Raw genomic sequence first — 922746 nt, 5'->3', positions numbered from 1 at the left:
TGGACCAATAACAGCACAAGGAACAACAGCTGCTTTTGAACGCAAAGCAAAAAAGCCTACTCCAGCCATTCCTTTTCCTAATTTTCCATCTTTACTTCTTGTTCCTTCTGGAAATAATCCAAGCACTTTTCCTTCTTTTAAAATCTTTAACCCTTGGCGCAAAGCTTCACGATCTGCCATCCCCCGCTTTACAGGGAACGTTTCTAACTTTGGCAGAACCGTCTTCAGAAAAGGTGCTTTAAACAGCTCTGCTTTTGCCATAAACGAAATAGGCCTTGGACATGTCACACCTACCGTAGGCGGATCTAAGTTGTCAATATGATTTGAACAAAGCAAAACTCCGCCTTCTGAAGGGATATTTTCTGCACCGATTACTTCATAACGATAAACTGGTGTTAAAATACCTTTTACAATGCCACGTGCAAACATATAAAAGCTCAAAATCATCCAATCCTTTCGTTTGTAATAGAAAGTATTTTTTCTACAACTCCTTCAATCGATAAGGAAGTTGTATCGATTTCAATTGCATCTTCAGCTTTTTTAAGAGGTGCTACTTCACGCTCAGAATCCAGCTTGTCTCTGCGGGCAATTTCTTCTTTTAAACGCTCTAAATTTGATTCAAAACCTTTTTTTATGTTTTCATCATGGCGTCGCTGTGCTCTTTCATCCACAGACGCTAATAAAAAGATTTTAACTTCTGCCTGAGGAAGCACGTGTGTACCGATATCACGTCCATCCATTACAACGCCTCCATCTTTAGCAAGGCCCTGCTGTCTCGCTACCATCTCTTCACGAACTGCACGATGTTTCGCTACAATGGATACAGAGTTAGTTACTTCTGCGGAACGAATTTCACTTGTAACATTCTGTCCATTTAAGATGACTACCTGCCCAGATTCAGACGGTTTTAAATCGATTACTGTTTCATTAAGCAAATGCAATAGCTCTTCTTCATTTTGCAAATCCACCTGGTTTTTCTGCGCTTGATACGTTAGAGCACGATACATCGCTCCTGTATCAACATAAATATATGATAAGGTTTCTGCTATAATCTTTGCCACTGTACTTTTCCCAGCAGCTGCAGGACCGTCAATCGCGATTGAAATTTGTTTTTCCATAAGTGCCTCCCTTAATTTCAAAACAGGAACAAACCACTTTCATCTTTTATACAATGAGCCATTTTATATGAAACGTTTATAAACGAAAAAAAGAGCAGGGGGTCTTCTCCTGCCTGGTGTTCACTGCATGTTTCTTTCCTAGTTATTCTACCATACGTCCGACTACTGGTCGAATGTTTCAATAATTTTATTAAAATTATTTTTGCTAACTCCCTCATACTGAATGACCTTTGAGAAATATGTACTGTGACTGCTAGATAGTAAAATACATTGGGCAATTATTAAAAACACAAATTGAATAACCACTAATTTAATTAAAATTCGTTCTATTCGATTCATCTTTTTCTCCTTTTGTAAGAAGTAATACCTTTGCTTACAGTTTAGGAAAGAGAAGTTTTTTTTATACGCTAAAGAAGACCTTTTCTCCTTAGGTCGAGCTGACGCTTTAAGGTATAACGAATCATCATTTCTTTCGTTTGTTTTTCCATGTCCATAAATTTAATAGATAGCTGACCTACTTTACAGGAAGTCGGGGCGGTAATTCGTACAACTTCCCCTTTTAATTCAAGATGCTGCAAAGTTCCCTCACGATTAGGAAGACTTAATCGTACAACAACGGAATCTTTCTCATTAAAAAGCAGCGAATGATGGAAGGAGCCGGCTACTCCACCTGCACTGATGTTTTTAGTCATGATTTCCATTACGGCCTGCTGTTCTTGTTCACTTTTTATCACCGCCTTCACTGTAAGCGGCACACGGAAAAAATTTCTTCTTTGGATAGATTTTAACTTTTTATCGCCCGGGTAAAAGAGCTTTACTACAGGCATGCCTTTTATTTCGCGTCCTGTTACTTCAGTTGGAAAGGTATATACATTTTGATTATATCCAATAAACGTAGCCAGCAATTTTGTACCTTTTAGTAAAAAAGCACTTCGCTGCGTTTCTTCATTTAGCGGATAGCTAATATAAATCACGTCTTCCGTAAACTCAACTACCTTACATCGATACGTTTGTTGTAAGGTAGACTCTCTGTGCCCGCTCTCTAACGTCAACCTCATTCCCGCTTTTATCATCTTCTCTCTCCTTCAGTTCCACTATATACACTTTTTCCCTTTATTTAAACATAGTCAAATATATTTATTTTGTAAATAAAAATTAGTCATTTAGACTCAAAAAAACTTATACAATACAAAAAACCGGTGTCTATAGACACCGGTTTCTCAGCTTTACACTTCATTATATAAAGGTTCTGAGTTTTGCAGTTTTTCGACTTTCTCTTCAAAACCCGTATCGGCATTGATAAAAATACGATACGTATCATTTTTAATTGTCCCTAAAAACTCATAGCATAGCACTTCTTCGTTTAAATCATTTGTAATAATTGCCAAGCGGTCTTCCATCACTTTTACATTCGAGTTTAGCTTGGTTTTTGCCTGTTCTTTCGAAATTTTAGGTTTTGGAATATCTCTTGTACGATGTTTTAATAAGAAGTCTTTAGCTGAGAAGCCAATCACAGATCCATCTTCTAAAGACATTTTCATTTTAACTGAATCCGGATAAATCCGAACTCCACTTTCCGTTTGCTCAACGAATGTAAAGACTCCCATGTTATCGTATTGAGCGCTTTCAGCCATCACTAGGCTTTCAAAACGATGATCTTTTAAAAACTTAGTCGCTTTGTTCATAGCATCGTTTAAACTAATATTTTGTTTTTTAATATCTCGATCTTCGAGCACCCAAAGCGGATATCCACCTTTTTGGGTAATATCCATATACGTCTCTTGTTTAGTCTTTGGATCTGTAATGGTTAAGCTGTACACCTCATAATCGGCATCTTTTCCGCTCTTTACAATATGAATTTGTTCATTTCCTTTTAAATTCAAAAACGAACGCGCCACTTGTTTAGCAACATCTTCACTAACTTCTCTACCTTTTAATTGATGAAAAGCGTTTTTTTCCTGTTCATTCGTTGCATTCATAACCCCTAAATCTGTTTCGGCAAAAGAATCCATACTTTTTTCAACGGTTTTTAATCCGTCAATAATCGTATTGTCCCCTTGCTTTTCTTTTGTGGCTAGAGCTAGCTCAACATCCATCCAGCGCAAGTTATTATCAATGACTAGATGCTGTACTTGGCGCATTTCATTTTGAATTTCGCCTGACTGATCATAAAGCGAATTTAACGTTTTATACTCTTTATCTGTTAAGGGAGATTTGCTTAAATCCCTTACCGCCACTTTGTACGTAAAGTCACCAACATCTGAAAGAAACTCTTCTGTTTTATTGAACGGTAAAAGCGATAAAGGCAGCTGTCCTACATTGTTATGAGCTTCAGAAGTTAAACGCCATACTTCTGCAAGCGCGGGCGAAAGCTGATCTCTCGAACTCATGGCAAGCGTGCCACCGATTTTATCATTTAATAAATCTAGCTGATATGACAAATCATGAAATGCTCGTTGATACGTATTCTCCGCTTGAAGCAGCACAGCATCTTTTTCTTGATGTTCGCTGTACCCCCAATACCCTACACCTACAACACCAATAGCTAATAATACAATTAAAATTGTTCGAATCATGTTTCCTTCACCTCTCTTTATCGACAGAAAATGTGTTTCCCGATTTGCTTAATTTGAGGACGTGACCAAATCCATGCGCTTGTTGCTGTATCCGGATTAAAGTAATAAATAGCATTCCCAGTAGGATCCCATCCGTTAATCGCATCCATAACCGCTTTTTTAGATGTTGGATTGGGTTCAAGCCAAATTTGCCCATCTGCTACGGCAGTAAATGCACGCGGTTCAAAAATAACTCCAGCGACTGTATTTGGAAATGACGGACTGTTAACTCGGTTTAAAATAACGGCCGCTACGGCTACTTGGCCATTATATGGTTCACCCCGTGCTTCACCATGCACAGCATTTGCCATGAGCTGAATATCATTTTGTGAAAACCCGCTCGGTACATTCACCGCTGTTGGCTTTTGTGCTTTTTCTTTCTGTTGTTCAGAATTTCCTTTAGACGTATTACGCTGCGGCTGACTGGCAGGTTTTTTTGCTTGAGAAGATCCGCTTTGTGCTTTTTGCTGACCATTGTTCCCGCTGCTTTTTCCACTGCTACCGCTTCCTTTAGACTGCTGATCAAGAGGCTTACCGCCATAGTGCGTAAACTTATTGCCTTTTCTAATTTGATTTTTCACATAGCTTTCGTGATATTTTGTTGCGTTAGCTAATTTAATCTTTGTTTGCCAGCCTGCTAAACCGTCAATCTTTTTAATGCCAAATTCATATTGAAAATTGCGCAGTGCCCAGTATGTGCTCCATCCAAATACACCGTCAATTTTCCCGTTATAATAACCTAAATACTGAAGTCTCGACTGCAGCTCAATAACGTCATCTCCAACTGCTCCGTGTTGAATGACTTGATTTGAAAACGCGTGAGCGGCCTTTGGACTCACAACGGACGCTGCAATAAATGAACATATGCATATGAGACATGCATACTTTTTAAAACATCGAAATGATAACATGACAAAACCTCCTACATCGTATGTAACTGATAAGATGATAGGAGTATTTTTTGTAAAGGTTGTTTTTTTATACAAGGTGCGCAAAATTTACCGAAATGAAAAAACTCAGCTCGTAAATCTCTCAAAAAAGATTTACAAGCTGAGCCTAGACAATCGATGGCTGTTTGGCCTTTTTTACTTTTCTTAATGCCAGCCACCATAAATAAATCATAAATGGAATAATAATAAATACCCAATGATCCATTGTTTTTAAAATATAATCATATGTTCCATGTAAAATGAGCGGCGCAAATACGGAATACAGCGTCCACTTCGTTTTTTCCTTTCCTTCAGAAAACTTTGCTTTCCCTAAATAATACCCCATAATGACGCCGAATAAAGCATGACTAGATACGGGTAAAATGGCTCTTCCTAGCGCTGATTCTAAACCATTTGCAAATAAATATAAAATATTTTCAACGGTAGCAAAACCTAATGAAACAGCTGCCCCGTAAACAATTCCATCGTAATGCTCATCAAATTCCACATGCTGATAAATCGTGAAATATAAAATGAACCATTTGAAAAATTCTTCTAAAAAGCTTGTCGTAAAAAATGCTTCAAGAAAAGGTGATTGAAAAACGTGTTCTTCACCAAATACATATTGAATAAACATAATTGGCAAAACAAGCATTGCTCCAAAAATAAATGTTTTTAATACCATTGAAATAGGCTCAGTTTCATATTCATCTTTCAAATAAAAAAAACTTAACAATGCCAATCCTGGCGCAATGCCTGCAGATACAATCGCCAACATAAATAGCGCCTCATCTCCTCTATTTTTTTTAATAGTAACATGTTATCTTTAGGATGAAAATCTCCGTCTATAATGTCCTTATCTTTATATGTAAATACTCACATAACTTGCTGTCGATTTACAAAGCCTAACAAAGACCTTAAACAAGTATACCAAAAAATGTATCATACTTATACGAAAAATTGAAAGGAGCTCTCTATGAAAACTGTTTATATTCTTCACACCGGCGGCACAATCTCGATGAAAGAAGACATGGAAACTGGAGCGGTAGCACCAGATATTCAAAACCCGCTTCACCGCTCAACATCATCTGTTTCAGGTATGGCCAATGTAATCGTAGAAGAAGCATTTCATCTGCCTTCTCCTCATATTACTCCTAAGGAAATGCTTATACTTTCAAAAAAAATACGCGATAAAATTAATGAAGGCAAAATTGATGCAGTCGTGTTAACCCACGGCACGGACACGCTGGAAGAAACCGCTTATTTTTTAGATTTAACCGTGCATACAGATATTCCAATTGTCTTAACTGGAGCTATGAGATCAAGCAATGAAATCGGTTCAGACGGTCCTTATAATTTTATATCTGCGGTTCGGGTGGCTATTAGTGACGGGGCAAAAGGAAAAGGTGTCTTAGTTGTGATGAACGATGAAATTCATACCGCTGAAAATGTGACCAAGACCCACACAAGCAACGTGGCGACATTTCAAAGCCCTCAGTACGGGCCAATAGGATTAATCACAAAACGCGGCGTATCTTTTCACCACATGCCTACAGAACATGAATTTTATCCTGTTAATCAAATAGATAAACAAATCACTTTATTAAAAGCTTATGCAGGAATGGACGACCATTTATTTCAAGCAGTGGCTTCAATGAATGTTGACGGACTTATAATTGAAGCCCTCGGTCAAGGAAATCTGCCTCCTCTCACCATTCCAGGAATTCAATTGCTTTTGAAGCGAAAGATACCCATCGTGCTCGTTTCTCGCTGTTTTAATGGAATTGCTCAAGATGTATATGGGTATGAAGGCGGTGGCAAGCTGTTAAAAGAGATGGGCGTTATTTTTTCAAATGGCTTAAATGGTCCTAAAGCACGCATTAAACTGTTGGTTGCTCTCCAAGTAACAACGAATCATGATGAGCTGCAGCAGCTATTTAATCATTAGTAAAACAACGCATAGAAGCCTATGCGTTGTTTTTGTTGATAATATGAGAAGCGATTGATTTCCCATGAAAACGTCCATTTTCAATAAAAATCTCATTAGCATTGTTTCCTGCAGCAATCACACCAGCGATATAAATTCCTTCCACGTTTGTTTCCATCGTCTCTTCGTTAAAAGAAGGGCGGCCTGTTTCATCATCTAATTCCACACCCATTTTTGTTAAAAACGAGTGATCAGGGTGATAGCCAGTCATGGCAAAAACGAAATCGTTACTAATCGTAAATTCTTTCCCTTCCTGCTCATATGTTACTGCTTCATCCGTTATCTTTGTTACATGAGCGTTAAAATGCATCCCAATCGTTCCATTTCGAACCAGCGCTTCAAATTCAGGCAATATCCAAGGTTTTACGCTAGGGGAGTAATCTGAGCCACGATAAATAACCGTCACCCTTGCATCACACTTCACCAATTCCAGAGCTGCATCGACGCTAGAGTTTTTTCCGCCTATAACGACTACATCTTTATCAAAATACGGATGCGCTTCTTTGAAATAATGAAATACCTTTGATAAATCTTCACCAGGAACATTCATATAATTAGGATGATCGTAATAGCCCGTAGCTATAATGACATTCTCCGCTTCATATGTCTCTTTGGATGTTGTGACAATAATTTGGTTTTCCGCTTGTTTGTCTACTTGCAAGACACGTTCAAACGGCTGAATTCGAACTTGCTTGCGCTTCACCACTTCTCGGTAGTAAGCAAGAGCTTGGTTGCGCACAGGCTTACGATTTTCGGTAATAAAAGGGACATCCCCAATTTCTAGTTTTTCACTTGAACTAAAAAACGTTTGGTGGGTCGGATAGTTATAAATTGCATTCACAATATTGCCTTTTTCAATTACAAGGGCATCAATACCTGTATGTTGAAGCTCAATAGCTGCTGAAAGCCCGCATGGTCCTCCGCCAACAATAATTACTTTTTCTTTCTTCATGCCTGTCACTCCTTCAGTTGTAAACGCACCTTTTTTTATTTTAACGCAGTGTAAAACAAAAAAATCTCCTCATTAATGATAGGAGATTTTTTCTATTTACGCAATTGTTCTGCTGTTCTGTTTTTAAATCCAGCCTCTGAAGCGAGAGCCTTCTGCCATTTTTCTTACGCCTATCATATAAGCAGCTAGACGCATGTCGACTTTTCGAGTTGTAGAAGTTTCGTAGATGTTATTAAATGATTTCACCATTACTTTTTCAAGCTTTTCTTCTACTTCTTCTTCCGTCCAATAATAACCTTGGTTATTTTGCACCCATTCAAAATAAGAGACTGTTACACCGCCAGCACTTGCCAAAACGTCTGGAACTAATAAAATCCCTCTCTCTGACAAGATGCGCGTTGCTTCAAGAGTTGTTGGTCCATTTGCTGCTTCCACCACAATACTCGCTTGAATGTTATGGGCATTTTCTTCTGTAATTTGATTTTCAATCGCAGCTGGAACTAGGATGTCACAGTCAAGTTCAAGCAGCTCTTTGTTGCTGATAGTATTATTGAATAATTTCGTTACTGTACCAAAGCTATCGCGTCGATCTAATAAATAATCAATGTCTAAACCATTAGGATCATGCAGCGCTCCGTATGCATCAGATATCCCTACAATTTTAGCACCAGCGTCGTGCATGAACTTAGCTAAAAAGCTTCCTGCATTTCCAAACCCTTGTACTACTACCCGTGCACCTTGTAATTCAATGCCTCGTTTTTTCGCTGCTTCACGAATACAAATAGTTACTCCTTTTGCAGTCGCAGTTTCACGGCCGTGCGAACCACCTAAGACAAGGGGCTTTCCAGTAATAAAGCCAGGCGAGTTAAATTCATCAATCCGGCTGTATTCATCCATCATCCAAGCCATAATTTGTGAATTTGTAAACACATCCGGCGCTGGAATATCCTTTGTTGGTCCAACAATTTGGCTAATCGCACGAACATATCCGCGGCTTAAACGCTCTAATTCTCCAAAAGACATATTTCGAGGATCACAAACAATTCCACCTTTTCCTCCACCGTAAGGAAGGTCAACGATTCCACATTTTAAACTCATCCATATAGATAGAGCTTTTACTTCTTTTTCAGTTACGTTTGGGTGAAAACGAATTCCACCTTTCGTAGGACCAACTGCATCGTTATGCTGCGCTCGGTGACCTGTAAAAATCTTAACTGATCCGTCATCCATACGAACAGGAATTTTTACTGTCATCATTCGTAATGGCTCTTTTAATAGTTCATACACTTCATCAGGATAGCCTAGTTTTTCTAACGCTTTATGTATCACTGTTTGTGTAGATTTTAAAACATCATGCTTCTCTTCTTGACTATTTTTACTGTCTTGCATCTTGTCGGCTACCATCTGTAAACCTCCTAAAATGTATCGAAAATTATTCGTTTTTAATTGAATGGGCTTCTTTCATGACATAGTATACACCCTTAGTTTTACATTGCAAAGGAAAATATCGAACTTTTAGTATTTTTTGTGTTCTTCTAAGAAAACGCTTCCAATAACTTTACAAGGTATGCTACAATGTTTTAAGTCTGCCTCTTTCCTAGTATGCGTTAATCGTCTTAAAAAAATAAAAAACACCCGGTGATAAAGAGCACTTTCAACAACTTTGTACAAGCTGAAAGTGCAGCCACTCTTATTTTAATAAAAGTGCTTTATCCTTCACGGGTGTAATTATTTCAATTAAACAGTTAAGAAAAGACAGAGTTAATATACTCCAGAGCTCTCTTTTCTACTAATATTTTTCCATATTCATTTACGCGGTGCTTTGTAATTGTAGAGGGATTTCCATACTCCGCCAAAACCGCAATCATATTCCCAACTTCAGCCGGTGACAGCATGTGATAATCCAACAGCACGTAAAAACGTTTTTCGAATGAATAGAGCACGCTATCCGTATCGTAAAAGTTTGACATGCGCTTGGTCAGCTGAATGACATCTTCAAATGAATCAAACTCAAAAAACATGTCTTCGCTTTCATCTAGCATGACCTGCATTTCAATGAAGTCCTCGAACTCGTCTTCATCGAACTCACCGTAGCTGGTTTCTTCTTCATACTGCTTTGTCACAAATACAACCATTCCCTGTGCTTGAAGTGAAAAAACTTCTACCGAAAGAGAATTTGTAGGTTCAAAGTTCAGTTCTTGAGAAGCTTGCTCTATCATCTCACGAAAGAGCTGTTTTACTTTGAATGTATCTGTCCATAGATCTTCTTTTGTTAACCCTCTTTCTTTTAAATCATCGTAGGTCAAAAAAACTTTTAGCTTATTATAGTTTAATCGTTCAAGCCTCATTAGCGTCCCTCCCCGCTTGCACTCATAACCACATGGTTCGATAATGCAGTATATGTATTTTTTGGAAAACGGTTCGTGATGTTTACTTACGAGTTTACAGGTTTATGAAAGGAAAGACAAGCTATTCTCAATCAATTTCTGCTAATTTTTTTGTTAGCCAGCTGTTCCACTCTTCTTTTGTATTTCCTAAAATAAACGGCTGAGCCTCGCCTTTTCTTTTGCTATCTAAACCATCAAACACATAACCGCCTAATCCTACTTTAAGATGCGGGAATTTCTTTATCATTTGGTTCGTCAAATTCAGTGTTTTCTCGGCATTTTCCATCATTGTGCATGACATAAATAAAAACGTTGGGTCTACTTCTTTAACAATTAGCTCAACATCTTTATCTTCAATGCTGCTTCCTAAATAAATAACCTCAAACCCTTTACGGCGTAAAAATAGCGTAAAGACTAGAAGTCCAACTTCATGTGTCTCATTAGGCCCACATACAGCAATCGCTTTAGGCAATAAGCCATTTGAAGGCAGCGAATAAAAAATCATGCTGATACGCGTTTTTAATACTTGAGTCGTATAATGCTCATGAGCACTTGTGATTTGCCCTTTTTCCCACATATCTCCAACCGTCACGAGTAGAGAACCCAAAATATCAATAACCACTTTTTCTACCGAATACAGGCTAAACGCATGATTAATTAAATCCTGTGCTTTTCCTTCTTCAAAAGATAGAAGCATCGTTAACAGCTCATCCCTAATTTTTTGAGGGGAATCTACTTCTCCTTCTTCTTCAAACGCTCCTACTGTACTACTTTCCGTTTCTAATAACGAAACCGCTTGACTAATCGTAAAACCTCCGCTCACTTTTTCCGTGAGCCATTTTAATTTCCGCAAATCTTCCTCTGTATATAACCGATGCCCCGATTCGTTGCGGACAGGATTTAAAATTTGATAGCGTCGTTCCCATGCACGCAAAGTTCCCGGCTGATACCGACCATATTTGAGATGGCTTTAATATTATACTTCCCTTCGTGAGCCATACGTAACCTCCAACTACTCTTCGTGAACTGTTTCTATTAATTGAATTATAGGATAAGTTATCCTGTGTGTAAAATTTGTATATGCTATGTAAAGAGTTTGTTCAAGGCTATTCTTTCCTTTTTAAAGTGATATAATGCGTTTGTGCTCTAGCTTGTAAACGGAGAGGCAGGGAGGTTGTACCATATCCATTACTAACAAAAAGAGGAATCTGTCTTTTCTCTTTCAGCCCTCCTAATTCATACATACCAAAATTAAATAAGCGTATCTGTCCTCCGTGTGTATGTCCGCTCAAAATTAAATCTACTTTTGATTCTTCATCTACATAATAGATAACATCAGGATTGTGGCTTAGAAGAATGGTAAGCTGGTCAGGTTCAATGGAAGAAACAGCTCGCTTTAGATCCATCTCACCTTCGGATAAATCATCTACTCCCGCAAAATTGCATGTAGTACCATGTTTAGAAACTGCAGAGACATGCTCGTTTTTAAGGGTAATAACTCCCTCATCCTTAAGCATCTGCTTCAATTGCACTTGACTTACTTCGTAATCATTATTTCCCCATACAAAATAGACCGGTCCAAGCGTTTTAAGCTTTTGAATATTTTGACGAGCACGCAATAAAGGTACTCCTCCTTCTAGTAAGTCACCGCCTATGATCACAAAATCTACTTCACCAGGTATTTTTTCCAACAGCTTCGACGAAACTGTTCGCTTATGTACATCCGATATAAAAAACAGGCGTAAAGGCTGCTGATTTCCGGGAAATGCTGATAAATGAATCGTTCTTTCTTCTACATATGTACGATGGGCTTCCGAAAACATAAAAATCAGCAGGCCTATGCCTAACGCTAAAATAATTAAAGAAATAACCATATATTCTCCTTCTTTTCATTTTATACACGGTGTGTTTCTGTTAAAGAAGAAAGGGCATAAATTGTCGCAATTGTTAACAAACCTACTACTTGATAGAGCGCAACTGTACTTAACGATAAAATTCCTATCACACATAGACATGAAACAAGATATTCATGCCATTTTACCTTATAGCCTTTTAGAAACAACCGACTTTGCAGAAACACTTTACGAACTGCCGCCGACAGACAAAAAAGAGCCGTGAAAAATAAGATTATAATACCAAACACATCTAACGGATGTAAAATCATTTGAATAAGTAAATAGGTTAACGAAGCTTTTGAGCCTACAGCCGTTAAACTGCTGATATAATAACTGCATAACCACGCAGCCAGCAAGTTAAACCAATCTCTCACAAAAAAACCCCCTTCACTAAACTTCTATGTAAAAAGAGGCTTTTTCATGCGATTCTATTTATTTTCATGATATAAATTAATTCCATAAGTGGACTGCATCCAGCGGAACGTTTCTTTTCGGTTCTCCCATGTTTCAGGCGTCGCCCATAGCTCTTTGCTTCTTTTAATAATCTCACAGCGCAAGTCTTGAAAAGTCTTTTCCGCTTTCTCGCTTTTTTTCTGCAGCTGTACAGTATAAAAATAAAGGGAGACGGTAAGCAATAGAAACATCAAATGCCCTATGTTACCTAACAAAAATGAGAAAAATTCGCTAAACGTCGTAAAAAAACCGCTTTGAAATATGAAAAAAAAGTAGCTAATAACAGCCGTTAAGCTGGCTAAAAACAAAAGCTTCCATCTTTTCTCTTTAGCTTTCAGCTTATTAACCGTCTCTTTTCTTTTGATAACGCTCGCTAATATATATTGAAGTGTTTCATCGCTTTCAAAGTCTATTAACTTGTTTTCCAACATTCCACCCCCTCGTATGCTAGTACAACATATGAGTGAATATAAAAGATTATGTGGATAACACTGAAAATAATGGCTGTTTCCTTAACCTTTACTGCATGAGTTCTTCTGGCTGTACAGATTTCCCTTTTGACTTTCGTATCTGCAGGCCTAATAAAAAATCAATGAGAAAATGAGTGAAAATCGTGACATACAAATTTTCGGTCCACCAAAACAGCAACCCTATTAAAAAGCTTAAAACCACAACCGAAATAAAAAGAAACCACTTTTTTAAATATCGAATGTGAACGAGTGCAAATACGATACTCGCCCAAAAAAGGCCAAACTGAACTTGTATAACCCCTCGAAATAATATTTCTTCTGAACATGCAACGATTAGGCAAATAAGGGCTAGATGAGGAATGGAACGATTAGCAAATAAACGTTCATTAATCCCTCCGTCATCATATAAATGCTCGGGTACACATTTCATTAGAAGCATATCTCCTCCTACTACCAAGAGAGCTGTACCTCCCCCGTACAATAAAATAGACGCCCAATCCAGCTCAAAAAACTGTAAAAAGGAATGCCACGAATCAAATGTGAAAAAACCGATGCCTAAAGCAATAAAGCAGATGAGCAGCTGCGTTACATATAAATTTTTAACCAGCTCTGCATCCGTCATGGATGAAATAAGCTCTTGCTGTGACTTTGCCATTATATCTCTCCTTGACGAAGCAAACGAGCTAATTCTAATTCCCAGCCTTGAAATGTCCATTGCTCTTGCTCACCATTTGTTTTTTTATAGGCTTCTAAATCCAATCCGCAGCAATCGCAACAATTCTGAAGCTCTGATTTTCCGAGCTCATTGAAATAGCCAAGCAGCACCTGACGACGGCATTCTTTTGCCTCAATAAACTCCTTCATCGCACGATACTTGTCATGTTTGTTTCGAAGACGTTTATTTACAGCTGCAACAATCGTTTCATGCAGCGATTCAGGGATTTTCCTAGGTTCAACATGTTCATTTTCCACTACATTTTCTCTGTACAAATAATAACGAATAAATCTCCAATGTGTTTCTTGAATACCCACTGTATAAAGAAAATGAGACTCTACTTGTTTTAAAGGAATGGCCTGATCATGATTTCGTAAATACGACAGGCAGTATAAGATGATATCTGAAGAAGGAAGCTCAATTTCAAGTAAAGAATGAGCAAAATCATCGTCTCCTTCAGCATAAAGCAAAATCGCAATACTGTTTTGCTGATCGCGTCCACTTCTTCCAATTTCCTGTACGTATGCTTCTAGCTGCGTAGGTGTATGAAAATGAATAACAAAGCGAACATTCGATTTATTAACCCCCATTCCAAATGCACTTGTGCAGCAAATGATATCCAGCTGATTTTCTAAAAATTGCTGTTGAACAAGCATTCTTTCATTCGGTTCCATTCCCCCATGGTAATACTGCACTCGCTGTATCCCATTTTCCTTTAGAAGCTGTGTTAATGCTTCTGTCCAAGATCGGCTGGAACAATAGATAATTCCTGGACTTTGCAGTTCACTAACGTACATCAGCAACTTCTCTTTTTTCTCTTCAATACTTGCAACAAAATCAACTTTCATCGCAATATTACTTCGATTCATGGAATAGATGTGCTCGTTGACAGCAGGCAGCAATAAGTAGCGCTTAATATCTTCCACTACTTCCCTGGTCGCAGTTCCTGTTAGTGCCAGACATAGCGGACTGCCAAGTTCCTTCCATATATCTCCTAACTGAAGATAATCCAAACGGAAATCATGTCCCCACTGAGAAATACAGTGCGCCTCGTCCACAACGAAAAGGCCTACCTTTGCCTGTTTTAATGCTTCTACCACAACAGCGTTTTGCAAAATTTCAGGAGATGCATAAATAAAACGATAAAAAGCTAAATCTTTTAGCGCCCGTCTTTTTTCTTCTTGTTGTAGGAAACTATTTAAGGCAATAACTCTCTTTTCTCCACTTGCCTTTAGTTGTTGAACTTGATCTTCCATCAGTGAAATTAAAGGAGATACAATCAGCACCGGTCGGTTCAACACATAAGCGGGGAGCTGATAGCACAATGATTTCCCTGTTCCTGTAGGAAGAACCGCTAACACATTATGACCTGTTAAAATATCTTGAATAATCTCTTTTTGTCCTAGTCGAAATTGGCTATAGCCAAATTGTTTCTGTAGAAGTTGTTCTATCTTCACATCAAACACCACTTTTTTTAGTATCAGGTAAAATGTTTTGCTAATACGAGACGAATCTGAAAATAGGTAACGTCGTCTTTTACTTCTTCCTTTATCGCCTTTAATTTATTTGTACGCAAACTTTCAAAAGCCGAGATAATTTCTTCCTGCTGCTTAGGCGATACGTATGCATCGATTGAAAAAGATGGAACAAACAGAGCTAATTCTGCAATATGATCTTCAATTGTACTTTCTTTTAAACGCCTTATATAAGCAATTTCTTCAAGCGTCTTTCCTTTTTGAAGCCAGCTATACGTTTTTAACGTCGAGCTTGTCAAAGGCAATTCTAAATATAGATCATGCAAAAAAGAAGAAAGTACATGAAAGCTTTCATTATTTTGACTCACTTTTTCAATGATATGATGAATAACCCCTAAAAGTTGAATATGCACATAATGCTCATCGAGTTCATATTGATATGCTAACTGATTTTTTGTAAAGCCTACTCTTTCGTATCCAGTCAGTTGCAAAACAAAAAGAGACGCATCCCGTTCCGTACAATCTTTCAAGCACGTTCGGAGCTCTTTGAATAGCTCGGCGGCTAACTCTTGACGCGTTTGCTTTTGAGACATAATATACGTTTTGACCCATTGAATGACCTCAGGATTTTTGGAAATGGGTAAAAACCCTTTTTGAAAATACTGTAGGTTGGATAAGGTCTGAATGAACAAAGTGATTCTTGCTAAAAATAATTGAGTACTGCTTGCGAATTTCCATCCGTCTAAAGCTGGATGAAAGGGCCGAGCCGTCAGTTCATCTTCAAGGCGTGTTCGTCCCTTATCTGTCATCACATACTTTTGATTTTCAGTTTCTTCGATATACTGCTGTTCTTTTAAATATGCAACGCAGGTTTCAAAAGACCGTTTATCTAAGTAAAGAAATGACTGAAAAAGAAAAGAGATTCCAAAAATTTTTCCGTCTTGAATTGTTTGCGCTGACTTTTTACCTGTTAATAAATGATAAATACCATAGGCGGTTCGCTCACCTTTTAACTGTTTTATACAAAATAAAATGCTAACTTGAATATAATTCAAAGGTGTCAACTTCCTTTCTCATTCATTGTACCAAAAGTGACCAATAGCATGTGAGATAAAGGCTTTTTAGCTCTTTCCTTTATGTATCAAAACGTTTGGATAAGTGAAGAAACCTTGATTTGATAAGCATTCTCAGTGACTTTTCTATTGAAAAGTTTTATAAATCATTTTACAATGAATAAGGAGAAATTTCACTCTTGATTCGCGAAGAGATTATATAATAAGAAATTTTCGAACACTTTACAGGAGGTCTTGTTATGCCAAAATATACAATTGTTGATAAAGATACTTGCATCGCATGCGGCGCTTGCGGAGCAGCAGCACCAGACATTTATGATTATGATGATGAAGGTATTGCATTCGTAACATTAGATGATAACCAAGGTGTAGTAGAAATTCCAGAAGATCTAGAAGATGATATGATGGATGCAATGGAAGGCTGCCCTACGGATTCAATTCGCGTAGCGGATGAAAAATTCGAAGGCGATGCTAATAAATTCGAATAAGTATTGAACAAACCTGTAGTATAGTACATGCTGCAGGTTTTTTTTTATATAAAAATCGCTCTCCCCGGGAGAGCGATTGAATTAAACAGCAACGCGGCGCGTGATCCATTGCTTCATTTTTGAAAACAATAAGACAAAAATAACCCCTGTTGCTGCTCCTTTTATTAAGTTAAACGGCAAAATACCTGCAACGATATATTGACGCGCTTGTTCACTAGACATTTCTGGCGATTGTAAGAAGATTGTATACGCCGGTAAAAAGACATAATAATTTAAGACAGCCATGAGTACCGTCATTACAACCGTACCCGTAACCAAACCTATCGTTACGCCTTTAGCTGTTTTAAATCGACGGAACATATATGATACAGGAAGAACGAACAGTAAACCAGCTACAAAGTTCGCCACTTGACCAACCGGAACCCCTGTAGCACTTCCTTGAATTAAATAATTCAATAAATTTTTTATTCCTTCTACTATAACAGCAGCCATAGGTCCAAATACAAGTGCTGCTACGAGTGCAGGAATTTCGCTAAAATCAATTGTTAAAAACGGAGGTAATCCAGGAATCGGAAAATTAATCATCATTAAAATGTAAGCAATACTGCTTAACATTCCTAGTATAACCAGCTTTTGAGTTTTCTTACTTTGTTGCATCTTGCCTCTCTCCTTCTTTGTGATCCACTCTTCAAAGAAGAAAGGTTCAACTTCATATCCCCACGCAAAAACCTCCCAACAAATGATTCGTTGAGAGGAGACATGGCAGGCATATTTAATAAACGTTCATCACATTAGGTTTTGAACGCTGAACCTCCACCTTCTCCCATCCAGACTGTACTGTCGGCTTTGGAATTTCACCAAATCTGCTCGTATGTATTACATATAAGCTCGCGGGCTCAAAACAATTTGTTTTTTTACCGCCGGTCGGGAATTTCACCCTGCCCCGAAGATAGATCAATATTTAATTATGAATTTATTATATGTTATCTCGAATTAAAAGTAAATAAAGAAGTTTTTTTAATTCCTATTAAATTGATGTCTTTTATAAACTTCATTACTGTTTTATATGTAAAATAAGGAAATAAGTGCATAACCAACAGCATTATGACATATTTATAGTTTCAATTTTACGTTTACAATTGTGTATTTGATAACTAATTGTAAAGTTTAAAAAATATAATTGACAGAATTTTTTTAACATGGTAAATTATCAAATATTTGATGATAGTAAAATCCAAGGGAGATGTTCACGTCATGTATAACGTATTAGTAGCTGATTCAATTAGCAATGAAGGTCTTGCTCCACTACTTGAAGCTCCTCATGTGAATCTTACGCGAAAAAAAGTTGAAGAAGTTGAGAATGATTTGCATACGTACGATGCGCTTTTAGTACGGAGTGCTACGACGGTTACAGAGGATTTGCTGGCAAAAATGCCGAATTTAAAAATTGTTGCTCGCGCTGGAGTAGGTGTCGATAATATTGATATTGAAGCCTCAACCAAACGAGGGGTTGTCGTTATTAACGCGCCGAACGGAAATACCATTTCAACGGCGGAACATACATTTGCTATGATGGCTAGCTTGTTTCGGCATATCCCCCAAGGAAATGCTTCAGTCAAAGCGCGCGAATGGAACCGCTCAGCATTTGTTGGAACAGAGCTTAATCGCAAACACCTGGGCATTATCGGATTTGGAAGAATTGGCTCAGAGCTTGCTAAACGCGCAAAAGCCTTCAATATGAGCGTTCACGTTTACGATCCTTTTTTAACCTCTTCCCGAGCTGAAAAGCTAGGCGTAGAACTATTATCCCTGGATGAATTACTAGCAGCAGCGGATGTAATTACCGTACACACTCCGCTTACGAAAGAAACCAAGGGATTGCTCAATCATGAAACATTAGCCAAAACAAAGAAGGGTGTATTTTTATTAAACTGCGCACGCGGCGGGATCATTGATGAAAAAGCCTTAGTTCATTATTTAGAAATTGGCCATGTTCAAGGTGCAGCTATTGACGTATTTGAAGTTGAACCGCCGATTGATAACCCTTTGTTACATTTTGATCAAGTTATTACAACTCCCCATTTAGGAGCTTCTACAAAAGAAGCCCAGCTTAACGTTGCTGAAGACGTGGCACATGACGTTCTGCGTTTTCTAGAAGGTAATCCTGTAAGTTCATCCATTAATTTACCAACGCTTTCTAAAGAAGTTTTTGAAAAAATTCAGCCGTTTACGAGCCTTACTAAACAAATGGGAGCTATTTTATCTCAATGCATGCGAGAACCCGTTCAGCATATCTCGATCTCCTACGGAGGTACAGTGACGGATTTAGAAACCACTTATATTACACGGAGCTTGTTATCAGGCTTTTTAACCCATCGTATTGACTCACCTGTTAACGAAGTCAATGCTTCTATGATTGCCAAAGAACGAGGAATTACATTTGGTGAAAAAACATCGGAAGATACGCAAGGATATTCTAATATAATTGACGTTACAGTAACAGGCGAACAGCGTACATTTACCATTACGGGCACTTATATAGCAGGATATGGACCTCGAATTGTTAATATTGATTCGTTTGATATTGACTTTTATCCAGAAGGACATCTTCTTTATATCCGTCACAGTGATCAGCCCGGAGTTATTGGAAATGTAGGGAAAGTACTTGGAGATTTACGTATTAACATTGCTACCATGCAAGTGGGACGTAAGCAAAAAGGCGGCGAAGCCATTATGATGCTCACGTTTGATAAACTTTTAGATGATTCTGTCATCACTTCATTAAAACAAACAAGCGAAATCGTGACCATACAGCGCATTGAGTTGTGACATTGAAAAAAGAGCCTTAACGGCTCTTTTTTTATGGACTTATTTTTAACACTTGTCCTGCATTTAAAGCGGTGTTCTCTAAATGATTCCACTTTCTTAGCTGCTCCACATCGACTTCATATTTGGCCGCAAGTTCAGATAATGTATCTCCTTGATGGATAAGAATACAGTTATCAGAAGCCTGATGTAACTGCTGAAAAACCGTGGCAGCTAAATCGTTTTTTACGTATGCCGATAGTTTTTGCTTGTCCAATTTGGCGAGTGGGTTTACCGCATTGGTTTTATCCGGATTCCAACTTCCTTGATGAACTTCAAAATGCAAATGTGCACCTGAAGATCGTCCTGTATTGCCAACCCATCCAATGTTTTGACCTGCGGCTACAGAATTCCCTTCTGCAACAAGTCGTTTCTCTAGATGAGCATAGACCGTTTCGTATCCATTCGTTTGTTTGATAAAAACAACTTGCCCGTATGTATTTGAATAATAAGAGCGGCTCACCACTCCTTTTGCAACAGCATACACCTGTGTACCAACAGGTGCTGCTATATCGATTCCAAAGTGTTTGGCGTGACGAGAACCAAATATATCAGTTAAGACTCCTTCAACCGGCCACTCCCACTGCTTCTCTTCTGCCTTTACCATTTGCCCGCCCAAAAATAAAAGACCTATACACAATCCCATCACTAATACAACCAATATTCTTCTTAACACGTCAATCATGAAGAAAGAACCTCCTATGTAGATCATTGCACACAAAACATACTATATGCCAATTCCTTCTCTTTTAGACTTGTTTATAGAAAAAATAAAGAGATGTGATTCTCCAATGAATCACATCTCTTTGCTATTCTTAATATTTCAGCCGAAGACAAACTGTTATTTAGCATGTGTTTACTTTGGCAGTTTGATAAAGAAAGTTGTTCCTTCATTTAATTCACTTTCAACCGCAATAATCCCTTGGTGTGCCTCCACGATATTTTTAGCGATCGCAAGCCCAAGACCAGTTCCTGACTTTCCTCTCGTTCTGGCTTTATCAGCTTTATAAAATCGCTCGAATACAAACGGAAGATCTTCTTTTGGAATCCCTGCTCCCGTATCTTGAACAGAAAGATGGATTTCGGATTGACTTTTATCAAGATGCAGCTTTACTTCTCCGTAGTCATCCGTATGACGAATGGCATTATCAATTAAGTTTGTCAGCACTTGTTCCATACGGTCTGAATCAATCATCGCTTCAAATTCATCTTCTATTTTTCCATTAAGAGACAGTTTAATATGTTTTTCTTTAGCTAACCCTTGAAACTTGCGCAAAACACGTTCTGTAAATTCAACCATTGCTACAGATTCTAAGTGAAGCTGCACATGTCCCGCTTCCATTCGCGCTAAATCTAAAAGTTCATTTACAAGCCGGCCCATACGGAGTGATTCATCATAAATCACCTGTGCAATTTCTTTCTTTTCTTCATCCGTACTTGCAATATCGTCAATAATAGCTTCACTATAACCTTGAAGCATAGAAATAGGTGTACGCAATTCATGAGACACGTTTGCAATAAAATCTTTTCTCGATTTATCAAGTTTACGCTCTTCAGACATGTCTCGCAGTACAGCTACAGCACCGCGGATTTTCGTTTGATTATAGAGCGGTGACATTAAAATGACCCACGTTTTCCCTTGAATTTTCAACTCTGCACTTCGCTCCGTTTCAGTCTCTACTACCGTTTGAAACAAATGCACGACGTTTGCTGGAAGCTCAGGCACCTGCTGGTTGTTCACATCCTGCTCGTAATACCAAGTCTGAAGAAAATGCTCCGCTGGGGGATTGGTAATTAAAATCGATCCGTCTCTACTAAACGTAATAACACCGTCTGCCATACTGCTTAAAATACTTGAAAGCTGTTCTTTTTCCTGATTGAGCGCATTGAGATTAAACTTTAACTGCCTGCCCATTTGATTAAAAGCAATCGCTAACTCTCCAATTTCATCGTGAGTTAAAATAGGTACTTTTGTATCAAAGTTCCCTTTTGTTACTTCAAATGCCGCCTGCCTCATTTTTCTAAGAGGTGCTGTAATTCGAGTAGATAAGAAAAAAGCAAAGATAGTAGTTAAAATAATAGCAATACCTGCAGCCAATAAAATGAACTTAGTCGTATATTGAGCGGGCTCTTCAATTTCAGAAAGAGATTGATACAGATAAACGCCGCCTGTCGGTTTATTATCTTTCATTAAAGGTACACCGACAACAAACATTAAAGGCTCATCACTCGTGTCTTTCTTTGTGGTCATGTACATTTTTTCCCGTATTACTTTACCTTTTTCAACCACTTGATTTAGCTGATCGTTTTGTTTAACAATGGCCGAAATAGCTTTCTTATTTTCTTTATCAGGATGTGTGGAATGCCAATAGAAATCTTTATCTTGAACAATAACTACACTTGCTTCATCTGCAAGTTCACGAGCAATGGATAGTCCTAGCTTTTCATCCTCTGTTTCCTGCACAATGGTAGAGATTTTAGCAGCCGTTTTAGTTAAACGGTTTTCTGCGTCTACAACATGATAATTTTCAAAAAACTGAAGCAGTAAAATGGTCAAAATAAATAAAACAAGCGTAACGAGCAATAGGATAGTAAACCATAGTTTACCAACTACACTTCTCCAAAACATCAGTTATTTTCAACCTCAAATTTATACCCTACTCCCCAAACGGTTACGATCATTTTCGCCGCTTGTGACGATACGCGATTTAACTTTTCACGCAAACGCTTGACGTGCGTATCTACCGTACGAAGATCTCCAAAGAAATCATAATGCCACACTTCACGCAGCAGCTGCTCTCTGTCGTATACTTTATCTGGCGTTTTTGCAAGGTAGCATAATAATTCATATTCTTTTGGAGTTAAATTAACTTCTTTTCCGTCTGCTGTAACGCGATGTGCATCATTATCAATCGTTAAGTGATCAAAGACAATAAGGTTTTTCACGCTCGTTTCTGGCTGAATAAACGTTGCTTGAGAAGAACGTCGAAGCAGTGCTTTTACGCGAAGAACCACTTCTCTTGGGCTAAACGGCTTAACGATGTAATCATCTGTACCTACTTCAAACCCTTGGACTCTGTTTACTTCTTCACCTTTAGCTGTAAGCATGATAATAGGAGTTGCTTTTTTCTCGCGAATTTGTTTACAGACCTCAATACCGTCTATGCCAGGCATCATTAAATCTAATACAATCAAATCATAATCTATGTGTAACGCTTTTTCGATTGCTTCATGCCCGTCGGCTGCTTCTTCAATGATGTATCCTTCTTTTTCTAAGTACATTTTTAACAATCGTCTAATGCGATCTTCATCGTCTACTAGCAGTAATCTTTGTTCGTTTTGCATGTATTTTCAACCTCCTAGTCTTAGTGTACAAAAAAAAACCGGCGAGTTCTACTTATGTTACCCAAACAATGTGACAATTCGTGAACACCTTTATGAAAAATAGCTTTTTTCCTCAAAAAAGAGGTTGAGACATATCGAAATCCATCCAATCTACAGATGGACAAATAAAATACAGGAGCTAGAAGCAACTACATATATGAAGCCTCCGTTCACCATGCAAATAAAAAAATCCGAACAAATGTGATTCTCCATCAAGAATCTCAACTCATCGTTCGGATCTTCTTCAACTAAAATATCTTTATTTCAGCCTCTATTCTATTTTTAAAGGTTACGCATATGAATGTAAACCTGCAATAACTAGGTTCACGGCCACTAAGTTGAACATGATGATGGCAAATCCGCCAACTGCCAGCCAAGCTGATTTTTCACCGTGCCATCCTTTAGACAGCCGAAGATGAAGAAAAGCGGCATAAAATAAAAAGGTGATCAGCGCCCACACCTCTTTGGGGTCCCATCCCCAAAAGCGCGTCCAGGCCATCTGAGCCCAAATCATAGCGAAAATAAGTGCTCCTAATGTAAAAATAGGAAATCCAATCGCCACTGCTCTGTAGCTTACTTCATCAAGCAAGTCGCTGTTTACCTGCTTCACAAGCGGCTGCAGTGCGGCTCCAATTCGCTTCCGTAAAATAAGACGAATCAGCCAATATAAGACAAACCCACCGGCTAACGACCAAATAACCGTATTTAATTTTTTAGCATTGATAATAGCCGGCATATCAACAAGCGGCTTTATGTCGTTCCCGTCTGTCCACTCACTTTGATGAGGCCCCACTAGCGGAACCATATGATATACGACTTGCTCTTGTTCGCCACTTTTATTAACCCAATTAAATGATGACTCGTAGTGAGCCGCATTAAAAGCCAGCGTCACCGCTACAAACCCAAGCGTACTAATAAGCGTATACAGGATGAATTCCAGCCAAAATGCTTTTTTATTTCGCTTGGATTGATCAATTGTTTTGATTAAATAAATCAATCCTGCAACAAAGCTAATGGAAAGCACGGCTTCACCCGTAGCTGCGGTTGTAACGTGAATATGCAGCCAATTCGTCTGGAGAGCTGGTATCAGCGGCGTAATTTCAGTTGGAAACATGCTTGCATAAGCAATGATTAAAAGAGCCACCGGCAAGGCAAAAAGTCCAAGCATGCTAAGACGATAAATAAAGTAAATAACAATAAATGCGCCAACAAGCATCATGCCAAAAAACGTCGTAAATTCAAATAAATTACTAACAGGAGCGTGGCCTGATGCAATCCATCTTGTAATGAAATAGCCAATCTGTGCAATAAAACCGATGATGGTAACCGCAATTCCAAACGTTGCCCACTTTGTTTTCTTTTGAGCTGCTCGCTTATCTCGAATAGCTCCTCCGAAAAAAAAGGTTGCAACTAAATAAGCAATAAACGCCACATACAGTAAATTACTACTTATACTCGCGTAATCCATGCTTTTTCCTCCTATTTTGTTTCTTTATCATTTTGGTCCTTCAGCTGTGTGAGGGATGTGGATTCTAATAAACCATTTAATTCTTTTTTAAGACCATACCAGTTTTTATTTGTATGTGCGGCCAACCATATCTCATTATTGACTTTTTGAATCCACATGCGGCGATGATTCCAATACATCCCTTGAATCACACCAATCATAAAGATGGCTCCGCCAATCCCTAAAAACCAAAGCGTATAGTCTCTGCGAACGGTTAATCCCGTTACATTTTTCGTTTCCACACCAGCAAAGGTCATTTTATAATCGTTATTTCCTAGCGGTTCCAAGTTCTCTCTAATTCCAACAAAAGCAACTTCGCCTTTTTTATGCTGAGGCGTAATCATTTTAAATACAAAAGCCGGGTTGTTAGGCACTCTTGTTTTTGTATTTGGGTTTCCTTCATCATCAAAGAAAAAGTCTGGAAAGTAGCTCATGAGCTTGACTTTATATCCGTTTTTTAAATCATATGTTGCTTTTGGATTATGTAAATCTACTGTAAGTGAACCAACGTTTTTATTTGCATTTTTATCTGTTAAATGGAAAGACATAGAGCTAAACTCATTTAACTTGAAGTCCACTTGGTACATGGCATATCCTTCAAACTTAAGCGGCTGATTCACACGAATCTCTGAATCTTTTATTTTCTTTAGCTTTGAATATGCTCCCGGTATAAGCTTTCCTTCGCGCTTATACAGACTAACATCCGCTTCATATTTTTTGGCTACTTTATTATTCCCTGCACGATCAATTGCTTCTTGAAACACGGCGCTTTCGCTATCTTTATCATACGTTTCCACAGTAAAACGATGGTTTTTCAAAAAATACTCTCCGTTCGTCCCAGGAATAACTTTTGTTTCACCTTCACGGATCCAAAGAACTTCATCTATATACATACCTGGTACAAATCTAAGCATAGCACCTAGTAAAAAGATAATGAGACCGATATGATTAACGTATGGACCCCATCTTGAGAAGCGTCCTTTTTCAGCCAGCAGATTGCCCTTTTCTTCGCGAATAGAGTATCTTCTTTTTTTCAGCATGCTTTTTACATGTTCATAATCTTGATCCGTCCACGATGATGAAGTGCTGTATAAACGCTGTCTCTTTAAGAAGTTTGGATGTTTTGTTACACTCTGCTTTTTTAGAGCTCGGTACAAAGGCACTACTCGATCTAAACTGCAAATGACTAACGACATTCCTAAAGCAGCAATTAAAAGCAAGTACCACCACGATTCATAGAGATGATGAAAACCTAACTTATAATAAAGCTCTCCTGTCCATCCATATTCCTTTTGATAATACTCACCTGCTGTCACATTAGGAGGTATGTAAGCTTCTTGAGGATAAATGGTTCCGACTGCAGACGCAACAAGCGTCACAATAATGATCCAAATGCCTACCTTTACAGAAGAGAAAAAATTCCATATTTTATCGATAACTGTTTTATTGTACGTTTGCGATCGCCTTGCGCTTCCTTCATAACGCATATCTACTAATTTTTCAGTTGTTTCTTCTGCAATTGGTTTACCACAGGCTTCACACAAAATCGTACCATGCGGGTTAACGTGTCCACATTCACATTTTACGTGTTTCATTGTCAACACTCCCTATGGTTTAATTTCTTCCATATATTCTTTTATTTTAGATTCTTCTAATCCGCCAATAAAGCTGTCTACAATCTTTCCGTTTTTATCAATTAAAAACGTAGTCGGAAGAGGATCTATCCCGTACGCACCCAACACTTGTGAATCTTTATCCATCAAAATTGGAAAAGATAGCCCATACTGTTTAGCAAACTGCTCTACCGCTATATTCGTTTCTGCAACGTTAACAGCTAAAATTTCAACGCCTTGCTTTTTATATGCTGCATACTGCTTTTCCATCGCCGGCATCTCTTGTTTACAGGGCTTGCACCATGTTCCCCAAAAATTCAAAAAAACTCCTTTGCCTTTGTAATCTGATAGCTGATGAGTTTCTCCATTAATATCTCTTAATATAAAGTCAGGTGCCTCATCTCCTACCGATACCTTTTGTTTATCAGCAAAAAATTGAGCATAAAGGGTATATCCAACCGCGCACAGTAAAACTGCTAATATAACTGTTCGAATAATCAAGCGCTTTTTTTTCATAGCACGAACTCCTTTTAACCGCTTTCAATACGCTTTTTTTCTACCATTATATCATTTTTTTGGTAGTGGCTTTCCGATAATATTTCGACGTTTCTGTGAAGTCTTCCTCTCATTCTACAAGTTCGACATTTTTTCAAAAAACCTTGCTTGATTTTCTAATTCACGACATTTTTCATAAAAAAAACAGGTAAGTGAAAATTACTTACCTGTTTGAGACATTGAATATAATTGTTTGACTTCATGAGCCGTAAGCTCGCGTGCTTCTCCTGCATTTAATCCGCGTAAGTCTAAAGGTCCGTAGCGCTCACGTTTTAACTTTAATACAGAATGTCCGATTGCATCGAACATGCGACGTACTTGACGATTTTTCCCTTCGTGAATCGTCAGTTCTACAATCGCCGTCTGCTTGCTTTTATCAATGGAAAGAACTTTTGCACGAGCTGGTGCTGTTTTTCCGTCTTCAAGCATCACTCCGCGTTGCAGCTGTCTGATGCTTTCACGACTTGGGATTCCTTTAATTTTAGCTACATACACTTTATCCACTTCAAATTTCGGGTGCATTAGCTGATTAGCAAATTCACCATCATTTGTTAAAAGAAGTAGACCCGACGTATCATAGTCCAGACGTCCAATCGGGTAAATTCTTTCTTCTACATGCGGAAAGAAGTCAACGACTGTTTTTCTTCCTTTGTCGTCGTTAGCAGCTGAAATCACGCCTCTTGGTTTGTATAGCATAAAATAAACGGGCGCTTCGCTTTCTACCGGCACTTCGTCTACTTCAATTTTATCGTTAGGACCTACTTTCGTGCCCAATTCTTTTACAACTTTTCCATTTACTTTCACTCGGCCTTGGCCGATTAATTCTTCAGCTTTACGTCTTGATGCTACACCTGCGTGAGCAATCACTTTTTGTAATCGTTCCATTAACACTTCACCTCTTGTAACATCTTACTTGTTTACGAAGTAATACACAAGTCTATTTGCCACACAGAGGTAGAATTTTCGATTTCTTACCGGCCAAATACAAGGATTACGATCACAACTGATGCAATAATCCCTACCAAATCCGCCAGTAAACCAACCTTCAGCGCATCTCCCATTTTTTTAATACCTACTGCTCCGAAATAAACCGTTAAAATATAAAACGTGGTATCTGTACTTCCCTGCATGGTCGATGCCAAACGACCGATAAAAGAATCAGGTCCATATGTAGAAATTAGATCCGTTGTGATACCAAGGGCAGCCGTTCCAGATATCGGTTTAATAAGAGCTAAAGGTACAATTTCAGCCGGAACGCCGACTGCTTGCAGCATAGGTTTTAAAACAGATAAGAAAAAATCAAGGGCTCCTGAAGCTCGAAAAATAGAGATGCTCACTAACATGCCGACTAAGTAAGGAATGATGGAAAAAGCAATTTGTAATCCGTCTTTCCCTCCCTCTACAAACTTTTCATACGTAGGAATTTTTTTGTAGGTTCCATAAAGTAAAATACAGCCTACGATAAGAGGAATAAACATCAATGATACTTGATTAAGCATCGTCATTTTCGTTTTCCTCCTTTTCGCGTACGTCGATAATAAAAGAAGCGATCGATGATGATAGCTCCTATCGTAGCTACAACAGTTGCTAAAAGCGTAGTACCCACAATTTCAGTAGGATTAGCCGAGTTATACGTAATTCGAATGGCAATAACTGTGGTCGGTATAAGCGTTAAACTGGTTGTGTTAAGTGCTAAAAGTGTGATCATAGAACGGCTTGCTTCGTCTCTGTCGCCGTTCAGTTTTTTAAGCTGCTCCATCGCTTTAATACCAAGAGGAGTTGCCGCATTCCCCAGCCCAAACATATTCGCCATCATATTGGACAATATGTATCCTAAGGCCGGATGATCTTTTGGAACATCAGGGAAAAGTCTAGTAATAATGGGTCGAAATAGTTTCGCTAACTTGTCGAGAAGCCCTGCACTTTGAGCAATATTCATCATACCTAACCAAAAGACCAGCACGCTGATTAATCCAATGCTGATGGTCACCGCTTCGCCTGCTCCTTGAAAAATTGCTTTGTTTACATCACCAATTTTCCCATTTATAATTGCAAAAACAATTCCGATAATGGTCAGCAGCATCCAAATAATATTAACCATCTGTTTTGGCTCCAGACTGAATAAACATTAATCGCTTCACTCGATTAAAGAAACCTTCTTGCTGCTCGGCCTGCTTTTCGAAATAAATAGGAACACTGTCAATCGTTTCTCCACTTCTATAAATATCGAGCTTCCCTACAACATTAGGAACTTTCCCTGTTTCTTCCCACTGCTTTTTAGGCTGAATTAACGTTGTTTTCACTTCTACAGAGCTCTGTTCTTTCTTTGTAAGAGGATAGACGACATTTCGTTTAATATACAACTGATCTTTATAGAAAGAATCTTTTATATCTGCCAATTCGCCTTTTGCAGCTAAACTGGTCATATCATATTTATCAAATGCATTTTCATACATGGAAATGTGATCGTTCCAATCATCTGGCGCATTTATCGTTACGGCGATTAAATCCATTCCATCTTTTGTAGCAGTTGTCACAAGCGTTCGTTTTGCTAATTTTGTATATCCTGTTTTTCCGCCAGTACAGTATGCATATAGTGTTGTCAGCAGTTTATTTTTGTTTTTCCACACTCGATCCCATTTCTCTTCAGGGTGCTTCATTCGATAGACTTTTGTTCCTGAAATCTCTTTGAAAATTTTATTATTCATTGCATAGCGCATAAGCAGAGCCATATCGTGCGCTGTTGAGCGATGATTTTCATGATCGTCTAATCCATGCGGATTTTGAAATGTTGTATTCGTCATGCCAATTTCTTCTGCTTTTTTATTCATCAAATAAACAAATCCATCTTCGCTTCCTCCAACGGCTTCTGCGATAGCTACAGCAGCATCATTACCTGAGCGAAGCATCAAGCCATACACTAAATCTTTTAATTTTATTTTTTCACCTTCAACTAAATACACAGAAGAACCTTCAACGCCAACTGCGTTGTGGCTAACGGTAACTTTTTTATTTATTTTGCCAGATTCAATCGCCAGTATTGCTGTCATAATTTTTGTGATGCTAGCAATTCGGCTAACTTGATCTGCATTTTTAGCGTATAACACTCTTCCTGACTTCTGTTCCATCAAAATAGCACTATGAGCACTTACACTCCCTGCTGCAGATGATACGGAAGGCCAACCGCTGAGACATAGCAATACAATAAATAGATAGATGATACTTTTTTTGCTTCTTTTCATGTCATCCCCGTCCCTCTACCTGTTTGTACAAGTTTATGCTCGTCTTTTTTGGTTATGAATGAAAAGATTTGTCCATACAAAAAAGAACATAGAAAAACTCTATGTTCTTTTACGGTTTCACTTCATTTCTTGAAACGATTGAAAAAATAAATCTGCCTCTTGATCGGTTCCTTCTTGTAACAAATCTTCTGGAAGCGGCGGCAGCTCTTCGATACTTTTAAGCCCAAAATAGCCTAAAAATTCTTTTGTCGTTCCGTATAAGATGGCACGCCCTGCGCCTTCCGCTCGTCCCACTTCTTTTAACAGAACCTTTCCAATTAAAGTTTGAAGAGGTCTTTCCGTTTTCACTCCGCGAATCTCTTCGATTTCAGCTCTTGTAATTGGCTGCTTATAAGCTACAATAGCTAACGTTTCAAGCGCTGCTTGTGACAATGATTGATTAGCAGGAGCTTCTACGAGCTTCTCAATATATGGTGCATGCTCTTTTTTTGTAACAAGCTGATAGGCCCCGCCTATTTCAACAAGTGTAACTCCTCTTAACTTACACTCTTGCTCTAAGCTTTCCAAAGCACCTTGAATGTCTTCATGAGGCTTTTCTATAATCTCAGCTAACCGGCTAATAGACAGACCTTCATCACCAGAAACAAAAAGTAAGCTCTCAATAATAGCCTGTAGATTATTCGTTGTCATTCCTCTTCATTCCTTTCTCGATACGATACATAAAGCTCGTCTAGATTGTGCTGCTGTTCCACAACGATTTCATTTTCTTTCATTAATTCCAGCACAGCTAAAAACGTTACAACAATATGATCACGCTCTTGATAAGGAAACAGCTGATAAAAACTTTTTTTCCCTTTAAAGGCTTTTAATTCATTCACAATTTCACTCATGCGCTTGTCAATTGGAATATCTTGTCTTGCTATTTTCGTCTGCATAGGCTTTTTGTTTTGCTTTCGTTTCATTAACTTTTGAAAAGCACTTAGCATATCATACAGTGATATATCCAACCCTTCGTCCTGAGGCTGCGTACGTTCTTCTGCATTTATTTGCACATTACTTGGAGGTTTTGTATACACATGACTTTGGTCTTCTTCCAGCTTTTGAAGCTCTACTGCCGCTTCTTTAAACTTTCGATATTCAATTAAGCGCTGCATCAATTCTTCACGCGGATATTCTTCATCGACCATTTCAATTTCATCCATATCTTCTTCATACGTAGGCAGAAGCATTTTACTTTTAATTTGAAGCAAAGTTGCTGCCATGACTAGATACTCACTGGCAACGTCTAGCTGAAGCTCATTCATTGTATGTATAAACATCATATATTGCTCAGTAATTGTCGCTACTGGGATATCGTAAATATCAATTTCAAATCGGTTAATTAAATGCAGAAGAAGATCTAAAGGTCCTTCAAACGCATCTACTTTTACACTGTACTCCACTTTTATCTCACCAACACTTTTCAATTGCTTATCATTTCTGCTGCTTTATATAACGTTACTATCATTAGTATAGAGGATTATAGACACATGTCCAATACAAATTAACGTAAAAATAGGTCATTTGCCCATACAAAAAGTTTAAACATACATATGATGTCAAGGTAATAACATTTTCAAATGGCTGAAGGAGGAACTCGCATGGGTGAAAAATCTTGTGGATACGGTAGCGGTTTCGCTTTAATTGTTGTACTGTTTATTTTATTAATTATTGTTGGTTGTTCTTGCTTACGCTTCTAACCACACATATTGAATAAAAACAAACGTGTTCGCCATACCTTGAGCACGTTTGTCTCTTTAAAGGCACAGCGCTGATGAATAGCTAATTTTTGTGATACACTACATATAGAGTCTTACCAGGAGGGAACAAGATTGTATTCACAAGCCTATATTGATTATTTAGTTCATTTTCATGGCGACCGGGATTACTTTGAATGCCATGAACTGCTAGAAGAACACTGGAAAAAAGACGAAAGAGGACACCGCAATATTATTTGGGTTGGCCTTATTCAAATTGCTGTTTCACTCTATCATCATCGACGTCAAAATTTCGCGGGAGCCAAAAGAACGATGCAAAAGGCGCTGGCAATTTTAACGAAGGAAGAAGAAAATATTGCACAGCTTGGACTTAATTATCCTTCACTGCTTAAACTTCTTCGCAAACAATTAGCTTTAATCGATACCTATCAGCCATATAAAAGCATTAACTTACCTATTGAAGATCCAGCATTATTACGAGCTTGCAAACAAAGAAGCACTGATAAACAGCTTGTCTGGTTATCAGCTTCTAATCTACAAAATGATGCGATTGTTCATCGTCACAGTACGCGAGATCGTTCAGGTGTGATTGCGGAAAGACAAGCGAACTTATTGGCAAAACAAAACAACAGGTAGCTAGAAGCTACCTGTTGTTTTATGATGACTAAGATGTGAAAGACGCTTTCGCACCTCAACTAATCATGCTTTTCTTTATTCATCCGCCTGACACTTTTCATAAAAAGGAGCGATGATTTCACTCGGCTTAATTTGTGCAGTCGTATACATTTCTTTAAGAGCTTTAATCATTTTTTTGCCAATGCCCTGTTGGCGGTGTGAAGGGTTTACACTGACGTGTTGAACCTCAATCAAACTTTTATCGAGCATGGAAATGCCAACAATTCCAATAATATCTTCTTCTTGCTTCCAAAGATACAGCTGCCAATGTTCGTTTTGCTCATATTCTTTCATCGTTTGTTGAAGTTTTTTTAAATCTTTTTCCGTAGGTACAAACGATAGAAGACCCATGGCAATTTTTTCATAGTTTCGTTTATAGCGAATAAGCATACGATTCTCCCTCGTCCTCAAACTTTCCTACAAATTAATGCGCTGCGTTTTTTACTGCTTTTATCATACAAAATTTATAAGTAAATAGCAATATTACACAAAAGCTTGTCATATGTCACGCGTGTATGAGAAACCTAATCTATTACGCTTTTTGAGCTGTTGCGCGAAGAAAAAACGCCGTAACCCCCTGTAAAAGGTTGTTATGACGTTTTATTAGCTGATATCCATTTATAGCAGTATGCTCTTATTCTTCCCAGACTTTTACTTCTTTCATTACGTCGCCATTTTTCATTTTCAACACTGTATCAAGTCCTTCTGTTACTTTTCCAAATACAGTGTGAACACCGTTCAAATGAGGCTGTGGCTCATGAACAAGAAAGAACTGACTGCCGCCTGTGTCTTTACCAGCATGCGCCATTGATAGAGAACCCGCTTCGTGTTTGTGAGGGTTTCCTTCTGTTTCACATTTAATTGAATAGCCAGGGCCGCCAGCACCTGTACCAGTTGGGTCTCCTCCTTGAGAAACAAATCCAGGGATAACGCGGTGGAACGTTACGCCGTTGTAGAATCCTTCATTAGCTAACTTTTCAAAGTTTTCTACTGTTCCTGGTGCTTCGTTCGGAAATAAATCGATTAGAATTTTTTCACCATTTTCCATTAAAATACTTGCTTTTTTCATATAAATGACCTCCAATATATGTATTAGTACCGCTACAGGCTCTATCTTCCCCGTCAAAGCGGCAAAACGTAAAAGTTGTAAATGCCACCTAGAGGCAGAACACTTACATTTATAAACTCACTCTATTCTACTACAAACAAGCTCATGAATTCAATGAATGCACTTTTTAACTTTCTTCTCGTAGGGCTCTAAATAAAAAATAATAGTTGTGAGATGAAACTTTTTATAGTATCATCCGTCTAATACAGTGATGGAGATACATAGATTTCATTTTATATAGAAATCTACGCCTCTAGACTGATTTATGGGAAAATGATGAATTGACTCTGTTACTTCAGACCTGCCCGTATTATAATAGGGCAAGTATGGGATTAAAGGAGGAAAAAGGTTTGAAATTAACGATAAAAGCAATGATGGTGACATTAGGTCTTCTTCTATTCCTAACCGCACCCTTAAAAAGTTTTGCAGATGCTGCTCCGGGCGATGTGATTATTACATTAGGTCAGGACTTAACCAGCTCTCAGAAGCAACAGGTATTAAATGACCTTGATGCACCAAGCAATGCTCAAACAGTAACCGTGACAAACCAAGAAGAGCATGAATACTTAGGTGACTTTATTCCAAAGGCTACTATTGGATATCGTGCTATTTCATCTTCTAGTATTACCCTTGGCTCAAAAGATTCTGGTTTAAGCGTATCAACTCAAAATATTAATGGTATTACAGATGACATGTATATTAATGCTTTAATGACCGCCGGCGTTAAAGATGCAAAAATCCAGATTACTGCTCCATTTGAAGTATCTGGTACAGCCGCTTTAACAGGTATTATGAAAGCATATGAAGTTCAAACAGATCAAAAAATCCCAGAAGAAGTAAAAAAAGCAGCCAACGAAGAGATGGTCCAAACATCTGAACTTGGTGAAAAAATCGGTAAAGAAAAAGCAGCGCAGTTTATGGCAACGATTAAAGAAGAAATTGCTAAAGAAAATCCTCAAACAAAGGACGATTTACGCACGTTAATTCAGCGCGTGGCTGATGATTTAGGTATTAAATTAACAGATTCAGAGCTTAATACACTGGTTGACTTTTTCAATCGGTTAAAAGATATGAACATCGATTGGAACCAAGTAAAAGACCAGCTTTCTGCGACAAAGGAAAAAGTAACAACATTTCTTCAGTCAGAAGAAGGCCAATCATTTCTTGATAAATTAAAGCAATTCTTTGTTGATATTATTGATGCTATTAAATCGTTATTCTCATAAAAAAGAGCCTCTTGAACAAGAGGCTCTTTTTTTACGTTAATCACTCGTTACTTTTTTACCGTCACTTTGTATTTCACGTCATTTTTTACAATGTCTTCATACGTTTCGCGTTTTACGACTAGCTGTGCTTCTCCATCTTCTACGAACACGACAGCTGGCTTTGGCAAACGGTTATAGTGACTTGCCATAGAATAACCGTATGCGCCTGTACAAAACATCGCTAATAAATCATCTGGGTTTGCTTTTGGAAGATGTACATCCCACATCAGCATATCCCCCGATTCGCAGCACTTACCTGCGATGGATACGAGCTCATCACTCTCATCATTCATTCGATTGGCAATGACCGCTTCATATTTCGCTTGATACAGTGCGGGACGAATATTGTCGTTCATGCCTCCATCAATCGCTACATATTCACGTACATTCGGTACGTGTTTACGAGAACCGATTGAATACAGGGTCGTTCCAGCATCTCCTACAAGAGAGCGCCCGGGCTCAATCCAAATTTCAGGAATTTCTACTTCTAACTGTTTGGACTGCTTTTTGACCTCTTCTATAATAACCTCCACATACTGAGAAACAGGGATAGGCTGATCTTCTTCCGTATAACGAATGCCAAAACCCCCGCCTAAATTTAATACTTGCGGAACAAATTTTATACGTTGTTTCCACTCTTTCATTTTTGCAAAAAGCTTTTGAGTCGCCATAATAAATCCCGTTGTTTCAAAAATTTGCGATCCTATATGACAGTGAATACCTAAAAGTTCTAGCCCCTTGCTATTTTGCACAAGACGCACAGCTTCGTCTGCTTGACCGTTTTGAAGATCAAATCCAAACTTCGAGTCTTCTTGCCCTGTCAAGATATAATCATGTGTATGAGCTTCAATTCCAGGTGTTAATCTGAGAAGAACAGGCATCTTTTTTTGATACTGTTCCGTTATTTCCTCAAGCAATGCAATTTCATAAAAATTATCAACTACAATGCATCCTACATCTTCTTTGACGGCCATTTCTAGTTCTGCTCGGCTTTTATTGTTTCCGTGAAAATGAATTCGTTCTTTTGGAAAGTCAGCTGCTAAAGCCGTATACAGTTCTCCCCCCGAAACAACGTCTAACGAAAGACCTTCTTCATGAACGACTTGGACCATTGCAATTGTCGAAAAAGCTTTGCTTGCATAAGCGACCTGTGCTTTTACCCCATGCTTTTCAAATGTTTCTTTAAATCCTCTAGCACGCTGCCGAATTAAAGCCACGTCATATACGTAAAGGGGTGTCCCAAAATTTGATGCTAATTCAACCGTATCAACTCCACCAATTTCAAGATGCCCCTGCTTATTTATGCGACTTGTTCCGTGTAAAAACATGTTTAGACCCCGTTCCTGTGTATAGTGTAAAAAAGACAGTTAACGGCAATTCGCTGCTAACTGTCTAAATATTTATTATTTTCCATATTTAAAACAAATTTATCACATCTTCATACAGGTTTCAACCACATATTTTGTTTAAGGTTTTGCAGGCTGGCGGTCTTTATCCTGCGGATGCACAATACTAGGTCGCGGATTCGCTCCAGGAACCGGTGTGCGGATGAGAATCTGCCACAAAGCCTGCGGATTAAATGGAAGAAACGGCCACAAATAAGGCGTATTTAATGATTTTAGTCGCGCCATGTAGAGAATGATACACGTTGTCGCAATAAGAAACCCTGGAGTATGAAAGGCCGCCACGAAAATTAACAGAAACAATCGCAGCATTTTATTTGCTACCGCTAACTCATAGCTTGGCGTCGCGAATGAACCAATTGCTGCAATAGCCACATACAAAATAACCTCGGGAACAAAAAGACCTACATCAATAGCAATTTGCCCAATAAGCGCAGCGGCAATCAAGCCCATCGCCGTGGCAAGCGGCGTCGGCGTATGAATGGCCGCCATCCTCAGAAATTCAATCCCAAAATCAGCTAGGAAAATTTGAACAACAGTTGGAATATTTGTTGCTTCGTTTGGTCCAATAAACTGCAATTTTGACGGCAGCAAGTCTGGCTCAAGTACAAATAACAGCCATAACGGTAATAAGAAAAGAGAAGCAAGAATTCCTAAAAACCGTATCCAGCGGATAAACGTACCGACAGAAGGAGCCTGCCTGTATTCTTCCGCATGCTGCACGTGATGAAACAGCGTAGTTGGCGTAATAATAACGCTTGGAGACGTATCGGTAATAATAATCACATGCCCTTCCAGTACATGAGCTGCTGCTGTGTCCGGACGTTCTGTATAGCGTACCATTGGAAAAGGATTAATTCCTTGTTTGACTAAAAACTCTTCAATTGATTTGTCAGCCATCGGCAAACCATCTATATCAATTGCTTCCAGTTCATCTTTTATCAGTTTAACCAGCCCTGGATCAGCTACGCCATTTATGTACCCAATCGCTACGTCCAGTTTTGATCGTTCGCCTACCTTCATAATTTCAAAACGAAATCTTCCGTCACGAATTCGTCTTCTTGTTAACGCTGTATTGATAATGATGTTTTCAGTGTATCCATCTCGTGCTCCGCGAATCACTTTCTCTGTATCCGCTTCTTCAGGGGATCTGCCAGGATATGTACGCACATCGACTTCAAAGCCAACTTCTTCACCGTCAATTAAAACGAATAGCAGTCCTGATAAAACCGATACCATTCCATCATCCAGCGTCTTTAAAGGCTTGACTTGCTGATGAATAAGACGGTTTTCAACAATATCCTTTAACTTTGCTCGTTCAACTTCATTATCATTAATTTGAATGAGTACTTTTGCAATTTCAATAATAAATGAACTATCACACAGCCCCGTTACGTAGTAAATATGAACTTCTCGATCCAAAATAAGCAGTTTACGTACGCCCACATCAAAGCTTGTGTTCATACTAGCGTTTTCCTTGAACCACTGATCGTTTTTTTGCACTTTTGAAAAAATAGCTGTTTTCTTCTCTGCTAGCTTACCCAAACGAACCGCTCCTTTCTAAAATAAGTCTTGCTGCTTTTTCAGTAATAGGACATCCCAGTTTGACATCATCCATCCTAGCCATTTTGCCGATATCTCCTATTCCTACAACTAAGGGAATATCGAGCTGATCCAAGCAGTAAACTGTATCTCCATTAATTCGTCCGACTTCTAACTCTTGAATTCCGCTTTTATCCACGCCGTAATGCGATATTTCCCCAAAACGATCAATGGTCACATCCACTCTTGTCCATTCGCTTTGATGAGTACGTGATGCAACGGCAATCACTCCAAGAACTTCTACTTGAGGATGCTTTGCTACATGCAGCAAAGCAATTTCCCCAGGTCCTTCCTCTAAGAAACCGCTATCGTCGAACATCACAAAGACGGGATCATATGGTGCTTGAAGAATTAAATCTACCGTTTGACTACCTGTTAACGTAGTAGGGTTTCCATATGACCTCGAAATGCACCTGCCACCAACGGATTTAGCTACATGCTCAATTGCTTTGCGCGCATATTCATCGCCATCGGTTACAATAATGATCCTTCTTTTTTTCATAATCTTTTATCCTTTCGGTTTAAAGATTAACGCGATAATAAAAGCAAATAAAATAGCTGCTGAAATTCCAGCGGAGGTAAGTTCAAAAATCCCAATCCCAATCCCGATAAATCCATGTTCATCCGCTTGCTTCATCGCTCCGTGCAACAAGGAATGACCAAAGCTTGTAATTGGAACCGTCGCTCCGGCGCCAGCAAATTCAATCAACTTATCATAAAGACCAAATCCATCTAAAATCGCTCCCGCAACTACAAACGAACTCATAACATGCGCTGGAGTAAGTTTAGCAAGATCCAGCAGCAGCTGCCCAATAACGCAAATGATTCCTCCTACAGCAAAAGCTATTACATACTCCATTGATCATCCCCCTCCCCGATATGTTCTAAGACGACGCCATGAGCAATTGTTGGAATTGACTCTTTTTGCTGAATCATCGTTGGACTTAAAAGAGCTCCTGTTGCCACCATAAACACTTTCTTTAAGTTTCCCGATTTTAATTCATTTAAAATATGACCATACGTGACAATAGCCGAGCAGCCGCAGCCGCTTCCTCCTGCAAATACATTTTGGTCGGGGCGATATACCATTAATCCGCAATCATTATGATTGGTTGATATATCGTAGCCTTCGTCCTTGAGCAGCTGTTTTAAAATTGGACTGCCTACACCAGATAAATCTCCTGTTAAAATAAGATCATACTCGCTTGGCGCGACGTTTAAGTCTTCCAAATGCCTTTGAATGGTATCTGCAGCAGCTGGTGCCATAGCAGAACCCATATCGTTTGCGTTTTTAATCCCATAATCCATTACACGCCCAATCGTTGCAGACGTGAGACGCACAATACCTTTTTCTTTCGAGACCAGCGCTGCCCCTGCTCCCGTAATAGTTGCCGTTGCCGTATCTGGTTTTTGTCCTCCGTACTCGGTAGGATTTCGAAATTGGCGCTCAGCGGTTGCGTTATGACTGCTCGCTGATGCAATAACACGATTAGCAAATCCCGCATCCACAAGAGCTGCCCCTGTTGCCAGCGTTTCCATTGATGTGGAGCAAGCGCCAAACATGCATAGAAATGGAATTTGGTTATGTCGAGCTACAAAATTAGCCGTTACGTTTTGATTTAATAAATCTCCAGCCAAAAACAAATCAATGTCTTCATAGGATAAATTTATTTTTTGCAAGCAGGAGTCAATGGACTCCGTCATCAGTCTTCTTTCAGCTAACTCCCAGTTGTCTTCTTCACAGTGCAAATCTTTATGTGTAATATCAAATGTTTCTCCCAACGGTCCATCTGCTTCTTTTGGCCCTACTGCTGTTCCTGTAGCATTAATGTAAATAGGATTTTCATAAACCCACGTTTGCTTTCCAGTTTTTCTCATAATCCCCCTCTTTTCATAGCAAATAAGTTTTAAAAAGGTAGCGAATGATTCCTACAACGTAAGCCGAAACCGTTCCAAATACAATGACGTTTCCAGCCAGCTTGAACATGTTGGTCGCAACGCCGAGAACAATTCCTTCACTTCGATGTTCAAGCGCTGCACTCGTCATGGAATTGGCAAAACCCGTAACAGGAACGGCTGAACCTGCACCTGCGAATTGACCAATACGATCATATATCCCAAACCCGGTTAAGAGCGCAGATATTAAAATAAGGGTTGCGACGGTAGGATTACCTGCATTTTTTTCATTAAAGTCAAAAAATGCAATATAGAAATTTTGAATTGCCTGTCCTAATGTACAAATGATTCCCCCTACCAAAAAGGCCTTTAGGCAATTTGCCACATATGAAGGTTTAGGCTGAAATGGTTTAATGCTTTCTTGATAGTTATCTTTTAATTTTTGATTATTTGCCATGTTACATACATCCTTTTCTTATTGATTAACAAAATAAATCCAATGAAATAATGACCCGCATACTTTGCCTAGTACAATGGCCATTAACAATAAAATAAGCTTGCCTTCCATTCCTATTCGTTTTGTTAACGTCGGCAATACATTAAGCACTTCTGTTAACGCTGCTGCCAGCATCCCAATAAAAATACCGCTCGTTAGACCTATGATCATAATAAGCACCGCAGGAAACTGCCACGTGTATTGATGAAGACTGCACCAACCGCCTGTAACGGCACCACCTACGACTCCCCACTCATATGCTTGAATGTATTTCATGGTTTTGGTCAGCTGCATCAAACGCGGAATAATGCCCAGCACCGTTAAAAATGCTACAAATCCAGCACCTGCAGCCAATCCTCCCGCAAGTCCAATTACAATGGTCATCACAATGTTAATGATCATCAATTTTTTTCATACTTTCTTTATTCTCGTGCATAATGACGTATTGATCTAAGTCTTGCTGGTAATTAAACATTTCGACTTCGAGAGGACTAGGCTCTTCATTAATTCGTTTTCTAAAGACGTGGTTAAAAAACAGAATCATTCCCAACCCTAAACCGATAGAGTAAGGTACTTGAATCAGCAAAGGCTGCTTATCTCTCAGACCGGTCAGCATATAGAACAATTTTTGATGTACTTGTCTCATACTCACATCTTCGTGAAAGTTCATAATTGCTAAAGCAGCTCCGATGAAGAGAAGAAACCAAACAGCTAGAAAAAACAAAAAGGAATATTGTCTCTTTTTATACACGACCTCTACAATTGTTTGAGCGGGTCCAATCGTCTGAATGTCTAAGTGCGGATACTGAGAGGCAACTTTTTCAATTACCTTCATTAAATCAACAATGATAATATTTCGATCACTCATACTTACTTGATAGACAATTAGCTTTTCAATTTGCTTTTGAACAGAATCTCCTGCTATAACCATTGCTAATTGTCCAATATTTACAGCTTCATCAGGTTTTACTTGAATACGATGCCTCATTTTAAGATAAAGAACGTTTTCCATTCATATCACACCTTACGATTCATTATCTCCCTGTACGTGTAGTATGGATTTTCTTAAATTTTCTAATTCACGTTTCTGAACAGACCATTAATTACCAAATAAAAAAAGCAATCCGTTTCACTATTCTTCTTTGAATAGCAAAACGGATTGCTTCTTAAGTATTACGTGTCATTCATATGCAGCTTCATTTGTTTTAAGATTTTCTTCTCAAGCCTCGATACCTGAACCTGAGAAATTCCTAGCCTTGCGGCCACTTCGGACTGAGTTTGATCTTTGTAATACCTCAAATAGACAATGAGCTTTTCACGCTCATCAAGTTCTTCAATTGCTTCTTTTAAAGCAATTTTATCAAACCACTTCGCTTCCGTATGATCAGCAATTTGGTCAAGAAGGGTAATTGGATCTCCATCATTTTCATAGACGGTCTCGTGAATAGACGAAGGAGCACGATTAGCTTCTTGAGCCAGCACTACTTCTTCAGGAGTGAGATCCAAATGTTCTGCAACCTCAGCGACTGTAGGGACGCGTCCAAGCAATTTGGAAAGCTCATCTTTTGCTTTACGTATTTTATTGCTCATTTCTTTCAGAGAACGGCTAACCTTTACCGTGCCATCATCACGAATAAACCGCTGAATTTCACCAATAATCATCGGAACAGCATATGTTGAAAATTTAACATCATACGATAGGTCAAATTTATCAACGGACTTTAATAGTCCTATACATCCAATTTGAAATAAATCATCGGGCTCATAACCACGGTTAATAAAACGTTGAACAACCGACCAAACGAGCCGCATATTTTTTTGGACGATTGTATCTCGTGCAATTTGATCACCTTGCTGACTGCGCTTGATGAGGTCTTTAACTTCATGATCCTTTAAATACGGTTCGTTTTTATTTTTTTTGACCTCCACATCCATTGGCAAGTCTCCTTAATTACATAGCGCTTTACTATTTGTTAAGTGCTTTTTTAAATATAAGGTCGTACCTTCTAATACAGTAGACTCTACTCGAATTTCGTCCATAAAGTTTTCCATTATGGTGAAACCCATTCCAGAGCGTTCTAGATCTGGTTTCGTTGTGTATAAAGGCTGCTTTGCTTCATCCACGTTATCGATACCAATTCCTTCATCACGAATCATCAGCTCCACTACACCGTCTTCATGAAGCGTCACAGAAATATATACCACACCATCCGGATTGCTTTCGTAGCCGTGAATAATAGCATTTGTTACTGCTTCAGATACGACTGTTTTAATTTCTGTTAACTCATCCATTGTTGGATCTAACTGTGTAATAAATGATGCTACCGTGACGCGGGCAAACGATTCATTTTGACTAAGCGCGGAAAATTGGAGGTTCATTTGATTTTTCATTATGCCACCCCCAATTTTTGAAGCGCGTTTTCTTCATTAGGTTCAAAACGAATAATTTTAAATAAGCCTGACATATTAAACAAACGTTCTACAGCGGGAGAAATAGCGCATACAACCATTTCCCCACCGTTATTATGAACTTGTTTGTATCTCCCTAAAATAACCCCCAAGCCAGAGCTGTCCATAAAGGTTAAATGCTGTAGATTTAAAATCAAATGGCTGATAGATTCCTTCTCTATCGCTTGGGTGATTTTGCTTCTTAGCTCTTCTGCCGTATGATGATCTAATTCTCCTGTTAATCGAACCAACAAGACATCTTGTTTGAATTCCAGTTCAATTGAAAGACTCACTATACAAACCTCCTCGGAAATCTTATAGTCAATCTTTCGCTGCCAACAGAATAGAATCCTTCTCACCGACAAAACTAGTTCTATTTCGTCACATTTAGCTGTTTAAGATGTTTGAGAGAAAATAGAGAACGTACGTTTAAATAGCTTCCACCAAGAAGCAGCATCGATATCTTCTTTTGCAAGAAGCGGTGAAGAACTCATTACTTTGTTATCCTTCTTAATGGTCAACGTTCCAATTTTGTCGCCTTTTTGAATAGGCGCATTTAACTTCTCGTTCATTTTCACTTCTGTTTTAACATCTTTGGCTGCATTTCCTTTTTTCAATAAAACAGAAATAGGCTCTGACGTAACGGCTGTTACCTGATCTTCACTACCCTTGTTTACATCTATCTTGGCAATAACGTCTCCTTTTTTGTATAAAGGCTTCGTTGTATATTGACTGAATGCGTAGTCTAACATTTTGGTTACTTGATTATTGCGATCTTTTGGCGTGCTTGCACCGAATACAACCGCTAACACACGCATATTTCCCTTTTTAGCGGTAGCTGTCAGGCAATACTTAGCTTGACCTGTAAATCCCGTTTTGAGTCCATCAACCCCGGGATAAAACTTCACTAAGCGATTCGTATTTACTAACCAAAACTTCTTATCTGTATCCGTGCGTAAATAAGCTTCGTATTTACTTGTATAGTTAATAATTTTTTCATACTTTAGTAGCTCTCTGCCCATCATGGCCATATCATGAGCTGTACTATAGTGATTTTCTACAGGCAGGCCTGTCGGATTTTGAAATTTTGTATGAGTCAAACCAAGCTCTTTCGCTTTTTGGTTCATCTTTGCTACAAATTTTTCTTCTGATCCAGCTAAATATTCAGCCATTGCCATAGAAGCATCGTTACCAGAACCTATCGCAATCCCTTTTAGCAAATCATTTACCGTCATTTCTTCTCCGGGCTCTAAAAAGATTTGTGAGCCTCCCATTGAAGCGGCATATTCACTTGCTCGCACTTTATCTTTTAAGGTAATTTTCCCTTTATCCAAAGCCTCCATAATTAAAATCATTGTCATAATTTTAGTCATACTGGCAGGGGGAAGTTTTTGATTACTATTTTTTTCGTATAGAATTTTTCCTGTATCCCGTTCAATTAAAATAGCTGACCTAGCACTGTCAGCAAGCTCAGAACTCTTTTTTTCTGCGGCTAAAACAGGTTGCGTCATAAGTGGAAATAAAAATATGACAACGAGTAACTTTACAATAGTTCGCTTCATCTCCACAAACCTCCATTCTTTATACAACCTATTTTTTCCAAGGTATAATCGATTTATACTAAACGAAATAAAAAAAGCATCGAGAAATTCTCGATGCTTGAAGTCATATTTTCTTCTTATTTTTGATCAGCTGGAAGTTGCTTTACTACTTCTTTTACAAGCGATAAAAACTGCTGTTTTACTTTTTCAGTCGTTTCAATCACTTCTTCATGATTTAACGGCTGATCTAAAATACCAGCTGCCATATTAGAAATACAAGAAATACCTAGCACTTTCATACCTGCATGGCGTGCTACAATAACTTCTGGTACTGTAGACATACCGACCGCGTCTCCCCCGATAATGCGAAGCATTCGTACTTCAGCAGGCGTTTCATATGTTGGACCTGTATTTCCTACATATACACCTTCTTGTAAGGCGATATTTAAATCAGCTCCTACTTTCTTCGCTAATTGACGAAGGTCCTTGCAGTAAGCAGTTGACATATCCGGGAATCTTACGCCAAAATCAGAGTCATTAGGTCCAATCAAAGGGTTCGTTCCAAAGTTATTAATATGATCAGAAATAATCATTAAGTCTCCTGGATTAAAGGATTCGTTTACTCCGCCTGCTGCATTCGTTACAATCAACGTTTCTACACCGATTTCTTTCATTACGCGCACTGGAAATGTTACTTTATCAAGGGCGTACCCTTCATAAAAGTGAAAACGTCCTTGCATAGCTACAACCGGTACGTCATGAATAGTACCTATTACTAATTGACCTGCGTGACCTTCAACTGTTGAAACCGGGAACTCAGGAATGTCGTTGTACGGAATTTTTACCGCGCCTTCAATTTCGTCAGCTAATACCCCTAGTCCAGAACCTAAAATAAGCCCAATGGTTGGTGTAACAGCTGATTGATTTTTAATATATGCTGCTGCTTTTTCAATATATTCTTTTTTCATACTCCATTCCCCCTGCTTAATTCAGCTCTTGTAAAAAACTTTTTCCATGCTTAGGCATTGCTACGCCAAAATTTTCTGCTACCGTTGCGCCAATATCCGCAAACGTTTGACGAATAGAAAGTTCTTTTCCTTCTTTCATGCCTTTATTGTACACAAGAAGCGGCACGTATTCACGCGTATGGTCTGTCCCATGATGAACAGGGTCATTTCCATGATCCGCTGTAATAATCAATAAATCATCTTCTTTTAATAAATCAAATACTTCTTCCAAGCGTGCATCATATTCTTCAAGCGCTTGCCCATATCCTTGTGGATCGCGGCGATGGCCATAGAGAGCATCAAAATCAACTAAATTTAAGAAGCTTAAGCCTGTGAAGTCCATGTTTAATGTATCAACTAGCTTATCCATGCCGTCCATATTCGACTTGGTACGAAGAGATTTTGTGACCCCTTCTCCGTCGTAAATATCAGAAATTTTACCGATAGCAATAACATCGATGTCATTGTCTTTTAATTCATTCATTACTGTACGTCCAAAAGGCTTTAATGCATAGTCATGACGATTGGATGTACGAGTGAAGTTACCTGGTTCACCTAAAAACGGGCGAGCGATAACACGTCCAATCATATATGGATCATCAAGCGTTAATTCACGAGCAATCTCACAAATTTTGTACAATTCATCAATTGGAACAATTTCTTCATGAGCAGCAATTTGCAAAACAGAATCTGCTGATGTATAGACGATTAAGTCACCTGTTTCCATATGCTGTTTTCCTAGCTCATCTAAAATTTCTGTACCAGATGCTGGTTTGTTTCCAATAATTTTACGGCCTGTTTTTTCTTCTAATTGTGAAATCAGCTCTTCTGGAAATCCGTCTGGAAACACATTAAAAGGCGTATCAATATTAAGACCCATAATTTCCCAATGACCTGTCATTGTATCTTTTCCGGCAGAAGCTTCCTGCATTTTTGTATAGTAAGCCAACGGCTTTTCGGCTTTATCAATTCCTTTAATTTCACGGATATTGCTTAGACCAAGCTTAGCCATATTAGGCATATGAAGACCGTTGCAGTGTTCTGCAATATGACCAAACGTATCGGCACCTTTATCATTGTATTTTTCAGCATCCGGTGATTCACCGATACCTACTGAATCCATGACAACTAAAAATACGCGTTTATATGTATGCTCCATTTTATTCCCTCCAAATATCAATTTATTTATTCTCTATAAAATTCCCGTTTGGAAATAATTTAACCATCTTCTCTTATTGGTCAGAAGTCTGACCTCTCTATTAGTATAGACGCTTTTTATTTTTTTGTACACAGGAATGAAAGTGTTTTCAATCAAAAAAACCAATGTCTATGAACTTACTGGACATTGGGATCTTCCTACGCTCGCGGGTGAAACTGATTGTATACATCTTTTAAACGTGCTTTTGTGACATGTGTATAAATTTGAGTGGTCGAAATATCCGCATGCCCGAGCATTTCTTGAACAGCTCTCAAATCCGCGCCGTTCTCTAACAAATGAGTAGCAAACGAATGGCGTAACGTATGTGGAGTTAATTCTTTTTCAATTTTTGCTTCAGAAGCTAACTTTTTTAATATTTTCCAAAACCCCTGCCTTGTCAAGCGCCTTCCATGATGATTAACAAAAAGTGCTTTGTCCTGTTCCTTTTGCTTTGTTAAAATACTCCGGCCATGCTGTAAGTACTCTTCAATCGCCTCTGTTGCCAACCTTCCGATGGGGACAATTCTTTCTTTATTCCCTTTTCCGATACACCGAATAAATCCCATCGTCAAATGTGCATCATCAATATTTAAGTTAACGAGTTCAGATACACGAATTCCAGTAGCATAAAGCAATTCAAGCATCGCTTTGTCTCGTATGCCAAAAGGCGTCGAAGTATCAAACACATTTAACAGCGCCTCTACTTCCTCTGCATTTAGCACTTTTGGCAGCTTGCGCTCAAGCTGCGGAGTATCAATATGAACGGATGGATCTGTATCCGCTGCTTTTTCCCTTAGTAAGAATTGATGAAAAGATCTAGTTGAAGCCACATGTCTCGCAATCGTTTTAGATGATTTTTGCTGATCACTTAAATATTTCAGAAAATTAACGATGTGGAGTCTTGTTACTTCATTAAATGATTTCAGCTGCTCTACATGCTCTAAATATTGAGCATACTTTTTTAAATCTCGTTCATACGAATCAATCGTATTTTTCGCCAGTCCCCGCTCTACTACTAAATAATGAATAAAATCTTGAATTTGATCATTCAATAGCCTCTACTCCCCGTTTTGATAAAACATAAATAAACGCTCCAGCCACGTCTGATCTTTGTTCACACTTGCTTGCATGACCTTAACTGCTGAACCCGACGGCTCATCATAACGTTTATAATTTTGATACTCTTGAGATACCCATATCATTCCAAAATAAAACAAAAGAGTAAACCCGGTAAATAAGATAAATACTTTACATGTATTATATACCATTTCAGCCCATGATTTCATGAAACAATTCCTCCAATTTTTGATTCTATTAGAAGATATGCCAATTGGGACAGGTTTTATACATGTTTCTTGCCTTTATACGCTGAGTTCTCTCCTTGTCATTTCCTTCCTTTCTATAAAACCATATAGCTTGTAACCTCGTTATTTTTTCTATTTATGTACAACAAAAAACCTTCTCCATTATGGAAAAGGCTTTTACTGCTTGTCTTCTTTATCCTGACAGCGATGGCAAATGCCATGAAATGTCAAGCGGTGATCTTTAATTTTAAAATTCCATTGCTTTTCCACAATTTCTTCAACGTCTTCAAGCAAATCTTCTTGAATTTCGTCCACAGATCCACATTCCATACACACAAGGTGATGATGAAAGTGTGCGGCTCCTTCTTGTCTTAAATCGTAGCGAGAAACGCCATCGCCAAAGTTTATTTTATCAACAATTTTAAGTTCAGTTAACAATTCTAACGTACGATAAACAGTTGCCAATCCAATTTCCGGAGACTTTTCCTTGACGAGGAGATATACATCTTCGGCACTTAAATGATCCTCTTCATGTTCAAGAAGTACTCTTACAGTCGCCTCACGTTGAGGTGTCAATTTATAGCTAGCTGAGTGCAACTGCTGCTTAATTCGCTCAATTCGACTTTCCATAATTATTCCCTCCCTCGCCATTCACTAATCCATTATATCAGATGTGTCGAGGGTGTCAAAATAAAGTTATTCTTAATAAGAAAAAAGAATTCTTTTTATTTAATACTTATTCTTACTTATTTAATAGAGCCATTACACTTTTCATTAAAGTAGGTGATACGTAAGCTTCAACTGTAGCTGCACAGGCAACCAAACATATCATTGCAATCATCGTGCCGCTATAGCGTAAAAAGGATGCAGAAATAGGCTCCGCTGCTTTTTTAAAAAACTGCTGCCGCACGAGCTTCAAAGAAAAGGCAACTGAAGCTGCAGACAGAATCAGAAATGCCGGTATGAGAAAGATATTTTGCGGCATAACAGATACAAAAGATAGCGCAAACCCAGAGAGTCCCATTTGATTGACTAAAAAGCCTACGGTAAAACCAATCACCATTCCTTTTAAAAACAGCAGAATTAACACTACAGGCAAACCAATAATAGCAATTCCTAGTATCCAAATGAGCCCTAAGTATTTAACATTGTGAAAAAAACTTTGCTGAAACATTTCAACGCTGCTTGCTACTTCCCCACTCTTTACCTGTCCGAAAAACCGGTTTAAATAGAAGTACAGGTCTTCTTTTTGATCAAGCGTCAAACTATTTACAACAATAGCCCCAAAAATGATTCCCATTAAAAACAGCACGGTTACAAATAAATAAATAGAACTGTTTTCTTGAAAATGTCTTGCATACGATAATGGCAATTGTTTTTTTCTCATCGTCTTCCTCCTATTAATCGCTTAATAGAGTGTATGATAGAGTACAAAAACTATGCCAAGAATCTTTTAAATCTATCACATAAAAAAGAGATTAAGACATAATGAAATTAATCTAATCTAAATAAGAACAAATGAGATAGTATGGATAGCTTGTGACACCGCTGTTGATTTTCATGCAAGGCTTCGCTTTCCGCGGGCGGCCGGTGAGCCTCCTCGTCGCGTACGCTCCTGCGGGGTCTCACCTATTCCGTTTTTCCCGCAGGAGTCTTCGCCTTGCCCTCCAATCAACCGCTAGAACCAACTACATAAATGAAAGCTACGTTCACCATCAACTTAAAAAAAATCCGAACGAATTTGATTCTAAATCAAGAATCTCTATTTATCGTTCGGATTTTTCTTCAACTAAAATATGGTTGTCACACATTTTTTAAGCTAGAGATACGCGCATGCCTGTTTTTTCTCACATCAAATGACGTTTCAATGTAAACCTCTAAATTGCTAGATTGCCGTACGTATGTAAAAGAAAAAACTCTCTTACTCTCCTAATCCGCTTTTTAACTGTAAGTACTGCACAGCATATGCTGTTTTTGCATCGTAAATTTCTTTGTTTTGAATAAGAGTAAGGGCCTCATCTACAGTAACTTCCATCACTTCAACAAATTCATCTTCGTCCAATTCCGCTTTGGTGGTCATCACTTTTAAATCTTCTGCTAAATAAACGTGAACCAACTCATCTGCAAAACCTGGCGATGTGTAAAAAGAAATAATATGGCTAAGGGAATCTGTTGTATAGCCCGTTTCTTCTTCTAACTCACGTTTTGCCGTTACAATCGGCTCTTCTCCTTTTTCTAGCTTTCCGGCTGGAATTTCCACTAAAATACGATCCATCGGTCTGCGATACTGTTTGACCATAACCATTTTATGATCGCTTGTTAACGCAATGACAGCGACAGCTCCAGGATGCTTAACTACTTCTCTTGTACTCGTTTTTCCGTTCGGAAGCTCTACTTCTTCTAAGTACAAATCAATCACTCTGCCTCCAAACAGCTTTTCAGAAGACCGCATTTTTTCTGTTAAATGATCCATTTTCTCCACCTCGTTCTATTTTTTTGACTCTTACATATATTCTATCATACGAATCTTGGGAGGTAGAAAAAATGAAAGTTTATGTTCACGAGAAGCAAATCATTTTAGTCGGTAAAGCATGGGAAATTAAGCAAAAGTTAAAAGAATACGGCGAACAATTTCAGTATGTTGATGAGTGGACGAACGCTATCTCTCAAAATTTTAATTCTTACAAACAACAAGCAGACTGCAGACACTAATTGTGCTGCAGTTTTTTAATCTTCTTATTTGAGTTTCTCTCTATCATAGCGCTACAATAGATAGAAACAAGTAAAAAATAAGGAGTGGCATATATGGAAAAAAGACGCTTAGGTACTTCAGATTTGCTGGTCAGTACATTAGGTTTAGGATGCATGTCTCTTGGCACGGAACAGAAACACGCTGTCAATATGATTGATGAAGCTCTGGAATATGGCATTAATTATTTTGATACAGCAGATTTATATGACTTTGGCTTAAACGAGGAGTTTGTGGGACAAGCTTTAAAAAACCGCAGACATGATATTGTTTTAGCCACAAAAGTAGGAAATCGCTGGAATGATGCAAAAGACAGCTGGACGTGGGATCCGTCTAAAGCTTACATAAAAGATGAAGTAAAAGAAAGCCTGCGCCGGCTTCAAACGGATTACATCGATTTATATCAACTGCACGGAGGGACTGTTGAAGACAATATTGAAGAAACGATTGAAGCATTTGAAGAATTAAAACAAGAAGGCGTCATTCGCTACTATGGTATTTCATCTATCCGGCCGAATGTGATTCGAGAGTATGTGCAAAACTCTTCTATTGTCAGTGTCATGATGCAATATAGCTTGTTAGACAGACGTCCTGAAGAAAGTGCACTTCCCCTTTTGCACGATAACGGCATTAGCGTTGTAGCCAGAGGTCCAGTAGCCAAAGGGCTGCTAACCGAAAAAGGAGAGCAAAAGCTTGCTGCATTCGAAGGTAAGGGATACTTAGACTATAGCGGTACGGAATTATCAAAAACGATTGAAGCATTTCGTCACGTACGACCAAATCACTCTCTGAATTCAACTGCACTTCAATACTGTTTAGCTAATCCTACGGTAGCCTCAGTTGTAGCGGGAGCAAGCTCTTCTTCACAGCTTCGTGAAAACGTAAAGGCTGTCGAGACCTCCCCCCTACAGCCTACTGAAGTTAACAAACTGCACTCGATCTTTAAAGCAAACCAATATGAAGCTCATCGTTAAAAAATAAAAGCGCCTTTATCGGCGCTTTTATTTTTTAAATTCGGACCAGTTCATATCACTTTCATTTAACAGCTCTTCAAACGATTTATGTTTTTCTTTTTCTTTTCGAATTCGAGCAGCTTCTTTACGTTCTGTTTCTTTCTGCTCTTCTTCTTTTAAAGAAAGCGCCTGTTTTTTAGCCTGAAGCTGTTTTAATAAGCTATCATTTAGCTGATCTTTGATACTGAGCTGATCATTTTGTTTTTGTGCTGATTGTTTTTGCTTTTTTTTAGCCATCACAATTCCCCCGCTACTTTAATTGAGAGATATTGTATCATATTCTTGCTTTTGTTACCAAAAATCAAAATGCATCTAGTTTTACATGTTCATCAATGATTAAAGTTGGCTCTGTAGACTGTTGAATATCTTCTACCGTATAGCCTTTCGCTACTTCGACAAGTTTTAGGCCTTCTGCCGTAATGTCAATGACCGCTCGATCTGTAATAATACGATCTACTACCCCTTTTCCTGTCAGAGGGAGGGTGCACTCATTTAAGATTTTAGGTTGGTCTTTTCTCGTCACATGTTCCATAATAACAATGATGCGCTGCGCTCCATGAACTAAATCCATTGCACCGCCCATTCCTTTAATCATTTTTCCAGGAATCATCCAGTTAGCTAAGTCACCAGTTTTTGAGACTTCCATGCCTCCTAAAATCGCAATATTAATATGCCCTCCGCGAATCATGCCAAACGATTCAGCACTGTCGAAGTAAGAAGCCCCTTTTGTCGCCGTTACGGTTTCTTTGCCTGCATTAATTAAATCAGGATCTACTTCTCCTTCTTTCGGATATGGTCCAATGCCTAACAGACCGTTTTCGGACTGAAGCACAACCGTTTTATTATCTGAGATATGATTAGCCACAAGCGTTGGAATACCAATTCCAAGGTTTACATAAAATCCGTCCAAAATTTCTTTTTCAGCACGTTTTGCAATTCGCTCTCTCACGTTCACGCCGTTTTCAATCATGAAAAATCTCTCCCCTTTTGTTATTTTTGAACGGTTAAACGCTCAATACGTTTTTCTTGTTCACCAATAATTAACGATTGAACATATACACTAGGTGTGTGGATAATATTTGGATCAAGTGAACCTGTTGGATGAAGTTCCTCTACTTCTGCTATCGTCACTTTTCCTGCTGCTGCAATCATTGGGCTGAAATTGCGCGCTGTCTTGTTATACACTAAATTCCCCATATGATCGGCTTTCCAAGCTCTAACCAAACTAAAATCAGCTTTTAACGCCTCTTCTAGTAAATATTCTTTCCCATCAAACACACGAACTTCTTTTCCTTCAGCAATGGGTGTTCCCACTCCCGCTGGTGTATAAAATGCAGGTATGCCCGCTCCGCCGGCGCGAATCTTTTCAGCTAGCGTGCCTTGAGGTAGCAATTCTACTTCAATTTCTCCTGACAATACTTGTCTTTCAAACTCTTTATTTTCTCCCACGTAAGAGCCAATCATCTTTTTAATTTGTTTGTTTTTCAGAAGCAGTCCAAGTCCCCAGTCGTCTACGCCGCAGTTATTTGAAATTACGGTTAAATCTTTTACCCCTGTTTCAACTAACGCTAAAATCAAATTCTCCGGAATTCCACATAAACCAAAACCACCGACCATCATCGTAGCACCGTCGTGAATATCTTTCACCGCTTCTTTAAACGACGTATGTACTTGTTTCATACATAACCACCCCTTCGTTATTTTTGAAAACGCTTTCTAATCTATTATAAAAGATTTTTATTTCTTTTTAAATATATATATAACTAAAAATTATAATTTAATCATTTTTTTGTCAAAAAAGTTATATTAGTAGACAAAATTCAAAGAAAAACAAAAACGCCACGAGTTCCAAAGCAGTATGTTTGGAATCTGTGGCGTTGTGATATAGCTTTAATGTTTGTTAAAGCTATATCAAAAATTAAGGACGTTCAACGATTGTTGCAACACCTTGGCCTCCGCCAATACATAACGTTGCTAAACCAAGTTTTGCGTCGCGTTTTTGCATTTCATGAATAAGTGAAACCAGGACACGTGTACCACTTGCACCAATAGGATGTCCAAGCGCAATTGCTCCACCGTTTACATTTAAAATATCATGGTTAAATTGAAGTTCACGATCCACAGCGATTGACTGTGCAGCGAATGCTTCGTTTGCTTCTACTAGTTGAACGTCTTCTAATGAAACAGCAGCTCTTTCAAGCGCCTTTTTCACTGCGCTTACAGGACCGATTCCCATAATGCTTGGGTCTACTCCAGCAGTTGCATTAGCTTTAATAGACACTAATGGTGTTAGGCCTAACTCGTCTGCTTTTTTACGGCTCATTACCACTACTGCAGCTGCACCGTCATTGATACCAGATGCATTACCAGCTGTTACTGAACCGTCTTTTTTGAAAGCTGGACGTAGCTTTCCTAGACTTTCAGCCGTTGTGCCTGCGCGTGGGAACTCATCTTGTTCAAAAATTGTTACTTGGCCTTTTCTTCCAGGCACTTCTACTGGCACAATTTCATCTGCGAAACGGCCAGATTGAATAGCTGCTTCTGCTTTTTGCTGACTTGAAGCTGCAAATGCATCTTGTTCGTCGCGAGTAATTTCATATTTATCACACAGGTTTTCAGCTGTAACGCCCATATGGTAGTCGTTAAATGCACACCATAATCCATCTTGGATCATGCTGTCGACTACTTTTTGATCGCCCATTTTAAACCCGTTGCGTGCATTTTTTAATAGGTATGGTGCTTGGCTCATGTTTTCCATTCCACCAGCAACAATCACATCAGCATCCCCAGCAAGAATCGCCTGTGTAGCGAGATGTACTGCTTTTAGTCCTGATCCGCATACTTTATTGATGGTTAATGCTGAAACAGTTTCAGGTAACCCTGCTGCTAAAGTTGCTTGTCGTGCTGGATTTTGTCCTAAACCTGCTTGTAAGACATTTCCCATAATAACTTCATCTACTTCGTTTGCTGATACCCCTGCTTTGTTTAAAGCTTCTTTAATTACAGTACCACCTAAAGTTGTTGCGGATACATTTTGTAAGCTTCCCCCAAAGCTGCCGATTGCTGTACGTACAGCGCTTACAATGACTACTTCTGTTTGACCCATGTCGAAAACCTCTCCTTACTGTTTGATTACTGTGATTAACTGTCACTTGTATTAATTTCGACATCGCTTGCGAAATTCCTCTTTTTTTGTAAAAATTTATAATTTTTATTGAATTTTAATTTTTTAGAATTAAAATAAATATTAGTAAGCGTTTACATTGTGGGAGGAGAGCGGTTTATGGGATTTCCTGAAAAAGTAACAATTATAGAAGTTGGTCCACGAGATGGACTTCAAAATGAAAAAAATTTTGTTCCAACTGATAAAAAAATTAATTTTATCAAAAAATTAAAAGAAGCTGGACTATCTGAAATCGAAATTACATCCTTTGTTTCTCCAAAATGGGTTCCTCAAATGAAAGATGCTTCTACTATTGCACCTATATTCCAGCCTGATACATGCCGAAACATTGTACTGGTGCCGAATCAAAAAGGCTTGGAAAAGGCACTGCAAGCTGATTGCCGCTCGGTTGCGCTTTTTATTGGCGTAAGCGATACTTTTAATCAAAAAAATATTAACAAAAACACCGAAGAAGCTGTCCAAACGCTGCTTCCTCTCATTCAGCAGCTTAAGCAGCAAGAATGTTTTATTCGCACCTGCATTTCCACCGCCTTTTATTGCCCATATGAAGGAAAAATAAATGAACGTGACGTGCTGAGCCTTTGCGAAAGCTTTGTGGAAGCTGGAGTAGATGAGCTAAGCGTTGCCGATACAATTGGCATGGCAAATCCTAAAGATGTATTTTCACTTTTCTCGAAATTAAAACAAAGTTTTTCCCACACGCTACTTGCTGCGCACTTTCACGATACGAGAGGATTGGCTATTGCCAATATCTATGCAGCTCTGCAAGCCGGTATTAACAGGTTCGATTCATCCGCTGGCGGGCTAGGAGGATGTCCATTTGCTAAGGGAGCAACGGGAAACGTAGCTACCGAAGATCTTGTCTTTATGCTTCATGAAATGGGTATTTCCACTTCTATTAATGAAGAAAAGCTGCTCGAAGCGGTCGATTTTATCGCTCCTTACATTTCAAGACCGATTGAAAGCAAGCAATACTCTTTATTTGCACAGCGTTAAAAATTAGGTTTTTATGAGAGCGATGCTATAATAACTAATAGCTATATTAACAAAAGGAGCCGCTAATCATGAAAAAATGGCTATTATTAGTAGGAAGCGTTCTCGGAGCATTTGCCGCTCTTGGCATCTTTTTTACAAATCAAATGATGTACATCCGTAAAAAGACCGACAAAGTTATTATTGACCGCGATACGGAAGATGGCTTTTATGATGAGAAAGTCTATAGCACTCTTCCTAAAGAAGCATTTGTACTTCCTTCTTCTCTAGGCTATAACATAGCTGGAACCGTTATTAAACAACACGATAACAACCGATTTATGATTCTTTCGCATGGAGTCACAGTTCATTCACTGAATTCTATGAAATATGCTCGGCTTTTTCTGAAGCTTGGATGGAACGTCGTTCTTTATGATCATCGCCGTCACGGCAAGTCTGAAGGGAAAACAACGAGCTACGGCTATTATGAAAAGCTGGACCTTCAATCTGTTGTTCACTGGGTAAAAGAACAATTCGGTTCAACTATTTCCCTTGGGATTCACGGGGAGTCTATGGGAGCTGCGACCACTCTTTTGTATGCTGGAATGGAAGACGGAGCTGATTTTTATATTGTCGACTGCCCTTTTTCAGACTTGGAAGAACTTCTTGCCTATCGCTTAAAACAAGATTTCCATCTGCCCAAACAGCTTGTGATGCCAGCAGCCAATATTATTTTAAAATGGCGAGAAGGCTATTCATTTAAAGACGTATCCCCCATTTCAGTCGTAGATCAAATAAAACATCCTGTTCTGTTTATCCATAGTAAAGAAGATGACTATATTCTTCCTAAAATGACGGAGCAGCTGCATGCCAAAAAAATGGGTGCAAAACGGATGTATTTGGCACCTGTAGGCACTCATGCCCGCTCGTATGCTGATAATCCAGGGGAATATGAACAAGTTATTGAATCATTTTTAGAAAAAATACAAAAAGAAGCGCATTAAAGCGCTTCTTTTGTTTTATCGATGAATGACATGCGCGGATTTAAAATTTGAGAAGGACATTTTAGCATAAACGCATATGCACTTTCATTGTAGTCAACCGTCATATTATCATCTAGAAATACTTGCTTTGTTTTTTCGACAAGAACGGGAACAAAATTCGTCTCGATGGTCACATCATCGCTCTCTTTTTCATCAACAATCCATAGCGTCGTTACACCGCTCACCACACAGCCGCATCCATCCGTATCGTATTTCAATTTTAAATATAGTGAAGAATCTTTTCCGTACTTTTCTTGTATTTTTGTTATTGCTTTATCTGTAAAGGTAATATTCATTTTCCTTTAACTCCTTTTAAACTAATTGTATAAACAAACGAAAATTGCTTATATAATGAGTATAATACACATCTTGCTTTCATTAAACTCTGGCGCTTCATATAGGTGTGTACAAAAAGGAGGTTTTTCTATGTCAAAAGTACAAATTAAAGTAATGGATAACGGTTCTTTCCGTGTCACTGGAGACGTTGAATTAATTGATGCAGACGGCAATAAATTTGAAACAAAGCCGACATTTTCACTATGCCGATGTGGCCAGTCGCAAAAGATGCCCTTTTGCGACGGAAATCATAAAGGAAAATTCGACTCTTGTGTGCGCGCTGCAAAAGTTTTAGACGAGCAGTAGATTCATAGAAATACAGCTTTACTGAACGAAAGCATTAACGAAAAACATTGATAACCTGTGATTAAAGCACAGGTTATTTTCTATTAAACGCATCCCCTGCCAATTTTTCTACGAGCCCCGGGGCAAGCTGATACACCTTCGAACCCATGTTCATCCACTTAGGCAAGTTGACTTCTCGTTTTGATTTCCCAATAATATTGACCGTTTTTTCAGCTACGTATTGAGGTTTTAACATAAACTTTTCTACACTTTTTTCATAGTTTCCTGACTGATCCGCTATTGAAAAAAAGTTGGTTTGAATAGGACCTGGATTCACTGCGGTTACATAGATATCCGTTTTTGCTAATTCCATTCGCAGGCTGTTGGTAAACCCTAGCACGGCATGTTTAGAAGCTGAATAGCCACTGGATTTAGGCGTTGCCAGTTTGCCTGCTTGAGAAGCAATGTTAATAATATGTCCTTTGTTTTCTTTTAGCATATAAGCTAAAATTTCTTGTGTACATGCAATTAATCCAATAACATTGACTTGAAACATTGATGCAATTGTCGAAATGGATGCTTCTTTCACTTCTTCAAATACACCAAAGCCTGCATTATTAATCAGCACATCAACACGCTTAATTTCACTTATCATTTTCTGAACAACACTTTTGACTTCCTCTACGTTCGCTACGTCAGCTTTATATATGTAAGAGGTAATCCCATACTTTTGATTAATTTGCTCAGCTACTCGCTGCAGCTTTTCTTCTGTACGTGCAAGTAAAACGGGGACGCCCCCTCTTTTGGCCACTTCATAAGCTAAATGTTCTCCAAGACCTCCTGAAGCGCCTGTAATCACGACATGTTGGTTCTTTAACGAGGATTTCAAATATAACACACCTTTTTTGTAAGTTAAGAGCACACAGAATAAATAAGCGTACTTTCCTTTTCATGTGTACTGATTTTATTTGCATCTTCTAAAAAATCGAGCTGACCAATTGTTTCAGAAAGAGTTAGCCCTAGTTCTTTTTCATAAATAGTAGGAAATAGCTGTTTGCAAATATCAAACGCTGTTTGAGGGCGTTCTTTTATCATGCTAAGCACTTTATCCGCTCGGTCGCTTTGCTTTTGTAACCTCTCTTGTACAAGTTCACGGACATGTAATACTTCATCTCCATGACCTGTATAGATACAGCTTATCTCTAAGTCAAGCAGACGTCTTAACGAATGATTATATTGAAGAAGCGTTTTAGGCCGCTCGCCGCTTGGTTTCATAGGAGGTTCAATAAGCGGATTAGATGAAATATGCTTTAACAGCAAATCTCCTCCAATCATAACCGCTGTTTTTTCATTGTATAATGCAATATGGCTTTGAGCATGACCGGGCACTTCAAGCACTTTCCAACTCTCTAGGCCCGGAATGTAATCTCCTTCCTGCACAGAAGTCGTAAGAGAACGGTGACATGAATACTTCATTGATGCTTTTAAACGTTTTAAATAGGGGCGAAATCTTTCATCTACGCCCGCTTTCATAAAGTGATCTTCAAAAAACGCATCGTACCACTCAAAAAAATCCGGATTCTGAGAGATCCAAGGCTGATTTTTCGCATGACCGACTATGGCGATATCTTTATCAAAAAAATCAAGCATTCCTACGTGATCAGGATGGTGATGAGTTAGGACAACTTGTTTAATATCATCTGGTTTTAATCCTATTTCATTAAGCTTTTCTTTAAATACAGACCACGCTGCCTCCGTTTTAATACCAGCATCGATTAGCGTAACGGTCTGACCTTTTATAACAAAAACATTCACATCTCCTACCGCAAAAGGAGTAGGCAGCACAATTTTATACAATTGCTCATTCATCTGTATTTTTGCTCCTTTACCATCGCATTTTCTTTTAAGTTTACACGATTTCCCCCCTTATTTATACAATTGCTTTCGTTTTCTGAAAATTACATTGACATCCCTCTCTTTTTCATTGCATAATGACAGAAATATAGTGAAGTTTTATTCATATCTTTAGATAACTATGCATTTTATAAAGAAGAGATACACAAACACAAACCTTTAACAGATACTGAAATTTCAGTATCTGTTTTCATTGGATAGCAAATGACTGGAGGAAATTTTAATGAAAACGGATTTAAACATCGCCTTTATTGGAGCTGGATCAATGGCTGAAGCCATGATCTCAGGGCTGCTGTCAGATAAAAAGCTTCGCCCCAATCAAATCACCGTAACAAATCATAGCAGCGATAAAAGACTTCACGAACTTCGAAACGCCTATGGAATTAACATTACGCGTAATCATGCCTTGTTCATAGAAAAAAGCGATATCGTCGTGCTTGCTATTAAACCAAAAGACGTAGCCGAAAGCATCAATACGATTAAGTCCTATATTCGTCCCCATCACCTCGTTCTCTCTGTTTTAGCGGGTGTATCGACTGCCACAATTGTAAACTTGTTTGACCAAGAAGTAGCGGTTGTAAGAGCTATGCCAAATACATCTGCTTCTATTGGATTATCGGCTACAGCCATTGCACCCGGGAAGTTTGCTACAGCGGAGCATATGAACGTTACTACTGCTTTATTTGAAACGATTGGTACGGTTACAACTGTAGAGGAAGAGCAGCTTCACGCTGTAACAGGACTATCTGGAAGCGGCCCAGCGTATGTCTATTATTTAGTAGAAGCAATGGAAAAAGCAGCTGAAAAACAAGGCTTGGATACGTCAGTGTCAAATGAACTAATTCTTCAAACGCTTATCGGTGCTGCAGAAATGCTGAAACAGTCACCTAAAACACCGGCCGTACTTCGAAAAGAAGTTATGAGTCCTGGCGGTACAACAGAAGCAGGAATCGAACAGCTTATTTCTCATAACTTCCAAGAAGCGATGATGCAGTGTATTGAACAAGCTACCATTCGCTCTAAATATTTAGGAGATACGATTGACGAAAAAATCTCGAGTAAACGTTCGTAAAGGTTCACCTCTTTCTAAAAAAAGAAAGAGGTTTTTTTATGATTAAAAATGGATAAGCAGATTATGTGAAAGATATTTCAATGCGGTGATATAATAACTTTTGTTTAGAGTATCGAAATAATTGGAGGTTAAACCGAATGACAACAAAACTATTTTCACCTTATACAGTGAAAGACGTAACATTAAAAAACCGAATTGTAATGTCACCAATGTGCATGTATTCATGCGAAAAAGAAGACGGAGTAGTAACCGACTTTCATATGGTTCACTACACAACTCGCGCGGTTGGACAAGTAGGTCTCATTATGGTTGAAGCCTCAGCTGTCGTCCCACAAGGTCGTATTTCAGCTCAAGACTTAGGGATTTGGAATGATGAGCAAAGAGATGGATTAACAAAACTTGTGACACAGCTAAAAGAAAACGGTGCAAAAACGGCCATTCAACTTGCACACGCAGGACGTAAAGCAACTGTTGAAGGCGATATTTATGCTCCTTCTGCGATTGCTTTTGATGATAAAAGTAAAAAACCTGTGGAAATGACCACAGAACAAATTCATGAAACGATTTCTGCCTTTAAAGAAAGCGCTCGACGCTCAAAGGAAGCTGGATTTGATATTATCGAGCTTCACGCGGCACACGGTTATTTAGTACATCAATTCCTATCACCGCTAAGCAATAAACGCAGCGACGAATATGGCGGCAGCGCAGAAAACCGCTATCGTTTCTTAAAGGAAATTATTGACGCTGTGAAAACAGAGTGGGACGGTCCTTTATTTGTCCGTGTTTCTGCTTCTGACTATACAGAAGGCGGATTAACAGTCGATGATCACGTTGTATTTGCAAAATGGATGAAAGAACAAGGCGTCGACTTAATTGACGTTAGTTCCGGTGCTCTTGTACATGCTCCAATTAACGTATACCCTGGCTATCAAGTTCCGTTTGCAGATAAAATTAAGCAGCAGGCAAATATTGATACAGGCGCAGTTGGATTAATTACAACTGGACGACAAGCTGAAGAGGTTTTACAAAGCGAACGCGCTGATTTAATTTTTGTTGCGCGCGAACTTCTGCGCGATCCGTACTTCCCGCGCACGGCGGCAAAAGAATTAAATGAAACACTTTCAGCACCCGTTCAGTACGAACGCGGATGGTAAAAAAAGCCGAGGATATCCTCGGCTTTTTTTATGAAATCGTAAACCTTTTTAAGTCTTCTGCTATATCGGTATTCGGAAAAATTTCTTTTGCTCCTTCTGCTAACTGGCTGACTGCGTCTCCTTGGTAACGCGAACTGATATGAGATAAAATAAGACGCTCGGCCGATGCTGTTTTAGCAATTTCAGCGGCTTCTTTTGCAGTAGAATGAAAATAGTTGTAAGCAAGCTCCTCGTCTCCCGCTGCAAACGTAGCTTCATGGATTAACACATTCGCATGCATAGCAAGCTGAACACTTTGCGCGCACCTTCTTGTATCTCCTAAAACCGTGATGACCTTCCCTTTTTTAGGTTCTCCTACAAACTCTTGTCCATTGATTAGACGCCCATCTTTTAATACTACTTCTTTCCCTTCTTTTAACTGCTGATAATGAGGCCCTGGGGGAATATTCATTTCTCTTAAACGCTGAACGTCCAGTGACCCTGGCAAATCTTTTTCGACAACGCGATATCCATAAGATAAAATGCCATGTTCAAGTTTGCCAAACTTCACTGAAAAAGTTTCATCTTCAAAAATCGTTCCACTTTCACTTTCCTCTTCTATTTCAACAACCTCTAGAGGATATTGCAGATGAGTTTGACTTACAGCCAGCGTGACTTCAATAAATTCTTTAATTCCTTTTGGCCCGTATACAGTAAGCAGCGATTCTCCGCCTTGAAACGAACGGCTTCCAAGGAGTCCAGGTAAGCCATAAATATGATCACCGTGAAGGTGCGTAATAAAAATTTTCTCAATTCGTCTCGGTTTAACGGTTGTATGTAAAATTTGATGCTGCGTTGCTTCTCCGCAATCAAAAAGCCACACCGCCCCTCTTTCTTGCAAAAGTTCGAGCGCAAGAGATGAAACATTCCGCTGTTTTGCTGGTACTCCTGCACCCGTTCCTAAAAATAACAATTCCATTTTCTACTTCCTCCTTCACACGCACAAAAAGCCTGTAAGTATATTATACAGGCTTTTTGCAAACTTACCTATTTGATGCTGTCAAGCGCATACGTAATAGTAGCTAATAACAGCTCAATATCACTTTCCTCAATGTTGAGCGGCGGCGAGAGCGTGAGAACATTATTATAGCCGGCTACCGTTGCTCCATTTTTCCCAATAATGACTCCTTTGCTTTTACATTTAGCAATCACTTCATTTACAAGATTAACGTCTAGCGGTTCCTTCGTTTGCTTATCAGCTACAAGTTCAATTCCGATTAAAAGCCCTTTACCTCTTACATCTCCAACGTATGGGTGGCTATCAATAAGCGGCGTTAGCTCACTTAATACGTAAGCCCCGAGCTGTTTAGAACGATCAAACAGATTTTCTCTTTCCATAATTTCTAAATTCTTTAATGCCAGTGCACACGCAGCCGGGCTTCCTCCAAATGTATTAACGTGACGAAAATACTCGTACTGATCGCTATCTTTGAACGCTTCATAGATTTCTTTTTTAACAGCAGTTGCCGAGAGCGGAAGATATGCGCTTGTAATTCCTTTTGCCATGGTAATGATATCTGGTTTTACATCGTAGTTCATAAAACCAAAGGCTTCTCCTGTACGTCCAAAGCCGCAAATAACTTCATCTACAATTAGAAGTGCACCGTGTTTTTCACACGTTTCTTTTACGCCTTTCATATAATTTTGAGGCGGTAAAAGAATTCCTCCACCTGTAATAATTGGCTCCATAATAACAGCGGCAATCGTTTCGCTTAGCTCCCACGTCATGACATTGTCAATATCTTTTACAGATTGAAGCTCTTCTTTTGGCGCATGGTAGTCATCTTGCCCTCGGTATGAATCAGGCGGCGCAACGTGAATAAAGCCAGGAGCAAGCGGTTCATATTTATATTTACGCTGAGCTTGGCCCGTTGCTGCTAGTGCGCCCATTGAATTTCCGTGATACCCTCGGTAACGCGAAATAAATTTGTAGCGAGAATGCTCTCCTTTTTGCTGATGGTATTGACGCACAATTTTAAAAGCCGTTTCATTTGCTTCAGATCCGCTATTTGAAAAGAAGATAACATAGTCATCACCTAGCATTTCATTTAGCTTCTCTGCTAGTTTGATAGCAGGTACGTGAGATTGAGTGAGCGGAAAATAAGCCAGTTCTTTTAGCTGCTCGTAAGCTGCGAGCGCTAACTCATCCCGTCCATACCCGGTATTTACACACCAAAGCCCTGCCATTGCATCTAAATAGCGATTTCCTTGTTCATCTGTAATCCAAGCACCTTTTGCTTTTGTAGCTACCATCGTTGCATCCGGACTGTATGGTTTCATTCCATGCCATACATACTGCTCATCTTTTGCACGCAGATCTTTTTCATTTTGACTGACCTGTACCATCTTATCCACTCCCAAATCGCTAGCGCGGTATTTTTTTCTGTATGAAAAGACTTCGACAAAATGCCGAAGCCACTTGCTATATTCATCTATATGTTAAAAGTCAAAGCGTGATGTAACCATCTTTTTACGTGTAAAGAAGTTCAAACCGTCTTTGCCGTTTACATGCAAATCTCCGTAAAAAGAGTCTTTCCAGCCGGAGAATGGGAAGAAGGCCATCGTAGCAGGTACTCCTACGTTAATGCCGAGCATACCCGCATCTGCTTCTTCTCTAAATTGACGCACCGCTTTTGCATCTTTTGTATAAATCGTTGCTCCATTTCCAAAACGAGATTTTTCCATATAGCGAAGTGCTTCATCTAATGTGTCAGCGCGAAGCAAGCTTAGTACAGGTGCAAAAATCTCTTCTTTAGCAATGGTCATATCAGGAGTTACGCGGTCAAAAATGGTTGCTCCTAAGAAATTTCCTTCTGCATGTTCATCCATTTCTTTACGTCCGTCACGAATGAGTTCCGCCCCTTCTTTCATGCCAAGTTCAATATAATCCAGCACCTTATCACGGTGCTCTTTTCGAATCACGGGCGTTAGAAGCACTTCATCATCAAATCCGCTTCCCATAATTAATTCATCTGCTTTTTGCTTTAATTTCGCGACGAATTCATCTCCTTTTTCACCAACTACGACCACCGCGCTGCAAGCCATGCATCGCTGGCCGGCACTTCCATAAGCCGAGCTGATAATATGGGATACCGCTTTATCCATATCGCAGTCTGGCATCACAACATGATGATTTTTAGCTCCGGATAAAGCCTGAACTCGTTTCCCTTGAGCTGCAGCTTGTTCATAAACATACTTTGCCACCGGCTGCGATCCGACGAATGAAATCGCTTTAACTTTTTCGTGCTCTATTAATCCATTCACGACATCATGTGCCCCGTGTACAATATTTAATAATCCATCCGGTGCTCCTGCTTCTGTAAAAAGTTCAGCAAGTCGCGTTGCTAAAAGCGGCGTTCGCTCAGACGGTTTTAATACAAACGTATTTCCACATACAATGGCAAGCGGGAACATCCACAGCGGTACCATCATTGGAAAATTAAAAGGTGTGATGCCTCCGACAACACCAAGTGGGAAACGGAACATTTCAGAATCAATTTCTTCCGCTATGTTATTTAATGATTCTCCCATTAATAAAGTAGGAGCACCCGCAGCAAACTCCACGCATTCAATACCGCGCTGTACTTCACCGTAAGCTTCTTTAAAAGCCTTGCCGTTTTCTTGTACAACTAATTTCGCTAACTCTTCGTGATGCTTAACTAGTAAATGCTGAAACGCAAACATTAATCTTGCTCGTTTTGGAGCAGGAACGTTACGCCATGTTTCAAATGTTTTTTGCGCTGTTTCCACCGCATCGGCTACGTCTTCTTTTGTAGAAAGCGGTACTTTTGCAATTACTTCGCCCGTCGATGGATTAATTACCTCTCCAAATTTTTGCCCTGCCGTATCAACCCATTTTCCGCCCACGTAATTTTTTAAAACTTGCGTATCATTATTCACAACTGACATATCGCTTGGCCTCCTCAAAAAATAAGAAATGACAAATCTACCTTTATTATTGAATAAATAAATGGTGGTTGCATTAGACAAAATGTGAAACAACTCTAGATTCTCGTTTCACATTTTGCGCAGTGAACTCGGAGAAAGCATGAACTAAAATGAACATATAGTAAAATCATCCTCAACATAAAAAAACAGCTGTTTCCAGCTGCTTACTTATCCGTTTATAAATTCCGCACGCGACTTTTTCATCATAAACAAATATTCATATGCCATAATCATAAATTCAATCGCCAATCGTTTTTCCGGCTCCATAAAATCTTCACCCAGCAGCTTTTCTAGTTTTTCAATGCGGTGATACAGTGTTTGCCGCACAATGTATAAACGCTTAGCCGTCTCTTGTTTAGATCCGTTGCATGCTAAATAAATCTTTAATGTTTCCATGAGTTTTGCATTGTACGTTTCATCATATGTAATAACGGGCTGCAGATATTCAAACACCACTTCCTGTAAGTCTTCATGCTGATGTAAAAGCGAAATAATTCGGTACATATGCAAATCATCATAAAAATGAATAATGGTTTGTTTTTGCAGCATTTCTTGAATCGAAATCGTTTCTTTAGCCGTTTCATAGCTTTTATGCATACAGTCAAGCTGTTCACAGTATTGGCCAATTCCGATAAAGCTAATAGCGTTCCGCTTTGAGCTTTCATCCGATTCGTATTGATTCATCCAGCGGTGAAGGCTGCTTTCTAATCTCTCTCTCCACGTGCTAACCATTCGTTTGTTCAAAAGAATAAATAACACTTCGCGATTTCGCTCGGAGACTAATAAGTGAAAGCCTTCTTGTTCAAAGATGCTTCGTAAGATCAGCTTAAAATACGTTCGATCAAACTTTTCCCGTCTTTGCCACTTACAGCAAACAACGATACCCCCGCGAATAGGAGAATCTGAACACACTTCGTGCATAGAATCTTTTATTTGTTCAAGAGTTAGCTCTCCATTCATCCATTTCGTCATCCATTCAGTTTCATCTACTCTTTTTTTCTCTTCGACATACAAGTCCTTCAAAAAATGCTGAGCAAGTGCAGTTGCCGTCCGGTCAACGGTGAGCACTTCAAGTTCTGTTAACGCTTCATTTATAGAGGCGACATACAGCTGAGCATAATCTTGTCCTAATAAATGAATAGGCTGCTCAGTAAAATGCGGACTCTCATTTTCCCTGCTTATATAATGAAGTAGAAGCTGCTGTTTGAGTAAGTCCATCTCCGGAGCAAAGGTAAGTAATTCATTTGAAACTTTAAGGCCGACAAGAAGCCCCGTAGATTCATATAAACACTGTAAGATAACGGCCGGGTCATTAACTGTTAACAGCAGCTGATTTAGCCGATGAGAATACTGTTCTAAATCGGAAATCATTTGATAATGCTGATTAATTAAAAGTGAGTGAACATCTTGCGTAATTTCAACGAACGGAACTTCTTCGTGAAATAAAATAATCGGAAAATCACATTCGTTCGCTTTATCAATGACAATTTGCGGAATCTTAGAAGTATAAGTGCCAAGTTCAATACACAGTCCTGATGCCTTACAAGAAATTAATTGCTGAAGAAATGATAAACAAGATTGAGGATCTTCTCCCCAGCCTACCCCTGTTGATAAAATAAGCTCGTTTCCTTTTAGCAGCTCATTAATGCGCGTCACTTCCATCACGTGCACCCACTTCACAGAATTAGTAAGCCCTTTCTCTCCAGCTATTACTTCACAGTTTACAAAATGTTTCCTTGTTAAAATCTCTGTTACTGTTAAATATGATTTCAAGTCAACACCGCCCCTAGCGAATTTCACATCATGTCTCCTGGATCATTAACGCGTATTTCGCATATGTGTAGAACAAAAGCTATATCTTCTTACATTATATTAAATATTTAGAAGAAATAAAATATTTAATAAAAGAAACGAAAAAAGCTGTAACGATAATGGATCGTTACAGCTTCTGAGCCGTTTGCTGTAATTTATTAAAAAAACCGTGGCGCTTAACCGCTTGTTCTTTAATTCGGTGAATTTCTTTTTTATAAAAACGCAAATCTTGTAGTGACACTGCATTTAACATTTCCATTTTTAATTTATCAATAATTTTTGTTTCTTCTTGTGTCATACACTGCGTAGCTTGATCCATCCGTGTCACACCCTTTTTATATTTAATAGATTTATTGTGAAAACGTTCTACTATAATATTTACTACAATTTACTAGATAACTAAACCTTTTCTCTTTCGATGTAAACGAAATGTAACAACTGTAATACAGTCAATGGATAATATCTAGTTATTTGGTTTCACATCCAAAACGAAAAAAACACAAAAACGGATCACTTTTGTCAGCCAATATAGTAAAAAACTTATAGGTCTTAGTAAACAAAGAAAGGGATTGAGACATAACTAAATTACTTCCATCAACATCTAGGAGCACCTGCATACGTGAAACCTACGTTCACCCTACCAATAAAAAAATCCGAACGATTCATCGTTCGGATCTTCCTTCAGCTAAAATAATTTTGTCTCAGCCTTCGTTTTTATACTTGTTGAATCAGTAAGGATGAAAAATACTTTCTAGCATCCGCCGTCAATATATGAAGCGTTTCTTGTTCGGTTTGATTCTTTTCGATGCGTTCAAACGTCACAAACGCCCCGCTTAGATTCTCTGTTACAGCCGTTATTTTAAATCCTTTTTGCAGCAAAAAATCAATCTTTTCCCGCTCTGCCATATATTCATGGTAACTTGACATTCCCCTGCCTCCAATCTATTTTGGCATCTGTTTTTATAACGTTAATTTTTCAGCTTCGTTAGCCGTGTTTAACTCATTAAACTTTGCTCTTTTTGTATACTGTCCATAGCCTTTTTGACCGACAAACTGCTTATCTTTTACGACAAATTCTCCTCGGCAAAGCACTGAAACCGGCTCACCTGTAACTTTCATTCCCTCAAATGCGCTATAATCAACTGCCATATGATGCGTTTTAGCTGAAATCGCACGTTCAACAGAAGGGTCAAATATAAGCAGATCCGCGTCTGCACCAACTGCTATCGTTCCTTTTTTCGGATACAGTCCGAACAGCTTCGCAATTTTTGTTGATGTTATATCCACAAACTGATTGATATTAATTCGGTTTTTCACTACTCCTTCTGAAAATAAAAGGCTCATGCGATCCTCGATAATAGGTCCTCCGTTTGGAATCTTCGTAAAATCTCCTTTTCCTAGATCTTTTTGACCGTTAAAATCAAACGAGCACTGATCTGATCCAATCGTTTGCAAGTCGCCATTACGCAGGGCATTCCACAAAACATCTTGGTTCCATTTTTCACGTAAAGGCGGCGACCATACGTATTTTGCTCCTTCAAAATCCGGTTTCTCTAAATAGGTTTGGTCAAGCGTCAAATACTGCGGACACGTTTCGCCCCAGATATTTACGCCTTTTTCCCTTGCTTCAGCAATCTTTTTAACCGCTTCAGCGCAAGATACGTGAACAACATAGAGCTGTGAGTCAGCAAGCTCGGTTAGCACTGCGGCTCTTCCCGTAGCTTCTCCTTCTATTTCCGGAGGACGAGTGAGTGCATGATAGATAGGATCAGTTTGTCCTTGCTCCAGCGCTTTTGCCGTTAAATACTCAATAACATCTCCATTTTCAGCATGTACCATCACAAGCGCCCCTAGGTTTTTAGCTTGCACTAGCGTTTGGTAAAGGGTAGCATCGTCTGCTTGAAAAACATTTTTATAGGCCATGAACACTTTAAAAGAAGTAATTCCTTCTTTTTCAATAATCGTAGGAAGCTCATTTAATACATCTTCCGTGATTTCTCCAATCATTAGATGAAAGCTGTAATCGATAGCCGCTTTTCCTTTTGATTTTTCATGCCATGTGCCGATCGCTTTTTGGAGCGGTTCGCCTTTATTGGTTAAGCAAAAATCAATAACAGTTGTCGTACCTCCAAAAGCTGCTGCTCTTGTACCTGTTTCAAAGTCGTCTTTTGTAACGGTTCCTCCAAACGGCATATCTAAATGAGTATGGGGATCGATGCCTCCTGGGAATACATAGTTGCCTTTTGCATCAATCACTTCGCATCCCTGTTCTTCAAAAGCTGAGCCAATTGCCGAAATCACTCCATTTTCAATTAAAATATCGGCTTTATACGTATCTGTTGCTGTGACTATGACACCATTTTTAACGATTTTCTTCATTTCTTCATCCCCTTTGTATTTATACGTCCAATCGCTGTGCAGCCGTCGCTTGTAAAGCAGCTTGGCGTTCATTCCACGTCATTGGCGGTTGTTCATTTGGTAATTCAACCATGGATATAGCTCCATCCACAGGACATACAATCGAACATAAATTACAGCCTACACAATCTTCTTCTCGTACTTTTAAATAAGGTTTCCCTGAAGGATCTTTCAACATATCAATACATTGGTGAGAAGTATCTTCACAAGAAATATGACACTTATTGCAGTTAATACACGTATCAGGGTCGATGCGAGCCACTACTTTATAATTGAGATCTAAGTTGCCCCAGTCGGAATATTTTGAAACGGCTTTCCCTACAATATCGCTTACTTTTTCGATTCCTCTTTCATCCAAGTAATAGTTGAGACCTTGAATCATATCCTCTACAATGCGGAATCCGTGATGCATAGCAGCTGTACATACTTGCACACCTGTAGCACCCATGAGCATAAATTCCACTGCTTCTTGCCAGTTCGAAACGCCTCCCATACCAGATATTGGAACGTTAATAAACGGACTTCTTGCACATTCAGCAACCATGTTTAATGCAATCGGCTTAACAGCCGGGCCGCAATAGCCTCCGTGAGCGCCTTTTCCCGCTACGTGTGGAATTGTATTCCATGAATGAATGTCTACTCCTGCTAAACTATTAATGGTGTTAATCATACTAACAGCGTCGGCACCACCTCGAACCGCTGCTTCTGCTGTAACGGTAATATCTGTGATATTTGGGGTTAGCTTAACAATGACCGGCGTTTGGGCTACTTCTTTAGCCCAATACGTTTGTTTTTCAACTAAATCAGGGACTTGCCCAGAGGCAGCACCCATCCCTCGTTCTGCCATTCCATGCGGACAGCCAAAGTTCAGCTCTAATCCATCTACTCCTACATCTTCTACTTTTTTGACAATCTCATGCCATTTTTCTTGCTGAGGCTCTACCATAAGAGAGGCAATAATTGCGTGGTTAGGAAACTTCTTTTTCGTTTCATAGATTTCCTTCAAATTAACTTCAAGCGGACGATCGGTGATTAGCTCAATATTGTTAAAGCCGGCTACGCGCTGACCGTTGAAGCCGACGGCAGCAAATCGAGAGGAAACATTTAAAATCGGATCACCAAGCGTTTTCCAAACTGCGCCTCCCCATCCTGCTTCAAATGCACGCTGCACTTGATAACCTGAATTGGTTGGCGGTGCGGATGCCAGCCAAAACGGATTTGGTGATTGAATACCTGCTAAATTTGTTGTTAAATCTGCCATAGATTTCTCCTCCTCCTGATTTTAAGCTGTTTCCATTGTTTCTTTTGTTAACTGCATATGAATAGTTAACGCCGTTTGTTTTCCTTGCTGAGCAGCGGTCACAACCATTGCTTCTCCTTGTCCTTTACCAAAAATGACGTCTCCACAAGCAAATACTTTTGGATTTGATGTTTGGAACGTCTCTTGATTGATTAAGACAACTCCGTCTTCATGGTTCAGCTGGAATTGTTGAATCAAAGACAGGTAACGTTCTTGACCAATTGCTTTAACAACAGCATCGACTGGAATCGTAAACGTTGAACCTTCAACAGGAACAGGCTTCCTGCGGCCGTCTGCATCTGGATCTGTTAGGGTCATTTTTACACATTCAATCCCGCTCACCTTACCATTTTCATCTCCAATAATTCGTATAGGAGCCGTTAACCAGCGGAATTCAACACCATCTTGTTTCGCAAATTCAAATTCAAAATCATAAGCCGTCATTTCTTCTCGTGTACGACGGTATAAAATTTGAACATTTTCAGCCCCCAAGCGCACGGAACACGTAGCACCATCAATCGCAGTATTTCCCGCTCCAATGACAGCTACACGCTTACCAACAAATTCTGTTGATAGCGCTTCTGACTTCGTTTTTTTCACAAAATCAATCGCATCATACACACCGTCTAGCTCTTCACCTTCAACATGTAGAGAAGGCACCTTACTCATACCAATAGCTAATACAATCGCGTCATATGACTGCAGTAATTCGCTTGGAAGAATATCTTCTCCAATTCTTACATTTGTTTTAATTTTTACATCTAAGCTTTTTACTTGTTCAACTTCCCAGAATGAAATCGCTTGAGGAAGACGAAACGACACGATTCCATATGTATTTAACCCTCCTGCTTGTTTTTCCGCTTCAAAAATGGTTACCTCGTACCCAAATCGGGCCAGTTCTCTTGCTGCAGAGAGACCAGCCGGACCTCCCCCAACAATCGCTACCTTTTTGCCGTTGGCTTTTCCTTTCTCAAACAGCACCTGTTCATTTTGAATAGCCCAATCCGTTGCGTAGCGCTGCAAATCTCCAATCATAATTGGTTTGGTTGAATGGTTTAGTACACACGCTCCTTCACATAGTTCATCGGTTGGACAGACTCTCGAGCAGCTTGCTCCTACGGGATTCGAAGACATAATCGTTTCGGCAGACCCCTTTAAATTGCCCGATGCAATTTTTTTAATAAACGTCGGGATGTCAATTCCTGTAGGGCATGCCTGAATACAGGGTGCATCATAACAGTACAAACATCGATTAGATTCTTCGACTGCTTCTCTATTGGACAACCCTTTTTCTACTTCATTAAAGTTTTGAATGATGGACTGCAAACTTTCCGGTGATCGCATTGCATCAACCTCCCAAGAATATCTGTTGATAAAACTTAAATTGAAAGCGCTTACATATTTTTTATATACGTTATTTTCAACTTCTACTTTGTAAAATGTATTACTAACTTTATTGTACAAAACGACCGTCTTTTCTTCATTATACATTATGTTAAAAAATTCAGACTATTTACTATTCACTATGTAAAAAGCCTTGCTTTTATATAAAAGCAAGGCTGCAACTATTATTTTGCTACTTCTTTAATAATCGACACTACTAGTTCAGATGTCTTCACCAGTTCTTCTACCGGAATTTTTTCATTGGTTGTATGAATGTCTTCATAACCAACTGCTAAATTTACTGTTGGGATATCAAAGCCTGCGATTACATTTGCATCGCTTCCGCCTCCGCTTTGAAGTAGGCGTGAAGGACGATCGATATTAGCCACGGCTTTTTTAGCAACTTCGACAACATGATCTCCATCGCCAAATTTAAAGCCTGGATACATCACTTTAATATCAACTTCTGCACGTCCGCCCATTTCTTGTGCAGCTGTTTCAAACGCTTCTTTCATTTTCGCTACTTGTGCTTCCATTTTTTCTGGAATTAATGAACGAGCTTCTGCTAAAATATCGACGCGGTCACACACGATATTCGTTTGCGTTCCACCTTCAAAACGTCCAATATTCGCTGTAGTCTCTTCATCAATACGTCCAAGCGGCATTTTAGAAATGGCTCTTGAAGCAATCGTAATAGCAGAAACGCCTCGTTCAGGAGCTACACCCGCATGAGCTGTTTTTCCATAAATTGTTGCATTTACTTTTGCTTGCGTCGGCGCAGCAACAATAATGTCTCCCACTTTGCCATCGCTATCTAAAGCATAGCCGAATTTTGCCGTTACGAGACTAGAATCAAGAGCTTTAGCACCCACTAAGCCAGATTCTTCTCCTACTGTAATAATAAATTCAATTTTACCGTGCGCGATGTTTTCTTCTTTTAATACGGTGATTGCTTCTAGCATTGCTGCTAAGCCTGCTTTATCATCCGCTCCAAGAATTGTCGTGCCGTCACTTTTAATATAGCCATCTTCAATAGATGGTTTAATACCATTTCCAGGTACGACTGTATCCATATGAGAAGTAAAGTAGATTGTGTCTACGCCTTCTTTTGTAGCTGGCAGTGTGCAGATTAAGTTGTTGGCTCCGTGGCCCGTTTTTTCTTTGGCATCATCTTCTACTACTTCGACGCCTAATGCGGTAAATTTTTCTTTTAGTACAACAGCGATTTTTTCTTCATGCTTTGTTTCTGAGTCTACTTGTACTAATTCAATAAATAAATCAACGATTCGTTGTTCATTAATCATAATATGTAATCCCTCCAAAAATAACCTACAATGGTATGTTACCATGTTTCTTTGCTGGACGCTCTTCCTTTTTATTGTGCAACATTTCAAGCGCTTGTATTAATTTTATTCGTGTTTCCCGAGGATCAATCACATCATCGACCATTCCAGCGCTTGCCGCTACGTAAGGATTAGCAAACTTCTCGCGATACTGCTCAATTTTTTCGTGTCTTGTTTCATCTGGGTTTTCGCTACCTCGAATGTCGTTTGCAAAGATAATATTTGCAGCACCTTGAGGACCCATAACAGCAATTTCTGCATTCGGCCACGAATACACAAGGTCGGCTCCAATCGATTTACTATTTAAAGCTACATACGCACCTCCGTACGCCTTTCGCAAGATCACCGTGATTTTCGGAACGGTAGCTTCGGAGTATGCATATAAAATTTTAGCACCATGTCGTATAATTCCGCCATGTTCCTGCTTGATACCTGGGAAAAAACCTGTAACATCTTCAAATGTAATAAGTGGGATATTAAATGAATCGCAAAACCGAATAAACCTTGCTGCTTTATCTGAGGAGTTAATATCTAAACTGCCTGCCATTACTTTAGGCTGGTTACACACAAGTCCGACAACTTTTCCATCTATGCGGGCAAAACCAATAACAATATTTCTAGCAAAGTCTTTTTGCACTTCAAAAAAGGAGTGCTCGTCCACTACTTGGTGAATGACTTGACGCACATCGTAAGGACGCACGGCATCAAACGGGACAACGTCTAATAAATCCGGACGGTAATGATCACTCTGTGCCTCTGAAACTAAAGGAGGCTGCTCTTGACTAGACTGCGGAAGATAGCTTAAGAGCGTTCGTACTTGTTCTAGTACCTCTTGTTCTGTTGAACCTCTGAAATGGGCGTTACCGCTAATTTCGTTATGAACAGCTGCTCCTCCAAGATTTTCAGAGGAAATGCTTTCCCCCGTTACGGTTTCAATTACTTTTGGTCCGGTAATGAACATTTGACTTGTTTCTTCTACCATAAAAACAAAGTCCGTAATCGCCGGTGAGTACACGGCTCCGCCTGCACAAGGACCCATAATAACAGATATTTGAGGCATAACACCTGAATAAATGGCGTTTCGATAAAAAATATGACCGTATCCATCAAGAGACATGACGCCCTCTTGAATACGAGCCCCGCCTGAGTCATTTAAACCAATAAACGGCACGCCTGTTTTAGCCGCTAAATCCATTACGTGCGCAATTTTTTTAGCATGCATCTCACCTAACGCGCCTCCAAATACCGTAAAATCTTGCGAAAACAAATAGACTGAGCGACCGTTTATCTTGCCGTAGCCTGTTACTACCCCGTCTCCTGGTCCTACTTGATTATTCATACTGAAGTCAGCACACCGATGCTCAATAAACGGATTTAACTCGACAAATGTATGTTCATCCAAAAGAATTTCAATTCGTTCACGTGCCGTTAGCTTCCCTTTATGGTGCTGTTTTTCAATTTTTTCGTCTCCACCGCCTAACTCGATTTTCCGGCGCTTATCGTACAATTCATTTAATTTATCATAAATGTCAACCATGTTTCTTCTCCTCCTCTAGTGTTTTTTCACAGAGCTCATAAAGAACACCGTTTGCTGACTTAGGATGCAAAAAAGCAATGGATGCTTCCCCTGCGCCTTTTCGCGGAACATCGTCAATCATTTGTACACCTTTTTCCTTTAACTCGTTAATCCGTTCTTCAATCGTACGTACACCTAAAGCAACATGGTGAAGACCTTCACCTCTCTTTTTGATGAACGCACCGACTGCACTGTCTTCAAAGAGCGGCTCTAATAATTCAATTTTTACGTTGCCGCACTGAATAAAAGCCACTTTTACTCCTTGTTCTTCTACTTTTTCTACTTTTAATAGAGACAGTCCTAATACCTTTTCGTAAAAAGGGAGGCTGCCTTCAATTGATTTTACAGCTACTCCTATGTGATCAATTCCTTTTATCACTTTCTCACCTCTTTAAAAAAGCGTTTTCATTTACACATATTCTTGAAAACAAAAGAAATCTCCTGCTCGCGTATGTACAGAAAGTTGCTTGTCTAAGCAGCGGAAGACATGTAAAATAAGAAAAAAACGTGTAGGAGGACTTTGGTTGTATGTCTAATAAGAAAATCCAAAAAACCATTGTGTTTTTAATGCTTCTTGTCATGTTAATATCTACGCTTCTAGCGGGACTTGCGATGTGGTTTTAATCGAGACTGATGACTAAAAACATAGATGCACTGCTGTTTCTTTGTGCAATGCAAACATATAAAAAAGACTGGTGACTAGTCACCAGTCTTTTGCTGTATATTCACAATGCCTTTTTGAGCGGCTAACTCTTCAAAAGATTGATCTGTAGATACAATCCATACTTTTGTACCTAACGGGACTTGATCATATAAATGGCTTACTTCACGATTTTCTACGCGAATACAGCCATTCGATACATATTTACCGATGGAATCCGGCTGATTTGTACCATGAATGCCATAAATACGTCCGTCAGTCTCTCTTGCATCAAACCCAATCCACCTTACACCTAGAGGATTTTGAGGAGCGCCTCCTTCAATGTTACTTCTCCGATAATAAGGATTAACAGCTTTTACTGTTACCGTGAACTCCCCTTCGGGCGTCAGATTAACTGTTTTCCCCGTTGCTACTTTAATAATTTGTTTAATTTCTTTATTTTGAATATAAGCAAGCTCATTGCTTTGTTTATTAATAATAATATAAGGATCATTTGGCAACGGATTTTCTCCTAATGGCCAAACCGGAGATAGTAGTAAAAGGATAAAAGCAAACACATGCACGTAATCCACCACCTTACGTTAGTCCTAAGTAAAAGACAAGAGAGATATCTCTTGTCTTATTTAGTGTTCGTAAGCAAGATAAACAACATGCATGCTATTTAACTTATTTTTAAGGTTTGTTTAATAACCAAATATTGTTCAATTTCTTTGACTACGTGCAGTAAATCGGCACGCGCTTCAAACTCTTCCCGCGTTTTAGGAAGCGGCATCTCTGCAAACGCTTCTCGTAGATGCTGAAGTTTGGCTAAAAATAATTTTGCTGTATTACCAGGGTGGATGGATAGACTTAATTCTTCAATGAAATCGGCAATCATGTAGCGCTGTTCTACTACCAGATCAATAGCGGTAATGAGAGGAAGCGTGCGTTCAATAATTTCAAGCTGTTTTTCACGAATTTTAAAATAGCGGTAATAATAATTTTCCCCACGAACAAAATGATTTTCTACATCACGAAACGCAAGGCTTTTTGCTTTTTCTAAAATTTTTACCGTATCTGCAATTTCCTTACCGTCCCAACTGCTGTCATTGGTTCTGAGATACAGGGCGATTTCCTTTAACATCGACCGGAAATTTTCTTCAATTTCTTGCTGATACGTGCGAAGCTCTTGATCTAAACTTGGCATATATAAATTCACAAGCAGGGCAACACCTATCCCAATTACAATTAAGCCAAGTTCATTAAAGACGATTCCCCATGTCATATTGCCTTTGGAGTAAATATGAAGCAAAATAACGGAGCTTGTAACAATGCCTGCATTAACTTTGAATATAACCGTAACCGGGATAAACAAAAGCAGCATCAGTCCTATAACAAGTGGATGATAAGCAATCCCTTCAAAGAATATAAACGAAAACAGAATGGATAAAGAACAAGCAATAAAACGATCGCTTGCACTTCGCAACGATTTTTTCTTTGAATTTTGAATGCACAAAATGGTGATAATTCCAGCTGATACAAAAAACTCGAGGTGAAAGAACTGAGCTATAATAATAGCCAGTGATGTACCGACGGCTGTTTTAATTGTCCGGTACCCAATTTTAAATTTCATTTTCTAGACTCCTACATGTTGGTTTCTTTTTAGTGTGATAAAATACTCTATTCTTTATTAACACGAATAGAAAAATAACACAACCTTAAATCTTGCTGTACCGTATAAATTTCAATAAAAAAAGTGCAGAAAAGATCGTACTCTTCCTGCACTTTTTTATTATAAAATCTTTTCTAAGAAATCTTTAGCACGCTTGCTTTTAGGCGCTGAAAAAAATTCAGCCGGAGGCGCATCTTCAACAAGCACACCGCCGTCTAAAAACAGCACGCGATCTGCTACTTCTCGTGCAAATCCCATTTCATGCGTTACAATGACCATCGTCATTCCTGTTTCTGTTAGCGACTTCATTACATCTAGTACTTCTTTTACCATCTCTGGATCCAATGCTGATGTTGGTTCGTCAAACAGCATTACTTTCGGCTCCATTGCCAATGCTCTTGCAATAGCTACACGCTGCTTTTGACCGCCCGATAAGCGACTTGGAAACTCGTTGGCTTTTTGAGCAAGTCCAACTTTTTGGAGTAATTCTTTGCCTTTAGCAACAGCCGTTTCTCTTGACACGCCTTTTACCGTCATCGGAGCATACGTCAAATTTTCAAGCACTGTCATATGTGGAAACAAGTGAAAATGCTGAAATACCATTCCTACATTTTCACGCACACGCATAATGTTTGTTTTTTTATCTGTAATCACTTGACCGTTAATGGAAACTAATCCGCTCGTCGGTTCTTCAAGCAGGTTCATACAGCGTAAAAAAGTAGATTTACCAGAACCAGAAGGGCCAATAACAGCTACGACTTCTTTTTCCTTAATCGTAGTTGAAATACCTTTTAAAACGTCATTCTTACCAAATGATTTGTGTAAATTTTCAACGTTAATCACCTTTTCTCATTCTCCTCTCGACTGCTTTACCAAGGAGCGTTAAGCCCATTACCATTACATAATAAATCAACCCTGCAAAAATTAACGGTTCAAGGTAGGCGAATTTTTCTCCCCCTACAATGTAAGCACGGCGCATAATGTCGAGTGCTCCAATAACTGTAACGATAGCTGATTCCTTTGTTAATGTAATGAACTCATTCATTAAAGCAGGTAAAATATTTTTAAGTGCCTGTGGCAAAATAATTTGTCCCATCATGCGGCGATAAGGAATTCCTAACGCTAATGCCGCTTCACGCTGTCCTTTATCAACAGCTAAAATACCAGCGCGAATAATTTCAGATATATATGCTGCAGAGTTTAGCCCGAACGCAGCAACGGCCGCTGGAAACGGGGCAATATCAAACCCGAGCAGCTGAGGTAATCCAAAGTATATTAATAATAATTGCAGTACAAGCGGTGTTCCGCGAAACACGGACGTATATGCATCCGCAAACCATTGAAGAGGTTTATTGCGGCTGATTTTACATAAAGATAAAATAACTCCCAGCACAAACCCTAAAATTGCTGAAGCTAGGACTATCTGTATCGTTACCCCTATCCCTTTTAAAATATAAGGCATAGAAGGCACGATTTGCGAAAAATCCAAATTCATGCCTAGTTCCATTCCTCTCTAACTATCATTCTTATTTTTGGTCGTCAAACCACTTAACGATTAATTTATCCAATTCACCGTTTTCTTTCATTTTCTTTAATTCACGGTTAAAGTCATTCGTTAGCTTGCTGTCTTTAGGAAATGCGATTGCTGATCCTTTACTTGAATCGGGACGTCCTGTATCAGACATTTGCAAGCTTTTGTCTTTGTTCACATACCCTTTAGCTACTGTATCTTCAATAATCGCTGCATCGATACGATTTGATTTCATTTCTTGAATTAGTTCTGGAATACGGTCACGCGTTGTTACATTTACTCCGTCAACTTCTTTTGCAATTTCTTTTGCTTCGTCTGCTTGAATAGAAGAAGTTTGTACACCGACTGTTTTTCCTTTTAGTTCTTCTGCGTTTTTAATTGGCGCATCTTTCTTCGATACAATCATGTTTTTTGCTTCGTAGTATACGTCTGAGAAGTCCACGTTCTTTTTACGCTTTTCAGTTGGCGTCATACCGGCTAAAACTAAATCGACTTTATTAGATTGTAAAGCTGGAATTAATCCGCCAAATTCCATATCCTTTACCTGCACGTCATAGCCTAACTTTTTACCGATTGTTTTTGCTAAATCTACGTCAAATCCGATTGCTTCACTATCACCTTTTGCCGTATCAATATATTCAAAGGGTGGGTAATCTGCTGATGTTCCCATTACAAGTACTTTTTTATCTTTGTCGTCGCTGCTTGCTCCGCCATTAGACGTTCCTTCTCCTGCTCCGCATGCAGCTAAAACGCCTGCTGTTAAGAGACCAATTGCCGTTACCGATAACCACTTTTTCAATTTCATCTTCGTTCCCCCTAGTTTATTCCTTACATTATTTTTTAAAAATTAATAATATTATGAAATAAGTTTTTTACTATTGCAAGTAAATGTCGAAATTTAAATATATATTCATATAAATGTATTTTAACACAACATTATAAATATGCAATATCTTTTTTAAATATAAGTTTCACTATTTGAAAATACCTTTTCTCAACATTTTCCACTCATTAGAAAGCCTGCATACAGACGGATAAAAAAATGCATAAAAAAAGAAGCCGTTCAAAACGGCTTCTCTCTTACACTTCTTCACAGTTCTGTTCGAACGCTTCTTGCAGCTTCATCACAACTGACATTGGCTCATGGCCTTCAATTTCGTGACGCTCTACCATTGTGATAATTTTTCCGTCTTTTAATAAAGCGAAAGATGGAGATGAAGGCGGATAACCTTCAAAGTATTCGCGTGCACGCGCAGTTGCTTCTTTATCTTGCCCAGCAAATACTGTAACCAAGTTTGTTGGACGTTTATCATAATGTACAGCGTGCGCTGCAGCAGGTCTTGCAATACCTCCTGCACAACCGCAAACTGAATTCACCATTACAAGCGTTGTGCCAGGCTGTTTAAACGTTTCATCTACCGCTTCAGCCGTCTTTAATTCTGTATAACCAGCAGCTGTAATTTCTTTACGGGCCTGACGAACAACGTCGTTCATAAACAAGTTAAAATCGATATTCATTTTCATACCTCCCTTTTGCTATCTATCCTTTATCATAGCAAACGAAAACTAAAAAGGCGATTGCTTTGACTCATTTTTTCTTGGTAATCAAGATTAAACAAGAAAAGAAATGGTGATACTGTTTTTACAGCTAGAAAACCATACTCTTAACTCCCTAGTGTAGAAGGATCCGCATAAAATGCAGGATCCTTTTTTACATTTCTTTCATCGCCTGCTGATAGATTTTAATCAAGTGTTGGAGAGCTTCAGCCATTGTGGCATCTCCGGTCATCATTTGTTTTTCAACATCCCCTAATGTTTGCTTAACTAAAGGATGTTCATAAAATGATTCTTGTAAATATTCATTAACACTTGCTTGTAACCATGCCTTCATTTGCTTTTGTCTTACTGCATAAAACAGATCTTTTTTATTCATCCATTCCTTATAGTCACAAATTATCTGCCATAAATGTTGAAACGACGCTTCTTCATAAGCAGAAGTTGTGATGACCTGTGGTTTCCACCCTCCGGAATGACCGTGAAGAAAACCGATGACACTTTTGTATTCTTTTGCAGTCACTTCTGCTTTTAGCCGGTTATCCCCGTCTGCTTTATTTACACAAATTAAATTAACCCATTCAAGCAGCCCTTTTTTAATTCCTTGCAAATCATCTCCTGCTCCGGTTAAAGCAAGTAAAACAAAGAAGTCTACCATCTCTTTTACAATCATTTCACCTTGGCCAACACCCATCGTTTCGACAAATATGATGTTATACCCAGCCGCTTCACAAAGAAAAATGGCTTCTCTCGTTTTAAGATGAACACCTCCAAGCGTTCCTTGAGAAGGTGAAGGACGGACAAAAGCGTTCTCTTGTTTGGCAAGCAGCTCCATTCTGGTTTTATCTCCTAAAATACTTCCTCCAGACAAGGTACTGCTTGGATCGACTGCTAAAACTGCAACGGAATGGCCATTTTTGCATAGATACGATCCAAATTTGTCAATCAGCGTACTTTTTCCTGCTCCTGGTACGCCAGTAAAACCAATGCGCACTGAATGCCCCGTATGGGGATAGATTTCTTTAATCAGCTGTTGTGCTATTGCTTTATGCTTCGGCGCTTTACTTTCAATTAAAGTAATGGCTTGAGCTAACGCTGTTCTTTTCCCTTCAAGCAGCCCTTGTTTATAATCTTGTACCGTTTTTAATTTCACCAATTGTCTTCACCAACTATTCTTCTAACCGTTTCTTTATTTCATGTAAGACGGAAACGGCCGCTTTTGGGATTACTGTTCCAGGTCCAAAGATTGCAGAAGCGCCGTGCTCTAAAAGAAATGAGTAGTCTTGTTTAGGAATAACGCCTCCGACAATAACAACGATATCGTCGCGCTCTAATTTCTTTAACTCATCAACAAGCTGCGGCAGTAACGTTTTATGCCCGGCTGCCAAAGAGCTTATGCCAATCACATGTACGTCGTTTTCTACAGCTTGCCTTGCTGTCTCTTCAGGCGTTTGAAATAAAGGGCCAATATCCACATCAAATCCAAGGTCAGCAAAGGCTGTTGAAATCACTTTTGATCCTCTGTCATGACCGTCTTGCCCCATTTTCGCCACTAAAATCCTTGGGCGTCTTCCTTCTTCCTCTAAAAATTCAGCCGTGAGCTTTCGAACTTCTTCGATTTGATCTCGATGCGCAAACTCCGCACTGTATACCCCGCTGACTGACTTAGAAGTAGCCTGATGTCTTCCAGCCACTTTCTCAATGGCTTCTGAAATTTCACCTAGTGTAGCTCTAGCTCTTGCAGCTTCAACCGCAAAAGCAAGGAGATTCCCTTCGCCTGTTTTGGCACAAGTGGTCAGTCGATTAAGCGCTTCGAGTACCGCTTGTTCGTTACGTTCACTGCGTATTTTCTTTAGCTTTTCCAGCTGCTTCATTCGAACTGCTGTGTTATCAATATCAAGAATATCAAGCGGTTCTTCTTGCTCCGGCTGAAACTGATTCACACCTACAATAATTTCTACCTGCGAGTCTATTCTTGCTTGTCTGCGCGCAGCAGCTTCTTCTATCTTCATTTTAGGTACGCCTGCTTCTATTGCTTTTGTCATTCCGCCGAGCTGCTCTATTTCTTCAAGGTGCTTCCACGCTTTTATCATTAATTCATTCGTTAATGATTCCACATAATAAGAGCCTCCCCAAGGGTCAATGACGGAACAAATCTCCGTTTCATTTTGCAAATAAAGCTGCGTATTTCGAGCAATTCTAGCTGAAAAATCAGTCGGAAGAGCAATCGCTTCATCCAGTGCGTTTGTATGAAGCGATTGCGTATGTCCTGACACTGCAGCCAGAGCTTCGACGCATGTTCTAATAACATTATTAAATGGATCCTGCTCGGTTAAGCTCCATCCGGACGTTTGAGAATGCGTTCTAAGAGCAAGTGATTTAGGGTTGTCCGGCTCAAACTGTTTCATGAGTTTTGCCCACAGCAGCCTCCCCGCTCTCATTTTCGCTACTTCCATAAAGTAGTTCATTCCAATTGCCCAGAAAAAGGATAGTCTCGGTGCAAACGCGTCAATTGAAATTCCTGCTTTCAAGCCGGTTCGTACATATTCAAGTCCATCTGCAAGCGTATAAGCAAGCTCTAAGTCTGCTGGAGCGCCTGCTTCTTGCATATGATAGCCTGATATACTAATACTGTTAAATTTCGGCATATGCTCCGCTGTATATTTAAAAATATCCGCAATGATTCGCATGGACATTTCAGGAGGATAAATATACGTATTGCGCACCATATATTCTTTTAAAATATCGTTTTGAATCGTTCCAGCCAGCTTTTCTTTTTTTACTCCTTGTTCTTCAGCTGTTACGATGTAGAAAGCTAAAATAGGAAGAACCGCCCCGTTCATCGTCATCGACACGGACATTTGATCAAGCGGAATCCCTTCAAACAGCTGCTTCATATCAATCATTGAATCAATTGCCACTCCTGCTTTCCCTACATCTCCAACAACTCTTGGATGATCAGAGTCATAGCCGCGGTGGGTAGCTAGGTCAAAAGCAACAGACAGCCCTTTCTGTCCAGCAGCTAGGTTTCGGCGGTAAAAGGCATTGCTTTCCTCCGCCGTTGAGTATCCTGCATACTGTCTAATCGTCCAAGGCCGATTCACATACATCGTTGCATACGGTCCTCTCACAAACGGTGGAATACCAGGTGCAAAGTGAATAAAGTCGAGGTCATCTCTGTCTTTTTTTGTATATAATGATTTTAATTCAATTTGTTCATTTGTTTGAAAAGCAGTGAATGAACTTTGAGTCACGTCCTCTTCCCTTTGCTGCTTTGAAAATGATAATGGAATATTAGAAAAAGAAGGCTTTTTATACATGAACTTCTACCTCCAAAGCACATAATAACTTCTTAACGCATTGAATAACATTTGTCTTAGGATGTATGACGCTCATTACACCTTTTTGCTGCCACTGCGTTTTGCGTGATACGTGTTCTTCCCCTACTACGTACACATAAACAGAATCTTCCTCAAAATAAGTCATCGCTTTTGTTAAGAGCTTTTCCACGAGTTCATCACTTCCACAGATTACATATGCTTCGTGCTTTTGTTCATTCATCCAATCTGCTATCTCGACGTAGGAATCTATGTTTTTAATTGTTTCACACGCAAAGCCTGCGCTTTCAAATAAAGACCGGGCAATCTCAGCTTTTTTATGGCTGCTAGGATCGGCGAGCTCCATAATGCCAATGCTCATTCCCTTTGTATAAACCCGTATTTTTTCAAACTTCTCTGCTGCTCTCCACTTAGTGAGCGGCACAACACTGTCTGGCTGTGACTGCTTCGCCATTTGTTTTAGCATCCACCCTGCTGTTACCCCTTTAGATGCTAGCTTTGTATAGTCCTCTAGCGAAAGATTTGATGAAAATTCCGAAGTGTTCTGGTCACTGTATTTATTCATTTTTCTTTCTTCTTTTTTAGACAGAGTGCTTTTTATCTCTTCAGATGCAGCGTGTTGCTTAGGAGCATAGTGTGTGACTCCGATCAAGCGCTCAATTCGGCACTCTATATCTCCTTGTCTTTTTACTTTCATTTGTTCAACTTCATCTTGAATTCGCCCTTGTTTTAAAGCTTCTTCCATTCCGCCGTGGTCTTCAATGTTGCCAAATAACTCCCAAGCTTTTGTCATTAATTCATGTGTGTAAGCTTCAACGTACCAAGAGCCTCCGGCAGGATCCATTACTTTTGATATATGTGTTTCGTGCTGCAAAATTAAGTGAGTATTACGGGAAAGGCGATGAGCGAACTGAGAAGATGAGGATGTAACGGAATCATATGGTTCAATATGCAGACTATCCGCTCCTCCTACAATAGAAGCAAACGCTTGAACCGTGCTCCTTAATGCATTTGTATACATATCTTCTTTAGACTGTGTAAGACGTGACGTTTCCGTATGAATAAACGGCACTGAAACGGCCGTGTCATCAAAAGCACGAACCACATTTGCCCAAAGCATGCGAAAAGCACGAAGTTTTGATATTTCCATAAATAAATGTGAGCTAACTGAAAAAGAAAAGGTCATGTGAGGTAAAACTTGATGTAAGGACAGACCGCGTTTCATGCATTCATCAATATACTGCACTCCTGTAGCAAGCATATAAGCTAGTTCTTGAACAGCGTTTGCACCGCTGTTATGGTAAGGAATGCTTGATACAATGATCGTTTTGAGCTCTGGAACATTACTGTGAGCCAAACGCGTTGCGTAAGCTAAATGATCGTATAAATCTCGAGTAGAAAGTGGAACTCTCCCGTATTCAGCAAGAGTGCCGAGCGGATCCATTCCAACCGTACCTGTTAGCTGTCTCATATCAAAGTTATGATCAACACAGTATGCTTTTAGAAACGAAAGAAGTGGAACGGATGTACATCCCGTATTTAAAAATAAAGGCACAGCTTCAAGAGCTACATGCTGAAACAAATGAGCAACATCCTCTAAAGTAGAAATTGTAACGCCTGAGGCTACTTCAGCTTCAGTTGCTTCATCAACGTCTTTTCCTTGCCTCATTGCTTCACTGCACGTAAAAGCGGCCGTATTTTGTCCATTTCTCAAACTGTGTAAAAGAAGTTTATTGCTTTCTTTAATAGAAGGTAAGTCGATTTTTTGGGTGATTTCCCATTCCCCTAGTATGTATGATTCTTTACCGGCTCCTCTTAAACAATCTATTCCCGCCGGACTCTGCTGCAAGTAGTCTAAATGTGCCGTATCACTTTCAAAATAAAGCGGTTTCAAAAAGATGTTTTCTAACGTTTCTTTTGAGCGGAGCGCGGTGTTTTTGCTAACTTCCTGTGCCCAATCTTCTTTAGGTGTACGTGTAAATTCATGAAATGATAATGTATTTGTTTTCATTTCCATGCCCCTTTACAGTTAATAGCTGCCTGCTAGACCTAGATGATTACACTTTGAAGTTTGATGATTCTTCTTTTATTTTAATACATCTTTTACAAATTGTTCAATCATTGCTTCAAAATAAAAAAGCAAATGGAGAAAGCTCCATTTGCTTTTTTTAATAGACGGACGTATTCTCTTTAGACGTAGATTCTAAAATCTCTTTAACTCTTGCCAAGAACCTGCCGCACACCAAGCCGTCCAACACGCGGTGATCAAGTGATAAACATAAGTTAACCATATCTCGAACAGCAATCATGTTATCAATAATAACCGGACGTTTTACAATAGATTCTACTTGTAAAATAGCCGCTTGCGGGTAATTAATAATCCCCATTGATTGCACGGAACCAAATGAGCCTGTGTTGTTAACAGTAAATGTTCCGCCCTGCATGTCTTCAGACTTCAATGAACCCGTACGAACTTTTTGCGCAAGCTCTGTAATTTCACGCGCAATGCCTTTGATTGTCTTTTCATCGGCTTGTTTAATAACCGGCACAAATAAAGCATCGTCTGTTGCAACAGCAATAGATACATTAATATCTTTTTTCTGAACAATACGGTCTCCTGCCCACATTGAATTCATTTGAGGGAATTCTTTTAAAGCCTGAGCCACTGCTTTTACGAAGAACGCAAAATAAGTTAAGTTAAAACCTTCTTTTTGTTTGAACTCCGTCTTTAATGCATCACGATAAGAAACTAAGTTCGTTACATCAACTTCAACCATTGTCCATGCATGCGGAATTTCGTGTTTACTGCGAAGCATATTTGCTGCAATAGCTTTACGCACGCCTGAAACAGGGATTTCTTGATCTCCGGCTGCAGACACAACCGGCGCGGGTTGCTTCGTTTTCGGAGCAGCTGCCGCTACGGGTGCTTCTGGCTGAACTGTTGATGCAGGTGTTTCTTTCACTTCAGAAGCTCCGCCTTTTTCGATAACAGCTAAAATATCTTTTCTCGTAATGCGGCCGCCCGCACCTGTTCCTGTCACGGTATCTAAATTAATATTATGCTCTTGTGACAGACGCATAACAGCTGGAGAGTATCGGCTTTTATTGGATTGACTGTCCGCTGTTTTTGGCGCTGATTCTTCTACAGTCTTATCAGACGTTTTCTGTTCTTTTTGAGGGACAGTTCCTTCTACTTCAATTAAACAAATCACTTCTCCCACGGGTAAAGTATCATCTTCACCTGCAATTAACTCTTTAATTGTTCCGCTAAAAGAAGAAGGCACTTCAGCATTTACTTTATCCGTCATGACTTCAGCTAACGGGTCGTACTTATTTACGTGATCTCCAACAGAAACGAGCCATTTGCTAATTGTACCTTCTGTTACACTTTCACCGAGCTGCGGCATCGTAATTTTTTCAATAGCCAATTGATACAACTCCTTTTAAAATTGAGCTAATTCTCTCATTGCTTTTTCTACTTTATCTGGATTCACCATAAAATATTTTTCCATTGTTGGTGCATACGGCATAGCTGGAACATCAGGGCCAGCAAGGCGCTGAATTGGCGCATCTAAATCGAATAAGCAGTGTTCAGCAATAATAGCTGCTACTTCGCTCATAATGCTGCCTTCTTTGTTGTCTTCCGTTAAAAGCAGGACCTTACCTGTTTTAGAGGCTGCTTCAATAATAGCTTCTTTATCAAGCGGATAGACCGTTCTTAAATCTAAGATGTGTGCTGAAATACCGTCTGCTTCTAGTTTTTCAGCAGCTTGAAGAGCAAAGTGTACACAAAGACCATATGTAATAACCGTGATGTCGTCTCCTTCTCTCTTTACATCTGCTTTGCCAATCGGCAGTACATAATCATCTTCAGGGACTTCTCCTTTAATCAAACGGTACGCACGCTTATGCTCAAAGAAAAGAACTGGGTCATCATCACGAATAGCTGCTTTTAATAATCCTTTTACATCATAAGGCGTAGAAGGCATCACAATCTTTAACCCTGGCGTATTGGCAAAGAGTGCTTCAACAGATTGAGAATGATAAAGAGCACCGTGAACTCCCCCGCCGTAAGGAGCTCGAATTGTAATTGGACAACTCCAATCATTATTAGAACGATAGCGAATTTTTGCTGCTTCTGACACAATTTGATTGACTGCAGGCATAATAAAATCAGCAAACTGCATTTCAGCAATTGGACGCATGCCGTACATTGCCGCTCCGATTCCTACCCCCGCAATGGCGGACTCTGCAAGAGGTGTGTCAATGACTCTTTCTTCTCCGAACTGTTCGTACAGTCCGTTGGTTGCTTTAAATACGCCGCCTTTTTTCCCTACGTCTTCTCCTAATACAAACACGCGGGAATCTCTTTCCATTTCTTCACGAATGGCCATTGTTACTGCATCAATATATGAAATAACCGGCATATATTCTCCTCCTTACTCACCGTACACGTATTTTAAAGCCGATTCCGCTTCTGCATAAGGAGCGTTTTCAGCATAATCTGTTGCATCATTAACGATATTCATAATATCATCAAGCATTTGTTTTTCTCGTTCATCGGTTAACACGCTAACCTCTTTTAAATAAGCCGCAAAGTACGCAAGCGGATCACTCTTTTTAGCTTCAGACAATTCTTCTGCTCCGCGATATGCACGATCATCGTCATCACTTGAATGGGCAGTCAAGCGCTCTGAAACAGTTTCAATAAGAGTAGGCCCTTCTCCTCTAGATGCACGATCTCTTGCTTCTTTTACCACTCGGTATACTTCAAGGACGTCGTTTCCATCAATTGTGTAGCCCGGCATACCATATCCAATCGCACGATCAGATACTTTTGCGCATCCTAGCTGCTTTTCAACCGGAACAGAAATCGCATACTTGTTATTTTCACACATAAAGATAACAGGAAGCTTATGAACACCTGCAAAGTTCGCGCCTTCATGGAAATCTCCTTGGTTAGAAGATCCTTCTCCAAACGTGACAAACGTGACTAAGTCTTTTTTCTCCAACCGTCCTGCTAAAGCGATTCCTACTGCATGAGGCACCTGTGTTGTAACGGGAGAAGATCCTGTTACAATTCGCTTTTCCTTATGGCCAAAGTGACCTGGCATTTGACGACCTCCTGAGTTTGGATCTTCTGCTTTAGCAAACCCAGAAAGCATTAAATCGCGCGCAGTCATTCCAAATGCCAGCACAACACCCAGATCGCGGTAATAAGGTAATATGTAATCATTCTCTCTGTTTAAGGCAAAAGCTGCGCCAACTTGAGCGGCTTCTTGACCTTGACATGAAATAACAAAAGGCACCTTCCCTGCACGGTTTAATAGCCACATACGCTCATCAATTTTTCGTGCAAGCAGCATAGTGCGGTACATTTCAAGTACTTGTTCATCAGTTAATCCTAATGATTCATGACGGTTTTTTGTCATGTTTAAACCTCCTTTAATCATCAAAAATGAATCGCTTTTCCATCTACAGCTAATGAAGCTTCTCCCATCGCTTCTGAAAGGCTAGGATGAGGATGAATGGTATGAGCAATTTCCCATGGTGTAGCATCCAATACCTTTGCAAGACCCGCTTCAGAAATCATATCCGTCACGTGAGGTCCAATCATATGCACACCAAGAACATCATTTGTGTCGGCATCGGCAATAATTTTAACAAATCCCTCTGCCTCTCCATATACAAGAGCTTTTCCAACGGCCTTAAACGGAAACTTTCCAACCTTCAGCTGAAATCCTTGCTGTTTTGCTTCTTGTTCTGTTAATCCTACACTTGCTGCCTCCGGGCTGCTGTATACGCATTTAGAAATTGTTGTGTAATCAATCTTCAAAGGCTTGTCACCGTGTAAATGCTCAACAGCTACGATTCCTTCGTGAGAAGCTACATGTGCAAGCTGCAGTCCGCCAATCACATCTCCAATTGCGTAGATATGAGATTCTTTCGTTTGATAAAAATCATTTGTGGCAATCACACCGTTTTCTACTACAATATCGGTATTCTCGAGACCAATTCCTTCGACATTCGCTTGACGCCCTACAGATACAAGCAGCTTTTCTGCTTCATATTCTTGCATATCGTCTCCTACTTGAGCAGAAATTTTCACCTGACCACCAACAGACAGTGTATCAGCCATTACTTTAGCAGAAGTAATAATGGTCACTCCTTTTGCTTTTAAAAGCTTCGTCATTTCACGGGAGATATCTGGATCTTCTGTTGGTAAAATTCGATCGCTGTATTCAACAACCGTTACATCAACATCAAAATCTGTGAGCATTGACGCCCATTCAATTCCAATGACGCCGCCTCCCACAATAATAATAGAAGCAGGAAGTGTTTCCATCTTTAATGCTTCATCTGAAGTGATTACTTTCTCTCCATCGATTGTTAAACCAGGTAATGTTCTAGGGCGAGACCCTGTTGCGACAATTACATTCTTTGGAATAAGCATTTCGTTTTCTTCACCGCTTTTTAATTCAACGGAGATGGTTCCTGGCATAGGAGAAAAAATAGAAGGTCCTAAAATACGTCCAATTCCTTCATATACGTCAATTTTACCTTTTTTCATTAGCTGTTTGACACCATTATGTAACTGTGAAACAATTTCTGACTTTCGTTCTTGTACACGAGCATAGTTCAATAGTACATTGGACGTTTCTACGCCAAATTCACTGCTTTTCTTAGCCGTTTGATAGACTTCTGCACTTCTTAGTAAAGCTTTGCTTGGGATACACCCTGCGTGCAGGCATGTGCCGCCTAACTTATTTTTTTCCACAACCGCTACCGATAGACCTAACTGAGAGGCACGAATAGCTGCTACGTACCCTCCGGTTCCACCGCCGAGAATGACCAAATCATATTCTTTTGCCACACTGCTTCACACCTTTCTGCAAACGCTATTAAGCGCCTTTATATTCCTTTACTTCTTCTTCACCTGTAAGCACTCGGAGAGCCCCTTCAGCTAGCGCTTGAAGCTCATTTTCTCCAGGATAAACAATGACATCTGCAATCCACTTTACATGATTAATAATCAGCTCAACAAACGCTTTTGAATAAGCAATGCCTCCCGTTAGAATAATGGCATCTACTTTTCCATGCAATACCGTACTGGCAGCTCCAATTTCCTTCGAAATTTGATAAGCCATTGCTTCGTAGATAAGCTTAGCTTTTTCGTTTCCATTTTTCACTAGCGCTTCGACTTTCTGCACGTCAGATGTGCCCAAATAACCGACAAGTCCGCCTTTTCCTACAAGCATTTTCATAATCTCCTCGCGGTAATACTGACCTGAAAAGCAAAGACGAACTAATTCACCAACCGGTACACCGCCAGCGCGCTCTGGACTAAAAGGACCGTCGCCGTGCAGGCCATTGTTCACATCAATTACTTTTCCGCACTTGTGAACTCCAACCGTAATGCCCCCGCCCATATGGGTAACAATAACGTTCATTTGTTCGTATGTGCTATTCATTTCTTTGGCCACTTTTCGAGCCACCGATTTTTGATTCAGCGCATGAAAGATGCTTTTCCTTTCCATAAAAGGAGTTCCTGAGATACGAGCGATGTCACTTAGCTCATCTACCACCACTGGATCAACAATGTATGCTGGAATATTTAATCCAGATGCAATCTCAAACGCTAAAATCCCGCCTAAATTTGAAGCATGATGGCCGGCATAACCGTCTTTTAAATCTTTGAGCATGGCTTGATTTACTTCGTATGTGCCGCCTTCAATCGGGCGTAAAAGCCCTCCTCTTCCACATACTGCACTTAATTTAGATAAATTAATCCCTTCTTCATCAAGTGCCTCTAAAATCGAGTTTTTACGGAACTCATACTGTGCATATATCGTCTCAAACTGATTCATTTGCTGTGAATCGTAGCGGATTGTTCGATCAAAAATTGGTTTATCGTTGTGAAACACGCCAATTTTTGTGGACGTTGAACCCGGATTTATTATCAGCATTCGATATTCGTGCATATCCAACACATGTCCTCCTACCTTATCATTCTCATAAACGAAGGCTAGGTCGAAAGGATTTCATTTATTCCTTTTGCCTAGCCTTCAGCTCAAACATTAGCGCGTATGACGTCTACTTAAAATATGCTGTCCATTTTGTAAAAATTGACTGCGTGAACGACGCAGCTTTTCAATTCTTTCTTCAGCTAAGCGATCTGCTGCTAGATAGGTTGGAATGCCATCTCGCTTTGAGATTTCAACTACCTTTTCAATATTATCATAAATACCTTCAACTTTTTTCAGCGCACGCTCACGGTTATATCCAACTAGCTCATCAGCTACGTTAATAACGCCTCCTGCATTAATAACATAGTCCGGTGCATATACAATGCCTAATTCATGAATTAAATCACCATGACGCGTTTCTTTCAATTGATTATTAGCTGCCCCTGCAATAACTTTTGCTTTTATTTGAGGGATCGTTTCATCGTTAATCGTTGCTCCGAGTGCACAAGGAGCATAGATATCACATTCTACACCATAAATATCATTTGGGTCTACTGCTTGCGCACCAAATTCTTCTACCGCACGCTGAACAGCTTCTTTATTAATATCCGTTACAATAAGTTTTGCCCCTTCTTCGTGAAGGTGGCGGCATAAATTATATGCTACGTTTCCTACACCTTGGACAGCTACTACTTTTCCTTCAAGCATATCTGTTCCAAATGCTTCTTTTGCTGCTGCTTTAATTCCTCGGTATACGCCGTAGGCTGTGACTGGTGATGGATTGCCTGATGAACCGAAGGCAGGAGATACACCCGTTACATAATCCGTTTCCTCATATACAATATCCATATCCTCTACCGTTGTGCCCACATCTTCTGCTGTAATATATCGACCATTTAACCCTTGAATAAAGCGGCCAAATGCACGGAACATCGCTTCATTTTTGTCTTTGCGAGGATCTCCGATAATAACCGTTTTTCCTCCTCCTAAATTCAAGCCTGCTGCTGCATTTTTATAAGTCATTCCGCGTGATAAACGAAGCGCATCTTCAATTGCAGCCTCTTCTGATTCATATGTCCACATTCTCGTACCGCCTAGAGCTGGTCCAATTGTTGTATCATGAATCGCAATAATGGCTTTTAAGCCTGAATCTTTATCTTGGCAAAATAATAACTGCTCATAATCGTATGTTTCCATATAGTCAAAAATTTTCATTGTTAGTGCCTCCTAAGAATTCTGTTGAGCGACGCTGATAGCAAGCGCCAGTGAGTATAATTTACTTTCTGATGAATCTGCTCTGGATGTTAAGACGACCGGAGCTTTTGCCCCCGCTAGAATAGCTCCAACTTTTGCTTTAGCAAAATAAATAAGGGATTTATATAAGACGTTCCCTGTTTCAATTGCTGGAACGAGTAATATATCTGCTTGACCGGCAACTTCACTTTGAATGCCTTTTTGCTTGGCTGCTTCTATGTTAATGGCATTGTCGAGTGCTAAAGGTCCATCAATAACGCAGCCTTTAATTTGTCCTCTGCGGTTCATCTGTGTAAGAAGTGCAGCCTCTACTGTGGCAGGCATCAAAGGGTTCACAACTTCAACCGCTGCAACAGGAGCTACCTTTGGCACCTCTATCCCAATCGAGTGAGCAACGTTCACCGCGTTTTGAATGATTTGAACTTTCTCTTCCAGAGATGGCGTAATATTCATAGCTGCATCTGTTACAAGAATAGGACGGTCATAGTGAGGAACATCAAACACAGCTACGTGTGATAAAACATTTCCCGTACGCAAACCATGCTCTTTATTTAACACAGCTTTTAAAATAAGCGATGTGGATAAATTCCCTTTCATTACGATATGAGCTTGACCTTGCTGAACTGAACGCACAGCCAATTGAGCCGCTTCTAAAACGGACTCCGTATGTACGACCGTCACAGCCTTATGAGTGAGTAAGGATGGGCGGTACTGCCTGAATAATTCATTAATTGTTGTTTCGTTGCCAAACAAAATAAATTCAGAAACTTCCCTTGACACAGCTTCATACACTGCCTCAATTGTTTCTAAGTCTTCAGCTGCAGCAACAGCAACAGTCAAAGAAGACTGCTTAGCAACCCGAGATAAGATGGTAGCAAGAGTCATGGAATGTTCGACCTCTCCTTTTTCATTCTTTCTTTTGCCCCTTTTTAAAGAGCATACTGCGCGTTTATGCAGTCACTTAAAATATATGCAAGATTTGTGCCACACTCTGCATATATTACATAATATAGCTGCTTATATCCGTTTCTACGCACAAAAAATTTTTTTTATTGATTCTAACGACAAACAGAAAAAAAGAATACCTCTCTATTTATATGCAATAACTTGCACACCATGCATTTTATTGCATGCTGTTATTTGCAAGATTGTATTTTTCCAACTTATAATACAGAGAACGCAGGGAAATATTGAGCTGTTTTGCTGTTTTCGTTCGGTTATACTTGTTTGCAATCAGCACTTTTTGAATAAGTTCAGCTTCATAATTTTCCATCATGTGCGCTAAAGTCTTCCCTTCGAATACTACCTCTTCATTCGCCTGATTTTTTTCTTTTTTGCCCTTGCCTTCAAGTGAAGGGAGATGAACAGAATCAATCATTGTTTCCGTATAGTGCATATAAATAATAGCTCTTCCTAATATGTTTTCAAGCTCTCTGACGTTTCCTGGCCAGTCGTATGATCTCAATGATTGTAAGGCCCGATCTGTTACCCCTTCAACATGTCGGCCGTAATCTTGATTAATTTTTGTAATTAAGTGTGTAACAAGCGCTCCAATATCCTCTTTTCTCTTCCGAAGAGGAGGTATGTGAATCGGAATTTTGTTTAGCCGATAATACAAGTCCTGTCTGATGCTTCCATCAGCCATTCCTTTTTCTAAATTCACATTCGTAGCTGCAATCACGCGAACATTCACCGGAATGGGGGTCGTGCCTCCAACGCGAATAAGCTCTTTTTCTTGAAGCACTCGAAGCAGCTTAGCCTGCATATGAGCTGAAAGCTCCCCGATTTCATCCAAAAAGATGCTACCGTTATTGGCTTCTTCAAAAACACCTCGTTTTCCGCCTCGTTTTGCCCCGGAAAAAGCTCCTTCTTCATACCCAAAAAGTTCACTTTCAAGCAAAGACTCAGAAAGTGCAGCACAGTTGATCCGAACAAATTTATTAAACTTTCGGCTGCTCGCATTATGAATCGCATGTGCAAACAGCTCCTTACCCGTCCCAGATTCACCTCTAAGCAAAACAGTAGCTGGTGTTTTAGCAGCAAGTCTAGCCTGCTCAATTGCTAACTGAAACTCTTCAGACTGACCAATGATATCAGCAAATGAATATTTCGCTTCAAGCGTTCGGATAATTTGACGCGCTCTTTTAAGTTCATTTGTAAGCTCTTGAATTTCAGACATATCATGAATAACGCCAACGCTGCCTTTTAATTTTCCATCGACAATAACAGGGGCAACATTCACAACTACGTCTCTTTTACTCGGACCAAGCCTCATTCTTACACCTCGAACGGGACGTCTTGTTTGCAGCACCTTCATGTGCATACTGTCTCCTTCAGAGATATCGGCAGTCGCGGGCTGACCAATAATATCCGTCTTTTTTAAACCCGTAATTCTCGTATAAGCAGGATTAATTAAAATCCCTCTTCCTTCTTCATCGACAACCGAAATAGCTTCTTCAGAAGATTGAATAATAGCTTGAAGCATAGTTTGTACTTCTTTTAAGTTCGTAACTTCTTCTGCCAATCCGACAACGTCCGTAATATCTTTAAAAATCGAAAAGGCACCAAACAGCTCTCTATTCTCGTCGAGTATTGGTATTCTAGTCGTAATGACCTTCCGTCCGCTATCTAACACAAATTCACTATTTTGATCAATCGTTTTTGTATGAAGAACATCAACAAGTTTACTATTTGGAATAACTTCATGAAGATGCTTACCAATTACATCTCTGTGTGAAAAGTTCGTCAAACGCTCGGCACTTTGATTAAATAGCGTAATATATCCATTCTTATCAATCACGACCATCGCATCATGAGCCGCGTTAAAAATAAGATCATATTTATACGATTCTTGCTTTAACCGCTGAATTAACTCTTCTTTTTCCTCCATCAGATTGGCCATAATTTCAGCAACCAATCCCGGAACTACCAGTGCATCAGCAGGTTTGCTTCTCTGCAATTGTTGAAAAACACCTTGTTTACCTGTTGTTTCAACAATGACATCGAGCTGCTTTGTCATATAAGGCTCCCAATTCATTCCGGTTGAAATATCTTGTTCTTTCGCATGCAAAACAGCCGGCGCGTCAGCTCGTACGTCTACTACACCAATCACTTTCATAAATTCGGTTTCCAACAAGATTTTCAGAATAGCTAATCCACCTTTTCCTCCTCCAACGATCAACACTTTTTGCATATTTTTTCACCTTTTCCACTTAATATGTACATGTTCCGTGCAAAATATTGCATATACCTATCATATAAAAAAAGAAACGCTCTTGACAATTTATTTAGTTCTTTTATGATTCAAGTATAACGGTTTTACAATGTAAACGCATTCATTTTAAAAAAGAGAAGCGAAAGGAGAAGCTATGGTTCGAATTATTGCCCTGCTAATCTTACTTATTCCTGGTATACTCGCTGGATATGGCATTAAACTTATGAGAGATATGATTTTTGGCATCCTGCAATCCCCGTTCCCTTCTTTATTTTTGCAATTTTCAGTCGGTCTTCTGTTATTTGTAATCGGCCTTGGATTTGTTGCTGGCTTTATTCTGCACAGAGACCGCAAGCGAAACAAAGTTCAAAACAGATTTCAAAAAGATAAAAAAACATCGCATTAATGCGATGTTTTTTTACGAAAAGCGTCCCCCAAATTGCTTCACCATTTTTTCAGGATAATCAGTAATAATGGATTCACATCCATATTTCCGAAGCTGCTCAGCTACTTTTACATCATTTACTGTGTAAGGTCGCACTGGAATTTGACAATCTTTTGAAGCGGCTACATTTACTTCATTCACGGTACGCTGATTAGGGTGAAGAGCTTTTGCGCCAAGATGCTGCGCATATACCCAAGGCTCATACATCGGATAAGAATATAAAATAGCTGTTTCAATCGTAGAATCCAAAGAACCAATTCGGGCTAAGCTGTTATGATTAAAAGATGAAATCATCGTTCGATCCTTCATCTTGTATAAATAAATTAAATCTAAAACTTTCATTTCTAAGTATGGATAGTCAAATATATTGTTTTTCAACTCGATGTTTACGCTAATTCCTTCACTTGAAGCCCACTCCATTACTTCATTTAACATGGGAATTTTACATGCCCCGTACTTTTTTTTGAACTTATAGCTCGCATCTAATTTCTGTAAATCTTGATACGTAAAATCTTTTACAAACCCTTTTCCATTCGTCGTTCGATCTACTTTTTCATCATGAATTACAGCAAGTTCCCCATCCTTTGTCATATGCACATCAAGTTCAATTCCGTGTGCTCCGACTCTCGCTGCTTCTTTGAAGGAAATCATCGTATTTTCAGGAAACGTTCCAGCTGCGCCGCGATGACCTATTACAAACATACTTGCTCAACTCCTCTATTATCACTTATTATTAACTTTAGCATTACTTAATAGTGAAAGCACGAATTTACTGTTTATACTTCTTCACTTTCATTACTTTATATGCAAAAGGAGGTCGTTGTGTATGAGACCACTGCAAATTTCTCCGGATACAGCCGTAAAATTAGCAGAACAATTAAATATCCCCCTCGAGCAATTGATGCATATGCCTCAGCATATTTTGCTGCAGAAGCTTGCTGAATTAAATGCGGGCGAAGATAAAAAAGGATCTGAATAACAGATCCTTTTTTCTTTCGAATTTTCGTTTCCAAAAATAGTATTACTTTCTTACTTCATTTCCCATAACATATATTAGAATATTTAATAATATAAATGTATTTTTAAAAATGCTTTTAAATAAGTAATTTAATACTTTTTTGTGTATATTTAATTATTTTTTGATTTTTCCATATAATTTCATTGACGAAATTATTGTTTTTCTACTAAAATAAAAATACATTATATTTATTCCAGTACTTATATTCTGATTTTTTGATCAATTCAAATAAAAGAATTAAATAGTATGAGAGAAATTTTAGGGGGACTTCATTATGCAAGCAGCTGTACAACACGAAAATCAGCAGCCAAATGAGTCTAGGAAAAAACACCCTCCTGGACTGTACTTATTATTCGCGACTGAGGCATGGGAAAGATTTAGTTATTATGGAATGAGAGCCATTCTGGTTCTTTATTTAACTGCTACCGCTGCTCAAGGTGGACTCGGGGTAGATAAAGCAACTGCACTGAGCTTATATGGAACATTCACTAGTGCTGTTTACATTACGCCGATGATTGGCGGATATTTAACAGACCGCTTCCTCGGAAGAAGGCTAGCCATCACAATCGGTGGTGTGATTATGGCACTCGGGAATTTTTCCATCTTCATTCATCAAAGCGTAGCCGCTTTGTATATCGGACTTGCTTTATTAATTATCGGAAACGGATTTTTCAAACCAAATATCTCCACATTGGTCGGAGATTTTTATGCAGAAAATGATCCTCGCCGTGACGGTGCTTTTACCATTTTTTATATGGGTATTAACTTTGGTGCATTTTTCGCCCCATTAGTTGTTGGATTAATGAGTTATAAATACGGATTTTTAACAGCAGCTATCGGAATGGTTGTTGGACAAATTTTATTTAACCTACTGGCTAATCGCTATTTAGGTGATATTGGGAAAGAGCCTACAGGAAAAGTTCATGCAGCAGCATCTCAAACATCAACTGCTCCGCTGACAGCACGAGAAAAGAAAAGAACGGTTGCTATCGTTATTCTAGCTTTCGTTGTTATTGCTTTCTGGACAGCTTTTGAACAGGCTGGAAGTTCTTTAACGCTATATGCTCAAGATCAAATTGATCGTCAAATCGGTAGTTTTACGGTTCCAACAGAGTGGTTCCAATCATTGAATCCACTGTTTATCATGATTTTAGCACCAATTATGTCACTTGTTTGGTACAAGCTAGGAAATTCAAAACGCGGTGATTTTAAAACACCAACAAAAATGGGTATGGGACTTGTAACAGTCGGATTAGGATTCTTAATTTTAATTCCAGCCGTTATGTATACTGGTAATGACCCAGCTTTAAAAGTAAATATCCTATTTATGATTTTCACTTACTTCCTGCACACGCTAGCTGAGCTTATGATTTCGCCAGTAGGGTTGTCTATGGTAAGTAGACTGGCTCCATTAAAGCTTGCTTCTCTTTTAATGGGCGTATGGATGGCAAGCTCTGCTGTTGCTAATAAGCTAGCGGGTGTTCTTGCATCTTATACACAGTCGTTAGGTTATTTCGACATCTTCAGCTTAATCGGAGCTGTAACAATTGTACTTGGAATTATTGTTTTGTTCCTTTCAAAATCGATTGCTAAATTAATGGATTAAAAAAAGCAGCCTTTTCTGAAGGCTGCTTTTTTTATCATTTACTTATCCATATATGTAGATGAATTTTTTAACACATCTTCTAAATCTTCTTTCAAACACAAAGCCCTCATAACAATTAAATAAATTATTTCAATAAAATACACTACTATGGATCACAAGATGTACATTCCCTTAACCTCCCTATTTCCAACTCTTAAAACAAAATGAAAGGACCCATGAATGATTAAAATTCATCGGCCCTGCAGTAAAAAGTTTATTGATTTTCAGTTTGCTATCTAGTGTAAATTCCAAAAGTTTATCGGCATGTACTCTGTATTACAAAAGGTATCAGCTCACTCAAAACCCCGTAATTCCAGCAGTCCTATCCCTTTCAACTCGCTTTATGTTCAAGGCGTAATTTATCCGCAACCATGGCGATAAATTCACTATTTGTCGGCTTTGCTTTTGACATGCTGACAGTATATCCGAATAATGAAGAAATAGAATCAATGTTCCCTCGGCTCCATGCTACTTCAATGGCATGACGAATGGCGCGCTCAACGCGGCTTGCTGTTGTATTGTATTTTTTTGCAATGTCAGGATACAGCACTTTTGTAATCGACCCAAGCAGCTCAATATCCTTATATACCATTGAAATGGCTTCTCTCAAATATAAATAGCCTTTAATATGAGCAGGTACACCAATTTCGTGAATGATGCTCGTAATGCTTGCATCTAAATTTGCTGGTTTGCTGTCGCGATGCGAACGCATGGAAGAAGATGAACGTTGCATAAATGAAGATGTTTGTCCGCTAACTTGACGAATATGATTCACTAAGTTTTCCATATCAAACGGCTTTAGAATAAAATAAGCAGCTCCTAAATCAACCGCTTTTTTCGTTACGTCTTCTTGCCCAAATGCTGTTAGCATGATGACATTTGGATAATTTTCTTTTTTCATTTCTTTTAACTGACCTAAAACTGCTAATCCATCTAGATGCGGCATAATAATGTCTAATACAAGAACATCCGGATCTTTATCTTTTAAAATGGATAAACACTCTTGTCCATTGTAAGCTACTCCGATTACTTCCATGTCTTCTTGCTCTGAAATATAATCTTCAAGCAAACCAATTAGTTCCCGATTATCATCAACCAAGCATACTTTAATTTTTTTCAATGCAGCTTCCTCCTCAGTCCTTTATGTTATACGTCGTTTCCTACGTGTCTCTATTCTTTATTCTAAAGGACAAATTCGACAATGCAACATTATTTCCTTTATTTTTTTAGAAAAAAGTCTTTTAAATGGAATTTATTCGATTTTCTCTTATTTTCTTTGTTTTTCGACGTTTTTCTCGTACATTTACGACAATAATTTTTATCAAAAAAAGCGAACTAATGACAACATTAGCTCGCTTTTTTTCGATTATTTTTATAAATATCGATTCCTGCTTCGTTAAGCATCCATTCAATATGGACACCGTAACCGGAGGTAGGATCATTTACAAAAACATGGGTAACCGCTCCAACGACTTTACCGTTTTGAATAATCGGACTCCCGCTCATTCCTTGAACAATTCCACCTGTTTTCTTTAACAATTTAGGATCTGTAATTTTAATAACCATTCCTTTAGTAGCCGGAAACTTTTGAGGTATAGTACTCATAATTTCAATATCAAATTCTTCCACTTGATCATCATCTACTACCGTTAGAATTTTAGCCGGTCCTTCTTTTACTTGATGAGATAGAGCAATTGGCATTGCTTTATCCATTATTCCGTTTTCCATCGTTGAAGACAATTTTCCAAAAATACCGAAAGGACTATTTCGTGTAATATTTCCAATGATTTGTCTATCTTCAGAAAACCTCGCTAGCTTTTCGCCGGGAACGCCGTTCGAACCTTTCTCAATTGATGTAACGGTCGAACGGACAATTTGTCCATCTTCTACTACGATTGGCTTTTTTGTATCCATATCCGAAATAACATGGCCTAAAGCGCCGTATTTTTTAGATTTTGGATCATAAAAAGTCATTGTGCCAATTCCTGCAGCTGAATCACGGATGTATAAACCGATTCTGTACGCATAATCTTGCTTATCTTTTAACGGATACAGCTTCGTGTCAAACTGCTTTTTTTCTCTTAAAATATGCAGATTTAATGGTTCACCCGTTTTCCCTGCCTGCTGAATAAACGGTGTAATATCACTCATTTTTTCAATGGTTTTACCATTAATCTTCGTAATCATATCTCCAACTTGAATACCCGCAATTTCGCCAGGAGATTTTTTACCTTTTGCTGTATCTACCTGATGATAGCCTACAACAAGAACACCTTTTGAATTTAATTTCACACCGATTGATTGTCCACCAGGAATGACTTTAAAATCAGATAATACCTGCACGTCTACACGCTTTACAGGAATACCGGCCAAATGAAGCATCAACTCTTCTTTGCCTACCTGTTTGCCTGCTACGGTCAGCTTCGCCTTGTTACTTGTTACATCGTAAACAGGTGATGAAGCTTCTACGCTAAGCGGTAATGTCGTATTAATTTTTTCTTTTTGCTGTTCAAATAAGACGATTTGTTTTGGAATGTGTATATATTGTTGCACAACTGGAATAAATCCTACAAAAATGAACGAAACAAGGAGAATCGCACCAATTATATGTCTGTATCGATTTTGCATGTTTTCACTCTCCTCGCTTCCTCGCCTAAATGGCTACACATTTAATTTAGCCTTCTTAGAGCGCATTTATAACAGAAGTTCAGAGAAAAATGAAAAGAAGTGCAAGGAAACATTTTCAGTTCCTCCATTTTGTATAAAAAAACACCTTTAACACATACTGTTACGTGTTAAAAGGTGTTTTGTTAAATGGTCTGCTTCATCTTATCCGCTAAATCTAAAAGCTCTTTGGCATGCTCCTTCGTTAAGCTTGTAATTTCAGCTCCTGCAATCATTCGACCAATTTCTTTTACTTTTTCATCAAGAGTTAATGGAAGAACAGATGTCGTTGTACGATCACCTTTTATCTCTTTAGCAATAAAGAGATGAGTATCTGCCATAGCTGCTACCTGCGGCAAATGAGATATGCAAAGAACCTGCGAATCAACGGAAATGGCATGTATTTTTTCACCGATCGATTGAGCTACTCTTCCACTTACGCCTGTATCAACTTCATCAAAGATAATGGACGTCACGCCTTGATGCTTAGAGAAGATGCTCTTTAACGCCAGCATGATCCTTGACAGTTCTCCGCCTGATGCTACTTTCGCAAGAGGCTTTAACGGTTCACCAGGGTTGGTAGAAATATAAAACTCTACGTTGTCAATGCCGTCTTTGGTGAATTTTATTCTTTCGCCATTTACTTCAACGTCATTTTTACCTGCATTTACGACAGAGAATTTAATTTGAAATACGGTTTTAGCCATATAGAGTTCTTGAAGCTCATGATGGATGCTGTCCGTTAACTCCTGAGCAAGTTTTTTTCGAATAGCTGAAACGTTGTTAGCTTCTACTAATAAATCCTGTGCTACGCTGTTTAACTGTTCTTTGATCTTGCTCACGTGCGTATCTCGATTTTCAATACGATCAATTTCATCTTCAATTTGTGCTGCATATTCTAGAATTTCATCTACACTTTGACCGTATTTACGCTTTAAGTGATTAATTTCATTTAAACGCGCTTCAATAAAGTCTAAGCGTTTCGGATCAAATTCTAATAAATCCAGCTGCTGACGAATTTTATAAGATGCGTCTTCTAACTGATAGAAGCTCGATGAAATAATCTCCGAAATTTCGGCATAGTTTTTTTCCAGTGACGAAATATCCTCCGTATGATTCATTGCTACGCCTACCCAATCCAGACCTTGATGTTCACCGTGCAGCGCATTGTACGCATCGTTTAGCGACGTATAGATCTTTTCAAAGTTAGAAATCTTCAAACGCTCTTCATTTAGTTCCTCGTCTTCATTGAGCTGCAAATTTGCGGCTTTGATTTCATCTAATTGAAATTGAATAAGATCGAGGCGATGTGCCATCTGCTGCTCATTTTCAGTTAATTGATCCAACTGCTTTTTTAGCGACGTATACCTCGAAAATACCTCTCGATACTCCGTCAAAGCCTCTTCTACTTTTTCTCCTCCATATTGATCAAGAAGAGTTAAGTGACGATCTTGATTCATTAAATCTTGGTGCTCGTGCTGTCCATGTATATCAATTAACGTCTGTCCGACTTCACGTAGGATAGCTAACGTGACGAGCTTCCCATTGATACGGCAAATACTTTTCCCATTTGTAGTGATATCTCGGCGAAGCACAATCATTCCATCTTCCACTTCCAAACCGACTTGTTTGGCTTTTTCGTGACTCGGATGCTGTTCTTCATCAAATAAGAAAAGCCCTTCAATTTCGGCTCTGTCTGTTCCATGGCGGACAAACTCCGAAGAGCCTCTTCCACCTACTAACAATGAAATGGCATCAATAATAATCGACTTTCCCGCTCCTGTTTCGCCTGTTAATACCGTTAAGCCTTTTTCAAATGAAACAGAAAGTTCATCAATAATCGCAAAGTTTTTAATGGATAATTCAGCTAACAACCTGCTTCACTCACCTTTATAACATTTCTAAGAATCGGTCTGATATAATTTGCGTATCTTCAGGAGTACGGCAAATAATCAAACATGTATCGTCTCCACAAATTGTTCCTAATATTTCATCCCAGTCCAAATGATCAATCAATGCGCCAATCGCATTTGCGTTTCCCGGCAATGTTTTCATCACCAGCATATGCCCGGCTGAATCAATTTTTACAAATGCGTCCATAAGAGAGCGCTTTAACTTTTGTAAGGGATTAAAACGCTGATCTGCAGGCAAGCTGTATTTGTATCGTCCGTCCATCAAAGGCACTTTGACTAAGTGCAGTTCTTTAATATCACGAGAGATTGTTGCCTGTGTTACATTAAAACCTTGGTTTTTTAAAATATCTACCAATTCATCCTGTGTTTCAATATCATTATTCGTGATAATGTCACGAATTTTAATATGTCTTTGCCCTTTATTCATGTTGGCACCTCACATTAATATGTAATCTTCTTTTTGTTTTGTTGTTTATAAGTCTTTCACTAATTAAGTATCATAATGTGTTCAACTTGATTATGCACCTTTTGTATAAAGAGTCATAATCAAATCGCCAATGCTAAGTTTTTGCTTAACATTGGCCATTATTACTTTTTCTCTTTTAACGTCTTATGTGCTTCTTCGACCACTTCACGCACAGTAAGCGGAGCTTGATTTTCACCAAGTTCACGCTCGCCTTTCCAGCTCAGATGAAGAAGAAATTCGATATTTCCATCTCCTCCTGTTATCGGTGAATACGACATATTATATACATCGTATCCTTGACGAAGGGAGAAATCCACCATTCCTTGAAGGACTTCTTCATGCACTTTTGAGTCACGCACGATTCCTTTTTTCCCAACTTGCTCTCTTCCAGCCTCAAACTGTGGCTTAACAAGTGCAACAACATCGCTGTATGGAACAAGAAGTGTTTTTAACACAGGGAGAATGAGTCTTAAGGAAATAAACGATACATCAATAGAAGCGAATTCAGGCAAGCCTCTTGATAAATCAGCTGGTGTCACATAACGGAAATTTGTTCGTTCCATTACTTCTACTCGCTCATCTTGACGAAGCTTCCAAGCTAGCTGATTATAGCCTACGTCTAGCGCATAGGACATCTTCGCTCCATTTTGAAGCGCACAATCGGTAAAGCCTCCAGTAGAAGAACCAATATCAATCATGATTTTATCCGCTACATGGACATTAAATTCTTTAATCGCTTTTTCAAGCTTAAAGCCGCCTCTGCTGACGTAAGGCATCACTGCACCTTTAATTGTCAGCGGCGTATCGCGTTCAATTTTCTCTCCCGGCTTATCCAAACGGACTTCATTCGCATAAACAAGTCCTGCCATCACTGTACGCTTTGCTTTTTCTCTTGTTTCAATCAAACCTCGTTCTACTAATAATACATCTACTCGTTCTTTTTTTGTCACTTAACTTCAAGCCTCTTTTGTGTTGGTGTTACGAGTTTTTTAACTCGATTTATAATCTCTTCTTTGGTTAAGCCAATTTCTTCTAAAAGTTTTGTTACGCTGCCGTGCTCGATAAAGCGATCAGGAATACCCATACGTTCAACGCGAGTATTATAATAGCCGTGCTCTGATGCAAACTCTAACACCGCACTTCCAAAACCGCCTTGAAGTACCGCTTCTTCCACCGTAATCACAGGCTTATTCGTTTGGAAAATCTCGTGAAGCATTTTTTCATCCAGCGGTTTAATAAAACGAGCATTGACCACTTTGACGCTGATTCCTTGCTTCTCAAGTTCTGCTGCTGCATCCATCGCCATTGAAATCGTTGTACCAAACGTTAAAATGGTTGTATCCGAACCTTCTTTTAATACGTCCCATGTACCGATCGGAATGTTTTTCAGTTCTGAATCTAGTTCAACACCTAATCCGTTTCCTCTCGCATAGCGCATCGCAATCGGACCTTCTTCATAAGTCAAAGCAGTGTGAACCATGTGCTGACCTTCATTTTCGTCTTTTGGCATCATAATAACAAGGTTAGGCAAATGACGTAAAAACGCAATGTCAAATACACCTTGGTGCGTTTCACCATCAGCACCTACTAGTCCAGCTCGATCAATCCCAATAAATACATTTAGCTTCTGACGGCAAATATCATGAACCACTTGATCGTATGCACGCTGTAAAAACGTCGAATAAATAGCTAAAAAGGGCTTCATATTTTGAGTTGCAAGACCAGCGGCCATTGTTGTTGCATGCTGCTCTGCAATCCCAACATCAAACATGCGATGCGGAAACTCTTTTTGAAACGCTTCAAGTTTTGAACCTACAGGCATTGCTGGCGTTACTGCTACGATACGCTCATCTTCCCTAGCCATTTTCAATACCGTATCACTTACTAATTTACTCCAAGCAATCGGAACATTTTTGTCTTTAATAAAGTCACCGGACTCAATTTTGTAAGGGCCTGTACCATGCCACGCTCCGCTTTTATCGCTTTCCGCTGGCAAGTACCCTTTCCCTTTTTTCGTAATCACATGAATCAGTACCGGTCCTTTTGTTTTCTTTGCATATTGTAACGTTTCCAATAAATCGTCATAGCTATGGCCGTCAACCGGTCCTAAATACGTAAAGCCAAGATCTTCAAAGAACATGCCTGACACAACCATGTACTTTAGGCCATCTTTTACACGTTCTGCCGTTGCCGCGAGCTTACCGCCTACCGCAGGCACTTTTTTCAGTAGAACTTCAAGCTCATCTTTTACCCAGTTGTATTTGCCCGCCGTGCGCAAACGCCCCAGAATGCTGTGTACAGCCCCGACGTTAGGAGCGATAGACATTTCATTGTCATTTAAAATAACGGTCATATCCGTTTGCTCGTGCCCGATGTGGTTAAGCGCTTCAAGAGCCATACCACCTGTTAAAGCTCCGTCACCAATGATAGGAACAATGTGAGCTTTTGTTTTTTGCAAATCTCTTGCAGCAGCCATTCCCATTGCGGCTGAAAGAGATGTAGAACTATGTCCCGTTTCCCATACATCATGCTCACTTTCATCTCGCTTTGGAAAGCCGCATAATCCTTTATATTGACGGATTGTATCAAACTCTCCCGCTCGTCCTGTTAAAATTTTATGGACATACGACTGATGCCCGACGTCCCATAAAAATTTATCTTTTGGACTGTCGAACACTTTATGGAGTGCAAGCGTTAACTCAACAACCCCTAAATTTGGCCCTATATGACCACCAGTTGCAGAAAGCTTTGTAATTAAAAAACGACGAATCTCTTCACTTAGTTCTTCTAATTGTGTTACTGACATTTTCTTTAAAAACTCAGGATTTTTTATCGTTGTAAGATCCAAGGTGGATCACTCACTTTCGTACTTGTTATAAAGTTACCTTAATACATTGTCTATTGTTTTATACGTATAGTCAATTTTTAGTATTTCCTTATTACTTACAATACCTTTGATATTCTATCAGTAAACCAGTGATATTCAAAGGAAAATAGTGAAAAAATAGCCGCTAACACAAATGTGATAACGGCCACCAAGATATTGTATATGTCTTTCAAACCTATGCACTACGCTTTTATACAGTAGTAAAATCATTATAGCATAGCCCCTATTGGGACTCAATCTTATTTTACTGTATCACTCAAAAAACCTGACAGAAATCGTCATTAACTATCACGTTTTGCTATATATAAACAAATTTCTTCTAGTAATCCGTGCTTAATTTGAGCTTGACGTAACGAGAGAAGTGCTTGTTCAACATGATACTGTAACTTTTCTTTGGCCGCTTCCATACCTAATAAAGAAGGATATGTCGTTTTTTCATTTTCTGTATCACTGCCAATTGGCTTTCCTAACTTTTCTTCAGACCCTTCCACATCCAAGATATCATCTTGAATTTGAAACGCTAACCCTACATGCTTACTGAATTCTTCTAATAATTCTTGCTGTAGAGGCGTAGCTTTTGCAAGAATTGCTCCTGCTTTTACACAGAATCCTAGCAGCTTCCCCGTTTTATGAAGATGAATATATTCAAGCTCATCTAGCGTGAGCTGCTTTTTTTCACCTTCCATATCTGCAACCTGTCCGCTGATCATACCTTCTGTTCCGCTTGCTTTTACCAGTTCTGTAATGAGCTGAAGTTTCATATGTGATGTAATTTCAGGATGTACCGCTTCAGAAATGAGCTGAAAGCTATTTGTTAAAAGAGCATCTCCAGCTAATATAGCCGTTGCTTCGCCGTACACCTTGTGATTTGTCGGTTTACCTCTTCTTAAGTCGTCATCATCCATACTAGGTAAATCATCATGAATGAGCGAATATGTATGAATCATTTCCACTGCACAGGCTGTTTCTAGTCCGATGCTCTCGTCTTTTCCAAATGCATGTAGCGTTGCAAACAACAGCACTGGGCGAAGTCGCTTTCCTCCTGCCGTAAGCGAGTAAAGCATGGATTCCTTTAAGTTAACCGGAGCATGTAATGCCTTTACCACTTCAGGCAAGCGTGTTTCTACTCGATCTTTTGTAAAAGAAATATACTCTTTTAAATTCATTTCATTCACCATCACTCTTCCTCCTGTACCGAGAATGGCTCAAGCGTTCCGTCTTCACGTAAAATAGTTTCCATTTGCTTTTCAATATGCTGAAGACGATCGTGACAGAATTTTGAAAGAGTCATTCCTTCTTGGAATTGTTGAATTGCTTCTTCTAAAGGCACGTCGCCTTCTTCTAGCTTGTTTACGATGGTTTCTAACTGCTCCATCGCCTCTTCAAACGTATACTCTTTATTTGTCGCCATTTTTCATCGCTCCTCTATTTTCGAAACTTCACACTGCAACTGTCCATCGGTCAAACGAACGTTTACCACATCACCTTTGGATACTTGTTTGGTTGATTTAATTAACTCTTTTTCTTTATCGTATACTAAGCTGTAGCCTCTTTCCATTGTTTTTAATGGACTAAGCGTATGTAATTTTGACGTTGCCGTGGCAAATAAAAGCTGTTTTTGCTTTAGCAGCTGCTGCATCTCTTTTGTCAGCATTTTCGTCAGCTGCTGTTGACGGTCTGCCGCTTTCGTTAACTGATGCTCGGGGTGATTGCGCAACAAAGCGGCTGTTAGCTGCTCGTAGTTCGTCCGTTTATGCTCAATGTACCTTCTACCTTCACGATAAAAACGCTCCATCAGCTGATCTAACTGCTGCTCTTTTTGCTCGACCAACTTTTGAGGGTAACGAAAAGCATATGATTTCTGAGATCGTTCAAGCCTGCGGCTACTAGACTGAAGCATCTCTTTCATCGAACGAAGAAGACGGATATTTCGCTGAGTCAATCTTTCTGTAATTTCACTGATATGAGGTACGGCCAGCTCCGCAGCACCCGTTGGAGTAGGGGCTCGCAAATCTGCTACAAAGTCTGCAATTGTAAAATCGGTTTCATGTCCAACCGCTGAAATAACGGGAATAGTAGAAGTGAAAATTGCACGAGCTACGCTTTCTTCGTTAAACGCCCAAAGCTCTTCAATTGACCCGCCGCCGCGGCCGACAATTAATACGTCTGCTTCTTTACGACGGTTTGCTTCTTCAATTGCCTTGATGATAGACGGTGCCGCATTCACTCCTTGAACAAGAGCGGGCATAACAATAATGTTCGCGTTATATCTGCGCTTTAATGTCGTAATAATATCACGTACGGCGGCTCCAGTAGGAGATGTAATCACACCTATTGTTGTTGGATACTTCGGAAGTTTTCGTTTTCTAGCATGATCAAACAAGCCTTCTTTTTCCAGCTTTTTTTTCAGCTGTTCGTAGGCCAAGTATAAGTTTCCAACGCCGTCAGGCTGCATTTCTTTTACGTACATTTGATAATTTCCGCTTGGTTCATAAACCGAAATTTCAGCTCGAATCAGTACATTCATTCCTTCTTCAGGCTGAAAATTAAGCTGACGGTTATGCCCAGCAAACATAACGGCTGCGATACGAGCATTTTGATCTTTTAAGGTGAAATACATATGTCCTCGACTATGACGTTTAAAGTTAGAAATTTCTCCTTTAATCCATACATCTTGCATGTGAGGGTCTACGTCAAACTTGCGCTTGATGTATCGTGTAAGAGCCGTAACGGTTAGATAACGCACTTCACTCATCATTTTGCCTCCTTTGCAGTCACCCTCTCCCCTTTATATAAAGGAGAGAAGCATTTTAGTCACTTGATTTGGCAAGATGAACGTTTATTTAGATAAAGTTGTTAACACTTTAGACAATACGCCGTTGATAAACTTGCTTGATTGATCATCGCCAAATGTTTTTGCTAATTCAATCGCTTCATTTAACGTAACGCTCGTAGGAATTTCTTCTTCATACTTCATTTCGTATACGGCAATACGCAGGATTACGCGGTCTACAGTAGCTACGCGGTCTAACGTCCATTTTTCTAAATGATTGCGTAAAAGTTCATCAATTTCTTGCTGATGCTCAACTACACCTAGCACAAGACTTTCTAAAAATTGATCAGACTTTTCGTTTTGTACAACATTTCCGATTGCCTCCATTGGCTCGGTTTGCCCTAAATCATGCTGAAATAGTGCTTGTAATGCTTTTTGGCGTGCTGTATGTCTTTTCATTATTTTTGCTCCTTTATTTATCTTCTTCAACTAGTATACCTAGATAATAGCATAGTTTATGAAACGATACTTGATTGTTCTTATACGAAGTTTGTAGAACACGAAAAAGACCGTCTTTATGACGAGACAGTCTTTTTCACTTTACCATAGCTTGTGTTGAAAAGGAACAAGTAATCATACGTTATTCCATTTTAGCAACAGCCGTTAGGTAAACGTTTGTTTTATTCAACTTCTTCAATATCAGTTTTTTGCGTATCAAACTGAATCCCTACGATATGAATGTTTACTTCATCGAGATCAATAGCTGTCATATTTTTAAGGGCTTGACGAATGTTATCTTGTACTTGCTGCGCTACGTTTGGAATAGACACACCAAACTTCATCATACAAAACACGTCTACTTTTATCCCGTTTTCTGTTAAGTCCACTTTTACACCTTTACCGTGGTTTTTCTTTCCTAGTTTCTCCACAACGCCAGCTGCAAAATTTCCTCTCATTGCAGAAACGCCTTCTACTTCAGAAGCAGCAATACCCGCAATGACTTCAATAACCTCAGGAGCAATTTCTACTTTGCCAAGAGAATTTGGGTGTTCTTCCATTTCTAATACATGATTTTCATTCATGTACAGCACCTCCTATAGTTTATATTATACTAAGAATTCATTACGTCATATAGCTCAAGAAACTTCGTGTTGAATTCACCGCTAACAAATTTTTCATGATTTAATAGCTTTTGGTGAAAAGGAATAGTGGTCGCAACGCCATCGATAACAAATTCATCTAACGCGCGCTTCATTCGTTCAATAGCTTCCTCACGAGTTGGCGCATGAACAATCAATTTAGCCACCATTGAATCATAGTAAGGTGGGATTGCATAGCCCGGATATGCAGCAGAGTCTACGCGCACTCCGTAGCCACCTGGCGGCAAGTACATTTGAATCGTACCTGGTGATGGCATAAAGTTTTTCTCTGGGTTTTCTGCGTTGATTCGGCACTCAATTGCCCATCCGTTAAACGTCACTTCTTCTTGCGTAAACGGTAAAGTTTCACCATTTGCCACGTTGATTTGTTCTTTAATTAAGTCAACTCCTGTCACCATCTCTGTAACAGGATGTTCTACTTGGATACGCGTATTCATTTCCATGAAGTAAAATTTGTTTTCACGATAATCATAAATGAATTCCACGGTTCCGGCTCCTGTGTAATTAACGGCTTGAGCGGCTTTAACAGCAGCGTCGCCCATTAATTCACGCGTTTTTTCGTCCAACGCTGGAGAAGGCGTTTCTTCAATTAATTTTTGAAGACGGCGTTGAATCGAGCAATCACGCTCTCCTAAATGTACAGTATTTCCATGAGAATCAGCCAACACTTGGATCTCAACGTGACGGAAATCCTCAATGAACTTTTCAATGTACACACCAGGGTTACCGAAAGCTGTCGCAGCTTCTTGCTGCGTAATTGTAATACCTTTAATAAGCTCTTGTTCATTTTTCGCAACGCGGATTCCTTTTCCTCCGCCTCCTGCCGTTGCTTTAATAATAACAGGATAGCCAATATCATTAGCGATTGACATACCGTCTTCCACTGACTCTACAATTCCAGTGGAACCAGGAACAATTGGAACACCCGCTTCACGCATCGTTTCTCTCGCTACGTCTTTTGTTCCCATTTTGTTAATGGCTTCAGGACTTGGTCCTACAAATGTAACGTTACACTCTCTGCATAGCTCTGCAAAATCAGCGTTTTCAGCTAAAAAGCCGTATCCAGGGTGAATAGCGTCACAGCCCGTTAGCATCGCAACACTCATAATGTTTGTAAAGTTTAAATAGCTGTCTTTAGATGACGTTGGTCCAATACAATACGCTTCGTCTGCTAATTGTACATGCAAAGAATCGCGATCAGCTTGAGAATGAACAGCTACTGATTCTACACCTAACTCTTTACACGCTCGAATAATTCGAACCGCAATTTCTCCTCGATTCGCAATTAATAGCTTTTTAATCATATTTACCGCTCCTTATTCAGGCTTTACTAAGAAAAGAGGTTGACCGTATTCTACAAGTTGTCCATTTTCAACTAATACGTCAACGATTTCACCTTTAACTTCTGCTTCGATTTCATTAAATAATTTCATTGCTTCTACGATACATACAACCGAATCTTTTTGTACTTTATCTCCAGGCGTTACGTATACATCTGTTTCTGGCGATGATGACGCATAGAATGTCCCTACCATCGGAGATGTAATTTTATGTAAGCTTTCATCAACCGCTGGGGCCGCTTGTTCTTCTTTTGGCTGTGCAGACTGTGCTGCCGGGGCTGGCGCCGCTGCTGCCTGCGGTGCAGGTGCTGCTGCTTGTTCAGGTGCCGAAACCACTACTTGCTGCGCTTGTTTGGAAACAATTGCGTCTTTTTTCTTCATCTTGATTTTGGAGCCTTCGTGCTCATAGGTGAACTCCTCGATTGATGATTGATCAACTAGTTTAATGATCTCACGGATCTCTTGAATTTTTAACATATTGAACACTCCTACCTCATGAAAATAGAATTCTCTACAATGTTAATAATACGATAAATGGCTACAGCCATTCAATTCGTTTGGCAAACATTAAAAAGAAGTTCCACTTACTCTATAATAACTTTTTAGCGTTATTGTTTTATAAATGGAAACATAGCTTTACAGATGACAATACTTATGAAAACATTTGTCACCTAGTACTAATATAAGATTATGAAACCTATTATAACCGAAGTAAAAAAAGAAAGCCATGTTAAAATTTTTCCCGTCTCGCTTAGATTTTAGTCATTTCATAAAAAAAGAAGTGTAAACAACCCCAATTTGCGGCTGTTTTACACTTCTTTTATTCCCTTTATTTAGTTGGCTGAAACTCTACCGCTACTTCTTTTGGACCCATTTCTTTTTTGACTAGCTGAATGATTTGATTGGCTTTTGTTTTTGAGTGTTTTTCTGTCTTAACGGTAATTTGCACTTGTTTTCCATCTGCTCTTACTAGCGCGTCGCTGTATCCTTTTGCTTTAATTAATGTTTCCAGCGTTGCTTCTTTTTCCCCAAGCTTTGATAATTCATCGATTTTATCCATCGCTTTGCTTACTTCTGCAGGCGTTACATTTTTTGATGCCGCTACTTCCTGATACTCTTCTTTCAGCTGACTTCTTTCATCATTTAATTCCAAGCGGAGCGCCGTAAATAGCTCGTCGCTATCTGTGCTTGATACAACCGCTGATTCTTTTGCATTTTTAGCCGTTTCCTTTTTTACATCTTCTGCTGAGCCTTCGGTTTTTGAATCTTCTTTTGTTCCTGATTTCTCATCTGCCTGTTGTTTTGTATCTTCTGCAGGAGCCTTGTCATCAGCCTGTTTTTCGCTTTGTTTTTCATTGTCTACTAGCGCAACATTACTCTGAGGATTTTCTGGCGTTGTCATATAGTACACCGATAACACAACAACTAAACTTAACATTGTTAATAACCAAACCGTTTGCTTTTTTAATAACATATTCATTTCCCCCTCATCCTTTTTTCGCTAATACTGCTACTCTATGACTTGGTATATCGAGCGCTCTTGTCACGGCTTCAATAATAGATTTCTTTACCTCGATATTATCAGCTCCTTTAGCGACAACTAACACACCTCTGACTTTTGGCTTTTCGGTTTTGACTACAACAGGCTTTTCTTGTTCTCCACTTCTTACAATGACCAGCTGTTCATCTGTTGAGGAATCTTCAACTTTACGAGTCCCTCCTTCACGGTCCGTCTCGTTGGTCGTTTGCGATTTTGTCACGCTGTTTTTTTCATATATTTTGGATTCTGTTGCATCTAGGTTCACAATTACTTTTACCTTACTTACGCCTCTAACTTGATCTAAAATATCTTTCAATTCTTCCTCATACCGCTCTTCATAACCTGTCATCGTTGTTGTCTTTTTGGAGCTAAAAGCGGGAATATCTTGTGATACGGGTGGTGCGCTGGTTTCTTTGCTTGCACTCTTTAATAATCCGCCTGAATTCATAGATGTTGTGAGTGAGTTGCTAAATACCATAAAGATAACGCCTGCAGCTAGTAAAATACCTATATACATTAACTTTGAAGGTTTCTTCGTAGTTGATGACTGTTTAAGTGAAAAGAACCGCTGAAAAAATGATGGGTCACCTTTTTCTGGCTTTTGACTCATTTCGTGTCTCCCTCCTCCATATTCACAACAACTTGGCCTTGTTTTACATCCCATTTTGCTGCTAAATAGTTGGATAATTTCTTGGATTCTGTTGGTTTGTTTGTTTCGATCGGTGTGGAGGTATCAATAGAAATAACTTTCACAGCTGAAACAACCTCGGAATCACCCGATGCTTTTTTACTTACGGCAACTGAAATGGATTTAATATTATCAGCGGTAGGTTCGTCGTTCGGCTTTTTTGTTTCAATGTGAATTCGATCAATTGCTACACCATACTGATCCATCAACTCCTCTTTTACATCTGCCTCCATTTGGACAGCCATTTGTTCTAAAATATATGCACGTTGTGAAGCTTGTATTTCTTTTTTCTGATTTTCTATTGAATTTTCTACCTGTTGATCGGATCGAATAGATGATAAGCTAAGTGATTTCAGCATTTGATTAACATCCACTTTAAAAATTTGAAAAACGGGTGTAATAATAATCAGCATCAAAAGAAGTCCAACCACCAGCTTCGTATACTTTTGAAAACTAGAATTGGGCAACAGTAAATTAATAATGGTAGCTAATAAGATAAAAAGAACGATATTCGTAATCCACGTCGTTAAGGCCTGCAATTTCTTCACCTCACCATCATTGTGACGTTGCTCGCTGTAATGATGACCGTTAAACATAAGAAAAACATAAGCGAGACAACAGCAAGCGCCGCAAAAATATAGATGACGCTTTTGCTGATAATGCTCAAGCAGGAAATAACCGGTCCTCCTCCAATGGGTTGAAGAAGAGCTGCTGCTAGCTTATAGATAAAAGCGAGCGTTAACACTTTAATAGCCGGAAATGCGACGATTAACAGTAAGACTGCTACTCCAGCAATCCCTACTGAATTCTTTAATAGAAGCGAGGCACTGATGACTGTATCAGCCGCATCTGTGAACACACGCCCTACAACAGGTATAAAGTTCCCTGTGACGAACTTTGCCGTTCGAATCGTAATACCGTCAGCAACAGCTGATGTGGCACCTTGGACGGATAGCACACCTAAAAAAACAGTTAGGAATATTCCAAGCACGCCAATGCTTATATTTCTCAACAGCTGAGCAAGCTGTGTAACCTTATGCTCATCTGAAATCGTACTCACAATGCTAAGCAGTGCTGAAAGAAAAAGCAGCGGCATCACTACGTATTGAATAAGCAAACCGCTGGTGTTCATTAAAAACAAAATCATCGGATGAAAAAAGGCTGCCGATACAACTCCTCCTGATGATGCCATTAAGGCAAGCAGCAGCGGCACCAGAGCTAAAATGAATTTGGTCATGGTCTCGATCGCTCCTGTTGCATAAGAAATAGCAATTTGAAAACTATTAAGAGCAATGATGATCAAAACCATATATACAAGCGCATACGCTACTTTACTTACGGTTTGCTGATTAAACGCACTTTGGAGCGTTTGCAAAAACACGCTAAAAACCGTTAGCATAATGAGTGTACCGAGGAGCTTTCCATTCGCTAATACTTCGTGAAATAAAAACTTTACAAGACCTCCTAGCCATTCTTTAAGAGAGAACTCTTTTTCTCCTTTTAAAAAATCGACTAAACTTCCCTTCTGACTCTCGGGTAAAAAGCCGCCGTATTGGGTAATAATATCGTCCCAAAACTGTTTGACTTCATCGATACCGAGCTTATCAATTTGTTCATTGACAAGTTCTTGCTGCTTCGGGGGTTCGGAAGCTTGTACATTTTCTGGAAAGAAAAAAAGAGGAACAAAAGAAGAGCGAGTATATTCACTTTAAACGTCCACCGCTTCATTTCGTCACCTCATATTAAGTAAAATTAATTGGGCAGCATTGAAATAATCGTTTCAATAATGACCGTCAAAATAGGAATTGCCATGGAGAGAATCAGCACTTTTCCACCTAATTCAATTTTAGAAGCAATGGCACCTTGTCCTGCATCTTTCGTAATTTGAGCACCAAATTCGGCGATATAGGCAATACCAATGATTTTCAAAATGGTTTCCACATAAATCATGTTAACGTGAGCATTGATCGACAGCCGCTCGACCATCTTAATAATCTCGTAGATTTGATCAATTAAAAAAAGAAAGATCACGGATCCCACGAATACGACAAGTAAAAAAGCAATAGGTGATTTATGTTCTTTTAAAATGAGTGCCAAAAATGTCGCTACTAATCCTAAGCCCACAATTTGAAGCATTTCAATGGCAAATCACCCCTCTACCCTTGAAATAAAAAAACCGATTTGATTTTTTGAAATAAGTCCTCCACAATCGAAGCAACCATAAATAAAATATAAATAAAACCGATGAGGGTAACCCAATTCGCGTAATCTTTTTTTCCCATCTGTTCGAGTACGGTGACTAAAAAAGCTACGACGATACCAATCCCAGCAATCTGAAAAATGGTGTTCATATCAATTCCCACATTCAATCCTCCTCCATCGCTACATCAATAGGATGACCAGTAGCAATCCAGATAGAAAGCCTAAACTTTTAACCATTTTTTCATAGCGATTCTGCTTATCAACTGCATCTTGTTCTTCGCGTTCGAGATGGTTCAGCGTCAGCAAAATATGCTTTTGCTGCGAATAACGATCATGCTGACCAAGCGTTTCACCAAATTGTTTTAAGATTTCCAGTTCTCCTGTTTTAAGTGCGGTTTGTTTCCAAAATTGGTCCAACGTCTTTTCCCAAGCTTCCTTGACACTTTCAGTACCTTCTTTTAATTTCATTGAAAATTCACTAAATAAAGAAGCTAAAGGGTTAGGAAGCTGTAGAGATAACAAATGAGCAACTTCTTGAAGAGGCCGGTTGCTATACATAATTTCCGCTTCTAACGACCGAAGAGCCGTTTTTAATTGCCTGAGCTGCCTAGGTCTTTCGCTAAGCTGCTTTGCAAACTCAAATCCTGTGTAAGTGGAAGCAAATAAGATAAAGATGGCACCAAACAGTTTCATACACCATCACCCTTTACTATTTTCAATAAGCGACTTTTCAGCGGTCAATTTCATGGAGTTATAATGCTCATCATAGATAGCCTGAAGTGTTCCAGGACCTCGGCTGTTCGATAGCACAACATACTTTTTAAATACGTGAAGTTTCATTAAAGCTTGCAAAGTGGGACGCTTCATTAAATCGTCAATGTCATACCCATGAACAGTCATAATGACACGAACACCAGCATTAACGGCTTCAAGTACGGCCTTACAATCTTCTTCACTTCCAACTTCATCCACGATCAGTACATCGGGACTCATGGAGCGAATCATCATCATCATGCCTTCAGCTTTCGGACAGCTATCTAATAAATCCATTCTAGATCCGAATGTATGCTGAGGAACCCCTTTAACAGCCCCAGCAATTTCTGATCGTTCATCTACAATCCCTACTTTAAACGGAGGAATCTTAGAGCGCTCTATGCCAGTGCTTATTACTCTGGCTAAATCACGAATCATGGTTGTTTTTCCTGTTTGAGGAGGTCCTATAATAACCGTACTTTGCCAATAGCGATTGTATAAAAAAGGAATAAGCTGATTCGAAATGCCAATCTTTTGTTTAGCAATCCGGATATTAAAGGATGATACATCGCGAATCACACGAACCTGTCCATTTTCCGTTACAACTTTTCCCGCTAGTCCAACCCGGTGTCCGCCTTCAATGGTGACATATCCTTTTTTTAATTCTTCTTCAATCATATAAATCGAAAACTGGCTTAGTTTATTTAAGATAAATAAAGCATCTTCTGCACTTGGAAGATACGATTCGAAATAAGGCTGATTGTTGATTGTAAATTCGACAGGTCTTCCTATGCGCACTCGAATTTCTTCTAGCACATGAGAATGGTTTGTGACATAAAATTCAACAGTCTTTTTTAAATTAGGCGGAAAAATTGCAAGTATTTCGTTTAACATATTCATCCCCTCATATTTGAACTCACTTCAATGTATTATGAGCTTGACCATTTTATGCCTACCTTTTATTTAAAAACACCGATTAAAATGAAGAGCACTCCTATTACAATCATGATTAATTTTCCAAAAGATAATTGATCTGCTACGGACACTAAGCCAATGGTGAAAGAACTCACCATTACAATCGGACCAACAAGCGCTAGCATTCCATTAATCATTAACGCTTTTTTCACATCATTGTTTGTGACAATTAAAATAGCGGCAATAAACTCAATAAATGAAGAAATAAATCGAAGGCACGCCATCGTTAATACCGTACCGTTTAAATGATCCAACCACTGCTTCATAAGCCCCTCCTATATCTCTGCGTTGTTTAGTACAACCTATGCAAAATAAGGAAGGGTTAGCACAAAAAAACACACAAAAAAGGCAGAGAATCATTCTCTGCCTTTTTCGTGTGTTTGCAGCTTGCTTACACGACCGAATTACGCGCGTGATACGTAGCTGCTGTCTGTTGTGTTAATAATTAATACGTCGCCTTCATTTACGAAGAAAGGAACGTTTACTGTTAAACCAGTTTCAACAGTTGCTGGTTTTGTACCGCCAGAAGCTGTGTCACCTTTAATACCAGGTTCAGTTTCTGTTACTTTAAGCTCAACTGTGTTTGGAAGTTCAACACCTAATGTCTCACCTTGATACATCATAATTGCGACTTCCATATTTTCTTTTAAGAATTTTAGCTCATATTCAATTGCACTCGCCGGAAGCTCTAATTGCTCATAAGACTGGTTGTCCATGAATACGTGCTGATCGCCGCTTGCATATAGATATTGCATTTTACGATTATCAATTTGAGCTTTTCCTACCTTTTCACCTGCACGGAACGTTTTTTCTTGCACAGCTCCTGTACGAAGGTTACGTAGTTTTGAGCGAACGAATGCAGCGCCTTTACCAGGCTTTACGTGTTGGAAATCCATTACACGCCAAATACCCCCGTCTACTTCTACTGTCAAACCTGTACGAAAATCATTTACTGAAATCATGAAGAAATCCTCCTACATTTTATAAAATAATGAACTCTTTTGATGAGTGCGATAATGCCTCATTACCTTCTGCTGTGACGATCGTATCATCTTCAATACGAACGCCCCCTAAGTCTGGTATGTAAATACCTGGTTCAACGGTTACAATCATACCTGGCTGCAGTACATCTGTAGATTTCACAGAAAGTGATGGGCCTTCATGTACTTCTAACCCTACGCCGTGACCGGTCGAATGTCCAAAATACTGGCCGTATCCGTGTTCTGTAATATAATCACGCGTTAGCGCATCTGCTTCTTTACCCGTCATACCTGCTTTGATACCGTTCATTCCGTTAAGCTCTGCTTGCAGTACGACATTATAAATTTCTTTTAGCTTATCACTTACTTCACCGACGGCAAATGTTCGTGTGATATCTGAACAGTAACCATTATAGTATGCGCCAAAATCAAGCGTTACAAGTTCCCCTTTTTCAATTACTTTGTCAGAAGCAACACCATGCGGTAAAGCCCCGCGATGCCCTGAAGCAACAATTGTATCAAAAGATGAAGATGTTGCGCCTTGTTTTCTCATAAAGAACTCCAGTTCATTCGATACTTGAAGCTCTGTTAAACCAGGACGAACAAAGGTTAAAATATGTTCATATGCTGCATCTGCTATTTTTGCAGCTTCCTTTAATATCTTAATCTCTGAGTCACTCTTTATCAAGCGTAAGTTTTCGATTGCGTGCGAGATTGGAACAAGTTCCGCTCCGATATGCTTATCAAATAATTGATGCTGTCCATATGTAACATAATTCTGTTCAAAACCAAGCTTTTTAATTCCAAATTGTTTCACTACACTCGCTACTTCTTCTACAATAGGACCCTTGTGCTGAACGATATCAAAACCTTCTGTTTGACTAGTTGCTTGTTCAACATAACGAAAATCTGTTACAAATGCCGCTTTGTCTTCAGAAATGATAACGACACCAGCAGATCCTGTAAAATTGGTCATATAGCGTCTGTTATATTCACTTGTAACGACAACACCGTCTACATTCAACTTTGAAAACTGTTCGCGTAGTTTTTCGATTTTCATTTTATTTCCCCCTTAATTGTAAAAGTGCCTGCAGAGCAAGCTCGTATCCGTATAAACCTAACCCGACAATTTGACCATGCGTAACAGGTGCCGTCACCGAATGGTGGCGAAACTCTTCACGCTTATGTACGTTCGAAATATGCACTTCAATAACAGGAACAGATATACTGGCAATCGCATCTCGAATGGCATAACTGTAGTGAGTAAAAGCACCAGGATTGATCATAATCCCATCAAACTTCTCATCCGCTTCGTGAATCCAGTCGATAATTACACCTTCGTGATTAGACTGTACGCACTCAACTTCTACCCCATGGTCTCTGCCTGCTCGCTGAAGCTTCTCTTCAAGATTTTGAAGATTATCTGTCCCATATACCGCCGGTTCGCGTACGCCTAAACGGTTTAAATTAGGACCGTTTATTACTAAAATCTTATTCATCTTATTTCAACACTCTCCCCTACTACGAACCCTTTATGCAGCTCACTTGTGTGAATTTACATTTTATTTTTCTTTTTAAATCATTATATAGAATATATTAGCATACGTTGGAACATTCACACTACTTATTCGCCGTTTGAAAATCTGTAGATTCATCTTTTGTTTGAAGCTCTGCCGCTTCAAAAGAAATGGAATATCCGATGAATACACCATATAAAATATAAATACAGAGGGATGAAATAATTGTGTTAGCTGGAAGCTCTCCAATTGTTTTCAAGTTAGGAAAGAGCGGATTCAAAACAACGAATACGATTGCCCACCATAATAAGCCGTAAGCAAAACCTATCCAAATTGTTTTAAACTTCTTTAATAGGACGTAGTATAACAACCCGACAACAATAGATAATACCCCTATGAGAAAAATACTGACGATAACACCTATTCCTTTATCCTTCCAATCACCTAATGCCCATGGATCTAAAAGCATATTTGGATTGATAACACTAAAGCTAAACAGATAATTTAAATAGCCAATAAAGCTCCAGAAAACCCCTCCAAAAAAGGAAATAAAGATGGCTTTAAATAAAAAAGATATTTCCTGTTTATGCGTAGGTTGGTTATCCTGTTTTTTTTCATGCTGTTCTTTAGGTTCTGACATATTAATCACCTCTTGATGTAGTATGAACTTTTTTCTCATTTCCTACCGACTCATTTCTAAGTTTTTACGTTTATTACTCTTCCTATACGCAAGAAGGGCGCCTGATATCGCAGAGACATTTTAAAACTACTTCGCACAGAGTTTCATAAACAAATTTTATAAATGAAAGGAAAAAAATTCATATGAAGGGTGTGGAGATGAAAAATATTGGCTAAACTAGATAACATGCATCCGCCTAGAGGTTTATTTGATTTTGCTGTAGAATATAAAATACTAAGAAGTCTAGTCTAGTTAAGTTAGGTTGGTGCCTGAAATGTCTAAATTACAAAAACCTGCGTATGGTGGTCAAGCCGTTATAGAAGGTGTCATGTTCGGTGGCAAACGTATGATGGTGACGGCTATTCGCCGCAAAGATCAATCTATTGATTATTTTCATTCAAAAAGAAAATCAAATTCCGTACTCACTGCTTTAAAAAAAATTCCTTTTTTACGAGGAATTGCTGCTATTGTTGAAGCCAGTGCAAACGGTACGCAGCACTTGAACTTTTCCTCTGAACGCTATGACGTGAATCCAGAAGATGATACTCAAGTAGCAGCAGAACAACAAAAAGAGAAAAAAGAATCAAAACTATCTTTAATATTTGGCGTTGCAACTATTGGTGTAATATCCTTTCTTTTCGGGAAAGTACTATTTACATTGATTCCTGTGTTTTTAGCACAATTGACACGTCCTGTTTTCACTTCAAGTGTAGCTCAAGTTTTTATTGAAGGAGTATTTAAACTATTATTGCTCCTTGGCTATATTTATGTGATTTCACAAACGCCACTTATTAAACGGGTGTTTCAATATCATGGAGCAGAACACAAGGTCATTAATGCATATGAAAACAATGCTGAACTTACGGTAGAAGCCGTTCAAGCACAATCTCGACTTCATTATCGCTGCGGAAGTAGCTTTATCCTCTTTACCGTAGTTGTAGGAATGTTTGTCTACCTACTAGTTCCAACGGATCCTCTTTGGTTACGAATTGTGGATCGCCTTGCATTAATTCCAGTTGTCCTTGGTTTATCATTTGAAGTGTTACAGTTAACCAATAAAGTTCGTCATGTCCCTCTTCTTCGCTTTTTAGGTTATCCCGGTTTATGGCTTCAGCTTTTAACAACCAAAGAACCAAAAGATGATCAAGTTGAAGTTGCGATTGCTTCATTTAAAGAACTTTTACGCGTTGAAAATGAACTTTCTTCTACCACTGACGAACAAGTTGTCTAATCCACACCGTTTTGCTTTCTTTTTTTACTATTTTAGGAGGTGAACAAAATGAGACGTCCATTCGTGAAACCACTTGTATATGGTCTAATCGGGTTAGGAGTCATTGGCTTTGCATTTACGTTGATTACAGATCCAGCTGTTTTATTACGTCAAGCAGGTTATATTTTTCTGTTTATCATTTTGTTTTACTTAGTTTATCGGTTTATTCTCCGCCCTTCTCAGACAAAAGGTCAAGATAGAGGCTATGTGCGCGCAGTAAAGCAATCGAAACTGCGTCAAAAAGAAAAAGAGCGAGGAAGCAACAAAGTTGATATGCATACGTACCGAAGCTCAAATAAGCGCCCGGTATCCAAATCAACGAAACCGCTAAAGAAAAAGAAAAACAACTCACACTTGACCGTCATCGAAGGTAAAAAAGGAAAAAAGAAAAATAGAGCATTCTTTTAAAAAAACAAGGAGAAAAGCCTCCTTGTTTTTTTAATAGCACCATTTTTTCAAAAATGCCCTTGTACGCTTTTTGCCAAACGCAATCAGCTCTTCCTTCCGTTCTTCTGTGAGGGTAAATTCTGTCGCAAAAACTTGATTAACAGGTAAAAAGATAATATTTTTTTCGTGACGTTTTGAAATATGTCTTGCATCGTGCGCATCTTTCATCGTCTCAAAAAGCGCACTGAATAAACCAACGGCATTTTTAATTTTATTCCGTTCTCTCTCTTCGTCCTTCGGACTCAGCTTCACACCAATTACCGGTCGTTTCTTCAAACTTTTATCATCATCAAATAAAAAAATTGGAAAGTTGCTTAACACTCCCCCGTCGACTATTAAACTGCTTGGAGTAGATTTTAATTTAACCGGCTCAAAAAAATATGGAATGCTGCAGCTCATCCGAACGGCTCTTGCTACAGAAAAACGATTCGGATCAATGTGATATTTAGGCAAATCATCTGGAAGAACAAGCATCGTACTGTTGGTCAAATCTGACGCAATAATACGCAGCGACTGATCAGGCAAATCAGCAAATGTACGAATTCCTCTGCTCCGCAACTTCTCAGCAATCCACTTTTCAAGCCTTTCTCCTTTATATAATCCCATTTTCCAATATAAAAACAGCCATTTTGTCAAGCTCGATGGTAAAAAGGACATTCTTTGATCTAGGAAAGAAGATAACTCAATTTCATTCATCATTTCAACGATTTCTTCACTTGTATAACCAGCTGCTACAAATGCACAAATAATGGAACCCGCACTCGTTCCCGCTAACCGCCGAAAAATAAAGCCTTTTTCTTCTAGAGCTTGTAACGCACCAATCAGTGCAAGCCCTTTAATACCGCCACCTGAAAATACTCCGTCGACGTACACAGCCTCTCCTCCAAACTACCTACTCTACATTTGTAGTCGACTCAGCAACAAGTTATGATAAAAAGAAAAAAAGCAGTGACGCTATTGGCCGCTGCTTTTTCCTTATAATTTTTGCTCTTCTTCATTTCGTTTCTGTACATTGCGAAGATCTTGAATACGGTTATGATTTTCTTCAAAGTATTGAACCAAGTCCCCAATTCGATCAATGGAATTCCAGCTTAAATGATGTTCAATTCCTTCTACGTCATCATAAATATTCTTCTCATCTACGCCAATGATTCGCAATAGCTGCTCTAAGAGCTCGTGGCGATAAACAAGACGTTTTCCAATCTTCTGTCCCTTAGCTGTTAAAACAAGGCCTCGATATTTTTCATAAATTAAGTACTCATCTTTGTCTAGTTTTTGAACCATCTTTGTTACAGATGAGGGGTGAACCGCCAATGCATCAGCAATATCAGACACTCGAGCGTATCCTTTATCTTCAATTAGCATATATATTTGTTCAATATAATCTTCCATACTCGGTGTAGGCATGAAATCTCCCCCAATTAATATTATGTATTGCTAATAATAAGTCATAAATGTCTGTTTCTTATAGTGATATCGTGTTCATGTTTGATAATCTATGTGAAAAAAACGTGTAAATAAAGCGATGTCATAAGATAAAACTGGATAAAAGACATTCAATTAAAATCATACTACAATGCTTATTCAAATACAAGAACCGTTCTCTCCCGCTTCTTATTTATGCCCCATTTTCATACATAATAAAAGCCGACTCACTTGAGTCAGCTTTTACTAGTCAATCATGATTAAAAATTAAAGGCCGCATTTCAGCTGTGCACCACAGTTTGTACATGTGTTGCATCCGCCCATTTCCTCTACCGTTCCTTGACGGCAAACCGGACACGTATTACCTACTTCAGAACCGATTGTTACATCAGTTGAACGAATTTCATTAATTGTATCAACTAACACAACGTGTGGTTTTGTTTCTTCTTTTGGCGCTTCAATTTCTTCATCAAATGTATTTTCTTCTGCTTTTAGCGTTAAGACTTGTGCATCACGGCTTCCGTCTACGTACACCGTACCGCCTTTTGCTCCGCCTTTATACAGACGCTCGTACACTTTTTGAACTTGCTCTACCGTGTAACCACGAGGAGCGTTTACTGTTTTACTAATTGAGCTATCAATCCAGCGCTGAATCACACATTGCACGTCCGCGTGAGCTTGTGGTGCAAGTTCCATAGCTGAAATGAACCATTCAGGAAGATTGTTTGGATCTGCTTCTGGATGCTGATCTAAATACTCTTGAACGATATCAGCTTTCACTTCAATAAACTTACCTAAACGACCGCTTCGGAAGTATGAGAATGAGAAATAAGGTTCAAGACCCGTTGATACTCCAACCATCGTTCCAGTACTGCCTGTTGGCGCTACTGTTAATAAATGAGAGTTTCGGATACCGTGCTCTTTAATGTTTTCACGAATATCTTCAGGCATTTTTTTCATGAAGCCTGTATTTGTGAATGCTTCACGTAAAGAAGCAGTTTCAGCATCTGTTTCGCCCACTAAGAACGGGAAGCTTCCTTTTTCTTTTCCAAGCTCTACAGACGCGCGGTAAGCCGTCGTGGCAATTGTTTCAAACACTTTATCTACTAACTCATTGCCTTTGTCAGAGCCGTATTCTGTTTCACAATAAATAAGAAGATCGTGAAGACCCATTACACCAAGACCAACGCGGCGTTCGCCAAGCGCTTGCTTTTGGTTCTCTTCTAAGAAATAAGGAGTTGCATCAATAACGTTATCTTGCATTCTAACGCCCGTTTCAACCGTTTGACGTAGCTTTTCAAAGTTAACTGTTTTTGTTTCTTTATCTGCCATTTGCGCTAAGTTAACAGCAGCTAAGTTACAAACAGAGAATGGTGCAAGTGGTTGTTCCAAATTTGTTATCGTAAAGGCTTTTTATCCTCTACCTCTTACGCTTCATATTTACGTAAGTTCAGCATACGTTTTCGTTACAATTATTCAGCCATTTCTTTCAAGTACAACATTAATGCTTTTCTACCTTGATCTTTTCCTAAAACAGCTTTGGTAATAACTCTTATATCTTTTACATCATAGATTTGGGCTATCTCGTCCATTAAAGGTTTAAGGTATGTGGAAATTTTATTTAAAGGAATCGAAGTTACTAAAGGTGCATTTGCTTTAGACCATGATTCAACATGATTTTTAATCTGTTGGTGAAGAATTTTTCTATGTTGAACATATGCTTGAGTAGCTGTTTTAATAGCTACTGCTCCACTGCAATGTCTACTACAATACTGCTTCTTTGTAGTAATCAACACTTCCATCTCTTTACCACATTTCAAGCAACAAATAACTTTTCTTCCTACCTTAATTTTACCTTTTTGAGACAAGCCACTTTTTCTTAAGCCTTCTATCATTTTAACTTTAGCTATACCATTACTCGCCCATAAAGCCTTAGTATGTTTGCCTATTTTTATTTTAGCCTCTTCAGTATGTTTCATATTATAATGACCGTTTAATTCACCTTTCAATGACTTACGGATAGTCGTAGCCTCTGAATTGATCCATTGGTCAATGACTGAATTTAAACTAAATGGCAAAGCACGATAGATAACTAACAATTCTTTATAAGATATTAAAGAGCATTTGATACCATAAGTTTCAGAAACTATATTTAGAGATTTTTTGGCTATATCAATTTCTTTTTGACATTTAGATTTAATTTCGACTATTTCAACTGTGTCACCATATTTATCTGTAATAAAAAAATCTGGTTTAAATAGTTTAAATCCTATGTCAAATACCTCTACTTCATAAAGCCAGCTTATTCTCATATAGTCAAGATACCTTGCGTAAGCATATTCATAAGAACTTCTTAAGTAAATACCTTTATAATACCCAGCATACCCTCTGTTCACTAGATACGCCCCTTTGCAAGAGTTTTCAAGGCAGTTCCTATACGGCTAGAAAATTGTAACGTTGCGGCCTCGTGGAAGCATTATAGTCTGTTATACAGGATCAGCTTCTATGCGTTGCCCCTGACTAAACCTTTACGTTTAGCCTTCGGTTCAGATTCCCATCTCAGGGTTCCTGCTTTATTCCGCAATGTTTTACATGAGGCAAACTATTCACCACATGGATTCGTTGCAACAACGTGCTGACCATATGCTTGAGCATTTGTCATGTCATTGGCATTGTCGAAGAAGAAAATGCCTGGTTCAGCTGAGTACGTTGCACAAATATTAATTAAGTTCCATAGCTCTTTTGCACGGATAGTACGGTACGTACGAACTTTGTTTCCTTGTTTTGCCCACTCGCGCACGTCGCCTACTTCGTGCCAGTTTTCATTGTAGTTAGCCATTTCTTCTTTTGAATAGCTTTCTACGTCTGGGAAGCGAAGTTCGTATTCACCGTCGTTTTCAACAGCATCCATAAAATCTTTTGTTAAGCATACAGAAATGTTTGCTCCTGTTAAAAACTCTGAGTTATGAACGCTGTACGTTCCGCCTGTTTGCAGCTTTTCTTCTGCATCTTTAATGATTTTTTCATTAAATCCACCAAGACCAGGAATTTGTTTATAGTTAATGATTCCTTGGTACATTGCTTCTTCAGACTCTGTTAGCGGCGTGAACTTCAATTTATCTTGAGCGTGCTTTTTAATCATTTCGTCATTTGTGTTTTCAATTAAGAAACGTAAAATGCGAGGGTTTTGCATTTTAGAAATAATAAACTCTACAATGTCAGGATGCCAGTCGGCAAGCATGATCATTTGAGCCCCACGACGCGACCCACCTTGCTCAACAAGATGCGTCAGTTTAGCAATATCATCTAACCATGAAACTGAACCAGATGATTTGCCGTTTACACCGCGAGCCAGCGTGTTGCGCGGGCGAAGAGTTGAACCATTCGTTCCAACACCGCCTCCGCGGCTCATGATTTCCATTACTTGTTTGCGGTGTTCTGAAATACCTTCACGTGAATCTTTTACATAAGGCATTACGTAACAGTTAAAGTACGTTACGTCCGTGTCAGCACCTGCACCGTAAAGAACGCGGCCAGCGGGTACAAAGTTTAGCTGAACAAGCTCTTGATAGAACTTTTCAAACCACTCTTTGCGCTTTTCTTCTGTTTTTTCCACAGAAGCTAAGCCTGTTGCATTACGTTTTGCAATTTGCTCATAGAAGACCTCTAGAGGTTTTTCAATGACATCTAAAGAACGAGTAATTAACCCATTTTCTGCTTCTTCAGGTGATAAAGCTCCTCTAAACTCATCTTCTACCTTGACAACAGCGGTTTTTTGCTCAAAATTAATGCTTTCCACATAGCCAAGTCCTCGTGCTGGAAATTTTGGGTCTTCCTTTACAGTTAGAACAACAAAATCTCCTTCTGATAACGTTAATTTTTCCGTATCTTTAAACGCATAGCGGTCTAACATTACCAATCTTGAAACACCTTTATGAGTTAACTTCATATCCGGTGTAATCGGATGTACTTGCGGAAAGCGTTCAATATCTGAATTGAGCTTTTCAACATTCATATTCACTTTTTGATTTAACAAAACAGTCATTCTCACAACTCCTTACCTATCGAACATCTATAAATTTATTAACTCTATTTCCTTTTAAAGGAAATAGAGTTTTTCAATCAACTATCAATAACTTACCACACGGCTTGGACGAATTCAATATATAGTATTTGACACTTCTCCAAACATCTACATATAGAAGGGTGTCAAGTGAAATATTTTTTTTTTCGTAAAAAAAGTGTTTGACTTTTCTTCCCTATGTATTCTATTAGCCAAGCATTGTTTCTAAAAATTCCAATAAAAAGTGCAACTTATAAGAAGTTGCACTTTTATCTATTTACCATCCGCATTCGTTTAGCGCTTAAAGTTCCATTCATCCGATCCGTACTTTGTGCGCGCTAGTTCTTCTACATATGCTTCCTCTTCTTCAGACAGTGTATACGGTTCTAAATCGATATCAAGAGCAGAAGCAAATCCTTTATAAAACGCTTCTTTTGCTTCTTCGATAGAAATTTTGCGGCCCGCAATTGCATTGATGGCTACCGCTTTAGAACGAAATGCGCGCTGCATTCTTTCTTTCACGCGGTCATTTGGATAATTAAACACGCTGAATAATTTATCTTCATCAATCTCTAACAGAATAGAGCCGTGCTGTAGAATAACTCCTTTTTGTCTAGTTTGGGCACTTCCAGCAATTTTGCGGCCCTCTACAACAAGTTCATACCAAGAAGGAGCATCAAAGCACACGGACGAACGAGGGTTTTTTAAGCTATTTTTTTCTTCTTCTGAACGAGGAATAGCAAAATAAGCCTCGAGCCCTAACGAACGAAATCCTTCCAGTAAACCTTCAGAGATGACGCGATATGCCTCTGTAACTGTCTTAGGCATATTAGGATACTCTTCAGATACAATGACGCTGTAAGTAAGCTCTTCATCATGAAGCACGCCCCTGCCGCCCGTTGGACGTCTCACAAAGCCTAATCCTAATTCTTTTACTTTATCAAAGTTAATTTCTTTTTCAGCTTTTTGAAAATAACCGATCGACAGCGTTGGAGGGTTCCATCCGTAAAAACGAATCGTAGGTGGAATTTCTCCTTTACTATGCCATTCTAATAACGCTTCATCTAACGCCATATTGTAATAAGGCGAACGGTTGTTGGAATCAATAAATCTCCACTTTGCTTTCATCTACCTCATCCTCAGCTATATGTAATATAAAAAATAAATCCGTTTTTTAGTCTACCAAAAGATTGAGCTAAGGAAAAGCAAAGAGCAACATAAAACTACGAATTCAAATGTGGTAGTTTTTTCATTTCGGGGAAGAAATACGCTAGATTCAAGGCAAAATCGCTTTACTTCTAATTTCATTCACTTATATAATAAGAGTATGGATTTTGTCGAAGAAAGGAAGAATCAGCATGTCAGCAATTACAGCAGTACTCATTTTACTTGGAGTAATCATCATATACTCTGTCGTTATGTTCTTTATCCAACGTCGCATTATGAAAACGTTAACTGAAGAAGAATTCCGCAGCGGCTACCGCAAGGCGCAGCTAGTTGATATTCGCGAACCGAATGAATTCGAAAACGGACATATTTTAGGCGCACGAAATATTCCTCTTTCACAGTTCCGTATGCGCATTAAAGAATTTCGTGCGGATCAGCCTGTGTACATCTATTGTCAAAGCGGAATGCGCACAGGACGTGCAGCACAAATGCTTCGTCGCCACGGTGTTCAAGAAATCTATGATTTAAAAGGCGGCTTCAAAATGTGGAACGGTAAAGTAAAAAAGAAAAAATAATGGTATGTATATAGAAAAACCTCGCCTTTGGGCGAGGTTTTTTGTTAGACGTTTTGAACAGCCTGTTCTTTCTGATAGCGAAGAACTGGTTTTCTCGCTGCCAGCGTTTCGTCAAGGCGCTTCACAACCGTTGTATGCGGAGCTTCCTGTACGAGTTCAGGCGTCTCTTCTGCTTCTTTTGCAATTTGAATCATCGCATCGATAAACGCATCTAGCGTTTCTTTCGACTCCGTTTCCGTTGGTTCGATCATCATGCACTCTTCTACGATAAGAGGGAAGTAGATAGTCGGCGGATGATAGCCAAAATCAAGCAGTCGTTTCGCGATATCCAATGTGCGCACACCAAGCTTTTTCTGACGTTTTCCTGATAAAACAAATTCGTGCTTACAGTGACGGTCAAACGGCAGCTCATAGTGTTCTGCTAAACGACGCATCATATAGTTGGCATTTAGCACAGCGTTTTCCGTTACGGCTTTTAAGCCGTCTGGACCCATTGAACGAATATACGTATAAGCGCGAACGTTGATACCGAAGTTACCGTAAAACGGCTTTACGCGTCCAATTGACTGAGGACGGTTATAGTCAAAGTGATAGCCTTGTTCTGTTTTCACAAGCACTGGTTTAGGCAGATACGGAATTAAATCTGCTTTTACCCCTACCGGACCAGAACCAGGACCGCCGCCTCCATGAGGACCTGTAAAGGTTTTATGAAGATTTAAATGAACAACGTCAAATCCCATATCTCCAGGACGAGCTTTGCTTAATACTGCGTTTAAATTTGCACCATCATAATAAAGTTTTCCACCTGCTGCGTGAACAATTTCAGCCATTTCTAAAATATCTTCTTCAAATAACCCTAGCGTATTTGGGTTTGTTAACATTAAAGCGGCTGTATCTTCTCCCACTACGCGGCGTAAATCCTCTAAGTCCACTAAACCATGTTCATTTGATTTTACCGTTACCGTTTCAAATCCTGCAACTGTTGCCGAAGCAGGGTTCGTTCCGTGAGCTGAGTCTGGAACAATGACTTTTGTTCGCTGCGTCTCACCATTTGCTTCATGATAGGCACGAATCATCATAAGCCCGGTCCACTCGCCATGAGCACCCGCTGCTGGCTGAAGTGTTACTTCATCCATTCCCGTAATTTCTGTTAAATGCTCTTGTAAATCATATAAAAGTTCGAGAGCACCTTGAACCGTTTGCTCATCTTGAAGCGGATGAATATGCGCTAACCCAGCAATGCGTGCTGCTTGTTCATTCACTTTTGGATTATATTTCATCGTACATGAACCAAGCGGATAAAACCCTGAGTCCACTCCATGATTTCGTTTTGAAAGCGCGGTGTAATGACGCATAATATCGAGTTCTGATACTTCAGGAAGCTCAGGAGCTTCGGTACGGACATACGCTTTTCCAAGCAGCTCTTCAGCATTTACTTGCGGAACATCTAACTCCGGCAATGAATAGCCGATTCGCCCTTCTTTACTGCTTTCAAAAATAAGTGATTGATTTTGATTAAGCATGAAGATCCCCCAATTCATTTACAAGTTGGTCAATTTCCTCTTTTGTACGGAGTTCTGTAAAAGCAAGCAGCATGTGATTTTCAAGCGCTTGGTTATCACGGCTAAGATCATAACCGCCAATTATTTTTGATGCTAATAAATGATTGTTTGCTTCTGTTACCGAAACAGGAAGCTTCACGACTAGTTCGTTAAAAAACGGTCCTTCAAATGCTACATTTACCCCTTTTGCCTTTAACGCTTCATATGCATAATGCGTTTTTGATAAGTTTTGCAGCGCCATTTCTTTTACACCTTGCTTGCCTAAAGCTGTCATGGCAACTGATGCTGCTAAAGCATTTAACGCTTGATTTGAACAAATGTTAGACGTCGCTTTATCGCGGCGTATATGCTGCTCACGCGCTTGAAGGGTTAAAACAAACCCTCGCTTACCGTTTTCATCCACCGTTTGCCCTACTAATCGTCCTGGAATTTTTCGCATAAGCTTAGACGTAGTTGCAAAGTATCCGCAGTGCGGGCCTCCAAATTGACTTGGAATACCAAATGGCTGTGCATCTCCAATGACAATATCAGCTCCAAATTCTCCAGGAGGCGTAAGTAAACCTAATGATAAAGGATTGCTTGAAACCACAAACATACATTTTTCTTGATGAGTAATTTCTTCAATTTCTTTTAACGGCTCGATTTGTCCGTAGAAATTTGGATACTGGACAATAACAGCTGCCACGTCACTTCCCATCTCTTTTTCTAATGCAATCATATCTGTTACGCCGTCTGCTGCAGGGATTTCTACCACTTCAATGTATTGACCCTTCGCATACGTTTTTAACACATCTTTTGACTCAGGGTGAACGGCCGCAGAGACAAGTACTTTTTTCTTTTTCGTTTGACCCGCACTGAGCATAGCGGCTTCTGCTAAAGCAGTTCCTCCGTCATACATAGAAGAATTGGCCACGTCCATCCCCGTTAACTCACAAATCATTGTTTGAAATTCAAAGATGGCCTGAAGTTCTCCTTGAGAAATTTCCGGTTGATACGGAGTATAGGCCGTATAAAATTCCGAACGAGAAATAACATGATCAACAATAACCGGCATGTAATGATCGTAAACTCCTGCTCCTAAAAAAGAAGCATAGTCTTTTAAATGAGCATTTTTAGCAGCCATATTATTTAATTCTTTTAACAGCTGAGGCTCTGAAGCCGCTTTTTTAATATTGTATTCTCCTTGAAAACGAACGCGCTGCGGAATATCTGAAAATAAATCACCAACAGATGAAACACCAATTGCTGCTAACATTTGCTGCTGATCTTGTTCTGTCATTGGTAAATAGCGATGTAACATGTTAAATTCCTCCCCAAAGCTTACTTTGAACGTTTATAAAAAGGTGTTGAAACCACTTTTGCTTTTAAGCGTTTTTTCCGAACCTGCACTTCCACTTCTTGACCAAGCTCTGTATACTCTGCTGATAATAGCGCTAAACCGATGTTTTTCTTTAATGTCGGTGACTGTGTACCTGTTGTCACAAATCCAATTTGTTCTTCATCTGCAAATACTTCGTAACCGTGTCTTGGTATACCTTTATCAATCATTTCAATTCCTACCAGCTTACGAGGTGCCCCGCTTTCACGCTGTTCTTTTAAAACTTCTTTTCCAATAAAGCTGTCTTTGTTCGTCTTTACTGCAAATCCAATTCGAGCTTCAATGGGCGTAATATCTTTTGAAAGCTCTTGGCCATATAAAGCCAAAGTAGCTTCAAAACGAAGCGTATCACGAGCGCCTAGTCCGCAAGGCAACACCCCGTCCTCACTTCCTGCTTCTAAAATAGCCGTCCACAAGTGAGAGGCGTCAGCTGAAGAACAATAAATTTCAAAACCATCTTCTCCGGTATATCCAGTACGTGAAACAAGAGCATTTACATTCGCTACTTCTACATCATCAGCAAATGTAAATGGCTTTAATGAAGCTAAATTTTCATTCGTTAACGTTTGTAAAACTTTTTCTGCTAAAGGACCTTGTAATGCTAGCTGCGCAGTTTCATCAGATTGATTAACGAGCGTTACATCTCCTTGCTTGTGAGACACAAGCCACTCATAGTCTTTTTGAATATTAGCAGCGTTTACTACCAGCAAATACTCTTGATCTGCTTTTTTGTAAATCAGCAAATCATCTACCGTGCCTCCGTCTTCATAACACATAGCCGTATACTGCGCTTTTCCATCTACAAGGGTAGAAACGTCATTTGTCATCGTATGCTGAAGAAAAGCTAAGCTATCAGCTCCTGTCACAAGAATTTCTCCCATATGAGAGACATCAAAAAGACCTGCCTTTGTACGTACAGCTTCATGCTCTTCTTTAATAGAAGAAAATTGAACGGGAAGAGCCCATCCTCCAAAATCAATTGTTTTGGCACCATATTTTTGATAGGTATCATAAAGCGGCGTTTTGTGTAATTCTGTTGTCATATTTATGTCCTCCTCTTTTTCACGTGAAACTTTTCATAACGGGGAGTTTTCAAATAGTGTGGGAATCACTATGTATCCAAACAAAAAAGGACAGAAAACCCCCTACTGTATTTAGTAGGAAGTCTCTGTCCTTTTCACCTGAAAGTTTACCTATAAACGAATAGGTTTGCCTCGTGGGTGGTCTATAAACGCATAGACACTCTCCAGAGCTGCGTCAAACAAGAGTCTTTTTGCCTGAGAGATTCACAATTTTATTGCTTGCTCCTTCGGCGCTACATTCAAGTAGTCTCTCCCCGTGTCGTCATTCGCTTCTATAAAGTTGGTAAAGTTGGGCATACTACTGAAAGATGTATTTATCTTTATTCACACAATCATTTGTAAAGTGCTAATCTATTTTCTTTTTCAAATTTTCTAAATATATTTTTATCCTACCTGATTCTTATCATTTGTTCAATAAAAATTTTTTACAAAGGAGCATTTTTATCATGAAAGTGAAATTAAACATCGATGAAACATGGGAAGCAGCCTTCTCAACTAAATTGGAGCAAGACGGCCCTTGGTCTGCATGGGATTTGTATAAACTTGCCTATGAAATAGAAGACCAAACGCTTATCTCAGAATTTGAAGGACTACAAAGCCCAAAACATCTAGCCGATTTAACGCCGCTTCCTCATCAGCTCGAAGTAGCCAAACAAGTAGTCGAAACAATGAATGGGAAAGCCATTTTAGCAGATGAAGTAGGACTAGGGAAAACGATTGAAGCAGGGTTAATTTTGAAGGAATATATGATTCGCGGGCTTGTTAAAAAAGTTCTCATTTTAGTTCCAGCTTCGCTTGTTTCACAGTGGGCTATGGAATTGAATCAAAAATTTTATATTCCCGCGGTCCCTCAAAGAAAATCATATGTGTGGGATCAGTGTGACATCGTTGTGTCTTCAATTGATACAGCAAAACGTTCTCCTCATCGAGAAATTGTGCTAGAACAAGACTACGACCTCATCATCATTGATGAAGCTCATAAACTTAAAAACAACAAAACAAAAAACTATGAATTTGTTCAAAGCCTGAAAAAGAAATTTTGTCTGTTGCTAACCGCAACACCGATTCAAAATCGAATTGAAGAAATTTTCAACTTAGTCTCTCTTTTAAAGCCTGGCCATCTCGGCAATAAAGACTATTTTGAAGAATTATTTTCTGCTAAAAAACGCTCTTTGCAAAACGATGAGCACTTAAAAGAGCTTGTTAACAAAGTTATGATTCGAAATCGCCGCCATGATACGGGTATCGAATGGACGAAGCGAATTGTTCAAACCATTCCTGTTGAATTTTCACCGAAAGAACGCGAGCTATACGATGCGATTACGTCTTTTAAAGGAAACGGACTGCACCCTTCAAGTGCTTTTTCAATTTTAACCCTGCAGCGAGAGGCCTGCAGCAGCCGTGAAGCGGTGTATATGACATTAAAAAACATGCTGGAACGTCAGGAAGATCAAAACAGCGCATTAACGGAACATATGATTACTCCGTTAATGCAACTACTTCAGCAAGTGCCGCAAAATGCAAAAGCAGAAAAAGTTCTGGAGCTCGTTCAAAAAATTGATGACAAAGTTATTATTTTCACTGAGTACAGAGCAACTCAACTGTACTTACAGTGGTATTTAAAACAGCATGGAATTACCTCTGTACCGTTTAGAGGAGGATTTAAGCGAGGTAAAAAAGACTGGATGAAGCAGCTTTTTGAAAGCCACGCGCAAGTATTTATTGCCACTGAAGCGGGCGGAGAAGGAATCAACCTTCAGTTTTGTCATCATATTATTAACTATGATCTACCGTGGAATCCAATGCGTCTAGAACAGCGAATTGGAAGGGTACATCGTTTAGGTCAAAAGCATGATGTTCACATTTACAATTTAGCGATTCAACATACGGTCGAAGAACATATTTTAAAATTGTTATACGAAAAAATAAACCTGTTTGAACGAGTTGTTGGAGAGTTAGATGATATTTTAACAAAGCTTGATTTAAAAAATATCGAAGAGCATATTCAAGATATTTTATTTCATTCACGGAGTGAAGGAGAAATAAAAATCAAAATGGAGAACTTGACGTCTATTATTCAATACGAAGACAGCGAGGAGGATCAGCATGCAGCAAACTGATATTCATCAATTTTTAAAGCGTTACTTTCTAGCTAATAATTGTTCTATTGTTACAGAAACACCGTCTTATCTGACGGTTCAATTAACGATTGAACTCGACAAAGAATTGATGAATCGTCCATTTTATTGGCACTATATTGAAAAGACGGGAGGAGAAGCAATTCCTGCTTCGCTCACTTTCATTACAGACCCAGCATTTGAAGACGATTCCGTTCAAGGCGAACGAATTCATTTTGGCTCACCTAGGCTGCACCAAATTTTCGCTTCTACTCAGAAACTAGGCGGGTTTATTCACTTGTATGAACAAGTTGCATCAGCTCAGCAAACAAATCAGCCTTTACATCCTTGGCTTGCGTTAAATATTAAAGTCTCGTACAAATGCGATCGCAAAAAAGATGAGCTTTTGTCGCTTGGTATTAATTTAATCAATGGACAAATCGTTGAATCATTTCATGAATTAATCATTAATCAAAATTTGTCATCTAAAATCTCAGACTATTGCTTTACTCTTTCACCTTTTATTAAACCGAAAAGTGCCATCTCACGACTCACATCATATGTGACTGACTATGTTAAAACTCAGCCAACTGAATGGGCTGAAAAAGCGCAGGAAAGATGGTATGAAGACTTAGCGCTTCTTGATCATTTTTACGAAACGGCGGAGGAGCTGCCAGAAATATATATGACCGAAAAAACAGCGCTTCAAGAGCTGTACGAACCGACTATTTTATTCAAGTTTATAAACGGTGGCTTATTTTACATATCGCCTGAAACGATGTCTCGTCAATTTAATAAAACACAAGCCGGTTAAAAAAAGATGAGCATATGATATGCTCATCTTTCTTTTTTCTTTCTGTACCACAGCATAAACGACAGCGGAATCATTCCAAACCATCTGTTTGCAAAAGGTGCTCGCTCTTCTTTTTTTTGAATCTTTTTCGTTTTCCTCTCTTCTTTTGGCTGATCCATATATTGTACAAATTGCTGAGTCATATATTTTACATAATCATTCGTTTTCATATAATCATCTCCTCAGCACTATTATATCCGGAGAGAAAGAGACTTAATCCGTCCACTTCACAATGTGCTGATCCTTTTTTTGAATATATGCGGTTTCTGTCAATGCTCTTCCTTGCAATGTTTGACACTTTATTTTTAGAATAATCATCTGTTCATCTTCACTTACTACTTCGTATGAAACCGTACCCGTTTCTAATACTAAGGGTGCAGATGGAGATTTATTCTGTTCTTTTATTTCTTTTTTCACATGTACCACCGCGTTTTCTAGAAGATGCTGCAGACGATTTTTCTGCTCTACTTCTTGATAAAATGAACTTTTCGTCACAAAATAAGTGGTTTGTTGAGCTACTAACAGAAGAAAAAGCGCACAGAATGCCAACACAACCGGGAGAATAAACCCTTGCTCATTATGTTTCATAAGCAAGCATCAAAAACGTCGTAATGGTTTCTTCTCTAACTTTGTTAACACCGTCTGTTGAACGAATCAACAGCCTTTCTTTTTGCTGTTCATACATAATATTCTTAATGTGCTGCAGCACCACTTCATGACCGCTTTCATCCACTCGTCTTCTTATCTTATCTTCATAGCGTTCATAAGTGATGATCTGATTATTTTCCATTTTCAACGTAAGCGTAGTCGCATGAATTCCCACTTCTTTTGCTTCTCGATATTCCATAGCAAGTTGATTCACAAAAATTCCCCACTCCATTTCATTCATACTAAAGTCCGGATTATACGTTTGCTTAGCTAGCGGAATGATAATGGGGAAAAATGAAACAATGATCAAAAAAAGAGTAAAACTGACTAACACCTCTACAAGCGTAAAGCCTTTTTCACTTTTCACTTCAACATCACATCACACTTCTTTTTCATTTTATCAGCGGAATCTGTCCATTCTACACAAAGCTTTTGAGCACTTTCTCCGTTCCACTTCAGATAAAACACAACGTTTTCTTTTATGATTTTTTCTCGCTGTTTATATCCTGCTTCATATTTATATTTCAATAGCTCTTCGTGCAAGATAGCATCAGCTTGATACGAAACATATTGCTTCTTTTCTGCTTCCTTCATCTGAACATACAAAGGAATAATTGTACCGGTTAGGAGTAAAAGCATGCTAAATGAAACAAGCATTTCTAACAAGGTATAGCCCTGCTGACCCTTACATCTTGTCCACATAAAAACGCCCTCTACCTATTTGAAAAGTAACTTTGTATTTAAACTTTTGACTGCTGATAAAAATGGTCTTTGCTTGAGAAATATTGCCGTTTTTGTTGTATTGTATCGTGGAATTGCCGCTTCCAAACGTGATATGAATGGTGGAGTCATAGGTGCGCTTATAAAGAACGGCACGAGAATCAGAAACAATATATTCTGTTCCGTTCGGTGCGAAGTTAATTTTAATTGGAGATTCTCGGTTCATGGCTGTCTGCTGCACATAAAACGTGTCGCTTTGCAGCTGTCGCAAGAATAATGTGATTTTGTAATATTCCACAAGCGGCCGAATGGTTACGATAATGGAAAACATCATCACTTGCACAATAAATAAAACCATCAGCATCTCAATGAGGGTAAATCCTTTTTGCTTAAGAAGAACCACTAGCCGTAACCTTTCCGGTACCGTCAATTTGAATAGCTTGACCATTTGGACACACGGTGCCTTCTTTTAAGTAGCCTCCTGCTTCAAGCTCTTCTAGACTTGGTTTTTCGCCGTTTTCAAGCTCATATACTTGTACCTCAGCCTCTACGGTTTTGACAAGAGCTGAGCAGCCTTTGTTGTTAATAACCGTATTATGCTTTAATACATTTGGAATCATAATGAGCAAAAGCACGGTAATAACGAGCATAACGATTAACATTTCAATAAGGGTAAACCCTTTATTACCTTTTAGAATCATATTCTTTCACCCTTCTACAAGCTCGACATCACTTCTAACATCGGAAGCATAACAGACATATACATAAGCAGAATGACCATTCCGATGAACAAAAATGTAAGCGGCTGTACATATTTTAAAATACGAAAAATAAATTGTTCCATTCTTTCCATCATAAATAGACTGTAATCATACAGCTCTTGAGAAAGCTCACCGTTCTGCTGGCCATGCACAATAACATGAGCCAAGTCTTTTTCATAATGAGATTTAGCTGAAACGATATGATCTAATCGCATTCCTGAGGAAAGTTGATCTGTAAAAGCAAAAGCTTCCACTTGAAAGAACGGATGATGCTCCTGCTTTTGAAAAAGAGCAAAACATTCATAAATAGATAAACCACCGTTTAATAAATTGCTCATATGAACAGAAAAAAAGTAGGAGTTAAATAGCCGTGTGAACGTTCGGATAACGGGAACTCTCATAAAAAGCTGCATTTGAACTACTGGAGGCAATTTTTTAATGTAAATTACATAAAACAAATAAAGGATGATTGGCATACTGATGACTGCAGGTAACACAAAAGGAAAGAACGACATCGCCTGCATAAATAAGAGGATAAACGAAGACTGCTTGTTTCCAAAGGATAAGTACAGAGCTTCAAACTGCGGAAGTAAAACCGTACTTAAAACAAATAAAATGGAAAGAATAAACAGAAGCAGCAATACGGGATATTGAACAAGCTTTTGAAATTTTTTACGATGCCTTACTTTTTCTTCAATCATTGAGCTACTTTCTTTTAAAGCAAATTGAAGATTTCCATGCTGTTCCGCAAAATATAAATAGCTTAAAATATCACGGTGAAACTGAAGTTTAACAAAAGCATCGTGCAAAGATTCTCCTCGTTTTAACTGCTCAAGACATTTTTCAATATCCGTTTTTTCTTTGTTAGATACTTGAAACGTCAAAAATGAAAGAGCTTGAGAAAGAGTGTAGCCTTTTTCTAAGAGCTTGGAGACCTGCTTAAGAATTTTTGCTTGCTGAGCCAGAGACCACCTTTTTTGTCTATTTGTCTTTACCCCCATCCGTCTAGCGAATGCGGATATAAATAGCCTAGCGCGATTCCTTTTAGAATAACATCTCGGAGCGTCTTATAATCATAATCCGCATTTTCTCCTTTCACTTCTCTCATCACTGCGCTAAGCTCCTTGCCATAAAGCAATTCGTATATGCTGGACTGACGATGCTTCCTCATTTTTTTACAAGCAGGGTGGCATTTTCCCGAACACAGCGGACAGCGAATTTCTACAAGACGCTGTGCAGCTACTGCTACAAGAGTCTGCTCCATTTCTTGAAAGCTAACGCCAAACTCAAGCAGCCTGTACAAAGATCCTTTTGTATCTTTAGTATGCATCGTTGTCAAAACCAAGTGTCCGGTAAGCGCTGCTCTCACAGCAATTTTGGCGGTCTCACTATCTCTTATTTCTCCCACCATGATAATGTCTGGATCATGGCGCAATATAGCTTTTAAACCAGTCGTATACGTAATCCCTGCGCGTTCATTTACCTGCACTTGAAGCACGGTTTCACTCGGTTTTTCAATAGGATCTTCTAGTGTAATAACATTTCGATTAAAAAGGTGCTTTACTTCGTGTAAAAGAGTATATAGAGTAGTGGTTTTACCTGATCCTGTAGGACCGGTAAAAATAATTAATCCATGAGAGAATTTCAAGAGAGAAATAAGCTTTTTAGTATGTTCAGGAAAAAGAGATAAATGTTTGAGAGAGGTAGATTGTTGATGAGGCAAAAGCCGAATAACAAGACTTTCATCATGAGAAGTAGGAAGAGTTGATAAACGCAAATTTACTTGATAGTGATCAACGGAAGTGGTCAATGCACCATTTTGAGGTTTTCTGCGCTCCCCAATATCCATTCCCCCTAAAAACTTAAAATGCGAAATGAGCCGTTCAGACATTTCCTTTGAAATAACCCTCTTTAAAATAAGCTCCTGGTCAATTCGCAGCTGAATCACAGCATCTTTCTTTCGGGGCACAATATGCACATCAGAACTTCGACACTCACATGCATCTCGTATAACGTAAGTAGCAAACTGTTCAATTTCGGTCAAACGATCATCACTCCTTTATTTGTAATGAAGATGATTCTTAAAACACCTAGAAACAGTAATTTCGACCTTTTTCGAGATTTCCCTCCTTCTTTTTTCATTTTTTATAATTTTTTTCGTATACGCTTCTTTTCTTCGCTTCAGTCCTTGTACACGATGTACAACTTCTGTACACCTCTAAACGATTACATAAAAAAAAGACAACGTGATGTAAAACTCTACGCTGTCGTTTTATTCGTTATTTACTGAATTGAGCTTCTTCATCATGTATGCTTACACAACTAGAGACGCAAGACTTGTTTTTTTCTTGACCAAATTTTTAAGTGCAGATTCGTTATAACCTACTACAAGCTTTTTGCCATCCGTTAAAATGGGGCGGCGAAGCAAACGAGGATGTTCAATTAATAGATTGACTACTTGTGATAACGTCATGCTGTCCACATCAACATTTAACTTTTTATATTCCTGACTTCTTTTAGCAAGAAGTTCATCCATCCCTTCTGTTGTCATAGAAAGAAGTTCAAGCATTTCTTTATGAGTAGGTGTTTCTCTAAATAAATGACGCTCTTTAAAATTTACATCTTCCTTCACTAGCCACTTTTTCGTTTTACGACATGATGTACAGCTCGGGTACGTATAAAATTTAATTTCTTCCATATGAAACCCTCCCGTTTTTTAGTTATAGATTGTTTATATACATTGTACACGTTTTGTATAACCTTTGTATAGTATTTTGCATACGTTTTGTATAACTTTTTTTCTTCTGTCGTATTTCAAGGAAAAGATAGCGTTTTCAGGAAAGAAAGGATGTATTATAATGGAAAAGTATCGATATAGTTTCATAAGTGCTTTCTAGTGCTTACACAGCGATGACATTCATCATGACACTAACTAAGTTTGATAAAGGAGGAAATGGACGTGGAACGAATGTACCGTGTAATGGGGTTCTGGACAGCAATTTTCACTGTAATGTTTTACCTCGGTCACATGCATAAGACTTCTTTACTCTTTTTAGCTCAAACAGGTTTTTTTGTAATTCTTAGTTATTTAAAGCTGTCTGAAAGAATGTACATTTACGTTTTTGGAGCATATTTGACCGTCTTTTTTGTGGGGTTCACGTACTGGTCAACTTTTATGATGACACCAGGACAGTAAAGAGAAAAGCGATGGGCTTCCATCGCTTTTTGTATTCTTAAAACCCATTTAGAAAAGGATTTTGATCCATTTCGTGTCCCACAGTTGTTTCAGGTCCGTGACCGCTTAGTACAAGCGTATCTTCTGGAAGGGACAGCAATTTCGATTCGATGCTTTCTAACAGCTGAGCTTGATTACCTCCAGGTAAATCTGTGCGCCCGATGCCGCCTGCAAAAAGCGCGTCACCAGATACTACAAAGTTACCCGGTTTGAAATAATATGAAACGCTGCCAGGAGAATGACCAGGCGTTTCATACACCTCAAATTGGAATGAACCGATTGTTAAATTGCCTTCTGATGAAATAATATCGGTTGCATCTGGAGCTGTAATTTCTCCTAGGTCAAAAAATTTCGACCCGTTTAAGTCACTATTATGAAGCCATTCTTTTTCGTTTTTATGTACATAAAGCGGGATAGAGTAGTGATTCATCACCTCATCTACTCCTCCAATGTGATCGAAATGAGCGTGTGTCAGCAAAATAGCTAATGGTTTATACGTTTGTTTTTCGAGAAATTCAACGAGCTGTTTTCCCTGAGCTCCCGGATCAAAAATTAAACATTCTTTTTTTTCGTTAGCAACGACATAACAATTCGTTTGAATAGGTCCTAGCGGTATACGATGATAGTTCATAATGTGTCCTCCTTGTGTAAATTTATTTCCGTTATATGCATTATCATACACACATCATCTTATAAATGAAAGTAAGGACCTTTCTAAGCCAAAGAAGCAAAAGAAAGATTGGTTTTCATCTCGACAAACGGTTAGAAAAGTTTTACAATTGAAGGGATAAGCTAATGATAGCGCTTTAATTTTAAGTTACCTAAAGGAGGTTTCTTCGAGTGGGTCTTATGATTATTTTTGCACTAACAACATTGCTAGGCGTATTTGCAGCTATTTCATCTTTGAGAAATAAAAACATATTAGGCATTGGTTTTTCGGTACTAACATTCGGTGTATTCGGATGGTTTACCGTGATGACCATCATACATCACGGTTATCCGGCGGTACATCATTAAAAAAGCCATGCAAAGCATATGCTTTGCGTGGCTTTTTAAATAGACAGATAATCCATTGCCGCAACTAAAATAGCTTTAGTCGGATTATATACGCGCGATATTTGAGATAAAGGCAGCGGATTAATCCCTTTTCCCAATTCTAGGGTGAACCCCAGCTTTTTCTTTTCTAAAATAAACCAATCCTTAAATCCCGCGTGACTATCAATCGTTTTGACAGCTTTATAACCGCTTACCCTTTCAAAATAGCTTGCTATTTCCTCTGCTTCCTCAGGCTCTTCATTCATATACCCCCAATAAAATTCTTCTCCTTGGGTATGTAAAGCAATCACACAATCAAAATCATGACGCTCAACGAGTTTTACCATTGCCTGAGCTTCAGGTTCAGAGAGAGATTCATAGCCTGGAAAATCTCGATAATGCGGCGCTTTAGGTTCTTTACGCTTTTTTTCGATTTCCCAATAAGCCGGAAACTGATTGTTTAAGTCCACCCCTCGGATATTTGCTTTCCAGCTTTGAAAATCCGGAAAATCTCTCCCTATTTTAGAAAGAAAAGACGCATAAGGTTCGCCTACACCAGGACCTTTTAAGACCAGATCTACTCCGTCTGGGTTAACAATTGGAACTGCAGAAAGCGTAATTTGATTAAAAAGAGCTCTTGAATCTTGCCCGTTCAACGCCTGATCATAATGAAGAGCAGCTAAATAATCTTCCATAAACTGTAGAAGAACATTTGTCGTAATCCATTCATTAGCATGAAACGACGCATTGATATGAACCTTTCTCTTTCCGTTTCCAATTAAAATATGAGGAATCGGCTTTCCAAGCACGCTGCACCCTATCCATTCAAGAGAACCATAGGGATAATAAGTCAAAAGTGTTTGTATGTCTTTTATGGTTCGCTTGTAATCGTAAGGCTTTTGGATATCTATAATTCGCATAATCTTCACTCCTTTACACTATGTATATGTAAAGATTGAAAAGATGCATGATAAAAAAGCGCTTTGACATTTAGTCAAAGCGCTTTTTTATCTCAGTTAGATTCTTGCTTATTATTCAAAATAAGATTTAACTAACCAAGCTCCTCCAATAATTCCCGCATCGTTTCCTAAAGTAGCGATTGCTAGTTCAGCACCTTGTGCTACGCGAGGAAATGCAAAACGTTTGAAATAACCTCTTACCGGTGCAAGTAATACCTCGCCTGCACGAGACACACCGCCGCCTAGAACGATTTTCTCAGGGTTTAATGCATTAGCAGAGTTTGCTAGTGCTAGACCTAAATGAAAGGCAACTTTATCTACAACATGCATCGCTAACTCGTCTTTTGAACGAGCTGCATCAAATACATCTTTAGATGTAACTTGTCCATTTTGTTCTAACACTGTGCGAAGCTCACTTGGTTTGTCCGTTTCCGTTAATTCTTCCATTGTTAAACGTACAATTCCAGTTGCTGAAGCGATTGTTTCTAAACAGCCGGTTTTGCCGCAGTTACACGGTGCTCCGCCTTCAGGAATAGAAGTAATGTGCCCAATCTCACCAGCGGCTCCATTTACGCCTTGTACAATTTCACCGTTGGCAATGACACCGCCGCCAACACCTGTGCCAAGCGTAACGCACAGCAAATCTTTTGCTCCGTCTCCAGCACCTTTCCACATTTCTCCAATGGCTGCAATGTTTGCATCATTGTCTACTACAACAGGAAGAGAAGTTTCTACTTCCAAGATATCTTTGATAGGGAATTTTTCCCAACCTAAATTGACAGCTACTTCAATCGAACCGTTTGCAAAGTTGACAGGCCCCGGTGCACCAATACCAATTCCTACCAACCTTGACTTTACTTCTCCAAGATCGTTTAACTTTTTATCAATTGCTTTTGCAATATCTGTTGGAATTTTACGGCCTTGCTCGCTCACATCCGTATTAATTTCCCACTTGTGAATGATTTCTCCATAATGATTAATAAAGGCCATTTTTATTGTTGTACCGCCTAAATCAACTCCAACTAACCATTTGTCATCCATGTTCATTCATCCTTTTTCTCTTTTTGTTGTTTTAACTCTCGACGAAGCAAAAGAATTGCCATTTGGTAATCACGTACATCAATCAAATTAGACTGATATAATTCTTTTACTTCCGCTTCCATCAGCTCTAAATCAGCAGTACGATCGCCTACGTATATAAAAATGCCGAAGGACTTTAATAATTGTTGTACATCATATAACGTATTCATTCTGTCACCTTTATCCTATTTTCTAGGTGATATGATTCATTTATTTTGAGATAACTCAACAGTCATTCAGTCATAAACAGCGGCCGTATTTAACGCCCACTGCTAGGTCTACATATTAATATTCTAGTAAACGTTCTCACAATAGTAAAGTATAAAATATTAAATTCGTCATTCAACAGTTTTAATTTTCTAGCTGTTGCTTCAGCTTTTCATATTTTTTACTTTGTGGTTCAAGCGCAATTGCTTTGTCGATATTTTGTGTGGCCGCTGAAATATCGTTCAGTTTTATATTCACCAAAGCTAAATAGTAATACGCCTCATGAAAAGTTGAATCATACTTTACAGCCTGATTCAATTGCTGTTTAGCTTCTTTATAATTTTCAAGATAAAGTTCTGCGCTAGCACTGATAAAATATATGTCACTATTGCTTGTCCCTTTTTCAATAAAAAGCTTGATGGCGTCTTTTGCTTCTTCATACTGCTTCTGCTGAAGATACGTAGCCGCTACGCTGAGTGCATATGGCTCATCTTGATAAACAGAACGCTCATGATATCCATAAAAAAGCAGACTTCCTACTAATAAAAGCGTGCAAATGAAAGCCGGAATCTGAATATACAGCTTTTTTTGTTTCGGTAAACTGACGATGCTTGCAGCTAAAAATCCGCCAACCAAACCGCCAATATGCCCTGCATTATCGACGTTCGGCGCAACAAATCCAAAAATCAAGTTAATCACAATGATGACAATGAAACTCGATCCCATTGTTCGAAAAAAGAAGCGTGGATTTGTTCTTGCTAAAAACAGTAAAGCTCCAAAGCAACCGAAAATGGCCCCTGAGGCTCCTGCGGAAATAGACGTATTCCATATAAAACTTCCTAGAGATCCTGCAAACCCGGCAAATATATAAATAAAGACAAAACGCCCGCTGCCATATATCCTCTCTACAAGCGTTCCTAAATAATACAGGGCTACACTATTCATAAGCAAATGCAGAAGTCCTATATGCAAAATTATAGGTGTAAAAAAACGCCACCATTCGCCTTCTATAATTAAGGGGTTATATTTAGCTCCGTATTGAATCAGAGTGAGCGTATTTTGCGTACTGCTTTTCCACTCCAGAAATAGAAACATTAAGATTTGCATCGCTAAAAATATATATGTAAAAATAGGCTTTCCGTATCCAGCTATTTGCTGTTCTTCGCTTTGTTTTTTCTGCACAAAAAGCACAATTTTATGTTTCCACTGTTCTATCCGCTGAGCTTCTTCTTCGGAAGAGAAATTGTCTGCGCTTTCTAATGTAAGACCCAGCCGTTCGAATAGAGGTTCATAAGCGCTTGCTTTCTCTGCCGTTAGTTGTTCAACATAACTATTCACTTTAGAGGGACTCGGCGCACTTTCTAAGGACTGCTCTGTATAAAAAGGATCAAAATCAGCAAAGTAAATTGTGTTAAGAGTAAGCGTTGATTTACCGCTCTGCTTTCGCACATTCTCAGCTCTTTGTAATGCATACAGTACATCTTTTTGCTGCTCAACGACTGATTTGAAATTACGGCGGACTATGCGGATTATTGACTTATCTTTGCGATAGTGAGATTGAAACCATAGCTCTGAAGCATCAGCTTTCATCGAAATCAGCTCATATGAAGAATGGCCAAGCAATTGCTGTGCCACCTGCAAATAATAAAAATCTTGCCTAGACAAATAGTCACCTCCTCACACTCTCTATATGTAAAGATGGCAGAAAGCCAGGAAAAAAGCAACGATTTTCCCTTTTTCTTTTTCTACGAAAAAACACCTTACATGTCTGTAAGGTGTTTTTTATGTATCTTTCGCTCTTAGCGGAAGACCTGCTTCATTAAACGATCCCGAACAAACGGCAAATTAAAAAATGAACGAACAGCTAGACTGCGGATAAATGAATTTCCAAACAGCGAATTTAAAACACGGTATCTCATTTGGTAGCCCAGCGTTCCAACAACTAAAAGCGTAAGTACTAATACAATATGTCTCATTTTCAAGCCTCCTTACGTTTACTTTGCTCCTATGACGAACATTTTATGCTCTTATATAGGTAAAAGCAGGATAAGGATTCCGCCTGTAAAAGCAGCAAGCAAAATAGCGGCAAGATTCACAACATCATTGTTAAAGAACGTTATTCCTTTTTCTTTTACGGTTGGCTTGCCGCAATGATCTTTCCGTTCCGTTTCAATACCGCAGCTTTGACAGCGAAAGCGAACTTGCACACTTGCTCCAAGAAGAGTGTCTATAGCGTTTCCAATAAAACCAAAGCACCCAACTAGCAATATACTACTCAGCGATACGGATGGAAAAGCAAAATAACAAGCGGCAGCAATAAGAAAAGTTCCGGCTGCTCCGGCTGCTGTACCTAAAAGTGAAACGGCTCCTGAAGTACCCGCTTCTACTCTCTTTAACGTCCAAATGTAAAACGGCGGCTTCTTACTAAGAGACCCTATTTCAGATGCCCATGTGTCAGCATTAGCAGCTGAGATACTAATCATAAACATCCACATGTAAACAGGCAAAGCTGTTGCAGCATATAACAAACCGCAAGCAGCAGCTACACCTCCATTAGCAAGGACTTGAATGTAATCTCGCCTGTCGTGCTTCTCTAGCTTTTCTTCTAATGCGCGTTTTTTTTCTTTTTTATACTTACTACACAACGTAGAAGTGCTAAAAAATAAGAGTAAGAGTAAAAAACCTTGAAGCGAAAAACCGATATAAACGCTCGCTCCTACGATGAAAGACATGCAGGCTCCCGATACTGTCAGTGCTTTTGCTATGTAGCCCGCTCCTGCCATGAGTAATATCACGATTATCATGACAGCATCAAACGGATTCACAGCAAATAAGCTCCTTCTCTGTCAAAATATATTCAACGGGAATATCATGAGATTCATATGGAACCTCTGAAACGACTTGACAATCAAACGCAAGGCTTAGCTTCTGTCCGGTATAATCTGTTAAATAACGATCGTAATAGCCGCCTCCATAGCCGATACGATATCCATTCTTGCTATATACCACGCCAGGCACAAGGAGTAAATCAATTGAAGATTTTGAAACGGGAACCGTTTCTTCAACAATTGGTTCGGCTAACCCGTAGTACACTGTTTCAAGCTGTGAAAAATTCGTAATCTCGTAGAAAACCATTTGAGATGTTGTGGGGTTGCATTTTGGAACAGCTACTTTCTTTCCATCTTTCCAAGCCCGTTCAATGATGGCTTTCGTATTAACTTCTTTATTTCTTGAAACCGTAGCTGCAATGACTCTAGCCTCTTTCCATAAACAAGTTTCATACAGTGCATTTGCTATGCTCGTTGAATGTGCCTCGTGCTGCTCTTCAGAAATTAAATTAAGAACGCGCTTCATCTCTTTGCGCAGATGAGATTTCATTTTAATTCCCCCCTATAAAAAAAAACAGCAGGATTGTACTCCTACTGCTTACTTTGTTTCACGATGAAGTGTAACTTTTTTAAGTCTTGGGCTGTATTTTTTTAACTCAAGACGATTTGGGTTATTACGCTTGTTTTTAGTTGTAATGTAATTACGGTCACCAGTTTCAGTGCAAGCTAATGTAACGTTTACGCGCATCTATTTTCCCTCCAAACATTATAAACATAAATCAGACTTTAATATAATATCATTTTTCGAAAGGAAATGCCAGTCTGTTTTTTTGAAGAAAGTCATTTAATTTCATTTCTTCACTTTTTCTTTCCTCTTAGAGTCCTGAGCTCCTTCTCTGCTACGCCTTATACATAGATGAAGTTTCTTAAAATAGGCGGAACTCTTTTTATGAGAGGCGTACTTCCTTTCTTTTAAATAAAATCCATTATTTACACTCTTTGATATTCTTGTATTTTTTCTACAAAATATGCCGACAGCTTCTTGGCAGTCTGAGTGTTTAACGCCTCTGAATAAATATTTAATACAGGCAAGTGACCATCGGGCAAAATAAGCGTCCATTCATGAGGATCATGGTAAATTTTTAAACCATCAATGACATACACTTGTTTACCGATTGCTTCTTCTAATAACTTCTTCATCACTTGTTCTTGAATTTCTAGCGGACATGAAATATAGCGCCAGTTCATATAAGCGTGGGGGACATATTGAATCATTTCAGAAATTTTCCGCTGCTGCACCATAATTAATTCGATCAGCTGACATAAAGCGTACATGGCATCTAACTGAAATTGAACAGGCCCCAAAAGACTAAGCAAATCACGTTTTTTTGCTTTTGTCCTCATAAATGATTGATTGAGAGATTGAGCAAATGTTTCTAATGTGGATGAATAGTGTATAGGAATAGGAACGAATGCTACTTTTTTTGTCATGTATACGCTATAAATATAAAGCGACATAATTTCTGAGTCATTTACGCTGCAGCCTTTTTCATCATATAGAGCAAATGTTTCTCCATCTTCTTTAATCTGAATACAAAAAGACAGCTTATTTCGTTTAATTATTCGTTTGGTTTCTTCTGTTTTCTCCCACTTGTTTAAAAATAACACATGGATACGAAGACGCTTACATAATAATTCGACAACTTCCTGTATAAACGGTGAACAAATCACACCAATCCGCGTACTGTCTTCTAATAAAATATGCTGATTAATTGATTTTACTAAAGCATCACAATATTCTTCCCTGATATTTCCTATGCTTGTTTCTTTAAGTGAAACAGAAGTCGTTATGTTTGCTTTTTTAGCTTGAAGATACATCCGCTCAATCTTTTTTTCAATAAGCTGATTAACTAATTGTCCTTTATTATCATATATTTCTAAAAATAGACCGCTGTTTTTGCTATCCACACCAATATAAATACCAATGCTCGCTTGTGAAGTCATCATGTAATATCGAAATACCGGAAGAGCTTCTTTTTTAATATCATACACAGCTGAATGATTACTCCGTAAAAAAGAAAAGCATTCTTTGCGAAGTTGAGTGGCTTCTCCTTCATCATCGCTTGCTAGACAGAACGATCCTTGATGTTTGCATACAAGTAATAACGCATTGTATAGTCTTTCTCGATCAACAGATGAATGTACATACAGGCGACCGTTTTTGAAGATAGAAACATCTGGTTTTACAGAAAGGTGAGGTAGCACTTGATTTTCAGCTACTGTATCTTGGACATACGTAGTCATCGCTTGAACATTTACATACGGACCTATCGTAGCGTTGTATAAAAACGATTCTGCCCCCACCGTTACGTTTTGAAGCAAAATCGTTTTATCGATTGCAGCATGTGCTTCTATGATACTATTGGTTCCGATAATCGTGTAAGGACCAATTGAAGCACCTTTTCTAATCACCACATTTTCTCCTACGTAAACCGGATCGTAAACAGTCACCCCTTCTTCTATAAGCGCGGCATCTGAGACAATACTTTCCTGTCTATCGCCAAACCACTTGCTCCACAGATCATAGTGTGCTTGACGATAATGGTGGATTTGCCCAATATCAATCCAATAATCCTCTGTTACAAAACTGCACACAGTATGATTATATTCCAAAAGAAGCGGGATAATGTCAAAGCTAAAATCTGTAGGACCATAAGAATTCACGTAATCAAGAACGGATTTTTTGATCACATACACTCCCGTATTAATCAATCGGCTATTGGCCTGTTCGTAGGTCGGTTTCTCTACAAATCCCGTGACTCGATTCCCTTCATCTATCGTCACCACTCCATAACCCCGCACGTCGTTTACTTCTTTTGTAACAATAGTCATTTCGCTTTTTTGTTCATAATGAAAATGAATAACGTCTTGAAGATTAATTTCTGTTAAGGCATCTCCACTAATAATAATACAGTCTTCCTCAATAAAGGCCTCTGCTCGCTTAATTCCGCCCGCTGTTCCAAGAGGCTCTTTTTCGATAAAATAAGTAAGCGTCACTCCCCACTGAGAGCCATCCCCAAAGTATTCAATAATTTGTTCATGCCTATACTGCAGCGTAATCCCAATCTCTGTAATTCCATGTTTCTTAAGCAGTTCAATGCTATATTCCATCACAGGTTTATCGTAAAGCGGCAGCATAGGCTTTGGAATCGTGTAGGTCAAGGGCTGCAGTCTTGTTCCTTTACCGCCAGCAAGTATAATGGCTTTCAATTTTTTGCCTCCCTCCTTTTTTTATCCTGGCAAATGTGATGTTGAAACAGCTTACTTGTATCGATAGCGATTTTCTCCCAGCTAAACATCGTTGTTGCTTTTCTATACCCATTTTCGCTGATTTTCGCAGCTATTTTTTCATTTTTTAACAAAAATTCAATACAGTTGATTAATTCGAGCGTATCTCCTCTGGCAAACGTCAGGCCCGTGTCGAAATGTGAAACAATATCGCTTAGACCTCCTGTATCGGCAACGATGGTTGGCTTCTTGGCTACCATCCCCTCTAAAGCCACAATTCCAAAAGGTTCATATAGACTTGGAAAAACAACCATTTTGCAAGCTTGAAGAAGTTGATTTCGTTCGTTATCGGTAATGTATCCAATAAAATACACGTATTTGTCTAATTGCTTTTCACTTACCTGTGTTCGAAATTCATGAAGTAAAGGCCCTTTTCCCGCCACAACAAATTGAACATCTATTTGTTTTTTCTTAAATAGTTCCGCTGCTTCAATAAATAGCTGAAATCCTTTTTCATATACAATTCGTCCAATTGAAAAAATAATAGGGGCCTTTCTAAAATTATATTTCTTTTGTAAACTTTCTTTTAACCGTTCATTTACTGCGTCGACTACCAGCTGCTTGTCAATTCCATTTGGAAATATAGCAATTTTATCCTGTTCTACGTGAAATAAAGTGATTAATTCTTTCTTCATATAGTCGCTGCAGACAATGATTGAGCTTGATTGTCGAATCAGCTCCTCTTCTTGCAAGTGAATTTTCTGCTGCATGTCATTATGAATACCATTATTGCGCCCATGTTCTGTCGCATGAATGGTCGTAATTAGCGGCCTATCCGTTTTATCTGCTAAACATTTTGCTGCGGATGCAACAAGCCAGTCATGAGCATGAATAACGTCAAAAGACAGCTTGTAGCCTAACTGCAGTCCTCTAAGAGCCATAGCCACGTTCAAACTGTTTACCCATGTCAAAAAATCCGGATGATGAGGCTGCAGGCTTTTAACTCTGTAAACGTGAACACCGTATAAACGTTCATATTCCGGCAGCCCCTCTACATACGTCGTTAATACACTAACGTGATGGCCCGCTCTAGCTAACGCTCTGGATAAATCAAATACATGTCGTGCAAGTCCTCCGATAACTAGAGGAGGGAATTCCCATGCAAGCATTAAAATGGAGAGACCGCCTTTATATTGATTTACTGATAAAGCCGACGGCTCTATCTCTTTTACAGGGTATAAAAAAGAACTTCCTGAAAGAAAACTGTTTTCACTATCCATCCTTGGATTCTCTTCGTGACAGAGAAAATCAAACAGCTTTATTTGCCTTTCGTATTCACCTCTGACTTTTTCAAAAGTATAAAGCCAATCGCTGCTACTTAAAAGGAGCCACTGTCGGTAGATGGCATTCACCACGCTAGGATGTTTAAAATCGATCACACCTAGCATCGCCTCTGACTTCTGTACGGTTGAAATAAACAATTCATTGTTCTCACTGACAAATTCGGCGCTTTTTGTTGCACCGTAGAGTGCAAGAGTTTCGTTTTGATGAAACTGTATATCCCTCGCGTAATCTAAAGGATATTGAAATGTACCGCTTGCTGCTTGCATTCGCTGAAAGCCAAGCGTGTCCTTCGCTTTCAAATCCAAAACAGCGCTCGCTTTATTCATTGTTCCTTCCTCAACTTGTTTTCCTTGCTTAGGATATGGAAACAAGATAATACCAGCAGGGGACTTTTTTAGTTCATCTGTTGATGACTTCACAAAGGTATAGCGCATTTCATGAGATTTCAGGAGCATATCTACTTGATGAGTATACTCTCCTTGCTGTATAAAAAAACCGACGGGCTTTTTTTCAAAAAACTGTTGAAAAACACGTATTGCTTCTGTAATTTGGAGATTTAATGTTTGTTCTGTTTTAAGGATGGAAACGAACGCGTTCGTTACGGTAGTAGGAATACATTCCATCATGTCATGCTGAAAGAAATATTTGCAGGCTGAGAACAAGCTCCCGTCCCACTTTTTTAAAAAAGTGAGTGCTCTCTGATGCTGCCGGCTTGAAAACTGGTGTAAATACTGAGCGTAACGAGTATTAAACTCCTCGTCGTTTAATACGTTCAAAAATACACAAGACATCACAGCTGTTGCACCTATCAATTTTTCAGACTCAATTTGATCTAAAAAAGGGATGAATTCGTTCGTTACTTGTTCAAACAGCGGATACTCACTCTCTGCTTGAAGTACATGTAGCAACGGATAATGCATATAAGTTAAAAGAATACAGTCATCACTATTCATATTGCTTCTTCACCTGCTCCAAGTCATTTGAATATAAGGAATATGTGCTAAATTCATTTTGAACACCTTGGTGAACTTTTACAGGTTCGTACATCCAGCTCAACGACTTTACATTCACTTGTTCATGCTGTTCTTTCATCAAATAAACCGGATTCGAACGAAGAAGGGAAAAAAAACTTCCTTCTTTATCTTGAATACCAATATCTATTACATACGTGCGCTCACTTTCCAAGCTATTCATAAACATGAAGTCTTGCTTAGGAGTAAGACCCTTCATATAATAGCGGTTTGATTCATGGCCGTTAAAATGAAGGCCTGTTATATCATACGTACACATAGCTAGATTCAATTCTTCCCATCGTGTCGAAAACATACTTTCTACCATGTCTCGAATATGCTCTGAAAACGACCAGTGAACATAAATACGAGATGAGTCAAGCTGAGTAGCTATACACACATTTAAGTTTTGAATAAGATTAGGAGCCACTGTTTTATCACTTCGTTTCTTAGATTGTTTTTTCTACATATAAATGCCGTATAAACTTATTAACATCTTACCATTCAGAAAAAGTTGCCACAATAAACGCAATTTGTCGATTTGTGTTAAAAAATCCAGCCCAGCAAATTGGATGCATGAGCCCGTATGAATCGTTTGTTACACCGCTGTTGATTTCCGTGCAAAATGTCGCTTTCCGAGGGCGGCGATGAGCCTCCTCGTCGCTTCCGCTTTTCCTGCAGGAGTCTTTGCCCTTCCCTCTCATTAACAGCTAGAAGCAGCTACATTAAACCTACGTTTCTCGATACAATGAAAAAAATCCGAACGATTCATCGTTCGGATCTTCCTTCAACTAAAACACTTTTGTCCCAGCCTCTTTTTCCACTATTCATTTAAATCGTAGCGTTTGCCTTTTACAAGGTAAAATACGCTTTCTGCTACGTTAGTGGTATGATCAGCCATACGCTCTAAATAACGGGCTACAAATAAAAGCTGTGTAATTTGGTTCATAGCCTCCTGCTTTTCTTTAGCAAGACTTAAAAGTTCTTTAATTGTTATTCCGTAAAGCTCATCCACTTGATCGTCCATTTCCGCTACTTTTTTAGCCAACACAAGATCTTCTTCGTGATAAGCTTTTAACGAAAGGCTCAGCATTTCAATCGAAATATCGTGCATTTTCTTTACATGTTCTAACGGCTTAATTAATTCTTCGTTTCCAATTCGTATAGCTGATTTTGCTACATTAACGGCAAAATCTGCCATACGCTCAACATCCGAAGCAATTTTAATTGCCACAATAATACGTCTTAAATCAATAGCCACGGGCTGCTGCTTTGCAATCAGTAGGATAGCTAGGTCATTAATTTCTTCTTCTAAGTCATCCACGTATGAATCACCGTCGATAATTTCTAGCGCCAGCTCAACGTTACTTGTTTGCAACGCTTCAATTGATTTTGATAACGCCTCATGCGTTAAGCGCCCTATTTCTAATAATTTTTCACGTAATATCTTTAAATCACCATGAAACTTTTCGCGTACAACCACTCATCCCATCTCCTTGTATGTCTTAACCGAAACGACCTGTAATATAATCTTCTGTGCGTTTATCAGATGGCATTGAGAAGATTTTATCTGTTTCTGCGTACTCTACCACTTCTCCATTTAAGAAAAATGCTGTTTTATCTGAAATACGTGCCGCTTGCTGCATATTATGTGTAACAATAATAATGCTGAAGTCTTTCTTTAATTCTTGTACTAACTCTTCTACTTTTAATGTCGAAATTGGATCGAGTGCAGAAGTAGGCTCATCCATTAAAATAACGTCGGGTTCAATAGCCAAGCAGCGCGCAATACAGATACGCTGCTGTTGTCCACCTGACAACCCATTCGCATTTTGATTCAAACGATCTTTAACTTCGTCCCAAATAGCTGCTCCTCGTAAACTTTTTTCAACAATTTCATCTAGTTTTTTCTTGTTGCGAACGCCATGAATTCTTGGACCGTACGCGATATTATCATAAATAGATTTTGGGAACGGATTTGGCTTTTGGAAAACCATTCCTACTTGCGTGCGCAGCTCTTCCACATGGTACGATTTATCAAAAATATTTTTTCCTCTATACTCAATTTCACCTGATGTACGGACAATTGGCGTCATTTCTACCATACGATTTAACGTTTTAATATATGTTGATTTTCCGCAGCCTGATGGACCGATGATTGCGGTAACTTCGTTAGCATGAATGTCTAAATCAATATTTTTTAAGGCATGTGTGTTGCCATACCATAAATTCAAACCTTTTGTTTTATATACAATTTCTTTTGTTTGCGGAGTATTTACTTTTTCTTTGTTAGTCAATTCCATTGTTATTGCCATTGGATAATCCTCCTTCATCGTCTTTAACCGTTTTGAGCACAATAAAAGTCTCTCTATGTCTATTTAATATCTATTGTTTACTATTAGTGTAAATACATACGAGAAGCCGAACGCTTCCCCTTATTTTGATCATTTCTATTAATCCTTACACTTACAGAATAATAGCCGACTATTAATTGTGTTTTAACTCAATGTAAAGCTTTTGTAAACGAAGGCCTATCTGCGTGTTTTTTAGGTAAAAAACTAGTTCTTACGACCCTTAAATTCAATAAAAAACCATATATGTAAAGATTTCTAACAAAAAAAAGAAGAGGTTGAGACATAACTAAATTAATTTGATATAAAGACAAGTAAATTAGATAAATAAGCCAGTACGAATCACTTCTGACACCACTGTTGATTTCCGTGCAAGCAGGCGGCCGGTGAGCCTCGTTGTCGCTTCCGCTCCTGCGGGGTCTCACTTCTTCCGCTTTTCCGGCAGAAGTCTTCGCCCTGCCCTCCAATCAACCGCTTAAAGCACCTACTTACATGAAATCTACGTTCACCCTCTCAATAAAAAAATCCGAACAGCGTTGATTCTTAATCAACGTCGTTCGGATCTTACTTCAACTAATATGCTTTTTCCCAGCCTCTTTAATTGGCGTCGTTTGCAATGACAGCCTGTTGATTCTCTTCTTGATCTTTTACTTCTTGTTCACCTTTTTTCTTTAAATCAAAATACGTATCGAGCGCAGAACGAGCAAGCTCTTTTGTAATGGTATTTGGTGCACTTGGCACAAATGCCGATGGTACCACGACAGCTACTGCAATTTCAGGATCATTTGCCGGAGCAAAGGCCACAAAGTTTGAATTATTAACTTTAATTGGATCCCCTCCGCTTGGGTTTTTCTCATAGGCTTGTGCCGTTCCAGATTTACCAGCAGGATTATAGTTCGCTGTATGGAAAGCTGCGTACCCTGTACCGCCTTGTTCCTGCGTAACCCGTTTAAAGCCATTTTGAACATCTTTAATGTATTCTTCTTTCATCGTGATACGATTTAACACATCAGGTTCAAATGAATGCTGCGTACCGCCAATTTCATCGATTTTTATTGTTGGCTTTCGGATTTCTTTTACTAGCTGCGGCTTGATGCGATACCCTCCATTAGCTATTGCAGAAGTATATTGAACAAGCTGCAGCGGCGTGTACGTATCATACTGGCCAATTCCTAAATCAAGCGCTGTACCTGGAACATTGCTTCCGCCTTGTACACCTGTTGATTCGTTATCGAGGTTTATGCCTGTTGATACGCCTAAGCCGAACTGACTGTAGTACGAACGCAGTTCGCTGAATGTGTCAGGTTTAATCGGTAAAGTCATGTTCTTGTGGTACTGTAATCCAGCCATCGCCATTACCGTTTTAAACATAAATACGTTGGATGAATATTTTAACGCGGATGAATACGTTAAGGGTCCTAACCCCTCAGCCTCAGCTGATTTCTTAATTGGTGTTCCTTTAATTTTTAACGGTTCATCAACGAACACTGTGTTTGGCTTAATAGCTCCTGAATCTAAGCCAGCTAGAACCGTTGCCCCTTTTACAACAGAGCCCATTGTATAAGATGTTGAAATATTCCCTAGTGCAAAATCTTCTATTTTAGGTACCCCAGTCTTCTTATCAATGGTGTATTTTTTACCTGCCATTGTTAAGATTTCTCCTGTGTGAGGATCCATCATAATCACAAAAGCACGGTCTAAAAACTGCGTTCCTTTCATTTTCTTTTTGGCTAAAAGCTGGTCCGTAATTTGTTTTTCTACCGCTTTTTGAAGCTCCATATCAATAGTTAAAACTAAATCACTGCCGCGTTCGCCTTTCGACACTTGAATTGTATCAAGGAGATTTCCTTTATCATCTGTTACATACTGGACTTTTTCTTTTTGACCGCTGAGCTGAGCTTCGTATTGCTTCTCTAAATAGCTCGTCCCAACTTGGTCATTTCGACTATAGCCTCTTGATAAGTAATACTGTACTTTATCTTTGGGCAGACCCTCGTTGGCAGAGGATACATTTCCAAGCAAAGTACGGAGAGTGCTGTTTTCTGGGTATGAGCGATCCCAATACGTTGTTGTATCAACACCCGGAAGTTCATCTAAATGCTCACTTACAACGGCATACTCTTCATTTGTCACACCGCTTTTAACAATTTGCGGGGTGCTAGAATAACCTGCCTCCATTTGGCGCTTAATAGCTAGAACTTCTAAATCACTCTTTAAACTTTCTAAATCTTTTTTAGAAATGCGGTCTAACTGACGTTGATACAGTTCGTCATCAGTCATTTCACCATCTTGAACTTTTTTGCGATCAGCTTTCGTAATTTTCTGCTCCGCTTCTTTAGGGTGAAGCATAATCCAATAATCCTTCATGTCGCGTTCTGTAATTTTTACCACGTTTTTAGCATCTTTATTCTTTCTATTTTCTGGAATATCAATCACATTTGTGGTGTAAGGAACATCGATCATAGTGGCTAACTTTTTAGCGATGCGCAGCCTTTCTTCAGCTGTATTTCCTTGAAAACGAGTATATGTAATCGTATTTAAAGAGGTATTATCTACAATTACGCGGTTATACCGATCGTACATTTTCCCTCGAGGAACAGGCGTACTGACTGTAACGTCCTGTGTTTTTTCGACTTCTCGTTCGTAATTCTCACCGTACACAATTTGAACAAGTCCCAACCGCAAAATTAATACGGAAAATAGGGCAAATACGGTCAAGAAAAGTAAGTTCACACGAAAAGGCACGTGACTTTTTCTTCTTTTTTTCTTTTTCATACCAACACCTACACTTTATAAAACATATATACCATAACACCATAAAATCAGACATTTAGCAAATAAATAGACACCTGGCAGGTGCCTATTTACACAACGTATTTATTCTAAAAGAAAAGCGAGGCATTTTCCATAGTACAAATGAAGGAGCTAATAATACTCTAAGCTGGAGACTCTCCGTCTCCTTCATTTAATACTGGAGGAGTAACAGTCGTTTCTTTTTTGTGCAGAGGCTGTGAGATATGTCTTACACAAAAATAAATGATCGTATGCCCTGCTCCAACAATAGCTAATAAAATGGGAATACTTTTTGCTTCATCAAAAAATAGTACGGCTATTAAAAATAAAGATATGGAAACGACCCGCCCAATATTCAGAAATACTTCTCTGACAACAATGTATTCGATTCTTTTTGAAACAACGTCCTTTGCTCGTCCAATCACATCGTACGTTAGAGAAATGAATGGAACCAACAAAATAGGATAGGCAATAGCAATACAAACAGCATATATAATTAACTTTGGATACGATAAGTTAAAGATAAGCAAAAAGACTGCTCCATAGAGAAGGAGGCCCCCGGTGAAAATAAATCGAAGGCGATTTTTTTGCTTAATAAATCTTGAGGCTACATAGTATCCTACAAACGCCACCGCTGAATTCACCAGTCCATAAGTTCCTAAAGCTAATTCACTTCCCGTCGTAATAAATACCATGACGGATACGACAAAAATGAACGTACCTTCACGCAATCCTTGAAAGAAATGAGCCTGTAATATTCGATTCCAGTCTTTGTTGACTTTTCGTTCAGCCCACACTTCTTTAAATTTGTATACTCCTTCAGCTGCGCGTCTTGTAATAAAAAAACTAAGCACAACGGCACCGACAAACAATAGCAGAGATACACCAAACACAATTTTATACCCAAGTGATTCATACAAAGCGGAAATAACAAAGCCCGCTCCTAAAGGACCAATCATCCCTGCAAAAGAGTTTAAGATCCCTAAAAATCCGTTAAAAAAGTCTCTTGTATCAGGTTCTGTAATTTCAAAAGTTAGCACATTAAAAGCTAGCCAATAAAAGCCATATCCTATACCCAGCAGTCCACCAAGCAATACTAAATACTCGGCTGCGTTAGCTCCACTGACCAATACAGCGATATAAAAAACAGCTAAAAAAGATACGCCTAACCTTAAAACCACAACCCGGTCAATTCGTTTGGCCCATTTACCTGCTAAAATAAACGTAAGCGGCTGAAGCACCACTACCGCTAAATTATAAATAGCGAGATCCGAAAATTCGCCTGATTGTTTCCACAGATAAATGTTAACAAACGAATTGGAAATTGAAATAGCCAAGGCATAAAGACCGCCTATAATTAAAAGCAAAAGTAAATCTTTACTAACTTCTATATCTCCAACTACTTTTTTTAATAAAGGCATATCAAAAAACTCCTTTTCTCTTCTACACCTAGTGTGTGAAAAAGAAAAGGAGATATGTAAAAGAATTGGAAAACAAAAAAGCCAGTAAAGGTAATAATTACTTTACTGGCTCTTAAATACGTCTTCAGCTTATTTTGCAGCGTCGTAACGCTTAGCAACTTCGTCCCATTTTACAACATTAAAGAATGCTGAAATGTAATCTGGACGGCGGTTTTGATAATTTAAGTAGTAAGCGTGCTCCCAAACGTCTAGACCAAGAATTGGCGTTTTGCCTTCCATTAATGGGCTATCTTGGTTTGGTGTGCTTGTTACTTCTAATTGGCCGTTGTTTACAACTAACCAAGCCCAGCCAGAACCGAAGCGAGTTTTAGCTGCATTTGCAAATTCTTCTTTGAATTGATCAAAGCTGCCGAATTTGCTAGCGATAGCGTCTGCTAATTCACCAGTTGGAGCACCGCCGCCGTTAGGGCAAAGGATTGTCCAAAATAATGAGTGGTTCGCATGACCGCCACCGTTATTGCGTACTGCTGTACGGATATCTTCAGGAACAGCATCTAAGTTTGAAATTAACTCTTCAATACTTTTGCTTTCTAAATCCGCTTTGCCTTCAACAGCAGCGTTTAGGTTTGTAACATATGTGTTGTGATGTTTTGTGTGGTGAATATTCATTGTTTCTTTGTCGATATGTGGTTCCAGTGCATCGTATGCATAAGGTAGTTCTGGTAATTTGTAAGCCATGAATAATTCCTCCTTCAAAATATGTAAGCATTTTGGCGCAAAAGCACCATATACGTTTAGATTAGCAAATTTACCCTACTCTTTCAAATAAAAAGTACCTAATCCATGATTTATATTTACCTAATTCCCATTCGCTATTCTTTTAAACATAAAAAAAGCTTCTTTTTCTCAAAAGAAGCTTTGAATAGACAATAGTATGGCGGAGGAAGAGGGATTCGAACCCCCGCGGGCTTTAACACCCCTGTCGGTTTTCAAGACCGATCCCTTCAGCCGGACTTGGGTATTCCTCCAACCCTATAAATGGTGGACCCTGCAGGACTCGAACCTGCGACCGGACGGTTATGAGCCGTCTGCTCTAACCAGCTGAGCTAAGGGTCCACGTGGCTCCACAGGTAGGACTCGAACCTACGACCGATCGGTTAACAGCCGATAGCTCTACCACTGAGCTACTGTGGAACAATATGAATTATGTATGTCACAAACGTAAATTGGAAAATAGCGGCGGAGGGGATCGAACCCCCGACCTCACGGGTATGAACCGTACGCTCTAGCCAGCTGAGCTACACCGCCATGGCTCCACAGGTAGGACTCGAACCTACGACCGATCGGTTAACAGCCGATAGCTCTACCACTGAGCTACTGTGGAACAATATAACATTTACTAGCGACATTAAAAATTTAACATGTTTCTGGCCTAAAGTCAATATATTATTTTAAAACAGCGTATAAAAAATAGGCAATCATCAACAGTTGAATAAATCCTTTCGAGATAGCGCCACTAAAAAAGCCAATAACCGAACCTACTCCAATTTTTACTGCGTTGCTAATTGTGGTCCGATGAACAATCAGTTCTCCTACAATCGCTCCGATAAACGGCCCTAAAATAATTCCAAATCCCGGAATAACAAACGGACCCACAAGCAATCCAACTGTACTTCCCCAAACGCCTGCTTTAGTGCCTCCGAATTTTTTCACACCAATAATATTAGCGATATAGTCTGCTAAAAAAAGTGCGACAACTAACAATCCTTGTATCACCCAAAATAACCAGCTATAGGAGCTAAAATCATAAAATAAACCGTATATAACAAATCCTAGCGCTACAAATAGCACGCTTGGGATGATGGGATAAACCAACCCAACAAACGATACAACAAAGCTAATGATAACTAATGCCCAACATAAAATAGCCATGCCCGCACCTATCCTTTTTATTATTACTATTTATCATACAATAACCACTCTTATAAAGAAAGGCCTTGCATGAGCAAGGCCTTTCTTTATTTTACCTTTGAATATGTCTTTAGATAGCGATCTCCGAGTACCGCTTCCGCAATATTAACAGCATGATCTCCAATTCGTTCTAAATTGCTAATGATATCGACAAAAACAATAGCAGCAGAACCTGTACATACATTTTCATTTAGACGTAAAATGTGCTTCTTACGAAGCAGACGCTCCATTGCATCAATCTGCTCTTCTTTTTGAATGACCTGGACTGCTTTTTCTCTATCTACTTTTTCTAAAGCAAAAACAGCTTCTTTAACTGTTACAATAGTCAATTCGAACATATCAGCTAAGTCGGTATTAGCTTCTTTTGTCATTCTCACCTTATTTGTAATTTGATAATCAACAAGTTCAATGATATTTTCAAAATGATCGCCAATACGCTCAATATCTCGCGCAGTATCTAGAAGCACAGAATGCTCTTCGCTTTCAGCTTCTGACATGGAAGAGCGGGATAACAACACTAAATAATTCGTGATTTTTTTATCTAAATTGTTAATGGCATTTTCAATTTGCATAGTAGCATCAGAATGTTTAGGATGGCGCGTCTTCAAATAACTATTGGCTTCTTCTAACCCAATCGTCGCGAATTCTCCCATACGAATAAGCTCTGCTTTTGCCTGCCCAAGAGCAATTGAAGAAGACTGTTCAATAAAAATAGGATCAAGATGTTTAGGTTTAAAGTCTATAACAGCATCTTCACCAGGAATCAGCTTTGTAACAATTAACGCAAGCAGACCGATAAGAGGGAACTGAATAATTGTATTGGTTGTGTTAAAGAGACCATGAGCAAATGCAATCGTCATTTCTGGGTTTAAGCCCATCGTCTCTCTCAAGTACTCCACAAGACGAGTAAATAACGGCAAGATAATTAAAAAGATAGTTGTACCAATTAAGTTGAACATTACGTGCGTTAAAGCAGCCCTTCTTGCTGCCACACTTGCCCCGATTGAAGCTAAAATAGCGGTAATAGTCGTACCAATGTTGTCTCCAAACAATACAGGCAGCGCGGCATGTATATCAATAGCGCCCTGTCCAAAAAGTTCTTGTAGAATTCCGATAGTAGCGCTAGAGCTTTGCACAATCACCGTAAATAAAGTGCCAATTACAACTCCTAAAATCGGATTATCACTCATGCTTACAGTTAAATCATGAAACTGTTGAAGTGAGCGAAGCGGCTTCATCCCGCTTCCCATAAGCTCTAGACCAAAGAATAACATTCCAAACCCAAAAGCGATTTGACCAAAATTTTGAACAGGTTTACTTTTAAAGAAAAAGAGTAAAATCGCTCCCACTGCGAGAATAGGAAGAGCGTAGCTCGAAATGTCAATTCCGATTATAAAAGCTGTAACTGTCGTACCGATATTTGCGCCCATAATAACCCCTATAGCTTGGCGCAAAGTCATAAAACCGGCACTTACTAAGCCTACCGTAATAACAGTGGTTCCTGAGCTGCTCTGAATAAGAACGGTAACCAGAATACCTGCTAGAACTCCCATAAACGGATTAGTTGTGAATCTGTCTAAAATATCGCGCAATCTATCTCCTGCTGATTTTTGCAACCCATCTCCCATGAACTTAATCCCGAATAAAAAGATTCCGAGTCCACCGATAAATTCAAAAATCATTTTTTGAACATCTAGTTCCAAACACCTCAACTCCTTGATTTTTTTCTAACGACATAGAGAAGTCCCCACTATTATTAACGAATCTTAAAAGCACTGTAAACGTTTTTACGCTAATGTTTACAATAACTTAACAGTATATTTACATTGTAATTGGAAACGATTTCTAGAATCTATTGTAAACCTTGAATTTCCGCTATAGAATAAATTATAGTTAGAATTTTTTAATAAAAGGAGGGTTTACAATAATCATGTTAAAAAAGATGGGATGGAGTCTTACTTCTTTTCAAAAAATGAGGTCTCTTCGCTTTGAGCATACAAACAAAACCATTGGCTTCATATTGTTTTTAACACTTATTTCTTTGCTGCCTACATTTTTCTTTATGACGTTGACAATTGTAAACGGCTATCACATTGCTACAACAGAGCTCCCGAAATCTGTTTCTTCTTTTTCTATTTCAAATTCACAGCTTACGTCAAGCCAACCTTTCACAAAAAAAGTAAACGGTACCGCTTTTATCTTAGACCCCTCACAGTCTATTGAACGGTTTCATTCCCCTGCTCATGGAATTGGTTTTTTAAAGGATGGAATTTACATCACGACTAATTCACAAACACAAACGTATTCATATGAGTTGCTAAACTGGCATCATAAAGATAAAAATGAACTGTCAAACTTGCTGCACGAACAAAAATTTTCTTTATACATACTTGTCCCTATCGCTATGCTTTTACTGTACGTATTAACATCTGGACTAAACTTCCTTTCTATTACCTGCCTTGCTTATCTTGGAAAACTGATTGGACTCATCACTAAGAAGCAGCTTCCTTTCAAACAGCTATGGGCACTGAGCGCTTATAGTACGGTAGCCTTCACGCTGCTTTATACGCTTTTTGAAGCTTTTTCTTTTTCTCTAGCAACACATAGCTCTCTTTACTGGATAGGAACGTTCTTCATTTACTTATTGCTCGTCACAAGGGTTCCTATGAGAAAAAAGGTAAAACCTAATAAAGCGATTGAAACATAACGAAATGAATCCAATCAACCGCTAGAAGCACCTACATACATAAAATCTATGTTTACCCTGCCAATGAAAAGCTCCGAACGAATTTAATTCTTGATCAAGAATCAAATTTGTTGGGAGCTTCTTCAACTAACATACTTTTGTCCCAGCCTCTTTATTTCTGTACAACTTTTCTTCTCCCCATTGCAGAAGAAAAAATTTTCAACTGATACAAAACCCACAAACCTCCTGCTGCGAGCAAACTAAAGCTATAAATAAACATCAGCCTTTCAGTATGCATCCACACTTCAAAAACAACGGGTCCCAACGCTACTCCTAAAAATCTCACCGTTCCATAAATGGATACAATAAATCCTCTTTCTTCGTCTGAAGCCGCTGAAGTAATCATCATATTAATACAAGGAAGAACAAATCCTAAGCCGCCAAAGGCGACTGTCAAACAAAACATCAGCACAGGAAGCGTATAAATCACCGTTAATACTCCAAACATTACGAATAAAAGAATCATTCCTACTATCATCAATTTTTTCATGAGCACTACATCTGTTTTGATTCGCTGACCGGTCCAATAAGAAACGAGCGTCATCGCGCCAAGAGGAAATAAAAAAGCGGTTCCTTTGAAAAAACCGTCTATATGATACGTTTCCTCTATTAAAAAAGATAAGTAATATAAAATGCCAAATAATAAAAACAACCCCAGTCCCCCGACAAAGAATAAAGGAAAAAGCGATTTTCTTTTATCATAGACGATCCCAATGGCTCTCTTTAAATACTCTCCAACAGATACTGAATCTGAACCTGTTTTCGCTTCTCTCACATACATGGCTATACCTACTAAAGCAGCACCTGCAGCTAAAGGATACACAAAAAATGCGGCATACCATACAACGAGTGCCGCCGTTGCTCCAATTATAGGTGCAACCACTTTTCCAGCTCCATTATATACTTCTAAAATCCCAAGGACTTTTGCTCTTTTTTCCCCTGTAAATACATCTCCAGTTAATGCCATTGCCAACGTTGTAGTACCAGCAGCGCCAATCCCTTGAATCACTCTTCCAGCCATCAACACAGCAAAGCTTCCAGAAGAGACCAAAGCGCTACTAGCAGCGACAAGGCTACCGATTATCATCACGATGAGGGAATACATAATTAATTTTTTACGTCCATATCGATCTGATAAAATTCCTACCGCAGGAATACACAATGCAGCCGGAATCGAAAATACACTCAGTATCAAACTGGTTTGGACTCCACTTAAGTGAAGTGACTTTTGAATGCTTGGCAGCAGAGGAATGAGCATGGAATTTCCCAGCACCATGATTAAAGGCAATAAGCCTAATGAAACAATCATTAATTTTTCTTTCAATTTTCGTTCTCCAATCATATTTAAGTAAGACAAGCATAGGCTTTACACATAAGCAAAAGAATGAAGGAGGAGCATAATGAAAAAGCTATGTGCATTAGCCGCTTTCGCTTTTATCGGATATATTTGTCACTACGACATTAAATACGGGACCATTCCTACTGCGACTGAAGCAGTTCAAGTCAGCAAAGCGCAGCCTGCAGAAACAAAAGCCGCCAGCTCTTCTTCCACCTATACAAAAATAAAAATTAAGCCAGGCGATACAGTTTTGTCCGTCATTGAAGAGCTTACAAAAAAATCGATACCGGTTTCTATGAACCAAATGATTAAAGACTTTAAGAAGTTAAATAACGGTACAGCGCCTGAAGATATTCAAATTGGAAAAACGTATAAGTTCCCTATTTACAAGTAATGACAGCATTCTTCTTGTCAAGATGGGATAGTCATTGTTAAAATAGCTAAGGTAGTACTTTCTACTAGTTATTTTGTTCATAAAGAGTTATTCTATTAATGAATTCAAATTCTTGATTTCATTTTGAAGGAGAGATTATCACGTGAGTGAAATTATACATCGTACAAAAACACGCCCCGTTAAAGTTGGAGATTTAACAATTGGGGGCAGTAACGAATTAGTTATTCAAAGTATGACAACCACTAAAACACATGATGTTGAAGCAACGGTTGCAGAAATTAAACGTTTAGAAGAAGCAGGATGCCAAGTTGTTCGTGTTGCTTGTCCAGATGAGCGCGCAGCAGATGCAATCCCTGAAATTAAAAAACGCATTAACATTCCATTAGTTGTAGATATTCATTTTGACTATCGCTTAGCGTTAAAAGCAATTGAAGGCGGAGCGGATAAAATCCGTATCAACCCAGGTAATATTGGACGCCGTGAAAAAGTGGAAGCTGTTGTAAATGCTGCAAAAGCTAAAAATATTCCAATTCGTATTGGAGTTAACGCCGGTTCACTGGAAAAACGTATTTTAGATAAATACGGCTATCCGACAGCAGATGGCATGGTAGAAAGTGCACTTCATCACATTAAAATTTTAGAAGACCTTGATTTCCATGACATCATCGTTTCAATGAAAGCATCCGATGTTAACTTGGCAATTGAAGCATATGAAAAAGCTGCTCAAGCTTTTGACTACCCTCTTCACTTAGGAATTACAGAATCGGGTACATTATTTGCGGGAACTGTAAAAAGTGCAGCAGGTCTTGGCGCTATTTTGTCTAAAGGAATCGGAAATACATTACGTATTTCTTTAAGTGCGGATCCTGTAGAAGAAGTAAAAGTTGCACGCGAGTTGCTAAAATCATTCGGTTTAGCTTCCAATGCTGCAACGCTTATTTCTTGCCCAACTTGCGGACGTATTGAAATTGATTTAATTAGCATTGCTAATGAAGTTGAAGAGTATATTTCAACTGTAAAAGCACCGATTAAAGTAGCGGTACTTGGCTGCGCTGTAAACGGTCCTGGCGAAGCTCGTGAAGCTGATATCGGGATTGCAGGAGCACGCGGTGAAGGTCTTCTATTCCGCAAAGGTGAAATCGTACGCAAAGTTCCGGAAGAAACAATGGTTGAGGAACTAAAAAAAGAAATTGATAAAATTGCTGCTGAATATCACGCAAAGCAAGAAGCTGAAAAAGCTGCAGCTAAATCATAACCAAAAAAAGCGAGGCGCATATGCGCCTCGCTTTTTTTATGAAAAGAACGGTAATATAAACGTACCGACAATAATCGATACAACTCCGATCCCTATTGCCCATGCTCCTAGCGTAAGTGCTCCTTTTCTGCGTGCGATAAACCCTAGAATAATCCCAGCGGCACCAAGAATAATTGGTAAAAAGAATAGTGAAAGAATCGAAAGCACGAGTGCGAAACGACCGTATCCCGTTCCTTCTCCTTGTCCAGCGACTTCATGATTGCGATTGCGGTCAATATCTATAACTTCACGCTCTGCATGTGGCTCTCCTACTCGGTAAGGAACGCCCACTTCAGCTGCAGTTTCTTCCATGAAATCAGCTTCATATACATCTTTTCTACGCCTTTGTTCTTCATTCTCCATGCTTAATCCCTCGCTTTCGTAAATAAGGAGCATTTATAGTATCTGAATGCGAGAAAAAATTATAAGTGTTAATCTTATACAGCTGCTCATTTTCTTGCAAAAATAGATACCTGCACGATTCCCACACCGTATAATCATCCTTATCTTTTTTCTTAAGGAGTATAAAAAGTATTACTGTTTCTCTTTAGGCTTTATGTTACACTAGACAAGAATAATCAAGCACCTAAGCAGAATAAACGTATTAAAGGAGTGCACGTAGTTGACAAAAAAGTTTGGAATTGACATTGATGGAACTGTTACCTCTCCTGAAACTTTTGTTCCTCATTTAAATAAAGCCTTTAACTTAAATTTAACACTTGAAGATATTACAGAATATGATTTCAGCCCTTTTGTAAATGTATCACCTGCAGAACTCGGGAAATGGTTTAAAGCAAATGAACGCTCTATTTACGAAACCTCTCCACTTGCAGACGATGCAAAAGCGGTTTTGCAAAAGTGGCATCAAAAGCACGAATTATTCTTTATTAGTGCAAGGCACGATCAGCTATTGGACGTCACGGAAGAATGGTTTCAAAAAAATGAGCTATCGTTTCATCACATTGAGTTAGTCGGCTCTCATTTTAAAGTTGAGACAGCAAAACGATACGATGTTGATATCTTTTTTGAAGACAAACATGATAATGCTTGTGAAATCAGTGAAGAATGCAATATTCCCGTTATCTTATTTGATACTCCTTATAATCGCTTACCTGTTCCAAAAGGAGTGGTTCGCCTATATAACTGGCTAGAAGCAGATCAGTGGGTAGCCGACTGGTTAAAAGAACAGCAAAAATAAAAAAGAGAGGTGCATAGCACCCTCTCTTTTTTATTGATTACATTCTATACATTGACCGTAAATTTCGAATTTATGGCCTGTAATATTATACCCTCGCAAATCCTCGTCTACATACTCCATCGGACAAGCTTCAATTTCTTTTGTTTTTCCACAATCTAAACAAATGAAGTGGTGATGATGATGAGCAGTTGCACATTTAAATCGAAAGTGCTTTTCGCTCGAAAGCTCCGTCATTTCAAGTACGCCTAACTCCACAAATAATGATAAATTACGGTAGATTGTATCAAAACTTAGACCAGGATAATCAGGCTTCATATATTCTAATACATCTTTTGCCGTTAAGTACTTATTTGATTTTGAAAACAAGGCAAGCATTTCTTCACGTTTTCCTGTATGTTTATATCCTTGATCTTTTAATAAATGAATGGCTTCAGTTAAATTCATTTTTGTTTCCCCTTCCGTCCTTTATTAATCATAATAGATATGATTAAAATAACAACAGCAATGACAACAATTGTACCGCCTGGTGCTAAATCCAAGTAGTACGCTGAAAATAATCCGCCTAAAACAGATATTTCACCAAAAATCACCGAAAGCAGAATCGTTTGTTTAAAGCCTCTAGCTAAGCGAATGCTTGCTGCTACAGGAAGAGTCATAAGCGATGACACCAATAGAATACCGACGATACGCATCGATACAGCAATGACAAGAGCAACCATCACGATAAATAAAAAGTGCATCCACTTCGATTTAATTCCAGAAGCAGAAGCATGCTCCTCGTCAAAAGATAAAATAAATAATTCTTTATATAAGAAAAAGACAATAGCTATTACAAATACGGCTATGACAACAACTGTCCAAATATCCGAACGACTAACTGCACTCACGCTTCCAAACAAATAATTCATTAAATCATTATTAAAACCGTCTGCCAGCGAGATACAAATTGCACTAATACCAATTCCGCCCGATAAAATAATCGGAATGGCCAGCTCTTGATAGTGCTTGTAGACCCCTCGAAGCTTCTCGATAAAAAGAGCCCCTGTAACGGAAGACACCATTCCTAAATAGACGGGGTTCACTCCTTGCATAAACCCTATTTTCTGACTAAGAAGCAAGCTCGCAGAAATTCCGGCTAGCGTCACGTGACTTAACGCGTCTGCAATTAAAGAAAGACGTCTTACTACGATGAACGTGCCCAATAAAGGAGCTAAGACGCCAATAATCATACCTGTTAAAAATGCATTTCGCAAAAACTCAAATTGAAATAAACTGCTTATCATACGTGCTGCCCTCCATGATGATGATCATGGGTTAACACATGAACATTATGACCATAAAACATAGATACGTCATGTTCACAAAGCTGTTCGAATTCTTTGGCATTCCCATGAAAGTGTAAAAATTTATTTAAACAAGCAACGTGGGTTACTTTTTCCGAGACAGTTCCAATATCGTGAGTAACAAGCACAAGCGTAATTCCTTTTTCTTTATTTAACTTTTCAAGAAGCTCATAAAAAGTGTACACATTTTGTGCATCCACTCCGACCGTAGGCTCATCTAAAATCAACAGCTCGGGCTCACTTACAAGCGCGCGTGCAATAAAAATTCGCTGCTGCTGACCACCGGATAGCTCTCCTATGTTTCGATTTAAAAATTCGCTCATCCCCACTGCTTCTACCGCTTCTTTTACTTTTTGTTTATGAGAAGCATTCATAAAGCGAAACAAACCTAGTTTTGAAGTAAGGCCCGTGGAAACCACTTCAAAAACGGTAGCAGGAAAGCCGCTGTTGAAACTATTCGCTTTTTGCGATACATATCCAATTTTACTTCGTTCTTTAAACCTTCTCTGATCTTTTCCAAATAAACGAATTGAACCTTGAGATGGTTTTTGCAAACCAAGCAAACATTTAATTAGCGTTGATTTCCCAGAACCATTTGGACCAACGAGCCCCAAAAAAGCTCCTTTTGGAATTGAAAAACTTATATCTTCTAATACATTCACTCCATCATATTGAAATGATAAATGATCAATTTCAATGATATCAGGTGTATTCATATGCGCCTCACCATTCTTTTTTTATATTTCTCCATACAAAAGAGGGCACGGTTTCTATCGTATACTCCGTTACCCATTTACTTTCTCAGAATCATTACGATTTAGTCATTAATGTAGTATACAGGATTGTCTTTTATTTGTAAACTAAGCCGTTTCACTCTTTCGCTTTCTTACCCCGTAGGTTCATCCGACTCAAAATGTTGTTTTATTACACAATATAGTCACATCTTTCTTTTTTATTCATAAACTGTATATGACGAGGAGGTAATCATATGAAAATTGTACAGCAGATTGTCAATAAGAAAGTAAACAATATTACCCCGAAAGAGCTTTTAAAGTATAGCAAACAATACAACATCCCCATTACAGATCAGCAGGCACACACCCTTGTATCTGTCATTAGACAGCAGCCCGTAAATATTTATAACCTTGAAGAGCGCCGAAATTTAATCAAACAAATTGCTCAAGTAACAGATCGTGAAACTGCCAGACGCGTGAACGAATTATTTCAGCAGTTAATGTAAAAGAAGAGGTCATGTCTGTAGACATGACCTCTTTCAATCACATATGAAATTACATAAGCTTTTGTTTTAACTCTGAATCAAAGCTTTGTGCACGAATCATATCAATTTCCAATTGATATGGCGCTTTTTTATTTTTCTTATCTTCTCCTACATAAGGAGTTTCTAGAATTTTAGGAACTTCTTTAAACGCTGGGTGATGAACAATATAATTCAGTGCACCAAATCCGATTTCACCAAACCCAATGTTTTCATGACGGTCTTTTCGAGCACCGCATACATTTTTACTATCATTGATGTGAAGCACTTTAATTCGCTGTATTCCTACGGTTTTGTCAAATTCATTTAATACACCGTCAAAGTCTTGAACGATATCGTAACCAGCATCATGTACGTGACATGTGTCAAAACAAACAGAGAGCTTTTCATTGTGCGTCACACCATCAATAATTTGGGCGATTTCTTCAAAGCTTCTTCCACACTCTGTTCCTTTTCCAGCCATTGTCTCAAGCGCAATTTGAACTTCTTGATCAGCTGTCAACACTTCGTTTAGACCGTTGATAATTTGCTGAATACCAGCATCTGCTCCTGCCCCCACATGAGCCCCTGGATGAAGAACAATTTGCTTTGCGCCAAGAGCATGGGTGCGCTGAATTTCAGACGTTAAGAAATCTACTCCAAGCTCAAATGTTTCGGGCTTTGTTGTATTCCCTAAATTAATGATATAAGGAGCATGTACAACAATATCTTTCATTCCATGCTCTTTCATATGCAAAAGACCAGCTTCAATATTAAGCTCTTCAATCTTTTTGCGACGAGTATTTTGTGGAGCGCCTGTATAGATCATAAACGTATTTGCTCCATAAGAAGCTGCCTCTTCACTTGCTCCTAAAAGCATCTTTTTGCCGCTCATCGATACGTGAGAACCAATTTTCAACATTCTTTTTTACACCTCTAACCTATTGCGATTAACGATTGTTTCGTCTTTCACTACGCTTTTTCTTTTGCACGTACTTTGTAATTTCACGAGCACGTTTTTTCTTATAGCCAGGCTTTACTTTCTTAGGCTTTTGAATAAAGCGATGTGCCTCTTCTCCCACTTCATCCGCTTTCTTCACACGCTTTTTACGGCGGTTACGGTCATCAATAGAAACCCACTCTTGCTTTTGAAGATCTTTGTTTACAAACTCGATTCCCATTTTCTCTAGCTTATTTACTGCATCTTCATCTTCCACATCGAAGATTGTAGCAGCAATTCCAGAATGACCAGCACGAGCTGTACGGCCTACGCGGTGAATGTAGAAATCTAGATTCTGAAGGAAGCTCAAAGTTAATAACGTGTGAAATCCCTTCAATATCAATACCGCGAGCTGCTAAATCTGTCGCTACTACGTATTGAAATTCTAAATTATTAATTTGCTTCATCATTTTCTTACGGTCACGAGGAGATAAGTCTCCGTGAATTCTTCCTACTTTTAAGCCTTTAGACAGTAGGTCATCTGCTACTTCGTCCGCCATTTTCTTTGTATTTGTAAAGACGATAGCTAAATAAGGATTATACGAAATAAGCATATCGTGCAGCAGCTTAAACTTGTTACGATGACGTAGTGGAACTAATACATGCTCTAATTTAGCCGCTGCTGCTTGCTTCGGCGAAACATGCGTAAATTTTGGATTTTCCATGTATTTTTTTAAGAATGGCTTTAATTTTTCAGGAATCGTTGCTGAAAAAACAAGCATCTGTAATTTTTCAGGCATGTTGCTTGCCAAACGGTCCACATCTTCTAAAAATCCCATATCAAGCATTAAATCAGCTTCGTCTACTACTAACGCCTTAGTTGTATACACAACTAACGCTTTTTCATTTACTAAATCAAACAAACGAGCCGGTGTTCCTACAACCACTTGAGGCTGTTTCTTTAATTTGTCGATTGTACGCTGCTTATCTGTACCGCCGATAAAACATTTTGCTGAAATTTCTTCTCCTTCAGCACTGTGTTTTGTTAGCTTTAAGACTTCTTGATAAATTTGAGAAGCAAGCTCACGAGTTGGAGCGGTAATTACAACTTGTACTTCTTCTTTTTTATGATCTACCTTTTCAAGTAAAGGCAATAAATAAGCGTGTGTTTTGCCCGTCCCTGTTTGTGACTGACCAATTACACTTTCCCCTTTTAAAACGGAAGGAATTAAGCGCTCTTGAATCTCTGTAGGCTGATAAAAACCTAATTGTTTAATTGCTTCTATTAAAAATGGTTGAAACTCAAAACGTTCAAAGTTTGTTTTTTCCATAATAGTCTCCTTTTTTACATTCACGTTCATCTTTTAAGGCACAATATATGATTATAATCGATTTTTCCTTCTGTGACTACTTCTCATTCATATTACTAAAACTTATTACCTGTTTCAAAAACATTTTATCGCGAGTTGCATACGATAGTAAAAGAAAATCTACTTTACTAAAGGAGGTGCGTCCTTTGCTACAGCGAAGACCACCATTTCCACCCGGTATGCAAAGAAGAATGATGCCAGGAATGCCACCGCAAAACGGTTTTGGGCAACAACCTGGTAACTTTGGCCAATTTAATCCATTACAGCAGTTTCGTAACTTTGCCCAGCAAACAAATGCTCAACAATCATTTTACCCGAATCAGCAAGGCCTGAACCGTGGAGGAGGTAACTTCTTAACTCGCCTATTCCGAAGAGGCGGGAATAGAAACATCCCCTTTCAACAAGCAGCAGCTGCTGCTCCTCGAGGTTCTTTGTTTTCAGGCCTTTCAGGAGCCCAAGGTGCTGCAGGAGCGACCAACTCTTCTTCCCTGCTTGGAGGTTTGCAAGGTTTAACGAACCCTGCTAACTTAAGCTCCATGATGGGAAATGTTCAACGAGTATTAAAAGCTGCGGAAACGATGGGACCTATGATTCAACAATACGGACCTCTTGTCAAAAATGCTCCTTCTCTATGGAAAATCTATCAGGCCCTGCGCTCAAGTGACGATACAGATGAAGTACTCGAAGCAGAAGGAACAGAGGTTGCTGAAACTGATGAAAGCAAAGACAGTAAGGTTTTGTCAACAGGCGCAGAAAGCACGGATTCATCTGATGATGAGCTGGATTTCTTCGAAGAAGAAATTGAACTTTCCTCTAGAGATCGAGTGTCTAAACCAAAACTTTATATTTGATAAATCTGCTAGTTCCGTAAGCAAAGACAGTAAGTAAAAAAAGAATATCTTTGTATTCTTCCTTCCTCTTTTATATAATAGAAGCGAGTTGAATTGCTCGTCAGGATTATGATGAGGAGGAAATTGAAATGAAAGTTATTAAAATCGCACCGCGCGGCTATTGTTATGGTGTAGTAGACGCAATGGTCATTGCACGAAACGCCGCTTTAGATAAATCATTGCCTCGACCAATCTATATCTTAGGAATGATTGTTCATAATAAACACGTTACAGATGCGTTTGAAGAGGACGGCATTATCACACTGGACGGTGCTAATCGCTTAGAAATCTTAGACCAAATAAATGAAGGAACCGTTATTTTTACGGCGCACGGAGTATCTCCAGAAGTAAAAGAACGAGCAAAAGAAAAAGGTTTAACAACAATCGATGCTACATGTCCGGATGTTACAAAAACCCACGACCTTATTCGCCAAAAAGAAAAAGAAGGTTATGACGTTATTTATATCGGAAAAAGAAATCATCCTGAGCCAGAAGGTGCACTTGGCATCGCACCAGATATCGTTCATTTAATTGAGAAAGCAGAAGACGTAGCCCATTTAAATATTCAACGTGAAAAAGTCATTGTAACCAATCAGACAACAATGAGTCAGTGGGACGTTGCAGATGTAATGGAAAAAGTAAAAGAAAAATATCCGCACGCTGAAGTTCACAAGGAAATTTGTTTAGCTACACAAGTTCGCCAAGAAGCTGTAGCTGAGCAAGCAGGTGAAGCAGATGTTACAATCGTAGTAGGAGATCCTAAAAGTAACAATTCAAACCGTTTAGCTCAAGTATCAATGGAGATTGCCGGCACTGAGGCATATCGCATCGGTGACATCTCAGAGCTTCAGATCGAATGGTTGATGAACGCGAAAACCGTAGCTGTTACGGCAGGCGCATCTACCCCTACTCCAATCACAAAAGAGGTCATCAATTTTCTAGATCAGTTCGATCCGGAAGATGAAACAACATGGACACGTGAAAAAAGTGTGCCTCTTTCGAAAATTTTACCAAAAGTTCGAACAAAAAAATCGTCTTAATAGACGCAAAAGAAGGTGTTGACATTCGTCAACACCTTCTTTGTTACCTAAACGTAAATGGGTTTGTGTCTACTTTTGAATCAAATACTTCACACTCAAAGTTTTTCGCTTCAAAAAGACTGTTTAATACGCGTGTTACACCTTGTCTCATGACTTTTTCAACATGATGACCAGGATCTACAACGTTTAATCCCATTGCCATTGCATCATGCGCAACGTGGAAATACAAATCACCTGTTACATAGGCATCTGCTCCGCTAAATTTTGCGTTTGTAATATATTTGTTTCCGTCTCCGCCAAGAACAGCTACTTTTTTCACAGTGGCATCCATAGACCCTACTACTCTGACACCATCTACATCCAATGCTTGTTTAACGTGATCGGCAAACTGTTTTAACGTCATCTCTTCTTTTAACTTACCAACTCGTCCAAGTCCAAGCGTTTCGCCCGTTTGTTCCACTGGATAAATGTCATAGGCTACTTCTTCGTAAGGATGAGCACTGAGCATGGCACGAATAATTTTATTTTGTTGACCCGCTTCAAAAATAGTTTCAACTTTTGTTTCATTGACACGTTCTAGCTCTCCTTTTGAGCCAATGTATGGATTGGCTTCTGAAGAAGGTTTAAATGTGCCTTCGCCTTCTGTTGAAAACGTACAGTCGCTGTAAAGGCCAACATGTCCAGCTCCCGCATCACAAATAGCTGTGCGCACTGCTTCAGCGTCATTTAAAGGAACAAATACAGCTAGCTTTTTCAATTGAATCGACGTTGTTGGAACCAGCACTTTTGTCTCTTGTAGCCCCAACGCTTCGGCTAACAAGTCATTTACTCCGCCTTTAGCTATATCTAAGTTTGTATGAGCAGCATATACGGCAATATCATGCTTAATGCATTTCTCTAAAATACGCCCTTCAGGACGATCTGTAACCACTTGTTTTAGTGGTCTAAAAATAGGAGGATGGTGAGCAATAATTAAATCCACTTGTTTTTCAATTGCTTCGTCTACGACCGTTTCAAGAACATCTAACGTTACCATTACTTTTTTTACAGGCTTGTTTAACGTTCCAATCTGTAAACCAATTTTATCTCCTTCAACCGCTAAATGCTTGGGAGAAAATGATTCAAATGCCTCAATTACTTGAAATCCGTTAGGGATTTTACTCATTTTAACGCCTCCTCAATTAATGAGATGTCTTGGGTAAGTTTTTGAAGTTTTGCTTTGCTTTCCTCTGACTGAGCCTGTTCCATTTGACTGACAATTTGTTTAAGATGATTTAGTTCATGCGTCCACTTTGTCATAAAAGCAGAAGAGCGCTTTTCTTTTAAAATAGGGCCCATTAACACACCGGCTTCCACTTCCCCGTTATACGGAGCTAAAGGGTTTCCAGGTTCAGCGACGATGACTTCATACATACGACCGTCTTCTTCGATGATTTTTTCATCAATGATTTCCCAGTTGTGTTGAATCAGCCAGCTGCGAATATGATGTGAACCAATATTCGGCTGAAGCACCAGTCTTTTTACTCCTTCTAATTTTGCCTTTCCTTCTTCTAAAATCATCGTAATAAGCGTTCCGCCCATTCCGCAGATTGTAATACAGTCTACTTCATTCGGTGATATTACTTCTAGGCCGTTTCCTTTTCGAACATCAATAACATCCGTTAAGCTTGTTTTTTTCACCTGCTGAATAGCCGATTGCAGGGGACCTTCTGTAATTTCACCTGCTACAGCGCCGCTAATATATCCATTTAAATAAGCAAAACATGGCAAATACGCATGATCTGAGCCAATGTCTGCTATCTTTGCTCCCAAAGGAATCGACTTTACTACTTCTTCAAGTCTTGTTGATAAGTTTAATTCATTCATTTTGTCACCTATTCTCTATGTGATTACTGTTCATTATTTTAACATAGATAGTTGCATGATTCCTATTTCTCTTCATGTTTTCCTTCTAGCTGAATGCGTATAAAAAAATCATAAAAAAAAAGCCTGCTTTATAAATGAGCGGCTTTCCAGAAAATCATGTTTCTGAACTCTATTTAATTTCGGATACCCATTTAGCCATTTCCTTCGCTTTTTCCGGTGGAACCAGCCCGGCCGGCATGTTTCCTTTACCGTTTACAACAATATTTGCAATTTCGTCTTGAGAAACTTTTTTCCCAATTCCTTTTAACGAAGGACCTACTCCACCTTGATACTGATCACCGTGACAACCAATACAAGTTTTTTGATAAATTTCTTCTGGTTTAGCTGAAGCCTGCTGTTCCGCGCCACCGCCTTCTTTTTCAGCCGCGATTTCTTTTGCATTGTTCAATCCGTTGAACGAAAGCGTTAACATTAAAGCAATCCCGATTACCGCAATTAATAAAAATGGTATTAGCGGATTTCGCTTCACTCACTATACCCCCTTTATGTATTCCCATCCCTAGAAATAACAAAATAGTATAAGCACTTTTATTTTACTTGAAAATGCTCATAAGTGAAAGGGTTTTATTTACATAATTAACTAATTTCTTATTACTTATCTTAACAGCCAATTTGCCTTGCAATAACAGAGCGCTGAATTTCCGAAGTTCCTTCTCCAATTTCTAAAAGCTTGGCATCCCGTAAATACCGCTCCACGTGATACTCTTTCATGTAGCCGTATCCTCCATGAATCTGCACAGCTTGACTGGCTACTTCCATACAAATTTCAGAAGCATACAGTTTACACATAGCTGCTTCTTTCGTAAATGGCTTTCCTTGGTCTTTTAACCACGCTGCTTTATACACCATATTTCTTGCTAACTCAATTTTCATGGCCATATCAGCTAATTTAAACTGAATCGCTTGAAACGATGAAATAGCTTTCCCAAACTGCTTTCTTTCCTGCGCATATGACAGTGCTTTTTCATAAGCCGCTTGAGCGATTCCAACGGCCATTGCCCCAATTCCAATTCTTCCCCCGTCAAGCGTCATTAGAAATTGTTTGAATCCTTCTCCTCTTACACCGAGTAAATTCTCTTCAGGCACTTCAACATCCTCTAAAACGAGTTCAGTTGTATTTGAAGCATGTAGACCCATTTTCTCGTAATTGTCTATTACAGTAAAACCTCGAGCTTCTGTAGGCACGATAATAGCTGAAATTTCTTTTTTACCTTCTGTACGGTTTGTAACAGCTGTTAAAGCTAAAAACTTTGCATAGCTGGCATTCGTAATATAGCATTTACTTCCATTAATCCTAAATGTTCCATCCTTCAACACTGCTTCGGTCTCCGTTCCCCCCGCGTCACTTCCTGCGTTCGGTTCGGTTAAACCAAACGCTCCAAAAGATTCCCCGGAGCATAAAGCAGGTAGGTACTGTTCTTTTTGCTCCTTTGTTCCGAATAAATAAATAGGTGCCCCCCCGAGCGAAACATGAGCTGAGTATGTAATTCCTGTAGAGCCACAAGCTTTACTTAACTCCTCTACGACAATAGCAAAACTAACCGTATCTGCGCCTCCGCCACCATACTCTTCAGGAAAAGGAAGGCCCATTACACCAAGCTCACTTAACTTTTTAAAAACATCAAGCGGAAATTGCTTACTTCGATCGCGCTCTAGTGCATTTGGTGCTACCTCAGCTTCTGAAAATTCTCTCAGCGTCCGTTGAATCATCTTTTGTTCATTGGTTAATTCATAATTCATTTTTATTCCCCCTAAAAATGTATACGCTTACATTATCTAATTATAATTCATTTTTGTAAATTTTCTCAACTTTTAAAACGTTTTAATTTTTTCATGTTATAATAGAGGAGTATTCATCAATGCAAGAATAAAATGAGAGCGATTCCATTTTTTTTCGGATGTTTAAATGAAATTTGAACATCTTACGCTTCTATAACAAAAGAATATAAAGGAGCATTTGCAAAACGAAGGACAATTCAGTAAAATATATGAAAGAAGAAAAGTTGGTAAAAAAATCAATATACTTCTTTAAAATGCGTTTTCATGAAATTTATTCCATAAAAAACAGATAGCCTCTTTCCGCAGGGAAAGAAGCTATCTCATAAGCGCTATTTACGCTTTTATCTATTCTAAGAAATCTTTTAAACGTTTGCTTCGGCTAGGGTGACGAAGCTTGCGAAGCGCTTTAGCTTCAATTTGACGAATACGCTCACGCGTTACGCCAAATACTTTTCCTACTTCTTCAAGCGTACGCGTACGCCCATCGTCCAGACCAAAGCGGAGTCTAAGAACATTTTCTTCGCGATCTGTTAACGTATCAAGGACGTCTTCTAACTGCTCTTTTAATAATTCATATGCAGCATGTTCAGAAGGTGATGTTGCATCCTGGTCTTCAATGAAGTCACCTAAATGAGAATCATCTTCCTCACCAATTGGCGTTTCAAGAGAAACCGGCTCTTGGGCAATTTTTAAGATTTCACGAACTTTTTCTGGTGTTAAGTCCATATCTTCTGCAATTTCTTCAGGAGATGGTTCGCGACCTAAATCTTGTAGAAGCTGACGTTGAACACGAATTAGTTTGTTAATCGTTTCAACCATATGAACAGGGATACGAATCGTTCTTGCTTGGTCAGCAATCGCACGAGTAATAGCTTGACGAATCCACCATGTCGCATACGTACTGAATTTATAACCTTTGCGATAATCAAATTTTTCTACCGCTTTAATAAGACCCATGTTTCCTTCTTGAATTAAATCAAGAAACAGCATACCGCGTCCAACATAGCGTTTAGCTATACTTACAACAAGACGTAAGTTTGCTTCAGCAAGACGACGTTTCGCTTCTTCATCGCCTTCTTCAATACGTTTTGCTAAATTGATTTCTTCCTCTGCCGACAATAAGTCAACGCGTCCGATTTCTTTTAAGTACATACGAACTGGATCATTAATTTTCACACCAGGAGGTACACTTAAATCATTTAAATCAAACTCTTCTTCTTTTGACAGTTCTTGAATATCGGGATCGGCATCGTCATCATTTGCTTCAGATTCACTCATTACTTCAACACCTTGTTCTCCAAGGTATTCATAATATTCATCCATTTGATCGGATTCAATTTCGAAGTTCGCCATACGCTCTGCAATTTCTTCGTATGTTAGCACACCACGTTTTTTTCCGATTTCGGTCAATTGATCTTTTACTTGTTCAATTGTTAAATCTGAATCAAGTTGTTTTGATTGAGCTGATTTTTCAGCCATCAGATCCCCTCCTTCCAAAATTTTAAGGAAAACCTTCTAAAAGTGGGACTAATACGCAACATCGTTTATTTTAACGTTTTTTTCAACTGTAAAATTTCCATTGCTATTGTCGCAGCTTTTAAATAATCTTTTTGACGCTCTGCTTCTTGCTTTTCTGCTTCTTTTTTTTCTATCGCTACCCTTTGTGGATAAATCAATATCGTTTGGATATAATCATTCAAAGCTTGCTCCGACAATTCATCATTGATTGACATCATCGCCAATTCTGAAGCTAGACTAGACAACGAAGATTCGGGCAACCGCTCAATAAATCCGCTCGGATTAGGCTCGTGTCCTTCCTCGTAATAGGCATACAAATATAGAACAAGCGCACGATGTTCTTCGACATTGAACTGACCTTGAAGTCGGTCTTGAATTCTAAATGCTACATCCTTATCTTTCAACATATGAGCGATCAAAAAACGTTCTGCATTTTGATAAGCCGGTAATAAGCTTCTCTTTACGACTGGTTGTCTATTTATATTATTTCGATTTGGAGAATCATTATCCTTTTTCTTTTTTTCCGTTCGATACACTTGATACTGCTGTTCTTTAAGCGCATCTAATGAAATGGAAAACTCTTGTGCCAATTGGCGTAAATAATGATCTCGCTCTACAGCTTTTGTAAGGAGGCTTATTTCTTTCAAAACGTCTTCAATGTATTGCATACGTTCAGATTCATTTTGTAGATTTCGCTTTCGGCGGAGATACCTCATTTGAAATGCCATAAAGGTCAAGCTGCTATTAATAACATCATTTTGAAACTTCTCTGCCCCGTATTCTTTAATATAATCATCCGGGTCATAACCATCCGGCATCACAGCAATCTTAACGGTACAACCCACATTTGTTAAGATAGCAGTTGCTTTGTGCGCTGCTTCAATTCCAGCAGAATCTGCATCATAGCAAATGATAACGGACTCTACATTTCGGCGAATAATTTTGGCTTGTTCTTCTGTTAAGGCAGTTCCCATTGTTGCAATTGCGTTTGGGCACCCCGCTTTAACAGCTGAAATAACATCTGCAAATCCTTCAAATAAAATAACCTGCTGATTTTTGCGTATATGTTTTTTAGCGCGGTGAAAGTTGTAGAGTGTGCGACTTTTGTTAAAAATAGAAGTTTCGGGACTGTTTAAATATTTAGGCTGCCCTTTTATCTCTTTTAGCAGGCGCCCTGAAAATGCAATTGTTTTGCCTTGCAAGTCAGCAATAGGAAACATAATTCGATCGCGAAAACGATCAAAGTACGTTTCATCTTGGTTGCGTTTAATGATTAAACCTGCATGTTCCATCTCTTGCGGATTAAACCCACGTTTTGTTAAGAACTTACTTACAAATTCCCACGAATCTAAAGCAAAACCTATCTCAAATTCATCGATAATTTCTCGTGAAAACCCTCGATTTATTAAATAATCATAAGCATCTTGGCCTTCTTTTGTATTTACCAATAAATGATGGTAAAATTTCTTTAAAAGCTCGTGTGCTTCAATCATTTTATTGCTAGGCTTTTGATTATCTTCTTCATGAGGATGTATCTCATGTTCAAAAGGAATATCTCCTTTTTCAGCAAGCTGCTGAGCTGCTTCCGTGAAGGACAGTCCTTCTAATTCCATTATGAATGAAAATGAATTCCCTCCTGCACCGCATCCAAAGCAATGATAAATTTGTTTATCAGGCGATACTGAAAAAGATGGTGTGCTTTCCCCATGAAACGGACAGAGTCCAAAATAATTGCGCCCTTGTTTTTTTAGTTGTACATAATCGCTTATGACGTCGACAATATCTACTGAATGCCGAATACGGTCGATTACTTCATCAGGAATTCGATTTGCCATAGTAACAGCTCCGTATTTCATATAATATTCTTCACTAAGTGCTAAATTCCTGCAAGTTTCGACAACATTTTTTCAAAAGCTTGAATGAAATGCTGGCGATCTTCTTCACTAAATGCCTTCGGGCCTTTAGTATGACGCCCTGATCGTCGCTCTTTTGCAGAAACATAGCGAAAGAAAAGCACCGTATTCATTTCGTCGTCATTATAGTACTTTCCACGAGGAGACAGTGCATAAACCCCTCGACTTACTAACATGCTTGCCAAGCCAGTATCTTGAGTTACGACAATATCCTGCTTGGCTGCGTGATTTAAAATATATAAATCTGCGGCTTCCTTTTCTGCATCCACATAGACCCATTTTCCTGGTGTAGGATTTGTTTGCATGTGAGCATAGGAAGCAACAAACACAAGCTCGATGTCATATGTATGTGTAAGTTCAACGATTTCTGCTTTGACAGGGCATGCATCAGCATCGACAAAAACTTTACTTTTTCTTTTGCTATAACTCTGTATTCTACATCCCTCCAGAGATTCCTTCTAACAAATTGTTATTTCCTGTAGATGGCATTTGTCGAATACTTTTTTCGATTTTGACTTGACTTTTATATAAATAGTTTATTCGTTCTTAACAAAGTCTAAACCTAAAACTATTCTTTTTTATCACAATTTTTTATTATAATATAAACAACCTATATTTTCTATACCAAAGTCACTTGTTTTTAAAAGTTCTGTCATATTCATCTTTGGTATATTTTCTTAGGCTTACAGCATACAAACATAAGAAAGCAATCTCCTTTATATTACGCACGGAGGAGATCCATCGTTTATTTCTTTTTGATGGTATTGAGAATGATACCGGCTGTTTCTTCTACGGCCCTGTTGGATACGTCAACCACTTCACAGCCAATCTTATCTACAATCCCTTGAAAAAATTCAAGTTCTTCTTTAATACGACCAATATTAGCATAAATTGCTTTATCGTTTAGACCAAGAGACTTTAAACGCTCTTTACGAATATCGTTTAATTTTTCGGGACTAATAGTAAGCCCTATACACTTCTCAGGTGATACGTGAAACAGCTCTTCTGGTGGATCTACTTCAGGTACAATCGGAACATTGGCTACTTTCAAACGCTTGTGTGCTAAAAATTGAGAAAGAGGCGTTTTAGACGTTCTTGATACACCGATTAATACGATATCCGCTCTAAGAATTCCTCTCGGATCACGCCCATCATCATATTTCACTGCAAATTCAATCGCTTCTACTTTCTTAAAATAATCTTCGTCTAATTTTCTAGCCATACCAGGCTCATAGCGAGGAGAAAGTTGATAAGAAGATTGAATTTTATCAATTAAAGGTCCAATAATATCAAATACCTCTACCCCGTTCTTGGACGCTTCTTGAATTAAAAATTCTCTCATTTCGGGCTTTACTAACGTAAAGCCAATAATAGCGTTGTTCAACTTTGCTACTGAAACCACTTCTGAAAGTGTTGCGATGTCCTCTACATAAGGTACTCTTTTAATTACAAAGTCTGTCATATTGAACTGACTAGAGGCAGCCTTTACAACTAGTTCAGCTGTCTCACCTACAGAATCCGAAATGACATAAAGACATGGGTTGTTCATATTTTGTGCATCCCCTTTTTAATCCTTTTTCACTTATAATACTTCATCATTTGCTAATGCTACTAGTAATTTTGTAATATTTGTTTTGGTAATGCGTCCCACCACTTCAAAATTGCCGTCTCCCTCTTTAATAACGGGCATAGCATCAATCTGTTTTTCAATTAAGATCTTAGCAATATCAATTAACAAATCTTCGCGATAGCAATATGTAATGTTGGGCATTCTCGTCATGATAATATGAACAGGAATAGATGTGAGCTCTTGCTTTCCGATACTCGCGCGCAATAAATCTTTACGCGACAGTACTCCCACTAGCTGTGATTTCTCATCCACTACAAAAAGGGTCCCCACGTCTTCTAGAAACATTGTACAAATAGCATCATATACCGACACATTTTCGTTCACGACTACAGGGATAGACTGATACTCTTGCACCTGTATTTTTTTTATTTTATCTGTAAGAAGCTGTGCTCCTGTTTTACCTGTGTAAAAGTAACCTACGCGCGGTCGCGCTTCTAGATAACCAGCCATTGTTAAAATAGCAAGGTCCGGTCTTAGCGTGGCCCGCGTAAGGCTAAGCTGATCTGCAATATGCTCGCCTGTAATAGGGCCTTCGTCTTTGACAATTTGTAAAATTTGTTCTTGTCGTTTGTTCAGTTCGATTGTACTCACCACCTAATCATTAAATGTGACATACTATTTATAAAACATTATATACTTTTTAAGCAAAAGTAAAAGCTATAACTTATTAATTTTAGCATTTTATCTTTTTAGAATGCCGTTTATTTTACCATGGCTTCTCAAAAAAAGCAGACATTACGCTTACAATAAGCGAAACTACCCCTTCGCTCCACAGTAAAAAGGGTGTCCTCTACACACTACGAGGCACCCTAGCGACAGCAATTCCTTGCATATCACTGATTATCTTTTCTATTTCTCATCAGAGAGCGATTGTTTTAAAGACTCCATCTGATTCAAAAACCGCTTTGTTTTTAAAAACAATCCTGAATATTCTTCATAATATTGATCAATTACAAACTTTAATTGTTTTTTTGTTTCGGGTTTAACAGAAATAGAACCTAACCGCTTTAAATCAATGTAATAAAATAGCCTTAATAGTTTAACCGTCATCGGACTAATTTTCAAATGATAAGGATCTTTTTCTAAGCATCGATGACAAATAAACCCGCCTTCTCGAATGGAAAAATGAAAGGTTCCTTCACCTTGATGGCAGACTGCACATTCATTTAATGTAGGATGAAGACCTAGAACGTTTAACATTTTCATTTCATAAATAAATGTTAAGATCTCTGCATCATACTCTTCGTTCATATAATGAATGGTTTGATGCAGCAGTTCAAATAGAAATGGATTTGGTTTATTGTTCTCAGTAGCTTTATCTGTTAATTCAAGAATATAAGAAGCATACGCTGTTGTGAAGATATCTTCGCGTATGCTTCTCATAGATGAGATAACTTCTCCTTGATGGAGAGTACCCATTCCTGAACCTGCTTGTATAAAAAAGTATCCATACGTAAATAATTGTGTGACGGAAGCTAAGCGACTACTGGGCTTTTTTGCCCCTCTTGCCATGAGACCCACTTTTCCGAGTTCACGTGAATAAATGGTGACAATTTTATTTGATTCACCGTAATCATTCGTTCGAATGACAATTCCTTCACACTTTTTAAACAATCATCATCACCGCCATCTTACAGAAGGCTAAGACAAGGGAGAATTGAGACTTTCGCTGTTGTCCTCATATGTTTCGGGTCTTTCTTTCACTTCATTTTCAAGTTCCTTAAAAATGAGATAAGTATCAATGCTACCTGTTTGTGAAAAAATGTTCCAAGTAAAATTCAACATAGAACTCCCACCTTTCTAACCATAAAGATCAGATACATATTTCAATTCCTTATGTTTAGAATAGCCTTCCGACGTAAAATCATGTAACACAATTTTTTACAAATCACCTTCTTTTATGAAGGGATATAAATCGACGCAAACAAGAACTCAAATGATTAATATTCGTCTTCTCTAAATCCAAAGTCACGGAGATGCGACGCTCGGTTTCGCCAATCTTTTTGTACTTTTACCCATAGTTCTAAAAATACTTTTGAACCTAAAAGGGCTTCAATGTCTGCTCTTGCTTTTCTTCCTACCTCTTTTAACATCTTTCCTTGCTTTCCAATTACGATGCCTTTTTGTGAATCTCTTTCGACGATAATTGTAGCCCCGACGTAAACAGCGCCATTATCTCGTCTTTGCATAGAATCCATCACAACGGCAATAGAATGAGGTATTTCTTCCCTCGTTGCATGCAGCACTTTTTCACGAATTAATTCCGTAATAATAAAGCGCTCTGGGTGATCTGTTACCTGATCTGCCGGGTAATATTGCGGACCTTCCGGCAATCGCTGCTTGATTTGATCAAGCAAACGCTCCACGTTATTTCCTTGTAAAGCTGAAATTGGCACAATTTCAGCAAAAGGATATAAGTCTTTATAATTCGTGATAATTGAAAACAATTCGTCTGGATGAATTTCATCAATTTTATTAATCACAAGGAAAACAGGCGTTTTTGTATCTTTTAAACGCTCGATAATAAATTCATCGCCTCGACCTAAGCCTTCTGTTGCGTTAATCATAAATAAAATTAAATCTACTTCTTTAAGCGTATTTTGTGCTACCTTCATCATAAAGTCGCCTAATTTATGCTTTGGTTTGTGAATTCCTGGTGTATCTATAAACACAATTTGCGCCTGATCTTCCGTGTACACACCCTGAATTTTATTTCTAGTTGTTTGCGGTTTGTCACTCATAATCGCAATCTTTTGACCAATCACTCGGTTCAAAAAAGTTGATTTCCCTACGTTTGGTCTTCCAATAATTGAAACAAAACCTGACTTAAATTCATTATTACTCATGTAAATCCTCCGATGAAAATGCTCCTGGAAGTAATTCTTCCACAGTTAGTTCTTGTATGTCATTTTTTAAATTGGTTAATATAACTTTCATTTCTTTTGGACAAAGCTCAGAGATTACTTGTCTGCATGCTCCACACGGAGAAACAGGACGATCAGTATCAGCTACTACAACAAGTGCTTTATACTCTTTATCTCCTTCTGAATAGGCTTTAAATAAAGCCGTACGCTCAGCACAATTGCACATGCTATAAGCTGCATTTTCAATATTGCAGCCGCGATAAACCTTTCCATCTTTCGTCAATAAAGCTGCACCAACTTTAAATTTTGAATACGGTACATAAGCCATTTCACGAGCTTTTTTCGCCTCATCAATCAGTCCGGTCTTATCCATTTATCCGCTCTCCTTTTGCGCTTCTACATGTCTTTTAACTTGTCCTTTTTTATTATACCACGGGGGTGTAAAGAACCAAAAAGAATCCTTTTTAAAACAAATACTTTAAGAAAATAATTCCTCCTATAAGGACAGCAAAACACGCATAGACCAACACCGCGGCTGCGGCTGCATCTTTTGCGTGTTTTGCTAGTATGTGATATTCAGGAGAAACTAAATCAACAACTTTTTCAACCGCTGTATTCATTAACTCTAAGCTGAACATGCCTGCAATCAGAAGCAGCACAACCGTCCATTCACCAGCTGTAATTGACAGCACGGCTCCTAAGAGAAGGACGATGAAAGAAGCTGCTACGTGAATTTGCATATTTCTCTGTGTTTTACAAACATAGAGAAACCCCTCTATTGCATAACCAAAGCTACTGACAACTTTAGCTATCCCTTTTTTACCGCGAGAGTCCATATTGTTCTAAAATATCTTTTTGACGTGTAAACATCTCTTTTTCATCTTCTGATGTTTCATGGTCATACCCAAGCAAGTGCAAGAAACCGTGAACCGTTAAGAATCCTAGCTCCCTCATAAACGAGTGATTGTATTCTTCTGCTTGCTCATGAGCTTTTGGAATCGAAATGACAATATCCCCCAGAACTCTTGGCATCTCATCTCCGATAATTTGCATTTCATCTTCGCCCATTTCTTCTAGCGCAAACGATATTACATCCGTTGGCTGATTTTTATGGCGGTATTGATGATTGATTTCTTGAATTCGATCATTATCCACAAATGTAACGGATACTTCTGCATCCTCTTGAAGATTTTCATATATAGCAGCGGCTTCAAGCAGCTTCTCAAGCTCTTTTTGCTGCTCTTTACTCACTTCGTTTGTTTCATCAATAAAATCAATAACTAAACTCATACCTTCACCTTCTCTTTTTTTATCTCTGGATATTCAATTCGGGAATGAAAAATCCCATTTAAAGTTTCACATAGTGCTTGGCGAATTAACTCTAGCTCTTTGAGCGTTACGTTACACTCGCTAAGCTGCTCATCCTGCAAGCCATCTTTAATAATATTTCGCACCAAGTTCTCAATCTTTTCCGGAGTTGGATTGGACATTGACCTTACGGCTGCTTCTACACTATCAGCTATGCAAATAACCGCTGCTTCTTTTGACTGAGGCTTTGGTCCAGGATAGCGATATTCTTTTTCATCAATTTTTTCTTCTGTTTGTTCAAGTGCCTTATGATAGAAAAACTTAAGCAGGGTCGTTCCGTGATGCTGCTCTGCAATATCTACAATCTCTTTTGGAAACTTGTGATTTCGCAAAATGGTCGCTCCATCTGTAGCATGTGCGATTATAATATTTTTACTAGTCTTCGGACTTAGTTTATCATGCGGATTGGTAATATTCATTTGATTTTCAATAAAATACTGCGGTCGCTTCGTTTTACCAATATCGTGGTAATAAGCCCCCACTCTCGCTAATAAACCGTTAGCTCCTATCGTTTCGCACGCCGCTTCAGATAAGTTTGCCACCATTACACTGTGATGATACGTTCCCGGTGTTTCGGTTAAGATTTTACGTAATAGCGGATGATTAGGACTCGATAATTCAATCAGCTTCATCGTAGATAAAATGCCAAATCCACTTTCAAAAAACGGAAGCAAACCTATAGCTAAAACGGAAGCAATAACACCAGATGCAATTGACATCATGCTGTAATAGCCAAGCTCTACAGTACCAATTTGGCCATTTTTAATAAAAATAATAGCAAAGCTAATAATTACGTTTACCATAGCCACAAATAGACCTGCCTGCAAAATCCGTGAACGCCTGTGCTGCCTGCTTAAAAATAAAATAGCAGCAATATTGCTAATTAAAAAGTAAATCCCAATGTTCATATTAAACGAGGTTGTCAATTCACCATTAAAAATAATGCTTCCACAAATAGCAAATACAATACTTGATAAAATAGCAATGCGTTCATCCATTAAAATTCGAATCAGCAAACCTCCCACCGCAACAGGAGCTAAGAAACCAATTTCCGATAAATCAATTTGTTGAAACAAGCTTAAGATTTTCATGAGGCCAATCGTAATGGTTGCTACCAATACATACAACAACAAGGGCTGATATGTCTTGGTGTGAAATTCACGCAAATAGTAAATGAGGCCGGCTATCATCATCACAATCAGCAAAGCTAATCCCGCAAAAGGCTGAATAGATCCTTTATTATTCAACAATCCCGCGAGCTGGAGCTGACGATATATATCAGGATTAATAAGCTGATTTTCTTCTACAATAATCTGACCTTGTTTAATTCGAACAGGCTCCACTTTTTCCACAGCTGCTTGACGGTTTTCAGCTGTTTTTTTGGGATCATAAATCACATTTGGAATGATAGCGAATTTAGCAATTGCATTCATTGAATCCTTTAGGGAGTTGCTGACATTGGTGTAAACAAGCTGACCTTCTACCTGGTCTTTTTTCTCTTCTACATCGCTAATCTTCACTTGATCTTTCATCACATGATGAACGGCTGTAACTACAGCGTCTTTCGCAATCGATAAATCACTGTTAGAAGACTGAAGCAGCTGCTTGATGGTATCCTTTGGCAAGTTTTTTTGAATGTCTTCAGGAAGCTTGTCCTCTAGCATTTTTTGTTTGGTTTTTAATACGGCATCGATACTGTCATCTTCATGATCTTCTTTTTCATATTTTGTATTAACTTCCATCATCGCATCAAAAATAGATGCAACAAGATCGACTTGGTTCTGTGCGTATTCTGTTTTTTGTGTATACACATCTTCAACGGCTTGTTCTGCCTCTGCCCGTTTTTTCTCTGTGCTCTCTTTATCTTCAATGGTAACGGGTGAGTAAATGGTTTGCGGGGAAATAGACAGTAGTCTAAGATCTAATTCCTGCGGCTTTACATTGCTATACATAGACGCAAACATCATTATACCTAACAAGGCATATAACCCAATTTGAATTAACCGTAATCGCTCGATCTGTGCCATTGTTTGCTTGATTATCCGAAACGTTGACACAAACGTACCCCCTTTTACAAAAAATAGACCCTATTAAGAAAGGGTCTTTTGGTCAGCGTGTTCGTACGCTTGAATGATACGTCCCACAAGTGGATGGCGCACAACATCTGACTGTTCTAGATGAACAAACGAAATACCTTTAACATTGGTCAGGATTTTCGAGACAGCCGCTAGACCAGACTGAGCTCCTTTTGGTAAATCAATTTGTGAAATATCTCCTGTAATCACCATTTTAGACCCAAATCCTAGTCGTGTTAAAAACATCTTCATTTGCGCCATCGTGGTGTTTTGTGCTTCGTCTAAGATAACAAACGCATCATCTAGTGTACGACCTCGCATATAAGCAAGGGGTGCTATTTCAATAACTCCGCGTTCGATTAGGCGTTGCGTATGTTCTGTTCCTAATACATCATGTAATGCATCGTACAGAGGCCGCAAGTACGGATCTACTTTTTCTTTCAAATCTCCTGGCAAGAAGCCAAGACTTTCACCTGCTTCAACAGCAGGACGTGTTAAAATAATACGCTGTACGTGACCATTTTTAAGAGCATTAACGGCCATGACAACGGCTAAATACGTTTTACCCGTACCAGCAGGCCCAATTCCAAATACCAAATCATTTTTCTTAATAGCAGAAATGTAGTGACTTTGTCCTAATGTCTTAACACGAATAGTCTTACCTTTTACGTTTTTACCAATCTCTTCTTCATATACATCTTCAAAAAACTCGAGAGAATTTTTCTTAGCTAATTGAATCGCATACACAACATCTCGTTCAGATATGGAAATATTTTTGCGGATAATGTTCAGTAACTTTTTAAGCATTTCTTCCACTAGCTGAACATTTTCTGTACTTCCGGAGACTACAACAGTCTCACCTCTTGAAATGATCGAGACCTGCATTTCTTCTTCAATTCGCTTTAAATTCGCATCTTGTACGCCAAATAATGAAATGGCTTCGTTTGAATCATCAAGTTGTACGTTAATTGTTACTAGCTGTTCTGACATTCATCAATCTCCTTGAATAATTGGTTGAGTGTTCGCAATATTTTCTATAACTTGGTAATGTATTGATAATCTAACTTTACCATTGTCCTGTTCTTGGTGCAAAACTTTTTCACCTTTTATTTTAGCATCCTCACCTAAAGTTGATAGTAATTTTTTTCGACCGATTTCCAAAGCTTTTTCCACCGCCTCTTGTTTAGAATAGACGCGCTGCGAATTCTGTTCTTCTCGTACAGCAACTTTCTCATACGACAGAGGTAATTTCCATTTAAAAAAATAGAGTGGATGCTCCACTTTTTCTGTCACCTTTGAGCCGTATTTCTCTTTGTTAAAAGCCCAAAGAGGCATTTTAAAAGCTTGAAAATCTAAATAGTGCTTCGTATATCCATTACCCGTTAATACTTGAAAATCAGTTTTTAAAGGCACTTCCACCTCAGACTTATACCATGTTTCACCGTAGACTTTTCCTTTAGCAGCTACTACTTTTTTATTTTTTTCGTTTCCAATAATACCGGAAACTAAGACCTCGCCTTCGTTGACAAAATCATTAACCTTGACTAAAGGTTGTCCTTTTTCGACAAACAAATTCGTAATAATAGCTTTCTTTTTAGCAATTAAATGTTGGTAAGGTGTTTTTTGCTGAGGCTTGGGCTCATTTTTTTCAACCACTTGGAAGTGATAAGAAGTGCCGCGCACTTCTACTCCCACCCAGGTAATATTGTTCATATTATCCGTTAAATAGCGCTGAATTTTTTCAGGACTCTCTAACAGAAATTGAAACTCTCCTCTTTTTACACCTATTTTGGCCAGCTGCTTCGTCATTTGATGTTCTGTTTGTGGTTCTGCACCGCTAATTTCCACTTTCCACACCATGTTGGAAAGCAAACCAAGAATAATAAAAAAAGAAAGAAAACCTAAAGCAAATCCACTATTTTTAATCACTCGTTTTGTTAAAAAAGGAAAACCTCGGCCTCTTATAAAATAAATTTTACAGTCTGCGTTGCGAATTAGTATACGAATTTTCTTTACATCTTTCAATAATATCGTTGCTGTCGCTAGCTGACCGTCAACTTTATGGACATTCGAGATCATAATCTGTTGTCTCACACAATTATTTAAGAAACGTTCAATTCCTTTTCCAACAATTCGAATACGTACGGTACCAATAACAAAGTTTGTCCATCCATTCTTCATTTTTTTCCTCCTTGTGTTATTGTTCTAAATAAAGAACTTGATTGATTTTACCTTCTAAAACCAGTTCTTCTGGCAGTATTACTTTAATGACCAGTCCTTCACCTCGAATTAACATTTGTCCCTGTTTTAGTAACACGCGTATTTCAGTATCAGAAAAGGCTAATAAACCTTTATGATTTTCAATATAAATGTGTATTTGTCCAACTAACGTAATACGGGGAAGATCCATTAATACATCAGCGGGTAGTTCCATTGTTTTTGTCATCCATCTTTTCATTTGGTGTCTCCACTTTTTGCTCATAAAAAGAACCCCCTTTCATCTCATGTTTATGAGAAAGGGGGTTAATGTATCACATCTATTTATCGTTTATATTTACGTTGTTTCGATTTTGGCGGCCCTAGAATTTCGGACCATATCACTCCTTGAACAGCTTCTTTACGAGAAATGGGCTTAAAAACGTTTTTCTCATCAGTTGTTTTTGGTTTTTCAACTGCGATTTTCTTTTGAATAGAAGGTTCATGATACGAACGGTTTTTTAGCTCTTCCAGTTTTTCTTGCAAAGGATTTGTTTCTGCTGAAGGAGCGATTTCTGGCTCCATACGAGCTGTTTTTGGCTCTTCTTTGACAGGGCGATATCTAGGTCTTTTCCGCCTTGAAGGATTGTTTACAGGAGGCATAGGAGCTCTTTTAGAACGCTGCTGTTCTTCCTCTTTTGACTGAGCCATAAAACGCTGCACAACGTTAAAAATAATCCCTCCAATGATGACAAAAATGAAAGCATTATTAATAATTAGTTTAATAAGCGTTTCAACGATATTCATTAGGAGAAAACCTCCTTGTTAAACTGATTCATTATTTCTCATCGTCTTCTTTAGACATTTTTCCAATTGAATCACGCATATCCGTATCAGCAGTCAAGTTTTGAATATTCATATAATCCATGACGCCAATATTGCCAGAGCGCAGTGCTTCTGCCATCGCTAATGGTACTTCTGCTTCTGCTTCTACTACTTTTGCACGCATTTCTTCTACTTTTGCACGCATTTCTTGTTCTTGAGCAACGGCCATAGCACGACGTTCTTCGGCTTTTGCTTGGGCAATATTTTTATCTGCTTCTGCTTGGTCTGTTTGAAGAACTGCCCCAATATTTTTACCAATGTCGATATCAGCAATATCAATGGATAAGATTTCAAACGCTGTTCCGGAATCCAACCCTTTTCCTAAAACCGTTTGAGAGATCATATCAGGGTTTTCCAATACTTTTTTGTGATCTTTTTGTGAACCGATTGTAGAAACAATCCCCTCGCCAACACGGGCAATAATCGTTTCTTCTCCAGCTCCCCCTACTAGTCGATCAATGTTTGCACGAACGGTAATTCGGGCTTTTGCTTTGACTTCGATTCCATCCATAGCCACCCCTGCAATAAAAGGTGTTTCAATAACTTTTGGATTAACGCTCATTTGTACAGCTTCTAGCACATCACGGCCCGCTAAGTCGATAGCTGCTCCGCGCTCAAATGTTAACTCAATATTTGCTCGGTGCGCTGCAATCAACGCATTTACCACGCGGTCCACGTTACCGCCTGCTAAATAGTGGCTTTCTAATTGATTAATGGTAATACCTAAACCGGCTTTACTTGCTTTAATTAACGGGTTCACAACGCGAGATGGTATCACTCGACGAAGTCTCATTCCGACCAGTGTGAAAATACTAATACGAACGCCTGCTGCTAATGCTGAGATCCATAACATAATCGGTACAAAAGTGAAAAAAACAGCTAAAGCAATAATTGCTAGGCCAATAACTACAAAAAACAATACGCTACCTGCTTCCATTAATTAAGGTCCTCCTTTTTCAAAGGCTCTGTGAGCTTCCGCACCACAACCCTTGATCCCTCTACTTTTATAATATTTACTAACACATCTTTGTCTAAATATCCGCCTTCAGTGACTACATCCACATACTCTTCATCGATGAGCACGGTGCCTGAAGGACGCAGCGGTGTTGTTGTTTTACCTTGTTTTCCTATTAATTCATACCGATTTTGATTCGATACATAACCAGATTCGGTATTAAGTGAATCATTAAGCACCATTTTTTTGAAAGGTGTAAGCTTTCTTTTAAAAAATTTCATCATCACAAACGCACCTCCCAGTGCCACCACTATTGCAATTACAAGAGAAATTCCCATTTCGACATTATTATCTGTTGACATAAAAAAACTTAAAATGATAGCTCCAAGCCCTAGCAGCCCTAAAACGCCGCCTGGCACTACAATCTCTAATAGAAGCAGTATAATTCCTGCTATAAATAAAACGAGGGCTTCCATTCCTGCTAATCCTGCTACCATATGACCATAGAAAAATAAAAGAAGTGAAGCTACTCCAATGGAGCCCGCAATACCAAATGAAGGCGTAAACAATTCAATTACAATTCCTAAAGCACCAATGGATAATAAAATGGGAACAACAAGCGGATGGGTAAGAAAACGAGCAATTTGTTCACTTACACTCATTTTTGCATACGTCAGTTTAGCATCTTCATAGCCAAGCACGCTCAGGAGATCATCTAAATTTTTTACAGTTCCTTCTGAATAACCAACTTGCTCGGCTTGCTTCGGAGTTAGCGTCAACAATTCGTTTCCTTTTAAGTTGAGCTCAGGTATGACCATCTTTGTGTTTGCCATCGCTTCTGCATATTTAGGGTTTCGGTTATTTTGTTCTGCTGCGCTCTTCATAGCCGATAACCAGTAGGACTGAGCTTTTTTTCCTGCTGCATTTCCCTGTTGGTCAATCACAGCTGCCGATCCCATTGTAGAGCCGGGTGTCATATAAATTTGATCGGCGTTAAGTGCAATATACGCTCCGGCCGATAATGCTTTTTTGTCGACAAAAGCAGCGGTAGGAATAGGTGTTGAGGTTAAGCTTTTAGCTATTTCAGAAGCTGCATCTACAGCTCCTCCAGGAGTATCTATGTCCAATATAATCAAATCTGCACCGTCATTTTCCGCATCTTCAATGGATCTGTTTAAAAAAGAAAGCAGTCCATTTTCTACCGTTTTATTGACAGGAATAATGTGTACACGCTTCACGTCAGCGGTGCTAATAGTGGGGAATAACCCAGTGGCTAAAATAAGAAAGCACACGAAAGAAAATAAGGTTTTCACCGAATACACTTCCCTCCTTCCATAGATAGTATGAGTATGTATCTGTATATACGAATAACTTTAACAATAGTTTCAAATTTTTTAAAATTTATCTATTTTATTCTTTGCACTAGAGAAACAAAACATACGTTCGGATATTATCTATATAAAAAACACCTTACACAAGGTAAGGTGTTTTTTATGATAAGTGTTGAAGGACAAGCTTATTAACAAGAGAGCCATCCGCTTTGCCTTTTACTTTCGGCATAAGCGCTCCCATAACTTTCCCCATATCAGCTTTAGAGGAAGACTGCGTTTCTTCAATCGTCGTTTTAATAATTTCAGATAACTCTTCTTCAGTTAGCTGTTTAGGAGCGTAAACTTCTAAAACCGCTAATTCAGAATGAATTTTATCAACAAAATCTTGACGACCTGCTTTCTCAAATTCATGGAGGGAGTCTTTACGTTGTTTGAATTCGCGAGAAATAACCGTCAACTCGTCTGCTTCAGTTAGGTCAGTGCCTAACTTAATGGCTTCGTTTTGAAGAGATGCTTTGACCATACGAATGACCCCAAGCTTCTCTTTCTCTTTGTTTTTCATCGCTTGTTTCATATCACTATTTAAACGCTCGAGAAGACTCATAAATCCACCCTCTTATTAGAACTTGCGTTTTCTAGCAGCTTCAGATTTCTTCTTACGCTTTACGCTAGGCTTTTCATAGAATTCGCGCTTTCTTGCTTCTTGTAACGTACCAGTTTTTGAAACTGAACGTTTGAAGCGACGAAGAGCATCTTCAAGCGATTCGTTTTTACGAACAACTGTTCTTGACATTCTAATTCCCTCCCTCCGAACAAAACCACTAACATCATAATGAAATGACATGTTAGACATGTCTTTTGCAATTATAATATAATGATTCCTTAAGGTCAACCGCTTTACATAAAGTAATGCAGTTATTCCCCCTTTATTTTATGAACTTTCTTGATAAAAGATTACTCACTCAGCTGTTTTATACGTATGAAAAAAGCTGCGCAAACACGCAGCTTTCCAATAAGTGTTATGAGCTCATTTTCACCTGATCTTGAAGATGAACCTCATCTAGCACGCGAACAAACTCACCTTCATTATAAGGATATCCAGCTTTTGAAATTTTCACTTTTACAAGCTTTCCAACCATTTCTTCAGACGCTTTAAACACAACCTTTAAGTAGTTATCAGTATATCCTACATATAAACCACTTTCAGGATCTTCTTTATATTTTTCTTCCGGAATTACTTCTAGTACTTCTCCTTCAAACGTTGAAGCATATTCTTTTGCCAATTGGTTTGAAAGTTCGATTAAACGGTGCACACGTTGATTTTTTACTTCTTCATCAATCTGGTCGGTCATACGAGCTGCTGGCGTACCTGTACGTTTAGAATACGGGAATACGTGAAGCTCTGAAAAACCGTGCTCTTTAATAAAGTTATACGTCTCCATAAACTCTTCTTCTGTCTCACCTGGGAACCCGACAATCACATCTGATGTAATCGCTAATCCAGGAAGAGCTTCTTTCAGACGGTTTAAGCGCTCGCCAAAGAACTCCATTGTATACTTACGACGCATGCGCTTCAATACCGTATTTGAACCTGATTGAAGAGGGATATGCAAATGACGTACAACCATTTCTGACTGATCTAGTACCTCTATCACTTCGTCCGTAATTTGACTTGCTTCAATTGACGAAATACGAATGCGTTTTAATCCTTTTACTTGAGACTCTAAATCACGAAGAAGCTGGGCAAGATTGTAATCTTTCATATCTTCTCCGTATCCGCCAGTGTGAATACCTGTTAACACGATTTCTTTATAGCCTGCATCCACTAGCTGCTGTGCTTGTGCTACTACTTCTTTAGGATCACGAGATCGCATTAAACCGCGTGCCCATGGAATAATACAGAATGTACAGAAGTTGTTACAGCCTTCTTGAATTTTTAACGAAGCACGCGTACGGTCTGTAAATGCCGGTACATCTAGCTCTTCATATACGCGTGTTTTCATAATGTTTCCTACACCGTTAATCGGCTGACGCTCTTTTTTAAATTGTTCAATATAATCAAGCATCTTAACACGATCTTGTGTACCTACTACGATATCAACACCAGGAATGGCCATAATTTCAGCTGGCGAAGTTTGAGCATAACATCCAGTTACACAAATAACCGCATCTGGATTTTTTCGCACAGCTCTGCGAATAACTTGACGGCTCTTTTTATCTCCTGTATTTGTTACCGTACATGTATTAATTACATATACATCGGCAGTTTGTTCATATTCAACACGCTCATAGCCTTGGCCTTTGAACAATTGCCAAATTGCTTCTGTTTCATAGTGATTTACTTTACACCCTAGCGTGTGAAAAGCAACTGTTGACATAATCGTCACCTCATTAACTCAGTTTGATAAGATATAGCAGACAGCGCATATAATGGAGCTGTTTCTGCTCGTAAAATCCGCGGACCAAATCCGCTTATTGTAAATTCATTTTCTTCTAATACTTCTACTTCCTGCTCGGTCAAACCACCCTCGGGGCCTACAACCACAAGCACGGAATTGCCGGGTTTTAAAGCTGAAAGAACAGCGTGCAGATGAGATGTTTCTCCTTGCTTTGCTCTTTCTTCATAGGCTACAACTTTATGAGTATAGTCACCGCTAATTTCTACTAGTTTCTTAAAAGAAATTGGGGCTTCTACTGCTGGTACAATCGTACGATGAGATTGTTCTGCAGCCTCTTTAGCAATCTTGTTCCAGCGATCTACTTTTTTTTGACTCTTTTTATCATCCCATTTAACAACTGAACGAGCCGCAATAAAAGGGATAAACCTATACGCTCCAAGTTCTGTCCCTTTTTGGATAATAAGCTCGAGCTTATCCCCTTTAGGCAGACCGTTCACAATTGTAACATGGACTGGAAGCTCTTTTTCTTCGCTTATCCATTCTATAATAGATGCTTTCACTTCGTTAGCGGAAATATTTTCAATTTCACACAAAGCAGCTTGCCCCTGTTCATTACAGGCAATAAACTGTGATCCTTCATTCATTCTCATGACGCGTGAGATATGATGGGCATCATCTTGTATCACTATGACACTTTGCTCTTGAAATTGATCATTTGGCAGAAAATAACGTTGCATCTTGACACCTTCTCACTTGTTAAGCTTGTTTTTGCGCAATAATTGCTACCCAATCTTCCATAAGCGTTACTTCTTGAATAACAAAGCCCGCTCCCGTTAACGCTTTTTTGACATCTTCTTTTTTCGCACTAATAATACCTGATGTAATGAACATGCCTCCTGGCTTTAATACCTTTGCAGCATCGTCTACAAAACGAACGATTACCTCAGCTAGAATATTCGCCACAACAATGTCAACCGGTCCTTCTATGCCTTGCAATAAGTTGTTTTGACCTACTGTTACGATATTTCCAACTTGATTCAGTTCAATATTTTCGCGGGCAGAACGTACGGCTACTTCATCAAGATCTAGAGCTTGTACATTACTTGCTCCTAACAGGGCTGCGCCAATACTTAGCACTCCTGAGCCTGTACCCACGTCAATAACGGTATCTCCTGCTTTCACTGTTCTTTCCAATGCTTGAAGAGACATAACCGTCGTTGGATGCGTACCTGTACCAAAAGCCATTCCGGGATCAAGCTCGATAATCAATTCATCTGTGCTTACTTTCTCATAGTTTTCCCAAGTTGGTACAATCGTAAAACGCTCTGAAATTTTCACAGGGTGGTAATATTTTTTCCAAGCAGTGGCCCACTCTTCCTCGTTCACTTCACTGATCGTAACTTTGTTAGCTCCTAAATCAAAGTCGTAAACAAGCAGTCCATTAATTTCTTTTTTGATACCATCCACAGTTTCTGCTAAAAAGCTGTTAACTGGAAGGTATGCTTTAATCACTACACCTTCCTCTGGGTAGTCTTCTACGTTTAAATCATAGATTTCACCAAAAGTTGTATCTCTGTCCTTCACTAAATCAGCAGGATCTTCAATGACTACCCCGCTAGCTCCTGATTCATGTAAAATATGTGAGATGGGTTCAATTGCTTCTTGCGCTGTATGAATACAAATTTCAGACCATTTCATTGCTACCAACTTCATCCTTTCTGCCTTCAGTAATATAGGATTTTAAATATGAACATGACAGATGACAGGTTGGCAAAGTACCTTTACCAACCTGTCTCTGTTTATTATGAAAGACAATTATTCTCCTTTAATTGCTCGTTTTACTTTTGCAAAAAAGGAATCATGCTGCTCATCAACGGCTTCTTGACCGCTCAGTTCAGCGAACTCACGCAATAATTGTTTTTGTTTTTCTGATATTTTTGTTGGCGTTACAACGCGAACGTGAATATGCTGATCTCCTTGACCATACCCTCGTACGTTTGCCACACCTTTTCCTTTTAAACGGAATTTCGTCCCCGTTTGTGTACCAGCAGGAATCTTCAGCTTCACCTTGCCGTGTAGAGTTGGTACTTCTACTTCATCACCTAGTGCTGCCTGAGCAAACGTTAAAGGCATTTCGCAGTAGATATCGTCTCCATCACGTTCAAAGAATTCATGAGTGCGCACGTGGAACACTACGTATAAATCTCCCGGAGGACCACCATTTACCCCTGGTTCTCCTTGAGCACTAACGCGCAGCTGTTGACCATCATCTACACCAGCTGGGATTTTAACATTAATTTTACGTCGTTTTGTTACTTTACCGTCACCGTGGCACGTTGCACATTTGTCTTTAATGATTTTTCCCGTACCATTACAATGATGACACGCACGTCGATTTACCACGCGACCAAACGGCGTGTTTTGTTCAACGTTTAACTGACCTGAACCATTACAGTGCGAACATGTATCAACTTTTGTTCCAGGTTTTGCACCTGAACCGTGACATGTTTCACACGTTTCTTCACGTGGAATTTCAATTGTTGTTTCTTTTCCGAAAACAGCTTCTTCAAAAGAAAGTGTCATCGTGTATTGTAAATCGGCACCTTGTCTCGGAGCATTAGGGTCACGTCTGCGACCACCACCACCAAAGATCGAGCTGAAAATATCTTCAAAGCCGAAGCCGCCAAAGTCTGAGCCGCCTCCACCAAAGCCGCCAAAGCCTTGATTTGGATCAGTATGACCAAATTGATCGTATTGTGCTTTTTTTTGGTCATCACTCAATACTTCATATGCTTCTTTTACTTCTTTAAATTTGTCAGCAGCATCTTCCGCTTTATTAATATCTGGATGATATTGTTTAGAAAGCTTGCGGTATGCTTTTTTTATTTCATCTTTTGTAGCGCTCTTACTGATACCGAGTACTTCATAGTAATCTCGCTTACTCATCAATACTCACTCCCGAATCGTTTCACATAAACGTAATTGTATCATTATTAATAATTCCATAGCAACATAAAAGTTACTTTCTATTGCTCACGTGCACGCAGAGAGCCAAGAGAAAAACTTCCCCTTTCGCTTTTCCACGTTAAAAAAGTCAAAGCCAAGAAATAAGCTTGACTTTGACTTTTTAAAAAGATGTGAATCGCACCATGGCGTCATTCACGTTAGTCGTCAAGATGCATTATTTTTTGTCGTCGTTTACTTCTTCAAACTCTGCATCTACAACATCATCATTTTGAGCGCCTTGTTCACCTGCTTGCTGAGCTTGTTGAGCTTGCTCATACAATTTTACAGTTAACGCTTGAACGATTTCTTGAAGTTCATCTTTTTTCGCTTTGATTTCTTCAAGGTCATTCTTTTCAATCGCAGCTTTTAAAGCATCTTTTGCTTCGTTAGCTTTTGTTACTTCAGCTTCTTCTACTTTTCCTTCAAGATCTTTTAATGTTTTTTCAGTTGTAAACACTAGTTGATCTGCTTCGTTGCGTAGTTCCACTTCTTCTTTACGTTGCTTATCAGCATCTGCGTTTTCTTCCGCCTCTTTTACCATGCGTTCGATTTCGTCATCTGATAAGCCAGTTGAAGATTTAATTGTAATCGCCTGCTCTTTGTTTGTACCTAAATCTTTTGCACGAACGTTTACGATACCGTTCTTATCAATATCGAATGATACTTCGATTTGAGGTACTCCGCGTGGTGCAGGAGGAATGTCTGTTAATTGGAAACGTCCTAGCGTTTTATTGTCTGCAGACATTGGACGCTCACCTTGAAGAACGTGAATATCTACAGCCATTTGGCTATCTGCAGCCGTTGAGAATACTTGTGATTTACTTGTTGGAATTGTCGTATTACGCTCAATTAGCTTTGTAAATACGCCACCCATTGTTTCGATACCTAGTGATAAAGGCGTTACGTCTAGTAATACAACGTCTTTTACATCACCAGTTAATACGCCACCTTGAATTGCTGCACCAAGTGCAACTACTTCATCAGGGTTTACACCTTTATGAGGATCTTGACCAGTTTCTTTTTTGATTGCATCTTGTACCGCTGGGATACGAGTTGAACCACCAACTAAGATTACTTTATCAAGTTCGCTTGCAGAAAGACCTGCATCTTTTAAAGCTTGACGCACAGGGGCCATTGTACGTTCAACAAGACCTGCTGATAACTCGTCAAATTTAGCACGTGATAAAGATACTTCTAAGTGAAGAGGACCAGCTTCTCCAGCAGTGATAAATGGTAAAGAAATTTGTGTAGATGTTACGCCTGATAAATCTTTTTTCGCTTTTTCAGCCGCATCTTTTAAACGTTGAAGCGCCATTTTATCTTTGCTTAAATCAACGCCGTTTTCTTTTTTGAATTCAGCTACTAAATAGTCGATGATTACTTGGTCAAAGTCGTCACCACCAAGGCGATTGTCACCTGCAGTTGCGCGAACTTCAAACACGCCGTCGCCAAGTTCTAGAATAGATACGTCAAACGTACCGCCACCAAGGTCATAAACTAAAACTGTTTGATCTTCATCTGTTTTTTCTAATCCGTATGCAAGCGCTGCTGCAGTAGGCTCGTTAATAATACGCTCTACTTCTAAACCAGCAATTTTACCAGCATCTTTTGTCGCTTGACGCTCAGCATCATTAAAGTAAGCAGGAACTGTGATAACAGCTTTTGTTACAGGCTCACCTAAATACTCTTCAGCATAACCTTTTAAATGTTGAAGAATGATAGCTGACATTTCTTGAGGCGTGTATTGCTTGCCTTCAGCTTCCACCTTATGGTCTGTACCCATATGACGTTTAACTGAAATAATTGTGTTAGGGTTTGTAATAGCTTGACGTTTCGCTACTTCCCCAACTTGACGCTCACCGTTTTTGAATGCCACAACTGATGGCGTTGTACGGTTTCCTTCTGGGTTTGGAATTACTTTTGGTTCGCCGCCTTCTAATACAGCGACACAAGAGTTAGTTGTACCTAAATCGATACCAATGATCTTACTCATTGACAATGACCTCCTTCATAATATGTAGTGTTATTGATTCACTTTAACCATCGCAGGGCGGATGATTTTATCTTTTAATTTGTAACCTTTTTGAAGCTCTTCTACTACCGTGTTCGGTTCGCATTCATCGTCTTCTACTTGCATCACTGCTTGATGCTCGTATGGATCAAATGTTTTCCCAACTGACTCAATTGCTTCAACACCTTCTTTTTGAAGTGCCTCTACCAATTGACGGTATACCATTTCTACACCTTGTAGCACAGATTTAGTTTGTTCGTCCGCTGTGTTAACTTGTAATGCACGTTCAAAGTTATCAAGTGCTGGTAAAATATCCGCAACCAATGATTGAGCACGGTATTTTTGAGCAGCTTCTGCATCGAGACGTGAACGACGACGGAAATTATCGAAATCAGCTTGTAGACGTAAGTAGCGATTCTCTTCTTCTTCAAGCTGTTGCTTTAATTGATCATTTTCTTGTTGAAGAGGGTTTACTTCCTCAGACGCTTCAGCTTCAGTTGCTTCAGCAGCTTCTGTTTGAACTTCTTCAACCACTTCTTCGTTTTGTTCTTCTACTTGCTTTTCGTTTGACAATTCATTCACCTCCCTTAAATGTTTACACACATTTTCACATTTTAAACAACGATTTTTATTTTATCACAGGGAAAGGATGGAAGTAATATATTCCACCCGATTCCTTTATTCTTTATACAAGTTTGTTAACACTTGAGACATATCTGATGATAGCAGTGTAAGCAAACTAATCACACGCGCATATTCCATGCGGGTCGGTCCCAGTATAGCAATTGTGCCGAGCTGTTCGTGACCAAAAGAATAACTAGCTGTAATTAAGCTGCAGCCTACCATTTCATTCAACTTATTTTCATGACCAATTTTCACGTGTATGCCAGCCTCATTTGGGCTTAGCAGCTTATAAAACTGCTGTTCATGTTCAATAATGTTGAACAGCCCGCGAATTTTATTAAGATCATGAAATTCCGGCTGAGCAAACATATTCGTTTTGCCGCCAACTACTAATTTACCATTCATGTTGAGCTTTAATGCATCATTGAGTATATCCATCGTCTGCTCATACCCTTGAATGTGGCTTTTTAAGAGCGTCGCTACTTCTTTGTACATTTTATCATGTAAATCAGTAATGCGAACGCCGATGAGCTTTTCGTTCAAAATGTTAACCATCTTTTCAATATCGGAAGGTTGAATACTGCTTGGTAACGTAATCGTCCGACTTTCAACGTGTCCTGTATCAGTCACAATAATGGCAACAGCTGACTGAGCCGTTAAAGGTAAAATCTGCAGCTGTTTTAACTTATGGCTGACCGCTTTTGGCCCTAGCACAATGGACGTTAAACTCGTTAAATCAGATAAAATTTGCGCTGATTTTTGAACGAGCTGCTCCAGTTCTACAATGCGCTCAGCAAATACCGAACGTACTGTAGAAACATCGCTTGCTTTCAAGTGCTGCGGGGACACTAGGTGATCAACATAATAACGATAGCCTTTCTCAGACGGAACGCGCCCTGAAGAAGTATGAGTTTTTTCAATAAATCCAAGTTCTTCTAGGTCTGACATCTCATTACGAATCGTAGCCGAACTAAAATTAAACTCTTCTTTCTTAGATAATGTTCGAGAGCCTACCGGCTGCGCAGATCGAATGAAATCATCAATAATGACTTGTAAAATTAATAACTGTCGATCAGTAAGCACGCTTCATCACCTCTGTTAGCACTCTAAAACTCTGAGTGCTAAATCTAATAATAAATTACCAAATCACTATAGCGATGTCAACGATTTGGTATTAGATTATCCCAATAAAGGCTTGAAAAACTTCATTCCCCAAAAATCGACCATTGTGTGTTAAAAAGACGGAGCTATTGTCTTCACCCAAAAGTCCTTTCTCTTTGTATTCTTGAATAGGTTCTCCAAATACATCTTTTAATTCTCGATTGAATTTTTGCTTAAACTCCTCTTTTGAGACTCCTTTCGTTTTACGAAGGCCCAAAAACATTTCTTCTTCCATTTTTTCAGCCTCGGTCACGCTCACTTCATTAAGATATGCATTTCCTTTTTGCTCGACTGAATCAATGTACTTTTTTAATGGTCCAATATTTGCTCGTCTTATTCCGTCAATATAGCTATGTGCGCCTGCACCAATTCCGTAATAATCGTCGTTGTTCCAATATGTTAGATTATGAATACTCTCGTAGCCTGACTTTGCGAAATTACTGATTTCATATTGATGAAAACCTTGTTTGTCCATTTCTTTCATAAGCAGCTCATACATAGCTGCTTCTTCTTCTTGAGCAGGCAGCGGCAGCTTCCCTTTATTCATTAAATTATAAAATACCGTTTTAGGTTCAATAATTAACGAATAGGCAGACATATGCTCTACCTCTAATGAAAAAGCGGTTTGAAGCGTAGAAGAAAAATCAGCTACCGTTTGTTCCGGCAAGCTATAAATTAAGTCTAAGCTTATATTCGACATTCCAATCTTTCTCGCTTGCTCAATACAATCAAATACCTGCCTATTTGAATGCACACGTCCAATTTTCTCCAATAACCTTTCATTAAACGTTTGTACACCAATACTTAAACGATTCACGCCATAGTCATGGAGAAGCTGAAGCTTTTCTTTTGTCAATTCATTCGGATTCGCTTCAAATGTAAACTCACCTTTCTCATCATAAGGAAGATACATACGAATGGATTCTAAAAAATACTCCAGCTGCTGTTCATCTAAGGCTGTGGGCGTTCCACCCCCAACGAATATCGTGTTCAAATTGGTCGTTGGATAACGTTCGACTGTTTGTTTCATTTCTTCTCGCATGCTTTCCAAATACGGCATAACGGGCTGATTTTTGAAAAACACTTTATTAAAGTCACAATAGTGACAAATATGATGACAAAACGGGATATGCAGATATGCTGCCTTCACCATGGACTTTCACCTCAATCACATTTATAAATGATAAAAATACCGCAGAGTCTCTCTGCGGTATTTTTATCTATGTTCGTTCACACTTATTTACAGCGCTCAAAACTCTTTACTATCGTATCAGATTCGCTTCATTTTCAAAACTAATTTGACATGTTAAATAATAGAATTTCAGCTATTAATCTTCGTCCATGCGAAGCACAGCCATGAATGCTTCCTGCGGTACTTCAACAGAACCGACCTGCTTCATACGTTTTTTACCTTCTTTTTGTTTTTCAAGAAGTTTACGTTTACGAGAGATATCTCCTCCGTAACATTTTGCTAAAACGTTTTTGCGAATGGCTTTAATTGTTGAACGCGCCACAATTTTTTGACCGATTGCCGCTTGAATCGGCACTTCGAACTGTTGACGTGGAATAAGCTCTTTAAGCTTTTCTACAATGACTTTACCACGATCATAAGCTGAATCTCTGTGAACGATAAAGGACAGCGCATCGACCGTTTCACCGTTTAAGAGAATATCCATCTTCACAAGCTTCGAAGGCTGATATCCGATAAGCTCGTAGTCAAACGACGCGTAGCCTTTTGTATTTGATTTTAGTTGATCAAAGAAATCATATACAATTTCAGCCAGCGGAATTTCGTATACAATACTCACGCGATTAGCATCCAAGTACTGCATATCAATAAAGTTGCCTCGCTTCTTCTGACAAAGCTCCATCACAGCACCAACATAATCGTTTGGTACCATCATTGTGGCCTTCACATACGGTTCTTCCACGCGTTCAATCTTTTGTGGATCCGGCATATTAGAAGGGTTATCTACAGACAGATGAGTCTCGTCTGTTAAATATACGTCATAAATAACGCTTGGAGCTGTTGTAATTAAATCAATTTTAAATTCACGCTCAATACGCTCTTGGATAATCTCCATGTGAAGCAGTCCTAAGAATCCACATCGGAAACCAAACCCTAAGGCCTGAGACGTCTCTGGCTCAAACTGAAGTGCGGAGTCATTTAGCTCTAACTTTTCTAGTGCTTCACGAAGATCGTTATACTTCGCTGTATCAATCGGATACAGTCCGCAGTATACCATTGGATTCAGACGACGATAGCCAGGAAGAGGTTCACTTGCTCCGTTTTTGGCAAGAGTAATCGTGTCCCCTACTCGCGTATCTCCAACATTTTTAATAGCTGCTGTTAAAAACCCTACGTCGCCAACAGAAAGTTCATCTTTAGCAACGGCTTTTGGCGTTAACACACCTAGCTCCGTTACCTCAAACTCTTTTCCTGTTGCCATCATTTTAATTTTGTCGCCTACTTTTACTCGTCCCTGTACGATACGAATAGATGCAACTACACCTCGGTATGCATCATAAAATGAATCAAAGATTAGCGCTTGAAGCGGTGCATCTGGATCCCCTTCAGGAGCAGGAACTTTTTCAACAATTTGTTCTAAAATTTCTTCGATTCCAATTCCTGCTTTAGCTGAAGCTAATACAGCTTCCGACGCATCTAATCCAATTACGTCTTCAACCTCTTGGCGCACTCGCTCTGGCTCTGCGCTCGGCAGGTCAATCTTATTAATGACAGGTAAAATTTCAAGGTTGTTATCAAGCGCTAAATATACGTTTGCTAGTGTTTGAGCTTCAATACCTTGAGCTGCATCTACTACTAGAATAGCACCTTCACACGCGGCTAAACTTCGCGACACTTCATATGTAAAATCGACGTGTCCCGGTGTGTCAATTAGATGAAAAGTATACTCTTCTCCATCTTTTGCTTTGTATTGAAGCTGCACAGCATTTAATTTAATGGTAATTCCACGTTCACGTTCTAAATCCATCGAATCTAAAAGCTGAGCTTTCATTTCTCGCTGTGTTAACGCATTTGTTTTTTCTAAAATACGGTCTGCTAATGTTGACTTACCGTGGTCTATATGAGCAATAATCGAAAAGTTTCTGATTTTCGATTGTCGTTTCAATCTTGCTTCTCTATCCATATTTTTTTCACTCCTACTGAAAATCGGCAAAATACACTAAACTAAATTATAACAACACATTCGTCAACATTCAATAAGCATTCCATTGGGGATTTTTCCATACAAAAAAGCAGAAAGAGATTCTGCTTTTAATTAAGAAGATGATGGATAGCCTTAAAAGCTTTTCCTATTGTACTTTTCACGCCTTCCGCTAGACTTTGACCTAGCGAGGAGAAAAAGTTAAAAGCTTTTCGTTTTTCTAAAAGCTGCTGTTTTTCATCAATGTTCACAACTTTTTTTGAACCTAAAACAGCAGCTTCCACCTGACCATCTGACGTTTTAGACACATTAATAACATGTTCAATCGAAGGATCATTATATCCCTTCATTTTAATCAGCCCTTGCTGAGCCGTCTGCATTCCTAAAAATACGACGAACAGTAAAAAAATAGTTAGCACTACTGATTTTAAAGTAAATTTAATCATATTATTAGGCCCCTTACTTCTTTATCTTCTGTAGTACTAACCATTATGACTATATTCTGAAGAACTCATTCATCTAAAAGCGTATTAATGAGTATATGCCCCAAAGTTCTCTTGGTCCACTTCATGATGCAAAGCAGCGTTAAGTCCTCCTGCAACTACATTAGCCATATCTTCAATAAACATATCCACTTCTTTTGGTGTAACCATCAAATTATGACCTAAAGGTGCAAGCACTTCATGAATAAGACGTCTTTTTTCTTCATCGGGAAGAGTGCCAATCATACCGAGGTACGTTTGACGCTGCTCTTCATTGGGTAAATCATCCTCCGTGAGCTTCTTTTTTTCTCCAAACGTCATACCGGACGGAAGCAGCGACTTAGACGGCTTTCCCTGCTCTTTCATTTCTCGGCCGAAATGTTTTAAGATAAAGTCAATTGTATCGCTTGTAATGGACACAGCATCCACCACCGTTGGAATACCTATTGCAATAACTGGGATGCCAAGTGTTTCATAACTGATTTCTTTGCGCTTGTTTCCAACCCCAGACCCAGGATGAATACCTGAATCTGAAATTTGAATGGTAGCATTTACCCGTTCAATCGAACGAGCGGCCAGCGCATCGATTGCAATAATAAAATCCGGATTCACTTTCTTTACAACGCCAAAGATAATATCACTTGTCTCAATACCCGTCATTCCCATTACTCCCGGAACAATGGCGCTAACGGGTCTAAAGCCATCTTGCACGCTTTCAGGCTGTAACTCAAACAAATGTCTTGTAATCAACAAATTATCTACTGCCTTTGGTCCAAGCGCATCTGGTGTCACACTTAAGTTTCCAAGACCCACTACAAGACAGCTAGCATCATCTGGAATGTTGAGGCTTTTAATAAAAAAATTCAGCTCTTTAGCAAATACTTCTTCCATAGCCTCTTGCTTTTCAGTATCCTGCTCGCGAATGCCTACCGATTCAAGGGTTACATATCGGCCTTTTTTCTTACCGATTGCTTCTGCGCCCTCTTCCGTAATTTCTACCATTGAAATTTTGACACCTTGTTCTTCTTTTTCTTTTACAATTACGCCGTTGATTTCTGACTGGTTATTCGGTTTAGGCTGATTTTCTAACGCTATGTCTTTTGCTTCGACAGCTAGATCCGTGCGCACGCTATATTGACTTAAATCAAGTTCTTTTTCCATTTCTTAACCTCCTAGACAATCTTTGTTGAAATTATTGTCACCGAGGACTGGCAGATTCATGCATTTAAGAAACGAAAAGTAGAAGGAAGGGCGCAATATCAGCTACAAGCTTTTAAAGAGAGGTCTGTCATATAAAATTCCTTGTCAAGGCTATTGCATTCTGTCCTTGTGTTTGATAAAATATCTTTTGTTCTTATTGTGAAGAATGTCGAGTTCTATATAATCTCGATTGTTATCATTTCGGGAGGTGAAACGGATGCCAAACATTAAATCAGCTATCAAACGTGTAAAAACTACTGAAGCTCGCCGTGCTCATAACATTCAAGCTAAATCAGCTATGCGTACTGCAATCAAAAACTTTGAAGCTTTAGTTGAAAACAACGATGTAGATAACGCAAAAGCAGCATTTGCTGTTGCTTCTAAAAAATTAGACAAAGCCGCACAATCTGGTCTTATCCACAAAAATGCTGCAGCTCGTCAAAAATCTCGCTTAGCAGTAAAACTTAACGGTTTATCTGCATAATTGAGACAAAAACGATCCCATTAGGATCGTTTTTTTATTGCGCTCTTTTTAATAAAAACAGCTGTAAAATAAGCGCTTTATCCATTTTTCCCGTCTTCATTTCATAATCTGCCTCTGCTAAATCCTTTAAAATTCCTTTAAGCTGCTGTTCCTCAAAACTTCTGCTCTGCTGCAAAGCGATTTTCACACGAAACGGATGAACCTTAATCGTTTGAGCAATTTGCTGCTGACCGTACCCTTGACTAGACAGCTGCTTCGTATGATAAATTAAACGAAACTGCGTCGCTAACAAAGATAAAATTTTAATAGGCTCTTCGTTGTTACGCAGCAAATCCTGATACATATTTAAAGCGATAGAAACCTTTCGCTGAATAACAGCATCAATAAGCGTAAATACGTTTTGTTCAAGCGTTTTTGCCACAAGCTTAAGCACCACTTCTTTTGTAATGACTCCTCCTTGTCCAACGTATAACACCATTTTTTCAATTTCATTTGTCACGAGCGTTACATTAAGCCCCACAAGCTGAATAAGCAGCGTTTCAGCATCTTCATCCATATTCACTCCATCTTTTGAAAGCAAATTATGAATCCACTGCTTCATTTCTTTTTCACCAAATTCGTTCGCTTCGATGTAAGCTGCTTGTTTTTTTAATAATTTTGTTATTTTTTTTCTTTCATCCAGCTTTTCATAAGGGGCTAGAAGAATTAACGTTGAAAAAGACGGGGGCTGTTCGACATATTGCTGAAGTTTTGCCAGATCATGCTCAACTTTATCTTTTGATTTTTCAGCCGTTAAAAATGCTGCATTTTTCGCAACCACTACACGCTTGTCTCCTAAAAAAGGAAGCGTTTCAGCATCTTCTAGAACTTGATCAATCGATGTCTCTTCTAAATCGTATAGGGACAAGTTAAATTCTTTATCTTCTTCATTCAACGTATAGTCGACGATTTTATCTCTAATCTTTTTACTCATAAATGCATTAACCCCGTGTATTAAATAAACGGGGGCGATATTATTTTTGGTAATACTTTTTAAGCTATCAACTGCCAACGTATATACGCTCCTCTTTTTTTATTCATCTATATTGATTATGTATAGTTACTGATAAACAAAATACAATTTCTATCGTAAAGGTGTTATGAGTTTTTGGCAACAATACAAAAGGAATTGTCTTAAAACGACAATTCCTCAGTTTATGATAAACATCAACAATATAAGCCCTAGGTTACTTATTTGTTAATGATTAAACCCTTATCTCTATTTTCTCCTCATGCTCATAAAGTATAGTTGTTAACTGTTGTCAGTTTGTGAAAACGCTTTTAAATTGTCTAGATTTTTAAAAAAAGTTAGATTATACTGTAAACAGGAGGGGTGTTAATGAACCAATTTGAAGAAAGTGTCCAAAGTAAACGCAACGACGCTGTCGATTCTGCCGTAGGATTTGGTGTTTCATTTGGCTTTTTCACTGCCTTATTTGTTATTGCAACTGTGATTCACTACTTGGGTTCGTAAAATTGCTTCAAGGCTGCTTCTTAGCAGTCTTTTTCAGTTCGTTTTTCTTACTATAGACTATGGAAGTTGCTGCGAAAACGTTCCTGACTTTTTTGTAAATTCATACATTACCCCACCATCTTCATCCGTTCGGTAAATATACACCCCGTAGCTTTTCAGAAGCTCTAATATTTCTTGATGAGGATGACCATAACGATTTTTTTGCCCCGCTGAAACAAGCGCTACTTTAGGGTTTAAATGTTGAACAAACTCTTCTGAAGTTGAGGTTTTACTGCCATGATGACCCACTTTTAATACATCTGCTTTAAGGTTGGGAAAGTCTTTCAATATTCTTTGTTCTCCTTCCTTTTCTAAATCTCCGGTGAATAGCCATCTTAAATTTCCTAACTTAGCGTCTATTACAATTGAGCCGTTGTTGCTCGTTTCTTCGAAACCTGTGGGAGAAATAACCTGAAATAAGACACCTCCTTCTTGCCAGCTATCTCCTTGTTGAACAATTTGAACAGGCACGCTTTGTTTTTGAGCAGCGATCACCAAGCCAGTCTCTACGTCATTTAATTCGGCTTTTTTCCCAAGCACCAGCTCTCCGACAGCCACTTGTGAAAATAAATGCTGTGCCGCCCCTGCGTGATCATAATCGCCGTGTGTAATAATCATTTTATCTACCTTTGTCATTCCTTTTGAATGCAAAAAGGGAACAAGTACGTCTTCTCCCACGTCAAAAGAAGAAAGGCGTTTTTGCCATGGTTCTTTTGGAAATGAAACGGTTCCTCCGGTATCGATCATATACACGCCTTTTCGATAAGGAAGCTCAATGATAAAGCAGTCTCCTTGTCCTACATCGACCATTGTGACCGTTCCTTTTGGATTCAAATAAGGATACATACATTGTGCGGCTAACAATGCCGCGAGAAGAAACATATAGCGAACGAAAAATTTCCCTTCTTCGACCGCCACAAATAAAGCATAAATGCATAGGTACATGCCCAAAAACAGCAAAATATGGGGTTTTCCCGTTACGAAATCAGCGGGAATCCACTCAAAAAAATCAAGCAATTTTTCACAAGCAAGTAAAAGAACATGAAGAATTTGCTCCAGCAATTCACTCACTCCCGGCAAGATGATACGAACAAAAAGAATGAGCAAACAAAGAGGTAATACAACAAGAGAAAACAACGGTACAAAAACCATATTTAATGGCAAACTGAGGAGAGATACTCCATAAAAATAGTACAACAATAAAGGAAGTGAACTGACTTGTGCAATCGCTGAAACAGCCATGAGCTGGCTGAAAGAAGAATGAAAACGAGGTAAAATTGTCTGACTCGATAAAATCAAGGCAAAACTAACGGCAAAAGAAAGCTGAAATCCTACATCAAATAAATAGTACGGTTTGAAAAGCAGCATGCTCATAAAAGCAAGGCTGATGCTATCAACCAAAAGAATTTTTCTTTGTATTTTTATCGATATAAGCATCAGCATACTCATAAAAACAGCTCGGACAACTGAAGCGCTGCCACCGGCCAAAACCATGTATACAGGAAGAAGCAAAAGTAAAAGCATAATGGCTCGCTCGCGCGTTATTCCAATCCGAATAAGCAAATAAAAACACATCGCTGTCAGCAGTCCAACATGAAGACCTGATATGGCAAGCAAGTGTATTAAACCAAATTGCTGATAGCGCTTGATACTCTCTTCTTCGATCCCAGTACGCTCGCCGTAAATTAGTGCCTGCATAAATCCAGCGCCTGGATCCGACATGTTTTGTTGAATATAATTAATTCCTTTTTGACGAATAAAGGTAAGGTACGTAAGTGGAGTTAAGGTGGGGAGCTGGCATTTTGCCAAATCAAGTCTCTTGACGTTAAGCTGCCAATGAATAGACTGATGGTATAAATATTGCTGATAATCAAATGCATGAAGGTTGCGAGCAGCTGAAGGAGAAGTTAATTGCCCTGCTAGTTGACAAACTTGATGAATCGTTAGCTTTTCGAGCTGCTGTTTCTCTTCCAGCGTTTTTAGTTTATAAAAAGCCATGACTTCTTCATTTTGAACCGTAAACTTAAAAGTAAGCTTGTCGCCGTCACTATGCGGAACAGATGAAATTTCGCCTATAAAAGTAGAAGATTCAGCTAAAAGAACCGTTTTGTTATGGTTATTTGCCTCAGCTAATAGGTAGACGCACAAAACGCTCAACAGTGCAGAAGCAATAACCACTTTCCTCGGACATTGTAGCCATTGAAAAATGAAAAGCACGATTAGCAAAAACAGGCTTACAGCGGAATGATTATCATATACATATAAGGCTAGCATCATGCTAAAAGCACAGTAAATATAATATCCTTTCACTTTTAGCTCCTTTCTTCCTTAAAAGAAAGAGGCTTCTTACTGTTACCAAGTAAAAAACCTCTTTTACCTTTAATTTGCCGTAAACAAAGCGAGAGCTTCACGCTGTAAATTCATCACTTCTGCTTCGTCAGCTCCGCTTTTTTCTAAACGAGCGAGAACATCCGTTACAAATTGAAGCTTCTCTTTACTTTTTAAGTCAATGATTGCTTCATCAAGTTCAACTTTTGCTGTTTTCACTCCCGCCTGTTCAAATAACTCAACAGCATACGGATGATTTTTGTAATCATTAGCATAATATACTGTTTTAATTCCCGCTTGAATAAGAGCTTTACAGCAGTTTAAACAAGGAAAATGCGTGACGTATACTTCCGCATCTTCTGTCTTTACACCAAACTTAGCACACTGCAAGAGTGCATTCACTTCTGCATGGACAGTTCTTACGCAGTGGCCATCAATTACATAGCAGCCTTCGTCAGCACAATGCACGCCTCCGCTGATTGAACCGTTGTATCCTCCAGCTATAATACGTTTATCACGCACCACTGTAGCTCCAACAGCCAGACGTTCACAAGTGCTTCTTAAAGCTAGCAAATGGCTTTGTGCCATAAAATATTGATCCCATGAAATCCGGTTCATCTCATTCCCTGCCTTTTTATTTAAAACTGAATAATGATACTTTTCTCTTTCATAGTGTAGCGTTTTTTTTCCTTTTTCGTCAATAAGTCTCTACTGTACCGTAATTTGAGCTTTGATTTTTTCTAGCGACTTCTCGCCAATACCTGATACTTTTCCCAAATCCTCTACTGTTTGAAACAAGCCATTTTCCTCTCGATATGAAACGATGGCACTGGCTTTTGAAGGTCCAATGCCATTTAACGTTTGCAGTTCATCAGTGTTCGCTGTATTGATATTAACAAGAGGCTGATCATTTGAAGTTCCTGAGGAAGAAATTGAAGAAACTGGAGATGAAGGGGGGATTTCTTCTCCAGCAGCTGGAATATACACAGCCATTTCATCTTGTAGCTTGCTAGCTAAATTGAGCTGTCTTAAGTCCGCTTCTTTCGTAGCGCCTCCGGCTTGTGCTAGAGCATCTTTTACCCTTGCATCTTTCGGAAGCTGGTATACACCAGGCTTCTGAACAGCTCCTTTAATATCCACCATCACAAACGGGGAATCTTGGCTTGAAATTACTTGATTAGACGACTCTCCTTCTTTTTTTGTACCAGAAGATTCTGCCTTGATTATATCTGAGGTTTGAAGAGAACTTTCCGGTTTCTCTCCGCCTGTGCGATAGATATAAAAAGCCAACCCAACTGCTAAGCAAATACACCCAATTAGCCATTGTTTTTTTGAAAAAGTCAACTTGTACACTCCTTTGAATTTTGAAGTAACGTCATAAATTCCATTACGTCTTCATAGTGTTTAGAAGAAAAGGCTTTTGAAGGAGGGAATGAATCAGTGAACATAGGGTTTATCGGAACAGGAAACATGGGGAAAATATTAATTGATGCGTTTATTGAATCAAAAGCCGTACGTCCTTCTAAAATTACTATTATGAATCGTACAAAAAAAAGGGCCAAAGAGATTCAACAGCAGCATAAAAAAATTCATGTTGCTGATACAGCTGAAGAAGTTGTTCACGCATCCAAAGTCATTTTTATTTGTGTTAAGCCATTGGATATTCACCCCCTTTTAATAAAATTAGAACCACTGCTAACGAAAGATCACTGCATTGTATCCATTACCAGTCCAATTAGCGTGGAACAAATCGAACGCCTCATTCCGAGTCAAGCAGCTAGAATTATCCCTAGCATTACGAATCGGGCATTAGCAGGTGTTTCTCTTTTCACGTTTGGAGAAAGATGTACGCCTTTTTACCAAAATTATTTACATGAATTATTTTCATCTATGTCAAAGCCTGTGGCTATTGATCAAACGATTACCCGCGTATCATCCGATATCGTAAGCTGCGGTCCTGCATTCTTCAGCTTTTTGCTTCAACGCTTTATTGATGCAGCAGTTCAAGAAACAAATATTTCTGAAGAAGAAGCTACCGTCATGGCCAGCGATATGATTATTGGAATGGGAAAACTGTTGGAAAAAGAAATATTTACGCTTCCTACCTTGCAGGATAAAGTATGCGTAAAAGGCGGTGTAACCGGAGAAGGTATTAAAGTTTTAGAAGCTGAACTCGGAGAGATGTTTGTGCACGTATTTCAAAAAACACACGAAAAATTTGACGAAGACATTGAGCTTGTTCACAATCAGTTTGATAGTCTTATTCCATAATTTCTGTAGAAATCCTGCTTTGAAACAAAAAAAGAAGCCTCTACTCGGCTTCTTTTTTTTGCGCAGAGAAAAAGATGCGCTCACTGTTTGAAGTAGGCTTACTCATTTTGAAATCTGCACTTACTTCTATATTTATAAAACCAGCTTGGCTCAACCATGATTGATAATGGTCAATCGACCAAGTGCGCTGAGCATGCACCTCATCAAAGCGATGATATGCATCGATTTCTTCATCATAAGCAAAAAACGTAATATCATGCTCTACACGCATGTCTGTATCGTCATAGGTGCAGTTCCAAATATATGACACGTCTTCATCTACATAAGAAAAAGATTGATTTCCAAATACGCCCTTCATCTTATGCACTGAATGAACATCAAATATAAAGAGCCCACCTGGTTTTAAGTGTTTATATACACGTTGAATGGTTTCTTGAACTTCTTTATCACTTTGCAAATAGTTCAAAGAATCACAAAAGATTACTACACAATCAAACTCTTTCAATAACTCAAGTTCCGCCATGTTTTGCTGAAAAAGAGATAGCGTTACCCCTGCTTCTGCTGCCTTCTCTTGAGCTACCATAAGCATATCATCAGACAAATCAACGCCGACTACGGAGAAACCTTCTTTTGCAAATCGAACGGAGAGTTCTCCCGTGCCGCAGGCAAGGTCTAATATACTGTTAGGCTTTGTTTTTGCTTTTGCCACCTGCTGATTAAAAAATTCAGCCCAATCGTCATACGGAACGTCTGCCATTAGCTGATCATATACGTAGGCAAATTCTCCGTACCTGCTCATAGCTGTAGCTCTTCTGAACTTACAAATGGTGCATCTCCCCATAAGCGTTCTAAGTTATAATATCCGCGCTCATCTTTATGGAAAATGTGAACCACAACATCTCCAAGATCAACAAGCACCCACTTAGCCTGCTCAAACCCTTCTAAACGCTTCACAGAAATGCCTTGTTCGTGTGCTTTTTCTTTAATTTCACGAGCAATTGCCTGCACTTGTTTATCTGAGTTACCGTGACAAATAACAAAATAATCTGCCACAAGTGAGATTCCTTCCATATTTAACGCTACGATATCGATTGCTTTTTTATCATCGGCTGCTTCTACAACAAGAGATAGCAATTCACGTTCAGTCATGTGTTTGACCTCCTAAGATTAAATCATTATATGTCATCATCGTATCGGGATAAACGGCCTGATGTTTGGTCATTAAAAAAGAAATAGTATTCTTTAATGATTGAATAAGTGCTGCATTTAAGTCGGTTTTAGCTAACTCCCGCACTTCATCAACACCTGGAAATCTCCTTCCAGGTTCAATATAATCAGCAACGTACACAATTTTTTCAAGTAACGTCATGCCAGGTCTTCCGGATGTATGGTAAGCAATTGCATCCAATACTTCCTTATCCGTAATCCCTACTTCATTTCTCACTAAAAACGCGCCTACTGGAGCATGCCATAATTCGGTATTGTATTCCAATAAAGAAGGGTTCATGTTTTGATCAATAATAATTTGCTTCATCTCTTCCTTTGGACGAAACTTGGCATAGTCATGAAAAATAGCAGCCAGTTCTGCTTTTTTTTCGTCTGCTTCAAAACGTTTAGCTAATTCAATTGCTGTTTCCATTACCCCGACAGTATGAATATAACGACGTTCTGTTAACTGTTTCTTTACGATTTCTAATGCCTCAGTTCGATTCATATAATTGATTCTCCTCGATATATTGTTTAACACCAGCAGGTATAAAATAACGAATGGTTTCTTTCTTTACTACTCGTTCGCGAATAAAGGAAGAGGAGACATCAAACTGCGGAACTTCTACTTCTTTTATCGGGTAAGGGGACGTAATGGTATACCCCGGGCGCTTTACACCTACAAATGTAACCAAATTGACTAATTCATCAATTTCATACCACTTCGGCAAATATTCTACCATATCAGCACCAATGATGAAATGAAACTGATACGTTGGATATTTCTCTGTTAGTATTCTCATCGTATCATATGTATATGAAGGCTCTTTGCGCTCAAATTCAATCGGCTGCAGGGTGAATTGATCATGTTCTTCAATAGCTAGCTTTAGCATTTGTAAACGATGATATGGCTCAATAGGCTCTTTGATTGTTTTATGAGGTGGAATATATGACGGCATGAACCATATCTCATCTAATTTCAAGGCATGCAAAACCTCATTTGCCATCATTAAATGCCCCAAATGAGGCGGATTGAACGTTCCACCTAAAATTCCAATACTCTTCAACAATCCCCGACTCCTTTAATTTACTTCATTTTTAAATAGAGCGGGTTTCCCCGCTCTATTTCATTTCACTTTTGGAAGCATTAACTGCTTATTTTCACGTGATTCTTTATATAACACAATTGTATTTCCAATCACTTGTACAAGCTCTGCTTTTGTTCCTTTTGTTAATCGAGCAGCAACCGTGTCACGATCTTCGTCACAGTTTTGCAGAATGCTTACTTTTAATAATTCTCTTGCTTCTAATGCATCAGCAATTTGACCAATCATATTTTCATTGACTCCACCTTTTCCTACTTGGAAAATTGGATTTAAATGATGTGCTTTTGAACGTAAAAAACGTTTTTGTTTACCTGTTAACATAAAAACCTCCGTTGTATCTTATCTCTTAGTTAGTGTTGAAAGAACAATGTGTTCCATTGCCTCTTCGTCAGGACGGACCTTCGTCCATTTTTCAAATGCAAGTGCACCTTGCAGTACAAACATACCGACACCGTTATGAGTGCCTGCCCCTTTTGCTTCAGCCTCTTTCAAAAGCTTTGTTTTTAAAGGGTTGTAAATAATATCGCTGACTACCGCTTCTTTTTGCAATAAAGTAAGTGCTAAAGGCAGCTCATCAACGTTAGGATACATCCCCACGGAAGTGGTATTAATAATAATATCGAATGTATCTAGTTGTTTTTCCGCATCAGAAATAGACATCGCCGCCGTTTTCGTCGAAAAAGGCAGCTCGTTAGCTAGTAAAGCTGCTTTTTCGACGGTACGATTGCATATCGCAATTACATCGGGAGCGTGCTGAGCTGCAATTGTATAAAAAATAGCTTTTGCAGCTCCTCCAGCTCCAATAATTAAAATTCTTTTTTGGGATAAGCCGCCTTCTACTGCTTTGAGTAAAGAAGTCACATACCCCTCTCCGTCGGTATTGTATCCAATATAACGGCCATCTTGATTAACAACTGTATTTACAGCGCCAATTGCCTTTGCTAATGAATCGACTTCATCCAAATGATTCATAATATCAACTTTATACGGAATCGTGACATTAAATCCTTGAATGTTTTTATCTTTTAGCTCTCCAATAGCTGACTCAAAATGAACAGGTTCAATTGGAAAAGCCTCATAATGCGCATCCATGTTCAGACGTTTAAAGGCATCATTTTGCATCAATGGCGATAGTGAATGCCCAAGCGGATAACCAACTAGCCCATATAATGTACTCAAGATTTTTTCCCCTTTTTGTTTAAATTAAAGAATCGCGCACAAATACGCCGACTCCTTTTGGTGCATGCGCCACAACTTTTGAACCTGACTCATTAACCGTCACCCAGCCAAGCCCTGAAAAAACAATATCCGTCTTTTCATTTTTGATTGTAAATTCATGTGCAACAAGTTCAGGAAACTCACTCATTTGCTCTGGGCGCGGCGGCTGAAGCAGTTCACCTGCTTGCTTTTCATACAACTCATCTGCTTTTTCAAGCTTTGTACGATGGATATGCAAATCATTCGATACATAACATGTTAACGACTTGCGGCCTCCCTGTACATAATCTAAGCGCGCCAGTCCTCCAAAGTATAGCGTTTGCCCTTCGTTTAGCTGATAAACCTTCGGCTTTATTTCTTTTTTAGGAGAAATTAACTTTAAGTCTCGTTTATCTACATAGTGAGCCATTTGATGATGATTAATAATGCCAGGCGTATCATATAAAGACGCGCCGTTATCAAGCGGGATATCAATCATATCAAGCGTTGTGCCCGGATATTGAGACGTAGTAATAATATCTTTTTCTCCCGTTACTTCTTTAATAATGGCATTAATAAATGTCGATTTACCAACGTTTGTACATCCAACAACATATACATCTTTACCTTCGCGATAATGTTCAATGGCTTCGGCAATTTCTCGAATTCCTTGTCCTTTTTGCGCGCTCATGAGGAACACATCCACTGATTTTAGGCCAAGCTCTTTCGCTTCTCGCTTCATCCAATGAATTAGTTTATTTTTCTTTATAGACTTCGGCAGTAAATCTGCTTTATTTCCCACTAAAAGAACCTTATTATTTCCAACAAATCGATGCAAACCAGGTAACCAGCTGCCGTTAAAGTCAAAGATATCTACAACTTTTACAACCAAACCGTCCGTTTGACCAATTCCATTTAAGATTTTTAAAAAATCATCGTCTGTTAAGGAAACATCTTGTACTTCATTATAATGCTTCAAGCGAAAGCATCGCTGGCAAATAATAGCTTCTTTTTCTAATGCTGATTTTGGAGCGTAGCCAAGTTCATTCGGTCGTTCTGTTTGAATCTCCACTCCGCATCCTACGCACTGTATTTTTTCTTCACTCACGTTTTAATCCTCCCAGTTAATCATACCTTTTCGTTTCATCCAACCTAAAATTCTTCGTTCCATTTTACGGTTAAATTTCGTTACAAATCCATCTGTTTGCGCAACTGGTACAACCAAAACCGTATATACGCCTAGGCGATTTCCTCCTAATACATCCGTTAAAAGCTGGTCGCCAATGACCACAACCTCATCTTTTTGCAGCTCCATATCACGAAGAGCTCTTCTAAATGCTTTACGCATCGGTTTGCGTGCTTTATATACAAATGGAAGTCCAACTGGATCTGAAAACAGCTTGACTCGTTTCTCCACATTATTCGATACAATCGTAATTTTAATTCCACTATCTTTCATTAACTGAAACCACTCAATTAATTCCGGAGTGGCATCAGGGCGATCCCATTCCACCAACGTGTTATCTAAGTCGGTAATAATTCCTTTTATCCCGCGCTCTTTCAAATCGTCTGGCTTAATTTGAAACACGTTTTTCACATGTTCATTTGGTAAAAAAAGTTTCAACACGTATCATGCACCTCGAATATATAGTTACATACTAAAATTAACGCCGTCTATCATTATAACGACTTCTTGTTATTTTCCAACCTAAAATTTTATTCTCTTCAAAAACAGGTCTTTTCTTAGTATAAAGGATATGCCTTGTGAATGCTTTAACTTTATACAGAAAGTTATTGACAAAAGGCAGTAAACCTCCATTTGTTCGTGAGCTTACGATATATTTACCCACTGCAAACTTAAAATAAAAAATAGTGCAGAAAACGTTTATTACTTATCAAATAGGGTAAGTGGTAAACAAATTCTGTTAAAAGTTTTCGACAAAAAATGATAACCCCAACTATGTGGATAAGGTTATACACATTATCCTCTGTTATAGTTCAGCAATTAATGGTAATTATAAACAACATACCCACATTTTATCCACCGAAAGCTGTGGATAACAGAACGATTGTTCCTTTATTTGATTCATGTTAGATTATAAATAAGGAATTTATTAGCATTTAAATATAACTTTTTAGGATATTTATTTTAGTAGGAGGTGGCGGCAATCTTATGAGAAAATTATCAGATGAGCTGCTTATTGAGTCATACAGCAAAGCAACCGAACTGCAATTAAGCCCTGATTTTATAAAATTAATTGAAGAGGAAATTGAAAGAAGATCATTAAAGATTAGCATACAAATTCCTTCTTAACGAATAAAAGAGCCTTCTTAATAAAAGAAAGCTGCATCTTCATTTATCTATCTACTCTTTTATTATATAGGCTCTATTTTTTCAAATGAGCAATTGGTTCTCCACATTTTACGTAAGAACCTGAGTGGACGTTAGAATCAAAAGTGATTGAGTTCTTCTCAAATAATAAAATGACAGTCGAGCCAAACGTGAAGTAAGCCATTTCTTCCCCTTTTTCGACTACTTCTTTTTTAGAAACCGCTTCAATGCTGTTTATAAACATGGCTCCTACTTTTACCATCAGCATGTGACCATTTTCAAATGTTAACTCCGTGAGCTTCCGGAAATTTTTCACAAGCGGTTCTTTCCCATACTTGATTCCTAATGAATTTACTGGATAAGACTTTTGTCCAACGGTCCACGTATTCCCTACTTGTGCTTTAAGAGGACTGTGAATGCGATGATAGTCTTTTGGACTAAGATAGAGGATGATAAACTGTCCTTCTATATATTTTTCAAGAATGAGATCATTTGAAACCATTTCCTGTATAGAATAAGGTTTGTTTTTTACAATCATTTCTTTTTGAGGCGTAATGACTCCATATGCTTCTATCTTTGCATCTACAGGACTGACAACGCTGTCTTTCTGCTGATCGACCGGACGGGCAGAAGGCTTCAAACGACGAATAAATAGCTCGTGTAAGTTTTGATAATGATGCAGAGGCTTGTCCATTTCTTCTTTATTTACTTTAAAAACTTTTGTATAGGAGGGTATAATAAACCGACTCCATTTAGAGAAAGTGAATTTTCGAATGAGCTTCGATGATCCCTGGTGATTCGTAAGCTCAATAAACGTTCGATACAGGTGCTGCAACAATAATTTTACCTCCACATACTGAATAGTTCTTTACTAGAATAAGGTTTGCGTCTACAATGAAATTACCATTATTTTTACCTTTAGTTCATTCCATCCTTTAAAGGAGTGAGGAAATTGTTTTTATTAGACTATCTAGATCATACAATTAAAAAGCTGAGATCCCAAGCGGCAAACTCCTTAACGATTGTTAATTTAAGTTTAGGAAGCTTTGCTATTTTATTTGTCATGAAAAATGAATTGAACTTAAGTTTATTACTAATTTTTTTAGCAGCGTTAGCAGACCGATTCGACGGCATGGTAGCCAGAAAGCTGCAAATTGAATCTGAACTTGGAAAACAACTGGACTCCATGTGCGATATTATATCATTTGGCATCGCTCCAGCTCTACTACTTTATCAAAGTATTTTATCTCACTTTGGTGCTGCAGGTTCAATTGTTACCATCTGTTACATTGCTTGCGGAGCACTTCGTCTTGCCCGCTTTAACATCACAGAAAATACTGGGTATTTTACAGGGCTCCCTATTACCGCAGCAGGTTGTTTATTAACTCTTAGCTACTTGGGCGTCCCTTATTTGCCTTCACACTTTTATATGTTTTTAATTATCGTACTCGCTTGCTTGATGATTAGTACGTTCAAGCTAAAAAAAGTATAGAGCTCCATTTACTTTTACAAAGGAATATTATCATCTTGCTTCTTTTCTTAATTATAGAATAAATCATCTTCTTTAAGAAACAAAGCGAAAATTCCTTAAGAATTCTTAAAAATGAATGGTTCTATTCGGTAGGATATGTCATCTAAAAAAAACTCATGCACATGCATGAGTTTTTTTTAACACCAGCAGCTAAAAAACCAATAGAAGCTTCCGAAAATTAATAACAGAACAAATAGAACAATCAACAATCCAAGTCCCCAGCCGAACCCTCCTCCACATGGGTAAGCTGGATAATTAGGATAACAGCAGCCTCCGTAACCGTACATACTCTCCCTCCTTACACTATGAACTACTACTAGCGTATGTACATACTTTTTCTCTGTATAGGCTGGTAACTATCTCTAAAGAAAAATCTGTGGACTTTTTCAAACTCTCTTGTCCCTGGGGGGAATTTTAAACGTACAGGCAAAGACATCCTTCTTTTTACATATAGTGTAATGTTAGTCTCTCACAGGTTGATATCCCCTTATGGAGGTGAAGAGATGTCTGCATTATTTACCGCACTAGGCTATTTCTTTAAAGAATTGGTTTTCCTTGTTTCCTACGTAAAAAACAATGCGTTTCCTCAACCCTTGTCTGCTGCTGAAGAAAAGAGATATTTATCTTTAATGGAACAAGGAGATCAAGAAGCGCGAAACCTTCTTATTGAACACAATCTCCGACTCGTTGCGCATATTGTTAAAAAGTTTGAAAACACGGGAGAGGATGCGGAAGATTTAATTTCAATTGGGACAATCGGTTTAATTAAAGCAATCGAAAGTTATTCGCAAGGAAAAGGAACAAAATTAGCTACTTATGCCGCACGCTGTATTGAAAATGAAATATTGATGCACTTGCGAGCGCTCAAAAAAACAAAAAAAGATGTGTCGCTGCATGATCCAATTGGCCAGGATAAAGAAGGAAATGAAATCAGTTTGATTGATGTATTAAAATCAGAATCAGACGATGTAATTGATATGATTCAACTAAATATGGAATTAGAAAAAATAAAAGAATACATCGATATCCTCGATGATCGAGAAAAAGAAGTAATTGTTGGCCGCTTCGGTTTGGATTTGCAGGATGAAAAAACCCAGCGAGAAATTGCAAAGGAATTAAATATTTCAAGAAGTTATGTTTCGCGAATTGAAAAGCGAGCGCTGATGAAAATGTTTCACGAATTTTACAGAGCCGAAAAAGAGAAAAAAAAGAGCGGAAAGAAGGAGAATTAATCCTTCTTTCCGCTCTTTTTTTAAAATAATTTCCAAATGATAATCCGCAGCAAACACATCATTACTCCCCCTACTAGTCATTTAGGTGGAATCTTTCTCCACAAGCAGCCATACAACGATATATCCTTTTTGATTAATCATCATTCATCCACTCCTTTCCACTATTCAAATTAGAAATGACGATAAAATTCATACTTGCGGTCTTTTATTTCTTCTTCTAATTGTCTTACATACTGTTCATGCTTAATTTCTTCCTCTGAGTATTGACGGGACTTTATGGTAATAGTTAAAAAGAAAATATTCAGTGTCATTCCAATCACCTCCTTATACAAAAAAAACCACAGTTATGCATAAGCATCCTGTGGCTGAAAGACAATAAAAACCACAGGGCTACTATTCGCACCTGTGGTGAATTAACGTGTTTTAACGATCAAGGTAAGAAAGTTACTTGATACAGGAACACGGCCGAATAGTATACATATATAGACGATTTTTGAACATAGCCCAAACTGAATGATCCATACCTGATAAACGTCTTAACATATGACTCGACCTCCTTTTAATAAAGTATTTTCCTTACAATGGTAATTATATCCACGAACTTATAAAAAGTAAACTGTTTTTTTGAAAAATAGGGAATTTTTTTATTTTTTTAACCCTCATAAAAAAAAGACGATGGATCATCGCCTTTTTGTATCTATTATTCTTTTTCTTTCATTAATTCTTTTTTTAGTTTTTTAGTTTGATAACTAAAATAAAAAGCAAGGGCGGTAAAAAGAATAACGATTGCTTCCATTATTCCAAGCTGCATATCACTTTTTTCACCTTGGCCAATCATAACACCAATATACAAGAATGTACTTACGGCTAGAAGGACGTAAATAAAGCGGCTGTAATCTTCAATTTTTGCTTTGATGTGTTGAGCTTTCATACAATCACCTTCTCAGTAGAATGTTATAACTCTACTCTATCATAGATCTATAGGTCTATAAAAATCCTATTTTTACCACCTTTATTCCAATGCTCTTTCTAAGTCTTCAATTAAATCTTCTACATCTTCAAGACCTACAGAAATACGAATTAATCCATCTGTAATTCCTAGCTCTTTACGTCGGTCGCTCGGTATAGAAGCATGAGTCATTTTAGAAGGAATGGAAATGAGGCTTTCGATGGCTCCTAAACTTTCTGCTAATGTAAAATACTTCACTTTGCTCAGTACTTCTTCCGCTTTCTCTTCGCTTCCCACATCAAACGAAACCATTCCCCCAAAACCTCTTGCTTGCTTTTTAGCAATGAGGTGGTTTGGGTGGGTTTTTAATCCTGGATAATATACTTTTGCCACAGCAGGATGGGCAAGTAAAAATTCTACTATTTTCCCCGTGTTGAATTCATGTTCTTCCATTCGTATTCCTAATGTTTTAATCCCTCTCATTAAAAGCCAAGAATCCTGAGGTCCTAAAATGCCTCCAGTCGCATTTTGAATAAAATGAAGGTCTTCAGCTAATTTAGGCGAATTCACCACTGCTAGCCCTGCTACAACGTCACTGTGTCCCCCTAAATACTTAGTTGCACTGTGCAGAACAATATCTGCGCCTTTTTCGATAGGATTTTGCCAATACGGCGTACTGAATGTGTTGTCAACGATGGTAAGTAAATGGTGTTGTTTAGCTACTGAAGAAGCATGCTGCAAGTCAGTAATTTTTAGAAGAGGATTCGTTGGAGTTTCAATAAAAATGGCTTTTGTGTTAGGGCGAATTTCTTTCTCGATATTTTGGATATCGCTTGTATCAATAAAAGTAGCCTCAATGCCGATACGGCTTAGTACCTTTGTGATCACTCGATACGTTCCTCCGTATACGTCATCTGTAATTAACACATGATCTCCGCTGTTAAATAGCATGAACACGGCAGTAGTAGCGGCCATACCAGATCCAAACGCAAACCCAGCATATCCTCCTTCAATTTCTTTGATAAGTTCTTCTAGGGCATGACGTGTAGGGTTACCGGTTCTCGAATACTCATATCCCGTATGTTTTCCCGCTCCCTCTTGTTTATAAGTACTCACTTGATAAATAGGAACAGAGACAGCACCCGTCTGTTCATCGCCAACAATTCCACCATGAATCAACTGTGTTTTACGTTTCATCTTATCTTCCTCCACTGTAAATATTTTTACTTAAGTACCGTTCACTGCTATCCGGAAAAATCGTGACGATATGAGCCCCTTTTTCTGCATTTTTTGCTTCGATCAGGGCTGCTTCAAAGGCTGCTCCTGAAGAGCTACCTACTAGTAACCCCTCTTTTAAAGCCAGCTCTTTCACTCTTTGAAAAGCATAAACATCTTCAACAGTATGAATAGCATTAAAATAAGACCGCTCCATATAATCAGGGATGAACTCCATTCCAATTCCTTCAGTTAAGTGAGGACCGGATTTCCCCCCGTTTAAAATTGAACCTTCTGGCTCCACGATGACTGTTTTTAGAGAAGGATTTTTTTCTTTCAAAAATTTCGCTGTACCCATAAATGTTCCCCCTGTACCTGCTCCAGCTACAAACACGTCAACTTTTCCATCAAGCTGTTCATATATTTCTGGCCCTAAGGTTTTATAATAAGTCATAGGGTTGGCCGGATTAGCAAACTGTTGAGGACAATAAGAACCAGGGATTTCACGCAACAGCTCTTGAGCTTTGTTTATAGCACCTTTCATACCAGCTTCAGTAGGCGTTTGAACCACCGTTGCCCCCAAAGCCTTCATAAGCTGCTGTTTTTCAATACTGAATTTTTCTGGAACACATAGTATGACGTTTATTTCGTACTGAAGAGCAGCTAAAGCCAGCCCGATCCCCGTATTCCCAGCAGTAGGCTCAACCAGCGTTCCGCCTCGCTTCAGTCTTCCAGAGCCAAGAGCTTCTTGCAGCAGTTCTTTTCCTAAACGATCTTTTACACTTCCTCCTGGATTAACATATTCCAGCTTGGCAAATATCCTGATTTCCCTAGGTAAATCAAATTGTGTAATCTCAATCATAGGTGTGTTTCCAATCAATTCATGAACGTTTTTGACTACCTTCATAATCTTGAACACCTCGCTATCGAAATAATATAACTTAACCTATAAATAAAGTAGGAATTAAGATGAAAATATAGTCTACACCCCATGTTATGACAAACGATGCAGAGTGTAGACGAAAACAAACTCTATATTTTATGAACAGCTTATTTTAATTTTGTAATAAAATTCAATACTAATTTTGTTGAATTAACAGCTGCTTTTTCTAAAAATTGCTCAAAAGAAACATTTGATTCTTTGCCGGCGATGTCAGAAAGAGCACGAAGAATAACGAACGGTACGCCAAATTGATAGCATACTTGAGCAACAGCCGCTGCTTCCATTTCAGCTGCATAAAGGTCTGGAAACTTAGAGCGAACAAACTCTACGCGCACAGGATCGTTCATGAACGAATCTCCTGTAGCAATTAATCCTTTTACAATTTTCATATCCGTTACTTCAAGAGCGCTTTCTTCAGCAAGACGAACTAGTTTTTCATCTGCTTTAAAAGCTGCAGGCAAGTTTGGCACTTGACCGTATTCATAGTTGAATACCGTTACATCTACATCATGATGACGAACTTCTGTTGAAATAACCGCATCCCCTACGTTTAACTCTGGATGGAAACCGCCTGCTGATCCTGTGTTAATAACGTAATCAGGTTTGAACTTCTCTAGTAAGATGGCTGTAGATAACGCCGCATTTACTTTTCCAATACCTGATTTTAATAATACAACCTCCACGCCGCTGATTGTTCCTGTTGAGTATTCACATCCTGCGATTACTGTTTCTTGACGATTCTCAATTTTATCGCGTAAAATCGTCACTTCTTCTTCCATTGCTCCAATGATTGCTACTTTCATTTTAAAACCTCTTTCTACTATTGTTTCGTTGCCTCCAATACCCACACAAAGTGATTAAATTGTGTAAAGGTTATGTGAAAACCATTGCTTTCAAAGATTTGCTTTAAGACAGGGATCGTTGTATAGTATTCCCTCTCTAGATCTTCTGCTAGTTGCGTATACCCTTTTTGTTTTGCCTGAACAATGGTATCAGCAAATGAATCCGCTGTTTCAAACATTGTATCGGCAAACACTATTTTACCACCGGTTTGAAGTAACTTTCCATAGTTTATCACAGCTTCTTCTTTTTCTTTATCTGTTAAATGATGAAATGCATACGTACTAACTAAGCTCTCTGCTGGAAACAACGATGTATCAAACTGTAAAAAGTCTCCCGGTGTGACTAAAACATCTGCTCCTAATTTCTGGTGTGCCAATTGTCTCATTGGCACTGACGGCTCAATTCCTACTACCGTAAGTTCTTTTTCTAAAAGTTTTTTTGTTAAGTTTCCAGTCCCTGTTCCAAATTCGATCACATGCCCTATTGAACGATTTGCTACATACTCTAAGATTTCATTATAATTGCGAAACACTTCTTTATACTGTTCATCTTTCCCGCTTACCGATGCATCATACTCATTCGCCCACTTTTCAAAGATATCTAAAAACTCTAGACCCATAAAAAACGCCTCCTTATAACTAATAATTCTTATGGATATAGTATGTTTTTAACTATCGTTTGTTCTTCATTTACAAATATTTTAAGCTTTTAACTTTCTATTTGCTATACTATAGTAATGAGGTAAGGAGGTCGTAAGATGAATTTTGAATTTGAAATGATTGAAGATAAAATAGAATTTTTTGAAGCGCCTGATGTTAAAATGCTTGAGAAACAAATTGCGGAAAAAATTGATCAAAATAAGGCGATTTTGCTTGAGGTGCACAGCGTATCTCATCAAATGTCTGTGGACTATGAACAAGGTAAAAAACTGTACTCTGCAGTTGTTCATTTCAAATTAAAAAAGCAGCGCTAGCGCGCTGCTTTTCTTATTGAAGCTTATCCACTACTGCGGGCTTCCAGCCTTCTCCATCTACCCATTCAATTTGAACGCGGTATTTTGTTGATGAGTTGCCTTTAGGACTAACCGTAGCTACGGCTTTACCTACGCCACCGTTATTCCCTAAACGCCATACGGTCATATTGCTTGGGCTAATGCCTGATCCTTCGCCTACAGCTTTTAGCATTTCGTTCCAATCCGTTGATCCTTTTTTATAAGTTGCTGCAGGTGCATCTTGTGACGTACCTACTGAATCCCATGAAGGATCTACCTTGCGTTCTGCCACGCCAGGCTCTGGATTTTTCTCTACTTCAGCCTGTGAATCTGAGTCATTTGATTCTTCATCTGTTGCTTGATCATCTTCAGAGCTTTGGTCATCTTCAGAACTTTGATCGTCCGTTGCTTGATCATCTGTTGCTTGATCATCTTTCGAAGAATCATCGTCTTTTTTAGCCGTCTTGTCCGTTTTTTGGTCATTTGTTTGCGGATTGTTTTGAGTTGTTTCCGCTTGGTTATCCGATTTATCCTTGTTTCCAAGAATCATCGTACCACCGACAAATACAATTAAAACTGCTACGACAGCAATTAACAGATTATATAATCGGTTTACTTTTTTTTCTTTGTTTTCGTGTCTTGAAGAACGATTGTTATTCATTGCTACAATTTCCTCCAACTTTTATAATGCTTTATTCTAACATGTGTTTTCTTATACATGAAGCATCAAAATTTATTTGAAGTATATTTGTAATATTTTTTACAAATTCTTCTTATTTTAACGTGTATTTAAGTCATACATCCCTTTAACAATATCATAAAATACGCTGTTTGTGGGAGATATCGCACTTTTTGTATTTAAATCCACTACTACCATTGCGTATTTTGGATCATCTGCCGGAAAGTAACCCGCAAACCATTTATTGACGATATCGGCCTTCACATTGATTTCAGCAGTTCCTGACTTTCCTGCCACTTCATAAGGAAGCGTTTGAAATCTTCTTCCTGTTCCTTTTTCGCTCTGTACGACGCCTTTTAAAAGCTGCTGCATAGAAGCAGCTGTGGCTTCATTAATCGTATCTCCTTTTAGCTCATGCTCTTTAAACGTATACAGTGACGTATTGTTCTTATAGTCCAGCGCATCTACCGCTTTTACCTGCTTCTTTTCTCCTCCCCGTGCAATTGTCGCCATCATATTTGCTACTGCAAGCGGAGTCACTTTTACGTCAAGCTGTCCAATTGCTGTTTGCGCTACAGCATTTGGTACTTTTTTTTCTCTATCATTTGTCCAAACTCTTCCCGATTTTTCTCCTAAAAACTGCTTAAAATGTTCAAAGTGAAACACATCACCCGTCCATCCTACAGGCTGAAGAAGCCCTAACTTATCAGCATATTGTTCAATGATATCCGGATTAGATATTATCATTTCTTTTGCTAGCTGGGCAAACGTTGCATTACAACTTTGCGCAAAGCTTTCTTCAAACGTCAGCTGCCCTTTTTGATGATCTTCTTCTACATTATTGCCATAAATACTTTTATCGCAGTTATAGGTAAAAGAAGGCTGAATTTTATTTTGTTCAAGCGCTGCAGCTGCTGTTACGGTTTTAAATATAGATCCAGGAGTTTGCGGCGTCAGCAAACGATTTTCTACGCTGTCTGAACCGTTTTGCTTTTTAAATGGATCTTTCTTATTAATCGAAGGCCTGCTGGCCATCGCAATTACTTTATTGTTTTTTATATCAATTAAGACGGCTCCTCCGTCTTTTAACTTATAATGATTCAATGTATTCTCCACTAGCTCCTGAGCAGACAAATCAAGCGTCGTACGCACACTGACTGGATAATAAGGGTTAGCTGTGCCCGTATATTTTACATCGATGCCAAACATAGGTCCACCTAGGCGATCAACATGATAAAGGAGCTTAGACTCTTGTTCAGGCAGCAAAAACTCGTCAAAAGCCCTCTGCATCCCTGAGATACCTACAGGCGTAGTTGATTTAATAGCTCCATTTTTCAATTTATCACTGTACTTCTCTTCAATTATTTGTTTGCTTTGTGCTTCTAGTCCGATTAAATGTTCAGCAAGAGGAACTGGACGCTCATCTTTTAGAGGAATTCCAAACACGCCAGGTACCTTTAATGCATTTATTTTTTCGACTTGTGCATGTGATAATTCTTTTGTAATAACAACCGGTGTTTTAGCATTTGCTAGTCTGTTCGTTAATTCCTGTGGTTGCATTCCCACAATTTCGCTTACTTGCTGAACGGGCCACTTCATTTTTTCTAAAAACGGAAATAGGACTAAGCGATTATGCGTGATAGATGTTAAAGACTGCCCATTTTTATCTTCAAATTTCCCTCGCCCGTCGTCTACCACCATTTCCTGCGTACGCTGTTTTACGCTTCCTTCAATTAAGTTAATATTTTTATCAGTAAAAGATTCTGTGCTGACAAGCTGGAGTTGAACAAGCCGTGCTCCCAGTCCACTAATTAATAATAAAATAAAAATAAGAGTAATATAAATTCGCTTGTGAATTATTTTCATGACTACACCTCACTCTTTACAAGTGTCGACGTTGCCATTACTTTTAAAACCATTATCTTAAGAAATATTCATTCTTTTTTTCATTCCATAAAAAAACTTGCTGATTCAGCAAGTTTTTATTATTCATTTTCCGTTAAAAATTGTTGAGTTGTTCGTAGCTTTCCTATTTTCGGAAAGATGTAAGAAAGAGTGGCCTCATGCTCTTCTTTTGTAAATGTCGCCATGGCATCCGTGATAAAAATTTGGTTATATCCATACTGAAATGCTTCACGAGCTGTGCTTTCCACACCAATGTTTGTTGCAATTCCGCAAAGGACAATTGTATCAATTCCTCTTCGGCGAAGCTGAAGGTCTAAATCTGTCCCAAAAAAGGCTCCCCACTGACGTTTTGTCACAATGTAATCAGTCTCTTGAACATTAAGTCTTGGATCGAATTCTGCCCAGTCTGCAGGTCTTTCTTGAGGAGCAGATGGCTTTTGATCCGTTTCTGGCGTCAACGCATCTTTTCCATCTTGAAAATCTACTCGTACAAAGCTAATAAATCCATTTTGTTCGCGGAAATGATTCACAAGCTGAACAGATTTTTCTACAATTTCGTCTCCTCCAATTGGCACAATCCCTTTTTGTAAATCAATTAAAACAAGCGCTGTTTTAGTAAAATCGATATCTTTCATCTTCATCTTTCCTTTCCTACATATCTTTTCTATTCTCTCCGTTTTTTTAAATCATATAAAAAAAGCTGACGCGTGTCAGCTTTTTTACTTACGAGCATTCAGTAGAACGCTTCCAACCATATGTTTTACTTAACAGATACAATTTTCACTGACATATCTCCACCAGGAGTTTGAACAGTTACTTGATCTCCAATTTGTTTGCCCATTAGACTTTTAGCAATTGGCGAATCATTTGAAATTTTCCCTTCAAATGGATCTGCTTCTGCACTACCTACAATTGTATACGTTTCTTCGTCACCATCTGGCAACTCTACAAATGTTACAGATTTACCTAATGATACGATAGAAGAATTTTCTACATCTTCTTCAATAATTTTCGCATTGCGAATCATATTCTCAAGCGTTGTAATACGTCCTTCCACGAAAGCCTGCTCGTCTTTTGCAGAATCGTACTCAGAGTTCTCCGATAAATCTCCAAAACTGCGGGCGATCTTGATACGCTCTACAACTTCTTTACGTTTTACTGTTTTTAAATATTCTAGCTCTTGCTCTAGCTTTAGCTTTCCTTCTTCTGTCATTGGAAATACTTTTTCTTGTGCCATAATCCCTTCACTCCTTCTTGAACTCAAAATCTCTAGTGTATACAGTCGATTTCTGTATGTACAAAAAATTTTCCACTCTGTGGAAAAATCAGTTAATAGAGAAATGACAGCTTCAAAATAGAAGCTGCTCGTTTCTCTATTCTTTATAATGTTTGTGTTTAGTTAGCAGAATATGTCTGCATTGTCTTCAAAAAAATTCCTGCATCTATGCTATGTTATTATAAAATGGCATTTTGTTCAAGAATTGTTTGAATTTTAGTGACCATCAAGTCAATCGCTACGTGGTTTTGACCGCCTTCAGGAATGATAATATCTGCATAGCGTTTTGTTGGTTCAACAAACTGATTATGCATCGGGCGAACGACAGATACGTATTGATCAACAACTGACTCAAGCGTACGCTCTCGTTCTTTAATATCACGAAGCATACGACGAATGATACGAAGATCCGCATCTGTATCTACGTATAGCTTGATATCCATTAAATTACGCAAGCGCTGATCTTCTAGTACAAGAATACCTTCTAAGATAATAACATCTTTTGGTTCTTCTTTAATTACCTTCTCAGAGCGCGTATGAATTGCGTAATCATATACCGGTTTGTCAATGCTCTCATAATTTAATAAGTTTTGCAAGTGTTCAATCAGCAAATCATTATCAAATGCTAGAGGATGATCGTAATTTGTTTGCAAACGCTGTTCAAACGGTACATCGCTTTGATCTTTATAATAATAGTCTTGCTCAAGAAGCATAATAGAATGCCCTTTAAAATACTCATAAATAGCTTTGGTTACAGTTGTTTTACCAGAACCGGATCCACCAGCGATACCGATTACAACGGGCTTTTTCCCCATTTTATATTTAAATCCCCTTTCGCATCATGTTATATGAAAATAGAGGTTGGTCCACTTTAAATTTCACAATTTGCAGCGGATGACGCGCAGCATCTAGTTCATTGCCATCTTCGTCCCAAATTTTATCTATTTTTTGCGTAAAGTTTTTAATTTCCGGACCAAAAAATTCCACTTCTTCTCCCGGTTTAAAATAGTTACGCTGTTGCAATGTCACGATGCTTGTTTCTTCATCATAATTCAATACTAAACCAGCAAAATCAAATTTTGTTTTCTTGCCGTGTACGCCAAACATTTGTTCATCCACTCCAGGAACCCCTTCAAAAAAGGCGGGAGCCGTATCGCGGTTCGCACATTTGTCTAGCTCATCAAGCCATTCTTTTTGAATCACAAAATTCTCAGGATCTGCACAGTATGCGTCAATCACTTTGCGATATACGCTCACCACTGTTGCAATATAGTGGATCGACTTCATACGTCCTTCAATTTTCAAGCTATCAATACCCAGCTCAATCATTTGAGGGATAGATTGAATTAAATTTAAATCTTTTGGACTCATTGCAAACGGATCGTCTTGCTCATCAAATAAAGGCGTTTCCGTTTTACCGTCTTCTACTTTAAATAAATCATAGTCCCAACGGCATGATTGACAGCAGCCTCCACGGTTTGAATCACGCGCTGTCATGTGGTTACTTAGCACGCAGCGGCCTGAATAAGCAATACACATCGCTCCGTGAATAAAAGCTTCAATTTCAATATCCACTTTTTCTTTCATTTCGCGCATTTCTTCAGCACCCGTTTCACGAGCAAGTACAACACGTTCTAATCCTTCTTCTTTCCAGAATTGAACGGCTTTCCAGTTTGAAAGTGATTGCTGCGTACTTAAGTGTACTTCAAGCTTAGGTGCAACGCGTCGACAGGTTTCGATAATTAACGGATCAGCTACGATGATTCCAGAAACGCCAGCGCGCTCTAATCCCATTAAATAATCTTCAAGTCCGTCCATATTTTCATTGTGAGCAAAAATGTTTGTTGTAACATAAATACGTGCGCCGTATTTGTTTGCAAACTGAACACCTTCTGCCATTTCTTCAAATGTAAAGTTATCTGCATTTGAACGAAGGCCAAACTCTTTTCCTCCGATAAACACAGCATCTGCTCCATAGTGTACGGCAACTTTTAATTTTTCAAGGTTACCGGCTGGAGCTAACAACTCAGGCTTTTTCGTAATAACTCGTTTACCTTCTACTACAGTATCGATTTGAACAGCCATCGTTTGTACCTCCTTTGTTTATCTTTCTTTGCATGCTTTTTAATATACAGTTTCTTTAAAGAAAAACCCTGTGTCTAACGGGCGGTTAATTGGCTGCAAGCTTTCAATTTCTTCTAACAAATCGTCTTTAACGTTTTCGTATTCTTCACGGTCATCTACACATAAATCAATCGCTTGACGATATTTTTTTGTTACTTCTAAAATATATTGCGGTGACTTTAATACGCCGTCAATTTTAAATACATCTACTTCAGCGTCAATCATTTCGGAAAGCTCATCGATAATGCACATATCATTTGGACTCATAATGTGCGTTCCATTTTCATCTTCGAAAATTGGATACTTATTGTTTCGCTCATTATCAAGTAAAAACATATCTTTTTCTACTTTACGATTTTCAATTTCCATGACTTTTCCTTGATACTCAAAGTAGTTGCCAAGAAGTGAACGTTTCGATTGGAACATACACGTCATGCCATGCACCTGAACTTCAATTTCTACTTCGGCTTTTTCTTTGATATCAATGATGCTATCCATGCTTAGCTCACGAGCAAGAACTGCACGCTTAGCTCCTTTGCGGCCCCAGTAGTTACATGAATACCAGTTTGTTCCCGTTGTTTCAGTACTCCAGTGCATCTTCATTTCTGGAGCTGTTTCACGCACTGCCATTAATACAGCCGGATCTCCAAATACAATCGCATCCACGCTTGCTTCTTTTAAGAATAAAATATATTCATTTAATTCGGCGATTTTATCATTGTGAAATAATCCGTTCATCGCTACGTAGACTTTTGCATCATGCTGATGAGCAATATTTACAGCTTCTACGATATCTTCACGTTTGAATTCACCTGCTAAACGCAAACCGTAGCGCTGTTCACCAACCATAATAGCCGTTGCTCCAGCTTGTAGTAATGATTCGATTTCCGAAACTGCAGTTGGTGTCACTAATAGTTCTGGTTTTTTCATTCTTGGTCACCTCTTTTAATACTAATCGCGATTCCGTCTCCAATAGGGAGAATAGTTGTATAATAATCGGGATGATTCATCAGCCACGTATTGTATGCCTGAATTTTTTTAATTAAGCTGCGGCGTCGACGTGTTTCTACTTCCGCCAAATCGGTCGCTACGTGACCTTTAAATAGTACGTTATCCGAAATAATCATTCCTTTAGAAGATAGCATCGGCTCATAATGTTCGAAAAAACGCTGATACTGACCTTTAGCTGCATCGATAAAGACTGCATCATAAGGACCATGACGTTCAATTTCATCTCTAAGCTCAAGTGCATCTCCAAACAACGACACAATTTTATCTTGTTTTCCCGCCCGTTCAATAAACTCTTGCGCTTTTTGGTAACGCTCTTCATTTCGTTCTACCGTAACCACTCGTGCCTCTGGAAGCGCATGGGTGATTCGAATAGACGAATATGCAATCGCTGTTCCAATTTCTAATATATGTTTTGGCTGATGAAGACGAAGAATTTGCAATAGCGTTTCAACACCAATCAATTCCATAATCGGAACGTGATGTTCTTCTGCATAAGCTTCCATTTCTTCAATAAGCTCCTGGCGCTTAGGAATAAGCTTTTCCACATACTGCTCTACGTTTTGTAAAAGCAAAACACTTCCTCCGTTCTCAGAAGTACATTTTACATTATGTTTTCATAACGTTTCATTACTGCAAAATAGTAAGACAACTAGTCTATTATAAGTTTTTTTCGTTTTTACGTAAACCCGATATATTTTAACATAAAAGATGGGGAATGCGAAGTATCGCGATTCCCCAATTTTAAATTTCCAATTATTTTTCGGTATTTTGCTTTTCTTTACCTGTAATATGCTTGGCTTTTTCTTTGTTATGTTCTTCTAACGTTTTGGTAAAAATAACTTTTCCTTCAGGTGTAGCCAAGAAGTATAAATAATCTGTATTGGCTGGATGTAACGCAGCTTTGATTGACATCAATCCAGAGCTGGCAATTGGTCCTGGAGGCAACCCCTTTACTTTATACGTATTGTAAGGAGAGTCCACTTCTAAATGCTTATAGAACACCCGGTCTTTATGCTCTCCTAAGGCATATAATACGGTTGGATCCGTTTGAAGAGGCATGTTTTTTTCAAGGCGATTATAAAAGACGCTGGAAATTTTTTCTCGGTCGACTTTCGCAGTCGCTTCCTCTTCAATTAGAGAAGACATGGTTAACAATTTATGTGCACTGAATTTTTTCTTTTCCATTTGCCCACTGTACTGACCTAATACATTATTTGTTTTCCCTACCATTTTATCCAATATTTCATCTAACGACACATTTTTATCATAAAAATCATACGTAACGGGATATAAATAACCTTCTAGCGGATGTTTAATATCTTTTTGCATCACTTCATCCGTTACTAAATCTGGATACTTTTCTTTCATTTTATTGATGAATGCCTTATCGTCTAGCTTTTTCATGACTTCGTCTTTTGTAAACTTTGTATTTTTAGCAATGATATCAGCAATTTCGACAAGCTGGCGTCCTTCTGGAATGGTGACACGAATATCAGGTTGTTTTGAAACCTCGCCTTTTTCCATTTTTTCAACCATTTCCCCTAAGCTCATGGAAGGAGAAAATAAATACGTTCCAGCTTGAAATCCAGATACATGGGTTAATTTTACGTAATAGCGAAAGGCACTTTTACTTTTAATTAAATCTTCTTTTTTCAATACCGTACCAATCGATTGAACGGAAGAACCTTGTGGAATGGTCACATTTACTTTTTTATTGCTGTTTCGATCCACGGGTGTTAAGCGGGATTGAGCATAGAAAAATGCACCGCCAACAAGTAAAAGAAGTACGATAATTGTAATAAAAATAACTCGTTTTTTCCTTGAACGATTAGGTGGTAAAAATGTTTGTTGCGACAAGCAGCTTCCTGGTTAAATCTACTTCTGTAAAAGAAGATACAACCAGTTTCACCTCTTTTCTTCTTGATTTTTTGTAAGTATGAACAGAGAGGATACATGAGATTGCGATTCATTCGTATCTCCTATAGGTGTGAGATGGTATCGCTTCCTTAAACTATCGCCTCTCCTAAATTTTTTCCATGATTTATGTTATTGTCTGCCCAAAGTCTAGTTTCATCCGTTCAAACAATGAATTCTTTTATTAAAATGCACTCTCACACGCAGGAATTATTATACTACAATTTATCTCATTTTTCGTCATTATCATACAATCTCCCCTAAGAATGCAAGGAAAAACCTTTTTATATCTAAAAAGAACGGCCGCTATGTAAAAAAAAGCTGATAACGATTGTCATCAGCTTTTTCACTATAATTATTCGCCTTCTTCGTCAAGGAATGTGTTAACCATTTCCTCAACCATGTCCCACTCTTCTTCTGTTTCAATCGGTTGAAGCTCGCCGTCTTGACCGTCTTCACTTGGTGTGAAAGCAGATGCATGAATTTCAATTTCTTCTTCATCATCTTGGTCTGCTCCGATTGGATAGTAAATTACATATGATTTGTTATATTGATCAGAATCAAATGTGAATAAAATTTCGCATAGCTGCTCATTTCCATTCTCATCGACGATTGTAATTTTATTTTCTTCTACGCTCATGTTTGCACCTCATTTTATATTGTAAGCTCTTAGCTTAACTTTTTCTTCAGCGAAAAGCAAGCTGTTCAGTTATTTCACTTCCCTTTTACGTACGAAAGAATATGTAAAAGGGAAAGTCATAACTTGTCAGCTTAAGCAAAGCCTGCTGCTTTTCTTATTGCTTGCTGTCTAAGTATCCTTGAAGAATCATAACAGCTGCCATTTTATCGATTACTTTTTTGCGTTTCTTGCGGCTTACGTCGGCAGACAGCAGTACTCGCTCTGCTGCCATCGTTGACAAGCGCTCGTCCCACATCATCGTTTCAATGTTAAGTTTTTCTTTGACGTTGTCAGCAAACTCGATGCACGCTTCGCCTCGAGGGCCAATCGTACCATTCATATTTTTAGGAAGACCCACTACGATTTTCTCTACGGAATATTCGTCAATTAACTGCTGTAAACGAGGATATGATTGCTCCATCTGCTCATCTGCAATTTTAATTGTTTCAATTCCTTGCGCTGTCCATCCCATTTCATCACTAACTGCCACACCAATTGTTTTGGTTCCTACATCTAATCCTAATACGCGCATTTATGAATCCTTTCGATGCTGTTGTAAATAAGATTTAACAAGTTCTTCAATGAGCTCGTCTCGCTCTAACTGGCGAATTGTGTTTCTCGCATCGTTATGACGAGGAATGTAAGCAGGGTCTCCTGATAACAAATACCCAACGATTTGGTTAATCGGGTTGTAGCCTTTTTCTTGCAGTGCGTCATAAACCGTAAACAATACTTCATGTACGTTTGTTTCAGCTGGCTCATCTTGAAAATTAAATTGCATGGTTTTATCAAATGAACTCACGGTCCCACCTCACTCTCTTAATTTGTGAACACATTGTGCACTATGCTAAGTCTTATTTATATTGTACACCAAGAAAGAGGAGAATTAAACGGATTTAACCCATTCTTCTACAGTGCTAAGTGCTTTTTCAATTTGGCTAGCGTCTTTTCCTCCAGCTTGCGCCATGTCAGGGCGTCCGCCTCCGCCTCCGCCGCAAATCGTTGCTACTTCTTTAACAAGTTTGCCAGCATGATGGCCTTTAGCAATTAAATCTTTTGTTACACCTGCAATAATATTTACCTTTTCACCTTGTGGAGAAGCTAATACGATCACAGCAGATTCTAATTTTTGTTTTAAATCATCAACCATTGCACGAAGGTTATTCATATCCGTTGCATTCACTTTTGCTGCTAGGACATTTACACCATTAATGTTTTGTACGCGGTCAACAAGATTGCCAGCTTCAATATTGCCAAGCTTTGTAGATAGTGAATCATTTTCACGCTGAAGATTACGAATTTCTTCTAGTAATCCTTCAACGCGCCCTACTAAATCGCGCGGGTTGGATTTTACTTTTGCCGCAGCTTCTTTTAGTAAACCTACTTGATCATTCATTAACTGATAGGCAGCTTTTCCAGTTACAGCTTCAATACGTCGAGTACCTGCACCGATTCCAGATTCTGATACAATTTTAAATAAACCGATAACAGATGTATTTGGTACGTGACATCCACCACATAATTCTAAGCTGTAGTCGCCTACTTGTACTACGCGCACGATATCTCCGTATTTCTCACCAAATAGTGCCATTGCACCCATCGCTTTTGCTTCGTCAATTGCTTTGTTTTCAATTTGTACAGAGATGCTGTCCCAAATCTTTTCATTAACGATTTGTTCAATTTTCTCAATCTCTTCTTGTGTCACTTGACCAAAGTGAGAGAAGTCAAAGCGCAAGCGATCCGCTGTTACTAAAGAACCCGCTTGATTAACATGCGTTCCTAACGTATCTTTTAATGCTTGATGCAATAAATGCGTTGCCGTATGGTTTTTCACAATCGCACTGCGGTTTTCTTCATCAAGCGTTGCCATGTATGTTTCACCTTTTACAAGCTCACCGCTTGTTACAGATACCGTTTGGGCATTTTGACCATTTGGCGCTTTTTGAACGTCTTTTACTTCCGCTTTTCCTGAAGCACTTTGGATCGTACCTTGGTCCGCAATTTGACCGCCGCTTTCTGCGTAGAATGGCGTGTGGCTTAAGATGACTTGCGCTTCTGTTCCAGCTTCAGCACGGTCAACAAGCTCACCGTCTACAATAATTGCTTCAACAACTGTTTCTACTTCATTTTTATCATAGCCCACAAACTCACTTGCAACCGTTACTTCACCAAGTACGCCGCCTTGAACTTGCATAGAACTAGAATCTTGACGAGCAGCACGCGCACGCTCACGCTGTGCTTCCATTTCACGTTCAAAACCTGCATGATCGATTTTCATGTTCTCATCTTCTGCGTATTCTTCCGTTAATTCAACAGGGAAGCCATACGTATCATATAGACGGAAAACATCTTCGCCTTGTACCGTATCACTGTTTTGCGCTTTTTCTTTTTTAATAACAGTTGCCAAGATAGCTAGTCCGTCATTTAACGTTTCGTGAAAACGCTCTTCTTCATTTTTGACTACGCGCTGGATAAAATCCGTTTTTTCCTTTACTTCCGGATAGAAATCAACCATGATTTCACCTACTACCGGCACTAGGTCGTACATGAACGGACGATTAATGTTTAACTTTTTAGCATAGCGAACTGCTCGGCGTAACAAACGACGCAGCACATACCCGCGGCCTTCATTTGAAGGAAGAGCACCATCACCTACAGCAAATGTTACCGTACGAATGTGGTCAGCAATGACTTTAAATGCCGTATCTTGCTCATCATTTGTACGATATTTAGCGCCTGAAATATTTTCTGTTGCTTCAATAATTGGCATAAACAAATCTGTATCAAAGTTTGTTTGCACATCTTGAATAACAGAAACCATACGCTCTAAGCCCATTCCTGTATCAATATTTTTCTTTGGAAGCGGCGTGTACGTATTATCAGGATTATGATTAAACTGAGAAAATACAAGGTTCCAAATTTCTAAATAACGCTCATTTTCTCCACCTGGATATAATTCCGGATCAGTTAGGTCATTTCCATATGCTTCTCCGCGATCATAAAAGATCTCTGTATTTGGACCACTCGGACCTTCTCCAATATCCCAGAAGTTACCTTCTAAACGAATGATACGCTCTTTAGGCACGCCCATTTTTTCATTCCAGATCTTAAATGCTTCTTCATCTTCAGGGTGAACTGTTACAGATAGCTTATCTGCGTCGAATCCAATCCATTTATCGCTCGTTAAGAATTCCCATGCCCATTGGATTGCTTCTTCTTTGAAATAATCACCGATAGAGAAGTTACCAAGCATTTCAAAAAACGTATGATGGCGAGCCGTTTTACCTACGTTTTCGATATCGTTTGTACGAATAGATTTTTGTGCGTTACAAATACGCGGATTTTGAGGAATAACACGACCATCAAAATATTTTTTTAATGTAGCTACTCCACTGTTAATCCATAATAAAGATGGATCTTCATGCGGAACTAAAGATGCGCTTGGTTCTACATCATGGCCTTTTTCTTTAAAGAAATCTAAATACATTTGACGAACTTGTGCTGACGTCAGTTTTTTCATGATTGGTCCTCCTTTAATACTCTTCTTATTTATAGACAAAAAAATGATGACATAAAAGCATCTATTTTGCCTGTGTCCAAAAGTAATTGCTAGTTATTTGCACACAAAAAAACTCTCATCCCTGTAGCAGGGACGAGAGTTGAACTCGCGGTACCACCCTGATTATAAATGCCAAAAGCATTTATCACCTTCATAGCGTTAACGTTGCTGACACGGCAGGTTTTAGCCTGCACTCTGGACTAGCGTTCAGCTGCTCTTTGTTTAGCGCTTCTTTCAGCCAAGGAAGCCCTTCTCTAAAAACCAGTGTGCAACGTACTCGATCCATCATTGTGTTCAAAATATGTAGCGTTTTCTTATGGCGATATTATGACAAATTAACCGCTCTTTGTCAATGTTTGAGCGTATAAGAGCGGATATGCAAAATAGATATTTTAACGACTGCTAAAATTGGCACAGCCAAAATGAGACCCAATACTCCTCCAAACTCTCCTCCTAAAAGGAGCGCAAGCATGATAAACAAAGGATGAATATGAAGGCTCTTTCCTACGATAAGCGGAGACAGCACATTTCCTTCTAGAAACTGCAGCACAAAGATAATAATGACAATGGTAATAACCAACTTTATCGAGATAGTTGCTGCAATAATAGCTGCTGGAACCGCACCAATAATCGGGCCAAAATACGGAATGATATTCGTTACGCCAATAATAAAGCCTAAAAGAAGTGCATAAGGTACATGAAAGAACCAAAGTGCTGCTGTGGCAATCACACCAATAATGAGACAAACAAAAAATTGTCCTCTAATATAATTGCCAAGCGATTCATTCACATCCGATAAAAAACGTTCGCCTGGTTTGTGCCACTTTTTAGGTGTGACATAAGCTGTTGCTTTCTTAATAGAGGAAAAATCCTTCAGCATATAAAAAACAATAAATGGAATAATGATTAAAATCAAAAAAGAGGTAATCAATGATTTTAATCCTTCCGCCACTTTTGTAAGCCACACGTTGAGCGTAGCCTCTACATCATCAATGCTGCCTTCAATTTTCTCATGTACACCGTTTGGAAGTGAAGTTGTACGATCATGAATCGATTCTACCCAATGTCTATATGTATTCGTAAAATGAGGCAGCTGTTCATTTAAATCTTTTACTTGTTCCACAAAAATAGGATACGACTTATAGGCTCCGAACCCGATTCCTCCAAAAAAGATAATGTAGATCAGTAAAATAGCTAGAGGACGAGGCACGCCTTTATCATGCGTTTTTTCAATAAGCGGATGAAGTAAATATGTAATGAATGCTGCAATAAAAAAAGGCAGCAGTGCTTTTAAAAACATGTAAATAACAGGCAGCCATAAAAACTGGACTTTAAAAAAGACTAATACGCACAGCAGTGCTAATAACAGCAGTCCGAATCTATAGAACCATTTGAATGAACTATCTTTCAACGTAAACTCCTCCTCTCTTCTATTTTTTGATAAAGAAAGGAGTTTATACATGCAGTTGTATTTTCTGCCTGCAAAAAAGCACTATTGCAGCTCAGTGCAATAGTGCTTTTTTATTAGTGAATAGCTTTCATCATACGTTTACGCATTTTTTTCATATTTCTTTTTGTAAACATCTCTCGATCATCTGCCATTTTAAATGCATAAGCTCCAAGACCGAAAGCGACTACTGACGGAATGATTCTGCCCATTGCTCTTCCTCCCGGTAAAAAAGAATTAGAAATTGATTGTACGCTCGTCATCTGAGAACAAATCATCAAGCGAGCTCAATGTTCCATCTTCTTCTACTTGGTGAGTATTAATTTGTCCTTTTGAAATAGTCATTTCAATAAAACAATTCCAGCAGTAATACTGATTTACACCAATTTTGCCAACGTCAATACTTTTACAGTTTGGACATTTAAACAAAGTCGACACCTCTTTATACGTTCTACTTATATAAACGCATTATGTCCACTTTTTTTCACGCCCATACTTTATTTTCTGACAATTAGCAAAGAAGGATGGCAACAAAGGAGTTTATTTAACTCTTTGTTAGCATGCGAAAGGTTACATGAAATCATACGGCGTAACGTTTTCCATCCCAATATTTGCATCTTTCATAAATGGAATTTCGGGATCTTCTATGTCGTTATCCAAGCTTTCTCGAAGCAGGGGCTGTAAATTCGTTTGTCGAATGCTGTCTTCATTCCGGCTGACTCCAAGCTGAAACGCTTCGTCTTCGCCGCATAAAATTAAAAACTGTTTACTTCGCGTAACGGCGGTATAAAGTAAATTGCGTCGCAGCATCCGGTAATAGCTTTTGACAATAGGAAGCACAACAATGGGAAATTCACTTCCCTGCGATTTATGAATGGAACAGCAGTATGCATGAGTTATTTGATTAAAGTCTTGCTTTGTATAAGTTACTTCGTTTCCTTCATATGAAATAACCAGCATATCCTGTTTTTCCGTATTTTCTTTGGCAAAGAAAACTGAGACGATTTCTCCCATATCTCCGTTAAATACGTTGCTATCCGGCTGATTTACAAGCTGCAGCACTTTATCTCCGACTCGGTACGTAATATCTCCGTGTTTAAGCTCTCTTCTTTGCTCAGAAACCGGGTTAAATAATTCCTGAAGAACTTCATTCAGTTTATCAATCCCTGCAGGACCTTTATACATAGGAGCTAGAACTTGAATATCTTTAGCCGTATAGCCTTTTTTTAACGCATTCCCGCAAACTTGTTGCACGACATTCGTGATGTGCTGTCCTTGACAGCGAATAAAGGAACGATCTCCTTGCTGCCTCGATAAGTCTTCCGGAAGCTTTCCTTTTTTTATTTCATGAGCCAAATCAATAATCGACGACCCTTCCGCTTGCCGGTATACATCTGTCAGACGGACGGTAGGAACTACTTCTGAACTCAGTAAATCTTTTAACACCTGTCCCGGACCTACTGAAGGAAGCTGGTCTTCGTCTCCAACTAAAATAACCTGTAAATTAGCAGGAAGAGACTTAAACAGCTGATGAGCAAGCCACAAATCTACCATCGATACTTCATCCACAATCAATAATTTTCCGTCAATTGGATTCTCCTCATTATGGTCAAATCCTTCTTGTCCGTTCCATTTTAATAATCTGTGAATCGTAACTGCCGGAAGTCCGGTCGCTTCGCTCATTCGTTTAGCAGCGCGTCCAGTAGGTGCCACAAGTAAAACAGGAAAAGCTTCATCTTTTTTATAATCCCCTGGATTTAACGAACATCCGTGAAGTTCTGCATAGAGTTCGACTATTCCTTTAATAACCGTTGTTTTCCCTGTACCTGGTCCACCTGTTAAAAGAAGCATTGGAGACATTAAAGCAGTTTGTATGCCCTTGCGCTGAGACGGTGCATATTGCACGTCTAATCGCTCTTCTAGTTCACCTAAAGCTAGTAAAAATTCTGATTCTGGAAACTGCTCTTCGTATTGCGTTTGGGCCATAATTTTTTGAATAGCTTTAACCAGCCCTTTTTCAGCATAGAAAAGGGGAGGAAAATAAATTTTTTCGTCTTGAATGATAAGCTTTTTGTCTGCTTTTAATGCGTCCACTTCTCTTGTAAGATCCATTTCAGACAGATTCTCATGCCTGCTTTTTCGAAGAAGCTCTGCTGTTTTTCCGTACAGCTGATCTGCCGTGACGTATACATGTCCCATTTGATTACATTCTTGCTCAATGACGTATAAAATACCTGCACGCAAACGATCAGGATGGTTGGTTGCCATACCAAGCCTCTTTCCAAGTTCATCGGCCCTGCTAAAACCAATACCTTGAATATCTTCTACGAGCTGATAAGGATTATTTTGAACAATTTCAAGCGCTTCTTGTTTGTACGCTTGGAAAATCTTCATCGAAAGCTGCGGTCCAAACCCGAGGTCTGTCAGCTTTACCATTACTTCTTCTAACCCTTGATGTTCACGAAGCTGCGTTACTAAAGCCTCTGCCTTGTCGGCTGAAAGCCTCGGAACCTCTTTTAGCACGGACTCATTTTGCAAAATACGAAAAATAGCGCGTTCTCCTAGGGCGTCCACAATATTTTCAGCGGTTTTTTTACCGATTCCGTGAAATAAATCGCTTGATAGGTACTGAACAACCCCTTGCTTTGATTGCGGAAGTTCTTTTTTAAACTGCTCAACATGAAATTGCAGACCAAACTTTGGATGCTCTTTGAAGTCCCCGTAAAATGTGTATACTTCATCTTCATTAAGCTTAGGAAAATAGCCTGTAACGACCGTTTCTTTATCTTCAATCTCTAAATTTGTTTTTTTGATCCGTATCCGCGTAACGTTATATAAGTTTTCTTCGTTATGAAAAACCGTTACAATTGACGTGCCGCTTATATAATGACGTTCTGGCTGTGAAGGGTTCACTAGTTCTTCGTTCATGTTATCCTTCCTTTACCCGCTTTCTTAATGTTCTAATGTAGACAGAACTTGTTTAGCATTTGCTGCCATTACGTGATCTGGCTGCACGTTTAAAGCTTCATCTAACATCTCAATTGCTTTGTCCTTATCATCTTTCATGGCATACGCTACGCCCAAATTATAGAAAGCATCGGCATGTTCTGGCTCTTGATTTACTACCTTAAGAAATTCAGCAATCGCTTCATCTACCATTTCGAGCTGTGCTAAACAAAGACCGTACTGAAATTTTGCTTCTACATCATGTTCGTTTAGTTCTACCGCTCGCTGCAGATAAGGCATCGCAAAACGAATTTCTTCCATATGAAACAGCGTTAAACCAAGCATAAAGTAGGCATCGGATGAATCTAAGCCTTTTTTGATTGCTAAATCAAAGTAGTGCTTTGCCTGCTCAAGCTGCTCTGCATTAAAATAAATATTTCCTGCTCCGTAATACGCTGTTGCCGTTTCTTCATCTAATTCAATCGCACGTTCATAAAATTTCAAAGCACGATCCATCTCACTAACAGCCGCTAACAAATTGCCAAAATTCACATACACAATTGGATCTTTTGGATTATCTTCAATTGCTTCTGAAAATGTTTTAGCAGCCTCTTCAAATTTCCCTTCCTGCATATACTGAATTCCTAGCTGATTTTTATCTGTCATTTTTTCGTTCACTCCACTGTTTTAGTTATGATTTAAAAGATTTTCACATCATGAAAATCTAGAATATGTAAGTTATTAGTTTACCCAATAAGTAAAGTATATCACAGAAAAACCTCAGCTATATACAGCTGAGGTTTTTCGTTCTTGCTTATATAAATTATACGTACCAAATTTGCTCTTCTTCTTGAAATACTTTGTCAATAGTTGCTCCGCCAAGACATTCGTCATCTTTGTAAAACACAACTGCTTGACCTGGCGTAATTGCCCGCACGGGTTCAGCAAAAATAACTTTAATTGTATCATCATCGACTTTTTCAACGGTTACTGCTGAATCGGTTTGACGATAGCGGAATTTTGCTGTGCACGTCATTGGTGACGACCAGTCACGGTCGCTTACCCAGCTGACATTTGTTGCTGTAAGAGATGTAGAATAAAGCAGCTCATTGTGAAAGCCTTGATCGACGTATAAAACGTTTTTTTCTAAATCTTTTCCAACTACAAACCACGGTTCGCCGCTGCCTCCGATACCCAAACCATGGCGTTGACCAATCGTGTAGTACATAAGGCCGTCATGCTTGCCTTTCACTTCGCCGTCAAGCGTTTGCATCACACCTGGCTGAGCAGGAAGATACTGACTTAAAAATTCTTTGAAGTTGCGTTCACCAATAAAGCAAATACCTGTGCTGTCTTTTTTCGTTGCTGTAGCAAGGCCTGCTTCTTTTGCAATTTCACGCACTTTTGATTTCTCAATTTCTCCAATTGGGAACATTACTTTTGAAAGCTGATCTTGTCCTAATTGATTTAAGAAATACGTTTGATCTTTATTTCCATCTACACCTCGAAGCATTTTATACTCCCCGTCACGATACGCAACGCGTGCATAATGTCCTGTCGCTAGATAGTCTGCTCCTAGCGTCATTGCATGCTCCAAAAAGGCTTTGAATTTAATTTCTTTATTACACATTACATCAGGATTCGGTGTACGACCTGCTTTATATTCATCTAAAAAGTAGGTAAATACTTTATCCCAATATTGTTTCTCAAAGTTGACTGCATAGTAGGGAATACCAATTTGATTACATACGCGAATAACATCGTTATAATCTTCAGTCGCAGTACAAACGCCGTTTTCATCCGTATCGTCCCAGTTTTTCATAAAGATTCCGATCACATCGTATCCTTGTTGTTTTAATAAAAGAGCTGCTACAGATGAATCAACGCCTCCGCTCATTCCGACTACTACACGTGTATCTTTAGGTGATTTTGTCAACTTCGCCACCTCCGTTTTCTTCATTTTAATTAAATTGTTCGCTAAAAAGCGAAAGAAACGACACAAACCATCAGTGAGGGATGAAGACCCTACTGATGGCTGCTATTTACATCGTTAGTCGCTTAACGATGTTTGCTGTTTGACGTGCGGTTTTTTCAATTTGCTCAGCAGAGTTTCCTAGGCCAAAGCTAAATCGAATAGAAGTTGTTAAACGTTCAGACCCTTTTCCAAACATAGCAACAAGCACATGAGAAGGATCGATTGCTCCCGCTGTGCAAGCTGAACCGCTCGATGCCGCAATTCCTGCTAAGTCTAAATTTACGAGCATCGATTCAACATTTGTTTTTGGAAATGATAAATTTAACACATGTGGCAGAGCATTTTCAAGATGTCCGTTAATTTCAAATGAAATACCTTCTTCTTTCAACACAGCTACCATTATTTCTTTGTATCTTCTATATTCATCTGCACGTGTTTGCAGCGTTTGTTGCGAAATTTTCACAGCTTCTTCAAACCCGACGATACTTGTCATGTTCTCAGTTCCAGCTCGTCGTTTGCGCTCTTGTTCTCCTCCAAATAGCAAAGGAGACAGTGAAACGTGAGCAGCTGCATATAAAAAGCCCATCCCTTTTGGTCCGTTAATTTTATGAGCCGAAACGGATAAAAGATCGACACCTAATTGTTGCACATTTAACGGAATTAATCCATAAGCTTGCACTGCATCCGTGTGGAAATATGCTCCATGCTCTTTTAATAGAACTCCAATTTCTCCAATTGGCTGAATAGCACCTACTTCATTATTTCCAAACATCACCGACACAAGAATTGTTTGATCCGTTAGGGCTGATTTTATTTCATCCACAGATACTTGTCCGTACTCATTAACTGGTAGGTAAGTCACTTCAAAGCCCTGTGTTTCTAAATATTCACACGTATGAAGCACAGCGTGGTGTTCAATTTGCGTGGTAATAATATGATTTCCTTTATGGCGGTTTGCAAGAGCGACTCCGATCAGTGCCATATTATCTGCTTCTGTCCCACCACTTGTAAAAATCAGTTCATTTTCGTGTGCTCCAATACTTGCTGCAATCGTTTGGCGAGCTTCGTCTAAATAGCGTCGACTTTCCCGCCCGTAGTGATGAATACTAGACGGATTTCCAAAGTACTCATGCATAAAAGTCGTCATTTTCTCAACGACTGCTGGATGTATTGGAGACGTTGCTGCATGATCAACATAAATACGTTCCAAAATAAACGCCTCCTATCTCATTATTAAATATAAAACATATAAGACGCTTGATCATCATCAGAATGATTTGCTAAATCTTCAAGCGTTGTACTATCTAGCACTTCTTTAACTGCATCTCGAATACGAATCCACAGCTCGCGTTTTGCAGGCTCTTCATCTTCAATTCCTTCTACAGGACTAATAGGACCTTCTAAAACGGAAATAATATCGCCAGAAGTAATGTTAGCAGGTTCATGTGCCAAGATGTAACCTCCATAAGCTCCGCGCACGCTTTTTACAAGCCCAGCGTTACGCAGCGGTGAAATAAGCTGCTCTAAATAATGTTCAGATAAATCATGCGTTTGAGCAATAGTTTTAAGCGAGATAGGACCTTCTCCAAAGCGCTTCGCAAGCTCAATCATAATCGTTAAACCGTAGCGTCCTTTTGTTGAAATTTTCATACGATACACTCCTTCAATACACTTTTTTTATTTATGAAAAAAATAAGACCCTCACGTTGTCACTGAATGCTGTGATGAGTCGTTTTTTACTAAGCTATATGAACTTCTCTATACGCGTTTCTTGCAAATGTAACTGTTGATATTATAACATACTATGCCTATAAGATAAATTTCCACCACCTATTCACCTCTTGTGATACAGTGAAAGAAAAGAAAGGAGAAAAACATGTCTACAAAACCTCTCGCATTTCGAATGCGTCCGACTCATTTAGATGACGTTATCGGGCAGCAGCATTTAGTTGGCAAAGATAAAATGATTTATCGAATGGTAAAAGCAAATCACTTAAGCTCGATGATTTTATATGGGCCTCCAGGCGTCGGGAAAACAACAATTGCCACAGCTATTGCAAAAACAACCAACACGGCGTTTCGTCAGTTAAATGCCGTTGTAAACAATAAAAAAGATATGGAAATTGTCGCCGAAGAGGCCAAAATGTCAGGCAAAGTAATTCTTCTGCTAGATGAAGTTCATCGCCTTGACAAAGCCAAGCAAGACTTTTTGCTTCCTTATTTAGAAAACGGCATGATCATTCTAATCGGAGCGACAACAAGCAATCCTTATCACGCGATTAATCCTGCTATTCGAAGCAGATGCCAAATCTTCGAATTAAAATCTCTTACGCCAGACGATATCAAAATGGCGCTAACAAGAGCACTCAACGACTCATCCAATGGATTTGGGGATAGAAAAATTGCCGTAGAAGATGACGCCATGAACCACTTTGCCAACAGCTGTAACGGTGACGTGCGCTCGGCTTTGAATGCTCTGGAACTAGCTGTTTTATCAACAAGTGAAAGCGATGGTAAAATCGTTATTACCTTACAAACGGCAGAAGAATGTCTGCAGCAAAAGTATTTTTCACATGATAAAAATGGTGACGCTCACTATGATGTATTATCGGCTTTTCAAAAATCGATTCGCGGCAGCGACGTAAATGCCGCTCTTCATTATTTGGGACGGCTAATTGAAGCAGGAGACTTGATCAGCATCAATCGTCGCCTTTTAGTCATTGCCTATGAAGACATTGGACTAGCTGATCCGGATGCCGGCATGAGGACACTAGCAGCTATTCAAGCAACTGAGCGATTAGGACTTCCAGAAGCACGCATCCCGCTTGCAAACGCCGTTATTGAGCTTTGCCTATCACCGAAGTCCAACGCTGCTTACAAAGCATTAGATGAAGCGATAAGTGATATTAAAAAAGGGTTGTCCGGCGACGTTCCCATTCATTTGAAGGATGCTCATTACAAAGGAGCAGAGAACCTTGGACGAGGCGTTGAATATCAATACCCGCATGATTTTGATAACGGATGGGTCCTTCAACAGTATTTACCGGATCGCATCAAAAACAAACAATATTTTCATCCTAAACAAAATGGACAAGAAAAATACTTTTCAAAAGTTTTCAATCGTTTAGAGACATTAAAAAAAGAAAATGGCTGAAACTGTTGCTCAGTTTCAAAGCCATTTTCTTTTTTGTCTTTATCTATTAAGCTGCACTTTTAACGTCTTTTCGTTTTTTCGTTTTTGTTGAACCTTTAAAGTAGCTGTCTAAAAGTTTTGCTACTAAACGAGCGATGATATTAAACAACAGAACCATAATGATTAGAATAGCAGCTGACTTTGTTGCAATCAATCTCGCATCAGGTACAATTCCTTCAGAGTTTAATTTCCAAATGTGGACGGCAAGCGTCTCCGCTGGCCGAAAAATATTAAACGGGTTTACAGGACTCGTTAAGTCGGCATTTGAATTTAACATCGGCGTCGTTAAGCCAGCTGTATAAATCAGCGCAGCTGCCTCTCCAAAGATTCGTCCCGCTGTTAAAATAACGCCCGTGATAATTTGTTGAATCGCTGATGGAATCACTACTTTGACAATTGTTTGCCATTTAGTCGCACCCAAGCCTAAACTCGCTTCTTTTACACTCGCAGGAACAGATGCAATCGCACTTTCACATACGCGCGTTAAACCCGGTAAATTTAAAATTGTAATCACAAGTGCTCCGCCGATAAGCGTATAGCCCCAGCCTGAAAATGTGACGAAAATTAATAATCCAAATAAACCAACTACAATGGACGGTAATGACGCCATTGTCTCAATACATAAGCGGACGAAATTTAGGAAACGACCTTGCTTCGCGTACTCCGCTAAGTAAATTCCGGCTCCTAAACCAAGAGGAATAGAAATGATCAGCGTTAAAACAAGCATGTAAAACGAGTTAAACAGCTGCGGTCCGATACCGCCACCTGCCATCGTATTGCTTGGCTTTCCAAATAAAAAGTTCGGATCCCAAAATCCCCAGCCCTTGGCGATAATTTCAACAACTAAATACACTAATAGCGCCACAACTAGAGCGGCAATGCCATAAAAAATACCTGTCCATATATTATTTACTGTGCGTGCATTTTTGTTTCTCATTGATGAGCACCTCGTTTCCCAATTGCTCGGATAATTAAAATGAACACGAAAGAAATAAGCAGTAAAATCATGGCTAACGTCCACAATGCGTTATTCCATGCCGTTCCGTTTAACGTATTAGACATATCCATTGTTAAAATACCTGTTAATGTTGCCGTTGGGCTGTATAAGCTTTCAGGAAGCTTAACCGTATTTCCGATAACCATTTGCACAGCTAGCGCTTCTCCGAATGCACGGGCAAGCCCTAACACGATACCTGTTAAAATACCTGTTTTAGCAGATGGAATAATAACTCGGCTAATTGCCTGCCATCTTGTTGAACCTAGTCCATAAGAAGCTTCTAAATATTCAGGTGCTACGCTTCGAATTGCATCGTCAGCAATACTTGCAATTGTCGGAAGAATCATGACGCTTAAGACAATAATTCCGGCAATCAAACTAAAGCCCACTCCGCCGAAGTTATCGCGAAGAAGCGGCACTAAAATGGTAACCCCTAAAAGGCCGTATACCACTGAAGGAACTCCGACTAAAAGCTCTAAAACCGGTCGTAAAACCGTTGACCCAAATTTAGGCGAAATATAGTTGTTAAAAATGGCAATAGCAATTCCAATTGGAGCACTTATAATAACGGCTCCGATTGATACAAGCATGGAACCCAGAATAAACACAAGTGCCCCGTATTCTTTATTGTTTGGGCTCCATTTTGTTGAAGTCAACATTTCACCGATTGATATATTGCTTTGTAAAAATGACTGTATGCCTTTTTCACAAATAAATACGATAATAGCTAACGTAACAAGTACAATTAAAATACCGCAAAATGTAGAAAGCGTACGGCCAATGTATTCGCTTTTTACATAATTAATGGATTTTTTCCCCTTCATCGCTCTGTCTCCTTACATATTCAGTATATATTCGCTTTTCTTTTTATTTGCTATATACTTTATTAACATTCAAATAGAATAAGACTGACTGTGTTAGTCAGCCCTATTCTTTTTAAAAACACTTTTATTTTTTGAATTCAGTCATTGGGATATAGCCCATATCTTCTACTTGCTTAGCAAAGTCTTTACCAGATACATAATCAATGTACTCTTTTGCACCATCTTTTGGCTCACCGTTTGTAATCATGTACTCATAAGCCCAGAACGGATATTTTTCAGAAACAATATTTTCTGTTGTTGGCTCTACACCATCAATATTAAGCATTTTTAGACTTTCTTTTTTATCGCCAATTAAATACGACATAGCAAGGTAACTCACTGCTCCTGGCGTTGAGTTTACTGATTGCTCAACCGCTCCGTTTGAATCTTGAGCTGTACCAACGCTGTCATTTACTTTCGCGTCACCCATTAATGTTTTCTCGAATGTAGCACGTGTACCAGAAGATGCTGGACGGTTGATTACGTTGATTTTTTCGTCGTTTCCGCCAACTTCTTTCCAGTTTTTAATTTCGCCAGAGAAAATCTTTTGAATTTGCTCTTTTGTTAACGATTCTACTTTTACATCTTTATTTACAACAAGTGCGAACCCGATGCCCGCTACTTTCGTATCGACAAGTTTATCTGCTTTTGATTTATCTTCGATTTTATCGGCTGCTGGAACGTCAGAGTTTCCAATGTCAACTGCTCCTGATGCTACTTGGTTAACACCAGTTCCACTACCTCCACCTTGTACCGTTACTGAAAGGTTTGGATATTTTTCCGTAATTCCATTCGCTGCTTCTTCTGCAAGTGGTTGTAAAGCTGTAGATCCCGCCGCTGTTAACGTACCTGACACTTCTTCTTTGCTGCCCGAACCACTGTCGTTGCTTGCTCCGTCTTTACCACATGCTGCTAGTGCTCCTACCATTAAAAAAGCTGCTAATGTTACTTTAAAACCCTTTGTTTTCATTACATTACCCTCCAATAAATATATGTGTAATTAGTACTAGTCCTTTGTACTCGAACAACAGGTACAAGACACATTATACGAGTAGATTGTTGTCTTTATATGAAGTGAATTTTAAGTTACTGTAAACTTACTTATTTGGGGTTTATTTTTTCTTATTTCTATCCAAACCCTTGATATATAAGACTTTCTGAATATTACTGTAGAAGATACAACAGAAAGAAAGCCAAAACGTAAATTTTATGTAAATAAAGCGTTAAATAAATTTACATAAATCTCTTTTTTTACTACAGTGTAAATTCACCATCAAGCCATATTTTTCAATTTATTAGTACTTTTTATACATATCAAACAGAAGATTCCATCCAAAGCATAAATAGAACAGATATTTCCATAAAAAAAAGAAGGCTGCGATAGCCTTCTTTTTATTGATCACCTACGCGGCGAATCTTAATATTACTTAATAATTCATTGATAACATGACCGCCCATAATTAATCCCGCTACAGATGGAACAAAAGCATTAGAAGATGGGGGCATTTTCGCTTTTCGAATTTGCGCTTGATCGTTTCCTACTTCTTTGCGAACTTCTTCGCGAATAACGATTGGACGTTCATCAGAAAAAACGACGTTAATTCCTTTGCGAATTCCTTCTTTACGCAGACGAGTACGAACCACTTTTGCAATCGGATCTGTATGCGTCTTTGAAATGTCTGCAATTTTAAAACGTGTTGGATCCATTTTATTCGCAGCACCCATACTTGAAATAATCGGAATATCACGTTTTAAACATTCTTTCATTAAATGAATTTTATACGAAATCGTATCGGATGCATCCACTACAAAGTCCGGTTTGTAACTAAAGAACTCTTCATACGTTTCTTCCGTATAAAACATTTGAAGAGAAACGACGTCACAGTCTGGGTTAATATCCAAAATACGCTGTTTCATTAATTCTGTCTTGGGCTGACCTACCGTCGAAAGCAGCGCATGAATTTGACGATTTACGTTTGTAATATCAACATCGTCTTTATCTACAAGAATTAAACGACCTACTCCTGACCGAGCCAAAGCCTCAGCAGAAAACGACCCTACTCCTCCTATCCCTAAAATAGCAACCGTGCTGCCTTTTAAAGTAGCTAACCCTTCTTTTCCTATCGCCAGTTCATTACGCGAAAACTGATGCAACATGTTAAAACACTCCTCTATTAAATACACCAACGTGTATGATTAATTCAAATAAACAACGAAATTGACTATACCATATTTTTAGCAAAACGAACATGAGCATTCGATATTTCTCCATAAAAAAACTCTATGCAAATCATTACATAGAGGATTTCTTATATGTATGCTAGTCCCGATCGTGCCGTCTCGAGTGCCTTCGTTTTGAACCCGCTCTCGGCAGGTGGGTGCTCTGCTTTAACCATTGTAAGTCCTCGAGATGAGGCATGTACGCTCGTTAAAAACTCCGAGCTCCCAAGCAAAAAATTGTTCGGTCAAAACTGGATTAAGGACGAACACATCAGGACTATTTAGTTCTTGAAAGTATCTTATCACAGAAAAAATCACTTTGCAATTAATAAGTAAAACAAAAAAATCGAGCCTGTCGTGCTCCAGTGACAGGATCGATTTAACAGATGGTTTAATCGATTACGCTTCTGTTTTTTGCTTTTTTACCTGCAAATGCAGCTCGTCTAATTGCGCTTCACTTACTTCACCAGGTGCGTTTGTTAATAGACAGCTTGCACTTGCTGTTTTAGGGAAGGCAATTGTATCGCGCAAGTTTGTGCGTCCTGCTAAAAGCATAACCAAACGGTCAAGACCTAACGCAATTCCGCCGTGAGGAGGAGTACCGTATTCAAATGCTTCAAGTAAGAAACCGAACTGCTCATATGCTTCTTCTAATGTAAATCCAAGCGTTTTAAACATTTTTTCTTGAATATCACGCTCATAAATACGTAAAGATCCTCCGCCAAGTTCGTAACCATTCAACACTAAGTCATATGCTTGTGCACGGACTTGTCCAGGATCGCTTTCTAACATTGGTAAATCTTCACGAACTGGCATTGTGAATGGATGATGAGCCGCGTAGTAACGGTTGTCTTCTTCGTCATGCTCAAGAAGAGGCCAATCTGTTACCCATAGGAAGTTAAATTTCGTTTCATCAATAATCCCTTGTTCTTTTGCAAGCTTTAGACGAAGAGCGCCAAGTGCATCTGCTACAACTGACTTTTTATCAGCTACAAATAAAAGTAAATCTCCTTCTTCCGTTTGAAGAGCTTCAGCAAATTGCTTTTGCTCATCTTCGTTGAAGAATTTTGCAATCGGTCCTTTTAAGCCGTCTGCTTCAACTTTCAGCCATGCTAACCCTTTAGCACCGTAAATTTTCACGAACTCTGTTAAAGCATCGATATCTTTACGTGAATAGCTAGAAGCGGCACCTTTTACGTTAATCGCTTTTACTTCTCCGCCGTTTTCAACTGCTGCGCTAAATACTTTAAACCCGCAGTCTTTCACAAGCTCTGATAAGTTGACTAGCTCCATTTCAAAACGTGTATCCGGCTTATCTGAACCATAGCGGCTCATCGCTTCATCATATGACATGCGCGGGAAAGGCGTCGTTACATCTAAATCTTTTACGCGCTTCATTACTTTAGACATCATTTCTTCCGTCATTGTCATGATGTCCTCTTGAGATAAAAATGATGTTTCAATATCGATTTGAGTAAATTCAGGCTGACGATCTGCACGCAAGTCCTCATCGCGGAAGCAGCGAGCAATTTGATAATAACGCTCAACTCCGCTTACCATTAACAGTTGCTTAAAGATTTGCGGTGATTGAGGAAGAGCATAAAACTCACCTTCGTGTACGCGGCTCGGCACAAGATAATCACGTGCACCTTCTGGCGTGCTTTTTGTTAAAATAGGTGTTTCAACATCTAAAAAGTCATTTTGATCTAAGAAGTCGCGAATTGTTTTTGTAATGTCATTGCGCATTTTAAGCGTGTTAAACATTTCAGAACGTCGAAGATCTAAATAACGATATTTTAATCGAACATCTTCTGATACTTCCGTTTGATCCGCAATGGCAAAAGGAGGTGTTTTGGCTTTATTCAACACCGTAATTTGCTCAGCGTGAACTTCAATTTTACCTGTTTTTAAGTTCGGGTTAACGGTTCCCTCTTCACGAGCTACAACAGTTCCCTGCACTTCCAGTACGAATTCATTACGTACATCTTCAGCAATTTTTAGCGCTTCAGCAGATTTTTCAGGATTAAATACAACTTGCACAACTCCGCCGCGGTCGCGTAAATCAATAAAAATTAATCCGCCTAAATCACGGCGCTTTTGAACCCATCCTTTTAATAGAACTGTTTCGCCAGTTGCTTGTTCTGTTACATCTCCACAGTAGTATGAACGTTTTGTCATCATGGTTCCCCCTTATACTTGTTCCTGCAAATAGCTAACCAATTGATCAATTGATACTTCTTGCTGTTCGCCAGATTCCATATTCTTTACGTTTACAACTTGTTTTGCTAGCTCATCTTCACCTAGAACAACAACAAATTTTGCTTGTACACGATCGGCTGCTTTGAACTGAGCTTTCATTTTTTTATCTTGATAATCTTTATCTGCTACAAAACCTGCACGTCGAAGCGTATTTACAATTGAAACAGATTTTTCTTTCGCCTCATCGCCCATTGTCACTACATAGCAATCTACGCCAGTTTCTACCGGAAGCTCAATTCCTTCTGCTTCCAATGCAGATAATAAACGTTCAATGCTTAAAGCGAATCCGATACCTGGTGTTTCAGGTCCGCCGATTTCTTGAATCAGCCCATTATAACGGCCTCCGCCGCAAAGAGTTGTAATGGCGCCAAATCCTTCTGCTTCACTCATTAGTTCAAATGCTGTGTGATTATAATAATCTAACCCGCGTACTAGCGTCGGATCTACAACATAGTCAATGTCTAAATCGGTTAAGTACTGCTGTACTTTTTCAAAATATTCTTTTGAATAGTCGTTTAAATAATCAAGAATAGACGGCGCTGTAGCCATCAGTTCATGGTCACGATCTTTTTTACAATCTAAAATACGAAGAGGATTTTTCTCCAATCGGCTTTGACAGTCGCTGCAAAACTCTCCGATGCGAGGTGCAAAGTGATCGATAAGTGCTTGACGGTGAGCTTGACGACTTTCTGTATCTCCTAAACTGTTAACAACCAGCTTTAATTTTTTTAATCCAAGCGATTGGTAAAAGCTCATTAACAGGGCAAGAACTTCAGCGTCGATAGCTGGATCATTTACCCCTAATGCTTCTACGCCAAACTGAACGAATTGACGGAAACGTCCCGCTTGAGGGCGTTCATAACGAAACATAGGACCGATATAAAACAGCTTTGTTGGCTGCGTTGGATTTCCAAACATTTTATTTGAAACAAATGATCGTCCAACTGCAGCTGTTCCTTCTGGACGAAGTGTTAAGCTGCGGTCGCCTCGATCCTTAAATGTGTACATTTCTTTTTGCACGATATCCGTTGTTTCTCCCACTCCGCGCAAAAATAATTCAGTGTGTTCAAACATTGGTGTACGAATTTCTTGGTAGTTGAACGCACGGCAGATTTCTCTTGCTCGCTGTTCAACAAACTGCCAATATTCTACTTTGCCCGGTAAAATATCTTGTGTGCCTCTAGGTATTTGAACTGACATAACGTGATATGCCTCCTATATTTAAAATTTACAATACAAAAAAACTCTCGCCTCTACTATTTTTCCATAGTAGGGACGAGAGTTAATCTCACGTGGTACCACCCTAATTGAAACATATGACATGTTTCCACTCATTTCGTTAACGCACGAACACGTTCATCTCCTACTAAGTTTCCCTTTTCAGAGTGAAGCCTCCTGAGTGTTCTTTCATAAAGTCATCATGTAGAAATGCTTTCAGCCTAAGACATTTCCTCTCTAGCCATGTGTCATCTTTACTACTTTTCTCGATCTTTGGCTTATCAATATAAAAATGTTATACATTCATTTTAATTTAGCAATTGCTTTCTATATTACGAATGAAATGAGCAGTTGTCAAGCACCTTTCATGTTAAGAGCGGTCTAATTGTTTTCTTAGTTTCTGAATATCTCGAAGCGTTAAACCAAATTCAGAAGCCAATTCAAGGGATGAAGCTTCACTTTCTCTATCAATAAAATCATGAAAATGAATGCCAAATACCGGATTTACCTGCTGAAATGATTGTTCACCTTTTTCACTAAACTTCATCGTTTCTTCCTCCCTGCCTACACTTACTTATCCTTTTATTAGCATTGCCCAAAAAAGATGTTTTTACATAAGAGAAAGGATTTTTTTTCTTTTCATCGAATACTCTATTTTGTTATAAAAAGGAGGTCTATCTATTCGCCATCTTAACATGAAGTCTGTATCTGTTTTGGCTGCAAGTATCCTTTTGTTACTGTGCTCTTCCTCATTTGAGCGCCCAAATGTACCGGTGCATCAACCCATTGTTGTAACAGCTGACTCTCTTCATGTACGCAGCGGTCCAGGACGTTCATTTTCAATTACAAATAAATTGACGAAGAATACAAGACTATCCGTTTCAGACCGTCAAGGAGATTGGTATTATGTAGAAAGCTCGGGTATTCAAGGCTGGGTGTTTAAAAAATTCACGAAAACCGTAGCGCTCCGCAGCGTTCAGCCTAGCATGCAAGTAGCGCAGCGCCAGCCTGTTTATACGCTGAGTAAAAGCTTGCAGCACCTAAAGGGCAAAACCATTATTATTGATGCAGGCCATGGAGGAAAAGACAAAGGAGCCATCGGCACACAGGGCACATATGAAAAAGATCTCACTCTCCGAACAGCGCTGATTTTACAAAACAAACTTCAAAAAGAAGGCGCACACGTCATTTTAACCCGCACCCGTGATGAGTACGTTCTGCTTTCACAGCGCACGCTGCAATCGACTAAAGCAGATGCTTTTATAAGCGTTCACTACAACAGTACGAACAGCTCACAGCTAACTGGCCTTATGACGTATTATTATCATCAGCATCAGGACAGTCCACTCACACATTCTATTCATCAGTCACTCATTGAACATGCAAAATTGAAAGACAAAGGAGAACGATTTGGAAACTATTATGTTCTTCGCGAAAATACACGTCCGAGTACATTAATTGAACTGGGCTTTTTAAGCAACGAACGGGAAGAAACGTATATTAATTCCATCAGTTATCAGCAAATGATTACATCCGCTATCGCTGAAGGATTAAATCACTACTTTCAAAACAAAGAAAAAACGCAGACTCATCTGTGAGCCTGCGTTTTTTCTTTGCTTTCTACAATAAGTGTGACCGGTCCGTCATTCGTAAATGATACGTCCATCATTTCGCCAAATGCGCCGGTTTCTACTCGAATATTTTTTCCTGATAATACTTTATTAAAATAGTTGTAAATCGTTACAGCATGATCTGGCCTAGCAGCTTCCATAAAGTTTGGTCTTCTGCCTTTTCGGCAATCTCCGTAAAGCGTAAATTGAGATACCGATAAAATTTCTCCTTCTACATCTAGAAGCGACAAATTCATTTTGCCAGACTCATCTTCAAACACTCGCAAATTTACAATTTTGTCTGCTACATACTCTGCATCGGCTTCAGTATCCTCGTGGGTAATACCGACTAAAAGCATATATCCGTGCTCAATCTCGCCGACCGTCTCCCCTGCAACAGTTACTTTTGCATTCTTTGCTCTTTGTACGACTACTCTCATGTATAACGACCTTTCTTAATGCATAATTCGGCGAACTGAATAAATGTCTCGAAGCTGCTTAATGCGCTCGACCACTTTATGAAGATGACTGATGTTATGAATAGAAATTGACATATGAATCGTAGCCATTTTGTTTCGGTCCGATTTTCCTGAAACGGCTGAAATATTCGTTTTAGTCTCGTTTACAACCTGCAGAACTTCATTTAGTAAGCCTCGACGGTCGTAGCCCGAAATTTCAATTTCCACATTAAACTCTTTGCCTTCTTTAATATGTGTTTCCCACTCTACAGGAATAAGACGGCTTTCAGCATCATCTGTGTGAACGTTTAAACAATCTGCTCTATGAACAGATACTCCCCGCCCCTTTGTAATAAAACCAACAATCTCATCTCCGGGAACTGGATTACAGCATTTAGACAAGCGAATCAGCATGTTCTCTACACCCGGTACGATAACACCGGAATCTTTTCGTTTATGCTGGCGAACACGTTTAGCCGCAGTGTCGCGTGCAATGTCATCAATTTGGATCTCTTGTTCTTGATCGCGCTGCTTTCTCCACTTCTCGGTTAAACGATTAGCTACTTGAGCCGCAGTTAATCCGTTATATCCAATAGCTGCATACATATCATCTTCATTTGAGAAATTAAACTTCTCCGCTACTCGTTTGATATTATCAGCTGTTAATACTTCTTTTAAGTCAAACTCCATTTGACGAATTTCTTTTTCAACCAGCTCTTTGCCTTTTTCAATATTTTCATCGCGGCTTTGCTTTTTAAAGAATTGGCGAATTTTATTTTTGGCTTGAGACGTTTGAGCAAGATTTAACCAGTCCTTGCTTGGACCATATGAATGCTTAGACGTCAAAATTTCGATAATGTCCCCCGTTTTCAAACGGTAATCAAGCGTAACCATCTTGCCGTTGACTTTTGCTCCAATGGTTTTATTTCCGATTTCAGAATGAATACGATAGGAAAAATCAATTGGAACAGAACCCGAAGGAAGCTCAATGACGTCGCCTTTTGGCGTAAAAATATAAACCATGTCAGAAAACAAATCAACTTTTAGAGATTCCATAAACTCTTCTGCATCGTTTGCATCATTTTGAAATTCTAAAATTTCTCTAAACCACGTTAACTTTTCTTCAAATGAAGCATGCTCAGCTGTTTTTCCCTCTTTGTAAGCCCAGTGAGCAGCAATTCCATACTCAGCAATTTGGTGCATGTCAAATGTTCGAATTTGAACTTCTAACGGATCACCTTTTGGTCCGATAACCGTCGTATGAAGAGACTGGTACATATTTTGTTTTGGCATCGCAATATAATCTTTGAAACGTCCTGGCATTGGTTTCCAGCACGTGTGAATAATCCCTAACACCGCATAGCAGTCTTTAATGCTATTTACAATAATGCGCACAGCTAGTAAATCGTAAATTTCATTAAACTGCTTGTTTTGCAGTGCCATTTTACGATAAATGGAATAAATATGTTTTGGACGTCCTGAAATTTCAACTTTAATCGACACTTCATCTACTTGCTCACGAACTTCATCAATAACTTCAGCCAAATATTGCTCGCGTTCCGCACGCTTTTTCTTCATCAAATTGACAATGCGATAATATTGCTGAGGATTTAAGTAACGTAAAGCTGTATCTTCAAGCTCCCACTTAATTTTTGAAATACCAAGACGATGAGCAAGAGGAGCAAAAATTTCAAGCGTTTCATTTGAAATGCGTCGCTGCTTTTCCTGCGGTAAATGCTTCAGCGTACGCATGTTATGAAGACGATCCGCAAGTTTGATCAGTATGACTCGAATATCTTGAGCCATTGCCACAAACATCTTGCGGTGATTTTCAGCCTGCTGCTCTTCTTTAGACTTATATTTAATTTTTCCAAGTTTCGTTACGCCGTCTACTAGCATTGCTACTTCTTCGTTAAAAGCTTTTTCTAAATCCTTTAGTGTTATCTCTGTATCTTCGACCACATCATGTAGAAATCCAGCTGCAATTGTTGCTGGATCCATATCTAGATCAACTAAAATTCCTGCGACTTGAATCGGGTGGATAATATATGGTTCACCCGACTTGCGATATTGTTCTTTGTGAGCTTCTTTTGCAAAATCATATGCTTTTTGTACAAAAGCCACGTCTTCTTCATTTAAATATCGCTTCGTATTGTCAATGACCTGTTCCGCTGTTAGGACTTGCTCATTTGCCATGAAATCACCTTTTATCAACTAGCATTTTTAATTCATATTGTAACTATTATCTTGAAAAAATCCAAGGATGTAAAGCCTTTGCGTCTAATTTATGAAATTTACATCATTTCCATTTTACGTATTCACGTTTTTTAACGAAAAAAGAGCACCTGTATCAGGTACTCTTTTTTTTGTGATCGTTCTTCTTAATACGTCATTAATGTGAATACATCGTAACCGTCTAGTTTGTCACGGCCGTCAAGGTAAGAAAGTTCAATTAAGAACGCAGCTCCAACAACAATTCCGCCTAATTCTTCAACAAGCTTAATTGTCGCTTCAATTGTACCGCCTGTTGCTAATAAATCATCTGTAATCAACACGCGCTGACCTGGCTTAATTGCATCTTTGTGAATCGTTAATACGTCTTTACCGTATTCTAAACCGTAATCTACTTTAATTACTTCACGCGGTAATTTTCCTTCTTTACGAACAGGTGCAAAGCCGATACCTAACGCATAGGCTACTGGACAACCAACGATAAATCCGCGAGCTTCCGGTCCTACGATAATATCAACTTGTTTATCATTGGCATATTTTACAATCTCATCCGTTGCGGCACGGTATGCGTCACCGTTATCCATTAATGTTGAGATATCTTTAAATGTAATACCTGGTTTTGGCCAGTCAGGTACAATTGTAATATAATCTTTAAAATTCATTCTAATGTTGCCTCCTCATTCAATCGAACGCTTAAAAATATCTTGAAATTGATTTTTAAGCTGTACATATGACGTATAAATAAAGTTTTTTTCTATTTCAATCTGCTGCTGCTTTTGGCGATAAGTCGCAGATTCTATTAAATCACGTTTCGTAGAATTTTTCACTAACGAAATTAAGCCATTGTTTATTGTAACAAATTCTAACTCAAAAAACACCTTTGCCATAAAATCAATCGTTTCTTTCGACCAGCCCTTATGAATTGCTAAATCTTCTTTGTAGCGTTTTAAATCAAAAGGACCCTTTTTCGCTAAAAAGCCGTAGAACCATTTAAAGTGATCGCGAGTTGGGATTGTATCAAAATAATGGTCTTCTTCCGTTAAGAAAATAGCGTATATCCTAGAAGGAATACCTTGGACAAACAAAGCTTCAAGCCACTTCTGTGATGGAGGCAAATCTAATAAAACGATCTGTTCTCCTGCAAACATGCATGCTTTTGCCTGTTCTTCATTTTGAATAAGAACAACATGTTCCATCGGCAGCATCGACTTGTATTTATCAATTGTTGAATCGTGAAAAGCAACAACTTTCATTTGATCTGTGAATACCTGTTCAAAGAAACGTTTGACATCAACCGCGCTGCGATAATCAAACATCTGCCACTCATCTACAGAGATATCTTCTACCATCAGCTGCGGTTTGCGCATATTGTTCCACTCATTAATGGATAGTTCACCTACTAATGATACCTTAGCTATAGGAGATACTTCATCTAATATATAGCCTAACCCAAATCCTACTGCATCAACCGATACACCGCTGTCTTCAAATACGAGTTTTAAATGATTTTTATTCGCACCAATTTTCCGCATAGATGTTGTATGAACATCTTTAATGAGAACTTTTGGCTTCGGATTATGCATACCAAATGGAGCAAGCGCACTCATTTGTTCAATGTTTTCCAGGGTAATTTCCTCTGTTTTGCATACTGTATCAACTGATGTAATTGGAATAAAGTCCTGTTGAGTTAACACGTTGCTTGCTTGTTCATTAAGGCGTCTGCGCAGTTCTTCTACATCCTCGCTGTTTAACGTCATGCCGGCTGCCATTGGATGCCCTCCAAAATGCGGCAAAATGTCACGGCATTTAGATAAGTTCGCGAATAAGTCAAAGCCTTGGATACTTCTTGCTGAACCTTTAGCAATACGGTTTTCAGAGTCAACACTTAATACAATTGTTGGTCTGTAGAACTTTTCTACGAGCCTAGAAGCAACAATTCCAACAACGCCTGCATTCCATCCTTCTCCCTCTACAATAAGAACGCTATTTTCATCCGGAGGATACATACTTTCAACAAATTCAACGGCTTCTTCCGTAATATCGTTTACGATTTGCTGCCTTTCCTTGTTTAACGCATCAATTTCTTTAGCTAAACCTTTTGCTTCTTCAGCATTTGTTGTCATAAGCAAATGAACAGCTGGATCAGCATCTTGAAGACGTCCTACTGCATTAATGCGAGGAGCCATGGCAAATCCAATTGTATCTTCAGTAATTTCTTCGCGTTTTACTCCACATACGCTCAGCAGCGCTTCAATTCCAGTACGCTTCGTGAGCTTGAGATAGTCAAGACCTTTGCGAGCAATTAAGCGGTTTTCGTCGACTAAAGGAACTAAGTCAGCAATCGTCCCAATCACTGCTAGTTCTAACAAATGTTCCGGAAGCTCCCCTAACAGCGCATGAGCAAGTTTAAAAGCAACTCCTACACCTGCCAGTTCTTTAAATGGATATGTACTGCCCGGCAGCTTTGGATGAATAATTGCATAGGCATCGGGTAAAACCGGACCCGGCTCGTGGTGATCAGTAATAATTAAATCAAAATCTAATTCACGTGCATACGCCGTTTCTTCGACTGCCGAAATACCTGTGTCTACCGTAATCACCAGCTGATAGCCGCCTGCGTTTATTTTATCAAATGCTGCCTTATTCGGCCCATAACCTTCTGTAAAGCGATTAGGAATATAAAAATCAGTATCAGCGCCGAGCTGCTGTAAAGCAGATAACATAACTGAAGTACTGCTGACGCCGTCCGCATCGTAATCTCCATAGATCATAATTTTTTCATTATGATCAATTGCTTGCTGAATACGAGCTACTGCTTTGTCCATATCGTGCAATAAAAACGGATCGTGGAACGTTTGTGCATCAACGTGTAAAAACTCACGTGCCGCTTCTACTGTTGTCATGCCTCTATTAAGTAATAACGAAGCTACTAGAGGTGTAATATTGAGGTTTTCTACAAATTCATTAACAAGTTGTTCATCACATTCTTGAACATTCCAACGTTTTTTTGACTGTAACATGTCTCTTCACCCCTTAACCCACATTATTATACTAGAGTGGATGAAATGGAGCAACGAAAGAAAATAAGCATATTTTTCTGACAGTGCGCCTTAAATTTTCACGTACAAAAAAACGTGCGAACACTTCGCACGTTTTTGAATTACTTGCTTTCTACTTCTTTTTGTTCCTCACGCTTCAACTGTTTACCTTTCCACACAAGCCATAGCTGCGCAGCAATAAACACAGATGAATATGCACCAAGAATTAAACCTACTAACAGGGCAATTGAGAAGTTTTGAATGGACTCACTTCCGAATACAAGAAGTGCTACAACTGCAATCACAACTGTTAACACGGTATTCATCGAACGAGTAAACGTTTCGCGTAAACTTAGATTTACGATAAATGCCAAATCGTCAAACGTTTTGGATTTGAATTTCTGCATATTTTCACGAATGCGGTCAAACGTAACGATTGTATCGTTAATTGAGTAACCAACAATCGTCAAGACAGCGGCGATAAACGTTAAATCTACTTCTAACTTTGTTAAGCTAAAGACCGTAACGATAAAGAACGCATCATGCAGCAGAGCAAGCACGGCTGCAAGCGCCATGTAAAACTCGAATCGAATCGTTACATAGATGATAATTCCAATTGAAGCAATCACAATCGCCATCATTGCATTTTTCGCCAGTTCTTTTCCAACTGTCGGCGAAACGGTGCTTACGTTTGGTTCAGAACCGTATTTGTCTTTAAAGTGGTCTTTTAAATTGGCAATTTCTTTTTTATTCAAGACCCCAACTACACGTACGACACCCGTATCATTACTTTTTCCTGTAATAACTATGTCATCCGTTTTGATATCAAGAGACTTCATTTCACGCTGTATCTCAGCCTGCGTAACGGTATGATTTGCGGGAATCTCTATGCGAGTTCCGCTCGTAAAGTCAATACCGAGGTTCAGCCTAAACACAGCAACCGAGATAATACCGATAATCACGAGCACGCTTGAGAATGTGAAGAACGCTTTACGGTATTTAACAAAGTCAATTTTATCCCACGCTGTAGGTAAAACGGTTGTGCCGTCATCTTTGCTTAAATCGTGAATTTGCTCTTTCTTCACGCCAAAGTAGCCTGGTTTTTTATCAAACCAGCGGCTGTTTACTAAAAGGCTCATTAATAAACGCGTACCGTATACGGCCGTAATAAAACTTAGCACAATCCCAATCATTAATGTTGTTGCAAATCCCTTTACTGAACTTTGACCATAAAAGAACAGTACAAGAGCCGCTAACATTGTTGTAATATTGGCATCAAAAATGGTCGCAAGTGAGCGACGATTTCCTGCCCGGTAAGCCGATATAACAGACCTTCCTGTTTTCAGTTCATCTTTAATCCGCTCGTAGGTAATAATATTCGCATCTACTGCCATACCTACGCCGAGAATAAGAGCCGCAATCCCTGGAAGCGTCATAACCACGTGCATCCAGTCAAATACAACTAAGTTTAAGTAGATATAAAAACTGAGTGTAATAATGGCAATAAGCCCCGGTAAACGGTAGAAAAACAGCATGTAAAGGAAGATAATTCCGATGCCGATAATACCCGCTAATATAGTCGTATGAAGAGCTTCTTCTCCAAACTGAGCTCCAACGGATGTAGAGTATAGCTCATCTAATTTAACTGGCAGCGACCCGGCATTTAACAATTCCGCCAGCTGCGTTGCACTTTTCACTGTGAAGTTTCCACCTGAAATTTCAACATCTGGCTGTGTTAACACGCTGCTAACAGAAGCTGCAGACAGGTACTTCGGATTTTGTTTTGCTGATTCTTTTTGGTACGAGTCTTTTCCTTCTTCATAATCCAGCCAAATGACAATTAAATTGTTAGGTGCTGGTTTTTGAGAAAGCTCTCGCGTAATCTTTTCAAATTTTTTCGCATTTTTTAACTTTAGTGAGACGCTAGGCTGATTGCTTTGGTCAAACGATTGCTTTGCTCCGCCTTGCGCTAAGTCTGTACCATCCATCAGCACCTTATCGTTCACGTCACGGAACGTTAAGTTTGCTTGAGTTGATAACAGATCCCTGGCCTGCTTTTGATTCGTGACACCAGCTAGCTGAACACGGATGCGGTCGTTTCCTTCAATTTGAATGCTGGGCTCACTAACTCCCAGTACATCGACACGTTGACGCAGCGCTTCAACCGTGCTGTTAAGTGCCTTTTTGTCAATGACATCGCCTTTTTTAGCTGGACTGACTTTATATAAAATTTCAAATCCACCTTGAAGGTCGAGGCCAAGTTTAATATCTTTTGTAATTCCAGTCATCGTTGTTCCGATTGTACTAAACACAAGCAGTACTAAGAGGAAAAAGGCAACGATACGTCCTCTTTTAACCATCGACAGAAAATCCTCCTTCTTATGTAAAAAACATGAAATGATAACAATAGATAAATGACCAATCTAATTATCATTCATAACCTAATGTCTGTCAAATAAAGACCTTATCAAATTTTAATACATGTATTTTACAAACTCTACTTTAATAATTCTTTCCAGTCTTCTCCATTATTAACACTTGAGAACATATCAGATTTATAAGATTCAATGGTTACATAGCTCATCACCTGCGTGATCTTAACAGATAAAATATCATTTACAACTTGATGGAGAGATAGCTCCTTTTCTTTTTTCCATTTTTTCATTTCCAAATAACTCAATAAATCGTTCTCCGTTACTTCTTCATATCCGAGCATATGAAATTCTTCCATTTTGCTGGATACGACAGGCTGTATAAGTTCTTTCGAAGCTGAAATAAATGGATGTGTCATATTGATCCTCCTTTCCGTTTGACATTTTGCGTAAAATTTCTTTCTCGTATGAGGAATACTTGTCATGCTTGGACACCGACGGCGCATATATTCACTGTATAAACCTCAAGAAAGCAGTGAGTATATGTCTAAATTTTTACAGGGAACTATTATTTTAATAATTGCTGGCTTAATTACACGTGTACTCGGGTTTGTCAATCGAATTGTGGTGGCTCGAATGATTGGAGACGAAGGTGTGGGACTTTATATGATGGCGGTCCCCACGCTGGTATTAGTAATCACCTTAACACAGCTTGGGCTACCGGTTGCCATATCGAAGTTAGTGGCAGAAGCAGAAGCTTTAGGTGACAGGCATAAAATAAAAAAAATACTTGTCGTCTCTTTAAGTATTACGTGTACGCTGAGCGTTTTATTTACGCTCGGACTAATATTATTCGCTCCCGTTGTAGCAAAAACCTTCTTTACAGATTCACGTACGATCTATCCGCTGCTTGCGATTATTCCTGTTATTCCGATCATCGCCGTGTCGTCTGTCATTCGCGGATATTTTCAAGGAAAGCAGCAAATGAAGCCCGCTGCTTATTCTCAAATTATTGAACAAGTGGTGCGAATTACGTTAATTGCTGTCTGTACAAAAGCATTTTTACCTTATGGAATTGAGTACGCCGCGGCTGGCGCTATGCTCTCTTCGGTATTTGGAGAGCTCGCTTCCCTGTTTTACATGGTGTTTATGTTCAAGCGAAAGAAGAAAATAACGGTAAGACGAAAATTTTTTGCTTCTTTACATGCGGGCAAAGATACGTTCCTTGACTTAATGCGAATCGCTCTTCCCACGACAGGAAGCCGCATGATTGGGTCAATTTCTTGGTTTTTAGAACCTATTGTAGTAGCTCAAAGTTTAGCAATTGCAGGAGTAGCGACAGCGGTAGCAACGAAGCAGTACGGAGAATTAACAGGCTTTGCACTCCCTCTCCTGATGCTGCCTTCTTTTGTAACGGTGTCTCTATCCACTTCTTTGGTTCCCGCAATCAGTGAATCTCTTGCACAGAATCAAATGAAACAAATCGAATATCGGCTTCATCAAGCTCTCCGCTTGTCGTTTGTAACAGGCGGACTGGCCGTTGTTGTTCTTTATGTATTTGCTAATCCGGTAATGGAATTGATGTATGGTTCTGACAAAGCTGCTATTTTTGTCAAAGTCATGGCGCCTTTTTTTATCTTTTATTACTTTCAAGGGCCGCTTCAAGCTGTTTTGCAGGCGCTAGACCTTGCAAAAGCCGCCATGATTAACAGTTTTATAGGAGCAGCGGTCAAAACGTCTCTTATCTTCTTACTCGCAACTCAGCCCAATCTAGGCATTATGGGAGCTGGCCTTGCAATTGTTGTGGGAATGATGCTTGTCACTCTTTTACATCTGTCTACGGTCATGAAAAAAATCACGTATAAGCTTCATGTGTTTGAGTATCTTCGCAGCTTTGCTGTAATGGGCATATCAGGCTTTATTGGACACTTTGCTTATATGAACCTTTTCACTTCCATCCCGTTAAGCTTACGAACCATTTTATCAATTGCACTGACAAGCTTTGTATATGTACTGTTTTTGCTGCTTTTTAGACTGATAACAAAAGAAGAATTAAATCGCTTTTCTGTTTTACGTTATTTTAAACGAAAATAAAACGCGGAGCACTCCGCGTTTTATTGTTTCACATCTATTAAATCTATAAAAAATTTTCCGTTGTCGTAGCTGCAATATGAAATCTTGTCTAAGTTTGAATGCCCCAGTTTCTCTAACTCCTGCCTTAACCATTCCGTTGTTTTATGTTCATGCAACAGATGCTCTTCTTGAATAACGCCGTCAATGATAAAAGGCAAATTCAAATTGCCTTTTTTACCTGATTGCTGATCTTTTTCAAACACGGATAGCCTTCCTGAAGATTCTAAAATAGCAAATTCAACATCAGCTACATTTTTTATATTTTTATCTCGTAGCTGCACAAGCAAATCATTGAAGTTATATCGCTGCCTTTTCATTTCATGTTCATTTATTTTTCCATTTTCAATGATAATACTAGGTTTACCATCAATAAAATTTCGCATTCGATTGCTTTTAAGAGACCATATAGCTAAACCAATTTGAATAATAAGAAGCGTTAACATCGGAAGAATTGAATACAGCAAAGGATCTTTTGGGTTTTCAATAGCCATTACTGCCATTTCAGCAATCATAATAAAGACAACTAAATCCAAAATGCTCAGCTCTCCTATTTCCCTTTTGCCCATAACGCGAAAAATAATTAAAACTACTACATACAAAAGCACGGTTCGCGCAACCATGATTAATAGTTCCACTGCAAAGACCTCCTTTATGTATTCCCTTGTAGTTTGTACCATTTATTTTAAAATAGCCTTACTTTTATGCGTCTATTTTGAAGTCATCCCGAATATGCTCGTACTAAGGGTTCACCTATCTTTTTATTTCATGAGGGGGAAACAAGTTGGGTGCAAAACGAATGAGCAACGCTGTATTTGCAGGGGTAGCAACAATCTTAGTGATGGCTTTAGCGATTAGCATTATCTTTTCGCTTATTTTAAAATTCACATCGCTTGAAGAACAGTCCGTACGTTTATTTTTACTTATTCTCTCATTTATTACACTGTTTATCGGAGGATTTATCGCGGGAGGACGAAACGGTTCAAAGGGACTGCTTGTTGGAGGAGCCACTGGTATTTCTTATTCTTTTTTAATGTTTTTACTACAATTCCTCGGCTATAGTCACCTGTTTTCTGCACAGCAGCTTTTATTTCACGCTGGGTTTATTGGAGTCGCTATTCTCGGGGGAATTGTTGGCGTAAACATTGCCGGTTCACGAGAAGCATAAAAAAACGTCACGTACATGTACGTGACGTTTTTTTATTAATCTACGCTTCTTACTTCACGAATAGCATTGCGGTCAAATGTTAATTTTGAACCGTCAGTGCTGCGAACCACAACTTGTGACTCATCGATTGCTTCTACCAAACCGTGCATACCGCCAATTGTAACAATCTTATCACCTTTTTTAAGTGCTGATTGCATTTGCTGTACGTTTTTTTGACGTTTTTGCTGTGGACGGATTAACAAGAAATAGAAAATGACAAACATTAAAAGTAATGGCCAAATATTTTGTAAAACACCCATGAAAACTCCTCCTTTTATTTATATTATCAACAGGTACTCATTCATAAATTTGATGAAAATTCCTGTAGTGACCTAGAAATTCTTTGCGTCTGGGCCGTTAAACCCATATTTTTCAAAGAACTCATCGCGGAAATCGCCAAGTCGGTCTTCGCGAATGGCTTCACGGACTTGCTCCATTAAGTTTAGCAGAAAATATAAGTTATGGTAAGATGTTAAACGAATTCCAAACGTTTCATTACAGCGAATTAAGTGGCGAATATACGCTCTTGAATAATTTTGACATGTGTAGCAGTCACAGTTTGGATCAATCGGACCGAAGTCTTCTGCATATTTGGCATTTTTAACAACAAGACGACCTTCACTTGTCATAAGCGTTCCGTTACGTGCAATACGCGTTGGTAATACGCAGTCAAACATGTCAATCCCGCGAATTGCTCCATCAATTAACGAGTCAGGTGATCCTACTCCCATTAAATAACGAGGTTTGTCAGTTGGCAAGTATGGCGTCGTAAACTCAAGCACACGATTCATCACATCTTTTGGTTCTCCAACTGACAGGCCTCCCACAGCATAACCTGGGAAGTCCATTGATACTAAATCAGCTGCACTTTGACGGCGTAAATCTTCAAACTCTCCGCCTTGAACAATTCCAAAAAGACCTTGGTCTTGAGGGCGGCTGTGAGCCTCAAGGCATCGCTCTGCCCATCGGCTAGTACGCTCTACTGAACGTTTTAAGTAGTCATATTCTGCTGGATAAGGTGGGCATTCATCAAATGCCATCATAATATCAGACCCAAGCGCATTTTGAATGTCCATCGCTTTTTCTGGAGATAGGAAAAGCTTGTCTCCATTCAAATGGTTGCGGAAATGAACGCCTTCTTCTTCAATACGGCGCAAATCGCTTAAACTAAAAACTTGGAAGCCGCCTGAATCTGTTAAGATAGGACGATCCCAGTTCATAAATTTATGCAGACCACCTGCTTTTTTAACAATTTCATGACCTGGACGAAGCCATAAATGGTACGTATTACTTAAAATAATGCCTGCCCCCATTGCTTTTAAATCTTCCGGAGACATTGTTTTTACTGTAGCTAATGTGCCTACTGGCATAAAAATAGGCGTTTCAAATGAACCATGAGGCGTGTGGACAATACCTAAACGCGCTCCTGTTTGTTTACAAGTTTTTATATGTTCGTAACGAATTGCTGTCATTGATGTATTCCTTTCATGTTAAATTACACGATTAGCATCGCGTCGCCGAAGCTGAAAAAGCGATACTTCTCTGCTACAGCTTGTTCATAGGCAGAAATGACGTTTTCTCTTCCTGCTAAGGCACTTACAAGCATAATGAGCGTAGATTTTGGAAGATGGAAGTTTGTAATCATTCCATCAATTGCTTTAAATTCATACCCTGGGAAAATAAAAATATTGGTCCAGCCTGAAGAAGCAACAAATTTTCCGTTATGCTCAGTTGCAATTGTTTCAAGAGTACGGGTAGAAGTTGTACCTACTGAAATAATGCGTCCGCCTTTTTCGCGTACGCTGTTTAGTAAAGCCGCGGTTCCTTCACTCACTTGATAAAACTCTGCGTGCATATCGTGCTCTTCTAAGTCGTCAACGCTGACTGGACGGAACGTACCTAATCCGACATGAAGCGTTAAAAATGCAATATGCACACCTTTTGTTTTTAACTGTTCAAGCATCTCTTCTGTAAAGTGAAGACCTGCTGTTGGCGCTGCTGCAGAACCTTGCTCACGGGCAAAAACCGTTTGATAGCGCTCTTGATCATCCAAACGTTCTTTAATATAAGGCGGCAGCGGCATTTCTCCTAACTGTTCAAGCACCTCATAAAAGATGCCTTCATAGTTGAATTCTAGCAAACGTCCGCCTTGATCGCTCGTTTCTTTACATACAGCAGTCAGACGTCCGTCACCAAACGAAATAACCGTTCCTTCTTTTACTCTCTTAGCCGGTTTTACAAGCGTCTCCCACGTATCGCCTTGTGTTTGTTTTAAAAGCAATACTTCAATATTAGCACCTGTATCTTCTTTTGTGCCAAATAAACGTGCAGGAAGAACACGCGTATCGTTTAACACTAAACAATCTCCTTCTTGCACATAATCAAGAAGGTCATGAAACATATGATGTTTCACATTTCCTGTTTCTTTGTTTAATACCATGAGTCTTGATGCATCTCGCTGCTCAAGTGGTGTTTGCGCAATCAATTCTTCTGGTAAATGAAAATCAAATAAATCTACTTTCAAAATGTTCACCTGTTTCTACTTAATTATTTAAATCTGCCAATTACATAAAAAATAAGTGATAACACAACGCTTACTAGGATACATGTCACAATCGGGAAATAAAAGGTTGTATTTCCTTTTTTAATAAAAATATCGCCAGGAAGCTTGCCAACGAACTGCCATAACAGCCCAATGACTACTAAAATGCCTCCTAATGTGATCAGCATCTTAGGCATATCATTCACTGATCAGGCACCTCCAGCTGAAAATGATCATAAACCAAAGGAGTCACAATTCGTCCTCGAGGCGTTCGCTGCAAAAAGCCAATTTGTAGTAAATAAGGCTCGTATACATCTTCAATCGTGTGAGATTCTTCACCAATAGTAGCTGATATTGTATCTAAGCCTACAGGCCCGCCTCTAAATTTTTCAATAATCCCTCTTAATAATTTATGGTCAATATGATCAAGACCTAAACGGTCCACCTGTAACATTTCTAATGCTTCAGTAGCAAGGGTTTCAGTTATAGCTCCGTCTCCTTTTACCTGGGCAAAATCTCTGACTCTTCGAAGCAAGCGATTCGCAATACGTGGAGTTCCCCTAGCACGCCTAGCCATCTCAAACGTCGCTTTCTGATCAATCTCTACATCTAAAATAGCTGCTGTTCTTTCTACTATCGAAGCAAGATCTTCTTCTTGATAGTATTCCAAACGGCTTAAAACGCCGAAGCGATCACGTAAAGGAGAAGATAAAAGCCCTGCTCTTGTTGTTGCACCTACTAGCGTAAACGGAGGCAAATCAAGACGGACAGAACGTGCACTCGGCCCTTTTCCAATCACAATGTCCAAACAGAAGTCTTCCATTGCTGGGTACAGTACTTCTTCAACTGAACGATTTAATCGATGAATTTCATCAATAAAAAGCACATCTCCAGGCTCTAAGCTGGTTAAAACCGCGGCTAAGTCGCCTGGACGCTCAATGGCTGGCCCTGAGGTCGTTCGGATTTGCACGCCCATTTCATTAGCGATAATAGTGGCAAGGGTTGTTTTACCTAATCCTGGAGGACCATATAAGAGCACGTGATCTAACGTTTCGCTTCGCATTTTGGCAGCTTTAATAAAAATGTCAAGATGGGATTTTACTTTATGCTGACCAATATACTGCTGTAAGGTTTGCGGCCGCAAACTTTGCTCGATGATTTCTTCTTCACCAAGAACATCTCCCGTTACAATACGATCGTCCATTTTACTCCTCCCTTACTTATTGTTTCAATAATCGTTTTAGCGCTTCTTTAATATACTGATCTGTTGTCATCGTTTCCTTCATTAAAGCTGGAACAATTTTTTTGATTTCTCTTTCTGCGTAACCTAATACTTTAAGTGCTTCAATCGCTTCATCGAGTGCTTCTGAACTTTGAGATTTGACTTCTTGTGCGTCCAAATCTGCAAATAAAGAAGGAACGGCATCTGGCACAATATCATGCAGCTTTCCTTTTAAATCTAGAATCATCTGTCGAGCTGTTTTTTTACCTACTCCTGGAAACTTAACTAAAAACTTCTCGTCTTCCTCCTCCACAGCTTGGACAACCTGCGCTGGATTACCTGACGCTAAAATAGCTAAACCGCCTTTTGGGCCGATTCCTGACACGCTAATTAACTTCATAAATAAATCCTTTTGTTCTCGCGAAGCAAACCCGTAAAGTGCAATTACATCTTCTCTTACATATTGATAGGTGTAAACCGTTTTTGGTTGTTCATCAATTGAAAACACGTATGGATTCGGCGTAAAGACCTGATAGCCTATTCCGTTGTTTTCAATTACTATATACTCAGGATTTATATATGTAACCGTGCCTTTGATATAATCAAACAATAAGCTCTCTCCTTACTCACGTACGCGCGGGCAGTGACCTTCCATCTTACCTATGAAGAGTCCTGCCCGCATCGTTCTCTATTTTCCTTTACAGTTCCTTTTAAAAAGACGTTCAAGAGAACGTTCGCCTCTTTTCATCTTTCTCAACCCACTTTTACAATAGCTGTAAAAAATAGAACCGCCCACTTTTATTGATGAATGACCTTTTAAGTTATATACAATACTAGACTGCTGAATACCATTTTAACATATCGCCAAAAGCAAATAGAAGCAATTTAGAATGTTGAATTCAATAATTATTTTACCATACTAAAAAACGGCTGCTTGATCGAAAGCGGCCGCTGCTGGAGCTGATAGATTTTATAGAAATTAATGAGGGAAAGATATTCATCTTTTGATTGAACGCGAATACCTTTCTTTAATTGTTCATGCTGATAGCTTTCAAGCCTTTTGATGTCAATTTGAAAAAACGACTGTATAATGTGCTGCGACGAAGCTGGCTTGCCTTCAAATGCTGAGAGAATACCGTTAACAGAAAGCCCTACGTAGCCGTTGTCTTTTAAAATAGGTGAAATATCGTCTATGCTTGTTCTAAAAACTAGCTCTCGATCGGTTTCTTTAAGCAGTCGCCAATTTTTATATTTTTTCATTAATTGTTTTTTTGTCATAGAAGGGCTTTTGATCATCTCTTGACTTACGACTCCATCCACATACACGCGCTCAAGAAATAATGTCATCGGCTCCTTTTCATTCGCATCTGCACGGTATGGCATTATACAAAGCACAATACTTACTAGCATTAAAAAAGCTGCTTGATGAATGACTTTCTTCACTCACCTTCACCTCACACGTTAATCATACTCTTTTTAGTATTATCCAAAAAGGTTTTGTGAAAATCTACACTAATAGTTTGACCTACTTATTTTCTTTTATCCTCTTATTTTATGAAGCGAATCCTTTTCACGATATTATGTTAAGAAAACATGGAGTATTTGTTACATTTGCACACTATTTGTAAAATTTTCTCTTAAACGTTTTAATTAAATTTTCGCAGGGTATGTACATAGTGGAAGTAATTGTAAGGACTTCTATTATCTATTTTCATAAAAAAGGGAGCTGAAGTAATGAGAATGAATAAACGTGTAGTCGGAACTTTTTTTTCAGAAAAAGAAGCTTTAGATGTTATCCATAATTTAAAACGTCAAGGTTATCGAGAAACAGACATCATGGTCATTTCTAATAGTAAAAGCAATACATTTCAAATAGGTCATGATACAAATGTAATTATTGAAGCTGGTTCGCCTGCCGTAAGTTCATTAGCTGGCGTCATGATGGATAACTTTTTTACCATGATGACAGGCGGCATGGGGCTCAAACAAGGAAGCGGCTTGAAATCAAAATTAATCCGCATGGGCATCCCAGACATCTCAGCCGTGCAGTGCGAGACAGATGTAGCTGCTGGTAAAATTCTAATTTTGATAGATGCCGTAAGCTCTGAACAAACTCCAGCGTACGGAACCTATACGGAACACAACGAGCATAGAGCTGTCCAACTGCGTGAAGAAAAATTAGATGTCTTAAAAGAACGCGTTCAAGTAGGTGAAGTAAAACTCCACAAAAAAGTAATAGAGGAAGAAAGAACTGTACACGTTCCTGTTACAAGAGAAGAGTTTTATATTGAACGCCGCCCTGTAATTGACGGAGACTATAACGCTGGCCCACTTACAGAAGATGAAATTATTCGTGTTCCAATCATGGAAGAACGAGTAGAAATAACCAAAAGACCAGTTATTGTTGAAGAAGTAATTATAGGAAAAAAACTTATTCAAGAAACAAAAGAATGGACTGAAACGATTAAGAAAGAAGAAGCAAGCGTAGAACCTGATGGACTCGCGAGCCCTGAAGTATACGAAAATATGATGAACTATACAGACCATACTTACGCTCAAGTTTCTGCAGCTCTAGCAAGCGACGTGGAAGCTGAATACGAAAATAGTCAGACAACTAACAACGAGAAGCCAAACACACAAGCTAATAAGACAAGCTCTTCTGCAAAAAATGTTAAAAATACAAAGAGTGTCGCTACGGCACCAGCAGATACGAAAAAAAGAGAAGGTCGCCTCAAACAAAACGAAACTAACGCTCAAAATGAAGAAGCGGAATCTAAAACAACAAACAAATCTGCTTCTAACAAGAAAAATTAATAGTTACATGTTCGAGGAATAGCTGCCTGGCTTCAATGGCAGCTTTTTTATATGTATTCTCATCAAAAAAACAGCCGCCCTTCACAGACAGCTGCTTCTTCATTTAACGATGTTTATGATTGACATTCTCATCGACTGATTCAAATAGACCATTGAAATTAGTTTGAATCGTATTTCGGTCTTTTCCATTTCGAATATCGTCATCAAGAGAACGAGCATTCATAAATACATCGTGATCTACTTTTACTTGAACATTGTAGTCCTTCGCAATAGGCTTTACTTTATCGAGCACATTTTGTCTTAAACGGCCGTTATTTATGTCTTTGGCAGGATCCACAGCAACTAATAGCTGATCTCCACGGACAACGGCGCGACTATTTTCTACACCTTTAACGCTTGCAGCTCGATCAGCCACTTTTTCCGTAAAGTCTCTTGGATAATCTTCACCGTAATACATATTAGCCACGCCATTTGTACGATCATTTGTATTATTGATGTTTCCATAAGGGTTTGTCGGATTGTCAAAACGTCCATCACTTACGTTTAACGGATAATTAGGTGTTCCATTCCCATCTAAAACTTCAGTCATTGGACCTTTCGGATTATCTACGCGATGTTCATTCGCTTTTTCATTTGTATGATACCCAACAGGCTGTGTCGTATCTGTATAGCGTTGTTCCATACCTTGGTCTTTGTTATTGCAAGCGCCAAGTCCCATCATACATGCAAAAGCTAAAGAAGTTGCTACATACCTATTCAACATAATCGCCCCCTAATTTAAGCTCTATTTACTCTGAGCTTACTATTAGGATTAAAAGACAAGCCGTTTCTTATTCGATGAAGTGTTTATAAACTCTTTACATGTCATGTAGGTTTTGTAAGTGCTGGTAAATCACTCGATAAAACCGTGTACGCTGTGACCATTCTTCAACTGATTGCTGCATTAACCTTTGACGGTTTGCCCATGATAAAGCAGAGGGGTTTATATTCCAGTTTCTCATCAGCATCGATGGAAATAGCAAAGAAGCAAGAAAAAAACGCTGCTTGCTTAATTCTTTTATTTTCGAGTGTTGAAGTAGTTCTTTCATCGACCACTGGACGTAAGGCAAAAAGCGCTGGGCCAGCTGAACATAGTCATAAAGAGCAGGAGCTTTAGCCGCTAAGTCAAAATCAATCATAACAATACCCAAGTGGTTTGTTTTCAAGAAATTATGTGAAGCAACGTCACCATGAATAATGGAGTGGTTCAACTGACTATCTCTGAAACGCTCCATTAAAACTAAAGCTTTTTCCCCCCAAGTCACAATATCTTTATATACATGAAATTGATTACACTCTTTAAATATATACGACGTTTCTCGAAAAGAGGAAAGCCGCTTTTTCCATTTTAAAATAAGATCATATTCAGGAAGCTTTGTATACGCAGCTATTTTCTTTTTACGAACTTCTCCATGATAGCGGATCAATGTTTGTAATACCTCTTCCCGATCCTGAAAACTTTCGTACGTTATCTCTTTTACTTGCTTAACAAAGGGCATCATCGCCCAATACAAATGACGGTCCTTTATATAAAGTTCACCTTCTGGGTAAGTTTCAAAATTAACCGCATACCCCTGCTTAATTTGAGATAAAACGTGATAAACATGTTCAATTTTACCTTTGTCTCTGTATGCTTTTATTACTTTTCTTCCTTTATTCGTATCCGCGATGATGACGTGAGGCTTTTTCATACGGTAGGTCTCAACGTGAATATCTCTTTTTTTCAAATAGAGAAAGAGACGATTTAAATTAAAATCGTCTCGTCTATAATAATCAATCTTCATCTTCGTCGTACTCATCATATTCTGGAATACTAAATGCATTTGGGTCAAACGCAGGATACGGAGGTACACCAATCATGCCATATGGGGCTGGATAGAGTGCCCTTGGATCCTGAAAGCCGTAAGGTACCGGCTGCTGATACTGTGGATAAGGCTGCTGTGTGGCATAGTCGTCAGGTCTTGGTTCACCGCAGCCGCAGTCTCCTTGCTGCTGTGGGACATAGTGCTGCCCATAATGGTAAGGCACGTTTCCAAAACCTTCCGAAGAACTTTCATAATGTCCACCTGTCATGGCTCCCTGTACTTGTGGATACATTGGTGCTTGATGATAGGCCGGATAAACGGGCTGCTGATATCCCCATGGAGGCGGACAAGGAGAGCATTGTACCGGTCCATAGCAGCTGTGTGGCATCATTGGATACATTGGCATCGGTGCCATATGAGCACCCATTGCATGTTCTTCAAACGATTCGTTTTCATAACCGTGATGATACATTGGAGCCTGTTGATACATTGGCATTGGATACGGCTGTGGTGCATACATTGGCGGATGACACGGCATATAATTAAATCCGTAGCCTGGCATCACAGGCGATATCGGCGTGATTGGATAACATGGCATTTGAGGAGGCATTTCGATACTCTCCATTTCAGGACTTTCTGGCGATTCATGCTTTGGCAGTTCTTTTGGCGCTTCTTTTTTTGGAGCCTGCATCGCCATATTAACCGTGTAATAGTTGTTAATATCAATCTCAGGTGCAATCGGCTTTAATTTAGGAAGCTTTGGTGCAACAGGCATTTCTTTTTTAGGCTGCGCAATTGGTGCCTCTTTTTTAGGCTGCGCGACCGGCGCTTCTTTCTTTGGCTGCGCAATGGGCGCTTCCTTTTTCGGTTGAGCAATCGGTGCTTCTTTCTTTGGCTGCGCAATTGGTGCTTCTTTTATCGGCTGCATAAAGGGCGTCTGAGCAGGCTGATTAGCTGATTTATTGTCATCTGAACTTTCATCAATTTCCGTTACTGGATAAGCTTTAGTGGATTGGTCACTATAAGGGTGTTGAACTTTAGGCATTTCTTTTATACCAGGTGAAGGAGCTCCTTCTTTTTGAACAGGCACTCCGCTTGTCGGCACTTTAATTTTCATTCCAGGCATGATCATGTCTGGATTGCTTAATTGAGAATTCGCTTTTTTTAACTCTTCAAAATTAACCCCATACTTTTCAGCGATTTTCCAAAGGGTATCCCCTTTTTGAACGATATGGATTTTCAACGTCATTCCCCTCCCGAGTAGAGTCTCTGCCATCTATATGTGCAAAATCAAAGTAAGTTCTGTTTGTTCATCACAAGATATGCCTTGAACCATTTTTTTATTCATTTTGCCCACAGTTTGGTTCAAGTTTTTATGATAAAGAAAAAAAGACTTATCAACACAAACAATATGTCAATAAGTCTTCTTTTAGACCTTCTCTTTTCAATTGTCTTAAAAATCTTTATGCTCGTTCTAGCATATTCGTTAGCGCTTTGATTGCACCTTGCGCTGTATGCTTATCTACCTTGATTTGATTTACTTCTATTCCTTCTTCAATGCTTTCTAAAGCCCACAGCAAGTGAGGCAAATCAATTCGGTTCATCGTCAAACAAGGACACATATAGGGATTAAGCGAAACAATTTCTTTATCCGGATGACTGTTGATAATCCGTTTCACTAAGTTCATTTCCGTGCCAATGGCCCATTTAGAGCCTGAAGGAGCTTTTTCAATTGTATCAATAATATATTTTGTAGAACCTGCATAATCTGATTTTTGCACCACTTCATAGGAACACTCCGGATGAACAATAATATTCATCTCAGGCTGCTTCTCGCGTAAATAATCAATATTTTTAACCGTGAAATTTTCGTGCACAGAACAGTGACCTTTCCATAGAATCACCTTGATGTTGTTTATATCGCCTTCATATTCGAGCATTTCTTCAATAGGATTCCAAATGGCCATTTCATCTAGTCCAACACCTAAATCATAAGCTGTGTTTCTGCCCAAATGCTGATCTGGTAAAAAGAGAATGCGCTCTTTTTTAGAAAATGCCCACTCCACCATATTTTTTGCATTTGAAGATGTTACTGTTGCACCATCATGTTCGCCTACAAAAGATTTAATTGCAGCTGTAGAATTTACATACGTAAGCGGAATAATCGTATCTCCGAAAAGATCCTGCAAGACAGGCCATGCCTTTTCTGTTTGCTGAATAGTAGCCATATCAGCCATTGAACAGCCAGCTCGCATATCGGGTAAAATGACTTTTTGGTTTTCATCTGTTAAAATATCAGCTGTTTCTGCCATGAAGTGAACGCCGCAAAACACAATATGCTCAGCTTCTCTATTTTCAGCCGCTATTTGAGCCAGCTGTAAGGAGTCTCCTACCGCATCTGCAAACTCGTACACTTCGTCTTTTTGATAATGGTGGCCGAGCAGAAACAATTTGCTTCCGAGTTTTTTCTTGATTTCTAATACTCTTCTTTTCATTTCATTTTCTGTGAGCTCCGTATATTTAGCGGGCAGCGTTTGCTGCTGAAGCGTTTGTAATAAACTCATCATTTTCTGTTCCCCTTTCTGTTAATAAGTCCAAGCTGATATCGATAGACCCTGCTGAATGCGTTAAAGCTCCAAGTGAAATATAGTCCACTCCGCTGTCTCTAAAAGAATGGAGCGTGCCAAGCGTAATTCCACCGGATGCTTCTGTGACAATATGAGCGGGAACCAGCGGTATCCAATCTTTAATGACTTCTGGAGAACAGTTATCGAACATAATGACATCTGCTCCTGCCTCTATTGCTTCTAGCAATTGACTTTTATTTTCAATTTCTACTTCCACCTTAACCATATGTCCAAGCTGCTCTCTTACTCTCACAACAGCGTCTAGAATAGATCCTGCATGTGCAATATGGTTATCTTTTAACATGACGCCATCGTACAAGCCAAAACGATGATTATAACCTCCTCCAGCACGAACGGCATACTTCTCTAACATTCGCAGACCAGGCGTTGTTTTTCGCGTGTCACATATGCGGGTATGTGAGCTGCCAAGCATCGCTACGGCTTTGTGCGTCATCGTGGCAATGCCGCTCATTCTTTGAAGTAAGTTTAAAATTACCCGTTCACCGGTCAAAATAGATCGCACGGATCCTGAAACGGCAGCTATTTTATCTCCAGGCTTAAGAACATCTCCATCTTTTTTTTCGAAATCCACTTTCACATTAGGGTCTATTAAATGAAATCCTTCTTTAATCAATTCCACTCCTGCGATAATACCTGATTGCTTTGCCGTAAACACAGCCTTCCCTTGGTCAGACGGAGAAAAAATAGCTTCACAAGTTATATCTCCATCTCCAATGTCTTCTATAAAAAAAGAATGCAACAGTGTTTGTAATTTCAACGTGTTCATTATGCTACCTCACCTTTCTTTTTAGATTTCCTTGCTTATAAAATCAATGATTGTTTTGTTGAAGCAGCAGACTGCTTAATAATTCGCTTATGCTCCCACTCTTGCTTTTCATGCGGAAAGTCACTTCGGTAATGACCTCCTCTACTTTCTTTTCTTGCAAGAGAGGACTCGGCAATAAGCAGACCTGCAGTTAGCATATTGCAGATGGTTGCAGCTTCCCTCGAATATATAACTTCTTGATCAAGAGGTATTCCATCCAAATAATTTGTGAATTCATGCACAATGGTAGCCAATTCGTTTTCATGACGAATGATTCCTACACAATCCATCATTTTATGCTGAATTTGTCTTGTGGCAGGCAGTATTTTAGGCATGCCTTTATAGACGTAACGAACGGGAGTATAACGAGATACCGTTCTCGCTTTATGTAAAATATGACGCCCTGCCCGTTTTCCGAATACAAGACACTCTAACAATGAATTGCTTGCTAGACGATTTGCTCCATGAACGCCTGTAGAAGAAACTTCCCCCACGGCATACAATCCTTCAACACTTGTTTGTCCGTAAGCATCTACTTCAATTCCACCCATTAAAAAATGTGCGCCCGGAGTAACAGGTATTCGTTTTTTGTCCAATTGAATTTTATACTTTCGACACAGTGCCGTAATCGTAGGAAATTTTTGTTCAAAATGAGCCACTTTTTCAATGTCTAAAAATACGGATCTTCCTTTTTTCATTTCATTAAAAATCGTCCTTGCTACAACATCTCGCGGTGCTAAATCCTTAAAGAGATGAACGCCTTCCATTATGCGTTCATTCCATTCATTTACCAGTACACCACCTTCACCTCGAACCGCTTCGGATACTAGACCTTTCGCTTCCTTTTGATACAAAAGGGTCGGATGAAACTGAACAAATTCTAAGTCCGCTAATTTTGCTCCAGCCCTGTACGCAAGCGCTAGCCCATCTCCTGTCGCAAGCGGCTGGTTAGATGTATGCTTGTACAAAGCGCCGATTCCTCCGGTAGCAATAATGGTTTGGCGAGCATAATATATAGTAATTTTGTTGTTTTCACCTTGTCCGATAGCACCTCTACACGTTCCATCTACAGTTACTAAATGCTGAATCATTTCGTTTTCAATCACTGTAATATATGGCAGTACTTCTTTTTTCAAAAAAGCGAACAGCGCTTGTCCTGTTGCATCCCCACCTGCATGCAGAATACGATTGACACGATGGGCTCCTTCTTTTCCAAAATGCAGCGTACCATCTGGATTTTTATCAAACTTCATTCCTTTATGAATCAATTCATTTACTACAGCCGCACCTTCTTCCACTAAAGTGCGTACCGCTTGTTCATTGCAATGCTTATTGCCCGCAATCAACGTATCATAGAGATGTTCACTCCAGTGATCGCTGCTTCCAATAGCAGCTGCTACTCCGCCTTGAGCAAGAACTGAGTTATTGCGGTCAATTTTCCCTTTCGTTACCATTACAACTCTGTTATGACGACACAGTTCATAAGCTGCAGAAAACGCTGCTAATCCGCTTCCAATAATTAAAACATCCGTCTCTAACATTTTACACCTCTTTATTTACATGTGTCTTGACACCTATATTTACATATTATTAAATGAAAGACAAGAAGTTTTTTTATCGGGGGGAGAAAATGATTTATCTGGACTATGCAGCAACAACGCCAATGAGACAAGAAGCAATTGAGGTATATACTGAAGCGGCAACGAGCTATTATGGAAATTCCAGCAGTCTTCACACACTTGGAACACAAGCAGAGAATCTGCTTACACTATGCAGAAAAAAATTAAGTCTGTTAGTAAATTGCCGAGAGGATGATCTTTTTTTTACAAGCGGGGGAACAGAAGCTAATTACTTAGCTATCCACTCTCTTTTAAAAGGAAACACTAGCAAACGAAAACATTTGGTTACAACGAAGCTTGAACATTCTTCAGTTCTTCATACGTTGCAGCAGCTTGAAAAAGAAGGCTTTTCCTTATCTTACGTACCTGTAGATCAAAACGGCGTTGTGTCTGTAGACGACTTAAAGAAGACGATTCGACCTGACACTGTGCTAGTAGCCATTCAGCATATCAATCATGAGCTCGGTACAATTCAGCCAGTTGAGGATATTGGCCATTTTTTATCTAAAAAAGAAATTCTCTTTCACTGTGATTGTGTTCAATCTTTCGGTAAGCTTCCTATTGATGTTAAAAAGCTGAAAGCTGATAGCATCTCAGTTTCTAGTCATAAAATTTACGGACCAAAAGGTGTAGGAATGGTATACATGAATTCAAGTTCTTCTTGGAAGCCTATTTATCATAAAGCAACTCATGAAAAAGGCTTTCGCCCTGGGACTGTAAATACCACAGGCATTGCTGCCTTTACTGCAGCAGCTGAATGCGCATATGCAGAAATGAAGACCGCCAGAAGCCATTATGAGCGCTTAAAATCGTACTTACTGGAAAAACTAGAATCTCTTGCTCCTTTTATAGAGGTAGAAGGCCTTGGGAACTCTCATTTTCCTGGAATTATTGGACTGACATTTTCAAACATACAGGGTCAATATGTTATGTTACAATGTAATCGTCACGGAATTGCTATATCTACGGGAAGTGCCTGCCATGTAAATCAGCAGGAACCATTAGCTTCTTTACTTGCGATTGGCAAATCGACTGCGAATGCTAAGAACTTTGTACGTCTTTCATTTAGTCAACATTCAACGTTTAAGCATATTGATCGACTCATATCCGTTTTTCATTTATTACAGCAAGAATTTATGACAGTGTAAAAGGAGGGATTAAAGGTGCCAGGAACTCAAAAAAAAATTCTTGGAGAAGAAAGAAGAGAACTTATTCTACAATGGTTACAAACAGAGAATAAACCAATGACGGGCAGTGAGCTTTCGAAAAGAACAAACGTTAGCCGCCAAGTCATTGTACAAGATATTTCGCTGCTTAAAGCTAAAAATGAGCCCATTATCGCAACAAGCCAAGGATATATTTATATTCAAAATCCATCTCAAACTACCGTGCATCAGCGAATTATTGCCTGTCAGCATACGCCAGAAGATGCTGAAAAGGAGCTTCTCCTGCTTGTTGACCACGGCGTTCTTGTAAAAAATGTAACCGTTGAACACCCTGTGTATGGTGAATTAACGGCTTCCGTTATGATTCAAACCCGAAAAGAAGTAGAAACGTTCATAAAAAAAATTCAAGAAACAAACGCAACTTATTTATCTCAGTTAACAGAGGGGATTCACCTTCATACGATTGAAGCAGATACAATTGAAAAACTGAATGCTGCCTGCTTAGCTCTTGAAGCGGAAGGTTATTTAGTTTCGAATGAGTAAAAAGGTGTTATAACAAAAAAAATCCCGCTTTAAAGCGGGATTTCTGTTTCAAGTAGTGTATGAGGATAGCTTCCTAACAGCTCTACGCTACAGCCCAGTGCCTCAAGTTCAGCCATAGCCCCAGGGATTAATACTTCATCCATTTTTTGTTCAATATCAACGATAAAGAAATAGTTTCCAAGCCCTGTTTTCATGGGACGGGATTCAATTTTAGACAGATTTAGCTTACGCCAGGAGAAAGCTGAAAGCACTTGATGAAGCGCTCCTGCCTGATCAGATGGAAGTGTAATCATTAACGTTGTCTTGCACCCGTTTCCAGCTAAAAATGGCACCTCTTGCCCTCCATCTTTATGCAAAATAACAAACCTTGTTGTATTATGATCATAATCATGAATATTCGGGCAAGCAATATGTAATCCATATTCACGGGCTGCTAATCCATTCGCAATAGCTCCAATATTAAGCTCAGGGTGTTCGCTTACATATTTAGCAGCAAACGCCGTTGATGTCATCTCTTCTACTGCAGTTGACGTACATTCTCCGTGTAAAAATTTATGACACTGCGCAATTGCATGAGGATGAGAATAAATCGTTTCAATGTTTTTCCACTGTTCTGCATGAGATGGATGAACCATTAAATGCTGACGAATTGGAAGCACAATTTCTCCAACAATCGGCAGACGACGTTCGTGAATAAGATAATCAAGTGTTAAATTTACAGATCCTTCAAGTGCATTTTCTAACGGTACAATTCCATACTCAATCTCTCCTTTATCCACTGCATCAATGCATGCTGGAATTGTTTTGTATGGAATATGGTCGTGCTGTTTAAATACGCCTTGGACGGCCACATGTGTAAATGTTGCCTTTGGTCCTAAATATCCTACTTTCCCCACAATCATGCCTCTCCTTATCTATATCTGTTTACCATTATGCCCCTGAACCAAGCACGTCCACTTTATCTACAAACTCTAAGCTTTTCAGTCTTCGCAGCATTTCATTTAACTCAACACTCATACTTGCTGTATCTAATGAAAGAGTTACGTTGGCACGCCCTTGTAAAGGGATGGTTTGGTGAATTGTTAGCACATTGCATCCTGATGATGCAACGGTGCTCAATAAATGTGATAAAGTTCCTGATCGATCTTCAATATGAAAAAATAGTGAAATAATGCGCTGTTTGACAACCGTCTGAAACGGAAAGACCGTGTCGCGGTACTTATAAAAAGCACTGCGACTCAAGTCTACGGCTTGTACAGCATCTGCTACCGACTCAGCTTTTCCCCGTTCAATTAACAGCTTCGCATCCAATGTTTTTTTCATCGCTTCTGGTAATACATCTTCGCGAACTAAATAAAACTGCTTATCGCTCTTATGCAAGTAAAGCCCCTCCCCTTATCCTATGAACAACAATTAGTCGATAAATTCAAATTCATATTCAAACAGCTTTACAATGTCGCCATCTTTTGCTCCTCGTTCACGAAGGGCTTCATCGACGCCCATGCCTCGAAGCTGGCGCGCGAATCGACGAACTGATTCTTCACGTGAGAAGTCAGTCATCTTGAATAATTTTTCGATTTTTTCACCGCTTAATACGTATGAGCCATCGCTATCACGCGTAATAACAAATTCCACTTCTTTCTTTTCATGCTTGTACAGTACGCGGTGCATAGATAGATCTTCCTCTTCTTGCATTGGGAATTCCGGCGTCGTTTCTACAAGATCAGCTACTGTAAATAACAGTTCGCGTATTCCATCACGCGTTGCCGCAGAAATTGGAAAGATTTTCACTTCGTCCCCTACTTTTTCTTTGAATGCAGCTAAATTCTCTTCGGCTTGCGGGATATCCATTTTATTTGCTACCACTACTTGCGGACGTTCCGTTAAACGCATATTATACTGACGCAGCTCTTCATTAATAGTTAAGTAATCTTCATATGGATCACGGCCTTCTAAACCTGACATATCGATTACATGGACAATCACGCGGGTACGTTCAATGTGACGTAAAAACTGATGACCTAATCCTACACCTTCATGTGCACCTTCGATTAGCCCTGGTAAATCTGCCATCACAAAACTGCGATTATCTTCTGTTTCAACTACTCCCAAATTCGGATTAATTGTTGTAAAATGATATTCAGCAATTTTTGGCTTTGCAGCAGACGTTACGGATAATAACGTTGACTTTCCAACACTTGGGAAACCAACTAATCCTACATCGGCTAATACTTTTAATTCAAGAATGACATTTCTCTCTTTACCTGGCTCTCCATTTTCTGAAAGCTCCGGTGCTGGATTTGCAGGTGTAGCAAAACGCGTATTCCCACGCCCTCCGCGTCCACCTTTAGCAATCACTGCGCGCTGGCCGTGCTCAACTAAATCAGCAATCGTTTCGTTCGTATCTTCATCCAACACAACGGTACCTGGTGGAACTTTTACAATCATCGGCTCAGCGTTACGTCCGTGCTGTCCTTTTGACATTCCATGTTCACCACGGCTTGCTTTAAAGTGACGCTTATAGCGGAAATCCATCAGCGTACGTAATCCTTCTTCTACTTCAAAAATGACATCTGCACCGTGACCACCGTCACCACCTGCAGGACCTCCTTTTGGTACGTACTTTTCGCGACGGAAGGCAACCATTCCATTTCCTCCGTCGCCACCTTTTACATATACCTTGACCTGATCTACAAACATTTCTTTTTCACTCCGTTCTATATCTTAGCTCTTGCCATAGCAAAAGCGCTTTTAACTTATTGTGAGCATAAGGCTAAATTCATCTTCAGACATATGCTGTTCAACCAATGCAGCTCCTTGAGCGCACTCATAACATTGTAGCTTGTTTTGTAGCTTCTGTATATCTGTTAGTATTCCACTAAAGTCAAAAAAGAAACGAATTCCCTGTTCTTCAATGCATACTGAAATACTCAAATAGTTTTCTGCATGATAATCAACATATTTTTCGAGTGCTTCTGTCAAATAGCAACACCAGTTGTATACGAACTCATCGTATTGTGATAAATCCTTCAATTCTCCAAGCACTTCCACATCTAAGCGAACAGCATGGTTATTCCAATGATAGGTCATAACAAAGCCCGCAAACAGTCGCATATTGATGTTTGTTAACTTGGATTCATGTTTGGATTCATTTACAATTTCTTCAATGATTTCATTCGCTCGATCAAGCCGATTCAACGCTAGATTGCCTTTGATTAATTGCAGCTTATTTAACCAATCATGCCGCGCGTATCTTAATACCTCTACGACATCCCATTCTTTTTCCATCTTAGCACTCCTAACTTTGACTCGAGCATAAGTATTTCACAACGCTGACAAACATCTCGTATCAATCTTCTTAGATATGTTCGATTATAACAAATTCCAATGGGTAATAGGTGAAATATTCTACAAAAAGAAAACTCTAACCTACTTGGGTTAGAGTTTTCTTTTTGTATCTTATGCTTCTTGAGCAACAGGGTATACAGATACTTTTTTACGGTCACGACCGAAACGTTCAAATTTAACGATACCGTCGATTTGAGCGAATAAAGTATCATCTCCACCACGACCTACGTTTGCACCTGGGTAAATTTTAGTACCGCGTTGACGGTATAAAATTGAACCACCAGATACGAATTGGCCATCAGCACGTTTAGCACCAAGACGTTTCGAGATTGAATCACGACCGTTTTTAGTACTACCTACTCCTTTTTTAGAAGCGAAGAATTGAAGGTCTAATCTTACTAACATGACATCCACCTCCTGTTTAGTTGTCGTTAATTTTTATATAATTACTGTAATCTAATTCGATCGTTTTCAGTGAAACAACCATACCTTCTAATAGCAATTGAATCTGTTCCAATGTGAACGAATTCACATCTTTCGGAATCTCACAACGGAGATAGCCACCATCTCCACCTTGCTCTAAGTGCGGTTCAACCCCACTTATTGAAAAGATAGCATTAATTGTTCCAAATGAAACTGCAGATGCTCCCGCACAAACAAGATCTTTTCCGTGTTCGGAAAAGTCAGCATGTCCACTCATCGTGAACCCGTCAACTTTCTTATTTGCATCACGAGAAATCGTCACCTTAATCATTTGTTATAATTACGCGTTGATAGCGTCGATTACAACTTTTGTGTAAGGTTGACGGTGACCTTGCTTACGACGATAGTTTTTCTTTGCTTTGTATTTAAATACAGTGATCTTTTTAGCGCGACCTTGTTTTTCAACTTTAGCCGTAACTGTTGCACCTTCTACGAAAGGAACACCAACTTTCACGCTGTCGCCACCTACAAATAATACTTTGTCAAAAGTAACTGTTTCGCCTTGTTCACCAGCAAGTTTTTCAACGTAGATTGCTTGACCAGCCTCTACTTTAATTTGCTTACCACCAGTTTCAATAATTGCGTACATTCTCTGCACCTCCTCTAAAAACTAAGACTCGCCATCACAGGTGTTCAAGTGAACTTAAAACCTGTTCTGAGCGGTTGTAGCACGGGTGCTACAAACCAACATATTAAATCTTACTACAAATCAAAGGTTAGTGTCAATTGGAATTCATGTTTTCTTCTAAAAATTTATATAGAAGCAGAGACCCTTTTTTGAATCTGCTCTTTCGACCCCAATTGACGCAAAACAAATGCGTTTGTATAATCATCGTTTGGCGTAAGATATACGGTTTTTTTAACCATTTTCTCTAGAGCTTTGAGAAACCCTTGAGCTTTCATTTCATTTATAACATCACTTCGCGTCTCAATCCAAATAGCCTCTTCTTCCGCGCCGCGATGTTCCCAAATTACACGTTCAATTTGAAAAGCAACCGTTTTGGAATCAATCATTTTACCGGTTCCTTCACATACTTCACAAGGCATAGTTAATGTTGACCCAATGCTATTGCGCACTTTCTTCCGCGTTAATTGCAATATGCCGAGCTCTGTAAAGCCAACTACATTCGTCCGCACTTCATCTTGTTCACATAGCTTTTTCATATACCTTTCTACTTCTGTCCGATCTTCTTTATGAGACATATTTATAAAATCAATTAAGATCATGCCGCCTAAGTGACGTAATTGCATCTGTTTGGACAGTTCATACGCAGCTTCCATATTTGTTTGAAGCATCGTCTTTCGAATATTATCTTTTCCTGAAAACTTCCCCGTGTTCACGTCTACGACCGTCATCGCTTCCGTTTCGTCAATAACGATATAACCTCCACTTTTGAGCCACACGATTCGCTTTAAAAGCTTCTCTATTTGCCGTTCCACATCATAAAAGGAGAAAATATTTTCATTTCCTTTATAGTACTCTATTGACGAGTTAGGGTAGGCAGCTTGAAAATGTTGATATAGGTCAAAGTCATCTACTACTATCCCGTCAATTCCTTGTTGAAGTGCAGCTTGCACTCTTGTTTCGAGAAAATCTTGTCCTTTGCTGACTAGGGCAGGAGCTTTCATTCCCTGTGTCTGTCGTTCAAGGCGCTCATATTTCTTCTGTAGCTCTTTTATTTTGTGTTGGACCGCAGCTTCTGATTTTTCCTCAATCGCTGTTCGAAATAAAAAGCCTTCCATCCCCTGTTTTAACCGCTCGCCAAGCTGTTTCCACTGTTGGCGTTTTGGCTCATCTATTTTTTTGGATACAGCGACATAGTTTCCGTGCGGTAAATATACAAGCTCATCAGAAGAAAATTCAATAATACCCGTCAGCTTCGGCCCTTTTGTTCCAATGCCTTCTTTTACAACTTGAACCAATACTTTTTCTCCTTCACGAATAAAAGCAGACATCGGCTGCTGATCCTTGTGAGGATTATCTGACTGCTGATAGGATACAAGTTCATTTCGATGAATAAATCCGTTCATTGATAAACCAATATCGATAAAGGCTGCTTGCATATGCGGCAGGACTTTTACGACTTTACCCCAATATATATCACCAATAATTTGATTCTCGCTTTGTTCTTCTAAATATATTTTTTCTAGTGTTTTATCGTTTATCACGGCTATACGTTTGGAAGAAGTAGCCGCGTTAATGATACATGCCTTCACATACATTGCCTCACTTTAATCTAAATTCATAGGAAAAAGTTCGGTCAGTGCAACCGAACTTTTTTCATTCTATTCTATGTTACTAGAAATCAGTAAACTGTTACAAGTTCATCTAGTGGGCTATTTGTTCTTTTTTCTACAAAGTAAGCGTGTAAAAGTTCATTTTCATCAATTTGTACATGATCGCCTGTTTGAGATGTAGCAATAATCATATGCTTACAACCTCTTTGGAATTTTTGCAGGACTTGATGGAGCGTCTCACTGGTTGATACACTTAGCGTTTTTAAAGCTCCAATTGGATGCTCTTTTCCATGATACCTCTCCAACAAAAAGCGCATGTAGACAAATTGCCTGCTCTTCCATTCCAAATATCCGGATATAATTAAAAATGAAATAACAATCCATAAGTGCAGCTGAAAAGGATGCATAATGACGGCGTAGATAATACCGATAGCTAAAAAAAACGTTGATAACCGGAGTGCAAGCTTATGCGCTTCTAAAAATGGTAAAGAACGACTGCACATTAAAAAAAGCAGCTTCCCTCCGTCCAATGGCCAAATGGGCAAAAGGTTAAACAGTAAAATTACTGTGCATTGAAACATAAATTGCTCATACGTTTCCAAAGACAACACATTTATTTTCATTAATAAGAAAGCAGCTCCAAACATCCAAAGATGCTGAAGAGGTCCACTTATTGTCACAATAAACTCTTCTCGAAATGGACGATTACCATGTTCATCTACTTCTGCTACTCCTCCAAAAGGTAAGAGCATAATTCTACGAATTCGCCAAGAAAAACACTGAGCCGCTACGGCGTGGCCCAGTTCATGAATAATTACAATAATAAATAACAAAAAAAGCTGCTTTACCGTAGCCGTTAAGATACCAATTACGAAAATCCCCCAAAACAATGGATGAATGTGAATTTTCATTAATAACGAAAAAGCACTATTCAAATTGAATCACCTGACTAGGATCCACAAACTTATCGCCTTTTTTAATAGCAAAATAGAACGTTCCAGCATCGCCTTTTTTACTGTTTTCCACAATTCCTACTTCTTTGCCTTTATTCACAAAATCATACATGCTAACATTGATTTTTTTGAGCTGTCCATACCAAGTTTCAGTTCCATCGGCATGTTGAATAATAACGGTATTCCCAGTATCATCACGTTTTCCTACATACCTTACAATACCTTCACTCATTGCTTCTACAACAGAATCTACTCCTGTTTGAACCGTCACGCCTTGCTTACTTTGAGCAAATGTTTCCGTTACTTTCCCTGAAGCTGGAGTAGCGTATTCTCCGCTTACACTTTGCTCCGTTTTGCTAGACTCCTTATTCGGCAGTAGCGTTAACGGCTTCCCAAACTTATCTTCATACCAAGAGGAAACAGCCGCAAACTGAAATTCTTTATCCATTGTTTGTTGAACCACCACTCTGGCCTGTTCAAAAGCAGGAGAAGCGTTCTTGAACATAATCCCTACAATTAACACTAAGCAGGCCGAAGCTAAAATTTTAAATAAAAAGCGTTCTTTTCGAAATAACGGGTGATATTCCTTTGCTGATGGTGTGTATTCAACCGCAGAATAATCCATCGATCCATATTTTTCTTCTTCACTCATTAAGGACGTATGAAGAGGTTCTTGAGGAAGACGCTTCGTTGTATTTAATTGTTTTCGCTTGCGCTCAGCAATTCGTTTACGGATTTCATCAGCACGTCGATTCATGATTCATCATTCTCCTTGTTCTTATCGTATAATCAACTATATGACTTGTCCGTGGAGCTTATGACAGCTTGACTCTACAAAATCACACAAATAAAAAAAGCTTCCTCTATCGGAAGCTTTTTAAGAACGAACACCAAAGAATCGTTTAATACGTGCAAACATTCCCTTATCTTCTTCATCTAACGATTGAAGAGGAACCGTTTCACCTAGAATACGTCTTGCAATATTACGATATGCAATTGATGCTTTGCTTGATGGATCCATGACAATTGGTTCACCGTTGTTAGAAGCACGAATAACATTTTCATCGTCAGCAACGATTCCAATTAAATCAACAGCCAGAAGCTGAGAAATTTCTTCCACGTCCAGCATGTCTCCATTTTTCATCATATGACTACGGATTCGGTTAATAACCAGTTTTGGAGATTCGATATCCTCTTGCTCCAATAATCCAATAATACGGTCAGCATCACGAACAGCTGAAACTTCCGGTGTTGTCACAACGAGTGCCTTATCAGCGCCAGCTACGGCATTCTTATAGCCTTGTTCAATACCAGCTGGGCAATCAATAACCACATAGTCATAGTCTTGCTTTAACTGAAGAACTAACTCTCGCATTTGTTCTGGTTGAACAGCTGTTTTGTCACTCGTTTGAGCAGCAGGAAGTAAGTACAAACATTCAAAACGCTTGTCCTTAATCAAGGCTTTTTGCGGTTGGCATCGACCTTCTACCACGTCTACAAGATCATAAATAATACGATTTTCAAGCCCCATTACAACATCCAAGTTGCGTAAGCCGATATCAGTGTCTACTAGACACACGCGCTTTCCAGCTAATGCTAGAGCAGTACCTAAATTGGCTGATGTCGTTGTTTTTCCAACTCCACCTTTACCAGACGTAACAACAATAGCCTCTCCCACTGTCAAATTCTCCTTTCTACCCTGGTCAAATTCGGTCTTAGATGCGGTAAAGCTTGCACGCGATCTATCACCATTTGATCATTATCATCTAAGTATGCACATTCCATTATATTCTCTTCCTTCTCACTGCGCTCTTCTTCTGATCGGGTAATGATATCAGCAATGCGCAGCTGTGAAGGTTTCATTAACGATGCAGCAATAACGGCGTTTTTATTGCCGCGATATCCTGCATGAGCAATCCCTTTTAAAGCACCTAATACAAATAAATTTCCTCCAGCTACAACGGTTCCTCCGGGATTTACGTCTCCGACTAGAAGCAAATCGCCTTCTACATGGAGAACCTGTCCTGAACGAACTACCTTTGTAACAGATACTAATTCACTTTCTTCTCTTACTCGGACTGCATCTTGCTTTAAAATAACGTTACTATCAATTTGTTTAACTACTAAATACTGATTTTCTTCTATGAGCGCCTTCAATTCGGTTTCCTGCTCTGTAGTTAAATAACGATTTCCGATTTTGACATACACTGTGACGATTTGATCGGCATCGCCATGCTTATTTGTCAAAAGCTTCGTCTTAAGTTCCGTCAAAAGCTCTGCAAATGAACATGTATCATTGAGATGCAACGTTAATCCATCTTTTGTTCCTTTAATTGTCACATTTTGTTGCTTTTGTTTATTCAAGACGCTCACCTCAACGAATATATAATTTCGACAGAGACTTACTCAATTCCTTTTTTTCGTTTCTTCAATCAGCATTTTTATCACATCACGAACGAGAAGCGTAATATATTTTCGGATCAGCGTTCATCGATAAATTTAGCGAAATATTGAAAACATCTTTGAAGCGGAAATGCAAAAATGAGTGCAAATATGGCATTTAAAATGATGGTTGCGTAAAATCGCTCTTGCAAGAAGCGACCAATGGTCATATCGGATATATTAATAATGCTATTAATTCCATATACATAAAACTCAATAATGGCTACAGCTAATAGCGACATGCAGATTACGATAAGCGTATTTTGCTGAAAAATCTTCATTAGTTTTGATACGATATAGCATACGGCCGGCAATCCAAGCGCGTATACTCCTAAGACATCCGTAAAGGCAATATCGTACATGAATCCAAGGATTACCCCATATAGCATCGCTTGCTTTGGGTGATAATACACTGCCATAAAAGCCAGTACCACTACAACAAAGTGAGGCGATAGAATCCAGTCTCGCCATGGTGATGCCATGGCGACAAAATTAACAAAGATACTTTCAAACATAAAAACGACAAGCACGAGAATAGGAAGGACAAACCGCTTCATCAGTTAGCCTCCTCCGCCCCTAAATCGTCTTCAGCAGCGGGCGCACTTCTTTTAGCTACAACTACGTTATCTAAGTCATACAAGTCAGCAGCAGGTTTGATATAAGCTTTTTTCGTTAATCCATATTCATCAGGCTCAATTTTTGTGATAACGCCAATTGGAAGATTGCTAGGAAAAATGCCGTCTTCTTGTCCTAGACCGGACGTTACTACTTTTTGCTTTTCTTTAATATCAGCATCAAAAGGAATACGACGCATAACAAGCGCCTGTTCTTTATCATCATAGCCTTCAATTAAACCAAACACTTCTTTTTTAGCCTGAATTTTAGCAGATACACGGTTTGTACGATCTGATGAACTAATTAACTGCACAGTAGATGTGAACTTAGATGCATGCTTCACTTTACCAATCAGCCCTTCAGGAGTCATAACAGCCATATTTTCCTGTACATTATGAACCGTCCCTTTATCAATGGCAATTACCTCATGCCAACGGTCTGGATTACGAGCAATAACTGTTGCTTCGATTGGATTGTATTGACTTAAATCCGTTTTTTTGTCGAGCTGTGCTCTTAATTTTTTATTTTCTTGCTGCAAAGCGTTGGCTTTCGTTTCTAATTGCATGCGTTCGTCTAAACGGGCTTTTAATACCTCGTTTTCTTCGTATGTACGCTTTAAGTCACCTACATTCTGAAAGAAACCCGCTACAAATTGTGCGGGTTCATTAAAGGTAGCCTGAACAAGACCAACCGTATCTTTGACAAACTGTTCAGGCCACGTTACATTTTTACGACCATTTAACGAAAAACCAATCAATGCCACTAATACAATAATACTGACCAATAAAATAACTAAACGTTTATTTAAGAAAAATTGTGGCACGATCTACACCTCTTAATATTTAGCGATATGAATCGCTTGTACGATTTTTAAATAAATCAATGTGTTCTAACGCTTTCCCAGTTCCAATTGCAACACAGTCAAGCGGATCTTCTGCGATGACAACCGGCATATTTGTTTCTTCACTAATAACTTTATCTAAATTACGTAGCAATGCGCCACCGCCTGTTAATACAATACCGCGATCCATAATATCTGCCGCAAGTTCAGGTGGTGTTTTTTCTAATGTACTTTTTACTGAATCGACAATAGAAGCCACTGTATCTTTTAGCGCTTCTGCAATTTCTTCTGCTGAAATTTCGATTGTTTTCGGTAGACCTGTTAGTAAGTCACGTCCGCGAATTTCCATGTTTTCAATACCTTCTGGAATTCCGGCAGAACCGACTTCTACTTTTAATGCTTCTGACGTACGCTCACCGATCATTAAATTGTAATTCTTGCGAATATATTGAATAATCGCTTCATCCATCTCGTCCCCAGCGATACGGATTGACTGACATGTTACGATTCCGCCTAAAGAAATAATCGCAACTTCTGTTGTTCCTCCACCAATATCTACTACCATACTTCCCGTTGGCTCCCAAACCGGTAGATTGGCGCCGATTGCTGCAGCAAACGGTTCTTCAATTGTATACGCATCACGCGCGCCAGCCTGACGAGTCGCATCAATAACGGCACGCTTCTCAACAGCTGTAATGCCAGAAGGTACACAAACCATTACATACGGCTTACCCGCAAACAAACTTTTTGTTTTTTGAGCTTGATTGATGTAATATTTCATCATCGTCGCAGTTGTTTCGTAATCTGCAATAACTCCATCTTTCATTGGACGAAGGGCTACTACGTTCCCAGGTGTACGACCAATCATATTTTTTGCATCGTTACCTACCGCAACGATTTGTTTTGTATCAGTTTGCAAAGCCACAACAGACGGCTCACGCACAACAATTCCTTTTCCTTTTACATAAACGAGCGTATTTGCAGTACCCAAATCTATTCCAAGGTCTCTAGTACCGATTCCAAACATGTGTCTCTTCCTTTCTCTTACCAAAATGCAAAGGTAAAAATTCCATAATTCAATTTCTTCATTTCATAAGTAACATTTTTTATTTTCTATACTTTTTTCATAGATGTCAACGCCAAATATTGTATGATAAAAAGTCATACTTTGTCTATTAATAACGAATGATTGTAAAGAACTTGTCATTTAAAATCATGACTACTATTATAACCCAAGGATTTTAAAAAGCATAGCCTTACATGTATCCTTTTTCTTTTAAACTAATATATTTTCGATCTCCGATAATTAAATGATCTAACAATTCAATTCCTATGATAAATCCGCACTCTTTTAAGCGCTTCGTTACCTCTATATCTTCTCTGCTGGGAGTAGGGTCGCCGGAGGGATGATTATGAATACAAATAAGAGATGCAGCTGAACGGCGAAAGGCTTCTTTAAATACTTCTCTTGGATGGACAATAGATGAATTGAGGCTTCCGATAAAAATGGTTTGCTTGTGGAGAACTTGATTTTTCGTGTTGAGATATAAACAGACGAAATGCTCTTGGGACAGCACGCGCATTTCTTCCATCACATAATTAGCTCCGTCTTCAGGGCCATGAATGGTATATCGCTCACTAGATTTCCGCTGTACAATCCTCTTACCTATTTCAATAGCCGCTATAATTTGAATCGCTTTTGCAGGTCCGATACCTTTAATATTCATCATTTCATCAAGCGATGCATGCTGTAAAAGTTGAAGACCTTCAAAATGCGTTAATATGCGATTGGACAGCTGAAGAACAGATTCATCTTTGGTTCCGGTGCGCAGCAAAATAGCAATAAGCTCGTGGTTAGAAAGACTAGAAGCACCCATTGCCACAAGGCGCTCTCGAGGTCTTTCATCTTGAGGAAAATCTTTAATTAGCAATGATTGATCCAATTTCGTCACTCCTTTTTAGTAGACGAAACCGTATTGTTTTAGCTCACGTATTGTTCGGGAGAGCGGCAAGCCCACCACGGAGAAATAGTCTCCTTCAATTTTTTTAACTAGCGCAGCACCGAGACCTTGAATTCCATAAGAACCAGCCTTGTCCATAGGCTCTCCTGACTCTACGTACTGTACGATTTCATCTTGTTCAATCGGCCAAAACTCTACATCAGTTTGTTCATAAAACGTATGAACTTTTGCATTTGATACGAACGCTACTCCAGTTAACACCTGATGTTTTTGACCTGACAGCATCGTAAGTGTTTCAATCGCTTCTTGTTTCGTTTTTGGCTTTCCTAAAATACGATTGCCATATACGACAACTGTATCGGCGCCTAGGACCATATCCTCTTTATAATGCGAAGCGACGTCCACTGCTTTTTGCCTAGCTAAATCCATTACTACCTCGGACGGAGTGTATGATGGATTGACGATTTCTTCAATTGTACTAACGTGAACGGTAAAGGGAATGTGAAGCTGCTGAAGTAATTCTTTTCGACGAGGAGAGCCTGAGGCTAAAATTAATGTTTGTTTCATACATCTCACCTTTGCATTTTGATTTTAAAAAAGAAGGACACACCGTTATTTTAGCAATTTCATCTCTAAATGACAATAAACAAGTGAGGCAGCATTACACTACCTCACCTGTTAAGACGTTACAAGGCTTTCATACTGCTGAAGAGCTTTTAACACGTATCCCTGAGCAAGCCAAGCGTCTTTACTGCTTTTATTGTCTTCATATGAAGAAAGAGAAGCCGCAGCCTTTTGAAGGGTGCTCACCATGGTTTTAATGTCTTCATTTGACGCTTCTTTCTGAACTTTTGTCAGCTCTTTTTTCAAAGATTTGATATCAGCTACCCGCTCTCCCTCAATCGCTTTAACAGATTGATCTAAGAGATTAGCCATAAACGGCTGCGCTGTTGTTATAACCGTTTGATCTTTTTTCCCTAATTCGCTGGTGGGCTTAATTTCATAAGACTTTACATATACATCTTTACCTTGTTGTTTATACGTTTTACTAAGTGCCTTTGCTTTTTCTTCTCCAGTGGCAGCACCAACGACAAGAGAATAGGTTTTAGGTGAAAAAATCTCGCCTGCTTCGTTCTCTTCTTTCCATTTATCCATTGCTTTATTTGCAGCAGCTTTTGATGAAAAAGCACCTGCTTGCACAATGTAAAAGGAAAAAGGGTCTAAAGTAGAAGCAGCAGCTGACGTATCCTTCGATTCCTGTTCGCTTTTCTTTTCAGCTTTACCAACACTTTCAGTGGCAGACGCTGTTTGAGCAGTTTTTTCTTCTTTCGCTCGCTCACTTGTTTGTGCTTTTCCTACAGGCTGTTCGCTTCCTGTCATCATTTTCACACCAACCATACCAATGCCGCTGCCTATTCCGACTGCTAGCAATACAATCACAGCCGTTCGTTTGATCACACCGCCGTTTACTGTTTTAATCGAAACATTTTTAGGATGTAATCGCGGCTTTTTCTTCTTTTCATTTCTTACATCTTCAATAAACACCACTTTATTTTCTTCCACATGAGAATCTTTGGATGCCGGTTCCGGAAGAACCCACGTAAATTCGTCTTTTTCCGGCGCTTGTTCTTCCTTCTCATCCTTAGATTGACCATTGATTTTAATTGAAATTTTTCGTTCCTGCTTGTCCACTGCCCCACCGCCTTTAGTTAACGTAGTCTTAGTACCGGTTGTAAGCTGAGGTAAACCGACATAAAACATACACTTTTTTCCATGCTATCATAGAAGAAAAAAAAATAACAAGACATTTGTCGTCTTGTTACAAAAGGTTTTCGCTATTTAGTTACAGAAATTTTAACTTTGTCGAAGACTTGAAGCTCAATAAAAATAGTTGCTAACATACCAATCTATCAATTCGTTTCCATGAAAATAAGCAGCGATTGTCCCTATAAAAATAAAAGGAACGAAAGGAATTGGTACACCTACCTTTGCCTTTTTCATTAATAATGCTCCTATACTAACGGTTCCGCCTATTAATATAGCTAAAAAAAGTGATAGCAAAACAAGCTTTACTCCAAGCACAATACCAATCAAACCATACAATTTAATATCTCCTTCTCCAAGGCCTCCTCTGCTGAGAAATGCGATTAGAAAGAGGAGAAAAAATGCGATTCCTCCTCCCATTAAAGAATCACTCCACGAAGTTAATGGAATGAAAAGACGCTCAAGAAGAAAGATAGGCAAAAAGAAAAGCAGCACCTTATTTGGGACAATCATATAGGCTATATCTGAGACAACGATAATTGTTAAAAAAGAAACAAAAGTTAATATGACAATCAGTTCTAACGTCATATTCAATTTTAAAAAAGCATATACAAATAAACTTCCTGTCGAAAATTCTACGAACGGGTAGATGAAGGAGATTTTTTTGCGACACATACTACATTTTCCTGCATTTTTAATGTAGGAGACTACGGGGATTAACTGTTGTGGAGAAAGAACGTATAAACAGTGTGGACAATGAAATCTTGGAGATAAAATAGATTTTCCCTGAGGAATTCTAAGGCCTGCTACGTTGTAAAATGAACCTAGAGTGATACCTGAAACGAATAGATAAAGGTAAATTATACTCATACGACTCCTTCCATTTCAGGGGTATAGAATACTAACTGTAGATTTTCTTTTGAATGGGGCAATGTATCTTTTCCTTTTAAATAGCTGCCAATAAACGGTATGAGAAAAGCTGCTAGAAGACCTATTACGATAACCAGTATGATCACTTGCGTGAGAGAAAGTCCTTTATTCTCTTTTGACAGTTTATCCATTTCCACACCTCTCTTTTATTGATTAGTATCAAACAGCTCCTTCATTAATAAACTGAATCTTAATACCCATAAAAGTCATATTCTGTATGCCTCCTTCCTTAAAACACACCTTTTATAGGTAATAAGAATTATACCACTAAAAAACAAAAACAGCATAAAAAAACGTCTGCAAAAGCAGACGTTTTTTAATAGTAAGGAGCCATAAATAAGTAGACAATTACACCTGTAAGGCTTACATAAAGCCAGATTGGCATTGTCCATCGCACAATTTTTTTATGTTTTTCAACTTGCATTGTCCAGCCCCACACAAGTGCAAACAGTGCCAGCGGAACGATAATCGCTGCTAAGAAACTGTGTGTGATCAAAATAAAGAAGTAAATGGGACGAACAATTCCTTCTCCACCAAACGTAGCTGTTTCCGTTGAGATATAGTGGAACGTTAAATATGAAACTAAAAAGAGCAGTGTAGAAGTGAATGCCGCTAAGATAAACCCTCTATGAGCATTGATGTTTTTTCTAAAGATTGAAATCAACGCTGCAACTAAAAAAATAAACGTAAAACTATTCAAAATAGCATTTAACCGTGGAAAGATAGTCAAATCAAAACTTACTTTTCCTTGATAGCCAATATTCGAAAAGAATAGCAGTAAGATAATAACATTCGCTATCACTGAAAAGGTAAGAATAATACCGGTAAAGTTTTTATTACTTTTCGGTACAATTTTTTCATTATTCTTACTCATGTTAACAATCTCCTTATTTAGTGATGTACATGTTTATTATATATCACTTACCTAGGGGGTGAAAGTGACAATACTTTGAACTTAGTGCTTCCTTATTATTTGTATCCCTTTCATACATTATGTTAAAAGCAGCAAGATTTCACTTGCTGCTTCTGCTCATTTGAGAAGAAAGGCCCGCACTTCTGATATAAAATACAGAGACCCTGTAATCACGACCATGTCTTGTTCACCTGTCGCCTTTTCCTTTACGTAAGCAATTGCTTTTTTCCACTCCTCGTCCATATGCTTATTACGATGAGTACTCATCTCATAAAGCTCCCCAGCTGCGCGAGCACGAGGAAAGTCAAACGACGTAAATGTAATACTTGCAGCGATTGTTTCAAGTTCTTGGACCATTCGATCAGCGCTTTTATCATTTAAGCAGCTGAAGATTAAATGAATGTTTCGATCTTCATAATGAAGGCGTAAAGTAGATAACAAGCTATCAATGCCTTCTGCATTATGAGCCCCGTCAATAATCGTTAAAGGATGCTCATTTACTATCTCAAAGCGGCCGTTCCACTTTGTATGCTGAATCCCTTTTATCATTTGCTCATTGGAGATAGAAAGCTTTTTCTTTTCTTTTAAATAACAAACGGCCATCACAGCCAAAGCTGTATTTTTAACTTGATGATAGCCAAGCATATTTAATTGCAAGTGTTCAAATGTACCATACGGCGTTTTTAACGTAAAGCCTTCTCCATTTGCTAAGGGCTCATAGTTTTCAATTTTAAATTCTTTTCCTAACACAAATAACGAAGCCTGCTTCAAATTTGCCTCTTCTGTAATGACGTCAAGCGCCTTTACTTGCTCTGCACCAGTAATAATAGGGACTTCTTTTTTAATAATCCCCGCTTTTTCTGCTGCAATTTCTTCTACCGTATCACCTAGTATCGCCATGTGATCAAATCCAATGTTTGTAATAATACTCACCATAGGATTCACAACATTTGTTGAATCATATCGTCCCCCAAGACCTGTTTCAAACACAACATAGTCAACTGAATCATGATAGCCGAAATAAAGAAAAGCCATGATCGTAATCACTTCAAATTCCGTTGCTGACCCTAAGTCCGTATGTTCTAGTCGCTCCACTACAGGCTTTACTTCCTGAACAAGAGCGGTCATTGCTTCATTTGAAATAGGCTGTCCATTCACGCTAATCCGCTCATTAAATGTTTCGATATAAGGGGAAGTAAACGTTCCAACTTTATACCCTGCTTCTTCTAACATATTTCGCAAATACGAAACAGTAGAACCTTTACCATTCGTTCCAGCAACGTGAATAGCATTTATATTTTGCTGCGGAAAATCAAGCTGCTCTAGCATCCATTCCATTCGTTCTAACCCCGGCTTGATTCCAAAGCGAAGTCTGTTATGAATCCAATCAAGCGCTTCTTCATATGTCGTTATCATCTTTTATTCACCTTTCTTTTCCATCGCTATTATTATGTAAAGAAAAAGCGTCGCTATACAAGCCACGCTTTTTCTGTTAGTTTATTAACCCATTGATTATCCGCGTAATTCAGCAATACGAGACTGAACAGCTTCACGTTTTTCAACGTAATCTTGCTCTTTTGCACGCTCTTCTTCTACTACTTTAGCAGGCGCTTTTGCAATAAAGCCTTGGTTGTTTAATTTCTTTTGTACACGTTCTACTTCTTTGTTTAACTTATCGTATTCTTTTTCTAAACGGGCGATTTCTTCTTCGATATTAATTAAACCTTCAAGAGGTAAAATTAATTCTGCGCCTGTTACAACAGCAGTCATCGCTTTTTCATCTAATGAAACATCGGTTGAAATCACAAGCTCACTTGGATTACAGAAACGTTCTACATACGCACGATTCTTTTCAAGCTGACTTTGAATATTTTCATCTTTAGCTTTAATAAATAATTTTACTTGTTTGCTCATCGGCGTGTTCACTTCAGCACGAATGTTACGAACAGCACGGATAATATCTACAAGTAAACGCATATCGTTAGCAGCTTCTTTATCCGAAAGCTCAGCGCGTACTTCCGGCCATTTAGCTACTGTAATTGATTCACCTTCATGCGGCAAGCTTTGCCAAATTTCTTCAGTAATAAACGGCATGAATGGATGTAAAAGTCGCATTGTGTTATCAAGTACATAAGCTAAAATTGAGCGAGTGGTCTTTTTAGCTGCTTCATCTTCTCCGTAAAGAGGAAGTTTAGCCATTTCAATGTACCAATCGCAGAAGTCATCCCAAATAAAGTTATAAAGAATGCGTCCAACTTCACCAAATTCATATTTGTCAGCTAATTTTGTTACGTGCTCAATCGTTTCATTTAAGCGCGTTAAAATCCATTTATCCGCAACTGACTTTTCGCCTGATAAATCAAGCTCTTCAAATGTGATGCCGTCCATGTTCATTAATGCAAAACGAGAAGCATTCCAAATTTTATTTGCAAAGTTCCACGTCGCTTCGACTTTTTCAAAGCTGAAGCGTAAATCTTGTCCCGGTGAGCTTCCTGTAGATAAGAAATAGCGAAGAGAATCTGCACCGTATTTCTCGATTACTTCCATTGGATCTACGCCGTTACCAAGTGATTTACTCATCTTACGACCTTCAGCATCTCGTACAAGACCGTGAATAAGTACATCGTCAAACGGACGTTTACCCGTAAATTCAAGACCTTGGAAAATCATACGAGATACCCAGAAGAAAATAATGTCGTAGCCCGTTACAAGCACATTTGTTGGGTAGTAGCGTTTGAAATCAGCTGCATCCACATCCGGCCAGCCCATTGTTGAGAACGGCCATAGCGCTGAACTGAACCATGTGTCTAATACATCTGAATCCTGTTCCCAGTTTTCGATATCTGCTGGAGCCTCATGATCTACGTATACTTCTCCAGTTTCTTTATGATACCAAGCTGGAATGCGATGTCCCCACCAAAGCTGACGCGAAATACACCAGTCGCGAATATTTTCCATCCAGTGTAAGTATGTCTTTTCAAAACGATCAGGCACAAAGTTTACTTTTTCTTCTTGTTTTTGAAGATCTACTGCTTTATCTGCTAACGGCTGCATTTTTACAAACCACTGAGTTGATAAATAAGGTTCAACAACGGCACCGCTTCGTTCACTGTGACCTACTGAATGCATGTGGTCTTCAATGTTGAACAATACGCCGTCTTCTTGAAGGTCTTTAACAATTTGCTTACGGCAAGCAAAACGATCCATTCCTTCATATTTACCTGCTTTGTCATTCATCGTGCCGTCTTGATTCATCACTAAAATACGCTCTAAATTATGACGGTTTCCAATTTCAAAATCGTTCGGGTCATGAGCAGGCGTAATTTTTACCGCACCAGAACCAAATTCCATATCTACATAATCATCGCCTACGATTGGAATTTCACGACCTACAATCGGAAGGACAACCTTTTTGCCGATTAAGTGCTTATAGCGATCATCTTCAGGGTGAACAGCTACAGCCGTATCTCCTAGCATTGTTTCAGGACGAGTTGTTGCGATTTCAATATGTCCAGAACCATCTGCCAACGGATAGCGCATATGATAAAACGCACCTTGTACATCTTTGTAAATAACCTCGATGTCTGAAAGAGCTGTTTTTGTAGCTGGATCCCAGTTAATAATATATTCTCCGCGATAGATTAACCCTTTTTTGTAAAGCGTTACGAATACTTCGCGCACTGCTTTAGAAAGGCCTTCATCAAGCGTGAAGCGCTCGCGTGAATAGTCTAAGCCAAGTCCTAGCTTCGACCACTGCTGGCGAATAAAGCTTGCATATTCTTCTTTCCATTTCCACGTTTCGGCTACAAAATTTTCGCGGCCTAGATCGTAGCGGCTTTTCCCTTCGCTGCGAAGCTTTTCTTCTACTTTTGCCTGCGTTGCAATCCCCGCATGGTCCATGCCGGGAAGCCATAAAACGTCATAGCCTTGCATGCGCTTCATACGCGTTAAGATGTCTTGTAACGTTGTATCCCAAGCGTGGCCTAAATGCAGCTTGCCCGTTACGTTTGGGGGTGGAATTACAATTGTATATGGCTCTTTTTCAGGGTCATTTGTTGCTTCAAAAAACTTCCCGTCTAACCAATACTGATAACGATTTTCTTCAACGGCTTTTGGATCATACTTCGTTGGAAGAGTCACTTCTTTTTCAGACATAATGTATACCTCCATAATATAAAGTTTCAGTCTTTAGAAACTGTGTAAAGCTTTTATAAACATAAAAAAACTCCTTTCCTAATAAAAGGACGAAAGGAGTTGATTTCGCGGTACCACCTTTTTTTATAGACGTATCCCGTTTGATAAGCCTATACACTTCATTTCATAACGGTTGATTAACCGGCTTTTTCTACTGAGCTATGCAGCTGTTCAAAAAAGCTACTCATAGGCGACATTCCGAGTGCACATTCTTAAGAAATCTCACAGCAGCTGATTTCTCTCTCTGAAAGACGAACATCCCGTACTCTTCCTATTCACTGTATTTATGTATGAATTTCTCTTAATTATACTATATGAAAAAATGTTGAATCGTCAATAATCTTCTCCATTTTTTTATGATTATATTCATAATTTTTTTGTTCTGCTCTTTATTTTTTCATTCACTCGCTAATTTTGGAAATAAAATGAAAAGTCCGCTCAAAAAAATGGCACCATTTCTTTCTTTTTTCATATACTTACTTTAACCTGGGCACGTGGATTGAAAGGGGCATGTACAAATGAAGAAACGAATAAATGTAAATTCGTATCAGCTGCAGCGGTGGCTCAAAACAGCAGGAGCGGCTTGTGGACAGTTTATTGTTCCTTTAACAATTTTTCAAGGTATACGTACACTATTCTTCCCCACAACCTTTGATGTACTGTTGTTGGCACTTCTTGCCATACTAGCGGTTGCTTTATATTCGGACTGGATTTAAAAACCCAAGCGCTATTCGTTCGCTTGGGCTTGTGCAGCTGCTTCCGCTGCCATTTTTTTTTGCTGATCTACTTCAAATATTTTAATATTGAGCTGTTCAATGTTTTTCGTCAGCCAGTATGCTCGAATAAATGACTGCATATGTTCAAGCTCCGTTTTACTTTCTTTATGCTGCCTATATTGAACGATACACTGATACAAGGGTTCTGGAAACGCTAAATAACTGTGCAAAAGCAGTCTTTCCTCTTCTCTGAGAGCAAAATGTTTTTCATACGTACTAAACCACTCATAGCTGTCATAGGTAGTTACTGGGTACGTGCGAAGAGTACGGAAATAAAATGAGACCAAATCATAAATCGGTGAAGCATCTTTTGCATGTTCAAAGTTAATAAAAAAACCATTTCCCCGTTCGTCATAGATAAAATGTTTAGCCGATAGCTTTCCATGAGACGTAACCAGCCGGATCTTTTCCTTTTCTTCCATTTCATCGTTCCACTGATCGAGCTTTCCAAAACCAAACTCAAGCGCTCTTGTCATTTCATAATAAAATGTACAGTAATGCAACTCAAACGGGGACATATACACTTTCTTCTCGCATTCTACTACGTACTGCTTCAGCTCTTCCTGACGTTTTTCCCACGTTTCTTTCATCGATGTATAATGATTTTCTATATCTTCTTTTTTTACTTCTACTTCCTGCGCCGAAGCACCGTGAAGCTTAGCAAGCTCTTGAAATAATTTATGATATCGAATATCACGCTCTTCGGTTGGGTTATTTGGGAGCCACGGCATTAAGTAATACGAGCCGCTTTCATCTGAAACAATGGGCTGAGAACGCTTCGTTTGATAAATAGGGACAAAGCCCATCCACCCTTTTTGATACACGTTCTGCAACTTTTGAATGAAGTTCTGATTTCGCTCTTGATGATTCGCCATTTCTTTAAGCGCAAATACGCCAGTTTTTGTATAGACTTTTTTTACTTTTCCGTAGTCTTCGATAAAGTCAACATCTAAGTCATATTCTTTTAACAATACTTTGTAGTCTGCTACTGTCCGCTGCATCTATATTCTCCTTCCTCGTAAAAAATAAAGAAAACAGTTAAGACATTATATGCGTCAAAACTGTTTTCTTTCCGACTTTAACGAACGGGAATATTTAAGATGCTTCCTTCTTCCAGCTCATATTCATCTCCTAAATTATTCACTCGTAAAATGTTTTGTACATTCGTATTATAGCGGTTTGCTATCGTATCAAGCGAATCTCCGTCTTGAACAATACAAAGCTTCCACGTTGAAAAAGCTTCTTCTTCCCGCGAAAAGAGCTTTGTTAAATAAAGGGCGTTTTCATTTCGGCCGCTTTCATTTTCTTCTTTCCGAAATTCAACAATAATCTTTTCCTTTTCTTGCTCAGCCTCTTGTTGAACGTCAGCATACGTATTTAATTCACTAGCTTGCGATTCTTCGAAGCTTTCTTGCTCTTGACGAAGCTGAAAGAGCTCAATCACGTTGTCTTCTCTTTCTTCCTCGATTGGTGCCTCTTTTTTCACTTCGACTTCAAATGGTTCATATGCTTCCTCTTCATATTCCACGACCGGCTCAGCACGAGATTCTTTTTTAAATACAGATGAAAAATAACTAGGAGGCTTTTCTGAATGATCTTCTTCAATAGCCTCTGCCTCTAAAAGTGCGGGAGCTTCACGATAGCTTACGTCAAACTCTTGCTCCTCTTGTTTCTCTTCTTCTTGAGCAAAGTTTTCAGTATATACCTCTTCAGCATCGTCTGCTTCTTCATAGGAGACGATGTGCTGTTCTTCCGCAAACTCTTCCTCTTCTTCTCGTTCTTGTTCTTCATGCTGTTCCCCGTACAATCCTGTGATGGACAAGTCAGCCATTAGCTGCAGCTGATTTGTGCCTGGTAATTCATAATCAAATAAATCAATAGATACATATACATCTTCAATACTTTGAATACGATTTTTAGGAATGGTAATATCAACAGGAAATTGATGTGATAATTCAGCCGTTCCGTCTTCACGGACAGAGATAGATTGCACTTGATTCTCATTTGTATATTCGCGTAACGAGTGCTCTCCCTCGTACGTTTCGTATTCACCTGTTAATTGTAATGCTCCTCGAATAGACACATATTGGTCATATTCTTGAATAGATACTTGAGGCTCTAAGGAGATAGACAAAAGTTGTGAGACTTCCTGTCCTTTTTGAAACCATACTGATTCTTCTACGGAAAAACGCAGACATGATAAATTATCCTGCGACAAATTGTTCTCCCCCTTCCAACACCCGCCAGGTAATAGCGCGGTCATTAAAGATGTATGAACAAATAAATTAAAATATGTCTTGAAAACTAAAAAAGCTTACGGAATCCTCCGTAAGCTTCTTTATAAAAGTTATTTCTATTTAGCTGTTTATCCACGCAACTTTGAAAAAGCTTTTTCAGCTGCTGCAATTGTATGTTCAATGTCTGCATCTGTATGAGAAGTTGATAAAAACATTCCTTCGAATTGAGAAGGAGGTAAAAACACGCCTTCATTAGCCATTTCACGATAGTAAGCTGCAAAATAATCTAAATTCGATGTTTTCGCTGTTTCGTAATTTATGACCTGTTCGTTTGTGAAGAAGAAACCGATCATTGAACCAGCTCGGTTTACGGTAAACGGCACATCATATTTTTCAGCTGCTGCCATCAATCCTTCTTCTAAGCGATCTGCTTTACGAATGAACTCATCGTAGGATTGAGGTGTCAGCTGTGTTAATGTCTCGTATCCAGCTGTCATCGCAAGCGGATTACCTGATAATGTACCTGCTTGATAAATCGGGCCGCTTGGTGCAACTCGCTCCATAATTTCAGCTTTACCACCGTAAGCACCTACTGGTAAACCACCACCGATTACTTTTCCTAAGCAAGTTAAGTCAGGCGTAATGTTGTAGTAGCCCTGTGCACAGTTGTACGCTACGCGGAACCCTGTCATTACTTCATCAAAAATGAGCAGTGAGCCATATTCTGATGTGATATCACGAAGCCCTTGTAAGAAACCGGGCTGAGGTGGTACCACACCCATATTTCCTGCTACCGGTTCAACGATTACTCCGGCAATGTCATCTCCGAATTCTTTAAAAGCATATTGTACGCTTTCTAAATCATTGTACGGCACTGTAATCGTGTTTTTAGCGATTCCTTCAGGCACTCCCGGGCTATCTGGTAGGCCTAACGTTGCAACGCCTGAGCCAGCTTTAATGAGAAGAGAGTCACCGTGTCCATGGTAACAGCCTTCAAATTTTAAAATTTTGTTGCGGCCCGTATAGCCACGCGCTAAACGCAGTGCGCTCATCGTTGCTTCCGTACCTGAACTCACCATACGGACGATTTCGATTGAAGGAACGCGCTCAATCACAACTTTAGCGAGCTCATTTTCAATTAATGTTGGTGCACCAAAGCTTGTACCAGATTCCGTTACTTTTTTTACTGCTTCAACTACTTGATCGTTGGAATGTCCGTGAATTAAAGGTCCCCATGATAAGACGTAGTCAATATATTTGTTGCCGTCAATATCGTAAATCGTAGCGCCTTTTCCTCGTTCCATAAAAATAGGATCCATATCTACTGATTTAAATGCACGAACAGGACTGTTTACTCCACCCGGCATTAGTTGCTGCGCTTCTAAAAAAGCTGCTTTTGACTTTTCATAACTTCTCATGTGTAAGCCTCCTTAATTACTTGTCAGATAACCAGCGTGCTGCGTCTTTAGCATGATACGTTACAATTAAATCCGCTCCTGCACGCTTCATGCTAATTAATTTTTCAAGAACAATCTCTTTTTCATTTACCCAGCCGTTTTGAGCTGCCGCTTTAATCATTGAATATTCACCGCTCACATTATAAGCCACTACAGGTAAATTAAACGTATTTTTCACATCGCGCATAATATCTAAATATGGTAGAGCTGGTTTTACAATTAAGAAATCTGCTCCTTCTTCGACATCAGATTCCGCTTCTCGAAGTGCCTCTAAGCGATTAGCTGGGTCCATTTGATATGTTTTACGGTCTCCAAATTGAGGAGAAGAATGCGCTGCATCACGGAATGGTCCGTAAAAAGCAGATGCATATTTAACAGCATAAGACATCACCGGCACATCTTCAAATCCAGCTTCGTCTAGACCGTGGCGAATAGCTGCCACGAAACCGTCCATCATGTTTGAAGGCGCAATAATATCCGCTCCTGCTTTAGCTTGACTAACCGCTGTACGCGCTAATAAGTCAAGGCTAGGATCGTTTAAGATTTTTCCGTCTTCAATTACACCACAGTGGCCATGATCTGTGTATTGACACAAGCATGTATCTGCGATAACAACAAAATCTGGAAAATTTTCTTTAATTTGACGAATACCTTTTTGGACAATTCCGTGGTCATGGTATGCCTGTGAGCCGACCGCATCTTTTTCAGCGGGAACACCAAATACCATAGCTGACTTGATTCCTAAATCGACTAACTCTTGGATTTCATCATTCAAGTAGTCTAAAGAAATTTGATCCACACCTGGCATTGATTTTACAGCATTTCTTTTTTGTTCACCTTCTACAATAAAAATAGGATATATAAAGTCTTCCGGATGTAAATGTGTTTCACGTACAAGCGCACGCATATTTACAGAATTACGAAGACGACGATGACGTGTAAATTGTAAATCTTTCATGTTAAAATCCTCCTTTATTATTCAAAACAACTAACCAACATATCTATCATACCATTTATTGTGTATGTGTTAGGAACAAGATGCTTAATTCCATATTCGCTCGCCGTCTGACTCGTAATAGGACCGATGCAAACAACTTTGGTTTCATTTATAAGCTCAAGCCAATTCGGAATATCTTTAACTGACTCGACAAAAAATCTCACTGTAGAAGAACTTGTAAAAGTAATGGCATCAATTCCTGTTTCTAAATGTTGCTTAACCAAGCGTTCAGAGCCTTGATTTCGAATGGTCTGATATACAACTAAATCCGTTACCTCACACTCTTTTAACCCATCTTTTAAAACAGAGCGGGCTAATTGTCCTCGTACAAGGAGAACTCGCTCGTGATGTAACACATTTGCTTTTAACGACTCAAGAAGTGATTCGGCAACGTATTCTTTTGGAACAAGTTGCACGTTAACATCGTATTTTTCCAGCAATTTTGCGGTTTTTTCTCCAACCGCAGCCACTTTTAATCTTTTTAAAGCACTCCGACTGATATTTAACTCTTTTAGCCATTCAAAGAAAAAAGAAATGCCGTTTTGACTTGTAAAAACAATCCAATCAAAACAGTCAATCGACAGCAGGACATCTTCCACTTCTTTTTCATTGTTAGAACGTGCAAACGTGAGGACTGGTAAGCTTAAAGGTATGCCTCCAAGCTTTTTAATCTGTGCTGCAAATGAATGAGCCTGCTTCGCTTCTCTTGTAATCAAAACTTTTTTCAAAAAAAGAGGAGCCTCATGACTCATTATTTGTCCAGCTCCTCTTTTACGCGGTCAATTAAAAGCTTAGCTCCTTGAGATGTTAAGCGACTAGCAGCTTCTGAACCGATAGCAACGGGGTCTTTTCCCGTAATGTGCTCTTTATAAATCGTTTTGCCATCAGGAGATGCGACTAGCGACGTTAGCTCAATATTTCCACCGTCTACTATACGCCCATATCCCGCAATCGGCACTTGGCATCCGCCTTCCATCTCTTTTAAAAATACGCGTTCAGCTCTAACAGCACGAGCCGTTTCATCATGATTTAGAGTTTGAAGAAGCGATAATAATTCATCGTCATTTTCTCGGCATTCGATAGCTAAAGCTCCTTGTCCTACAGCAGGAACACTTATTTCCGGCTCTAGGTACTGAGTGACCGTATCTCTCGACCAGCCCATACGAGATAGTCCTGCAGCGGCCAAGATAATCGCATCGTAATCTTCATTTTTTAATTTCTCTAGGCGTGTATCGATATTTCCTCGAATCCATTTAATTTCGATATCTGAACGCATAGATAGAAGCTGTGCCCCTCGACGCAAGCTGCTTGTCCCAATCACAGCACCGCTTGGCAGCTCCTCAAATCGCTCACCATTTTTTGAAATAAGCGCATCACGGTGATCTCTCGTAAAGGAATACATCCAATCGTTAATCCTTCTGGCAAAACAGCCGGCATATCTTTCATACTATGAACGGCCATATCAATTTCTTTATCTAACATGGCTTGTTCAATTTCTTTTACAAAAAGACCTTTACCGCCTACTTTGGACAGCGTTACATTTAAAATTTTGTCCCCTTTTGTCACCATTTCTTTAATTTCAAACTCAAAAGGAAGACCTTGTTTTTTTAACTGTTCAATGACCCACTTGGTCTGTGTTAACGCAAGTTTGCTTCGACGAGAGCCGACAATAATTTTTCGCATGTTGTCCTCCTAATTACGAACCCCAAAAGTGAAAATTCGATAAACTGCCAAATAAAAAGAAATTAATAAGTAAGACTAAGAACAATCCAATATTCCACATCGCGATTGCCTTTCCTTGAATACCTCTACGCAGTCTAGCATACAAGTAAGCGCTGTATGCAACAAACATTAAAAATGAACCTAACACTTTTGTATCGTACCAATGAAAATCTACGTATTTAATATAAGCCCATATGATTCCTAAGATTAACGAAAGCAATAACAGCGGTACACCAATTAAAATTAATACATAGGACATGTAATCTAGCTTTGTTAAATCTTCAATTCTTAGCAAGCGCTTGCCCCATTTCTTCTTTTTCAATAAATTATACTGAACAAGATACAGTGCAGAAAAAACAAAAGAAACTGAAAAAGCGCCGTAAGATAAAATAGCCATGGTAATATGGATGATTAATAATTCTGACACAAGGCGCTCCGACTGGACAGCCGTGTATGTTTCAAGTGGAGCAAACGTATGAATAGCCATAATTAAGAAACCAATCACATTTGTAAAAAACACCATAAAATCAACGCGGAACAGGCGATTAATCACAAGTGAAAGAGTAATTAACACCCACGCGTAAAAATACAGCCCTTCAGAAACAGTAAGAATAGGAAACCTTCCCGTCTCAAACATTCGTAAAATTAAAAAGGCTGTTTGCAAAACCCATACAATAGAAAGTAACCAGAAGGCTATCGAGTTTGCCTTCCGGTTATTTTGTACAAAATCAATAAAATATAATAAAACGCTCACCGCGTATAAAATCACAATCAATTCATAGATTCTGGTTAATTCCATATCAACCATTATTCAATCCTCACTTAAGACTGATAAGCTACTGAATGAGACGTAATCGATGTATGAAGCTGCTCTTCTTTTTCTTTTTGCAAAGCAACTTCCTGTTCAATATTAAAAATCTTCATGAACAGCTCTAAAGACTCTTCAGCATGTTTCTCTCCAGCCAATTCTTTCGCGTGTAAAATTGGATCGCGAAGAAGTTGATTAATTATACTTTTTGTATGTTTATTTAACACTTTGCGCTCACGCTCAGATAAATCTGGGAGCTTACGATCAATGCTTTTCATCGTTTCAGCTTGAATGGTAAGTGCTTTTTGACGAAGTGCAGAAATAACAGGTACAACGCCTAATGTACCAAGCCAAGACTTGAAAGCAACAATTTCAGCTTCAAGCATAATTTCAATTTCATCCGCAGCTTTTTGACGCTCTTGCAAATTAGATTCTACAATCCCGTTTAAATCGTCGATATCGTATAAAAAGACCGTCTCTAGCTCATCTAGTTCTGGATCTAAGTCACGCGGAACGGCGATGTCTACCATAAACAATGGACGACCTTTACGCGTACGCTCTGCTTCACTCATCATTCGTTTCGTTACTACATAGTCATTAGCTCCTGTTGAACTAATTAAAATATCTGCTTCGCTTAAAGCATGTTGAAGATCAGCAAATGGTTTGGCTTCTCCAGAAAAACGGTTTGCTAGCTCCTGTGCCTTTTCAAATGTTCGATTCACTACCGTTACTTTTTTAGCTCCGCTGCCATATAAATTCTGCACGGCCAGCTGACCCATTTTTCCCGCACCAAGAATCAATACGTGTTTAGATGATAAGTCTCCAAAAATCTTTTTAGCAAGCTCTACGGCTGCGTAGCTGACAGAAACTGCATTCGCACCAATTTCTGTTTCATGATGAGCTTTTTTGGCTAATGTCACAGCTTGTTTAAACAGCTGATTAAAAACCGTTCCAATTGTTTCTTCTTCTTGAGCAAGCAAAAAGCTTGAACGCACTTGTCCAAGAATTTGTGTTTCACCAATCACCATTGAATCTAATCCACATGCTACTCGGTATAAGTGTTCGATGGCTCCATCATTTTCATAGATGGTTAAATAAGGCGAAAACTCTTCTTTATCTATTCCGAACCATTCAGCTAAAAATGCTTTTACATAATAACGGCCCGTGTGTAATTGATCAACAACAGCATAAATTTCCGTACGATTGCATGTTGAAACAATGATGTTCTCCAAAATGCTTTTTTGGCCGCTTAACGTTTTCATGGCAGATGCTAGTTCTTGCTCATTAAAACTAAGCTTTTCTCTTATTTCAACAGGGGCTGTTCGAAAGTTTAAGCCGACTGCTATAATATGCATTTGTACATACCCCCTATAATTGAAATGTGCTTATTTATCCGAATTTGACGGGCAGTAACCCCTAAATTTCCAAAGAGCTACAGTGAGATAACTGCCCGTAAAATCCGGCGTTCTTCATTCTACTATTCGTAAAAACCGGCGGACATTACACAGATGTAATCTTCGCCTTATCTCTAACTATTATAACATGTTCTATAAGTCATTCGAAAAAAAAATGTGAACAGTCTTTGAAAACATGTGTTAAGATATTAACTGTTATTCCGTAATAAATTGTATCAAAAAAGCAGCGTTTTATCACGTTTTCTGTTTTGAAACACCTGGAGGTTACTATGAAAAAGCAATCAATGTTTTTTGGTGTCTTACTAGTTGGATTTGGAATCTTTTTCTTACTGAATGAACTACATATGAGCATTGCAGCAAAGGTATACACGTGGCCTGTACTGTTAATTTTAATAGGAGCGGCACTGTTAACTGAGTCTGCTTTATCTCAAGATCATTCAAACTTGCTTGCAAGTTACATATTAATCACTTTAGGTATTCATTTCTATGTAAGTGAACAAATTCCCTTTTGGCCTACGAATATTAGCATGGTCGTTTTTATGGTGGCCATTAGCTTTTTACTCAGTGCTAGAAAAGCCAAATCGGGCTTTTTCCAAGGCGGCACCCTTTTAATTATTGCCATTTTAATGATGTTTTCAGACCGTCTTAAACTATTTTTGCCAAAAGTTGAAGACGGCGTAAATTATTTAACAACCTTCTGGCCTATTTTATTGTTACTAGTTGGGCTATATTTATTATTTTTCAAACGAAAGTAATCTATGTAAACAAGTTAAAAAAATGGAACGTTTGACTCACTTCCTGGTAGAGTGATGATAAACGTTCCATTTTTTTAGCTTCTATTCCTTTGTTTAGTGAGTCATGCGATACTGCAAAGATTTCCACGCTTTATCTTTTCCTTCACCTGTTTCAGATGAGAAATGAATTAATTCATCATTTGGATCTAAATCCAGCGTTTCTCTCACTACTTTTAAGTGCTTCTGCCATTTTCCTTTAGGAATTTTATCGGCTTTCGTCGCAATAACCATAACGGGAAGGTCATGGTGCTTCAAAAACTCATACATCATAACGTCATCCTTTGAAGGAGCATGGCGTAGATCAACAATCATTAACACAGCTTTAAGCTGCTCACGATTTGTTAAATACGTTTCAATCATTTTCCCCCATGCTTCACGCTCTTTTTTAGACACTTTTGCAAATCCGTAGCCAGGTACGTCTACAAAGTGAAGGATTTCATTAATTAAAAAGAAGTTAAGCGTTTGAGTTTTTCCAGGCTTAGACGACGTACGCGCTAAGCTTTTGCGATTGAGCATCTTATTAATAAAAGATGATTTTCCTACATTTGAACGGCCTGCTAACGCAAATTCTGGCAGGTTTTCTTTAGGATATTGTTCAGGGCGTACGGCACTGATAACAATATCGGCTTGAGTTACTTTCATTTTACCTCTCCTACTAGCGCATGTTCCAATACTTGGTCCACATGTGACACAAGAACGATGTCTAATTCCTCTTGTACACTGTCAGGGATATCTTCAATATCACGTTCATTATCGTGAGGGATTAATATTTTAGTTAATCCGGCACGGTGTGCACTAAGTGACTTTTCTTTTAAACCACCGATTGGTAATACGCGACCTCTTAGTGTAATTTCTCCTGTCATTCCTACTTCTCTACGCACTGGTTTACCCGTTAGTGCTGATACTAGAGCAGTGGCAATGGTAATTCCTGCAGAAGGTCCATCCTTTGGTACAGCTCCTTCTGGAACATGGATATGAATATCATGTTTTTCATAAAACTTCTCATCAATTCCTAGTTTCTCTGCATTTGAACGCACATAGCTAAATGCCGCCTGAGCTGATTCTTTCATCACGTCTCCAAGCTTTCCGGTTAGCACTAGTCTTCCTTTACCAGGGGATAAGCTTACTTCAATGGCCAGCGTGTCTCCTCCTACAGTTGTGTAAGCAAGACCTGTAGCAACGCCAACTTGATCTTCCGTCTCAGCCTGTCCGTAGCGGAACCTAGGCTTACCAAGGAATTCTTCAAGCGTTTTGGCCGTCACCACCACGCGCTTTTTCTCACCAGAGACTACGATACGAGCTGCTTTTCGACAAATGGAAGCAATTTCGCGTTCAAGGTTACGAACACCAGCTTCTCTCGTATATAAACGTATGATTGCTGTTAAGGCGTCATCGCGAATCTGCAAATTGCCCTTTTGCAATCCGTGATTTTCTAGCTGGCGCAGCAATAGGTGACGCTTCGCGATTTCAAGCTTTTCCAGCTCCGTGTAACCAGCAATTTGAATAATTTCCATTCGATCGCGCAGCGGCCCCGGAATCGTAGCTAAGTTATTAGCTGTAGCCACGAACATCACTTTTGATAAATCATACGTTTCTTCTATATAGTGATCGCTGAAATTATGATTTTGTTCAGGATCCAATACTTCTAACAAAGCAGAAGACGGGTCTCCTCGGAAATCATTTGACATTTTATCGATTTCATCAAGCAGAAATACAGGGTTAATCGTTCCTGCTTTTTTCATTCCTTGAATAATGCGTCCAGGCATAGCTCCCACGTACGTGCGACGATGACCGCGGATTTCTGACTCATCTCTCACACCGCCTAGAGATACTCGTACAAAATGACGATCTAGAGACGTAGCAATTGAGCGGGCTAGGGATGTTTTCCCTACGCCAGGAGGTCCTGCTAAACATAAAATAGGGCCTTTAAGAGATTTTGTCAACTGCTGCACGGCTAGATATTCTAATACGCGTTCCTTCACTTTTTCAAGGCCATAGTGCTCATCGTTCAGCACTTGTTCAGCATTATGAATATTGAGCGTATCTTCCGTTTCGTTTGTCCAAGGTAGCGCAATCAACCACTCGATATAATTTCGAATGACTGAGCTTTCAGCGGAGGTAGCAGGAATTTTTTCATAGCGATCCAATTCTTTAAACGCCACTTGTTTGACATGGTCCGTCATCCCACTTGCTTCAATTTTTTCGCGAAGCGTTGCTACTTCTCCTGTCTTTCCTTCTTTGTCTCCAAGCTCTTTTTGAATCGCCTTCATTTGCTCACGAAGATAATACTCTTTCTGAGTGCGTTCCATTGATTTCTTTACACGCTGTCCAATTTTTTTCTCCAGTTGCAAAACTTCTTGCTCGTCTTGAATATGAGAAATGATCGTATTTAATCTTTCTTTCACATCAGTTGTTTCTAAAATTTCTTGTTTAAGCTGAATTTTTATTGGTAAATGAGAGGCTACAATATCTGCTAATCTTCCTGGTTCTTCAATGTCACTTACGGTTGAAAGAGTTTCAACGGACACCTTTTTGGAAAGTTTTATGTATTGTTCGAAATAGTCTAAAAGCGTGCGCATCAGCGCTTTATCTTCTACATCAACCTGATGTTCTTCATTTTGCTTTTCCACGTGTACAACAAAATATTCTTCGCTGTCTTCAAATTCTGTAACGGTTACGCGATTTAGCCCTTCTACTAAGACGCGCATCGTTCCATTCGGCAGCTTTAGCATTTGTTTAATTTTTGCCAACGTACCGGTTCTATATAAATCCTCTTTTGTTGGTTCATCGATACCCATATCTTTTTGTGATACTAAACAAACTAAGTGATCATCCATCATTGCTTTTTCTAATGCTTGCACAGATTTGTCTCGCCCAACATCTAAATGAAGCACCATTGTCGGATAGACGATCAAACCTCGTAAAGGCAGTAGCGGCATTGTCAATTTTTCTTTTTCTGCCATGCAATGAACACCTCCAATGCTCGTCAATTAAAGTATGTAAAGTGTGAATTCTTTTAACAATTTTATCTCATTTGTATACACATTGTCTAACAATAGTAATTACTAATTGTATCATGAGAAAGAATTAAAAGGCAAAATATATCTTTTTAAGCTCTTTTCATAAAAAAACGCCTTTTTCGTTGGCTGTGTATAAAGGTTTTATACGCGAAAAAGGCGATGAATATTCATCTGACCATTAATTTTTAATTATCATGATAGAATTAGCTAGATTCTCTATTTGGAATAGCTGGATCTACCGACAAATGTGCAACATGCTCATGTACAGACAATAGTGCTTGTTCAAACACCTCTGTTAAATGATGGACAGGAATAATATCGATACCTTTTACCTTTTCTACCATTGCATTCATATTTTCTTTTGGCACAATCACCGTCTGAACGCCTGCTTGTTTTGCTGCCTTGATTTTTGGAATTACGCCGCCAATTGGCTTTACGTTGCCGTGCAGACCAATTTCTCCTGTCATTGCTACCGTGTGTTTGATTGGGACTTCATAAATTGCTGAGTAGATCCCTGTTGCCATAGCAATACCAGCAGAAGGTCCATCGATTGGCACACCTCCCGGAAAATTCACGTGGATATCATACTCATCGGCTGGCACATCCATTGAGCGAAGAACCGTTATGACATTTTCAATTGAGCTTTTAGCCATACTTTTACGACGAATAGACTTCCCTTGAGTCCCTATACTTTCCTCTTCAACGATACCCGTAATAATAATGTTCCCTTTCTCTTTTGCAGGAATCGCTTTGACCTCAATTTCTAAAAGTGCTCCAGAGTTGGGCCCGTACACGGCTAATCCATTAATAAGCCCCACTTTTTCCTCATCTGCAATTTTCGGATCGTGTCTTGGAGATAGTTGACTAGAATGAACAATCCATTCAATATCTTCATTTTTAATGTCCGTTCGTTCCTCTGATATCGCTAGTCCAGCCGCAATTTGCATCATATTAACCGTTTCACGTCCATTGCGTGCATATGTAGAAAACAGAGATAAACCTTCTTCTGATATATCCATTCTGACTTTATTTGCTGCTTTTTTTGCAACTGTAATAATTTCGTCGCGATCAAGCTCACGGAAAAATACCTCTACGCATCTGGAACGAATGGCAGGCGGAATTTCATTAGGCGTTCTAGTCGTCGCACCAATCAAGCGAAAGTCGGCTGGTAAACCATTTTGAAAAATATCGTGAATATGTGTTGGAATTTGTGTATTTTCTTCGCTGTAATAGGCGCTTTCCATAAACACTTTTCGATCTTCTAGAACCTTTAACAGCTTATTCATCTGAATAGGATGGAGTTCTCCAATTTCATCAATAAATAAAATTCCCCCGTGTGCATCTGTAACTGCTCCTTGTTTTGGCTGCGGAATTCCAGCTTGGCCCATAGCGCCTGCGCCTTGGTAAATGGGGTCATGCACTGATCCAATTAAAGGATCTGCAATGCCTCGCTCATCAAAACGCGCCGTAGTTGCATCTAACTCTACAAATACAGCTGCTTGTTTAAAAGGTGATTTTTTATTTTTCTTTGCTTCTTCTAACACTAAACGTGCTGCTGCTGTTTTTCCTACTCCAGGCGGCCCGTATACAATAACGTGCTGTGGATTAGGACCGCAAAGGGCAGCCTTTAGTGACCGAATTCCATCTTCTTGTCCGACAATATCGGAGAAGCTAGACGGCCTCACACGTTCGGCAAGCGGCTCAGTTAAAGAGATGGCTCTCATCTTCTGCAGTTGCTCCATTTCTTTCTTTGAATCCCGGTCAATTGAGACTTTTTGCGTACGCTGATTGCGTAATAAATTCCAAAAATATAAGCCAATGATGATACCAAAAAAGAGTTGGACCATTAAGGCAATATTCGTCCAGTTCATAGATAAACCTCCTGCGCAGTTTAGTAAGATAATTATCAGTTATTATCTCCCTGCAGCAGTAGGAATAAACAAGATTCTAGTAAAAAGTAAAATTTAGTTGTCCTTCATCAACAGAAAAAAGCCGGGTACTCAAATTGAGTACCCGGCTTTTTTTATGCTGATGTTTTGCTGCCTTCTTGAATAGTAGATCCGTCTTCTAATACGAACTTAGGAGCCGCTTGATCACGAACTGTTTCACCTGTGATAATACATTTTGTAATATCATCACGTGAAGGAAGATCAAACATTACATCTAACATAATACCTTCAATGATTGAACGTAGACCACGAGCACCTGTTTTACGCTCGATTGCTTTTTTAGAAATTTCTACTAAAGCCTCGTCTTCGAACTCAAGTTCAACGTCATCAAGTTCAAGCATTTTTTGATATTGTTTCACTAGTGCATTTTTCGGTTTTGTTAAAATCTCAACTAGCGCTTCTTCATCAAGAGGCACTAAGCTAGCAGTAACCGGTAAACGACCAATAAACTCTGGAATTAAACCAAATTTTAATAAATCTTCCGGTAATACTTTTGCTAGTAACTCTTTTTCTGTAAAGTCTTGTTGTTTTGTTTCTGAACCGAAACCAATTACTTTTTTACCTAGACGGCGCTTAATAATAGGTTCGATTCCGTCAAACGCACCACCGCAAATAAATAAGATATTTGTTGTATCAATTTGAATAAATTCTTGATGAGGGTGTTTGCGTCCACCTTGAGGAGGAACACTTGCTACAGTACCTTCTAAGATTTTAAGAAGAGCCTGCTGCACACCTTCACCTGATACATCACGTGTAATAGATGGGTTTTCAGACTTACGCGCTACTTTATCAATTTCATCGATGTAGATGATACCTTTTTCAGCTTTCTCCACATCGTAATCAGCTGATTGAATTAATTTTAATAAGATGTTTTCAACATCTTCTCCTACATAACCCGCTTCTGTTAGAGATGTTGCATCTGCAATCGCAAACGGTACGTTTAAAATACGAGCCAATGTTTGAGCTAGTAAAGTTTTACCGCTTCCTGTAGGTCCAATTAATGCAATATTACTTTTTGATAACTCAACGTCATCAATTTTACTGTTTGAATTGATTCGTTTGTAATGGTTGTATACTGCAACAGATAACGATTTTTTCGCATCCTCTTGACCAATTACATACTCATCTAAAATGTCACGAATTTCTTTTGGTTTTGGTACATCTTTAAATTCTACTTCTTCTTCTGTACCTAACTCTTCTTCTACGATTTCCGTGCAAAGTTCAATACATTCATCGCATATGTAAACACCTGGACCCGCAACTAACTTGCGTACTTGTTCTTGTGTTTTACCACAAAATGAGCATTTTAACTGCCCTTTTTCATCGTTAAATTTAAACATAATTTTCACCCCTTGTAGTATTTACTAAAGTGCTCGAAGCTGATTTCTATCCGCGCTATAGCCCAACAACATGAACAACTCATCTATTTGTAGGTAAATGCCCCTCTTTATCACATAGTAAAAGCGCTATGAAAAGATTTGTATTGCATTTTACCATACATTTTCTTGAATAGATACTAAAACGTTTTATGTATATGTTGTTGATGAGCATAACAGAATGAAGATCTGCTATTATATAGTGTCCTCTTATTGGGCCTATTTCATAACCACGGATTTCAAACAATGGGTTAAAGCTGCTTCTACGGTGTTGGTTATGATATAAAAAAACTATTGAAGTTTATAAAACAAGGCACGATCAAGTCGCGCCTTGTTTCTTACTTACTATTATGCAACAGCTTTGCTGTTTTCTACAAGAAATTCAACTGCTTTACGTACTTTCATGTCTTCTTTAATGCTATCAAGACTGCCAAGCACTTTCTTAATTTCTTCGACAGGCATGTTGTACATTCCTGCCATGTTTTCTAATTCTTTTTCTACTTCTTCTTCGCTTACTTCAAGATTTTCAGCTTTTGAAATAGCTTCTAGCGTTAAGTTGATTTTCACACGCTTTTCAGCATCCGGACGCATTTGGTCGCGAAGAGCTTTTTCATCTTGACCTGAGAATTGGAAGTAAAGTTCAAGGTTAAGACCTTGCATTTGTAAACGTTGTTCAAACTCTTGCATCATACGATCCATTTCAGTGTTGAACATTGCTTCTGGAATTTCTACTTCAGCATTTTCAGCAGCTTTTTCTACTAAAGTGTCGCGAAGAGCTGATTCTGCTTGGTTTTCTTTATCGCTTTGTAATTTTTCTTTTGTTTTTGCTTTTAACGCTTCTAAAGTTTCTACTTCTTCATCTACGTCTTTTGCAAACTCATCGTCTAAAGCTGGAAGCTCTTTAGATTTGATTTCGTGTAATTTCACTTTGAATTTAGCAGCTTTACCAGCTAGCTCTTCAGCGTGATACTCTTCAGGGAATGTTACTTCCACTTCTTTTTCAGCGCCTACTTCAAGACCAACTAGTTGCTCTTCAAAGCCAGGGATGAATGTGTTAGAACCGATTTCTAAAGAATAGTTTTCGCCTTTTCCGCCTTCAAATGCTTCGCCATCAACGAAACCTTCAAAGTCGATTACAGCTGTATCGCCTTCAGCTACTGTTCCTTCTTCTTTAACAACTAGTTCAGCGTGACGCTCTTGAAGTGTTTTTAATTCAGCTTCAACGTCTTCATCTGTTACAGTTGTATCTACTTTTTCTACTTCTAAGTTTTTGTATTCGCCTAATTTAACTTCAGGCTTAACAGTTACTTTAGCAGTGAAAACTAGAGGTTGTCCTTTTTCGATTGTTTCAACATCGATTTCTGGACCATCAACCGGCTCGATACCAGCTTCAACAATTGCATTGCTGTAAGCTTCAGGTAATAAGATGTCTAGTGCATCTTGGTATAAAGATTCTACGCCAAAACGTTTTTCGAAAAGTGGACGAGGCATTTTACCTTTACGGAACCCTGGTACGTTTACTTGTTTTACAACTTTTGTGAATGCTTTATCTAAGGCTTTATCAAACTCAGCAGCTTCAACTTCTACTGTTAAAACGCCTTGATTTCCTTCTTGTTTTTCCCATTTTGCAGACATGAATGTTTCCCTCCAAAATCATTTTAAGTAGTGATTTCTAAATTAGATAATGCAGATAGCCTATCAGTTCAAACCTCAATCATTATCTATTTAACTCCCTACTACTTTAAAGTAAGTAGGAATGTAATGTAAAGATGAAATTCTACTATACGTATTTAAGTGCATTTTACAACCATTATATTATAACATACAACAATGACGTTTCAACTAAACACCACATTTTATATAAAAGAAATTTCTTCAATTTCTTTTAGCTCTTTAATTGCCTTTCGTAATTCAGCTGCGGAGAAACTTCCGTCTTCCTCTGCTACAGCTGCATCTGACTCTTCTCCTTGCATCATCAGACTAACAGCATACACCGCTTCTGTCCAAAGTTTTACATTATCACCCGGTAAAAACGGAAATGTTATAAATAAATGACGCTGCCATATTTCAACGGCAACCTGCAGCAATGTAGGATTTTCATGCTCCAGCTTTTCCGTCAGCTGCGCTTCTACTTGCTCGGCAAACAAATACGGTGTTGTTCGTTGAAGCTGAAGCGCATTTACTTTTTTCGTCTCTCCAAACTTACTAATCATAAAATCAATGTCTACTTCTTCTTCCATGACTGTTTTTAAAGCGACTGTTTTTACGATAGGGTGAATAGCTTCAGATGAAAATAGCTGTTCCAGAAAGAAGCGCTGCTTTTCAATTCTCTTTGTCTTTAATGAATGAACCCATTCAAGCTGATCTTGAATATTGTCTAGAGCTGTGAATGATTTAAACTGCTCTATCTGTTCTTCTTCTGTTTGTTCTTCTATGACTTGTTCTTGATTCATTCTATTTTTGCAGAACTCCAATAGCTGATAAAGCTGTTCAGCATGTTCAGAAGGGAGTTTGTGTTCTTGAATAACTGCTTGTAGAGTGACATATCCTTCATGATAATGACCAAGCTGAATTAACACCATGAGGTACATTTGCAAATTATGATAATAATCGCCAATATCTTCTTTCAGCATTTGCTCACATAATTCCTTAGCTATGCCTGCATCACCGAGCTCCACGTGACAAATAACAAGGCCAAGCAAAATTTCATGATGCTTATTATCAAGTTCGTAGGCCTGCTCAAATAAAGGAAGTGCTTCTTGAAATTGCTTGTGCTGCATATGTTCTGTAGCTTTTTCAACCAACCGTTCTTTTAATAGAGGAAAAGCTACAATTTTGTTTTGTTGTTCATTCGACATGTTTTCTCCCCACTTCGCGGTCCATTTGCTTTACAGTTTAGCAATTGAATTAACGGAACGCAAAAAAATCGAGCAAAATCATCATTTTGCTCGATTTTTGGTTAATATCTTACCGTTTTTGCTTCATAAGCAGAAATGTCGTCTTCAAAAGAAAGCGTATAGCCAATTTCATCATATCCGTTAACAAGCATATATTTCCAATGGCCATTGATCTCAAACGTACGTTCAAAACCTGCTTCATCGGTAATTTTTTGCTGATGAAGATCGATTGTACAGGCGTAAGAAGCACTTTGAGACTCTTTCATTAAATAGGAAACATCTTCTTTTGGTAAAATAATAGGTAAAATACCATTTTTCAGACAGTTTTGTTTAAAAATATCCGCAAATGACGGTGCGATAATGGCACGGAACCCATAGTCTAAAAGCGCCCATGGAGCGTGTTCACGTGACGAACCACACCCGAAGTTCTCGTCAGCTACAAGAATTGTTGCTCCTTGATTTTGAGGCTGATTTAGTTCAAACGTTTCATTTAACGTTTCATCTTCATTATATCGCCAATCAAAAAAGAGAAATTGGCCAAAGCCAGTACGCTCAATTCTTTTCAAAAATTGCTTTGGGATAATTTGATCAGTATCTACGTTTGCTCGGTCGAGACCTGCTACTTTTCCTGTATGGATCGTAAAAGCATTCATCTGTGTTCTCCTCCTTATCGCACCGCTTGTTCTTGTAGTTTGCGTACATCAACAAAATGTCCATATACCGCTGCCGCTGCTGCCATTACCGGGCTTACTAAATGCGTTCTGGCACCTTTTCCTTGACGTCCTTCAAAGTTTCGATTAGAAGTGGACGCACAGTGTTCGCCTTGTGGAACTAAGTCAGAGTTCATGCCTAGACACATGCTGCAGCCCGAGTCTCTCCATTCAAAGCCTGCTTCAATAAAAATAGCAGATAACCCTTCTTCTTCAGCCACTCGCTTTACTTTTTGAGAACCTGGTACAATCATCGCTCGCACATCTGGTGACACTTTCTTTCCTTTAATAAAGGCTGCCACGTCACGAAGATCAGACAAACGAGCATTTGTACATGAACCGATAAATACATGCTGAACTGGGATCTCTTCTATTGCCATGCCGGGCTGTAAGCCCATATACTCAAGTGCTCGTGACAAAGACTTTTTCTCAGCTTCTGTTGTACACTCTTCTAATGTAGGAACTTGCTTGCTAACATAAGAACTCATCGCCGGGTTTGTTCCCCATGTTACAACAGGCTCAATTGTATCTGCATCAATTTCTAGCGTTTCATCGTATGTTGCACCTTCATCTGTTGCTAAAGCTGCCCAAGCTTCCACTGCTTTTTCAAACTGTTCTCCTTTAGGAGCATACTGACGCCCTTTAATATAAGAGAAAGTAACATCATCTGGACTGATTAAACCAGCTTTTGCACCGGCTTCAATAGACATATTACAAATAGTCATGCGCTCTTCCATTGAAAGGTCGCGAATACATTCGCCCGTAAATTCTACGATTGAACCCGTTCCAAAATTCACGCCGAATTTTTGAATAATTGCTAACACAATGTCCTTAGCATAAACACCAGGCTGTTTTTTGCCATTTACTTTCACTTGTAGCGTTTTTGGTTTCGCTTGCCATAGCGTTTGCGTTGCTAAAACATGTTCTACCTCACTCGTTCCTATACCAAAAGCAAGCGCTCCAAATGCACCGTGAGTAGATGTATGGCTATCTCCGCACACAATGGTTTTTCCAGGCTGCGTCAATCCTAATTCCGGTCCAATGATATGCACAATTCCTTGCTCTTCGCTTGTTAAATCTAAAAGCTTCACGCCAAACTCATGACAGTTTTCAGATAGTTTGTCTACTTGTTTCTTTGCAATCGGATCTTTAATATTAAAACGGTCAACCGTTGGAATATTGTGATCCATTGTAGCAAACGTTAAGTCCGGACGCTTCACTTGACGATTTGCCACGCGAAGACCTTCGAATGCTTGAGGAGACGTTACTTCATGAATAAGATGAAGATCGATATATAATAAGTCCGGCTTCCCCTCTTCTCGACGTACAACATGTTGTTCCCAAAGCTTATCAATAATTGTTTTTGGTTTCATACTGCTCCTCCTTTCTGATTATGAAAAACGTTTCTCACAAAACGTGAGAAACGCATGATTAACTGTAAGCTGTCATAATGCTTGAAATGGCAGAATCGTTGGCAATAACCGCAGTTATTGCATCCACCATTTTATCGGTACCTAAATAATGATTACCGTCTGCTAAGTCAGCTGTTCGATGACCTGCATGTAATACACTTTCAACCGCTTGTTCAATCACCGCTGCTTCTGTTTCTAATCCAAATGAATGTCTAAGCAACATTGCTGCAGATAAAATAGCAGCAATCGGATTAGCTTTGTTTTGTCCAGCAATGTCTGGTGCAGAACCGTGAACCGGTTCGTATAAAGATGGACCATCAACCGTTAAACTCGCAGATGGAAGCATCCCTAACGATCCTGTCAGCATAGAAGCCTCATCACTCAAAATATCACCAAACATATTTTCAGTTACCACTACATCAAAATATTTCGGATTACGAATTAACTGCATAGCAGCTGAATCTACAAGCATATGCTCAAGCTCTACATCCGGGTAGTCTTTTGCTACTTCTTCAGCTACTTCACGCCACACTCGACTAGACTCAAGCACATTCGCTTTATCAACCGACGTTACCTTTTTACGTCGATTTACAGCCGTTTCAAACGCTTGGCGAATAATCCTTTCTATTTCTGTACGCTTATAAAATAACGTGTCGACAACTGTCTCTTCATTTCCTTCTGTTCGACGCTCGCTAGGCTGACCAAAATATAAGCCCCCTGTTAGCTCACGAACGATAATGAAGTCAACACCTTCAATGTATTCTTTTTTCAAAGGAGAGGCATCTGCTAAGCTATCATAAAACGTCACTGGACGAAGGTTAGCATATAAATCCAATTCTTTTCGAATAGCTAGCAAACCTTTTTCTGGTCGCAAATGTGAAGGGTTACGATCCCATTTTGGCCCTCCAACGGATCCAAGTAAGACGGCATCCGCCTGCTTACAAATCTCAATTGTACTTTCTGGAAGAGGTGTGCCAGCCTCATCAATTGCAGCTCCGCCAATTAATCCATACGTAAACTCGAATTGATGATCAAAGCGCTCTCCAATTGCTTTTAAAACTTCAACAGCGCCTTTGGTTACTTCTGTTCCTACGCCGTCACCTGGTAATACAGCGACTTTTTTTGTCATGGTGGTCTCTCCCTTCAGTTCACATTACTTCTTGCTTTGTACGATGCTGCTGAATAGCGATTAATCGATTAATGGCATTTAAATAGGCTTTCGCTGACGATTCTAATACGTCAAATGCTACTCCGCGTCCGCTTGCTTCAGTTCCTTCGCTTTCAACCTTCACAAATACTTCAGCCAGTGCATCCGGACCGCCGTTAATAGACTGAATACGATAGTCTAATAGTTTGACATCTTGCTCAACACAGCGCTGCAGCGTATTATAGATAGCTTCCACGCTTCCAAATGCCGTAGCTGCTTCTTGAATCTCTTCGCCGTTTTCTTTGCGAAGCGTAATCGTAGCCGTAGGAATATTGTTCGTACCATACTGAACTTGCAGACTTTCAAGCTTATATTCACTGTCTTTGCTAACTTGCTTTTGAATGACTAATGCCAATAAATCATCGTCGGTAATGTCTTTTTTCTTATCTGCTAAGTCTTTAAACTTCTCAAAAAGCACGTTTGCTTCTGTATCTTCCAATGTGAACCCAAGCTCTACTAAGCGTGTACGGAACGCATGACGACCAGAATGCTTGCCAAGCACAATCGGATTTTGTTTAACACCCACAAGTTCTGGGGAAATAATCTCATATGTTAACGGATTTTTTAAGACGCCATCTTGGTGAATACCTGATTCATGAGCAAAAGCATTTTTTCCGACAATTGCTTTATTTGGCGCAATATTCATTCCGGTAAGCTTACTGATAATGTCACTCGTACGCTTGATTTCGGGCAAGATCAAACCTGTGCTCGCTTGATAGAAGTCTTGACGGACATGAAGCGCAAGTGCTACTTCTTCAAGAGCAGCGTTACCGGCACGTTCTCCGATTCCGTTAATCGTTCCTTCAATTTGAGTAGCTCCTGCTTCAATAGCAGCCATTGAATTAGCAACAGCTAGCCCTAAGTCATCGTGGCAGTGAGCTGACAAATCGACCTTATGAATATTTGATACATGTTCTTTTAAGTAATTAAATACGGATTGATAGTCACCAGGCGTGATAAATCCTACCGTATCTGGAATATTAACGACTTTTGCACCAGCATCGATAACAGCTTCTACAATTCTAGCTAAAAACGGTAAATCTGTGCGACATGCATCTTCAGCAGACCATTGAACAACCGGGAATTTTTTACTTGCGTATTTCACCATTTCCACTGCTGTTTCAAGTACTTCATCAGGTGTTTTTTTCAATTTATGCTGCATATGAATTTCGGAAGTAGCGATAAAAACATGCAGTCTTGGTTCTGCACTTTCTTTTAACGCTTCCCATGCAATGTCAATATCTTTTGTAACAGACCTTGCAAGGCCTGTTACAGAAGAATTTTTGACAATAGACGCAATTTCTTTTACGGATTGAAAATCACCTTTTGAAGAAGCGGGAAATCCGGCTTCAATAATGTCGATACCTAATCGCTCTAACTGCTTAGCAATTTCAAGCTTTTCTTGTAGGTTCAAATTGACTCCAGGTGACTGTTCACCATCGCGTAGCGTCGTGTCAAATAGTTTAATTTTTTGCACTAGCGATCACCGCTTCTTTCTTTTGTTTTTTAACAAATGGCATCATTTCACGTAATTGAGCGCCAACTTTTTCAATTAAATGTTCGTTTTCACGGTTATTGATAGCTGTAAATTCTGGACGATTTGCTTGGTTTTCTAGGATCCAGCCTTTTGCAAATTTACCTGTTTGGATATCTTCAAGCACTTTTTTCATTTGTTCTTTTGAACGCTCATCTACAACGCGTGGTCCTGAAACGAAGTCACCCCATTGAGCTGTATCAGAGATTGAATAACGCATGCCTTCCATTCCGCCTTCATACATAAGGTCAACAATTAATTTTAATTCGTGTAAACACTCAAAATATGCAACTTCCGGTTGGTAGCCAGCTTCTACAAGCGTTTCAAAACCAGCTTTAACTAATGAAGTTAAACCGCCGCAAAGTACTGCTTGCTCACCGAAAAGATCTGTTTCTGTTTCTTCTTTAAACGTTGTTTCTAATACACCCGCACGAGCTGAGCCAATTGCTTTAGCATAAGCTAATGCTACGTCTTTTGCTTCGCCAGTTACGTCTTGGAATACTGCGAATAACGCCGGTACGCCAGCTCCTTCTTCATACGTTCTTCTTACAAGGTGACCAGGACCTTTTGGAGCTACTAAGAATACGTCAACGAATTCAGGTGCTACGATTTGATTAAAGTGAATGTTAAAACCGTGAGCAAATACTAAAGATTTTCCTGGTTTTAATCCTGGAAGAATTTCTTCGTTATAAACTTTTGGCTGATGCTCATCTGGAAGTAATACCATTACTACTTCTGCTTGTTGAACTGCTTCTTTTACAGATAATACAGTGAAGCCGTCTTGTTCTGCTTGATCCCATGATTTACCTTTACGTAATCCTACTACCACGTTTACTCCGCTGTCGCGTAAGTTTTGTGCGTGAGCGTGACCTTGTGAACCATAACCTACGATTGCTACTGTTTTACCTTGTAATAATTGATCCTTTGCATCTCCGTTGTAATATACCTTTGTCATAATAAATCTCTCCTCTTAGTTTATATAGTTTTATATAGTTTACTTTTTTAGTAACTAGCTAGAATTAAATGATTGATGAAAGTTTGGCTGCTGCTTTTTGCGTACCGCGCGGAACAGCTACTGTCCCTGTGCGCGTTACTTCTTTTAATCCATAAGGCTGAAGTAAATCAATCATCGCTTCAATCTTGCTGGATTCACCTGTTACTTGAATAATTAAGCTGTCGCGGCTTACATCAATGATGGTTGCACGGAAAGGCTCAATTACTGCATAAAGTTCGTTACGGCTCGCAGGTGTAGATGCTACTTTCATTAAAGCAAGCTCTCTTGACACCACGGCTTGATCCGTAATATCTTGAACTTTCAACACGTCAATCTGCTTGTTTAACTGCTTAATCACTTGTTCAGCAGCATTGTCATGCTCTACGTTTACGACAAACGTCATGCGTGATACATCTTCAGATTCAGTGTGTCCTACCGAAATACTCTCAATATTGAAATTTCTTTTTGTAAATAACCCCGTTACGCGATTTAAAACGCCCGCACGGTTTAATACAGTTGCTGTAATGATTCGCTTCATGGTTTCACCCCTACCATTTCATGTAATCCTTTTCCAGGTGCAACCATTGGATATACGTTTTCTTTAGGTGCGACAAAGAAGTTTAGTAAAACAGGTCCATCTGTTTCCATTGCTTCTTTCAGAGCCGCATGCGCTTCTTCTTCAGTAGAAGCTTGTAAACCTTTGATATCATAGGCTTCTGCAAGCTTCATTAAATTAGGCTGATTCGGAATTAAAGAGTGCGAGTAGCGTTCTTCATAGAAGATTTCCTGCCACTGACGAACCATTCCAAGCGACTGATTGTTAAGCACAACCACTTTAACAGGTAAGTTTAATTCTCTAATAACCCCTAATTCTTGAAGCGTCATTTGAAATCCACCGTCACCAACGACTGCTACAACTGTTTTATCTTTATTTGCCAGCTGAGCGCCGATTGCAGAAGGTAATCCAAAGCCCATGGTGCCAAGGCCACCTGAAGTTACCCATCGATCTGGATTATTAAATGTGTAGTATTGAGCTACCCACATCTGATGTTGCCCAACGTCCGTTGTAACAACGGCATCTCCATTTGTATATTTGTGAAGCAACTCAACTACTTTTTGTGGTTTCAAAACGTCCGCTGAGTTCTGATACCATAATGGATATTCTTGTTTCCACGCCGCTAATTTCTCATGCCATTTCGTATAATCTCCAACTTCTCCTTCTTGCAGAAGCAATTGCTTTAATACTTCTTTTGCATCTCCAACAATTGGAATCTTGGTTGGAACATTCTTTCCAATTTCCGCTGGGTCGATGTCAATGTGAGCAATTTTTGCATTTGGTGCAAAATGCTTTAAGTTACCTGTTACTCGGTCATCAAAGCGCGCCCCGATACTAATGAGAAGATCACTCTCATAAATTGCCATGTTTGCTGTGTACGTTCCGTGCATGCCAGCCATTCCTAAATGAAGCGGATGATCTGCAGGAAAACAACCTAACCCTAAAAGCGTATTAATAACCGGAATATTTTGACGCTCAGCATAATTTTTTAATTCTTCTGAACCTTTACTCAATAATACTCCCGCACCTGCTAGAATAACAGGTTTCTTTGCAGCTGCTACTGCGTCTGTTAACTTTTTAACCTGCAGCTGATTTGGAAAATAAGTTGGCTGATAGCCAGGTAAATCAATTTCTCCTTCATAATTAAATGTTCCATCACCCTGTGCCATATCTTTTGGAATGTCGATTAAGACTGGACCAGGTCTTCCTGTTGTCGCAATATGAAATGCCTCTTTGATGATTCTCGGCATGTCGCTGATATTGCGTACTTGATAGCTATGTTTTGTAATTGGCATTGTGATTCCTAATACATCTGCTTCTTGGAACGCGTCAGAACCAATTACACTTGAAGCTACTTGACCAGTAAAAACAACTAAAGGAAGTGAGTCAATCATCGCATCTGCCAAACCTGTTACGATATTTGTTGCACCAGGACCACTTGTTGCGATAACTACACCGGGTTTACCTGAAATTCTTGCGTACCCTTCTGCTGCGTGAATTCCACCTTGTTCGTGACGAGCAAGTACGTGAAACATTCCTGAACCGTATAGCTTATCGTAAATCGGTAAAACGGCTCCCCCTGGGTAACCGAAGATGACGTCAACGTTTTCTCTTCTTAGAGATTCAATCAACATGTCAGCTCCATTCATTTGTGCCCCAGCGCTTACAGGTTCTTTCGTTTGCATATTGGCTCCCACTTTTCTCATCCTTTCGTTTTCTAGATAAAAGAAAAAAGACTTCTCACCCCTAAATAGACCCTATCAAATGATATAGGTCAAGGGGCGAAAAGTCTTTTGTACTTTACGCGGTACCACCCTCGTTTGTAATCGTAATGATTACCTTATGAATGTATACTGTACATTCTTTTTGATAACGAGTGCTTTGGAAGTACACTCGGTCGCCCTTACTGAATTTCAGGGTGACACTCTGAGGTGAGTTCATTTTGACTTGGTAACGCCGGCTTCCAGCAACCCGACTCTCTGTTGATACCTAAACATCAAAACTACTTATCCTCTTCAACGTTTTAAAACGCTATATGCTTTTTGAACAATGCTTTACACATCATATTTTAAATTAATTACAATTAATTAAAATTTTTAGAAAACTTATATTTGAGGACTATCTTACGCCCATTTCTATGCATAGTCAACCACTTTTCAAGATTTTTTTAGACAATTTAGACTAAACAGAATATTTGAATGCGTTTTCATTATTGATGCAATAAGGGTTTATAGCCACTCAAAAAGTTTTTCTGAAACGTTCATTTGTACACACTGAATGAACAAACATTCACTTTTAAGATAAATAAAAAAATCCCGGCTTTTACTAAAAAGTAAAAGCCGGGATTTTTTTCTAGACGTCCCAGGAGAGATTCGAACTCCCGACCGACGGCTTAGAAGGCCGTTGCTCTATCCTGCTGAGCTACTGGGACATAATGTTAAACTGTATCAAAGACAATACTTATTATATTCAAATATAATTTAAAAGTCAACGTTTTTTTGAAATTTTATGAGAAGAGAGGTAAAAAACCTTCTCTTCTCCCTATATTTGGCTATATTATGCTGAAAGTGTACAGGTTAACTGCATGCTAGGAATATGTTTACCGCTTATATCGTAAAACTGCACGGTAGCTTCTGTACCATCCATTACTAGTATAGCATACGTACGTTCTTTTCTCATACGAGGAAGTAACATACTTCCTGGATTGATAAATAAAACTCCGTCCATGAGCTCAGCTCCCGCTATGTGAGAATGCCCAAAACAAACAACGTTTGCCCCCACTTCTCTCGCTTTGTAATGCAGATTCATCATAGACATTTTAACATTATATAAGTGACCGTGTGTAACCAGACACGTGGCTTCTCCAAGTGACTCTACTCGATCATTGACGTAAGATGCATCATAATCACAATTTCCTCGAACGCCTAAAAACGAAGACATTTCTTTGCTGTCTTGTGGCAGCTCAGAGTCACCACAATGAATCATCTTATCTACATCAGCATGTCTTTCTCTGATAGTGAGCAGTTCTTCTTGTAACCCGTGGCTATCGCTTACAATTAATAGTTTCACACGTCATCACTCCTTCTAAAATTGCGCATCAATTAGCGGTGCTAGTTTTTCTAACGCATTTGCTCGGTGACTAATTTGATTTTTTTGTTCTTTAGACAATTCTGCCATGGAGCAGTTCCATTTTTCTACAAAGAAAATAGGATCGTATCCAAAGCCGTTCTCGCCTCTTTTTTCTTCCAAGATGCGCCCTTCACACGTGCCTTCTACAAGCTCTGTTCTCTTTCCAGGCACTGCAATAGCAAGCGTACAATGAAAACGTGCCGTGCGTTTTTCAAACGGCACGTCATGTAATTTTTGAAGTACCTTCTCTATATTAGCATTATCATCTTTATTTTCACCAGCATAACGCGCGGAATAAACGCCTGGCTCTCCGTTTAAGGCATCAATAGCAAGCCCAGAATCATCGGCAATAACCGGCTTATTTAATGCTGATGAAATGGTTTCTGCCTTTAGCGTGGCGTTCTCTGCAAATGTAACGCCCGTTTCTTCCACGTCCTCAATTTCAGGAAAATCAAGAAGCGATGTTACTTTGAATCCCTTCGGTGAGAATAGTGTTTCAAAATCCTTTACTTTGCCTGCATTTTTAGTTGCAATAATGATTTCACGCACGTTAATCCCTTACCTTTCTTTAACCGGAATGTAAGCAGCCAGATGATCAAGAACTTCCTTTTGCTGTTCAATCAATTGATAAACACCCTTTTCCCCTAAATCCAGAAGATGGTTTAACTGTTCTCTCGAAAACGTCGATTCCTCTCCCGTTCCCTGTAATTCTACAAACTGTCCGCTTCCTGTCATCACAATATTCATGTCAACTTCCGCTGTCGAATCTTCTTCATAATTTAAATCTAAAATCGAATTTTCTCCATGGATACCTACTGAAGTCGCAGCTAAATAGTCACGAATAGGAATTTCTGTCAGCTTATTCTCTTCAACCAGCTTTCCAAACGCTAAAACCATAGCCACAAATGCACCTGTAATCGATGCTGTTCTTGTTCCGCCATCTGCTTGAATAACATCACAATCAATCCAAATGGTCTTTTCTCCGACCTTTTCCAGGTCGACTACAGAACGAAGAGCTCGTCCGATCAGACGCTGAATTTCCATTGTTCGTCCTGTGACTTTACCTTTTGTTGATTCGCGTATATTTCTTTGTGCCGTAGCTCGAGGCAGCATAGAATATTCAGCTGTAATCCATCCTTTTCCTTGTCCACGCATAAAAGGAGGCACTCTGTCGTCTATGCTTGCTGTACAAATAACCTTTGTGTCTCCCACCGAGATTAATACAGATCCTTCTGGATGCTTTAAGTATGAAGTATGAAGAGATACAGGTCTCAATTCATTAAATTCCCTACCGTCCAAACGCATTAAGCATGTCCTCCTATTAATTCATTTATATGTAATAGCTTCTTCCATTTTAACTATAAAACAGCGGAAAGAGGTCGCTATTTCAGCAGACCTCTTTCTACTTAGTCCTTTACTAGTATAACAAAAATTTGTTTTTAAAAACTACCTGTGTTCACATTTTTAGGTCTTGAAACTGGCTCCGTTAGCTTTTTCCCTTTTTCATCTTTTAGCGTTTTTTTGCCATTCACCTTAATGGCAACGCTGTCTACGGCTTTTTGTTCCGTCAGCGATAACACCAAGGAGTCGAGAACATACTGAGAAATTTCCGTTCCTTTTAAATTTCCAAAGATGTTTTTATTAAAGTTCAGCGTTAACTGACCGTCCGCATACTTTGGAGCTGCTACGAGCTTTGCATCAGGATTAAAATCTGTCACTAAACCTGATGCAGGCGCAGGTCCTTCTACAAGCTCGTTCACAATTGCAGTGTACATATCTTTGTCATCAGAAGCAATTCGTTTTGTAACAGGAACATAGTAAGTTTGTTTGCCCTCTTGAGCTAAGTAATAGATCGTAACTGGCTTCGTTTGGGTTACGTCAACTACTCCAGTATTATCAAAGTTAATACCATCTACTCTGCTCAACCCTTTACTGATTGGTGTATGATTTACAGGCATCTCATCTTTATCATAGCCGTTAATGCGAATTTTAACTTTATTTACGCCTTCAAACTGCGTCAGCGTCCACGTTACGGCCTGCAGGATACGGAGTTCATCTTCTTTTTTATATTCAGCAAATTCAGGTGAAAAATCTGCTACCATCGTGCCGTCACTTTCCAGCTTTGTCCCTAAAACTCTTGTATCAGCAGGAAGAACCGCTCGGAAATTATTTGGCAATAAGTTTGTGACTGGTCCACCCTCTACTAAATATTCAAGAGACTGTTTAGCGACACCTTTTGATTTAGGAATTTCAAGCGTCTGGGGAACAACGTACCCGTTTTTATCAATTAAGTAAATTTCTCTTTTGGTAGGCGCAGATGTTTCTGCCGCTTTACTTTGTTTTTTATTAGCTTCCGTTACTTTCGCTTCAGTCGCTAATGATTTTTCATCTTTCACATAGGTGACATCCTTTGGCGGATCAATTTCCTTTGCTGCGTTATCCCCTCCGAAAAGTCCACAGCCGGATAACAACACAGATGTGGTCACCACGGCGGATATGAGAACAAATTTGGTCTTTTTGGACATTCCTTTCCCTCCTCAGACTGTTTGTACTACTATGTATACGAGCTTATTTGCATTTTAGACCAGCTCAAACAAGTTTTTGGCCACAAAAAAAACCGAGCTTAATATGCTCGGTTTTAAAGCTTGATATGCTCAACATTATATACAGGGTGCTCAAACCATTTAGATGCAATAGATTGAAACAGTTCTGTTGAGCCTGTTGTATAGAAGTAGTGTTCGGGCTCCATGCTTCTAGGAGCTAGTAAATTGCTATAAGAAAGAATGGCACTTACCTCTATTGCCGTTTCTTCACCAGAACTGATTAACTGAACTCGAGGCCCAATTGCTTCTTGAATAACTGGCTTTAATAACGGATAATGCGTACATCCTAAAATAAGGGTATCCATATCTGTATGATAAAAAGGTTTTAATGTTTCTTTTACAATTCGCTGCGCTTCCGGTCCTTCATAATTACCGCTCTCTACAAGAGGTACAAACAAAGGGCATGCTAAATTTTCCACTTCCACTCTCGTATGAAGAGCGCGGAGTGCATGTGTATAGGCTTGGCTTTTAACGGTTCCGTTTGTGCCGATTACGCCTATTTTATGATTTTTAGTTACTTTAAGCGCAGCTCGTGATCCTGGTTCAATGACGCCTATAACCGGAATATCGAGCTGTTCTTGAATTTCATCTAGTACAACTGCCGTAGCCGTGTTGCACGCAATAACAAGCATTTTAATATCTTTATCTACTAAATAATTAGTCATCTCCCATGTGAAAGCTCGTACTTCTTCACTGGGACGAGGACCGTATGGGCAGCGTGCTGTATCTCCAATGTACATAATTTGTTCTTTCGGAAGCTGTCTCATAATTTCCTTTGCTACCGTTAATCCGCCCACACCTGAATCTATAACACCAATTGGTCTACTCAAAACAATCGCCTCATTTTTCTTTCATTTCATCATGTAATTTTCGTAACGTTACTCGTAAAACTTCTGTTTCACTAGGAGAGAAGTTTGCCAGTACGCCATTTAAATACGTTTGTCGCTTTTCAATTACTTCTTCGATAACACGTGCTCCTTCAGGAAGCAAATGAATACGCACTACGCGGCGGTCTTTCGGATCTTTGACCCGAACCACCAACTTATTTTTTTCCATACGATCTACTAAATCTGTCGTTGTACTACAAGCGAGAAAAATCCGATTTGATAAATCGCCAATCGTCATATCTCCACGTTCAAACAGCCACTGCAAAGCAATAAACTGAGGTGGCGTAATCGTATAGTCTTCTAAAATTTCTCTTCCTTTTTGCTTCACAATAGCTGCAATATGTCGAAGTGACTTTTCTAATTCTGCCACTGTATCCTCATTATTTTTTGCTGTCATACCGTAATCCTTTCCACCTATAAGTCTTATTTTCTATTATTTCTTTCAGTTAAACCCGTCTCTATTGTTTCTCTTTTCTATTTTATATTGTGCTCTTTTTTCGGTGATTTTTCAAGGTTAACATGAGGATTCTACAACGTTCAGCATTAAAAAACAGCTGCTCCATAAAAGGAGCAGCTGTTTCTATTAATTATTGATATACAGCTCGAAAACTGAGCTGAAATCTTTTGTTGTGTAGGCTGTTTTTTTATCTAATAACCAAGAAAACGCGGCTTCGTTAATTTCTTTAAATTCACCAGCAACACTTCCACTTGTATTTCTTGTACTGCTTAGCGTAGAAGAAGCTAGCTGAATGCTTTGTTTAGCAAAATCGAGCGCAATTTCATTTTCACGCGTTATTTCAGACATTTTAAACAGCGCTTTATATAAATCTTTTACCTCTTCTATATGCTTTTTGTGTACATCGATAGAAAAAGTTTCCGAGCCAATTTTAAATTTAATTTCCACATCTAAATCGACAGTTCCAGCCGTTTCTAGCATTACGTTTGAAATGTGATTTGTGCTGTAGTTATAGCGGCGAAGCATTCGCTTTTTACTTGTAGCACTTGTTCCATCAAGGTGAATGAGCGCTTTATTGGTAAAGCAATATTCATCTGACTTTGATTTGATTAGAAAATAAATTTTTTCTTGTTCTTCATGCATAACGTAATCGTCTGCATCTACCTTGTCATAATCAACTGGCTTAATAACAGAACCAATATCACTTAGCCCCAATACATCAGCAGCTACTTTTCCAAACATTTCCCCATCTCCCTTTTAAAAACGATTGTGTTATTTTCATGCTTTAAGTGTACTGTGCAAATGAGGGGATGTAAATAAAAAAAGGAGCTTCTTTAAAAGAAGCTCCACATTTATTAAAACAACAAATTTAAAATCATATAGATAAGTGCAGCTAATGAAGCTGAAATTGGCAACGTGATAACCCATGTAATCACCATGCGCTGTGCAGTTCCCCATTTTACACCTTTCACTCGGTGAGCAGAACCTACACCTAAGATAGAAGATGAAATAACATGAGTAGTACTGACAGGTAGATGAATAAACGTTGCTCCAAAGATAATGGCAGCACCCGTTAAGTCCGCAGCTACTCCATTAACAGGACGAATTTTCATAATTTTACCGCCGACGGTTTTAATGATTTTCCATCCACCAATTGACGTTCCAAGCCCCATTGCGACCGCACAAGCCAGCTGTACCCACCACTGAATCTCAGTACCGCTTTGCATATTGTTAGCAATAAGCGCTAGCGTAATGATACCCATTGCTTTTTGCGCATCATTCGTACCGTGTGTGTAAGATTGTAGAGCTGCAGTCAGGATTTGAACGCGGCGAAAACGCTTATTCGTTTTCGTCAAGTTATGGTTTTTAAACGTTAGCTTGATAATCGTATAGACAATATAACCTACTACAAAGGCTAGAACTGGTGAAATTAGAAGGGCTTCAATGATTTTGATGAAACCTTTGTAATTTAAAGCACCAAATCCAGCAGCTGCAATAGCTGCTCCTGCAATCGATCCAATAATTGCATGAGAAGAACTACTCGGGATACCGAAATACCATGTGATTAGGTTCCACGCGATAGCAGAAATTAATGCTGCTAAAATAACGACAGAACCATTTTGAAGCGTATAAGGATCAACGATATCCTTTGTAATCGTTTTGGCTACGCCCGTAAACGTCATAGCCCCGACAAAGTTCATGGTTGCGGCTAAAAGAATTGCATGTCGCGGTTTTAAAGCTTTGGTTGAAACAGAAGTCGCAATGGCATTAGCTGTATCGTGAAAGCCGTTGATAAAGTCAAAACCAAGTGCACCAACTACAATTAGAATGGTTAATATTAGCATTGAATCCATTATACTATAGCCCCGTTACGCATTCTTCATAATAACTGATTCTAAGTTGTTCGCAACCGTTTGACAATAATCCGCGATTTCTTCTAGCGTTTCATAAATTTCTTTATATTGAATAACTTTAATTGGATCTTTACATGTTGCAAATAATTGTTTTAGTGCACGACGATATAATGTATCACAATGTGACTCATACTCTTTAATTTTAATTGCATGCTCACTAATTTGAAGAAGCTTTTTCTCAGACAACAAATTAATAGTAATTAAAATTTCTTCAGCACAGCCTTGAATATTTTTAACAAATTCAGCTACATATTCATCAAATGTCGTAATTGAATGAATTTCCATTAAAGCAGCAAAGCTATCGATGCCATCAAGTACATCATCCATGCTCATCGCTAGCTGTAAAATATCTTCACGCTCAATTGGAGTAATAAATGCTTTGTTCAACTCAGTAATCACTGTATGCACGTATTTATCACCTTTTGATTCATACGCTTTTAAAACGTTGGCAAATTCCTTTAGGTCAGATACATTTTGAAGTTCAAAGCTGCCTAAAAACTCCGCTGAGTCCTTAATATTTTGGGCAATGTCCATTAACATTTCAGAAAACTTGTCTTTTTTTCTTTTGATCACGTTGCAATCCTCCATCCAATTTATCGAAACTTTACCACTCGTTTTTTCTCTCTATCTTTTTATATGTGTTCTAGTTTCTTTTTTCATTTAAAGTAATGGATAAAACCTAGCTGTTCATTACTATAACGAGAGAAACCACCTCTCTTGTGTATCAAAAAATTCTAAAAAAACAAACGTTTACCAGAGCAAAAGTCCCAAAATGTGGTTCTTTCACCTATAGGTTATGCGATTCATTTTTTTACGCCAAGTCAAAAATTACTCCTATTATTGTTAATTGTCAATAACTTTTCAAACACATTTTTTTAGGCTTCTTTACAATACATTAACAATAATACGTTGATTCCTTTTAAAATAAGGGTTTTAAGAGTTTGTATAAAATTGGGATTTACAAAAACTTAACATTACTCCCCTTGTGTAAATAATAAAAGCCAGCTCTTTTAGAACTGGCTTTTATTATTTACTTATTATATTGCTGAAATACATTTTTTACTTTCGGCACGACGTAATGACTTCCGCCTTTATCCTCTACCCCTTCAACCATCATTGAAACGAGTAAGTTTTTCTGTTTTGTGTCCACAGCTACAAACCATCCGTTTTCCTGCCCTTTTTCACCTTGAGTTTTCTTTAGCTCTGCTGTTCCCGTTTTTCCAGCCAAGGTTAACCCATCTATCTTTGCTGCATGACCCGTACCGTTTTTATCTTCAATGACATCAACTAAATCATTTTGAATTAATTGCGCCGTTTCTTTAGATATTACTTGTTTTTTCCATATTCCACTCTCATCACCGTTCATAAGAATAGGCTTTACTATATTTCCATCGTTTACAATCGATGTATACATCAATGCCAAGTGGAGAGGATTCACTTGCAGTTTCCCCTGGCCATAGCCAGAGTTTGCTAATACTCCCTCATCTTTAATATCTTGATCACCTGCAATTTTAGACGTTTCAAAAGGATAATTAACAGGCAATTTTTGATTAAACCCAAACTGTTTTAAACCACTGTTAAATTTGTCTAAACCTAGCTTCAAAGCAGTCTGCGCAAAATAAATATTATCAGATGTAACATAAGCATCACGTAAATTAACATTCGGTTTGCTGCCCACTCGTGTTACGTAGAAATTTCCCCAGCTTTTATCTTTCTGCCATTTCTTCCCGCTGATTGATATACTTTCATTTGGATTTAGCACGTCTTCATCAACCGCTAAAGCTCCGGTGACTAACTTAAATGTAGATCCCGGAGAATACGTTTTGGTAAAACGATTCATTAACGGCTTATTAGGATTCGTTGAAAGGGATTGATACGTATTAGCATCGATTCCAAAAGAAAAAGAATTCGGATCAAAAGCTGGCGTGCTTACAAGACCTAATATTTCTCCCGTTTTAGGTTGAAGAGCAGTAGCTACTCCTTTTTCATCTTTTAACTGTTCATAAAGGGATTTTTGAACATTCGTGTCTACCGTAACCTGAATGCTTTCCCCGTCTTTTGGATTCACTTTTGCAATTTCATTCTTTTTATTATCATCTTTATCTACAGTATAAATCGTGACGCCGTCTCGAGCACGAAGCTTATCTTCATACAAAGACTCTAAGCCAATCATTCCAGCTTTAGACTGAGCATTATAACCTTCATCTTTATGCTCTTTTAAATATTCCGCTGTGACAGGCGCAACGTATCCAACTAAATGAGCACACGCTTCTTCACAAGGATATACGCGCGCATTTACCTTTTTTTGTTGAATGCCTTCTACTTTTTTCAAAGAATTCTCTAAATTAGAGGCGTCTTTTTGACTAACTGTTTTAATAGGAACAAATTGATTCTCTTTCACCCAAGAAGCGCTCAGTGCTTGATTAATACTTTTTTCCGAAAGAGCAAGAGTCTTGCTTAATTGTCGTATCGCTTGCTCGCCGCCTTTAGAAAACTGCTGGGGAACAACTCCAACTTGAATCGCTTCTCCGTTTTGAGCTAAATATTTCCCTGAACGATCCATAATTTCTCCACGCACAGCTGACTGAGTAGCTACTCTTACTTGCTCTCCTTGCTCAAGTCCTTTAAAAATCATATTAGGCTTCCAATTAATATACCAATTCTCTGTATCCCCTTGTTTTTCTTGAACCACAGCAGCATTTTCTTTAAATGAGATTTCACCGGCTACAGAGTTCATGTTTACTTCAAAAGGTAAAACAGCTTTATGGTCTTTTATTTCTAAGTCTTCTATTTTACTTGCCTTCACTTTAAGCTTGTCCGCTTCAATTGCATCATAGATATTTTTATATCGATTTACAAAGTCTTTTTCTGAAATCGTCTTTTTAGCATCTTTAGACAAGTATCCATACATACCTTCAAAATCTTCTTTATTCCACATGGCTACATATTTATCAAATCGATTCTGTGCTTTCTGTTGATCATTTGAGCAACCGGCAGTTATGAGTAAGAGAATTGCCATAATAAAAAATAGCCACCCAATTCGTCTCATGATGATTTTCCCCCTTTTTTCAATACCATTTCTATCATATAAAATTTTACATAAACTTTCCATCAGAAAGTTACACCCAGGAATTAATTGGTATTACAACCCACTTAATTTACATATCGACAAAAAAATCAATAGGTAAATAAGAAAAAAATTGAACATTTTGTGAATATTTTGTGTCTTTTTTGGAAAGTATTTGATATAATAAGTGTAAGAAGAAAAAGAATAGGAGGCGACTAAAATGAGAAGATTCTTACAGTTTTACTTTATGTTTAGTTCTCTGTTCTGTTTTGGAAGCGTTTTCGTCCTACTTATGTCTCAAGAATATTATTTTGCACCGTTATTCCTCACACTGGGCTGTTTAAATATTTTTCTCTTTAAAGTATATATTCAAGAAAGTCGAAAAGATAAACAAGCTGCACCTGAAAAACCAAAACCAACAATTTAACGGACTCGTCTCTCGGCTGAGATGAATGTAAAAGAAGAACCGGTGAAAAATTCACCGGTTCTTCTTTTACGAGGTTGAAGCTTTTGGAAACCTATCGTTTGCAATAATCTCACCGATGCTTTCACTCTTTCCTTCACCCTCATCAATATTTAAAAGCGGGAACAATAACTCTCCTACGTGATAAGCTTCTTCTAAATGCGGATAGCCTGATAAAATAAAAGATTCAATTCCTAAAGCTTCATATTCTTTTATTCGTTTCGCTATATTTTCAGCACTGCCTACCAGGGCAGTTCCTGCACCTCCCCGGACGAGCCCCACACCTGCCCATAAGTTAGGGCTAATCGTAAGTTCCTCTCGGGTTCCTCTATGAAGGCTCGCCATTCGCTGCTGCCCAACTGAGTCATACCTTGCAAAAGTACGCTGTGCAGCTTGAATTGTGTCGTCGTCCAAATGCTGAATTAATCGATCGGCTGCTTCCCAAGCTTCTTCTTCCGTTTCCCGTACAATAATATGCAAACGAATCCCAAACTTAACGGTTCTGCCTTCTGCTTCTGCTTGCTTTCTCACAGCCGTTATTTTTTCTCTTACTTGTTCAGGAGGCTCTCCCCACGTTAAATACACGTCAGAATGTTTTGCTGCAACTTTTTGTCCTGCGGGTGAAGATCCGCCAAAATAAATAGGTGGAGAAGGTTTTTGAACAGGTGGATACAACAGCTCACTGTTCTCTACATGAATATGTTTTCCTTCATAATTAACCGTAGCTCCAGCCAATAACCCTTTCCACACATCTAAAAATTCATCCGCAGCTTCATAACGTTCATCATGTGATAAGAAAAGGCCGTCTCCGGCTAATTCTGCTGGATCTCCTCCTGCTACTACGTTAACTAGTAAACGACCGTTTGAAATTCGATCAAGAGTCGAAGTCATGCGCGCTGCCACGGAAGGAGCCATAATGCCCGGACGTACAGCTACTAAAAATTTCAAACGCTCTGTTTCAGGTATAAGTGAAGCAGCCAATAGCCACGGGTCTTCGCATGATTTCCCCGTTGGAATCAGAACTCCTTCAAATCCTAACCGGTCAGCTGCTTGAGCAACTTGCCGAAAATATGAATAGTCTGCTGAACGACCTCCTCGATTTGTCCCTAGATATCTTCCATCTCCATGGGAAGGAATAAACCATAACATTTTCATGATTCAACACTCCTTTTCGTTTGTTCTAGATGATATTCAAGCTCTTTTAATGAACGTTTAATTCTCGCTTCTGCTTCTTCCGCAATAAACTCAATTTCATTTTCTTTCGTATAGGCCACCTCAGAATCAACAATATAAACTCCATGAATAAGAGCAGTAGCTCCTAAAACGGATAATGTCGGCTTAAATACATAATCAAGAGCCAGTAGATGAGCAATGGTTCCCCCTGTAGCTATCGGCAGCACGGTTTTATTGTGCAAACCTTTTTCAGGTATTAAATCTAAAAATGTTTTTAAGATTCCTGTGTAGCTAGCTTTATAGATTGGGCTGACAATAATAACGGCATCAGCATCTGCCACTTTCTTTTGAGCTTCTTGAATCGCAGGGCTAGAAAAGTTAGCATATAGTAAGTCTTCAGCTGGTAAATCGCGGACATGCACGGTTTTTACTTCATGTTTTTCATTTTGCAGATATGCTGCAATATACTCACTTAAAGCAGCTGACCTTGATTGTTTTGAAGGGCTTCCCGTAATAATTGTAAACTGACTCATTATCATCTCTCCTTTTAACTTATAAAACTGATAGATTTACAAGGATTAATAAGTATATAAATCCTTCTTTTATTTTTCACCTGCGTAGCTGTCTCTCCATTTAAGAAGACGCTTTTCTAATACTCGGACAAATGAATCAGTTAATTTGCCTACAACAGCAAAAATGATAATTCCGACAAAAACTACATCTGTTTGAGAAAACTGCCTAGCATCCATAATCATATATCCTACACCTTCACTTGCTCCCATTAATTCAGCTACTACCAGTCCGAGCCATGCAATACCTAAAGACAATCGGACACCAAGTAAAATATTAGGAAGAGCGGCTGGTAAAATGAGTTTCGTGATTTGTTTCCATTTACTAAATTGCAGAACACGCGCAACATCAAATAATTTCGAATCAACGCCGCGAATGCCTAAATACGTATTAACATAGATTGGGAAAAACGCACCGTTTGCAATTAGCAATATCTTTGAAATTTCCCCAAAGCCAAACCATAAGATAAATAAAGGAGCCAAGGCAAGGTGAGGAACAGTTCTAAGCATTTGAATGGATGGATCCATATAGTGCTCCGTTTTCTTTGAGAAACCGACAATAACACCAAATAGTAAACCTAGACCAGCTCCAACGGCAAAACCTATGGCAGCACGTAAAATACTGATTTGAAGATTAGCTCCGAGTTCTCCCGATACGATGAGCTGTTTGAAAGAAAGTACAATATCAACAGGTGTAGGAAGAACGGTTTTAGATACATAGCCTGCAGAACCAATGATTTGCCACACGACGATAAGCAAAATTGGCACGACGAGAGAACGAAGGAAAATTCCCTGCTTATTTTTCGCTTCTTCCTTTCTTTTTTTCACTTGTTGCAAGTGAGCTGCTGAAGACTGGACATGTCCTGAAACCACGGATGTTTTACTCATTTTCATCACCTCATTTTTCTTTTAATGCTTTTTCAATAAATGAATTATCAACGACATCTCCCGTATCAATTTTCTTTTTAATAACGCCTAAAGATTGTTGAAAATCAGCTGTTCGCTGTTGTTCTGCAATAATTTCTTTAGAGGTTGGGCGATTATAGGCAGGATTATTTTTTAACACTTGTCTTACTACGTCTTTATCTAGATTTTTTTGTTTTGCTAGAATATCCACAGATTCTTCAAAATGTTCGTTTTGCCATTCAAGTGCTTTTTGATAAACTTGTAAAAACTTAACGACTAACTCTGGATGATCTTTTGCAAAGCCTTCTCTTACAATAGTAAAGCCTGGTGAAGCAACCTTTAACGAATCGCCGTCTGCTAAAATACGAGCTTCATTTTTTAAGTTTTGCAGGGAGATAAACGGTTCCCAAATTGACCATGCATCCACTGACCCATTTTCAAATGCTGGCTGAGCTTCGTCTGGCTGAAGCTGAATAATCTTTACGTCACTTGGCTTTAACCCATTTTGATCAAGAGCTCTGTACAATAAGTTAAAACCGCTGCTGCCTTTGGCAACCGCAATCTTTTTACCTTTTAAATCTTTTACGCTTTTAATCTTGCTGTTTTTTCCTACTAAAATAGCATTTCCTTTTAATCCGTCGCTCGAATTAGCAATTTCTAAAAATGGAATATCTGCCCCTTGACCAGAAATAACCGGTGAGTTTCCAACTTGGCCGAAATCCAAGTGTCCAGATGCTAACCCTTCAAATTGCGGAGGACCGCTTTGAAACTCTGTCCATTTAACGTTTACACCTATTTTTTTAAATTCTTTTTCAAACCATTTTTGGTTTTGTGCCAGCATTAAAGGTCCTAGGCTTTGTTGAATGCCAATATTGATCGTAACGTTTTTCGAATCTTCGCCGCTCGCTTTTTCTTTCGTCCCGCACCCAGCCAATGCGAGAACAAGTACAATAGCTGCAGTTAAAAGTAGCTTTTTCATCTGTTCTGTCTCCTTCTCTGTCTGATTGAATCTTTAATGTTCTCCTGCTTCTTCAAATTCTTTCAGCACTTGCTGCCTTAGCTGCTGAAAAGGTAGTTCTGTCTTTTTTCGCGGATGACTAATTTCTACTGGAACAACCCGACTAATTTCTCCTGGTCTGGCACTCATAATCACAATTTTAGTTCCTAAGTAAATGGATTCATCTAAATCGTGGGTAACAAAAATCATGGTTGTTTTTTCTTTTTTCCATATGTCTAACAGCACATCTTGCAGATGAGTGCGAGTAAAAGCATCCAACGCACCAAACGGTTCATCTAACAATAAAACCTCTGGATTTCTTAAAAGAGCACGCGCAATCGCAACTCGTTGAGACATCCCCCCAGATAGTTCTCGAGGATAAGCTTTTTCAAATCCTTTCAGCCTGACAATATCAATTAGCTCATCTACGCGGCGCCGAACGTTCGAATCTTTCAGCGATAAGTCAGCCGCTATATTTTGCTCCACATTAAGCCACGGGAACAAGCGGTGTTCTTGAAAGATCATTCCTTGTTTAATGCTAGGTCCGGCTATGTGCTTCCCGTTGATTTCAATGCGCCCTTCATAATCTATATCAAGTCCAGCGATCATTTTAAGCAGCGTACTTTTTCCGCATCCGCTCGGACCAATAATGGTAATAAATTCACCTTTATTAATCGTAAGATTTACATTTCGCAATGCTTGAGTTACTTGTTCTCCTTTTTGAAATGAGCGGTTAACCGATTGAATCACGACACTCACAGCAATTCCTCCTCCTTGAATTTTTAAATCAAAAGCTATTTCACCTAAAAACATAAAAGCTCCTACCTAAAAAAGGTAGGAGCTTTCGGTTGACCGATCAGCCCGTTGCTATAGTTAACTGATTTGTTATTGGATTATTTTGAATTTTATCATATTAATCCGATTTGTCAACTGTGTTTTATATATTTTATCCATTAGATTCTTGAGGATTTGGTTTTTTCCATTTAAATATTGAGTTTAAAAATCCGTATATATGCTTAGACTCCTTCGTTAACAAAGGACCAATAATAGCTAAAATCAATACATAAAGCGCAGCGAATGGCTGAAGGATGGCCGATAATCCTCCTTCAATTCCGATGTTAGCCATAATGATTGAAAACTCACCTCGTGACATGATTGTTAATCCAATATTGGTAGAAGCCTTGTGTGACAGCCCGCTTTTTCTTCCTGAAATCATACCGGCTGTAAAGTTACCAATAATCGTAAGCGCAACTGCTCCAAGGGCAAGCCAGCCTGCATCCCAGAGCGTGAGAGGATCAATACTTAATCCGAAGCTGAAGAAAAAGATGGCTCCAAAGAAATCACGAAACGGTACGACAAGATGTTCAATCCGATCGCGATGTTCTGTTTCAGAAAATACAAGCCCAAGCAATAATGCTCCAATTGCTTCTGCCACGTGAATTGTTTCTGAGAAGCCTGCCACAAAAAACAATACCGCAAAAACGACGATTATAAAGATTTCATTCGATGAAATATTTAAAAGTTTATTTAGTAGAGGCGTAGCTTTTCGAGCAATGATAAAGAACAGCATCATATAGCCAAACGCAATTAAAATAGATGTTAAAGATCCAGCAAGCGATCCGTGGTCTCCAAGCACCAACCCTGAAACGACAGAAAGATAAACCGCTAAGAAAATATCTTCAAACATGATGATCCCTAATATCAATTCCGTTTCTGGATTTGCCGTTCGTTTTAAATCAACCAATACTTTTGCGACAATTGCGCTGGACGAAATCGTAATAATTCCAGCGATAATCAGCACTTCAAGAAGAGGATTTCCTGTCAGGTATCCATACAATAATCCTAAGGTAAAGTTAATTAAAATATAAATAGATCCTCCCACCGCGATGGACTTACCTGATTTAATTAACTTTCCAACTGAAAATTCTAACCCTAAATAAAAGAGTAAAAAGAGAACTCCAATTCTCCCCATAAATTCAATAATCTCTTGGCTTTCAATAAACTTTAAACTGAATGAGCCAAACTCAGGAGCATGGGGACCAACCGCCATGCCCAGCAGAATGAGGAATGGAATAATCGTAAATTTAAATTTATGTGCTAGTATAGCCGCTAAAGCGACTAGTAACAAAGCTGTCCCAACTTCAAATACTAAATGATCCAATTATGAACTACCTCCTTGTGAAAGCAATTCTTTAATGAGCGTTTTTAAATTTCCTCTTTCACCAGAGATGACAAGCGTATCTCCTTCTTCAATTAACGTATCTGGTCCTGGGGTGGATAATTTTTTTTGCGTGTTTTTAATGACAGCGATGATTGTGACATCATAGTTGCTGCGAACGTCAATTTCGCCAATTGTTTTACTGTGAGCTTTGGCCTGTTTTTCAACTTTGTACCATTCAATCACTAAGTCATTGAATGCCACTTCAATGGTTTCCATTGCTTTTGGCTTGTAAATCATGCCGCCTAAAATTGCAGCTAGCTGTCTTGATTCCGTATCTGTTAACGTAATGTCAAAAATGCTTTCTTCTAAATCTTTTTGATCGAAGTGGTAGATTTCGCGTCGTCCATCATCATGAATAATAACGACCACACGGTTTCCTCCGCTTGTCTCAATTTCAAATTTACGGCCGATTCCTGGTAATTCCGTTTCTTTAATCATCATTGAATGATCACTCCTATAAAGTTTTTAAGAAGAATATTAAATTTTCATTGCATTATTTGTATAGAAAATCCCCATGACAAATAAGCCTAAGAATAGTAGGTAATTTTAGGTTTGAAGAAAAGGCTGCTGAAATTTCAACCTTTTTTATTTAATTGAGGTAACTTGATTGAAAGATTTTTGGATAAAAAAGTGTTTTCTTGAGGAAAAAATACGCAATTTGATGCGTCGGAATGATGAGCTTGGTACTCACCCATACTAAAGCAAAAGTTACTATCACACTTTGTATTAGAGATCCTATTTGTTTGACGCTGTGCTTAGCTCCTGGAGACATGTGCACGATATCCGTGTAATGCTGTACCGAACTTTTTGTGACCTTTACTTTTTCAAAGTCATTATCAATAAATTTATCTGGCAAACTCGCAAAAGGCAAGCAGAATATCATGCATAATAATACCCCTAACCATACATTTTTCATCATCTCACCTCTCTTTCTTTTGAAGTAGTATCTCCTTACTTAAAAGTATACGTACTCTGAAATTCAATTTCAAGCAATAAGTTTCTTTTATAAAGATTTACCTTTTTTATAATATTTTCTTAATGATATTCTTTTTAGATACATATGCGATACTTAAAAAAATATACAAAAAGCTGGCTTTCTAAAAAGAAAGCCAGCTCATGTTATAGTTCAAGTTCTCCCATTCGAAGGAGTTCTACGACTGCTTGAGAACGCCCCTTGACTCCAAGCTTTTGCATCGCATTAGAAATATGATTTCGAACTGTTTTTTCGCTAATGAATAGTTCACTCGCGATTTCTTTTGTTGTTTTGTCCTGTACTAAAAGCTCGAATACTTCTCGTTCACGCTTTGTAAGTAGCGGTTTAGGTTGAAACTCTTTTTCTTTCAATGTAACCCTCCTTGCCTGATCCTGAGTTGAACTATCGGATGGGTGTAAATTTAGTCAACATATCTTATGTGCGGTATGCCTACGCGGTTACTAGTTTTAGAAAAAATATGCAAAAAACTCTTTTTTACCTTTGAAAAAGAAAAAAAGCCTGAAGAAAGAGCCTTCAAGCCATTTTTATATAGTCGATAAACACCTTTTCATCTCTTCATTCCAAGGCACGCTTTTTCCTGTTTCTTTAGAAATTTGCACCATTGTTCCTCTCCCCGTGAGTACAACCTCTCCTTGCTCATTTTGAATCATATAGTGTAAATCAACCGAAGAACGTCCGATTTTATGGGCCTTTACAAAAACAGCTAGCACGTTGCCAAAATACACTTGTTTGACATAGTCGCACTGCAAATCAGCCACCACCGGTATCGTTCCCTCATACTCACTCGTCCACTTTTGCATAAAGCCAATATGGTGAAAGAATTCCGTACGTATTTGTTCAAAATAAACAAAAGGAACCGTATTATTTAAGTGCCCAAACATATCTGTTTCCGAAAATCTTACCTTGATTTTCTGCTTAAACGAAAATGACTCTTTCCAGTGATCCATGTCTTCAATATACGAAATATTATTCATCTGTATTTCCTCCGTTCGTCATAGACAAAATAAAACCTCTCCACGTGGAGAGGTTTTGAGTGGTTATACTTGATCGCTACCAAAGAAACTTCTGAATGCTTGAATTGTTGTGTCGCGGTTCAAAGCTGCGATTGAAGTAGTCAATGGAATTCCTTTTGGACATGATTGAACGCAGTTTTGAGAGTTCCCGCAGTTCGCTAGCCCTCCATCACCCATAATCGTCTCTAAACGTTCTCCTTTATTTAACGCACCGGTTGGATGGGCATTAAACAAGCGAACTTGAGAAAGCGGTGCTGGACCGATGAAGTTTGACTTGTCGTTTACGTTTGGACAAGCTTCTAAGCAAACGCCGCATGTCATACACTTGGATAACTCATACGCCCACTGACGTTTCTTTTCAGGCATACGCGGTCCTGGTCCTAAATCGTATGTGCCATCGATCGGAACCCAGGCTTTTACTTTTTTCAGTGAATCAAACATACGGCTGCGGTCTACCTGCAAGTCACGAACAACAGGGAATGTTTTCATTGGCTGCAAGCGAATCGGCTGTTCTAGTTTATCAACAAGAGCTGTACATGACTGACGAGGTTTACCGTTGATAACCATTGAACAGGCTCCACATACTTCCTCTAAACAGTTCATTTCCCAGTTTATCGGAGCAACCTCTTTACCTGAAGCATCAACAGGGTTACGTCTGATTTCCATCAGTGCTGAAATAACGTTCATATTCGGACGATACGGAATTTCAAACTCCTGATTGTAAGGAGCAGATTCAGCTGAATCTTGACGTGTAATAATGAAGCGCACTGTCTTTTGGACTGTTTGTTGTTCACTCATTGATTAACGAACCCCCTCTTGTTGTTTTTTTGGTTTTTCATCTTTTTTCTTTGTGTAGTCGCGCTTACGCGGTTTGATTAACGATACGTCTACCTCTTCATAATGGAAAGAAGGAGCCGTTTTCTTATCAACGAAAGATGCCATTGTTGTTTTTAAGAATTCTTCATCGTTACGATCTGGGAAATCCGGCTTATAATGAGCACCGCGACTTTCGTTACGGTTGTAAGCTCCAAGCGTTACAACACGTGAAAGCTGGAGCATGTTTTGAAGCTGACGAGTAAATGTTGCCGCTTGATTACTCCATTTAGCCGTGTCATTAATGTTAATACGATCATAGCGTTCAATTAATTCTTGAATCTTTTCATCTGTTTTTAACAGTTTGTCATTGTATCGTACGACTGTCACGTTGTCAGTCATCCATTCCCCTAGCTCTTTATGAAGAACGTATGCATTTTCTGTACCTTGAAGATTCATGATATTGTTCCATTTCTCTTCTTCTTCTTTCACATGACGATCATATACGCTTGAAGAAATAGCATCTGCGCTCTTTTCTAAACCATTGATGTATTCAACGGCTTTAGGACCAGCAACCATACCGCCATAAATAGCTGACAATAATGAGTTTGCTCCTAAACGGTTCGCTCCGTGCTGCGAATAATCACACTCACCAGCTGCGAACAAGCCAGGGATATTTGTCATTTGATCGTAATCCACCCATAAACCGCCCATTGAATAGTGTACGGCTGGGAAAATCTTCATTGGTACTTTGCGCGGATCATCGCCCATGAATTTTTCATAGATTTCGATGATACCTCCAAGTTTAATGTCTAGCTCTTTTGGATCTTTATGTGAAAGGTCCAGATAAACCATGTTCTCTCCGTTAATTCCTAACTTCTGCGCTACGCAGACGTCAAAAATTTCACGAGTTGCAATATCACGAGGTACTAAGTTACCGTATGCCGGATATTTTTCTTCTAAGAAATACCAAGGTTTACCGTCTTTATATGTCCAAACGCGTCCGCCTTCTCCACGAGCAGATTCACTCATAAGACGAAGCTTATCATCTCCCGGGATAGCAGTTGGATGAATTTGAATAAACTCTCCGTTTGAATAGTATGCACCTTGCTGATACACGATAGATGCCGCTGAACCTGTATTAATAACTGAGTTCGTCGATTTTCCAAAGACAATACCAGGTCCACCTGTAGCCATAATAACCGCATCAGCTGGGAACGTTTTAATTTCCATTGATTTTAAATTCTGTGCAGAAATTCCGCGACAGCTGCGCTCATCATCAAGAACAGCACCTAAGAATTCCCATCCTTCGTACTTTGTCACAAGTCCGGCAACTTCATAGCGACGAACCTGCTCATCTAATGCGTACAATAACTGTTGACCCGTTGTTGCTCCAGCAAAAGCCGTACGGTGATGCTGCGTTCCGCCAAATCGTCTGAAGTCTAACAAACCCTCAGGAGTACGGTTAAACATAACACCCATACGGTCAAGTAAGTGAATAATACCAGGAGCTGCTTCACACATTGCTTTTACAGGTGGCTGGTTGGCTAAAAAGTCTCCGCCATACACTGTGTCATCAAAGTGTTCCCATGGTGAATCTCCTTCACCTTTCGTATTTACGGCTCCGTTGATTCCACCTTGCGCGCAAACTGAGTGAGATCTTTTTACCGGAACTAGTGAAAATAAATCTACTTGCTTGCCAGACTCAGCAATTTTTATTGTTGCCATCAAGCCAGCTAAACCGCCACCGACTACGATGATTTTTCCGTTACTCATCGGAACCCCACTCCTTCAAAACCTTAATTTTATGCAAATGCGAATAATGTACGAACACCTACGAATGTAAGTGCTAAGAAGATTGCTAATGTCACATAAGTTGAAATTCTTTGAGAACGTGGTGTTACAGTTAACCCCCAGCTAACTCCAAATGACCATAGACCGTTTGCAAAGTGGAAGATCGTAGATACAACACCAACTATGTAGAATGCAAACATTGCTGGGTTGCTTAAAATTCGTTCCATCATTTGAAAATCTACTTCTTTTCCAAGCGCAGCTTGTATTCTGGTTTCCCATACGTGCCATGTGATGAAGATAAGTGTGATTACACCTGAAACACGCTGAAGGATAAACATCCAGTTACGGAAAAATCCATAGTTGTTAACGTTTGTTTTAGCAGTGAATGCGATGTAAAGACCGTATATTGCGTGAAAAACGATTGGTAAGAAAATAATGAAAATTTCTAGAGCATAGCGGAAAGGTAAGCTCTCCATGAAGTGAGCTGCTTGATTAAATGATTCTTCTCCCTTTGTCGCGAAATGATTCACAACTAAATGCTGTGTTAAGAAAATCCCGATTGGTATTACTCCAAGTAGTGAATGGATTCTCCGATATTGAAACTCTCTGTTTGCCGCCATCTGCGTAGACCCCCCTTAGTTAAATGAACATAGTTTGTGAAGAACTTTCTTACTCCCACTAGACAAATAGATTAATCGTGAATACAGGAAATGAAAACCTTTGCATTTCCTAATAAAGTATGTGACAGGTTAATTTTACTCCCATCGATTAAGAGCGTCAAGGCAAGATGTTTAAATCTTCTATAAAATATAAATTTATAAAATTTTATATTTGTTAACGCTTACTACATTGATGTTAAAGATTTTTTCTTTCTATTATAATATCGCTTGCCACAGTTAAGTAAGCGTTTACTTTATACTTTTATTGTAAACAAGTTCACAAAACATTTACACAGGTAAAAGTACCCTTTTAAAAGTAATTTTATGGATTTTTTATCTTTACATCTAACTCTTTTTACCATAATAAAGATCCTCTTACATTTTATTAAAAAAATGCGTGAGAGGTTTTTTAGATTTGTATATAATAGTAGTAAAGAAAGAGGGGAAAGCATGAGCAATTTACAAACAGAATCACAGCAAGAACTTGAAGAGACGATGGAAACATTAGAACCTAATGCCGCAGCTGAAACAGAGAGAGCTCTTGATCACGTTCCATATTTTGGATACAGTCTTTTGCGTGACGTGTTGATTCCAGAGCTTCTTGGAGACGAAACGAATACCATCTCATACTGGGCAGGAAAACACCTTGCGCGTAAATATCCATTAAATACAATGGATGAAATCGTCGCTTTTTTTAAAGCAGCTTCCTGGGGAACACTGACGCTTGCCAAAAAAGATAAATATTCACTAGAGCTTGAGTTATCAGGTGATGTGGTCAGCAAAAGATTTCAGCAGGAAACTTGTTCATTTCATCTTGAGTCAGGATTTGTGGCTGAACAGATTCAGCGTCAAAACAACTGCCTAACAGAAGCCTACTTAACACCTAAAGAAAAGAACGGAAAAGTGCTGATTTCCGTGCAGTGGGACCGAAAAGATATCTTACCTACCGAAACCCGTGCGGAGCGTTATAAAAAGTAAGAAATACGTATATATAAAAGACGTGGAGATACCACGTCTTTTTTCTCTTCTTTATACTTGCACTGCCTGCTGCTCTTCTAATTCAAATGCTACGTGAAGCGTCTCAACAGCTTTTACCATATCAGCATGCGGTACAACTGTAGATACTTTAATTTCAGACGTGCTGACCATCTTCACTTCAATTTTCTCTCCTGCCAGCACTTCAAACATTTCGGCTGCAACACCTGGATTAGAAATCATGCCAGATCCCACAATCGATACTTTAGCCAGACCGCTTTCATGTTCAATACGCGTATACCCCAAAGTAGATTTATACTCTTTTAAGACGGCAAGAGCAGCTTCTACGTCTACAGTTTTAATAGAAAATGAGATAGAGAGGCGATTATTAGCCGTTACGTTTTGAATAATAATATCCACGTTTAACTGTTCTTTTGCTAATGCTGTAAAAATAGTAGAAAGAGTTTGTAACTCGTTGTTTAACCCTTCAATTGTCACCCGTGAAATATTATCTTCAAACGCAATTCCTCTTACGACTAAGTTTTGTTCCATTGAAACTTCCTCCTCAACAATCGTTCCATTCTCGTTTTCTAAGCTTGAACGCACTTCTAGCGGTACCTGATAATTTTTTGCAAACTCAACAGCGCGCGGATGCAGCACCCCTGCTCCTAAATTGGCTAATTCTAACATTTCGTCATATGAAATAGAATGAAGTTTACGAGCATCTTCTACGTAGCGCGGATCCGTCGTAAACACTCCTGTTACGTCTGTATAAATATCACATTTTGCAGCTTTTAGTGCCGCGGCAAGAGCTACTGCCGTCGTGTCAGAGCCGCCTCGACCTAATGTTGTAATGCTTCCATCTTCTGAACAGCCTTGGAATCCAGCTACTACTACGATTCGACCTCTATCTAATTGGCTTTGAATACGAGTCGTGTCAATGTGCTGGATTCGTGCATTGCTGTGAACTGCTTCTGTCTGGATACCAGCTTGCCAACCTGTTAGCGAAGTGGCTTCATGACCTTTGAATTGAAGAGCCATTGTTAACAGGGAAATCGTTACTTGTTCTCCAGTTGTAAGAAGCATATCCATTTCGCGTTTACTTGGACTGTCCGTAATATCACTTGCTAATTTCACCAGTGCATCTGTGGTTTTGCCCATTGCCGATACAACAACTACTACTTGGTTACCGCGCTCTGCTTCTTGAATAACACGGTTTGCTACATGTTGAATACGTTCAACAGAACCAACAGATGTTCCACCAAATTTTTGAACGATTAATGCCATAATTTTGTTCATTCCTTTTCAATAAATTTGCATATGCAGGATGATGAGAAGCTAAATTTTTTTACTCAGACAATAAAAAAAGCAATGAGATGAGCTCTCATTGCTTAACGAACGAAAATTATAAAACATAACCGTCCACTGCCGTGAGATAGCTCTCCAAGAATCTACATCTTGACAATCCTACGTTTATTCAACGCAGAACCAGCAATCATTACTATGAGGTAATGTTCACTTCGGCAAATTTCCCTTTCCGCATCGTTCATAAGGGCTCATACCCTTCCTGATGCGTACTGATTAAATTTGCACCTCTATCTTCACTTCATTTGATGAAGTGTCGTATGAAATTAGTTAATAGCTTATCAAATATTTTCTATTATTTCAAGACTATTTTTGCAATGTTTCATAAATTTTTTCAGCAATGTTCTGAGGAACACCTGAATTTCGAATATCTTCAATCGTTGCTTCTTTCAATTTTTTCACCGAACCAAAATGCTTTAACAAAGCTTTTTTACGCTTTTCTCCCACTCCCGGAATGTCGTCCAGAACTGACTGAAAAGCGGACTTAGAGCGCACTTGACGGTGGAAGGTAATCGCAAAGCGGTGAACTTCATCTTGAATTCGCTGAAGCAAATAAAATTCTTGACTATTGCGTTCAAGCGGTATGATTTGAGGAGGCTCACCAATCATCAGATTGGAGGTTCTGTGCTTATCATCTTTGACAAGACCTGCTGTAGGCACTAAAAGTCCCAATTCATTTTCGAGAACGTCCTGTACTGCAGCTAAATGCCCTTTGCCTCCATCTACAACAATTAAATCCGGAAGCGGAAGACCTTCTTTTAATGCTCTGGAATACCGTCTGCGAACGACTTCCCTCATGGAACTGTAATCATCTGGTCCCTTTACCGTCTTAATTTTATATTTGCGATATTCTTTCTTTTCCGGTTTCCCATCAACAAAAACAATCATCGCAGAAACTGGGTCTGTTCCTTGAATATTTGAGTTATCAAATGCTTCAATCCGATAAGGAGCGGCAATTCCAAGCTCTTCTCCTAACCGTTCAACTGCGCCAACTGTACGCTCTTCATCTCGTTCAATTAAATAGAATTTTTCACCGAGCGCAATTTTTGCATTTTTACACGCAAGTTCTACTAATTCTTTCTTTTTGCCTCGCTTTGGATGCTGAACCTCTACTTCTACTAACTTCTCAGCTAACTCTGCATCAATCGTTGCTGGAACCATCACTTCTTTTGGCTTAATATTTTTGGCATAAAACTGACCGATAAAAGTTAAGAAATCTTCTTCTGGCTCTTTATAAAAAGGAAACATAGAAACTTCTCGCTCAATTAATTTCCCTTGGCGAATAAAGAAAACTTGAACACACATCCAGCCTTTATCGTAAGAATAGCCAAACACATCTCGATTAACAAAATCATTAAACGTTACTTTTTGCTTTTCCATTGTCGCTTCGATATGAGCAATTTGATCTCGGTATTCTTTAGCCCGTTCAAAGTCAAGTTCTTCTGAAGCTTTTAACATTTTTTCAGTTAACTCTGTTTTGACATGCTCATATCCACCATTTAAAAACCGCGTGATATTTTCAATAATTTGTTTGTTTTGCTCTTCTTTTACCTCTTTTACGCAAGGAGCTAGACATTGCCCGATATGGTAATACAAACAAGGCCTATCTGGCATAGTGGAGCACTTTCTTAACGGATAAATGCGATCAAGAAGCCGCTTTGTTTCATTTGCTGCTTGAACATTAGGATAAGGACCGAAGTATTTCCCTTTATCTTTTTTTATTTTTCTTGTAATAACAAGTCGGGGCTGTTTTTCAGCTGTAATCTTAATAAACGGATAGCCCTTATCATCTTTAAGCATAATATTGTATTTTGGGTCATGCTTTTTAATTAAATTCATTTCTAAAATAAGCGCTTCTAAATTAGAAGATGTGACGATATATTCAAAGTCGACAATGTCGTTTACAAGTCGAAGCGTCTTTCCGTCATGAGATCCGGTAAAGTAGGAACGTACTCGATTTTTTAATACTTTTGCTTTTCCTACGTAAATGACCGTTCCATATTTATCTTTCATCAAGTAACAGCCGGGCTGATCCGGTAAAATAGCCAGCTTTTCTTTTAAATAATCGTTCATACTTTTCTCCTTCCTCTTCTCTTACTCTGTCCATCTATACAATCGCTTATGAAGCGTAACCTACATTCTTTCCTGTCTTAATACATGTACATAAGCTGGATTTATGGCGGTGTTCCTTACATCTAGTATAAAACAAACGAACGCATATTCGCTAAATAAAAGTATTCCCAAAAGAGAAAAAGTGGAGAAAAAGAAAAAAACCTAGCCTGAGCTAGGTTTTGACTTACGCGTGTTTATTAATTAATTCTGTTAATGCTTCTTTTGGTTGGAAACCAACTACTTGATCAACTTTCTCTCCATCTTTGAATAATACTAAAGTTGGGATACTCATAACACCAAATTTTCCAGCTGTTTCTTGATTTTCATCAACGTCTACTTTTACGATTTTAACTTTATCGTTAAGTTCGCCATCAATTTCTTCAAGAACTGGAGCAATCATTTTACAAGGGCCACACCATGGTGCCCAAAAGTCAACAAGCACTAGGCCTGATTTAATTTCATCTGTAAAGTTTTTATCTGTAGCATGTGCAATAGCCATTTTAATTCCTCCTAAATATATGCAATATCCAAATTCTACTCACAGTATATCACCTTCAAATAAGGTTTGCTAACTTTTTGCTTACATTTATACTGTTTATTCTCCGCTCTAGTTTGTACAATTTGCCTAAAAATATGCGTAGAAAATTTCGTTTCCCATGAGGCTGAGACCTGACTAAATGAATCCAAAGACGAACAAATAGTATACATGGGTTGAACCGCTTGCGACACCGCAGTTGATTTCCATGCAAGACTTCGCTTTTCTAGCAGGAGTCTTCGCCTTGCCCTCCAATCACCTGCTAGAAAGACCTACCCTGCGTTTACCCTAACAAAAAAACGAACCACTAATCAAAAATCTTGATCAACGGTTCGTTCTTCACTTCGTCTCAAATACTTTTGTCCGAGAATCTTACGCAGACTGTACTTTCAGCTTTTTAAATTCTTCCGTTAGCAGAGGCACTACTTCAAATAAATCTCCAACGATTCCGTAGTCAGCTACTTTAAAAATATTCGCTTCAGGATCTTTATTGATTGCAACAATAATTTTTGAATTTGACATACCTGCCAAATGCTGAATAGCACCTGAAATTCCGCAGGCAATGTATAAATCTGGTGTGACTACTTTGCCCGTCTGACCGATTTGAAGAGAATAGTCGCAGTAATCTGCATCGCACGCTCCGCGAGACGCTCCAACAGCTCCATTTAACACGTCCGCTAGTTCTTGGAGAGGTCCAAAACCTTCCGTGCTTTTTACACCTCGACCACCTGCAATCACGACTTTTGCTTCGGACAAATCAACCCCTTGCGTTGCTTTGCGTACGACTTCTTTTACAACAGTACGCAGGTTTTTGATTTCAACATTTAAATCCTCTACATCACCTGTACGCCCCTCATCTTTTGCAAGCGGTGAAATATTATTTGGACGAATCGTGACAAACGTAAAAGCATCGGTCATGATTTTCTTCTCAAATGCTTTACCAGAATAAATTGGGCGAGTGAAGACTACTTGATCCCCTCCCACTTCTACATCCGTCACATCCGAGATAAGTCCTTTGTCTAAGCGAGCTGCCAGTTTTGGCGCTAGATCTTTGCCAAGAGCCGTATGCCCAAATACGATAGCTTCAGGCTGTTCACTTTCAATGATGGCTAATAATGCCTGAGCGTAACCATCCGATGTGTAAGCAGCTAAATCTTCGTGCTCCGTCACAACAACTTTATCTGCTCCGTATGCAATAAGTTCTTCACTTAAAGATTTTACGTCCTTTCCTACTAACGCTGCAATAATTTCTCCCCCGTCAGCTACAGTAGACGCTGCGGAAATCGCTTCAAACGATACGTTTCGTAATCCCCCATCACGTGCTTCTCCAAGAACTAACACTTTGCGTCCCATTACAATACCCCCATTGTTTTGACTTTTGACTTATTAAATGACTTTTGCTTCCTTATGCAGTAAATTGACCAGCTCTGTTACTTGATCTTTTATATCTCCTTGTAATACGCGCCCCGCGTCTTTTTTCGGAGGTAAATAAATTTCAATTGTCTTTGTTTTTGCTTCTACATCATCTTCATCTAAATCTAAATCGTCTAATTCCACTTCAACCAACGGTTTCTTCTTCGCTTTCATAATCCCTGGAAGAGATGGATAGCGAGGCTCATTAAGTCCCTGCTGAGCTGTTACTAAAAGAGGAAGCGACGTTTCAATAACTTCCGAATCTCCTTCCACATCGCGTACAACCGTCACTTTTTCACCTTCAATATCCAGCTTTGTAATCGTTGTAATATAAGGGATTTCTAACTGTTCTGCTACGCGCGGTCCCACCTGGCCTGAACCTCCGTCAATCGCTACGTTTCCTGCTAAGATTAAATCAGGAGATTGCTCTTTTAAGTACTGTGCCAGCAGCCTAGAAGTCGTGTACTGATCGCCATCTTCTATGTCATCTTCCGTATTGATTAAAACCGCTTTATCTGCTCCCATAGCCAAAGCTGTTCGGAGTTCTTTTTCTGATTCTTCCCCTCCTACACTCACGACCGTAATCTCTCCGCCATGCTTTTCCTTTAGCTGAATAGCCTCTTCAACTGCATACTCATCGTAAGGATTAATAATAAATTCAGCTCCATCTTCAACAATTTGACCATTTTTTAGTGAAAGTTTCTCCTCTGTATCGAACGTTCTTTTTACTAACACATAAATATTCATTCAATTCCCCTCCTAAGCTTATTTTCCTAAAAATTTGGGCTGGCGCTTTTCAATAAAAGCGGCTACGCCTTCTTGAGCATCACGGCTTTTGAATACGCTTCCAAAAAATTGTGCTTCTTTTTTGATGCCGCTGTAATAAGCATCTGTTTTTACATGTTGAAGCAGCTGCAAAGTAGCTTTAACAGAGATTGGGCTTTTTTTGGCAATTTTTCTAGCAAGTAAAAATGTTTCATTGATAAGCTGACTTTCTTCAAAAGCTGCGTTTGCCAATCCTAACTCCACTGCCTCGCTGCCCGATATTGGATCACTTGTCAGCATCATCTCACAAGCCTTATGAACCCCTACATAACGAGGCAATCGCTGAGTTCCTCCAAACCCTGGTATAATTCCTAACTGAAGTTCAGGCAAGCCCAGCTTAGCATTTTCTGTTACCAAACGGATATGGCAGCTCATAGCAAGCTCTAATCCTCCGCCTAAAGCAGCTCCATGAATAGCTGCAATAACTGGTTTTGGGTAATTTTCAATATACTCAAAGAGCTCTTGGCCGTTAACAGCAAGTTTCTCGTAATCTTTTTCCTGCTGCAGTGATGTAAACTCTTTTATATCAGCTCCAGCACAAAAGAATTTCCCTTCGCCTTTAATGACGATAACCCTTGTCTCTTTGCTATCTTCTAAATGTTTTAAAACACTTGAAAGATCTTTTAATAAATCTTGAGACAAAGCGTTAGCAGGTTGTCTATTCAACGTAATGAAGCTTATTGCATCAACAGTTTCAACCTGGATAATCTCCATTTGTTTCCCCCACCCTTTCTTTCTATTTTCATTACCTTGCGCTTCTCCCCTCGCAAGGGAGCAGCAGGCTCACTTACGATTATGAGCCGCTGCAGCCGTTTAACAGCAGGGAATGGACTTTATCTACCGATTCTATTAGACCATATCGATGATCGTTCATTACCCATGTTGTGACAGTTTCATCAATCGTTCCAAAAATCATCTGTCGCGCAAGACGAATATCTATATTTTCAGAAAACTCACCCGTTTCGATTCCTGTCTGTAAAATAGAATCAATGAGAGTCAGATAATCTTTTAATACATCGTTAATTTTCAATCTTAAATCTTTGTTCGATTGACGCAGTTCAAGCTGTGTCACTGTAGCTAAATGATGATCCTCCGCTAGAAACGAAAAATGCTTGTCAATTAATACGTGAAGTTTTTCTGCCGCAGTTTCAATTCCCGCCAGTTCTTCATAAATTTTTTCTACAAACTGTCCCATCTTCTCTTGAAATAAGGAAATCAAGACATCTTCTTTGTTTTTAAAATATAAATATATCGTACCGTCTGCAACTCCAGCCTGCTTAGCAATTTTAGAAACCTGAGCATTGTGGTATCCGTTTTCTGCTATTACTACTACAGCTGCATCGATAATCTGCTTATACTTTGGCTTATTTCTTCTCAATCTTATACGCTCCTTTAAAATATGAATGATTATTCATTCATATCTTTATAATAAAGAAACCGCAAGTATCTGTCAATTATGTTTCAGCAAAAAAATCAAAGGCGACGATCGATTACGTCGCCTTTTTATGCTTTTCATTTTCTTCTTCAATCAGCGCTCGTCGCAGAATCTTCCCGACCGCTGTTTTTGGAAGCTCATTTCGAAATTCATAAAGGCGCGGAACTTTATAAGCAGCTAAATACTTTCTAGAAAACTCATTTAACTCTTCTTCAGTACATCTTACACCATTTTTTAATACAATGTAAGCCTTCACTGTTTCTCCTCTATATGGGTCAGGAACACCTACCACTACAGCTTCTTGAATTTTTTCATGCTCATATAATACTTCTTCAACTTCTCGAGGATAGATATTATATCCCCCGGCAATAATAATATCTTTCTTTCGATCTACTACATAAAAATAACCTTTATCATCCATATAGCCAACATCACCTGTTAGCAACCACCCGTCTCGCATAACAGCCTCCGTTTCTTCAGGCTGCTTCCAATATCCTTTCATGACCTGAGGACCTTTAACCGCAATTTCTCCTACTTCGCTTACAGCAGCTTCTTTACCTGTTTCAAACGAGAGAATTTTGGCATCTGTGTCTGGCCAAGGCACTCCAATGCTTCCTGGTATTCTCTCTTTCCAAAGAAAATTAGCATGAGTAACAGGAGAGGTTTCCGTCAATCCATATCCTTCCACTAGTTTACCTCCAGTGAGCTTTTCAAACTGCTCCTGCACTTCCACAGGAAGAGGAGCCGAACCGCTCATACATGAATCAATAGAAGATAGGTTGTATTTTGCTAAATCAGGATGGTTTAATAATGCGATGTAAATTGTCGGAGCACCTGGAAATAAAGTAGGCTGCTGCTTATGAATGGTTTTGAGCGTCGTTTTTGCATCAAATTTAGGCAGAAGCACCATCTCGTAGTTTTGCAAAACCGATAGAACCAGAACCGTTGTTAAACCATACACATGAAAAAACGGGATAATTCCAAGCACTTTTTCTTCTCCATGCTTGCAGCGGTATAACCAATGTGAACACATCGTTGCATTGGCTACCAAGTTTTTATGAGTAAGCATGACTCCTTTTGGAAAACCTGTTGTTCCCCCGGTGTATTGCAAAATCGCGATATCTTCGTCTGAAATTCCCTCAGCATTACATACTGCTGGAGAGGATTCACTTATAATGCGTTTAAATAAATGAGTAGTCTCCGTATGACTCACATCCACGCTTATCTTCTGCTGTTTGCGCTGAATAAATGGATAAATTATGTTTTTGGGAAATGGGAGATAGTCTTGAATAGAGGTGATGACTACGTGTTTTACACTTGTTAACGCTTTCATTTTTACTACACGCGGATATAGCAAATCGAGTGCAATAATCATGGTCGCTTCTGAATCATTCAGCTGATACTCTAACTCCCTTTCCGTATACAAAGGGTTTGTTTGAACGACTACTCCTCCGGCAAGAAGAACTGCATAAAAGGAAATGACAGCTTGAGGGCAATTTGGAAGCATAATGGCTACTCTATCCCCTTTTTTTAATCCCAGTTCAATAAGGTAAGATGACAGTTTCAAAGAATCTTGATGCAGTTGGGAAAACGTCATTTTTTTCCCTAGAAAATAGATTGCGTTTTTTTTAGGGGCTTTTTGAACTGCTTCTTCAAAAAGCTGTGCTAAATTTTTTTGCTCATAATGAAGCGTAGCAGATATTTCCTCTGGGTATTGAGAAAGCCATATCTTTTCGGTGGATTCCACACGTATCCTCTCCCTCAAAAAAATAAAAAATTAGAATTTTCTAATTAAAATTATAGTTCATTCTTTTTTTAGATGCAATCGTTATTGAATGTTCTCTTTCCTGTCTAATCACTCTTTCATCCTGCAGCGTAATAAATAAAAATTGGATTTATCCCTGTACATTATCCGAATTTTTTGTATATAATAAAAATTAGATTTTTTTTAAGGAGCTGTATGAATTGATAACAACATTGACTAAAGGACCGTTCAAAGCAGATCACGTTGGAAGCTTTTTGCGTCCTGAGCGTATCAAGCAAGCACGATTACAGGTAGAAAACGGGGAAATGACAAAGAAACAGCTTCGAGCAATTGAAGATGAAGAAATTAGTAAGCTCGTAGAAAAGCAAAAACAAATTGGATTAAAAGCCATAACAGACGGTGAGTTTCGCCGTGCGTGGTGGCACTTTGATTTTCTATCAGAACTTGTGGGCGTAGAACTTTACGAAGCAGAGTCGGGAATTCAGTTTCACGGGGTCCAAACAAAAGCTCACGGTATAAAAGTTACTGGAAAACTAGATTTTAATCACCACCCTATGATTGAAGATTATAAATTTCTTCATCAAGCGGCCGGAAAAGAACACGTGGCTAAGTTCACCATTCCAAGTCCCAATATGCTGTTTTTCAGAGGTCATATTGAAGAGTCTGCTTACTCGGATACGGATGTATTTTTTGCTGATTTAGTTAAAACATATCAAAAAGCCATTCAAGCATTTTATGATGCTGGATGCCGCTATTTACAGTTAGATGATACTGCGTGGGCGGTCTTTTTCTCAGAAAAAGGACAAGAACAAATCGCGTCAAAAGGATTTACGCCCCAAGAATTACTGAAACGTTTTACGGATGCGATCAATGAATCCATTGCGCATAAGCCAGATGATATGGTTATTACAATGCATATTTGCAGAGGGAATTTCCAGTCTACTTATACAGCAAGCGGCGGATATGAAAATGCGTCAAAAGCTATTTTCAGTCAGTTAAACGTAGATGGACTATTTTTAGAATTTGATGATGAACGCTCAGGAGGATTCCAACCTCTTCGACATGTAAAGCGAAATGACCTTCAGATTGTCCTTGGTCTTATCACATCAAAATTTGGAGATTTAGAAGATCCTGAAGCAGTGAAAAAACGAATTGCTGAAGCGGCAGAATTTGTTTCTCTTGATCAAATTTGTTTGAGTCCCCAGTGCGGATTTGCTTCTACAGAAGAAGGAAATTTACTAACTGAAGAACAGCAATGGGATAAAGTAAAGCACGTGATTTCAATTGCTGAAGATGTATGGAAGTAATCATTAAAAAAGCTGACCTGCTTTAAGGCCAGCTTTTTTGCTGTCATCACAATGTTAGGAAAAGCTATATAGATAAATAGATAAGACCAATAAGCATAAACATTCCGCATAAAATGAGTAAAATTTTCGCTAACTTCTCCATGACTCTCTCCTATCCTATCCCTGCTCCTATTACATAGGACATACCGATTGAAATAACAAGTGAAATAAACCCAACGGCTCTGTTATCTTGTTCAATTTCATCATCGATTCGAAATTTCGGCGTCAAAAATTCGAAAATAAAATAGCTGACTAGTAAAAGAACAAACCCATATATTCCCCATCCAAGCATTCTTAACAAATTGTCGTTGTGCTCAATCGAATAGCGAAAAATATTAGCTAATCCAAATATTTTCCCACCTGTTGCCATCGCAACAGCCATATTTCCTTTTTGAATCTCTTCCCAATTCTTATATTTAGTAACGAGCTCAAACACAACAAGAAAGACGACAATGCTCAAGACAACCACGCTGTAATAAGCGGCGGATTCAATATACGGGTCTTTCCAAAAATCCCTCATTTTTGCATCACTCCTAATTTATATTACACTCCACGTAATGAACTGACAGGTCTCTTTCCTTTACTTGCATCGTTCTTAAAAGAGATAGAAAACCCAACATAGTTCATGAGCCATGTCGGATTTTCCATCTTCATATATGCTTGTTCAGCGCATCCACTGACACCTTTATCTCAGCATTCTTTTACTTAAATTCCACAACCGTAACGCCAGAACCTCCTTCAGAAGCTTCTCCGAAACGAATATTTTTAACAGAACGATGATTTTTCAAATATTCCTGTACACCTTTACGAAGAGCTCCGGTTCCTTTACCGTGGATAATCGAAACGCGCGGATAGTTGGCTAACAAAGCATCATCAATATATTTTTCAACTCGAATCAGCGCATTTTCATAGCGCTCTCCTCTTAAATCCAGTTCTAGATTTACATGATAATCTTTTCCTTTTACCGTAGCAAGCGGCTTTGTTTCTACAGGTTTTGGGGAACTAATATATTCGAGATCTTTTTCTTTCACCTTCATTTTCATGATTCCCATTTGCACTTGCCATTCATTATTACTTACTCGTTCCACAAGCGTTCCTTTTTGTCCCCAGCTTAAGACTTTCACTTCATCTCCAGCTTGAAGAGTGCGCTCTTGTTTTTTCGGCACAGCCGGTTTCTTTTTACTTTTTTCAAGAGTTGGAACTGCATCTTCTAGACGCTTACGTGCTTCAATCAATTCATGCTCTTTTACAAGCGCATGATTTTTTTGACTCATTTTACGCAAATCGCTAATGATTTTCTCTGCTTCTTCAGATGCTGCTTGAACTGTGGCTTGAGCTTTTTCTTCAGCTTTTTCGTACAGCTTATCTCGTTTTTCATTAAACTCAATAATCTGACTCTGTAATTCTTTATGAAGCTTCTGAGCCTCTTTTCTTAGCTGTTCAGCTTCTTCTAGCTCATGTTCAGATTGACGGCGGCTATCTTCAAGAGAAGCGATCATATTTTCTACTTTATTTGTTTCTGAGCCAATATAGCCTTTGGCACGTTCAATTACTTCTGCACTTAAACCTAAACGTTTTGAAATTTCAAAAGCATTGCTTCGACCCGGTACACCAATCAGCAGCTTGTAAGTAGGGCTCAATGTTTCAATATCGAACTCTACGCTAGCATTGACCACTCCTTCACGGTTATAACCGTACGCTTTTAATTCAGGATAGTGAGTAGTCGCAACTACGCGAGCGCCTCTTTCATATACTTGATCTAAAATCGAAATCGCAAGCGCTGCACCTTCTTGGGGATCTGTTCCGGCTCCCAATTCATCGAACAAGACCAGACTTTCATGATCTACTTTTTGTAAAATATCTACAATGTTGACCATATGAGATGAAAAGGTACTCAGACTTTGTTCAATGGACTGCTCATCTCCAATATCAGCAAATACGTGTTTAAACACAGCCATTTCCGATCCATCCAGCGCAGGAATCTGCAAACCTGCTTGAGCCATTAATGTGAATAACCCAAGTGTTTTTAACGTTACGGTTTTACCGCCGGTATTTGGTCCTGTAATAACGATAGACGTATATTGATCACCTAGCTCAATATCATTTGCAACGACATCTTCCTGTGCAATAAGAGGATGTTTTGCCTTCACTAACTTAATATAGCCTCGATCGTTCATTTTAGGTTTTGAAGCTTTTAGCTCATGGCTATAGCGCCCTTTAGCAAACATGAAGTCCAGCTCACCTAACAAATAAACGTTTTGACGGAGTTCATTTGCCACTTCCGCTACCTGAACGGTTAGAGCAATAAGAATACGCTCAATTTCTTGTTTTTCTTTTACTTTTGCTTCTTGAAGCTCATTATTTAACGTCACAATCGCCTGTGGCTCAATAAATAACGTTGCTCCAGATGAAGACTGATCGTGCACAATGCCTCCATACGCACTGCGATATTCTTGCTTAACAGGAATAACGAAACGTTCGTTTCGAATGGTAACAATCGCATCTGACAACATTTTCTGAGCAGACGAGGAGCGAATAAGACTTTCTAGCTTTTCGCGAATACGAGACTCCGTCGAGCGAAGTTTTTGACGAATGCCTCTTAGCTGGTCGCTTGCACCGTCTAGTACTGTGCCATTCTCATCAATGCTCATTTTAATTGTTTGTTCTACCTCAGGAAGAGGCATTAGTTTTTCGATATGTTCAGTTATAATTGGAAGCTGTAAATCTTCGTCTTCTACTACTTGCTCGATAAATTGCTTGACTTGTCTTGCAGCATAAATAGTACTTGCTACATCAAGAAGTTCATTAGAGCTTAGCGTTCCTCCAATTTCAGCGCGCTTTACGCTAGGTCGAACGTCAAAGATGCCTCCTAGCGGTACGTTGCCACGCAATCGCAGCACGGTTGTAGCTTCATCTGTTGCTTCCTGCCATTTGACTACTTCTTCATACTGAGTCGAGGGAATCAAATTCGCTACTTTTTCTCGGCCTAAAGAAGAAGCTACTTTTTTCTGAAGCTGTTCCTTAACTTTATTAAACTCTAGTACATGGAAAATACGTGATTGCAAAACTGATTCCTCCTGTTGCTTATTTATGTCGATTTAAAAAGGCGGTTAATTCTTTGAGGCTATACGTATTTAATACCGTTTCTGGTTTAAGCCAGCCTTTAATTCCCGTAGATATTCCAATTTCCATATGCTCTAGCATGTCTAGATTGTGAGCATCTGTATTAATTGCAATTTTAACTCCTGCCTCTTGTGCTTTTTTTATGTGCTCAGCGGCTAAATCTAAACGGTTTGGATTCGCGTTTAGTTCAAGAGCCGTTTTTGTTTCCTTAGCTAATTCAATTAGCATATCAATATCTACATCATATCCGTTGCGGCGACCAATCAAACGACCGGTCGGATGAGCGATTAAATCTACATGAACATTATTTAACGCTTGCTTTAAACGATTCATAATTTCTTCGCGTGATTGTGAAAAACTAGAGTGAATGGACGCAATAACAAAATCTAGCTCAGCTAGCATTTCATCATCATAATCAAGTGTTGCATCGGGCAAAATATCCATTTCAATTCCTGCTAGTATTGTAAAATCATCGAACTGTGCGTTTAAACGATTAATTTCTTCACGCTGTTTGCGAATGCGTTCAGGCGTTAGACCGTTAGCTACTTTTAAATACTGAGAGTGGTCTGTAATCGCCATGTATTCATAGCCTCGCGCGCGACATGCTTCCGCCATTTCTTCAATTGAATACGCCCCGTCGCTCCACGTGGAGTGCATATGCAAATCACCTTTTACCGCACCGTAGGTCACAAGTGTTTGAGGTTTTATAAATGCATCTACTTCCGTTCCATCTTCACGAAGTTCCGGCGGAATAAAAGACAGCCCAAAATGTTCATAGAATGCTTGTTCAGACTCAAATGTCATAACTTCGCCTGTCTCCGCATTTTCAACGCCATACTCGCTAATTTTTTCACCGCGTTCTTTTGCTAATTGACGCATGCGCACATTATGATCTTTTGATCCTGTAAAATGATGAAGCGTCGTGGCAAACGCTTTATCTTCTACAAGACGAAAATCCACGGACACATCGTACTCATAGGCTAACGTTACCGATACTTTTGTATCTCCATTTGCAATGACATCCTTCACATTTGGCAGCGATACTAGCTGTTCACGGACAGCATGAGGCTCAGCTGTTGAAATAATAAAATCAAGATCTTTTACAGTTTCTCTCATGCGGCGAATGCTCCCTGCTTGAGAAAAACGCTCAATGCTATGCATATGTTTAAGGGCTTCTAAAATTTCTTCTGCTATTGGAAGCATAAAAGCAAGAGGCAAACGATCAGGACGTTTCCCAAACTCCTCAATAGCAGCGATAATTTTCTCTTCCGTCTTTTTACCAAAACCGCTTAGTCCCTGCACTCGATTTTCCATACAGGCCTGATGCAGTGATTCCATGTCTTTAATATCTAGCTCTTTATATAATTTAGCGATTTTTTTACCTCCAAGCCCCGGCAGCTTAAGCAGAGGAATAAGTCCTTCAGGAACTTCTTGCTTTAGTTCTTCTAGTACGCTTGACTCATTTGTTTCCATATACTCTGTAATAACTGCAGCCGTTCCTTTACCAATCCCTTGGAGCTTGGTAAAATCCTCAATCTCTGTCAGCGTTCTCTCGTCCATTTCTAGCGCTGCAGCTGCTTTTCGAAAAGCAGAAATTTTAAAAGGGTTATCTCCTTTTAATTCCATATATGTAGCAATTGTTTCTAAAAATTTAATAATATCCTTTTTATTCATATCTTTTCACCAGCCTATTATCATAATAACGAAACTTTCAAAACATGATGAGTGACATATGTACTCTCTCAAATTTTTATCTAGACATACTTTTATCTCCGTGAAAACCGCAGAACAGACTGCGATAAAAAAAGAGGGTATCTCAAAAGTATTATGACACTTTCGACACACCCTCTCAACAAGCTATTGTAATTTCATTACATTACACCATACTGAGTCCACAAATCTTGAATGGCAGACGATAAGTATGGAGTATTTTGTACGATATTGATTGCAATTGAAGACTGTTGAATTGGCGTTTGAATTTCACTTACAGGAATCACGGCTCCAATGTATAACAAAATAAAAACGATGATATACACTTCAACGAATCCAAGTGCACCTCCGCCCCATTTATTTAACTGGCGCAGAATTGGCAGTTCGGTTAAAGCCGTTAAAACAGAGCCTGCAAGGCGAAGTACAATGTGAGTAGCAAAAAATAAAATCGCAAATGCAATCATTCGATAAAAAGCGTCTTCTATCGTTCCAGAATCAAATACAAACGATGCGACACTTTGCTGCTGAATATTGTCTGGAAACGGAATCAACAAGCGAAGTCGGCTTGCCAAATCTCCACTAAACATATAAGCGACGATAAACGAAACCGCAAAACTGACAATATGAATGAGCTGCAAAATAAATCCTCTTTTAAGACCTGTTACAAAGCCTAAAAGAAGCAATATAATTAAAATAATATTAAGCATTGACTCAGTCATTCCTCTTTTCCATAAAGTTTTTGTTCAAGTCTCTCATAGTCTTCTTTCAGTTTTATATATTCGTGTACAGCATTCACAGCTGTTAATACTGCTAATTTATTGATATCTAAAGAAGGGTTTTTAGTACTGATTTCACGCATTTTTTCATCCACTATAGAGGCGACAAGTCGAATATGGCTTGTACTTTCGCTACCGACGATGCTGTACTGCTGACCAAAGATGTCAACTGTCGCACGTGTTTTATCTTGTCTTGACACGAGAAAATCCTCCGTTCCACGAAAAATCCTAATCCCTATCATACCACGAAGAAGACTTCAATGGAAACATATCTATATTTAAGCTATCATAAGGGATAGTGCTTATAAAGTAAACTAAAATACCCCGAAAGGAGTGAAGCATTATGTCACATGCTGTTATTAAGGTATCAGCTGATCAGATAGCTAAAATGAAGCTTCATTACACATCCTATTTGCAGCCTAAATTGCCGCAGGGAAGTATTTTTTCGGCTAAAACTCCCGGCTGTTCTATCACTGCATACCGCTCTGGAAAAGTACTTTTTCAAGGAAAAGAAGCTGAAACAGAAGCAGCTAAGTGGGGAGGTCCTTTAGATGCTTCTAAAAAGGCTCACGTCTCACATCTCCCATCAAACTTCAGTTCACTATCGGTCATTGGTTCTGATGAAGTAGGAACGGGAGATTATTTTGGTCCCATGACCGTAGTTGCTGCCTATGTTCAAAAAGAGCAGCTTCCTTTGTTAAAAGAATTAGGAGTACGAGATTCAAAAGAGTTAACGGATGCTAAAATCATTGAAATTGCCAAGCAGCTTGTTTCGTTTATTCCTTACAGTTTGCTTGTCTTACATAACGAAAAGTATAATGCATTTCAAGAAAAAGGCATGTCACAAGGTAAAATGAAAGCTCTGTTGCACAACAAAGCTTTATCCAACGTGTTAAAAAAATTGGATTCTGAAAAACCTGATGCGATTTTAATTGACCAGTTTGTTGAAAAAAACACCTATTATAAACACATCGTAAAGGAAAAAGAGATTATCAAAGAAAATGTCTTTTTCAGTACAAAAGGAGAAAGCGTTCATTTATCTGTAGCCGCTGCTTCCATTATTGCCAGATACGCATTTTTAAAACAAATGGATTTACTAACGGAAAAGACGGGGATGGTCATTCCTCGCGGAGCTGGAGCACAAGTTGATATCGCCGCTGCTAAAATTATTAAAAAACATGGCGTCAATGCGCTGAACTCTTTAGCTAAAATCCATTTTGCTAATACAGAAAAAGCTTTAAAATTAGCTAAAAAATAAGAGATGTGGAAATCCACATCTCTTTTTTTATTCTTATGAACGAAGCGTTGCACCAAATTCTTTTTCAACAGCTTCTAAAACTGCACCATGTGCTTTTGCTACTTCTTCATCTGTTAATGTACGTTCAGGATCTAAGTAACGTAAAGAGAAAGCTACAGATTTCTTGCCTTCTTCCATACGCTCGCCTTCATATAGATCAAATACTGTCACGTCTTTTAAAAGTTCTCCGCCCGTCGTATAGATGACGCGCTGAACTTCTCCTGCAAGAACGTTTTTATCTACAACAAGTGCAATATCACGTGTAATAGATGGGAATCTTGGAATAGCTGAATAACGAACTTCTTCGACATCTGCAGCTAATAGCTCTTGAAGGTGTAATTCAAACACGTATGTTTCACGAAGGCCATACTGTTTCTGAGCAACAGGATGAACTTGACCCACGTATCCAATTTCTTTTTCATCTAACCATACAGCCGCTGTACGTCCAGGGTGCATACCGTCTTTTTTAACGGGAGCATATGAGATTCGTTTCTCTAAACCAAGCTGTGCAAATAACCCTTCTAGTACACCTTTAATCACATAGAAATCAACGACTTTCTTTTCACCTTGCCAGCCGTGAGCATGCCATAGACCCGTGATTGCACCAGCTACGCGCTCCTGCTCATCCGGTAATTCCCCTTCACCTTTAGATAAGAACACTGAGCCTGTTTCGTATAGCGCAATAGAATCCGATTGACGAGCATTATTGTGCTTCACTGCTTCAAGTAAATGAGGCACTAAGCTTTGACGAAGGATACTGCGATCTTCACTCATCGGCATTGCTAAACCAATCGTACTTGTTGCATTGAGTGCAAACTGAGTAGCTTTTTCAGCGCTCGTTAACGAATAGGTTGTTGTTTGCGCTAGCCCTGCTCCCTCTAAGAAACGGCGAACTTTACGGCGTCCAAGCTGATACTCTGTTAATTTTCCTGGAGTTGCCACTGTTACAGGAAGCGTTGTAGGAAGGTTGTCATAGCCATACATGCGCGCTACTTCCTCCACGATATCTTCTTCAATTGTAATATCGCCTCGACGAGTCGGTACCGTTACAACGATGGTTTCATCTTCGACTTTGCTTTCAAATTGAAGACGGTTCATAATATCTTGTACTTCTTCCATCGATAGTTCTGTACCAAGCACATTGTTAATACGTCCAAGTGACACAGCTACAACAGCAGGTTCCACAGTTAGTGTATCTACTTCTACAGTACCGCTTACCACTTCACCTGAAGCGTATTCAGCCATTAATTCTGCTGCGCGGTCAGCAGCTACACGCGTACGGTTAGGATCAATTCCTTTTTCAAAACGAGCACTTGCCTCACTGCGAAGACCGTGGTCTTTGGAAGCTTGACGAACTGTTAAACCTTTGAAGTAAGCTGATTCAATAAGAACATTTACCGTATCGTCTTTTACTTCAGAGTTTGCTCCCCCCATTACACCTGCAAGAGCTACCGGTTCACTGCCGTTTGTAATAACAAGCTGATTGCCTTTTAATACGCGCTCTTGATCGTCAAGCGTTACAAACTTCTCGCCTTCTGACGCGTGACGTACAACAATTTCTTTTGAACCAAGACGATCATAGTCAAAAGCATGCAGCGGCTGGCCGTATTCAAGCAAAATATAGTTGGTAATATCAACAACGTTGTTATGAGGTCGAATACCAGCTGCCATTAAACGCGTTTGCATCCATAATGGTGACGGAGCAATTTTTACGTTTTTCACAACGCGCGCTACGTAAAGGGGATTGTCTTCTTTTGCCTCTACTTTAACGGAAATATAATCAGCTGCTTGCTCATCAGACGTTTGCACGTTTACTGACGGATACTTCACTTCACGACGTAAAATAGCAGCCACCTCATGTGCTACACCTAACATACTTAAGCAGTCTGAACGGTTTGGTGTTAGCCCTAGTTCTAATACTTCATCGTTTAAGTTTAATGCATCTAGCGCATCCGCTCCTACTTCAGCATCACTTGGGAAGACGAAGATGCCTTCTTGATAATCTTTTGCCACAAGCTTGCTTTCAATGCCAAGCTCTTGAAGAGAACAAATCATACCGTTCGATTCTTCACCGCGAAGCTTAGCACGCTTGATTTTAAAGTTACCTGGAAGTACAGCTCCCACTTTTGCAACCGCTACTTTTTGACCTTGTGCCACGTTAGGTGCTCCGCACACGATTTGAACGATTTCTCCTCCGCCAAGATTTACTTGACAGCGGCTTAATTTATCCGCATTTGGATGCTGTTCACGTTCTACAACGTGACCAATTACCACTCCGCTGATGCCTTTATTTAAGTTTTCTACACCTTCAACTTCAATTCCACTTTTTGTGATTTTATCAGCTAACTCTTCTGCCGTTACGCCTGATAAGTCAACATACTCTTGTAACCAACGATAAGATACAAACATCGTAGTCCCTCCTTTATACTTGTTTAAATTGATCTAAGAAACGAACATCATTTGTATAGAAATGACGAATATCATCCACGCCGTGTTTTAACATAGCAATACGCTCTACACCGATTCCAAAAGCAAAACCACGATATTTAGTTGAATCGTATCCAGCCATTTCAAGAACATTTGGATGAACCATACCGGCTCCTAAAATTTCAATCCAGCCTGTTTGTTTACATACATTACAGCCTTTACCTCCACATTTTGCACACGATACGTCTACTTCTACAGACGGCTCAGTGAATGGGAAGAAACTTGGACGAAGACGAATTTCACGGTCTGCACCGAACATCTTTTTCACAAATACTTCAAGCGTGCCTTTTAAATCGCTCATACGAATGTTTTCGTCTACTACAAGACCTTCAATTTGCATAAATTGATGTGAGTGCGTAGCATCATCGTCATCGCGGCGGTACACTTTACCTGGGCAAATAATTTTAACAGGTCCTTTGCCTTCATTCTTGTTCATAACACGAGCTTGAACAGTTGATGTATGCGTACGAAGAAGCGTTTCTTCCGTAATATAGAACGTATCTTGCATATCACGTGCTGGGTGACCTTTTGGCAAGTTCAGCGCTTCGAAATTATAGTAGTCCTGCTCTACTTCTGGTCCTTCTGCTACTTCATAGCCCATTCCTAAGAATAAATCTTCTACTTCTTCAACCACGCTTGTGAGCGGGTGATGCGTACCTGCTTTAACCGGGCGTCCCGGCAGCGTTACGTCAATTGTTTCTGAAGCAAGTTTACGCTCTACCTCGGCTGCTTCTAACGCCGTTTGTTTTTCTTCAATTTTAGATGCAATCGCTTCACGTACTTCATTTGCAAGTGCTCCCATTACAGGGCGCTCTTCAGCTGAAAGTTTTCCCATACCGCGAAGTACTTCTGTGATAGGGCCTTTCTTTCCTAAATAAGCTACGCGTACGTCGTTTAATTCTTTTAAAGCACTTGCTGCTTCGACTTTTGCAATTGCTTCTTGTTGAAGTTCTTGTAAACGTTCTTTCATCACTTATTCCTCCTTTTAACGTAAAAAATGACAAATAAAAAAACCTCCTCCCAAAAAAGGGACGAGGATTAGTCGCGTTACCACCCTTGTTAACTATATACACAGACGTATACAGTTCACTTCATTCAAGTTAACGGAATCTCCGGAACACCTTTACATCTATGTAAGATGGTCTAAGTGTCAACTCAAGAGGTGAATTCACTTATTACATTTATAAAAATGCTTTCAGTCATGGCATTTTCTCCCTGCATAAACGGACATAAGCTACTGCTCTCTTTCATCGTTTTTTACATATGTAACTATTGTATTATTATAGTGAAAACACGTTCTCGATGCAACTACATTCCGCGTAAATAATAAAGTAAGATTCCAGAAGCGATGGCAACATTTAACGACTCGCTCTTTCCATAGATGGGAATGTACAGATTTTGATCCGTTTGTTCCAACACTTTCTCGCTTACGCCGTTTCCTTCATTTCCCACAATCAGCGCAAATTCGTTTGAAGGTTTTACGTGTGTGTAGACCTTTCCATTTTGTAACGACGTGCCGTAAACTGCTATTCCTCTTTCTTTTAACAGTGAAATTGTTTCGAGCAAATCGCCTTTTACAATTGGAAGGTGAAAAATAGCTCCTTGCGTTGAACGAACGACTTTTGGGTTGTACACATCCACGCTGCCCTCTCCAATGATAATAGCCCCCACTCCCGCAGCATCAGCGGTTCGGATAATGGTGCCTAGGTTACCTGGATCTTGCACCGCATCTAAAAGCAATACTTTCTGTGCTGTATGAATAATTTCCGCATGCTTTGTTTGAAAACACACGGCAATAATTCCTTGAGGTGTTTCTGTGTCAGATAATAACTTACTAATTGCTTCGTTTACAACGATTATTTCGATACCGTCTATATCCCACTGTGCGGGCACTTCGGTCGATTCGCGTATAATTAGTTCCTTTACGCAATCCTTATTTTTGATAGCCTCTTCGACTAAATGAAAGCCTTCTACCATAAAAAGGCCCTGCTTATCACGGTCTTTTTTATTATGCAGTTTTTTCCACGCTTTTACCTGCGGATTTTTAACTGAATCAATTTGTTTCACAAACATAACTCCTTTATCTATACAAAAATAAATAGTTCGATTACATTTTGTTCAATAATCATTAGATAAGTTTCACTTTATTGTACATAGAAATCGCAAAGAAAACAAAAACTATTGGTAACTTTACGATAGCTGAGGTGAAAATGATGGATCTTAATTTACGAAATGCTGTTATTGCAAACGTTTCAGGAAACTCAAAAGAAGAGCTTGAGGCTACAATTTCTGACGCTATTCAAAGCGGTGAAGAAAAAATGCTCCCTGGACTTGGTGTTTTATTTGAAGTGCTTTGGGAAAAGTCTCCGGAATCAGAAAAAGAAGAAATTCTGACAACGCTTGAAAACGGTTTAAAATAAATAACCTTTTCCTATGTACAACAAAAAGCTCATTCTCCTAGGAGAATGAGCTTTTTTTAATTATACGTAATGGCGTTAACCGTATCTCGGTCTAAGCGCTTAATGACTTCCGCAATTAATTTAACTGCGTTTTCATAATCATCACGATGAAGCATTGCTGCATGAGAATGGATATAACGAGTTGCAATTGTAATCGAAAGTGCTGGCACCCCGTTAGCTGAAATATGGATAGAACCCGAGTCCGTACCGCCTCCAGCAATTGCATCAAATTGATACGGAATATTTAATTCATCTGCCACATCTACCACTGTATCTCGAAGTCCTTTATGAGAGACCATGGAAGCATCATATAAAATGATTTGCGGACCCTGCCCCATTTTAGAAGAGGCTTCTTTATCAGAAACACCAGGTGTATCTCCAGCGATACCGACATCAACAGCAAATGCAATATCCGGTTCAATAAAGTTAGCAGATGTTTTTGCACCTCGGAGTCCAACTTCTTCTTGCACCGTTCCTACACCATACACAACATTTTCATGTTTTTCATTTTTTAAAGCTTTTAATACATCGATAGCGATTGCACAACCAATACGGTTATCCCAGGCTTTCGCTAGCAGCATCTTTTCATTGTTCATAACCGTAAATTCGAAATAAGGTACAACCTGATCACCAGGTTTTACTCCCCACTCCGCTACTTCTTCTCTGCTAGAAGCACCAATATCGATGAACATATCTTTAATGTCAACTGGCTTTTTGCGAACTTCTGGAGGCAAGATATGAGGTGGCTTTGAGCCAATAATCCCCGTTACCTCTCCTTTAGATGTCACGATGGTTACGCGTTGAGCAAGCATAACTTGAGACCACCATCCGCCTACCGTTTGAAAACGAATAAAGCCGCGTTCATCAATTTGAGTCACCATAAAACCAACTTCATCCAAGTGACCGGCTACCATAATTTTAGGCCCTTGTTCGTTGCCTACTTTTTTTGCAATCAAACTGCCTAGCCCATCCGTCGTTACTTCATCTGCATAAGGTGCAATATATTTCTTCATAACCTCACGCGGTTCACGCTCATTTCCAGGAATTCCTTTTGCATCTGTTAGTGCTTTAAGCATCGTCAATGTTTCATCTAACTTTGTCATATGGATTACCCCTTTCATATGTATACCTCTATTATAGCTAAAAAGAGGTTGAAGTAAAATTTCCCATCCCTTTATTTCTAGTATCCTTGTTCTTGGCGTTTAAAATTCACTTCATTTTTTGACATGTACGCCTCTTCAATATGTTCAGCAGAAAAACCAAACATATCGCCAAGCTTCATGTAAGATGCAAACATGTTCACATAGTTTTCTTTTGACAGGTCCTGCTCGAAAGCAGAAACTTGTGCAAATAACTGTAAAAATTGTGTTGTTTTTGAATCAGCTGCTTTTACTTTTGGCAGCTCAGTTAAATCATCGTATCCTTTTTCAATACCTAAAGAAAGAATGAAATGTACGCCGTCCACAAATTCTTCTAAAATAACAGCATCTTCAGCCGGAGGTTTAACGCTCCAAAATTTGAAGCAGCGCGTTTCGTTTGCCAGCTCTCCCATTTCAACAAGCAGAGCTAAAAGTTTTCTTGGAACCAAGTCTTCCTTATGAAGCTGATGCTTGTCCTCTATATGCTGATCCAGCTGGCGCTGCATGGTAAATAGCTGTTGTAAATTCAATGTAATCACTCCTGTAATTATGTATATCTTCTTCTTTTTAAACCAATAAAGAAATTATATCAAAAATCGTGAAACTTTTTAGAGACTGAAACGTAAAGTAAGAAAACTGTGCCTTGTAAAGGAGGGAGCGTTATGTTTGTTATTGTTATCGTTCGCGTGTTCATTTTCGCGCTTGTTGCTTACACACTATTAAAGCTGGTTCAGCATTTTCGCAGTCCAAAGCGGAAGCTTGTAGCAGCTCAGGAACATCAGCAATTTTTTGTCGTTGACGAAAAAACGAATATCCGCAAAAATTTTCTACTAACGTATAAAGGTATTTTATTTGAAGGAGAAAAATACAGCAATCCCAATGAACCAGAGTCTTTGTCGATTACAATGGTGTTAACAGATCCATCTCGATTGCATGAACTGCAAAAACAAGATTTCAAGCTGCTGGAAAATCACGTACACAACATGTATCCAAATGCTCCTATTCGCTGGAAAAGCCCCGTTCGAGAATTTTTACACTGAGCACAAAATCATTTGTGCTCAGCTGATAACAAAAAAGAAAAGTAAATCAAGAGCGGCAAGAATAGGAAAACCTACTGTAAACGATGTGTGCTTCGTTTTATGACGATAGCAATACATACCAATCAGTCCTCCAATGGCTCCTCCGATAGCAGCTACCGTCCACAGTGTGCTTTCGGCAATTCTCCACTCATGTCTTTTCGCTTTTTGTTTATCTCTATACATCATTCCTATCCCTATTATATTAATAACAATAAAATAGGTAAGCAGCAGTTCATTCATGATATGTCCTCCGATAGCAAAAAAGCCTCATCATCTAAAGATGACGAGACTTTATATTCATTACTTATCTAAGCCTTTTTTAGCAGCAGTTGCTAATTCAGCAAATGCTTTTTCATCAGCTACAGCTAAGTCAGCAAGCATTTTGCGGTTAACTTCAATACCTGCTAATTTTAAACCGTGCATTAAACGGCTGTAAGAAAGACCGTTCATACGAGCAGCTGCATTAATACGTGTGATCCATAATTTACGGAAGTCACGTTTTTTCTGACGACGGTCACGATAAGCATACATGTGAGATTTCATAACTTGCTGATTAGCAACTTTATATAATCTATGCTTCGAACCGAAGAAACCTTTAGCTAATTTTAAAACTTTTTTACGACGTTTGCGTGTTACTGTACCGCCTTTTACGCGTGGCATAATTGTTTACCTCCTGTATTGTTTCTATCTCAACCCAAATTACTTAATGTTATCTAATAAGTGACGGATACGTTTGAAGTCACCTTTGCTTACTAAAGAACCTTTACGTAATTTACGCTTTTGTTTTGTAGATTTGTTAGCGAATAAATGGCTTGTGTAAGCACGAGCACGTTTTAATTTACCGCTTCCAGTCTTTTTGAAACGCTTTGCAGCGCCACGATGTGTTTTCATTTTTGGCATGGGGTGTTCCTCCTCGTTCTATTACTTTTCGTTTTTAGGTGCCAAGACTAAGAACATGCTGCGGCCTTCCATTTTAGGAGCCGATTCAACTGAACTTACATCTTCGCAAGCTTGTGAAAAACGTTCAAGTACTTTTTGGCCAATCCCTTTATGAGTAATGGCACGACCTTTAAAGCGAATAGACGCTTTCACTTTGTCACCTTTTTCAAGGAACTTGCGTGCGTTACGAAGTTTAGTGTTAAAATCATGTTCATCAATTGTTGGACTTAAACGAACTTCTTTTAAGTTTACAACTTTTTGGTTTTTACGAGCTTCTCTTTCTTTACGTTGTTGCTCATAGCGGAATTTACCGTAGTCCATAATACGACATACCGGCGGTTTCGCATTTGCAGCAACCATTACTAAGTCAAGATTTACTCGTGAAGCAATTTCTAATGCTTCATTTTTTGATTTAATTCCTAATTGTTCACCATTTTGATCAATTAGACGAACTTCGCGAGCTCGAATGCCCTCGTTTACCATCATGTCCTTGCTAATAAGTAGCCACCTCCAAGGTTTAATGAGCGAATACGCTTGCTTAGACCGATTATTAACTCACACAAAAAAGTGTGAGTACATACTGCACCCACACTTCTATCGTTTTAATTAAGATACGATGTACCTGCTAACTGCTTTATGCGTCACTCAGGTGAGAAGCGGGTGCTTCTTCTTCTGTATAAACAAGTATTCAATTACTTAAGCTATTATAGTATCAACAAAGACAAAAGTCAATGATTTCGTTCTTTTTTCACAACAAAAGTTATTGTATCAAAGGAAAACCATTTATGCAACAGTTTTTTATAAATGTTAGATAAAAAAGCAGAGAATTTCAATTCTCTGCTTTTTTCATTAACGAGATGCTTCTGCTTTTACATTTTGTAAAAAGGCTTGGAAATCCACTGTTTCTGAATTCTGCTCACCATATTTACGTACGTTTACTGCTTTATCTTCTACTTCTTTATCCCCTACAACAAGCATGTAAGGAATTTTTTGCATTTGAGCCTCACGGATTTTATAGCCAATTTTCTCATCGCGAGAATCAAGTTCCACACGAATACCCGCAAGCTGAAGCTGTTCTTGCACTTCTTTTGCATACTCAAGGTGAACCGTAGGTGATACCGGAATCACTTGAACTTGTACAGGTGCTAACCACGTTGGGAAAGCTCCTTTGTATTCTTCGATTAAGAAAGCTACAAAACGTTCCATTGTTGACACCACGCCGCGGTGAATAACAACAGGTCGATGCTGTTTTCCGTCTTCCCCTACATACGTTAAATCAAAGCGTTCAGGAAGTAAGAAATCCAATTGAACCGTAGATAGCGTCTCTTCTTTACCAAGAGCTGTTTTAACTTGAACATCTAGTTTTGGACCGTAGAATGCCGCTTCGCCTTCAGCTTCATAATAATCGAGGTCAAGCTCATCCATTGCATCTTTTAACATGCTTTGTGCTTTTTCCCACATTGCATCATCATCGAAGTATTTTTCTGTATCTTCAGGATCACGATAAGATAGACGGAATGAATAATTTTCAAATCCAAAATCTTTATAAACCGCTTCAACTAAGCGAACCACACGAATAAATTCTTCTTTGATTTGATCCGGACGTACAAAGATATGTGCATCATTTAACGTCATGCCTCGAACGCGCTGAAGCCCTGATAATGCTCCTGACATTTCGTAGCGGTGCATTGTTCCAAGTTCAGCAATACGGATTGGAAGCTCACGATAGCTGTGAATACCTTGTTTGTACACCATCATGTGATGAGGACAGTTCATTGGACGAAGAACCAGGTCTTCGTTATCCATTTCCATTGCAGGGAACATGTCATCTTGATAGTGCTCCCAGTGACCAGACGTTTTGTAAAGTTCTACACTTCCAAGCACCGGCGTGTAAACGTGCTGATAACCAAGGCTTACTTCTTTATCTACGATATAACGCTCGATAATACGGCGGATTGTCGCACCTTTTGGAAGCCATAAAGGAAGACCTTGTCCTACTTTTTGAGAATTTGTAAATAAGTTTAACTCTTTACCAAGTTTACGGTGGTCACGTTCTTTTGCTTCTTCAAGAAGACGAAGATGCTCGTCTAAATCTGCTTTTGTAAAGAATGCTGTACCGTAAATACGCTGCAGCATTTGATTGTCGCTGTCTCCGCGCCAATAAGCACCTGCTACGCTTAATAGTTTAAACTCTTTAATTTTGCCTGTTGACGGCACGTGCACACCTCGGCAAAGATCAAAGAATTCGCCTTGTTGGTAAATCGTCACCTTTTCACCTGCTGGAATCGCATCAATCAATTCAAGCTTTAGTTCATCGCCAACTTCTTTAAAAAGTTGAATGGCTTCTTCACGAGAAACTTCTTTTCGTTCAATTTCAATATTTGAATTAACGATTTTTTTCATTTCTTTTTCAATTCTACCTAAATCTTCAGGAGTAATTGATTCTTCCATATCGATGTCATAGTAAAACCCATTTTCGATAACCGGGCCTACACCTAGCTGTACTTTTACATCTTTGTATAAACGTTTGATTGCTTGAGCCATTAAATGCGCTGTACTATGGCGCATAATTTCAAGCGCTTCAGGAGCATCTTGCGTAATGATTTCAAGACTGCCATCTTGTTCGATTGGCGTACGTAAATCCAGCAGCTCGCCGTTTACTTTGCCTGCTAATGCTTTTTTCTTTAATCCCGGGCTAATAGAAGCCGCAATATCTTCTGTTGATGATCCTTTTGGATACTCTTTAACAGCTCCATCAGGAAATGTCATTTTGATTACTTCTGACACAACTTTCCACTCCTTTAACATAACTAATAAACTTTTTGTAAAAACAAAAAACTCGTCCCTTATAAAAAGGGACGAGTTGTGTATACACGCGGTACCACCCTTGTTTCCTCTTCGTATCTTGGATAACCCAAAGAACCCGAAGCGGCTCGAGGTTTTATAACGGAAATTCCGTCAGTAATTACTAGAGGCTCTGCTCGTTTACTACTGAAGTTTAGAGGTGGTAAGGATATATTCCGTGTTAGGAGATTTTCAGCCTGGATCTCCCTCTCTACAAACCGTAAATATACACTCATGTCCTCATCATAACTTGTAACATATAGCTGTTTTTCAATATGCATTTATTATATTCATTTTCAAAATAGAAATCAACCTTTCACGTTATATTTTGCTTTTGATCAAACGGAAATTCATTTTTTTCGTATAACATCACTTTTTCTTGAAAGATATTTTGAATGGTGTAAACAAAATCATGGTCATGCTCGTCGCTATACAGATGAATACCAGCTGGAGATAAACTTAGCAAAGGCGCGATAATAGTCGAGTCTATGTATAATGATTCTTGTTTAGATAAAAAGGCCTCTGCTAGAGCTGCACATTCACGTTCAGGAACATATCTACGGTTGTGGTCGTACAATACAAACTTGTTTTTATTCAAGTGCATCACGTACACATCACCGGTAGATGACTGTCTTTCGTTAGCCGCTTGACGCAGCTGATGAATAAGAATTTGATAGTCTTGTTCAAGCTTATATTCATCAATCGCCAGCTCAGCATAATAGCGCAGCCGATCTTGATATTCTTTTAAACGGAATTGGAGAAAAGACTCAAAGGTGAATGTTACATTATGAATGAAGAAGTCTTGAAGCGCCTGGCGGATAAGCAATTCTCTTGGAAGAGAAAATATTTTTTGCGGAATTTCGTCTCTCTCTCCTTCCATAATCCCCCCCATAATTTGAAGCAGCAAATCTTGCTCTTCCTCTTCCGAATAAAAAAATTGTTCTTTTAATATGTTTACCATCATCTTTTTTTCTTTCTTTTTTAAAATCACGTGCGTTAATACAGGTATCACCATGTCTTGTAAAATGGCCTCTCGATTGTATGTCTCATCAATAACTAAAAGCTGATTATTCACCAGCTTCAAGCACTGTGAACCATATGATAAAGCGCTTTGCTTCGCGCATAAAGACTCATATACAACGACTGCGTCTTCTACATATTTAAAGAATATTTTCATTCCTCATAGCCCCCCTTTGGACACGCTTTATTAATGTATATGGGGCAACATGCAAAAAAATGAGCAAGTCGTTACAAGAAATGTAAAACGACCTGCTCATCTATTTCGTTTATTCTCTCCATTCATTTCAACAGGAATGGCTAGAGACTTAATTCGTTCCATGACACGAGCGGCTTTGAGCTCTTCCTGCTCGCCTCTTTGGGTATAAGTCAAATGATGTTGAAGCTCTTTAAAATTTAAATTCGAGCTGAAAAATGTCGGCAAATTTTCGAGCATGCGGAATTGTAAAATGGTTCCGAGCACATCGTCTCGCATCCAGCTCGTTACGGATTCTGCTCCGAGATCATCAAGCATAAGAACCGGTACTTTTTTGACATACTCTATTTTCTCATTAAAGCTTTGATCTTGAAACGAACCTTTTAACTCACGCAAAAACTCCGGAACATACAGAATGGTAGATTTCACTTTCTTTTCGGCTAACGCATTGGCAATTGCTCCAAGAAAATACGTTTTTCCCACACCAAACGAACCGTGTAAATATAAAGCTTTCATTTTCTTGTTTGGCTCATATTCTCGCACAAAATCTCTTACTAGTTTAATCGCTTCAAATCTTCCCTGCTCAATTTCAATATCAGACATTGTTGCCTGTAAAATTTCTTTCGGCACGTACATACACTGAATAAAAGATTCTTGTTCTTTTCGCTCATCTTCTTGTACTTTTCTAGGACAGCGTTCATATTGCAAATCAATATTACGGCCTTTTACAACCAGCTGAGGGTGGTATCCTTTCACCATGTTGACACAGCTTTGCAGAGAAGGACACTTGTCACAGCATTTGCTTTGGTCGATAAATTCATGCATCTTCATCAGGCCTCGGTCGACCATTTGCTCATCTAACTCACGGCGATGCTCTTGCAAAAATGTTTTAACTTCAGGATTAGACAGGATACTGTTTCTTAATGCTTCTAAGCGTGCTTTAAAATCTTTTTTGTTCACTAACTGATTTAGTGAATCATTGATAGGCTTCATCTTTTTCACCTCATCTCTATCATACCTGCTTTTTATTCTTTATGCTTTTGTTTTAGCTCTTGATCTAACTGCTTGAGCTCTTCTTGTAGCTTTCGTTTTTCTTCTTCAAATCCGTCCACTTCTTTTGAAGGCTGCTTTTTCTCTTCTTTTTCTTCATCGCTCAGCCACTCTGGCACCATTTCTTTACGCACAATTTTTCGTCCGGTCGTTTTTTTATTTTGCTTTGCTTCGGTCCAGTTTTGATATTCTTTCTGTTCATTTTTAGCTAAATTCATGGCATCTTGAACAGTTTGTACCTTTTTGCGCGCCCAGTGTCCAGCAATTTTCTCTACATAGCTCTTAGATAATTTCATATCGGATCTTAGCATAACATAGTAAATTAGAACATTTACTACCCCTGGTGAAAGCTTTTGATTAAACATCACTTCTTCAATCATTTGCAAATCTGCTTTTGAAGGCTCTGCTCCCCCGGAAAACTCGATCAAAAGCTGTCGAGGAGAAGTCACTTCAAGCTGTTGAATGAGCTGCTCTTCTTTCGTCTGCGGCTGCTTTTCCTGCATAGTGCGAAGCATAGGCGGCTGAATTTGTTCGCTTAGATTTGGAAGTGCTTCTCCATTTTCAAATTGGTAAAAGGACTGTGCTGCTTTTCTAAGCAATTCAATATCAACTTGATCGTTCTCATTTAGCGAATCGAGCACCACATTTTTCATTTGAAGAGGATCGATACCATATAAAAAAGCTAGCTTTTCAATTGCTTGTTTTACTTTAGATGTAATGGACCTTTTCGAAATCATTGAATCTGTTAGGCCTGCTAAAAATAAATCAAAATCAAAGGAATCCGGGCTCATCTCAATAGAAGCACGGTTTGAAGAATCCATAAAGTCCGTTTGAGCATCAGGAGAAAATACATCCTTGCTTTCAGACTGAAAACTTGGAGCCAGCTCCGTTGCTTTAACTGATTTAAATACATCGTTAAATGAATGCGTCACATCTTTGAACGATTGGTCATCCACGAGTGAATCCGAAAAATAATTTTTTACTTTTTGAAAGATGGATTTTCCTAGTCGGTTATATAAATATACATTTAACACACCATCGTTAAAGAACTGATGGGGCGTAAGAGGAGGAATGAGCTCATAAATGAACACACGAACATCATCTTCTTCCTTAATATATGTTTTTAACAAACCAATGCCTTCTAATTTTAACCGCTCATGGTAAATAGCTTTCAAATTAATTTGCATCATCGACATTAGATGATGATGTGTAGACTCTTTTCCCCATAAACGATCTTGTTCCAGCTCGCTCCATAGCGTCATATACAAACCAAAACACGTCGTGCCCACCAGCGGCTGATAGAGCATGGTTAAAATCCTTCGGTCGTATTCCTGCAGTATGCCGTTCGAACGAACAACATAACGATCGACCGGTATCATTTCTTTCCAATGTTGTTCTTTCATGTCGTTCCCTACCTACTTTTAAAGTAATAGAAATGACAAAAAAAGAGCCTAAAGAATACTTCAATAGCTCTTTTACAGTCGTTCCTTCTTAATTAAATCTTTTAATTCATCAATAAATACATTGATGTCTTTAAATTGTCGGTATACAGAAGCAAATCGAACATAAGAGACTTCATCGATAGCAGCTAATCGCTCCATCACCATTTCTCCTACCACATCTGACTGCACCTCTGATGTACCCTGACTGCGCAGCTCTGTTTCAATATCGTGTACGGTATCTTCCAGTTGTTTTAAGCTTACTTGGCGTTTTTCACACGCCTTAATTAACCCTCGAAGGATTTTGTCTTTGCTGAACTCTTCTCTCGCTCCATCTTTTTTTACAACAATTAACGGAAGTTCTTCTACTTTCTCAAAAGTTGTAAAACGATAGTGACACTCTTCGCATTCACGTCTTCTACGAATAGAGCGGCCTTCTTCTACAGGGCGCGAGTCCAGCACTCTCGTTCCATTGTAATGACAGGATGGGCACTTCATATTCTCAGCTCCAATAATAAACCTTGTTTTTCTTTTTATTTTCTCTCATATAAGTTAATTTTCATCTATGTTAGCCGGCTATTCGCCATTTATTATGATTGTCATCATCATTTCCTTTATCAAACACGATGCTATATTAAAGGATTTACTTTATTCCATCTTATAGAAAACAAGGCTTGAATACAAGTAAAGGAAAAGGAATTTCCCCATTTTATTTCCTGAAATTCAAAAATGATAAGGAACTTACGAAGAAAGAGGAATAAGTTTTTGATCAAAGCTCTTATAAAGCGTACGTACAAGTTCTTTGCTAAAACCAAAATCAACTGGCACCACTTTTGACTCTGTTGTAGCAGAAAAATCGATAGCGGTTTCAAGAGGACGTACGCTAATAATGGTAATCACAACAAAAGCTTTTCTTCCTTTTACAACGTTTAAGCTAATTTCTCCTCGCTCTTCATACGCAGCAAGTATCTCTATCCCTTGCATATGCTTCAACATTTCATGAACTTGCTTAAATGCATTCCCAGCCGTTGTTTTGTAATAATGCGTTTTTAGAGTCGGATCTGAATGACGATCGCTTGTTTCTACATGATTAGAAAATAAAGATTTAACTACTTGTACTACCCCCATGTTGTTATCCCCTTTGTTTTTGCATATTAAAAATTTATATACTAAAAAGAGGTGTGTAATACACCTCTTAACTTACGTAATCAATCGACACTATTAAAGTGCATTCGCTTTAGTTTGTTTTACCTGAACAGGACCCATTCCACGTGGTAATTCAATTGTTTCACGTGTCTGTGCACTTAGAGCATCTGCAATATAATCTGCTGCGATTGTAGGATCTAAATGACCACAAGTATAAACATCGATACTTGCATAACCATGCTCTGGGAAGCTGTGAATCGTTAAATGTGATTCTGAAATAATAACAACGCCACTTACACCTTGAGGTGCAAATTTATGGAACGCTACTTCGCGAACTTCCGCACCAGATTTTAAAGCTGCATCAACAAACGTTTTTTCAATATAATCAATATCATTTAACTTATCGAAATCGCATCCCCATAATTCTGAGATGACATGACGACCCATTGTTTCCATAATGATATTTCCCCCTTTAACAATTTTTAATCGTTAAACATGAAGTTCTTTCGCCATATAGCATGTTAACTACCACGGGGGAAAGTTAGTCCAAAGAGGTCCTAACCCTTTAAGTAGCCACATCACCGAAAGGTACACAAGAAGTTCACGAAACATAGTATACTTTGTTTACATTTATTTTGCAATACGTGTTTTGATTTTATTAAAGATTGTTCCGGCAGATAGACCTATACAAATTACCCCTGTGTTCTCGTGAGACAGTGTGTAAAAGCTGCTAAACGACTATTCATTTTTTATTAAAATTGAGGAAAAGAAACACTCCTTTGCATGATTATCTTATTGCTTTTCCCTATTCTTTTGAATAAAAACAAAAAAAACAGGGCGATAGCTCCCTGTTTTTTTTAAAAGCAATCTATAGCTTTCTTAGCTTACTCTTATCTTTGATCCATTACGCATTTCTGCAGCAATATATCTTACCAAATCGACTACGCGCTGAGAGTAGCCCCACTCGTTATCGTACCAAGCTAACACTTTAATTTTATGATCTTCCATTACGATAGTCGATAGTCCATCTACAATCGCTGAATGAGGATTTGTATTAAAGTCAATTGATACGAGTGGTTCCATTGTTAAATTTAAAATATTCTTTAATGGTCCTTCAGCAGCTTTAATGAACGCTAGATTAACATCTTCCATCGTCACAGGTTTCCTTACATCCACAACTAAATCGACAAGCGATACGTTCGGCGTAGGAACGCGCAGCGCCATTCCATGAAGCTTTCCTTTTAAATGAGGAAGAACTAATGAAAGCGCCTTGGCTGCTCCAGTTGTTGTAGGAATAATTGATTGAGCACACGCACGGGCTCTTCGCAAGTCTTTATGCGGGTTATCAATATTCTTTTGATCATTTGTATATGCGTGAACGGTCGTCATTAAACCGTTTTCAATTGTGAACGCTTCGTCTAACACCTTGACAACTGGAGCTAGACAATTTGTCGTACAAGAGGCATTAGAGATAATGTTATGCTGATTCACATCAAACTCTCGTTCGTTTACGCCCATCACAATAGTAATATCTTCTTGTTTACCCGGTGCCGTTAAGACAACTTTTTTCGCACCTGCTTCAATATGTAACTGCGCTTTTTCTCTTGAATTAAATTTCCCTGTTGCTTCAACGACTAAATCAATCCCAAGCTCTTTCCAAGGCAAATTCAGCGGATCGCGTGAATTTAATAGCTGGATTCTTTTACCGTTAACAATTAGCGCATCATCATCACATTTAACATCTCCATTAAATGGTCCGTGTATAGAGTCATATTTGATTAAATGTGCTAATGTTTCTGCTGGATAAGATGCATTTATGGCAATAATATCTAAATTCTCCTCTATAATCGCTGTGCGAAAAACCATTCTTCCTATTCTCCCAAAACCATTAATGGCAATACGTGCTTTCATGGCTATACCCCTCTCTATATGTGTTATACTATTTAACTTTTTATATTGAATAGTATAACATAAATATTTAAAAAGTGAATAATATTAATTTTTTTTAATAAATTATTTTAATTGAGTTTTACTATATGTATATAGCGAGAACAGATATTTAACACATTCTTTTTTAGAAGCTCGTAAATATTCTCAATAAAAAAATCCGAACGAGCTTGATTCTACCTCAAGAATCAAGCTCGTTCGGATTTCCCTTCAGCTAACATACGTTTATCCAAGCCTCTTTAATCTAGCCATAGGGCTAATATACTTAAAAGCTGTTGTTTTGTTTCCTCTACAGGTCCGTTGTTATTGATCACCGCATCGGCTAAGGCTACTTTCTGAATCAAAGGCAGCTGTGCGTGGATACGTGCATAGGCATCTTTCGTCGAGAGATCATTACGAGATTTTAACCTTTCTAGCTGCACAGGCTCATCGACATATACAACCACTACTTTGTCGACTAAATGCGTCAAATCACTTTCAAACAGCAGCGGAATATCTAATACCACAGCATCGTATCCTTCCTCGATATACCTTTCCTTTTGAGAAAGCATTTCTTTTCTTACCGCAGGGTGTACAATTGCATTCAACTTTTTACGTTCTTCCTCTTGAGAAAACACAATTTCCCCTAAAGCCGCTCGATTGATCTCCGCATTTTCGTGAAGAATGGCACGGCCGAACGTCTCTACAATTTGGTTATATGCTTCTTTTCCTGGTTCGACGACTTCTTTTGCAATGTGGTCAGCATCGATTACTGGAATATTAATATCTCTCAGCATTCCGGTTACCGTACTTTTTCCACTAGCAATTCCGCCCGTTAATCCAATTACAATTGACATTGGCCTCTCCTTTATCGCTTTATTTAAAATCTAAAAATACCTAAAATAATAAGCAGAACTCCCGGTAAAAAGGAAAACATTTTCATCCATGATAAACGTGAAAAAACTTTGCCAAACTGTATGCCAGCACTTAAAAAAAGTGAACTCATAAGAGCTACAGCAATTGCTAAAGCATACGGCGAATAACCTAATAAAGCTGCTCCAAACCCTGCTCCAAATGCATCAAGAGATAATGCAATTCCAAGTATAAATGCTTCAATCCCAGTGATGGAACCTGAATTATCTAAATCTGCTGCCGTTGGTTTTTTCAATACGTTAATGACTAAGCCAATTGACTTAATTTCAATTTTCACTAATGTTTTTTCTTCTTTCACTCGAGATGAATCTGCCGGACAAAAAAACTGGTATAAAATCCACATTCCAAGTAGAACAAGAATACCTCCGCCTACTTTATTTAGTACATCCACTGAAAATAGATGCGTAAGTACCTTTCCTAAAAACATAGAAAACATTAAAGAAAATGCTGAGCAACATGAAATAATAAAAATGGATTTCAGCGGGATTTTCACCTTTCGAAGTCCGTATGTCAGGCCAACGCTAAAGCTGTCAAGACTTACGGCAAAAGCAAGAATAAGTAAAGAAAATGTTATCATGATGAGAGGACTCCTTTCCTTTCTGTCTATACGTAGTATATGAAAGGAGCCCATCCATTGTTATTTTTTAGCCGGCTGACAATTTGGGCAGATATGTGTTCCTCTACCGCCTACAACAAATTTTTCAATTGGGGTACCGCAAATTTTACAGGATTCGCCTTTTCTTCCGTACACGTAAAGCTGCTGCTGAAACATGCCTATTTGCCCCTGTGTGTTTACATACGTACGAATTGTGCTGCCCCCTTGTTTCACCGCTTCTTGAAGGGTCGCTACAATTTCTTCGTACAATTTTTCATACTCTTCGTCTGTTAATTGGCTGGCCACTCGTTCAGGGTGAATCCCTGCGCGAAATAGTGCTTCATCTACATAAATATTCCCTAGCCCAACCACGACATTTTGATCGAGTAAAACCGGCTTGATTTTTCGAGAGGTTTTGCCGATTCGCATTTTTAACTGACTTGGATTAAATGTTTCGTCAAACGGTTCAGGTCCAAGGCCAATAAGAGGAGGAAACAGATCTTCCTCTCCCTTTTTAAATAAGTGCATGGTACCAAATTTCCTTACATCCCGGTATCGTAATTCTGTTCCGTCGGTGAAGTGAAAAAAGACGTGTACATGCTTATCTGGTTCGTCTGCATTTTCATGGAGAGCATATTTTCCTTCCATACGCAGATGAGAAACCATCGTATAATCATCGAGTACAATTTTCAAAAACTTACCTCTGCGTTCAACATCTCGAATGGTTTGTCCAACAAGCGCGTCACAAAACTGCTCAACTTGCTCAGGACGTTTGATAATATTAGGCCATTTAACGGTTACACGCTCAATGGTCTTACCACTGGCTAATTCAATCAACGTACGTCTGACGGTCTCAACTTCTGGTAATTCTGGCACGTTTGTCACATCCTTTTTCCACTACTTTGCTTCGTACCAAGTCTTTCCGTAAGAATAATCTACTTTCAACGGAACTTCTAGCTCTAAAGCATGCTCCATTACTTCTGGTACGATTTTCTCTAAAATTTTAATTTCTTCTTCTGGGGCTTCAAAAATCAGCTCATCGTGTACTTGAAGCAGCAGCTTAGCCTGAAGATTTTCATCTTTTAAGCGCTTATCCATTTCAATCATTGCTTTTTTAATAATGTCAGCTGCTGTCCCTTGAATAGGCGTATTCATAGCTGTACGCTCAGCGAAGCTGCGGAGGTTAAAGTTTCGGCTCGTGATTTCAGGCAAGTAACGGCGGCGGTGCAAGAGCGTTGTTACGTATCCCTTTTCTTTTGCATCGCGCACAATCGTATCCATATACTCCTGTACACCCGGGAAGCTTTTTAAATAGCGTTCAATAAAAGTAGCCGCTGCTTTTCTTGTAATTCCTAAACTTTGCGATAAACCGTAATCACTGATGCCATAGACGATTCCAAAATTAACTGCTTTAGCCTGACGGCGCATATTCGACGTTACTTCTTCTCTTTCGACGTGGAACACATCCATCGCTGTTTTCGTATGAATATCTAAGTCATGCTTAAACGCATCAATTAGCTTTTCATCATTTGCAATATGAGCCAGTACGCGCAGCTCAATTTGTGAATAATCCGCCGCAAATATTAACCAATCAGGCTGTGAAGGCACGAACGCACCTCTTATTTTTTTACCTTCTTCAAGACGAATCGGGATGTTTTGCAAGTTAGGATTACTGAGCTTAACCTTCCCGTTTGAGTTAACGTTTGATTAAAGCGGGTATGAACTTTTCCATCGCTTTCATGAATAACCTTTTTTAACCCTTCGATATACGTAGACTGTAATTTTCCTAGCTGACGGTATTGTAAAATCTCTGGGATAATATCATGGGCGCTAGCTAATTGCTCTAATACATCAGCTGATGTGGAATAGCCTGTTTTTGTTTTCTTTATGACTGGAAGCTGCATTTTTTCAAAAAGAACAACTCCTAGCTGCTTTGGTGAATTAATATTGAATTCTTGTCCAGCGTATTCGTAGATTTTCGCTTCAATTTTTTCAAGCTGTTCTCGAAGATCTTCGCCCATTTCATCCAAACGCGCCCGATCAATTTTCACCCCTTGATATTCCATATTGGCAAGGACAATGGCAAGAGGCATTTCAAGCTTTTCAAACAGCTCAAACTGTTCATTTTCAACCAATTCTTTTTCCAACACTTCTTTTAAATAAGCTACGGCGGCTGCTTTTCTTATAACATGCTCAGCTAGCTGAGCAGCTTCCGCAATGCTTCGCTTAGCTCCTTTTCCATACACCGCTTCATCTGATTGCACTTGATGATATCCTTTTAATTTTGCAATTGTCGCTAGGTCATCATTTGCTTCAGCGGGATTTAAGATGTAAGAAGCAATCATTACATCATGTTCAATTCCTTTAATTTCATGCCCCGCCCATTTTAACGATACAATCGTACGTTTTCCATTAAATACCGTCTTTTTTACATCTTCATCTTCTAGCCATGCTGTAAACTTGGAAGATGAAAGAGCTGTGTCTTTATCAATAAAATAGTGGCCGTTTTTGTTGCTGATTCCAAAACCGAGCAGCTGATTGTGATGATAGTTTTCTTCATAACCTTCTACGATCAGAGCTGCTTCGCTTGTTAACATATCATCGTGAACTTCCTGCACTATTTCAAACGTCAGTTCTTCAAAATCTGCTTCCTCTTCTGCTGATTCACCAAATTTAGCAAGCAGAGAATTAAACCCAAGCTCTTTAAATAAAGAGATGACCTTTGAAGATTCAAACCCGTCATATTTCGCATCTTCTACAGATACTTCAAGAGGCGCTTCGCAATAAATAGTTGCAAGCTTTTTACTCATGATGGCTGATTCACGATTATCTTCTAGCTTTTCTTTTAATTTTTTACCGCTGACTTGATCGATAGATTGCAATACATTTTCAACGGTTTCAAACTCTTTTAATAACTTTAAGGCTGTTTTTTCTCCAACTCCGGGCACGCCTGGAATATTATCTGAGCTGTCTCCCATAAGACCCTTCATATCAATGATTTGCGCAGCCGTGATTCCATATTTTTCATCAATGGCTGCAGGCGTATAGGAATCCACATCCGTAATTCCTTTTCTCGTAATATCTACGGTTACATGCTCTGACACAAGCTGAAGTAAATCTTTATCACCGGAAATGACTTTCACGGCCATTCCTTTTTGTTCTGCTTGTTTTGAAAGTGTACCGATAATATCATCTGCTTCGTACTCAGGCAGTTCATAGCGCTTAATTCCATATGCATCTAATAACTCACGAATAAAGGGAAACTGCTCTGAAAGTTCAGGAGGCGTCTTTTGTCTGCCTCCTTTATATTCTGTAAATGTTTTGTGACGAAACGTTGTTTTCCCTGCATCAAAAGCCACCAGTAAATGCGTTGGCTTCTCTTCCTCTAAAATACGTGTCAGCATTGTAGTAAAGCCGTATATGGCATTTGTATGTATTCCTTTATCATTGTTTAAAAGCGGCAAAGCAAAAAATGCACGGTAGGCAATACTATTCCCGTCAATTAATACTAGTTTTTGTGTCATTCATGTTCCTCCATTTCGCTCTCTTCTTATCTTACCTTTATTTTAGCAAACAATAAGCTTTAAGGACAAAAAGTACTCTTGAATTCAACGTTTTATTTTCATATGGTGATAAGATCTATACATCATAAAATAAAAAACACCACCTAGTTATTTTAGGCGGTGTAGCATGTGAATGGATAGAAATTGTCAAAAAGAATCGGCGAAAATAGCACGGTTAAAGCTATTTTCGCCTTACATATTGGCTCCTTGGATGAAGGGGTTTCCATGAAAAATTGTATCAATTAATTATTAAGCTACATTAAATAAATTGTAAAAGGAACGTAAACATTTTACATCTGCGGCAAATACTTGTGCAGCTTCACCGAAAAAGTTGTCCCTTTATTGACTTCACTTTTCACTTCAATTTCCCCTTTATGAGCTTCAACAAGATGTTTAACAATTGCTAATCCAAGACCTGTTCCTCCGGAATTGCGGCTTCTTGCTTTATCTACTCTGTAAAAACGCTCAAAAATACGTGAAATTTCATCAGAATCAATACCGATACCTGTATCTTGAACATGAACCGTAATCGTTTCTTCTTCCTCTTCAAGCGAAACGTGAACGGTTCCTCCAGGCATTGTATACATGAGCGCATTGCCAATCAAGTTAACGAACACTTGCATAAGGCGCTGACTGTCACCATCAATCCACGCTTCTTCAGGAAGCGTATCTAACGTTAGAGTGATTTCTTTTTCATTCGCTCGGTTCGATAGCACTGTTATGACCTCATAGAGAAGGGTATTCAAATCTACTGAATGAATGCTTAGTTTAAAACCTTGCTGTTCAACTTTAGATAAATCCAAAAGATCTTGAATCAGGCTCTCCATGCGCTGGCTTTCCGTTAGAATAATAGATAGAAACTGCTCTCGCAGCTTTGGATTTCCATGGCACCGTCTAACAATGTCTCACTAAACCCTTTAATGGACGTAATAGGCGTTTTTAGTTCATGAGACACATTCGCTACAAAGTCACGGCGCACTTGTTCTAGTTTTTTCAGCTCGGTAATATCATGGAAAACAAGCACAATGCCTTTCCATTCATCGTTTAAGCCAATAATCGGCGCTCCGTAAACATCAAAATATCTTCGTTCAATATTTAAAGGCAAAACGACTTGTTTTCGAACCTTTACTTCGGTCATAAATATTTTTTCCACAAGTTTAATGATTTCTTTGTGCTCAAATACCTCATAATACAAGTGATAAAGGAAATCGTCCGGATGTATATGAAACTGCTCTTTATAAGCTCGATTCACTAAGTTTATATAGCCTCGACTATCGATAAGAAGCATACCGCTTCCCATATTTTCAATTAGGGTGCGCAGCCTGTCCTGCTGCATTTCTTGATTAGTGATAGACTCTTGCAGATTACGAGCAAGTGCGTTAATAGACTGACTCAGCATCCCTGTTTCATCTACATAATCTTCATATGTACGAGCTTTATAATTCCCTTTTGCAAGTTCCATAGCCACCTTGGTTGCCGATTCAATAGGACGGGTATAGCGCCCCATAATCTTTACACCTAAGAGTAAAATCACAATCAAAGCTAGACCTAAGCTTCCAATAAGAAGCCCCCAGATTTGCTGATTTACTTGTTTTAATGAATCAAACGATGTACTCAAAACAACAAATCCCTCTTGCTTACCTTCTATAATAAGCGGGATACCATAGTAATATAAGTCGTAATCTTCTTTAATTTGATCAAAGCTTTTTTTGCTGTTTAACTGCTTTTTTAATACTTGTTGGATTACAATACTTTTTTCGATTCTTTGCTGCTTGCTACCTGGATTTGAGTCAACTAATATTTTTCCATCTTTTTGAACGACAGTCGTTCGTACACTTAGCGAATGACTGATTTGATCAACTTTAGATTTTAAAGCAGGACTTGTGATGCCTTCTTCACTAATGTACATTTCCACAAGCTTTGCTTCTTTTTCCATTCGCTCTTGAAACGTTTGAAAATAAAAGTTTTTAAACAACTGCCCCAGCAGCAGGCCAAGACCTACTAATACAATAATAATAAGTACTAATAGAGCCAAAAGTAGCCTTGAACGAAATTTATTCATCTACCTTTGGTTCCTCCAGCTTATATCCTAATCCTCTAATCGTTTTTATATAAACCGGTTTTCGCGTATTATGTTCAATTTTCTCACGCAGATGGCTGATGTGCACATCTACAATTCGCGTATCTCCGGCAAAATCATAATTCCACACTGCACTCAGCAGCTGGATCACGAGTTAATACCCGTCCTTTGTATTTTGCCAAATATAATAATAACTCGAATTCTTTCGGAGTAAGCTCAAGCTGCTCTTGATTAAAGTAGGCCTCATAATGATCTGGAAGAATTTTTAAATCACCAATCATGATGCGTTCGCCATCTTCCTCCTGTTCATTTTCCTGAGCAATAATTTGTGTTCTGCGTAAAATGGCTTTTACACGGGCTACTACTTCTCGAGGACTAAATGGTTTCGTCATGTAGTCATCTGCGCCAAGTTCTAGCCCTAATACCTTGTCAAACTCATCGTCTTTTGCAGTTAACATTAAAATAGGCGTCATCACTTTTTGCTGACGAAGCTTTTTACAAACTTCAATTCCATCCATTTTAGGAAGCATCAAGTCTAACACAATTAAATCAGGTTTTCCTTCTAATGCCTTGTTGTATCCTTCTTCCCCGTCTTCAGCTGTTTCTACTGTAAAGCCAGCTTGTTGTAAATTATATTGTAATAATGTTGAAATTGATTGTTCATCATCTACGACTAATAATTTCTTACTCATATTAACGATATAAGCCTCCATCTAGTTAAATTAAACCGCAGCTTCACCCAAATGATATTATTTTCTATTTATCTTCTCTTATCATACAATGTTTTAGCCTCGTTCTCCAATACATTTCAACATTTTCAGAAAATATGGCTAAAGAGCTTCTTCTATATTTATCAATATTTAGGGCGTTTTAAAAATTTTCAAAGTCATGTGTCTCTACTGATGGAAGTCTAAGCGGCGGATACACAAGAAACCGAGCCGTTACTACTTTCTCTTTTTGTTCATTGACCGCTTCTACTTCAATCGTAACAGTTTTAGAAGAAACATCTACCTCTGTGACTTCAAATAAAAATTCAATCGTACTATAATGATGAATTTTTTTGGGAAAGGCAACCGTATGTTCTGCAACATGGCTTCCAGGTCCGGGCAAGTACTTTGAAATGGCTGCTGTCATAATACCGGTAATCATAATGCTTGGCACAATAGGTTTCTTAAAAGGTGTCTGAGATGCATAATCATGCTGAATGTATAAAGGGTTAGAATCATTTGTCAGCCCTAAGTACAATAAGATATCTTTATCTTCAATTCGTTCAGTTAGCGTTAATTTTTCTCCAACTTTTATATCTTCAATACTTCGACCTATTTTTTGTTTTTTACCTAATACCATCATCATTCCACCTTTTGTATAAAGTAATAGTTTTTCTTTATATACAAGAAAAATTCGAGGTTTCCCTCGAATTTTCCTTGTGACTATTGTTTGAATATCTATAAAAACCTATACTCAAACCTACTTTATTGTATTAAGCTAATACACCCATGACAGTTTTGACTGATTTTGCTGATTGATCTAACGCAGCTTTTTCAGAATCAGTAAGTTCTAATTCAATTACTTGCTCAATTCCTGCAGCTCCTAATACGGTCGGAACACCTAAGTAGATGCCGTTATAACCATATTCACCCTCTAGGTAAGCAATCGCTGGTAAAATACGACGCTGATCTTTTAAGATCGCTTCTGTCATTTCCACTAAAGAAGCAGCAGGAGCGTAGTACGCACTTCCGTTGCCTAATAAGTTAACGATCTCGCCGCCGCCTTTGCGTGTTCTTTCAACAATTGCTTCAAGACGCGCTTTTGGAATAAGCGTTTCAAGAGGAATACCGCCAGCATATGAGTAGCGTACAAGAGGTACCATATCGTCGCCATGTCCACCAAGTACAAAACCTGTGATATCTTTCACTGAAATGTTTAACTCCTGCGCTACGAACGTACGGAAACGTGCAGAATCTAATACGCCTGATTGACCGATTACGCGGTTTTTAGGAAAACCAGATTCTTTAAATACTGTGTACGTCATAGCATCTACCGGGTTTGTTAACACGATAATGTGACAGTTTGGCGAGTATTTAACAACTTCTTGAGTAACAGACTTCATAATTTTTTGGTTCGTTGTGACTAAATCATCGCGACTCATACCTGGCTTACGCGCGATACCAGCTGTAATAATGACAATGTCAGAATCAGCTGTGTCTTCGTAGTTGGCTGTTCCTGTAATGTTAGCGTCAAAGCCTTGTACAGGACTTGCTTCTAACATATCCAGCGCTTTACCTTTAGCTGGATTTTCTAATTGCGGAATATCAACTAATACAACATCAGCTAATTCTTTTTGACCAATTAAAAAAGCAGTTGTAGCTCCCGTAAAGCCCGCTCCGATAACAGATACTTTTTTACGCATATTTGCCATTATAATTCCTCCCCTAAATGAATAGCTATTAAACTGTTACTTGTTTTCCTAGATTGCTAATTAATTCATCAGCAAACTCTGAACACTTCACTTCTGTTGCGCCGTCCATTAAACGTGCGAAATCATATGTTACTACTTTTGAAGCAATTGTTTTTTCCATTGATTTCATGATTAAATCCGCTGCTTCATTCCAGCCAAGGTGTTCAAGCATTAACACACCTGATAATAATACAGAAGATGGGTTTACTTTATCTAAACCAGCATATTTAGGTGCTGTACCGTGAGTTGCTTCAAAGATAGCATGTCCAGTTTCATAGTTGATGTTTGCTCCTGGAGCAATTCCGATACCGCCAACTTGTGCTGCTAATGCATCTGAAATGTAATCTCCATTTAAGTTCATTGTTGCTACTACATCAAATTCACGTGGACGAGTTAAAATTTGTTGTAAGAAGATATCTGCAATAGAATCTTTTACAATAATTTTTCCTGCTGCTTCCGCTTCTGCTTGAGCTTTGTTTGCAGCTTGTGCACCTTCTTTTTCAACGATGCGGTCATATTGAGCCCAAGTAAATACTTTATCGCCGAATTCTTTTTCAGCTAGCTCATAGCCCCAATTTTTAAATGCGCCTTCTGTATATTTCATAATGTTACCTTTGTGTACAAGCGTAACAGACTTGCGGCCCTGTTCAATCGCATAGTTGATTGCTGCACGCACAAGACGCTCCGTTCCTTCAGAAGAAATAGGCTTAATACCTAATCCAGAAGTTTCAGGGAAACGGATTTTATTTACGCCTAATTCCGTTTGTAGGAATGAAACAAGTTTTTGTACTTCTTCAGAACCCTTCGCATATTCAATACCAGCATAAATATCTTCAGTATTTTCACGGAAGATAACCATATCTGTATCTTCTGGGCGCTTAATTGGAGAAGGTACGCCGTCAAAGTAGCGAACAGGACGTAAGCATGTGAATAAGTCTAATTCTTGACGCAATGCCACGTTTAGAGAACGAATTCCACCGCCTACTGGTGTCGTTAATGGTCCTTTGATTGCAATTATGTATTCGCGAATTGCATCTAACGTTTCTTCCGGTAACCATTCGCCAGTTTGATTAAATGCTTTTTCACCTGCTAATACTTCTTTCCAAACGATTTCTTTTTCACCATTGTATGCTTTTGCAACTGCTGCTTCTAATACGCGGGAAGCTGCTGCCCAGATATCCGGACCAATTCCGTCACCTTCGATAAATGGAATAATTGGGTTATTTGGTACGTTTAAAACGCCGTTTGCTACAGAAATTTGTTCACCTTTTGTCATGAGAATGACCTCCTTAAAAAATTGTCTACTTTCACTTATGGAAAAGTGCTCAACGAACGTGAGCACCTTCGTCACATTGTTTAGCTGCGCTCTTCAAGCGGAATGTACGTTTGTTTTCCAGGACCGATATAATCAGCTCTTGGACGAATCAAACGATTGTTTGAATACTGCTCTAAAATGTGAGCAATCCATCCTGATACGCGGCTTACGGCAAAAATCGGAGTAAATAAATCGTGATCAATACCTAAGCTGTGGTATACAGAAGCTGAATAGAAATCAACGTTTGGCGGAAGCTTTTTCTCGCCTGTTACGATTTTCTCAATTTTCACTGACATATCGTATAGCGTTGTATCTCCTGCTTGTTTTGTAAGTTTTTCAGACATTTCTTTCAAGTGCTTGGCACGAGGATCACCCTGCTGATACACACGATGTCCAAATCCCATAATCTTTTCTTTCTTCGCGAGCTTTTCGCGAATGTAAGGTTCTGCGTTTTCAACTGTTTGAATGTCAGACAACATTTTCATAACAGCTTCATTCGCTCCCCCGTGAAGAGGACCCTTTAACGCTCCAATAGCGGCTGTAATTCCTGAATAAATATCAGATAATGTTGCCACACAGACACGAGCTGTAAAAGTTGAAGCATTTAGCTCATGGTCAGCGTGTAAGACAAGTGCCTTATCAAATGCCTCTACTTGGATATCAGTTGGCTCTTCGCCGGTTAACATATATAAAAAGTTAGCGGCAATGCTATAGTTTTCGTTTGGTTCAATTGGCTCTAATCCGTTACGGACTCTTGAAAAAGCCGTTACCACCGTTGGTAATTGTGCTTGCAAACGAACAGCTTTGCGATAATTTGCTTCTTCATCCATTAAATCAGCTTCAGGATCGTACAACCCCAATAGTGATACGACTGTTCTTAAAGCTGCCATTGGATGAACATCTTGAATTGGATAAGTTTTGAAATGATCTAAGACTTCTTGGGGTAATTTAGCGTTTTCTGCTAGTAATCTAGAAAACACAGATAATTCTTCTTTGTTAGGTAATTTTCCGTGCCATAGTAAATACACCACTTCTTCAAATGTTGCATAATTCGCTAAATCATCAATATTGTAGCCTTGATATGTTAAAGTGTCATCAATAATTGAACTTACTGCTGACGTTGTAGCGACTACCCCTTCTAGACCTCGAGTTGCTGTCATAAATCTCCACTCCTTTACAGAAAAAATTCCCCATACCTTTCTGTGTAAAACGTGAAAAACAAAATTGAGCCTCTGCTCAACTAGACATTAAATGATATACGAAGCGCCTCTTTTGAATATATATCTTGGAAGAACATTCCTTCACCCCACGTAAAGAAAATGCTTACATTTCCATTTGTTTCAATAACACACAAAATCAAAACATCTGCATGTGTCATTGCTTTGTTACAGCCCTATAGGTAAAACATACAATTGTATGTAAAAAGATGCGGCCTCAAAATATATTATAAACAATTATCTGACTTTTGTGAATCAAAAGAGAGAAGAAATTTTAAAAAAATTATTATTATACAAAAATTTCTACGAAAAAAGTTCAGTTAATTTCATAAATAAATAAGCGATTCCAGCACCGATTAACGGACCTACTGCTACCCCTTGAAACAGCGCCACAGCAAGAATTGTGCCAAAAACTAAAGCGGTCGTAATATGCGGATCATCTTCCAAGAGTGTAAGTCCATATTTGGCAATAATTGCTACAGCAATTCCGGCTCCTAGAGCAATCCAAGCATAAGAAGATTTCACAGCTTCTCCTAATTGTTTGAACCCTATGTCTCCTGTTGCAATTGGCACAAGAACGGCAATTGTAATAACCGTTACTCCAATATTAATTCCTTTTGATTGTAGAAACGGAAAAACCTTACCGTCTAACCCGATTAATTTTAAAATAAGTAAAAATGCAACTGCAATGATTAATGATTGATTTTTAGCCACTAATCCAATTACGAGTAAAACAGCTAAAAAAAGCATGGGTTGTGAGAACATTTTACTCATCCTTTCTTTTTTTATTGTGATAAATCTAAAGCGTATTACGTAAATATTTTATGAGTAGCTTTTTCTTTTGTTGACTATCGTTTACAAGGAGGCCTCTATTTATTGTGTACAAGCTTCATTTACATCGACTATTTCGCTTAGCTTGTGTGTTGGTAATTATTGCAGCATCTATATTTCTTAGTTATTATGTCTCTTCTCTCATATATCCATTTATTATCGCCTGCTGCATCGCTTTTTTCATAAATCCTATGGTTAATCTATTTGAATTGAAGCTGCGTTTACCACGCTACTTAGCTGTTTTACTATCAATGGTTCTTATCTTCTCTCTTTTGGCCGGACTTATTACGTTACTTATCACAGAAATCATTGCAGGAAGTACGTATTTAGCGAAAGTTGTTCCCACAAATTTCAAAGAAGTGGTCATATTTATTGAAAATATTGCTACAGAACAAATACTTCCGTTTTATGAACGCATTACTTCTATGTTTAATAACTTAAATACCGGTCAGCAAGCAACTATTTTATCGAACATTAAAGGCGTAGGCAACCATATCGCTCAAACGGTGGGTGATTTTTTGCAAAATGTATTGCAAAGCATCCCAGTACTTTTATCCGTATTGCCTAATGCAGCTACTGTGATTATTTTTTCATTACTGGCTACTTTTTTTATTAGTAAAGATTGGTACAAGCTGATGACTAAAAGCAGCGTGTTTATTCCTAAAAAAGTAAGGGAAAATGGACAGACAGTTGTTGTGGAGCTTAAAAATGCACTGTTTGGTTTTATTAAAGCTCAGCTTACGCTTATTTCGATTACCACAATCATCGTTCTTTTTGGTTTACTTGTTCTTAAGGTTGATTATGCTATTACAGTCGCTTTATTAATCGGCTTAGTAGATATTCTTCCTTACCTCGGAACAGGACTGGTTTTTGTTCCTTGGATGATTTATGCGTTTGCAACAGATAATGTGTCATTTGCTGTAGGACTTTCGGTACTATATGCTGTAGTACTTGTGCAGCGACAAATTATGGAGCCCAAGATTCTGTCATCGAGCATTGGTCTTGACCCTCTTGCTACATTAATTGCTTTATTTGTAGGATATCAATTGATTGGATTTTTTGGATTAATAGTTGCCCCTGTTATTCTTGTTATTCTAAAAACACTTCATACAACGGGAGTTTTTAAAGAAACGTGGCAGTTTATTATAGGAAAATGAAGAAAGAGAGTCAGACACAATAAAAAAATCCGAACGGTTTATCGTTCGGATTTTCCTTGCACTAAAGTACTTTTGTTCCAGCCTCTTTCTAGTTAACGTATAATCGTCATTCGATTATGCCCTTGAAAAAATCTTCTTAACCACGTTAAAAGAAAAGGCTTGACGATTTTGCGTGTAAACGGCAGCAAAAAGATAAAGCCTACAACATCTGTCAAGAAGCCTGGAAACAGTAGAAACAAACCGCCAAATAGTACACACATACCATCAAGGATTTCACCGCTTGGAACATGTCCTTGGCTCATCTGACGCTGTGCTTTTTGAAAAAGAGATGTTCCTTGTTTTTTCGCTAGAAACGCACCAATAAAACTGGTAGCAATAATCAGTAAAAATGTTGACATTACACCAATGAGATGACTTGAATAAATCAAAATCATTACCTCAACAGCAGGTACAATAAGAAGGAGCGGAAGAAGCTTCCTCACCATCATCACCTCTTCGCTTATTGAATTGCCTAAACAAAAAGAGAAGGATTTCCCCTTCTCTTTTTTTCAATCATCTACGTGTTTCTTACAGTACGCTTGCGTGTCCGTTGTATACAACACCACGTGAAGCATCAACTGTAATATCTTGATCTTCTGAGAATACGCTTGTTGCGTTTTCTACACCTACAATGACAGGAATGCTTAAGTTTAATCCTACTACAGCTGCATGGCTTGTTAGACCGCCTTCTTCCGTAATAAGAGCCCCTGCTTTTTCGATTGCACTGATCATATCGCGATCTGTGCTGTTTGTAACAAGGATAGCACCTTCAGTCATTTTTGCATTTGCTTCTTCAGCAGTTTTAGCAATAACTACTTTACCAACTGCTGCTTTACGACCAATTCCTTGTCCTTTAGCCAGAACGTCACCTACAACTTGAACTTTCATTAAGTTCGTTGCACCTGATTCTCCAACTGGAACACCAGCTGTAATAACCACTAAGTCGCCGTGTGCTACAACGCCTGTTTTTACTGCGTCATTTACAGCGTGATCTAACATATCGTCAATTGTACTTACGCGCTCACCAACAACTGGTGTAACACCCCATACTAGAGAAAGACGACGTGCAACAGAATCGTTTGCTGCAACAGCTACGATTGGAGATTGCGGACGATATTTAGAAACGATTTTCGCTGTATAACCACTTTCTGTTGGCGCTACGATTGCACTAGCGTTTAAGTTAAGCGCTGTGTGTACAACAGATTGTCCGATTGCATCTGTAATAGATGGGCCAACTTGCTTGCTGCGCTGTTGTAAAATCTCAGAGTAGTTTAGAGCTTGCTCAGCACGAGAAGCGATTGAATGCATTGTTTGTACAGCTTCAACTGGGTAAGAACCCGCAGCTGTTTCACCAGATAACATAATTGCATCTGTACCATCAAAAATAGCATTGGCAACGTCACTTGCTTCCGCACGAGTCGGGCGCGGGTTGCGTTGCATTGAATCAAGCATTTGTGTAGCTGTAATAACTGGTTTGCCAAGTGCATTACATTGTTTGATTAGATCTTTTTGTACTAATGGTACTTCTTCAGCAGGAATTTCTACTCCTAAGTCACCACGAGCAACCATTAAGCCGTCTGAAACTTCAAGGATTTCTTTGATGTTATCTACGCCTTCTTGGTTTTCGATTTTTGAGATGATTTGAATGTGAGCTGCATTGTGTTTTTCTAGTAGTTCACGAATTTCTAATACATCAGATGCACGACGCACAAAAGAAGCAGCGATAAAATCAATGCCTTGTTCGATACCAAATACAATATCGTTTGCATCTTTTTCAGTGATACCAGGAAGGTTTACACTTACGTTTGGCACGTTTACACCTTTTTTATTTTTTAATGTACCAGGGTTAAGTACTTTCGTTTTGATTTCACCATCAGTTTTATTGATGTCTAGTACTTCAAGACCGATTAAACCGTCATCTAAAAGGATTTTTGATCCTACGTGTACGTCATCAATTAGACCTGGATATGTAATTGAGAATTTTTCAGTTGTTCCCACTACTTCTGTCATAGAAACAATGATTTCAGCGCCTTCTTCTAACTCAATTGCACCATTTTCCATTGTGTTTGTACGAATTTCAGGTCCTTTTGTATCAAGTAAGATACCTACTGTTTTACCTGTTTGTTTCGCAGCTTCACGAATGTTAACGATACGTGCACCATGCTCTTCAAAGTCACCGTGAGAGAAGTTTAGGCGACAAACGTTTAAGCCTGAGTTAATTAGTTCAACTAATTTTTCTACACTTTCACTCGCTGGTCCAATAGTACATACAATTTTAGTTTTACGCATTCAAATTTCCTCCTATATATTTACTATTTACTCTTTAGGTAGAGCAAACAGCTATTTCCTTTACTAACCTTTTACAAGCAGGCTGTGAACAAATATTTTGTTGCCTTAACCTGTTCACCTTGCTTTACGTGTAACTTATGAAATACCTACATAGCGCTGAATCAAATAGCAAACAAATACACAGCACTTTAACGATGAATTTCTTCATCGTTTGCTTCTTGTTTTACTATTCCCTGCAATTCATACAGCAATACTTGCTGCCTGATTTGTCTTATATATCTCACGTTTTAGAGAAAAGACAAACGCTCGCACAGCTGCTAATAACCATAGGAATTTTTTTGAAAACACTCTTTTTCTACTTTTACTTAAAGGTTTTTGCTGTCTATAAAATACCACGAAGAACTTGTAAACACAATAGAGAAGGGCTATACAAACCGCACAAAAACGCGCACCCTTATTTTTCAAGAGTGCACGTTTCTTTATTTTATAGTAATGGCATCGTTTTCAGCTGCAAATTGTCCGATTTTTTTGTATTTTAAATAACGCTCTTCCACTAGCTCTTCTTTTGATAAATTCATCAGTTCTTTTAATGACTTCTTAATAATGCTTTCCATGTATCCAGCTTGTGCATCGATATCTCGATGAGCTCCGCCTTTTACCTCTGAAACCATTTCATCTACAATACCCAGTTCTTTCAAATCTGGTGCTGTAATCTTCATCGTTTCAGCAGCTTTTTTCGCAAGAGAAGAATCTTTCCAAAGAATGGCAGCCGCTCCTTCTGGAGAAATAACTGAATACGTCGAGTTCTCAAGCATATGAAGGTGATTTCCTAAACCTAATGCCAAGGCTCCTCCGCTTCCTCCTTCTCCAATGACAATACAAATAACAGGTACAGTTAAGCCAGCCATTTCGAAAAGGTTTTTCGCAATAGCTTCACTTTGTCCACGTTCTTCTGCCGCTTTCCCTGGATAAGCTCCTTTTGTATCAATAAAGCAAATAATTGGGCGGTTAAATTTCTCCGCTTGCTTCATTAAACGCAGCGCTTTACGGTAGCCTTCTGGATGAGGCATACCAAAATTACGACGAATATTTTCTTTCGTATCTTTACCTCTTTGATGTCCAATCACGGTAACAGGCACGCCATTAAACTTGGCAATTCCTCCTACGATTGCTTCATCGTCTCCATAAAAGCGATCTCCATGACACTCTAAAAAGTTTGTAAACAAGCGAGAAATATAATCGAGTGTTGTAGGACGCTCAGGATGACGCGCAATTTGAACACGGTTCCACGGGCTTAGATGGTTGTAAATATCGTTTTCTACTTTTTCTAAGCGATTTTCCAACTTATCAATTTCGCTAGATAAATCCACTTCTGTATTTTTAGCAAACTCTTTAAGCTCTGCAATCTTGTTTCGCAACTCAACAATTGGACGTTCAAACTCTAATTCACTTACCACTCGATGTCACCTCCTGCTACGTGTATATCTAAAATAGTTGTTAACGTGTCTTTTAAATCGTGACGGTCAATAACTCCATCTAATTGACCATGCTTCAACAGAAATTCAGACGTCTGAAAATCTTCTGGAAGCTCTTCTCTAATTGTTTGTTCAATAATACGTCTTCCAGCAAAGCCAATTAACGCGCCCGGCTCGGCTAAATTATAATCGCCTAGCGAAGCAAAGCTTGCTGACACTCCTCCCGTAGTAGGATGTGTCATGATCGAAATGATTAAGCCGCCTTCGTCACTGAACATTTTAAGGGCTGCGCTAGTTTTAGCCATTTGCATCAAGCTCAGAACACCTTCTTGCATACGTGCACCGCCTGAAGCTGTAAAAATAAGGAATGGGACATGCATTTCCTTTGCTTTTTCAATGGCGCGAGTAATTTTCTCACCTACTACAGAACCCATGCTTCCCATACGGAAATGTGAATCCATAACAGCAACCACTACTTTAATTCCTTCAATATCTCCTTCACCCGTAACAATCGCTTCACTTAAATTAGTTTTCTCACGATCTTTTTCGAGCTTTTCAAGATAATCCGGGAATCCAAGAGGATTTTCTGACGTCATATCTTTGTCGTATTCAACAAACGTACCGCTGTCAATCAAGCTTTCAATACGCTCTGGTGCTGTCATTTGATGATGGTATCCACAGTTTAAGCATACTTTTAAGTTTTTATTTAACTCTTTTGTATACATGATTTTCTTACACTTTTTACACTTGGTCATAATCCCTTCAGGTACATCTTGTCTCATATGCTCAGAAGGAATCGTAGCATATTTTCGTTTTTTTGGAGTTTTTGTGTTTTTTGTAAATAAATCTCGTAACAAGGTGTAACCTCCTTTTGGTTCTTTTCTTTAACATAAGAACCTTTCTTCTTCCTCTTCTTCTACTTTACACGTTATGAAAGCCCGTCTCAAACGCAAAAACAAGCGACATATAAGAAAAAATTGGATGAATTATTCGCTTCACTTTATTAGTTGCTATTTACTTTACTAGATGACGGTTTGATTTTGTGTAGAAAGATGGCATGTCTCTTTCGACAAATTCCTTCTTTCACACTTGTTTGTAGCACTGATGGTGAAGATTTAATACAGCTGCTTCATCTTTTTTAACTAGCGCCTCTACTAATTCATTTATAAGAGTGTCGCTTGGCGCTGAGTTTTGTTGAAAGGTTTGAGAAAAACGGCAAATAATCAGCCAAATTCGGTGCAATAGCCGATTAGGCTGCAAAGAAAACAAATAGTCAAACAAGTTCTTTAAGCGATCGTCATTCTGCTTTTGAATTACTTTTGAAACATTGATTTTGTTCTGTTCCGCTAAAACAGAAAACAAACAGCTTTTTTCCAGAATATATCTCGTCTGAATTAAGTCTGACTTTGTTTTGCCGTCTTGTATTAAAAAAGTAGCTAATAAATCAATAAATTGATGATCTCCCACTTCTTTAATAAACGTACCTTCACCTCTTCTAGTTTCAATCAATCCAATTAGCTCTAACGCTCTGAGCGCTTCTCGAACGGAAGAACGTCCTGCGCCTAACCGTTCAGAAAGCTCTCGTTCTGACGGGATTTTATCACCCGTAGTTAAACGATCATCTTCCATTAGCTGGCGAATTTGTTTTAGAATTTCTACATATACTTTTGAACGTTCATTCTTCAAGTTTATTACCACTCACTTTACATTACTTTAACAGGCATGCTTGAAGCATCATGCCTGTCAAAGAACAGTTGATGTAACCTTATTCAATAATCGCTAAACGGCGTGTATTTTCAGCTACGGCTTCTGGCTTTACTTTTATTCGGGCAACGCCTGTTTCCATAGCTGCTTTTGCAACAGCTGCGGCTACTGCCGGAGCCACTCGTGCATCAAATGGCCCTGGAATCACATAGTCTGTATTCAAGTCCTCTTCCGTAATTAAATTAGCAATGGCCTCAACTGCAGCCATTTTCATTTTTTCATTAATATGAGTAGCACGCACATCAAGTGCACCTCGGAATATCCCCGGAAACGCTAAGACATTGTTCACTTGATTAGGAAAATCTGAACGTCCGGTGCCGATTACTTTCGCGCCAGCTTTTTTAGCTTCTTCTGGCATAATTTCAGGCACTGGATTTGCCATTGCAAAAATGATTGGGTCTGGATTCATCTTTCCAATCATTTCCGATGTGAGTGCTCCTTCAACCGAAACTCCAATAAATACATCAGCTTCTTCTAACGCATCGGCTAACGTACCTTCTACTTTGCTTCGATTTGTATAGGCTGCAACTTCATCTTTTATACGGTTCATGCCGTGAGGACGCTTGTCATAAATCGTTCCTTTGGAATCACACATAATAATATCGCGCACTCCATAGCTGTATAATAATTTAATAATAGCAATGCCAGCAGCTCCTGCTCCATTCGCTACTACTTTGATTTGTGACATTTTTCTTCCTGTCAGCTTCAGGGCATTAAGAAGACCCGCTACCGTAACAATAGCCGTCCCATGCTGATCATCATGAAAAACCGGGATATTTGTTTCCTTTTTCAACCGCTCTTCAATTTCAAAACAGTTAGGAGCCGCAATATCTTCTAAATTAACGCCTCCAAAAGTTGGTTCTAGCAATTTAACAGTTTCTATAATTTTGTCCACATCTGTCGTGTTTAAACAAATTGGGAATGCATCTACGCCGGCAAAACTTTTAAAAAGGACAGCTTTCCCTTCCATTACTGGCAGAGCAGCTTCAGGGCCTATATTGCCCAAGCCCAATACGGCAGTGCCATCAGATACAACAGCTACCATATTTCCTTTCATCGTATATTCATATACATTGTTTACATCATCATATATTTCTTTGCAAGGTTCTGCTACACCAGGGGAATAAGCAAGGCTTAAATCCTCTGCGTTTCGAACAGGAATTTTGGACTTTGATTCTAGTTTACCTTTGTTAATGCGGTGCATATGCAATGCTTCTTCACGTAAAGACAATGAATTTCACTCCCAATAAACAAAATGATAACAAATACTGCGCCTGAACCATGTTCTTTCCCACACTCATATGATGTTATAAATCCAATTGCATTTCATTTCAAGAAAAACGCATCTAATTCGTATATTTTATAAAAAAACGGTGGTCAGACCACTTTTTTAACTATTTTACCATATAACATCACATGAAATCTGTAAAGACTATATCTTCTTGAACACAACGTGCTTCTCTCCAAGCATTGCTTTTAACGTTTTGATCAACTCATCGCTTCGTTCAACAGAATAGTGAACAGGAAGCTTGACCAATTGACGTTCTGCCTCATAATAAATTTTCACGGGGATTTTCCCTCTATGAGACTGAAAATGCTGATAAATAGTATGAAGCAGCTTTTCCGTACCTTGCTTTGTTTCTATACGTAAGTACAATTCTTCTGACGGTAATTTTTGAACCGCTTCGCTAGCAGCTTCAGCACGTTGACAAACAATTTGCTGCTGCCCATTTCTTTCATCTATCTTTCCATGTATCAGTAAAACCTTACCTTGTTCAAACAGCAGACGATTCTGCTCAAATACGCGGGGAAACGCAACAACTTCTCCTTCTCCACTTTCATCCGTAATGCGCAAAAAGGCCATTTGCTCTCCTTTTTTCGTGCGAATGACGCGAATTTCCAACACAAATACTAAAAGAGAGACCGCTTTTCCTGAAGCGTGTTCTTTCATATCGTGAAGAGAAACAACAGAATAAAAGGAATTCAGTGCTTCATACTGAGAAGCAGGGTGGCTTGATAAATAAAAACCTAGCATATCTTTTTCATACTGAAGCCGATCTTCTATTTTCAGTTCCTCTTTTTCCATATATTTAGGCTTTAACGAAAATTCAGCTCCAAATCCAAAGTCATCATCAGGGAGCACCAAGCTTGCATGTTCAAATGCTACATCAATGGTTGCTAATAAAGTTGCTCGATTTTCTCCAAATTCATCAAAGCCTCCGGACAAAATCAAAGCTTCAAGCGCTTTTTTATTCACGGCTTTTGGTGAAACACGTGCACAAAAATCAAATAAGTCTTCAAATCTTTTTTTCTTTCTCTCTTCTGTTATTTCCTGCATAGCTGCCGCACCAATATGTTTAATCGCTGCAAGGCTATATCTTATTCTTTCACCTTCTACATTAAACGAATACATGCTCTTGTTAATAGAAGGTGGGAGAACTTGTATTTTTTTTCTTTTGAGTTCATTAATATATTGAGCAATTTTCCCTTCGTTTCCAATAACGCTCGTTAACAACGCTGAAAAGAACTGTAGCGGATAATGTGTTTTTAAATAAGCTAACTGATAGGCCACCATACTGTAAGCAACGGCATGGCTCCGGTTGAAGCCATAATCAGCAAAGCGCACAATAAGGTCATAGACCCGATTAGCAACGGATAGGTCATATCCTTTCTTCTCGCTTCCTTGAACAAAATGTGCTCGTTCACGATCAAGCACGGATCGTTCTTTTTTACTAACTGCTCTTCTCAATAAATCTGCTTCTCCAAGAGAAAAACCGGCCATCTTTGAAGCAATCTGCATAATTTGCTCCTGATACACGATAACGCCATGGGTGGATTGTAAAATGCCTTGAAGCGTGGGATGGTCATATATGACGCTCTCCACTCCGTGCTTGCGCTTAATATAAGTTGGAATATTTTCCATCGGACCGGGTCTATACAGCGCGTTAACTGCTACAATATCTTCTAGCTCTGTAGGTTTTAATTGCTGAAGAACCCTTCTCATTCCATCTGACTCTAGCTGAAAAATCCCTGTCGTATCTCCTTTGCTCAGCAGTTCAAAAGTTTTCTGATCGTTAAATGGAATACGAGACAGTGACAGCTTTTGGTTCATGTCCCGCTCAATTTTCTTTAAAATGTGATCTAAAATGGTTAAGTTACGCAAACCTAAAAAGTCCATTTTCAAAAGCCCAACGTCTTGCAGAGCTTCCATTGGATATTGAGTCAGATATACATCATCATGTCCTTCTTGTACAGCTATAGATTGCGTCAGCGGCTTCTCACTGATCACAACGCCTGCTGCGTGTGTGGAAGTATGCCTTGGCAGTCCTTCTATCTTCATGGCAATGTTATACCATTGCTTTCTGGCTTCATTTTCTGCTAAATAAGTTTGAAGAACTCTTGAATCACGAAGAGCGCTTTTTAACGTTGTACCTGGTTTAGTTGGAATCGCTTTAGACATTTTATTTAACGCCTCTTGATCAAATCCCATCACTCTTCCTACATCACGTACGGCTGCTTTAGCCGCTAATGTTCCAAATGTAATAATTTGAGCTACATGCAGCGCTCCATATTTTTGAGCCACATACTGAATGACTTGATCCCGTTTATTATCAGGAAAATCGATATCAATATCAGGCATCGAAATACGTTCAGGATTTAAAAAGCGCTCAAAGAGAAGCTGATGCTGAATTGGATCAACATTTGTAATTCGTAAGGCGTATGAAACTAGTGAGCCCGCCGCTGAGCCACGACCTGGACCTGTTAAAATACCATGTTCATGAGCATAATTCATAAAATCCCACACGATAAGGAAGTAATCGCTAAAGCGCATACTTTCAATAATGTTCAGCTCATAATCTAAGCGTTTCTGGTATTGTTCCGTGATCACTTGAACTCTTTCTTGCAGTCCTTTCTCGCAAAGAGTGCGTAAGTAGGTTGATGATGTAACGGACGGAGGAACAGGGTATTTTGGAATAGACATGACGCCTAGAGAAATTTTAAGCTCGCATCGTCTTGCGATTTTTATACTTTCTTCTATTAAAAAATGCTGATCATGAAAGAGAACTTCCATTTCATGAGGTGATTTGAAATAGTACTCGCTGCTTTCCTCTTGCACCTGTTCACCGCTATGTAATTTCTCTCCGTCTCGAATAGCCGCTAAGCAATCATATGCGTCCCGATCTTCTTTTTTTAAATATTTCACTTGATTCGTTGCTACGAGCGGGACATTTTCTTCAGCAGCAAGCTCCGTTAACTGCTGATTTATCAAAGCTTCATCCTGTCCGTGGCGCTGTATAGATATATACAAAGACTGAGAATATACTTTTTTAAAGAATTGAAGCACTCGCTTTGCATCTTGAAGCTTGTTTTCTGCTAGCAGAGTTTCTACTTCTCCCCTTACGCCAGGTGTAATAGCAATCAGCCCGCTGCTATAATGCTGGAGCCATTTTTTCTTTACACCGTGTTTTTCCTTTGTTTGAACTAAACTGCTTAGTTTTAATAGATTTTCATAGCCTTTATCATTTTCTGCTAGCAAAACTAAAGGATACGCTTGCTCGCTTTCTTCATGTTCCAAAATTGATAGTGTAAGCCCAATAATCGGCTTAATCCCCGCTTTCACGCAGGCTTTATAAAAAGGAATGACTCCGTACATTACATTTTCATCGGTCAAAGCAATCGCTTCATAGTTCATTTTTTTAGCTGTTTCTACAAGTTCATGAATACGAACGGAACTGCTTAGTAAGCTATAAGAACTTTGAAGCTGTAAGTGAACAAAAGGCACAGGACTTCCCACCTTTCTTTAATTCTTTATTCTCATTATAAATTTTGTTGCGGGCGTAGACAAATTACATAACTCTGAACGTTTGTCCATATATATGTAGGAAGCATGAGTTATCAATAAAATAGTAAAGGAGGACGCGTCATGACAAAAGAGCCTTTTATGTCTCTTTTCATTTGGAGTTACTTTACTTCATTAGGTATTATTTTAGGCGGTTCATTAATCGGAGCATTTGCGGGGTTTTTAATTGGAAAATCTCCCCTGTACGTTATGCATACCCTCAGCAATAGCTTAAAAATCTGGGCAATTGTCGGAGCCATCGGAGGAACATTTGATACGTTTTACAGCTTTGAGCGAGGACTCTTTGAAGGAGCGACAAAAGATGTATTCAAACAAATTCTTTTAATTCTATCCGCTATGGGAGGAGCTCAGACCGGAGCTCTGATCATCAAGTGGTTAACGCAGGAGCACTTTGTATGAGAGTACCCAGCGAGCGAATGTTCAAGCGCTCCGACTGGCAGCGTTTTTTTGCCGGTATTGTCATTGGAGCAATTGTCAGCTGGGGAGTGTTTTTAACAATTTACGGCGTTTCAAGAGATAGAGAGCTAGAGGAGATTCGAATTGCTAATGATAAGCTAAAAAAAGCAAATTTGCAAATTAGCGCATGGCAAGAAGATGTAAAAGCATTAAACAAGGAAATGAAGCAGCATTTGATTATTCAAAATGTGAAAGTAAAATTAGTGAACGGCCATCGTTATAAAGTAAACTCTGTGGTGGAATACAATATTCAAAAAAGCGTCGACGAAGAAGCGCAGCACTTAATTGCCCAAGATATTGAAAGTGCGTATCGAAGCAGGGATATCTTAAAAAAAGCAATTGAAAACAAAAAATACGAATTCGATAAAACGATTTATGAAGTTGAAGTTCATCAAATTTATTTTTATACAACGCTTTCGATTGAAGTTCGAATTAAAAAGATGGAAAAAGTACTATAAAAAGCCGCTGATTTAAAATCAACGGCTTATTTTACAGATTACTTCTGACTGCAGAGCTCTTCTAAATCAAGTAGTAAAGGCTCTACTTCTTCCCATGAGTCAATGGAAGCGCCGGACGCAAGAGGATGGCCTCCTCCGTTGTATTTTCTAGCAATTGTATTAATCACAAGCTCTTTTGAACGCAGGCGGACCCGAATCTGATTTTCTTCTTCTACAAAAAATACCCACGTTTTCACTCCATCAATGTGTCCTAACGAGCCGACTAGCTGAGAGGCATCAGCAGGTGTCACATCATATTTGCGAAGAATTTCATTCGGAATTTTCATGTGAGCAACTCCCGCTGGAGACATCGTGAAGTTTTGCAGCACATATCCATGTAAGTGAGCGACGTTTTCTTTTGTTTTGTATAGCTGATCATATACATCCTTAAAATTGAAGCCATATTGAATCAATTCACTTGCATAGCAAAACGTTTTCGGCTTTGTATTTGGAAATAAAAATCGGCCCGTATCACCGACAATACCAGTGAAAATTAACTTTGCTCCTTCATCATTAAGAGCTAACCCCTTTTCTTTTCCTTCCAAGTAAAATTCATAAATCATTTCACTTGTTGAAGAAGCAGACGTCTCAACCCAAAGTAAATCACCGTAAGGAGTTTGATTCGGATGGTGATCGATTTTAATGATCATTTTTCCACTTGCGTAGCGCTGATCTGATACACGCGCTTCATTCGCCGTATCACAAACGATGACAAGCGCATCTTCATAGGTGTCATCGGCGATATCATCCATACGGTATAAAAATTTTAACGACTCCGCTTCTTCTCCCGTTACGTATACCTTCTTCTCCGGAAAAGATGTTTTTAACAATTCCGCTAATCCGCACTGAGATCCGTATGCATCTGGATCTGGACGAATGTGCCTGTGAATAATGATGGTGTCAAACTGCTTAATAGCTTCTAATATTTGTGCTTTCATTTTCTCTCTCCTGTCAATACTGTTCTTGTTTTATGTACGTACCACATGCACTTATATTTCCACAGCGCTGTATCCATAATCTTTATTAAATCATATCTCTTCTCCTTTTTAAAAGAAGAATCAATCAATAGTAGAATTTTCTGTTATTGACCTGTAAAATAATAGATACTACTGTAAACACTTTCAACACTACGCATTACTAGCATCTAGAAACATTACGGATAGAAATACACCGGACTGGAGGGGCGTCTGTGCCATTTTTTATGATTTTAATCGTTGTGTCCTTTGTTTTCTACATGTATTTAAAAGTAAAATACGTACGTTCAAAACGCCCAATGGAACGAAAGTGGATTTCCGCTAAGTCGAGTATTTGTCTTGGCTCTTTTGTATTATTTTTTGGGATTAATCAATGGTTTATTTACGAAACAAACCTTTCGCTTATCATCGGCATATTATTTGTATTATTCGGTTCAGGTAGCATAATAGCAGGTGTCAAAGCTTATAAGTACTATCAGCCTTATGCAATAAAAGAAGCAGATCAAATGTAAAAAAGGCTGAGGCATAACGAGAGGAATCCAATCTAAAGACGAACAAATGGGAGACATGAGCTGAACCGCTTGAGACACCGCCGTTGATTTCCGTGCAAGACTTCGCTTTCCGCTGGAGTCTTCGTCTTGCCCTCCAATCAACGGCTAGAAGAATCTAAACAGGTGAAACCTACGTTTACCCTAACAAAAAAAAACGAACCACTCATCAACATGGTTGATAAATGGTTCGTTTTTCACTTCGTCTAACATACTTTTGTCCCAGCTTCTTTTTTTATACTCTGTCCAATAACTGAGCCATCATCATCGCTTTTCCTACTACAACTCCGGCGTTGTAGACTTCTACATCTAATTTAGCAAACTTCCGACCAAGTTCTAATAGCTTAGGGCGAATTTCAATTACACTTTCAATTTGAACCGGTTTAATAAAATAAACGGTAATGTTTTCAATAACCAAATCACCTTTTTTATATAAGCGCAGAACACGATTGGCAGCTTCCGTCACAATAGTAGTAAAAACTCCGTATGAAATAGTTCCCATATAATTTGTCATTTGTGGCGTTACTTCACAGCGATAGACAGGTGCTTCCTTTGTCTCTTGTACGTCCATAAATTGATTCGTTACAATGTCATCAATGGTTTCTCCTACCTGTGGTTGACGCTGAATCATTTGCAGCGCTTTTAAGACATCTTGACGGCTGATAATGCCTTCTAGTCGGTGGTAATCGTCCACTACAGGCAGCACTTCAATCCCTTCCCATACCATCATATGAGCGGAAGAAGCGACCGATGTTTTCCCGTGAACGGTCATCGGATTTTTCGTCATCACTTTTTCAATCGAAGTGGAAAGATCATATCCAATAACATCTTTTGAGGTAACCATACCATGAACTTTCATATGCTGATCTACTACAGGAAAACGACTGTGGTGCGTTTGATCGTTACATTCGTGCCATTTTTCAATCGTATCGGTTAACTGCAAGCTAACCGCTTCAGAGACGGGTGTTAAAATATCCTCTACAAGCACAATTTCTTTTTTTATCAACTGATCATAGATAGCCCGATTAATCATCGTTGCAACTGTAAATGTATCATAGCTCGTTGAAATAATAGGAAGCTTAAGATCATCCGCAAGCTTCTTAACCCATTCTTCCGTATCAAAGCCGCCCGTAATTAAAACGGCTGCGCCTGCTTCAAGGGCTAATTCATGAGCGTTTACTCGATTCCCTACGATAAGAAGGTTTCCCGCCTCGGTATACCTCATCATAGCATCAAGCTTCATCGCTCCAATAACAAACTTATTTAACGTTTTATGCAAACCTTCACGTCCGCCCAGCACTTGTCCATCTACAATGTTTACTACTTCGGCAAACGTGAGCTTTTCAATGTTTTCTTTCTTCTTTCGTTCAATTCGAATAGTCCCTACTCGTTCAATCGTTGAAACATATCCTTTATTTTCCGCGTCTTTTATTGCTCGGTACGCCGTGCCTTCACTGACAGTCAGTTCTTTGGCAATTTGGCGCACTGAAATTTTTTCACCAATTGGAAGCGAATCGATATACTGTAAAATTTGCTCATGTTTTGTCGCCACGTGTACTTCACCCTTCTAAAACGTTTTTACGTTTCATATGTCTTTTCTTTTATTATACGGGGGAAGTGAAATGGATTCAATCTAACCTCTTTGACGCAAAGGCTTTCTCGCACTATTTTTTTGAATACCTGCCTTTTTACGGCGCGGTGCATAAAGTAGTGATGACAAATTGCCTCCGGCTACAAAAAGAGCAAAGGTAAGCCAGCTTATACTAAAAATCCCTTGCAAATTCGAAGTTGTTAACACTAAGTGCGGCATTGCATAGTAAAGCATCACTCCGCATAGTAAAAGCGATAAAATAACTCGATTTTTTTCCATAACTCTCCCTCCTTATTATTACTATCGTATGCGGGAAAGTAAAAAAAGCAGAACGTTTCTTTGCAAATAAAAAGAGATTAAGACATAACTGCATCGATTCAATCTAAAGATGAACAAATGTGAAACCTACGTTCACCTTAACAATAAAAAAAGAACGAGTGATCGATATTATCGATTACTCGTTCTTTTTTAACTTTAACTGAAATCGTTTTGTCCCATCCTCTATTTATGATTAAAGTTCCAATCCTTCTCCGACTTTTAATACTTTTCCTTCAATACCGGATAAAGACTCAACAAATTGATGAGGATCTTGCTTAATTACAGGAAATGTATTGTAGTGAATTGGCACAACAAGCTTTGCCTGCACCCATTCCGCTGCGATAGCCGCATCTTCAGGTCCCATTGTAAAGTTATCTCCAATTGGAAGAAATGCTACGTCAGGCTCATGGCGACCAATTAACTTTAAATCAGAAAATAAAGCCGTATCTCCAGCATGATAAATTGTCTTTCCTTCAATCGTTAAAAGCAAGCCAGCTGGCATTCCTGTATAAATAATTTTCTCATTATTTTCTGTATAACTTGAACCGTGGAAAGCTTGGGTCAATTTCACCGTACCAAAATCAAATGTATAGGCTCCACCTATGCTCATTGGATGTACGTTTAAGCCTTGCCAGCTAAGATATGTAGCTAATTCTGCTACTGCCACAACAAGTGCACCGCTGCGCTTAGCAATTTCCACCGTGTCGCCTACATGATCATTATGGCCATGAGTCAGTAAAATCACATCTGCTTTTACATCTTCAGCATTTAAATCTGTTAATTCATTTCCAGTGATAAACGGGTCAATTAAAATTGTTTTTCCTTTTGTTTCAATTTTAACAACAGAATGTCCATGATAAGAAACGTGCATCATATATTCTCTCCTTTTACACTAACCTTTTCTATATTCTACCCGTCTGTTTTGGTTACAAAACAAGTGAATACGCGGCTATCATATCACAAACTGCGCAAAAACATGCCTTATTATGCTTGCTCTAATAAAGTTGTTGCATCAGCGTAAGTTAGACCGTGTGCATCTGCCACAGCCGCGTAAGTGACAAACCCATTTAGGGTGTTGATGCCTTGAAGAAGAGAAGGGTTTTTTAAGCACGCTTTTTTATACCCCTGATTTGCTATTTGCAAAGCATAAGGCACCGTTACGTTGGTCAGCGCTAAGGTCGACGTGCGGGGAACAGCTCCTGGCATATTAGCAACAGCATAATGCAAGACTTCATGCTTCGAATAAGTCGGGTTATCGTGAGTGGTAATGCGATCAGTTGTTTCAAAAATTCCCCCTTGATCAATAGCAATATCAACTACAACGGACCCTTTTGACATTGTTTGAACCATTTCCTCGGTGACAAGCTTTGGCGCTTTAGCTCCGGGTATGAGAACCGCGCCTATCACTAAATCTGACTCTTTTACAGATTGTGCGATATTGTAGTGATTTGACATTAATGTCGTCACTTCTTTACCAAATAAATCATCAAGCTGGCGAAGGCGATCAGCGTTTAAATCAATTATTGTAACATCAGCCCCTAATCCGACCGCGATTTTAGCAGCATTGGTTCCTGCTACTCCTCCTCCAATAATCGTTACTTTTCCTCTTTGCACGCCTGGAACTCCACTTAATAAAATCCCTTTGCCACCTTTGGTTTTCTCCAAAAATTGAGCTCCAATCTGAGAAGACATTCTTCCTGCAACTTCGCTCATCGGAGTTAACAGAGGTAAGCTTTTGTTTGGAAGCTGTACAGTTTCATAAGCGATGCCTACCACCTTTTTATCAATCAATGCTTTCGTTAACGCTTCTTCAGCTGCCAAATGTAAATACGTAAACAAAATAAGTCCTTCGCGAAAATATCCGTATTCTTCTGAAATCGGTTCTTTTACTTTCATAACCATTTCAGCATCCCATGCTTCTTTTGCAGTATTTACAATAGAAGCTCCTGCATTTGTGTAATCTTCATCATGGAATCCAGAGCCTTCTCCTGCCTGTGTTTCAATATATACATCATGCCCACCGTTAACTAAAGCTGTAACACCAGCTGGAGTAATAGCCACGCGATTTTCATTGTTTTTTACTTCTTTCGGCACTCCAATTTTCACCTTTATCCCTCTTTTCTTATATCAGTGATTAACTGAAAAAAGAACGCCACACCAAATCCTTTAGAAAACCGGATTTACTATGACGTTACCTTTCGATAGAGCTCAGCATAATCCTGCTTTTCTTAGTTTATATACAGTATATGCATGTAGTTATTCATATAGTTCGTTATCGCTCTTTGCTTCTGGATTTTCAACTACAGAAGCCATAGCATCGCCAATAACGCCGCTTGAATAAGAATCCATTAGCTGTCTTGATGTCTCTTTTTCTCCTTCAAAATCATATTCATATACATGCTGCGGATGTTTTTTGTCTTTCATATGTCACTTCTCCTTTTTCACTCTATTTTCTTTACGAATGTGAACTTTATTTCATAATCCCTTACATGATCTTTTCTATTTTCTTCTTAATTGCTCTAGTTATACCATTTATCTCACATCAAAAAACGCCCGCAGAATTTTCTGCGGACGTTTTGAAAACTGTTTTATATTGAAGCTTTTTCATGCAATTCATCTTTAGCTAGCTGAATTGCTTTTTTCACTTGTTCAAACCCTGTTCCCCCCGCGCTATTGCGGCGATTAACAGCTGTTTTTGGACTTAATACATGGTAGATGTCTTCCTCAAATAAATCTGACGCTTCTTTATATTGCTCGAGCGGCAAATCCATTAGGTAGATATTTTTCTGAATACAAACGAGAACTAGTTTCCCAACCACTTCATGTGCTTCACGAAACGGCATACCTTTTGCAGCAAGATAGTCAGCTAACTCCGTTGCATTTGAAAAATCTTGTTTCGTAGCTTTTTCCATAACATTTGTTTTTACTGTCATTGTTTCAATCATGCCAGCAAAGATTGTTAAGCAGCCTTCAATCGTTGTAACCGTATCGAACATGCCTTCTTTATCTTCTTGCAAGTCTTTGTTGTATGTTAAAGGCGTGCCTTTTAACACAGTCAACAAGCTAAATAAATGACCATATACTCGTCCTGTTTTACCACGAATTAACTCTGCCATATCAGGATTTTTCTTTTGAGGCATAATACTGCTGCCAGTTGCATACGTATCATCCATTTCAATAAATTGAAACTCTTGACTAGACCATAAAATTAACTCTTCACAAAAACGAGATAAATGCATCATTAAAATAGAACTGTTGCTTAAAAACTCTAAAATAAAGTCACGGTCGCTGACAGCATCCATACTGTTTTGATAAATTCCATTAAAGCCTAGAAGCTCCGCGCTGTAATGACGATCAATTGGAAATGTCGTACCAGCTAAAGCTCCTGCTCCTAAAGGAGATAAATCAATACGCTTTAGTGATTCCGCATAACGCTCAGCATCACGCTTAAACATTGAAACATAAGCCATTAGATGATGAGCAAAAGAAACCGGCTGCGCGCGCTGTAAATGTGTGTAGCCTGGAAAAATAGTTTCGACATGCTGATCTGCTTTTGTAAGCAGCACATCTTCTAGATTTTCGATCAGTCCTACAATTTGCTGAACATGCTTTTTTAAATATAAGTGCATATCTGTAGCAACTTGATCATTACGGCTTCGACCCGTATGAAGCTTACCTCCAACCGGACCAATTTCATCAATTAATAGCTTTTCTAAATTCAAATGAATATCTTCATATTGAGCAGAAAATGTTAATTCTTTCTTCTTAGCTTTTTCAAGCAGTGTTTGAAGGCCTTTTTTAATTTGTGACGCTTCATCTCCAGAAAGAATGCTGCATTTCTCAAGCATTGTTACATGTGCTAAACTGCCTTCAATATCTTCTTCTACAAGATGCTGATCAAATGAAATGGACGCACCGAACTCGTCAATCCATTGTTCAGGGCGTTTCGTAAAACGCCCTCCCCAAAGTTTGGTCATACCGTTGTCACCTTCTTTTGATTTACCATGCTGCTCACTTGTGTTGGAAGACCCCATAATGAGATAAAACCAACTGCTGCATTGTGATCAAATTCATCTTCTTTTGTATATGTTGCAAGTTTTTCATTGTATAAAGAATTAGGAGATTTACGTCCCTCTACGATAGCATGCCCTTTAAATAGTTTTACTCTCACTGTTCCGTTCACATATTGCTGCGTGTCTTTTAAGAATGCAAGCAGGGAATTTGTTAATGGAGAGAACCATAAACCCTCATAGATAACTTCTGTTAATTTTTTCTCAATCACTGGTTTGAAGTGCGCTACTTCTTTCACTAATGTTAAATCTTCAAGCTCTTTGTGTGCTTTAATTAATGTCATAGCAGCTGGACACTCATATACTTCACGTGATTTGATTCCCACAAGACGGTTTTCTACATGATCAATACGTCCCACTCCGTGCTTACCTGCAATTTCATTCAATTCTAGAATTAACTGAGCTAGCGTATAAGATTGACCATTTAATGCTACTGGAACACCTTCAACGAATTCAATTTCTACTACATCGGCTGTGTCCGGAGTATTTTCAAGAGAAGCCGTTAGGTCATATGCTTCTTCAGGTGGAGCTGCCCAAGGATCTTCAAGAACGCCGCACTCGTTACTTCTTCCCCATAAGTTTTGGTCAATTGAAAATGGGCTGTCTAAGTTAATTGGAATTGGGATATTCTTTTCTTTTGCATACTCAATTTCTTCTTCACGAGACCATTTCCAGTCACGAACAGGAGCTAAAACTTCTAAGTGTGGATTTAATGCTTTAATTGATACTTCGAAACGCACTTGGTCATTTCCTTTTCCCGTACATCCATGTGCGACAGCTACTGCATTTTCTTGTTCTGCTACTTCTACAAGCTTTTTAGCGATTAGCGGTCTAGATAGTGCAGATACTAATGGATATTTTCCTTCATATAACGTGTGTGCTTGAAGTGCTGCTAATGCAAATGTATTAGCATATTCTTCTTTTGCATCAATCACATATGACGATACCGCTCCAACTGTTAAGGCTTTTTCTTTAACGAATTTCAAATCTTTTCCTTCGCCTACGTCTAAACAGCAAGCTACCACATCGTACCCTTTTTCTTGTAACCATTTAATTGCAACTGATGTATCTAAACCTCCGGAATATGCTAAAACAACTTTTGGATTACTCATCATCTATTCCTCCTACAAATTATATATATATATTAATACAACCGTTTTAATTTTTATTCATTTAATCTACTATTACTTTAACAACTTTTTAATCTATTTTCAATAGTTATTCAAAAAAAAGTATATAAATTCACGTTTTTTTTAATTTAATAGGATGAAAGCTCTTAAAATACTGTAAAAATAGACGTGAATGAATATTCCTGCCTTAAATGCATTGTATATTTATATGCATAAATCAAGTATAAATGATTTATTTTTCACTTAAAGTAGCTCTGGCTTTTGTCATTGTATAAAATGGAAGGGAAGAGGTGAAAAAATGGAGCGCTTTTTTACTTATGACAACAGACTCGGTATAAAAATTCCTGCTCTTGAAAGAGAATGGACATTCTATTCTGAAAAAGTTCAGCAGGATATCCTCCTAACATGGGAATCCATTCGAGGGCAAATTCCAGACAAAATTCAATCTGTAGAAAAGAGGATTAATCAAAAACAAGCGGCGTTAGAAGATGAGACTAATTTTATCCGCTCCTGTGAATTAAATAGCGAGATAGGAGAACTTGCTTCTATTATTAATGATTTGTGGCTTTGGTATCGAACAAATGAGGAAATATCAGAAAAAGTTCACGGATAGACAAAAAAACGAGTCTCATGAAAAATTAATGAGACTCGTTTTTCTTATCCAGCAAATAGCGGTATTGGTAAAAGCGCTTCGCATAATCTGTCACTTGTTTGGCCATTCGATAATTCATCCCTCCGCCAACCATCATACTCACAATTGGCAAACGATTATAAACTTTTCGCTTCGCAGCAAATATAGCTAGCGTTTTTCCAATTTGCACAACAATTTTTTGCAGCCACGTCTTATCTACAATTTGATCAACACCTTCATAAAAATACGGGTCAAATTCTTGGCTTAGCTCACTCTTTAATTGATGCCACCCCTCAGCCTGAAGGTGTCTAGGTAACGTTGCTGCATGAAAAACTTTTAGCGTTAGCATAAGCTCTGAAGGAGTCTGGATATGATAGCCGTAGCTCATTGCTGCCTGTTGCACCGCTTGAATATTCATGCATAAAACAGCGGGTATATCAATACCGACTAGCAGCGATTGGCCGGTTCCTGAAAGTGCTCCTTGACTCAGCGCATACAACCGCAGCTTGGCCATTTGCTGTTCGCATATATAAGAAAGCTGATCTACTTGAAGGGAATTCATTTCTGACAGATCTGTGATATCTTCTTTGAATACACGGGCGGTTTCAATAATTCGTTTTGTCGCTTGAGTTTGCATTTCCGTACCTTGAATTAATGCAGTTAACTGAAAGAGTCCCTCATCAATTTTATGTAAATAGGTCTCACGAACAGAAGCAGGAATTAAGTTAAGCCCTTTTTCTAACCATTCTTCGTACAATAACTCCATCTCAGTTGCTTCTACGCTCTGTAAGCTCTCTTCCCATTTATAGATTTCTTCTAAAAGCTGTTCTTCGCGATTCGTTAATATCATCATGTCACCCTTTCAAGAAATAAGTAGTTTTATTTTTATTATAACAAATAATGCATCCGTTACATTTTGCTTCCTATATTATTTCTTTCTTCTATACGTTGTAAACCTTCTTTCAACCGTCAGCTCCTTACGCTATATAAAAAAGCTGATTTCCTAACAAGGAAATCAGCTTTTCGTTAGTTTGCCTGACAATTTATGAGAATTCATGCATTGAAGAGGCACTTTATGAACTTAAATATTCGCTAAACGAGTAACGTCACGTGCAATCATAACTTCTTCGTCTGTAGGAATAACCATAACTTTAACTGGAGAATGAGGGTAGCTAATAAACGCTTCTTCTCCTTGTACACTATTTAAAGCTGGATCCCAATAAACGCCCATGAACTCTAAACCACGAAGAACGCGAGCACGTACAACATCACTGTTTTCTCCAATACCTGCTGTGAAGATGATTGCATCTACACCAGACATACGAGCAGCATAAGAACCGATATATTTATGAATACGGCTAGCAAATACTTCAAGTGCTGTTTCAGCGCGTTCATTGCCTTCAGCGCTTGCTTTGATTAGATCGCGTAGGTCACTAGAAATACCAGATACACCTAAAAGACCACTTTCTTTATTTAATACATTTAATACTTCGTCAGCAGTTTTTCCTGTTTTCTCCATAATAAATGGAATTAATGCAGGGTCAATGTTACCTGAACGAGTTCCCATTGCTACACCAGCTAATGGTGTGAAGCCCATTGATGTATCAATTGACTTTCCGCCTTCAATTGCAGCGATACTTGCACCGTTACCTAAGTGACAAGAAATTAAGCGCAATTGTTCGATTGGACGGCCAAGAAGCTCAGCTGCACGCTCAGAAACATATTTATGAGATGTGCCGTGGAAACCGTATTTACGAACGCCATACTTTTCATAGTACTCGTACGGTAAGCTGTACAAGAATGATTTTTCTGGCATTGTTTGATGGAATGCTGTATCGAAGACTGCTACAGCTGGAACATTTGGAAGAATATCTTGGAACGCTTTAATTCCCACAATGTTTGCTGGGTTGTGAAGCGGTGCTAAATCAGATAAAGCTTCAATTTCCGCTAATGTTTCATCTGTGATTAAAACAGAATCAGCAAATTTCTCTCCGCCGTGTACTACACGGTGACCTACACCAGTGATTTCATCGTATGATTGAATGATGTTTTGAGAAAGTAACTTTTCAACTAAAATTTTAACTGCAACAGCATGGTCAGGGATTTCTGTAATATCCGTTTGTTTTTCACCATTTACCGAGATCGTGAAAACAGCGTTATCTAAACCAATTCGTTCTACTAAACCTTTTGTTAATACCGTCTCACTTGGCATTTCAAATAATTGAAACTTAAGTGAAGAACTGCCGGCGTTGATTGCCATGATTTTTGACATAAAAAAACAGCTCCTTCTTTATTATACGTGCATCATAAACATAACGAACAGAACATAAAAGTGTAATCTCTACAATATTCTATGCATTTCGACACGATTTCTATCCTTATTCATTTAATCATTCACGACAATAGATTTCAAGAGCTATACATCATGAAAACGCTACCGGTAAAAATTCATTATTTTCGAAAAAGACTTACTTTTTATTAACGCTGAACCATTGGTCCATTTGAGCCATAATATCACTCATTGCTTCTCGATTACTGAACTTCGGCAAATTCACAAGCAGCGCTTGATCAGGCGCTGTTACCCCTTCTCCCTGCTTTTGAAGAATGATAATACTCTTAGCAGCCTGCTCTTGTTTGAACATTGAAAGCGGCAGCTGAACGATTCCTTGAACGATTGCTTCCTCTTTTAGCAGCGGCTGTAATAAATGAGACTGTTCAGACTCGAACAAGTTATTTGGAATAAGGGCCACTACGTATCCTCCGTCTTTTACATGGCGCAAGCTTTGTTCAATGAATAAGTGATGAGCATAGGTATGACCTTCTTCAGCTCTTACTTTATACTCTTTTGCCCCTTCATCGTTTGGATAATAACCAACCGGCAGGTCACAGACAACTAAATCAACAGGATCAATAAAAAGCGGCTGTAAGCTGTCTTGATTAAATAATTGAACGCCGTGCTTCTGTAAGTTTGCATTTACATATGTCAATTGAAGTAATAAATCATCCACATCTACACCGTATACATGTTCAATTGACGCAGCGTGTGTATTTAAAATGGTTGTTAATAAGTTTCCAGCTCCTACTGCTGGATCTAAAAGCGTATACTTATCTTTTCCTGCCATGAATTTTCCAACTAAGTAGCTGACAAATAGTCCTACAGCATCAGGGGTCATTTGGTGGTTAGGCTGAACTGCTTCTTTCATCCCCTTTAAAATAGCTAGCTGATATGCTTTTCGAATCGTTTCTTTTTCAAAATGATCAAGCGTGATTGAATCGTATTCTTTTTTTAAACGTTTTTTGGTTACCTCATCTAGCTCTTCTTGCAAAATAGTTCCTTGAAACAAGTTTTCTCCCGTTTCAGCTACTGCTTCTAAATATACGCAGTTTAGTTCTTTTCTTAAAATAATAGCTGTTTGATCAATTACACCAAATAGCTTTTCCATACTAGCTAATTGACTCATATTCTGCCTCCTGTGTAATGAAATGATATCTATATAAATGAGTAAACGTCCTATTTGGAACATCATATTTTATCATAAAAGCTTCTTAAAACACAAAGAAGGCGAAAAACATTGTTTTCCGCCTTCTGCCGAACGCCATCGACAATCTTACTTAGCTGCTTTAGCTGCTTCGATTGCTGCTTCGTAGTTCGGATGCTCAGTTACTTCTGGTAAGTACTCAACATACGTTACGTTGTCATTTGAGTCTACTACAAAGATTGAACGAGCCAATAAGCGTAATTCTTGAATAGCTACACCATATGCTTCGCCGAAAGATAAGTCGCGGTGGTCAGATAATGTTTGAACATTATCAATGCCGTTAGCACCACACCAGCGCTTTTGAGCAAACGGTAAATCTACGCTCACTGTTAATACTTTTACGTTATCTAATTTAGCTGCTTCTTCGTTGAAGCGGCGAGTTTGCGCATCACAAACTCCAGTATCAATAGAAGGAACTACACTGATTAGGCGAACAGAACCCTTTGTACTGTCAAGCGTTACTTCTGATAAATCATTTGCTAAAACGGTAAAGTTTGGCGCCTTGTCTCCAACCTTTACTTGATTTCCTAATAATGTTACATCGTTACCTTTAAATTTAGTCACGAATAATTCCTCCTTTAAATAAGTATGTACACTGTTCATATTAGCTTGTCTGTCTCTATATTGCAATTAAATGACATACATACTATAACGCTATATGCTAGAAAACATGCCCAATAAAAAAAGGCTTTGCTTGCTTCTTTTATCGTTCAAAGAAGCAAGCAAAGCTTTATTTTATCCCTACAAATTAAAATCATTTGCACCGTCATGATGCTGATTTTGTTGATTATGATGATCCTGCTGATGGTTATTTCGCTTGAACATTTGCTGCACGCGTTCAATGGCTTGAGGTGCTGTATCTAAAATCTTTTCATATAAATGTGTACTTTCATTAAGGTGAAGCATTTTAATTCCGCTTCCACTCACAATTAAAAAGGCAATTGGCGTAATTGATACACCGCCACCGCTACCTCCGCCAAATGGATGACCTGATTCTTGCTGATGCTGCCCTGGAGAAGATGGCGCATGCCCTTCTACTCCAAACTCGCTTCCACCCGCTGCAAAGCCAAAACCTACTTTTGAGACAGTTAAAATAACGCTGCCATCAGGTGTTTCTACGGGATCACCAATGATTGTATTAACATCAATCATTTCCTTTAAATTTTCCATAGCTGTCGACATTAAACTTTTAATTGGATGTTCTGCCATTAAGATAACCTCCTTATGTTTTCACAGAGTGTGTCTTGTTCTTATTTGACGACTTCCATCTTTTGCGACGCTTTTTGGACGTATGCCGCCAGTATCTCAAGGTCCGTAAACCTACTAGAATAGCTTGACCAACTCGAAAAGAAATTATGCACTCAAATACCGTTTCTGACCAAAGATGTTGAAATACAGGGGTAACGCTCATGACAGGCATATCTTTTAGTTTCATATAACGGCTGATTATACCAACTATGCCCCCCTTTGCAGACCATACAGCCCCGGTAAGTACGCCTGTTAACGCAGCATCACCTAAGCCGAAACGGCTGTGCCATTTAATATCCCTTACCGTCACTTTCTGTAAGAAACGACGAAAAATTTTATGAAAACCGACTACCTGTTCAAGGAATTGCTTCGCATTTTCTAACATGCTTAGTCCGTCTTCTACAGAATAATCACTCCATGAATTCTCGTCTTCTTTTCCTTGATCACCCATTCCTTTTTTCTTTTCAACAAGCAAACGTGGAGAATCTTTTTTTACTTTCACTACCGGAATTTCATATGTATAGCGAATAAGACCGAACCAAGCTCTGAGTCTCACTCTGTAATAATCGTTATCTCGGACATGATGAAGCTCTACAAATAGCGTGATTTTTGTCCATACAATAAGTACAATAACAATTAAAAGTGCTAGCAATATCCATAAAAGCCATAGCACATCCTTCACTCCTTCTTAGCTTCACATTATCTCCAAAACAGAGAATATTAAACCTTATGAAAACAATAAAAAGAGGTTGAGACATAACGAAATGAATCCAATCAGCTGCTAGAAAGATCTACATAAATGAAACCTACGTTTACCCTAACAAAAAAACCGAACCACTAATCAAAAATCTTGATCAGTGGTTCGGTTTTCAATTCGTCTAAATACTTTTGCCCCAGCCTCTTTTTATTATCTGCTTATTGTACCTTCATGTATGACAGTTGTATCTGCGTAGTAATCATGCGCTCCCTGCTTCTTAGGTAAAAACGCAACTAATAAATAGCCAAGTAAAAAAACCGTTTTAGAAATATAACGTCCAACTCCTTCACGAAACAGCACAACAGGCCAAGTTAAGGTGGAGTCTTTCAGCGATACTACTTTAAGCCCAAACACCATCTTTCCAAGCGTTTGTCCAAAATACTTGGTCATTAAAACAAAATAACCATAAAAGATAATTACCGTCACAATCGTATAGGGAGAAAAAAATCCATCCCCTTGAGGAATATCTGCTAAATGGAAAATGGGTTTGATCAGCAGGGAGTTCAAGCTAGCTACTACAGCTAGATCCAAAAGATATGCCCAAAAGCGCATCCAAAAGCCTGCATAATGGAATTCACTACCTATTGGAGCACTTACCGCTGGCTCATGTTTTATAGTGTCGTTTGATTCGGTTGAATGAGATTGATTTTCCATGTTCCCACCTCTATTCTGCATATAAATACATCAAGCGCGGAGAGCTTGGCTGCGCAAATGTTTTTAACATTGCGGTAACTTGTTCATCTCCACCAATTACTTTTTGCATGCTCATTGAAAGCCAAGAAGGCAGTCCGAATCCTTGATTGTATTGAATTACTTGTGCACCTTTTAACTTGTAATCTTTCTCCATTCCTTTTACCGTATCTTCAAAATAGCCTAGTTGATCGACCAGCTTCAGCTCTTTAGCCTGACGTCCATCGTACACTCGTCCATCTGCAATAGAACGCACTTTTTCTTTAGAAAGGTGACGTCCTTCAGAGATAACATTGACGAAACCATCATACGAGTTGTCTACAAGTGTTTGCATAATTTCTTTTTCTTCTCCGGTCATTTCTCTTGTTGGAGACATAATATCTTTATGAGCCCCGCTTTTAATAACAACAGATTCTACTCCTAGTTTATCTGCCAGCTTGCCATAGTTAACGCTTTGCATAATTACACCTAGTGAACCTGTTAAAGTGTCAGGGATTGCATAGATTTTAGTAGCAGCTGTTGAAATGTAATAGCCTCCTGAAGCAGCCATTGATCCCATTGAAATATACACTGGCTTTTTCGTGTCTTTCTTCAGCTCTTCAATTTTTTTATGTATTTCAGCACTTTCAACGACGCCCCCGCCCGGTGAATTCACCTTAATAATGACTCCTTTAACTGCCTTATCATTTTTTGCAGCCTCTAGCTGCTTTAAAAATGCTTGGTGGTTATAACCATTTTGAGACATAAGCGGAGAGGAACCGCTTCCTGTATCTTGAATCGTTCCATTGACCTCTAGTACTGCAATTTTCTTAGCTGCATTCCCTTTTTCGATAACTGTTTCTGATAGTTCACTGTCGTCTCCTCCAAATATGCCTGCCAGACCGTCATCTTTTTCTTCTTTGACTGAAAAACCAACATTAACAATCGCAGAAAAAATGAATAAGCAGGCCGCAATTAAAAGAGCAATCCACCTTTTTTTGTTCATGAAAATCCTCCTTTTTAGGTGTCAGAATTAAAAGATTATTCTTTTAATTCTTAAAGCAATAATGCTATAATTATTGTAACAAACTTTTTTTAAAAAGTTTACTTTATCGCTAATATTTTACATATCAGACAAACAAGGGGGAACTATCTATGCCAAATCGTCGCAACGTTTATTTCTTTCATCCAAAAAACCAGGAATCAAAGGCGCTCGTAAGTCCACTTATTGAACTTGCAAAACAATATGACTTTCAAGTAGTAGACCATTTCGACAGCGCTAACATCATTGTAAGTATTGGCGGTGACGGAGCTTTCTTGCAGGCTGTCCGTCAATCTGGCTTTCGAGATGACTGCTTATATGCTGGTGTCACAACTTCAGATCAACTAAGCTTTTACTGCGATTTTCATATCGATGAAACGGATAAAATGATTGAAGCTATTACGACAGAAAATATAGAAGTACGTCGATTTCCCGTTTTACAAACTCAAATTGATCAAGGAACTTCTTTTTATTGCTTAAATGAATGTTCTATTCGATCAGGTGTTATAAAAACACTCAGTCTAGATGTTTTTATTAATGAAAATCACTTTGAAACATTCCGCGGGGATGGGATGATTATTTCAACACCAACAGGCAGTACGGCTTATAATAAATCGGTAAGTGGAGCCGTAGTTGATCCGTTAATTCCTTGTATGCAAGTCAGCGAATTGGCATCGTTAAACAATAATAATTATCGTACATTAGGATCTTCATTCATCCTAAGCGCTGAGCATACGCTCACTTTAAAACTATCCAATGACAACAACCACAGTCCAATTATTGGAATAGATAACGAAGCATTAAATGCACGTCAAGTTGATCAAGTTCAAATACGTTTAAGCGACCGTCAAATTAAAACGGTTAAGCTAAAAGATAACTCTTTCTGGCAACGAGTTAAGCGTACATTTCTATAACAAAAAGCGCCCAAGGGCGCTTTTTATTTTTGATATACAATTTTTCCATTAATAGCAGTCATCTGCACCTGTACCCCTGGAATATCATCTGCAGATATCTCAAACAGATCTTTTTCTAATACGGTAAAATCGGCCACATATCCCTTCTGAACATATCCTTTTTTATGCTCTTGATGAATGGCCTGCGCGCTTCCTAAAGTAAACAGCTGAACAGCTTCAAATACTGTGAGTCGCTCAGAAGGTATGTAAACGACCGAGCTATTTGGAGAAGTTTTTCTAGAAACCGCTGCATGGATCGTTAACATGGGATTGATAGGTTCAATAGGTGCATCCGATCCGCCTGCACACATAACCCCTTCGTCCAATAACGTTTTCCAAGCATAGCAATAATCCAAATGCTCTTCTCCGATTTTTTCAATGACCCATGGAAAATCACTGGCTAAAAACCGAGGCTGAATATCTAGCACAACCGGGAGCTTTTTTACACGATCAACTAAATCTTTTCGTAGAATTTGCGCATGGATGATACGATCTCTTTGCCCTGTTTGAGGAGGATATTGTTCGATGCTTTCCACTACGTATTGAAACGCTAAATCCCCAATCGCATGAATTGCAACGGTCATGCCCAATTCTCTCGCTTTCCTCACTAGCTGCTTTAATTCATCTAGTGATTGAATAGCTACACCTCTTGTAGAAGGGTCGCTTTTGTAGGGAAAGCTTAAAAGCGCAGATTGACTGCCGAGCGAACCATCAGCAAAAATCTTCATTGGCCCTATTTCAATAAAATCGGATGTGTCTTTCTTTTCTTCACAGTATGTATACATATCATCTACAGCTTCATGATGAACAAGTAAATGAGCACGAAACAGCTGCTTTTCTTTATGAATAACGTCTTGGAATGCTTGATATGTACGCAAAAAGCCTCCATAATAATTTAAATCTTCCGTATGTCCACCCGTTAATCCGTGATGAACACAATCTTTAATGGCTACTGAAAGCGCTTGTCGAATGTATGCTTCTGATACTTTAGGAATATGAGCCGTTACTAATTCTTGCGCTTGATCAGCAAAAAAACCGGTAGGATTTCCAGCTTCATCCCTCTGGATAATACCTCCTTCCGGGTCACGTGTTTCAGCTGTAATCCCGGCTATTTTAAGAGCAGTCCCGTTTACTACTAATCCGTGACGACAGACTCGCTTCAACATAATAGGATGTTCAGTTGACAGCTGATCAAGATCTTGATACTGAATCAAAGAGGAATCTTCCCACTGATTTTCATCCCACCCTTCTCCAATTACCCATTCTCCTTTTGGCGTACTCTCTACTTTTTTCCGAACGAGCCTTAACACCTCTTCCCGAGAAGTAGCTTGAGACAAATCAAGCCGAAGAAGCTTTTCACCGTGACCAATTAAGTGAAGGTGGCTATCGACAAAGCCCGGATACATTGGGTGTCCTTTGAGGTGTACTTCTTTGTCAATCTCAGCACCCCATTTGATTCTTAGATCTTCTTCTGCGCCTATATCTTCAATGAATCCTTTTTCAACATATACGCTTTCTACATGCTCACCTTCTTTTAGCATCGTATATATTTTGCCGCCGTAAAATAAAGTCCCCATCGCCAACATCTCCTTTACTTTATAAAGCTTGATCTTGTCTCTATTATACGTGACAAAACAAACAAGACAAAAGAGTGAGGTTTCCCCCACTCTTTTTAGCCATCATTATTTAATTAATATGACTTATTTACCACCAAGTTGTTGCTCAGCCATTTGAACTAAGCGTTTAGTGATTTCTCCACCAACAGATCCGTTAGCGCGAGCTGTTGCTTCTGGTCCAAGATTTACACCGAATTCAGAAGCGATTTCGTATTTCATTTGGTCGATAGCAGCTGCTGAACCAGGAGCTACTAATTTGTTTGTGTTTGCCATGTGTTTTCACCTCCTTGTTGAATATAGATTGTGTCAAAACACATGGCATCATACATTATTTTTTTGGTAATTTTATGAAATTTTACTTTTAAAACAAATCTTCTACGCTGTCTGCGGTATTTGTAGCCGAAGAAGCTGTCATCTCAAGCGTTTCTACATTATTTACCGCTTCTTGAATTAATGTTTCAAAATCATAAAATTGTTCGTATCGATTTATTTTTTCACGCTTTGGCTTAGTTTTTGGTGAGCTTGGCGTAAAAATTGTACAGCAGTCTTCATACGGACGATTCGAAATTTCATGTGTGTCAATTTTACGGGCAATTTCCACAATCTCCGTTTTATCCATTGTCACAAGCGGACGCAAAATTGGCGTATTCGTCACTTCATTAATCGCATACATGCTCTCAACCGTTTGACTAGCTACTTGCCCTAAGCTGTCGCCAGTTACGATAGCTAACGATTCATTTTTTTCACGAATAAGGTCCGTAATTCGAAGCATCATACGGCGTGTAGAGGTCATGGTATAATTCTCTGGAATTTGCTTTTGAATCGCTTGCTGTACAGCTGTAAACGGTACAATGTGAAGCTTTACTTTTTCGTGATAAGCCGTTAATTTTTGCGTTAAATCAATTACTTTTTGCTTAGAACGTTCACTTGTAAAAGGCGGACTATAAAAATGAACCGCTTCTATTTCTAAACCGCGCTTCATAGCTAAGTATCCTGCAACCGGGCTGTCGATTCCTCCAGAAAGCATGAGCATCGCTTTTCCACTCGTACCAACTGGAAGACCCCCTGCTCCGCGATAATCAAAACATGTAATATACGTTGCTTCACTTCTCACTTCTACTCGTACATTTACGCTTGGCTCTTTTACGTTTACCTGTAGATGCTCTGTATTTCGTAGAATATGACTTCCTACTGCATAATTTAATTCGTTTGTATCAAGAGGAAATTGTTTGTACGCTCTTCGAGTAGATACTTTGAACGTTTTTCCTTCTATATCAAATTCTTTCATTGCTTCTAGCGCTGCTTCTTGAATGGCTTCAAGTTCATTTTCAACTTTTAATGCTAAACTAAAACTTTGAATACCAAAGATTTGCTGAAGACGTTCAATGATAGGCTCGTGATTTTCACCATTTAAGTGAATATACATGCGGTCTCTTGTGTATTTTACGTGAATGTTTTGGAATGCACTAAGAGCCGTTACAATATTTTTTCTTAGCTGCGCAACAAATTTTTTTCTATTTTGTCCTTTAGTGGAGATTTCTCCGTATCGAATTAAAATATGGTTATATATCATAGTTATTTACCTCATTACTTTCTTTAGATCTTCAATTACTGTGAAAATAGCATTTATAATGGGCGTTACTTCATTATAGTCATTTAATCCTGACAAGCTCAAACGAATGGACTGATCGGCTTCTTCGTAATTTTTACCGATAGCTAAAAGCGTTTTACTTGGCTTTTTTCGTTTTGATGAGCAGGCAGATGTAGTTGATACAAACACTCCTTTTTCTTCAAGAGCGTGAACAAAAACCTCACCTTTAATACCTTGCGCTGTAAAATTTATAATATGGGGAGCTGAATGCTCATTCGGCGTATTAATCGTGATTCTTTCGTGAGCAGAAAGTTTGTCCATCAGTTCTGCTTTTATTTTCTGCATTTTTTGCTGATTCTGAGCTGCATGTTCAAGTGTTAAACGAAGTGCTTTAGCAAATGCTACGATTCCCGGAACATTTTCCGTGCCTGATCGATGCTGCATTTCCTGAGAGCCTCCGCTAAGCAACGGATGAAGCTGAACTCCATTTCGTTTATATAAAATCCCCGTTCCTTTTAAGCCGTGAATTTTGTGTCCTGATAATGTGCATAAATCAATTTTATGATTTGCTAAAGAAAGCGGAACTTTTCCAATCCCCTGCACATGATCGACATGAAAAAGCACCTTCGAATAGTTCGTAAGCATCTGTCCAATTTCTTCAATTGGCTGAATGGTGCCAATTTCATTATTTACATGCATAACGGATACTAAAATGGTTTCATCCGTAATAGCTGATTCAATAGCCGCAGGTGACACAAATCCATTTGAATCTACCGGAACATACGTCACATGAAACCCTAGTGCTTCTAACTGCTTAAATGGTTCATGAACAGAATCATGTTCAATATTTGTCGTAATAATATGCTGACCTCGGCTTTTATATTGCATCGCTACGCCTTTAATAGCTAAATTATTCCCTTCCGTTCCTCCTGATGTAAAGATAATTTCATTTGACGATACGTGCAGCAATTCTGCTACTTGCTCACGTGAACGGCTCAACAAATTCTCCGCCTGTACGCCAAATTGATGGAGGGACGATGGATTGCCATAATAAGTTGTAGCTACTTTGGTAAAAGATTGTATGACTTCATTATAGGGTTTTGTTGTAGCGCTATTATCTAAATAAATCAAGGATGCGCGCCCCCTTCTTCATTTTTTCGGAACAACGTATTATCATACCACACCTTGGTATTTTTTTAAATTAGGCGTTCCTTTTATTATTAATAAACTATTTAGATTTTTTCAAAAAAACCTATATATGATTCCATAAATGTGGTAGTATGTATCACGTACTTTTAGTTTTTAAAAAGTCAGAAAATTTAATCATCAACATAAGAAACACTAGGAGGCATTATGAAAACCAAAGCACTCACTAACAAAGAAATACTTGCCATCGGTCTTATGCTGTTTGCTCTCTTTTTCGGAGCGGGAAATATGATTTTCCCTCCTTTGCTCGGACAGCAAGCCGGAACACACACTTGGAGTTCCATTATCGGTTTTCTCATTACAGGTGTAGGACTTCCGCTTATGGGGATAATCGCTGTTTCTAAAAGTAATGGAAACTTTACCGAAGTAGCTAAAAAAGTTCACCCTATTTTCGGGATTTCTTTTACTATATTGCTTTACTTAGCAATTGGCCCTTTTTTTGGTATACCCAGAACGGATACGGTAGCGTTTGAAATCGGTGTGACCCCATTTTTATCAGAAAATGCGGTTGCAAGCAAGATTCCTTTAATGGTCTATACGGTTATTTTCTTTGGCCTAACACTTTATTTATCATTGAATCCAACTAAAATTGTTGATCGCATAGGAAAAATTCTAACTCCTTTACTGCTCGCAGTATTAGCTCTTTTAGCTATCAAAAGTTTAATGACACCTATGGGTTCTTTTCAAGAACCTCACGCCAAATATATAGCCTCTCCATTTACGGGCGGCTTTATTGATGGATATTTGACAATGGATACAATTGCAGCTCTCGTATTTGGCATCGTTGTTATCAACAGTATTAAGGAAAAAGGCGTAACGGACGAACGAACACTTGCTTCGGTATGTATCAAAGCCGGGTTGATTGCTGCTGCTGGGTTAGCTATCGTTTATCTTTCTCTCGCGTATGTCGGCGCTTCAAGCGTAGAAGCAATTGGTATGAAAGAAAATGGAGGAGCTATTTTAACAGCTGTAGCTACAACATTATTCGGTTCGTTTGGCACCATTATTTTAGGACTCGCTATTACATTTGCTTGTCTAACGACAGCCATCGGATTAACTTCTGCTTGCGCACGATTTTTCACGCAGCTGGTGCCAAGCATGTCATATAAAACATTTGTCGTCATTTTAATGCTGTTTAGTGCTGTTATTTCAAATGTAGGGCTTACTCAATTAATTTCTATTTCCATACCTATTTTGACCTTTGTATACCCTATTGCCATTACGCTAATTGCTTTATCATTAATTGAAAGAGCCATTTCGTTTGGTCGAGAAGTATATGTGACAGCCGTAATCATTAGCTCGATTCTGAGCATTTTTGACGGGTTAAAAGCAGCAGGAATTATCCTAACAAGCATAGACAATTTTTTCAAAAACTATTTGCCGCTTTATAGCCAAGGCCTTGGCTGGCTTATTCCAACAGTTGCTGCTGCCTTCATAGGCTATATTATTAGTATTGCAAGAGGTACACATCACACAGATAGTATACAAAGAAAAGCGTCATAAAAAAGCTCGTGTCCTTTGGACACGAGCTTTTTAACTCTGTGAAGATACAATACGCTGTATACGATCCAGCGCACCAGGATCTACTTGCTCAATAGCTGCAGATGCCTGTTTTAATGCTTCTTTGTATTCGTAATGACGAAACGCTTCTTCTGCTTCTTCTAAAGACTGTGCAATCGAGTGATGAGTACTTCTATAACGGTTACCGTATTGAATCACTCTTTCAACGAGTCGCGCCTCTTCTAACATTGCCTCTGTTTCATCAAATGTATCCTGGACAAAACCAACAGCATCTTCAAGTAAAGATTGAACAGCTTGAATATTAAGCGGTTTTTCTTTCAGCTTAGCGGTTACTTCATTTAAGATATGAACCGTTTTTTCAAGCTGCACTTTGTATTCTTCAGGAACACCGGGAAGGTTGCTTTTTTGAATAAGGCGTCTTGCTTCAATCAACTGAGATTTCAGTTCTTCTATTTTGTCCTTAGCCGAGAGCTCATCTTTGCGAAGAGCTTGTAGCATATCGCTATAGGATTCCTGAGATTCTTTTAATTGGTTAAGCTGTTTGGAAACGTCTTCGAGTTCTTCTTGGATCACACTGTAGGCTAAATTGTGCTCCGCCACCTTGTCCGAAATATTATAGTACAAGTTAGTCAATCGTTTTAGTTCGCGGTCCATTTTATAATATACGTCTAAATCGCGCTCTTTAAAATGATAGCTTTGCTGTACAAATAGCGTTTCTTCACGAAGTTCACGGTTTCGTTCTTGAAGCATACGAAGGAAGTTAGATACCGTATGAGATTCACGGTTCATTTTATGATAGGAGAAAACCTCATGCTCAAGTGAGTCATATAACTGCTCTAAGCGTTCGTTCACATCATCTAGTTTTGTAATCGCTTCTTCCACATATAATTCTTCAATATCTGCAATAATTTCAGCAGTTTCTTGTTTTAAAAGCTCTACCGTTTCTTCTACTTGCAGATGATCTAACACATATCCCTGCTCACTCATTTCGCGGAACCCGTCAAGCAGTTCATTGAACTGAACAGGAAGAGTGGTCTGACACTCAACTAACACTTTTGGAATTTGTTCTAAATACGAATCAATAGCTGTTAAATCAGTTTTTAATTGAAGAACAATCTCACGTGCTTGAAGATAGTTTCCGTTAATCGTCTCTTCCTCGTATTTTTTAAACTGCTCTTTAGATGTATTAATTGCGTATTCTAACGTTTTTTCAGCATTTCCATAGGAATACCGATGTGCGAGCAATTTTTTCTTCACGTGGCGGTGAAGCTGATTTAATTCCTCAATATCATATCGATTATCTTGTTCGCTACCAATTAAATTTTGAAGTTCAGTAAGTATGTTTTCAATATCTATCTTGGTTTGTTCTAAGGCTTGATCAATATGTATAGATAACTGCTTCGCTTTTTTAAACCGGTACTTATCTGCTGCTTCTTCCGTTTCAAACAGTTCTTTATCAATTTTCGGGAGATTAGTTGATATAATTTCATCCCACTGCTCACGCCAACGTTCAAATAGCTCTTCAGTTTGACCTGTCATGTTCAATTCTTTTACTTTTGAAATTTCCTCTGCAACTGGCGTATTTGCTAATTCGACTTTGATCGTTTCCAGGCGATCAATTTCTTGATAAATCTTTTTACGTGAAAACATTCCGTACACAACTAATCCGATAATAAGTATGATTAGTGCTATAATGAATTCCATACTAAGCCCCCTTACAGTGCGTTCTACATGACAAGTTTCTTATTTATAAAAAGGGTGAATTTAATCCTTTAAATTTTTTTGCGTCAATGTTTTTATGATACCATGTAAAGTCCAACTTTTGAGCAAAAAATTAAATTTTTTTATACAAAATATTGGCATGGAGTCACTTTGTGTCGTTACAATGGAAAAAGAAGAAAAAAGGAGGCATTTTTTATGAAAGTTGACAAACATATTCATACTCCATTTTGCCCACACGGTTCACCTGATTCATTGCAACAATATGTTGAACAGGCGATTTCCCTGAACTTTGGCGAGATTTCGTTTACAGAGCATGCTCCATTACCAAAAAGCTTCAGTGATCCGACGCCTGATCGCGACAGCGGAATGGATCCTGACAAACTTGATCGCTACATTCAAAACGTACAGCAAGTTAAAAAAGAATTTGAGCGCGATATTCGTATCAATGTCGGATTGGAAGTTGACTTTATTGAAGGATTTGAACAAGAAACAACAGATTTCTTAAACGAGTATGGTCCTTGTCTCGATGACAGCATCCTTTCTGTCCATTTCTTAAAACATGAAGAAGGATATGACTGCCTAGATTTTAGCGCTGACGTATTTGCACATATTGTACAGAAGTTTGGCAGCGTAAGCAAAGTATATGATAAGTATTACAACACGGTATTACGCTCTGTACAGGCCAATTTAGGCGTTTATAAGCCTAAGCGCATTGGTCATATGACACTCATACATAAATTTCAAGCTCAATTTCCATATGAAGACACACTTTCCCCTATTATTTTATCAATACTCGATGAAATAAAAATGAAAGATCTGGCTTTGGATTATAATGGTGCAGGATTGTTTAAGCCTTTGTGCAAGGAAGCGTATCCAGCTCCCTTTGTCGTAAAAGCAGCCCAACAGAAAAAAATCCCTCTCGTATATGGGTCAGACGCCCACTGTGCGAAGGATTTAGGCCAAGGCTATAGAGAGCTTCATTTAAGATAATTGAACGCGAAGTTTGTTTGTCCGTTCATATGGCAAACATACCGTTGTGTGCACCCATCGCTCAAGCTCAATCGCATATTGCTGAACAAAATACGGTTCGTGAGGCAATATATGAAGAACTTCACTTAGGTACTGAGGATGAAGATAAGGCATAGACAGCATGCCCTTAAGCTCAATGATTGTAAAGGAAACGTGCAGCTTTCGAAACTCCTTTTCTTTCATCCCTCTTTCAAGGATTGTTTTTAAGTAGTATTTTTCCTTGGTTAAATACGTAGTCATAACTTCTCGAATTAAAATCGTGTCAAGAGAGATTTCTCTATATACGAGCCGGGCAATATGCCTATTTTCGTGCTGGTAATGTAAGATAGCTCGAATCATTACGATCATACTTTCTGTTGAAGACAGCTTTTTCATTTCTTGAAATGCTTGCTCCAACACCCCAATATAACCTTCAAAATAAGAAATCACTAAACTTTCAAGCAATCCTTCTTTGCTATGAAAATAATATGAAATATTCGCTACGTTCACTTTCGCTTTTCCTGCAATCTCGCGCACCGACGTACCATCAAAACCTTTTACGTTAAAAAGAGAAACGGCCGCATCAATAATTTTCTCTTTCGTTTTTGACTGTACAGCCATCTATCTACACCTCATTTCGATTTATTTTTACAAAACACATATGATTGCAAAATTGTGTAGAAATCGTTACAGTATTTAAAAAGGATTTTAGTAGCCTCTCTACATAATTCGTGATAGGCTTTTTAGTTCCTGTAATCTTTTATCGACAAAGTAGCGTTAAAACTGACGTTTCCTGATAAAAATTCATTAAATCTTATGTTGAATGGAGGAGAATACATTGTTTAATGTCGAAAACTACAGCGGCTCAAAACAAAAGGATTATGAATTAGTAATTAAGCAATTACGCGCCTTATTAGAAGGAGAAAGCAATACGATTGCTAATCTAGCAAATGCTTCAGCTTTGCTAAATCAATTTTTAAATGAAGTAAACTGGGTAGGTTTTTATTTAATGGAAGACGGGGAGTTAGTGCTTGGACCTTTCCAGGGACTGCCGGCTTGCGTTCGTATTCCACTTGGAAAAGGCGTATGCGGTACAGCAGCTCAAAATCAAAAAACAGAGCGAATTGAAGATGTTCACGCCTTCCCTGGCCACATTGCATGTGATGCCGCTTCTCAATCTGAAATCGTTGTACCAATTGTAAAAGACGGTCAGCTTTTAGGTGTTCTTGATATTGACAGTCCAATCAAAAATCGCTTTGATGAAATCGATCAACAGTATCTTGAAGAATTCGTCAAAGAACTCACTTCTTTTCTTTAAATATGAATAAGCAAAAAAACCGCTGCAAATCAGCGGTTTTTGCTTATTAAACAAACGTTTGATTAGCCATCACCACCGTTTTCTTACGTTCTTTCTTCTCTTTTCATACTTCAAATGAATATATCCTTTCTTTTACAATCTTTTAATCTTCAATCTTCCTTGACTTTATACGAGGAAACACCTATAATACTCGTTGTGTGAAATATTGCAGCTTATACAATCTTCTTTATGTTTTTTCATTTTGTTCCTCATTAAAAGGTTGTTTTACAGAAGTAGCAATTCTTTTAAAAAGATGGTGTATCGTGTAACTCTCTGCTGCTAGAGCGATGGTACATGAAAACAAAATGAGCATATCGCTAGAATGTGTCTGTTTTTGTTTTGCATAAAATAAAAACACAAACAAGGAGGAGTCATCATGGCTCGTTATACAGGTCCAAGTTGGAAAATCTCTCGTCGCTTAGGTCTTTCTCTAAGTGGTACAGGTAAAGAATTAGAAAAACGCCCTTACGCTCCAGGTCCACACGGCCCAGGTCAACGTAAGAAAATTTCTGAGTACGGTTTACAATTACAAGAAAAGCAAAAATTACGCCACATGTATGGTGTAACTGAGCGTCAATTCCGTAACTTATTCGTTGCTGCTGGTAAATTAACTGGTAAGCACGGTGAGAACTTCATGATTCTTTTAGAAGCTCGTCTTGATAACTTAGTATACCGTATGGGTCTTGCACGCACTCGTCGTCAAGCTCGTCAATTAGTTAACCACGGTCACGTTTTAGTTGACGGTAAACGCGTTGACATCCCATCTTACCGTGTACAACCTGGTCAAGTGATCGGTGTTCGCGAAAAATCTCGCAACCTTTCAATCGTGAAAGAAGCGCTTGAAGTTAACAACTTCGTACCAGACTACTTAACAGTAGACGCTGAGAAATTAGAAGGTACATTCACTCGCTTACCTGAGCGTTCTGAATTATCTGCTGAAATCAACGAAGCACTAATCGTAGAGTTCTACTCTCGTTAATAGTAAAAAGCCGTTCCTTATGGAGCGGCTTTTTTACTGTCTTTATATAAAAAAAAGGCCTTTCGGCCTTTTTTTTATGCGTATTGAATAAGCGTATATTTTTTCTTGCCTCGACGAATTACTGTGAATTGACCTTCAATACGGTCTTCTGCACCTACTGTTTTTTGCAAATCTTGCTCACGCTCACCGTTTAAGTAAATCGCACCGTTTGAAATATCTTCACGTGCTTGACGTTTAGAAGGAGAGATTTTACTTTCTACAAGTAAATCGATTAAACCAATACCTTCACCTGTATGCGTGTAAGAAGGAACATCCTTGAATCCTTGCTTAATTTCTTCTGCTGTTAACTCTGAAATACTTCCGCTAAATAAAGCTTGCGAAATACGAATAGCTTGCTCAAGAGCTTCTTCACCGTGTACAAGCGTAGTCATTGCTGCCGCTAGTGCTTTTTGTGCTTCGCGTTTTTCAGGAGCTTCTTTTGCAGACTCTGCTAATTCATTAATTTCTTCGTGTGATAAGAATGTAAAGTATTTTAAATATTTTATAACATCACGATCATCTGTATTAATCCAGAACTGGTAGAATTCATACGGACTTGTTTTTTCAGCGTCTAACCAAATTGCTCCGCCTTCTGTTTTACCGAACTTCGTACCGTCTGCTTTTGTTACAAGCGGAACTGTTAATCCAAATGCTTTTGCATCTTCTTCTGATTTACGAATTAATTCTAAGCCAGCTGTAATATTTCCCCATTGGTCGCTGCCGCCAATTTGAAGCTTACAGTTATACGTTTGGTATAAGTTTAAGAAATCATATGATTGTAAAATCATATAGCTGAATTCCGTAAATGAGATGCCTGATTCGATACGAGATTGAACAGAATCCTTTGCCATCATATAGTTAATACCAAAGTTTTTACCGATATCTCGTAGGAATGTAATAACATCCAACGTGCCAATCCAGTCATAGTTATTCGCAATAACTGCTGCATTTTCACCTTCTTCAAAATCTAAGAAACGTGAAAGCTGACCTTTTATACGCTCACTAAACATGGCAACCGTTTCTTTTTCGTTTAACGTACGCTCTGCTTTTTTACCGCTTGGATCTCCAATAAGACCCGTACCTCCACCAACTAATGCAATCGGTTGGTGTCCAGCTTGTTGAAAGCGACGCAAAATTAAAACAGGAAGCATGTGGCCGATGTGAAGACTGTCGGCTGTCGGATCGAATCCGCAGTACAAACGAACAGACTCTTTACTCAAAAGTTCACTTAAACCTTTTTCATCCGTTTGTTGGTTAATGAGCCCTCGAAACTCAAGATCTTGTAAAATATCCATGTTATATTCTCTCCTTTATCTAATTGCTCGTTACAATTTGTTGAACAACATAAAAAACGCCCCTTCTTAAAAAAGAAGGGACGAAAATATCGCGGTACCACCCTATTTGGAAATAAATTATTTCCCACTTAAATGATGTAACGGTCTACCCGTCTTTTGCTACTGTAAGTTCACAAAAGATGCTCAAGGACGTATTTCATATTTGTCTATGTACTGATTTTCAGCAACCATCAGCTCTCTTAAACAGGGAGACAAGTATTACTTCTTCCTATCACTGCAGTTTATTTTATTTAAAAGTTTACACCCCACAATTATGAAGGATTTCATTTTAAAATTCAAGTCCAAAAAAAAGTTCAAACAGCTGGCTGTTTGAACTTTATAAAAATCATTTATTTTCCCTACAAAGATTGAAACGTTTACTCCTTAGTCTTCCATCGTTGACAAATCGCCCGTTGGCAAATCTAATTCCCACGCTTTTAAAACGCGGCGCATAATTTTACCACTTCGTGTTTTAGGTAGCTTATCTTTAAACTCGATTTCACGCGGAGCTGCATGAGCAGCTAACCCTTTTTTCACAAATTGACGAATATCTTCAATCAGTTCATCTGAAGATTCATACCCATCTCTAAGTGCGATAAATGCTTTAATAATTTCCCCGCGCACAGGATCAGGCTTACCAATGACACCCGCTTCTGCTACAGCTGGGTGTTCAACAAGCTTACTTTCTACTTCAAATGGACCCACACGTTCTCCTGCCGTCATAATAACGTCATCGATTCGGCCTTGGAACCAAAAATAACCTTCTTCATCCATATACGCCGAATCACCTGATACGTACCAATCACCTGGCATAAAATATGACTCATACTTTTCTTTGTTGTTCCAAATCGTATGCATCATAGATGGCCAGCCTTTTTTAATTGCTAAGTTCCCCATTCGATAAGGTGGAAGCTCTTGTCCTTGATCGTCAACGATTGCTGCTTGTACACCCGGAATAGGTTTTCCCATAGATCCTGGTTTAATTTTCATAGACGGATAATTACAAATCGTCTGACCGCCAGTTTCAGTCATCCACCACGTGTCATGAATACGTTTTTGGAAAACCTTCATTCCCCAGCGTACCACTTCAGGATTTAATGGTTCTCCCACGCTTAATACATGTCTGAGGTTGCTTAAATCATAGCGTTTAACTAAGTCATCACCAGCACCCATTAGCATACGAAATGCTGTAGGTGCACTGTACCACACCGTTACGCCAAAATCTTCAAGTGCTTGATACCATGCATCTGGACTAAAGCGTCCTCCTACAATCACATTTGTTGCTCCAGCAAGCCAAGGACCAAAAATTCCGTAGGAAGTTCCCGTTACCCAACCCGGATCTGCTGTACACCAATACACATCGTCATCTTTTAAGTCGAGCACCCACTTTGCAGTTTGATAGTGCTGAAGCATTGCGTTGTGAACATGAAGTACGCCTTTCGGTTTGCCAGTTGAACCAGATGTATAATGAAGCAGCATGCCATCTGTTCTATCTACCCACTCAATTTCCACCTCTTTATTCGCCGCTTCTAGTCGCTTCAGAAAATCTAGTTGAATGCCTTCTTCTTCTACATTTTCCCCTACAAGCAAAATGTGTTTTAAAGCTGGCAAATCTTTCACAGGAACGCGGCTCAGCAATTCAGGCGTTGTAATTAACACTTTTGCATCACTGTCTTGCAAACGATCTTTTACTGCACCTTCCATGAACGCTTCAAACAAAGGCCCAACAATAGCGCCAAGCTTCACCGCGCCTAACAATGCAAAATAAAGTTCCGGAGAGCGAGGCATAAAGATAAACACGCGATCTCCCTTCTCTACGTCTGCTTGTTTTAGCACGTTTGCGGCTTTGTTTGACCATTCTTTCATTTCTTTGAATGTATATTTTTCATTGCGCTGCGCATCTCGATAATAAAGCGCAACTTTATTTTTACGCGTAGAGTTTGCGTGCTTATCAATTGCTTCATAAGCTGCATTTAATTTACCTGTTTCATGCCATGAAAATTCCTTCTCCACTTGTGACCAGTCAAAGGTTTGATACGTTTTATCGTAGTCCTGTAAGTTGTATACCCCTTCAATTACAGGAAGCGCTTCCACCTTCATCACAAACTCCCCCTTATGTATAAAATTTACAAACCTATTATATAACAAAAATAGACTTTTCACAATTTTATAAAAATTATTTGTCGGAATTAGGATAATAGTCTCCCTTGTTATATGACAACCTTTTTTTATATAAGTGTCGAATTAACAAGAATCTCTTTTAATTTTCTATTCTATGTTTTTAAAAAAACTCCTTTTCTTTTATTTAATTTTTTGAAAACGCTTTAATCTAGCGTTTTTTTTGTATTATAATACAGATAAGACTGCTTGAAGGTGGTGATTCATGTGAAACATTCCCAAACATACAATATGAAAGAACTAAAAACAGCTGTTGGAACAATTGTTATTGAAGGACCTGTTTCCTCACAGACCTTGCAACAACTTGATTTTCATGAGCAACTAACGGCCTTTCGTCCACCTGAACAGCAAAAAGAAGCATTGATCGAGATTGCCAACTTGCCTGAAGGTAGAATCATTATTGCTCGCCATCATCATACAATCATTGGTTACGTAACCTTCTTATATCCCGATCCTCTAGAACGATGGTCGGAAGGAAATATGGAGAATTTAATCGAATTAGGAGCTATAGAGGTAGCTGCTCCATTTCGCAGCTACGCTGTTGGTAAAAACTTGCTTATCGTATCTATGATGGATGATGCAATGGAAGATTATATTGTCATTACGACAGAATACTACTGGCATTGGGATTTAAAAGGAACAGGGCTAAATGTGTGGGATTATCGCAAAATTATGGAGAAAATGATGAATAAAGGCGGACTGACGTGGTTTGCTACAGATGATCCGGAAATTAGCTCCCACCCTGCTAATTGTTTGATGGTAAGAATCGGGAGCAGAGTCCCTCAAGAAAGCATGCAAGAATTTGATAGCCTGCGCTTTCGAAATCGCTTTATGTATTAAGCTGACCTTTAAGAAAAGGAGCCGTGTCTGATGATTGTTGAAGAAATGATGAAAACCGATCTCGTTACCTTAACCCCCGACCATACGATTGCTGAAGCTATAAAACTTTTAGATACACATAAGATTAGACATATTCCTATCGTTAATGATCTTCATCATGTAGTTGGCATCATTTCTGACCGAGACGTAAGAGATGCAAGTCCATCTATTTTAGCTAATACTTATACATCTGCTCTTCTATCCGAACCCGTGCGGATAATTATGCAAACAGAAGTCATTACAGCTCACCCTCTTGATTTTGTTGAAGAAATTGCAAGTATTTTTTATGAACATCAAATCGGTTGTATTCCCGTCACAAAAAACAAGCGGTTAGTAGGCGTTGTTACCGAAAGAGATCTATTACATACGTTTATTCAGCTTACCGGCACCAATAAACCAGGTTCACAAATTGAAATAAAAGTAGAAAATAAGGCTGGCGTACTCGCTGAAGTTACATCCCTCTTTGGTTCAAAGAGAACAAACATCTTAAGCGTACTTGTCTACCCTGATGTAGATGAACGATATAAAATCCTTGTATTTCGCATTCAAGCTATCAATCCATTGATTAGTATAAATACATTAAAAGAAAACGGCTATGAGGTGCTATGGCCTAAATTACCGGAGATGACGTAATGACTAGTAATGCTGTATTTATTTATTCAGATGATATTCTTTCGTACAAATTCAGCAATAATCATCCGTTTAACCAGCTTCGTGTTCAACTAACATATGAACTGTTACGGGAATTTGGGGCTTTAACCAATCAAGATATTGTATTACCGCGGATGGCATCTGATGAAGAACTTCAGCTTGTCCATGATACTAGCTATATTCAAGCGGTAAAATTAGCAGGAAGCGGGGAGCTTTCTGTTGAAAAAGCAGCAGATTTTGGTCTTGGAACAGAAGACACACCTATGTTTCCCAACATGCATGAAGCCAGTGCATTTTTAGTTGGGGGTACACTTACTGCTGTAGATTATGTGATGACTGGAAAAGCTAAGCATGCTCTAAATTTAGGAGGAGGATTGCACCACGGCTTTCGAGGAAAAGCTTCAGGCTTCTGTATTTATAACGATAGCGCGGTAGCCATCAAATATATGCAGCAAAAGTACAACGCGCGCGTTCTCTATGTCGATACAGATGCTCACCACGGTGACGGCGTTCAATGGACATTTTATGACGACCCTTCCGTTTGTACTCTTTCCATTCATGAAACGGGACGCTACTTGTTTCCAGGCACGGGAAACGTTAACGAACGCGGGCATAGTGAAGGCTATGGTTATTCATTTAATGTGCCTGTTGATGCTTATACCGAAGATGAGTCTTGGCTCGACGTTTATAAAACCTCTTTAAAAGAAGTAGCTGCTTTTTTTAAACCAGATGTTATCTTAACACAAAATGGAGCAGATTCTCATTATTACGATCCGCTCACTCATTTATGCGGCACCACGAAAATATACCGTGAAATTCCTAAAATTGCTCATGAAATTGCTCATGAATACTGTCAGGGAAGATGGATTGCGGTTGGCGGAGGAGGTTATGATATTTGGCGGGTTGTTCCTCGGGCTTGGTCATTCATTTGGCTTGAAATGATTGAACGAAAGGCAGAAGGCATGCTTCCTCTGTCATGGCTTGAAAAATGGACAAAAGTATCGCCTCATCCCGTTTGCACGCTGTGGGATGATGAACCGAATATCTATCAGCCAATTCCAAGAAAGCCAGAAATAACAGAAAAAAACGCTCAAACTCTTGAGCGCGCTCTTTATCCTATTCGTTCTCATACATCTCATTCTTAAAAAAAGGCTATACAAGCGTATGGCCTTTTTCACTGTGCTTCGGGATTCTGAAATAATAATTTCGACGCGTCTATTTTTTTGTAGATTATCATTAGACGTGTTCGGAACAAGCGGCTTTGTATCTCCGTATCCAAGTGCTTCAAAGCGGTTAGCAGAAAGAGAAAAATGGTTCGTTAAATAACGTATGACACCGCTAGCACGCGCTGCTGATAGCTCCCAATTAGATGGATAACGATAGGTATGAATGGGTCGATTGTCGGTATGACCTTCTACTTTAATATCATTTGGAATAGTACTGAATAACCTTCCTAATTCATCTAGAAAAGGAGTACCTTTTTTCAAAATGTCTGCTTGTCCTGTTTCAAACAGCACCTGTTCTTGTAAAATAAGCACCACTCCGCGTTCATCTCGCTTAGCAGTAATGACGTGCTGAAGCTTATTTTCCTTCAGGTAACCCTGCACTTTCGCTAAAATGTTATCCAGCTTTTGAGACTGCTGGCTCTTTTCCACAGAAGCTAATGAGCCACCGCTTGTAAGCGAGTTGACAAAGGTTTGAAACTTTTGATTATCAACGCTAGACATTGAAAATAATAAAATAAAAAAAACTAATATTAACGTCACCAAATCAGCAAATGTTACCATCCATTTTGGTGACTGTGCCGAATACCTTTTTCTTCTACGCTTCACGAACGTGCTCTCTCTTTTCTTCAAGCTTTCGTTTTTCAACAGGGGCAAATACTTTTAACTTTGCTTGCACAAAGCGAGAATTTTGCCCCGCCTGCAAACCAATAACACCTTCGATAATTACTTCTTTAACAAAAAGCTCATGCTCCGTTTTACCAGCTAATTTAGCTGCAATTGGCTGAAAAAACAAGTTTGAAAGCAGCGCCCCATAGAAAGTCGTTAAAAGAGCAATTGCCATGTTAGGGCCAAGCGATGAAGGGGTATTAAGGCTTTTTAGCATTAGCACTAGTCCAACGAGCGTCCCAATCATTCCCCAAGCAGGGGCATAATCTCCTGCTTTTTCAAACATACTTCGACCTCTCGTATGTCTTTCTTCTACTGCAGCTATTTCTGCTTCAAGCAGCTCTCGAATCATTTCCGGTTCTACTCCATCAATGGCTAGCAAAATACCTTTTTTCACAAATGAATCATCGATTTGTTCAAGCTCTGCCTCTAACGATAGAAGTCCTTCTCGACGTGCTTTTTCCGATAAATGTACAAATGTTCCTACAATTTCTTCTACGTTTATTTCTTTCGATTGAAACGCTTGTTTCCCTACTCTTCCCATATTTTTTAATTGCTTTAACGGAAAGCTCACGCACAGCGTACCAAAAACGCCTCCCAGTACAATTAAAATCGATGGCACATCAATAAAAGCTAAAAAACCGCTCATTCCTCCACTTGAAATAACCCCAAACACAACCATAGAGATACCAATTAGTATCCCTATAGGTGTGAGCATATCAATTTTTTTCATATTCTATCTCCCCGTGTCTGAACTTTGGATTCGTTCTTATTCATTCACAGGTATTATTTTGTTGATTGTCTGAACTCGATGCGGTGAGGAAGCTGTACGATGCTGCTGTCTACCGTTTCTTTGTTCATGTATTTCGTTAAGAGACGCATCGCTACTGCACCAATATCATACATTGGCTGTACGACAGATGTTAACTGAGGACGAACCATTGTTGAAAGTCTTGTGTTATCAAAACCGATAACTTCTAGATCGTTTGGTACATTCAACCCGCGATCTTGTGCCCCGTGAATAACGCCTAATGCCATTTCATCCGTTCCAACGAAAATAGCAGTTGGCTTTTCAGTTTCTTCTAATAGTTTTTCAACCGCTTCAATACCAGAATCGTACGTGTAGTCTCCTTCTACAATATAAGAATCACGTACAGGCAATCCGCTTTCAGTAAGAGCACGTTTATATCCTTTTACTTTTTTTGCATGATTGATTGGTTCTTCTAGCGTACCTGAAACGAATGCAATATTTTTATGACCGCTGTCAATTAGTGATTGCACTGCATCAAAAGCTGCTTGTTCATAATCAATAGTGACGGATGGGATTTGGTTAGTTGATTCGATTGATGCTGCAAGTACAACTGGAACCGGTGATTTTTTTAACTCTTCTACGTGTTCTTCCGTTACATTCCCACTCATGAAGATGATTCCGTCTACTTGTTTACCAAGCATGTTATTTAAAAGGTGAAGTTCTTTATCTTGATTTTGGTCGGAGTTACTTAAGATAATATTATACTTGTACATTGTTGCAATATCTTCGATTCCACGCGCTAACTCTGCATAGAAAATATTTGAAATATCAGGAATGATAACTCCTACTGTCGTTGTTTTTTTACTTGCTAATCCACGCGCTACTGCGTTCGGACGATAGCCTAGTCTTTCAATTGTTTCTAATACTTTTTTTCTAGTTGATGGTTTTACATTTGGATTTCCGTTTACCACACGAGAAACCGTTGCCATCGACACGCTTGCTTCCCTTGCTACATCATAAATTGTTACGTTCACAACAAACACTCCTTATCGAAAAACATTTCGTTTATTTTATCCTTATTTCATTTCTTGTATTTACGTATATAAATCCATCTTCCTTTATAGAATGGCTATTTCTAGCTCCTTCACTCTTACATACAGCTTAGATACCCTGTATGCATCTAAATCATTCCTGTTATGCCCTTATTATTACGTGTGCAAAGACAATTTTACCAGTTTATATGTAACAATGTAAAAGACAGTGTATAGTAAGTAAATAAAAAAAGTGAATCGCGAATTTATATCATATGCAATCACAGAATGATAGCGAATATCTGTAACTACTATACGATACTATGTGCTTCATCGCAACGTATTTACCGACTTTTTCCGACAAGTTTCACGAGAATTTCATAAATTCTTGTTTTTTGGATTTGCACTTATTCTTTCCTATTTTGACAAAAGTTATCGACTGTTTTCAAAATACGTGATAATTTCGCTTATCTTTATTATAACGAAAGGCAAACAAGCTTGAAACCATTAAGTGCCTCAAACTTGTCATAAAAGTATACGAATTTTTCATTTTTACGTTTTTTTATAAATTTAAGTTACATATAGGCTTTAGCTGCTTCATAAATTCTGTAAATTGCGGAATATCCATTTGCTGAGCTGAGTCAGAAAGTGCTACCGCAGGATTTGGATGAACTTCTGCCATAATTCCATCCGCACCAATGGCAAGAGCCGCTTTAGCCGTTGGAACAAGTAAATCTCGTCTTCCTGTTGAATGCGTCACATCAACTAAAACAGGTAAATGAGTTTCTTGTTTTAAAATGGGAACGGCTGAAATATCCAGCGTATTTCGCGTTGCTCGCTCATACGTACGAATTCCTCGTTCACACAAAATCAGCTGATCATTTCCTTTTGACACAATGTATTCAGCAGCATTAATAAACTCATCAATCGTAGCGGCTAAGCCTCGCTTTAATAAGACAGGCTTTTTCACCGCACCCGCTTCTTTTAATAGCTCAAAATTTTGCATATTACGAGCACCAATTTGAATCACATCTACGTATTCTACAGCTGTTTCAATATCAGCGGGGTCGACAATTTCACTAATAACGGCTAAATCATATTCGTCAGCTACTCTTTTTAAAATTTGCAGTCCTTCTAAGCCAAGGCCTTGAAAATCATAAGGAGATGTTCTTGGCTTATAGGCTCCCCCTCTAAGCATCCGCACGCCTTGCTGCTTTACGGCTTTTGCTACGGCTGCTACTTGCTCATAGCTTTCAACGGAACAAGGTCCTGCTACAAAACGCTGAAGTCCGTCACCAATTGTTTCTCCTTTTACCGTAACGATTGTATTTTCCGGCTTCTTTTTACGGGATACAAGAAGTGCTTTACGATGATCATCTTCTTGAAGCTCTAAATGAGCTTTGAAAATCTCTTTGAAAATATGTTGAAGCGTCGACGTTTGAAACGGTCCTTCGTTTTTGCTCAAAATGGCGTCAAGCATTGCTCGTTCACGAACAGGGTCAAACCGTTTGGTTGACTGCATTCCTTTTAACTTTCCTATTTCTTGAACAAGCTCTCCTCGCTCATTAATAAGCTTTAACAGTTTCATATTTACTTCGTCAATTTGAGATCGCAAATGCTGAAGATCTGAATTCGTCATGTACGTCCACCCTTTCACTGATTTTAAAAAATCTGTTTAGCAGGGTTACTACATAAGATGATAGATGATGGAGGATATATGTAAGAGGCTTCTCTGCTTTTATGTGCTAAACTACATCTATTGTACGAAAAAGCGGATGAAACCGCAATCAGCATATAAAAAAAACCGAACGATTAATCGTTCGGATTTCCTTCGCCTAAACTGATTTTGTCGCAGCCTCTTTCAATTAATGAGCTACGTTTTTCGCTAATTCTTCTTCGTTAATGTTCCAGTGAGAACCGTGCCACTTCACTTTCCCATCTTCAAACAGAAGCGCTTGAGGTGATTCATGCTTCACTTCATACGTTTCAGCAATATAGTTAGATACATCTCGTGAATCTTGCACATGAAGATAATAAGAAGGAATGTCTTCATGACTAGAAGCAAACGCTGAAAATGCCTCATGACCAGCTGCACTAATTGGACACGTGGTGCTGTGCTTTAAAAATAAAAAGCGATTGTTTTCCTTAACAATTTGTTCGAACTCTTCAACTGTTGAAATCTTTTTCATTTTTTTCACCCTTTCTGTACTTACTCTTAAGTTTACATGGTTTGACCGTTTCCATACAAAAAGAGTGCTCAGCTTTATGTATAATGCTAATGAATTTATTTATAAGGTGAAGTTATTTTCAGCATAGAAAGAAAAGAACTTGTTAAATTAAAATCCCTCTGATGAAACTAACATTTACTTGCCGTTACCCAACCTAAATTACATACAAAAAAAGCGTTCACCCTATAGGGTAAACGCTTTTGATTCTTTATTATGGTCGTGGCACTGTGCTTTCCACTTCATCTAGTGCTTTTTGAGCTTCTGTTAGCTTCTGCTGAACGTCTTCGTTGCTTTGAGACTCAACTTCATCAGCAAGCACTTCTAAGCTCGTTGGCGGTAATGCTTCGTGTTCAGGATCTACTTTACGGAAGTTTTTCACCTTGTCCACTACTTGTGAAGATTGCTCAGACAGTGTTTGCGATAAACCAGCTGTTTTTTCTTTAGCCGTTTGAGCAAACCCTTGTCCTTTTTCAACAGCGCTGTTTTTCGCTTGCTCCGTTTTTAAACGAACGTAAGCTGCCTGCTCATTTAAATCAGAACGGAACTCTTTACCTGATTTTGGCGCAAGTAGTAATGCCGTTGCAGCTCCTACAACTCCTCCAATCACTGTTCCTACTAAAAAGCCTTTATTTGAAGTGTTGTTTGGTTTATTTGGTTTGTTTGACATATGCGTCTCCTCCTTTAAAGTTCATCCTTATGAAAATGAGCGTGAGCGTTGAACCGCTTTTTCTTTTACTTCAACAGGTACAGGCTCCACGTCAACTTTTTTCTGTTTTCTTAATTTTATACGTTCCCATACGTCTAATGCAACATTGCTCCACTGAACGACTTGAGCAACAGTTTCTTTATTTTCTTCTACTTTCTCTGAAACGCTTGATGATACGCTTTTAATAGACTTATTTAAATCTTGGATTGAATCACCTACGCCTTTAACAGAATCCACCACTGTGTTCAGCGCTTCAGATTTACGCTGAATATCTTCAGCTAACAGATTAGTCTTATGTAAAAGTGCAGTTGTTTCAACTGTGATTCCTGTCATTTGCTTTTCTACACCGTCTAAAGTACCTGCCACTGAATTTAATGTGTGCTGAACGGATTTCAATGTTTTGGACACGGAAACCACCAGGTAAAAAATCGCAATGGCAACAATAGCAGCGCTTAAATAAAGAATAATAACCATCTGTGCAAGGCACCTCCTATTTTCATCTCTCTTGTTATAACTACTTTCCCAATTTTATAAACAATTAAACCTTCTATTCCCTATAGACTCTTTAACTTTACCATATTCTCTCTGCTTTTATTCATAAAAAGGGAAGATTGCTACATTATTTCGCGATATATGAGTTATTTCCCTTCCTAAAGAAAAAAAGGATTTTAAAGCATAAAAACAAACAAAATAAGCTCAGTGGGGTACAATAGAAAGTGAATCACCAATCATTGTTATTTTAAGGAGGCACTATTTATGAAAGACCCTAGAATTGCAACATTAGCTAAAAATTTAATTAATTATTCTGTTCGCCTTCAAAAAGGAGAAAAAGTATTAATCGAAAACTTTGGACTTCAACGCGAACTTGTGACGGCACTTGTAGATGAAGCGTACAAGGTCGGTGGCTATCCGTTTGTACTGCTAAAAGATCATTCGGTAGACCGAGCTCTTTTAAACGGTGCACAAGAAGAGCAGTTCAATATGATGGCAGACTTCGAAGCAAATGTGATGAAAGAAATGGATGCTTATATTGGCTTGCGTTCTGGTTCAAACATTTTTGAACAATCAGACGTTCCGGCAGATAAAATGAAAATCCAAGGGAATACGATCGGTAAAAAAGTACATAGAGAAATTCGCGTTCCAAAAACAAAATGGGTTGTTCTTCGCTATCCAAACGATTCAATGGCGCAGCTCGCTAAAATGAGTACAGAAGCATTTGAAGATTTTTACTTTGATGTATGTAACTTAGACTATGGCAAAATGAGCAAAGCGATGGATGCTTTAGTTGAGCTCATGAACCGTACGGACAAAGTGCGTTTAACAGGTGAGAATACGGACTTAACGTTCTCTATTAAAGATATTCCTGCAGTGAAATGTGCCGGGGAAATGAATATTCCGGACGGTGAAGTATACACGGCTCCTGTCCGTGATTCTGTAAACGGAACAATTTCTTACAACACTCCTTCTAACTATCAAGGCTTTACGTTTGAGAATGTATCCTTAACATTTAAAAACGGTAAGATTGTTGAAGCAACCGCTAATGATACAGAACGCATCAACGGCATTTTTGATACGGATGAAGGTGCTCGTTTTGTTGGCGAATTTGCGATTGGTGTAAATCCGTATATTCAACATCCAATGCAAGACATTTTATTTGATGAAAAAATTGACGGAAGCTTCCACTTCACTCCTGGCGAGTGCTACGAAGATGCGTATAATGGAAACAAGTCAAATATTCACTGGGACATGGTGATGATTCAGCGCCCAGAATACGGCGGCGGTGAGATTTATTTCGATGACGTGTTGATTCGTAAAGACGGGCTATTTGTCATTGAGGAATTAAAAGCGTTAAATCCTGAAAATTTAAAATGAGTTTTGAAATAAAAAAAGGCACTCAGGAGAGTGCCTTTTTTTTATGATACGGTCTGCTGATATAGTTTTTCAAACTTTTGAATGTCTCCAGCACCCATAAATACTAATACAGCTTCATTATGGTCTTTTAACGATTCAATTGTTTCTTCATTAATTAATTCAGCTCCGCTGATTTTGCTTCGTAAATCTTCAATTGATAATTTACCTTGATGCTCACGAGCTGATCCAAAAATGTCACATAGATATACTTTATCAGCGTGCTGTAAGCTTGCTGCAAAGTCCTCTAAGAACGTTTGTGTACGCGTAAACGTATGCGGTTGGAAAACAGCCACAACTTCACGGTTTGGATACTTTTGACGAGCAGCTGAAATCGTTGCATTAATTTCCGTTGGATGGTGTGCATAATCATCGATTAGCACTTGTTTACCAACGTTCTTTTCACTGAAACGACGCTTTACACCTTGATATGTTTTAAAACGCTCTTGCAGCACAGCAACGTCAATTTCTTCATAATGACAAAGTGCAATAACGGAAAGTGCATTTAAGATGTTATGGTCGCCATACCCTGGAATCTCAAATGATGCGTGGAATGTATTTCGAACGAACACATCAAATGTTGTACCTGTTGTGCTTTTTACGATATTACGTGCTTGGAAATCATTTTCTTCGCCTAATCCGTAATAAAGAACAGGTACCTTCGCTTGAATTTGCTGCAGATGTTCATCGTCTCCACAGGCAATAATTCCTTTTTTGACTTGAAGTGCCATCTCTTGGAACGCGCTAAATACATCATCGATATTGGCAAAATAATCAGGGTGATCAAAATCAATATTCGTCATAATTGCATAGTCTGGCGTATAAGATAAGAAGTGGCGGCGATACTCACATGCCTCAAACGCAAAATACTTGCTGTCTTTTACACCTTTACCCGTACCGTCTCCAATTAAATATGAAGTAGGTTCAGCTCCTTGAATCACATGCGCTAACATACCCGTTGTGGATGTTTTTCCGTGTGCTCCTGTTACGGCTACACTCGTATACTGTTTCATAAAGTCACCTAAGAAACGGTGATAGCGTACAAGCTTGACTCCTTCTTTTGAAGCTGCTTCTGCAATTTCTTCATGCGTATCAGGAAAAGCATTTCCTGCAATTACAGTCATGCCGTCTTTAATATTATTTTTATCAAATGGTAAAACAGGAATTCCCTGCTGTTCTAGTGCTTTTTGCGTAAAAATTTCTTTTTCAATATCCGATCCTTGAACTTGAAAGCCCATATCGTTTAGGATTTGCGCAAGCGCACTCATTCCTGTTCCTTTAATACCTACAAAATGGTAAACTGTCATATAAAGAACCTCCAACATTCGTCTATCTGTAAGACAGTATATGACGGTTATCTAGAATTGCTCTTACAAACGTATATAAATGTCGTTTGATTGCTGATTTCACGATAACATTCGTACATTATATCACTTCTTATAACATAACTCCATGACTCCATTTCTACTCTCTTCCCTTGCGAAACGGCCTTTTATTTTGGCTTCATCACATAGTATATAGCCTGCTGTTTTAAAAACGATCGCCATGTCATTGCATTTTTTTTGTCATTATATTGGGTTACTAATTGTTCAATGCGTTGTTTATGTCCTAAAAAGAAAGAGTCAATTAACACGTCATATCCGATTGATTTTATTTTTCGAATCCAAATTACTTGTTGTTCCTCTAAATTTGCAAATCTTCCTCTTACATCTTTGATGATAACCTGCTCATTTGTCAATGGGGTATATCCTTTTAAGAAAAACGAATTAGGTACTTTAGACACAATAATTGGCTCTAGTACACTCGTCAAAAAAAAGGCTCCTTGAATTAAAAACGACTCTGTTTTCTGCTTCGCCTGATCAGCTAAAAACAGCTGCAGCAGGGTTTTCCCCTGAATGGTTACATATTCAAATGCAAACCACTGAAAAAATAATTGTTCATGGGAATCAGATAGAGCCGCCTCATGAGGCAAGTTTACTAACTCTTTAAATAGATGTGAAGCCCGCACTTTTTCTCGTATATTCGTATAGCGGTTCACAAAAAAGAAATATTGATTGTAAAAGTCGCAAATAGCATTATCAGACTGAAGCTGCTTTTGTTCACGAATTTCATTAAAGTTAATCAGTTCATGATTTTCTTCTGTCATTACTCTTCACTCGTACTCTAATTATTTTGGTTTGTCCTCTTTAAACGCCTTCAGCTCATATGTTTCAGCTGGTGAGAAATGATAGCAAACTATCACATGCTAAAAAAGCAAAACACACATTATCCTTACATATAGTAAATCATTTTACTAGTTCTGACAAACCTTTTCCTTTTTTTCCTGATGGATTTCTTCCAAAATCCCTACTCAAATTCTGTATAAACGAACTTAAAGCAGGAAAAAAAGAGGCGGCGGATACAGTGACAGAGCGTTAGCTCACATAAAGCTGTATCCTGCTGATTTTGCATAGCCTCTTTTTTTAACCTACATGCAGAAAAACAGCTTAAAATGTAGAAGTGGCTGTTTGACTTTCCATTTCCTGAAGCTCGTTTTCGGTAATGAGCACATCTCTCGGCTTGCTTCCTCTTGCTTCTGAAATAATTCCTTGCTGCTCCATCATATCAATTAGGCGCGCTGCGCGATTGTACCCCATTCTGAAGCGTCTTTGCAGACTGGAAGTAGATGCACCGCCTTGGTCTAGCACAAACTCGCATGCTTCATAGAAAAGCTCATCTTCTTCATTTGAAGCAAAGCTTTGCTGCTTTTTCAACAAATCTTCTTGATCAAATAAGTATGTTGGCTTCATTTGCTTTTTGACATGATCTACAACGCGATCAATTTCTTCATCTGAAACAAAGTTCCCTTGAATTCGAACGCTTTTAGAAGATCCGTTTTCAAGAAGCAGCATATCACCTTTACCTAATAGCTTCTCTGCTCCTCCTGTGTCGATAATTGTACGTGAATCAACTTGCGAAGAAACAGAAAATGCGATACGCGTTGGCACATTTGCTTTAATTAAGCCTGTAATAACATCTACGGAAGGACGCTGCGTTGCAAGCAATAAGTGAATGCCACACGCTCTTGCCTTTTGTGCAATACGGCAAATAGCTTCCTCTACTTCCCCTGGAGATACCATCATCAAGTCGGCAAGTTCATCAATAATAATAACTAGATACGGCAGCTCCCCGCTTTTTTCATTATGTTCTTTTACACGTTCGTTGTATTTTGTAATATCACGTACGCCCGCATGTGCAAACAGTTCGTAACGGCGCTCCATTTCCTCTACTGCCCACTTTAAAGCTGTAGTAGCTGCTTTCGCATCCGTGATAACCGGGCTGACTAAATGCGGAATGCCGTTGTAAGGAGCTAGCTCAACCATTTTAGGGTCAATTAACATAAGCTTGACTTCGTGTGGCGCAGCTTTATAAAGCAAGCTGACGATAATGGTATTAATACACACACTTTTACCAGACCCCGTCGCTCCAGCAATTAAACCGTGAGGCATTTTGTTCAAGTCAGTCACAACCGGCGTTCCTGAAATATCTAACCCTAACGCCACCGTTAAAGGAGAGTTATCTTTTCTAAAAGAAGGATGCCTCAAAATTTCGCGAATTAACACCGGCTTACTTTGACGATTTGGCACTTCAATTCCAATCGTATTTTTCCCTGGAATTGGCGCTTCAATTCGAATATCACGCGCGGCTAGGCTCAGTTTAATATCATCTGTTAAATTCGTAATTTTGTTCACTTTCACACCGGGCTCAGGATGTACTTCAAATCTGGTTACGGTAGGACCTTGCGTGACGTTTACGACCTTAGCTCGAACGTTAAAGTTTTTTAATGTCATATCCAAAAGCTCACGCTGCTCATCCGCCCATTGATTATCTTCTTCAATAGCAGCTGGAGGAATGTTAAGCAAGTTCATTCCAGGAAATGCATAAGGAGAAGAAGCTTTTACATTTACAGGTTCTTCAGATTTTAATGAAGCCTGCGGAACCACTTCTTCGGTTTTTTCACCGTGAACTTCTTCTTGCCTACTTACTTCCGTTTTTTTTTGCAGAGCTTCTGCCTCCTGCCTTTGGTATGAACCTTGGGACGACTGACTTTTTTCTCGAGCGCTGTTATCCATCTTCGTGCGGTCTTTTTTCAGCATCATTACGTTAAAAGGCACTAATCGCTTACCGCGAGCTCGTTCAGCATTCCCTGGCTGTTCTGCAGGTACAAGAGGTTCTACAGCTGACTCTTGCTGTACTTGTCCTTGTAACTCTTGACTTTCTTGCATCCTGCTCTCTTCCTCTTTTATCACTGAATTTTCAAGCTCTCGGTGCACAACAGCGGATACCGCTTCTGGTTGCCATTCATCAGCTGCGGGTTGCGATGGATGTAAACTTTCAGAATTCAGCTCATGTTCTGCTTCAACATGAACACTGTTTGTTGGCTCTTCTAGAATGACGTGACTTTCTTTTTCAGCGGCTGGAACTTCTTCTCTCTTTCTAGGCTTTAGTGCTTCTACTTCTTCTGCTTGTAAAAACGCTGGGCTTTCTTCCATCAACGTTTCTGCTCCTGCCTCTTCAGCTTCATTTCCGATTTCTTGTTGGAAAGAAACGGATGATTCAAACGGAGGCGTTTCCTTTGAAATTGGAGCCTCTTCAGCTACTGCTGTTTCTTCCGCCAAATCCCAGTCGGTAGCTTTCTCTTTTGCCACTAACGGTTCGACCGCATGTGATTCTTCAAAAGTTGGAACCTCTTCCTGTTCTTTTACGGCTACTGAAGAACTTGGCTTTTCTTCAGGAAATGATATCTTCTCTTTTTGATTTTCCTCATATTGCTTCCACTGAGCAAAACGCTGAGAAGACAGTTGCATCATTTCTTCCGTTTCTTGAATCTGTGCTTCTTCCGCTATAGGCTTAGAAACTGGTTTTCTTAACGGCTCTACAACAGACGTATTCATCGCTCGTCGGTAAATTTCATCTTCAAACGCTGCTTTTGATAACTGTGTACTCGGAAGCTCATATTCTACTACTTCCTCACTTCCGTTTTGTACAACATTAGAAGGCCGCTTATTAAACCCATAAACAGGTGAAGGGATTTCAGTCGGACGGAACGGACGTTTTCTTACTTGCGGAATCGCTTCTTTCTTTTCAGATACCGCTTTTAACGGCTGAGATACTGACTTAGGCTGCGTTAGCGCCGACTTGCGAACAGGCTCTTGATAAAACGGAGCCGGTGCCTTTTTTGCTACAGGCCTTGGTTCATTTTTAGGAGCTGCTGCCTTTTTTGCTTCTCCGGTATCATCAATTAAAGGGAAACGAAACGTTCCTTTTGGGTATTGATAAGCTACTTTTGTATGAACATCTTGCTGCTCTTCACTGTAATTCCGCTTTTGCGTTCTGGCCGAGTGTGGAACAGAAGGTTTTGGCGCTGCTTTCATCACTGGCTTTTGATGAACTGACTGCATTTGTTTAGGCTTAGTAGCCTTCTTTTTAGGAATTGTTTTTTCTCTATTTAAAGGGTATTCTTCCGTTGTATTTCCATGTTCGTCTACAACGATTTCTTTCACTTCGTATCCTAGTAAATAATCCATTACTTTTCGTACAAAACCCATTTTTATCACTCTTTCTATCAGACTATCTTACTTCGTTTAGCCTCTTATATCGCAGTGCTGCGACATCTACAAAAAGCTATCCATGCATCCTTTATTTACCTTTGGCCTCAAAGTATTCTCTGAGATGGATATATATACTATCTTTTCATTTATCATTCTATCACGTATGCTTGAACTCTTACTATAAAATCTACTATTTTGCTTCCCTTATTTATACAGTAAAATTCCTCTTTGCAAAAATATTTTTTCATGTTTAATTAGCACTCATAATTAAACGCGAAAAAAGCCACTAGTCTAGACTAGTGGCTTTTAATTTTATCAAACCTTTTTAAGAATTGACAATTGCTTTTCAGCAACTGTAACGCTTTGAAATATACGTGTAAAAAAACATCCTGCTTTTGCCCTATAAATTAGTATCACACCCTGCTTTTATGCTTGAAAAGGCTGACCTACTTCATATTTGTCTTCAAGTACTAAAATCCCTTTTTCTTGAGGAGCGTTCGGAAGCGCCAGCTCTTTAGCAGAGCAAATCATGCCTGAAGAAGGTACACCGCGCAGCTCTGCATCTTTAATGATCATACCGCTTGGCATAACCGCTCCTACTTTTGCTACGACGACTTTTTGACCTGCGTCTACATTTGGTGCTCCACATACAATTTGAAGTGTTTCTGTGCCAACATCTACTTTACAGATGTTTAGCTTATCTGCATTTGGATGCTTTTCTTTTTCTTGAACATATCCAACTACAAACTTAGGAGATAAATCCACTTCAAGTTTACCTTCAAAACCGCTTTCGCTAAGTACACGATTTACTTCTTCCACCATTTCTTCTGTTAATTCAAGAGAACCATTTCCCTCTACTTTTAACTTAGAAGAAGCATGAAAGATGTTATAGCCAGCCGTTGTATTTGATTTTTGATCAAAGATACGCACAACGTCGCTTTTTGTTTCAAACGTGCGATTTTCAATTGCAATATCTTCTAGCTTGACGATTAACGTATCGCCGATACCTTCTTTATTATAAAAAAGATTCATAATTAGTCCCGTCCTTTACTGCGATTTTTTCCTAGAATAAAAATAGGTTCTAGCTCACCGTTTTCGTATAAAAATGAAAGAGCTGTGATGGGTACACGTCCACTTGCAAAAAAGCTCATGGTCATTTGCGCAAGAATATCATAACCCGTTTCGTTTTGGATATCAGCTAGAATCAGCACATCTTGATGAGGTACTGCTACAGCCATTGTGCCCGAAACACTAGAAGCAAAATCTTGCAAAAATGCCTCGTTAAGAATTCGGCTTGCATCGTATCCATCGTTCTGATTTACAAAATAAAAGTCATTGCCTGCTACCGTATCTTTTTTATGTGAAATCGGCAAAGAGCGAAGATTAAATTTAGCCATTTCCCGCACTGCGGATAGATCTAAATTTTCCTTACGAATTAGTTTCTCATCTAATAGACGATATGTATTGCCTAAATCAAGCGCATAATAAATGCGTGTTTCAGCTGTATGTTCATCATAAATCAACGGCACGTCTTCATTCGATTTATCCGGAAAAGACGTTGAGCGAATAACTGGATAAATGCGCTTTTCTTTTCCCGTTACCTGCTGTTCATCGTTCATAACACGAAGAGCTTCTTTTATATAATATACCATTTCATCTAGAGCCGCTTCCTTTTTTTCTTCCCATTTTGCAATTAGCCCGGGTAAAGAAATGGTTACACCTTTTTTCGTTTCCTTATGTTCAACGCGAAGCGTATCTTTTTCACGGTCAAATAAAAATGACCAATCCGCACCCGTTAATCGCTCTTCAAGTAGCTTTCTCATCTTTTGACTATTCATTTTCGCCATATTTACGCCTCCTTTTCTCATTTTTATGTATGAAGACTGATAGCAATTTATCGCTATCAGTCTTCACTTGTTTTATGCATTTAAGCCGTTAATGAACTCTTCAATTTCTTCTTTTGTTTTACGGTCTTTGCTGACAAAACGTCCTGTTTCTTCTCCGTTGCTGTAACCAACAAAGCTTGGAATACCAAAGATGCTTAATTCTGCACAAAGATCGATAAAGTCGTCGCGATCCACATAGTGAAATGTATACTCGCTATGATTCGCCTCAATTTCTGGAAGCACAGGCTCGATTACTCGGCAATCTGGGCACCAGTCTGCTGAAAACATCATGATATGCTTTCCCTCTTTAATGACTTCTTTGTATTGTTCAATTGTTTGCATTTTTTCCATTTTTCTTTCCTCCACTTTTTCTTTTACTTTCGTATTTAAACGGCTAAAGCCCCATACATTATTTAATCCTTCTACATCAAAACATAGTATATGAGTTGTTGCAACTATCATACACTGATGCTTTTCTATTATAAAGGGTTACAAAGAAATTTCCTATTGAACAGCTTGATTTGTCCTAAAATCCAGCTGTCCTTTTAGCATTAAAACAACTTGATAAAACATAGCGGTCCGATCTAAATTCCCATTGGTGAAAATGCCGATTGCTCCTTCTTTTTTTCGAATATTTTTTTGGTTTGTATACATTTCCATAGCTTCGGCTAATTCTTTTTTATCATGACGAAGCATGTCGGCTACCGCTTCAGGAAGCCGAATACGAGCTCCTCCACCTAAAATCGGTTCAAGGTCCTTAGAGGTAACAAGACTTCCCCAATTGCAAAGGAATAAGCCATGAGGTGTTTCCTGCACCCCTCCTTCGAGCCCAATGCCGATATCAGCACCTGTCTCTTTAACAGCAGCACGCGCGCGGTTAATCGCTCCTTGGATGGTTTCTTCATCAGAAAAAGGCTGTGGTGACACCCCGGACTGCACGTCTACCTCTACATATGTAAAAGTATCTCCAAATACTTTTTTTACTGCATTTACTTTTGTTGGGTTCTTCGTTCCGATTGCAATTTTCATTTTTTTCTCCTGTCATGATGAAACAAAGCAACCGCAAAAGCAGCTGCTTTGTTCTTCTTTATCCGTTTTGTTTAATCGTATCAAGCGTTGTTTGGTCTGTAGAGCGTACAAGTTTGACTAATAATTCTTTTGCAGCTGCATAGTCATCCACATGAATCATAGATGCATGGGTATGAATATAACGTGAACATACGCCGATCACTGCAGAAGGAACTCCGTTATTAGAAGTATGAACGCGCCCTGCATCCGTACCTCCTGGAGAAACGAAGTATTGATAAGGGATGCTGTTTGTCTCAGCTGTATCTAAGATAAATTCTCTCATTCCTCTATGTGTGACCATCGTACGGTCAAAGATACGAAGTAATACGCCTTTTCCTAATTGTCCAAATGCATTTTTATCGCCTGACGTATCGTTAGCAGGACTAGCATCTAGTGCATAAAACAAATCCGGTTTAATCATATTCGCAGCTGATTGAGCACCGCGAAGTCCTACTTCTTCTTGAACAGTAGCTCCAGAATATAAGATATTTGGCAATTTTTCATTTTTTACTTCTTTTAATAATTCAATCGCAAGTCCGCACCCATAGCGGTTATCCCATGCTTTTGCCAGTATTTTCTTTTCATTTGCCATTGGCGTAAACGGACAAATCGGTACAATTTGATCGCCAGGACGAATGCCCATTTCTGCTACTTCCTGCTTGCTATCTGCGCCCACATCAATCATCATATTTTTAATGGCCATTGGCTTGTTGCGCTGTGATTCGTCTAATAAATGGGGAGGGATAGAAGCAATTACGCCGGTGATAGGACCTTTTTTTGTCACAACATGGACGCGTTGAGCTAGAAGTACTTGACTCCACCATCCTCCTAGAGTTTGAAAACGAAGCATTCCTTTATCAGTTACAGACGTAACCATAAATCCTACTTCGTCCATATGTCCTGCTACCATTACTTTAGGACCTTTTTCTTCATTATAGCGAACGCCGAATAAACTTCCTAACCCATCTTGAATGACTTCATCTACAAGGGGTTCAATTTGCGAGCGCATAAATGAACGTACTTGATGTTCGTTTCCAGCGGCACCTGGTAACTCCGTTAATGTTTTAAATAGAGATAGCGTTTCATTGTTCATATATACTCTCCTTTATGTATCATTTTCTTTATTGTATCGAAAACCGGAAATAGTTGCTAGTTCCGTCCTTCTCTTCTATGACTCAACTTAACAAAGCATTCGACAATTTGATATAATGATGAAAACATATCCTTAAAAAGCAGGTGAATAACGTGAAATGGACTCAACTAATAGCAGGAGCTGCAGTCGGATTTGCAAGCGCTTATATTATTCAAAAAAGAACGTCGTCAATTTCCTCATCGGAAGCCCTTACGATTGTTAAAAGCGCTTTTAAACAAAATGGGGCAATCGACGGCTCATGGATTGAAACGACGACTAAGGTCATTCAAAAGCATGGTCTCTCTTTTTATGGTTATACAGGTGGAATTATCAGAACACGTGATGCAAAACAGGAACATTACGAGTTTTTCATTGATAAAAAAAGCGGTGCTATTATTGAATTGACGCTGAATACACCCGTTTAATTTCGTCAACTATTTCTCCTTTGTTATCCCATTTTACAGCTCGATAAAAAGCATCATGATAAAAACTTAGCCAAGCTTGATGCTCATAGGCATAAGCTAACCACTGCTGCTTTTGTTCAATCGAAGTCATTGGATAGTCATCATACGCCATTACCCATAAGACATTTTGATGTGCATGTGTTGGCAAAAGATCGCCCATGTGCACTAAGATGTCATTGTTTCCTTTTAATATAACTACAGCATGACCATCGCTGTGACCGCCGGTATGATGAACCGTTACTCCAGGCACAATTTCATCTTTGTCGCTAAATGTTATTACTTGATGCTGAATAAATTCCCAATTTTGTTTCCAATACGTATTTTTAGAACGTATATTAGGATTCCTCATTTCATTCCACTCGATGTCACTAACAAAAATTCTTGCATTTGGAAAAGCAGAGGAAAAGTTTCCGTTGATACATTTTGTTAAGCCTGACACATGATCAAAGTGGAGATGCGTCATAATGATATGAGTAATATCTTCGCACGTGAACCCTAACTTTTGTAAGTCTTCAGCAATAAATGATTCTTCCGTTACGCCAAAATGACGCTTTTTTTTCTCATCCAACATCCCATTTCCTATACCTGCATCAATTAACATGAGGTGTTTTTCAGTTTGAACGAGCAAAGGATCAGTCCTCATGGAAATTCGATTCCCGTCTGAAATGGGATATTTTTTTGTCCAAAGCTCTTTTGGAACAACACCAAACATTGCCCCTCCATCTAAATGATTATTCCCTCCACGAAGCCATGTAACTTTTAATTCGCCTATTGTTAGCGTTTCCATTTTACACCTCCATTATATTCCTTTTTATTTTATCACTATCCCCTTCTCTTTTTGAACAAAAAAAGACTGAGGAACTCAGTCTTTTTCATTCAGGTATTTTACTTCACAGCGGTAAATGCGGCTGCCTTTTTGTGAAAATTTCTCTTCATATTCCGTCATAACATTGCCTTCAAAATCGCTTTTATGCAAATCTAAGCTAATGTACTTGAGAAGAAGTCCATATTCTGAAAAGCTTGTCAATGAATACTCAAATAGCCCTTGATTATCTGTTTTAAAGTGAATTTCTCCACCATCAACCAGCAGATTTTCATACATGCTTAAGAACGTTTTGTATGTTAAGCGGCGCTTGGCATGTCTCTTTTTTGGCCATGGATCAGAGAAATTGAGATAAACGCGACCCACATCATTTTTTGCAAAAAACTCACTAAGATGGTTAGCATCTACATTCAACAACTTTAAATTTGGAAGCTCTTCTTCAATCAATCGTTCTAGAGCACTTAAGATGACACTTTCATACATTTCAATTCCAATATAGTTGATATGCGGATTTTGTTTAGCCATCCCTACTAAAAATTGGCCTTTTCCTGTTCCTACTTCAATATGAAGAGGATTTTCATTTCCAAAAACTTCTTTCCAGTTTCCTTTATACTCCGCTGGATTTGGAACCACGTATTGGGGATTTTCAGCAATTTTATCTTTTGCCCAAGGTTTGTTTCGTAATCTCATGTTGCACCTCTTTAATTTATTTTGACGCATTGAAAATGTCGGTTATTCGAAACAACCGACATTTTCATGCATAATTGTGTTTAGATAGAAAAAAATAAGAGCATCATACGAGAAAGGATGATGCTTAATGCCTTTAAATGCCGAACACCAAATGAATATAGTAAAAGATATTTTATCTAATCATCAAAGTGATTGCTGCGGAACGGTTGCGGAATGTGAACAGGTTGAACGTTTAATTCAATCAATGTTAGCAAAAGGATATGCTAGCACAGACGTACAAGCAACACTACAAAACGTTTATAAATACACGCAAGATGCAAAAAGTGCTGCTCATTTAGACGAACATATTCAAACCAATCAACAAAATTTATCACAATGGGTCCAAGAACTATCTACCTTGTCATAACCTTTGCTACTGTGCTTGAATGTCGTTGACGAGCAACATCCGAAGATATTCAAGCCAGTAATTCATTTCAGAATGTTCATTTTTCGAACGATGCCATTCAATGAATAAAATGGTTTGACTTATCACATACCACTTCATTCTCGTTTTCAAGTTCTCAGTTAGTTCAACCCCATAATGCTCAAGCCATTCTTCCCACTGAGATGGATTGATGTACCAATAAAGCAATAAACCTAAATCAATAGCAGGATCTGCAATCATCGCTCCGTCCCAATCGATTAAATATAGCTGCGTATTCTCTCCAAGCATCCAGTTATTGTGGTTCACATCACAGTGACATACCACATATTTATCTGTCTGAATGGACGGAAGCTCTGCTTGTAAATAGCTGATTCCCTGCTCTACAATACTCTCTTTTTGAAGTCGCTCGTCCACGTTCTCTAGAATATCGGCTAGCACGTCTCGGGGAAGAAGCGGTGTTTTCCCTAACCTTTTCAACATATCTAATAACTCGTTTGAATGATGAATTTTACTAAGCAATTCTGTCACTCGACTCGAATTCATATCTTTTGGTTTTAATTCTCGACCATCTAGCCAGTGCTGAGCTGTGATCACATCTCCATTTTCCATTCGTCTTGTCCACACGAGCTTCGGTACAATTCCTTCAGCTGACAATACTGCTAAAAAAGGTGATGAATTACGCTTTAAAAAAAGCTTTCGGTCTTGAAATTTTGCAAAATAAGCTTCTCCTGTCGCTCCGCCAGCAGGAGTAATTTCCCATTCGCTTCCTAATATATCTTCCAACCAATTCACCTTCAATTTCAACACACACATTTCGTTTAAAAATTTCACTCAATAAAGCAATCTATTAAGACATCATGACGTTATTTTCTTAGTAAATAAAAAAGACGGCTATTGAGGATATGTATCAATAGCCATCCTTTATAAATATTATCTCCATCACACTTTTTTCGTCAAGTGGTTGAAGACAATAATTACGTTTGAAATAAAATAAGAACGCTAAGCTTTGGAACATTTATAGCATTATCCTCTATAGTAGGATACCCATTTTTATATACTTTACAATGATCAAGTGCTATTTTCCATGGTCCTTCTGGCAAAACTACTTTTTCTTCCATTAGGCCTTGATTAAAAAACACAATAATATTCTTCCACGGATCGTAAGCCAATACGTTTGATAAGCAATAGCCAATAACGGATTTCGGCGTGTTTAGAAAAGAGACATGCTGCCTAATCGCTGAAGCATCCCCCAAGCGAAATGCATCGTGCTGTTTGCGAATACGAATCAGCTCTTGAACCCAATTCACATCAGAAGAAAATTCCCTTCTTCGATTCCAATCGAGTGCATTAATATCATCGGGTGAATTATAGCTGTTCTCTACGCCTTTTTTAGTGCGGTAAAACTCTTGACCACTATGAAGAAACGGTATGCCTTGTGAAAGAAGCACAATAGCAGTAGCAAGGCGATGACGACTTCTACGAGTGTCTTCGTCTTCTTCTCCGTTTGAATTCGTTAACTTATCCCACAGCGTATGATTATCATGTGATTCAACATAATTAATTGACTGTGCTGGATTTATAAATAAAGCGGGACTGTCTTCTTTATCCAGAATGCTACCCGCTATCACAGATTGCACTGCTTCTTTTTGATGAATATTCCCGCTGATAAAACCTTTTTCATACACATCGAACGTGCTTCCTTTTACAGAATCTCGAAAGCGGTCATTAAAATAGCCGATTTGAGGTGTTTGGCGGGCATTCGCCATCATTGCTTTTTGAGTGTGGGGAAGAGGCGTATTTAAATCCCAGCCTTCGCCAAACACCAAAATAGTAGAATCAATTTCATTTATTTTTTCCCGAATGATTTTCATCGTTTCTATATCTAAAATCCCCATGAGGTCAAAACGAAAACCATCAACATCGTACTCTTTTATCCAAAATAATACTGAATCGATAATAAACTTTTGCGCCATTTTCCGTTCAGAAGCAAAATCATTTCCTACTCCCGTCCCGTTCGAAGGCATCCCAAACTCATCATGTCGAAAATAATAGCCCGGAACAATTTTTTCAAAAGGTGATTCTTCTCGTACAAATACGTGATTATAAACTACATCTATAATAACACGGAATCCCTGTTGATGAAGCGTTGATATTAATTGCTTCACTTCAACAATACGAGTGGTGGGATTTGAAGGGTCAGCAGAGTAGCTTCCTTCCGGCACATTAAACAACAATGGATTATACCCCCAATTATAAGAAGCATGAGGATTTAATTCATCTACTCCGCCAAAGTCGTTAATAGGAAGAAATTCAAGATGGGTCACTCCTAGCTCTTTTAAATAATGGAGGCCTGTTGGTTTGCCTGGCTGACCGCTTGATTCAGTAACAGCTAGGTACGTACCTTTTTTTTCTATCCCGCTTGAAGGATGAATAGAAAAGTCTCGAACATGCATTTCGTAAATAACGGCATCCGTTGGCTGAAGGAAAGGCGGCTTTTCATGGGGATGAACATAGGCTGTATGAAGATTTATCAGAACTCCGTATTCACTATTTGCTGTAGCTGCAACGGCATAAGGGTCCACCGCTTCATTTGTCCGACCGTTTACATCTATTAAAAATCGATAATAATACCCTTCTTTATCTAAGGGAAGTTCCTTTTCCCATACGCCTTTTCTTTGACGAGTCATAACGTACAGTTCTTCTTCTCCGCTATTTGCATGTATTAATTTTAAAACCACTGCTGATGCAGTCGGGGCCCAGACTTTTATCATAATATGATCTGAATAAAAGGCTGCACCCAAATCATTTTGATTATAATAAAATCTTTCATCAAACTCTTTTGTTCGTATAACAGCCCCTACCTGCAACGGAACTTTCTGCCCGTGATTATCACAGATAACGTACGAATGTCCAATTTCTATGCTCTCTTCAACCTTACCTTCATATTTGATAAAACCTTCTAATTCATGTACGTTTTCAATAGAGATGGTCTCATGCATTTGTGCACCTTTAATCACAAAAAAATCAATTTGACCTTCATGATAAGAAGTTGGAACTAAAACAGTAATACGATCTATTTGATCTAAATAAGCCTGAAACTTATTATCACCAGTCATCCTTTTCTCCTCCTTATGCCAATTACCTCTTTAGTAGCATTATATGTAGCAAACGCAAAAACGAAAGCACTTTCATAGCATGAATGTTCGGATTATTCACCTGCTTCGAATTCCCGGTCAAAATAAATACTCTGGCTGTGTTCGAGCAGTACCTGAGCTGCTTTCATCTGTTTAAACTTTAAAGGCGCTTTAGATTTCCTAAGTTCATAAAACCATTCTTCATACTTTCTAGCATCTACAAATTCAACCTGATAAGGCTCCGCAGCGTAGTCAATGTATCCATTTCTGCTTAGTAATATTTTCTTTACGCTATGTTCAATATCGTGAGTACGATAGATACTTCGGACAATTTGCTCCATTCGATTTAACCCAATTAACGGATTTAATATCTTTTTTTGATCTCTTCCTCTTAACTCTGTCCAAAAATTTTCTTTTGAATACTGAAAAACAGCACTTTTATATGTTTCTATTAAACAAATACAGAGGGTTTCCGTTGGAGTAACAATAATGATATCCCCTTCTACCGGAGCTTTATTAATCAGGAAAACAGGCTTGTACATCACGAGATACGTATCAGGAAAGCGCTGAATAAAATAACGGAGAGCTTCATCATGGTAATATTTACGATCTGCTTGCGAGAACTCAAATAAAGTGGATGTAGCCCATTTCATTTGAAGATCAAATACATTTTCTAAAAACAATATTTTCAAATCTTCCGCTGTTTGTGGAAGAGTTGTAAACCTCAATAGCTCTTGATTTTCCACGCTATCGCTAGAGAACGCTTCTTCCACTTCAAGCGTTTCTTTTTTCCTTGTAAACCGCTCTTTTGCTTTTTGCAAAAATGAACGTTGAGCTTTTGTTTCTTCTTTTACAGGAGGGCCATGTAATAGCCCTTGTTCAAACAATTGCTTTGCTTTCTTCCAATTATGTTTTTTTAAATGATTAAACTGAGACGTGTAGTGATAAACGTCTTTTTCATAACGGGAAATATAATCTTGCACCTTAAGTAGCTGCGCCACGTTTACATCAATCCCCTAATTAAAATTCCTCTAACACTTGGTTCACCGATTGTTTCTCTATTATCATCGGCGTTTTCTTTCCTTTAATAAGAGTGATCTTTAAATAACCTCTCTCCATGCTTGTATGTTCATATGCTACTGTGACTGCAATGAAAAAGATAGTATTTTTTTATATTTAGGTTTGCTAGCAGGGTGAACTTCAAAAAGGGCAAATGAACTTACTTGAAACTGTTCTTCAACCGACGTTTGCTTTAACTGCTCTTCCGAAAGCCCGGCTTCCCCTCCCCACTTCTTTGCAATCGTAATATGAGGACGATAAGGACGTTTTTCGTATAAGCCGCTTAGGTCTCCCCATACAGCTTGTATATCCCTTTGTAGATTCACAAGCTTATCATTTGGCTTAAGGCTTACATAAAGCACTCTAGGCTTGTTATACGCACCGAACACATCGTACTGAACGGTCTGCAGTGAAAAACTTGAATGACGGGAGGCTACTTCTTTTAAGCGGTTAATCAGCTTTTCCTTTTTGTTATCTACAAATCCTAAGAATTGTAGTGTTATATGATAATCGTCAGGGTATGTCCATTGTTTAAAAGGAAAAGGTGTTAATTCTTTTGCCCAATTTTCTGCCTGATATGCAATGGAGACTGGCACGTTGATTCCAATAAAATAGTGTTGATCACTTTTCATCAAATCCCTCCTTTTCTTTTCATTATCTTTCCCCAATTTGTCATGTTCAAAAAGAGCTAGATTTATTTTAAAGGTTTTCTGGATCAAATAGAGAGGTTTTTCTGAAAATTTGTCATGTGCTTAAAAAATAAGAAATTGTGTTATCATAGAAATAATACAGAGAATTTTTATAAGAAAAGGATGAGAAAAATGAAAGTTGTTAACAATATGGCTGATTTGATTGGCGAGACACCTCTTGTTAAATTGAATCGTCTTCAACCAGCAGATGGAGCATCCGTTTACTTAAAACTAGAATTTTTTAATCCGAGCCGTAGTGTAAAAGACCGTGCTGCTTTTAATATGATCGTGGAAGCTGAAAAAGCAGGCTTGCTCAATGAAAATTCCACCATTATTGAACCAACGAGCGGAAATACAGGTATTGGCTTAGCTATGAATGCAGCAGCAAGAGGGTATCGTTCTATTTTAGTCATGCCCGATACGATGACTCAAGAACGAATTAACTTGTTAAAAGCATATGGTGCTGAAGTTGTTCTAACACCTGGCGATGAAAAAATGCCTGGCGCAATCCGTAAGGCAGAAGAGCTTACAAAAGAAATTCCAAATGCATTTATGCCCATGCAGTTTGAAAATAATGCAAACCCTGACGCACATCGAAAAACGACTGCTAAGGAAATTATTGAGGCAATGAACGATTTAGGAAAAGACCTATCTGCTTTTGTTGCTACTGCTGGAACAGGCGGAACGATCACGGGCACAGGTGAAGTCCTAAGAGAAAACTACCCAAATATGACCGTTCATGTTGTGGAACCAGCTGGGTCTCCTGTATTATCTGGAGGAAGACCTGGAAAGCACAAGCTTGTAGGAACAAGCCCTGGATTTATTCCTGATACGCTTAACATAGAGGTTTACGACGAAATTTTAAAAATTAAAGATGAACAAGCCTACGATATTACGCGACGCCTAGCTTCTGAAGAAGGGATTTTAGTCGGTCCTTCATCTGGCGCTGCGTGCTATGCTGCTATCGAGGTAGCCAAAAAATTATCTCCTGATCAAGTGGTCGTATGTATTGCTTGCGATACAGGTGAACGTTATTTATCAAGCGACCTATTCTCATATGAATAATAAAGAGGCTGGAACAAAAGGATTTTAGCCCAAATGAAAAACGAACCATGAATCAACATGTTTGATTCATGGTTCGTTTTTTTGTGATGGTGAATGTAGGTTCATCGGTTTCGTTACTTCTAGCAGTTGATTGGAGGGCAAGGCGAAGACTCCTGCGGGAAAAGCAGAACAGGCGAGACCCCGCAGGAGCCCAGGCGACGAGGAGACTCAGCGGCCGCCCGCGGAAAGCGAAGCCTTGCATGGAAATCAACTGCGGTGTCACAAACAGTCCAGCTCATGTATCCTAGTTATTCATCTTTAAATTGGATTCGTTTCGTTATGTCTCAACCTCTTTTTATTTAGCCAATTCGTAAATAGCCTGTGCATAAATAGCTGTTGCACGAAGCAAATCTTCAATTACCATGTACTCGTCTTTTTCGTGCGCTACTTCTTCACGGCCTGGGAAAAGAGGTCCAAATGCCACACCCGCTTCTAATGCTCTGGCATATGTTCCTCCTCCAATTGAAATAAGCGTAGGTTCTTCATTTGTTTGTTCTTGGTAAACCTTTTGAAGCGTTTGAATAAGCTCATGTTTTTGATCGACGTGATGTGGTTTAGAATCTGTAAAATGTTTGATAGTCATTTGATAAGATTCACTTTTTTCTTTAATCGTATCAATAATATCGTCAATATGAGCTGATACAGGATAGCGAATATTTAAGCCAAAGTGCCCCGCTTCTTCTTGATTATAAGACATGATTCCCACATTTATCGTTAAATCACTCGTGACCTCATCTTTGCGATTTAAGCCCATTTTTTCTCCTAGTGCATCTTGGACTAAATACGCATTTGCATAACCTACAAACTGATTAGCTTGTTCATCAAGTTCTAATGTGTGTAAAAAGCGAAGAAGTGTAAGCCCAGCATTTTTCCCTTTATCAGGCACGCTTCCATGTGCTGAAACTCCTTCTAGAGTAAGTGTATACGCACCGCTCTTTTCGGTTATTGAACCTTTTAAAGACTTATCTTTTAAAAATTGATCATATTTATTTTTAATATCGGTTTCACTATGGAATTCAAGAACAGCTGTTGCAAGATCAGGAACCATATTGTAGCGTCGCCCAGAGACAAATGATGTAAGCTGGACGCTTCCCTTTGTTCCTTCAATGGGCTGCTGGCGAATTTCTACATCTGTAATGCCTTTTTCAGCATAAATGATAGGAAAATCCGCATCCGGCGCAAATCCCATCGTTGGCATCTCTTCATGATTGAAGTAGTGGTCCACACATCTCCAGTCACTTTCTTCATCCGTTCCAATAATCATTCGAACCCGCTTAGATAGAGGAAGCCCTAAATCTTTCACAATTTTCATCGCATAATAAGCAGCCATCGTCGGGCCCTTATCGTCGATTGCTCCTCTAGCAAAAATTTTCCCGTCTTTTATTTCACCGCCGTATGGATCAACCGACCACCCGTCTCCTTCAGGAACGACGTCTACGTGACACAAAATGCCAAGAAGGTCTTTTCCTTCTCCCGCTTCAATATGACCTGCATATCCGTCTACGTTCTTGACGGAAAACCCGTCATTTTTTCCTTTGTTTAAAAGAAAGTGAAGCGCTTGAGCAACTCCAGGTCCAAATGGCTCTTCTTTTTTTTCTGTGCTTGTCAAAACACTTTTAATTTGCAAAAAACGCTGCGTCTCAGCTAGAATTTCAGCTTCTCTTTTTTGCACTTCCTCTTTCCAATTAATTGCTGTCATCTGTGTGCCTCCTTTGCCTGCTTTTACAGATTGTATCTATCATTACTATTGGTAAATTTAACTTTATCATACCTTTATATAGAAAGAAATAATTGTCTCTTTCCTTTCATATCAAAGGTTTACAGAGTCAAAATTCCGGGAAATAATTTGTAGGCACAATCGATAAAAACGGATTCTATTTGTTTATTGTTTACATATACTATAAAAAATGTGCAAATAGAGGAAGGAGATGTTACGAAAGGATTACATATTTATATCATTTTTTGTAAATATTGTGTTAATTTGCGTTTTCTCTTTTATTTTTCTGTCGATTTTGTGTACAATAAGGATAAGGACTGAAATAGTGCTTGACATCTCAGAGTTATAAAGAAGTTGTGCCTTACGAAAAACGAATAAGGAAGTGGTTTTTTGAAACCTTCAACTAATCGAATGCTAACTCGTATCAAATCGGTCTATATGTTCATTTGTAAAAATGGAACAGTTACAACGCAAGAGCTCGTAGACGAATTTGGTATTACACCAAGAACCATTCAGCGTGACTTGAATGTGTTAGCATATAATGATTTAGTTCGCAGCCCAAGTCGCGGTACATGGACGACTACGCAAAAGAAGGTCAAGATGTCATCCTAGTAAGTTTATTTCAAGGGTAGTAAGTGATTTATATATAGAGATAAAATTCTACGCAGTAGAAAGTCAAGACTTGGACGAGTGCATAGTCCCCCGCTCCATTTGCACGTCAAGCAGAGTTGGTACTCGTTTAAGTGCTTTAACGTGAAATGTTTCACTTGTCGAATAAAGTGGACAAAAAAAGGAACCATTTTAGACTTAGGTTCCTTTTTCTTTCGCCTCTTCTTAGGCATTTGATTTTTGTAATAAAGCTAGTTCTTCTTCCGTTAACTCCCTGTACTCTCCTAAATCTAACGACTCGTCTAATAGCAAAGCTCCCATAGATAAACGTTTTAAATACGTTACTTTTTTTCCTCTTGCTTCAAACATACGCTTCACTTGATGAAATTTCCCTTCAACAATCGTTAATTCAATTTCTGATTCCACACCGCTTGTTAGTACCTTTAACTCTGCTGATTTTGTTACGTATCCATCATCAAGAGTGACACCCTGTCTAAATGCTTCAGCATCTTCTTCACTCACCGGCGCATTAATTTTTGCAAAATACGTTTTAGGAACGTGCTTTTTAGGAGATAGCAGCTGATGTGCAAGCTGACCATCATTTGTCAGCAGCAAGAGCCCTTCTGTATCTTTGTCTAAACGCCCTACCGGAAATGGGTCATACACAGCATCGTCAATTTCCAATAAGTCCAAAACTGTTTCATGAAGAGAATCTTCCGTCGCTGATATGACACCTTGCGGCTTATGCAGCATAAAGTAAACAAATTCTCGGTAAGAAACGGCTTCGCCATGCACAGTTATTTCTTGTTCATCTGGATTAACATGTACCTTAGCATCTTTAACCGCTGTACCGTCTACCTTAACAGCTCCAGTCTTTAAAAGACCTTTAACTTCTTTTCGGCTTCCGTACCCAATGGTAGAAAGCAATTTATCCAAACGCATGTAATATCCTCCTTTTTTTGAAAAGAAGATGACTCTAACGAGTCATCTTCTTATGCACTGCGCTGTTTATTTCGGCGCAGTATCTTTCGTTCAATTGCACCTGTTACCCTCGCTCCCATTACTTTTTCAAGCAGGCTTGAACGATAGGTAATAATAAAGTAAATAAGGCCGCCTACTGCTGCTCCTATAATCGTAATAACCGTGGCAGAGAATCGTCCTGGGGTTGTAAACAGACCAATTACTACTGAAACAATTTTTACGCTGATTCCCATAATCGCAACAAAAATGAGAATGAGCACAGAGCGTTTTATAAACTCACTGTAGTTATATTTTGCGTGTTTTTGAATAAGCGCAAACATATAAACAAGAGATACGATATAGCCTAGTGCTGTCGCTAAAACTGAACCGATCTCGTGGAACATAAGAATAAATGGCACGTTCACGACAATTTTCACAATCAATCCAAATAATAGACTTAAAACAGCATATTTTTGTTTGTTGATCCCTTGTAAAATAGCTCCATTAACCGTGAAAAACGAGAACAATAAAGCTACGGGTGCATAATAAAGCAAGACATTTCCACCCGCATCCGATGCATCTGTTCCAAAGAAAAACGTATATGCTGGACCAGCTAAAGCCATTAACCCTACAGATGCTGGCAGCACAAGAAACATAATCGTTTGATATGTTTGATCAATTTGCTTTTGCAATACATTATAATCTTTATTCACAAATGAACGTGTAATCGTTGGTACAAGAGTCAAACCGAATGCAGTAGCTAATGAAACAGGAATCATCACAAGCTTTGGAACATAAGACTGAACAATTCCGTTCATGGACTCCGCTATTTCTTTTTGTCCAGCCGCTACCATCGCACGGTTAAATGTGAATTGATCCACATACTGATAAAGCGGAATAGCTAAGCTGACAAATACATAGGGCAATGAATACGTAAGCAGCTCTTTAAAAATGGATACGGTAGAAATACGCGTAGGCGTTACCGTCTGCTCGTTCACCATTTTATCGAGATGAGGCTTTCGTTTTTTCCAGTACCAAATTAATACGGCAAGTCCAGCAAGAGCTCCTACAAAAGCACCCATTGTAGCAAATCCAACGGCTAGCGCAAGACTCCCATGTACAACTTTGATGACGATATAAGTGGATGCTAATAAAAAGACAACCCGCACAAGTTGTTCAACTACTTGTGAAACAGCTGTGGGTCCCATAGACTGGTGACCTTGGAAAAATCCTCGCATTAAACTCATCATCGGTACTACAATTAACGCAACACTAACCATTCGCATAACCATTACTACATCTTCTAAGGAGTTATTTAAATCAGAACCTCCAAGTGTAATTCTAGACATAACAGGCGCTAACGAATATAAAAGTAAAAATGCAAGTATTCCTGTGACAAGCATTAATTTCATGCCGGCCCGATACATTCTTCTACTCGTATAATAATCACCGAGTGCATTATATTTTGATACAAATTTCGATACGGCCATTGGCATACCGGCTGTAGCAATACTTAAATAAATAGCATATTGGTTATATCCATAACCAAACAGTGCTCCCCCTACGGTTCCAACAAGGATCGCAAATGGAAATAAATAAATCATTCCCAGAATTCGGGATACATAAGTGCCAAGCGTTAGCACAAAGGTCCCTCTTAACAATTTTGAATCAGACATACGTTTGCCTCCGATACTTAATGTTACATACTGATAATAATGATAGAATTGAAAAGAAGCAAGTGAGAGTATACACTAAGAAAGGTCTTATACTCACTCACACTCGTCAACAAGCTAAAAAACAAAGACTATAGCCCATTTTATCCAATGTTGAGAGATTTGTCAGTGAACAAACTAAAATTTTTTAAGAATAGACAGGTTGGTGAAAGTATGATATATGATGTAGTCGTAATCGGAGGAGGACCTTCTGGTTTGATGGCATCGATTGCAGCTGGTGAGTCAGGTGCAAACGTATTATTAATTGATAAAGGCAATAAACTTGGACGAAAGCTTGCCATTTCTGGAGGGGGCCGCTGTAATGTAACAAACCGCCTTCCGATTGATGAACTTATTAAACACATTCCAGGAAACGGACGCTTTTTATACAGTGCGTTTTCTGTTTTTAATAACGAAGATATCATCTCCTATTTTGAAGGCCTTGGAATTAAATTAAAAGAAGAAATCACGGGCGTATGTTTCCGGTTAGCAATAAAGCACAATCTGTTGTTGATGCATTAATTAGTGAACTTCACCGTCTTCGTGTAACAATTCGCACAAACACAGCCGTTAAACGCGTAAACTATGAAAACAACACCGTGAAAGAAGTTGTGCTTCAAGACGGAGAAGCAATCCAAACGAAAAGCGTTGTGATTGCAGTAGGCGGAAAATCAGTGCCTCATACGGGTTCGACAGGAGACGGTTATCAATGGGCAAAAGATGCAGGTCATAAAATTACTGAACTTTACCCAACAGAAGTTCCTATTACATCTAGCGAACACTTTATTAAAACAAAAACGCTTCAAGGTCTATCGCTTCGCAACGTAGGACTAAGCGTACTTAATAAAAAAGGCAAACCTGTCATCACTCATCAGATGGATATGATTTTCACTCATTTTGGCATCTCTGGCCCTGCCGCTCTTCGCTGCAGCCAATATGTTGTTAAAGAGTTAAAGAAACAAAAAAGCAACACTGTTCAAATGTCTCTTGATTTATTTCCTAGCCAAAACGAAGAAGAGATTTTTCAACAATTAGTCAAAACAACAAAAGAAGAGCCGAAAAAAGCGATTAAAAATGTTTTAAAAGGTTTTGTATCTGAACGCTATCTACTATTTTTACTCGAGCAAGCAGACATTGATAGCCAAGCGCTAGCGGGACAGCTTCAGCATGAAAAACTGAGAGAATTCTCGAGAATGTGCAAACGATTTGAATTTGCTGTAAACGGCACACTTTCTTTAGAGAAAGCATTCGTCACAGGAGGCGGAGTATCCGTTAAAGAAATTCACCCAAAAGAAATGTCTTCTAAATTTATGCAAGGCCTTTACTTCTGCGGGGAAATTCTTGATATCCACGGATATACTGGAGGATACAATATTACTTCTGCCCTTGTAACAGGCCGTTTGGCTGGCAGTAATGCAGGAGAATTTGCAACAAGCCTAGCATAATATGCTAGGCTTTATACATAACCATGGCTGAAAAACAGTACACCTGCTCATCACGATCAACATCCACTGTGACTTGGTACTTAATATCCACGACGTCTTCATCTTCTAATTTGCGTAAAAATCGGTTCACCGCAAACTCTAAATCTTTTTCATGCTCTTTATCAAACATTTTCACCTGTATCATAGCTTCTACCACCTTGTCCTATCAAATTTGTTTCAATCAGAATGGACTGCTTCTCTCAATGATGGCTTTCGTACTGATTTTCAACTTCTTCCTACCTCTATTTTTATGAAGACTTTTATAGATTTAGTCATCATTTGTTTTGCTACTATCATTTTAGTTGAATGGTAGAAGTTTCATTCCAAAAGAAAAAAGCGCCTGTCAAAGGCGCTTTTTCTTATTTATTAACCGTTTTTCCTTCCCACTCTAACATACCGCCAACCATATTTGTTACTTTATAACCTTGTTCTTGAAGGTAGTAACATACGTTTTCACTGCGGCGTCCAGAACGGCAAATGAAAATATATTCTTTTTCTTTATCGAAATAATCCACATTGGTTGGAATATCATTCATACGAATGTGTTTAGCAGTTGGAATCATTCCTTCTGCTACTTCCTCATCTTCGCGAACATCAACTAAATGAAGCTCTTCTCCATTTTCAACGCGTTTTTGAAGCTCTTCAGGCGTAATCACTTTTACTTCTTCCATCTTCGTCATTCCTCTCTATTCTTTCATTCAGCTTGCTATCGCTATTGTAGCAAATTCAAATACCTTTATGCCACTAAATAAGAAAAGCTTAAGCAGCAGCCTACCTAAGCTTTTCCAATCGTAGTTAAAGGTTTAACTAAGGGCCTGATGTCAACCCCGAAAGGGGGACATCAGGCCCTTAGGTCTAGAACAGCCCCCCTGACTGCTCTTTAGTCAGGAGGGCTGTTCTACATCAATACTTAATTAGCTACGATGTTTACTAATTTACCAGGCACAGCAATCACTTTGCGTACTGTCTTACCTTCAATGAACTCTTGAACATCTTCATTAGCCATTGCAATATCTTGAAGCTCTTCACGAGATGCCTCAGCAGGTACGTTTAATTTTGCACGTACTTTACCGTTAATTTGAACGACAATTTCCACTTCATCATCTACAAGTTTCGCTTCATCAAACGCAGGCCAAGCTTCATATGAAATCGTATCTTCGTGGCCTAGTTTGCTCCATAATTCCTCAGTTGTATGAGGACAAATTGGTGCTAATAGCTTCACAAATCCTTCTACGTATTGCTTTGGCAGCACATCAACTTTGTATGCGTCGTTGATGAATACCATAAGTTGAGAGATACCTGTATTAAAACGAAGACCTTCGTAATCTTCCGTTACTTTTTTCACCGTTTGGTGATATACGCGTTCAAGTGTAGTATCATTGCTTTCTTGAACCTTGCTGCTTAATTCACCATTATCCTCGATAAGTAAACGCCATACACGATCTAAGAAACGGCGTGCACCATCAAGCCCTTTTGTTGACCAAGCAATGGATGCATCTAACGGTCCCATAAACATTTCGTAAAGGCGAAGCGTATCTGCACCGTGGCTTTCTACGATTTCGTCTGGGTTTACAACGTTACCTTTTGACTTACTCATTTTTTCATTGTTTTCTCCAAGAATCATACCTTGGTTAAACAGTTTTTGGAACGGCTCTTTTGTTGGAACTACGCCGATATCATATAAAAATTTATGCCAGAAACGAGCATACAATAGATGAAGAACAGCGTGTTCAGCTCCACCGATATAAATATCAACCGGCAACCATTCTTTTAATTTGTCTGCATCTGCTAACGCTTCGCTGTTCGTTGGATCAATGTAGCGTAAGTAGTACCAGCAGCTGCCTGCCCATTGAGGCATTGTATTTGTTTCGCGGCGCCCTTTTTTGCCCGTTTCCGGATCTACAACGTTCACCCAGTCATCAATGTTTGCTAATGGAGATTCACCTGTACCTGACGGCTTGATTTCAGTTGTTTTTGGTAAAACAAGCGGAAGCTGATCTTCAGGAACTGCAGTTGTTGTGCCATCTTCCCAGTGAATAACAGGAATCGGTTCACCCCAGTAGCGCTGACGGCTGAATAACCAGTCACGCAGACGGTATGTTACTTGTTTTTCACCTTTTTCATTTGCTTGAAGCCACTGAATCATATTTGAAATTGCTTCTTCTTTATCTAGACCATTTAAGAAGTCTGAATTAGCGTGCTCGCCGTCGCCTGTATAAGCTTCTTTTGAAACGTCTCCACCCGCTACTACTTCTTTAATCGGCAGTTCAAATTTAACAGCAAACTCATAATCACGCTCATCATGAGCAGGAACAGCCATAATTGCACCTGTACCATAGCTCATTAGAACATAGTCAGCAATCCAAATTGGCATTCTCTCACCGTTTACAGGGTTAATTGCATAAGCACCTGTGAATACGCCCGTTTTGTCTTTAGCTAAGTCTGTACGCTCTAAATCGCTTTTGCTTTTAATTTGATCTAAATACGCTTCTACCGCTTCTTTTTGTTCGGCTGTCGTAATTTTATCCACAAACGGATGTTCAGGTGCTAAAACGGCATACGTTGCCCCAAACAGCGTATCAGGACGCGTTGTGAACACAGTAAATGTTTCGTCATATCCATCAATTGTGAAGTGAACGTGAGCTCCTTCAGAGCGGCCAATCCAGTTTCGCTGCATTTCTTTAATACTTTCTGGCCAATCAAGATCATCTAAATCTTCTAGTAAACGATCTGCATAAGCTGTGATTTTAAGCATCCACTGCTTCATTGGACGACGCTCAACCGGATGCCCACCGCGCTCACTTTTGCCATCTATAACTTCTTCGTTTGCAAGTACTGTTCCCAACGCAGGACACCAGTTAACAGCTACTTCATCCACATAAGCTAAGCCTTTTTTATATAACTGTAAGAAAATCCACTGCGTCCATTTGTAGTAGTTAGGATCAGTTGTATTAATTTCACGCTCCCAATCGTAAGAGAAACCTAACGATTTGATTTGACGACGGAAATTATTAATGTTAAGTTCAGTGAACTCAGCCGGATCGTTTCCTGTATCTAATGCATACTGCTCAGCAGGTAGTCCGAATGCATCCCATCCCATTGGATGAAGTACATTGTATCCTTGCATACGCTTCATACGAGATAAAATGTCCGTTGCTGTATAACCTTCTGGATGCCCAACGTGTAAACCCGCCCCAGATGGATAAGGGAACATATCTAATGCGTAAAACTTACGCTTTCCTTCATCTTCTGTTGTTCTAAATGTTTTATTTTCTTCCCAAACTTTTTGCCATTTTTGTTCGATCTTTTCATGATTAAAAGCCATACATAATCCTCCTTGTACGCTCCAGCTGTATTTAATTAAACTAAAAAACCCCTCATCCCTCAAACAAAGGGACGAGAGGTTGAATAAACTTCCCGCGGTACCACCCAAATTAGCACAATTATGTACTCACTCATTTTCCTTAACGCGGATAGACGGTAAATGTTACTTTACTTCACATTTACAACTCCAAGGTGAGTTCATGAACGCCCGTTTGCTGACTCGCACCACCCGTCAGCTCTCTTAGCTCGCTTCGTTCACTACTATTCCTTATCATAGTTTTTACATCATACTACCTTGTATTGTAAATAATATGTTCGCAAACTGCAAGTTGTTCAACGGATTTTGTAAAAGTTTCTACACTGCCTCACTGCTTTGTTGCTAAATCCCCTCTTTCATTCTTATATATGAACAACTTCTCCCAAAAACATACATACAACGCCAAACAAAGAGATTTAGACATAACTAAGTTAATCCTATCTAAAGCTGAATAAATAGGATATCTGGACTCCTTGCTACAAAACTGTTCATTTCCGTGCAAGGCTTCATCTTGCGCTCCAATCAACAGCTTAAAGCAACTAAACACATAAAAGCCGAGTTCACCATAATAATGAAAAGATCCGAACGATTTATCGTTCGGATCTTCCTTCAGCTAAAATACTTTTGTCCCCGCCTCTACTTTCTTTAACAGCTATTATTAAATACCAAATCCAAAAGAAAACAGGATAATCGCAAGTACGAGACCAACAAGCGGAACAATTACCGTCATCGCTGCAACTGATCCATACGCATCTTTATGAGTTTCTCCACAAATAGAATTAATTGTGGTGACGACATAACCATTATGAGGCAAGGAATCTAATACGCCAGAAGATATAGCTACTACACGGTGGAGAGCTTCTGGATTTACACCAGCATCTAGATAGTGAGGGGCTAAAATTGGCAAAGCAATCGCCTGACCTCCTGAAGCCGAACCTGTCATCCCCGCGATAACACTCACCGCAATAGCTCCCCCTATCAACGGACTGCCTGGAATATGCGTCATGGCATCTACAGCCACTCCAAACGCGGGAACAGCCTTAGCAACCCCTCCAAAACCTACGACAGCAGCTGTATTCCCAATTGCAATTAACGCTCCAAGCGTCCCTTCTGATGCTGCATTCCAAAATCCTTTAAAGTGTTTTCGGTTCACAATGTATGTGACAATGATACCGCTTAAAAGTGCGACAATCAACGCAGATTGCTGAAGCGGCTTATGAAGTGCAAAAGAAATAATGAGCACGACCACAAGCGGAAGCAAACTTAATAACGGATTAGGAAGAGACTGATTTTCCGTTACTGCTGGATCTTTCTCGCGTGATATAAAACGCTCTCCATTTTTAACTGCTTTTGAAATCAAGCGCTTTAACCACCAGTAGCCGAATACAGCCATCACTACCGCTACAACTAAACTAACTTCCCATCCTGCATACGGACTAGTCTTTAAATATTCAATTGGAATCCAGTTTTGGATTTCAGGCGATCCAGCCGAGGTCATCGTAAACGTAACGGAACCGAATGCTAAAGCAGCAGGGATAAACCGCCTCGGCAAATCAGCTTGTTTGAATAAGCTTAAAGCCATTGGATAGACAGAGAATGCTACTACAAACAGACTGACTCCTCCATATGTTAAGACCGCACAGGCAAGTACAATCGCCAACACTGCTCTTTTCATTCCTAGTTTACTGACAATCCAGCGAGAAACACTATCAGCGGCCCCGCTGTCTTCCATCACTTTTCCAAAAACGGCGCCCAATAGAAACATTAAATACCAAGAAGCAATAAATCCTGTGAAACCAGACATATAATTCCCAACAAAATTTGCTTCTCCTTCTTTCACCAGCTGTGGAAATAAAGGCATTCCGCTTGTTAACGCAACAACTAAAGCACTAAGCGGACCTGCTATAAATAAATTCATGCCTCTCATCGTTAATACAATGAGCAGCAATAATCCTCCAATTAATCCAATCATACTAAGCATATTCTAGCCCCCCAAGAAGTCATATAATTAGAAAACGCTTACATTTTTACAGGTATATACTCCTTTCTTTGCTTGTCACGACCCTTACTATATTATTAAAGGAATACTGAAGACATTCCTACGTTTATTGAACAGTCAAAAATAAAACCACCTCTATTTATTTAGAGATGGTTAGTGAACGCTGACGTTTTTCTTTTAATTTATAATCGTATATCCATGTTGTACACATGCTAAATAACAATAGTGCAATTAATAAATAGCACAGGGTAGACATATTAAACGCATCGAAAATAACGCCTCCAAAGAGAGGGCCAATCATTTTACCTGCAGTAGCCATACTGTTGACTACGCCTTGATAAAATCCTTCTTTTCCTGATGGAGCTAACTGACTTGCGACAGCTGGAATTGCTGGCCAAACAAACATTTCTCCAACTGTTAACACAATCATTGCTGTTAAGAACTGCGAAAATGTTGTGGCATTCACCACGATGATGAAAGAAGCCACAAAAATAACCGTTCCAATTAGAACCTGTACTTTTAATGTCTTTGCTACTTTTTGAATGATAGGCACAATCAAAGGCTGACCGACTACAATTAAAATGCCGTTAATCGTCCAAAGCAAACTGTAGCTAGAAAGAGGTATATTCAACTCACGCGTATGCGTAGCAATCGTTGTTTGCCACTGAACATACGCGACCCAGCATAATACGTATCCTGTACATAAAATAAGAAGGGCCGTCAGTTTCGTTTTGTGCTGAATACTACCGGCTTCATTAAGGACATTCGTTTGCCCAACTGTAACCGAAATATGACGGTATGAAAAAATAGCAATAAGAAGAAAAATAACGTATAAAATTGTATTAGCTAAGAAAATATACGTAAATGAATAGGATGCTACAACGCCCCCTACCGCTGCGCCAATAGCCACTCCTGCATTTTGAGCAACGTACATCGCATTAAATGCTTTTCTTCCGCCTTGTGGCCAGACTGAGCCTGCCATTGCATACATAGATGGAAACACAATACCAAATCCAAACCCTACAATAACCAAGAGAACAACGTATGTAGGCCAACCATGGAAAAACACCAGTCCCACTAATGCAACAAGGGTAATAATAATTCCTGATAAAATGGATTTATATCCTCCAATTTTGTCAAAAAGCGTTCCCCCTAGTAAATTACCCACTACGCTTGCAGCAGAGTTCAGCATAAGAACCACTCCTGCAACGGATAACGACTTTCCTAAATGTTCATTTATATAAATTGTATTGAGAGGCCATAAAAACGAAGCTCCCGTTACGTTTACAAGCATACCAATAATCAAAAACCAAAGTGACTTGGGCATTGATCTCCCCCCTATCTATTCGAATGCCAACGTACATTCTAGTCTTTTCTTAAAGGGTTCGCAATGCTTTTACATATAGACAATTTATTTGAAATTCGCTGACTATTTAAAAAGGTGATTTCACATGACAATATCATGCAAAATCACCTTTTTACCGCTTATTTTTGCTTCGAACGAACCGGCTGGGCACGCTTGCTGTTCCGTGCTTTTAATTCTTTTACAGGATCAAAATCTTTTCCTAGCTCAATATCATTGCTGTTGATCCCGTTTTTTGTTTTTTGTTCCGGGTTATTTTGATTTGAACGAGTTGCCATAAAACCCTCTCCTTAATGCTGAGTTGTAATCAATTTATTTTGCAGCTGCTGAACTTGCAGGCGCATGCGATATAGCTGCTCTCTTTGCTGTGCATTTGCACTGTGAGAAAACTCTTCAATTTCTTTATAAGCATTTTCTAATTTTTCCTGTGCTTTTGTATATTCAGTGTCATTGTAATGTTCTTGTTTCATGCCTTCCTGTAACTGACCTTGTCCAAAGCGAATAGCATCTTCACACTGCTGCATAAGTTGATCCACTGCTTGACGAGTTGTCATTGTCTATTCCTCCTATTCGTTCATTTCTGTCTTATTTTGCGCAACTTTACTCTCCTTTACGACAAGAAGAACCTGTTAAATATAAGCATCCTTAAATTTGTTTGGCACTTTTTCACGTTTTTGATACAATTTGTTGATGTATATTGCATGTAAAAAGGAGGTTGCTGATTTGAATCAGACAAACCCATTTCCGTATAAATCTGAAAACAAACGTTATCATACCTGGAATTACCACTTACGTAACCACTTTGGCCATAAGGTATTTAAAGTAGCCTTAGATGGAGGATTTGATTGTCCAAACAGAGACGGCACGGTAGCTCACGGCGGCTGTACGTTTTGCAGCGCTGCCGGTTCAGGAGATTTCGCTGGAAACAGAGCGGATGATCTTGTGACACAATTTAACGAAATCCGTGAAAAAATGCATCATAAATGGAAAGACGGAAAATACGTTGCTTACTTTCAAGCATTCACTAACACTCACGCTCCTGTTGAGGAGCTTCGTGAAAAATATGAAGCGGTCTTAAAGCTTCCCGGAGTTGTTGGGCTTTCTATCGCCACGCGCCCTGACTGTCTCCCCGACGATGTGGTGGAGTACTTGGCTGAATTAAATGAACGAACTTATCTATGGGTAGAACTTGGACTGCAAACTGTTCATGAACGAACTTCACTGCTTATCAACCGGGCACACGATCATCAATGCTATGTAGATGGTGTAGCAAAGCTTCGAAAACACGGTATTCGCGTTTGTTCTCACATCATTAATGGTTTGCCTTTAGAAACACCTGAGATGATGATGGAAACGGTACGGGAAGTAGCAAAATTAGACGTTCAAGGAATTAAGATTCATCTGCTTCATTTACTAAAAGGAACTCCTATGGTCAAACAGTATGAAAAGGGCCTTGTTGAATTTCTTTCATTTGAAGAATATGTAAAGCTTGTATGCGATCAGCTCGAAGTAATCCCTTCTGAGATGATTGTTCATCGTATTACCGGTGATGGACCGATAGACCTCATGATCGGACCGATGTGGAGCGTAAATAAGTGGAGCGTATTAAATGCCATTGATCAAGAGCTCGAACGTCGCCAAAGCTATCAAGGAAAATATTACGAAACAGAGTTGATGGAAAGATGAAAATAGAACGTATCCTGCCTTTTGCCCGCACGTTGCTCACTAATGCTGTGGCCGAAGGAGATGTCGCGATTGATGCTACAGCAGGAAATGGACATGATACATTGTTCTTAGCCAACTTAGTCGGAGATACAGGTCATGTATATGGATTTGACATTCAGCCCCAAGCCATTCAAGCAACTCAGCAGCGATTGACAGAACATCATGTAGAAAAACGAGTCACGCTTATCCAAGAAAGCCATAGCAATATAAGCATGCTTCCTACTTCTATTAATGGACGAGTGACGGGCGCTGTCTTTAATTTAGGTTATTTACCAGGTGGAGATAAAGACATCGTCACCACTTCTGAAACAACAATTTCTGCAATTGAGCAGTTACTTGATTTGCTAGCACCTGAAGGAGTGATTGTGCTCGTTATTTATCACGGACACGAACAAGGGAAACAAGAAAGAGACGATTTACTAACGTACGTCCAAAATCTGGATCAAAAAGATGTCCATGTTTTACAATACCGCTTCATGAATCAGCAAAACAATCCTCCGTTCATCATTGCTATTGAAAAAAGATAAGCCGCATATGGCTTATCTTTTTAACATTCGGTACAAGCGTCCGTTGATATAGAAAAAGTAGCTGAGTGCTCCCCCCGCTTTGATTAATCGACGTGCATTCACATGAACATGTTTTTGTGCCCTCACTTTTTGATCGGACAAATAAACGCCCAGGAGTCCCTTATAGATAAAGCAGTGAAAGTGATAATCCGGTAGTTTTTTAGCATATTCGTCCGCTTTTACAACAAAATGCAAAAAGCGGTCCATCATTTGCTGATAGTGAGGATAATAAAAACAAAAGTTCAAATCTCCTCCTGCTTTATCTTCTTCTTGGTCAATTAAATAATCGAGTAAAATATGTAAACCTTGAATATAAGGAAAATATCCCGCTTTTATTTTCTCCGTCATTTCTTTGGTCATCTCTTCTTGAAAACTGTAAGCGGCCAAACAAAAAATGCCTAACGTTGAACCAGAGCACGCTGAAAATTCATACCACTCCATTTCAGGAACACTGTGCCGGTGAGCATCAAACCAATTCTCTAATCGTGGAACTCTTTCCTTGATTTCAACATGCTTATGTATTTGCAAATCACAATAATAAGTAGCTAGTTCTAATAAATGTGAAGAGACGATATGGTAATTACAGGCTTTTCGCAAGGACTGCTGACAAGTCTGGACAAGTTCCGCTAAATATCCTCCATCGTCTTTATCCGTTCGAAAACGATAGTAATCCCCAAGAGGTGCATGAGGAGTCAACGCATCTGGCATCGATTCGTGTAAGGCTGCAAAATCTTTAGGATCGAGCGAATTGCTGCGGTCACATAAGTTATCTAAGTAATCGCTGATTGTTTGGTAGGCAACGATAAATTTTACGCATTCAATCATGTTTTCTTTCGCTAAAATCGATAGGATACCGCCTCCTTCACAATGAAAAGTTTTTGTATCGATACTTGCCAATGCTTGAGTGCGTAATTCTTTATTAGGAATCTCTTTTGCCCGTTCCCGCCAATGGTTAAGCTCATGATGAACGACGGGAAACACTTCTCGATAAATTTTTCTCATTAATGAAATAGGACGAGACGGAATCTTCATTTATTTTCACCTCAATTTCTGACAGCACTCATTAAATGTGAAGATCAACAAAGCTTTTCGCGTATGTAAAAACGTATTCTCTTTCAGGCTCATTAAAGATTTCGTGATACAGCTGAGACCATTCTTTGTAGATTTTTTCACTTAGCTCTATTTCATCAAACCACTGTCTAACAATCAGCTTTTCAATAATTTTATCTTCTCCTGCCTGCATCACAAGAAGCGGAACATCCGGCAAACGATCGATATCTTTAAAAGCTAAGTTAACAGCTTGAATCAATTCTCGGTACCATCTTACAGAAACTTTTGTAACGTACAGTGAGTCGTTTTCATCTTCATCTCGAACTTCTTGATTTCTTGTTGCTTTTTCAACAGTAAGACCCAAATCAAAAAGTTTGTTCGGCATGACTTTATTTAATCCTTTAGATAACATATCTAAGTAAGCTGGTACTTGCTCTTTTAATCCTAGACAAGGTGAGGAAAGAATCGCACCCCATATAGGAAGATTTTTTGTCTGCAGCGTACGAATAACCGCCAGTCCTCCCATACTATGTCCTAACAGGAAAATAGGCAAATCATATTTTTGCGCTTCACGTACCCATTCTTCCACTTCATATACATATTCATCAAAGGATAGGATATGTCCTCTTCTTCTCGTTGTTAAGCCTTGGCCAGGAAGGTCTCCCATGATTACGTGCATTCCAACCGAACGCCACATCTCAATCAGCCAGCGATAGCGCCCGTGATGCTCCGCTGCTCCATGGACCATGACAATAACGCCTTTTGGATTTACTGCTTCCCATTTATGCATTTGAGTTACTCCTTCTTCCTTTTTTTGTTTACCTGCTTTAAAAACCTTTGTACACTTACATTAGAAGATTTACTACTTTTTTTCAACTAATAAAGGGAGATGATTTGATGATTTATCCGTATAAAGAAAAAATGCCTAATATTGCACCCAGCTGCTTCCTCGCAGACTATGTCACGATTACTGGAGATGTCACCATTGGTGAAGAAAGCAGCATTTGGTTTAACACCGTTATTAGAGGAGATGTTTCACCTACTATTATAGGGAAACGAGTAAATATACAAGATCAATCAACACTCCATCAAAGCCCAAATGCTCCTTTGCTTATTGAGGATGATGTGACAGTAGGACATCAAGTTATTTTACACAGCTCCATCATCCGCAAACGCGCGCTCATTGGCATGGGCTCTATTATTTTAGACGGTGCGGAAATTGGTGAAGGTGCTTTTATCGGTGCAGGAAGTTTAGTGCCTCCCGGTAAAAAAATACCACCTAATACTCTCGCACTCGGTCGACCTGCTAAAGTAATCCGCACTCTGACTGAGGAGGATTTAAAAGATATGCAGCGCATTCGTACAGAATATGTAGAAAAAGGGCAGTATTATAAGTCTATTAAGAAATCTGATTCTTCATTATAAAGGAAACGTTCCCTCAGAAAGTCATACTGAGGGAATTTTTTTAGTATCTCCACAAACTCTCTAATCATGTTCTATTCTCTCCACAATTGTAAAGAAATTTCCATATTAATTTACATCGTTTTAGTACTGCCTCCACAATTAAAGATTAAACTGAATAATAAAGACGTATTTATTAAAAAGGGAGCGACTCTATGAAAGCCAAGTTAATTCAGTATGTATACGATGCCGAATGCCGATTATTCAAAAGTGTAAATCAACATTTTGATCGAAAGCACTTAAATAGATTTTTACGTTTACTAACTCATGCCGGCGGAGCCACGTTTACCATTGTGATAGCGTGCTTGCTGCTATTTCTGCATCCTTCATCCGTCGCTTACGCCTGTGCGTTTTCTCTAGCCGTTAGCCATATTCCTGTTGCCATTGCTAAGAAGCTATATCCGAGACAACGGCCTTATATTCAACTAAAGCATACAAAAGTATTAGAAAATCCATTAAAAGATCATTCATTTCCATCGGGGCATACAACGGCTATTTTTTCGTTAGTTACCCCTCTGATGATTACTTACCCAGCCTTCGCTGCCGTTCTTTTGCCGCTTGCAGTAACGGTAGGCATTTCAAGAATTTATCTCGGTCTGCACTATCCGACGGATGTCATGGTAGGCCTGATACTCGGCATCTTTTCAGGTGCTGTTTCACTGAACATATTTTTAGTCTAATTGATAGGAGGAGTACTCATGAGAATTGCTTTATTTACAGATACATTTGCTCCGGAAGTTAACGGAGCTGCTAAAACACTTTATCAATTTACTCAGTATGTCAAATCAAAGCAAATTCCCATCCAGGTATTTGCTCCTGAATTTGCTCATAATCGGTCGTTTTCAACATACGTTCACCGCTCGCCTAGCATGCCGTTTTTCCTTTATCCAAACAGCCGCTTTTCATTGCCAAACGTTCTAAAAATTAAAAAGCAGCTGCAGGAATTCAACCCTTCTCTTATTCATTTGGCCACTCCTTTTACAATGGGGCTTTGCGGCTCCTATTACGGGAAAAGATTAGGTATTCCTCTTGTCGGCTCTTATCATACCAATTTTGATGATTATTTATCTCACTATGAACTTGAAAAAATGCGTGTACCACTGCAAAAATATATGAAATGGTTTTATAAACCTGTACAAAAATTATTCGCTCCCTCCGAAGTGACCAAACAGCAGCTAGAAAAACAAGGGTTTCACAACGTAGCTATTTGGTCGCGAGGGGTAAATCACAAATTGTTCCATCCCCACTATGACCGCTTTGATATTCGTATTAAATATAATATAAAAAAACCCTACATCTTAACGTATGTAGGAAGGTTAGCTAAAGAAAAGAACGCTGATTTTTTACTAAAAATTGCCCGATCTTTACCTGATCATATCCGCCACCAAGTTCACTGGCTTATTGTGGGAGATGGTCCTTTAAAAGAACAAATGCAACAGCAAGCATCTGAGCATATGACATTTACAGGCTTTCTTGAAGGTAAGCAACTTGCTCATATCTATTCTTCATCTGATTTGTTTGTTTTCCCTTCAGAAACAGAAACGTTCGGAAATGTCGTACTGGAGTCTCTTGCTTCTGGAACTCCCGTGGTGGCAGCAAATGCAGGAGGAGTTAAACAGATGGTTCAGCACGGGCGAAACGGCTACCTTTGCAAACCTCACTCCTTAGAAGAATTCAGTTCGGCTATTACAGGTTTACTTGATGATTTGCACCAGCGGCTTCACTTTAGCCATGCAGCGAGACACTATGCTCTTACTCAATCATGGGACGCCATTTTTCAGCATTTGCTTTCAGAATATGAAGATGTCGTAGAAAAATCTGCTGAAGGTATTCAATGGGCATAAAAAAATCTCCGTTTTCACGGAGATTTTTTTATTATTTAGCTAAAGCTTGAGTTTTTAATGCTTCAGCTTTGTCTGTGAACTCCCAAGGAAGCTCCACATCTGTACGACCAAAGTGACCGTAAGCTGCTGTTTGCTTATAAATTGGGCGACGTAAATCAAGCATTTTAATGATGCCTGCTGGACGTAGGTCAAAGTTTTTGCGTACTACATCTACTAGTACTTCTTCAGAAACTTTTCCTGTACCGAATGTATCAATTGAAATAGATACTGGCTGTGCAACACCAATTGCATATGCTAGTTGTACTTCACATTTATCAGCAAGATCAGCTGCTACAATGTTTTTCGCAACATAACGAGCTGCATAAGCTGCTGAACGGTCTACTTTTGTTGCGTCCTTACCAGAGAATGCACCGCCGCCGTGACGAGCATATCCGCCGTAAGTATCAACGATAATTTTACGACCAGTTAAACCAGCATCTCCTTGAGGGCCGCCGATTACGAAACGTCCTGTTGGGTTAATGAAATACTTTGTATTTTCATCAATTAACTCATTTGGAACAACTGGATTAATTACATATTCTTTTAAGTTACGTTGAATTTGCTCTAACGTTACTTCTGGGTGATGCTGAGTTGAAATAACAATTGTATCGATGCGAACAGGTTTGTTGTTTTCATCATATTCAACTGTTACTTGTGTTTTACCATCCGGGCGAAGGTAAGGAAGAATTTCTTCTTTACGTACTTCTGTTAGACGGCGAGCAAGTTTATGAGCTAATGAAATTGGAAGAGGCATTAATTCTTTTGTTTCGTTACATGCATAACCAAACATTAACCCTTGGTCTCCAGCTCCGATTGCTTCGATTTCTTCATCGGACATTTGACCTTCACGTGCTTCTAACGCTTGGTCTACACCAGCAGCGATATCAGCTGACTGCTCGTCGATAGATGTTAATACTGCACAAGTTTCAGCATCAAATCCGTATTTTGCACGAGTATAGCCAATTCCTTTAATTGTTTCACGAACTGTTTTAGGAATATCCACGTAAGTAGAAGTTGTAATTTCACCGCTTACTAAAACTAAACCAGTTGTTACGCTTGTTTCACAAGCAACACGAGCATTTGGATCCTTTGCTAGGATAGCATCAAGAATTGAGTCAGAAATTTGGTCACAAATTTTATCGGGATGTCCCTCTGTAACAGATTCTGACGTGAACAGACGACGTTGTGTTGACATCAGTTTTCCTCCTTATAAATACGATACATTGTGATACGGTACTCATTCCCTTATTTTCATTACACGTTAAAAAATATAAAAAAACCTTTCCTTGTATCGAGGAAAGGTATCAAATTCTACATAAGCCTTTCACTCTTATCGATCAAGGTTGTGCCCTTGCATCAGGTTAGCACCTTATCGTCTACACAAAAAAATGACGATGGTTGCTGGGTTTCACAGGGCCTGTCCCTCCACCAGCTCGGGATAAGAGAGTATCCGTTCAAGGACATATAATACATGAAAAAGCGCTTCACTGTCAACAACATTCAAATGGAAATCATCTCTTTATGTTTGAATCTGTTTTAATGTAACATACTCAAATTTAAAAATAGTATACCTTATTAAGAATGATCACGAAGTTTGGTTAACAAGACAGACCAAAAAAAGGCTTTCACTTGAAATAGCTTCACTTTTTTCGCTTCTAGCACATATACATGTGTCTAAAATAGGTATAACGTACATTTTTTTATAATACACAAACATTTTTAGTTAAATAGTATAGAATAATTAAATAAATGTGTTATACTAATTATAAATTTCAAACATTAATGAATAAATAATAGCTAAAAAAGGAAGGTAGTGCACATGAGTACTGTTGATATGTCTATCGAATTAAATGGTTTGCTTCAATTAAAAACAACAAAACACCAATTATCTGTTCCACAACTTGTTGAAAAAATTCTAGCTCGACGCGAAGGAACGCTGACTTCTACAGGTGCTGTGTCAGTCGAAACCGGAAAATATACAGGCCGCTCTCCTTTGGATAAATTTATTGTAAGCGATGCTGTATCTTCAAAAACGGTTGAATGGGGACCCGTCAATCAGCCAATTTCTGCTCAGCGATTCGATGCGCTATACAAAAAAGTCTTAACCCACTTAAAGAAGCAGGATGAACTTTTTGTTTTTAATGGATATGCTGGAGCTGATAAAAAGTATCAGTTACCAATTCAAGTAGTTAATGAATTTGCATGGCACAACCTATTCGCTCAGCAGTTATTCATTCGCCCTTCAGCTGAACAAAAAACAAATGATGATGTGAAGCCGTTTACAATTGTAGCAGCTCCAACGTTCAAAGCTGACCCTGAAACAGACGGGACGAATTCGGAAACCTTCATTATTCTTTCATTAGAGCGACGCATTGTGCTAATTGGAGGAACTGAATACGCTGGTGAAATGAAAAAATCCATTTTCTCAGTGATGAACTTCTTGCTTCCTCAAAACAATATTCTATCCATGCACTGTTCTGCTAACGTAGGAGAAGAAGGTGACGTTGCATTATTCTTTGGTTTATCTGGAACGGGTAAAACAACGCTTTCTGCTGATGCAAACCGTCGTTTAATCGGAGATGACGAGCACGGTTGGTCAAGCTCTGGTGTATTTAATATTGAAGGAGGCTGCTACGCGAAGTGCATTCAGCTTTCCGAAGAAAAAGAACCGCAAATTTTTAATGCAATTCGCTTCGGCGCAGTACTGGAAAATGTAGTGTTGAATCAAAATACGAAAGTAGCAGATTACAATGATAATAGTTTAACAGAGAATACTCGTGCCGCTTATTCAATTGACTCTATTGATAATACGGTATTGCCAAGCGTTGCTGGGCACCCTACAGCTATTGTCTTTTTAACTGCTGATGCCTTCGGCGTCTTACCTCCAATCAGCAAGCTTACAAAAGAACAAGCGATGTACCATTTTCTGAGCGGATACACTAGTAAGTTAGCTGGAACAGAGCGCGGCGTAACATCGCCACAGGCTACTTTCTCTACATGCTTTGGTGAGCCTTTCTTACCTCTTGCTCCAACAACTTATGCAGAAATGCTAGGAAAGAAAATCGATGAACATAACGTAAATGTCTACCTTGTAAACACTGGATGGACCGGCGGTGAATACGGCGTGGGTGAACGAATGAAGTTAAGTTACACTCGAGCTATGGTTCAAGCAGCTCTTGAAGGAGAACTAGCTAATACCGAAACAGTAACAGATGCTATTTTTGGTTTATCGATTCCAACTCATGTTCCGGGAGTTCCTGATGAAGTGCTTCAGCCTTCTAAAGCATGGAACGATGCAACAGCTTATAACCAAAAAGCAACTGAACTTGCCGCTAAATTCAAAGCGAACTTCAAGCGTTTTAATGATGTAGCATCGGACATTTCAACATTAGGCGGACCTAGAGTCTAATAAAAAACCGATCGTCTTATAGACGATCGGTTTTTTAGTTAGTCGAATGTAATTTTGTCAGTTCATATGTGACAATGGTTTTTTCCTGCTCCATTTCTACCTTACGCACAACAGCAGTTCCAATACATTCTCCATTTTTCGTTTTGTGAATGTTTAATGGAATATCCAACGGATACAAACGATATCCTTTTTTCTCAACTTGAAAAATGTTATCTGTTACACGCTTTTCGTTGCCTTTTGTCACAATCATTGTATTTAATTCTAGCGGCATCCCCATTTTCTCTCACTCCTCACTGTTATTCTACTTGTTTTTTCTATCGTAGCATATCTTTTATTGCGCTTTCATCCACTTCGTTAACTTCTTTACCGTTTCTCGGTTTTCTTTTGGTGGAAAAGCATGTGGAAAGTTTTCAAAATACCAGCTGGTAACTTTTTTATTGGACTTCTTTAGTTTAGATTCGAGCTGATAGGAATGATCAATTGAGACGTTTTTATCTTCTAAACCATGAATAAGCAAGACCGGCGGCTCGACGAGATGAGCACGATGCAAAGGTGTCCTCCATTCGTATCTTTCAGGATATTTAGAAGGAGTTCCTCCAATCACCCGCTTCATCATTCTTCTTAAATCTTCTCTTTCTTCATATGTCAGCACCATATCCGTGACGCCTCCCCATAGCACAAGAGAACGGCTGTCTTTTTTTTCAATGGCTGTGAGTAAAGCCATCACTCCCCCTCGTGAAAACCCAAAAATATGAATGCGGTCATGGTGGACGTTAGGGAGCTGTTTCAGTAAATCGTAAGCAGCAAAAGCATCGTAACGATCATCTCCTGCAAAATCTTCGTTTCCTTCGCCTCCTTGATTTCCCCTATAGAACGGAGCCATCACAATAAAACCTTGTGAAGCAAATTGAATGAGTCGAGCAGGGCGAACCGTTCCTACGTTCTTAATACCTCCTCTTAAGTATAAAAAGCCGTCATACATTCCTTTTTCTTTTGGCTCTGCAAGCATTCCTTTAATCTTAAGCCCTTGACATGCATATGTAATCACCCACAGCGTCACGCGAGGATTTGATGATGGGAAACGCTGTTTATGAAGAATTGTTCCATCTTTCATTTTTTTCCTCCATTCTTTATATAACTAGCCTACTTTCTTCCGCTAAGGTTTACTTTCAGTCGTTGACTACTACTTCTTTGATTTTCCACATAGTTATATAGGCACTCACCTTCTTCCACTTCTTTACATACATTATCATAAAATATTTTATTACTTTAAGGAGGTTTGCTTTATGAAACCAATTAAATGGCTTTTTTCTTTGCTTGCTATTATGATTTTACTCATTCCACTAATTAGCTGCAGCAAAACAACATCTGTACAAACGGTTCGTGTCGGCGAAGTAACTCGCTCTATCTTTTATGCTCCCCAGTACGTCGCTATTTCAAAAGGCTTTTTTGAAGAAGAAGGACTAAAGGTAGATTTAAAAACAACTTGGGGCGGAGATAAGACAATGACGTCACTTTTATCTGATGGCATCGACGTCGCCTTAGTCGGCTCGGAAACGTCAATCTACGTATATGCACAAGGGTCTAGTGATCCCGTCATCAACTTTGCACAGCTAACCCAAACCGACGGAACATTTCTAGTAGCACGTAAAAAGGTCGATCAATTTTCATGGGATCAGCTTAAAGGCAAAACGTTTCTTGGTCAGCGCAAAGGCGGCATGCCGCAAATGGTAGGGGAATATGTGTTAAAACAGCATAATATTGATCCTAAAAAAGATGTAAAACTCGTTCAGAACATTGATTTTGCTAACGTTGCGAATGCTTTTGCTTCTGGTACTGGAGATTACGTTCAATTATTTGAGCCAACGGCTAGTATTTTAGAGAAACAAGGAAAAGGACATATCGTTGCTTCCTTCGGAAAAGAATCAGGAACAGTTCCTTATACAACATTTATGGCCAAAGAAAGCTATTTAAAAGATAACCCTGAAGCAGCAGCTAAATTTACTCGAGCTATTTACAAAGCACAAAAATGGGTGAATACACATAGCACAGATGAAATTGCTGAAGTGGTTGCACCGTATTTTGAAGATACACCTAAAGACACGCTAAAAACTGTTATTGACCGCTATAAATCGCAAAAATCCTTTGCAACTAACCCTTTATTAGATGAGAAAGAGTGGGATCATTTACAAACAATCATGGACGAATCTGGAGAACTTCCAAGACACATTGATCACAGCAAGCTAGTCAACACAAAATTCGCAAAAGATGCAATGAGGGAGTAATATGACAAAACTTCACATTCAAGATATTCAACATATGTACCTTACGACAAAGTCTGCTACCACTGCACTTGAACATATTAATTTGTCTATTGAAGAAGGAGAATTCGTTTCCTTTCTCGGCCCAAGCGGATGTGGAAAAACGACGCTTCTATCGATTATTGCAGGCTTGATTGAACCAACGTCCGGCTCTGTCACAATAGACGGTGAAAATATCGGAACATCAGTCCCAAACATCGGTTATATGCTTCAACAAGATTATTTGTTTCCGTGGAAAACCATTAAAGAAAATATTTTACTTGGGCTTGAAATTCGCGGACAGCTAACAGATAAAACAGAGAGTAAAGCACTTTCACTTCTAAAAGAAATTGGTTTACAGGACGTAGATGACCTATATCCGCACCAGTTATCCGGAGGCATGAGACAACGCGTCGCTTTAGTCCGAACACTTGCCATTGACCCCGCTATTTTACTCTTGGATGAGCCTTTTTCAGCACTTGATTTTCAAACAAAACTCAAGCTTGAAGAACTTGTCTCCAAAACACTGATGACCTATCAAAAAACGGCCGTTTTGGTCACGCACGATATCGGCGAAGCCATTGCTATGAGCAGCCGAATCTTTTTATTCTCAGCCAAGCCGGGGAAGATCGCAAAAACATTTACGGTTCCTTCTATTTTACGAACCCTCTCTCCGTTTGAAGCACGACAGCATCCTGTCTATAACGATTTATTTATGGACATATGGAAGGAGCTTGATCAACTTGAAACCCACTAGCTCCCTAGATACTCTTCACGAAAGCTACCTTCGCAAGGTTCGGGGCGAAAAACGATTAGTACTGAGCGTGCAGATGGTCATTTTTTTAGCCTTTTTTAGCTTCTGGGAACTAGCTTCTCGTTTAAAGTGGATTGATCCTTTAATTTTCAGTTCCCCTACTAAAGTGTGGCATTTATTTTTAATTAAACTTGCCGACGGCTCGCTAGCAGAACATATTGGTTTTACATTATTTGAAACGGTTCTTGGCTTCATTTTAGGCACATTGCTAGGTATTTTACTTGCAACGGCCCTTTGGTATTCAACTAGGCTTGCAAACATATTAGACCCTTACCTCGTTATTTTAAACGCCATGCCTAAAGTAGCGCTGGGCCCTATTTTAATAGTAGCGATCGGTCCAGGATTTTTCTCAATTTTAACGATGGGAGCGATTATATCCGTTATTATTACATCCATCGTCGTTTACACAGCCTTTAAAGAAGTGGATCCAAACTATATTAAATTACTAAAAAGCTTCGGGGCAACGAAAACCCGCTGTTTTAAAGAAGCAATTCTTCCAGCTTCCATGTCTGCCATTATTTCCACATTTAAAGTAAACGTCGGTTTATCTTGGGTAGGCGTCATCGTAGGAGAATTTTTAGTTTCTTCAAAAGGGCTTGGATATATGATTATTTATGGTTTCCAAGTCTTCAACTTTACTCTTGTTCTTCTCAGCTTATTATTAATTGCCATTTTCGCTACGATTATGTACCAAGGCGTGGCTTATTTAGAAAAGAAATTGATCCGACGCTCATAAAAAATACCCCTGTACAAACGGGGGTATTTTCGTTGATATGATGCTTTTACAAAAATGTTCGCTTTACATATTTCATTACATATTGTAAAACATTATCTTTCATGATGAAGCTGTACGCATCATCTTGTTGAATGCCCGAAGGTAGTTCGTCAATCATTACGGGACCATCTGTTTCCATGTAGTCTTCTTTTTTAATTACATTTCCAATCGTAGCAAAATAAATGTTTTTAATAATAGTCTTTCCTTTACTTACTACTTTATATTGACCAATATAAGTTAAAGAAGAGACTTCTCCGCCTGTTTCTTCAAACACTTCTCGAACCGCTGCTTCTTCTGGTACTTCATTGCCTTCTAGTTTTCCTCCGGGAAATTCTAAACCTCGTTTTGAGTGATTCGTTAGCAACCATTGATTTTCATACCTGCATACGACCCAAACATGACGTGGAGTTTTCGAGAATGGATTTTTTTCAAATGATAAAAATACTTGATTATGATATGCATCCTTAAATGTGTACATGGTCGACTCAAACTCCATTTGATTTTTCCCTTATTTTATCATACATTACGGCCATACCTGATAAGAAAAGTATGCTCGTACTTTTTTTCTTTGCTTTTTACCCCTTATTCCGTTCTATCTGAAGATAAAATATTCATCTGTTTGATATGTGATTTTGTTTCATCGTCTCCCAGCTTATAAAGCATGGCATATATCTCAACTGTTGTTTTATCGTACATATCATTTTGAGAATCATGATGATATTCCAGATACGGAATATGTGATCGCCAAAAGCTTGACCAATCGCTTGAAGCGCGCTGATCTAAATAGATTCTCAGCTGCTCCACTTCTTCATCTGTTGCTTCAATCGCATAATTCCAATCTGAAGCAGTATTTGACTGATTGATTTCTCCTGAACTCAGAGATACATAATATTTTTTTGTCATGAAAGATATTCAGCTCCTTCTTTCTAGTGCCAACTTATCTTTCTTATGTGTATCTTATTCTTTTTTTATACACTCTACGATTTAAAGCGGTCTTTTAAAATCGCTATTGCTTTTTTTAACGGCTCTGGAATCGGAACCCCTACAATTCTTGCGTTTTCTGTAATTGAAATCATTTCGTTTAAAATATAGAACAAAATAGCTCCATCTCGAATAATATGACCGTTTTCCCAAAATACAGAATCGATAAAGTTTGCTACAGCAATCATGGCAAAAATAAAAATCTTTTTGGCAATTCCTTTAAAACCTACTTTGCTAGATAAACGTTTATTTATAAAAGCTGCAATTGTACCCGTCAAGTAATCCATTGCCACTAATGCTACTAAAGCCATTAGTAAATAGTCCCACTCTCCAAATAAAAAAAAAGCCAGTGAACCTAAACTTGAGATTATTAAGACAGAAAGCTTCTGCATATCCACTTTTTTCACCCTTTCAGCAGTCATAAGCAGTCATATCCCTACAGTATATGCCAGTGAAAAAAAAGTGTTCGTCCATCTTATCATAAAAAAAACCTGCGAGTACTCGCAGGTTTTACTTACTTTCCTAGGAATGATTTTAACATCCACGTATGTTTTTCTAAGCTTTGATGAATGGCTAACAGCATGTCTCCTGTTGTTTCGTCGCCCGCTTCACCGGCTGCATCCATTCCTTCTTTTAATTCAGCAGTTAGCGTATCAAAATCGCTTACTAAAGAAGCAACCATGTCTTTAGCCGTTTCGCTTCCATCCGCTTCTTTAATAGAAGAAAGTTCTAACGATTCTTTCATTGTTGCCACAGGTTTTCCTTCTAATGCTAAGAGGCGTTCTGCAAGGTCATCAATAATTGTAGCTGTTTCCGTATACAGCTCTTCAAACTTTTCATGAAGAGTGAAGAATTGTTCACCTTTCACGTACCAATGAAAATTATGAAGTTTTATGTACATTACACTAAAGTTTGCCACTTGTTTATTAACAATTTCATTTACATTTGCTGCCATGTTTTTCGCTCCTTTGTGAACTCTTTGTATAGTATAGTTGTACCCTTTTTTAGTTGATTAAAACATTTTTTTCATAAAAAGAGACATTTCCCTTTCTTTAGACTCGAAGAAACGTCTTCATCTTTTTCCAAATAAAATAAGCAGCCCAGCGGACTGCTTATTTTTAGCCAAATACTTTTTCTAAATCTTCTTTGTCCTGTTCTAACCAGAACTTCATTAAGCGTTTTGCTCCTTCTAAATCGTGAAGTTTCGCTTGACCACACTGCTTTTCGTTTGCTGCTGGAATTTCAGTAATATTAATTGCATCTTTTAACGTATCGTCTAACAAGTCAATGATTTCACGTACAGTTGGCTCGCCGCTCACTACTAAGTAGTACCCAGTTTGACATCCCATAGGCGAAATATCAATAATATCAAAGTGATCGTATTTTTCTACATGAGTACGAATATTAAAAGCTAATAAATGCTCTAACGTATGAATAACGTCCGGCTTCATTGCTTGTTTGTTTGGTTGGCAAAAACGAATATCGAATTTATTTACAACGCCGTCGCTTCCCACTTTGTGAACACCGCAGTGTCTTACGTAAGGTGCTTTAACCGCATTATGATCTAGCTCAAAACTTTCTACTGATGGCATAATACCACTCCTTTTTTCTTCTTTCACCTATCATAACATGCAATTCCGATATATTTCATCCATTTAATAACCTTTATTTCTTTTAGTTGCTTTTTATTCCTTCTATCCCTTATAGTATGAGCAAACACGAAAGAAAGAACGTGATAATAAATGATTGCAAAGCTTTTGCTTTTACTTATAAAAGGATATCAAAAAGGAATTTCGCCTTTTCTTCCGGCAAGGTGCCGGTTTTACCCTACTTGCTCCCAGTACGGAGTTGAATCCATTAAACGCTTTGGTGCCGTAAAGGGATCTTATTTGACTATAAAACGCATTTTAAAATGCCACCCGTTCCATCCGGGTGGCATCGATGAAGTACCTGAGAAAAAATTACACTAAGCTTTAGTTGTTTTCGATTGCTTCATACCCATTTACAACAACATCTAGCTTTCCTGTATTTGGATCAATAACTAGTCCATGTACAGGAGTATCTTTTGAAAATAGAGGATGATTACGAATTGTCTCTACACTATGCTGAACAGTCTCTTCTACTGAATCAAAACCCGTTAACCATTTTTTCAAGTCCATAGAATATTCAATGGTATTAATCACTTCATCTGAGATGCCTTTTGCTCTTACTTTCTCTAAAAAAGGTTCCGCCTGAAGTTTACCTGCTCCGCAGTCATGGTGACCAATTACACATACCTCATCAGCTTGTAGCTCGTACACAGCTACTAAAATGCTTCGCATAATACTTCCAAATGGATGTGAAACAAGTGCTCCTGCATTTTTAACAATTTTCACGTCTCCGTTACGCAGATTTAAAGCGTGCGGAAGCAGTTCTACCAATCTTGTGTCCATACACGATAAAATAACCATTTTTTTATTAGGGAATTTGCTTGTTTCGTAAAGTTCATACTTCTTTTCTTCTACAAATTTTTTGTTGAATTCTAAAACATCTTGTAATAAGCTCATTTGCTGTCTTCTCCTTCATAAAAAAAATTCTTTCTTGTATTATAATACTTTTTCCTATAAGATGAAAAGTGTTAAATCGTAATCATTATTATTTAAAGACAAGAAAGTAGGTTATAACAGTGAAAAAAATTCCCGTTACCGTTTTAAGCGGATACCTTGGGTCAGGTAAAACAACTCTTTTGAACCATATTTTAAAAAATAAAGAAGGTTTAAAGGTCGCGGTCATTGTCAATGACATGAGCGAAGTAAATATTGATGCAGACTTAGTTAAACAAGGCGGATTTTCTCGAACAGAAGAAAAACTTGTTGAAATGCAAAATGGCTGTATTTGCTGTACGCTTCGAGATGATTTAATGAAAGAGGTAGAACGCCTGGCTGACAATGATGATATTGATTATATTGTCATTGAATCTTCCGGAATCAGCGAACCTATCCCTGTTGCTCAAACATTTACTTATATTGATGAAGAGCTTGGCATTGATTTAACTCAGAAATGTTCATTAGATACGATGGTCACTGTAGTAGATGCTAATCGCTTTTGGGAAGACTTTTCATCAGGTGAAAGCTTATTAGACCGCAAAGAAGGAACGGATGAAAACGATAAAAGAGAAGTGGTTGATTTATTAATCGATCAAATTGAATTTGCAAACGTCATTTTATTAAACAAAGTTGATTTGTTAACAAAAGATGATGCAGATGAGCTGCAGGCTGTTCTTCACAAATTAAACTCAGAGGCCACTGTTATCCAAACAATTAATAGTGAGGTAAAACTTGAAACCATACTTCATACCGACTTATTCGACTTTGAAAAAGCTAGTCAAGGAGCCGGATGGATTAAAGAATTAAATGAAGAACACCATACGCCTGAAACAGAAGAGTTTGGTATTTCTTCTTTTGTATATAGAAGGAATCGTCCCCTTCATCCTGAACGCTTTATGAAATGGTTAGAGGACTGGCCGGTTGATATTGTACGTGCAAAAGGATTTTTCTGGCTTGCTTCACGTAACCATATGGCAGGACTTCTTTCTCAAGCAGGTACGTCCATTATGATTCAAGGAGCGGGTGAATGGGTCGCAACGTACATAGCAGAGGAAAGGGAACAAACCTTAAAGGAAGAACCTGAATTACGAGCAAAATGGGATGAACAATTTGGAGACCGTATTAACGAGCTTGTATTCATTGGTATTGATATGAACAAAGCTGAAATAATTGAAACTTTAGACCACTGTTTGCTGACAAATGAGGAAATGAATCAAGATTGGGCTACTTTCAAAGACCCCCTTCCTAAGTTTACAGTAAGTGCGTAAATTTTTAGTTTTCAAATCGTAATAATTACGATATAATAACATAGGTCATAAATGGTTACGATACGAACGGAAGGAGCAACATAATGAAATTCAAACCACTTTTAATGGTGCTGGCATTAGGAATTGGAACAGCCCTTGCAGGGTGCAGTTCAAGCAGTGCAAATAACGCATCTGATAATAAAAATAAAAAATTAGAAGTTTACACAACAATTTACCCTTTACAGGATTTCACTGAAAAAATCGGTGGAAAATATGTAGAAGCTAAAAGCATTTTACCAACAGGTGTAGATGCTCACTCATTTGAACCTACCACAAAAACAATGGTCAAAATCGCAAACGCGGACGCATTCGTTTACTCAGGAATTGGGCTTGAAGGCTTTGCAGATAAAGCACAGTCTACGCTAAAGAATGAAGATGTCGCTTTAGTAGAAGCTGCAAAAGGAATTGAACTAGCAAAGAGTTCTGAAGATGAGCATGCCCATGAGGACGAACATGCACATGAAGAAGAGCATCACCACGGAGATACAGACCCTCACGTTTGGCTTGATCCTATTTTAGCTATTCAATTAGCAGAAAATATTAAAAATGAACTTGTTGAATTAAAACCAGATAAAAAAGCAGAATTTGAAAAGAACTTCCAATCCTTAAAGACTCAGCTTGAAGATGTGAACCAAGAGTTAAAAACAACGATTGGCGACGCACCTCATAAAGAAATTTTAGTATCACATGCAGCCTACGGCTACTGGGAAAAACGATACGGATTAAAGCAAATTAGCGTAGCGGGTTTATCTCCTACAAATGAGCCGTCTCAAAAACAATTAGAAAACATCGTAAAACAAGCAAAAAAAGACCATATCAAATACTTTATCTTTGACCAAAATTTAAAGCCTAAAGTGTCTACACTTGTAAAAAATGAAGTGGGAGCTCAAGCTTTAACACTTCATAACTTAGAGTCATTAACGAAAAACGATGTTAAAAATAAAGAAGATTATTTCTCCATTATGCAACACAACATTGATACGTTGAAAAAAGCATTATATTAATAAAAAAACTAGCCTCTCGGCTAGTTTTTTTATTGTAATTTATATTTTTGCTTAAAGCGTTCCACACGGCCGCCTTTATCAGCAAATTTTTGTTTTCCTGTATAAAATGGATGTGTATCCGAACTAATTTCAACTTTTAAGAGCGGATATGTGTTGCCATCTTCCCATTGAACGGTCTCATTTGATTGTTTTGTAGATCCTGATAAAAATGATGTTCCGCTATTTGTATCCATAAATACAACTTTACGATAGTCTGGATGAATATTTGTTTTCATTAAATATCTCTCCTTTAAAACAATATATACTCATTATAATCGTAATGATTACTATTTTCAAGTTATATGTTTTACCAATTCTGATGCATAAATCGTGGTAAAAAGTGGACAATAAGGTTTATCAATACTTTACTGGAAAGGTTGAAAAATGAATGGATCATTTAGTTACTGCACGTTCAATGTTTGGTCTGAACATGGGAGTACATATCATTTTTGCCACTCTTGGCGTCGGCATTCCTCTCATGATTTTATTGGCTGAAATTCTTTACTACAAAACAAAAGATAAAGATTATGAACTTATGGCACAGCGCTGGACAAAAGGAGCTGCTGTCCTGCTTGGAGTCGCTATTCCTACGGGAACGATTGCTGGTGTGCAATTAGCGTTGCTTTGGCCGGGTTTTATGGAAATCGTAGGAAAAGTGATGGCTCTTCCTTTTCAAATTGAAATTTATGCTTTCTTTATTGAGGCTCTTTTTCTCTCTATTTACGTATACGCAGCGGACCGTATTTCTCGAAAAATGAGGATTATCAGTCTCATTTTAGTAGCAATAGGCGCTCTTGCCTCTGCCGTTTTAATTACAAACGTGCACGCATTTGAAGGAACACCTGCTGGCTTTCGAATTTTAAATGGCGAAATTGTAAGCGTAGATCCTTGGGCAGCTTTCTTTAATCCGAGTTTCTTTGTAACGTCCGGTCACGTAGCCGTTTCTGCTTATACAACCGGAGGCTTTGTCATTGCTTCAGTCGCTGCCTTTAAAATGCTTCGTGCGCGAAAACATAATCCAAGAGAATATAAATTTCATCATAAAGCATTGATGATGGGATTAGTAATCGGCGGGATTTTTTCTTTTGTAACAGCTTTGAATGGACATGAATCGATGCAAAAAGTATACGAATATCAACCCGAAAAACTTGCAGCAGCTGAAGGTCTATTTGAAACGCAAGATCATGCGCCATTAGCTTTAGGCGGATTTACAGATGAAAAAGAACAGCGAGTCAAGTATGGCATTGAGTTTCCATGGATGCTCAGCTTCTTGTCGGGTAATAGCTTTAATACAGTGATTACTGGACTCAATGACTTCCCTAGAGATTATTGGCCGCCGCTTTTTGTGCATACCTTGTTTAACGGTATGGTCATTATCGGATCGATTTTAATTTTAGTGGCGCTAGTGGGCGTTGTTTGGTACAAGTTTTTAAAGAAGAAAAGCTTCCCTAAAGTTTTCATGTGGGCATTTGTCGCAACGGGCCCTCTCGCGATCATGGGCATTGAATTCGGATGGATTTTCGCATGTACAGGCAGACAACCCTGGGTCATTTACCGCATCATGCGTACATCAGAAGCCGTTACTACTTCTGCTAATTTGCATATTTTATTTTTCTTGTTTTTGCTTGTTTATATCGTACTCGTGGCCGCAGTCGCCCTTGTACTGGTGTTTTATTTTAGACGAAATCCGCTTTCTAAAGAGCTTGCTGCGCAAGCAGATTAAAAAGGATGTGAGAATATGGGTGATTCATTACTAGCAATTACTGTAATATGGGGCTTCATTTTTATCTATGCTGTAATGGGAACGATGGACTTTGGAGCTGGTTTTTGGTCGATGGTCTATATTAACCGTACGAAAACAAATGCTACAGATGTAGCAAACAGATATCTATCGCCTACTTGGGAAGTAACCAATGTATTTATCGTTGCGATTGTTGTTGCGCTGTTTAGCTTTTTTCCGCGAGCTACATTTACGCTTGGAACAGTGCTACTAGTACCGGGGAGTATCATTTTACTTCTCTTATCTATTCGAAGCGGATTTTTAGTGTTTTCACACTATGCTGGCAGCTTCAAATATCGGAGAGCGTTGGTTTACGTATCTGGTATATCTGGCGTATTAATTCCCGCTTTTTTAATCGCCGTACTGCCCGTAAGTCAAGGTGGATTTATTGATGTAATTGACGGAACGCAGCGATTAAATTTAGCAAGAGTGTTTTCAAGTCCGCACGTCTATTCATTTATTGGTTTTGCCATTACTTCTTCCCTGTTTCTGTCGTCTCTTTTATTAGCAGACTACTCGAAGTCATCTGACGAAATGGAAGCTTATGCGGTCTATCGGCGCGATGCGCTCATTACAGGACCTCTTTCACTGCTAATGGCTATCTTTATTATGATTACAATGCAATCAGAAGCCAGCTGGTTATATGATAAAATGATGCAGTTTAAGCCTCTTCTTTACGGGTCTGTAGGTCTATTTGTAGTAGCTGGTATTGCTCTGCTGCTGCCTTCTCAAAAAGGAAAAGGAATGCCTCGTTTAGCCGTGGTATCAATCGTCCTTCAATATTTCTTAGCAAGTTACGTATACGGACGAAGTCATTTACCGTATGTCGTGTATCCAAACGTAACGATTGAGAATGGATTTACACATCCCGATGCGTTCCATTCGTTATTTATTGTGTATATTGTTGGCTTTGCGATTTTATTTCCTGGATTCTTTTATTTCTGGCGTCTATTTATGAAAGATAATAAAGAATACAGCAAAAAGAAGCCATATTAAAAACCCGGTCAGCACTTGACCGGGTTTTCTTATGAAGCAGCAGATTTTGCCACTACTTCAGCAAAGTCTTTAGCAAATACCTTACATTTTTCTACATCTTCTCCAAAGGGAGAAAGCTCGATTTTCAAACCAGGAACAGCTATATTTCCGTTGCGTCCCTTTATTTTTTCTTCAATTAAATCAACTGCTCCGCAAAAAACATCATATGATGAATCACCTGAACCAAATACAGCCATCTGCTTTTGACTGAGATCTATATCATCCATTTCATCATAAAGATCTAAAAAATCATCTGGCAGCTCTCCATCTCCCCACGTATAAGCTCCAAAGATAATAGATTCTGCCAATACAAGGTCCGAAGCAGCAATGTCATATACTTCTGCTCGTTTCACATGCAATCCATGCTTGACTAATTCTTCTTCGATCAAATCGGCTATCGCTTCTGTGTTGCCTGACATACTCGCATAAGCTAGTAAGATTTCCTTCATGTAAATGACGCTCCTTTACACCAGCAGTGTGGGCCGCACATCCCCTTCTTCATCACATTCTTGCTTAAGAGGACAGTTTTCACACTCACTGGATGCATAGTTCTTTTGAAAATGTTTTGGTTCCATTAACACACTTTTGACAATATGTAGTTGAAGTATGGCCTTTTCATAATCGCCTGTTGCAATATAATAAGTTGTTGTTTCTCCGGTTAATAATGAATAAAAACGAATTTGTTCAGGAACCTTTTGAAAAGCTTGTTTCGAAAAAACGATAATAAAGTCTTTCATTGCGTTCTTCACTTCTTCATGGTCATCTAGAATGAATTTTGTTACCGTATAAGACTTCTCTGTCCATGCAGCAAAATCAATGGTCAGAGAAAGGTTGCTTTGAATTTCTTCTACATAAACGCTGTATTTTTCAAACACAAAAAGTGGTAGCTCCACATGTGTTTTCTCGCCTAAAAACCTCAGTAAATAATCACTTACTTTAGCTAACACATCGTAATAGTGAATGGGTGATGAAAACATATTTGGCTTTAGGCGCCAATATTTTTCAATAAGCTGTAAAACATAGAGGTTTGAGCGATACTCAACTGGCTTGCTATAGTATGTTTTAATGATTTGATGGACGGTTACTTGAACATGCTGTTTCCAATCTATAGATGTCTTTTTCAAAAGAAGCTGCTGCTGATAAAATTTGTACGGACATCGAATAAATTGTTCGATGTGGTTATTGGAGAGTGTCTTTATATGCACTTTTATCGGTTCCATCTATGTCTCACCACCCTAATTGAAATTCATTCTCAATAATGATCAAAAATTAAATCATGAAATTTGCTCAATCACTTTACGAATAGCACTCCATGAATGTTTGACGAAATAAATTGGTTTTTGCTGTTTTTTTGCTTTCTCTTTAATGACTTTTGCCATATTGTGATTAATAAAATCCGTAATAACTAATACAAACCCAATATGTTCGGGAATTTCTCGCTTCACCATATTGCTTTTACGGCCATCTAAATGAATTACTTCATTAAACCCTTCTCCCGCTAGACGATCTGTAATATGCTTTAACCTGTCTCCTCCTACAACCATGACTGATGACATGTTTGTTCCCTCCCAATTAATTATTCATTTAATGATTTGACAACAACCTGTATTCTTTACTATATATACAGTTTAATTGAGAATGATTCTCTTTGTCAATGTTTAATTGATAAAAATTCTCAATTAAAATGAAAGTCTACCACCTTTCTTATAAGTTAGTTGAATTTTGACCATACTATAGCTATCACATACAAAGGAGGGTTAACGTTGGAACAAAACATTCTTTGTGAAGTAAATAACTGTCACTTTTGGAAAAATGGAAATCACTGCAGTGCAGAAGAAATTTACGTAGTAAGTCATAGCGGAAAACATGCAGCAAGTAGCTATGAAACAGACTGTAAAACGTTCAAGCCAACTGAAGCGTAACCCGCAAAAGGACAGCCTCTGGGTTGTCTTTTTTCTCTCTTCAAGATCATAAAAAAGGAGACTAGTATGAAGACTGAACAACTGATTCATTTTTTTAAAGAAGAAGCCATAAAAGCAAATGAACAAACCTTTCCAATCTATGTACAATCATTTACTCATTTATGGACATACAAATGGGGAACACTTGAAAACATTCCAGAAGAAATTGATGACTTAATTACCACACGTGCGTTAGAACTTGGACTTATTCACTTAAAAAAAGCTGACTAATCAATAAGGAAATTAGTCAGCTTTTGTGTTTATAAATCATCAAATCCATTTGCATCTGATGCTTTTGTATATTGTCGTGATTTCTGTTCAAAGAAATCGGTTTTCCCTAAATCTACCTCTTGATAAGCAATAATCCAACGAAGAGGATTTTCAATCGGTGCTTCTGGGAAAGCAGCTCGACCGAAGCCTAACTGATTACAGCGTTTATTCGCCATATATTCAATGTACTGCTGCAGTTCTTTCATCGTAATGCCGTCGAATTTTTCTCCAATAACAGATTCCGCCCATTCAATTTCAAGACGAGCTGCCTCTTGGAACGTTTCAACTACAAACGTTTCTAGCTCCTCCGTACGATAAGCTGGATTTTCATTTAGTACTTCCTTGAAAATCTTTTCAAATAACCCAACGTGAAGCTGTTCATCACGATTGATATAATTAATCATCGTAGATGTCGCCACCATCTTTTGATTTCTCGCAAGATTATAGAAGAACGCAAATCCGCTATAGAAGAAAAGTCCTTCTAAAATAACATCATATACCATAGACTTCAAAAAGTTTTCAACCGTTGCTTCTTCGCTAAATGCTTTATATCCGTTTGTAATAAAGTCATTTCGTGCGCGAAGCTTTTCGTCTGTACGCCAGTATTCAAATACTTCATCTTGTTTTCCTTTTGGTACAAGACTTGATAAAACATATGAATACGAATGATTATGAACCACTTCTTGCTGCGCTAAAATAATCATTAGAGCGTTAATCGAAGAATCGGTTACATAGTCAGCTACTTTGCTAGCATAATCTGATTGAATACTGTCCAGTAGCGCCAGCAGGCCAATAATTTTTAGAAAGCTCTCTTGTTCGTCAGCGGTTAACTGAGGGAACTGTTTAATATCTTGACCCATATTAATTTCAAACGGCGTCCAGAAATTAGCTAGCATACGCTTGTATTTAGGGAACGCCCATGAAAATCGGACGTCATCCCAGTTTAGAATATTGGAGCTCTTGCCGTTGATGATTCCTGTCGAACGGTTCGGAGCTGTTTCGTTCATTAATTCTCGTTTTAACATGCTTGTCATCAATTATTCACTCCTTTTAACTATGACAGCTTTCACATTCTTCAATGACTTCACTTGATGTTGAACGTACGTAATAGGTCGTTTTTAATTTTTCTTTCCATGCCGTCATATGAAGATCCAGCAGCTCTTTTGCTCGGATATCATTTTGTACATATAAATTGAATGAAATAGATTGATCAATATGACGCTGGCGCTTGGCGTTTTGCTTAATGCTCCAGTGCTGATCAATTAAATAAACGGACTTATAATACCAGTTTGTTGCTGGCGATAAATCTGGTGCCGTCACTGGGATTTTATAGTTTTTCTTTTCCTCTGAATAAAACTTACGGAAAATCGGATCAATACTTGCCGTAGAACCCGCGATAATAGATGTTGATGAATTAGGTGCTACAGCCATTAAATATCCATTTCTTATCCCATTGCTTTGAACTTCGCTACGCAGTTCACTCCACGCTTCGCTCGTGTATTCACGTGTTTCAAAATAAGCGCCTGACTCAAAATCTGAGCCTTTAAATAATGGATATGCGCCTTTTTCTTTAGCTAAGTTCATGCTTGCCTGCACGGTTAAGTAAGAAATTTGTTCATACAATTCATCGCAATATGCTACCGCTTCATCTGTCTCCCATGCTATTTTCTTTAAGGCAAGCAAATGGTTCCAGCCAAATGTGCCAAGCCCTACTGCGCGGTACTTTTGATTCGTTAGCTTTGCTTGAAGTACCGGCAAATCATTTAACTCAATAACATTATCAAGCATGCGTACTTGAATTGGAATTAAACGTTCAAGTACATCTTCAGTTACGGCTCTCGCTAAGTTAATAGAAGAAAGATTACATACAACAAAATCGCCCGGATTCTTTGTAATAATAATTTTTCCGTCTTCCGTAATTTCCTCTGTTACGACCGTTGTACTTTGGTTTTGCGTGATTTCTGTACATAAGTTACTGCAGTAAATCATGCCCGCGTGTCGGTTTTGATTAGCTCGGTTAACCGTATCACGATAGAACATATAAGGAGTTCCGGTTTCAAGCTGCGAAAGCATAATGCGCTTGAAGATCTCAATAGCAGGCACTGTTTCTCTTGAAAGCTGTTCATTGTTTACACACTCAGCGTAACGAGTGCGGAACGAACCGCTGCCTTCTTCTTCATCATAAAAATCTTCTAACGAGTAGCCCATCAGCGTACGAACTTCGTGAGGATCGAATAAGTGCCAGTCTTCACGTGCTTCTACTTTTTCCATAAACAAATCTGGCAAACATACGCCAGTGAATAAATCATGCGTGCGCTGGCGTTCATCACCATTGTTCAAACGCGCGTCTAAGAATGAAAAAATGTCTTTATGCCAAACATCTAAATATACAGCAATAGCTCCTTGTCGTTGACCTAGCTGATCGACACTTACAGCCGTATTATTTAGCTGTTTCATCCATGGAATTGTTCCTGATGATACGCCTTTAAAACCTTTTATATCACTTCCTCGGCTTCTAATATGACCGAGGTAGACACCAATTCCGCCTCCATTTTTACTAAGCGTGGCCAAATCTGTATTGCTATCATAAATACCGCGTAAGCTGTCATCAATCGTATCAATAAAGCAGCTAGATAGCTGTCCGTAGCTCTTTCCTGCGTTTGAGAGTGTTGGTGTGGCAACCGTCATATATAGACTAGAAAGCGCCCAGTACGCTTCTTTTACTAATGCTGTTCGATTTTCTTTCTTTTCTTGAGACATCAGCGTCATAGCAATGATAAGAAAACGTTCTTGCGGTAATTCGTATACACGCTTATCATGTGATGTCGCTAAATAGCGATCTGCTAATGTCAGCAATCCAATGTATGTAAATAAACGATCGCGTTCAGGAATAATGACTGAAGCAATTTCATTAATTTCTTCTTCTGTATATGTTTTTAATAGCTGTTTATTATAAATGCCGATTTTTGTTAGTTCTTGAATAAGCTGATAAAACGAACCGTACTTCTCTTTTTTATCATAACCTCGGTTGTCCGCTGCTTTTCGATATAGTTCGTTTAAGTAGACGTCTGCCGCCACGTACGTCCAATCTGGTTCTTCCATTGAAATACGCTCTAGGGCTGCCAAAATTAGTACGTTTGCAACCTTTTCGTCCGTCATATTTTCCTTTACTGTAACAGTTTGAATAACCTTTTCCTCATACAAAGAAAAATCAAGTTGCGTAAATTCTTTTTTTAAACGTTCAATATATGCAGTTAATTCATGTAGAATTGTAGGCTTTAATGTATTCACCATAAATATGGCTCCTCTCTTCACTTCAAAATAAAAAATCGCTCACCGTACCTCGGTGAGCGAATAGAACGAAGATAGAAGAAGACACTAAGTCTTTTCTCAATCCTCGCTCTACCCTCTCACCTCCCGAAGAAGATAAAACGACATAAAAAAGGCAGGTCTCCTGACTTATGCTTCTTTTTACTTTAAGGCCTTCCCATGATGTTTACTCACAGTGGATCTCCTTATTTCATCAGCATTCACAGTTGCGGGGACAGCTTTGGATTTTCACCAAATTCCCTTTTAAGTCTTTTTATCAGACACCTTTTTCACTGGAAAACACAAAATATAGTATTTTATTATTGTTTAACAAACAACATATTGTGTTATGTTATAAACACATTATATAGGACAACTTAGAAAACTATCAACCTATTTTCAAAAATAATTTTGTTTTTTACGATAAAATCCTTCGACTTTTTTCATCAAACTACTCCATCATAACATGTTTTGACACGCTTGATGGAACAATGTGCTCTTTTTAAAAAATTTGTCCTATTTTTCTACTAAACATTGCCAACATCAATAAAAAAACCGTTTTTCATAAAAAACGGTTTTTAATTATTTGTATTCTTTTTCAAATGCTGTGATTGTTTTGATAAACTTTTTATCAATATCGTATCCTATCCCCGGTTTTTCCTTCACCTTTATTACTCCGGCTTCTACCTCTACTTCGGGCTTAATAATATCTTTTTCCCAATAGCGAGACGACGCAGAAATGTCACCTGGTATCGTGAAAGAAGGCAGTGTGGCAAGGGCGATGTTATGAGCTCGTGAAATCCCGGCTTCTAACATTCCGCCAACCCAAAGCCTTACACCGTGTAGGGCGCATAAATCATGAATTTTTTTTGCTACAGACATTCCGCCAACTCGACCGATTTTCACATTGATAATCTTGCAGCTTTTTTGTTCGATTGCATGACGTGCATCTTCATAGCTCACAATACTTTCATCTAAGCAAATCGGCGTCTTCATTTGCTTTTGTAATAATCGATGATCAAGGATATCATCCGAACTTAACGGCTGTTCGATCATCATTAAATTCAATTCATCTAGTTTTTTCAATGAATCACTATCGCTTAACGTATAGGCTGAATTGGCATCAGCCATAAGAGGAATGCTTGGAAATTCATCTCGAATTTGTTTCAGTAGCTCATAGTCAGCGCCTGGCTTAATTTTCACTTTAAAGCGCTTATAACCATCTTTCATATAAGTCTTTATTTGTTCTTTCATGATGGAAATATCATTTAAGCCAACTACCACTCCAGCTTCTACAGCAGGCCTTATTCCGCCAATTACTTCAGCTAAGGGCTTATTTTGGCGCTTTGCATACAAATCCCATACAGCACAGTCCAAAGCTGCTTTAGCCATGTTGTTCCGCTTTAGAGGTTTGAATAACTTTTGAACATCCTCTGGTTTTTGAAGCTGCTGGTGAAGAAGCGAAGGAATTAAAAAATCGTCTAACATATGAAAACATGTCTGAATCGTTTCTTCCGTATACCAAGGAGATGAAAAAGCAACGACTTCTCCCCATCCTGTAAATCCTTTTTCATCTTCTACTTCAAGCAAAATCAATTCTCGATCCTGGACCGTACCATAGCTTGTTGAAAAAGGAGAAAGAAGCTTCATGTCAATTTTATAAAGATGTACTTTTTTGATAATCATCGATTAAATCCCTTTCTGTATGAACGATGATAGCTTCCGGCGTATGATTTTATTAGAGGCCGTTCGCGGCAGCTCCTCTACTCGAACGAAATACTTTGGAAGTTTGTACTTTGCTAAAAATTGTTGAATGTGTAAAGATAACTCTTCATCTGAAACGTCTTCGTTTATAACAATGCATGCTGCAGGAACTTGTCCCCATTTTCCATCGGCTACTCCCGTTACACCGGCCTCTTTAACAGCGGGATGCTTCAACAAAACATTTTCAATTTCAGCTGGATATACATTTTCTCCACCTGAGATAATAAGGTCCGAACGTCTGTCTAATACATATAGAAAACCTTCTTCATCCACTTTCCCGATATCTCCTGTATAGAACCAGCCTTGTTGAAGGGCTTTTTTAGTAGCTTCAGGTTTATTTAAATATCCTTTTGTAACATTTGGACCTTTAACAATGATTTCTCCTGCTTCACGTGTTTCATTTCCATTCTCATCTACAATTTTCATTGCACACGGAAATAATGGTTTACCTGCTGATCCCAGTTTTCGCAAACTATCTTCAGGTGAAAGCGTAACGAACTGTGAAGATGTTTCTGTCATTCCATACGTTTGATAAACAGGAATTTCTTTATTCACACAAGCCTCTAAAATAGTAAGCGGTGCGGGTCCTCCTCCTAAAAGCATACAGCGAAATGTATTTGGGTATTTACGTTCAGCTAATTCATCCAGCATATTCGATAGCATGGAAGTGACAACCGAAATAATTGTTACTCCTTTGTTTTCAATGGCTTCATTCACCGCTCTTGCTTCAAATCGTTCTTCTAAAATGATTTTCATTCCGTAAAAGACGCTCCGCATTAAAATGGATAATCCGCTAATATGAAACAAAGGAACCGCTATAAGCCAGCAGTCTTTTTCATTTAATCCTAAATTAAGCGCTGAACCAATGGAACTCCACCAGTGATTTCCATATGTCTGCAGCACTCCTTTTGGATTACCTGTTGTTCCAGACGTATACATAATGGTGAACGTCTCCTCGAGATTCCACGTTTTCTGAAAATACGTTTCTGTTTCTGGAGAACTTTTTAAAGAAGATAAAGGAAGCTGAGTAATGGAACTTTGGAACTCTCTCGTTAAAAATGCTTCATCCGTAATAAGCAACGACACGTTTGCATCTGTTAGCTGATAATTGATTTCTTCATTTGTCAAACGCGTATTGACGAGCAGCACCCGAGCGCCAATATAAGAAACCGCATGTAAAATCTCAATAAACTCCACGCTGTTTTTCATGCATAAAGCAATGGTATCACCTTGCTTTACACCGTTAAACGAAAGCTGCTGCGCTACTTTTTGAACACGCTTATGAAGCTCTTGAAAAGTAAGCGACGTTTGCAGTGTTTCTACCGCCACTCGGTTTGGCGTCAAATATGCTCTTTGCATAAGCCCATTAGGAATCGTTTGGCCACTCATAAATTTCTCTCCTTTTTATACTAATTAACTAAATCAAATTGAAAAAACAGCCTGATGATAATCACCAAGCTGTTTCAGCTGTTTAAGGGAAACGTGGGAACTGTTGGAAGTCTGGATTGCGTTTTTCCTTAAATGCATCGCGACCTTCTTTTGCCTCGTCCGTTGTGTAATAAAGAAGCGTTGCGTCACCCGCAAATTGCTGGATACCAGCTAAGCCGTCCGTATCAGCATTAAATGCTGCTTTTAAGAAACGAAGAGCGGTTGGACTTTTTTCTAACATCTCTTCACACCATTGAATTGTTTCAGCTTCAAGCTGTTCTAATGGAACGACCGTGTTTACTAATCCCATGTCTAGTGCTTCTTGAGCGTTGTACTGACGGCATAAGAACCAGATCTCACGCGCTTTCTTATGGCCTACGATGCGAGCTAAGTAACCAGAGCCATATCCTGCATCGAAGCTTCCAACTTTAGGACCTGTTTGTCCAAAGACTGCGTTATCCGCTGCAATTGTTAAGTCACATACAACGTGAAGAACGTGGCCTCCACCAATTGCATAGCCTGATACCATTGCAACAACCGGCTTTGGAATTACGCGAATTAAACGCTGTAAATCTAGAACGTTTAGACGTGGAATTTCATCTTCTCCTACATAGCCGCCGTGACCGCGAACTCTTTGGTCTCCGCCTGAGCAAAATGCTTTATCCCCAGCACCTGCTAATACAATTACTCCAACGCTTGCATCGTCACGAGCATAAGCAAATGCATCGATCAATTCCATTACTGTTTTTGGACGGAATGCATTGTGCACTTCCGGACGGTTAATCGTAATTTTAGCGATTCCGTTATATGTTTCGTATAAAATGTCTTCATATTGACGTACTGATGTCCATTCAACTGTCATCTTTATTTCCTCCTAATTATGTAGTAGCTAAGAACTCACTTACTATTCTACCAAAAATCTCGGGTTGTTCCACGTGAATTGCATGGCCTGTCCCTAAAATAATTTTAGAAGTAGCATTTGGTATTAATGTTTGCATTTCTTTGGAAATTAAACAAAACTTTTGATCTACTTCTCCTGTAATAAGCAAAACCGGCATCAACAGATCGTCCAGCTTCTCCCAAAGGGACGGCTGGACTCCTGTTCCCATTCCTTTCAAACTGTTGGAAAGGCCGATTTCTGTATGCGAAAGTCTTTCTTGACGCACCGCTTCTTGAACATAGCTAGGCAATTGCTTTTGAGAACGAAAAAGAGGGATTTCCTCCCAAAAGTTCACAAATTCTTCAATTCCATTTTTCACAATGCGGCTCGCCAGCTGCTCATCTTTTTCTTTTCTTAGCTTTTGTTCTTCTCGCGTTTTTAAACCAGGCGATGCGCTTTCTAATACCAACTTTTTCACAAGGTGTGGATATCGCTGAGCAAATGAGAGAGCAAGCCTTCCTCCCATCGAATATCCAATTACATTCACCTGTGATAGAGATAGCTGTTGAAGCAGCTCATGCAGTGCTTCAACAGCTGCTTCCATTGAATATGGTTTGATTTCTTTCGGAGCTGCTGATTGGCCATGACCAATAATATCAACAGCAATCACTTGATAGTCTTTAACGAATTTCTTCATAAAGGTACGCCAGGTTTGAGAAGAACCGGTAAAGCCGTGAAGAAGCAGCAGCGGCTCTCCTTTTCCCTCGGTGTGCACATAGTAAGATACACCATTTAATTGATACATCATTGCTTATTCCACACCGTTTGACAAATTTATTTCCTCGGAAACAAGTTTCCACAAACTGCGATGAGTCTCTACATTTTCTGTACGAGTTGTACGAATCTCTACAACATGTAACCCGCCTTTTGTGAAAGCATGGTTCATTGCATGTCGAAATTCTTCCCAGCTGCTTGCTGAAGAAAATGTGCCATCATACAGACGAGTGGCATGCTCAAAATTCAATCCAGTTGGCGTACCGAATAAAAATTCAAAGTGCTTTTCTTGTTTTGACTGCGGTAAAAATGAAAAAATTCCTCCGCCGTCATTGTTAACTAGCACAACGGTTAAATTTAAATTATGCATCTTAGCTGCCAGCAGACCATTTAAATCGTGATAAAAAGATAGGTCACCAATAAATAAAACGGTGTGATCGTAAGCCGTGCTTACGCCTAGAGCAGACGAAACCACACCATCAATTCCATTTGCTCCTCGGTTTACAAAAAGTGGAATATCTTTCTCCGTATTTAAGAAGAAAGAATCAATATCTCGAACAGGCATTGAATTTCCAACAAACAAAGCCGTGCCTTCAGGTACTACATCCACAATTTCTTGAACTACTTGTCCTTCGAACCATTCCTGGCCAGAAGTTAATGTTTTGAGAGCCTGTGCAGTTTGAACATTAATCTTTTTCCATAGACTCAGCCATGAAGTAGACTCCTCTTGATTCGCTGAAAGGCGCTTGATCAGTTCTTCACAAAATAATGTTTCATTGGCTTCAATCATCACTGTTGAACGCAAAGTAGGATCTCTCCAGCCTTTACCTTGGTCAACTACAAACATTTCTTTCGGCTCGTGTGCTTTTAAAAATTGCAATAGCGGTTTCGATACCGGCATCGCGCCAAAACGAATGACAACTTCGGGGTAAAAACGCTCATCAACCTTATCACTTTTTAAAAATGTATCATATGTCTCTATTACATTTTCTTTTGAATGCTTGCCGCTTCTTAATTGTGATAACGGATCTGCGAGCACCGGAAAGCTTAAAGCGTCAGCTAAACGGCATACGCTGTCTACTGCTTTTAAAGACATTTGATCTCCGCATATAATAAGTCCTTTTGTTGTTCCCTCTAGGCGCTTCGCAATTTCTTCGAATCCTTTTTCAGATAGAGATGCTTCTCCATGAATAGCAGCCACATATGATTTACCGCGTTTCCCCTGACTCCATAAATCTTCAATAGACAAATCTGGTACAATCGGTTCACGTAAAGGTACGTTAATGTGTACAGGACCGCTCGGTATAGCTTGAGCTGTATGAACAGCCCTTGAAGCTACTGTTCGAATATAACGATTCATATCTGCACTTTCTTCTGGTAAAGCTGTATCTACAAACCACTTCGCATACTGACCGAAAAGATGATTCTGATTAATTGCCTGCGGGGCACCTATATCCCTTAACTCGTGCGGCCGATCGGCTGTGATAACGACTAAAGGAATGCGTGAGTAGTGAGCTTCAATTACTGCAGGATAATAATTCGCTGCAGCTGTTCCAGATGTACATACAAGCGCCACTGGTTTTTTCTTTGCTTTTGCTATTCCTAGAGCAAAAAAGCCGGCAGAACGTTCATCAATGTTTAAGTGCACATGAATATCAGGGTGCTCAGCCATAAGCATCGCAATAGGCGTTGAACGTGACCCTGGACTGACCACTACTTCTTCAACATTTGCTTCTACTAATTCATCCACGAATGACGCAATATACGTTGTTAATGATTTAATGTGTTCCACGCATAATCCCTCCTAAAGCTGAAAGCATCGGGTTGAATTTAATTTTTGTTTCTTCATATTCACTTTCAGGCGTAGAATCTGCTACAATTCCACAGCCCGCAAATAAAACAGCTTCTTTTTGCTGAATAACAGCCGAGCGGATTCCTACTATAAATTCACCGTTTCCATTGATATCCATCCATCCTAAAGGAGCTGCGTACCACCCTCGGTCAAAGGATTCTAGCTTTCGAATAATAGGCAAGGCCTCCTGTTGAGGATATCCTCCTAACGCTGGTGTTGGATGGAGCTTTTGAATAAATGAAAATAGCGTCACATCTTCCTTTATACGCCCTTTCACAGGTGTATACAAATGTTGAATATGCTTTGTTTTATATAAACTTGGCTTACTTGGAATTTCTACTTCATAACAATAAGAATTCATCGCTTCTTTAATCATATGAACAACAACATCGTGCTCAATTAAGTTCTTAGGATCCTGAAGCAATTCCTCACCTAGTTCGTGATCTTCCTGCCTTGTCTTTCCTCTTGGAATCGAACCCGCTAAACAAGTGGAAAACACGTAATCTCCTTGTTTTTGTACTAGTCTTTCTGGGGAAGCGCCGATAAAATGCTGATGCTCTCCCTCTAAAATATATGTGTAGCTAGTTGGCTGTTCCTTTAACAGACGCTGAAGCACGTATTCAGTAGAAATATCTTCATTAAATTTTACTTTTAATTGGCGAGCAAGAACCACTTTCTCTATAACCTGTTGCTTAATTAAAGTAGTAGCTCTTTCAATATTTCCTTTAAATTTCTCTACCCCAATTTCTTCTTTTTCCAACAGCAAAGGTGAAATATGAGATTCCCCGTCGTACTCTTCACAAAGAACAAGTTTTTGGACCTCTTCGAAATAATTGATGTGCTCTTTTACAGAATCTTGTCCTTTAACCATCATATTAACGGTAAGATATCCTTCTTTATTTACCTGGGTATATAACACAGTTGGAATCATAAATTTTGAACTCGGGAAATCACTCCAATAGTTTTCTCGATACTGATTTGGGTCAAATGAAAATCCTCCAAATAAAAGAGGACCTGTCCCATCAGGGAAAATTTGGTTATTTTTATAAAAGTCTTCTTTTATAAAGCGCTTCCATTCATTTTCAATGTGGAAATAACGTTCTTTTGCCGCATTGGTGCAAATAGTATGCGCATATCCTAATCCAACAAATGTATAATAACTGTTGGAATATTTCCAAAAAAAGCGTTCTTTATAAAACTGGTCATGTCCGTTCGCATAAAAAATAAGGGGGTCAATAGGTCTTACTTTTTTCACTAAACTGACCAATTTTGGCTGATTTTCATTTTTTGCACGCTCAATCGCATCTTTAATGTATTCTTGTACTAACTGTTCGGTCGTTGCAATCACACTACGTCCCCCCGTTCATCTTTTTTTCTTAAGTCTGTAACTAACTTATTATAAACTTTCAGTTCAAAAAAATCTAGCATCGCGATTCATGAGCAAAAATTAATTTTGCTTGTCTAAATTACGCCTTTTCAGTAAACCAATAAAAAAATCTTTATGATCTATTTAGTACCCTTTAGCCCTCAAGAACATTATTTTTATCATACCCTTTTCTATAACCTTTACCTTTCTTTAATTTTCCACTCCATTTCTCTCTTAGCTTCATGAATACCCCAAATCCTCCTAATATGAATCGTGTTTTTTTGAATTTTTAACACATACTACAAAAGCACACTAAATTTTTAAGGGGGAGCTTCATGACACTTTCAAAACAAGAAATCAGTCAGTTAAAACAAAATTTACAGCAGCAGCAGGCTGATATTCAATCGCACTTTGATCAAAATGATCATTTTGGTCTAACTCGAAGCGACGCTCACGATGCTGTAGGAGAACTTTCAAGCTACGATAACCACCCTGGTGACACAGCCACAGAAACATACGAGCGTGAAAAAGACCTTGCACTAAATGAACATGCAAAACAAGAGCTACATGAAATAGAAGAAGCACTGCAGGCAATCGCTCACAGCACGTATGGAACATGCAAAGTATGTGGAGCAGATATCTCATTTGAAAGACTTCAGGCTGTACCAACTACTTTATACTGTAGAGAACATAGCCCATCACAGGATATTCCAAAGCACAGACCTGTAGAAGAAAATGTTCTCCATCACCCATTTGGTCAATACGACTATGACGATACCGAGACGACAGGATACGACGCAGAAGATTCTTGGCAAGACGTTGCGCGTTACGGGACGTCTGAATCTCCTTCTGATTTTATAGAAGATACGTCTAACTATAGTGAAACCTATATTGAGGCGGATGAAGCTATCGGGTACGTTGAAGATTATGAAAACTTTGCCGCTACCGATTTATATGGACAGCCTCTTCCTATTTACCCTTCAAAAGAGCATGAGCGATATGAAAATGCACTGGATGAAGAAGGTACGATGACCATATTTGGAGATTTACCGGCCTATGAGAAAGATCCATACACTGAAAAGGAGTAGTTCTTCATACTACTCTTTTTTCTATTTTTAGTAGGAGCTATGGGAGATGACATCGAATGAATAGGAGATTAGAATTAATAATGAGGTGAACATAATGAATGCACATGAAATTGATTATAAATTGTATGGAGATGACATGCAGTTTGTTGAAATTGAATTAGATCCTTCAGAAAGTGTGATAGCAGAAGCTGGAGGAATGATGATGATGGAAGATGATATTGAGATGGAAACCATTTTTGGTGACGGTTCTTCCTCCAACAGCAGCGGACTTTTTAATAAACTAAAAGGTGCTGGGAAACGCGTATTAACTGGTGAAAGTTTATTTATGACGGTATATACAAATAACGGATATCACAAGCGAAAGGTATCTTTCGCTTCACCTTTTCCAGGTAAGATTATTCCTGTCGATTTAGAGCAGCTCGATCATAAAATCATTTGTCAAAAAAGCTCCTTTTTATGCGCTGCCAAAGGCGTATCCGTTGGTATTGACTTTCAAAAAAAACTAGGAACGGGCTTCTTTGGCGGTGAAGGTTTTATTATGCAAAAATTAGAAGGCAATGGCCTCGCATTTTTGCATGCAGGCGGCACCATTCATAAGAGACAGCTGCAGCCGGGTGAACGCCTTCGTGTAGATACTGGCTGTTTAGTGGCCATGACCCGTGATGTAAATTACAACATCGAATATGTAGGGAAAATTAAAACAGCTCTGTTTGGAGGAGAAGGCATGTTTTTTGCTACTCTGTCAGGACCGGGAACAGTTTGGATTCAATCTCTTCCTTTTAGTCGACTAGCCGATCGCGTTTTATCAAGTGCAGTTTCACCAACGGGAGGTAAAGGTGAAGGCAGTATCCTTGGTTCTTTAGGTGATTTCTTAAACGGTGACAACAGATAAAATAAAAAGGTGTAGTCGTTGACTACACCTTTTTTATTTATTGATTTAATAAATTTTTAGTGGAATGAATTCCCCAAATATCAGATGCATATTCCTCAATCGTTCGGTCACTAGAAAAAAAGCCGGAATGTGCAATGTTCGTCGCACTCATTTGAAGCCATTTATTTTCATTTCCATAAGCTTCGTTTACTTTTTGCTGTGCCGTAACGTATGAGTCAAAGTCACGGAGTACGTAGTATTCATCATTTTGCATTAATAATGAATCATATATAGGCTCGAATAAGTCATATGTGTCAGGTAAGAAGCCGTTTGTGAGCTGCTCGAGCACTTGTCGAATCCGCTTATCATGATGGTAATAATCATAGGCACGGTATCCTCCATTTTGCTGATAGCTCAATACTTCTTCGGCTTTTAACCCAAAAATAAAGACATTATCTTTTCCTACTGCCTCGCTAATTTCGACGTTCGCTCCGTCCATCGTACCAAGAGTTAACGCTCCGTTCATCATGAATTTCATATTTCCCGTTCCCGAAGCTTCTTTGCTGGCGGTTGAAATCTGTTCGCTGACATCCGCTGCAGGAAAGATATACTCAGCAAGTGACACTCGATAGTTTTCTAAAAAAACGACTTTTAAAAACGGTGATGTTTGTGGATCATGATTGACAACATCAGCTACAGAATTAATTAGCTTGATGACTTTTTTTGCATAATAATAGCCGGGAGAAGCTTTCGCACCAAAAATAAATGTACGAGGCACGATTTGAAAATTAGGGTCTTCTTTTAATCGATTGTACAAATACATAATGTGCAGTACATTTAAAAGCTGTCTTTTATAAGCATGAAGCCTTTTAACCTGTACATCAAAAATAGAATGTGAATCTATTTTAATTCCCGTTTGCTCTTGAATAATATCGGCAAGCAGCTTTTTACGCTGTTGTTTTACTGTTTTTAGTCCTTGTAAAAAGCTTGGATATTCCACATACTCTTGGAGCTTTATAAGAGAATGCGGCTGTTTAATCCATTTATCTCCTATCACCTCGGTAATAAGAGAGGAAAGCTGCGGGTTAGCTTTTAACAACCAGCGCCGGTGGGTAATTCCATTCGTTTTATTGTTAAATTTAGCAGGATAAAACTGATAAAAATCTTTCATTTCTCGTTCTTTTAAAATATCAGTATGAATCTTTGCCACGCCGTTTACTTTATAACTTCCCACAATTGCTAAATGAGCCATCTTTACTAGCCCGTGCGCTAAAATAGCCATATTTTCAATCCGCTGCCAGTCTCCTGGATATGCTTCCCATAATTCTTTACAAAAGCGCTCATTAATTTCTTCAATAATCATATACACTCGTGGAAGCAAGGGTTGAAATAAATCAATCGGCCATTTCTCAAGGGCTTCAGAAAGAGTCGTATGGTTTGTGTATGAAATGGTATTGGACGTAATATGCCATGCATCTTCCCATTCCATTTTTTCTTCATCCAGTAAAATTCTCATTAGCTCAGGAATCGCAAGTACAGGATGCGTATCGTTAATATGAATGGCTACTTTTTCGTGAAAGTTTGTAAGTGTTTGATAGGTATTTCGATGTGCTCTGATAATACTTTGTAAGCTAGCTGACACAAGAAAATATTGCTGTTTCAACCTTAATATTTTACCATCTTCATGTGTATCATCCGGATATAAAAATTCTGATACAGCCTCTGTTTGACGCTTATACTCCATCACATCTTTATGTACTGGAAATGATGAAGGCTCCGCATTCCAAAGGCGAAGTGTATTCACTGTATCTGTTTTATACCCGATAACCGGGATGTCATAAGGAACAGCAGAGACGGGTTCTCCTTTTACATGACGAAAAGAGAATGTTCCGTCTTCCTGTACCATTTCAACTTCGCCCCAAAAGTTCACTTCGATTGCTTGATCTAATTTGCGTACTTCCCATGAATTCCCATGCCTTAACCATTGTTCTGGGAGCTCAATTTGAAAGCCGTTTACAATCTTTTGATCAAACAAACCGTGTTTATAGCGAATCCCATAACCGTGACCAGGAAGATTAAGTGAAGCAAGAGAATCTAAAAAACAAGCAGCAAGCCTGCCTAATCCCCCGTTTCCTAATCCTGCGTCTACTTCGATTTCCTCAATATTTTCAAGTGAAATATTCAGATCACTTAATCCTTCTTTTACAACTTCCCGAATTCCTAAGTTCAACAGATTTTGACCCAACAGTCTGCCTAATAAAAATTCGATAGAAAGATAATACACTTGCTTTGTATGTGAAGACCTATGAATTTCATTGGTTGAAATCCAATCGCTGCTAATATACTCTCGCACCATATTTCCTAATGTATGATAGTGATCTTGAACAGTAGATTCTTTAAAGCTCTTTCCATATGTCATTTCCAGCTTTTTTAAAAAAGCCTCTTGAAAGCTTTTTTTATCAGAGAACAATCTGCTCACCCTTTCACGATGGAGTAGATGTCAAATTTGAATACAATTGATTATATTTAAATGCCGATTGCCCCCAGCTATAATCCTGACTCATAGCATCCATCATTAATTTTTTCCATACATCTTTCTGGTGATAAAATGAAACAGCTCTTTCTAACGTATGAAGCATGTCATGAGCATTATAATTCTTAAAAGAGAAGCCATTTCCCTCTCCGCTATATTCATTATAAGCTTTGACCGTGTCATTCAGGCCGCCCGTTTCACGCACGACTGGAATGGTTCCATACTTTAAGGCTATTAATTGTCCGAGTCCGCAAGGCTCAAAACGGGAAGGCATTAAAAATAAATCCGTACCGGCATAAACTTTATGAGCAAGTTCCTCATTAAAACCAATAATGGCTTTTACTTGTTGCGGGTACGTATCTTCCATCTCACGGAAAAACTGCTCAAACTCGTGTTCGCCAGTTCCTAAAATAACAATTTGGGCTCCTAAGTTAACCGTCTCATGGAAAACGTGCTTGACTAAATCCAATCCCTTCTGCTGGGTTAACCTTGTAACCATCGAAATAATTGGAACATCGTTATTTTCCTCTAATTCAAGATAGCGCTGGAGCTCTTTTTTATTTTTATATTTTCCTTCAATCTCTTCTACAGAATAAGGATAAGATATAAGCTGATCTGCGTCTGGGCTATAAGCTTCTTCATCGATTCCATTTACAATCCCAATTAAATCTTGATTTCGCTGACGCAATAATCCATCTAAACTTTCTCCGTAATAGGGCATTTGAATTTCATCTCGATATGTAGGACTTACCGTGGTAATTTTATCAGCTGATACAAGAGCCGCTTTCATAAAATTAATATTCCCATAAAACTCGAGCTGGCTTGTAGTAAAATAATAATCATTTAAATTTAATAGCTCATATAAATTGCTTTTAGGGAAAATTCCTTGGAATTGCAAGTTATGAATCGTAAAGACCGTCTGGATATGATCATACATATCATAATTAGCACGAAGTAAAAATGGAATCATAGCCGTATGCCAGTCGTGACAATGAATGATATCAGGCTCATTCTCTAAAAATGGGATAGCTTCAAGCACAGCTCTGCTGAAGAAAGCAAATCGTTCAGCGTCATCGTAGTGCCCATATAAGCTATCTCTTTTAAAATAATATTCATTATCAATGAAAATATATTTAACGCCATCCATCGTTAACGATTCAATCCCACAGTACTGTCTTCTCCACCCAACCTGCACATGAATAACTTTTTCAAGCACCATTTCATCTTGATAATGTTGAGGAATGGTTCCGTACTTTGGCATGACTACACATACGTTCGTTCCTAACTTTTTTAATTCTTTAGGCAGGGCACCTGCTACGTCTGCTAATCCTCCTGTTTTAATAAAAGGTACACATTCTGATACAGCAAATAATACATTCACGACTTCATCAACGCTCCTTGAGTTGTTCCTTTAGCAATGACTCTAGGTAGACCTGACTCACCTAGCAACGTTTCATTACTTCCTATTTTCACATCTTTGTCTAAAACAACATTTTCTAATACACTATTTTCTAAAATAACGCCTTTTTGCATCACAATGCTATTCTTAACGACCGTACCTTTTCCAATTTTAACGCCTCGGAAGATAATACTATTTTCCACATGTCCTTCAATCACGCACCCGTTTGCGATCATTGAGTTTTTCACAACCGCTTTTTTTGCGTAACGAGTAGGCGGTTCATCTTTTACTTTAGTGAAAACAGGACGTTCGTTGATAAATAACTGCTTCCAAACATCTGGAGATAAAATTTCCATACTTGTTTTATAGTAGGCATCTAAGCTAGAAATCTCAGCCGTATATCCATGGTGCTCGTACTTTTCTACACGATGAGATTGTGCCATATATCGAACCATTTCTTTAATCGTATAAAAATCATGCGATTCATTTTGCAAAATATTAACTAGAATAGATTTATTAATAATATACATATTAAGCGATTTATCACCCTGCTTCATTTCAGTAATATCTGCATTTGAAGCAATATGACGCTGCAGCACGTGCTCAAAGTCAACTGTACATATCGTATAACTATTAGCAATTAATACGTATTCCTGCTTACTTCTTAAGAAATAATCAATATGATAACGGAACTGCGTGAATAGTGATGGACTCTCTAAGTGTAAATCACTTGTCATAGGAGGGAAGATAAACAATCCATCTCGCTTCCGATCCAAATCCCATTCTTTTCCTGAACCTATATGATCCATCAATGCGCGATAGCGATCACGAGGAAAAATGGCAACGCTCGAAATTCCAGAGTTCACCATATTAGAAAGCGTAAAATCGATTAATCGATAGCGCCCTGCAAAAGGAATGGCAGCAATCGATCTATAAAAGGTTAAAGGCTGCAGCGCTGTTGTGTTTGTACAAGCATCAATAATACCAAGCATTTGATTATTCAATGTCGTTCATCCTCTCTGTTCGTTAAATGCATTTAGCAACTGATTCAATCAATTCTTGAGTAACAAGAATTACTTCTTCGCTTCCTTTGGTCGGTCGAATGATAGTACCGTCTGGAACTTCAATGTCCGATGGAACAATTGCGTTTTCAATATATACGTTAGAGCCTATCTTTGCAGTAGGCATGACAACCGTTTTCTTAACTTCAGAACCTGAACCGATTTGTACACCTGGAAATAACACGGACTGCTCTACGTTTCCTTCGACAACGCACCCTTCATTTACTAATGACTCCACCACGCAGGCGTTTGGCGCAATATATTGAGGAGGCTGATTAGGGTTAACAGAGTATACTTTCCATGAAGAGTCAAATAAATTAAGCTCGTCTTTATCACATAACAAATCCATATTCGCTTCCCATAAGCTTTTTACAGTTCCTACATCTTTCCAATAACCTTGGAATGGATATGCAATTAGCTTTTTCTTTTCATCTAGTAAAAGCGGAATAACATCTTTACCAAAATCATGGCTTGAGTATGGATTGCGTGCATCCATTTCTAAATATTCTTTTAAAATACTCCATTTAAAAATATAAATCCCCATAGAAGCTAGATTATTTTTAGGACGCTGTGGCTTTTCATCGAACTCCATTACATCTAGGTCACTATTTGTATTTAAAATACCAAAACGGCTCGCTTCTTCCCAAGGTACTTCAATAACAGAAATCGTTACATCTGCTTCTTTGTTTATATGATAATCAAGCATATTTTCATAGTTCATTTTATAAATGTGATCACCTGATAGAATCAGTACGTACTCAGGATCATATTGTGTCAAATAGTTTAAATTTTCATAAATAGCGCTAGCCGTGCCTTTATACCACTTTACTCCATCTGACTCCGCGTATGGAGGCAATACTGTGACGCCACCATTCCGTCGGTCCAAATCCCAAGCGCTTCCAATTCCAATGTATGAATTGAGAACTAGCGGTTGATATTGTGTTAATACACCTACTGTTTCAATACCTGAATTTGTACAATTACTTAAAGCAAAATCAATAATTCGGTACTTACCACCAAATGGTACAGCTGGCTTTGCTAGATTTTTTGTAAGCGAACTTAGCCGACTACCTTTTCCTCCTGCCAATAACATCGCTACGCATTTCTTTTTTAACATGTTGTTTTCTCTCCCCTCGTTTTCTCTTTGCTCGTAGTATACTAATGCCAAACGGCGGAATATTCATTTCAATGCAAAAAGGTTGACCGTGAAACGATTCATCCACTGATTTTAATGCCTTTTTATTTACAATGCCTGAACCGCCGTACACTTCGTCATCACTGTTAATCACTTCAATGTACTCTGTCTCAACTGGAACTCCAACTTTGTAAGAATGATATGGATGCTCAGAAAAATTGCTAACAACTATAAAAATCTCCTGATTTTCTTTCGACTTGCGAATAAAGGAGAAAATTTGTTGATGATGATTGTTAACATCAATCCATTCAAATCCATCTGGATTATGGTCTAATTCATATAAAGGCTTGCTTCTTTTATAAATCTTGATGAGATCCTTCATATACCCGTTAAGATTGCGATGCATGTCAAAGTCATAAAGCATCCAGTCTAACTCTTCTAAATCTTTCCACTCATCAAATTGGCCAAACTCTCCGCCCATAAATAAAAGCTTTTTTCCAGGGTGTGCAAAGAAATATCCATATAGCAGTCGAAGCTGTGCAAACTTGCGCCAGTAATCACCTGGCATCTTATTAAGCAATGATTTTTTCCCATGTACGACTTCATCATGAGAAAGCGGCAAAATAAAGTTTTCGTTAAACGCATACATTAGTGAAAAGGTCATTTTATCGTGAAGATAGGGACGTCTTTCCACGCCAGCTTCCATGTACGTTAAAACGTCATTCATCCATCCCATGTTCCACTTATAATTAAAGCCTAAACCGCCCTCATACGTAGGTGCTGTAACAAGGGGCCAATCCGTTGAATCTTCTGCCATCATTAATATCGTTTCATCAGATTTAAAAACAGCTTCATTCAATTTTTTTAAGAAGCTGACAGCTCCATCATTTACTGCTTTTCCAGAAGAATTTTGCCAATAAAGCATATTAGCTACAGCATCTACTCGAAATCCATCTATGTGGAAGTACTCCAACCAAAACAAAGCGTTCGAAATGAGAAAACTTTGTACTTCAGGCTTGCCTAAATCGAAATTAGCTGTTCCCCAAACATAGTTTTCACGGTCGGGTTCTTTTTTGTATTCATAAGTAGGTTCTCCATCGAACATATACAGACCATGTTCATCCTTACAAAAATGCCCGGGTACCCAGTCTAAAAGAACGCCTATATTATTTTGATGACACTCATCTATAAAGTTCATCAACTCTTTGGGTGTACCGTATCGACTGGTAGCAGAATAGTATCCAGTTCCTTGATATCCCCAGGATCGGTCGAGCGGATGCTCAATGACTGGTAATAACTCAATATGTGTAAAACCTTGTTCAGCAATATAAGGAATAAGCTCCTGTGCTAATTCACTGTATGTATAAAGGCTGCCATCTTCATGAGTCCTCCAAGACCCTGCATGCAGCTCGTAAATACACAGTGGTCTTTCATATATATTTTGCTGTTTTTTCTTTCTACGCCAATATTGGTCGTTCCATTTGTACCCATCCAATGAGTAAACAATAGACGCAGTGTTTGGACGCACTTCACTGAAGAAAGCGTATGGATCTGCTTTTAATTTTTTTTGATTGCTTTGTGTGATGATTTCATATTTATAAATAGTCCCTTGTTCTAATTCAGGGATAAATGTCATCCAAATACCTTCTTCATTAACTTTAACCATTGAATGTTGAAAACCGTTCCATTTATTAAAATCACCTACAACGCTTACACCCTTTGCATGAGGTGCCCACACGCAAAATCGTACGCCTTCAATTCCTTCTACCGTTACCTGATGCGCACCGAAAATAGAGTAACTGCGAAATAAGTTTCCTTCGTGATACAAATGAACATCAAATTCAGTAGGCTGAACCGCTAGATTCACTTTTGCCACCCCTTTAACTTCAAACATAATATACGCACATAATATACGCTTCTTACCACTCATTCCCTTTTATAGTAAAAACATAAACCTTTTCTACAAATATAATAGAATAAATGTTCTCTAAAATTACTCTTTATTCCATACTCTTCATACTTTATTACTTTATGAATAATTCCATATGATATAGGGAAAATCCTGCTTAAAACTTACTTTTTATTCTGAAAATTCATGGTAATTATTCCTAACTATTATTCCTGTTTACTTAATCTTTAAAAAAGCGCAAATAAAAAAAGGTTTGCATATATGCAAACCTTTTTAAGATGACCCGTACGGGATTCGAACCCGTGTTACCGCCGTGAAAGGGCGGTGTCTTAACCGCTTGACCAACGGGCCATATTTAAATTTAAAACGACTGGCGGAGAAGGAGGGATTTGAACCCTCGCGCCGCTTACACGACCTACACCCTTAGCAGGGGCGCCTCTTCAGCCACTTGAGTACTTCTCCGTATGGCTCCACAGGTAGGACTCGAACCTACGACCGATCGGTTAACAGCCGATAGCTCTACCACTGAGCTACTGTGGAATATGGTGGGCCTAAGTGGACTCGAACCACCGACCTCACGCTTATCAGGCGTGCGCTCTAACCAGCTGAGCTATAGGCCCATTAATTTGGAGCGGGTGATGAGAATCGAACTCACGACATCAGCTTGGAAGGCTGAGGTTTTACCACTAAACTACACCCGCGTTACTTAAGATGGGGCGACTGATGGGAATCGAACCCACGAATGCCGGAACCACAATCCGGTGCGTTAACCACTTCGCCACAATCGCCGTCTTAAAATGGTGGCTCGGGACGGAATCGAACCGCCGACACAAGGATTTTCAGTCCTTTGCTCTACCAACTGAGCTACCGAGCCAAACAAAATGGCGGTCCCGACGGGAATCGAACCCGCGATCTCCTGCGTGACAGGCAGGCATGTTAACCGCTACACCACGGGACCAAGATAGAAAATGGAGGAGGAAGAGGGATTCGAACCCCCGCGGGCTTTAACACCCCTGTCGGTTTTCAAGACCGATCCCTTCAGCCGGACTTGGGTATTCCTCCGTATATTTATAACAAATGTAACTTATATGGTAGCGGCGGAGGGAGTCGAACCCACGACCTCACGGGTATGAACCGTACGCTCTAGCCAGCTGAGCTACACCGCCATATTATTCATTACAATTATTCAGTTTAATTGGTGGAGCCTAGCGGGATCGAACCGCTGACCTCCTGCGTGCAAGGCAGGCGCTCTCCCAGCTGAGCTAAGGCCCCATAAATGGTCGGGAAGACAGGATTCGAACCTGCGACCCCTTGGTCCCAAACCAAGTGCTCTACCAAGCTGAGCTACTTCCCGTTTATGGCGCGCCCGAGAGGAGTCGAACCCCTAACCTTTTGATCCGTAGTCAAACGCTCTATCCAATTGAGCTACGGGCGCTTATTAAAATGGTGCCGAGGGCCGGACTTGAACCGGCACGGTAGTCACCTACCGCAGGATTTTAAGTCCTGTGTGTCTGCCAATTCCACCACCCCGGCAGGACTTATATACGTGGAGCGGAAGACGAGGTTCGAACTCGCGACCCCCACCTTGGCAAGGTGGTGTTCTACCACTGAACTACTTCCGCAAATATATGAAATTACTAAAGATGCGGGTGAAGGGACTTGAACCCCCACGTCATAAGACACTAGATCCTAAGTCTAGCGCGTCTGCCAATTCCGCCACACCCGCGTGTAAATATAACTGGTGAGCCATGAAGGACTCGAACCTTCGACCCTCTGATTAAAAGTCAGATGCTCTACCAACTGAGCTAATGGCTCGAAAAAAATGGTGCCGGCAAGAGGACTTGAACCCCCAACCTACTGATTACAAGTCAGTTGCTCTACCAATTGAGCTACACCGGCGTGCAATCTCTGACTTAAATAGTCGATGGTGGAGGATGACGGGATCGAACCGCCGACCCCCTGCTTGTAAGGCAGGTGCTCTCCCAGCTGAGCTAATCCTCCGATATAAAAGCCTGGCAACGTCCTACTCTCACAGGGACAAAGTCCCAACTACCATTGGCGCTAAAGAGCTTAACTTCCGTGTTCGGTATGGGAACGGGTGTGACCTCTTCGCTATCGCCACCAGACATATTATATTATACACTATTATATAAAGAAAGCAATACTTTTTTTCGAAAGATTTATTCTTTCAAAACTAGATAACAGTTTGCTGAGTAAAGCTTACACTTTTAAAGTTTGGTTAAGTCCTCGATCGATTAGTATCAGTCAGCTACACATGTCGCCACGCTTCCACCTCTGACCTATCAACCTGATCATCTTTCAGGGATCTTACTAGCTTGCGCTATGGGAAATCTCATCTTGAGGGGGGCTTCATGCTTAGATGCTTTCAGCACTTATCCCGTCCACACATAGCTACCCAGCGATGCCTTTGGCAAGACAACTGGTACACCAGCGGTGTGTCCATCCCGGTCCTCTCGTACTAAGGACAGCTCCTCTCAAATTTCCTACGCCCACGACGGATAGGGACCGAACTGTCTCACGACGTTCTGAACCCAGCTCGCGTACCGCTTTAATGGGCGAACAGCCCAACCCTTGGGACCGACTACAGCCCCAGGATGCGATGAGCCGACATCGAGGTGCCAAACCTCCCCGTCGATGTGGACTCTTGGGGGAGATAAGCCTGTTATCCCCGGGGTAGCTTTTATCCGTTGAGCGATGGCCCTTCCATGCGGAACCACCGGATCACTAAGCCCGACTTTCGTCCCTGCTCGACTTGTAGGTCTCGCAGTCAAGCTCCCTTGTGCCTTTACACTCTACGAATGATTTCCAACCATTCTGAGGGAACCTTTGGGCGCCTCCGTTACATTTTAGGAGGCGACCGCCCCAGTCAAACTGCCCACCTGACACTGTCTCCCGGCCCGATCAGGGCCGCGGGTTAGAATTTCAATACAGCCAGGGTAGTATCCCACCGACGCCTCCACCGAAGCTAGCGCTCCGGCTTCTCAGGCTCCTACCTATCCTGTACAAGCTGTACCAAAATTCAATATCAGGCTACAGTAAAGCTCCACGGGGTCTTTCCGTCCTGTCGCGGGTAACCTGCATCTTCACAGGTACTATAATTTCACCGAGTCTCTCGTTGAGACAGTGCCCAGATCGTTACGCCTTTCGTGCGGGTCGGAACTTACCCGACAAGGAATTTCGCTACCTTAGGACCGTTATAGTTACGGCCGCCGTTTACTGGGGCTTCGATTCAGAGCTTCTCCCAAAGGATAACCCCTCCTCTTAACCTTCCAGCACCGGGCAGGCGTCAGCCCCTATACTTCGCCTTGCGGCTTCGCAGAGACCTGTGTTTTTGCTAAACAGTCGCCTGGGCCTATTCACTGCGGCTCTCTCGGGCTATACACCCTACCAGAGCACCCCTTCTCCCGAAGTTACGGGGTCATTTTGCCGAGTTCCTTAACGAGAGTTCTCTCGATCACCTTAGGATTCTCTCCTCGCCTACCTGTGTCGGTTTGCGGTACGGGCACCTCCCGCCTCGCTAGAGGCTTTTCTTGGCAGTGTGGAATCAGGAACTTCGGTACTATAATTCCCTCGTCATCACAGCTCAGCTTTCATGATGAGCGGATTTGCCTACTCATCAGCCTAACTGCTTGAACGCGCATATCCAGCAGCGCGCTTACCCTATCCTACTGCGTCCCCCCATTACTCAAACGGCGGGGAGGTGGTACAGGAATATCAACCTGTTGGCCATCGCCTACGCTTTTCAGCCTCGGCTTAGGTCCCGACTAACCCTGAGCGGACGAGCCTTCCTCAGGAAACCTTAGGCATTCGGTGGACAAGATTCTCACTTGTCTTTCGCTACTCATACCGGCATTCTCACTTCTAAGCGCTCCACCAGTCCTTACGGTCTGACTTCGCTGCACTTAGAACGCTCTCCTACCACTGACATCAAAGATGTCAATCCACAGCTTCGGTGATACGTTTAGCCCCGGTACATTTTCGGCGCAGAGTCACTCGACCAGTGAGCTATTACGCACTCTTTAAATGGTGGCTGCTTCTAAGCCAACATCCTGGTTGTCTAAGCAACTCCACATCCTTTTCCACTTAACGTATACTTGGGGACCTTAGCTGGTGGTCTGGGCTGTTTCCCTTTTGACTACGGATCTTATCACTCGCAGTCTGACTCCCATGGATAAGTCTTTGGCATTCGGAGTTTGACTGAATTCGGTAACCCGTTGGGGGCCCCTAGTCCAATCAGTGCTCTACCTCCAAGACTCTTACAACATGAGGCTAGCCCTAAAGCTATTTCGGAGAGAACCAGCTATCTCCAGGTTCGATTGGAATTTCTCCGCTACCCACACCTCATCCCCGCACTTTTCAACGTGCGTGGGTTCGGGCCTCCATTCAGTGTTACCTGAACTTCACCCTGGACATGGGTAGATCACCTGGTTTCGGGTCTACAACCACATACTAAACGCCCTATTCAGACTCGCTTTCGCTACGGCTCCGCCTTATCAGCTTAACCTTGCATGGGATCGTAACTCGCCGGTTCATTCTACAAAAGGCACGCCATCACCCGTTAACGGGCTCTGACTACTTGTAGGCACACGGTTTCAGGATCTCTTTCACTCCCCTTCCGGGGTGCTTTTCACCTTTCCCTCACGGTACTGGTTCACTATCGGTCACTAGGTAGTATTTAGCCTTGGGAGATGGTCCTCCCAGCTTCCGACGGAATTTCACGTGTTCCGCCGTACTCAGGATCCACTCAAGAGGGAACGAAGTTTCAACTACAGGGTTGTTACCTTCTTCGACGGACCTTTCCAGGTCGCTTCATTTACTTCGTTCCTTTGTAACTCCGTATAGAGTGTCCTACAACCCCAAGAGGCAAGCCTCTTGGTTTGGGCTAATTCCGTTTCGCTCGCCGCTACTCAGGAAATCGCATTTGCTTTCTCTTCCTCCGGGTACTTAGATGTTTCAGTTCCCCGGGTCTGCCTTCAATATCCTATGTATTCAGATAAAGATACTGTTCCATTACGAACAGTGGGTTTCCCCATTCGGAAATCTCCGGATCAAAGCTCACTTACAGCTCCCCGAAGCATATCGGTGTTAGTCCCGTCCTTCATCGGCTCCTAGTGCCAAGGCATTCACCGTGCGCCCTTTCTAACTTAACCATTAGCGAATAAATGGTACAACATAAAGTTGTGTTATTTATTGGTTTGATTAAAGAAAAGTTTCACTTTTCCTCAGCAATTACTGTTATCTAGTTTTCAAAGAACAATCGCAACCAAAATTCTTCTTATCTAATAAGAAGAAAGTAGTGTGCTTTCTATAATTGAGAGATTGAACTCTCAAAACTGAACAAAGTGTCAAAACGTACGTCATGTAAAAATCCTTAGAAAGGAGGTGATCCAGCCGCACCTTCCGATACGGCTACCTTGTTACGACTTCACCCCAATCATCTGTCCCACCTTAGGCGGCTAGCTCCTTACGGTTACTCCACCGACTTCGGGTGTTACAAACTCTCGTGGTGTGACGGGCGGTGTGTACAAGGCCCGGGAACGTATTCACCGCGGCATGCTGATCCGCGATTACTAGCGATTCCAGCTTCATGTAGGCGAGTTGCAGCCTACAATCCGAACTGAGAATGGTTTTATGGGATTGGCTTGACCTCGCGGTCTTGCAGCCCTTTGTACCATCCATTGTAGCACGTGTGTAGCCCAGGTCATAAGGGGCATGATGATTTGACGTCATCCCCACCTTCCTCCGGTTTGTCACCGGCAGTCACCTTAGAGTGCCCAACTAAATGCTGGCAACTAAGATCAAGGGTTGCGCTCGTTGCGGGACTTAACCCAACATCTCACGACACGAGCTGACGACAACCATGCACCACCTGTCACTCTGTCCCCCGAAGGGGAACGCTCTATCTCTAGAGTTGTCAGAGGATGTCAAGACCTGGTAAGGTTCTTCGCGTTGCTTCGAATTAAACCACATGCTCCACCGCTTGTGCGGGCCCCCGTCAATTCCTTTGAGTTTCAGTCTTGCGACCGTACTCCCCAGGCGGAGTGCTTAATGCGTTAGCTGCAGCACTAAAGGGCGGAAACCCTCTAACACTTAGCACTCATCGTTTACGGCGTGGACTACCAGGGTATCTAATCCTGTTTGCTCCCCACGCTTTCGCGCCTCAGCGTCAGTTACAGACCAAAAAGCCGCCTTCGCCACTGGTGTTCCTCCACATCTCTACGCATTTCACCGCTACACGTGGAATTCCGCTTTTCTCTTCTGCACTCAAGTTCCCCAGTTTCCAATGACCCTCCACGGTTGAGCCGTGGGCTTTCACATCAGACTTAAGAAACCGCCTGCGCGCGCTTTACGCCCAATAATTCCGGATAACGCTTGCCACCTACGTATTACCGCGGCTGCTGGCACGTAGTTAGCCGTGGCTTTCTGGTTAGGTACCGTCAAGGTACGAGCAGTTACTCTCGTACTTGTTCTTCCCTAACAACAGAGTTTTACGACCCGAAAGCCTTCATCACTCACGCGGCGTTGCTCCGTCAGACTTTCGTCCATTGCGGAAGATTCCCTACTGCTGCCTCCCGTAGGAGTCTGGGCCGTGTCTCAGTCCCAGTGTGGCCGATCACCCTCTCAGGTCGGCTATGCATCGTTGCCTTGGTGAGCCGTTACCTCACCAACTAGCTAATGCACCGCGGGCCCATCTGTAAGTGATAGCCGAAACCATCTTTCAATCATTTCCCATGAAGGAGAAGATCCTATCCGGTATTAGCTTCGGTTTCCCGAAGTTATCCCAGTCTTACAGGCAGGTTGCCCACGTGTTACTCACCCGTCCGCCGCTAACGTCATAGAAGCAAGCTTCTAATCAGTTCGCTCGACTTGCATGTATTAGGCACGCCGCCAGCGTTCATCCTGAGCCAGGATCAAACTCTCCGAAGAAATGTTTGACTTGCTCATTTAAAAAATAAAAATTAACGTTGACGTTTGTCGCTTTGTTCAGTTTTCAAAGTTCAACCGCCGCTCTTAAGCGACTTTACCATCATAACAAGTTGCAATCTAGTTGTCAACAAGTTTTTTATTTGTTTATCACTTCGATGTTTGCTTTAGCAGTTCATCTTAGCGACATTTAATAATATACCATGCCTTCTTTTATTGTGCAATAGTTTTTCGATATATTTTTAAAAACTATTTTCTTGTACACGAAACGTTAGCCAATTAATAGATACTAGCATATCTAGACCTAAGCTAGCATAATGTCTATTAAATCATTATCCGCCAAGGAGGCGTTCACTTGGATACCTTAATTGCAGCTGCACTCTATTTGTCCTTTTGTATGTCTATTCTCTTAATTTCACTTGCTTATTGGGAATCAATTCAAATGTCTAATAAAGAAGGCAAAGTCAACGGCCTTTCATTTATTTCACTTTCAACATTCAGCATGATTTTTTGTTTGTTTACTTCATATTTTTATACCATTCTTTATTAACATGATGTTACGTTGTCTTCTTATAATAAGGAGACATTTCTTTATTTTATTACAATATTCGCATTCGGTATACTTACTTATTGAAATCAATACGATAAACTCAGCTCCCCCCTTCTTCATACGTGCGATGGACAGTGAAGGAATTTGTCGAATGATTTTTTGGAACACTTTCTTTAAATTTGATAAACTACTTTTAGAAAACGCTTTCATATATACTTTAACATTATTCAAGGAGGAAACCAAATGAAACCATTGCTTGAAGTAACGGTTGGAGAACTTTTAAAAGAAAGTACAAAAAAGTTTGGGCATCAAGAAGCGGTTATCTACTCTGAACAAAATATTCGCTATACGTACGCAGAGTTTTATCAAGAAACCTCTCGAGTTGCAAAGGCACTTCTAGCCACCGGTCTCAAAAAAGGCGATCATATCGCTATCTGGGCTACAAATGTGCCGGAATGGTTACTTCTGCAATTCGCAGCAGCTAGAATAGGCGCTGTTTTGGTTACCCTTAATACAAGCTACCAATCCTCTGAATTAGAGTATGTATTGAGGCATTCTGATACAGCAGCGCTATTTTTCATTGATGAATTTAAAAGCACTTCTTATACGTCTATTATCACCGGTATTGAACATAATCTTCCCAATCTAAAACATCTTATAAACTTAAGTGAATCAAGCGAACATACTTCTTGGAACGAGTTCTTAATGAGTAGCTCAATGGTATCGGATGAGGTGCTCGATAAGTATGAGCAATCCCTACATATCCATGAAGTTATCAATATGCAATATACTTCCGGAACAACAGGTTTTCCAAAAGGAGTTATGCTAAGTCACCATAATATAGTAAATAACGGCTTTTTAGTTGCTCAGTCTATGAAACTGACTAACGAAGACCGCTTATGCATCCCAGTTCCTTTCTTTCATTGTTTTGGATGTGTACTGGGCGTTCTAGCATGCGTATCCGTAGGTGCTACTATGCTACCGATTATTGAATTTCAGCCTTCCTCTGTTTTACGCACCGTAGAGAAAGAAAAATGTACAGCGCTTCACGGTGTACCAACTATGTTTATTGCGGAATTAAATGCACTTGAGTTTAATCAATATGACTTATCTACTCTTCGCACAGGAATCATGGCTGGTTCTAATTGTCCAGCAGAAGTAATGAAACGAGTCATAAATGACATGGGTATCAGCGAAATTACCATCGCCTATGGTCAAACCGAAACATCTCCTGTAATCACCCAAACAACCCCAACTGATTCTATCGAGCGGCGAGTACAAACGGTTGGCAAAGTACATGATCATGTACAGATTCAAATTATTAATCCAATTACAGGTAAACAAGCTTCTTTTGGAGAACAAGGAGAACTTTGTGCAAAAGGATATTTAACAATGAAAGGATATTACAAAATGCCGGAAGAAACAGAAAAAACAATTGTAGAGGGCTGGCTACATACAGGAGATTTAGCTACCATCGATAAAGATGGCTATGTAAAAATTACAGGACGTCTAAAAGATATGATTATTAGAGGTGGAGAAAACATTTACCCAAGAGAAATTGAAGAGTTTTTATATAGATTACCCGAGGTAGAAGATGTGCAAATTGTCGGTATTCCTGATCCAAAGTATGGAGAACGAGTTGCTGCATGCATTAAACTCAAGCAAGATTCTTTTCTTACCGCTCAAGAAATCAAAGACTTTTGCAAAGGTAAGCTTGCTCATTTCAAAATTCCCGAACATATTTATTTTATAGACGACTTTCCCATGACGGCATCCGGCAAGATTCAAAAATATAAATTAAAAGAAACGATCGTAGCGCTTTATAAATAATCAGATTTTTTCGAATTTCACCTGTCATTATGAAGAAAAGTTTACTATACTGATACATATCTGTTTTTCTTCTTTCATACAGATATAAACAACAATGTCTATTGAAATAGGTGAAAATAATGGAAAATGAAATGTTGCTCAAATTAGGTATTTCTGCTGTACTTGGTCTTATTATTGGAATTGAAAGGGAACTAAAACGAAAGCCTGTTGGTTTAAAAACATCTCTCGTAATTTCCATTATTAGCTGTTTACTCACGATTGTTTCGATTGAGTCTTCTCAAATTTTTAATAAAGGTGATCATATCACAATGGACCCGCTTCGTCTGGCTGCTCAAATTGTTTCTGGAATTGGTTTTTTAGGAGCGGGTGTTATTTTACGAAAAGAAAATGACAGCATCTCTGGGCTTACAACAGCCGCTATTATCTGGGGGGCAGCAGGTATAGGTATTGCTGTAGGTGCAGGGTTTTATCCCGAAGCCATTACCGGAGTTGTACTGCTCATCATCAGCGTTGAACTTCTCCCTTTCCTTATTACTATTCTAGGGCCTAGGCAACTGCGCGAGAAAGAGCTTATTCTTCAACTTAAGCTGGCTGATAAGCACAATATTTTTGATACAACTAACAGCATTAGAGAAAAGAATATTACAATAAAAAATATTCGAATCAAAGATTTAGACACCAATGAATTATATATACGTATGAAAGTGTCAGTTAATAATCAGCGTCCTACTACAGAAGTGTATTACGAGATTCAAAAAATCAGCGGTATTCGTAGCATTGAAGTTGAAAATGTATAAATGAAAAACGGCCAATTGGCCGTTTTTTTATTTATATTTTTCAATCTGTTGTAAAAATTCCCTCTGTTTTACTAGAGACAGCCGGTATTGATCATCGATAATTTCTGTTAACAACTCATGTTTACGGCTCTTTGACACATTCAATCTGTGGATAAGAACTCTGCATTCGTACAAAAACTGTGTATACTGTGTGTAACTCTCATCATAATTCGAAGATAATTCTTCTTTTATTCGTTTTGTCAACAAAGGACTAGCGCCATCTGTGGATATTGCTAGCGATAATCTCCCTCTAGAAAACTGTGCAGGAATTTGAATATTTCCATCGGAAAAACCGCTGGCCATATTAACCAACTGATCATTTTTAATATGCTGCTTAACGAACTTATTCACAGCTTTATCATTTGTAGCTACAACAATAAAAAAAACATTAAGTAAGTCTTCTTCTCCTACTTTTTTTCTTTTTACACACAGCTGATTCTTAGCTTCCCACTCATTTATTTCAGCTGAAACAGTTGGAGCAACCACTGTAATGGCTGCTCCTTCTTGTAAAAAACCTTTAATTCTACGAGTTGCGATTGTTCCGCCTCCAACTACTAAGACCGAACGATCCTTTAAATCAAGCATAACGGTATACATCGTATTGATTTCCTCTGCTCGATAATAACGTTTTTACTTGATGACTTAAAATGTGTGCAAGTCCATCATGATAACCTAGGTAGTTTGCTAAGATAAACTGCTGGTCATCTGTTGATAACTGCTCCAATTCTTCCTTAATTTCGTTCATTAAAATACCGGTAAACAAAAGGTACGGGAGAACGAATACTTGCTTATACGAAGTTTGTTTAGCAAGGTGCAGCCCTTCTTTTAAATTAGGGTCAGCGGCAGCTAAATAGCATGTGCTCACTTCTTTAAAAGCTCCTTTACCTTTTAGCAGTTGAGCTATTTCGTTAAAATCTTTTTTTACAGCAGGATCACTGCTTCCTCTGCCGACCAGCAATACCATCGAATCTTCATGCTTATCCACATTAGTTTCATTGATTCTCTCTACTAAGATATCAACAATTCGTTCGTCTACGCCGAACGGTTCTCCGTACAGTACTTCTACTTGTGGATAGCGTTCATATACTTTGTGTATTTCTTCAGGTATATCATGTTTTGCATGGGCAGCTGTTAATAACAGCAGCGGCACAATGGCAATACGAGTAGCACCTTGTTCAATACACGCTTCAAATCCTTGTTCAATAGTAGGGTAAGCTAGCTCTAGGAAACAAACTTCTTGAATCGGTACATCTAGATTTTTTTTACATCTTTCAATAAAAGCAACTGCCTGATCAGCGCCTTCTTTTACGCGGCTGCCATGGCAAACATATAAAACTGCATCCATATAATCAACCTCTTTAGTAAGCTTCTTGTGCATACGAATAGTAATGCTGTCCAGTCTTCTCAAACCAATTCAATCGGTCATGAAAATTTACAACTTCACCAACGATAATCATACTGGGATTTTCAATTTGTTCTTCTTTAACAATATCAACAATTGTACCAAGAGTTCCAGTTACAGTGCGCTGGTCCGCACATGTGCCCCAGTGAATCAAGGCAATTGGCGTAGCTGAGGTTTTTCCATGTTCCATTAACTGTTGGCAAATGTACGGTAAGTTCCTCACTCCCATATAAATGGCAAGAGTATCTACACCTTTGGCTAGGCTATCCCATTTGATTGCATCATGCTCGCTGTCTTTACGGTGTCCTGCTACAAAAGCAAAGCTTGCGCTGTATTCCCGGTGAGTGACAGGGATTCCTGCATAAGCAGCAGCTGCGATACCTGATGTAATTCCTGGAACAATTTCAAATGAAATGCCCTGTTGCACGAGAGCTTCTGCTTCTTCCCCTCCGCGTCCGAAAACAAATGGATCTCCGCCTTTTAAGCGCGTTACAATTTTCCCCTTTTTAGCGAATTTCACTAAAAAGTTATTGATTGTTTCTTGCTTGAGGGTATGGTAGTTTGGAAGCTTTCCGCAGTAAATAATATCAGCATTACTTTTAGCATACTCCAGCAGATCCTTATTCACTAAACGATCATATAAGATAACATCTGCTTGCTGAATTGCTTTCAACCCTTTTAATGTAATTAAATCTGGATCTCCTGGTCCTGCACCGACTAGATATACTTTCCCCATGAATGCCTTTCACCCTTCCATCATTTCCACGTCTCCGCAGCGCTCCCAAATTTTAATTTGAATTAGAACAGCGGACAAAGTCCGCTGTCATTTAGATGAATTTTCGGTTAGATAAATATTCAATAACAGTTTGTACACATTCTTCTACAGACTGTGTGCTTGTATTAATTGTTACTTCAGGATTAGCAGGTGACTCATAGGGAGAATCAATTCCTGTAAAATCACGGATTTCTCCGCTTCTTGCTTTTTTGTAAAGGCCTTTTGGATCTCTTTTTTCACATTCTTCTAACGGACACTCTACGTATACTTCCAAAAATTCATTCCCCTCTAAGATCTCACGCACTTGAGCGCGATCTTCTTGGAATGGAGAGATAAATGCTGTTAGTACCACTTGACCGCTGTCTACGAACAGCTTAGAAACCTCACCGATACGGCGAATATTTTCTGTACGATCTTCAGCAGAAAACCCTAAATTCTTGTTTAAGCCAAAACGAACATTGTCACCATCTAATACATAATTGCGAATATTTTTATCAAAAAGCGCTTTTGCCACTGCGTTTGCTACGGTAGATTTACCTGAACCCGAAAGGCCCGTAAACCATAATACAAAACTGTGATGATTATTTTGCTCGCGTCTTTCCTGTTTTGTAATTCCAGCATCATGCCACGTAATGTTTGTTGATTTACTCACTTCAACCGCTCCTTATTTTGAAGATACTTTTTGTTTTGCTAATCCCTTAATTAACACTTCAATTACTTCTTTACGGCTGAATGTGCTTGGTGGCACTTCTCCGTTACGAAGCATTTCACGTACCTTGGTACCAGATAGAATCATATGATCTTCCTTGCTGTGAGGGCATGTTTTCGTTGATGCCATCGCTTCACACTTCTTGCAGTAGAAGCTGTGTTCAAAAAATAAAGGTGTAATTCCTAATTCATCTGCCGTAAAGTTACTGAAGATTTTTTGTGCATCATATGTTCCGTAGTAGTCACCAACACCAGCGTGGTCACGGCCTACAATGAAATGCGTGCATCCAAAGTTTTTTCGAACCATTGCATGGAAAATAGCTTCTCTAGGTCCAGCATAGCGCATTGCAGCAGGGAAAACTGCCAAAGCTACACGATCGCTAGGATAATAGTTCTCTAAAAGTACTTCATAACTTTCCATACGGATATCTGCTGGGATATCATCTGACTTTGTTTCTCCTACAAGTGGATTTAAAAACAGGCCGTCTACAATTTCTAATGCTGTTTTTTGAATATACTCATGCGCACGGTGAACAGGGTTACGAGTTTGGAATCCAACAACCGTTTTCCAACCGCGCTCTTCAAATGCTGCTCTTGTTTCAGTTGGATCTAGGTAATACTTTTCAAAACGCGTTTTAGGTGTACGTTCTACAAGTACGATTGGACCTGCTACATATACATTTGGGCGTTCCATCATTTTCTTCACACCAGGGTGGGCAAGTTCTGCTGTGCGGTACACATTTTCCGCTTCTTTTTCTTTATTTGGCGTATATACTTCAGAAACTTCTAAAACACCATATGTCACACCGCTTTGAACTAGTTTTACTTTGTCGCCAATGTTTAATTCTTTAGCCTGCTCTTCTGTTACGGGAAGAGTAATAGGAATACTCCATACAGTTCCATCTGCTAGACGCATATTTTCAACAACTGATTGATAATCTTTTTCTCCTAAAAACCCCGTAATTGGGCTGTAAGCACCAATCCCAATTAGTTCTAAATCACTTAGAGCCATGTTGTCTACTTCAATTTCTTTTGTTAGTGAAGTGTAGTCATATGTTGGTTGATATAAATTAATTAATTCTCCACCGTGTGCTTGAATTGTTGTCATTTTGTAAAATCCTCCTTAAGTAATTAACACAATATAATAAAAAGCAATTGAATCACGCAGTCATTTTTTCTTTTTCCGACTGCAAGCTTGCTCTTTTTCTTCTAGTCGTTCTAGCTAAGCTTAGAACACCTGCTGTGGCAATGCAGCCACTAGCTAGCACCACAAATGAATATAAGTCGCTTTCAAGTACTAATTTCACAAGAACATATGAGATTACGAGTGAAAATACAGGGGATACCACCCAAACCTTTAACATTTGAATGACCACTTCGCGCTGTTCTTTCGTAAATCCCGTTTTCGCTGCGCCTATCCCAATAATAGAAGACGTAGTGACCTGTGTAAGCGGTACTGGCAAACCAAACAGTGAAGCTGCTGTAACAAGAGAAGCACCAGTACCTGAAATAATGCAGCCTTCCCCTACAGAATAGCGAGTAATTTTTTTTCCGTTTGTTTCAATAACTCGGCCTCCTAGTAAAAGAGCTCCGAGTGCCACCGCCAATCCTCCTGCTATGACACCCGTTGTAGCATCCATTAACCCAGCTCCTACTAGAGGACCGACAGCATTTGCCACATTATTCATTCCAGCTGAGAAGGCTTCAAAGAATCCCGTCGCTATAACTAAAATCGTTAAAACTCTTTTCCACTTTCCCTCTGCTTCTTTTTTATGCGCTCTGCGTTTTATCACTTTCCCAATCAAAAAAGCAATGACAAATGAAACTAGCGGAACAATAATCCAAAAAGACATGACAATTAAAAGTTTTTCTACATACAGAGATTGATAAGCTACTCCTACTCCAACAACTGAGCCAACTGTTACTTCACTTGTTGATAGAGGGATACCAATCAAATTCGCGAAAAAGAGTGACAGCGTTGCAGCAGCCAGAATGATAATAACTAATTCTACTGACAGCAGTTTTTCAGGTATGATACCTGAACTGATGGTTTTTACCACCTCACCGCCTCCGGTAACAGCTCCGAGCACAATTCCTACAGCACAGATGAACAGGGCCACTCTTCGCTTTTTAATTGCACCGGAGCCGTATGAAACGCCCATAGCAGCTGCTGCACCGCTTGCCCCAATATTCATTGCAAAAAAAAGCGCAATGATAAAGGCAACATATAAAAGCATCATTTATTCAGCTCTTTCGTATTTAAGATTCGTGTAATCCGCACTCAACTTTTTGTGTACCTGCCCATCTTCCTGAACGTAAATCGTCTACATTATAGGCAGGTGCGGTACAGGGCTCACAGCCGATACTTGGGTAGCCTTGATCATGAAGTTTGTTGTACGGCAAATCATGCTTATACACATAGCGCCAAATTTCTTTCCATGACCAATGAATTAACGGACAAACTTTCACCTTCTTGAATTTCTCATCTTTATTAAAATAATTCGTGTTGGCACGAGACTCAGACTGCTCGCGTCTCAAACCAGAAATCCACGCATCATAAGGAGCAAGGGATTCTCTTAGCGGAATGATTTTTCGAATTTGACAGCATAAGTTAGGCTGACTCTTCCAAAGCTCATCTCCATGTTTTTCAGCTTGTTCTGCAAGAGTTAAATCCGGCTTTTTCATATGAATACGTAAATCAGGGAAGCGTTCTTTAATTGCATCAATCACTTCATATGTTTCTTTAAAATGAACGCCTGTATCTAAAAAGACAATTTCAGCGTCTTTTTTCACTTTTGAAATTAAATCAATTAACACGATTCCTTCGATCCCAAAGCTTGACGCATAAATAATTGAATCTCCGTAGGTATCATACGCCCACTGCAATGCTGAAAGGGCTCCTTTTGTTTCATCTTTACTGTCGAACTCTGGAAATGTATCGCTCCAGTTTTCGTACGTATATAAGTCTGCCATTTTCTCCACTCCAATTCTTAGTTATCCGCGTTATCCAATAAAAAAAGACGGTTTTACCCACTAGAATTGGATAAAACCGCCTCTAGTGTGTCTAGTCAGCGAAACTATTTAATTCTTACTTTACTTCGGCGTGTTCAAAAATTTGTTTTAAGTCGGGGTTTACAGTCATTGGTTTCCCTTCTCAAATTATCGCTTGCGCTATATCAAAATAAAAAGTCTTCCGTATTGAAAGACTGGGTAGGCAATAAATTTTCACCTTATCTTTCAAAATGATACACACTTTGCTGGAATTAGCACCTTGCTAAGCAGGTTGCCGGGGTTCAGCGGGCCATCCCCTCCACCACTCTTGATAAGCATTTTTTAAAAATTTTAGCATATTTAGAATATTTGTCAACATTAAAAATCATATATCCGATAAGAAAACTATACTTTAAATTCACAGAAATATCTATACTTTTATTTAAAACAACATATGTAAATTTAACCCAAATGTGAACATATCAGTTTATAAAACGCTTTCTTTTTTCTCCAACTTTTGATGTTCTCTTGCTAAATAAAACGCAAAATCTCTCTATAAAATTAATAGCGGATTTATAAGCTTTACGGATAATTCACCCACATTAGCACACATTACAGATAACACTGACTGACAGATAGGAGCTATATAAGATGGAGAGACAACCCTTTCAATTAGACGATACAATTAAAAATAATGTACGAACATATTTACAGCAGATTTCAACTGAAGCCTCTAATTTAATTAAACATTTAGACACGAGTGATCATTGTATCCTATGTGATTTTGAGGAGATGAGAAGGTTATTTCAAGATGTTCAAGCTACGGCCGCCTCTTATTACTTGCGTCATTACTTATCGCCTTATACATTTGAATACGCTGCTCTGTCCCTAGCTATTCATAACCTCTCTGAGAAACGTCACGGCGCTTTAATTGTCATTGAACGGGAACAAAATGTTGATCCTCTTATTCAAAAAGGAATGCCTATTCAAGCTCCTGTCAGCGCTACGCTAGTTGAGACACTGTTCTATCCAGGGACACCCTTACATGACGGAGCTGTCCTAATTAGAAATAATCAGCTTATTTCGGCTGCTAATGTTTTACCTCTCTCGTCTATTATTTCAACGAACAAAAAATTGGGAACACGTCACCGTGCAGCCATTGGAATGTCAGAAAAATCGGATGCATTAATTTTAGTTGTATCTGAAGAAACAGGCAAAATTTCGTTTGCGCTTGATGGAAGCCTCTACCCTATTCACTCCAGCAAAAATATGATTTAAGAGCCCTTTCCTAATAAGCAGCCCTATCTTGACTTCTATATCCTTTCTCTTTAATATATTTCATAGTTTTTACATACTATAGATACGGGTGATGCATATGGCAATTTTAAAATTTGAACATGTAGGCGTTCAAGTAAAGGATATAGAAAAATCTATTGAGTTCTATACACAAAAGGTGGGATTAGAGCTCATCGAAACACTACCACATACCGATCCGTCTTTGAAGCTAGCTTTTCTAGGTTTAGAAGGCAATGTAATCGTAGAGTTAATTCAAGGGTATAACTCAAGCTTACCTAATGAAGGTAAAGTTCATCATTTTGCGCTGGCAGTAGATGGAATTGAAGAGGAGTTTGAGCGTTTAAAATCAGCAGGCGTTTCATTTGTGGAAGAAAACATTGTAACTTTGCCAAATGGAGCAAGATACTTATTTTTCTATGGTCCAGACAAAGAATGGATTGAATATTACGAAGTAAAAAGATAAAGATATCTTATACCTTCAGTGAAAAATGGTCATACTGTGGCTATGACTAATCACTGGAGGTATTTTTATGATGGAATGGCTATTATTTCGACTTTTTCGTCGTTCTATTTTAGTGCGGCTTCTTTTTATTATCGGCTGCCTTGTTTTACTTTTCGGCATGCTTATACATTTCCTAGAGCCGCAAACGTTTGGGAATGTGTTTGAAGGAATTTGGTGGGTTATTATTACAATCTCTACTATAGGGTACGGTGATTTTGCTCCCACCACTACGATTGGAAGGTTAGCTGCAATTATTTTAGTCCTCATTGGAACGGGATTTATTACTACTTATTTTGTCACGCTTTCTAAAATTGCTGTTTCCGCTGAGAGCGCTTATCTGGAAGGAAATTTAAAGTTTTATGGAAAAGATCACTTCATCGTTGTGGGGTGGAATGAGCGCGCCAAACTCGTGTTAGAGTCTTATCGCGACGCATTTCATAAAGAAGACATTGTTCTTATCGACGACTCTTTGACTAAAAACCCCATGATCTGTGATCGCGTTCATTTTATTAAAGGAAGTCCCTCTCACTATGAGGTATTAGAACTTGCTAATGCTCGGTACGCAAAAAAAGTGCTGATTACTGCGGATCAGCATAAGACAGAAGAATATGCAGACATGAATACTATTGTTACGCTAGTCGCTCTGCAAGGACTGAACCCTTCTATTTACAGCATCGTTGAACTGTTAACAAAAAAGCATATTCAAAATGCGCAAAATTTGGGGGTAAATGAAATGATTAAAACAAACGAGTTGATTAGTCAGGTCATGTACGAACATATTTTTGTAAAAAAATTAGAGAGTTTAAGAAAAGAATAGTCCCTTCAATTACCGAAGCAGCGCCTCTTCTGCCTCTCTAATTAGCTCTTCTCCTAAGCTGATATACTTTTCTGGAAATGAAGCGTCTGCGTCTTGGGGTTCTGCAAACTGATTAAATGAAGCACCCACGTTTCCATTGTGAACATTGTCATCTAGGCCAATTTGATACTTATGTGAAAGTAAAAATGGCGTACCAATCTGTACGGTTGTTCCTTTAGAATCCAGTTCTCCATTCGTAGCTGTAAACGGGATACGTAAAAACTGATAGCCGACTTCATCGTTCATCTTATAGTCGAATGAACCATGATCATAATCCCAATTTCCTCCAATGTTATACCCAAGCGGCTTAAGCGTTTTTTCTAATTCATAAAGCTTGAATAATGTGCCGTCTAATCTTGAAGATAATTCAATCATCTTATCCCTCCTCTGTTTTAACATGTCCTTTTTCCAGCTTTTTATCCTTTATCTCAAAAGCAAAAAAGTTCACCTTCTAACAAGAAGGTGAACTTTTTATTTATTTCAAACGCTTTTCTAATTCTGCTTTTTTCTCTTCAAAACCAGGTTTTCCAAGAAGAGCAAACATATTTACTTTATATGCTTCTACTCCAGGCTGATCGAACGGATTTACTCCTAGTAAATAGCCGCTGATTGCGCATGCTTTTTCGAAGAAGTATACAACATATCCAAACGTATACTCATCTAGCGCCGGAATGTTTACAACTAAGTTTGGAACGCCTCCGTCTGTGTGAGCAAGCATTGTACCTTGGAACGCTTTTTTATTTACAAAGTCAACTGTTTCCCCAGCTAAGTAATTTAGTCCATCTAAGTCCGCTGCATCTTCTTCAATTGTTAGCTCATGACGAGAATCTTGAACTTGTACAATTGTTTCAAAAATATCACGACGACCTTCTTGTACATATTGACCTAAAGAATGAAGATCCGTTGAGAAGTTAGCAGATGAAGGGTAAATACCTTTTTGGTCTTTTCCTTCACTTTCACCAAATAACTGTTTCCACCACTCAGCAAAGTATTGAAGAGCTGGCTCATAGTTAATCAGCATTTCAATTGTTTTTCCTTTATTATAAAGAACATTACGAGCTACAGCATATTGATAAGCTGCGTTTTCTTCTAGCTCTGATGATGAAAATGCTTCTTGAGCATCAGCTGCCCCTTTCATCATTTGTTCGATATCAAGACCTGCAGCGGCAATTGGCAATAAGCCAACTGCTGTTAATACTGAATAACGGCCGCCTACATCATCTGGAATAACAAATGTTTCATAGCCTTCTTCGTCCGCTAATGTTTTTAATGCGCCGCGCGCTTTATCTGTTGTTGCATAAATACGCTTGCGTGCTTCTTCTTTGCCGTATTTCTCTTCTAATAATTTACGGAAGATACGGAAAGCAATCGCCGGTTCTGTTGTTGTACCAGATTTTGAAATAACATTAATAGAGAAATCTTTATCTTGTAAAACATCCATTAAGTCTTTCATGTATGTTGAGCTGATGTTGTTACCAGCAAAAATAACTTGCGGAGTTTTACGCTGTTCTTTTGATAATGTGTTATAGAATGAATGCTGAAGCATTTCAATAGCAGCACGAGCACCTAAGTAAATCCTCCAATACCAATAACAATTAATACATCTGAATCAGATTTAATTTTTTCTGCACTTTTTTGAATGCGTGCAAATTCTTCTTTGTCATACTCCGTAGGAAGGTCTACCCATCCTAAAAAGTCGTTCCCAGCACCTGTTTTTTCATGAATTGAATGGTGAGCTACTTTCACGGCATCACGTAAGTATGTAAGTTCATGTTCACCAAAAAATGATAACGCGTTTGAATAATCAAAACGAACATGTGTCATAGTCTGTTCCTCCATTAAAATATCTTTATTTTCCACTTTATCGAAACTGTTAGCTGAATTCAAGTGAATCCACTTACAATTTGACACAATCATTATAGTTTGTTGAAACTGCAATCATTGTATGTACCCTTTTATTTAACGATAAATTCCGTTATGAAGTCAACTAATGTTCTTTGATTACAGAACGGAATTCATGCACGATGACGCAAATAATAAGCAAATAAAAAACGACTAAAGAGTGGTCTTCAATCGTTTTTTATTTGCTTACCGGATGGTGCAATATAGTTCATTTCACCTATCTTTACATATTGTCTCGGTTTATAAGAGGCTTTTAACAGGGAAGAGTCTATTGATATGGAATTTTCAGCTTCACTTTTAGAAGTGATTAGCATCCTGTTTTCTTCTTTCATTTCCAAGTGATTATTTAGCACAAATCCACTCATACATAGTGCGGTAAAAATGAGAAAACTGATGGCTATTTGTTTCCTATACATTTCCATCACCTCACTCTTAGAGTGACAATTTCGCATGATTTTTATACGTCGAAAAAAATTTTTTTATGTTTTTTTTATGGATTTTGTGACGAGTTTCTATTTATTTAATAAGCCTTGAAAATTCTGCTGATACTAAGAATTAGCATGGATGCATGCATAATTAAATTATTATATAATCGGTTACAGAATTGAATATCACAAGGAGGTTTGTCTTTTGTCGTGGTTGCACTTGGTGATTTTATCGCCTTTTTTATTAGCCTTTTTTGTCCCGCTTCTGTATAGGAAATTCCAGCGTATTCATACAGGGTGGTTCGTTTTACCTCTTCCACTTGTGTTGTTCATTTATTTCACACAATATATCAGTGGTGTTTCTAAGGGGGAAACATATCTACATTCAATGAAATGGATACCTAGTCTGGGCATTAACTTTGATGCTTATGTGGATGGACTCGGTCTTCTATTTTCTCTGTTAATCACCGGAATTGGGACACTTGTTATTCTTTACTCCATTTATTATCTTTCTAAGACAAAAGAAGCGCTGCATTCGTTTTATGTCTATTTGCTTCTTTTTATGGGATTTATGCTAGGAGTTGTATTATCAGACAATTTAATGAGTCTTTACAGCTTTTGGGAATTAACAAGCCTTTCATCTTTTTTATTGATTGGTTATTGGTACAAACGAGAGAAATCTCAATACGGAGCCTTAAAATCTATGCTCATTACCGTATTCGGAGGACTTTCCCTATTAGCAGGAATTGTACTTTTATACGTCATGACAGGTACTTTCAGCATACGCGAAATTATCTCAAACGTAGATGTGGTTACATCAAGTCATCTATTTATTCCAGCTCTAGTCCTCATTTTATTAGGGGCCTTTACAAAATCTGCTCAGTTTCCTTTTCATATTTGGCTGCCAGATGCAATGGAAGCTCCAACCCCAGTGAGTGCATACCTTCATTCAGCTACAATGGTAAAAGCGGGAATTTATCTTTTAGCAAGACTCAGCCCTGTTTTTGCTATAAGCGCCACTTGGTTTTTTGTTATTTCAATCATAGGACTAATTACACTGTTTTGGGGCTCGTTTTCAGCAGTAAAGCAACAAGACTTGAAAGGGATTTTAGCTTTTTCAACAATTAGTCAGCTTGGGATGATTATGTCACTTATAGGAGTAGGTAGCGCAGCTATTCACTATGATTTTTTAGACGATAATATCTACTTAGTGGCTCTTACTGCAGCAGTTTTCCATTTGATTAACCACGCTACCTTCAAAGGCAGCTTATTTATGGTAGTAGGCATTGTCGATCATGAAACAGGCACGCGTGACATTAGAAAGTTAGGCGGGTTAATGAGCTTCATGCCTGTCACATTTACCATTGCTATCATTGGGGGATTTTCAATGGCAGGTCTCCCTCCCTTTAACGGATTTTTAAGTAAAGAGATGTTTTTTACAGGCATGGTAAACGTGACAAAAATGGATATGTATAGCATGCAGACGTGGGGAATTTTGCTGCCTATCATCGCTTGGGTGGGAAGTATTTTTACGTTCGTCTATAGTATGATTCTTGTCTTTAAAACCTTTACAGGCAAATACCAGCCCGAAAAGTTGGAGAAGAAGCCGCATGAAGCACCAGTAGGCATGCTGATTTCACCGGTTATTTTAGCATCATTGGTTGTTATTTTTGGCTTTGCTCCTAATTTATTAGAATCAACCCTTATTGAGCCAACAATGGCCTCTATCGCACCTAGCCTGCTAGCTGAAGGTAAAGAATATCAAGTGCATATTAAATTTTGGCACGGCTTTACGCCAGAATTATTTATGACGCTAGGGGTCATCACATTTGGTATTTTGTTGTTTATGACGCTTCAAAAGTGGTCAAAAATTTATACACGATTCCCTTCTTCTTTAACGCTTAATAACGGATATAATTATGGCATTAAAGGGATGGAAAAAGGCTCAACGCGCATCATGAAAACATTAATGACAGGATTTATTAGAGACTATCTTTTAATCATTTTTACTTTCATAGGCATTTTACTTCTCGTAACGCTCTTTTCTCAGAATGCCTTTGCGATTGATCTAAAAGATACTGCTTCTATCGGCGTTTATGAAGCCATACTAGCAGTTGTAATGGTTGCGGCTACTATTACAACTTTATTGGCAAAATCACGCCTCACAGCCATTATTTCGCTGGGAGTTGTCGGGTATACGCTTTCTTTATTTTTCGTATTATTCCGCGCTCCTGACTTAGCTTTGACTCAATTAGTTATTGAGACTGTATCCGTATCACTGTTTTTACTATGTTTCTACTACTTGCCGGAGTTTCGGAAGCGAAAAGTAAGGGTGAAGTTTCAACTGCCAAATTTACTGGTTGCCCTTCTTGTAGGAACGACCGTTACATTGCTTGGCATATCAGCAAACAGTACAAAACTATTTGAATCGATTTCACATTACTTTATTGAAAACAGCTATGAAAAAGCAGGCGGCGAAAACATGGTGAACGTAATCCTTGTGGACTTCCGCGGATTTGATACATTATTTGAAATTACCGTACTTTGTATAGCAGCTCTTGCTATCTATGGCATGATTCGTCTTCGGTTAACAAAGGAGGAAGAAGAATGAAAAAAAATGATTTGATACTACAAACCACAACGAAAGTAGTCACGTTCATTATTATCATTTTTGCCATTCATCTTTTCTTTGCAGGTCATTATACACCCGGGGGAGGGTTTGTTGGGGGACTTACTACCTCAGCAGCCCTTGTATTACTACTGCTGGCTTTCGATATAAAAACGGTATCGAAAGTCATCCCATTTGACTATAAGAAGGTGGCGGCCTCTGGACTGCTGCTAGCTATTTTAACGGGGCTTGGGTCATTTATTTTCAAAGTCCCATTTCTGACTCACACATATAGCTACTTTAACCTTCCCCTTCTCGGGAAAACATCTTTAGCTACCGTTGTACTGTTTGATTTAGGCGTATATCTAGTAGTTGTTGGTGTTACGATGACCATTATTCAAACGATTGGAGAGAGTGAATAGTGGAAATATTAATGTCCATAGTGGCAGGGATTCTATTCACTGCCGCTGTATATCTCATGTTATCCCGCAGTTTACTGCGAATTATTATTGGAACAGGCTTATTAAGCCACGGTGTTCACCTGTTGATTTTAACGATGGGCGGATTAAAAGGGGGGAGTGTTCCCCTTTTGGGAGAAAAGGCTTCTTCTTATACAGATCCTTTACCTCAAGCCCTTATTTTAACTGCCATTGTCATAAGCTTTGGTGTCACTTCTTTTTTCCTTGTACTAGCTTACAGGGCTTATCAAGAACTCGGAACAGACGATATGGACAAGTTAAGGGGAAATGAACATGACGAGTAATTTTGTAATCATCCCACTGCTTATCCCGTTTGTTGTAGGTGTTGTGCTCATTTTTTTCAAAGACAATATTAAACTTCAAAGGATAATCAGTGTTTTATCATTAATCACCACCACTGCTTTTGCTGCATATTTGGTACAGTTGGTTCAATCAAAAGGTGTTTTAACTCATGAGCTTGGGAACTGGAAACCTCCTTTTGGAATTATTCTAGTAGCGGACATGTTCGCTTCCCTTCTCGTACTTACTGCTAGTATCGTAACACTATGCTGCGTTCTTTTTGCTTTTCATACAATTGGCGAAAGACGTGAACGCTTTTACTTTTATTCGTTTGTACAGTTTTTATTAGTAGGCGTATTTGGCGCTTTCTTGACAGGTGATATCTTTAACTTATTTGTCTTTTTTGAAGTCATGCTTATGTCTTCGTACGCTCTTATTGTAATTGGCGGTACAAAAGAACAGCTTCGAGAGTCTCTTAAGTATATTTTAGTCAATGTCATTTCATCTGCTTTGTTTGTAATTGCTGTTGCTTATTTGTACGCCGTAACAGGAACTCTCAACATGGCAGACCTTTCGCAGCGAATTGCAGAGGCTAATCAGCCGGGAATTTTAACAACCATTGGCATGCTTTTATTTATTGTATTTGCATTAAAAGCAGCTTTATTCCCAATGTATTTTTGGCTTCCAGGTTCGTACAGTGCGCCTCCACCCGTTATTATCGGATTGTTTGGTGCGTTGCTCACAAAAGTAGGCGTTTATTCGATTTTCAGGACTTTCACTTTACTGTTTTACCATCATCCTGAATTTACTCATCAAATTATCGGCTACGTTGCGCTTTTGACTATCGTTGTTGGTGCAGTAGGCGCCATTGCTTATTCGGATGTGAATAAAATTTTAATTTATAATATTATTATTGCTGTGGGAGTCATTGTCTACGGTGTAACTTTAACAACAAAAGCAGGTTTTGAAGGAGCCATTTATTATTTAATTCACGACATGATTATTAAAGCAGCTCTCTTCCTTCTTGCTGGAAGCATCATTCGAATAACTGGAACAACAAAATTAAAGAAAATGGGTGGGTTAATTAAAGACTATCCGCTGCTTGGCTGGATGTTTTTTATCGCTACTATTTCGTTGGCAGGAATTCCTCCCCTAAGCGGCTTTATTGGAAAATTCCTTTTAGTTCAAGGCGGTTTAGAATCAGAGAGCTACACGTTTGTAGGAGTTTTACTCGTTTCAAGCCTGCTCGTTTTATATTCTGCCATTAAGATTTTCATGAGCTGCTTCTGGGGTGAACCTACGCTTTCTTCTGAGCATGAAAAAGTATCCCTTAAAGGTATTCTATACCCATCCGCTATCTTACTTGCTGTTTCTGTCTTTTTAGGACTAGGTGCAGAAGCTGTTATTCCTTATGTGTCGACAGCCGCTCAAACGCTTATGGATCCTTCAATTTATATCCAATCGGTGTTAAAGGAGTATATTTGCATGTCATTTCAACTATTATTAAACGTAATCATTGCATTCACATGGATGTTTTTGAGAGGGATTTGGACACTACCTTCTTTTATTATAGGATTTTTCTGGGGAGCGGTACTGCTGTTTGTTTTCCGCCGTTTTTTTCACAGACGTTTTTACCTGCATAAAGTGTATGCGATCATTAAGCTGCTGTTTATTTTCATACGAGAATTATTCAAAGCCAATATTGCAGTGACGAAAGACGTATTGCGCCCTAAATTAAATATTCAGCCAGCCATCTTTGCAATGCCAACCCGTCTGGAGAGTGAATGGGAAATTACCATTCTTTCTCTTTTAATTACGCTAACGCCAGGCACACTGGTAATGGATGTGTCAGATGACAATTCTACTATCTATATTCATGCAATCAATACCGACGATATTGATGACATTATTACAGATATTCAGCAAACATTCGAAAAAGCTATTATGGAGGTGAGTCGTTAAATGCTCGATATTTTTCTAAACGTTTCGCTCATTCTCATTTCTGCTTCAACTATTGGGTTTGTTTACCGAGTGGTAAAAGGTCCGTCAACTGCTGACCGAGCAATGGCCCTTGATGCTATTGGAATTAACATCATTGCTATCACGGCCATCATCTCGATTATTTTTCGAACTCAGGCTTTTTTCGAAGTCATTTTACTGCTAGGCATCATAGCCTTTGTAGGTACCGTTGCTTTTTCTAAGTTTTTAGAGAAAGGAGAAGTGATTGAATATGAACGTGATCAGTGAAATCATTGTAGGAGCTTTGGTACTCATAGGGTCTCTTCTGACAGTTGTGACCATGATTGGGCTTATTCGTTTGCCTGATACGTACACAAGAAGTCATGCTGCCTCCAAAAGTGCTACCTTAGGCGTCCTGTTTATATTAGTGGGCTGCTTACTCTACTTTTGGATTGACACTGGCCATATTAGTGCACGGTTAATTTTAGCGATTGTCTTTGTGTTTATCACCTCTCCTATTGCTGGGCATTTACTAGGAAGAGCAGCTTATTACAGCGGAGTTCCTCTTTCTGATAAAACCGTTCGGGATGATTTGAAAACCAAACAGCAGAAAAAGCTTACCCATCATGAATAAAAAAAAACGCCGTGCGGTTTGCACGGCGTTTTTTATCGAGAATCTTATAAAGAAGCGCGTAGGATTGCTAGTACATCTTCTTTGTTTAATTTTTTAAATTTACCAAATTCACCTTTGGCCATCGCACGATCAGCCATAAGATCTAATTTGTCTTCGCCAATATCATAATCAGCTAAGCGAGTTGGTGCACCTAGGCTTGACCAGAATTCACGAAGCTTATCCACACCTTCAAGTGCTACTTCTTTATCTGTCTTACCTTCCGTATCTACGTTAAATACGCGTACAGCTACTTGCTTGAAGCGATCTACGTTCTCATCCATTACGTGTTTCATCCAGTTCGGGAATAAAATTGCGAGTCCACCCGCATGTGGAATATCATATACAGCTGATACCGCATGCTCAATATTATGAGTAGCCCAATCGCCTTGGTGTCCCATTTGTAACATACCGTTTAATGCGATGGTACCATTATATAAAATCGTTTCACGTAACTCGTAGTTTTCTAAGTCGTTTAATAATTTTGGTCCCGTTTCAATAACCGTTTGTAGCACACCTTCACACATGCGATCTTGAAGCGGCGTATTTGTTGCAGCATGGAAATATTGTTCAAATACGTGGCTCATCATGTCAACCATGCCATAAACTGTTTGATTTTTTGGTACAGTAAATGTATTAACCGGATCTAAAATAGAGAATTGAGGGAATGTTGCCGGACTGCCCCAGCCGTATTTTTCTTGTGTTTCCCAATTTGTAATAACAGAACCAGCATTCATTTCTGAACCTGTTGCTGCTAATGTTAGCACTGTTCCAAATGGAAGAGCTTCAGCTGCGAATACGTCGCGGTTAATGATGTCCCATACGTCGCCATCATATTTTGCGCCAGCTGCGATTGCTTTTGTACAATCGATTACGCTTCCTCCACCTACTGCAAGTAAAAATTCAATACCGTTTTCTTTACAAATATCGATTCCTTTGCGAACAGTTGTCAGACGAGGATTCGGTTCTACTCCCGCTAACTCATGTACTTCTGCATTCATGTCATTCAGTACATCCATTACTTGATCGTATAAACCGCTGCGTTTTACACTTCCTCCACCGTATACTAATAATATCTTTTTACCAAAGCGACTTGCTTCTGTTTTTAATTGCTCTAATTGACCTTTACCAAAAATTAATTTTGTAGGATTATAAAATGTAAAATTGTTCACTATAAACTCCTCCTTACGAGCTTGATTACATGCATCATTATGAAGAACAACTTTTTGATTGTAAAGAAAATTGACTTCCTAAAGATTATTCCCTGTTGGCTAGATGCTCACCCCATCCAAATGAACGTTTATTTGTCTGTATCTTCCAAAAGCAAATATGCATATTTCCCTCTAAAAAAAGCAGGCTAATAAGTGAACTACAAAACAAGGAGGGTTCATCATGAGTGGTATTCAACGTATTGCGCTCGTATTAACGATTATTGGAGCAATTAACTGGGGACTTATTGGCTTTTTTCAATTTGATTTAGTAGCAGCAATCTTCGGCGGTCAAACATCTGCTTTCTCCCGCATTATTTATGGATTGGTTGGAATCGCAGGACTGATTAACCTAGGTCTATTATTTAAACCTTCTGCTGAAGTAGAGCGTACAGAACCTAGAACGGAACATTAAAAAAGAAGGATAGCTAAGCTATCCTTCTTTTTTTCTTATTTCTTAATTATATTTCGCGGTTTGATTGCTCAATCCACTCTTCTAATTTTTCTTTTAATGTGTTGAATCCTTGAGTAGATTCAGTATGAACTGTTGCTTGACCTTGACGCTTTTTAGCAGGTTTTTTAGGTGCAGAAGCTTCAGTTTTTTCTGGAGCTGGCTCAGTTGCACGAATAGATAAACCAATTTTACCAGTTGACTCATCAACAGATAAAACTTTAACGTTTACTTCGTCTCCTACTGATAAATGTTCGTTAATATCTTTAACGAAGCCATGTTTTACTTCTGAGATATGAACTAATCCTTGAGTTTCTTCATTTAATGCAACGAATGCACCGTATGGTTGAATTCCTGTTACTTTACCTTTTGTAACAGTACCGATTTCAAATTTTGACATATAAACACTCCTAGATACCTTATTATTTTCACCATTATAGCCAATTTAAAATTATAGCACAGTTCATAGATTGAATCAAAAAGTAGTTATACTATATTTATTATTTACCAATTTCGTCACAAATATAAACTAACACTACATTTCATCATAGCAAAAAAGATATTATATCAAACCGTCTATACGATATGACATAATATCTTATTTTTATTATAACTTATTTTCAACAAAACGGCTAATCCGTTTTATGGATTCTTCTAATGATTCCATTGAAGAGGCGTATGAACAGCGAATATGTCCCTCTCCACCTTTTCCAAATACATTGCCTGGCACGACGGCTACTCGTTCTTCAAGCAAAAGCTGCTCAGCGAATTCTTCCGATGACAATCCCGTTTTCTTGATAGACGGGAACACATAAAACGCTCCTCCGGGAGAATGGCATTCCAGACCAATTTGATTTAATGACTTCACCATATAGTTCCGTCTTCTGCGATAGCTTTTTCTCATCTCTTCTACGTCATGCTGCCCGTTTTGTAGTGCTTCAATTGCTCCATACTGGGCCATGGTAGGCGCGCACATCATTGTATACTGATGAATTTTCAGCATTGCTTTAGCAATCTCAGTTGGTGCACATATGTACCCAAGACGCCATCCAGTCATAGCAAACCCTTTAGAAAAGCCTGAAATAATAATAGTTCGTTCTTTCATTCCTTCTAAAGAAGCAATAGATGTAAATTCTTCATCATATGTTAATTCTGCATATATTTCATCCGTGATAACAAGCAAGTCATGCTTGATTACAATATCTGCAATAGCCTGCAACTCTTCTTTAGATAGCGAACTTCCTGTTGGATTATTAGGAGAACATAAAAGAAGGGCTTTCGTGTTGCTTGTAATGACTTCTTCAATCTGTCTAGGCTGTAGTTTAAACTCTGTTTCCGCCGTTGTTTCAATTGCCACAGGAACTCCTCCTGCTAGAGAAATTAACGGACTGTAAGACACAAAGTTTGGCTCCACGACAATAATCTCATCTTCAGGATTAATCAAAGCTCGCATTGTAATGTCTAAAGCCTGACTTCCTCCAACGGTCACAATAATATCATCTTTATAATCATACGAGACGTTAAAATTTCTTTTCATATACTTCATAATTTCAAAGCGGAGCTCTAAAAGCCCCGCATTTGCTGTATAAGAGGTATATCCTCTTTCCAACGATAAAATACTCGCTTCTCGAACAGCCCAAGATGTGACAAAATCAGGTTCACCTACTCCAAGAGAGATGACGTTATCCATACTTGCTGCTAAATCAAAAAAGCGGCGAATACCTGAAGGTTTCAGCTGTTGTACAGTTGTTGACAAGCGCTCTTTCATTACGGAGACACCACGATTCTGCGATCTTCATCGCCTTGATCGTAGATGGTACCATCGTGCTTGTATTTTTTCATAATAAAGTGAGTCGTTGTAGATAAAACAGAGTCTAGCGTAGAAAGCTTTTCAGAAACGAAAAATGCTACTTCAGACATTGATTTTTCTTCAATAATAACAGACAAATCATATGCTCCTGACATTAGGTACACGGATTTTACTTCTTGAAAACGATAGATGCGCTCCGCAATCTCGTCAAAGCCTACTCCTCGCTTTGGTGCAACTTTTACATCTATCATAGCTGTGACGCCCTCATGTCCATCTACTCGTCTCCAGTTAATATCAGCTGAATATTGCACAATTACTTTTTCTCTCTCTAACTTTTTAACAATATTAGAGGTTTCTTCAAACGTTAAATCCACCATTTTTGAAATACTATCTATTGAAATACGGCTATTTTTTTCTAGAATTTCTAAAATTTCTAACTCTTTTTCTTCTAAGAACACCGCGTTCCCCTCCTACACCGATTAAATTTTTTCACTTTTTCCATTATATCAAATTTAAACACATCTTTAATGTGAAATCTATACCGGTAATTGAGTTTCATTTTATAGATTGCTGGAAATTAGGACAGACTAGAAAGAAAAAGATGGAGTGAAACAAATTGACTGACTCTAAAATTACTTGCCACCAGCGTACTTTTAATGGCGTCAATGTTTACTACGAATGCCATAACTATCACCCTGATAAACCATCTATTGTATTTATTCACGGCTTTTTATCATCCAGTTTTAGCTTTCGGCGTTTAATTCCTTTATTTGAAGATACGTTTTCTATCATTACGCTGGACCTTCCGCCATTTGGGCGAAGTGAAAAATCGTTAACCTTTCAATACTCGTATAAAAACTTAGCCAAAATTGTCATCGAGTTGATTGAATACTTAAAATTGAAAGATGTTGTACTATCGGGACACTCAATGGGAGGACAGGTTTGTTTAAACGTAGCAAAATTAAAGCCTTCTTGTGTATCAAAACTCGTTCTTCTGTGCAGCTCAGCTTATTTAGGCCCTTCACATTATGGGTTGGTCATGTCTTCTTATGTTCCCTTCTTTTATCTGTGGGTAAAAACGTGGCTGTCTCGCAAAGGTGTATTAGGTAACTTGCAAAATGTCGTATTTGATCATCAGTTAATCGACGAAGAAATGATTGATGGCTATACTGAACCCTTTTTGGATGACCGTACGTTTATGGCTTTGACAAGAATGATTCGTGATCGAGAAGGAGACCTCTCCTCAAAGGATTTGCAGCACATAAAAAAACCAAGTTTACTCATTTGGGGAGAAGAAGACCGAGTTGTCCCTTTACATCTCGGACGTAAATTAAAAGATGATTTGACAGACTCTACCTTTATCTCGTTAAAGGAAATTGGACATCTTTTACCAGAAGAGTGTCCCGACATTGTGCAGTCTCATATGGTCGATTTCTTGTACGGTGAAAAAGCCCTGTCTCAATAATGACGGAGCGAGTTCATATATTTCACACGAGGCGCTAACTTTAATAAAAAATTTATTAGTGGTGCTTCAGCCAATTTTCCCACTTTCTTTATTGACTTCACAAGTTAACTTCGTTGACAAACGTATTAAAAATAAGCAAACTATTATATTAAAAAAGGGGGTACTTTTATTGTCTACTTTTTCTTTTGATCAATTAATTAATCGTACAGGTACGCAGTCCGTAAAGTGGGACAAAACGGATCTCGTTTTTGGAGCAAAAGATGTTCTGCCTTTTTGGGTAGCTGATATGGATTTCCAAGCGCCGCCTAATGTTCTTCAAACCATTAATGAGCGTGTCAAACACGGTATTTTCGGCTACACTTCCCCTACTGAATCTACGGCAAATGCTTTATCATCTTGGGTAAAAAACAAGCATCAGTGGACCATTGATCATGAATGGATTACATACAGTCCAGGAGTTGTATTTGCCCTGAGTATGGCTATTCAAGCATTTACGGAACCTGGAGATTCAATTTTAATTCAACCTCCAGTTTATACTCCGTTTTTCAACATGATAGAGGTAAATGATCGAGAAGTTGTTGAAAATCCGTTAAAACTTGCGGGCGATAAATACGAAATTGATTTTGCAGATTTAGAGAAAAAATTTGCAGAAGGCGTAAAATTAATGATTCTTTGCAGTCCTCATAATCCAGTAGGACGCGTGTGGACAAAAGAAGAACTGAAAAAACTTGCCGATCTTTGTCAAAAATACAATGTATTAATTGTTTCAGATGAAATTCATTCTGATCTAATTTACCATTCTTATAAACACATTCCCATCAGCATGGTGAGTGAAGATGCAGCCAATCGAACCATTACGTGTATGGCCCCTAGCAAAACATTCAATATACCAGGACTTCAAGCTTCAGCTATTATTATTCCAAATGAGAAGCTGCGCACACAGTATGTTCAGCAGCAGCAAAAACAAGGTTTCTCTAATTTAAATACATTTGGAATCATTGGTTTAGAAGCAGCTTACAGCGAAGGTGGCGAATGGCTAGAAGCACTGCTTGTGTATCTGAAGAAAAATGTAGATCTCGTGACAGGGTTTATAAGTGAACACTTACCTGAACTGCGAGTCATTCAGCCGGAAGGAACTTATCTACTATGGATTGACTGCAACAAGCTGCACTTATCAGAAGAAGAATTACATGAACGTTTATTAGAAAAAGGCAAAATCGCCGTAGAAAAAGGCGAAAAATACAGTTCCACATATGGAAAAGGTTTTATTCGCTTGAACATTGGCTGTTCACATGAACAACTTCAAGAAGGATTAAATCGCTTAAAAATAGCTTTAACGTAAAAAACAGCGTTCTTTCTCACGAAAGAACGCTGTTTTTAATGTTTTTTTGAAATAACTCCGCACGCGATTCGCTTGCCAGAATTACCTGATGGCTCTGTCATTCCATCATCACCTTGTTCAGTAATTACAAGAGAGGAACCATCCATACGCTTAACGAGAGACGTCTTTCCTTCTTTTAACGTGACTTGAGGAACCATATCCGTTCCTTTATACGTCTGATCGTCTTCTACCACAATATTTTTCATATCGCCTAAATGTGGTCCTTTTGGATTTAACAGTCCGTGTTTCTTTTTATCAGGATCAAGGTGATTTCCTGCACTTTTAAAGTTAGGAGCTTTGCAAATCCCCATTTCATGAATATGTACGCCGTGTTCGCCAGGTGGAAGTCCGCTTAAATCGTACGTAAACTCAATTCCATCAGCCTGCTCTTTCAATTTGACTGTACCGATGCTATCTCCATCTGCGTTATAGACTTTGACTTCTTTATTGGATATTTCTTTTTCCATACACCCCGTTAACAAGAAAAAAGGCACGGTTCCAATGAGTAGTAGTTTTTTCATGTTGCCCTCCAATCGCATACGCACTAGCGAAAGTTTTAGATGTCTTTCCATAGATTGTCCAGCAACATATCATTTTAAACGCTTACATTTTATTTGCATTTCATTAGAGTGACTTCTTATTTTCTTGTTCTTTCAGCTTTGCTTCTAATTCCTTCGTTTTTTCTTCTTCTTTTTTAGACACCTTGATGATGAACCGCCAGACTGCAACTGCTGCTAGTACAAAAATCGCCATTGTAGCAAAAGCAGGAATATATTCTGTTTTATCTTCCGGAAAATAAAGCAAAAACATTAAATACATCATGTACAACATCCTTTCATAGAAACGGTAGTAGGTTTTGATTTATACTGTTTATAACAAACACTTTACTTAAAGGAGATCTGGCAATATGACATTTACAATTGGTCAAACCGTTACAGCACTTTATAAAACCGGGAAATACATCGGTGAAATTACACAAGTTCGAGATCTGCATTATGTTGTACGAATTCAAGCTGTGTTGAAGCATCCAGAACAAGGTGACTTACATAATCCTGGACAAGTGGACGTACCTTTTTTTCACGAGCGAAAAGCACTTGCGTTTCGAGAGCAGGCCAACATTCCTCAAAAAATGGTTCATCTCTATGAAGACAGCGTTCCTGATTATAAGCATTCACTAAAAAAAGCCCTTGAATTAAAGATAGCTGAACAACAAGCCAAAGATAGCGCTTTTGCTCAAGCAAGTATTGCCTGTTTAGAAGAGTTAAAAAAAGAGTACGGTATTCATTAAACAAAAAGCCAAATTCACATAGAAGTGATTTGGCTTTTATAATGCAAATTTATTTAATACTTTTGAAAAATCGATTCGATCTCCTATGGTCGTCGGCTCCGGTTTTTGAAGGTACCGCTTATCTTTTTCTACAAGCTTAAAGATGTTGAGTGTCGTCATCGCATCATCAAGCGCGCAGTGGTGCTTTCCAGTTCCTTCTTTACCATACTCTTGCACAGCTTTCCAAAGGCCGGTTTGATTTTGATCTCCAAAAAAGCGCTTATACTCCATCGAAAGATCAATTTCTTTACCTGTAAAAGGAAACGGCACCTTATTTTTTTGACAGCACTGCCTTAATACTTTCATATCCATGTTTCCCCATGTAATAATCGTGCTGTTTTTATACATGCCCAGTCGCTGTACAAGCTGCTCTAGCGTAATTCCTTCATTTACTTGATTTTGTTCGATATGGAGAAATGATTTACAGCGCTCAGTTAATTTTGTGAAGTGTGTAGGCTGTACGTAAGAGGAGAAACGATCAATGATTTCTTGATTTTTAACAAACACCAAACCAACTTCAATGATTTCCGGAAAAAAGCCTTTTGGAAAACCTTTATACTCTGGCATTGTAAATTCAAAATCAATGAATAAATACTGAGAGTTCTTATCCAATATTATCACCCCTTTGTAAAATAAACCGCCCTACTATATTAATGCTATTATAGCACGATTGAACAATCGGAAGGTCTATTTTCTGTTCTTATTTTTAATATTATGAATATTCTAGTTGCTGAATAAAAAGAATACTTTACTACTACTATATTCTAGAGCATGTCTCTATGCGCAGGGTAACTGTCACGAATAGACATAATTTCGCTTCTTTTTTTTACCTATTTTTTCACTTTTTTATGTATCCGCTCTTCCAAATTCTCTTTAAGCTCTCACATCAGTGTGTGAGGTGCTCCTCCTGACTTCAAAAGCATACCTCACACCTTTTAGACTAAGCCTTTCTTATATTTAAGCTTTAGGCAGAATAGCAAGCGTGCACCGGGATATACAGATTAAATTCTCTTCTTCATCTTGAATTTTCACTTCCCAAACCGCTGTTTTTTTTCCTTTATGTAAAGGAACGCCTATAGCTGTAACTGTTCCATCTTTTTTCCCTTTGATGTGATTAGCATTAATCTCTAAACCCACACAGATTTCTTTTTCAATATCTACACTTTTAATAGCACCTAGACTAGCCACAGTTTCGGCTAACGCCACCGATGCTCCTCCGTGCAAAAGCCCGAATGGCTGACGCGTTCGCTCATCAACAGGCATCGTCGCTTCCACTCTTTGTTCACTTGCGCTAATAATCTCAATTCCTAATGCTTCTAACAGCGTATCTTTTGTTTTCATATACATACCTCCCTTTGTATCTAGTATACAATAACGGTTTTGCTACAACATATACGAACCCTCTACATATACATAATAAAAATCCGTTTTTTAGGAGGATTCTTATATGAAACCATTTGCTCCCTTGTCTTACTACTGGCCATCGTACTACATGCCTCACCCTTATACATACAGGGTACCTAGCTTACCTGAGGCGGACATAGCGACTTTCCAGCAATCTCTTAAAGTGATTCCCTCTACCATGCAAAGCGCTACCATATTTATTCAAAGAGCTAACGCTTCGCCAGCTTTAATAAAAAAAATAAAAGCTGCTGCTCAAGAATCTAAAATGAGTGAAGTAAAAAGACTCATTCTTTCAACAGGTGTTAAGGCCAAAATTGATGTTTTTTATACGCCAGACTATATTAAAATTACGTTTATTCATCCCGATAACCAATTTGACTGCTGTCACGTTTCGTTAAATATTAAATGGTAAAACACAAGGAAAAAAGTCTTATTTTCTTTTGAAAAAGATGTACATGTTGTTTTGTTTCGAATATTATAATATATGCCGTTTTTGGATGTAAAAACAAATTACACGATAATTGTATTTAGGAAATAAATATGATATTGTATTTGGAAATATATTTTTTCTTTAGGAGGGATGACATGATGAGACATGTTACGCTAGTAGAAATTTTCACGCATCCTATCGCTCAAAAATATTTAACACGATTTGGCGTTGCGCATGCTGTATCGGTCGCCTATCATGCGTTTCGTCTATCTGTACAGCATAATGTAAACCCTGATTTAGCTACAAAAGCAGCGCTGCTTCATGATATTGGCCACTACGAATGGTACACAAATGGTCAGTGGGATTATGAGAAGTATCGTCAAAATGATATTCACGCTATTAAAGGTGCTGAACGTGCACATAAATTACTCATTCGTTTAGGCGAGGAACCTCAGGCGGCAAAAGAAATTGCCTTAGCTATTTTACTACACACAGACTCCTATTTGCCTGAAGGAACCATTCAGCAACGCCCTCTTCAAAAAGTAGTCAAACTAGCTGATGAAGCTGATGAAGAGCCAGGCGGCAAACATCATTACCGTGAAATGGAATACAATTTGGCTGTAAAGAAAATTAAGGAGCTTGATAAGAAAGTGCTTGAACTTCTACATTCCAACCAATTTAAACAGTTAGGCTGACAGGATTAACTCCTTTCATAAGAGTTAATCCTTTTTATTATTTCTCCTCATAATTCCCTGCAAATTACTCATACTACTTATTGATTCTCATTTTTGGTTAGTTAGGAGGAAGAAGAATGTCTAAAAACGCTAGAGGTTACGTGCAGGATTCTTGTACGTCATTAAATCAGGCAAAAGCAAGCCTTGAACAAGCTCTTCAAACAGTAGAGAAAGATTCAAATCGCGAACATATTGAACAATCTCTTCAGGCTGTAGAGCAAGCATTAGGAGCTTGTGACAGCACTGCTTCTACTCTTTCTCAAGCATGAAAAAAAAGCAGCCGGTTTTGATCGGCTGCTTTTTTTTCATTAGAGACCCTCTATTTACAAGATAACTGAGGCAACCCACCCAAAAATAATGAGTGGAATGTTATAGTGAAGAAAAGTTGGTACACACGTATCCCAGATATGATCATGTTGACGATCGACTGCTAGTCCAGATGTTGGTCCAAGCGTACTGTCTGAAGCTGGTGAACCAGCGTCTCCAAGCGCTCCTGCTGTACCAACAATACAAATCGTTGCCATTGGACTCATACCAAGTTCTAAGCAAAGAGGAACAAAAATCGTCGCGATAATTGGAATGGTAGAGAAAGAAGAACCAATGCCCATTGTGACTAAAAGCCCGATGACAAGCATAAGAAATGCACCCAGCATTTGGTTTCCGCCAATAAGAGCAACAGAGCCTTTTACAAGTGCTTCTACATCTCCAGTTTCTTGAAGAACTTTTGCAAAACCAGAGGCTGACAGCATAACAAATCCGATGAAAGCCATCATTCTCATTCCGTTCGTTAATACTGGATCTGCTTCATTCCACTTCAAAGCCCCGCTGAAATAAACGACCACAATTCCTGCAAGCGCTCCGAAAATCATAGAATCTACTAAGAGCTGCACAGTTAAAGCCGCTACAATCGCAAGTAACGCTACTATAATCCCTCTTGTTGTGTAACCTGTACGCTCCTCTGCGCCTTGATCAATGTCAATGTCTTTATAACTGCGCGGCTTACGGTACGAAATAAACACAGCAAACAATAAGCCCGCTACCATTCCTAAAGCTGGAAGAGCCATCGCCGTGGTAATATCTCCTTTATCAATCGTTAATCCACTTTCTTTGATGTTAGTAAATAAAATGTCGTGATAAATCTTACCGAATCCTGCCGGCAAATACATATAAGGTGTAACCAATCCAAATGTAATAACTGTTGCGACTAATCGGCGATCTATTTTCAACTGATTAAATACTTTTAATAGCGGTGGAATTAAAAGCGGAATAAATGCAATGTGAACCGGAATAACATTTTGAGAAAAACACGAAATAATAAGGATGATCAATAAAATCAGTACTTTTGACAGTGACTTCTTTTTCGTTTCTCCTTCTTTTCCTACTATTTTCAACGCTAGCTGAACAACGGCATCAGGCAGCCCTGTCCGCGAAACAGCCATTGCAAATCCTCCAAGCAAAGCATAGCTTAATGCAACAGAAGCACTGTTTCCAAGACCATCTGTGTATATACTTACTGTATCTGTGAGGCTGATACCGCCAACAAGTCCTCCAATTAGCGCTCCGACCGCTAAAGAAAAGACAACGTTGATACGCAATAAGCTCAAAATCAGCATCACGAGCACAGCTATTAATACTGCATTCATTTTGAAACCTCCATTTTTCTTTTTACTTTATCTCATTAAAACATTAGAGAGATAAACAACATGTTCATTATATTAGGTATAGAAAAAAAGTCAATCATCTTACTAAATAAACGTTTGTTTAACTTCTCTACATCCTTAACAATATAAGGATTTTTTTAAACAATCTTTTCTTCCTAAAAAGAAAAAAATGTTATGTAAACATATTAAAAAAGAAGCATCTTCGATGCTTCTTTTTACGTTTCTTTCTATCACTGCTATGTTCTTTTTATTAATTGGCTTCAAATGAACAAACCATCGCAGCTAGTGTTCGCACCATCACGCCTGTTGCACCTGAAGGTCCTAACTCATGAGAAGCAGCGGATGTTGCAGTTCCAGCAATATCCAAGTGAACCCATGGTGTTTGCTCTGCAAACTCACCAATAAAGGTTCCTGCCATAATTGCGTGCCCCTCCCGTCCAGGAGAGTTATTTAAATCTGCTACCTTACTTCCCCGAACACGCTTTTTGTCTCGTTCTGTAATAGGCAGCTCCCAAATCGGTTCGCCTGTCTCAATGCTCGCTTTCGCTATTTGCTGCAATAAAGCAGAATCATTCGTCATTGCCCCAGTTGTGTGTGTACCAAGAGCTACAATTACACCACCCGTTAATGTCGCCACGTCTACTAAATAATTTGCTCCATGATGCTTGGCATATGAAATACCATCAGCTAGTGCTAAACGCCCTTCAGCATCTGTGTTCAGCACTTCTATTGTCTTTCCATTCATTGCTGTAATAACATCATCTGGTTTAAAGGCACGCGCGCTAATAACGTTGTCAGTTGATGGAATGACCGCTACTACGTTTTGATGAGGTTTTAATTCTCCAATCGCTTCCATTGCACCAAGAACAGATGCAGCTCCACCCATATCTGTTTTCATGCCTACAATCCCGTCTTTAGATTTGATAGAGTAACCACCTGTGTCAAAGGTAATCCCTTTTCCTACCAACCCAATAACGTCTTCCCATTTTTCTTTACCTTGATATTTCAGCACAATCATTTTAGGAGGCTCTGCGGAACCTTGATTGACTGCGAGCAACGCGCCCATTCCTAGCGTTTCCATCTCTTCTTTTTCTAAAATTTCATATTCAAAACCATATGTATGTGCCATTTCTACTGCATAATTAGCTAAATCTGTAGCCGTTAGCATATTGCTTGGTAAGTTAACGAGGGTGCGGGCTGAGTTTGTTGCTTTCCCGTACGTATATCCAACCAACGCAGATTGTAAAACGTCTTTATAACAAGAAAACAGTTCAATTTTCTCAAGCTGCTTGTCAGGCTCATTTGATTTCTTTTTGTAGTTTTCAAACTCATACATAGCAAGCTGTTGAGCTTCTCCTAGTAAAGCTGCAGTTTCTTGCTCTGACCACTCTCCTGTATCAAATGTAGGAAGGACGACCGATGCGTTTGAAATTTTTGCTTCTTTTAACTTTTTAAATAAAAGGCCAAAGCTTTCTTTGAGCCCATTTTTAGTTAACGCTTGCTTTCGTCCGAGCCCTACAAAATAAAGACGTTTTGCTCCTAATTTTCCTAGTGTATGAATCGTTGATATCCGCTTTTCCTGTACGCGAATATCTCCTTCCTTAATCAAATGAATGAGCTGTCCACCTAAAGCATCATCAATTTCTTTTAGAAAGCCTTCAAACTGTTGATTTTGATTAAATAACCCGATTACGAGCGCTTCTGTTTGATGATCAACACCATATGTTTCTACGTGCGAAAACATAAAATTCCTCCCTTTTACGTATAGATATTTTATTTTTATTTATCATCTGCTTTGTTTAATCTATTCAGCAAGTGGAATATATATCATATTCACCACTGTTTTCATCTATATACATATGATAGCAGAAATACAATTTTTAATCACAGTTCAAAAACCTTAGTTTCACACATATACTTTCATCTACCACTGTTTTCATCATACGGATTTATCTTTTTAGACATTTTAAGTTGAGGGAGGACATCTCAATGGAGTTATTCTCAAATTTTCCACTTTGGAGTTCATTAATCGCTATTTTCTTTGCTCAATTTATTAAGATTCCCCTTTCTTTTGTAGCTACTAAAAAAATAGACGGCAGCTTATTTTTTAGTACGGGGGGCATGCCAAGCTCTCACTCCGCAGCCGTAACTTCCTTAGCAACTGCCATTGGGCTAGCAGAAGGTCTTAAATCCCCTATTTTTGCTCTATCCGCTATTTTTGCCATCATTGTCATGTTTGATGCTAAAGGAGTAAGAAGACACGCAGGAGAGCAAGCAACAGTTTTAAATCGTTTGGTTGAAGACTTTCAGCGCGCAGTAAAAGAGGCAAAGCTGTGGACGACCAATGAAGAGGACGAAAAACAAGTGAAGCTAAAAGAACTGCTTGGGCATAAGCCTATTGAAGTTTTCTTTGGAGCCTTAACAGGAATAGCAGTTGCTTTTGTAACGTATTATGTATGGCCATAAAACATAAGAAAACACATGAAGAATGCTTCATGTGTTTCTCGTTTATTTCACCTGCTGACGAAAAACTTGCATCGATTTCTTTTCATTCAGCATTGTTAACTCTTCTTCAGTTAAACGGCCGTCTCCTGATTTGACTACATAGACGTTTAATTCTTTCTTACCCCATATGTTATACACATCAGAAACAGTTTCAAAGTATAAATCAAGATGATTGCCTTTAATAGCCCCACCTTTATCTGCTACCACTCCGTACCCATAGCCCGGAATGAACAAAATCGTGCCGATTGGAAATATGGTTAAATCAGCAGCGATGGTTGAATACAAGTCACGTTTTACTTTAACGCCCGAATATGTAATACCATACCCTGGATGATTGGGATTTTTCCCAGTTGATTCGTAACCAGCTGTGTAACCCGTAGCCAATACATTCTTAGTTGGATAACGCGACCAATCAAATGCTTCTTCAATTGTCAGACGCTCTCTGTCATTGCTAGCTGCTTCAACTCTTAGTGGTTTTAGAAATGATGGTAAGAGCCTTTCATTCATTAGAGGATGCCCTGTACTGTTTATAAAAGGCATATATTTGATGACCGTGTTTATTGGGACGCCAGTAATTGCTTCATATGTTGTAAACAGCGCTCCGACCAGTAGTAGGCACATAATGAATCGCTTTGCTATTTTTCCAATCATTGTGATTTCCACAACTCCTCTCACGAATCTATTTGTTTCCAACATAAAAACAAATTATTCGTTCGCGAGAAGAATTTACATTCAAAACATTTGGTACCCTCTTGTTCGTAAAGATTTAATGGTAATACCTGAAGCTAGTGCACCTATAAAACCAGCCATTAAAATCGCAATGTCAGCTGTGGCTAAAGATAGCACTTTTGTACCTAGCTGCTGAAAGGAGTGAGCGGGATGTTGAATGTAATCAACCGCTCTTACATCATCAATAATAAGAATAAAAATTACGGGATAAATAATGGCCATAATCCAAGACATGCGAAGCAGCATATTCAACAAGAAACCGATTCCAAAAAACAACACAAAAAACAACAAGATGGAGATAATTAGGACAGGCACACTCATTTCCATTGCTTTTCGCCTCCGTTACTCTTTATACTCTCAGTTTACTTAAGAGTAATCAAGGCGTCAATCACAGAAAAGTAAGTTAATACCAAAAAAAGCAAAAGGTTTGAAGACCTTTTGCTTTTTGTTTTAAAAGAAATTAAATTTTCCCTTTTTCAATACAAGACCTGCTCCGCCTTGAAGGAAAAGCGAGCGATTATCAACAACTTTTTTCATAAAAGATGCGCTTGAACCAAATAGTTTTCGACCGTATACAACGCCAATTGCGTCATCATGCCCTAACGAACATACCGTTCCTTTAATATCTGGTTTGAACTCGCTTAATTCTTTTTGCCCTTTCATCAAACGGCTAATATTTTCAGCGCAGGTACCGCCTTGTTGCATAGCGATTTGAGCTGTTGGCGGATAAGGACGTTCTGTTTCTGGGTTAATCATTAGTGAACAATCTCCAATAACAAACACATCTTCATGCCCTGGTGCCAGCAAGCTATTGCTTACTTTTACACGTCCGCGCATGTTCTCAAATCCAGCTTTTTCAATTAAATGACTGCCTCGAACACCTGCAGCCCATACAACTGTTGCTGATTTGATTTCTTCCACTTGGTCATCTTTTGATACAATAATTCCTTCTTCTGTACACTCTTTAATCGCTGTTCCAATCTTGAACTCGATTCCTTTTCGTTCTAGCTGTGTTACCGCATATTCTACAAGTTCCGGATCAAAACCTGGCAAGGCCGTAGGCGCTGCTTCTACACAAATAACGCGTACTTTTTCACGCGGGATATCAAACTCTTTGCAAAGCTGAGGGACTCGATTTGCTAATTCTCCCACAAATTCAATGCCGGTAAAGCCAGCACCTCCAACAATGATTGTCAGAAGTTCGTCTCTTTTTTCCACTTCATTGTTGTACGTCGCAAACACATAATCAATATGCTCACGAATTTGACGTGCTGCATTAATGCTCGTAATGGTAAATGCATGTTCTTTTAAACCTTTAATTCCGAAAGTTTCTGCTTCGTACCCTAAAGCAACAACTAAATAATCGTACGTTAGCTCACTGTTTTCAAGAAGAACACGCTTTTCATCTAACTTAATATCTACGACCGTGTCTTTAATAAATGTAACCTTATTCGTGTTAATTAAATTTTTAACAGGAACACGAGAGCGATCTTGATGAATTGTACCTGCCGATACTTCATGAAGCCATGTCGTTTCGTAATGGTAATCGTTTTTATTTACCAAAACAATTTCCGCATCACTAGCACCCAGTTTCTTTTGTAAATTAACAATTGTCATAATGCCGCCATACCCGGCACCCAAAATGACGATTTTAGGCTTTTTCATAGGAATGTCATCCACCTTTTTTAGTTATAGTCACAAGTATGTCTTACAAATATAATGATAAGAGCAATTTTATTTGGTTTGCTTTTTTATGTTAGTTTGAGCAAGAACGATCATCGCTATCCATTTATTATTCATATAAGAAAAATAATGTGAATCACTTCACGTTCTTTTTTAAAAAAATACATTTTTTCTTTTTCAAAAAAATGTAAGCATAAGTCCTAGCTTGATTTACACAAACATCTTATGCTTTTTTCATCGGTTTTTCAACCCTTCACTTTGTATTTACAAGCTTTTAAATTTTCAATTACTTTCCTGTATACCCAGTTTTATATTTGACCAAAACGTGTGGTTATGTTAATGATTGCAAATACTGATCTTTAAGCTGAGAAAGTTTCTCAAACATTCCAGCGTGTTTTAATGATATTTTATAATTTACTATGCTATCATAAAGTAGAATATGCATTGGCACAGAACAATCTAGAGGTGATTATAAATGAAAGAAGATAAACAAGTATACGATATTACCATCATCGGAGGCGGCCCTACAGGCTTATTTACAGCATTTTATGGCGGTATGCGTCAGGCGAGCGTAAAAATTATTGAAAGCTTACCACAGCTCGGTGGACAGCTTTCTGCTTTATATCCTGAAAAATATATTTATGACGTAGCTGGGTTTCCAAAAGTACGTGCTCAAGAATTAGTCAATAACCTAAAAGAGCAAATGGATCAATTTAAACCTGCAGTTGCACTAGAGCAAGCAGTAGAAAAGGTAGAAAAACAAGCGGACGGTGTATTCCGATTAACTACTAATTCTGAAGTCCACTATTCAAAAACAATTATTATTACGGCTGGAAACGGTGCATTTAAGCCCCGTAAAATTGAGCTAGAAAACGCAGAACAGTTTGAGCAAACGAACCTTCATTATTTTGTGGATGATATGAATAAATTCAAAGGCCGCAAAGTATTAGTATGCGGGGGTGGGGATTCGGCTGTAGACTGGTCTCTTATGTTAGAGCCGATTGCAGAAAAAGTAACGTTAACGCATCGCCGAGACAAGTTCCGCGCTCATGAACATAGCGTAGAAAACTTGCATAATTCATCAGTTGATATTAAAACACCATATGTACCGGTTGAATTTATTGGAGATGACCGTATTACACAAGTTGTGTTAGAAAATACAAAAGGTGAAGAAAAGACAGTAGTAGACGTAGATGATGTTATTGTAAACTTTGGATTTGTTTCTTCTCTAGGTCCAATTAAAGAATGGGACTTAGATTTAGAGAAAAATGCAATTGTTGTTAATTCAAAGCAAGAAACAAATATTCCTGGCATCTATGCAGCAGGTGATGTCTGCACATATGATGGAAAAGTAAAACTCATCGTGGCAGGATTTGGCGAAGGTCCGACTGCCGTTAATAACGCTAAAGCATACATTGACCCAAAGGCTCGCTTACAGCCTATGCACAGTACGTCAATGTTCTCATAAAAAAGCAGGCTCTCGCCTGCTTTTTTTCATTGCTGGATTGGTGTAACCATTCGATGAATGATTTCACTCATCATTTCTGCATCACTGCTTATTAAACAGATTTCATAAAAGGAATGGTTTCCTTCTTGACTAGTTACGCTCATTCTGTAGGCCTTCAAGCCTTCGAGCTTGCTTAAATATTTTACTACCTCTGATTGACCGACAATACGTTCAACCAGCAGAATATGCTCTCCTTCCACTGCTCCATAGCTTTCGGCCAGAGATGCATTAGCATTTTCATAATAGCGAATGTAAGGTTCAGAATGGTTAAGAGGCGCAGAGGACGAGTTTTGATGACAGACTTCACCTGAGGAAAAAGGCAAATGTTGAACAAATAAATGCGATTCACTGAAGTGAATACTTTTTGCATCCTTAGACTCCATTTTCCTATTTTCAAGTTTTAACCAGTTTATAAACCCCTTCCATAGAATAGGCAGGGTATTTTTTTTACGAAAACTTCCATAACCTCCTACTTGTTCCGCGTCGTAACGAGTCGCATCTATCAAATCCGTTCATCTCCTCTTTTTTATTGAGTATAAAAAAGACTGATTATTTGGTCAATAAGTTTGGTAGATGATGTAACATACAAAAATTTCTCACTAAAAAAGCTTTCTTCACCAGATGAGGTGAAGAAAGCTTTTTTATAAAAATATACTTAGCACTCTTCAGGAGCACCTGCGTTGCTTGCTGTACGGAAAGAAGAGCCGCAGCCGCATGCTGCAATGGCGTTCGGGTTATCAATTGTAAACCCTCCGCCTAGCATAGATTGCTTGTAATCAATTTTTACATCTTTTAAAATTGGAGCACTTTCGCTATCTACAAGAATCTTAATGCCATGTTGTTCAAACAGCGTATCGTTTTCATTTACTTCGTGTGCAAAACCCATGCCGTAAGAAAGACCTGAGCAGCCTCCTCCATTCACAGTAACACGTAAATAAGCATTTTCTTCTTCATGTTCTTTCATCATATCTTTTATTTGAAAGCTTGCAGCTTCTGTAATTGTTAGGATATCTTGACTCATTTTTAAACAGACCTCCTTTTTTGTTTAGTATACGACGAAATGTCTGTGACGACAAATCGTCTGCTTCTTCATTTTTAATAATAATACATGCCGTCGCAAATCACATTGGCTGGACCTGTCATTAACACATTGCCTTTATTTTGCCAAACAATCGTTAAATCTCCTCCAGCGAGGTGTACAACAGTAGGCACATCTTTTTTCGTCTTCTCATTTAACACAGAAGAAACAACAGCAGCGCATGCTCCTGTCCCGCATGCTTGAGTGATACCCGAACCTCTTTCCCATACGCGAAAGTTCAGCTCTCTTTCGTTCACTACCTCGACAAATTCAACGTTCACTCCTTCTGGAAAACGCGCATCTTTTTCAACTACCGGACCTAGTGTAGTAAGAGGCGCTTGTTCAATATCATTTACATAAAAGACGACGTGAGGATTTCCCATTGATACAGCCGTCCCTTTTAACCGTTCTTTTCCAAATTCCATCTCTTCATCAACAACTTGGTATTGGCTTGCTCCCGTCATTGGAATTTGTTCTCTAGCTAAAATAGGCTCTCCCATATCGATTGTTACTTCTGGAACTTCATTTCCCTGCGGATGCACCGTTGCTTCTACAACTCCAGAAAGCGTTTCGATAAAAAATCTTTCGCTTGTTACTAAATTATGTTCGTATGCATATTTAGCTACACATCTTAAACCGTTTCCGCAGTTTTTTGCTTCCGAGCCGTCATTATTAAATACGCGCATTTTCACATCTGCGCGTTCAGATGGACAAATAAGAATCATTCCATCCGATCCGATTCCCGTATAAACATTTGAGACTTTTACAGCAAGCGGTGCTAACTCTTGCTCTTCTATATGTTCTTCAAACATATTTACGTAGATATAGTTGTTGCCAAGTGCATGCATTTTTGTAAACTGAAATTTTTTCATATTATCACCCATTATTTTTTTATGTAGCTCTAGTATAAAGTGATTCTCTTTTGTACACAATAATATCATCCCCCGTTTTTTTAGCTCCTTAATCATAAAGATTAAGGGGTTTTTTTATTTTGTTCTCCTTTAGAGTATTAAAAAACAAAAGAAGCTTTATGATTACAAAAAGGATGGTTAAAGCGCATATATTTGCGCAAAAACGCATAAAAAAGCACGGCAAGACTAGCCATGCTTACATCATCTATTCTATTAGCCTCATGTCCCTCTCCTGCTAAAAAGAGATACGACAGCGGGGATAGTTTAAAACATTGGGTTTTCTTCTAAATGAATGTAGATATTATCTACTAACTGTTCAGGTGTTTCCGCCGTAACAATCTCTCCATTTACCAAGGCAAATAAAGATTGTGAACATTTCCCGCAATAACCTAAACATCCGTATTCAATAATATCTAGATTTGGATCTTTTTCAAGCTTTTCTAAAGCTGCTTGAGAACCGCTGGCTAAATTGCTAACGCAAAATTCAATAATTGGCTGTATCACGTTTTTTCACCTCTCTACTATTAGTTTATCCTATCTCCTTTCATTTTCAACGTCAACTTTAGAAATTCACGTTCATTTCGCGCGCGTTTTTTAGCTTTATAGACTTTTTTCAAAAACGCATAAATAAGCTTTATTACGTGGATAGCTTGAAATTATGTTGAAACATATTGTGGTTTTTTATTAATTTAGTTATACTTTTATGTATAGAAAACCAAACGAGGTTATATTAAATTATTATTTAAGTAAAATATGTTATCTTATATAGCCTTTCATATCTTTTTGGCAACCATCCTTATTAACGGTAATTTGTACCCTCCTATTCTTAAAAGCAAGAATAATAGAGAGAAAACAAAAATGCATGAAGCTAAAGGGGAAATTCACATGAAGAACCTTGTCATACTGGGCGGCGGATACGGTGGTATGCGCATTTTGCAGCGCCTTTTTCCGAATCAATTGCCTAACGATGTAGAAGTAACGCTTATTGACAAAGCACCTTATCACTCACTAAAAACTGAATTCTATGCACTTGCAGCTGGAACAATCTCTGATCAACATGTCCGTGTTGCTTTTCCTGAACACCCTCGCTTAAAAATCCGCTACGGCTGTGTAAAACGAATAGACCTGAAAGAGAAATGCGTCTATGTGGATGATCAAATGATCGCTTACGATGACCTGATTGTAGGACTCGGATGCGAAGATAAATATCATGGAGTTCCCGGAGCTCTTGAGCATACATACAGCATTCAATCCATTGATGCTTCACGAGCAACTTATCAGACATTAAACAACTTACCGGCCCACGCTACTGTTTCAATTGTCGGAGCTGGATTAAGCGGAGTAGAACTGGCAAGTGAGCTAAGAGAAAGCCGCCCGGATTTAAAAATCATCTTATTTGACCGCGGTAAATTAATTTTATCTGCTTTCCCAGAACGTTTAAGCAATTACGTTCAAACTTGGTTTACTTCAAACGGTGTCGAAATTGTAAATAGTGCTAATATTACAAAAGTAGAACCGAACATTCTTTATAATCATGATGAGCCCGTTCAAAGCGATGCAATCGTGTGGACAGCAGGCATTCAGCCAAATAAAGTGGTACGCGATTTAGACGTGGAAAAAGATCCTCAAGGACGCGTCGTATTGACAAAATACCATAACTTGCCTGACGATGAAAATGTCTACATTTTGGGTGACTGTGCAAGCCTACCGCACGCCCCAAGTGCTCAGCTTGCAGAAGGTCAGGCTGAACAAATTGTGCAAGTGCTTCTTCACCGCTGGAAAGGCGAAGCGCTTCCTGATGAATTGCCAACTATTAAATTAAAAGGCATACTTGGTTCATTAGGCAAAAAGCATGGGTTTGGCTTAGTTGCCGAACGTCCGATTACAGGACGCGTAGCTCGATTATTGAAATCAGGTATTCTTTGGATGTATAAACACCACAGTGGATAAAACAAAAGCCGTTAGATGACTGACAATCTAACGGCTTTTTTCGTTATGATGCGCGGAAACCATACTTCTCCATTTCCTCAAATACGCGCTTTAATTTCGGATTGCCTTCCCCAACAATTTCTCCATTAATGACCACTACAGGATAGAATAAATCTTCTTCAATCACACGCTTGGCAAAAGCTGCTTTTTCCGTATCGTATGCGGCTCGTTTATATCTACATACGTGATAGCAAACGGTTGGTTCGGATATTTACGAGAAATAGCTGCCTCTAGCCAATCATAGGTGGCTTTTGAAGACGGCAGGTTAACACAGCTTGCACAAACAATTTCAGCTCCATAAATACACACTTCTACCTCAGTTGACTGCATAGCACATCCCCCTTGAATCTTTACATATAAACTGTACGATTATTCACACTTTTACTTCATTATGAATACTATTTTACACAAAACTGATTCATTGCACATCTTTTTCTTTTAAGGTAACATTACGATGTATACTCCAATAGATTTTTCATGAAAGACCGTTTATAATAAGAGTAGAAGAAAGGAGTCGATAGTTATGTCAGAAATGCACGAGCAAGTTCAAGAAGTATTAGAAAAACTTCGTCCGTTTTTACTTCGCGACGGTGGAGACTGTGAGCTAGTAGACGTAGAGGATGGTATTGTAAAATTACGTCTTTTAGGCGCTTGCGGAAGCTGCCCAAGTTCAACAATTACGCTAAAAGCTGGTATCGAACGTGCCCTTTTAGAAGAAGTACCTGGTGTAGTTGAAGTAGAACAAGTATTCTAATCTCTTTGATTTTATTATAAAAGCAACCTCCCATTTTATTGGGGCTTGCAAATGAAAAATCCTCATTCAAATGAATGAGGATTTTTTTATTAGCTCGTTGTGACTTCAGCTTCTACAAATACACCTTTGCGGTCAATTTGTAAAACATCTATTTCACAGTTCGGCAGTAAAGCATACATATGTTCAGCAATCGCTTTTCCTTTTCCTTTTGGTGCTAAACATAATACACTCGGACCGGCTCCGCTTAGTGACACACCGTATGCGCCGAGAGCTTTTGCTTCTTTTCGCACAAGAGAAAGCTCTGGCACGAGTCTCATACGATAAGGTTCGTGATATAAATCTTTCTCCATAAATTCGCCTACCAGAGGTAAATCTTTATTTAACAGAGCTGCTACTAGCATGTTGCCTATTGCTCCAGCTTCTACTGCATGGCGATAATTAATATCGGAAGGCAGCACATCACGGGCATCCGTTGTTTTTAATTCATATTCTGGAATAGCCATCACAATATCGACATCAAATTCAGGTATTTGAGCAATATATGTTTCCTTTTCATGATGGTAACCAACAACGATGCCGCCGTAAATAGACGGGCTGACGTTATCGGGATGTCCTTCCATTAAGCTGCTGATGCGAAGCTTTTCTCTTTTTGATAAACGCAAGTCACACAGTACATTGGCCAGCTCGATTCCAGCTACGATAGCCGATGCACTGCTTCCAAGTCCCCTTGCTAACGGAATATTGCTCCAAACATTGACCTTCGCACTTGGAAGATCAATGTTAAATTGACGAGCCACGTCTTGTGCCACTTCATACATTAAGTTATCTGTACCTGTAGGAATACTTTGCACTTCTTTCGTTTCAGGGATAAAAACCCATTCGTCATGACGCTCTACTGCTAATCTTAAGTAGCGGGATAAAGCCACTCCAATGGAATCAAATCCTGGCCCTAAATTAGCAGAGCTAGCTGGGACCGTAATGACAAAACGCTCATTTTCTAGCATGAAGCAACGACACCTTGGATATACTCAAATACCTTTTCTTCATCATTTGGTAAAACCACTGGCTTTACGTTATGAGCATCGATTGCTACATTTGGATCTTTTAATCCATTACCTGTTAGTACAGCTACAACCGTTGAACCTTTTGCAATTTTACCAGAAGCTACATCTTTAAACACACCAGCAATTGAAGCGCAAGAACCTGGCTCTGCAAATACGCCTTCTTTGCGTGCAATTGTACGATATGCTTCTAAGATTTGTTCATCTGTCACTTCATCAATTTTTCCGTTTGATTCTTTTGCTGCGTTTACAGCATAATCCCAGCTTGCTGGATTTCCGATTCGAATAGCCGTTGCAATTGTTTCTGGATTTTCGATAACTTGATTACGCACAATCGCCGCTGCACCCTCTGCTTCAAAACCATGCATGTGAGGAAGAGACGTTTGGTGACGCTCACTGTATTCTTTGAATCCTTTCCAGTAAGCTGTAATGTTCCCTGCGTTCCCTACCGGAATAGCTAAAACATCAGGCGCTTTTCCAAGCTGTTCACAAATTTCGAAAGAAGCTGTTTTTTGCCCTTCAATACGGTATGGGTTTACAGAGTTTACAAGTGCAACAGGTGATGTTTCACTTAGCTTACGAACCATAGAAAGCGCTTGGTCAAAGTTTCCTTCAATTGCTACAATTTCTGCACCATACATAACAGCTTGAGCTAATTTCCCCATCGCAATTTTTCCATTTGGAATAACAACGATACAGCGCATGCCAGCGCGTGATGCATAAGCTGCTGCAGCTGCGGATGTGTTACCTGTAGATGCACAAATAACCGTATTGCTTCCTTCTTCTTTTGCTTTGGCTACAGCCATTACCATTCCGCGGTCTTTAAATGACCCCGTTGGATTTAGCCCTTCTACTTTTACATGTAAGTCAATGCCTAGCTCTTTTGATAAATGAGCAAGATGAATTAAAGGCGTATTTCCTTCATGTAGCGTAAGCATAGGTGTTTTCTCTGTTACAGGTAAAAATTCTTTATATTCAGCTAATAGACCTTTCCACATCATACTGTGCCAACTCCCTCTACGCGGTAACTGCTTTTTACATTTTCTACAATTGGTAAATCCCGAAGCTGCTGAAGGATTTCCTCATAATCTTTTTGAGATGTTTTGTGTGTAACAACAACAATCTCAGCTAATTCGCTTCCTTTCACAGGAAGTTGGATAATTTTTTCGAAGCTCACGCCACGCTCTGAAAATAGTGTTGTTAATTTTGCAAATGCGCCAACTTGATCTTTAACATGAATACGTAAGAAATGCTTTGAGAACATTTCATCTTCTGCTTTTAACTGTTTTGGATACTGAGGTGTTACCGCACTTTTACCATTCACACCTAAACGCATGTTTTTCATAACGCCTACTAAATCGGATACGACAGCAGTGGCAGTTGGCAGGCTTCCTGCCCCCGGTCCGTAGAACATCGTTTCTCCAACAGCTTCTCCGTATACATACACAGCATTGTACTCATCGCTTACGGAAGCAAGGGGATGTGTATCTGCTAAAAGAGTTGGCTGAACACTAACTTCTACATTGTCGCCGTCACGATGTGCATATCCAATCAGTTTCATCGTATAGCCTAATTGTTTACTATATTGCAAGTCTTCTTCCGTTACTTCTGTAATACCTTGAACACGAACATCGTCCAAGTCAATTTTCATTGAAAACCCTAGTGTAGCCAAGATTGCCATTTTGCGAGCAGCATCTAAACCACCTACGTCAGAAGTTGGATCAGCTTCAGCATATCCTAAATCCTGCGCTTCTTTTAACACTTCATCATAAGCGCTTCCTTCTTTTGTCATTTTCGTTAAAATGAAGTTTGTTGTTCCATTGACAATTCCCATCATTTTGGTAATACGATCAGATGCTAACCCATCTGCTAATCCACGAAGAATTGGAATACCGCCTGCTACACTTGCTTCATAAAATAAATCACAGTTGTTTTCAGAAGCTACCGTTAACAATTCTGAGCCGTAAACTGCCATTAAATCTTTGTTTGCCGTTACCACATGCTTTTTATTACGAAGGGCTGTTAAGATATAATCCCTTGTTTCTTCAACTCCACCCATTACTTCAATGACAACGTCAATCTCCGCGTTATGTAAAACGTCTTCAACATTCGTTGTTAATCTATCTTCACTAATTTCTACGTCACGCTTCTTATCAATATCTTTAACTACTACTTTTTTAACTTCTACTGGACACCCGACTTGATGACTTAATTTGTCCTGATGATTTTCAATAATTTTGACTACTCCGCTTCCTACCGTTCCTAATCCTAATAATCCTACTGAAATACTTTTTGTCATATTCCTCACCTCTGTGTTCTTTCTACGTATACATTTGTTCTCTTATAGAGGACATTATAGACCTTATTTTTCTTTTTTACAAGGTTTACTGGACATCTTTTCTCGTAAACTTGTTAAAAAAATTGGTATATAAAGATAAATGTAAATTTTTAAAATATTTCATTTTATTATCATAACATGGCTACCACTGTTTTTTAATAAAAAAAAGACAATTTCACCGAAATGAAATTGCCTTTTTCCATTATGATTTTTTCGCAAACGCTTCTTTATTTACAATTGTAATAGGAGACTCTTTTGTGAGCACTGCTTTAATGTTTTTTACGCATAAAGAAATCATTTCCGTGCGCGTTTCGATACTCGCACTGCCGATGTGAGGAAGCGCTACAACATTAGGCAATTGAAGAAGAGGGTGAGAAGCAGAAATAGGCTCTTGATCGAATACATCCAAGCCAGCTCCGGCAATTTCACCTGATTGAATCGCATTTAACAATGCTTGCTCATCAACCACTGCTCCTCTTGAAGCATTAATAAAAATCGCTGTTGTTTTCATCTGTTTAAATGCTTCAGCATTAAATAAATGTTTGGTTTCGTCCGTTAACGGTGTCAAACAAACAATAAAATCAGATCGCTCAAGCAGCTCATTTAACTCACAGTAAACTGCATCGAGCTTTTGTTCTGCTTGGAGGTTGCGGCTCCGATTGTGATACAAGATTTCCATATCAAAACCTGTAGCACGTTTCGCAAGCGTCTCTCCAATTTTCCCCATTCCAACAATACCTAATGTTTTATGGTGAACATCTCTACCCGCTAACAAAAATGGGCTCCAGCTTTTCCACTGATTTTCTTTTACGTATTCAGCAGCTTCTACTAAACGTCTAGCTACACTCATTAACAAACCAAACGTTAAATCCGCTGTTGTATCAGATAAAACATCGGGTGTATTAGAAACGATAACTCCGCGTTCAGTTGCCGCTTCTATGTCAATATTATCGAATCCGACCGCTAAGTTAGCTACAAGCTTTAAATGAGGAGCTTGCGTAAGCAATTCACTGTCAATACGGTCTGAAAGCATTGTTAATAGAGCATGTGCGTGCTTAGCTTTTTCACAAAGCAGCTCATGAGGGACTGCCTCATCTTCTTTATCCCACATTTCCACATTCGCTACTGCCTTTAAAGGTTCAATTAATTCATTCGGTATTTTTCTCGTAATAAATACAAACGGCTTGTCCATATGTACGCCACCTCTTTATCCTTTTTAAACTGCATGCACAAAAACAAAATAGAAAAACGGGTTTGGATTATCCAACACCTATTTTTCTATTTTATCATATTCTATAGTAATCGCTTTTTAATGAATCCATGTTAATTCAGGAATGTGATAACGAGACGTTGAAATGCCTACCGACTGGTAAAAGCGCTTCAGAAAAGCTTCGTAGTGAGAAGAATGAGCTAATACTCCTTCAAGCTTCTCATAATACTTTTGTTTTTCCCGCTCATCTTGTACACTGTAGTATCCTTCAATGACCTCAAAATAATGAACGGGAAAAAGAAGTCTAGCATATAACAGTCTCCATGAAAAAGAAGAAAGTGGATTTACCTTTTCGTATTCACTTAAAAACTGATGCATGTGCCTTTCATCGACAGCGTATGTTAATAAATATTGTTCCCTTATATATTCAGCTATATCTCTGCTAGGGTGATCGAAAACCCAGTCTGCCGGGAGCTTGTAAACGTGGTCTTCCCCCCATGTTTTTTGGCCGAACCGATGATGACAAATCGTCGCAGCGTCAACTGACCGGGGCAAATCGTCAATTTCCGTGTCTACTAGGTATTGAATAGCATTTTCCGTTAATCCTAGGTAATAAGGAAAAGTTTCTAAAAAACGTTTTTCCATCTCTTGATTAGGTAAAGCACGTAATCTTCCATACCAAAATTGCTCCATCTGGTCGAGACGCTTCTCCCACATGGACTTCCATTGCCCTAGCCGGTTTGCTTTTTCCACTTCATAAGGAAACAGCCTCCCTTTTTGATGAAAAACAGCTAGCTCGTGCCCAGGTGAAAAATTGGGGTTTTTCTCTTCCGCAAGACATCGGCAAATGATAAATTTTTCAGTTTCAGTTTCTGTAATCATTTCTCCATTTAAATTAGGCATAAATGTTGCCACATGGCGATCACCTTGGCCCATCAGAAATTGACTCATTTGATATAGTTCATTTAACTCGTCTTGTTCCATTTGCTTTACATTAATGATTGTATATAAAATATCTCGATACTGAAAACCTTCAAATTTACCAACGGGCATAAATTCATTTGGACGTAATCCGTAATGCTCATAAATGGTTTGTATCATTTTAATCCCTCTCTTCATTCATTCAAGAAATTATATGATGGAAAACAACATTACTTGTCATAATATTTACGGAGGAATGAATAGATTAGAAATACACCATTTATAGTTATTTACTCCGGGTTAGTAGTATGAAACAACTTTAGACTTAAAAATATATAGAAAACAGGTGATGATACTTGGAGAAAAAACATACACAAAGTGAATTAGAAAAAAAAGCAAGAGAATGGTTAATAGAACGCGGCGTGGCTCTTACAGACATTGCTGAACTGGTCTATTACTTGCAAAAAAAGTATCACCCAAACTTAACAATCGAAGACTGTTTATATAACGTTGAGCGCGTCATTTCTAAACGAGAAGTTCAAAATGCTATTTTAACGGGTATTCAACTAGATGTCCTCACGGAAAAAAAAGTGATTGAGCCGCCTCTGTTGGATATTCTTGAGAAAGATGAAGGTTTATACGGTATCGACGAAATTTTAGCATTATCGATTGTAAATGTGTACGGATCAATCGGCTTTACCAATTACGGGTATATTGATAAACAAAAGCCGGGTATTTTAGAAAGATTAAACGATAAATCTACTGGAGAGTGCCACACTTTCTTAGATGATTTAGTAGGCGCAATTGCTGCCGCTGCTTCTAGCCGGTTAGCGCATCGGGCTGCCAGTCAAGAATAGGTTTTAAAAACAAAAAAAGCTGTCAATTGACAGCTTTTTAAATTCGCTCCATCCACTCTTTTAGTGAATCTACCGTATAAGTTGGCTTTTTCTCATATCCTTCTAGTAACTCTCTTGTTGTTACCCCTGTATGGACTAATAATGTATCTAAGCCTGCATTCATCCCTGCTAAAATATCTGTATCATAGTAATCACCAATCATGATTGTTTCTTCTTTTGGCGTACCGATGACTTCAAGGGCTTGCTCCATAATAATACTTTCTGGTTTACCAATAAATACTGGATTTGTTTGAGTAGAAACCGTAATAACGGACGTGATAGATCCATTACCAGGCAGTAAGCCTCTTTCAGTAGGAATCGCAATATCTCCGTTCGTCGAAACAAAAAAGGCGCCGTTTCGAACGTTTAAACATGCTTTTGCTAATTTTTCATATGTAATTTCCTGATCCAAACCAACAACTACGAAATCCGTATCTTCCTCTTCAATGGTAAATCCTTTTTCAAGCAACGCATGTCGGATTCCTTCTCCACCAATTACATAAGCTGAAGCGTTTGCTTTGCGTTCATGCAAATAATTAGCTGTTGCCTGGCTCGTTGTAAAAACTTGCTCTTCTGTTGCAGGAATGCCAAATGCCTCTAGCTTTTCAGCTACTTTATCGGGCGTTTTTGTTGAGTTGTTTGTTACAAATAAATAAGGAATTCCTTTTTCCTTTAATTTAATAACAAAATCACGCGCCTCGGCAATTAACTCTGTTCCTTTGTACATGGTTCCATCTAAATCAATCAAATATCCTTTATATTCCTTCATGTTGTGTGATCTCCTTTCAAGTCTCATACTTGAAATCATAGCTTATTTTTTATACAACTACAAATTGCTTGCCTTTAGTTACGAAAAGCAGACACAGGTCCTAACTCTGTCTCTAGATATGTCCTTACGCGCTCTGAAAATGCTGCCAGTACGTCTTTATGCTGCATCACTTTTTGATAAATATCCTGATGATTAACATCCACATATTCTTGAACAAGGCTTTTACGCAATTGAACAATCTCTTTTAATGGTGTTTCTTCCTCTTTTTTAACCACTTTCTCATCAACTAAAATGTCAATGATATCATCGTAACTGCCTGGGTCTCTCATAATAAAACCATCAATCATTGCATTTCCTACATCTAAAACGTTTTCAATTAAAAGATGTACAATTCTCTCTAATGCCTTTTTCTCTATTTCTGTGTTCCAGCTCGAATGCTCAGCAAACAAACGAACGTGTTCATCAAAAAAAACAAGCGTGGCTTCTATTTTTTCACGATCTACAAAGTACATATTATTTCCTCCCTAGTTGTCAGCTCTGTATAAATCTTCTTTCATAAACAAACGGGGTTCCTGTTCTATTTTATCATGACCCATTATCCATTTGATAAATTCATTTTTGTTTTTGACCTTATTTGATATGATACAAATACAACCTATGAAAGGAGTATACCTATGAGCGAACGCTTTTATCTATATGACGATGTCGTCTCTACAAAGACCCGGTTTGTCAGCTTTATGGGCGAAAATCAACGATTTGATTTAGCTATTATCCAAACCGACCGTTATTATGGCAAACAAGTTGTTCTTGATATTCAAGGAGGACGCTTTGCCATTATTGGACAAGATGACCTTGAAGAACCCCACTATCTTGAAGAAGTATTTAAACTAAACAGCGAAGATGGTCAGGAACTTCGCGAATTTTTATATGAAATCATCTAAAAAAAAAGGCAGCGTGAAGGACAATTAGTGTCTTCGGCTTGCCTTTTTTTACTTATGGACTTTTTTTAAGACAAAATACGCACAGCCAAAATTACAATATTCATGTAAATAATCTTGAAGCGTACTAATCTTCGTATCATACGTTGCCTTCTGGTTACGATCATCAAAAAAGCCTCGCAGTCGAAGCTGATTGTATCCCCAATCTCCCACAATATAGTCATAGCGGCTCAGCACGTCGATAAAGCGACCTCTAAACGCCTCTTCATTAAATGCCTCGCGCTCATCTTTTAATACTTCATAACAAATATTATTGATACAGACCATTGCTCACACCTCTTCTCTTAAAATTTACCATACCATAATTATGATGATGAAACCATCAATTAACATGAAATTTTTCACGTATAAGCAGCACTCTAATCCTGTAGGAGTTTTATCGGTATACCTACTGATCTTTTATGCTCCACATGAAGGTTCGCCGGTTTACCTGGCGTACGATATTTAACTACAGGAGGTGGAAATGGTGAAGAAATCTATTCTTGGAATCGCTTTAATAACAAGTATTTTAACCATTGGCTGTCAAAATAAAAACACAGCTGAAAATGAAAATTTATCACCAAACAACCCAGATGCCATTAATGTAAACGAGCCTAATCATTATTATAATCCAAATAATAATAGCGGCACAAATTATGGATATGTCCGATACACTAAAAACACAAATGAACAAAGTTCCAATATGAACCAAGTAGGAACATTTAACCGAGAGGAAGCAGCTGACAATATTAGTAAACTGAGCACCGCTATCCCAAATATTAAACAAGCCGCTACGCTAGTAACGGATAAAGATGTGCTTGTTGCTTATAAAACAGATGCTAAAAACAGGAATAACGCAGCCGATCAGGTAAAACGTACAGCTATGTCTGTAGTCCCTCGTTATTATCATGTATACGTCTCAGATAATCCGAAACAGATGGACCAAATCGAAAATATCAGTGAAATGAATACACAAACAAATGATGCTAGAAAACGAATCGATGCTGTTATTCAACAAATGCTAAAATCTCCCCAAGGGCGTAAAATGAACGGCGGAGAAGATGCAAATGGAAGAGAGAAAAACGAATTGAATGAACCGATGACGGACAAAGATATGGTGGAATAGACAAAAAAGTTGAGACGTAACTAAAAGAATGTAATCGAAAGACGAAGAAATGAGACACATGAGCTGAACCGCTTGTGACACCGCAGTTGATTTCCGTGCAAGGCTTCGCTTTCCGCGGGCGGGCGCTGAGCCTCCTCGTCGCTTGCGCTCCTGTGGGGTCTCACCTGTTCCGCTGTTCCCGCAGGAGTCTTCGCCTTGCCCTCCAATCAACTGCTAGAAGGAACAAAACAGATAAATTTCACGTTAACCGTAACAAAAAAACGAACCACTAATCAAACAGTTTGATTAGTGGTTCGTTTTTCACTTCGGCTAAACGACTTTTGTTCCAGCCTCTTTTTACCTTATTTACTTTCTTGTGCTTTGTTTTTGGCAGCAGCGTTAACTTGCTCATCTGCATGGTAAGAAGAACGTACAAGAGGACCTGCTTCGACATGGCTGAATCCTTTTGATAATGCAATTTCTTTTAGCTCTTCAAACTCATTTGGATGGTAATATTTCTGAACTTTTATGTGCTTTTTAGTTGGCTGTAGATATTGGCCTAGCGTCATAATATCTACATTGTTCGCACGCAAATCATCCATCGTTTCAATAATTTCTTCTTTTGTTTCTCCTAGACCAAGCATAATACTTGATTTTGTAGGGATATCCGGCTGCATTTCTTTTGCACGGCGAAGGAACTCAAGAGAACGCTCATATTTAGCACGAGCACGAACACGAGGCGTAAGGCTGCGTACTGTTTCAATATTATGGTTTAAAATATCAGGACGTGCGTCCATTACAATACGTAAGTTCTCTTCCACACCGCCCATATCAGAAGGCAATACTTCAATTGTTGTGAATGGATTTTTACGACGAATCGCACGAATTGTTTCAGCTAATACGCTTGCTCCTCCGTCTTTTAAATCATCGCGAGCTACTACTGTGATAACCGCATGTTTTAAGTTCATTAGCTGAACAGAATCTGCTACGCGTTCTGGCTCTTCTAAATCTAATTCTGTTGGTAAACCTGTCTTAACCGCGCAAAAACGACAGGCACGTGTACATACTTCTCCTAAAATCATAAAAGTTGCCGTACGACGAACAGCCCAACACTCATGAATATTCGGACATCTTGCTTCTTCACAAACTGTATGAAGGTTTTTTTCACGCATCATTTTCTTTAAGCCTGTGTAATTTTCGTTTGTGTTTAGCTTAATCTTCAGCCACTCGGGTTTGCGGACATGCTCTTCTTTTGTTGCCATATTATCAACTCCACCAATCTAGAAAATGTCTATAACCTATATGCTTAATTTTAACTACATATTAAAAACATAACTATATGTCACTTTATCATAAAAAAGTGAGATTCGACAAGTTGTCTGCTCTTTATTTTCCTCAGTTTTCTTCTATTTTCCATCCGAATGTGTGCGTTTTCATCCTCCGTATAATTTCCATTTATCTTCTGAATAAAATTCTTTTAAAAAGTTTTGAAGCGATTTCCATTAATTAATATTTATGAAATCTTTTTTCTCGCTGCAAACTAGTGTTACACACTATTTTTAGAAAGGGGGAAACACGATGCGCAAAACGATTATCTTACTTTTTATGTTCATGTCTATATTCACAGGATGGCACCACGTAACAGCTGAATCTTCAGCAGATCAAGAAAAAATGCTTATTCAAAAGAGATTAGAGCTGTATAACCAAATGGAAGCCGCTACTACAATTCCTTGGTATTACTTTGCTGGGATTGACCAGTATGAACGAAATATTCGACGCTCTCATAAAGATATTCCAAGAGAAAAAGGTGCGATTGCCATTTATTATCCTCCAGAAAAATGGTCAGGTTCTTTAAATCCAAATTTGGAAGATACAAACCCACTTACTATTTCTCTTCTCGGGGGAATGGGTAAAGATGGGAACGGAGACAAAAAAGCAGACCAATTTAATGATGAAGATATGCTTTTTACCATGGCAGATTATATTCGGACGTTCGGGGTGTCGGAAGACTATATTAAAATTGCGCTTTGGAACTATTATCACAGGGCTAAAGCGGTTGATATTATTTTAGGGAATGCTAAAATTTTTCGCCATTACGGTCGCATTGATTTAAAAGGTTCTTCATTTCCTGTCCCTCTCCGTGCGAACTACAGTTATCGCAGTACATGGGGAGATGCGCGCGGCTGGGGTGGAAAACGAATCCATGAAGGAACAGACATTTTTGCAGATTATGGAGTTCCAGTAAAATCCCCTTGCTATGGCATTATTGAGCTTAAAGGATGGAATAAATATGGAGGCTGGCGAATCGGTATTCGTGACCTTCATAATAACTATCACTATTTAGCTCATTTAAGCGGATTTGCAAAAAATTTAAAAGTAGGACAAATTGTAGAACCAGGAACACTTATTGGCGGAGTAGGAAGTTCAGGTTATGGACCTCCTGGAACTTCTGGGAAATTCCCTCCTCACTTGCATTACGGAATGTATAAAGATAACGGCAAAAATGAGTGGTCGTTTGACCCATATCCTCAGTTAAGAACGTGGGAAAGAAATGATCGTTTAGAACTAAAGAAAAAATAAAAAAACAGGAAGCTAATGCTTCCTGTTTTTTTATCCTAATGGTTTACTTTCTTTTGCTTTTTTCACAGCATGAGCAATACTCGCGGCCAAGCCGCCCCATATGATGACCATCCCTACAACCATCATTGTAATTGAACTTCCATCCATTATTTAGAAACCCCCTTCTCTTTAACTGACAAACGAGTCGCCCCATCTTTCCATCGTGCAAAAGAAAAAGCAATTCCTAAAATAACAGCCAGAGCTGCCACGCCCCAACCAAAAGGACCTACAAAAGTCGTTGCATACTGCTCGTAATTTTCCGAAATATTTTTTCGGAAGTTATCAAACATCATATACCCAAGTACAAGCGGTGTAACTACTCCTAAACATATCTTCCACCATGAACCGATTCGAATATCAGAAACTTCGTTTGCATGCTGCTGAAGGCTGCTCAGCTTTTTAAATACCCAAGCAACTAATACAACTTCTACTAAGCCTGCTAAAGCAACTCCGAAGTTATTAATGAAATAATCGACCACATCTAAGAAATAAAGTCCGCCCTGTGTTGCAAATAATAGGGAGCAAATTGAAGCGATTCCTCCGCCTATTAATACGGATTTTGTACGTGAGATAGTAAATTTATCTTGAATGCCTGCTACAAATGTTTCAATAATTGAAATAAGCGACGTTAACCCTGCTAATGTTAAGGAAGCAAAGAATAACATGCCAAACAGCTGTTTAAAGGCTGGAAATTCATTAATAATTTGCGGGAAAACAACAAAGGCTAGTCCTACGCCTCCCTGAACCACCTTATCGATTGGGATACCTTGCTGAGTAGCCATAAAACCAAGTGCGCTAAACACACCGATTCCTGCTAGTAATTCAAAAGCGGAATTACCGAATCCAGTAATAAACGCATTATTAGTTAAATCAGATTTTTTTGGAAGGTAACTGGAATAAGTGATCATAATAGCAAAACCAACAGATAAACTAAAGAAAATTTGACCATATGCTGCAATCCAAACCTTTCCATCTCCAATTGCGCTCCAGTTTGGTTTAAAAAAAGCGTGCAGACCTTCCATTGCTCCGTCCAATGTTACTGCTCGAATGACAATGATTAAAAAGAGAACAATTAGTGTTGGTAAAAAGATTTTATTTGCCGCTTCAATTCCTTTTTTGATTCCTTTTAATAACACACCTAACGTCACAATCCATACAAGTACAAGCGGAATTAAAACATGTAATACGATGCTTCCTGTTTGTCCTGGTGCTTCGGCTAACTTTAAGTAATCTCCATATAAAAACGCTTCCGTATCCTTTCCCCAGCTTAACTTAAATGAAAAGATAAAATACGACATCGCCCATGCGATAATAACGGAATAGTAAACTGAAATAAAAAAGGAAATAGCTACTTGCCACCAGCCTAGCCACTCAGCCTTTGGACTTAGTCTCGCTAATGATAAAGGAGAAGAACCTTTATATTTATGACCTATAGCAAACTCCATGATTAAAATAGGAATCCCTGCCGTCAACAAAGCAAATAAATAGGGAAGAAAAAATGCTCCTCCTCCGTTTTCATATGCAGTAGCTGGAAACCTCCATATATTCCCTAGTCCAATTGCTGAACCTGCTGCTGCTAAAATAAACCCTGCTCTTGATCCCCACTGCGGCCTATTTTCCACCGTAATTCCCCCTCTTGTTCTCTCCCTACTCTCTTTTTATCGCAGATCAACTAGAATTTTTATAATTTTTTGATTATTCTTTCTATAACTTCCTATCTCAAATTATAGAAGGGAGAAGATAGTATGTCAAAATATTTTTTATAGAAAATTCAGACAAATTACCCGATGAATAAAAGCAGGTATGAAAGTCTTTTTGAACTTCCGTACCTGCTTTTTCAATAATACTTTATCACGTTAATATAATATTGTTAATTTTTCTTCGGAAGTTCAATCGCCGGAGAAGACGAGTTTCCACCGTTAAAATAGTCAGGAACATTTCCAGGAATAACGGTGCCTCCGACTGGGATTGTAGCCGTAACGGTTGTTTTTTTAGTTGCAAATGGGATAATGATTTGCATGTTTACTTTCACTTTGATAGATACTTCAAGAAACGCATTATTTATTCCATACTCCTCGATTTTTCGCACTACGTCTGTTTGAACGTCACCAATAGCATGAAATTTAACCGGAATCAGCGGACCCAGATTTCCAAGCAGCGCATTATTAGTCGCTTGCCCAAGCGGAACTTGGTAGACAATTCCTTGATTCCGCAACTTTTCATTTTTTTCAATACGAATATCTGTTGGAAGTTCAAGTGCATCTAAATTCCCTTTCTCTGCTTCTTTTAAGTTAGCCTGGACAAATGACGTAGTTTGAGCTCTAACTCGGTTCACAAGCGCTGTGTCAATTTTGGCTACTTGACCGTTAGGTGTAGATTCCACTTTAATGACATCTACGTCGAGCTGATCGAGTACCTGTTTATTCACCGCTTTATTAATAACTAAAGTTGCAATCTCTTTTGTTTGTGCTTCAGCATATTTCATCAACGTTGGTTCAATCCCTCTATTAATTAGCCATAATCCTATCCCTGTGGAAAGCATAAAAAAAAGAAAGGTGAGCAACAGAACGTAACGAAAAGGAAGCGGGCCTTTTCTTGTTAATTTCCGACGAAGTTTAACCAAAAAAAATCCCTCCTTACAAGCTATATGTATGCATGTATAAGGAGGTTCACGCTTCTTTTAAAAAGTTTTATCTTAAATTCTCGACTATATTAAAGCATTTTCAATAAAGCATCTTTGCCAATTGTGCCTTTAAAAATCCCTCTTTTTTCAGCTTCAAGCGTTACAGATTCAAGCGGCGCTTCAAGAAGCTGCTCAATTGTACGTACACCTACAGCTCTTCCAGCTATTATTTGACGATCAGCTAATTTATCATTTAATAGACCTACGTCTAGTGCTCCGCACATAATGTAGCCTTTATCTGATGAAATGGTTAACAAAGTTGTTTTTGGCAGCAATACGGTAACTGCATTAAACGTATGACCTTCAATTACGATAGGCGCTAAGGTAATCATAGTAGCTCACTCCTTTCTTAATCAATTTATGATTTTGAAAGAAAAAAGTGAGGTTTTACATATACTTTTCTACCTATTTAACGTTTAGAGTAATCCTTATACATTTTATAGACCTCGGTGCTAAAATTCGTTAAAAAAATCTAGTTGCTTAGGAGCTAAATTCTCATATTCAATATTTAATAAGCTCATGAGCTGTTTGGCATTATGTACAGCATCTCCGCCGGAGTTATTATTAAATAACAGGTAAATGTCCTTCGTTTGTTTTTGCAGCTTTTCAAGACGTTCTTTCCACTCTAGGAGCTCTTTTTCATTGTAACGATACAAAAACCTTACCGCTCGCCAATTGCCTTCTGCGGGCTTATTCCAACCGTGTACGTTTCGTCCATGAAAACGTATAAGTGTTTTCTGTTTATCTGTAGCATGAATCACAATGGGAATAGATCCTTCTCCTGCCTGCGGTTCATCACAAATACCATGAATCCACTTCTCTTGTTCCATAAACGTTAACGTTTTATCATAGAAAAACGGTTTAAACCAAGATTGATTTCGAAACTCCAGCGCTACTGGCAAATCTCCAAACTTCTCACGGCTATACCTCAAATAGGCTACGTTTTCTTTTGTACAGTCAAACCAAGGCGGCATTTGAAATAAAATCATACCAAGCTTATTTGAACTTACATATGGCTTCACTGATTCTAAAAATGCATGAAACATTTCTTCTTTGCTATCAAACGGATTTCCTTCTCTCATATGCCCCGTCATGCCTTGATAGGCTTTTACCACAAAACGAAAAGATTCCGGCGTATCATTCACCCACTTTTCAACATTTGACTTAGGTTGAATGGCGTAGAAAGATGAATCGACTTCAACAATTGGAAAATGGCCTGCGTATACGGCAAGCTTGTCTCTTGATGAAACACCCGCTTCATATAATGAATCATGATCTCCCCAGCCTGTAACTCCAATATAAATCATGCCATTCCTCCTCTATTTTCTTAGATTGCTTTTCTTTATTTTAATACAAACGATACAAAAAAACTCGTTTGCTTAAACAGCAAACGAGTTTTTATCTATTATTAACCGATTGAACCTTCCATTTCAAATTTGATTAGACGGTTCATCTCTACTGCATATTCCATTGGAAGCTCTTTTGTAAATGGTTCAATAAAGCCCATTACAATCATTTCTGTCGCTTCTTCTTCAGAAATACCGCGGCTCATTAGATAGAATAATTGTTCTTCAGATACTTTTGATACTTTCGCTTCGTGTTCAAGTGAGATGTTGTCATTTAAAATCTCATTGTACGGAATTGTATCAGAAGTTGATTGGTTATCCATAATTAGCGTATCACACTCAATGTTCGCACGTGCACCTTCTGCTTTACGGCCAAAGTGTACGATACCGCGGTATGTTACTTTACCGCCTTGTTTTGAAATTGATTTTGATACGATCGTTGAAGATGTGTTTGGTGCTAAGTGAATCATTTTTGCACCAGCATCTTGGTGCTGTCCTTTACCAGCAAGGGCAATGGATAATGTCATACCGCGTGCGCCTTCGCCTTTTAAGATAACAGCTGGATATTTCATTGTTAACTTAGAACCGATGTTTCCATCAATCCATTCCATTGTTGCGTTTGCTTCACAAACTGCACGTTTTGTTACAAGGTTGTATACGTTGTTTGCCCAGTTTTGAATTGTTGTATAGCGGCAATACGCGTCTTTTTTGATGATGATTTCTACAACGGCACTGTGAAGAGAGTTTGTTGTATAAACAGGTGCTGTACAGCCCTCTACATAGTGGACGTGTGAGCCTTCATCAGCAATAATTAACGTACGCTCAAACTGTCCCATATTTTCAGAGTTAATACGGAAATAAGCTTGTAATGGTGTATCTACTTTTACGCCTTTTGGTACGTAAATGAATGATCCACCAGACCAAACCGCTGAGTTAAGAGCAGAGAATTTGTTATCCGTTGGCGGGATAACTTTTCCAAAATGCTCGCGGAAAATATCTTCGTTTTCTTTTAGCGCCGTATCTGTATCTTTAAATACGATACCTTGCGCTTCAAGATCTTCTTTCATATTGTGATAAACAACTTCAGATTCGTACTGAGCTGATACACCCGCAAGATATTTTTGCTCTGCTTCAGGAATACCAAGTTTATCAAACGTTTGCTTAATTTCTTCAGGAACTTCATCCCAAGAGCGTTCAGACTTCTCAGATGGTTTTACGTAGTACGTAATTTCATCAAAGTCTAAGCTTGCCATGTCTCCGCCCCACTGTGGCATTGGCATGTTGTAGAAGTGCTCTAGAGATTTCAAACGGAAGTCAAGCATCCATTGTGGTTCCTCTTTCATACGAGAAATTTCTTCTACGATTTCTTTTGTTAAACCGCGTTTAGAGCGGAAAATTGATACGTCTTTATCGGAAAATCCATATTTATAATCGCCGATTTCTGGCATTTTTTTAGCCATCTTTTATTACCCCCTACTTGATAGGATTGGGAATGAATGAAGGTCTTATTTTTGTTCGTTAAGACCTTTTTCCATCGCTTTCCACGCTAGTGTTGCACATTTAATACGCGCAGGAAATTTTGCTACACCTTGAAGTGCTTCAATATCTCCTAAATCTATACTATCATCATACTCTTTACCTTGCATCATGTCAGAGAAGATATGGGCCATTTTAAACGCTTTGTCTACTTCTTGACCTTTAATTGCTTGTGTCATCATTGAAGCTGATGACATTGAAATTGAACATCCTTCACCTTCGAACTTTGCATCCACCACTTTGCCGTCCTCTACTTTTAAAGAAAGTTCAATGCGGTCTCCGCACGTCGGGTTATTCATATGAATGTTCACAGTATCTTCATTCAATGTTCCACGATTACGCGGGTTTTTATAATGGTCCATAATTACTTGACGATAGAGAGTATCTAAATTATTAAAAGCCATTTGTAAAATACTCCTTCGTTTTTATTAATGATGACACCAATTTATCTACTTCTTCTTCCGTGTTATACAGATAGAAGCTTGCACGTGCAGTAGACGATACGTTTAAATATTTCATCAGCGGCTGCGCACAGTGATGACCTGCACGAATCGCAATTCCATCAGCGTCTACTACTGTTGCAACGTCGTGCGGATGCACATCTTCAATATTAAACGTCACAACACCCGCTCGCTCTTTCGGTCCGTAAATCGTAATTCCATCTACTTGCGATAAGCGATCCAGTGCATATTGCGCTAGCTTGTGCTCATGTGCTTGAATGTTATCTAAACCAACTTCTTCTAAGAAATCAATCGCTGCACCTAAACCAATTGCACCTGCAATGATTGGCGTACCTCCTTCAAATTTCCAAGGAAGCTCTTTCCACGTTGATTCGTATAAGTTTACGAAGTCAATCATTTCGCCGCCAAACTCGATTGGTTCCATTTTTTCAAGAAGCTCTTTCTTTCCATAAAGAGCGCCGATTCCAGTCGGTCCGCCCATTTTATGTCCAGAGAAAGCAAAGAAATCACAGTCTAAATCTTGTACATCCACCTTCATGTGAGGCGTACTTTGCGCACCATCCACAACCATTACTGCACCGTTAGCGTGTGCAATTTCTGCAATTTCTTTTACTGGGTTAATTGTACCCAATACGTTAGATACTTGCATAATCGATACAATTTTTGTGTTAGATGTAATCGTGCTTTTTACCTCTTCTAGTGAAAGTGCATGATCTTCTGTTAGTGAAATATATTTTAACGTTGCACCTGTTTCCTTGGCAACTTGCTGCCAAGGAATGATGTTACTGTGATGTTCCATATAAGTAATCACAATTTCATCACCAGGTTTAAGATTCGCACGGCCATAGCTTGCAGCTACTGTATTAAGAGCTGTCGTTGTACCGCGCGTAAAGATAATCTCTTCCGTTGATTTTGCATTAATAAACTTACGAACCTTTTCACGAGCGCCTTCGTATCCGTCTGTTGCTCTTGTACCAAGCGTGTGAACACCTCGGTGTACGTTTGAGTTATATTCTTTGTAATACTTCTCAATTGCTTCAATTACAGCAAGCGGCTTTTGTGAAGTTGCTGCACTGTCTAAATAAACGAGTGGGCTGCCATTTACCTCTTGGTCTAAAATAGGAAATTGTTTACGAATATCAGAGATATTCATTATCGAACTTTCCTCTCAATTAAATCCGTTAATTGTTTTTTAACCGTTTCGATTGGCAACTCGTTTACCACTGGTGCTAAGAACCCGTGAATAACTAGACGTTCTGCTTCTGTTTGCGGAATACCGCGGCTCATTAAGTAGTAAAGCTGAATTGGATCTACGCGTCCAACAGATGCAGCGTGTCCTGCTGTTACATCATCTTCATCAATTAGAAGAATTGGGTTTGCATCTCCACGTGCTTTTTCACTTAACATTAACACACGGGATTCTTGCTCAGCGTTTGATTTAGATGCACCGTGTTCAATTTTACCGATACCGTTAAAGATTGAAGACGCGCTTTCTTTCATAACGCCGTGTTTTAAAATGTAGCCTTCAGAATGTTTTCCGAAGTGTACGATACTTGTTGTTAAGTTTTGAGACTGCTCTCCACGTCCAACTGTTACCGTTTTTGTATCTCCATATGAACCGTCGCCCATTAGATACGTTGTATTTTCTGAAACTGTATTTCCTTCACTCATTAAGCCTAAAGCCCACTCAATGCGACCATCTTTGCCCGCTACGCCGCGGCGGTTCACATAAGTAGTTGTACCTTTAGCTAAGTAGTCAACAGCTCCAAACGTTACTTTTGCATTGCTGTTAGCGAATACTTCCGTCACGATATTGACAACACCGTGTGACTCTTCAGCAGTAGCAATGTAGTTTTCTACATATGTTACTGAGCTGTTGTCTTCAGCTACAACAATAACATGGTTGAATAAAGCTGCTTCTTCATCTTCACGGACAAATACAGCTTGAAGAGGCTCTTGTACTTCTACATTTTTAGGAACGTATACAAATACACCCCCGTTTAATAACGCTGCGTTTAATGCAGTTAAACGGTGCTCATCTACTTTAACTCCGTCTTTCATGAAGTACTTCTCAACAAGGTCGCTATGCTCTTTAGCAGCTGTTTGAATATCTGTGAAGATAACGCCTTGAGATTTTAGCTCTTCTGTTAACGTTGAGTATGCAGCTGTTTGGTCACGCTGAACATATAGATTCTTAACCGCTTCTGTATCAATCAGTGCTTTAACCACTTCTGGAAGCTCGTCTACAGATGAGATTGTGCTTGCCTGTGAAGTGTGCTTGTCAAAAGCAGTAAAGTTCCATTTCGAAATGTTTGTTTTATCTGGCTTTGGAAGTGCAAGATCTTCTGCTTTCGCAAGAGCTTGTAAGCGAAGATCTAGCAGCCAACTTGGTTCATTAGCTTCTTTTGAAAAGCTGCTGATGTACTCTTGATCAAATGGTAATTTCGTATCAATAGTCATAGAGATCCTCCTAACTCTTAAGCTTCTTGCTCTACAGTTTCGTCTTCAATACCTAATTCTTGTTTGATCCAGTCATAACCTTCTGCTTCTAGACGCTGCGCTAATTCTGGTCCGCCTGATTTTACAACACGACCTTGCATCATAACGTGAACTTTATCTGGTGTAATGTAGTTTAATAAACGTTGGTAGTGAGTGATCATTAAGCAACCAAACTCGCTGCCGCGCAGTTCATTAATACCTTTTGATACAACTTTTAACGCATCGATATCTAAACCAGAGTCGATTTCATCTAAAATTGCAATTCCTGGTTGAAGCATCATTAATTGAAGAATTTCGTTACGCTTCTTCTCACCGCCAGAGAAACCTTCGTTTAGGTAACGCTGAGCCATGTCTTGATCCATTTCTAAGAAATCCATGTTTTTGTCTAATTGACGGATGAATTTCATTAGTGAAATTTCTTCGCCTTCTTCACGACGAGCATTAATTGCTGAACGTAGGAAGTCTGCGTTTGTTACCCCGCTGATTTCACTTGGATATTGCATCGCTAGGAATAGACCTGCACGAGCGCGCTCATCTACTTCCATCTCAAGTACATCTTCGCCGTCTAGCGTGATGCTTCCTTGTGTAACCTCGTATTTAGGATGTCCCATGATTGCTGAAGATAATGTTGATTTACCAGTACCGTTTGGTCCCATGATTGCATGGATTTCGCCGCCCTTAACTTCTAAATTAACACCTTTTAAAATTTCTTTACCTTCAATTGCAACATGAAGATCTTTAATTGTTAAAGTTGACCCTGCCATATTAAAACCTCCAGTTATAGACGTATATAGTAAAAAACGATATACCTATATCTTTTTAATTATTCTCATTTTATTCTCATTACAATCTTATAACAAATGAAAACTTATAGCAACCTTTTGACCCAAAAGGTTTTAAACCATTATGTACGTTTTTTAAGACTAAATCCACTCATAAAAAAGTTGCCTTAAAAGACTCGATAGAGCCTTCTAAGACAAGCTTTTTACCCGCTTTATTTACTTAGTGCGTGTGGCTAGTCAGTTCTGAAACACACTCTTGGACAAGCGTAACGGACTGACTCATCGCTGCGCCTCCGCCAAATGCCGCTGATACTCCGCATGCTTCTAAAATTTCTTGCTCAGTTGCACCTTGATCAATGCAGCCTTTTGTATGATAAATCATACAGTACTCGTCTTGAGCTACTACGCTGATTCCTAGCGCGATTAACTGCTTTTCTTTTTTAGAAAGAGAACCTTCTCCAAAACATGCTTCAGTAAACGCATTAAACGTTTTTGTTACTTCCGGCAATTTTTCGCTAAATTTCCCAACACCCATTTTATAATCATGAAGTGCTTGCTCAGTTGAATGACGTGCTTCTTGCTGCATAACGTCAGCTCCCATCATCAGTAAAGTTTTCACGGTTAGTATGCGTGAGAAAAATAAGAGTTATTCGTTTTGATGCATACAAAAAAGCACTTGCCCAGAGTGGGCAAGCGCTTTTCTTCTATTATTTATTTACCGGCAATACTCCGCCTTTGTATTTTTCTTTAATGTAGTCTTGAATTTCTTTAGAGTGAAGAACTTTTACTAAAGCTTTCACTGTATCTTTATTTTCATCACCTTTGTGAACCGTAATGATGTTTGCATATGGGTTATTTTCTTTGCTTTCCACTGCGATTGGATCTTTTACTGGATCTAAACCAGCATCGATAGCATAGTTAGCATTGATAACAACAGCGTCACCTTCATTGTTTTTGTACATTTGAGGTAACAATCCGCCTTCAACATCGGCTTTAAATTTTAAATTCTTAGGGTTTTCTACAATATCTTTAATTTGTGCGTCTGTTTTCTTTACGCCTGGTTTTAATTTGATCACGCCAGCTTTTTCAAAAATCGATAAAATACGTCCTTGCTCTGCTACTGCATCACGCATAATAACTGTGCCGTTTTTCGGAAGATCTTTTAAGCTTTTGTATTTTTTAGAGTAGATACCAATTGGTTCAATATGAATGGCACCGGCACTTACAAAATCATACCCTTTTTCACCTTTATGATCTTTTAGCACTGAATTCATATAAGGAACGTGCTGGAAATAGTTTGCATCAATTTCATTGTTTGCAAGAGCTGTGTTCGGTAAGATGTAATCTTGGAATTTTTTAATCTCTAAGTCAATTCCTTGTTTTTCTAAAATCGGTTTTGCTTGTTCCAAAATTTCAGCATGAGGCGTATTAGATGCACCCACGACAATTTTCTTTTCATCTTTTGATCCATTGTTAAATCCACACGCAGCTAATCCTACTACTAGCGCAGATGTTAATGCTAAAGCTGAAAGCCATTTCTTCATAATAAATAGTCCTCCCTTTATCTTTTATCAATTTTTGCAGTAATCGCATCTCCAATAAGTTGGATAATAAATACAATAATCAAAATTAAGATCGTAGCAGCTAGCGTTACGTCATTATGACTGCGCTGGAATCCTTCTAAATATGCAAGGTTTCCAAGACCTCCAGCTCCAATCACACCCGCCATTGCCGTATAGCCGACTAACGCAATGGTTGTTACTGTCAAACCGGAAATCAAAGCTGGCAGCGATTCAGGTAACAGCACTTTAAAGATAATAGTGCTTGTTGTGGCTCCCATTGATTTAGCAGCTTCAATAACACCTTTATCAATTTCACGCAGACCAATTTCTACAAGACGCGCATAAAATGGTGCTGCTCCAACAATTAAAGCCGGTAACGCTGCATTAGCGCCTAAAATACTTCCTACCAATGCTTTGGTAAATGGAATCAGTAACACAATTAAAATAATGAATGGAATGGAACGAAAGATATTTACAACCGCCGACACAATGGCATATAAAGGTTTGTTTTGCCAAAGCTGTCCTTTGGACGTTAAAAATAAAAGCAAGCCCAATAAAATACCTAGAACAAATGTGGCTACAACTGAAATAGCCGTCATATATAGTGTTTCATTTGTCGCTTGAATAAAATCATCTAAAATAACGTTTGGAAATAGTTTCTCAAGCATTTGTCATTACCTCCACTTCTACCTGCTGCTCATGAATGTATGCAATGACTTTTTCAACTTCTGTTAATTCCCCGTCTAAATGAACGAACAGCGTCCCGTATGAACCTGTTTGTGTATGAGAAATCTTTCCTTGCAAAATATTAATCGTTACATCAAACTGTTTTAAAATCGTTGTAATGAGCGGTTGCTCTGCTTTTCCGCCAACAAACGTCAGCTGAATAATTTGCCCGCTTGGATACAGCTCTTTTACTTGTTCAATCGTTTCAAACGTTTCCTCTGGTTCAGAAATCTGTTGAACGAATCGTTTTGTAATCGGCTGCTTAGGTTTTCTGAATACTTCTAGCACTTGTCCTTCTTCTACTACTGCCCCATTTTCCATAACGGCTACTCGATGACAAATTTTACGAATGACGTGCATTTCATGAGTAATCAATACAATGGTTAACCCTAGCTTCTCATTAATATCTACTAACAGATCTAAAATAGAATCTGTCGTTTGAGGATCAAGCGCTGATGTTGCTTCATCACAAAGCAATACTTTTGGATTGTTCGCTAGCGCTCGAGCAATCCCAACACGCTGCTTTTGTCCGCCGCTAAGCTGTGATGGATAAGCATCTTCACGCCCTTCAAGCCCGACTAGCTTAATAAGTTCGTCCACTCGTTTCATTCTTTTTTCTTTTGAAATCCCTGCTATTTCTAACGGAAAGGCAATATTTTCTCGTACCGTACGCGACCACAAGATATTAAAGTGCTGAAATACCATACTAATTTCTTGTCTAGCTTTTCTGAGTTTTCCGCCTTTAATTTTTCCAATATCATTACCTGCTACTTCGACCGTTCCTGTCGTTGGTGTTTCTAATCCGTTTAGCAAGCGAATCAAAGAACTTTTCCCCGCTCCGCTATAACCAATAATTCCGTAAATTTCACCTTGGTTAACGGTTAGATTCACATTATCAACAGCTGTTACTTGACCGCTTTTGGCCTGATAAATTTTTGTAACGTCTGTTAATGTAATCATATTTCTTCACCTTCTTTAATAAAAACTTAATTATGTTAGGTTGCCCTATAGGATGAAAAAGCCGTAAAACAATTTTCCCCATTAAAAAAGCCTCTCTGCGCATGACAGAAAGGCTCGATATTTAATCCTTTCTCTCATCTTTCAAAGCGCATAGCTTTGCAGGAATTGGCACCATTTCAGTTAGTCTGACGGTTGCCGGGTTTCACAGGGCTCAGTCCCTCCACCTCTCTTGATAAGAGTTCGCAACAATTATTTTGTTTTTGGGAAATATTCATTCATTTATGAACATTCATGAGTGTGATTTTAGCATGTGTCAGATAGGCTGTCAACAGATTTTGTTCTTGGGATAATATCCCAAGATTTCAACAGCCCCAACGGTTCGCTCTCTTTCAACTTCTTCATTTTAAACAAACGTTTGATTATCGAAGCTCCTCGAGTACGTGCTCGATGGAATGAAACGCGTAGAGTTTTTTTACCATTTCACCATTTTCCACTTCAATCAAACAAGGTACGCTTTCAATAGAAAATAATTCTGCTTTTGAAGGCATATAATTTAAATTGCTCATTCCGATGGTTACATCCGGCAGCATCGCTTCTGCCACGGTTAACATTTTTTTTGCCAGCTGACATGTCCCGCAAAAAGGCGTATGGAAAAAGATAAAGGCTCTTTCTCCTTCTTTTAACTGATCATCCAGCTGTTTTTCGCTCCATTCTTGCATGTTGCTCATTCCTTTTATGTTAAAAATTCTGCATTAACATCGATATTGGCACTCAGCAATACTGTTGCTATGTGATGTCTAGGGGCGGCAGCAACTTCTCGGTACATTTTATCAATATATAGATGCTCTGCTTCCGGAAGCTCTCGTTTAAATTGTTTTCTCAGCTTATTCCCTGAATCATCAGAGTCAACGAGTATGTATACCTCTTTGTTAAACGTACAGTCAATAATTTCATCCAGCTTTGATAAACTAATCGTACCGTTTGTACAAATAATTTCAATTGGTTCTCGAATGATATCTTGAATACGCTTTTTATCTGACTTTCCTTCGACAATAATTACTTTTTCAATTTCAATTAGCCCCATTTTCATCACCCATAATCGTCAGTTGTATAGTAACATCATTTCTTTATGCTATACAATATTCGTTAATGTATCACAGTTCACCTGTTTTTTAAAAGAAATTTGCAAGAAAGAACTCTTTTAAAAGGCAGTTTAGGCCATATTATCTCTATAAAACAAGAAAAACAGCGGCAGTTGCCACTGTTTAGCACCATCCTGCTTCTTCATCGCAGTCTGTATATTTTTGCGTTTCACCTTGTTTTTGTACGTCCGCGTATTGATAGAACTTATTATTTTCTTGCGAATATCCTTCTTCAAAGCGGTATTCATTGCCGCTTGTTCCGTAGCTAACTTCACCAATTGGCTGCTTATCAACGTATAATTTCATACCGCCGTCATGAAATTTAGCTGTAACGCGATCTGTAACGTCCATTTTTTGTTTTTCAAACATAAAAAGACACTCCTTTAGCTTGTTTACTAATAGAGTGTCCAGTCAAAAACTTTTCATAAAGACAATTTATGGAGGAATATTATCCTTCGTTTGTCATTTCTTCGTATTGCTCTGCTGTCATCAGCTTGTCTACTTGAGAAGCATCAGATGGTTTGATTGTAATCATCCATGCTTCTTCGTATGGAGATTCATTAACAAGTTCAGGACTATCGCCTAAGTTGTCGTTTACTGCTACAACTTCACCGCTAATTGGTGCGTAAAGCTCAGAAACTGTTTTTACTGATTCAACGCTACCAAACGGCTCGTCAGCTTCTACTGTTGCTCCTACTTCTGGCAGTTCAACGAATACGATGTCTCCAAGCTCAGCTTGAGCGAAATGTGTAATACCTACGCGGACAACGTCTCCTTCTGTTTTTACCCATTCATGCTCTTCAGAATAACGCAAATCTTTTGGTGTACTCATCTTAATCCCTCCAAAATATGTATCGTAATTTGTTTATATAAAAAGCGCCTTCAACGTGGAGAACACTTTCTACAACCTAAAATAACTTCCTATTAACAGTGTAACGTAAAAGGTAAAAATTTTCTATTTGAAAACTTACTTCCACACGTCCTCAAACTGCTCTTCTTTGAAACCAAGCGTTACTTTTTGTCCATCTGTTAGCAGCGGACGCTTAATTAACATGCCATCTGACGCAAGAATAGACAGAAGTTCGTCTTCACTCGCACTGCTTACTTTATCTTTAAGACCTAACTCGCGATATTTTTTACCGCTTGTATTAAAGAATTTTTTTAATTCTAGGCCGCTGTTCTGATAGTAAGCTTGCAGCTGCTCTTTTGTTGGCGGATTTTCTACAATATGAATTTCTTCATATGCTACTCCGTTATCATCGAGCCACTTCTTTGCTTTTCGGCACGTACCGCACTTTGGATATGAATAAAAAAATAATGACATTTCGTCAACCACCCTTTATTTTAAGCTTTTTTCGTATTTTAACACATCCTTTATCATTTACCTAGATAGAGGCTTCTTAAACAAAAAGGAGCTCGCAAAACGAGCTCCTTTTTCCTTAAACTGTGAACTTCTCTACTTCTAGAAGCGTTTTTGCAACCTCGCGCTTTACGCTAATTACATTGATTGGTGTATAGCGAGTTAATTTGCGAAGAGACGAAAGCATGACTCTAAGCGTATCACCTTGTTCAACGCCAATTAACGTTTCTTTTGCATCTGCTTCGATTCGATTAAATGCTTCTTGGCAGAATACTTGCGTGTATTTTAATTTTAAGCTGTTTTGATCTACTCCTGTTTTGGAAATGGCTTTTTCAGTACGTAAAACAGTAGATTCCATTGCATATACGTTACTAATCATATCAGAAATATTAACGAGAATTTCTTGTTCTTTTTCTAATTCTTTGCCATACTTTTGTGCAGCTAATCCCAAAAGCAAGAGCGCAATTTTCTTCCCGTTTTGCACAAGCATTTTTTCTTGATCTAACGGCTCATTTCCTACTTCCTGCGGCATAAGCATCATCAATTCTTCTTGAAGCGTTTGTGCTTTTTGAAGCAGTGGAAGCTCTCCTTTTAACGCTTTGCGTAAATATGTGCCTGGTACTAAAAGACGGTTAATCTCATTTGTTCCCTCAAAAATACGATTAATGCGAGAATCGCGATACAGACGCTCAATTTCATACTCGCTCATAAAACCGTAGCCTCCATGAAGCTGCACGCCTTCATCTACAATGTAGTCAAGAGCTTCCGTGGCAAACACTTTATTTAATGAACATTCGATAGCATATTCAGCAATAGAAGCAGCAATTTGTTTTCCGTCTTTTTGCTGTTCTTCTGAAAGCTGGCCCATATGGTCTTCAAAAAGTCCTACCGTACGATATACGGAGCTTTCAGTTGCATACAATTTAGAAGCCATTGTGGCTAACTTTTCTTGTGTTAATGAGAATTTAGCAATTGGCGTTTTAAACTGCTGACGCTGGTTAACGTATTGAGACGTAATTTCTAACGCACGTTTCCCTGCTCCAACTGCTCCAACTCCAAGCTTATAGCGCCCAATATTTAAAATGTTAAAGGCAATCACATGGCCTTTTCCAATTTCACCTAGCACATTTTCTTTTGGAACAAGCGCATCTTCAAGAATCAACGTTCTGGTTGATGAGCTTTTGATTCCCATTTTCTTCTCTTCCGGGCCAACCGAAACGCCTGGAAATTCGCGCTCAACGATAAAAGCTGAAAATTTATCGCCGTCAATTTTTGCGTACACCACGAATACATCAGCAAATCCAGCATTCGTAATCCACTGCTTTTCTCCATTTAACACATAGTGTGTACCTTCTGCGTTAAGGCGAGCTGTTGTTCGAGCACCAAGAGCATCCGAACCAGAACCCGGTTCAGTCAGCGCATAAGCCGCTATTTTTTCCCCTACCGCTAAAGCAGGTAAATATGCTTGTTTTTGCTCTTCTGTTCCAAATAAGACGATTGGCAATGACCCAATTCCTACATGAGCACCATGAGTGATGGAAAATCCGCCTGCTCGAGACATTTTTTCAGCAATTAAAGCCGAGGTAATCTTATCTAAACCAAGCCCACCGTATTCTTCCGGTACATCTGCACCAAGCAAGCCTAATTCACCAGCTTGTTTTAATAGCTTTACAGAACGGTCAAATTCATGCTTTTCTAAATATTCCACTTGCGGAAGGACTTCATTTTCTACAAATTCATCTGTCGTCTTGGCAATCATCTTTTGCTCAGATGTATAATCCTCCGGCGTGTAGACGCGGCTTGCATCACCTTCTTCAATTAAAAAACTTCCACCTTTAATCATTTGTTTTGTTTTATTTGACATGTTCATATCCCCCTTTGAAATGATTATGCTAACAATTCAAATACACCAGCAGCTCCCATTCCTCCACCAATACACATGGTGACAATTCCAAACTGCTCATTTCGACGCTGCATTTCGTGCATTAAGCTGAGAGTCAGCTTAGCTCCAGTACAGCCTAATGGATGACCTAAGGCAATAGCGCCTCCGTTTACATTTACTTTATCTTCATTAATATTTAATTCACGAATAACGCCAAGTGCTTGAGAAGCAAATGCTTCATTTAATTCAAACAATCCGATATCAGAAAGCTCCAGCCCTGCTAGTTTAAGAGCTTTAGGGATGGCAGCTACCGGGCCAATCCCCATTACTTCAGGCGGAACTCCTCCAACTGCAAATGAGCGAAACTTAAGCAAAGGCTTTAAGCCTTCTGCTTCAGCTTGTTCTTTATCCATTAGAAAAACGGATGCAGCTCCGTCACTTGTCTGCGAAGAGTTTCCAGCTGTGACGGATCCTTTAACCGAAAAGGCTGGACGAAGTTTCCCTAATACGTCCGCAGTTGTGCCAGGACGAACTCCTTCATCTTGAGAGAACATCAGCTTTTGTTCACGTAGCTTATTGTTTTCATCGATTTTCCGAAGCGTCACTTCCACGGGAACAATTTCGTCGTTAAACCTCCCTTCTTGAAGTGCTTTTGCTGCTTTTTGATGGCTGCGTACGGCAAATGCATCCTGGTCTTCACGTGAAATGCCGTATTTCATCGCCACTTGTTCTGCTGTATGTCCCATGCCCATATAATACTCCGGCGCATTTTCAACCAGCTGAACATTCGGACGCGCTACGTTTCCAAACATCGGAACAAAGCTCATTGATTCTGCTCCTCCAGCTAACACTGCTTTGGCTTGCCCTAGCATAATTCGTTCTGCACCGTAGGCAATACTTTGCAAACCTGATGAACAATAACGATTAATCGTTATTGCTGGCACCGTATAAGGCAAACCTGCAAGAGCGCCAATATTTCGAGCCATATTCAAACCTTGTTCTGCCTCAGGCATCGCACAACCAATAATTAAATCATCAATCGGTCCTTCGTATCCGCCTGCTCGGCGAAGAGTTTCTTTAACCGCAATAGCTCCCAAATCATCAGGTCTAACACTTGCCAATGAACCTTTTTTTGCTTTTCCGACCGGTGTCCTAGCACCTGCTACAATAACTGCTTCTCTCATTTTTTCTCCCCCTTAATTGCGCAGTGGCTTTCCTTTAACTAACATGTGCTGCATACGTTCTTGAGACTTCGCTTCTCCAACAAGGCTTAAAAATGCTTCTCTCTCTAAATCAAGCAAATACTCTTCATCCACTTTGGAACCAAACGCTACGCGTCCTCCAGCTAATACAAATGCTAACTTACTAGCAATTTTGTAATCATGTTCTGATATATATCCTGAATATTTCATGGATTGAGCTCCTAGCAGCAACGTTGCATATCCTGTTTCTCCAACGACAGGAACTTTAGTTTTTACAGGCGGTTTATAGCCCGTGTCGTGTAAAGCAAGGACTGAGTTCTTTGCATCATTCAGCAAGTGATCTCCGTTTACACTGATAGCATCATGGCGGTTTAAAAAGTTTAGCTGCCTAGCTTCTGCAGCAGAAGTAGATACTTTTGCAGTAGCAATTGTTTCAAATGTTTTATTGGCAATTTGCTGAAGATCGAGCGTTACACCGTTCGGTAAACCATTTAGCTGTTTGATATAAAGCTCCTTGTTACCTCCTCCGCCAGGAATTAACCCGACTCCTACTTCTACAAGGCCCATGTAAGTTTCAGCAGAAGCTTGGATTTTAGCTGACGGTAAGCAAATTTCTGCTCCGCCTCCAAGAGTCATCGCAAATGGAGCTGCAACAACCGGCTTTTCGTTATATTTCACCTTCATCATTGCCTGTTGAAATTGTTTAATGACAAGCTCAACTTCAAAATAATTGTCATCTTGTGCTTCCATCAAAATCATAGCTAAGTTAGCGCCAACGCAGAAATTTTTTCCTTGGTTTCCTATGACCAGCCCCTTATAATTCTTGTTCACTTCTTCAAGAGACTGATTCAATAAGCTGATAATATCTAGCCCAATCGCATTGTTAGGAGAAGTAAACTGCAGGCATGCCACATCATCTCCTAAATCAATTAAGCTCGCTCCGCTGTTTTCTAAAATGACATTATTTTGAGAGCGTAAAGATGACAGGTGGATCACCTTTTTATTTTCTTTTACTGCTTTATACTCATCCTCTTCGTAGTAAAGCGTTTGACCTTCCATTTCTTTATAAAAGCTTGTAAATCCATTTTCCTGCATTTGTTTTACCCACTGCGGGATGGCTAAGCCAGACTGCTCCATCTTCTCAATTGATTTTTCTAAACCAATTGCATCCCACGTCTCAAAAGGACCCATTTTCCAGCCAAATCCCCACTTCATAGCTTGATCAATGGCGACGATATCGTCGGCGATTTCATTTTTCAACTGTGCTGCATACACAAGAACAGGGCTGATAATGTTCCAAAGAAGCTGTCCAGCACGATCATCAGAATATATAAGCGCTTTCATTTTGTTTTGCAGCCCTTTTGCCTGCTTACTTAATTCAGTAGAAGCTGTTTTTAACTTCTTTCTTTCGACGTATTGAAGTGTATTAGAATCAAGTTCTAAAATTTCCTTGCCTTTCTTTAAAAAGAAGCCTTGCCCCGACTTGCTTCCCAGCCAGCCATTTTCCTGCATTTGTTTCATAAATAAAGGCACATCGAATACCTCTTTTTCTTTGCCTTCCACTTTGTCAAACACATTGTTGGCCACATGAATAAATGTGTCTAGTCCCACTACGTCTAACGTTCGAAACGTTGCGCTTTTTGGTCTTCCAATTAAAGGACCCGTCACAGAGTCAACTTCTCCCACGCTGTAATTACCTTTTAACATTTCTTGAACGGTCACAAGTAAACCGTACGTACCGATACGGTTGGCGATAAAGTTAGGCGTATCTTTTGCAATAACTACTCCTTTACCCAATACATCTTCACCAAACGTTTTCATATATTCAACAATTTCTGATTTTGTGTCATGAGTTGGAATAATTTCTAATAACTTTAAATAACGAGGTGGATTAAAAAAGTGCGTTCCTAAGAAATGCGCTTTAAAATCTTCTGAGCGTCCTTTGGCCATTTCGTGAATGGATATCCCCGAAGTATTTGAACTTACAATACTTCCTTTTTTTCGTACGCCGTCAATTTTTTCAAACAACTGCTGTTTAATATCAAGGCGTTCCACTACTACTTCAATGATCCAATCGCAGTCGCTTAACTGCTGTAAATGATCTTCAAGGTTTCCCGGCGTAATTAACGATAGTGACGACTTCGACGTTAAAGGTGCCGGTTTTTGCTTCGTTAATTTAGCTAAAGCAGTTGTGCTCAACCGATTTCTGACTTGCCTATCTTCAAGCGTTAGCTGTTTTTTTTCCTCGTCTGGTGTTAATGAAGCTGGAACCACATCTAGCAAAAGCGTTGGAATTCCTACATTCGCTAAATGAGCTGCAATTCCAGAGCCCATAACTCCTGAACCTAAAACGGCGGCTTTTTTTATGTTCATAATTATCCCCACATCCCCTTTGATATATTGAATGAATGGTCATTCATTTTATGTGTAAAAAAAGAGAGTCACTGTTAATCTCTGTTTTTACTATAAAGCATTTTTTAAATTTTCGCAATATATTCACAATATTATCTCTAACTATTTTTAATGTGTTTGGTTATCTTAATACACAGGAGGTGATTTTGTGAGTAAATTAAAGAAAGACCCATCTTCAGCAGGCGTAAGCGCAGCAAGCGTTAAAGGAAATGCTGGACCGGTTAATGAACCGCACGGACGCGGCAAAAAGACATCTCAAAACCAGCAGTACACAAAGCATAATACACAAGGACATTAACCTCAAAATCGAACATGAGTAATCGAATCATGTTCGATTTTTGACTATTTCTTATTCTGTCATCACGACCATTTCATGGTTATTTTTTTACGATTCCTTTTAAGACAAATGCGACATTTGCAGGTCTTTCTGCAAGGCGCCTCATAAAGTACCCATACCAGTCCGTTCCATAAGGAACGTACACTCTCATTTGATATTGTTCTGCTACGAGCTGAACCTGCCTTTCTGGTCGAATACCGTATAGCATCTGGAATTCAAACTGATTCATTGAAATTCCATGCTTTTTAACAAACTCTTTTGTATACTGAATGATTCGTTCATCATGAGTAGCAACTGCTGTGTAGTGACCGTTTAATAAATGAAGTCCAATTATGTTTTTGAAGTTTTCGTCTACGTCTTCTTTATCAGGAAAAGCCACGTCTGCCGCTTCTTTGTACGCTCCTTTTACTAACCTTAATTTAGGAGCATAAGCATCTAATTCGCGAACGTCACTTTCTGTTCGATATAAGTATGCCTGAAGTACCGTCCCTACGTGGTCATACTCACTTTTTAATTGTTTAAACAGCTTAATCGTCTTGCTGCATCGCTTATAATCTTCCATATCAATCGTCACGAACACGCTATATTTTTCCGCTTCATTTAGAATATGACGCATATGATGAAGCGCCATATTTCAGAAATATCAAGTCCCATAGACGTTAATTTCAAAGAAATTTCTGAATCTAACCTTTCTTTGTGTATAAGATGGATGGCCTTTATGCATTGAGCCACAGCATTATTGACTTCAGCTTCACTTTCCACAAACTCTCCGAGATAATCAATCGTTACTTTTAATCCCTGTTCATTTAGCTTTTTTATCACACTAACAGCTTCATCGATGGTTTCCCCTGCAACAAACCTTGCTGCCCCAAAACGTAAACCATAGCGCTTAGCCAGCTTTGTTAACTTTTTGCTTTTTGATAACAATAAAAAAAAGTTTCTTATCGTTTGTTCCAAAGCAACCCCCCGCCTTCACTTGTCATACACCTCACAAATTTTATCTAATTATCATTAATTTTACCATTTTATCAACCAGATAGATAGGCACCCTTCATTAACATATGCACACTAGATCAAAAAGCTACCTGGAGCTTTTTTGATAAAAAAACATTCATCAGCTTCGTGATGAATGTTTTTATTCTGGTTTTCGCTGTGACGCTCGATGCGCTTCATTCAGCTCTTTTATTTCCTTCACAATTTCAATCATTTCCGCTTTTGCGTCTGGATATAATTGATTCCAATGCTTTGTTAAAGGCGGCATAGATTTTGAGATATGGTTGTAAAGTGCCCACATTTTCACTTTTTCCTGCAGCTGTTCATCACTTTCTCCAACCATTAGTTCCGTATACTTTTCAATCAAACCGTCGAATTGCTCTTGAAAGGTTTTACTCATGCGCAGTCACTCCTTTCTTTGGTTTACAAATAACCGGACACGTTCGACAATAAGTCTCTTTGGCTCCTGTTTGGTAGGACAAACAGCACGTTTTTCGTACTCTTATCTCCTGCTTTTGTTTCTCTATATATTGAGGAGGTGAACTGTACCGAGCAAGCGGATTGTTATGATATGAACCAAAGTGACGTCCCTCAGCTTCTTCTAACACGTATCGTAAATTCTTTTGCACTTTCACATTGTCTATTTCTTCGTTTGCTAAAAGCAAATCATAAAGCCAGTGAATATAAACAGCTACGTTTTCCCACAGCGTCAGCTTTGAGATTTTTGTCACTTTACGCAGTACTGACCACATCGGCTCAATTTGATGAGCAAACAATTCATCAAGAAGTTCATCAAGAAGAATTTCGCGATTATCCTCTGTTACTTCTGTCGTCTCAATTTCTGAGATAAACACTTTTGGAAGCCACATCGTTTCAACTTGTTCGGTATGCAAAGATACATTTTTAGTCGATGCATTTATCTTTTTTTGAAACACAATAAATGAATACAAAGCCGCAACCACAACAAAACTATACCGCTTTGCTAACATTGAAGCAGCTGCTCTCAAACTAGCGGCCTCCATCGTCTCTTGAATCCATAATAGCTGCACCTTCACCTTACTTTCATCCATGCAGCTGGCAGGAGAAAACCTGTACAGCGAGTTATCTTTAAACGTACAGCGGAATTTTTCTGCTAACTCGCTTTGCTCATTCCTACTGAGCATGCTGCGTTTCAACTCGCAGCTTATTCACAATACATCGTCCGCGCCCATGAGGAATACAAAGAGGCGTTCCAAATAACGGATCAACCGTCACTTCACAGTTCATATTAAAGACTCGCTGTACTAAATCGCAGTTAATGACTTCTTCTGGTCTTCCCTGTGCATAGATTTTTTTATCTTGAAGCGCCACAATATGATGAGCATAGCGGCAAGCTAAGTTTAAATCATGCAGCACCATTACGATGGTACGATTTTCTTTTTCATTCAGTTCAAACAACAAGTCCAAGATCTCAATTTGATGCGTCATATCTAAATATGTTGTCGGTTCATCAAGTAAAATAATATCTGTATCTTGCGCTAGTGTCATGGCAATCCATGCGCGCTGACGCTGTCCCCCAGAAAGCGAATCAACTTGACGATCTGCCAAGTCTGCTAAGCCTGTTGCTTCCAGTGCATTTTGCACTTTTTCTTCATCCTCTTGAGACCACTGGCGGAACCAATTTTGATACGGATAGCGCCCTTGTTTAACAAGCTGCAGCACAGTCAGACCTTCAGGTGCAACAGGACCTTGAGGAAGGATTGCTAGCTGCTTTGCAATTTCCTTGGTAGGAAGAGAAGAAATTTTAGAACCTTCTAGTAAAATAGAGCCTGCATGTGGCTTCAATAACCTTGCCAGTGAACGCAGCAGCGTAGATTTTCCGCATCCATTACTGCCGATAAAAACCGTAATCTCACCCTTTGGGATGGTAACGTCAAGCTCATCTATAATCATCGCTTCTCCATATGATAATGTTAGCGACTTTGTTTCTAACGAATGCATGCGAATCGCTCCTTCTACAAAGAATGCTATACGTTTCTTTGTTTGTATAGTAAATAAATGAAGTATGGTGCGCCAATTGCAGCTGTAAATACACCTGCTGGCACTTCGATTGGCAAGAAGAATGTTCGGCCAATTAAATCTGCTGCTGTGATTAAAATCGCTCCGATTAGTGCCGATAGCGGTATTAAAGCGCCGAATGACGAACCTACAAGCTTTCGGGCAATATGTGGAGCAAGTAACCCTACAAAGCTAATTCCACCGGCAAATGCAACGGCGCTCCCGGTTAAAGCTGTGCTCATCAGCAATAGTGCCAATCGATTTTTTTGAACGCGACTTCCAACGTTAGTCGCAATTTCTTCACCTAATTCTTGAACATTTAAATTTCGAATCATTAAAATCGTAATTATAACCAGCCCTGCAGTAACTGGAACTAGTACGGAAACACTGGCCCAATTTGAACCATACACCGTTCCGGTAATCCAAATATTTGCCTGGCTAGCGCGGTAGATAGGACCCATAATCATAAACAGCGTGGTCATAGCTTTCGTTAACGCTGTTAATCCAATTCCTATTAATACTAGTGTAATAGGAGAGACACCATTTTTCCAGGCAAACACATAAAGTAAAAGCGCCACTGCCACGGCACCTAAAAATGCGCTAACAGGCATCCAATTAATACTTACGGTTAACGAGTTGCTTTTATCACTAAATAGTGTCAAAAATAACACTACACCAACTGACGCTCCTCCTGTTAATCCAATTAAGTCTGGTGAAGCAAGCGGATTTCTCACAAGCCCCTGCAAGATAGCGCCCGCAATAGCTAGACAAATACCAGCACAAATGGCAACAATAATACGCGGCAGTCTAAAAGATGTAACAACTAATCGTTCAAACTCCAACCCATGACCCGCTAAAATTTTAATTACACGAAATGGATTAATAAATAAGTCACCCGTACCTGCACTTAACAAAAAGAGTGCAACAAGGACAGCTGAAAATCCGGTAATGATTAGAGCAGCTTTTATATTAACTAAAAATGAAATTCTCTTTAAGCGAAGAGATAAGTATGTTTTCATGACGTCTTCGCCCCTTTCCTTGCCATATAGATAAAGAAAGGTGTACCAATAACAGCAGTCATGACTCCAACAGGGATTTCTTGAGGCATAATGACGTACCTTGCGCCAACATCAGCTAATAAAATTAAAATCCCGCCGACAACCGCACTATAAGGAAATACCCAGCGATAATCTTGTCCTACGATTGCTCTTACAACGTGAGGAACAATGATTCCTACAAAGCTAATGGGACCGGCTACTGCAACGGCTCCCCCGGCTAAAATCGCAATAATGATGCCGCTTATAATTTTGACAAGAGCTGTTCTTTGACCTAATCCTTTGGCTACGTCTTCACCAATCGTTAAAATATTAATTTTTGAAGCGATAAAAAAAGTAACAATAATTGCTGGCACTACATAAGGCAGTATGCCATACAACATTTCAACCTTGCGTCCTTGCACAGACCCTGCCAGCCAAAAGAGGACTTGATCAAGCGAAGATTCATCCACAGCTAGCAGTCCTTGTGTTAAAGAAGAGAAAAAGGCTGCAATAGCCGCTCCTGCGAGCGTCAGTTTGATAGGCGTTAGCCCTTCTTTTCCAATGGACCCAAGAAAATAGACAACCACTACGGTTAGTGCCGCTCCTACAAATGCAATCCATGTAAAAGCTTGAAGTGAATTGACCGAAAAAATCATCACTGCAACAACAATAAAAAAGCTGGCCCCAGCGTTCACACCGATAATATCCGGTGAAGCAAGTGGGTTTTTCGTTAACGCCTGCATCATTGCTCCTGCAATTCCTAAACAAATACCTACCACAGCACCGATTATAGCGCGCGGCAATCGAATATTTTGAATAACTATGTGCTCATTCGAACCGTTAAACGCTTGAAAAGCTTCAAATGCTGTTTTGATACTTGTATCTGTGTATCCGAGTACGATACTTAATCCAATACAGATTAAAAGCAGCATGATTCCAATGATGAGCCCCATTACTTTCATTTGAACACTGCGTAGCATCATTTTCATTGCTCTCCTCTAAGATGATTCCTATATATATCTAACCTTTAGTTTAGGAAACATTGAAAAAAGTGTCAATGATTTTGAGAATCATTTTCAATTTTTAATTGACACCGCTTAAAAGTTAGAATATTATCTTAATTGTTAATGAAAATCATTATCACTTACGAGGGGGAAAAGATGTGAATACATATTCTAAAGGCAAGTTGTCATATTTGTTGTCCATTCTTACCATTATGACACTGCTTGTGCTGGCAGCCTGCGGTAATTCAAACGGCGCTGACAGCGATAAAAAAGAAAAAACTGAGGGTTCTGGCGAAACTTACACAGTAAAACACGCAATGGATAAAACCGATATTAAAGGAACGCCTAAACGAGTGGTTGTTTTAACAAACGAAGGTACTGAAGCTCTTCTTGCAATGGGTGTAAAGCCTGTGGGCGCTGTTCAATCATGGTTAGGAAATCCGTGGTATGACCATATTAAAGGTCAGATGAAAGGCGTTAAAAGTGTGGGTACAGAAAGCGAGCCAAGCTTAGAAGCAATCGCTGCTTTAAAGCCTGACTTGATTATCGGAAATAAAATGCGACAAGAAAAAGTATACGATCAGCTTAGTCAAATTGCTCCGACTGTATTCTCTGAGGAGCTGCGCGGAGATTGGAAATCAAACTTTAAGCTATATGCAAAAGCTGTAAACAAAGAAGAAAAAGGTAAAGAAGTATTAGCTGACTATGACAATCGCGTAGCAGATTTAAAGAAACGCCTTGGAGATCAGTTAAAACAAAAAATCTCAGTTGTACGCTTTACAGCTGGAGACGTTCGTATCTATCATAAAGATTCATTCTCAGGTGTTATTTTAGATCAGCTTGGATTTGCTCGCCCTGAGTCTCAAGACAAGGATGATTTTGCTGAAATGAATGCAACAAAAGAACGCATTCCGGCAATGGACGGCGATCAGCTATTTTACTTCTCTTATGAAACGGGAGACGGTGAAGCAACAAAGCTTGAAAAAGAATGGATAAACGATCCTCTCTTTAAAAAGCTAAAAGTGGCTCAAGAAAATCATGTTCATAAAGTAGATGATGCTACTTGGAATACGGCAGGCGGTGTGTTAGCAGCTAATATCGTACTTGATGATATTGAAAAAATCTTCTTAGATAAAAAACAACAATAATATGAAAGAAAGAGCTTCGACGAATCGAAGCTCTTTCTTTCATGTATAATGTATTTCCTTTCATCGCACACTAACCGTGGTCTCACTTTATTAAATAGGAGTGGTGAAAATGAATTCAAAAAAACAGCCTAAAAAGCAGCCAGATACAAATGAAATGGCTGACCGCCAGTTCGAAACAGAAGATTATAACCGACAAGATGCACTCTCGCAAGGTCTAGCAGAAACACATGAGCAAGTAAGCGACGCCTATCAAGAAGGATCATTTGAAGATACAGATCGTTAATAAAAAAGAGCTGACTCTAAGTCAGCTCTTTTTTATTTTGAATGCTGCCATGCCGTTTTAGGCAATGACATGGACATCCACTGCTGGCGCTTTGATTTATCAATCGTCACTTTCTTTGCTTTAATTCCTTGTTGAATCAGCTGTTTCATTAGTTTATCAATTGACTTCATCGCTATTCACCTCAAAAGCGGAAATTTGTCTTGCTTCTACTCTTTTACTTTTTTGCGCTTAAACTTCATAAAAAACTCATAGACAATTGGAACGATAATGAGCGTAAGCAGCGTAGAACTTGTTAGTCCTCCAATCACGGTAACCCCTAGCCCTTTTGAAATAAGGCCTCCACCTTCAAATCCAAAAGCTAATGGAAGCAGTGCACCAATCGTTGCAATAGCTGTCATTAAGATCGGGCGAAGACGTGTCATTCCAGCTTCTAGTAACGCTTCACGCGTTGAAAGACCCTCTTGCTCTTTATGAATCACGCGGTCAATCAGAACAATCGCATTGGTTACCACTATTCCAATTAGCATAAGAGCTCCAATCATCGAAGAAATACTAATCGTTTCCCCAGAGATTAAAAGCGCCACTAGCGCACCAATGAGTGTAAATGGAAGTGAGAATAAGATAGCAAATGGCGCTAAACCTCCACCAAATGTCAGTACCAGTACGAAGTACACGATACCAATGGCTGCGAGCATAGCAATTCCTAATTGACTAAATGAGTCATTAATTTGCTCTGATGCTCCGCCAAAGCTGATATCCATATCACTTGGCAAATCAATTTTCTTCACTTCTTTTTGGACGTTAGAAGAAACGCCGCCTACATCGTCACTCTTAATATCAGCACTTACCTCTGCATAAATTTTATTATCACGGCGCGTTACCGTATTCGATGTTTTACCTTTTTTAATGTCGACAACTTCATTTAATGTAACTTCCTGTCCAGTTTGAGAGGTCACTTTTGTGCTTGAAAGTTCGGCAAAAGTAGAGAAATCCTCTTTTTCTTTTGGAAGGTACACGTTAATTTCGTTTCCGTCTTTTTGAATAGTTGTTAATACTTCACGCTGTCCAAGGTTGGAAATTTGCATTCCGATTTGACTAGCAGACAAGCCGAGTTCAGCGGCTTTCTTTTGATTCGGTACTAGCGTATATTCATCAAACGTATCTGAAAGCGTAGAATCGACATTTTTCAGTTCTTTATGCTTTTCTAAAACGCGCTGAACTTTGTCAGCATAAGGTTTGATTTCGTCTAAGCTATCTCCGTAAATAAGGACGTTTAATGAATTATTGCTGCCGCTAGACGCCGTATTCATGGAGCCCCATTCACCTTGATTCGCTTGTTTATTAAGAGCTTTTAATACTTTGTCCTGCTCTTTATCAAAGTTTTGTGTATCCTCGTCATATTGCACAAATGTTAAAACGTTATTTTTGCTTCCCGGATTAAAAGAGTTACCTTCACCGAACGAATACTGAACCGTTTTGACACCATCTCGCTTCATCAAGTACGCTTCTGCGCGATTCGCTGCTTTTTCCACGTCGCTTTGAGACTGTCCGGCTTTCGGTGTATACGTAAGCGTCAGCGTTTTTTCTTGATCGGATGATAAAAAGCTAACCCCAATAGAAGGAACTAAAAATAAACTTCCTACTAACAGTAGTACGGCTAACCCAAAGGAAATAAGCTTATGGTTTAGCGTCCAGTTCAAAATTCGCTTATATCCGTGCGCTAGTTTGCTTGGCTTTTCTTCTTTGACTTTTACATTTGTTTTAAATAACGAATGAGCAAGCATTGGCACGAGTGTTACCGCTACTAGCAGTGATGCTAACAGTGCAAAAACAACCGTTAACGCAAACGGTAAGAATAGCTCTCCTACCGGTCCTTCTACGAGACCTAACGGTAAGAATACGGCCACGGTTACGACTGTAGAAGAGAAAATTGGAACAAACATTTCTTTCGTCGCCGCGACAATTAAATCTTTTCCTGTAAGCTTTTCTTCCTGATAAGCCATGCGGCGGTAAATATTTTCAATAACGACAATGGAATCATCTACAACCCTTCCGATGGCTACAGTCATCGCTCCAAGCGTCATAATATTTAAAGAGATATCCATTGATTTGAGCGCCAAAATGGCGATTAATAGCGAAAGCGGAATTGAAATAACGGCAATAATCGTTGAACGAATATCGCGTAAAAATAAAAGAATAATAATAACCGCAAAGACCGCACCGATAATAGCTTTATTTAGCATCGTATGAACAGAATCTTCAATCGGTTTACCTTGATCAAAAATATTGTCAACGTGAAGGTCTTTATTTTTCTTTTCTAGGCTATTCATTTTTTCTTTAATATCATTTACAACATTTACTGTGTTCGCATCCTTCGCTTTGACAACTTGTACAGCAATTGAAGGTTTTCCGTTCGTGCGAGAAATGGATTCTGCTTTCCCCGTCACTTTAACATCCGCAATTTCTTTTAATTTCACAGTTGGAATCGAAGCTGCGGACGGCGCCTGCTGCACGGCTCCTTGTGTTTGCTGCTGGCTCATTCCTTGTTGCTGACCTTGAGCAGCTCCTTGACTAGGCACAGCTGGAATCTCTAAGTTTTCCAAATCTTTTTCTGTTGTCATCTTTCCGTCTACCACAACAGATTTTTGAGATCCATCCATCGTATACGTACCAGCCGGCACTTTTGCATCGGATGCTTGGATCAGCTTTTTCACCGTATCTTCATCGAGTCCCAGCTGCTTGAGCTTGTCTTGTTTGAATACAAGTTCTGCTTCTTCAACTTGTTCTCCTGACACGCTGACCGAAGAAATGCCTTGCACTTTTTCAACTTGTGGAACAACGGTATTTTTTACATACTTCGTTAAGTCTTCTAATGATTTTTTATCATCTGAAACACTTAATGAAATAATCGGAAAATCACTGATGCTTTGTCTTGAAACATTTGGTTCCTCTACATCATCTGGCAAATCCACGTTTGAAAGAGCTCGTCTGACTTCGTCTTCTGCCTTCTCCATATTTTTACTAAAGCCATATTCAACTTGAATGGTAGCCATATTTTCATAAGAAGACGAGCTAACTGTGTCAACGCCGCTCAGTCCCTGAAGCTTTTGTTCAATTGGCTTACTCACCTTGTCTGCCACTTGTTCCGGAGTGGCGCCCGGATAAGTTGCACTGACTGTTACAACAGGCGTTGATATATCAGGAATAGTCTCTAGCTTCATATTAAATCCTGAATACAGCCCTGCAATAATGACAAAGAGTGTTAACAGCCATACTGCAAATTTATTTTTCAATGAAAATTTAATAAACTTCCCCAATGCATATCCTCCTTCAAATATATGTATACTAATAAAATTGACTGATTGGTCACAACAACTTAAAATATAAATGACTAACCGGTCAGTGTCAACCCTAAGCAGTCTCTCTCCTAATATGTTCATAATAAAGACATATTTACGATAAATCTTTTTTAGAGGAACTGACTCCCGTTCTTAACTTTGATATATACCTTTATCTTTTTTAGTGTATGATACTATTATCTAACGAAATGAATGGTCAAATTGTTCAATAAAGGAGGTAGAATACTTGAAAGAAAAAGAAAAAAGAATAATTGAAGCTTCGATTAAGCTTTTTGCAAAAAAAGGATTTAATGCTACCTCTGTGCAAGAAATTGTAGATGAATGCAACATTTCAAAAGGTGCATTTTACCTGCACTTCAAATCTAAGGATGCACTTTTATTATCAATTCTAAACTTTTACTATGAAAAGCTCTTTAGCTCTGTTTATGCTCTCGACGAGGAAGTAAACGATGCCCGCAGCCGCTATATGAATCAGCTCATCTATTTCTATGGATTTATTACAGAGCACAGAGATTTTATTATCATGCAAATCCGTGAAAAATCGATTCCATTTAACAAAGAAGTGGAGACCTTTGTTCATAAAATGCAGCGAGAAACGTTTTACTTTCATCGCAAAAGCCTCGTTAGCGTATACGGAGAAGACGTAACTCCTTATATCTCCGATTTAACGAAAATGATTGAAGGTATTCATCATTCCTTTTTAGAAATTATTATCTTCAATCAATACGAGCTTACCTTTAAAGAAGTCGCGCAGTACATAATGGAACGAGTTGACGTATTAGTAGAAGATTTATTAGCTAGAAAACCTCGTCCCCTTATTCCCGCTTCTTTTGGTGAAGATATATACGGAAAGGAACGAACGACTTTTCTAAGTAAAAATGAGCAGGTAAAACAAGCTCTTGAGGAAATTAAACATCTGCTAGACACCAGCGATCATATTTCTGATGAACACGCAGACAGCTTTCACATTTTACAAACGGAGCTAAAAAAAGATAAGCCTACCGCTGCTATTGTAAAAGGCATGGTTGGAAATTTAACGGAACTTAAACCGTTGGAAGAACCGCTTAATCTTTTAACAGCTTTACTCCAACAAAAATAACAGAAGGCTTCAAGCCTTCTGTTATTTTTCTGCTTTTGAACTAGATACTCCCCCAGATAACACGAACTTCATTGCTTCTTCCGGCTTAATATCTAACCATTCAATTTCTTCTTTTGGAATCAAAAAAGTAAAACCGGCTACTTGAAAAGTTTGTGGAACATAGACAGCGACATGGTCTTTTAACGAGTGAATCACCTCTTCTACTTCTTCAGAGGTCACAAACCCTATGACTTTCATTGACGTGCCGGGCATTGGCACTAAAGCTACTTTTGAAAAAGACTTTTTCTCTCCAAGAAAAGATTGAAATGTATCTTTAATGACACTATATAGCGTTTTAACAAGCGGTATTTTTTCTAACAATCGATCAATTAAGTTAATAATTTTCCCAGCGAAAAAACGGGTAGATAACCACCCTAAGAACGTAATTAAGACAAGCGTTGCTAAGATTCCAATACCAGGTATATAATCCTGCTTCATATAGGGCTTCAATACGTTTCCTAAAATGCTGTCTAAAAAATTAAATACTCTTACCAAAATATAAATAACAAGGATAATAGGGACAATCGTTAAGAGTCCATTAATAAAACTTTTTATGATTGCTTTCATGCAAACACCTCATTTTTCCTGACATACTGCTGTTCATTATACAATGGATTTGTTTTGCTGCGTCTCTTTATTTCTATTCACATACGTATAAACTAGCGACGTTTTATCAAAATAATAGATGGGTACATGAACATACATACTTATATATTTATTTTTTCGGAGGGATACAATTGGGACGTTTAGAATCAAAAATTGCTGTTATTACAGGGTCAAGCTCTGGTATAGGAAAAGCAACTGCTGAGCGCTTTGCGAAAGAAGGAGCGGTTGTTATTTGTGCCGATATTAATTTGGACGGGGTAAAAAAAGTAGCAAAAGAAATTAAAGACGCTGGCGGTGAAGCATACGCCTACTATATCGATGTAGCTGAAGAAGAAAAAGTAAAAGAGTTCACAGCGGAAATTGAAAAGAAATTTGGAAAAGTGGATATTCTTTTTAATAATGCGGGGACAGACACAGAAGGCGGCAAGCTTCACGAATACCCTGTAGAACTTTGGGATCGCTTAATGTCGGTAGATTTACGCGGAACATTTCTTGTAAGCAAATACGTTATTCCGCTGATGTTAGAAAATGGCGGGTCGATTATTAATAATTCATCCGTATCCGGACTGGCAGCAGACTTAGACCGTTCTGGCTATAACGCGGCGAAAGGTGCTATTACCAACTTAACAAGAACCATGGCAATTGACTACGCTCGTGAAGGTATTCGCGTTAACTCAATTGCTCCTGGAACAATTGAAACGCCTCTTCTTGATGATTTATCAGGCGCTGAAGAAGGAAAAAAATTCAGAAAAGCATATGAATGGGTCGATCCCATGGGCCGTTTAGGCAAACCAGAAGAAGTAGCCGGTGCCGTATTATTTTTAGCATCCGATGACAGCTCATATGTAACGGGTGACTGCATTACGGTAGATGGCGGTCATATGGCGTATACATGGCCTGGAAAAATGCTTTACGATAAAATGTGAGAATACAATTAGCTCTATACCTTAAGGTATAGAGCTTTTCCGTTTGCATTTTTTCTTTAAAATAGACGTGACATTATGTCAAGACAGGTGTAAACTTAAAGCAAAATTCTTTGCTTCTAGGAGGAAGACATGAAAACAAAACAATTATCAGAACGTCAGCTTCTTGGCATCGCAGGGCTAGGATGGCTCTTCGATGCAATGGATGTTGGCATTTTGTCTTTTATCATTGCAGCTCTTCACGCTGAATGGGGACTTTCCCCTACTGAAATGAGTTGGATAGGCAGCGTTAACTCGATCGGGATGGCCGTTGGAGCTCTCGTGTTCGGGCTGCTGGCTGATCGAATTGGGCGAAAAACCGTTTTTATTGTGACTCTTGTTCTTTTTTCAGTGGCAAGCGGACTTTCGGCTCTTACTACTACCCTTGCTGCTTTTTTAGTATTTCGATTTTTAATTGGAATGGGTTTAGGAGGAGAGCTGCCTGTTGCTTCTACCCTTGTGTCTGAGACCGTGGCGCCGGAAAAACGCGGTAAAGTGGTCGTCTTGTTAGAAAGTTTTTGGGCGTTCGGCTGGCTACTGGCAGCGCTTATTTCTTACTTTGTAATCCCAGCTTACGGGTGGCAGCTAGCTCTTATCCTAACGGCTATACCAGCATTTTATGCCATTTATTTGCGCATCAAACTGCCAGATTCTCCTCAATTTTTAGAGGCGACAAAGGAAAAGAAACCGTCTATTGCGGACAATGTAAGAAGCGTGTGGTCTAAGCCTTATCGTCAATCTACCGTTATGCTGTGGGTTCTGTGGTTTTGCGTTGTATTTTCATATTACGGCATGTTTTTATGGCTACCTAGCGTCATGGTCATTAAAGGATTTAGCTTAATCAAAAGCTTTGAATACGTATTGATTATGACATTAGCTCAGCTGCCTGGCTATTATACGGCTGCTTGGTTTATTGAACGCATGGGCCGAAAATTCGTATTGGTCACATATCTGTTAGGTACGGCTGCCAGCGCATATATCTTCGGAAATGCGGAGTCACTTTGGCTGCTGCTAACAGCAGGAATGCTGTTGTCTTTCTTCAACTTAGGCGCTTGGGGAGCTTTATACGCGTATACACCTGAGCAATATCCGACATCTATTCGAGGCACAGGAGCTGGAATGGCCGCTTCTTTTGGACGAATTGGAGGAATTCTAGGACCGCTGTTAGTTGGGTATATGTCAACTCAAGGTGTTTCTTTAACCGTTACGTTCTCAATCTTTTGTGCAGCTATTTTAATCGGTGTTGGTTCGGTTGTTTTTCTAGGAAAAGAAACCAAACAAAAGCAGCTCGCATAAAAAAAAGACGCTCTTTTAGAGCGTCTTTTTTGTGCTTATTATTTATTTTCTACTAGCTCTTTTTCGCCTGTCTCTACTTCCACGTCACGCTGAGCGAATACTTTCTTAGCTACGCTTAAAGCATTTAACACGCGAGGGAAACCTGTGTATGGAATTAATTGAATGATGCTTTCCACAATTTCATTCGGCTCTAGTCCAGCTGTTAAACCTGTGTTTAAATGCAGCTCAAGCTGAGGCTCTGTACCCTGAGTAACCAGTGATGAAATGGTTACTAATGCTCGCTGCTTATTCGTTAAACCTGGTCGTGAATAAATGTCTCCATAGGCAAATTCAATAATATATTTCCCAACGTCAGGAGCTAGGTCTTTTAAGTCTTCCGTAATTTTTAAATGAGTCGAAATATCATCGTTACTCGTTAACGTATATTCCATTAATTTATCTAAACCTTTTTGATAACTATTTTGTGCCATGTGAAATCAGCCTCCGTATTTTTTACTGACACCGCGCGGAATCAATGTTTGTTTTCGTGTATGTTTTCTACACTATCTACTTTAGCGCACAGTTTTTCTTTCGTAAAATACATATATTCAATACAACATATGCATTTTATCTATATAAAACAGAATGCTGTTCATTCATATAGTGGAGGAATTGTTTAGAGGCATATGAAATATATTTATCTTTTTTTAAAATCAATCCTAAATCCCATGAAATTGAAGGATTGGTAATAGGAATTGCTTTTACAACAGCAGAATCCACTTTTGCTGCAATGGACTGTGGAAAGATAGATACACCTAAGTTTTCCGCAATCATTTCACCAATAAAATCCCATTGAGAGCTCTCGTAAGCTACGTTAGGTTCAAACCCAGCTTGTTGACACGCCTGAATAAGCCGGTCGTGAAGCGTAAAATCTTCATTAAATAAAATAAATTTCTCTTGGGCTAGTTCATTAATTTCCACATGAGTTTTAGAGGCCAAAGGATGAGAATGGTGAATATATAAAAGCATTTTTTCAGAGATAAAAGGATTAATATCAAAAAGATGTTCATTTACTGGAAGCACCGCTACACCTAAGTCTAACTCTCCTTTTTCTACTGCTTTTTGAACACGATTGGCTCCGTATTCAATAAGTTTAATTGTGATATCTGGATAGAGCTGCTGAAACCCTTTAATAATCTTTGGAAAGAACAGGACTCCAATCAATGGAGGAATTCCAATTTTAATCATCCCTTTTTTCAGATTCATCACATCATATAGATAAGTCGATAGCTCATCAATGGATGCCATAACTTTTTGTCCTTGCGCATACACAACTTCCCCGGCATCCGTTAAATCAATCTGTCTTGCGGACCGGTCAATTAATTCTACTTCCAATTCTTCTTCTAAGTTTTTCACCATTTTGCTCAAGGTCGGCTGTGAAATATGAAGACTTTGAGATGCTTTAGTAAAGCTCCTTAATTTAGCAACTTCTAAAAAATAATTAAGCTGACGAATATCCATCTCTGCTCCTCCTATAGATAAAGCGAATATCTTTTATCTTATTTATTCATTTTACCTATTAACTTTTAAGATATACAGCAAAAAATCCAAACGATTTATCGTTCGGATATACCTTCACCTAAAATACTTTTGTCCTGTCCTTTTTTACTACGGTTATTTAAAATATTTTGGCTGCTTGTGCTGCTTGTTCTAAGCCACTTTCAATAATTTCTTGAGCACGATCCGGAAACTGATTATGTCCTTCAATAATAACGGAGTTCACGTCCGTGATTCCAAAGAATTGAAGTACGCTGCTAACATATTTAACGGCCATTTCGACCTCAGCTGCTGGACCTTCTGAATATACTCCGCCACGCGCGTTTAATAACATCACCTTTTTATCGCCCAGTAATCCCACAGGACCTTCAGGCGTATACTTAAACGTTTTGCCTGCTTGATTTAAATAATCAAAGTACGTATGAAGCACGGCCGGCACAGTAAAATTCCAAAGAGGAAAGGCAATGACAATTTTATCAGCTTTCACAAATTGTTCTAGGTAATGATTAGCAATTTCTGCTGCTTTGTTTTCCGCTGCCGTCACTTCTAGCCCTCTTGCTAATTTAAACTGACCGTTTATCATGTCAGCACCTAAATAAGGAAGTTCTTCTTTGAACAAATTCAGCTCCATTATTTCTTCACCTTGGTGCGATTGTTGATAGCTTTCTAAAAACGCATCATATAATTTTACGCTGACCGCTTCACTTGCCGATCTGTCATTTGCTTTTATAAAAAGAGTATAACTCATACTAAAACCTCCACTGATTGTTGATACTCTTATTTTATTCGCTTTGTCCTTGCGTTTCGAACGACTTTATAATGAAATACTTTCATACTTTAGTCGGAGAAATCTTATATAAGTAAGAATTTTTAAAGAGCCAAAAATCACATTGACAACGATAATCATTATCATTAAAATTAGAGAGAAATTATTATTTATCATTTAACGTAAGGGGAGCTTTTTATGTGGTCAAGTTTGGCTTTGTCGCTTCGTGAAGGTTTAGAAGCATCGCTTATCATTGGAATTATTTTAGCTCATGTTACAAAAATCGGCCGAAAAGACTTAAAATATTCCGTCTTTATTGGCGCTGCTGCTGGCCTTATTTTCAGCTTAGTATTTGGCTTTATTGGTTTTAATGAGGCGAAAGAGTTAGAAGAAGAGTCAGAAGAAATTTTTGAAGGAGTCATGATGCTTTTAGCTGCAGGCCTTATTGCTTATTTTATTCTGTGGTTGCACCGAAGCAAAGAAGTGACATCTTCAGTTACATCAAAAATTTCCAAAAGCTCTTCCAAGTGGGGATTAATCGTTTTAGCCTTTTTATCTGTCTTTCGTGAAGGAACAGAACTAATCATTTTTAATCTGACACAAGTGAATCAACACGCTTCTTCTATTGTATTCGGCAGTATAAGTGGCATTTTGCTGGCCGTCGTTATTACATACATTTTGTTCAAAACAGCTATTAAGCTGAACCTTTGGATTATTTTTAAAGCGCTTGGTATTTTCCTTATTTTTATTGGGGGAGAGTTATGCGGTGAAGGTTTGGTTAAGCTATTTGAAGCTGGTGGAGAACCCCTTGAGATAATTGGATTTAGTGTATTTACAGTTGCATCACTGTATCTATTCTTCCAAACGGAGTTAAAAAAATTAAGAGTAAGAAAACAAAAATCAGCATCATAATCATAAAAAAGCCGCCTAATGGCGGCTTTTTTAGTTTATAGATGAAACGGGAAGATGAATCACAACTTCCGTCCCTTGTTCTTCTTCACTTTTAATAAAAATCTCGCCTTTATGCTGACGGACAATAGTTTGTGCAATCGATAGTCCAAGCCCCGTTCCTCCCGTAGCTCTGCTTCTAGCTTTATCCACTCGGTAGAAACGTTCAAAAATATGTGCAAGATCTTCTTTTGGAATACCAATTCCATAGTCTTTCACTTTGATAATGACATCTTCCTGCTTTTTTTCAACGGTCACTTCAATTTTATCCGTACTGTATTTAATTGCATTATCAAGCAAAATAATCAGCACTTGCTTCATTTTTAGTTCATCCACTTCAATCATAATGGACGTTTGATCATAATGAAGAACTAATTCTCTCTTGTATACCTGCTGCAGCTGCTTAACGATTTGTTCAAAAATAAGAACAAGATCTGTTTGCTTCATATCAAGCGTTTGTTCTTTTTCCACACTTGCCAGATCAAGCAGCGTTTCAATCATTTTTTGCATTTTGGTTGCTTCCGCATAGATGGTGTCGATCGCATCCAGCGTAATTTCTTCATTTTTAATCCCTCTTCTTCTTAATAAATTAGAATAACTGCGAATAACGGTTAGAGGGGTTTTTAATTCGTGAGAAGCATCAGAAACAAACTGATTTTGCTTTTCAATATTTTCTCGCAAGCGGTCAATCATATGATTAAACGTAACGGTCATACCCTGCAGTTCATCTCTCGTCTCCGTTTGAATGAGAACTTTTTTAGGAACACCGCTCTCTTCAATCTCTTTCATCGTTGTGACCATATTTTTAATAGGATGCATAATGACGCGTGATAACCATCTTCCTCCTAAAAGCGACAGTAAAATGGACACAAGCGAACAAAAAATCAAAATTGATAGCAAAATATCTTTGCGAGTTTCAAAACCAGTCAGGAGCTCACCAATCTCAAGCGTTTCAACGACTTGATTATTGACTTTGACAGGCATGCGAATAACCAATACTTGTTTTTCTCTAATTTTGCGAAGCTTCACCTTTTTTTTCTTTGAAAATTCGGGCTTAATTTTCACCAGATGAGGATCATTTGATACTTGATTAATGACCGTAGAATTTTCTGAGACTGTTCGGATAAATGAATGGTTGGTCAAATAAAATTTTAGTAACTCCGGCGAGAGCTCCACGGAATGATCTTGCTGACCTTTTTGAATAATCTCGCGTGCTTTTTCGAATAAAATGTCCTGTTCCATATTCACCGTAGATTTAGTGAAGGAGAAAAAAACAACGATGTTCATGATTAATAAAATAACCACTAGCCATGCTGTTGTCAGCAAATTAATCTTCGTCGTGATCTTCATGTTTCTCCTCTTTCATCATATATCCTACGCCCCGCACCGTATGAATGAGAGAAGTAGAAAAACCTTCATCTACTTTTTTTCTTAAGTGGCGAATATACACATCAATTACGTTTGTTTCTCCTTCATATTCATAGCCCCAAACGTTTGTGAGAATCCCTTCTCTCGTGACAATTTTATTTTTATTCGTAAGCAAATACACGACTAAATCATACTCTTTCGGTGTCAACGTAATGGATTCATTGTTTCTTAGGACTTCCCTTGTTTCAAGATTAATGGTCAAATCACTGATCGTTAAGAGCTCTGCTTCAGCTTCTTTCGTTCCTGATGCTTCTACGAGCGAACGATAGCGAATACAAGAGCGAACTCGTGCTAACAGCTCTTCAATTTCAAACGGTTTTGTAACATAATCATTAGCCCCTTGGTCTAACCCCATTACCTTATCTAACGTCGTATTTCGGGCAGTTAATAAAATAACTGGCGTAAACACTTCCGCTTTCCGAAGTCTTCTTAACACCTCAATACCGCTCAGACTTGGAAGCATCACGTCGAGCAAAATGAGGTCATATTGAGCGGATATTGCCGTCTCTAAACCCGCTTTCCCGTCGTACTCAACATCTACTTCATAATCTTCAAATTCCAATTCAATCTTTAGCACTTTCGCAATTTGCGCTTCATCTTCCACAATTAAAATTTTCTCTTTCATATTATGCACCTCTCACCACATGTCTTAAGTGAAAGAATAGCTTCTTTAGATAAAAAAACAACACCTTTTTCAAAAGATGTTTGTTTTTTTATCTAAATCCTACTTTTTCAACATACTTGTTCTTTAGCTTATCCTTATTGTTTGTAAACATGAATGTTTTACGCATGAAGACCAATCGTTTGCTTTTCACCTAGAATCCAATTGACTACTGCTAAAAGTTCTTCAGGCGTTTGTGCTTCGATTTCTTTATGGTAAGCAGCAATCGCGTTATACAATGTGCTCATTTTATCAGCATCCTGCAGCACTGTCTGCAGCTGACTTTCTAACAATTGATCCGCCTTTAGTTCTTGAACTAAGTTTCGCTCTGTTAAATAGCGTAAATTCACCTCTTCTTGACCCGGTAAAGCAGAATGAACAAAAATCGGTAAATTTTTGCGAAGAGCTTCACTGACCGTGATACCACCTGGTTTTGTTACAATAGCATCCACTCGCTCATACAGTTCATTCATTTCTGTGCGTGATGAAATGTACGGAATTGGTGTAACGTGTTGTAGTTCCCACCCTTTGATTTCTTCATATAACTTTTGATTTTTGCCGCATAAGACAAAGTAATGAAAATGGCGCGCGTCTTTTAAATCATTGTAAAAATCCATAATATTGCCTAGACCGCTGCTGCCTCCGGCAATTAAAATATTTCGGTTACCATGATGCTTAACAGTTCTTGTTTTTGTTATTTCTTCATGTACCGGTATCCCTGTGACCATCATATTTTGAAGTGGAATTTCACTTTGAGCACGAAGCCCTCTTTTTACTTCTTCACTAGGAAGAAAGTGAAAGTCAATCTCTTCTTTTCCCCATAAATTATTAATAAAGAAATCCGTGTAGACATTTATAATAGGAACATTGCACTTGCCTTTTGCTTTTAATTGGCTGAGCAAATAAGAAGGAAATCCATGTGTGCATATAATTAAATCCGGATTTTCTTCTTTAACTAAGTGCTCCATTTTTTTTGCGAATACGTGATGATACCATTTGAATGAATGAACAGGCGGTTCATAAAAGAGATGTTTGTATGCCATATTGTATGTTTCTGGAGCATAACGAATCCATTTCAAATATGTGCCTGTAACCACTTTTTCTAATAGTTCGTTTGTATAACTTAATAAATCTATTTTTTTATAACAAATATTTGTTGTTCTTCTTTCCAATATATCCATTAACGCCTCTGCCACTTGATGATGGCCAGAAGGCATTTTTAGAAGAGGTAAAAATAAAACCTTTTTCAACTGTTTCATCTCCTATTCTAAAAGCAGTTTCTTCCTCTCCTTTTTATATCATTAAATGCCCTTGAATTTCGGATTTTAATTGATTTTTAATGTGAAATTCATCGTTTTTTTAGAGTGTCAATCTAAACTAAGAGTGAAAAGTACTGCATAAGGAGAAAACAAATGAACCTCAATTACGAAGTATTTCAATGGATTAACTCGTTTGCTGGTAAATCCAGCGCAATGGATTCTGTCATGGTTATCATTACGAATAGCGTTCCTTATTTTATAATGGCTTGTTTGCTTTTGCTTTGGTTTAGCGGAAAAACAGAAAGAACAATTTATCACCGTTATACGGCTTTATACATGTTGTTTACAATTGTCCTTTCTCTTTGTATCAATGAAGTCATTCACCTGGTGTATTACCACCCGCGTCCGTTTGTGACTCATCATGTTCATAAGCTGATTCCGCACCCGGCTAATTCATCTTTTGTCAGTGATCATTCGATTTTAGTCTTTTCTGCTGCTTGGATCATGTGGTTACGAAAAAACAAATGGAGAAGCGTCATTTTTATATGGGCTGCCATCTCGGGCCTTTCACGCATTTACGTAGGTGTCCACTATCCAGCAGATGTACTTGGAGGCATGGTAATTGCGGGAGCTATCAGCTGCTTTGTTATCTATCTTTCAGATAAAACAGCTCCTCTTATCCAGCGATTATTCTGGATTCACGATGTGATTATCAAGCGTATTCCGTTTCTGTCTCCTTACACGCATGAACAAATTAGTAAAAAAAATCATTCAGCTTAAAGACGCTGAAACAAAAATAGTATAGTTGAAGTGAAAAACGAACCACTAATCAAACCGTTTGATCAGTGGTTCGTTTTTTTTGGTTACGATGAACGTAGATTTTATCTGTTTCGTTCCTTCTGGCAGTTGATTGGAGGACAAAGCGAAGTCTTGCACGGAAATCAACTACCGTGTCACAAGCGGTCCATACGAGCTCATTTATCCGATTTGTTCGTCTTTAGATTGCATTGATTTCGTTATATCTCAATCTCTTTTTATTATTTATAAAAAAAAGATTGTTCACTTTCTTGACTTTCACTTTTATTTATTTTATATTAGTTGATGTATCAAACATTGATGTATCAAATATTAATCCATCAATAAATATCATAGAAAAAAGGGAGCGACTTTCTTGTCACATTCATGTTCTGAAAAAGCAAATGTTCTGTATGCTCTGCAAGAAGTTAATAAACAAATTAATCAAAAGTTTGAGCATTGTACCGGTGTTAGCCAATCACGTCTTGATATTTTACATCAGCTTTATGAAACAGGTGAAATGAGTCAAAAGGCGCTTCAACAGCAAGTAAACATTGATAATGCTGCAATTACAAGGCATTTAAAGCAGCTAGAAGAAAGAGATGTTGTATCACGCCGTAAAAATCCTGATGACAACCGCGTAACATTTGTAAAGCTTACGAAAAGCGGACATGAAAAAATCGGTGCATTTCGAAACGAAAAAGCTCGCTTTATTGATGAAGCATTTAAAGATTTCAGCGAAGAAGAACAGCTGCTGCTTTCCAAAATGCTTGAGCGTTTAAAAGTAAACATTTCGGCCATTGAACGGTCATAACATTTTTAACATAAAGGAGAGTTCATCATGACACAAACAAAAACACTAAACAATGATTTCCAAGATATTATTACAGGGCGCAGATCTATTCGTTATTACGATCCATCTGTCAAAATCAGCCGTGAAGAAATGAAAGAAATTTTAACAGAAGCGACGCTAGCTCCATCTTCTGTTAATGCACAGCCTTGGCGCTTTCTAGTAATTGATAGCCCTGAAGGAAAAGCAACACTAGCTCCGCTTGCTAAATTTAATCAATCACAAGTAGAAACATCGGCAGCTGTTATTGCGATATTCGGCGATTTAAAAAGCGAAGAAAATTTAGATGAAATTTACGATAAAGCTGTTGAACTAGGCTATATGCCACAAGAAATTAGAGATATGCAAATTCCAAAAATCAAAGCGCACTACGCAGCTGCTTCTGAAGAATTAAATAAAGAAACGGTATTAATTGACGGCGGTTTAGTATCTATGCAGTTAATGCTTGCTGCACGTGCTCACGGTTATGATACGAATGCTATTGGCGGTTATGAAAAAGATCAAATTGCCGAAGCATTCGGTTTAGACAAAGAACGCTATGCACCGGTTATGTTACTTTCAATCGGCAAAGCAGCAAATAGCGGTTACCCTTCTGTACGTTTACCAATTGAAAAAGTAGCTCAATTTAGATAATAAAAAAGGTGCTGTGTATTCAGCACCTTTTTTTATCCTCCACTAACGGGTGGAATAAATGCAACGGTATCTCCCGTTCCAATGATTTCTTCATCTGTTACAAACTCTTCGTTGACTGCTGTCATCGTTTGATTCAGAGAGGACAGCTTATATGTTTTTTGTACATATTCCTTTAATTCCTTCACTGTTATATCTTGCTTATCAACTGTTACTTGTTCCACTCCAGCCTCTTCACGTATAGCAGCGAAAAATAAGACGTTAATCATTTTTACATCTCCTTCAATGGCTTTCCTTCAGGATATTCTTTTGTTTCTAACTGATCCCCAATCCATTTTGTTCCATCTTCCCAAAATTCCTTTTTCCAAATTGGCACAATTTGCTTAATACGTTCAATAGCATACTCATTTGCTTCATAAGCTGTTTTGCGATGCGGAGAAGAAACCGCAATAACTACTGCGACTTCTGTTATATCAAGCTTTCCGATTCGATGAGTAATAGCTGTCAAAGCATCCGGCCACTTTTCCTGAATTTCGTCACCAATTTGGCTGAGCATTTTCACTGCCATTGGCACATAGGCTTGATATTCAAGAGAGAGCGTCTTTTTGCCTTTTGTAAATTCTCTTACCGTTCCAATAAATGTCGTAATAGCTCCCGCGTCTCTTCTAGAAACTTTTTTAATTATTTCATCTACCGCAATTGGCTGATTTACTACTTCAAATAAGTGCTGGTTCATCTTCTTTCCCCCACTTCTTTCAATAAAAAATTAAGATAAAGCTCGTCTTCTTGTAAGTGAAACATTGGATATGCTCGCTGCACTTCGTTTTTAAGCGGAATGTGACTAATCACGCATATGATATTGGTTAGAGAGGAAAGCAGAACAAGATCTTCTTCGCTTCGAATCAAGACTGCTTTTGGATAGGATTCTTTTTTATATCCTTCAACAAAAATGACATCTGGCGAGAAAAATTGATAAAAATCAATCAGCTTTTTTAGGCTCCAGTCTTTACTGTTTGCCTTAAGCTGAAGGATCCCACCTCCTTCTACACCTGCCACATCGGCACCTGCTTGCTGGTGGCGATGACTGTCTTTTAGCTCACTGCTGCTATCTGGAGGTCCGCCGTGTCCATGGTGCTTAATAGAACCTACACGTAGATCGAATTGTTTCGCTTTTTTAATTAGCCTTTCCACTAAAGTCGTTTTTCCGCTGTTTTGAAATCCAACTACTTGTAAAACGGTGCAACTTGCTACCAAGGCCATTCACTTCCCTGCACGTCATCTAGCAATAAGACGTCAACCAGCATTCCTTCTTTGTACCCTCTCGTCCCTCCGGGAAATATAATTAACGTATCCGCATGAGCTAAAGAAGAAACAGCACTAGATTTTGTAAAGCTTAATGGAGAAGCAATCAGCTGTCCTTCCCTGTATGAAAGCCTGCCAGATACAAATCGCATAAAAGGATTTGGCTTTAAGAAGTCTTTTCCTAACAAAGCTTTTTCTTTCCGGAGATGAGGGGTTCTTTTCCCCGCATATGTACTGATGACCGGACGAGCTAGCAGTTCAAAACCAACGTAGCAGGCCGTAGGGTTTCCCGATAGACCAAATAAAAGCTTGTCTTCCATACGTGCAACTGTTGTGACACTGCCTGGTCTCATCGCTATTTTATTAAAAAGAACTTCGGCCTGTAATTGCTTATACACCTCTGGTAGATAATCATAATCTCCTACTGAAACGCCCCCCGTTGTAATCAGTATGTCCACTTCTGATAGCGCAGATTTTACCGCGCTGTAGCACTGACTTAAATCATCGGGCATAATACCAAAATAGTTTACTTCTCCTCCAGCTTTTTCAATTTGGGCACGAAGCATATGAGCATTGCTATTACGAATTTTCCCTCGCTGAACAGGATCACGTACTTCCACTAGTTCACTTCCCGTTGCAAGTAATCCAACTACAGGCTTTTTGAAGACAGCTACGTTACTATAACCAAATGTGGCTAGAAGAGCAGCTACTCCCGGAGTGATATACGTTCCTTTTGAAACTAACATGGTGCCTTTTTTTGTTTCTTCTCCTTGAAACGAAATGTTATCTCCGCTGTTAAACGACCGCTTGATTTGAACGACGGGCTGGTTGTCTTTTGTATATTCTTTTGTTACTTCAAGCATTGCCACCGCATCGCAGCCTTTTGGAATAGGAGCTCCTGTCATAATACGCACAGCCTGCATCGCGTTGACTGTATGTTCAAAAACAGAACCCGCTCCTATCTCTCCTCGAACATCCAGTTCTACTGGATGAAGTGATGATGCTTTTTTCGTATCTTGTGACCGAATAGCAAAACCATCATATGGAGAACGATTAAAAGCAGGAACATCATGATCTGCCATTAAATCTTCTGCTAAAAATCTGCCGTGAGCTTCTTCAAGCGCAATGATTTCTTGCTTTCCGCTTTTGACATACTGCATCACTCGCCCAACGCATTCTCCGACAGGGATAGGAGTTCGCTTTTCTCTCATTTTTTCACTCCTTTACTCATCCTAATAAACGATAATATAAACTTCTCGCAAATTGAATATCATTCGTTCCATGAATAAATACACGGCCATCTTGAAAAATAACAAAGCGCTGCTCTGGAAGCTGACATGACAGAAGATATGGGTTGCGGTCTACTTTCCCTTGGTTTTTTAAACGCTTTTCCAATTCATCAAAGTTGTGTAAATGCTGCTGCGAGGGTCTGATCTGAACCGTCTCTCTGCCGCAAAGAACTTCTGTTTTAAGCTGATTTTCATACGCTAAGTACGGATATGTGCGTGCCGATCCGCAAGAAGAACATTCATAACTTTTCATTTTACCCGTCTTAAATTCAGCGTGCTGATTATTCCAGACGTCAAAAGTTAGAAATGTGTGTCGCAAAGCTTCAACGTCTCCCACTAAAATTTTTAATGCTTCGGTTATTTGATAGGCTGCCACAATTTGAACGGCTGGACTGATAATTCCTGCTGTCTCACACGTCGCTCCTCCCACAGGCACTTTTTTCAATATGCAGTGCAGACAAGGGGTTACGTTTGGGATAACGGTATAAGTGGTGCCATAACTCCCTACACATGAGCCGTAGATCCAAGGAACTTCATACTTATGTGACAAATCATTTAAAATAAAGCGAATGTCGAAATTGTCTGTCGCATCGATAATCAAATCAGCTGTTTGGACGATACTTTCTAAATTAGCAGGCTGAGCATCCATCACCAGCGCTTCGATTTTCACTTCTGTGTTTATTTGACGCAAACGATTTTTGGCTGCTACAGCTTTAGGCAGTTTGTTTTGCGCATCTTGTTCTGTATAAAGCTGCTGACGCTGCAGATTACTCCATTCTACATAATCACGATCTACAAGAGTCAATTTTCCAATTCCAGCACGCACGAGAGCTTCTGCACTAGCGCTGCCTAGAGCCCCTGCGCCTACAACTAAAACATGCTTACTTCTAATTTGCTGCTGCCCTTTGTTTCCAATGGGCTGGAAAAGCTGCTGACGTGAATAACGTTCTGTCACTCTTTTCTCTCCCTTTCTCGTTCAATCTATGACTTCACTATCTATTCCTTCGTCAAAGATATTTCTTTAAAAACATGCTATTATACACATAAAGCTAAGCTGCTTTACGGACGCTTATGTGCATAAATATACAACTATATTTTGATGGAGGTATTTAATAAATGTCCATTGCCGGCATTGTATTAGCAGGAGGAAAATCTTCTCGCTACGGTCAACCAAAAATGTTTGAAACCTATAACAAGAAATCATTTTACGAATATAGTATAGATGCATTAAAAGAAAATCACGTCACACCTATACTTGTGTCTACCAACCAAGATTTACTTCCTTATTTTCAAAGAAAAGATGTTTCATTTGCAGTTGAAAAATGCCCGTATCAAGGACCTTTGTATGCAATTCATCATGCTTTAACTGCAATTGATTGCCGTGCTGAATGGTTCTTTATTCTTTCGTGTGACATTCCTTTTGTTAATGCTGAGTTTGTTCATAATATGATTACCCTAACTCAGGCGAACTCAGCTGATATTGTTCTTCCTGTTCAGCCAAATCACATGCACCCGCTTCTAGCCCTCTATCACCGTAGAACGCTTCCTCTTATTGACCAACTCGTTACACAAGGTGAAAGAAGGCTCACAGGATTGTTGAATCAGGCAAACGTCCTTCGCGTGCCTTTTTCAGCAGAAGATCCTACTTTTATAAATGTAAATCATCGCAGTGATTGGCATTTATAAGGCTTTTTTTGAATTATCCACCAATATGAGACATTTCCACTTTCTCAGCGCCTTGGACCTGTCTTCCGTTAGCCCGCTCATCTGAGTAACGATCTTTCCGATGATTCCAGATATCAGAAATGGTGTCACAAACAGTATGATCAGATGCTTGTGATCGTATCAGTTTCCGGAGGTCGTACCCTTTTGACGCAAACAAGCAGGTATAGAGCTTTCCTTCAGCCGATACTCTTGCGCGTGAACAAGTCGAGCAGAATGAATCTGTCACGGATGAAATGATACCAATTTCCTCTTCTGTCCCAACATACCGATACCTGGTAGCTACTTCTCCCGTGTAATGAGGCGGAATTTCTTCAAGAGGCATTTCTTGTCCAACTATATCAAGAATTTGTTTCTTTGTTATAACCTCATCCATTTTCCATCCGTTTGAATTTCCAACATCCATGTATTCAATAAAGCGCAGCGTATGTTTTTTGCCTTTAAAATATTGGGCCATCGGAAGGATATCCTGCTCGTTCTTGCCTTTTTGGACAACCATGTTTATTTTGACTGAAATCCCCGCAAGAGCTGCTGCCTCTATTCCTTCTAACACTCGTTTGACGCTTCCTCGATTTCCGTTCAGCTCTTGAAATCTCACTTCATCAAGCGAGTCTAAGCTGACGGTTACTCTTGATAATCCCGCTTTTGATAAGGCTTCTGCATGCTTCTTTAACAGTGAGCCATTTGTTGTTATGGCAATATCATCTATACCCTCAATTTGCTTCAGACGATTGATTAGATCTGGCAAGCCTTTTCTTAGCAGTGGCTCTCCTCCCGTTATACGCACTTTTTTTACTCCTAGCGATACGAATAATCTCGTGAGTCTCTCTAATTCATCAAACGAAAGAATATTTTCGGCAGGTAAAAATGGATAGTCTGCCCCAAAAATTTCTTCAGGCATACAATATCGACAGCGAAAGTTACAGCGATCTGTTACGGACAAACGCAAGTCTCGTAAAGGGCGCTTTAACGTATCAACTATAGTGTATGACATCTGCCTCATCTCTCCTCTCTAGCTGTCAGCTTCTCCACAGCAGATTAACTTTCTCTTAAAATTCTTTCCGGGCATGTATAAATATTCAACGAATCACTTCGGATAAACCCTACCGTTGTAATTCTCAATTCTTCTGCTAGATTTAAAGCAAGTTCAGTCGGAGCGGATTTTGAAAGAACCACTTCACACCCGATCTTCGCTACTTTCAACAAAATTTCTGAAGAAATACGGCCGCTGAAAACGACTACTTTATCCCTAATTGAAATATGGTGTTTTAAGCAATACCCATATAGTTTATCTAGAGCATTATGCCTGCCAATGTCCATTCTGCTAAGCATGAAACCATTTTTATCACAAATGGCAGCGTTATGAACGCCACCCGTTTCTTGAAACGTAGCAGCAGATTGCTGCAGCTTATTCATGAGTTGAAAACAATCCTTAATTGAAAGTTCTACCGATATATCATTCATTTTTTTAGCAGTCAGCGCATCATTTATAAAGACAAACCCTTGTCTGCTCGCCCCGCAGCAAGACGTGATATATCGTTTATTTTGAAGGTTTTGAAAATACGGGTTTAATTTATCTATTGTAACATGAACATACCCTTCTTTTTCTTGAACCCATATGTTTTTAATGTCTTTGTATTCTCGAATAACCCCTTCAGATGCTAAATAGCCAATTACCATATCTTCAATGTATTGAGGGCTACATACCATCGTGACAAACTCTTCTTCATTAATTTTCACAGTCACAGGAAACTCCGTTACAATTTTATCTTCCACGCTTTCCATTTCACCATTTTTAAATCTAAGAACTGTACGCTTCTTAACGGTCGAATTCATGTGATGTCTCCTTTTTTAAATAATGTTTTTATCAAAAACAAATACGGAAACCGCTATATTTTCTTTTATTTTCATATCTGAAAATAAATTAACCAGCTTTGCTCCTACCAATTCTTCTAGCCCTTCCGGCGGATTCGATGCATATACATCTTGAATCATTTTTGTTCGAGCTAAATGAACCATGTCACACCCTTCAGAAGTGCTTGCAATAAATGTTTCTGTCGGAGTTAAATTTCCATACAGTGTTGAGACAGCCATATTTTCAACAAAAACCGTATGTATTCTTTCCGGTCCTTTTCCAAATAAATCTTTTCGAAGCTTCCGAATAATATCATTAAATTCATGAATTGTTTTTGACATAATCAACGCTCTCCCACCGATTAAAATTAAATTGTGCATTTTATTCCTACAGTTTTTTTATCATAAATCAACACTTCAAAAAATAAAAGCCTAAAATCTTTGCAGCAAAACTTTTGAAGAGAGTTGGGTATTTAAAAAAGTTGTGCATTTAAAAACGTAGCGATATAATTATAAATAACCGAGATGGAATAATAATAATAATGAATTGTTATTACTCTATCACTTTTTCTTAACGATATAAATGGGCCGGATTGGCATATTAGTAAGACCTGCTAGTAAACTATTCCACCATGATTGCACTTCCCTTATTTAATTAGGCATGTGTATTCATGGTGGTTTTTTGTTTTATATAAAGGAGGAAAACAAATGAGTCGTGAAATCATCACTGTTCATATAAATGGCAGCGAATACAAGGCAGCTTCAGGTTCTACCATACTCGAAATTATTAACCAGCAAAACATCGAGCATCCTCAGATTTGTTATGTGCCTGAAGTAGACCCTATTCAAACTTGTGACACATGTATTGTTGAAATGAATGGCGAGTTAGTTCGTTCTTGTTCTACAAAAGCTGAAAACGGCATGAAGATTGAATTACAATCAGCACCCGCAAAAGCGGCACAGACGGAAGCAATGGATCGCTTATTAGAAAATCATTTGCTATACTGCACCGTTTGCGATAATAACAACGGAAACTGTAAATTACATAATACAGCCGAAATGATGGAGATTGAACATCAAAAATACCCCTATACGCCAAAGGCCTCAGAGGATGAAGTCGATATGTCTCATCCGTTTTACCGTTATGACCCTAATCAATGCATTGCTTGTGGACAATGTGTAGAGGTTTGTCAAAATCTTCAAGTTAATGAAACGCTCTCTATCGACTGGGAAGCGAAACGTCCCCGCGTTCTCTGGGATGATGGTGTAGCAATCAATGAATCTTCTTGTGTGAGCTGCGGTCAATGTGTAACAGTATGCCCTTGTAATGCCTTAATGGAAAAATCTATGCTCGGAGAAGCTGGATTCATGACCGGACTTCCAAAAAGCGTTTTGAATCCAATGATTGATTTAGTTAAAGAAGTGGAACCAGGGTACAGCGGAATTTTTGCTGTTTCAGAGGTGGAAGCAGCTATGCGTGAAACTCGGACGAAAAAAACAAAAACCGTCTGTACATTTTGCGGAGTTGGATGTTCATTTGAAGTGTGGACAAAAGGCCGCGAAATCCTTAAAGTTCAACCTAGCTCAGATGCTCCCGCAAACGCTATTTCAACCTGTGTGAAAGGAAAATTCGGCTGGGATTTTGTAAACTCTGAAAAACGTATTACTAAGCCTTTAATCCGAAAAAATGGCGCATTTGTAGAGTCGTCATGGGAAGAAGCGCTCGATTTAGTAGCAAGCAGGTTAAACTCCATCAATCAGCAGTACGGACATGGATCCGTTGGTTTTATCTCTTCTTCTAAGATTACAAACGAAGAAAACTATGTTATTCAAAAGCTGGCTCGCCAAATGTTTGAAACAAATGACGTAGACAACTGTTCTCGCTACTGTCAGTCTCCTGCAACCGATGGATTATTTCGAACAGTCGGAATGGGAGGCGATGCCGGCACGATAAAAGACATCGCAAAAGCTGGACTGGTTATCATCGTTGGAGCTAACCCTGCCGAAGGTCACCCTGTATTAGCAACTCGTATCAAACGCGCGCATAAGCTTCATGACCAAAAACTAATCGTCGCAGATTTGCGCAAAAACGAAATGGCTGAACGCTCTGACATTTTTATCAGTCCAAAACAAGGTACGGACCAAGTATGGCTAATGGCTGTAACAAAATACATGATTGATCAAGGATGGCACAACGAAAAATTTATCCAAGAAAACGTCAACTATTTTGAAGACTTTAACTCTTTGCTTGAAAAGTACACGCTTGAATATGCTGAACAAATTACGGGTATTTCAGCAGCAACACTCATTCAAATAGCTGAAATGATTCGAGACGCCGATGGAACCTGTGTGCTGTGGGGTATGGGCGTGACGCAAAATACAGGAGGCTCTGATACATCAGCGGCTATCTCAAACCTGTTGCTTGCTACTGGAAACTATCGACGCCCTGGTGCAGGCGCTTATCCACTCCGAGGCCACAATAACGTGCAAGGCGCATGCGATATGGGAACTCTTCCCGCTTGGCTTCCAGGTTATCAGCACGTCACGGACTCAGTCGCTCGAGAAAAATTTGAAAAAGCATACGGCGTGAAAATTAAAGACAAGCCGGGTCTTGATAATATCCAAATGCTTCATTCAATTGATGAAGGAAAAATGAAAGCTATGTACCTTGTAGGAGAAGATATGGCTCTTGTCGATTCGAACGCTAATCACGTACACGAAATATTATCAAATCTAGATTTTTTTGTTGTCCAAGACATTTTCCTTTCAAGAACGGCTCAATATGCTGATGTTGTACTCCCTGCTGTTCCTTCTCTTGAAAAAGACGGAACGTTTACCAATACGGAGCGACGCGTACAAAGATTGTATCAAGCATTGCCAACGCTTGGTGATTCGAAGCCGGATTGGTGGATTGTTCAAGAGATTGCAAACCGCTTAGGTGCAAATTGGACGTATACACACCCTGGTGACATCTTTTCAGAAATGGCTAGTCTATCACCTCTGTTCAGCCAAGCCAGCTACGAAAACCTTGAAGGCTGGGATAGCTTCTTATGGGGGAGCTTAGAGGGGAAAAGCACGCCTTTACTTTACGTCGATGGGTTTAATTTCCCAGATAAAAAAGCGCGCTTTGCTTTATCAGATTGGGTTCTTCCTGCTGAATTTCCAGAGGAATATGATTTGCACATTAATAACGGACGAATGTTAGAACATTTTCATGAAGGGAATATGACCAATAAATCGAGCGGTATTCAATCAAAGGTACCGGAAGTATTTGTAGAAATTTCACCTCAGCTTGCCAAGGAGCGTGAAATTGAAGACGGTTCGCTTGTCAGATTAATCTCACCGTTTGGAGCAGTAAAAGTACAGGCATTAATTACAGAGCGAGTAAAAGCAAATGAGCTGTATCTTCCGATGCACTCCGTTCATAAAGATTCGGCTATTAACTTCTTGACGGGACCTGCAGTCGACCAACGAACAAATACGCCGGCTTACAAACAAACAAAAGTACGGATGGAAGTATTAAGCAAAGGTGGAAAAACGCCTTTACCGTCTACAAATCCGCGTAACAAAAAACGTCATCCTCAAAATGGGGTCGAGGTTCAGCGTAAATGGAATCGTCCTGGCTACGTCCATTTAACAAGTAAATAGGAGGAGAAAAGATGGCACAACCTATTACAGAAATTAAAAAGCCTCTTCTAAGCGAGGAAGAAAAAAAACAGCAAAAATTAGAAGACTTGACTTCTCTGCTGGCAGATAATGAAGAAGCGCTGAATCGTATTCTCGGTATTGTCGGAGAACTTAACGACATGGGTGTTCTTGAAGCTGCTGATTCAATGATTCAAGCAAAAGAAAAAATCTCAAAAATTGCGCTTCATCAAATTTCTAGAGAACCCGTAACCAATTTAATTAATACCCTTATGGGTGCAAGCAGCGGTTTGATGAAGGCAGACCCAGAGGTAACTGCTAAACTTGTTAACAGTGCAACAGCTGGTATGAACGAAGCAAATGAATATGTAAAAACAGGAAAAAAAGTAAGTGCGTTAGCTCTTATAAAAGCGCTAAATGATCCAGATGTTAATCGTGCAATTGGATTTGGACTTCACTTTTTAAAAGGAATGGGCAAAGCGTTGGAAGAGTAAATAAGGCAGCGACTTGAAAGTTTTTCCCTTTCAAGTCGCTGTTTTCTTTTTAGGAAGTCCTTTTCTAAGTGAACGTGATATAGTTATACTAAATTGCTCTACTAAAACTAATTGAGGTGACACGATGCAACAATACTTTAAACCCTTATTCGCACTATTATTTTTAATTATGTTTACTGCTGCTTGTTCAAACGGAACAAATACGAGTCAATCAGCGGCTCAGCACCAAAACGTCAGCTTAACGATATCCGCTGCAGCCAGCTTAAAAGATGCGCTTACCGATATTCAAAAGCAATATGAAACAAAGCATCCGAATGTCGACTTAAAATTTAATTTTGGGGCTTCAGGCTCGCTGCAACAGCAAATCGAAAACGGCGCACCGGCTGATTTGTTTTTTTCAGCAGCGGAAGATAAGTTTGATGCACTGGTAAAGTCAGGAGTTATTTCTAAAGAAAATGGAACTGACTTGGTTGGCAACGATCTTGTGCTTATCGTCCCAAAGAATAATTCGGCTGCCATCAAAAATTTTGAAGATCTATCAAAGCCTGCTGTTCAAAAAATTGCACTTGGCATACCGGAATCCGTTCCTGCCGGACAGTATGCAAAAGAGACTTTTGAACACATGAATCTGTGGAAAAACATTGAGCCTAAAACCGTCTATGCAAAAGACGTACGCCAGGTGCTTTCCTATGTGGAGACAGAAAACGTTGAAGCTGGAGTTGTTTATAAAACCGATGCGTTGATTTCAAAAAAAGTGAAGATTGTCGCCACTGCAGATCATAGCACTCACAAACCAATTGTATATCCTGTAGGCGTTATTAAGGATTCGAAACATCCACAAGAAGCAAAGGATTTTTATCAATTTTTACAAAGTAAGACGGCTCTTAACACGTTTAAAAAATACGGTTTCACTGCGAATTGAGATTGCTATGATTCAAGAGTTTTTATCTCCTCTTCAGCTATCGCTTAAAATTGCATTAGTAGCGGGATTTGTCGTGATTATTCTAGGCACTGTTATAGGAAAACTGTTATCCAGGAAACACTTTAAGGGAAAAGTGATGGTTGAAACGGTGTTGATGCTACCATTGGTCCTGCCTCCGTCCGTTGTTGGATTTTTATTGATTGTCATATTCGGAAAACACAGCCTACTTGGCCGAGCAATTGAATGGGTCTTTCAACAACCCGTTATTTTTACGTGGTGGGCAGCTGTTATTGCATCCGTTGTCGTTGCGTTTCCCCTTATGTATCAATCTGCCAAAACGGGCTTCCAAGGCGTTGATCATGAAATTGAAGACGCAGCTCGAGTAGATGGTGCAAGCGAATGGAAAGTCTTTTTCTTTATTTCCATTCCTTTAGCTTCTAAAGCTATCGTAACAGGAGGTGTGTTAAGTCTGGCAAGAGCACTCGGAGAATTTGGAGCCACTTTGATGTTTGCTGGCAATATTCCAGGTGAAACTCAAACTGTTCCTACCGCTATCTACGTCGCGATTGACTCTGGAAACATGAATCTCGCTTGGCTATGGGTTATCTCGATCGTCTTTCTTTCCTTTCTTATGCTGCTTTTTGTTCAGCTTAAACAAAAGTAAAAGGATGCCTCTTACACAAAGAGGCATCCTTTTACTTTTGTACCGCTTTTTCAATTTTACATACATCATAAATTAAAAAGGAGCTAATCAAATGTAGATCATACATTTGATTAGCTCCTGTTATAAGTAAGGTAAGCCACCAAAAATATGTATTTGGTGGAGACGGTGGGAGTCGAACCCACGTCCAGAAATATCGCCACTTAAGCGTCTACGAGTGTAGTTGGCATATTGATCATTCGCGAGCTGTTCTGCCTACCAACAGGCGTCCCAGTCGCTAGTCTGATTATTCTCTTCCTTCGTCCTCAGACGGCGAACTCCGGCGTAGCCCACTTAAAGTGAGTCCCTTACCCTACCACATGGGCGATGGAGGGAGGAACCGCTAAGCTACTATTATGCAGCTAAAGCGAAGTTATTGTTAGATTTGCCAGTTATTATTGGCGTTGATGTTTTAACGAGGCCATCTCCTCGACTCGCAACCTAAGCTCGAACTATCCCTGTCGAATCCGTAACGTCCCCATATAAAAGGGAGTCGGAATGTGTAAGAAAAATTCTTACATCAGATAGCGACTTCAGTGTGCAAAATGAAATCTAACTGATAACAATATTTATTATATCACAAAATGAGCATTTTGCAATTGTAAGATTTTGTAATTTTACATCTTTTGACGATCACGAAATGCTCGTTCGATATCACGCTTGGCTTCTTTACGCTTTAAGTCTTCACGCTTATCATATTTCTTTTTACCCTTACCAAGCCCTAGTAAAACCTTTGCGTATCCATTTTTCAAATACACTTTTAACGGAACTAGTGAATAACCTGTTTCTTTTGAATAGCCAATTAGCTTGCTGATTTCGCGTTTATGCAGCAATAGCTTTCGTGTACGAAGTGGCTCATGATTGTATCGATTTCCTTGTTCGTAAGGACTAACGTGCATATTGTGTAAAAATACTTCTCCGTTTTGCACACGAGCAAAAGAGTCCTTTAAATTCACACGACCATTACGAATTGATTTAATTTCCGTTCCTTGTAGAACAATACCCGTCTCATATGTTTCTTCAATAAAAAAGTCGTGGCGGGCTTTTTTGTTTTGTGCAATTAATTTCCCTTCACCTTTTGGCATAAAACGTTCCTTCCCTTCAGCCGTACTTACGTATATGTATGATATTATGTATCATTTTACTGTATGGAAATCTAAACAACAACTAAAACGTTTAATAGAGCTGTTTTGAAGCAGAAGGTCTATCCTTCTGCTTCACTGCTGTCGATTATTTGCGCTTTTTCTTTTTACGCTTAACGTTTGGAGCGCCTTCGAAGAATCTTTTTTTCTTTTTCTTCTTTGGTTTTTGAGTAGACCACTCTTCATTTTTGCTTCGGCTGCCCTCTCGACCTTTTCCTTTATCGTCTTTGCGTGACTTTTGTTTTGCCTTAATCACTTTAGGACGATCTTTAGATAAGCGTTTGCGGCCTTCTTTCATTCCCACAATAACAAAGTCCACTGAACGCTCGTCTTTATTCACATCGGCAACTTTCACTTCAATTTCGTCTCCAATTCGGAAGACGTTGCCCGTTCTTTCTCCAATCATCGCATAATGACGTTCGTCGTAACGATAATAGTCATCCGTTAAGTCACTAACATGAACTAACCCTTCAATCGTATTTTCCAGCTCCACGAACATCCCAAAGTTTGTAACAGAGCTAATAATACCATTGAATACTTCCCCAACTTTATCAGCCATAAACTCAGCTTTTTTCATATCGTCCGTTTCTCGCTCAGCGTCAACTGAACGACGTTCCATATTAGAAGAATGCTCAGCAACATCAGGCAGAAGCTCGCGCCATTTTTCTTGCGTTTGCTGATCTGTTTTTCCTTCAATTAAATACGTACGAATGAGACGATGAACGATTAAATCCGGATAACGACGGATTGGAGACGTAAAATGCGTATAGAATTCAGCTGATAAACCAAAGTGGCCTAAACTTTCTGCTTCATATTTCGCTTGTTTCATCGAACGAAGCATAACAGTTGAAATAACCATCTCTTCAGGCGTACCCTTTACTTCTTCTAAAATATCTTGCAGCGCACGCGGATGAATATCGTTGCCTGTCCCTTTCACTGTATAACCAAAGTTTGTAATAAACTCTAAGAAACGAGTAAGCTTCTCTGCATCTGGATCTTCATGAATACGATAAATAAACGGTACGTTCATCCAGTGAAAATGTTCTGCTACTGTTTCATTCGCCGCCAGCATAAATTCTTCGATTAGCTTTTCAGCAACTGAACGTTCACGCAAAATAACATCGTGAGGATGTCCATCATCATCTACCAATACTTTTGCTTCTTTGAAATCAAAATCAATGGCACCGCGATCCATTCTCTTTTTACGAAGAATAGCTGCCAGCTTTTCCATACGCTCAAACATCGGAACGATTGGCTCGTAGCGTTCTAACACTTCTTCATCTTTATCCACTAAGATTTTGTTCACATCTGAATACGTCATTCGTTCTGTCGTTTTGATGACACTTTCAAAAATCTCATGTTTTACTACTTCACCTTGTGGATTAATTTCCATCTCACAAGAAAGTGTAAAACGGTTAACTTTTGGATTTAATGAGCAGATTCCGTTAGATAAACGGTGAGGAATCATCGGAATAACTCGGTCTACTAAATAGACGCTTGTTCCGCGCTCTGCTGCTTCTACATCAATCGGAGAACCTTCTTTAACGTAGTGACTTACATCTGCAATATGAACACCTAATTTGTAGTTTCCGTTTTCAAGCTCTGTAACCGTTACAGCGTCATCCAAATCTTTTGCATCTGCTCCGTCAATGGTTACAATAACTTGATCCCGAAGATCGCGACGGTTACCGATATCTTTTTCATCAATCGTCTCAGGTGTATCAATTGCTTGCGTTAAAGCGTCAGCAGGAAATTCTTGAGGAAGACCGTGCTTATGGATAACAGAAATGATATCGATCCCCGGATCGTTTTTATGTCCAAGAATTTGAACAACTTTTCCTTCTGCATTCATGCGGCCTTCCGGATAGGTTGTGAGCTCTACTACTACTTTATGGCCTTCAACTGCACCGTTTCTTGCTGCTTTGGGAATAAAGATATCACCTGCAATTTTTTTGTCATCCGCAATCACAAAGCCGAAATTCTTGCTTTGCGTATACGTACCTACAATTTGCTGGGTACCTCGTTCTAAGATTTTTACAATGGTTCCTTCACGACGAGCACCTGATGATTCTGATAACACTCTTGCAAGCACAATATCTCCGTGCATAGCATTGTTTGTTTCAGTAGGGGGAATAAATACATCACCCGCATCTTTTTCTTCAGGAACTACGAACGCAAACCCTTTTGCATGTCCGCTTACTTTCCCTTTGACAAAATTCATTTGTTCCGGCAGCCCGTAGCGGTCATTTCTTGCTCGGATAATTAAACCCTTCTCTTCCATAATAACAAGTGCCTTAACAAACTCTTTGAATGACTCTGCATCCTCCGTATTAAATTCTTTTGCAAGCTCTTGGACAGTCAAAGGTTTGTAATTATCCCTTTTCATAAAATCCAATATTTCATTCATATAGGGCTGATTTTCTTCTTTCACATCATGTCCCTCCTTTTTCCTTATTCGTATTATCTCTATTACCAATCAAGTGATTCCAAAAATGCATATACATCCTCGTGAAGCTGATCTCGCTCTTTATCAAAGGTAATGGTATGACCAGATTCTTCGTACCACTTTATATCTTTTGTAGGAGACTCGACGCTATTATAAATAATATTGGCGCTGTCTGTATTAATCATATGATCATGACGACCTTGTACAACAAATGTCGGTGCATAAATCATATCAACTGAATTTCGCACTTCAGCGATTAATTCCTGTAAAGACTTTAACGTGTTCATTGGTGTTTGTTTGAACTCTTCCATTTCTTGTTCAATCTGTTCAGACGATTTACCTTCACGCTTTTTATATTCGCGTGCATACGCTAAAACACCTTCATACATGACTTCTTCACTCTTTATATACATAGGCGCGCACATAGGCACAATACCCTTTATAGGTACAGTGTAACCTAATTTCAGTGAAAATACGCCACCTAGTGAAAGACCTACAGCGGCAATACTTTCATGGCCTTTACTTTTCAAAAACTCATAGCCTTCCATGACATCTTTCCACCAATCTTTTGGACCAGTATGAACAAGCTCTTCAGGCGCTACACCGTGTCCTTTATAGTGAGGTGCGTGGCATGTGTATCCTTTTTTCTCTAAAAAACGACCTAACATACGAACATCAGCAGAATTTCCGGTAAAACCGTGAAGTAATAAAACAGCCTTTTCGCCGCCTTCAAATGTAAATGGCTTTGGTTGTGCAATTTTCATATATCATTTAACTCCTTTTAGTTATAATATCTGCAGTCATAATAGAAAAAAACATGTATTTATGTGACGGTCATCACATAACAAGAGATGTGTCCGTCAACTTTTACGCTTTTATACTATATTTAGTACTTTTTTCTAAAGCTATATTATATCATTACTTAAAAATGAAATTAAAGTATTCAACACGCCCATTAAAAAAGCCACCTAATACATAAGTTGGTATACACCAAGTACGTATGCATTAGGTGGCAGTCTATCCAGTAACATATTAAAGTTTGAAATAAGATACAGCAAGTGTTAACGCAAAGAATAAGATAGATAACACTACTGTCAAACGGTGTAAAACTAAGTCAATTCCACGTGCTTTTTGTTTTCCAAATAACGTTTCAGCTCCACCGGAAATAGCTCCAGATAATCCAGTAGTTTTGCTTGATTGTAAAACGACCACAACAATCAATGCAATTGAAACAATCACTAGCAAAGTAATCAGCAATGTATGCACTAAGACACACCTCCTACACCAAGTAATAGTCAATCAGCGGGGTTTCTTCATCCCTTCTGATTGGCATTACCGGGGATAAAGTACGCGCACTACGCTAAGGTTAATTTATCATAAAAAACCCTCTCATACAAGTAATGACAGCGAAATACGCCGGATTTTAACATAAAAAAACGGATGACAATCGTCATCCGTTTTTTATGATTTCAACTTATTTTTTTAAGTTGTAGAAAGATTTAGCGCCATCGTATACAGCTAGAACACCTAGCTCGTCTTCGATGCGTAGTAATTGGTTGTATTTCGCAATACGGTCTGTACGGCTCATAGAACCAGTTTTGATTTGACCAGCATTTGTTGCAACAGCGATATCAGCGATTGTTGCATCTTCAGTTTCACCAGAACGGTGAGAAACTACTGCTGTGTAACCAGCACGTTTAGCCATTTCAATAGCTTCGAACGTTTCAGTTAATGTACCGATTTGGTTAACTTTGATAAGGATAGAGTTACCTACGCCTTGTTCGATACCTTGAGAAAGTTTTTTCGTGTTTGTTACGAATAAATCGTCACCAACAAGCTGTACTTTGCCGCCAATGCGCTCAGTTAATAGCTTGTGACCATCCCAGTCATTTTCGTCTAAACCGTCTTCGATTGAAACGATTGGGAATTCGTTAACTAACTGCTCGTAGAAATCTACCATTTCAGCAGAAGTTACGCCTGTACGACCTTCGCCTGCTAAGTCATATTTACCAGTTTCTTTGTTGAAGAATTCAGAAGAAGCAACGTCCATACCTAATTGGATGTCTTGACCAGCTTTGTAGCCAGCTTTTTCGATTGCTTCAACAATTACTTCTAATGCTTCACGGTTAGAACCAAGGTTTGGAGCGAATCCACCTTCGTCACCTACAGCTGTGTTTAAGCCTTTTGCAGATAAAACAGATTTTAACGCGTGGAATACTTCAGCACCCATACGGATTGCTTCTTTGAATGTAGGAGCTCCTACAGGTAAAATCATGAACTCTTGGAAGTCAACGTTGTTATCAGCATGAGAACCACCGTTGATGATGTTCATCATTGGAGTTGGTAATTGCTTCGCGTTGAATCCACCAAGGTAACGATATAATGGAAGACCTACGAAATCAGCTGCTGCGTGAGCTACTGCCATAGATACACCAAGGATAGCGTTAGCACCTAATTTACCTTTGTTTTCCGTACCATCTAGCTCAATCATAAGGCGGTCGATACCGATTTGATCAGTTGCGTCCATACCTACTAATTCAGGAGCGATAATTTCGTTTACGTTTTCTACTGCTTTTAATACACCTTTACCTAGGTAGCGAGATTTGTCACCATCGCGTAATTCTACTGCTTCGTGTTCACCAGTAGAAGCACCACTTGGTACGATTGCGCGTCCGAAAGCGCCTGATTCAGTATATACTTCTACTTCAACTGTTGGGTTACCGCGAGAATCTAATACTTCGCGTGCATAAATGTCAAGAATTGTTGGCATTTTAAAACTCTCCTTTATAATTAATTATTTAATTAATGTTTTACCTGTCATTTCTTTTGGCTGTGCTACATCTAGAAGAGTAAGCATTGTAGGAGCTAGATCCCCTAGAATACCGTCTTCACGAAGCTCTAAGCCTTGTTTGGTTACAATTACCGGAACAGGATTCGTTGTATGAGCCGTCATTGGATTACCTTCAAGTGTAATCACTTCATCAGCATTACCATGGTCTGCTGTGATAATTGCTGTACCGCCTTTAGCTAAAATTGCATCTACAATTTTGCCTAAGCACTCATCTACTGTTTCAATCGCTTTTACCGTTGGTTCTAACATACCTGAATGACCTACCATATCAGGGTTTGCAAAGTTTAATAAAATAGCGTCCTGCTTGTCGCCCTCGATTTCTGCAAGCAACGCGTCCGTCACTTCATAAGCACTCATCTCAGGTTTCAAGTCATATGTTGCTACTTTTGGTGAATCGATTAAGATACGTGTTTCACCAGGAAACTCTGCTTCACGTCCACCGCTCATAAAGAACGTTACGTGAGGATATTTTTCCGTTTCAGCAATACGAAGCTGCTTTAAGTTATTTTGAGATAATACTTCACCAAGCGTATTATCTAAGTTAATTGGCTTAAAGGCTACATATCCGTCAACTGTTTCGCTGAAGTGAGTTAGACATACAAAATGTAAGTTTTTCGGATGTTTCTCACCGCGATCAAATGAGCGGAAATCTTCGTTTGCGAACGTATTTGAAATTTGAATTGCGCGATCGGGACGGAAGTTGTAGAAAATGACTGCATCTTCGTCTTGAATTGTCGCAACTGGCGATCCGTCTTCCTTTGTAATAACAGAAGGTAAAACGAATTCGTCATAGATTCCATTTTCATATGAATCTTTTACGCACTCTTCAGCGCTTGTATATGATGGACCTTCACCGTACACCATTGCGCGGTATGATTTCTCTACGCGCTCCCAGCGTTTGTCGCGGTCCATTGAGTAGTAACGTCCTGAAAGTGTTGCAATTTCACCAACGCCGTACTCTTCAATTTTTTCATTAAGTTCTTTTAAATACGTTTCAGCAGATTGAGGTGCTACGTCACGACCATCTAAGAAGCCATGAATGTAGACTTTTTCTAAGCCTTCACTCTTAGCTAGACGCAATAATGCATAAAGATGTTCGATATGACTGTGTACACCGCCATCAGATAAAAGTCCGAAAAGATGAAGGTTTGTACCCTTTTCTTTTGCGTGCTTTACAGCTGCTACAAGCGTTTCGTTTTGTTCAAACTCGCCTTCACGAATTGCTACGTTTACACGAGTTAAGCTTTGGTACACAACTCGGCCTGCACCGATGTTTAAGTGACCTACTTCAGAGTTACCCATTTGGCCTTCCGGTAAGCCTACAGCTTCTCCAGACGCCTGAAGTGTAGCATGAGGATACTCGTTCCAGAAACGGTCGAAGTTTGGTTTTTTTGCATGTGTTACCGCATTACCTTTATCTTCATCGCGTAATGCAAAACCATCTAAGATGATTAATGCTACTGGCTTTTTACTCATTACTTACCAGCCTCCAAAAGCTGTAAGAAAGAATCTGCTTCTAAGCTTGCTCCACCTACTAAAGCTCCGTCAATGTCTGATTGAGACATATATTCTTTAATATTAGCAGGTTTTACGCTACCGCCGTATTGAATACGTACAGCATCTGCAACATCTTGAGAGAATTGTTCTGCAACAACGCTACGGATGTATGCACAAACTTCGTTTGCACCTTCAGCAGTTGAAGATTTACCTGTACCGATTGCCCAGATTGGCTCATATGCGATAACCGTTTGTTTTACTTGCTCATCAGTTAGACCAGCTAATGCTTTTTGTACTTGATTAGCTACAACTGTTTTTGTTTGGTCTTGTTCATACTCTTCGTTTGTTTCACCGCAGCAAACGATTGGTGTTAAACCGTGTTTGAATGCAGCAATTGTTTTTTGGTTTACTGTTTCGTCCGTTTCAGCAAACATTTCACGACGTTCAGAGTGTCCTAAAATTACGTAGTTCACACCTAGGTCTGCTAATGCAACAGGGCTCACTTCTCCAGTGAACGCACCGTTTTCTTCGAAGTGCATGTTTTGTGCACCAATTTTTAAGTCTGTGCCTTTAGTCGCTTCTACTAAACGATCTAAAAATAGTGCAGGTGCACATACTACTGAATCTACGCTTTCAGGAGATGGTACTGCTCCTTTTACTTCTTCAACAAAGCTAGTTGCTTCAGAAAGTACTTTGTTCATTTTCCAGTTTCCTGCAATAATTGGTTTACGCATGTGTAACACCGTCCTTTGTTTATTGTGGGTTTTCACTTCACGCGTTAGATGTCCAAGAGGGTGCTGTTAAAAGTGATTCGGTCCCTTTTATCTCTTGGTCATCCTTCTTCGCTGCTTGATAATTATTTATATTATCAGTCGTCAGGTCGGTCCTCCGTCTTACTGAAACATAAACTTACTTATCGTTTAGTGCAACTACGCCTGGAAGTTCTTTACCTTCCATAAACTCTAGTGACGCACCGCCACCTGTAGAAATATGGCTCATTTTATCAGCTAGGTTGAATTTTTCAACAGCTGCTGCAGAGTCTCCTCCGCCGATTACTGAATATGTGTCAGTTGCTTCTGCTAAAGCTTCAGCTACTGCTTTTGTTCCATTAGCAAATGCGTCTAATTCAAATACACCCATTGGTCCATTCCAAATAACTAACTTAGAGTTTTTGATTACGTCAGCATAGATTTCACGCGTTTTCGGTCCTGCGTCTAAGCCTTCCCAATCGCTTGGAATGTTTTCAATTGATACAACTTGAATATTAGCATCATTTGAGAAGTCATCTGCTACTACCACGTCCACTGGCATGTAGAAGTTTACTCCGTTTTTCTTAGCTTTTTCCATGAAAGATTTTGCAAGTTCAATCTTGTCTTCTTCAAGAAGTGATTTACCTACTTCATGGCCTAGTGCCTTAATAAATGTGTAAGAAAGTCCTCCACCGATGATTAAGTTATCTACTTTATCAAGTAAGTGGTCAATTACACCGATTTTGTCTTTAACTTTTGCTCCACCAACGATTGCAGTAAATGGACGTTCTGGGTTCGATAATGCTTTTGAAAGCACATCAAGCTCTTTTTCCATTAAGAAACCTGCTACTGCTGGAATGTGTTGAGCAATTCCTTCTGTTGAAGCATGCGCACGGTGAGCTGCACCGAATGCATCGTTTACGTATACATCTGCTAATTCAGCAAACGCTTTTGCTAATTCAGGATCGTTTTTCTCTTCGCCTGGGTAAAAACGTACGTTTTCAAGTACTAAAACATCGCCTTCGCTCATGCCGTCGATTGTTTTCTTTACTTCTTCACCAAAAGCTTCGTCAGCTTTTGCAACGTCTTTACCAAGAAGAGCTTGTAAACGTTCTGCAACAGCATTTAGACGTAATTCTTCAACAACTTCGCCTTTTGGACGTCCAAGATGGCTAGCTAAAATTACTTTTGCACCTTGTTCTACTAAATATTGAATAGTAGGAACAGCTGCACGAATACGAGTTTCGTCTGTTACTTTTCCGTCTTTCATTGGTACGTTAAAGTCTACGCGACAAAATACTCGCTTTCCTTTTACATCGATGTCTTTCAACGTTTTTTTGTTCATCGTTAAAAGGCCTCCTTAAGTATTTATGGTACTAAGCAAGTAGGCTTCTATGTAATCATCAATCCACAAACCAACGTACATTTCATTTTATATATTGGCGCCTTTCTATATAAAGTGAAACTCGAGTTAGCTGTTTATGACGCTTTTTCATGTAGAAGCCAATACATAAATCAAGGAAGAGGGGGTATGCCCCTCTCTTCCTTAGCAAGTCTTATTATAGTCGTTCTATTTTCAGATATCCAATAAAAAAGGAAAGTCTAGTCGATTTCTGTCTTATTGAATCAAATAGAAGCGAATTTTAAGTTATTCTTATAGTCCTTTAGCAGCGATGTATTGAGCAAGGTCTACTACACGGTTAGAATATCCGCTCTCGTTATCGTACCAAGAGATAACTTTAACCATGTTACCTTCCATTACCATTGTAGATAATGCATCGATTGTAGAAGAGTTGATGTTACCATTGTAGTCACCAGATACTAGTGGCTCTTCACTGTAACCAAGGATGCCTTTAATATCGCCTTCAGCAGCTTCTTTAAGAGCGTTGTTTACATCTTCAACAGTTACTTCTTTATCAAGTTCAGCAACTAAGTCTACTAAAGAAACGTTTGGAGTTGGAACACGCATAGCTCCACCGTTTAATTTACCTTTTAATTCAGGTAATACTAGAGATACAGCTTTAGCAGCACCAGTTGAAGTTGGGATGATGTTTTCAGCAGCTGCACGAGCACGACGGTAATCTTTGTGTGGTAAGTCTAAGATTTGTTGGTCGTTTGTGTAAGAGTGAACTGTTGTCATCATTCCGCGTTTAAGACCGAACTTGTCGTTTAACACTTTAGCAAATGGCGCTAAGCAGTTAGTTGTACAAGAAGCATTTGAAATTACGTTGTGGTTAGCTGCATCGTATTTGTCTTCGTTAACACCCATTACGATTGTGATGTCTTCATCAGATGCTGGAGCAGAGATAATTACTTTTTTAGCTCCTGCTTCTAAGTGTTTTGCAGCGTCAGCGCGTTTTGTGAAGAATCCAGTAGATTCAACAACAACTTCTACGCCTTGTTTGCCCCAAGATAATTGAGCTGGGTCGCGTTCAGCAGAGATTTCGATTGTTTTACCGTTTACTACTAAGTTGCTACCATCTACTACTACTTCTGCATCTAATTTTCCGTGTACAGAATCATATTTTAAAAGGTGAGCAAGCATGTTAGCATCTGTTAAGTCGTTGATTGCTACTACTTCAACGTTATCATTTTTTAAAGCTGCGCGGAATACATTACGGCCGATACGACCAAATCCGTTAATACCAATTTTTACTGCCATGGGTATTTCCTCCTTGAATGTAAAAAGTATTTTTTATATGAGGGATTAATTAAAATCCCTTACTAACTCTTTTGCGGCGCCTTCATCTGTAATGAGAATCGAATCATGCGCTTGTTGCATAAACGCTTTAATTGCCTTTGCTTTTGATGAACCTCCTGCAACAGCGATAACACATTTATTGTTCTTTAAATCATCGAGTTGTATGCCAACTGTTTTAACTTTATGAACAACTTCGCCTTGATGATTAAAATAGTATCCAAATGCCTCACCTACAGCATGTCCATTTTTCACTTTTTCTAAGTCAGCTTGTGGTGTTTTACGGCGTTCTGCCATTGTCATAGCGTCTCCTATTCCGTGAACAACCATACCAGCGGACTTGATTAAATGAAGCATGTCTTTAATAGATGGCTCACCGATAATGGATCGGTATGCTTCATCACTAAGCTGATCTGGAACATGAAGCAAGCGATAGTGACTCATGGACTTTTCAGCCATCTTAGCACAAATCGTGTTTGCTTGGTTTTGTACATTTTCACCTAGCCCTCCGCGAGCAGGTACAAAAAGTACATCAGGGTGTTTTGAATCAGGTGTCATCATTTCGGCAACGGCGGCAAGCGTTGTACCACCTGTAACAGCAACGGTATTTTTTTCACCAACAAGGCGCTCCTTGATACACGAAACAGATGCTCGACCCATTTCATTTTTGACCCAAGGAGACTGATCACTATCTCCAGATACAACAACAACTTCTGATAAAGAAAACGCCTCTTTTAATGTTGTTTCCAATAATCGAAGTCCTGAAACTTCCTTCATTACTTCTTCTAACTCAGCTAGAAGTAGTTCTCCCTCGTTTGTAAGCGTCATCCCACTAGGGTAAATGTCAATCAAATCTTGTTCTTTTAAGAATGTTACTTCGCTTCGTAACACACGCTCTGTTAGCCCAAGGCTTACAGCTAAGTTTCTGCGGCCAATCGGCTGCATTAAACGTATGTATTGCAAGATTTGATAGCGCTTTTGCATAACTGAGAGAAGTTCAGGTAATAATTTTCGTTGTACTTCTATTAAAGAACGCATGTTAAAATCCCCTTAAGGCATAAACTCGCTGGACATATTTTGTCCCATATAGACATATTATGTCCCACCTTGCGCAAAAAAATTCACCCTGCTACAAAATCTATTCTAACAGGAGTGAATCCTTTATTCAACTCATGTGTTGCCTATTTTTAAAAGTAAGCGTTTTCTTAATGGGATACCTGTTATTTTTCCATATTCCACTTCTTCTCCATCCATTTCTACTACAGGAATCGCAAGGTGATACTTTTCCAGCCACTCATCGTTTTTGTAAATATCTCGTTCCATAAGCTGAAAGGGAAACTCAGACTGCATCTCTGCAAGCAGCTTCTTTGCATCATCGCATAAATGACAGCCATTTTTGGTATATAGTACGACTTCCACATTCCCACTCCTTTACTGCGTGACAAAAAGTTTTCGTTGACTGGATGGTAGAACGTTTAATTGGTCTCGATATTTGGCTACCGTTCTTCTTGAAATAGTAACGTTATAATTGCTTTGCAAGACGTTAGCCAACTGCTGATCTGAAAGCGGACGCTGTTTGTTTTCTTCTGATACTAGCTTTTTAAGCAGTTCTTTTACGTGAGTTGTAGAAGTCGCTTCGTTGTTGCCCAGTTGAATACTAGTTGAGAAAAAAGATTTCATTGAAAAGGTGCCAAAAGGCGTTTGAATATATTTGTGCCGAGTAGCACGGCTAATCGTTGATTCATGCACAGAGGTTTGTTCCGCTACTTCCTTCATCGTTAACGGCTTCAAATACGAAGGGCCCTTTTTAAAAAATGCTTCTTGTTCAACGAGTAAAGTATTCATTAATGCGTTTAATGTGTCTTTGCGTGTGTGTAAACTTTTCATAATCCATTGAAATTCACGATATTTCTCTTGCAAATAAGAAAACATTTCTTGGTTCTGCTTATTTTTCAGCTGAAGTTTGTATTGTTCGTTCACTGAAAGACGAGGTTCCAAATCCTCATTTGCATAAGCAACGACATTTCCATCTTCAATTTTCACAATAAAATCCGGTACAATGAATCGTTCATTGGACTTCATATAAAATGATCCAGGACGAGGATTTAATTTCTTAATCTGTTCATGTAATTGTTGAAGAGCTTCAAGTGAGATTTGACATAACTTTGAGATTTTCATCCATTTTTTATAAGCAAATTCCTCAAAGTGATGTGTCAAAATTTGCTCTATTTTTTCTGTCCATTGATTACTTCTTTTTAATTGGAGCATTAAGCACTCCTGTAAACTTCTCGCCCCTACTCCTGCCGGGTCCATCTGCTGCACAAGTTGAAGAGCCTTTTCAACCTGCTCTTGATCTTGGCCAAGCTGGTTAGCAAGTATGATTAACTCATCGTGCAAATAGCCAGCATCATCCAGACTATGAATAACAAACTCAACGGCTGCCTGCTCACATTCATCTAATTTTAATAATGCGGATTGATTCATTAAATGTTCGTACAGCGTTTCTTTAGGAGCTGGTATACTGCTCATATAATCTGTTGAATCAGAAGTTGCATGATTTTTTTGATTGTGAGATGTATTGACGGGCAGCTCTGAAAAATCTATAAGCGGATTTTGAAGCGCCTGCTCATGTAAAAACGCTACAATATCCATCGATGAATATTGTAAAAGAGAAATAGCTTGTGATAATTCTTTTGACATCGTCAGTTTTAACGACTGCTGCTGAAATAATCCAATCTCCATTATTTCTCCCCTCCCCTTCATCTATTTTACTATAAAAACGCTTTCAAAGAGCATGTAACTATTTTTTATATGTAATTTTTTCATCAAAAAATCTCCGTCAACCTTTGTTAACGAAGCATTTCATCCTATTTTTAGTTACTAACCATCAAAAAAGTAATAGAGCTATACACCTTTATAACTTTTCATTATAATTCGCGCCTACTACATGATCCGAGTACTAATTCGACATGACGTTTTCTGCGTCATGTCGAATTTTCTGCATTTGTATAATATATAGAAGAATTGCTTATTGAATAGTTTGTGCCATTTGCATAAACTTGTCTAAGTTTTCTGCGTCATTTTTCGTAAAAATGGTTAGCTTCATTGGTTTCTTTCCTTTAACCAACACGGCGTTTACCGTATGATCGCCAGATGTGGCTTCATACCAGACAGAATCTTTGAAGATTCCATTCTCTTCAAAATTCTTTTTCTCTGCTGCATTTTTATTAACTGCTGTTGCCGTTTGTTTAACAGATTGAGCAGCGTCATCCAGCGATGCTTCTGATGAAAGCATTTCAATACGCATAAATTGAGAATCATCTGAAGTTAACACTAACGCATCTTTTCCTGGTTCTTCACCCGTTAGTTTATAGCCGTCCATTACTTGAATAGAATAATCTTGTTCTGGGCTTTTTGTTAGTTTTGTTTCTGAAGAAGACGTTGACTGTCCACCTTCCGCCGTTTCGCTAGTCGATGATTGACTTCCTGAAGGTTCGGCTGAGACCTCAGCAGAATCCGCATCTTTTTTCGACTCTTCTTTTGCAGCGCCTGATGTTTGATCAGATTTAGAAGCTGTATCCTGCTGAACATTTTCTGCTTGATCATTAGACTTCGGCTGAGCAGAATCTTCGTTCGTCCCGCATGCAGATAGTAATAGAGCTACCGATGCACTGACAATGAAAAGTTTGTTCATGTATTTCATATTTATTCCTCCTCCGTGTTTCTTTTCCTTATATACTGTTTTATAGTATTCTGACAAATTCCGCAACCGGTACAATGGAATTAATTTCTTGCTTCCTTACGCGTATAAAGGGTTATAGAAGGAAAATAAATATTATTTTTTGAGAAGATGAGCCTTTTTACTCAAAATAAAAAACGTTGCGTAATCCGCAACGTTTTAAGACGCCCTCGACAGGATTCGAACCCACCCTAAGAGAACCGGAATCTCTTGTGCTATCCACTACACTACGAGGGCATATTTGTCACAACTTCCATTATAGGAGAGAAAACTTCTCTTTTCAATAGAATACTACGTTTATTTTTTTTAGAAGGGGGAAAAATTTTAATAATGTCAAAGAGGAATACATAGTCTTTTAAGCGAATATGTGTAGTAGAGGTTCTTTTGTTTGACCTTTATTGACCATACGTGTATTATAGGTACATAACAAATTATTCTTGTTAAGGAGGAATTTAATATGAACTTAATTCCTACAGTTATTGAACAAACAAACCGTGGTGAACGTGCTTATGACATTTATTCACGTTTATTAAAAGACCGCATTATTATTTTAGGTAGTGCTATTGATGATAATGTAGCTAACTCGATCGTTTCTCAGCTTCTATTCTTAGCTGCTGAAGACCCAGAAAAAGATATCTCACTTTATATCAACAGCCCAGGTGGCTCTATTACAGCTGGAATGGCTATCTATGATACGATGCAATTCATTAAGCCAAAAGTTTCTACAATTTGTATCGGTATGGCTGCATCAATGGGTGCTTTCTTACTGGCTGCTGGTGAAAAGGGCAAACGTTTTGCTCTTCCAAACAGCGAAGTAATGATTCATCAACCTCTTGGTGGTGCTCAAGGACAAGCTACTGAAATCGAAATTGCGGCAAAACGTATTCTATTCTTACGTGAAAAACTAAATTCAATTTTAGCTGAGCGTACAGGTCAACCGTTAGAAGTGCTACAACGTGATACAGATCGTGATAATTTCATGACTGCTGAACGCGCTTTAGAATACGGTCTAATTGACAAAGTATTAGAAAACGACCCTAAATAAGAAAAAAGCCTTTCCCACTTTGGGAAAGGCTTTTTTATGCATCGTTCTCTACGTAAGCGACTAACGCATCCATTGCTTCTTTTTCATCTACCCCTTCAACAATGAGCGTAATAAGAGAACCGTTATTAATCGCTAAGCTCATTAACCCCATGATACTTTTAGCGTTGACTACTTTCTCATCTTTCTTCAAGTACACATCAGATGTAAAACGAGTTGCTTCTTGCACGAATAGTGCCGCAACACGAGCTTGTAATCCCGTTTTTAATTTTACTTCTACTTGTTTTTCCATGATAAAATCCTCCCCCTTGCAATTCCCCTTATGTGACTGGCTGACCGGCGCGAAGCTTGTCTGCTATTTGGTCAATTTTACGCAATCGATGGTTAATGCCTGATTTGCTAATTTGACCTCCAGATACCATCTCACCAAGCTCCTTTAACGTAACGTCTTGATATTCCACACGCAAACGAGCAATTTCTCTCAGCTTTTCTGGTAAGATATCTAATCCAGCTGTTTCATCAATATAACGAATGTTTTCCACTTGACGAATGGCCGCTCCGATTGTTTTGTTTAAGTTAGCTGTTTCACAATTAACTAAGCGATTAACGGAATTTCGCATATCTCGGACAATTCTTACATCCTCAAACCGTAAAAGAGCGTTATGGGCTCCAATGATATTTAGAAACTCCGTAATTTTTTCAGCTTCTTTCAAATAGTTAATATAGCCTTTTTTTCGTTCTAATGTTTTACTATTCAATTGAAATTCGTTCATTAAATTGCATAAAGCTTCGTTGTGCTCTTCATACAATGAAAAGATTTCAAGATGGTACGATGATGTCTCCGGGTTATTAATAGAGCCGCCGGCTAAAAATGCGCCTCTTAAGTAGGATCGCTTACAGCATTTCTTTTGTACTAGCTCTGGTGAAATACGATGTGTAAACGTGAATCCTTCTTCTACAATTTTTAAGTCTTCCAAAAGCATTCTTGTTTTCTCTACTAATCGAACAATATACACATTGTTTTTCTTCAGCCGCATTTTCTTACGTACAAGCAGTTCTACTGACACATCATAATTTTTCTTAAGCAGGACATAAATGCGTCGAGCAATCGCTGCATTTTCAGTTTGGACATCAACTGTGAATTTTTTATTCGAAAAAGAAAGTGAACCATTCATTCGAATTAATGCAGAGAGCTCTGCTTTTGCACAGCAATCCTTGACTTCTAAATTCGTTAACTCTTTTTTTGTTTCTGATGCAAATGACATAACTTCACCTCCAATCTACATACGGAAATAGTGTTAAACACCAGTATTCGCTTTACCTTGCAGCGATGTCAGCATAGAATACACAAGCTTTGCTACTTTTTTTGTATCATGCCTAATTACGCTGCCGTCATACTGAATAATTTGATCTTCAATCACTTCTAAACCTAATTTTAGCAATACTTCACGGTCATATTCTACAGGCTGAGCCTGCTCTACTTGATATTTCTTTTTTAAAGGTGCCGGAATAGGTGCATTATTGACAATAATCGCATCTAAAAACGCACACGGCATATGGTTGTAAAGCGCTTTAATATGATCACTTGCCTTAAAACCCAATGTCTCACCCGGCTGCGTCATCACGTTGCACACGTACACTTTCTTTGCTTTTGTCGAACAAAGCTCATTACAAATATCTTGCACCAGTAAATTCGGCAAAATACTTGTATAAAGACTTCCCGGCCCCAATACAATTAAATCAGCGCGTCGAATAGCTTTTATTGTCTCGACAAGCGGTTTCACATCGGCAGGCGATAAAAACACTTTATTAATTTTTTTATTAACTTCTGGAATTTTAGATTCACCTGTTACGATGGATCCATCTTGCATCTCCGCATGCAGCACAACACTTTGATTAGCTGCCGGAAGCACTTTCCCTCTGACGTTTAGTACTTTGCTCATTTCTCGTATAGCATGCACAAAATCGCCAGTAATAGACGTCATAGCTGCAAGCAACAAATTGCCAAGAGAATGGCCTGTAAGCTCATTTCCTGTATCAAATCGATGTTGAAAAAGCTCTTCAACTAGTGGCTCTACATCAGATAAAGCAGCTAGCACATTTCGAATATCACCAGGAGCAGGGATTTCAAGTTCATCGCGCAATCGGCCAGAACTTCCCCCGTCGTCTGCTACGGTTACGATGGCTGTAAGATCAAGAGGGTATTCCTTCAACCCTCTTAACAGCACTGGTAAACCCGTTCCTCCCCCAATGACGACAACTTTTGGAAGCTGTTCACTGCTCATCTATGATTTTCCTTTCTCCTCTCAATGTCACGATGAGAAATATGAGTTTTGTATTCATTCTGGAAATGGTGACCTAAATATTCAGCTAATGTGACGGAGCGATGCTGTCCCCCTGTACACCCTATAGCGATGACCAGCTGGCTTTTACCTTCTCGCTTGTACTGCGGAAGCATAAACGAAAGTAGGTCTACTACTTTTTCAATGAACTTTTGAGTTTCCGTCCATTTTAATACGTAAGAAGAAACCTCTTCTTCGAGCCCTGTTTTAGGACGCATATGGTCAATATAGTGAGGGTTTGGCAAAAAGCGCACATCAAAGACTAAATCAGCGTCAATAGGCACCCCGTATTTAAAACCAAATGACATCACATTAACAGTAAAAACTTGTGAAGCGTGCGAAGAAAACTGAGTTAAAATCTTTTCTCTAAGCTCTCTTGGCTTTAACTCTGATGTCTCATAAATAAGCTGAGCTCTTCCTTTTAACTCCTCAAGCAGCTCCCGTTCCATACCAATTCCTTCTAACGGTAAACCCGAAGGAGCTAGCGGATGTGAACGTCTCGTTTCTTTGTAGCGCGTCACCAGTACAGAATCTTTTGCATCTAAAAATAAAATTTGTGGCGTGACCCACGTTGTTTCACTCATGTTATCTAATGCTTCAAATAGGCTTTCAAAAAACTCTCTACCTCGCAAATCCATAACAAGAGCAACTTTATTCATTTTATTCCCTGACTCTTTCATGAGTTCCAAAAATTTCGGTAGCAATGTAGGGGGTAAATTATCTACACAAAAGAACCCTAAATCTTCAAAACTCTGAATTGCTACTGTTTTTCCTGCACCTGACATTCCAGTAATAATCACTAATTGAATATCGCTTACAGACCCAGTACTCATTTTTCATCCCCCTCAATCTATGCATACATGTCTATTTATCATTAACAAGGATCAATTCGATAAGATAATAACTCGAAATCCGTTGTATACGTAAAGTTGCCATAAATAACACCCGACCCTTTTGCTACATAATCGATAATGTGATGATCTCCCGGGGCCATCGGCAATTCACTTACTTCACTCAAATTATGCCAACCGAGTTTGCCTTCTTCTGATTCTAGCACATTTGTCCCATCAAAATCTGTAGCAAAAAAAGTAAACATCATCCACTCAGATGAAATTTGATCGTTTTCTTTCATCGTAAATGTAAAAATACCTTTTACAGTGGGATTTTTCAAATAAATTCCTGTTTCTTCACGAAATTCTCTTACAACAGAGTCTTTTACAGATTCTCCTTGCTCCATTTTCCCACCCGGGGCCACCCACCAGTTTCTTCGTGGCTTTTGAAGCAACAATACTTTATCGTCTTTCATTAATACACAATTTGTGACCCTTTGCATGTTTTCCACCTCATCATATGTATACTGACATTTTCTTTTATTATACTACGAAACAAACTTCTCTCACAACGGAGATGAACTAACTATTACTAAATTTTCTGAAAATAAACGCTTGCTGTTATATACGTAAATTCAATCTGTTATAGTCAAAAAAAAGAGGCATAGGAACACGTCCTATGCCCGACATACATATATTTTATAAAAGGGGGTCAATTACTATCTATATAGTACCCCATCAATGTTTCACAGGTGTTACAGAACAGTTAAAACCGAATTACGTTTTGTAAACGATTGATTTCAGCCTTATTGCTGAATAGCTTTTAACTTTTCTTTTAACTCTTCTACATAGTGCTGAGCCGCTTGAGCAGCAATGCTGCCATCACCTGTAGCTGTTACAATTTGACGAAGAGCCTTTTCACGAACGTCTCCAGCTGCGAACACACCTGGTACTTTTGTTTCCATTTGCTCGTTCGTTTCAATATATCCTTCTTTATTCGTGATGTTTAGGCTTTCGAATGGTTTTGTTAGTGGAACCATTCCAACATAAATGAATACGCCGTCCGCACCAAACTCGCGCTCTTCACCTGTTTTTGTGTCTACTAACGTTACGCTGCCTACTTTACCGTCTTTTTCATTTACTTCTTTGACTGTTGTATTCCAGATAAAATCAACTTTTTCGTTGTCAAATGCACGCTGCTGTAGGATTTTCTGCGCGCGAAGCTCATCGCGTCGGTGAATAATTGTTACTTTTGTTGCGAAGCGTGTTAAATATACGCCTTCCTCAACCGCAGAGTCTCCACCGCCTACAACGACTAGCTCTTTACCTTTAAAGAATGCACCGTCACATACAGCACAATAAGATACGCCGCGGCCGCCTAGTTCTTTTTCTCCTGACGCACCTAATTTTTTATATTCAGCACCAGTAGCAACGATTACTGAACGTGTTTTATATTCTTTGCTGCCTGCACGAACTGTCTTGTATTCTTCTCCGTCGATGATTTCTTTAATATCACCGTACGCATATTCCGCACCGAATTTTTTTGCATGCTCAAACATTTTGTTAGAAAGGTCAGGACCAAGGATATGATCATAACCTGGATAGTTTTCTACATCTTCCGTATTAGCCATTTGACCGCCTGGAATTCCGCGTTCAATCATTAGTGTTGATAAATCTGCACGAGATGTATATACAGCAGCAGTCATACCTGCTGGACCTGCCCCAATAATAATGACATCATAAATTTTTTCTTCTGTCATTTCTTTACACTCCTTTTAGGAAATTCCTTCGTAGTTGATTCCAAATTTATGGATAATTATTTCGTTACCACTATCCTAATATGTTCTTCCTATTATCGTCTATTTTTTTGCTCAATTTAATAACGTATTCACAATTTTACTGTACTTTCTAACTGTTGCAGCCGAAATGGAATATTGTTTTGCCGCATCGGCTTGAGTAATAGACTGGTTTTGTTCTTTCGCCCATATATATGTGACGGCTGCAGCCCATGCATTTACGTTCACATGCTGAAAATCATAGGATTGTTTATATACCTGTACATATACATAAAACCAAAAGCTTAAAAGATCCTGGGTATCACTTTCAGTCTGCGATTCCATCTCCAGTTCAATAACATCTGCCACCTCAAAAATCACATGTTGTTTATCCTGCCATACATACGTATATACTTCATCCAAAAGTGTACTCATATGTATGGACGATTTGATTTCTTCTAAAAGAAGCAGACGCTGCTGTTCAGGAAGCTTTTTTGCCATATACAAGCTGTAAAGCTGATCGTGAACATTGTTTGTTGCACACTTCTTTTTCGCTGTAACATCCACTTTCGATTGAAAAACCTTCGCAGCTTTTTGACTGATGCGCCAAGGCTCCTCTCCTTCTTTATCAGGAACGTCTTCCAATGCCAGCTTCCACATTTCTTTAGAGAAGGCTTCATGTCCAGTATAGTAAGAGGCGTATGAAAGCCAATAATGAAATGAGTTGTCTCCTTGAAAACCTTGTGTATAAAGCTTTTTTAACCATCTGTATGATAGTTTGTATTGACCAATCAACGCAAATGTTGCTCCAAGCTTATAGCGGTGTTCAAATGACATCGGATAAACGCGGCTAAGCCCGTCTGTAAGCTCCTCAACTTCTTTATGCTTATGGCAATAATAATAGAAAATCAGCTGATTGCATAACGCATGAAGATTTCCAGGGTTTTTCTCCAATACTTCATTCAGCAAATCCATTGCCTCATCAATTTTATTTAAATAAAAATAAGCTAACGCTAAATTATTATATGCAGACCAGAATTCTGGATACTCATCAATTATTTCAGTTAACAAATCCACTGCTTCTTCAAAATTCGTTGCTTCAAGCAGTCGTTTTGCTTGTTCTTGTTTTATAATCAGCATGTCGCCTAGCTGATTTTTAGGCTCTTCATCTTCTTCATCCACATCAATTGATAGTAAATCTAACAGATCTGTAGCCGATCGAAAGAGGTCACCATTTGGAAAATGCTCAATGTAATACATCGCGTATTTTTTTGATTCTTCAAACAGTCCAAGATGCGCATAGCTGTTGGCTATATAGTAGTAACAGCTTCCTAATGTATCGTCCATATGATGAATCACATGGAGAAAAAGCTCGTTGGCATCTTGATAATCTCCCTGCTCCGTTAAAGCTACTCCAACGTTTGTAAGAAGCTGTGGATTACGGGCATTTTCTTTGTTTGCACGCGTTAAATACTTGAGCGCTTTATCTGACTCCTCTTCTTCAAACGCCTGCAGCGCTTTTTCGAAATAGAAGTCACCCGTTTGCGAAAATGGAATTACTTGTGCCATTTTTTGAATTACTTTTGAGTGTTTTTCCATTAAGCCCTCCAAATAAGTTGATAATTTCGACGTTCGTAGTATATCACATTTGCCAAGAAGTTTAATACCTCTATTCAAAAAAGGAGCCTGCAAGCAGTCGTTTCTTGACGCAAATAAGAGAAGGTTTTGCCTCTTTTATCTAAAATGAGACAACTCCTTCTCTCCTTTCACTATGTAGCTATTAGCTAGAGTGACGTTCCTTTAATACTGATAGGACATCGTCCAAAGGCAGCTTTTGCTCACGAAGTAAAACAAGTACGTGGTACAGTAAATCCGCAACTTCCCACTTCAGCTCATCATGGTCACGATTTTTTGCTGCAATAATCACTTCACCTGCTTCTTCTCCTACTTTTTTGAGGATTTTATCTACGCCTTTATCGAATAAGTACGTCGTATAAGCTCCTTCTGGCATTTCAGCTTCACGCTTAGCAATCACTTCTTCTAGCTCATTAATAATAGCAAACCGATTATCATTTTGTTTATTTTCGCCAAGAATTGTTTCATTAAAACAGCTGTAAGCCCCCGTATGACAAGCAGGACCTTGAGGCTCCACTTTTACAACAAGAGAATCAGCATCACAGTCATATGCCATGCTCACAATTTTTTGTGTGTTCCCAGAGGTTGCGCCCTTGTGCCATAACTCTTGTCGAGAACGGCTGTAAAACCATGTTTCACGTGTATCAATTGATTTTTGAAGTGATTCTTCGTTCATATAAGCCAATGTTAAAACTTCTTTGCTCACAGCATCTTGTACAATAGCTGGCACAAGTCCATCACTGTTGAATTTAATGTTTTCAATCGTCATCGAATGCTCACTCCTTGTTGTTTTGCATAGCTTTTAATTTCTTTTACAGATGTTTCTTTATAGTGAAAGATCGAAGCCGCCAAAGCCGCGTCAGCTTCTCCTTTTTCAAACGCATCGACAAAATCTTGACCATTTCCTGCGCCGCCAGAAGCAATAACAGGAACGCTCACCGCTTGGCTGACTGCTTTGGTTAACGCTAAATCAAACCCTGACTTTTCGCCGTCTTTATCCATGCTCGTTAACAAGATCTCACCCGCACCGCGCTTCACTGCTTCTCTTGCCCAGTCGATTACTTCCCAGTCCGTTGCATTGCGGCCTCCGTGTGTATAGACTCGCCATGATTGTAAGCTTTCATCGTACTTAGCATCGATTGCTACCACAATACACTGAGCTCCAAAAAAGTCGGACCCTTCTGTAATCAGTGCTGGATTGAGTACGGCCGCTGTATTTAATGACACTTTGTCTGCACCAGCACGAAGCATTCTCTTCATATCTTCTAATGCATTAATTCCTCCGCCCACCGTAAAAGGAATCGCTAGCTGAGATGCTACTTCTTCTACAACATGTACCATTGTTTTGCGTCCTTCATGAGAAGCAGAAATATCTAAAAAGACTAATTCATCTGCGCCTTCTTCATCATAAAATTTCGCCAACTCTACAGGATCTCCTGCATCTCGAAGTTCCACAAACTGAACTCCTTTTACCACACGGCCGTCCTTTACATCTAAACAAGGAATGATTCGTTTTGTAATCATTACGCTTTCACCTCTTGAAGTGCTTCAGCTACTGTAAACTTATTTGTATAAAGTGCTTTCCCTACAATCGCACCAATAACGCCGTCAGCTTCATATTTCTTTAGTGCATCTAGATCAGCAAGCTTACTAACTCCCCCTGATGCAATCACACCTTTTCCAGTAGCCTTAGCCATTTCAACAATTCCTTCCACATTAGGACCAGACAGCATACCATCTGTAGAAATATCCGTGAAAATAAATGTTTCCGCACCAGCATTAGCCAATTCTTTTCCTAGTTCTGTCGCTTTGATTGTAGATGTTTCCACCCAGCCTTCCGTCGCAACATAGCCATCACGTGCATCAATACCAATAGCAATACGCGCACCATATTCCTTCAACATTTTTTTCACAAATTCAGGATTTGAAATAGCTGCACTTCCTAAAATGACGCGGTCAATTCCGTTTTCTAAATAGTAAGCAACGTCAGCTTCTGAGCGAATGCCTCCTCCAATTTGCACACGTACATTTAATTTCTTTTTCACGCCTAGCACAAATTCATCATTCACGCGCTTAGCCGCTTTTGCGCCGTCTAAATCAACCATGTGAATCCACTGAGCGCCTTCACTTGCGAATTGTGTGGCCATATCTACCGGAGAGTCTCCGTACACCGTTTCTTTTGTGTAATCTCCTTGAAGCAAACGGACGCACTTCCCTCCGCGCATATCAATGGCTGGATATATTTCAAATTTGCTCATACGATGGGCTCCTTTTCTCTACGAAGTTTGCATAATTTTGAAGCATTTGCATTCCGATTGCACTGCTTTTTTCAGGGTGGAATTGAGTGCCAAATACGTGTTCTTTTCCAACAACTGCTGGAACTTCAACATCATAAGGACTTGTTGCTAAAAGCACGTCTTGGTCGTTTGTTTTTACGTAATAAGAGTGAACAAAGTACACGTGACCTGCACTGATTCCATCAAGCAGAGCGGACTGCTGATGAAAATCTAAAGAGTTCCAGCCCATATGCGGAACTTTATATGTCTGTCCTTCCGCAGTAATGCCGGGAATACGCTCGACTCTCCCTTTTAACAGTTCCAGCCCTTTTGTTACACCGTTCTCATCGCTTTCTTCAAATAAAAGCTGCATACCTAAACAAATTCCAAGCAAAGGCATTCCTTTTTCTACTTCTTCTTTAATAAAGTCCGTCAGCTTTGTTTGATTCAGCTGTTCCATCGCATCTTTGAATGCTCCAACTCCAGGAAGAATCAGCCCTTTTGCCTTTCTTAGTTCTGCAGGATCTGCGGAGATGATATAGTCATAGTTTAATCGTTCAAGAGCTTTACTTACGCTGTATAAGTTTCCCATCCCATAGTCAATAATGCCAATCATTTACAACATCCCTTTCGTCGAAGGCACACCTTTGACACGCGGATCAATCGTTGTCGCTTCGTCCAAAGCACGTGCTAATGCCTTAAATACCGCTTCAATAATGTGGTGCGTATTTTTACCGTAGTGTACGATTACATGTACATTCATGCGAGATTCTAATGCAAATTTCCATAAAAATTCATATACAAGCTCTGTATCAAATGTACCGACGCGCGAAGCGGGAATGTCACCTTTAAATTCAAAATGAGGACGATTGCTTAAATCTACTACGACTTGGGCTAACGCGTCATCCATTGGTACAAACGCATTTCCATAGCGTTTAATTCCTTTTTTATCACCGAGCGCTTCTTTGAACGTTTGACCAAGGCAAATACCGATATCTTCCGTTGTATGGTGATCATCAATCTCCGTGTCTCCATCTGCTTTTACATCAAGGTTAAACTGTCCGTGTTTTGTAAATAAATCGAGCATATGATTTAAAAAAGGAACGCCTGTATCAATGTTCGCTTTTCCTTCTCCATCGATTCCAATCGCTAATGCAATATCCGTTTCGTTTGTTGTACGTTTAATACTTGACTCTCTCATTGTGAAACTCCTTTCAACTGTGCATGTAATAAGTAAAGAAAAGAACATTTCTACTCTTTTTTTAATCTCCGCCTTATTTTTTAAAGCGTTCTTCAACCGCCCTTGCATGAGCTTCTAGCCCTTCTAAACGAGCAAACGCTGCGATTTTTGAGACATTTTTCTGCAGGGCTTGTTGGCTGTATGAAATAATACTAGACTTCTTCACAAATGAATCAACTGATAAAGGACTTGAGAATTTTGCTGTCCCATTGGTTGGAAGAACATGGTTTGGTCCAGCGAAATAATCGCCAACAGGTTCTGAACTGTATCTTCCTAGAAAAATAGCACCGGCATGACGAATGGAACCTAAAAGTTCAAGCGGACTTTCAGTCATAATTTCTAAATGCTCAGGGGCTAATTGATTCACAGCTTCAACCGCTTCTTCTAATGACCCGGTCACATAAATAGCGCCATGGTTATCAATAGAAGGTTTGGCAATTTCTTTACGTGGTAAAGATTCTACTTGCCTTTCCACTTCTTCTTTAACAGCTTCGGCTAACTTCATAGAAGGCGTAACTAAAATACTTGAAGCTAATTTGTCATGTTCTGCTTGAGACAATAAATCAGCGGCCACTTCGTTCGGCTTAGCCGTATCGTCTGCTAGTACGACAATTTCACTAGGTCCAGCAATTGAGTCAATGTCTACTAAGCCATATACTTCTCTCTTCGCCAATGCAACAAAGATATTACCAGGCCCTACAATTTTATCGACGGGTTGAATTGTTTCTGTTCCATAGGCAAGTGCTCCTACTGCCTGAGCTCCCCCTACTTTATAAATTTCTTCGACCCCAAGCTCACTCGCTGCTACAACTACTCCAGCAGGAAGCGCGCCGTCTTTTCCTGGAGGTGAAACCATCACGATACGTTTTACACCTGCCACTTGAGCAGGAATGACATTCATTAAAACGGAAGAAGGATACGCTGCAAGACCTCCCGGTACATAAACACCTACTGCATCTAAAGGCGTTACTTTCTGCCCTAAAATGGTGCCGTCTTCTTTTGTTGTCATCCAAGACTGCTCGACCATTCTTTCGTGGTAATCACGAATGTTGTCAGCAGCTTCACGAATGATTGACAGCATATCTGCATCAACCAGCTCATAAGCACGCTTCTTTTCTTGTTCTGTCACAAGCAAAGAAGAAAGCTCAACGCCGTCAAATTGGGCTGTATATCTTTTTAAAGCTTCGTCTTTTTGCTCTTGCACTTGCTTTAAAATATTTACGACAATTTCTCTTTGGGCACTCGTCCCTTGATCAATCGTACGCTTTAAGCTCACTTGTTCTGTTACACGTGTAATTTTCAATGTATGTCACCTCTTTTATACAGGTTGAACCACTTGGGCTAAACGATTCACTAAATCATCAATTCGTTCGTCTTTTAAACGATAGCTTACAGGGTTCACAATCAAACGCGATGTAATATCTTCAATGTGCTCCAATTCAACAAGTCCGTTCTCTTTTAGTGTTTGTCCTGTTGATACAATATCAACAATCCGATCAGCAAGGCCGATTAAAGGCGCTAATTCAATCGAACCATTCAATTTAATAATCTCTACTTGCTCTCCTTGCTCCCTGAAATAAGTAGATGCTACATTTGGATATTTGGTTGCCACTTTTTGAGCAATTTCTGATTTTTTAGCATTAGGCAAGCCGGCAACGGCCAGATGACATTTACTAATATTTAAATCCAACAGCTCATAGACATCTCGTTCTTCTTCTAACATTACGTCTTTGCCTGCAATACCAAGATCCGCTACTCCGTATTCTACATAAGTAGTAACGTCCATTGGTTTCGCTAAAATAAAGCGCATGTTCTCTTCAGGAATGTCTACAATCAGCTTGCGCGAATCGTCAAATTCTGGCGGCAATTGAAAGTCTGCTTGACGCAAAAGTTCAGCTGCTTCTTCAAAAATACGTCCTTTTGGCATTGCAATTGTTAATAGTTCACTCATTATTGTCCCCCCTTGCCTCGTTTTCCAATTAGAAACGTGACTTCTTCAAACTGTGCAGTAAATACATCAACATCATCAACGCCCGCAATTTCCTGAGTCACTACCCGGTATCCTTGCTTGCGCTGTTCAGCAGCTAAAGCTAATGCCTCATCTAAACGCTCTTGACTATATAATATGCCGTATACTACTGAAGGCTCATATACTTCTTCGCCCAGCGCTTCAATTAAGCGGTCGAGCTGAATTCCAAATCCTGTAGCTGGTGTTTTAGACGCGAATTTTTCAAGAAGCTGGTCATAACGTCCTCCATTACCGATATGGAAACCAACGTTTTCAGCAAAAACTTCAAATAAAATACCTGTGTAATAGCTCATATGACTGACTAAGTTAAAATCAATTTTAATTTCATCCGTTACACCGTACGCATCAAGCATATTCCATAGCTTTTTCAAATCACCGGCTGCTTTTTGCCCAGCTTCGTTTTCAACGAGTTCAACCGCTTCTTCAATCTTCTTTTCATCTCCACGCAGGTTAAGCAGCTGAAGGAGACGCTGTTTATCGATAGAAGATAGATTCAAATCTTTTACATGATTACGATAACCCACGTAATTTTTCTCATATAAAAAGCGGCGAAGCACGTTAGCACGTTCTTCATTTCCGACAATCTCTAAAAAAAGCGAATTAACGAACCCGATGTGGCCAATTGCGACTTTAAATGATTTAAGTCCCGCTCTTTTTAATGCGCCGATCATGAGAGCAATGACTTCAGCATCGCTGCTCATCGTAGCGTCTCCAATTAGCTCAACGCCTATTTGTTCAAACTCCGCCGGGCGGCCACCCTCACGCTGCTGAGCTCGGAATACATTTGCTTCATAAGCTAAGCGCAAAGGAGAATTATTTAAAAGTTTTGAAGCGGCCACACGTGCAAATGGCGTTGTTACATCCGGTCGCAGCACAAGCGTATGCCCTTCTTTATCTAAAAGTTTAAACAATTGTTGATCTAAAATAGCTGATGCGCTTCCTACCGTCTCGTAGTATTCCACAGTAGGTGTTGCCATATATTGATAGCCCCAGCTGCTGATTTCATCTGCCAGCTGACTGCGAACTTGTTTTTTTCTTTCAAAAAGAGCTGGCAGGGTATCTCTCATTCCAAGGGGTTTTTCAAACATAAATAACTTTGACATTCTGACACGTCCTTTAAGCTTGATTTTATCTATTAAGGAACCATTGATAGGTTGATTTTACTTTATCACGCTAATGTATTAGCGAAATAACAAATTAAAGTTATTGATAGTTTACACCCGATAAAGTCAGCCGTCAACCGCCAGCTGTTCAAATTTACAAAAAAAACCACAGCTTAGTTCTTGCTAAGTTGTGGCTTTAGGTTCTGCTTCCCTGCGCTTTTCCATTTCTTCTTTTGTATAGATGACACGCATAGGGTTACCTCCAACAAAGAAACCGGGTGCTACATCTTTATGAACCACCGTTCCAGCCGCTACAACCGCTTCGTTGCCGATTGTTACACCTGGAAGGATGGTGCTATTTGCTCCAATCATCACTTCATCCCCAATGATGACATCTCCAAGACGATATTCCGTTATCAGATATTCATGAGCGAGAATAGTGGTATTGTATCCAATGACCGTATTGCGTCCTACTTGTATTTTTTCAGGAAACATAATATCGAGCATCACCATAAGGGCAAAGGATGTTTGAGGTCCTACTTTCATCCCTAAGCACGCTTTATACAGCCAGTTTTTCATCGAAAGAAAAGGCGTATAACGAGCGCATTGAATGATGAGGAAGTTGCGCACTACTTTCCAAAAAGGCACGGTCTTATAGACATGCCAAAGGGAGTTAGCTCCTTTAACCGGATAGCGCGTTGTTTTTCTCACTGACGTTCTCCTTTTAATATATCAATTAAATCCGTCATATTTTCTAAAATAATATCAGGGTTATAAGAAGCGATATGATCTCTTCCTTTTGCACTCCAAGCAACTCCAGCTGTTTTCGTGTAAGCTCTTTGGCCGGAAACGATATCGTGATGGTTATCTCCTACCATCAGCGCTTCTTCAGGTTTAGCATCAAGCAGATTCAGCGCTTTTTCGACCGGCTCAGGATGCGGCTTTGCATTTGTTACGTCTTCAATTGCGACAATCGTATCAAAGAACTGATCTAACTTTGTTAACTTAAGCCCCATCATGACCGTATTTCTTTGCTTAGTTGTGACAATACCTAATTTATAATTCTGCTCGTGCAGCCATTTAACTGTTTCAAGTACGCCTTCAAATTCTTTCACAAGCAAATCATGATTAGCTAGATTATGCGTGCGATACATCTCAATCATTTCGTTTACTTTCGTTTTATCCATTTCTACAAACGTGTCGTATAAAGGCGGACCCATGAACTGTAAAATATCTTCACGAGTGTATTGTTCAGGATAATAGTGATTAAGCGTATGAGTAAACGAAGCAATAATTAATTCATTTGTATCAATTAACGTACCGTCTAAATCAAACAAAACCGTATTAATCGTCATTATTCATTTCCTTCCCTTGCGTCAAATCAAGTTTGTCTAAACCTTGTAGCTTTTCTTCATTTACGCCTTAGATTGTGCTTCTTCATTCTCTAAGTATTTCTGTTTACTCATTCCCGTCACGCGGCGGATAATAATTAAAATAATGGCGATGACAATCAGTGCAAGTGAAACAACTTGAGCGATTCTGAGTGTATGCGTCAGCATTAAACTATCCGTGCGAAGCCCTTCTACAAAGAAGCGTCCAACTGAGTACCAGATTAAATAAGATAAGAAAATTTCTCCTTTTCGCAGACTGGTGCGGCGAAGTACCATCAACAGGATAAATCCGGCAAAATCCCATAATGATTCGTATAAAAACGTAGGGTGATAATATGTACCATTAATATACATTTGGTTAATAATAAAATTTGGAAGGTGCAACCCTTCTAAAAAAGCACGGGTAACCGGCCCCCCATGTGCCTCTTGATTCATAAAGTTGCCCCAGCGCCCAATGGCTTGGCCAAGGATTAAACTAGGCGCAGCAATATCAGCCAACTTCCAAAATGAAATCTTTTTTACTTTCGAATACACAATGGCAGTTAATACGCCTCCGATTAAGCCACCATGAATGGCGATCCCGCCTTGCCAAATCTGAGGTATTTCGTTCAAATGCTTTGAATAGTATCCCCATTCAAAGGATACATAATAAATTCGTGCACAAATAATAGCTATTGGCACAGCAAATAGAATAAGATCAACAAATGTATCTTTTGATAAGCCTCTTCTTACGCTTTCTCTTGTCGCAATATAAAGACCCAACAGAACACCTGCACCGATAATGACACCATACCAGTAGACCGTTAGAGGGCCAATTTCAAGGAAAACGCGATCTAACGGCTGAATAGTTGCTTCCACAAGTTAACACCCTTTCTTATAAATCTTCACGGTCTCCTTCTTCAATTACATCTGTTAGACGTGCAGAAAATTGTTCTGCTGCGTTAATACCCATACGCTTTAAGCGGAAGTTCATTGCTGCCACTTCAATGATAACAGCTAAGTTTCGTCCCGGACGTACTGGCAATGTAATTTTTGTAACGTCTGTATCAATAATTTTCATTTTATCTTCTTCTAAACCAAGGCGATCATAATGTTTCTGCTGATCCCATGTCTCTAACTGAATAACAAGTGAAATTCGCTTATAGCTTCGTACAGCTCCTGCGCCGAATAGCGTCATCACATTGATGATCCCTAGTCCTCGAATTTCAAGCAAATGCTCGATTAAACCAGGCGCATTTCCTACAAGGGTGTCTTGATCTTCTTGACGGATTTCCACACAGTCATCGGCTACTAGACGATGCCCCCTCTTAACAAGCTCTAGAGCTGTTTCACTTTTACCAACGCCGCTTTTTCCCATGATTAATACACCAATTCCGTATATATCAACTAATACGCCGTGCAGGGCAGTCGTAGGTGCTAGCCTGCTTTCAAGAAAATTCGTTAAATGGCTGGAAAGTCGCGTTGTTTTAAAGCTTGAACGCAGCACGGGAACTGATTCACGCTCTGAAGCTTCGATAAGTTCTTTCGGTACATCCATTTCGCGGGAAACAATGATAGCCGGCGTGATATCTGTACACATTTTTTCCATTCGAACTTTTTTTTGTTCCTCATCTAACTGTTTAAAAAATGATAGTTCTGTTTTACCTAACAGCTGGATACGTTCTGCTGGGTAGTATGTAAAATAACCTGCCATTTCAATACCCGGGCGTGAAATATCACTCGTTGAAATAGGGCGGTCGATTCCTTCTTCTCCGCTAATAAGCTCTAATTTAAATTTCTCAATGATGTCTTTTGTACGTACTTTAACCACCGTGCATCCTCCTTTTATAAACAGTCATATACCTGTTCATGTCTACAGTATATCCAACTCTCGCTTTTATGTCGCGTTTGGTTCTACTAGCCACTTTATTTTATCATTAATACAGAAAGAAAAGAAAAAAAAGATGGCATAGGCTGCATCGCCTTACCATCTTTTTTAGAAAATTAAATATTGCAAGAAAGTTATCTTCTATTTTGAAGCGGTTCAACAATCACTCGTTGAATAAGCGCATTTAGAAGCGACATAATTACCGAGGCTAAAAGCGCTGTACCAAACCCGTCAATATTAAAAGAATCTCCCATAACACTTTGTGTAATCATCAGCGTAATGGCATTAATGACGAATAAGAATAGGCCAAGCGTAAGAAATGTCACCGGCAGGGTAAGTAAAATTAAAATCGGCTTAACAAACACATTCAAAATCGATAGAATTAAGCTCGCGATAATAGCTGCACTGACCGATTCCAAGTGAAAGGTGTCAATATAACCTGCGATTACGATTAATACGAGGGCATTGATTAAAATACTAATGATTCCACGCAATAACATTTTTAGAAATCTCCTTCTTCATTTGGAACTAAAAACACAAAAATCATATATAAAATGACCGGAGTACCTACTGTAAAAAATAAACTGATGATAAACAATACGCGGAGTAGTGAAGCATCTATTCCGATATACTGAGAAATACCGCCGATAACACCCGCAAGCTTGCGATTTGTTCGCGAACGATACAACTTTCGCACGTTAATCATCTCCTTTGTTTTTTTACTAAAACAAGCATTTTCTATTTTATAACAATTGAGCCCGTTTTGGATTCAGCTAACAATTTATAGCCTTTCGGCGAAGCGACATTTGCTTTGAAACGAAGTTGTTTCATCACCGTTTCTTTTTTCTCATCTACTATTTCCATCTCAGGAAGTGTACACGTAAAATTCCCAAAGTTAGATTTCAAATCTCCATCAACGGAGAGGTGGGACGGCGTATAGAGCGTAATGCTTCCTGTAGTCGTTTTGAAAAATGCTTTTTCAATGCGCTCTCCTTTTAAATACGTATCAATATCCCCGTTAAATGTCTGAACATCAATCTTTTTTGTATCTCCATCAAATTTAACCGTTCCATTGATTGTTTCAAGCTCACATTTCGAAGCGAGTATTCGAGAAAGTTCCATATGCCCGTTTGATGTCTCCATTTCAAGAGAATGGCTATTCACATCGTAAAAGCGGATGGTGCCATTAGCTGTTTTGGCTTTCAGGTCTCGTACGCTTAGTCTTTCCCCATCGATTGAACCATTAAACATACGGAGCTTGACGCGTTCATATTCCATTTCTGGAATATAAATAATCGCTTTCACCTTCATTTGCTTTTGCTGAATTGCAAAGCGCAGTTTGCCATTTTCGATGGAAAATGCGGTATGCTGCAAGAAAGTGCGGCGCGCTTCATCCGAATTCTCTACTTTGTAGATAGCAGCTTCACACTCTATTCGTACTTCTGTACTTCCCCAAGGTCGGAGTTGAACGCTTCCATTTGCTAAATCTACGTCAATCTCTTGAATATATGCTTCTGATTGCTGAAAGATGTGCTGAACGTCAATCGAAGGACCAAAGTTAAAATCTAAATCTCCTTCTTTTACTTTTTTTACCGTTTGATCTACAAATGTAAATAATTTTTCCTTTAAAGAGCTTTGAGATGACTTAGAAGCGTACGTTTTTTTCTGTTTTCCTCCTACATAAGGGGATAGCTCAGCTTTATCAGGCGTAGCATAGTAAGAGTCATTAGCTGAGTCTTTTTCCAGTGAATTCAGCAAGGTTAAAGCCTCATCTACGCTAAGTTTCCCTTCTTCTACCATCTGTAAAATTTGTTTGCGCTTTTCACTCATACCTTCCATCTCCTCTTTACGTTTTAGTCATTTAACTTTTATCTGCTTAATATTTGTATCCCTTTTACAATATTCCATACAAACACAACAACATTAACTAAAGAAACAACAACTAAAGCTACAATTAAAAGAATAAATACCGTTCCACTAGAGCCAGTAAGAGCAGGAAGCAAGAAAAATAAGAACAATATCGCTGTAGCGATAGGTAATAAATGTGACAAAAATGCAGTTTTTGCATGTTTCTTTACTTCTATGTTATGAACAACAAAATAAATAATAATAGGTAATAAAAATGGTGCAAAGAAAACGCTAAAATAATTTAAGGAAGATAGTATGCGATTTCCTTCCATAATAATCAGCTCCTTATATCATGTATTACGTTTTAATGAGTTAAAAAGTTTCATTCTTTATAAAAAAGACACCAATGCTGGTGTCTTTTAACGAGTTAATGCCTCTGCTTTTTCAACTTTTTTCTCCATACGCTTACGGTCACGTTCTAAAATTGGTTTCAAATAATGGCCCGTATAGGATTCTTTTACTTTCGCCACTTCTTCTGGCGTACCCGTAGCCACAATTTGTCCGCCTTTATCTCCACCTTCAGGCCCTAAATCAAGTAGATAATCAGCTGCTTTGATCACGTCTAAATTATGTTCGATCACTAGAACTGTATCTCCATTTTCAACTAAACGCTGAAGCACTTTTAATAAACGTGCGATATCATCGACATGAAGACCGGTAGTCGGTTCGTCTAAAATGTACAGCGTTCTTCCTGTTGAGCGACGGTGAAGCTCTGAAGCTAACTTTACACGCTGGGCCTCTCCACCCGATAAAGTAGTGGCCGGCTGTCCAAGCGTGATATAGCCAAGCCCTACATCGTAAATGGTCTGCAGCTTCCGCTTAATCTTTGGAATGTTTTCAAAGAAGTGAAGCGCGTCTTCAACTGTCATATCCAACACATCTGAAATGTTTTGATCTTTGTATTTTACTTCTAAAGTTTCCCGGTTATATCGTTTGCCGTGGCAGACTTCGCAAGGAACGTATACATCTGGCAGGAAATGCATTTCGATTTTAATAATACCGTCTCCTCGACAAGCTTCACATCGGCCGCCTTTCACGTTAAAGCTAAAGCGGCCTTTTTTATATCCGCGCACTTTTGCTTCGTTTGTTTGGGCAAATACATCTCGAATGTCATCAAATACACCCGTATAGGTTGCAGGGTTTGAACGAGGCGTACGGCCTATGGGAGACTGATCAATATCAATGACTTTATCTAAATGTTCAATGCCTTTGATTTCTTTATGTTCTCCTGCTTTGCTTTTTGCTTTATGCAGCTTTTGCGCCAATGATTTGTGAAGGATATCATTTACAAGCGTACTCTTACCTGATCCAGATACACCTGTAACAGCTGTGAATACACCTAACGGAAGCTTTGCTTTTACATTTTTTAAATTGTTTTCTTTTGCTCCTATAATTTCAATCATCCGATCTTTATCTATCGAACGTCTTTCGGCTGGAAGTGGAATAAACTTCTCTCCTGATAGATATTGACCCGTTAAGGAATTTTCATCATCCATCACTTCCTGAGGCGTGCCTTGAGAAACAACGGCACCCCCGTGTACGCCGGCTCCTGGTCCGATATCAATTAAATAATCAGCTGCCATCATCGTATCTTCATCATGCTCTACAACAATCAACGTATTTCCAATATCGCGCATGTCTTGCATTGTGCGAATTAAGCGATCGTTGTCACGTTGATGAAGACCGATAGAAGGTTCATCTAAAATATAAAGAACCCCCGTCAAACGAGAACCGATTTGAGTAGCCAAGCGAATGCGCTGCGCTTCCCCTCCTGAAAGAGTTCCAGCAGAGCGGTTCAATGTTAAGTAATCAAGTCCCACGTTAATGAGAAAGCTTAGACGCTCACGAATTTCACGCAGTATCATATCCGCAATCTTCATGTCTTTTTCAGATAAACTGAGACTTTCAAAAAAGTCATATGCTTCTTTTACTGAAAAGCGTGTTGTATCTCCTATATGCTTTTCGTCAATAAGCACCGCTAAGCTTTCGCGTTTTAAACGATTTCCTTTACATTTTGGACAAGCTTGCTGAGCCATGTATTTTTCCATTTGCTCACGGATATAATCAGAACTTGTTTCATGATAACGGCGTTCTACGTTCCGAAGCACACCTTCAAATTCGATATGATTTTCTCTTACTTGGCCAAAATCATTTTCATAGCGAAAGTGAATTTTTTCTTTACCGCTGCCATATAATACTTTATCAAATAAATGTTCCGGGATATCTCGAACCGGCACATCCATGTCGATGCCGTAATGTGTACATACGGCTTCAAGCAGCTGCGGATAGTATTGAGAACTTGTTGGCTCCCAAGGTGCAATAGCGTGCTGATGAAGTGTTAAGTCATAGTTAGGAATCACTAAATCTTTATCCACTTCCAATTTCGTTCCTAACCCGTCACACGTTGGACACGCCCCGTACGGACTATTAAATGAAAACATGCGGGGCTCAAGTTCTCCAATGGAGAAGCCACATTTTGGACAAGCATGATGCTCGCTAAAAAGTAATTCTTCCTCACCTATTACATCAATAATTACTTTCCCATCTCCAAGGCGAAGAGCTGATTCCAAAGAGTCCGACAAACGAGCGGCTACACCTTCTTTGACAACAACGCGATCAATCACTACTTCAATGGAGTGCTTTTTGTTTTTTTCCAGTTCAATTTCTTCTGTTATTTCACGCATTTCTCCGTCTACTCGAATGCGAACGTACCCTTCCTTTTTAATATCTTCTAATACTTTTACATGGGTGCCTTTTCGGCCAGATACCACAGGGGCCAGTACTTGAAGTTTTGTACGTTCAGGGTACTCTAAAATTCTATCTACCATTTGCTCAATCGTTTGAGACGTAATTTCAATTCCATGATTAGGACAAATCGGCTTTCCTACACGAGCAAACAAAAGGCGCAAATAGTCATAGATTTCGGTCACAGTTCCGACGGTTGAACGAGGGTTTCGGCTCGTTGTTTTTTGATCGATTGAAATAGCAGGCGACAATCCTTCGATCGAATCTACATCTGGCTTATCCATTTGACCTAAAAACTGTCTTGCATACGCCGAAAGTGACTCGACATAACGTCTTTGTCCTTCAGCATAGATTGTATCGAAAGCTAAAGAAGATTTACCAGAACCTGACAACCCTGTTAATACCACTAATTTGTCTCGCGGGATTTCAATATCGATATTTTTCAAATTGTGGGCTCGTGCACCTTTTACCACGATTTTTTCCATCGCCATGTTTTATCACCCTTCCGCTTTTAATTCTAGAATCAAGTCACGAAGCTCAGCTGCGCGTTCAAAGTTAAGCGCTTTGGCTGCTTCTTTCATTTCTTGTTCCATTTCTTCTACGAGCTTTGCTTTTTCTTTTTTATTGAGTTTATCAAATGCCGGTGCTTCTTCATACGTTTCTGTATCTTCTGCTACTACTGTTGCACGAATTGAGCCTCGAACTTCTTTTTGAATCGTTGTCGGTGTAATACCATGCTCTTCGTTGTAAGCTTCTTGAATACTTCTACGACGCTTGGTCTCATTGATAGCAATGTCCATGGAGTTTGTGATGCGATCTGCATACATAATGACATGTCCATTAGCATTTCGCGCAGCACGTCCGATGGTTTGAATAAGCGATCGTTCTGAACGCAAGAATCCTTCTTTGTCCGCATCTAATATGGTTACTAACGAAACTTCTGGAATATCTAAACCTTCACGAAGTAAGTTAATCCCTATGAGCACATCATATTTTCCAAGCCGCAGCTCTCGGATAATTTCAATACGCTCGAGCGTCTTCACCTCAGAGTGAAGATATTGAACTTTAATGCCAATTTCTTTTAAGTAGTTCGTTAAATCCTCAGACATTTTCTTTGTTAACGTCGTGACGAGCACTCGTTCATTTCGCTTAATCCGGTCGTGAATTTCTCCAATTAAATCATCAATCTGCCCTTCAATTGGTCGAACTTCAATATTTGGATCTAATAATCCCGTTGGACGGATAATTTGTTCAATCACCTCAGGCGCCTTCTCAAGTTCGTAAGGACCTGGTGTTGCTGAAACATGGACGATTTGTTTAATATGCTGTTCAAATTCATCAAATTTAAGCGGACGGTTATCTAATGCAGACGGCAAGCGGAAACCATGGTCCACCAACACTTGTTTACGCGCTTGGTCTCCATTATACATTCCTCTAACTTGAGGAATGGTAACGTGGGATTCATCCACCACAAGAAGGAAATCTTCCGGGAAGAAATCCAGCAGTGTATAAGGTGTAGAACCAGCCGGACGAAGCGTTAAATGACGAGAGTAATTCTCGATTCCTGAACAAAATCCCATTTCTCTCATCATTTCTAGGTCGTAGCGAGTGCGCTGTTCCAAGCGCTGCGCTTCTAAAAGCTTTCCTGCTTCTTTTAACTTCTCTAGCTGTTCTTCTAGTTCTTTTTCAATGTTTTGAATGGCCACACGCATTTTTTCTTCCCTCGTGACGAAGTGAGATGCCGGGAAGATAGCCACGTGTTCACGATCTCCAATAATTTCTCCTGTTAAGGCGTCGACTTCGCGAATGCGGTCAATTTCATCCCCGAAAAATTCCACGCGAATACAGTGTTCATCTCGAGACACAGGAAAAATCTCAACAACATCACCGCGAACGCGGAACGTTCCGCGCTTGAAGTCAATATCGTTTCTTTCGTACTGTACATCCACTAGCGTACGAAGCAGCTGATTGCGTTCTTTTTCCATTCCTACTCGAAGAGATACGACCATTTCTTTGTATTCTTCCGGAGACCCTAATCCATAAATACAGGATACGCTGGCAATAATAATGACATCTTTTCGTTCAAAAAGAGCAGAAGTTGCTGAGTGACGAAGTTTATCAATCTCGTCATTAATGCTTGCATCTTTTTCAATAAATGTATCTGTTTGAGGTACATAAGCTTCAGGCTGATAGTAATCATAGTAACTGACAAAGTATTCGACTGCATTATTAGGAAAAAACTCTTTAAACTCACTGTACAATTGACCAGCAAGCGTTTTGTTATGAGCCATAATTAATGTTGGCTTATTTATTTCCTTAATAACATTAGACATAGTGAAGGTTTTTCCCGTTCCTGTAGCACCTAACAAAACTTGATGCTGCTTACCTTCTTTAATTCCTTTCACAATCTTTTCAATTGCCTTTGGCTGATCACCTTGCGGTTGATATGGGGATACTAATTCAAACTGATCTTTCAAATGAAGGCCTCCGTTTCTATTTTCTTGTTTTATCTATTTTTATTACGATATGTAAAAACCGAAAACACGAACTGATATTCGTATTTTATCACTTTATACTCATAAATGAAACTAATGAGTATTAATCTTATATAGTGTTTGTTTGTTTTGATTTTTTACCCTGTTACTTTATTACCCACTAAATTCTTATACTACCCTTTTCGAGGGGAATACAACTCTTTAGATGAAAGCAATAAAAGAAAGTAAGCTGCCTAATTGTCTGAAAAGGATAGGCTTTTGCGCCAATTTCTAAATTATGATACAGTATAAAAAATATGTACTGAGAGGGGTTTAGTATGGCAAGCGTTGATCAAGTTCTTATAAATAACTCCTTTATAACAGTTGAAGAATCAACTTCTTTAGCTAAAGTGAAATCTGAACTTTCCAACTATGATTTCGTTGTAGTCACAGCAAGTACCTTTTATGTAATACAAAAAGATGAACGATACCTTTTAACAGGTCATGACGAGGCATCGTCCATTAAAAAAGTAATAGCGGACACAAATTGGCCTTCATCTTCTACTTCTACGTTAGCCAATTTACAAGCCAACACAAACTGGAATAGACCAGTCCTCATTCAAGCAGAAAACCAAGAAACCACAATAGGACTTGTAACACCTTCACAGTGGATTACACATTTGCATAGCCAAAATGAGATATTAGCTTCCTATTTTGATACATTGGCAGAAACCATTAATGATGCAGTGACAGCGGTCGATCATGAAGGAAATGTAATCTTGTGGAATACTGCTGCGGAACATACGTATAAGATTCAGAGAGATGATATTATTGGTAGAAAAATCGGAGAGCATTTTAAAGATGAATCCATCATTCTACATACGATTCTAAATGAAGGGCGTCCTGTGCGCGGAACGTATCATCGTCCTAATGAACAAACTCACGTGCTCATCAATGCATCTCCTATTATAAGAAACAACCGAGTCATAGGTGGAGTCGCAACCGAACATGACATTACCAATATTGTAAGACTAAATGAAGAAATTGATGTATCTCTTCTCATTCCGAAAGATAATCCATTTTCTTCTTTTGCGGGTATCAGTCCTGAAATTAAGCAAGCCGTTGACATTGCCAAAAAAGTGGCATCTACAGATATGCCTATTTTATTAACAGGAGAACCTGGTTCTGGGAAAGAAATGCTGGCTCAGGCCATCCACTACGGGGAATCCAAACATAAAGAACCTTTTTTATCTTTAAATTGCGCCACTATTCCATCTGGACTTCTGGAAATTGAACTCTTTGGTCATCAAAAAGACGTCTTTTCAGAAGATCCAACGACCATTGCAGGAAAACTGGAGCAGGCTCATAACGGGACGTTATTTATTGAAGAAATTGATAAAATGCCTCTTGAAATTCAAGTTAAGTTTCTCCGTTACTTGGAAGAACGAGCCTTTTATCACGTTGGAGGCACGGAAGAAATTCAAGTCCAAACCCGAATTGTAGCCTCTACTACGACGCCTTTGGAAGAGTTGCTAAAAGCCGGTGAATTCCATGAAAATCTTTACTATTTGTTGACCGTCATTAATATTATCATTCCGCCGCTTCGAGACCATAAAGAAGACATTGAAGCATTAACGCAGCAATTTGTACAGGAATTTAGTAAAAAGTATAAAAAGAAGGCTCCTTTCATCAGCTCTGAAGTTCTCGAAGCCTTTATGCAATACGATTGGCCAGGAAATATTCGCGAGCTGAGAAATACGATTGAACGAATGATTTTTCTTAGTGATCAGTCGTTGATTACCCTTACGCACCTTCCTGACAATCTGAAGGATGCCAGTTCTTTCACAGAAGTTCAAAAAGAAGAAGATTCTCTCCAAGAAGCTAGGCTAATAGAAGAGACTCTTCAAAAAACCTATGGAAACAAAAGTGCAGCAGCAGATCTGCTTGGCATTTCGCGCGGCACCCTTTATAACAAAATCAAAGAATACGGATTAAACTAATTAAAAAATTCGACACGAAGCTCAGGATACTTGTGTCGAATTTTTTATGTTTCTTGGACTGAACTTATTTGGAGAAATTTTTTAATACGAACCATACGTTGGCGGGGCGTTCGGCTAGGCGTCTCATGAAATACACAAACCAATCAATTCCGTAAGGAACATAAACCCTGACTTTATATCCTTCTTTGACCAGACGATCCTGTAGCTCTACGCAAATTCCATAAAGCATTTGGAACTCAAACTGATCATTTGAAATGCCGTTTTCTCTTACTAATCGTTTTGTATACTGAATCATTTCCTCATCATGACTCGCTACAGCTGTATAGTGTCCATTTAATAAATGCATTTTAATGATTTTTTTATAGTTTTCATCTACGTCTTTCTTTTCCGGAAACGATACTTCTGGCGATTCTTTGTAAGCTCCTTTTACCAGACGTAAATTGGCTTGATATTGATGTAAGTCATTCATATCTTGTTCTGTACGATAAAGATACGCTTGAATCACAATTCCAATATTATCAAATTCTTTGCGTAATTCTTTATACATATCAAGGGAGATTTGGCAGTGCAAGTAGTCTTCCATATCAATTCGAACAAAAATATCATTCACTCTGGCTGTGTGTAGAATTCTGCGCATATTTTCCATACAAAGCTCTTTGCTAATATCCAATCCTAAAGAAGTCATCTTTAATGATAAATTTGATTGAACGCCCGATGCTGCAATGGCTTCTAGTGTCTGAATGCACATGGCCGTAGATAACCTAGCTTCCTCTTCTGTAAAAACAAATTCGCCTAAATGATCGAGTGTCACAACTTTCCCACCATTGTTAAGCTCCTTGGATGTTTGAATTGCTGATTCAATTGAGTCTCCAGCAACAAAACGAGCTGCCCCCATCCGCAATCCATACTTTTTAGCTAATTTATTCATTGAATGATTTTTGCCAAGCGACTGAAACATCGTTCTCATTAACACTTCCATCGATACTAAACCTCCTTTTATTCATAAAAATCAAAATAAATATAATTTTCAGATTAATTTCTTTATTTTTCTATACCCTAACTACATATTTGTACACGTATTTAAAATAATTTACACAAAATTGTTTAAGTTATTTTATTTACAAACATATTTGTATAATTAATTTAATTATACTCATTTATCGATGGAACCGTAACAACAGTGTTATGAGTTCTAACTCGTTTTTCGACATAAAAAAGCTCTCCACATTTCGTAGAGAGCTTTTGCGTACGTTTTGATAATAGGACGATTCACTTATCATCAAAGCAACAATCTTTATTTTCCAGCTGCTAGCATGCCTTTTGCATATATAAAACCAATGGCTGCTGAAAGTAAATCTATTAAAATAATAAGCGGATAATCTGCGTACCCTTTATATACAGAAACAGCTATCAACAAAAGCGTCAGCGCTGTGGCAACATATAGGTTATATGTTACTCTAGCAAACAGAACAAGCAATATGGCGGGTAGAAAAACTGCGGCAATCGTTTTGACTTCCACAAACATTTCTCCTTTTTATCCGTCTTTTAACCAGCTTGTGAATTACGTTTTGTATAATTGTGTACAAACAAAATACCTAGTTCATGATGTTCGTTGTCATACAATGCTCGCTGAGTAAAGCGAACTTCTCCATTTTCGTCAATAACTTCTAGCTTACAAAAAGCACGGTTATTCACTTGTAATGCTTCATAAAATTTATGGACTTCAGATATAGCGATTCCATTTACTTTAATAATCACTTCTCCTACTTTCAAACCCATTTTCTCTGCCGGAGAATGAGGGATGATTCCTAACACAACCAAACCTTGTGTACGCTTAGTAAATAGTGCGGGCGCTTTTTCATCGCTTCGACGCTGCTGCAAACGAATCCACTCTCTTCCTATGATCGCTAGAATAACAACAGCGACAGCGGCAGGAGGATAAAAAATAGCAGCAATTGTAATAATCGTTAATCCCACGCCTAATGCTAATACACGCTTACCGGTAAATTCAATAGATTTAAACGGAACCATACTTTGAATTCGCTGATAAAAACCGATAGCAAAAGGAACAAAAAACAGGCTAAATGATGTTCCGTCAATAGATAACACAGGCCACCATGGAAACACAGACGTAATGGCGCTGCCTGGAATTAAGACAAAAAGCGGAACAACCCATAATTTTTGAGAATAATGAGCCCCAATTTCCTGCCCTCTTTTACTTTTCACAATGGCTGGAGACGTACCTTTTGCTCCAAACTTCCAAATTAAATATCCTTCTGCTAATACAAGCAGCGACATTAAAATAGTAAGAGAAGGTAAATCTGCGTTATGAGCTTGCACAGACCACGTTTGAATAAATCCTTCACCGAAACCAGCTGCAGGAATAAGCAAGGTCGCAAGCACAGCCAGTCCTACGGTATAAGAAGGAGAAAGCCATTTAAACGTCCACGGGCCGCTTATGATAAAAGTTAAAACAGCTACAAGTACAATCGTTCCTATAGATACATAGACACCTAGCAACACGGTAACAACGGATAAAATCAAACCAATAATGATACCTGGAAAAAATAAATATTTTGCTTCTAAAATAAAATCAAACACGCGAACATGAAAATTCTGACGCTCTCTCTTGACGCGAGAAAGACCTACAAAAAACGAGACGAGCAGAAATAAATAAGTTAACGGGTGCAAAAATAAACGCCCGATACCTTTTAAAAGCTCTAATGCAAAATCCATTTTTTCACCACCTGTATTTTTCACATTTTTATTACAACATTTACGATTGATTGTTATGTATCATAGGCTTCTTTATTTTATCAAAATGCATCACTAACCGACAATGTTGTTTTTACTAAAAAAGTTCCGTGCTTTGGAAAAGCACGGAACTTTTTCTACTTCTTATTGACTAGCTAGCTTTAAAGCCGTTTGAAGCTGACGATCTTCATCTTTGGATTTAATTTTTTCTAATAGTTTTGTTTGTAAAAGCGCTGCTGTATCTTCATCAATTTCACCTGTAGCTTTTTGCTTATTGGCTTTTTGGAATGCAGTTACAGCTGTTTCTGTCTCTTTACTAAAATATCCGTCTGTACGTCCAGGTTCAAAGCCAAGGCCTTTTAGCATCACTTGAGCATTCTTCACTTGGTCACCTGTCATATCACGTGTTAATGGCTTTTTATCAACTTGAATTGGATTTGCATAATAGTAATCCGGCTGCTTGACTTCTACCGTTGGTTTTATACCTTTTTCGTTAATCCAGTTTCCATCAGGCGTTAGCCATTTATAGAACGTTAATTTTAAATTACTGCCGTCTTCCATTGGAACAGCTTGTTGAACCGTTCCTTTTCCATAGGATTTTTCACCGACTAGCTTGTATCCGCCTGCTTCTTTTAATGCCCCGGCAAGAATTTCAGAAGCAGATGCACTTCCTCCATCAATCAAGGCCACAATTGGATAATCCTTTTGCTTTTTCATTGAAGAAACCACTTTTTGACGTTCACCGTTACGATCTTCAATTTGAATGTATGGCTTTTTATTCGTTACTAATTTATCGAGCATTTTTTCAACACTCGTTAAATAGCCACCAGGATTTCCACGAACATCTAGAACTAAACCATCAATATGTTTATTTTCAAGTTTTTTCAACTGTTTCGTAAATTCGTCTCCCGTTGACTCAGAGAATGACGTAATTTCCATGTAACCAATTTTTTTATTGTTTACATTTTTAACAGAAGAATAGACGGTTTCAATTGGAATCTCATCTCTTACAACTTTTACTTTCATCGTTTCTTTCACGCCTGGTCTTTGAACATCTAATGTCACGGTAGAGCCTTTTTTACCGCGAATTTTTAATACCGCTTCATTCAATTCAAGACCCGCGATACTTTTACCATCGATCTTTAAAATCTGATCATTTGGTTTTAATCCTGCTTTTTCCGCAGGAGATTGTTTAAACGGAGCTACGATTGTTACTTTTCCATCTACCATGCTTACTTCAGCACCAATCCCCTCAAACGATGAATCAAGAGACTGCGTGAATTGCTGTGCCGTTTTCTTATCCATGTAAGATGAGTGGGGGTCTCCTAAGGTTTGTACCATTCCTTGGATTGCGCCATCTAATAATTTTTTGTCATCTACATCTTTGTAATATTTTGAAGATATCAGTTCGTAAGCCTGCTTGATTTTGTCTAGCTCTTCCTTTTCCACTTTACTATCATTTGAAGAAGTTGTAAGGGGGGTACTGACCGTTCCAGCATTTGCATACTGAATGCCAAAATATGTACCTGCTGCTCCAACAACTAAGGAGAGTGCCATTAATAGTGCAACGATTTTCCGATTCAAGTTCTTTCATCCTCCTCAACCTTAAGCCATCTCTTCTTATTATAATAGATACAACCAAAACTATGTAATAAAAAGGATGCATGTGTTATTTGTAGCAAAAGGCACCACACAAATCAAGTGCGATGCCTTTTTGTTAAACTATATGTTGAGCTTGTACCACGTATGCTAGGAACTTAAAATTTAATATAACGTTCAGGGTTTACAGCAGAGCTTTTGCCTTTCCAATCGCCCTTATGCAATTCAAAATGCAGGTGAGCACCAAACGAACGTCCTGTGTTCCCTATATAACCTAATTGTTGACCTTTATTGATAGATTGACCACTTGAGACGCTGTAGCTCTCTAAGTGAGCATAAACTGTAACCCACGTCTGACCTTCGACATTGTGACGAATAAATACGGCATTACCAAAAGAAGAAGAATGATATGCTCTAATTACTTTTCCGCTTGCTGCGGCTACAACTGGCACACTTTCTCCTCGCTTTCCAATATCAATACCGTAATGTCCTCTTCCAAACGTTTCTCGATATCCAAAATGAGATGTTACCGGGCCCTTTGCCGGCCTCATAAACGACCCGCTTGTAACAGGTGGTGCCTCCTCTGTTGCCCCGGCTTTTTCAATTTCTTGCTGTTGAGCTTGTGCTGCATTTTTTTGATCGGCTAAAATAGAAGCTTGCTCTTCTAATCCAACGGCTTCTTCATTAAATTCTTTTTCCTGATCTTTGAGCGTTTGCATGAGGTGATTCTTTTCATCCACTTGTTTTTGCAGCTGCGAGCGAAGATTTTTAAGTTCTTCAAGCGCTTGATTTACTTCCGTTAGCTTGTTTTGAACTTTTGTTTCTTTCTCTTCTTTTGCCTTTTTATCAGCTTCATGCTGCATTAACAAATCGCGGTCAGCCCCTACAATTGTCGAAACCGCACTCACTCTGCTAATAAAGTCTCCGAAGCTTTCAGAGCCTAGCAGTACATCTATGTAATCTACAGACCCGCCGTTTTCTTGTAAAGCACGAGCACGCTTTTTTAATAGCTCATTTCGTTTTTCAATTCTTTTTTTTACAACGTCAATTTCATTTTTCAGCTTTTCGATGTCTTGCTTTGCTTTTTCTACTTCAGCTTCACGGCTGCGGATGTCTGCATTTGTCTGTCCGACTTCTGAATCCAAACGCGCAATCTCAGCTTCTTCGTTTTTTTGCTGTTCTTGAACTTCTTTTAATTTCTCTTTATTTTGATTAATATTTTGGTTCACATCGTTACTTTTTTTCTCTAAATCACTGAGTTTAGTAGTGCTGGCACTTTCTGCATAAGCAACTTTTTCATTACCTATCCAAGCTGTACCTAGTCCAACTAAAACTGCTGCTGTCATTACTAATGTCTTACGTGTCATTTGTTTCTCCCCATTTGCACATATTTCCCCGTATAAACGGGCATTAGCAAGACCCCCATTAGCACTTTTTTCTATTTTTATCTGTAATTACACAACAACCTCACATCTGATAAACATCAAATGTGAGGTTGTTATAATCTATTATGTTAAAAATCTATCTTTATTTTCGTAAGAATTTACGGATGGATAATGTACTTCCCCACATCCCAATTAGACCACCAATTACAAGTAGTAATAGCGATACTTGAAGCACGAATGGAAAAGCAGGTAAAAGTTCAAAGAATCCATCGAACTTAGGCTGAACTTCATTATATAAAACGCTGTACACACCGATAATAACAGCAATTGGCACAATAGAACCAAGCACTCCTAAAAACAGACCTTCAATAAAGAACGGCCAGCGAATAAAGGAGTTTGTGGCTCCAACTAAGCGCATAATTTCAATCTCTTCACGGCGAGCTACAATCGTAATTTTAATTGTATTTGAAATGAGGAACATCGCTGTAAATAGAAGCCCTAAAATCAGTACTACTCCGATATTACGAGCTACTTTCAGCACTTTAAATAACTTTTCAACTTGATCTTGTCCGTATTGAACTTTTGCTGCATACGGATATTTCTCAATTTGTTTAGCTACTTTTGCGACATCAGTCGGCTCTTTTGTTTTAACAACAAACACATCATTTAATGGGTTTTGCTGCTCAAACGGTTCAAAAGCTTGTCCTTCATCACCCATACTATTAATTAAATCTTTTAACTCTTTATCTTTAGAAGAAAACGTCACCGTATCAACTTGCTTAATTGCATCTAGCTTTTCTTTCATTGCTTTTCGATCATCCGCTGTCGCTGCAGCATCAACGTGAACGCGAATTTCCACATCATTTTCAATCAATTTAGCAATGTGGTTTAAATTCATCATCAACATAAAAAATACGCCTACAAGCAAGAGCGTCACGGTAACCGCGCTTGCAGATGCGAATGTCATCCAGCCGTTTCTTCCTAAACTTTTAGATCCTTCACGTAAGTGGCGACCGAATGTCCTAGCCTTCATATCCGTATTCACCTCTTACTTCATCACGCACAACATTTCCATTTTCAATCGCAATTACGCGCTTTCGAATTGTATTTACAATTTCACGGTTATGCGTTGCCATTAAAATAGTCGTACCGCGTTTATTAATCTCCTCAAAAATATCCATGATTTCCCATGAAGTCTCCGGATCAAGGTTCCCTGTCGGTTCGTCGGCGATGACAACCTTAGGACTATTCACAATTGAACGCGCAATAGACACACGCTGCTGCTCTCCTCCAGATAATTCATCAGGGAAAGAATCCATTTTACCCTTTAACTTAACAAGCTCTAGCACCTCTAGCACTCGCTTTTTAATTTCTTCGGGACTTTGCTCAATTACTTCTAGTGCAAAAGCAATGTTTTCATAGACCGTTAATTTTGGAAGCAGCTTGAAATCTTGAAAGACTACACCAATATGACGTCTAAAGATAGGAACTCTGCTATCTTTTATTTTTGCTACATTTGCACCGTTTACAATGATATTTCCTGAAGAAGGCTTTTCTTCACGATACATCATTTTAATAAAAGTGGATTTTCCTGCTCCACTTGGTCCTACGATATAAGCAAACTCACCTTGATTAATCTTGATGCTAATGCCATTGATTGCTTTTACACCGTTCGGATACGTTTTATATACATTTTGCATTTCAATCATAAGTAATCACCTAATCAAGTGTGTTATTTTAATACTATGTAAAACTTGTCAAAATACGACAAAACTCTACAATTCAAACCAAAAATTCGACTCTTCTCACGCGCTTTCTCATTATAACATCACTCTTCGTGAAAATAAGCCCCAAAAATATTACATTTTTATTTCAAATATGACATAAGTAGGATATTTTTAGCAGGGTATGAGAATTTATCCTTATTTTTAATTCTGTTGTTTTTTGCTGTTCATTTTTTTACGAATATCGTTAGACAAAGCACATTCATGTCTACTTTTTTACAAACAAGGTATGATAAATAAGAAAAACGATGAGGAGAGATAACATGATCACTATTTATGGAAGCTCACGGGAAAACGGAAATACGGAAGAATTGGCTAAAGCAGTCTTAAAAGATATCAATACTGAAGAAGTTTACTTACGTAGGCATACCATTAACCCCATTACTGATATGCGTCACGATGAACATGGATTTACCAATCAACAAGATGATTATTATGATATAGCGAAAAAGATGGCAGCGCACGATACTATTTTATTTGTTACGCCTCTTTACTGGTACGGTATGAGCGGATTGATGAAGAACTTTGTGGATCGTTGGTCTGAAAGCCTTAGAGATTCGACAATCAACTTTAAAGAACAAATGAAAAATAAGCGCGTCTATGTATTAGTAGTCGGGGGCACAGGCGCATCTGTAAAGGCCCTTCCTCTTATTATGCAATTTCAATACATTGTCGATTTTATTGGTTCTTCCTTTAGCGGATACATCATTGGAGAAGCCAATGCACCTGGAGACATAGCAAAAGATGTCAAAGCTCAACAGCAAGCTATTGTCTTAAATGAACAATTAAAGCAGCTTTAACACAAAAATAAGACGGATACCCGTCTTATTTTTTCTTTGCCAGCCAAGCCGCAACTTTTTTGGCATCTTCTTCATTAATCAGTCCTTTTGGCATACCGCCTTGACCATTGTTAATAATGTTTTCAATTTCAGCTTCTGAGTGCTTGCTGCCTACATGCTGCAAGCTTGGCCCATTTGCTCCTCCTAAATCTACACCGTGACAGCCTGTACAGTTTTTCTTCACAATATCTTCTGCACTCGCTGAAGATTCACCGGCAGATTCATTTTTGGAACTGCCTCCGCCGCACGCGGACAAAACAAGCGCTAGGCCAATTGTTAACGTTAATAATACTTTTTTCAAGCCTTCTCCCCCTTGCTGTAGAGTTTTCACTCTATTATAACCTACTCAAGAATGTTTAAAACACTCTGTTTACAAGGACTTTGTTTCAATTTCATGAATTCTCTCATCGTATTTATGTATGAGGTCAAGCAATTGATTCGTTTCCTAAACGTTTTTTGTATACTACGCGTGAAATTGTCACACTGAGCTCATATAAGAGCAGAAGCGGGACAATGACTAAAATATCCGAAATAAAATCAGGAGGAGTAATAAGCACAGATATCACAATTAAAGCAAAATAAGATAACTTCCTTGCTTTAGCTAACCTCACTGGATTTAGAACCCCTAAACGCGTTAAAAATAAGACAACTAAAGGCATTTCAAATAAAAAACCAAATGGTAAACACAGATTAAGCATAAAACGGAAATAATGCTCCGCCGTAAACATGAGTGAAAACTGATCATTCGACAAACCTGTTAAAAATGCTAAAACCATTGGAAATAAAACAAAATAACCAAACCCCAAGCCACTTACAAATAAGAGAAAAAAGAATGGAATGAAGGTAATCATAATCTTATGCTCTTCCTTTTTTAATCCCGGTGAAACAAACCGAAATACTTGATAAGCAGCTACTGGAAGTGTAAAAGCAAGCGCAAAAACAAATGCAATCACCATATAAATCCATACAATTTCACTTGGTCTAAGTACAGCAAGCTTACCGTCCAAATCTTTCACTAGCCACTGATAAATATCTTGTACAAATACAAAACTGACAATAAGTAAAACTACAAATGCACAAAGTGTTTTAATAATACGAACACGCAATTCTTCAAGGTGCTCCATCAAGCTCATTTCTCCCATTGTCTATTTCTCCTTTCTGACAAGTAGAAATAGACGAGTTTCCTCGTCTATTTCCTTACTTACAATGTCGATTCATTCCTTTTTTGTTCAGAAACGGTTGCTGCCTGCTTTTCTTTAACACTTTCATCATCTGATACGAGCCCTTTTGCTGCTCCTTTAAATTCAGTTAATGTTCGCCCAAACGCCCGTCCAACTTCCGGCAGCTTAGACGGCCCAAAAATAATTAACGCAATGACCAAAATAATAACTAAACCAGGAATTCCAATATTAGAAAGCATACTTGACCTCCTTTCCCTTACTCAATTTACTGCTGTACTTTTTCTTTCTTTTTCAACTCTTGTTTTTCATGTGCTTTCCCGTGTGCCCGCATACGATCTTCCTCTACTTCCTTAGAAATCTTTAGCCCACGCGGCACGTTATTTACTTCAACTTCTGTCATACCTTTTCCATCTTTTTTATATTGAAAGGAAGCTCGAGTTGAAATTTCCGCACCAGGTTCTGTTACAAAAGGCACAACGCGATAATCAGCTTGCCATATATCAGGAGTGACCGTACACCTTACATATCCTCTGTAATCATTAAAGAATGTGAGATGTGGATTTTGACTTAAAATTTTATCCGTATCAGCTCGTTTATCTGCTCCGTTCCCTCCGGAAGTGATGGAGGTGCCAACGAACTCTGCACCAATAATTCTTGAATTAAGATTGGCAAAATCCGTGTGTAAATTAGAAGCCCAGTTAGCGTGCACATCTCCAGTTAGTACAATGACGTTGTCCAACTTTTTCTTTTCAATAAAATCAATAACACGCTGACGATTCGCCGTATACCCATCCCATGCATCCATGCTGTATGTAGGCTTAGCCGCCGTTCCAAATTTTCTGGGAGCAAAGAAAATTTGTTGAGCCAGTACGTTCCAATGACACGCTGATTTTTCAAGATTAGTAAAAAGCCATTTTTCTTGTTCAATCCCTAATAGCGTACGTTTAGGATCAAGAGATTCTGGCGTTTGCGGCTTTGTTCCGTCTCCGTTTGCTTGATCGTCTCTGTATTGACGCGTATCCAACACTTGAAAGGAAGCTAGTTTCCCATATGAAAAGTCACGATACAATCTCATATCCGTTCCGTGAGGCAAGGATGTTTGACGCAAAGGCATATGTTCGTAATAAGCTTGATAAGCTGCCGCGCGGCGTTGAATAAATGCTTCTACTGATTGTCCTTTTTCAGGAATTACATTTGCATAATTGTTTTCTACTTCATGATCATCCCACGTCACAATCCACGGAAAAGCAGCATGAGCAGACTTCAAATTGGCATCTGACCTGTACTGAGCATGCCTGTTTCGATAGTCTTGAAGCGTTTGAATTTCTGCGCTGCTGTGAGTACGAACATTTCCGCTTGCAGCCACATACTCGTTTGGTCCATATTCATAGATGTAATCGCCCAAATGAACCACAAAATCCAATTGTTCTTTAACCATATGTTCATAAGCTGTAAAGTAACCATGTTCATACTGTTGACACGAAGCGAATGCAAACGTCATGCTGGCTACTTCTGCATTTGCTGAAGGAAGTGTTTTTGTTTTTCCAACCGGGCTTAACTCATGACCGCTTTTAAATCGATAATAATAAATACGGCCTGGCTTTAATCCTTTTACATCAACGTGAACAGAGTGAGCAAGTTCAGGTCTAGCTATTTCTGTTCCTCGTTTGACAATTCGATGAAAGTCTTCATCTTCGGCAAGCTCCCATTTTACTGGAACGGGTTGATTAGGCATTCCCCCGCCATTCAATGGGTCTGGTGCTAATCTTGTCCAAAGAACAATACTATCTGCTAAAGGATCTCCCGATGCGACGCCTAAAGTGAACGGATAACTTGAAAATTTAGGCGCTGCCGCTGAAACTTCTACTGCATTTAAACCGATAGACTGAGCAATTGTTAAGCCAAGTGATACTCCTGCTACTTTTCCAGCTCCTTGTAAAAAATGCCTTCTATCAAACCCTTTACTCGAAGAAAAACTGTTCTGTTTTACTTGCTCTATTAATTCGTGTAACGATTTATTTGCCACTGCACATGCCCCTTCCTCTTGATTTAACTCAAATTATAAAAGCTGTTTGTAAAAGAGGTATAAAGGATTGTAAAGAAGCATTTACCATAAAATAGGTATTTTAAACCATTTTATTTCATTGACAAAATAAGCGAACGGACGACAGCAACCTTTAAATTTCTGCATTTTCTTAATTTTCTATCTACAAATAGTTCTTTACGCTCGTTTTTCTTCATTCAAATTTTACAAAGTCCTAACAACTAAAAAAAGGCAGCATACCGAGGTATACTGCCTTTTGATTAAATATGAGAACGTAAATACGCATCAATAAACGGATCTAGATCTCCATCCATTACACTTTGCGTGTTTCCGACTTCCGTATTTGTGCGGTGATCTTTTACTAACGAATACGGATGGAATACGTAAGAACGAATTTGACTTCCCCATCCAATATCTTTTTGTTCTCCGCGGATTTCAGCTAGCTGTTCTTGCTGCTTCTCAATTTCTAACTGATACAACTTAGATTTTAACATCTTCATTGCTTGCTCACGGTTTTTAATTTGTGAACGTTCCGTCTGACAAGATACGACTACATTAGTTGGGAGGTGAGTAATACGAACAGCTGAATCTGTTGTATTGATATGCTGACCTCCGGCACCGCTTGCACGGTACGTATCAACCTTCAAATCTTCCGTACGAATATCAATTGAAATTTCATCGTTAAATTCCGGCATTATGTCGCACGATACGAATGACGTATGGCGACGGCCTGATGAATCAAACGGAGAAATACGAACGAGACGATGAACGCCTTTTTCAGCTTTTAAATACCCGTACGCATTATGGCCTTTAATTAAAAGCGTTACACTTTTAATACCAGCTTCATCCCCAGGTAAGTAATCAAGTGTTTCTACTTTGAAACCTTTTTTCTCCGCCCAGCGCGTATACATACGTAGTAACATTGAACCCCAATCCTGTGATTCTGTTCCACCAGCACCTGGGTGCAATTCTAAAATGGCGTTATTTTTATCATACGGCTCGCTTAAAAGCAGCTGTAATTCAAAGTCGTTCATGCCTGAAATAAGCTCTTTTAGTTCACTAACTAGTTCTTCTGCTAAATCTTCATCGTATTCTTCTTTTACAAGTTCATGAGATATCTGTAAATTTTCGTATGTTTCATCTAAGTGGTTAAATTGATTTACTGCATCTTTTAAACCATTGGCTTCATTAATAACAGTCTGAGCTGCCTGCTGGTCATTCCAAAAATTTGGATCAGCCATAGTCTCATCTAATTCATCGATACGAGCTTGTTTTGTATCGAGGTCAAAGAGACCCCCTAAAGTCCGCTAATCGCTTAGCTGTTTTGTCAAGTTCTTGCTTAATTTCTACTAAATCCATGAGTTAAACACCTCTATTTTATTTTTGACGCACAGGAAGGAAATGAGAAGACTCATTTCCTTCCTGTACTAGTTCATTCTATACTAATTGACTCTTATTTTATGATTCTTTACCGCAGCAGTTTTTATACTTTTTGCCACTTCCACAGATACAAGGATCATTTCGGCCAACTTCTATCGCATTTACTTTTGGCTTCTTCTTAGCCGGCGCGTCTCCTTCTTTTGGATGAACAGCCGCCTGACCTTGCGCTACTTCTTGACGCTCAAGGTTGTTGTTAATTTCTGCTTTCATGATATACTTCGTCACTTCTTCTTCAATGGTTGCAATCATATTTTCAAACATCGCAAAACCTTCCATTTGGTATTCGCGAAGAGGATCTGTTTGGCCGTACGCACGAAGGTGGATACCTTGGCGAAGCTGATCCATCGTATCGATATGATCCATCCATTTAGAATCAACTGCTCTAAGAACAACTACTTTTTCGAATTCACGCATTTGTTCTTCAGGGAGCTGCTCTTCTTTTTCATTATAACGAGCTTTTGCATGATCTACCAGCAGTTCTACCATTTCTTCAGGCTCTTTACGGCGAAGATCTTCTTCTGTGACTTCACCTTCCTCAAGAACATTAGCATTTACGTAATCAATAATCGCTTGTAAATTCCATTCTTCTTCTAATTCTTCACGCGGTGTATTTACCTCAACCACACGCTGTAGCGTTGATTCAATCATACGTTCTACAATCGCACGTAAGTTGTCTGAATCAAGCACTTCAAAGCGCTGTTTGTAAATAACTTCACGCTGCTGACGAAGAACATCATCATATTGAAGCAATTGTTTACGCGCATCAAAGTTATTACCTTCAACGCGTTTTTGAGCGGATTCAACAGCTCTTGTTACAATTTTACTTTGAATTGGCTGTGAATCATCCATACCAAGACGATCCATCATCGCCATCATATTATCAGAACCAAATCGGCGCATTAATTCATCTTCCATGGATAGATAGAATTGAGACACCCCTGGGTCCCCTTGACGTCCAGCACGTCCGCGGAGCTGATTATCAATACGGCGTGATTCATGACGCTCTGTACCAATTACAGCAAGACCTCCAGCTTCAACGACACCTTCACCTAGTTTAATATCCGTACCACGACCGGCCATATTCGTTGCGATTGTTACCGCACCTTTGTGACCCGCATTCTCGATAATATCCGCTTCACGCTCATGCTGTTTTGCATTTAAAACGTGATGGCGAATGCCTTTTTTCTTTAATAATGCTGATAAAACTTCAGATGTTTCAATCGCAACTGTACCAACAAGAACAGGCTGTCCTTTTGCGTGGCGCTCGGCAATATCTTCCACTACCGCATTAAACTTGCCTTCCATTGACTTGTAAATTAAATCCGCTTTATCATCACGTGAAATTGGCTTGTTTGTCGGAATAACGACAACGTGCATGTTGTAGATATTACGGAATTCTTCTTCTTCCGTTTTAGCTGTACCCGTCATACCTGATAATTTTTCATACATACGGAAGTAGTTTTGGAATGTAATTGTAGCTAACGTCATGCTTTCATTTTGAATCTCAACGTTCTCTTTAGCTTCGATAGCTTGATGCAAGCCGTCACTAAAACGTCTTCCTTTCATCAAACGACCAGTAAATTGGTCAACGATTACGACTTGATCTTCATCAATTACATAATCCACATCGTTTTGCATCGTTACATGTGCTTTAAGCGCTTGGTTGATGTGATGGTTTAGCGCTACGTGTGAAATATCAAATAAGTTTTCAATGCCAAATGCGCGCTCGGCTTTTGACATACCTTCTTCGGTTAGCTGAACGCTTTTTGTTTTGATATCAAAAGTAAAATCGGTTTCTTTATCAAGCGTGCGAACGAATGCATTAGCTTGAATATAAAGCGCAGTCGATTTCTGTGCGCTGCCGGATATAATAAGCGGCGTACGTGCTTCATCAATTAAGATAGAGTCAACTTCATCGATTACAGCAAAATGAAGCGGACGTTGAACCATTTGTTCTTTATAAAGCACCATGTTATCACGTAAATAGTCAAATCCTAGTTCATTATTTGTACTATACGTAATATCCGCTGCATATGCTTCTTGTTTTTCTTCACGCGTTAAATGGTTTAAGTTTAACCCTACTTTCAAGCCTAGGAATTCATATAAACGACCCATTTCACTAGCATCACGGCTCGCTAAGTATTCATTGACTGTTACTACATGTACACCTTTGCCTGTAATGGCGTTTAAGTATACAGGCATAGTAGCTGTCAACGTTTTACCTTCACCCGTTTTCATTTCCGAGATATTCCCTTCATGCAGAGAAATACCCCCCATTAGCTGAACTTTGTACGGATACATGCCTAACACACGTTTCGCTGCTTCACGTACAACCGCAAAAGCTTCATCTAATAGGTTATCGAGCGATTCACCATTTTGGTAGCGTTGTTGAAATTCAGCTGTTTTTTCACGAAGCTGATCGTCCGTTAAAGACGCTATTTCAGGACCTAACGCATCAATTTGGTCCGCCATTTTTTCTAAACGGCCGATTTGGCGCTGATTGCCGTCAAACACTTTTTTAAATAATCCAAGCATATTAAAACGCTCCTCTATTTATAATCAGTACATTTTATACTATTTTCATTCATATCTGTATCTTTCATTATAAAACATTCTGAGTAAAATTGTAACATTGCAGCTAAACAAGTAGCAACTTGTACCCTTTTTCGTCTGTCTCTTTACTAGTACTACTCTATTAAGGAGTTATTTTCTATTGTGATTTTCCCTGCCTCACTCTTACAATAAAAAAGGGGAATGTAGAATGAACGTTCAAACGATTACGAAAGAACAAGCTTGGGAAGTCCGACATATCGTCATGTGGCCTCATAAAGATTTCAGTTATGTTCAGCTGAAAGAGGATCCATCAGGCATGCACTATGGACTGTTTGAAAAAGGAGAGTTAAAATCAGTTGTTTCCTTATTTATAACAGGTGATGAAGCTCAATTCCGGAAATTTGCTACGCTCAAAGAAGAACAAGGAAAAGGGTACGGCAGTCATTTGCTAAAAGAGGTTTTGTTCAAACTCAAGAATCTTGGGATACGAAGGGTCTGGTGTAACGCACGAGAAAATAAAGTATCTTTTTATCAGGCATTCAAAATGAAAGAAACCACGCGTGTATTCACCAAATCTTCTACACGCTATGTAGTTATGGAACTATTTTTTTAAACAGCTAAAAAAGCAGCGTGCGGAAGCACGCTGCTTTTATTTTACTGCTCTTATTTAAGAAAGACTGTAACCTTTAGTTTGGTTCAATCAATCCATATCGGCCATCTTTTCTTCGGTACACAACGTTTGTAATGTTTGTCTCAGCATTTGTAAATACAAAGAAACTATGTCCTAACATATTCATTTGTAAAATAGCCTCTTCGCTATCCATTGGTTTTAAATTAAATCGTTTTGTACGAACTAGCTCTAATTCATCCTCTTCAGTTGCAACAGCTACGTTCGCTTCACTTTCTAATGCTGCAAATAGATACTTCTCAGCACCTTTTTCACGCATTTTTCGATTCACTTTTGTTTTATGTTTACGAATTTGACGCTCTAATTTATCTAGGACAAGATCGACAGCTGCGTATAAATCACTGTGGGTCTCTTCAGCTCTCAATACGAGATCATTCATTGGGATTGTGACTTCTATTTTTTGATCGTTATTGTAGACTTTTAAGTTTACATTTACGTCAGCAGTTGGTGTCTCGTCGAAATAACGCTCTAACTTACCAAGCTTTTTCTCTACGTATTCCCTAATTGCTGGAGTCACCTCAATGTTTTCACCGCGAATGTTATACATCATGTTCGAACTCCTCCTTTAATCCATTGCTATACCTCTACAATTCTACAATACCCGACACAATCCCTTCCTAAACTATTAAAATTTTTAGAAAATTTAGTGAAAATTTTTGGAACCTGAGAAAAGTTTATGAAAAAACCAAAAAAATAGACCTTCTTCATAAGAAGAAGGGTTGTATTTTTTACGCAAAATTAATTTTTTTTATCGTAAAACATCCCATCAAACGATTTCATTTCGTAAGGGTTTACATAGCTGTTATTATGCTTTTTTTTCACTTTTAGCAAACGGAGATCTTCCATGATTCGATGCCGGATGAAGATCAGATTTTGATCAATCGTCTTATTCATTTCGACAATTTTCTTACCCATCCATTCATGATCTCTACTTTTTGGCGGCAGCTTCTCCATGAGGTCACGTCTTTTTAATAGAAGATACTCTAATTTCTGAATGTCCTCTTCTCGATTTTTGTCAGAAAATATTTGAGTAAGTCGGTAAATCTCGTCAGTTATCTGATACAGTTCGTTTATCATATTTATGCTTGGCCGCCGCTTCCATGGACTTGCTGGCGGTGAAGCTGCACAACTTGCTTCCACGTATCGCGGAACTCTGTTACATATTGTTCGGCTTCATCCAAGCTCTCTATGTCATTTTTTGTGTTCGCTTCAATTAAACACTGGTTGATATAGTCATACATAGTCATCATAGACTTAGCAACTTGCACGTTTGTATCAAGGGTAATCATTAATTCTTGAATAATATTTTGTGCTTTTAACAAATTCGTATTTTTTAGCTCAATATTTTTTTCCTGTATGCCTGTTCGTGCAAGTTTGATAAATTTCAAACACCCGTTATACAGCATAAGCGTTAACTCTCCTGGAGAGGCAGTCTGAACAGCTCCCTGCTGATACGCTTGATATGGATTATTTGCTGCCATAAACGTTCACTCCTTCTTAACTAAAATATTGCGATAACTGCGCGCTTTGAGCATTTGCATTTTGAATGGCTTTCTCCATTGCTGTAAACTGACGATAATACCGGTCCTCTACTTGTGTGAGCCTGCTTTCAAAACTAGTAATTTGGCTGTTTACGCTTTTTAAATTCCGCCCAAGCAAAAATTGTTCACTTGTCCATGTTGAACGGCCAGCGCGCTGCTCAACTTTGGATACGGTTTGAGTAATCGTATCTCGTAAACGTCGTACAATCCCTTTTTCACTTGTTGTACTTCCACTTTTCATAAATAAATCCATAACAGACTGCGGGTCTTTTTCAATTGCTTCTTTTAATTTAGTCCCGTCACCTTCAATCACTAGCTTGCCTCGATCACTATAGTTTGCGCTAGTTGAAATACCGATGTCCGTTAGCTGTGAAAATGCTCCGCTCACTCCTGATACAGAGGCATACCAGTTAGAACGCATTTGATTCAGCCCGCTTGATAAAATTGTGTCTCCTTTTAACAAACCGCTTTTTGCTTTATCGTCCCACTGCTCAGCTTGTTTGTCCGTTAGCTTTTCTCTTTCTTGATCCGTCAAAGGCTGATAGTTTCGGTCTCTTTCTTCGGTAATCTTTCCATTAATTTTCTCAATCAGCTCATTATATTTAGTCACAAAATCTTTGATTGTATCAAATACTTTTTGCGTATCATTGCTTACGTTAACGCGCACATCTCCTGTGAAATTATTTTGAAGGGTATAGGTAACGCCTCCCGTTGTAAATGTATTAGACTTACGAGTTGTTTCTAGACCGTTTAGCGTAAATTTTGCGTCTGTTCCTTTCGCATTACCGGCAAGCTGTAGAAACCCCGTTGTCAAAAATGCTCCTGAAAAAACCATATTGGATCCATCTGGACTGTCAACAGAAGATAAATTCCCCGTATCTTTACGAGTCATGACAACTTTATTCGTTCCTTCATCAAAAAAAGCTGAAATGCCTACTTTTGAATTACTGATTTGTGTGAGAAGGGTGTTTAATGAGGTGGAACCATCAAATTCAAATGGCGTACTTCCCCCATCTTGAATATTTCCTGTTGCTTTGCCTGTACTATCATAAGTTGTCATAGAAAAGTTCAGCACATTTTGCTGATACGAGAACGCTTCAATTGTACTGCCGCTTGTTAATGTGGTACCAAACGTCATTTCACCTGTGTCTTCGTTAATAAATACTTCATTAGAATTTATAGTTCCCGCCGCTGTTCCTATTCTTACGGTATACGCTTTACTTGTACCATCCGTGGTAACGGATATAGAGTTTAAAGTGCCTGTGTTCTGATTTACAGCAGAAACAGCACCTTTAGCTAATTTCACTGTACTAGTATCCGCACTTAATGTTATGGCGGCTTGTTCCACTGTTTTCTCAGTCCAAACACTTGAATCCATCGACCCGCGTTGAGACCACAAGCTTTTCGTCGGATCCATACTAGAATCAATACTGGTGCTAATAGTCTGAGCAGCAGTCGCCATTGTCACGTTTGAAAGGGTATAAGACGCATTTCCTGCTGAGGAAGTAGCTGCTGCTTTTACTTTTGTTTCATCTGCTGAAGATACCGTTTTGGACGAATAAGAAGACTGCAAGGTCATATTAAAAGCAAGATTATTAAAGTCTGATAACAGCAAATTCATAGAGCGATAATCGTCGCGCTGCCACTCTAACGTTTGCTTTTGTTTTTTCATCTTATCAATAGGCATTCGTTCAGCCTTCATTAAATCACTGACGATTTGATCAATATCCATCCCACTTGCTAATCCACTTACTCTTACCACTTACCATCACCACCGTTTTTTTATTCATCTATCCATCAACTGCTAGCCATAAAATATAAGTATATTTTTTCGAATCTCCCTATTCGTTCATAGGTTCACCACTTCTCTATTTTGTATCGGTAAAACGAACATTTTTTTCATAGGTCAAAGGGTGCAAGATAGAAAAAGCTCACTTATTTTTTTACAATAAGTGAGCTTTTTATTATTGGCCAAACAAGTTCAGTTTCTGGGATAAATTCCTTTGAATATCCTTAGGAATAAGGTATGGTGCTAGATTTATAATATCTCGTAACGAATCAATGGTTACAGAGGCAGATAAATTTATATATTCATCCGTTGTATCTGCTTGCTCAAACGAAATGGAATCTGGCAAATTATTGAGCAGAGTAATTTCATTCATTTCTTTATCGACCGTGACATCAGAAGACTCGTTAATATTTAAGCGATCCCATACAAGAGACCTCGGAATCGGCATTCTTCCTAAATGCACACTATTCACCTTCAAAACAAGCTTTCCATTCTCGGCATTTGGTGTTACATCAACTACAAACTGTGATTCCATAAAAGATACTACATGTTTATTAATATAAAATTTTATATGTTCCGGAAGCAACTCCGCTTCTGCTCCCTCAACCGTTTCATCATTTTCATAAAGGTAGCTGCGCAAATAATCGTTAACATCGCTCTCGCTCAATCGGTAGCCTAAAATAGGGGAGCCTCCGTTCAGTTCTAGCGACGTCGCACGAGCGGACTTTTCTTGTGCTAGTGAAGATAATGAAGCAGTCTGATCAAGCTTTTCAACATTTCTAACTGGACTAACGAAAAAATACAACCCAAATAAAAGGATAATAAATAGAAAAATAACAGCTATAAATTTTCTCAAACACACGCACCCTTTCAAACATTCTTCTTGGAACATAATACCGATTTATCTTTTATCATACAAGATAAATAAGATGTATGTCGAAAACTTGTATAAAATGTACGTATATACTCGACATCCCAAATGGCGAATAAGTCTATAGTGAATAAAACGAGTCTTGTTCGACTTAAAATGCGTCGATTTTAGTAACTTAAAGTCGATTTTTATAGGAATTTGATAATTGGCACACTTCTTGCTTATTATAAAGGTAAGGGGAGGAATTTCTATTTATATTTTCAGAATTTACTTTATTTTCTAATAGTCTTTCGATAATTTTAAAGGAGTGAATACGATGGGAAACAAAACAGAATCACACGGAAAGTTAAAGCAACGTCACGTTTCCATGATTTCCATTGCAGGTATTATCGGGGCCGGCTTGTTTGTAGGAAGCGGATCCGTTATTAACGCAACAGGCCCAGCAGCAGTAGTTTCATATGCAGCAGCCGGACTGTTAGTCGTTCTATTAATGCGTATGCTCGGTGAAATGGCTATGGTAAATCCAGATAAAGGTTCATTCGCGACATATGCTCAGCAAGGAATTGGCCCGTGGGCAGGTTATGCTGTTGGATGGCTTTACTGGTTTTTCTGGCTAATTGTAATTGCAATCGAAGCCACTGCAGGAGGAGCAATTGTTCATGAATGGCTCCCTTCCGTACCAATTTGGCTTTTAAGCTTAATCTTAACCTTTGCATTAACCTTAACAAACTTATTCTCTGTCAAATCATTTGGAGAATTTGAATATTGGTTTGCAATGATTAAAATTGTGGCAATCGTTGCTTTTATGGGAATCGGTTTAGCTATTATTTTCGGATTAATCCCAGGTACATCTTCACCTGGTTTAGCTAATTTAACGGGGCACGGAGGCTTTATGCCAAAAGGTACGAACTCTATCTTTTTAGGAGTTATTACCGTTATTTTCTCTTATTTTGGAGCTGAAATTGCGGCTATTGCAGCTAGTGAATCAGAAAATCCAGCAAAAGCTATTACAACTGCTATTCGCAGTGTCGTATGGCGAATTTTAATTTTCTATATTGGTTCAGTTGCTATTTTAGTAACTCTTTTACCTTGGAACTCAGCTGATTTACTAAAAAGTCCGTACGTAACAATGTTAGAAATGGTCAACATTCCAGCAGCTGCACAAATTATGAATTTAGTCGTATTAGTATCCGTTTTGTCTTGCTTAAACTCTGCTTTATATACGAACTCGCGAATGATTTTATCATTAGCTCAAAAAGGACAAGCTCCTCGTGCTTTAGCAAAGGTAAGCAAATCAGGCGTGCCGGCAAGAGCTGTATGGATTAGCACAGCTGCCGCATATGTATGTGCTATCTTTAGCTTCGTTTCGCCGGATAAACTCTTTTTATTCTTAGTTAATGCATCAGGAGCCATTGCTCTTATTGTGTACTTAGCTATCGCTATTTCGCATTTACGCCTGCGTAAGAAAATGATTCAAGCCAACCAGCCAATTAAAGGAATGAAAATGTGGTTGTTCCCGTATTTAACATACGTAACAATTGCTGTTATTACCGTGATCTTCTTATCAATGGCATTTATTGATTCGATGCGCTCACAGTTTTTCTTAACTCTTGGATTAACCGCTGTTGTTCTTCTTTCATACTCATTCATCAAAAAAACAAATAACAAGCGACCTGACGATCAATTTTCCGAGTCAGAAAATATTGCAAAATAAAAAAAGCCGCATCTGCGGCTTTTTTTATTTTGTTTTTGATTATTTCTCAACCGATATGTCACGATGAAGGTTTCGAAGCGGCTGAGGAGGGCAAATACGTCGCGTTGCGTAAGAAACAATAAAAATAGTTAACAACCCGCCTACCATCGCAAATGTACGAAATGGAAACATGACCACCCCGTCTTCTATCATCGGATACGGAAGCAGCGCTTTTAAATGAAGCAGCGGTTCCCCTCCACCGATTCGAAGAACAAGAGACACAATGAATCCAGCCAAATATCCGTACCAGTTTGCTCCTTTAAAGAACAAAGCGCAAACCAATTGTGGAAAAAGAATACAATACACTAGGTCCCCTGATAAATACCATAAGGAGTAGACACTCTCAGAGTTTAAAGCAATTAAAGTTGCTCCAGTTCCAATGATAATGATAGAACGTTTAATAACTTTATCTAACTGCGTCTGTGTCGCATTTGGTTTTACAATCGGACGATACACGTTCCAAGCTGCCATTCCCGAAGCTGAAAGTAACGAAGCCGCTACTGCAGCCATGACGGCAGCAGCTAGTCCTCCAAGCGCAATCGCTCCTACTAAATCAGGCGTTAGATATTTAAATACGTATGTTAAAATCATAGACGCGCTCTCAGGGCTTGACGCTCCAAATGAAGACCAGTCCGCACTGTAACCAATCATTCCTATTAAAGTTGGAGGCAAGGCCGCTAGAGCGCAAAAAATGCCGGCTGTAATAGATAGCCACATTGCTGCTTTTTCATTTTTAGCAGATAACACGCGCTGAAAATAAATCTGCCATGGAATACCACCAAAAATAAGTAAAAATGTGCTATCCCACCATTGCCAATATGTATTTCCCCATTTTGGATCTTCCCAGCCTTTTAATGGAGGAAATAAATGAAGAGAACCAGTCATACCTTCTGAATAAGTAGAAAAAACGGCTCCCACCCCTCCCGTATTCGAAAATGCAAAAGGAAGCACCAGAAATAATCCTAAAAACATAATAGAAAGCTGTAAGATATCGGTATGTGCTACTGCCCACAAGCCGCCAATCACGGTGTATGCAATGGCAATAAGTGCGGAAAGAATGATGGAAATTGAAAAACTGAGGCCTAAAATCACACCGAATGTTGTTCCTAAAGCAGTTAAGATAGCTGCGCTCCAAAACAGCTCTCCTAATATAGCTGGAAAATAAAGAACCGTAGCCATTTTCTTACCGAAACGAGATTCTAGAGGATCGAGCATTGTCATAAACTCAAACCTTCTCATCTTTCTAGCAAAAAAGATACCGCCTAAAATTAAGCTGATTGAATAACACCATGGCGCTTGCGTCCAAGTCAGTCCTGAGGAATAAACAGTTTCGGCCGTTCCAGCAATATACCCTCCACCTACCCAAGTAGCGGTCATTGTGAACATTGAAATCCATAGCGGCATAGATCTTCCCGCAACAAGCATATCATCTGATTTTCCTTTTTTACTTGCAGCAGCTCGAGCACCAATAAAGTAAATAACACCATACATAATGAACATTAAAATGAGGCCTGGCCAATAGAGATCTGGATTATAGAGAGAATAGATAAATGCGACAACCATAAAGATGAAAAATCCTATAATAGTTGTCCATAAGGGGGTTAGTAGACGGTTGTTTCTGTTTGATTTCCCTGAAAAGTCAGAAGTCTCATTCGACTTTTCAGGCCTGGCTTGTTGTGTGTCTGAACGAAATGGCTTTTTAGCATTTTGCATCGTCTCACATCCTTTAAATTGATAAAGAAATCTAAAGACATAACTGTCCTCTATTCCTTTTTCCTACCAGCATACAATTAAACCTAAAAATAGATTTTTTTAGAATAAACTATAAATAGTTGGATTATAAATACCAATACGAAGGGGAGAAATTACGTTTATATAATTATATTAAAATAATTTAAATTGACTTATTTTATTATTCAGCTAAAAATTCATAATTATTTTCATCTTCTCTCTAAACTCCTTTCTTAATTTCCACATTCAAAATCCTTTGTTTCTCAAGGTTTGTATGCAAGCAGATATCGTACTATGGTTAATATATCTGAATGTTTAGGATATTGTCAAAAAAGTTTAAGGGTTTTCATATAAAAAAAGAATAATATTCTCATAGCTCATACATAAAAAAACCTTTTGTATCAAGGGACATAGCAATCAGTATTTTTTAATTGCTTTTTGTTAAATTTTTTCTTAATATCCGAATAATCAGCTCTTAATAGAGAAGAAAATCAATTTAAATTCAGAACATTTAAAGTTTTTGAATTTGACTAAATTAAATGGCCGATGCTATAATTCAAATTGTTAAGAACGTTAAATATAAATTTAACAAATTCTATTATTTGGAGGTCGATGCTATTGGAACAAACACTTATGCTTGAGAAAATGCACATAAACGGCCAATGGGTTGAAGCACGCAGCGGCGAGAAAAGAGAAATTGTAAACCCCTTTAATCAAGAGGTTATCGCTGTCGTTACAGAAGGAAATCGTGCTGATGCCATAGAAGCCATTGAATCAGCTAGAAAAGCTTTTGATGCAGGTGAATGGTCTAAATTTACAGCGGCCGAAAGAGGTTCTTTGTTATTTAAAGTAGCGGAAGAAATTCGCAATGATCGCGAGGAACTAGCAAAGCTTGAAACCTTAAATACCGGAAAAACCCTCGTTGAAAGCCTAGCAGACATGGATGGAATTGCTGATGTCTTTCAATACTATGCTGGATTAGCAGATAAAGATGGCGGACAGATGATTGAGTCACCTAATCCTGATTCTGTTAGCCGCGTTGTCCGTGAGCCTGTAGGCGTGTGCAGCCAAATTACTCCTTGGAATTACCCGTTATTGCAAGCCTCTTGGAAATTGGCTCCCGCACTTGCTGCTGGGAACACAATTGTTATTAAACCAAGCGAAATCACCCCTTTAACAACTATTCATATGATGAAAATTTTTGAAAGAGTTGGCTTTCCAGCAGGCGTCATTAACATTGTACTCGGTCCAGGTGCGACCGTTGGACAAGAAATGGCAGAGAGTCACTTAGTAGATTTAGTTTCCTTTACAGGTGGCGGAGTATCTGGACGTAAAGTCATGCAGGCTGCCGCAGGCAACTTTAAAAAAATTGCTCTTGAACTCGGAGGGAAAAATCCGAATATCGTCTTTGCTGACGCTGACTTTGACACTGCGGTTGACTATGCATTAAATGCGGTCTTCTTTCATGCTGGTCAAGTTTGTTCAGCTGGTGCGAGATTACTCGTTCAAGATGATATTCACGATAAATTTGTTTCAGCAGTTATTGAACAAGCCAAAAAAATTAAGCTAGGGGACGGCATGGACGAAGCCACTCAAATGGGACCCGTTATCTCAAAAGAACATCTAGCTAAAGTGGAACATTATATTGAGCTAGGGAAACAAGAAGGTGCTTCTCTTGTTTTAGGAGGCAAGCGTCCAACTCAGGATTCTTTACAAAAAGGCTTATTTATCGAACCAACTATTTTTACAAACTGTCATGGAGACATGAAAGTTGTCCAAGAAGAGTCATTTGGTCCGATTATGACAATTGAGCGCTTCAGTACTGAAGAAGAAGGAGTCGCACTTGCTAACGATACGATCTATGGATTAGCTGGAGCTGTTTGGACAAGTGATATGAACCGAGCTGAACGTGTAGTGAAAGCACTCCGTATGGGAACAACTTGGATTAACGATTATCATCCCTACTTCCCGCAGGCTCCTTGGGGAGGTTATAAGCAATCTGGGATTGGAAGAGAGCTTAGCCATATCGGTCTAGAAGAGTATACGGAAATTAAACATATTTATACCAATACAAATCCACAGCCAATGCGCTGGTTTCAATAAAAATTAAGGGGGAATTTAAAGATGTTTATGCGATTTGAAAGAATGGAACGTTTAAAAAGTTTTGAGATGCCAACGGTTGTAAAACATGGAATTGGTGCTGTAAAACATACTGGAGAGGAAGTAAAAAACCTAGGTGTGTCTAAAGTTTTATTAGTAACAGATCCTGGTGTAAAAAAAGTAGGTTTAGCAGATCCCGTAATCGCTAGTTTAAAAGAAGCGGACGTAGACGTTATTCTATTTGACCAAGTAGAAGCCAACCCTTCTATTCACGTAGTAGCAGACGGCACAAAAATGTACAAGGAAAATGGATGCAACGGACTAGTAGCTGTTGGAGGCGGAAGTTCAATGGATACGGCAAAAGCTATTGGTGTAGAAGTAGCTCATAATGCTCCCGTCTTAGATTATGAAGCAGCTGAAGGAAAAAAACCTTTAACAAAACGTATCCCTCCTTTAACAACAATCCCTACAACTGCGGGTACAGGAAGCGAAGTCACACAATGGGCCGTCATTACGGATCCTGTTCGTGAGTTTAAGTTTAATACAGGTGGACCTTTAATTGCTGCTCACTTAACAATTATTGATCCAGAACTGCACGTATCTATGCCTTCACATATTACGGCCGGTACAGGAATTGACGCATTAGCTCATGCAATTGAGTGTTATACATGCCACTTTGCGCAACCAATGACAGACTCTGTTGCTTTATTGGCTATTGAGTACGTTGGAAAATACTTACGACGTGCAGTTGCAAATGGACAGGATATCGAAGCACGCTATGGAATGGCGCATGCAGCTATGCTTGCTGGCCTTTCATATGGAAGTGAATCTGCAGGAGCAGCTCACGCGATGGCTCAAACATTAGGAGGCATTTATCCAATTGCCCATGGCCCTTGCGTAGCAGCAATGCTAGGTCCTGTAATGGAGTATAACTGGATGGGTGAGCCTGAGAAATTTGCGCGCATAGCTCAAGCTCTAGGGGTTAATACACATGAACTAACACTTGAAGAAGCAGCTCAAGCAGCTGTTCGTGAAGTATATCAATTAGTTAAAGATGTACAAATCCCTTCTTTAGAAGAACAAGGTGTTCCAAAAGAAGCGGTTTCTCGCTTAGCGCAAGAAGCATTTAATGATCCTCAAACAGTTGGGAATCCTCGTGATTTAACTGTAAAAAGTTACGAATGGATTTATAACCGCTGTTTTGAAGCTACACCATTAACCGTATAAAAATGATAAAAGGCTGTTGATTTTTCAACAGCCTTTTTTATGTTACTCTTTCGCTAATTCTTCATTTAAAATATCGATGATTCTTCGGTCGTCAAAAACTTTCACTACTTTTTTCAAGAAATGATAATAATGTTTGGACTCTATAATCTGCGCTAAATTACGCTTTGCTTTTACTGCAATATCCTCAGGTACATCTTCATCATTTAAAAGAATCTGCAGCTTGTTTTCCGCTTCTTCGATTGCCTCTAAATTAACTGAAATTTCTCTTTGCCACTTCTTACAGAAAAATGAAAAAAAGGACTTAGAAAAATCTTTTTCTGCTTCATATAAGTCTTTTCGAACACCTTTTTTCCACACTTTGTGGACCATGTCAATATTTTGAAGTGAACGAATAGATGTACTCATCGTTGGTTTACTCATACCCAATTCTTCACTCATTTGATCTAATGTAACAGGTTCATCCATAAAATAAAGCATGCCATACAGCCTTCCTACTGAAGGTGTAACACCATATAAATCCATCGTATCAGCTAAAGCACTGACAACCACATCTTCGGCTTCTTTTAATAAATCATGATACTCTTGAACATCACTCATTTACTCTTCTCCTCTTTTGTTAAATTTATTTGAATTATACTTAATAAATTTAATGATACACGATAAAAAGGAAAAAAACAGAAATTCAGTTCAATTTTTTGATAAAAAAGAAGCCTTCTCTTAAAGAGAAAGGCTTAAGACATAGTGGGGAATACTATATGTTTATCTTTCCCGATTTAGATATTATTTATACGGTATATTTTTAATTATTTTCAATCTGATTGTTTTATTTCTTTTTCGGTAATTGTTTCAGCATATCAATAGCATGTAATGTAATTTGAGAAGCACTTTTATTTTCATTACGTATTTCTTCATAAATCTCTTGTCTATGAATATCTACAGACTTTGGAGCTTGAATTCCTAACTTTACTTGATCACCATTAACTGCAAGGACGGTCACTTCAATTTCATCACCTATTTTGATTGTTTCATATAACTTTCGTGTTAAAACAAGCATGGACTCACTCCTTATCTATTCCTCTTACTCAAATAACCTGTGCTTCGTTTCGTAAGCTGTATTCATTAAAATCACTTGCTTAGCAAGCTGTTGCTTTGTATTAATAATAACAGGAGCCTGCAAATTAGCCGTTATCTTTTCCACAGAATCTGACATCGTAAGCAATACGTAAACAGCTGCATCTTCCGCTTGTTGTAATTGAAGCTTTTCGATTTCCTGAGGTTCTAGTTGAAAATCATAATCTAAAAAAAACTGAAATGGATCCGTGATAATAAAAGCTAATTCTTTGGTTTGAGTAGACTGCAGAACTTGGAAAGCTTCGGCTTCCGGAAGTGGTAAAATAACAAATTCAGTTTCTTCCAAAAAACCTGGAATCCCTTGATTAAATGTCAGTGTTTGCTGATTATCTATTTCTATATCTCCATGATAGCTTGTGGAAATTTTCATCTCATCACACCTTTGCTAATTAATTTTTTCTTGTTATCTTTTTTCATTATAAAAAAGCTCCTTCTGTGTAGAAGGAGCTTTTTAACGCAAGAAATCTAGCAGCGTAGGCTGAATAATTTGAGCCCCTACTCCCAAAGCAGCACGATGCACGCTTTCTTGTACGGTTAAATCCGTAATGACTTTTTCAATATCTGCATCTTCATTATTTGAAAGCATCTTAGTAGCCGTAATTTCCTGTGAATCAAGGCGGTTTTCGATCAGCTCAAGCCGATTGCTCCTTGCTCCCAATTCAGATCGCTCCGCTAATAGCGTAGACAGCTGCGTGTCTACCTGTGTAGAAAGATCTTTTAGTGAGTTTACATCGTTTTGTTCAAAAGCTGTTTGAACATTGTTCATTAAGTCGAATGCACCTTGTCCAAAGATGTTTTCAGGATGAATATTGACTCTCAGCTGGATACCTTTTGATACCTCAACCGAAAAAGGATCCAGATTAATATTCGATTCTATCATACCGCTTGCATTCTCACTAATCGGCGGTGCTCCCACATTTACACCGTTAAAGATATAGTTTCCTGCCACCTGCGTATTGCCGACTTGCATATAATCCAGCTTTAACTGTTCAATTTCACGTGCAATCGCTTGTCGGTCATCACTTTCATTCGTACCGTTTAATCCTTGCACGACCAGCTCTTTAGTGCGCTGAAGAATGGAATTGACTTGTTCAAGTCCTGATTCTGAACTATCAAACCAAGACTGAGCTTCTGTTAAATTACGTTTATATTGATTTACTTCAGAAAGATTAGACCGATACGCCATTCCTTTCGTAGCGACTACCGGGTCATCAGAAGGACGAGTAATTTTCTTTCCCGTTGATAATTGGTTTTGAAGGGTTTCCAGCTTATTATAGCTATTGCTAATCTGTTTTAACGAATTAGCCGCTAACATTCCTTGTGTGACACGCATCTTTACCTTCCTCCAGTTCCAAGACCGTTTACAATTTTATCAAGCATTTCATCAATCATAGTCACCATACGGGCACTAGCGTTATATGCATGCTGAAACTGAATCATATTGGTCATCTCTTCATCCAATGAAACTGCACTGGTAGACTGGCGCCTTTGCTCCACAGCTCCTTGGAGAGTTTCTGAATTACTTTTTAAGCGGTTGGCTTGTTGGGCATCTACTGACATTTGGCCAATGACAGATTGATAAAATCCATCTAATGAAACAGCTCCGTTTCCGGAATCAATAAGCACCTTTTGACGAAATTGAGACAACAGCTGAGCATTTTGTCCATCTCCTTTGCGGCCAGTTCCATCATCTTCAGAAGAGGCCGAAGAAGCAGCAGCGATATTGTTTGTGTTTTGTTTGATTTTATCAGCAATAACAATTCCAGTTGCAGCTCCTTCTTTTTGAGAAATCTCATTAAAAAAGGACACACCATTCTCACCATCTAGCGTGACACCTTGTTCGTGCTTATCATTAAACCAGTTCACAAATTCATATGCCATTTCATCTAAATCATCAATCATTGAAGCGTAAACACCAGTTCTATTACCACTATTATCTATATATCCAGAAGCCTCAATTAACCCTTTAAGTTTTCCTTGAGGAAATGACTCAGGGTTCCGTATCTCATCCCCTATATGAATGCCCGTCACATAGGAATCTTGATTTGTTGTCAAACTGATGGCATTTATTTGATGAGTTTTCCCATCTAAAAGAGTAATAGGTCCTTGAGACGTTTGAAGCTGAACCGTTACCACTCCTTCTGACGTTGTAGAAGCGTTCCCGCTGCTTTTTGTATACTCTAAAGAAACCGGCATAAATTTAGAAATCTCATCTAGCAGCCGATCTCTTTCATCATACAAATCATTAGGTAAATAGCCATTTGGTTCTACGTTTTGTATTTGTTGGTTCACATTATTTATTTGCTCTAGCAACGAATTTACTTGTGTTACGGCTACGTCACGCTCGTTTTGTAAATCACCTTGAATCGTTTTTAAAGAAGTAGATAAATAAGAGAAAGTATCGCCTACTGCTTCAGCTCGTTCAATCATAACAGACCTGGCTCCTGCTTCTGAAGGGTGTGAAGCTACATCTTGAATGGCCTCAAAGAATTGATTAAAAACAGCTGAAAGTCCATCTTCAGTAGGTTCATTCATAATTTCCTCCATTTTTTCAAGAGCACCAGCGCGTGCATCCCAATACCCCACTTTAATGGTTTCATCTCGATACTGGGTATCTAAAAATGTATCACGTATTCGCTCTACCGTGCTGGCTTCTACTCCCATTCCTATTTGACCCGCAGTCCCAGTCTGATTCATCCCTGGGGCCGGATAAGCTGGGAACGTTTCTAAACTTACTCGCTGACGCGTATAGCCCGGCGTATTTGCATTAGATACGTTATGGCCAATCGTGTAAAGAGCCGCTTGTTGGGCATCCATTCCTCGTTTAGCCACCTGCAAACCATGAAATGTTGAACTCATTCTGCTTTCCTCCGTTCTTTATGCCTTCGAATTAAAAATAGAGTTGGACTGAAACGATCTATTATTTGTTTTTGTGTAATTGAACGAATCCTCTCGCTTCGATGGAACAAGAAGGTCTAGTTCGGTATGAATCAGCTGTAAAGACTGTGTGAGCAGCTGATTGTTTAAGTCATTTGCATACTTTATATCTTGAATGATATCTATTAGCTGTTTTTGAAAGGGTATCAAGATGGAGTATTCAGAGAATGAGCCTGCTATTTCTTCAATGGAGCGAGCAGTATGTCCGCCTTTTTCCATTGCTTCTATACGTTTTGTTTCCAGTGCAGAAATAGCAGCTATATGAGATTGCTCTTTTTGCAAAGAAGCCGTCAATGCCTTTACATCTTGTTTAATAATAAAATTCGTTTTCTCTTTAACAATGACATACAAACTTTTATGAAGCGTTACTTGTTTTTCTAGTATCGTTTGAATTTCTTGCACGTTCAATCAATGTCAGTCCTTTTATTTTTTATAGAAATCTACAATACTTTTAGCAATTTCTTTTCCGTTAATTTCGTATGTTCCGCTGTTAATTTGCTGTTTGAGCTTCTCCAATTTTTCAAGTCTTTCTGGAGATGGTTCATTTCCCTGAAGTTTCTTCGCCTCAGATGAAATATGAATCTGATCTTGTGGATTTTTTTTAGAGACCTGTTCTGTTTTTTCTGATTGTTTTTTGTACGGATTTATTCCAAATAAGTTCGATGGGTTAATCTTCATCTCTCTCACCTCTTTTTATATTTGTATCCGTTATCTCTATTCATTATATCGGAATTTCCACCTAAACCTTTAGCATCCGCAAGGAAGTTGAGACCATTTTCACAGTCCACCTTAAACATAGGTCTATAGATAGAGAGTCTGCAAACATTCAGCACACTTTTACTCTTTTTTCCTTTCGTTAGAACGATAGGTGGGACGCGTGGGCTCTTCATTTGAACGAATCATCTCACGATTATGCTTTTCTAACCCATGTTTAATTTCTTGAGAGCATGAATGGCAAAGTTTCCCTTCCCGAATCTGAGCGTTGCATTGCATGCATGGATAGCTTATATTTGGAAAGTTAGCTAACACTAAGCGACCTTGTCGAATAAATTGATGAATTAACAAATCTGAAACGCCCGTTTCTTTCATCACTTCGTAAGTCGTTGCTGTACGATTTGCTCTTTTCTTCAAGAATGAAGAAACACGTTGAAACAGAGCTTCTTCTTTGTCAAAACATGATTTACATATATTTATTGATCCAATTTTCACAAATAAATGACCGCATTCCCTGCAATTATCTAACGTTCCCATATTCGAAACTCCTCATTTGTTTTTTATTTTACTATCGGTCAAAGTTTTAAATTATACATCTTCATGCACGAATTAAAGTGAGCGAACGAACTGAACGTGCCCCAGCTTCCTGCAAACACTTTGCCGCTTGGCGCACGGTTGCTCCTGTTGTATAAATGTCATCAATCAAGAGAAATTCTTGATTCGTAACCATTGAGGAGTCGACTACTTTAAATTCCAGCCTTTCTGTCAGCCGACTTCGCCTATTTTTCTTTGATTGCTTTGTTCCTGAACAACGAACAAGAGGCATTTCTATGTTGTCACTGATCAGTTCAGCTAGTGCTAAAGATTGGTTAAACCCTCTTTCGTATAATCTCTCCTCCGTTAAAGGTACAGGAACTAGTATAGCTTTTGGATTACATTCTTTTTTATAGAACTTATACCACTGCTCCTTGAATGCTTGGATAATTTCATAGTCTCCTTGAAATTTAAAACGCTCTATTATGCTTTGCATAAAATCACTGTACGTATAAAGAGAACGGTTAAAAAAAGAAGCATCATTCCATTTCTGACAGTCCTTACATGTGTCTAGCTCATAATGAGAAGGAGCCAGGTCTGCAAGAGAGCGGCCGCATCCCCTGCAAACGCTACTGGTGATGATGGGACATCTTTGCACGCAAACAGTGCAAATCCTATCCGTTGAAGAAGATTTTAACAATGACCTCCAATCGAAAGAAGAGACAAGAGGTTCAAAACAAATCAGACATATTGTCATCGATCAATCAGCCCTTCCTTATAAGCTAGAGCATTCATATGTTCAATATGTCCTTTTGCTTTTCGCATAGACAGAGATTGTCCATAATGAAAAAAGACCACGTCTCCCGTTGGAAATTGAGCACTCCTCCCCACCCTTCCTGAAATCTGCACAAGAGCACTTTCAGTAAAAATCGTTTCTTCTGCTCCCAATACTGCAACATCTATGTTGGGAACCGTTACGCCTCGCTCCAATATGGTTGTCGTTACTAAAATAACGAGCCGCCCTTCTCTAAATTTCATTACTTTTTCTTTTCGCTGGGAATCTTCAGCATGGACACCGTCTACCTTTTCGGTCAGCTTTCGAATCATGTCTGTGATCGGAGCAATCCACTTAATTTGCGGGACGAAGACAAAGCATTGTTTCCCTTCATCTATTCTTTTTTTTACCCATTTCTCAACATTAGCAGGCAAGGTATCTGTTTTTATTTTTTTCTTCCAATTGCCACACCATTCAAACCGAGGAACAGGAATAAGCATTCGGTGATAGCGGGCTGGAATTTTAACTACTTGTTTTTTTCCTTGCTCAACGTCTTTTTTTAATGATTCACTTGGAGTCGCTGTTAAATAAATCTTTGACGCAACGTGTTTAGCTGCTTTTGCAACAGCATAGTGCAGCATAGGATCTGTTGAATACGGGAATGCATCTACTTCGTCAATAATCAGCACATCGAATGCTTGATAATAATGCAAAAGTTGATGAGTGGTGGAAATAATAAGAGAGGATTCATGAAAACGGTCTTCGCTGCCTCCATACATAGCCAGCACAGATATATCCGGAAATGCCGATTGAATTCTTGGCTTTAACTCAATAACCACGTCTGTTCTTGGAGTAGCAATACAGACTTTCTTTCCGCTGTTCAACGCGGATTCAATACCTTTAAATAAAATTTCCGTTTTTCCTGCTCCGCAAACAGCCCAAATTAACAGCTCTCCATCCTTTTTTATAGCTTGAATGAGTTCATTTGAAGCACGTTCTTGAGCTTTAGACAGCGTGCCTTTCCAATTCATCACGCTGCTTTTTGGCAGAACATTACTTGCTGGCCCTTCCCAGTTTATAAAGGGTGTGCATTCACTTACTTTGCCCATTACAATACATGCTCGGCAATAGTAGCAGTTCTGGTGACATCTACTGCATGGAAATGAAGCGAAATAAAAAGGGCTATCACTTCCACACCGGTTGCATCTATATCGATTTTCTTTTTGGGTGATTGCTTTTTGATAGGAAATATATCCGTTTAGGTAATGTTCATGAATGAGGGGTAAAGGATAGGGAGTCTGATTGAGTAGCAGCTGCTTTCCGCTTAAAGAGCGCTGAAGATCTAAAGAGTAAGGGTATGAAGGATTTAAAGGTGGAGTTCTCCACATATCGATTTGAGAGAGAGGAAAAGCATCATGACTAGGCACTTGAACGGGATCTAGCAGTTCTTGTTTAACAGTAAAAAGCATCTCTTCATTCCTTTCCATTTTTATCGTACACATCTATATACGCAAAAAAAGGTGTTTTTTCCTGCAAAAAAACCAAATCAAATGATTTGGTTTTCGATTACTTTTTATACCAGCCTATACCGATGGCGCCTTCACCTAAATGCGTGCCAATGACAGCCCCAAAATAAGAAAGGCTCCATTCAATATGAGGATATTCTTGTTCTAAGTCTCGTTGAATTTCTTTTGCTTCATTTTCACGATTAGAATGAATAACTACAGCTTTCATAGGTACGTTTTCTTTTGCATCTTCATCAAGAAGCTCGGTAATTCGTTTTAATGCTCGCTTACGCGTACGAATTTTTTCAAACGGAACGATTTTTTTAGATTCAAAATGGAGCACGGGCTTTACTTGAAGAAGACTGCCAATAATAGCCTGAGCAGCATTTAGGCGACCTCCGCGCTGTAAGTGAGATAAATCATCTACCATAAAATACGCACGCATTGATAGTTTCATCTCTTCGAAACGCGCAATGATTTCGTCAGGATGTTTATTTAATTGGACCATCTCGGCTCCTTCAATCGCATAAAAGCCCTGAACCATACAGCTGATTTCTGAATCAAATACGTGCACATCAAAGTCTTCTACCATGCTACCTGCCGTCAAAGCACCCTGATACGTTCCGCTAATTCCACTAGATAACATAATAACGATAGCAGCATCGAACTGATCTCGTTTTAACTGTTCAAACAACTCTACAAATTCTCCAATAGCAGGCTGAGAAGTGGTTGGAAGATTTTTTGCTTCTTTAATTTTTTCAAAATATTGATTTGCAGTCATATCTACTTCTTCACGATATGTTTCTTCACCAAAAATAACGCTTAGCGGTACCATATGTATATGATAGTTTGATCGAATTTCCTCTGATATATAGGCGGTACTATCTGTAATAATTGCTGTTTTCATAAGATAGGGATCCATCCTTTGTTATATAAAATAATTTCACTCTATTCTACAACATTTAGGATTAAAATGCATGTAACGAGAGGTTTACCTATTAGTAAAAGCTCCTTCACGTATACATATTAATTAACAAACCTTGAATTTCCCCTACCTGCTTGAGTAAATTTAAACTGTCTTTTTCTTTTTGAAGGATATCATTTGTCAAGTCAACTAGTTTCGTATCCACTTCTTTCACTAGCTTATATACTTTAGTGGTTCCTCTGTGGTTAAATCCTCTTTCTTCATGCAGTTCAAAACCATTTTTAACGACTTCGTTCATAAACTGCTTCACAAGCGCCTTGTATTTCCGCAAAGAATCAATAGTTTGACTTTTTACTAACTGCTTTCCCTGTTCTTCAATTTTATTTATCACTTGAGTTAAATGTTCATAGGTCAGTTCTTTTTGTTTCTTTACCATTACTCCTGTAAATGAAGCCGAACTACTTACTTCTTTTTCTCTAATGAGATTCACGGAAGAAGAAAGACCGTTAATTCGCTGTAACTCCACTATGTATCTCTCCTTTATCTGTTAGTATACACTTCATTCAGTTTAGACTTTTAGATGTGCTTGCTTGATTAGCTGAAAAGTTTCGAGAGGCATCTGATGCGTGGATATGATGATTATCCTTTAGCTAAGAGTAATACGTATGTGCTGTTCATAAGAAGACAGCTTGTTTTTGCGGGGCGAAGAGGTAACTTTAGGCGTCTCTTTTAACACTTCATTCCAAGCGTTAGAAAGCTTCTTCATCATTTGTTGAACTTCACATAAAATAAACGTATCTTTTTTTAAATGAGCCATAATTAATCTCTCAGACATATAGTTGTAAAGGGTATCTAACTGCTCTGCAATAATATCTGCTTGATATGTTAAGCCAATTCCTAGACGATATAAAATATCGTTGCACTGTTTAATTTTTTCATTCGCTGTAAAATAATCGCTGTGTTGAATTGCTCTAACAGCTTCATCAATATTTTGAATAAATTTTTCATACATCATAGCTGTTAGCTCTTGAGGAGATTTATGATAGATTAATTCTTCCGTTATAAAATTCAGCTTCATCACCTTCTTGCCTTCTTTAAATCCATTTTCTATGTGTTGCGCTATAACTCTTAAATTTTTAAAGTATACCAGTTGAGGTTTGAATAAATTCTTTTACGACCTCATATGTATCTGAATGTATTGAAGACCTTCCTTTACAAGAGCTTGCATCAAATGGATGGACATTGTTTTGAGGTATGGATGCTTTTGTCGAAAGTTGAAGGACGAGTAAATGCACAGAGGTATCACCCTTCGCCTTCCTAGAAGATATCTTCTTCCCTTAACTTATCGGTTGGTTTCCTCTCTCATTACACATGACTTTTTACCCACAATTTCAAAAAAAGTTATAAAAAGAAAAAAAAAGTCCGATATACCTAGCGGTATATCGGACTTTTGAACTTATCTTACTTCTACCCAACCGTTTTTGATTGCCACAACAACAGCTTGCGTGCGATCATTTACATTCATTTTTTGCAAAATATTACTCACATGGTTTTTAACGGTTTTTTCACTAATATATAATGCTTCTCCGATTCCTCGGTTACTTTTACCATCAGCCAACAATTGTAGCACTTCGCACTCACGACGTGTTAACAAATGCAGTGGACGGCGAATCTCAATTGGTTCGTGCGGATAAGAAGACGACTGTCCTTGAGCTGCTAGTCGACGGTACTCTTTTACTAAACTATGTGTTACTTTAGGGTGTAAATATGAACCACCTTCTGCAACTACTTTCACCGCTTCAATTAACGCATCCGCATCCATTTCTTTTAGCAGATAGCCTCGTGCCCCTGTTTGCAAGGCATGAGTTACATACGTCTCATCATCATGAATAGATAAGATAATAACTTTAGCATCCGGATTTACTTCTACAAGCTTTTTCGTAGCTTCTACACCATTCACAGCCGGCATGTTAATATCCATGATTACAACATCAGGTTGATGTTCTTCTACAAGGTCAATAACTTCGCTACCGTCGTCACCTTCTGCAACTACTTCAAAATCTTTTTCGAAATCTAAAATTCTTTTTACTCCTTCACGGAATAATTGGTGATCGTCGATTATGATAATTCTTGTCTGCATGTTTGATTCCTCCCCAAATCGAACAACAAATGTTTTACTCTATATTGACCCCTATTTATATACATATCTCTGCCTTTTTAAGCGGCTATAATCGGTACTTTAATCATAACAAGCGTGCCTTGGTTAATTTTCGAATGAACAGAAATAGTCCCATCTAACAAATCAACACGCTCTTTCATTCCTATTAAGCCGAACGAATTCTCTTTTTTCTCTTCTTGATTAAAACCACAGCCGTCATCTTTGACCAGCAAAATAGCGTGTTCATTGTTGAACTCTATCTTCACCTGGATTTCCGTCGCGTCTGCATGTTTTAATGCGTTCGTTACAGCTTCTTGCACTAGACGAAACAGTGCTACTTCTAATTTTGAAGCAGTTCGCTTCTCTTGTCCAATGGAAATAAACGTAATCCGAGGCTTGCCTTCGTTATAATCTTCGATTGTATCAAGATATTTACGCAGCGTCGGAATTAGACCTAAGTCGTCAAGTGCCATCGGTCTTAAATCATATATAATTCGACGTACTTCGTATAGGGCAGAACGAACCATTTTTCGTAAATCTCGAATTTCCTCCATTGCTTCTTTTGCACTACGTTCCCGGTAAATTCGGTCAATTAATTCTGATCTCATCATAACATTTGCAAGCATTTGAGCTGGGCCGTCATGAATCTCTCTTGACAAACGTTTCCGTTCCTCTTCCTGAGCTTCAATAATCCGAAAGCCAAAATACTCTTTTTGAATAGCATCTTCTACTATTTCCCCTACTTGTTTTAAGTCACTTGTTAAATAATTTAACACAACGGAAATTTGACCTACTAAGTGATCTGCACGTTTAATCGTTTCTTCCAATGTAAGCAAGCGTCTTTCTAGTTCATCTCGACGATTACGCAGCTGATATTCGCTTTGCTGATTCATCAGCAGCTTGGTTTGTAATTCGTGTGCTTTTTCATAAGCGTCTTTTACTTCAGGCTCTGAATAAATTTGAAAATGTCGGCTCACATCAGACAAACGCTTTCGAGCCAACCTTGCCTGAGTTTCTAATTTATCACCTTGCTCTATCGTCTCAAGAACTTTTCCTTTTAATACTTCTAACTCTTCTTTAATTTGCTGATATTCTTGTCTGGCATCTTCAGAAAGGCGATAGACTTCATTTTTACTATCTCCCACTGTGCCAATAATCTTCTCAAAAATTTCATCAAGTGCCTTGCTTGTTAATTTATGTTTCGACATTTACTCACCCCAAACTATACTCACATTCGGAGAAATGTCTATACGTTCATGCTATATATAGTATTCGTATGACCTATCTGAATTGTGAGGATAAGATCCATATTTTCTCCCTATCTGACTTTTTATATCCAAAAAGTAACGGTTGTTTTAGTACCCTCAAACTCGACATCAATCGACGCTTGACTCGCGTTATTTGAATAGATTACCATTTACGCTCACTCTTCAACAGTGACTAACTGCCTGTTTAAATCATTTCATTATTTAGCTATACAAGCCTGCACACTATTTTATTATAACGTATATTCTGTATGGCTTGTTTAAGTGATGTTGAATTTGATTAATTGATGTCTTTTCATAAACATTTTATACTAATAGCAAGTAAACAGTACGTAAATACCCGTTTTTCTTCTATTTATAACGCTAAGGAGGATTTTTTGATTGTTATCACAATATTATACCGTAAAACAAGAAGGTTCACATGAAATCACTATTCAAAAATCTAGATTCATTTGTCATATGAAACGTGTAACAACTGAGGAAGAAGCTCAGCAATTTATTCAAGACATTAAAAAACAGCACTGGAATGCTACTCATAACTGTTCAGCTTACCTAATTGGAGAACGAGATCAATTTCAAAAAGCAAACGATGATGGAGAACCAAGTGGAACAGCAGGCGTACCAATGTTAGAAGTGCTTAAAAAGAGAGGCTTAAAAGATACGGTAGTCGTCGTTACGCGCTATTTCGGAGGTATTAAATTGGGCGCAGGTGGATTGGTGCGCGCGTATGGAAAATCCATTTCCGAAGCGTTAAATGAATTAGGTACAGTCAAACGAACTCTCATGGCGGTTATGCATACAACCTTCGACTATACATGGCTTGGAAAATTAGAAAATGAGCTTCGCAGTTCCGTTTATCTATTAAAAGAAATCCACTACGCAGACATGGTAGAGATTGAAACATTTGTAGAGGAAGCTCAAACAGAAGCATTTATTGAATGGATGACCGAGCTAACAAACGGCCAAGCAGATATTCGAGCAGGTGAGACGACCTATTTAGAAGAAGATGTAGAATGAATTATTTACTCTTATTAAAAAACATTGTACAATTGATAAATAGCGCAACTATTCTGATGGTTGCGCTACTTGTCAATGAGTAAAAACCTCGTAAAGACGCATAGCTTTGACGAGTTTGATTCATACATTCCAATTTATAACACATACTAAGTGTCACAATAAGTGTTCGAATATACGAATAAAAGGAGAAACCGTATGGCTCAATATAGACGTTTTCAAAAAAGAGTAAACAAACGGAAAAGAAAACGAAGGCTTTTTACATTTTTTCTGTTACCTATCCTTATTTTAGGGCTTTCTGCAACCGCTTATGGCTCTTATTTATTTGTTAAGGCTAAAACAGTAGCTTCTGATTCTTATGAAGGACTTGGAGATCGCGATAACTCTCCTATGCGTGATCGTAAAATCGATCCCAAAAAAGATGATATATCCATTTTATTTATGGGCGTAGATGACAGTGAAACCAGGAAGTTCGGAAAATCAGCCCGTACAGATGCTTTGATTTTGGCGACCTTTAACGAAACAAATAAAACCGTAAAGCTTGTAAGCATACCTCGAGATTCGCGGGTTTATATACCTGAAGTGAACAAAAAAGATAAAATTACGCATGCGCATGCGTACGGAGGTCCAAAAGCAACTGTAGAAACGGTAGAACAGCTGTTTAATGTCCCTGTTGATTACTATGTTAAAGTGAATTTTAAAGCTTTCACAGACATTGTAGACTCACTTGGGGGAATCGATTTTGATGTACCTTATGCGATGAGTGAAAAGGACTCAAAAGATCGTCATAATGCTATTGTCTTAAAACCAGGAAACCAACATTTAAATGGTGAAGAAGCGTTAGCTGTTGCTCGAACACGAAAACAAGACAACGATATTGAGCGAGGAAAAAGACAGCAGCAGTTGATCGAAGCCATGATTAAAAAAGCTGCTTCCATTGGATCACTTAATAAATATGGCAATCTTATCGAAGCTGTTGGCGATAATATGAAAACGAATTTAATGTTCGGTGAAATGCTTTCGTTTTATGATTACGCTTCGAAAAAAGTAGACATCGAAACCATTAACTTAGACGGTAGCGATGAAAAAATTAACGGCGTTTACTACTTCAAACTAGACAATGATTCAGTGGAAAAAGTAAGTGAAAAGCTCCGCAAGCATTTAGGCATTGAATCAACTTCAGATACAACAGAATAATTAAAAAGACCTCTTGGATATGCAAGAGGTCTTTTTAATTAATTTTTTAAACGAAGCCCACGAACCATGTTAAGAATTGGCCTATATGTCTTATCAACTAATCCTATTTTTTCAACGATAATTTCAATCGCCACAAGGAGGATAGCTAGTACAAGAAAAGACCCCCACATTGTTTGTACCTTTGAAAAGATAACTGCCGCTAAGCCAAATATCGCACTCATTCCATAAATAATTAAAACCGTTTGTCTATGGCTGTACCCTAAGCGCAACAAGCAATGATGCAAATGAGATTTATCAGGAGCCGATAGCGGTTGATTTTTTACGATTCGGCGAATAATAGCAAAGAACGTATCTGAAATTGGTACCCCTAAAATAATAACTGGAACAATGAAGGAAATAACCGCTACATTTTTAAATCCTAACAGAGACAATACAGAAATCATATAGCCTAAAAATAGTGCTCCTGTATCGCCCATGAAAATCTTAGCGGGGTGAAAGTTGTAAAACAAAAATCCGAGCGTACTTCCCAATACGATGAAACCCATGCTTGTCACAAACACATTACCCATCATAATAGCCATACCAGAGATGGTAATCAATACAATAGAGGAAACGCCGGCAGCTAATCCATCCAATCCATCAATTAAATTAATAGCATTGGTAATTCCTACAATCCATAATACCGTAATTGGAATACTTAACATTCCGAATTCTAATTTTCCGCCAAACGGCAAGTTAATGAAGTCAATTTGGACTCCACCGTATACAACAACAATTAATGTCGCTACTAGCTGACCGCCTAATTTAATTTTAGCGGATAGCTCAATCATATCATCTAAGACACCGGTAATGATGATAATGATGCTTCCGATTAAAATCGGCAGCGCATATTTACTGTCAGGCTGTAAAACGAGGTATCCAATAAGAAAACTAAAAAATATCGCCAAACCTCCAAGGCGAGGCATAATTTTTTGATGAACTTTTCGTTGATTTGGTTTATCCGTTGCACCTATTTTAAACGCCAGCTTCTTAACCAGCGGAGTGATCAGAATAGATGTAATAAAACAAATAAACAAGGTCAAATATAGCATGGAGACCCTCCTCAGGTTTATGTTAACCAAAACCATAAAAAATGTATCCAACTTTATATAATTGGATAGTATTTCAAATTGCGTATAACAATAATTACTTACTTATTCCCAAAATGGATTATATCACAATGATTCTACTACTTAAATAAAAATTTATTCTCAAAAATTAGCACATTTACAAACTATTAATAGAAAAGAACTGTATTTTTTGGTGTATAAACAGCTGATTTACTTTATTCTTATGTGGTTATTTTATGTAGAACATTTTCTTTACTATATTTTATTAAAATATAAGCGAACTCCCCCCTTTTCGTCTAATTTATTCGTCATCTTTAACTCTTTTTCCTTTTTATTAAGCATATTTAAACCTTTATTTTTATTTCACATGGCCCCACTCATTATATGAACAAACTTTTGACCTATGCATGTCCACTACTTCAAACCACATTCGCTGAATCGTTGTCCTTATCTTATATCATTTAAAAGTTAAAATATAGTGAAATGGACAGAGATAAAATTAAACAAAAAAAGGAATTTTATCAAAAAAATGAAACTTTTTTTGATACGGTTCGTAATACATAGTAGAAACAGTATCAATCATCTTACATAAAGGGGGTGTTGAATGAACTATGTTTGGTCTATCTGTTCAAACAGTGTATTTGTATGGATTAATTATCTGCGGAAGTCTCACCTTCTTATACATTTTATTTAGCGATTTGTTAGATGGATTATCTGAAGCGATACCTTTTTTTAACCCCACTCTTCTTTTTTCTTTTTTAACATTCTTTAGTGCCAGTGGATATTTGTTCACCTATACGTCATTGCAAAATTATTGGATTATTTCGATTTCCGCTCTTATTGCCCTTCTACTCGTTATTTTGCTCAACGTTTTCGTATTGATTCCTTTATCATCGGCTGAAGAGTCTCTTGCTTTTACTGAAGATTCGTTAAAAGGAAGACTTGGTACCATTATTACTTCCGTTCCTGCAGATGGTTATGGAGAAGTATTTATCGAAGGGGTTAGCGGCACAATTTCCAAACCCGCTGCCAGCTTTAAAAACACTGCTATACCTTTAGGCAGCAAAGTGCTTGTGGTAGATATACAAAGGGGCAACGCACTCGTTGTGATTTACGAAGAAGTTATGACCAATCACTCATTATAAATAGTATTAGGGGGAGTTTTATGTTTTCAACACCTATATTAGTTGTCGTTGGAATTGTTGTTTTTTTATTAATTGCGCTGATTGCCGTATTTATTACAAAATACCGTACAGCAGGTCCAGATGAAGCGTTAATTGTAACAGGGAGCTATCTCGGAAATAAAAACGTGCACGTCGATGAATCCGGAAACCGCATTAAAATTGTTCGCGGCGGCGGTACGTTTGTGCTGCCAGTTTTTCAGCAGGCTGAGCCTCTGAGCTTGCTGTCAAGCAAACTGGAAGTATCTACACCTGAAGTATATACAGAACAAGGTGTTCCTGTTATGGCTGATGGGGTATCAATTATCAAAATTGGAGGTTCTATTTCAGAAATCGCAACGGCCGCTGAGCAGTTTTTGGGCAAAGCAAAAGAAGATCGTGAAACCGAAGCTAGAGAAGTCTTAGAAGGTCACCTTCGTTCGATTCTTGGTTCTATGACAGTAGAAGAAATTTATAAAAACCGTGAAAAATTCTCTCAAGAAGTACAGCGCGTAGCTTCACAAGATCTAGCTAAAATGGGATTAATTATTGTATCGTTTACAATTAAAGACGTTCGGGATAAGAACGGCTATCTAGAATCGCTAGGGAAGCCTCGTATTGCTCAAGTTAAGCGAGATGCTGACATTGCAACAGCGGAAGCTGAAAAAGAAACAAGAATCAAGCGTGCCGAGGCTCATAAAGATGCCCAAAAAGCGGAGCTTGAGCGAAATACAGAAATCGCGGAAGCTGAAAAAATGAATCAATTAAAAACCGCTGAATATCGTCGCGAACAAGATATTGCCAAAGCTCGTGCTGACCAAGCTTATGATCTAGAAACAGCTCGCGCGAAACAAGATGTAACAGAACAAGAAATGCAAATCCGCATTATTGAACGTCAGAAACAAATTGAATTAGAAGAAAAAGAAATTCTTCGTCGTGAGCGTCAATACGATTCTGAAGTAAAAAAGAAAGCAGATGCAGATCGTTACTCTGTTGAGCAATCCGCAGAAGCTGAAAAAGCAAAACAGCTTGCGGAAGCTGACGCCAACAAATATCGAATTGAAGCAATGGCCAAAGCTGAAGCTGAACGCGTTCGAATTGATGGTTTAGCAAAAGCTGACGCTCAGCGTGCCCAAGGTGAATCTGAAGCTGAGATTATCCGCTTAAAAGGTTTAGCAGAAGCAGAGGCTAAACAAAAAGTTGCGGAAGCATTCGAGCAGTTTGGTCAAGCGGCTATTTTAGATATGATTATCAAAATGCTTCCTGAATATGCAAAACAAGTTGCAAGTCCTTTAGCAAATATCGATAAAATTACGGTTGTGGATACAGGAAGCAACGGTGAAAACAGCGGAGCTAATAAAGTGACTGGTTATGCAACAAACTTAATGTCTTCTCTTCAAGAATCGCTGAAAGCATCCTCAGGTATAGATGTAAAGGAATTGATTGAGAACTTTTCTGGAAAAGGAAATGTGCGCCAGAGCTTGCACGAACTAACGGATGAAATCAAGCAACAAAACAAAAAAGAAGATATCTAAAAATAAAAAGCATGCGGATATAATCCGCATGCTTTTTTAACCTCTTAACACTCGAAGAAGAAACCTAGGCAATTCTAACTGACGCTTCCATCTCCATGGTTCTTTTAATAGTCGATAAAGCCACTCTAAACCAAATTTTTGAAAAACAGCCGGTGCCCGGTTCAATCGTCCTGAAATAACATCAAACGAGCCGCCTACGCCTTGATAAACAGAAGGATTGAGTTTTTCTTTATGAGCAATAATCCAATTTTCTTGCGCTGGACTGCCTAAAGCGACAAACACAATTTCTGCTCCTGAGTCATTGATCGTACGTTCAATGACTTCTTCATTTTTTTCATAGCCATTTAATGTTCCAACAATTAAAATCCCTGGAAACATCTCTTCCAACTTAGCTTTGGCTTCATCTGCAATGCCGGGCTTGGCTCCGTATAAAAAAATTCTTTTACCGTTATTTGTTGCTTCTTTACACAGCTTCAGCATCATATCAATACCCGTTACACGCTCACGAATACGTCCCTTTTTGAGCTTTGAAGCTAAAATCACACCGATTCCATCTGGAATTTGATAAGTCGCTTGATTTAACAGTGACTTTAATTCCTGATCTTCTTGTGCTTTCATAATTTTTTCAGGGTTGATTGCTACAATAAATGATTTTCGGCCTTTATCTATATCCTGAAGTAACTTTGCCGCTAGCTCATCGTACGTGTCGCTACAAACGTCTATTCCTAAGATGTTTTCCTTCATTAAATCACCCGTATGTTGATTTTTTAGTTTTTTACAAACGAAAGACAGGCTGTTCAGCCCGTCTTTTTATAAAGTAGAAACTTTTGAATCACCAAGTAACACTACGTCAAAGCCTGCTACTTTCCATTGATCACGCTGAATGCAGTTTTTCGTATCAAAAATAATCTTTGTACGCATATGATTTTCAACAGCTGATGGAAGAAGCTCTTTGAACTCATTATGATCTGTTAAAATAAGAATCACATCTGCATGTGCAACAGCTTCATCCAAACTTTGCGTCTGACGTTCGATTTTATTCTCTTTGATATGAGGATCAAATGCTGTGTAATCAACACCTAGCTTTCCTAAGTGATGAAGCACATCCGTTGATGGACTTTCACGCATATCATCAATATTTCCTTTAAAAGCTAAACCTAAAACAGCTACACGTCCATGTTGAATGCCCTTTTCATCTAGTAGGCTTTTCGTTTTTAATGCTGTATATTCAGGCATTGAATCATTTGTCTGACGAGAAAGAGAAATAATTTTCGCAAGTTCTGGCTGAAGCTCCGTTAAGAACCAAGGGTCAACAGCAATACAGTGACCGCCTACACCAGGACCTGGTAAATGGATGTTTACACGTGGATGATAGTTCGCTAACTTAATCGCTTCCCACGCATTTACACCAATTTTTTCACTGATTTTTGCCAGCTCATTTGCAAAGGCAATGTTCACATCACGATATGTGTTTTCAATTACTTTCACCATTTCAGCTGTTGTAGCATCCGTTACGTGAATATTTCCTTTTACAAATGTTTTATAAAGCTCAACAGTCAAGCGACTGGACTCTTCGTTAATACCACCGACAATACGGTCATTATTTACTAGTTCCTCAAATACTTTTCCTGGAATAACACGTTCAGGTGAGTGAGAAACAAATAACTCACTGCCTAATTCTAAACCAGTTTCTTTTAGCACAGGTAGCATAACGTCTTCTACTGTACGCGGAGGAACTGTGGATTCTAAAATAACTAAATTTCCTTTACGAACGTAAGGAACAATTGATTTTGTCGCTTCTCGAACATAGTTCAAGTTTGCCGTTTTATCTTCATTAATTGGTGATGGTACAGCAATAATAAAAATATCCGCCTCTTCAGCTGTTGTGCCTACCGTAAAGTGGCCGTTGTCAACTGCTGATTCTAAACGTTCTTGTAAGCCATTTTCTTCTATATGAAGTTGCTTATTTTTAATTAATTCTACTGCTTTTTCATTTACGTCAACACCATGTACATATAAGCCGTGATTGGCAAACATAACAGCTGTCGGTAAACCTATATATCCTAAACCAACTACACACAATTTCTTTGTCATTGCAGAAAATCTCCTTTATATGACATGCTTAATAAATAAAACCTATCTGATATTATATCGAAAAATGTCATTTCATGATAGCATTTATATAAAAACATGAAATAATTTCTTTTACTTATTATTATGTAACATTTTATGAGAATTCATCAATAAACGATATAACCATCTTTTGTACAACGGGCTCTAACCCAAAAGAACTATTGAAAATCTCCATGATTCCCAATAGTTCTCCTAGTAAATCTATTTTTACATATGCCCTTCTTTTTCGACAATTTCTCTAAAATAGCTCACTAACTCTTCTCGCAGCGGTTCTCTTTGTAAGGCTAAATCAATTGTTGCTTTAATGAATCCAAATTTATCTCCAACATCATAACGTTTTCCTTCGAAATAATAAGCAAGAACACGTTGAAATTCATTCAGACGTAAAATAGCATCTGTTAATTGAATTTCTCCACCTGCACCAATCTCTTCTCTGCTTAAGATATCAAAAATTTCCGGTGTTAAAATATAGCGCCCCATAATTGCATAGCCTGAAGGGGCATCTTCTGGATTCGGTTTTTCAACGAGCGTTTCTACGTCTAATAATCCTTTTTCAAGAGGCTCTCCTTTAGGACCTACAATTCCGTACTTTGAGGTTTCTTTCCTAGGCACCTCCTGTACACCAACTACAGCGCATTCATATTTTTCGTATACGTCCATTAACTGTTTCAAACAAGGTGTTTCTGATTGGACTACATCATCCCCTAGCATAACAGCAAACGGTTCATCTCCGATAAAACTTCTTGCACAGTGAATGGCATGACCTAATCCTTTAGGTTCCTTTTGACGAATGTAGTGAACATTAGCCAAATTCGAAATCCCCTGCACTTCTTCAAGCATGTCCCACTTTTCCTTTGCCGCTAATGTTTCTTCTAGCTCATATGATTTATCAAAATGATCCTCGATTGCTCGTTTTCCGCGACCGCTTACAATTAAAATATCTTCAATACCTGATGCTACTGCTTCTTCCACAATGTATTGAATCGTTGGTTTATCTACAATTGGCAGCATTTCTTTAGGCTGTGCTTTTGTAGCCGGCAAAAAGCGTGTCCCTAATCCAGCTGCTGGAATAATAGCTTTACGAATTTTCACTTACTTTTCCTCCTGTCAATGTCAATCGTGCTTATTGGTTATAGTATAGTAAGTCTTCGATTGAGTATGTACACAAAGTCATGTTGAATCCATTTCTTTTTATAAAGAGTCATGTTGGATTCTGCTTTATCATAACAAAAGATTTTGTATAATTCTATTTTTATCATTTATAATGAAAAGAAAATTAATCACTTATAAATATAATTTTATGTTCCATTTATGTATAGAAAGGAATGGGATTATGAGTTCGTTTTCAGATCACTTACAGCACCAATTTATACATCATTTCCCGTACAGTGATGCACGCTATCGTACAAATGCCCAAGCAGGACTAGACCTTTACCGTACCCATTCATTCTTCATTTTGCACAATGATGAACAGATATTAAACGTTAAAATCGATTCGTTTTATGTTGAACTAAACAAACAGCTACTCCCTGAAAGTACCTGTTCTTGTCAGCATAACGGATTTTGTGAACACTGCTTTGCAGCGTTTTTTTATATGTATTCATTAATAGAACCGCTTTCGCCCCTATTCAAAGAATGGCGAAACCATGAGAAAGAAGCTTTGACTATGCTATCTGCCAAACAAGTGTTAAAAAAACCCAAGGCAACTTTTCAAGAGTGGAGACAAACTTTTGAGGAGCAGTATACGCTTTTTATGCAGGGGCGGAACGAAAATGACCGGTCCATTTATCATGAATATTATCAGTACTATTACCGTTCTTTAGTGAAAAAAGCTCCTGAGCATCCATTGCTTTATGCTTTATTTTGTATGTATGGAGCGGTTCATACATTTTATAAACTATCAGCTCAATTACAGGCACATCAGCTTTCTACTAACATCGAGGAATCATTCGTATATAGTCACGTCTACAAAATAACAAATGAAATTTATGCTACCGCTGATTCATTAAAGCAAACGAAATACGATCGGGATGCATTATCTATTATAGAGGACAGCATCCCATACATCCGAGAATTATTGCATAATGATATGCCTTTACAATATGAGCGTATTGAAATTTATCGCGTTATTTGGCAAAAAGTCTTCACGTTAGAAAGATGGCGAAAAAATGAGGAACGCGAATTAAAAGCCAAGCATGGTTCTTTTATAAATAATACAGCTCTTTCCTATCTTTTATTTCTTCAAGAAAAAGATAGAGAAGCAAAAGAACGTTTGAGCGATGGAACATTACAAATGATTCCCTATCTTATCCCTTGGTTAAATGATTTATTGCACGAAAAAGAAACTGACCGCTTTGCTCAGTGGGGCTCTTATATAATGACCTATATAGGAGATTACGTACGCACCGTTCCAACTACTTATCAAGGAAGCCGAAATATGGTCTCCATGATTGTAAATTTATTTCAGCACTATAAAGACTTAACGAACGAGCAAACTTTGTATACTGAAGCATTGCAGACATTACTTCCCTATAGTTTTATTGAATACAGTGATTTTCTATATGCTTCTAACCAATTAAAAAAATGGGTTGAATTACAGGTGCTTCTTCAATATGACAGCATTAAATATGACGAGCAAACGATAGAGGCCTTAAAACAAAAAGATGAAAAGCTGGTTATTCCTCTTTATCATCAAATGATTTCAAAGCTGATTTATGAAAAAAAGAAAAGCAGTTATCAAGAAGCCTATATCTACTTACAAGAATTAAAAAGACTTTATCTACAAATGAATCGCTCTCTACTATGGGAACATTATATAGAAGAATTAGCGATAAAAACGAAGAAACAGCGCGCATTTCAACAACTATTAGAAAAAGGAGATTTACTGAATGTTTGATTTGTTTCATTTAACACTTGAAGTCGAACCTGTACACGATGACTTTTTTCTCTACTGTGTATCACCTAGCGGCCAAATTTTGCTCCCTGATACATGGAAAGATGCGCTGTTTCTATGGCATGAACAGACCTATTACGGAAGTGAAGCTACACAGGTTGAGATTAATGGAAAAAAAGGAATTCTTCTTTCTTCATGGCAAATGTTCACTTTCATACAATCACCTATTCAACAGCATGTGTTGAAACCGGCTTTGTCCGCTTCAGCGGAAGATTATCAGCAAATTGCAGTCGATATGACAAAGAAGATTATCCAAGGGAAATTTCATTCTCTTCCTTTTAAAAAACAAATGACTGGATCGCTTTCACAAGCTGATGAGCAAGAGTGGCGAGCACAAATTAAAGAGAGCCTATTAAAAAAAGAAGGAAAAGACTTTTTAATAAGCATAGGAGGCGAGAGCTATAATCCTCCCTTTGACCTTTCATTGCGTGTTGTAGAGCCAACGACCGATGGAGATGTATGGACGGCTGAAACATTTGTGATTCCCCACGATGAAGCCAAAGAACCTTTTATACTGGGAAGAACACTTCCTAAAGAGTGGAATCACTACGAATCATATATTGCTTACGAACACGAACGATGGAAAGCATTGGCTCCTACTTTATACCAAAAAGGAGCGTTTATTCAGTCTGTCCTAACAGATGAGGAAGTATGGGAATTTCTAACTCAAGATAGTGCAGCATTGATTGAACAAGGTGTCTCTATCCATTTGCCAAGCTGGTGGGAATCATTAAAAAAAGCCACCATAAAAGTATCTGGCGCTATAGAAAATACTTCATCTGCATTGTTTGGTAAACAAGCTATCAGCAGCTTCCGCTGGTCATTTTCTATTGGCGATCAAACTTTTTCAGAAGAAGAGTTTCGGAAATTAGTCGAACAAAAACGCCGATTATTATCTATTAACGGACAGTGGATTCAACTGGATTCTAGATTAATTAAACAAGCGCAGAAAATTGTTAAAGAAGCTAGTAAAAAAGGCGTCTCAATTCATGAAATTTTAAAAACGAAGCTAACCTACATGGCAGACAGTAAAACTGATGAAGAAGAGGTAAAAGTTGAATTCCAACTCCCCGCTTCCTTTCAATCATTTATTACATCCTTAACGGATTTAGAACGGCTGCCGGAAGTGCTGCCTCCCTCTGAATTTAAAGGGATATTAAGACCTTATCAGCAGCAAGGCTTGAATTGGCTCATGTTTTTGAGAAAGTTTAACTTAGGAGGATGTCTAGCAGATGACATGGGGCTAGGTAAAACCATTCAATTAATTAGTTATTTAACAAACATTCATCAGTTACATAGCTTTCCTTCTCTTATCGTTTGCCCAACTTCTTTAATTGGAAACTGGGAAAAAGAATTACAGAAATTTGCCCCTTCTCTTCGTGTTCATGTTCATTACGGGCCGAAAAGAACCGGCGGAGATGCATTTGAGAAGATATGTGAAAGTACTGACGTGGTGATTACGACTTATCAAGTTGCCCTTTTGGATGTCGAATTGTTGAAAGGGTTTATATGGAACAGCATTTCCTTAGACGAAGCGCAACATGTTAAAAACCCGCAGACTAAACAGGCGAGAGCCATCCGTCAGCTGCAAGCAAGACACAAAATTGCGCTTACTGGAACTCCAATTGAAAACCGTCTGCTGGAACTATGGTCATTATTTGAATTCATCAATCCCGGTTACTTAGGAACAATCAATTCATTTAAAAACCGATTTGTAGCCGGCATTGAAAAAGGCGAGAAACCTGAACGAACTGTTGAGCTTAAAGCACTCATTCAACCTTTCTTATTGAGAAGAACAAAACAAGATAAAAGCATCGCCCGCTCACTGCCTGATAAACAAGAACAAAAAGAATATATCCCGCTGACAGCGGAACAAGCTTCACTTTACCAGGAGCTAGTTCAAGAAATGCTTCAAGAAACAGAGGAAAAAACAGGATTTGAACGAAAAGGCATGATTTTGCAAACACTAAATAAGCTAAAATTATTATGCAATCATCCAGCTTTGTACTTAAAGGAAAGTGCAGCTAAACAAACGGTACGGCGATTTCATAAAAGTGAAAAAATTATTGAACTCGTAGAGAGCATTCGCACACAGCAAGAAAGCTGTTTAATCTTTACTCAGTATATTGAAACAGGACTCATGCTACAACGAACCTTAGAAAAAGAAATCAACGAGCCGGTTTTATTCCTTCACGGAAGTTTGTCAAAAGAGCAAAGAGATGAAATGGTTGCTCAATTTCAAGCAAGGAAAAAAGCCATCTTTATCCTTTCTCTTCGCGCAGGTGGAACTGGATTGAATTTAACAGCTGCAAATCACGTTATTCATTTTGACCGATGGTGGAACCCAGCCGTTGAAAACCAGGCAACCGATCGGGCCCATCGCATTGGTCAGAATAAATTTGTTCATGTTCATAAATTCATTACAAGAGGAACGATTGAAGAAAAAATTGATGAAGTGATCAATCAAAAACAACATCTCAACAATGAACTCATCCAAGGAGATCAATGGGTAACAGAACTTTCGAATAAAGAGCTACAAGAGCTTCTTGCTTACAGAAATGAATAAGAAAAATTATAAAATGTGTTACACCGTTACCAAAAAGAGGACTTTTTTACTTGTCCTCTTTTTTTATTAGATCATTCGACACAAAAAAATAAGTGTAAATCGTTCTTCAACTACTGATAAAGATACAAAAAACGCGATAAATATCGTTTTTTGAATAAAAAGGTATTTTTATAGCGAAAAAGACCCTTTACTTTCTCTTTAAATTCCAGCATATTTATACATATAATATTTTTGTAATTTAATAGACATATTGGAAAAATAAACACGAAACATTTACATAATTAGGGGGATTTATTAATGAAAAAAAGGCAGCTCGCTTTATCTCTAGGCGCCATTGTTGGCGGGACATTCTTATATCAAGCTTCAGCTGAAGCATCTGCTTCAACTGTTCAAGTGAAAGCTGGAGATACACTTTGGTCGTTATCTACTAAATATCATACAACGATAGAAGCTTTAAAAAGCGTAAATAAGTTATCTTCAAATACAATTCGCATAGGACAAACGTTATCGATTCCTTCTGCTTCAACCTCTCAACCATCTAATAAGGAAGAAAAGCCTTCAGCTCCTGCTACTGGTTCAACCTATAAAGTTCAAAGCGGCGATACCCTTTGGAAAGTGGCTACTCGTTTTAATATGAGCGTAGAAGAATTAAAACGTTTGAACACTCTTTCTTCCAACATCATTTATATTAACCAAACGTTAAAAGTAAATGGAAGCAACAGCGCATCGACTCCAACTACGAGTAAACCAGCAGAAACTCCTTCTAAGGATGCAAACGGAACTTACAAAGTTCAGCGTGGAGATAGCCTGTCTAAAATAGCTTCGGCATTTCACATGAGCGTGAGCGAATTAAAACAAATAAATGGATTAACGTCTAATACGATTTATGTAAATCAACAATTAAAGGTATCAAAAAGCGCTCAAACAACTACGCCAACAACAAAACCAAGTACATCAACACCTTCAACTTCTAGCGGAACATTAAATGTATCGCAAATGATTTCAGATGCAAAACGTTATATGGGTGTTCCTTACAAATGGGGTGGCACAACTCCTTCTGGTTTCGACTGCAGCGGATTCATTTATTACGTAATGAAACAACAAATTTCTACAACGCGCTATACGACGGCTGGTTATTGGAGTGTATCAACACCCGTAAGTAATCCACAGCCTGGTGACCTAGTGTTTTTTAATACATATTCTAGCGGCCCTACACATATGGGCATTTACCTTGGTAATCGTCAATTTATTCATGCTGGATCTTCTACCGGTGTAACCATTGCAAGCTTAGATAACAGCTACTGGAGCAAGCGCTACTTAGGTGCAAAAAGGTTTGCTAAATAACTGATAGAAGCTGAGACAAGAGTATGTTAGCTGAAGGAAGATCCGAATGAGTTTGATTCTTGATGGAGAATCAAACTCGTTCGGATCTTTTCATTAAAAAAACCGTTAAATAATTTAACGGCTGAAATAGAGGAATAATTCGGGGATAGTGAATACTTTAATTTTCTCTCTTGAGAATATAGAAAGAGCCTTGCTCTTAAGGAGGATCTATCTTCTATTATGATAGATAAGGGGAATTAAAACCTTAGCTGAACTAATCACCCCCTTTCATACTAGATCACTTTATTCTTCTTGTTGATTTGAACCAAATGAAGAAGAATCAGATGGCTTTCCACTTAAAAATTTAACCGCATCAGCCACAACGTCGGTCATATATACTCGTTGCTGAAGATTATTTTCAAATGTGCGCGTTTGTACACGCCCTACCACGCCTACAACCGCTCCTTTATCACAGTAAGCAGCTGTATTTTCTGCATTTTTTCTCCACAGAGTAATGTTGACAAAATCAGCATCATATTCACCTTCAACATTTCGAAACGTTCGATTAATTGCTAACGTAATAGTAGATACGGCAATCCCTTCATGGGTATATCGAAGCTCCGGCTTTTTTGTCAGTCTTCCTACAAGAACAATATGGTTAATCATAGTCTACCACTCCAACTGATTGAATAATGGGAATCTTTAAGCTCATTCATGTTATAATATGGATAACCTACTATTTACGTAAAGGAGGAAACATCAATGAAAACATTTAAACTTGTGTCATTTCAATTGGTTGATGATCAAGAAAAGCGTCAGTCTGTCTCACTAACTAATGGCCTTATTATTAATAAAGAAGACGGCGAAAATAACTGGATTTTAGAAGCAGTTATCGATAAGAAATGGTACGATGAATTTCATGTTTTGTTGAAAGATAAACAAAAAGTGACGGTAGAAGCTAAAATTACGAAAGAAACAAATGATCCAGCTACCTTTATAGCTACCGTGGCTTCCATTACTTCAATTGGTGAAAATCGTATTAGTTTGTTGATGAAAGGTGTTTTAAAAGAACGGAGACTTCATTATGCTGAAATGCTCTTAGAGGATTTAATTAACCAAGGGTTATCAGGTCAAGATTTACTTCAACAGTTCAAACTGCAGCTTCGAAACAGACCGGTAAAAAGTACATCTAAAAAATAAGTCAAGTCATCTCAAGGTATCTGGATTTAAAAGAGAGGATTATTGTTTGAGGTCTTTTTCGTTGGTCCATGAGAAGGGTAAAGAAAAGAGAACTCACTGGAGAGGTACCTTTCTTTTTTTCCTAAAAATAAATGTGCATGACTAGAACGTTTGAAGCGATTATCTCTTATGCGAGCACCTTGCCTTTTCAAATAAAAATTTGTCATTTTTTCACTCCTTTTTCTTTGTAATTCGTATATTAATGCATTTTTCCCCGTTATTCAACCATTTTTTTCAATATACCGAACAAAAAATAGGATTTTTTTACTATAAAAACCTCTATTTTTGTTCTTTTTTTTATATCCATGCAGAAAAATGAATCTTTTTAGAGAAAAAAAAGAAATAAAAACAGGTTTTATTCCCTCTATTGCAGAAAGTAAAGTGTATATGTTTCATATTGTGCAAATTAAGCATGTTACAAAGAACATGAACTACATTCGAACAATAAGACATATACTTATCTTTACGAAATCAGGTGATGCATATGAAAGATTTTGGAGAAAGAATTAAACATTTCAGACTAAAAGGAGGATTTTCACAAGAAGAATTAGCAAATCAGTTGAATGTTTCTCGTACAACTATTTCAAAATGGGAATGTTCGAAACAAACGCCTTCCATTTTTGATTTTCTATCTCTATGTAATTGTTTTCAAATTACGCTCGACCAACTTATTGAGCCTTCCTCTTATAAACAAGATTATTTACATGACTTCCAACTTCTTTACTTAACAAGAAAACGTGAATCGGATTCACAGGAAAATACCATTTTAACCCTCATAGATAAACAGCCCTTATTAAAACATGTGCTCTTACAATTTTCATCTCTGTCACCAACTCTTCAAAAAGAGTTGCTAACGGATATTATACCTTTATTAAAGAAACTTTTTTCTGCTTTGCAGCGCCAATAAAAAAAGCTGCATCAGCAGCTCTTATGTACTATTCTTTTTTATCGCCTAAAGCAAACATAATATCTGTTTCGCAGACTAACTCTCCATCTACAGTTGCGATACCTTTTCCTTTGCCAATAGATCCACGCGCACGTACAATTTCAACCTCTAAACGCAGTTGATCACCAGGTCTTACTTGCTTTTTAAAACGGCAGTTGTCAATGCCTGCAAAAAATGCTAAACGTCCTTGATTTTCCTCTTTTTTTAGCATAGCTACTGCTCCTACCTGAGCCAAAGCTTCTACAATTAAAACCCCTGGCATCACAGGATAGTCAGGGAAATGCCCGTTAAAAAATTCTTCATTGGCAGATACGTTTTTTAAACCAACTGCTTTCTTTCCCTCTTCCACTTCTAAAATACGATCGACCAATAAAAATGGATATCGGTGTGGAATAATTTCTTTAATTTGTTCAATATCAAGCATAAATAAGTCTCCTTTCAAACCGCATGTAACATACGATACTATTATCAATATACAGAATGCTCAATTGAGAAGCAACTACTTGCTTAAGCTCTGATTCCATTCACCAAGCCCATCATTTGGTCTGCAATTGAAATAGAGCGGGAATTAAACTGATACGCACGTTGAGCAATGGACATATCAGTGAGTTCTTTGCTCAAATCTACATTTGACTGTTCCAATTTCCCTTGATCTACGCCTGCTGTTTCTCGAGCTTTTCCAGTCAGATCTGTAAACATATTCGGTTGGTTCATCCCAGCTGGAAAGGCAAATAGATTTTCTCCTTTAGCTTCTAGCTCCTGCGGCTTTTGAACATTTGTTAACCCAAGGGTAAACTGGTCAACGCCCGTATTCGTAGTAACCGTTATCGTTCCACTTCCATCAATCTGTATATCTTTAAATGCGTTACTGAAAATAATAGCTTGACCATTTTCCCCCAGCACATCCTGGCCAGAACCGTTTACTAATTTAACATTGTTGGGGCCTTCAGGGCTAAGGTGAAATGAACCATCTCGCGTATATTGTACAGGCCGTTCGGAATGGTTTACGGCAACTTGAAAATAAACGTTTGGATTTGATGCAGCTACATCTAATGGTTTGTCTGTATTTTCAAAAGCACCTTGCGTCATATTTAAGCGTGTTTGGTCTAGATAAGCTCCTGAACCTTGTCGAATTCCAGACGGTGTAAGCCGCTTTTCTGTTCCCTGGTCTACTTGATTATTTACTTGTTGATACAGCATATCGTTAAATGAAGCGTCTCTCGATTTATATCCTGTCGTATTTGTATTAGATAAATTGTGACTGATGACATCAAGCTGCTGCTGTAGCTGCCCCATTGTATTAGCCGCTGTTATCATTGTACGGTTCATTCTCCTCATCTCCCCTGTTGCTTTTAGCGCACACGTCCAATTTCATTTGCCGCTTTATCCATGCTTCTATCGTAAGCTTGCATTATTTTTTGATTTGCTTCAAAAGCTCTGTAAGCTGTTAGTAAATCCGTCATACTTTGAGCAGCATCTACATTGGAACGTTCAACAAATCCTTGCTTTAACTGATAAGAAATGCCTGGATTATTTCTTGCTGAAGGCAAGGGCTGATTGTTCAACGTTTCATACAATCCATTCCCTGCCTTTTTAATCGTTTGTAAATCACTAGAATAAGCAATACCGATTTGTGCAATCTGCTGATTATTTTCCGTTACGTTACCCTGTGAATCAACTGTAAAGTTTTCACTTTTCAGTTGAATTGGCTGATTATTTGTATTTAATACATAAGCTCCCGTAGACGTAGTTAAAAACCCTTCTTGATCTAATGTAAAATTACTGTTTCTTGTATATTGAGGCGTATTATTAGGGCTTTGTACCACAAAAAATAGGCCGCCCTCTTTTGTAGGCATATTTTGCTCCATCAATGCAATATCAGTTGATTGAGACGTTTGCTGAAGATCGCCTTGTGTAAAATTTGGAACTGTTTCTTGCATATACACACCCGTATTAATTGTACCTATGTCTTTTTTGTTCTGAACAGAGATGCTACGGTCAGTGGGTAATTCTTCAGATTCCATTCGCTGCAGTAACATATCAGGAAATGCCTTTAACGTACCTTGATCTGCTTTAAATCCTGGCGTATTAGCATTTGCTATGTTATTCGTTAATAAGTCAGTTTGACGCTGCTGAGACAGCATACCCGCTGCTGCCGTGTAAAACCCTTTAAACATACTTCATCCTCCTTACAAGTAAACGTTGTTCGTTATAGCCGGCTGACAGAGTATAATAAATAAAAGAAGAGACTCCTCTGTATGAAACGAGCCAATAGAGGAGTCTTCATTTATTTAAACAATATTGCGACGAGATAGTTTATCAATATTATCAAGCATAATACCTGTTCCAACAGCTACACAACCCATTGGATTTTCTGCAATTAGCACAGGCACCTTTAATTCTTCCGCTAACAGCTGATCCATACCGTGAAGCAATGCTCCACCGCCAGTTAAAATAACGCCTCTGTCTATAATATCGGCAGAAAGTTCGGGAGGTGTACGCTCTAATACACTTTTCGAAGCTTGTACAATGACGCTGACAGACTCTCTAAGTGCCTCCTCTACTTCCTCAGAATAAACAGTAACCGTACGAGGTAAGCCTGAAACCATGTCTCGCCCTCGAATGTCCAGCTCTTCATTACGAGCTTTAGGAAACACTGTGCCAATTTTCACTTTAATTTCTTCTGCTGTACGCTCTCCAATTAAGAGCTTATATTTTTGTTTAATGTACTGCAAAATTTCCGCATCAAAACGATCACCAGCCATCTTAATAGAAGCTGCTGTTACAATATCGCCCATTGAAAGGACAGCCACATCGGTTGTACCTCCACCAATATCTACGACCATGTTTCCGCTCGGCTGAAAGATATCCATTCCAGCGCCAATAGCCGCGACTTTTGGTTCTTCTTCCAAATAAATGGTTTTTCCACCGCTTTTTTCAGCAGCTTCGCGAATGGCTTTTTGTTCAACAGAGGTAATATTTGTTGGACAACAAATTAAAATACGAGGCTTGGATAAAAAACCTTTTACATTTAATTTATTAATAAAGTGTTTGAGCATAGACTCGGTAATTTCGAAGTCAGCGATAACGCCATCTTTTAATGGACGAATGGCAATAATATTACTGGGCGTTCTTCCTACCATACGTCTCGCTTCTTCCCCTACTGCTAGCACTCTATTTGTATTTTTATCAATCGCCACAACAGACGGTTCATTTAACACAATTCCTTTGCCTTTAACGTGAATTAAGACGTTAGCTGTACCTAAATCGATACCAATGTCTTTTGCTAACATACCTTAAATCCTCCTTCTATTTACATATCTTTGCATGATAACCATTCTTTTTTCCTAATTTACTATTTTATCACAATTTGTATATGTATGTTGTTATTAGCAAAAATATTTATTATATACCTATTTTATCCAAAAATTAAAATGCCCTATACTACCTCTATAAAAAAGGCAATATCGGGCATTCTTTTACTTTACAGTTTCTTCTTCTTTTTTGTACTTTAATTTTGTTGCTTCTCCTCCACGCAAATGCCGAATAGATTTATGGTAATCAAGAATTTCTTTTACTTCATTTGCTAACTCAGGATTTATTTCTGGTAGACGCTCTGTTAAATCTTTATGGACAGTACTTTTCGAAACGCCAAATTCTTTCGCAATTACACGAACTGTTTTCTTTGTTTCTACAATATACTTTCCAATCTTGATAGTTCTCTCTTTGATGTAATCGTGCACACTACTCGCCCTCCCCAAATTGGATATGAGAAGTATCCAAGGGAATGTATATATTATCCCTTTTCTAACATTCTCTTTATAGGTTTGTAACAGTTTATTAGCTTGTGTGCAGATATATGCTAGAAAAGTCAGTAAGGACAAGTGATTTCTTATATTTTTTTGAAAATTTAGTGTTTTTTATTTACTTTTTTAACATAATGCATCTCATTTTAGAAAAATTCATAAAAAAAGAAGCTCGGTTTTATCCAGCTTCTTTTCGTATTTATGGTCTTGCTTTATGCATTTGGTTTAGACGTATCTGTTGAAGGTTGTTTTGAATCTTTATCTTCTTTAGTCTTTTCATCAGATGATTTTTCGCTATCCTTTGATTCTTCAGAAGAAGAGTCGTCTTTTGGTTCTGTCACTTCAGCTGCTTTGACTTCTTTGATAGAACTAACCGATTTTCCAAAATAACTGCTTGGATTAATTGCTACACCATCTTTACGAACTTCAAAGTGCACATGTGTTTTTGCTTCTTGATTATATAAGCTTTTTCCAGCTTTTGCGATCGTTTGGCCTTGTTTAACAATATCTCCTACTTCTACATCAGCTTTCTCAAGAGATTGATACTGTGTTACTAAACCATCTTTGTGATCAATTTCTACTACATAACCTAGTAAAGGATCTTTTGTTGCTTTTGTTACTGTACCGCTAGCTGCTGCTACAACATCAAATGATTTATCTCCCTTAACAGCTAAATCAACACCTGTGTTTGGATGATACGTATTGTTGTAGAAAACTAGTGCTTCTTCTTGTTGTTTTTCAGATGCTTGATCGTCGTAGAAAGGCTTTTTCACGATAGCTGATGCTTCACTAGCAACTGGCATTTTTAAATTTTCAAGCGAAGCATTTACCTCTACAGCGTCGTCTCGATAAGCCGTACCGTCTTGGCTATAGCCGCTTTTGTCTTCTTTGCTAATATCATTTCCATTAGCTTGAAACCAAAGGACTGCTGTAAGAATAATTGCTGCACTCGCTAAATAGATAGCCGGGAACACCCAACGCTTTCTAACTAATTTTTGAACTTTCGATTTTGGAGAAGTACGTTTCTTTTCTTCCTCTCTCATATATCATCACCTCAGCAATCAGTCTGAACACAATTGAATGAATATATACACAGCGATAAAAAATTTTTTTCGATTATTTTTCAACAGATGAATCTAAAATATACATTTTATTTAAAAAAAGTGAAAAACATAAAAAAGACCCTGCTATAAGGGTCGTTGAATTAGCGTTTAGCTGTCAATTGTGCAACAAACTGATCGTTAGGAGTAATTGCAACACCTGTATAATAATGAGTAACAATATCTTTATACGTTTTTCCTTCCAGTGCCATACCATTTGCTCCGTACTGACTCATCCCAATACCATGTCCATATCCTTTTGTATTGATGATAATTTCATTCCCTTTTTTTGTCCAATGAAAGTCGGCTGACGATAAATCCAGTTTTTCCCGAACATCTTTTCCCGACAGTTCTTTACCGTTTATCTTTACGTAATCTACGCGCTGCCCCGGCGTTCTAGAGACGATTTCACCTACTGATCCACTGTTTGTTAATTTCACTCCAAGCCTCTGTTCAAAGCTAGCAACAGACATTACTTTCTGATTTGTAAATTCAGGAGACTTTTTATCCCATGGACTAGCTACACTTTTTAGATAAGGAATGGAATTCTTCCAATACGCTTCTGAATTTTCAGTGTAACCATTGCTGGTAGAAAAGAACGTAGCATTAATTGGCTTATTTTTATACGTAAGAATTTGACCTTGGGTGTCCTTCACTGCTTCTTGAATTTTTTTGATTTTCCAATCATAGTCTTTGTTCCATCGGCTTCTTAGCTCATCTTTATTTAAATATACTTGGTACTCTACGGTATCAGTCACATCCGCTCCTTGGGGAAGATGACTATTTCCATTCATCATAGTTTGCACAATATAGGTTCTGGCTGCCAAACTTTGAGCCTTAAGTGCTTCAAGTTCAAAAGTAGCAGGCATTTCAGCTGCTACTACCCCTACAAGATAGTCTTCGAGCGGCAGTTTTTCTACTTTTTTCGTTTCCGTACGATAAACACTGACATCAAGAGGAGACGCTGTCACTTTTTGTAGTTTTTCGGTTTTTGGGGTCTGTTTGACATTTTCATGTAGCTTTCCATCTGTCTTTTCAGTAAAAGGAACAACGAGAAGTGTTGGGATGAGTAACACAACGAAAAAAAAGATGACTCCTAGTACGACGATTGGCTTTGCTTGTTTCATGAACGCCTAGCCTCCATATCTATTATTTTGACAAGGAACACCTATATCCCTATATTCCATATGTATGGAGGTGGACAACCTTTTATGACAGCAAACCGGCCATAAGGGTCGTCCAACGACAAAAAAAGCATCTCGCTATGAGATGCTTTTTTATGACATATTTACTTGACGTCTGAAGCCTGTTGAGTTTGTTCTACCTGCTTTGTTTCGTCATTTACACGTTCAATATCAGCGCCTAAAGCGGCTAATTTATTGTGGAAATTTACATAACCACGATCAAGGTGTTTTAATTCCGTTACACGCGTATAACCGTCTGCTACAAGTCCTGCTAATGTTAACGCTGCTGCTGCACGAAGATCTGTTGCTGCTACTTCAGCGCCTTGTAGTTGAGAAGGTCCGTTAATAATAACAGAGCGTCCTTCAATTTTAATATCAGCGTTCATGCGGCGAAACTCTTCTACGTGCATAAAGCGGTTTTCAAAAACTGTTTCTGTAATCATACTTGTGCCTTCTGCTGCTAATAATAATGCCATCATTTGAGATTGCATATCCGTAGGGAACCCTGGATGAGGCATTGTTTTAATATCTACTGATTTTAGCTTTTCAGGTCCTACAACACGTAAGCCGTCGCCTTCTTCAGTAATTTCAACACCCATTTCTTCCATTTTAGCAACAAGTGAACTGATGTGCTCTGCTACTGCACCGCGTACAAGTACGTTTCCACCTGTAATAGCTGCTGCTACCATGAATGTTCCAGCTTCGATACGATCTGGAATAATTGCATGTTCTGCACCATATAATTTATTAACACCTTCAATACGGATCGTACCAGTTCCTGCACCGCGAACTTTAGCGCCCATTGCGTTTAAGAAGTTTGCTAAGTCGACAATTTCAGGTTCTTTTGCTACGTTTTCCATAATTGTAGTGCCTTCCGCTAATGCTGCTGCCATCATAATATTTTCTGTGGCACCTACACTTGGGAAGTCTAAATAAATTTTAGCACCTTTTAGTCTTCCTTCAACTTTTGCATCAATAAAACCATTTCCTACTTGAACTTTAGCACCCATTGCTTCAAATCCTTTAAGGTGCTGATCAATCGGTCTTGATCCAATCGCACATCCACCAGGTAAAGCTACACGAGCCTCACCCATACGCGCCAATAAAGGACCCATTACAAGTACTGAAGCGCGCATTTTTCTTACATATTCAAAAGGTGCATCTGTTTTTAACTCTCTTGATGCATCTACAACTACACGATTTGTTTCAAAATCTACTTCTGCATTCAGATGTCTTAAAACTTCGCCAATCGTAAATACATCGGAGAGAGCTGGTACATCATTTAGAATTGTTTTTCCTTCACTAGCTAATAAGGTTGCAGTGATAATAGGTAAAACGGCGTTTTTTGCTCCTTCAACTTTAACTGTACCGCTTAATCTATTTCCACCGCGGACGATGATTTTTTCCAAGGTATTCCCCTCCGCGTCCATTTTCTCTATATTAATATTCAGACGTAATGATAGGTGTGCCAACAACTATGGTTGTTTGACCGCCCATTCTTGTCTTGCGTAATGCAATTTGTAAGTTCATTTCCTGCTTTTTCGTTTGAAGAGCTTCTTTCCACAGTCCAGTATATGCTGAAACAGAGGTAAATGACTCTTCCACTAGAGATTCCACTGGTTTAGCATTGAAAGCTCGTAATAGGTCTTGAATTTCAACAGACAAAACACTTTCCATCTTATCATTGATTTCCCCTGTTGCACAAGAGAAAATTATGGGTTCTGACAGGAAAATTTTTTCATAATTTGTCTGAAATACATTTTGAAAATGGGTCATATTTTTTTCTTTTAAACCTTGTCCCGTTACATGATACGATATGTACGCATTGCTGTGTTCATCAATCGCATAAGTTAACAGAATGACTTCGTTCACATCTTCACTTTTGCGTGTACCTATTGCTTTCCATAGGTCTCTTTCCCTCTTCACTTCCCATTTAAAACCTCTAAAATTACTTTTAATACTTTCAGCTTGCGAATAAAAGGTTTTTTGGTCAGTAACAGCTTTTACTTCTTCTCTTGCATACAACGATACTTCAGTTAACGAAACATGCTGCTTATTTAAGGTGTGAACAATCTTCTCAATAGTAGTTTCATTGTTTTGGGCATTGCTCACATAACTTCCATGATATACGAATAAGCCAGTAATGAAAATAGCCAAAAAGACACTAATTTTTTTAAACATTTCGCCACTCCCTCTCCGTACTCATCAGTCTTTCCAGAAGGCGATGATACATACATGAAAAGGGTCGTCATATTTAGACATAGCGACATACATTAGCGTATAAATTCGTATATCTTCAACGAATGAACGTCTATTTTATCATAGACTCATAGCCTGCCAATCATTGAAAAAATGAGGGAATGCGCTGTGACCAAAATAAATAATCCAAAAAGAAATTACTTACTGTTGATGAAATAGTAATGGTCAATAAAATAAGCATTAATTTTGCTTGAAACACATGATTAGGTTTCATCAGCTTTTCAATTTGAAAGCCTTGCAAAGCATACCAAGTAATCACAATAAAAATCAAATGTGAAATCATGGTTAGTAACGTTTGCTGCTCAATTCCTCCAAACAATAAAAGCACTCCTTTTAAACACCATATGAAAAGAAGAGACGATCATCGTCTCTTCTTTTCATATTAAAGCACACTTATGCAAATTCGTAAACGGTAACATGAAAAACATTTATTTTATTCCCTATTTTAAGATCCTTTTCCATTATTAAGAAAAATAAAGAAGACGGATACGCTTAGTTAAATGGAATATATAATCATAGACGAATGCTATTTGCTCTTCCTCTTTTATATAATAGAGCAAAAAAGCCCTCTCATTCGTTTGAGAGGGCTTTTTTTAGAACTTACGTTGACTAATATCTAAACGATTGACTGCCCGTTTTAAGGCAATTTCAGCACGCTTAACATCAACGTCGTCTTGTTTGCTATCAAGGCGCATTTCAGCGCGCTTTTTCGCTTCTTCTGCACGAGCTACGTCAATCGCTTCAGCTGTTTCAGCAGCCTGTGCAAGAATTGTTACTTTGTCAGGTCTTACTTCAAGAAATCCTCCGCTAACAGCCACAAGTTCTGTACTGCTTGCTTTCTTCAAGCGGACGGCTCCAATTTGTAAAGGAGCAACCATCGGAATATGGCCATGTAAAATACCAAGCTCACCGCTCTGTGCTCGGGTACTTACCATTTCCACTTCTGATTCGTAAACTGGGCCATCAGGAGTCACTACACTGACATGGATTGTCTTCATTTAAAAAACCTCCTATGTCCCTTAAATTAAACTTCTACTCCCATACGTTTCGCATTTTCAATAACTTCTTCAATGCGACCAACTAAACGGAACGCATCTTCAGGTAAATGATCGTATTTACCTTCCAAGATCTCTTTAAATCCTTTAACAGTTTCTTTTACAGGAACATAAGAACCTTTTTGACCTGTAAATTGTTCTGCTACGTGGAAGTTTTGAGACAAGAAGAATTGAACGCGACGAGCACGTTGTACAACAAGTTTATCTTCATCAGATAACTCATCCATACCTAGGATTGCAATGATATCTTGTAACTCTTTATAACGCTGTAACGTTTGTTGAACTTGACGCGCAATTGCATAGTGCTCTTCTCCAACAATTTCAGGAGATAAAGCGCGAGATGTAGATGCTAATGGATCTACCGCAGGGTAAATACCCATCTCTGATAATTTACGCTCTAAGTTTGTTGTTGCATCTAAGTGAGCAAATGTTGTCGCTGGAGCTGGATCCGTATAGTCATCGGCTGGTACGTAAATCGCTTGAATCGATGTTACAGAACCTACGCTTGTTGACGTGATACGCTCTTGAAGCTGACCCATTTCTGTCGCTAATGTTGGCTGATAACCTACTGCTGATGGCATACGGCCAAGTAATGCTGATACTTCTGAACCCGCTTGTGTGAAACGGAAGATATTATCGATAAAGAATAATACGTCTTGACCTTGTTCGTCACGGAAGTATTCTGCCATTGTTAATCCTGTTAATGCAACACGCTGACGTGCACCAGGCGGCTCATTCATTTGTCCAAATACCATAGCCGTCTTCTTAATAACACCAGAGTCTGTCATTTCATGGTATAAGTCATTACCTTCACGCGTACGCTCACCTACACCAGCGAATACCGAAATACCGCCGTGCTCTTGAGCAATGTTATTGATTAACTCTTGAATTAATACTGTTTTACCTACACCGGCACCACCGAATAGACCGATTTTTCCACCTTTAATGTAAGGAGCTAATAAGTCTACTACTTTAATACCTGTTTCAAGAATTTCAGCTTGTGTAGATAGATTTTCGAACTTTGGTGCTTGACGGTGGATCGGATCACGACGTGCACCTGCATCGATTGGGGCGTCTAAGTCGATTTTTTCACCTAATACGTTAAATACACGACCTAACGTAACGTCACCAACTGGTACTGAGATTGCTGCACCTGTATCTTCTACTTCTAATCCACGAACTAAGCCGTCAGTGGATGACATTGCTACTGTACGAACTGTGTTATCACCTAAGTGAATCGCAACTTCTAATGTTAATTCGATTGCAACTTCACTTGCACTGCTCGGTTTATGTGAAATTTTAAGGGCGTTATAAATTGCCGGAAGGTGTCCGTTGTCAAACTTTACGTCTACAACTGGACCCATGATTTGAGTAACGCGTCCTTTTGTCATCGTGTTCCCTCCTAACTTGCTTTTCCATTAAACTTTCTATTCTAACGCTGCCGCTCCGCCAACAATTTCCGTAATTTCCTGGGTAATTGCCGCTTGACGTGCACGGTTATATGACAATGTAAGATTATTGATAAGATCTTTTGCATTGTCTGTTGCACTTTTCATCGCTGTCATACGAGCAGCATGCTCACTTGCTTTTCCATCAAGCAGGCCGCCGTAAATTAAACTCTCTGCATACTGAGGAAGTAATACTTCTAAAATCTCTTCTTGTGATGGTTCAAATTCATAACCAACAAGTTTACCAGAAGGTTGAAGATCTGTTAGAGGCAATAGCTTCTTCTCCGTCACTTCTTGTGAAATCGTATTGATAAAGTGATTATAGTATAAGTAAAGTTCATCAAACGTACCGTCCGCAAACATTTGAACTGTTTGTGAAGCAATTCCTTGAATGTCAGCAAAAGCTGGCTGATCTGCTAAGCCTGTGATTTCAAGCAAAACCGGAATACCGCGTTTTACGAAGAAATCTCTCCCTACTCGTCCAATTGCAATCACACCGTATTCATCAGGTGATTGATGGCGTTCTTCAATAGCTTGAGATACTTTTCGCAAAATATTACTGTTATATGCTCCTGCTAGACCGCGATCTGAAGTGATTACGATATAACCAGTCTTCTTCACGCTGCGCGCAGTTAACATTGGATGTGAAGCGCCTCTGCTGCCTAGGGCTACACTTGAGACTACCTCTTGAATTTTTTCCATATATGGAACAAACGATTTTGCATTTTGTTCCGCTCTATTCAGCTTTGCAGCTGAAACCATTTCCATTGCTTTCGTAATCTGGCTCGTTTTTTTCGTCGATGTGATTCGAGTTTGTATATCACGTAATGATGCCAAAGGTTTCACCACCTTGTTTTAGAAGATCACGTGGTATGAAAGGTGAACAAATGTTCACCTTCACCTTATTGAAAGATTGTCTTAACATACCATGCTGACAATATATTATTCAGATGCAATAAATGTTTTCTTGAATTCTTCAAGTGCTGATTCGAATACGCCAGCTTCAGGAAGGCCACCAGTTGTACGGATTGATTCAAGTACTTCTTTACGGTTTGATTCTAACCATGTTAAGTACTCGTCTTCAAAGCGTGTAATATCTGATACTGGAACATCATCTAAGAAGCCTTTTGTTAATGCGTAAAGCACAGCTACTTGTTTTTCTACGCGAAGCGGTTTGTGTAAACCTTGTTTTAAGATTTCAACTGTACGCGCTCCTCGATTTAATTTTGCTTGAGTTGCTTGGTCAAGATCAGAACCGAACTGAGCAAACGATTCAAGCTCACGATAAGATGCAAGGTCTAGACGCAGTGTACCTGCTACCTTTTTCATCGCTTTAATTTGTGCAGATCCCCCTACACGTGATACAGAAAGACCAGCATTAATCGCAGGACGTACGCCTGAGAAGAATAGATCTGACTGTAAGAAAATTTGTCCGTCTGTAATCGAAATTACGTTCGTTGGGATATAAGCAGATACGTCTCCTGCTTGCGTTTCAATAAATGGAAGAGCTGTTAATGAACCTCCACCTTTTGCGTCCGATAACTTTGCCGCACGCTCTAATAAACGAGAGTGCAGATAGAATACATCCCCTGGGTACGCTTCACGACCTGGAGGACGGCGTAATAGTAATGAAAGTTCACGATAAGCTGATGCTTGTTTTGTTAAGTCATCGTAAATAACAAGTACGTGCTTACCGTTATACATAAACTCTTCACCCATTGTTACTCCAGCGTATGGTGCTAAGAATAATAGTGGAGCTGGTTGTGAAGCTGATGCTGTTACAACGATTGTGTAATCTAGAGCACCGTGTTTACGTAATGTCTCTACTACGTTACGAACTGTTGATTCTTTTTGGCCAATCGCTACATAGATACATACCATATCTTGATCTTTTTGGTTTAAGATTGTATCGATTGCTACCGATGTTTTACCCGTTTGACGGTCACCGATAATTAACTCACGCTGTCCACGGCCGATCGGCACAAGTGCGTCAATCGCCTTGATACCTGTTTGAAGCGGCTCATGTACTGATTTACGATCCATAACGCCAGGTGCAGCACCTTCAATTGGACGTGTTTTTGTTGTTTCTACCGGGCCTAAGCCGTCTACTGGCTGACCTAATGAGTTAACAACACGACCGATTAACTGCTCTCCTACTGGAACTTCCATGATGCGTCCTGTACGGCGAACTTCGTCACCTTCACGAATTTCTGTATATGGTCCTAAAATAATGATACCTACATTGTTTTCTTCTAAGTTTTGTGCCATTCCCATGACACCATTTGAAAATTCAACCAGTTCTCCAGCCATGACATTGTCGAGGCCATGAGCACGTGCGATACCATCCCCAACTTGGATAACAGTACCTACATCACTCACTTTAATCTCAGACTGATAGTTTTCAATTTGCTGCTTGATCAGCGCACTAATTTCTTCAGCTTTGATGCTCATGAATTTCACCCCTATCTACGATCTGTGTGCAAGAAGTCCTCGGTGGATCGTTTCTAATTTGCTGCTAATGCTGCCATCATAGATACGATTACCAATGCGAAGCTTCACGCCGCCGATTAGGCTTTTATCTACTACATTTGAAATATTTAACGTATGTTTTCCAACTTTTGAAGCAAATGATTGCGAGATTGCTCGTTTCTCATCTGCGCTTAAAGGTTTGACAGAATAAACAGTTGCGTCTGCCACGCCACGTACTTCGTTCGCTAGGAAACGATACTCTTGCACCATTTGGCTAACAATTTGAATGCGGTGACGCTCTAATAATAGAAGAACCGTATGTTGAACAGTTGGTGAAAGTTCAGCAAATGCCTCACTTACAAACTGTTTTTTTCGCTCAATTGTAATTTTTGGATGAGTTAATACATCCATTAATTCAGGTGTTTTAGCAAACACCTCTTCAACGATTTGTAGCTGGTCTTGCATTTCATCGATCATCTGTTTTTCTGTTGCTAATTGAAAAAGAGCTAGTGCATAGCGCTTGGCTACAGCTGGTTGACTCATCGTACATCCCCTACTTCTTGGATATATTCATGAATTAACTTCTCTTGATCTTGTTCAGAAAGTTCTTTTTCAATAACTTTCGACGCAATTAAAACAGATAATGAAGCAACTTGCTCACGTAACGCAGCAACTGCTTGATCTTTTTGCTGTTCGATTTCTTGTTTTGCTGCAGCTTTTAGACGCTCAGACTCTTCGCGTGCTGCCGCAATGATTTCTTCTTTTTTATCTTCTGCAGACTTTCTAGCGTTTTCCATCATTACTTGCACTTCTTGACGAGATTGCTTTAAGATTTCACGCTGCTCTTCAACAAGCTTCTTCGCTTCCTCATTTTGCTTTTCTGCTTCATCAATCTCACCGGCAATATGCTCTTCACGTTTTTTCATGATTCCCATTACAGGACCAAACGCGAATTTTTGAAGTAACGCAAGTAGGATAAGGAACATCACTAATTGGAAAAGAATATCTCCACCATTAATGCCTGCTGCTCCTAACACAAACATGTTCGACACGGCCATGTTCACTCCCTTCAGAGACTCCACATATATAATTTACTTCTTAAAGACATAAAGTAATGGCGAAGGTTCTTTTGAATGATCTTCGCCACATGTAACACATTATTATTTACCTTGTACCATGAATGCAATAACTACGGCGATAATTGGAAGCGCCTCAACTAAGGCAACCCCAACGAACATCATTGAAGTTAATGTACCACGTGCTTCTGGTTGGCGAGCTGTGCCTTCAATCGTCTTAGAAACGATAAGACCGTTACCAATACCAGCACCTAGTGCCGCTAAACCAATCGCAATTGCAGATGCTATTAAACCCATTTTATAAAGTCCTCCCTTAATATATATGATTTTGTTTAACTAAGTTTTGTTTTGTCCAAATTGGGTATTACTTGAACAAAGCTTTATAAATTAATGGTCGCTACTCACTTTGTGAGATAAATAAACCATCGTTAACATTGTGAAAATGAAGGCCTGAATTGCGCCTACAAAAATACTGAATCCTTGCCATAAAAGCATTGGGATAGCAGCTCCAATTGTACCTAGGAAGCCTGTTGTTGCTAAACCAGCTAGCAAGCTTAACAAAATTTCCCCAGCATAAATATTACCGTAAAGACGAAGGCCAAGCGTTAACGTATTGGCAAACTCCTCGATAATCTTAAGCGGGAATAAAAATGCCATTGGCTTGAAGTAATCTTTCGTGTATGCAGAGAAACCTCGCATTTTAATACCATAATAATGTGATAGTACAACTACCATAACGGCTAACGTCAGCGTAATTGCTGGATCAGCGGTTGGTGATTTCCACCATAAGTTATGGTCAATCACGATGGCGAATGGAAGACCCAACATATTTGACACAAAAATGTACATAAGTAAAGTTACACCTAGCGTCAAAAAGCGGCCACCTGTTTTCCAATCCATATTGCTATTAACGAGTCCTTTAACAAAATCTAAGACCCATTCAATAAAGTTTTGTGCACCGCTTGGCTTCATAGCAAGAGTACGAGTACATAAAACTGCAATTAAGAATACAATAACAGAAGCTACGGTAACCATAAGCAAGTTACTTTGACTAAAAGTAAGGCCTAGAAACTCTATAGTTGGTGATTCATGACCCAACTGTGTTCACCTCTCTTTCTATCTTCTACGCATATTTTGAACAACTAAATCTATGATAATGACAACATAATACGTCATTAATCCCACAACTACACTAATAATATGAAAGGTTTTTGGATAAGAGATGGTAATCACAACTGCGAGAGCAGCTGTTGCAAATCTTACAACAGTCCCAATTGAACGGGGTTTTTTCCCCTCATCCAACGCCTGTCCAAACTGCTCAAACTTTCTTACTAAGTTCCACAAATTATACAAACTCAGGGCGGTTCCTAAAATTAAACCTGCAAAAACAGCCTTATAACTTGTAAATCCCCAGCCGAGAACGTATAATGCTAACAAATACAATATGTATGAACGAAGTCTTGGAAAAACGTGCTGCAAATCCTGCATGAATTATTAATCTCCTGAAAAAAAATGGTGGACTGTCCGCAGCATCATAAAAACACCTGCTGCTAGCCCTGAAAGAAGGCCTAAAATCAAAAATAGTGGTTCGGTGTCAAGCCATTGATCAGCCCATCTTCCAGAGAATAAGCCAATTAAGACTGAACCTGCTAACTGTGATAGAATGATTGACACTAATGCCATCGCTTGCAAAGGATGACGGTTGCGATCTTTCATAAGCCCATACCCCTTTTGCAAAATTTTCTTTTTTCCGAATTCTCTATCGTTTTCATAGCTCAATATATGATAGAAAGGCAAAAAAAATTGCTAAAAAAGGTAAAAACAGCTAATAAAATACGCAGAAATATCAACGGTTTTCACAGGTTGAAAACCTTATCATTTATATTCCCTGTAAGCATACAATAGCGTATATTTAATGTCAATGTGTTTAAGCTAAAAACTTCACAATCTCTTCTTATTGTTCACATTTCTGCCACACATAAAACCTCTTCAAATGAAAACATTTAAAGAGGTTCATTCAATCGTTATTGTACTGTGTACAACCTGCTCTTGTCTATGCTTTTTCACAAATGCAAATATTTGGTACACTCCTGGTACAAGCGATTCATCAATCGTTATTTTTCGTTTTCTCATGCCTCTTTCTACATCCACGTCAACATCTAAATACGATACAAACTGTAAAGACTGCTTATCAAAAAGAGCGACGCCTAACTGATCTGCTCCTTCAGGCAAAAACAGTTCATAGCTATACGTATTTTTCTCTTTTTCCGCTGCTACTTGCAATCCCATGACACGAGGATAATCTGGAATGCTAATCATGTACATATAGGGAAGCGAAAATGTTTCACGTGAATCATTTATTTCCAAATATCCGTCATATATACCTTTATTTTTAAAACGGGGCTGCACCGATAAAGTGACAGCTATCTCTTTTGTCTGACGGGGTGGCACCGTGACGGGTAATGGAACATCCCAGTTCACTCCTTCATCCCTTTTTGGAACGTTTAAGCGATACGTTTTTGCTTTATCAGACTGGTTATCAATTTTAAAAGATAAAACTTTCTTTGATGGACGCGTAAAAATACCAAAAGATAAAGAAGATGGATAAAATAAAGATTCTGCTGTGACGGCTTTTGCTATTTGAATTCTTCCCGCTCCTTGTTCATATACGCGATACGTTTGACCGTTTAGCTGCTGCATTACTTTACTGGTGTTCATCAATGAAGCTTTGACTTGTTCAGGAGACCAGTTCGGGTGAGCTTGTAAAATCAGCGCACACGCTCCAGCTACATGGGGCGCAGCCATACTTGTGCCATGCATGCGTTCATATCCTCCAGGAACTGTACTATTAATGAAGTAACCTGGTGCGACGACGTCTGGTTTGATTCCCCAAGTAGTCGTTACAGGCCCTCTTGAACTGAAAGATGTGAGCAAGTCTTGCACCACTTCCTGGCCAGTGCGTAAGTACGGTTGTTGAGACTGAATGTGTTGGCTAATGGTGTCACCGCTTTTTTTACTTACCCATATCACGGGAATATTTACTGACTCTTTTAGTTTACTGACTATGCTTTTTTCTGTCGGGCTATATAAAATAACCGCTTTTGCTCCCACCAGTTCAGCTTGTTTAATCTTTTTTTGAACCGCATTTCCTTCTGCTTTTAGCAAAATGACGTTACCCGACGCATGCTTTTGCTCTTTGGAATCTTCTTCATTTATTACACGCAGCGTTTGATTAAACGTCCATGGACGAGACCCTTCTACTGGCGCCATCATAATTTTTTCTTTGTTAAATCCAATTGTTAGAAATTGAACTGTTGTCGGAGAAACAGAAGCGCCAACGGAAATAGCTTTTCCCGCTGTACCCGGAGAGCCCACCGTCCATAAACCTGGACCTGAATTGCCGCTAGATGTAACCGTTACAATTCCTTTTTCAACAGCTCGATCTAACGCTAAGCTTGTTGGTAAATCAGGGCCATTCACATCATTTCCTAATGATAAATTAATAATATCTACATCATCTTGAATTGCTTTTTCAATAGCTAGAATAACACTTTCAGACGTTCCAGCTCCTCCAGGTCCAAGAGCTCGGTATGCATAGATTTCCGCTTGGGGTGCTACGCCTTTAATATTTCCATTCGCTGCAATAATACCAGCTACATGAGTACCGTGCAGAGTCGGTTCTCCTTGCTCACGAGTGGTTTCCATCGGCTCATAATCTTCATCTATTACATCGTAACCCCCCCTGTAGGTTTGTTTTAAATCAGGGTGAGAATAATCAACCCCCGTATCGATAACGCCTACTTTGATCCCTTTTCCTGTTAAGCGCTGATTGTGAGTATCAAACAAGCCTCTTACCTGTTCTGAGCCAATGAACGTTACGCTATTTTCTTCTGTAACCTGATAGTTTTTAATAGAATGTGAACTAATAATAGATGGATTCTGAGATAGTTTTTCCAAATCCGAGATGGAGCCGTTTAATGAAAGTCCTGTAAACACCGTGTGAAATTCGCTCTTAATCTTTATATTAGGATAATTTTTTTGTAGCTGACTTTTAAATTTCGTGAATTTTTCTTTTTTAATCATCACAATGATTGATTTTTCCTGATGATTCATTTCTTGTTTTATAGAAGGAAATGTCGGATTGAGCGACATTTGCCCTCCCCCACTTCCCAATATAAAGCTAATCATTAACCATTTAATCCACATAAAAAAACACCTCTCACACTATCGTGTCTCAAAGAGACGCTTTTCATGTGAAAGGTGTTTAGAAATCTTACGAAAGCGGATTAAAAGCTTCCGGTCTGTTTTCACGGCGGTTGAAATAGTAGCTAATAGCATCACAAATGCGTTTAGAAGCTAAGCCGTCTCCGTAAGGATTCGATGCTTGTGACATTTGCTTATATACGTCTTCATCTATTAACAGCTCTTTTGCTAGCATATAAATCGTTTCTTCTTCCGTGCCTGCTAGTTTGAGCGTTCCTGCTTCAATTCCTTCCGGGCGCTCTGTTGTATCGCGAAGTACCAATACAGGTACGCCTAATGAAGGAGCTTCTTCTTGAACACCGCCCGAATCTGTCAAAATAATATGAGCGCGCTCAGCGAAGTTATGGAAGTCAATTACATCTAACGGTTCAATTAAATGAATGCGCGGGTCATTTCCTAAGATATCGTTTGCTGTTTCTCTAACTACTGGATTCAAATGAACAGGATACACAACTTGCACATCTTCATGTTCATCTACAATACGCTTAACAGCACGGAACATATTTTTCATTGGTTCGCCTAAATTTTCGCGGCGATGTGCCGTTAACAAAATAAGACGATCATCTCCCAATTTCGTTAACACTTCATGCTCATATGTCTCTTTTACTGTTGTTTTTAACGCATCGATAGCTGTATTTCCAGTCACAAAGATTTGCTCTTCTTTTTTGTTCTCTGCTTGCAAATTAGCTGCAGACTTATCTGTTGGAGCAAAGTGCAAATCAGCGAGAACACCTGTAAGCTGACGGTTCATTTCTTCCGGGTATGGAGAATATTTATTCCATGTGCGCAAACCTGCTTCAACATGCCCGACCTGAATCTGATTATAAAAAGCTGCTAGCCCAGCAATAAACGTCGTAGTTGTATCACCGTGTACAAGTACCATGTCCGGCTTTACTTTTTTCATTACGTCGTCCAAGCCTTGTAATCCTCTGGTCGTTACGTCCATAAGGGTTTGGCGATCCTTCATAATGTTCAGGTCATAGTCAGGCTGAATGTCAAAGATGCTCAATACTTGGTCTAACATTTCACGGTGCTGAGCCGTTACTGTAACAATTGCTTCGAACTCTTCTGGTCGCTTTTTAAGCTCTAATACTAGAGGAGCCATTTTAATTGCTTCTGGTCTTGTCCCGAATATCGTCATTACTTTAATTGGCTGCTTCATGTTCATCACCCAAATCTACAAATTATTTTGTACCGAATAAACGATCCCCTGCATCACCTAAACCTGGAACAATATATCCATGGTCATTTAATTTTTCATCTAATGCTGCAATGTAAATATCTACGTCAGGGTGTGCTTCTTTTACAATTTCCACGCCTTCAGGAGCAGCAATTAAACACATAAATTTAATGTTTTTAGCGCCTCTTTTTTTCAGAGAGTTGATTGCTTCTACAGCTGACCCTCCTGTTGCAAGCATAGGATCTACTACAATAAAGTCACGCTCTTCTACATCATTAGGTAGCTTTACATAATATTCAACAGGCTGTAATGTTTCTGGATCACGATATAAGCCAACGTGTCCAACTTTAGCAGCTGGCATTAGTTTTAAAAATCCATCTACCATGCCGATACCAGCACGAAGAATTGGAACGATACCAAGCTTTTTCCCTGCAATAACTTTTGACTTTGTTTTGCAAACCGGTGTTTCAATTTCAACATCTTCTAGCGGTAAATCACGTGTTGCTTCAAAAGCCATTAAGCTTGCCACTTCATCAACTAATTCACGAAACTCTTTCGTTCCCGTTTTTACATCGCGTATGTAAGTTAATTTGTGTTGAATAAGCGGGTGATCAAATACGTATACTTTGCCCATTGATATCTCTCCTTATATATAAAGATGTACACATTAAAATACCATTCAACGAATTGAATGGTACGTACTAGTAAAAACATATCTCTTGCTAATTAAATTTATACATTGCATTCATTTTACAGAAAAAAGTTTTTGAGTTCAAGCATTATTCAAAAAATGATTGGATTGCTACCACTTTCTCCATAAAAAAACAGGCACAAAGGCCTGTCTCTCTTAAAGTGATTTATACATTTCAAACTTGCTTGTTAAAGCTTCAACGCGTGTTTTAGCTTCAGCTAACTTTTCTTCATCTTCAATATTTTTAAGCGTTAATCCGATGATAGAAGCAATTTCATCCATCTCTTCTAAGCCAAATCCGCGAGTTGTAACCGCAGCTGTACCAATACGGATACCGCTTGTTACAAATGGGCTTTGCTCATCATAAGGAATTGTATTTTTGTTTGTTGTAATACCTACATCATCAAGCGCTTTTTCAGCTACTTTACCTGTCAAATTCATTGAGCTTACGTCGATTAACACAAGGTGATTGTCTGTTCCTTCAGATACAAGAGCAAATCCTTCTTTCTTTAATCCTTCTGCTAAACGATTAGCATTGTCGATGATATTTTGAGCATAGTGCTTAAACTCATCTTGTAATGCTTCACCAAATGCTACTGCTTTTGCAGCGATAACGTGCATCAATGGACCACCTTGAATACCAGGGAAGATCGACTTATCAATCTTTTTCGCAAATTCTTCTTTACATAAAATCATACCGCCGCGTGGTCCGCGTAGTGTTTTATGTGTTGTAGTTGTAACGAAATGAGCATGTGGCACAGGATTTTGATGAAGTCCTGCAGCTACTAGACCAGCAATATGAGCCATGTCTACCATTAAATAAGCGCCTACTTCATCAGCGATTTCACGGAAACGCTTGAAGTCGATTGCGCGTGGATATGCGCTTGCACCAGCCACAATTAATTTTGGTTTGTGTGTACGAGCTTTTTCTAATACGTCATCGTAGTTAATGCGATGTGTTTCGCGATCTACACCATATTCGATGAAATTGTACTGAACACCACTAAAGTTAACAGGACTTCCGTGCGTTAAGTGACCGCCGTGCGATAAATTCATACCAAGTACTGTGTCTCCAGCCTCTAAAACAGTGAAGTATACAGCCATGTTTGCTTGTGCACCTGAGTGAGGTTGAACGTTCACGTGCTCTGCTCCGAAAATTTCTTTTGCACGATCACGAGCTAAGTCTTCTACTACATCCACGTGTTCACAACCACCGTAGTAACGTTTAGCTGGATAGCCTTCAGCATATTTATTTGTTAAAACTGAACCTTGTGCTTCCATTACCGCTGTTGTTACAAAGTTTTCTGAAGCAATTAGCTCAATCTTAGTACGTTGTCTTTGTAATTCATCCTTGATCGCATTATAAACTGCTGGATCTTGTTGCATTAGTTGTTTCTCCATCAAAATCCTCTCCTCGTTTCGTATTCGCAATGTTCGTTATTTGTTAATTCAACTACATTGTAACATGATTTATTTAGAATAAAAAAGAAAAAATGTGTATTATTTTAATATATTTAATTACGAAAGTTCGTAAAACGCTCTCATTCCACCGATTAGTTTTGGACGCGTCTTTGCTAAAGTAACATGAGCGTGTCCAACTGCGTTCAACGTACAACGAACGGGTACTGCGACATGCTTTAAATGCATACCAATGAATGTATCTCCAATATCAATCCCAGCATCAGCTTTAATAAACTCTACTAAAACAGGATCTTTAAGCTGGCCATAGGCCTGTGTAGCCATTGCTCCACCTGCTTTATGAATAGGAACAACACTAACGATTTCTAAGCGTTCTTTACGAGCTAATTCTCTTTCTACTACCAGTGCTCGATTAAGATGTTCACAGCATTGAAATGCTAAGTGGACACCCGTTTTTTTTCGAAAATCTGCTAGTGTATCAAAGATCATTTCTGCAACTTCCATTGCGCCTGCGGTTCCTATTTTTTCACCACTTACCTCGCTTGTACTGCATCCAATGACAAGTGTATGTTCTGAAGATAACTGCACTTGTGCTGAAAAATCAGATAAAACTGTTTCCAACTGCTCTTTCCATTTCGTAAGTTCAGACACGTTTTTCTTCCTTTCTTCCATTGAATACGTTCACATTATGCCGTTACTGTTGCATCACTTTGCTGCTCATACTGTTTAATTTTATTCACGCGATTTTCATGTCGCCCGCCTTCAAATTCTGTCGTTAACCAAATTTTCGCAATTTCACGTGCAAGTCCCGGCCCAATGACGCGTTCACCCATTGCTAAAATGTTGCTATCATTATGTTCTCTTGTGGCTTTTGCACTAAACGTATCATGCACTAGAGCGCAGCGAATTCCCTTTACTTTATTAGCTGCTATGCTCATACCGATGCCTGTTCCGCAAATAAGAATGCCTCGACTTACTTCTTGGCTCGCCACTTTTTGAGCAACGGGAAGTGCATAATCCGGATAATCGACAGATGCTGAGCATTCACACCCTAAATCCACATATTCAATATTTAATTCTTCCATTAAAGAGATAATTTCCTGTCGTAAATTTATACCGCCGTGGTCAGATGCAATAGCTACTTTCATCTTTGTTTCCTCCTCATACATACCTTCATCTTCTACTAATTTTTGTTCAGTTTAAGTCTGCAAAAATTTATGGGACCTTTTATAATTTGTCGACTATTTTGTTAATCATACGCTCTAACTCTTCTAAAGTCTGTTCATACGTCTGTAATGATCCGCCAAACGGATCAGATACTTCACCTTGCTCGCCTGCAAATTCTTTTAGCGTAAATAATTTATCACTTACGTATGGAGCTTGGTTCAAAATTAGCATTTTATGCTGCTCCGTCATCGTAAAAATATAAGTAGCCCACATCAATTGTTCTTCCGTTAATGCTGCCGAAGCATGAGAACAAGCTATGCCTTTCTGTTGAAGGGCAACTTGTGCATGAACAGAAGCTTCACTTCCATTTGAAGCGAATACACCTGCAGACTTCACGTTTATTCCATCTATTTTTTTAGCTTTCAGCAACGCTTCTGCCATAGGGCTGCGGCACGTGTTTCCTGTACATACAAATAAGATGTTTTTCAAGATACATCCTCCCTTGCTTTCACTATGTGCGACTATGTTGATATTCCACCCTATTGTATCTCTATTGCTTGCATAAATCCAGTTAGCTTTTTTGGGTATTTTTTATCCATAATCTCTTTATTTATCTTGAAAAAAACACCTTCGCTTTCCTTTTTTTATTGCTGTAATCTAAAAGAAGCAAAAAAAGACCATAACCTGCATGGTCATGATCCTTTACCTATTTATATATAGTTAAAAAGGTAATAGCAATTTGATGCCAAAAGCTAATAAAATGCTCCCGCCCAGTGCCTCACTATATGAACCAAGCCAGCCTTGTACTCTTCTGCCGAGCAACAGTCCTAACCAAGTTAATAGCATACTCACTACCCCAAAAACAATAATGGTCAAAAACGTTCTTGCCCCAAAAATACCTAAGCTAAGTCCAACAGAAAAACTATCTAGACTCACGCTGAGCGCAAAAAATAACAGTCCAAAGCCAACTGGTTTGATAAACGGCGTATCGTCATGCTTAAAGGAGGAATAAATCATCTGCGCCCCAAGAATCAGCAATAAAATTCCACCGCCATAGGTAGCAAACATTCCAAGTTTATCAGACAAAAGTCGTCCAATAAACATGCCCAATAGCGGCATCCAAATATGAAATATACCGATAACAACACCAATGTAGAAAATTTGGCGAAAGCGTAAACGAATTAACCCCATTCCCAAACCAACTGAGAAAGCATCCATTCCTAAGGCAAACGCCATAATGACTAACGTGATCATTTCACTAATTAACTGAGATACATTCATCTTTACCCTCCTCGGACGTGCTCCTATTTCAAAATATGCACATTCGAAAAGGTTTAGAAGATGAATTTTATTGCTTAATCACGTGATGTCCTGCAGCTTTCATTAATCGATTCATAACGGCATGACCGACTCCTTCTTCAGAAAAACTTTCACTAACGATAATATCTACATCGCACTCATTAAATGAACGAAGAGACTCATATAAGTGGCTAGCAACCGTCTCTAAATTTGAGCGAGATCCACATGTAATGACGGCATCGGCTTTATACACATTTTCATGTTCAGATGTCGTTAATACCCCTACTCGCTTACCCTGATCTTGATAGTGATCAATAATAGATTGGAAAAAATCTGAACTGCCGTCAACAATGACAAGCGGTGCATCAGGTGCGTAATGCGTATATTTCATACCTGGAGATTTTGGCGCTTCTTTATCACTTATTAACGCTCGATCTACTTTTACGGGACCAATTACACTTTCTAACTCTTTCTGAGTAATGCCGCCTGGACGTAAAATAATAGGAATCTCTTCAGTACAATCAAGGACAGTCGACTCTACTCCTACCCCTGTCGCTCCTCCGTCTACAACTCCGCTAATACGCCCTTCTAAATCATTCATCACGTGGTGAGCTAAAGTGGGGCTTGGCTTGCCGGAGAGGTTTGCACTAGGAGCCGCGATAGGCAAAGCCACTTTTTTCAATAATGCAAGAGCTACCGGATGTGATGGCATTCTCACTGCAATGCTGTTTAAACCAGCCGTAACCTTATCTGAAACTTGATCTTTTTTAGGTAATATCACAGTAAGAGGACCTGGCCAAAAAGCATCAATCACTTTCTCTGCTTTTGAAGGAATTGACTCTACAAATGTATGCAGCTGCTCTTTATCTCCAATATGAACAATAAGAGGGTTATCACTAGGACGTCCTTTCGCTGCAAAAATTTTATCCACAGCTTTATCCGATGTTGCATCTCCTCCTAATCCATACACCGTCTCTGTAGGAAAAGCAACCACTTCGTGGTTGCGCAGCAAATCTGCTGCTTCTTCTATCTGTGGATAAATATCTTTTTCGTTCATAAAATTATCCACAACCCATAACTTAGTTTCCATCTTCTTCAACTCCTTTTTCTTTCTATATCTAGGTTTTTTTTACTTTAAAAGTACAATATGTATCAAAAACAGTAAAATACATGTATTCATTATATCAGCAAACAAGCTTTATCCACAAAATGTGGATAAAGCTTAGGTTTTTGTGAATAACATTGTGGATACCCCATTAAAATGATTTATCCACATTTCCTTTTAACTAGCTGCATAAAACATCACGTAGACATCCTTAGGATTTGGTAACTGTTTTAAATACGAATGTTCTTTTAACAAATCAGGTAGAGCACTATAAGATGTTTGCTGAAAATTCATCATTTGAAAAAAATGCAGAGAGGATGCCTTATTTGTTAGTAAATATAGTTGCTTTACACCATGCTTTTGAGCCAGCTGAACGATACTTTTAAATAGCAGCAGAATATCAGATTGCATCAAAGAAGGTGACACGACAAGGGAGCGAAGAATTCCGTCCATGCCTTCTTTTTCAAACCCAACTGTTGCTAGCAGCTCGCCTTCTTCACTTTCCATGATGACAAATTGATGTATATGTTCTTCTACACCCGCTGTGCTAATACCCGCTTTTTGTAAAAACTTCTGAATTCGAATATAATCATTTTCACTGGCAATTTTTAATTGTTCTCTCATTTTAATCACCTCAACTTGTTTTCTAGTAACAAATCTATGAGATGGTTAAAAAAAGTAGAACTGAATTTTATTTTTAATGATTCTATTAATTAAATACGGACGATACCCATTCTACTACAAAAAACTTAACTTCTACAGAATCTTCTTTCGATTTAGCATCAGCTTTTTTCTTAGATGAAACAGACTTTTCAGCTTCCTTACTTTCCTTTTTCTCAGCCTTAGCGCTTGTTTCTTCTTTCGCTGTGTTGCTTGTATCCTTTGCAGCTGCTTCTTTAGAAGATGCCGTTGGTTGAGAAGGTTCCTCAGCTTTCTGCTTAATAGAATCCGATGTAATAGTTGCAGATTGAATTTCTGTCTTCACTGCGGGTTCTTTACTTTCAGCCGACGTATCATCTGTTTTGTCTGCAGATTTTAATTCAGAAGCTGCTGGTTTTTCTTTTTCTACCTTTGGTTCTTCTTCAGATGGCTCTGGCGCTTTTACCGCTTCACCGTTTGAAAAATCTAAGAAGCATAAAGGAGGAAATAGTACACACCACCAGTTTGCTCCTTCTCCTTTACCAAGAGTAATAAGCACGGCTTCATACTCACCTGCTGGATATAAAAACTGACCGTACAACTTAGTAGGAAACTCTACTTTTCCGAATTTAACGTGAACAGATTCATTTACGCCTTCTTCTTTTAGCACTTCTTTCGCAATTGTCTCAAGCGCTGGCAAATTTTCTTTAATTGTTTTTCGAGCTACAGTTACAGATGTTAAATCTTTTACCCATTCTGTAATTTGTTCGTTCACACGGTCACGAATCAGACGTTTTACGTACTGATCTTTTTCACCGTCGCTGTTTGCTAAAATACGCAGTCGAATTGCCTCGTCTGGAATGACTGCAGGCTGATTGCCTGCACTTGGTTATGTGTATATATAAGTTGAGCATTTGCTCCAATAATTAATAAAATAAAATAAATGATAGCATATTTCTTCATTTCGGCCACCGCCCTTTCATAGGAACAGTATGGCCGAAAGCAAGATATCTTAAACTAGTAATTTAGTAAAAAAATGCATGATTTTTAAAAACCAAAGGGAAAATCATTCCCTCTGATTTTTTTAGTTATCACGAAGTTGTGCAAAAACCATTCGATCTTTTCCATTAATATCATATACACATTCTACAAAAGCTGTCGGAAACGTTTTTTGCAGCATCTCAGCTACATCTTTTGTCTGTCCGGCCCCCACTTCAAATCCAATAATACTGTTTGACTTCGTCACATATGGCAACTCTTCCATAAAACGTCGATAAAAATCCAGACCATCTTTTCCACCAAAAAGAGCTCGATTTGGCTCATGATCTTTTACCACTGTGGACAATTCATCATCTGCTGGAATATAAGGCGGATTAGACACAATTACATCAAATTTCTGATTTGATGATAGGAATGGTTGTAATAAATCTCCCTGTATAAACGTGACAGCAGCGTCCAGATTTTGAGCATTCTCCTTGGCTACATTTAAAGATTCTATAGCTATATCTGTTGCTGTAACATTGACGCTGTCAAGCTCCAACGCTAAAGTGATAGCAATCGCCCCACTTCCCGTTCCAATATCGACAAGCTCAATAGACTGGTGTTGAAATTCTTTTTTCATTCGAGAAATCATTCCATATACGAGCTCTTCTGTTTCCGGTCTTGGAATTAATACATGTTCGTTTACAATAAATGAACGTCCGTAAAATTCTTCTGTCCCGATGAGATATTGTACAGGCATCCCTGCTTTATGAGCATGGACATCTTGTTCAAATCTTTTTAGCGTTTCTTCTTCTAGTTCTTCCTGCAGAGCACCTAGCAAATGAGTTCTCGTCATCTGTAAGTGATGGCGAAGCAAGAGTTCTCCCGCGTTTTCATCTCGCTTTGCCTCTTTCAAAAAAGAAGAAGCCCACTTAAGGGCTTCAAATACTTTCATTAGTTCGAATCTTCCATTCGGCGCGCTTGGTCTTCCATTACTAATGCATCGATGATTTCATCAAGCTTGCCTTCTAAGATTTGATCTAGCTTTTGAATCGTCAGACCAATACGGTGGTCCGTTACGCGATTTTGCGGGAAATTATACGTACGGATACGCTCAGAGCGATCTCCTGACCCAACTGCTTGTTTGCGCGTTGCATCGTACTCTGCTTGTGCTTCTCGCTGGAATTTGTCGTACACGCGAGCACGCAATACTTTCATTGCTTTTTCTTTATTTTTAATCTGAGACTTTTCATCTTGACATGATACCACTGTATTTGTTGGTAAATGTGTTAAACGAACTGCCGACATCGTCGTATTAACACTTTGGCCACCAGGTCCACTTGAAGCAAATGTATCTACACGGATGTCTTTTTCATGAATGTCCACTTCAACTTCTTCCGCTTCAGGAAGACAGGCTACCGTTGCTGTAGATGTATGAATACGACCGCCTGATTCTGTTTCAGGAACTCGCTGAACACGGTGTGCACCGTTTTCAAATTTCATCTTTGAGTACGCACCTTTACCGTTAATCATAAAGATAATTTCTTTATAACCGCCTACTCCAGTAGTCGTTGCTTCCATTACTTCTGTTTTCCAGCCTTGTGATTCAGCAAAACGAGAATACATGCGGTACAAATTAGCTGCAAATAACGCTGCTTCATCTCCACCAGCCGCTCCACGAACCTCCATGATTACGTTTTTATCATCGTTTGGATCTTTTGGAATTAATAAAATACGTAGCTTTTCAACTAGCTCTTCTTGCTGCGTTTCTAACTCGGCAATTTCTTCTTTGACCATGTCGCGCATATCTGCATCAAGCTTATCTTCAAGCATCGTTTTCGCTTCTGATAACTGCTCTTTCACATCTTTGTATTCCTGATAAGCGGCTACCGTTTGTTGTATATCTGATTGTTCCTTCGAATATTCTCTCAACTTAGAGGGGTTGTTTACGATCTCAGGGTCACTCAGAAGTTCGTTTAACTTCTCATAGCGCGCCTCTACCGCTTCTAAACGATCAAACACGTCATTCACCTCATTCTTTATCCATAACATTGTAATTATAGTATAGCTTTAAAATAGAGTCAAAACCTTGTTAATACACGTATATGAACAAAAAAACAGAACTGCGCGTTCTGTTTTTATCATCATAAAATTCTTGCTTTATTTTTCGACCATTTCGCTTGAGTCCACAGACACAGCCTGTCCTTTGGACTTTTGCACAACGTGGCAATGACGACATCTTGGTTCGTACGATTCAGACGCACCGACTAAAATAATAGGGTCGTCATAAGAAGCAGGCTCACCGTTAATCAAACGCTGCGTACGGCTCGCAGGAGAGCCACATGAAGCGCATACGGCCTGTAGCTTTGTTACCGATTCTGCAATAGCCATTAACTGGGGCATTTGTCCAAAAGGTTCACCTTTGAAGTCTTGGTCTAACCCTGCTACAATCACACGAAAGCCTTGATCTGCTAAAGATTGAACAATTTCTAAAATATCTGTGTCAAAAAACTGTACTTCATCTATCGCTACTACGTCTGTCTCTTCATTTACTCGCTTTAAAATATCGCGCGATGCTGAGATTGAATAAGCCATAACAGATGTACCATTATGTGAAACGACAGCTTCTTCACTATATCGATTATCAATTGCAGGCTTGAACACTTGTGCTTTTTGTTTAGCAAACTGCGTACGGCGCACACGTCGAATCAACTCTTCTGATTTCCCTGAAAACATACTGCCACAAATTACTTCTATCCAACCGCTTTGTTTCATTACGTACACCACTGCGGGACTCTCCCTTCTTCTCGTTCCGTTTCTGAGCGAACCGCTACTAACTTAATCTACGTCTTCTATGTAGATCTTATTCCTATGATAAAGTACCCACTTTTTTATCAAGCAGACACTGTTTTTCTACTTTTTTAAGCAAAAAAACAGGCAAGAAGTTAAGCTACTTGCCTGTTTGTTTCGACAATGTGATTATTTAAGACCGTATTTTTTGTTGAAGCGATCAACACGGCCACCAGCTTCAGCGAATTTTTGACGACCAGTGTAGAATGGGTGACATTCAGAACAAGTCTCAACGCGGATCTCTTCTTTTACAGAACCACTTTCAAATTCGTTTCCGCAAGTACATTTAACCATAACTGTTTTATAGTTTGGATGAATTCCTGTTTTCATTCGTTTCATCTCCTTCCGCCCTGAATCATTCTGAAACAGAGTTTATTGATAAAGATAGTGATGAAATAATAACTATTTCACTGTGTACTTTATCAACACACATGATGAAATTATAACAAGGGTTGTATGCTTTTGCAACCACATGTTTTATAACTTATCGTTTATTTGCTAGAAGCGTTTTTTTCTCTTCCGTTAACATCGAAAAGAACTCTTCATTTGTCTTTGTTTGACGTAAACGTTTTAAGAATTTTTCTGCAAAATCAGGAGCATCTGCCATTGATTTACGAATTGCCCATAAGTGGTCTAAATGCTCTTTTGGAATTAACAGCTCTTCTTTACGTGTGCCTGAACGACGAATGTCAATCGCAGGGAAGATACGTTTTTCAGCTAGTGAACGATCTAGATGCAGTTCCATGTTACCTGTACCTTTAAATTCTTCATAAATAACATCATCCATACGAGAGCCTGTATCAATTAAGGCTGTTGCTAGAATGGTTAAGCTGCCTCCATCTTCAATGTTACGCGCAGCTCCAAAGAATCGTTTTGGACGATGAAAAGCAGCTGGATCAATACCTCCTGATAGTGTACGACCGCTCGGTGGAATAACTAAGTTATAAGCACGAGCAAGTCTTGTAATGCTATCCATCAAAATGACAACATCTTTTTTGTGTTCGACAAGTCTCATCGCACGTTCAAGGACAAGTTCCGCTACTTTAATGTGATTTTCTGGCACTTCGTCAAATGTAGAACTGACAACATCACCGTCAACCGAACGCTCAATATCCGTTACTTCTTCAGGACGCTCATCAATAAGAAGAACAATCAATTCCGCATCAGGATGATTGGTTGTAATGCTATTGGCAATTTCTTTTAACAGCATCGTTTTACCTGCCTTTGGCGGCGCAACAATTAGTCCCCTTTGCCCAAATCCAATTGGTGAAATCAAGTCAATAATACGCGTAGAGAAACTTCTTGGCTGAGTTTCTAGCAGCATTTGCTCATTTGGATAAATCGGGGTTAGTGCTGGAAAATGTACGCGTTCTTTTGACGTTTCTGGGTCTTCTCCGTTTACTGCTTCTACATGCAGTAACCCGTAGTAGCGCTCATTTTCTTTCGGAGGACGAACTTTCCCCGATACCTTGTCTCCATTACGCAAATCGAAGCGACGAATTTGTGAAGCTGAGATATAAATATCTTCTGAACTCGGTGAATAGTTAATTGGTCGTAAGAAACCGAATCCTTCTGACTGAATAATTTCAAGAACGCCTTCCATAAATAAAAGCCCATCTTGTTCAGCTTGAGCCTTTAAAATAGCAAAGACAAGTTCTTTTTTCGTTAATTTACTATAGTACGAAACTTTATACTCACGAGCATGTTCATATAGCTCTTTTAATTTCATATTTTCTAAACTGGATAATGTTAAGTTCATTAGGACACCACGCTTTATAATGAATAATTTTTAACCGTTCCTCCCATATTAAATTCAAATATAAAATTGAGAGATGATATGGATGGAATAAATCTGTGAAAATGGAGAATATAACCTTTGAAGTATAATAAGTAGAATCAATTGATTAACCATACACTTTTAGAAGAATAATTCCGACATAAAACCATTTATATTATCTTGATAAATTTAACGTAGCAATTTATATTCTAACCTTTTTCTATCTTTTTAATCAATCTTTTTTTACTTTAGAAGATGAATAAAAAAAAGGAAATTTAATAGCTTAAGAGAAGCAAGGAAAACCTTTTCATAATTTCACATTAAAGGAAATAAACTGGACGTTAAAATAAGAAGTGAAATTTATCTTTTAGCTTCCCCTTTTTATCTATTTACCCTATTCATAAATATATAAGCTACACAGACATAGAAGAACGTTCCTACACCTGTGTAGCTTATTTAACGGCTCATTTCTAGAATTTACTTTCCTGACTGTTGTGCAATTTGCCTCTATGAATTTTGAAATTGTTCAATTTCTTCTTGAGTCATCTCTTCACGCCAAATCATTGCCCCTAAATCCGATAGCTTGTCTACTAAATGGCTGTAACCTCGGTCAATGTGCTCTAAACCCGTTACTTCTGTAATCCCTTTGGCCATTAAGCCTGCGGTTACAAGGGCTGCTCCTGCTCGTAAGTCCGACGCTTTCACACGTGCACCTTGTAAGTGAATGGGACCATTAATAATAGCTGAACGTCCTTCTACCTTAACAGATGCATTCATTCGTCTCAGCTCGTCAATATGCTTAAACCTTGCACCGTAAATTGTATCTGTCACAACGCTTGTACCTGATGCTCTTGTTAGAAGCGTCGTGAATGGCTGCTGTAAATCAGTTGGAAAACCTGGATATACTAACGTTTTAATATCTACGGGCTTCAACAGCTGACGAGTCGCTACGAGAATCTGATCTGAGCTTGTTTCGATATGAATACCCATTTCCCGCATTTTAGCCGTTAATGACTCTAGGTGCTGAGGGATAACGTTGTCAACAACAACTTCTTTTCCCATACTCGCTCCCATAATCATATACGTGCCTGCTTCAATTCGGTCTGGAATGATGGAATGACGGCATCCTTTTAATTGATCTACGCCATCAATTCGAATAACGTCCGTCCCTGCACCTTTAATACGGGCACCCATACTTGTCAGTAACGTAGCTACATCGATAATTTCAGGCTCTTTAGCAGCATTCTCGATAACGGTACGCCCTTTTGCTCTCACAGCAGCTAGCATGATATTGATTGTTGCTCCTACGCTCACAACGTCTAAATAAATTCGAGCACCAATCAGTTCATCAGCTCGAATGTAAATAGCTCCTTGCTCATTTGTTACTTTCGCGCCAAGAGCTTCAAAGCCTTTAATGTGCTGATCGATTGGTCTTGGACCAAGGTAACAGCCTCCTGGAAGACCAACTACCGCTTTTTTAAAGCGTCCCAACATCGCCCCCATTAAATAATAAGAAGCGCGTAATTTTTTTACTTTTCCGTTCGGTAAAGGCATTGCAACCATTCCGGATGGATCTACTGTTAATTCGTCGTTATCAATGGTTACTTTCCCACCAATTTCTTCAACTAAATCCCCTAATAACTGCACGTCTGAAATATCAGGCAGACCTTCAATTGTAACAGGTGACTCGGCTAAAATTGTTGCTGGAATAAGCGCAACGGCACTATTTTTAGCACCACTGACGCGGACGGATCCACTTAAGGTAAAGCCACCTTGTATTTTTAACTTTTCCATTTATAGCTCCCTTCTAGTGAAAGAAAGTTTCTCACCTAGTAATTGAGGAAAATTTTGGTACAAAGAATACCTAAAAGAATGGTTATTTTTCCTATTACCTACTAGTGTACACGAAAATGAAAAAATCATGTATAGTTTCGACAAGATAAAAGAAAAATATGGCATTCACCTGTCAGGATGGTAAATGCCACACAAATTTATACATGTTTAGACATTTCGTTTTTCCCAATCTGCTAAAAATTGGTCAATTCCTGCATTTGTTAACGGATGTTTGAACAATTGCATTAAAACTTTGTAAGGAATTGTCGCAATATGTGCTCCATTTTTTGCAGCTTCTGTTACGTGCATCGGATGACGAATAGATGCTGCAATAATTTCGGATGGAATGTCATGAATTGCAAAAATATCTGCAATATCTGAGATTAAATCGAGGCCATTAAAACCAATATCGTCTAACCTTCCCAAGAAAGGCGATACGTAAGTAGCACCTGCTCTTGCTGCCATTAACGCTTGGTTAGCTGAGAAAATAAGCGTAACATTTGTCTTAATACCTAAACTAGTAAATTCTTTTACTGCTTTTAAGCCATCTGGAGTCATCGGTACCTTGATTGTAATATTCGGCGCAATCGCAGCAAGCTCTTTTCCTTCGCGAATCATGCCTTCTGCATCAAGCGCAATCACTTCTGCACTTACAGATCCTTCAACGAACTCTGTAATTTCACGAAGACGATCTTCAAACGTGATGTTCTCTTTAGCTACTAAACTAGGATTTGTTGTAACCCCCGCTAACAAACCTAATGAATGCGCTTCCTTAATCTCGTCTAAATTAGCCGTATCAATAAAAAACTTCATGAATGCCATCCCCCTGTGTTATGTATTCAGAATGATAAGAAAATTATAGTAAAAATAAAACCGCCTTACAATAAAAATAAGACGGTTTTATTTTTCAGACTCAACTAACTGCAAACAGGCCATCCGAAGATTTCAAATTATGCTTTGTTAGAAGAACCGAATTCACGCATTTTACCTTGAACCGTTTCTTTGATTGCTTCGCGAGCAGGTCCTAAGTATTTACGTGGATCATATTGTTCAGGTTGCGCAGCTAATACTTCACGAACAGCTTTAGCTGAAGCAATTTGGTTTTCAGTGTTTACGTTGATTTTAGCAGTACCTAAAGAAACTGATTTTTGGATATCTTTTGTTGGAATACCAGTTCCACCGTGTAGAACTAATGGTAAGCCTGTACGATCTCCGATTTCTTTCATTTCAGCAAAACCTAGGTTTGGTTCACCTTTGTATGGTCCGTGAACTGATCCTAATGCTGGAGCTAAGCAATCGATACCTGTACGGTTAACAAGTTCTTCACACTCGTTAGCATCTGCATAGATAACACCCTCAGCAATAACGTCGTCTTCTTGTCCACCAACAGTTCCTAGTTCTGCTTCTACAGATACTCCGTGGAAGTGAGCTAGTTCAACTACTTTAGAAGTAATTGCAATGTTTTCTTCAAATGGGTGGTGAGAAGCATCAATCATTACAGAAGTGAATCCAGCATGGATTGCTTTTGCACATGATTCAAAGCTTGAACCGTGGTCTAAGTGAATTGCAACTGGTACTTGAACGTCGTAATCTTCGATTAGAGCTTCAACCATTGCTACAACAGTTTTGAAACCGCCCATGTAGCGTGCTGCACCTTCAGATACACCAAGAATAACTGGAGAGTTTTCTTCTTTTGCTGCTTGAAGAATAGCTTGAGTAAACTCTAAGTTATTTAAGTTAAATTGACCTACTGCATAGCCTTGTTCTTTTGCTGTAATAAGCATTTCTTTCATTGATACTAAAGGCATATTGAAATCCTCCTTAAAATCAACCTTAGATTAGATGCTAACCAAAAGGCACACTCAAATAGTATGCTCTTGAATTGAGTGTTTCATGTAGAAACAACGCGCATCTTTACATAATAGATTGTCGAATTATGAATACAGTAATTAGGATACCAACTAACAATGAAAACAGCAACATTTTTAGGCTGATATTCAAAATTTGTTAGGATGAAAACCCTACCAAAACCTTAATTCGACTTTACTGGTATATATTGCCTAACAACTTTGCGGATTTCATCAATATCAAAAGGTTTTGCAAAGTGAGTTAACGCTCCTAGATCTTTTGCTTCTTGAATCATATCCAATTCACCATAAGCGGTCATAATGATGACTTTAATCGTTTCATCGTGCTGCTTTAACCTTTTTAAAATTTCGATTCCATCCATTCCTGGAATTTTCATATCTAATAAGACAAGATCCGGTGCTTGCTCTTTTGTAATATCAATCGCCTGGAAGCCGTTCGCCGCTTGAAATGTCGTATAGCCTTCTTTTTGCAGCACTTCCGTTAATAAAATACGTATACCATACTGATCATCAACAATTAAAATTTTCTCTGCCAATATAATCCCACCTTTTATATTCCTCTTCTACAGACAAAACTAACATATGTATTTCGCCTTTAAAACAAAAATCCCTGCTAATTAGAGAAATTGTTACAAAACATAGCTTTTTTTGTCATCCATCTAACTTCATTGCACTTTACTTTCATTGTAGCTCATTTCAAGATAGAATACAGATAGCTTTTTTCGTTATAATGTGTAGATAGACGGCTTTAGCCGCTTAAATCGAAGGGAGATTCTATGCTTAAAATTTTCACAACTCAACTTTCAGGTTTTTTTAAACGAATTGAAGAACAAGAAGAATTCCAATTTGAAGATGCCGCGCGTATTTTAGCACAGGCCTCTGTCGGAGAAGGATTTATCTATATTTATGGTGTAGAAGAAATGCATGCCGTTACACTAGAAGCACTAAGCAGTGCAGAACCTTTAAGTCAGGCAAAACCTTTGCCTTTACATGAATTGGATCAGCTGACCAGCGTCGATCGCGTACTGCTTGTCTCTCGATTTTCAACAGATCACAAAGCTGTGGAAATAGCTGAACGTTTAAAGAAACGCGATATTCCATTTGTCAGCATTGCTGCTGTCCCTAAAGAAATAACCGAACCTTCTTTAACAGCACTCGCAGATGCTCATATTGATACAAAATTGTTAAAGCCCCTTATTCCTGGAGAAGACGGCTCAAGATTTGGTTTTCCAGCAATGATGGTCGCTTTATACGCGTACTACGGTTTAATTTTTACATTAAAAGAAATCGTAGAAGAATATGAATAAAAAACACGCTGTCTAAAGACAGCGTGTTTTTATTTCACTTATTTGTTTTGGCCTGACTCCATTGATGCGCGAATAAATTCTTTGAACAATGGTTGCGGTCTTGTTGGACGAGACGTGAATTCTGGGTGGAATTGTGAAGCCAAGAACCATGGGTGGTCTTTAAGCTCTACAATTTCAACTAAACGGCCATCCGGGCTTGTACCAGAGAAGATAAAGCCTTTCTCTTCCATTTGCTGGCGATATTCGTTGTTAAATTCATAGCGGTGACGATGACGCTCATACACCACTTCATCTTGATATGCTTCATATGCAAGCGTATCTTCAGACAATTTACAAGGATATAATCCTAAGCGTAATGTACCGCCTAAGTCTTCTACGTCTTTTTGTTCCGGTAATAAGTCGATAATTGGATAATTTGTTTCAGGTGCAATTTCTGCTGAATGTGCGCCTTCTAATCCTAATACATTGCGTGCAAACTCAACGGATGCTAGCTGCATACCTAAACAAATACCTAAGAATGGAACTTTTTGCTCACGTGCATATTGTGTTGCCACAATTTTACCTTCGATTCCACGATCCCCAAATCCACCTGGAACTAAGATACCGTCTACATCACCAAGTAAATCTTGAACATTTTCTTTTGTTACAAATTCAGAATTTACCCACTTGATATTTACATCTGCATCGAATGCATATCCAGCATGTTTCATTGCTTCTACAACAGAAATATAAGCATCTTGAAGTTCTACATACTTACCAACTAATGCAATTTTTGTTGTGTTTGAAAGTCCTTTTACTTTCTCAACAAGTGCTTTCCACTCAGTCATTTCTGCCTCTTTGCAATCTAATTTCAAGTGATCGCATGTGATTTGATCTAAGTGCTGCTCTTGTAGAGATAGTGGAATTTCATATAATGTTTCAGCGTCTGCACACTCAATAACTGCTTTTGGATCAATGTCGCAGAATAAAGCTAGCTTATCTTTCATATCTTCAGAAATTGTCATTTCTGTACGAACAACAATCACGTTTGGCTGAATACCTAAGCTACGTAATTCTTTTACACTATGCTGTGTTGGTTTTGTTTTCATTTCACCAGCCGCTTTTAAATATGGCACAAGTGTACAGTGAATATACATAACGTTGTCACGGCCAATATCGCTTTTGATTTGACGAATAGCCTCTAGGAAAGGAAGTGATTCAATATCTCCTACCGTTCCGCCGATTTCAGTAATAACAACATCTGCGTTTGTTTCTTTGCCTGCACGGAAAACGCGTTCTTTAATTTCATTTGTGATGTGCGGAATAACCTGAACTGTTCCGCCTAAATAATCACCGCGACGCTCTTTTTTCAATACTGTTGAATATACTTTACCTGTTGTTACATTGCTGTAGCGATTTAAGTTGATATCGATAAAACGCTCATAGTGACCTAAGTCTAAGTCTGTTTCCGCGCCGTCATCTGTTACGAATACCTCACCGTGTTGGTATGGACTCATTGTTCCTGGGTCTACGTTAATGTATGGATCAAACTTTTGAATCGTTACGTTCAACCCACGGTTTTTTAATAAACGGCCTAAAGAAGCTGCTGTAATCCCTTTTCCTAGAGATGATACAACACCGCCTGTTACGAAAATATACTTTGTCATCTATACTTCCCCCTCTAAATAATTTGAACTGTACAATATTAAAAGTTTTCACATAAACAATCACAATTCATTCATTGTGCATGCGAAATTATAAGAAACCTTATGAATGTGAAACGTTCAAGAACCAAAAGAAAGTTTCTATCAAGGATTTATAAGAACATATCGGGGTGTAAAACATTGATAAATAAAATAAAAAAATTGCTCCCAATACCAAAACTGGATTGGGAGCAATAGTCTATTTTAAATAAAAACTTTTTAAATGCTTGTTTAAAGAGCCCAAAAAAGATTCTACCTACTTCGCTTGAAAAAGTCAAGAAGGATTATTTTTCTTTTTCGTCCTCATAATCGTCTTCTTCATCTTCCTCATCATCGTCTAGATCATCTTCTAAATCGTCAAAATCGTCTTCTGCAAGATCATCTTCATCTTCTTCTAGCTCGTCGATGTCTTCAAAATCTTCTTCTTCGTCTAGATCGTCAACATCTTCATAATCTAAATCTTCTTCTAGATCATCAAAGTCTTCAACTTCTTCAACAACAGCTTTTTTCGCTTTTTTCTTTTTAGGTTTTGCAACCGGAATAACTTCTTCTTCAGCCTGGTCAAAAGGATACCATCCACGAAGACCCCAATGGTTGTCCCCTACTGTTAAAAAGCGACCATCAATATTAATATCTGTATAAAACTGAGCTAATCTCGTTTTTAATTCTTGATCTGACATTTCCGCTGCTGCTTTAATTTCAGCAATAATTTCTTGGAATGACATTGCTTGACGATCTGTTTTTTCTTCTAGAAGCGCGTAAGCAATCTCAATCATCGACATTTCTTTTAAATCCGTTTTTGAGTACTGTGCTAAACTCAAATCTGGCACATCCTTTCTATGGCTATGTATATCGAAAATCTATTAAATCAATTCATCATATGTGTAAATGATGGAAACGAATAAATACATACCATTCATTATAAACAAATTCAATACATTTATGCTAGCCTCGTTTCTAAAATTCTCGAGAATTTCGCATAAAACAACGAAAAAATAGACATTTTATTACTATAATACATTCTACTTGATACACCAACAGTATCCTTTGACCAAAAGGAATTCACCATCAGTTATTCTGAGTCCGTTAGGGTTAAGTCTATAAAAGCCGCGATGACCAAAAATAGTCATAGCGGCTTTTAATATATCACTATATACTAACGATACATTATTACATATTTCGACGATATTGCCCACCGCATTCATATAAAGCTCGTGTAATTTCTCCTAAGCTGGCTACTTTAACAGTCTCCATTAACTCTTTGAAAATGTTCTCTCCTTCTGTTGCAGCTTTCTTTAACCTTTTCACCGCGTCTTCTCTTTTTTCTTCATGCTGCTGTTGAAACTTCTGAAGCTGATTAATTTGATGATTTTTTTCTTCTTTTGATGCGCGGGCCAACTGCATGTCATCAACTGAGGAACTTTCCTCTTCATTTGGATTAATATACGTATTTACTCCTATAATAGGTAAAGCTCCCGTATGTTTTTGCATCTCGTATTCCATCGATTCATCTTGAATCTTACCTCGCTGATACTGCATTTCCATCGCACCTAAAACGCCGCCTCGATCATTTAAGCGTTGAAATTCAGCCAATACCGCTTCTTCTACCAAGTCTGTTAGTTCATCAATAATAAAAGAGCCCTGTAATGGATTTTCATTCTTAGTGAGTCCATGCTCTTTTGTAATGATTAGTTGAATGGCCATCGCTCTACGTACAGATTCCTCTGTCGGTGTTGTAATTGCTTCATCATACGCATTGGTATGAAGAGAGTTGCAGTTGTCATGAAGAGCCATTAAGGCTTGCAGCGTCGTACGTATATCATTAAAATTAATTTCCTGTGCATGAAGCGATCGGCCGGATGTTTGAATATGATACTTAAGCTTTTGACTGCGTTCATTTGCGCCGTATTTATCACGCATCACAATTGCCCATATTCTTCTCGCCACACGTCCAATAACCGTGTATTCAGGGTCAAGTCCATTACTAAAGAAAAACGATAAATTAGGAGCAAAATCATCAATATGCATCCCTCGGCTTAAGTAATATTCCACGTACGTAAAACCGTTGGCTAATGTAAACGCGAGCTGAGAAATTGGATTCGCCCCTGCTTCAGCAATATGATAGCCTGAAATAGACACAGAATAATAGTTGCGCACTTTCTCGTCAATAAAGTACTGCTGAATATCTCCCATCATTTTTAACGCAAATTCTGTGGAAAAAATACACGTATTTTGGCCTTGATCTTCTTTTAAAATATCCGCTTGAACGGTTCCTCTCACTTGTTTCAACGTACCCGATTTTACTTCCTCGTATTCCTGTTCCGTTAAAGGACGCTTTAATTCTTCTTCTTTCTTTTCTACCTGCTGGCTGATAGCTGTATTCATAAACATAGCTAATAATATCGGAGCCGGCCCATTAATCGTCATCGAAACGGAAGTCGAAGGATGGCAAAGATCAAATCCCTTATACAAAAGTTTCATATCATCAAGCGTACAGACATTTACGCCGCTTTCGCCAATTTTCCCAAAGATATCCGGCCTTGGATCCGGATTTTCTCCATAAAGCGTTACAGAATCAAACGCTGTACTTAAACGCTTGGCCTCATCATCTTTTGACAAATAGTGAAAGCGGCGATTGGTTCGTTCTGGTGTTCCTTCACCTGCGAATTGACGCTTAGGATCTTCACCTTTTCGTTTGAACGGAAAAACACCTGCTGTGTATGGAAATGCACCTGGCACGTTTTCTTTATAAAGAAAACGAAGAACTTCCCCGTATTCATCAACCTTTGGAAGGGCCACGCGCGGAATACGCAGTCCTGATAGCGTATCAACTTGCAAAGACGTTTTAATTTCTTTATTTCTTACCTTTGTAATAAGTTCTTCTTGCCGATACTGACTTTTTAATTTAGGCCAGTTTTCCAGCTTTTCAATCGATTCGGCCGTTAGCTGTTTTTGATATTTCTCCTTTAGCTGAGTGAGCTCTTGCTTGGCTGTTTCTGTTTCCACTTCTTCGAGAGCACCCTCTAGCTGATAAAATTTACGCGCTGTTTGCGCTTGAACGTCCGTATTGCGGTGATAAGAGCGAACGCTGTTTACAATCTCCTGTAAATATTGCTGTTGATCATTAGGAATGATGGTATATTTCTTTTCACTTACGCGCTCTGATGATTTTTCTACGTGCCAAGACGTACGGCATGTTTGATGCAGATGATTTACAAGATCTTCAAATAAAATATTTGTTCCCCCGTCGTTGAACTGACTCGCGATTGTTCCGTAAACTGGCATCGTAGAGAGACTATTTTCAAACAGCTGATGATTGCGCTGATATTGACGCTGCACTTGTTTTTTTGCGTCTTCGGAACCTTTTTTTTCAAATTTATTGATGACAATAAAGTCTGCGTAATCAATCATTTCAATCTTTTCTAACTGCGACGGCGCGCCAAATTCGCTTGTCATGACATAAAGAGAGACGTTTGCAATATCTTTAACTTGAGCATCAGCTTGCCCGATGCCGCTTGTTTCGACAATGATAATGTCGAAGCCCGCTTTTTTCACGACGGCAATTCCATCTCGAATGGCCGCCGATAGCTCATGTCCAGATGAACGCGTGGCCAAACTTCTCATATACACACGAGGAGACGCTGCGATGTTCATGCGAATTCGATCCCCAAGAAGCGCTCCTCCGGTCTTTTGTTTAGTTGGATCAACGGATAAAACAGCTACATGAATATCTGGAATATGTTCAATAAACCTTCTTACTAATTCATCCGTAAGCGAACTTTTCCCCGCTCCTCCTGTTCCTGTGATTCCAATAACCGGTATTTTTTGATCCGTCTCGCTGTCGATTACACTTTCTCGTATTTCTTCAAGAGCGGCTGCATGCTCTTTTGTGTATTCATAGGCTTCATTTTCAGCACATGTAATAAGCTGGGCAATTAAACGGTCATTAGCCGGCGTTAAGGTTCGATCATTCGGCAGTGCAGGGGGATTTGTGTAATAACAATCATCGATCATGAATTGAATCATGCCTTCTAACCCCATTTTTCGTCCATCTTCCGGAGAAAAGATTTTAGAGATGCCGTAATCATGAAGCTCTTGAATCTCACTCGGAATAATTACCCCGCCGCCGCCGCCATAAATTTTAATATGAGAAGCCTGTTGTTCTTGGAGTAAATCGTACATATACTTAAAATATTCTACATGGCCGCCTTGGTAAGAAGAAATGGCGATCCCCTGAACATCCTCTTGTATGGAAGCGTTAACAATTTCTTCAACAGATCGGTTATGCCCCAGATGAATGACTTCTACCCCCTTGGCTTGAAGAATCCGTCTCATAATATTAATAGACGCATCGTGGCCGTCAAACAGGCTAGAAGCGGTTAAAAAACGAAGCGGTCTTTTGCTTGTATTCAAACTGTCTCCCCCTCACACAGTTGTTGAAATGAAAAATTTTTAAGTAAAAAATCCAACTGCATATTTGTATATTCTTCTAGTGAATAATGCTTTTGCAGCCACCATCTGCGAAATGCCCACATCTGACCTTGAACAAATAAATGATGAGCAAACAGCGAAATTTCTTTATCCGTAAGTGCAAATTGATTGTTTTCTACGCAGCCTTCGATAATAACCTTAAACATTTCAACCATATCCAGCTCTTTTTTTAATACATATGGAAGCGCATCTTTAGACAGCGATTTCGCTTCTTGGTACATGACTAATACTTCATCTTGAAGCTCATCTACAACTTTAAAATAGTGTTGAATCGCTTGTTGAAGCTCAGCGATTGTATAACGATCCACTACCATCTCTTCTAATCGCTCTCTCACTTCGTCGTAAATGTTGTCACATACAAGATATAAAACATCTTCTTTAGATTGAATATATTCGTAAAGTGTACCGATACTGAACCCAGCGGCTTTGGCAATTTCCCTTGTTGTTGTTCGGTGAAAACCTTTTTCCTTAAATAGCGTGACGGCCCCTTTAATCATTTGATTACGACGCTCTACAATCAGCTTTTCATCTTTAATGGATGTGAGAACTTCTCTCTTTTTCATTTTTTCACCTCTCCTACAACAAGTGTTTTATTTAGCAAGATACCTAGAAATGACGAGACGCTGAATTTCTTGTGTACCCTCATAAATTTGCGTGATTTTTGCATCTCTCATAAAACGTTCTACTGGATAATCTTTTGTATAACCGTACCCTCCAAATACTTGAACAGCTTCTGTCGTTACTTTCATTGCTGTATCCCCAGCATATAATTTTGACATGGCTGATTCTTTGCCGTATGGCAGCCCTTGAGACTCGAGCCAAGCAGCTTGATAGGTTAACAGTCTGGCAGCTTCTATACTCGTGGCCATGTCGGCTAACTTAAACGCAATTCCTTGCTGAGAAATAATGGGCTTTCCAAATTGCTGACGTTCCTTTGCATAAGCCACCGCCGCATCTAACGCTCCTTGAGCAATTCCTACCGCCTGCGCTGCAATACCATTTCGGCCGCCATCTAGCGTCATCATGGCAACTTTAAATCCTTCTCCTTCATTTCCTAGCAAATTTTCTTTTGGAACACGGCAATCCTCGAAAATAATTTCTGTGGTAGGTGAAGAGCGAATGCCCAGTTTCTTTTCTTTTTTACCAACTGAAAATCCCGGCATATCTTTTTCAATAATAAAAGCGCTCGTGCGTTTTTCATTAGGATCGATGCGAGCAAATACGACGTAAATATCCGCTTCGCCGCCGTTTGTAATAAAGATTTTAGAACCATTTAAAATATAATCTTCTCCGTCCTTTACAGCGAGCGTTCTCATTCCTCCTGCGTCTGATCCAGCACTCGGTTCCGTTAACCCATAAGCACCTATTTTCTCACCCGTTGCCATAGGTTTCAGGTATTTTTGTTTTTGTTCTTCTGTTCCGAATGTATAGATTGGCCAGCCGGCAAGAGAAGTATGAGCCGACAACGTAACGCCTGTTGATGCACATACTCTAGATAGTTCTTCAACGGCAATGCAATAAGCTAGATAGTCACTGCCGATTCCTCCGTATTGCTCTGGCCATGGAATACCTGTTAATCCTAGATCAGCCATTTGTGTAAAGATTCCTCTGTCAAAACGCTCTTCTTCATCTCGTTGTGCAGCTGTCGGAGCCACTTCGTTTTTGGCAAAGTCTCGCACCATTTTTCGAATCATTTCGTGCTCTTCTGAAAGTTTAAAAAACATGATTATTCCCCCTATAGTTGACTGCTAATGACAATGCGCTGAATTTCGCTTGTACCTTCGTAGATTTCGCACACTTTGGCGTCACGAAAATACCTCTCTACTGGATAATCTTTCATATAACCATAGCCTCCCAAAACTTGAATCGCATCGATTGCTACATTCATAGCCGTCTGGGAAGCAAACAATTTCGCCATTGAGGCTTCTTTTTTGCAAGGAAGTTTTTGATCATATAAAAAAGCGGCTCTGTACATTAAAAGCTTCGCTGATTCAACAGCCGTTTCCATATCAGCCAGCTTAAAGGCAATTCCCTGCTGAGATAAAATCGGCTTTCCAAATTGATATCGTTCATTTGCATAGTTTTTGGCTGCCGTTAACGCACCTTCAGCAATTCCTACCGCCTGAGCAGCAATACCAATTCTTCCAGCATTTAAATTAGCCATAGCAATTCGAAATCCTTCACCTTCTTCTCCGAGACGATTTTCTACAGGCACCTGCATATTTTCAAAGTGCAGTTGAACCGTTCGAGAACCGTGAAGACCCATCTTATGTTCATCTTTTCCTACTGAAAATCCCTCCATCGTCTTTTCAACGATAAAGGCGCTCATCCCTCTCGACCCGCGTTCGGGATTCGTTTTAGCAAATACAATATATGTATCCGCTTCTCCCCCGTTTGTAATGAAAAGCTTTGACCCATTTAAAAGATAGTGGTCTCCTTTTCGTTCTGCTTTTGTTTTTAGGCTTGCGGCATCAGACCCTGCACTAGGTTCTGTTAGGCAAAAAGCACCTAAATATTCACCTGTCGCAAGTTTTTTTACATACTTTTGTTTTTGATCTTCCGTCCCAAATACGACAATAGGATTCGTACCTACAGAAGTATGAACAGACAAAATGACGCCGAGAGCTGGACTTACTTTTGATATTTCGTGGATGGCAATCATGTATGACACAAAGTCCAGTCCACCTCCTCCGTATGTTTGAGGAACGGGAATGCCCATCAGGCCAAGATCAGCCATCTGCTTTAATAAACCTCGAGGAAATTCACCCTTCTCCATGTTTGGCACAGCCGCAGCGACTTCTTTTTCACTAAAATCAGCTACCATCTTTTTAATCATGTGTTGTTCAGACGTAAAAAAGATCATTTTGCCACTCCTTTATGTTTCGTACGTAAAAAATCCTTTTCCTGTTTTTCGACCAAGCCATCCTGCCTTTACATATTTCCTAAGCAATGGACAAGGACGATATTTGTCATCACCAAACCCTTTATGGAGCGTTTCCATAATAAACAAACATGTATCGAGGCCGATGAAATCTGCTAATGTCAAAGGTCCCATTGGATGGTTCATTCCTAGTTTCATCACTTGATCAATATCCTCTTCGTTTGCTACACCTTCATAGAGCGTAAACACAGCTTCGTTAATCATTGGCATTAAAATTCGATTTGAAACAAACCCTGGAAAATCATGAACTTCCACCGGGGTTTTATTTAATTTTTTTGTTGTTTCATAGACTGCTTGATACACTTCATCAGCAGTAGCCAGCCCTCTAATAATTTCAACGAGCTTCATCACGGGAACAGGATTCATAAAGTGCATGCCAATTACTTTTTCAGGTCGAGTGGTCACAGCTGCAATTTCAGTAATAGGAAGCGAAGACGTGTTGGTTGCTAAAATAGTATGACTCGGGGCTAACGAATCCAACTCCGCAAAAATGGCTTGCTTGACTTCCATCTTTTCCACAACCGCTTCGACGATTAAATCTGCTTTTTGTGCTGCTGTTATTTCATTTGCCAAGTGAAGGCGCTCCATAATCCCTTCATATTCCTTAGCTGAGAGAGAACCTTTTTCCACCTGTTTTTTCAGACGTTTATCAATACCTTCTATTCCTTTTTGTGTATTTTTTTGATCAACGTCATACAAAGAAACTTGATATCCGTTCGCAGCAAATACTTGCGCAATGCCTGCTCCCATCTGACCTGCTCCAATAACCATAACTGTTTCAATATTCAAGTTGATTTCCCCCTTTTACACTTCTACCATGATGGCATCACCTTGGCCGCCGCCGCTGCAAATAGAAGCAATGCCTAGTCCGCCGCCTCGTCGTCTTAATTCATGAATGAGCGTTACAACAATACGGGCGCCGCTTGCTCCAATCGGATGTCCAAGTGCCACTGCCCCGCCGTTCACATTTACTCTTTCAGCCGGAAGCCCTGCAATCTCCATACTCATTAATGCTACTGCTGAAAAAGCTTCATTGATTTCAAACAGCGCAATATCGTCTACTGTCTTCTTTGTTTTTTTCAGTAGCTTGTTAATAGCAAACCCAGGCGTTTTCGGAAATTCCCTTGGCTCCATCGCAAGAGAAGTATGGTTTATAATCGTAGCCAACGGCTCATAGCCATTTGCTTTCGCCACATCTTCATCCATTAGCATGAGCGCAGCTGCTCCGTCATTCACGCTAGGTGCATTTCCTGCTGTAATGGTTCCACTGTGGCCAAATACAGGCCGAAGAGACGAGAGTTTTTCTAACGACGTATCTTTTCTTGGTCCTTCATCTTTTTGAACCGTTATCGTTCCTTTTTTAGACGGAATATCAACTGAAATTCTTTCTGCATCCCATCTCCCTTTTTCTTCTGACTCTACCGCTAATTGATGACTGCGAAGCGCCCATTCATCCTGCTTTTCTCGGGAAATATTCATTTCAGAAGCTATTTGATTTCCATACGTACCCATTTGCACCCCTGTAAAGCTGCATGTCAAACCGTCATGAACCATCAAATCCTTCACCACGCTATCTCCCATCCGGAATCCCCATCTTGCTTTTGGAAGAAGATACGGCGCGTTACTCATCGATTCCATCCCACCTGCAATGATTGTTTTTGCTTCTCCTAATCGAATCAGCTGGATCAGCAGTTGTAATACTGCGCATACCCGATGCACAAACTTTATTAATGGTTTCCGTCTCTACTTGCCACGGTAAACCTGCATAATGCATGGCTTGCCTAGAAGGTAGCTGTCCTTGGCCCCCTTGCAGCACGCACCCCATAATAACGGAATCAATTTCTGTACGTCCCTTTGATGCTGCTTGAATCGCTCTCCCCCCTAGTTCTGCCGCTTTTAGTCCGCTTACGCTGCCACCTAATTTTCCAAAAGGTGTTCGAACTGCACTCACAATAACTGTTTTCCCCACTATTGTTTCCTCCCCTTTTTCCTACTCTTTGTCCTTGCCGATTGAACGCTTGCTCAATTTCCTTTCTTTAAAAAGTAGAGATGAATACCATCTCTACTTCTCCTTTATGAAACCTGTTCTTGCACGTCACCATAAATTGACTTTTCAAGCAGTTCTGCTACGTCATACGTATGAACCTTTTCTTCTACTTCTTTTGCTTTTGTTCCGTCACTTAGCATCGTTAAGCAGTACGGACAACCTGAACTGATAATGCTTGGATTAACGGCTAAGGCTTGTTCCGTGCGCGCTACGTTAATGCGCTGGCCGGTCGTTTCTTCCGTCCACATTAACCCTCCTCCTGCTCCACAGCACATACCATTTTCACGGTTGCGATCCATTTCAATCAAACTAACACCTGGAATCGCTTTCAAAATTTCTCTTGGTGGACTGTATACTTCGTTATATCTTCCTAAATAACAGGAATCATGGAAGGTAATTTTTTCATTAACCGCATGTTTTGGTGTCAGCTTACCTTCTTTCATCAACATAGCTAATAATTCTGTGTGATGATACACTTCTCCTTCAAAACCGAAATCTGGATATTCATTTTTGAAGATATTGTAAGCATGTGGATCAATCGTAACAATTTTTTTGATTTCATTTTTTTCAAATTCAGCGATATTTTTAGAAGCTAACTCTTGGAATAAAAATTCATTGCCCAACCTGCGGGGCGTATCACCAGAATTTTTTTCTTTATTTCCTAAAATCGCAAATGAAACACCAGCTTCATTGAGAAGCTTAGCAAACGATAGAGCGATTTTTTGACTGCGGTTATCATAAGATCCCATCGAACCTACCCAGAACAAATACTCAAACGTTTCACCCGCTTTACTTACTTCTTTAACAGTCGGAATGTGAACATCTTCTCTTACATGTCGCCATTCTTCACGCTCTTTTCGGTTTAATCCCCAAGGGTTTCCTTGACGCTCAATATTCGTCATGGCACGCTGAGCATCCGCGTCCATCTTTCCTTCGGTTAATACTAAAAAACGTCGTAAATCTATGATCTTATCTACATGCTCGTTCATTACGGGACATTGATCTTCACAGTTTCGGCACGTTGTACATGCCCAAATTTCTTCTTCCGTAATGACATCTCCAATTAGGGCGGGATTATATTCCGCTGTTGCTGCGGCTTCTGCTCCGCCTTGGCTGGCCGCCATCATCGCCAGCTGATTTCCTTTTGTTTTAGAGAATGCATACGTAGGAACCCAAGGAGCCTTAGATGTCACAACCGCTCCTTTTTCTGTTAAGTGATCGCGCATCTTCAAAATTAAATCCATTGGAGACAAAATTTTCCCCGTACCCGTTGCCGGACACATATTCGTACATCGACCGCATTCTACACAGGCATATAAATCAATGAGCTGATGCTGCGTGAATTCTTCAATCTTACCAACCCCAAACGTCTCCTGCGTCTCATCTTCAAAATCAATCTTTTCAAGCTTACCTGGCTTAGAAACACGGTTAAAAAATACGTTAGCCGGTCCAGCCAGTAAATGAGCATGTTTTGATTGAGGAACATATACTAAAAACGTCAATAACACGGCTAAGTGAATCCACCATGAAACATAAAAAATGGAGATAGCGGCAGTATCATTGATTCCCTTAAACAAGATGGCAATAGATGACGCAATCGGTTCTGTCCATGCTGGTTCATGATTATGCCAGATGATTGACATGCCGTTTCCAACAAGCACTGACAGCATAAGTGCTCCAATAAAAATCAGTACTAAACCAGATTTAAATCCTCTTTTTAAACGCACAAGCTTTTCTACATAGCGACGGTGAAAAGCCCAGACAACTGCTACTAAAATCAAAAACGTCACAATTTCTTGGAAAAATGTAAAGCCGGGATATAAAGGTCCAAGCGGCAAATGTTTACCTGGAAGCAAACCTTTTATAATGAAGTCTAACGCGCCGAACTGAACTAAAATAAACCCATAAAAAAACATGACGTGCATAATTCCACTTTTTTTATCTTTTAACAGTTTCTTTTGTCCAAACACATTCACCCAAATTTTTTGCAGCCTTTCTTTTAACCGCTGATCAAATTCAACTTTTTTTCCTAATTGAATGTACTCAATGCGTGTGCGAATTAAATATACAAACAAAGAGATAGCGTAAGCGGTTACAATAATAAAAAAGAGAAAATTCACCCACAGCAACCCTGTCATCTCGTCCCCTCCTTGAATAATTTGTTACCTTTCTTTCCTCCTGACGACTAAATTTTCTGATAATATATCTGTTTTCATTGTATATAATGAATGAGCATTCAGTCAATATCTTTTCGTTCTTTTGTTCATATTCTATTTAAACAAGGTGACACTAAAAGAACAACATAAAATGTATTTACATCGGGAAAAGAGGTGACATGATGAGCGGCATGATTGTGATTTTACTTTTTATTATTTTTATTGCTTGGCTTGCAATTGACCTTGGTGTTGGAAAGAAAGTATTTTCCCAGGCTGAAAATACTTTTCCAAAACGCCGTGCTTCTCTCTTTTTGTTCGCAGACGGGAATGTCTTGTATAAAGATTTATTTCACGAAATAGAAAATGCCTCTTCATTTATCCATTTATCGTTTTACATTGTACAAAATGATGAAATTAGCCAAGAATTTTTAGATTTACTAGTCCAAAAAGCACAGCAAAATGTTGAAGTCAGATTATTGGTAGACCGTGTAGGAAGCTATAAAATCAAGAAAAACAAAATTGCATTCTTAAAGAAACAAGGTGTTCATTTTGCTTACAGTCGAACGCTACGGTGGCCTTATTTGTTTTATACACTCAACGCACGCAATCACCGTAAAATGGCCGTTATTGATGGGAAAGTTGGCTACATTGGCGGTTTTAATATTGGAAGAGAATATTTAGGACTCGACGCCAAGCTTGGGGTGTGGAAAGATTACCACCTGCGTATGGAAGGGGAAGGTATACAAGACCTTCAAATGCAACTATTGAGCGACTGGTATGCTGCTACCGGCTTAGACCTGCGTAAAGTGGAAAGATACTTTCCACCAACCTCTGAAGGAGACTATGTTATTCAGCTAAAGTCGACTGAAGGTTTTTCACTTGAAGAAAGCTTTTTATCGATTATCAACCAAGCCAATAGGGAATTGTACATAGGTACTCCTTATTTTATTCCAAGTGAACCTTTGATGAATGCTTTACTCCAAGCTCGTGCACGGGGAGTAAAAGTTCATATTTTAATTCCAATGCGTGCAGATCAACCGCTTGTTCATCATGCTGCGTTTGCTTATCTTCCCACATTACTTCAAGCAGGTTGTATGATTTATCAATATTATTACGGTTTTTACCATGCCAAAGTATTAATTGCAGACAATGTTATCTGCGATGTAGGAACGGCTAATTTTGATAAAAGAAGCTTGTTCTTAAATGCTGAAATCAACTGTTTAATCTATGATGCAACGTATATTGAAGAAGTAAAGAACAGCTTTAAAGCTTGTATGGGGGAATGCCCAATTTTGTCTTTAGAAGATGTCAAAAACCGAAAATGGAGTGAAAAACTAAAGCAAGGATTTGCAACCTTTATTTCTCCGTTACTTTAATGAACGAAAAGAGGAAGATTTATCATGAAAATTAGATTTGGCTATGTATCACATGCCCTGTCGCTTTGGGACTGCTCACCTGCTAAAACCCTCACGTTTACTAGATGGGGAAAAATGAAAAAAGATGAGAGGCTGGATAAGCTTCATCACGTCACAAAACAAAATTTGAATCATACTAAGCGCGCTTTGCATTTTAATATTGCCCACGAAATTATGCTGTATCGATTGTCATCTTCTCTTGTCCCTTTAGCTACTCATCCTGAAGTAGCTTGGAATTACATTGATGCGTTCCAAGAAGACTGGTCAGAGATAGGAGAATTGATTCGGAATCATCAGCTGCGCGTGAGTTTTCACCCCAATCAGTTCACATTATTTACAAGCGACAAAAAACACATTACAGAAAATGCGGTAAAAGATATGGATTATCACTATAGAATGCTTGAAGCGATGGGAGTAGCTGATCAAGCTCTTATTAATATTCATGTAGGAGGAGCTTATGGCAATAAAGAAAAAGCGATTGGTCGATTTCATGAAAACATTCAAACGCTGCCGCCTGCCATTAAAAAGCGCATGACTCTTGAAAACGATGATAAAACATACACAACTGAAGAAACATTAGCCGTATGCGAAAAAGAGAAAGTCCCTCTCCTCTTTGATTATCACCACCATAAAGCAAATGAAGGAGAAGAACCTCTTGACCTATTGCTCCCTCGTATCTTTGACACGTGGAAACATATCGGATTAAAACCAAAAGTACATATCTCTTCTCCTAAATCTGAAAAAGAATTTAGAAGTCACTCTGATTATGTCTCAACTGATTTCATCGCACCTTTTTTGCAAATAGCTAAAGATATGGGACAAGATTTTGACGTAATGATTGAAGCAAAGTTAAAAGATAAAGCGCTGCTAAAATTAGTGGAAGATTTAGCATCAATGAGAGGAGTAAAGCGTACGGGAGGCGCCACGCTTGTTTTTTAAATAAAAAAAGAGCCAAGAGGCTCTTTTTTTATTTACATTTTTTCAGGTGCTGAAACACCAATTAGTTTTAAGGAGTTTTGAAGCGTTACTTGAACAGCTTTCACTAGTTCAATACGCGCTTTACTTGTTTCTATATTATCGCCGTCTAATACTTTTTCTGCATTATAGAAGCTATGGAACGTAGAAGCAAGATCAAATACATAGTTCGTAATGCGGTGCGGAATACGTTTTGTTGCTGCTTCCGCTACGGCCTGAGGGAACTCTCCGATTTTCTTCAGCAGTTCCATTTCTTTTTCTGCACTAATTAATGAAAGGTCGGCGCCAGATGTTGATTGAATCCCCATCTCTTCACCTTGACGAAGAATACTGCAAATACGGGCATGAGCATATTGCGCGTAGTATACAGGATTTTCATTAGATTGAGAAACAGCTAAATCTAAATCAAAGTCTAAATGTGTATCCGCACTTCTCATCGCAAAGAAGTAGCGAGTTGCATCAAGGCCTACCTCTTCTACTAGGTCACGCATTGTTACTGCTTTACCTGTACGTTTGCTCATCTTCATTTTTTCGCCATTTTGATACAGTTGAACCATTTGAATAATTTCTACTTCCAGCGTATCTTTTTCATAACCAAGCGCTTGAATCGCCGCTTTCATACGAGGAATATATCCATGGTGGTCGGCTCCCCAAATATTAATTAGCTTATCAAATCCGCGTTGAATTTTGTCTTGGTGATACGCAATATCTGGCGTTAAGTACGTAAATGAACCGTCATTTTTAATTAACACACGGTCTTTATCATCACCAAATGTTGTAGAGCGGAACCACGTAGCACCTTCTTCTTCATATACGTGGCCTTGTTTTTTCAACGTTTCAAGTGCAACTGAAATTTTATCATTTTTATAAAGAGACGTTTCAGAATACCATACGTCAAATTTCACACGGAACTGTTCAAGATCACGCTTTAATTTAGCTAACTCATAATCTAATCCGTATTGACGGAAGAATTCAAAACGCTCTTCTTCAGAGGCGTTTACATACTTGTCTCCGTGCTCTTTTGCTAACTCTTTTCCGATGTTTATAATATCAGCACCATGATAGCCGTCTGCAGGCATTTCTTTCTCTAAACCAAGAGCCTGCATGTAGCGTGCTTCTACTGAATAAGCCAGGTTATTAATTTGGTTACCAGCATCATTGATATAGTATTCACGTGACACATCGTAACCTGCTTTTTCAAGAACATTACATAATGAGTCTCCAACTGCAGCACCGCGGGCATGTCCTAAATGTAAATCTCCTGTCGGATTAGCTGAAACAAACTCAACCTGTACTTTTTGTCCGTTCCCTACGTTTGTCTCACCGTATGCTTCACCAGCTTTTATAATCGTTGGAATAAGCTCTGTTAAATAAGAGTTATTCATATAAAAGTTGATGAATCCAGGGCCTGCAATGTCAATTTTTTCGATAGATGCTTTTGATTTATCGAAGTTTGCTACAAGCTCTTCAGCGATAACACGCGGTGCTTTTTTGGCAATACGAGCTAGCTGCATAGCCATATTGGTAGAATAATCACCATGTGTTTTATCTTTTGGTGTTTCTAATAGAACTTCTGGAAGTTCTGCTTTTTCAGCAAGTCCTGCTTTGACCACAGCATCTTGAATTTCAGCTTTTAATTTTTGCTGCACTTGTTCGACGATGTTCATTTTTTCTCCTCCTTGAATGTAATGGTTAACGCATATTTCCCGGTAGGCTGACCCTGTACTTCTAGATCATACGTTAAAAATAACCGACCCTTTTGAGTCATTTGTTTATATTCAATGTTATGAGCGAATGTTAGTAAATCCATACGTCCATAAGGGCTTATATAAGTTCCTTCGATCTGTACCTTTTTACGAAACGATTGCTTCATTTGAACAGCACCAGTTCGGTTAATTGATACTTCGTCTTCGCTAATTTTTACCATTGTTCTAATATCACCGATTTCCTCTTGGCGCTCTGTGTATGTAAGATAAATTTTCGATCCTTTTTCATAATACATACCTTTTGCATTTACCGATGTTGTCTCTTTTCGGTGACCATCACGGATATCCGTCACAATTTTAACTTCAATGGGTTTTTTGACTTCTGAAGCGTTACTCACAAAAGACACTTCCTTATTAAAATGAATACGTTATAACTTAAATAGTATAAACATTCTAAAGAAAGAATTCAATAATACTTCAAAGGAAATATGATAGATAAGCCGAGAATTCCTTTTTTCACTGTGTTGGACGTACTCACATATTTCAAACAAAAAAGGCGGCCGTAGGCGGCCGCCTTTTTACTTTATTTATTTCTTTTGAACCCAGCCTAAGATCATTTCGCGAATAAGCTTGCTTGCTGTATTAGCTGTTTGTTCAGACGGATCATAAATTGGAGCTACTTCGACTAAATCTCCTCCGACAATACGAATATCTGATTTAGCAATTGCGTGAATAGAAGCTAAAAGCTCTTTTGATGTGATACCGCCTGCATCTACTGTTCCTGTACCAGGAGCGTGCGCTGGATCTAATACATCGATATCAATTGTTACATAAACAGGACGACCTGCAAGTGTTGGTAGAATCTCTTTTAACGGCTCTAGAACTTCAAATTTTGAAATATGCATACCATTTTCTTTTGCCCATTGAAATTCTTCTTTCATTCCTGAACGAATACCAAATGAATAAACATTCTCCGGTCCGATTAGTTCAGCAACTTTACGAATTGGAGTGGAATGAGAAAGTGGTTCTCCTTCATACTCTTCACGAAGGTCTGTGTGAGCATCCATATGGATAATGGCTAAATCCGGGTATTTTTTATACATAGCTTTCATAACAGGCCAAGAAACCAAATGCTCTCCGCCCATGCCTAATGGGAACTTGTCCGCTGCTAAAAGCTGGTCGATATACTCTTCAATTATGTTCAAGCTGCGCTGAGGATTCCCAAATGGAAGTGGAATATCTCCTGCATCAAAATATTTCACTTCTTCTAGCTCCCGATCTAAATACGGGCTGTATTCTTCTAATCCAATTGATACTTCACGAATACGAGTTGGGCCAAATCGTGAACCTGGACGATAGCTAACTGTCCAGTCCATTGGCATTCCGTAAAGAACCGCTTCACTTTCTTCAAAAACAGGGTGACTGCCAATAAATACATTACCTGAATAAGCTTCATCAAAACGCATATTTTGTTCCTCCTTCATTACTCATAGAAAAGATGCCAGCCTTAAACCTCTGGCATCTCACTTGTATGTGATAACTTATTTAATAAGATCTTGCACAAATTTAGGTAAGGCAAATGCCGCTTTGTGCAATTCTTTTGTGTAATATTTTGTATCAATATCAAAGAAACGATCTTCGCTTACTTCCAATGGATCATGTTTCTTTGAGCCCATTGTAAATGTCCATAAACCGCTTGGGTATGTTGGAATATTTGCTACGTATAGACGTGTAATCGGGAAGATTTCTCTTACATCACGCTGAACATTTGAGATAAGTTCTGGCGTGAACCAAGGGTTGTCCGATTGAGCAACAAAGATACCATCTTCTTTAAGTGCTTTTGAGATACCTGCATAGAATCCTTTTGTAAATAAATTCACAGCTGGACCTACTGGCTCTGTTGAATCCACTAAAATGACATCGTATTCGTTCTCGCTTTTAGCGATGTGCATAAATCCGTCATCTACTTGTACATCAACACGAGGATCTCTAGTTTACCCGCAATTGAAGGTAAGAATTTTTTTGAGTACTCAATAACTTTTCCATCGATATCAACTAACGTCGCTTTTTTTACGCTTGGGTGTTTTAAGATTTCACGGATTACGCCTCCGTCTCCTCCACCTACAACTAGTACGTTTTCTGGATTTGGATGCGTAAATAACGGTACATGTGCAACCATTTCATGATAAACGAACTCATCTTTTTCTGTTGTCATAACCATACCGTCAAGTAGGAGCATGTTACCAAACTCTTCTGTTTCAACCATGTCTAATTTTTGAAACTCCGTTTGCTCTGTATGTAAAGTGCGATTAATTTTAGCTGTAATACCAAAGTTCTTTGTTTGCTTTTCTGTGAACCATAATTCCATTTCAAAATCTTCCCTTCTATTTTGAGAATTAACCTATGCATAGATTACCCTAACATAATTTATACAAACATGAAAAAAGTATAGATGAATTCAGCAAAAAAGCAAGTAAAATTTTTAGCAATGGAGGTTTAAAACCTCCTTTTCTATTTCATACTGATGATAGATACAAGCTTTAGAATCTACTTGCACCGCTCTTTTAATAGAATTTTGTTGTGTTGAAAGCAACATGTATGGTGCATAGTGACACATATTGGTGGTGAATAGAAATGGAAACGGTATTAACCGAACATTTAAAAAAGGCAAGACGCATCTTCCGAATTCTTCTCGTCCTTGGTATATTAGCGGGGGCTTTATTGTTGTTTGCCTACATAAGCATCTTTCTCTACGCCAAAATCGCTGGCCCCCCTCCGCTAAACGTTTCTCAAACAGCTGTTTTCTACTCAGCAAACGGTAAAGTTCTTGATGAAGTTCACAATGGACAAAAGCGCTACTGGGTTTCACTTAATCAAATTTCACCTTACGTAAAAGATGCGACTTTAGCCGTTGAAGATAAGCGCTTCTATGAGCATCACGGCTTTGATATGCATCGAATCGCCGGAGCAATTGTAGCTGATATAAAAGCTATGGGAAAAGTACAAGGTGCGAGTACTATTACTCAGCAGTATGCACGAAACTTGTTTTTAGAGCACGACAAAACGTGGACTCGAAAGCTTCAAGAAGCTCTGTATACGATTCGGTTAGAAATGAATTATAGCAAAGACCAAATTCTAGAAGGCTACATGAATACGATTTACTACGGCCATGGAGCTTATGGAATTGAAGCGGCAGCTAGGCTGTACTTTGATAAGCACGCCAAAAATTTGACGTTAAGTGAAGCGAGTATGTTAGCCGGTATTCCAAAAGGCCCTAGCTACTACTCTCCTCTTATTCATCAGGAAAATGCAAAAAAACGACAAAATATCATTTTATCTCTCATGAAAGAGGATGGAATTATTACGTCGAAGCAAGCAACAAAAGCGCTGGTAACTCCCCTAGCATTTTCAAAGCCTGCTGAAAAAGATCCTAACAAAGAAGACGCTTCTTACTTTATGGATGCAGCGCTAGCAGAATTAAAGCAAGATTTAGGCATTGATGAAACCATGATTTATACAAATGGACTTCGCGTTTATACAACGCTGGATGAAAAGATGCAGCGAACGGCAGAAGAAAAAATGAAAGATGTTATCAGCAGCTCTTCAGACGTACAAAGTGCATTTGTTGCGATGAATCCTAAAAATGGACAAGTGAAAGCTCTTATTGGTGGAAGAGATTATGAAAAGAGCCCGTTTAACCGCGCTACTCAAGCAGTAAGACAGCCTGGCTCAACGATGAAGCCATTTTTATACTATGCGGCATTAAAAGATGGTTTTACTGAATCCACTCCAATGAAAAGTGAAGAAACGACGTTCAAATTAGAAGATGGTGTTTCGACATACACGCCTAGTAACTATCACAATTATTATGCAGATGCGCCTATTACAATGGCTCAAGCCATCGCACTTTCAGACAATATTTATGCGGTCAAAACGCATTTGTTCATTGGGGAAAATCGCTTGATCGAAACCGCTAAAACACTTGGTATATCATCACCTTTAAAGAAAGTTCCATCTTTAGCTCTTGGAACTTCACCTGTCAAAGTCATTGATATGGTTAATGCGTACGGCATCTTTGCTAATGGCGGAAAAGAAATTCGTCCAACATTTATTAAACGAATTGAAACCCATGACGGAGAAGTTGTTTATCAAGCTCCTTCTGAACGGAAACAAGTCATTGATAGACGCTATGCTTTTCTTACTACCCATTTAATGACAGGCATGTTTAATCAAAAGCTAAATGGCTATACAACCGTCACAGGAAAGCCTATTTCTAAATATGTATCTCGTCCTTACGCGGGAAAATCCGGCACAACCTCTACGGATAGCTGGATGATTGGCTACTCTCCTCAGCTCGTTTCAGGCGTTTGGGTTGGATATGATCAAGGAAGGACAATGGATGATGTAGCTGAAAAAGGATACGCAAAAAAAATGTGGGCGCTATTTATGGAAGATGCTTTAAAAGGGAAGAAAAAAGAAAAGTTTAAAGCACCAAACGGATTAATGAGCGTCAACATTAATCCTCAAAATGGAAAGTTAGCATCGAAATCATGTCCTGTTCAATATAAAGCTTATTATTTAACTGGAACACAGCCTAAAACATATTGTACTGATCACATCGATCATGCAGCAAAAACGAAGAAAAAAGAGCGTGAAACAGAAGGTAAAAAATTTCACTGGTTCCCAAAATGGTTTGATTAAAAAAAGCTTAAGGCCTTGGCCTTAAGCTTTTTTTAGCATTACGATGTTTGAAGCGCTTCTTTTAAGTCATCATTAGATAACGTCCAGATTTCTTCATTATGAGACTTCAAAAACTCACGAAGCAAAGCCTTAGACTTGTTATCCATTTCTTCTACCATAATGCGTCGTTTTAAGGATTTATCCATTTTGTTTACATGTTCAGGAAGTGACTTATAGCCGCGGCGAATTTCACGATCAACGGTCATTTCACATGCTGTCATACCTGCGTAGTAAGGTCCTTCTTGCTTGCGATCAATCGTTACCCATACAAGCCAATATAACTTGCCGTTTGGCACCTCGTCTTTATTCGGTAAGAACTTAATTCCTTTTTCTACTACACTTCTGGCATGCATCGCACCAATATCGACAAATACTTCTTCATCGCTTGGGCAAACAAAAACCGGTGAAATGTTTTCTAAACTTAACGCTCCAACCCCGTAGCCGCCGTGGCCGTCGGTTGAATCGTCTTTTATGATATTAAATCCTATACTTTTCTTTTTTGGCTGAGTCATAGTAAGCCTCCTCTATTTAGTAAATCAGTGGTGCTAATATCTGCTGAAAGATATTCATCACAAACGTTGCTGCTCCGTTTAGAAGCGGCCAGATTACAATTCGATCCAGAGGTGTAATCACAAGAATCAAAAATACAAAAATACCCCAAGACTCATACTGCGTCATTTTGGCTCGCGTAGACGGCGGAACGAGATCTTCAATCACGCGGTAGCCGTCTAAAGGCGGAAAAGGCAACAAGTTAAATACACCTAGTGTTAGGTTTATTTGAATAAATAATGTAAAAAAACGATAAAGCGCATCGTTGTCCACTGCGGCATTGTTCATCAAATAGTAAATAAGCAAGCCGATAAATGCCAACAACAAGTTGCTAAACGGTCCCGCTATCGATACTAGAATACCAGCTAAACGAGGCTTTTTAAAGAAATAGCGATTAACAGGAACCGGCTTCGCCCATCCAAAACCTGCGATAATTAACAAAAGCGTTCCAAATGGATCTAAATGTGCCAGCGGAGAAAGCGTTAGCCTTCCTTGCTTTTTAGCCGTGTGGTCTCCAAATAAATAAGCTACATACGCATGTGCAAACTCATGCAGTGTGAATGCAACAATAAGGGTCATCACCACGTAAGGAAGGTCTTGCAATGAAAAAGCTAAAAAATGTTCCACTCTTTATCTCCTTTATTTTAAAATAATTTCTACACATCATATCTACTAAATAAACCGTTTGCTTACGAAGAAGGATACAAGGCTTCTTGAACATGGCCTCAAAGGTCTCAAAAACCAGACATGGGCTCCCTATGGCCCCACCTGGTTTTTAGCATCGATGTTATGATAAAAAGTATACTACAGATTATGACCTGCATCACTACCTCATACTGTCATTTTATTCAGAAAACGGGTACACTAATCATATACTGACCAAAAAGGAGTGTACACATTATGCCAGTTGTAACTGTTAAGATGCTTGAGGGCCGTACAGATGATCAAAAAAGAGCTCTTGTTGAAAAAGTAACGGATGCTGTTGTAGAAACAACAGGTGCATCACCTGAAAAAGTATCCATTATCATCGAAGAAATGTCTAAAAACCATTACGCTGTAGCGGGCAAGCGCATGAGCGATCAATAACGCCTACATAAAAAAAATGCCATAGGAGTTGACCTATGGCATCTTTTTAATGTACAGACAGAGTTGCCTGAAGTTTTTCAATATATTCGTATGCTTCTGCAATGTCTTCTTCTGTATAGTTTTGCTTACGCTTTAACGTAAACACTTTTTCTTTTACTTCTTCTTTAGGTAAGTTATCAAAATATAAAATCGTAGAGACGAGCTCCAAAAATTTAGAGCTTTGCTCGTTCATATCCTTCATACATTCCTGCAAGTGAGGAAGCTCTAAGTCATAGTGACTTAAAAATCCTTCTCCCGCTTCTGTTAATACGTAACGATACTGCATATACCCGCCTTTTTTCTCTTTAATTTCACTTAAAAAGCCCAAGTTACACAGCTCCTCAATTCGAAGCGTTAATTCCTCAGAATAAGGTCCAAAAAAGTGAAAATTATACTTTTCATAAAAAGGAAACTTCAGTTTTTTTCCGATAAATATCATCTTTTGTAACTTTTTTCTGCCAACAACTTCTCCCGCCGCGGAAAATACTTTCACAATCTTTGCGTGATCGTTTAACACAGCCCCTTCAACTCCTATACTATTTAACTCTGATCTCCTTTTAGTAAGTTTATAATCTGATCTTTAACTTTTCGCTTAGACGACAATTGATCAATGAGATCTTGTGGAAAATATAATTTATGATCGGTTCTCTTTTTCCCTGAAATTGCTTCAACAATCTCCGACTGACGTGATAATTCACGCACTTCATTATTTGGCATCAACAGATGAATCGGCAAACGTTCTTCCTCTTCACCCGGTCGATAAAAATCGTATGGTAGGTCGCTTGAAGAATCGACGACTAAATAATAATCTGGGTTAATGCCCGCTTTTTTAAAAAGTGTTGTAAGCTCCATCCACATTTTCATTTGTGAATTTGGATTAAACTCAATGTATTTAAAAAGCTGACGATTCATAAATCTTCGGCATAGATCAGATAAAATTTCATCCTCTTCTTCTTCCCATGCTTGAAAATAAAATAAAATAACAGATTCATCTAATTTCAAATACTCTTTTAGCGATATTTCTTCTTCAAAAATCGAATAAAAATGAGTGGGCTCCTGCTTGAACTCATAGTAATGATGATGGAGCTCTTTCGCGCGATGTAAAATTTTTGTCAAAATAACTTCAGCACTTCTCGTAACAGGATGAAAATACACTTGCCAGTACATTTGGTAGCGGCTCATAATATAATCTTCAACCGCATGCATACCGCTGTGTTTAATCACGGCTTGGTCTTCCCGAGGACGCATAACACGAAGAATTCGTTCCATATCAAAGTGACCGTAGCTTACTCCTGTGTAATACGCATCACGCTGCAAATAATCCATGCGATCTGCATCAATTTGACTGGAAATTAAACTAACGACAAGCTTATTTTCATATGTTTTCGCGATTACTTCGGCCACTTTTTTAGGAAAATCCTTTCCCACTTTCGTCAACACTTGATTTACCTCCGTGTCACCTACGATAATGGCTTGTGTAAATTCTTCATGATCTAAGTGGAAAACCTTCTCAAATGAATGTGAAAACGGACCGTGACCTAAATCGTGCAGTAAAGCAGCACAAAGACAAAGAAGACGCTCATCTTCATTCCATTCAGGGCGTCCTTGAAAACCGTCATCAATAATACGGCGCACAATTTCATAAACACCTAAGGAATGACTAAAACGGCTGTGCTCAGCCCCATGAAACGTTAAGTATGTCGTTCCTAGCTGTCTAATACGACGCAGCCTTTGAAATTCGGCTGTCCCAATTAGCTCCCAAATAACACGATCTCTTACATGGATATAGCGGTGAACAGGATCTTTAAATACTTTTTCTTCACTGAGTTTTTCATTAGGATATGTCATTTACATACCTCTCTATCTTCACTTTGTTGTTGCTATAATTTTTCGACACTCACTTCCTATTTTCCTATTCAGAATAAAAAATCACCTTGTCAAGCAACCAAGGTGATTTACCTAACAAACAAGGCGATTCTGTTTGTAAGAAGCTCGTTCGACAAATAAGTAGCAGAAAAGCAGCTATTTATTGTTTCACTATCTATTTTTTTACTTTTTTTTCAATCTTCTCGATTAATTCGTCCTCTGTTGGCGCTGCTACAGGACGGTTATTTACAAATGCAAATGACTTTTTACGTCCGGGTCCACAGTAAGACTGGCAACCGATTTGTACTTCAGCTTGTTCATCTATTTTTTTAAGTCGAGGTAACAACGTTTTGACGTTTGTTGCCTGACAATCATCACAAATTCTAAATTCATTTGCCATGTTGACACAATCCTTTCAAAATTGGTTCATCATTTTGTCTAAGGGGTATTTTACCCCTATTTGAAGTCCGATGCAAGTTAAAGAAGGAAGCAAAATCTATCATACTCCTAGAAGAAATGGTATAAAGTATGGATTTTTTGTACATGATGATACTACAAAACATGATTACTATGAGTCATGGAAAATAGAGGAGTGAACAAAGTGAAAGATAGACAAGATGCTTGGACAGAAGAAAACGACTTATTATTAGCTGAAACAGTATTGCGCCATGTCCGCGAAGGAAGTACGCAGTTGAATGCGTTTGAAGAAGTTGGAGATGAATTAAATCGAACTTCAGCAGCATGTGGATTCAGATGGAATGCTGTTGTACGCCATCAGTATGAAAAAGCACTGCAGCTAGCTAAAAAACAGCGAAAACAGCGTATGCGTGCACTTGGACAAGAGCAAGGCAAAAAGAAATTATTATATACGCCACCAGCATCTGTAGAGCATGTGGAACAAATGATGTCTGCGCCTACAGCAACATATAGCTTACCTGAAACACACGTAGAAAGAAGCAGCAGTGAGGAGCTTTCAATGGCTGATGTTATTCGCTTCTTGCAAACAATGCCAAATCAAGCGAGCAATTTACAAGCATTGCAAAGCGAAAACAAACGCTTGATGCAAGAAAATGCAGAGTTAGCTAAGAAAAACACAGAGTTGGAAAAACAAATTAAACATCTCGAAGCTAATGCTACTACTATTCAAGAAGACTATGAAACATTAATGCAAATCATGAACCGTGCGCGAAAGTTAGCTCTATTTGATGAAGAAGAGCGTTCTTCTACTACGTTTAAAATGGATCGTAACGGAAATCTTGAGAAAATGGCTGAATAAGCTACACGAACGAAGAAAGAGGGATGTCAAACTTGGCTCTGCTTTCTTCTTTTTCTATTTTACAGACAATGACCTGACGCCTTTATGCTATAATATGTTCGTTTACTGTTTATAAAGGGGTTTGAGATATGCAGCAGAATAGTTTGAAACTTTTAGCACAGCCCGCTTGGCGTATTATTGATCAATCCAGTCTAGGTCCTCATTTTGATGCCCGTCATTCTTTTGCCATCGATGACACGCTTTGTACAACCGTTGGAAGAGGTGAATCTCCAGCTGTCATGCGCTCATGGGTGCATCACGATACGATTGTATTAGGCATTCAAGATACAAAGCTCCCTCACCTGGCTGAAGGTGCAGCTTATTTACATGAACAAGGGTATAAAACAATCGTCCGCAATTCAGGCGGCCTCGCTGTCGTACTTGATCAAGATGTTCTAAACATTTCTTTAATTTTTCCAGATGCAGAAAAAGGAATTGATATTGATCGTGGCTATGAAGCCATGTTTGATTTGATTAAGGCCATGTTTGCATCTTACGGTACCGCAATTGAAGCGAAGGAAATCGTAGGATCCTATTGTCCCGGCAGCTTTGATTTGAGCATTCGCAATCAAAAATTTGCAGGCATTTCACAGCGACGCGTTCGCGGCGGTGTGGCCGTACAAATTTACTTATGCGTTAACGGAAGCGGCTCTAAACGCGCTTCTCTCATTCAAGAGTTTTACAAAAAAGGGCTCCAAAACACAGAAACTAAATTTTCATACCCAGATATCGAGCCTCATACAATGGCTTCTCTATCTGAACTATTACAGATTGATTTAACCGTTTCTGATGTCATGCTGCTTTTATTGCAAACACTGAATAGCATGAGCTCTTCTCTTGTAAATATGCCTTTAAATGCTACCGAACAAATGCTGTTTGAGACGCAGCTGCAGCGCATGTATGACCGCAATGAAAAAGCGTTGGGTTCATTAGCCGAATAAAAAAACTCCGCCCTAGGACGGAGTTTTTTTATTAAAGTGCTTGAGCAGCTGTGATTAAAGCAAGCTTGTACACATCTTCTTCGTTACAACCGCGAGATAGATCGTTTACCGGTTTGTTTAGACCTTGTAAGATTGGACCTACTGCTTCGAAGTTTCCTAAGCGCTGTGCAATTTTGTAACCAATGTTACCTGCTTCAAGGCTTGGGAATACAAATACGTTTGCATCTCCTTTGATCACTGAACCTGGTGCTTTCTTTTCAGCTACAGAAGGAACAAATGCTGCGTCGAATTGGAATTCGCCGTCTAATGTTACGCTTGGTGCTAATTCTTTTGCAATTTCTACTGCGTTTGCTACCTTTTCTGTTTCCGGAGATTTTGCTGATCCTTTTGTTGAGAAGCTTAGCATAGCAACACGAGGATCGATATCGAACATTTCAGCTGTACGAGCACTTTCGATAGCAATTTCAGCTAAATCTTGGCTGTCAGGTGAAATATTAATTGCACAGTCAGCAAATACGTATTTTTGATCGCCGCGAACCATGATAAATACGCCAGATGTTTTCTTAACACCTTGTCTTGTTTTGATAATTTGTAGAGCAGGTCGCACCGTGTCTGCTGTAGAATGAGCAGCTCCGCTTACAAGACCGTCAGCTTTGTTCATATGAACAAGCATTGTGCCAAAATAATTTTCATCTAATAAAATTTTGCGAGCATCTTCTTCTGTTGCTTTGCCTTTACGACGCTCAACAAATGCTGCCACCATTTCATCAAATTCAGAGTAGCTTTGAGGATCTAAAACCTCAACACCGTCTAATTTTACGTTTAATTCTGCTGCTTTTGATGCTACCGCGTCTTTATTTCCAACAACGATAGGCTTTAAGATATTGTCGGCAGCTAAACGAGAAACAGCACCTAATACGCGCTCATCTAATCCCTCTGGGAATACGATTGATACATCGCTAGCTGATACTTTTTGTTTTAAACCTGTAAATAAATCACTCAAAGTAAATCCTCCTCGATATGTAAAAAACTTTTCTCATAATAGGATACTCCACTTTTTTTAAAAATCAAAGGCATGTCCTTCAAGAATCCATGATTACGAAAAAGTCTTTTAATTCTTAATTTTCCGCTAACACTCAAAATAAAACCTGTTTTTACTTTGCAACAATTGTTTAAAGTTTAGTCACAAAATCACAGGTTTTTCATTCCAGTTCTTCGGACAAACTATGATATAGTAGAATTGGAATTTATCATAATCGGACAATAGGAGTGAAACGAAATGGCAGAAGCAGCACAAACATTAGACGGTTGGTATGCACTTCATGATTTCCGTTCAATCGATTGGGGCGCTTGGAAGCAGTTATCAAGCGACGATCGCCAAGCGGCCATCCATGAATTTTTAGGTTTGATTGAGAAATGGAAAGGAACTGAAGCTGAAAAGCAAGGCAGTCATGCTTTATATACCATTGTCGGCCAAAAAGCAGATTTTATGCTAATGCTTGTTCGTCCTACTATGGAAGAACTAAATGAAATTGAAACAGAATTTAACAAAACAAAGCTTGCTGAGTTTACCATTCCTACTTATTCATATGTATCAGTAGTTGAATTAAGCAACTACTTACCTGCTGGGGAGGATCCTTATGAAAATCCTCAAATCCAAGCTAGACTATATCCAACTTTACCAAAAGCTAGTCACGTTTGCTTTTATCCAATGGATAAACGTCGTCAAGGAAATGACAATTGGTACATGCTTCCTATGGAAGAACGACGCAGCTTAATGCGCAGCCACGGAATGATTGGACGTCAATACGCTGGAAAAGTAAAGCAAATCATTACGGGTTCTGTTGGGTTTGATGATTATGAGTGGGGCGTTACTCTTTTTGCAGATGACGTTCTTCAATTTAAAAAATTAGTATACGAAATGCGTTTTGACGAAGTAAGTGCTCGCTACGGGGAATTTGGCAGCTTCTTTGTCGGAAATTTATTAAAAGAAGAAGCTATTGCACGCTTTTTACACGTTTAAACTAAGCTGCAAAAGCGTTCATCTCTTTTATAAAATTTAGTATATAAAAAACCTGTTTCCACTTGGAAACAGGTTTTTTTATTTTCTACCCATGGCATATTCGCATCTACAGGACCATATATATACAACAGTGTCACAAGTAAGCGAGGTGGGATAATGGCAGTCGTTGCACACAACGAAGAAGATGTTAAGCTCCTAGCCAGACTCATTCGAGCTGAAGCTGAAAGTGAAGGAAAACAAGGGATGTTACTGGTAGGAAATGTAGGCGTGAACCGCGCTAAAGCTCCCTGTTTGGATTTTAGAAATATAAGAACCATTCGTCAGATGGTATTTCAAAACCCAGGCGGATTTGAAGCAACTCAAAAAGGCTACTTTTATCAGCGTGCCCGCCAGTCTGAAATTACACTTGCACGACGTGTATTAAGAGGGGAACGTTTTAACCCCGCGGAAAACTCACTGTGGTTTTTCAAGCCCAGCGGCGACTGTCCTGCTCAATGGTATAACCAAAATAACACAGGACGATTTAAATCTCACTGTTTCTTTGCACCAACTCAAGCTGATTGTCCAGGAGTTTACTAATTTCTTTTTGTTTGAAGGAGGTTCCTATGAAAAAACCAAAGTCTAATCAACCGCAACAGCAATATATGCAAAATCCGTATATGAGTCCAAACTACCCTTATTATATGCCTCAGCCGCAGCAGCCCCAGCCAGGCGGCCAGCCGCAGGTTCAAGGGCAAAGCCAAGGAGGGCCACCCCCTACCTCTTCTGGAGGCAGTGGTGCCCCGCAAGACCCAAATCAACTGCCTATTGAAGAATCATATATTGAAAATATTTTACGTTTAAATCGAGGAAAAATAGCGACTGTATATATGACGTTTGAAAATAATACGCAGTGGAACGCGAAGGTCTTTAGAGGTATTATTGAAGCGGCCGGACGCGATCATATCATTTTAAGCGATCCACAGACTGGAACGCGCTATGTACTGCTTATGGTTTATCTTGATTACATTACCTTCGATGAAGAAATTAAATACAATTATCCATTTGGCGGTGGAGGCCAACAGTTGAGCAATTATTCTCCGCGTTAAAAAAACCCCTTTTCAGGGGTTTTTTTATAGCCATTTTACAGCTGCAACAACAATTAAAATCCAGGCTACAATAAAAGCAACTCCACCTAGGGGAGTAATCGCGCCAAGAACTTTAATACCGGACGTACTTAATACATAGAGACTGCCTGAAAACAGCACAATCCCTGCAAACATAATCCAGCCCGAAGCTGTTAACAAAGAAGACTGAGGAAATTTGCTTAATAAAAACGCAATAACGAACAGCCCCATTGCATGGAACATTTGGTACTGCACTCCTGTTTTCCATACCTCTAAATACTTCTCTGAGATTTTCCCTTCTAACCCGTGTGCTCCAAAGGCACCAAGAGCAACCGCTAACATCGCATTGATTGCACCGATTATTAAAAATAGTTTCATGTTTTTCTCCTCACTTTAGAAATCAAACAAACTATCGCCGTTTGCATCATCTGATTTCAATTTCGTTCCTTCAAAATTAGGTTTGGATGACTGAATAATCTGTTGCTGCATAATCTCAGGCGATTGCATAATTTCCGGTGAAGACATGACAACAGGTTTTGAAACCGAGACAGGTTTCGATGCTGAAACCTCTTCATTTTGATCTAATGCAAGCTCACACAGTGCTTTGATAGCAACCAATTGATCTCGAACGTTCCCACTATTCGAATGGTGCTTCGCTTTTTGTACTTCTGCACTAATTTTATCAAGGAGCTGCGCCATTTTTATATCCATGTAGACACCTCATCTTACATTCAATATGACTTTATACAGCTATTTTATCAAAAGATGAAATAGGAGGCTATGTCTGAAGCTAATCTTCATGAAATGCTCACTTTTACACATCATCAATTTGCCAATCGATGGATTGACGTCCGTGTTGGAGCAAAAACTCATTTGCTCGTTGAAAATGATTATTGCCAAAAAAGCCTCGATTAGCTGAAAATGGGCTAGGATGCGGGCTTTCCAAAATTAAATGGTGTGAATGATGAATGAGCTCTTTTTTAGCTTGTGCATGTTTGCCCCACAGCAAAAACACGACCGGCTCCTCTTTTTGTGCCACTAATTCAATAATGCGGTCCGTCAGCTGTTCCCATCCTTTTCCTTTGTGAGAATTCGCTTCCCCTCTTCTAACCGTCAAAACAGTGTTAAGCAAAAGAACACCTTGTTCTGCCCATTTGACTAAATAACCGTTATTCGGAATGTGATAGTCCATTTCATTTTTCAGCTCTTTGTAAATATTCACTAAAGAAGGCGGTGTTTTGACTCCTGGTTGAACAGAGAAGCTCAGTCCATGCGCTTGATTTGGTCCATGATAAGGATCTTGTCCCAATATGACAACTTTTACATTTTTATAATCCGTATAGTGTAAAGCGTTAAAAATATCATATTTATCAGGATAAATGGTGTGGTGATTATATTCATCCACTAAAAATTCTCGAAGCTGTATGTAATAGTCTTTTTGAAATTCTTCTTCTAATAAAGGAGCCCAGTCATTTTTTAAAATACTCATTGCTTATCACCTCATAATAATCTTTTTTGTTATTTTATCGTAAACTCTGCCGCCTGCTCAAACGTTGCCTGCTTTAAATACGCTGAGAGCCTGGGCATATTTTAATATTGTCATGTTCAATGAAACTTTGTATACACTTATAAAGAGTGTATTTTTATATTAAAGGAGGGATTCCATATGATCATCAGCAATCCCCACCAAATAGACGTAACCTACAGCCTGGGTGTTACACCCGTTGAACCAATGATACCAAGAAAATACACCGTTTTCCCAGGTCAACACACTTCTGTTCCTTCCATTCAAATCGGCATTGAATTTGCCTACGATCATATGCAAAAAGAGCGGAACGAATATTTAGCATCCTTCGTCTTCGATAAAGGTTTTTATTCCCTTACTGTGTATTATTACATCGGTGCGCATACATCAACAGATGAAACCATTACACGCTACCTTCACTTTTTAGAACAGCTCCCTGTTATTCTATCGTCTATCTATCACGCTGATGCTTCCTTTTTCGAAAAACATCCACTTTTAATGCACTGTCCTATTTTTATCATTGCCGATAGCCCTGAGCTGCCATTTTCAACAAAAAAATCTATCGGTTCCCTGTATCAATATAAATAAATGAGAAAAGCTACTGTTAAAATAACGGTAGCTTTTTCTCCGTATTCGAAACAAAATACTTTTAAACTTGTTAAAAACATGGAATAATAACTACAAATTGTTTTAATCTATTTGCGTTAACCCTTTAAAATCGTTACAATTTATTAGTAGTTCTATACATAAAGGAAAAGGTAAACAAGCAATCATTCGTTTGTTTATAAAGGCCGAGTTTAACGGGCAATGAATCCCCAGATTTCATTTAAGTGTTGTCTGTTAAAGCGGAAAAAAATTGAACGTAACTACGACAAAGTGAGGTCCTAGAAGTAATGACAAATGTACAACCAAAATCCATTATCGTAATTTTTGGCGCTACAGGTGATTTAGCAAAACGTAAGTTATTCCCCTCTATTTTCCGCTTATATAAAGCGAACAAACTATCGGAAGATTTCGCTGTTGTTGGTGTCGCAAGAAGACCTTGGACTAATGACGAATTACGCGAAAATGTAAAAAAATCAGTGAGCAGTTTCAAAAACAGTGACGCTGACATTGAAAAGTTTGCTTCACATTTTTATTACCAACCGTTTGACGTAACAGATGTCGCTTCTTATCAAGAATTAAAAAGCCTAACAGAAAGCCTTGATGAGCAATACAACGTGCCTGGAAATCGTATTTTCTATCTAGCAATGGCACCTGAATTTTTCGGAACGATTGCTTCGAATTTAAAAAATGAAGGTTTAACACAAACAGAAGGCTGGAGCCGCCTAGTCATTGAAAAGCCGTTTGGCCATGATTATCCTTCTGCTAAAGAATTAAATGAACAAATTCGCCATGCATTTAAGGAAGATCAAATTTATCGTATCGACCACTATCTCGGTAAAGAAATGGTGCAAAATATCGAAGTTATCCGTTTTGCAAATGCTCTATTTGAACCGATGTGGAACAACCAATACATTTCAAACATCCAAATTACGTCTAGTGAGACGCTTGGTGTAGAAGACCGTGGCCGTTACTATGAATCTTCAGGTGCCCTTCGAGATATGGTACAAAACCATATGCTTCAAATGGTGGCCCTACTTGCAATGGAACCGCCGATTAAATTAACACCGGAAGAAATTCGCAGTGAAAAAGTAAAAGTATTGCGTGCTCTTCGCTCTTTATCAGTGGATGAAGTAGATGATTATTTTGTACGAGGTCAATACGGCAAAGGTGTACTTGAAGGAGAAGAAGTTATCGGCTATCGCGAAGGAAACTCGGTTGATCCTGAGTCTAATACCGCTACATTTGTATCTGGTAAGCTTATGATTGATAACTTCAGATGGGCTGGCGTACCGATTTATATCCGTACAGGTAAACGCATGAAAGAAAAAGCAACGACAATTGTTGTACAGTTCAAAGACTTACCAATGAACCTGTACTTCAATAAAGATAAAGAAATTCATCCAAACTTGCTTGTCATTCATATCCAACCGGAAGAAGGCATTACGCTTCACTTGAACGCGCGTAAAACGCCAGGTGCCACATCATCCACACCGATTAACTTGAACTATTGCAATAACTGTGGAGATAAAATGAATACACCGGAAGCTTATGAACGCCTTATTTATGATTGCATGCTTGGAGATGCAACGAACTTTACTCACTGGGATGAAGTAGCCCTTTCTTGGAAATTTGTTGATACTATCTCAGAAGCATGGGAAAGCACAAAAGCACAAAACTTCCCGAACTACGAATCAGGTTCAATGGGACCAAAAGAATCAGACGCATTGCTTGCTGAAGACGGTTTCCACTGGTGGCCAGTCGGAGAAGACAACTTCTCACCTAAAGAGTAAATAAAAAAAGCAGCTGTAGTATACAGCTGCTTTTCTTGTTTTTTATTTTAACCACTCAGTATGGAATACGCCCTCTTTATCAACACGTTGATATGTGTGAGCTCCGAAGTAGTCACGTTGCGCTTGTAAAAGGTTCGCTGGTAGCGTTTCTGTACGGTAGCTGTCATAGTAGGCTAATGCACTTGAGAAACTTGGTACAGGAATACCTTGTTTAACCGCAATTGAAATAACTTCACGAAGAGCCGACTGATAGCCTTCTACGATATCCTTGAAGTATGGGTCTAACAATAAGTTTGTTAGATCTGCATCGCGATCGTAAGCTTCTTTAATTTTTTGTAAGAATTGTGCACGGATGATACAACCACCGCGGAAGATCATTGCAATATCACCGTACTGTAAATTCCAGTCATATTCTTCAGAAGCTGCTTTCATTTGAGCAAACCCTTGCGCATATGAACAAATTTTACTCATGTACAATGCTTTACGAATTGCTTCTACTAATTCGGTTTTATCGCCTTCAAATGCAGCTGCATTTGGACCGCTCAATACTTTGCTTGCTTTTACACGTTCTTCTTTCATAGCTGAAATAAAGCGTGCAAATACAGATTCCGTAATGATTGGTAGTGGTACACCTAAATCAAGCGCACTTTGGCTTGTCCATTTACCTGTACCTTTTTGACCTGCAGTATCTAAAATAACGTCTACAAGTGCTTTACCTGTTTCTTCATCTTTTTTCGTAAAGATATCAGCTGTGATTTCAATTAAGTAGCTATCTAGCTCGCCTTTATTCCATTCAGCAAATACTTCATGTAATTCATCTGTTTCTAAGCCTAATACGTTTTTCATGATGAAGTATGCTTCACAAATTAACTGCATATCGCCATACTCGATGCCGTTATGAACCATTTTTACGTAGTGACCTGCACCATTTGGTCCAATGTATGTGCAGCAATCATCGCCTTCAACTTTCGCTGAAATAGCTGTTAAGATTGGTTTTACAAGTTCATATGCTTCTTTTTGTCCGCCAGGCATGATTGAAGGTCCTTTTAATGCGCCTTCTTCTCCGCCGGATACGCCTGTACCGATGAAATGGATACCTAATTCTTCTAGCTCTTTGTTACGACGAATTGTATCCTGGAAGAATGTATTTCCGCCATCGATTAAAATGTCGCCTTTTTCTAAGTATGGTTTTAACGAATCAATTGTTGCATCTGTAGCAGCACCAGCTTTAACCATTAATAAAATTTTACGCGGTTTTTCAAGAGAATTAATAAACTCTTCCACACTGTATGTACCTGCAAAATTTTTACCTTCTGCTTCTGTTTTTAGGAACTCTTCTGTCTTTTCAGGAGAGCGGTTATAAACTGAAACAGAATAGCCTCTGCTCTCAATGTTTAGCGCCAAGTTTTTCCCCATAACCGCTAAACCGATAACACCGATTTGTTGTTTTGCCATGTTAAATTCTTCCCTTCATGTGTAATATGAATTGGTCAACCTAATCGTAACTGAACATATCATAAAGAAAGTTACAGATTCAAGTTTGATATAACCATAATCATACGTTTTATTATACACATTTGAAAAGAATCATGCTCACCGAACATTGATTATTTTGAAGAAAATTTCGATAAAATAAGTGAAATGAACGCAGTTACTAATCATCCGTACATTCTTAACTACCTTTAGACGCATTTTAACATTTTCTTAAACAATTACTTTTGTTAAAATATTAAGCAGTTAATCATTTCAATGAATTGATGATCAACACGGTTGTTACCGTTTTACTATATTTACTGCAGCTAAAAAAGCTGCACTAGTACTTATTTTGTTTTACGAAGAGGGATTTTATATATGACAAAACCAATCAAAGATCCGTTCAAAGAAAATTTTGATACGCTTGAAGAATTTGCTGATCGCATTAGCGAGGTATTGAACTGCCCTATTACGATTGAAGATGCTAATCATCGCTTACTAGCTTACAGCACCCATGATGAAAGAACGGACCAAGCGCGTATTGCTACGATTATTGGAAGAAGAGTTCCGGAAAAAGTCATTAACAACTTATGGAAAGAAGGCATTATTCCGAAACTGCTTGAGACAAATGAACCTGTGCGTGTGAAAAATATAAATGAAATCGGGCTTGGAGATCGTATAGCCATTTCTATCTGGAAAAATGAAGAAGTTCTAGGATTCATTTGGGCTGTGGAAATTGAGAAAGCCTTAGGCGATGAAGAAGTGGAGCTATTAAAAAAAGCTGCGAATGTATTAAAAAACAAATTGCTGCAGCTTCAAATTCGAAAATACAAACGAGAGGAGCGCTCACAGGAATTTTTCTGGAAATTATTAACTGGCCACATTCAGTCTCGCCAAGAAATTTCAGAAGCGTTTTATGAAGCTCAAATTACGGCTCCATCAGCGTTTTCCATTGCTATCTTCCGCTTCCAAGAAGATATTACGCCTGAAGCTGAACGCCAAATTTCGTATATGTTGAAAACAATGCACCGCTTAAAAATCGTTCTTTATACGATTGATTGCAATGATTTAATCTTACTGATTTCTTTGGATGCGGTTGAAAATCCTCTTGATGAACAGCGAGATTTTGTAGACTATTTTAGAGGAAACATGCATGAACGCTTTGATGTTACTCAAATTAAAGCCAGCTGCAGCAGTATTTATTCATCGCACGATCATATCGAAAAAAGCTATAAAGAAGCTTTGAACGTATTAGATATGAAAAGTAAGTTTCCAGAAGAAACAAAAGAGATTATTAACTATCAAGAATTAGGTATTTATCAATTTCTAGATGTTATTTTAGACAAGCGCGTTCAAGATCAATTTGAAAACCATTCTTTAAAGAAGCTAACTGATTATGACCTTCGTCATAACAGTAACTTGGTGGAGACTCTTGAAGTATTTTTAAATAATGATAACAATATTAATGAAGCAGCCAAAGAATTAAATGTGCATATGAATACACTTAGCTATCGATTAAAGCGAATTTCAGAGATTGGTGATATCAACTTAAAGGATGTTAATCAAAAAATGACTCTTTATATTGATATTAAGTTAATGAAATATAAAAAATAACAGATAATGTTATATTTTTTAACAGAAAGCTATTTATTTATTTTCCGATAAATAAATAGCTCTTTTTTTATGTTTTCTTCCCTTAATAATGTTAGATAACCTGACATAAAAATTAAAAATTCTGATAAGTAAGCGTTTACATTTGTGTGTTTAAACAAAAACCGCTTCTTCAATTCTTCTTTCTAGACAAAGAAATTTCACAAAACTTTCTTTATACTAAAGATACACAAACGACCAAGGGGGAAATTAATCATGATTATTGGCGTACCAAAAGAAATCAAAAACAACGAAAACCGAGTAGCGATTACACCAGCAGGCGTAGCATCATTTGTTGGTACAGGTCATCGTGTATTAATTGAAAATGAAGCAGGTATTGGAAGTAACTTCACAAACGAAGATTATGTAAAAGCCGGAGCTGAAATTGTTGAGACAGCAGCTGACGTGTGGGCACAAGCTGAAATGGTCATGAAAGTAAAAGAACCATTAGCAAGTGAATACGGCTATTTTAGACCAGGTCTTATCTTATTCACTTACCTTCACTTAGCAGCTGAACCAGCACTGGCAAAAGCATTAAAAGATAGCGGTGTAACGGCTATTGCTTATGAAACAGTGGCAGTCAATCGTACATTGCCTCTATTAACACCTATGAGCGAAGTAGCAGGACGTATGGCTGCTCAAATTGGTGCACAATTCCTTCAAAAATCAAACGGCGGAAAAGGAATTTTATTAGCGGGTGTTCCTGGAGTTAGCCGCGGAAAAGTAACGATTATTGGAGGCGGCGGTGTTGGTACAAATGCTGCAAAAATCGCAATCGGCCTCGGTGCTGATGTAACAATTATTGATTTAAGTCCTGAACGCCTACGTCAATTAGACGATATCTTTGGCAACCAAATCAATACGCTAGTGTCAAATCCTTATAACATTGCGGATGCAGTAGCAGAGTCAGATTTAGTGATTGGTGCAGTATTAATCCCAGGTGCAAAAGCTCCAAAACTCGTAACAGAAGAAATGGTGAAAACCATGAAGCCAGGTTCTGTTATTGTTGACGTAGCAATCGACCAAGGTGGTATCGTTGAAACAATTGACCACATTACAACACACGATCAGCCTACTTATGAAAAGCACGGTGTTGTACACTATGCAGTTGCGAACATGCCAGGAGCAGTTCCACGCACATCAACGATTGCTTTAACAAATGTAACGGTACCTTACGCACTTCAAATTGCTTCTAAAGGTGTTCACAAAGCAATCGCTCAAAACGAAGCGTTAAAATTAGGAGTGAACGTTGCAAACGGAGCTATTACGTACGAAGCAGTTGCACATGATTTAGGTTATGATTATGTATCAGTAGACGTAGCTCTTGAAAAAGAATTAGCTTCTATTTAATAGATAGTAAAAAACGTCCTTAAACCTCTGTTAAGGGCGTTTTTATTTTGAATAAACAGCAATTAGCTGTAAAAAACACGACTATTTAAAGCTTTGTGTATCTGTTCACCGGTAATCTCCGGTACCATTGGCCAGAATTCAGGAGTAGGAAACATAAGGTTGCTAGGCGTTCTATTATGATTACCATCTAATTCATGAAATGGTTCAGGATCATCTGTCTCGTTAAACCGATTCGTAATAAACATAAAGTGACCTAATTCATGTGCAAGAAGATACTCATCTGTACTTGCATTTGTCATAATCACAAGTGGAAAAGAGTTATAAGTTACAGCAAGAGTCGATGAATAGTCAAAATTAACAGGCCCAAATCTATTTCCATTCATATAAAATACGTATACATCAGCGTCTTGACAAACTTTTCGGCCAGTTTCAAGCATTGCTTGTACCATTGTAAGATGACTAGCTCCTCTAATTGGAAAATTTTCCGCATTACTTACAATGCCACTGATGTTTTCCAAAAAAACAAATGAACGTGTAATAGTAAATGTAACCCCCTGGATTAATTGGTTTTTCTCATATTGTTTCCATATCCTATTAGCAGCCGCTATGTCTCTTTTTACACGGTTGGGAACTGTAGACGGATTATCTTTAGAGTTTCGATCAACTTTAGCTCCTGGTAATACGATTATACAAACATTTAAAGTACCTGTCTTAACAGTTTTGAAGTTATCGCTCATTAAATTCGATTTCATATAACAGTCTTTGTGATTTCTCTTTTGAAGTTGTGATTGATTAGAAGAATCCGGGGCATCTTTATAACTGTCATGATTATAATGTTTTTTTATGTGAATCACCCTTTCTTAAGTTTCTATTCATTTTATTCATTAAGAAAAAGAGTGCTTGTACAATAAGGTAAAAAGCCTTTTAATAAGAGGTTTTTTAGCATGCGATTACTTGTGAAGGTGGTTACTCTTAAGTTTATGTAAAGTAAATGTTCAAACCACCTTATATCTCATTCGCTAACGTTCATTTAACTCATGCTTCACAGTCAGTCATGATAATTCTAAATTACACGTAGGATTCATACAGTTTTTAGAAATTGAATATCTACATTAAAAGCGATAAAATAGAAGAAAAAGTGAATGGAAGAAATTTATCTAAAACACATTGGGCAACTAAAAGCCGCCCGGTAGAAATTTTACTCTATTTTCTCTATGAACTTAAAATACGGGAGGATTTTTTATGACAATGAATAAAGCATTAACCATTGCTGGTTCTGATAGCAGCGGCGGAGCTGGCATTCAAGCGGATTTAAAAACATTCCAAGAACTTGGTGTTTACGGAATGACAGCTTTAACAACAATTGTAACAATGGATCCCGATAACAGCTGGTCTCATAACGTATTTCCACAACAACCTTCCACTGTTGAACAGCAGCTGAAAACAATTGTAAAAGGCGTAGGCGTACAAGCTCTAAAAACGGGTATGCTTGGCTCAGTGGAAATTATTGAACTAGCGGCAAAAACAATTGAAGAATACGATTTAAAAAATGTTGTAGTAGATCCTGTGATGGTATGTAAAGGAGAAGACGAAGCGCTTCATCCGGAAACAACTGTCAGCTTGCGTGATGTACTAGTTCCAAAAGCAACAGTCGTAACGCCTAACTTATTTGAAGCTAGTCAATTAAGCGGACTTGGCCCTATCAAAACGGTTGATCAAATGAAAGAAGCAGCCGTGAAAATTTCTGAACTTGGTGCCAAATATGTATTGATTAAAGGTGGAAGTAAATTAGCACACGAAAAAGCAATCGATTTGCTTTATGATGGAAAGACATTTGAGATCTTAGAGTCTGAACGTATTGAAACGACATTTACACATGGTGCTGGATGCACATACTCAGCTGCGATTGCTGCTGAATTGGCAAAAGGCAGTGACGTCAAACAAGCTATTTATACAGCAAAAGAGTTTATTACAGAAGCAATTCGCCATTCATTTGCTTTAAATCAATATGTCGGACCAACAAATCACGGTGCATACCGTCGTAACAAAGAAAAAGTAACAAACTAAAAGCATGCCTAGAGGCATGCTTTTCTATTTTGCTTATTGTTTGACTGTTTCAAGCGCATTTAAGATAGCTTGAGCTACGCCGTGCTCGTCATTTGTTCCTGTTACGATATGGGCAAACTCTTTGATTTCTTGAGGGGCATTTCCCATCGCTACGGCACGTCCAACTCGCTGAAACATCGATACGTCGTTATAATTGTCTCCAATGGCCATCGTTTCTTCTAAAGAAATATGGCGTTCTTGAACAAATGATGTAACCGCAATTCCTTTTTGAGCATTTTCATCATTTATTTCAATATTTTCTTTACCAGATGCACTGACTGCAATAGAATCTAACTTCACAAGTTCTACTTTTGCCTGTTCTAACTTTTCTTCATCAAAAGAGAAAGCAAGCAGCTTATAAATGTCCTTGTTTGGATCTTGAAACAGCGCTTCATACTCTTCAATAAGCTTTACTCTGCCGCTATTGAAACGCTCTTTTGCCGCTTCTAACGATTTTTCATAATTATCTTTTAAGCTAGCACTTAAATAAATATCCATTAATACGGACAAAGCTTTTTCATAGTCATTTGAATACGTACCTTCACTTGTATAGACTTCAAAGTACAGCTGAAACTTCTTAAAAATATCTTCTACTTCACGAATAGCTTCCATCGTCATGCCTACTGAATATTGTTTTTCCCCTTGTGGATTGCGAAGCTCTGCTCCGTTTGCACAAATTAAATATGTATGAAGTCCTGCTTCTTCTAAAACATAACGCGCTTCTTCATAAGAACGTCCCGTAGCAACAACAACTTCCACCCCTGCCTTTTGAGCTGTCTTAATCGCTTGGGCATTTTCTTTACTTACAACTTGTTCACTATTTACTAGCGTTCCATCCATATCGATCGCAATACATTTAATCATGATGTACCCCTTCCTATGTATCTTTGCTCTCTTATTTTATTCTAGCATATGTTTTTTAGCGCTTTGCTACTTGCATGTAAAAGATTTACTAATTTTTTGTATACGCGCTGTTATAATCTGTTCCTTTTCTTGCTTTCTCGAAAACCTCTTTGATCGTCTTTACATGCAAATCAGCTGTTGAATATACGCGAAAATTCACATCCTCTTCCCTCAGATGCTTACCAACGCCGATAGAAACCATATCTGTTTGATTAATAGCTTTTATACCTGCCTCTCCATCTTCTATTGCCACACATGCATCGGGTTTTACTTCTAATTGATCGGCAGCTGTCAAAAATATTTCTGGATCTGGTTTTCCCTTCTTGATTTTCCTTACATCCACAATACAATCAAAAAAAGAGCGTATTCCTAGCGCATCTATTACAGTATTTGCATTCGAACTAGAAGAAGCAATTCCCATTTTAATGCCTTGTTTTTTACAATCTTCTAACAACATTTTAATGCCTGGAAGTAAATGATCTTCTGTCATTTCTCTTATTAAAGCCTGATAATGCTTATTCTTTTCATAAGCAAGCTCTTCTTTTTGTTCCACTGTCAGGTGTACATTGCCTTGCGCAGCAATGAGCTCTACAGTTCTCATCCGGCTGATTCCCTGCAGCTGTTGATTTAGTTCTTCAGAAAACGAAACGTTAAGTTGATCTGCTACTTTTTTATTTGCTCTATAATATAAATGTATTGTATCTGCAATAACACCGTCTAAATCAAAAATAATCGCTTGTAGCTCTTCTTTTTTCATATTATCCTCCTCTGTACCTATCTTTATGCCATTACTTAAATGCTTTTATTACATCCCACCATGTTAAAATACCGTTGATATTGTTCACTTTATCATAAAAATTTTTTCATCATTTATAATTTATGAATAAATTTTTCAAAAAAGAGAAATTACAGTATTGCATTATGAAAGCCCTTTTATTACAATAGGTTTATGCAAACGGTTGCACTGTCTTAAAAATATAGTTTATCAAAAAATAAAATGAAAACCCATACATAGGGGAAGGGGAAAAACTATGAAGAAGTTCTTTTCATTTGATTTTTGGCAGAAATTTGGTAAGGCTTTATTAGTAGTAGTAGCGGTTATGCCCGCAGCTGGTATTATGATTTCACTTGGAAAACTAGTTGCAATGACTGGGGGAGACATCACTGCTGTACAAACAATTGCACGAGTGATGGAAGATATAGGATGGGGTATCATTACAAATCTTCACATCTTGTTCGCTGTTGCCATCGGGGGATATTGGGCAAAGGAACGTGCTGGCGGTGCATTTGCTGCACTCATTGCATTCATTCTTATTAATCGAATTACAGGAGCCATTTTTGGAGTTAAAGCAGAAATGCTCTCAGATTCAAAAGCAACGGTTCAATCACTGTTTGGACAAGAATTAGTTGTAAAAGACTACTTCACATCTATTTTAGGATCTCCCGCTCTTAACATGGGAGTATTCGTAGGAATTATCGCTGGTTTCTTAGGCGCAAATTTATTCAACAAATATTACAATTATGATAAATTGCCTGAAGCCCTTTCGTTTTTTAACGGCAAGCGCTTCGTACCGTTTGTAGTCATCGGTGGTTCAGTTGTAACGGCACTGCTTTTATCCATTGTGTGGCCGTTCATCCAAGGTTCGCTAAACAGCTTCGGACAGTGGATTGCAACATCTAGAGATACAGCTCCTATTCTGGCACCATTTATTTTCGGAGCATTAGAGCGTCTCCTTCTTCCGTTTGGTCTTCATCATATGCTGACAGTTCCTATGAACTATACGGAGCTAGGCGGTACGTACAAAATTTTAACGGGTTCTGGAGCAGGTTCCACTGTTGCCGGTCAAGATCCTTTGTGGCTTGCTTGGATTGCAGACTTAAATAACTTCCGTGCTGCAGGAGATATGGACAGCTACAAGCAGCTCTTACATGACGTTACACCTGCACGATTTAAAGTAGGACAGATGATTTTATCTTGTGCGTCATTAATTGGAATTGCTTTAGCAATGTATCGCAACGTAGATCCTGACAAACGTTCGAAATATCGTTCAATGTTCTTTTCAGCTGGACTAGCTGTTTTCTTAACAGGCGTAACAGAGCCGATTGAATTTATGTTCATGTTCGCGGCGCCTCTTCTATACGTCGTATACGCCATTATGACAGGACTGGCTTTTGCCATTGTTGATATTGTTCATGTTCGCGTACACTCATTTGGCGTAATTGAACTATTAACACGTACACCAATGATTATCAAAGCCGGACTATGGGCTGACTTAATGAACTTTGTCATCGCCTGCCTTGTATTTTTTGGCTTAAATTTTGGAGTGGCAAACTTCTTAATTAAACGTTTTAACTTCCCAACACCGGGACGTAACGGAAACTATATCGATGAAGAAACAACTGCAACAAGCAGCAAGCAGGTGAAAAATGATTCGCTTGCCCCAGTCATTATTGGACTGCTTGGCGGAGAAAACAATATTGAAGACGTGGATGCTTGTATGACTCGCTTACGTGTAACGGTAAAAGATATACATGCCGTTGCAGGAGAAAGTGAATGGAAACAAAACGGAGCCCTTGGTTTAATCTTGAAAGATAAAGGGGTACAAGCTATTTATGGACCTAAAGCGGATGTTTTGAAATCCGACATTCAAGATTTGTTAGGAGCTTAACATAATGAAGCTATTAACGTTAAATTGCCACTCTTGGCAAGAGGAAAATCAGCTAGACAAGTTATCTTGTCTAGCTGAAGTAATTAAAAAAGAAAAATATGATGTCATTGCTTTACAGGAAGTAAGCCAAAAAATAGACGCGCCTTATGTATATGACTACATTCGCAGCGATAATTACGCTTGGCTTTTAGCAAAAGAACTGGGTAAGCAAGGTGAAGACTATCAATTGGTATGGGATTTATCTCATATAGGCTATGAAGTGTATGAAGAAGGAATTGCCATTTTAACGAAACACCCGATTATTGAAGAGCATTCATTTTTTGTTTCACAAACGTCAAATATTGACTATTGGAAAACGAGAAGAATTGTTGGAGCAACAATCGAATATGAAAAAGAACTCCTTACTTTTTATTCTTGTCATCTTGGCTGGTGGGATGACGAGGAAGAGCCATTCAAGCAGCAAGTTGATACGCTGCTAGCTCATGTACACAAAGATAACCCATTTTTCTTACTTGGAGACTTTAATAATGACGCTCATAGACGACATGAAGGTTACGACTACCTGTTGAGCCAAGGCCTCTATGATACGTATACTCTATCGAACAAAAAAGATAGCGGTATTACAGTTCAAGGGAACATTGCTGGATGGGATGATAATGAACGGGCGCTGCGCCTTGATCTCCATTCTATCGAGTCATGCGCAGGATATTCAATCATCGACTGTAGTTTTTAACGGCATACATTATCCCGTTGTTTCTGACCATTTTGGGGTAAGCGTTGAAGTGAAATAAGTGACATAAAGCGAACGAATAGCGTTCGCTTTTTTCTTGTGATTATGATTATGTAAAAATCATCTTCTTTACTGCTTTATCTATCGTTTTATAAGTGTCCGATAAACTTTCGCATTTTAAAAAGTAGGTGTGCTATAATATTGTGATGTTGACGATATGCAACCCATTTTTGCATGTTTATCAATGAAATCGCTCAACTTAATAGTAAGATGATACATGTAAGCTCTATTTAAATGAACACCCGTTGTCATTATCATAAACTAATAAAGAAAAATAGGTGTGAAACAATCATGAAAATTTTGTTGATTTCAAATATGTATCCTTCTGAACAATTCCCGAGCTATGGTGTATTTGTTCAAAACACTGAAAAAATTTTAGTTCAACATGGTATTCAAGTTGATAAAATTGTCATGCAAAAAAAGACAAGCAAATTAAGCAAGCTTTTTAGCTATGCTTCTCATTATGCTAATGTCATTGTGACGGGCTTAACAAAAAATTACGACTATCTTTACGTACATTATGCATCTCATAATGCTCTTCCGCTGCTGATTCTCAAAAAGCTAAAGAAGAATGTGAAGATTGTGACAAACGTGCATGGTTCAGATGTTGTACCTGAAGTAGCTTCACAGGAAAAATATCAGCCTAGAGTAAATGACTTATTGCACCATTCCACTAAAATTATTACTCCTTCTCCCTACTATAAAGGGCTCGTTGAAGAGAAATATAAGGTTCATAATCCAATCTATATTTTTCCAAGCGGAGGAGTGAATAAAGATCTGTTTCATCCTTATCCAGATAAAAGCAAAGCTTATCAAGAACTAAACTTGGACCCTACTATCCGTTATATTGGATGTGTAAGCCGCATTGATGTGGGTAAAGGATGGGAATACTACCTTCAAGCAATTGCAAAAGCTGAACAACAAACGCCCACTTCTTACAAATACTTATACGTTGGAAGCGGAAAAGACGAAGCTGCATTTAAGGAAATGATCAAGACTCTGGGCCTAGAGGGAAAAGTCATCCATTTTCCTCTGCTTCCTCAGTCGTCTCTTGCTTACGTATATAATGCGATTGAAGCATTCGTGTTTCCGACCGTAAGAAAAGGAGAAAGTTTGGGCTTAGTCGGCCTCGAAGCTATGGCTTGCGGAGCACCCGTGATTGGGAGTCAGATTGGTGGTCTAAAAGATTACATTATAGACGGAAAGAATGGTCTATTCTTTGAGCCTAAAAATGTAGATGAACTAGCTTCACAGCTACAGGCTTTTATTAATCTTCCTGAAGATGTGAAACAGCAAATGTCTCAACAGGCGTTACAAACAGCAAACCGCTACACAGTAGATGTAATTGCTGAACAACTCCCAACAATTTTTTTTGATGAGGTGGAAAAATGAAAGTCGCAGTTTTAATTCCTTGTTATAACGAGGAAGTAACAATTGGAAAAGTAATTGACGATTTCAAACGCGAACTGCCTAGTGCAGATATTTATGTATACGACAACAATTCAAAAGATCGTACAAGTGAAATTGCACTTGAACACGGCGCAATCGTCAAAAAAGAATTTAAGCAAGGAAAAGGAAACGTTGTACGTTCAATGTTTCAAGAAATTGATGCAGATTGTTATGTCATGGTAGATGGGGATGATACGTATCCTGCAGAATTTGTTCATCAATTAATTGACCCTATTAGAAATCGAGAAGCTAACATGGTCATTGGAGATCGTTTATCAAACGGAACGTATCTCGAAGAAAACAAACGTGCTTTCCATAATTTTGGTAACAACTTAGTACGTTCTTTAATTAACGGCCTGTACAAAAGTAACATTAAAGATATCATGACAGGTTATCGTGCGTACGATAAATTATTTGTAAAATCAATTCCTGTGATGAGCCCAGGATTTGAGATTGAAACAGAAATGAGTCTTCACGCGTTAGATAAACGATTCCGCCTAAAAGAAATCGCGATCGATTATCGCGATCGACCTGAAGGCAGCGAATCGAAACTTAATACGTTCTCTGATGGATTTAAAGTGTTACGAATGATTTTTACGTTATTTAAAGAGTACAAGCCGCTTCAGTTCTTCTCCATTTGGACAGTGTTGTTTATTGTCGCAGGATTAGCTGTTGGTGCTCCGGTACTTTATGAATTTTTTGATACAGGCTTTATTACCAAAGTACCTTCATCTATCTTAGCAACTGGATTGATGGTGTTAGGTGTTTTATCTTTCGTCTGTGGATTAATTCTAGATACAATCGCTTCATTAAATCGCAAGCAATATGAATTAGAACTAAATAAAAAAATTGAACAGATTGAACAAGTAGGAGAATAACAATGATGAAGAATAAAAAAAGTATTTTACTGCTTACAGTAACAGCTTTAATTATTCTTATCGGTTTAAGTATTGGTAATCCAGACGGTGTTCACTATCTTTCCCTTTTTGCTGCACTTGTATTTACCATCATAAGCTCTATTTTTATTTATAAAAATAGAGCTTATGCTTCATTTAAACCGCTAGAATGGCTATTGCTGATTGTTTTTTCGTTTATCGTACAGTTTTCACTTTTAGATAACTTACATATGACGAGCTCAACTATTTTTTCACTCGTTTTGTATGCCATCAGCCGTACTTTATTGGCAATGCTGCTGACGGCCGCTGTACTCAGCGCTATCAAACAGATAAACGATTTTCACTACACATTTGCACACCCAAAGCGTTATCTAGGAATTGTTACGATTCTTATTTTAGCTGTTAGTCTATATTACTGGTTCGCCTTTTTCCCAGCGGCCATGACTCCTGATTCATTAGCACAGTGGAGACAGGCACATAACGGAGAATTTAACGATTGGCACCCTATTATGATTACGTGGCTCATTATGCTGCTGACAAAAATATGGGATAACCCAGGAATTGTAGCGTTCACGCAAATTGTTGTTGTAGTGAGCATATACGCCTATACATTTGACTTTTTCATTAAACGCAAAGCACATCCTGTTATGATTGGACTTTTAACAGCTATTATTGTCATTATTCCAAGCTTCTTAATCTTTTCAATTATTATTTGGAAAGACATTTTATACAGTGCTTTTCTGCTGTTTTTTACGGTTAACATTGCAAAAATTTATCTGTCAAAAGGTGCTTGGGTTAAAAGTAAAGCGAGCTTTTTCTTACTTTTACTTTCCGCATTTGGAGTAGCTTTCTTTAGACATAATGGTTTTCCTGTATTTGTTTTGACTTTCCTTTTAATGATTGTCTTATTCAGAAAAAATTGGAAACCTCTTGTCACGATTTTCTTAGTCGTCTTTATTTTACAAAAGATTGTTACAGGCCCTGTGTTCACGTGGCTTGATGTAAAACCTTCAGATCCAAATGAAGCTTTGTCTATTCCAACTCAACAAATTGCAAACATCATTTCAAATGATGGAGAGATGTCAAAAGAAGAGCGCGAATATTTTAATAAAGTGCTCCCTATTGAATTGTGGAAAGAAAAGTATAATCCATACAAAAGCGATCCAATTAAATTCACGTGGAAATACTACGACCGCGAGTTTATTTTTAATGATTTAGGCCTTTACTTTAAGAACTATGCTAGCATTGTCATCAAAAATCCTTATCTAGCAACGGAAGGCTTTCTCAAACAAACAGCTTTAGTATGGCAAATCAATCCTTTTAAAGATGGCTACACGGATACGTACGTAACCAACATTTATTACGGCAATGATTTAGGTCTTAAAAATAAAGTAATCGAGCCGTTTATTACACATACTGCCAATGCTTACTTAGCTATTTTTAAGCACCCTGTTTTTACATTCTTATGGAAACCAGCTTTTTATCACTGTGTCATTTTATTATTTTCATTAATGCTAGTGATTCGAAGAGGAATTACGTCCCTTATTATTGTCATTCCTTGGGCACTTAACACGCTTTCTGTTCTTGCGGCACTGCCGGCTCAAGATTTTCGATATTTATTAGCAAGCGTATTTGTGTCTTTCTTCTTTATTGGTCTTCCTTTTATCCGATTTGATCAGAAAGAAAAGGATGTGACCTCCTGATGGAGAGCAATTATAACAAAAAGCTAGGAATCACACTCATTATCGTGGCTTCCCTGTTTACAGCTGTTGGACAACTTTTTTGGAAGTTGTCCGAAGCTTCATTTAACTTAAATTTAATTATTGGTTTTTTCCTTTATGGATTAGGAGCGGTGTTTATGATTGCCGCTTTTAAATTTGAAAGAGTTTCCTTGCTTCATCCATTTTTAAGCCTAGGATATGTCATCAGCATCGCTCTTGGTTTCTTTCTATTAAATGAAACCATTAGCCCTATGAAGCTGGTCGGTACTCTTATTATTATCGTAGGTGTAATTTTAGTAGGTGGCCAAGATGAATAGTATCCCACTTTTAATTATTATGACTCTTTTAGGTTCAGTTGGAGCTGTCTTTTTCAAGTATATTTCTACGTATTTAAATGAAAAAAAGATAAAGCTAGCGCTTATTTGTTTTGTGGGTGGCGGCCTTTTTTACGGGGCGGCAGCTCTGCTTAATGTGTATGTTTTAACGCTGTTACCTTATTCTATTGTATTTCCGCTCACGTCTATTACGTACATTTGGACATTAACATTCGGTTACTTTTTAATTAAAGAAAAAGTTACAACAAAACAAGTTATCGGCTGTATTCTTCTAATTGTCGGATGCTTCTTTATTGCTAATAGTTGATGAGATAACTTGAAAAGGTAGGAGTTTCGCATGAAAAACTTAAAATTCGCGAGCATTTTACTGCTCATATCAACATTATTTTTGAAATTTTCTAGTATGATTCGTGATTTAGTTATTGCTAACTATTTCGGTACAAGTTATATTGTCGATTCATACAACGCAGCAATGATTATTCCAAATGCTTTTATTTTATTTATGTTAACGGGGATGAAGGATGCGTTTATTCCTAGTTATTTACGTTATGAAAAAGAAAATAAAGGAAAGGTTCATTTGACTAATATTGTTAAATCAACCTTTCTTATTTGTTTCATTATTTCGGTTCTCGGATCAATTGCGGCTTTCTTTTACTTTCCCGCTTCGTATTCTAATTTTTCTAAAGCAGCAATTGAACTAGGAATTTATACGGGCGTTATGTACTTTTTATCTCTTTCACTAGTTGGAGTGAATGCCGTATACGAAGGTGTATTTGATGCACGAAGTCAATATTCTTTCTCTGTGTTTTCTCAAACGGTTGTTGTATTATTTACAATTTTAAGTACAATCCTATTACATTCAATTATGGGCGGCTATGCAATTGCTCTTGGCTATTTTATAGGAACTATTGCTTCTTTCTTAATTAAAGTTGTCTATTTTAAACCGCAGCATCTGCTGTTATGGAAGCAAAAAATTGACCGTGATGAAGTGGTGGCTTTTTATAAAGTATTCATCCCTGTTGGTGTAACCATTATGGTCGGTCAAATTAATTTAACTGTCAACTTCTTCTTTGCCGGTTCCTTTGGTGAAGGCGTTATTTCATACTTGAATTATGCTTTCAGACTTGTAAGTATTCCCCAGGCAATATTCGGGGTTACGGTCGCAACCATTATTTATCCGCTGATTGCAAGAGCCATTTCTGAAAAAGATGAAGAGCGCTTTAAATCAGGAATTGAAAAAGGGATTACGTTTATGCTGATGCTGCTGATTCCGACGATTGTTATCATGATCTTTTATATGAAAGACATTGTAATGATTGCTTACCAGCGCGGTGCATTTGACGCACATTCGACGTTAAAAACAACAGATGTATCTTATTATTACCTAGGTTCGGTGTTTTTCTATTCCCTGCAAGCTGTTCTTGCAAAAGGATTTTATTCTCTTCAAAAAGGTTATCTTATTATGAGAGCAGGCTTATTATCCATTGTGTTAAATATCATCTTTAACATGATTTTCACTAAATTTATGGGATACCAAGGATTAGCACTTTCCATGTCAGTAGTTGCCTTTTTCTATACGGCTATCGTATTCGTTATGCTGGCAAAACAAATCAATCACTTCCATTACGGATATCTAGTAAAAGAAACAGGAAAAATTCTTTTAGCTTCCGTACCTGTTGCGATCGTCATGTTCTTCTTAAAGGACATCGCATTTTTGAATTCATTACATGTTATCTTACGATTTGGTATTGTCTGTATTGCAGGTGGTTTAGTATACTTAATGTCGACGCTATTATGCAGAGTAGAAGGTGTTATGCTTTTAGTTAAAAGAAAACGTTAATTCACGTAAAACAGGAGAGTACTATATGAAGAACACATACTGGTTATTTTTTCTGTTCGTTGGTTTTATTTCAATTCAGCCGATTATTGATATGCTAACGACGTACATGGTTTTGAACATGGATAGTGGTCTCTCAATTGGGGTTGTTATTCGCTTTCTATATATGATTTTTGCAGGTGTCCTACTTTTAGTGTTTGCCAAACAATCAAAATGGGCTAGATATTCGATTATCTACCTTATTGTTTTTGCACTCTTTCTTGGACTCAACATCTACTTAAATCATCAATGGAAAGATCCTTATTATATTGGGCAAGAAATTAAATTTTTCAATAAAGTTGTTTATATGAACGTTACGCTGCTTGGAATGATTGTGATATTTTCACATTATCGATCATCTGTGGATGTAAAAAGAATACTGAGCAAAAACTTATTAACTGCTTCACTCATCATCAGTATTGTTTTTATCGGTACAATGCTAACGGGTACAGCACTAGAGAGTTATCAGTATAATAAAATTGGGTTTAAAGGCTGGTTTTATGCAGCGAATGAGCTAGGCGCAACCATTGCTATTTTGCTTCCTCTCACACTGCTTTTAGCTTTAGATAAAGTACGTTCGTTTTCAAAAGCTTATTACTGGATTCCTTTTATCTTGTTAGCCGTTTCGTCCATCATGCTTGGAACGAAAGTAGGCTTAGGTGCCGTTATTCTTTCTTTAGTTGTAGCAACAGTTGTCTTATTTGCAAAATTATTTACGAATAAACGCAGCTTAATTAAAGCCAACTTAGTAATCTCAATTCTGCTTTTAATTGTAACCGGAGCAACTACTCCGATTTCTCCAGCTTATAAAAACACTTATACGCACATCGATATGTTAGAGGCTAAAAAAGAGAAAACAGAGAAAGAAAAGCCAGAAAAGAAAGAAAAAGAAAAGCCGGCTAAAAAGAAAAAACAAAAGGAATCAAATTTAGATGACAAAGATATTCAAAATCTGATTCTAAGCAGCCGTGAGCAATTCTTAGCTCATCATAAGGAAGAGTATGCAAAAGCACCTATTGCACGAAAAATGATAGGTATGGGCTTTTCTGGAGACTATACAAAGCAGCTTCCGCCAAAGATGATTGAAATGGATTTTTATGATTTGTTTTTCTCTTTAGGTATCATCGGATTTTTACTATGGGTTCTTCCACTTCTAGTAGTTGGTTTAACCGTGTTGGTTCGATTATTTAAAGACCCATCACAGCTTCTTGATGAAAGCTTTATGATGTATAGTACAGCAATTGTATTAGCTCTTGGAATTGCTTTTGTAGCTGGGCATGTCTTCACCGCACCAGCCGTTACTATCTATTTTGCAGCAGCTGCTGCTTATCTGTTCGTCATTCATTTTAAACAAAGACAAGCATAAAAAAAACAGGTCATTAACGGCCTGTTTTTTTATCTTTTTAATGGCTGAAGGCTTAACACCGTGTCACCCGCATTAACGTTTATTTCTTGATCATGAGCAAAAAAACTCAATGCCTTTCCTTGCTTGCTCACTGCTAGTAAAAGAGAATCATCGCTTTTCTCCTCAAGATATGTTTCAAACGTATATTCATCCGTAATTTTTGTATTGTAAATCGTATATCCGTGCTCCATTTTATGATGCAGAAACTCCCACGTAATTCCTTTCTTAAAGAGCATACGTCCTCTTACTGTGTGCATAATTTCATCAACATCTTCTCTTGAATCTTCTTGGTCACGAATGCTCAATTGAAAAACATTGTTCCGCCCCATATCTTGAAGAAAAGCAGTACAAACAAGCGCATTATATGCATCTAACTCAGTTGCAGCAATCACATATTCATAAGGAGTTAAGTCTAGATGATATTCCGTTTGCTCAGCTAGTACTTCTCCGTGATAAACATTTACCTCCGCTCTGCGCGCAACTCTTAACCGCTCCCACGAAGAATCAGCAACTAATACTGGATAGCCTAGCTGTTTTAACTTCGTTGCAAAGGCAACCGTAAAATCATTGCTTCCTACAAGCAAAATACCAGGTTCTTCTCCAATTGATAAATCAAGCTTCTTAGCTAGCCATGAAAGAGAAAAACCGTGTGCACAAACCGTAGCAAACACTAAAGCAAATGTCAGCGTTGTTAGGATGGAAGCATCTTTAAATCCTTCATCAATTAGTACTTTCGCAAAGTAGCTCGAGACCGTTAACGCCACAATTCCGCGCGGGGCAATCCAGCCAATCAGTATTTTTTCTTTTATAGATAAATCTGTGCCTACCGTTGATAAAAAGATGGAGACCGGTCTGACAATAAACAGCATAAGTAAAACAAACAAAATAATATTCCAATGAAAAATTTCAGTAATGGTCTTCATCGTCAGTCCAGCCGTTAACATAATAAAAATAGTAGAAGTTAATAGAACCGAAATATTCTCTTTAAAGTGTCGCATATCACTAATAGACGAAATATGCATATTAGCAAGGGTAATCCCCATCGCTGTTACTGCTAGAAGACCTGTTTCATGCTTAATTTCATCAGCTACTGTAAAGCAGGCAATAACGACAATAAATACGACCGGAGATTTTAAATACTCTGGAATATGCCCCTTTTGAAACATCCATCCTATTCCGCGGCCAAGAATCCATCCTATTAAAACGGCAATAATAGAGGCTACGAAGAAAAAGAGAATTGTTTTTCCACTCACTTCTCTCAGCACTAAAAATTGAACAATTTCAAACGAAAAAACGGCCAACAGTGCACCAAATGGATCGACAATAATACCTTCCCATTTTAAAATCGCTGCTGGTTTTGGTTTTAATTTAGCTTGTCGTAAAAGAGGTAAAATTACGGTTGGACCCGTCACAATAAAAAGCCCTCCGATAACAATTGCCACCGCCCAGGATAAATCCGCTATATAATGAGCAGCTAAAGAGCCTAACATCCAAGCTAGCATGGCTCCCAGTGTCACAATGCGAAACACGGGCTTTTCGATTCCTCTTACCTCTCTCATGTCTAAGTTCAAGCTGCCTTCAAATAAAATAACAGCTACAGCAATCGATACAAAAGGATCAAAAAGCTGAGCAAACTGTGCTTTAGGATCAATTAAACCTAAAATAGGGCCTGTTAGCAGTCCGATAATCGACATCACGACAATTGCTGGTAGCTTAAATCTCCAAGCCAGCCACTGAGATAGAACTCCTAGTCCCACTACAAGTGTGATATGTACAAGCATAGGTTCCATTGTATCTTCCTTCTCTCGTTCGCATAATGTGTATATATTTTCCCTAAAATAAACCGATGTTATACAGGAAGAAACAAACACTACCTTGTTTTACCACTTTTTCAAAAATGCTAAACGCCTCTCCCCTCTTTGAATCCAAGCTATTTTCCTTCGTTCGACACATATCTTACTCATGTTTGTCGAATTTCACTTTAGTATAAAATAGTAAAAAGCCTTTAGCTGCTGCTAAAGGCTTTTTGCCGGATGATCCAATTCATATAGCTTTTGATAGTGACTGTTCGTAGCAAGTAATTCCTCATGCGTTCCGCGAATGGCTATCTTTCCATCTTGTAGGAATAAGATTTCATCCATCTTTTCCATCCCAACTAAATTATGTGTAACCCAAATTAAAGTTTTGTCGTGAAGAGTTTCAAAGATAGTGGATAACAAACTCTTTTCAGTCACGGTATCCAACCCTGCAGTTGGCTCATCCAGCATAACAATTGGCGTACGCTGAAGTAGAACACGTGCTAACGCAATCCGCTGACGTTCTCCTCCTGAAAAGCGCTGACCTGTTTCGAGCATGGACGTTTGATATCCTTGATGCAAACCTTCCACAAGGGAGTGCATATTGACTTGCTTCATTGCCTCAATTACCTCTTCTTTTGTAGCCTCTTCATTAGCTAGTAATAAATTGTTTGCTACGCTTGTATTAAATAAATAAGGATTTTGATTTAATACAGAGATGAGTTTTGGTACATCTTCACGAACTTCAACAACAGACTGACCGTTTAGTTGAACTGTACCTTCTGTAGGCAATAAGGAGCCTTGCAGCAGCTTTAACAGAGTCGACTTTCCAGCTCCGCTCTTGCCAAGAATCGCAATTTTTTTCCCTGGCTCGACTTGAAATGAAAGATCATGAATGACTGACTCTTCCTCATTGCTATAGCGAAAGCTTACATGCTCGACTTTTAAGCTAACCGAGTCCCATGAACCTTTGTAAGGTAGGGAAAGAGTATGTTTTTTCTTTCCATTCACAGATTCCCAGTTCTTTTCCATTTCCTGCACTCTATTTAATGACTCTTCAAATTGAGGAATTTTTTCTACTGCATTAGATACCGGCAGCAGTGCTTCAGATAAAGGAAATACTACTAAAATAAAAGCAGCAATAAAAACACCTGCAAGCTCTTTGTCTGCAAAAAGAGAAGCCCCAAACCAAATCATTGTGACAATTAAACCTGCTACAATAACTTGGCCAATCAATTCTCGGTAATACGTCCATAGTTTAAGCTTACGATCCATGCGGTCTAGCTCATCTTCTGTTTTGTTATACGAATGAAAAAATGACTGCTGCTGACCGCTTAACACCCAATCAGCAACTCCTAAAAACCCGTCTGTGACCTTAGCATATAACTGTGCTTTGCTTGATTTATATCGCTGATTGGCCGCTTTCATATGCCAAAGGGAAAAAAGCGGCATCACTACTACTAATAAAAATAAATAGATGGCAATCAAACATGCAAACTTTAGGCTAAAGAATCCTAAAGCTACAATCGAAATAACGTATAAAATAACAGCTGAGATTGTTGGAAGAATGGTACGCAAGAACAAGTCTTGTAAACTTTCAATATCTTCAGCGAGAACCGCTAAAACATCTCCCGTTCGATAGCGGGATGTAGCAACTAACGGTTCAATCAAATGATAAAGACGTGTACGCATCTTAGCTAAAATGCGAAGAATAAAATCGTGACTAACAAGACGCTCCGCATAACGAAAGGCGGCTCGACTTAAACCAAATGTACGCACAAGCACAATGGGAACGTACACCAGTAAGATTGTTTCTGGACGTAAGGAAGAAGCTGAAATCAAGTAACCTGATGTGAACATTAGCGCACAAGCAGAACCAATCGTTAACAAGCTTAGTAATAAGATAGAAAAGATACGATATTTATACGTTTTAAAGTAGGGCCATATCCAACTTTTATATTTCATCATATCTCCTCCTCTTCATGTAAAAATTGATAGTAAGCTCCTTTTTTTCGAATCAGTTCTTGATGATTGCCGACTTCTGCAACCTTTCCGTTCTCTATTACAACAATGAGGTCCATATCTTTCATCCAATGCAGACGGTGCGTAGCTAAAATAAATAACTTGTCTTGAAACATCGTTAAAATATCTTGCTTTAATTCATATTCCGTTTCAATATCTACTTGCGCCGTTGGTTCATCAAGCATAATAATAGGGCGATCGCTCAGAAACGCCCTAGCTAGGGCAATCCTTTGAGCTTGGCCGCCGCTAAGCTGCCGTCCTCCATCTCCTATCACTTCATTTTCCTTCTTAGGCATCTGTTGAATCGTAGATAAAAGTCCTGCTTTCGTTAAGGCATCTTCATAATCATAAGAACCGCCTCTATCCTGATAAAATTCAATATTTTCTTTCACTGTTCCATTAAAAATAAATGGGTGCTGAGGGATATACGTAATCTGCTTTTGCCAAGCATCTGAGCGTAAATCAACCGGCACGCCGTTTACTTCAGCAGACCCTTCTGTAAATTGTACAAAGCCGCTCAGTATATCAATAAGCGTCGATTTTCCAGCTCCGCTTTTTCCTATAATCCCAATTTTTTTACTTCCTTTAACATGAAGTGACACATCTTCAAGAGAAGGCGGCTGCTCTTCGTCATATTTTACGGTGATATGACGCAATTGAATTTCACTGTTTTCCGTCCAATCAGGAACATCTTCTTCTTTAGCCGACGGTTTTTCAGCCTGCTTTACAATCTTAATTAATGCATCTCCGGATTCTTTTCCGTCTAATGTTGCATGATAATCGTTTCCGACTTCCCGTATCGGCAGGAAGTATTCAGGCGCCAGCAATAAAATCATAAGTGCAGGCTCTAACGTCATCGAACCGTTCACTAGCCGCAAACCGAGCATAACAGCCACGATGGCTACAGATAACATCGTAAAGAAATCTAAAGCAAACGTAGATAAAAAAGCAATTCGGAGCGTTCCCATTGTCGCTTTTCGATAGCGGTCACTGACTCTTCCAATCGTTTCAGCATGCTCCTTACTTTTCCCGAGAAATGTTAACGTTTCTAATCCTCGAAGCGAATCTACAAAGTGATTGGACAGCACATGATACGTCTCCCATTGGCTATCTATTTTTTTCTGGGCAGCCAGTCCAAGTAAAATCATAAATAAAATTAAAATTGGCATAGTTACAAGCAAAATAATGCCTGAAAGCCGATCTTGATACCAAACGAAAGCGAGCACTAGCCAAGGTGTAACGCTGATGGCGGCCAGTTTAGGCAAAAACAGCTCAAGATAAGCGCGAAGCTTCTGTAGGCCTGTGGTGATGAGCGTCACCAAGTTTCCTGTCCCTTCATTTTTGGTAAAGCGCGGTCCGAGTGCAAAAATGCTTTTCATGACCGTCAAACGAAGTTCCTGAGTCGTTTTGACTCCAAATTGATATGCTGTTTTTTTCACTATAAAACTTACGATCTGACGAATCATAAAGGCAGACAAAAACAATCCGATTGCTTTTGTCTGCGAAGTTAAACTTTCACCATGAAAAAGAGCAGTAATTACTTCGGCAAGCCACTTAGCTTGAAAAATAATGGCTACACTTTGAATAGTAATAAGCCCTATTAACACGGCAAGAACCATTTTTATTCCGTTGTAAACCATTAAATTTCTACCCATTAGTACTCCATATGCTCCTTATGATCTACACGTTTTCTAAAAACGTAGTAGCTCCAAATTTGATAACCTAACACAAAAGGCAGTAACGCAATAGCAGCGTAAGACATAATTTTCAAGGAATAATTCCCTGATGCTGCATTATGAATCGTTAAACTATAGCTTTCATTGACTGAACTAACCAAAACGGTTGGAAACAATCCTGCAAATATAGAGGAAATTGATAAAATTAAAATTAAGCCAGACATAGCAAAGGCCCATCCGTCTTTTTTCCGTGTAAGGAAAAATCCTGCTAGTAAATACACGAAAATACCGATAAAAAATGTGTATAGCATCAAGCGGCTATGATTGCTGAATAAATTTGTTTCAAAAAACGTCATGCCTGAAAAAATAAGAAGCAGCAAGGCATTAACAGGCAAAAGCTTCATGGCAACTTTTCGTGAACGATCTCTAATGTCATCCATCGTACGGATCGTCGCAAAAATAAGTCCGTGCCATAAGCAAAGCATCGTTAGCGTCACGCCGCCCGTTATGGTATATAGATTCACAATATCCGAAAAGCCGGCATTCATTTGCATGTTGCGCTCAACAGGCAATCCTTTCATTAGTGCTGAAAATAAGATGCCGAAAATGAGCGGTGGAAAAAGACTTCCAAAGAAGATAACCCAATCCCACGCATTTTTCCACGCTTGTTTTTCAACTTTTCCTCGAAATTCAAATGCTACACCGCGTCCGATAAGCGAAAGCAACAGAAGAACAAAAAGAACATATGACCCGCTTAATAGCGTTGCATACCAGTTTGGAAAAGCGGCAAACATAGCACCGATTGCTGAAATTAACCAAACTTCATTTGCATCCCAAAAAGGACCGATTGTATTAATAAAAGCTCGTCGCTCTAAGTCGTTTCTTCCTAAAAAGCGAGACACCATTCCAATCCCAAAATCAAAGCCTTCTAAAAAGATAAAACCAACAAACAGAATGGATACTAGCAAATACCAGAATTCATTAAGAGAAAACATTGTATCCCTCCTTTGTAAACGGATCAGTTGATGTTACTTTTGTATGTGCTTCGTGATCGTGATCTGGACCTTTTTTAATTTCTTTAACGAACAAGAACACCATAATCACAGCTAAAATTAAGTAAAAGAACGAAAACGAGATAATAGAAAATAGCAATTCACCTGCTGTTACACCAGGAGACACGGCATCTTCGGTTTTCATATAGCCAAATACAACCCAAGGCTGACGGCCAATCTCTGTCATAATCCAACCTGCTGAGCTTCCAAGGAACGGAAAGGCGATGGCAATCGTCATAATACGTAAAAATAGTTTGCTTTCTTGAAGTTTTTTACGAGAAAGCAAGTACGTACCCCAAATGCCTAATGCACATAATACGCCACCTAGACCAGCCATAATGCGGAAACTCCAAAACGTTGTTCGAACGGGTGGAATATAATTTCCTTCTCCATATTTCGCCGTATACTGCTGCTGCAGCTCATTCATTCCAGGAACGGAGCCTGAAAACTTACCGTATGATAAGAAGCTTAATAAGTAAGGTATTTTGATTTCACTCGTATTTTTCTTTTCATCAGGGTGAATATTTGCTGTTACTGTCCAAGCACCTGGACTTCCGCTGTTTTCCCATAATCCTTCACTTGCGGCCATTTTCATCGGCTGTGTTTTAACTAAATATCCGGCCTGTTCATGCCCAGATAGTGCAATTCCTACACCTGAAACTAGCCCTACAAGGATAGCAACTTGAAATGATTTTTTAGCAAAAGCCACATGTTTTTTCTTCAAGAGCATAACAGCGCTGACACCCGTGATAAAAAAGGCGCCTGTTGCAAACGAACCTAAAATTGTATGAGGGAATTCGACCCACAGCTGACCGTTCGTTAACAATTTAAAGAAGTCATTCATTTCTAAACGGCCATTATTTAGCTCCATTCCGACCGGATGCTGCATAAAAGAATTAGCCGTTAAAATAAAGAACGCTGAAAAGATAGTACCTAGACTAACAAGCCAAATACATAGACAGTGCAGCCATTTAGGCAAACGATCCCACCCGAAAATCCACAGTCCAAGGAAAGTGGACTCCATAAAAAACGCGAGCAGTGCTTCAATAGCGAGCGGCGCACCGAATACATCTCCTACAAATCTTGAGTACTCTGACCAGTTCATGCCAAACTGAAATTCTTGTAAAATACCTGTTACGACTCCGACAGCAAAGTTAATCAGGAATAAGTGCCCCCAAAACTTTGCCATCTTTTTATACTGTTCATCTTTTTTTACTACGTACATCGTTTCCATGATCGCTACTAAAAAGACAAGGCCGATAGACAGCGGTACAAAGATAAAATGAAACAGCGTCGTTGATGCAAATTGAATACGTGATAGTATGACTGTATCCATCTTCTTTCTCCTTTCATATATAAGAACATTCATCATTTCCATAGATACTTTGCTCATTTCTGAGCATCTTTTACTTATATTGTGAAACATTGAGCATAACAATTCGAGAAATATGCTCAACATTTCACAAACATATGTAATGTCTCTCTTTCTATTTACATAGTATAGTCTATTTTTTTAGCTGTGCACGTACATTTTTTGAACGTTTTTAGACTAAAACGTGACTTTCTTGTGACAAAAAAGGGCAGGATCTCTTTATTTTTTCATAAAAAAAGCACGCTCTGATTTGAGCTTGCTTCTCTACGGTCGATATTTTGCTTTCGCATTTAATTTAGATTGACGAATGATTTGGTTAATGACTTCAGAAAATACAATACCAATGGCAATTGAACCTGAAATCATAAAGGCTTTTGCTGCAAGACTAATCGCTTCATTATAATTATTTTCTACAAAGTTACGCATGGCATCGTATGCTGTTCCCCCTGGAACGAGCGGAATAATACCTGCTACGGTGAAAATAATGATCGGCGTACGATAAATTTTTGCGTAAATTTGACTAATAATAGCAATAAAAAAGGCCGATGCTACAGTGCTTGGAATTTCATCTACACCATAGAACGTTAGCAAATAGTAAATGAGCCAGCCAATCATTCCGACAAAGCCACTTTTTAATAATGATTCACGTGGAACATTAAAAATAATCCCAAACGCTGCTGAAGCAATAAAACTTGTAATTATCTGCTCTACGATATGCATATGATGCCTCCCTTCTATAGAAGCGTAAATACAATGGCAATACCTGCACCAATAGCAAATGCCGTCAGAAACGCTTCTGCTCCTTTTGATAATCCAGACAGTAAATGTCCCGCCATTAAATCTCGCACTGCATTGGTAATCGATAACCCAGGAACGAGAGGCATAACGGATCCAATAATAATTTTATCAATTTGCGTTCCTAGTCCTGAAGCGACTAAAAGAGCTGATAAAAGTCCAATAACTAACGAAGCGGTAAACTCAGCAAAAAAGCGAATCGGAATAAGACGGTGGAAATACACCACGGTTAAAAATCCGAGACCTCCTGAAAACATCGCTGGAATAAAGTCCGTCCATAAACCTTGAAACATGATTAAAAAGCATCCGCTAGAAATGGATGCAGCTGCAAGTTGAACCCATAGTGGAAAAGCTACGTTCGTTGCTTCAATTTCTTGTAGCATTTCATACGCTTCCTCCAAGGAGATGTTTCCTTGACTGATGGTTCTTGAGACACTATTTACCATAGTTACTTTTTTTAAATCGGTCGTTCGTTCGGAAATACGAATTAACTTCGTTTTCGTCGGTTCTTTCGTTTCAAGTGAAAACATAATCCCTGTTGGCGTCACATAGCTGTGGGATTTTTTTATACCGTAAGACGCTGCAATCCGCATCATTGTGTCTTCTACTCGATACGTTTCTGCTCCGCTTTCTAACATAATTTTACCTGCTAGTAAGCTAACGTCCATAATTTCATATTTATCTAATTTTTGTTGTGTCATCAAATCGCTCCAAACATATTAAAGCTTGGTTTTTTCCCCTACAGCATACAGTGTATAAGAAAGAGGGAAGTGGACGCAATGGTTAATGCAAAAAAGTGTGGACTTTTTGTCTCACACTTTCAGGAATAGTATATACATTCCTTATCAATTCATACGTTTTGTGGTCTCACGCTCTACTAATACAGGTGCCATTTTATACTGTACCTGATCTATTTCTTGCTGATCCTGAATTTGCTGAAGTAAGAGGTTTACTGCTTTTTCAGCCATTTTTTCCATCGGTTGACGGATGGTTGTTAGCGGAGGTTGCGCTTCACTAGCTTCTGTAATATCATCAAACCCTATAACAGACAAATCCGCTGGAACGTGAAGTCCGTTTTGCCACGCACAGTGTATCACTTTCAGAGCAATGTAATCCGTAGCACAAATAAGCGCAGTTGGGGGCTCTGGATGATGAGCTAGCTCATTTATAAACTGATATAGTTCATCTGAGTTATTCATATCTTCTTTCACAAACTTTGCGTTTGCTGACGGTACATACTGATAAAACAGAGACAGACGGTGCTCGACTCCGCTTACAGCTTTTCCAACGAACCCGATATTCTTATGGCCAAGGTCCGTTAAGTGAGCAACAGCTAATTGTATTCCCACCGCATCATCTACATGTACAATTGGCCAAAGTGCAGAAGAGCCGTCTCCTGTAAGAGAAACGTAAGGCGTTTGATATTGTTTTAATACGTCTACAAACGGATGCGGAGCGGCTACATAATCTAATAAAATGACTCCATCAAACCAATGATTCATCATCACATTTAATTGACGCTCAGCCGTTGTTTCTTGGTAATCCGTATGTCCAATAAGAACGTCCATCCCTCGACTTTGAACTTGCTGCTGTACCTTTTTTAACAGCTCGATTAAAAATGGGTCTTTTAAATCTCTAATTAATATCCCGATAATCCCTGTTTTTTGGGCCCGCAGAGCTGCCGCAAATGGATTTGTCTGATACCCTAAATGAGCTGCTGCTTTTAGTACTTTTTGTTTTGTTTTTTCACTGATTTTAATTTTACCGTCTTTATTATTGAAGATTCTTGATACCGTAGCTAATGAAACACCCGCTTCTTTTGCTACTTCTGTAATCGTGACTTTTTTTCTCCCCATTCGTACCGACTCCTATTTCCTTTTAGTCTATCGACCAAGTAAACATTTTTCTTTATTATACTACTAGAAGTCGGAACCACCCAAAACTACCTTCCCTACTTTTCACTAAACAGCCACTTTAACACATCTTGAATTTTTTGATCCCAATATGCCCAGTCGTGACTTCCTTTTCCTTCTTCATATGTAAAACAAATAGGCTCTTGCTTACATCGCTCGGAAAAACGTTTATTTTCCTGATATAAAAAATCTTCCGTTCCACAGCATTGATAAATACGCGGAGTCACTTCTCCATAGCGCCGGCGATTTTCAAGCAGCCAGAAAAGATCATCCTCAGGTCTAATAACAGGCGGGATGCCAAAAATCAAAGGATAATCTAGGAACTGAACTTCCCCTCGCTCTCCAAGCCCTTCAATGTCCATCACTCCTGATAAACTGGCAGCTGCAGAAAATTGATGTGGTTTGCGAAACGCCCATTTTAAAGCGCCGTACCCTCCCATAGAAAGACCAGCCACAAAATTATCTTCTCTTTTTTCCGATAACGGAAAGAATGACCTAGCCAATTGAGGAAGTTCTTCTGTTACAAACGTCCAATACTTCTTTCCATAAGCCATATCTCTATAAAAGCTACGATCTACATTTGGCATTACAACTGCAAGTCCTAATTCTGATGCGTAGCGTTCAATCGAAGTTCTTCTCATCCATATCGTATGATCATCAGAAAGACCGTGTAATAAATAGAGCGTAGGGTGTTTCTCACTTCTTGTATTGGTTTGTAAACCAATCTGAGATTTTGTTTGCTGCGGTATCAAAACGTTCATTGAAGTACTTATTTGCAATACTTCTGAAAAAAAATCACATTGAATAAACGCCATATTTCTCTTCCCCCTTACTTTTTCTTCCCTATTGATTGATAACAAAACGTACATAATTCATATAAAAGTTAAAAAATAGTTTGATTATTTACAATTTTTAGTTTAACATAAAAACATCTTTTATGAAAACGTTTTACGTATAACGTTTTTTTAAATTAAAATAGTGAACGCGATTCAAAGGAGGAATTTATATGGGGATAGTAAAAGTAACTTCTGACGAGTATAAGGAGCAAAAAGGAAATCTATTTTTTGTTATTTTCATTTCATGTGCAGCTGCTTTTGGAGGGTTACTTTACGGCTATGACACAGCCGTCATTTCAGGGGCTATTGGGTTGATGGAAGTGCATTTTAATCTCAGTCCAACGATGGTAGGTTTTGTTGTATCCAGTTTGCTGCTCGGGGGTGCCGTTGGGGTACTTTCTTCAGGAAAACTGAGTGATCGATTCGGTAGAAAAGGTATCTTGCTTTTAGCAGCTTCTTTATTTATCGTATCCGCAATTATGCAAGCGCTATCTTCAACCATCTCTTTTGTGATTATTTCTCGAATTATTGGAGGGCTAGGCATTGGTATGGCCTCCGTTCTTTCTATTACCTATATTTCTGAAATAGCCCCTCCGCACATGCGCGGCCGCTTAGGCTCTCTTTATCAATTTGCTGTTGCCGTTGGGATTGTTTCTGTCTATTTTGTAAATGACTACATTTTATCTATTGGGGAAGACGCATGGCAGAATTCCACAGGATGGCGCTACATTATCGGTGCTTCTGGGATTCCAGCTCTTTTATTTCTTCTTATCCTTTCTCCTGTTCCTGAAAGTCCGAGGTGGCTAGTAAAAGCAAACCGCGCTGTAGAAGCTATGGACATTTTAATTAAAATCAATGGTACACACATTGCACGCCAAGAGCTGTATCATATTGAGCAATCGTTAAAAGAAAATCAACCGGCTTCTCTTTCGCTTTTTAAAGAGGCAGGCCTTCGAAAAGCGTTGCTTATTGGTATTCTACTTGCAGCCTTTCAACAGCTTGTCGGAATCAATGCCATTATTTATTACGCCCCGCAAGTTTTTGAAGCAGCTGGAGCTAGAGGAGATTTATCGCTCCTTGTTACGTCTATGATTGGTGTAGCTGCCTTTTTAGGCGTTCTTTGTTCCATGTGGCTTATCGACCGGATTGGCCGCAAAGCTTTATTACTTATTGGCACAGCCGGTATGGCCGTTACGCAGCTTCTCGTTTCTTTTGGATTTCATTCACAGGGTACTGAAGGCTTGACTACTAGTTTACTTATTGTTTTTTATTTATTTCTTTTTAATATTTCTATGGGACCTGTTGTATGGGTTGTGATTTCTGAAATTTTTCCTAATCATGCGAGAGGCTATGCAATGTCTATTTCTACCTTTTTCTTGTGGATAGCTAATTGGTTTGTGTCTCAGTTTTTTCCTATTCTTTGGAACAAAGCTGGAGGATCTTTTACCTTTTTATCTTTTATGATTATGTGTATCGCTTCATTTTTGTTTATATGGAAGTGGGTGCCAGAAACAAAAGGAAAGTCACTTGAAGAAATTGAACATATATGGAAGTAAGGGAAGAGGTTGGGGTATAACTAAATGAATCCAATCTAAAGAAAAACAAATGGGATACATGAGCTAAACGGCTTATGACACCGTAGTTGATTTCCGTGCAAGACTTCGCTTTCCGCGGGAGTCTTCATCTCGCCCTCCAATCAACTACTAGAAGAATTTAAACAGATGAAAACTATGTTCACCCTAACAAAAAAACCGAACCACTAATCAAAAATTTTGATCAATGGTTCGTTTTTACTTTGTCTAAAATACTTTCGTCCCAGCCTCTTCTTTTTATCGAATTTGTCCATCTCCGTAAATAATATATTTTAATGTTGTTAATTCCTTTAATCCCATTGGTCCACGCGCATGAAGCTTTTGTGTACTAATTCCGATTTCTGCCCCGAAACCAAACTCTTCTCCGTCCGTAAACCTCGTCGAAGCATTCACATAAACAGCAGCTGAATTAACGCGCTGTAAAAAACGCTGAGCATGAGCATAATTTGTTGTTACAATCGCTTCAGAATGATGTGAACTATGAACATTAATATGGGAAATCGCTTCATCGATGTCATCTACGATTTTAACTGCCATGATGAAATCCAAATATTCTTTCTTCCAATCCTCATCCCCTGCTGGAACAAGATCTGGAACGATTGTGAGCGCACGTTCATCACCGCGTACTTCTACATCTTTCTCTCGTAGCGCTTGAACAATAATCGGCAAAAATTCATGAGCCGCCCGTTCATGAATAATCAGCTTTTCGGCTGAGTTGCACACCGCTGGACGAGATGTTTTTGCATTAATGACAATACTGGCTGCCATGTCACGGTCATATTCTTCATCAACATAAATGTGGCAGTTCCCGGTTCCTGTCTCAATAACAGGAACCGTTGCATTTTTTACCACCGCTTCAATTAAACCAGCACCGCCTCGAGGAATTAATACATCGATATATTCATTTAGCTTCATTAACTCCAGTGCTGTTTCTCTCGACGTATCTTCAATAAGCTGTACGCTATGCTCAGGAAATCCTGCACTTGCCGCAGCTTGGGATAATACAGAAACAATCGCTTGATTCGAATGAAATGCCTCACTGCCTCCGCGCAAAATAACCGCATTTCCTGCTTTTAAGCATAAGCCTGCTGCATCACATGTAACGTTTGGACGCGCTTCATAAATAATTCCTATGACACCAATAGGTACACGCTGCTGCCCAATTTGTAAGCCATTTGGTCGTTTAGCCATAGACAGCACTTCTCCTACCGGATCTGCAAGCGCAGCTACTTGGCGCAGGCCGTCTGCCATTCCATGAATCCGCCCTTCATTTAAAGATAGGCGATCCAACATCGCTTTTGACGTGCCTTTTTGAACGGCTTTTTCTACGTCTAATTCATTTGCTTTTAAAATTGTCTCTTGTTGATCCAATAGAGCAGCCGCCATTTTATAAAGTGCCTGCTGTTTTTGTTCGCTCGTTACATTTCCTAAGAAATAAGAGGCTTCTTTTGCCTGCTTTCCTTTAAGCTGCAATTCACTCATTTCATTACTCCTTCAGCTTGTTTTAAGAATAACGTTCCAATTTCTTGGCCTTCAATAATATCTCGCAAAATACTTGGTTCTTTCCCATTTGCTAGGATTAAGCTCACGCCTGCACTTGTAGCTGTTTTAGCAGCGGTCAGCTTTGTGACCATTCCGCCTGTTCCAACGTCAGTTCCACTATCTCCAGCAAAATTCTCAAGCTCCGGCGTGATGCCATCTATTACTTTCATTAATTTAGAGTTAGGGTTTTTTGTGGGATCTGAATCAAAGAAACCGTCAATATCAGATAAAATAACAAGTAAATCTGCGTGAATCAAAACTGAAACAATGGCGGATAAATTATCGTTATCTCCAAAACGCACGATGTTTTCAATCTCATCGATGGCAACTGTATCGTTTTCATTCACAATAGGAATCACTTTGTCTTCAATTAATTTTTCAAACGTGTTCACAACGTTATTGCGCACATGTTCATCTTCGATTACATCTTTTGTTAACAGTACTTGACCAACAATGTGACTATACTCACCAAAGAATTTACTATAGATATGCATAAGCTCACACTGCCCGACAGAGGCTGCTGCTTGTTTTTCTCGAATAGAAGTTGGCTTTTCTTTTAACTTTAGTTTTTTTACTCCCACTTGAACGGCACCTGATGTAACAAGCACAACTTCTTTTCCTGCATTCATTAAATCAGATAACACACGCGCTAGTTTTTCAATGCGTGCTAAGTTAATATCTCCGTTATCATAGGTCAACGTAGATGTCCCTACTTTGACTACGATACGCTTGCTATTTTGTAACTCTTGACGATGGTTCACTCATTTCATCTCCCTAACTAAAAACACCTAAATGCGTACTAATTTTTTTAAAAATTATAGCAGAGATTATGTGAAAAGTCTTATAGTTTTTCAAAGGGAATTTGAACTTTCTAATTTTTTAAATAATTAAGGGAAAAACTGGTGATAAAAGCGCTTTCTTCTTTTATAATGAAAGTTGTAAGGGGAACACACAATTACATAACGTTGTGTAGTAGTACAAACATCAGACAACTAAGGGATAGGGGGATTTGTAATGAATGCGGTTACGATTGTTATTGGATCTATCTGTATTTTAATGATTGCGTATCGGCTTTATGGAACATTCATGGCTGTTAAGGTCTTGAAACTAAACGATGCGCAAAAAACGCCGGCACATGAGCTTGAAGATGGAAAAGATTACGTGCCAACCAATCGATGGGTAACATTTGGTCATCACTTTGCAGCTATTGCAGCTGCGGGTCCGCTTGTTGGACCTATTTTAGCAGCTCAGTTTGGCTATTTGCCCGGACTGCTCTGGCTTTTAATCGGAGCTGTAATCGGAGGAGCCGTTCACGATGCAGTTGTGTTATTTGCATCTATGCGCCAAAAAGGCCAGTCGCTTTCAGAAGTGGCTAAAAAAGAGCTAGGACCCGTCGCTGGTTTTTGTACAGGTTTAGCTATGCTTTTTATCATTACCATTACAATGGCCGGTTTATCTATGGTCGTGTTACACGCCCTTGAGAAAAATCCTTGGGGTACATTCGCTGTTGGAATTACCATTCCGATCGCAATGGGGGTAGGTATTTACCACAAAAAAACAGGTAATTTAAAAGCGGCTTCTACCGTCGGCTTCATTTTAATTTTAATCGCCGTATTTAGCGGTCCTTATATTCAAGGAACAGCTTTAGGAGATTTTTTAACGCTAGATATTAAAACACTTTCAATTATTCTTCCCGTTTATGCATTTTTTGCAGCGGCCTTGCCCGTTTGGCTGCTTTTAGCACCTCGAGATTACTTAAGCAGCTTTATGAAAATTGGTGTCTTTATCGCGCTGATTGTAGGCGTGTTTTTCGTAAATCCAGCAATTCCATTTCCTGCAGTTACTGAATTTATTCACGGAGGCGGCCCTATTTTAGCAGGACCTGTGTGGCCGTTTATTTCCATTACGATCGCCTGCGGTGCTATTTCTGGCTTCCATGCATTTGTTGGTTCAGGAACAACCCCTAAGATGCTCGATCGTTGGAGTGACATTAAAGTTGTAGGCTTCGGCGCGATGTTAGTCGAATGCTTAGTAGGAATTATGGCATTAATTGCCGCAACTGCTTTACATCCTGGAGACTATTTTGCAATCAACTCTACACCTGAAGTATTCAAAACGCTTGGCATGAACGTAACGGCTCTTCCTCAGCTTAGCCAAGAAATTGGCCTAAACTTAGAAGGCCGTACAGGCGGCGCTGTTACACTGGCTGTAGGAATGACGTATATTTTCACGGAAATTCCTTGGTTCAGCCACCTGTCTTCTTACTTTTTTCAATTCGTTATTATGTTTGAAGCAGTGTTTATTTTGACTGCTATCGACGCGGGTACACGCGTTTCCCGCTATTTAATTCAAGACTTTTTCGGTGAATTTTATAAGCCATTGAAGCGAGTAGACTGGCTTCCTGGGTCCATTTTTGCAAGTGCCCTAGCCTGTTTTATGTGGGGATACTTATTGTTCTCAGGAGATATTGGCTCAGTTTGGGCGCTGTTCGGCGTATCGAATCAGTTAATGGCATCCATTGGTTTAATTATTGGTGCAACCGTTATTCTTAGAATTGCAGATAAGCGCTCCTATATGCTTACTTGTCTTATTCCACTAGCCTACCTTTACGTAACGGTTAACTACGCGGGTTATTGGATGGTTAAGAATGTGTATTTAAATGAAGCTGCGGCAGGTTACAGCATATTAAATGCGACTCTTTCAATCATCATGCTTATACTCGGTCTCATTATTATGATTGCCGCGATTCAAAAATGGACGCAGCTTTGGCGCACGCCTCAGGCTGAACTAGCGGCGAAAGCAAACTTATCACAAAATATATAAAACGAACACGCTTGCTTATATAAGCAAGCGTGTTTTTGATATGGTAATAGCCGGTCAAAATAATTGCACACCAGGCATTTTTATTATTAAACTAAATATACTATACAGAAAATTTTTAAAATAGTTCGTACACTTCACATGCTTATAACCCCCACTGACTACATCTCAAAATTAACACTTTAAATTATAATAATTATAATTTAGTATTGATTTTTTATTTAAAAATGTTATTATTATTTCTAACATAATAAAATTCAAATAAGAGGTGGTTCTAAGATGACAACAAACAAGAACAACTTAACGACTAGTTGGGGATCTCCGGTTGGAGATAATCAAAATTCGATGACCGCTGGTTCACGCGGACCTACTTTAATTCAAGATGTTCACCTTTTAGAGAAATTAGCCCATTTTAACCGAGAGCGTGTTCCTGAACGCGTCGTACACGCAAAAGGCGCCGGTGCCCACGGTTATTTTGAAGTGACAAACAATGTTTCAGCCTATACAAAAGCAGCTTTCCTTTCTGAAGTAGGAAAACGAACACCTCTATTTGTTCGCTTTTCAACAGTAGCTGGTGAAAACGGCTCAGCAGATACCGTTCGCGACCCTCGCGGATTTGCTGTTAAATTTTATACAGAAGAAGGCAACTACGACTTAGTCGGAAATAATACACCTGTATTTTTCATCCGAGATGCGATTAAATTTCCCGATTTTATTCATACACAAAAACGCGATCCACGCACGCATTTGAAAAACCCGACGGCCGTGTGGGATTTCTGGTCTTTATCTCCTGAATCTTTGCATCAAGTTTCTATTTTAATGTCTGATCGCGGTATCCCGGCAACGTTACGCCATATGCATGGATTTGGCAGCCATACATTTAAATGGGTTAATGCCGAAGGAGATGGCGTTTGGGTAAAATATCACTTTAAAACAGAGCAAAGCGTGAAAAATCTGTCTCCAGACGTAGCCGCAAAGCTAGCTGGTGAAAATCCGGATTATCATACTGAAGATCTATTTAATGCCATTGAAAAAGGCGATTTCCCTTCATGGAAGCTGTACGTTCAAATTATGCCATTAGAAGACGCTGATACGTACCGCTTTGATCCGTTTGACGTAACAAAGGTTTGGTCACAAAAAGACTATCCGTTAATTGAAGTAGGTCGCATGGTCTTGGACCGAAATCCAGAAAATTATTTTGCCGAAGTGGAGCAAGCTACATTCTCACCTGGAACGCTTGTACCGGGAATTGACGTATCACCTGATAAAATGCTGCAAGGTCGACTATTCGCATACAGCGATGCACATCGCTACCGCGTGGGTGCTAACCATCAAGCGCTACCTATTAACCGTCCGCGCAATGAAGTAAATAACTATCAGCGTGATGGTCAAATGCGCTTTGACGATAACGGCGGTCGTTCTGTTTACTATGAGCCAAACAGCTTTGGCGGTCCGACAGAATCTCATGAAAATAAACAAGCGGCATACCCTGTTTCAGGCGTTGCCGATAGTGTTGCATATGATCATAACGACCATTACACGCAAGCAGGTGACTTATACCGCCTCCTAAGCGAAGACGAGCGTACACGACTAGTTGCAAACATCGTTGAAGCTATGAAGCCTGTAGAAAAAGAAGAGATTAAACTGCGTCAAATTCAGCACTTCTACAAAGCGGATCCAGAGTATGGAACACGCGTTGCAGACGGTTTAGGATTGTCTGTTCCGCAGCAAGTAAAATAAAGATATCAGTTTTCCCAATGAGAAAATAAAGGTGTTTTTCTCATTTTAGATTTTCGTTTATTCTCAATTAGTTTAACATTTTATCACTAAATAAGTATCCATATTTTATGGATACTTATTTAAATTCTTGTAAAAAGAGGAAGGGATGAAGAAATGGTTGGACAAGAAATAAGATGTAATCAGTGTCATAGAGAAATAAAAGTACTAAAGCACAGTACACTTTGCGGTTGCGGAATAAAATTACGAACGCTAAAAAAAGAGAAGCAACCAGCATAATGAGGTTGCTTCTCTTTTTTACTAGATATGCTGTTTATATTCACTCACATTAAAGAGTAATCGTTACTTTAAATAAATCTCCGTCAATTTCAATATTCAATTCTCCTCCGTGCAAATCAATAATTGACTTAGCAATAGCTAAACCAAGTCCAGAGCCATCGGTTTGTCTTGAGGCGTCCCCTCTTTTAAATCGTTCAAACAGCTCGTCTGCCTGCTCATTTAACTCATATTTACTTACATTTTTAAACGTTAGTTTCACTTGTTCGTTTATTTCTTGAACAGAAATATAGACACGCGTTTGTTCAAGTGAATATTTCAATATGTTCTCTATCAAATTGTCAAATACTCTCCATAATTTTTGACCATCTACAGTAGCAAATATCGGCTTTTGGATAGATTGAATACGAAATTGCAGAGTTGAATCTTTAATTGCTTCATCATATTCAGCTAAAGCCTGATGAAGAAGCTGATTAATATCAATTGTGTCTTTATGCAATTCTACATTTCCACTTGCCATTTTTGATACTTCAAACAAATCATCAATAAGTGTCTGTAAACGTTTTGATTTACGGTCAATAATTTCAACGTAAGCATGTTGTTCGTCCCAAGTAAGATCTTGGGACTTTAGCAACGCTGTATATGTCATAATAGAAGTCAAGGGTGTTCTTAAATCGTGACTGACGTTGGTAATTAACTCTGTTTTCAAGCGTTCACTTTTAACTTGAACATGCTGAGATGTTTGAATTTGCTGCTGAATATGATTTATATCTATCGCTGCTTGAGTTAAAGCTGATTTTCCTTTGATAGGTAACGGCTCTTTCCACTCAGCTGTGGCGATTTGATTAATGGAAATAATAATTTTATTTAAATAATTAATTCGTAGCATAAGCAGTATCAAAGTAACCACTCCTATAACACTGCCGACAGCTAAGTATAGTATAGACACTTGTTCTACAAACATAGATCCACTGGTCAATAAAGCTGCAACAGCAAATACCGCAAAAACTAAAAGCAGTACTACAACCATTATATACATGCCAATATGTCTGATAATAAAAATAGATTGAAGAAAATAAATGACTTGATAAACACACGTTCTGTTATATTCTTCTTTTATATCATCTAGTGTGCGCATACGCTGAAACAGTAAAAATACTTGAAGTACCCACAGGCAAATAGCTATGGATATAGCTATCATATAAAAGAAAAATGTAGCAACATGCTTATATGATTCTAATAAAGAAGTTGGATAGCCGTTCAGAACTAGACTTGATGTGAAAAATGAGTACAAAAGAAAAACAATTATACACATATCTAAAGGTACTTTTTTATAAATCCTCTGTACGGCAGTTTGTCTTGTTATTTCTTTTAAATGTCCGGTTATTGTTTTTTTATAAATGAAGTAAACTATTAACAGAGCTATTATCCCTGACAATACATACACGAGAAATACTACATTTTGATGATGAAGATAGTTATACTCATCAAATAAAGAACTACTGAAAGCTTCTTTTTCAGGAACAGCAATTATACCCGTAAACTTCTGCTTTAAATACCGGTTTGGAATCTCTGAGTCTGTCTCACTGCTTAACAATGAATTTTTATATTCATCTAGTTGAAACACGAGGGGTGATTGAGCTGAATAGGTATGTTTATACAACATATTTTTTTGTTTTACTAATTGATTAACGTTTTCCTTGCTTGCATTTTGGATGTTCGTATATATTTTTTGTGTGTTTCTATCTTTCAAATAATACATGATGTCTTTTTTATATTGAGATAATGGTTTTTGCCGATCAAAAGCTTCATCATAAATTCTCGTTATTTCGAATTCTTTATTTTTTGCTATTTTTTCTCGAACAAATTGATCATCTTGAAACTTTTTTTGAATGTTTTTAACTTCTAGATCCCGCTGCTTTACATAGGCATCTTCAACTTTTTTACTCTTTGCTTGCTTAGCGTCTTCTATTTTTTCTTCATATTTATCGTGTACGTTTTGTATTTGTTCCGTTAAGTTTCCTTCTGCATATCGATACGACTCAATTTCTTCTTCTGTTATCGTATTTGCGTTAACGGTATTTTTATTCTTGGATGTCAATTCTAAGAGGTAAAGATCATTTGTAAAACGATCTATTTCTTTTTGGAAGTCTTCTGATTTTACATAGGTACTTTTTTGTAAGTAGTTTGCTTTTACTAGGTTATGCATGCTGCCAATAGAAGAAATGGTTGCTCCTAAACCAAATAAAAACAAGATAATACCTATAGCTGAAATAACGCTATTTTTCCATTTTATATCCAAGTCCCCACACAACCTTTACATATCTCGGATTTTTTGGTTCAATCTCAATTTTTTCTCTTATTTTTCTAATGTGCACTGCTACCGTATTTTCTGCGTTGTAGCCGGGTTCATTCCATACGCGCTCATAAATATCATGTATGGAAAAAACTCTTCCTGCATTTTTCATTAATAATTCTACAATTTTATACTCAATGGGAGTGAGCTTAATGAATTCCCCATCAAGAGTGACGGACTTAGCCTCAATATCAAGTACAAGACCTCGGATATTAATCGTCTTTGTTTCTTCATAGGTACCTAATGTCACATATCTTCTTAACTGTGATTTAACTCTTGCTATCAGTTCTAATGGATTAAAAGGTTTTGTCACATAATCGTCTGCTCCTACCTGCAGACCAAGCACTTTATCGGCATCTTCGCTTTTAGCACTCAGCATAATAATCGGGATATTTTTTTGTTCTCGAATTTTAAACGTTGTTGAAATGCCGTCTTGCCTTGGCATCATAATATCCAGAATAATCAAGTGAACTTTTTCTTTATTTAGTATCTCTATGGCTTCGATTCCATCTTTGGCCGTAAAGACTTTAATACCTTCATTTTTTAAATAAATAGCAATACCATTGCGGATTTCTTGCTCATCATCTACGACTAAAACCACATATTCGTTCATTGATTTCTCACACTCCTTTCAAAAGTATATCATGGGTCATTTCGTCTATGGGTTTTATTGTAAACTGCATTTCTTAAGAAAAAAGAAGGGGGAATCTTAAGATTTTCTTAAGCATCCTATATTGAAAAAGGTTTAAGGAATAGGGATAACAGGAACGTTAAAAGAAAAAATATAATCAATTCCTCATTTGATTCTAAAGAACTATCCGTGAGCGATTATATCTTTTTATTTAAAAGGAGGATGATTTAACTTGGAACGGAATCATACAATTATGCAATTTTTCGAATGGCATGTGCCAGCTGATGGCGAGCATTGGAAACGCCTCAAAGAGCTCGCTCCTCAACTAAAAGAACAAGGAATTGATTCCGTGTGGATTCCCCCGGTTACAAAAGGTGTTTCATCAGAGGATAATGGCTACGGCGTTTACGACTTATATGATCTTGGCGAGTTTGATCAAAAAGGAACCGTTCGTACAAAGTATGGAACCAAGCAAGAGCTGCATGAAGCAATTGATGCCTGTCATAATCACGGAATTAATGTCTATGTTGATATTGTGATGAATCATAAAGCTGCAGCGGATGAAAAAGAAACCTTCCACGTCATTGAAGTAGACCCCATGAACCGAACAGAAGAGATTTCTGAACCCTTTGAAATTGAAGGGTGGACAAAGTTTACATTTGAAGGGCGCGGCGATCAATATTCTTCTTTCAAATGGAACTTTAATCATTTTAATGGCACTGATTACGATGATAAAAACGGAAAAGAAGGTGTGTTTCGTATTGCCGGGGAAAACAAAAGCTGGAACGAAAATGTTGATCAAGAGTTTGGCAACTACGATTATTTAATGTTTGCGAATATTGATTACGACCACCCTGAAGTTCGAGAAGAAATGATCAAATGGGGAAAATGGTTAGCAGACACCCTGCAGTGCGACGGTTACCGATTAGACGCCATTAAACATATTAACCATGATTTTATTAAAGAGTTTGCTCACGAATTGTCCTCTTCTCAAGAAAAGCCATTTTATTTTGTGGGAGAGTTTTGGAATCCAGAATTAACAGCCTGTCAGGAATTTTTAGACGTTATTGATTATCAAATTGATTTGTTTGACGTATCGCTGCATTACAAACTGCATGAAGCCTCTCAGCAAGGAAGAGATTTTGATTTAACCACAATTTTTGATGATACATTGGTTAAAACTCATCCGTTGAATGTTGTCACATTTGTAGATAACCATGACTCTCAGCCAAATGAATCTTTAGAATCTTGGGTAGAAGATTGGTTCAAACAAAGTGCTTACGCTCTAATTTTACTTCGTGAAGACGGCTATCCTTGTGTATTTTACGGAGACTATTTTGGGATAGGCGGAGAGCATCCAATTGAGGGAAAAGAAAAAGATATTTCTGCTCTCTTGCACGTACGCTATGACAAAGCATACGGACAGCAAGACGATTATTTTGATCACCCGAATACCATTGGATGGGTAAGGCATGGTGTAGAGGAATTTGAGAAGTCTGGATGCGCTGTGGTGATGTCAAACGGCGAAGACGGCGAAAAGAGAATGTTCGTCGGCGAACACCGAAGCGGACAAACGTGGATCGACTTCACAAAGAACCGAGAAGACCAAGTTGTGATCGAAGAAGACGGCTACGGACACTTCCCTGTAAATGGCGGCTCTGTATCCGTTTGGGCTGAAGCATAAAAAAACAGTGGCCTGCGCCACTGTTTTTTTACCATAGACCTAGCAGTTTCCACCACAAGCCGCCAATTCCAATCCAAATGATAATATGAATAATTGAAATTAAAAAGCCGAGCGACCACCATTTTTGCTGCGTTACATATCCACTACCGAAGAACACCGGTGCCGGTCCACTGCCGTAGTGAGTTAAACAGCCAAATAAATTGCTAAAGAACGCTAAAATTAATGCTGACAGTAACGGAGGCGCACCAGCGGCCACGATGACAGATAAAAATGCTGCGTACATAGCGCTGACGTGAGCCGTGTTACTCGCAAAAAAGTAGTGAGAATAAAAATATGCAATAGCTAGTACAATCAACGCCGTCATCCAAGACATATGACTAACAGTGCCTTTCATCAGATCACTGAACCAAGGAATCATGCCTAGATCATTTAAGAAAGTTGCCATCATAACCAAAACAGCAAACCAGACTAATGTATCCCATGCTCCCTGTTCTTTTTTGATGTCCGACCAGCTTAACACTTGCGTTAAAAGCAGCGCACATAGACCAATAAAAGCAGTTGTTGTTGCATTAATATTTAAATTAGCGCCAAAAATCCACAGCACAAGAAGAAGTAAAAATACCCCAATCATGTACCATTCTTCTTTCTTTAGCGGGCCCATTTCATTTAGTTTTTTTGCTGCAATTTCAGATGCTTCCGGCGTTTCTTTTAATTCTGGCGGATACAGCTTATAAATAACGAGCGGAATCACAATTAAACTAATAATTCCAGGTACGATTGCAGCCGCTGCCCATCCAACCCATGAAATAGTCTTTCCTGTAATTTGTTCCGTCATTTTAACAGCAAGAGGATTGGCCGCCATTGCCGTTACGAACATAGCCGATGTAATCATATCTCCTTGAAACGATACTTTTGTTAAGAAAGCACCGACTCTGCGCTCCGTACCGTCTCCAGTTCTCGATCCGTATGTTTCAGATAAAGAACGAATGATTGGAAGAATAATTCCTCCAGCTCGTGCTGTATTAGACGGCATTGCAGGTGATAAAAGTAAATCACTTACGATAAGAGAATACGATAGTCCCAACGTCTTTTTACCGAACAAACGAACAAAGATATAGGCAACCCTTGTTCCTAGACCAGTCTTAATAAAACCTCTAGAAATAAAGAATGCAATAACGATCAACCAAATCGTCGTATTTTGAAAACCGCTGAGCGATTGTTCAAGTGTTAATGTATTAGTTAATACAATAATGGTTAAAGATAAAATAGCTACACTGCCTAATGGCAATGGTTTAATGATAAGACCTACGATAGTAGCCACAAAAATAGCGAATAAGTGCCAAGCCTTCACATCAAGTCCGGACGGAGGTGTAATAAACCATAAAACAAGTCCGATTGCCAGACAAATTAATAAAGGAATAAACTTCACTTCGCCGGCAGGCTTTTTAGTTGTTTCAGCCATAATCTTTCTCCTTTCATGTTTTTAAATAATAATAGTAGTATGCTCTTTCCCCTTCGTACCCAATACTTGTCCCCTTTAAAATAAAATAATTGTAAAAATACGTTTCATAAGGATGATATTGTAAATTTGTGAAGTGTTGAGCATAATTCCTTTATTATTTTATCATACATATTGACAATTTTTATCTTTCACCTTCATTTTATTCCCTTCAAAATAGCTTGTAAGCGTTATTTCATCAAAATAGCTTGTAAGCGTTATTTCATCAAAATAAATAAGCTGCATGAGTTCATCATGCAGCCTTGCATTTAACGATTTACTTTTTGAATAAACACGACTTTGAGATAATCACCTGACTTAAATTCTTTTATTGTTTTAAAATCAGCTGGAAGAGAGAACTGCTCCATCATTTTGTAACGTTCCCCTTTTTCGTTAAAAGCTTTTTCAATAAACGAATGAAATTTTTTCATATCAAAATTACTTGCATTCGTCGAAGCTACAATGACACCATTTGGCTTTGTAAGAGCAATGGCTTCTTTTAATAAATCTTTGTAGTCTTTTGCCGCGCTGAACGTATGCTTTTTCGATTTAGCAAAGCTCGGCGGATCTAGCACCACAAGATCGAACGTCATATTCTTCTTAACCGCATATTTAAAATACTTAAAAACATCTTCCACAATAATGTCCTGTGCTTCGTGATCAATTCCATTTACACTAAATTGCTCAATTGTTTTTGCCAAGCTGCGATTGGCCAAGTCGACACTTGTTGTTTTCGCAGCTCCTCCAAGAGCGGCCGCCACTGAAAATGCGCCTGTATACGAAAACATGTTTAGAACGGTCTTTCCTTTTGCATATTTATCTCGAATCGTTTTACGGACGTCTCGCTGATCTAAAAAGACCCCAACCATCGCTCCGTCATTTAAATAAACGGCAAAACGAATACCATTTTCTCTTACAATTAAAGGGAACTCACCTTTATCCCCTACTACAAAATCATCTTCTTCAATATACTGCCCTTTTACGTTGAAACGTTTTTTCTGGTACAGCCCTTTAAAGTTAGGCGCAGATTTTAAAGCTTCAATAACGTATTCTTTAAATTGATAAATTCCTTCACTATACCAGCTCGTGACGTAATATCCGTCATAATAATCAATGATTAAGCCGCCAATTCCGTCACCTTCACTATTAAATACACGAAAAGCAGTTGTATCTTCAGACGCATAAAAATCGTGACGAGAGGCAATAGCTCGCTGAATTTTTCGTACAAAAAACGCCGCGTCAATTTGTTCACTTTTCTTCTTCGTCAGAATCCATCCGTAGCCTTTGTTTTGTTTTCCATAATAGCCTTTGGCTAAGAATTGATTTTTTGGAGTGACTAAGTTAATAATAACGCCTTCTTCTTGCAGTTTATGACCATCAACAAGCGCATCTTTTTCAATGAGTGGATAACCTTTATTCACTTTTTTAATAAAAGCTTCTTTGGCTATAACTTGTACTTCTTTTCTCATGTGTACACCCTATCTATTTAATTTAGTTCATTCTAGTTTTATCCATTTTACGAGAATAATCTACATTTATCTTAACATAGATAACCGGTAATGTTTCCAGTTACAAAATAGAAAAGCAGAGGATGCCTTGAAGCACCCTCTGCTTGATATGAATGAAAAATGAAATGTATGTTTTAAGATAAAAAATTATGAGCACTCTTGTCCAGTATATGCATCGAACTTAAGCGTCTGCTGCTTGCTTCCGCTCACTAAAGTCACCACGTATACAGTTATTGAGTTTTCTGTTATAAGCTCAATATGCTCTACTTTTCCTTCTTGATGTTTTAAAGCAAGAACTTTTACAGCGGTCTCCGTTAACGGCTGAAGCTTATCATGTTTTACATATGTGATTTCACCCGAAACCGCATCGATTGTAACGGTGTATTCCGTATTATCTTTGATTATTTTTATTGTGAAAATCGCTGCGTTTTGATCATATTCTACCATTTTCACCTTACCTGCATATGTAGCCAGTGCAAGATCTTTTGCATCTTGTCTCGTTAATAGCTTCACTGCTTGCTGAGAAGTATTAACTACTTTTCCTGTGAAAGCATCTAACGTTACCGTATATTGAGTGCTATCTTTAAGAATCACTGCGACATACTGACTAGCGGATTCTTTAAACTCTAGACTATATACGTAACCACTATATTGTTTAACAATTGCTTCTTTTATTTTTTGCTCTGATATTAGCTGCAGCTCTTTTTTATTCTCATGAATGACTTTCCCCGTTAGACCATCCACGGTTAGCGTATATTCTACTTTGCCATCTACTACAGTTAACGTATATTCATGCGTTTCTTTGTTAAATGTAATAGATTGAATCGCTCCTGTATACTGCTTAGAAATGGATTCTTTCACTTGATTTTGTGTCCATAACTTCACTTCTTGCTTCTTCACTACTTTTCCAGTGCTTGCGCTTACTTCTACGATTCTTTGCTCAAGGTTATTCGTTGCAATTGTAATCACATACACACTTGATTCTTGCTTAAATTCCGTAGATGTGACTGTCCCGTCGCAATCTTGCAGAGCAATACCATTTGCCTGAGCTTGCGAGATACTGACATGTTCAGTTGTCTCTGCTTTCGCTGTCTTCATCTCTGCAGCGTGACTCGTTGTAATAGAGCTAAATGCAACTGCAGCTCCTAAAGCAGATGTAGACAATACTTTTACCCATTTAATCATCTTTACATTTCCTCCTCTTTCACCATTAGACTTTCCGTCTATGGCGTTTTATCTAGTACGCCGTTCATTATGCAAAAGATTTCTGAGAATAAGACGAATAGAAGCTTAAAGTTAGCTGAAGATATAAGAATAGCTACTATTTTTCAGCTTGCTTTCAGCTATTATTCAGGGCTGTTTCAGATAAAAAAGCATAATAGAAAGTAGAGGAGCAAAGGAGTTTTCACCATGATGGATCAACTAAAAGGAATTAAAGTCTTACTTATAGATGACGAACCAACTATTTTACAGTTTTTATCTTTAGGGTTAACGAATGAAGGATTTGATATCAAAGCTGCCCAAGACGGAATGGAAGGCATTAATATAGCCAAAGAATTCAAGCCTCATATCGCTATTGTAGATGTTATGCTTCCGGGAATGGATGGATTTGAAGTATGCCGTTTGTTAAAGAAAATGGGGAATATAGCTGTCATCATGCTAACAGCAAAAGATCAAGTGGACGATCGAGTAAAGGGGCTGACTATTGGAGCAGATGATTATATGGTCAAACCCTTCAGTTTTGAAGAACTTCTTGCGCGCATTCAAGCTAGAATCCGCAATCAATTTCCCAACTTATTAGACGAAGTATCCATCGGTCCATTTAAAATTGATGACCGCCGCAAAGAAATTAAATACCTTAATCACATACTTGATTTATCCCCTACTGAATATGCACTCTTAAAATTCTTAGTTATTAATCACGGTCTCGTACTAAGTAAATCCACCATTTTAGATCGAGTGTGGGGATATGATTTTGGAGGAGAAGAAAACATTGTTGAAGTATACATTCGATCACTGAGAGAAAAATTACAGGACCATAGCCGAACCGTTATTCGAACGCTTCGCGGTGTAGGGTACCGGATTGATATTTCATGAAGCACAAACGTTTCTTTCATTTGAACTCTCTTCGCCTTCAGCTTTTATCTAGAAGTTTACTCGTTATTTTGAGTTTACTGATGCTGATAGGCGTTTTTCAATACGTATTTATGAAGCAATTTATTTACACAAATAAAATTAGAAGCATCGAAGACCAAATTCACTTGATTCCCGATGATGTCTGGAAGCACGATATTGAAACAAGCCAGAATGTAAAACAATCATCAAGACCAATGGTTTATTTCCCGGGCGTTAATATTACCTTTATCAATCAAAAAAGCACCTTTTTACGGCTGGCTAAGGATCCACATCATTCTTACTTCCCTAAGCTTTCTGCATCTGCATACAAACAAGTAATGAAAAACAGCAAACAGCCGGACAACACGAAGAGCCTCATAAAAAAAATGGATGGTCATCAAGAGCAAGTCATTGTTTTAAAACCCATTATCTTTGATGGAGAAATACAGGGAGTTATTCAAATTAATACTCCCACAGAATCATTAAGAGACCTCTTAATCAGACAAATGCTCATCTTTTTAATGCTTTCACTTACCGCAATGACCATTGCTTTTTTTGTTTTTTCTTCTGTTTTAAAACAGACGTTAGTCCCTTTGTTTACTACTACTAAAAAAGTAGAGCATATTAATGCCGGAAGCTTACATGACCGCTTGCCTGTTAATCAAGGACAAATCGAAATGGATCGCCTTTCTCTTTCTATTAATGAAATGCTTGAACGTCTTGAAAAAGCATTTAAAGCAGAAACAGAAGCCAAAGAACAAATGCGGCGTTTTGTTGCGGATGCTTCGCATGAACTGCGAACGCCGCTTACATCTATTCACGGCTTTTTAGAAGTTTTATTAAGAGGGGCTAGCAGTAATCCAGAACAATTAAACGACGCATTAAAAAGCATGTATGGAGAGTCCAAAAGACTGCACAAACTTATTCAGGATCTTCTGCTTCTTGCTCAGCTTGATCAACTTCCACCGTTTCAAAAAGAATACTGTTTTGTAGATGAGTTGATTTTAGATATGAAACCTCAACTCATACTATTGGCGAGGAACAGAAAGGTTTTATTCGACTTTCCAAGCCGTTTACCATCAGACATTAACAAAGATCAATTTAAACAAGTTGTTTTAAACTTATTTTCCAACGCCGTACAGCATACAAATCCAACTACAGGAGTTATTCAAGTGATAGGAAAAATAAATGAGAAAGAACTTTCGTTAATAATACAAGATAACGGTCATGGTATTCCTCAAGAACACCTTCCTCATTTATTTGAGCGATTTTACAAAGCTGATGCTTCACGCTCTCGGGCATATGGAGGAGCGGGCTTAGGCTTGGCCATTAGCGCATCTATTATAGAGCTGCACGGGGGGAAAATACGTGTAGAGAGCAAATTGAATGCAGGAACTGCTTTTGAAATCGTATTGCCCTTGACGTAAAAAAGACGATTGCCGTGAAGCAATCGTCTTTTGTATCAAATCAGCACACTTTTCCTGTTTGAGAACTGATTTTTACAGTATGTTGTACGTTGTCTGTTCCTTTAATGACAAACGTGTACGCTTGTTCACTGAATGAAACAGATTGAACCGTTCCTTTGTGCTGTTGAAGAGCAGCTTGTTTAGCTTGTTCTTGCGTAAACTTTACCGCTTCGACTTTGATTACTTTTCCTGTTTCAGCGTTTATTTTCACATGGTGATCTTTGTTATCTTTTCCGTGAATTAAAAATGTGTATACATCATTTGCATATGAACTCGATTGAATCGTTCCACTGCAATTTTTTAATGCAATTGATTGAACCTGTGCTTTTGTAAATGCAGCGCTTTGAATTTGAATCACTTTTCCACTTTGTGCATTGACTTGTACGTGGTGATCACGGCTATCATTTCCATGAATTAAGAACGTATACACTCCATCGTTGAAGCCTACAGACTTAACCGTTCCTCCACAGTTTTTCACCGCTACTGCTTGTGCCTCACTTTGAGAAAAAGATAGTTTTTCAACCTTTACCACTTTTCCGCTGTGTGCATTTACTTTCACATGATGGTCTTGATTATCTTTTCCGTGAATTAAAAACGTATAGGCGTTATTTTCAAAAGAAACCGATTGAACCGTTCCTCCGCAGTTCTTTAAAGCAATTGTTTTTGCTTGAGCTTGTGTATATGTGGCCGCTTCAGTATGAGCCGACGCTTTTGTTGAAGTAATGTGCTGACCGTCTGAAGCAAATGCACTTGTCATTGAACCAAGAGCGATAGCTGTTCCAATTGTGGCACCTCCCACGGCTTTTGCTACTACTGCTTTTCCTGCTAATACTTTTCCAATCATGATTATACCTCCGCGTAATTTCCAATGTATTTACAGCACAAGCTAAAGGTTTTAGCAGCGGTCATTTATCAAAATAGCGCCATTGGAGTAACGTTTTTTCCTGCTAAAATACCTTTCACTTTTGCTGTACGAGCCAAAGCGCTTCTTGTCCTCTTTAGCTATGTGTTTATTGTAAGAGCGGAACATGAATTCACTATGAAGCCCAGCTGAATGCTATCTGAACAAATTCTGAAAGATAGCTGAATAACTTCTAGTTAAACTTGTCATCTAAATGTTCAACGTTCTTAACAACAGCTCAACAAATCCACTGCTTCTCTTCATATTTCCTCAACAATCAAATGATTTAATAAATGTATGAATACGATTTGGAGGTTATCAACCATGAAAAAACGAGTATCTCTTGGACTATCTCTCACTCTCTTAGCTTCTAGCGCCGCTTCTGCTTTTGCAGCAGAGCATCATCCAGTTCAACATCCAAAACAAATCAAAAGCGTCGAGTTTCAGCCAATGAAAGCACCTACTACGATTGAGAATATGATTAAAACGTATACAGAGGCCTCTGTAAAAGTAACGTATAAAGATGGAAGTGTGGAAGAAACGCCGCTTAACTATAACCAACTCTTTCTTTCAAAAGATAAAATTGTCGATAATAAAGGAGAATTAATCGCCGCAGGTACACCAATCGATGCAAACGGGGATCCAATTATTGACCGAAGCGTTCCTGATCAGCCATCACCGTATGTATCAGACGCGCCGGATTCAAACAGCTTTATTACCATTAACGGTAAGTCTTATATTATTTCACATTATGAATACGAATCTGTTAATAATGCTGGAAAAGAGATTTCCGGTCTTCCTGCTTCCATGACGCTTACACAAGTTGACCGAGATGATAAAACAGGAAAACTAACCGTCAACCATGCTAAAAAAATTGATTTTTCTAATGTAAATGGTTTGTGGACGCCGTGTAATGGCTCTACAACGGATTGGGGTACTCACCTCGGTTCAGAAGAATACGAGCCTGATGCACGCGCTTTTGAAGACCCTGCATCTAGCTCTTATAAAGACGTTACGAACTTCGCTAAGCTTTATTTCGGTGACACGTCAAAAGCAAACCCTTACTACTACGGCTGGATTCCAGAAATTTCAGTGGATGAAAGCGGCGATGCGTCTGTCGTAAAACATTACAGCACAGGCCGTTTTTCACATGAAATGATGCAGGTACTTCCAGATAATAAAACCGCTCTTTTTGGAGACGATGGGTCTAATACCATGATGTTTATGTATGTAGCAGATAAGGAAAAAGACTTCTCAGCAGGAACTCTTTATGCCGCAAAGTTTAAACAAACGAGCACAAAAAATGGAGGGAAAGGCGACCTTCAGTGGATTAAGCTTGGCCATGCAACAGACAATGAAGTGAAAACAATAATCGACAAAGGCACAAAATTCAGTGATATTTTTGAAACAGCCGACCAGCCTACAAAAGGATTTAAAGCAGTCAAAACCGCCGCAAGTAAAAAAGTTGAATATTTAAAAGTAAAGCCTGGCATGGAAAAAGCAGCTGCCTTTTTAGAATCACGCAGATACGGTGCGATTCTAGGTGCCACGTCTGAATTCAACAAGATGGAAGGACTAACGGTTAATAAAAAAGACAAAAAAGCGTATATGGCTATTTCTTACCAAAATAGTGCCATGCTAAAAGAGCCTGGTGCTGTACAAGATGATATTCAGCTTCCAAAATTAGAGTCTGGTGTGACCTACCAGCTGAACTTAGGCTCGCATCAAAAAGACCAAGCAAAAGGCAAGATTAACAGCCGCTACGTTCCTGCAAGTATGGAAGGGCTATTGATTGGACAAGACCTAGAAAAAGCAGATGCATACGGCAATACAGCGGATTCAAATAAAATTGCCAACCCTGATAACCTTACGTATTCAAATGACTTAAATACACTGTTTATCGGAGAAGACAGCTCACTGCACACAAACAACTTTGTATGGGCCTATAATGTAAAAACCAAAAAACTATCACGCATCCTTTCGGTTCCAGTGGGAGCAGAAGCAACAGGACTTCGTGCAGTAGAAAACATTAAAAACTCTCGCTACGTACTAAGCAACTATCAGCACCCGGGCGAGGACATCAGCGACAAAAATATTACCGCTGTTGATAAAGAAGAGTTAGCTAATGCAATGAAAGAAAGCATTGGCATTCAAGAAACTGGTGGTGTCGGATACATTTCTGGACTGCCTTCTAAGGACGGCGCTCCTTACAAAAAGCATTAATACGTAATGAAACCACGTCTGTTGTGAGTGACAGACGTGGTTTTTATATAGTAGAAGTTATTTATAAAACCGCTTATCGCAACCACAATTATGGTGAATACTTTATAATATCCTTAAAGAAAGTGCCTAGCCCCAAACGCGTTAGCATATTTATTGGTAAGTATCCGGTATATCCCTTCAGGCTCCCTTATGCCCCACTAATGCTAGATATAGAATTCGTTTCAATAAGTATTTCCAGCTAAACAAAATGTCTCGTTCCCTTGCACTTTTCGTTCCATACCATTAAAGTATATATTGGTTGAAGTTTATACTAGCATTCAACCTTATAAAAGAAATTACACTTTTTAATTTTGGGAAGATGTTTTCCCTAAAAGAAAGGGTTTAGATATAAGATGAAAGATAATTTTTGGCATGAGTTGCCGCGTCCGTTTTTTATTTTGGCACCGATGGAAGCTGTGACGGATGTCGTTTTTCGCCATGTTGTGACTGAAGCAGCGCGACCTGACGTATTTTTTACAGAGTTTACGAATACGGAAAGCTACTGCCATCCGAAAGGAAAAGATAGCGTAAAAGGACGTTTGACGTTTACAGATGATGAACAGCCAATCGTTGCGCATATTTGGGGAGATAAGCCTGAATACTTCCGTCAAATGAGTATTGGCATGGCAGAAATGGGCTTTCGCGGCATTGATATTAATATGGGCTGCCCTGTACAGAACGTTGCAGGAAACGGAAAAGGTTCTGGTTTGATTCGCCGTCCAGATACTGCGGCTGAGATTATCCAGGCAGCCAAAGCTGGAGGGCTTCCAGTAAGCGTAAAGACTCGTCTTGGCTATACGCAAGTTGATGAGTGGTACGACTGGCTGAAGCACATTTTAGAACAGGATATCGTGAACCTTTCTATTCACCTTCGTACGAAAAAAGAAATGAGCGATGTTGACGCGCACTGGGAGTTAATTCCGGAGATTAAGAAGCTTCGTGACGAAATCGCGCCTCATACGCTACTAACAATTAACGGTGATATTCCTGACCGCCAGAAAGGTCTTGAACTTGCGGAGAAGTACGGCGTTGATGGAATTATGATTGGACGCGGAATTTTCCATAATCCGTTTGCGTTTGAAAAAGAAAAGAAAGAGCACACAAGCGAAGAGCTATTAGAACTTCTTCGCCTGCAGCTAGACCTTCATGACAAATATTCTGAAGAGCTAGAGCCGCGCCCTTTCAAACCGCTTCGACGCTTTTTCAAAATTTACGTTCGCGGATTCCGCGGTGCAAGTGAATTAAGAAATCTGCTCATGAGCACGGAAACGACTGATGAAGTGCGTGCATTGCTTGATGAGTTTAAAGACAGAGCTGGAGTGAAAGAAGACGAAGGTTTTTCTGTTTCTTAAATAAGAGCTCGTTTGCTTAAACTCAATTGTTCTATTTTATAGACGTTTGCTATTTATCCACATATGATAAAAGCTGAGGCAGAAGGTTTTACATTTCCTTCTGCCTCAGCTTTTGATGAAAAAATATCCACACGTTCTATTTATGATAAGGTTCATTTCGAATAATACGAAAAGCTCGGTAAATTTGTTCTACTAATACTAGGCGCATAAGCTGATGAGGAAAGGTCATTTTTGAAAAAGAAAGAGCTGCGTTTGAACGTTTCATTACTTCGCTGCTTAAGCCAAGCGATCCGCCAATGACAAACGCTACTTTACTTTTTCCGTAAGTAGCTAATGAATCGATTTCTTTTGCCAGTTCCTCGGAAGATTTTTGTTTTCCGTTGATAGCTAATGCGATCACGTGAGTATCATCTGAGATTTTCGCTAAGATGCGCTCTCCTTCTTTTTGTTTCACCTGTTCCATTTCAGATTCACTTAAGTTTTCGGGCGCTTTTTCATCTGCAAGCTCAATAATTTCTACTTTTGCATAGCTTGATAAACGCTTTAAATATTCTTCAATGCCTTGTTTTAAGTATTTTTCTTTTAACTTCCCAATGGTTATAATAGAGATATTCACAGGCTATTCTCCTCTCCTTTATCCCTTATCCACAGATATTATCCACATATCCACATGCTATATCCACATTTTGTATAAGAATATTAGTTCCCTACTACATATATAGCTTCATTGTCACAATATTCGCAGCTTTTTTTGTCAGTTGAATTTTCTATTTTTTCAAAAACCGGTGCTAGCTCAATCTCATCTACCATTACATCCAGCGCTAGTTCCGTGTGTTCTAAACAGCAATATATCTTCATGTATTTATCTTCCTTTCTCTATTCTTTTCATTAAAAAACCACAGGAGTTTATCCCCTGTGGATAACTTTTCTTTTACTTCATTTGACGAGTTAATTTTACTTCTGTGGATTTCTTTTTGCCATCACGATAGAACGTTACATTCATTTTATCGCCAATTTCTTTTTCAATGTAGAGGTGTTTGCGAAGTGTCGCAATATCCCTTACTTTGCTGTGATCTAGCTCAACAATCACATCATATTCCTTCAACCCAGCTTTAGCGGCTGGCGAACCTGGCTCGACTTTTAGAACAGCGACTCCGTTTACTACATCATGCGGTAACTTAAGGGTTTCTTTTAAATGATACCCTGATACCTCACTTAATGATAGTGTACTAACTCCAAGATACGGACGTCTAACTTCACCATATCGTTCTAAGTCATTAATAATGGGCCTAGCCATGTTAATTGGTATTGCAAGACCAATGCCTTCAACTGCTTCTTGGGCAATTTTCATGGAATTAATGCCTATTAATTCACCATCAATATTAACAAGAGCACCCCCGCTATTGCCAGGGTTAATTGCGGCATCTGTTTGAATGACTTCTGATTGCCAATCAGGATTTCCATCGCCATTCAAATCTTGAGGAATGACACGGTTAACTCCTGAGACAACTCCTTGTGTAACGGATCCAGAAAATTGAAGGCCTAGCGGGTTTCCGATAGCAATCACTGGTTCACCAGCTTTAAGCTTATCAGAATTTCCGAAGGTAGCCACTTTTGTCACGTGACCTGCATCAATTTCAAGAACTGCTAAGTCCATTAAATCATCGCTGCCAAGAATTTTAGCTGATACCCTTGTACCGTTACTGAAGCTCACTTCAATTTCGTTAGCGCCTTTAATGACATGATAGTTTGTCACAATATAAGCTTTATTGCCTTGCTTTTTGTAAATAACACCTGAGCCTGTCCCGGCATCAGTTCGTTCATCATTCCAAAAGCTTTCAGAGTTCTGAATGTTTACAACTCCTACAACTGCTGCATTGGCTTCGGAAACAGCTTTTGTGACGGCCGTAGTGACGTCAAGAGATACTGACTTTTGTATCGTAGACCCTGTTTGTTCATCTCCGTTTTCATCATTCATCCATCCGTATGGCAAAATCCCGTTCCTCACCAAGGCTGGCATAAGAAGCAGTACAATAAGTGCACCTATAATAGCTCCAATCAGAGCAGAAGCGAAATATCCTCTGCGGCGTTTAGGCGGCCGACTATTCGGCTCTTGGCCTTCATCATAATGTTCCACACTATCACCGAACCCTTCATTTATCATCGTGAATGTCTGCATTCACGTACTAAATGAAGTTATTTTTCGCTTCCTTTCTAGAGACTATACATAAACAATATCAGTTGGTCTTTTTGGATCAGTATCACATAGGAGAATATTGTCCTCTACATTGATGTCTTTTTGTTGTAACACTTGTGCAACCGACATGCGGGCAATTTCCTTCATGTTATTGTCTTGACTCAAATGCGCCAAGTAAATGCGTTTGGTTTGATCTCCAATTACATCTGCCATTGCAAGCGCCGCGTCTTCATTTGATACATGTCCTACGTCGCTTAAAATTCGTCTTTTAATGCTCCAAGGGTAGCGCCCCATTCTCAGCATTTCAACATCATGATTGCTTTCAAATACGTACATATCACTATTTTTAATCGTACCTTTCATGCGGTCACTTACATAGCCGGTATCCGTAATAAGGGTCAATTTTTTAGACCCTTGATGAAAGACATAAAACATAGGCTCTGCGGCATCATGCGAAACGCCAAAAGACTCCACTTCCAATTGACCAAACGATTTCGTTTGGCCAATTTCAAAGTGAAACTTCTGTTCCGTATCAATGTTGCCGATCAAGCCGTCCATTGCGTTCCACGTTTTTTCATTTGCGAAAATAGGGAGCTTATATTTACGTGCCAGAACACCTAGTCCTTTAATATGGTCACTATGTTCGTGAGTCACTAAAATTCCTGATAAATCCGGGATATTGCGATTTACTTGTTGAAAGAGAGCTTCCATTTGTTTTCCGCTCAGCCCCGCATCAACTAGTAAGGAATGTTCTCCATCACTTACTAAAATCGCATTTCCTGTGCTCCCACTCGCTAGCACGCTGAAATGCAGGCTCATTTATCTCACTCCAAATACTTATTTATTTCCTTTTTTAATAATCTGCCCTTCAAAGGCATTTACAAAATAACTCGTATCTCCATTTACAACAATGTGCCAAGTTGGTGCTAAAACTTGAGAATTTAGTAGCGGCAGATCAAACGTATAGTACCCAAACTCTACGTTTGTTACAGAATCTTTCTTTTTCAATTCACCCTTCAAAAACAAATTTTCTAATGCTTTTAAAGGCGTTAAAACATCCTGCTCATCATCTAACGTTTTCACAGAACCTAGCATTGTTTGTTCATACGAAATAATTTCACCTTTATCATTTAAATGAGCAATGATCATGCCATTTTCATTATCAAAGATTTTATGCTTCTTATATTGTTGAAAGAATGTAACTGTTTTTTTCTCTTTGTTAACATTCCATAGCTCATAATCCTTACCTGAGATAACATACCGTTTTAGAAATTGACTTAGCTTTGCTTCGGGACTTTTTTCAGATACTGAAAAAGGTTTGTCTAGTACGCTTCGAATTGTTTTTTCCTCAAGCAGCGCTGCTTTTTGCTCTTTCAGCTTTTTTAAATCTTCATCTTTAAACAGCTTACTTTTAGCATTTAACGACGAAGCTTCCTTCACATCTACAGGTAAATGTTTATATTCAATGCCTTCACTCGTCAATTGTTCTTCCACGCTCGACTCTACAAATAGAGAGTACTGATCTTCTTGATGAGTTTTAAAAATCTGATAGCCTAAGTAAATATTAAGAATCAAGAAAGTGAAAATAAAGATGGTTTTTGTTCTATTCCAATCCATCGTTATCGCCTCCTTCGGTCGGCGGTGCAATTCGATACCATTTGCTATTATAATAATAGAACCAAGAAGGAACGAGTTTGACAGAATTAGAATTAAACTCAACCGTCTTTTCGCCGGTTTTCGGCTGCTGTGACACTTCTTCTAGCTGATAGCCTATTGAAATATCTTTTAACAGATTCGGGTCAAAGTTTTGATGTTTTTCAATTAATTGAATCACCTTTTGAGATGACTGCAGCTTTTCTACACTCGAGTCCTGTACTCTTACAAAACGATAAAGAGGACGACGGTAATTTAAAATCTCCGCATTTCCCCATCTTTGATATATTTCAGTCATTCCCTGATTGCTGTACACTGGATAGTTATCTTTATAATAACGATAGCTAATTTCTTTTGTAATGCGATTCCAGCTGTTGAACCTGTAATTAGATTCTGTCCAGCCGCCGTGGTCATTAACGAAGCTAAAGCTGCGATTTATTAAATTATAATCTTCCATTACCTCGGTCGTGGAATTTACAAGATTCACATATTCCATCACATCTGTCTTCGTATTGACATTGATCACTTTTGTACCTTCAGTGTAGACATCTCGGTTTGTAGACGTTTCTTTCCGTGCATAGTCTGGGTTGTTAAAAAGCGCTTCTTTATATTTTTCAATATCTAAATGCCTCATGCTCGTATAGTAGACTTCACTATTCATCGTAATATTATTTTCCGGAAGGAAGATATACCGATTTTTGTTTTCTTTATATACAAGGCTCGGGGCATACGTACGCTTCATTTTATCTTCTAATTCTTTGATATCATCTTTGGCCAAATTCTTGACTGTAACCGAATAAATCTTTTTTTGCTCATAATTCACAAGATACACGCTCACGAAAAAGGAAGGTGTACGCTTAATTTTAATGAGTACACGGTCAAATGTTTGATTAGGCAAAGACGTTTGAGAAAATGAAAAAAGCTGTTGAAATGTTTTCAAAGGTAGCGCGTCTGGATACAGCACTTCAATAGAATTACTTCCATGGACATAATTTAAAAATCCATCAGGAGAAATAGCATCCGAAACGTCCGTCACATTCGAAAATTTCCACTTTTTCATTTCATTTACCCATTTGTTTACATCATCTTCATCGTGAGACATGTAGTGATTATCGTTTCGATGATAGAGAACTTCTGTTGGAAGAATATGATCTTCTATTTTACTTTTTGAACTCACTTCAACTTCTTGCAAATGTTGATTTTTTGAAATGACCTTATAAGAAGGCTGATACGTCCATATATGATACGTCATAATTAAACTGGAAGCGACGAGAACAACTAAGATGGCCGTTTTGATATGTTCATATCTCATTCCCATTCGTCATCATTCTCACTTTCAATCGGAAGAGTAAAGTAAATCGTTGTTCCTTTTCCTTCCTGACTATCTGCCCAAATGCGTCCATCATGTGCTTCAATAATTTCCTTGGCAATAGCAAGCCCTAATCCTGTTCCGCCTAATTTACGCGTTCGTGCTTTATCTACACGATAGAAGCGTTCGAAAATTTTAGCTAAATTTGATTTTGGAATTCCCATACCTTGGTCTTTAATGCTCACAACAATTTCATGCGTATGCTGAGCAATTGAAAATGTAATGGTTCCGCCTTCAGGTGAATATTTTATTGCATTGGAAATAATGTTATCTAATACTTGTGTAATTTTATCTTGATCGATAGCGACATAGATTGCTTCATTTGGCAAGTCGCGCACGAACGAAATACCTTGTTCAATCGTCATTTCAAAGCGATCAATGATGTAATGATAGAACTTTACAAAATTGATTGGGTCACGACTAAATCGGTAGTCTTGACTATCTAGCTTAGATAATTGAAGCAAGTCGTTAACGAGACGAATCATTCGCTCTGTCTCCGTTTGCGTTACATTTAAAAATGTTGGAGCTAAGTCCTTATCTTGCCAAGCACCGTCTGCAAGCGCATCTAAATAACTGCGCATCGTTGTTAACGGCGTACGCAATTCATGTGAAACATTCGCTACAAATTCTCGGCGATCTTGATCAATTTTCTCCTGCTCTGTAATATCATGCAGGACAATGATAATCCCGTTAATAAAACCGGTCTCTTTTTGAATAGCAGAAATGGTAGCTCTTAAAATAAAAGGATCCGATTTTGTACTAAAGTCCAAAATTAATGACTCTTGATTAGCGAGCAAGCTTTCAAACGTATGCGTTTCTTCAAGATCTAATAGGGAAACAACTGGGTCAGACAAAACCGTTTCACGTGAAACATTTAGCATAGCTGCGGCTGGATCATTAATTAAAATTACTCTTCCTTTTCGATCCGTCGCAATAACGCCGTCCGTCATATGAGCTAATACCGAACTAAGCTTACGGCGCTCCCCTTCTGTCGTTGCCTGTGCTTCCTGAAGCTTTCTTGTTAAGTTGTTGAATGTGAGAGCTAGCTGACCAATTTCATCATATCCGTATACCTTAGCTTTTCTCGTAAAATTCCCTTTGGCCATCTCAAGTGCTTGTTTTCTCATTTCAGACATTGGACGAGTAATCGTCTGAGCTAAAAACACGCCTAAAATAGCTGTAATAAAAAGAGCGATCACCGTACCTGCTTTAAAGATCTGATTGATATTACTCATTTGATCGTAAACAGGCTCCATGGAAGCTGTTAAGTAAATAGCGCCTAAGATTTCTTCGCTAGACTGAACTTTTCCATTTTTATTAGTTGAATTTGATTGACTGGCACCTACTTTATCCTGTAAACGAATAGGCTGTATCATAACTCTGATTCGCTGTCCGCTTTGATCAACAAATACATTATCAGAGTTCGTTCCTGCTAACAACGCATTTGTAATCGCTAAATCATTAGTCTTTTTACCTATAATCTGTTGAGGATTTGAGTTCGATGTAGCAATGATTCTTCTATTTTGGTCAATGACTCTTACTTCAGAGATGTCATTCATATCATTTGAAGCTAAATTGGGTCTTGAAGCAAAATCTCGTAAAATAGTCTTTAAGTCTTCCTCAAGAGTGGGTGAATCATCATCACGATTTTTCACCATTTCTTGTCCAATGTTATACGTCAGCAAGTCTGTCCGCTCTTGAAGAGACGTTCGAAAGTTGTTAACTAATTCTTTTTCTAATTGTCGAGCAAAATAGACCCCAATAATTTGCATCGCAATTAAAATAAGCAGCACATAAATCAATACAAACTTTAAATGAATAGATTGCAGGAGCCTTACTTTCTTCATCTAAAATTACTCCTGCTCTGGGCTGCGTAAATAATAGCCTACTCCACGTCTTGTTACAATCCACATTGGATGGCTTGGATTATCTTCAATTTTTTCACGTAATCTTCGAACTGTTACATCTACCGTACGCACATCACCAAAATAGTCATAACCCCATACAGTTTGAAGCAAGTGTTCACGCGTCATGACTTGTCCAATGTGCTTCGCTAAATAATGCAGCAGCTCAAATTCACGATGAGTCAGTTCAATCGTTTCTCCGCGCTTAGACACAATATAAGCATCTGGATGAATAACAAGTGCTCCAATCGTAATTTCATTCGTTTCACTTTCTTCTGTTGGAACAGCTACCTGCTGATGTCTACGTAAATTAGCTTTTACACGTGCTAATAATTCACGCGTACTGAACGGCTTAGTTACATAATCATCTGCACCTAATTCTAGACCTAAAACCTTGTCAATTTCAGAGTCTTTTGCTGTTAACATGATAATAGGCATATCATATTTTTTGCGCACTTCTCGGCAAACTTCCATTCCATCTTTCTGAGGAAGCATAATATCTAATAAAATCATTTCAGGCTGTACTTCTTCCACTTTTTCAAGTGCTTCTACGCCATCATAAGCACAAAATACTTCGTAACCTTCTTTTTGCAAATTAAACTTTAAAATATCTGCAATCGGCTTTTCGTCATCTACGACTAAAATACGTTTATCCATGATCATCGTTCTCCTTTATTAGTTGAAGCAAAATATAAAAGATAGTATTCATACTGTTTGAATACCGTAGTTTTATTATACTTGATAACCCTTAAAACGTCACAAGTTCATCCTCTACTATACATGAAGATATATGATTTTCAACCATCTCTAAATACAAAAGTAATATATTACCATAAAAGAAATGCAAAGCAAATAACGTTTTCTTTTAAATGTAAATAAAAGAAAAAAGCATGACTTTAAATAAAGTCATGCTTTTTGATGGCTCGGGACGGAATCGAACCGCCGACACAAGGATTTTCAGTCCTTTGCTCTACCAACTGAGCTACCGAGCCAAAATGGCGGTCCCGACGGGAATCGAACCCGCGATCTCCTGCGTGACAGGCAGGCATGTTAACCGCTACACCACGGGACCTCAGTCTATATGCTATGTATTAAAAATATTAAAAATGACCCGTACGGGATTCGAACCCGTGTTACCGCCGTGAAAGGGCGGTGTCTTAACCGCTTGACCAACGGGCCACGTTGTAACAAAAGTGAGCCATGAAGGACTCGAACCTTCGACCCTCTGATTAAAAGTCAGATGCTCTACCAACTGAGCTAATGGCTCATGTTATATCTCTTAGCGACGCTTATTATAATAACATGATATTTCATATGAATGCAATAGTTTTTTTAAAACTTTCTTTTTATTATTGAGCTTTTTTAAAAATCTTGTTAAAAAAGCACCAATTATAAATAAAAAAGGTTAGCTCACGAAGAGCTAACTCTTTTTATTTAGCTATATACACCACGTAATACATTTGTTTGTGTACAATCTGGACCTACAGAGAAAATAGATAAAGGAATACCTGTTAATTGAGACACGCGCTCTAAGTAGTGGCGAGCGTTATCAGGTAACTCATCTAATGTTTTCACACCCGTAATATCTTCTGTCCAACCTGGAAGCTCTTCATATACAGGTTCGCATTCTGCAAGTGTTTTTAAGCTAGCAGGGAATTCTTCCATAACTTCCCCTTTATAACGGTAAGCTACACAAATCTTTAATGTCTCAATTCCCGTTAATACATCAATTGAGTTTAAAGATAAGTCTGTGATTCCGCTAACGCGGCGAGCATGACGTACAACTACACTGTCAAACCAACCTACACGGCGAGGACGACCAGTCGTTGTACCATATTCACGTCCTACTTCACGGATTTGATCACCGATTTCGTTTGTTAATTCAGTTGGGAAAGGACCGTCACCAACACGAGTTGTATACGCTTTTGATACACCTACAACGTGTTTGATTTTAGATGGACCTACACCAGAACCAATTGTTACTCCACCCGCTACTGGGTTTGAAGATGTAACAAATGGATATGTTCCTTGGTCGATATCTAACATAACACCTTGTGCGCCTTCAAATAGTACACGACGTCCTTCGTCTAACGCATCATTTAATACTACTGATGTATCAACAACATATTTTGCAACTTGTTGACCATACTCATAGTACTCATCTAAAATTTCTTCTAATGTAAAGCCTTCTACTTCATACATTTTTTCAAGAAGGCGATTCTTTTCAGCTAAGTTTTGTGTTAATTTTGCTTCAAATACTTCACGGTCTAGTAAATCGGCAATTCGAATACCAACACGTGCTGCTTTATCCATATAAGCTGGTCCAATACCTTTTTTCGTTGTACCAATCTTATTTTCACCTTTACGTTCTTCTTCAACTTCATCTAATTTTAAATGATATGGAAGAATCACATGAGCTCGGTTACTAATACGTAAGTTTTCTGTTGTTACACCGCGATCATGTAAGTATTTTAATTCTTGAACAAGTGCTTTTGGATCAACAACCATACCGTTTCCAATTACACACGTTTTGTCATTATAAAAAATACCTGAAGGAATTAAATGTAACTTATAAGTTTCACCATTAAACTTAATTGTGTGACCTGCATTGTTCCCACCTTGGTAACGTGCAATCACTTCTGCATTTTCTGATAGGAAGTCTGTAATCTTCCCTTTTCCTTCATCTCCCCATTGTGTTCCTACTACAACGACTGAAGACATATCTTAAGCACCTCCGCTTAGTAAGCAACAGCTCACTACGACATAATTTAACCATGGATAAGTGTATCAATTTATCACACTAAAGTCAATTAAATCCGAACGATTTAACAAAAGTTATTACAAATATATCGTATTTTGCAGAACGAATGCGATAACAATAAAATAAAACCTCTCATATTGAGAGGTTTTATGCACCAGGCGGCACTCCTGCGTCATCAAAGCGCCGCTCGAGATTAACGAATTTATTGTATTCTTTTACAAAGGCAAGCTGTACGGTTCCAACTGGACCGTTACGCTGCTTGGCTATAATAATCTCGATAATATTTTGATTTTCTGTGTCTTTTTCATAATAGTCTTCACGATATAAGAAAGCTACGATATCGGCATCCTGCTCAATACTTCCGGATTCACGGATATCAGACATCATCGGTCGCTTATCTTGTCTCTGCTCTACGCCACGGGAAAGCTGTGATAAGGCGATAACAGGAACTTCTAATTCACGGGCTAAAGCTTTTAACGCACGCGAAATTTCAGATACTTCCTGCTGTCGGTTTTCTCCGCTTCGTCCATTACCTTGAATAAGCTGTAAGTAGTCAATTAAAATCATCCCAAGTCCGCCTTCTTGTTTCAAGCGACGACACTTAGAACGAATTTCACCTACTCGAATACCCGGTGTATCATCAATATAAATCCCTGCATTGGACAAAGATCCCATTGCCATCGTGAGCTTTCCCCAGTCATCGGCTGTAAGCGAGCCTGTACGCAGCCTTTGTGCATCAATATTTCCTTCGGCACACAGCATCCTCATAACAAGCTGCTGAGCACCCATCTCTAAACTGAAGATTGCTACGTTCTCATCCGTTTTCGTTGCAACGTTTTGCGCAATATTTAAGGCAAAAGCCGTTTTACCTACCGATGGACGCGCCGCTACAATGATTAAATCATTTCGCTGGAACCCTGCTGTCATTCTATCTAAATCACTAAACCCAGTTGGGATACCTGTAATGTCACCTTTTCGATTGTGAAGAACTTCGATATCATCGTACGTTTGTACAAGTACATCTTTGATATTTTGAAACACACCGCTGTTTTTACGCTGTGCTACTTCTAAAATGTTTTTTTCCGCTTCATTTAATAAAACTTCCACTTCGTCTTCCCTTGCATATCCTTCTGAAGCAATATGCGTTGCAGTACGAATTAGACGGCGTAAAATCGACTTCTCTTCTACAATTTTACCGTAATATTCTACGTTTGCAGCCGTTGGAACAGAGTTAGCTAAATCACTTAAATACGATACGCCGCCAACTTCTTCTAGGATTTTTTGGTCAGCTAATTCAGACGTTACCGTTACCAAATCAACCGGTTCACCTTGGTCAGAAAGTTTCAGCATACATGTAAAGATTTTCTGGTGCGATGCCCGATAAAAATCTTCAGGTATCAGCAGTTCAGATGCTAAGGTTAAAGAAGAAGGCTCTAAGAAAATGGCCCCTAATAGCGCTTGCTCTGCTTCAATATTCTGAGGCGGAAGACGATCAGCAAAAAGATCACTCATATTTCTATGCCCCTCTTATATTCTTTCAGTATTTTCTTTCATCATAAATGTTGGCGCGAACAAATACAAGTCCGCGCCAACCCTTTATATTATTTACTTATTTCTCAATCGTACGTTTATTTTTGTTCAGTCACGTGTACCTTTACAGTAGCCGTTACTTCCGGATGTAATTTAACCGGTACATTTGTGTAGCCTAATGCGCGAATGGCATCATTTAATTCAATTTTACGCTTATCTACTTTAATTTTGTGTTTTTTCTTTAATTCTTCAGCAATTTGTTTGCTTGTGATAGAACCGAATAAACGGCCACCTTCACCAGATTTTGCTGTTAATTCAACTGTCAGTTCTTCAAGAGTTGCTTTTAACTCTTTGTTTGCTTGAAGTTCTGCAGCTGCATCTTTTTGCTCTCTATTTTTTTGTGCTTCTAATACTTTCACATTACCGCCTGTAGCTTCAACAGCATAACCATTTTTTAATAAGAAGTTATGTGCATAACCATCTGAAACATTTTTCACTTCACCTTTTTTGCCTTTTCCTTTTACATCTTTTAAGAAAATTACTTTCATGATTTTTTACCTCCATCTAAGTACTCATCAATTGCTTGTTTAAGCCTTTCTTCAGCTTCATCCAAACTAATGTCTTGAAGCTGAGTAGCAGCATTCGTTAAGTGGCCTCCGCCTTGGAGACTTTCCATAATAACTTGTACATTGATATCTCCAAGCGATCTAGCACTAATGCCAATTAGATTATCCCGTCGCTTAGAAATAACAAACGAAGCAACCACTCCGCTGATTGAAAGCAGCGTATCTGCAGCTTGCGCGATTAACACTTGATCATACATTTTGTTCGGTTCAGCGCGTGAAATGGCAATACCCGCTGTATAAATCTCTGCATGTTCAATGAAGCGTGCTCGCTGTACATATTGCGTAATATCTTCTTTTAAAAACTTTTGAACAAGAACCGTATCTGCGCCTTGAGAACGTAAAAAGGACGCTGCATCAAACGTACGAGATCCCGTGCGTAATGTAAAGCTTTTTGTATCGACAATAATACCGGCTAAAAGTGCTGTTGCTTCTAGCATATCAATTTTAAATCGTTTTGGCTGGTATTCAAGAAGCTCAGTAACGAGTTCTGCTGTCGAGGAAGCATATGGCTCCATATAGACAAGAAGAGGGTCTTCGATAAAGTCTTCTCCTCGTCTATGATGATCAATGACCACGACATTTTCAATACGATTTAATAACCTTTCTTCAATAACGAGCGACGGCTTATGCGTATCTACTACTACTAAAAGAGTATCATCACTCACAAGATTTAAGGCTTCTTCAGGCGTAATAAATCGTTCCCACAGGCCTTCTTTCTTTTTAATCTCTTCTAGCATTCGCTGAACACCTGTATCAATATGATCAGGATCTAATACGATAAAACCGTCTTTCTGATTTACTTGCGCTACTTTTAATATCCCAATAGCAGCTCCTACAGCATCCATATCCGGATACTTATGACCCATGATAATCACTTTTCCACTCTCTGTAATGAGCTCTTTTAACGCGTGAGAAATAACTCTGGCACGCACGCGCGTCCGTTTTTCCATTGGATTAGTCTTGCCGCCAAAGAATTTCACTTTTCCATTCGGCTGTTTAATCGCTACTTGATCTCCACCACGACCTAAGGCCAAATCCAAGCTAGATTGAGCCAAAGCACCCAGTTCGGGCAAATCAGCCGCACCAGCCCCAATACCGATACTCAATGTAAGCGGTATATTTTGTTTAGATGTCTCTTCTCGAACTTGGTCTAAGATAGAAAATTTACTTCGCTCTAAATGAATTAAGATTTGTTCATTCATAATCGCAATAAATTTCTCAGAAGACGTACGTTTAATAAAAATACCGTATTCTTGAGCCCAACTATTTAACATAGAAGTTACTTGGCTATTCAAGTTACTTTTAACTTGATCATCCATTCCTTGTGTTAGTTCATCATAATTATCTAAAAAGATAATGCCTAAACTTGTTCGTTCTTCTTCATACAACTTTTCGATTTCTATTTGCTCTGTAATATCAAAGAAGTACAGTAAGCGCTCGTCTCGTTTAATAACCACTTTGAATTTCCGATCATGCAACGTGACAACTTCTGTTTCCACTTCTTGTTTAATCAGTGGAATAATACTCTCTGCTACATCGTATAATGATCTTCCCACTAGTGTATCTTCACCGAGACAAGATGCTAGAAAAGGATTGGTCCATTCAATTTGATATTCATCATTAAACAACATAATCCCAATCGGCATTTCCATTAATGCCTCTTCGCCTACTTTTTTCAGCCGATGAGACAGCATTGAAATATAGGTTTCAAACTCATCGGACAGCATTCGCTCCATTCTCATGTATAGAAAAAGACAGGCTAATAGTAATATAAAGCCTATCATTCCTATGATCCAATTATGATAGGTCACGATACCTACTAAAATCAGGGCTATACTATACAATGAGTAAAATGGATAGCGAATGACATTCTTTTTTGTAAAGACAGGCATCCATTTCAGCTCCTACTTTTTTAAGTTCCACAATATCTACTTTTTTGTGTCTAATTGTTTTCTTAAATTAAATCCTAAATCAATTATACCTAAGATGCGCACAATTTGAAGGATAATTGGAATAATTAATGCTAAAATTGTTACAACAATTGGAATTGCTTTCGCATACCCTTTTTGATGTGAGAAATAGAAGATAAAAGAGATCCCTTGTAACACTACTAGCATTTGCAGTCCCATCACGATGTTGATAATAGCTACGTACATAAATGTACCTTGTTCAATATTAAAAGATGGGAAGGATAAGATTAATGCAATCAAATAATACCATAGAATACTTTTAGGAAGTTTAAATTCACGAAAAGGCGGGAATGCTTGCACCTCATAACCTGTTCTTTTAAGAATAGGCGTAGCAATAAGCTGAGAGAAAAAGGCTAGAATAACTCCACCCATAACAATTAATAGAGGCAGCAGATTTTTAAACATATCAAATGCATCTCTCATTTGGTCAATTTGAGATTCCTTAACGTCTTGTCCTAAACTTTTCATCATTTCAATACTTTGATTAATCGATTGATCTAAAGCATTATTTATTTGCTCCATTAAATTAACATTAAAAATGACATTTGCTCCTACGAACAATAAAAGTAAACCTAAACTAAATGCAACCGTGCCGCCTAGTAAAATGGTATACCTTTTTTGTTTTTGTCGGTAAAGCATTCCTATTGCTAATCCACCAATACCAAATACAAGTGTAAAAGGAAGAGTCAATACATTTCCAAATAACAAAGTCAATAACAACCCTACTACTAAAAATAATATTGCCTTTTTCCACCCATGACGAACGGTATACACAATAAATGGAACAGCTAGCGCTAGTTGAAAAATGGTTCCCACAACAGGTATGTATAGTGAAAAAAGCAACAGCGCTACAAACAGCGCTAAAAGAGCTGCTCCTTCTGTAATATATCGAATTCCTTTCACAACTTCACCTCGTTGATATAGACTATTATTTATTTTATCGATTCAGTTCATAAGAAGCAACTATTTGGCAAAAGAGCACCTATGTAATGTAAAAAGAGGCAGTAAGGGAATCCTTACTGCCTCTTTTTATACCGTTCATTATTCACCAGAAACATATGGTAATAATGCCATTTGACGAGCGCGTTTGATAGCGATCGTTAATTTACGTTGGTATTTAGCGCTTGTTCCAGTTACACGACGAGGTAAAATTTTACCACGCTCTGAAACGAATTTTTTAAGCATATCTACATCTTTGTAATCGATGTGAGTGATGCCGTTTGCTGTGAAGAAACAAACTTTACGACGTCTGTTGCGTCCACCTTTACGTCCACCTGCCATTTTGATACGCCTCCTTCCGCTTAAAAGTTTCTATAAAATTTTATACTCCGGATAATCTACTGCGAATTAAAACGGTAAATCGTCATCAGAAATGTCAATTGTCTCGCCATTATTTGCAAATGGATCATCATCAACGCGAGTATAACCTTGATTACCTGAGTTACGGTTCTGATTATCTCCAAATGGAGAGCCTTGTCCAGATCCTCCAGTGTTAGCAAAGTTACTGCGTTGCGTATCCCCACCGCCACTTTTCGGCTCTAAAAATTGCACACTTTCCGCTACAACTTCCGTTACGTATACACGACGACCGTCTTGTCCTTCGTAACTGCGAGATTGTAGTCGACCATCAACACCAGCTAAACTTCCTTTTTTAAGGAAATTGGCTGCATTTTCAGCCTGACGACGCCATACAACACAGTTGATGAAGTCAGCTTCACGTTCACCTTGCTGATTTGTAAATGTGCGGTTTACCGCTAAAGTGAATGTTGCAACCGCTGCTCCACTCGGGGTATAACGTAATTCAGGATCTTTGGTTAAGCGTCCTACGAGAATTACGCGATTCATCATCAGAACCACTCCTTAAGGAAATAAAACCCATTTATTTAAACGTTTAATTATGCTTCTTGTTTAACAACGATATGACGGATAATGTCTTCGTTGATTTTCGCAAGACGATCAAATTCAGAAACTGCTTCTGAAGTAGCCGCCACGTCAAGAATCATGTAGTAACCGTCACGGAAATCATTGATTTCGTATGCTAAACGACGTTTACCCCATTCTTTAACATTTGCGATTTCAGCACCATTATCAGTTAATACGCCGTTGAAGCGCTCAACTAATGCTTTCTTTGCTTCGTCATCAATGCTTGGACGGATGATGTACATTACTTCATACTTTCTCATCACTGTCACCTCCTTTTGGTCTAACGGCCCGAAACGGGCAAGGAGCAATAAAATATTACTCACGAATTAAAATTATAGCACACTACCCTAGGCAAAGCAATATGCATTGCAGGCTGTTTCGTAAATATACGCTAATATTTTCGCCAACGATAAAAGCCGAAAGAAGATATCTTCTTTCGGCTTTTAATCTTATACGTTAAAGCGGAAATGCATAACGTCTCCGTCTTTTACGATGTATTCTTTTCCTTCTAAACGTACTTTTCCAGCTTCACGAGCTGCTCCCATTGTTTTGGCAGCTAATAAATCCTCGTATGACACCGTTTCTGCACGAATAAATCCACGTTCAAAATCTGTATGAATAATACCTGCACACTCAGGAGCTTTCATACCTTGTGTAAACGTCCACGCGCGTACTTCTTGCTCACCAGCTGTAAAGTACGTAGCTAATCCAAGTAAATCGTACGCTGCACGTACAAGCTGATCTAGACCTGACTGTTCAATGCCTAGTTCTTCAAGGAACATTGCTTTTTCTTCTCCTTCAAGTTCAGCAATTTCAGATTCAATGCGTGCGCAAACAACAATTACTTCTGCACCTTCGCTTGCCGCATACTCACGCACTTTTGCTACATATTCGTTAGCAGATGCATCGGCTACTTCATCTTCAGCAACGTTTGCTACATAAAGAATAGGCTTAATCGTTAGCAAGTGAAATTGTTTTACTAATTTCATTTGTTCTTCTGTAAATGATACAGCACGAGCTGGCTGATCACTTTCAAATGCATTCTTTAGTTTCTCTAGAATTTCGTATTCATACATTGCTTCTTTATCTTTTTGTTTAGCCATTTTTTGAACACGGCCAATACGTTTCTCTACCGTTTCTAAATCTGCTAAAATCAACTCTAAATTAATTGTTTCAATATCTGAGATAGGATCTACTTTTCCTGAAACGTGCGTGATGTTTTCATCTTCAAAACAACGCACAACGTGACAAATCGCATCTACTTCTCGAATATGAGATAAGAATTTATTTCCCAATCCTTCACCTTTACTAGCACCTTTTACGATTCCAGCGATATCTGTGAATTCAAATGCTGTTGGGATTGTTTTTTTAGGTTTTACAAGCTCTGTAAGTTTTTGAAGACGATGATCAGGTACTTCTACGATACCTACGTTAGGATCAATCGTACAGAAAGGGTAGTTCGCAGATTCTGCGCCCGCTTGTGTAATTGCATTAAATAATGTTGATTTTCCAACGTTAGGAAGACCAACAATTCCAGCTGTTAAAGCCATATATTTATTCACTCCTCTTTATATATCCGAAACAAGTTAACCTGTCACAATTATAGTGAGTCAACTTTTGAAATACAAGTTTGATAAAGAACCTTTAACCGCATGGGGTTAAGGTGCCTCATTTTGTCCCACCTTACAGTATAAGGCATAAACATAGAAAATGCATGAGGTTATTCCTCATGCTTTACAAGAATTTTTTTCATTTTACGTGCAAAATCACGTCTTGGAATCATTACGCTATGGCCGCAGCCTTCACATTTAATACGGATATCCATTCCCATTCGAATGATTTTCCATTCATTTGTACCGCAAGGATGAGGTTTTTTCATTTCCACAACGTCATTTAAACCAAATTCTTTTTCCGTCATCAGCTCTCTCCTCCTTATGTCCCTTTCAACGTCGACGAATGCTGTGCTTCTTCTGTACGATTATACATAACCATACGTGGAAATGGAACTTCAATTCCATGTTCATTTAGCCTTGTACGCACTTCTTTACGAATCATACGAGAAATATGGAAATGTCTCATTGGTTTTACTTCGCTTGTAATCCTCATTGTGACTTCAGTTGCATGGATATTTTGAACCCCCAGCAGTTCAGGCGTTTTCACCATATCTTCATAGCGACTTGGCAATTCTTCTAACAGGTCTAAAATCACTTGTTCTGCTTTTTGTATGTTTTCTTCATAAGAAATGCTTACATCAACGAAAGCTACGCTGTTATGTAACGAAAAATTAGTGACCTCTACAATACTGCCATTGGGTAAAATATTAATTTCGCCTGTCCAACTCTTAATCTTCGTTGTGCGCAACCCAATTTCTTCCACAGTCCCCTCAAATGTTCCTACTCGAACATAATCGCCAACGGAGAACTGATCTTCAAAGATAATAAAAAACCCCGTGATGATGTCTTTCACTAAGTTTTGAGCACCAAACCCTACCGCGAGCCCTACGATTCCAGCCCCCGCTAGCAATCCACGGACATCTACCGATAACGTTTCTAAAATCATAACTCCCGCAACGAAATAAATGGCATAAGAAAAAATATTTTGAAGCAAACGGACCATCGTAGCTTCTCGTCGCTCAGAAATACGCAGAGGGCTATTTGTGCGAACCTCTACGAATTTATTTAACGCTTTCTTTCCAATTCGAATTAAAAACATGGAAATAAGTAGAATCAACAGAATTTTTATAAATCCCTCTCCAATATGTGCCCACGTTTCTTCTTGAAAAAATGGCTCAAACACGTTCTTAAAAACCGACTTCAACGAATTCATACTACATGTAGCTCCTAACGTAACATAATCTGCATATGAGAAAGTTTTAACCTATTGTAGCAAGTTTCTACGAACTTTTGTAGCGATTTCGAAATGGATACAACAGAACGGCTGTTACTAGAAATAAATTGACGATTCCATACATTGGATACAAAACGGCAATCAAAGTAGAAAACCCTACCTTTGTAAAGGGAATCATTAAAAGTAGCCAGCAGGCTGCCAGTTTCCAAAGAGATTGCACCTTTTCAGTATGAAAACGCGCGGTCAACCCTAAAATTCCCGAAACGGCTGTCGTATAAATTGCGATAAGCAAAACAATGCTCATTAAAAACGTCATCATATAAGGAAAATCTTTAAGAATAGCGAATAATGGAATTTCATAAGAGGAAAGAAGCCCTGAAACTTGAATAAGTGATTCATTATAAATAAAGGAGAGACCTCCTAATAAAAAACCACTGCCAACACTTGCAATATAAATCTCTTTTTTGCTTTTAATTTCCTTTCCAATTGTAGATAATACCGCGACGAGAGGAAGAATATTCAAAGCCGTAAAGGTAAAAGCAGCAGGCCAATTATGCTGAAGATGCCAATTAGTTACTCCAGGATGACGTAAAACAAATGTAAGAAGTACGCCAGCTAGTCCAATCATTAAGATTGGCATAACGAAAGAATTGATAGAAAGCAGTCCACTTAATCCTCTTGAAAAAACAAAGACAATCAACGCACTAAGAGCACCAATTCCCCACCAGTAAGGAACATGCCACATTTCCAATGTCGCCCCGCCGCCTGCGATCATAATCACCGTCGTCGTAAACAAATAAAAAACGATTAAAACGTCGTAGGCTGCAGCCCATTTCTTTCCTATTAATTCAATTAGTACTGGGTAAAATTGATTGGTTCGATAGCGATAGCTGATTTGCATAATCACATTGCAAGAAATCGCAAAAATAATAGAAAATAGAAAAATAGCAAGTCCGCTTTCTTCGCCAAAAAACTGCCATAGCTCTCTCCCTGAAGCATATCCAGCGCCTATCATGGTTCCCATAATTAAGAATATCCATTTACATCCTGCTCTCCACATCGATTTTCCCCCAATCTATGAAATATATGTATAGAATCTTCAAAATCTTCGTATACTGTTACTATTATGTATAAGGAGTGGACCCTATGAATTTAAAATCTCCCTTCTTTGAGAAGACACAACATTCAACCCGCGTATTTCATGATGAAGAATCTGCTATAAAGAAGCTGAGTACACAGTTACTATCTTTACTTCCAGCACAGAAAGACAGACCAATTGTTTTTGTATGTATTGGAACGGACCGTTCAACTGGGGACTCATTGGGTCCATTAGTCGGAACGAAACTGAATGAAAAAAAGGTTTCATCTTTTCATATTTTTGGAACGTTAGAAGAGCCTGTTCATGCTGTTAATTTGAAAGAAACGTTAAAACATATTCAAAAGCTTTTCCCGAATCCTTTTATTATTGGAATTGATGCTTGTTTAGGTCGTATGAAAAGCGTAGGCTCTGCATCACTTGGAATAGGACCCGTTAAACCAGGAGCAGGGGTTAATAAAGAATTGCCGCCAGTCGGGGATATTCATATAACAGGGGTTGTCAACGTGAGCGGATTTATGGAGTTTTTCGTCTTGCAAAATACGAGGCTTCATCTTGTTATGTGCATTGCCGATTTAATTGCGAAAAGCATTGAGACTGTACACAACGAACGAGAGAAAGAGTTTAATGCTTCTCCGGTTTACCAAACTGTAAGACACTATAAACAATAAAAAAGGTTGTCCTAAAACTAGGACAACCTTTTTTATACAGAAGATTTATTGGTCTGAGAAAGATCATTAAATAATTCAAGAAGACGGTTTAAATCTTCTTTAGAGAAAAATTCGATTTCAATTTTTCCTTTTTTCTTGCTTTGTGTAATATGAACAGAGGTACCAAAGCGCTCACGGAGCTGTGTTTCACTTTGTTTTATGAATAAATCTTTATCTTTTTTGGTTTTTGATGTTTCACGTGGAACGGCTTTATTTAAGTGAGCAATATAAGCCTCTAGCTGTCTGACATTTAATTGTTCCTTGCGTATTTTTTCAACTACTTTAGGTAGAAGAGCTTTATTTTTTAAACCGACTAGCGTACGCCCGTGTCCCATAGACAATTCATTAGTAGAAATGAGGGTTTGAATTTCCTCAGGCAGTTGCAAGAGGCGAACATAGTTAGCAATATGAGGTCGGCTTTTTCCTAGTCGTGTAGCAAGTTGCTCCTGTGTCATATCGAGCTTATCCATAAGCAATTGATAAGCGGTTGCTTCTTCAATTGGCGTCAAATCTTCACGCTGTAAATTCTCCAACAAAGCTAGTTCCATCATTTGCTTTTCTGAAAAGTCTTTTATAATGACAGGAACAGTAGCAAGGTCAGCTTCTTTAGCAGCTCTAAATCGTCTTTCACCCGCTAAGATTTCATAGCCTTTAATGCTTTTGCGAGCTACAATAGGCTGTAAGATGCCATGATGTAAAATGGATTGCTTTAACTCATTAATTGCTTCTTTATTAAACGTTTTACGTGGTTGATAGGGGTTGGGTCTAAGTTCGTGAATAGCAACTTCCTGAATTGAATCATCAGCCTGTGCATCTAAGCCTGAAAATAAGGCATTAATTCCTTTCCCTAATCCTTTCGCCATTATAAATCACTTCCTTTGCAAGTTCCGTATAAACTGCGGCCCCTCTAGATTTTGCATCATATAAGATAATTGGTTCACCATGACTAGGTGCTTCGCTCAAACGAACATTTCGAGGAATAATCGTTTGATAAACCCGATCCTGAAAGTACTTCTTCACTTCTGCTGTTACCTGGAGTCCCAAATTTGTGCGTGCGTCAAGCATAGTAAGCAATACACCTTCGATACGCAGTTGATTATTCAAATGTTTTTGGACTAATCTAACGGTATTTAGCAATTGACTTAATCCTTCAAGCGCATAATATTCACACTGTACAGGTATTAAAACAGAATCAGCTGCAGTTAACGCATTTAATGTCAGTAAACCAAGAGAAGGGGGACAATCAATAATAACATAATCAAAGTGATCTTTCACCGTTTCTAAAGCTCTCTTAAGTCGAACTTCACGTGAAATAGTCGACACTAATTCAATTTCTGCACCAGCTAATTGAATGGTCGCGGGAATGATTGATAAATTTTCGACGGCTGTTGAACGCACAACATTTTTGGCTTCCATATCTTCCACTACTACATTGTAAATACATTCATCTACATCTGCTTTATCTATGCCAACTCCACTCGTAGCGTTACCCTGTGGATCTCCGTCTACAAGTAGAACCTTTTTTCCTTGTTCAGCTAAACAAGCGCCTAAATTAACAGCGGTTGTTGTTTTTCCAACCCCGCCTTTTTGATTCGCAACTGCCACAATTTTCCCCATGTTGTCACCTACTTTCATTTCCATCCCATTTGTCCAGACAGTTTTATTGTTCATTGAATTTTCTGACGAAAAACTTTGATAAAAAAGCCTCATCAAAAAAAGATGAGGGCTATTTCTTTATTTTTTCGGAATCTTAATAGTAAACTGAAAATATTCATCAAACTCTTCTTCTTCTGTGTTTAATGAAATACCGCTGTCACTAACCATTGTCAACGATTGACGGATTGTATTCATTGCGATACGCGTATCTTTACTAAACGCTTTTCTTTTTGCTTTTGGCTTTTTAACCTGCGTTTCTAACAATTTAACTACTCGATCTTCCGTTTGTTTTACATTTAATTGTTTTTCAATAATCTCAGCTAATACTTGAAGTTGTTTTTCTTGATTTTTGAGGGGAATGAGCGCTCTCGCATGTCGCTCTGTAATCAATTTTTGTTTGATTGCTTCTTGTATTTCAACAGGAAGCTTTAACAAACGAAGCTTATTTGCAATTGTGGATTGGCCTTTTCCTAAACGTTGAGCTAATGCCTCTTGGGTAAGATTATGTAACTCAATTAACTTTGCGTAGGCTAGTGCTTCTTCGACAGCCGTTAGCTCTTCACGTTGTAAGTTTTCTATTAAAGCCACAGAGGCCGTTTCTGTATCGTTAAAATGTTTCACAATTGCAGGAACCGTATCCCATCCTAAGCTTTGTACAGCTCTCCACCGGCGTTCTCCAGCAATTAATTCGTATTCTTCGCCCTCAGTCGGTCGAACAACAATAGGTTGAATAATACCGTGTGTATGAATAGTAAGAGCTAGCTCTTCAATTTTTGCTTCATTAAACACAGTACGCGGCTGATAACGATTCGGAATAATACTTGAAACCCTAATTTGTTTTACTTCATCTCTTAAAACTTTTTCGACATTTTCATCTTGGACAGTTTCAATCTCTACACGAATATCCTCATCTTTTTCTTTTAAATTAAAAAAACGTGAAAAAGCAGATTTCATAGTCCCACACCACCTTCAGGAAAATCCCGCCTTAAACTAATTCGATGTTTTTTAATCATATCCTGCTTTCTAAACAGAAAATATAGAGAAGAAAATGTTTCATATGAAACATTTTCTTCTCTATCTATTTACCGCCTACTCTAATGGAAGCTTAACTGGGGTACCAGGTTTTCTAGGATATTTTTTAGGCGTTTTCTTTATTTTATCTATTAAAATAATGTAACGTTCACTTTGCTCCAAAGGCAATTGGAAATGTTCAATCGACTTCACTTTTCCACCTAATACTTGAAATGATTTTTCCCCATTTTTTAATTCCTCAGGGGCAGAAGCACCTTTCATTGCTAAAAAGCGTCCTTGTTCTTTAACAAGCGGTAAGCAAAATTCATTAAGAACCGAGATACGTGCCACGGCTCTTGCTGTTACAAGATCGAATGACTCGCGAATCGTTTCTTTTTTACCAAATGTTTCAGCTCGATCATGACATAGTGTGACATTGTCTAGTTCAAGCTCATTTACAAGATGCGTCAAAAACGTAATACGCTTTTGTAACGAATCAACAATGGTTACATGCAAATGCGGGAAACAAATTTTGATCGGAATACTTGGAAATCCTGCTCCTGCTCCTACATCACACATGGATTCAATTTCTGTAAAGTCTTGAAAAAAAGCAGCTGAAATAGAATCGTAAAAATGCTTTTCATACACTTCACCGTGATCAGTGATAGCAGTTAAATTCATTTTTTCGTTCCATTCCACTAAAACTTGATAATACTTTTCAAATTGATTCAGCTGTTTAGAAGAAAGAGAAATTCCCTTTTCTTCTAATAGCTGTTGAAACTGTTGAATATTCATTGAGTTTCCCTTTCTTCGCGCCTAAGAGTTTTAATCATTTGATACTTTAGCGATGCGCCCTTGTTCAATATAAACAAGCAAGATTGAAATATCAGCTGGGTTGACTCCAGAAATACGTGAAGCTTGCGCTACCGTTAGTGGACGCACTTGGTTTAATTTTTGACGGGCTTCTGTAGCTAAACCGTTAATTGCATCATAATCGATATAATCAGGAATCTTTTTGTTTTCTAACTTCTTCAAGCGTTCAACTTGTTGAAGTGATTTCTGAATATATCCTTCGTATTTCACCTGAATTTCTACTTGTTCAGCTACTTCAGGATCTACCGTCTCATCCGCTGGTGCTAATTGATGAATATGAGTATACGTCATTTCAGGGCGGCGAAGTAAATCTGTCGCACGAATGCCATCTTTTAATTCGCTGCCGCCAGCTTCTTTAATCAGTTGTTGAACAGCTTCATTCGGCTTAATAATAAAAGAGAAAAGACGTTTCTTCTCTTGCTCGATTTCCGCTTTCTTTTGTTCAAATTTAGCATAGCGCTCATCGCTGATTAATCCTAGTTCACGACCAATTTCAGTGAGGCGTAAATCAGCGTTGTCGTGACGAAGCAATAAACGATATTCTGCACGCGATGTTAGCAGACGATACGGTTCATTTGTTCCTTTTGTTACTAAATCATCCACCAATACACCGATGTAAGCATCAGAACGTCCTAAGATGACTTCTTCTTGTTCCAGCGCTCTTCTTCCCGCGTTAATTCCGGCAAGAAGACCTTGGCCTGCAGCTTCTTCATAACCAGACGTTCCGTTAATTTGTCCAGCCGTATAAAGATTTTTAATTTTCTTCGTTTCCAGCGTTGGCCATAACTGAGTCGGAACAATTGCATCATATTCAATAGCATAGCCCGCACGCATCATTTGGACTTTTTCAAGGCCAGGAATTGTTGCAAGCATTTGACGCTGTACGTGCTCAGGAAGGCTTGTTGATAGTCCTTGAACATATACTTCTTGCGTATTTCGTCCTTCTGGCTCTAAGAAAATTTGGTGACGCGGTTTATCATTAAAGCGCACAACCTTATCTTCAATAGATGGACAGTAGCGTGGTCCAGTACCTTTGATCATCCCAGAATACATAGGGGATAAGTGGAGGTTGTCATCAATAATTTGATGCGTTTGTTCACTTGTATATGTTAACCAGCAAGGCAATTGATCTGTAATGTACTGTGTTGTTTCATATGAGAAAGCACGAGGCACATCATCCCCAGGCTGAATCTCCGTTTTGCTGTAATCGATAGTTGAGCTATTAACACGAGGTGGAGTTCCTGTTTTAAAACGGACCATGTCCAGTCCTAACTCCTCTAAGTGTTCAGAAAGCTTAATAGCCGGTTGTTGATTGTTAGGACCGCTTGAGTATTTTAGTTCACCTAAAATAATTTCCCCGCGTAAGAATGTTCCTGTCGTAATAACAACTGTTTTAGCTTTATACACAGCTCCCGTTTGAGTGACAACACCTGTACATACAGCGTCTTCTACGATTAACTGTTCTACCATGCCTTGCATAAGGGTTAGGTTTTCTTCATTTTCTAACGTTTTTTTCATTTCATGCTGATAAGCAAATTTATCTGCTTGAGCTCTAAGTGCTCGAACAGCCGGACCTTTTCCTGTGTTTAACATTCTCATTTGAATATGAGTCTTATCGATATTTCTACCCATTTCTCCGCCAAGAGCATCAATTTCACGTACGACAATACCTTTTGCAGGACCACCTACAGAAGGATTGCAGGGCATAAACGCCACCATGTCTAAGTTGATGGTCAACGTTAACGTTTTAGCACCCATACGCGCAGAAGCAAGCGCCGCTTCACATCCTGCATGACCTGCTCCAATGACAATAACATCATATTGTCCACCTTCATATTGCATAATAGTAGCCTCCTTTAATAATCTATTTTCCTAAACAGAATTGAGAGAACAACTGATCAATTAAGCTTTCGTGAACAGCATCACCAATAATTTCACCTAATAGTTCCCACGTTCTTGTTAAATCAATTTGGACAATATCGATTGGAACACCACTTTCAATACCTGTGATGGCCTCATCGATAGCTCCTCTTGCTTGCGTTAAAAGCGCAATATGTCTCGTATTAGATAAATATGTTAAATCTTGAGATTCAATTGTTCCTTCAAAGAAAAGAGCTGCGATTGCTTCTTCAAGCTGATCCACTCCTTGTTCTTGAAGAAGCGAAGTCGTCACTACTGGATGATCACCAGCAAATTGCTGCACTTCCTCTAGATTAATTTTTTGCTCAAGATCTGTTTTATTCACAATGACAATAACGTCCATGCCTTCTACAGCTTCAAATAGCTTTTTATCTTCGTCCGTTAATTCTTCATTGAAATTCAACACAAGCAAAATTAAATCCGCTTCTTTCAAATACTGACGGGAGCGTTCCACACCAATTCGTTCTACAATATCTTCTGTTTCACGAATTCCAGCTGTATCAACTAATCGTAGAGGAACTCCTCGCACATTAACGTACTCTTCGATCACATCTCGCGTCGTTCCAGGAATGTCTGTGACAATAGCCTTTGCATCTTGCACTAAACTATTTAGAAGAGAAGATTTCCCTACATTAGGACGTCCAATAATAACCGTAGCTAATCCTTCTCTTAAAATTTTCCCTTGATGAGAGGTTTGAAGAAGCTTATCAATTTCTTGGCGTACATTTGAAGCTTTTTCGATCAACACTTGGTGAGTCATTTCCTCTACATCGTCATATTCTGGATAGTCAATGTTCACTTCTACATGGGCAAGTGTTTCGAGAATTTCCTGGCGTAAATGACGTACTAGCTTGGACAAACGCCCTTCCATTTGGCCAATTGCCATATTCATCGCTTTATCTGTTTTGGCACGAATTAAATCCATTACAGCTTCTGCTTGTGATAAGTCTACTCGACCATTTAAAAATGCTCGTTTTGTAAACTCACCTGGCTCGGCTAAACGGGCACCATTTGCAATAACTAACTGCAGCACACGATTAACGGATACAATTCCTCCGTGACAGTTAATTTCAATAATGTCTTCTCTAGTAAATGTCTTGGGACCTTTCATAATGGAAAGCATCACTTCTTCAACGACTTGCTCCGTCTTGGGATCTACGATATGACCGTAGTGAATAGTATGAGAAGCTACGTCTGTTAATCGTTTATTCGAAACGCTTTTAAAGATACGATCTGCAATCGTAATTGCTTCTTCACCACTCAGGCGGACGATGGCAATAGCTCCTTCTCCCATTGGTGTAGAAATGGCCGCAATTGTATCAAAATCTAGCACCAACTTCACCTCATTTCATTTTATAAACCTTTTATTTTAAACGATGTTATATACTATCATCGTTAACAATTTTCTACGAACAAAAACATCTATTTTAAGGCCCGTGATTTGTATGAACCAAATAAATAGAATACCACAATTCACCGATTTGGAACATCTCTAACGTTCTTCTGTTATGCACAGCAAGAAAAACAGGCAGTATGTACTATTTTAACTTATCCACATGTGAATAACAACGTATGCATCTTGATTTTTTTGAACGCTGGATCGATAAAAATAAGCATATAAAAAAGCACTAGCTTATTTTGCTAGTGCTTTTTGGCAACTGGCTGAACCAAAATACTTCTTTTGGGTTCTTTGCCAACGGATTGTGTCTCAACTAAAGAATTTTTAGCTAACGCTTGGTGAATCATTTTTCTTTCATGGGAAGGCATTGGTTCTAGTTGAACAGATCGATTCGTTTTAATCGCCTGATTAGCTATTTTTAATGCCAGTTTTTCGACCATTTCTTTTCGTTTTTCCCGGTAGCCTTCTGGATTTAAGACAACATTTAAAAATTGCTGACTGTATCGATTAGCTACCAATTGTGTGAGAAGCTGGAGCGCATTGAGGGTTTGTCCATGTTTTCCAATCAACATTCCCGCTGAATCGCTACTAATCTCAATTATGCAGTTTCTGGAGGTTTTTTTGACGTTCGTATGAATCGAAATCCCCATTTCACGGCTAACATTTGTAATAAAATGAACCGCTTCCTCTACAGGGTCAACTATTTTTGTAACTTTTACAACTGCGGGTTTTCCCTTAAAGATTCCTAAAAATCCTTTTTTACCTGGTTCAATTATTTCTACATTTGTTTGATTTCGCTCTACTTCTAAAGCATTTAATGCTTCTTGAACAGCAGCTTCAATCGTCTGGGCCGTAATTGTGATTTCGTTCATTTTTTAACCCCTTCAATATTCGCTTGTTTTAAGTCTGGCCCTTTAATGAAGTAGGTTTGAATAATCATAAATAGATTTCCCACTACCCAATAAAGAGATAAGGCGGCTGGAAAATTGATTGCAAAAACCACAATCATGATCGGCATAATCCAAAGCATCATAGCCATTTGAGGATTTTGATTTGCATTTCCGGCCATCATCATCTTTTGCTGAATAAACGTTGTGATTCCTGCGACAATTGGTAAGATAAATAGCGGATCACGCGCACCTAAATCAAACCATAAAAAGCTGTTGTTTGCGATTTCCGAAGTTCGTGTAATCGCGTGGAAAATCCCAATAAGAATGGGCATTTGAATTAGAATTGGGAAGCACCCAGCTAAAGGATTTACTCCGTAAGTTTGGAATAATGCCATCGTTTCTTTCTGCAATTGCTGCTGCGTCTGGGCATCTTTTGAACTGTACTTCTCCTTTAACTTCTGCATTTCGGGCTGAAGCATCTGCATTGCTTTCGTGTTTCTCATCTGTTTGATCATAAGCGGTAGAATAAGTAAGCGAATCAGGATCGTGACAACGATGATCGCAACTCCATAGCTTTTAAATACCTCCGCCAGATACGTAATGACTAATGACAGCGGATACACAACATACTCATTCCAAAAACCTTTACTATCATCTGTAATAGGTTGGTTCATTTCCGTACAACCCGCTAAAACAGTTAATAGAAAGATAAGCGTTATCCCTAAAAACAACTTCTTCTTCACCTGTTTTTCCTCCTTCTACATGTTCACCTTTCAATTCTGAAAGTGCGTCAAAATCCATTATATAAGGATGCGGTAGAAAAACAACAGCTATTAAAGGCTTTTCTTCTATTGTTTATTAATCGTTTTGTCTATGTGTAAGTAATTTGCCACGCTTAAAGACATGCTGCAAACTGCTTTTAATTTCTTCATAGCTCATTGTTGCAGCAGGCTGCCTTGCAATTACAATATAATCTTTGTCTTGCTTTAAATACGGTGTGAATTCAAACATAATTTGTTTAGCAAGGCGCTTAACTCGATTACGAGTCACGGCATTTCCAATCTTTTTGCCCACGGAGAATCCTACGCGGAAATGTTCTTGATCCGGTTTGTCTAGAACATACAAGACAAATTGGCGATTCGCTACGGACTTGCCCTTTTTAAAAACGGTTTGAAATTCATCATTCTTTTTTATACGATATCTTTTTTTCATTTTTAACAACTCCTGCCCTTTTTCAGGTCATGCTTTTATGTAGTCCCTACAGGAACAGAGGTGATTTTAGCCTTAGAAAGCGAAAAAAGACCACTGGCGTCAGTGGTCTATTATGCTGATAATACTTTTCTTCCTTTACGACGACGACGAGCTAAAACTTTACGTCCATTCGCTGAGCTCATACGAGCGCGGAAACCGTGTACTTTACTGTGCTTACGTTTGTTTGGTTGGTAAGTTCTTTTCATCTATAAACACCTCCTCGAGGAATAACTGAAAAAGACAGTCCTTGCAATTATAATGAAAAGACTAAGAAGATGTCAATGTTATTTAAAAAATAAAATTTTCAATCTCTTGGTTTCATTATCTGTTTTACTCAATCTTCTTCATTCTAATATCTTTATAACCCAATTGTCTATACCTAATCAATAAAATTCATTGATTTATTAAAGAAAAAATTTTTCCTTTTCATCTCTTTTTCTTTCTCTACCAGCTGCGATCGCATCGTTACTGAACAAAACTACAACAATAAATGTTATAAAAAGCCTCTTTTTTATTCAAATTCTTCTCTTAAACCTTTGTGGATAAGTTTTTTCGACATTTTTCTACTTTTCCATTTCTTATCGACAACTCATGCACACTATCTTGTGTTGTGGAAAACTTTTCTCCACAAGGTGTAGTGATTGTGGATAAGTTTCGAAAATTCATTGCATCATGCCGAATTCTTTGATATTATATTTTTGTTTTCACTCTTAATTACTTTTCCACAGTTGGTTTTTATCCACAAACTGTGGACAACTTGTGGACATCATTTCCACTATCACTGTATAAAGTTATCCACACCATGTGGAATCTGTCGAATAGTCGGCTTTCTTCTATAATATATATTTACCCACATAATAGCAATTGTATAAATATAAATTTTTTATGCATAAGGTTTTGTACAGGTTGTACAAGGGTTGTACAAAGCGCATGAAAACTAGAAAAAGGAGGGGTTACTCGTTGGAAAACATTCATGATTTATGGAACAGAGCTTTAGATCAAATTGAAAAAAAATTAAGCAAACCTAGTTTTGAAACCTGGCTCAAATCGACAAAAGCTCATGCTTTGCAAGGAGACACGCTCATTATTACTGCGCCTAATGATTTTGCACGGGACTGGTTAGAATCTAGGTATTCTAATTTAATTGCTGAAACACTTTACGACCTTACGGGGGAAGAGTTAGATGTGAAATTTATTATTCCTCCTAACCAGGCCGAGGAAGAATTCGATATTCAAACTCCTAAAAAGAAAGTCAATAAAGACGAAGGAGCAGAATTCCCTCAAAGTATGCTAAATTCGAAGTATACCTTTGATACATTTGTTATCGGATCTGGGAATCGTTTTGCCCATGCAGCTTCTTTAGCAGTAGCAGAGGCGCCGGCTAAAGCGTATAATCCGCTTTTTATTTACGGGGGAGTAGGATTAGGTAAAACACACTTAATGCACGCAATAGGCCACTATGTGTTAGATCATAATCCTGCTGCTAAAGTCGTGTACTTATCATCTGAAAAATTCACAAATGAGTTTATTAACTCTATTCGTGACAATAAAGCAGTAGAATTCCGCAACAAATACCGCAATGTAGATGTTTTACTGATTGATGATATTCAATTCTTAGCGGGTAAAGAGCAGACACAAGAAGAATTTTTCCATACGTTTAATACGCTTCATGAAGAAAGCAAGCAGATTGTCATCTCAAGTGATCGACCGCCGAAAGAAATTCCTACACTTGAAGATCGACTTCGTTCTCGCTTTGAATGGGGCCTTATTACAGACATCACACCACCAGATTTGGAAACACGAATTGCTATTTTGCGTAAAAAAGCAAAAGCGGACGGCTTAGTTATTCCAAATGAAGTTATGCTTTATATCGCCAATCAGATTGATTCAAATATCAGAGAATTAGAAGGAGCGCTTATTCGCGTAGTAGCTTATTCTTCACTAATTAATAAAGATATAAACGCTGATTTAGCAGCAGAAGCATTAAAAGATATCATTCCTAGTTCAAAACCTAGGGTTATTACGATTCAAGATATCCAACAGATTGTTGGACAAGAATTTAATATAAAATTAGATGATTTCAAAGCGAAGAAACGTACAAAGTCAGTAGCGTTTCCTCGACAAATTGCCATGTACCTTTCTCGCGAACTAACGGATTTTTCGCTTCCTAAAATTGGAGAAGAGTTTGGCGGGCGAGACCATACTACGGTCATCCATGCTCATGAAAAAATCTCAAAACTTGTTCAAACAGATACTGACCTACAAAAACAAATTAAAGAAATAAGTGAATCACTAAAAATATAGGCTTTTTTTACTTGTATTTTGTGTATAAGTGAGTTAGGATTGTACACAGTCTGTCCACATGTGGATAGGCTGTGTTCTCACGTTTTTAGGGGTTATCCACATTTCCACAGCCCCTATTACTACTACTATCTTAAAATATAATAAATAATAAGCTTTTAAACCTACTTTTAAGGAGGATTAATTATTATGAAATTTATCATACAGAAAGACTACCTAGTTCAAAGCGTTCAAGACGTTATGAAAGCTGTATCTTCTAGAACAACAATTCCAATTTTAACAGGGATTAAAATTGTAGCGACTGAAGAAGGTGTTACTTTAACCGGAAGTGATTCCGATATCTCTATTGAATCGTTTATTCCAAACGAGGAAGAAGGAAAAGAGATTGTTGATATCCAAAAACCAGGAAGCGTTGTTCTCCCAGCTCGTTTCTTTAGTGAAATCGTCAAAAAGCTTCCTAAAGACATCGTAGAATTGGACGTCCAAAGTCACTTTTTAACAATCATTCGTTCAGGAAAAGCTGAATTTAACTTAAATGGTTTAGATGCAGAAGAGTATCCTCATTTGCCACAATCGAAGAAAACAACATGTTTAGATTACCGACAGACTTATTAAAAAACATGATTCGACAAACTGTCTTTGCAGTGTCCACCTCAGAAACACGACCTATCTTGACAGGTGTAAACTGGAAAGTCGACGGCAAAGAATTAACGTGTATTGCCACTGACAGTCATCGTCTAGCTTTGCGAAAAGCGACCATTGAAACTGGAAATGAAGCAACGTATAATGTGGTTATTCCAGGTAAAAGTTTAAGTGAATTCAGTAAGATCCTTGATGATTCTCATGAATTAGTAGACATCGTTATCACGGAAAATCAAGTATTATTCAAAACAAAACACTTACTATTTTTCTCAAGATTACTGGACGGAAATTATCCTGACACTTCAAGATTGATCCCAGCCGATAGTAAAACGGATGTTATATTGAACGTAAAAGAATTTTTACAATCGATTGACCGTGCTTCTTTATTAGCTCGTGAAGGAAGAAACAACGTAGTAAAACTATCTACGCTAGATGAAGGAATTGTTGAAATTTCTTCTAACTCTCCTGAAATCGGAAAAGTAATTGAAGAGGTACAAAGTCAGTCTATCTCAGGAGAAGAATTAAAAATTTCTTTTAGCGCAAAATATATGTTAGACGCATTAAAAGCGCTCGAAGGAACAGATATCAAAATTAACTTCACTGGTGCGATGCGTCCATTTGTCATTCGAACATTAGAGGATGATTCAATGCTGCAGCTGATTTTACCAGTGCGAACATATTAAATCTCAGAAAGCTACTAGCATGCCGTACTAGTAGCTTTCTTTTCTCAAGAAGAATTATTTAGTAAAATAGAGATACATCATTAGAAAGTGAGAGAGTCGCATGAAAACAGAGGTTAAAATTTCAACTGAATACATTACGCTTGGCCAGTTTTTAAAACTAGCAGACGTCATTCAAACAGGTGGAATGGTAAAATGGTTTTTAAGTGAGCACGAAGTATATGTGAACGGGGAGCTAGAAGAGCGCCGCGGACGTAAATTATATGCAAATGACGAAGTGGATATACCGGCTGCAGGATCATTTGTTGTTATTACTTAAAGTTGGTGAAACGTTTGTATATTAAAGAAATTACTTTAACAAATTACCGAAACTATACGAAGACAACGATTCCCTTTGAAAATAAAGTAAACGTCATTTTGGGTGAAAACGCACAGGGTAAAACAAACGTGATGGAATCGATCTTCGTATTATCTATGGCTAAATCTCATCGTACGTCCAACGATAAAGAATTAATTAAATGGGACTGTGAGTATGCAAAGCTATCGGGCATTGTAGAAAAGCATAGAGGGCCCGTTACACTGGATTTAGTCATCTCAACAAAAGGGAAAAAAGCAAAATATAATCACATTGAGCAGAAAAAACTCAGTCAATATATAGGGTCAATTAACACTGTCATGTTTGCTCCGGAGGATTTGAACCTAGTTAAAGGGAGTCCGCAAGTAAGGCGCAAATTTATCGATATGGAAATTGGTCAAGTTTCGCCTGTTTACATGCATGATTTAAGCAGGTATCAAAAGATTTTGCAGCAAAGAAATCAATATTTGAAGCAGCTGCAGACAAAAAAACAAACGGATCTTTCACTTTTAGACGTACTTACGTTACAGTTAAGTGAAATGGCAGCGAAAATCTTAAAAAAACGTTTTGAGTTTTTACAGTTACTCCAACAGTGGGCAGAGCCTATTCATAAAGGGATCAGTCGAGACTTAGAAACATTAAAAATTGAGTATAAGAATTCAATTGATGTATCAGAAGATGCAGATTTGTCGAAAATGTTAGAAGCATATCATCAAAAGTTTGATAAAATAAAAAGTAGAGAAATTGATAGAGGTGTCACCTTAGCAGGACCACACCGTGATGATCTTCTTTTCTACGTTAATGAAAAAGACGTTCAAACATTTGGTTCACAAGGGCAACAGCGGACGACTGCTTTATCGTTAAAGCTTGCTGAAATTGAGTTAATTCATCAAGAAGTAGGTGAATATCCAATTTTGCTTTTAGATGACGTATTGTCTGAATTAGATGATTTTCGTCAATCACACTTGCTAAATACCATCCAAGGAAAAGTTCAGACGTTTGTAACGACAACGAGCATTGAAGGAATTCATCACGAGACCTTAGAAAAAGCCGCTACATATCATGTAGAAGTTGGCCAAATTCAAAAGGTCAAATAGCAATTGATCTGTCTAAAAACTTTTCACAAGGCAATCTAACTGAAATATGATATCATTATAGTTTTAAGTCTATATATTTCAACTCGTACCCTCGATTATGAAAATTTTGTGCATAAGTAAACAAATGGCAAATACATTAAAGGCTCCGTATTATTTCCACATAATATTCGAAAAACATAATACAAAATGATAAATACAGCAGTTTGCTGTTAAAAAAAAGTGTAGGTGATACATTTGACGATGGAACAAAAAGAAGTACAAGCATATGAAGCTGATCAGATACAAGTATTAGAAGGATTAGAAGCTGTTCGTAAACGTCCGGGGATGTATATTGGATCAACGAGCGCAAAGGGTTTACATCATCTTGTATGGGAAATTGTAGATAATAGTATTGATGAAGCGCTGGCCGGCTATTGCGATGAAATTAATGTTATTATCGAAAAGGATAATAGTATTACAGTCAAAGATAACGGTCGTGGAATTCCAGTTGGTATTCAAGAAAAAATGGGCAGACCTGCCGTTGAAGTTATCTTAACGGTTCTTCATGCCGGAGGTAAATTTGGCGGCGGCGGCTATAAAGTATCTGGTGGATTACACGGTGTAGGTGCCTCAGTTGTTAACGCACTTTCTACCTCTTTGGAAGTACACGTACATCGTGACGGTAAAGTTCATTATCAAAAATATGAACGAGGTGTACCGGCTGCTGACTTAAAAGTAGTTGGAGAAACAGATAAAACAGGTACTGTTATTCAATTCCATCCAGACGGTGAAATTTTTACAGAAACGCTTGAATACGATTTTGATACGTTAGCTAATCGTCTGCGTGAGTTAGCTTTCTTAAACCGCGGCATTAAAATTACGATTGAAGACAAACGTGAAGAAGATAAAAGACGTGAATACCATTACGAAGGCGGAATTAAGTCTTACGTTGAACACTTAAACCGTTCGAAAGAAGTGATTCACGAAGAGCCGATCTATATTGAAGGTAATCGAGACAACATTTCTGTAGAAATTGCTATTCAATATAACGATAGCTACACAAGTAATTTATATTCTTTCGCAAACAACATTCACACATATGAAGGTGGAACGCACGAAGCAGGATTTAAAACAGCGTTAACGCGTGTAATTAACGACTATGCACGTAAAAACAGCGTATTTAAAGATAGTGACGCCAATTTAACGGGTGAAGATGTTCGTGAAGGAATTACAGCTATTATCTCTATTAAGCACCCAGATCCGCAGTTTGAAGGACAAACAAAAACAAAGCTGGGAAATAGTGAAGCAAGAACAATTACTGACTCTGTGTTTGCAGAACACTTAGAAACTTACTTGCTAGAGAACCCTATTGTGGCGAAAAAGGTAATTGAAAAAGGTTTAATGGCTGCAAGAGCAAGAATGGCAGCTAAAAAAGCTCGTGAGCTTACAAGACGTAAAAGCGCGCTTGAAATTTCAAACTTACCGGGTAAATTAGCAGATTGTTCATCAAAAGATCCTTCTATTAGCGAACTCTATGTAGTAGAGGGTGACTCTGCCGGAGGTTCAGCTAAGCAGGGAAGAAGCCGCCATTTCCAAGCTATTTTGCCTTTGCGCGGTAAAATTATCAACGTAGAGAAAGCGCGTTTAGATAAAATTTTATCTAATAACGAAATTCGTACAATCATTACCGCTCTAGGAACGGGTATTGGTGACGATTTTGATATTTCGAAAGCCCGCTACCATAAAATTGTGATTATGACAGATGCAGACGTAGATGGTGCGCATATTCGTACGCTTCTTCTAACGTTCTTCTATCGCTATATGAGACAGATTATTGAGCACGGATATGTGTACATTGCCCAGCCGCCGCTTTACAAAGTTTCACAAGGTAAAAAAGTAGAGTACGCGTACAACGATCGTCAATTAGAAGAGGTATTAGCTTCTTTCCCTGAAGGCGCAAAACCAAACCTTCAGCGTTACAAAGGTCTAGGAGAGATGAATCCTGAACAATTATGGGAAACAACAATGGATCCAGAATTCCGTACCCTTCTTCAGGTGAACTTGCAAGACGCAATTGAAGCTGATGAGACATTTGAAATTTTAATGGGCGACAAAGTAGAACCGCGCCGTAATTTCATTGAAGAAAATGCTCAGTACGTAAAAAATCTCGATATTTAAATGAACGGTAATACCCTTTATATTTTTTATAAAGGGTATATAAACGTCAGGATAGAGATAGGTTCTATCCTGCGTTTACATATATATGAATTACTATACTGAACTTCGCGAAGGAGGTTCTTATCGATGTCAGATAAACCAAACTCTCAAATAAGAGAAGTAAATATTAGTCAAGAAATGCGCGCATCCTTTTTAGATTATGCAATGAGCGTAATTGTATCGCGTGCTTTACCAGATGTAAGAGACGGACTTAAGCCCGTGCACCGTCGTATTTTATATGCAATGAATGATTTAGGTATGGGATCGGATAAGCCATATAAAAAATCAGCTCGTATCGTAGGAGAAGTAATTGGTAAGTATCACCCACACGGTGACTCAGCTGTATATGAAACAATGGTTCGTATGGCACAAGATTTTAGCTATCGTTATATGCTAATTGACGGTCATGGAAACTTTGGATCTGTTGATGGAGATGCAGCAGCAGCTATGCGTTATACAGAAGCAAGAATGTCAAAAGTTTCGATGGAACTGTTACGTGACATCAATAAAGATACAATTGATTATCAAGATAACTATGACGGTTCTGAACGTGAACCAATTGTATTACCTGCTAGATTTCCAAATTTACTTGTAAACGGTTCAGCCGGAATTGCGGTAGGTATGGCGACAAATATTCCTCCGCATCAGTTAGGGGAAGTCATTGACGGCGTTTTAGCTGTAAGTCAAGACCCTGATATCACAATTGCAGAGTTAATGGAGATTATTCCAGGACCGGATTTCCCAACTGCAGGACAAATTCTTGGCCGCAGCGGGATTCGTAAAGCTTATGAAACTGGGAAAGGTTCTATTATTGTTCGCGCAAAAGTAGAAATTGAAGAACAAAACAATGGTAAACAAACTATTATTGTTCATGAACTTCCATACCAAGTAAATAAAGCAAAGCTAATTGAAAAAATTGCCGAGCTAGCTCGTGATAAGAAGATTGATGGAATTACGGACTTACGAGATGAGTCTGACCGTTCGGGTATGCGTATTGTTATTGAAGTAAGACGTGATGCAAATGCAAATGTTTTATTAAATAACTTATATAAGCAGACATCTCTTCAAACAAGTTTTGGTATTAATACTCTTGCATTAGTAGATGGACAGCCAAAAGTATTGAACTTAAAGCAATGTCTACAGTACTATTTAGACCATCAGGTAGTGGTGATTCGTCGTCGTACTGAATTTGAACTTCGAAAAGCCGAAGCACGCGCGCATATTTTAGAAGGTTTAAAGATTGCTCTTGATAATTTAGATGCTGTTATTGCTTTAATTAGAGGTTCTCAAACAACAGATATTGCACGTGAAGGATTAATGACGCAGTTTTCGTTATCTGAAAAACAAGCGCAAGCTATTTTGGATATGCGTCTGCAGCGTTTAACAGGATTAGAGCGAGAGAAGATTGAAGCGGAATATCAATCTTTATTAGCGCTAATTGCTGAATTAAAAGCTATTTTAGCAGATGAAGAAAAAGTATTAGAAATTATTAGAGAAGAACTAATAGAAGTAAAAGAAAGATTCAATGACGGCCGTCGAACAGAAATCGTAAGCGGAGGAGCTGAAATTATCGAAGACGAGGATTCCATTCCTCGCCAAGATATTGTTATTAGCTTAACGCACAACGGCTATATTAAACGTTTGCCTGTTTCTACGTATAAGAGTCAGCGAAGAGGCGGAAGAGGTATTCAAGGAATGAATACAAACGAAGATGATTTCGTTGAACATCTTCTAACAACGTCTACTCATGATACGATTCTCTTCTTTACAAATAAGGGAAAAGTTTACCGTACGAAAGGATACGAAATTCCAGAGTATGGAAGAACGGCTAAAGGGATACCTATTATTAACTTATTAGAAGTAGACAAAGGTGAATGGGTAAATGCCATCATTCGCGTCGATGAATTTGTAGACGATTGGTATCTATTCTTTACTACAAAACAAGGAATTTCTAAGCGTACACCTTTATCTTCTTTTGAGAACATTCGAAATAGCGGACTTATCGCCTTGAATTTAAGAGAAGAAGATGAATTGATTTCTGTTAAATTGACAGATGGTAAGCGCGATATGGTTATTGGAACGAAGAAGGGTATGTTAATTCGTTTTAATGAAAATGATGTTCGTTCAATGGGACGTACAGCTACTGGAGTTAAAGGGATTACTCTCGATTCAGAAGATGAAGTAATCGGTATGGAGATTCTCGAAGAACAATCAGATATCTTGATCATTACGAAAAATGGTTACGGAAAACGTACGCCGATTGAGGAATATCGTGTACAAACAAGAGGCGGTAAAGGTTTAAGAACATGTAATATCACTGATAAAAATGGTGATGTTGTCGCACTGAAATGCGTATCTCAAGAAGAAGATATTATGCTTATCACAGTAAGCGGCGTTCTTATCCGTGTTTCTGTTTCAGATATTTCACAAATGGGCCGTAACACACAAGGTGTCAAAGTCATCCGTTTAGGAGACGA

904 protein-coding genes, 30 tRNA genes, 3 rRNA genes, 2 other RNA genes, 19 pseudogenes, 7 riboswitches and 9 other annotated features (2 of these 974 running past the window's edge) are annotated in these 922746 nt (G+C 38.7%); of the genes and pseudogenes, 189 read left to right on the top strand and 769 right to left on the bottom strand.

Annotated elements, in window-relative coordinates; genetic code table 11:
- The 7 genes from ACXAE4_RS06215 to prsW form a co-directional block, all read right to left on the bottom strand.
- A protein-coding gene (locus ACXAE4_RS06215) for a lysophospholipid acyltransferase family protein (RefSeq protein WP_033579748.1) crosses the window boundary here: on the bottom strand, positions 1–447 show its 5' portion. It extends 141 nt beyond the left edge of the window; 447 of the gene's 588 nt are visible here — the first part of the coding sequence; the start codon lies at positions 445–447; its stop codon lies off the left edge, out of view.
- On the bottom strand, positions 444–1118 hold the full coding sequence (cmk, locus tag ACXAE4_RS06210; protein WP_028411517.1) for a (d)CMP kinase: 675 nt from the start codon (positions 1116–1118) through the stop codon (positions 444–446). Before cmk ends, ACXAE4_RS06215 begins: the two co-directional genes overlap by 4 nt.
- A gap of 162 nt (positions 1119–1280) precedes the next feature.
- A complete protein-coding gene (locus ACXAE4_RS06205; RefSeq protein ID WP_013059030.1) occupies positions 1281–1457 on the bottom strand; it encodes a YpfB family protein in 177 nt (58 codons plus the stop codon).
- Between the two features lie 68 nt (positions 1458–1525).
- Positions 1526–2191, bottom strand: a complete 666-nt coding sequence (locus ACXAE4_RS06200; RefSeq protein WP_028411518.1) for a flagellar brake protein — start codon at positions 2189–2191, stop codon at positions 1526–1528.
- A gap of 153 nt (positions 2192–2344) precedes the next feature.
- Positions 2345–3694 (bottom strand): germination protein YpeB, encoded by a 1350-nt coding sequence (gene ypeB, locus ACXAE4_RS06195; protein ID WP_014458333.1) that lies wholly within the window; start codon positions 3692–3694, stop codon positions 2345–2347.
- Positions 3695–3711: 17 nt separating this feature from the next.
- A complete protein-coding gene (sleB, locus tag ACXAE4_RS06190) occupies positions 3712–4644 on the bottom strand; it encodes a spore cortex-lytic enzyme (protein WP_028411519.1) in 933 nt (310 codons plus the stop codon).
- A 145-nt stretch (positions 4645–4789) separates the two neighbouring features.
- Positions 4790–5440: a glutamic-type intramembrane protease PrsW gene (gene prsW / locus ACXAE4_RS06185; protein WP_028411520.1), complete on the bottom strand. Its 651-nt coding sequence runs from the start codon at positions 5438–5440 to the stop codon at positions 4790–4792.
- A 198-nt stretch (positions 5441–5638) separates the two neighbouring features.
- On the opposite strand from prsW, the gene ACXAE4_RS06180 reads away from it, so the two are divergent.
- Positions 5639–6610, top strand: a complete 972-nt coding sequence (locus tag ACXAE4_RS06180; RefSeq protein ID WP_099331262.1) for an asparaginase — start codon at positions 5639–5641, stop codon at positions 6608–6610.
- Positions 6611–6629: 19 nt separating this feature from the next.
- Here ACXAE4_RS06180 and ACXAE4_RS06175 read toward each other — a convergent pair whose 3' ends face one another.
- The 10 genes and pseudogenes from ACXAE4_RS06175 to ACXAE4_RS06130 all read right to left on the bottom strand — a co-directional run bounded on the left by ACXAE4_RS06175 (position 6630) and on the right by ACXAE4_RS06130 (position 16051).
- Complete coding sequence (locus ACXAE4_RS06175; protein ID WP_099331263.1) at positions 6630–7601, bottom strand: YpdA family putative bacillithiol disulfide reductase; 972 nt, start codon at positions 7599–7601, stop codon at positions 6630–6632.
- Between the two features lie 123 nt (positions 7602–7724).
- Complete coding sequence (locus ACXAE4_RS06170) at positions 7725–8990, bottom strand: Glu/Leu/Phe/Val family dehydrogenase (RefSeq protein ID WP_370506064.1); 1266 nt, start codon at positions 8988–8990, stop codon at positions 7725–7727.
- 356 nt (positions 8991–9346) lie between these two features.
- Positions 9347–9949 (bottom strand): genetic competence negative regulator, encoded by a 603-nt coding sequence (locus ACXAE4_RS06165; RefSeq protein WP_025750420.1) that lies wholly within the window; start codon positions 9947–9949, stop codon positions 9347–9349.
- A gap of 127 nt (positions 9950–10076) precedes the next feature.
- Positions 10077–10987: pseudogene (locus ACXAE4_RS06160) on the bottom strand (MerR family transcriptional regulator).
- 107 nt (positions 10988–11094) lie between these two features.
- Entirely contained in the window at positions 11095–11862 is a 768-nt protein-coding gene (locus ACXAE4_RS06155) for a metallophosphoesterase (protein ID WP_099331265.1), read from the bottom strand.
- A gap of 20 nt (positions 11863–11882) precedes the next feature.
- Positions 11883–12257, bottom strand: coding sequence for a hypothetical protein (locus ACXAE4_RS06150; protein WP_099331266.1), 375 nt, complete (start codon positions 12255–12257; stop codon positions 11883–11885).
- Positions 12258–12311: 54 nt separating this feature from the next.
- A complete protein-coding gene (locus ACXAE4_RS06145; RefSeq protein ID WP_047749869.1) occupies positions 12312–12767 on the bottom strand; it encodes a DUF2663 family protein in 456 nt (151 codons plus the stop codon).
- Positions 12768–12855: 88 nt separating this feature from the next.
- A complete protein-coding gene (locus tag ACXAE4_RS06140) occupies positions 12856–13461 on the bottom strand; it encodes a CPBP family intramembrane glutamic endopeptidase (protein ID WP_047749868.1) in 606 nt (201 codons plus the stop codon).
- A complete protein-coding gene (locus ACXAE4_RS06135; protein ID WP_289578416.1) occupies positions 13461–14978 on the bottom strand; it encodes a RecQ family ATP-dependent DNA helicase in 1518 nt (505 codons plus the stop codon). Before ACXAE4_RS06135 ends, ACXAE4_RS06140 begins: the two co-directional genes overlap by 1 nt.
- Before the next feature lie 23 nt (positions 14979–15001).
- A complete protein-coding gene (locus ACXAE4_RS06130) occupies positions 15002–16051 on the bottom strand; it encodes a YpbB family protein (RefSeq protein ID WP_028411529.1) in 1050 nt (349 codons plus the stop codon).
- A gap of 257 nt (positions 16052–16308) precedes the next feature.
- On the opposite strand from ACXAE4_RS06130, the gene ACXAE4_RS06125 reads away from it, so the two are divergent.
- Positions 16309–16557, top strand: a complete 249-nt coding sequence (locus ACXAE4_RS06125; RefSeq protein WP_013059046.1) for a ferredoxin — start codon at positions 16309–16311, stop codon at positions 16555–16557.
- Positions 16558–16638: 81 nt separating this feature from the next.
- On the opposite strand, the gene ACXAE4_RS06120 is transcribed toward ACXAE4_RS06125, so the two are convergent.
- A complete protein-coding gene (locus ACXAE4_RS06120) occupies positions 16639–17214 on the bottom strand; it encodes an ECF transporter S component (RefSeq protein WP_028411530.1) in 576 nt (191 codons plus the stop codon).
- 154 nt (positions 17215–17368) lie between these two features.
- Positions 17369–17512, bottom strand: a riboswitch (FMN riboswitch).
- A gap of 299 nt (positions 17513–17811) precedes the next feature.
- Between ACXAE4_RS06120 and serA the strand changes: the two genes are divergently transcribed.
- Positions 17812–19386, top strand: a complete 1575-nt coding sequence (gene serA, locus ACXAE4_RS06115; RefSeq protein ID WP_028411531.1) for a phosphoglycerate dehydrogenase — start codon at positions 17812–17814, stop codon at positions 19384–19386.
- 31 nt (positions 19387–19417) lie between these two features.
- Here serA and ACXAE4_RS06110 read toward each other — a convergent pair whose 3' ends face one another.
- The 12 genes from ACXAE4_RS06110 to ACXAE4_RS06055 form a co-directional block, all read right to left on the bottom strand.
- Complete coding sequence (locus ACXAE4_RS06110; RefSeq protein ID WP_028411532.1) at positions 19418–20107, bottom strand: peptidoglycan DD-metalloendopeptidase family protein; 690 nt, start codon at positions 20105–20107, stop codon at positions 19418–19420.
- A 171-nt stretch (positions 20108–20278) separates the two neighbouring features.
- A complete protein-coding gene (locus tag ACXAE4_RS06105; RefSeq protein WP_475235655.1) occupies positions 20279–22051 on the bottom strand; it encodes an ATP-binding protein in 1773 nt (590 codons plus the stop codon).
- Complete coding sequence (locus ACXAE4_RS06100; RefSeq protein WP_013059051.1) at positions 22051–22767, bottom strand: response regulator transcription factor; 717 nt, start codon at positions 22765–22767, stop codon at positions 22051–22053. The genes ACXAE4_RS06105 and ACXAE4_RS06100 overlap by 1 nt, the downstream gene beginning before the upstream one ends.
- Before the next feature lie 328 nt (positions 22768–23095).
- Positions 23096–24274, bottom strand: a complete 1179-nt coding sequence (gene ccsB, locus ACXAE4_RS06095) for a c-type cytochrome biogenesis protein CcsB (RefSeq protein ID WP_099331267.1) — start codon at positions 24272–24274, stop codon at positions 23096–23098.
- Between the two features lie 11 nt (positions 24275–24285).
- Entirely contained in the window at positions 24286–25908 is a 1623-nt protein-coding gene (gene resB, locus ACXAE4_RS06090) for a cytochrome c biogenesis protein ResB (protein ID WP_475235652.1), read from the bottom strand.
- A gap of 12 nt (positions 25909–25920) precedes the next feature.
- On the bottom strand, positions 25921–26442 hold the full coding sequence (gene resA, locus ACXAE4_RS06085; protein WP_028411536.1) for a thiol-disulfide oxidoreductase ResA: 522 nt from the start codon (positions 26440–26442) through the stop codon (positions 25921–25923).
- Between the two features lie 198 nt (positions 26443–26640).
- On the bottom strand, positions 26641–27366 hold the full coding sequence (locus ACXAE4_RS06080; RefSeq protein WP_028411537.1) for a pseudouridine synthase: 726 nt from the start codon (positions 27364–27366) through the stop codon (positions 26641–26643).
- 86 nt (positions 27367–27452) lie between these two features.
- A complete protein-coding gene (locus ACXAE4_RS06075; RefSeq protein ID WP_013084923.1) occupies positions 27453–27986 on the bottom strand; it encodes a spore maturation protein in 534 nt (177 codons plus the stop codon).
- Positions 27983–28582, bottom strand: a complete 600-nt coding sequence (locus tag ACXAE4_RS06070) for a nucleoside recognition domain-containing protein (RefSeq protein WP_013059057.1) — start codon at positions 28580–28582, stop codon at positions 27983–27985. The genes ACXAE4_RS06075 and ACXAE4_RS06070 overlap by 4 nt, the downstream gene beginning before the upstream one ends.
- Complete coding sequence (locus ACXAE4_RS06065) at positions 28575–29723, bottom strand: D-alanyl-D-alanine carboxypeptidase family protein (RefSeq protein WP_033579737.1); 1149 nt, start codon at positions 29721–29723, stop codon at positions 28575–28577. Before ACXAE4_RS06065 ends, ACXAE4_RS06070 begins: the two co-directional genes overlap by 8 nt.
- A 117-nt stretch (positions 29724–29840) precedes the next feature.
- Positions 29841–30413: an SMC-Scp complex subunit ScpB gene (gene scpB / locus ACXAE4_RS06060; protein WP_289578418.1), complete on the bottom strand. Its 573-nt coding sequence runs from the start codon at positions 30411–30413 to the stop codon at positions 29841–29843.
- The gene (locus ACXAE4_RS06055; RefSeq protein WP_475235649.1) at positions 30410–31165 is read right to left on the bottom strand and encodes a segregation/condensation protein A; all 756 of its coding nucleotides are present in this window, start codon (positions 31163–31165) and stop codon (positions 30410–30412) included. Before ACXAE4_RS06055 ends, scpB begins: the two co-directional genes overlap by 4 nt.
- A 198-nt stretch (positions 31166–31363) precedes the next feature.
- On the opposite strand from ACXAE4_RS06055, the gene ACXAE4_RS06050 reads away from it, so the two are divergent.
- Together ACXAE4_RS06050 and ACXAE4_RS06045 are read left to right on the top strand one after the other, a co-directional pair.
- On the top strand, positions 31364–31462 hold the full coding sequence (locus tag ACXAE4_RS06050; RefSeq protein ID WP_170836726.1) for a YjcZ family sporulation protein: 99 nt from the start codon (positions 31364–31366) through the stop codon (positions 31460–31462).
- Between the two features lie 132 nt (positions 31463–31594).
- On the top strand, positions 31595–32116 hold the full coding sequence (locus ACXAE4_RS06045) for a DUF309 domain-containing protein (protein WP_099331268.1): 522 nt from the start codon (positions 31595–31597) through the stop codon (positions 32114–32116).
- Between the two features lie 75 nt (positions 32117–32191).
- On the opposite strand, the gene ACXAE4_RS06040 is transcribed toward ACXAE4_RS06045, so the two are convergent.
- Positions 32192–32545 (bottom strand): GNAT family N-acetyltransferase, encoded by a 354-nt coding sequence (locus ACXAE4_RS06040; RefSeq protein ID WP_013059063.1) that lies wholly within the window; start codon positions 32543–32545, stop codon positions 32192–32194.
- A gap of 244 nt (positions 32546–32789) precedes the next feature.
- Positions 32790–33224, bottom strand: a complete 435-nt coding sequence (locus ACXAE4_RS06035) for a peptidylprolyl isomerase (RefSeq protein ID WP_013059064.1) — start codon at positions 33222–33224, stop codon at positions 32790–32792.
- Positions 33225–33613: 389 nt separating this feature from the next.
- Between ACXAE4_RS06035 and ACXAE4_RS06030 the strand changes: the two genes are divergently transcribed.
- Positions 33614–34489, top strand: coding sequence for a DUF1002 domain-containing protein (locus ACXAE4_RS06030; RefSeq protein ID WP_475235647.1), 876 nt, complete (start codon positions 33614–33616; stop codon positions 34487–34489).
- A gap of 47 nt (positions 34490–34536) precedes the next feature.
- Here the strand turns inward: ACXAE4_RS06030 and lysA are convergent, their stop codons facing one another.
- The 19 genes from lysA to ACXAE4_RS05935 form a co-directional block, all read right to left on the bottom strand.
- Positions 34537–35856, bottom strand: coding sequence for a diaminopimelate decarboxylase (gene lysA / locus ACXAE4_RS06025; RefSeq protein ID WP_028411542.1), 1320 nt, complete (start codon positions 35854–35856; stop codon positions 34537–34539).
- A 138-nt stretch (positions 35857–35994) separates the two neighbouring features.
- Positions 35995–37476 carry a spore germination protein gene (locus tag ACXAE4_RS06020; protein ID WP_028411543.1) on the bottom strand — a complete coding sequence of 494 codons (1482 nt, stop codon included), beginning with the start codon at positions 37474–37476 and terminating at the stop codon, positions 35995–35997.
- Positions 37469–38035: a stage V sporulation protein SpoVABEA gene (spoVAEA, locus tag ACXAE4_RS06015; RefSeq protein WP_014458304.1), complete on the bottom strand. Its 567-nt coding sequence runs from the start codon at positions 38033–38035 to the stop codon at positions 37469–37471. The genes ACXAE4_RS06020 and spoVAEA overlap by 8 nt, the downstream gene beginning before the upstream one ends.
- A 6-nt stretch (positions 38036–38041) precedes the next feature.
- The gene (gene spoVAE, locus ACXAE4_RS06010; protein ID WP_154989713.1) at positions 38042–38392 is read right to left on the bottom strand and encodes a stage V sporulation protein AE; all 351 of its coding nucleotides are present in this window, start codon (positions 38390–38392) and stop codon (positions 38042–38044) included.
- Positions 38380–39411: a stage V sporulation protein AD gene (spoVAD, locus tag ACXAE4_RS06005; RefSeq protein ID WP_028411544.1), complete on the bottom strand. Its 1032-nt coding sequence runs from the start codon at positions 39409–39411 to the stop codon at positions 38380–38382. The genes spoVAE and spoVAD overlap by 13 nt, the downstream gene beginning before the upstream one ends.
- 13 nt (positions 39412–39424) lie before the next feature.
- Entirely contained in the window at positions 39425–39886 is a 462-nt protein-coding gene (spoVAC, locus tag ACXAE4_RS06000; protein WP_028411545.1) for a stage V sporulation protein AC, read from the bottom strand.
- 18 nt (positions 39887–39904) lie between these two features.
- Positions 39905–40327 (bottom strand): stage V sporulation protein AB, encoded by a 423-nt coding sequence (locus tag ACXAE4_RS05995; RefSeq protein ID WP_014458301.1) that lies wholly within the window; start codon positions 40325–40327, stop codon positions 39905–39907.
- On the bottom strand, positions 40317–40937 hold the full coding sequence (locus ACXAE4_RS05990; RefSeq protein WP_028411546.1) for a stage V sporulation protein AA: 621 nt from the start codon (positions 40935–40937) through the stop codon (positions 40317–40319). Before ACXAE4_RS05990 ends, ACXAE4_RS05995 begins: the two co-directional genes overlap by 11 nt.
- A 161-nt stretch (positions 40938–41098) precedes the next feature.
- Positions 41099–41860: an RNA polymerase sporulation sigma factor SigF gene (gene sigF, locus ACXAE4_RS05985; protein WP_013059074.1), complete on the bottom strand. Its 762-nt coding sequence runs from the start codon at positions 41858–41860 to the stop codon at positions 41099–41101.
- Positions 41861–41872: 12 nt separating this feature from the next.
- Positions 41873–42316: an anti-sigma F factor gene (spoIIAB, locus tag ACXAE4_RS05980; RefSeq protein ID WP_013084935.1), complete on the bottom strand. Its 444-nt coding sequence runs from the start codon at positions 42314–42316 to the stop codon at positions 41873–41875.
- A complete protein-coding gene (spoIIAA, locus tag ACXAE4_RS05975; RefSeq protein WP_014458299.1) occupies positions 42316–42666 on the bottom strand; it encodes an anti-sigma F factor antagonist in 351 nt (116 codons plus the stop codon). Before spoIIAA ends, spoIIAB begins: the two co-directional genes overlap by 1 nt.
- Before the next feature lie 102 nt (positions 42667–42768).
- Positions 42769–43935, bottom strand: a complete 1167-nt coding sequence (locus ACXAE4_RS05970) for a D-alanyl-D-alanine carboxypeptidase family protein (RefSeq protein ID WP_099331269.1) — start codon at positions 43933–43935, stop codon at positions 42769–42771.
- A gap of 116 nt (positions 43936–44051) precedes the next feature.
- Entirely contained in the window at positions 44052–44882 is an 831-nt protein-coding gene (locus tag ACXAE4_RS05965) for a purine-nucleoside phosphorylase (protein ID WP_028411548.1), read from the bottom strand.
- 16 nt (positions 44883–44898) lie between these two features.
- The gene (gene deoB, locus ACXAE4_RS05960) at positions 44899–46080 is read right to left on the bottom strand and encodes a phosphopentomutase (protein ID WP_289578421.1); all 1182 of its coding nucleotides are present in this window, start codon (positions 46078–46080) and stop codon (positions 44899–44901) included.
- A gap of 197 nt (positions 46081–46277) precedes the next feature.
- The gene (gene xerD, locus ACXAE4_RS05955) at positions 46278–47171 is read right to left on the bottom strand and encodes a site-specific tyrosine recombinase XerD (protein ID WP_028411550.1); all 894 of its coding nucleotides are present in this window, start codon (positions 47169–47171) and stop codon (positions 46278–46280) included.
- Positions 47172–47177: 6 nt separating this feature from the next.
- The gene (locus tag ACXAE4_RS05950; RefSeq protein ID WP_013059081.1) at positions 47178–47405 is read right to left on the bottom strand and encodes a YqzK family protein; all 228 of its coding nucleotides are present in this window, start codon (positions 47403–47405) and stop codon (positions 47178–47180) included.
- 195 nt (positions 47406–47600) lie between these two features.
- Positions 47601–48053, bottom strand: coding sequence for a ferric iron uptake transcriptional regulator (fur, locus tag ACXAE4_RS05945; protein ID WP_013059082.1), 453 nt, complete (start codon positions 48051–48053; stop codon positions 47601–47603).
- Between the two features lie 112 nt (positions 48054–48165).
- Positions 48166–48810, bottom strand: a complete 645-nt coding sequence (gene spoIIM, locus ACXAE4_RS05940) for a stage II sporulation protein M (protein WP_025750451.1) — start codon at positions 48808–48810, stop codon at positions 48166–48168.
- A 534-nt stretch (positions 48811–49344) separates the two neighbouring features.
- Positions 49345–49896, bottom strand: a complete 552-nt coding sequence (locus ACXAE4_RS05935) for an NUDIX hydrolase (protein ID WP_028411551.1) — start codon at positions 49894–49896, stop codon at positions 49345–49347.
- A gap of 71 nt (positions 49897–49967) precedes the next feature.
- On the opposite strand from ACXAE4_RS05935, the gene mciZ reads away from it, so the two are divergent.
- Entirely contained in the window at positions 49968–50135 is a 168-nt protein-coding gene (gene mciZ, locus ACXAE4_RS05930; RefSeq protein ID WP_033579730.1) for a Z-ring formation inhibitor MciZ, read from the top strand.
- 93 nt (positions 50136–50228) lie between these two features.
- Complete coding sequence (locus tag ACXAE4_RS05925) at positions 50229–51146, top strand: aldo/keto reductase (RefSeq protein ID WP_028411552.1); 918 nt, start codon at positions 50229–50231, stop codon at positions 51144–51146.
- Positions 51147–51173: 27 nt separating this feature from the next.
- On the opposite strand, the gene ACXAE4_RS05920 is transcribed toward ACXAE4_RS05925, so the two are convergent.
- From ACXAE4_RS05920 to ACXAE4_RS05905, 4 genes are all read right to left on the bottom strand, one after another.
- Positions 51174–51422, bottom strand: a complete 249-nt coding sequence (locus tag ACXAE4_RS05920; protein ID WP_028411553.1) for a YqkE family protein — start codon at positions 51420–51422, stop codon at positions 51174–51176.
- Positions 51423–51486: 64 nt separating this feature from the next.
- The gene (locus ACXAE4_RS05915; protein WP_028411554.1) at positions 51487–52155 is read right to left on the bottom strand and encodes a CoA transferase subunit B; all 669 of its coding nucleotides are present in this window, start codon (positions 52153–52155) and stop codon (positions 51487–51489) included.
- 20 nt (positions 52156–52175) lie between these two features.
- On the bottom strand, positions 52176–52865 hold the full coding sequence (locus ACXAE4_RS05910; RefSeq protein ID WP_028411555.1) for a CoA transferase subunit A: 690 nt from the start codon (positions 52863–52865) through the stop codon (positions 52176–52178).
- 238 nt (positions 52866–53103) lie between these two features.
- On the bottom strand, positions 53104–54291 hold the full coding sequence (locus ACXAE4_RS05905; RefSeq protein ID WP_028411556.1) for an acetyl-CoA C-acetyltransferase: 1188 nt from the start codon (positions 54289–54291) through the stop codon (positions 53104–53106).
- Between the two features lie 177 nt (positions 54292–54468).
- Between ACXAE4_RS05905 and ACXAE4_RS05900 the strand changes: the two genes are divergently transcribed.
- Both ACXAE4_RS05900 and ACXAE4_RS05895 read left to right on the top strand, forming a co-directional pair.
- Positions 54469–55365, top strand: a complete 897-nt coding sequence (locus ACXAE4_RS05900; RefSeq protein ID WP_028411557.1) for a hydroxymethylglutaryl-CoA lyase — start codon at positions 54469–54471, stop codon at positions 55363–55365.
- Positions 55366–55433: 68 nt separating this feature from the next.
- Complete coding sequence (locus ACXAE4_RS05895) at positions 55434–56345, top strand: alpha/beta hydrolase (RefSeq protein ID WP_028411558.1); 912 nt, start codon at positions 55434–55436, stop codon at positions 56343–56345.
- Here the strand turns inward: ACXAE4_RS05895 and ACXAE4_RS05890 are convergent.
- Entirely contained in the window at positions 56342–56680 is a 339-nt protein-coding gene (locus ACXAE4_RS05890) for an iron-sulfur cluster biosynthesis family protein (protein WP_028411559.1), read from the bottom strand. The two genes, ACXAE4_RS05895 and ACXAE4_RS05890, sit on opposite strands and share 4 nt — an antisense overlap.
- Before the next feature lie 130 nt (positions 56681–56810).
- Between ACXAE4_RS05890 and ACXAE4_RS05885 the strand changes: the two genes are divergently transcribed.
- The gene (locus ACXAE4_RS05885) at positions 56811–57026 is read left to right on the top strand and encodes a CDGSH iron-sulfur domain-containing protein (RefSeq protein ID WP_028410691.1); all 216 of its coding nucleotides are present in this window, start codon (positions 56811–56813) and stop codon (positions 57024–57026) included.
- Between the two features lie 73 nt (positions 57027–57099).
- Here ACXAE4_RS05885 and ACXAE4_RS05880 read toward each other — a convergent pair whose 3' ends face one another.
- Entirely contained in the window at positions 57100–57894 is a 795-nt protein-coding gene (locus ACXAE4_RS05880) for an SDR family NAD(P)-dependent oxidoreductase (protein ID WP_099331270.1), read from the bottom strand.
- A 23-nt stretch (positions 57895–57917) separates the two neighbouring features.
- On the bottom strand, positions 57918–58874 hold the full coding sequence (locus tag ACXAE4_RS05875) for an MBL fold metallo-hydrolase (RefSeq protein ID WP_028411561.1): 957 nt from the start codon (positions 58872–58874) through the stop codon (positions 57918–57920).
- 268 nt (positions 58875–59142) lie between these two features.
- Here ACXAE4_RS05875 and proI point away from each other — a divergent pair, with 268 nt between their 5' ends.
- Both proI and namA read left to right on the top strand, forming a co-directional pair.
- Complete coding sequence (gene proI / locus ACXAE4_RS05870) at positions 59143–59991, top strand: pyrroline-5-carboxylate reductase ProI (RefSeq protein WP_028411562.1); 849 nt, start codon at positions 59143–59145, stop codon at positions 59989–59991.
- A gap of 137 nt (positions 59992–60128) precedes the next feature.
- Positions 60129–61145 (top strand): NADPH dehydrogenase NamA, encoded by a 1017-nt coding sequence (gene namA, locus ACXAE4_RS05865; protein ID WP_028411563.1) that lies wholly within the window; start codon positions 60129–60131, stop codon positions 61143–61145.
- 28 nt (positions 61146–61173) lie between these two features.
- Here namA and rnz read toward each other — a convergent pair whose 3' ends face one another.
- The 12 genes from rnz to mce all read right to left on the bottom strand — a co-directional run bounded on the left by rnz (position 61174) and on the right by mce (position 75343).
- Positions 61174–62103 (bottom strand): ribonuclease Z, encoded by a 930-nt coding sequence (gene rnz / locus ACXAE4_RS05860; protein WP_289578428.1) that lies wholly within the window; start codon positions 62101–62103, stop codon positions 61174–61176.
- Positions 62104–62171: 68 nt separating this feature from the next.
- The gene (locus ACXAE4_RS05855) at positions 62172–63530 is read right to left on the bottom strand and encodes an aspartate aminotransferase family protein (RefSeq protein ID WP_028411565.1); all 1359 of its coding nucleotides are present in this window, start codon (positions 63528–63530) and stop codon (positions 62172–62174) included.
- A gap of 93 nt (positions 63531–63623) precedes the next feature.
- The gene (locus tag ACXAE4_RS05850) at positions 63624–65093 is read right to left on the bottom strand and encodes a CoA-acylating methylmalonate-semialdehyde dehydrogenase (protein ID WP_048019784.1); all 1470 of its coding nucleotides are present in this window, start codon (positions 65091–65093) and stop codon (positions 63624–63626) included.
- A 207-nt stretch (positions 65094–65300) separates the two neighbouring features.
- Positions 65301–66932: a PucR family transcriptional regulator gene (locus ACXAE4_RS05845; RefSeq protein WP_289578429.1), complete on the bottom strand. Its 1632-nt coding sequence runs from the start codon at positions 66930–66932 to the stop codon at positions 65301–65303.
- A gap of 139 nt (positions 66933–67071) precedes the next feature.
- Positions 67072–67263 (bottom strand): hypothetical protein, encoded by a 192-nt coding sequence (locus ACXAE4_RS05840; RefSeq protein ID WP_013059103.1) that lies wholly within the window; start codon positions 67261–67263, stop codon positions 67072–67074.
- A 395-nt stretch (positions 67264–67658) separates the two neighbouring features.
- Entirely contained in the window at positions 67659–67871 is a 213-nt protein-coding gene (locus tag ACXAE4_RS05835) for a hypothetical protein (RefSeq protein WP_028411568.1), read from the bottom strand.
- A 33-nt stretch (positions 67872–67904) separates the two neighbouring features.
- Positions 67905–69323: a dihydropyrimidinase gene (gene hydA, locus ACXAE4_RS05830; protein WP_165635154.1), complete on the bottom strand. Its 1419-nt coding sequence runs from the start codon at positions 69321–69323 to the stop codon at positions 67905–67907.
- A 19-nt stretch (positions 69324–69342) separates the two neighbouring features.
- Positions 69343–70623: an NAD-dependent dihydropyrimidine dehydrogenase subunit PreA gene (preA, locus tag ACXAE4_RS05825; protein WP_028411570.1), complete on the bottom strand. Its 1281-nt coding sequence runs from the start codon at positions 70621–70623 to the stop codon at positions 69343–69345.
- A gap of 21 nt (positions 70624–70644) precedes the next feature.
- Complete coding sequence (locus ACXAE4_RS05820; protein WP_289578430.1) at positions 70645–72006, bottom strand: NAD(P)-dependent oxidoreductase; 1362 nt, start codon at positions 72004–72006, stop codon at positions 70645–70647.
- A 224-nt stretch (positions 72007–72230) separates the two neighbouring features.
- On the bottom strand, positions 72231–73349 hold the full coding sequence (locus ACXAE4_RS05815) for a tripeptidase T (RefSeq protein WP_013084962.1): 1119 nt from the start codon (positions 73347–73349) through the stop codon (positions 72231–72233).
- Between the two features lie 25 nt (positions 73350–73374).
- Positions 73375–74925 (bottom strand): acyl-CoA carboxylase subunit beta, encoded by a 1551-nt coding sequence (locus ACXAE4_RS05810; RefSeq protein WP_289578432.1) that lies wholly within the window; start codon positions 74923–74925, stop codon positions 73375–73377.
- Positions 74918–75343: a methylmalonyl-CoA epimerase gene (gene mce, locus ACXAE4_RS05805; protein WP_080754463.1), complete on the bottom strand. Its 426-nt coding sequence runs from the start codon at positions 75341–75343 to the stop codon at positions 74918–74920. Before mce ends, ACXAE4_RS05810 begins: the two co-directional genes overlap by 8 nt.
- Positions 75344–75492: 149 nt before the next feature.
- On the opposite strand from mce, the gene prli42 reads away from it, so the two are divergent.
- On the top strand, positions 75493–75588 hold the full coding sequence (gene prli42 / locus ACXAE4_RS05800) for a stressosome-associated protein Prli42 (RefSeq protein WP_149917156.1): 96 nt from the start codon (positions 75493–75495) through the stop codon (positions 75586–75588).
- Positions 75589–75663: 75 nt separating this feature from the next.
- Here prli42 and ACXAE4_RS05795 read toward each other — a convergent pair whose 3' ends face one another.
- The 17 genes from ACXAE4_RS05795 to ACXAE4_RS05715 form a co-directional block, all read right to left on the bottom strand.
- Complete coding sequence (locus ACXAE4_RS05795) at positions 75664–76188, bottom strand: L,D-transpeptidase (protein ID WP_014458269.1); 525 nt, start codon at positions 76186–76188, stop codon at positions 75664–75666.
- Between the two features lie 98 nt (positions 76189–76286).
- Positions 76287–77237 carry an aromatic acid exporter family protein gene (locus ACXAE4_RS05790; RefSeq protein WP_013059112.1) on the bottom strand — a complete coding sequence of 317 codons (951 nt, stop codon included), beginning with the start codon at positions 77235–77237 and terminating at the stop codon, positions 76287–76289.
- A 159-nt stretch (positions 77238–77396) separates the two neighbouring features.
- A complete protein-coding gene (locus ACXAE4_RS05785; RefSeq protein ID WP_028411574.1) occupies positions 77397–78119 on the bottom strand; it encodes an amino acid ABC transporter ATP-binding protein in 723 nt (240 codons plus the stop codon).
- On the bottom strand, positions 78112–78771 hold the full coding sequence (locus ACXAE4_RS05780) for an amino acid ABC transporter permease (RefSeq protein ID WP_013059114.1): 660 nt from the start codon (positions 78769–78771) through the stop codon (positions 78112–78114). The genes ACXAE4_RS05785 and ACXAE4_RS05780 overlap by 8 nt, the downstream gene beginning before the upstream one ends.
- A gap of 31 nt (positions 78772–78802) precedes the next feature.
- Positions 78803–79606 (bottom strand): transporter substrate-binding domain-containing protein, encoded by an 804-nt coding sequence (locus tag ACXAE4_RS05775; RefSeq protein WP_026106695.1) that lies wholly within the window; start codon positions 79604–79606, stop codon positions 78803–78805.
- Positions 79607–79887: 281 nt separating this feature from the next.
- Entirely contained in the window at positions 79888–80325 is a 438-nt protein-coding gene (locus ACXAE4_RS05770; protein WP_289578435.1) for a BrxA/BrxB family bacilliredoxin, read from the bottom strand.
- Between the two features lie 193 nt (positions 80326–80518).
- Positions 80519–81514, bottom strand: a complete 996-nt coding sequence (meaB, locus tag ACXAE4_RS05765; protein WP_033579718.1) for a methylmalonyl Co-A mutase-associated GTPase MeaB — start codon at positions 81512–81514, stop codon at positions 80519–80521.
- 16 nt (positions 81515–81530) lie between these two features.
- Complete coding sequence (gene scpA / locus ACXAE4_RS05760) at positions 81531–83681, bottom strand: methylmalonyl-CoA mutase (RefSeq protein ID WP_048019778.1); 2151 nt, start codon at positions 83679–83681, stop codon at positions 81531–81533.
- A complete protein-coding gene (locus ACXAE4_RS05755; protein ID WP_289578437.1) occupies positions 83674–85710 on the bottom strand; it encodes an acyl-CoA mutase large subunit family protein in 2037 nt (678 codons plus the stop codon). Before ACXAE4_RS05755 ends, scpA begins: the two co-directional genes overlap by 8 nt.
- A 157-nt stretch (positions 85711–85867) precedes the next feature.
- Positions 85868–87127, bottom strand: coding sequence for a dihydrolipoamide acetyltransferase family protein (locus ACXAE4_RS05750; protein ID WP_049166191.1), 1260 nt, complete (start codon positions 87125–87127; stop codon positions 85868–85870).
- A 15-nt stretch (positions 87128–87142) separates the two neighbouring features.
- Positions 87143–88126 carry an alpha-ketoacid dehydrogenase subunit beta gene (locus tag ACXAE4_RS05745; protein WP_013084975.1) on the bottom strand — a complete coding sequence of 328 codons (984 nt, stop codon included), beginning with the start codon at positions 88124–88126 and terminating at the stop codon, positions 87143–87145.
- Between the two features lie 12 nt (positions 88127–88138).
- The gene (locus tag ACXAE4_RS05740; protein ID WP_475235631.1) at positions 88139–89131 is read right to left on the bottom strand and encodes a thiamine pyrophosphate-dependent dehydrogenase E1 component subunit alpha; all 993 of its coding nucleotides are present in this window, start codon (positions 89129–89131) and stop codon (positions 88139–88141) included.
- A 20-nt stretch (positions 89132–89151) separates the two neighbouring features.
- Complete coding sequence (gene lpdA / locus ACXAE4_RS05735; RefSeq protein ID WP_475235629.1) at positions 89152–90573, bottom strand: dihydrolipoyl dehydrogenase; 1422 nt, start codon at positions 90571–90573, stop codon at positions 89152–89154.
- Positions 90574–90601: 28 nt separating this feature from the next.
- Positions 90602–91681, bottom strand: coding sequence for a butyrate kinase (buk, locus tag ACXAE4_RS05730; RefSeq protein WP_372492011.1), 1080 nt, complete (start codon positions 91679–91681; stop codon positions 90602–90604).
- A gap of 96 nt (positions 91682–91777) precedes the next feature.
- Positions 91778–92881, bottom strand: a complete 1104-nt coding sequence (gene bcd, locus ACXAE4_RS05725; protein ID WP_013059125.1) for a branched-chain amino acid dehydrogenase — start codon at positions 92879–92881, stop codon at positions 91778–91780.
- Between the two features lie 12 nt (positions 92882–92893).
- On the bottom strand, positions 92894–93805 hold the full coding sequence (yqiS, locus tag ACXAE4_RS05720) for a phosphate butyryltransferase (protein ID WP_028411582.1): 912 nt from the start codon (positions 93803–93805) through the stop codon (positions 92894–92896).
- A gap of 238 nt (positions 93806–94043) precedes the next feature.
- Complete coding sequence (locus ACXAE4_RS05715) at positions 94044–96113, bottom strand: sigma-54 interaction domain-containing protein (protein WP_028411583.1); 2070 nt, start codon at positions 96111–96113, stop codon at positions 94044–94046.
- A gap of 175 nt (positions 96114–96288) precedes the next feature.
- Between ACXAE4_RS05715 and ACXAE4_RS05710 the strand changes: the two genes are divergently transcribed.
- Positions 96289–96540, top strand: coding sequence for a DUF2627 domain-containing protein (locus ACXAE4_RS05710; RefSeq protein WP_028411584.1), 252 nt, complete (start codon positions 96289–96291; stop codon positions 96538–96540).
- Positions 96541–96552: 12 nt separating this feature from the next.
- Here ACXAE4_RS05710 and ACXAE4_RS05705 read toward each other — a convergent pair whose 3' ends face one another.
- The gene (locus tag ACXAE4_RS05705) at positions 96553–97281 is read right to left on the bottom strand and encodes a glycerophosphodiester phosphodiesterase (RefSeq protein WP_028411585.1); all 729 of its coding nucleotides are present in this window, start codon (positions 97279–97281) and stop codon (positions 96553–96555) included.
- Between the two features lie 124 nt (positions 97282–97405).
- Here ACXAE4_RS05705 and ACXAE4_RS05700 point away from each other — a divergent pair, with 124 nt between their 5' ends.
- Together ACXAE4_RS05700 and ACXAE4_RS05695 are read left to right on the top strand one after the other, a co-directional pair.
- Entirely contained in the window at positions 97406–97558 is a 153-nt protein-coding gene (locus tag ACXAE4_RS05700; protein WP_064504589.1) for a YycC family protein, read from the top strand.
- A 313-nt stretch (positions 97559–97871) separates the two neighbouring features.
- Entirely contained in the window at positions 97872–99203 is a 1332-nt protein-coding gene (locus ACXAE4_RS05695) for a peptide MFS transporter (protein ID WP_475235626.1), read from the top strand.
- A gap of 370 nt (positions 99204–99573) precedes the next feature.
- Here ACXAE4_RS05695 and spo0A read toward each other — a convergent pair whose 3' ends face one another.
- The 26 genes and pseudogenes from spo0A to ACXAE4_RS05565 form a co-directional block, all read right to left on the bottom strand.
- Positions 99574–100362 carry a sporulation transcription factor Spo0A gene (spo0A, locus tag ACXAE4_RS05690; protein WP_013084985.1) on the bottom strand — a complete coding sequence of 263 codons (789 nt, stop codon included), beginning with the start codon at positions 100360–100362 and terminating at the stop codon, positions 99574–99576.
- A 227-nt stretch (positions 100363–100589) separates the two neighbouring features.
- Positions 100590–101870, bottom strand: a complete 1281-nt coding sequence (gene spoIVB / locus ACXAE4_RS05685) for a SpoIVB peptidase (RefSeq protein ID WP_028411587.1) — start codon at positions 101868–101870, stop codon at positions 100590–100592.
- A gap of 182 nt (positions 101871–102052) precedes the next feature.
- Complete coding sequence (recN, locus tag ACXAE4_RS05680; protein WP_028411588.1) at positions 102053–103780, bottom strand: DNA repair protein RecN; 1728 nt, start codon at positions 103778–103780, stop codon at positions 102053–102055.
- A 16-nt stretch (positions 103781–103796) separates the two neighbouring features.
- The gene (ahrC, locus tag ACXAE4_RS05675; protein WP_013059136.1) at positions 103797–104246 is read right to left on the bottom strand and encodes a transcriptional regulator AhrC/ArgR; all 450 of its coding nucleotides are present in this window, start codon (positions 104244–104246) and stop codon (positions 103797–103799) included.
- Between the two features lie 161 nt (positions 104247–104407).
- On the bottom strand, positions 104408–105235 hold the full coding sequence (locus ACXAE4_RS05670; protein WP_028411589.1) for a TlyA family RNA methyltransferase: 828 nt from the start codon (positions 105233–105235) through the stop codon (positions 104408–104410).
- Positions 105232–107133: a 1-deoxy-D-xylulose-5-phosphate synthase gene (gene dxs / locus ACXAE4_RS05665; protein WP_028411590.1), complete on the bottom strand. Its 1902-nt coding sequence runs from the start codon at positions 107131–107133 to the stop codon at positions 105232–105234. Before dxs ends, ACXAE4_RS05670 begins: the two co-directional genes overlap by 4 nt.
- Positions 107134–107453: 320 nt before the next feature.
- Positions 107454–108350 (bottom strand): polyprenyl synthetase family protein, encoded by an 897-nt coding sequence (locus ACXAE4_RS05660; RefSeq protein WP_028411591.1) that lies wholly within the window; start codon positions 108348–108350, stop codon positions 107454–107456.
- Complete coding sequence (locus ACXAE4_RS05655; protein WP_013059140.1) at positions 108350–108583, bottom strand: exodeoxyribonuclease VII small subunit; 234 nt, start codon at positions 108581–108583, stop codon at positions 108350–108352. Before ACXAE4_RS05655 ends, ACXAE4_RS05660 begins: the two co-directional genes overlap by 1 nt.
- Positions 108584–108586: 3 nt before the next feature.
- A complete protein-coding gene (gene xseA / locus ACXAE4_RS05650) occupies positions 108587–109927 on the bottom strand; it encodes an exodeoxyribonuclease VII large subunit (RefSeq protein WP_034271010.1) in 1341 nt (446 codons plus the stop codon).
- 84 nt (positions 109928–110011) lie between these two features.
- Entirely contained in the window at positions 110012–110404 is a 393-nt protein-coding gene (gene nusB, locus ACXAE4_RS05645; RefSeq protein ID WP_013059142.1) for a transcription antitermination factor NusB, read from the bottom strand.
- Between the two features lie 221 nt (positions 110405–110625).
- A complete protein-coding gene (locus ACXAE4_RS05640) occupies positions 110626–111027 on the bottom strand; it encodes an Asp23/Gls24 family envelope stress response protein (protein ID WP_013059143.1) in 402 nt (133 codons plus the stop codon).
- A 29-nt stretch (positions 111028–111056) separates the two neighbouring features.
- The gene (accC, locus tag ACXAE4_RS05635) at positions 111057–112409 is read right to left on the bottom strand and encodes an acetyl-CoA carboxylase biotin carboxylase subunit (RefSeq protein WP_028411593.1); all 1353 of its coding nucleotides are present in this window, start codon (positions 112407–112409) and stop codon (positions 111057–111059) included.
- A 12-nt stretch (positions 112410–112421) separates the two neighbouring features.
- On the bottom strand, positions 112422–112922 hold the full coding sequence (gene accB / locus ACXAE4_RS05630) for an acetyl-CoA carboxylase biotin carboxyl carrier protein (protein ID WP_028411594.1): 501 nt from the start codon (positions 112920–112922) through the stop codon (positions 112422–112424).
- Positions 112923–113274: 352 nt separating this feature from the next.
- Positions 113275–113925, bottom strand: a complete 651-nt coding sequence (locus ACXAE4_RS05625) for a SpoIIIAH-like family protein (protein WP_223268967.1) — start codon at positions 113923–113925, stop codon at positions 113275–113277.
- Between the two features lie 7 nt (positions 113926–113932).
- Complete coding sequence (gene spoIIIAG, locus ACXAE4_RS05620) at positions 113933–114595, bottom strand: stage III sporulation protein AG (RefSeq protein WP_028411595.1); 663 nt, start codon at positions 114593–114595, stop codon at positions 113933–113935.
- Positions 114592–115221 (bottom strand): stage III sporulation protein AF, encoded by a 630-nt coding sequence (spoIIIAF, locus tag ACXAE4_RS05615; protein WP_224980536.1) that lies wholly within the window; start codon positions 115219–115221, stop codon positions 114592–114594. The genes spoIIIAG and spoIIIAF overlap by 4 nt, the downstream gene beginning before the upstream one ends.
- Positions 115218–116351: pseudogene (spoIIIAE, locus tag ACXAE4_RS05610) on the bottom strand (stage III sporulation protein AE); the annotation flags it as partial. The gene spoIIIAF and the pseudogene spoIIIAE, both read right to left, overlap by 4 nt.
- A 74-nt stretch (positions 116352–116425) precedes the next feature.
- On the bottom strand, positions 116426–116809 hold the full coding sequence (gene spoIIIAD, locus ACXAE4_RS05605) for a stage III sporulation protein AD (RefSeq protein ID WP_013059150.1): 384 nt from the start codon (positions 116807–116809) through the stop codon (positions 116426–116428).
- 20 nt (positions 116810–116829) lie between these two features.
- On the bottom strand, positions 116830–117036 hold the full coding sequence (gene spoIIIAC, locus ACXAE4_RS05600; protein ID WP_013059151.1) for a stage III sporulation protein AC: 207 nt from the start codon (positions 117034–117036) through the stop codon (positions 116830–116832).
- A 19-nt stretch (positions 117037–117055) separates the two neighbouring features.
- Positions 117056–117568, bottom strand: a complete 513-nt coding sequence (spoIIIAB, locus tag ACXAE4_RS05595; protein ID WP_028411597.1) for a stage III sporulation protein SpoIIIAB — start codon at positions 117566–117568, stop codon at positions 117056–117058.
- Positions 117569–117574: 6 nt separating this feature from the next.
- Positions 117575–118522 (bottom strand): stage III sporulation protein AA, encoded by a 948-nt coding sequence (gene spoIIIAA, locus ACXAE4_RS05590; protein ID WP_028411598.1) that lies wholly within the window; start codon positions 118520–118522, stop codon positions 117575–117577.
- A gap of 65 nt (positions 118523–118587) precedes the next feature.
- Positions 118588–118869 (bottom strand): YqhV family protein, encoded by a 282-nt coding sequence (locus ACXAE4_RS05585; RefSeq protein WP_028411599.1) that lies wholly within the window; start codon positions 118867–118869, stop codon positions 118588–118590.
- Between the two features lie 138 nt (positions 118870–119007).
- Positions 119008–119565: an elongation factor P gene (gene efp / locus ACXAE4_RS05580; RefSeq protein ID WP_013059155.1), complete on the bottom strand. Its 558-nt coding sequence runs from the start codon at positions 119563–119565 to the stop codon at positions 119008–119010.
- A 19-nt stretch (positions 119566–119584) separates the two neighbouring features.
- Positions 119585–120643, bottom strand: a complete 1059-nt coding sequence (locus ACXAE4_RS05575) for a M24 family metallopeptidase (RefSeq protein WP_028411600.1) — start codon at positions 120641–120643, stop codon at positions 119585–119587.
- Between the two features lies 1 nt (position 120644).
- Positions 120645–121082 (bottom strand): type II 3-dehydroquinate dehydratase, encoded by a 438-nt coding sequence (gene aroQ / locus ACXAE4_RS05570; RefSeq protein WP_013059157.1) that lies wholly within the window; start codon positions 121080–121082, stop codon positions 120645–120647.
- A gap of 121 nt (positions 121083–121203) precedes the next feature.
- Complete coding sequence (locus ACXAE4_RS05565; RefSeq protein WP_028411601.1) at positions 121204–121740, bottom strand: YqhR family membrane protein; 537 nt, start codon at positions 121738–121740, stop codon at positions 121204–121206.
- Between the two features lie 313 nt (positions 121741–122053).
- Between ACXAE4_RS05565 and ACXAE4_RS05560 the strand changes: the two genes are divergently transcribed.
- Entirely contained in the window at positions 122054–123010 is a 957-nt protein-coding gene (locus tag ACXAE4_RS05560; protein WP_028411602.1) for a DUF1385 domain-containing protein, read from the top strand.
- A gap of 48 nt (positions 123011–123058) precedes the next feature.
- The gene (locus ACXAE4_RS05555; protein ID WP_013059160.1) at positions 123059–123457 is read left to right on the top strand and encodes an SA1362 family protein; all 399 of its coding nucleotides are present in this window, start codon (positions 123059–123061) and stop codon (positions 123455–123457) included.
- 30 nt (positions 123458–123487) lie between these two features.
- Here ACXAE4_RS05555 and ACXAE4_RS05550 read toward each other — a convergent pair whose 3' ends face one another.
- From ACXAE4_RS05550 to ACXAE4_RS05525, 6 genes and pseudogenes are all read right to left on the bottom strand, one after another.
- Positions 123488–124369, bottom strand: a complete 882-nt coding sequence (locus ACXAE4_RS05550) for a patatin-like phospholipase family protein (RefSeq protein WP_028411603.1) — start codon at positions 124367–124369, stop codon at positions 123488–123490.
- A gap of 102 nt (positions 124370–124471) precedes the next feature.
- Positions 124472–124903 (bottom strand): transcriptional regulator MntR, encoded by a 432-nt coding sequence (mntR, locus tag ACXAE4_RS05545; RefSeq protein ID WP_013085004.1) that lies wholly within the window; start codon positions 124901–124903, stop codon positions 124472–124474.
- 285 nt (positions 124904–125188) lie between these two features.
- Positions 125189–126310, bottom strand: a pseudogene (locus ACXAE4_RS05540) (hypothetical protein); the annotation flags it as partial.
- Between the two features lie 83 nt (positions 126311–126393).
- Positions 126394–127317, bottom strand: a complete 924-nt coding sequence (locus tag ACXAE4_RS05535) for a hypothetical protein (RefSeq protein WP_034327233.1) — start codon at positions 127315–127317, stop codon at positions 126394–126396.
- A 209-nt stretch (positions 127318–127526) separates the two neighbouring features.
- Positions 127527–128966 (bottom strand): annotated as a pseudogene (locus tag ACXAE4_RS05530) (vitamin B12-dependent ribonucleotide reductase); the annotation flags it as partial.
- A gap of 312 nt (positions 128967–129278) precedes the next feature.
- The gene (locus ACXAE4_RS05525; protein ID WP_013085005.1) at positions 129279–130112 is read right to left on the bottom strand and encodes a lipoate--protein ligase family protein; all 834 of its coding nucleotides are present in this window, start codon (positions 130110–130112) and stop codon (positions 129279–129281) included.
- Between the two features lie 230 nt (positions 130113–130342).
- Here ACXAE4_RS05525 and ACXAE4_RS05520 point away from each other — a divergent pair, with 230 nt between their 5' ends.
- The gene (locus ACXAE4_RS05520; RefSeq protein WP_034327235.1) at positions 130343–130726 is read left to right on the top strand and encodes a rhodanese-like domain-containing protein; all 384 of its coding nucleotides are present in this window, start codon (positions 130343–130345) and stop codon (positions 130724–130726) included.
- Between the two features lie 44 nt (positions 130727–130770).
- Here ACXAE4_RS05520 and gcvPB read toward each other — a convergent pair whose 3' ends face one another.
- Genes gcvPB through gcvT form a run of 3 tightly spaced genes read right to left on the bottom strand, consistent with a single transcriptional unit; the run spans position 130771 to position 134709 of the window.
- Positions 130771–132249, bottom strand: a complete 1479-nt coding sequence (gene gcvPB / locus ACXAE4_RS05515) for an aminomethyl-transferring glycine dehydrogenase subunit GcvPB (RefSeq protein WP_028411605.1) — start codon at positions 132247–132249, stop codon at positions 130771–130773.
- Positions 132242–133588 carry an aminomethyl-transferring glycine dehydrogenase subunit GcvPA gene (gene gcvPA / locus ACXAE4_RS05510; RefSeq protein ID WP_028411606.1) on the bottom strand — a complete coding sequence of 449 codons (1347 nt, stop codon included), beginning with the start codon at positions 133586–133588 and terminating at the stop codon, positions 132242–132244. The genes gcvPB and gcvPA overlap by 8 nt, the downstream gene beginning before the upstream one ends.
- Positions 133589–133608: 20 nt before the next feature.
- Positions 133609–134709, bottom strand: coding sequence for a glycine cleavage system aminomethyltransferase GcvT (gene gcvT / locus ACXAE4_RS05505; protein WP_098112942.1), 1101 nt, complete (start codon positions 134707–134709; stop codon positions 133609–133611).
- A gap of 212 nt (positions 134710–134921) precedes the next feature.
- Positions 134922–135014: riboswitch (glycine riboswitch) on the bottom strand.
- 180 nt (positions 135015–135194) lie between these two features.
- Between gcvT and ACXAE4_RS05500 the strand changes: the two genes are divergently transcribed.
- Together ACXAE4_RS05500 and ACXAE4_RS05495 are read left to right on the top strand one after the other, a co-directional pair.
- Positions 135195–136868, top strand: coding sequence for a DEAD/DEAH box helicase (locus tag ACXAE4_RS05500; protein WP_033579702.1), 1674 nt, complete (start codon positions 135195–135197; stop codon positions 136866–136868).
- Positions 136855–137679 (top strand): YqhG family protein, encoded by an 825-nt coding sequence (locus ACXAE4_RS05495; protein WP_098112943.1) that lies wholly within the window; start codon positions 136855–136857, stop codon positions 137677–137679. The genes ACXAE4_RS05500 and ACXAE4_RS05495 overlap by 14 nt, the downstream gene beginning before the upstream one ends.
- Positions 137680–137702: 23 nt before the next feature.
- Here the strand turns inward: ACXAE4_RS05495 and ACXAE4_RS05490 are convergent, their stop codons facing one another.
- The 9 genes from ACXAE4_RS05490 to ACXAE4_RS05450 all read right to left on the bottom strand — a co-directional run bounded on the left by ACXAE4_RS05490 (position 137703) and on the right by ACXAE4_RS05450 (position 142545).
- Positions 137703–137888 carry a YqzE family protein gene (locus tag ACXAE4_RS05490; RefSeq protein ID WP_013059170.1) on the bottom strand — a complete coding sequence of 62 codons (186 nt, stop codon included), beginning with the start codon at positions 137886–137888 and terminating at the stop codon, positions 137703–137705.
- Positions 137889–137931: 43 nt separating this feature from the next.
- Positions 137932–138306 (bottom strand): competence type IV pilus minor pilin ComGG, encoded by a 375-nt coding sequence (gene comGG / locus ACXAE4_RS05485; RefSeq protein ID WP_098112944.1) that lies wholly within the window; start codon positions 138304–138306, stop codon positions 137932–137934.
- Complete coding sequence (gene comGF, locus ACXAE4_RS05480; RefSeq protein ID WP_289578444.1) at positions 138296–138733, bottom strand: competence type IV pilus minor pilin ComGF; 438 nt, start codon at positions 138731–138733, stop codon at positions 138296–138298. Before comGF ends, comGG begins: the two co-directional genes overlap by 11 nt.
- Positions 138730–139068, bottom strand: coding sequence for a type II secretion system protein (locus tag ACXAE4_RS05475; RefSeq protein WP_098112946.1), 339 nt, complete (start codon positions 139066–139068; stop codon positions 138730–138732). The genes comGF and ACXAE4_RS05475 overlap by 4 nt, the downstream gene beginning before the upstream one ends.
- A complete protein-coding gene (gene comGD / locus ACXAE4_RS05470; RefSeq protein WP_154973101.1) occupies positions 139052–139489 on the bottom strand; it encodes a competence type IV pilus minor pilin ComGD in 438 nt (145 codons plus the stop codon). Before comGD ends, ACXAE4_RS05475 begins: the two co-directional genes overlap by 17 nt.
- Positions 139476–139787 carry a competence type IV pilus major pilin ComGC gene (comGC, locus tag ACXAE4_RS05465; protein WP_016765560.1) on the bottom strand — a complete coding sequence of 104 codons (312 nt, stop codon included), beginning with the start codon at positions 139785–139787 and terminating at the stop codon, positions 139476–139478. Before comGC ends, comGD begins: the two co-directional genes overlap by 14 nt.
- Before the next feature lie 14 nt (positions 139788–139801).
- On the bottom strand, positions 139802–140848 hold the full coding sequence (comGB, locus tag ACXAE4_RS05460) for a competence type IV pilus assembly protein ComGB (RefSeq protein WP_033579696.1): 1047 nt from the start codon (positions 140846–140848) through the stop codon (positions 139802–139804).
- A complete protein-coding gene (comGA, locus tag ACXAE4_RS05455; protein ID WP_028411611.1) occupies positions 140839–141891 on the bottom strand; it encodes a competence type IV pilus ATPase ComGA in 1053 nt (350 codons plus the stop codon). Before comGA ends, comGB begins: the two co-directional genes overlap by 10 nt.
- Positions 141892–142161: 270 nt before the next feature.
- The gene (locus tag ACXAE4_RS05450; RefSeq protein ID WP_028411612.1) at positions 142162–142545 is read right to left on the bottom strand and encodes a Spx/MgsR family RNA polymerase-binding regulatory protein; all 384 of its coding nucleotides are present in this window, start codon (positions 142543–142545) and stop codon (positions 142162–142164) included.
- A gap of 261 nt (positions 142546–142806) precedes the next feature.
- Between ACXAE4_RS05450 and ACXAE4_RS05445 the strand changes: the two genes are divergently transcribed.
- Positions 142807–143043, top strand: coding sequence for a DUF2626 domain-containing protein (locus tag ACXAE4_RS05445; RefSeq protein ID WP_013059179.1), 237 nt, complete (start codon positions 142807–142809; stop codon positions 143041–143043).
- Positions 143044–143080: 37 nt separating this feature from the next.
- Here ACXAE4_RS05445 and ACXAE4_RS05440 read toward each other — a convergent pair whose 3' ends face one another.
- Complete coding sequence (locus ACXAE4_RS05440; RefSeq protein ID WP_028411613.1) at positions 143081–143713, bottom strand: MBL fold metallo-hydrolase; 633 nt, start codon at positions 143711–143713, stop codon at positions 143081–143083.
- Between the two features lie 209 nt (positions 143714–143922).
- Between ACXAE4_RS05440 and ACXAE4_RS05435 the strand changes: the two genes are divergently transcribed.
- A complete protein-coding gene (locus tag ACXAE4_RS05435) occupies positions 143923–144099 on the top strand; it encodes a DUF2759 domain-containing protein (RefSeq protein WP_028411614.1) in 177 nt (58 codons plus the stop codon).
- A gap of 35 nt (positions 144100–144134) precedes the next feature.
- On the opposite strand, the gene ACXAE4_RS05430 is transcribed toward ACXAE4_RS05435, so the two are convergent.
- The 25 genes from ACXAE4_RS05430 to ACXAE4_RS05310 form a co-directional block, all read right to left on the bottom strand.
- Positions 144135–145037, bottom strand: a complete 903-nt coding sequence (locus ACXAE4_RS05430) for a M14 family metallopeptidase (RefSeq protein WP_028411615.1) — start codon at positions 145035–145037, stop codon at positions 144135–144137.
- A gap of 111 nt (positions 145038–145148) precedes the next feature.
- On the bottom strand, positions 145149–146117 hold the full coding sequence (locus ACXAE4_RS05425) for an ROK family glucokinase (RefSeq protein ID WP_098112947.1): 969 nt from the start codon (positions 146115–146117) through the stop codon (positions 145149–145151).
- A 2-nt stretch (positions 146118–146119) separates the two neighbouring features.
- A complete protein-coding gene (locus ACXAE4_RS05420; protein WP_028411617.1) occupies positions 146120–146326 on the bottom strand; it encodes a YqgQ family protein in 207 nt (68 codons plus the stop codon).
- 181 nt (positions 146327–146507) lie between these two features.
- Positions 146508–148028, bottom strand: a complete 1521-nt coding sequence (locus tag ACXAE4_RS05415) for a rhomboid family protein (RefSeq protein WP_028411618.1) — start codon at positions 148026–148028, stop codon at positions 146508–146510.
- 134 nt (positions 148029–148162) lie between these two features.
- Complete coding sequence (locus tag ACXAE4_RS05410; RefSeq protein ID WP_013059186.1) at positions 148163–148339, bottom strand: hypothetical protein; 177 nt, start codon at positions 148337–148339, stop codon at positions 148163–148165.
- 51 nt (positions 148340–148390) lie between these two features.
- On the bottom strand, positions 148391–149188 hold the full coding sequence (locus ACXAE4_RS05405; protein ID WP_028411619.1) for a DUF92 domain-containing protein: 798 nt from the start codon (positions 149186–149188) through the stop codon (positions 148391–148393).
- Positions 149175–149741, bottom strand: coding sequence for a 5-formyltetrahydrofolate cyclo-ligase (locus ACXAE4_RS05400; RefSeq protein ID WP_028411620.1), 567 nt, complete (start codon positions 149739–149741; stop codon positions 149175–149177). Before ACXAE4_RS05400 ends, ACXAE4_RS05405 begins: the two co-directional genes overlap by 14 nt.
- 48 nt (positions 149742–149789) lie before the next feature.
- The gene (rpmG, locus tag ACXAE4_RS05395; protein WP_475235611.1) at positions 149790–149939 is read right to left on the bottom strand and encodes a 50S ribosomal protein L33; all 150 of its coding nucleotides are present in this window, start codon (positions 149937–149939) and stop codon (positions 149790–149792) included.
- 242 nt (positions 149940–150181) lie between these two features.
- The gene (locus ACXAE4_RS05390; protein ID WP_154973100.1) at positions 150182–152461 is read right to left on the bottom strand and encodes a sugar phosphate nucleotidyltransferase; all 2280 of its coding nucleotides are present in this window, start codon (positions 152459–152461) and stop codon (positions 150182–150184) included.
- Positions 152458–154776: a glycosyltransferase gene (locus ACXAE4_RS05385; protein WP_028411622.1), complete on the bottom strand. Its 2319-nt coding sequence runs from the start codon at positions 154774–154776 to the stop codon at positions 152458–152460. Before ACXAE4_RS05385 ends, ACXAE4_RS05390 begins: the two co-directional genes overlap by 4 nt.
- Positions 154769–155263 carry a DUF4912 domain-containing protein gene (locus tag ACXAE4_RS05380; protein ID WP_028411623.1) on the bottom strand — a complete coding sequence of 165 codons (495 nt, stop codon included), beginning with the start codon at positions 155261–155263 and terminating at the stop codon, positions 154769–154771. The genes ACXAE4_RS05385 and ACXAE4_RS05380 overlap by 8 nt, the downstream gene beginning before the upstream one ends.
- A gap of 67 nt (positions 155264–155330) precedes the next feature.
- Positions 155331–155537: a hypothetical protein gene (locus tag ACXAE4_RS05375; protein WP_141483538.1), complete on the bottom strand. Its 207-nt coding sequence runs from the start codon at positions 155535–155537 to the stop codon at positions 155331–155333.
- 119 nt (positions 155538–155656) lie between these two features.
- Positions 155657–156316: a phosphate signaling complex protein PhoU gene (gene phoU, locus ACXAE4_RS05370; protein ID WP_013059193.1), complete on the bottom strand. Its 660-nt coding sequence runs from the start codon at positions 156314–156316 to the stop codon at positions 155657–155659.
- A gap of 22 nt (positions 156317–156338) precedes the next feature.
- On the bottom strand, positions 156339–157136 hold the full coding sequence (gene pstB, locus ACXAE4_RS05365; protein ID WP_370506071.1) for a phosphate ABC transporter ATP-binding protein PstB: 798 nt from the start codon (positions 157134–157136) through the stop codon (positions 156339–156341).
- A gap of 390 nt (positions 157137–157526) precedes the next feature.
- Positions 157527–157655 carry a hypothetical protein gene (locus tag ACXAE4_RS05360; RefSeq protein ID WP_255256887.1) on the bottom strand — a complete coding sequence of 43 codons (129 nt, stop codon included), beginning with the start codon at positions 157653–157655 and terminating at the stop codon, positions 157527–157529.
- A gap of 126 nt (positions 157656–157781) precedes the next feature.
- Complete coding sequence (locus ACXAE4_RS05355) at positions 157782–159959, bottom strand: peptidoglycan D,D-transpeptidase FtsI family protein (RefSeq protein WP_028411624.1); 2178 nt, start codon at positions 159957–159959, stop codon at positions 157782–157784.
- Between the two features lie 161 nt (positions 159960–160120).
- Positions 160121–161398, bottom strand: a complete 1278-nt coding sequence (locus ACXAE4_RS05350) for an MFS transporter (protein ID WP_028411625.1) — start codon at positions 161396–161398, stop codon at positions 160121–160123.
- A 129-nt stretch (positions 161399–161527) separates the two neighbouring features.
- Entirely contained in the window at positions 161528–162136 is a 609-nt protein-coding gene (gene sodA / locus ACXAE4_RS05345; protein WP_014458213.1) for a superoxide dismutase SodA, read from the bottom strand.
- Positions 162137–162333: 197 nt separating this feature from the next.
- Positions 162334–162426 (bottom strand) — tRNA-Ser (locus ACXAE4_RS05340).
- 11 nt (positions 162427–162437) lie between these two features.
- Positions 162438–162514 (bottom strand) — tRNA-Ile (locus ACXAE4_RS05335).
- 3 nt (positions 162515–162517) lie between these two features.
- Positions 162518–162592, bottom strand: a tRNA-Asn gene (locus ACXAE4_RS05330).
- A 40-nt stretch (positions 162593–162632) separates the two neighbouring features.
- Positions 162633–162706: transfer RNA gene (locus tag ACXAE4_RS05325), tRNA-Met, on the bottom strand.
- A gap of 1 nt (position 162707) precedes the next feature.
- A tRNA-Asn gene (locus ACXAE4_RS05320) sits at positions 162708–162782 on the bottom strand.
- Positions 162783–162844: 62 nt separating this feature from the next.
- Positions 162845–163330, bottom strand: coding sequence for a DUF456 domain-containing protein (locus tag ACXAE4_RS05315; protein ID WP_028411626.1), 486 nt, complete (start codon positions 163328–163330; stop codon positions 162845–162847).
- A gap of 86 nt (positions 163331–163416) precedes the next feature.
- Positions 163417–165072 carry a Na/Pi cotransporter family protein gene (locus tag ACXAE4_RS05310; protein WP_028411627.1) on the bottom strand — a complete coding sequence of 552 codons (1656 nt, stop codon included), beginning with the start codon at positions 165070–165072 and terminating at the stop codon, positions 163417–163419.
- Positions 165073–165299: 227 nt separating this feature from the next.
- Here ACXAE4_RS05310 and ACXAE4_RS05305 point away from each other — a divergent pair, with 227 nt between their 5' ends.
- Positions 165300–166076, top strand: a complete 777-nt coding sequence (locus ACXAE4_RS05305) for a DUF1189 domain-containing protein (protein WP_475235606.1) — start codon at positions 165300–165302, stop codon at positions 166074–166076.
- A gap of 151 nt (positions 166077–166227) precedes the next feature.
- Here the strand turns inward: ACXAE4_RS05305 and ACXAE4_RS05300 are convergent, their stop codons facing one another.
- On the bottom strand, positions 166228–167439 hold the full coding sequence (locus tag ACXAE4_RS05300) for an MFS transporter (protein WP_028411629.1): 1212 nt from the start codon (positions 167437–167439) through the stop codon (positions 166228–166230).
- A gap of 76 nt (positions 167440–167515) precedes the next feature.
- On the opposite strand from ACXAE4_RS05300, the gene ACXAE4_RS05295 reads away from it, so the two are divergent.
- Complete coding sequence (locus ACXAE4_RS05295) at positions 167516–167848, top strand: hypothetical protein (RefSeq protein WP_028411630.1); 333 nt, start codon at positions 167516–167518, stop codon at positions 167846–167848.
- A gap of 151 nt (positions 167849–167999) precedes the next feature.
- Entirely contained in the window at positions 168000–169103 is a 1104-nt protein-coding gene (ispG, locus tag ACXAE4_RS05290; RefSeq protein WP_201763664.1) for a flavodoxin-dependent (E)-4-hydroxy-3-methylbut-2-enyl-diphosphate synthase, read from the top strand.
- A gap of 36 nt (positions 169104–169139) precedes the next feature.
- Here ispG and ACXAE4_RS05285 read toward each other — a convergent pair whose 3' ends face one another.
- Positions 169140–169505 (bottom strand): G protein-coupled receptor family protein, encoded by a 366-nt coding sequence (locus tag ACXAE4_RS05285; RefSeq protein ID WP_028411631.1) that lies wholly within the window; start codon positions 169503–169505, stop codon positions 169140–169142.
- 259 nt (positions 169506–169764) lie between these two features.
- On the opposite strand from ACXAE4_RS05285, the gene ACXAE4_RS05280 reads away from it, so the two are divergent.
- On the top strand, positions 169765–170340 hold the full coding sequence (locus ACXAE4_RS05280; protein WP_028411632.1) for a 5' nucleotidase, NT5C type: 576 nt from the start codon (positions 169765–169767) through the stop codon (positions 170338–170340).
- A 30-nt stretch (positions 170341–170370) separates the two neighbouring features.
- Here the strand turns inward: ACXAE4_RS05280 and ACXAE4_RS05275 are convergent, their stop codons facing one another.
- The 3 genes from ACXAE4_RS05275 to ACXAE4_RS05265 are packed head-to-tail and all read right to left on the bottom strand — an operon-like array spanning position 170371 to position 172399.
- A complete protein-coding gene (locus ACXAE4_RS05275) occupies positions 170371–170784 on the bottom strand; it encodes a Fur family transcriptional regulator (protein WP_013059207.1) in 414 nt (137 codons plus the stop codon).
- On the bottom strand, positions 170781–171623 hold the full coding sequence (locus ACXAE4_RS05270; RefSeq protein ID WP_475235603.1) for a metal ABC transporter permease: 843 nt from the start codon (positions 171621–171623) through the stop codon (positions 170781–170783). The genes ACXAE4_RS05275 and ACXAE4_RS05270 overlap by 4 nt, the downstream gene beginning before the upstream one ends.
- Positions 171620–172399 carry a metal ABC transporter ATP-binding protein gene (locus ACXAE4_RS05265; protein WP_028411634.1) on the bottom strand — a complete coding sequence of 260 codons (780 nt, stop codon included), beginning with the start codon at positions 172397–172399 and terminating at the stop codon, positions 171620–171622. Before ACXAE4_RS05265 ends, ACXAE4_RS05270 begins: the two co-directional genes overlap by 4 nt.
- Positions 172400–172671: 272 nt before the next feature.
- Here ACXAE4_RS05265 and ACXAE4_RS05260 point away from each other — a divergent pair, with 272 nt between their 5' ends.
- A complete protein-coding gene (locus ACXAE4_RS05260; protein WP_013059210.1) occupies positions 172672–172923 on the top strand; it encodes a DUF2624 domain-containing protein in 252 nt (83 codons plus the stop codon).
- A gap of 49 nt (positions 172924–172972) precedes the next feature.
- Here the strand turns inward: ACXAE4_RS05260 and ACXAE4_RS05255 are convergent, their stop codons facing one another.
- Positions 172973–173860, bottom strand: coding sequence for a deoxyribonuclease IV (locus ACXAE4_RS05255; RefSeq protein WP_028411635.1), 888 nt, complete (start codon positions 173858–173860; stop codon positions 172973–172975).
- A gap of 28 nt (positions 173861–173888) precedes the next feature.
- A pseudogene (locus tag ACXAE4_RS05250) lies at positions 173889–175209 on the bottom strand (DEAD/DEAH box helicase).
- A gap of 185 nt (positions 175210–175394) precedes the next feature.
- On the opposite strand from ACXAE4_RS05250, the gene ACXAE4_RS05245 reads away from it, so the two are divergent.
- Positions 175395–176099 carry a YqfQ family protein gene (locus tag ACXAE4_RS05245; RefSeq protein WP_028411637.1) on the top strand — a complete coding sequence of 235 codons (705 nt, stop codon included), beginning with the start codon at positions 175395–175397 and terminating at the stop codon, positions 176097–176099.
- Positions 176100–176227: 128 nt separating this feature from the next.
- Positions 176228–177178, top strand: coding sequence for a 4-hydroxy-3-methylbut-2-enyl diphosphate reductase (locus tag ACXAE4_RS05240; protein ID WP_028411638.1), 951 nt, complete (start codon positions 176228–176230; stop codon positions 177176–177178).
- 43 nt (positions 177179–177221) lie between these two features.
- Here ACXAE4_RS05240 and ACXAE4_RS05235 read toward each other — a convergent pair whose 3' ends face one another.
- The 35 genes from ACXAE4_RS05235 to gpr form a co-directional block, all read right to left on the bottom strand.
- On the bottom strand, positions 177222–178343 hold the full coding sequence (locus ACXAE4_RS05235) for a Nif3-like dinuclear metal center hexameric protein (RefSeq protein WP_028411639.1): 1122 nt from the start codon (positions 178341–178343) through the stop codon (positions 177222–177224).
- A complete protein-coding gene (locus ACXAE4_RS05230; protein WP_028411640.1) occupies positions 178340–179044 on the bottom strand; it encodes a tRNA (adenine(22)-N(1))-methyltransferase in 705 nt (234 codons plus the stop codon). Before ACXAE4_RS05230 ends, ACXAE4_RS05235 begins: the two co-directional genes overlap by 4 nt.
- A 169-nt stretch (positions 179045–179213) precedes the next feature.
- Positions 179214–179573: a cytochrome c550 gene (gene cccA, locus ACXAE4_RS05225; protein ID WP_028411641.1), complete on the bottom strand. Its 360-nt coding sequence runs from the start codon at positions 179571–179573 to the stop codon at positions 179214–179216.
- Between the two features lie 131 nt (positions 179574–179704).
- The gene (locus ACXAE4_RS05220; RefSeq protein WP_028411642.1) at positions 179705–180844 is read right to left on the bottom strand and encodes an acyl-CoA dehydrogenase family protein; all 1140 of its coding nucleotides are present in this window, start codon (positions 180842–180844) and stop codon (positions 179705–179707) included.
- 384 nt (positions 180845–181228) lie between these two features.
- Complete coding sequence (gene rpoD / locus ACXAE4_RS05215; RefSeq protein ID WP_013059219.1) at positions 181229–182362, bottom strand: RNA polymerase sigma factor RpoD; 1134 nt, start codon at positions 182360–182362, stop codon at positions 181229–181231.
- Positions 182363–182427: 65 nt separating this feature from the next.
- A complete protein-coding gene (gene dnaG / locus ACXAE4_RS05210; protein WP_016765586.1) occupies positions 182428–184236 on the bottom strand; it encodes a DNA primase in 1809 nt (602 codons plus the stop codon).
- Positions 184237–184277: 41 nt separating this feature from the next.
- Positions 184278–184748: a YaiI/YqxD family protein gene (locus ACXAE4_RS05205; protein ID WP_028411643.1), complete on the bottom strand. Its 471-nt coding sequence runs from the start codon at positions 184746–184748 to the stop codon at positions 184278–184280.
- A 311-nt stretch (positions 184749–185059) separates the two neighbouring features.
- The gene (locus tag ACXAE4_RS05200; protein ID WP_014458195.1) at positions 185060–185863 is read right to left on the bottom strand and encodes a pyruvate, water dikinase regulatory protein; all 804 of its coding nucleotides are present in this window, start codon (positions 185861–185863) and stop codon (positions 185060–185062) included.
- 33 nt (positions 185864–185896) lie between these two features.
- Positions 185897–186535, bottom strand: a complete 639-nt coding sequence (ccpN, locus tag ACXAE4_RS05195) for a transcriptional regulator CcpN (RefSeq protein ID WP_025750542.1) — start codon at positions 186533–186535, stop codon at positions 185897–185899.
- 258 nt (positions 186536–186793) lie between these two features.
- The gene (recO, locus tag ACXAE4_RS05190; protein WP_013059224.1) at positions 186794–187558 is read right to left on the bottom strand and encodes a DNA repair protein RecO; all 765 of its coding nucleotides are present in this window, start codon (positions 187556–187558) and stop codon (positions 186794–186796) included.
- Positions 187559–187585: 27 nt separating this feature from the next.
- Complete coding sequence (locus tag ACXAE4_RS05185; protein WP_014458193.1) at positions 187586–187729, bottom strand: YqzL family protein; 144 nt, start codon at positions 187727–187729, stop codon at positions 187586–187588.
- A 155-nt stretch (positions 187730–187884) separates the two neighbouring features.
- Positions 187885–188790 (bottom strand): GTPase Era, encoded by a 906-nt coding sequence (era, locus tag ACXAE4_RS05180; protein WP_013059225.1) that lies wholly within the window; start codon positions 188788–188790, stop codon positions 187885–187887.
- The gene (locus tag ACXAE4_RS05175) at positions 188783–189181 is read right to left on the bottom strand and encodes a cytidine deaminase (protein WP_028411644.1); all 399 of its coding nucleotides are present in this window, start codon (positions 189179–189181) and stop codon (positions 188783–188785) included. Before ACXAE4_RS05175 ends, era begins: the two co-directional genes overlap by 8 nt.
- 91 nt (positions 189182–189272) lie before the next feature.
- Positions 189273–189644 carry a diacylglycerol kinase family protein gene (locus ACXAE4_RS05170; RefSeq protein ID WP_028411645.1) on the bottom strand — a complete coding sequence of 124 codons (372 nt, stop codon included), beginning with the start codon at positions 189642–189644 and terminating at the stop codon, positions 189273–189275.
- Positions 189628–190098: an rRNA maturation RNase YbeY gene (ybeY, locus tag ACXAE4_RS05165; protein ID WP_028411646.1), complete on the bottom strand. Its 471-nt coding sequence runs from the start codon at positions 190096–190098 to the stop codon at positions 189628–189630. The genes ACXAE4_RS05170 and ybeY overlap by 17 nt, the downstream gene beginning before the upstream one ends.
- On the bottom strand, positions 190095–192203 hold the full coding sequence (locus ACXAE4_RS05160; protein ID WP_475237317.1) for an HD family phosphohydrolase: 2109 nt from the start codon (positions 192201–192203) through the stop codon (positions 190095–190097). The genes ybeY and ACXAE4_RS05160 overlap by 4 nt, the downstream gene beginning before the upstream one ends.
- A gap of 63 nt (positions 192204–192266) precedes the next feature.
- The gene (locus tag ACXAE4_RS05155) at positions 192267–193241 is read right to left on the bottom strand and encodes a PhoH family protein (protein WP_028411648.1); all 975 of its coding nucleotides are present in this window, start codon (positions 193239–193241) and stop codon (positions 192267–192269) included.
- Positions 193242–193244: 3 nt separating this feature from the next.
- Positions 193245–194432, bottom strand: coding sequence for a sporulation protein YqfD (gene yqfD, locus ACXAE4_RS05150; RefSeq protein WP_028411649.1), 1188 nt, complete (start codon positions 194430–194432; stop codon positions 193245–193247).
- A 16-nt stretch (positions 194433–194448) separates the two neighbouring features.
- Positions 194449–194733 (bottom strand): sporulation protein YqfC, encoded by a 285-nt coding sequence (yqfC, locus tag ACXAE4_RS05145; protein WP_013059232.1) that lies wholly within the window; start codon positions 194731–194733, stop codon positions 194449–194451.
- Between the two features lie 59 nt (positions 194734–194792).
- Positions 194793–195254, bottom strand: coding sequence for a hypothetical protein (locus tag ACXAE4_RS05140; RefSeq protein ID WP_028411650.1), 462 nt, complete (start codon positions 195252–195254; stop codon positions 194793–194795).
- Positions 195255–195285: 31 nt separating this feature from the next.
- Entirely contained in the window at positions 195286–196269 is a 984-nt protein-coding gene (gene floA / locus ACXAE4_RS05135) for a flotillin-like protein FloA (RefSeq protein WP_028411651.1), read from the bottom strand.
- A complete protein-coding gene (locus tag ACXAE4_RS05130; protein WP_028411652.1) occupies positions 196269–197600 on the bottom strand; it encodes an NfeD family protein in 1332 nt (443 codons plus the stop codon). The genes floA and ACXAE4_RS05130 overlap by 1 nt, the downstream gene beginning before the upstream one ends.
- A gap of 178 nt (positions 197601–197778) precedes the next feature.
- Positions 197779–198222: a GatB/YqeY domain-containing protein gene (locus ACXAE4_RS05125; RefSeq protein WP_475235594.1), complete on the bottom strand. Its 444-nt coding sequence runs from the start codon at positions 198220–198222 to the stop codon at positions 197779–197781.
- A 15-nt stretch (positions 198223–198237) separates the two neighbouring features.
- Positions 198238–198411: a 30S ribosomal protein S21 gene (gene rpsU / locus ACXAE4_RS05120; protein ID WP_013059237.1), complete on the bottom strand. Its 174-nt coding sequence runs from the start codon at positions 198409–198411 to the stop codon at positions 198238–198240.
- Between the two features lie 226 nt (positions 198412–198637).
- On the bottom strand, positions 198638–199996 hold the full coding sequence (gene mtaB / locus ACXAE4_RS05115; protein ID WP_025750549.1) for a tRNA (N(6)-L-threonylcarbamoyladenosine(37)-C(2))-methylthiotransferase MtaB: 1359 nt from the start codon (positions 199994–199996) through the stop codon (positions 198638–198640).
- A 5-nt stretch (positions 199997–200001) separates the two neighbouring features.
- Positions 200002–200754, bottom strand: a complete 753-nt coding sequence (locus tag ACXAE4_RS05110) for a 16S rRNA (uracil(1498)-N(3))-methyltransferase (protein ID WP_028411653.1) — start codon at positions 200752–200754, stop codon at positions 200002–200004.
- A 19-nt stretch (positions 200755–200773) separates the two neighbouring features.
- Positions 200774–201715: a 50S ribosomal protein L11 methyltransferase gene (gene prmA, locus ACXAE4_RS05105; RefSeq protein WP_028411654.1), complete on the bottom strand. Its 942-nt coding sequence runs from the start codon at positions 201713–201715 to the stop codon at positions 200774–200776.
- 117 nt (positions 201716–201832) lie between these two features.
- Complete coding sequence (gene dnaJ / locus ACXAE4_RS05100) at positions 201833–202963, bottom strand: molecular chaperone DnaJ (RefSeq protein WP_013059241.1); 1131 nt, start codon at positions 202961–202963, stop codon at positions 201833–201835.
- Positions 202964–203198: 235 nt separating this feature from the next.
- Entirely contained in the window at positions 203199–205016 is a 1818-nt protein-coding gene (gene dnaK / locus ACXAE4_RS05095; RefSeq protein WP_475235591.1) for a molecular chaperone DnaK, read from the bottom strand.
- 30 nt (positions 205017–205046) lie between these two features.
- Positions 205047–205607: a nucleotide exchange factor GrpE gene (grpE, locus tag ACXAE4_RS05090; protein WP_289578453.1), complete on the bottom strand. Its 561-nt coding sequence runs from the start codon at positions 205605–205607 to the stop codon at positions 205047–205049.
- Between the two features lie 105 nt (positions 205608–205712).
- The gene (gene hrcA / locus ACXAE4_RS05085; RefSeq protein ID WP_013059244.1) at positions 205713–206741 is read right to left on the bottom strand and encodes a heat-inducible transcriptional repressor HrcA; all 1029 of its coding nucleotides are present in this window, start codon (positions 206739–206741) and stop codon (positions 205713–205715) included.
- Between the two features lie 91 nt (positions 206742–206832).
- Positions 206833–207972, bottom strand: coding sequence for a radical SAM family heme chaperone HemW (gene hemW, locus ACXAE4_RS05080; protein ID WP_047749825.1), 1140 nt, complete (start codon positions 207970–207972; stop codon positions 206833–206835).
- Between the two features lie 175 nt (positions 207973–208147).
- Positions 208148–209971: a translation elongation factor 4 gene (lepA, locus tag ACXAE4_RS05075; protein ID WP_013059246.1), complete on the bottom strand. Its 1824-nt coding sequence runs from the start codon at positions 209969–209971 to the stop codon at positions 208148–208150.
- Positions 209972–210099: 128 nt separating this feature from the next.
- Positions 210100–210435 (bottom strand): YqxA family protein, encoded by a 336-nt coding sequence (locus ACXAE4_RS05070; RefSeq protein WP_028411657.1) that lies wholly within the window; start codon positions 210433–210435, stop codon positions 210100–210102.
- A gap of 84 nt (positions 210436–210519) precedes the next feature.
- Positions 210520–211632, bottom strand: coding sequence for a GPR endopeptidase (gene gpr, locus ACXAE4_RS05065; protein ID WP_028411658.1), 1113 nt, complete (start codon positions 211630–211632; stop codon positions 210520–210522).
- Positions 211633–211888: 256 nt separating this feature from the next.
- Between gpr and rpsT the strand changes: the two genes are divergently transcribed.
- On the top strand, positions 211889–212155 hold the full coding sequence (gene rpsT, locus ACXAE4_RS05060; RefSeq protein WP_013085065.1) for a 30S ribosomal protein S20: 267 nt from the start codon (positions 211889–211891) through the stop codon (positions 212153–212155).
- 34 nt (positions 212156–212189) lie between these two features.
- Here the strand turns inward: rpsT and holA are convergent, their stop codons facing one another.
- Entirely contained in the window at positions 212190–213206 is a 1017-nt protein-coding gene (gene holA / locus ACXAE4_RS05055) for a DNA polymerase III subunit delta (protein ID WP_099331296.1), read from the bottom strand.
- 327 nt (positions 213207–213533) lie between these two features.
- Between holA and ACXAE4_RS05050 the strand changes: the two genes are divergently transcribed.
- Positions 213534–213668 (top strand): YqzM family protein, encoded by a 135-nt coding sequence (locus ACXAE4_RS05050; protein WP_013059251.1) that lies wholly within the window; start codon positions 213534–213536, stop codon positions 213666–213668.
- 57 nt (positions 213669–213725) lie between these two features.
- Here the strand turns inward: ACXAE4_RS05050 and ACXAE4_RS05045 are convergent, their stop codons facing one another.
- The 3 genes from ACXAE4_RS05045 to ACXAE4_RS05035 all read right to left on the bottom strand — a co-directional run bounded on the left by ACXAE4_RS05045 (position 213726) and on the right by ACXAE4_RS05035 (position 217379).
- Positions 213726–216017 carry a DNA internalization-related competence protein ComEC/Rec2 gene (locus ACXAE4_RS05045; RefSeq protein ID WP_289578459.1) on the bottom strand — a complete coding sequence of 764 codons (2292 nt, stop codon included), beginning with the start codon at positions 216015–216017 and terminating at the stop codon, positions 213726–213728.
- A gap of 69 nt (positions 216018–216086) precedes the next feature.
- Positions 216087–216653: a ComE operon protein 2 gene (locus ACXAE4_RS05040; protein WP_028411661.1), complete on the bottom strand. Its 567-nt coding sequence runs from the start codon at positions 216651–216653 to the stop codon at positions 216087–216089.
- Positions 216654–216743: 90 nt separating this feature from the next.
- Positions 216744–217379, bottom strand: a complete 636-nt coding sequence (locus ACXAE4_RS05035; protein ID WP_028411662.1) for a helix-hairpin-helix domain-containing protein — start codon at positions 217377–217379, stop codon at positions 216744–216746.
- Positions 217380–217475: 96 nt separating this feature from the next.
- Between ACXAE4_RS05035 and comER the strand changes: the two genes are divergently transcribed.
- Positions 217476–218306 carry a late competence protein ComER gene (gene comER, locus ACXAE4_RS05030; protein ID WP_025750559.1) on the top strand — a complete coding sequence of 277 codons (831 nt, stop codon included), beginning with the start codon at positions 217476–217478 and terminating at the stop codon, positions 218304–218306.
- A gap of 40 nt (positions 218307–218346) precedes the next feature.
- On the opposite strand, the gene ACXAE4_RS05025 is transcribed toward comER, so the two are convergent.
- Genes ACXAE4_RS05025 through ACXAE4_RS04990 form a run of 8 tightly spaced genes read right to left on the bottom strand, consistent with a single transcriptional unit; the run spans position 218347 to position 223439 of the window.
- Entirely contained in the window at positions 218347–219105 is a 759-nt protein-coding gene (locus ACXAE4_RS05025) for a class I SAM-dependent DNA methyltransferase (protein WP_289578460.1), read from the bottom strand.
- A complete protein-coding gene (rsfS, locus tag ACXAE4_RS05020) occupies positions 219102–219455 on the bottom strand; it encodes a ribosome silencing factor (protein ID WP_013085071.1) in 354 nt (117 codons plus the stop codon). Before rsfS ends, ACXAE4_RS05025 begins: the two co-directional genes overlap by 4 nt.
- Complete coding sequence (gene yqeK, locus ACXAE4_RS05015) at positions 219448–220020, bottom strand: bis(5'-nucleosyl)-tetraphosphatase (symmetrical) YqeK (protein WP_028411664.1); 573 nt, start codon at positions 220018–220020, stop codon at positions 219448–219450. Before yqeK ends, rsfS begins: the two co-directional genes overlap by 8 nt.
- Positions 220007–220579 carry a nicotinate-nucleotide adenylyltransferase gene (locus ACXAE4_RS05010; RefSeq protein WP_025750563.1) on the bottom strand — a complete coding sequence of 191 codons (573 nt, stop codon included), beginning with the start codon at positions 220577–220579 and terminating at the stop codon, positions 220007–220009. Before ACXAE4_RS05010 ends, yqeK begins: the two co-directional genes overlap by 14 nt.
- Positions 220580–220639: 60 nt before the next feature.
- Positions 220640–220939, bottom strand: coding sequence for a ribosome assembly RNA-binding protein YhbY (yhbY, locus tag ACXAE4_RS05005; RefSeq protein ID WP_013059260.1), 300 nt, complete (start codon positions 220937–220939; stop codon positions 220640–220642).
- 18 nt (positions 220940–220957) lie between these two features.
- Positions 220958–221797, bottom strand: a complete 840-nt coding sequence (gene aroE, locus ACXAE4_RS05000; protein WP_028411665.1) for a shikimate dehydrogenase — start codon at positions 221795–221797, stop codon at positions 220958–220960.
- 19 nt (positions 221798–221816) lie between these two features.
- Positions 221817–222923: a ribosome biogenesis GTPase YqeH gene (gene yqeH, locus ACXAE4_RS04995; protein ID WP_028411666.1), complete on the bottom strand. Its 1107-nt coding sequence runs from the start codon at positions 222921–222923 to the stop codon at positions 221817–221819.
- Positions 222924–222926: 3 nt separating this feature from the next.
- Positions 222927–223439: a YqeG family HAD IIIA-type phosphatase gene (locus tag ACXAE4_RS04990; protein WP_013059263.1), complete on the bottom strand. Its 513-nt coding sequence runs from the start codon at positions 223437–223439 to the stop codon at positions 222927–222929.
- Between the two features lie 549 nt (positions 223440–223988).
- On the opposite strand from ACXAE4_RS04990, the gene ACXAE4_RS04985 reads away from it, so the two are divergent.
- Positions 223989–224129 (top strand): sporulation histidine kinase inhibitor Sda, encoded by a 141-nt coding sequence (locus ACXAE4_RS04985; protein WP_013059264.1) that lies wholly within the window; start codon positions 223989–223991, stop codon positions 224127–224129.
- Between the two features lie 73 nt (positions 224130–224202).
- On the opposite strand, the gene ACXAE4_RS04980 is transcribed toward ACXAE4_RS04985, so the two are convergent.
- Entirely contained in the window at positions 224203–224985 is a 783-nt protein-coding gene (locus ACXAE4_RS04980) for a phosphatidylserine decarboxylase (RefSeq protein ID WP_028411667.1), read from the bottom strand.
- Between the two features lie 114 nt (positions 224986–225099).
- Between ACXAE4_RS04980 and pssA the strand changes: the two genes are divergently transcribed.
- Positions 225100–225639, top strand: a complete 540-nt coding sequence (gene pssA / locus ACXAE4_RS04975; protein ID WP_013059266.1) for a CDP-diacylglycerol--serine O-phosphatidyltransferase — start codon at positions 225100–225102, stop codon at positions 225637–225639.
- Positions 225640–225815: 176 nt separating this feature from the next.
- On the opposite strand, the gene ACXAE4_RS04970 is transcribed toward pssA, so the two are convergent.
- A complete protein-coding gene (locus tag ACXAE4_RS04970; RefSeq protein ID WP_014458166.1) occupies positions 225816–225965 on the bottom strand; it encodes a hypothetical protein in 150 nt (49 codons plus the stop codon).
- A 216-nt stretch (positions 225966–226181) separates the two neighbouring features.
- On the opposite strand from ACXAE4_RS04970, the gene sigK reads away from it, so the two are divergent.
- Complete coding sequence (gene sigK, locus ACXAE4_RS04965; protein WP_013059268.1) at positions 226182–226910, top strand: RNA polymerase sporulation sigma factor SigK; 729 nt, start codon at positions 226182–226184, stop codon at positions 226908–226910.
- A gap of 170 nt (positions 226911–227080) precedes the next feature.
- On the opposite strand, the gene ACXAE4_RS04960 is transcribed toward sigK, so the two are convergent.
- From ACXAE4_RS04960 to ACXAE4_RS04935, 6 genes are all read right to left on the bottom strand, one after another.
- Complete coding sequence (locus tag ACXAE4_RS04960; protein ID WP_014458165.1) at positions 227081–227221, bottom strand: YrzI family small protein; 141 nt, start codon at positions 227219–227221, stop codon at positions 227081–227083.
- A 389-nt stretch (positions 227222–227610) separates the two neighbouring features.
- Positions 227611–227841 carry a YrhC family protein gene (locus tag ACXAE4_RS04955; RefSeq protein ID WP_028411668.1) on the bottom strand — a complete coding sequence of 77 codons (231 nt, stop codon included), beginning with the start codon at positions 227839–227841 and terminating at the stop codon, positions 227611–227613.
- Between the two features lie 81 nt (positions 227842–227922).
- A complete protein-coding gene (locus tag ACXAE4_RS04950) occupies positions 227923–229056 on the bottom strand; it encodes a bifunctional cystathionine gamma-lyase/homocysteine desulfhydrase (RefSeq protein WP_028411669.1) in 1134 nt (377 codons plus the stop codon).
- 1 nt (position 229057) lies between these two features.
- Entirely contained in the window at positions 229058–229981 is a 924-nt protein-coding gene (locus ACXAE4_RS04945; RefSeq protein WP_028411670.1) for a PLP-dependent cysteine synthase family protein, read from the bottom strand.
- A 143-nt stretch (positions 229982–230124) separates the two neighbouring features.
- Positions 230125–230820 (bottom strand): 5'-methylthioadenosine/S-adenosylhomocysteine nucleosidase, encoded by a 696-nt coding sequence (gene mtnN / locus ACXAE4_RS04940; RefSeq protein ID WP_028411671.1) that lies wholly within the window; start codon positions 230818–230820, stop codon positions 230125–230127.
- A 17-nt stretch (positions 230821–230837) separates the two neighbouring features.
- Positions 230838–231479, bottom strand: a complete 642-nt coding sequence (locus tag ACXAE4_RS04935) for a class I SAM-dependent methyltransferase (protein ID WP_028411672.1) — start codon at positions 231477–231479, stop codon at positions 230838–230840.
- Positions 231480–231617: 138 nt separating this feature from the next.
- Here ACXAE4_RS04935 and ACXAE4_RS04930 point away from each other — a divergent pair, with 138 nt between their 5' ends.
- Positions 231618–231833 carry a DUF2536 family protein gene (locus ACXAE4_RS04930; protein WP_013085082.1) on the top strand — a complete coding sequence of 72 codons (216 nt, stop codon included), beginning with the start codon at positions 231618–231620 and terminating at the stop codon, positions 231831–231833.
- A 13-nt stretch (positions 231834–231846) separates the two neighbouring features.
- On the opposite strand, the gene ACXAE4_RS04925 is transcribed toward ACXAE4_RS04930, so the two are convergent.
- From ACXAE4_RS04925 to cymR, 21 genes are all read right to left on the bottom strand, one after another.
- Positions 231847–232512 (bottom strand): YrrS family protein, encoded by a 666-nt coding sequence (locus ACXAE4_RS04925; RefSeq protein WP_013059276.1) that lies wholly within the window; start codon positions 232510–232512, stop codon positions 231847–231849.
- A 117-nt stretch (positions 232513–232629) separates the two neighbouring features.
- Positions 232630–234396 (bottom strand): peptidoglycan D,D-transpeptidase FtsI family protein, encoded by a 1767-nt coding sequence (locus ACXAE4_RS04920; protein ID WP_028411673.1) that lies wholly within the window; start codon positions 234394–234396, stop codon positions 232630–232632.
- Positions 234397–234515: 119 nt separating this feature from the next.
- Entirely contained in the window at positions 234516–235076 is a 561-nt protein-coding gene (locus ACXAE4_RS04915; protein ID WP_028411674.1) for an isochorismatase family protein, read from the bottom strand.
- A 119-nt stretch (positions 235077–235195) separates the two neighbouring features.
- Positions 235196–235672: a transcription elongation factor GreA gene (gene greA, locus ACXAE4_RS04910; protein WP_013059279.1), complete on the bottom strand. Its 477-nt coding sequence runs from the start codon at positions 235670–235672 to the stop codon at positions 235196–235198.
- 218 nt (positions 235673–235890) lie between these two features.
- A complete protein-coding gene (gene udk, locus ACXAE4_RS04905; RefSeq protein ID WP_028411675.1) occupies positions 235891–236526 on the bottom strand; it encodes a uridine kinase in 636 nt (211 codons plus the stop codon).
- 7 nt (positions 236527–236533) lie between these two features.
- Positions 236534–237796: a peptidase U32 family protein gene (locus ACXAE4_RS04900; RefSeq protein ID WP_028411676.1), complete on the bottom strand. Its 1263-nt coding sequence runs from the start codon at positions 237794–237796 to the stop codon at positions 236534–236536.
- A 39-nt stretch (positions 237797–237835) separates the two neighbouring features.
- Positions 237836–238765, bottom strand: a complete 930-nt coding sequence (locus ACXAE4_RS04895) for a peptidase U32 family protein (RefSeq protein WP_028411677.1) — start codon at positions 238763–238765, stop codon at positions 237836–237838.
- The gene (locus ACXAE4_RS04890) at positions 238762–239418 is read right to left on the bottom strand and encodes an O-methyltransferase (RefSeq protein WP_028411678.1); all 657 of its coding nucleotides are present in this window, start codon (positions 239416–239418) and stop codon (positions 238762–238764) included. The genes ACXAE4_RS04895 and ACXAE4_RS04890 overlap by 4 nt, the downstream gene beginning before the upstream one ends.
- Before the next feature lie 181 nt (positions 239419–239599).
- Complete coding sequence (mltG, locus tag ACXAE4_RS04885) at positions 239600–240703, bottom strand: endolytic transglycosylase MltG (RefSeq protein ID WP_289578464.1); 1104 nt, start codon at positions 240701–240703, stop codon at positions 239600–239602.
- Positions 240704–241115: 412 nt separating this feature from the next.
- Positions 241116–241400 (bottom strand): DUF1292 domain-containing protein, encoded by a 285-nt coding sequence (locus tag ACXAE4_RS04880; protein WP_013059285.1) that lies wholly within the window; start codon positions 241398–241400, stop codon positions 241116–241118.
- Positions 241401–241554: 154 nt separating this feature from the next.
- Positions 241555–241971 (bottom strand): Holliday junction resolvase RuvX, encoded by a 417-nt coding sequence (ruvX, locus tag ACXAE4_RS04875; protein ID WP_013059286.1) that lies wholly within the window; start codon positions 241969–241971, stop codon positions 241555–241557.
- Positions 241972–242241: an IreB family regulatory phosphoprotein gene (locus ACXAE4_RS04870; protein ID WP_013059287.1), complete on the bottom strand. Its 270-nt coding sequence runs from the start codon at positions 242239–242241 to the stop codon at positions 241972–241974.
- A gap of 84 nt (positions 242242–242325) precedes the next feature.
- Positions 242326–244959 (bottom strand): alanine--tRNA ligase, encoded by a 2634-nt coding sequence (gene alaS, locus ACXAE4_RS04865; protein ID WP_475235572.1) that lies wholly within the window; start codon positions 244957–244959, stop codon positions 242326–242328.
- A gap of 388 nt (positions 244960–245347) precedes the next feature.
- Positions 245348–246409 carry an AI-2E family transporter gene (locus ACXAE4_RS04860; protein WP_028411681.1) on the bottom strand — a complete coding sequence of 354 codons (1062 nt, stop codon included), beginning with the start codon at positions 246407–246409 and terminating at the stop codon, positions 245348–245350.
- Between the two features lie 113 nt (positions 246410–246522).
- On the bottom strand, positions 246523–246657 hold the full coding sequence (locus tag ACXAE4_RS04855; RefSeq protein WP_013059291.1) for a YrzQ family protein: 135 nt from the start codon (positions 246655–246657) through the stop codon (positions 246523–246525).
- Between the two features lie 25 nt (positions 246658–246682).
- Positions 246683–246874: a hypothetical protein gene (locus ACXAE4_RS04850; protein ID WP_013059292.1), complete on the bottom strand. Its 192-nt coding sequence runs from the start codon at positions 246872–246874 to the stop codon at positions 246683–246685.
- 141 nt (positions 246875–247015) lie between these two features.
- Positions 247016–249373 carry an SF1B family DNA helicase RecD2 gene (recD2, locus tag ACXAE4_RS04845; protein ID WP_028411682.1) on the bottom strand — a complete coding sequence of 786 codons (2358 nt, stop codon included), beginning with the start codon at positions 249371–249373 and terminating at the stop codon, positions 247016–247018.
- A 24-nt stretch (positions 249374–249397) separates the two neighbouring features.
- Entirely contained in the window at positions 249398–250057 is a 660-nt protein-coding gene (locus tag ACXAE4_RS04840) for a tetratricopeptide repeat protein (protein ID WP_013085089.1), read from the bottom strand.
- 157 nt (positions 250058–250214) lie between these two features.
- The gene (gene mnmA, locus ACXAE4_RS04835) at positions 250215–251327 is read right to left on the bottom strand and encodes a tRNA 2-thiouridine(34) synthase MnmA (RefSeq protein ID WP_028411683.1); all 1113 of its coding nucleotides are present in this window, start codon (positions 251325–251327) and stop codon (positions 250215–250217) included.
- A gap of 106 nt (positions 251328–251433) precedes the next feature.
- Positions 251434–252576: a cysteine desulfurase family protein gene (locus ACXAE4_RS04830; RefSeq protein WP_028411684.1), complete on the bottom strand. Its 1143-nt coding sequence runs from the start codon at positions 252574–252576 to the stop codon at positions 251434–251436.
- A 23-nt stretch (positions 252577–252599) separates the two neighbouring features.
- The gene (gene cymR, locus ACXAE4_RS04825; RefSeq protein WP_013059297.1) at positions 252600–253016 is read right to left on the bottom strand and encodes a cysteine metabolism transcriptional regulator CymR; all 417 of its coding nucleotides are present in this window, start codon (positions 253014–253016) and stop codon (positions 252600–252602) included.
- A gap of 226 nt (positions 253017–253242) precedes the next feature.
- On the opposite strand from cymR, the gene ACXAE4_RS04820 reads away from it, so the two are divergent.
- On the top strand, positions 253243–254520 hold the full coding sequence (locus ACXAE4_RS04820) for a replication-associated recombination protein A (protein WP_028411685.1): 1278 nt from the start codon (positions 253243–253245) through the stop codon (positions 254518–254520).
- Positions 254521–254566: 46 nt separating this feature from the next.
- On the opposite strand, the gene pstA is transcribed toward ACXAE4_RS04820, so the two are convergent.
- From pstA to ACXAE4_RS04780, 8 genes are all read right to left on the bottom strand, one after another.
- On the bottom strand, positions 254567–255496 hold the full coding sequence (gene pstA, locus ACXAE4_RS04815) for a phosphate ABC transporter permease PstA (protein ID WP_025750576.1): 930 nt from the start codon (positions 255494–255496) through the stop codon (positions 254567–254569).
- Positions 255493–256380 carry a phosphate ABC transporter permease subunit PstC gene (gene pstC / locus ACXAE4_RS04810; RefSeq protein WP_013059300.1) on the bottom strand — a complete coding sequence of 296 codons (888 nt, stop codon included), beginning with the start codon at positions 256378–256380 and terminating at the stop codon, positions 255493–255495. The genes pstA and pstC overlap by 4 nt, the downstream gene beginning before the upstream one ends.
- Before the next feature lie 124 nt (positions 256381–256504).
- The gene (locus ACXAE4_RS04805) at positions 256505–257389 is read right to left on the bottom strand and encodes a phosphate ABC transporter substrate-binding protein PstS family protein (RefSeq protein WP_028411686.1); all 885 of its coding nucleotides are present in this window, start codon (positions 257387–257389) and stop codon (positions 256505–256507) included.
- A gap of 422 nt (positions 257390–257811) precedes the next feature.
- On the bottom strand, positions 257812–258576 hold the full coding sequence (locus tag ACXAE4_RS04800; protein WP_028411687.1) for a tRNA threonylcarbamoyladenosine dehydratase: 765 nt from the start codon (positions 258574–258576) through the stop codon (positions 257812–257814).
- A 162-nt stretch (positions 258577–258738) separates the two neighbouring features.
- Positions 258739–258920: non-coding RNA, 6S RNA (ssrS, locus tag ACXAE4_RS04795), on the bottom strand.
- A 118-nt stretch (positions 258921–259038) separates the two neighbouring features.
- Positions 259039–260817: an aspartate--tRNA ligase gene (gene aspS, locus ACXAE4_RS04790; protein WP_013059303.1), complete on the bottom strand. Its 1779-nt coding sequence runs from the start codon at positions 260815–260817 to the stop codon at positions 259039–259041.
- A gap of 12 nt (positions 260818–260829) precedes the next feature.
- Positions 260830–262098 (bottom strand): histidine--tRNA ligase, encoded by a 1269-nt coding sequence (hisS, locus tag ACXAE4_RS04785; RefSeq protein ID WP_028410586.1) that lies wholly within the window; start codon positions 262096–262098, stop codon positions 260830–260832.
- Positions 262099–262166: 68 nt separating this feature from the next.
- Positions 262167–262399, bottom strand: a binding site (T-box leader).
- A gap of 87 nt (positions 262400–262486) precedes the next feature.
- Positions 262487–262663: a hypothetical protein gene (locus ACXAE4_RS04780; protein ID WP_013059305.1), complete on the bottom strand. Its 177-nt coding sequence runs from the start codon at positions 262661–262663 to the stop codon at positions 262487–262489.
- Between the two features lie 166 nt (positions 262664–262829).
- On the opposite strand from ACXAE4_RS04780, the gene ACXAE4_RS04775 reads away from it, so the two are divergent.
- A complete protein-coding gene (locus ACXAE4_RS04775) occupies positions 262830–263714 on the top strand; it encodes an N-acetylmuramoyl-L-alanine amidase (RefSeq protein ID WP_223546263.1) in 885 nt (294 codons plus the stop codon).
- On the opposite strand, the gene dtd is transcribed toward ACXAE4_RS04775, so the two are convergent.
- The 6 genes from dtd to ACXAE4_RS04745 all read right to left on the bottom strand — a co-directional run bounded on the left by dtd (position 263705) and on the right by ACXAE4_RS04745 (position 272245).
- Positions 263705–264166 carry a D-aminoacyl-tRNA deacylase gene (gene dtd / locus ACXAE4_RS04770; protein WP_028411689.1) on the bottom strand — a complete coding sequence of 154 codons (462 nt, stop codon included), beginning with the start codon at positions 264164–264166 and terminating at the stop codon, positions 263705–263707. The two genes, ACXAE4_RS04775 and dtd, sit on opposite strands and share 10 nt — an antisense overlap.
- Positions 264167–264181: 15 nt before the next feature.
- Positions 264182–266380, bottom strand: coding sequence for a RelA/SpoT family protein (locus ACXAE4_RS04765; RefSeq protein ID WP_289578469.1), 2199 nt, complete (start codon positions 266378–266380; stop codon positions 264182–264184).
- Positions 266381–266565: 185 nt separating this feature from the next.
- A complete protein-coding gene (locus ACXAE4_RS04760; RefSeq protein ID WP_013059309.1) occupies positions 266566–267078 on the bottom strand; it encodes an adenine phosphoribosyltransferase in 513 nt (170 codons plus the stop codon).
- Between the two features lie 15 nt (positions 267079–267093).
- Positions 267094–269436, bottom strand: coding sequence for a single-stranded-DNA-specific exonuclease RecJ (gene recJ, locus ACXAE4_RS04755; RefSeq protein ID WP_028411690.1), 2343 nt, complete (start codon positions 269434–269436; stop codon positions 267094–267096).
- 140 nt (positions 269437–269576) lie between these two features.
- Positions 269577–271814 (bottom strand): protein translocase subunit SecDF, encoded by a 2238-nt coding sequence (gene secDF, locus ACXAE4_RS04750; RefSeq protein WP_028411691.1) that lies wholly within the window; start codon positions 271812–271814, stop codon positions 269577–269579.
- A gap of 137 nt (positions 271815–271951) precedes the next feature.
- Positions 271952–272245, bottom strand: a complete 294-nt coding sequence (locus ACXAE4_RS04745; protein WP_028411692.1) for a post-transcriptional regulator — start codon at positions 272243–272245, stop codon at positions 271952–271954.
- Between the two features lie 64 nt (positions 272246–272309).
- Between ACXAE4_RS04745 and spoVB the strand changes: the two genes are divergently transcribed.
- A complete protein-coding gene (gene spoVB / locus ACXAE4_RS04740; protein ID WP_028411693.1) occupies positions 272310–273920 on the top strand; it encodes a stage V sporulation protein B in 1611 nt (536 codons plus the stop codon).
- A gap of 20 nt (positions 273921–273940) precedes the next feature.
- Here spoVB and ACXAE4_RS04735 read toward each other — a convergent pair whose 3' ends face one another.
- Positions 273941–274594, bottom strand: a complete 654-nt coding sequence (locus ACXAE4_RS04735; RefSeq protein ID WP_028411694.1) for a DUF421 domain-containing protein — start codon at positions 274592–274594, stop codon at positions 273941–273943.
- Positions 274595–274740: 146 nt separating this feature from the next.
- Between ACXAE4_RS04735 and ACXAE4_RS04730 the strand changes: the two genes are divergently transcribed.
- Positions 274741–275124, top strand: a complete 384-nt coding sequence (locus ACXAE4_RS04730) for a TIGR04086 family membrane protein (protein WP_014458132.1) — start codon at positions 274741–274743, stop codon at positions 275122–275124.
- 35 nt (positions 275125–275159) lie between these two features.
- Here the strand turns inward: ACXAE4_RS04730 and yajC are convergent, their stop codons facing one another.
- The 7 genes from yajC to ACXAE4_RS04695 form a co-directional block, all read right to left on the bottom strand.
- Complete coding sequence (yajC, locus tag ACXAE4_RS04725; RefSeq protein ID WP_028411695.1) at positions 275160–275423, bottom strand: preprotein translocase subunit YajC; 264 nt, start codon at positions 275421–275423, stop codon at positions 275160–275162.
- Positions 275424–275495: 72 nt separating this feature from the next.
- Positions 275496–276635, bottom strand: a complete 1140-nt coding sequence (gene tgt, locus ACXAE4_RS04720; RefSeq protein ID WP_013059317.1) for a tRNA guanosine(34) transglycosylase Tgt — start codon at positions 276633–276635, stop codon at positions 275496–275498.
- A gap of 23 nt (positions 276636–276658) precedes the next feature.
- Positions 276659–277687, bottom strand: coding sequence for a tRNA preQ1(34) S-adenosylmethionine ribosyltransferase-isomerase QueA (queA, locus tag ACXAE4_RS04715; RefSeq protein ID WP_028411696.1), 1029 nt, complete (start codon positions 277685–277687; stop codon positions 276659–276661).
- Positions 277688–277710: 23 nt separating this feature from the next.
- The gene (locus ACXAE4_RS04710; RefSeq protein ID WP_028411697.1) at positions 277711–277911 is read right to left on the bottom strand and encodes a DUF2905 domain-containing protein; all 201 of its coding nucleotides are present in this window, start codon (positions 277909–277911) and stop codon (positions 277711–277713) included.
- Positions 277908–278909: a Holliday junction branch migration DNA helicase RuvB gene (gene ruvB / locus ACXAE4_RS04705; protein WP_028411698.1), complete on the bottom strand. Its 1002-nt coding sequence runs from the start codon at positions 278907–278909 to the stop codon at positions 277908–277910. The genes ACXAE4_RS04710 and ruvB overlap by 4 nt, the downstream gene beginning before the upstream one ends.
- Before the next feature lie 16 nt (positions 278910–278925).
- On the bottom strand, positions 278926–279537 hold the full coding sequence (gene ruvA, locus ACXAE4_RS04700; protein ID WP_028411699.1) for a Holliday junction branch migration protein RuvA: 612 nt from the start codon (positions 279535–279537) through the stop codon (positions 278926–278928).
- A gap of 296 nt (positions 279538–279833) precedes the next feature.
- Complete coding sequence (locus tag ACXAE4_RS04695) at positions 279834–280370, bottom strand: BofC C-terminal domain-containing protein (RefSeq protein ID WP_028411700.1); 537 nt, start codon at positions 280368–280370, stop codon at positions 279834–279836.
- Between the two features lie 291 nt (positions 280371–280661).
- Here ACXAE4_RS04695 and ACXAE4_RS04690 point away from each other — a divergent pair, with 291 nt between their 5' ends.
- Positions 280662–281741, top strand: coding sequence for a YsnF/AvaK domain-containing protein (locus ACXAE4_RS04690; RefSeq protein ID WP_028411701.1), 1080 nt, complete (start codon positions 280662–280664; stop codon positions 281739–281741).
- Between the two features lie 103 nt (positions 281742–281844).
- Here ACXAE4_RS04690 and ACXAE4_RS04685 read toward each other — a convergent pair whose 3' ends face one another.
- The 6 genes from ACXAE4_RS04685 to nadB form a co-directional block, all read right to left on the bottom strand.
- Positions 281845–282504 (bottom strand): YhcN/YlaJ family sporulation lipoprotein, encoded by a 660-nt coding sequence (locus ACXAE4_RS04685; RefSeq protein WP_033579658.1) that lies wholly within the window; start codon positions 282502–282504, stop codon positions 281845–281847.
- Positions 282505–282598: 94 nt separating this feature from the next.
- Positions 282599–283564 carry a phosphotransferase gene (locus tag ACXAE4_RS04680; RefSeq protein WP_223546267.1) on the bottom strand — a complete coding sequence of 322 codons (966 nt, stop codon included), beginning with the start codon at positions 283562–283564 and terminating at the stop codon, positions 282599–282601.
- Complete coding sequence (gene safA, locus ACXAE4_RS04675; RefSeq protein ID WP_099000507.1) at positions 283554–284834, bottom strand: SafA/ExsA family spore coat assembly protein; 1281 nt, start codon at positions 284832–284834, stop codon at positions 283554–283556. Before safA ends, ACXAE4_RS04680 begins: the two co-directional genes overlap by 11 nt.
- A 214-nt stretch (positions 284835–285048) precedes the next feature.
- Complete coding sequence (nadA, locus tag ACXAE4_RS04670; RefSeq protein ID WP_028411705.1) at positions 285049–286149, bottom strand: quinolinate synthase NadA; 1101 nt, start codon at positions 286147–286149, stop codon at positions 285049–285051.
- Positions 286106–286999, bottom strand: coding sequence for a carboxylating nicotinate-nucleotide diphosphorylase (gene nadC, locus ACXAE4_RS04665; RefSeq protein ID WP_028411706.1), 894 nt, complete (start codon positions 286997–286999; stop codon positions 286106–286108). The genes nadA and nadC overlap by 44 nt, the downstream gene beginning before the upstream one ends.
- A gap of 35 nt (positions 287000–287034) precedes the next feature.
- Positions 287035–288579: an L-aspartate oxidase gene (nadB, locus tag ACXAE4_RS04660; RefSeq protein WP_028411707.1), complete on the bottom strand. Its 1545-nt coding sequence runs from the start codon at positions 288577–288579 to the stop codon at positions 287035–287037.
- 89 nt (positions 288580–288668) lie between these two features.
- Here nadB and ACXAE4_RS04655 point away from each other — a divergent pair, with 89 nt between their 5' ends.
- Entirely contained in the window at positions 288669–289805 is a 1137-nt protein-coding gene (locus ACXAE4_RS04655; RefSeq protein ID WP_028411708.1) for an IscS subfamily cysteine desulfurase, read from the top strand.
- 15 nt (positions 289806–289820) lie between these two features.
- A complete protein-coding gene (locus tag ACXAE4_RS04650) occupies positions 289821–290366 on the top strand; it encodes a transcription repressor NadR (protein WP_028411709.1) in 546 nt (181 codons plus the stop codon).
- A 29-nt stretch (positions 290367–290395) separates the two neighbouring features.
- Here the strand turns inward: ACXAE4_RS04650 and pheA are convergent, their stop codons facing one another.
- From pheA to ACXAE4_RS04535, 23 genes are all read right to left on the bottom strand, one after another.
- On the bottom strand, positions 290396–291268 hold the full coding sequence (gene pheA, locus ACXAE4_RS04645) for a prephenate dehydratase (RefSeq protein ID WP_028411710.1): 873 nt from the start codon (positions 291266–291268) through the stop codon (positions 290396–290398).
- A gap of 28 nt (positions 291269–291296) precedes the next feature.
- The gene (locus tag ACXAE4_RS04640; RefSeq protein WP_028411711.1) at positions 291297–291746 is read right to left on the bottom strand and encodes an ACT domain-containing protein; all 450 of its coding nucleotides are present in this window, start codon (positions 291744–291746) and stop codon (positions 291297–291299) included.
- 33 nt (positions 291747–291779) lie between these two features.
- Entirely contained in the window at positions 291780–293066 is a 1287-nt protein-coding gene (obgE, locus tag ACXAE4_RS04635; RefSeq protein WP_028411712.1) for a GTPase ObgE, read from the bottom strand.
- Between the two features lie 51 nt (positions 293067–293117).
- Positions 293118–293654: a Spo0B C-terminal domain-containing protein gene (locus ACXAE4_RS04630; protein WP_028411713.1), complete on the bottom strand. Its 537-nt coding sequence runs from the start codon at positions 293652–293654 to the stop codon at positions 293118–293120.
- Positions 293655–293825: 171 nt separating this feature from the next.
- A complete protein-coding gene (gene rpmA, locus ACXAE4_RS04625; protein ID WP_013059335.1) occupies positions 293826–294119 on the bottom strand; it encodes a 50S ribosomal protein L27 in 294 nt (97 codons plus the stop codon).
- 16 nt (positions 294120–294135) lie between these two features.
- Positions 294136–294468 carry a ribosomal-processing cysteine protease Prp gene (locus ACXAE4_RS04620; RefSeq protein ID WP_289578473.1) on the bottom strand — a complete coding sequence of 111 codons (333 nt, stop codon included), beginning with the start codon at positions 294466–294468 and terminating at the stop codon, positions 294136–294138.
- A 9-nt stretch (positions 294469–294477) separates the two neighbouring features.
- Complete coding sequence (gene rplU, locus ACXAE4_RS04615) at positions 294478–294786, bottom strand: 50S ribosomal protein L21 (protein WP_013059337.1); 309 nt, start codon at positions 294784–294786, stop codon at positions 294478–294480.
- 14 nt (positions 294787–294800) lie between these two features.
- Positions 294801–294872: a sequence feature (ribosomal protein L21 leader region), on the bottom strand.
- 78 nt (positions 294873–294950) lie between these two features.
- Entirely contained in the window at positions 294951–296420 is a 1470-nt protein-coding gene (locus tag ACXAE4_RS04610) for an Rne/Rng family ribonuclease (RefSeq protein ID WP_028411714.1), read from the bottom strand.
- Between the two features lie 83 nt (positions 296421–296503).
- Positions 296504–297370, bottom strand: coding sequence for a M50 family metallopeptidase (locus tag ACXAE4_RS04605; protein ID WP_289578474.1), 867 nt, complete (start codon positions 297368–297370; stop codon positions 296504–296506).
- Positions 297363–298145, bottom strand: a complete 783-nt coding sequence (locus ACXAE4_RS04600; protein ID WP_028411716.1) for a M23 family metallopeptidase — start codon at positions 298143–298145, stop codon at positions 297363–297365. Before ACXAE4_RS04600 ends, ACXAE4_RS04605 begins: the two co-directional genes overlap by 8 nt.
- Positions 298146–298265: 120 nt before the next feature.
- On the bottom strand, positions 298266–299066 hold the full coding sequence (minD, locus tag ACXAE4_RS04595) for a septum site-determining protein MinD (protein ID WP_013059341.1): 801 nt from the start codon (positions 299064–299066) through the stop codon (positions 298266–298268).
- 2 nt (positions 299067–299068) lie between these two features.
- Complete coding sequence (gene minC, locus ACXAE4_RS04590) at positions 299069–299752, bottom strand: septum site-determining protein MinC (RefSeq protein WP_028411717.1); 684 nt, start codon at positions 299750–299752, stop codon at positions 299069–299071.
- Between the two features lie 116 nt (positions 299753–299868).
- Positions 299869–300387, bottom strand: coding sequence for a rod shape-determining protein MreD (gene mreD, locus ACXAE4_RS04585; RefSeq protein WP_014458115.1), 519 nt, complete (start codon positions 300385–300387; stop codon positions 299869–299871).
- Positions 300387–301268: a rod shape-determining protein MreC gene (mreC, locus tag ACXAE4_RS04580; protein WP_013059344.1), complete on the bottom strand. Its 882-nt coding sequence runs from the start codon at positions 301266–301268 to the stop codon at positions 300387–300389. Before mreC ends, mreD begins: the two co-directional genes overlap by 1 nt.
- A 19-nt stretch (positions 301269–301287) precedes the next feature.
- On the bottom strand, positions 301288–302313 hold the full coding sequence (locus tag ACXAE4_RS04575; protein ID WP_013059345.1) for a rod shape-determining protein: 1026 nt from the start codon (positions 302311–302313) through the stop codon (positions 301288–301290).
- 229 nt (positions 302314–302542) lie between these two features.
- The gene (radC, locus tag ACXAE4_RS04570) at positions 302543–303229 is read right to left on the bottom strand and encodes a RadC family protein (RefSeq protein ID WP_028411718.1); all 687 of its coding nucleotides are present in this window, start codon (positions 303227–303229) and stop codon (positions 302543–302545) included.
- Between the two features lie 15 nt (positions 303230–303244).
- Positions 303245–303814, bottom strand: a complete 570-nt coding sequence (locus ACXAE4_RS04565) for a Maf family protein (protein ID WP_033579650.1) — start codon at positions 303812–303814, stop codon at positions 303245–303247.
- A 111-nt stretch (positions 303815–303925) separates the two neighbouring features.
- Positions 303926–305008, bottom strand: coding sequence for an SPOR domain-containing protein (locus tag ACXAE4_RS04560; RefSeq protein WP_289578478.1), 1083 nt, complete (start codon positions 305006–305008; stop codon positions 303926–303928).
- Between the two features lie 117 nt (positions 305009–305125).
- On the bottom strand, positions 305126–305881 hold the full coding sequence (locus ACXAE4_RS04555) for a prepilin peptidase (protein WP_475235549.1): 756 nt from the start codon (positions 305879–305881) through the stop codon (positions 305126–305128).
- Entirely contained in the window at positions 305878–306072 is a 195-nt protein-coding gene (locus tag ACXAE4_RS04550) for an ATP synthase subunit B family protein (RefSeq protein WP_033579647.1), read from the bottom strand. Before ACXAE4_RS04550 ends, ACXAE4_RS04555 begins: the two co-directional genes overlap by 4 nt.
- Positions 306073–306257: 185 nt before the next feature.
- Positions 306258–306815 carry a DUF420 domain-containing protein gene (locus tag ACXAE4_RS04545; RefSeq protein ID WP_028411723.1) on the bottom strand — a complete coding sequence of 186 codons (558 nt, stop codon included), beginning with the start codon at positions 306813–306815 and terminating at the stop codon, positions 306258–306260.
- Between the two features lie 156 nt (positions 306816–306971).
- Complete coding sequence (locus tag ACXAE4_RS04540; protein WP_289578480.1) at positions 306972–308270, bottom strand: bifunctional folylpolyglutamate synthase/dihydrofolate synthase; 1299 nt, start codon at positions 308268–308270, stop codon at positions 306972–306974.
- 96 nt (positions 308271–308366) lie between these two features.
- Entirely contained in the window at positions 308367–311009 is a 2643-nt protein-coding gene (locus ACXAE4_RS04535; RefSeq protein ID WP_034265552.1) for a valine--tRNA ligase, read from the bottom strand.
- Positions 311010–311091: 82 nt separating this feature from the next.
- Positions 311092–311336: a binding site (T-box leader), on the bottom strand.
- A gap of 230 nt (positions 311337–311566) precedes the next feature.
- On the opposite strand from ACXAE4_RS04535, the gene ACXAE4_RS04530 reads away from it, so the two are divergent.
- Positions 311567–311764, top strand: a complete 198-nt coding sequence (locus ACXAE4_RS04530; RefSeq protein WP_013059354.1) for a hypothetical protein — start codon at positions 311567–311569, stop codon at positions 311762–311764.
- A gap of 11 nt (positions 311765–311775) precedes the next feature.
- Here the strand turns inward: ACXAE4_RS04530 and ysxE are convergent, their stop codons facing one another.
- From ysxE to hemA, 8 genes and pseudogenes are all read right to left on the bottom strand, one after another.
- Positions 311776–312825 (bottom strand): spore coat protein YsxE, encoded by a 1050-nt coding sequence (gene ysxE / locus ACXAE4_RS04525; RefSeq protein WP_013085128.1) that lies wholly within the window; start codon positions 312823–312825, stop codon positions 311776–311778.
- A gap of 77 nt (positions 312826–312902) precedes the next feature.
- Positions 312903–314042, bottom strand: coding sequence for a stage VI sporulation protein D (gene spoVID / locus ACXAE4_RS04520; protein ID WP_028411727.1), 1140 nt, complete (start codon positions 314040–314042; stop codon positions 312903–312905).
- Positions 314043–314189: 147 nt separating this feature from the next.
- Complete coding sequence (gene hemL / locus ACXAE4_RS04515; protein ID WP_013059357.1) at positions 314190–315479, bottom strand: glutamate-1-semialdehyde 2,1-aminomutase; 1290 nt, start codon at positions 315477–315479, stop codon at positions 314190–314192.
- Between the two features lie 16 nt (positions 315480–315495).
- Positions 315496–316476 (bottom strand): porphobilinogen synthase, encoded by a 981-nt coding sequence (gene hemB / locus ACXAE4_RS04510; RefSeq protein WP_289578481.1) that lies wholly within the window; start codon positions 316474–316476, stop codon positions 315496–315498.
- A gap of 17 nt (positions 316477–316493) precedes the next feature.
- Positions 316494–317267 carry a uroporphyrinogen-III synthase gene (locus tag ACXAE4_RS04505; RefSeq protein ID WP_049166235.1) on the bottom strand — a complete coding sequence of 258 codons (774 nt, stop codon included), beginning with the start codon at positions 317265–317267 and terminating at the stop codon, positions 316494–316496.
- Positions 317267–318198, bottom strand: a pseudogene (hemC, locus tag ACXAE4_RS04500) (hydroxymethylbilane synthase). The gene ACXAE4_RS04505 and the pseudogene hemC overlap by 1 nt, the downstream one beginning before the upstream one ends.
- Before the next feature lie 13 nt (positions 318199–318211).
- A complete protein-coding gene (locus ACXAE4_RS04495) occupies positions 318212–319045 on the bottom strand; it encodes a cytochrome C assembly family protein (RefSeq protein ID WP_013059361.1) in 834 nt (277 codons plus the stop codon).
- A 14-nt stretch (positions 319046–319059) separates the two neighbouring features.
- On the bottom strand, positions 319060–320400 hold the full coding sequence (gene hemA / locus ACXAE4_RS04490; protein WP_033579644.1) for a glutamyl-tRNA reductase: 1341 nt from the start codon (positions 320398–320400) through the stop codon (positions 319060–319062).
- A gap of 329 nt (positions 320401–320729) precedes the next feature.
- Here hemA and ACXAE4_RS04485 point away from each other — a divergent pair, with 329 nt between their 5' ends.
- Positions 320730–321215, top strand: coding sequence for a LiaF transmembrane domain-containing protein (locus ACXAE4_RS04485; protein ID WP_013059363.1), 486 nt, complete (start codon positions 320730–320732; stop codon positions 321213–321215).
- 93 nt (positions 321216–321308) lie between these two features.
- Here the strand turns inward: ACXAE4_RS04485 and yihA are convergent, their stop codons facing one another.
- From yihA to ACXAE4_RS04365, 24 genes are all read right to left on the bottom strand, one after another.
- Positions 321309–321896 (bottom strand): ribosome biogenesis GTP-binding protein YihA/YsxC, encoded by a 588-nt coding sequence (gene yihA, locus ACXAE4_RS04480; RefSeq protein ID WP_013059364.1) that lies wholly within the window; start codon positions 321894–321896, stop codon positions 321309–321311.
- Complete coding sequence (gene lon, locus ACXAE4_RS04475) at positions 321893–324217, bottom strand: endopeptidase La (RefSeq protein WP_014458105.1); 2325 nt, start codon at positions 324215–324217, stop codon at positions 321893–321895. Before lon ends, yihA begins: the two co-directional genes overlap by 4 nt.
- Before the next feature lie 260 nt (positions 324218–324477).
- A complete protein-coding gene (gene lonB, locus ACXAE4_RS04470) occupies positions 324478–326145 on the bottom strand; it encodes an ATP-dependent protease LonB (protein WP_028411731.1) in 1668 nt (555 codons plus the stop codon).
- A 152-nt stretch (positions 326146–326297) separates the two neighbouring features.
- On the bottom strand, positions 326298–327563 hold the full coding sequence (gene clpX / locus ACXAE4_RS04465) for an ATP-dependent protease ATP-binding subunit ClpX (protein ID WP_013059367.1): 1266 nt from the start codon (positions 327561–327563) through the stop codon (positions 326298–326300).
- Between the two features lie 384 nt (positions 327564–327947).
- Entirely contained in the window at positions 327948–329234 is a 1287-nt protein-coding gene (tig, locus tag ACXAE4_RS04460) for a trigger factor (protein ID WP_475235539.1), read from the bottom strand.
- 221 nt (positions 329235–329455) lie between these two features.
- On the bottom strand, positions 329456–330457 hold the full coding sequence (locus tag ACXAE4_RS04455; protein ID WP_033579642.1) for a tetratricopeptide repeat protein: 1002 nt from the start codon (positions 330455–330457) through the stop codon (positions 329456–329458).
- A gap of 101 nt (positions 330458–330558) precedes the next feature.
- On the bottom strand, positions 330559–331149 hold the full coding sequence (gene leuD, locus ACXAE4_RS04450; RefSeq protein WP_048019708.1) for a 3-isopropylmalate dehydratase small subunit: 591 nt from the start codon (positions 331147–331149) through the stop codon (positions 330559–330561).
- A 14-nt stretch (positions 331150–331163) separates the two neighbouring features.
- Positions 331164–332579, bottom strand: coding sequence for a 3-isopropylmalate dehydratase large subunit (gene leuC / locus ACXAE4_RS04445; protein WP_028411735.1), 1416 nt, complete (start codon positions 332577–332579; stop codon positions 331164–331166).
- A gap of 58 nt (positions 332580–332637) precedes the next feature.
- Complete coding sequence (gene leuB, locus ACXAE4_RS04440) at positions 332638–333747, bottom strand: 3-isopropylmalate dehydrogenase (RefSeq protein ID WP_168761328.1); 1110 nt, start codon at positions 333745–333747, stop codon at positions 332638–332640.
- A 19-nt stretch (positions 333748–333766) separates the two neighbouring features.
- On the bottom strand, positions 333767–335302 hold the full coding sequence (locus tag ACXAE4_RS04435; protein WP_475235536.1) for a 2-isopropylmalate synthase: 1536 nt from the start codon (positions 335300–335302) through the stop codon (positions 333767–333769).
- Positions 335289–336314 (bottom strand): ketol-acid reductoisomerase, encoded by a 1026-nt coding sequence (gene ilvC, locus ACXAE4_RS04430; RefSeq protein WP_028411737.1) that lies wholly within the window; start codon positions 336312–336314, stop codon positions 335289–335291. The genes ACXAE4_RS04435 and ilvC overlap by 14 nt, the downstream gene beginning before the upstream one ends.
- 64 nt (positions 336315–336378) lie before the next feature.
- Positions 336379–336891, bottom strand: a complete 513-nt coding sequence (gene ilvN / locus ACXAE4_RS04425; RefSeq protein ID WP_013059375.1) for an acetolactate synthase small subunit — start codon at positions 336889–336891, stop codon at positions 336379–336381.
- Entirely contained in the window at positions 336888–338615 is a 1728-nt protein-coding gene (ilvB, locus tag ACXAE4_RS04420; RefSeq protein WP_205689536.1) for an acetolactate synthase large subunit, read from the bottom strand. Before ilvB ends, ilvN begins: the two co-directional genes overlap by 4 nt.
- Positions 338616–338683: 68 nt before the next feature.
- Positions 338684–338937 (bottom strand) — a binding site (T-box leader).
- A 329-nt stretch (positions 338938–339266) separates the two neighbouring features.
- Positions 339267–339340 (bottom strand) — tRNA-Arg (locus ACXAE4_RS04415).
- A gap of 125 nt (positions 339341–339465) precedes the next feature.
- Positions 339466–339978: a metallophosphoesterase gene (locus tag ACXAE4_RS04410; RefSeq protein ID WP_028411739.1), complete on the bottom strand. Its 513-nt coding sequence runs from the start codon at positions 339976–339978 to the stop codon at positions 339466–339468.
- Positions 339979–339993: 15 nt separating this feature from the next.
- Positions 339994–340587 (bottom strand): XTP/dITP diphosphatase, encoded by a 594-nt coding sequence (locus ACXAE4_RS04405; protein WP_028411740.1) that lies wholly within the window; start codon positions 340585–340587, stop codon positions 339994–339996.
- A gap of 9 nt (positions 340588–340596) precedes the next feature.
- A complete protein-coding gene (rph, locus tag ACXAE4_RS04400; RefSeq protein WP_033579641.1) occupies positions 340597–341343 on the bottom strand; it encodes a ribonuclease PH in 747 nt (248 codons plus the stop codon).
- A 134-nt stretch (positions 341344–341477) separates the two neighbouring features.
- Positions 341478–342563, bottom strand: a complete 1086-nt coding sequence (locus ACXAE4_RS04395) for a GerMN domain-containing protein (protein ID WP_028411742.1) — start codon at positions 342561–342563, stop codon at positions 341478–341480.
- A 113-nt stretch (positions 342564–342676) separates the two neighbouring features.
- Positions 342677–343471, bottom strand: a complete 795-nt coding sequence (gene racE / locus ACXAE4_RS04390; RefSeq protein ID WP_028411743.1) for a glutamate racemase — start codon at positions 343469–343471, stop codon at positions 342677–342679.
- Between the two features lie 10 nt (positions 343472–343481).
- Positions 343482–343925: a MarR family winged helix-turn-helix transcriptional regulator gene (locus ACXAE4_RS04385; protein ID WP_013059382.1), complete on the bottom strand. Its 444-nt coding sequence runs from the start codon at positions 343923–343925 to the stop codon at positions 343482–343484.
- Positions 343926–344111: 186 nt separating this feature from the next.
- Positions 344112–344726 (bottom strand): PH domain-containing protein, encoded by a 615-nt coding sequence (locus tag ACXAE4_RS04380; protein WP_013059383.1) that lies wholly within the window; start codon positions 344724–344726, stop codon positions 344112–344114.
- A gap of 113 nt (positions 344727–344839) precedes the next feature.
- The gene (locus ACXAE4_RS04375) at positions 344840–345838 is read right to left on the bottom strand and encodes an inorganic phosphate transporter (protein WP_013059384.1); all 999 of its coding nucleotides are present in this window, start codon (positions 345836–345838) and stop codon (positions 344840–344842) included.
- A 15-nt stretch (positions 345839–345853) separates the two neighbouring features.
- Complete coding sequence (locus tag ACXAE4_RS04370; protein WP_029711160.1) at positions 345854–346486, bottom strand: DUF47 domain-containing protein; 633 nt, start codon at positions 346484–346486, stop codon at positions 345854–345856.
- Positions 346487–346928: 442 nt separating this feature from the next.
- Positions 346929–348947: a penicillin-binding transpeptidase domain-containing protein gene (locus ACXAE4_RS04365; RefSeq protein WP_289578485.1), complete on the bottom strand. Its 2019-nt coding sequence runs from the start codon at positions 348945–348947 to the stop codon at positions 346929–346931.
- A gap of 238 nt (positions 348948–349185) precedes the next feature.
- Between ACXAE4_RS04365 and ACXAE4_RS04360 the strand changes: the two genes are divergently transcribed.
- Complete coding sequence (locus ACXAE4_RS04360) at positions 349186–349392, top strand: hypothetical protein (protein WP_013059387.1); 207 nt, start codon at positions 349186–349188, stop codon at positions 349390–349392.
- Positions 349393–349458: 66 nt separating this feature from the next.
- On the opposite strand, the gene ssuD is transcribed toward ACXAE4_RS04360, so the two are convergent.
- The 13 genes from ssuD to ACXAE4_RS04295 all read right to left on the bottom strand — a co-directional run bounded on the left by ssuD (position 349459) and on the right by ACXAE4_RS04295 (position 360528).
- Positions 349459–350583: an FMNH2-dependent alkanesulfonate monooxygenase gene (gene ssuD, locus ACXAE4_RS04355; protein ID WP_289578487.1), complete on the bottom strand. Its 1125-nt coding sequence runs from the start codon at positions 350581–350583 to the stop codon at positions 349459–349461.
- Positions 350580–351134 carry an NADPH-dependent FMN reductase gene (gene ssuE / locus ACXAE4_RS04350; RefSeq protein WP_028411747.1) on the bottom strand — a complete coding sequence of 185 codons (555 nt, stop codon included), beginning with the start codon at positions 351132–351134 and terminating at the stop codon, positions 350580–350582. The genes ssuD and ssuE overlap by 4 nt, the downstream gene beginning before the upstream one ends.
- A 69-nt stretch (positions 351135–351203) precedes the next feature.
- On the bottom strand, positions 351204–352058 hold the full coding sequence (locus ACXAE4_RS04345; RefSeq protein ID WP_028411748.1) for an ABC transporter permease: 855 nt from the start codon (positions 352056–352058) through the stop codon (positions 351204–351206).
- A gap of 10 nt (positions 352059–352068) precedes the next feature.
- Positions 352069–353055 carry an aliphatic sulfonate ABC transporter substrate-binding protein gene (locus tag ACXAE4_RS04340; RefSeq protein WP_028411749.1) on the bottom strand — a complete coding sequence of 329 codons (987 nt, stop codon included), beginning with the start codon at positions 353053–353055 and terminating at the stop codon, positions 352069–352071.
- A gap of 33 nt (positions 353056–353088) precedes the next feature.
- A complete protein-coding gene (locus tag ACXAE4_RS04335; protein WP_080754460.1) occupies positions 353089–353886 on the bottom strand; it encodes an ABC transporter ATP-binding protein in 798 nt (265 codons plus the stop codon).
- 133 nt (positions 353887–354019) lie between these two features.
- A complete protein-coding gene (locus tag ACXAE4_RS04330; protein WP_028411751.1) occupies positions 354020–355234 on the bottom strand; it encodes a cation:proton antiporter in 1215 nt (404 codons plus the stop codon).
- On the bottom strand, positions 355235–355735 hold the full coding sequence (locus tag ACXAE4_RS04325; protein WP_013085158.1) for a cation:proton antiporter regulatory subunit: 501 nt from the start codon (positions 355733–355735) through the stop codon (positions 355235–355237).
- 148 nt (positions 355736–355883) lie between these two features.
- Positions 355884–356210 carry a hypothetical protein gene (locus tag ACXAE4_RS04320; protein ID WP_028411752.1) on the bottom strand — a complete coding sequence of 109 codons (327 nt, stop codon included), beginning with the start codon at positions 356208–356210 and terminating at the stop codon, positions 355884–355886.
- 203 nt (positions 356211–356413) lie between these two features.
- A complete protein-coding gene (gerE, locus tag ACXAE4_RS04315; RefSeq protein WP_013059396.1) occupies positions 356414–356638 on the bottom strand; it encodes a spore germination transcription factor GerE in 225 nt (74 codons plus the stop codon).
- Positions 356639–356812: 174 nt separating this feature from the next.
- On the bottom strand, positions 356813–357262 hold the full coding sequence (locus ACXAE4_RS04310) for an acyl-CoA thioesterase (protein WP_028411753.1): 450 nt from the start codon (positions 357260–357262) through the stop codon (positions 356813–356815).
- A 63-nt stretch (positions 357263–357325) separates the two neighbouring features.
- The gene (gene sdhB / locus ACXAE4_RS04305; protein ID WP_013059398.1) at positions 357326–358099 is read right to left on the bottom strand and encodes a succinate dehydrogenase iron-sulfur subunit; all 774 of its coding nucleotides are present in this window, start codon (positions 358097–358099) and stop codon (positions 357326–357328) included.
- Positions 358100–358102: 3 nt separating this feature from the next.
- Entirely contained in the window at positions 358103–359890 is a 1788-nt protein-coding gene (sdhA, locus tag ACXAE4_RS04300) for a succinate dehydrogenase flavoprotein subunit (RefSeq protein WP_013059399.1), read from the bottom strand.
- A 29-nt stretch (positions 359891–359919) separates the two neighbouring features.
- The gene (locus ACXAE4_RS04295; RefSeq protein WP_028411754.1) at positions 359920–360528 is read right to left on the bottom strand and encodes a succinate dehydrogenase cytochrome b558 subunit; all 609 of its coding nucleotides are present in this window, start codon (positions 360526–360528) and stop codon (positions 359920–359922) included.
- Between the two features lie 489 nt (positions 360529–361017).
- Here ACXAE4_RS04295 and ACXAE4_RS04290 point away from each other — a divergent pair, with 489 nt between their 5' ends.
- Positions 361018–361545: a YslB family protein gene (locus tag ACXAE4_RS04290; protein ID WP_028411755.1), complete on the top strand. Its 528-nt coding sequence runs from the start codon at positions 361018–361020 to the stop codon at positions 361543–361545.
- Positions 361546–361596: 51 nt separating this feature from the next.
- Here ACXAE4_RS04290 and ACXAE4_RS04285 read toward each other — a convergent pair whose 3' ends face one another.
- The 8 genes from ACXAE4_RS04285 to ACXAE4_RS04250 form a co-directional block, all read right to left on the bottom strand.
- Entirely contained in the window at positions 361597–362829 is a 1233-nt protein-coding gene (locus tag ACXAE4_RS04285) for an aspartate kinase (protein ID WP_028411756.1), read from the bottom strand.
- 141 nt (positions 362830–362970) lie between these two features.
- Positions 362971–363148: riboswitch (Lysine riboswitch) on the bottom strand.
- Between the two features lie 65 nt (positions 363149–363213).
- A complete protein-coding gene (gene uvrC / locus ACXAE4_RS04280; protein ID WP_028411757.1) occupies positions 363214–364980 on the bottom strand; it encodes an excinuclease ABC subunit UvrC in 1767 nt (588 codons plus the stop codon).
- Positions 364981–365203: 223 nt separating this feature from the next.
- Entirely contained in the window at positions 365204–365518 is a 315-nt protein-coding gene (gene trxA / locus ACXAE4_RS04275; RefSeq protein ID WP_013059404.1) for a thioredoxin, read from the bottom strand.
- A gap of 408 nt (positions 365519–365926) precedes the next feature.
- The gene (locus ACXAE4_RS04270) at positions 365927–366907 is read right to left on the bottom strand and encodes an electron transfer flavoprotein subunit alpha/FixB family protein (protein WP_033579632.1); all 981 of its coding nucleotides are present in this window, start codon (positions 366905–366907) and stop codon (positions 365927–365929) included.
- A 33-nt stretch (positions 366908–366940) separates the two neighbouring features.
- Entirely contained in the window at positions 366941–367714 is a 774-nt protein-coding gene (locus tag ACXAE4_RS04265) for an electron transfer flavoprotein subunit beta/FixA family protein (RefSeq protein WP_016765685.1), read from the bottom strand.
- 18 nt (positions 367715–367732) lie between these two features.
- The gene (locus tag ACXAE4_RS04260) at positions 367733–368506 is read right to left on the bottom strand and encodes an enoyl-CoA hydratase (RefSeq protein ID WP_028411759.1); all 774 of its coding nucleotides are present in this window, start codon (positions 368504–368506) and stop codon (positions 367733–367735) included.
- Positions 368507–368585: 79 nt separating this feature from the next.
- Positions 368586–369170: a TetR/AcrR family transcriptional regulator gene (locus ACXAE4_RS04255; protein ID WP_013059408.1), complete on the bottom strand. Its 585-nt coding sequence runs from the start codon at positions 369168–369170 to the stop codon at positions 368586–368588.
- 112 nt (positions 369171–369282) lie between these two features.
- Positions 369283–370974, bottom strand: a complete 1692-nt coding sequence (locus ACXAE4_RS04250) for an AMP-binding protein (protein WP_098626995.1) — start codon at positions 370972–370974, stop codon at positions 369283–369285.
- Between the two features lie 218 nt (positions 370975–371192).
- Between ACXAE4_RS04250 and ACXAE4_RS04245 the strand changes: the two genes are divergently transcribed.
- The gene (locus tag ACXAE4_RS04245) at positions 371193–372299 is read left to right on the top strand and encodes a 5-methyltetrahydropteroyltriglutamate--homocysteine S-methyltransferase (RefSeq protein ID WP_099000514.1); all 1107 of its coding nucleotides are present in this window, start codon (positions 371193–371195) and stop codon (positions 372297–372299) included.
- A 151-nt stretch (positions 372300–372450) separates the two neighbouring features.
- Here ACXAE4_RS04245 and ACXAE4_RS04240 read toward each other — a convergent pair whose 3' ends face one another.
- From ACXAE4_RS04240 to zapA, 5 genes are all read right to left on the bottom strand, one after another.
- A complete protein-coding gene (locus ACXAE4_RS04240) occupies positions 372451–372858 on the bottom strand; it encodes a DUF350 domain-containing protein (protein ID WP_013059411.1) in 408 nt (135 codons plus the stop codon).
- A gap of 181 nt (positions 372859–373039) precedes the next feature.
- The gene (locus tag ACXAE4_RS04235) at positions 373040–375403 is read right to left on the bottom strand and encodes an endonuclease MutS2 (RefSeq protein WP_028411762.1); all 2364 of its coding nucleotides are present in this window, start codon (positions 375401–375403) and stop codon (positions 373040–373042) included.
- A gap of 19 nt (positions 375404–375422) precedes the next feature.
- Positions 375423–377135, bottom strand: coding sequence for a DNA polymerase/3'-5' exonuclease PolX (polX, locus tag ACXAE4_RS04230; RefSeq protein ID WP_289578493.1), 1713 nt, complete (start codon positions 377133–377135; stop codon positions 375423–375425).
- A 197-nt stretch (positions 377136–377332) separates the two neighbouring features.
- Positions 377333–377890, bottom strand: coding sequence for a CvpA family protein (locus tag ACXAE4_RS04225; protein ID WP_014458067.1), 558 nt, complete (start codon positions 377888–377890; stop codon positions 377333–377335).
- Complete coding sequence (zapA, locus tag ACXAE4_RS04220; protein ID WP_013059415.1) at positions 377887–378147, bottom strand: cell division protein ZapA; 261 nt, start codon at positions 378145–378147, stop codon at positions 377887–377889. The genes ACXAE4_RS04225 and zapA overlap by 4 nt, the downstream gene beginning before the upstream one ends.
- A gap of 143 nt (positions 378148–378290) precedes the next feature.
- Here zapA and rnhC point away from each other — a divergent pair, with 143 nt between their 5' ends.
- Positions 378291–379205 (top strand): ribonuclease HIII, encoded by a 915-nt coding sequence (gene rnhC, locus ACXAE4_RS04215; protein WP_289578494.1) that lies wholly within the window; start codon positions 378291–378293, stop codon positions 379203–379205.
- A 33-nt stretch (positions 379206–379238) separates the two neighbouring features.
- Here the strand turns inward: rnhC and pheT are convergent, their stop codons facing one another.
- The 3 genes from pheT to ACXAE4_RS04200 form a co-directional block, all read right to left on the bottom strand.
- Complete coding sequence (pheT, locus tag ACXAE4_RS04210; protein ID WP_475235522.1) at positions 379239–381653, bottom strand: phenylalanine--tRNA ligase subunit beta; 2415 nt, start codon at positions 381651–381653, stop codon at positions 379239–379241.
- A 13-nt stretch (positions 381654–381666) separates the two neighbouring features.
- Positions 381667–382701: a phenylalanine--tRNA ligase subunit alpha gene (pheS, locus tag ACXAE4_RS04205; protein ID WP_014458064.1), complete on the bottom strand. Its 1035-nt coding sequence runs from the start codon at positions 382699–382701 to the stop codon at positions 381667–381669.
- Between the two features lie 54 nt (positions 382702–382755).
- Positions 382756–382991, bottom strand: a binding site (T-box leader).
- A gap of 48 nt (positions 382992–383039) precedes the next feature.
- Positions 383040–383804 carry a TrmH family RNA methyltransferase gene (locus tag ACXAE4_RS04200; RefSeq protein ID WP_176551792.1) on the bottom strand — a complete coding sequence of 255 codons (765 nt, stop codon included), beginning with the start codon at positions 383802–383804 and terminating at the stop codon, positions 383040–383042.
- Between the two features lie 140 nt (positions 383805–383944).
- On the opposite strand from ACXAE4_RS04200, the gene sspI reads away from it, so the two are divergent.
- Positions 383945–384151: a small acid-soluble spore protein SspI gene (gene sspI, locus ACXAE4_RS04195; RefSeq protein WP_013059420.1), complete on the top strand. Its 207-nt coding sequence runs from the start codon at positions 383945–383947 to the stop codon at positions 384149–384151.
- A 56-nt stretch (positions 384152–384207) separates the two neighbouring features.
- Here the strand turns inward: sspI and ACXAE4_RS04190 are convergent, their stop codons facing one another.
- Together ACXAE4_RS04190 and ACXAE4_RS04185 are read right to left on the bottom strand one after the other, a co-directional pair.
- Positions 384208–385293, bottom strand: coding sequence for a M42 family metallopeptidase (locus ACXAE4_RS04190; RefSeq protein ID WP_028411767.1), 1086 nt, complete (start codon positions 385291–385293; stop codon positions 384208–384210).
- A gap of 77 nt (positions 385294–385370) precedes the next feature.
- Entirely contained in the window at positions 385371–385859 is a 489-nt protein-coding gene (locus ACXAE4_RS04185) for a dUTP diphosphatase (protein WP_108674326.1), read from the bottom strand.
- A gap of 132 nt (positions 385860–385991) precedes the next feature.
- Here ACXAE4_RS04185 and ACXAE4_RS04180 point away from each other — a divergent pair, with 132 nt between their 5' ends.
- A complete protein-coding gene (locus tag ACXAE4_RS04180; RefSeq protein ID WP_028411769.1) occupies positions 385992–386369 on the top strand; it encodes a hypothetical protein in 378 nt (125 codons plus the stop codon).
- An 18-nt stretch (positions 386370–386387) separates the two neighbouring features.
- Here the strand turns inward: ACXAE4_RS04180 and ACXAE4_RS04175 are convergent, their stop codons facing one another.
- The 23 genes and pseudogenes from ACXAE4_RS04175 to ACXAE4_RS04065 all read right to left on the bottom strand — a co-directional run bounded on the left by ACXAE4_RS04175 (position 386388) and on the right by ACXAE4_RS04065 (position 409891).
- Positions 386388–386648, bottom strand: coding sequence for a DUF1294 domain-containing protein (locus tag ACXAE4_RS04175; protein ID WP_028411770.1), 261 nt, complete (start codon positions 386646–386648; stop codon positions 386388–386390).
- A gap of 60 nt (positions 386649–386708) precedes the next feature.
- Positions 386709–387068, bottom strand: coding sequence for a 50S ribosomal protein L20 (rplT, locus tag ACXAE4_RS04170; RefSeq protein ID WP_013059425.1), 360 nt, complete (start codon positions 387066–387068; stop codon positions 386709–386711).
- 39 nt (positions 387069–387107) lie between these two features.
- Positions 387108–387308 (bottom strand): 50S ribosomal protein L35, encoded by a 201-nt coding sequence (rpmI, locus tag ACXAE4_RS04165; RefSeq protein ID WP_013059426.1) that lies wholly within the window; start codon positions 387306–387308, stop codon positions 387108–387110.
- A gap of 21 nt (positions 387309–387329) precedes the next feature.
- Positions 387330–387833, bottom strand: a complete 504-nt coding sequence (gene infC / locus ACXAE4_RS04160; RefSeq protein ID WP_013059427.1) for a translation initiation factor IF-3 — start codon at positions 387831–387833, stop codon at positions 387330–387332.
- A gap of 69 nt (positions 387834–387902) precedes the next feature.
- Positions 387903–388025: a sequence feature (ribosomal protein L20 leader region), on the bottom strand.
- Between the two features lie 171 nt (positions 388026–388196).
- A complete protein-coding gene (thrS, locus tag ACXAE4_RS04155) occupies positions 388197–390155 on the bottom strand; it encodes a threonine--tRNA ligase (protein ID WP_217915987.1) in 1959 nt (652 codons plus the stop codon).
- Between the two features lie 43 nt (positions 390156–390198).
- Positions 390199–390447 (bottom strand) — a binding site (T-box leader).
- 60 nt (positions 390448–390507) lie between these two features.
- Positions 390508–391368, bottom strand: a complete 861-nt coding sequence (ytxC, locus tag ACXAE4_RS04150) for a sporulation protein YtxC (protein ID WP_014458056.1) — start codon at positions 391366–391368, stop codon at positions 390508–390510.
- A 96-nt stretch (positions 391369–391464) separates the two neighbouring features.
- On the bottom strand, positions 391465–392397 hold the full coding sequence (gene dnaI / locus ACXAE4_RS04145; RefSeq protein WP_014458055.1) for a primosomal protein DnaI: 933 nt from the start codon (positions 392395–392397) through the stop codon (positions 391465–391467).
- A 32-nt stretch (positions 392398–392429) separates the two neighbouring features.
- Positions 392430–393857, bottom strand: a complete 1428-nt coding sequence (locus ACXAE4_RS04140; protein ID WP_014458054.1) for a replication initiation and membrane attachment family protein — start codon at positions 393855–393857, stop codon at positions 392430–392432.
- Between the two features lie 72 nt (positions 393858–393929).
- The gene (nrdR, locus tag ACXAE4_RS04135) at positions 393930–394391 is read right to left on the bottom strand and encodes a transcriptional regulator NrdR (protein WP_013059432.1); all 462 of its coding nucleotides are present in this window, start codon (positions 394389–394391) and stop codon (positions 393930–393932) included.
- A 243-nt stretch (positions 394392–394634) separates the two neighbouring features.
- Positions 394635–395021, bottom strand: coding sequence for a hypothetical protein (locus tag ACXAE4_RS04130; protein WP_028411774.1), 387 nt, complete (start codon positions 395019–395021; stop codon positions 394635–394637).
- 93 nt (positions 395022–395114) lie between these two features.
- Positions 395115–395495 (bottom strand): adenosylmethionine decarboxylase, encoded by a 381-nt coding sequence (gene speD, locus ACXAE4_RS04125; protein ID WP_013059434.1) that lies wholly within the window; start codon positions 395493–395495, stop codon positions 395115–395117.
- Between the two features lie 423 nt (positions 395496–395918).
- Positions 395919–396950, bottom strand: a complete 1032-nt coding sequence (locus tag ACXAE4_RS04120) for a glyceraldehyde-3-phosphate dehydrogenase (RefSeq protein WP_013059435.1) — start codon at positions 396948–396950, stop codon at positions 395919–395921.
- A gap of 275 nt (positions 396951–397225) precedes the next feature.
- On the bottom strand, positions 397226–397822 hold the full coding sequence (gene coaE / locus ACXAE4_RS04115) for a dephospho-CoA kinase (RefSeq protein WP_098999237.1): 597 nt from the start codon (positions 397820–397822) through the stop codon (positions 397226–397228).
- Positions 397823–397845: 23 nt separating this feature from the next.
- Entirely contained in the window at positions 397846–398475 is a 630-nt protein-coding gene (gene ytaF / locus ACXAE4_RS04110) for a sporulation membrane protein YtaF (RefSeq protein ID WP_033579623.1), read from the bottom strand.
- Positions 398476–398535: 60 nt separating this feature from the next.
- Positions 398536–399369, bottom strand: coding sequence for a DNA-formamidopyrimidine glycosylase (gene mutM, locus ACXAE4_RS04105; protein ID WP_028411775.1), 834 nt, complete (start codon positions 399367–399369; stop codon positions 398536–398538).
- Positions 399370–399459: 90 nt separating this feature from the next.
- Positions 399460–402017: pseudogene (gene polA / locus ACXAE4_RS04100) on the bottom strand (DNA polymerase I); the annotation flags it as partial.
- Positions 402018–402346: 329 nt separating this feature from the next.
- Positions 402347–404118: pseudogene (gene pnpS / locus ACXAE4_RS04095) on the bottom strand (two-component system histidine kinase PnpS).
- Positions 404111–404828: pseudogene (locus ACXAE4_RS04090) on the bottom strand (response regulator). Before ACXAE4_RS04090 ends, pnpS begins: the two co-directional pseudogenes overlap by 8 nt.
- 178 nt (positions 404829–405006) lie before the next feature.
- Positions 405007–405483 (bottom strand): MaoC family dehydratase, encoded by a 477-nt coding sequence (locus tag ACXAE4_RS04085; RefSeq protein WP_028411778.1) that lies wholly within the window; start codon positions 405481–405483, stop codon positions 405007–405009.
- Positions 405484–405616: 133 nt separating this feature from the next.
- A complete protein-coding gene (mdh, locus tag ACXAE4_RS04080) occupies positions 405617–406555 on the bottom strand; it encodes a malate dehydrogenase (protein WP_013059443.1) in 939 nt (312 codons plus the stop codon).
- 28 nt (positions 406556–406583) lie between these two features.
- Positions 406584–407876, bottom strand: coding sequence for an NADP-dependent isocitrate dehydrogenase (gene icd / locus ACXAE4_RS04075; RefSeq protein ID WP_255255780.1), 1293 nt, complete (start codon positions 407874–407876; stop codon positions 406584–406586).
- A gap of 74 nt (positions 407877–407950) precedes the next feature.
- Positions 407951–409069: a citrate synthase gene (gene citZ / locus ACXAE4_RS04070; RefSeq protein WP_028411779.1), complete on the bottom strand. Its 1119-nt coding sequence runs from the start codon at positions 409067–409069 to the stop codon at positions 407951–407953.
- A gap of 360 nt (positions 409070–409429) precedes the next feature.
- Positions 409430–409891: a DUF441 domain-containing protein gene (locus ACXAE4_RS04065; protein ID WP_013059446.1), complete on the bottom strand. Its 462-nt coding sequence runs from the start codon at positions 409889–409891 to the stop codon at positions 409430–409432.
- A 113-nt stretch (positions 409892–410004) separates the two neighbouring features.
- Between ACXAE4_RS04065 and ytvI the strand changes: the two genes are divergently transcribed.
- A complete protein-coding gene (ytvI, locus tag ACXAE4_RS04060; protein WP_028411780.1) occupies positions 410005–411114 on the top strand; it encodes a sporulation integral membrane protein YtvI in 1110 nt (369 codons plus the stop codon).
- Between the two features lie 92 nt (positions 411115–411206).
- Here ytvI and ACXAE4_RS04055 read toward each other — a convergent pair whose 3' ends face one another.
- The 7 genes from ACXAE4_RS04055 to dnaE form a co-directional block, all read right to left on the bottom strand.
- The gene (locus tag ACXAE4_RS04055) at positions 411207–411599 is read right to left on the bottom strand and encodes an FxsA family protein (protein WP_028411781.1); all 393 of its coding nucleotides are present in this window, start codon (positions 411597–411599) and stop codon (positions 411207–411209) included.
- An 82-nt stretch (positions 411600–411681) separates the two neighbouring features.
- Positions 411682–413442 (bottom strand): pyruvate kinase, encoded by a 1761-nt coding sequence (gene pyk / locus ACXAE4_RS04050; protein WP_033579617.1) that lies wholly within the window; start codon positions 413440–413442, stop codon positions 411682–411684.
- A gap of 479 nt (positions 413443–413921) precedes the next feature.
- On the bottom strand, positions 413922–414899 hold the full coding sequence (gene accA, locus ACXAE4_RS04045; protein WP_028411783.1) for an acetyl-CoA carboxylase carboxyl transferase subunit alpha: 978 nt from the start codon (positions 414897–414899) through the stop codon (positions 413922–413924).
- Positions 414893–415774 carry an acetyl-CoA carboxylase, carboxyltransferase subunit beta gene (gene accD / locus ACXAE4_RS04040; protein ID WP_028411784.1) on the bottom strand — a complete coding sequence of 294 codons (882 nt, stop codon included), beginning with the start codon at positions 415772–415774 and terminating at the stop codon, positions 414893–414895. Before accD ends, accA begins: the two co-directional genes overlap by 7 nt.
- A gap of 226 nt (positions 415775–416000) precedes the next feature.
- Positions 416001–416603 carry a FadR/GntR family transcriptional regulator gene (locus ACXAE4_RS04035; protein WP_028411785.1) on the bottom strand — a complete coding sequence of 201 codons (603 nt, stop codon included), beginning with the start codon at positions 416601–416603 and terminating at the stop codon, positions 416001–416003.
- A 79-nt stretch (positions 416604–416682) separates the two neighbouring features.
- Complete coding sequence (ystJ, locus tag ACXAE4_RS04030; protein WP_028411786.1) at positions 416683–417912, bottom strand: NADP-dependent malic enzyme; 1230 nt, start codon at positions 417910–417912, stop codon at positions 416683–416685.
- A 201-nt stretch (positions 417913–418113) separates the two neighbouring features.
- Positions 418114–421464, bottom strand: a complete 3351-nt coding sequence (gene dnaE / locus ACXAE4_RS04025; RefSeq protein WP_033579615.1) for a DNA polymerase III subunit alpha — start codon at positions 421462–421464, stop codon at positions 418114–418116.
- Positions 421465–421605: 141 nt separating this feature from the next.
- Between dnaE and ytrH the strand changes: the two genes are divergently transcribed.
- Together ytrH and ytrI are read left to right on the top strand one after the other, a co-directional pair.
- Entirely contained in the window at positions 421606–421941 is a 336-nt protein-coding gene (ytrH, locus tag ACXAE4_RS04020; protein WP_013059455.1) for a sporulation membrane protein YtrH, read from the top strand.
- Positions 421938–422456 (top strand): sporulation membrane protein YtrI, encoded by a 519-nt coding sequence (ytrI, locus tag ACXAE4_RS04015; protein WP_014458035.1) that lies wholly within the window; start codon positions 421938–421940, stop codon positions 422454–422456. Before ytrH ends, ytrI begins: the two co-directional genes overlap by 4 nt.
- Positions 422457–422494: 38 nt before the next feature.
- On the opposite strand, the gene ACXAE4_RS04010 is transcribed toward ytrI, so the two are convergent.
- Entirely contained in the window at positions 422495–423433 is a 939-nt protein-coding gene (locus ACXAE4_RS04010; RefSeq protein WP_028411788.1) for a DHH family phosphoesterase, read from the bottom strand.
- Positions 423434–423684: 251 nt separating this feature from the next.
- Here ACXAE4_RS04010 and ACXAE4_RS04005 point away from each other — a divergent pair, with 251 nt between their 5' ends.
- Complete coding sequence (locus ACXAE4_RS04005; protein ID WP_028411789.1) at positions 423685–423981, top strand: YtpI family protein; 297 nt, start codon at positions 423685–423687, stop codon at positions 423979–423981.
- 271 nt (positions 423982–424252) lie between these two features.
- Here the strand turns inward: ACXAE4_RS04005 and ACXAE4_RS04000 are convergent, their stop codons facing one another.
- The 7 genes from ACXAE4_RS04000 to ACXAE4_RS03970 form a co-directional block, all read right to left on the bottom strand.
- A complete protein-coding gene (locus ACXAE4_RS04000; protein WP_028411790.1) occupies positions 424253–425569 on the bottom strand; it encodes a CBS domain-containing protein in 1317 nt (438 codons plus the stop codon).
- Positions 425570–425650: 81 nt separating this feature from the next.
- Positions 425651–425887 carry a hypothetical protein gene (locus tag ACXAE4_RS03995; protein ID WP_028411791.1) on the bottom strand — a complete coding sequence of 79 codons (237 nt, stop codon included), beginning with the start codon at positions 425885–425887 and terminating at the stop codon, positions 425651–425653.
- 232 nt (positions 425888–426119) lie between these two features.
- A complete protein-coding gene (locus ACXAE4_RS03990) occupies positions 426120–426797 on the bottom strand; it encodes a metal-dependent hydrolase (RefSeq protein WP_028411792.1) in 678 nt (225 codons plus the stop codon).
- Positions 426798–426910: 113 nt separating this feature from the next.
- Positions 426911–428032 carry an alanine dehydrogenase gene (ald, locus tag ACXAE4_RS03985; protein ID WP_014458028.1) on the bottom strand — a complete coding sequence of 374 codons (1122 nt, stop codon included), beginning with the start codon at positions 428030–428032 and terminating at the stop codon, positions 426911–426913.
- A 150-nt stretch (positions 428033–428182) separates the two neighbouring features.
- On the bottom strand, positions 428183–428350 hold the full coding sequence (locus ACXAE4_RS03980; protein ID WP_165573745.1) for a hypothetical protein: 168 nt from the start codon (positions 428348–428350) through the stop codon (positions 428183–428185).
- Between the two features lie 164 nt (positions 428351–428514).
- Positions 428515–429903 (bottom strand): argininosuccinate lyase, encoded by a 1389-nt coding sequence (argH, locus tag ACXAE4_RS03975; RefSeq protein ID WP_014458026.1) that lies wholly within the window; start codon positions 429901–429903, stop codon positions 428515–428517.
- Entirely contained in the window at positions 429900–431108 is a 1209-nt protein-coding gene (locus ACXAE4_RS03970) for an argininosuccinate synthase (protein ID WP_033579611.1), read from the bottom strand. The genes argH and ACXAE4_RS03970 overlap by 4 nt, the downstream gene beginning before the upstream one ends.
- A 316-nt stretch (positions 431109–431424) precedes the next feature.
- Between ACXAE4_RS03970 and ACXAE4_RS03965 the strand changes: the two genes are divergently transcribed.
- Positions 431425–431739 (top strand): hypothetical protein, encoded by a 315-nt coding sequence (locus tag ACXAE4_RS03965; protein WP_099331323.1) that lies wholly within the window; start codon positions 431425–431427, stop codon positions 431737–431739.
- 25 nt (positions 431740–431764) lie between these two features.
- On the opposite strand, the gene ACXAE4_RS03960 is transcribed toward ACXAE4_RS03965, so the two are convergent.
- From ACXAE4_RS03960 to sppA, 8 genes are all read right to left on the bottom strand, one after another.
- On the bottom strand, positions 431765–432607 hold the full coding sequence (locus ACXAE4_RS03960; RefSeq protein WP_028411795.1) for an EcsC family protein: 843 nt from the start codon (positions 432605–432607) through the stop codon (positions 431765–431767).
- A gap of 231 nt (positions 432608–432838) precedes the next feature.
- Positions 432839–434029, bottom strand: a complete 1191-nt coding sequence (locus tag ACXAE4_RS03955) for an acetate kinase (RefSeq protein ID WP_013059468.1) — start codon at positions 434027–434029, stop codon at positions 432839–432841.
- 196 nt (positions 434030–434225) lie between these two features.
- A complete protein-coding gene (locus ACXAE4_RS03950) occupies positions 434226–435218 on the bottom strand; it encodes a class I SAM-dependent methyltransferase (protein ID WP_029319991.1) in 993 nt (330 codons plus the stop codon).
- A gap of 147 nt (positions 435219–435365) precedes the next feature.
- Positions 435366–435899: a thiol peroxidase gene (tpx, locus tag ACXAE4_RS03945; protein WP_045291207.1), complete on the bottom strand. Its 534-nt coding sequence runs from the start codon at positions 435897–435899 to the stop codon at positions 435366–435368.
- A gap of 138 nt (positions 435900–436037) precedes the next feature.
- Positions 436038–436505, bottom strand: coding sequence for a GerW family sporulation protein (ytfJ, locus tag ACXAE4_RS03940; protein ID WP_028411798.1), 468 nt, complete (start codon positions 436503–436505; stop codon positions 436038–436040).
- Positions 436506–436518: 13 nt separating this feature from the next.
- Entirely contained in the window at positions 436519–437217 is a 699-nt protein-coding gene (locus tag ACXAE4_RS03935) for a DUF2953 domain-containing protein (protein ID WP_028411799.1), read from the bottom strand.
- A 234-nt stretch (positions 437218–437451) separates the two neighbouring features.
- On the bottom strand, positions 437452–437955 hold the full coding sequence (locus ACXAE4_RS03930) for an RDD family protein (protein ID WP_028411800.1): 504 nt from the start codon (positions 437953–437955) through the stop codon (positions 437452–437454).
- A gap of 10 nt (positions 437956–437965) precedes the next feature.
- Positions 437966–438976: a signal peptide peptidase SppA gene (gene sppA, locus ACXAE4_RS03925; RefSeq protein ID WP_028411801.1), complete on the bottom strand. Its 1011-nt coding sequence runs from the start codon at positions 438974–438976 to the stop codon at positions 437966–437968.
- 149 nt (positions 438977–439125) lie between these two features.
- On the opposite strand from sppA, the gene ACXAE4_RS03920 reads away from it, so the two are divergent.
- Positions 439126–439926, top strand: a complete 801-nt coding sequence (locus ACXAE4_RS03920) for an NAD kinase (RefSeq protein WP_014458018.1) — start codon at positions 439126–439128, stop codon at positions 439924–439926.
- Positions 439927–439949: 23 nt separating this feature from the next.
- Here the strand turns inward: ACXAE4_RS03920 and ACXAE4_RS03915 are convergent, their stop codons facing one another.
- The 4 genes from ACXAE4_RS03915 to ACXAE4_RS03900 all read right to left on the bottom strand — a co-directional run bounded on the left by ACXAE4_RS03915 (position 439950) and on the right by ACXAE4_RS03900 (position 444303).
- Positions 439950–441542 (bottom strand): amidohydrolase, encoded by a 1593-nt coding sequence (locus tag ACXAE4_RS03915; protein ID WP_289578508.1) that lies wholly within the window; start codon positions 441540–441542, stop codon positions 439950–439952.
- A 123-nt stretch (positions 441543–441665) separates the two neighbouring features.
- Positions 441666–441854, bottom strand: coding sequence for an alpha/beta-type small acid-soluble spore protein (locus ACXAE4_RS03910; RefSeq protein ID WP_013059477.1), 189 nt, complete (start codon positions 441852–441854; stop codon positions 441666–441668).
- 88 nt (positions 441855–441942) lie between these two features.
- Positions 441943–443154 carry a tRNA uracil 4-sulfurtransferase ThiI gene (thiI, locus tag ACXAE4_RS03905; protein ID WP_014458016.1) on the bottom strand — a complete coding sequence of 404 codons (1212 nt, stop codon included), beginning with the start codon at positions 443152–443154 and terminating at the stop codon, positions 441943–441945.
- A 6-nt stretch (positions 443155–443160) separates the two neighbouring features.
- Entirely contained in the window at positions 443161–444303 is a 1143-nt protein-coding gene (locus ACXAE4_RS03900) for a cysteine desulfurase family protein (RefSeq protein ID WP_098112326.1), read from the bottom strand.
- Between the two features lie 222 nt (positions 444304–444525).
- Between ACXAE4_RS03900 and brnQ the strand changes: the two genes are divergently transcribed.
- Positions 444526–445881, top strand: a complete 1356-nt coding sequence (gene brnQ, locus ACXAE4_RS03895; RefSeq protein ID WP_014458014.1) for a branched-chain amino acid transport system II carrier protein — start codon at positions 444526–444528, stop codon at positions 445879–445881.
- Between the two features lie 30 nt (positions 445882–445911).
- Here the strand turns inward: brnQ and ezrA are convergent, their stop codons facing one another.
- Positions 445912–447603 (bottom strand): septation ring formation regulator EzrA, encoded by a 1692-nt coding sequence (gene ezrA, locus ACXAE4_RS03890; RefSeq protein ID WP_013059480.1) that lies wholly within the window; start codon positions 447601–447603, stop codon positions 445912–445914.
- A 213-nt stretch (positions 447604–447816) separates the two neighbouring features.
- On the opposite strand from ezrA, the gene hisJ reads away from it, so the two are divergent.
- A complete protein-coding gene (gene hisJ, locus ACXAE4_RS03885; protein WP_014458013.1) occupies positions 447817–448611 on the top strand; it encodes a histidinol-phosphatase HisJ in 795 nt (264 codons plus the stop codon).
- Here hisJ and refZ read toward each other — a convergent pair.
- Positions 448603–449250 (bottom strand): forespore capture DNA-binding protein RefZ, encoded by a 648-nt coding sequence (gene refZ, locus ACXAE4_RS03880; protein ID WP_014458012.1) that lies wholly within the window; start codon positions 449248–449250, stop codon positions 448603–448605. The genes hisJ and refZ overlap by 9 nt on opposite strands.
- A gap of 217 nt (positions 449251–449467) precedes the next feature.
- On the opposite strand from refZ, the gene ACXAE4_RS03875 reads away from it, so the two are divergent.
- Together ACXAE4_RS03875 and rpsD are read left to right on the top strand one after the other, a co-directional pair.
- The gene (locus ACXAE4_RS03875; protein ID WP_014458011.1) at positions 449468–449947 is read left to right on the top strand and encodes a GAF domain-containing protein; all 480 of its coding nucleotides are present in this window, start codon (positions 449468–449470) and stop codon (positions 449945–449947) included.
- Positions 449948–450362: 415 nt separating this feature from the next.
- Positions 450363–450965 (top strand): 30S ribosomal protein S4, encoded by a 603-nt coding sequence (gene rpsD, locus ACXAE4_RS03870; RefSeq protein ID WP_013059485.1) that lies wholly within the window; start codon positions 450363–450365, stop codon positions 450963–450965.
- 74 nt (positions 450966–451039) lie between these two features.
- On the opposite strand, the gene tyrS is transcribed toward rpsD, so the two are convergent.
- Complete coding sequence (tyrS, locus tag ACXAE4_RS03865) at positions 451040–452299, bottom strand: tyrosine--tRNA ligase (protein WP_221814382.1); 1260 nt, start codon at positions 452297–452299, stop codon at positions 451040–451042.
- A 73-nt stretch (positions 452300–452372) separates the two neighbouring features.
- Positions 452373–452583, bottom strand: a binding site (T-box leader).
- Between the two features lie 139 nt (positions 452584–452722).
- A complete protein-coding gene (acsA, locus tag ACXAE4_RS03860) occupies positions 452723–454438 on the bottom strand; it encodes an acetate--CoA ligase (RefSeq protein ID WP_047931062.1) in 1716 nt (571 codons plus the stop codon).
- A gap of 285 nt (positions 454439–454723) precedes the next feature.
- Between acsA and ACXAE4_RS03855 the strand changes: the two genes are divergently transcribed.
- The 3 genes from ACXAE4_RS03855 to ACXAE4_RS03845 are packed head-to-tail and all read left to right on the top strand — an operon-like array spanning position 454724 to position 457191.
- Positions 454724–455356, top strand: coding sequence for an N-acetyltransferase (locus tag ACXAE4_RS03855; RefSeq protein WP_216143472.1), 633 nt, complete (start codon positions 454724–454726; stop codon positions 455354–455356).
- A gap of 30 nt (positions 455357–455386) precedes the next feature.
- Entirely contained in the window at positions 455387–456028 is a 642-nt protein-coding gene (locus ACXAE4_RS03850) for an acetoin utilization AcuB family protein (protein WP_221814383.1), read from the top strand.
- Positions 456028–457191, top strand: a complete 1164-nt coding sequence (locus ACXAE4_RS03845) for an acetoin utilization protein AcuC (protein WP_045291229.1) — start codon at positions 456028–456030, stop codon at positions 457189–457191. Before ACXAE4_RS03850 ends, ACXAE4_RS03845 begins: the two co-directional genes overlap by 1 nt.
- 39 nt (positions 457192–457230) lie before the next feature.
- On the opposite strand, the pseudogene motS reads toward ACXAE4_RS03845, so the two are convergent.
- The 7 genes and pseudogenes from motS to ACXAE4_RS03810 form a co-directional block, all read right to left on the bottom strand.
- A pseudogene (gene motS, locus ACXAE4_RS03840) lies at positions 457231–457902 on the bottom strand (flagellar motor protein MotS); the annotation flags it as partial.
- Positions 457868–458671, bottom strand: a complete 804-nt coding sequence (motP, locus tag ACXAE4_RS03835) for a flagellar motor protein MotP (protein ID WP_033579602.1) — start codon at positions 458669–458671, stop codon at positions 457868–457870. The gene motP and the pseudogene motS, both read right to left, overlap by 35 nt.
- Positions 458672–458724: 53 nt before the next feature.
- Complete coding sequence (gene ccpA / locus ACXAE4_RS03830) at positions 458725–459723, bottom strand: catabolite control protein A (protein WP_071270284.1); 999 nt, start codon at positions 459721–459723, stop codon at positions 458725–458727.
- A 559-nt stretch (positions 459724–460282) separates the two neighbouring features.
- On the bottom strand, positions 460283–461359 hold the full coding sequence (locus ACXAE4_RS03825; RefSeq protein WP_475235502.1) for a bifunctional 3-deoxy-7-phosphoheptulonate synthase/chorismate mutase: 1077 nt from the start codon (positions 461357–461359) through the stop codon (positions 460283–460285).
- Positions 461360–461585: 226 nt separating this feature from the next.
- The gene (gene ytxJ, locus ACXAE4_RS03820) at positions 461586–461909 is read right to left on the bottom strand and encodes a bacillithiol system redox-active protein YtxJ (RefSeq protein ID WP_071270278.1); all 324 of its coding nucleotides are present in this window, start codon (positions 461907–461909) and stop codon (positions 461586–461588) included.
- 250 nt (positions 461910–462159) lie between these two features.
- The gene (locus ACXAE4_RS03815; RefSeq protein WP_013059496.1) at positions 462160–462615 is read right to left on the bottom strand and encodes a YtxH domain-containing protein; all 456 of its coding nucleotides are present in this window, start codon (positions 462613–462615) and stop codon (positions 462160–462162) included.
- A 27-nt stretch (positions 462616–462642) separates the two neighbouring features.
- Entirely contained in the window at positions 462643–463128 is a 486-nt protein-coding gene (locus tag ACXAE4_RS03810) for a DUF948 domain-containing protein (RefSeq protein WP_221814384.1), read from the bottom strand.
- 282 nt (positions 463129–463410) lie between these two features.
- On the opposite strand from ACXAE4_RS03810, the gene ACXAE4_RS03805 reads away from it, so the two are divergent.
- Entirely contained in the window at positions 463411–464526 is a 1116-nt protein-coding gene (locus ACXAE4_RS03805; protein WP_221814385.1) for an aminopeptidase, read from the top strand.
- Between the two features lie 41 nt (positions 464527–464567).
- Here the strand turns inward: ACXAE4_RS03805 and murC are convergent, their stop codons facing one another.
- From murC to ACXAE4_RS03765, 8 genes are all read right to left on the bottom strand, one after another.
- A complete protein-coding gene (murC, locus tag ACXAE4_RS03800; protein ID WP_013059499.1) occupies positions 464568–465869 on the bottom strand; it encodes a UDP-N-acetylmuramate--L-alanine ligase in 1302 nt (433 codons plus the stop codon).
- Positions 465870–466054: 185 nt separating this feature from the next.
- A complete protein-coding gene (locus tag ACXAE4_RS03795; protein ID WP_028411819.1) occupies positions 466055–466708 on the bottom strand; it encodes a hypothetical protein in 654 nt (217 codons plus the stop codon).
- Between the two features lie 340 nt (positions 466709–467048).
- Positions 467049–470150, bottom strand: coding sequence for a DNA translocase FtsK (locus ACXAE4_RS03790; protein ID WP_028411820.1), 3102 nt, complete (start codon positions 470148–470150; stop codon positions 467049–467051).
- Positions 470151–470579: 429 nt separating this feature from the next.
- Positions 470580–471185 carry a YtpR family tRNA-binding protein gene (gene ytpR / locus ACXAE4_RS03785; protein WP_028411821.1) on the bottom strand — a complete coding sequence of 202 codons (606 nt, stop codon included), beginning with the start codon at positions 471183–471185 and terminating at the stop codon, positions 470580–470582.
- A gap of 2 nt (positions 471186–471187) precedes the next feature.
- The gene (locus ACXAE4_RS03780; protein WP_080754456.1) at positions 471188–472000 is read right to left on the bottom strand and encodes a DUF1444 domain-containing protein; all 813 of its coding nucleotides are present in this window, start codon (positions 471998–472000) and stop codon (positions 471188–471190) included.
- A 72-nt stretch (positions 472001–472072) separates the two neighbouring features.
- Positions 472073–472390 (bottom strand): thioredoxin family protein, encoded by a 318-nt coding sequence (locus ACXAE4_RS03775; RefSeq protein WP_028411823.1) that lies wholly within the window; start codon positions 472388–472390, stop codon positions 472073–472075.
- Positions 472391–472543: 153 nt separating this feature from the next.
- Entirely contained in the window at positions 472544–473068 is a 525-nt protein-coding gene (locus ACXAE4_RS03770) for a DUF84 family protein (protein ID WP_289578514.1), read from the bottom strand.
- 58 nt (positions 473069–473126) lie between these two features.
- Positions 473127–474200 carry a M42 family metallopeptidase gene (locus ACXAE4_RS03765; RefSeq protein ID WP_013059506.1) on the bottom strand — a complete coding sequence of 358 codons (1074 nt, stop codon included), beginning with the start codon at positions 474198–474200 and terminating at the stop codon, positions 473127–473129.
- Between the two features lie 152 nt (positions 474201–474352).
- On the opposite strand from ACXAE4_RS03765, the gene ACXAE4_RS03760 reads away from it, so the two are divergent.
- Positions 474353–474664, top strand: a complete 312-nt coding sequence (locus tag ACXAE4_RS03760) for a PepSY domain-containing protein (RefSeq protein WP_028411825.1) — start codon at positions 474353–474355, stop codon at positions 474662–474664.
- Here the strand turns inward: ACXAE4_RS03760 and ACXAE4_RS03755 are convergent.
- Positions 474633–475490, bottom strand: a complete 858-nt coding sequence (locus ACXAE4_RS03755) for a YtnP family quorum-quenching lactonase (protein ID WP_155010575.1) — start codon at positions 475488–475490, stop codon at positions 474633–474635. The two genes, ACXAE4_RS03760 and ACXAE4_RS03755, sit on opposite strands and share 32 nt — an antisense overlap.
- Before the next feature lie 75 nt (positions 475491–475565).
- The gene (gene trmB / locus ACXAE4_RS03750; protein WP_028411827.1) at positions 475566–476216 is read right to left on the bottom strand and encodes a tRNA (guanosine(46)-N7)-methyltransferase TrmB; all 651 of its coding nucleotides are present in this window, start codon (positions 476214–476216) and stop codon (positions 475566–475568) included.
- Between the two features lie 127 nt (positions 476217–476343).
- Between trmB and ACXAE4_RS03745 the strand changes: the two genes are divergently transcribed.
- Positions 476344–476622 (top strand): YtzH-like family protein, encoded by a 279-nt coding sequence (locus ACXAE4_RS03745; RefSeq protein WP_028411828.1) that lies wholly within the window; start codon positions 476344–476346, stop codon positions 476620–476622.
- A 6-nt stretch (positions 476623–476628) separates the two neighbouring features.
- Here ACXAE4_RS03745 and ACXAE4_RS03740 read toward each other — a convergent pair whose 3' ends face one another.
- The 4 genes from ACXAE4_RS03740 to thpR all read right to left on the bottom strand — a co-directional run bounded on the left by ACXAE4_RS03740 (position 476629) and on the right by thpR (position 481465).
- Positions 476629–477453, bottom strand: a complete 825-nt coding sequence (locus ACXAE4_RS03740; protein WP_186819758.1) for a phosphotransferase family protein — start codon at positions 477451–477453, stop codon at positions 476629–476631.
- A gap of 161 nt (positions 477454–477614) precedes the next feature.
- Positions 477615–479756 (bottom strand): type I pullulanase, encoded by a 2142-nt coding sequence (gene pulA / locus ACXAE4_RS03735; RefSeq protein WP_098999245.1) that lies wholly within the window; start codon positions 479754–479756, stop codon positions 477615–477617.
- A 92-nt stretch (positions 479757–479848) separates the two neighbouring features.
- Positions 479849–480775, bottom strand: coding sequence for a hypothetical protein (locus tag ACXAE4_RS03730; RefSeq protein ID WP_028411831.1), 927 nt, complete (start codon positions 480773–480775; stop codon positions 479849–479851).
- Positions 480776–480910: 135 nt separating this feature from the next.
- Positions 480911–481465: an RNA 2',3'-cyclic phosphodiesterase gene (gene thpR, locus ACXAE4_RS03725; RefSeq protein WP_028411832.1), complete on the bottom strand. Its 555-nt coding sequence runs from the start codon at positions 481463–481465 to the stop codon at positions 480911–480913.
- A gap of 189 nt (positions 481466–481654) precedes the next feature.
- On the opposite strand from thpR, the gene cysK reads away from it, so the two are divergent.
- Positions 481655–482587, top strand: coding sequence for a cysteine synthase A (gene cysK, locus ACXAE4_RS03720; RefSeq protein ID WP_033579594.1), 933 nt, complete (start codon positions 481655–481657; stop codon positions 482585–482587).
- 126 nt (positions 482588–482713) lie between these two features.
- Positions 482714–482929, top strand: a complete 216-nt coding sequence (locus ACXAE4_RS03715) for a hypothetical protein (RefSeq protein WP_475235495.1) — start codon at positions 482714–482716, stop codon at positions 482927–482929.
- Here ACXAE4_RS03715 and pepV read toward each other — a convergent pair.
- Complete coding sequence (pepV, locus tag ACXAE4_RS03710; protein WP_475235493.1) at positions 482922–484325, bottom strand: dipeptidase PepV; 1404 nt, start codon at positions 484323–484325, stop codon at positions 482922–482924. The genes ACXAE4_RS03715 and pepV overlap by 8 nt on opposite strands.
- A gap of 408 nt (positions 484326–484733) precedes the next feature.
- On the opposite strand from pepV, the gene ACXAE4_RS03705 reads away from it, so the two are divergent.
- Positions 484734–484955, top strand: a complete 222-nt coding sequence (locus ACXAE4_RS03705) for a DeoR family transcriptional regulator (RefSeq protein ID WP_013059517.1) — start codon at positions 484734–484736, stop codon at positions 484953–484955.
- 222 nt (positions 484956–485177) lie between these two features.
- On the opposite strand, the gene ACXAE4_RS03700 is transcribed toward ACXAE4_RS03705, so the two are convergent.
- Positions 485178–485894: a pseudouridine synthase gene (locus tag ACXAE4_RS03700; RefSeq protein WP_155010578.1), complete on the bottom strand. Its 717-nt coding sequence runs from the start codon at positions 485892–485894 to the stop codon at positions 485178–485180.
- 50 nt (positions 485895–485944) lie between these two features.
- Positions 485945–487588: a putative polysaccharide biosynthesis protein gene (locus ACXAE4_RS03695; RefSeq protein WP_028411836.1), complete on the bottom strand. Its 1644-nt coding sequence runs from the start codon at positions 487586–487588 to the stop codon at positions 485945–485947.
- A 264-nt stretch (positions 487589–487852) separates the two neighbouring features.
- Here ACXAE4_RS03695 and ACXAE4_RS03690 point away from each other — a divergent pair.
- Positions 487853–488991, top strand: a pseudogene (locus ACXAE4_RS03690) (BaiN/RdsA family NAD(P)/FAD-dependent oxidoreductase); the annotation flags it as partial.
- An 82-nt stretch (positions 488992–489073) separates the two neighbouring features.
- Here ACXAE4_RS03690 and ACXAE4_RS03685 read toward each other — a convergent pair.
- The 7 genes from ACXAE4_RS03685 to ACXAE4_RS03655 form a co-directional block, all read right to left on the bottom strand.
- Positions 489074–489253, bottom strand: coding sequence for a sporulation protein Cse60 (locus ACXAE4_RS03685; protein ID WP_013059521.1), 180 nt, complete (start codon positions 489251–489253; stop codon positions 489074–489076).
- 214 nt (positions 489254–489467) lie between these two features.
- Complete coding sequence (locus tag ACXAE4_RS03680) at positions 489468–489779, bottom strand: rhodanese-like domain-containing protein (RefSeq protein ID WP_028411838.1); 312 nt, start codon at positions 489777–489779, stop codon at positions 489468–489470.
- 239 nt (positions 489780–490018) lie between these two features.
- Positions 490019–492433 carry a leucine--tRNA ligase gene (gene leuS / locus ACXAE4_RS03675; RefSeq protein ID WP_289578519.1) on the bottom strand — a complete coding sequence of 805 codons (2415 nt, stop codon included), beginning with the start codon at positions 492431–492433 and terminating at the stop codon, positions 490019–490021.
- Between the two features lie 64 nt (positions 492434–492497).
- Positions 492498–492716 (bottom strand) — a binding site (T-box leader).
- 411 nt (positions 492717–493127) lie between these two features.
- Positions 493128–494450, bottom strand: coding sequence for a GntP family permease (locus ACXAE4_RS03670; protein ID WP_028411840.1), 1323 nt, complete (start codon positions 494448–494450; stop codon positions 493128–493130).
- A gap of 157 nt (positions 494451–494607) precedes the next feature.
- Entirely contained in the window at positions 494608–495795 is a 1188-nt protein-coding gene (locus tag ACXAE4_RS03665; RefSeq protein WP_475235488.1) for an MDR family MFS transporter, read from the bottom strand.
- A 158-nt stretch (positions 495796–495953) separates the two neighbouring features.
- Positions 495954–496109 carry a hypothetical protein gene (locus ACXAE4_RS03660; RefSeq protein WP_013059527.1) on the bottom strand — a complete coding sequence of 52 codons (156 nt, stop codon included), beginning with the start codon at positions 496107–496109 and terminating at the stop codon, positions 495954–495956.
- A 12-nt stretch (positions 496110–496121) separates the two neighbouring features.
- Positions 496122–496385 (bottom strand): YtzC family protein, encoded by a 264-nt coding sequence (locus ACXAE4_RS03655; RefSeq protein ID WP_013059528.1) that lies wholly within the window; start codon positions 496383–496385, stop codon positions 496122–496124.
- A gap of 169 nt (positions 496386–496554) precedes the next feature.
- Between ACXAE4_RS03655 and mnmL the strand changes: the two genes are divergently transcribed.
- A complete protein-coding gene (mnmL, locus tag ACXAE4_RS03650) occupies positions 496555–497517 on the top strand; it encodes a tRNA modification radical SAM protein MnmL/YtqA (RefSeq protein WP_028411842.1) in 963 nt (320 codons plus the stop codon).
- Positions 497514–498083, top strand: a complete 570-nt coding sequence (gene mnmM / locus ACXAE4_RS03645) for a tRNA 5-(aminomethyl)-2-thiouridylate-methyltransferase MnmM (protein WP_028411843.1) — start codon at positions 497514–497516, stop codon at positions 498081–498083. Before mnmL ends, mnmM begins: the two co-directional genes overlap by 4 nt.
- A 12-nt stretch (positions 498084–498095) precedes the next feature.
- Here mnmM and ACXAE4_RS03640 read toward each other — a convergent pair whose 3' ends face one another.
- Complete coding sequence (locus tag ACXAE4_RS03640) at positions 498096–499154, bottom strand: tetraprenyl-beta-curcumene synthase family protein (protein ID WP_028411844.1); 1059 nt, start codon at positions 499152–499154, stop codon at positions 498096–498098.
- Positions 499155–499185: 31 nt separating this feature from the next.
- Positions 499186–499962 (bottom strand): alpha/beta fold hydrolase, encoded by a 777-nt coding sequence (locus tag ACXAE4_RS03635; RefSeq protein WP_013059532.1) that lies wholly within the window; start codon positions 499960–499962, stop codon positions 499186–499188.
- A gap of 107 nt (positions 499963–500069) precedes the next feature.
- Between ACXAE4_RS03635 and ACXAE4_RS03630 the strand changes: the two genes are divergently transcribed.
- The 3 genes from ACXAE4_RS03630 to ACXAE4_RS03620 all read left to right on the top strand — a co-directional run bounded on the left by ACXAE4_RS03630 (position 500070) and on the right by ACXAE4_RS03620 (position 502477).
- Positions 500070–500597 carry a gamma carbonic anhydrase gene (locus tag ACXAE4_RS03630; protein WP_028411845.1) on the top strand — a complete coding sequence of 176 codons (528 nt, stop codon included), beginning with the start codon at positions 500070–500072 and terminating at the stop codon, positions 500595–500597.
- Positions 500598–500788: 191 nt separating this feature from the next.
- Positions 500789–501313 carry a phosphatase PAP2 family protein gene (locus ACXAE4_RS03625; RefSeq protein WP_028411846.1) on the top strand — a complete coding sequence of 175 codons (525 nt, stop codon included), beginning with the start codon at positions 500789–500791 and terminating at the stop codon, positions 501311–501313.
- An 18-nt stretch (positions 501314–501331) separates the two neighbouring features.
- A complete protein-coding gene (locus ACXAE4_RS03620; protein WP_028411847.1) occupies positions 501332–502477 on the top strand; it encodes a glycosyltransferase family 4 protein in 1146 nt (381 codons plus the stop codon).
- A gap of 31 nt (positions 502478–502508) precedes the next feature.
- Here the strand turns inward: ACXAE4_RS03620 and metK are convergent, their stop codons facing one another.
- A complete protein-coding gene (gene metK / locus ACXAE4_RS03615; protein ID WP_013059536.1) occupies positions 502509–503711 on the bottom strand; it encodes a methionine adenosyltransferase in 1203 nt (400 codons plus the stop codon).
- Between the two features lie 132 nt (positions 503712–503843).
- Positions 503844–503961, bottom strand: a riboswitch (SAM riboswitch).
- 374 nt (positions 503962–504335) lie between these two features.
- Between metK and pckA the strand changes: the two genes are divergently transcribed.
- The gene (gene pckA, locus ACXAE4_RS03610; protein WP_028411848.1) at positions 504336–505925 is read left to right on the top strand and encodes a phosphoenolpyruvate carboxykinase (ATP); all 1590 of its coding nucleotides are present in this window, start codon (positions 504336–504338) and stop codon (positions 505923–505925) included.
- Positions 505926–505959: 34 nt separating this feature from the next.
- Here pckA and ACXAE4_RS03605 read toward each other — a convergent pair whose 3' ends face one another.
- Positions 505960–506202, bottom strand: a complete 243-nt coding sequence (locus ACXAE4_RS03605) for a DUF2584 domain-containing protein (protein WP_028411849.1) — start codon at positions 506200–506202, stop codon at positions 505960–505962.
- A 54-nt stretch (positions 506203–506256) separates the two neighbouring features.
- Positions 506257–507039: an alpha/beta hydrolase family protein gene (locus ACXAE4_RS03600; protein WP_028411850.1), complete on the bottom strand. Its 783-nt coding sequence runs from the start codon at positions 507037–507039 to the stop codon at positions 506257–506259.
- A gap of 172 nt (positions 507040–507211) precedes the next feature.
- Between ACXAE4_RS03600 and ACXAE4_RS03595 the strand changes: the two genes are divergently transcribed.
- From ACXAE4_RS03595 to ACXAE4_RS03585, 3 genes are all read left to right on the top strand, one after another.
- Positions 507212–508210: an ABC transporter substrate-binding protein gene (locus ACXAE4_RS03595; RefSeq protein ID WP_028411851.1), complete on the top strand. Its 999-nt coding sequence runs from the start codon at positions 507212–507214 to the stop codon at positions 508208–508210.
- 1 nt (position 508211) lies between these two features.
- Positions 508212–508982 carry an ABC transporter ATP-binding protein gene (locus ACXAE4_RS03590; RefSeq protein WP_028411852.1) on the top strand — a complete coding sequence of 257 codons (771 nt, stop codon included), beginning with the start codon at positions 508212–508214 and terminating at the stop codon, positions 508980–508982.
- A gap of 73 nt (positions 508983–509055) precedes the next feature.
- Positions 509056–509775 carry an ABC transporter permease gene (locus ACXAE4_RS03585; protein WP_289578970.1) on the top strand — a complete coding sequence of 240 codons (720 nt, stop codon included), beginning with the start codon at positions 509056–509058 and terminating at the stop codon, positions 509773–509775.
- A gap of 46 nt (positions 509776–509821) precedes the next feature.
- Here the strand turns inward: ACXAE4_RS03585 and ytkD are convergent, their stop codons facing one another.
- The 5 genes from ytkD to ACXAE4_RS03560 form a co-directional block, all read right to left on the bottom strand.
- Positions 509822–510292: an RNA deprotection pyrophosphohydrolase gene (gene ytkD / locus ACXAE4_RS03580; RefSeq protein WP_013059543.1), complete on the bottom strand. Its 471-nt coding sequence runs from the start codon at positions 510290–510292 to the stop codon at positions 509822–509824.
- 104 nt (positions 510293–510396) lie between these two features.
- The gene (locus tag ACXAE4_RS03575) at positions 510397–510717 is read right to left on the bottom strand and encodes a hypothetical protein (protein ID WP_028411854.1); all 321 of its coding nucleotides are present in this window, start codon (positions 510715–510717) and stop codon (positions 510397–510399) included.
- Between the two features lie 74 nt (positions 510718–510791).
- On the bottom strand, positions 510792–511217 hold the full coding sequence (locus tag ACXAE4_RS03570) for a phage holin family protein (RefSeq protein WP_014457957.1): 426 nt from the start codon (positions 511215–511217) through the stop codon (positions 510792–510794).
- A 92-nt stretch (positions 511218–511309) separates the two neighbouring features.
- Positions 511310–511750: a Dps family protein gene (locus tag ACXAE4_RS03565; protein ID WP_013059546.1), complete on the bottom strand. Its 441-nt coding sequence runs from the start codon at positions 511748–511750 to the stop codon at positions 511310–511312.
- Between the two features lie 163 nt (positions 511751–511913).
- Complete coding sequence (locus ACXAE4_RS03560; protein ID WP_013059547.1) at positions 511914–512387, bottom strand: S-ribosylhomocysteine lyase; 474 nt, start codon at positions 512385–512387, stop codon at positions 511914–511916.
- A gap of 150 nt (positions 512388–512537) precedes the next feature.
- Between ACXAE4_RS03560 and yidD the strand changes: the two genes are divergently transcribed.
- Positions 512538–512765 (top strand): membrane protein insertion efficiency factor YidD, encoded by a 228-nt coding sequence (yidD, locus tag ACXAE4_RS03555; RefSeq protein WP_098112337.1) that lies wholly within the window; start codon positions 512538–512540, stop codon positions 512763–512765.
- Positions 512766–512768: 3 nt separating this feature from the next.
- On the opposite strand, the gene ACXAE4_RS03550 is transcribed toward yidD, so the two are convergent.
- On the bottom strand, positions 512769–513341 hold the full coding sequence (locus tag ACXAE4_RS03550) for a beta-class carbonic anhydrase (RefSeq protein WP_028411855.1): 573 nt from the start codon (positions 513339–513341) through the stop codon (positions 512769–512771).
- A gap of 119 nt (positions 513342–513460) precedes the next feature.
- Between ACXAE4_RS03550 and ACXAE4_RS03545 the strand changes: the two genes are divergently transcribed.
- Positions 513461–514648 carry a GTP-binding protein gene (locus tag ACXAE4_RS03545; RefSeq protein WP_028411856.1) on the top strand — a complete coding sequence of 396 codons (1188 nt, stop codon included), beginning with the start codon at positions 513461–513463 and terminating at the stop codon, positions 514646–514648.
- Between the two features lie 83 nt (positions 514649–514731).
- Positions 514732–515691: a metal ABC transporter solute-binding protein, Zn/Mn family gene (locus ACXAE4_RS03540; RefSeq protein WP_028411857.1), complete on the top strand. Its 960-nt coding sequence runs from the start codon at positions 514732–514734 to the stop codon at positions 515689–515691.
- A gap of 29 nt (positions 515692–515720) precedes the next feature.
- Here the strand turns inward: ACXAE4_RS03540 and ACXAE4_RS03535 are convergent, their stop codons facing one another.
- Positions 515721–515966 (bottom strand): type B 50S ribosomal protein L31, encoded by a 246-nt coding sequence (locus tag ACXAE4_RS03535; protein WP_013059552.1) that lies wholly within the window; start codon positions 515964–515966, stop codon positions 515721–515723.
- A gap of 152 nt (positions 515967–516118) precedes the next feature.
- On the opposite strand from ACXAE4_RS03535, the gene ACXAE4_RS03530 reads away from it, so the two are divergent.
- Together ACXAE4_RS03530 and ACXAE4_RS03525 are read left to right on the top strand one after the other, a co-directional pair.
- Complete coding sequence (locus ACXAE4_RS03530) at positions 516119–517453, top strand: cytochrome ubiquinol oxidase subunit I (protein WP_028411859.1); 1335 nt, start codon at positions 516119–516121, stop codon at positions 517451–517453.
- Positions 517454–517468: 15 nt separating this feature from the next.
- On the top strand, positions 517469–518506 hold the full coding sequence (locus tag ACXAE4_RS03525; protein ID WP_028411860.1) for a cytochrome d ubiquinol oxidase subunit II: 1038 nt from the start codon (positions 517469–517471) through the stop codon (positions 518504–518506).
- 29 nt (positions 518507–518535) lie between these two features.
- Here ACXAE4_RS03525 and ACXAE4_RS03520 read toward each other — a convergent pair whose 3' ends face one another.
- Genes ACXAE4_RS03520 through ACXAE4_RS03510 form a run of 3 tightly spaced genes read right to left on the bottom strand, consistent with a single transcriptional unit; the run spans position 518536 to position 520101 of the window.
- Positions 518536–518994 (bottom strand): flavodoxin, encoded by a 459-nt coding sequence (locus ACXAE4_RS03520; protein WP_028411861.1) that lies wholly within the window; start codon positions 518992–518994, stop codon positions 518536–518538.
- Positions 518995–519009: 15 nt separating this feature from the next.
- The gene (locus ACXAE4_RS03515; protein ID WP_223546271.1) at positions 519010–519765 is read right to left on the bottom strand and encodes a hypothetical protein; all 756 of its coding nucleotides are present in this window, start codon (positions 519763–519765) and stop codon (positions 519010–519012) included.
- A gap of 54 nt (positions 519766–519819) precedes the next feature.
- Positions 519820–520101 carry a DUF2325 domain-containing protein gene (locus tag ACXAE4_RS03510; RefSeq protein WP_028411863.1) on the bottom strand — a complete coding sequence of 94 codons (282 nt, stop codon included), beginning with the start codon at positions 520099–520101 and terminating at the stop codon, positions 519820–519822.
- 207 nt (positions 520102–520308) lie between these two features.
- Between ACXAE4_RS03510 and ACXAE4_RS03505 the strand changes: the two genes are divergently transcribed.
- Together ACXAE4_RS03505 and ACXAE4_RS03500 are read left to right on the top strand one after the other, a co-directional pair.
- A complete protein-coding gene (locus ACXAE4_RS03505) occupies positions 520309–520467 on the top strand; it encodes a DUF1540 domain-containing protein (RefSeq protein ID WP_013059558.1) in 159 nt (52 codons plus the stop codon).
- Positions 520468–520533: 66 nt separating this feature from the next.
- Positions 520534–520737 (top strand): hypothetical protein, encoded by a 204-nt coding sequence (locus ACXAE4_RS03500; RefSeq protein WP_013059559.1) that lies wholly within the window; start codon positions 520534–520536, stop codon positions 520735–520737.
- A 29-nt stretch (positions 520738–520766) separates the two neighbouring features.
- Here ACXAE4_RS03500 and ACXAE4_RS03495 read toward each other — a convergent pair whose 3' ends face one another.
- The 8 genes from ACXAE4_RS03495 to ACXAE4_RS03460 form a co-directional block, all read right to left on the bottom strand.
- Positions 520767–521810 carry a ribonucleotide-diphosphate reductase subunit beta gene (locus ACXAE4_RS03495; RefSeq protein ID WP_013059560.1) on the bottom strand — a complete coding sequence of 348 codons (1044 nt, stop codon included), beginning with the start codon at positions 521808–521810 and terminating at the stop codon, positions 520767–520769.
- A 16-nt stretch (positions 521811–521826) separates the two neighbouring features.
- The gene (locus ACXAE4_RS03490; RefSeq protein ID WP_028411864.1) at positions 521827–524070 is read right to left on the bottom strand and encodes a ribonucleoside-diphosphate reductase subunit alpha; all 2244 of its coding nucleotides are present in this window, start codon (positions 524068–524070) and stop codon (positions 521827–521829) included.
- Positions 524071–524203: 133 nt separating this feature from the next.
- A riboswitch (cobalamin riboswitch) is annotated at positions 524204–524389 on the bottom strand.
- Positions 524390–524667: 278 nt separating this feature from the next.
- On the bottom strand, positions 524668–525771 hold the full coding sequence (gene menC / locus ACXAE4_RS03485) for an o-succinylbenzoate synthase (protein WP_028411865.1): 1104 nt from the start codon (positions 525769–525771) through the stop codon (positions 524668–524670).
- Between the two features lie 3 nt (positions 525772–525774).
- A complete protein-coding gene (locus ACXAE4_RS03480; protein WP_028411866.1) occupies positions 525775–527238 on the bottom strand; it encodes an o-succinylbenzoate--CoA ligase in 1464 nt (487 codons plus the stop codon).
- An 82-nt stretch (positions 527239–527320) separates the two neighbouring features.
- Positions 527321–528139, bottom strand: a complete 819-nt coding sequence (gene menB / locus ACXAE4_RS03475; RefSeq protein ID WP_013085280.1) for a 1,4-dihydroxy-2-naphthoyl-CoA synthase — start codon at positions 528137–528139, stop codon at positions 527321–527323.
- A gap of 16 nt (positions 528140–528155) precedes the next feature.
- Positions 528156–528965 carry a 2-succinyl-6-hydroxy-2,4-cyclohexadiene-1-carboxylate synthase gene (gene menH / locus ACXAE4_RS03470; RefSeq protein ID WP_155010581.1) on the bottom strand — a complete coding sequence of 270 codons (810 nt, stop codon included), beginning with the start codon at positions 528963–528965 and terminating at the stop codon, positions 528156–528158.
- 3 nt (positions 528966–528968) lie between these two features.
- Positions 528969–530723, bottom strand: a complete 1755-nt coding sequence (gene menD, locus ACXAE4_RS03465; RefSeq protein WP_155010582.1) for a 2-succinyl-5-enolpyruvyl-6-hydroxy-3-cyclohexene-1-carboxylic-acid synthase — start codon at positions 530721–530723, stop codon at positions 528969–528971.
- Positions 530710–532131, bottom strand: coding sequence for an isochorismate synthase (locus tag ACXAE4_RS03460; protein ID WP_475235474.1), 1422 nt, complete (start codon positions 532129–532131; stop codon positions 530710–530712). The genes menD and ACXAE4_RS03460 overlap by 14 nt, the downstream gene beginning before the upstream one ends.
- 353 nt (positions 532132–532484) lie before the next feature.
- Here ACXAE4_RS03460 and ACXAE4_RS03455 point away from each other — a divergent pair, with 353 nt between their 5' ends.
- Positions 532485–533237, top strand: a complete 753-nt coding sequence (locus ACXAE4_RS03455; RefSeq protein WP_013059568.1) for a TraR/DksA C4-type zinc finger protein — start codon at positions 532485–532487, stop codon at positions 533235–533237.
- 94 nt (positions 533238–533331) lie between these two features.
- Complete coding sequence (locus ACXAE4_RS03450; RefSeq protein ID WP_013059569.1) at positions 533332–534129, top strand: TIGR00266 family protein; 798 nt, start codon at positions 533332–533334, stop codon at positions 534127–534129.
- Positions 534130–534166: 37 nt separating this feature from the next.
- Here ACXAE4_RS03450 and ACXAE4_RS03445 read toward each other — a convergent pair whose 3' ends face one another.
- The 27 genes from ACXAE4_RS03445 to ACXAE4_RS03315 form a co-directional block, all read right to left on the bottom strand.
- The gene (locus ACXAE4_RS03445) at positions 534167–536578 is read right to left on the bottom strand and encodes a glycogen/starch/alpha-glucan phosphorylase (RefSeq protein WP_475235471.1); all 2412 of its coding nucleotides are present in this window, start codon (positions 536576–536578) and stop codon (positions 534167–534169) included.
- A gap of 13 nt (positions 536579–536591) precedes the next feature.
- On the bottom strand, positions 536592–538022 hold the full coding sequence (gene glgA / locus ACXAE4_RS03440; RefSeq protein WP_028411872.1) for a glycogen synthase GlgA: 1431 nt from the start codon (positions 538020–538022) through the stop codon (positions 536592–536594).
- Positions 538019–539044 carry a glucose-1-phosphate adenylyltransferase family protein gene (locus ACXAE4_RS03435; RefSeq protein ID WP_025750736.1) on the bottom strand — a complete coding sequence of 342 codons (1026 nt, stop codon included), beginning with the start codon at positions 539042–539044 and terminating at the stop codon, positions 538019–538021. The genes glgA and ACXAE4_RS03435 overlap by 4 nt, the downstream gene beginning before the upstream one ends.
- Before the next feature lie 22 nt (positions 539045–539066).
- Positions 539067–540218, bottom strand: coding sequence for a glucose-1-phosphate adenylyltransferase (locus ACXAE4_RS03430; protein ID WP_016765788.1), 1152 nt, complete (start codon positions 540216–540218; stop codon positions 539067–539069).
- Positions 540169–542130 carry a 1,4-alpha-glucan branching protein GlgB gene (gene glgB / locus ACXAE4_RS03425; RefSeq protein ID WP_033579577.1) on the bottom strand — a complete coding sequence of 654 codons (1962 nt, stop codon included), beginning with the start codon at positions 542128–542130 and terminating at the stop codon, positions 540169–540171. The genes ACXAE4_RS03430 and glgB overlap by 50 nt, the downstream gene beginning before the upstream one ends.
- A 294-nt stretch (positions 542131–542424) precedes the next feature.
- Positions 542425–542496, bottom strand: a tRNA-Glu gene (locus ACXAE4_RS03420).
- Positions 542497–542516: 20 nt separating this feature from the next.
- Positions 542517–542607 (bottom strand) — tRNA-Ser (locus ACXAE4_RS03415).
- 3 nt (positions 542608–542610) lie between these two features.
- Positions 542611–542685 (bottom strand) — tRNA-Asn (locus ACXAE4_RS03410).
- Positions 542686–542688: 3 nt separating this feature from the next.
- Positions 542689–542765: transfer RNA gene (locus tag ACXAE4_RS03405), tRNA-Ile, on the bottom strand.
- A 7-nt stretch (positions 542766–542772) separates the two neighbouring features.
- Positions 542773–542846: transfer RNA gene (locus ACXAE4_RS03400), tRNA-Gly, on the bottom strand.
- Positions 542847–542857: 11 nt separating this feature from the next.
- Positions 542858–542933 (bottom strand) — tRNA-His (locus ACXAE4_RS03395).
- A 10-nt stretch (positions 542934–542943) separates the two neighbouring features.
- Positions 542944–543019, bottom strand: a tRNA-Phe gene (locus tag ACXAE4_RS03390).
- Between the two features lie 8 nt (positions 543020–543027).
- Positions 543028–543103, bottom strand: a tRNA-Asp gene (locus tag ACXAE4_RS03385).
- 11 nt (positions 543104–543114) lie between these two features.
- Positions 543115–543207 (bottom strand) — tRNA-Ser (locus tag ACXAE4_RS03380).
- Between the two features lie 27 nt (positions 543208–543234).
- Positions 543235–543311 (bottom strand) — tRNA-Met (locus ACXAE4_RS03375).
- Positions 543312–543341: 30 nt separating this feature from the next.
- Positions 543342–543417: transfer RNA gene (locus ACXAE4_RS03370), tRNA-Ala, on the bottom strand.
- Positions 543418–543422: 5 nt separating this feature from the next.
- Positions 543423–543499 (bottom strand) — tRNA-Pro (locus ACXAE4_RS03365).
- A 4-nt stretch (positions 543500–543503) separates the two neighbouring features.
- Positions 543504–543580 (bottom strand) — tRNA-Arg (locus ACXAE4_RS03360).
- Positions 543581–543589: 9 nt separating this feature from the next.
- Positions 543590–543678 (bottom strand) — tRNA-Leu (locus tag ACXAE4_RS03355).
- Positions 543679–543692: 14 nt separating this feature from the next.
- A tRNA-Gly gene (locus ACXAE4_RS03350) sits at positions 543693–543767 on the bottom strand.
- Positions 543768–543789: 22 nt separating this feature from the next.
- A tRNA-Leu gene (locus tag ACXAE4_RS03345) sits at positions 543790–543871 on the bottom strand.
- 13 nt (positions 543872–543884) lie between these two features.
- A tRNA-Lys gene (locus tag ACXAE4_RS03340) sits at positions 543885–543960 on the bottom strand.
- 8 nt (positions 543961–543968) lie between these two features.
- Positions 543969–544044, bottom strand: a tRNA-Thr gene (locus tag ACXAE4_RS03335).
- Between the two features lie 26 nt (positions 544045–544070).
- Positions 544071–544146: transfer RNA gene (locus ACXAE4_RS03330), tRNA-Val, on the bottom strand.
- Positions 544147–544155: 9 nt separating this feature from the next.
- Positions 544156–544271: ribosomal RNA gene (rrf, locus tag ACXAE4_RS03325) — 5S ribosomal RNA — on the bottom strand.
- Positions 544272–544380: 109 nt separating this feature from the next.
- A 23S ribosomal RNA gene (locus tag ACXAE4_RS03320) occupies positions 544381–547316 on the bottom strand.
- Between the two features lie 225 nt (positions 547317–547541).
- Positions 547542–549093 (bottom strand): 16S ribosomal RNA (locus tag ACXAE4_RS03315).
- Together the 16S, 23S and 5S rRNA genes with 19 tRNA genes alongside form the textbook arrangement of a ribosomal RNA operon.
- A 352-nt stretch (positions 549094–549445) precedes the next feature.
- On the opposite strand from ACXAE4_RS03315, the gene ACXAE4_RS03310 reads away from it, so the two are divergent.
- The 3 genes from ACXAE4_RS03310 (at position 549446) to ACXAE4_RS03300 (ending at position 552267) form a co-directional block, all read left to right on the top strand.
- Complete coding sequence (locus ACXAE4_RS03310; protein ID WP_013059575.1) at positions 549446–549640, top strand: hypothetical protein; 195 nt, start codon at positions 549446–549448, stop codon at positions 549638–549640.
- A gap of 243 nt (positions 549641–549883) precedes the next feature.
- On the top strand, positions 549884–551470 hold the full coding sequence (locus ACXAE4_RS03305; protein WP_033580479.1) for an AMP-binding protein: 1587 nt from the start codon (positions 549884–549886) through the stop codon (positions 551468–551470).
- 119 nt (positions 551471–551589) lie between these two features.
- On the top strand, positions 551590–552267 hold the full coding sequence (locus ACXAE4_RS03300) for an MgtC/SapB family protein (RefSeq protein WP_013059577.1): 678 nt from the start codon (positions 551590–551592) through the stop codon (positions 552265–552267).
- Between the two features lie 27 nt (positions 552268–552294).
- Here the strand turns inward: ACXAE4_RS03300 and ACXAE4_RS03295 are convergent, their stop codons facing one another.
- The 7 genes from ACXAE4_RS03295 to ACXAE4_RS03265 form a co-directional block, all read right to left on the bottom strand.
- Positions 552295–552903 carry an NAD(P)-binding protein gene (locus ACXAE4_RS03295; protein ID WP_047749626.1) on the bottom strand — a complete coding sequence of 203 codons (609 nt, stop codon included), beginning with the start codon at positions 552901–552903 and terminating at the stop codon, positions 552295–552297.
- Positions 552884–553651 carry a sirohydrochlorin chelatase gene (locus ACXAE4_RS03290; protein ID WP_028412599.1) on the bottom strand — a complete coding sequence of 256 codons (768 nt, stop codon included), beginning with the start codon at positions 553649–553651 and terminating at the stop codon, positions 552884–552886. Before ACXAE4_RS03290 ends, ACXAE4_RS03295 begins: the two co-directional genes overlap by 20 nt.
- A 13-nt stretch (positions 553652–553664) precedes the next feature.
- A complete protein-coding gene (cobA, locus tag ACXAE4_RS03285) occupies positions 553665–554444 on the bottom strand; it encodes a uroporphyrinogen-III C-methyltransferase (protein ID WP_028412600.1) in 780 nt (259 codons plus the stop codon).
- A gap of 91 nt (positions 554445–554535) precedes the next feature.
- Positions 554536–555135: an adenylyl-sulfate kinase gene (cysC, locus tag ACXAE4_RS03280; RefSeq protein WP_028412601.1), complete on the bottom strand. Its 600-nt coding sequence runs from the start codon at positions 555133–555135 to the stop codon at positions 554536–554538.
- A 12-nt stretch (positions 555136–555147) separates the two neighbouring features.
- A complete protein-coding gene (gene sat, locus ACXAE4_RS03275) occupies positions 555148–556299 on the bottom strand; it encodes a sulfate adenylyltransferase (RefSeq protein WP_014457931.1) in 1152 nt (383 codons plus the stop codon).
- Between the two features lie 52 nt (positions 556300–556351).
- Positions 556352–557431: an inorganic phosphate transporter gene (locus ACXAE4_RS03270; RefSeq protein WP_028412603.1), complete on the bottom strand. Its 1080-nt coding sequence runs from the start codon at positions 557429–557431 to the stop codon at positions 556352–556354.
- Between the two features lie 19 nt (positions 557432–557450).
- On the bottom strand, positions 557451–558164 hold the full coding sequence (locus ACXAE4_RS03265) for a phosphoadenylyl-sulfate reductase (RefSeq protein WP_028412604.1): 714 nt from the start codon (positions 558162–558164) through the stop codon (positions 557451–557453).
- 254 nt (positions 558165–558418) lie between these two features.
- A riboswitch (SAM riboswitch) is annotated at positions 558419–558520 on the bottom strand.
- A gap of 313 nt (positions 558521–558833) precedes the next feature.
- On the opposite strand from ACXAE4_RS03265, the gene cdaS reads away from it, so the two are divergent.
- The 3 genes from cdaS (at position 558834) to ACXAE4_RS03250 (ending at position 560797) form a co-directional block, all read left to right on the top strand.
- Positions 558834–559460 (top strand): sporulation-specific diadenylate cyclase CdaS, encoded by a 627-nt coding sequence (cdaS, locus tag ACXAE4_RS03260; RefSeq protein ID WP_028412605.1) that lies wholly within the window; start codon positions 558834–558836, stop codon positions 559458–559460.
- 97 nt (positions 559461–559557) lie between these two features.
- Entirely contained in the window at positions 559558–559941 is a 384-nt protein-coding gene (locus tag ACXAE4_RS03255; RefSeq protein ID WP_014457927.1) for a VOC family protein, read from the top strand.
- A gap of 67 nt (positions 559942–560008) precedes the next feature.
- On the top strand, positions 560009–560797 hold the full coding sequence (locus ACXAE4_RS03250; protein ID WP_014457926.1) for a potassium channel family protein: 789 nt from the start codon (positions 560009–560011) through the stop codon (positions 560795–560797).
- Between the two features lie 9 nt (positions 560798–560806).
- Here the strand turns inward: ACXAE4_RS03250 and ACXAE4_RS03245 are convergent, their stop codons facing one another.
- The 3 genes and pseudogenes from ACXAE4_RS03245 to ACXAE4_RS03235 form a co-directional block, all read right to left on the bottom strand.
- A complete protein-coding gene (locus ACXAE4_RS03245) occupies positions 560807–561211 on the bottom strand; it encodes a YugN-like family protein (RefSeq protein ID WP_014457925.1) in 405 nt (134 codons plus the stop codon).
- Positions 561212–561311: 100 nt separating this feature from the next.
- Positions 561312–562660: pseudogene (locus ACXAE4_RS03240) on the bottom strand (glucose-6-phosphate isomerase).
- 245 nt (positions 562661–562905) lie between these two features.
- Complete coding sequence (locus ACXAE4_RS03235; RefSeq protein ID WP_014457923.1) at positions 562906–563154, bottom strand: hypothetical protein; 249 nt, start codon at positions 563152–563154, stop codon at positions 562906–562908.
- Positions 563155–563368: 214 nt separating this feature from the next.
- Here ACXAE4_RS03235 and ACXAE4_RS03230 point away from each other — a divergent pair, with 214 nt between their 5' ends.
- From ACXAE4_RS03230 to mnhG, 7 genes and pseudogenes are all read left to right on the top strand, one after another.
- A complete protein-coding gene (locus ACXAE4_RS03230) occupies positions 563369–565774 on the top strand; it encodes a Na+/H+ antiporter subunit A (RefSeq protein WP_475235460.1) in 2406 nt (801 codons plus the stop codon).
- Entirely contained in the window at positions 565771–566193 is a 423-nt protein-coding gene (locus ACXAE4_RS03225) for a Na(+)/H(+) antiporter subunit B (RefSeq protein ID WP_013085301.1), read from the top strand. Before ACXAE4_RS03230 ends, ACXAE4_RS03225 begins: the two co-directional genes overlap by 4 nt.
- On the top strand, positions 566193–566534 hold the full coding sequence (locus ACXAE4_RS03220) for a Na(+)/H(+) antiporter subunit C (protein WP_013059592.1): 342 nt from the start codon (positions 566193–566195) through the stop codon (positions 566532–566534). Before ACXAE4_RS03225 ends, ACXAE4_RS03220 begins: the two co-directional genes overlap by 1 nt.
- Positions 566524–568005, top strand: a pseudogene (locus tag ACXAE4_RS03215) (Na+/H+ antiporter subunit D); the annotation flags it as partial. The gene ACXAE4_RS03220 and the pseudogene ACXAE4_RS03215, both read left to right, overlap by 11 nt.
- A gap of 9 nt (positions 568006–568014) precedes the next feature.
- Complete coding sequence (locus ACXAE4_RS03210; protein ID WP_013059594.1) at positions 568015–568491, top strand: Na+/H+ antiporter subunit E; 477 nt, start codon at positions 568015–568017, stop codon at positions 568489–568491.
- Complete coding sequence (locus ACXAE4_RS03205; protein WP_013059595.1) at positions 568492–568776, top strand: Na(+)/H(+) antiporter subunit F1; 285 nt, start codon at positions 568492–568494, stop codon at positions 568774–568776.
- Positions 568760–569122: a monovalent cation/H(+) antiporter subunit G gene (gene mnhG / locus ACXAE4_RS03200; RefSeq protein ID WP_013085304.1), complete on the top strand. Its 363-nt coding sequence runs from the start codon at positions 568760–568762 to the stop codon at positions 569120–569122. Before ACXAE4_RS03205 ends, mnhG begins: the two co-directional genes overlap by 17 nt.
- Before the next feature lie 44 nt (positions 569123–569166).
- Here mnhG and ACXAE4_RS03195 read toward each other — a convergent pair whose 3' ends face one another.
- Positions 569167–570330 (bottom strand): iron-containing alcohol dehydrogenase, encoded by a 1164-nt coding sequence (locus ACXAE4_RS03195; protein WP_013085305.1) that lies wholly within the window; start codon positions 570328–570330, stop codon positions 569167–569169.
- A 220-nt stretch (positions 570331–570550) separates the two neighbouring features.
- Between ACXAE4_RS03195 and ACXAE4_RS03190 the strand changes: the two genes are divergently transcribed.
- A complete protein-coding gene (locus ACXAE4_RS03190; protein WP_013059598.1) occupies positions 570551–570781 on the top strand; it encodes a DUF378 domain-containing protein in 231 nt (76 codons plus the stop codon).
- Positions 570782–570827: 46 nt separating this feature from the next.
- Here ACXAE4_RS03190 and yugI read toward each other — a convergent pair whose 3' ends face one another.
- The 3 genes from yugI to ACXAE4_RS03175 form a co-directional block, all read right to left on the bottom strand.
- Positions 570828–571217: a S1 domain-containing post-transcriptional regulator GSP13 gene (gene yugI, locus ACXAE4_RS03185; RefSeq protein ID WP_475235457.1), complete on the bottom strand. Its 390-nt coding sequence runs from the start codon at positions 571215–571217 to the stop codon at positions 570828–570830.
- A gap of 207 nt (positions 571218–571424) precedes the next feature.
- A complete protein-coding gene (locus ACXAE4_RS03180; RefSeq protein ID WP_013059600.1) occupies positions 571425–572585 on the bottom strand; it encodes an aminotransferase in 1161 nt (386 codons plus the stop codon).
- On the bottom strand, positions 572585–573085 hold the full coding sequence (locus ACXAE4_RS03175; RefSeq protein WP_013059601.1) for an Lrp/AsnC family transcriptional regulator: 501 nt from the start codon (positions 573083–573085) through the stop codon (positions 572585–572587). Before ACXAE4_RS03175 ends, ACXAE4_RS03180 begins: the two co-directional genes overlap by 1 nt.
- Before the next feature lie 158 nt (positions 573086–573243).
- Between ACXAE4_RS03175 and ACXAE4_RS03170 the strand changes: the two genes are divergently transcribed.
- Entirely contained in the window at positions 573244–574092 is an 849-nt protein-coding gene (locus ACXAE4_RS03170) for an alpha/beta fold hydrolase (RefSeq protein WP_155017523.1), read from the top strand.
- A gap of 169 nt (positions 574093–574261) precedes the next feature.
- On the top strand, positions 574262–575434 hold the full coding sequence (locus tag ACXAE4_RS03165) for a MalY/PatB family protein (protein WP_099000355.1): 1173 nt from the start codon (positions 574262–574264) through the stop codon (positions 575432–575434).
- A 35-nt stretch (positions 575435–575469) separates the two neighbouring features.
- Here ACXAE4_RS03165 and ACXAE4_RS03160 read toward each other — a convergent pair whose 3' ends face one another.
- Together ACXAE4_RS03160 and ACXAE4_RS03155 are read right to left on the bottom strand one after the other, a co-directional pair.
- A complete protein-coding gene (locus ACXAE4_RS03160; RefSeq protein ID WP_033580466.1) occupies positions 575470–575994 on the bottom strand; it encodes a superoxide dismutase family protein in 525 nt (174 codons plus the stop codon).
- A 103-nt stretch (positions 575995–576097) separates the two neighbouring features.
- A complete protein-coding gene (locus tag ACXAE4_RS03155) occupies positions 576098–576295 on the bottom strand; it encodes a hypothetical protein (RefSeq protein WP_033580465.1) in 198 nt (65 codons plus the stop codon).
- A gap of 85 nt (positions 576296–576380) precedes the next feature.
- Here ACXAE4_RS03155 and kapB point away from each other — a divergent pair, with 85 nt between their 5' ends.
- Positions 576381–576761, top strand: coding sequence for a kinase-associated lipoprotein KapB (kapB, locus tag ACXAE4_RS03150; protein WP_034264171.1), 381 nt, complete (start codon positions 576381–576383; stop codon positions 576759–576761).
- A 36-nt stretch (positions 576762–576797) separates the two neighbouring features.
- On the opposite strand, the gene kapD is transcribed toward kapB, so the two are convergent.
- Together kapD and ACXAE4_RS03140 are read right to left on the bottom strand one after the other, a co-directional pair.
- A complete protein-coding gene (gene kapD / locus ACXAE4_RS03145; protein ID WP_013085312.1) occupies positions 576798–577412 on the bottom strand; it encodes a 3'-5' exonuclease KapD in 615 nt (204 codons plus the stop codon).
- A 345-nt stretch (positions 577413–577757) separates the two neighbouring features.
- Positions 577758–578141, bottom strand: a complete 384-nt coding sequence (locus tag ACXAE4_RS03140) for a hotdog fold thioesterase (protein WP_033580463.1) — start codon at positions 578139–578141, stop codon at positions 577758–577760.
- A 106-nt stretch (positions 578142–578247) separates the two neighbouring features.
- Here ACXAE4_RS03140 and ACXAE4_RS03135 point away from each other — a divergent pair, with 106 nt between their 5' ends.
- From ACXAE4_RS03135 to ACXAE4_RS03125, 3 genes are all read left to right on the top strand, one after another.
- Positions 578248–578616, top strand: a complete 369-nt coding sequence (locus tag ACXAE4_RS03135) for a YuzC family spore coat inner layer protein (RefSeq protein ID WP_033580462.1) — start codon at positions 578248–578250, stop codon at positions 578614–578616.
- A 176-nt stretch (positions 578617–578792) separates the two neighbouring features.
- Positions 578793–579329, top strand: coding sequence for an HD domain-containing protein (locus tag ACXAE4_RS03130; RefSeq protein ID WP_475237314.1), 537 nt, complete (start codon positions 578793–578795; stop codon positions 579327–579329).
- A 116-nt stretch (positions 579330–579445) separates the two neighbouring features.
- On the top strand, positions 579446–579637 hold the full coding sequence (locus tag ACXAE4_RS03125; RefSeq protein ID WP_033580461.1) for a hypothetical protein: 192 nt from the start codon (positions 579446–579448) through the stop codon (positions 579635–579637).
- Between the two features lie 54 nt (positions 579638–579691).
- Here ACXAE4_RS03125 and ACXAE4_RS03120 read toward each other — a convergent pair whose 3' ends face one another.
- Positions 579692–581011: a Na+/H+ antiporter family protein gene (locus tag ACXAE4_RS03120; RefSeq protein ID WP_033580460.1), complete on the bottom strand. Its 1320-nt coding sequence runs from the start codon at positions 581009–581011 to the stop codon at positions 579692–579694.
- Positions 581012–581279: 268 nt separating this feature from the next.
- Positions 581280–582773 (bottom strand): leucyl aminopeptidase, encoded by a 1494-nt coding sequence (locus ACXAE4_RS03115; RefSeq protein WP_033580459.1) that lies wholly within the window; start codon positions 582771–582773, stop codon positions 581280–581282.
- A 245-nt stretch (positions 582774–583018) separates the two neighbouring features.
- On the opposite strand from ACXAE4_RS03115, the gene ACXAE4_RS03110 reads away from it, so the two are divergent.
- Positions 583019–583495: a divergent PAP2 family protein gene (locus tag ACXAE4_RS03110; RefSeq protein ID WP_013085319.1), complete on the top strand. Its 477-nt coding sequence runs from the start codon at positions 583019–583021 to the stop codon at positions 583493–583495.
- A 42-nt stretch (positions 583496–583537) separates the two neighbouring features.
- Here the strand turns inward: ACXAE4_RS03110 and ACXAE4_RS03105 are convergent, their stop codons facing one another.
- The 3 genes from ACXAE4_RS03105 to ACXAE4_RS03095 all read right to left on the bottom strand — a co-directional run bounded on the left by ACXAE4_RS03105 (position 583538) and on the right by ACXAE4_RS03095 (position 585928).
- Positions 583538–584185 carry a 3D domain-containing protein gene (locus ACXAE4_RS03105; protein WP_033580458.1) on the bottom strand — a complete coding sequence of 216 codons (648 nt, stop codon included), beginning with the start codon at positions 584183–584185 and terminating at the stop codon, positions 583538–583540.
- 81 nt (positions 584186–584266) lie between these two features.
- Positions 584267–584590: a YuiB family protein gene (locus ACXAE4_RS03100; RefSeq protein WP_033580457.1), complete on the bottom strand. Its 324-nt coding sequence runs from the start codon at positions 584588–584590 to the stop codon at positions 584267–584269.
- A gap of 123 nt (positions 584591–584713) precedes the next feature.
- A complete protein-coding gene (locus ACXAE4_RS03095; protein WP_033580456.1) occupies positions 584714–585928 on the bottom strand; it encodes an NAD(P)/FAD-dependent oxidoreductase in 1215 nt (404 codons plus the stop codon).
- 493 nt (positions 585929–586421) lie between these two features.
- On the opposite strand from ACXAE4_RS03095, the gene ACXAE4_RS03090 reads away from it, so the two are divergent.
- Positions 586422–587414: an NAD(P)/FAD-dependent oxidoreductase gene (locus ACXAE4_RS03090; protein WP_013059618.1), complete on the top strand. Its 993-nt coding sequence runs from the start codon at positions 586422–586424 to the stop codon at positions 587412–587414.
- A 26-nt stretch (positions 587415–587440) separates the two neighbouring features.
- Here the strand turns inward: ACXAE4_RS03090 and ACXAE4_RS03085 are convergent, their stop codons facing one another.
- The 4 genes from ACXAE4_RS03085 to ACXAE4_RS03070 all read right to left on the bottom strand — a co-directional run bounded on the left by ACXAE4_RS03085 (position 587441) and on the right by ACXAE4_RS03070 (position 589946).
- Complete coding sequence (locus ACXAE4_RS03085) at positions 587441–587959, bottom strand: hypothetical protein (RefSeq protein ID WP_063248387.1); 519 nt, start codon at positions 587957–587959, stop codon at positions 587441–587443.
- 149 nt (positions 587960–588108) lie between these two features.
- Entirely contained in the window at positions 588109–588474 is a 366-nt protein-coding gene (locus ACXAE4_RS03080; RefSeq protein ID WP_025752687.1) for a HesB/IscA family protein, read from the bottom strand.
- A gap of 74 nt (positions 588475–588548) precedes the next feature.
- Positions 588549–589403, bottom strand: coding sequence for a diaminopimelate epimerase (gene dapF / locus ACXAE4_RS03075; protein ID WP_063248452.1), 855 nt, complete (start codon positions 589401–589403; stop codon positions 588549–588551).
- A gap of 303 nt (positions 589404–589706) precedes the next feature.
- Positions 589707–589946, bottom strand: a complete 240-nt coding sequence (locus tag ACXAE4_RS03070) for a YuzB family protein (RefSeq protein WP_033580454.1) — start codon at positions 589944–589946, stop codon at positions 589707–589709.
- A gap of 381 nt (positions 589947–590327) precedes the next feature.
- Here ACXAE4_RS03070 and ACXAE4_RS03065 point away from each other — a divergent pair, with 381 nt between their 5' ends.
- Positions 590328–591392: an NAD(P)/FAD-dependent oxidoreductase gene (locus tag ACXAE4_RS03065; RefSeq protein WP_028412619.1), complete on the top strand. Its 1065-nt coding sequence runs from the start codon at positions 590328–590330 to the stop codon at positions 591390–591392.
- Between the two features lie 43 nt (positions 591393–591435).
- Here the strand turns inward: ACXAE4_RS03065 and ACXAE4_RS03060 are convergent.
- A pseudogene (locus tag ACXAE4_RS03060) lies at positions 591436–591761 on the bottom strand (YuzD family protein).
- Positions 591762–591954: 193 nt separating this feature from the next.
- Here ACXAE4_RS03060 and ACXAE4_RS03055 point away from each other — a divergent pair.
- Positions 591955–592185 carry a NifU family protein gene (locus ACXAE4_RS03055; RefSeq protein ID WP_013059625.1) on the top strand — a complete coding sequence of 77 codons (231 nt, stop codon included), beginning with the start codon at positions 591955–591957 and terminating at the stop codon, positions 592183–592185.
- Positions 592186–592274: 89 nt separating this feature from the next.
- On the opposite strand, the gene thrB is transcribed toward ACXAE4_RS03055, so the two are convergent.
- From thrB to yutH, 5 genes are all read right to left on the bottom strand, one after another.
- Entirely contained in the window at positions 592275–593189 is a 915-nt protein-coding gene (gene thrB, locus ACXAE4_RS03050; protein WP_028412621.1) for a homoserine kinase, read from the bottom strand.
- Positions 593183–594244, bottom strand: a complete 1062-nt coding sequence (gene thrC / locus ACXAE4_RS03045) for a threonine synthase (RefSeq protein ID WP_025752680.1) — start codon at positions 594242–594244, stop codon at positions 593183–593185. Before thrC ends, thrB begins: the two co-directional genes overlap by 7 nt.
- On the bottom strand, positions 594244–595545 hold the full coding sequence (locus ACXAE4_RS03040) for a homoserine dehydrogenase (RefSeq protein WP_014457900.1): 1302 nt from the start codon (positions 595543–595545) through the stop codon (positions 594244–594246). The genes thrC and ACXAE4_RS03040 overlap by 1 nt, the downstream gene beginning before the upstream one ends.
- A 241-nt stretch (positions 595546–595786) precedes the next feature.
- Positions 595787–596776: a 2-hydroxyacid dehydrogenase gene (locus tag ACXAE4_RS03035; protein WP_098112219.1), complete on the bottom strand. Its 990-nt coding sequence runs from the start codon at positions 596774–596776 to the stop codon at positions 595787–595789.
- A 117-nt stretch (positions 596777–596893) separates the two neighbouring features.
- A complete protein-coding gene (gene yutH / locus ACXAE4_RS03030; protein ID WP_028412623.1) occupies positions 596894–597895 on the bottom strand; it encodes a spore coat putative kinase YutH in 1002 nt (333 codons plus the stop codon).
- Positions 597896–598071: 176 nt separating this feature from the next.
- On the opposite strand from yutH, the gene ACXAE4_RS03025 reads away from it, so the two are divergent.
- Complete coding sequence (locus ACXAE4_RS03025) at positions 598072–598572, top strand: phosphatidylglycerophosphatase A family protein (RefSeq protein WP_013059631.1); 501 nt, start codon at positions 598072–598074, stop codon at positions 598570–598572.
- A gap of 37 nt (positions 598573–598609) precedes the next feature.
- Here ACXAE4_RS03025 and ACXAE4_RS03020 read toward each other — a convergent pair whose 3' ends face one another.
- Both ACXAE4_RS03020 and ACXAE4_RS03015 read right to left on the bottom strand, forming a co-directional pair.
- Positions 598610–599380: a TIGR01457 family HAD-type hydrolase gene (locus tag ACXAE4_RS03020; protein ID WP_013059632.1), complete on the bottom strand. Its 771-nt coding sequence runs from the start codon at positions 599378–599380 to the stop codon at positions 598610–598612.
- Positions 599381–599454: 74 nt separating this feature from the next.
- Positions 599455–599892 carry a DUF86 domain-containing protein gene (locus tag ACXAE4_RS03015; protein ID WP_013085332.1) on the bottom strand — a complete coding sequence of 146 codons (438 nt, stop codon included), beginning with the start codon at positions 599890–599892 and terminating at the stop codon, positions 599455–599457.
- 162 nt (positions 599893–600054) lie between these two features.
- On the opposite strand from ACXAE4_RS03015, the gene ACXAE4_RS03010 reads away from it, so the two are divergent.
- Positions 600055–600321 carry a DUF3055 domain-containing protein gene (locus ACXAE4_RS03010; RefSeq protein WP_033580450.1) on the top strand — a complete coding sequence of 89 codons (267 nt, stop codon included), beginning with the start codon at positions 600055–600057 and terminating at the stop codon, positions 600319–600321.
- A 48-nt stretch (positions 600322–600369) separates the two neighbouring features.
- Here ACXAE4_RS03010 and ACXAE4_RS03005 read toward each other — a convergent pair whose 3' ends face one another.
- On the bottom strand, positions 600370–600645 hold the full coding sequence (locus ACXAE4_RS03005; RefSeq protein ID WP_013059635.1) for a YutD family protein: 276 nt from the start codon (positions 600643–600645) through the stop codon (positions 600370–600372).
- A gap of 196 nt (positions 600646–600841) precedes the next feature.
- Here ACXAE4_RS03005 and ACXAE4_RS03000 point away from each other — a divergent pair, with 196 nt between their 5' ends.
- A complete protein-coding gene (locus tag ACXAE4_RS03000; RefSeq protein WP_033580449.1) occupies positions 600842–601483 on the top strand; it encodes a YhcN/YlaJ family sporulation lipoprotein in 642 nt (213 codons plus the stop codon).
- Between the two features lie 341 nt (positions 601484–601824).
- Here the strand turns inward: ACXAE4_RS03000 and lipA are convergent, their stop codons facing one another.
- Complete coding sequence (lipA, locus tag ACXAE4_RS02995) at positions 601825–602724, bottom strand: lipoyl synthase (protein WP_013059637.1); 900 nt, start codon at positions 602722–602724, stop codon at positions 601825–601827.
- Positions 602725–603040: 316 nt separating this feature from the next.
- On the opposite strand from lipA, the gene ACXAE4_RS02990 reads away from it, so the two are divergent.
- Positions 603041–604042, top strand: a complete 1002-nt coding sequence (locus ACXAE4_RS02990) for a M23 family metallopeptidase (RefSeq protein WP_028412626.1) — start codon at positions 603041–603043, stop codon at positions 604040–604042.
- Between the two features lie 30 nt (positions 604043–604072).
- Here the strand turns inward: ACXAE4_RS02990 and ACXAE4_RS02985 are convergent, their stop codons facing one another.
- From ACXAE4_RS02985 to ACXAE4_RS02880, 22 genes are all read right to left on the bottom strand, one after another.
- Entirely contained in the window at positions 604073–604189 is a 117-nt protein-coding gene (locus ACXAE4_RS02985; RefSeq protein ID WP_108674335.1) for a methionine/alanine import family NSS transporter small subunit, read from the bottom strand.
- Positions 604189–605703 carry a sodium-dependent transporter gene (locus tag ACXAE4_RS02980; RefSeq protein WP_028412627.1) on the bottom strand — a complete coding sequence of 505 codons (1515 nt, stop codon included), beginning with the start codon at positions 605701–605703 and terminating at the stop codon, positions 604189–604191. The genes ACXAE4_RS02985 and ACXAE4_RS02980 overlap by 1 nt, the downstream gene beginning before the upstream one ends.
- Before the next feature lie 248 nt (positions 605704–605951).
- Entirely contained in the window at positions 605952–606704 is a 753-nt protein-coding gene (yunB, locus tag ACXAE4_RS02975) for a sporulation protein YunB (protein ID WP_028412628.1), read from the bottom strand.
- Between the two features lie 89 nt (positions 606705–606793).
- Positions 606794–607096 carry a YunC family protein gene (locus ACXAE4_RS02970; protein WP_013059641.1) on the bottom strand — a complete coding sequence of 101 codons (303 nt, stop codon included), beginning with the start codon at positions 607094–607096 and terminating at the stop codon, positions 606794–606796.
- 120 nt (positions 607097–607216) lie between these two features.
- Positions 607217–608071, bottom strand: a complete 855-nt coding sequence (locus ACXAE4_RS02965; protein ID WP_028412629.1) for a DUF72 domain-containing protein — start codon at positions 608069–608071, stop codon at positions 607217–607219.
- A gap of 101 nt (positions 608072–608172) precedes the next feature.
- A complete protein-coding gene (gene sufB, locus ACXAE4_RS02960; protein WP_013059643.1) occupies positions 608173–609570 on the bottom strand; it encodes a Fe-S cluster assembly protein SufB in 1398 nt (465 codons plus the stop codon).
- 45 nt (positions 609571–609615) lie between these two features.
- Positions 609616–610050: a Fe-S cluster assembly sulfur transfer protein SufU gene (sufU, locus tag ACXAE4_RS02955; protein ID WP_013085338.1), complete on the bottom strand. Its 435-nt coding sequence runs from the start codon at positions 610048–610050 to the stop codon at positions 609616–609618.
- Entirely contained in the window at positions 610040–611260 is a 1221-nt protein-coding gene (locus ACXAE4_RS02950; protein ID WP_013059645.1) for a cysteine desulfurase, read from the bottom strand. The genes sufU and ACXAE4_RS02950 overlap by 11 nt, the downstream gene beginning before the upstream one ends.
- Positions 611260–612567 (bottom strand): Fe-S cluster assembly protein SufD, encoded by a 1308-nt coding sequence (sufD, locus tag ACXAE4_RS02945; protein ID WP_028412089.1) that lies wholly within the window; start codon positions 612565–612567, stop codon positions 611260–611262. Before sufD ends, ACXAE4_RS02950 begins: the two co-directional genes overlap by 1 nt.
- Before the next feature lie 17 nt (positions 612568–612584).
- The gene (gene sufC, locus ACXAE4_RS02940) at positions 612585–613370 is read right to left on the bottom strand and encodes a Fe-S cluster assembly ATPase SufC (protein ID WP_013059647.1); all 786 of its coding nucleotides are present in this window, start codon (positions 613368–613370) and stop codon (positions 612585–612587) included.
- Between the two features lie 238 nt (positions 613371–613608).
- Positions 613609–613974: a carboxymuconolactone decarboxylase family protein gene (locus ACXAE4_RS02935; RefSeq protein ID WP_016765828.1), complete on the bottom strand. Its 366-nt coding sequence runs from the start codon at positions 613972–613974 to the stop codon at positions 613609–613611.
- Positions 613975–614095: 121 nt separating this feature from the next.
- Positions 614096–614932, bottom strand: a complete 837-nt coding sequence (locus ACXAE4_RS02930; protein WP_475235440.1) for a MetQ/NlpA family ABC transporter substrate-binding protein — start codon at positions 614930–614932, stop codon at positions 614096–614098.
- 17 nt (positions 614933–614949) lie between these two features.
- Complete coding sequence (locus tag ACXAE4_RS02925) at positions 614950–615618, bottom strand: methionine ABC transporter permease (protein WP_016765829.1); 669 nt, start codon at positions 615616–615618, stop codon at positions 614950–614952.
- Positions 615611–616636 carry a methionine ABC transporter ATP-binding protein gene (locus ACXAE4_RS02920; RefSeq protein WP_034264210.1) on the bottom strand — a complete coding sequence of 342 codons (1026 nt, stop codon included), beginning with the start codon at positions 616634–616636 and terminating at the stop codon, positions 615611–615613. The genes ACXAE4_RS02925 and ACXAE4_RS02920 overlap by 8 nt, the downstream gene beginning before the upstream one ends.
- A 131-nt stretch (positions 616637–616767) precedes the next feature.
- Positions 616768–616875, bottom strand: a riboswitch (SAM riboswitch).
- Between the two features lie 180 nt (positions 616876–617055).
- Positions 617056–617355, bottom strand: a complete 300-nt coding sequence (locus ACXAE4_RS02915; protein ID WP_033580445.1) for a thioredoxin family protein — start codon at positions 617353–617355, stop codon at positions 617056–617058.
- Between the two features lie 14 nt (positions 617356–617369).
- On the bottom strand, positions 617370–617720 hold the full coding sequence (locus ACXAE4_RS02910) for a toprim domain-containing protein (RefSeq protein WP_025752660.1): 351 nt from the start codon (positions 617718–617720) through the stop codon (positions 617370–617372).
- A 181-nt stretch (positions 617721–617901) separates the two neighbouring features.
- Positions 617902–618147 (bottom strand): YusG family protein, encoded by a 246-nt coding sequence (locus tag ACXAE4_RS02905; protein WP_014457881.1) that lies wholly within the window; start codon positions 618145–618147, stop codon positions 617902–617904.
- A gap of 79 nt (positions 618148–618226) precedes the next feature.
- Positions 618227–618610, bottom strand: a complete 384-nt coding sequence (gene gcvH / locus ACXAE4_RS02900; RefSeq protein ID WP_014457880.1) for a glycine cleavage system protein GcvH — start codon at positions 618608–618610, stop codon at positions 618227–618229.
- 135 nt (positions 618611–618745) lie between these two features.
- On the bottom strand, positions 618746–619102 hold the full coding sequence (locus tag ACXAE4_RS02895; RefSeq protein ID WP_028412087.1) for an arsenate reductase family protein: 357 nt from the start codon (positions 619100–619102) through the stop codon (positions 618746–618748).
- 115 nt (positions 619103–619217) lie between these two features.
- Positions 619218–621002, bottom strand: coding sequence for an acyl-CoA dehydrogenase family protein (locus tag ACXAE4_RS02890; RefSeq protein WP_033580444.1), 1785 nt, complete (start codon positions 621000–621002; stop codon positions 619218–619220).
- Positions 621003–621025: 23 nt separating this feature from the next.
- Entirely contained in the window at positions 621026–622204 is a 1179-nt protein-coding gene (locus ACXAE4_RS02885) for an acetyl-CoA C-acetyltransferase (protein WP_154990583.1), read from the bottom strand.
- Between the two features lie 12 nt (positions 622205–622216).
- Positions 622217–624598 carry a 3-hydroxyacyl-CoA dehydrogenase/enoyl-CoA hydratase family protein gene (locus ACXAE4_RS02880; protein ID WP_186807081.1) on the bottom strand — a complete coding sequence of 794 codons (2382 nt, stop codon included), beginning with the start codon at positions 624596–624598 and terminating at the stop codon, positions 622217–622219.
- A gap of 184 nt (positions 624599–624782) precedes the next feature.
- On the opposite strand from ACXAE4_RS02880, the gene ACXAE4_RS02875 reads away from it, so the two are divergent.
- Positions 624783–624932 carry a YuzL family protein gene (locus ACXAE4_RS02875; RefSeq protein ID WP_013059660.1) on the top strand — a complete coding sequence of 50 codons (150 nt, stop codon included), beginning with the start codon at positions 624783–624785 and terminating at the stop codon, positions 624930–624932.
- A 79-nt stretch (positions 624933–625011) separates the two neighbouring features.
- Here the strand turns inward: ACXAE4_RS02875 and ACXAE4_RS02870 are convergent.
- The 6 genes and pseudogenes from ACXAE4_RS02870 to ACXAE4_RS02845 form a co-directional block, all read right to left on the bottom strand.
- Positions 625012–625928: pseudogene (locus tag ACXAE4_RS02870) on the bottom strand (proline dehydrogenase family protein).
- Positions 625929–626106: 178 nt separating this feature from the next.
- The gene (locus ACXAE4_RS02865) at positions 626107–626364 is read right to left on the bottom strand and encodes a YusU family protein (RefSeq protein ID WP_028412083.1); all 258 of its coding nucleotides are present in this window, start codon (positions 626362–626364) and stop codon (positions 626107–626109) included.
- Positions 626357–627127: an IucA/IucC family C-terminal-domain containing protein gene (locus ACXAE4_RS02860; protein ID WP_034264219.1), complete on the bottom strand. Its 771-nt coding sequence runs from the start codon at positions 627125–627127 to the stop codon at positions 626357–626359. The genes ACXAE4_RS02865 and ACXAE4_RS02860 overlap by 8 nt, the downstream gene beginning before the upstream one ends.
- Positions 627117–627944, bottom strand: coding sequence for an ABC transporter ATP-binding protein (locus ACXAE4_RS02855; protein ID WP_013059664.1), 828 nt, complete (start codon positions 627942–627944; stop codon positions 627117–627119). The genes ACXAE4_RS02860 and ACXAE4_RS02855 overlap by 11 nt, the downstream gene beginning before the upstream one ends.
- A 26-nt stretch (positions 627945–627970) precedes the next feature.
- The gene (locus ACXAE4_RS02850) at positions 627971–629020 is read right to left on the bottom strand and encodes a FecCD family ABC transporter permease (RefSeq protein ID WP_028412081.1); all 1050 of its coding nucleotides are present in this window, start codon (positions 629018–629020) and stop codon (positions 627971–627973) included.
- Complete coding sequence (locus tag ACXAE4_RS02845) at positions 629017–630021, bottom strand: FecCD family ABC transporter permease (protein ID WP_028412080.1); 1005 nt, start codon at positions 630019–630021, stop codon at positions 629017–629019. The genes ACXAE4_RS02850 and ACXAE4_RS02845 overlap by 4 nt, the downstream gene beginning before the upstream one ends.
- Positions 630022–630200: 179 nt before the next feature.
- Here ACXAE4_RS02845 and ACXAE4_RS02840 point away from each other — a divergent pair, with 179 nt between their 5' ends.
- Both ACXAE4_RS02840 and ACXAE4_RS02835 read left to right on the top strand, forming a co-directional pair.
- Positions 630201–631190: an ABC transporter substrate-binding protein gene (locus ACXAE4_RS02840; RefSeq protein WP_034264222.1), complete on the top strand. Its 990-nt coding sequence runs from the start codon at positions 630201–630203 to the stop codon at positions 631188–631190.
- A gap of 109 nt (positions 631191–631299) precedes the next feature.
- Complete coding sequence (locus ACXAE4_RS02835; protein ID WP_013085357.1) at positions 631300–631473, top strand: YozQ family protein; 174 nt, start codon at positions 631300–631302, stop codon at positions 631471–631473.
- A gap of 32 nt (positions 631474–631505) precedes the next feature.
- Here ACXAE4_RS02835 and ACXAE4_RS02830 read toward each other — a convergent pair whose 3' ends face one another.
- Positions 631506–631643, bottom strand: a complete 138-nt coding sequence (locus ACXAE4_RS02830; RefSeq protein ID WP_014457868.1) for a hypothetical protein — start codon at positions 631641–631643, stop codon at positions 631506–631508.
- A gap of 36 nt (positions 631644–631679) precedes the next feature.
- Positions 631680–634790: an efflux RND transporter permease subunit gene (locus ACXAE4_RS02825; protein WP_154990587.1), complete on the bottom strand. Its 3111-nt coding sequence runs from the start codon at positions 634788–634790 to the stop codon at positions 631680–631682.
- A gap of 268 nt (positions 634791–635058) precedes the next feature.
- Between ACXAE4_RS02825 and ACXAE4_RS02820 the strand changes: the two genes are divergently transcribed.
- Entirely contained in the window at positions 635059–635931 is an 873-nt protein-coding gene (locus ACXAE4_RS02820) for a TetR/AcrR family transcriptional regulator (protein WP_154990589.1), read from the top strand.
- 21 nt (positions 635932–635952) lie between these two features.
- Here ACXAE4_RS02820 and ACXAE4_RS02815 read toward each other — a convergent pair whose 3' ends face one another.
- On the bottom strand, positions 635953–636537 hold the full coding sequence (locus ACXAE4_RS02815) for a DUF502 domain-containing protein (protein ID WP_028412076.1): 585 nt from the start codon (positions 636535–636537) through the stop codon (positions 635953–635955).
- 170 nt (positions 636538–636707) lie between these two features.
- Between ACXAE4_RS02815 and ACXAE4_RS02810 the strand changes: the two genes are divergently transcribed.
- Both ACXAE4_RS02810 and ACXAE4_RS02805 read left to right on the top strand, forming a co-directional pair.
- A complete protein-coding gene (locus ACXAE4_RS02810; protein ID WP_028412075.1) occupies positions 636708–637502 on the top strand; it encodes an SDR family oxidoreductase in 795 nt (264 codons plus the stop codon).
- Positions 637503–637631: 129 nt separating this feature from the next.
- Positions 637632–638834 (top strand): MFS transporter, encoded by a 1203-nt coding sequence (locus ACXAE4_RS02805; protein WP_028412074.1) that lies wholly within the window; start codon positions 637632–637634, stop codon positions 638832–638834.
- A gap of 38 nt (positions 638835–638872) precedes the next feature.
- Here ACXAE4_RS02805 and ACXAE4_RS02800 read toward each other — a convergent pair whose 3' ends face one another.
- The 3 genes from ACXAE4_RS02800 to ACXAE4_RS02790 all read right to left on the bottom strand — a co-directional run bounded on the left by ACXAE4_RS02800 (position 638873) and on the right by ACXAE4_RS02790 (position 641118).
- On the bottom strand, positions 638873–639304 hold the full coding sequence (locus tag ACXAE4_RS02800; RefSeq protein WP_014457862.1) for a carboxymuconolactone decarboxylase family protein: 432 nt from the start codon (positions 639302–639304) through the stop codon (positions 638873–638875).
- Between the two features lie 136 nt (positions 639305–639440).
- Positions 639441–640334 carry a LysR family transcriptional regulator gene (locus ACXAE4_RS02795; RefSeq protein WP_274863077.1) on the bottom strand — a complete coding sequence of 298 codons (894 nt, stop codon included), beginning with the start codon at positions 640332–640334 and terminating at the stop codon, positions 639441–639443.
- 157 nt (positions 640335–640491) lie between these two features.
- Positions 640492–641118, bottom strand: a complete 627-nt coding sequence (locus ACXAE4_RS02790; RefSeq protein ID WP_274863078.1) for an FMN-dependent NADH-azoreductase — start codon at positions 641116–641118, stop codon at positions 640492–640494.
- A 216-nt stretch (positions 641119–641334) separates the two neighbouring features.
- Here ACXAE4_RS02790 and ACXAE4_RS02785 point away from each other — a divergent pair, with 216 nt between their 5' ends.
- Positions 641335–642048, top strand: a complete 714-nt coding sequence (locus ACXAE4_RS02785) for an FTR1 family protein (RefSeq protein WP_028412072.1) — start codon at positions 641335–641337, stop codon at positions 642046–642048.
- Between the two features lie 30 nt (positions 642049–642078).
- On the opposite strand, the gene ACXAE4_RS02780 is transcribed toward ACXAE4_RS02785, so the two are convergent.
- The 3 genes from ACXAE4_RS02780 to ACXAE4_RS02770 form a co-directional block, all read right to left on the bottom strand.
- Positions 642079–643434 carry a sensor histidine kinase gene (locus ACXAE4_RS02780; RefSeq protein ID WP_289578537.1) on the bottom strand — a complete coding sequence of 452 codons (1356 nt, stop codon included), beginning with the start codon at positions 643432–643434 and terminating at the stop codon, positions 642079–642081.
- Positions 643412–644137, bottom strand: a complete 726-nt coding sequence (locus tag ACXAE4_RS02775; protein ID WP_025752630.1) for a response regulator transcription factor — start codon at positions 644135–644137, stop codon at positions 643412–643414. The genes ACXAE4_RS02780 and ACXAE4_RS02775 overlap by 23 nt, the downstream gene beginning before the upstream one ends.
- Positions 644138–644295: 158 nt before the next feature.
- The gene (locus tag ACXAE4_RS02770) at positions 644296–645432 is read right to left on the bottom strand and encodes an MGDG synthase family glycosyltransferase (protein WP_475235428.1); all 1137 of its coding nucleotides are present in this window, start codon (positions 645430–645432) and stop codon (positions 644296–644298) included.
- 153 nt (positions 645433–645585) lie between these two features.
- Between ACXAE4_RS02770 and ACXAE4_RS02765 the strand changes: the two genes are divergently transcribed.
- The 3 genes from ACXAE4_RS02765 (at position 645586) to ACXAE4_RS02755 (ending at position 647710) form a co-directional block, all read left to right on the top strand.
- Entirely contained in the window at positions 645586–646212 is a 627-nt protein-coding gene (locus ACXAE4_RS02765; RefSeq protein ID WP_028412069.1) for an undecaprenyl-diphosphatase, read from the top strand.
- Positions 646213–646603: 391 nt separating this feature from the next.
- On the top strand, positions 646604–647041 hold the full coding sequence (locus ACXAE4_RS02760) for a MarR family winged helix-turn-helix transcriptional regulator (RefSeq protein WP_013085370.1): 438 nt from the start codon (positions 646604–646606) through the stop codon (positions 647039–647041).
- A 27-nt stretch (positions 647042–647068) separates the two neighbouring features.
- Positions 647069–647710: a nitroreductase family protein gene (locus ACXAE4_RS02755; RefSeq protein WP_013059680.1), complete on the top strand. Its 642-nt coding sequence runs from the start codon at positions 647069–647071 to the stop codon at positions 647708–647710.
- 32 nt (positions 647711–647742) lie between these two features.
- Here ACXAE4_RS02755 and moaD read toward each other — a convergent pair whose 3' ends face one another.
- From moaD to ACXAE4_RS02730, 5 genes are read right to left on the bottom strand one after another with little or no spacing between them, the layout of a single operon-like run.
- Entirely contained in the window at positions 647743–647976 is a 234-nt protein-coding gene (gene moaD, locus ACXAE4_RS02750; protein WP_028412068.1) for a molybdopterin converting factor subunit 1, read from the bottom strand.
- Between the two features lie 2 nt (positions 647977–647978).
- Complete coding sequence (locus tag ACXAE4_RS02745) at positions 647979–648443, bottom strand: molybdenum cofactor biosynthesis protein MoaE (protein WP_025752620.1); 465 nt, start codon at positions 648441–648443, stop codon at positions 647979–647981.
- On the bottom strand, positions 648440–648967 hold the full coding sequence (gene mobB, locus ACXAE4_RS02740; protein ID WP_289578541.1) for a molybdopterin-guanine dinucleotide biosynthesis protein B: 528 nt from the start codon (positions 648965–648967) through the stop codon (positions 648440–648442). Before mobB ends, ACXAE4_RS02745 begins: the two co-directional genes overlap by 4 nt.
- On the bottom strand, positions 648955–650220 hold the full coding sequence (locus ACXAE4_RS02735; protein WP_165635045.1) for a molybdopterin molybdotransferase MoeA: 1266 nt from the start codon (positions 650218–650220) through the stop codon (positions 648955–648957). The genes mobB and ACXAE4_RS02735 overlap by 13 nt, the downstream gene beginning before the upstream one ends.
- Before the next feature lie 16 nt (positions 650221–650236).
- Positions 650237–651253, bottom strand: coding sequence for a molybdopterin-synthase adenylyltransferase MoeB (locus ACXAE4_RS02730; RefSeq protein ID WP_028412065.1), 1017 nt, complete (start codon positions 651251–651253; stop codon positions 650237–650239).
- 161 nt (positions 651254–651414) lie between these two features.
- Here ACXAE4_RS02730 and mobA point away from each other — a divergent pair, with 161 nt between their 5' ends.
- Positions 651415–651984, top strand: coding sequence for a molybdenum cofactor guanylyltransferase (mobA, locus tag ACXAE4_RS02725; protein WP_028412064.1), 570 nt, complete (start codon positions 651415–651417; stop codon positions 651982–651984).
- Between the two features lie 13 nt (positions 651985–651997).
- Here the strand turns inward: mobA and moaA are convergent, their stop codons facing one another.
- The 3 genes from moaA to ACXAE4_RS02710 are packed head-to-tail and all read right to left on the bottom strand — an operon-like array spanning position 651998 to position 654216.
- Positions 651998–653014 carry a GTP 3',8-cyclase MoaA gene (moaA, locus tag ACXAE4_RS02720; protein ID WP_165635046.1) on the bottom strand — a complete coding sequence of 339 codons (1017 nt, stop codon included), beginning with the start codon at positions 653012–653014 and terminating at the stop codon, positions 651998–652000.
- 44 nt (positions 653015–653058) lie between these two features.
- Positions 653059–653856: a formate dehydrogenase accessory sulfurtransferase FdhD gene (gene fdhD, locus ACXAE4_RS02715; protein WP_033580428.1), complete on the bottom strand. Its 798-nt coding sequence runs from the start codon at positions 653854–653856 to the stop codon at positions 653059–653061.
- A 15-nt stretch (positions 653857–653871) separates the two neighbouring features.
- Positions 653872–654216 (bottom strand): Na-translocating system protein MpsC family protein, encoded by a 345-nt coding sequence (locus tag ACXAE4_RS02710; protein WP_013059689.1) that lies wholly within the window; start codon positions 654214–654216, stop codon positions 653872–653874.
- Between the two features lie 366 nt (positions 654217–654582).
- Here ACXAE4_RS02710 and fdhF point away from each other — a divergent pair, with 366 nt between their 5' ends.
- The 4 genes from fdhF (at position 654583) to modB (ending at position 659599) form a co-directional block, all read left to right on the top strand.
- The gene (fdhF, locus tag ACXAE4_RS02705) at positions 654583–657522 is read left to right on the top strand and encodes a formate dehydrogenase subunit alpha (protein ID WP_165635047.1); all 2940 of its coding nucleotides are present in this window, start codon (positions 654583–654585) and stop codon (positions 657520–657522) included.
- Between the two features lie 11 nt (positions 657523–657533).
- Entirely contained in the window at positions 657534–658013 is a 480-nt protein-coding gene (locus ACXAE4_RS02700) for a helical membrane plugin domain-containing protein (RefSeq protein WP_033580426.1), read from the top strand.
- Positions 658014–658137: 124 nt separating this feature from the next.
- The gene (gene modA / locus ACXAE4_RS02695; protein WP_099000230.1) at positions 658138–658935 is read left to right on the top strand and encodes a molybdate ABC transporter substrate-binding protein; all 798 of its coding nucleotides are present in this window, start codon (positions 658138–658140) and stop codon (positions 658933–658935) included.
- A 7-nt stretch (positions 658936–658942) separates the two neighbouring features.
- On the top strand, positions 658943–659599 hold the full coding sequence (modB, locus tag ACXAE4_RS02690; protein ID WP_034264255.1) for a molybdate ABC transporter permease subunit: 657 nt from the start codon (positions 658943–658945) through the stop codon (positions 659597–659599).
- A 154-nt stretch (positions 659600–659753) separates the two neighbouring features.
- Here the strand turns inward: modB and ssrA are convergent.
- The 15 genes from ssrA to ACXAE4_RS02615 form a co-directional block, all read right to left on the bottom strand.
- Positions 659754–660115, bottom strand: a transfer-messenger RNA (tmRNA) gene (ssrA, locus tag ACXAE4_RS02685).
- 137 nt (positions 660116–660252) lie between these two features.
- A complete protein-coding gene (gene smpB / locus ACXAE4_RS02680) occupies positions 660253–660720 on the bottom strand; it encodes an SsrA-binding protein SmpB (RefSeq protein WP_013059694.1) in 468 nt (155 codons plus the stop codon).
- Between the two features lie 145 nt (positions 660721–660865).
- On the bottom strand, positions 660866–663208 hold the full coding sequence (gene rnr / locus ACXAE4_RS02675) for a ribonuclease R (RefSeq protein WP_028412057.1): 2343 nt from the start codon (positions 663206–663208) through the stop codon (positions 660866–660868).
- A 38-nt stretch (positions 663209–663246) separates the two neighbouring features.
- A complete protein-coding gene (locus tag ACXAE4_RS02670; protein ID WP_028412056.1) occupies positions 663247–663987 on the bottom strand; it encodes an alpha/beta hydrolase in 741 nt (246 codons plus the stop codon).
- Between the two features lie 268 nt (positions 663988–664255).
- Positions 664256–664489 (bottom strand): preprotein translocase subunit SecG, encoded by a 234-nt coding sequence (gene secG / locus ACXAE4_RS02665; protein WP_014457843.1) that lies wholly within the window; start codon positions 664487–664489, stop codon positions 664256–664258.
- A gap of 208 nt (positions 664490–664697) precedes the next feature.
- Positions 664698–665993: a phosphopyruvate hydratase gene (gene eno / locus ACXAE4_RS02660; RefSeq protein WP_028412055.1), complete on the bottom strand. Its 1296-nt coding sequence runs from the start codon at positions 665991–665993 to the stop codon at positions 664698–664700.
- Between the two features lie 24 nt (positions 665994–666017).
- A complete protein-coding gene (gene gpmI, locus ACXAE4_RS02655; protein ID WP_098627040.1) occupies positions 666018–667550 on the bottom strand; it encodes a 2,3-bisphosphoglycerate-independent phosphoglycerate mutase in 1533 nt (510 codons plus the stop codon).
- Complete coding sequence (tpiA, locus tag ACXAE4_RS02650) at positions 667550–668305, bottom strand: triose-phosphate isomerase (protein ID WP_013085385.1); 756 nt, start codon at positions 668303–668305, stop codon at positions 667550–667552. The genes gpmI and tpiA overlap by 1 nt, the downstream gene beginning before the upstream one ends.
- A gap of 175 nt (positions 668306–668480) precedes the next feature.
- Positions 668481–669665 (bottom strand): phosphoglycerate kinase, encoded by a 1185-nt coding sequence (locus ACXAE4_RS02645; RefSeq protein ID WP_028412053.1) that lies wholly within the window; start codon positions 669663–669665, stop codon positions 668481–668483.
- Between the two features lie 309 nt (positions 669666–669974).
- On the bottom strand, positions 669975–670982 hold the full coding sequence (gene gap / locus ACXAE4_RS02640; protein ID WP_475235416.1) for a type I glyceraldehyde-3-phosphate dehydrogenase: 1008 nt from the start codon (positions 670980–670982) through the stop codon (positions 669975–669977).
- Positions 670983–671027: 45 nt separating this feature from the next.
- On the bottom strand, positions 671028–672056 hold the full coding sequence (locus ACXAE4_RS02635; protein ID WP_014457838.1) for a sugar-binding transcriptional regulator: 1029 nt from the start codon (positions 672054–672056) through the stop codon (positions 671028–671030).
- Positions 672057–672188: 132 nt separating this feature from the next.
- The gene (locus ACXAE4_RS02630) at positions 672189–672437 is read right to left on the bottom strand and encodes a glutaredoxin family protein (RefSeq protein WP_033580423.1); all 249 of its coding nucleotides are present in this window, start codon (positions 672435–672437) and stop codon (positions 672189–672191) included.
- Between the two features lie 12 nt (positions 672438–672449).
- Positions 672450–673760, bottom strand: coding sequence for an RNA polymerase factor sigma-54 (gene rpoN / locus ACXAE4_RS02625; RefSeq protein ID WP_028412050.1), 1311 nt, complete (start codon positions 673758–673760; stop codon positions 672450–672452).
- A 286-nt stretch (positions 673761–674046) separates the two neighbouring features.
- The gene (locus ACXAE4_RS02620) at positions 674047–674721 is read right to left on the bottom strand and encodes a hypothetical protein (protein ID WP_289578565.1); all 675 of its coding nucleotides are present in this window, start codon (positions 674719–674721) and stop codon (positions 674047–674049) included.
- A 201-nt stretch (positions 674722–674922) separates the two neighbouring features.
- A tRNA-Arg gene (locus ACXAE4_RS02615) sits at positions 674923–674994 on the bottom strand.
- A gap of 220 nt (positions 674995–675214) precedes the next feature.
- Between ACXAE4_RS02615 and clpP the strand changes: the two genes are divergently transcribed.
- The gene (gene clpP, locus ACXAE4_RS02610) at positions 675215–675802 is read left to right on the top strand and encodes an ATP-dependent Clp endopeptidase proteolytic subunit ClpP (RefSeq protein ID WP_013059707.1); all 588 of its coding nucleotides are present in this window, start codon (positions 675215–675217) and stop codon (positions 675800–675802) included.
- Positions 675803–675836: 34 nt separating this feature from the next.
- Here the strand turns inward: clpP and ACXAE4_RS02605 are convergent, their stop codons facing one another.
- From ACXAE4_RS02605 to uvrB, 25 genes are all read right to left on the bottom strand, one after another.
- The gene (locus tag ACXAE4_RS02605; protein WP_013059708.1) at positions 675837–676091 is read right to left on the bottom strand and encodes an HPr family phosphocarrier protein; all 255 of its coding nucleotides are present in this window, start codon (positions 676089–676091) and stop codon (positions 675837–675839) included.
- A gap of 28 nt (positions 676092–676119) precedes the next feature.
- Complete coding sequence (gene whiA / locus ACXAE4_RS02600) at positions 676120–677064, bottom strand: DNA-binding protein WhiA (protein WP_013085390.1); 945 nt, start codon at positions 677062–677064, stop codon at positions 676120–676122.
- Positions 677065–677097: 33 nt separating this feature from the next.
- Entirely contained in the window at positions 677098–678084 is a 987-nt protein-coding gene (locus ACXAE4_RS02595) for a gluconeogenesis factor YvcK family protein (protein ID WP_028412048.1), read from the bottom strand.
- Positions 678081–678974 carry an RNase adapter RapZ gene (rapZ, locus tag ACXAE4_RS02590; RefSeq protein ID WP_013059711.1) on the bottom strand — a complete coding sequence of 298 codons (894 nt, stop codon included), beginning with the start codon at positions 678972–678974 and terminating at the stop codon, positions 678081–678083. Before rapZ ends, ACXAE4_RS02595 begins: the two co-directional genes overlap by 4 nt.
- A gap of 41 nt (positions 678975–679015) precedes the next feature.
- On the bottom strand, positions 679016–679474 hold the full coding sequence (locus tag ACXAE4_RS02585) for an 8-oxo-dGTP diphosphatase (RefSeq protein WP_013059712.1): 459 nt from the start codon (positions 679472–679474) through the stop codon (positions 679016–679018).
- Between the two features lie 303 nt (positions 679475–679777).
- Positions 679778–680731: a thioredoxin-disulfide reductase gene (gene trxB, locus ACXAE4_RS02580; protein ID WP_475235409.1), complete on the bottom strand. Its 954-nt coding sequence runs from the start codon at positions 680729–680731 to the stop codon at positions 679778–679780.
- Between the two features lie 111 nt (positions 680732–680842).
- The gene (locus ACXAE4_RS02575) at positions 680843–682345 is read right to left on the bottom strand and encodes a tetratricopeptide repeat protein (RefSeq protein WP_099000234.1); all 1503 of its coding nucleotides are present in this window, start codon (positions 682343–682345) and stop codon (positions 680843–680845) included.
- Between the two features lie 181 nt (positions 682346–682526).
- Positions 682527–683150 carry a bifunctional phosphoribosyl-AMP cyclohydrolase/phosphoribosyl-ATP diphosphatase HisIE gene (gene hisIE, locus ACXAE4_RS02570; RefSeq protein WP_013059715.1) on the bottom strand — a complete coding sequence of 208 codons (624 nt, stop codon included), beginning with the start codon at positions 683148–683150 and terminating at the stop codon, positions 682527–682529.
- On the bottom strand, positions 683147–683905 hold the full coding sequence (gene hisF, locus ACXAE4_RS02565) for an imidazole glycerol phosphate synthase subunit HisF (RefSeq protein ID WP_025752585.1): 759 nt from the start codon (positions 683903–683905) through the stop codon (positions 683147–683149). Before hisF ends, hisIE begins: the two co-directional genes overlap by 4 nt.
- Positions 683905–684639: a 1-(5-phosphoribosyl)-5-[(5-phosphoribosylamino)methylideneamino]imidazole-4-carboxamide isomerase gene (hisA, locus tag ACXAE4_RS02560; protein WP_025752584.1), complete on the bottom strand. Its 735-nt coding sequence runs from the start codon at positions 684637–684639 to the stop codon at positions 683905–683907. The genes hisF and hisA overlap by 1 nt, the downstream gene beginning before the upstream one ends.
- Positions 684626–685273 (bottom strand): imidazole glycerol phosphate synthase subunit HisH, encoded by a 648-nt coding sequence (gene hisH, locus ACXAE4_RS02555; RefSeq protein ID WP_034264272.1) that lies wholly within the window; start codon positions 685271–685273, stop codon positions 684626–684628. The genes hisA and hisH overlap by 14 nt, the downstream gene beginning before the upstream one ends.
- Positions 685274–685858, bottom strand: a complete 585-nt coding sequence (gene hisB / locus ACXAE4_RS02550) for an imidazoleglycerol-phosphate dehydratase HisB (protein ID WP_013059719.1) — start codon at positions 685856–685858, stop codon at positions 685274–685276.
- Between the two features lie 73 nt (positions 685859–685931).
- Positions 685932–687200, bottom strand: coding sequence for a histidinol dehydrogenase (hisD, locus tag ACXAE4_RS02545; protein ID WP_028412044.1), 1269 nt, complete (start codon positions 687198–687200; stop codon positions 685932–685934).
- 15 nt (positions 687201–687215) lie between these two features.
- The gene (hisG, locus tag ACXAE4_RS02540; protein WP_013059721.1) at positions 687216–687848 is read right to left on the bottom strand and encodes an ATP phosphoribosyltransferase; all 633 of its coding nucleotides are present in this window, start codon (positions 687846–687848) and stop codon (positions 687216–687218) included.
- A complete protein-coding gene (locus ACXAE4_RS02535) occupies positions 687848–689029 on the bottom strand; it encodes an ATP phosphoribosyltransferase regulatory subunit (protein WP_028412043.1) in 1182 nt (393 codons plus the stop codon). The genes hisG and ACXAE4_RS02535 overlap by 1 nt, the downstream gene beginning before the upstream one ends.
- 183 nt (positions 689030–689212) lie before the next feature.
- The gene (locus tag ACXAE4_RS02530; RefSeq protein ID WP_013059723.1) at positions 689213–689740 is read right to left on the bottom strand and encodes an acyltransferase; all 528 of its coding nucleotides are present in this window, start codon (positions 689738–689740) and stop codon (positions 689213–689215) included.
- A complete protein-coding gene (gene ppaX, locus ACXAE4_RS02525) occupies positions 689737–690384 on the bottom strand; it encodes a pyrophosphatase PpaX (RefSeq protein WP_033580418.1) in 648 nt (215 codons plus the stop codon). The genes ACXAE4_RS02530 and ppaX overlap by 4 nt, the downstream gene beginning before the upstream one ends.
- 60 nt (positions 690385–690444) lie before the next feature.
- Entirely contained in the window at positions 690445–691278 is an 834-nt protein-coding gene (lgt, locus tag ACXAE4_RS02520; RefSeq protein WP_028412041.1) for a prolipoprotein diacylglyceryl transferase, read from the bottom strand.
- Positions 691279–691294: 16 nt separating this feature from the next.
- Positions 691295–692230, bottom strand: coding sequence for an HPr(Ser) kinase/phosphatase (gene hprK, locus ACXAE4_RS02515; RefSeq protein WP_028412040.1), 936 nt, complete (start codon positions 692228–692230; stop codon positions 691295–691297).
- A gap of 191 nt (positions 692231–692421) precedes the next feature.
- Positions 692422–692787, bottom strand: a complete 366-nt coding sequence (locus ACXAE4_RS02510) for a phage holin family protein (RefSeq protein ID WP_013059727.1) — start codon at positions 692785–692787, stop codon at positions 692422–692424.
- 2 nt (positions 692788–692789) lie between these two features.
- A complete protein-coding gene (locus ACXAE4_RS02505; protein ID WP_013059728.1) occupies positions 692790–692984 on the bottom strand; it encodes a PspC domain-containing protein in 195 nt (64 codons plus the stop codon).
- Between the two features lie 41 nt (positions 692985–693025).
- On the bottom strand, positions 693026–694117 hold the full coding sequence (locus ACXAE4_RS02500) for a DUF4097 family beta strand repeat-containing protein (RefSeq protein WP_028412039.1): 1092 nt from the start codon (positions 694115–694117) through the stop codon (positions 693026–693028).
- Positions 694118–694155: 38 nt separating this feature from the next.
- Positions 694156–694467: a hypothetical protein gene (locus tag ACXAE4_RS02495; RefSeq protein ID WP_013059730.1), complete on the bottom strand. Its 312-nt coding sequence runs from the start codon at positions 694465–694467 to the stop codon at positions 694156–694158.
- Positions 694468–694554: 87 nt separating this feature from the next.
- A complete protein-coding gene (gene uvrA / locus ACXAE4_RS02490; protein WP_475235400.1) occupies positions 694555–697431 on the bottom strand; it encodes an excinuclease ABC subunit UvrA in 2877 nt (958 codons plus the stop codon).
- A gap of 6 nt (positions 697432–697437) precedes the next feature.
- Positions 697438–699417 carry an excinuclease ABC subunit UvrB gene (uvrB, locus tag ACXAE4_RS02485; protein ID WP_033580416.1) on the bottom strand — a complete coding sequence of 660 codons (1980 nt, stop codon included), beginning with the start codon at positions 699415–699417 and terminating at the stop codon, positions 697438–697440.
- A 335-nt stretch (positions 699418–699752) separates the two neighbouring features.
- Between uvrB and ACXAE4_RS02480 the strand changes: the two genes are divergently transcribed.
- The gene (locus tag ACXAE4_RS02480; RefSeq protein WP_475235397.1) at positions 699753–701414 is read left to right on the top strand and encodes a sigma-54 interaction domain-containing protein; all 1662 of its coding nucleotides are present in this window, start codon (positions 699753–699755) and stop codon (positions 701412–701414) included.
- Between the two features lie 64 nt (positions 701415–701478).
- Here ACXAE4_RS02480 and ACXAE4_RS02475 read toward each other — a convergent pair whose 3' ends face one another.
- From ACXAE4_RS02475 to ftsE, 7 genes are all read right to left on the bottom strand, one after another.
- On the bottom strand, positions 701479–702393 hold the full coding sequence (locus tag ACXAE4_RS02475; protein ID WP_475235395.1) for a proline dehydrogenase family protein: 915 nt from the start codon (positions 702391–702393) through the stop codon (positions 701479–701481).
- Positions 702394–702708: 315 nt separating this feature from the next.
- Positions 702709–702939, bottom strand: coding sequence for a DUF2198 family protein (locus ACXAE4_RS02470; protein ID WP_205689522.1), 231 nt, complete (start codon positions 702937–702939; stop codon positions 702709–702711).
- Between the two features lie 20 nt (positions 702940–702959).
- Complete coding sequence (locus ACXAE4_RS02465; RefSeq protein ID WP_028412033.1) at positions 702960–704150, bottom strand: PDZ domain-containing protein; 1191 nt, start codon at positions 704148–704150, stop codon at positions 702960–702962.
- Between the two features lie 162 nt (positions 704151–704312).
- A complete protein-coding gene (locus ACXAE4_RS02460; protein ID WP_028412032.1) occupies positions 704313–705752 on the bottom strand; it encodes a S41 family peptidase in 1440 nt (479 codons plus the stop codon).
- 173 nt (positions 705753–705925) lie between these two features.
- Complete coding sequence (locus ACXAE4_RS02455) at positions 705926–707134, bottom strand: murein hydrolase activator EnvC family protein (protein WP_028412031.1); 1209 nt, start codon at positions 707132–707134, stop codon at positions 705926–705928.
- Positions 707135–707294: 160 nt separating this feature from the next.
- Positions 707295–708185, bottom strand: coding sequence for a permease-like cell division protein FtsX (gene ftsX, locus ACXAE4_RS02450; protein ID WP_014457813.1), 891 nt, complete (start codon positions 708183–708185; stop codon positions 707295–707297).
- Positions 708175–708861 carry a cell division ATP-binding protein FtsE gene (gene ftsE / locus ACXAE4_RS02445; protein WP_013085414.1) on the bottom strand — a complete coding sequence of 229 codons (687 nt, stop codon included), beginning with the start codon at positions 708859–708861 and terminating at the stop codon, positions 708175–708177. The genes ftsX and ftsE overlap by 11 nt, the downstream gene beginning before the upstream one ends.
- Positions 708862–709199: 338 nt before the next feature.
- On the opposite strand from ftsE, the gene ACXAE4_RS02440 reads away from it, so the two are divergent.
- The gene (locus ACXAE4_RS02440; RefSeq protein WP_028412030.1) at positions 709200–709736 is read left to right on the top strand and encodes a flavodoxin family protein; all 537 of its coding nucleotides are present in this window, start codon (positions 709200–709202) and stop codon (positions 709734–709736) included.
- Between the two features lie 25 nt (positions 709737–709761).
- On the opposite strand, the gene cccB is transcribed toward ACXAE4_RS02440, so the two are convergent.
- From cccB to secA, 6 genes are all read right to left on the bottom strand, one after another.
- Positions 709762–710076, bottom strand: coding sequence for a cytochrome c551 (gene cccB / locus ACXAE4_RS02435; RefSeq protein WP_013059743.1), 315 nt, complete (start codon positions 710074–710076; stop codon positions 709762–709764).
- A gap of 124 nt (positions 710077–710200) precedes the next feature.
- Positions 710201–710917 carry a twin-arginine translocase subunit TatC gene (gene tatC, locus ACXAE4_RS02430; RefSeq protein WP_289578572.1) on the bottom strand — a complete coding sequence of 239 codons (717 nt, stop codon included), beginning with the start codon at positions 710915–710917 and terminating at the stop codon, positions 710201–710203.
- A 59-nt stretch (positions 710918–710976) separates the two neighbouring features.
- Positions 710977–711195 carry a twin-arginine translocase TatA/TatE family subunit gene (locus ACXAE4_RS02425; RefSeq protein ID WP_028412028.1) on the bottom strand — a complete coding sequence of 73 codons (219 nt, stop codon included), beginning with the start codon at positions 711193–711195 and terminating at the stop codon, positions 710977–710979.
- A 26-nt stretch (positions 711196–711221) separates the two neighbouring features.
- Positions 711222–712955, bottom strand: a complete 1734-nt coding sequence (locus ACXAE4_RS02420; protein WP_372456118.1) for an alkaline phosphatase D family protein — start codon at positions 712953–712955, stop codon at positions 711222–711224.
- Between the two features lie 305 nt (positions 712956–713260).
- A protein-coding gene (prfB, locus tag ACXAE4_RS02415) for a peptide chain release factor 2 (RefSeq protein ID WP_114896991.1) occupies positions 713261–714359 on the bottom strand; the annotation gives its coding sequence in 2 pieces (ribosomal slippage) (positions 713261–714295 and positions 714297–714359; 1098 coding nt in all).
- Between the two features lie 99 nt (positions 714360–714458).
- Positions 714459–716975, bottom strand: a complete 2517-nt coding sequence (secA, locus tag ACXAE4_RS02410; RefSeq protein WP_013059748.1) for a preprotein translocase subunit SecA — start codon at positions 716973–716975, stop codon at positions 714459–714461.
- A 226-nt stretch (positions 716976–717201) separates the two neighbouring features.
- On the opposite strand from secA, the gene ACXAE4_RS02405 reads away from it, so the two are divergent.
- Complete coding sequence (locus ACXAE4_RS02405; RefSeq protein ID WP_028412025.1) at positions 717202–717606, top strand: GNAT family N-acetyltransferase; 405 nt, start codon at positions 717202–717204, stop codon at positions 717604–717606.
- Positions 717607–717679: 73 nt separating this feature from the next.
- Here the strand turns inward: ACXAE4_RS02405 and hpf are convergent, their stop codons facing one another.
- From hpf to ACXAE4_RS02380, 5 genes are all read right to left on the bottom strand, one after another.
- On the bottom strand, positions 717680–718231 hold the full coding sequence (gene hpf / locus ACXAE4_RS02400; RefSeq protein ID WP_013059750.1) for a ribosome hibernation-promoting factor, HPF/YfiA family: 552 nt from the start codon (positions 718229–718231) through the stop codon (positions 717680–717682).
- 188 nt (positions 718232–718419) lie between these two features.
- Positions 718420–718758: a flagellar protein FliT gene (gene fliT, locus ACXAE4_RS02395; protein ID WP_028412024.1), complete on the bottom strand. Its 339-nt coding sequence runs from the start codon at positions 718756–718758 to the stop codon at positions 718420–718422.
- Positions 718759–718760: 2 nt separating this feature from the next.
- Positions 718761–719162: a flagellar export chaperone FliS gene (fliS, locus tag ACXAE4_RS02390; RefSeq protein ID WP_028412023.1), complete on the bottom strand. Its 402-nt coding sequence runs from the start codon at positions 719160–719162 to the stop codon at positions 718761–718763.
- A gap of 16 nt (positions 719163–719178) precedes the next feature.
- Positions 719179–720984 (bottom strand): flagellar filament capping protein FliD, encoded by a 1806-nt coding sequence (gene fliD, locus ACXAE4_RS02385; RefSeq protein WP_028412022.1) that lies wholly within the window; start codon positions 720982–720984, stop codon positions 719179–719181.
- Positions 720985–721186: 202 nt separating this feature from the next.
- Positions 721187–721873 carry a YpmS family protein gene (locus ACXAE4_RS02380; RefSeq protein WP_224980629.1) on the bottom strand — a complete coding sequence of 229 codons (687 nt, stop codon included), beginning with the start codon at positions 721871–721873 and terminating at the stop codon, positions 721187–721189.
- Between the two features lie 325 nt (positions 721874–722198).
- Here ACXAE4_RS02380 and ACXAE4_RS02375 point away from each other — a divergent pair, with 325 nt between their 5' ends.
- Entirely contained in the window at positions 722199–723596 is a 1398-nt protein-coding gene (locus tag ACXAE4_RS02375) for an amino acid permease (RefSeq protein WP_028412020.1), read from the top strand.
- A gap of 39 nt (positions 723597–723635) precedes the next feature.
- Here the strand turns inward: ACXAE4_RS02375 and ACXAE4_RS02370 are convergent, their stop codons facing one another.
- Entirely contained in the window at positions 723636–725348 is a 1713-nt protein-coding gene (locus ACXAE4_RS02370; protein WP_475235384.1) for a high affinity choline transporter 1, read from the bottom strand.
- A 630-nt stretch (positions 725349–725978) separates the two neighbouring features.
- Here ACXAE4_RS02370 and betB point away from each other — a divergent pair.
- Both betB and ACXAE4_RS02360 read left to right on the top strand, forming a co-directional pair.
- On the top strand, positions 725979–727469 hold the full coding sequence (gene betB, locus ACXAE4_RS02365; RefSeq protein ID WP_475235382.1) for a betaine-aldehyde dehydrogenase: 1491 nt from the start codon (positions 725979–725981) through the stop codon (positions 727467–727469).
- 21 nt (positions 727470–727490) lie between these two features.
- Positions 727491–728693 carry an iron-containing alcohol dehydrogenase gene (locus tag ACXAE4_RS02360; RefSeq protein ID WP_016765895.1) on the top strand — a complete coding sequence of 401 codons (1203 nt, stop codon included), beginning with the start codon at positions 727491–727493 and terminating at the stop codon, positions 728691–728693.
- A 42-nt stretch (positions 728694–728735) separates the two neighbouring features.
- On the opposite strand, the gene cudC is transcribed toward ACXAE4_RS02360, so the two are convergent.
- The 15 genes from cudC to ACXAE4_RS02285 form a co-directional block, all read right to left on the bottom strand.
- A complete protein-coding gene (gene cudC, locus ACXAE4_RS02355) occupies positions 728736–729290 on the bottom strand; it encodes a choline uptake/conversion transcriptional regulator CudC (RefSeq protein WP_475235380.1) in 555 nt (184 codons plus the stop codon).
- Between the two features lie 226 nt (positions 729291–729516).
- Positions 729517–729747 carry a carbon storage regulator CsrA gene (csrA, locus tag ACXAE4_RS02350; protein ID WP_028412017.1) on the bottom strand — a complete coding sequence of 77 codons (231 nt, stop codon included), beginning with the start codon at positions 729745–729747 and terminating at the stop codon, positions 729517–729519.
- Between the two features lie 24 nt (positions 729748–729771).
- Complete coding sequence (gene fliW / locus ACXAE4_RS02345; RefSeq protein ID WP_028412016.1) at positions 729772–730194, bottom strand: flagellar assembly protein FliW; 423 nt, start codon at positions 730192–730194, stop codon at positions 729772–729774.
- A gap of 81 nt (positions 730195–730275) precedes the next feature.
- Positions 730276–731157, bottom strand: coding sequence for a flagellar hook-associated protein FlgL (gene flgL, locus ACXAE4_RS02340; protein WP_028412015.1), 882 nt, complete (start codon positions 731155–731157; stop codon positions 730276–730278).
- Positions 731158–731159: 2 nt separating this feature from the next.
- Positions 731160–732683 carry a flagellar hook-associated protein FlgK gene (gene flgK, locus ACXAE4_RS02335; protein ID WP_154990614.1) on the bottom strand — a complete coding sequence of 508 codons (1524 nt, stop codon included), beginning with the start codon at positions 732681–732683 and terminating at the stop codon, positions 731160–731162.
- 18 nt (positions 732684–732701) lie between these two features.
- Entirely contained in the window at positions 732702–733163 is a 462-nt protein-coding gene (locus ACXAE4_RS02330) for a flagellar protein FlgN (RefSeq protein ID WP_235918781.1), read from the bottom strand.
- 21 nt (positions 733164–733184) lie between these two features.
- Complete coding sequence (flgM, locus tag ACXAE4_RS02325) at positions 733185–733439, bottom strand: flagellar biosynthesis anti-sigma factor FlgM (protein WP_014457790.1); 255 nt, start codon at positions 733437–733439, stop codon at positions 733185–733187.
- Positions 733440–733598: 159 nt separating this feature from the next.
- Positions 733599–734012: a TIGR03826 family flagellar region protein gene (locus ACXAE4_RS02320; RefSeq protein ID WP_048021753.1), complete on the bottom strand. Its 414-nt coding sequence runs from the start codon at positions 734010–734012 to the stop codon at positions 733599–733601.
- 61 nt (positions 734013–734073) lie between these two features.
- Positions 734074–734667, bottom strand: a complete 594-nt coding sequence (locus ACXAE4_RS02315; protein ID WP_224980623.1) for a ComF family protein — start codon at positions 734665–734667, stop codon at positions 734074–734076.
- Between the two features lie 95 nt (positions 734668–734762).
- Complete coding sequence (locus ACXAE4_RS02310; RefSeq protein ID WP_289578581.1) at positions 734763–736253, bottom strand: ATP-dependent helicase ComFA; 1491 nt, start codon at positions 736251–736253, stop codon at positions 734763–734765.
- A gap of 97 nt (positions 736254–736350) precedes the next feature.
- The gene (locus tag ACXAE4_RS02305) at positions 736351–737196 is read right to left on the bottom strand and encodes a DegV family protein (RefSeq protein WP_475235377.1); all 846 of its coding nucleotides are present in this window, start codon (positions 737194–737196) and stop codon (positions 736351–736353) included.
- 106 nt (positions 737197–737302) lie between these two features.
- Positions 737303–737740: a YaaR family protein gene (locus tag ACXAE4_RS02300; protein WP_154990619.1), complete on the bottom strand. Its 438-nt coding sequence runs from the start codon at positions 737738–737740 to the stop codon at positions 737303–737305.
- Positions 737741–737860: 120 nt separating this feature from the next.
- Positions 737861–738292: a flagellar export chaperone FliS gene (gene fliS / locus ACXAE4_RS02295; RefSeq protein WP_154990656.1), complete on the bottom strand. Its 432-nt coding sequence runs from the start codon at positions 738290–738292 to the stop codon at positions 737861–737863.
- A 378-nt stretch (positions 738293–738670) separates the two neighbouring features.
- A complete protein-coding gene (locus ACXAE4_RS02290) occupies positions 738671–739354 on the bottom strand; it encodes a response regulator (RefSeq protein WP_013059772.1) in 684 nt (227 codons plus the stop codon).
- Positions 739355–739431: 77 nt separating this feature from the next.
- Positions 739432–740580 (bottom strand): sensor histidine kinase, encoded by a 1149-nt coding sequence (locus tag ACXAE4_RS02285; protein ID WP_013059773.1) that lies wholly within the window; start codon positions 740578–740580, stop codon positions 739432–739434.
- A gap of 438 nt (positions 740581–741018) precedes the next feature.
- On the opposite strand from ACXAE4_RS02285, the gene ACXAE4_RS02280 reads away from it, so the two are divergent.
- Entirely contained in the window at positions 741019–741654 is a 636-nt protein-coding gene (locus ACXAE4_RS02280) for a YigZ family protein (protein WP_475235373.1), read from the top strand.
- 195 nt (positions 741655–741849) lie between these two features.
- Entirely contained in the window at positions 741850–742848 is a 999-nt protein-coding gene (locus ACXAE4_RS02275; RefSeq protein ID WP_028412005.1) for an LCP family protein, read from the top strand.
- Positions 742849–742886: 38 nt separating this feature from the next.
- Here the strand turns inward: ACXAE4_RS02275 and ACXAE4_RS02270 are convergent, their stop codons facing one another.
- Positions 742887–743939, bottom strand: a complete 1053-nt coding sequence (locus tag ACXAE4_RS02270) for a glycosyltransferase family 4 protein (RefSeq protein WP_013059776.1) — start codon at positions 743937–743939, stop codon at positions 742887–742889.
- 629 nt (positions 743940–744568) lie between these two features.
- On the opposite strand from ACXAE4_RS02270, the gene ACXAE4_RS02265 reads away from it, so the two are divergent.
- Together ACXAE4_RS02265 and ACXAE4_RS02260 are read left to right on the top strand one after the other, a co-directional pair.
- Positions 744569–745102 carry an NfeD family membrane protein gene (locus ACXAE4_RS02265; protein ID WP_013059777.1) on the top strand — a complete coding sequence of 178 codons (534 nt, stop codon included), beginning with the start codon at positions 744569–744571 and terminating at the stop codon, positions 745100–745102.
- 20 nt (positions 745103–745122) lie between these two features.
- Positions 745123–746652 carry a flotillin family protein gene (locus ACXAE4_RS02260; protein WP_028412004.1) on the top strand — a complete coding sequence of 510 codons (1530 nt, stop codon included), beginning with the start codon at positions 745123–745125 and terminating at the stop codon, positions 746650–746652.
- A 36-nt stretch (positions 746653–746688) separates the two neighbouring features.
- On the opposite strand, the gene ACXAE4_RS02255 is transcribed toward ACXAE4_RS02260, so the two are convergent.
- From ACXAE4_RS02255 to galU, 3 genes are all read right to left on the bottom strand, one after another.
- A complete protein-coding gene (locus ACXAE4_RS02255; protein ID WP_028412003.1) occupies positions 746689–747396 on the bottom strand; it encodes a WecB/TagA/CpsF family glycosyltransferase in 708 nt (235 codons plus the stop codon).
- 66 nt (positions 747397–747462) lie between these two features.
- Positions 747463–748746 carry a nucleotide sugar dehydrogenase gene (locus ACXAE4_RS02250; RefSeq protein ID WP_154990621.1) on the bottom strand — a complete coding sequence of 428 codons (1284 nt, stop codon included), beginning with the start codon at positions 748744–748746 and terminating at the stop codon, positions 747463–747465.
- 246 nt (positions 748747–748992) lie between these two features.
- On the bottom strand, positions 748993–749877 hold the full coding sequence (gene galU / locus ACXAE4_RS02245) for a UTP--glucose-1-phosphate uridylyltransferase GalU (protein ID WP_028412001.1): 885 nt from the start codon (positions 749875–749877) through the stop codon (positions 748993–748995).
- Positions 749878–750118: 241 nt separating this feature from the next.
- Between galU and ACXAE4_RS02240 the strand changes: the two genes are divergently transcribed.
- From ACXAE4_RS02240 to ACXAE4_RS02230, 3 genes are all read left to right on the top strand, one after another.
- Entirely contained in the window at positions 750119–751681 is a 1563-nt protein-coding gene (locus ACXAE4_RS02240) for a hypothetical protein (protein ID WP_028412000.1), read from the top strand.
- Positions 751674–754304: a DEAD/DEAH box helicase gene (locus ACXAE4_RS02235; RefSeq protein ID WP_475235369.1), complete on the top strand. Its 2631-nt coding sequence runs from the start codon at positions 751674–751676 to the stop codon at positions 754302–754304. Before ACXAE4_RS02240 ends, ACXAE4_RS02235 begins: the two co-directional genes overlap by 8 nt.
- Before the next feature lie 297 nt (positions 754305–754601).
- On the top strand, positions 754602–755648 hold the full coding sequence (locus ACXAE4_RS02230; protein ID WP_028411998.1) for a C40 family peptidase: 1047 nt from the start codon (positions 754602–754604) through the stop codon (positions 755646–755648).
- A gap of 282 nt (positions 755649–755930) precedes the next feature.
- Here ACXAE4_RS02230 and ssb (ACXAE4_RS02225) read toward each other — a convergent pair whose 3' ends face one another.
- Positions 755931–756293, bottom strand: coding sequence for a single-stranded DNA-binding protein (gene ssb / locus ACXAE4_RS02225; RefSeq protein WP_028411997.1), 363 nt, complete (start codon positions 756291–756293; stop codon positions 755931–755933).
- Between the two features lie 96 nt (positions 756294–756389).
- On the opposite strand from ssb (ACXAE4_RS02225), the gene ACXAE4_RS02220 reads away from it, so the two are divergent.
- Both ACXAE4_RS02220 and ACXAE4_RS02215 read left to right on the top strand, forming a co-directional pair.
- Positions 756390–756827 carry a YwpF-like family protein gene (locus tag ACXAE4_RS02220; RefSeq protein WP_028411996.1) on the top strand — a complete coding sequence of 146 codons (438 nt, stop codon included), beginning with the start codon at positions 756390–756392 and terminating at the stop codon, positions 756825–756827.
- A gap of 523 nt (positions 756828–757350) precedes the next feature.
- Positions 757351–757773, top strand: a complete 423-nt coding sequence (locus ACXAE4_RS02215) for a helix-turn-helix domain-containing protein (RefSeq protein WP_028411995.1) — start codon at positions 757351–757353, stop codon at positions 757771–757773.
- A gap of 28 nt (positions 757774–757801) precedes the next feature.
- Here ACXAE4_RS02215 and fabZ read toward each other — a convergent pair whose 3' ends face one another.
- From fabZ to ACXAE4_RS02010, 41 genes are all read right to left on the bottom strand, one after another.
- Positions 757802–758236: a 3-hydroxyacyl-ACP dehydratase FabZ gene (gene fabZ, locus ACXAE4_RS02210; RefSeq protein WP_013059788.1), complete on the bottom strand. Its 435-nt coding sequence runs from the start codon at positions 758234–758236 to the stop codon at positions 757802–757804.
- Positions 758237–758319: 83 nt separating this feature from the next.
- Positions 758320–759141 carry a flagellar hook-basal body protein gene (locus ACXAE4_RS02205; RefSeq protein ID WP_154990625.1) on the bottom strand — a complete coding sequence of 274 codons (822 nt, stop codon included), beginning with the start codon at positions 759139–759141 and terminating at the stop codon, positions 758320–758322.
- Positions 759142–759164: 23 nt separating this feature from the next.
- A complete protein-coding gene (locus ACXAE4_RS02200) occupies positions 759165–759989 on the bottom strand; it encodes a flagellar hook-basal body protein (protein WP_048021729.1) in 825 nt (274 codons plus the stop codon).
- A gap of 114 nt (positions 759990–760103) precedes the next feature.
- Positions 760104–761105 (bottom strand): rod shape-determining protein, encoded by a 1002-nt coding sequence (gene mreB / locus ACXAE4_RS02195; protein WP_013059791.1) that lies wholly within the window; start codon positions 761103–761105, stop codon positions 760104–760106.
- Between the two features lie 186 nt (positions 761106–761291).
- Positions 761292–761555 carry a sporulation transcriptional regulator SpoIIID gene (spoIIID, locus tag ACXAE4_RS02190; RefSeq protein WP_013059792.1) on the bottom strand — a complete coding sequence of 88 codons (264 nt, stop codon included), beginning with the start codon at positions 761553–761555 and terminating at the stop codon, positions 761292–761294.
- Between the two features lie 275 nt (positions 761556–761830).
- Positions 761831–762661, bottom strand: coding sequence for a M23 family metallopeptidase (locus ACXAE4_RS02185; protein ID WP_028409695.1), 831 nt, complete (start codon positions 762659–762661; stop codon positions 761831–761833).
- 161 nt (positions 762662–762822) lie between these two features.
- Entirely contained in the window at positions 762823–763845 is a 1023-nt protein-coding gene (spoIID, locus tag ACXAE4_RS02180) for a stage II sporulation protein D (protein ID WP_028411991.1), read from the bottom strand.
- A 161-nt stretch (positions 763846–764006) separates the two neighbouring features.
- Positions 764007–765311, bottom strand: coding sequence for a UDP-N-acetylglucosamine 1-carboxyvinyltransferase (gene murA, locus ACXAE4_RS02175; RefSeq protein ID WP_028411990.1), 1305 nt, complete (start codon positions 765309–765311; stop codon positions 764007–764009).
- 31 nt (positions 765312–765342) lie between these two features.
- Positions 765343–766083, bottom strand: a complete 741-nt coding sequence (locus ACXAE4_RS02170; RefSeq protein WP_028411989.1) for a YwmB family TATA-box binding protein — start codon at positions 766081–766083, stop codon at positions 765343–765345.
- A 160-nt stretch (positions 766084–766243) separates the two neighbouring features.
- Entirely contained in the window at positions 766244–766480 is a 237-nt protein-coding gene (locus ACXAE4_RS02165) for a DUF1146 family protein (protein ID WP_013059797.1), read from the bottom strand.
- 274 nt (positions 766481–766754) lie between these two features.
- Positions 766755–767159, bottom strand: coding sequence for a F0F1 ATP synthase subunit epsilon (locus tag ACXAE4_RS02160; RefSeq protein WP_028411988.1), 405 nt, complete (start codon positions 767157–767159; stop codon positions 766755–766757).
- 26 nt (positions 767160–767185) lie between these two features.
- The gene (gene atpD, locus ACXAE4_RS02155; RefSeq protein ID WP_013059799.1) at positions 767186–768607 is read right to left on the bottom strand and encodes a F0F1 ATP synthase subunit beta; all 1422 of its coding nucleotides are present in this window, start codon (positions 768605–768607) and stop codon (positions 767186–767188) included.
- A 36-nt stretch (positions 768608–768643) separates the two neighbouring features.
- The gene (locus ACXAE4_RS02150) at positions 768644–769501 is read right to left on the bottom strand and encodes a F0F1 ATP synthase subunit gamma (RefSeq protein WP_013059800.1); all 858 of its coding nucleotides are present in this window, start codon (positions 769499–769501) and stop codon (positions 768644–768646) included.
- 105 nt (positions 769502–769606) lie between these two features.
- On the bottom strand, positions 769607–771115 hold the full coding sequence (gene atpA / locus ACXAE4_RS02145; protein ID WP_013085461.1) for a F0F1 ATP synthase subunit alpha: 1509 nt from the start codon (positions 771113–771115) through the stop codon (positions 769607–769609).
- Between the two features lie 15 nt (positions 771116–771130).
- Positions 771131–771676 carry a F0F1 ATP synthase subunit delta gene (locus ACXAE4_RS02140; protein WP_028411987.1) on the bottom strand — a complete coding sequence of 182 codons (546 nt, stop codon included), beginning with the start codon at positions 771674–771676 and terminating at the stop codon, positions 771131–771133.
- Entirely contained in the window at positions 771673–772191 is a 519-nt protein-coding gene (locus ACXAE4_RS02135; protein ID WP_013085463.1) for a F0F1 ATP synthase subunit B, read from the bottom strand. Before ACXAE4_RS02135 ends, ACXAE4_RS02140 begins: the two co-directional genes overlap by 4 nt.
- 102 nt (positions 772192–772293) lie before the next feature.
- Complete coding sequence (gene atpE / locus ACXAE4_RS02130) at positions 772294–772506, bottom strand: F0F1 ATP synthase subunit C (protein WP_013059804.1); 213 nt, start codon at positions 772504–772506, stop codon at positions 772294–772296.
- A gap of 90 nt (positions 772507–772596) precedes the next feature.
- Entirely contained in the window at positions 772597–773307 is a 711-nt protein-coding gene (atpB, locus tag ACXAE4_RS02125; protein ID WP_013059805.1) for a F0F1 ATP synthase subunit A, read from the bottom strand.
- An 18-nt stretch (positions 773308–773325) separates the two neighbouring features.
- Positions 773326–773697 carry an ATP synthase subunit I gene (locus tag ACXAE4_RS02120; protein ID WP_013059806.1) on the bottom strand — a complete coding sequence of 124 codons (372 nt, stop codon included), beginning with the start codon at positions 773695–773697 and terminating at the stop codon, positions 773326–773328.
- 6 nt (positions 773698–773703) lie between these two features.
- The gene (locus tag ACXAE4_RS02115; RefSeq protein ID WP_013085464.1) at positions 773704–773925 is read right to left on the bottom strand and encodes an AtpZ/AtpI family protein; all 222 of its coding nucleotides are present in this window, start codon (positions 773923–773925) and stop codon (positions 773704–773706) included.
- Positions 773926–774222: 297 nt separating this feature from the next.
- Positions 774223–776415, bottom strand: coding sequence for a S8 family serine peptidase (locus ACXAE4_RS02110; RefSeq protein ID WP_475235361.1), 2193 nt, complete (start codon positions 776413–776415; stop codon positions 774223–774225).
- A 67-nt stretch (positions 776416–776482) separates the two neighbouring features.
- Entirely contained in the window at positions 776483–777634 is a 1152-nt protein-coding gene (gene wecB, locus ACXAE4_RS02105; RefSeq protein WP_034263678.1) for a non-hydrolyzing UDP-N-acetylglucosamine 2-epimerase, read from the bottom strand.
- Positions 777635–777656: 22 nt separating this feature from the next.
- Positions 777657–778286: a uracil phosphoribosyltransferase gene (gene upp, locus ACXAE4_RS02100; RefSeq protein ID WP_013059810.1), complete on the bottom strand. Its 630-nt coding sequence runs from the start codon at positions 778284–778286 to the stop codon at positions 777657–777659.
- Positions 778287–778499: 213 nt separating this feature from the next.
- A complete protein-coding gene (locus ACXAE4_RS02095) occupies positions 778500–779744 on the bottom strand; it encodes a serine hydroxymethyltransferase (protein WP_013059811.1) in 1245 nt (414 codons plus the stop codon).
- Between the two features lie 117 nt (positions 779745–779861).
- Entirely contained in the window at positions 779862–780413 is a 552-nt protein-coding gene (locus ACXAE4_RS02090; RefSeq protein WP_289578586.1) for a TIGR01440 family protein, read from the bottom strand.
- A 35-nt stretch (positions 780414–780448) separates the two neighbouring features.
- Positions 780449–780910, bottom strand: coding sequence for a ribose 5-phosphate isomerase B (rpiB, locus tag ACXAE4_RS02085; RefSeq protein WP_028411981.1), 462 nt, complete (start codon positions 780908–780910; stop codon positions 780449–780451).
- Positions 780911–780989: 79 nt separating this feature from the next.
- A complete protein-coding gene (locus tag ACXAE4_RS02080) occupies positions 780990–781418 on the bottom strand; it encodes a low molecular weight protein arginine phosphatase (protein WP_028411980.1) in 429 nt (142 codons plus the stop codon).
- 231 nt (positions 781419–781649) lie between these two features.
- Entirely contained in the window at positions 781650–782210 is a 561-nt protein-coding gene (locus ACXAE4_RS02075; RefSeq protein ID WP_028411979.1) for a manganese efflux pump MntP, read from the bottom strand.
- Between the two features lie 67 nt (positions 782211–782277).
- A complete protein-coding gene (locus tag ACXAE4_RS02070) occupies positions 782278–783318 on the bottom strand; it encodes an L-threonylcarbamoyladenylate synthase (RefSeq protein WP_028411978.1) in 1041 nt (346 codons plus the stop codon).
- A 192-nt stretch (positions 783319–783510) separates the two neighbouring features.
- Positions 783511–783957, bottom strand: a complete 447-nt coding sequence (locus ACXAE4_RS02065) for a GNAT family N-acetyltransferase (protein WP_033580397.1) — start codon at positions 783955–783957, stop codon at positions 783511–783513.
- Between the two features lie 85 nt (positions 783958–784042).
- Positions 784043–784807: a stage II sporulation protein R gene (gene spoIIR / locus ACXAE4_RS02060; protein ID WP_475237310.1), complete on the bottom strand. Its 765-nt coding sequence runs from the start codon at positions 784805–784807 to the stop codon at positions 784043–784045.
- Positions 784801–784935, bottom strand: a complete 135-nt coding sequence (locus ACXAE4_RS02055; RefSeq protein WP_475235356.1) for a hypothetical protein — start codon at positions 784933–784935, stop codon at positions 784801–784803. The genes spoIIR and ACXAE4_RS02055 overlap by 7 nt, the downstream gene beginning before the upstream one ends.
- A gap of 121 nt (positions 784936–785056) precedes the next feature.
- On the bottom strand, positions 785057–785908 hold the full coding sequence (gene prmC / locus ACXAE4_RS02050; protein ID WP_028411975.1) for a peptide chain release factor N(5)-glutamine methyltransferase: 852 nt from the start codon (positions 785906–785908) through the stop codon (positions 785057–785059).
- The gene (gene prfA, locus ACXAE4_RS02045; RefSeq protein WP_013059820.1) at positions 785908–786975 is read right to left on the bottom strand and encodes a peptide chain release factor 1; all 1068 of its coding nucleotides are present in this window, start codon (positions 786973–786975) and stop codon (positions 785908–785910) included. The genes prmC and prfA overlap by 1 nt, the downstream gene beginning before the upstream one ends.
- A gap of 138 nt (positions 786976–787113) precedes the next feature.
- Positions 787114–787728: a thymidine kinase gene (locus ACXAE4_RS02040; protein ID WP_153252841.1), complete on the bottom strand. Its 615-nt coding sequence runs from the start codon at positions 787726–787728 to the stop codon at positions 787114–787116.
- 204 nt (positions 787729–787932) lie between these two features.
- A complete protein-coding gene (gene rpmE / locus ACXAE4_RS02035) occupies positions 787933–788133 on the bottom strand; it encodes a 50S ribosomal protein L31 (protein ID WP_013085477.1) in 201 nt (66 codons plus the stop codon).
- A 154-nt stretch (positions 788134–788287) separates the two neighbouring features.
- Positions 788288–789562, bottom strand: a complete 1275-nt coding sequence (gene rho, locus ACXAE4_RS02030; protein ID WP_014457752.1) for a transcription termination factor Rho — start codon at positions 789560–789562, stop codon at positions 788288–788290.
- Positions 789563–790087: 525 nt separating this feature from the next.
- Positions 790088–791374, bottom strand: a complete 1287-nt coding sequence (locus ACXAE4_RS02025) for a UDP-N-acetylglucosamine 1-carboxyvinyltransferase (protein WP_028411974.1) — start codon at positions 791372–791374, stop codon at positions 790088–790090.
- A 207-nt stretch (positions 791375–791581) separates the two neighbouring features.
- Positions 791582–792226 (bottom strand): fructose-6-phosphate aldolase, encoded by a 645-nt coding sequence (gene fsa / locus ACXAE4_RS02020; protein WP_013059825.1) that lies wholly within the window; start codon positions 792224–792226, stop codon positions 791582–791584.
- Positions 792227–792363: 137 nt separating this feature from the next.
- The gene (locus tag ACXAE4_RS02015) at positions 792364–793221 is read right to left on the bottom strand and encodes a class II fructose-bisphosphate aldolase (protein ID WP_013059826.1); all 858 of its coding nucleotides are present in this window, start codon (positions 793219–793221) and stop codon (positions 792364–792366) included.
- Between the two features lie 224 nt (positions 793222–793445).
- On the bottom strand, positions 793446–793820 hold the full coding sequence (locus tag ACXAE4_RS02010) for a response regulator (RefSeq protein ID WP_289578971.1): 375 nt from the start codon (positions 793818–793820) through the stop codon (positions 793446–793448).
- Positions 793821–794057: 237 nt separating this feature from the next.
- On the opposite strand from ACXAE4_RS02010, the gene ACXAE4_RS02005 reads away from it, so the two are divergent.
- Positions 794058–794588, top strand: coding sequence for a DUF2529 family protein (locus ACXAE4_RS02005; protein WP_033580394.1), 531 nt, complete (start codon positions 794058–794060; stop codon positions 794586–794588).
- A gap of 38 nt (positions 794589–794626) precedes the next feature.
- Here the strand turns inward: ACXAE4_RS02005 and ACXAE4_RS02000 are convergent, their stop codons facing one another.
- From ACXAE4_RS02000 to ACXAE4_RS01960, 9 genes and pseudogenes are all read right to left on the bottom strand, one after another.
- On the bottom strand, positions 794627–796234 hold the full coding sequence (locus tag ACXAE4_RS02000; RefSeq protein ID WP_475235351.1) for a CTP synthase: 1608 nt from the start codon (positions 796232–796234) through the stop codon (positions 794627–794629).
- 320 nt (positions 796235–796554) lie between these two features.
- Positions 796555–797091: a DNA-directed RNA polymerase subunit delta gene (rpoE, locus tag ACXAE4_RS01995; protein ID WP_033580392.1), complete on the bottom strand. Its 537-nt coding sequence runs from the start codon at positions 797089–797091 to the stop codon at positions 796555–796557.
- Positions 797092–797440: 349 nt separating this feature from the next.
- The gene (icmF, locus tag ACXAE4_RS01990; protein ID WP_289578587.1) at positions 797441–800683 is read right to left on the bottom strand and encodes a fused isobutyryl-CoA mutase/GTPase IcmF; all 3243 of its coding nucleotides are present in this window, start codon (positions 800681–800683) and stop codon (positions 797441–797443) included.
- Positions 800680–801324 carry a TetR/AcrR family transcriptional regulator gene (locus tag ACXAE4_RS01985; RefSeq protein ID WP_014457745.1) on the bottom strand — a complete coding sequence of 215 codons (645 nt, stop codon included), beginning with the start codon at positions 801322–801324 and terminating at the stop codon, positions 800680–800682. Before ACXAE4_RS01985 ends, icmF begins: the two co-directional genes overlap by 4 nt.
- Before the next feature lie 27 nt (positions 801325–801351).
- On the bottom strand, positions 801352–802485 hold the full coding sequence (locus ACXAE4_RS01980; RefSeq protein ID WP_013059833.1) for an acyl-CoA dehydrogenase: 1134 nt from the start codon (positions 802483–802485) through the stop codon (positions 801352–801354).
- 11 nt (positions 802486–802496) lie between these two features.
- Positions 802497–803624 (bottom strand): acyl-CoA dehydrogenase, encoded by a 1128-nt coding sequence (locus tag ACXAE4_RS01975; RefSeq protein WP_028411970.1) that lies wholly within the window; start codon positions 803622–803624, stop codon positions 802497–802499.
- A 12-nt stretch (positions 803625–803636) separates the two neighbouring features.
- The gene (locus ACXAE4_RS01970; protein ID WP_028411969.1) at positions 803637–804491 is read right to left on the bottom strand and encodes a 3-hydroxybutyryl-CoA dehydrogenase; all 855 of its coding nucleotides are present in this window, start codon (positions 804489–804491) and stop codon (positions 803637–803639) included.
- Between the two features lie 15 nt (positions 804492–804506).
- A pseudogene (locus ACXAE4_RS01965) lies at positions 804507–805671 on the bottom strand (acetyl-CoA C-acetyltransferase).
- 104 nt (positions 805672–805775) lie between these two features.
- Positions 805776–807887 (bottom strand): (Fe-S)-binding protein, encoded by a 2112-nt coding sequence (locus ACXAE4_RS01960; RefSeq protein ID WP_028411967.1) that lies wholly within the window; start codon positions 807885–807887, stop codon positions 805776–805778.
- A 200-nt stretch (positions 807888–808087) separates the two neighbouring features.
- On the opposite strand from ACXAE4_RS01960, the gene cls reads away from it, so the two are divergent.
- Both cls and uvsE read left to right on the top strand, forming a co-directional pair.
- Positions 808088–809281, top strand: a complete 1194-nt coding sequence (cls, locus tag ACXAE4_RS01955) for a cardiolipin synthase (protein WP_051137078.1) — start codon at positions 808088–808090, stop codon at positions 809279–809281.
- A 24-nt stretch (positions 809282–809305) separates the two neighbouring features.
- Entirely contained in the window at positions 809306–810259 is a 954-nt protein-coding gene (gene uvsE, locus ACXAE4_RS01950; RefSeq protein ID WP_034263994.1) for a UV DNA damage repair endonuclease UvsE, read from the top strand.
- Positions 810260–810291: 32 nt separating this feature from the next.
- Here the strand turns inward: uvsE and argS are convergent, their stop codons facing one another.
- From argS to speE, 4 genes and pseudogenes are all read right to left on the bottom strand, one after another.
- Positions 810292–811962, bottom strand: a complete 1671-nt coding sequence (argS, locus tag ACXAE4_RS01945) for an arginine--tRNA ligase (RefSeq protein ID WP_154990633.1) — start codon at positions 811960–811962, stop codon at positions 810292–810294.
- Positions 811959–812399: a YwiB family protein gene (locus ACXAE4_RS01940; RefSeq protein WP_014457736.1), complete on the bottom strand. Its 441-nt coding sequence runs from the start codon at positions 812397–812399 to the stop codon at positions 811959–811961. Before ACXAE4_RS01940 ends, argS begins: the two co-directional genes overlap by 4 nt.
- A gap of 189 nt (positions 812400–812588) precedes the next feature.
- On the bottom strand, positions 812589–813467 hold the full coding sequence (gene speB / locus ACXAE4_RS01935; protein ID WP_047749572.1) for an agmatinase: 879 nt from the start codon (positions 813465–813467) through the stop codon (positions 812589–812591).
- Positions 813468–813542: 75 nt separating this feature from the next.
- A pseudogene (gene speE / locus ACXAE4_RS01930) lies at positions 813543–814369 on the bottom strand (spermidine synthase).
- A 266-nt stretch (positions 814370–814635) separates the two neighbouring features.
- On the opposite strand from speE, the gene ACXAE4_RS01925 reads away from it, so the two are divergent.
- Entirely contained in the window at positions 814636–816702 is a 2067-nt protein-coding gene (locus ACXAE4_RS01925; protein ID WP_028411961.1) for a transglycosylase domain-containing protein, read from the top strand.
- 38 nt (positions 816703–816740) lie between these two features.
- On the opposite strand, the gene ACXAE4_RS01920 is transcribed toward ACXAE4_RS01925, so the two are convergent.
- Complete coding sequence (locus ACXAE4_RS01920; protein WP_013085495.1) at positions 816741–817253, bottom strand: YwhD family protein; 513 nt, start codon at positions 817251–817253, stop codon at positions 816741–816743.
- A 16-nt stretch (positions 817254–817269) separates the two neighbouring features.
- The gene (locus ACXAE4_RS01915; RefSeq protein ID WP_028411960.1) at positions 817270–817917 is read right to left on the bottom strand and encodes a site-2 protease family protein; all 648 of its coding nucleotides are present in this window, start codon (positions 817915–817917) and stop codon (positions 817270–817272) included.
- A gap of 273 nt (positions 817918–818190) precedes the next feature.
- On the opposite strand from ACXAE4_RS01915, the gene ACXAE4_RS01910 reads away from it, so the two are divergent.
- Complete coding sequence (locus tag ACXAE4_RS01910; protein WP_013085497.1) at positions 818191–818376, top strand: 2-hydroxymuconate tautomerase; 186 nt, start codon at positions 818191–818193, stop codon at positions 818374–818376.
- A gap of 46 nt (positions 818377–818422) precedes the next feature.
- Here ACXAE4_RS01910 and ACXAE4_RS01905 read toward each other — a convergent pair whose 3' ends face one another.
- The 3 genes from ACXAE4_RS01905 to ACXAE4_RS01895 all read right to left on the bottom strand — a co-directional run bounded on the left by ACXAE4_RS01905 (position 818423) and on the right by ACXAE4_RS01895 (position 820681).
- Complete coding sequence (locus ACXAE4_RS01905; RefSeq protein ID WP_013085498.1) at positions 818423–818932, bottom strand: YwgA family protein; 510 nt, start codon at positions 818930–818932, stop codon at positions 818423–818425.
- A 23-nt stretch (positions 818933–818955) separates the two neighbouring features.
- Complete coding sequence (locus tag ACXAE4_RS01900) at positions 818956–820263, bottom strand: HD domain-containing protein (protein ID WP_013059849.1); 1308 nt, start codon at positions 820261–820263, stop codon at positions 818956–818958.
- A 193-nt stretch (positions 820264–820456) separates the two neighbouring features.
- Entirely contained in the window at positions 820457–820681 is a 225-nt protein-coding gene (locus tag ACXAE4_RS01895; protein WP_013059850.1) for a YuzB family protein, read from the bottom strand.
- A 201-nt stretch (positions 820682–820882) separates the two neighbouring features.
- Between ACXAE4_RS01895 and ACXAE4_RS01890 the strand changes: the two genes are divergently transcribed.
- Together ACXAE4_RS01890 and lipL are read left to right on the top strand one after the other, a co-directional pair.
- Positions 820883–821557, top strand: a complete 675-nt coding sequence (locus tag ACXAE4_RS01890) for an RsfA family transcriptional regulator (protein WP_033580385.1) — start codon at positions 820883–820885, stop codon at positions 821555–821557.
- Positions 821558–821685: 128 nt separating this feature from the next.
- Positions 821686–822537: an octanoyl-[GcvH]:protein N-octanoyltransferase gene (gene lipL / locus ACXAE4_RS01885; RefSeq protein WP_028411958.1), complete on the top strand. Its 852-nt coding sequence runs from the start codon at positions 821686–821688 to the stop codon at positions 822535–822537.
- A gap of 31 nt (positions 822538–822568) precedes the next feature.
- On the opposite strand, the gene pta is transcribed toward lipL, so the two are convergent.
- Positions 822569–823540, bottom strand: a complete 972-nt coding sequence (gene pta, locus ACXAE4_RS01880) for a phosphate acetyltransferase (protein WP_013059853.1) — start codon at positions 823538–823540, stop codon at positions 822569–822571.
- 276 nt (positions 823541–823816) lie between these two features.
- Between pta and hemQ the strand changes: the two genes are divergently transcribed.
- The 3 genes from hemQ to gerQ all read left to right on the top strand — a co-directional run bounded on the left by hemQ (position 823817) and on the right by gerQ (position 825648).
- Positions 823817–824560, top strand: coding sequence for a hydrogen peroxide-dependent heme synthase (gene hemQ, locus ACXAE4_RS01875; RefSeq protein ID WP_013059854.1), 744 nt, complete (start codon positions 823817–823819; stop codon positions 824558–824560).
- Between the two features lie 156 nt (positions 824561–824716).
- On the top strand, positions 824717–825139 hold the full coding sequence (locus ACXAE4_RS01870; protein WP_016765947.1) for a cell wall hydrolase: 423 nt from the start codon (positions 824717–824719) through the stop codon (positions 825137–825139).
- 26 nt (positions 825140–825165) lie between these two features.
- Positions 825166–825648 (top strand): spore coat protein GerQ, encoded by a 483-nt coding sequence (gerQ, locus tag ACXAE4_RS01865; RefSeq protein ID WP_028411957.1) that lies wholly within the window; start codon positions 825166–825168, stop codon positions 825646–825648.
- Positions 825649–825672: 24 nt separating this feature from the next.
- Here gerQ and ACXAE4_RS01860 read toward each other — a convergent pair whose 3' ends face one another.
- The 3 genes from ACXAE4_RS01860 to ACXAE4_RS01850 all read right to left on the bottom strand — a co-directional run bounded on the left by ACXAE4_RS01860 (position 825673) and on the right by ACXAE4_RS01850 (position 827155).
- Entirely contained in the window at positions 825673–826044 is a 372-nt protein-coding gene (locus ACXAE4_RS01860; RefSeq protein ID WP_013059856.1) for a DUF423 domain-containing protein, read from the bottom strand.
- A gap of 15 nt (positions 826045–826059) precedes the next feature.
- Positions 826060–826377 carry a YwdI family protein gene (locus ACXAE4_RS01855; RefSeq protein ID WP_028411956.1) on the bottom strand — a complete coding sequence of 106 codons (318 nt, stop codon included), beginning with the start codon at positions 826375–826377 and terminating at the stop codon, positions 826060–826062.
- Between the two features lie 103 nt (positions 826378–826480).
- Complete coding sequence (locus tag ACXAE4_RS01850) at positions 826481–827155, bottom strand: uracil-DNA glycosylase (RefSeq protein ID WP_028411955.1); 675 nt, start codon at positions 827153–827155, stop codon at positions 826481–826483.
- Between the two features lie 177 nt (positions 827156–827332).
- On the opposite strand from ACXAE4_RS01850, the gene ACXAE4_RS01845 reads away from it, so the two are divergent.
- A complete protein-coding gene (locus ACXAE4_RS01845) occupies positions 827333–827779 on the top strand; it encodes a staygreen family protein (RefSeq protein ID WP_013085507.1) in 447 nt (148 codons plus the stop codon).
- A 305-nt stretch (positions 827780–828084) separates the two neighbouring features.
- Positions 828085–829587, top strand: a complete 1503-nt coding sequence (gene zwf, locus ACXAE4_RS01840; RefSeq protein WP_013085508.1) for a glucose-6-phosphate dehydrogenase — start codon at positions 828085–828087, stop codon at positions 829585–829587.
- A gap of 42 nt (positions 829588–829629) precedes the next feature.
- Here zwf and gndA read toward each other — a convergent pair whose 3' ends face one another.
- Complete coding sequence (gene gndA, locus ACXAE4_RS01835; RefSeq protein WP_013059861.1) at positions 829630–831042, bottom strand: NADP-dependent phosphogluconate dehydrogenase; 1413 nt, start codon at positions 831040–831042, stop codon at positions 829630–829632.
- A gap of 396 nt (positions 831043–831438) precedes the next feature.
- On the opposite strand from gndA, the gene ACXAE4_RS01830 reads away from it, so the two are divergent.
- The gene (locus ACXAE4_RS01830; RefSeq protein ID WP_289578593.1) at positions 831439–832674 is read left to right on the top strand and encodes a PucR family transcriptional regulator; all 1236 of its coding nucleotides are present in this window, start codon (positions 831439–831441) and stop codon (positions 832672–832674) included.
- A gap of 252 nt (positions 832675–832926) precedes the next feature.
- Entirely contained in the window at positions 832927–834060 is a 1134-nt protein-coding gene (gene ald / locus ACXAE4_RS01825) for an alanine dehydrogenase (protein ID WP_013059863.1), read from the top strand.
- A 62-nt stretch (positions 834061–834122) separates the two neighbouring features.
- On the opposite strand, the gene ACXAE4_RS01820 is transcribed toward ald (ACXAE4_RS01825), so the two are convergent.
- Positions 834123–834509: a hypothetical protein gene (locus ACXAE4_RS01820; protein WP_224980621.1), complete on the bottom strand. Its 387-nt coding sequence runs from the start codon at positions 834507–834509 to the stop codon at positions 834123–834125.
- Positions 834510–835302: 793 nt separating this feature from the next.
- Between ACXAE4_RS01820 and pdxK the strand changes: the two genes are divergently transcribed.
- On the top strand, positions 835303–836127 hold the full coding sequence (pdxK, locus tag ACXAE4_RS01815) for a pyridoxine/pyridoxal/pyridoxamine kinase (RefSeq protein WP_033580382.1): 825 nt from the start codon (positions 835303–835305) through the stop codon (positions 836125–836127).
- A gap of 33 nt (positions 836128–836160) precedes the next feature.
- On the opposite strand, the gene ACXAE4_RS01810 is transcribed toward pdxK, so the two are convergent.
- Both ACXAE4_RS01810 and pgmB read right to left on the bottom strand, forming a co-directional pair.
- Positions 836161–837030 carry a Cof-type HAD-IIB family hydrolase gene (locus ACXAE4_RS01810; RefSeq protein ID WP_033580381.1) on the bottom strand — a complete coding sequence of 290 codons (870 nt, stop codon included), beginning with the start codon at positions 837028–837030 and terminating at the stop codon, positions 836161–836163.
- 88 nt (positions 837031–837118) lie between these two features.
- Complete coding sequence (pgmB, locus tag ACXAE4_RS01805) at positions 837119–837826, bottom strand: beta-phosphoglucomutase (protein ID WP_289578594.1); 708 nt, start codon at positions 837824–837826, stop codon at positions 837119–837121.
- Between the two features lie 274 nt (positions 837827–838100).
- Between pgmB and ACXAE4_RS01800 the strand changes: the two genes are divergently transcribed.
- The 9 genes and pseudogenes from ACXAE4_RS01800 to ACXAE4_RS01760 all read left to right on the top strand — a co-directional run bounded on the left by ACXAE4_RS01800 (position 838101) and on the right by ACXAE4_RS01760 (position 848171).
- The gene (locus tag ACXAE4_RS01800) at positions 838101–839738 is read left to right on the top strand and encodes a PTS transporter subunit IIBC (RefSeq protein ID WP_475235335.1); all 1638 of its coding nucleotides are present in this window, start codon (positions 838101–838103) and stop codon (positions 839736–839738) included.
- 4 nt (positions 839739–839742) lie between these two features.
- A pseudogene (locus ACXAE4_RS01795) lies at positions 839743–840529 on the top strand (endonuclease/exonuclease/phosphatase family protein).
- 290 nt (positions 840530–840819) lie between these two features.
- Entirely contained in the window at positions 840820–841920 is a 1101-nt protein-coding gene (locus ACXAE4_RS01790) for a glycosyltransferase family 4 protein (RefSeq protein ID WP_289578596.1), read from the top strand.
- The gene (locus ACXAE4_RS01785; RefSeq protein WP_028411948.1) at positions 841917–842855 is read left to right on the top strand and encodes a glycosyltransferase family 2 protein; all 939 of its coding nucleotides are present in this window, start codon (positions 841917–841919) and stop codon (positions 842853–842855) included. The genes ACXAE4_RS01790 and ACXAE4_RS01785 overlap by 4 nt, the downstream gene beginning before the upstream one ends.
- 2 nt (positions 842856–842857) lie before the next feature.
- On the top strand, positions 842858–844576 hold the full coding sequence (locus ACXAE4_RS01780) for a DUF6020 family protein (RefSeq protein ID WP_116739825.1): 1719 nt from the start codon (positions 842858–842860) through the stop codon (positions 844574–844576).
- Entirely contained in the window at positions 844576–844911 is a 336-nt protein-coding gene (locus tag ACXAE4_RS01775; protein ID WP_013059873.1) for an EamA family transporter, read from the top strand. Before ACXAE4_RS01780 ends, ACXAE4_RS01775 begins: the two co-directional genes overlap by 1 nt.
- Positions 844904–845236, top strand: a complete 333-nt coding sequence (locus ACXAE4_RS01770; protein ID WP_014457712.1) for an EamA family transporter — start codon at positions 844904–844906, stop codon at positions 845234–845236. Before ACXAE4_RS01775 ends, ACXAE4_RS01770 begins: the two co-directional genes overlap by 8 nt.
- A 30-nt stretch (positions 845237–845266) precedes the next feature.
- Positions 845267–846769: a murein biosynthesis integral membrane protein MurJ gene (murJ, locus tag ACXAE4_RS01765; protein ID WP_013059875.1), complete on the top strand. Its 1503-nt coding sequence runs from the start codon at positions 845267–845269 to the stop codon at positions 846767–846769.
- A 25-nt stretch (positions 846770–846794) separates the two neighbouring features.
- Positions 846795–848171: an O-antigen ligase family protein gene (locus ACXAE4_RS01760; protein WP_289578600.1), complete on the top strand. Its 1377-nt coding sequence runs from the start codon at positions 846795–846797 to the stop codon at positions 848169–848171.
- A 29-nt stretch (positions 848172–848200) separates the two neighbouring features.
- Here the strand turns inward: ACXAE4_RS01760 and ACXAE4_RS01755 are convergent, their stop codons facing one another.
- The 9 genes from ACXAE4_RS01755 to ACXAE4_RS01715 all read right to left on the bottom strand — a co-directional run bounded on the left by ACXAE4_RS01755 (position 848201) and on the right by ACXAE4_RS01715 (position 859651).
- Positions 848201–850000, bottom strand: a complete 1800-nt coding sequence (locus ACXAE4_RS01755; protein WP_289578602.1) for a cation:proton antiporter — start codon at positions 849998–850000, stop codon at positions 848201–848203.
- Between the two features lie 225 nt (positions 850001–850225).
- Positions 850226–851974, bottom strand: a complete 1749-nt coding sequence (gene cydC / locus ACXAE4_RS01750) for a thiol reductant ABC exporter subunit CydC (RefSeq protein WP_430027857.1) — start codon at positions 851972–851974, stop codon at positions 850226–850228.
- Positions 851971–853683, bottom strand: coding sequence for a thiol reductant ABC exporter subunit CydD (gene cydD, locus ACXAE4_RS01745; protein WP_099000257.1), 1713 nt, complete (start codon positions 853681–853683; stop codon positions 851971–851973). Before cydD ends, cydC begins: the two co-directional genes overlap by 4 nt.
- Positions 853683–854699, bottom strand: coding sequence for a cytochrome d ubiquinol oxidase subunit II (cydB, locus tag ACXAE4_RS01740; RefSeq protein WP_028411941.1), 1017 nt, complete (start codon positions 854697–854699; stop codon positions 853683–853685). The genes cydD and cydB overlap by 1 nt, the downstream gene beginning before the upstream one ends.
- Positions 854686–856092, bottom strand: coding sequence for a cytochrome ubiquinol oxidase subunit I (locus ACXAE4_RS01735; protein ID WP_028411940.1), 1407 nt, complete (start codon positions 856090–856092; stop codon positions 854686–854688). Before ACXAE4_RS01735 ends, cydB begins: the two co-directional genes overlap by 14 nt.
- A gap of 300 nt (positions 856093–856392) precedes the next feature.
- Positions 856393–856848 (bottom strand): threonine/serine exporter family protein, encoded by a 456-nt coding sequence (locus tag ACXAE4_RS01730; RefSeq protein WP_013059882.1) that lies wholly within the window; start codon positions 856846–856848, stop codon positions 856393–856395.
- Between the two features lie 14 nt (positions 856849–856862).
- Positions 856863–857624: a threonine/serine exporter family protein gene (locus ACXAE4_RS01725; RefSeq protein WP_013085528.1), complete on the bottom strand. Its 762-nt coding sequence runs from the start codon at positions 857622–857624 to the stop codon at positions 856863–856865.
- A 144-nt stretch (positions 857625–857768) separates the two neighbouring features.
- On the bottom strand, positions 857769–858779 hold the full coding sequence (locus tag ACXAE4_RS01720) for a LacI family DNA-binding transcriptional regulator (protein WP_099000258.1): 1011 nt from the start codon (positions 858777–858779) through the stop codon (positions 857769–857771).
- A 95-nt stretch (positions 858780–858874) separates the two neighbouring features.
- Positions 858875–859651 carry an alpha/beta hydrolase gene (locus ACXAE4_RS01715; RefSeq protein WP_099000259.1) on the bottom strand — a complete coding sequence of 259 codons (777 nt, stop codon included), beginning with the start codon at positions 859649–859651 and terminating at the stop codon, positions 858875–858877.
- A gap of 191 nt (positions 859652–859842) precedes the next feature.
- Here ACXAE4_RS01715 and ACXAE4_RS01710 point away from each other — a divergent pair, with 191 nt between their 5' ends.
- A complete protein-coding gene (locus ACXAE4_RS01710; protein ID WP_289578607.1) occupies positions 859843–861228 on the top strand; it encodes a sugar porter family MFS transporter in 1386 nt (461 codons plus the stop codon).
- Between the two features lie 273 nt (positions 861229–861501).
- On the opposite strand, the gene ACXAE4_RS01705 is transcribed toward ACXAE4_RS01710, so the two are convergent.
- Both ACXAE4_RS01705 and proB read right to left on the bottom strand, forming a co-directional pair.
- On the bottom strand, positions 861502–862746 hold the full coding sequence (locus tag ACXAE4_RS01705; protein ID WP_034263707.1) for a glutamate-5-semialdehyde dehydrogenase: 1245 nt from the start codon (positions 862744–862746) through the stop codon (positions 861502–861504).
- Positions 862743–863567 carry a glutamate 5-kinase gene (gene proB / locus ACXAE4_RS01700; protein WP_013085533.1) on the bottom strand — a complete coding sequence of 275 codons (825 nt, stop codon included), beginning with the start codon at positions 863565–863567 and terminating at the stop codon, positions 862743–862745. Before proB ends, ACXAE4_RS01705 begins: the two co-directional genes overlap by 4 nt.
- Positions 863568–863820: 253 nt before the next feature.
- Between proB and cstA the strand changes: the two genes are divergently transcribed.
- Together cstA and katA are read left to right on the top strand one after the other, a co-directional pair.
- Positions 863821–865629, top strand: a complete 1809-nt coding sequence (gene cstA / locus ACXAE4_RS01695; protein ID WP_014457699.1) for a carbon starvation protein CstA — start codon at positions 863821–863823, stop codon at positions 865627–865629.
- 276 nt (positions 865630–865905) lie between these two features.
- Entirely contained in the window at positions 865906–867366 is a 1461-nt protein-coding gene (katA, locus tag ACXAE4_RS01690) for a catalase KatA (protein WP_047749559.1), read from the top strand.
- Between the two features lie 325 nt (positions 867367–867691).
- Here katA and ACXAE4_RS01685 read toward each other — a convergent pair whose 3' ends face one another.
- On the bottom strand, positions 867692–869941 hold the full coding sequence (locus ACXAE4_RS01685) for a sensor histidine kinase (protein ID WP_289578609.1): 2250 nt from the start codon (positions 869939–869941) through the stop codon (positions 867692–867694).
- Entirely contained in the window at positions 869919–870608 is a 690-nt protein-coding gene (locus ACXAE4_RS01680) for a response regulator transcription factor (RefSeq protein ID WP_028411932.1), read from the bottom strand. Before ACXAE4_RS01680 ends, ACXAE4_RS01685 begins: the two co-directional genes overlap by 23 nt.
- A gap of 250 nt (positions 870609–870858) precedes the next feature.
- On the opposite strand from ACXAE4_RS01680, the gene ACXAE4_RS01675 reads away from it, so the two are divergent.
- Positions 870859–872310, top strand: coding sequence for an alpha-amylase (locus ACXAE4_RS01675; RefSeq protein WP_028411931.1), 1452 nt, complete (start codon positions 870859–870861; stop codon positions 872308–872310).
- 28 nt (positions 872311–872338) lie between these two features.
- Here ACXAE4_RS01675 and ACXAE4_RS01670 read toward each other — a convergent pair whose 3' ends face one another.
- From ACXAE4_RS01670 to ACXAE4_RS01660, 3 genes are all read right to left on the bottom strand, one after another.
- On the bottom strand, positions 872339–873772 hold the full coding sequence (locus ACXAE4_RS01670; RefSeq protein WP_028411930.1) for an anion permease: 1434 nt from the start codon (positions 873770–873772) through the stop codon (positions 872339–872341).
- Between the two features lie 305 nt (positions 873773–874077).
- Entirely contained in the window at positions 874078–875277 is a 1200-nt protein-coding gene (locus ACXAE4_RS01665; protein ID WP_049166318.1) for a class I SAM-dependent rRNA methyltransferase, read from the bottom strand.
- Positions 875278–875463: 186 nt separating this feature from the next.
- Positions 875464–876501 carry a PepSY domain-containing protein gene (locus ACXAE4_RS01660; RefSeq protein ID WP_289578614.1) on the bottom strand — a complete coding sequence of 346 codons (1038 nt, stop codon included), beginning with the start codon at positions 876499–876501 and terminating at the stop codon, positions 875464–875466.
- A gap of 228 nt (positions 876502–876729) precedes the next feature.
- On the opposite strand from ACXAE4_RS01660, the gene ACXAE4_RS01655 reads away from it, so the two are divergent.
- A complete protein-coding gene (locus ACXAE4_RS01655) occupies positions 876730–877413 on the top strand; it encodes a response regulator transcription factor (protein ID WP_028409748.1) in 684 nt (227 codons plus the stop codon).
- Positions 877410–878858: a sensor histidine kinase gene (locus ACXAE4_RS01650; protein ID WP_475235326.1), complete on the top strand. Its 1449-nt coding sequence runs from the start codon at positions 877410–877412 to the stop codon at positions 878856–878858. The genes ACXAE4_RS01655 and ACXAE4_RS01650 overlap by 4 nt, the downstream gene beginning before the upstream one ends.
- A 40-nt stretch (positions 878859–878898) precedes the next feature.
- Here ACXAE4_RS01650 and ACXAE4_RS01645 read toward each other — a convergent pair whose 3' ends face one another.
- Positions 878899–879741 carry a PepSY domain-containing protein gene (locus tag ACXAE4_RS01645; protein WP_099000263.1) on the bottom strand — a complete coding sequence of 281 codons (843 nt, stop codon included), beginning with the start codon at positions 879739–879741 and terminating at the stop codon, positions 878899–878901.
- A 381-nt stretch (positions 879742–880122) separates the two neighbouring features.
- Between ACXAE4_RS01645 and ACXAE4_RS01640 the strand changes: the two genes are divergently transcribed.
- The gene (locus ACXAE4_RS01640) at positions 880123–882021 is read left to right on the top strand and encodes a PhoX family protein (protein ID WP_475235324.1); all 1899 of its coding nucleotides are present in this window, start codon (positions 880123–880125) and stop codon (positions 882019–882021) included.
- A gap of 392 nt (positions 882022–882413) precedes the next feature.
- A complete protein-coding gene (locus ACXAE4_RS01635) occupies positions 882414–883412 on the top strand; it encodes a tRNA dihydrouridine synthase (RefSeq protein WP_014457691.1) in 999 nt (332 codons plus the stop codon).
- Positions 883413–883548: 136 nt separating this feature from the next.
- Here ACXAE4_RS01635 and rlmH read toward each other — a convergent pair whose 3' ends face one another.
- The 24 genes from rlmH to ACXAE4_RS01515 all read right to left on the bottom strand — a co-directional run bounded on the left by rlmH (position 883549) and on the right by ACXAE4_RS01515 (position 903252).
- Entirely contained in the window at positions 883549–884028 is a 480-nt protein-coding gene (gene rlmH / locus ACXAE4_RS01630) for a 23S rRNA (pseudouridine(1915)-N(3))-methyltransferase RlmH (RefSeq protein ID WP_028411923.1), read from the bottom strand.
- 83 nt (positions 884029–884111) lie between these two features.
- Positions 884112–884270, bottom strand: a complete 159-nt coding sequence (locus ACXAE4_RS01625; RefSeq protein ID WP_016765983.1) for a CxxH/CxxC protein — start codon at positions 884268–884270, stop codon at positions 884112–884114.
- Between the two features lie 73 nt (positions 884271–884343).
- A complete protein-coding gene (locus tag ACXAE4_RS01620; RefSeq protein WP_033580481.1) occupies positions 884344–885576 on the bottom strand; it encodes a S1C family serine protease in 1233 nt (410 codons plus the stop codon).
- A 57-nt stretch (positions 885577–885633) separates the two neighbouring features.
- Entirely contained in the window at positions 885634–886428 is a 795-nt protein-coding gene (locus ACXAE4_RS01615; RefSeq protein WP_014457688.1) for an MBL fold metallo-hydrolase, read from the bottom strand.
- 18 nt (positions 886429–886446) lie between these two features.
- Positions 886447–887226, bottom strand: coding sequence for a two-component system regulatory protein YycI (locus ACXAE4_RS01610; protein ID WP_028411921.1), 780 nt, complete (start codon positions 887224–887226; stop codon positions 886447–886449).
- On the bottom strand, positions 887213–888574 hold the full coding sequence (locus tag ACXAE4_RS01605; RefSeq protein ID WP_224357631.1) for a YycH family regulatory protein: 1362 nt from the start codon (positions 888572–888574) through the stop codon (positions 887213–887215). The genes ACXAE4_RS01610 and ACXAE4_RS01605 overlap by 14 nt, the downstream gene beginning before the upstream one ends.
- Complete coding sequence (gene walK / locus ACXAE4_RS01600) at positions 888571–890478, bottom strand: cell wall metabolism sensor histidine kinase WalK (protein ID WP_014457685.1); 1908 nt, start codon at positions 890476–890478, stop codon at positions 888571–888573. The genes ACXAE4_RS01605 and walK overlap by 4 nt, the downstream gene beginning before the upstream one ends.
- Before the next feature lie 6 nt (positions 890479–890484).
- Positions 890485–891192 (bottom strand): response regulator YycF, encoded by a 708-nt coding sequence (gene yycF, locus ACXAE4_RS01595; RefSeq protein WP_013085552.1) that lies wholly within the window; start codon positions 891190–891192, stop codon positions 890485–890487.
- A 262-nt stretch (positions 891193–891454) separates the two neighbouring features.
- A tRNA-Phe gene (locus ACXAE4_RS01590) sits at positions 891455–891527 on the bottom strand.
- A gap of 4 nt (positions 891528–891531) precedes the next feature.
- Positions 891532–891607 (bottom strand) — tRNA-Asp (locus tag ACXAE4_RS01585).
- Between the two features lie 35 nt (positions 891608–891642).
- Positions 891643–891714 (bottom strand) — tRNA-Glu (locus ACXAE4_RS01580).
- Positions 891715–891729: 15 nt separating this feature from the next.
- A tRNA-Lys gene (locus ACXAE4_RS01575) sits at positions 891730–891802 on the bottom strand.
- A gap of 167 nt (positions 891803–891969) precedes the next feature.
- Positions 891970–893256, bottom strand: a complete 1287-nt coding sequence (locus ACXAE4_RS01570; protein WP_475235319.1) for an adenylosuccinate synthase — start codon at positions 893254–893256, stop codon at positions 891970–891972.
- A gap of 187 nt (positions 893257–893443) precedes the next feature.
- Complete coding sequence (gene dnaB, locus ACXAE4_RS01565) at positions 893444–894808, bottom strand: replicative DNA helicase (protein ID WP_013059909.1); 1365 nt, start codon at positions 894806–894808, stop codon at positions 893444–893446.
- A 116-nt stretch (positions 894809–894924) separates the two neighbouring features.
- Positions 894925–895374: a 50S ribosomal protein L9 gene (gene rplI / locus ACXAE4_RS01560; RefSeq protein WP_013059910.1), complete on the bottom strand. Its 450-nt coding sequence runs from the start codon at positions 895372–895374 to the stop codon at positions 894925–894927.
- Positions 895371–897344: a DHH family phosphoesterase gene (locus tag ACXAE4_RS01555; protein WP_025752414.1), complete on the bottom strand. Its 1974-nt coding sequence runs from the start codon at positions 897342–897344 to the stop codon at positions 895371–895373. The genes rplI and ACXAE4_RS01555 overlap by 4 nt, the downstream gene beginning before the upstream one ends.
- 36 nt (positions 897345–897380) lie before the next feature.
- Entirely contained in the window at positions 897381–898325 is a 945-nt protein-coding gene (locus tag ACXAE4_RS01550; RefSeq protein ID WP_033580875.1) for a YybS family protein, read from the bottom strand.
- A 138-nt stretch (positions 898326–898463) separates the two neighbouring features.
- Positions 898464–898703 (bottom strand): 30S ribosomal protein S18, encoded by a 240-nt coding sequence (gene rpsR, locus ACXAE4_RS01545; protein ID WP_013059913.1) that lies wholly within the window; start codon positions 898701–898703, stop codon positions 898464–898466.
- Positions 898704–898769: 66 nt separating this feature from the next.
- Positions 898770–899270: a single-stranded DNA-binding protein gene (gene ssb / locus ACXAE4_RS01540; protein WP_013059914.1), complete on the bottom strand. Its 501-nt coding sequence runs from the start codon at positions 899268–899270 to the stop codon at positions 898770–898772.
- Between the two features lie 47 nt (positions 899271–899317).
- A complete protein-coding gene (gene rpsF, locus ACXAE4_RS01535) occupies positions 899318–899605 on the bottom strand; it encodes a 30S ribosomal protein S6 (RefSeq protein WP_013059915.1) in 288 nt (95 codons plus the stop codon).
- 189 nt (positions 899606–899794) lie between these two features.
- The gene (gene ychF, locus ACXAE4_RS01530) at positions 899795–900895 is read right to left on the bottom strand and encodes a redox-regulated ATPase YchF (RefSeq protein WP_028411917.1); all 1101 of its coding nucleotides are present in this window, start codon (positions 900893–900895) and stop codon (positions 899795–899797) included.
- Between the two features lie 170 nt (positions 900896–901065).
- Entirely contained in the window at positions 901066–901263 is a 198-nt protein-coding gene (locus ACXAE4_RS01525) for a DUF951 domain-containing protein (RefSeq protein ID WP_013059917.1), read from the bottom strand.
- Positions 901264–901277: 14 nt separating this feature from the next.
- The gene (locus ACXAE4_RS01520) at positions 901278–902171 is read right to left on the bottom strand and encodes a mechanosensitive ion channel family protein (protein ID WP_028409761.1); all 894 of its coding nucleotides are present in this window, start codon (positions 902169–902171) and stop codon (positions 901278–901280) included.
- 67 nt (positions 902172–902238) lie between these two features.
- Positions 902239–903252: a YkvI family membrane protein gene (locus ACXAE4_RS01515; protein ID WP_028411916.1), complete on the bottom strand. Its 1014-nt coding sequence runs from the start codon at positions 903250–903252 to the stop codon at positions 902239–902241.
- An 86-nt stretch (positions 903253–903338) separates the two neighbouring features.
- Between ACXAE4_RS01515 and yyaC the strand changes: the two genes are divergently transcribed.
- Positions 903339–903959, top strand: a complete 621-nt coding sequence (gene yyaC / locus ACXAE4_RS01510; RefSeq protein ID WP_028411915.1) for a spore protease YyaC — start codon at positions 903339–903341, stop codon at positions 903957–903959.
- A 32-nt stretch (positions 903960–903991) separates the two neighbouring features.
- Here yyaC and ACXAE4_RS01505 read toward each other — a convergent pair whose 3' ends face one another.
- From ACXAE4_RS01505 to rpmH, 10 genes are all read right to left on the bottom strand, one after another.
- Positions 903992–904861, bottom strand: a complete 870-nt coding sequence (locus ACXAE4_RS01505; protein ID WP_013059921.1) for a ParB/RepB/Spo0J family partition protein — start codon at positions 904859–904861, stop codon at positions 903992–903994.
- Positions 904833–905615, bottom strand: a complete 783-nt coding sequence (locus ACXAE4_RS01500) for a ParA family protein (protein WP_475235313.1) — start codon at positions 905613–905615, stop codon at positions 904833–904835. Before ACXAE4_RS01500 ends, ACXAE4_RS01505 begins: the two co-directional genes overlap by 29 nt.
- A gap of 117 nt (positions 905616–905732) precedes the next feature.
- Positions 905733–906608 (bottom strand): nucleoid occlusion protein, encoded by an 876-nt coding sequence (gene noc / locus ACXAE4_RS01495; protein ID WP_047749551.1) that lies wholly within the window; start codon positions 906606–906608, stop codon positions 905733–905735.
- A gap of 135 nt (positions 906609–906743) precedes the next feature.
- Positions 906744–907460, bottom strand: coding sequence for a 16S rRNA (guanine(527)-N(7))-methyltransferase RsmG (rsmG, locus tag ACXAE4_RS01490; protein ID WP_013085565.1), 717 nt, complete (start codon positions 907458–907460; stop codon positions 906744–906746).
- Between the two features lie 30 nt (positions 907461–907490).
- Positions 907491–909380, bottom strand: coding sequence for a tRNA uridine-5-carboxymethylaminomethyl(34) synthesis enzyme MnmG (gene mnmG / locus ACXAE4_RS01485; RefSeq protein WP_475235310.1), 1890 nt, complete (start codon positions 909378–909380; stop codon positions 907491–907493).
- A gap of 22 nt (positions 909381–909402) precedes the next feature.
- A complete protein-coding gene (gene mnmE, locus ACXAE4_RS01480) occupies positions 909403–910791 on the bottom strand; it encodes a tRNA uridine-5-carboxymethylaminomethyl(34) synthesis GTPase MnmE (protein ID WP_028411914.1) in 1389 nt (462 codons plus the stop codon).
- A 308-nt stretch (positions 910792–911099) separates the two neighbouring features.
- Entirely contained in the window at positions 911100–911729 is a 630-nt protein-coding gene (gene jag / locus ACXAE4_RS01475; protein WP_028411913.1) for an RNA-binding cell elongation regulator Jag/EloR, read from the bottom strand.
- The gene (gene spoIIIJ, locus ACXAE4_RS01470) at positions 911726–912490 is read right to left on the bottom strand and encodes a YidC family membrane integrase SpoIIIJ (RefSeq protein ID WP_028411912.1); all 765 of its coding nucleotides are present in this window, start codon (positions 912488–912490) and stop codon (positions 911726–911728) included. Before spoIIIJ ends, jag begins: the two co-directional genes overlap by 4 nt.
- 115 nt (positions 912491–912605) lie before the next feature.
- Complete coding sequence (rnpA, locus tag ACXAE4_RS01465; protein ID WP_013059929.1) at positions 912606–912959, bottom strand: ribonuclease P protein component; 354 nt, start codon at positions 912957–912959, stop codon at positions 912606–912608.
- A 110-nt stretch (positions 912960–913069) separates the two neighbouring features.
- Positions 913070–913204 carry a 50S ribosomal protein L34 gene (gene rpmH / locus ACXAE4_RS01460; RefSeq protein WP_013059930.1) on the bottom strand — a complete coding sequence of 45 codons (135 nt, stop codon included), beginning with the start codon at positions 913202–913204 and terminating at the stop codon, positions 913070–913072.
- A 754-nt stretch (positions 913205–913958) separates the two neighbouring features.
- Between rpmH and dnaA the strand changes: the two genes are divergently transcribed.
- From dnaA to gyrA, 6 genes and pseudogenes are all read left to right on the top strand, one after another.
- Positions 913959–915302, top strand: a complete 1344-nt coding sequence (gene dnaA, locus ACXAE4_RS01455; protein WP_028411911.1) for a chromosomal replication initiator protein DnaA — start codon at positions 913959–913961, stop codon at positions 915300–915302.
- A 186-nt stretch (positions 915303–915488) separates the two neighbouring features.
- Positions 915489–916624 (top strand): annotated as a pseudogene (gene dnaN / locus ACXAE4_RS01450) (DNA polymerase III subunit beta).
- A 100-nt stretch (positions 916625–916724) separates the two neighbouring features.
- Positions 916725–916940 (top strand): S4 domain-containing protein YaaA, encoded by a 216-nt coding sequence (gene yaaA / locus ACXAE4_RS01445; RefSeq protein WP_013054822.1) that lies wholly within the window; start codon positions 916725–916727, stop codon positions 916938–916940.
- A gap of 14 nt (positions 916941–916954) precedes the next feature.
- Positions 916955–918073 (top strand): DNA replication/repair protein RecF, encoded by a 1119-nt coding sequence (recF, locus tag ACXAE4_RS01440; protein ID WP_289578622.1) that lies wholly within the window; start codon positions 916955–916957, stop codon positions 918071–918073.
- Positions 918074–918313: 240 nt separating this feature from the next.
- The gene (gene gyrB, locus ACXAE4_RS01435; protein ID WP_028411910.1) at positions 918314–920230 is read left to right on the top strand and encodes a DNA topoisomerase (ATP-hydrolyzing) subunit B; all 1917 of its coding nucleotides are present in this window, start codon (positions 918314–918316) and stop codon (positions 920228–920230) included.
- A 126-nt stretch (positions 920231–920356) separates the two neighbouring features.
- A protein-coding gene (gyrA, locus tag ACXAE4_RS01430) for a DNA gyrase subunit A (protein ID WP_475235307.1) crosses the window boundary here: on the top strand, positions 920357–922746 show its 5' portion. 121 nt of this gene lie beyond the right edge of the window; the window shows 2390 of its 2511 coding nt (coding positions 1–2390); its start codon is at positions 920357–920359; its stop codon lies off the right edge, out of view.

The organism is Priestia sp. ABM2_011 (assembly GCF_056158845.1).
This window is presented reverse-complemented; position numbering and strand designations above follow the sequence as displayed.

Bases quoted from the DNA above. Each gene is read 5' to 3' on its own strand.
- cmk (WP_028411517.1), bottom strand. From the start codon at position 1,118: ATGGAAAAACAAATTTCAATCGCGATTGACGGTCCTGCAGCTGCTGGG.
- ACXAE4_RS06205 (WP_013059030.1), bottom strand. From the start codon at position 1,457: ATGAATCGAATAGAACGAATTTTAATTAAATTAGTGGTTATTCAATTT.
- ACXAE4_RS06200 (WP_028411518.1), bottom strand. From the start codon at position 2,191: ATGATAAAAGCGGGAATGAGGTTGACGTTAGAGAGCGGGCACAGAGAG.
- ypeB (WP_014458333.1), bottom strand. From the start codon at position 3,694: ATGATTCGAACAATTTTAATTGTATTATTAGCTATTGGTGTTGTAGGT.
- sleB (WP_028411519.1), bottom strand. From the start codon at position 4,644: ATGTTATCATTTCGATGTTTTAAAAAGTATGCATGTCTCATATGCATA.
- prsW (WP_028411520.1), bottom strand. From the start codon at position 5,440: ATGTTGGCGATTGTATCTGCAGGCATTGCGCCAGGATTGGCATTGTTA.
- ACXAE4_RS06180 (WP_099331262.1), top strand. From the start codon at position 5,639: ATGAAAACTGTTTATATTCTTCACACCGGCGGCACAATCTCGATGAAA.
- ACXAE4_RS06175 (WP_099331263.1), bottom strand. From the start codon at position 7,601: ATGAAGAAAGAAAAAGTAATTATTGTTGGCGGAGGACCATGCGGGCTT.
- ACXAE4_RS06170 (WP_370506064.1), bottom strand. From the start codon at position 8,990: ATGCAAGACAGTAAAAATAGTCAAGAAGAGAAGCATGATGTTTTAAAA.
- ACXAE4_RS06165 (WP_025750420.1), bottom strand. From the start codon at position 9,949: ATGAGGCTTGAACGATTAAACTATAATAAGCTAAAAGTTTTTTTGACC.
- ACXAE4_RS06155 (WP_099331265.1), bottom strand. From the start codon at position 11,862: ATGGTTATTTCTTTAATTATTTTAGCGTTAGGCATAGGCCTGCTGATT.
- ACXAE4_RS06145 (WP_047749869.1), bottom strand. From the start codon at position 12,767: ATGTTGGAAAACAAGTTAATAGACTTTGAAAGCGATGAAACACTTCAA.
- ACXAE4_RS06140 (WP_047749868.1), bottom strand. From the start codon at position 13,461: ATGGCAAAGTCACAGCAAGAGCTTATTTCATCCATGACGGATGCAGAG.
- ACXAE4_RS06125 (WP_013059046.1), top strand. From the start codon at position 16,309: ATGCCAAAATATACAATTGTTGATAAAGATACTTGCATCGCATGCGGC.
- ACXAE4_RS06120 (WP_028411530.1), bottom strand. From the start codon at position 17,214: ATGCAACAAAGTAAGAAAACTCAAAAGCTGGTTATACTAGGAATGTTA.
- serA (WP_028411531.1), top strand. From the start codon at position 17,812: ATGTATAACGTATTAGTAGCTGATTCAATTAGCAATGAAGGTCTTGCT.
- ACXAE4_RS06110 (WP_028411532.1), bottom strand. From the start codon at position 20,107: ATGATTGACGTGTTAAGAAGAATATTGGTTGTATTAGTGATGGGATTG.
- ACXAE4_RS06105 (WP_475235655.1), bottom strand. From the start codon at position 22,051: ATGTTTTGGAGAAGTGTAGTTGGTAAACTATGGTTTACTATCCTATTG.
- ACXAE4_RS06100 (WP_013059051.1), bottom strand. From the start codon at position 22,767: ATGCAAAACGAACAAAGATTACTGCTAGTAGACGATGAAGATCGCATT.
- ccsB (WP_099331267.1), bottom strand. From the start codon at position 24,274: ATGGATTACGCGAGTATAAGTAGTAATTTACTGTATGTGGCGTTTATT.
- resB (WP_475235652.1), bottom strand. From the start codon at position 25,908: ATGAAACACGTAAAATGTGAATGTGGACACGTTAACCCGCATGGTACG.
- resA (WP_028411536.1), bottom strand. From the start codon at position 26,442: ATGAAAAAAAAGCGCTTGATTATTCGAACAGTTATATTAGCAGTTTTA.
- ACXAE4_RS06080 (WP_028411537.1), bottom strand. From the start codon at position 27,366: ATGGAACGATTACAAAAAGTGATTGCTCACGCAGGTGTAGCATCAAGA.
- ACXAE4_RS06075 (WP_013084923.1), bottom strand. From the start codon at position 27,986: ATGACGATGCTTAATCAAGTATCATTGATGTTTATTCCTCTTATCGTA.
- ACXAE4_RS06070 (WP_013059057.1), bottom strand. From the start codon at position 28,582: ATGGTTAATATTATTTGGATGCTGCTGACCATTATCGGAATTGTTTTT.
- ACXAE4_RS06065 (WP_033579737.1), bottom strand. From the start codon at position 29,723: ATGAAAAGAAGCAAAAAAAGTATCATCTATCTATTTATTGTATTGCTA.
- scpB (WP_289578418.1), bottom strand. From the start codon at position 30,413: ATGACAACGAATAATCTACAGGCTATTATTGAGAGCTTACTTTTTGTT.
- ACXAE4_RS06050 (WP_170836726.1), top strand. From the start codon at position 31,364: ATGGGTGAAAAATCTTGTGGATACGGTAGCGGTTTCGCTTTAATTGTT.
- ACXAE4_RS06040 (WP_013059063.1), bottom strand. From the start codon at position 32,545: ATGCTTATTCGCTATAAACGAAACTATGAAAAAATTGCCATGGGTCTT.
- ACXAE4_RS06035 (WP_013059064.1), bottom strand. From the start codon at position 33,224: ATGAAAAAAGCAAGTATTTTAATGGAAAATGGTGAAAAAATTCTAATC.
- lysA (WP_028411542.1), bottom strand. From the start codon at position 35,856: ATGTTTTTACACGGAACAAGTCGCATAAATAAGCAGGGGCATCTTGAA.
- spoVAEA (WP_014458304.1), bottom strand. From the start codon at position 38,035: ATGAAAAAAAGAAGGATCATTATTGTAACCGATGGCGATGAATATGCG.
- spoVAE (WP_154989713.1), bottom strand. From the start codon at position 38,392: ATGGAGTATGTAATAGCTTTTGCTGTAGGAGGAATCATTTGCGTTATT.
- spoVAD (WP_028411544.1), bottom strand. From the start codon at position 39,411: ATGAGAAAAACTGGAAAGCAAACGTGGGTTTATGAAAATCCTATTTAC.
- spoVAC (WP_028411545.1), bottom strand. From the start codon at position 39,886: ATGGCAAATAATCAAAAATTAAAAGATAACTATCAAGAAAGCATTAAA.
- ACXAE4_RS05995 (WP_014458301.1), bottom strand. From the start codon at position 40,327: ATGATCATTAACATTGTGATGACCATTGTAATTGGACTTGCGGGAGGA.
- ACXAE4_RS05990 (WP_028411546.1), bottom strand. From the start codon at position 40,937: ATGGAAAACGTTCTTTATCTTAAAATGAGGCATCGTATTCAAGTAAAA.
- sigF (WP_013059074.1), bottom strand. From the start codon at position 41,860: ATGGATGTGGAGGTCAAAAAAAATAAAAACGAACCGTATTTAAAGGAT.
- spoIIAB (WP_013084935.1), bottom strand. From the start codon at position 42,316: ATGAAAAATCAAATGAACCTCCAATTTTCCGCGCTTAGTCAAAATGAA.
- ACXAE4_RS05970 (WP_099331269.1), bottom strand. From the start codon at position 43,935: ATGAAGCGAACTATTGTAAAGTTACTCGTTGTCATATTTTTATTTCCA.
- ACXAE4_RS05965 (WP_028411548.1), bottom strand. From the start codon at position 44,882: ATGAAAAAAGAATATATTGAAAAAGCAGCAGCATATATTAAAAATCAA.
- deoB (WP_289578421.1), bottom strand. From the start codon at position 46,080: ATGGAGCATACATATAAACGCGTATTTTTAGTTGTCATGGATTCAGTA.
- ACXAE4_RS05950 (WP_013059081.1), bottom strand. From the start codon at position 47,405: ATGAAATCATGGGCTGAAATGGTATATAATACATGTAAAGTATTTATC.
- fur (WP_013059082.1), bottom strand. From the start codon at position 48,053: ATGGAAAGTCGAATTGAGCGAATTAAGCAGCAGTTGCACTCAGCTAGC.
- spoIIM (WP_025750451.1), bottom strand. From the start codon at position 48,810: ATGAGAAAAAAACAATTGCCATTATCGTATGCAAGACATTTTCAAGAA.
- ACXAE4_RS05935 (WP_028411551.1), bottom strand. From the start codon at position 49,896: ATGGATCATTTAACAGAAAAAATGCGGTCTTCTGAAAAGCTGTTTGGA.
- mciZ (WP_033579730.1), top strand. From the start codon at position 49,968: ATGAAAGTTTATGTTCACGAGAAGCAAATCATTTTAGTCGGTAAAGCA.
- ACXAE4_RS05925 (WP_028411552.1), top strand. From the start codon at position 50,229: ATGGAAAAAAGACGCTTAGGTACTTCAGATTTGCTGGTCAGTACATTA.
- ACXAE4_RS05920 (WP_028411553.1), bottom strand. From the start codon at position 51,422: ATGGCTAAAAAAAAGCAAAAACAATCAGCACAAAAACAAAATGATCAG.
- ACXAE4_RS05915 (WP_028411554.1), bottom strand. From the start codon at position 52,155: ATGATTGAAAACGGCGTGAACGTGAGAGAGCGAATTGCAAAACGTGCT.
- ACXAE4_RS05910 (WP_028411555.1), bottom strand. From the start codon at position 52,865: ATGAAACAAGTACATACGTCGTTTAAAGAAGCGGTGAAAGATATTCAC.
- ACXAE4_RS05905 (WP_028411556.1), bottom strand. From the start codon at position 54,291: ATGGGTCAAACAGAAGTAGTCATTGTAAGCGCTGTACGTACAGCAATC.
- ACXAE4_RS05900 (WP_028411557.1), top strand. From the start codon at position 54,469: ATGGGATTTCCTGAAAAAGTAACAATTATAGAAGTTGGTCCACGAGAT.
- ACXAE4_RS05895 (WP_028411558.1), top strand. From the start codon at position 55,434: ATGAAAAAATGGCTATTATTAGTAGGAAGCGTTCTCGGAGCATTTGCC.
- ACXAE4_RS05890 (WP_028411559.1), bottom strand. From the start codon at position 56,680: ATGAATATTACCTTTACAGATAAAGCAATAACAAAAATACAAGAAAAG.
- ACXAE4_RS05885 (WP_028410691.1), top strand. From the start codon at position 56,811: ATGTCAAAAGTACAAATTAAAGTAATGGATAACGGTTCTTTCCGTGTC.
- ACXAE4_RS05875 (WP_028411561.1), bottom strand. From the start codon at position 58,874: ATGAATGAGCAATTGTATAAAATTGTGCTGCCTACTCCTTTTGCGGTA.
- proI (WP_028411562.1), top strand. From the start codon at position 59,143: ATGAAAACGGATTTAAACATCGCCTTTATTGGAGCTGGATCAATGGCT.
- namA (WP_028411563.1), top strand. From the start codon at position 60,129: ATGACAACAAAACTATTTTCACCTTATACAGTGAAAGACGTAACATTA.
- rnz (WP_289578428.1), bottom strand. From the start codon at position 62,103: ATGGAATTGTTATTTTTAGGAACGGGTGCAGGAGTACCAGCAAAACAG.
- ACXAE4_RS05855 (WP_028411565.1), bottom strand. From the start codon at position 63,530: ATGGTACAGGTCAGTCAAAATGAAAAAGATCTGCGTGCAAAAGATGAG.
- ACXAE4_RS05850 (WP_048019784.1), bottom strand. From the start codon at position 65,093: ATGTCAGTTGTGAATAATGATACGCAAGTTTTAAAAAATTACGTGGGC.
- ACXAE4_RS05840 (WP_013059103.1), bottom strand. From the start codon at position 67,263: ATGGATCAAGCTACGCAGTGTATGACACAAGAAGAAACAAAAATTATT.
- ACXAE4_RS05835 (WP_028411568.1), bottom strand. From the start codon at position 67,871: ATGTCAAGTTACCATGAATATATGGCAGAGCGGGAAAAGATTGATTTT.
- hydA (WP_165635154.1), bottom strand. From the start codon at position 69,323: ATGAAGAAAATCGTTAAAAATGGTGTCATAGTCACAGCAACAGATACG.
- preA (WP_028411570.1), bottom strand. From the start codon at position 70,623: ATGGCAGATTTAACAACAAATTTAGCAGGTATTCAATCACCAAATCCG.
- ACXAE4_RS05820 (WP_289578430.1), bottom strand. From the start codon at position 72,006: ATGCGATCACCGGAAAGTTTGCAGTCCATCATTCAAAACTTTAATGAA.
- ACXAE4_RS05815 (WP_013084962.1), bottom strand. From the start codon at position 73,349: ATGATTAATGAACAACGAATCGTTGATTTATTTATTGAATTAGTACAA.
- ACXAE4_RS05810 (WP_289578432.1), bottom strand. From the start codon at position 74,925: ATGGTTGACATTTATGATAAATTAAATGAATTGTACGATAAGCGCCGG.
- prli42 (WP_149917156.1), top strand. From the start codon at position 75,493: ATGTCTAATAAGAAAATCCAAAAAACCATTGTGTTTTTAATGCTTCTT.
- ACXAE4_RS05790 (WP_013059112.1), bottom strand. From the start codon at position 77,237: ATGAAATTTAAAATTGGGTACCGGACAATTAAAACAGCCGTCGGTACA.
- ACXAE4_RS05780 (WP_013059114.1), bottom strand. From the start codon at position 78,771: ATGAATTTGGATTTTTCGCAAATCGTGCCTTCTATGCCTTATATTTTA.
- ACXAE4_RS05770 (WP_289578435.1), bottom strand. From the start codon at position 80,325: ATGAATATCGATTTTAACTTGTTTATGAACGACGTTGTTCGTCAGGCC.
- scpA (WP_048019778.1), bottom strand. From the start codon at position 83,681: ATGTATAAAAAGCCTTCTTTTTCTAATATTCCATTATCATTTTCAAAG.
- ACXAE4_RS05755 (WP_289578437.1), bottom strand. From the start codon at position 85,710: ATGAAAACAAATACATTATCATTTCATGAATTTACACGTACACCTAAA.
- ACXAE4_RS05745 (WP_013084975.1), bottom strand. From the start codon at position 88,126: ATGCCGGTTATTTCATATATTGATGCAGTAACAATGGCCATTCGTGAA.
- ACXAE4_RS05740 (WP_475235631.1), bottom strand. From the start codon at position 89,131: ATGACAAAAAACCGTCATGAATCATTAGGATTAACTGATGAACAAGTA.
- buk (WP_372492011.1), bottom strand. From the start codon at position 91,681: ATGCACGAATATCGAATGCTGATAATAAATCCGGGTTCAACGTCCACA.
- bcd (WP_013059125.1), bottom strand. From the start codon at position 92,881: ATGAAAATTTTTGACTATATGGAAACATACGATTATGAGCAGTTATTA.
- yqiS (WP_028411582.1), bottom strand. From the start codon at position 93,805: ATGACTCTTGCTACCATCTTATCTCGGGTTGCTAAGCAGTCTTCTTTG.
- ACXAE4_RS05715 (WP_028411583.1), bottom strand. From the start codon at position 96,113: ATGCAAAAAGTGTTGATCGTTGGAGGAGGAAAAGGTGGATTAGCTATT.
- ACXAE4_RS05710 (WP_028411584.1), top strand. From the start codon at position 96,289: ATGGTTCGAATTATTGCCCTGCTAATCTTACTTATTCCTGGTATACTC.
- ACXAE4_RS05705 (WP_028411585.1), bottom strand. From the start codon at position 97,281: ATGTTTGTAATAGGTCATCGCGGCGCAGCTGGAACGTTTCCTGAAAAT.
- ACXAE4_RS05700 (WP_064504589.1), top strand. From the start codon at position 97,406: ATGAGACCACTGCAAATTTCTCCGGATACAGCCGTAAAATTAGCAGAA.
- ACXAE4_RS05695 (WP_475235626.1), top strand. From the start codon at position 97,872: ATGCAAGCAGCTGTACAACACGAAAATCAGCAGCCAAATGAGTCTAGG.
- spoIVB (WP_028411587.1), bottom strand. From the start codon at position 101,870: ATGCAAAATCGATACAGACATATAATTGGTGCGATTCTCCTTGTTTCG.
- ahrC (WP_013059136.1), bottom strand. From the start codon at position 104,246: ATGAATAAAGGGCAAAGACATATTAAAATTCGTGACATTATCACGAAT.
- ACXAE4_RS05660 (WP_028411591.1), bottom strand. From the start codon at position 108,350: ATGGTGAATGAAATGAATTTAAAAGAGTATATTTCTTTTACAAAAGAT.
- ACXAE4_RS05655 (WP_013059140.1), bottom strand. From the start codon at position 108,583: ATGGCGACAAATAAAGAGTATACGTTTGAAGAGGCGATGGAGCAGTTA.
- xseA (WP_034271010.1), bottom strand. From the start codon at position 109,927: ATGAGTGAAGTGCGTTATCTAACCGTTACGGCTCTTACACGATACATC.
- nusB (WP_013059142.1), bottom strand. From the start codon at position 110,404: ATGAAAAGACATACAGCACGCCAAAAAGCATTACAAGCACTATTTCAG.
- ACXAE4_RS05640 (WP_013059143.1), bottom strand. From the start codon at position 111,027: ATGAATGAAAATCATGTATTAGAAATGGAAGAACACCCAAATTCTCTT.
- accC (WP_028411593.1), bottom strand. From the start codon at position 112,409: ATGATTAAAAAGCTATTAATTGCGAATCGAGGAGAAATTGCGGTTCGA.
- accB (WP_028411594.1), bottom strand. From the start codon at position 112,922: ATGTTAAAAATTCAAGAGATCCGTGAGATCATTAAACTAGTTGATCAA.
- ACXAE4_RS05625 (WP_223268967.1), bottom strand. From the start codon at position 113,925: ATGAATATGTTATTAAAAAAGCAAACGGTTTGGTTATTAACAATGTTA.
- spoIIIAG (WP_028411595.1), bottom strand. From the start codon at position 114,595: ATGAGTCAAAAGCCAGAAAAAGGTGACCCATCATTTTTTCAGCGGTTC.
- spoIIIAD (WP_013059150.1), bottom strand. From the start codon at position 116,809: ATGCTTCAAATTGTGGGCTTAGGATTAGTAGCGACATTTTTGGCACTC.
- spoIIIAB (WP_028411597.1), bottom strand. From the start codon at position 117,568: ATGAAACTGTTTGGTGCCATCTTTATCTTATTTGCTTCCACTTACACA.
- spoIIIAA (WP_028411598.1), bottom strand. From the start codon at position 118,522: ATGTTAAACGAAATACTTGCAATTTTTCCGCCTAATTTAAAAAAGACT.
- ACXAE4_RS05585 (WP_028411599.1), bottom strand. From the start codon at position 118,869: ATGAAGCAGTGGTTGGATCATTTAAACGGTACGGTATTAACGATGGCG.
- efp (WP_013059155.1), bottom strand. From the start codon at position 119,565: ATGATTTCAGTAAATGATTTTCGTACAGGTTTGACAGTAGAAGTAGAC.
- ACXAE4_RS05575 (WP_028411600.1), bottom strand. From the start codon at position 120,643: ATGAAAATCGAAAAACTACGCGAACAGTTTTCAAAGTTGAATGTAGAC.
- aroQ (WP_013059157.1), bottom strand. From the start codon at position 121,082: ATGAATAAGATTTTAGTAATAAACGGTCCTAATTTAAACCGTTTAGGC.
- ACXAE4_RS05565 (WP_028411601.1), bottom strand. From the start codon at position 121,740: ATGTCAGAACCTAAAGAACAGCATGAAAAAAAACAGGATAACCAACCT.
- ACXAE4_RS05560 (WP_028411602.1), top strand. From the start codon at position 122,054: ATGTCTAAATTACAAAAACCTGCGTATGGTGGTCAAGCCGTTATAGAA.
- ACXAE4_RS05555 (WP_013059160.1), top strand. From the start codon at position 123,059: ATGAGACGTCCATTCGTGAAACCACTTGTATATGGTCTAATCGGGTTA.
- mntR (WP_013085004.1), bottom strand. From the start codon at position 124,903: ATGCCTACACCGAGTATGGAAGATTATATTGAACAAATATATATGCTA.
- ACXAE4_RS05525 (WP_013085005.1), bottom strand. From the start codon at position 130,112: ATGAAAGCAAAGTGGAGATTTATTGATTCCAACAACCGTTCGCCTTAT.
- ACXAE4_RS05520 (WP_034327235.1), top strand. From the start codon at position 130,343: ATGTCAGCAATTACAGCAGTACTCATTTTACTTGGAGTAATCATCATA.
- gcvPB (WP_028411605.1), bottom strand. From the start codon at position 132,249: ATGCTTAATCAAAATCAATCACTTATTTTTGAAAGCAGTAAAGAAGGG.
- gcvPA (WP_028411606.1), bottom strand. From the start codon at position 133,588: ATGTTACATCGCTATTTACCAATGACAGAACAAGATCAGCAGCAAATG.
- gcvT (WP_098112942.1), bottom strand. From the start codon at position 134,709: ATGACAACAGAATTACACAAAACGCCGCTTTATGATACCTATCAAAAA.
- ACXAE4_RS05500 (WP_033579702.1), top strand. From the start codon at position 135,195: ATGAAAGTGAAATTAAACATCGATGAAACATGGGAAGCAGCCTTCTCA.
- ACXAE4_RS05495 (WP_098112943.1), top strand. From the start codon at position 136,855: ATGCAGCAAACTGATATTCATCAATTTTTAAAGCGTTACTTTCTAGCT.
- ACXAE4_RS05490 (WP_013059170.1), bottom strand. From the start codon at position 137,888: ATGAAAACGAATGATTATGTAAAATATATGACTCAGCAATTTGTACAA.
- comGG (WP_098112944.1), bottom strand. From the start codon at position 138,306: ATGAAACATAATGAGCAAGGGTTTATTCTCCCGGTTGTGTTGGCATTC.
- ACXAE4_RS05475 (WP_098112946.1), bottom strand. From the start codon at position 139,068: ATGTGGACAAGATGTAAGGGTCAGCAGGGCTATACCTTGTTAGAAATG.
- comGC (WP_016765560.1), bottom strand. From the start codon at position 139,787: ATGATTCTAAAAGGTAATAAAGGGTTTACCCTTATTGAAATGTTAATC.
- comGB (WP_033579696.1), bottom strand. From the start codon at position 140,848: ATGGGGGTAAAGACAAATAGACAAAAAAGGTGGTCTCTGGCTCAGCAA.
- ACXAE4_RS05450 (WP_028411612.1), bottom strand. From the start codon at position 142,545: ATGGAAGAAATTAAATTTTATACGTACCCGAGCTGTACATCATGTCGT.
- ACXAE4_RS05440 (WP_028411613.1), bottom strand. From the start codon at position 143,713: ATGAACTATCATCGTATACCGCTAGGACCTATTCAAACGAATTGTTAT.
- ACXAE4_RS05430 (WP_028411615.1), bottom strand. From the start codon at position 145,037: ATGCGAATTATAGATATCCAAAAGCCTTACGATTACAAGCGAACCATA.
- ACXAE4_RS05425 (WP_098112947.1), bottom strand. From the start codon at position 146,117: ATGGATGACAAATGGTTAGTTGGAGTTGATTTAGGCGGTACAACAATA.
- ACXAE4_RS05420 (WP_028411617.1), bottom strand. From the start codon at position 146,326: ATGAATACGTTATATGATGTACAACAATTATTAAAGTCCTTCGGCATT.
- ACXAE4_RS05410 (WP_013059186.1), bottom strand. From the start codon at position 148,339: ATGAGACATATTGTATTAGTACTTACGCTTTTAGTTGTTGGAACGCTG.
- ACXAE4_RS05400 (WP_028411620.1), bottom strand. From the start codon at position 149,741: ATGAAATCTCATCTGCGCAAAGAGATGAAGCGCGTTCTTAATTTAATT.
- rpmG (WP_475235611.1), bottom strand. From the start codon at position 149,939: ATGCGCGTAAACGTTACATTAGCTTGCACTGAAACTGGTGACCGTAAT.
- ACXAE4_RS05385 (WP_028411622.1), bottom strand. From the start codon at position 154,776: ATGAATAGTGATGACTGTATTCTTTTAACTTATATGCATTATCCGTTG.
- ACXAE4_RS05375 (WP_141483538.1), bottom strand. From the start codon at position 155,537: ATGAGAGGGAAGGGCAAAGACTCCTGCAGGAAAAGCGGAAGCGACGAG.
- pstB (WP_370506071.1), bottom strand. From the start codon at position 157,136: ATGGAATTGACTAACAAAGAAAAAGTAAATACTCCGCAAACAAAAGAA.
- ACXAE4_RS05355 (WP_028411624.1), bottom strand. From the start codon at position 159,959: ATGAAAAAGAAAAAAAGAAGAAAAAGTCACGTGCCTTTTCGTGTGAAC.
- ACXAE4_RS05350 (WP_028411625.1), bottom strand. From the start codon at position 161,398: ATGCCTTTATTAAAAAAAGTAGTTGGAGATATAGAAGTTAGTAAAGAT.
- sodA (WP_014458213.1), bottom strand. From the start codon at position 162,136: ATGGCTTACAAATTACCAGAACTACCTTATGCATACGATGCACTGGAA.
- ACXAE4_RS05315 (WP_028411626.1), bottom strand. From the start codon at position 163,330: ATGGCTATTTTATGTTGGGCATTAGTTATCATTAGCTTTGTTGTATCG.
- ACXAE4_RS05305 (WP_475235606.1), top strand. From the start codon at position 165,300: ATGTTAAAAAAGATGGGATGGAGTCTTACTTCTTTTCAAAAAATGAGG.
- ACXAE4_RS05295 (WP_028411630.1), top strand. From the start codon at position 167,516: ATGAAAAAGCTATGTGCATTAGCCGCTTTCGCTTTTATCGGATATATT.
- ACXAE4_RS05285 (WP_028411631.1), bottom strand. From the start codon at position 169,505: ATGGAGAATGAAGAACAAAGGCGTAGAAAAGATGTATATGAAGCTGAT.
- ACXAE4_RS05275 (WP_013059207.1), bottom strand. From the start codon at position 170,784: ATGAATTTAACTGAAGCCATTCATTTATTAAAAGATCAAGGATATAAA.
- ACXAE4_RS05270 (WP_475235603.1), bottom strand. From the start codon at position 171,623: ATGATAAGCAGTTTATTTCAATTTGAGTTTTTGCGAAATGCATTTTTA.
- ACXAE4_RS05265 (WP_028411634.1), bottom strand. From the start codon at position 172,399: ATGAATACACCTGATATCATTGAAATTGATCATTTATCATTTCAATAT.
- ACXAE4_RS05260 (WP_013059210.1), top strand. From the start codon at position 172,672: ATGAAAATTGTACAGCAGATTGTCAATAAGAAAGTAAACAATATTACC.
- ACXAE4_RS05255 (WP_028411635.1), bottom strand. From the start codon at position 173,860: ATGTTGAAAATTGGTTCTCACGTATCGATGAGCGGCAAAAAGATGCTT.
- ACXAE4_RS05240 (WP_028411638.1), top strand. From the start codon at position 176,228: ATGAAAGTTATTAAAATCGCACCGCGCGGCTATTGTTATGGTGTAGTA.
- ACXAE4_RS05235 (WP_028411639.1), bottom strand. From the start codon at position 178,343: ATGAGTAAAATCCCTAACGGATTTCAAGTAATTGAGGCATTTGAATCA.
- ACXAE4_RS05230 (WP_028411640.1), bottom strand. From the start codon at position 179,044: ATGAATGAATTAAACTTATCAACAAGACTTGAAGAAGTAGTAAAGTCG.
- ACXAE4_RS05220 (WP_028411642.1), bottom strand. From the start codon at position 180,844: ATGAATTATGAATTAACCAATGAACAAAAGATGATTCAACGGACGCTG.
- rpoD (WP_013059219.1), bottom strand. From the start codon at position 182,362: ATGGCTGAAAAATCAGCTCAATCAAAACAACTTGATTCAGATTTAACA.
- dnaG (WP_016765586.1), bottom strand. From the start codon at position 184,236: ATGGCAAATCGAATTCCTGATGAAGTAATCGACCGTATTCGGCATTCA.
- ACXAE4_RS05200 (WP_014458195.1), bottom strand. From the start codon at position 185,863: ATGAACAACCCATGTCTTTATGTCATTTCGGATTCTGTAGGTGAGACA.
- ACXAE4_RS05185 (WP_014458193.1), bottom strand. From the start codon at position 187,729: ATGTTGAATTTTACTTGGAACATTTTTTCACAAACAGGTAGCATTGAT.
- era (WP_013059225.1), bottom strand. From the start codon at position 188,790: ATGAGTAATAATGAATTTAAGTCAGGTTTTGTTTCAATTATTGGAAGA.
- ACXAE4_RS05175 (WP_028411644.1), bottom strand. From the start codon at position 189,181: ATGGATAAGACCGGACTGATTGATGAGGCGAAAAAAGCTCGTGAAATG.
- ACXAE4_RS05170 (WP_028411645.1), bottom strand. From the start codon at position 189,644: ATGGACTCTCGCGGTAAAAAAGGGATAGCTAAAGTTGTCAGTAGCTTT.
- ybeY (WP_028411646.1), bottom strand. From the start codon at position 190,098: ATGAGTTTAGTTATTGATTTTATTGATGAAACAAACGAAGTGAGTAAA.
- ACXAE4_RS05160 (WP_475237317.1), bottom strand. From the start codon at position 192,203: ATGGCACAGATCGAGCGATTACGGTTAATTCAAATTGGGTTATATGCC.
- ACXAE4_RS05155 (WP_028411648.1), bottom strand. From the start codon at position 193,241: ATGTCAGAACAGCTAGTAACAATTAACGTACAACTTGATGATTCAAAC.
- yqfD (WP_028411649.1), bottom strand. From the start codon at position 194,432: ATGAAGAATGGATGGACAAACTTTGTTATTGGTACCGTACGTATTCGA.
- yqfC (WP_013059232.1), bottom strand. From the start codon at position 194,733: ATGAGCAAAAAGTGGAGACACCAAATGAAAAGATGGATGACAAAAACA.
- ACXAE4_RS05140 (WP_028411650.1), bottom strand. From the start codon at position 195,254: ATGAATATCGTTGAAACGCTTATTAAACTAATTATTAATAATGCTTTC.
- floA (WP_028411651.1), bottom strand. From the start codon at position 196,269: ATGGAAGCAGGTAGCGTATTGTTTTTTGTAGTTATTGGCCTAGCAATT.
- ACXAE4_RS05125 (WP_475235594.1), bottom strand. From the start codon at position 198,222: ATGAGTCTTCTCGAGCGTTTAAATAGTGATATGAAACAAGCGATGAAA.
- rpsU (WP_013059237.1), bottom strand. From the start codon at position 198,411: ATGTCAAGAACAGTTGTTCGTAAAAACGAATCGCTTGAAGATGCTCTT.
- mtaB (WP_025750549.1), bottom strand. From the start codon at position 199,996: ATGTCAACAGTTGCTTTTCACACGCTAGGGTGTAAAGTAAATCACTAT.
- ACXAE4_RS05110 (WP_028411653.1), bottom strand. From the start codon at position 200,754: ATGCAACGTTATTTTCTGCCAAATGATCAATTTCAAGAGCAAAGTGTC.
- prmA (WP_028411654.1), bottom strand. From the start codon at position 201,715: ATGAAATGGTCTGAAATTTGTATTCATACAGCGCAAGAAGCAATTGAA.
- dnaJ (WP_013059241.1), bottom strand. From the start codon at position 202,963: ATGAGTAAGCGAGATTACTATGAAGTACTCGGTATCAGTAAGAGCGCT.
- dnaK (WP_475235591.1), bottom strand. From the start codon at position 205,016: ATGAGTAAGATCATTGGTATCGATTTAGGTACAACTAACTCTTGTGTC.
- hemW (WP_047749825.1), bottom strand. From the start codon at position 207,972: ATGGTGAAGGCAGCATATCTGCATATCCCGTTTTGTCATCATATTTGT.
- lepA (WP_013059246.1), bottom strand. From the start codon at position 209,971: ATGGATAGAGAAGCAAGATTGAAACGACAATCGAAAATCAGAAACTTT.
- ACXAE4_RS05070 (WP_028411657.1), bottom strand. From the start codon at position 210,435: ATGATTAAATTTACTTTAAAATCAGTAGTGCTAACTATTTTTTTACTG.
- gpr (WP_028411658.1), bottom strand. From the start codon at position 211,632: ATGGAAAAAGAACTTGATTTAAGTCAATATAGCGTGCGCACGGATCTA.
- rpsT (WP_013085065.1), top strand. From the start codon at position 211,889: ATGCCAAACATTAAATCAGCTATCAAACGTGTAAAAACTACTGAAGCT.
- ACXAE4_RS05050 (WP_013059251.1), top strand. From the start codon at position 213,534: ATGAACCAATTTGAAGAAAGTGTCCAAAGTAAACGCAACGACGCTGTC.
- ACXAE4_RS05040 (WP_028411661.1), bottom strand. From the start codon at position 216,653: ATGAACCGGATTTCATGGGATCAATATTTTATGGCACAAAGCCATTTG.
- ACXAE4_RS05025 (WP_289578460.1), bottom strand. From the start codon at position 219,105: ATGAGCAGGTACGGAGAATTTGCCTACGTATATGATCAGCTAATGGCA.
- rsfS (WP_013085071.1), bottom strand. From the start codon at position 219,455: ATGACTGAACGTGAATTGCTATCTCTTGTTGTAGAAGCAGCCGATGAT.
- yqeK (WP_028411664.1), bottom strand. From the start codon at position 220,020: ATGAATCGAACTGAGGCATTAGAAATCGTAAAGAAACAGTTAACAGAA.
- yhbY (WP_013059260.1), bottom strand. From the start codon at position 220,939: ATGTTAACAGGTAAACAAAAACGTTTTTTACGTTCAAAAGCACATCAT.
- ACXAE4_RS04985 (WP_013059264.1), top strand. From the start codon at position 223,989: ATGAGAAAATTATCAGATGAGCTGCTTATTGAGTCATACAGCAAAGCA.
- ACXAE4_RS04970 (WP_014458166.1), bottom strand. From the start codon at position 225,965: ATGTACGGTTACGGAGGCTGCTGTTATCCTAATTATCCAGCTTACCCA.
- sigK (WP_013059268.1), top strand. From the start codon at position 226,182: ATGTCTGCATTATTTACCGCACTAGGCTATTTCTTTAAAGAATTGGTT.
- ACXAE4_RS04960 (WP_014458165.1), bottom strand. From the start codon at position 227,221: ATGACACTGAATATTTTCTTTTTAACTATTACCATAAAGTCCCGTCAA.
- ACXAE4_RS04955 (WP_028411668.1), bottom strand. From the start codon at position 227,841: ATGAAAGCTCAACACATCAAAGCAAAAATTGAAGATTACAGCCGCTTT.
- ACXAE4_RS04950 (WP_028411669.1), bottom strand. From the start codon at position 229,056: ATGAAACGTAAAACACAGTTGATTCATGGTGGAATTGTTGGCGATGAA.
- ACXAE4_RS04945 (WP_028411670.1), bottom strand. From the start codon at position 229,981: ATGAAGGTAGTCAAAAACGTTCATGAATTGATTGGAAACACACCTATG.
- mtnN (WP_028411671.1), bottom strand. From the start codon at position 230,820: ATGAAAGTAGCAATCATTGGAGCAATGGAAGAAGAAGTGACGATTTTA.
- ACXAE4_RS04935 (WP_028411672.1), bottom strand. From the start codon at position 231,479: ATGGGTCTAGAGTTTTTAGATATCTTTGAAAAGTGGGCGAATGAGTAT.
- ACXAE4_RS04930 (WP_013085082.1), top strand. From the start codon at position 231,618: ATGAATTTTGAATTTGAAATGATTGAAGATAAAATAGAATTTTTTGAA.
- ACXAE4_RS04925 (WP_013059276.1), bottom strand. From the start codon at position 232,512: ATGAATAACAATCGTTCTTCAAGACACGAAAACAAAGAAAAAAAAGTA.
- ACXAE4_RS04920 (WP_028411673.1), bottom strand. From the start codon at position 234,396: ATGAAAATAATTCACAAGCGAATTTATATTACTCTTATTTTTATTTTA.
- ACXAE4_RS04915 (WP_028411674.1), bottom strand. From the start codon at position 235,076: ATGAAGATGAAAGATATCGATTTTACTAAAACAGCGCTTGTTTTAATT.
- greA (WP_013059279.1), bottom strand. From the start codon at position 235,672: ATGGCACAAGAAAAAGTATTTCCAATGACAGAAGAAGGAAAGCTAAAG.
- udk (WP_028411675.1), bottom strand. From the start codon at position 236,526: ATGGGGAAAAAGCCCGTTGTAATCGGTATCGCTGGTGGATCCGGTTCT.
- ACXAE4_RS04900 (WP_028411676.1), bottom strand. From the start codon at position 237,796: ATGGCTGTTCAAATCGATACTGTAGTAGAAGGTAAACGAGTTATTACG.
- ACXAE4_RS04895 (WP_028411677.1), bottom strand. From the start codon at position 238,765: ATGAAAAAACCAGAACTATTAGTGACACCAACTGCAGTTTCGGAAATC.
- ACXAE4_RS04880 (WP_013059285.1), bottom strand. From the start codon at position 241,400: ATGAGCGTAGAAGAAAATAAAATTACAATCGTCGATGAGAATGGAAAT.
- ruvX (WP_013059286.1), bottom strand. From the start codon at position 241,971: ATGCGCGTATTAGGATTAGATGTAGGAACCAAAACAATTGGTGTGGCA.
- alaS (WP_475235572.1), bottom strand. From the start codon at position 244,959: ATGAAAAAACTGACGTCAGCACAAGTTCGTCAAATGTATTTAGATTTC.
- ACXAE4_RS04855 (WP_013059291.1), bottom strand. From the start codon at position 246,657: ATGGGCAGAATCATTCCGTCAGTAGTCGCTTTCGGTCTTGGAGCTTAT.
- recD2 (WP_028411682.1), bottom strand. From the start codon at position 249,373: ATGAACGAAGAACTAGTGAACCCTTCACAGCCAGAACGTCATTATATA.
- ACXAE4_RS04840 (WP_013085089.1), bottom strand. From the start codon at position 250,057: ATGACAGATAAAAATCAGCTAGGAATTCAGTATATGCAGGAAGGGAAA.
- cymR (WP_013059297.1), bottom strand. From the start codon at position 253,016: ATGAAAATTTCAACAAAAGGACGCTACGGTTTAACGATTATGATTGAG.
- ACXAE4_RS04820 (WP_028411685.1), top strand. From the start codon at position 253,243: ATGTCTACAAAACCTCTCGCATTTCGAATGCGTCCGACTCATTTAGAT.
- pstA (WP_025750576.1), bottom strand. From the start codon at position 255,496: ATGAGAAACAAAAATGCACGCACAGTAAATAATATATGGACAGGTATT.
- pstC (WP_013059300.1), bottom strand. From the start codon at position 256,380: ATGAAGGGGAAAAAATCCATTAATTATGTAAAAAGCGAATACATTGGC.
- ACXAE4_RS04805 (WP_028411686.1), bottom strand. From the start codon at position 257,389: ATGAAAACAAAGGGTTTTAAAGTAACATTAGCAGCTTTTTTAATGGTA.
- ACXAE4_RS04800 (WP_028411687.1), bottom strand. From the start codon at position 258,576: ATGTTGCATCAGTTTTCGCGTAATGAACTGGCGATAGGAAAAGAAGGG.
- aspS (WP_013059303.1), bottom strand. From the start codon at position 260,817: ATGACAAAACGTTCATACTACTGTGGAGATGTAACAGAACAAGCAACT.
- hisS (WP_028410586.1), bottom strand. From the start codon at position 262,098: ATGTCAGTTCAAATACCTAGAGGCACACAAGATATTTTACCGGGCAAA.
- ACXAE4_RS04780 (WP_013059305.1), bottom strand. From the start codon at position 262,663: ATGAAGTTTAGTGAAAAAGGTGAACAATCATTTCAGCAGGTAAATCCG.
- dtd (WP_028411689.1), bottom strand. From the start codon at position 264,166: ATGAGAGTAGTCGTACAAAGAGCAAAGAATGCAAAAGTAACTGTTGCA.
- ACXAE4_RS04765 (WP_289578469.1), bottom strand. From the start codon at position 266,380: ATGGCAAATGAGCAAGTCCTAACAGCGGAACAGGTCATTGACAATACG.
- ACXAE4_RS04760 (WP_013059309.1), bottom strand. From the start codon at position 267,078: ATGAATTTTAAAGATTATATTACAATTGTACCTGACTGGCCAAAACCA.
- recJ (WP_028411690.1), bottom strand. From the start codon at position 269,436: ATGTTACAGTCAAAAAAACGTTGGAATGTTCAAGAATGTGATGAACAA.
- secDF (WP_028411691.1), bottom strand. From the start codon at position 271,814: ATGGTTAAAAGAGGACGTATCGTTGCCTTTTTCCTCTTAGTACTGCTT.
- ACXAE4_RS04745 (WP_028411692.1), bottom strand. From the start codon at position 272,245: ATGACACATCCATTTATTTCAGCTTCGAAAGAACTTATACAGCCTGTC.
- spoVB (WP_028411693.1), top strand. From the start codon at position 272,310: ATGCTTGGACACCGACGGCGCATATATTCACTGTATAAACCTCAAGAA.
- yajC (WP_028411695.1), bottom strand. From the start codon at position 275,423: ATGGGTGTTTTACAAAATATTTGGCCATTACTTTTAATGTTTGTCATT.
- tgt (WP_013059317.1), bottom strand. From the start codon at position 276,635: ATGACAGCAATTCGTTACGAACATATAAAAACTTGTAAACAAACAGGA.
- ruvB (WP_028411698.1), bottom strand. From the start codon at position 278,909: ATGGACGATCGTATTGTAACGGGAGATGTTCTTGGTGAAGAAGAAATC.
- ACXAE4_RS04690 (WP_028411701.1), top strand. From the start codon at position 280,662: ATGAGAATGAATAAACGTGTAGTCGGAACTTTTTTTTCAGAAAAAGAA.
- ACXAE4_RS04685 (WP_033579658.1), bottom strand. From the start codon at position 282,504: ATGTTGAATAGGTATGTAGCAACTTCTTTAGCTTTTGCATGTATGATG.
- ACXAE4_RS04680 (WP_223546267.1), bottom strand. From the start codon at position 283,564: ATGAAGATTGATTATTATAGACGAGACGATTTTAATTTAAATCGTCTC.
- safA (WP_099000507.1), bottom strand. From the start codon at position 284,834: ATGACGTTGAAAATCCATATCGTTCAAAAAGGGGATACCCTTTGGAAA.
- nadA (WP_028411705.1), bottom strand. From the start codon at position 286,149: ATGAGTTTATTACAAACGCTTCAGCAGCAAACGCTGCCCGCTAAATAT.
- nadC (WP_028411706.1), bottom strand. From the start codon at position 286,999: ATGAACACGTTGAAATTACAAACACTGTTGCATTCTTTTTTTATAGAA.
- nadB (WP_028411707.1), bottom strand. From the start codon at position 288,579: ATGTTAGAGACGGATGTTTTAATTATTGGAAGCGGATTAGCAGCGTTT.
- ACXAE4_RS04655 (WP_028411708.1), top strand. From the start codon at position 288,669: ATGATTTATCTGGACTATGCAGCAACAACGCCAATGAGACAAGAAGCA.
- pheA (WP_028411710.1), bottom strand. From the start codon at position 291,268: ATGATTGTGGGGAAAGTAGGATATTTAGGACCAAAGGCAACATTTACA.
- obgE (WP_028411712.1), bottom strand. From the start codon at position 293,066: ATGTTTGTAGATCAGGTCAAGGTATATGTAAAAGGTGGCGACGGAGGA.
- ACXAE4_RS04630 (WP_028411713.1), bottom strand. From the start codon at position 293,654: ATGGAAAAAGAATGGGATGTCGTAGAGGTATTAAGATACGCGCGGCAT.
- rpmA (WP_013059335.1), bottom strand. From the start codon at position 294,119: ATGTTAGTAAGATTAGACCTTCAATTCTTCGCTTCTAAAAAAGGAGTA.
- ACXAE4_RS04620 (WP_289578473.1), bottom strand. From the start codon at position 294,468: ATGATTAAGGTGACGATTTCTCGTGATGCAAATAAGAAAGTTGACGGG.
- rplU (WP_013059337.1), bottom strand. From the start codon at position 294,786: ATGTACGCAATTATTGAAACTGGTGGTAAGCAAATTAAAGTAGAGGCT.
- ACXAE4_RS04610 (WP_028411714.1), bottom strand. From the start codon at position 296,420: ATGTATGTGAAGGCATGTATCATTAACGCGGCTACTTCTTCCAAACGT.
- ACXAE4_RS04600 (WP_028411716.1), bottom strand. From the start codon at position 298,145: ATGAATCGACGTGCTGATGAAATCCGTAAACGAATTGCTGAGCGCAAG.
- mreD (WP_014458115.1), bottom strand. From the start codon at position 300,387: ATGAAGCGGTTTGTCCTTCCTATTCTCGTGCTTGTCGTTTTTATGTTT.
- ACXAE4_RS04575 (WP_013059345.1), bottom strand. From the start codon at position 302,313: ATGTTTGGAATCGGTACTAGAGACCTTGGAATAGATTTGGGTACTGCA.
- ACXAE4_RS04565 (WP_033579650.1), bottom strand. From the start codon at position 303,814: ATGAAACAAACATTAATTTTAGCCTCAGGCTCTCCTCGTCGAAAAGAA.
- ACXAE4_RS04560 (WP_289578478.1), bottom strand. From the start codon at position 305,008: ATGTTTTATGTCGGTTTACCTCAGCTTACAACCGGTACTAAGACTACG.
- ACXAE4_RS04555 (WP_475235549.1), bottom strand. From the start codon at position 305,881: ATGAGTATAATTTACCTTTATCTATTCGTTTCAGGTATCACTCTAGGT.
- ACXAE4_RS04550 (WP_033579647.1), bottom strand. From the start codon at position 306,072: ATGGATAAACTGTCAAAAGAGAATAAAGGACTTTCTCTCACGCAAGTG.
- ACXAE4_RS04545 (WP_028411723.1), bottom strand. From the start codon at position 306,815: ATGAGTAAGAATAATGAAAAAATTGTACCGAAAAGTAATAAAAACTTT.
- ACXAE4_RS04540 (WP_289578480.1), bottom strand. From the start codon at position 308,270: ATGATAACGACATATGAAGAAGCGCTTGATTGGATTCATAACAGACTT.
- ACXAE4_RS04535 (WP_034265552.1), bottom strand. From the start codon at position 311,009: ATGTCTGAAAAAGAAGTGACTCTTCCAACGAAGTATGATCCAAAAGCC.
- ACXAE4_RS04530 (WP_013059354.1), top strand. From the start codon at position 311,567: ATGAAGAAACGAATAAATGTAAATTCGTATCAGCTGCAGCGGTGGCTC.
- ysxE (WP_013085128.1), bottom strand. From the start codon at position 312,825: ATGCAGCGGACAGTAGCAGACTACAAAGTATTGTTAAAAGAATATGAC.
- hemL (WP_013059357.1), bottom strand. From the start codon at position 315,479: ATGAGAAGTTATGAAAAGTCAAAAGCAGCTTTTTTAGAAGCGCAGCAA.
- hemB (WP_289578481.1), bottom strand. From the start codon at position 316,476: ATGAAAGATTTACAATTTACACGTCATCGTCGTCTTCGTAATTCTGTA.
- ACXAE4_RS04505 (WP_049166235.1), bottom strand. From the start codon at position 317,267: ATGAGTCATGAGGCTCCTCTTTTTTTGAAAAAAGTTTTGATTACAAGA.
- ACXAE4_RS04495 (WP_013059361.1), bottom strand. From the start codon at position 319,045: ATGGTTGATATGGAATTAACCAGAATCTATGAATTGATTGTGATTTTA.
- hemA (WP_033579644.1), bottom strand. From the start codon at position 320,400: ATGCATATTATAGCAGTCGGCTTAAACTTTCGAACAGCCCCTGTTGAA.
- ACXAE4_RS04485 (WP_013059363.1), top strand. From the start codon at position 320,730: ATGAAAAAGCAATCAATGTTTTTTGGTGTCTTACTAGTTGGATTTGGA.
- yihA (WP_013059364.1), bottom strand. From the start codon at position 321,896: ATGAAAGTAACTCAAGCCGATATTGTTATCAGTGCCGTACGCCCTGAA.
- lon (WP_014458105.1), bottom strand. From the start codon at position 324,217: ATGGCAGAAAAAGAAAAATTGACAATGCCGCTACTGCCTTTACGAGGT.
- lonB (WP_028411731.1), bottom strand. From the start codon at position 326,145: ATGAACTGGACGAATATTGCCTTAATGGTCCAACTCTTTTTTGGTATC.
- clpX (WP_013059367.1), bottom strand. From the start codon at position 327,563: ATGTTTAAATTTAACGATGAAAAAGGGCAGTTAAAATGCTCATTTTGT.
- tig (WP_475235539.1), bottom strand. From the start codon at position 329,234: ATGTCTGCAAAATGGGAAAAACAAGAAGGAAATCAAGGCGTTTTAACA.
- ACXAE4_RS04455 (WP_033579642.1), bottom strand. From the start codon at position 330,457: ATGTCGAATGAACAACAAAACAAAATTGTAGCTTTTCCTCTATTAAAA.
- leuD (WP_048019708.1), bottom strand. From the start codon at position 331,149: ATGAATGCTTTTACGATCCATACAGGAAAAGTAGCAGGTCTCGACCGA.
- leuC (WP_028411735.1), bottom strand. From the start codon at position 332,579: ATGAAACCAAAAACAATTATTGATAAGCTTTGGGAACAACATGTTGTA.
- leuB (WP_168761328.1), bottom strand. From the start codon at position 333,747: ATGACAAAAAAAGTCGCTGTATTACCAGGTGACGGCGTAGGAACAGAA.
- ilvC (WP_028411737.1), bottom strand. From the start codon at position 336,314: ATGACAAAGGTATATTACAACGGAGATGCAAAGGATCAATTATTACAA.
- ilvN (WP_013059375.1), bottom strand. From the start codon at position 336,891: ATGAAGCGAATCATTACAGCAACTGTATTAAACCGTGCGGGCGTTTTA.
- ilvB (WP_205689536.1), bottom strand. From the start codon at position 338,615: ATGAGAAAAGTGGGAGCCAATATGCAAACGAAAGAACCTGTAAGCGCT.
- rph (WP_033579641.1), bottom strand. From the start codon at position 341,343: ATGCGTTTGGACGGTAGGGAATTTAATGAATTGAGACCTGTATCTCTT.
- ACXAE4_RS04395 (WP_028411742.1), bottom strand. From the start codon at position 342,563: ATGTCCAAAAAGACCAAATTTGTTCTCATATCCGCCGTGGTGACCACA.
- ACXAE4_RS04385 (WP_013059382.1), bottom strand. From the start codon at position 343,925: ATGACAGCAAAAAATAATGAGGATACAGTGGCAGAATTAGAAAAGTCA.
- ACXAE4_RS04380 (WP_013059383.1), bottom strand. From the start codon at position 344,726: ATGTTTGGAAAAGTAGCTGCTGATGTATTGGGGCTAAGTGATATTGGT.
- ACXAE4_RS04375 (WP_013059384.1), bottom strand. From the start codon at position 345,838: ATGGATTCAATGCTAATATTAACCATTCTAATTGTAGTTGGTGCACTT.
- ACXAE4_RS04370 (WP_029711160.1), bottom strand. From the start codon at position 346,486: ATGGAGGATTGCAACGTGATCAAAAGAAAAAAAGACAAGTTTTCTGAA.
- ACXAE4_RS04365 (WP_289578485.1), bottom strand. From the start codon at position 348,947: ATGAGACGAATTGGGTGGCTATTTTTTATTATGGCAATTCTCTTACTC.
- ACXAE4_RS04360 (WP_013059387.1), top strand. From the start codon at position 349,186: ATGAGAAGATTCTTACAGTTTTACTTTATGTTTAGTTCTCTGTTCTGT.
- ssuD (WP_289578487.1), bottom strand. From the start codon at position 350,583: ATGAAAATGTTATGGTTTATTCCTTCCCATGGAGATGGAAGATATCTA.
- ssuE (WP_028411747.1), bottom strand. From the start codon at position 351,134: ATGAGTCAGTTTACAATTATTACGGGAAGCCCTTCAAAACAATCAAGG.
- ACXAE4_RS04345 (WP_028411748.1), bottom strand. From the start codon at position 352,058: ATGAGTAAAACATCCGTGGTTTCAGGACATGTCCAGTCTTCAGCAGCT.
- ACXAE4_RS04340 (WP_028411749.1), bottom strand. From the start codon at position 353,055: ATGAAAAAGCTACTTTTAACTGCAGCTATTGTACTTGTTCTCGCATTG.
- ACXAE4_RS04335 (WP_080754460.1), bottom strand. From the start codon at position 353,886: ATGTTTTTAGGTGAAATAGCTTTTGATTTAAAAATTCAAGGAGGAGGA.
- ACXAE4_RS04325 (WP_013085158.1), bottom strand. From the start codon at position 355,735: ATGATGATTAAAGAAACGGAATTACCAGGAATCGGCCGTAAATTTGAA.
- ACXAE4_RS04320 (WP_028411752.1), bottom strand. From the start codon at position 356,210: ATGAAAAATGTATGGTTAGGGGTATTATTATGCATGATATTCTGCTTG.
- ACXAE4_RS04310 (WP_028411753.1), bottom strand. From the start codon at position 357,262: ATGAATAATATTTCGTATATTGAAGACATGGATCACTGGAAAGAGTCA.
- sdhB (WP_013059398.1), bottom strand. From the start codon at position 358,099: ATGAGTGAACAACAAACAGTCCAAAAGACAGTGCGCTTCATTATTACA.
- sdhA (WP_013059399.1), bottom strand. From the start codon at position 359,890: ATGAGTAACGGAAAAATCATCGTAGTCGGTGGCGGTTTAGCTGGCTTG.
- ACXAE4_RS04295 (WP_028411754.1), bottom strand. From the start codon at position 360,528: ATGGCGGCAAACAGAGAGTTTCAATATCGGAGAATCCATTCACTACTT.
- ACXAE4_RS04290 (WP_028411755.1), top strand. From the start codon at position 361,018: ATGAGCAATTTACAAACAGAATCACAGCAAGAACTTGAAGAGACGATG.
- ACXAE4_RS04285 (WP_028411756.1), bottom strand. From the start codon at position 362,829: ATGGCATTAATCGTTCAAAAATTTGGTGGAACATCTGTTGGTTCTGTT.
- uvrC (WP_028411757.1), bottom strand. From the start codon at position 364,980: ATGAACGATTATTTAAAAGAAAAGCTGGCTATTTTACCGGATCAGCCC.
- trxA (WP_013059404.1), bottom strand. From the start codon at position 365,518: ATGGCTATTGCACATGCTACAGATAAAAACTTTACAGATGAAATTAAA.
- ACXAE4_RS04270 (WP_033579632.1), bottom strand. From the start codon at position 366,907: ATGGGACGCAAAGTGTTAGTTCTTGGAGAAGCACGTGATGGGGGATTA.
- ACXAE4_RS04265 (WP_016765685.1), bottom strand. From the start codon at position 367,714: ATGAATATTTATGTGTTAGTAAAAAGAACGTTCGATACAGAGGAGAAA.
- ACXAE4_RS04260 (WP_028411759.1), bottom strand. From the start codon at position 368,506: ATGGAGATTATCCAGGTTGAAACTGTTGATGCAATAAGCTTCATTACG.
- ACXAE4_RS04240 (WP_013059411.1), bottom strand. From the start codon at position 372,858: ATGAGGGATTTTTGGAAAGACCCGTATATTGAATCCGCCGCTTATTAC.
- polX (WP_289578493.1), bottom strand. From the start codon at position 377,135: ATGAATAAAAAGGATATTATTAAATTTTTAGAAACAATTGCTACATAT.
- ACXAE4_RS04225 (WP_014458067.1), bottom strand. From the start codon at position 377,890: ATGACTGAGTCAATGCTTAATATTATTTTAATTATATTGCTTCTTTTA.
- rnhC (WP_289578494.1), top strand. From the start codon at position 378,291: ATGTCACATGCTGTTATTAAGGTATCAGCTGATCAGATAGCTAAAATG.
- pheT (WP_475235522.1), bottom strand. From the start codon at position 381,653: ATGTTTGTATCTTATCGTTGGTTACAAGAGTATGTTGACTTATCAGGC.
- pheS (WP_014458064.1), bottom strand. From the start codon at position 382,701: ATGAAAGAACGTTTACAAGAACTTCAACAAGAAGCAATTGCAAAAGTC.
- ACXAE4_RS04200 (WP_176551792.1), bottom strand. From the start codon at position 383,804: ATGTTTGTGAAACAAATTGATTCAGTTAAAAATCCGCAGGTAAAAGCG.
- sspI (WP_013059420.1), top strand. From the start codon at position 383,945: ATGGATCTTAATTTACGAAATGCTGTTATTGCAAACGTTTCAGGAAAC.
- ACXAE4_RS04190 (WP_028411767.1), bottom strand. From the start codon at position 385,293: ATGACAAAGTTAGATGAAACATTGACGATGCTTAAAGCACTAACAGAT.
- ACXAE4_RS04180 (WP_028411769.1), top strand. From the start codon at position 385,992: ATGTTTGTTATTGTTATCGTTCGCGTGTTCATTTTCGCGCTTGTTGCT.
- ACXAE4_RS04175 (WP_028411770.1), bottom strand. From the start codon at position 386,648: ATGAATGAACTGCTGCTTACCTATTTTATTGTTATTAATATAATAGGG.
- rplT (WP_013059425.1), bottom strand. From the start codon at position 387,068: ATGCCACGCGTAAAAGGCGGTACAGTAACACGCAAACGTCGTAAAAAA.
- rpmI (WP_013059426.1), bottom strand. From the start codon at position 387,308: ATGCCAAAAATGAAAACACATCGTGGCGCTGCAAAGCGTTTCAAAAAG.
- infC (WP_013059427.1), bottom strand. From the start codon at position 387,833: ATGATGGTAAACGAGGGCATTCGAGCTCGCGAAGTTCGTCTAATTGAT.
- thrS (WP_217915987.1), bottom strand. From the start codon at position 390,155: ATGTTAAAGGAGTGGAAAGTTGTGTCAGAAGTAATCAAAATGACATTT.
- ytxC (WP_014458056.1), bottom strand. From the start codon at position 391,368: ATGAAAATATTCTTTAAATATGTAGAAGACGCAGTCGTTGTATATGAG.
- dnaI (WP_014458055.1), bottom strand. From the start codon at position 392,397: ATGAAGCCTATCAATGATTCACTAAATCAGTTAGTGAACAAAAAAGAT.
- ACXAE4_RS04140 (WP_014458054.1), bottom strand. From the start codon at position 393,857: ATGAAAGAACAACATTGGAAAGAAATGATACCGGTCGATCGTTATGTT.
- nrdR (WP_013059432.1), bottom strand. From the start codon at position 394,391: ATGAAGTGCCCATCCTGTCATTACAATGGAACGAGAGTGCTGGACTCG.
- ACXAE4_RS04130 (WP_028411774.1), bottom strand. From the start codon at position 395,021: ATGGGGGTAGTACAAGTAGTTAAATCTTTATTTTCTAATCATGTAGAA.
- speD (WP_013059434.1), bottom strand. From the start codon at position 395,495: ATGGAAACAATGGGTCGTCATGTCATCTCAGAATTATGGGGATGCGAT.
- ACXAE4_RS04120 (WP_013059435.1), bottom strand. From the start codon at position 396,950: ATGAAAGCACGTATTGCCATTAATGGTTTTGGGAGAATAGGAAGAATG.
- coaE (WP_098999237.1), bottom strand. From the start codon at position 397,822: ATGTCAATTGTAATTGGATTAACGGGCGGAATTGCTAGTGGAAAAAGT.
- ytaF (WP_033579623.1), bottom strand. From the start codon at position 398,475: ATGATAACATTTTCTTTACTTATTCTTGCTTTTGCCGTAAGTCTTGAC.
- ACXAE4_RS04085 (WP_028411778.1), bottom strand. From the start codon at position 405,483: ATGGTATTAGGTAAAAAACAAAAAATAGGTCGAAGTATTGAAGATATA.
- mdh (WP_013059443.1), bottom strand. From the start codon at position 406,555: ATGGCAAATATGCGTAAAAAAGTATCTGTTATCGGAGCGGGCTTTACG.
- citZ (WP_028411779.1), bottom strand. From the start codon at position 409,069: ATGACAGCAACTCGAGGTCTAGAAGGGGTAGTCGCTACAACGTCAGCA.
- ACXAE4_RS04065 (WP_013059446.1), bottom strand. From the start codon at position 409,891: ATGTTCTCACAACCCATGCTTTTTTTAGCTGTTTTACTCGTAATTGGA.
- ACXAE4_RS04055 (WP_028411781.1), bottom strand. From the start codon at position 411,599: ATGGTGAGGAAGCTTCTTCCGCTCCTTCTTATTGTACCTGCTGTTGAG.
- pyk (WP_033579617.1), bottom strand. From the start codon at position 413,442: ATGCGTAAAACTAAAATTGTATGTACTATTGGACCAGCGAGTGAAAGT.
- ytrH (WP_013059455.1), top strand. From the start codon at position 421,606: ATGACAAAAGAGCCTTTTATGTCTCTTTTCATTTGGAGTTACTTTACT.
- ytrI (WP_014458035.1), top strand. From the start codon at position 421,938: ATGAGAGTACCCAGCGAGCGAATGTTCAAGCGCTCCGACTGGCAGCGT.
- ACXAE4_RS04010 (WP_028411788.1), bottom strand. From the start codon at position 423,433: ATGAAAGCACAAATATTAGAAGCTATTAAGCAGTTTGACACCATCATT.
- ACXAE4_RS03995 (WP_028411791.1), bottom strand. From the start codon at position 425,887: ATGGAAAAAAATCGAGTTATTTTATCGCTTTTACTATGCGGAGTGATG.
- ACXAE4_RS03990 (WP_028411792.1), bottom strand. From the start codon at position 426,797: ATGCACGTTTCTTATCATGGACATTCTGTTGTTAAAATTGAAACAAAA.
- ACXAE4_RS03980 (WP_165573745.1), bottom strand. From the start codon at position 428,350: ATGAAAGACAAAAAACATCCGCAGCATGTATATGAATATGATTTTGAA.
- argH (WP_014458026.1), bottom strand. From the start codon at position 429,903: ATGACCAAACTTTGGGGAGGGCGTTTTACGAAACGCCCTGAACAATGG.
- ACXAE4_RS03970 (WP_033579611.1), bottom strand. From the start codon at position 431,108: ATGAGTAATCCAAAAGTTGTTTTAGCATATTCCGGAGGTTTAGATACA.
- ACXAE4_RS03965 (WP_099331323.1), top strand. From the start codon at position 431,425: ATGGAGCGCTTTTTTACTTATGACAACAGACTCGGTATAAAAATTCCT.
- ACXAE4_RS03960 (WP_028411795.1), bottom strand. From the start codon at position 432,607: ATGATATTAACGAATCGCGAAGAACAGCTTTTAGAAGAAATCTATAAA.
- ACXAE4_RS03955 (WP_013059468.1), bottom strand. From the start codon at position 434,029: ATGTCAAAAATCATGGCAATCAACGCCGGCAGTTCTTCACTTAAGTTT.
- ACXAE4_RS03950 (WP_029319991.1), bottom strand. From the start codon at position 435,218: ATGAGTCAATTAGCTAGTATGGAAAAGCTATTTGGTGTAATTGATCAA.
- tpx (WP_045291207.1), bottom strand. From the start codon at position 435,899: ATGAACAGTGTACATACTTATTTAAAGGAGGAATTATTCGTGACTAAA.
- ytfJ (WP_028411798.1), bottom strand. From the start codon at position 436,505: ATGGCAGAACATCCAATTAAAAGTTTAATGTCGACAGCTATGGAAAAT.
- ACXAE4_RS03930 (WP_028411800.1), bottom strand. From the start codon at position 437,955: ATGGAAAATCAATCTCATTCAACCGAATCAAACGACACTATAAAACAT.
- sppA (WP_028411801.1), bottom strand. From the start codon at position 438,976: ATGAACAAAAAAAGGTGGATTGCTCTTTTAATTGCGGCCTGCTTATTC.
- ACXAE4_RS03920 (WP_014458018.1), top strand. From the start codon at position 439,126: ATGCCAAATCGTCGCAACGTTTATTTCTTTCATCCAAAAAACCAGGAA.
- ACXAE4_RS03915 (WP_289578508.1), bottom strand. From the start codon at position 441,542: ATGGGGACTTTATTTTACGGCGGCAAAATATATACGATGCTAAAAGAA.
- ACXAE4_RS03910 (WP_013059477.1), bottom strand. From the start codon at position 441,854: ATGGCAAACACAAACAAATTAGTAGCTCCTGGTTCAGCAGCTGCTATC.
- thiI (WP_014458016.1), bottom strand. From the start codon at position 443,154: ATGATATATAACCATATTTTAATTCGATACGGAGAAATCTCCACTAAA.
- brnQ (WP_014458014.1), top strand. From the start codon at position 444,526: ATGAAAACCAAAGCACTCACTAACAAAGAAATACTTGCCATCGGTCTT.
- ezrA (WP_013059480.1), bottom strand. From the start codon at position 447,603: ATGGAATTCATTATAGCACTAATCATACTTATTATCGGATTAGTTGTG.
- hisJ (WP_014458013.1), top strand. From the start codon at position 447,817: ATGAAAGTTGACAAACATATTCATACTCCATTTTGCCCACACGGTTCA.
- refZ (WP_014458012.1), bottom strand. From the start codon at position 449,250: ATGGCTGTACAGTCAAAAACGAAAGAGAAAATTATTGATGCGGCCGTT.
- rpsD (WP_013059485.1), top strand. From the start codon at position 450,363: ATGGCTCGTTATACAGGTCCAAGTTGGAAAATCTCTCGTCGCTTAGGT.
- tyrS (WP_221814382.1), bottom strand. From the start codon at position 452,299: ATGGATATTTTACAAGATCTTGAGTTTCGAGGGCTCATTAACCAACAA.
- acsA (WP_047931062.1), bottom strand. From the start codon at position 454,438: ATGAAGGTGGAAGCGCTTCCTGTAATTGAAGGGGTATACAACTTACAG.
- ACXAE4_RS03850 (WP_221814383.1), top strand. From the start codon at position 455,387: ATGATTGTTGAAGAAATGATGAAAACCGATCTCGTTACCTTAACCCCC.
- ACXAE4_RS03845 (WP_045291229.1), top strand. From the start codon at position 456,028: ATGACTAGTAATGCTGTATTTATTTATTCAGATGATATTCTTTCGTAC.
- motP (WP_033579602.1), bottom strand. From the start codon at position 458,671: ATGAAAAAAATTGATATGCTCACACCTATAGGGATACTAATTGGTATC.
- ACXAE4_RS03825 (WP_475235502.1), bottom strand. From the start codon at position 461,359: ATGACGAATTCAGATCTTCAGCATTTGCGATCTCAAATTGACGAAGTA.
- ytxJ (WP_071270278.1), bottom strand. From the start codon at position 461,909: ATGAAAAAGATTTCAACAGTTGAAGAGTTCGAACAAATTGTTAAGGAA.
- ACXAE4_RS03815 (WP_013059496.1), bottom strand. From the start codon at position 462,615: ATGTCAAACAAACCAAATAAACCAAACAACACTTCAAATAAAGGCTTT.
- ACXAE4_RS03810 (WP_221814384.1), bottom strand. From the start codon at position 463,128: ATGGTTATTATTCTTTATTTAAGCGCTGCTATTGTTGCCATTGCGATT.
- ACXAE4_RS03805 (WP_221814385.1), top strand. From the start codon at position 463,411: ATGAAAGACCCTAGAATTGCAACATTAGCTAAAAATTTAATTAATTAT.
- murC (WP_013059499.1), bottom strand. From the start codon at position 465,869: ATGACAGTTTACCATTTTGTAGGTATTAAAGGAACAGGAATGAGTGCG.
- ACXAE4_RS03795 (WP_028411819.1), bottom strand. From the start codon at position 466,708: ATGACAGAAGAAAATCATGAACTGATTAACTTTAATGAAATTCGTGAA.
- ACXAE4_RS03790 (WP_028411820.1), bottom strand. From the start codon at position 470,150: ATGGGTTTTGTACGAAAAGTAATGGATTATTTACTAGGATACGAAGTG.
- ytpR (WP_028411821.1), bottom strand. From the start codon at position 471,185: ATGAATCTTTTTTATAATAAAGAAGGTATCGGCGATACGTTAATCGTC.
- ACXAE4_RS03780 (WP_080754456.1), bottom strand. From the start codon at position 472,000: ATGGCGAAAATGAATAGTCAAAAGATGAGAAAGCTACTTGAAGAGCGA.
- ACXAE4_RS03775 (WP_028411823.1), bottom strand. From the start codon at position 472,390: ATGGAAAAAATGCAAACAATTGAACAATACAAAGAAGTCATTAAAGAG.
- ACXAE4_RS03770 (WP_289578514.1), bottom strand. From the start codon at position 473,068: ATGAAAATTGCAATCGGAACGAAGAACCCAACAAAAGTAAATGCAGTA.
- ACXAE4_RS03765 (WP_013059506.1), bottom strand. From the start codon at position 474,200: ATGAACAATGAAACGCTATCTCTATTTAAAACATTAACGGAGTTACCA.
- ACXAE4_RS03755 (WP_155010575.1), bottom strand. From the start codon at position 475,490: ATGGAAACGCTAACAATAGGCGAATTAAAAGTTACATGGCTTCGTGGA.
- trmB (WP_028411827.1), bottom strand. From the start codon at position 476,216: ATGAGATTACGAAACAAACCTTGGGCAAAAGATAAAATTGCTGAAAAT.
- ACXAE4_RS03745 (WP_028411828.1), top strand. From the start codon at position 476,344: ATGCCTTTAAATGCCGAACACCAAATGAATATAGTAAAAGATATTTTA.
- ACXAE4_RS03740 (WP_186819758.1), bottom strand. From the start codon at position 477,453: ATGTGTGTGTTGAAATTGAAGGTGAATTGGTTGGAAGATATATTAGGA.
- pulA (WP_098999245.1), bottom strand. From the start codon at position 479,756: ATGACTGGTGATAATAAGTTTCAGGCTTATTTAGATCAAATAGATCGT.
- thpR (WP_028411832.1), bottom strand. From the start codon at position 481,465: ATGAAAAGTGATCAACACTATTTTATTGGAATCAACGTGCCAGTCTCC.
- cysK (WP_033579594.1), top strand. From the start codon at position 481,655: ATGAAAGTTGTTAACAATATGGCTGATTTGATTGGCGAGACACCTCTT.
- pepV (WP_475235493.1), bottom strand. From the start codon at position 484,325: ATGACAGCAATTAATTGGAAAGAGGAAGTGCAAAAAAGAGAAGCTGAA.
- ACXAE4_RS03700 (WP_155010578.1), bottom strand. From the start codon at position 485,894: ATGCGTTTGGATAAATTGCTTTCTACCATTGGGTACGGAAGCCGAAAA.
- ACXAE4_RS03695 (WP_028411836.1), bottom strand. From the start codon at position 487,588: ATGTCTGATTCAAAATTGTTAAGAGGGACCTTTGTGCTAACGCTTGGC.
- ACXAE4_RS03685 (WP_013059521.1), bottom strand. From the start codon at position 489,253: ATGATACAGGTGAAAATGTTTGATAAAGAGCATGAAAAAGATTTAGAG.
- ACXAE4_RS03680 (WP_028411838.1), bottom strand. From the start codon at position 489,779: ATGGAAGAAGTAAAAGTGATTACGCCTGAAGAGCTTCAAAAACGCGTT.
- leuS (WP_289578519.1), bottom strand. From the start codon at position 492,433: ATGGCTTTTAATCATGAAAAGATCGAACAAAAATGGCAAAAAGTTTGG.
- ACXAE4_RS03670 (WP_028411840.1), bottom strand. From the start codon at position 494,450: ATGCTTAGTATGATTGGATTAATTGGAGGATTATTGCTGCTCATTGTA.
- ACXAE4_RS03665 (WP_475235488.1), bottom strand. From the start codon at position 495,795: ATGCCCAAGTCACTTTGGTTTTTGATTATTGGTATGCTTGTAAACGTA.
- ACXAE4_RS03660 (WP_013059527.1), bottom strand. From the start codon at position 496,109: ATGGCAACTCGTTCAAATCAAAATAACCCGGAACAAAAAACAAAAAAC.
- ACXAE4_RS03655 (WP_013059528.1), bottom strand. From the start codon at position 496,385: ATGACAACTCGTCAAGCAGTGGATCAACTTATGCAGCAGTGTGAAGAT.
- mnmM (WP_028411843.1), top strand. From the start codon at position 497,514: ATGAAAATAGAACGTATCCTGCCTTTTGCCCGCACGTTGCTCACTAAT.
- ACXAE4_RS03640 (WP_028411844.1), bottom strand. From the start codon at position 499,154: ATGAAGATTCCGTCTCGTCCTATTTCATTAATGAGAAAAATTTATCGA.
- ACXAE4_RS03635 (WP_013059532.1), bottom strand. From the start codon at position 499,962: ATGCATAAATGGGAAGCAGTAAATCCAAAAGGCGTTATTGTCATGGTC.
- ACXAE4_RS03630 (WP_028411845.1), top strand. From the start codon at position 500,070: ATGATTTATCCGTATAAAGAAAAAATGCCTAATATTGCACCCAGCTGC.
- ACXAE4_RS03625 (WP_028411846.1), top strand. From the start codon at position 500,789: ATGAAAGCCAAGTTAATTCAGTATGTATACGATGCCGAATGCCGATTA.
- ACXAE4_RS03620 (WP_028411847.1), top strand. From the start codon at position 501,332: ATGAGAATTGCTTTATTTACAGATACATTTGCTCCGGAAGTTAACGGA.
- metK (WP_013059536.1), bottom strand. From the start codon at position 503,711: ATGTCAACACAACGTCGTCTGTTCACGTCAGAATCTGTTACAGAGGGA.
- pckA (WP_028411848.1), top strand. From the start codon at position 504,336: ATGAGTACTGTTGATATGTCTATCGAATTAAATGGTTTGCTTCAATTA.
- ACXAE4_RS03605 (WP_028411849.1), bottom strand. From the start codon at position 506,202: ATGGGGATGCCGCTAGAATTAAATACAATGATTGTGACAAAAGGCAAC.
- ACXAE4_RS03600 (WP_028411850.1), bottom strand. From the start codon at position 507,039: ATGAAAGATGGAACAATTCTTCATAAACAGCGTTTCCCATCATCAAAT.
- ACXAE4_RS03595 (WP_028411851.1), top strand. From the start codon at position 507,212: ATGAAACCAATTAAATGGCTTTTTTCTTTGCTTGCTATTATGATTTTA.
- ACXAE4_RS03590 (WP_028411852.1), top strand. From the start codon at position 508,212: ATGACAAAACTTCACATTCAAGATATTCAACATATGTACCTTACGACA.
- ACXAE4_RS03585 (WP_289578970.1), top strand. From the start codon at position 509,056: ATGGTCATTTTTTTAGCCTTTTTTAGCTTCTGGGAACTAGCTTCTCGT.
- ytkD (WP_013059543.1), bottom strand. From the start codon at position 510,292: ATGTACACATTTAAGGATGCATATCATAATCAAGTATTTTTATCATTT.
- ACXAE4_RS03575 (WP_028411854.1), bottom strand. From the start codon at position 510,717: ATGACAAAAAAATATTATGTATCTCTGAGTTCAGGAGAAATCAATCAG.
- ACXAE4_RS03570 (WP_014457957.1), bottom strand. From the start codon at position 511,217: ATGACTGCTGAAAGGGTGAAAAAAGTGGATATGCAGAAGCTTTCTGTC.
- ACXAE4_RS03565 (WP_013059546.1), bottom strand. From the start codon at position 511,750: ATGGCAGCAAATGTAAATGAAATTGTTAATAAACAAGTGGCAAACTTT.
- ACXAE4_RS03560 (WP_013059547.1), bottom strand. From the start codon at position 512,387: ATGCCATCAGTAGAAAGTTTTGAGCTAGATCATAATGCGGTTAAAGCA.
- yidD (WP_098112337.1), top strand. From the start codon at position 512,538: ATGATTGCAAAGCTTTTGCTTTTACTTATAAAAGGATATCAAAAAGGA.
- ACXAE4_RS03550 (WP_028411855.1), bottom strand. From the start codon at position 513,341: ATGAGCTTATTACAAGATGTTTTAGAATTCAACAAAAAATTTGTAGAA.
- ACXAE4_RS03540 (WP_028411857.1), top strand. From the start codon at position 514,732: ATGAAATTCAAACCACTTTTAATGGTGCTGGCATTAGGAATTGGAACA.
- ACXAE4_RS03535 (WP_013059552.1), bottom strand. From the start codon at position 515,966: ATGAAAACAAATATTCATCCAGACTATCGTAAAGTTGTATTTATGGAT.
- ACXAE4_RS03530 (WP_028411859.1), top strand. From the start codon at position 516,119: ATGGATCATTTAGTTACTGCACGTTCAATGTTTGGTCTGAACATGGGA.
- ACXAE4_RS03525 (WP_028411860.1), top strand. From the start codon at position 517,469: ATGGGTGATTCATTACTAGCAATTACTGTAATATGGGGCTTCATTTTT.
- ACXAE4_RS03520 (WP_028411861.1), bottom strand. From the start codon at position 518,994: ATGAAGGAAATCTTACTAGCTTATGCGAGTATGTCAGGCAACACAGAA.
- ACXAE4_RS03515 (WP_223546271.1), bottom strand. From the start codon at position 519,765: ATGGAACCGATAAAAGTGCATATAAAGACACTCTCCAATAACCACATC.
- ACXAE4_RS03510 (WP_028411863.1), bottom strand. From the start codon at position 520,101: ATGTCATCAGTCATGGTTGTAGGAGGAGACAGGTTAAAGCATATTACA.
- ACXAE4_RS03500 (WP_013059559.1), top strand. From the start codon at position 520,534: ATGAAGACTGAACAACTGATTCATTTTTTTAAAGAAGAAGCCATAAAA.
- ACXAE4_RS03495 (WP_013059560.1), bottom strand. From the start codon at position 521,810: ATGACAAGCATGTTAAAACGAGAATTAATGAACGAAACAGCTCCGAAC.
- ACXAE4_RS03490 (WP_028411864.1), bottom strand. From the start codon at position 524,070: ATGGTGAATACATTAAAGCCTACAATTCTACATGAATTAACTGCATAT.
- menC (WP_028411865.1), bottom strand. From the start codon at position 525,771: ATGATTATCAAAAAAGTACATCTTTATAAAATTGACATGAAGCTTCTT.
- ACXAE4_RS03480 (WP_028411866.1), bottom strand. From the start codon at position 527,238: ATGAGTGGCCAAACGATTCCTAATGGGCTTATGCAAAGAGCATATTTG.
- menB (WP_013085280.1), bottom strand. From the start codon at position 528,139: ATGACAGTTGAATGGACATCAGTACGTCAATATGAAGACATTTTATAC.
- menH (WP_155010581.1), bottom strand. From the start codon at position 528,965: ATGATGTATCAATTAAATGGTGTATCTTACTATGTGCACACCGAGGGA.
- ACXAE4_RS03455 (WP_013059568.1), top strand. From the start codon at position 532,485: ATGACACTTTCAAAACAAGAAATCAGTCAGTTAAAACAAAATTTACAG.
- ACXAE4_RS03450 (WP_013059569.1), top strand. From the start codon at position 533,332: ATGAATGCACATGAAATTGATTATAAATTGTATGGAGATGACATGCAG.
- ACXAE4_RS03430 (WP_016765788.1), bottom strand. From the start codon at position 540,218: ATGTTAAAAAAGAAATGCGTAGCGATGTTATTGGCAGGAGGAAAAGGT.
- glgB (WP_033579577.1), bottom strand. From the start codon at position 542,130: ATGTTTGAAGTTAAAGGGGTGGCAAAAGTGAATCTAGCGGTTCAGCCT.
- ACXAE4_RS03305 (WP_033580479.1), top strand. From the start codon at position 549,884: ATGAAACCATTGCTTGAAGTAACGGTTGGAGAACTTTTAAAAGAAAGT.
- ACXAE4_RS03300 (WP_013059577.1), top strand. From the start codon at position 551,590: ATGGAAAATGAAATGTTGCTCAAATTAGGTATTTCTGCTGTACTTGGT.
- ACXAE4_RS03295 (WP_047749626.1), bottom strand. From the start codon at position 552,903: ATGTATACCGTTATGCTTGATTTAAAGGATCGTTCGGTCTTAGTAGTT.
- ACXAE4_RS03290 (WP_028412599.1), bottom strand. From the start codon at position 553,651: ATGGATGCAGTTTTATATGTTTGCCATGGCAGCCGCGTAAAAGAAGGC.
- cobA (WP_028412600.1), bottom strand. From the start codon at position 554,444: ATGGGGAAAGTATATCTAGTCGGTGCAGGACCAGGAGATCCAGATTTA.
- sat (WP_014457931.1), bottom strand. From the start codon at position 556,299: ATGACAACAATTCAAGCACACGGTGGAGAATTAATTAATTTATATCAA.
- ACXAE4_RS03270 (WP_028412603.1), bottom strand. From the start codon at position 557,431: ATGATGCTTTTATATGTTGCCTTTATCATTGCGCTTTTTTTTGCAATG.
- ACXAE4_RS03265 (WP_028412604.1), bottom strand. From the start codon at position 558,164: ATGGCAGACTTATATACGTACGAAAACTGGAGCGATACATTTCCAGAG.
- cdaS (WP_028412605.1), top strand. From the start codon at position 558,834: ATGGAGAGACAACCCTTTCAATTAGACGATACAATTAAAAATAATGTA.
- ACXAE4_RS03255 (WP_014457927.1), top strand. From the start codon at position 559,558: ATGGCAATTTTAAAATTTGAACATGTAGGCGTTCAAGTAAAGGATATA.
- ACXAE4_RS03250 (WP_014457926.1), top strand. From the start codon at position 560,009: ATGATGGAATGGCTATTATTTCGACTTTTTCGTCGTTCTATTTTAGTG.
- ACXAE4_RS03245 (WP_014457925.1), bottom strand. From the start codon at position 561,211: ATGATTGAATTATCTTCAAGATTAGACGGCACATTATTCAAGCTTTAT.
- ACXAE4_RS03235 (WP_014457923.1), bottom strand. From the start codon at position 563,154: ATGTATAGGAAACAAATAGCCATCAGTTTTCTCATTTTTACCGCACTA.
- ACXAE4_RS03225 (WP_013085301.1), top strand. From the start codon at position 565,771: ATGAAAAAAAATGATTTGATACTACAAACCACAACGAAAGTAGTCACG.
- ACXAE4_RS03210 (WP_013059594.1), top strand. From the start codon at position 568,015: ATGTCATTTCAACTATTATTAAACGTAATCATTGCATTCACATGGATG.
- ACXAE4_RS03205 (WP_013059595.1), top strand. From the start codon at position 568,492: ATGCTCGATATTTTTCTAAACGTTTCGCTCATTCTCATTTCTGCTTCA.
- mnhG (WP_013085304.1), top strand. From the start codon at position 568,760: ATGAACGTGATCAGTGAAATCATTGTAGGAGCTTTGGTACTCATAGGG.
- ACXAE4_RS03190 (WP_013059598.1), top strand. From the start codon at position 570,551: ATGAGTGGTATTCAACGTATTGCGCTCGTATTAACGATTATTGGAGCA.
- yugI (WP_475235457.1), bottom strand. From the start codon at position 571,217: ATGTCAAAATTTGAAATCGGTACTGTTACAAAAGGTAAAGTAACAGGA.
- ACXAE4_RS03180 (WP_013059600.1), bottom strand. From the start codon at position 572,585: ATGAAAGAGCGCTTGTCAACAACTGTACAACAGCTGAAACCTTCAGGT.
- ACXAE4_RS03160 (WP_033580466.1), bottom strand. From the start codon at position 575,994: ATGAAAAAACTACTACTCATTGGAACCGTGCCTTTTTTCTTGTTAACG.
- ACXAE4_RS03155 (WP_033580465.1), bottom strand. From the start codon at position 576,295: ATGATGTATTTAATGTTTTTGCTTTATTTTCCGGAAGATAAAACAGAA.
- kapB (WP_034264171.1), top strand. From the start codon at position 576,381: ATGACATTTACAATTGGTCAAACCGTTACAGCACTTTATAAAACCGGG.
- ACXAE4_RS03140 (WP_033580463.1), bottom strand. From the start codon at position 578,141: ATGAAAACAAAAGATACGCTGTTAGAAGCATTAGGAATTGAGATTATT.
- ACXAE4_RS03135 (WP_033580462.1), top strand. From the start codon at position 578,248: ATGAAACCATTTGCTCCCTTGTCTTACTACTGGCCATCGTACTACATG.
- ACXAE4_RS03130 (WP_475237314.1), top strand. From the start codon at position 578,793: ATGAGACATGTTACGCTAGTAGAAATTTTCACGCATCCTATCGCTCAA.
- ACXAE4_RS03125 (WP_033580461.1), top strand. From the start codon at position 579,446: ATGTCTAAAAACGCTAGAGGTTACGTGCAGGATTCTTGTACGTCATTA.
- ACXAE4_RS03120 (WP_033580460.1), bottom strand. From the start codon at position 581,011: ATGAATGCAGTATTAATAGCTGTGCTCGTGATGCTGATTTTGAGCTTA.
- ACXAE4_RS03115 (WP_033580459.1), bottom strand. From the start codon at position 582,773: ATGTTTTCGCACGTAGAAACATATGGTGTTGATCATCAAACAGAAGCG.
- ACXAE4_RS03110 (WP_013085319.1), top strand. From the start codon at position 583,019: ATGGAGTTATTCTCAAATTTTCCACTTTGGAGTTCATTAATCGCTATT.
- ACXAE4_RS03105 (WP_033580458.1), bottom strand. From the start codon at position 584,185: ATGATTGGAAAAATAGCAAAGCGATTCATTATGTGCCTACTACTGGTC.
- ACXAE4_RS03100 (WP_033580457.1), bottom strand. From the start codon at position 584,590: ATGGAAATGAGTGTGCCTGTCCTAATTATCTCCATCTTGTTGTTTTTT.
- ACXAE4_RS03095 (WP_033580456.1), bottom strand. From the start codon at position 585,928: ATGAAAAAGCCTAAAATCGTCATTTTGGGTGCCGGGTATGGCGGCATT.
- ACXAE4_RS03090 (WP_013059618.1), top strand. From the start codon at position 586,422: ATGAAAGAAGATAAACAAGTATACGATATTACCATCATCGGAGGCGGC.
- ACXAE4_RS03080 (WP_025752687.1), bottom strand. From the start codon at position 588,474: ATGAGTCAAGATATCCTAACAATTACAGAAGCTGCAAGCTTTCAAATA.
- dapF (WP_063248452.1), bottom strand. From the start codon at position 589,403: ATGAAAAAATTTCAGTTTACAAAAATGCATGCACTTGGCAACAACTAT.
- ACXAE4_RS03065 (WP_028412619.1), top strand. From the start codon at position 590,328: ATGAAGAACCTTGTCATACTGGGCGGCGGATACGGTGGTATGCGCATT.
- ACXAE4_RS03055 (WP_013059625.1), top strand. From the start codon at position 591,955: ATGTCAGAAATGCACGAGCAAGTTCAAGAAGTATTAGAAAAACTTCGT.
- thrB (WP_028412621.1), bottom strand. From the start codon at position 593,189: ATGCTAGAAAATGAGCGTTTTGTCATTACGGTCCCAGCTAGCTCTGCT.
- thrC (WP_025752680.1), bottom strand. From the start codon at position 594,244: ATGTGGAAAGGTCTATTAGCTGAATATAAAGAATTTTTACCTGTAACA.
- ACXAE4_RS03040 (WP_014457900.1), bottom strand. From the start codon at position 595,545: ATGACAAAAAGTATTTCAGTAGGATTATTAGGATTAGGAACGGTAGGA.
- ACXAE4_RS03035 (WP_098112219.1), bottom strand. From the start codon at position 596,776: ATGGACAAGCCGTTTGTATTTATTACGAGAAAAATACCGAATGAATTA.
- yutH (WP_028412623.1), bottom strand. From the start codon at position 597,895: ATGATACAAACCATTTATGAGCATTACGGATTACGTCCAAATGAATTT.
- ACXAE4_RS03020 (WP_013059632.1), bottom strand. From the start codon at position 599,380: ATGAAGGAATATAAAGGATATTTGATTGATTTAGATGGAACCATGTAC.
- ACXAE4_RS03015 (WP_013085332.1), bottom strand. From the start codon at position 599,892: ATGTACTTTGTAGATCGTGAAAAAATAGAAGCCACGCTTGTTTTTTTT.
- ACXAE4_RS03010 (WP_033580450.1), top strand. From the start codon at position 600,055: ATGAGCGAACGCTTTTATCTATATGACGATGTCGTCTCTACAAAGACC.
- ACXAE4_RS03005 (WP_013059635.1), bottom strand. From the start codon at position 600,645: ATGGTCTGTATCAATAATATTTGTTATGAAGTATTAAAAGATGAGCGC.
- ACXAE4_RS03000 (WP_033580449.1), top strand. From the start codon at position 600,842: ATGGTGAAGAAATCTATTCTTGGAATCGCTTTAATAACAAGTATTTTA.
- lipA (WP_013059637.1), bottom strand. From the start codon at position 602,724: ATGGCAACAAAAGAAGAGCATGTCCGCAAACCCGAGTGGCTGAAGATT.
- ACXAE4_RS02990 (WP_028412626.1), top strand. From the start codon at position 603,041: ATGCGCAAAACGATTATCTTACTTTTTATGTTCATGTCTATATTCACA.
- ACXAE4_RS02985 (WP_108674335.1), bottom strand. From the start codon at position 604,189: ATGGATGGAAGTTCAATTACAATGATGGTTGTAGGGATGGTCATCATA.
- ACXAE4_RS02970 (WP_013059641.1), bottom strand. From the start codon at position 607,096: ATGATTACCTTAGCGCCTATCGTAATTGAAGGTCATACGTTTAATGCA.
- ACXAE4_RS02965 (WP_028412629.1), bottom strand. From the start codon at position 608,071: ATGATTTATATTGGAGTTACAGGCTGGGGAGATCATGATTCATTATAT.
- sufB (WP_013059643.1), bottom strand. From the start codon at position 609,570: ATGGCTAAAAAAATGCCAGAAATCGGCGATTATAAATATGGATTTTCC.
- sufU (WP_013085338.1), bottom strand. From the start codon at position 610,050: ATGGCTTTTAATAATTTAGATACTCTCTATCGTCAAGTAATTATGGAC.
- ACXAE4_RS02950 (WP_013059645.1), bottom strand. From the start codon at position 611,260: ATGAATATCTCTGATATTCGTAAACAATTTCCTATTTTAGACCAAGAG.
- sufD (WP_028412089.1), bottom strand. From the start codon at position 612,567: ATGACTATTGATACGAAATTACCATTTGATCAAGAGTACATCAGCAGC.
- sufC (WP_013059647.1), bottom strand. From the start codon at position 613,370: ATGGCAGGGTCAACTTTAACAATTAAAGATCTTCATGTTGCAATTGAA.
- ACXAE4_RS02935 (WP_016765828.1), bottom strand. From the start codon at position 613,974: ATGCAGCAAGAAGCACGTCATTCAACTGAGCAAGCACTTCATGATTAT.
- ACXAE4_RS02930 (WP_475235440.1), bottom strand. From the start codon at position 614,932: ATGAAGAAATGGCTTTCAGCTTTAGCATTAACATCTGCGCTAGTAGTA.
- ACXAE4_RS02925 (WP_016765829.1), bottom strand. From the start codon at position 615,618: ATGCTTGAGAAACTATTTCCAAACGTTATTTTAGATGATTTTATTCAA.
- ACXAE4_RS02920 (WP_034264210.1), bottom strand. From the start codon at position 616,636: ATGATTACATTAACAGACGTTACAAAAATTTATCAGGCCAAAAGCGGT.
- ACXAE4_RS02915 (WP_033580445.1), bottom strand. From the start codon at position 617,355: ATGCAAGAATGGAGCGAAAAACAGCTGGATGATCAGTTAAAAGAAGGA.
- ACXAE4_RS02910 (WP_025752660.1), bottom strand. From the start codon at position 617,720: ATGGGGCTAATTGAAATTGAAAAAGTAATTATTGTCGAAGGAAAGTCA.
- ACXAE4_RS02905 (WP_014457881.1), bottom strand. From the start codon at position 618,147: ATGTTTGAAAAACAAAAAATGGACGTTACAGATCGCGTTACAGCTAAA.
- gcvH (WP_014457880.1), bottom strand. From the start codon at position 618,610: ATGAGTACACCAAAAGATTTGCGTTATTCTGAAGAGCATGAATGGGTA.
- ACXAE4_RS02895 (WP_028412087.1), bottom strand. From the start codon at position 619,102: ATGTCATTATTTTTTTATTCATATCCAAAGTGCGGTACGTGCCGAAAA.
- ACXAE4_RS02890 (WP_033580444.1), bottom strand. From the start codon at position 621,002: ATGTCAAATAAAACAAAACAAATGATTAAAGGTGGAAGTTTTTTAATT.
- ACXAE4_RS02885 (WP_154990583.1), bottom strand. From the start codon at position 622,204: ATGAGAGAAGCAGTTATTGTAGCAGGTGCTAGGACACCGGTCGGAAAA.
- ACXAE4_RS02865 (WP_028412083.1), bottom strand. From the start codon at position 626,364: ATGAGTAAAACCTTTCAAGAGCAATTCGACGGTTTGATTGAAAAGTAT.
- ACXAE4_RS02860 (WP_034264219.1), bottom strand. From the start codon at position 627,127: ATGCTCAGTAGGAATGAGCAAAGCGAGTTAGCAGAAAAATTCCGCTGT.
- ACXAE4_RS02855 (WP_013059664.1), bottom strand. From the start codon at position 627,944: ATGCATTCGTTAGAAACAAAGTCGCTAACATTATCATATGGAGAAGCG.
- ACXAE4_RS02850 (WP_028412081.1), bottom strand. From the start codon at position 629,020: ATGAAAACATACTTATCTCTTCGCTTAAAGAGAATTTCATTTTTAGTT.
- ACXAE4_RS02845 (WP_028412080.1), bottom strand. From the start codon at position 630,021: ATGATGCTACGCAGTGTTCAAATGAAAGTAATGGGGCTCATCATTGGA.
- ACXAE4_RS02835 (WP_013085357.1), top strand. From the start codon at position 631,300: ATGAATTCAAAAAAACAGCCTAAAAAGCAGCCAGATACAAATGAAATG.
- ACXAE4_RS02830 (WP_014457868.1), bottom strand. From the start codon at position 631,643: ATGAAGTCAATTGATAAACTAATGAAACAGCTGATTCAACAAGGAATT.
- ACXAE4_RS02815 (WP_028412076.1), bottom strand. From the start codon at position 636,537: ATGAAAGCAATCATAAAAAGTTTTATTAATGGACTCTTAACGATTGTC.
- ACXAE4_RS02805 (WP_028412074.1), top strand. From the start codon at position 637,632: ATGAAAACAAAACAATTATCAGAACGTCAGCTTCTTGGCATCGCAGGG.
- ACXAE4_RS02800 (WP_014457862.1), bottom strand. From the start codon at position 639,304: ATGGCACAAAATAGTTATCAAAAAGGTTTAGATAAATTAATGGAATAT.
- ACXAE4_RS02795 (WP_274863077.1), bottom strand. From the start codon at position 640,334: ATGGATATTCGTCAGCTTAATTATTTTTTAGAAGTTGCTAAATTAAGG.
- ACXAE4_RS02790 (WP_274863078.1), bottom strand. From the start codon at position 641,118: ATGAGTTATACTCTTTTTATAAAAGCAAATGACAGATCGGCAAGTGAA.
- ACXAE4_RS02785 (WP_028412072.1), top strand. From the start codon at position 641,335: ATGTGGTCAAGTTTGGCTTTGTCGCTTCGTGAAGGTTTAGAAGCATCG.
- ACXAE4_RS02780 (WP_289578537.1), bottom strand. From the start codon at position 643,434: ATGAAGATCACGACGAAGATTAATTTGCTGACAACAGCATGGCTAGTG.
- ACXAE4_RS02775 (WP_025752630.1), bottom strand. From the start codon at position 644,137: ATGAAAGAGAAAATTTTAATTGTGGAAGATGAAGCGCAAATTGCGAAA.
- ACXAE4_RS02770 (WP_475235428.1), bottom strand. From the start codon at position 645,432: ATGAAACAGTTGAAAAAGGTTTTATTTTTACCTCTTCTAAAAATGCCT.
- ACXAE4_RS02765 (WP_028412069.1), top strand. From the start codon at position 645,586: ATGAACCTCAATTACGAAGTATTTCAATGGATTAACTCGTTTGCTGGT.
- ACXAE4_RS02755 (WP_013059680.1), top strand. From the start codon at position 647,069: ATGACACAAACAAAAACACTAAACAATGATTTCCAAGATATTATTACA.
- moaD (WP_028412068.1), bottom strand. From the start codon at position 647,976: ATGATTAACGTCTTATTTTTCGCTGCTATACGTGAAGAGGCTGGAGTG.
- ACXAE4_RS02745 (WP_025752620.1), bottom strand. From the start codon at position 648,443: ATGAACCAGCACTTATTTGAAGTAGTAAATCAGCCAATTGCGGTAGAT.
- mobB (WP_289578541.1), bottom strand. From the start codon at position 648,967: ATGGCCTTGGTAGCAAGTTGCACCGTTTTACAAGTAGTTGGATTTCAA.
- ACXAE4_RS02735 (WP_165635045.1), bottom strand. From the start codon at position 650,220: ATGAGAGAAAAGCGAACTCCTATCCCTGTCGGAGAATGCGTTGGGCGA.
- mobA (WP_028412064.1), top strand. From the start codon at position 651,415: ATGTCCATTGCCGGCATTGTATTAGCAGGAGGAAAATCTTCTCGCTAC.
- moaA (WP_165635046.1), bottom strand. From the start codon at position 653,014: ATGTCATACACTATAGTTGATACGTTAAAGCGCCCTTTACGAGACTTG.
- fdhD (WP_033580428.1), bottom strand. From the start codon at position 653,856: ATGAATTCGACCGTTAAGAAGCGTACAGTTCTTAGATTTAAAAATGGT.
- ACXAE4_RS02710 (WP_013059689.1), bottom strand. From the start codon at position 654,216: ATGTCAAAAACAATTCATGAATTTAATGATATTATTCGGAAGCTTCGA.
- fdhF (WP_165635047.1), top strand. From the start codon at position 654,583: ATGAGTCGTGAAATCATCACTGTTCATATAAATGGCAGCGAATACAAG.
- ACXAE4_RS02700 (WP_033580426.1), top strand. From the start codon at position 657,534: ATGGCACAACCTATTACAGAAATTAAAAAGCCTCTTCTAAGCGAGGAA.
- modA (WP_099000230.1), top strand. From the start codon at position 658,138: ATGCAACAATACTTTAAACCCTTATTCGCACTATTATTTTTAATTATG.
- modB (WP_034264255.1), top strand. From the start codon at position 658,943: ATGATTCAAGAGTTTTTATCTCCTCTTCAGCTATCGCTTAAAATTGCA.
- smpB (WP_013059694.1), bottom strand. From the start codon at position 660,720: ATGCCAAAAGGTGAAGGGAAATTAATTGCACAAAACAAAAAAGCCCGC.
- ACXAE4_RS02670 (WP_028412056.1), bottom strand. From the start codon at position 663,987: ATGAAAATTGCACAACCAAAGCCATTTACATTTGAAGGCGGCGAAAAG.
- eno (WP_028412055.1), bottom strand. From the start codon at position 665,993: ATGCCAACAATTCTTGACATTTATGCACGCGAAGTATTAGATTCTCGC.
- gpmI (WP_098627040.1), bottom strand. From the start codon at position 667,550: ATGAGTAAAAAGCCAGTAGCATTAATCATCTTAGATGGTTTTGCATTA.
- tpiA (WP_013085385.1), bottom strand. From the start codon at position 668,305: ATGCGTAAACCAATTATTGCAGGAAACTGGAAAATGAACAAAGTACTT.
- ACXAE4_RS02645 (WP_028412053.1), bottom strand. From the start codon at position 669,665: ATGAACAAAAAAACGTTGAAAGACATCGATGTAAAAGGAAAGCGAGTA.
- gap (WP_475235416.1), bottom strand. From the start codon at position 670,982: ATGGCAGTAAAAATTGGTATTAACGGATTTGGTCGTATCGGCCGTAAT.
- ACXAE4_RS02635 (WP_014457838.1), bottom strand. From the start codon at position 672,056: ATGCGTTCTTTAATAGAAGTACAACGAAAATTATTACCTGAACTTCTC.
- rpoN (WP_028412050.1), bottom strand. From the start codon at position 673,760: ATGGAGATTGGATTATTTCAGCAGCAGTCGTTAAAACTGACGATGTCA.
- ACXAE4_RS02620 (WP_289578565.1), bottom strand. From the start codon at position 674,721: ATGAAATACATGAACAAACTTTTCATTGTCAGTGCATCGGTAGCTCTA.
- clpP (WP_013059707.1), top strand. From the start codon at position 675,215: ATGAACTTAATTCCTACAGTTATTGAACAAACAAACCGTGGTGAACGT.
- ACXAE4_RS02605 (WP_013059708.1), bottom strand. From the start codon at position 676,091: ATGGAAAAACAAGTAGAAGTAAAATTAAAAACGGGATTACAAGCTCGT.
- whiA (WP_013085390.1), bottom strand. From the start codon at position 677,064: ATGTCATTTGCATCAGAAACAAAAAAAGAGTTAACGAATTTAGAAGTC.
- ACXAE4_RS02595 (WP_028412048.1), bottom strand. From the start codon at position 678,084: ATGAGCAGTGAACAGCTTCCAAAAGTTGTCGTCATTGGGGGAGGAACG.
- rapZ (WP_013059711.1), bottom strand. From the start codon at position 678,974: ATGAGTACTGGGTCTGTAAGCGATATTCAATTAGTGATTATTACTGGA.
- ACXAE4_RS02585 (WP_013059712.1), bottom strand. From the start codon at position 679,474: ATGCAAAGGGTCACAAATTGTGTATTAATGAAAGACGATAAAGTATTG.
- trxB (WP_475235409.1), bottom strand. From the start codon at position 680,731: ATGACAGAAGAAAAAATTTATGATGTCATTATTATTGGGGCAGGTCCA.
- ACXAE4_RS02575 (WP_099000234.1), bottom strand. From the start codon at position 682,345: ATGGAAAAACACTCAAAAGTAATTCAAAAAATGGCACAAGTAATTCCA.
- hisIE (WP_013059715.1), bottom strand. From the start codon at position 683,150: ATGACGATTGAAAACATTAAATTCAACAGTGATGGACTTGTGCCAGCT.
- hisF (WP_025752585.1), bottom strand. From the start codon at position 683,905: ATGATTACAAAACGAATCATTCCTTGTTTAGATGTAAAGGACGGCCGT.
- hisA (WP_025752584.1), bottom strand. From the start codon at position 684,639: ATGAGCAAATTTGAAATATATCCAGCCATTGATATGCGCGGAGGGAAG.
- hisH (WP_034264272.1), bottom strand. From the start codon at position 685,273: ATGATTGGCATTATTGACTATGGGATGGGAAACTTATACAGCGTAAGT.
- hisB (WP_013059719.1), bottom strand. From the start codon at position 685,858: ATGAGAGAGTCAAGTATTAAACGTACAACAAACGAAACGGATATTGCA.
- hisG (WP_013059721.1), bottom strand. From the start codon at position 687,848: ATGAGTGAACTATTAACAATTGCAATGCCAAAAGGACGTATTTTTGAA.
- ACXAE4_RS02535 (WP_028412043.1), bottom strand. From the start codon at position 689,029: ATGTCAAAGTTATTTATGTTTGAAAAACCCCTTGGAATGAGAGATACC.
- ppaX (WP_033580418.1), bottom strand. From the start codon at position 690,384: ATGACGATTAATACGGTTTTGTTTGATTTAGACGGTACGTTAATTGAT.
- ACXAE4_RS02510 (WP_013059727.1), bottom strand. From the start codon at position 692,787: ATGTTATTGCGTGGAATCATTAGTATTTTAATCAATGCCCTCGTATTA.
- ACXAE4_RS02500 (WP_028412039.1), bottom strand. From the start codon at position 694,117: ATGAGTGAAAAGCGCAAACAAATTTTACAGATGGTAGAAGAAGGGAAA.
- ACXAE4_RS02495 (WP_013059730.1), bottom strand. From the start codon at position 694,467: ATGGAAGGAAATCGCATACTATCTTCCTTAAATTATTTTAGCGTTTTC.
- uvrA (WP_475235400.1), bottom strand. From the start codon at position 697,431: ATGGCGATGGAAAAAATCGTGGTAAAAGGTGCACGAGCCCACAATTTG.
- ACXAE4_RS02480 (WP_475235397.1), top strand. From the start codon at position 699,753: ATGGCAAGCGTTGATCAAGTTCTTATAAATAACTCCTTTATAACAGTT.
- ACXAE4_RS02475 (WP_475235395.1), bottom strand. From the start codon at position 702,393: ATGGAAGTGTTAATGAGAACGATGTTTCAGTCGCTTGGCAAAAATCAT.
- ACXAE4_RS02470 (WP_205689522.1), bottom strand. From the start codon at position 702,939: ATGTTTGTGGAAGTCAAAACGATTGCCGCAGTTTTTCTACCCGCCATA.
- ACXAE4_RS02465 (WP_028412033.1), bottom strand. From the start codon at position 704,150: ATGGATTTTGCATTAGAGCTTTTAAAAGGTATCGGGCGTTTATTTTTG.
- ACXAE4_RS02455 (WP_028412031.1), bottom strand. From the start codon at position 707,134: ATGACACGTAAGACATTAGTAATGACAGCAGCAGTTTTAGTTGGACTA.
- ftsX (WP_014457813.1), bottom strand. From the start codon at position 708,185: ATGAAGGCTAGGACATTCGGTCGCCACTTACGTGAAGGATCTAAAAGT.
- ftsE (WP_013085414.1), bottom strand. From the start codon at position 708,861: ATGATTGAAATGCAAAATGTATATAAAACGTATCCGAACGGTGTAAAA.
- ACXAE4_RS02440 (WP_028412030.1), top strand. From the start codon at position 709,200: ATGATCACTATTTATGGAAGCTCACGGGAAAACGGAAATACGGAAGAA.
- tatC (WP_289578572.1), bottom strand. From the start codon at position 710,917: ATGGGAGAAATGAGCTTGATGGAGCACCTTGAAGAATTGCGTGTTCGT.
- ACXAE4_RS02425 (WP_028412028.1), bottom strand. From the start codon at position 711,195: ATGCTTTCTAATATTGGAATTCCTGGTTTAGTTATTATTTTGGTCATT.
- secA (WP_013059748.1), bottom strand. From the start codon at position 716,975: ATGCTTGGATTATTTAAAAAAGTGTTTGACGGCAATCAGCGCCAAATC.
- ACXAE4_RS02405 (WP_028412025.1), top strand. From the start codon at position 717,202: ATGAACGTTCAAACGATTACGAAAGAACAAGCTTGGGAAGTCCGACAT.
- hpf (WP_013059750.1), bottom strand. From the start codon at position 718,231: ATGATGTATAACATTCGCGGTGAAAACATTGAGGTGACTCCAGCAATT.
- fliT (WP_028412024.1), bottom strand. From the start codon at position 718,758: ATGATAAACGAACTGTATCAGATAACTGACGAGATTTACCGACTTACT.
- fliS (WP_028412023.1), bottom strand. From the start codon at position 719,162: ATGGCAGCAAATAATCCATATCAAGCGTATCAGCAGGGAGCTGTTCAG.
- ACXAE4_RS02375 (WP_028412020.1), top strand. From the start codon at position 722,199: ATGGGAAACAAAACAGAATCACACGGAAAGTTAAAGCAACGTCACGTT.
- ACXAE4_RS02370 (WP_475235384.1), bottom strand. From the start codon at position 725,348: ATGCAAAATGCTAAAAAGCCATTTCGTTCAGACACACAACAAGCCAGG.
- betB (WP_475235382.1), top strand. From the start codon at position 725,979: ATGCTATTGGAACAAACACTTATGCTTGAGAAAATGCACATAAACGGC.
- ACXAE4_RS02360 (WP_016765895.1), top strand. From the start codon at position 727,491: ATGTTTATGCGATTTGAAAGAATGGAACGTTTAAAAAGTTTTGAGATG.
- cudC (WP_475235380.1), bottom strand. From the start codon at position 729,290: ATGAGTGATGTTCAAGAGTATCATGATTTATTAAAAGAAGCCGAAGAT.
- csrA (WP_028412017.1), bottom strand. From the start codon at position 729,747: ATGCTTGTTTTAACACGAAAGTTATATGAAACAATCAAAATAGGTGAT.
- fliW (WP_028412016.1), bottom strand. From the start codon at position 730,194: ATGAAAATTTCCACAAGCTATCATGGAGATATAGAAATAGATAATCAG.
- flgL (WP_028412015.1), bottom strand. From the start codon at position 731,157: ATGCGTGTCACACAAGGAATGTTAGCGGCTAATTCGTTAAAACAGATT.
- flgK (WP_154990614.1), bottom strand. From the start codon at position 732,683: ATGAGTTCAACATTTCATGGTTTGCAGGTGGCTAAACGAGGAATGGAT.
- flgM (WP_014457790.1), bottom strand. From the start codon at position 733,439: ATGAAGATTAACCCATCGAACTTATTTGGAATAAATCCGTACAAAAAA.
- ACXAE4_RS02320 (WP_048021753.1), bottom strand. From the start codon at position 734,012: ATGGGAACGTTAGATAATTGCAGGGAATGCGGTCATTTATTTGTGAAA.
- ACXAE4_RS02310 (WP_289578581.1), bottom strand. From the start codon at position 736,253: ATGCTTTTTACTGTTAAACAAGAACTGCTAGATCCCGTTCAAGTGCCT.
- ACXAE4_RS02305 (WP_475235377.1), bottom strand. From the start codon at position 737,196: ATGAAAACAGCAATTATTACAGATAGTACCGCCTATATATCAGAGGAA.
- fliS (WP_154990656.1), bottom strand. From the start codon at position 738,292: ATGAAGCTGAATTTTATAACGGAAGAATTAATCTATCATAAATCTCCT.
- ACXAE4_RS02290 (WP_013059772.1), bottom strand. From the start codon at position 739,354: ATGCAGACAAGAATTATCATAATCGACGATCACCAATTATTCCGTGAA.
- ACXAE4_RS02285 (WP_013059773.1), bottom strand. From the start codon at position 740,580: ATGTCGAAACATAAATTAACAAGCAAGGCACTTGATGAAATTTTTGAG.
- ACXAE4_RS02275 (WP_028412005.1), top strand. From the start codon at position 741,850: ATGGCTCAATATAGACGTTTTCAAAAAAGAGTAAACAAACGGAAAAGA.
- ACXAE4_RS02270 (WP_013059776.1), bottom strand. From the start codon at position 743,939: ATGCTATATTTGACCTTGTTTATTTGTTTTATTACATCTATTCTGATC.
- ACXAE4_RS02265 (WP_013059777.1), top strand. From the start codon at position 744,569: ATGTTTGGTCTATCTGTTCAAACAGTGTATTTGTATGGATTAATTATC.
- ACXAE4_RS02260 (WP_028412004.1), top strand. From the start codon at position 745,123: ATGTTTTCAACACCTATATTAGTTGTCGTTGGAATTGTTGTTTTTTTA.
- ACXAE4_RS02255 (WP_028412003.1), bottom strand. From the start codon at position 747,396: ATGAAGGAAAACATCTTAGGAATAGACGTTTGTAGCGACACGTACGAT.
- ACXAE4_RS02250 (WP_154990621.1), bottom strand. From the start codon at position 748,746: ATGACAAAGAAATTGTGTGTAGTTGGTTTAGGATATATAGGTTTACCG.
- ACXAE4_RS02240 (WP_028412000.1), top strand. From the start codon at position 750,119: ATGAGTTCGTTTTCAGATCACTTACAGCACCAATTTATACATCATTTC.
- ACXAE4_RS02235 (WP_475235369.1), top strand. From the start codon at position 751,674: ATGTTTGATTTGTTTCATTTAACACTTGAAGTCGAACCTGTACACGAT.
- ACXAE4_RS02230 (WP_028411998.1), top strand. From the start codon at position 754,602: ATGAAAAAAAGGCAGCTCGCTTTATCTCTAGGCGCCATTGTTGGCGGG.
- ssb (WP_028411997.1), bottom strand. From the start codon at position 756,293: ATGATTAACCATATTGTTCTTGTAGGAAGACTGACAAAAAAGCCGGAG.
- ACXAE4_RS02220 (WP_028411996.1), top strand. From the start codon at position 756,390: ATGAAAACATTTAAACTTGTGTCATTTCAATTGGTTGATGATCAAGAA.
- ACXAE4_RS02215 (WP_028411995.1), top strand. From the start codon at position 757,351: ATGAAAGATTTTGGAGAAAGAATTAAACATTTCAGACTAAAAGGAGGA.
- fabZ (WP_013059788.1), bottom strand. From the start codon at position 758,236: ATGCTTGATATTGAACAAATTAAAGAAATTATTCCACACCGATATCCA.
- ACXAE4_RS02205 (WP_154990625.1), bottom strand. From the start codon at position 759,141: ATGAACCGTACAATGATAACAGCGGCTAATACAATGGGGCAGCTACAG.
- ACXAE4_RS02200 (WP_048021729.1), bottom strand. From the start codon at position 759,989: ATGTTTAAAGGGTTTTACACGGCAGCAGCGGGTATGCTGTCTCAGCAG.
- mreB (WP_013059791.1), bottom strand. From the start codon at position 761,105: ATGTTAGCAAAAGACATTGGTATCGATTTAGGTACAGCTAACGTCTTA.
- ACXAE4_RS02185 (WP_028409695.1), bottom strand. From the start codon at position 762,661: ATGAGAGAGGAAGAAAAGAAACGTACTTCTCCAAAATCGAAAGTTCAA.
- spoIID (WP_028411991.1), bottom strand. From the start codon at position 763,845: ATGAAACAAGCAAAGCCAATCGTCGTACTAGGAGTCATCTTTTTTTTC.
- ACXAE4_RS02170 (WP_028411989.1), bottom strand. From the start codon at position 766,083: ATGTTTAAAAAAATTAGTGTCTTTTTGGCTATTTTCATTACTGGCTTA.
- ACXAE4_RS02160 (WP_028411988.1), bottom strand. From the start codon at position 767,159: ATGAAGACAATCCATGTCAGTGTAGTGACTCCTGATGGCCCAGTTTAC.
- atpD (WP_013059799.1), bottom strand. From the start codon at position 768,607: ATGACAAAAGGACGCGTTACTCAAATCATGGGTCCAGTTGTAGACGTA.
- atpA (WP_013085461.1), bottom strand. From the start codon at position 771,115: ATGAGCATCAAAGCTGAAGAAATTAGTGCGCTGATCAAGCAGCAAATT.
- ACXAE4_RS02140 (WP_028411987.1), bottom strand. From the start codon at position 771,676: ATGAGTCAACCAGCTGTAGCCAAGCGCTATGCACTAGCTCTTTTTCAA.
- ACXAE4_RS02135 (WP_013085463.1), bottom strand. From the start codon at position 772,191: ATGGCCGTGTCGAACATGTTTGTGTTAGGAGCAGCAGGCATTAATGGT.
- atpE (WP_013059804.1), bottom strand. From the start codon at position 772,506: ATGGGTTTAATAGCATCTGCAATTGCGATTGGTTTAGCGGCACTAGGT.
- ACXAE4_RS02120 (WP_013059806.1), bottom strand. From the start codon at position 773,697: ATGCAGGATTTGCAGCACGTTTTTCCAAGACTTCGTTCATACATATTG.
- ACXAE4_RS02115 (WP_013085464.1), bottom strand. From the start codon at position 773,925: ATGAAAGATCGCAACCGTCATCCTTTGCAAGCGATGGCATTAGTGTCA.
- ACXAE4_RS02110 (WP_475235361.1), bottom strand. From the start codon at position 776,415: ATGTGGATTAAATGGTTAATGATTAGCTTTATATTGGGAAGTGGGGGA.
- wecB (WP_034263678.1), bottom strand. From the start codon at position 777,634: ATGAAGCAGCCAATTAAAGTAATGACGATATTCGGGACAAGACCAGAA.
- upp (WP_013059810.1), bottom strand. From the start codon at position 778,286: ATGGGCAAAGTATACGTATTTGATCACCCGCTTATTCAACACAAATTA.
- ACXAE4_RS02095 (WP_013059811.1), bottom strand. From the start codon at position 779,744: ATGGAGAAACAACTAATGCAACAAGATCCAGCAGTTTATAATGCGATC.
- rpiB (WP_028411981.1), bottom strand. From the start codon at position 780,910: ATGAAAGTAGCTATTGCATCTGACCACGGCGGTATAAATTTACGACAG.
- ACXAE4_RS02075 (WP_028411979.1), bottom strand. From the start codon at position 782,210: ATGAATGTATCTCAGTTAATTAGTGAAATGATCACGTTAGTCATTATG.
- ACXAE4_RS02070 (WP_028411978.1), bottom strand. From the start codon at position 783,318: ATGGAAACTAAGTTATGGGTTGTGGATAATTTTATGAACGAAAAAGAT.
- ACXAE4_RS02065 (WP_033580397.1), bottom strand. From the start codon at position 783,957: ATGAGAGAACAATTAAAAATTGCCAGTGAAAATGATTATATTCGAATT.
- ACXAE4_RS02055 (WP_475235356.1), bottom strand. From the start codon at position 784,935: ATGAAGAAATATGCTATCATTTATTTTATTTTATTAATTATTGGAGCA.
- prmC (WP_028411975.1), bottom strand. From the start codon at position 785,908: ATGAAAGTATTTGAAGCCCTTAAGTGGGCTTCTTCTTTTTTGAAAGAG.
- ACXAE4_RS02040 (WP_153252841.1), bottom strand. From the start codon at position 787,728: ATGAAACAAAGCGGTTGGATAGAAGTAATTTGTGGCAGTATGTTTTCA.
- rpmE (WP_013085477.1), bottom strand. From the start codon at position 788,133: ATGAAAACAGGAATTCATCCAAACTATAAAACAGTTATGGTTAAATGT.
- rho (WP_014457752.1), bottom strand. From the start codon at position 789,562: ATGAACTTAACATTATCCAGTTTAGAAAATATGAAATTAAAAGAGCTA.
- ACXAE4_RS02025 (WP_028411974.1), bottom strand. From the start codon at position 791,374: ATGGAAAAGTTAAAAATACAAGGTGGCTTTACCTTAAGTGGATCCGTC.
- fsa (WP_013059825.1), bottom strand. From the start codon at position 792,226: ATGAAGTTTTTTATTGATACGGCTAATTTAGACGAGATTAAGGAAGCG.
- ACXAE4_RS02015 (WP_013059826.1), bottom strand. From the start codon at position 793,221: ATGCCTTTAGTATCAATGAAAGAAATGCTTATTACAGCAAAAGAACAA.
- ACXAE4_RS02005 (WP_033580394.1), top strand. From the start codon at position 794,058: ATGCTTAAAATTTTCACAACTCAACTTTCAGGTTTTTTTAAACGAATT.
- ACXAE4_RS02000 (WP_475235351.1), bottom strand. From the start codon at position 796,234: ATGACAAAGTATATTTTCGTAACAGGCGGTGTTGTATCATCTCTAGGA.
- ACXAE4_RS01985 (WP_014457745.1), bottom strand. From the start codon at position 801,324: ATGAAAAAGAGAGAAGTTCTCACATCCATTAAAGATGAAAAGCTGATT.
- ACXAE4_RS01980 (WP_013059833.1), bottom strand. From the start codon at position 802,485: ATGTTTTTTAAACTTTCAGAAGAGCACGAAATGATTCGAAAAATGGTG.
- ACXAE4_RS01975 (WP_028411970.1), bottom strand. From the start codon at position 803,624: ATGATCTTTTTTACGTCTGAACAACACATGATTAAAAAGATGGTAGCT.
- ACXAE4_RS01960 (WP_028411967.1), bottom strand. From the start codon at position 807,887: ATGACAGGGTTGCTGTGGGTGAATTTTCTCTTTTTTATTATTGTAACC.
- cls (WP_051137078.1), top strand. From the start codon at position 808,088: ATGAGCGGCATGATTGTGATTTTACTTTTTATTATTTTTATTGCTTGG.
- uvsE (WP_034263994.1), top strand. From the start codon at position 809,306: ATGAAAATTAGATTTGGCTATGTATCACATGCCCTGTCGCTTTGGGAC.
- argS (WP_154990633.1), bottom strand. From the start codon at position 811,962: ATGAACATCGTCGAACAAGTGCAGCAAAAATTAAAAGCTGAAATTCAA.
- speB (WP_047749572.1), bottom strand. From the start codon at position 813,467: ATGCGTTTTGATGAAGCTTATTCAGGTAATGTATTTATTGGCAGTCAC.
- ACXAE4_RS01925 (WP_028411961.1), top strand. From the start codon at position 814,636: ATGGAAACGGTATTAACCGAACATTTAAAAAAGGCAAGACGCATCTTC.
- ACXAE4_RS01920 (WP_013085495.1), bottom strand. From the start codon at position 817,253: ATGACTCAGCCAAAAAAGAAAAGTATAGGATTTAATATCATAAAAGAC.
- ACXAE4_RS01910 (WP_013085497.1), top strand. From the start codon at position 818,191: ATGCCAGTTGTAACTGTTAAGATGCTTGAGGGCCGTACAGATGATCAA.
- ACXAE4_RS01900 (WP_013059849.1), bottom strand. From the start codon at position 820,263: ATGACATATCCTAATGAAAAACTCAGTGAAGAAAAAGTATTTAAAGAT.
- ACXAE4_RS01895 (WP_013059850.1), bottom strand. From the start codon at position 820,681: ATGGCAAATGAATTTAGAATTTGTGATGATTGTCAGGCAACAAACGTC.
- lipL (WP_028411958.1), top strand. From the start codon at position 821,686: ATGCAGCAGAATAGTTTGAAACTTTTAGCACAGCCCGCTTGGCGTATT.
- hemQ (WP_013059854.1), top strand. From the start codon at position 823,817: ATGGCAGAAGCAGCACAAACATTAGACGGTTGGTATGCACTTCATGAT.
- ACXAE4_RS01870 (WP_016765947.1), top strand. From the start codon at position 824,717: ATGGCAGTCGTTGCACACAACGAAGAAGATGTTAAGCTCCTAGCCAGA.
- gerQ (WP_028411957.1), top strand. From the start codon at position 825,166: ATGAAAAAACCAAAGTCTAATCAACCGCAACAGCAATATATGCAAAAT.
- ACXAE4_RS01860 (WP_013059856.1), bottom strand. From the start codon at position 826,044: ATGAAACTATTTTTAATAATCGGTGCAATCAATGCGATGTTAGCGGTT.
- ACXAE4_RS01855 (WP_028411956.1), bottom strand. From the start codon at position 826,377: ATGGATATAAAAATGGCGCAGCTCCTTGATAAAATTAGTGCAGAAGTA.
- ACXAE4_RS01850 (WP_028411955.1), bottom strand. From the start codon at position 827,155: ATGAGTATTTTAAAAAATGACTGGGCTCCTTTATTAGAAGAAGAATTT.
- ACXAE4_RS01845 (WP_013085507.1), top strand. From the start codon at position 827,333: ATGATCATCAGCAATCCCCACCAAATAGACGTAACCTACAGCCTGGGT.
- zwf (WP_013085508.1), top strand. From the start codon at position 828,085: ATGACAAATGTACAACCAAAATCCATTATCGTAATTTTTGGCGCTACA.
- gndA (WP_013059861.1), bottom strand. From the start codon at position 831,042: ATGGCAAAACAACAAATCGGTGTTATCGGTTTAGCGGTTATGGGGAAA.
- ACXAE4_RS01830 (WP_289578593.1), top strand. From the start codon at position 831,439: ATGACAAAACCAATCAAAGATCCGTTCAAAGAAAATTTTGATACGCTT.
- ald (WP_013059863.1), top strand. From the start codon at position 832,927: ATGATTATTGGCGTACCAAAAGAAATCAAAAACAACGAAAACCGAGTA.
- ACXAE4_RS01820 (WP_224980621.1), bottom strand. From the start codon at position 834,509: ATGGTACAAGCAATGCTTGAAACTGGCCGAAAAGTTTGTCAAGACGCT.
- pdxK (WP_033580382.1), top strand. From the start codon at position 835,303: ATGACAATGAATAAAGCATTAACCATTGCTGGTTCTGATAGCAGCGGC.
- ACXAE4_RS01810 (WP_033580381.1), bottom strand. From the start codon at position 837,030: ATGATTAAATGTATTGCGATCGATATGGATGGAACGCTAGTAAATAGT.
- pgmB (WP_289578594.1), bottom strand. From the start codon at position 837,826: ATGAAAAAAGAAGAGCTACAAGCGATTATTTTTGATTTAGACGGTGTT.
- ACXAE4_RS01800 (WP_475235335.1), top strand. From the start codon at position 838,101: ATGAAGAAGTTCTTTTCATTTGATTTTTGGCAGAAATTTGGTAAGGCT.
- ACXAE4_RS01790 (WP_289578596.1), top strand. From the start codon at position 840,820: ATGAAAATTTTGTTGATTTCAAATATGTATCCTTCTGAACAATTCCCG.
- ACXAE4_RS01785 (WP_028411948.1), top strand. From the start codon at position 841,917: ATGAAAGTCGCAGTTTTAATTCCTTGTTATAACGAGGAAGTAACAATT.
- ACXAE4_RS01780 (WP_116739825.1), top strand. From the start codon at position 842,858: ATGATGAAGAATAAAAAAAGTATTTTACTGCTTACAGTAACAGCTTTA.
- ACXAE4_RS01775 (WP_013059873.1), top strand. From the start codon at position 844,576: ATGGAGAGCAATTATAACAAAAAGCTAGGAATCACACTCATTATCGTG.
- ACXAE4_RS01770 (WP_014457712.1), top strand. From the start codon at position 844,904: ATGAATAGTATCCCACTTTTAATTATTATGACTCTTTTAGGTTCAGTT.
- murJ (WP_013059875.1), top strand. From the start codon at position 845,267: ATGAAAAACTTAAAATTCGCGAGCATTTTACTGCTCATATCAACATTA.
- ACXAE4_RS01760 (WP_289578600.1), top strand. From the start codon at position 846,795: ATGAAGAACACATACTGGTTATTTTTTCTGTTCGTTGGTTTTATTTCA.
- ACXAE4_RS01755 (WP_289578602.1), bottom strand. From the start codon at position 850,000: ATGGAACCTATGCTTGTACATATCACACTTGTAGTGGGACTAGGAGTT.
- cydC (WP_430027857.1), bottom strand. From the start codon at position 851,974: ATGATGAAATATAAAAGTTGGATATGGCCCTACTTTAAAACGTATAAA.
- cydD (WP_099000257.1), bottom strand. From the start codon at position 853,683: ATGGGTAGAAATTTAATGGTTTACAACGGAATAAAAATGGTTCTTGCC.
- cydB (WP_028411941.1), bottom strand. From the start codon at position 854,699: ATGTTTTCTCTTAATGAATTCTGGTATTTGCTAGTATCCATTCTGTTT.
- ACXAE4_RS01735 (WP_028411940.1), bottom strand. From the start codon at position 856,092: ATGGATACAGTCATACTATCACGTATTCAATTTGCATCAACGACGCTG.
- ACXAE4_RS01730 (WP_013059882.1), bottom strand. From the start codon at position 856,848: ATGCATATCGTAGAGCAGATAATTACAAGTTTTATTGCTTCAGCAGCG.
- ACXAE4_RS01725 (WP_013085528.1), bottom strand. From the start codon at position 857,624: ATGACACAACAAAAATTAGATAAATATGAAATTATGGACGTTAGCTTA.
- ACXAE4_RS01720 (WP_099000258.1), bottom strand. From the start codon at position 858,779: ATGGGGAGAAAAAAAGTCACGATTACAGAAGTAGCAAAAGAAGCGGGT.
- ACXAE4_RS01715 (WP_099000259.1), bottom strand. From the start codon at position 859,651: ATGGCGTTTATTCAATGTGATTTTTTTTCAGAAGTATTGCAAATAAGT.
- ACXAE4_RS01710 (WP_289578607.1), top strand. From the start codon at position 859,843: ATGGGGATAGTAAAAGTAACTTCTGACGAGTATAAGGAGCAAAAAGGA.
- ACXAE4_RS01705 (WP_034263707.1), bottom strand. From the start codon at position 862,746: ATGAGTGAATTGCAGCTTAAAGGAAAGCAGGCAAAAGAAGCCTCTTAT.
- cstA (WP_014457699.1), top strand. From the start codon at position 863,821: ATGAATGCGGTTACGATTGTTATTGGATCTATCTGTATTTTAATGATT.
- katA (WP_047749559.1), top strand. From the start codon at position 865,906: ATGACAACAAACAAGAACAACTTAACGACTAGTTGGGGATCTCCGGTT.
- ACXAE4_RS01680 (WP_028411932.1), bottom strand. From the start codon at position 870,608: ATGAACGAATATGTGGTTTTAGTCGTAGATGATGAGCAAGAAATCCGC.
- ACXAE4_RS01670 (WP_028411930.1), bottom strand. From the start codon at position 873,772: ATGGCTGAAACAACTAAAAAGCCTGCCGGCGAAGTGAAGTTTATTCCT.
- ACXAE4_RS01665 (WP_049166318.1), bottom strand. From the start codon at position 875,277: ATGAGAAAAGAAGTACAAGTTATAGCCAAAGAAGCTTTTATTAAAAAA.
- ACXAE4_RS01660 (WP_289578614.1), bottom strand. From the start codon at position 876,501: ATGATTAAATGGGTAAAAGTATTGTCTACATCTGCTTTAGGAGCTGCA.
- ACXAE4_RS01655 (WP_028409748.1), top strand. From the start codon at position 876,730: ATGGATCAACTAAAAGGAATTAAAGTCTTACTTATAGATGACGAACCA.
- ACXAE4_RS01650 (WP_475235326.1), top strand. From the start codon at position 877,410: ATGAAGCACAAACGTTTCTTTCATTTGAACTCTCTTCGCCTTCAGCTT.
- ACXAE4_RS01645 (WP_099000263.1), bottom strand. From the start codon at position 879,741: ATGATTGGAAAAGTATTAGCAGGAAAAGCAGTAGTAGCAAAAGCCGTG.
- ACXAE4_RS01640 (WP_475235324.1), top strand. From the start codon at position 880,123: ATGAAAAAACGAGTATCTCTTGGACTATCTCTCACTCTCTTAGCTTCT.
- ACXAE4_RS01635 (WP_014457691.1), top strand. From the start codon at position 882,414: ATGAAAGATAATTTTTGGCATGAGTTGCCGCGTCCGTTTTTTATTTTG.
- ACXAE4_RS01625 (WP_016765983.1), bottom strand. From the start codon at position 884,270: ATGAAGATATATTGCTGTTTAGAACACACGGAACTAGCGCTGGATGTA.
- ACXAE4_RS01620 (WP_033580481.1), bottom strand. From the start codon at position 885,576: ATGATAAATGAAGGGTTCGGTGATAGTGTGGAACATTATGATGAAGGC.
- ACXAE4_RS01615 (WP_014457688.1), bottom strand. From the start codon at position 886,428: ATGAGCCTGCATTTCAGCGTGCTAGCGAGTGGGAGCACAGGAAATGCG.
- ACXAE4_RS01610 (WP_028411921.1), bottom strand. From the start codon at position 887,226: ATGGATTGGAATAGAACAAAAACCATCTTTATTTTCACTTTCTTGATT.
- ACXAE4_RS01605 (WP_224357631.1), bottom strand. From the start codon at position 888,574: ATGAGATATGAACATATCAAAACGGCCATCTTAGTTGTTCTCGTCGCT.
- walK (WP_014457685.1), bottom strand. From the start codon at position 890,478: ATGAAGAAAGTAAGGCTCCTGCAATCTATTCATTTAAAGTTTGTATTG.
- yycF (WP_013085552.1), bottom strand. From the start codon at position 891,192: ATGGATAAACGTATTTTAGTCGTAGATGACGAAAAGCCGATTGCAGAT.
- ACXAE4_RS01570 (WP_475235319.1), bottom strand. From the start codon at position 893,256: ATGTCTTCAGTCGTTGTAGTAGGAACACAATGGGGAGATGAAGGAAAA.
- dnaB (WP_013059909.1), bottom strand. From the start codon at position 894,808: ATGAGTGATCTTTTTGCTGATCGTCTTCCGCCTCAGAATATTGAAGCA.
- rplI (WP_013059910.1), bottom strand. From the start codon at position 895,374: ATGAAAGTAATTTTCTTAAAAGATGTAAAAGGAAAAGGCAAAAAAGGT.
- ACXAE4_RS01555 (WP_025752414.1), bottom strand. From the start codon at position 897,344: ATGCCTGTCTTTACAAAAAAGAATGTCATTCGCTATCCATTTTACTCA.
- rpsR (WP_013059913.1), bottom strand. From the start codon at position 898,703: ATGGCAGGTGGACGTAAAGGTGGACGCAACAGACGTCGTAAAGTTTGT.
- ssb (WP_013059914.1), bottom strand. From the start codon at position 899,270: ATGATGAATCGCGTAATTCTCGTAGGACGCTTAACCAAAGATCCTGAA.
- rpsF (WP_013059915.1), bottom strand. From the start codon at position 899,605: ATGAGAAAGTATGAAGTAATGTACATCATCCGTCCAAGCATTGATGAC.
- ychF (WP_028411917.1), bottom strand. From the start codon at position 900,895: ATGGCTTTAACAGCTGGAATTGTTGGTCTTCCTAACGTTGGAAAATCA.
- ACXAE4_RS01525 (WP_013059917.1), bottom strand. From the start codon at position 901,263: ATGACGGAAAAAGAATTTGGTTTAAATGACGTTGTGGAAATGAAAAAA.
- ACXAE4_RS01520 (WP_028409761.1), bottom strand. From the start codon at position 902,171: ATGAATTCGTTGAAGTCGGTTTTTAAGAACGTGTTTGAGCCATTTTTT.
- ACXAE4_RS01515 (WP_028411916.1), bottom strand. From the start codon at position 903,252: ATGTGGAGAGCAGGATGTAAATGGATATTCTTAATTATGGGAACCATG.
- yyaC (WP_028411915.1), top strand. From the start codon at position 903,339: ATGAATTTAAAATCTCCCTTCTTTGAGAAGACACAACATTCAACCCGC.
- ACXAE4_RS01505 (WP_013059921.1), bottom strand. From the start codon at position 904,861: ATGGCGAAAGGATTAGGGAAAGGAATTAATGCCTTATTTTCAGGCTTA.
- ACXAE4_RS01500 (WP_475235313.1), bottom strand. From the start codon at position 905,615: ATGGGGAAAATTGTGGCAGTTGCGAATCAAAAAGGCGGGGTTGGAAAA.
- noc (WP_047749551.1), bottom strand. From the start codon at position 906,608: ATGAAATCTGCTTTTTCACGTTTTTTTAATTTAAAAGAAAAAGATGAG.
- rsmG (WP_013085565.1), bottom strand. From the start codon at position 907,460: ATGAATATTCAACAGTTTCAACAGCTATTAGAAGAAAAGGGAATTTCT.
- mnmG (WP_475235310.1), bottom strand. From the start codon at position 909,380: ATGCAATATGAAGGTGGACAATATGATGTTATTGTCATTGGAGCAGGT.
- jag (WP_028411913.1), bottom strand. From the start codon at position 911,729: ATGAACGAAATCACAATTACGGCCCAGACGATTGAAGCTGCTGTTCAA.
- rnpA (WP_013059929.1), bottom strand. From the start codon at position 912,959: ATGAAAAAAAGATATCGTATAAAAAAGAATGATGAATTTCAAACCGTT.
- rpmH (WP_013059930.1), bottom strand. From the start codon at position 913,204: ATGAAAAGAACTTACCAACCAAACAAACGTAAGCACAGTAAAGTACAC.
- yaaA (WP_013054822.1), top strand. From the start codon at position 916,725: ATGAAAACAGAGGTTAAAATTTCAACTGAATACATTACGCTTGGCCAG.
- gyrB (WP_028411910.1), top strand. From the start codon at position 918,314: ATGGAACAAAAAGAAGTACAAGCATATGAAGCTGATCAGATACAAGTA.